Here is a 922746-nt window from a genome sequence, read left to right on the forward strand (position 1 = left end):
CCATTGGCGACCGCACCATTACCGGGCTTGTAGCGCGGGATCAGATGGTGGGCCCGTGGCAGGTTCCAGTTGCAGACGTAGCGGTAACCGCCAGTTCCTTTGACGTGCGCAGTGGCGAAGCTATGGCCATGGGTGAACGCACGCCGGTTGCCGCGGTCAACGCGCCGGCATCTGGCCGAATGGCGGTGGGTGAGACTCTGACCAATCTGGCTGCGGCGCCTATCGCCAAGCTGTCAGATGTGCGCTTGTCAGCAAACTGGATGGCAGCGGCTGGTCACCCTGGGGAAGATGAGAATCTTTATGAAACCGTGCGGGCGGTGGGTATGGAGCTTTGCCCAGAGTTGGGTATTACCATACCCGTTGGCAAAGATTCGATGTCCATGAAAACCGTGTGGGAAGAAAGTAGTGGTGAGCAGAAAAGCGTTACGGCGCCACTTTCGCTGGTGGTCAGCGGCTTTGCGCCGGTTACCGATGTGGGGCTGACACTAACGCCGGAGCTTCAGCTGGACGTTGGCGATACCGATCTTATCCTGATAGACCTCGCTGCAGGCCAGAACCGCCTTGGCGGCTCTGCGTTGGCCCAAGTATATGGCCAAGTTGGCGCAATAGCGCCGGACCTGGACGATCCGGAAGATATGAAAGCGTTTTTTGCGGTGATTCAGGGCCTGAACGCTGACCGAAAACTGCTCGCCTATCACGATCGCTCGGATGGCGGCCTTTTTGTCACTCTGGTTGAAATGTGCTTTGCCAGTCGTGCTGGTATCGACATCAAGCTAGATGGAGTGGCGGAGGATGCCTCGCAGTTCGCCCGCGAACTGTTCAACGAAGAATTGGGTGCGGTGATTCAGGTGCGCCGCGACGATACCGAATTCGTGCTGCAGCAGTTCTCCGCAGCTGGATTAGGCAACCATACAATCGTTATTGGTGAGCCGACTTCGGAGGCTCGTGTACAGATGAGCTTTAACGGCGAGTTTGTAGTGGATGAGCCGGTGCTCGATTTGCAGCGCCTTTGGAGCGAAACCAGCTTCCGTGTTCAATCGTTGCGCGACAACGAAGACTGCGCGCGGGAGGAGTTTGACAACCTTCTGGATGCCAAAGACCCGGGTTTGCAGGTAGTAACCACGTTTGATATCAATGAAGACATCAGTGCACCTTTTATCAACATTGGCGCGCGACCCAAAGTAGCCGTGTTGCGAGAGCAGGGCGTAAACGGCCACGTTGAAATGGCGGCGGCGTTTGATCGTGCCGGTTTCACCGCTGTTGACGTACACATGAGCGATTTGTTGTCTGGTCGAATGTCACTGGAAGGCTTCAACAGCCTAGTGGCTTGTGGCGGCTTTTCGTTTGGTGACGTTTTGGGCGCCGGCGGAGGCTGGGCCAAATCCATACTGTTCAACGATCGTGTGCGTGACCAGTTTGCGGCTTTCTTCAACCGTCAGGACACCCTGGCTCTGGGCGTGTGTAACGGCTGTCAGATGCTGTCCAGTCTGCATGAACTGATCCCTGGTAGTGAAGGCTGGCCGCGCTTTGTTCGCAATCAGTCAGAGCAGTTCGAGGCGCGCCTGGCTATGGTGGAGGTGTTGCCTTCACCGTCGGCCTTCTTCGAGGGAATGGCAGGTTCGCGTATGCCCATTGCCGTCGCACACGGCGAGGGCCAGATCGAGTTGAGCAGCGACATCTCGTTGGCGTCGCTGGCAGAAAGCGAACAAATCGCTTTGCGCTACGTCGACAATTACGGCGCCGCTACTACACGCTATCCGTTTAATCCTAACGGTTCTGAGGCTGGCGTGAACGGTTTCACAACTCGTGACGGCCGGGTAACGATCATGATGCCGCACCCGGAGCGCGTATTCCGCGCAGTACAGCATTCCTGGCAACCAAAAGGTTGGGACGAAGACGCCCCGTGGCTACGGATGTTCCGTAATGCGCGGCGCTGGTTTGGCTAAGTTGTTGGTGCAAAAGCCGGGCTTTTGTCAGCTCTGTTAAAGGAGCTGGCGGATGCCCGGTTTTTTTGCCTGCAATTTGTGTTGTTTGGGGATATCAAGAGAAAAAACTGCATAATTTTCAAAAAAAACTCTTGACTGGTAAATTTTATGCACATTTTCGGGCATTCACTGTATGTTCTGTAAACAACCCCATGATTTATCATGATAATTTCAGTAGTTAAATTCAAGTAGTTGATAAATAACGATTATTTTTAGTCGGCGATTTTGTCACCAATCTGTCTTAAAGGCAGTAATGGCGGGGTTTTTGGGGCGCTACTTAAAAACTTTCCCCAGAGTTATCCACAGATTCTGTGGGTAACTTTTTTGAATTTTCAGGTGTTTAGAATTTGACCGTCTATGAGGGATTCTATGTATAAGATTTGCTACTTTGTGCCAGAAAGCCATCTTGACGAAACCAAACATGCATTATTCGGCGCTGGAGCGGGGCGTATTGGCGATTACGATCAATGTGCCTGGCAAATATTAGGGCGAGGGCAGTTTCGACCACTGGACGGAAGCCAGCCGTTTATCGGTCAAGCGGGTGTGCTGGAAACCGTTGCAGAGTACAAGGTGGAGTTGGTGTGTGGTGAAGGCTGCGTGAGAAATGCCATTGCTGCATTAAAGGCGGCGCATCCTTACGAGGAGCCCGCCTACGAAGTGCTTGCTTTGACACAGTTTTGATCAGGCCTTTCCGGATTTCGCCATAGGGTGACGAATACTGTCAACGTGAACCCCGAACGTCTGCTTTTTCATATCATTTATTAGAAGCTCAAGGGTTTTACGCACAGTCGGAAACGACAGTTCGTCCCAAGGGATGTCTGACAGCTCAAACAATTGTGTTTCCAGTGATTCCTCACCTGCTCCATATTTACCCTCAATCAGCGTGGCGCGGTAAAATATGTGTACCTGATCGATGTGTGGAACGTCGAGTATGACGTAAAGGCCCTCAATGTTAACTTCCGCGAGAGCCTCCTCACGGGTTTCGCGAACAGCCGCTTCTACGGTTGTTTCTTGGTTTTCCATAAAGCCTGCAGGCAGAGTCCAATAGCCGTAGCGAGGCTCTATGGCGCGGCGACACAGCAGAATACGGTTGTCCCATACCGGCACCGTGCCTGCGATAATGCGAGGGTTCTGATAATGAATGGTGTTGCAGTGGGTGCACACGTAGCGGTGACGATTGTCGCCCTCGGGGATCCGCTGCTCTACCTGTTCACCACAGTCACTGCAGTATTTCATAGCTTTCCCCGTATACTGAGAGTAGATATCGTAAAGGCCGTTAGTTTAACCATCTGAGCCACCTTAGCGCCATGGCGCCTGTGATAGAAGCATGCCAGGAGATACTTTGAAGCACTTGTTACATTCCCGGTTAGCAGGCTACCGGCCTAACGAACTGGCGCTGGACTATCCTGAAGCTGGTATTTTGGTGCCTATTACCGACAACAGCGGTAATCCGGAGATGTTGTTCACTTTGCGATCTGCCCATCTCAAAACCCATCGTGGCCAAGTAGCGTACCCGGGTGGAAAGCGCGACCCCGGAGACGAAAACCTGATGATGACGGCTCTTCGAGAGACCCATGAGGAAATCGGCTTGCCGCCAGACCAGGTGCAGATTGTGTCGTCGCTAAGCCAAGTTGCATCTCACGCCCGTATTCTTGTAACACCATACGTAGGCGTGGTACCCGAAGACCATCCTCTACGCCCTAATCCCGCAGAAATCGAAAGTGTGTTCCGTGTCCCCATAGCCTGGTTGCTGGAAGACCGGCGTGAGCGTACCGATGCGTTACCATTTATGGGTGGCACCATTCATGTGCCCTGCTACCGCTGGGAGAAATACCAGATATGGGGTTTGTCAGCCGTAGTGCTGGTCGATTTTATGAACGCTGTGTACGATGCCGGTATTGATCTGGAACGACCGCCCTCGCGTTAATATGGTGGTGTTAGTCGGTGTAGAAACCAACAGAGACGGCATACTTCAAGAGGAAATTATGTTTTACAAATTGAACGACAGAGTTCCGGTGCTAGAAGGGAGTGGCCATTTTGTTGCCGATAATGCCTCGGTGATCGGCAGTGTTCGCTTGTTAGACAAAGCCAGTGTGTGGTTTAACGTGGTGATTCGCGGAGATAACGAGCTGATTACGCTTGGCGAGCAGAGCAATGTGCAGGATGGTGCCGTATTGCATACCGACCCAGGATTACCGTTAAACATTGGCCGTGGCGTGACTGTGGGACACAAAGCCATGCTTCACGGCTGTGACGTGGGCGATTATTCGTTGATTGGCATCAACGCAGTTGTGCTGAACGGTGCCAAAATTGGCAAACACTGCTTGATAGGAGCGAATACGCTTGTCCCGGAACATATGGTCATACCCGACGGCTCTCTGGTTATAGGTTCGCCGGCACGGGTAAAGCGCCAATTAAGTCCGGAGCAGCAAAAGATGTTGGAAATGGCCGCACTCAGTTACGTCAAGAATGCTGCGTACTATCTGGACAATCTGCAACCCTGTGAGCCCGAGCGATGAGCGTTGCTAATAAAGTCAGGTCGCCTTGTGTCAGTATTTGCGCGCTTAATGAAGAGGGCGTGTGTATTGGCTGCCATCGTTCTGGCGATGAAATTATGAGTTGGATGCAAATGAACAACGACGAGCGGCGCGAGGTATTGCGTTTGGTTGCTGAACGCGAGAAAAAAGCTTTAATCTGAACCCGGCTGCTGGCCGTTCAATATCATCCGATGGAATCGTTATGGAACAAAAAATAGCTGACGTCACTTTGGGAACGCCGTTAACAGACACCGCGTTTAAAGTTCTGTTTTGCGGTGCCGGTGAGTTGGGCAAGGAAGTTGTCATAGAGCTGCAGCGTTTTGGTGTGGAAGTTATCGCCGTTGATCGTTATGCAAACGCACCCGCGATGCAGGTTGCCCACCGCAGTCACGTTATCGATATGTTGGATGCTCAGGCATTACGGCGGATTGTCGAGCTTGAAAAGCCGAACCTGATTGTGCCGGAAATCGAAGCCATCGCTACCGCAGAGTTAGTTAAGCTCGAAAATGAAGGTTTTACGGTGATTCCGTCGGCAAGGGCTGTGCATCTAACCATGAATAGGGAAGGCATTCGTCGGTTGGCAGCTGAAGAGCTGGAATTGCCGACGTCGCCCTTTCGGTTCGCAGGTACAAAAGAAGAGTATTTGGCGGCGGTGGAAGAGGTTGGGTTGCCATTAGTGGTGAAGCCGGTAATGAGCTCGTCTGGTAAAGGGCAGTCAACCGTAACCCGCGCCGAGCAGATCGAGGCTGCGTGGGATTATGCTCAAAGCGGCGGTCGTGCTGGTAAAGGAAGGGTGATTGTTGAAGGTTTTGTGGACTTCGAGTATGAGATCACTCTGTTGACGGTGAAGTACCGCGATGGCATATCGTTTTGCGATCCTATTGGCCATCGTCAAGAGGATGGCGATTATCGCGAATCCTGGCAGCCTCAGCCGATGTCGGGTCTCGCGTTTGAGAGAGCAGCTCGCATTGCTCGTACGGTGGTTGAAAGCCTGGGTGGTTTGGGGGTTTATGGCGTAGAGCTCTTCGTTAAGGGCGACGACGTTTGGTTTTCGGAAGTGTCGCCGCGGCCTCACGATACGGGTTTGGTAACGTTGATCAGTCAGGACCTTTCTGAATTTGCTTTGCATGCCCGGGCAATTCTCGGGTTGCCAGTTCCCTCTATACGTCAATACGGCCCTGCGGCATCGGCGGTCGTGCTGCCGGTAGGTGACTCGAAGCGTATCCGATACAGTGGTATGCAACTGGCACTGGCTGAGCCTGATACACAGTTACGTCTGTTTGGTAAGCCGGAGCTGACCGGCCGACGTCGTATGGGCGTTGCACTGGCGCTGGCTGGCTCTATTGATGCTGCACGGGAAAAAGCGAGAAACGCCGCAAGTGCTATTAAAGTGTCTCTGAACTAGTTAAAGTACCTAGACAGTTGGAGGTAGCCATTTATGGATGCCTGGCAGGTGGTTCAAGGCCAGTTTGAAGTTTTTTGATAAAGTTCAGATTGGCTGTTGACGTGTACCGAGAAGTCTGTAGAATGCGCATCTCGCTTGAGGGACAGCCGGTTACAGAGGGGCAGGAATTAAGCGAGAACTGTTTGGTAAGACGTTGAAAAGTTTAGGAAATCTGATTTAAACTTTGAACGCGAAAACGGTTGACACGGTTCGGATACGCTGTAGAATGCGCCTCTCGAATCAAGCATTACCAGCCGGTTGATTCGGCGGTTTTGGAAGGAAGATCTTCCGGAGCGGCTCGAAATAAACGGTTGACAGGACAGCGAAACGATGTATAATTTGCCTCCTGATTGAGCCACGGCTCAAACGCTCTTTAAAAAATTAACCAAGTAATTCGTGTGGGCGCTGACTGGAGTATTTCGGTAAGAAATACCAAGTCAACGACTCGTCAAGAATTGAGTTTTTGTACTTGAGCAGATTTAAGATCTTCGGATCTTGTATGATTTAAACTGAAGAGTTTGATCATGGCTCAGATTGAACGCTGGCGGCAGGCTTAACACATGCAAGTCGGGCGGAAACGATGGTAGCTTGCTACCAGGCGTCGAGCGGCGGACGGGTGAGTAATGCTTAGGAATCTGCCTAGTAGTGGGGGATAGCCCGGGGAAACTCGGATTAATACCGCATACGCCCTACGGGGGAAAGCAGGGGATCTTCGGACCTTGCGCTATTAGATGAGCCTAAGTCGGATTAGCTTGTTGGTGGGGTAATGGCCTACCAAGGCGACGATCCGTAGCTGGTCTGAGAGGATGATCAGCCACATCGGGACTGAGACACGGCCCGAACTCCTACGGGAGGCAGCAGTGGGGAATATTGGACAATGGGCGCAAGCCTGATCCAGCCATGCCGCGTGTGTGAAGAAGGCTTTCGGGTTGTAAAGCACTTTCAGCGAGGAGGAAGGCCTTAAGATTAATACTCTTGAGGATTGACGTCACTCGCAGAAGAAGCACCGGCTAACTCCGTGCCAGCAGCCGCGGTAATACGGAGGGTGCAAGCGTTAATCGGAATTACTGGGCGTAAAGCGCGCGTAGGTGGTTATGTAAGCGAGATGTGAAAGCCCCGGGCTCAACCTGGGAACGGCACTTCGAACTGCATGGCTAGAGTGTGGTAGAGGGTAGTGGAATTTCCTGTGTAGCGGTGAAATGCGTAGATATAGGAAGGAACACCAGTGGCGAAGGCGGCTACCTGGACCAACACTGACACTGAGGTGCGAAAGCGTGGGGAGCAAACAGGATTAGATACCCTGGTAGTCCACGCCGTAAACGATGTCAACTAGCCGTTGGGGATCTTGAATCCTTAGTGGCGCAGCTAACGCACTAAGTTGACCGCCTGGGGAGTACGGCCGCAAGGTTAAAACTCAAATGAATTGACGGGGGCCCGCACAAGCGGTGGAGCATGTGGTTTAATTCGACGCAACGCGAAGAACCTTACCTGGCCTTGACATGCAGAGAACTTTCCAGAGATGGATCGGTGCCTTCGGGAACTCTGACACAGGTGCTGCATGGCCGTCGTCAGCTCGTGTCGTGAGATGTTGGGTTAAGTCCCGTAACGAGCGCAACCCCTATCCCTAGTTGCTAGCAGGTAATGCTGAGAACTCTAGGGAGACTGCCGGTGACAAACCGGAGGAAGGTGGGGATGACGTCAGGTCATCATGGCCCTTACGGCCAGGGCTACACACGTGCTACAATGGCGCGCACAGAGGGCTGCAAACCCGCGAGGGGGAGCCAATCTCACAAAACGCGTCGTAGTCCGGATCGGAGTCTGCAACTCGACTCCGTGAAGTCGGAATCGCTAGTAATCGTGAATCAGAATGTCACGGTGAATACGTTCCCGGGCCTTGTACACACCGCCCGTCACACCATGGGAGTGGATTGCACCAGAAGTAGTTAGTCTAACCTTCGGGAGGACGATTACCACGGTGTGGTTCATGACTGGGGTGAAGTCGTAACAAGGTAGCCCTAGGGGAACCTGGGGCTGGATCACCTCCTTAAACGATGCCGAACGCTTCGGTCAGAGTCCACACGAATTACTTGGTTGATTAATTAAAGAGAGCAAAGGGTCTTTCAGGCCCAGCGGTCTTGTTGAAAAACAAGCGAAACCGGGTCTGTAGCTCAGTTGGTTAGAGCGCACCCCTGATAAGGGTGAGGTCGGTGGTTCAACTCCACCCAGACCCACCAGACTTGCATAGCTTTTGGGGCTATAGCTCAGCTGGGAGAGCGCCTGCCTTGCACGCAGGAGGTCAGCAGTTCGATCCTGCTTAGCTCCACCATTATACAAATGGTCTGAATAACCTGAAAACCCTGAGAACCCTGAGAACCCTGAATGTCCTGACTTCGGTCAGTGTACAGAAAAAAGTATTTCAGTTTAGCGTCCGCTAAGTCTGAAGTTCTTCTTTCTGATCACTGGGTCAGATTTGCTCTTTAACAAATTGGATGAGATAGAACACGAATACTTTTCTCTACGGTCTTTGAGGAAAGTGTTCAAGTGATAACGATTTTTTCAAGCGTTATCCGGTGTTGTCGTTGAAGTGGTTGTTTATAACTTCGAGTGACGGTCTCTAATGTTCCCTGGAACACTCCTGTTCGACTTCGGTTGAGCGGCGGTGGGCTTGTGTCATTGGTGATCAGTTGTCTTGGGGTTATATAGTCAAGCAACTAAGCGCATACGGTGGATGCCTAGGCAGTCAGAGGCGATGAAAGACGTGGAAGCCTGCGATAAGGTTCGGGGAGCTGGCAAACGAGCTGTGATCCGGACATTTCTGAATGGGGAAACCCACCCAGTTTAGGCTGGGTATCTTACACTGAATACATAGGTGTAAGAGGCGAACCGGGAGAACTGAAACATCTAAGTACCCCGAGGAAAAGAAATCAACCGAGATTCCCTAAGTAGCGGCGAGCGAACGGGGACTAGCCCTTAAGCTAGACAACTGGTAGGAGAAGGCTCTGGAAAGTGCCGCCATAGTGGGTGATAGCCCTGTATCCGAAACCTGAGTCTAGTGAAATCGAGTAGGACGGGGCACGAGAAACCTTGTCTGAATATGGGGGGACCATCCTCCAAGGCTAAATACTCCTGACTGACCGATAGTGAACCAGTACCGTGAGGGAAAGGCGAAAAGAACCCCTGTGAGGGGAGTGAAATAGATCCTGAAACCGTATGCGTACAAGCAGTCGGAGCAGACTTGTTCTGTGACGGCGTACCTTTTGTATAATGGGTCAGCGACTTATGTTCAGTGGCGAGGTTAACCGTTTAGGGGAGCCGTAGGGAAACCGAGTCTGAATAGGGCGATTTAGTCGCTGGGCATAGACCCGAAACCGGGCGATCTATCCATGAGCAGGTTGAAGGTTGAGTAACATCAACTGGAGGACCGAACCCACTGTCGTTGAAAAGCCAGGGGATGACTTGTGGATCGGAGTGAAAGGCTAATCAAGCCCGGAGATAGCTGGTTCTCCCCGAAAGCTATTTAGGTAGCGCCTCGGACGAATACCACAGGGGGTAGAGCACTGTTTCGGCTAGGGGGTCATCCCGACTTACCAACCCGATGCAAACTCCGAATACCTGTGAGTACTATCCGGGAGACACACGGCGGGTGCTAACGTCCGTCGTGAAGAGGGAAACAACCCAGACCGCCAGCTAAGGTCCCAAAATTCCAGTTAAGTGGGAAACGATGTGGGAAGGCTCAGACAGCTAGGAGGTTGGCTTAGAAGCAGCCATCCTTTAAAGAAAGCGTAATAGCTCACTAGTCGAGTCGGCCTGCGCGGAAGATGTAACGGGGCTCAAACTGGATACCGAAGCTGCGGCTGCATACTTTGTATGCGGGGTAGGGGAGCGTTCTGTAAGCCTGCGAAGGTGAGTTGAGAAGCTTGCTGGAGGTATCAGAAGTGCGAATGCTGACATGAGTAACGACAATGCGAGTGAAAAACTCGCACGCCGGAAGACCAAGGGTTCCTGCGCAACGCTAATCGGCGCAGGGTGAGTCGGCCCCTAAGGTGAGACCGAAAGGTGTAATCGATGGGAGACGGGTTAATATTCCCGTACCTTGAATCACTGCGATGGAGAGACGGAGAAGGCTAGGTAAGCCGGGCGACGGTCGTCCCGGTTTAAGCGTGTAGGGAGGGGACTTAGGCAAATCCGGGTCCTCAATTCTGAGACGTGATGACGACTGCCCATGTGGCGGGAAGTTATTGATGCCATGCTTCCAGGAAAATCTTCTAAGCTTCAGGTGATTTGAGACCGTACCCCAAACCGACACAGGTGGTCAGGTAGAGAATACCAAGGCGCTTGAGAGAACTCGGGTAAAGGAACTAGGCAAAATGGTGCCGTAACTTCGGGAGAAGGCACGCTGGTGGTATGTGACACCCCTTGCGGGTTGAGCAGAAGCCAGTCGAAGATACCAGGCCCCTGCGACTGTTTATTAAAAACACAGCACTGTGCAAACACGAAAGTGGACGTATACGGTGTGACGCCTGCCCGGTGCCGGAAGGTTAATTGATGGGGTTAGCATTCGTGCGAAGCTCTTGATCGAAGCCCCGGTAAACGGCGGCCGTAACTATAACGGTCCTAAGGTAGCGAAATTCCTTGTCGGGTAAGTTCCGACCTGCACGAATGGCGTAACGATGGGGGCGCTGTCTCTACCCGAGACTCAGTGAAATTGAAATCGCCGTGAAGATGCGGTGTATCCGCGGCTAGACGGAAAGACCCCGTGAACCTTTACTATAGCTTCACAGTGAACTTTGAACATGTTTGTGTAGGATAGCTGGGAGGCATTGAAGCGTGAACGCTAGTTTGCGTGGAGCCAACCTTGAAATACCAGCCTGGCATGTTTGAGGTTCTAACTCTGTCCCCTTATCGGGGATGAGGACACTGTGTGGTGGGTAGTTTGACTGGGGCGGTCTCCTCCTAAAGCGTAACGGAGGAGCACAAAGGTGGGCTAAGTACGGTCGGACATCGTACGGTTAGTGTAATGGCACAAGCCCGCTTGACTGCGAGACAGACACGTCGAGCAGGTACGAAAGTAGGTCATAGTGATCCGGTGGTTCTGTATGGAAGGGCCATCGCTCAACGGATAAAAGGTACTCCGGGGATAACAGGCTGATACCGCCCAAGAGTTCACATCGACGGCGGTGTTTGGCACCTCGATGTCGGCTCATCACATCCTGGGGCTGAAGCCGGTCCCAAGGGTATGGCTGTTCGCCATTTAAAGTGGTACGCGAGCTGGGTTTAGAACGTCGTGAGACAGTTCGGTCCCTATCTGCCGTGGACGTTGGAGATTTGAGGAAAGCTGCTCCTAGTACGAGAGGACCGGAGTGGACGAACCTCTGGTGTTCGGGTTGTCACGCCAGTGGCATTGCCCGGTAGCTATGTTCGGATAGGATAACCGCTGAAAGCATCTAAGCGGGAAGCCCCTTCCAAGATGAGATCTCCCTGGGCCCTAGAGGCCCCTGAAGAGCCGTTCAAGACCAGGACGTTGATAGGTTGGGTGTGTAAGCGCTGCGAGGCGTTGAGCTAACCAATACTAATTGCTCGTGCGGCTTGACTATATAACACCCAAGACAATTGCGGATATCGCAGCGAAAAAATCATTATCACGGCCCTTAAAGCCAACGTTCTATCTCATCCCCCAGTGATCAACCGTTTTGTCTGACGACCATAGCGGCCTGGTACCACCTGATCCCATCTCGAACTCAGAAGTGAAACAGGCCTGCGCCGATGGTAGTGTGGTTCGCCCATGTGAGAGTAGGTCATCGTCAGACTCTTATTGCTAATTGCCCCGATAGCTCATGCCGTCGGGGCTTTTTTTTGCCTGAAATACAGCGGGCGAAGGTCTAATCCGTTCTCGATTGTTTGGTTATGGCAACCAGATTTCGAATACACCGCCACCAAACTGCCCGCCATTCAACAGCTTGATAAAACCTTTGCGGCCACCTGCGTTGTGAAGAGCGGCTATGGCATTGGCGAAGTAGAGCCCCAAGTGTGTATTACCCCCACCAAAGTCGATGCTGTGGTCCATTTCCTGGCGCAGCATAGATTCTGTAAAGCCCGGGCCATCGTCGTGTACGCTAATCACCAGATAGTCCTCGCAATAGACTGCATTCAGGCACATCTCATGTTTAGCGTAGCGAACTGCGTTACTTACACTGTTGTCCAGTACACTAGCGATTAATTGATGATCAAAATATCCACTGATGTCTTGGGCATTGTTTTGGCAGCTAATATCTTGGCCATCGATTATTGAGACATAGCGAGCAATGGTATCGTCCAACAGGTCACGTACAAAATGTTCTTCGGTGTGCGCGCTCAGCATGTTTTGCTGCAGGCGATAAGACCCAAGAAGGCGCACCAGGTCGTTGTGAATACGCTCGGCTTGGTATTGTAAGATATTGAGGTTTACGCTAAATGAACCACTGGCTTGCTGTTCATCGCGCAGGTCTTCTAATGACGACAACAATACCCCGAGTGAATTTTTCATATCATGGATCGATGCGGCAAGAATTAGCGAAAAATCTGCGCTTGGCCTTGTCATGGTAATAGCGCCTCCACGCGTTCCTTTAGGGCGCTATAGCGCTCGAATTGACTGTGGTTCTCCTGCAAACTCGACAGACGCTCCAGTGCCGACCGGCATAGAACGGCCATCTCGGGCTCCTGCTCTAGAGATTTATGACGTTTCAGAATGACCTGTATCAGATTCAGGTTCAGGGCAATTTGGTCAGGTACAATTTTCAGAGCAGCTGAAAAACCTCCAATAGCTTCGTCAATTCGATTGTTTTGAAAATCGTCTATTGCTTCGTGATTCAAACTACGAGCCTGTAGTTTTTGACGGAATCCCACGGGCTCATCCAGAAGGCTTTCCACTTTACGCTGAATATCGGCGTCTGAACGATACCGGTGTGCCAACTGCGCCAGGCGATTTTTGGCTTCTTCTTTGCTGTTGAGTAAAAACAGGGCTTTTGCGTATTCTATTTCGGTGTCTGCCGAAATAGTGGGCGGCACCGGCGTCAGTTCTTGCCGTACCTTGTCTAAGAGTGCTTGAGAATCTGCCAGACATCCTTCGGCCGCAAGCAGCCGGCATTGCAGAATGCGGCTGCGAACAGACAGGTTCGCGTCGTTGGTAAAGCGTTTTTCCATGGCTGCCAGCGTTGTATTGGCTTCCTTGATCTGTGCGGCAGTAACTTGCGGGCTAGAACTCTTGTCCAAATTGCTATCGGCGGATTCGCTAAGATCAGCGAGTGCGCTGGACAAGGCAAGGTAGTGGTCGGGGCTTTCATGAATAGAATGTTGGCTCAGACTCACTGTTCGTCGCCAGGCTTTTACCGCTGATTCCATGTCTGCGTTCATCTCCGCCTGCAGAGCCAGTTTTTTCTGCCGCAGCAGAGCATTGGGTGAATGCTGGACGGCAGCTTCCAGTATTTGCTGAGATTGTACCGGGTTGCCCATGGTAGCAAGGCCCTCGGCAAGAAGATCATAGGCCTCCATGCAATCTGGGTTGCTATTTACCAAGCGTTGAAGGTCAAGCACCGAATCCTCACCTTTACCCTTAGCTAACAATACACGGCACCGGCCTAGAAGAGCCCAAGGTATATCGCGTGAGATTAGCGTGTCGTTATATATTGACTCGGCTTGATCCAGTTCGCCGAGCCGGAAATAAAGGTCACCCAAGGTTTTCAATAGCCACGTGTTGTAGCGTGGCTGTGTTTTCTGCGCTTGCAGGCACAAGGCCACGGCTTTTTCATAATTATGTCGGTCAAGCTCGCGGTTTATGGGTAGCAACGCTTCCCGCTGTTGCAAAAGACTGCTCAGCCGAGTGTGCAGGACCGCGCGATTAATTGGCTTGGCGAGGTACGCATCTGGCTGGCAATCCCTTGCTGCTAACACCATGTGGCGCGATGTTTCCGCGGTAATCATCATAAATACGGCGGTGTGAGACAGCAGCTTGCGAAACCGCAATTCTTCCAGAATCTGCTGGCCATTACGGCCATCACCAAAGTTGTAATCGCAAAGCAATATATCAACCTTGTTATAAGAGCAGTAATCGATGGCCTGCTTGGCGTCAGACGCCAGTTCGATTTTTTCAGCACCGCAACTGCTGAGCATGGTGCGCATCGACAGACGGAAGCTATCGACGTCATCCACGACCAGATAGTTCAGTTTACCGAAGGCAGCGGGACGAAGAGTGGTTCCCATTTGCGGACCTATTTTAAAAGTGTATTCACCATAGCGCGCAGAGCAGCCGGTTTTACGGGTTTATAAAGCACATGATAGCCGCGGTCGGTAGCGTCATCTCTTACCTCTTGTGCCATATAGCCGGTAATCAGGATGCCGGGAAGGCGTTTGTCCAGAGCTACGCGCAGCGTGTCCATGGCGTCTAGACCGTTTTTGTCGTCGTCTAGCTGATAGTCGGCAAGCAGAATGTCGGGAATGCCCGTGCCCAGTTTTGTCATGGCGTCGTCCAGGCTTTCCGCAGCTGTTATCTGGCATTGCCAGTTACTCAACAGCGCGACCATCCCCTGAAGAATAGCGGCATCGTTATCAATACATAGCAGATGGCGGCCCTTCAGACTGGATACTCGCCGAGCCGGACCGTGTGCCTGTACCGGCAGGGGTGTTAGCTCCTCGGCGGCCATTCTGGGCACCGTAATACTGAATACACTGCCACGACTCTGCCGCGACTGAACCGTCACCGGATGATTGAGCATACCGCTGATGCGGTCGACGATGGCAAGGCCAAGGCCCAGACCTTTTTTGTCACGCCCATGCTGGAAACGGCGGAACTCTTCAAAAATCTGGGTCAGCTGATCGTCCGGAATGCCTGGCCCTGTGTCCCAGACTTCAATGCGCAGGTAACCATCTAGGCGACGACAGCCCAGCAGGATGCGGCCCTCGGGTGTATAGCGTATAGCATTGGACAGAAAATTCTGGATCACCCGGCGCAAAAGCTTTGCATCTGAGCGGATCCAGGCGGAACTGGGTACCACATCCAGTTCAAGATCTTGATCTTTGGCGATGGCAGAAAAATCGTTTGCCAGCCGGCGGATGATATCGCTGACCGGAAACACGCTGATGTCCGGCTCCAGAGCACCGGCATCCAGTTTGGAGATATCCAGCAAAGTACTGATAATTTCTTCGGCCGCACCCAGTGAGCTGTCGATGTGTTCGACCAATTGCTGGCACTCGACACTTTGGGATTTACCTTGTAGGGCAGAGGTAAACAGGCGTGCGGCATTTAAAGGTTGAAGCAGGTCGTGACTAGCTGACGCGAGAAATCGTGTTTTACCGTGATTGGCTTGCTCGGCCACAGACTTGGCCGTGAGCATCTGCTCGTTGATCACCTGCAGTTCCTGGGTTCGCTCTTTGACCCGTTGTTCCAGATAGATATTGGTTTCTTTCAGCGCCTGTTCAGTGCGGCGCATGGGTGTTATATCCTGAAATGTCGTGACATAGCCGCCGCCGGGAATCGGCGCGCCTTCAATACGGATAAACGTGCCATCGGGCCGCTGGAGCTCATAGGAAACACGCTGGCCTTGGGTCATGCTGTCAATGCGTTCGACAACGATTTCATCAATTTTGCGGGCCGACAGGTTTGCGTTAGTCAGGGTGTAGCGAAGCAGGTCAGCCGCCGGTCGTCCCAAGCGTACAAAACTCTTGGGGTAATTGAACAGTTCAATGTATAGGTGATTCCACACCACCAGCTCCTGCTGATGATTCACCACCGACACGCCAAGGCTGAGGTTTTCAATGGCCGAATGCAGTAGCTCCCGGCTAAACGTCATCGCCTGTGAGGCCTCATCCACAATGCTGACGACGTCTTCAATCTGCATGTCGCGACCGGTCAGGGTCGATTCCAAAACCACACGCGCGGTTGAACCGCCGATAATCGATGCCAACTGGCGCTCTATATACTTCATCAAATGTGTTGTTGCCGGCCGCTGTGGGTAAAGGCGGATGGCATTGCGGCGCTCGTAATTGCGAAACACCGTTTCTGCGCGCTCGTCGCCCATGAAGCGATCAGCCAGAGCCTGCAGGTCGGAGGTCAGAATTTCACCCTGCCAGGTTTGCTGGTGCGGGGTTTCGCCGCGGCCGAGTGCGTCTTGAAAATAAGTGGCAATCTGTATTTTTTCACGTACTCGTTGGCGGGTCAGTAAAGACAGCACAATATAAATCGCCGTATTGGCCCCCAGACTCCAGATTATACCGTGGCTAATTTGGTCCAAATCGGTACCAAACAACGCCGTGGGTCGGGTCCAGCTCATGCCCCAGAGACCTTGCTGAACAAGTGTGTCGTTGATCCAGCCGGTAGATGCCAGTGCAGGCAGAAGCAGCGTGTAGAGCCATAGTATAAAGCCTATAAACAGACCCCATACCGCTCCGTTGTGGTTACCACCGCGCCAGACGATTCCGCCTACCAACGCAGGTCCAAGTTGCGCCGCAGCAGCGAACGACAGTAACCCGAAGGCCGTTAAACTGGTGTCTTCGCCTGCCATCCGATAAAAGCCATACGCTGTTAGTAAAACAGCGCAAATTGCGATGCGACGGATGCTAAGTAGCAGGTAGCTCAGGTCCGCCTTGCGATTCATTCTGGGGCGAAAGAATTTCAACAAAGCTGGCATGATGATTTCGTTGCTGACCATGGTGGCGACCGCAACTGAGCACACAATCACCATCGCCGCCGCTGCGGAGCCGCCCCCCAGAAACGCCAGTACTGCAAGCCAGGTATTGCCGGCCAGAATGGGCAACTGAAGCGTCATAATGTCAGGGTTGTAGTTGGCGCCATCCGGCACTAGCAAGCTGGCAGCTGCAATCGGCAGTACAAAAGCGCTAGCGATGATCAGATAAATAGGCATAGCCCAGCGCGCAGTCTCGAAATCGCGAGGATCGCTGTTTTCAACCACCATAACGTGGAACTGCCGCGGCAGGCATACAATGGCTACCCCGGCGACCAGGGTTTGGGTAATAAACGCGGTCAGATTCAGGTTTTGGGTTGTCAGCACTCCGATGAGATCGGCCGCGGCCACCCGCTGTGTGAGATCGCCAAAACCATTGAAAAAACCAAACAGCACAAACAACCCAACCGCTGAAAATGCCACCAGTTTGATCACAGATTCAAACGCAACGGCTTGAATCATGCCGCGGTGATGTTCTGTTGATTCCAGATGGCGGGTGCCAAATAAAATGGTAAACAGAGCCAGAGCCAACGTGATGTACCAGGCTGAATCGCTCCAGGCGGCGTTACTGAGTTCCTGAACGCTGCCCTGGGGGCTGGACAGCACCGCAAAGCCCATGGCGATGGCTTTTAACTGCAAGGCGATGTAAGGCACGCTGCCGATTAGCGCAAAGACGGCTATCATCGCTGCTAACAACTGGGATTTTCCGTAGCGGGAAGCGATAAAGTCGGCTATGGAGGTGCTGCTGTTGCGCTTGCTGATATGAATGATGCGGCGCAACAGCGGTGCGGCGAACACGAATACCAGTAACGGCCCAAGATAGATGGGCAAAAATCCAAGACCTTCCTGGGTGGCGCGACCAACGGCTCCATAAAAGGTCCAGGAGGAAAAATACACGGCCAGAGACAGCGCGTAGATGTGAGTTCTAGCCAGGCGATGCCGGTATAGCCCCGGGTGGCGATCGCCTGCCCAAGCCACAAAAAATAGCAGTGAAATGTAGGTGATGGAAATCAGAACCAGCAGCCAGGCGCTTATCATAACGTTCGCTATTCCAAGGCAATGGGGCGCTTGCAGGCCGACATAGGCGCCAGCGTGACGCGTCCTCTATTCATCAGCGGCATACGGTAATCAGTAAGCGGTCGCCCGGTGTCAGTATCTTCATGTTATCAAGGCTGGGGCGGCCATCTGAGGCCAGTGGCAACAGCTCACGATCGTTGCAATTGAGTAGATGTACTCGGTGAGAAACGGAATCAGTCAGTTTTTGCTCGAAGCGGTACAGGGTGAAAAGAACAATATTGTCGTCATTAGCGTTGCGCTGCACGCTGTTGATATCCACCGTCGAGAACGCAGTGACATACGGAAAGGCAAAGCTCCATGGACGCCAGAGCACGGCTTGGCTTTCAGTATTGACCACGACCGCTTCCGAAGGCAGCTGCGCCTTTTTAAAGTCGTACCAGGTGTACTCGCCCTGAATCAGATAGGCCATCATGCCAGCACCGGCAAAGGCCGGAATAATCCACTTTGGCAGGCGTTGGCGGGTTAGTGAGCGAAGCGCTAATGCGATCCCTGCAGCACCCAGGCCGCAGACAACGGTCGCAACAAGTGTCCAGAACATATGGTTTTCCTTAAAAAAAGAAACGGGCTCCTTTTTCAAGGAAGCCCGTTTGGTTTCAATTGCCCAATGTTACCACTGATTTAGCAAAAGCTTGTGTTAGTGGCCTTGAGCTTCGCCCGCACCGCGTGGGTAACGAACACTTTCTACCAGTTCCTGGATCTCGATGGGTGGCTCTTCAGTTGCGTAGGACAAACCGAAGGCTACCGCAAAGTTGACGACGGCACCAATCGCACCGATCGACAGTGGGGAGATCCCGAATACCCAGTTTGCCGGGATATCGGCTAGGTTGTTGGTGCCCGGGATGAACAACCATCCCTTGTACACAAAGATGTACGTCAGGGTGAAGGCCAGACCGGCCAGCATACCGGCAATCGCGCCTTTGTTGTTCACTCGCTTGGAGAAGATCCCCATCATCAGAGCCGGAAAGAGTGACGCAGCAGCGATACCGAAGGCCAGTGCCACGACCTGAGCGGCGAACCCGGGAGGGTTGGCTCCCAGGTAGGTGGCCACCACTATGGCAACCGCCATGGATATCCTCGCGGCCAGCAACTCTCCTTTCTCCGTAATGCCGGGGTTGATTGAGCCCTTTATCAGGTCGTGACTGACTGCTGAGGAAATCGCCAGCAACAGTCCCGCCGCCGTTGACAGTGCCGCTGCCAGACCACCTGCTGCAATCAATCCGATAACCCAGCCAGGCAGGTTGGCAATCTCCGGGTTGGCCAGTACTAGAATGTCCCGGTTCACCTCCAATTCGTTGCCATTCCAGCCACGAGACTGAGCGGTTTCTTCAAACGCCGGAGTGTCGTTATAAAGCTGAATCCGGCCGTCTTGGTTCTTGTCTTCATAAGTAATCAGACCGGTCACTTCCCATGCTTTGACCCATTGCGGACGGTTATCGTACTCGATAGGAGCAGCCGCTGTTCCATCAGGGTAGATGGTGGTCATCAGGTTCAGTCGGGCCATGGAGGCTACGGCCGGTGCAGTCAGGTAGAGCAGGGCAATGAACACCAGTGCCCAGCCAGCAGACCAGCGCGCATCGGCAACCTTCGGAACTGTAAAGAAGCGGATGATAACGTGTGGCAGACCGGCTGTACCGATCATCAGTGTCAGGGTAAACAGAACCATGTTCAGCTTGTTGTCCACGTCCGCTGTGTACTCGTTGAAGCCAAGGTCGGTGATGACCTGATTCAGCTTGGTGAGAATCGGCAGCCCCGAGTCAATGTGGGTGGAGAACAGGCCCAGCGCCGGTATAGGGTTACCGGTCAGTTCCAGCGAGATAAATACCGCGGGGATGGTGTAGGCCATAATCAGAACGCAGTACTGAGCCACCTGAGTGTAGGTGATGCCCTTCATGCCGCCCAAAACAGAGTAGCTGAAAATAACCACCGCTGCGATCATCAGACCGGTTGTAGCATCGACTTCGAGGAAGCGGGAAAAGGCCACGCCAGCACCGGCCATCTGGCCGATAACATAGGTCAGAGAGGCCACGATCAGGCAGATAACGGCGACCAAGCGCGCTTTATTGCTGTAGAAGCGATCACCGATGAACTCGGGCACGGTGAACTTGCCAAACTTCCTCAGGTAAGGAGCGAGCAGCATGGCAAGCAGCACATAGCCGCCGGTCCAGCCCATCAGGAAGGTGGAGTTGGCGTAACCACCCGCGGCAATCAGGCCCGCCATGGATATGAAAGACGCCGCCGACATCCAGTCTGCACCGATCGCCATACCATTGGTGATCGGGTGAATGCCGCCACCGGCAACGTAGAAGTCACTTGTGCTACCGGCTCTCGCCCAGATAGCAATGACGATGTAGAGGAGGAAGGAACCCCCTACGAAGATAATGTTAATCGCAAATTGGCTCATTGTTATTATTCCTCGCCTACGCCGAATTTTTCGTCAATCTTGTTCATGCGCCAGGCATAGAAAAAGATCAAAACAATAAAGGTGAGAATGGATCCTTGTTGGGCAAACCAGAAGCCAAGATCGGTTCCGCCAACCGCGATGCCAGATAGCATGGGGCGAAGCAGAATGCCAAAACCGTATGAAACCAAAGCCCATATAATAAGGCTTCCGTAAATCAGGCGGAGGTTCGCCTTCCAGTACTGCTCAGCGTTTTCGCTATGACCTGACATAGAGTACTCCTGTTATTATTGTGGAGCTGGCGGTATTACCGTATGGACTTTGCTGCAATGCGAGCCTCTGTGATATTGGCAAAAGGTCTAAAGTTCTGGAGTTTTACGGGTTTACGGTTGAAATTTGAGGGTTGGCGCAGACGCTTCAGCTCGATATGCGCCGTGGCTTTGCAAATGGCGCGGCTAAAGCCGTTGCATATTTCTCAGGTGGCGCTGGTAACGCAGTTTGTAGCTGAGTTGGGCCAGGGTGTGAGTGCCCTGTTGTGCGGCTTTATTGAGAGCAATTAACGTGAGTTCGGCGGTGACCATAGCGTCAGCTGCCGCGTGATGGCGTGTACTGGCCTGCAAGCCGAAGGTGTCAGCCCAGTTGTCCAAGCCCTTGCCCTGCTTATTGGCGCTTGGAAAAAAGGTAGGCATTAGCTCTGCAACATCGAGCCAGATGTGATTTTCGCCGTAGCCGAGTTCCGCGCGCAGGGTTTTCTCAAGAAACTTCTGATCAAACGCCGAGTGATAGGCCAGAATAGGGTCGCCATTCATCCAGTCCAAAAGGTGCAACAGAGCGTCTTCGGTTTCGTGGCCGTCGGTCAGTGCTTCGGGGCCAATGCCGTGAATCAGTACGGTTTTACGGATATCCAGCTCTGGCCGGCGCAGTATCAGGTCAAACTGGTCGTCTAGCGGTATGGAATTGTTATTAATGGCTACGGCGCCTATGGCGATCACCTGATCTTTGGCTGGGTTCAGCCCCGTGGTTTCCAGATCGAGCACGATTAACCGCGAGGTCATCAATAGCTGTTTGCCAATCGTTTTGGGGTTCGGCAGGTTGGCGGTGTCTATACCGCCACGCTTTTTGCGTTCCAGCCACTGTTTCAGAAAGTCGATCATGTTCAGGCCCCGGGGCTAGAGCTGGTAGGCCAGTTCCAGCTTCTGTTGCAGGCGCTGGGCCTGGCGGAAAGATTCGCGGAGTATTCGGCGGTCCAGCGGGTTCAAGTCATCTGGATCAATGTAATTGGTTAGCGGTTCTTTGTTTTCGAGCATTTCATTGTGTGCCCGCATACGGATGGCCTGTATCAGGCTGTAGGCTTCTTTCCAGGCGTTGGCATCTTTTGCGTCGAACACACCTTTGCGAGCCAGTTCATCCATCCGCTCCAGGGTATTCGCAGCTCCTACACCGTTAGCCAAGGCGAACACCCGTACGGTTTCAACGAAGGGTGCCAGGCCCTGACGTTTGAGATCTAACGCGTGTTTTTTACCATCGCTGACATAGCGAAAACTGCGGAACATGGTCAGTGGCGGCTTACGGGTAAAGGCGTTGCCCGCTAGCATTTTCTGGAATAGCGGATTGTTGCCGATACGCTTCAGAACTGTTTGGAATAGCTCGTGCAACGGTTCGCTGGGGCCAAAAACCGCGCGCATGTCGAGGAATATAGACGAATATACCAAGTTCTGCGGTGTCGAAGCATCGATAAAGTGCACGAACCAGTGGTCCCATTCGGCGCCGCTCAAGCACAGTTTCGGATTGCTGGCCATAATATTGCCCTTACACAGAGTGAACCCACATTCCGCCAGCTCGTCGTTCACGATGCGCGCGAACGGCAGCAGTTTCTCCCGTACTTGATCTTCCGTCATACCTTCCGGCGTGGTGAACAATATGCCGTTGTCCTGATCGGTCAACAGAGTCTGCTCCTGGCGACCCTCGCTGCCGAACGTCAGCTAGGTGAACGGTATGCCGGGATCGTTTTTGGCGATGTTCAGTTCTAATACACGGCGCACGGTGACGTCGTTCAGGGTCGTAATGATTTTTACGATCTGGCCGGAATCGGCGCCGTGGGCCAACATCGAATCAACCAAGTGCGAAACATCCGCGCGCAGGCTAACCAATGTGCGCAGGTGAGTTGCGGTGCCGATGGTGCGGGCTAGGTTGACCAGGTCTACCCGCTGCAGTGCAAACAAATCCCGTTCTGATACAACGCCAATCAATCTGTTCTCGTCGTCCACCACACAAATGTGGGCAAAGTGATGCTCCGCCATCAGCATGGCGGCTGCAAAGGCATTTTCTTTTGCCAGCAATGAGCAGGGGTTCGGTGTCATAACGTGCCGAATCGGGGCGCTCAGGGGGGCCTTTTCTTCGGCAATCAGTGTGCGCAAGTCGCGCAATGTGAAAATGCCCACCGGATGTCGGTTGTCGTCGGTGATCACAATACTGCCTACGTTGCTTTCGTGCATACGCGCTACAGCTTTGTGCACGGGCAAGTCGGGTGTGCACACAATGGGATTACGTAGGGCGAAGCGTTCCAGTGGGGAATCTAACGTAAAATTCGAACCAATCGATGCCATGGCGCCGGATTGTATGCGTTGATTCACCTGATCGAGAAGGCTGCTAACGCCGCGCAGGCAAAAGTCGCGGAACGTATCGCTTTGAGTAAACAGGGTGACAAAATCTTCATGTTCAATGTTCAGACAAAATGTGTCGCCCACCGATCGGTGCAGCGTGCGGGTAGGCCGCTCACCCACAAGTGCTGCCAGTGGAAAACAGTCCCCCAGGCCAATCTCGAAAGTGGTTTCGGTGCGATCGTCCCTACTATTCAGTCTCTCGCCACGAATCCGACCCTGCTTTACAACGTAAAATTGGTTAGCAACGCCATCGTCCGCAGACAAAACCACCTCGTCATTAGCGTAAAAACGTAGCGTAGAATGCTCTGCAAAGTGCGCTAGATGATCTTCTTCCATATTGGAAAAAGGTGGATGATTTTGTAGAAAAGCCATAATGGCCCGGGTATTTTGCGGGCGATTCTGGTCTTGAGAGGCTGCTGCCATAGTCGGTTTCACTTTGTCGACGACGGGTGAATTTAGTTACATTCTAGTGCAGGCGCCGCCGGATTACTTTATGGCATCGCAGGCCAGTGGTAAAGTTCACCGCATTAGGAACCATTGATAATATTGTCATGACTACCAAAGAAGATCGACTGCGTTTTCTCGCTGAAATGGGCGATGTGAAACGTATAAAACGGCCAAACAAAGCCGATGTTGTGGTGCCTCGCGAGTTGACCCCGGGCCACCTGGAACGTCAGCGGGCGGCCATCGCGTTGCCGCTGAAAGACACCAATCCGCTCACGGCAGACATGGTTGAGCCTTTGACCGCTCAGGATATTCTGAGCTGGAAACGCCCCGGCGTTCAGAACGGCGTGTTTCGCAAACTGCGTATGGGTTATTACCCCAGCGAAGCCAAGCTGGACTTGCACGGAATGACCGTAGACGAAGCCCGGCGCCAGGTGTTTGGCTTTGTTAATGACTGCATGCGCTATGATCTGCGCACGGCAACGATTATGCACGGTAAAGGCGAACGCAACCGCGACGGTATCGCTTGGCTTAAAAGTTACCTTGCCAAGTGGTTACCGGAATTGGAGCCGGTGCTGGCGTTTCATACAACGCAAAAGCACCACGGCAGCACCGGCGCCATTTACATTATGATTCGCAAGAGTGATCGCGAAAAACAGAATAACAGGGAAGCCCACGACCGGCGTGATTAAGCGTCGCCGATGGCAATCTCAACTATAAATCGGAGAAGTGTATGGCCTATTTGCTAACAAAAAAGACCGCTTTGATCATCGTTTCTTTGATCGTCTTGGCGGGCTGCAAAGATCGCGTAATCTGGGAAGATAACGGCGCTATAGAAAAAACCACCGAAAATCGGGAAATCTGGGACACCAACGGCAAAGTGGGCAATGACGATCGCCCGATTTGGGTTAATAAAGACGGCGAAAAAGTCATAAAGTAATGAAAATACCCCGGGCCTTTGGAGTAGTGGGCAAAAGCTCGGCCAGGGCTTCTCTAGCGGTGCTCGCAGCCATCTTTCTAACTGCCTGCAGTCCGTTTGATGCAGCGCGACCCATGATGGACGAATACGTTGAGCGCCTGGGCCGTGTGTTGGAGACCGACCCTCAGTTCAGCGAGCTGGCTCCAGCTCCTATTTTGCCGCGCCGCCGTGAACGGGTTCTGGACATGCCCGAGCTGGAACTCGGAATGTTAGACTTTCTGTCGCTCTACGGCTGCGATCTGCAGTTTGTGGTCGGTGAGAAAAATTCCATCATGGGCAAGGTTATGCAGCCGCTGAACCGTTTGCGGTACGAACTGCGTTTCATCGCCAGCGCTGGAAAATGCCTGCAAAGCAGTATTGATGATGGGGATGAAAAGCTGCAGGACACGTTGCAGCAAGCCATAAGTAGTAAACGTGAGAACCTGCCTATTGCGCTTTGGAACGCAACCTGGGGTGTCGAAGAAGTAGAGAACCTGTTTACCACTAGTAAGGGATTTTATCCGGTGATTGCCAAGAATCCGCTGTCGGACCTTGCCCGTGAAGCCGCCCAGTTAGAACGCGCGGCGCGGAGTCTTCTTAGTGGCGAATTGGAGCAGAATCTGGATTTTGCCGGGGCCGTGCAACAACGTTGGCAGGCCGAGTATCACGCCGGCCAATTGATCAATAGTGCCCTGTTGGTGGCGGCGAGACTTAATGATGGCACAGCGGTGATTAAACGCCGGTTGGCGCAGCGCCCCCTGTGCTTGAATGGCAATCCCAACAATCAGTCCACCATCGTGCAGGGTATGTTTATCAGTATTTACATTGGCAAGGTGCAGCCGTATCTGGCGGACCTGCGCCGTGCCCGCATCGAGCTGTTGGAGCCGTTGGCGCAGCTAGCGCAGATTCAAACCGCCGTGATGCCGCAGAGTTTTCAGCACTGGCAGGCGCTCGCCTTGCCAGCTGACGCCGGTGTTGCGAGTGCTAATGCTGGGAATGCTGGTGTCGAGAGTGCAAACGTGTGGGATAATCTGGATAAGGCCGTGGCCGACCACACCCGCGGCTGGCAGAAACTTTTGGAACAGTGCGGCTTGCGCCCGGGTGCGTAGTGCGTGTTGATTAACGAGCAGTACTTAACAAACAGTAATTAGCAGAATGCGCTTAACAAACAGCGCCTAACGCTGGCTTTCAGGCGTTACCCGCAAAATTTCTTCAACGCTGGTCAGCCCGGCGGCCACCTTTTGCGCGCCACTCAGGCGCAGTGACTTCATGCCGCTTTTGTAAGCGTCGGCGCGCAGCTGCTCCAGTTCACAGCCATCGGTGATTTGTCGCACCATGGTGGTGGACAACTCCAGTATCTCATAGACGCCTGAGCGGCCAATGTAGCCGGTCTGACGGCACTCCAGGCACCCTGTCGGCTGCTAGAATTTTTTTGGCAGAGGCGCACGCCAGGGCTGGGTCAGGGTTTTCCAGGCATGTTCATCGGGCTCGCAGACCATTTTGCAGTGCGGGCAGAGGTTCCGGGTCAGGCGTTGAGCCATAATGCCAAGCACCGTCGCCCGAATCGGGTATGGGGGGATTCCCAGCTCCATCAGTCGGGTGATGGTGCTAGGGGCATCGTTGGTGTGTAGGGTGCTAAGGACTAGATGGCCCATCAGAGCGGCCTGTACCGCCATTTCTGCGGTTGCCATATCGCGAATTTCGCCAATCATGATGATGTCAGGGTCTTGCCGCAGCCGTGGCCGAACGCCTGCGGCTAAGGTCAGGTCGATGTTGGTCTGTAGTTGCATTTGGTTAAACGCCGGCTCCACCATTTCAATGGGGTCTTCAATAGTGCATACGTTCAGCTCTGGTGTGGCAAGTTGTTTGAGTGTGGAATACAGGGTGGTGATTTTACCTGAGCCAGTAGGGGCGGTGACCAACACAATACCGTGGGGTCGGCCGGAAATGCCGTTCCAGCGTTCACGGTCTTCACGGCTGAAACCCAGCTGTTCGTAGGATTTCAGCAGTACGTCCGGGTCAAAAATCCGCAGCACCATTTCTTCGCCAAAGGCGGTGGGCAGTGTGGCCAGGCGCAGCTCTACTTCTTGATTGTCCGGCTTGCGGATTTTTATGCGCCCGTCCTGGGGTCGGCGTTTTTCGGCCACGTTCAGCCTGCCCAGTATCTTCAGGCGACCAGTTCCAGTGGGTGGCGCGTTGCTGTATCGCCTCCGGCGCTGCCAAGGTTGGCCGACAACACACGTTCGCCTTCGGTTTGCAGAATGTCGCCGCTGCTGACCAAAACTGTGCAAATACCCCGCAGGGTTAAGGTCGCACTTGCCGGCGCCTGCGGTACCTTGGTTTGCGGGCGTTTGTCACGGGGAGGCCCTGAAGCCATAAGCTGCGCGTCCGTTGCAGTCATCGGAAGGGAGAGCGGTGTGCTACAAGCAACACTCAGGCCGTCTCGGGCCGGTTTACCTTAAGATGAATCATTGCCACAGTAAACAGCAAGAAGGTTAGCACGGTTGTAATAACCGGCCCGATAGCGCCCTCACTGAGCCAGGCTGACACCACGCCTTGGGTGAAATAGAAAATGATAACAAAGGACAGCCAGATATAAGCGCGACTGTTGCCGCGATACACCGGCACAATAAAACCTACCAGAGGTAACAGTTTTACTGCCAGTACCATAGTGATGGAGACGCCTTCCTCTGGCCCCGGGAAAAAAGTGGTCACCACCAGAGCAATTATAGTGGCCAGATAGAGCGCCAGAGCAATACGTGCTGTTATGAGTGCTTTCGGGTTACGCAACATGTCAGAAATCCGTAATTGTTTAAGATGATTCCGCGACAGCGGATTAGTCGGCCAGTTTCAACGCCAGACGAGCCAGGCGTTCGCCAAATGCTTGACAAAGGATCTGTTCGTGTTCGCTCAGTGGCAGCTGTTCGCCGGTACCGGCGAAATGGCTAGGGCCATAGGGTGTGCCGCCGGTCGTGGTAGCACCCAGCGCTGGCTCGCTGTAGGGCAGGCCGCACAGCACCATGCCATGGTGGAGCAATGGCAGCATCATCGACAGTAATGTGGTCTCTTGGCCGCCATGAAGGCTGCCGGTTGACGTAAAGGCACCGGCGGGCTTGCCAACCAAGGCACCGGCGATCCACAAATCGCCGGTAGTATCCAGAAAGTGCTTCAGCGGCGCGGCCATATTACCAAAGCGGGTAGGGCTGCCAATGGCCAAACCAGAGCAGGCAGCCAAATCGTCCTTACTAACATAGGGTGCGCCTTCATCGGGCACCGGCGGTAATGCGCTATTGGTTTCCGGTGCCACCGGCGGCACGCTGCGAATTCGCGCCTGCATACCGGTCACCCGGGCAACACCTCGAGCAATACGATTGGCCATGTCGGCGGTTTGGCCGGTGCGGCTGTAATACAAAATCAGCACGTAGGGAGCCGGTACGGTCATGGCAAAAGTCCTCAAAATGTTAGCTTGGTAAAATTTATTTACAGAATAGCCAGTACGTTTTCCGGAGGCCGGCCGATGACCGCTTTGCCATTTGCCTGCACAATAGGGCGTTCAATCAGGCGCGGGTTTGCCACCATTGCCGCAATCAGCTGCTGCCGGCTAAGGTCGGCGTTGTCTAGCGCCAGCTGTTTGTATTCTGGTTCTTTACGGCGCATCAATTGCCGTGGTTCCAGCGCAAGCTGTTGCAAAATAATGTCCAACTCTGGCGCTGTCGGCGGCGTATCCAGATAACGTATGATGTCAGGCTTGATGCCTCGGCCCGTTAGTAGCTCCAAAGCCTGGCGGGATTTTGAACAGCGGGGATTGTGGAAAATCCGGGTGGGTTCTGTCATCTTCTCGCCTGATTATGGGTGCGTAGTTGAGGGTTCGTAATAATAGATGCGTGGCGTGCGAATGTGAATTCGTAGGCGTGGAGTTTAACAGGAGGACTTTGCTTGCAATACCCCGTGACCGGTTTTGCCCTTAATACCAGCCGCCTGGCGGCTATTGGATGTTTGTTTGCCACGATGGTTGCGCTGGCGGGCTGTAGCAAGATTGAGCTGGATCGCAATGAAGGCGCGCCACTTGTGTGGAGCGATCTGCGTGGGCAATGGGTATTGGTGAATTACTGGGCCGAGTGGTGTAAGCCCTGCCTGAAGGAATTCCCGAACTGAATGCCTTGAGCCAGAACCCGGCTATCACTGTGTTAGGCGTTAACTTTGATGGTATCAGCGGCGCCGAACTGCGCCAGCTGGGCGTGCGCATGGCCATTGGCTTTGATCTGCTGAATCAGGACCCGGGCCCGCAGTTTGGCTGGCAAACGCCGATTGCGTTGCCGGCTACGCTGGTTATAAACCCACAGGGTGAGTTACAACAGGTGCTGTTTGGCGAGCAGACCCAGGCCAGTATTCGCGCTGCCATCGGCCTTTAAATGGCCGCTGATAGCGGCCAGCTTTATCTGTGTTATCCGTATTTCTGCTTTAATCAGGATTATCTGCAATGACTGCCCAAACCTTTGTACATCTTCGCATTCACTCTGAACATTCCTTGGTGGATGGCCTGGTACGGGTAAAGCCGTTGATCAAACGTGTGGTGGAGCTGGGTATGCCTGCCGTTGGGCTCACCGAACAGTCCAATATGTTCTCGCTGGTGCGATTTTACAAAGCCGCGCTTGGCGCTGGGGTGAAGCCCATTATTGGCGCCGATTTGTGGTTCGAAAACCTGGACGAGCCAGAGAGTCCGTTTCGCATAACCCTGCTGGCCAGCAATAACGACGGTTACCTGAACCTAACCGAAATTGTTTCGCTGGGTTACACCGAAGGTCAGCGTTTTGGCAAGCCCATTATTAAGCGCGAATGGCTGGAAGCCCGAAGCCAGGGCTTGATTATGCTCTCGGGTGGCAAAATGGGCGATGTCGCCAAGGCCATGCTGGCAGACAAACCCAAACTTGCTCGCGACCGGGCTCGCTATTGGCGTGACCTTTACCCCGGCAGTTTTTATCTGGAACTTCAGCGTACTGGCCGTGCAGGTGATGAAGATTGCCTGCACCTGAATGTGGCGCTGGCGGCTGAATTAGGCTTGCCGGTGGTGGCCACCAACGATGTCCACTTTATTTATGCGGAAGACTTCGAAGCCCACGAAGCGCGGGTATGCATTGGCGAAAGTCGCACTCTGGACGATCCGCGCCGCGACCGCCGCTTTAGTGACCAACAGCACCTGCGCAGCGCTGAAGAAATGATCGAGCTGTTTGCCGACATTCCCGAAGCCGTGGAAAACACTTTGGCCATCGCTCGCCGCTGCTCGGTCACCGTGCGCATGGGCGAATACTTTTTGCCCAACTATCCTGTGCCTGAAGGCATGACCATGGACGATTACTTTCGCCGTGTGTCGGAAGAAGGGTTGGAAGATCGTCTGGCCAAAACCCTGCCCAAAGACGATCCGGATTATGACAGAAAGCGCCAGGCCTATTACGACCGGCTGAAATTTGAACTGGATATCATCATCCAGATGGGTTTTCCCGGCTACTTTCTGATCGTGATGGACTTTATCAAGTGGGCAAAGAACAACGGCGTGCCGGTAGGACCGGGCCGTGGTTCCGGTGCCGGTTCTCTGGTGGCTTACGCTCAGTTGATTACAGACCTGGACCCGCTGCAATACGATCTGCTGTTTGAGCGCTTTTTGAACCCCGAACGGGTCTCCATGCCCGACTTCGATGTCGACTTCTGTATGGAAGGCCGTGATCGGGTAATCGCCTATGTGGCCGAAAAATACGGTCGCGAAGCGGTATCGCAGATAATTACGTTCGGTACTATGGCCGCCAAAGCCGTGGTGCGTGACGTAGCGAGGGTACAGGGCAAGTCTTACGGGCTGGCGGACAAACTGTCCAAAATGATCCCGTTTGAAGTGGGTATGACCCTGGCCAAGGCCGTAGAGCAGGAACCGTCACTCAAAGAGTTTCTGGCGCAGGATGAAGAAGCCCAGGAAATCTGGGAAATGGCGATCAAGCTTGAAGGCGTGTGCCGTAACGCTGGCAAGCACGCCGGCGGTGTGGTGATAGCACCAACCAAGATCACCGACTTTTCGCCGCTGTATTGCGACGACGACGGCGGCAGCCTGGTAACCCAGTTCGACAAAAACGATGTGGAAGATGCCGGCCTGGTGAAGTTCGACTTTCTCGGCCTGCGCACCCTGACCATCATCGATTGGGCGCTGAAGATGATCAATCCGCGGCGGGAAAAGCGCGGGTTAAAGCCGTTGGACATTAGCGAAATTCCGCTGGACGACCCGGCGTCGTTCGTGATGCTGAAAAAAGCCGAAACCACCGCCGTGTTCCAGCTGGAATCCCGCGGTATGAAAGACCTGATCCGGCGCCTGCAACCGGATTCCCTGGAAGACATGATCGCCCTGGTGGCGCTGTTCCGCCCAGGCCCGCTGCAATCGGGCATGGTAGACGACTTTATTGACCGAAAGCATGGCAAGCAGCCGATGTCTTTCCCACACCCGGATTTTCAGTATGAAGGCCTGAAGCCGGTATTGGAGCCCACTTACGGGGTTATCCTGTACCAGGAACAGGTTATGCAGATCGCCCAGGTGATGGGGGGTTACAGTCTGGGTAACGCGGACATGCTGCGCCGCGCAATGGGTAAGAAAAAACCCGAAGAAATGGCCAAGCAGAAGCAGTTTTTTCTGGATGGCTGTGCTGGCAATAATATTGATAAGGCCTTGGCGGAAAACATCTTCGACCTGGTGGAAAAGTTTGCCGGTTACGGCTTCAACAAATCCCACTCCGCCGCCTATGCACTGGTGTCTTACCAAACCCTTTGGCTAAAGTCTCACTACACCGCCGAGTTTATGGCTGCCGTGCTTACCGCTGATATGCAGAACACCGACAAGGTGGTTACGCTGGTGGAAGAGTGCCGTAGCTTGAAACTGGATTTGGTTTTGCCGGATGTAAGTACCTCGGAATACGCCTTCACCGCTAATGATGATGGCCAGGTGGTGTATGGCCTCGGTGCAATCAAAGGCCTTGGCGAAGGCCCCATTGACAGCATTGTTACGGCGCGCAAAGAAAATGGGCCGTTCACCGACTTGTTCGACTTTTGCCGCCGGGTTGATCTGAAAAAGGTCAACAAACGTGCGCTGGAAGCGATGATCCGCGCTGGCGCTATGGACAAGTTAGGCGCCGGCCGCGCTCAACTGATGGCCAGTATCGAAAAAGCCATACTGCAAGCGGGCCAGCAGTCGCGTAATGAAGCCGCCGGTATGGTGGACATGTTTGGCGATATGTTGGAAACCGCTATGGACGTAGATGCCTACAGCGATGTCGCCGATATTCGTGAGTGGCCGGAAAAGAAACGTCTTAAGGGTGAAAAAGACACGCTTGGTCTATACCTGACAGGCCATCCATTTGATGAATATGAGCGCGAGGTTCGGCGCTTCGTGCGCTCATCCATCGCCGACCTGAAACCCAATAAATCGCCACAACGGGTAGCCGGGCTGGTGGTGGCGCAGCGCACCATGAAAACGCGCACCGGTTCTACCATGTGTTTTGTTACCCTGGATGATCGCAGTGGGCGCATCGAAGCGACGCTTTTTTCCGAGGCGTTTTTTGAAAACCGCGAGCTGTTGCAGTCAGATCAGGTGATTGTAGTGGAAGGTCAGGTCAGCCACGATGACTACTCCGGGCAGATAAAGATGCGGGTCAATTCGGTGATGGACGTAGCCAGCGCCCGCCAGCAATTCAGCCGCGGTTTGCAGCTGAAACTGAATCAAAGCCAGCTAGACAATGGCCTGCTGGATTCACTGGAACAATTGCTGGCGCCGCATCGCTGCGAAGGCAGCCCGGTGTGGATTGAGTACACCAGTCCGGCCGCCAGCACTCGTATTGAGTTGGGTTCATCCTGGCGGGTAGAGCCCAACGACAGCCTGTTGCTGGAGTTGAAATACCTGGTGGGCGACCGTAGCGTGGAACTGGTCTATGATTGAACTCACTATTTATTTTTTGCTGCGCTCGCCGAGGCGGGTGTGGCAACGGAAAGATTACCATTTTGTCAGTTAGGCGCAGTCAGACCAATGTCCGCTTTAGGCTCGGCGACTGCGCTGTTATCTTTGACACAAATTCTGGCCTGGTAGCTGCGGCTGCCACGAATTCAAATAACGGAACATCATGAACCCTAATTATCTCGATTTCGAACAGCCTATTGCCGATCTGGAAGCCAAAATCGAAGAGCTTCGGATGGTGGGCAACGACACTGACATCAACATCACCGATGAAATTGCCCGGCTCAAGAAAAAGAGCGTGAGCCTGACGGAAAGTATTTTCTCTAACCTTGAGCCGTGGGATGTTACGCGTTTGGCACGGCATCCGCGCAGGCCTTACACGCTCGATTACATCGAGATGGTGTTTGACGATTTTGATGAGTTGCACGGTGACCGGCGTTACGCCGACGACTATTCGATGGTGGGTGGCACAGCGCGTATTAATGATAGGCCGGTCATGGTTCTTGGCCACCAGAAAGGCCGTGAAGTGCGCGAGAAAGTGAAGCGTAACTTTGGCATGCCGCGTCCGGAAGGTTACCGTAAAGCCTTGCGGCTGATGGAAATGGCCGAGCGTTTCAAAATGCCGATTCTGACCTTTATTGACACCCCTGGCGCTTATCCTGGTATCGGTGCGGAGGAACGCGGGCAGAGTGAAGCCATTGCGTTCAACCTGGCGGTTATGTCGCGCTTAAAAACGCCAATAATCTCCACCATCATCGGCGAGGGCGGTTCAGGCGGTGCACTGGCTATTGGTGTGTGCGATCAGCTGAACATGCTGCAGTATTCCACCTACGCGGTTATTTCCCCGGAAGGTTGTGCGTCCATTTTGTGGAAAAGCGCAGACTACGCATCGGAAGCCGCTGCAGCCATGGGCGTAACGGCAGATCGCCTGAAAGATCTGGGCCTGGCGGATAACGTGATCAAAGAACCCCTGGGTGGCGCTCACCGTAAGCCTCAAGATATGGCCAATTCGCTTAAGGCAACGCTAACGGAAGGTCTAGCCGAGTTGACTCGCTTGCCTCTGGACGAACTGGTTGCAAGGCGCTATGAGCGCCTGACCCACTATGACAGCGGACGCTAGCCGTAGCGCCATAGTCTGGCCATCGCCGCTGCGTGATCTGGCCAGGCAGCTTCCCCAGCATGACCGTCTGTGTATTGCTTTTAGTGGCGGTCTGGATTCTTCTCTACTGTTGCATCTGTTCGCGGCGATTACGCCGGCCTCCACTGCCTTATCTGCGCTTCACATCAATCACCAGTTACAGCCTAACGCTGCAGAGGTAGACGCTTTTTGCCGCGATGTCTGCGCGCGCTTGAGCGTGCCCCTGCGCGTCGTATCCGTGACGGTGCCAGTCAAGGCAGAAGGTGTCGGGGGCCTAGAGCAGGCTGCGCGCGCAGCCCGCTACGGTGTATTTGAACAATATTTGCGTGCCGATGAGCTGTTATTGCTGGCCCACCACGGTGACGATCAATTGGAAACCGTGTTGTTTCGTCTTTTTCGCGGCAGTGGCGTGGCCGGTCTGGCCGGCATGCCATTTACTCGTGCCTTGGGTGCCGGTGCTCTGGCGCGACCGTTGCTTGAGTTTTCCCGTGCTCAGCTGGAAGCGTGGACCGAGGACGCCGGGCTGCCGTGGATAGAAGACCCCAGCAACAGCGACCAACGTTTTGATCGCAATTACCTGCGCAACAGCGTGATCCCGCCGCTAAAGGCCCGCTGGCCATCGTTCATACGGCGTGTAGAGGCATCAGCCCGCGGCTGTGCCGACAGCCATTCGCTAAACCAGAAGTTGGCGCAGCTGCAGTGGCATGCCTGCGATGGGGTCTATCAGCATAGCCAGCCACATTCGCTGGACCAGCGTGCGTTTGCTGAACTGTCGCCCCCGGAGCAGGGCAACCTGCTGCGCTGGTGGTGCCAGTCTTGCGGCTTACCTGCGCCTGTGTCCGCAGATTGGCAGCGGACTCTGGCAGGATTAATGGATGCCGCTGCAGATCGTGAGCCGGAACTGTTGGGGCAGGGCTATAGCGTACGACGCTTTCAGCACAGACTGTATCTTGTGGCAGCGCAAAGCCCCTTGCCCGAGGGCTCGCAGTCGGTATTACCGCAGCAGACGCTGCGCTGGGGCGAGTGGACATTGGCGTTGGCCTGGCAAAGTAATGACCACAATCAAGGCAACGATCAGCAAATTGGGCCGCCGCCCATACGGGTATCTACCAGGCAGGGTGGTGAACGCATCCGCTTTTACCCTGATGGTCCGGCAAAAGTCGTGAAAAAGTGGCTTCAGGAACAGGCCGTGCCACCTTGGGAAAGAGCTCGTTTGCCCTTGGTTTTTGCGGGCTGCGGCGCTGCCGAGGAGTTAATTGCGGTGGGCTCTTTATGGTGTTCGGAAAAATACAATGGAAGCGCTCCTTCAAGTGGCTGGCGGCTGACTGTGGGGCGGGATTGTGATTGAGCAGGTTGTGGCTTTCTGGTAGTCTGATCTCCCATCTTGAGATGATAATCTCCCTCCTCCACAAAACCTGACAATCATGGAATCTGCATGACGCGTTATATTTTCGTCACCGGCGGTGTTGTGTCCTCACTTGGGAAAGGAATCGCATCGGCCTCTCTGGCTGCGATTCTTGAGGCACGCAGCCTGAAGGTAACCATCATCAAGCTGGACCCTTACATTAACGTAGACCCGGGAACAATGAGCCCGTTCCAACACGGTGAAGTGTTTGTCACCGACGACGGCGCCGAAACCGATCTTGACCTGGGCCACTACGAGCGCTTTATTCGCACCCCGATGACCCGCCGGAACAACTTTACTGCCGGTCGCGTTTACGAAGAAGTAATTCGTAAAGAACGCCGTGGCGATTACCTCGGTGGCACCGTGCAGGTTATTCCCCACATTACCGATGAAATCAAACGCCGTGTCATTGAAGGCGCCGCGGGCGTAGACGTGGCTCTGGTTGAAGTAGGCGGCACCGTAGGCGACATCGAATCCTTGCCATTTTTGGAAGCTTGTCGGCAACTGAAAGTGGAAGTAGGTTCCAGCCGTGCTCTGTTTATGCACCTTACCCTGGTGCCCTACATTGCCACTGCTGGCGAAATAAAAACCAAACCGACCCAACACTCGGTGAAGGAAATGCGCTCTATTGGCCTGCAGCCAGACATTCTGCTGTGCCGCTCCGATCACGAAGTGGATGCCAGTTCGCGACGCAAAATCGCTCTGTTCACCAACGTTGAAGAGCGTGCGGTTATTCCTATGCGCGATGCCAAGTCGATTTATGTCATCCCGCGTATGTTGCACGACCATGGCCTGGATCAGCTAGTGATCGAGCGTTTCAATCTGGATGCTCGCGAAGCCGACCTAAGCGAATGGGATAACGTGGTTGAATCCCTGATGAATCCGCTGCACGAAGTGACCATTGCCATGGTTGGCAAATACATGGAGCTTCTGGAAGCCTACAAGTCGCTAATTGAGTCTCTGTTACACGCCGGAATCAAAACCCGCACCAAGGTTAATATTAACTACATCGACTCGGAAGATATTGAGCGCGACGGCACCGGTGTTCTGGAAAATGTTAATGCTATTTTGGTGCCGGGCGGTTTTGGCGAACGCGGTGTAGAAGGCAAAATCCGTACTGTACAGTACGCCCGCGAGAACAAGGTGCCTTACTTGGGTATCTGTTTAGGTATGCAGGTAGCGGTGATTGAATACGCCCGCAACATGGCTGGTCTGAAAGACGCTCACAGCACCGAATTCCGTCCCCACAGCCCCGAACCGGTCGTTGGCTTGATCACCGAATGGCTGGATGCCAGCGGTGAACGTGAAGAGCGTACCGGTGACTCCGACCTTGGCGGTACCATGCGCCTAGGGGGCCAGGATTGCGTGCTGGCCGAGGGTTCCAATATTGCTAACTGTTACGGACGCAAAACCATTCGCGAGCGTCACCGTCATCGTTACGAAGTGAACAACCACTTTCTGCCGCGCCTGGAAGAAGCCGGCCTGAAAGTGTCTGGTCGTTCTACCGATGGCAAACTGGTAGAAGTGGTAGAGGTGGAAGACCACCCCTGGTTTGTAGCGTGTCAGTTCCACCCGGAATTCACTTCTACACCCCGCGACGGCCATCCGTTGTTCAAGGGTTTTGTGGAAGCTGCCCTGGGACATCGCAAGGAGCATTGATTCATGGCACAAAGTACCGTTACCGTTGCTGATATCGATATTGCTAATCACAAGCCGTTCGTGCTGTTTGCTGGTATGAACGTGCTGGAGTCTCGTGAGTTGGCGTTCGAGGTTGCTGAAACCTACGTAAAGGTGTGTCGTAAACTGGGCATACCCTACGTGTTCAAAGCCTCTTTCGATAAGGCCAACCGCTCTTCGGTAAGCTCGTTCCGCGGGCCGGGGTTAGACAAAGGCCTGCAGATACTGGCGGATATCAAAGCCAGGTTCGGTGTGCCGATTATTTCCGATGTGCACGTGGCCGCCCAGGCCGCGCCTGCAGCGGAGGTGTGTGACATTATTCAGCTACCCGCGTTCTTGAGCCGCCAGACCGATCTGGTGGTGGCTATGGCAAAAACCGGCGCGGTCATCAATGTCAAGAAAGCCCAGTTTCTGGCACCGCAAGAAATGAGGCACATCATCGCCAAGTTCGATGAAGCCGGAAGCGACCGAATAATTCTGTGCGAGCGCGGCAGCAGCTTTGGTTACAACAACCTGGTGGTGGACATGCTGGGCTTTGGCATCATGAAGTCCATGAACGTGCCAGTGATGTTTGACGTAACCCATTCGCTACAAATGCCAGGTGGACGCGCTGATTCCGCCGGTGGCCGTCGTGCACAAGTGACTGAACTGGCGCTGGCGGGTATGTCTCAGGGCCTGGCCGGTCTTTTCCTGGAAGCCCATCCAAATCCGGACGAAGCGATGTGCGACGGCCCCTGTGCGCTGCGGCTGAGTCAGTTAGAGCCATTCCTCGAAAGGGTGAAAGCTGTTGACGACTTGGTAAAAAGTTTCAAACCCATCGACACCGCCTAATTGGCGGTGTTTCAGTCTGTGTACGAACAACGTGAGAGAGCGGGAAGCGTTTTTTGCAAAGCCGCTTCCCGCTCTCTTCTACACCCAATTCTGACGACAAACTCGGAGACCATGAAGAATGACCACAATTGCCAATATTAAAGCCCGAGAAATTCTGGATTCCCGCGGTAACCCAACCGTTGAAGCAGACGTTATTCTTAAAGATGGCACTCTTGGTCGTGCTTGTGCGCCTTCTGGCGCCTCCACAGGTTCCCGCGAAGCATTGGAACTGCGTGACGGCGATGCATCTCGTTACCTAGGTAAAGGCGTGCTCAAGGCCGTTGCTGCTATCAACGGCAAAATCCGCGATGCGCTGATGGGCAAAGATGCTGCCGACCAGCGTGGTCTTGATAACACCATGCTGGCATTGGACGGTACCGAGAACAAAGCCAATCTGGGCGCCAATGCCATTCTTGCGGTGTCACTGGCTGCTGCCAAAGCCGCCGCGGCTTCATTGGGCAAACCGCTGTACGAGCACATTGCCGATATCAACGGAACCGCCGGAAAGTACAGCATGCCGGTGCCAATGATGAACATTCTTAATGGCGGCGAGCACGCTGACAATAACGTCGACATACAGGAATTCATGGTGCAGCCCGTGGCCGCCAAGAGTTTCGCCGATGCTCTGCGCATTGGCGCCGAGATTTTCCACAGCCTGAAAAAAGTGCTGCAGGCCCAGGGCCTGAACACCGCAGTGGGTGACGAGGGTGGGTTTGCCCCCAACCTGCCGTCTAACGAAGCTGCACTGGCAATGATTCAGGAAGCGGTAGAAATAGCCGGTTACAAGCTGGGCACCGACATTACTCTGGCCCTGGACTGCGCTGCCTCTGAATTCTACAAAAACGGCCAGTATTTGCTGGCTGGCGAAGGCAAGAGCTTTGACTCTGCCGGCTTTGCCGATTACCTGGCAGGCTTGGCTGAGCGCTACCCGATAGTGTCGATTGAAGACGGCATGGACGAAAGCGACTGGGACGGCTGGAAAATACTGACCGACAAAATTGGCGACAAGATACAGCTGGTAGGCGATGACTTGTTTGTCACCAACACTAAAATTCTTAAGCGCGGTATCGACACCGGTGTAGCCAACTCTATTCTGATCAAGCTCAATCAGATTGGCAGTTTGAGCGAAACGCTGGACGCCATCAAGATGGCCCAGGACGCAGGATTTACTGCGGTGATCTCGCACCGTTCGGGTGAAACCGAAGACACCACCATCGCGGATCTGGCAGTTGCCACCTGCGCTGGCCAGATCAAGACTGGCTCTTTGTGCCGTTCTGACCGTGTAGCCAAGTACAATCAGCTGCTGCGCATTGAAGAAGCGCTGGATGGAAAGGCGGCCTACAACGGTTTGCGTGAGATCAAAGGTCAGGGCTAGATCGTTCAGGTCGGTTCTTTTGTTGGTTGTGGAAATACAAAAGCCATAGTGCCAGGCTGAAAATCCAGAAATTATGGCTTTTTTAACAGTTAGTTAGCGGCATTTGTTATTCCGCTTTATAAAGGTCTATACTATTGTTGTTGAGTGTTTTATAAGCATTGGACGCCAACCGTACAATCAACGCTCACTGGCAACCCGGAAACTGTTATGGCTGAGCCGTCTCCAAGCGCTTTTTTTTCGCCCATCAAACTTATCTGGGCCTTTATTATTGTGCTGGTTTTGCTACTGCAGGTACGCTTGTGGATCGGTGAGGGTAGTTTTGCCCAAGTTTGGGCGCTGGAACAGGCCATTGCAGAGCAGCAAGAGGACAATGACACGCTGGCGACACGCAACGAACGGTTGTACGCGGAAGTACGTAACCTGCGCAATGAACAGGGTGCGGTGGAAGAACGAGCGCGTATCGATCTGGGATTGATTCGTAATGATGAAACCTTCTTTTTGGTGGTCGACCAATAACCTCAGCTTTCTGCTCCTCAACCACGGCGCCATGGCCCATGCCTGAAGCTTCTCTTTGGCTGATTGTTCCTGCTGCAGGCGTTGGTCAGCGCATGGCGGCTGATTGCCCAAAACAGTATCTGCGCGTTGATAGTGAATACATATTGGATATAACCCTGCGGCGTTTGCTGGCTGCGTTGCCGGCGGCAGGGTGTATAGTGCCGTTAAGCTCCACTGATATTTGGTGGCCCAGCACGAACGCAAGCTCTGACGGCCGAATTGCAACGTGCGCCGGCGGTAACGAGCGTGCCAATTCGGTGCTGAATGCGCTGCAGGCATTGGCGCCAAAGGCCAAAAATGAAGACTGGGTGTTGGTACATGACGCGGCTCGCCCCTGCGTGGCGTCTGACGATCTTAAACGGCTGTTAAAAAAAGTGGGCGCTCACAGTGTGGGTGGCCTGCTAGCTTCACCGGTTACTGACACCCTCAAGATGGCAAGCCCCCAAGCGCCGAATACGGTTACATCAACCATTGACCGCCGCCATCTGTGGCGCGCGCTAACTCCGCAAGTGTTCCGCTACGGTCTGTTGCGTGACGCCTTACAAAGGGCGTTAAATCACGGTATTGCAATAACTGACGAGGCCTCGGCGATGGAACAGGCTGGCCATAGGCCGCTGTTGGTGGAAGGGCGGTCGGATAATATCAAAATCACCGTGCCTGCGGATTTGGCGTTGGCCGGCTTCATTCTTGGCCAGTTGTAATGTGGTCATCTGAACGGAATTAGTATGCGAATTGGTCAGGGCTTTGATGTTCACGCTTTTTGTGAAGGCGACAGGATTATTTTGGGGGGTATCAGTATTCCCTATAGTCGGGGTTTGAAGGCTCATTCTGATGGCGACGTGCTGCTGCACGCGTTGGCGGATGCGCTGCTTGGCGCTCTTGCGCTGGGTGATATTGGCCACCTGTTCCCGGACACCAGCGCCGACTGGGCCGGTGCGGACAGTCGTGATCTGCTGCGTCGCGTCATGCAGCGGGTTCAGGAACTGAATTACAGCGTGGTGAATGTGGATGTCACCATCATCGCCCAGGCGCCCAAAATGGCACCTCACATCAACGCCATGCGCGTGAATATTGCACAAGACCTGAGCATTACCGCCAGTCAGGTCAGTGTGAAAGCCACCACCAGCGAACGGCTGGGTTTTACCGGCCGCGGCGAGGGTATTGCCTGCCAGGCGATTTGCCTGCTGCAAGCGCAAAACTTATGAATGATACTCAAAACGCCACTCCAGTCCCGGTGCAGGGCCATAACTGGCGCCTGCAATGGCCATCATCTACCGGCAAGTGCGCGGCCAGTGCCGATGTTAAACACTGTGCAAACGACTTCCAGGTTAGTGAAGTTCTGGACAAGGCCAGCATTCAGGGCGAAAACGGCAGCGGAAACGCCGGCGAGCACTTATGCTTGCGGTTGCAAAAAACCGGCGACAATACCGAATATGTCGCCCGTGAGCTGGCAGCGATGGCCGATTTACGCCCCTTTGACGTGAGTTTTTGCGGCCTCAAAGATCGCCATGCCGTGACATGGCAGTGGTTCAGCCTTTATCGCCCTGGCCAGAATGACAGCGATGCAGATTTTATCGCCAGCGTCAGCGAACACTGGCCAGTAACAGACAGTTGTCGCAGTGCGAGCAAATTGCGCCGCGGTGATCACAGCGGTAATGGCTTTCGTATTATTTTGCGCAATGTGGCTGGCGAGCAAGGCGCTATCGATCAGGCACTAGAGCGTTTGACACGGTCCGGCGCGCCCAATTATTTTGGTCCCCAGCGCTTTGGCCATAACGGCGCCAATCTGGACAACGCGTTGTTGTTGAATCCGCGCTCGTTGAATCGTCCCGCTAAGGGTCGTGGCAAAGGCCGGGGTCGTGGCGGCCGTAGCAGTCAAGATTCGAAAAATGTATTGTATTTTTCCGCTGCCCGCTCGTGGCTGTTTAATGAAGTGCTGGCCGCGCGCGTCAACAATGGTAGCTGGTGCCAGTCCATGGCTGGCGAGCCGGATGAGCAGAGGGTCACAGGCCCGCTGTGGGGCGATGGTGGTACCCGCGCGACCGGCGAACAGGAACAGCTTGAGCGCTCGGCGGTGGCAGCCAACCCGCAGTTAGCCGCGCTCTTTGGCAGCACGCGCATGCAGCCGGAGCGCAGACCCCTGCAACTGGTGCCGCAAAACCTGAATTGGGAATGGCAAGACAGCACCACACTGGCAATCGAATTTACGTTGGGCGCTGGCCAGTATGCAACAACGCTGCTGGCAGACGTTTTTGCGTTGCAGGATCTTGCCCTGAGTCGGCTTAACGAATAACAAATCTATGGAGCACAAGGTGCGAATACTGTTATCCAATGATGACGGCGTACACTCGCCGGGGCTAATTGCCCTTTACGAAGGTTTGCAAGGCCTAGGTGAGCTGCATGTTGTGGCTCCTGATCGAGACCACAGCGGCGCCAGTAATTCGCTGACCCTGAAGCGCCCGTTGACGGTGGAAGAGCATCCAAATGGCTTTTACTCAGTAGATGGCACGCCAACGGACTGTGTCCATCTTGCGGTCAACGGTTTGTTCGACCAACCCTTTGACCGGGTCGTGTCGGGCATCAACACCCACGCCAATCTGGGCGATGACATCATTTATTCTGGTACCGTTGCGGCGGCCACCGAAGGCCGTCATTTGGGACTCCCGGCGATTGCGGTTTCGCTCGTTAATAACGGTCGGTTTCATTACGACACCGCCGCAAGGGTGATTGCTACGTTGCTGAAATACCATAAGCCCATGGACCTTGGGCCGCGTTCCATTCTGAATGTAAACGTACCGGATTTGCCTTGGAGCGAACTGTCCGGATTCCGCGTAACGCGTCTGGGCTCCCGTGAACGGGCCGAGGGTGCGGTACCCATGACCTGCCCCCGCGGCAAAAAGCGCTATTGGATAGGTGCTGCTGGTAACGGCGGTGATGCAGGTCCCGGCACTGATTTTCACGCCATCTCTCAAGGCTACGTGTCTATTACGCCGGTGCATATCGACATGACTCGGCACCAAGTGCTGTCCAGCCTACGTGACTGGGTTGGAGCGCTGGAAGACAGCTCAGGAAAGACACAATGAGCGCGCACATGCAAGGAATAGGCATGACGTCCAGGCGCACCCGCCTGCGCTTGATCCAGCGCCTGAAAGACAAAGGCATCTCGTCACCACAGGTGTTAGACGCCATAGCCGAGGTTCCACGCCATATTTTTCTCGATGAAGCTTTGGCGCACAGAGCCTATGAAGATACCGCTTTGCCGATTGGCCACAACCAGACCTTGTCGCAACCTTATATTGTTGCCCGTATGACAGAATTGTTATACGGCCACCAACCGAAGAAAGTGTTGGAATTGGGTACCGGCTCTGGCTATCAGACTGCGGTGCTGTGCAATTTGTTTGCCGAGGTGTTCAGCGTTGAACGCATAAAACCACTTCAGGACCGAGCAAGGGAGCGCTTACGCGATCTAAAGTGTCGCAACGCTGTGCTGCGCCACGCTGATGGTGGTATGGGCTGGCCCGAACGTGGCCCGTACGACGGCATTATTGTAACCGCCGCACCCACCGAGGTACCCACCGAGCTGCTGCAACAGCTTGCAGACAATGGTGTTCTGATCTCCCCGGTGGGGGCTGAACGACAGATACTGGTTCAAATTGTGCGCCGTGGCGATCGTTTTGAACGCACGGAATTGGAGGCGGTCAAGTTTGTACCTTTGTTGAGCGGAGTGGTGCGCTGATGAGCCAAACGTCGCCCACTTTGCGGACTAATGAGAAGACCGGAGCGTTGCGTTCCCAGGGTTTGCCGTCGGTTTTTCTGCGGGGGCTGGCCATGGGCGCGGCCGACATAGTGCCTGGCGTTTCTGGTGGCACCATTGCGTTTATTACCGGCATTTATTTTCGCCTGCTGGCAGCGGTAAATGCAGTGCCTAAAGCACTTTTGACTGACTTGATTCGGGGCCGTGTCGCCGTTTTCTGGCAGGTCTGCGATGGTAGTTTTTTGTTGACCTTGCTCGGTGGCATTGTGTTCAGCATTGCCACTTTGGCATCAGCGATCAGCTACCTACTGACCACCTATCCGATCTTGCTGTGGAGTTTTTTCTTCGGACTGATTTTGGCCTCCGTGTGGCACGTCGGGCGTGAAGTTCGCCAATATCATTGGCGCCTGGTGCTGCCATTATTGGCGGGTATTGCCTTTGCGTGGTGGATAACCAGCTTGCCGGCCATGGCCGCTGAGCCCTCGGCGCCCATGTTTCTGTTTGCTGGCGCCATCGCCATTTGTGCGATGATTCTACCGGGCATTTCCGGCAGTTTTATTCTGGTTATTATGGGTATGTATGTGCCAGTGCTCAGCGCCATAAAGGGCTTTGACGTTGGGTTGTTGTTGCTGTTTGTTGGCGGCTGTGTCACCGGTCTTTTTTCTATTGTTCGCGTTATTACCTGGGCCTTTGACCGTTTTCACGACGCTGTTCTGGCACTGTTGATCGGATTTATGCTGGGTGCGTTGAACAAGGTCTGGCCCTGGAAAGAAACTCTGAGCTGGCGGATTAACAGCGCCGGAGAACAGGTGCCCGTGCACGAAGTCAGCATTAGCCCTGCGTTTTATGCCGATCTTAAAGGTCTGGATCCACTTGTTTTCCAAGCCTTACTGATGGCCGTGGCGGGCATTCTGCTGGTGCTGGTGGTGGAGTGGTTGGGGCTGCGTTTTGCCGGGCGTAAACGCTCCTAAATGTTACGAAATGTAAAAGACACTGTTCCCTTGGGTAACATGAGTGCCCGTAAAGCCTGTTGTGCCAGTTAGAAAAATCACCGCAACAATAGTGGCTTACAGCGAATATCCCGAAACTACTTAGACACCGGCGCGGGCTTGCATTATTGTTAAGCCGACTATTTCATAACCGCATCGGTACCTATGTCGTGATTTCCCAGCTTCGCGTTTTTTTCAACTATCCAGTCGCAGCTCTGTTGTGGCTGACGTTAATGCTGGGCGGTTGCAATACGGCGGCGCTTTATCAGGACGACATTTATAACCCCCCGGTGTATTGGGGCCAGCACATGGTCAAGTCCGGGGAAACGCTGTACGGCATTGCCTGGCGCTATGGTCGCGATTATCGGGAGTTGGGTAACGCAAATGGTTTGCGAGCACCTTGGACTATTCTACCGGGCCAGATGTTGCGTCTTGACAAGCGTGGCCGAGCGCCCACTACAGCGGTTGCAGGAGCTGGGGGCAAGCGCAGCGCAGCGGCAGTAACGAGCAGTAGCGCCCGAGACCCCAAGCCGACCGGACAACCTGTGATTAGCCGAAAGCCTGATACAAGCGCGCCTTTGGCGTCGCAGACCCAGACCGTTGCCGATATAAAATGGCGGTGGCCTCACTCTGGCACTGTAATTGCTAACTTTTCAGCATCCGGGAAAGTCAACAAAGGGATTGATATTGCCGGAGAATCCGGCGACTCTGTACGGGCTGCTGCTGGCGGAAGTGTGGTCTACGCAGGCAGTGGTTTGTTGGGTTATGGCAACCTTGTAATCGTTAATCACAGCGAGCAGTATCTCAGCGCTTACGGACACAACCGCAAAATACTGGTTAAAGAAGGGACGAACGTTCAGGCTGGTCAGATAATTGCCGAATTGGGCAGCAGTGGCGCAGGGAGGCCAATGTTGCATTTTGAAATACGAAAAAATGGCAACCCAGTTAATCCAGCATATTATTTACCAGCGCGGTAGACTAGGGAATAATAGGTAAAAAAACGTACACGCACACAAAATAATAATGAAACAACAGCGGCCAAGGTGGCCATGAATTGATGTCCTGAATACGACCACGAATAGAACGGCACGCCCGACCTAATAAACAAAACACGGGCGCTGTCCAGGATCATTTAGAGGCGGGGCAAACAGAATGTCACAATATCAGGAAGACTTGATTGTCGATCGCGTCGAGCAGTCCGAAGACGCTGAAAAGAAGAAACCAAAATCCGGAGATACAGCCTCACCGCGCAAGGTTACCAACAAAACAACCGCGAAACCTGCTGGTCGTCCGGCGAGCAGTCGTTATTACAGCAGCAGCAAGCAGCTGGATGCCACACAGCTTTACCTCAACGAAATAGGCTTTTCGCCGCTGCTTACCCCTGAAGAGGAAGTATACTTTGCACGCCTGGCCCGAAAAGGCGAGGAATCAGGCCGTAAACGCATGATCGAAAGCAACTTGCGGCTGGTTGTAAAAATCGCCCGGCGCTATGTGAATCGCGGTTTGACTCTGTTGGATCTGATTGAAGAAGGTAACCTTGGTTTGATTCGCGCGGTTGAGAAGTTTGATCCAGAGCGTGGGTTTCGCTTCTCTACCTATGCCACCTGGTGGATTCGCCAAACCATCGAACGCGGTATCATGAACCAGACCCGCACTATTCGCTTGCCCATTCACGTGGTGAAAGAACTCAACCTTTATCTGCGGGCGGCCCGCGAGCTGACCCAGCAACTAGACCACGAACCCACAGCTGAAGAAATTGCTCGTAAGGTCGACAAACCGGTCAAAGATGTTAAACGTATGCTCGGGTTGAACGAGCGCGTTGCTTCCATGGACACGCCGATTGGCGCCGGTGGTGAAAAATCCCTTCTGGATACGGTAGCCGACGAAGGCGCAGCAGATCCCGCCGATGTACTGCAGGACAACAACATTTCGGTTTGCCTGCAACAGTGGATTGACCAACTTAGCGAAAAACAGCAGGAAGTGCTGGCGCGCCGTTTTGGTTTGCGTGGCTATCCTATTAGTACGCTCGAAGAAGTTGGGCAAGAAATCGGACTGACCCGAGAACGAGTGCGCCAGATCCAAGTGGAAGCTCTGCGTAGGCTGCGCGAGATATTGGAAAAAGAAGGGCTAACTGGAAATCTTTTATTTCAGTAGCCGTCAGGGTTGCCAGCGCCGCTCAGGTGTTGGTAGCCGGGCCTGATCGAGCATCATGGATCATATATAGTCGCGTTTGTCCTTGAACTCGCACAAATCTTCAATGAGACAAGCACCGCACCGAGGTTTTCGGGCGATGCAGGTGTAGCGCCCGTGCAGAATAAGCCAGTGATGGGCATCCAGCAAAAACTCCTGCGGTACCAGGCGTATCAGACGCTTTTCCACGTCCAGCACGTTCTTACCCGGAGCAATACCCGTACGGTTAGATACTCGGAATATGTGAGTATCTACGGCCATGGCGATTTGACCGAAGGCGGTGTTCAGCACCACATTGGCGGTTTTGCGGCCAACACCGGGCAATGCTTCCAGTTCTTCCCGGGTTCGCGGTACTTGGCTTTCGTGCCGGTCGATCAGCGCGCGACATGTTTTTATCACGTTTTCGGCTTTGCTGTTAAATAGACCAATGGTTTTTATGTATTTCTTAAGGCCATCCACGCCCAGGGCAAAAATGGCCTCAGGGGTGTTCGCAATCGGATACAGTTTGTTGGTGGCTTTGTTCACGCCCACATCGGTGGCCTGCGCCGACAGAATGACCGCAATCAGCAATTCAAAATCGGAGCTGTAGCTCAGTTCGGTGACCGGCTTGGGATTTTCTTCCCGCAAACGGCGAAAAATTTCTGTGCGTTTCTGTTTGTTCATAACCGTCGTTCGATGAAGTGGGTGTTGTGCTAGGTGAGGTTACACCTGCAATCTATCGTTTGTTTTTTGTCATTATTTTTATTACGAAAGGCTGCCGGTAACTCGCACCCGTTTAGTGCCAGCGCTAACCGTTTCAACTTGCGCGGCTTTGCGTTTTTCTTCAATTCGGCTGTCAATCACGTTTTTCAGTGCGATCAGCAGGCCCAGGCCCATAAACGCTCCGGGTGGTAGCATCATAAACAGCATGTTGGGGTAATTCGCAAACGGGCGCAGTGTCCACTCGGCGGCCACGGGCCCCAGCAGAAGGTGCATGTCCGCGAACAGCGTGCCTTGGCCGATCAGTTCGCGCATGGCGCCCAGCATTACCAGCACCAGCAAGAAGCCCAACCCCATCATGGCACCGTCGAGCAGCGCGAGCCCCGGAGGGTTGCGTGATGCAAAGGCGTCGGCGCGGCCCAGAATGGCGCAGTTAGTCACAATCAATGGGATGAAAATGCCCAGAATCTGATACAGCTCGTAAGTGTATGCCTGCATTAGCAGTTCGGCGCAGGTTACAAACGAGGCGATGATCATCACAAACGCCGGCAGGCGAACAGATTCGTTTACAAAGTTCCTTATCAGCGATACCGCCAGATTTGAACCCATCAATACCAGCAGTGTGGCCAGCCCCAGCCCCAGTGCGTTCACCACTGTGCTGGTGACTGCCAGCAAAGGGCACAGCCCCAAAACCTGAACTAGCGCGGGGTTATTGCTCCAAAGGCCGTCGCGAATAATCTCGCGTGATGTTTTTGTTGCCATGGCAATCAGTGCTCCGGCTCGGGAAAATGACTGGCAACGGCATTGCGTTGCTTGCGGTTGCCACGCTCGACGGGCAAGCCCAGGCTTTGGCGAATTTCGGCTTGGTGTTCGCGCACATACACCAGGGTTTTGTGAATCGCCTTGACCACTGCCCGGGGGGTAATGGTGGCACCAGTGAACTGGTCAAATTCGCCGCCGTTTTTCTTTACATTCCACTGCTTGGCCGACGTATTGGCCAGCGAGTGGCCGTTAAACTGGTAAACCCAATCCGATTTTCGGGTGTCTATGCGATCCCCCAGCCCTGGTGTTTCATGGTGGCTGGTCACCCGTACACCCAATAACTCGCCAGACGGAGTAATGCCCACCAACAGGTTGATGTCGCCGGAATAGCCGTCTGTGGCCGTGACCGGAATAATAAAGCCAACCAAGTCGCTCTGCTGTCGGGCTACCCAGGCGCTTGGCGTTTCACCACTGTTAAGAACAGCAGCGTCTGGCAAGCTGATGGTGTCATTCAGCATGTCATTACTATGGGCACTTTCGGGAATGATTTCGAACAGCGCAGCGGCTTCGGCCCGTGCTGCCTGCTCGGCAATACGCTCCTTGGTGACTGCCTGGGTCAGGGCTATGGTGCCACCGGTTATCACCGCGAAAAGGCCAAGGCCGATGGCGCTGCGGCTTATGGATTGAGCCATGGTTGCCATAAAGTCAGCCCTGCTTCCGGGTGGGTAAACCGCGTCGGGCCTTGTGATGACCGTAGGTGCGTGGCGGTGTGTAGTAGTCAATAAACGGCACCGCAAAGTTCATTAGCAATACGCTGAACGCTACGGCGTCTGGATAGTTGCCCCAGCTGCGTATCAGGTAAACCAAAGCGCCAATGCCCACCGCATAAATCAGCTTGCCTTGGCGGCTGGTGGCTGCCGACACCGGATCGGTGGCGATGAAGAATGCCCCCAGCATGGTGCCACCGGCCAGCAGATGCAGCGAAAGCGGTGCATACTGGTCGGCGTTGGTGCCAAACAGCAGGCTCATGGCTACCAGCCCACCCAAAAAACCGACGGGTATGTGCCAGCTGATAATACGCAGCGCCAACAACACCAGGCCGCCTGCCAGGAAAGCTGCGTTCACCCACTCCCAGCCGCGAGCGACAAAGTTGCCAAAGGTGGGGTGAACCGTAATTTCCGCGGCGGTGTGGCTGCCTACCTTGTGTTTGTATTCGTCCAGCGGGGTGGCCATTGTCCAGCCGTCAACGGCGGTTTGCTGGCCAGAAGCAATGGCGCTGAGGGTTTCGCCAAACCCGGGTGCGTCCTGTCCTAGGCCGACCGGTGCGGCCCAATTGGTGGTCATCGCCAGCGGAAATGAAATCAGCACCAGAGCGTAACCCACCATAGCCGGATTGAACGGATTGGAACCCAGGCCGCCGTAAAGCTGTTTGGCCACCACAATGGCGCTGAAAACCGCCACCGCAGACACCCACCAGGGCGCAAATTGCGGCAGCGATAGGCCCAGCAACAGGCCGGTTACAGCCGCCGTGTTGTCTTTCAGGAAAAACCCGACGGGCTTGCTCCGCCATTTTAGAATGGCGGCCTCAGTAGCCAGTGCCAGCGCAATGCACCAGACCACGTTAATCAGATTGCCCCAGCCAAAAAATACCGTTTGCGCCAGCAACCCCGGCACCGCGGCGATCATTACCCACAACATTATCCGCGACGTAGGGCGAGCCCGGTGGGCGTGTGGGGAAGACTGTTGCACAAGCGCCATGATGTTACAGCCTGTTTTTTAATAGTTTAATCGTTTGACCGGCTTAGCGCCGGTTCGGCGTTGCCGTTGGCGGGCACGGCCTGCTGTTGGGCATCATCAATCGCCCGCTGTGCGCGCCTGACCCGCTCGATATTCTTATCAACGGCGCGTTCGAGCTTGTCGACGTTGGGCGCTTGGCCGCTGCGAGCGTCTTCTAGCATGCTCTGCATTTTTTTCCAGTTTGATTTGGACCTGGGTCAGCTGCTGTTCCAGTTCTTCCATGCTTGGAGCCGTCTCGGCCACGGCAATTTTTTCTGCATGTTCGGGTGTGAATGTTTCAGACGGTGCTGCTTTTTTAGACAGTTGTGTTGCAGGCTCGGTGCGCTCAGCGCTAGCCGCCGCGGCTTTGGCTTTTTTACGGGCCAGAGCTTGCTCTACCAGGGCAGATTTGCCTGAACGCTCGTTGGTTACCGCGCCGTCTTGAACCGTCGCTTGGGCGTCGGCGGTTTTTTGTTCCTGAGCTTTGACGGCGGCCAACGCGCGGTCTTTGCGGCGCTGATCTTTTTCCTGCTGTTCACGGTCAAGGCGCTGCTGGCGGGCTTCAAAGCGAACGCGGGCACGGTCAGACTTTTGCTGTTCGGCGCGTTGCAGGCGAATTTCGCCTTTGGCAAAGCGGTAATACTGCACCAGAGGAATGGAACTCGGACACACATACGAGCAGGCGCCGCATTCGATGCAGTCAAACAGATTCAGATGTTCGGCTTTTTCAAACTCTGTGGCTTTGGCGTGCCAGAACAACTGTTGGGGTAAAAGCTCCATCGGGCAGGCTTCGGCGCACAGGCCGCAGCGAATGCACGGTTGTTCTGGCGCCGGCGCGGGCAGTTCACTGGCGCTGGCGGCAATCACGCAGTTGCTGGTTTTTATCAGCGGGGTATCCGTGTTCTGCAGCGTATAGCCCATCATCGGGCCGCCGAGCACCAGGCGCGACATGTGCTGTTTACTAACACCGGCGCAGGTCAGTAAATGGCTGGCGGGGGTACCAACCAAGACTTCAAAGTTGCCGGGTTCGGCCAAGGCTTCACCGGTGGCCGTCATCACGCGAGAAATCAGTGGTTTGCCTTGCAAGATAGCATCGGCGACCGCTACCGCGGTACCAATGTTCTGGCACATCACGCCAATATCCGCCGGTATGCCGCCGCTGGGCACCTCTTGGCCGGTCAGAATCTGGATCAGCTGTTTTTCACCACCGGACGGATAGATGGTGGGAATGACTGCAATTTCGGTTTTGCTGCCCTCTGCAGCCTGCCGCAAAGCGGCAATGGCTTCGGGTTTGTTTTCTTCGATGCCAATCACCACCCGCGAGGGGCGCAGGAGCCAGGCCATTATGCGCAGACCGGCCATCACCTGGTCTGCCTTCTCGCGCATGGTCATGTCGTCGGCGGTAATGTAGGGCTCGCACTCGGCGCCGTTGAGAATCAAGGTGTCGACTTTGCGGTCTACAGACGGTCGTAGTTTGATGTTGGTTGGAAAACCGGCGCCGCCCAGGCCCACAATGCCGGCCTGACGAATCAGCGCCAGTACTTTGTCGCGCTCCAGCTTGCGATATTCCGGCTGGGGTACCAACTCGCACCAGCGCTCCTCGCCGTCCGGAATCAGCACCACGCAGGTGTCGCTCATACCCGACGGGTGCGGCACAGGTTCGAGGGAAATACGCTGAACGATGCCTGACGTGGGTGCGTGTACCGGCACACCCATGCCGTTGCCTACCTGAGCGATGACTTCGCCTTTCAACACCTTTTGTCCAGGCTCGACAATACAGCGTGCAGGCTCGCCAATGTGCTGTTGCAACGGCAGTATCAATCTCGCGGGCAAGCCAGCGGGACGGATTGGCCGACTGCTGGATTGGCTTTTGTTTTCTGGAGGGTGTATGCCGCCGCCAAAGTTCCACAGCTGGGTCATGACAGGCTCGCTTCGTGGGTTTCGGCCTGGCTGTCGGTGGCAATTACGCGGGCATCGGTAGCGCTGGGCACTTCATTGGGTGCCTTGTCCAGTGCGACAGGCGGCGCCCAGGTCCAGCTGTGAATATCCGGTTCAATAACGATCATGTCGATACAGTCAACCGGGCAGGGCTCCACGCACAAATCACAGCCGGTACATTCGCTTTCTATCACCGTGTGCATGTGTTTGGCAGCGCCTAGAATGGCGTCTACGGGGCAGGCCTGGATGCACTTGGTGCAGCCAATGCATTCGTCTTCGCGAATCACGGCTACCCGCTTGGCTTGGGCAGCGCCGTGTTCGGCGTCCAGAGGTTGGGGCTCTACGTCCAGCAGGTCGGCCAGGGCGTTGATGGTGGCTTCGCCGCCCGGCGGGCACTTGTTGATGGCTTCGCCGTTATTGATGGCTTCAGCATAAGGTCGGCAGCCGGGGAAGCCACACTGGCCGCACTGGGTTTGCGGCAAAAGTGCGTCTATCTGATCGACCAGCGGGTTGCCTTCTATCTTGAAACGCTCGGCGGCAAAGCCCAGCAGGGCTCCAAACACGGCGGCCAGGCCTAATAAAACGGCAACTGCGATGATGATATTTGTCCACATAAACCAAGGACTCCGTTACACGCTGACCAGGCCGGTAAAACCTAAAAACGCCAGAGCCATGAGCCCTGCGGTCACCATACCGATGGCTGCGCCGCGAAAGGCAACAGGCACATCGGATACCGCGATGCGCTCGCGCATGGCGGCAAAAAAAATCAGTACCAGGGAAAACCCAAGTGCGGCACCAAACCCATAAAGCACCGATTCGACAAAATTGTTGTTGCGGTTCAGGTTCAGCAGGGCCACACCCAATACCGCACAGTTAGTGGTAATCAGTGGCAGAAAAATGCCCAGCACCCGGTACAGCAGAGGGCTGGTTTTGCGTACCACCATTTCGGTGAACTGCACCACCACCGCTATCACCAAAATGAAGGTGATGGTTTTCAAAAACACCAGATTCAAAGGCTCTAATAAATAGGTGTACGCCAGATAGCTGCACACCGACGACAATGTCAGCACAAAGGTGGTCGCCAGAGACATGCCCATGGCGGTTTCCAGTTTGCTGGACACCCCCATAAACGGGCACAGGCCCAAAAATTGAACCAGCACGAAATTGTTGACCAGTATGGTACTGACCAGTATGAGCAGGTACTCGGTCATGGTTGTTTCGGGCCTCGCTGGCTACTTTCTATTGACGACTTACATTATCCGCATGCCGGGCGTAGCGCCGGAGTCTGGCGACAGAATAAAGATGTCTTTGCCGCCGGGGCCGGCTGCCAGCACCATACCTTCGGACAGGCCAAATTTCATTTTGCGGGCTTTCAGGTTGGCAACCATTACGGTTAAACGGCCTTCCAGCTCTTCGGGCGCGTAGGCTGACTTAATACCAGCAAACACGTTGCGTTCGCCATGCCCCACGTCAAGTGTCAGGCGTAACAGCTTGTCGGCGCCCTTTACATGCTCTGCTTTGATGATTTTGACCACCCGCAGGTCCACCTTGGCGAAGTCGTCAAACTCGATTTCCGGGCTGATGGGCTCCAGTGGTGTTTTCGGCGCGGCTTCTGCTGGCGTTTCAGTCGCCGGCAGCTGTTCCTTTGAGGCATCGAGCATTTTTTCGATCTGCGCCATGTCCACCCGGCTCATCAGCGGTTGAAACTTGTTAATGCCGTGATCTTGCAACAGCTCGGCGCGGTTGTTCCAGTCCAGCTTGGCGTTCAGGAAAGATTCCGAGGCGTCGGCGGTTTTTGGCAGTACCGGCGCAAGGTAAGTCATCAACAGGCGAAACATGTTCAGCGCGTTGGTGCAGATGGCCTGAAGTTTTTCGTCTTCACCATCCTGCTTGGCCACTACCCAGGGTTGTTCGTCGTTGACGTACTGATTGGCGATATCCGCCAACTCCATGATTCGTCGCATGGCGCGGCCAAACTCGCGGTTTTCGTAGTAGCCGGCCAGTTCTTCGCCGGCGTTGATGAATTCGTTGAGCTTGTCGATCTCGGTGACTTCACCCAGCTTGCCGTCAAAGCGCTTGCTGATAAAGCCGGCGCTGCGACTGGCTATGTTAACCACCTTGCCCACCAGATCCGAGTTTACCCGGGCGGCAAAATCGTCCAGGTTCAAATCCATGTCATCAACGCCGCCGGTGAGTTTGGCCGCAAAGTAATAACGCAAGTATTCCGGATTCAGGAAGTCCAGATAGGTGCGGGCCATGATAAAGGTGCCGCGGGATTTGGACATTTTTTTGCCATTAACGGTCACAAAGCCGTGCGCCCAAACCGCGGTGGGCGTGCGGAAACCGGTGTCGTGCAGAATAGCCGGCCAGAACAGGGCGTGAAAATTGATGATGTCCTTGCCGATGAAGTGGTAAACCTCGGCGCTGGAGTCGGCTTTCCAGAAGTGTTCGAAATCGATGCCTTCGCGGACACACAGGTTTTTGAAGCTGGCTAGATAGCCGATGGGTGCGTCCAGCCATACATAAAAATATTTGCCCGGCGCGTCGGGCACTTCAAAGCCGAAGTAGGGCGCGTCACGGCTGATGTCCCAGTCGTGCAGGCCAGCGTCCAGCCATTCAGCCAGCTTGTTGGCTACCTGCGGCTGCAGGGTGCCGCTGCGAGTCCATTTGGCCAGGAAGTCGGCAAAATCCGGCAGTTTGAAGAAAAAGTGCTCGGATTCTTTTTCGATGGGCGTGGCTCCGGACACCGCCGAACGAGGATTGATCAGCTCGGTGGGTGAGTAGGTGGCACCACAGACTTCGCAGTTATCGCCGTATTGATCGTCGGTTTTACACTTGGGGCAAGTGCCCTTGATAAACCGATCGGCCAGAAACATGTTTTTTTCAGGGTCGAACGATTGGGTAATCGTGCGAGTCGCAATGTGCTCGTTCTGCTGCAGTTGACGGTAGATAAACTCTGAAAACTGACGGTTCTCTTCAGAATGGGTGGTGTAGTAATTGTCAAAGCGGATCAGGAAGTCGCCAAAGTCTTGCTGATGTTCCTGGCGAATGCGGTCAATCAACTGCTCGGGGGTAATACCTTCCCGCTCGGCGCGGAGCATAATGGCGGTGCCGTGAGCATCGTCGGCGCAAACGTAATAACAAGTATGGCCGCGCAGTTTCTGGTAACGCGTCCATATATCGGTCTGGATGTATTCCAGCAAATGGCCCAGGTGGATGGGGCCGTTGGCATAGGGCAGGGCGCTGGTGACCAGAATGTCCCGTTTTTGCTTCGCACTCGCTTGCGTCATGGTTGAGCTTGAACCTTTGCTGGAATTGAATGTGGGCCACGAATCGACAAAACACCCCCGCGCGGATTTGCGCACGGAACGCGGGTATCCTGTATGGCCAGAATTGGGCACAAATGATACCTTCCACGCAGAATTTTTTCATCCGAAACCCCGTTTAAGTGCCGCATTACCGGCCTGAAATCTTTCTGAACTCTTTCTGTGCTGTCCCTAAACTCTCCCGGAGTGATGTTATGACCACGATTCCCCACCAGGCTCTGGAAGCAGCCATTCGCGAATACCGCGATCCGTACCTTGAAAAAGACCTGTACGAGCTGGATGCGATAAAAAAGCTGGACGTGGACAAGCGCGGCAAAGTGACCTTGATGGTGGAGTTGCCCTATCCGTCCAAAGGCATTGCCGGGGCTTTGAAGCAGCTGGTGGGGAATGCCTTGGAATCGGTTGAAGGTGTGGAAAGCTCGGACATTTACGTGGCCCAAAAAATTCACGCTTACAGAGCTCAGAAAGAACTACCATCAATTCCCGGGGTTAAAAACATTATTGCTGTGGCTTCTGGTAAAGGCGGCGTGGGCAAGTCCACCACTGCGGTGAATCTGGCTCTGGCGCTGCAGCACGAAGGCGCCCGGGTGGGCGTACTGGATGCCGATATTTACGGCCCCAGCGTAGGTATGATGCTAGGCGTGCCGGATGGCCAAAAGCCAAGAGTGCAGGAGCAAAAGTACTTTATTCCAATTGAAGCCCACGGTTTGAAAACGAATTCTATGGCGTATCTGGCTAACGACAAAACCCCGATGATCTGGCGTGGCCCAGTGGTCACAGGTGTTCTTATGCAGCTGCTGCAGCATACTCTTTGGGGCGAGTTGGACTATCTAATCGTGGATATGCCGCCGGGCACCGGTGATATCCAGCTGACGCTGGCGCAAAAAGTGCCGGTAACCGGCGCGGTGATTGTTACTACGCCGCAGAATATTGCTGTGATGGACGCCCAGCGCGGTATTGAAATGTTCCGTAAAATGGAAATACCGGTGTTGGGTGTGGTGGAAAATATGAGCGTGCACATCTGCAGTAACTGCGGCCACCAAGAAGCGTTGTTTGGCGCCGATGGCGGAGCGCGTATTGCCGATGACTACGACACCGTACTGTTGGGCCAGTTGCCACTGCACAAAACCGTGCGCGAGCAAACCGATGGTGGCAAGCCCACGGTGGCCGCAGAGCCGGATTCGGAAGTGGCGCGGCGCTATCTGGACATTGCCCGCCGAGTGGGGGCGGAGTTGTCAAAGCGTGAACGCCACTTAAGCGGCGCTATTTCCAGCGTGTCGGTCACTGACCATTGGAATTCGCACTAAAACCGGCCAACAGTTAAACTGTCGCCCTTTATAACTCCGGGATATGAGAAACCAGCATGAGCATTAAACCCGACAAGTGGATTCGCCGCATGGCGCAGCAACACAAGATGATCGAGCCCTTCGAGCCCGGCCAGGTGCGTGAATCGGAAAAGGGCCGGGTAATTTCCTACGGTACCTCCAGTTATGGCTACGACGTGCGGTGCAGCACCGAGTTCAAAATCTTCACCAATGTGCATTCCGCCACGGTAGACCCGAAGAATTTTGACGAAAACAGCTTTGTTAACATCACCAGCGACGTTTGTATTATCCCGCCCAACTCGTTTGCGCTGGCGCGTACTGTGGAATATTTTCGCATTCCCCGCAATGTGCTGACCATCTGCCTGGGCAAGTCCACCTATGCCCGTTGCGGCATTATTGTCAACGTCACTCCGCTTGAGCCAGAGTGGGAAGGCCAGGTGACCTTGGAGTTTTCCAACACCACCAACTTGCCGGCAAAAATTTACGCCAACGAAGGCGTGGCGCAGATGCTGTTTTTCGAGGCTGACGAAGTCTGTGAGACCAGCTATAAAGACCGGGGCGGCAAGTACTTGGGCCAAACTGGCGTAACGCTGCCGCGCACATGAACGCCAATCAGTTTTTGAAAGCAGTACAGCAGCTACAGGGCTGGCGTGAATGCGCGTTTGTGCTATCGCTGGCCGAGCGGGCGTTTCCCAATTACGCCCTGTTTGCAGATGCCATGGAACTGAAAACCGGCGCTAAAATGCGCCAGATTCTGGATGCGGGTTGGAATCTGTTAAAGCCAGACGCCATCGAGGCTGCCATTCCCCAGTGGCTGCGCAAGCTAGAAGCGCTGTCGCCGGACGTTGAGGAATACGACGCCTACGGCGTGTACCCTGCATATGACTTCTGCCAGTTGCTGGAGCAGGCGCTGTTGAACAGGTTGAACCCTGGCAAGCATAGGGCGACAGAAGCTTCACAGCTTGCCACGGCAACAGTGATGAGTTTTGTTGAGGTTTCGGAGGCCGAAGAACTAAGCGAAGACGAACTGGTGCGCCTGCTGGACCAGCATCCCTTGATGAAAGAGGACAAGTTGTTTCAGCGCGACCTGGTGCTGGAATTAAAGCGCCAGCGCGTTCCGCGACAAGAATTTATCGATTCCCTGCGTCAGCAGGCTGAAAACGATGGTGTTAGTAATCTGGGCATTTCGCTGTCCGATTGACACTGACTGAATAACACGGCTCGACCAACGCTGTTCAATTAACGGACTGGATTTGATGAAACTCTCTGCCTTCGGCCAGAAATTTACGGCGGATGCCGGTATTACCTCGTTGATGGACGATTTGGGTAATGCCATGGCCTCGGGCGATGACCTGATCATGATGGGCGGCGGCAACCCCGGCCATATTCCTGAAATACAGCAGCGGGTTCGGGAGATTCTTGTTCAGCTCAGCCAGAGTGACGCCGATATGCGTCGCCTGGTGGGCGCTTACGATCCCCCTCAGGGCGAAAAGCAGTTTATTGCCGCGCTGGCGGAATTGTTGCGACGTGAGTACGGCTGGGACCTGACGAGCGAGAACATTGCGCTCACCAACGGCAGTCAGGCAGCATTTTTTATGCTGTTCAACATGTTCGGTGGTGACTACGGCAATGGCGTGCACAAACACATTCTGTTGCCGCTGGCACCAGAGTACATCGGTTATGCCGACGCAGGCATAGACGCGGATCTGTTTCATGCGGTGCAGCCTGATATTTCCTTCACTGGTGCCCACGAGTTCAAATACCGAATCGACTTTGACGCGGTAGAGGTGACCGGCGAAACCGGCGCGATTTGTGTGTCCAGACCAACCAATCCCACCGGCAACGTGATCACCGACGATGAGCTGGCGCAATTGGAAACCTTGGCGCGGCGCCAAAATATCCCGTTGATTGTGGATGGCGCCTACGGCACACCGTTTCCCAGCCTGTTGTTTACCGACGCCAAACCGACCTGGAACGAGCAGATCATTCTGTGCTTGAGCCTGTCCAAGCTAGGGTTGCCTGCGGCCCGCACCGGTATCGTGATTGCTGCTGCGCCGACCATCAAGGCGCTGGCGAGCATTAATGCGATTATGAATCTGGCCACCGGAAGCTTTGGTGCCATGCTGGCGGAGCCGCTGGTGCGCTCGGGGGAAATCTTGACCCTAAGCCGTGACCTGGTATGCCCGTTCTACAAGGCCAAAATGCAGCGCGCCGTGGCAGCGTTCACTCGCGCCATGGCAGACGCGCCTTGCCACTGGTATATCCACAAACCCGAGGGCGCGATGTTCCTGTGGCTGTGGTTTCCGGATTTACCGATTACCAGCCTGGAACTTTATCAGCGCTTGAAGCTTCGCGGTGTACTGGTGGTGTCTGGCCATTACTTTTTCCCGGGGCTGCCCGAGGATGGCTGGAATCACCGTGACGAGTGCCTGCGGGTGACCTATTCGCAGGACGACGAGCAGGTTGCCGAAGGGCTGAGGATTATTGCTGAAGAAGTTAAAGCCGTTTGGATTGAGGCTGAAACGGCGGACTGATGCCCGCAGTCCAGGCGCAGATTAGAGCTTTTTTATGCTTTTCAGGAGGAGCTCGTAGCGGCTGCCATCAGGCTCGGTTTGTAGCAATTGCACCAGCATGTGGTCGAATTTCGGGGCGAACCACATCAGTGTCTCCCGTTTGGCGCCTTCGCCACGCAGTTTTTCCACTGTTAGAGCGTTCATCTCGCCTTGGAGTGTTTCAATCACCCCCTCGTTAATGACTGCAAATTGTTCCTTGGCCACCCGGCCGTGGCGCACATAAAGGTACTCCATTTCCCGTTTACCGGCCTTAATGTCTTGGTGCAACTGCAGTTGGTAGCCCAGTGGGTCCAGCAGGCCGGGGCTGAGGGCGACTTCGAATGCTTTATCTTTATAGCGGCCGGTCGCAAGATTTTGCTTCCAGTCAAAATCGATGGTTTCTTCGCGGTCTCGAATCAGCAAACCTGAAAGCTTATAGCGATAGCGCAAAGGAATGACTTGGCCGTCCTGCCACTTCAGAACCACCGATTCTTCAATATCGGCTATAAACGATTTTACCGAGGTGCGATAAAGCCAAACGCCGTTATTCTGGTCACGAAGAATGCGTCTGGCGCTACCGCTCAAGGTAATGCCCTGCTCGATAGAGGCAGAAAAAGAGGCTTCGAAAGGCGCTAATCTGGGCGTGTCCGAAGGCTCGCCACCCACTTCAGCCAGCACAGGTGTCATAAAGACAATCAGGCACAACCGTAAGGCCACGCTGACCAGCAGGGGTAAGCCCGGGAAAACGGATCTAACCAGGGCTTTTTTCTGCAAGACAGCCTCCTCAAGCACAGCGTTCGGGCGATTAGTTTGCCGGCAACACCAATGGTTGGTGAAGCGCTTGGCCATCAAACAAAACCTGTTCAGCCCCCAGTTGCACGCGGCCTTCACAGCACCAACGCACCACAATCGGATAAAGTACATGCTCTTGGGCCTGCACCTTCTGCGCCAGGGTTTCGGCGCTATCGTCCGGGCCCACTGCAATCTGGGCCTGGGCAATAATCGGCCCGCCATCCAGTTCCTCGGTGACAAAGTGCACAGATACTCCGTGCGTCTTATCACCGGCGTTCAATGCGCGCTGGTGGGTGTTCAGGCCAGTGTATTTTGGCAGCAGCGAGGGGTGAATGTTCAGTAGTTGGCCGCGGAGCGCGCGGACAAAACCCTCGGTCAGGATGCGCATGAAACCGGCTAGCACAATCAAGTCTGGGTTATGGCGGCGGATTTCCTGCATCAGAGCGCCGTCGAATTCATCGCGACTGCCATAGCGACCGTGTTCAATCACAAAGGTCGGAATGTTTGCATGGGCAGCCTTCGCCAGTGCTGGGGCCTTGGCCTGATTACTGCCAACCGCCACGATGTCGGCGGGGTAGTCGCGCTCACGGCTGGCTTCAATCAGCGCCTGCAGGTTGCTGCCCTCGCCTGACACTAGAATCAGAATCTTGGGGCGCGGTGACGGATCCGCTTTCATATGGCCAGCAGTCCCGGCTGGTAGCGTACAACGCTGTCGGCCTGGCGATCCGCGCCGGCTTCAATAGTACCAAGATGCCAGGCTGTTTCGCCCATGGCATTGAGTGTGTCCAGCGTCAGCGACAGTTGGTCCTGTGGGACGCATAGCACCATGCCAATGCCGCAGTTAAACGTACGGTACATTTCTTCAGTGGCCACGCCGCCGGTGTCTTTTAGCCACTGAAATACAGGCGGTAGCTGCCAACTGGCGGTATCAATTGCGGCCACGGTGCCCTTGGGCAATACGCGGGGTATGTTCTCGGGCAGGCCGCCACCGGTAATGTGTGACAGAGCACGTACGTCTATGTCGCGAATCAGCTTTAGCAGGTTTTTAACATAGATGCGTGTCGGGGCCATCAGGGCGTCGGCCAAGGTGGTATCGCCTATCGGCTGATTCAGATCGGCGTTGCTGACTTCCAAAATTTTGCGGATCAGCGAATAACCGTTGGAGTGGGGGCCGGAAGAGCCCATGGCCAGCAGGGCATCACCCGGGCGCACGCGGCTGCCGTCAATAATATCAGCGCGCTCGGCTATGCCAACGCAGAATCCGGCAAGATCGTAGTCGTCACCTTCGTACATGCCCGGCATCTCGGCAGTTTCACCACCCACCAGCGCGCATCCAGCCAGCTCACAGCCTTCGCCTATGCCATCAACCACGCTGGCAGCAACGTCTACATTCAGTTTGCCGGTGGCGTAGTAGTCCAAAAAGAACAGGGGCTCGGCGCCACCCACAATCAGGTCGTTCACGCACATGGCGACCAGGTCGATGCCGATGGTGTCGTGTTTTTGTAACTGCATGGCCAGGCGCAATTTGGTGCCTACGCCGTCGGTGCCGGACACCAGAACCGGCTCTTTATAGCCAGCAGGAATGGCAACCATGGCACCAAACCCACCCAGGCCGCCCAGCACTTCCGGGCGACGGGTGCGTGCTGCTGTCGCTTTAATGCGGTTGACGAGTTCATTGCCGGCGTCAATATCAACGCCTGCGTCGCGGTAAGTCAAAGAGGGCTTATGTTCGCTCATGGAGGTGTAAACCGTTGGCCAGTGGGTCAAGGGGCGGATTTTAGCAGGTGCAGTGAAGGGTACCAACCGTAATTGCCACGATTCCGCCTCAAGGCTGCTGGGGCGCAGCGCTACTCAGGCCGGGGGGCTTGGTGTATCCTGTCCGTTATCCATGCAATTGCCGGGTTTTTACATGCGTGCATTTCAAAAGAGAGACAGGCCTGAATTTCAAAGATCAATCGAATTCAAGTCATTGTCCGAGTCTTGCTGCAGTCTCGTAGTCAGCACCCTGGCCCGTGTCAGGCAGTCTGCTGTGCGCTGGACATTGGCGGCGATGTTGCTGTTGGCGGCTCAGGCTCAGGCAGTAACGGTCAACAATCTGTATTCTGCCAACGTGGCTCTGCAAGGCTCCGGGCCAGAGGCGTTATCGGCGTCTTATGGCGCAGGGTTGCGTGAGGTGCTGGTGCGTGTTGCCGGCAGCCGTGGAGTATTAGAGCGCGAAGGTGTCGATGGTGTGCTTGGCACGGCCGAGTCTATGCTGACGTCTTACCAGATTTTAAATGCAGGTGCTGAAAGCCGGGTAGAGATGAGCTTTGGCGCGGTAGCAGTCACCCAGGCGCTGGCCTCAATTCAGGCGCCGGTGTGGGGTGCCAACCGGCCACTGACATTGGCCTGGGTTGCGCTTGAAGAAAATGGTCGGAGAGCATTGATTACCGATATCGGCCCTCTTGACGGTGCCAGCGCCGATTTCCGCTCCGGTCTTGAAAACGCATCGCGGGCTCGCGGCTTGCCGCTAGTGTTACCAGTTGCGGGGGCGACAGGTAATCGCGAGTTGCTGTCGGATATCTGGGGCCAGTTTGTTAGCCGGGTACGCAGCGCTTCCAATGATGTTGGTCGTGATGTCATGGCGCTGGTGCGGGTTAGTCGCAGCGGTGATCAGTGGCGCGCGGGTTGGGTGATGGACGGCTTCAGTTCTGATAGCCCTGGCGAGCAGGCGGTGAACGCAGAGTCGCCGGCGGCTCTCGCGCAGGCCCTCATCGATCGCTGGACTGAACTTTATGTTAGCCGTTACGGGGCAAGCGGAGGCGAGGCGGGTAAACAACCTACGGTGGATTTAGTACTGCAGGGCGTGACTAAATTGGCTGACTACGCCAAAATAACCCATGCGTTGGCGCTGATCAATGCTGTTGAAAATGTGGTACCCGTTGAAGTGAAGGGCAGTGAGCTGACCATGCGCCTGACATTTTCTGGTGAGTTGGATCAACTGCGTGACCATATCACGCTGGATTCCCGCTTGGTGTCTCAGCCAGCAGCGGCCGGACCGTCAGAGGAACAGGCTTTGCAGGCGCTGTATCCGGTTCTGATTTACCGTTGGCAGCCTTCACCGGTCCCGGCGGTGGTGCGTTAAGGTCGATGTGAGGAGGGCGCTTTGAGCTTGCATCATTGGCGCTGGATTCCGAATGCCCTGACCTTTCTGCGTATTGCGTTGATTGTTCCGTTTGCTATGGAGTTGCACGCAGACAGTTATCCCATGGCATTGATAATTTTTACGTTGGCAGCGGTAACTGATGGCGTGGATGGGTATCTGGCCCGCCGCTTTGACTGGCGCTCCCGCTTTGGCGCCATCGTCGATCCGCTAGCGGACAAAGCTTTGCTTATTACCGCCTATCTGATGTTGGCGCTGGGCGGGGTCTTTCCTTTGTGGCTGTTTTTGCTGGTGCTGGGGCGCGATCTGTTAATTGTTTGTGGCGCACTGATATTTCATTATGGAATCGGCAGATTCGAAATGGCTCCGAGCCTACTGGGCAAACTCAACACTTCGATTCAGATTTTTGCAGTACTGGTGGCCATGCTATTGCAGGTCATCACCATGGTGCCGCCATGGATAAATTCGGCGCTCGTCTGGGTGGTTGCTGTACTGACAGTGCTTAGCGGCGCGCACTATTTGCTCGCTTGGAGCTTACGGGCATGGAGGGCCAGGTTGTCGTGACAAGTTCACAGCTCATTCTGGGTGTTAAATTGCGTGACGATGCCCGCTTCGACAACTTCCACGGCGAGCGCAATGCGGCCGTGGCTGAGCGTTTGAAACAGGCTTGTCAGCCTCCGGTAACGGTGCCAGTGGTGGTGTTGTGTGGCGATTCTGATACCGGCAAAAGCCACCTGCTACAGGCCCTGTGCCACTACGCTGAAAGCCAGTCGTTATCAGCGGTTTGCATCAGCATTACCGAGCTGGGGCCGTTTGGGCCAGATGCGCTGACCGGGCTCGAGCAATTTAACCTGGTGTGCCTGGACGATCTGGACAGCGTCTTTGGTCAGACTGGCTGGGAAGAAGCCGTTTTTCATCTTTACAACCGCATGCTGGATGCCGGCCATCAGCTCGTTGTGAGTTTGTCGGACGTGCCCGCGTCTTTACCGTTCATTCTGCCCGATTTGTCTTCCCGTCTTAGTCACGGTTTGACTCTGCAGCTGGGTATTTACCGCGATTCAGATCGCAAACGTATTCTGATGGCCCGCGTAGAGCAGCGAGGCCTGGTGATGGCTGTCGACGTTGCCGGATTTATTCTGCGCCGGGCACCGCGAGGCCTAGGGGAGCTGCTGGCCATTCTGGACTCGCTCGACGAAAATTCACTGCAAGCCCAGCGCCGGCTGACCATTCCGTTTGTGAAAACCGTAATGAACTGGTAACTGCGGTCGCTATGAGCGAACGCTAATACACAAGTAAGGAGACGAGCGATGAGACGGGTGGTATTCAATCAGAAAGGCGGTGTCGGCAAGTCCAGTATTACCTGCAATCTGGCCGCGATCAGTGCGGCTCGCGGCAAGCGCACTTTAGTGGTTGATCTTGACCCGCAGGGCAATTCAACCCATTACCTGATGGGTCGGCCTGCCGCCGAGCTCGATAATAACGCGGCCGATTTGCTGGAGCAGACCTTGTCGTTCACGGTGTTCAACCGGCGCCCGGAAGAATCGTTTGTGCACGCAACGCCTTTTAAAAACCTTTGGGTGCTGCCTTCCAGCCCGGAGTTGGAGTTTTTGGAACGCAAGCTTGAAGCCAAGCACAAAATCTACAAACTGCGCGAAGCCCTGAAAAAGCTGGATCAACATTTCGACGACATTTACATCGATACTGCGCCGGCGCTGAATTTTTACACCCGCTCGGCGTTGATTGGAGCCCAGCGCTGCCTGATCCCTTTTGATTGCGATGACTTCGCGCGCCAAGCGCTTTACAGCATCATTCACGAAATTAAAGAGCTGCAGGAGGACCACAACCCAGAGCTGAGTATTGAAGGTATTGTTGCCAATCAGTTCCAGGCCCGCGCCAGTCTGCCGGCCAAACTGTTGGCTGAACTGGAGCAGGAAGGTTTGCCGGTACTGTCGGTGCGCTTGTCTAGTTCGGTGAAAATGAAAGAGTCTCACCAGTGTCACCAACCACTGATTCATATGGCACCGCGACACCCGCTAACCCAGCAGTTTGAAGACCTTTACCGACTTCTTCACGGCGAACCACTGGCTGCCGAAGCGGCGCCAACGGCGCAAGAATGAGAGACGGACACGATACCCTTGGCCATACTTACCAAGTTGCCGACCGTCTGCTGGCTATTGAAATTCAGCTGCGTCAGATGAATTGTTGGCAAAGCGAGCCTTTGGCCGCTGAAAAGTACCTCAGCCGCGAGCCGTTTTGCCTGGATACCATGAGCTTTGAGCAGTGGTTGCAGTTTGTGCTTTTAGCGCGATTGAAACAGCTGGTTGAAGATGATCAGCCGTTACCCATGGTCAGCGGCGTGGCGCCTATGGCTGAAGAGCACTATCGCAGCGGTTCCGGCCCCGGGCAGGCGTTGATTCGCGAATTGGCAGCCTTGGACGAACTGCTGGGTGCAAAGCCCGGCTGAGCGCTATCGCCAGGTCACGAAATGTGATGGCCGCTCAGGCGTCCAGGCGCATGGACAGGTCTACGGCCCGCAGGTTTTTTGTCAGCGTACCTAAAGAGACAAAGTCTACACCGGTTTCGGCGATGGCCACCAAGGTGCTGTCGTCAATGCCGCCAGAGGCTTCAAGGCGCGCTTTGCCTGCAGCTTGTGCCACTGCTGCGCGCATATCCGCCAAGGAAAACTCGTCAAGCATGATGATGTCGGCGCCAGCATCCAGCGCCTGCTGCAGTTCGTTCAGATTCTCGGTTTCCACTTCTACCGGTTTGCCCGGCGCCAGTTCCCGAGCTGCACGCACAGCGGCCGCAATAGAACCGCAGGCCGCAATGTGGTTTTCTTTGATCAGAAAAGCGTCCCACAACCCCAAACGATGATTACTGCAGCCGCCACAGGTGATCGCGTATTTTTGCGCCAGGCGTAAGCCAGGCAGGGTTTTGCGGGTATCCAGCAGCTGTGTACGAGTGTGGCTGATCAGCGCCGCGTAATGGGCGGCGTTGGTAGCTACCGCAGAAAGGGTTTGAAGCCAGTTTAAGGCTGCACGCTCGGCGGTCAGCAGGCTGCGGGCCAGGCCATTCATGCGGAACAGTAGCTGACCGGGTTCGACGCGTTGGCCGTCTGCCACCTGCCAGTCCAGAACAATGTCGCAATCAACTTGGCGAAATACTTCATCTACCCATTCGCGGCCGGCAATAACGGCGTGTTCGCGGGTAATCACGCGGCCGCTAGCGCGGGTGTCGGCGGCGATGAGTTGTGCAGTAATGTCACCGTCGCCAATGTCTTCGCGCAGACTGTGGGCGACCGTTTCAATTCTGGACTGGCGCAGAAGTTCGACACTGATCATGGTGTGGTGTCCGTAACGGCAGAGAAGTTAGGTGCACGTGGCACAAATAGGCAGAAACGGAGTTTATCGCGCCCGCCGGCATTCGCCAACCGTCGCGCACACGTCGCCGAGTGTTATCCAGCTCAAGACTCTACAAATCCTGACAAATCCTGACAAATCCTGACACATGCTGACGCATCAATGCTTTATGATACTAATGCAAGTATATTTCGACAGGCAAAGGAAAAGCAGTTCGGCATAAGCAGGAGGTAGACATAGTGCGGGACAAAAAAGTTGTCAACATCACTGGACAGGGTTCGACGTCCCGCTTTTTTTTGCCGACTGCGTTAATTCGGCTTCGGGATGCGTCTGCCCAGAGTATCCGTATTGTGCTGAATCAATTTTTTGATCGCGCTGATGATGCCCTGTTCGAACTCGCCGATCGCGCCGGCACTGACCAGGAACAAACCCGCTATTTTGACGCCATGCGTGAGCTTCGTCTGCGTCGTAAGTCGATGACAGTCGCGGTGTTACATCACGTCGGTCAGGCCTTCAACGATATTGGTAAGTTCCGCCCGCAGAGCACCGTTCCGAGCTTCGACAGTGTCGACGAAGGTTCCCTTAGCCTGCTGGATCACGCCGAACTTGAACAGCAGGTGGCCATCGATAATATGGTCACAAAACTGCGTTACCAATACAGCGAAGCGTTGCGTCACCTGAGCTTGCGCGTGCGCCATTTATTACCCGGTGTGACTCTGGAAGACGACCAGATGCCATTGTGCCCGGAAGTTCTGTGCGGTGGACTGGCCGCGGCCAGCAAAAATCTTGACGTTGACATAAAAGCACGGCTGATAGTGCTGAAATTGTTTGACCAACTGCTGGTGACTAGCCTCGGCGAGGTGTATCACGGCGCTAATGTGACCCTGATCAAAGAAGGTGTTCTGCCTGACAGCAAAGCTGTCAGGCCGGTGCAAACAGCTCGCAGCCGCCAGGGCGTTCCTGTGCCGTCGCCATCAGCCGTGTATCGAGAGGCAGATGGATACGGTGTGGGGCAGCCTCAGGCAGAGGTCTCTGCCGCTACTTTTTCGCAATTGAGCGCGCTTCTGCGGCAGGCTCAGCCTGCTTATGGTGACGGTCAGGCTCCTGCCAGTGGTGGCCAGTGGCTGCAAACCGATGCGCTGCTGGCGCGGCTGAGCCAGGTTCAGACAGCATTTGGTAACGATCCCGGTGCGCCGCTGGTGCCCCTGAACCAGCAGCTGCAAACGGTGTTACAGAATTCGTCTGGCCAGTCACTGCGGCCCGGCCAGGTGGACAACGACGTCATTAATCTGGTGGCTATGTTGTTCGAGTTTATTCTGGACGACCGCCATTTGCATTCTGTGATGAAAAGCCTGTTGGGGCGGCTGCAGATACCGATACTGAAAGTGGCGCTAACAGATAAGAATTTCTTCAACCGCGGTGGCCACCCTGCACGCAAGTTGCTTAACGAAATGGCACTGGCCGCCACTGGTTGGACGGAAAAACGCCCCGGCCAGCGCGACCCCTTACTGGATAAAATCAGCGCGGTGGTCAACCGAATACTGGCGGAGTTTTCCACAGACGTCTCGCTGTTCAACGAGTTGTTGGACGATTTCAACCAGTTCTCTGATCTGGACCAACGCCGTAGTGACTTGGTAGAGCAACGCCTGCGTGATGCAGAAGAAGGCCGAGCACGCCATGAGCAGGCAACCGCAGACGCCAAAGAGCTGCTGCACAAAGCAATGGATGGCCGGTTGTTACCCGAGCCGGTGCAAGACATGCTGAATGGTCCCTGGAGCCACTACCTGCATTGGCTGGCGCTCCATGAAAGCACCGACAGCAAAGCCTGGCAACGAGCTAAGACGCTAACCGAGCAGTTGATCTGGACTATTGACCCGGTACCCCTGACGGCAACGACCCATGAGTTGTTGCAGCAAGCCATACCGCAAGTGATTGAGCAGTTGCGTGGGGCTCTGGAAGGTGTGGCCTGGGATGGTTTGTCGGTAGAAATGGTGATTCGTGATCTGGAACTGGTGCATCTGGACGTGTTTCAGCGCCTGGTGATTACGCCCAGTGAAGCCGCCGACAATGATCATGCTCAGATTGATGACAGCCAGGAATCGCCGGCTGTCAGAGTGGATGCTGTGCCTTCAGTCACGACAGACACGACAGACACTTTAGCAGGCGCCAGTCACCTGGCGCCTGCCTTGCCAGTTGCCGCAGATGACCCCAAAGAAGCGGTGGTTGTCCGGGTGCCAGAGCCGGAGGTTTCGGAGCCCACAAGAGCTCAACCGGTCGTTGCCGAGGAATGGCTGGCCAAAGCCGATGGTTTGCGAGTTGGTTGCTGGCTCGAGCTGCATCGCGATGGCAGTCAGATTCGTTGTAAGCTTGCGGCGTTTATTCGGGCGGTCGATAAGTACATATTTGTAAATCGCAGTGGTGCCAAGGTCGCCGAATACCGTCGCAACGAGCTGGCGGGAATGATGGCCCAAGGCCATATTCAAATTCTGGATGATGGTTTGATTTTTGACCGGGCTCTGGAGTCGATTATTGACAGCCTGCGCACCAGTCGCCGCTTTTGAAGGTTGCATCGTGCCGTGGCACACGGTGACGCTTTATGATTCAATCGAAGTCATCCCACTTCGTTGAATCAGGATTCGCCTTGCCTCAAACTCCCCACTCTGTGCTTACTCCTGTCTTTCAGAAGGCAGCTTCCCTGCGTGCAAATGGTAGAATAGATGCAGCGCTCTGGCGACCGTCTCCTAATTTTGGTGCGCGGCCCGCGACCAGCGAGGTAAGCCTGATTGTTGTGCACTGCATCAGCTTGCCGCCGGGCCAGTTCGGGGGCCCTGAAATTGAAGATTTCTTCTGCAACCGGCTAGACATCAAGGCCCACCCGTATTTTCAGACCATCGCCACAATGACTGTTTCAGCCCACCTGCTGATACGCCGTGATGGCACGCTTATGCAGTTTGTCAGCCTGCTGGATCGTGCCTGGCACGCTGGCCGTTCACGTTTTTGCGGCCAGGACGAGTGCAACGATTTTTCCATCGGCATTGAGCTTGAGGGCAGTGACGATGTGCCTTATACCGAGGATCAATACCAGGCATTGTCCGCTGTTTGTCAGCAAATTATGGCGGCCTGGCCAGAAATTGGCGTTGACGAGATTACTGGCCACAGCGACATTGCGCCGGGGCGAAAAACCGATCCCGGGCCGGCGTTTGACTGGTCGCGGCTGCATCAAAGCCTGGCAAAATCGACAAAGGACAGATTATGACGCTGCTTATATTTGTGCTGGCCTACCTGCTGCGGCGACGGCTGGATAGTCGCGATCAGCTTGATGGCCATCAGCTATGGCGCAGCTGGTTTGAAGGCTTGAGGCAACGCCTGCCGCAAAGCCTTCCCGAAAGAACGAGTGCTTTGGCGCCGTTATTGGCGGTGGCTATTCCGACCGCCGTGGTTTGGCTGGCGCAGAGTTACTGGCAACACCACCACTGGCTCTTGTTGGGTTGGACACTGGAATTGCTATTGCTTCTGCTGTTGCTGGGTATGCCTGGCTGGCGTCAGCTTCTGGCAAATTACGCCCGGGCATGGCGCCGGGGTGACATGCAGGCAGCCTGGCGCTATATCCAGCATCTGCTACCGGCGCATCAGCGCGGCGCAGCAATATCGCCTGAAACCATGCAGCTGGCAATCTCTGAGGCGTTAATAGCGCAAGTATTCTGGCGTTATTTCATGGTGCTGTTCTGGTATGCGGCAGGCGGAATTTCTGCCGCGGTGCTGGCGAGCGGCCTCGTTGCATTGGGGCAGAGCTGGCCGCAATCTGGCAAATGTGGCCAGTGTGAGCGTTGGCGCGAATGGGGCGGTTGGTTGCCGGCGCAGTTGCTCGCGCTGACCTTTGGCCTGGCCGGTGACTTGGCCGGCTGGCTGCGGCAACGTCGCCAAGGCCGGGGTCACTGGCAATTGCCAGTAGCAAGGCTGCTGATGGCCACTGCCGATGGCGCTTTGACCGGTTACGCGCTGGACCCGGGCCGATTTGCCTCATTACACCAGCAAGACTGGCAGAGCTATGGTGAACGTAGCTTGACCGCCATTCGCGATCTGCTTAACCGCAGTATGCTGGTATGGCTGTGCCTACTGGCATTGATGGTGATCGCCGGCGTGGCCTAGCCGAGTGCGGCGCATACTGTTACATTTTCTAACAAAAAAAAGCTAAGGTTTTTAGGGTTTTGGGCGACACTCAATTTGAATAATAAAAATGCAGAATTTAATAAAGCGGCGAAACATGTGAAAAAATTGATTGCTCCAGCCATTGCGTTGATGAATCGGCTACCGATGATTTTTAAATTCAGCCTCATTAGCTTCCTCTTTTTGCTGCCTATTGCGGGGCTGTCCTGGCTGGTCATTACTCAGCTTAACCATTCCTTGGCAATTACGACCAACAGCAAGGCTGGCTTGACACAGCTAGAGCAAGCCGATGAACTCTTACGCCGCGCTATTGACTATCGCGATTATCAATCGGTAGCGGCATTCAGCGACGATAAGGAGCTGCATGCCCGTGTAGACCAAGCGTCTGCGGCTGTTGATGCTGTAATTGCTCGCTTGAACAGTGCCGCTCCCGAGTTTGATCGCGGTGGAGTATGGGCCGCCCAAGCCAACCAATTGCGCGAGGCCTGGAATACTCTGCGTACCACGCAGGTGATTAATAACCGGTTTGATGCTCAGTTCACCTATAACCAGGAGTTTGTGCAGAAAGCGTCAACCCTGTTACCCGCTACCGTTGAGCTGTCGGGCCTGGCGCAAACCGATTCGCGGGAAAATCTGGTGTTGTTGAAGTTATTGGGCGACTCTTTGCCCGAGGCGCGCAGTGCGATCGGCCAGGCTCGATCCTATGGCATTTACGCATTGCTGGAAGGGCAATTAAGTTATGATCTGGGCGATCAGCTGAACCGGATTTACGATCACTTGACTAATCAGGCTTCTTTGCTCAGTCCTGCGTTGACGGTGGCGCAGGAGGCGTCGCCTTTGCTGGCAGGCCACGCTGCCGGTGTAAAGAAAGTCAGCGCCAGCCTGCTGCAAACCCAAGCTTTTGTGGACGCCAACTTACTGACGCCAGTGCGCCTTGAGATGGGCTGGAAAACCTATGACAGTGCTGTGAGCGGGTATTTGCTGGACCATCAGCGCCTCGGCGCTGTGGCATTTAATGGTTTGTTGCAAAATCTGGGCGATCGTCTTCACTTCGAAACCACTCAACGCACGTTGATTATCGTTTCGCTGCTGTGCGTGCTAATTCTAGTGGTGTATCTGTACATTGGATTTTTCATATCAGTACGCACTGCCATCAACCGTTTTGCCGATTCTGCGCGGCAAGTGGCATCGGGTGATATGACAGCTCGCATCGAACTTAGCAATCGTGATGAACTGGGTGAACTGACCGGCGAATTTAACAGCATGACTGACCGTATTGCCAGCCTGATCCGCTCGGTGGGTAACACCACCGCAGAGGTAGATCAGCAGGCGAGCCGGGTAAATGCGACGGCGGTAGCGACCAGCGATGCGGTGAGTCGGCAGATGCACGAAAGTGAGCAGATTCAAGAGGCTATGAGTCAAATGACGGGCGCGGTCAATGAAGTGACCGAGAGCGCCCATCGGGTAGCTGATAGCGCCGGAGCTGCCGAAAAAGATACCGAGACCGGGCGCCAGACTGTAGCCGACTCGGTGACGACGATTCACCAGTTGGCGACGGAAATTTCCAGCGCTGTAGACGCGATTCACCGGGTCAGTTCTGACAGCAGCGACATCAGTAAGGTGCTGGTGGAAATCAAGGCAATCGCCGGACAAACCAACCTGCTGGCGCTGAATGCGGCCATTGAAGCGGCTCGGGCCGGAGATCAAGGCCGTGGTTTTGCGGTCGTAGCTGACGAGGTGCGGTCCTTGTCTCAGCGCACTCACAAATCCACTGAAGAAATCGAAAAGATGATCTCGCGTCTGCAGAGTGGCGTTAAAGGGGCGGTCACCGCGATGACAAACAGCCATCAGGTGACTGAAGCGACCGTGCAGAAGTCTGCGCTGGTGACCGATGCGCTGAACCGCATTGCTGCCGGCATTTCGACCATTGTCGATATGAGTCAACAGATCGCCCAGGCAGCAGAGGAACAATCGGCGGTCAGCCGCGACGTTAATACCAGCGTGGCACAAATTGGCGAACTGGGCTTGGCGACGGCGCAGAACGCCCGGAGCACATTGGACTCGTCCCAGGAAATGTCACGGCTAACGGCGTCGTTGCAGCAACTGGTAGAGACGTTTCGGGTCTAGAAGCGGCTCAGGCCACATTTGCCTCAGTGAACCTGGCCTTGCTGCGCACCATGCCCAAGGCGTGGGTAATGTTGTCGCTGGGCGCAGTCTCACCAAACCAAGCCAGCTTGTCGTAAAGACGTACGACATTACCCACAATAATCAACGCGGGCGCCGGCAGTTGCGCCTGCTCCTGTTTGGCGGCGATATCGGCCAAAGTGCCAATCAGCACTTTCTGATCGACTGCGGTACCGCGGGACACAATGGCAATCGGTGTATCTGGCGCGCGGCCATGAGCCATCAGGCCGGCACTGATTTGCGGCAGTGTGTGCAGCCCCATATAGAACACGACCGTTTGATTGGGCTGTATCAGTTCTTTGTAATCGAGGACTTGTTGTCGGTTTTTTAACTGGCCGGTCACAAACTTGACTGACTGGGCATAGCCACGGTGGGTCAGTGGAATGCCGGCGTAGGTCGAACACGCGCTGGCGGCGGTAATGCCCGGTACCACCTGGAACGGTATGCCATGGGCTTTGAGCTCTTCCAGTTCTTCACCGCCGCGTCCGAAAATAAACGGATCACCGCCTTTAAGCCGCACCACCCGCCGCCCCAGTTTGGCGTGTTTTACCAGCAGAGCATTAATGTCGTCTTGCGGCACCGTGTGATGATCTCGACGCTTGCCGACGTAAATCAGGTCGGCGTCGCGCCGGCACAAATCCAGCACCCCTGGCGATACCAGATTGTCGTAAAACACCACGTCAGCTTGCTGCATCAGACGCAGCGCCTTAAACGTCAGCAGCTCCGGATCACCCGGGCCAGCACCGACCAGATACACCTCGCCTGTTTTATGGCCAGCGTCGCCCCGGTTGATGGCCGACACCAGCATGGATTCGGCTTCGTTATGGCGACCGGAAAACACCTTTTCGGCAATTTGTCCTTCCAGCACGTTTTCCCAGAATTGACGACGGTCATTGAGCGAATTGAAACGCGCTTTAACCCGATCGCGAAAGCGCCCGACCAAACCACCCAGGCTGCTGTAGCCCTTGGGGATCAGGGTTTCCAGGCGAGCCCTTAATAGCCGCGCCAGCACCGGTGACTGCCCGCCGGAGGTAATACCAATCACAATGGGCGAGCGGTCGACGATGGCTGGAAATATGAAGCTGCACAGCTTGGGCGTATCCACCACATTGATGGGGATATTTCGCGCTACCGCCTCGGCGTGAACCTGACGGTGTAACTCGGCGTCGTCGGTGGCGGCGACCACCAAGGTTTTCCCCTCCAGCAGGTCGCTGTGATAATCCCCCAAAATGATCTCGTCTCGGTCATCGGTCAGTAGAGCCCGAAGTTCTTCATCGACGGCGTGGGAAATCACAGTCAGGCCAACACCTGCGCGTTTGAGCAGGCGAGCCTTGCGCAGGGCGATATCACCACCGCCCACCAGTAACACCTGGCGATCGTTCAAATTGAAAAACAGTGGTAAAAAATCCATGGCAGCCTCCCGGAGTGGGCAGTATCAGAGCTTAGTGTGTAACCCGCACTCGCGGGTTTCCAGAGCTTTGGTGGGATCGAAATAATCGTGTTCGTCGGGCAACTGGTGTGCGGCCAGGTAGGCATCCAGGTCGGCGCTGGTCAGGTTAAATAAAGGTGCTACTTTCACAATGCCGCTTTTGCTGGTGGAGACGATGTCCAGCGATTGGCGAAAGTCGGTTTGGTCTTTGCGGATGGCGTTAAACCACACATCCGGCTGAATTTCTGCCAGGGCCCTAGCGAAGGGTTCCAGCTTCACTTGGCGGGTAAATTCCTCATGCAGCGGCTGGTCAATCTCTGGTATGCCCTGCATCAGCACGTTGCGCCGGGCAGCCGTTTGCTGCGGTATAAACGTGTGCACATCCAGCTTCAGCTGGGCTATCAGTTTTTCTGCAAAACGATAAGTGGCAGAGGTGTTGTAACCCGAATCGATCCATATCACCTGAATGTCCGGCCGGGCTTGAACCGCCATGTGCAGGATCACGGCTTCGTAAGGGCCGAAGTTGGTCGTGACGACCGGATTGTGCGCCTGCGTTAAGGCCCACGTTATGATTTCTTGGGGCCGGTTGTTGGCAAGCTGTTGGTTGGCCGCAGCCACATCAAGCGTCATGGTGTCGATGTCCTTTGACTAAAAAATTAGCGCTGTAAGCAGCGACGAATAAAATGTTTGAATGCGATCAAACCCGTGTTTAGCGACGAAAAATCGGCCGCGGATCCGCCGTCGTACCCTGATAATTCACGCTAATCTCGGAAAATGCCTGAAGATGATCGGTTTGGAAACGCTCGTCATTGATGGCAAAGGCGTTAAATCCGGAGCTTTGCATTAGCGCCAGGCGATCGCGGGTAACATGGCCCAGAGCTCGAATTTGCCGATTAAAACCGCTACGCACCAACTGGCGGGCGATGCTGAATCCGCGGCCATCGCGAAACGTCGGGAACTCGATGGCAATCAGGTCGAGTTGGCTGTGGTCGGCGTATAACGCCGCCAGGTCATCATCACCATTCACGATCACGCCCAGCGGGCTGTTGCGCTGTTGCAGTGCTTCCCGGTGTTGCCGATACCAAATGAGGGGTACAGCAATAGGCCCATTTTCGGGTATTGGTGATCCCTCGTCGAGAGCCACCTGATCAAGTAACTGCCAGGGGTCTTCGGTCACAATGCGCTGGTCAATGAGCAGTGGCATACACACGTTCCTTAAAAGGTTTGATGCCCACACGTAGCACTACCTGCGCAAACGATTCGTTTTCGCGGCGCTGGTCAACGTACACGGCCAGAATTTTTTCCACGGTGAGAGCAACGTCGCTCGCCGGTACCGACCTTCCTAGAATTTTGCCCAGGCGTGCGTCTTCTTTAGACGACCCGCCGAGTGAAATCTGATACCAGTCTTCGCCCTTTTTATCCACGCCCAGAATGCCGATGTCGGCGACGTGGTGATGGGCGCAGGCGTTGATGCAACCAGACATGTTTAGTCGGATTTCGCCTAGATCGTACAGATGATCCATATCGTCAAAATGCTCATTGATCTGGTCCGAAATGTTCAACGTGCGGGCGTTGGCCAGCGAGCAAAAATCAAACCCCGGGCACACAATCATGTCGGTCAGCGTGCCAATGTTGGAACGCGCCAGATTGTTCGTCGCCAGCGCCTGCCATACTGCGTAAAGGTCGCCCTCGCGCACATCGGTCAGCACCAAATTCTGGTGGTGGGTGGCGCGAGTTTCGCCAAAGCTGTAACGATCAGCCAGGTCTGCAACCGCATCCATCTGGCTATCGGTGATGTCGCCAGGGGCTTCCAGATACGGTTTCAGCGAAACAATGGCAATGCGGTAACCTTCAACCCGGTGAGCCAGAGTGTTGTGGCGGTACCAGGCGTTAAACTCGATGTCGGTTGCCAGTGAATCATTTAATGACGCATGGGCGTCGGCACTGGCGGCGTTGACATCGTAATCAGGTAGGGTGAAAAATGATTTGGCTCGGGCAATTTCGGCATCGGTAAGTGTCAACTCGCCATCGCGGATGTGGGCCCATTCCTCCTCGACCAGGCGGCGGAATTCGTCAGGGCCCAGAGCCTCCACCAGAATCTTGATGCGCGCCTTGTACTTGTTGTCGCGGCGGCCTTTGAGGTTGTACACCCGCAAGATGGCGTCCAGATATGACAATAGATGCTGTTTGGGCAGGAACTTGCGAATGCTCTTGCCTATGATGGGCGTGCGGCCCAGCCCCCCGCCGACCAGTACTTCAAAGCCTATTTCGCCATCGGCGTTTTGCACCATTTGCAGGCCAATATCGTGCACCTGAGAGGCTGCGCGGTCTTCTGTTGCGCCGGTGACGGCAATTTTGAATTTCCGCGGCAGGTAAGCAAATTCTGGATGCAGGGTTGACCACTGGCGGATAATTTCGCAGTAAGGGCGCGGATCTTCAAGTTCGTTTTCCGCTACACCGGCGTAGGGGTCGGTGGTGGTGTTACGAATGCAATTGCCCGAGGTTTGAATGGCGTGCATCTGCACCTGCGCCAGTTCCGCCAGAATATCTGGTACCGCAGCTAACTCTGGCCAGTTGAACTGAATGTTCGTGCGAGTGGTGAAGTGGCCATAGCCGCGGTCGTAAGTGCGCGCAACGTGGGCCAACTTGCGCATCTGGGTTGATGATAACAGTCCATACGGGACAGCCACACGCAGCATGGGAGCCTGGCGCTGAATGTAAAGGCCGTTCATCAGCCGCAGCGCAGAAAACTCATCCTCCGGCAGTTCGCCGTTCAGAAACCTGCGGGTTTGGTCGCGAAATTGCTCCACCCGTTCGTCGACCAGTGTCTGGTCAATCTGATTGTACTGATACATGACTGTTTCACCGCCTTGTGTAAATTTCTGTCATTATCATACGCAATGCTCTTTATTCTTTATAATGATATTTATTGATTTTGATATTCATATATCGAATATTAAGAGTCACCTCGGTGAGACTTTCATTATTCTAAAAAAGAATAAATAAACGCTTATTTATTCTTTTAAAATCTTATTTTCCTTTGTAATACTGCGTGGCACATTCGGCCGGTGGTATCCGCTGGCCTTCTAAACCGTTGATTTACGCAGGCCGCCGTTAATGACTTCTTTGCCAGAACGCCGTCTTACCCACCTGAAGCAGCTGGAAGCTGAAAGCATCCAGATTATTCGTGAAGTCGCTGCGGAGTTTGACAATCCGGTGATGCTGTACTCAGTGGGAAAAGACTCGGCGGTCATGCTTCACCTTGCCCGCAAAGCGTTTTTCCCGGGCACTCCGCCGTTTCCACTGTTGCACGTAGACACCACCTGGAAATTTCGTGAAATGATCGAATTTCGCGATCGCATGGCGGCGCAGTCGGGCATGGAGCTGCTGGTGCACATCAACCAGGAGGGCGTAGACATGGGGGTCGGGCCTTTTTCCCACGGCTCGGCCACGCATACCGACATAATGAAAACCCAGAGCCTGAAACAGGCGTTGAACAAGTATGGGTTTGACGCCGCTTTCGGCGGTGCCCGCCGTGATGAGGAAAAATCCCGCGCCAAAGAACGAGTGTTCTCATTCCGCGACAAGCATCATCGCTGGGACCCGAAAAATCAGCGGCCGGAGTTGTGGAATCTGTTCAATACCCGCATCAACAAGGGCGAAAGTATTCGCGTATTTCCGCTGTCTAACTGGACTGAACTGGATATCTGGCAATACATCTTTCTGGAAAGTATTCCGATTGTGCCTTTGTACTTCGCAGCTCTGCGGCCGGTGGTTACCCGCGATGGCATGATGATCATGGTGGACGACGAGCGCCTGCCTCTGAACCCGGGCGAAGAGCCGGAACTGCGTAAGGTCAGGTTCCGCACTTTGGGCTGTTACCCGTTAACCGGAGCGGTGGATTCCGAGGCCGATACGTTGCAGGACATTATTCAGGAAATGCTTTTAACACGAACCTCCGAGCGCCAGGGGCGGGCGATAGATCGCGATGGAGCGGGCTCTATGGAAAAGAAAAAAATGGAAGGATACTTTTGATGGAAGGGTACGTCTGATGGCGACCTGTAAACCCATTGTCGCACCGCTGAATTCAATCTTTGACTTGCGCCCTTTTGATGTGCGCCTATTGGGAGTGCCGCTATGAGCCACCAGTCTGATCTGATTGCCGATGATATCGACGCCTACCTGCACCAGCACGAAAACAAGGAACTGCTGCGCTTTCTGACGTGCGGCAGCGTAGACGACGGCAAATCTACCCTTATTGGACGGCTGCTGCACGACTCCAAAATGATTTATGAAGACCAACTGGAGGCAATCCACAACGACAACGCACGGATGGGTAATGCTGGTGACGAGCTGGATCTGGCGTTGCTGGTGGACGGCTTGCAGGCCGAGCGCGAGCAGGGCATCACCATTGATGTGGCCTATCGTTATTTCTCGACCGCGCGGCGTAAATTCATCATCGCCGACACCCCGGGGCACGAACAGTACACTCGTAATATGGCCACCGGCGCCTCCACCTGCGACCTGGCCATTATTTTGATCGACGCCCGCTACGGCGTGCAGGTACAAACCCGCCGCCACAGTTTCATTGTGTCGCTGCTGGGGCTGAAGCATACGGTAGTGGCCATCAACAAAATGGATCTGGTGGATTACAGCGAGGAACGCTACGAGCAGATCAAGGCTGATTATTCGGCGTTTGCCAGTCAGCTGGACTTGCCAGACATCCAGTTTGTGCCTTTGTCGGCGTTAAAAGGCGACAACGTGGTTAATCGCTCAGAGTTCATGCCTTGGTATCGGGGGCAAGCGTTGATGGAAACTCTGGAAAGTGTGGAGATTGTCCGCGACCAGAATTTCGACGCGCTGCGTTTTCCGGTGCAATACGTGAACCGCCCCAACCGGGACTTCCGCGGCTACTGCGGCACCCTGACCGCTGGTGTGGTTCGCCCGGGTGATGACGTAACGGTGTTGCCGTCCGGTAAATCATCAAGGGTGAAATCCATCGTGACCTACGACGGCGAGCTGAGCGAAGCTTTCCCGCCTATGTCGGTGACGCTAACGCTGGAAGATCAGATTGATATTTCCCGTGGCGACATTCTGGTGCACAGCAAACAAATACCGCAGACGACGGATCGTTTTGATGCCACGTTGGTGTGGATGGCCGAGCAGCCGCTGGTGCAGGGAAAAACGTACGACATAAAACTGTTGACCGGCCGCGTGGCTGGAGCCGTGACCGCCGTTCGCCATCGAGTGGATGTGAACTCGTTACACAAGACCGAGGCCAATACTCTGGCGCTGAACGAAATCGGTCTTTGCGAACTAACGCTGGAACAGCCTGTGTTGGCGGACAACTACAAAGAATTCCGCAGCACCGGGTCGTTTATTGTGGTGGATCGCTTAACCCACACCACCGTGGCAGCGGGTATGATTTTGCCCGGCTCGCAGCAACAAGGCTACGCGCTGCACCACAGCGCACAGGTGACCACAGCGCAAAAAGCCCGACGCTTTGGTCAGCAAGCCGCGGTAATATACATAAAAGGCGAGGCGAACGCCGCCCGTACGCTGGTTCATTCCTTGGAAAAAGTGCTGTTTGACGACGGCCGTGCCGTGGCTACGCTGCAGCACGACAATCTGCAATACAGTGAAGGCTTCAAAGCACCGCTGGCTCTGGCACTTAAAGCCAACGGTCTGCTGGTGCTGACGGATACCGACACCGGCCACAGCGATTTGACTCTAATCCTGGCGGATTTGCCAGATCAGGGTGGGCAAGTGGCCGCTGCATTGGAGCAGCTGCGCGAGCACAAAATCCTGTAAAGGCGTTGCTGTTTCTAGGGTGCTATTTGTGCGGGGGCAGTTCATCGCTGCTGGCTTTCTTCTGCTCCCACAGAATTTCCTCCGCGCCCTCACGCCTTGCCAGCACCCGTGAGGCGACAAACAAAAGGTCAGACAAGCGATTCAGGTACTGTCGCGCCAGCGGGTTGATAGAGTCCTCATGGCTGAGTGCCACTACAACACGCTCGGCACGGCGGCACACGGCGCGGGCCATGTGGCACTGAGCTGCGGCCGGGCTGCCACCGGGCAAAATAAAGTTCTTCAACGGTGGCAGTGGTTCGTTCCACTCATCCAACAAGCCTTCCAACCAGCTGATGTGCTGCTCGCTGATGACAATGCTACCCGGAATCGCAAATTCACCACCCAGGTCAAACAGGTGATGCTGAATGCGGCGCATGGGTTCAAACAGCGCATCATCGCTGTCCAGCATCTCAACCAGTAAGCCCATGTGACAGTTCAGTTCATCCGCCGTACCCATGGCCTCAACGCGCTGGGCGCTCTTGGCAATGCGGTTACCATCGGCCAGACCGGTAGAACCATCGTCTCCGGTACGGGTGTAGATTTTTGACAGGCGGTTGCCCATGGAATTCTCCTAATTGGTTAAAATGCTAGCCTGATTGGTTGAAAGGCTAAAGAGCTTGTACTCGCTGAACCAGCATTTGGTTTACCGGTGTGGCAATCCCGTGGCGCTGCCCGCACTGCACAAGGTAACCATTGATAAAATCGATCTCGGTTTTACGCCCGGCGTTTACATCCGCACGCATCGACGACGTGTTATTGGTCGTACTTTTGGCGACCGCCTCAATCCGCTTCCGCAGCGCTTGTGGGGCAGTACGTTCACCGGTATTGGCCTGCAGTAAAGCAGCGATTTCGGTGCATAGCCCGTCAATCGTCTGCCGATAAAGCGGCGCGTCCACTATGGCACCATTCGGGCAGTCCAGCAGTGCGGTAAACGCATTAATTCCGGCGTTGACAACCAGCTTTTGCCACAGCCGCTGCACAATACTGTTTTCGGTATGCACCTGTAATCCAGATTGTGCCAGCTGCTGAACCACCGATTCAGTATAGTCAGAAGCAGAGTCTGTAAGAGGGCCCACCCAGGTATCCCCGGCGCCGGCATGCACAAACACATCCGGCTCTGGTCGATTCGCCCCCTCTGTGGTGCTAGCCGCTAAAATCGGCCGGCCCGGCCAGCGCTCGGTCACTGCCTGCTGACTGCCCAAACCGTTTTGAAAAAGAACAACGGGTGTGTCTTTAGCAATATACGGCAGCCAGCTCTCCAGAGCCGAAAGCGTATCTCCAGCTTTCGTAGTCACCAATAGCAAACTGATATCAGCAGCCGAACAAAGCCACGGTAGGTTAACAAGTGTACGAGCAACACCGATGTCCGGCGAAGCAGAGCTTACAAGGACGTATTCACAGCGTGTTTCGGGGGTGCCCTCCAGACGGCTGAAGCTCCCCCGATGACCGGTGCCGTCTTCAGGTGCAATGTTAGAGCGCTCAGCGGTCTGGCCAAGACTATCCAGTCGCGGCAAAAACCCACAACGAGAAGATGGCAAAAGGGCGGCCCATAGCCGCCCCATTGAACCCGCTCCAAGAATGGCGATCTGCCCGCCATCCCCGAAACGCTTAACGCCTGCAGTCATGCTTACATGGCCTCAATGTCAGCATGCTGCTGCCGCAAACGCGCCAGATTGCGCTGAAACTCGGTCAGCTTCTCCTGCTCCTTGGCAACAACCTCCGCCGGTGCCTTAGCGGTAAACTTCTCATTGCCCAGCTTGCCTTCCAGCCGGCCAATTTCCTTACCCAGACGCTCCAGCTCTTTATCAAGTCGCTTAAGCTCTGCATTCTTGTCAATCAGACCGGCCATGGGCACCAGCACTTCCATATCGCCTACCAGTTGCGTGGCGCTCATCGGTGCCTTGTCGCCCTCAAACCACTCCAGACTTTCCAGCTTCGCCAACGAGCTCAAAAACTGGCGGTTCTCATTCATCCGGCGCCGGCCTTCTGCGCTGTCACCACGGAACAGCAGCGGAATCTTCTTCGCCGGAGAAATATTCATCTCACCGCGAATATTACGCACCGCCACAATCACGCCCTTCAACCATTCAATGTCCGCAACCGCCTGATTGTCTTGGCGGCTGTTATCGGCCTGTGGGAACGGCTGAAGCATAATGCTGTCACCGGATTTGCCGGCCAGCGGCGCGATGCGCTGCCAGATTTCCTCGGTGATGAATGGCATGATCGGGTGTGCCAGGCGCAAAACGGTTTCCAGTACGCGCACCAGTGTACGGCGGGTGCCACGCTTGGCTTCAGCACTGGCGCTGTCGTCACTCAGTGAAGGCTTGGACAGCTCTAGATACCAATCGCAGTATTCGTTCCAGATAAACTCGTACAGCGCCTGTGAGGCCAGATCAAAGCGGTACTGGTCCAAATGGCGGGACACATCCTGCTCGCACTGCTGCAAAGCGCTGATAATCCAGCGGTCGGCCAGCGACAGCTCTACTGGCTCGCCGTTCACGCCGCAGTCTTCACCCTCGGTGTTCATCAAAACGTAACGGGCGGCGTTCCACAGTTTGTTGCAGAAATTGCGGTAGCCTTCCAGGCGCTTCATGTCCCAGTTGATGTCACGGCCGGTGGTGGCCATGGCCGCCAGGGTGAAACGCAGGGCGTCTGTGCCGTGGGCCGAGATACCTTCGGGGAATTCTTTTTCGGTCTGTTTGGCAATTTTCTTGGCCAGCTTCGGCTGCATCAGGTTGCCGGTGCGCTTTTCCAGCAGCGGCGCCAAGTCGATGCCGTCGATCATGTCCAGCGGGTCAATCACGTTGCCCTTGGATTTGGACATTTTTTCGCCGTTTTCGTCGCGGATCAGACCGGTAACGTAAACGGTTTTGAACGGAACCTGGGGTGTGCCATCTTCATTTTTCATGAAGTGTGTCGTCATCATGATCATCCGCGCAACCCAGAAGAAAATGATGTCAAAGCCTGTCACCAGAACGTCTGTTGGATGAAAGGTCTTTAGCCGCTCGGTGATCTCCGGCCAGCCCAGAGTGCCAAATGTCCAAAGAGCAGAGCTGAACCAGGTGTCCAGAACGTCATCGTCCTGTTTTAGCGAAAAATCGGCCGCCAGACCGTGCTTCTGGCGCACCTCGTCTTCACTGCGGCCCACGTAGATATTGCCCTCGGCGTCGTACCAGGCCGGAATCCGGTGGCCCCACCACAGTTGGCGGGAAATGCACCAATCTTGAATGTCGCGCATCCAGGAGAAGTACATGTTCTCGTATTGCTTGGGCACAAACTGGATGCGGCCTTGTTCAACGGCTTCAATGGCTGGCTTGGCCAGAGTTTTGGCATCGGCAAACCATTGATCTGTCAGCATCGGCTCGATGATCAGGCCGGAACGGTCCCCACGGGGCACGCTCAATACGTGGTCTTCCACCAGCTGAACCAGGCCAGCAGCATCCATATCGGCCACAATCTGCTTGCGCGCGTCTTCCCGGGTCAGCCCGGTGTAGGCGGCGGGCAGGGAAGCGTCCAGATCGGTATTTTCAGTGCCGTCGCTGTTGAATACTTCGGCTTGCTGGCGGATTTTGGCGTCTTGGGTCAGCACGTTCATCATTGGCAAATTATTGCGTTTGCCTACGGCGTAGTCGTTAAAATCGTGAGCCGGGGTAATCTTCACGCAGCCAGAGCCCTTTTCCGGGTCAGCGTGGTGGTCGGCAATCACTGGAATACGGCGATTCACCAGCGGTAGCATCACGAACGTACCAATCAGATGCTGATAGCGCTCGTCGTCGGGGTGAACGGCTACGGCAGTGTCGCCCAGCATGGTTTCCGGGCGGGTAGTGGCAACAACCAGGTAATCTTTACCGTCTTGCGTGGTGGCACCGTCAGCCAGCGGATAGCGCAGGTGCCAGAAAAAACCTTTCTCTTCTTTGTTTTCCACTTCCAGATCGGAAATCGCGGTGTGAAGCTTCGGATCCCAGTTCACCAGGCGCTTGCCACGATAGACCAGGCCGTCTTCGTACAGGCGGATAAACACTTCCTGCACGGCCTTGTAGAAACCGTCGTCCATCGTAAAGCGCTCGGTGTCCCAATCCACCGAGTTACCCAGCCTGCGCATCTGGTCGGTAATGGTGCCGCCAGATTCTTCCTTCCATTCCCAGATACGCTTAATGAACTCTTCACGGCCCAGATCGTGGCGGGTTTTGCCTTCTTCCCCAGCCAATTTGCGTTCAACGACCATCTGCGTGGCTATGCCTGCGTGGTCACTGCCTACCTGCCACAGGGTGTTGTGGCCTTGCATGCGCTTGTAGCGGGTGAGGGTATCCATAATGGTGTGCTGGAAGGCGTGCCCCATGTGCAGGCTGCCGGTCACATTCGGTGGCGGAATAGCGATGCTGTAAGACTCGCCCTCGCCGCTGGGGCGGAAGTAGCCTTTAGATTCCCAGTTGTCGTACCACTGGCGCTCGATGTTTTCTGGCTGGTAGGTTTTTTCCATGGGTTTTTGCTGGTGACCGTATTGGTGAATTCGAGGAGAGATTTTAGACGCATGATTATACATGGTCGCCCGCGGTCGGGCCATGAAGTGGGATCTTCAGCTTTGGTTTAAACAACTGATTAAATTATCGCTACCGTTGATCATGCACCCGCGCCTCGATCCCCAAAGCCCGTAACTGTTTAAAGTGCGCGCGGGCCTGATGCAAAACCACCGGATCATTCTGAGCTATCAATGCCAAGCGCTTAAATTGATCGGCGTGAGCCGGTAATTCAGTGCAAAGGATGATCACGGTATCCCAGTCTTCGGCGGCGGGCGGGTGCAGCAGAATGCCAACGGGGTCTTTGCAGGGCGTGTTGGCTTCGGAAATCACGCTGTGGGGAATGAATGCATCTGGGCTGAAGTTCCACAGAAGGTCGTCCAGTTCTTGAGCGTGTTCGAGGGAGTCGCACACAATGCCCACGCGATCCCCTTGCTGCCAGGCTTTGTTGACCAGTTTGGCGGCGTGTAGATTGCGTGCGGCGGGGGTGTCCTGGCGCAGGATATGGAACCAGTAACGCTGGTTTTTAGCTTCCTGCCCAGCCTCCGGTGTGGGAGCACCGGCAGCAGAGCTGCCGGTTTCCGTAGTATGCACAGCAGGTGGCTTAGTTGCCGGCATGGGACATCAGGTATTCGACCAGCATAGGCACCGGGCGGCCTGAAGAGCCTTTGGCTTTGCCGGAATGCCACGCAGTACCGGCGATGTCCAGGTGGGCCCAACGGTAATCTTTGGCGTAACGGGCCAGGAAGCAAGCCGCGGTGATGGTTCCAGCGGCACGTCCGCCGATGTTTGCCATATCCGCAAAGTTGCTGTCGAGCAAGCTCTGGTACTCTTCCCAAAGCGGCAGGCGCCAGGCTTTGTCGTTGGCCCGGTCGCCGGCGGCCAGCAGTTCGTTGGCCAAGTCATCGTTGTTGGCCAGTAAACCAGTGGCGTGGTGGCCCAGGGCGACGATGCAGGCGCCGGTGAGGGTGGCCAGATCAATAACCGCCGCCGGGTCAAACCTCTTCACGTAGGTCAGGGCGTCGCACAGTACCAGACGGCCTTCGGCGTCGGTGTTGAGGATTTCAACGGTCTGGCCAGACATAGTGGTGACAATGTCGCCGGGGCGGCTGGCGCTGCCGTCAGGCATGTTTTCAGCGGCTGCGATGACGGCCACAATGTTAATTTTTGGTTTGATTTCAGCGATGACGTGCATGGCGCCGAACACCGCGGCCGAACCGCCCATGTCGTATTTCATCTCGTCCATGCCTTCGCCGGGCTTCAGGCTGATGCCGCCGCTGTCGAAGGTGATGCCTTTACCCACTAACACGTGGGGCTTGTCTTTGGCATCGCCGCCACGGTATTCCATTATAATGAAGCGCGGCGGCTGGCTGCTGCCTTTGCCCACGGCCAGAATGGTGTTCATGCCCAGGTCGGCCATCTGTTTTTCGTCAAGAATTTCGGTCTTGATGCAGTCGTGGTCTTTGGCAAGTTTTTCGGCCTGTTCGGCCAGCCAGATCGGGTGGCAGATGTTGGGCGGGGTATTACCCAAGTCGCGGGTAAAGTTCATGCCGCGGCCGGTGGCCAGACCAAGGTTAAAGGCGTCTTTTTCAGCTTTGTCGCTGACAGAGGCGGTTACGGTGACTTTATTCAGCTTACGCGCAGCAGGCTGCTCGCTCTTATACTGGTTAAACGTGTACAGGTGCTCTTCCAGACTGCGGCCGATCAGGCTCAGGCGAGCTCCTTCAGAGGTCGTTGCGCTGTCGCCGGTTAGCTGGGTGTCAGCCAAGGCCACAATGGCATGTTTTGATGGGCCGTCTTTGAGAACGTTTACCGCAGCAATTAAAGCCTTGCGATAGTTGGCTGGTGTGCGGCTTTCGTCATCACCGGTGCCGACGATACACAGGCGCTGCCAATGGCTGTCGGTCAGCGGAACAGTCTGTACCGATGCGTTTTTGCCACTGATGTCGCCGGCGCTTTGCAGCTTGCCAATCAGGCCATCCAGAGCTTTGTCTGCCGCGCTGGTGCTGGCGGGCCATTCGCCTTTCTGCGGTAACGCCAGTACAAGGCAGTCAGCGCTGATGGTGTCCAGGGCTTTGCTGCTTAAGGTAAAATTCATGGCAACTCCTGTTAGTGATTCTGGTAGTAATTCTATTATACGAATTGGATGTAGGTATTAACATTGGGGCAATGCGATGAATTATCAAGCATTGGCACGGACTTGTGGCTGACCTGCTGGGCGCTGCGTGGCCCTGTCAATCGTCTGCAAGGTTACTTAGAATAGCCGCTGCTGGCGTTTTCCTTCATCGATGGGCGCCGTTACCGGCTCGGCCAGAGAGACCGCTTTGACTATTATTTTTCGCTATCTTATTCGTCAGATCATGATCAGCATGATTGCTGTGTCCACCATTCTGTTGATGGTGTTCATGAGCGGGCGCTTTTTAAAGTATCTGGGTAATGCCGCAGAAGGTGAGATTTCTGCGGGCGTGCTGTTTTCAGTGATGGCCTACCGTTTTCCCGGTTTCCTCGAGCTGATTTTGCCTTTGGGTCTGTTTATCGGCATTTTGCTGGCTTATGGCCGAATGTATTTGGAAAGCGAGATGACCGTGTTGCTCGCTTGCGGCGTCAGTGAGGGCGATATTTTGCGCCAAACCCTGATTGGCAGTTTGCCGGTGATGCTGGTGGTCGCTGCCATGAGCCTGTATGTATCGCCCTGGGGCATGAAACAGGTCGAGGAGATATTCAACGAACAGCGCAAAGCCACCGAATTCGAGCTATTGGCACCAGGGCGTTTTCAGGACTTTACCTCTGGTGGGAGAGTGACTTACACCGAAGGGCTAAGCGACGACAAGCGCGAGCTGCAGGGTGTATTTATTGCCGAGTTCGGCAAAAATGGCGAAGGTTTAACCATTATCACGGCTGAAACGGGCACCCAATTAATAGATGCCCAGACAGGCAGTCGTTTTCTGATTTTGAAAGACGGCGGGCGCTACTCGGGGAACGCTGGCCAGCTGGATTACAACACCACCGAATTTGAAGCTTACGGTCTAAAAATTGTCAGCGGCAAGAGTGGTACAAAAGAGCTGGAAGAAGGCCTGAGCACTGGGCAATTGTTGAAGTCTGACGACCCGCAACAGCGAGCGCTGCTGCATTGGCGTTTTTCGTTGCCCTTTATTGTGCCAGTGGTGACCTTGCTGGCGGTTCGGTTGAGCCGGGTAAATCCGCGTCAGGGTCGGTTCTTCCACCTGTTGCCTGCGATGTTGGTGTATATCACCTATCTCGGTTTATTGATTGTGGCTCGTGATGCACTGGCCGATGGCGCAGTGCCAGAGTGGATTGGCATGTTCTGGGTGCACGGATTGTTTCTGGCTCTGGGGCTTTGGCTGCAGTTCGGCCCGGCCTGGTTGCGCAAGCGCCGCTTGCAGCGTGCAGAGCTCGCGGGGCCTGCCCATGCATAAGATTGACCGCTATGTGATGAAAACCGTTGGCGGCGCTATGTTTTTGGTGATGGTGGTGGTGCTGTCGTTGGATTTAATTTTTGCGTTTATTGCCGAGTTGGACGGCACAGCCAATAACTACCAGACCCTCGATGCTCTGTGGTATGTGTTTCTGACGCTGCCGCGGCGGATTTACGATTATTTGCCGTTGGGCGCGTTTATGGGCTGCCTGGTGGGATTGGGTTCGATGGCCAGCTCCTCCGAGCTGACGGTTATCCGCGCCGCCGGCGTTTCCATAAAGCGTATTGTCTGGTCTGCCATGAAACCAGCGCTGTTTGTGGTGCTATTGGGTGTGGGGATTGGCGAATACCTAGCGCCGCCGGCGGAGCGCATTGCGCAAAGCGAAAAGGCCGTTGCGCTGGGTGCAGGAAGCAACGTAGCCGCGGCGTCAGGTCTGTGGCATCGCGAAGGTAATGTATTTATTCACATGAATGCCGTGCAGCCCAGTGGTGTGCTTTTTGGCATTTCCCTGTTCCGCTTTAACGAGCAGCGCCAGTTGTTAGCCGCCAGTTTTGCCGAGCGGGCGATTTACCAAGGTGATCACTGGATTCTTGAAAACGTACAAACCACCAAGTTGGCAGAGCAGGGCACCACCCGGGTGACTCATAACCAACTGCGTTGGGAGTCTGGTTTGTCGCCCAGCGTACTGAGTGTATTGATTGTAAAGCCAGAGAACCTGGCGATGACAGGCCTGCTGACCTACGCCCGCTATCTGGACGAGCAGGGTTTGAGCGCGTCGCGCTACTGGTTAGCGTTTTGGAAGAAGACGTTAATGCCACTGGGAACCGCGGTGATGGTGTTAGTGGCAATTTCGTTTATCTTTGGCCCGCTGCGCTCGGTCACCATGGGCTTTCGGGTGTTTACCGGCCTGTTGGTAGGCCTGTCGTTTAAGTACATGCAAGACTTGCTGGGGCCGATGAGCGTGGTCTACGGTTTCGATCCCATTCTGGCGGTACTGGTGCCTATAGCGGTGAACGCTGGTATTGGTATTTTGTTAATGCGCCGGGCAGGTTAATGTTTGTAGGGGGGCAGATTGGAAATTTGTCTCCGGTTTTAGGTGTGAAGTCTGTCTTCGGTTTGCAGTCACAGCTTTTTCTTTTCGACTTCAACGACAACGCTGTCTGACACTCGGTCGGTCAGCGACACTCCGTTAATAGGTAAAAACAGAGCGATTATGGCCGGAATGGAAAATAACAGGCTGACAGCACCCAGATAGTAGCCTGCCAGTAATGCCAGAAACACAGCAGCGGCTGCCGTCACATAACGGCGTAGAGCCTGACTCCAACTCACCGATACGCCGTCCAGATTCTGAATGCGCACCCGCCACACCTGCATTCCAAGTGTTTGGCCCACCCGGGTCCAAAAGTAGCCAAAAAACAGGTACAGCACCAGAAACAGGGTAAACGTTAGGCCTGGGCCGCCTTTAACCTGCCCAGCTTCCGCCATTTGTTCGTATTTTTCCCAACCGGTCAGCTGGCCGGCAATTATGGTGTATATCCAGGTGGCAACCAGCAGCACAGCAATGCTGATAAGTGCATCGTAAGTAATGGCCAGGCCACGTTTTAGTCCGGTTGCTGGCGGCAAAAGCACGTCTGCATTGTGAAAGCGTTTGGGCATGCGGTCTCCGGTGATGTTTCACGTTTTTCAGGATGTCGGCGTGTGCTAGAGTAGCCGATTTATACAATCATGTAAGTATCCGAATTCAATCGCGGACCTGGCGCAATTTTCGTCGGGTTTATGGAAAGGTATCAAAGGGCTATGAAAACGGCAGAGTTGCGACAGGCGTTTCTTGAATACTTCAAACAGCAGGGCCATGCCATTGTTCCCAGTAGTTCACTGGTGCCGGCAGATGATCCCACTTTGTTGTTTACGAATGCGGGCATGAACCAGTTCAAGGACCTGTTCCTGGGCCGTGAACAGCGTGACTACACTCGCGCCACCAGCTCGCAGAAATGTGTGCGCGCCGGCGGCAAGCACAACGATCTGGAAAACGTCGGTTACACGGCTCGCCACCATACGTTTTTTGAAATGCTGGGCAACTTCAGTTTTGGCGATTATTTTAAGCGCGAAGCCATCAATTTCGCCTGGAATTTTTTGACCTCTGAACAGTGGCTGAACCTGCCAAAAGCGAAGCTGTGGATCACGGTATACGCCGACGACGACGAAGCCTTTGCTATCTGGAACGAGGAAATTGGCGTGCCTGCCGAGCGCATTGTCCGTATTGGCGACAACGCTGGCGGCCGCTACTCTTCAGATAATTTCTGGCAGATGGGCGATACAGGGCCCTGCGGCCCTTGCTCCGAGATCTTTTTTGACCACGGCCCCGATGTAGCCGGCGGCCCTCCGGGAAGCCCGAACGAAGACGGCGACCGCTACATAGAAATCTGGAACGTGGTGTTCATGCAGTATAACCGCACCGCTGACGGCGAGATGCTTAACCTGCCCAAACCGTCGGTAGACACTGGCATGGGTCTGGAGCGAGTGACCGCGGTATTGCAGGGTGTGCACAGTAACTATGAAATTGACCTGTTTCAGGATCTGCTGAAAGCCGCTTCTGACGTGCTCGGCGGCGTTGCCACCACCGAAGCTTCGTTGCGTGTTGTGGCAGACCATATCCGCTCCTGCTGCTTTTTGATTAGTGATGGCGTTATGCCGTCAAACGAAGGCCGTGGCTTTGTATTGCGCCGGATCATCCGCCGTGCCGCCCGTCACGGTAACAAGCTTGGTGCTAACGGCCCCTTCTTTTACAAGTTGGTAGGTGCGTTGGTTGAGTTGATGGGCGAAGCCTTCCCGCAGCTGGTCAGCAGCCACAAACAGATCGAAAAAGTACTGTTGCAAGAGGAAGAGCAGTTTGTAAAAACCCTGGATAACGGCCTGCGCCTTTTAGAACAGGACATTGCCGAGCTTCAAGGTGATGTAATTCCCGGCGAAACCGTGTTCGCTCTATACGACACTTACGGCTTCCCGATAGACCTGACCAACGACATCGCCCGTGAACGTGGTTTGACTCTGGATTACCAAGGCTACGAAAAGGCGATGGAAGCCCAACGCGAACGTGCAAGGGCGGCTAGCAAATTTGGTGTTGATTATAACGCGGAAAGCCTAAAGCTTGAGGGCGTGACCGAATTTAGCGGTTACCAGAATATTGATGGCCACGAGCGCATTCGCTCAGTAATTGTCGGCAGTGAACATAAAAACGCCGAAGCCGGCGACGAAGCCATCATTGTGCTGGAGCGCACGCCATTTTACGCGGAGTCTGGTGGCCAGGTCGGTGACACCGGGCTGTTGACCTGGAGTGGCGGCCGCTTTCAAGTAACCGACACCCGCAAAGAGGGCAATAATCACCTTCATATCGGCACGGTGGTTGAAGGTGAACTGTTCCCGGGCTTGGAAGTGGATGCGCGCATTGATCATGAGCGCCGTGAACGCACCAAGCGTAATCACTCCGCCACCCACCTGTTACATGCGGCTTTGCGCAAGGTTCTGGGCGAGCACGTTAGCCAGAAAGGCTCGCTGGTAGACCCGGACAAACTGCGTTTTGACTTCTCGCATCTCGAGGCCATCAGTGCCGCAGATCTGCAGGAAATCGAACGCCAGGTTAATCAGCAGATCCTGCAAAACACCTCGGTAGTCACAGAAGTGACCGACATGGAACAGGCCCTGGCCAAGGGTGCGCTGGCGCTGTTTGATGAAAAGTACGGCGACTCCGTCAGGGTTCTGAGCATGGGCTCGGATGGCTACTCGGTTGAGTTGTGCGGTGGTACCCATGTTAATCGCACCGGTGATATTGGTCTATTGCGTATTACCTCTGAAAGCGGTGTCGCTTCCGGCGTTCGCCGCATTGAAGCGGTCACCGGTTTTGGCGCTCTAGAATGGGTAGACAGCGTGGAACGCACCTTGCGCGAAGCGGCCAGGCTGGTGAAAGGCTCTCGTGAGTCGCTGGTCGAGAAAGTGCAGCAGACACTGGACCGCAACCGTCAGTTGGAGAAAGAAATCGACGGTTTGAAGGCTCAGTTGGCCAGCTTGGCCGGCAGCGATTTAGCGTCGTCTGCGGTCGACGTGGCGGGCTTAAAGGTGGTTGCTGCTGAAATGCCAGGCGCTGATCGCCAGGCGTTGATGGAAACGGCCGACCAGCTGAAAAACAAGTTGGGTGAGGGCGTCGTGGTTTTGGCCAGCGTTGAAGATGGCAAAGTCACACTGGTATCTGGCGTGACCAAATCAGCGACCGGCAGAGTCAAGGCCGGCGACATTATGAAGTACCTGTGTGCGCAGCTGGATGGTAAGGGCGGCGGTCGTCCGGACATGGCCCAGGGCGGGGGTAACGATGCCTCCAAGCTTACCGAGGTTCTGGCGGGTGTTGCAGACTGGGTTGAAAAAAATAGTCAGTAATGCATGTTTTAGCTGCGGGTGAGGGTTTATACTCTCGCCCAAATGATTTGACGGGCGGATCAACCTCGGCCCTGAGTCCCGGTCTAGACAGTGGAAATACTATGGCCTTGTATATACAAAAATTTGGTGGCACTTCGGTAGGTACTACCGAGCGTATCGAGGCGATTGCAGAGAAAGTTTTTGGTTTTCGTAAGGCCGGACACGACATCGTCGTCGTGGTGTCAGCCATGAGCGGTGAAACTAATCGCTTGATTGGCCTGGCCAGCAACATTACTGATGAGCCCGGTCAGCGTGAAATGGACGTGCTTCTGTCTACCGGCGAACAGGTAACCATTGCACTGTTGTCGATGGCCTTACAGAAGCTGGGTTGCGAGGCTCGTTCTTACACAGGCTCACAGGTGCGTATCCTAACCGACCGTGCCCATACAAAAGCTCGTATTCAGCACATTGATGAACAGCATGTGCGTGAAGATCTGAATGCCGGCCGCGTGGTAGTGGTGGCAGGTTTTCAGGGAGTAGACGATCTGGGTGATATTACCACCCTTGGTCGCGGTGGTTCAGACACGACCGCGGTGGCCTTGGCAGCGGCGTTGAAAGCCGATGAATGCCAGATTTATACCGATGTCGACGGGGTTTATACCACCGACCCGCGAGTGGTGGATTCTGCTCGCAGGCTGAATCACATTACCTTTGAAGAAATGTTGGAAATGGCCAGTCTGGGATCCAAAGTGCTGCAAATTCGCGCTGTGGAATTCGCGGGTAAATACAACGTTCCGTTGCGGGTGCTGTCCAGCTTTCAGGAAGGCGAGGGCACCCTGATTACCATGGAGGATGATAGCACTATGGAACAACCAGTCGTTTCGGGCATTGCATTCAATCGTGACGAAGCCAAGCTGACCATATCCGGTGTGCCGGATACGCCTGGCAGTGCACTGCGTATTCTGAAGCCGATTAGTGATGCGAATATTGAAGTGGACATGATTGTCCAGAACGTGGGTGAAGACGAAAGAACCGCCTTTACGTTTACGGTTCTGCGTCACGACTTCAAACGCGCAGGCGATGTGCTTCGCTCGGTAGCAGCCGAGCTAGGCGCACGTGAGGTCATCGGAAACGAAAAGATCGCCAAAGTCAGCATTGTCGGTGTTGGTATGCGTTCTCACGCGGGTGTTGCCACCAAGATGTTCGAGGCACTGTCTAACGAAGGTATTAACATTCAGATGATCTCTACGTCGGAAATTAAAATTTCCGTGGTGATTGATGAAAAGTACCTTGAACTTGCGGTACGGGCGCTTCATTCGGCTTTTGAGCTGGATAAGCCCCTGGTAGAAGTAGAAGCTTGACGCAATGGGTTTATGCCCGCTGCATCATCGCTTGATAGGACGTTCATTCGCTGAACCGGCTAACGCACATACCCGTATAAGGGAATGTGCGGTTTCGGGAGGACGCCTAACTCCGTTATAAATGTGCGCGTACGAAGCACCTATTTAAGAACGGGTCGCTTTTTCAGAGGGAGTAGGGATATGTTGATTTTAACGCGCCGCGTAGGCGAGACCTTGATGGTCGGTGACGAGATAACCGTCACTGTGCTTGGGGTAAAGGGAAACCAAGTACGGATTGGTGTGAATGCACCGAAAGAAGTCGCTGTTCACCGCGAAGAGATCTACCAGCGCATTCAGGCGGAGAAAAGCTCCGATGAGGCTGAGCCGGGCAATCACTAGTCGGTCAAAAAAAGCCGCTCGCGAATTTCCGGAGCGGCTTTTTGTTTTAAAGAACATCTAATGTAAAAAAAATTGTTCAACCCTATGAAAACATAAAAAACGTGGTAGTATACGCCCCGTCCTCAAGGAGAGGTGGGTGAGTGGCTGAAACCAGTTCCCTGCTAAGGAACCGTACGCGCAAGTGTACCGAGGGTTCGAATCCCTCCCTCTCCGCCATTTCCTGTTAGAGGAAAGAGGAAAGAGGACAGGTTGATATTGCAGTCAACCAAAGAAATGAAAGTGATCAATGTGCGGCTGTAGCTCAGCTGGATAGAGTACTCGGCTACGAACCGAGCGGTCGGAGGTTCGAATCCTCCCAGCCGCACCACTTTTTAAGTTAAGATGTGTGAACACCCAAGTTTTAGCGGCTGTAGCTCAGCTGGATAGAGTACCTGGCTACGAACCAGGCGGTCGGAGGTTCGAATCCTCCCAGCCGCACCAAATTACGACCAGAACGCCCCGATGTGCGAAACGCAGATCGGGGCGTTTTGCATTGGGTCTTCGCATCTCACCGTAGGTGTCATTACTTACCCTTATTTCTTCCTTATTTCTTTCAAATGTGTCTTTTTTCACCCATTTAAGATCCAAAAAAAACCTATATTTAACATAGCTATATGTTTTATATGATTAATATTTATATGGCCCAGTCATTGCATAATCCGATGTCACGCGGGGCCGTGCGGGCTTCGTTGAATACTAAAACAACACAATGAATCGGAGAGCCTTCTTTATGAAAACCCAAGTCGTTATGGCAGTGGCATTCGCCTCCACGCTGGCCGTTGCAAATCCGGTCGTCGCCCAAGATAGGGCAGGCTGGCCTGACAACTTCACAGTAGGCACCGCCAGTCAGGGTGGTACCTACTTCGCGTACGGTGCTGGATGGGCCAACTTTGTCGCAGAAAACCTGGGCGTGTCAGGCGGCGCTGAAATCACCGGCGGCCCGATGCAGAATATGGCTCTGGTACACACCGGCGATCTAAAGTTTGGTCTGACCACCATGGGCCCTGCACGGGAGTCCATGGAGGGCAACAGCCCAATAGCGCCTGGCATGAAAATGGACAACGTGTGCGCCATGTTTCCCATGTACGAAACGCCGTTTTCCGTAACGGCCCTGACCAGCTCGGGCATTACCTCTATTTCTGACATTCCGGATGGCGCAACCATCGGATTTGGCCCGGCCGGCTCCACCTCAGACACCTACTTTCCGCGCATGATGGAAACGTTGGGTGTGAACTTCGAACGCCGCAATGGCAGCTGGTCAGACCTGGGTACCCAGTTGCAGGACGGCCTGATTGATGTCGTCGCCTTTGCCGCCGGTATCCCGATTCCTGCGGTCAGTCAGCTGGAAGTGCAGACCGATGTGAACATCATTGGCATGACCGACGCTGAAGCAAAAAAAGTAGTTGATAACTTCCCTGTATCCGAATTTATCATTCCGGCCAATACCTACCAGTCGCTGGAAAAGGAATCTCGCGTAGTGTCTATGTGGAACTTCGCCATGGCCAATTGCGACGTTCCGGAGAGCCTGGTGTATGAAATTACCAAGCTGACCATGGAAAACAACGAGAGAATGGTGTCGATCCATAAGGCAGCTCAATTCTCCATTCCTGAAAATTACACCAAGAACAAAGTATTGCCGTGGCACAAAGGCGCGGCGCGTTGGTTCAATGAAAACGGTTACACCATCGAGCAAAGCAACATCAAGTAACGCTACCACCGGAGGCGCCTGCGCCTCCGGTTAATTTGCCGGCTGCTTGCCGGCTCCGATTTGCCCGCTGGCAGGATATCCCATGACCCTCGAACAAAAACCCAAAGACTTCTCTGACATAGAGGAGAGCACAGATCATGTGCTTGCTCATGATGTGGACGAAGAGCCCATAGAAAATAATCGCCGCCTGTTTGAAGGTAACCTGCTGAAGTTTGTAACGCTGTTGGCCATTGGTTACTCGTCGTTTCATCTTTATGCCCTGAATATTGCGCCTTTGGAAACCTGGTCTTTCCGGATTGTGCACATCGCTGGCGCCCTGATACTAGGCTTCATACTCTTCGCCGGTGCCCGTTTTGTGTCCGCTGAAGAGGGCGGCGCCCGCCATCGCTGGACCACTTGGGTAAGCGCTGTTGCGATGCTGCCAGCGCTCTATGTGTGCTACCAGGTATTCACGTTTTCGCAAATGGTGCAAGACGGCGCCCTGCGCATTCCCGTTAACCTGGAAACCTGGCATTTCGGTTGGCCGCTGCTCGCTGTAACGGGCGTGACGATTTTTATGAGCTGGTTTCACCAACGTGAACGCTCGCGTTTCAGTCTGCCGGACTTGGTACTTGTGGTGTGTTCAATTGCGGTAGCTGCTTACTTTCTGGTGGCTTATAACACCTCTATGCGGATGGCGACGGGTACATCGTTTGCACCAATTGGTATCTCCTTTGCTGCAGTTGCCGGTGTTGCGCTGATAATGGAGCTGACTCGTCGTATGGCTGGCCTGGCCTTGGTTATTATCGGCTTGGTGTTCCTGGTTTATGTGTTTGCCGGGCCGTATCTGCCGGGCTTTCTGGGCTACCCGGGTTTGTCGGTACAGCGCTTTTTTAGCCAGGTTTATACCGACGCCGGTATTCTTGGGCCCACCACCGCTGTGTCATCTACCTACATTATTCTATTCATCATTTTCGCGGCGTTTTTACAGGCTTCGAAAGTGGGTGATTACTTCGTAAACTTTGCTTTTTCCATCGCTGGCCGCTCCCGCGGGGGGCCCGCCAAGGTGTCCATTTTTGCCTCTGGCCTGATGGGCATGATCAACGGCACCAGTGCCGGCAATGTTGTGTCAACCGGTTCTTTAACCATACCGTTGATGAAAAAAGTCGGCTACAGCAAAAAGTCTGCGGGTGCGGTTGAGGCAGCTGCGTCTACCGGCGGCCAGATCATGCCACCGATCATGGGCGCAGGCGCCTTTATCATGGCGGAAATTACCGGTATTCCATACACCGAAATTGCGATTGCGGCGATTATTCCGGCGATTTTGTATTTCGCCTCGGTGTACTTCATGGTGGATTTTGAAGCCGCCAAAACCGGTATGCGTGGCATGCGCGAAGATGAATTGCCAAAATTGCGCAAACTGATCAAGCAGTGCTATTTGTTCGTGCCGATTATTATTCTGATCGTGGCGTTGTTTATGGGCTATTCGGTGATTCGTGCCGGTACCCTGGCCACCGTTTCCGCTGCGGTGGTGAGTTGGTTTTCGCCCAACAAAATGGGCATAGGCCTTATTCTGAAGGCATTGGAAATGGCGTCTTACATGGCCATCCAGATTATCGTGGTATGTGCCGCAGCTGGCGTGATTGTGGGCGTTATCTCGCTGACTGGCGTGGGCGCGCGATTCTCGGTGTTACTGCTGGACGTGGCCGCGACCAGCCAATTACTGGCACTGATCTTTGCCATGTTAATTTCCATTTTGCTGGGCATGGGGATGCCCACCACGGCCGCGTATGCGGTGGCCGCGTCGGTGGTAGCTCCGGGGCTGGTACAGCTGGGTATCGAACCTCTAACGGCGCACTTCTTCGTGTTCTACTTTGCCGTCGTTTCCGCGATTACTCCGCCGGTGGCTCTGGCATCTTACGCTGCAGCCGGTATTTCCGGGGCCAACGCCATGGAAACCTCGGTGGCATCGTTCCGAATTGGTATTGCTGCCTTCATTGTTCCGTTTATGTTCTTCTATAATGGGGCTTTGCTGATGAACGCCGAATGGTTTGAAATTGTCCGTTCGCTGATCACCGCGCTGTTTGGGGTTTATATCCTGTCAGGCGGTGTGCTGGGCTGGTTTGCCGAGGTTTCAGCGCCGTGGGTCGTACGCATAGTGCTGATTACAGCGGCTTTGCTGATGATTGAGGGCGGCTGGCTAACGGATCTGACGGGTATCGGTATGGCGGTCGCAGCTTATATCATTCAGCGCCAGCGTCGTGAACGCTCGGCAATAGCCTGAGTTTCGGCGCAAAGCCGGTGCAGAATAACCCATAAGTGGTGTTGTATTGTGCCGGCTTGGCGCTCTCCTTGAGGGTTTTAACGGTGCTTTTAATGGTGTTTTAGAGGCCAGTGTATGTTCTTCCGTTTTGGCGCTGTGGTGGTGTTTTTGGTGGTGCTTGCAGCGGCCTGGATTCTTGGCGGTTGGGTAGGCTACCGCCAGGTAGAGCAGGAAAGCCTGGTGGAATCTTTCCGTTATCGCCAGTTAGTGGCCAATGAGCTCAATCGTTACCTGCCCATTCCCGAATTGATGGCCGAGCATCCGCTGCTGGCGACGGCGTTGAGCGCCCCAGACAATATGGATGTTATTCTGCAGGCCAATGAGGAAATGCAACGCATGGCCACCATTGTAGGCGGCTCAGATGTGTATCTGATGGATATGTCTGGGTTGACTATCGCGGCCAATAATTATAAGCAAGCCGGCAGCTTTGTCGGTCGCAACTTCAGTTTCCGGCCGTATTTTTTCGAAGCGATCGAAATAGGCGGTTCTGCTATTTATTTCGCTTTGGGCTCCACCTCAGGGGTGCGCGGCCTGTATTTTTCCCATCCGGTTCGTGACGAACAGGGGCAGGTGCTGGGAGTCGTGGCGGTAAAAGTGCTGGTGGATGAACTGGAATCTCAGTGGGTACGGCCGTCCTTAAGGCGCGAAGCAGAAATGCTGGTGCTGGACACTGCAGGAGTCAGTTTTCTGTCCAGCCAGCCCCGTTGGTTGTTCCGTGACTTTACTGGCAGCGATAGTCCTGCACCCGGCGAGGCCTCGCGCCGACGCTATCCAGAGCGGGACCTGGAACCGGTTCAACTCGATTATCTGGATAAACCTTGGGGCTTGTCAGGTCAGTCTGGCACCGTTCGCGTTCGTGAAAATGGCGGTGGCCATGAATACCTCAGTGTTCGCACGCCGCTGCCACGAATGGACTGGACGCTACAGATAATGGTGAGTACCCAGTCGGTTATCTGGATACGCCTGGGTTTTGTGCTTGCAGGCATGGCGCTTTACTTTGGGGTGTTGCTGACCTGGCTGTACATGCGTGAACGCTATCGCCGCGAAGCCGAACTGGCCCTGCGAGGCCAGCAGTTGGAGTTGAACGTGGCTGAGCGCACCGCGGACCTTGAGCGTTCTAACCAGATGTTGGTTGAAGAGATACAGCAGCGAGAGCAAGCCCAGACTGACCTGCGGGAAACCCAGCAAGAGCTGATACAGGCCGCAAAGCTAGCGGTATTGGGGCAGATGTCGGCTGGCTTGAACCATGAAATGAGCCAGCCGCTGACCGCGATTCAGACCTACGCCCGCAATAGCCGGCGCTTTCTGCAAAAAGGTGCCGGCGATATGGTAGACGCCAACTTGGCAGAGATCGTGCTGCTGTGTGACAAAATGGCAGAACTGACTCGCCAGTTCAAAGTGTTCGCGCGCAAATCCGAAGGGCCACCCAGTATTGTCGATTTACGCCCGGCGGTGGACGCTTCTTTGAAAATCATCGCGGCGCAGAAAAGCAGCGGCAATATTGACATTCAGTGGCAGCGGCCGGTGCAGCCAGTGTGGTGCCATGGTGACCAAATCCGCATTGAGCAGGTGCTGGTGAATCTTCTGGCCAACGCAGTGCATGCGGTAGAGGGGTGCGCGCAGCCGGCTATCACCATAGACGTGGTGGGGCATAAGGGTTATTGGCTGTGCCGGGTGCGCGACAATGGCGGGGGCCTGCCAGCTAATACCGAACAGCTCTTTGAACCGTTTTACACCACTAAACCGGTTAAGCAGGGCCTTGGGCTGGGGCTATCCATCTCGCGCCAGATTGTTGATGCGCTGGGCGGCCGCTTAAGCGGCCGCAATCGCAGCGATGGCTGTGGCAATGGCGCGGAATTTGAATTCACACTGAAAAAGCGGGACACCCCGGTATGAGTCAAACTGACGTAATCTTCGTGGATGATGAGCCGGATATACGTAAAGCCATTGCCCAGGCCCTGACTCTGGATGATTTGGCGGTGAGCTGCTTTGACAATGCCACCGATGCACTGGCGCAAATTGATCGCGATTATAGCGGCGTTGTTTTGTGCGATTACAATATGCCGAAAATGGATGGCCTGCAGCTGCTCAGCCGCTTGCAGCAGCTTGACGACACCATACCCGTCATCATTCTCACCGGGCAGGGCGATATCAGCACTGCGGTGAGTGCGATGCAGAAAGGTGCCTATGACTTCATCGAAAAGCCGTTCAATCAGGAAGAGCTGGTGGAACTGCTGCGCCACGCTTTGGAAAAGCGTCAGTTGGCGTTGGAAAACCGGCGCCTGAAGGCCCAGTTAAAGCAGCTGGCAAAACCCGGCCCGCGAATTCTGGGTGGTTCGGCCACTATGCAAAAAGTGATGGCCACAATTGATCCGATTCTGGACATTTCTGCGAACATTTTGCTGTATGGCGAAACCGGTTCGGGAAAAGACGCACTGGCGCGCTACATTCACGAAAACAGCCGGCGCAGCAGCCATAATTTTGTCGCGATTAACTGCGGTGCGGTGCCGGAAAATCTGATTGAAAGTGAGCTGTTCGGTCACGAAGCGGGGGCCTTTACCGGTGCGGAAAAACGCCGTATTGGTAAAATAGAGCACGCCCACCAGGGCACGCTGTTTCTGGATGAAGTGGAAAGCATGCCGATGCCGCTGCAGATTAAATTGCTGCGGGTGCTTGAAGAACAGAAGGTTGAGCGTTTGGGTAGCAACCAGGTGCAGCAGGTGGACGTACGCATTATTGCCGCCACCAAATCCAATCTGAAAACCCTCAGCGACCAGGGTGTGTTTCGTGCCGACTTATACTACCGCCTGAATGTGGTGAAAGTGGATATCCCGCCATTGCGCGAGCGCAAGGAAGACATTCCAACGCTGTTTCACCACTTTGTGCTGATTGCAGCGGCCCGCTATGACCGCGAAAGTATCCCGCTGAACGCGGGCCAGGCAACTAAACTGACGCACCACGACTGGCCCGGCAACGTGCGTGAGCTGCGAAACCTGGCCGAACGCTATGTTTTGCTGGGCCCGGCGGCTCTGGACGAGACCGACACGGCTCAAGATACCAACGTGAATGGCCGCCGCACACTGGCAGAACTAATGGACGGCTTTGAACGCCTGGCATTAATTAGTGCTTTGAATGCCTGCCATGGCAGCATCAAAGACACCATGGTTGAACTCGGCATTGCACGCAAAACCCTGTACGACAAGATGAAAAAACACGGTCTGGACAAGGCCGAATTCAAAGAGTGAAGATTTTCATCTTGCTGCTCTACAGGCTTTTACAGCGAGGCCGCCGAGCGCGCGGCCTGATCGTATAGGCCGGAAATTCCGCGCAAAAAACTAGCCACTTCGCCTAGATCGCTGTTGGCAAATCCCAGCGTTCGCAGTGAATCCACCAGACAGTTTTCACGGATTTCGGCGTAGCGTTTGCACACATCGTCACCTTTTTCAGTCACTGAATAATAGGTTTCTTTACCGCGCCTTTCGGACGTCACTACGCCGTGTTTAAGCAGTTTTTTCAGGGAGTAGGTGACGGTGTGGCTGTCTTCCACATTGAGCACCAAGCAGATGTCGGCGGATTTTTTTGCGCGATCGCGGTGGTTCACGCTGTGCAGCACCAGCACGTCTAGTTGGCTTAAGTCATGCAGCCCGGCTGCATTCATACAGCGCACCATCCAGCGATTAAAGGCATTGCCGGCCACAATAAGGCCAAACTCCAACTCTGAAAGCTCCACTGCACGGCCAGAGGCCAGGTGGGCAGAGGACACAATAGGCCCAACATTGCGCCGTGCTTTTGCGCTCTCGCCAGAACCGTTCGCCGAATTTTTTGTTTTCATAACGTGATGTCACCGTTGTTAACAATCATGATTAGTCAGTGCTGTGTTGTCTTACCTGCCCATTTGGCTGGGCAGATACGTGACGATGGCAGGGAACAGCGTTATGAGTACCACTGCGCTCAGAATCAGCAGGAAATAGGGCAAAGCGGCCCAGGCAATGCGCAAAATATTGTCCCCGGTCAGGCCCTGAATCACGAACAGATTGAAGCCAACCGGCGGCGTAATCTGGCTCATTTCCACCACAATCACCAGATAGATACCAAACCAGAGCGGGTCAATGCCAGCGGCTTCCACCATCGGCAGAATCACAGAGGTCGTCAGTACCACTACGGAAATACCATCCAGAAAGCAGCCCAGCAAAATGAAGAACAGGGTCAACGCTATCAGCAGCATATTGGGTGAAAGGTCCAGGGTGTTGATCCAGGAAGCCAGTTCACGAGGGATACCGGTAAAGGCCATTGAGGTGGTCAGAAAATGCGCACCCATCAGTATGAAGGCAATCATGGACGACGTTTTTACCGTACCCATCAGCGCGCTGGTAAAGGTATCACGGTTCATGGAGCCGCCTTTCCACGACAACAGGTGAGCCAGTGCTACGCCAACGGCAGCGGATTCGGTGGGCGAGGCCAGGCCGCCATAGATAGAGCCGATCACACCAACTATCAGCAGCATCACCGGAATCAGCGGGCGGCTACGACGAAGTTTGGCGCGAAAAGACAGGTGCTCGGCTTCGCCCGTCGGGATGCCATCCGGGTTCAGCAGCGACCAGATCATGACATAGCCGCCAAACAGCAGCATCAGCATGATGCCGGGCAGAATACCGGCCACAAACAAACGAGCAATGGACTGTTCGGTAGCCACGCCGTAAACAATCAGGATGATCGAGGGTGGAATTAATAGCCCCAAGGTAGCAGAACCGGCCAGAGTGCCCAGTATCTGGTTTTTGTTATAGCCGCGACGGGTAAGCTCCGGTATCGACATTTTGCCGATGGTGGCCGCTGTAGCGGCGGACGAGCCCGATATCGCCGCGAAAATGCCACAACCCAGAATGTTGGTGTGCAGTAATTTTCCCGGGACTTTGCCCACCCACGGCGCAATGCCGCTGAACATTTCTTCGGACAGGCGCGAGCGGAATAGCACCTCACCCATCCAGATAAACATCGGTAACGCGGCCAGTTCCCAAGACACGCTGGCGCTGTAGAAAGCGGTCGACAGGCTGTCACCCACGGGAACGTTGCTGAAAAAATACAGCGATATACAACCGATGGCCGTTAACGAAAACGCCACCCACAAACCCGCACCTAGCAATGCCAGCAGCAACACCAGAAGCAGTAGGCTCATCCAAATCATTTCCACGGGCTTACTCCTGGGGTGCTTCGTCGTGAAGTTGGGCTATGCGGCCGCTGAGCAGCGACACAAGGGCGTCTAACAGGGCTATTAATAGCCATAAAAGGCCCATGACCATGGCCGCCTGTGGAATCCACAGCGGCACCGGCACCATGCCAATGGACAGATCGCCGAAATCGTAGCTGTCCCACGTCAGCCAAGCGCTGTGCCAGGCTGCAAAGGCAGTAATGGCTGCAGCGGATAGCAGAGCCAGAACGTCCATGACGCGGTGGGCAGATTGAGGCAGACGTTGTAACAGCAGAGTCACGCGAATGTGTCCGCCCTGCCAGAAGGTGTAGGCCAGGCCAAAAAATGTGGCGCCCAGCAGCATAAACGACGCCAGCTCAGCCAGCCCCGGCACGTTCAGTCCCAGCGGGCTGAAACCCAGCCAGGCCAGTAATTCGTCAAGTACCCGGCTGAGTACCTGTACCACAATCATAACCATGATCAGTGTCAGGTTAATTGCGGAAAGGGCGCCCCCCAACCGATAGAATGCGTCCAGAGCCCTGCGCATGGTGATGTTCCTGTGTTTTGCCCACACGTGCACATTTGCTGCAGGGCCGGCATGAATAAATGCGTAATGGCACGAAAGCTTCGTGCCATTACGGGGGTGTTACTACCGCTGGCGGTAAGCGTCTAGCAGTGCTTGGCCGTCGCTACCGGCGCGCTCAAGCCATTCTTCGGTCATGGTTTCGCCGATTTTTTGCAGGTGTTCTATCAGCTGCGCAGAGGGCTCTGACACAACGATGCCGTTATCTCGCATGATCTTGATTTTGGTATCGGTTTCTTCTTTGCTGGCGTCCCAACCGCGCTTTTCAGCGACGGCTGCGGCGTCTTCCAGCGCTTTTTGGGTCGCTTCAGGCAGGCTGCGGAAAGCCTTGGCGTTTACCACAACCATGTTCTTTGGCAGCCATAGCTGGGCGTGGTTAAAGTGGCTGAGGTAATCCCAGGCGCGGGTGTTGGCCCCGGTCGACGGCGACGTAATCATGGCGTCAACACGGCCGGTGCCGAAGGCGGTGGGAATGTCTGGCACTTCTACTTGAGTAGGAATTGCACCCAGCAAGTCGGCCAGCTGCTCGCTGGACTTGTTGTAGGCACGCATTTTTACACCTTTCAATTTTTCGCCGTTTTCAATTGCGAACTGGGTATAGATGCCCTGTGGTGGCCACGGCACCGCAAACAGCAGTTTCAAACGCTGACTTTCCAAGCGCTGCGCCAGTACGTCTTTAGAGGCCAGCCATAACTTCCAGGCCTGATCGTAATCACTGGCGAGATACGGCACCGAGTCGACTTCAAACAGCGGGTCTTCGTTGGCCAGGCGCGACATGATCAACTCGCCAATAGGCACCAGCCCGCGGCGGACTGAGTTCTTGATTTCAGGGTGTTTGATCAGCGAGCCACTGCTGTGCACCGTGATGTTCAGTTCGCCGTTGGTGGCGTCGCGCACCTCATCAGCAAACTGGCGGATGTTCGCGGTGTGGAAGTTGGAATCGCCATAGGGCGTGGGCATGTCCCATTCGGTGGCTTGTACTCCGCTTACCATAAAGCTGAGCGTGGCGGCTGCCACGGTGGCACTAACGCGTTTTAGGCTGAAGCCTTTTTTAACGGGTAAGTGAACGGTTTTTGTGGCGTTTTGCATAGGTGTTGCCTCCCGGAGCTGACGCTGGAGCCGTCAGCCGATGTTGTTGTTTCCAGTGAGTCGTAAAGCGCGGCGATAAAGCCGTCTTAATGTGCCTCGTGAGCTAAAATTAGCTATGGGCTGGCGATGTGTCAAACTATTTATAAAAATAATATACGTAAATTCACTTTGTAATGCTGATAATTTATCTATAAATTGGTTGTATAGAGGGTGGGTAACGGATGAATTTGTTCCCGTGCTTGTCGCCACTCATGACAGCGATCACTCGCTACAGCCACAACTTATAACAGCCATAAGCCCGGAGGCTCACATGCTATTGAATTGCGATATCGGTGAAAGCTACGGCGCCTGGGCCATGGGTCTGGATGATCAGGTCATGCCGTTTATTGACCAGGCCAACATCGCCTGCGGGTTTCACGCTGGCGACCCGCGAGTTATGTTCAATACCGTGCGCTTGGCGTTGCAACACGGGGTCACACTGGGGGCGCATCCGGCGTATCCGGATCTTCAGGGGTTTGGTCGCCGGCCTATGGCGTGTGCAGCAGATGAAATTCACGCCATGGTGTTGTATCAGGTGGGCGCTCTGGCCCAGATCGCCGCGGCCCAGGGTGGCCAGTTGATCTATGTAAAGCCCCACGGCGCGCTGTATAACGACATGATGCGCGACGAGGTCATACTGCGCGCAATCCTCGAGGCGCTGGCGCAATCGCCGCAAACCTTGGCGTTGATGGCCATGACCACAGCGGACAACCAGCGCCTGAAACAGCTATGCGCGGAACACGGCGTAACGTTGTTGCTGGAAGCTTTCGCCGATCGCGCCTATGACAGCGCCGGATATTTGGTTTCGCGCAGCCAGACGGGTGCCGTGCACCACGACTCCAGCATAATTGTGCAGCAGGCACTGGCCTTTGCCCGTGGTCAGAGCATTCAGTCGATAGAAGGCAAAGCCTTGCATCTGGAAGCAGACACGCTGTGTGTGCACGGTGACAACCCTGAGTCTGTGGTCGCGGTGCGGGCGATTCGTGACGCGTTCAGGAAGCTGGTGTGATGCAGTGGCGCTATGACATCAGCGGTATAGATACCGTTACCCTGCATTTTGGCCAGCGTATCGATGCGGCTCTGGTGGCCCCGATTCACTGTGCTGCAATCGCTTTAAAATCAAGCCTCGGCCCGCGATTACTGGACGCGGTGCCGTCTTACACGACGCTGCTGTTGCGTTATGATGTGTTGCAGGACGACTTGGCCAGTTTGATGGGGCAGGTAAGTGAGGTGCTGAACCAGCTGCCCGATGCCATCGGGGAAGTTGATGCTGAATCAGAGATTATTGAAATTCCGGTGTTTTATCACCCCAGCGTCGGGCCGGATCTGAAGCGCTTGGCGCAGCGCGCCGGTTTCAGTGTAGAAGAGTTTATTCGCCGCCACAGCGAGCGCCTTTATCAGGTATTCGCCATTGGCTTTGCCCCGGGTTTTGCCTACCTGGGCGAGGTGGTCGAAGAGTTGAGTGTGCCTCGGCTTGCCAACCCGCGGGCAAAAGTGCCGGCGGGTACTCTGGGTATTGCCGACACCCAAACCGCGCTTTATCCCATAGTGTCGCCTGGCGGTTGGAATCTGATTGGCCGTACTCCTTTGGTCCTGTTTGATCAGTCCCGGGCACAGCCCAGCCTGCTGGAAGCCGGCCAGACAGTGCGCTTCCGCCCAATAGCACAAGACGAATACCTTGAGCTTGGAGGTCGCCTTGACGATTTGCCCTGGGGCGTGGAGCCGGGTTTGGACATACAGCAAGGCGCGCCTGCTAAAAAGCAGGGGGAAAAGTTATGACGCACTCCAAGCTCGGTTTGTTGATTGAAAAACCCGGTTTTCTGAGCCTGATTCAGGACGCCGGGCGTCGTGGAGTGATGCACTTGGGGCTGGCCACGGGCGGCGCTATGGATCGCCATGCCTGGGCTTGGGCAAACTACCTGTTGGGTAATTGTTTCGGGGCGGCGGCGTTAGAAATCACCTTTGGTCAAGTTGAGTTTGTGAGTCAGTTGAACGCCAGTATTGCCATTACCGGAGCAGAGGTGACGGTCACGGTGAACGGAGCCTCGCAGCCGTTGTGGGCCACGCTGTCGCTGAAAGCCGGGGACAGGGTGACATTGGGTGCGCCCCGTGCCGGACTGCGTAGCTATTTGGCCGTTGCCGGTGGTTTTAGCGTTGCCGCAGGTTTGGGTAACAGCTGCGCCACCCTGTACAGGGAAAAAACCGGAGGACTGCATCGCGATGGGCAACCGTTAAAAGCCGGCGACCTGCTGCCTTGTGAGCCTCAGTCCCAAAATCCGCCACTGCAGCGTCAAGTGCCCGTTGACTGGATACCCGATTACCGCGAGGCACTCATTCTGGATGTAATTATGGGGGCACAGATAGAGCGCTTTCCCTCCCGTTCTCTGGAGAGCTTTTTCACCCAGCCTTATACCTTGAGCCCGCAGAGCGATCGTATGGGCGCAAGATTAAACGGCCCGGCGTTAGAGGTGTTTGGCGAGCGCCTGATTTCTGAAGGCATCAGCCTGGGTGCGGTCCAAGTGCCGGCCAATGGTTTACCAATCATACTTCTGAACGATCGCCAGACTATCGGCGGCTACCCGAAGCTGGGGGCCGTAACGCCCCGCAGCCTGGATGCGCTGGCCCAGCGCCAGCCGGGCAGTCAGCTTCAGTTCCGCCCAGTGGCCCTGTATGAGGCCCAAAGGCGTGAAAAAGCCTTTCTGAATTTTTTTAACAAGACCCTTTAGTTCATTGTTAAATATAAAAATTCACTGGCTCTTTTAAGGTTCTTTGTTACCACATGAGATCGTCCGGGATCTCATAGCCGGCGTAAGGATCATCGTCGCCGAGGTCGTCTTTCGTGCGCTCGTGCAATACCACAACGGCCTGTGCGTCCCGTTCCTGGATTTTGCGTGCTACGCCCTCGGCGACAATCTCGTATTCGCCACTGACGCAGATAATCGCCAGTCGGCCGCGTGCCAGCTGGTCGACCATTAGGTCGTCCACATACATTTTCTTGATTTTCTTGTCGTGAACAAATTGGTAAGAGGATTCGCCGTGGCTGCGATTCAGTCGGTTGGTTCCCACTAATTGGCGGATTTGGGCCTGTATGGCCTTTTTTTGGGCCTCGGCCTGGTGCTGTTGATTCAACTGACGGTCGCGCTCGGTTTTTTCTTCCCGTGCTTGTTGTACTCGCTGTTCGGCTTCATTTACCTGCACTGCGCCTTTGGGCTGCTGTTTGCGCTGTTTGTGCTTTTCATTACGAATCGCTTTGGCCTTTTTTTTGTCGGCCAGGCCGGCTTTCAGTAACTGGTCCTGCAGGGACGCCATGGGGTAACTCCGTTAATTGGTAAGATAATCTGCTATTATTGAACTAACTTCAGTATACGCCCTCGCGTTTACCTTCTTAACCAGCAACTGCTGATTCCGGGATTTTCTTGTATGCCATCCTTTAAAGACCTTGAACTGTCTGCCGCCATGCAGGCCAATCTTACGCGCCTGGGTTTTACCGAACCCACCGACATTCAGACGCGGGCCTTGCCCCATTGCCTGGCGGGTCAAGACGTTATCGCCTTGGCGCATACCGGCAGCGGCAAAACCGCAGCCTTCGGCATTGGTCTGATTGAACATGTCAAACCCAAGCAGTTCTCGGTACAAAGCTTGGTACTGTGCCCCACTCGGGAGTTGGCTGATCAGGTCGCCAAGGCTTTGCGGGAATTGGCCCGTGCCCGCGACAATATAAAAATACTCACCCTGTGCGGTGGTGTGTCGATTGGCCCTCAGATCGGCTCGCTTGCCCACGGTGCTCATATCGTTGTGGGTACCCCAGGGCGGATAGCGGATCACCTGCAAAAAGGCACACTGAAACTGGATCGGGTGCACACCGTGGTGCTGGACGAAGCCGACCGCATGTTGGATATGGGGTTTCAGGAAGCAGTGGAAAACATTCTTTCACACGCGCCGGCACAGCGCCAGACTCTCCTGTTCTCAGCCACTTGGCCCGAATCGATTCGTAAACTCAGCGCTGGTTTTCAGCGCGAGCCGGTGGATGTGCGGGCGCAAACCGAGAAAATGAACAGTGATATTGCCGAGGTGTTCTATGAGATTTCTGGCACCCAGCGTACTCGCGCCATCGTGGCCCTGCTGTCGCAGCATCAACCCACATCCTGCCTAGTGTTCTGCGCTATGAAACATCAGTGTGACGAGCTGGCGGCCGAGCTCTCACAGCAGGGCTTTTCGGCGCTGGCGTTGCACGGCGACCTGGAACAGCGCGACCGCGACAGCGTTCTGGTACGCTTTGCCAATCAAAGTTGCCAGGTATTGGTGGCCACCGACGTGGCGGCCCGAGGGCTGGACATAAAATCATTGCCACTGGTTGTTAACGCCGAGCCGGCGGGCGATCCGGAGATACACACGCACCGCATCGGTCGCACCGGCCGCGCTGGAGAGCAGGGGCTGGCAGTCACTCTGTGCAGCCCATCCCAGGGCCATAAAATCAATCGCCTGGAAAGTGAGCGCGGTGCAACGGTTATCTGGGGTGATAGTGGCCCATTGCTGGCCACTGTACCAAAACCGATGAAGCCGCTGATGAAAACACTGTGCATAGCGTCCGGTCGCAAAGAAAAACTGCGCCCAGGTGATGTGATGGGTGCTCTGACCGGCGATGGCGGCTTACCTGGTAGCGCTGTTGGTAAAATAAATGTGTTTGAATTTCAGTGTTTTGTAGCCGTGGAAAGCCGCCATGCCGGACGTGCGTTGGAACAGTTGGAGCGCGGCAAGGTAAAAGGTCGCAATTTGCGGGCACGCTTAGTCTAGATTGGCATAAATGTGGGATGTTCGGCGGGGAGATGGGTGGAGAAACACCCAAAAATATTCGGAAAGTCCGTATAGCCATTTGCATTCTGGTTGCCGATCACTCATTAAACCGTTAAATTACGCAGGATTTTGTATCCCGGTTTCCTTGAATAAAGCGCTGAACCTATGGCTTATCGGTAAGGATTCCTTGGGGAAAGTCACTAACCAAGACAGGTAGCTATTCGTTATGAATGAGCTGATGACCCAAGCTGTTGATTTGATGATTGCGGGTATGGGTTTTGTATTTGCGTTTCTGATCGTGCTGGTACTCGCAACGATAATTATGTCTAAGCTGCTGAATCGGTTTACTGCGCCTGAGCCGGCAACTCCGGCCAAAACGTCCCGCGCCAAATCCAAGGCGCAATCGTCGGTTGATCCTGACACCGCAGAGGCGATCAAACAGGCGGTTGCCCAATTCCGGTTGCGTCACAAAAAGTGACCCGGAAAGAGATTTAAAACCTTTAAACAGAAGGCTGACACGATGACAGACATTAAAAAACCGCTGGGGATTACGGACGTTGTACTGCGTGATGCCCACCAGTCCTTGCTGGCCACCCGCATGCGGCTTGACGACATGCTGCCAATCGCCGAGAAACTCGACAAAGTCGGCTTCTGGTCACTGGAATCTTGGGGTGGAGCCACGTTTGATTCCTGTATACGGTACCTGGGCGAAGACCCTTGGGAGCGTATTCGTGAATTGAAGAAAGTCATGCCCAATACGCCCCAACAGATGTTGTTGCGTGGCCAGAACCTTCTGGGCTACCGCCACTATGCGGATGACGTGGTAGAGCGGTTTGTTGATCGTGCCGCTGAAAATGGCGTGGACGTATTCCGCATTTTTGATGCGATGAACGATCCCCGCAACTTGCTCACGGCCATTAAGGCCGTGCGTAAAACCGGCAAGCATGCCCAAGGCACCATTGCCTACACTACCAGCCCGGTGCACACCATCGAGATGTGGGTTGAGCTGGCGAAGGAGGTCGCGGATATGGGCGCGGATTCCATCGCGATAAAGGATATGGCAGGTATTCTCAAGCCCTATGTCGCCTTTGATCTGGTTAGTCGTTTGAAGAAAGAACTGGATATCCCGATTCACATGCAGTGCCATGCGACCACCGGCATGTCGACGGCCACAGCTATTAAGGCAGCGGAAGCTGGTATTGATAATGTGGACACGGCTATCTCCTCGATGAGTATGACTTACGGCCATTCGCCAACTGAAGCAGTGGTCGCTATTTTAGAAGGTACGGAGCGTGACACCGGTTTGGATCTGGTGTTGCTGGAAGAAATTGCCAGTTATTTCCGCGAAGTCCGTAAGAAGTACGCCAGGTTTGAAGGCAGCCTTCGGGGCACCGATTCCCGCATTCTAATTGCTCAGGTGCCGGGTGGCATGCTGACCAATATGGAAGGCCAGCTCAAAGAGCAGAACGCCGCTCATAGATTTGATGAAGTACTGGCTGAAATTCCCAAAGTGCGTGAAGACTTGGGCTTTATTCCGCTGGTAACGCCGACCTCGCAAATTGTCGGCACACAGGCGGTACTGAACATACTGACCGGTGAGCGTTATAAATCTATTTCCAAAGAAACGGCGGCCATCCTCAAAGGCGAGTATGGCGCCGCGCCTGCGCCGTTCAATAAAGAGCTTCAGGAGCGGGTTCTGGATGGCAAGGAAGTCGTTACATGCCGCCCAGCCGATCTGATTGATTCGGAGATGGACAAACTGACCGACGAGCTGAAAAAACTGGCGGAAGAGAAAAACTTCAAGCTGGCTGATAACGTCATCGACGATGTGCTGACCTACGCCCTGTTCCCGCAGATTGGCCTGAAGTTCCTTGAAAACCGCAACAATCCGGATGCGTTCGAGCCGATTCCGTCGGCGGACGACGTAGCCCCGGCGAAAAAACTGTCTGGTCCCGAAACGTACACCGTTGAAGTAAACAGTAAAAAATACGTGGTAGCGGTGTCTGAGGGTGGCGAAATTAGCCAGATTCAGGCAGAAGGCGGGGCTGCTTCGGCACCTGCTGCCGCTGCATCGGCGCCGGTTGGTGATGGCGATCCGGTTAACGCGCCCCTGGGCGGTAACATCTTCAAGGTTCTGGTTTCTCCCGGCGATGTCGTGGAAGAAGGCGATGTGTTGATCATTCTGGAAGCCATGAAAATGGAAACCGAGATCCGCGCACCGAAAGCCGGTACCGTCGGTGAAGTCTTCATCAAGGTCGGTGATGCCGTCGCTGTTGATGATGAAATGCTGACAATCGCATAAGGGCCAGCATTCCATGGATAAATTAATGACGTTATGGACAGGCAGTGGCCTGTTCAACATCGAAATCGGGCAAGCGATCATGATTGTGGTTTGCCTGGGTCTTCTGTACCTTGCGATCCGTAAGGGCTTCGAGCCACTGCTGCTGGTGCCGATTGGTTTTGGCGGCATTCTAGCGAACATTCCAGAGGCAGGGTTGGCCCTGTCGGCGGCGGAAAATGCCATACATGTGGCAAAACCGGAAGTGCTAGCCGCGTTGGCTAGCGCTCTGGATGTGGCCTACCAGGCAGGTCAGGCGATAACGCCAGACGTACTGGGTGTGTTTAAATCGGCTTACCACACCGGTAGCTCGGCAGAAGTGGCTATGGCCAATAACCTGGCCTCTGACTTCGGTTATGGCAACGGCATGTTGCACAACTTCTACCTGGTGATTATCGGCAGTACCGTTGGGCCTTTGCTGATTTTCATGGGCGTGGGTGCAATGACCGATTTTGGTCCGTTGCTGGCCAACCCGAAAACTCTATTGCTGGGTGCGGCAGCGCAGTTCGGTATTTTTGGTACAGTTTTGGGTGCGGCACTGCTCGACTGGATGGGCATTCTAGACTTCACCATTCTGGAAGCGGCGGCGATTGGTATCATCGGCGGTGCCGATGGCCCAACGTCTATCTACGTGTCTAGCGTACTGGCTCCGCACCTGTTGGGTGCGATTGCGGTTTCGGCCTACGCTTATATGGCACTGGTTCCGCTGATTCAGCCGCCCATTATGAAGGCGCTGACCACGAAAAAAGAACGTGCGATCAAGATGTCCCAGCTGCGCCCGGTGAGCAAGCGCGAGAAAATCGTGTTTCCGCTGGTTGTGTTGATTGCTGTGGTTCTGTTCTTGCCGGATGCAGCTCCGCTGCTGGGTATGTTTTGCTTTGGTAACCTGATGCGCGAATGTGGTGTTGTGGAGCGTTTGAGCGACACGGCACAGAACGCGTTGATCAACATTGTGACCATTTTTCTGGGCCTATCCGTTGGCTCCAAGCTGATGGCTGAAAAATTTCTGGATGGCCAGACTTTGGGTATTCTGGCACTGGGTATTGTTGCCTTCGGTGTGGGCACAGCAGCAGGCGTGCTGATGGCGAAGTTGATGAACAAGTTCACCAAGGATCCCATCAATCCATTGATTGGTTCCGCTGGCGTATCGGCGGTGCCGATGGCAGCGCGGGTATCCAACAAGGTGGGCCTGGAGGCCAACCCGCAAAACTTCCTGCTGATGCACGCCATGGGCCCGAATGTGGCCGGTGTTATCGGTTCGGCGGTTGCAGCTGGCGTGATGATCAAGTTGCTTAGCTGATCGTTCTGTTGCTGTTCCGAAAACCCCGCCCGGCCTCAGCCTGGCGGGGTTTTTCGTTTTTGGCGGTTAACTTGGAAGTACGAGTTGGCATTGACTCAAGTTACTGACTTTTACGTCCAGACGTTAACCGATTTAGAAATTGCGGGTTGCTAAAATCCTTCAATGCCCGTTCAATTTCCTCGGGCGTGTTCATCACAAAAGGTCCGTATTGCACCACGGGCTCTTCGATAGGGCAGCCGCTGAGTACTAACATGCCTGCGCCTGAGGCGCCGGCATGCAGTTGCAAAGTGTTGCCCTTGGTGTAAAAGCCCAGTTGCCGTGCGTCGATCAAATCTGTCGCACCTTGATAGACATACACCAGCGCAGAGTTATCGGCATTGAAAGACAATTCAACGGTTTCATTGCCAGCCAGGCGCACATCGACAAAAATAGGCTGGGTTGAACTCTCTGGCAGCGGGCCTTGCTGCAATTGTCGATTGATTGTTACGGAACCTGCGATAACGCGAGCCATCCCGCCGTTAGATAGCGACTGCTCGGAAACATCCGCGCTAGCAATTTCCTGATAAGCCGCAGGCTTCATTTTTTCAGCGCCGGGCAAATTCAGCCAAATTTGAAAGCCGTGCAACAGGCCGTGCTCCTGCTCAGGCATTTCCGAGTGAAGCACGCCTGCGCCCGCTGTCATCCATTGCACATCACCGGCGCTGATAACGCCCTCATTGCCCATGTGGTCGCGGTGGCGCATGCGCCCGGCTTTCATGTAAGTAATGGTTTCAAAACCGCGGTGGGGGTGTTCAGGAAAGCCGCCAATATAGTCGGCAGCATCGTCGGAGTTGATTTCATCAATCATCAAAAAAGGATTCAGTGCCTGATGCAGGCGCTGACCCGCAAGTCGATGAATTTTGACCCCGTCACCATCTTGGGCAGGGCGGGCTGTTATAACTTGAAGTAATTCTCTCATGAGTTTTCTCCAATCCCTTCCCGGCCATGGGCGGCGGTAAAATCTTGTGCTGGACCCACGGGGATAATTCCCGTGGGGTTAATCATCAAATGGCTCGCATAATAATGGGTCTTGATATGCTCAAAGCTGACGGTGTCAGACACCCCAGGTATCTGGTATAGCTCGCGCACATAACCACTGATGGCTGGATAATCGGCCAGTAACTGACGGTTGGTTTTAAAGTGACCAAAATACACGGCATCGAAACGAATCAAGGTAGTAAACAAACGCCAATCGGCTTCCGTCAACTGGCCGCCCCCCAGATAACGCTGCCGGGCCAACAAACCCTCGACCCAGTCCAACGAATCGAACAGGCTATGGTATGCCTTTTCATAGGCCTCTTGGGTGGTGGCGAAACCGGCGCGATAGACGCCGTTGTTGATGGTGTTGTAGACACGCTCATTCAGGGCATTGATCCGCTCGTGTAACGTATCAGGGTAGTAATCTATGGTGTTGCCCGTTAAAGCATTAAATGCCGTATTGAACATACGGATAATCTCTGAGGACTCGTTGCTGACAATGGTCTGTGTTTGCTTGTCCCACAAGACAGGCACTGTAACGCGGCCCTCATAGCTGGAATCCGCCTTTAAATACAATTGATACAGAAAGTCCAGACCGTAAAGAGGGTCCTTCATTTCCCAGCCATTTTTAAGCATCACCGGGTTGACCACGGTGACATCAATATAATCCTGCAATTGCTTTATTTGGCGAAAAATCAGTGCGCGATGTGCCCAAGGGCAGGCCAGTGACACATACAAATGGTAGCGGCCTTTCTCTGCTTTGAAGCCGGGCTCCCCGTTTGGGCCGGCGTTGCCATCGGGTGTCAGCCAACTTCTGAAGCGACTGTCCTGACGGCGAAACTCACCACCGCTGTTGCCGGTGTCGTACCACTGGTCAACCCATTGACCCTTTTGTAACAGACCCATTACGCGGCTCCCGTAGATTCATTGGCTGAATAGGTCGACATTAAAGCGTCAACTTGTTGTTTGCCCTGCGCAATTACTTGCTCTGGCGTTCTTTTGGACCCGCTGGCATCGATATGAAATACCTCACTAACACCAATGAATTTGCAAATATGCTCCAGATAGCGACTGGCGAAATCGATATCGCTACCGACAGGAGTGCCTCCAGAGGCGGTAATAATGAACGCCCGTTTTACACCGAGTAAGCCAACTGGCCCCTGTTCGGTGTACTTAAAGCTAACACCAGCACGACAAATGCTATCGATCCATTGCTTCAATGTGGCCGGAATTCCGAAGTTGTATATCGGCGCAGCCAGCACCAGGGTATCGGCGTTTTTCAACTCGTCAATCAATTGCTCTGACAAGATAAATTGAGCCTGTAAACTGGCCCGATCACTATTGGATGAACTGTGGAGGTCCACCAGATCCTCGGCATTAATCGGCGGCAGAGGGTGTTGCGCCAGGTCACGGCTAATGGTCGGTTCCCCTAATGCGTCTAAAAGGTATTGCCCAATAATGCGAGTATTTGAATTGCTGAATCGTACACTGCTATTAATATGTAATACGGTCATGTGATGGCTCCGGTCATGCTGATTAATGGGTGTATCGTTTACTGAGTCAGTTGCCTTTGCAGTAAACGATCCGCACTTAGGCTGCCAGCGCCTCTGAACACCAGGGCGACACTGATCGCCAGCAATGCCAGGCCAAATTCGTAACCGTTATTCGACATAAACAGCCCATTTTCCAGGTGAACAATGACGATCGCGACGAGCATTGTGAGCGCCAGTATTAAAGCGGCTGGACGAACCAGTAAACCTGTAACCAGCAACAAGCCCCCAAAGAATTCTGCACTACCGGCCATTGCTGCCATAAGCATGCCTGGTTCAAGTCCGATGGATGCCATCCAGCCAGCGGTGCCTTCCAAACCATAGCCGCCATACCAGCCAAATAATTTTTGCGCGCCGTGGGCGGTAAATATGACGCCTGCGCCGAGGCGAAGGGGGAGGGTGTCCAAACCAGTATTGGTGGCGGTTAACTTGCTAATGAGTGCTTTCATGTTATTTCTCCAAATTTTAAATTGCTGGTTTGTGTAGGTGATGGAACCATTGTAAGGGTTGTGAAATTTCTAATAAGAGCTAATATTTGTTTAGAAAGTTCTAAATAATAGAACAGTTATTTTGGAGGCATAATGGCAAAGAACCCAATTTCAATAGAGGTTCTGGAAACACTGGATGCCATAGATCGGCGTGGAAGTTTCGCGAAAGCGGCTGAAGAGCTGAACAAAGCGACGTCGGCGGTTTCCTATGCGGTACAGAAGCTGGAAGATCAGCTGGGTATTGCTCTATTCCAGCGTCAGGGGCGCCGTTCGGTGCTAACGTCAGCCGGGCGACTGATATTGGTCGAGGGCAGGGAAATACTTCAAGCTACCGCGCGACTGGCGAACAAGGCAAAAGAAGTGGCCACGGGCTGGGAGCCACGCATTAGCATCGCTGTAGAGTGTCATCAATCCTATCCGGCCTTTTTCAGCGTTTTGGGCGAATTTCTCAAGGCGCACTCCACGGTTGAAATCGATGTCTGTGAGTCGGTGCTGAATGGCGGGTGGGAAGCTCTTGAGCAAGGCTGGGTAGATTTGATTGTCGGGTCACCCGGGCCAGTCCCGTTGCAAAAAGGGTATCGAGCATTACCCTTGGCCCATGCCGACCTGGTGCCAGTCGTGGCCTATCACCATGAGCTGGCAAACATAGCGGCTAATGCTGAAGCTTTGCAGGGGCGCTTACCGGAAGTCCGGAGGGTTATTACGCATGATACGTCTGTCGTTGACATTACTCGAAGCGCAGGTTTAGGCAGCGACGGCAAACATTTCTACGTGCAAAACATAGATCAGAAAGTCGAGGCGATAGTGGCAGGAATAGGCGTAGGCCATCTACCGCGGCAGCGTATTGAAAACCAACTCAATAGTGGCGAGCTTGTAGAGCTTGCGTTATATGAGCACTCCACTTTCGGGAATTATCTGGCGTGGAAAGTCAGTCACAAGGGCCAGGGATTGCGATTGCTGACTCAACGATTGGCAGCCGTATTTGGTGAGGTGTGAGGACCAAGCGCATCCTTTATTGTTTGAGTTTTTAATGAAAATTCCTCGAACTCACCGGAAGAGCTTTTATCAGGTGGCTAAGGTCAGACAGTTTGCCGGCCATGATGTGCACAATATCGCCCTCCCGTTCCAGAACGCCTTTTACGTGCAGCAGCCTCGCGGTAAGTAGGGGCTTTCGCTGTTGGCGGGCGGTGGCCAGCCAGACCACCACGTTGATGTTGCCGGTTTCGTCTTCCAGGGTAACGAAAGTGACACCCGAGGCGGTGCCGGGGCGTTGGCGGCCGGTTACCAAGCCGGCTACCTGTACCGGGCGGCCAGGTTCTATGGTGTTGAGTTCGCTGGCGCTCAGGCAGAAACGCAGGTGGCCCTGTTCCCGCAGCAGTGCCAGGGGGTGGCGCTGAAGGGTCAGGCCTTGGCTGCTGTAATCTGCCACTATATTCTGGCCCTCATTGGGTGTTGGTAGATGTTCGCAGGCCGGTTCGGGTGCGCTATTGTCTTCGCCGATAAATAACTCAGCCGGTTGTTCGTGGCCCAGCAACTGCCAGTAGGCCTGGTGGCGGTTGCTGGTAAAACCGGGCATGGCGTTGGCACCGGCCAGCAGTTCCATATCGCGCTGGTTCAGACCGGTCAGCTGCCGTAGCTGGCTGGAAGACGTGTAGCCGGTTTCTGGCCTTTTGGCGGAAACGGACGTGCCAGCTTGCTGTGATAGACCGCGGATTTGGCTCAGTCCCAGGCGCAGCGATAGAGGATTATCGGTTTGGGTTTGCAGGGGTTGAGATCGTGGCGCTTGAGATTGGAGCGTGTGGTCCCACTGGCTGTGGTTCACATCCAGTGGTTGTATGTCCACGCCGTGGCGATGAGCGTCTTGCACCAGTTGAGACGCCGAATAAAAACCCATGGGCTGGCTGTTGAGCAAAGCGCAATAAAACGCGGCCGGGTAGTGGCGCTTTATCCAAGCGGATACATACACCAATAAGGCAAAGCTGGCGGCGTGGGATTCGGGGAAGCCGTAGCCGCCAAAACCGCAGATTTGCTGGTACAAGTGTTCGGCGAAATCGTCGGTGTGTCCACGTTCTTTCATGCCGCTCAGCAATTTATCGCGAAATGGAGTCAGGTCGCCGTGGGATTTCCACGCCGCCATGGCACGGCGCAACTGGTCGGCTTCGCCACCGCTGAAACCAGCGGCGACCATGGCCAGCCTGATCACCTGCTCCTGAAATATGGGTACACCCAGAGTACGTTCCAGCACGCGCTGTATGGCCTGGTTGGGGTAATTTACAGGTTCTAAACCATGCCTGCGCTTAAGGTAAGGGTGCACCATATCGCCTTGAATCGGCCCTGGGCGCACAATGGCTACCTGTACCACCAGATCGTAATAGGTGGCGGGTTTCAGCCGTGGCAGCATGTTGATCTGGGCTCGGGATTCCACCTGAAATACGCCCACGCTGTCGCCTGTTTGCAGCATGGCGTAAGTGTCCGGGTCTTCTTGGGGAATGTCTTGCATATGAAAAGGCCGCCCTAACTGGGCGCTGATCATCTCCAGGGCTTTGCGAATGGCGGTGAGTATGCCCAACGCCAGCACATCTACCTTCATTAACCCCAGGCTTTCCAGATCGTTTTTGTCCCACTGAATCACCGTGCGGTCGGCCATGGCGGCGTTTTCTATGGGCACCAATTCCGCCAGAGGGCCGGCGCTGATGACAAAACCGCCCACATGCTGGGATAGGTGGCGTGGAAAGCCCAACAGGGTATTTACCAAGGTAAAAAACTGGTCAGCGACGTTTGGATTGCGGGTCAAGTTTTTATCGAGTATCTGCTGGCGCCAAGGCGTGGCTTTGTCGCGCCAGTCGATGCCGTCTAGCAATTGTTCTACCAGCAGTGGGTCGAATCCCAAGACTTTGCCCACGTCGCGGATGGTGCTGCGCGGGCGGTAACGGATAACGGTGGCGGCTATGGCTGCGCGGTCGCGGCTGTAGCGCTGATAAATGTATTGAATCACTTCTTCGCGCCGCTGGTGTTCAAAGTCGACGTCGATATCCGGTGGCTCGTTGCGGTCTTTGGAAATAAAACGCTCAAACAGCAGGTCGACTTTTGCCGGGTCTACTTCGGTAATGCCCAGGCAATAACACACCGCAGAGTTAGCCGCTGAACCACGGCCCTGGCACAGAATGCCGCGGCCGCGGGCAAATGCGACTATGTCCTCAATGGTCAGGAAATAGTGCTCGTACTGCATCTCCGAAATCAGCCCCAGCTCTTTGTGAATCAGTGCCTGAACCTGCAGCGGCGTACCCCCCGGGTAGCGCCGGCGTTCGCCTTCGCGGGTCAGCTTCAGCAGATAACCGGCGGCGTTGGTGTCGCCGGGCACCAGATCGGGCGGGTATTCATAGCGCAGACTGCCGGGTTCAAACGTACATTGCTGGGCGATTACTTGAGTCTGCCGCAGCCAGGCGGCGGGGAACAGGCGCTGTAACACCGCAACGGGGCGCAGGTAACGCTCACCGTTTTGAAACAGACAATGGCCGGCGTTCTCAAGATTGGTATGGTTGCGCAGGGCGGTGAGTACATCCTGCAGGGGCTGACGCTTGCGGCAATGCATATGCACGTCGCCACTGGCCGTAATGGGGCAGCGTAGCTCTGTGGCCAGCCAGCGTATGCGGGCCAGCTGATGTTCTTCACCGGATTCCAGAGTGCGAGAGGCCGCTAGCCACAGCCGCCGGTCAAACAATCGCAGCAGCCACTCACCCGCCACTAGCGCTTGCTGGCTGTCGGCGCTGGCCAATGTTGGCGGTAACCACAAGCACAGGCAATCGTCCAGCGGGTGTACTTCCACGTCCCGGTAATACAGCTGGTACTGGCCCTTTTCTGCTCGCCGTCGGGCGCTGGTGATCAGCTGGCACAGTTGACCATAGCCTTTGCGGGTGCGTGCCAGCAATATAAAGTGCGGGGTGCAGGCCCCGGGTGGTGCGTCGCTCAATTCAAACCAGCTGCCGGTAATGAGTTTCACCGAGCTGTTTTTAAGCGCCGCCCAAGCGCGGGGAATGCCAGCCACCGAGCAGGCATCGGTAATGGCCAGGGCGCTATAACCCAGCCCTGCGGCTTGTTCTGCCAGCTCATGAGGATGCGAGGCGCCGGTCAGAAAACTGAAGTTGCTGAAGCAGTGCAGCTCGGCGTAGCTTTCAGGGTTCTCATGATTTTCATCACTTTTACAGCTTTCAGACTGCATCAGCCAAACCACCCGTGTATGTGCCAGCCCTGACTGGCATCCCGAAATACCCAAGCCAACTGGCCGCTGGGTAATTGGGCGATGTAATAATCTCGCTGTATCCTTTGGCCATCCCACCAGCCGCCACTGATGCGTTCCGGGCCGGAAAACCAGGCCTGCGGCTTAGTGTGTAACGGCTGAGGTTTATGCATTAACCACAGCGGGCGGCAAGGTAACGGATTCTCCGCGGCGCTGGCTTTGCGCCGTTTGCGTTGTACATCGGCACTGGCCCAGGCCTGCTCAGGGCGGTGATCAGCGTGTGGCGCCAGCTGTTGCAACGCTCCGTCGCCCAGCCGGGCCTGCAGGCGGCTGATCAGAGTGTGCCAGGCTTCGTTCATATCTTGGGTTTCGCCCAACAAATCCTGTCCGCTGGCGGCTTCACGCCCAATAAAGCGTTTTACTAGCAATACCAGTGACACCACCGGAGCTTGCAGAGGCTGTTGTTCAAAGCGTAAGCGAATCAAATTCAGAAAAGCCTCGGCCCGATGCTCCGGGCCGGACGTGCGTATGTGCAGGCGGGTGGGTTCTGTGTAGCGATAGCACAACAACACATTCAGACTGTCGGTTTCCTGCTGGCGCCAGCACAGGTCTTCTTCCAGCTCAATCAATATGCGTTGTAGTGGAAATAGCAGTCCCTGGGAATGTTCGATGTCTTCGGCAAAATCCGCTTGCTGGCGAAATCGGTGCGGAGGCTGCCAAGGCATTTGTGGGTCTGGTCTTGTACCTTGTATTTTTTGGCTATGAGCCAGGATTTTTGGGCCCAGCCGCCGCGCCAATTCGGTTGCGGGCAGGGCGAATAGGTTGCCCAGTGTGTTCAGGCCCAATCGCTGTAAGCGGGTGCAGGCCTGGGTATCAAATTCTGCCTCTGCAAGCGGCAACTGTTCCAGCAGGCGCATTATGTGGCCCTGGTCGACGCTGCATTCACCTTTGCCAGTGCGGGCAATCAGGCGTGCCGCCAGTGGTGTGTGGCCAAGGCCCAACCAGGCCGTCAGGCGGCGTTCGTTCAGGCCTTGCTCCACGGTTTCCCACACCGACGGTAAACCGCCGTACAGTTTTTGTAGGCTGCCGATTTCAGCCAGCAGGCCATCTGGCGGCACCAGGGTAACGTGTGCGGCACAGCGGTATAGCCATCGAGCCTGATCTTGCAGCACCCGGGCTTCTTGCTTTGGATCGGTACGAACCATGGCCAGACCCGCCACCAGGCTAAGGGCGGTTTTCAACCGCATACCCGGCTGCACGCCTTGGCTGCTGGCCTGAGTACAGGCTTGAAGCACCTTTTGGCCAGAGGCGTCAACAATCACTAACGCAGTGTCCTGCTTTCGGGACCGGCGGATATGGTCCAGCAATAATTGAGGAAAATGCAGGTGTAACCACAGCATAAAGGGTTACCGGGTCGACTTGAGCCAGGGGCCCTTAACCACGCGGCTGGTTTCGGCCGCAGCCAGGCCAGCTCGCTGCGGCAACGGCAGTTCGCAGTGCTGGCCCGGCCAGCTGCCGCGGCGTTTGAGTATTTGCACGTGCAGGCATTGATTAGCGTCTGGCTGCAACTCAAGGCGCAGAGCTGCCGGCGAATTTTGCGCGGCATGGCAGCGTTCGCGAAACAATACGCACACGTTGCTGCCGGCTTCAGCGGCCAGCTGCAAGCGCCGCACGTCGCGTAACGCCAGCTTGCCGGGCCAGGCCATAACCAGCCCTGTGACCGGTGAACGCAGGCAGTTTTCCAAGGTCCATAAAAAATCACCGCTGTCCTTTGTATGAATGACCACAACCTGGTCAAGGTCAACACCTTCACGCACCAGTGCCGGGGCATAGGGAATGTACGGCGGGTTTAGCCAGAATACGGTTTTTCCGCTATGGGTCAGGCGCTGCATCAGTGGCAGCAGTAAATGCAGCTCGCCAATACCGGGTGTGTCCAGCAGGCATTCACTGAGTGCTCCCCGCGGCCAGCCCAGCCCGCCCAGCTGGTTATCCAGCGCTTGGTAACCGGTGGATTCTGCCGGTTGACGGGTGTGCGCAGACTGATGACCCTGCCAGATACGTGCGCTTTGCTTCAGGGCGGATAGAAGTTCATTCATGGCTAAATCTCGAAGTACTGTTTAAATATACAGTATTCCGAACAGAGCCGGATTTCAACCGCCAGGATTAAGAATTCGAATGAACGGGTCACCGTTTACAGTGGTAGTCTTAGCGTAAAATGAAAACTTGAAAGGTAATTTTATGGCAGTGATTGCAGGTGTCGACCTCGCCTGGCAGGGCAATCGCAACCCTACGGCTATTGCGGTAGGGAACGTTGCCGATGGCGCTGTAGCCGTGACTGGCGTGTTTGAAAACCTTCACGGTTTTGACACCGTCGCCAGTGCTCTGGACTCTATCGACAGTCTTCACGGCGTGGCGGTAGACGGCCCACTCATCATTCGTAACCAGAGCGGGCAGCGGCCCTGTGAGCGTGGTGTCGCGGTGGCTTATGGTGCGCGGAAGGCATCCTGCCACGCTTGCAATCTGACGCTGTTTCCCGCTTCCAACGGCGTGTTGCTAGGAGACCATTTGCACGCAGCCGGCTTCGGCCATGTAGCTGCACCCGGTCAAAAGTGGCAGCTGGAGTGTTATCCCCACCCTGCATTGATCGAAATATTTCAGCTTCCTGAGCGGCTGTTTTATAAAAAAGGCCAGGTAGCGGATAAGCGCCAGGGCCAGGCCCGGCTTGCAAGTTTACTGCTTAGCCTGGCGCAGTCCGAAAGAATGATGTTGATCATAGGCCCGTTATTTTTACCCTATTTGGATCCGCAGCGTATTCAGTCTTTGCGTGGTGCAGCTCTGAAGCATAATGAAGACGTATTGGATGCGATTGTTTGCCTGTATATTGCGGCTTTGTACCAGGCTGGGAACAGTGAACGGGTATTCGGCTGCACGGAACAGGGCTATATCTACGTGCCCCAAGGCGCATGCTAAATAAAGAGGCTTTATGAACGAATTGACCGAAACCATAATTGAATGCCCCTACTGCGGTGAGTCTGCTGAGGTGCTGATTAACCCCGAAGACGCGCAGCAGTCATACATTGAAGACTGTCAGGTGTGCTGTAAGCCGATCACCTTTGTGGTAACAGAGGCAAACAACGGTGACTTGTCGGTGGCCGTGTACAGCGAGAACGACACTTATTGAGCCTTAAGGTGCATGATCAGTAATGCTAAACGGGGCACTAGCAATGATTGACGTTGGGTGCGTCCTCGCCGATAGTCGGTTTTGAAAATCATTCACGTTAACCGGTACCTGCTGATGATAGACGACGATACATTGACCGCATTGAAAACCGCTTTTACCTTTATGCCGCAGCCGGTAGAAGTAAACCGCTACGATTACGGTGACGATGCCGGGCGAGTGCTGGCGCAGGTGAATTTTGTGCGAGAAGTGCTGGCTCATCACGGTATAGACCCGGAAGAAGTGGCTGGTGATATTAATCCTGAATCGTCGCCGAACTCTTGCTACTAGGTTGGCGGGGGCTTAATCGACGCAAGCCTGGCGGCCGGTGATTTGTCACTGCCAATACCCTGATATAAGCGCCAAGTCGAATTAGTTGCGGATGTACTGGCAAATGGCTATTGGTTTTCGTATCCGATAGTTGTCCAATACATTCTTTGCTGGCGATACACACAGATTGCGCAATAACCGGGTGATAAAAACACGCATGTTTCATGAGCTGAGTTTGGGCGGAATGCTGTTCAGCCCTTTGGTTGTGCTGGGGCCATTGGCGTTTTTGATGACCATGGCCACTCGCTGGGTGCTGCATCGGCTGCATTGGCGGCGTTATATCTGGAAAGATGCCTGGTTCGATGTGGGCATTTTTGTATGTTATCTGGCGTTGACTATTTACTGGGTGGGAGACTGAAGCCGGCTTATGGGAAAATTATTGCGTGTTGGAGTTACCCTGCTGGTGGTGGTTGCGGCCATATTGGCTGGCAACTGGATATGGAATCACTATTTGCATTCGCCTTGGACCCGCGATGGCCGTATTCGCGCAGATGTCATTACCGTAGCGCCCGACGTGTCCGGCTGGGTAACCCGCCTTGAAGTGAGCAACAACCAGCCGGTTAACAAGGGTGACTTGCTGTTTGTGATTGACGAATCCCGCTATCAGGCAAAAATTGCCGAAGCCGGCGCTTATCTGGCGCAGAAGCGCAGCGCCTGGGAATTAGCCCAGCATCAGTATCAGCGCCACGAAGGCTTAAACGGCCGCCAGACTATTAGCGGTGAGAATCTGGAAACCTACCGCATTCAAACCGAATCTGCCAAAGCCAGTTACGAGTTGGCTCAGGCTCAGCTGGCAACGGCTCGTATTGACCTGCAACGCACCCGGGTAACGGCGCCTGAAACCGGCACCGTTAGCAATCTCATCCTGAACGAAGGCAACTACGTGAACCAGGGCCAGCCGGTGGTGTCTCTGGTGCAGAAAAGCTCGTTTTACGTGACCGGTTACTTTGAAGAAACCAAGCTGCAGAAAATTCACGTTGGCCAAAATGCTCGGGTAACACTGATGAGCGGCGGCGAAATGCAGGGCAAGGTCACCAGTATTGCCCAAGGCATTGCCGACACCAGCGTTAGTAGCAACAGCCAGTTGTTGCCACAAGTGCAGCAGGCGGTGAACTGGGTACGTTTGGCCCAGCGCATACCGGTGGATATCACTCTGGACTCACTGCCGCCAGAACTCAATCTTAGCGCCGGCATGACGGTTTCAATCTACCTCGAAACCGATCAGTAATATGCAGCTACACCCCTGGCTTGCACAGCTGCTGATGCCCGACAAGCACGCGGTGATTTTCGCCTTCAAAGGCCTTATCGCCATGGCCATGGCGCTGTTCACCTCCATGTATTTGGGGTTGGAACGACCTTACTGGGCCTTGGTCGCCGCTATTTTTCTACAGATCCGCCCGGAAAGCGGGATGGTAATCGAAAAAGCCCTGTGCCTGATTCTGGGATCGCTGCTGGGGGGTGCCGTCGGCATCCTGATACTGGCGCTGCTGATACCTTACCCGCTGCTGGCACTGGCCAGTCTGGTTTTGTGGGTGAGCCTGAACTCCGCGGCTGCGGCCATGGTGCACAGCAAAAACTTTATCTATGCCTTTGCCATGGCCGGCATGACCGCTGCTCTGGTGGTGATTCTGGTGATGGCCAATGCCGAAGCCGCCAGTAGCAAGGCCGTGTTTGATATTGCCCAGGCTCGTATCAGTGAAATCACAGTGGGCGCGGTGTGCGCCATGTTGGTCAGTAAGCTGCTGTGGCCAATGATGGTGAAAGACCAAATGCGCGACGACGCCCGCAAGGTTATTAACAGAACCTTGGAAAATCTGACCTTCGAGCTGGACCCGCAAAGCTCCCACGACCAGCGCCACCAAAGCGCTGAGCAGATTCTGGAAACCTTGGTTGCGCTGGCAGACGACTCCAGCGCCGTGGTGTATGAAAGCCCGGAGGGTCCTGGGCGCAGCCGGGCTGCCAATTTGCTCAGCAACAAGGTGCTGTCGCTGTTAGCGTTGACCCAGATTCTTGGCCGTTTCCATCGTAATCACGATGACCTGCTGTCGCCAGCGTTTCGCCAAATGCTGGATACTATGCGCACCCATTTTCGTCTGGTCGTTGCGACTGACAACTATGAAGAAGCCTACCGCCTGGCGCAGGCATTGCGACGACAGCTGCTGGAGCAGCGTTCTGCGTTTGTAGATGAGTCTGCCATTGTTACCCGCCTGGCAGGCACGGCCTTAGAGCTGGCATCAGACCTGGCAGTGGTGTTGCGGGCCTACAACGCTCTAGAGAATCCCGACAGCACGCTGTTGAAAGCTCCCAAGCTATCCACTCATCGGGACCCTCTGTTTGGCGCCATCAACGGTTTCCGTACCGGCATGGTGTTTCTGTTTGGTGCCACCGTCTGGGTGACCACTGCCAGCCCCTCGGCCATTTTGATGATGATTTTGCCGGTGGTGTTTTCGGTCACTTTCGCACGTTTTTCTCTAGCCTTTCTGAAGGTATTTCTTCGCCGCCTGCTATTGGGTGTGGTGGTCGCGGTACCGGCGGCGCTGGTGTTCGGGCTGGCACTGCTGTCACAAAGCAGTGGGGATTTTGAAATTCTGATACTGGTATTGGCTGGGCCTTATTACATTGGTCTTGTGGCGTTGGCCAGCCGCGAAACCTTGCCTTACGGCCTGGGTTTTTGCATTCCATTCGCGCTGATTATCCAGCCTGGTAACGATATGACATTTAACGCCGCAGACGCCGCCAACAACGCGCTCGGCCTGCTGGTAGGTATTGGTGCGCTCTATTGGATATTTCAGCTGATTGCGCCGCCCGATAGCCACTTGATGAAGCGGCGGCTATTGCTCGCAACAGCGCGAGATCTGGTGGATATAAACAACCATCCCGCGCCGGAACGCTGGTACAACGGCCGCATGGGCGAGCGCCTGCTGAGGCTGGCCAATTACGATCAGGAAAATAAACGCAGCGAACGCTTTATGACAGACCTGGGTTTTACGGGCCTTAACCTGGGGCACACGTCTATACGCCTGCGTAAACTCGTTCGTAAGCGGCGTGGGCCGCTGGTAGATGCCGAGCTGCTTAACTGGCAGCAGGTGCTGGCAGATACCTATCTAATGAGCTCCCGTGGCGAGTTCAATCCCGGGTTTCGCGAAGCCAGTGACCGTTTGTTGCAGGCTGTACATTCGGTGGACTTGCCAGATCAACAAACGGTTATTATTGAGGGTATGTTTGAGCGCATTGCGCTCACATTTGAACGCACGGCGCGCACTGTGGCTAGCCTGACCAAAACCTGACGGACGTGTTTATGGCGTAATCGCTGTTTTAATTTTTCTCAAGGCTTAAAAGCCTTGTGCCGATGACGTACTGCGCCTAGGGTCTGCGCCACCGTAAAGCGTGCCATCTTCGCCAATCATAATGCTCTGAATAGCGCCCATTGCCGAGTCAGTGACCACCGTGTGACCTTTGTTCTCCAACAGCTTCACTGTGTCTGCACTAATACCTTGCTCTATACGAATCTGATCTGGCAGCCATTGGTGATGAATACGCGGCACACTGACCGCGCTTTGTATGTTCATGCCGTGGTCTATGACGTTCATGATTACCTGCAGAGTCGTGGTTATGATGCGCGAGCCGCCAGGGCTGCCGGTTACCAGAAAGTTGCGACTGTCTTTGCGAACCACGGTAGGCGACATGGAACTGAGCATGCGTTTGCCGGGTTCGATCTTGTTGGCTGCGCCGCCGATTAAACCGTAAGCGTTGGGTACGCCTGGCTTGGCGCTGAAATCGTCCATTTCGTTATTCAATAAAAAACCGGCGCCGGCCACGGTAATGCCTGAACCGTAACTGAAGTTGATGGTGTAAGTATTTGATACCGCATTACCCCAACGATCTACTACTGAAAAATGCGTGGTTTCAGGACTTTCATAAGCCGCAGGTTGCCCCGGTTTTATCTCGCTGGCCGGGCGGGCTTCTTCTGCTCTAATCGTGCCGCGTAACTCTTCTGCATAGCCCTTGCTGATTAATCCCGCCACAGGCACATCCACAAAGTCGGTGTCGCCCAGATATTGTGTGCGGTCGGCGTAGGCCAGTTTCATGGCTTCGGCCATGTAGTGAATGGCGCTGGCGGAGTTGTGGCCGAATTCCGCGATGGGGAACCCTTCCATAATGTTCAGAATCTGCACGATGTGAACGCCGCCGGAGGAGGGCGGCGACATAGAATAAATGTCGTATCCGCGATAAGTGCCGTGTACCGGTGTGCGAACGACAGGCTTGTAGCCGGCCAGATCAGCCTCGGTAATCAGGCCGTCGTGCCGGGCCATTTCTTCAGCAATCAGACGTGCAGTTTCGCCTCTGTAAAAGCCGTCGGTGCCTTGGTCTGCGATGCGTTGCAAGGTTGCTGCCAGTTCCGGCTGGCGAAAGCGTTCGCCGGGCTGCCAGGCTGAACCGTCTTCTTTATAAAAGGTTTTCAGGGTGGCCGGCCAGAGGGTCATGCGCTCGCGGGCCTGCTCCAGCCCTTCGTTGAAGCGCCGCGGCACTATAAAGCCGTCACTGGCCAGCTTGATTGCCGGCGCCAAAGCCTGCTTGAGGCTGATGCTGCCATGGCGTTCCAGAGCCAGAGCCAGCCCGGCCACCGTGCCGGGCACGCCTGCGGCTTTGTGGGTAAAGCGACTGCGGTTTTGTACCACGTTGCCATCGTCGTCCAGGAACAGATCTTCGGTGGCTGCTGCCGGCGCGGTTTCGCGGTAGTCAATGGCTTCCGGCGCGGCGCCATCACCCGGCGCTATCAACATAAAACCGCCGCCGCCAATATTGCCGGAGCGGGGTTGGGTAACGGCCAGGGCGAAGCCGGCTGTAACCGCGGCATCCACTGCATTACCGCCGTCTTTTAATATCTGCAGCGCGACTTCGGTGGCCAGGGCGTGGCTGGTAGACACCATGCCCTGCGTAGCAGTGACCGGATTAAAGCGTTCGCCCTCTAGAATGGCATCGGCGTGGGCGCCGTAACTGACAGCCAGACTGGTGCTGATCACTATTAAACGGGTACTAACAGCCACCAACTTGGTGCTAATAGCAAAAGCACCCAGCACGGTGGCTTTTAATCGCCCTGAGCGGGAGTTTGAGTCTGTTTTTGAATCGGGTGCCTGTAGATGGCTGTGCATGCGTTAGCTCCTCGTTTCCAGCGTTCAGATACGCTATCATAACGCGTTATTTTCATTGGTGCGTAACGCCGTCAGCTTGATTTCAAGTTGTGGCTTTCCCCCCGACGTATCCGCTTTCCCGCGTTTGAGTTAAGGAAAGGCTTTCATGGAGCATACCTACCGTCTTGTGATTTCCTGCCCGGACGGGGTTGGAATTGTCGCTAAGGTGAGTAATTTTTTGTCCACCTACAACGGCTGGATAACCGAAGCAAGCCACCATTCCGATACCCACAGTGGTTGGTTTTTTATGCGTCACGAAATCAAGGCCAACTCGATTCCCTTTGGCCTGGAACAGTTTCGCGCAGCGTTTGCACCCATCGCCCGCGAGTTCAACATGAACTGGCGTATCACCGATTCGGCGCAGCCGAAAAAAGTGGTGTTGATGTGCAGCAAAGAATCCCACTGCGTGGCTGATCTGCTGCACCGCTGGCAGAGCAAAGAACTGAACGTCGAAATTGTCGCGGTAGTGTCCAACCACGACGATCTGCGCCGCATGGTGGAATGGCACGACATTCCTTACCACCACGTGCCGGCCAGTAAAGACAAACGCGAAGAAGCCTTTGCCCACATTGAAGACCTGTTCGAGCAGTACCAGGTCGATGTGGTGGTGCTGGCGCGCTACATGCAGGTTCTGCCGCCGGAACTGTGCGCCAAATACGCGGGCAAGGTGATCAATATTCACCACAGCTTTTTGCCTTCGTTCGCCGGCGCCCGCCCTTATCACCAGGCCTACAGCCGTGGTGTGAAGCTTATCGGGGCTACTTGTCACTATGTGACTCAGGACCTCGACGAAGGCCCGATCATCGAACAGTCGGTGATTCGCATCACCCACCGCGATACCACTGACGACATGGTGCGCCTGGGTAAAGATGTGGAAAAAAGTGTGTTGGCACGCGGTCTGCGTTCGCATATCGAAGACCGCGTGATCACTCACGAAAACAAGACCGTGGTATTTGATTAACAGTAGCCCTCAAGGCCCCGTGGAGGGTGCCTGTGTGGTATACTGCTCGGCTTGTCACAGAACTCATTAACGGGGTCAGAATCGGGCCCTGATACGATTTTCAGTTAACGCAAAGGAACCTTTCTCGATGGGTGAGTTAGCCAAAGAGATCCTGCCGGTAAATATTGAAGACGAGTTGAAGCAGTCCTACCTGGATTACGCTATGAGCGTGATTGTGGGCCGGGCACTTCCGGATGTGCGCGACGGCCTTAAGCCGGTACATCGTCGCGTACTGTTCGCCATGTCGGTGTTGAACAACGACTGGAACAAAGCCTATAAAAAGTCCGCCCGCGTGGTGGGTGACGTTATTGGTAAATACCACCCGCACGGTGACTCTGCGGTTTACGACACCATCGTACGTATGGCTCAGCCGTTTTCGCTGCGTTATCCGCTGGTAGACGGCCAAGGTAACTTTGGCTCCATCGACGGCGACAACGCCGCGGCCATGCGTTACACCGAAATCCGCATGAAGAAAATCGCCCATTCTCTGCTGGCCGATCTGGACAAAGAAACGGTCGATTTCGTGCCCAACTACGATGGCACAGAGCAGATTCCGGTGGTTATGCCTACCCGCGTGCCGAACCTGCTGGTCAACGGTTCGTCTGGTATCGCCGTGGGTATGGCCACTAATATTCCGCCCCACAACCTCACTGAGGTGGTGAAAGGCTGTTTGGCACTGATTGATGACCCAGACTTAAGCATTGATCAATTGATGGAGTTCATCCCCGGTCCGGATTTCCCCACCGAGGGCATCATTAACGGTCGTGCGGGCATTGTTGAGGCGTATCGCACCGGCCGTGGCCGCGTGTACATTCGCGCCCGTCACGAAGTAGAGCACGACGCCAAGACCAAGCGCGACGCGGTGATCATCACCGAGCTGCCGTATCAGCTGAACAAATCGCGGTTGATCGAGAAAATCGCCGAGCTGGTGAAAGAAAAGCGCCTGGAAGGCATCACTGAGCTGCGTGACGAGTCCAACAAGGAAGGCATTCGCGTTGTTATCGAATTGCGCCGCGGTGAAAACCCGGACGTGATCATTAACAACCTGTTCAAACAGACCCAGCTTGAAACCGTTTTCGGTATCAACATGGTGGCGCTGATTGACGGCGAACCGCGCATCCTCAATCTGAAGGAAATGCTGGACGCCTTCATACGTCACCGTCGCGAAGTGGTTACTCGTCGGACGATTTTTGAGCTACGTAAAGCCCGCGAACGTGGTCATATTCTTGAAGGTCTGGCGGTTGCGCTGGCCAACATTGACGAGATCATCGCACTGATTAAAGCCTCACCTTCGGCCGCCGAAGCCAAGGAAAAGCTGATTGCCCAAGGCTGGGGATCCGAAGACGTGATGGCCATGCTGGAGCACGCTGGTGAAGATGCCTGCCGTCCGGACGATTTGCCGGAAATTTACGGCTTACGCAATGGCAAATATCATTTGTCTCCGGAACAGGCCCAGGCGATTCTGGACCTGCGTCTGCACCGCTTGACTGGTCTCGAAACCGAAAAGCTGCAAAACGAATACCGCGAAATTCTGGAGCGTATTGCCGACTTGTTGGACATTCTGGGTAATCCGGAGCGCCTGATGCAGGTCATTCGCGACGAACTGCAAGCTATTGTGGAAGAGTTTGGCGACGAGCGTCGCACTGAAATCACCAGCTCCCGCCGCGATTTGACCGTGGCCGATCTGATTGATGAAGAAGAACTGGTCGTCACCATTTCCCACAGCGGCTATGCCAAGACTCAAGCGGTGGAAGATTATCAGGCCCAGCGCCGTGGCGGTCGTGGTAAAGCGGCGACCTCTATGAAAGACGAAGATTTCGTAGAAAAACTGCTGGTGGCCAACTCTCACGACACTATTTTGTGTTTCTCTAACCGTGGCAAGGTCTACTGGTTGAGGGTGTTTGAAATTCCGCGCGCCAGCCGTGCTTCACGCGGCCGCCCGATGGTGAACATTCTGCCGCTGGACGAGGGTGAACGTATCACCACCTTCCTGCCGGTTAGGGACTACCCGGAAGATCAGTTTGTATTGATGGCAACATCAGCCGGCGTGGTCAAAAAGACCCCGCTGCCGAACTTCTCCCGCCCACGCAGCAGTGGCCTGATTGCGCTGTCGCTGGACGAAGGTGACACCCTGATTGGCGCGGCGATCACCGACGGCAGCGCCGAAATCATGCTGTTCTCCACCGCCGGTAAAGCGGTGCGCTTTAAAGAAGAAGCGGTGCGCCCGATGAGTCGCACCGCACGGGGTGTACGCGGTATCCGTATGGCCGAAGGCCATCACGTGGTGTCATTGATCATTCCACAGGATAACGCCGTATTACTGATGGCGAGCGAACACGGCTACGGCAAACGCACCAACCTGGATGAATTCCCCACGTACGGTCGCGGCAGCCAAGGCGTTATCGCCATGCAGTGCTCTGATCGTAACGGCAACCTGGTGACCGCATTGCAACTGTTCGACGGCGACGAAATGATGCTGATCTCGGACAAGGGCACGCTGGTTCGTACCCGTACCGATGAAGTGTCTGTGCTCAGTCGCAACACCCAGGGTGTGCGCCTGATCAAGCTCAGTCAGGAAGACGAACGCCTGGTGGGTGTAGAGCGCATTGCTGAAACCGACGCTGAAGAGATCATCGGGGAAGACACCGAGGTTGAAGGTGTCACGGGTGAAGATGCATCAAGTGAGCAAAGAAATCTGCAAGCAGGCGGCGAAACGCTTGACGGTAACAGTGCCGATGCAGACGATAATGGCGACGCGGATGCCGGCGACGAATAAGTCGCCGCAGCCGGCACACTGAATCAGCAAGACGCGAGAGACCACAGCAACATGAGCAGGGCGTATAATTTTTGTGCAGGCCCGGCAACTTTGCCGGAACAAGTGCTGCGACAGGCACGGGACGAAATGCTCGACTGGCGCGGTACCGGCATGTCGGTGATGGAAATGAGCCATCGCAGCGACGAGTTTGTTGAAATCGCCGAAACTGCCGAGCAGGATGTGCGTGATTTGGCTGGAATATCAGACGATTACGCCGTTCTTTTCATGCAGGGCGGCGCCTCTAGCCAGTTTGCTACTGTGCCCCTGAATCTGCTTGGTAACTCAGCCTCCGCTGATTACGTGAACACCGGTATCTGGTCCGAAAAAGCCATCGCTGAAGCCCGCCGTTACGGCGACGTGAATGTGGTGGCCAGCTCTGCCGGGTGCGGTTTTACTACCGTGCCTGATCAGGCCGGCTGGAAAACCCGTGCTGATTCGGCTTATCTGCATTACACGCCCAATGAAACCATTGGTGGTCTGGAGTTTGATTTTGTTCCCGACAGCGGCAAGGTGCCTTTGGTTGCGGACATGTCATCCAGCATGCTGTCGTGCCCCGTAGACGTCTCGAAATTCGGTCTGATTTACGCCGGCGCGCAGAAAAATATCGGTCCTTCTGGCCTCGTGATTGTCATCGTTCGCAAAGATTTGCTGGGTAAAGCCCACGCGAAGATCCCGACCATGATGAACTATCAGGTGATGGACGATAACGCCTCGATGTTCAACACGCCGGCGACTTACTCTTGGTACCTTGCGGGGCTGGTTTTCAAGTGGCTGAAAGATCAGGGCGGCGTAAGCGCCATAGGCGAGCTCAACGCCCGCAAAGCGAAAAAGCTGTACCACTTTATTGATACCAACCCGTTGTACTCCAACCCCATTGATCCGCGCTTTCGCTCCCGGATGAACGTGCCCTTCATTCTTGCTGACGAGGCTCTGAACAGCGCTTTTTTAAAAGGTGCTGATGAGCGCCAGTTGCTGAACCTGAAAGGTCACCGGTCGGTAGGCGGCATGCGAGCCAGCATCTACAACGCTATGCCGGAAGCCGGCGTAGACGCACTGATCTCCTATATGGCGGAATTTGCCAAGGAGCGCGGTTAACCATGAGCGATGAGCAAGCTCGATTGGCGGAACTGCGCGACGAAATAGACAGTATTGATCAGCAGATTATGAAGCTGATCAGTGCCCGTGCCCGCTGCGCCCAAGAAGTTGCCCATGTAAAAATGGCCGCCAATCCGGGGCAAGATGTGGTTTTCTACCGCCCCGAACGCGAAGCCCAAGTACTGCGCCGTATTATGGAACAAAACCCGGGGCCGTTACCCGGCGAGGAAATGGCGCGCTTGTTCCGCGAAATTATGTCGGTGTGCCTGGCCCTTGAAAAACCCATGCACATTGCCTTTTTGGGGCCGTTGGGCACCTTTACCCAGGCCGCTGCTCTCAAGCACTTTGGCCACTCGGTGGTGAGCGTGCCCATGCCTGCCATTGATGCGGTGTTCCGCGAAGTGGAATCTGGAGCTGCGCACTACGGCGTAGTGCCCGTTGAGAATTCTACCGAAGGCATGATCAACCACACTCTGGATATGTTCATGTCTTCGCCGTTGAAAATCTGCGGCGAAGTGCAACTTCGCATTCACCACCACCTGATGGTGGCGCCGCAGAACGACGGCCAGGAAATCACCCGAATTTACTCGCACCAGCAGTCGTTCGCCCAGTGCCGCCAGTGGCTGGATACCCACCGCTACGGCATCGAACGCATCAGCGTCTCCAGCAACGCTGAGGCGGCGCGCCGTGCGGCAGCAGAACCAGGCGCCGCAGCTATTGCCGGCGATATGGCGGCAGAGCTCTACGGTTTGGTCAAGCTGGCAAACAGCATTGAAGACCGGCCCGACAACACCACCCGTTTTCTGATTATTGGCCGCGAAGCGGTTACCCCCAGCGGTCACGATAAGTCGTCAGTGCTGGTGTCTATGCGCAATAAGCCGGGCGCTTTGTATCAGTTGTTAGAACCGTTCCACAGCCACGGCATCAGCCTGACTCGCATTGAAACCCGGCCTTCGCAAACGGGCACCTGGGCCTATGTGTTCTACATCGATTTTGAAGGCCATATGGACGACGAGCCCGCTCGTAAAGTGTTGGCCGAAGTGGATGTAGAAGCGGTAGAACTCAAGCGTTTGGGGTCTTACCCTATTGGTGTGCTTTAACCTGCTTCAAGGACAAATCATGGCGATTGATTACCAGAGTCTTGCAGTATCCGGTGTTCAGGCGTTATCGCCGTATCAACCCGGTAAACCAATTGCAGAGTTGGCGCGCGAGCTGGGCCTGAATCCGGCCGACATCATAAAGCTGGCCAGCAACGAAAATCCACTGGGCCCCAGCCCGAAAGCCGTGCAGGCTGCGCAAAAAGCGATGGGCGAGTTGTGCTTGTATCCAGACGGTAACGGCTTTAATTTGAAGCAAGCCTTGGCTAAGCGTTTTACTGTAGAAACGTCACAACTGACTCTGGGCAACGGCTCTAACGACTTGCTGGAAGTGATCGCCCGTTGCTTTGCCAGTGCTGATGACGAAGTGATCTATTCCCAGTATGCCTTTGCCGTTTACCCGATTGTTACCCAAGCGATTGGCGCGCGGGGCGTGTGTGTTCCAGCGCAACACTGGGGACATGATCTGAATGCGATGGCTGAGGCGATTACCGATCGCACAAAACTGATTTTTGTGGCCAACCCCAACAACCCCACAGGCACGGTGCACGGCGCTAAAGCCCTGAAGGCGTTTATGGACAAAGTGCCCGCGCGGGTGCTGGTGGTGTTAGACGAAGCTTACTGCGAATACATGCAAGGCGAGGACGCCGCCGACGGCTTGGTGCTGTTGCCCGATTATCCCAATCTGATTGTGTGCCGCACTTTTTCCAAAGCCTGGGGCCTGGCGGCGCTGCGCATTGGTTACAGCATCAGCTCTGCGGCCATTGCCAACATTCTTAACCGGGTGCGCCAGCCGTTTAACGTGGGCAGCGTCTCTTTAGCCGCGGCTACGGCGGTGTTGGGCGACGAAGCTTATCTGAATGAAGCGCGCAGGGTGAACAGTGATGGCCTGGCTCAGCTTGGTGCTGCGTTTGAAGCCATGGGATTGTCGTATATTCCGTCTACGGCCAACTTTATTGCGGTAGATGTGGGTGAGCATGCCATGGATGTTTATCAGGCGCTTTTGGCGCACGGTGTGATTGTGCGCCCCGTGGCCGGTTACGGCATGCCGCGACACCTGCGGGTGTCGGTGGGTCTTGCGAAAGAAAACGCGCGCTTTATAGAGGCCCTTTCCCAGACGCTGGTTGCGTCCGGACAGGGCGCTTGACATGCCCGTAGTTCAGCCTCTGTTTCAGCGCGTTGCGATAATTGGTCTGGGGCTGATCGGTGGCTCGTTGGCTGCGGCTCTGCGCGAAAACAAGCTGGCGGAAGAAGTAGTGGGTTTTGACACCCGCGCCGACGAATTGGCCCTGGGCGTTGAGTTGGGCGTGATCGACAGCGCTGCAGAGTCTGCTGCGCAGGCGGTCAGCGGAGCTGATCTGGTGGTGTTGGCAGTGCCAGTAAAAGCCACCCAGTCGGTGTTGCGGGAAATACAACCGGCGCTGAACGGCGATGCCATTATTACCGATGTGGGCAGTACGAAAAGTGGATTTGTAAATGATGTGCGCGCGGTTTTAGGGCACTTGCCAGCAACGGTGATACCTGGCCACCCCATTGCCGGCTCGGAGAAAAGCGGCATTCGGGCGGCGAATTCGCAGCTGTTCGCCAAACACAAAGTCATTCTGACGCCTGCGGATGATGCTTGCCCGCAAGCCTTGGGCAAAGTAACCGCTATGTGGCGTGCCTGCGATGCTAACGTGCTGACCATGGCCGCGGAGCATCATGACGAGGTGCTGGCCGCCACCAGCCATTTGCCTCATCTTATTGCGTTTTCCCTGGTAGATACTCTCGCCGGCGACGACCAGAATATGGATATATTCCGTTACGCGGCCGGCGGATTTCGTGATTTTACTCGCATTGCTGCCAGCGATCCGGTTATGTGGCGTGATATCTTTCTGTCAAACCGCGACGCTGTTCTGCATACGATTGACCGGTTTACCCAAGATCTAGACCAACTGCGTTCGGCCATTGCCGACCAGGATGGGGACACTTTGTTACGGGTTTTTACTCGTGCCAGAGCTGCTCGCGAACACTTTTCAAAAATGCTCTCAGGACAGGCCTACGTGACTAACAATACAGAACATCAGGTGACCTTCCGGGCTCAGCCCGCTGGCCCAATTGTGGGAGATATTCGGGTGCCGGGCGACAAATCCATGTCGCACCGCTCTATCATGTTGGGTGCTTTGGCCGAGGGCATTACCGAAGTGAACGGCTTTCTGGAAGGCGAAGATAGCCTGGCCACGGTGCAGGCTTTTCGCGATATGGGTGTGACCATTGAAGGCCCCAGCAATGGCTTCGTGCGCATTCACGGTGTTGGCATGAACGGCTTGCAGGCGCCGCGCGGGCCCATTTATCTGGGCAACTCCGGCACAGGAATGCGGCTGTTTTCAGGTTTGCTGGCGGCTCAGGCGTTTGACTCCGAACTGGTGGGTGACGCCAGCCTTACCAAGCGGCCGATGAGCCGGGTGGCCGACCCGCTGCGCGCCATGGGTGCGGTGATTGATACGGCCGAAGGCGGGCGGCCACCGCTGAAAATTCGCGGCAGCCAGCTACTGACCGGAATTCACTACGACATGCCGGTGGCCAGTGCTCAGGTAAAATCTTGCCTGCTACTGGCCGGATTATACGCCGATGGCGTCACGTCAGTCACAGAGCCTGCGCCCACGCGTGACCATACCGAGCGCATGCTGGAAGGTTTTGGTTATCATGTGTATCGCAATGACGGGACCTCCAGCGTCAGCGGCGGCGGCAAGCTGGTTGCTTGCAATATTGACGTGCCGGCCGACATTTCGTCCGCGGCGTTTTTTCTGGTAGCCGGCAGTATCGCGCCAGGCTCTGACCTGACATTGCGCCACGTCGGTATGAACCCCACGCGTGTCGGGGTGATTAATATACTGCGGCTAATGGGTGCAAGCATTGACGTTAGTAACGAGCGCGCGATTGGCGGCGAGCCGGTGGCAGATGTTCGCGTGCGTTACGCCCCACTGAAAGGCATCGACATTCCTGAAAGGGAAGTGCCGCTGGCCATCGACGAGTTTCCGGTCCTGTTTATCGCTGCTACTTTCGCCGAAGGCCGCACCACACTGCGTGGCGCGGAAGAACTGCGGGTTAAAGAAAGTGACCGTATTCAGGCAATGGCGGACGGTTTGGCAGCGGTAGGCGTTAAAACCACGGTCATTCCCGACGGCATCATCATCGACGGAGGCCAGGCCATGACCGGCGGTATTGTTAACAGCCACGGCGACCATCGCATTGCCATGTCGTTTGCGGTGGCCTCACTGCGTGCACAAGGCGAGATTGTCATCAACGACTGTGCCAACGTTGCAACGTCGTTCCCCGGCTTTGTCGAACTGGCGCAGCAGGTGGGTATGAATATCCAAAGCCAGGGAGACGTCTGATGGGTGTGCAGCTAGCAGCGGTTATTACGGTCGATGGCCCGGGTGGTTCGGGTAAGGGGACTATTACCCAAATGCTGGCGCGCAAGTTGGGCTGGCATCTGTTGGACAGCGGCGCTCTTTATCGTTTGACCGCATTGGCGGCCGAGCGCCAGGGCGTGGCGCTAGACAACGAGCCTGCTTTGGTCGTGGTGGCTGCCGGCCTGGATGTCACCTTTGAACCCACAGCCCCTGGTGAACCCACAAAAGTACTGCTGGCCGGAGAAGATGTAAACGCGGCGATTCGCACCGAACAATGTGGCAATAACGCGTCTAAAGTGGCGGTGATGCAGTCCGTTCGAGATGCTCTGTTGCAGCGCCAGCGCGATTTTCGTAAGGCGCCAGGCCTGGTAGCCGACGGTCGCGATATGGGCACAGTGGTGTTCCCGGACGCACCGGTAAAAATCTTTTTGACGGCCAGTGCTGAAGAGCGGGCACAACGCCGTTTTAGCCAGTTGCTGCAAGCTGGCGTCGATGTTAGTATTGCGAACGTTTTAGAAGAGATTCGGGTACGTGATGAACGGGACATGAATCGTTCAGCTGCCCCGCTTAAGCCCGCGGATGATGCGCAAGTCATTGATTCCACAGGTTTAAGCATAGAAGAGGTGTTAGTCAGGTGTATGGCAGCAGCAGGCCAAGCCTGATGGCACCTTTTTGCCATTGGAAATCCGGGAACAGCACAATCTGCCAGCCCCAGGCTGATTCCGGACTTAATTAACAGACCGTGTTGCTGGCGGCACGAGATACTTGCGTTGAACATATAGGACTCATAATGAGCGAGAGCTTTGCGGATCTTTTTGAAGAAAGCCTAAAAGAAATTGATATGCAGCCAGGTTCCATCGTCCAGGGAACCGTTGTTGATATCGATAGCGACTGGGTCACCGTTAACGCCGGACTGAAGTCCGAAGGCGTTATCCCCGCCTCCCAGTTCCTGAATGAAAAAGGCGAGATGGAAGTAGTCATAGGCGACGTTGTAGACGTAGCCCTTGAAGCAGTTGAAGATGGTTTCGGCGAAACCCGCCTATCCCGCGAAAAGGCCAAGCGTGCAGAAGCCTGGACAGTGCTTGAAAAGTCCTTCGCAGCGGAAGAAGTGGTTAAAGGTATTATTAACGGCAAGGTTAAGGGTGGTTTCACCGTTGATCTGGCTGGCATTCGTGCGTTCCTGCCGGGTTCCTTGGTAGACGTTCGTCCGGTTCGCGACACCGCGCACCTCGAGAACAAAGAACTGGAATTCAAGGTTATCAAGCTCGACCAGAAGCGTAATAACGTGGTTGTTTCACGTCGTGCCGTTCTGGAAGCTGAAAACAGCGCCGAGCGCGAAGCTCTGCTGGAAACCCTGACCGAAGGTCTGACAATTAAGGGTATCGTCAAGAACCTGACTGACTACGGCGCGTTCGTAGATCTGGGCGGTGTTGACGGCCTGCTGCACATTACCGATATGGCCTGGAAGCGCATCAAGCATCCGAGCGAAATCGTGAACGTTGGCGATGAAATCAACGTCAAGGTTCTGAAATTTGACCGTGAGCGCAACCGCGTATCACTGGGTCTGAAGCAACTGGGTGAAGATCCCTGGGTTGAAATCAAGGCTCGCTACCCAGAAGGTAGCAAGGTCACAGCACGCGTTACCAACCTGACCGATTACGGCTGTTTTGCTGAGCTGGAAGAAGGCGTTGAAGGTCTGGTTCACGTGTCTGAAATGGATTGGACCAACAAGAACATTCATCCTTCTAAAGTTGTCCAGGTTGGCGACGAAGTGGGTGTGATGATTCTGGATATCGATGAAGAACGTCGTCGTATTTCTTTGGGTATCAAGCAGTGTGTATCCAACCCATGGGAAGACTTCTCTGGCAACTTCAACAAGGGCGACAAGATCTCCGGTAAGATCAAGTCAATCACTGACTTTGGTATCTTCATCGGTTTGGATGGTGGCATCGACGGTCTGGTTCACTTGTCTGACATCAGCTGGAACGAGACTGGCGAAGAAGCCGTCCGTGAATACAAGAAGGGCGACGAAGTTGACACTGTTATCCTGTCTGTAGATCCCGAGCGCGAGCGTATCTCTCTGGGTATCAAACAGCTGGAAAGCGATCCGTTTGCGGAGTTCGTTCAGTTGAATGACAAAGGCTCTATCGTTAAAGGTATTGTTTCTGCCGTCGATGCCAAGGCAGCTACTATTACCCTGAGCGATGAAGTTGAAGCAATTCTGAAGGCTTCCGAAATCAGCCGTGATCGTGTTGAAGATGCACGCAACGCGTTGAAGGAAGGCGAAGAAGTTGAAGCTAAGATCATCAGCATTGATCGCAAAAACCGCATTATCAACCTGTCCGTCAAGTCGAAAGACGTTGAAGACGACAAGCAGGCTCTGGATACAGTGCGTACCAAGACTGCAGAAAGCGCCTCCGGTGCGACCACCATTGGTGATCTCATCAAGGAACAGATGCAGCAGCAGAACGCCAACAAGGATTAATTTCTGAGTTGTGTTAAAAAAACGGGCTCTAAGAGCCCGTTTTTTTTGTGTTTTTTTTCGATGTGGCTAAACTAGAGGCATGGTAAAGTAGTTTTATTCATCGAATAAAAACGCAAGAGGGCAATGCCTCATGACAAAGTCGGAACTGGTTGAGTTAATTGCTTCAAAGCAGACGCAGTTGTCGGTTAAAGACGTGGAACTGGCGGTAAAAACCATCATCGAGCACATGTCCCGATCTCTGGCAGATGGCCAGCGCATCGAAATTCGCGGTTTTGGCAGTTTTTCCCTCCATCATCGTGCCGCGCGAGTAGGGCGTAACCCGAAATCCGGTGAAGCAGTACAATTACCGGCAAAATTTGTGCCTCACTTCAAACCCGGCAAAGAACTGCGCGAACAGGTTAACGAGAGCCTGAAACAGGGTTTCTGATTTTGCGTTGGGTGCCGTTTCTCAGTCGGGCCTGAATGGCCTTCAGGAGTTCTATTGTTATGGCGGGATTACAGAAAATCCTGATCGTTCTGTTGGTATTAGTGCTGGTTCTGTTAGCACTGGTGTTCTCGTTGAACAATCAGATGGCCGTTCCGCTGAATTTTCTGGTTTTTGAAACCCGCCCCCATGGTGTAGCGATGTGGATAATCCTGGCCTTTGTGATTGGCGCTGTGGTGGGTGTTCTGATGGCCACACTGGCTACGGTAAAGGCCAGGGTGTCGCGGCGATCCCTGCAGAAAAAGCTTGAACGTACTGAACAAACACTGGAAAAAGAGCGGGCCCAGAACGACCGGACGGTTTAATGGATATGATTTTTCAGTGGCTGCTGGTTAGCACAGCAGTCGCGGTTGGTTGGGCTGTTGGCCGCTTCGGGGGTTCGCGCAACCGCAATGAGGTAATAGCAGATGAAGAAACGGTGCGTGACCGTTTACAATTTCTGTTCACCAACTACTCCGACCAAGCCGTTGATAATTTTGTTCAGTCACTGGCGGTCAACCGCGACACCGTCAGCCTGCATTTATCCATTGGCAGCCATTTCCGCAACAAAGGCGAAACAGACCGCGCTATTCTGATTCATCAGAATTTGCTCGATCGCCCTGAGCTTCCTGCCCGTTATTCTCCTCAAGTGACCCTCGAGCTGGCTCTGGACTACCTCAATGCCGGTTTGCTCGACCGTGCAGAGACGTTATTGCAGCAGCTGATGGGCGATCGTGAATACGGCCGTAGTGCCGCAATCCAGCTGATTGATCTGTACGAACGCGAGCGTGAGTGGGGTAAAGCTTCTAAGGTAGCTCACACGCTCACCCGCGGTGACGCAGACCCTGCGATGTTTAAAATTCTGGCTTATCTGACCTGCGAAAAATCTGAACAAGCATTGCGCAAAGATGACCGCTGGAGCGCTCAGCGCTTGGCCAAAGAAGCGTTGGAATTCGACCGCTCTTGCGTGCGTGGCACTCTGATACTAATGAAATTGCTGACTCGTCAGGGTAGCTTCCGCGAAGCCGGCACCATGGCACTCAAAGTGTTCGAGCAGAACCCTGACTTCGGCCCGGAAGCCATCGACCAGCTGATGAAGCTGGAACGCGAACATGGCGATGTTGGCAAGCTCGGTCGCAAGTTGCGCAAACTTTATGAAAGCTACCCCAGCACCAGCTTGTTGCTGGCGCTGGTAGAATCGGTAGAGCGCCGCTCCGGCCGCCCGGCAGCTATTGCTCTACTTCGTGGCGAATTGGAAGTCCGCCCTAGCGTACGCGGCCTATTGCAGCTGGTTGAAATGGCCGGATACGAAAAGGGCATGACCACCGATGAAGGCCGTTTGGTCAGCCGTATCGGCGAATTGATACTGCACAACCGCTCTGTCTACCGCTGCGTAAACTGCGGTTTTGACGGCCAGCAGTTGCACTGGCTGTGCCCAAGCTGCCGTCAATGGGAAACCGTTCGCCCGATTCAGGGCGTAGACGCAGAATAAACCAGCGATCCCCTATAGATTACATCCATTCATTTAACGTCAGGAACCCCAGCGTGCAAGGCTCCCAAGCATCCCCCATCATCGTTGCCCTCGATTTCCCCTCTGATCAGCCGGCACTGGCTTTGGCCGATCAGCTGAATCCAGAAAAATGCCGCCTGAAAGTGGGTAAAGAGTTGTTCACCAGCAGCGGCCCAGCTTTAGTTCGCGAGCTTCAACAGCGTGGCTTCGAGGTGTTTCTGGATTTAAAATTTCATGACATTCCCAACACTGCCGCGGGTGCGGTTGCCGCTGCGGCGGACTTAGGTGTGTGGATGGTGAACGTGCACGCCTCCGGTGGTGAAAAAATGATGACCGCCTGCCGCGAACGCCTGGAACGCTTCGGCACCGACAAGCCGCTGCTGATTGCGGTCACCGTACTGACCAGCATGACGGAACACGACCTCAGCGGCATTGGCATCAATGTTTCTGCCGAAGAGCATGTGTCGCGCCTGGCCACCCTGACCAAAAACTGCGGCCTGGACGGCGTAGTCTGCTCAGCGCAAGAAGCCTCCAAGCTAAAAGCAGAGCAGGGTACAGCCTTTCAGTTAATTACCCCTGGCATTCGCCCGGCCAGCGCCGACAAAGGCGACCAGCAACGCATCATGACCCCCGTGGCGGCCTTAAAAGCCGGCTCCGACTATCTGGTCATCGGCCGCCCCATCACCCAGGCTGCTGATCCTCTGGCTGCTTTGGAAGCGATCTATGCTGAGGTGGCGGGCTTGTAGTTCGCGGTTGTTTCTGGCGCTACCACGGCAAACACCAGAACAAAAAAACCCGCTAATCCAAAGAATTAGCGGGTTTTTAAATAGTGGCTCCCCGAGCTGGGCTCGAACCAGCGACAAACGGATTAACAGTCCGTTGCTCTACCAACTGAGCTATCAGGGAACATCGTCGTAAGACGAAGCGCGTATACTAGTCATGCCGCCTCGCCTCGTCAACCCCCTCAGGGGAATTTATCCCAGAGCTTTCTTCAGCCGTTCAATCGCGTTCGTCAGAATTTCCTGGCTGGTGGCAAAACTCAATCGCATGTGCCCTGGCATGCCAAATGCTGAGCCAGGAACAAGCGCTACGCCTGCTTCTTTCAACAGCTTTTCCGCGAACTCCACATCGTTGCTCACGCTGCTATCAGCATCAATCGCGCCCTGAAAGCTCGGGAATGCGTAAAAAGTACCGTCGCCCCTCAGGCACTCAACGCCGGGCAAGGTGTTCAGGGCTTCCACCAGGTAATCGTGACGCTTATGGAATGCCGTCACCATGGTCTGCACGCAGTCCTGACTACCATCGAGTGCCGCTTGCGCAGCTGCCTGTGAGATAGACGCCGGGTTAGACGTGCTTTGCGACTGAATCTTCTTCATTGCGCCAATAACTTTGGCCGGGCCTGCGGCATAACCGATGCGCCAGCCGGTCATGGCATACGCTTTAGACACGCCGTTCAAGACAAAGGTACGGTCGTACAATTCCGGGGTGGCGTTTAGAATGTTGCAAAAAGGCTTACCCGTCCACAGAATTGGCTCGTACATATCGTCGGTGGCAATCATTACGTGCGGGTACTTTTTCAGTACATCGCCCAACGCTTGCAATTCCTCGAGGGTATACGCCATGCCGCTGGGATTAGACGGGCTGTTGATGACGAACAGTCGGGTGCGATCGGTGATCGCGCCTTCCAGTTGCTGTGGGGTGATCTTGAAGCGGGTTTCCGCGGTGCTTTTCAGAATGACTGGCCTGCCTTCGGCTACCAGCACCATGTCCGGGTAAGACACCCAGTAAGGCGCAGGAATAATGGCTTCGTCGCCGGCGTTCAGAACGGCCAGGGCAAGGTTGAAAAAGCTTTGTTTGCCACCACTTGATACCAGTATCTGGTTCGCTTCGTAATTTAGACCATTGTCGCGTTTGAATTTGGCAATAATTGCCTTCTTCAACGCTGGAGTACCGTCGACCGCGGTGTACTTTGTCTGGCCGTTATGAATAGCCTCAATTGCAGCCGCCTTGATGTGATCTGGCGTATCGAAGTCTGGCTCACCAGCGCCAAGGCCAATAATGTCTTGGCCTGCAGCACGAAGTTCTGCTGCTATGTTAGTGACTGCTAGAGTGGGTGAGGGCTTGATTGACTGCACACGGCTAGAAAGTTGAAGGTCCAAACTTGCGCTCCTTAAAGCTGCATCTGAAAAGGGCTGTGATCGGCCGGAGTCAGCTGCGCTGGCTGAACCTCCTCCAGCCGTCGATCAGGGAGATATTAGCACGAAGCCGGCGTAACACTAAATTTCTATGTACTATCTATGTACTATCTACGCACTATATTTCGGTAAGGTAGTGCCAATTTCCACGGCTTACAGAGCCATCGAGGATTTTCTCAGGTTATGGTCAACAGCTTTGAAAACGTTGAACAACCCAATGTGGGTGAGGGCGCTTTTCAGGTGCACTCACCCTACCTTCCGGCCGGTGATCAGCCTAAAGCCATAGCCGCCCTGGTAGATGGTATCGAATCCGGGCTGGCCCACCAGACCCTGCTGGGGGTGACCGGTTCCGGTAAAACCTTCACCATTGCCAATGTCATCCAGCAGATTCAGCGGCCCACCATCGTGATGGCTCACAACAAGACTCTGGCAGCCCAGCTGTATGGCGAATTCCGCGAATTTTTCCCGAATAACGCGGTCGAGTATTTCGTGTCTTATTACGATTATTACCAGCCAGAAGCTTACGTGCCGTCATCCGACACGTTTATTGAAAAAGACGCCTCCATCAACGAACACATCGAGCAGATGCGGCTGTCGGCGACAAAAGCTCTGCTAGAACGCCCGGATGCAATCATTGTGGCGACGGTATCGGCCATTTACGGTCTGGGCGATCCGCAGTCGTATAAAAAGATGATGTTGCATCTGGATCGCGGTGATCAGATGGATCAACGCCTTATTTTGAAACGTTTGGCTGAATTGCAGTACACCCGTAACGATATCGAATTCCATCGGGCGAATTACCGTGTGCGCGGCGATGTGATCGACGTGTTCCCGGCAGAATCGGAAAAAGAAGCCATTCGCATCGAGCTGTTTGACGACGTGGTAGAAAATTTGAGCTTTTTCGATCCGCTGACCGGCGAGATGCTTCGCCGTGTGCCACGAGTGACGGTGTATCCAAAGTCGCACTATGTAACGCCGCGACAAAACGTGTTGGACGCCATCGAGCATATTCGGGTGGAGCTAGACCAGCGTCTGACGCAGTTGCGCGACAACAATCGCTTGGTCGAAGCCCAGCGCCTGGAAGAACGCACTCGTTATGACATGGAGATGATGCAGGAACTGGGTTACTGCAACGGCATCGAAAACTACTCCCGCTATCTGTCGGGCCGGCCCCCTGGTGAGCCGCCACCCACGTTATTTGACTACCTGCCGGCGAACGCTTTATTGGTGGTGGACGAGTCCCACGCCAGTATTCCGCAGATCGGCGCCATGTATAAAGGCGACCGCTCGCGCAAGGAAACTCTGGTGGAATACGGTTTTCGCTTGCCGTCGGCTCTGGACAACCGCCCCATGCGCTTTGAAGAGTGGGAGCGCATTGCGCCGCAGATGATTTTTGTGTCGGCCACCCCCGGTAACTACGAAGCCGAGCACCAGGGTCAAGTTGTTGAGCAAGTTGTTCGGCCGACTGGCCTGCTTGATCCAGAAATTGAAGTACGGCCAGCGTCAACACAGGTTGACGATCTGATATCACAAATTCACGCCAGGGTAGCGGTCAACGAGCGGGTGCTGGTAACCACACTCACCAAGCGTATGTCAGAAGATCTCACCGATTTTTTGATGGAGCATGATATCCGCGTGCGCTATTTGCACTCAGATATCGACACGGTCGAGCGTGTGGAGATAATCCGTGATTTACGCCGCGGCGAATTTGATGTGCTGGTGGGCATTAACCTGCTGCGTGAAGGACTGGATATGCCGGAGGTGTCGTTGGTGACCATTCTGGATGCAGATAAGGAAGGCTTCTTGCGTTCCGAGCGTTCGCTAATTCAGACCATTGGCCGCGCCGCTCGTAACATCAATGGCAAGGCGATTTTGTACGGCGACCGCATTACTGGCTCCATGCAGCGAGCGATTGATGAAACGGCGCGCCGGCGAGCTAAACAGGCTGAGCACAACGAAATAAACGGCATTACGCCCCAAGGCCTGACCAAAAAAATTGCCGACGTCATGGAGGGCGCCAGCAGTGGTGGCCGTGGCCGCAACAAATCGAAGCGCCCGGGTCAGCAGGCCGCAGAAGAAGCCGAACATTACCGTGCTCTGGTGGGCAATAAGTCGCCGCAGGCAGTGCTCAAGGAAATGTCGCGATTGGAGGACGAAATGTACAAGGCCGCGGCCGATCTGGATTTTGAGACGGCAGCGCGATTGCGTGATGATATTTCCGAATTAAAAGAAGCGTCGCTGCGTACCGGATAACCGCTGCAGCAGACGGATGTTTTCGTTAGCTGACGCTTTCGTTAAACAGCGCGTTTTGGCCCCACAATCACCGCGGCTTGCAACGGCTGATTGCTGCCATAACGGGAAATCTTGCTGAACACCCGGCGGTCGATGGGCAGGTATTGCTTGTCGGCCACGGTTTCCCCCTCATCTACATCAATCTCTGGATCGTGCAGATACACAAACTGGTCGTCCATGGCGCACACGGTTACCCAGTGAGGTACCCGGCTGCGGTTTAGCTGCCAGGTGCTGATCAGAATCAGTGGAATGCGCCCGTCCAGCAGCGCTTGCTCTAACCCCGTCAGGGTCAGCGGGTCGTGATGGAGTTCAATGCCGGTTTGGCTGAGGTCGTGCATAAAGCCTTCGTGTACCAGCTCCAGCACCCGTTTTTTATCGTCGTTACGCACCGTGTCTTTAAACAGTGCGCCTTCGTTGCTGATCCATGCGCTGGCCTCAAAGCCTCTTTGCCAAGCCGCTAGTGCCAAGCCGTGGGGGCCGCAGCCGCCGTGGCCAGAGAGCATGAAAATGGTGGTGGCTTCACGCCAGATTTTGAGTTCTTCCAGGGTCGTTAGTGACTGCTGTTGGTTCAACGCCGCCATCGCCATAATCAACGCCGCGGGGCCACAGGTAAATTCGGTGGTCTGTGGGTAATAGGGTACCGGCGGGAATTGTGCGTGTGGCTTGTAAAACAGAATTCGGCGTTCAAAGCGGAGGGCGTTACCGTGATCTTCGTAATAATCGCGATAGCTGCCAAATTGGCGGTAGCCCAAACGTTTATAAAGCGCAATGGCGCCGGGGTTGTCTTCTCTTACTTCCAGGCGCATTACAATGCGCCCTGCGTCCGCCGCCTCGGTCTCAGCCATTTGAACCAGCTTTTCACCGATACCTTTACCACGAGAGCCAGGGTTAACGGCAATGGAGTAAATGCGCGCTAAACGAGTTGCTGCGCTCATCAATACCAGGCAATAACCCAACAGGGTGTCGCCATCGCTGGCCAGTAGTAACCGGTCCCGCGGCATTTCCAGAAAACGGCGAAAGCTGCGGCGAGAAATCCGGTCTTCATTGAAACAGCGATGCTCCAAGGCCAAAAGGGCGTCAAGATCGTCACTGACGGCCTGGCGAAGCACAATTGAAGACATAAATCGGTGGCCTGAACAGACGTACAAAAGGGCATGCGCACACGCTTCCCGTATTGGAGTATTATGGGCTTGCGCGGCGCGGGCGCAAGCATTGTAGGTATGCGTAAAAGCATCGATCATATGATGATTGTAGCGCACTGAATTGCCGCGTATTGTTGCGAAAATTTACCGATGCCATCCGCTGGATGTCGTCTTTTGAAAGTAGCGCCCAAATATGTCTCGATTGTTGATTGTGGTAGATCGCGCCAAAGACTGGGCGCCGTATTACCCGAGTACAGACGTACTGACGTTTGATCAGTACCTGCAATTCGCTGCGCCGGCTTCGAGCCGGGTGCGAGTGATTAATCTGTGCCAGAGTGCCCGCTACCTCAGCCGTGGCTATTACTGTTCTCTGCTTGCAGAAGCCCGTGGCCACAACGTGGTGCCTTCGGTGATTACGCTGAACGACCTGAGCCGCAAAGGCCTGTTTTCGTTGCAGCTGGAACAACTGGACGCCAGCGTGATTCAATGGTTGGATGCGGCTATTGTGCCTACAGCGGAGAATTCTCATTCAGCGAAGGAAGTGCGCATACGCACGTATTTTGGCGAGTCGTCCCAGCCGGAATTAAAACCGGTCGCGCGTGCGCTGTTTGATCGCCTCCCGTGTCCGATTCTGGAAGTGGTGTTCAAGCGCCGTAAAACCTGGCAAATCGAATCCATGAAGCCGGCTGCGCCGGTAGATTTGCAGGAACAGGAGCAAGACGTGTTTGCCAGCTCGCTGGATCGTTTCAGCGGTATGGTGTGGCGCAAGCCCCGTGCCCGCCGAAACTATCGTTTTGATCTGGCCATTCTGGTGAACCCGGATGAGGAAATGCCTCCCAGTGACAAAGAAGCCCTCAAACGCTTCGAAAAAGCCGGTCGCAAGCTGGGCATTAACGTAGAGCAGATCACCCGTCGCGATTACATGCGTATTCCAGAGTACGACGGCCTGTTTATTCGCGAAACCACCGCTATTGACCATCACACCTACCGCTTTGCCCGCAAAGCCGAAGCGGAAGGGCTGGTCGTTATTGATGATCCGGTGTCGATTCTGCGTTGCACCAACAAGGTGTATTTGGCCGACCTGTTAAAAAACAACAAAGTGCCCACTCCAAAAACCCTGATTCTGTCGAAAGATCAGAAAGACGCGGTAGAGCAGGTGATCAATGAGTTGGGCTTCCCGGTGGTCATCAAAATACCCGACGGTGCCTTTTCTCGCGGCGTTAACAAGGCTGAAGATGAGAAATCTCTGCGCGAAGGCTTGAGGGAACTGTTCAAGCAGTCGGCGCTGGTACTGGCTCAGGAATATTTTTACACAGATTACGATTGGCGCATTGGCGTATTGGGTGGGCGTGCCATTTACGCCTGCAAATACCTGATGGTGAAGGGTCACTGGCAGATCTACCAACACACGGAATCCAGCAGCAACAGCGGCGGTTTTGAAACCATGCCCACCTACGAGGTGCCGCGCAATGTGATTCAGGCGGCGCTGAATGCCACCCGTCTGATTGGTAACGGCTTGTACGGTGTAGACATCAAGCAGTCTGGTAACCGGGTAGCGGTGATTGAGGTGAACGACAACCCCAGCATTGACGCCGGGGTGGAAGATCTGTTCCTGGGCGGTGAGCTTTACACCCTGATCATGCAGGAATTCCTGTCGCGGATGGAAGCCAACCGTCGCCGCTAAGCCGTTAAAGAGCGTTTACAGACTGCTGCTCAGTCGGCAGTCTGCCAAACCCTCAGGCTTCCAAACCAAGGGAACTCGCTTAGCTGTGTGCGTAACTTGGCGCTATCGAAATCGGCCTCGCTGCCGTCTAGAAATAGCTCCAGATGCACCTTGTTTTTCAGGTAGTGCAGGTGCATCCGATTGCCAGTAGGCGCTTCAGGCGTGATCTGATTTATGGCCTTTTGAATGATTTTGCGAGAGGGCATCAAGGCCGACGTTGGGTGGTAGCTTTCATCGTCTTCCGCATCAATATGGAAGTTGATGTCACGAATGTTGTCCAGCTCTTTGCGCATGGCGCCTACCACGCGCATACCTACTTGGTGCCCTTCCGACACGCTGACGTCCGGGCGTACCACTAAATGCACATCCAATAGGATATCGTCGCCCATGCGCCTGCTGCGCAGTTCGTGCACATCACGAACGCCGTCGATATCACTGGCAATGGCAAGCAATCGCTCGGTGTCTTCAACAGAAAGGCCTGTGTCGACGAGTTCTTTTATAGAACTCCAGCCAAAGCTCCAACCCACATGGATGATAATACCTGCCACAACAACCGCTGCCAGGGTATCCAGCCACAAATAGCCCAGCATGGCGCCAATGGTAGACAGCACCACAATACCTGATGAGAAAGCATCAGTACGGCTATGCCAGGCGTTGGCAATGATCAGATCTGAACGTATCTCCTCGCCCACCTTACGGGTGTAGCGAAAAATCCATTCTTTGCCCACCACCGACAGCAGCGCCACAACCAGCACCGGCCAGCCCGGCGTGAAGGTTAGGTCGTCTGTGAATAGCCGTTGCACGTTTTCCCAGGCCAGGGCGGCGCCAACTGCAATTAGCAGGCTACCCATTAACAAAGTGCCAAACGTCTCAATGCGTTGGTGGCCGTAGGGATGGTCTTCATCTGGTGCCTGCCGAGATATCCGCATCACACCCAATACCATCAGGTCAGAGGCCACGTCCGTGAACGAGTGAATGCCATCCACCACCAGCGCGTGAGAATGGAACAGGGTGCCTACCACCATCTTGAACAGCCCCAAGATCGCGTCCAGCACCATGCCAATCACGGTAACCCGGCTGGCGGCCTGTTTTTCCTTGTCCAGATTGGCGTATCTGTCAGCGGGTGCCGGTGTCGTGTGTTCCATAGCAAATGCTCCAGAGCGCGTTTAACAATGCAAATCAAGCCTTGCCGGTTAGCCGGAATAAACCAGCGAAGGGTAGCGAGGTGTTTCAGATGTGGCCAAAGTGTCGTCGTGTTACTACGTATATAGATCAGGTAAAGTGTTTTTTCTGCTGATTTTATGTACAAGAGTGTAAGCCGATTGGCAGCCAATATGGTTTGTTATTTTAAAAACTGGTCGATTGCTAAGTATATAGGTTTTTGAAAATAAAGGAAATTTTAACTGATCAAAAAGTGAGCAATTAGTAACCAAGCGCTGCTTGCAAGGCGTGGAACGCGTTAAACCGGCATTTTCAACAGAGTTATCCACAGATTCCGTGGACAAGCCTGAGTGGAGCCAACCAGACAATGAGTTACGACGAAACTCGAACCGCGCCCTAACCGCGCAGGATGCTGTGGAAAACTTCCGGTATACTCCCTACACAAATTTTAGCGTGTATCTTGACGCGTGTGTTTGAGATTATTTTTGAGCGTATCTGTAAGAGTATCCTTGAGGGTGTTTTGATGTACGGGATGATTCGCAACCTGCTGTTCAAATTGCCGCCAGAGCGGGCACACAATCTTAGCTTGAAAGGGCTGGATGTGGCCCACCGGCTGGGCGTGCTGAAGTATTTGGCGCCGGATGTACCTGCACACCCGGTAACGGTGATGGGTCTGGAGTTTCCCAATCCGGTGGGATTGGCGGCGGGGCTGGATAAAAATGCCGATCATATGGACGCTTTGGGCGATCTCGGCTTTGGTTTTATTGAAGTGGGGACGGTCACGCCCCTGGCTCAGCCCGGCAATCCCGAACCCCGTATGTTTCGCTTGTCCGAACATCAGGCCATTATTAACCGCATGGGTTTTAATAACCAAGGCTTGGAGCGTTTACTGGCCCAGTTAGACCGCCGAAAATTTCGCGGGGTACTGGGTGTCAATGTAGGTAAGAATAAAAATACCCCTGACCAAGACTCGGCGCTGGATTACCGCAAGTGCATCACCGCCGTGTATAGCCGCGCTGACTATATTGCGGTCAACGTTTCATCGCCGAATACACCAGGCCTGCGGGATCTGCAATTTGGTGATTCGCTGAAGCGGTTGTTGGCCGCTGTAAAAGATGAACAACTCAGTTGCCAAAAAGAGCATGGACGTTATGTGCCCATCGCGGTGAAAATTGCGCCGGATATGGACGACGCTGACATTCGGTTTGTCGCAACGGCGCTGTTGGAAAGCGGACTGGATGGGGTGATTGCGACCAACACAACGATTAATCGCGAAGCCGTGGCCGGCCACAAGCACTGTAACGAAGCCGGTGGCCTAAGCGGTGCGCCGGTACGCGAACCCTCATTACGCGTTATTCGCGGACTGCACGCCGAGTTGGGTGAACGACTGCCGATTATCGGTGTGGGCGGAATTACTGATGGTGCCAGCGCGGCGGACAAAATTCAGGCGGGTGCCAAATTGGTGCAAATCTATACCGGCTTTATATACAGGGGTCCTGGGCTGATTGGTGAAGCGGCAGCAGCGATTAAAGCGCTGGGTTGAGGAAATGCCCACATGTTATCCATAAAAAAGGGCCCGCTAAGCGAGCCCTTTATGGGGAACTACAGTCCCCGGCGGTTTACCGCGATTTTACGGGGCGGGTGGCCCCGTTCGGTTTTATCGACTACTCATCCAGTTTTCAGATTGCTCCGATTAGTGGGTTGCGTACAAACACCGAACTTAATTTAGTAATGTCGTTAATGATAAACTTCACCACTACGTCCATCACGCAGTGGTGACGGTGGCTAATCGATGGATGCCAGAGACACCGGTCAAACCATCCCATTGATCTGTGCGGCCTTCTCGCCACCCATTTAGCCATTCTTGACGAACTTCAGCTTGTTCAATGGGACAGCTGTCTTTCGATTTACCGGACACTCCTGCGAGATAACCCCGCTTGAATGCTCGAGCGACCATGTCTCTTTTCTGTCTTTTCATGCCGTTCCTCACTGATGGATTAACAGAAACAAGCGTGTACACATTCTGCAGAGGCAGTGACAAACAGAGTGGCGAAATGATTTTCGCTACAACCCACTATTGCCAGCTCACACCAGAGCAGTCAGGATCCTGTTACTGGGGGCAGTTGCCCCGAAACGACGCGTCAAGTACAAGGTATGCCGAACTGGCTGTTAAAGTACAACACTATTTCGATCTAATAAGTCTATTTTTTAGACGCTATACGCATAAAAATTAGCCCTAAAGTGGTTAATGAGCCCAATTCCAGAAACTTAGCCGTCCCGATAAAACCAGGAGTTCAACTTGTCCCTACCTCTCTTTTTTGTAACCTGCCCGAAAGGCGTTGAATATTTGCTGGCGGACGAGCTGGACGGCTTCGGTCTAAGCCTGGTTCGCCACGCGCCTGCTGGTGTTTGGGTGGAGGGCACGTTGGAAGGGGGGTACCGTACTTGCATGTGGTCACGCCTGGCGAACCGAGTCATCTTGCATGTGGCGGAAGTCGCCGCAACCAGCGATGACGAGTTGTATGACGGCGTGGTGCATCTGGATTGGCAGCAGCACATTGCGGTTAGCGGCAGCTTCAAAGTGAATTTTATTGGCGAGAACGAAGCTATTCGCAATACCCAGTATGGCGCACAACGGGTGAAAGACGGCATTGTCGATCGCTTCACGGCCAACGGAGGTCAGCGCCCGGCGGTAGAGGGCAAAACGCCCGATGTGATTGTGTCGGCGCGCTTGCACCGCGGCCTGTTAACGTTGGGTATTGATTTGAGCGGGCACAGCCTTCATCAGCGCGGCTATCGCGAAGAGCAGGGCCGGGCGCCGCTGAAGGAAAATCTGGCAGCTGCGCTGCTGATTCGGTCTGGCTGGCCCGAAACGGTCGCCGCCGGCGGTGATTTTATTGACCCAATGTGCGGCTCCGGCACGCTGTTGATTGAAGCTGCGCTGATGGCTCTGGACATTGCGCCGGGCCGCCGTCAGGACGGTTTTGGTTTCGAAAAATGGCTCGGCCACGATGCTGAGCTGTGGATGTCGCTACGCCAGGAAGTGGAACGCCGTGCCCATGCCGGCAAACAAGGTCGCATACCGCGCATTGCCGGCTTTGACGAAGATCGCCGGGTCTTGTCAACGGCACGCAACAACCTGCAGAGGGCAGGGCTGGATAGCATTATTGAGCTCACAGAAATACCGCTGCAAGAGCTTGAACTCAACGGTGACTGGGCCGAACAGGGCTTGGTAGTGACTAACCCTCCTTACGGTGAGCGCCTGAGTGAGCGCAAGTCACTGGCAGAAATTTATCAGGCCTTGGGCGCGGCGGTAAAACGGGTAACGCCAAACTGGCGCCTGGGAGTGTTTACCGGAGCGCCGGAGTTCGGCAAATCCATTGGCCTGCGCAGTTTCAAACAGTACAAGCTGTTCAACGGTAAGCTGCCGGCCCAGCTGCTGCTGTTCACGGTAGATGAGGCCAGCGCGCGTATTCCGAAAGATCCGGCAGCGCCGGGTGAAATTCTACCGCGCATTGCCAACGAAGAACGCGCCGCCATGCTGGCGAACCGCTTGAAAAAGAACGTTAAAAGCATTGGTCAGTGGGCCCGCAAACAGAACATCAGCTGTTACCGCCTGTATGACGCCGACATGCCGGAATACGCATTGGCGATTGATATCTACAATGACTGGGTGCACGTGCAGGAATACATGGCGCCCAAGACCATCGACGAGCGTGCTGCTCGTGAGCGTCTGTCAGAAGCCCTGGCGGTGATCCCCGAAGCGCTGGGCATTCCGCGTGACCGCTTGGTGTGCAAACAGCGCTTGCGTCAAACCGGCGCCAATCAGTATGAAAAGCAGGCGGCCAGTGGCGAGTTTTTCCAAATACAGGAACACGGTTGTACGTTAAAAGTGAATTTGAAAGACTACCTGGATACCGGTTTGTTTCTAGACCACCGCCCGCTGCGCCAGTGGATTCAGCAGAATGCCCGCGGCAAACGCTTTCTGAATCTGTTCTGTTACACCGGCGCGGCCACGGTACACGCGATTGCCGGCGGTGCCAGCCGCTCTCTGAGCCTGGATATGTCACACACCTACGTCAGCTGGGCTAAAGATAACCTGGAACTGAACCAGGCTGATCCGCAAAAGCATCAGGTGGACGCGGTAGATTGTCTGGCCTGGCTGGCAAGCAAGCCCAAGCCTGACCAGCGTTTTGATTTGATTTTTATGGACCCACCCACTTTCTCCAACTCGGCGAAAATGATTGGGGTTCTGGATATTCAGAAAGATCACGCCAAGCTGATTCGCCAGGCCATGCAGCGTTTGACCAATGATGGCTTGCTGGTATTTTCCAACAACTTCCGCCGTTTTAAGCTAGACGACGAAGTCAGCGCGGAGTTTGCGGTTGAGGAGATCAGCAAAAGCACCATCGACAAGGATTTTCAGCGCAACCCGCGTATTCACCGCTGCTGGAACATACGCCACCCGCTGCAAGCGCGAGATAAGAGCGCCTTCTACGTTGGCTAAGGCTGAGGGGGCAGGGCCAGACAAGGGATAGATTTGAAATCTGTCCCTTGAGGATCAAGATCAGGATAGGGGACGGATTTCAAATCCGTCCCCTAAGAATCTTCTCCCTCAGAATCGGTCTCTTCGACGAATCCGTCGTCGCCCAGTACGCCGTAGTGTTGGGCCAACATTAGCAGCGCATACACGCCGTTTTCCGGCAGTTGCGGTTCCAGACCTTCCTCGATCAGCAGGGCGCGGCGTTCGTCTTCCAGGGTTTCGCTGTCTACGCCGGTGATCAGGTCGGTGATTGGTGCGATTTCAAAAGGCGCATCTTGGCCGATCGCCGTAAAAATTCGGTCGATCAGAATTTCGTCCGGATCCAAACCGTCTACGTAAACCGTCTGGTCAGGCAAGTCCTGGTGCAGTTCGCGGGTCAGTTCTATCAGTGGCACGCCCTGTTCTTCAAGGTAGTTCAGGTCGATATCGCCGGTATCGCCGTCTTCTGGCAGCCAGTCGTCTTCTGGTGCAATAACCACGGTTTTCATGGTGCCATCCACCAGTGACCAAGCCATGGCAGTGGGGAATAGGGTGTCGTCATTCTGATAGTATTCAATATCGAGAAAACACGGTTTGGCCAAGGGCTGGGCTCCTGTAGGATTGAGGATCTGGGTCTGCATGGCACACTATTGCCACTATTATTATTGAATTAAGGACACCATGGAACATATTGATTTCAACAACGATCTGCTTTCGTTTCTGAACCAGTCACCAACGCCCTGGCACGCTGTCGCTACCATGAAAAAGCAGCTGGACAGCGCGGGTTTTCATCCGCTGGATGAAAAAGACGACTGGTCGTTGCAAGCCGGCACCGGTTATTACGTTATTCGCAACGGCTCGTCGATTGTGGCTTTTCGTACTGGTAATACGGACACAACCAAAGCCGGCGTGCGCATGGTTGGCGCTCACACTGACAGCCCGTGCCTGAAAGTAAAGCCCAATCCGGTACTCCGTCGCAAAGGCTTCTTGCAACTGGGCGTTGAAGTCTATGGCGGTGCCTTGCTGAACCCGTGGTTTGATCGCGATCTTTCTCTGGCCGGGCGAGTCACATACGGTGACAGCAACGGGCAAGTGCAGGATGCGCTGATCGACTTCCGCAAGCCGGTGGCGTTTATACCCAGCCTGGCCATTCATTTGGATCGCGAAGCAAACAGCAACCGCACGGTGAACCCTCAAACCGATTTGCCTCCGGTCCTGATGCAGGTGCCTGAAGATGACACCACCGATTTTGCCAGCCTGCTGATCACTCAGCTGAAAGCCGAGAACGGCGTTACCGCCGAGCGTATTCTGGGCTACGAACTGAGCTTTTACGACGTGCAGCAAGCGGGCTTTGTAGGTCTGCGCAATAACTTTATTGCTTCAGCGCGGCTGGATAATTTGTTGAGCTGTTACATCGGCTTGCAAGCATTGCTGGAAACAAGCGGTGAACAGCCGGCGTTACTTGTGTGCAACGATCACGAAGAAGTGGGCAGTATGTCGGCTGAAGGTGCCCAGGGGCCTTTTTTAAGCTCGGTGCTGGAGCGCTGGTGTGGCGCAGGAAAAAGCCGTGCGATTGCCCATTCAATGATGATTTCGGCGGACAACGCTCACGGCATTCATCCGAATTTTATGGACAAGCACGACGAGAATCACGGCCCTCAGCTAAACGCTGGCCCGGTAATCAAAGTAAATCACAATCAGCGTTATGCAACCAACAGCCGTTCGGCGGCTGTGTATCGTCACCTGAGTGACCAGTTGGGCCTGCCCCACCAGACCTTCGTGGTGCGCAGTGATATGGGCTGTGGCAGCACCATAGGGCCGCTGACAGCCGCGAATCTGGGTGTGACCACCCTGGACATTGGCGTGCCCCAGCTTGGTATGCATTCCATTCGCGAGATGATTGGTTCCGACGACGCCTATACGTTGTTCAAAGTATTGACCGGTTTTTATCAAAGCCCCCAGGTTTTTTGACGGCCAGAATGAAGAATGCCGCTGATTCTTTCGAATCAGCGGCATTCTAAAATAATTGGCTCCCCGAGCTGGGCTCGAACCAGCGACAAACGGATTAACAGTCCGTTGCTCTACCAACTGAGCTATCAGGGAACAGCATCAAGTCGGCGCGGATATTATTCGCTTTGAACGCCGGAGTCAACACCCTGAAATAAAAGGTTTGTTAGCGGTGGCTCAAAGCAAAGGCACCAGGTGGGGCCACACATTGTCCAACAGAATGCTTTGCGCCGGTTCTGTGGGGTGAATGCCATCGCTTTGCATTAAGCTGTCAACGTTGTAAATGTCGTCCAGGAAGAAGGGCACCAGTGCGGAGTTGAAGCGCTGTGCAAGATCTCCGAAAATAGCGGCGAAAGCCTGGGTGTAACGGTCGCCGTAATTGGGTGGTATTTGCATACCCACCAGTAGGGTTTGGGCGCCAGCCTGTTGGCTGTTCTTGAGCATCAAAGCCAGGTTTTTTTCGATCACCTGCGGTGGAAAACCGCGCAGGCCATCGTTGCCACCCAGCTCCACGATCACCAGTTGCGGCTGGTGCTTGTTCAGTAAACCCGGCAGCCGGCGGGCTCCGCCGTCGGCTGTTTCGCCGCTGATGCTGGCATTTACCACGCTCCAGTCGTTGTGGCCCTTGTCGGCCAGGCGTTGGCGCAGCAAATTTACCCAGGCGGTTTCTTCCGGTACGCCATAGGCCGCGCTCAGGCTGTCGCCCATTACCAGCAGGGTGTTGGCACTGATCAAACCTGGCGTCATAACCAGCACAAGCAGCAGTGCAAATGATCTGACCGCCGGTAAAACCGTATTCTTGAACACTGCGTAGTCTCCCAAATTTTTCGCCACAGGACAGGATTAACCAGAGCCGTGAATCAATCTAATGACCAGACGCTACCAAACCCCCACGTGATATTGCGGGTCAGCAAGCTGACACACAAGGTGGACCTTGAATCCAATACGCTAACGATCTTGCAAGGAGTCAACCTGGAAATCAATCAAGGCGACTCCGTCGCTATTGTCGGGCGCTCCGGCTCCGGAAAAACCACCTTGCTGGGCTTGCTGGCTGGGCTGGACACGCCGAGCGAAGGCAGTGTTGAACTGGATGGTGCAAACATCAGCGCTCTGGGCGAAGACGAACGCGCCGCGCTGCGAGCCCAACGAGTTGGCTTTGTGTTTCAGTCATTTCAATTATTGCCGGCTCTGACCGCTCTTGAAAACGTGATGTTGCCGCTGGAACTGGCCGGTCGCCAAAATGCCGAAGCGCGAGCGCGAGAGCTTTTGCAACGGGTAGGCTTGGGAGAGCGTCTGACTCATACCCCGCGGCAATTATCCGGTGGCGAGCAGCAGCGGGTGGCCATCGCCCGCGCCTTTGCTTGCGAACCTGCGATCCTATTCGCCGATGAACCCACCGGCAACCTTGATAACCGTACCGGCAAAGACGTATCGGATTTGCTGATGGCACTGAACCGCGAGCAGGGCACCACGTTGGTAATGGTTACTCATGACGAACAGCTGGCGGTCCGCTGTGGCCGACAGTTCCACATTGAGGGGGGCGTGCTGAGCGAACCGGAAACCCGCCAGGAGGCAGTAACCTGATGGCGGCCACCGGTAAATTGCAGTCGGTGCGCCGCGAATGGCGCGAGCGGGATGTTCGGGTGGTGTTGGCGGCACTGATCATTGCCGTGGCCACGGTGGCCACCATCGCGTTGTTTGCCAGCCAGTTGCAACGCACCCTGGTGTCATCGGCCAGCTCGTTTCTGGCCGCTGACCGCCAGCTGGAATCGGAAAACGGTCAACCGCTGCCGCCGGCCTGGCTCGTTGAGGCACAACAGCGTGGATTGGAAACGGCGGAAATGACCGAGTTCTCGACCATGGTGTTTGGCGGTGGCAACTTCCAATTGGTTTCGGTAAAAGCGGTCAGCGATGGTTATCCGCTGCGTGGCGAAGTCGAAATTCGCACGAGCTTTGATGAACCACGGCAAACCCTGAAATCTGGCCCAGCTCCCGGTGAGATTTGGATAAACCCGCGCTTGCTGCGCTTGCTGGAACTGAATGTGGGCGATGAGCTTGAGTTGGGCACTCGCACGTTGGTGATCGGCAGTCTGCTGGAGCGCGAGCCTGACGGTGGCTTTAACATGGCAGCGTTGGCGCCACGGGTGATGATGCATCAAGCTGATGTCGCATCGACCAGCGTTCTGCAAGAAGGCAGCCGGGTCAGCTTTGTGTATCTGTTCGCTGGCGGTGCGGCTGAGCTATCGGGTTTTGAACAGTGGCTAAGACCCCAGCTGCAACCCAGTCAGGAATGGCGCAGCGTGCGTGACGGTGAAACTCTGTCGGCATCACTGGAACGAGCCGAAAGCTTCCTGCTGCTGGGCGGCAGCCTGGCCGTACTGCTGGCCGCGGTGGCGGTGGCAGTGGCCAGTCGTCAATACGCCGTGTCGCAGCGCGATACGGTAGCGCTGCTGAAAACCCTGGGGGTCGGCAGCCCTCGCATCGGCCGTTTGTACTTGCGCCGACTGGCCGTTTGGGGCGTTGTCGGCATGGTCGGTGGTTTGCTGGTGGCCTTGCCGTTGTTCTGGGGCCTGAGTCAGATTTTAGGTGATGTTCTGGATCAGCCAGTTGACGTTTACCTCGACCCGAAGGCGCTAACGCCGGCGGTTTTGACGGCCCTTGTGTCGCTGTTCGCTTTTGCTTACCCGCCCATACGCCGCCTGCGCAAAGTGCCCGCGATGCGGGTGCTGCGCAGCCAGCCGGGGGAATCCCGGCGCGAGCTGGTACCCGACTTCATCATCGGTATCGTGGGTGTGTTTGGTTTGGTCTGGGCTTACGCCGGCGATGTGCAGCTGGTGTTGGCGTTATTAGTGGGCCTGGGCCTACTTCTGTCGACTTTGGTGTTGCTGGGCTGGATGATGGTATTGGGTTTGCGCACAGTGCGCGGCGGCGGCAACGCCTGGCGCCTGGCGTTATTGGGTCTTTACCGACACCGCCAGGCGAGCTTGTCACAAATTGCTGTATTCGCGATGACGCTGATGCTAGCCACCACCCTGATTTTGGTGCGCACCTCTTTGCTGGACGACTGGCGTGCGCAGCTGCCTGCAGGCGCGCCCAATCACTTTATGGTGAATATCAGCCCCCAGGCTGTGAACGATATCGACGAGTTCTGGAACAGCCGCGGTCAGCCTCTGGACGCTATGTATCCCATGGTGCGTGGCCGCCTGACGTTGCTCAACGGCGAACCGGTGAAAGAGGCGGTGAGTAAAGACGAGCGGGTGAATGCGTTGAACCGCGAGCTGAACCTGACCTGGATGGACACGCTGCCAGAAAACAACCGCATTGTTGATGGTGAATGGTTTGCCCCAGGCAAAACTGACGGCGTATCGGTGGAATCTGAGCTGGCTGAAAAGCTTGGTATTACGCCGGGTGACAGTCTGACCTTCACCATTGGTTCCGAGCAGATCACTGAAACCGTGACCAGTATCCGCAGCGTGCAGTGGGACAGTATGACACCCAACTTCTACGTGGCTTTTTCGCCAGACAGCAGTCTGCGCCAGTTGCCGGCAACCTGGATCACCAGTTTCTTTTTGCCGAAAACAGCGAAAAACGAACTGAACGCGTTTTCCCGCCAGTTCCCCACAGTGTCGGTGCTCGAAGTTGACAATATTATCGAGCGCATTCAGCTGATTGTGGTGCAAATTACCCAAGCCATCGAGGCTATCCTGGGGTTGATTCTGGCCGCTGCGCTGGTGGTGATGGCGGCGGTGGTCAGTGCCACTTTGCAGGATCGCCAGCGCGAAGGGGCGCTGCTGCGTACCTTGGGCGGTCGTCAGAGTTTGCTGGTGCGGGCAACCATGCTGGAATTCGCGTTGCTGGGAGGTTTTGCCGGCATTCTCGGGGTTGTTGCGGCTGAAGCCGCGGTCTTCGCACTTCAGATGAAAATGTTCGAAGGGGCTTTCCGCGTTCATTGGCAGATAGTGTTACCGATTCCGTTTATCAGTGCTGTGGTACTGGCGCTGTTCGGGCGCTGGCAGTTGCGCCCGGTGTTAACCGTGTCGCCGATGCTGCTGTTGCGGCGACTGGAGTAGTTTTTCAGCTTCGCAGTCTTTTGGCTGCGAAGCTGCTGCTTAATACAGCGCTCGGGCTTATCCGGCCCAGGCGTTTTCCAATACGGCACGCACGTCTTTCAAATCGGCTTCTTTCGGGTTGAACATGATAGCGCCGTCGTCCATCGCCATCTGGGCAATGGCTTCCAGCTGATCGTAAGTCACTTTGCCGCTTTCCTTCAGGGTGCGCGGTAACTTGCACTGCTGATACAGGGTGTTGCGCATCTTGCGAAGGGCGGCAATGCTGGCTTCTGCGCGGCGACTGGCCGGCGTGGCGGAATACACTTCCGGGCCGTCCAAATAGAGCAACAGCTCGCCCAAAGGCTGGCGAATGGTTTCCAGGTTGTATTCCAGCACGTAGGGCAGGTACAGGCTCATGCACAAGCCGTGGGGCAGGTGGCAGATAGCACCCGTGGCGTGGCCAAGCGCATGTACCAGGCCCACCATGGAATTGGAGAACGCGATGCCTGCCATAGTCGATGCCTGCGCCAATTCGAGGCGGCCATCGACGTCTTTGGGGTTGTCCATCACCTTGGGCAGAAACTGGCTGACCTTTTTGATGGCCGCTGTGGCATAAGCGTCGCTGAGCGGGTTTTTCGCCATGCAGGTGAAGGCTTCTACCGAGTGGGTCATGGCGTCCATGGCCGTGGCCGCAGTGATGTGCGGTGGCAGGGTAATGGTCATTCGCGGGTCAATGATCGCTGCGTTGGGCAGCAAAAATGAAGACGTAAAGGGCAGTTTTACGCCTTTTACCTCGTCGGTAATCACCGCTACAGACGTCACTTCCGAGCCAGTACCTGCAGTGGTAGGCACCACAAAAAACGGATTCAACGGCTTCTTGATCACACCAGCACCGCTGTACTTGGCCAGGTCATCACCGCCCTCAGACACCAGAATGTTCACCGCTTTACCGGTATCAATGGCCGAGCCACCGCCTACGGCGATGATCGAGTCGCACTTCTCTCTGCGGTAGAGCGCTGCAATGGTGCGCACCACGCTGATGGACGAATCGGGTGGCACGTCATCAAAAATGCTGACAATCTCTAAACCGCTGTCTTCGCAGGCGGCAATCACCGGGTCTAGCAGACCGGCTGCGCGCACGCCCTTGTCGGTCACAATCATCGGGCGTTTGGCCCCGATGCTGGTTAGTTCGTAGGGGATGTGTTCCAGAGCGGCTTTGCCGGCAATAACCTTCACCGGGCAGAAGAACTCGTAATATTGGCGGCTCATGATGCTCTCGCTGTTTTAATAAAATGGGTCGCAACTTTCAGATAAATTCGGGCGGCGCTGATGAGCTTTTCAGGCAACTGCAGATCGGGGGGATATTCTTTCACCGCCCGTTTGGCCAACAATTTTGGCAAAATAAAGGCCTCCAAGCGGTTCAGGATACGGGTCATACGCACCGCGTAACTGATGTCGCCATCCACCAACATGCGATCGTTGGCGAAGGCCACCGAGGTTTTTTCCTGAAATGAAAGCACCAAAAATGCGTGTTCCAAGTGTTTGAATTTTATTGCTAAGTCGATCGGCCGTGGCGCTTCTCCGCTGTGGTATTTAAAGCGCCCGTCGCCGACGTGCTCAATCAGCAGGCTGGCGCCCCTGGGCATCACCATCATCTGAAATAGAAAACCTGTGGGCAGTGGGTAAGCTTCATTGCACACCTCGTCGTCCACTTCGCTGACCGCCTGCAAGGCTCGGCCCATTACCTGAAACATAATGTTTACATATAGCCGCTTGGCTTTTGAGCCCAGTGGCTGAAGGTGCTTTGTTGCCATGGTTATTACCCACTGTGAATGTCACTGATCGTATTTTTAGAGTGATTACTCTATAAAGTCAATCGGCCTTACCGGGCTGTCGCTCAAAGCCGTGACAATGATCATTTTTTGCCATAAAAAAAGCCGCAGGCTTTTAGGCCTGCGGCTTTAAATACTGCGATTGACGGGTTATTGACTCAGGCGCGCCAACTTGGCTTGAGCTTCCTGGCCGATGTCGCCACCGGCCTGCGCAGCGGTGCGGTAGTTGGTAATGGCCTCGCCACGGTTGTTTTGTTTCACCGCAATGTCTCCCAGGCGCAGAAACGCGATGGACGTAGGCACCGACTGGTTGGCCTGGGTCAGAATGTCTTTGGCTTTGCCCAGGTTATTCTGTTCCAGCGCGTTCAGGCCCTTGTTGATACGGTACACGTACATTTCCGGGTAAAGCTCAACCGCTTTGTCAAAATCCTTAGCGGCTTTGTCCAGATTTTCCTGCTGCTGGTACAAACGCCCGCGCAGGTTGTAAAACATCGCTTCTCGCGGGGCGAGCTTGATCGCCTGGTTCACCTTGTCGATGGCCGCCGCGTATTCTTTCTTACCAGCCAATTCCACCGCCTTGTCGTGGGCGTCGTAAGCAGGCTGCAGCTTTCGCAGAAGGGCGGTTTTCTTCTGGTATACGTCTTCACCGCGATAGCCGCCGCCACCGATTTCGCTCACCAGCTTACGGTTCGCGGCCACTCGTTTGGCGGATGGCGGGTGAGTGGCAAACAGTCCGTCGATGAATCCGGCGCTGCGTCCCTTGGACATTTCCAGAAAAATCTGCTGCAGCTCTACAGCGGCCTGGGGGTCATAGCCGGCCGCTTTCATATAGCGGATACCGTAATAGTCGGACTCCAGTTCGTCGTCCTGGCTGTATTGCGCGAGCGCCAGTTGTGCGCCAACGGCTGCGCCGCCCATCACCATGCCCGCCCATTCGTTATGCGTCAGCGCCAGGCCCAGAGCACCCACTCCCAAACCTATAATCTGCGCCTGCTGCATACGCTGCACGCTGTGGCGGGCAGCGGCGTGCACAATCTCGTGGCCCAGCACCGAGGCCAGCTGGGCTTCATCGCTGAACGCTGTCAGCAGGCCGCGATTGATGGCAATCTTGCCGCCAGGCAGGGCCCAGGCGTTGGGCACGCTGCTGTTCAACACCACAAAATCGTAGGGTAGGTCAGGCCGGTCGCTCACCGCCGCCAGTTTCATGCCCACTTCGCGTACGTAAACGGTCAGCTCAGGGTCGAGATAAAACAGGCCTCCCTGGGTTTGCTGAGTCGGTTTGTATTGCTCGGCACCCATACTCAATTCCTGACTTTCCGGAATGATGGACAGCTGGCGTTCCCCGGTGACCGGGTTGACTGAACAGCCGGCCAACGTAAAAGCCAGCGTTAACGCGGTAAGTAGGGCTTTCAACATCTGGGATTTGATGCTTGGGTTCACTGCGAGCTCCTGCTAATTCTCAAGTTATGGGGGCTTTATAGCATAGGTGGCTTTCTGTCTGGCTAATCACAGACGTTAAATCCGCTGACACGTTAGCCTTGAAATGCTTCCGGGTGGCCCCATTTCTGCTCCCATGATCCACGGCGTAGCATAAATCGCCACTTATTTTATGTTCCACAGTAGTCAGGAGAGATACGCACCATGACGGTTGAATCGCAAAAAGAAACTCTGGGTTTTCAGACCGAAGTAAAGCAGTTGCTACAGCTGATGATTCACTCCTTGTATTCCAACAAGGAAATTTTCCTTCGTGAGCTGGTTTCTAACGCATCTGACGCAGAAGACAAGCTGCGCTTCGCCGCTCTGAAAGACGACGGCCTGTACGAAGGCGATTCCGAACTCAAAATTCGTTTGGCGTACGATGCCGAAGCCAATACCGTCACCTTGAGTGACAACGGCATTGGTATGGCCCGCGAAGACGTGGTCAGCAATCTGGGTACTATTGCCCGCTCCGGCACCGCGGACTTCTTAAAGCAGATGTCTGGTGATGAGAAAAAAGACAGCAAGCTGATCGGCCAGTTTGGTGTCGGCTTTTACTCGTCATTTATTGTAGCAGACCAGGTCGACGTATTTACCCGCCGCGCCGGTGCACCCGCATCTGAAGGCGTACATTGGGCGTCTAAAGGCGACGGTGAATTTACCATCGAAACCGTTGAACGCGCCCAGCGTGGCACCGAAATTGTGTTGCAGTTGAAGCCGGAAGCCAAAGAGTTTGCCGATGGCATGCGCCTGCGCAACCTGGTGAAGAAGTACTCTGACCACATTTCGTTTCCGGTGGTCATGGCGTCTGAATCCGAGGAAGAAGAGCAGAAGGGCAAAGACGAAACTGTCAACGATGCCACTGCGCTCTGGACACTGCCGCGCACAGAAATTAAAGACGGGGAATACAAAGAGTTTTATAAGCACATCTCCCACGATTTTGAAGATCCTTTGAGCTGGTCTCACAATAAAGTGGAAGGCAAGCTGGACTACACCAGTCTGCTATACCTTCCGGCTCGCGCGCCGTTTGATCTGTATAACCGCGAAACACCCCGTGGCTTGAAACTCTACGTTCAACGCGTGTTCATTATGGACGACGCCGAACAGTTCCTGCCGCTGTACCTGCGCTTCACCAAGGGTGTGATTGATTCCAGCGACCTGTCGCTGAACGTGTCCCGTGAAATTCTGCAGAACGATAGCATCGTCTCCAGCATTCGCACCGCGGTCACCAAGCGAGTTCTGGACATGCTGTCGAAGCTGTCTAAGAAAGAAGGCGATGTATACCAGAAATTCTGGAACGAATTTGGCGCGGTATTAAAAGAAGGCCCGGCGGAAGACTTCGGCAACCGCGAAAAAATTGCCGGTCTGCTGCGTTTTGCCTCTACCCACACCGGTGAAGAAGCCCAGAATGTATCTTTGGAGCACTACATCGGCCGCATGAAAGAAGGCCAGAAAAAGATTTACTACATCACTGCTGACAACTTCATGGCCGCCAAGAGCAGCCCGCACCTAGAAGTGTTCCGCAAGAAAGGTATTGAAGTGCTGATTCTATCTGACCGCATTGACGAGTGGATGATGGGTTACCTCAATGACTTCGACAGCAAGCAGTTTCAGGATGTGGCTCGCGGCGAGCTGGATCTGGGTGATGTAGAAACCGAAGAAGACAAAAAGCATCAGGAAGAAGCTACCAAAGAACATCAAGGCCTGCTCGAGCGCATAAAAAAGGCTTTGGAAGAACGGGTTCAAGAAGTGCGCGTAACCAACCGGCTGACCGATTCACCAGCCTGCCTGGTGGTGGCGGATTTCGACATGGGCGCCCAGATGAAGAAGATTATGGAAGCCGCTGGCCAGAGCGTGCCAGACAGCAAGCCGATCTTCGAAATCAACGTGGACCACCCGCTGGTGCAGCGCTTGGAGCGTGAGCAGAGTGAAGATCGCTTTGGCGAGCTGTCTGCAGTTCTGCTGGACCAGGCTACCCTGGCCAGTGGCGAACAGCTGAAAGACCCGGGCGCCTACGTAACACGCCTGAACCGTCTGCTGTTGGAGCTGGCTAACTAAGCCAGACCGGATACGAGCCATGCAACGCATTGTGGTGGACATTAGCATTGGCCCTGACGAGTGGATAAAGCTCTACCAGGGCCTTGCACAGGATGTGACCGCACGGGCCCGGGACGGACGCTCTGTCCGTTTCCCGGCTCGAATTCTTTCCCGTTTTTATCTCAACGATGGCATTCGTGGCAGTTTTTGCATTAGCTTCAACGACCAAGGCAAGTTTGAAACCATAGAACGCGTATAATCCCTTCTTTTCTATTTGCTGATTTTTTGGCATCCTCAGTGCTACTTTTGCTATCACTTTTTCACCGCTGTTTTGACCTGCTCTGGAGCGCTCATGCGAATTATTCTGGCCCCGATGGAAGGGCTAGTGGATGCACCTATCCGTGAAACTCTCACCAAAGTGGGCGGTATTGACCGGTGCGTAACCGAATTTATTCGCGTAACCCACGGCATGCTGCCGCCGCGAATTTTCTATAAATACGCGCCCGAACTTCATAACAACTCGCTGACCCGGGTGGGCGTGCCAGTGGCGGTTCAGCTGCTGGGTTCCGACCCGCATATGATGGCCCGCCACGGTGCCAAAGCCGCAGAACTGGGCGCCACCCAGGTGGACATCAACTTTGGCTGCCCGGCCAAAACCGTGAACAAGCACAAAGGCGGTTGTGTATTGATGCGTGAGCCCGAGCTAATGCACGAAATTGTTGCCGCCGTGCGCCAGGCGGTGCCTGCGACGGTTTTGGTGACAGCGAAAATGCGTCTGGGTTACGACGACCGCTCGATGGGTGTGGCCTGTGCGCAAGCATTGGAGGCAGCCGGTGCCGGCGAAATCGTGATTCACGCCCGCAGCAAAAAAGACGGTTATAAGCCGCCTGCCTACTGGGAAGAAATTGCCAAGGCGCGGGAAGCGGTAAAGGCCAAGGTAATCGCCAACGGTGATATTTTCACGGTGGCTGACTACTGGCGCTGTCGTGAAGTGTCTGGCTGTGACGACGTAATGATTGGCCGTGGCCTGGTGGCGCGGCCGGATTTGGCACGCCAAATTCGCGCCAGCCAGCGCGGTGAAAGCATCGAAATGATGACCTGGCTGGAAGCACTCGCTTTGGTGCAGGAATACGGGTGCGCGCTTCAGGGCTGGCTGGAGGACAAATACGTAACCGGGCGCATCAAACAATGGATGAATTATTTACGCCAGGGTTTTAGCGAAGCCGAGGCCCTTTGGCCTCAGGCACGAAAAATTCGTGAAGTAGCACCTATGTTCGAGTTCCTTAACCAGGCCACAGCCGTCAATCAACGCTTAATTGATTGCTGCCAACAGCAGGATGTCGCGAACAGTCTAAACTAGTGTGGTGATATCTGGCATTTAGGTCATAACCCACCAAGGACCGCCCAAGAAGCCGTGAAGAAGATTGGCCGCGCGAAAATAGGCGATAACGGCAAAATGCGGGGCAAAGCCATGGTGGTTGGAGCCTTCGGGGCCATTGGCTCTGTGCCCGCCCGGCTTCGCTTGCCTGTTGGAAACCATGGTGCTGGCGTTGGAAACACAGCATGACTCTAGCGGCTATTTCCGGGGTGAACGGCGTGTTCACCGAAGACGACTTTTCGCGGGTGCTAGTGCTGGTAGAACAAGCAGACCTGTCTACATAGTCATAGTTAAAAGCTAACAGAATCGGTAGTAAAAGAAAATTATATTAATAATAGCCTGTTGGCCTATAGTGATTAAAGCCACATCAGAGATGAAAAACATAATTGTCACGCAGTCTTTGAGTGAAGCCAACATCCCCCGATAACAGTGGAGAAAAAATATGGCTGACAACAACCCGACGGCTGGCAAATGTCCAGTCATGCACGGCGGCAATACCAGCGTCGGCAGCACCAACATGAAATGGTGGCCCAGCGCCTTGAACCTGGCCATCCTTAATCAGCACGACAGCAAAACCAAGCCGCTGGGTGCCGATTTCAATTACCGCGAAGAGGTGAAAAAACTCGACGTAGGCGCACTGAAAAAAGATCTGAATGACCTGATGACCGACAGTCAGGATTGGTGGCCTGCGGACTGGGGCCATTACGGCGGTCTGATGATTCGTTTGGCGTGGCACGCGGCCGGTTCCTATCGCGTTGCGGATGGCCGCGGCGGTGCCGGCACCGGCAACCAGCGTTTCGCTCCGCTAAACTCCTGGCCAGATAACGGCAACCTCGACAAAGCCCGTCGTCTGCTTTGGCCGGTCAAGCGCAAGTACGGCAACAAGCTGAGCTGGGCCGACCTGATTGTGCTGGCGGGTAACGTGGCTTATGAATCTATGGGCTTCAAAACCTTTGGCTTCGCCTTTGGCCGCGAGGACATCTGGCACCCGGAAGAAGACATCTACTGGGGTGCAGAAGACGAGTGGCTGGCTACCAGTGACAACGAAAAGAGCCGTTACAGTGGTGATCGCGATCTGGAAGACCCGTTGGCCGCGGTGATGATGGGCTTGATCTACGTGAACCCCCAAGGCGTTGACGGCAATCCGGACCCGCTTGCAACGGCCCGCGACGTGCGCGAAACGTTCAAGCGAATGGCCATGAACGACGAAGAAACGGTCGCGTTGACCGCAGGTGGTCACACCGTGGGTAAATGCCACGGTAATGGCGATCCGGCAAATCTGGGCGAAGCACCGGAAGGCGCTGAAGTAAACGAGCAGGGCCTCGGCTGGAATAAAAAGACAGGTACAGTGGGAAATCACACGGTCACCAGCGGTCTTGAAGGAGCCTGGACCAGCAACCCTACCCAATGGGACGACGGTTACTTTAAGTCGCTGATGAACCACGACTGGGAGCTGACCAAGAGCCCGGCCGACGCTTGGCAGTGGGAACCGGTGGACATGAAAGAAGAAGACAAGCCGGTGGATGCAGAGAACCCGTCTGTGCGTCGCAACCCGATCATGACTGACGCTGACATGGCCATGAAAATGGACCCGGAGTACCGCAAAATCTCCGAGAAGTTCGCCAAAGATCAAGCCTACTTTGAAGACGTGTTTGCTCGCGCCTGGTTCAAATTGACTCACCGCGACCTTGGTCCAAAAGTACGCTATGTCGGCCCGGAAGTACCTCAAGAAGATCTGATCTGGCAAGACCCGACGCCTGCCGGCAACACCGGTTATAACGTTGATGCCGTCAAAGCGACGATTGTTGCCAGTGGCCTGAACCCCACTGACATGATCAACACCGCTTGGGACAGCGCCCGTACCTACCGTGGTTCGGATATGCGCGGTGGCGCCAACGGTGCGCGAATTCGTCTTGCCCCCCAGAAAGACTGGGAAGGTAACGAATCTGAGCGCCTGGGCCGTGTATTAAGCGTGTTGGAAGCGATTGCCGCAGACGCCGGCGCCAGTGTGGCCGACGTGATTGTGCTGGCGGGCAATGTTGGCGTAGAGCAGGCAGCCAGAGCCGCGGGTGTCAGCGTAAACGTGCCATTCTCGGCCGGCCGTGGCGATGCTACTGACGAGATGACGGATGTGGAATCTTTCGAGCCGCTGGAGCCCATTCACGATGGTTTCCGCAACTGGGTGAAAAAAGATTACACGGCTACCCCGGAAAAACTGTTGCTGGACCGTGCTCAGCTGATGGGCCTGACTGCGCCGGAGATGACGGTGCTGTTAGGCGGGATGCGTGTGCTTGGCACCAACCACGGTGGCAGCAAGCACGGCGTATTCACCAACAGGGAAGGGCAACTGACCAACGATTTCTTTGTCAACCTGACCGACATGGGCAACAGCTGGAAGCCGACGGGCAAAAACTCCTACGAGATTCGCGATCGTAAAACTGACGCAGTGAAGTGGACCGCCACCCGAGTAGATTTGGTGTTCGGCTCTAACTCGATCTTGCGTTCTTACGCAGAATTGTATGCTCAGGACGACAACAAAGAGCGCTTTGCGCATGACTTTGTGACCGCCTGGACCAAGGTCATGAATGCCGACCGGTTTGATCTCGCGTAAGTGTAGAGGGTACTTAAAAAGGCGCTTCAGCGAGAGTTGAAGCGCCTTTTTTTATTAAAAATAACGCCTTCTAAACCAACGTGCTTCATGTAAACATGAACATATTATGAATTAATTGCAACGCCATCATCATTGTTAAATATTGGGAACAACTCAAAGGCACGATGTGTGAATACCGGGGCAAACTGACTGACGATGAGGTAGGTGAGATGGGTGGCCGCAAAGATCACTTCTCAGGCAAAGTTCAAGAAAATACGGCACAACACACTGGCATTGGTTTTTAAGGATTATTAATGCACACGACTTCGGATTTTATTGAAAAACTGGGCATTCGTTTCCCAATCATTCAGGCACCAATGGCCGGTGTATCTACGCCGGAGTTGGCTGCTGCGGTGTCGAACGCGGGTGGGCTCGGTTCACTGGGGATTGGCGCCAGCACAATTGACCAAGCTCGAAACATGATTGAACAGACGCGCCGGCTAACCAGACAGCCGTTCAATGTGAACGTCTTTTGCCACGCTGCCGCAAAGCGTGACTCTGGCAGAGAAAAAGCGTGGCTTGAGTATCTTGCTCCACTGTTCAGCGAAGCCGGGCTGGATACGCCCGATCAACTCGACGAAATTTATACATCATTCCTTGTCGACGACGAACAATTCGAGATGCTGCTTGAGCTGCGCCCGACTGTCGTCAGTTTTCATTTCGGCATACCTTCTGCTGACTGTATTGCCTGTTTGCGTGAGGCCGGCATTTACACTATGGCAACGGCGACCAATCTTTACGAGGCAACACTGATCGAGCAAGCGGGAATAGATGCCATTGTCGCCCAGGGCACGGAAGCTGGCGGGCACCGGGGCATGTTCAACCCGGAGATAACGGATGAGTGTTTGAGTACAATGGTGCTTGTGAGGCTACTTGCGGCAAAAACGACACGCCCCATCATAGCGGCGGGCGGCATTATGGATGGCTATGCCATCAGCTCGATGTTGAGCCTTGGAGCAGTAGCTGCGCAGATGGGAACGGCGTTTGTTTTGTGCCCCGAATCTGCGGCCAATACCGCCTATCGTGAAAACCTGAAAGGCCAACGTGCAACGCAGACACGATTGACGGATGTCCTATCCGGCCGGCCGGCACGAGGAATGGTTAATCGATTGGTTACCTTTGGCGAAGCAGAAAACAGCCCGCTTCCCGCGGATTACCCGCTGGCTTATGACGCGGTTAAACGACTTAGTGGGGCAGCATCCAAACTGGGAAACAACGAATTTGCCGCGCAATGGGCGGGGCAGGGAGCACCGTTGGCGCGAGAGCTACCGGCGTCGACGTTGATGAGAGTGCTGATGGCTGAAACTCGTCGCCAAGAGTAGGCCTGTCTCGATTTTGATCGGGCTCTTAAGCCCGAGCTTAATGGAAACTCAATAAGCCGCAACACCTCAATTTTGTTCAATATACGATGTTGCCGAGCGTGTCAGAATCTACTCCTGAATTGACCGGAGAGTGTATGACTATGTCTTTGATTCTACCCATGTGCGCGTTTGCCTTGGCGGCATCTATTTCACCTGGGCCGGTAAATCTTGTGTGCCTGAGCAGTGGTACCCGCTACCCGGTTGCCACCGGCTTAACGTTTGTCACCGGTGCCACGCTGGGTTTTATCGTGCTCTTCATCGCGGTAGGGCTGGGTCTTTATTCACTGCTGACGATGGTGCCGGGGCTACAAAGTCTGTTGCGCTGGGCGGGTGTCGTATTTTTGCTTTATCTAAGCATCAAGTTAGCCTTAGACAGCGGTCAGTTGCCAGAGGCTGGCAGCAAAAAAGCACCGGGCTTCGCCGCGGGCGCCTTGATGCAGTGGCTGAACCCCAAAGCTTGGCTTGCTTCCGCTTCTGGGATTGGGGCATTTACCAACGCAAACGACCTGAGTCAGATTTTGCTATTTGCCGCCCTTTACCTGCCAATTTGTTGGTTGTCACTGGCTAGCTGGGTTTACGCCGGCGCATTCCTGCGCCGATATGTTCAAAAGCCTGTCATCTTGATGACCATCAACCGCACACTGGCGTTATTACTTGCTGTCAGCTGCGTGTATCTTCTCGTTAGCTGAACCGAGACGGTACTGGTTTGGCGTTGCGGCCACTCTTCGCTTAAAGGCACGCTGAAAGTGAGGCTGATCAGAAAAGCCTGCATTCAGGGCTGCCTCGGCAATGGGCGTGCCTTTTTTTAGCTGACTCTGGCCAAGTTGCACGCGTCGATTCACTAAATAGGCATGGGGCGTGAAACCGAATGCCTGTTTAAAGGAGCGGATCAAATGGCCCTCGCTAAAACCTGAAAAGGCGCATAGGGTCTCCAGCGAAACATCTTCTGTCGCATGCTGATCCATATAGCGAGACAGCTGTGTTAAAACATCTGCGGTAGCCGGCTGCTGATTGATTGGCTGAGTGGCCAGCTCGTGCATGAGACCTGACAGAAACGCCTCTAATTCTCTCTGTTTGTCCGTAACAGCAGACTGAGTATCCAAAAGGCAATCTGCGAGATAGCAGTAACGATCGAACCAGCGGTTATCGGATAGCACAGCCGTGTGCAGATCCAGCCAGACTGGGGTAGGGAGTAAACCCGCTTGGAATCGCAGATTTGTTAACCACTGAGTATCGACATACATCATCAGATACGACCATGGATGGTTATCTATAGGATTACACGCGTGCGCCCATTCTGGGTTCATTACAACCAAGTCTCCGGCACTGACCGCAAAGCTGTCGTCGCGATAACGAAACGTACTTTTGCCGTTAGTAATTGCGCCAAGAGACCAATGCGGGTGGCTGTGGAGGGCATAACAGACATGGCGACCATCGGCGACCTTACGCAGTTCTACGAAAGGCATGCGCTTGTCACGCCAGAAAACGGGAGAGAACGGCGGCGTAGTCATTGCTGGTCATCCTGATTAAGTCACAGATAACTTACTTCACGCTTACGCTTTTTAAAAGAAAAACGGGGCCGATCTATTTTCCTGAGAAAACAATCGGCCCCGGTTTTTAAGGCTACTCATTGAACACTGACGGTTAGGCCTTCTGGACCCAAGTCTGACACCAGCCGTTAACTTCTACGCTGTTTGCTGGGAACAAAGAGCAGCCATTATTAGCTTCCAGGAAGAACATGCAGTTTGCGCAGTGTTCACCTGCCGTATAAGCCGGGTGGCCGGCAGCCTCTTCAGCCACTTTAACGTAGTTCAACCCCTTGGCTTGGGGAGTCGTTGGGTCGAGCGGTGGAAGGCTTTGGGCGAAAGCGCGCTGAGACAGAATGCCCATACCAAGAGGGAGGGCAGCCATACCGAGCAAACTGTGACGCATAAATTTACGACGACTTTGATTAGCCATAATAGTTCCTTATTTGTGTATAACTTAAGTATATTAAGTGGTTAGTAATAGTTGCGGGTAATTATACGTTTCGAACGTAGAATAGATCGAAATGAACCAATGTTCAATATGCACAACGTGAAGGCGTTAATCATCTTGCCGAAAATGAAAGGTATTGATAATTAAAACGTTTACCAAATAACAATCGTTATCGAAAACATAGGAATGATTATCATTAACTTCTTTGGTTTCGCTTGTGTATCTTTAACCGCGCGCTAATAGTCAGGGTGATTACAGTAAAAGGTACTAAGAAATAAATCGCCACTGCACCAAACTCGGGTAAAGTAACATGCTGAGTTACAACTAGGATTATATACATCGTATACATTACCTAGTACCCAAGGAATAGACTGTCTTGCAGCCGACTGAGTCTGCTGCTCGTAAAGAATATGGACAAATAGAAAAAAGCAACCGCTACGTTATAAGTGGTGTCGCCATCACCGGCGCTTTCCCAAAAGTTCTACTTGTACCTTATTTTAGTAAACGCAGAAGAGCATATACCTCTTAACATAAAGTGTGTTCGTTATGGGGCACTAATAAGATATAGATCGGCTATTTATACTACCTGAGCATAATAAAAAGCGCCTCAAACCAGGCATGTCTCTTTGCTGTCAGCCTGCTTTTTTAAGTAGATCCAAATTTTTTTCGGTGATAACTATTTTAAACTGTGCGTTTGGCTCATTAAAAAGGCAGCCGCTGCTGTAATGCGACAAGGCATAGCCCCAAAGGCCAAACTCCAAGTACTCGGCAAGGAATACCCGCCCGGACCCTCGCTGGTCGCGGTCTTCAAGTTGTTAATTGTCGAGCTTCGGGCCGTCGGTTTCGGTGCGCTTGCCTTGAGAAGGTTGGGGGCGAGGGTTGTCAGCAGGCATACGATTCTCTTCTTCTATTTATTTTATGCCCAAAAGTATAGGAGGGAATTCTGCAAATGGGTTGGTAAATAGACGTCTGGTACGGTCTTAAGGCAGAGAAATATGGGGTTGCCGATCGTGTTTGTCGGGCCGTTCGTGTAAATTCAGGTACGAATTACATCAAAAGGAAATGTTATGGGTTTGGCTCTTGCGTTGCATGCGTTATCCGCCGTTATTTGGGTTGGCGGTATGTTTTTTGCCTATATGGCGATGCGCCCGGCTGTGGGTGAGGTGATCGCAGCGGAACAACGTGGTGAACTTTGGTGTCAAACGCTCACCCGGTTTTTCCGCTGGGTTTGGTTGGCGATTGTACTTTTGCTCATCACCGGTTATTGGATGATTTTCAAAGGATTTGGTGGCATGGCTGGGGCAGGGTGGCACATTCATGCCATGCAGACGCTTGGCTTAATCATGATGTTGTTGTTTTTTCACCTCTACTTTGCCCCGTTCCGCCGTTTGAAACTGGCCGTTGCTGCTAACGACCCCCAGGAAGGCGGGCGTCAAGTCGGTAAAATTCGCCGGCTCGTTGGCATTAACTTGATTATCGGGCTGGTCGTCGTGGCTGTTGGTTCTGCCGGGCGCTATCTGTAAACACAGACAAAAAAGGCTGAAAACAGTGACATTGTGATGGACACCACACATCTAATTCTGGGGCTGATTTTTAGCTCCATTGGCGTCGGCTATTTCATTTACGGCCGCAAGCAATCGAATATCGTAACGCGATATTGTGGTGTCGCGTTGGTTCTATACCCCTATCTGGTGACGAACACGCTTGCGCTGGTGGCGGTGGGTGTGGGGTTGATGCTGGTTCCAAGATTTTTTGAGATTTGATCGAGGCTAACATATTGGTAAAATTTAATGCGCAGTTGAGTTGGAAAACACATTAATAATAACCACCCCGGCCACAATAAGCCCCATCCCGAACGCGCTTGCCATGTCTAACTTCTGACCAAGCGCCAACCAGCCGATCAGTGATATCAGAACGATTCCCGAACCAGACCAGATGGCATAGGCTATGCCGACTGGAATCGTTTTCAGGGTCAGCGACAGAAAATAGAAAGCGACGCCGTATCCGATAACCACCATCATACTGGGAAGTACTTTGGTAAAGCCTTCGCTCGACTTCAGGCTTGAAGTCGCAATCACTTCCGCAATAATAGCGATGCTTAGAAATAGCCAGTTTTTCATTTAAATACTCTTTTCGAATACATTGGATTAGAAAACCACGTGCAGGAGGCTGAAAAAACCAATTCTTGTTTCAATTACCAGCGTTTGCTCAAAATAGCGGTCATCGCGTTTTACGTTATACTCATATTATCCATGCGGTATTTTATTCCATTAAAAAATGAATTTATCATGATTTCTTTATCTCTGAGTCCAAGTAACAGCCCTTTGCGAATGCTCTTACAGGAGACGACACCCAAAGCGTTACAGCCTATTACCAGGGCCTTAAGCCAATGGTTTTTGCCATTACCCAGCAAGCGCTGGGGTGATCATAATAATTGCGGTGAAAACCTTGGGGTTGCCGGCCAGTAAATGCAAAACGCCGTCAATCATAACCGTTGACGGCGTTTTGCATTGGGCTTCAGCCTTGGCTCTTAGCTTTTTTTTTCAAACGCTTCTTTCAGCCCAGCAAACGGATTGTGCGTAGCCGCCTCCCGCTTTTTTTCACCGCCGCCGCCGTAGCGCACGAAATCCTCGAATTTACTGTGTTCGTTGTCGTGGCAGTAAACGCACAATAATTCCCAGTTACTGCCATCGGGGGGATTGTTGTCGTGGTCATGGTCACGATGATGCACCGTCAGTTCTCGCAAATTGGCGCGGGTAAACTCACGGGTGCAGCGTCCGCATATCCACGGGTACATTTTTAACGATTTTTCGCGATAGCCGCCTTCGCGCTTCGCGATGTACTCACGCTGTTCAGCGAGAATCTTATCCAGTTTGCTTGTATCGCCAACGTTCTGACTCATCAGTGCTTCCCTCGGAAAGTAAAACTGCCCCGGTGTTCAGTTCCGGTTCTTTATGTCATTCAAACTCTGGTAGCACGCGCTGCATGCAGCTTCTTATAGCTTTCAATAAGCCGCAGGTGTTTGTCCAGGCCTGCCAACTGCATGTTGGTTGGGGTAAGGCCGTAAAAGCGCACCTCGCCATTCACCGACCCCATCACCGCGTCCATAGTCTTTTCACCGTACAGTCGCTTGAGATTAAACAGGTAATCACTCAGCTCAAGTTCGTCATCGATAACAATTTCCAGTACCGCACTCACCGCCCGATAAAACAACCCGCGTTCCACGGTATTGTCATTGAACTGGATAAAGGTTTCGACTCGGTCAAGGGCGTCTTCGTACTGTTCCAGAGCCAGGTTGATAAGAAGCTTTAACTCCAGAATGGTGAGCTGGCCCCAGACCGTGTTCTCGTCGAATTCAATACCGATCAAGGTGATGATGTCTGTGTAATCGTCTATCTGGCTTTCTTCCAGGCGCTCTACCAGGGCATTCAGCTGCTTGTCATTCAACGAGTGGAGGTTGAGAATGTCTTCGCGATAATCCAGAGCCCGATTGGTGTTGTCCCAGATCAGATCCTCTATCTGGTAAACCTCGGAATAGTCAGGCACCAGCATGCGGCAGACCGGGGCGCCCAAGTCGTCATAAACCGCTGTATACACTTCTTTGCCCAGATCTTTGAGGATGTTGAGCAGGCAGGCGACTTCTTCTTCGTTGGTGCCCGAGAAATCCCACTCGCTAAATTCGAAATCCGCCTTGGCGCTGAAGAAGCGCCAAGAGATCACACCGCTGGAATCAATGAAGTGTTCTACATAATTGTTGGGCTCGGTGATTGCAAGGCTGTTGAACGTCGGGGGCGGAAAATCGTTCAGGCCTTCAAAGCTGCGGCCTTGCATCAACTCAGTGAGACTGCGTTCCAGCGCCACTTCCAGAGTCGGATGCGCGCCGAAAGAGGCAAAAACGCCGGAGGTTTTCGGGTTCATCAACGCGACACAGGCCACCGGAAACTGGCCCCCAAGCGAGGCGTCTTTGACCAACACAGGATATCCCTGTGCTTCCAACGCCCGAATGCCTTCCAAAATGTTGGGGTATTTTTCCAATACGTGCAGGGGAACGTCTGGCAGCGTAAGTTCTTCCTGAATGATCTGCTTTTTGACCGCCCGCTCAAAAATTTCTGACAGGCACTGAACTTGCGCCTCAAACAACGTGTTACCCGCACTCATGCCGTTGCTCAGGAACAGGTTTTCAATCAGATTGCTGGGGAAGTACACCGTCTCGCCGTCTGAATGCCGTACAAAGGGCAAAGCGCAGATTCCGCGCTCTGCATTGCCAGAGTTGGTGTCGATCAGGTTAGAACCAGCCAGTTCATCCTCCGGGTTGTAGATCTCCAGGCAGTGGCTATCCAGAATGCCCTGGGGCAGTTCGTCGTTGGGCCCTGGCTTAAACCAGCGTTCATTGGGGTAATGAACAAACTCGCTGTTGGCAATTTCTTCACCAAAAAACTGATCGTTATAGAAGAAGTTGCAGTTTAGGCGCTCAATAAACTCGCCGAGCGCCGAGCACAGGGCGCTTTCCTTTGTCGAACCTTTACCATTGGTGAAGCACATGGGCGAGGCCGCGTCGCGAATGTGCAGTGACCAAACGTGAGGCACGATATTGCGCCAGGATGCGATCTCGATCTTCATGCCCAAATTCGCCAGAATGGCGGTCATGTTGGCAATGGTCTGCTCCACCGGCAGGTCTTTACCCAAAATATAGGTGCTGGCGTCGCCTTCTGGCTTGGCCATCAGCAGGGCCTGGGCGTCTTCATCCAGGCTGTCTACGATTTCAATCTGGAATTCAGGGCCGGTTTGGACCACCTTCTTGACCGTACACCGGTCGATGGAACGCACAATGCCTTGTCTGTCTTTATCAGAAATGTCTTCTGGCAGCTCGACTTGAATTTTAAAAATCTGGTTATAGCGGTTCTCGGGATCAACAATGTTGTTTTGCGACAGGCGGATATTGTCGGTTGGAATGTTCCGCGCTATGCAATAAACCCGGACAAAATAGGCCGCACACAACGCCGATGACGCCAAAAAATAGTCAAAAGGACCGGGCGCTGAACCGTCACCTTTGTAGCGTATAGGTTGGTCGGAAATCACCGAGAAGTCGTCAAACTTGGCTTCAATTCGGAGGTTGTCGAGAAAATTGACGTTGATTTCCATTACGAAGGTACCAATTTGTAGAATTTGGCGCTTTGTGGCCTTAGATTGCCGCTATTATCCAGTTTTTGAAGCCGAACGTCTTTCAATTCGGTGAAATTTAACCATAGCTAATAGAGGATGGGAGGACACAAGATCATAGGGTGGACTAAAAAATGGCGCATGACCGTATGAGTGTGACGATAAAAGGGCCTGACGGAAAACCCCGTTGCCGTTGGTGCGGCACCGCAGCGGAACTGCGTGTTTATCACGACACCGAATGGGGCTTTCCGGTGGGTGATGACTTTCGCTTGTTTGAGAAGTTGAGTCTTGAAGGCTTTCAGTCCGGATTGAGTTGGCGCACCATTTTGGCGAAGCGCGAGAATTTCCGTGCGGCCTTCCATCATTTTGATTTCAACAAAATCGCAAGCTTCGATGAGTGCAGTGTCGAACGTTTAATGATGGATGAGGGCATTATCCGGCATCGAGGCAAGATTGAGGCGGTGATCAACAATGCGCGACTGGCTAAAAATCTCGTCGAGCAGGGGAGTTCCCTGGCAGCCTTCGTATGGCGCTATGAACCCGATGCAAAGCCGCCCGCGGATCTACAAACAGTATCAACTTCCGCGGAATCCATTGCCTTGTCGAAGGCGCTTAAGAAGCTGGGGTGGCGATTCATCGGGCCAACGACGGCTTACGCCTTTATGCAGTCGATGGGGTTGATCAACGACCACGCCGCGGAGTGCGTCATTCGGGCCAGCGTAGAGCAAGCGCGTAAATGTTTTACCCTTCGCCACACTCAATAATGCTTACCGAGTCCGGTAGGCCTTTTCGTTGCTGATTAGGCATGACGTTGGTGTACAGGCTATCAACATACTTGAACGAGGCGACTTTACAGTATGAACTCAGAGTCCATTTGGTGTGATCGGCCACCAACAGACGCCCCCGGGTATTGCTTATAATGGCCCGGCTGACTTCGGCTTCGCGGATATCGTGATCCATCAGGCCATGTTGAAGATCCATGCTTCCAGTACTGATGATGCCAAAGTCGGTGATGAAAGAGCTAAAGAAATGGGTGACTTCCGGCCCAACAACGTCTTGGTCTTTGTGCCGGTACTGCCCGCCCGACACAATCACGTCGATATTGGGATTCACTGAAAGCGCAGCGGCCACGCGGAGGTTGTTGGTTAAAATTTTGAGTGACTGGTGATGAATCAGAGCGTGTGCCACACATTCAATGGTGCTGCCTACTCCAAGGCTGACGGTGGCCCCTTCCGGAATATCCGCTGCGACACGCTCGGCCATGCGCTGTTTGGCCCGTAAATTACGCACCTGTAGTTCGTCAATGAGATTAGGGGCAGCGCTGGCGGGTAAACTGACGCCACCGTAACGACGGCGCAACAAGCCTTGTTCGCAAAGCTTGTTGATGTCGCGACGAATGGTCTGAGTGGTAACGCCAAAGCGCTTTGCAATGTCGTCAACTTCGACATGCTCCTGCTCGTGCACCCATTCAATTATGCTGTGTTGCCGCTCTTTGGCGCCCATCAGTTTACAGTCACGGTCAGTTGATTCATGTTGTGGCTATGTGCGGCGAGTGTCGGCCTGGCCTAGCCCAGACGCAGTGCGTTGCTGCAGCCAGGCATCTGCCATTTCAGCAAACCCCAGCCCGGAAGGCTGGCTGGCGATCGCGGCTGGCTGGTGGGTCATGACTGGCAGGTGCTTGCGAATGTTTGCCACACCGATACTCAGCGGGAAGTTGCCGAACATACATTCGTCATTGGGCGCATCTCCAATAAACACAGAGCGCTGCCGCAATGCCTGCGGATTCAGGCCCAGTAAATCACGGCCTACCCGTATCGCCATGGTGGATTTGTCGAAGTCTCCCTGCCAGATGTTGATATGAATCGAGCTTTCCCGAACATTAAATCCCTGTGCTTTAAGCGCGTCGTGAATCTGTGCCACCTGTTGCACATTTAAAGACTCTTGCTGGTTATAATCCACCGCCACATCCACAGTGCGAAAGGCCTGGTCGCCGGCCAGTTTCGGTTTAAAGTCTAGCTTCAACGAGGCAACAGCCGCCAATATGCGAGCCTGGTCTTCACGGTGTGATGATTCATTATCCCAGTAGTGCCAGCGAACGGTCATGGGTGCGGTGCGTTCTGCGTAAAATGCACCGCCTTCACCAATCACGGCTGTTACCGGCCAGGTTCGAATGATCTGGTCACACCAGCCGGCGCAGCCACCGGTGACCGGAATTACGCGGATGCCTGCCGCCGCCAGGCGACAAATCGCGAGATAGGTTTCGGGCAGCAGCTGGCCGGCGGTGGTCAGTGTATCGTCTACATCGGTGAACAGAATATCTGCATTACCAAACTCAAAATTATTCAGCATAGTGTCTGTTTTCTCGTTCAAATTACTTTTTTGCGCAGGACACTGGTAATCGCTTCGCCCAGAATAACCAGAACAATGATGGCCAACAGGATTGTTGCAACTGTCTGCCAGGCGAACAGGTCGATCGACCCCTGCAGCAACACCCCGATACCGCCGGCGCCCACCAGGCCCAAAACGGTAGATTCACGGATATTGATGTCCCAGCGCAAAATAATGATGGCAAAAAATGCCGGCATTACCTGAGGCACAATCGCGTAAAGCACCACCTTCATTTTACTGGCGCCCGTTGCCTGCATGGCTTCTACCGGGTTGCGATCAATCTCTTCAATGGCTTCGCCCATCAACTTGCCAATGAATCCGATGGACCGGAACATAACCGCCAGGATGCCGGCCAGCACGCCCGGGCCAAAAATGGCCACAAACAGCAGTGCCCATATAATGGTGTTTACTGAACGGCTGGATACCAGAATAAACCGGCCAAGCCACAGCGTTGCCTTGTTCGGCGTTGTATTCTGCGCCGCAATATAGGACACCGGTAAGGCGATGAATATCGTCAGCATGGTCGACAGCGTGGCAATATGAACGGTTTCCAACATGGCATTGAAAATCGCATCCCACCGACTGAACTCCGGCGGCCACATGCGTGACCCCAGGCTTTGTATCTGATTAGGAGCGTCCCATACCCAGGGCCAGAAAATGTCGATGTCTTTTATCGCCCAGACAACGGCCACCAAAGTCGCCAGGTAGATCCCGTAGCGGATCAACTGCTCTTTCCGGTCATAACGCGACCAGACGTGGTCTTTCAGTTTTGCAGCGTGATCTACCATACTTTTTTCCTCACCCACCCGCTGAACCCTTCACTGATCAAAATGATCCCGATGATCATCAGCAGAATGGCAAATGCGAAATCGTAATCGTAACGTCCGAAGGCGTTCATCAGCGTGCCACCAATACCGCCTGCACCTACAATACCGACCACTGCTGAAGCGCGAAGGTTGCTGTCCAGCTGGTACATAGACAGGCCTATCTGGCGTGGCATAATCTGTGGAAAAACCCCAAAGACCAGTATTTTAAAATAACCGGCACCCACCGAGCGCATAGCTTCAACCTGACCCCAGTCGATCTCTTCGATTTCCTCAGCCAATAACTTGGCCACAAAGCCGATGGAATACAGGGTTAGGGTGAGAATGCCTGCCAGCGGGCCAAAACCGACCGCGGCGACAAAAAGAATGGCCACGATAACCGGATGAAAGCTGCGGGATATAACAATCAGCGCGCGCCCCAACAGATAAATAGGCAAGGGCGCCACATTTTTAGCGGCCATCACCGCGATGGGCAGCGACAGACCAACACCCATCAGGGTCGCTAGAAAGGCAATCTGGAAACTTTCCTTGAACCCGGTCCACAACAAACTTCCGCGCTCGAAACTGGGCGGAAAAGCGCCACCGAAAATTCGAGCGGCACGGGGCAACCCCTCTGAAACCCGCTCCCAATTGAACGGCAAGGTTGAAAATGCCCAGTACAGGTAGGTCAGGGCTATGGCGATCAAACCATAGCGAACCCAGGGGTTTGCTATGAACGGTGGCTTTTTCCAGACCCTGCCTGACGGGGTGTCGGCTCCGGTTTTGACGCGTGTCATGCCGAAGCCTCCTGATCCTGAGATGCCTTCTTTCCTGACTCCTCACCATCTTCTTCCGGTGATTCGATACCACCGTATATGGCGTCTAGCGCATCCTGGTTGAAATCTTTGGGCTCACCGTCAAAAATCATCTGGCCGTGGCGCATACCCACAATGCGGTCTGTATACATCCGCGCCTGGGTCACGTTGTGAATGTTGATCAACACCGGCAGTGACATTTCACTCGCCAGGCTTTGCAACAAACTCATGATTTGCTGGGACGTTTTTGGGTCTAACGAGGCGGTTGGCTCGTCGGCCAGCAAAATCTCCGGCTCCTGCATCAGCGCACGTACCACTGCAACACGCTGCCGTTCGCCACCCGATAGCTGGTCTGCGCGTTTGTCGGCGTATTGGGCAATACCCACACGCTCCATCAAGCTGAAGGCACGATCGATGTCAGTTTGCGGAAAGCGGCGGGTTAACGCCTGGAAAAAAGACACGTAACCCAAACGCCCGGACAGCACGTTTTCCATAACCGTTAAACGATCAATCAGGTTAAAACCTTGAAAGACCATACCGATGCGTCGGCGGGAATGACGCAATGCACTTCCGCGAAGATTGACCAACTCGTGGCCGTTTAGCTTGATCGAACCCGATGTCGGTTCGACCAACCGGTTGATGCAGCGCAACAGGGTACTTTTCCCGGCACCTGAAGCGCCAACAATGGAAACAACACTGCTGCCATCGACCGTCAAATCAAGACCTTTGAGCACGGGGTCGTTCTGCCCGTATCGCTTGACGAGGTTGGTAATCTCTAACATGTGATTAACTCCGGATAGAGCCTCTGACGGATTAGCCAGAGGCTCCGGTTTTCTTATTGAAGATTATCGGGGGTGTACTGAACGCCATTGGACGCCTGAATGGTGCGAATGACGCGCCAGTTGTCCTTATAGGTGATTGGAATGAACGTTTCGACGCCTTCAAACTCGTCACCCAGCTCGGTGCCGGCGAATTTAAAGGTGTAGAAGGCCTCGCGAACTTTTTCAACCAGGTCCGGGTGTAAGTTGTGAGCATAGTTATAAGACGTTGTCGGGAAGCGATCTGATTCCCACACCAAGCGCACATCGTCTACGTCATACAGCCCACGAGCGGCCATACGTTCTACCACTTCTGAGGCAACTGGAGCAGCATCGTAGTCGCGAGCGACCACACCAAGCATGGATTGATCGTGGCTGCCCGAAAAAGAAATTTCGTAGTCTTCACCCGGTACTATCCCAAGCTCCGGAAACAGTGCTCTGGGTGCCTGGTTGCCGGAATTAGAGGTGGGTGATGTGTGTGCAACCCGCTTGCCTTTGAGGTCTTTCATTTCAAAAATGTCAGAACTGCTGTGGGTGAAAACCTGCAAGGTATAGCCAAATTGACCCGTGTCTGAACCCATCAGCGCAAAGGGAACTGCACCGGCAAGGTTAACGGCGAAAGGTGTTGGGCCCGTGGAAAAGCCGGCAATGTGCAGGCGCCCACTGCGCATGGCTTCTACTTGGGCAGAATTGGATTGCACGGCGAAGAAACGAACTTCTTTACCGGTCACTTTTGCCAGGTGATCAATGAACGGCTGCCAGATATCCGAATAAATGGCCGGATCTTCAACGGGCGTGTAGGCAAAAATCAAGGTATCGGGATTAACCCACTCTGACTTATCCGCTGGCAAGTCGGCTACCATGTCGCCGTCTGCATCGCAGTACATGGCGTCGAGTGCGCCTCGTTCACAGTCCGCCAGAGCCGGGCTGCTGAAAGCAAACAGTAAAGCCGAGGCCGCCAGGGTGACGGACGGCAAGGTGCCGGAAAACAACTTTTTCTGCATATTCATCGAGATGCTCCACTGGAAACGGTCCCTGCATGAGAGCCTCATGCCTTGAATTGAACATCCTGAAAGGACCCGTTCCGCTAGATTGTTGTTATAAGATGTTCAATTGAACTCTCATAGTAGCAGTAAGGCACCATTAGGCAAGGTACGCATGTCTGCAATGAGCGTGTTCGGCGGAGAAACCCCCGCGAAAGGTGTTCAATTGAATGTTAAGGTGCCTTTTTGAGCGCGTGAGCATTGGGCAATGTGGTCCGCCAAGCCTGTGAATTGCGTATTCTTTACCTTAAGCTTGCACTAATACATTGGCAGAACAAGGCGGTTTGCAAAAGCGTATGTCTGACAGAGAGCTCCGTAAAAAATCCGATAAACAGTCGATCGACCAGTTTATCCACCAAATCCGTAAGTTGCCCAAGCAAGATGGAGGGCCGAGTGGTGAGCAGGGTCGGCTGATTTTTGCTCTGGATGCTACCGCCAGCAGAGAGGCTACCTGGGATCAGGCTTGCCACTTGCAGAGCGAGCTTTTTCTGGCGACCCGGGATTTGGGAGGCCTGGCCATTCAGCTTTGTTACTACCGCGGTTATGGGGAATTTAAGGCCACGAGGTTTGTTAACCAGACCAGCCAACTACTTAAGCTGATGAACGGCGTGTCCTGCCTGGGCGGCCGTACTCAGATTCACCGGGTTTTGGCGCACGCCAGAGAAGAAACCCGGGCAAAGGCCGTAAAAGCCGTGGTGTTTATCGGAGATTGTTGTGAGGAGCCGGTAGATGAGCTTTGCCACATCGCCGGAGAGCTGGGCATGCTGCGCACCCCGGTGTTCATGTTCCTTGAGGGTGCGGATGCACACGCCAAGGCAGTGTTTCAGCAAGTGGCCAAATTATCGGGTGGCGCCTATGCACCCTTTAACAGCAACAGCCCGCAAATGCTGAAGGATCTTATGGCCGCTGTGGCGGTCTATGCTTCCGGGGGAGCCAAAGCGCTGCAAGACTATTCCAGCCGCAGCTCGCCAGAAGTTAAGCGCTTGACTCAACAAATCCGTTAGCGCCTGTTTCAATTAATTGGTGGGTCAATAGGCCCGAGGTATCCGAGTGCTATTAGTGCTTTTGATTGCTGTAATGACCATTGTTGCCTGGGCCTGGCTGCGTAACCAGCCGCCCGGCCAGCAGAAACCGGCCATCATCAAGCTGGTGTTGATTGCGGGTGTTGTGATGGTGGTTCTGATGGCCATCACCGGCCGCCTGCCCATCTTGTTTGCAGGGTTGGCTTTCCTGTTCCCTCTGTTACGGCGGGTTCTGCCTTCGCTATTGATGGGGCGTCTGTCGGGCTTGATGGGAAGCGGCCAGGCAAAGGCACAGCCGGGCAACCAATCCCACGTTTCCAGCGATATCTTCAAGATGACCTTGGACCACGACTCCGGAGATATGACCGGTGAAATATTGAAAGGCGCCATGGCCGGGCGCGTGCTGGCGGATTTGGCCGAGAGTGAGTTCATCGGGTTGCTGCAGTACTGCCGGGACCAAGATGAGGACTCTGCCCGGCTTTTAGAAACTTATTTGGACCGCCGCTTCGGAGACTCCTGGCGCACTGACGATCCGGCTGGCGATGACAGTGCCCAAAACGGTGAACAGGACAGTGAACGCGAGAGGTCGAACAGCGGCGGCAGTCTGACCGACAGCGAGGCCCTGGACATTTTGGGATTGGCGGCCGGTGCCAGCCGGGACGAGATTGTCCAGGCTCACCGCAGGATGATGCAGAAAATGCATCCGGACCGTGGCGGAAGCAACTACCTGGCTGCTCGTGTAAATGAAGCCAAAGAGCGGCTTTTGAGTTAGGGAGCCTTAGGGGAACTTCTGAACCGGCTCATCTCTATGTCGACCAGAGTTTGTTCACATTGTGCATTGACTCTTTCACAGCGGCGGTGCCGGCATTCCTGCGCCGTTTGCAACAGGGTTGGGTGCGATGGGGGTTAGTCTTACCAGCCGAGGTGAGGGTACGACTGCCTGAGTAAACGGCATAAGTACGGTTTAACAGAAGCCGCTGGCGACCTGATTCGTTGCCAGCGGTTTTTTATTGAGCAGCGTCTTCACCGCCAAGCCTTTACCAAAGCGCCTAGCCCCTTGGCCTTTCAGAAACTCAGCAGGTCTACGAATTGGCCAGTTGGCCAGTTGGCACGTTAGGCATCAGGTGTTGTCGTTAAAAGAATAAAATAACAGATAGAGTATGTTGTCAATATGTATAACTTTGGAAAGAATGAATCTGATTCATCATCTCTGTTAATTTTTTTAAAGAACAAAATAGGAGAAACAATTCCAAATGGCAGTGCCAGTAGAATCAGAATGTTTCAGCTTTGATGCCCGAATGACCGGAGATTCCTGTTGCTACCGGATTGAGCAACAGACGACCCACCCTGTAAAAAATAACTAAAACAGATGGATGTATATGAAGGAAGACTACTTAAAAAAACATTTTCACCAAAGAGTTTCCTTGCCTCGGTGAATTCCGAAAACATTTCTGAGCATAAAAAGAATGCAGTGCTAATGAAATAAATGAGGTGAATACAGTTGGATATAACATAATAACGTCTAATCGCTGAGGTTCGCCACTAAGGCCAGAGGCCGAGGCGGAACTGGTTTGAAATTACCGCGGTTTAGGCCCAGTCGGCGGGCACGGTGTCCTGAGCATCTCACTGCCATGGCCCTTTTACGTAACGCAGAATGGTATGGTATCTGTCGGCCAAAAAACAATCGACGAACTTTTTTAACGCGCTTTATCAATGGGTTTACCCAAAACCGTCCACTTTTAACTGGAGAATACTATGACGATTAATTACCTCGGGTCCGGTGCTCGGATGAGCCAAATCACTGTCCATTCGGGAACCGTTTATACTGCCGGGCAGGTTGCCAGCGATGCCACCGCTGATGCCGCTGGCCAGACACAGCAAATACTGGAAGGACTGGATCGCCTGCTGGCAGAAGCAGGCACTGATAAGTCCCATTTGCTATCCGCCTCTATCTGGGTGGCCGATATGGCTGACTTCGCTGGCATGAACAGCGCATGGGACAACTGGGTGACACCAGGCCGCACTCCCGTCAGAGTCTGTGTAGAGGCCCGTCTCGCCAAGCCTGAATGGAAAGTGGAAATCATGGTTATCGCGGCGCTACCGGAGTAATTCTATGCACGTTATCTCTGCAGAGGCAGTCGCGAGCTCACTGCCGTGGCTACCGCTGATCGACAGGATTGGACAGGCCTTCCGGGAAGGTGTCGAGGCGCCGCCTCGCCATCACCATACGATCCAGCGAGATGATGGCGAGGCAACCATGCTACTGATGCCCGCATGGGAACCGGACGGCTACATCGGGATGAAAATGGTGAACGTTTTTCCCCAGAATGCCGACAAGGGGTTGCCCGCTATTTCAGGGATTTACATGCTTTGTGACGGCGCCAATGGTCAACCGTTGGCCTGTTTCGATGGCAGCGAGCTGACTCGCCGGCGCACGGCTGCCGCCTCGGCACTGGCCAGCCGCGCGCTTTCTCGCGAAGCTTCCGAAACCCTATTGGTGATTGGCACGGGTAAACTGGCACCGATGCTGATCGAGGCCCATGCCAGCGTGCGCCACATCCGCAAGGTGATGGTGTGGGGCCGCAATCCTGACAAGGCGCAGGCCCTGGCAAACGAATACGCCCATTACAAAGGCGGAATGGTTCCCTTTGATAGCGTGTCAGCGATCACGGATCTACCGGCCAGTGCAGCCACTGCAGACATCATCAGCTGTGCCACTTTGTCAGATCAGCCCATCGTGCTGGGCACGTGGCTTTCACCCGGTTGCCACCTTGATCTGGTGGGTGCCTTCCGGCGCACGATGCGAGAAACTGACAGCCACTGTATTGCCCGCGGCGAAGTCTATGTGGACACCTACGGAGGGGCCGAAGGTGAAGCTGGAGATCTCCATTTCGCCGCTGAGGAAGGCGTCTTCCGTTTCAATGATATTGCAGCCGATTTGGCGGAAGTTCTGCAAGGTCGTCATCCGGGCCGCTCCAGTGGCGACGCCATCACCGTTTTTAAATCGGTCGGTGCATCGCTGGAAGATCTGGCCGCCGCCATTGAGGTCTGGCAACGTCTTAAATAGTTTGACCTCTGGCGACAGGCTAATGGGCATTGATTAGCCCTATCGAGGACGTCGCCGAGCACACCACGCAGCCCTTTTTCTTCTCGCATCCAGAGCAAGCGTTGTAAGCGGGGATTATTAGGGTGATGAACTGACATCTCGCAGAACCTCCACCCGCGCCAGAAATTCGCCTATATTCTCGAACGCCTCTTCTGCCTCCGGTAACAGTGGCGTAAACATGTGCCACACATGAACCATGTCAGGCCAGGTTTTTATTTCCACTGGCGAGCCGGCCTGTTGCGCCTTTGCAACATACCGTTGGGCGTTTTCGTGCAGTAGCTCCGATTCGCTGACGTGGATCAGCGTTGGCGGCAGACTGTGGAGTTTTCCCCGCAGGGGTGATGCCATTGGGCTGGTGGGCAATATGCGAATGCCAAAAACCGTTCCCCACCACAGCAGCGGTGAGGGTATGCGCGCCAGCTTCTCGACGGCGGGTCCCAGCATTGCGTCGGTTTTCAGGTTGGCTCGCTTGCTGAGTGACGTGAGCATGAGTTCGGTGGAGGGTGACAGGGCAATCGCCGCATTTGGTGATGGCAGATTCTGGTCTCGTATCCAGGCGATCAGACCCAGGGTGTGACTGCCGCCGGCGGAATCCCCGGCGATCACGACGAAATCGGCCGCCGCCTTCTCGTCCGGGCCGTTATCGAGTATCCAGCGGTAAGCCTGCTGGCAGTCGACAATGCCATCCAGATAGAGGTTTTCCGGCATTAACCGGTAATCAACGGCGAATACGCAGGCGTGGGCCAACCTAGACAAACGATCAGTGATTGCGCGATGGCTTTTGGGGCTGCCGGCAATCCAGGAACCGCCGTGAATGTAGAGAATCCGGCGGTTGGGATCTGATCCGGGTGCAATCACCCACTCCCCATTGGGCTCGCTTTCTTTAGCAGGGCGGATATCTGAGACCAGATCCAACTCGTCGTTCATACTATCCATGTAGCGCCGCAGGGCTTCTATCCGAGCCCGGCCACGCAGGCCTTCAGACGCAGCGTGCATTCCCCGCACTTTTTCAAGCACTTGCTGCCGGGCATTGCTTTGCGGCTGATGGGTGGTCTTTCCGCTATCAGTCCCGGCATCGTGTTTTTGGCGCACAATAAACACCACTGCAGTCGCCAGTGCGACCATCACCAGACCAAACCACATCATTACCAACCAGGCGACTCCGAAAATCATCTGTAACCCCCCCCCCGTGTTTTAAGGCAGCTTATTTTTGAGCTGCCATGTTAGTTTACTCATGGTTCTTACGCTTATCTGTCTGGCTTTGATCGCTCTAGCCTTGATCCTTCTAATTTTATTACTCTAGCATGGCTCGATCCAGCGTCTATAATTCTGGTTTCAGAGTGTAAAAGTCCACGAAATGCATCACTAAAAAATAATCAGGGTGGGGGTATTTCGAGAAAATACGTTGACCCATGAAACCGTCAAACAGCGCCCGGGCGAATGATTTATGGCCTATTTTAACAAACACTACCACAGCCCGGGTACAGCACCTGGAACCCTGGTGGCCATTCAGAAACCGGTAACGCCGGTCACCATAAAGCTGATCGATTACACGGAGTCCTCGGTTGAGGAGCTCCAACTTGCCTCTGCACGCGATTGTCGGCCATTTCTGGATCGGCAGAGCAAAACCTGGATTCAAGTAAACGGGCACATCGATCCAGATACCCTTCGAGATTTTGGCGAATTGTTTGACCTCCATGACCTGGCGCTGGAGGACATTATCAACAGTGGCCAACGCCCCAAAATCGAACTTTATGACGACCAGATTTTCATCATCGCGACATTGCCTGTTTACGATGGCCAGAATTTAGAGATGGTTCAGGTTAGCCTGTTTGTTGGAAAGAACTATTTGATCTGCTTTTGCCCGCTGGCGAACGACCCTTTTGAGCCGGTACGCAAGCGCATGCGGCAACCCAACAACCGCCGCTTCGCTGACCGCGGGATTGATTATCTGCTGTACGCGCTGATGGATTTTATTATTGATGCCGGTTTTCCGGTACTGGAACAATTCGGCGGCCAGCTTGAAGCCCTTGAGGAGGAGTTGCTGGAACGCCCGAGTCAGAAAACGCTGGCGTCATTGCATGAGCTTAAGCGCGAACTGCTGACCTTACGCCGGGTGCTCTGGCCCCAGCGGGAACTGATCACGACGCTCATGCGGGGTGAGGACGAGCTGATTCTGGCAAACACCCTGGTGTATTTTCGGGACTGTTACGACCACAGCATTCAGATTATCGAATTATTGGAAAGCTTTCGCGATATGGCGACCAGTATGCTGGATATCTACCTGTCCAGTATCAGCCAGCGCACCAATGAGACGATGCGGGTGTTGACGATTATCGCAACCATCTTCATTCCGCTGACGTTTGTGGTGGGTGTTTACGGCATGAATTTTGACCATCCGGGCAGCCCCTGGTCTATGCCGGAACTGGGCTGGTACTACGGCTACCCGATGGTCTGGGGCGCCATGATTTTAATCGTTCTGGGGTTGCTCTGGTTCTTCAAACGTCGGCACTGGATATAACCGACTGGGTCGGTTCTAACTTACTATAACTGCTTCCCACAGAGCCCTTAACGTAGCCCGCGTCGGTGACCGTTCTGTTGTTCTGCGATCGCAGCCAGCAGGTTGGATACAGCGTCTTCCACGTTGCCATTGTTCTCGATCACAAGGCAGTCTGAAGGGAGTTGTTGTTCCAGTTCCCGGGCACGGCGAATACGCGCGTCGATCTGCTCAGCGCATTCCCGGCCGCGCATTACCAGGCGCTGTTGCAGCCGGTCGGGGTCGACACGGATCAGCACTGGAACAAGTGTGTCGCCATAATGCGACCGAGCCTCATCAAGATAGCCGCGGGATCCATTCACCAGTACCTGGCCACCGTGAGCAAGCCACTGGTCGATCTCGCGGCCGATTCCGTAGCGGAAACCATTGGCTGACCAGTGCATGGCAAAGGCATCTATGGCTACCCGTTGCTCGAACTCGGTGTCTGAAAGCCAGACATGGCGCTCTGTGCCGCCATCCGCCTTTCGGGTTATATAGCGGTGGGCCACAAGTGGCCTCATGTCATCGGTAGAGTCTCTCCGACAGCCTCGTAGCAGCGTATCCTTGCCCGCGCCTGACGCCCCCATAATGTAAAACAGGCGTCCTAACCCGGCCGCGAGCGGCTGTCTATTGTTTGATTCAGGCACCTTTCGCTCCTCAGTAGCGTCTCAATACACCCGTTTTCCGCCTCGCCAGACGTTTTGAATCACCGGCAACTGATTTCTGGGTTCCACTAGCACCAGGTCTGCCCGTTTGCCGCGTTCGATCACGCCGCGGTCATGGAGGTTGGCGCAGCGCGCAGGGGTGCAAGTGACGGTGGCGATGGCCCGAGCCATGTCATAGTCGTTGTCTTCCATGCTGGCCAGGCGAAATGCCGCGTGCAGCATGCTGGCGGGATAATAGTCCGACGACAGTATATCGAGCACCCCGGCGGAGGCTAGCTCGGCTGCTGCAATGTTGCCTGAGTGAGAGCCTCCCCGCACAATATTGGGCGCACCCATCAATACCCGCAACCCTTGGTCATGGGAGGCTTTAGCCGCTTCCCAGGTGGTGGGAAATTCCGCAATACGCATACCCAATGCTGCCGACTCTGCAACATGGTCGAGGGTCGCGTCATCATGGCTGGCCAGCGGGATGCCTCTGGCCTGGCAAATGGCGACGACGGCTTGGCGGTTTCGGTCGCTGTGCAGCAGAGCGGATTCCTTGCGTTTGTGCGTGAAGGCGTCCATTTCAGCATTGTTGAGGTTGTGCTTGCCCTGGTAATACTGCCGGTACTTGTCCTCCCGGACGAATTGACGCTGTCCTGGTGTGTGGTCCATGACCGAGACAAGCTGGAGCAGGGGATGATCAACCAGCTCTTCGAACAGTTGCAGAGTTTCGCCAAAACTGACTTCGCAGCGCAGGTGCAGCATGTGATCGGCCCGCAACATGCCCGCATCACGTGTCTCTGACAGAGCGTCGATGAGGGTCCTGAGGTGGCTCAGGCGATTGCTGCCATCAACAATATCACCGATGGACAACGCGTCGAATACCGTGGTTATGCCAGACGATACGATATGGGCGTCGTGGGTGAGCACGGCCGGATGGCTTGGCCAGATAACACCCGGCCGTGGCGAAAAGTGCTTTTCAAGGTTGTCTGTATGCAGCTCCACCAGTCCCGGAATCAGATAGGCTCCCTGGCAATCCTGGGCTTTGGCTGCTCGGGTATTGCCCCGATCTATAGCGTTGATCAAACCATTCCGGACTTTGAGTGTGCCGGTAAATACCTCGGTTTCAGTCACAATACGGGCGTTGGTGAGCAGTAACTCACTGTTTTCAAGCTGCGGTCGTTCCAGTGTCAGGTCCATGGCGCTCATGCTGCTTCCTCTTTCGCGAGGCTGGTCAGGGGTATTCGGCGGTCGGCTAGCTGGTCGCGTAACCCGGCGTCGTGGAAAATACCGACAATAGCCGCGCCGCGCTCCCGGGCCTGCTGGATAAGCGACACCACAACAGCGCAGTTGTCTGCGTCCAGAGAAGCCGTGGGTTCGTCCAGCAAAAGGATCGGGTAATCAACCACAAAGCCCCGGGCGATATTGACTCGCTGCTGCTCGCCGCCGGAAAAGGTCGAGGGAGCCAGGTGCCAGAGCGTCTTGGGTATGTTCAGCTGGCGTAGCAATTCGGAGGCTTTTTTGCGACAGCTCTCCCGGTCTACGCCCAGGGCCCTTAGCGGTTCCATCACCACTTCGAGGGTAGATACCCGGGGAATAACCCGCAGGAACTGGCTAACATAGCCCAAGGTTTGGCGCCGGATGTTCAGAATCTGCTTGGGTGTTGCTGTAACCAGGTCGGTAAGCTCGCCTTGGTGCCGAACATGAAGTTGACCGGACTGGGGCTTATAGTTGGCGTAAAGCGAACGCAAAAGGGTACTTTTTCCGGATCCCGAGCGCCCGTCCAGCACGACGCATTCGCCAGCGTTCACGTCAAAGGACACATCTGTGAGGACAGAGTAGGAAACACCACCCTGATTGTGCAGGGTGAATCGTTTGTTCAGGTCGGTAACCTGGATCATGACCGTCATTGCAGTTCTCCAGTTCGATCACAGTGCGGTGTCACGGGGTCAACACCGAAGACACAAGCAATTGACTGTATGGGTGTTGTGGGTCATCCAGTATCTGGTCGGTAAGGCCCTGCTCAACTACTTTGCCGCCACGCATCACCATAAGCCTGTGGGATAACAGTCGGGCTACAGCAAGGTCGTGTGTTACCAGCACAACAGACAGGCCCAGGTCTACTACCAGGTTACGCAGCATATCCAGCAGGCGAGCCTGAACCGAGACATCCAGCCCGCCTGTGGGCTCATCCATGAAAACCAGTCGCGGCTGGGTGACCAGATTGCGGGCAATCTGAAGGCGCTGCTGCATGCCTCCGGAGAAGGTGCGCGGCAGGTCATCAATACGGGCGGTATCGATTTCCACTTCTCGCAGCCAGGCTTCCCCTGTTGAACGCAGGGTGCCGTAATGACGTTCACCGATGGCCATCAAGCGCTCACCAATATTGGCGCCAGCGCTCACGCCCATCCTCAGGCCATCCCGTGGATGCTGGTGGACAATTCCCCAGTCAGTGCGCAGCAAAAGCCGGCGCTGGCTTTCGGTAATGTCGTAGATGTCGAGTTTGTCGCCCTGTTTGCCGGTGTACTCAATCTGTCCGGAGTCTGGCGTCAGCATTCCAGACAGGCATTGCAGCAGCGTGGTTTTGCCGGAGCCGGACTCGCCCACTATTCCCAGCACTTCGCCGGGCCAGAGTTCAAAGTCGACGCCATCCACACCTTTGCCAGGGGCGTAAAGTTTGCGCAGATCGTTCACCTTCAGCAGAGGCTCGGCCAAGCCCTCTTCTGCCATGGCCATTGCCGCGTTAGTCATACAGCCTCCTGACGGGCGCCGGTCTCGAAGCGCTGGTTGCAATAGTCGGTGTCAGAACAGATGAAAATACGCCCGCCCTCATCGTCGGTCACAACTTCATCGAGGAAGGAATGGTCCGACCCGCAAAACTCGCAGGTCTGGTCCCAGTGCTGGATCTCGAAGGGGTGATCCTCGAAATCGAGACTTTCAACCCGGGTGAACGGCGGGATAGCGTAGATTCGTTTCTCCCGGCCAGCGCCGAACAGTTGCAGCGCCGGGTTGCCGTGCATCTTTGGGTTGTCGAATTTCGGTATGGGCGAGGGGTCCATCACATAGTGGCCGTTGACCTTGACCGGATAGGCATAGGTGGTGGCGATGTGCCCGAAGCGGGCAATGTCCTCATACAGCTTGACGTGCATCACACCGTATTCCTGCAGTGCATGCATTTTCCGGGTCTCGGTTTCCCGCGGTTCGATGAACCGCAGCGGCTCGGGAATCGGTACCTGATAGACCAGTATCTGGCCGTGGCTGAGCGGCGTCTCCGGTATCCGGTGACGGGTCTGAATAACGCTCGCTTCACGGGTGGATTCTGTGGTGGCAACGCCGGCGGTGCGGGCAAAAAAACGCCTGATGCTGACCGCATTGGTGGTGTCGTCTGCGCCCTGGTCGATGACTTTGAGAACGTCATCCTGACCGATAATAGTGGCCGTAACCTGCATGCCACCGGTGCCCCATCCATAGGGCAGCGGCATTTCGCGTCCGCCGAAGGGTACCTGATAGCCGGGCACCGCCACGGCTTTCAGCAGGCATCGGCGAATCATCCGTTTGGTCTGCTCGTCCAGGTAAGCGAAGTTATAGCCGTTGCTGTCACTCTCGGTGTCAGAATTGTGGTTAGAAGCTGCGCTGGTCATGCCTGTTTCACCTCACGGTGTTGTTCGTTGTCCATGCTCGGCTCATCTTGGTTGCCGGGTTTGGATGTGGTGTTCATTTTTGGGTTCTGGTGGCCTGATTTGCGTTGTTCAAACTCTTTCCGGAGTCGTCGCAGCAGTACCAGCTCAGACTGAAAATCAACGTAGTGCGGTAGCTTCAGATGAGACACGAAACCCGAGGAGTCGAGGTTGTCGCAGTGGGCGAGAACAAACTCCTCGTCTTGCGCCGGCGAGACCACGTCCTCACCCAACTCCCGCGCCCGCAGCGCGCGATCCACCAGCGCCATCGCCAGTGCCTTGCGCTCGGAATTGCCAAACGCCAGACCGTAGCCACGGGTGAAACGTGGTGCCTCGGTGGCGGTGCCGATAAACTGGTTGATCATGTCGCATTCGCTAACCTGAATGTCACCGACAATAACGGGAAAGCCAAGTTCTTCCGGCGCGATTTCCACCGCCACTTCGCCCTGGCGGATTTCCCCTGCAAACGGGTGATTACGACCGTAACCGCGCTGGGTAGAGTAGGCGAGTGCCAGCAGGAATCCTTCGTCGCCGCGTGCCAGGGCTTGAAGGCGCAGGTCGCGGCTAGCGGGGTAGTCCAGTGGTTGGCGGGTAAGATCTGCCGGCGCCGAATCGTCGGGTTGAAGGTCACCGCTATTGGCCAGTGGGCTTTCAATCAGTCCCTCGCTGTTGAGGAAATCCAGTACCCGAGGGCAGTCTTCTACCATTTCGTCAGAGGGCTGCGTAGAAGGAAGCGTAGAGGGTGATGAAGAGGGTGACGAAGAGCCCCGCTCACCATTGGCCAGCAACGTAAAATCCAGCAATCGATGGGTGTAATCGTAGGTGGGGCCTAACACTTGGCCTCCAGGCAGATCCTTGTAGGCAGCGGAAATCCTGCGCTGGATAGCCATGGTGTTGGTTTCCATCGGCAGAGACGCGAGGAAACGCGGCAGGGTCGTGCGATAGGCCCGCAGAAGAAAAATAGCCTCAATAGCATCGCCGCTGGCCTGCTTGAGCGCCAGTGCTGCAAGTTCCGGGTCGTAAAGAGAACCTTCGGCCATGACCCGGTCTACGGCGAGTCCCATCTGTTGGCGAATCTGGGCAACGCTCAGTTCCGGTATCGAGGTGTCACCGCGGCGGGTTTCGTCGAGCCAGCTGTGGGCCTGATCGATGGCTTTTTCGCCGCCTTTGACAGCTACGTACATGCTATATCTCCACTCGAGTGGTGCGTGGCAGACCCATCAGGGCCGTTCCGGCGGTGAACAGAAGGTCAACGCCACAAGGAAATTGACGGCAATTATCGGCCAGCATGCCAGGCCAGCGCGGGTCCAGGCCGGCGATGCCGACCGTGCGTACGCCATCAATCCCCGGGCCACGCAGAGCCCAAGTGCTGGCGGCATCCAGGCTTTCCACCTGCACGATCACGGTGGTGGAGCGATCTGGGTATTCATGGCTGCCTTGGGCGAAATAGGTCAGATCGCCGTCGAAATCTGGCGATATCAGGGCAAACTCTGCCTGGCCCGGTTCGTCCACAAGGCGACAACCACAATGAAAGCGCAGCGCGCTCACCAGGGCGTCGGTTCTTAAGGCCGGCGCAATCCACAAGGGTGTTTCCGCGTCCAAAAGTGTCAGGCAAAGCTGGTATGACGCAATGTGCACGCCTTCAGGCACTGGGATCTCTGGCACATTTTGCACGGTTCCGGGCTCAGAGAGCGCGGTGAGCGCGCGACGAAACACCTGTTGTGACTGATGCACCGGATCGTCGAATCCGGCACAAAGCCCGGCCAGTGAGAATGCCGGTGAGAGCGGCGGCGAGAATGTCGTGGACAGCGCCGGCATGGCGAATGGGTGAATCTCGTTTGTCGCGGTCATCGACTAGCTACCCCTTACCATGGTCATGAAGTTAACTTTGGTTGTGGCGGCTTTACGGGAGACCTTTTCACGACGAGCCAGCCACTGCTCGTGCAGTGGCTGTATCAATGCAGGGCCGTGTTTGCCGCTGTTTTCGCACATCAGGCCGTCGAACAGTGCCGCCAGTTCAGCGTGGCGCCGGCTGCGGCCACTGACATAGCCAAAGCCTTGTGTACTGCCATCCAGTTCCACCACACACCGGGTAAGCGTTATTTCGCCGAGATTGAAGGGCGAGCCTGTGCCTCCGGTGCGGCCACGCACCATGGCCATGCCAATTTCCGGTTTACGGAGGTGGCGGAAAGTCGGTTGGAGTGGCAGGTTTTGCCAGTAAGTCTCCAAGTCACTCAGGTCGGCTCTTGCCAATACCGACATCCAATATTGACGATCGGCGATCTCCGACGTGGAATCCTTAGTTTGTGAAAAGCTCTGCGAAAAGGCCTGCGCGTGGGTCATGGGCCGTTTTCTCCTATAAGTTGGCCAGTTATCTAGATAAAGCGTTTGCGGACCCACTGAGACGTAATATCCAGTGAGGTCACGACGAGAATAATGATGATCATCACCACGCAGGTTTGAGCAAACTGGAAGCCTCGCATGCTTTCCCAGAGAATCACGCCGATGCCCCCGGCACCCACCATGCCCACGACCGTGGCGGAGCGGACATTGGATTCGAATCGATACAGTGAATAGGAAATCCACAACGGCAAAACCTGCGGGATAACGCCATAAATAATTTCCTGCAGACCACTGGCTCCGGTGGCTCGCACACCTTCTACCGGCCCTGGGTCAATGGCCTCTACGGCTTCGGAAAACAGTTTTGCCAGCACCCCGGTGGTGTGGATGAACAACGCCATGACCCCGGCGAACGGTCCTAGCCCTACAGCGACCACAAACAGCATGGCAAAGACCATCTCGTTGATGGCGCGGAACGAATCCATCAAGCGGCGAACCGGCTGGCAAACCCACCAGGGCACAAGATTTTCCGAGGACATGATTCCGAAAGGGATGGCCAGAATAACGGCCAATACGGTGCCCCAGATCGCAATCTGTACGGTGGTGACCATTTCGCTGAAATAGAGCGGCCAATGGTGAAAATCGGGCGGGAAAAAATCGGCTGCGAACACAGCCATGTTGTTACCGTCGGCAATCAGAGCCGCCGGGTTCATCTCGGCGCCCTCCCAGGCCCAGATTAGGACAGCGCCGGTGATGCCCCAGCCCAGCAAGGCCGCCCAGCTCCGTGAAAGCAGGTTGCTTTGGCCTTCGGGAAGATGTGAGTGTGTTGATGCGCTATGCATGAGAGCTGCCTGTCGCTTTTACGTCTGGAGTTACCGGGGTTGTCTCCGGCGCGAAAAGGGCTGGCGTTATAATCCAGCCCCGGGGTTTATCAGTTAGACTCTTCGCGGGCCGCGTCCAGTGCTGCAAGCCGACGATCCAGGCCGGCCAGTTGGGCTGCGATGTCAGCCAGCTTTTCGGTCTTTTCCTGTGCTGAATAACGGCTGTCGTTCTCGATGGCCGCTTTTTGCTTGAACATTTCGAGCTGACGAATGGGAATCAACTGATCATTGCTGGAAGCACGGAAGGGTGCCCATTGGAGATCAGCCAGGATTTTCAATTCTTTTTCGTCGCCGGTAGTGCCGTAGCCCATCAGGAAGTCGTAGACTTTCTGTTTGGTTTCCGCAGACAGATTTTTGCGCCAGACCAGTGGGTCAGACGGAATCAGCGGTGATTTCCAGATTACTTTGAGGTCGTCTGCTTTTTCCGGGAAAGTGAGTTGCAACCGTGCCATGCTCTCGGTATTGAAGGTGGCCACGTCTACCTGTTTGTTAGCCACAGCCATGGCGTTGGTTTCATGGCCGGCATTTAGCGTGCGTTTGAAGGCTTTTTTGGGATCGATGCCGTTTTTGGCAAAAATGTAGTAGCTGGGCACCAGAAAACCGGAGGTAGAGTTGGGATCGCCATTACCAAACGTAAGGTCTTTAGCATTGGCGAGCACATCCTCGACCGTATTCAGGTTGACACTGTCCTTGTGAACGATCATCAGGCTCCAGTAGCCAGGTGAGCCGTCCGCTGCCACGGTCTGAACCACAACTTCACCGCCGGCACGGTCGACAGCTTCCATCGCGGACTTGTTGCCGTACCAGGCGATGTCAACCTTGTCGAAGCGCATACCCTGGATGATGCCGGCATAATCCGGGGCGAAGAAACCTTTCACTTCCATGTCCAGCTTTGCCGACATGTCCTCAAGGAAAGGTTCCCAAACGTTTTTTAGATTGCTGGAAGATTCGGTCGAAATGATGCCGAAGTTAAGAGTCTTCTGTTCTTCTGCCTGCAAGCCGGCTGCGCCTACTGTGACTGCGGCCGCCAGGGTCATGCGGCCTATCCATTGTTTTAACATAAGTGTTTCCTGTGGTTTTGAGTGTGAGTGAACATACGGGGCAGTTTTCCGGTCAGCCGGTGGCTGCCAGGGCAAACGCTTTGGCGGGTGTGGGGGTTTTTCTGTTCTTGACAGGTTCGCCATCAATGTCGAAAGAGGTGGTGCCGTAAATACTGGCCAGCACCGCGGGAGTCAGATTCGCAGATGGGCCGTCATACACTATTTCGCCAGCCTTCAGTGCTACCGCTCGGTGGCAGAATTCGCGCGCATATTCGACTTGATGCAGTGTGACCACAACGGTGCGACCGTCTTGATCATTAATATCGGCAAGAATTTCCATGACACGGCGGGCCGATTCAGGATCCAGCGAAGCGATGGGCTCGTCGGCAAGAATCACTTCGGCTTTCTGAGTGAGTGTGCGGGCGATGGCAACCCGTTGCTGCTGGCCACCTGACAGAAAGGATGCGCGCTGGGTCGCCCAGAGATCCATTCCGACGCGGTTCAAGCATTTTAGGGCCAAGGCTTTTTCTTCGGTGTTGAATAAACCGAGGCATCCACGCCAACCGGGTACGCGGCCTAGAGTGCCGGTGAGCACATTGGTTATTACCTTCATTCGGCCGACAAGGTTGAACTGCTGAAAGATATAGCCTATTCGCGCTCGCGTTTTTCGGATGTCCGGTGACAGCCGACCTTGGCATTGCACGAGTTGTCCCAGTACGCGAATTTCGCCGCTGTCTACATCGCTGCAGCTCAGCCCGGCGAGGTGGCGAAGGAGGGTGGATTTGCCAGAACCGGAGGGGCCGATAAGGGCTACCATCTCGCCGGATTCAATAGAAAGATTGATGTTCTTGAGGGCTTTATCCGCGCGTTTGTTGTTGCCAAACGTCTTTGATAAACCTTTAACCTGAATGTCGGGACCCATAGATCGCCTACCCTGTCGCGTTTTTAACGTGTACAGGTAGTTTCTCTGGCAGCTGTGACGATTCGATGTCGTTTAGATGACAGTTTATTGAAGGTTTTAAGACGGGAGTGTGAAATCTACCCAATCCCCGTCCCGGGCAACGTTTATACGATTCGGCAAGGCCGGGTTCGTACTCTGGCGCCAGTTATCCAGCTCGTGGCCAATGTGGATGAGCCATGCCCGAGCCGGATCTACGGCTTGAATGCAATCCAGAGCCAATGTCCAGTCGTTATGGCCTTTCGGCTGACCAGACGGCGGGAATGTGCAGTCTATTGCCAGTCCATCAGGCTTCATTGTTTGTAAAAAATGTTGGGTGTCATCGGGTAGGCCACGAGTATCGGTCAGATAGGCAAACGTGGGGCCACCGGTAACTTCGAAGACGTAGCCGAAGGTCGGCTTCGAGTGGATCAATGGCACAGGTGTGACCTTTAACCCTCCGATTTCAAATGCAGAGAATGCTTTTTGAGGGTTGAAATCCAATATGCCAGGATGGCGGAACAGATCGGCGCAGCCGTCAGGGTCAGGCGGAATAAAGACGGGGATACTCGGCCCCTTGCCCCAGCGCAGGTGAAACAGCCCCTGAACATGATCAGGGTGAAAATGCGTCAGCACAATGGCATCCAGATCGCCGGGAGCGAAGCGTTTGTGCAGGTCCATCAGACCGCCATCAATCAAAATTCGTGTGGTTCCTGATTCGATCAGGGCAGAGCAGGGCTTGCGCGCAAAGACCGCGTTTGTTTTGGCGACGGAACAGGCCGCGCAACAACAACCGTAAAGTGGCACACCACCGGCAGCGCCCGTTCCTAGAAAGGTTATCCGCATCGGGCGCTCCCAGAAGGGGTTGGGTCCAGACCGGCCTTAGGGTTTGCCAGACACTGGAATGAGCGTTAAGGATAACCCTTCAAAGTTAAACAGATGTGACAGCCAGAAATCGGCGTTTTTTTACTGTTGCTCAACACCCTTCACAGAGGCCACTTCGGTGCTCAATGGCGCTCGACGGAACTCCTTAAGCATGAAAGGGCGGACGCTTGCCATGCTAGGGCCTTCCTGATTCAAGTCTGGTTTTGCTCCCATTTGAAAGCCAGGCAACCCACCGCCGCTGCTTCCGGTCGCCAGGAATGGCGCAAGCAATTCCGGATTGCCGCTGATCACGTGAACAATAACGTCCCGGCTAGCGCCTTCGCCGGTCACCAGCGGTGCCGGCTGGTGGTCGCCTAGCAGCACCAGCAGGGTATTCTTATCCACATGGCGCGTTGCATAGCCTGTCGCCACGTTCAGCGCGTAATCGATAGCAAGGGCGTAGTGTTCACGAACTCGCTCAGGCTCCAGCCACAGACTGGCAGGTGCTTCGCCGGCGCCTTCCCACTGATTGAATGCTGTGCCGTTGCCAATACTGTCCCAATCTTCCAGCACCGGTAAAATAGGCACCCAGGGAGCATGGCTGCTGATCAGAGCCACTTCTGCAAAAATCGGCCCAACGGTTTGTTCACGAACGCTGCGCTGAAACCAGGACCAAGTGTACTGATCCGGCATGGTCACCCAGTTAAACGGAGGCCCTTGGTAATCCATGGTGGTGGATTGGTAAATACGGTTGTAGCCAAATGCCTGGCCTTCTGGCCAGTCTTGGGTAATAGCCGGCATCACTGCGACTGTATCGTGGCCGGTTAACGCCATATCGTCTATCAGTGTGGGGTAATCGCTGGCTAGCAAAATCTCGTAGTCCAGCTGGGTATCAATCCATTGGCCGCTTAGCATCGTGGCGTGTGCCAGCCAGGATTGCCCGCCTTGCACCGGTGAACCCAAGCGACCAGACACCATGTGCAGGCCCGCTGCGTTAACGGCGGCTTCCATTTTGTCGAGGCGGGAGCCGATAAGGTCCTTAAAGCGGTCGTCTGTAAGGCTGGAGATGCCGTAGGATTCGATAAATCCAAAAATCACATCGGTGTTGGCCAGGCCGGGCAGAGCCAAAGGCTCTCCGGCCGCCGGATCATTCGCCAAACTCTGACTGAACTCTGCCGTTGACCGACGGGTGTCGATAGCGAGCAGTATCTGGTTAGTTGTCAGCTGCGCGGCGCTCAAGCTCACCACCGACTGGGGCGCAAATGACACCGCCACCAGCAACACCCCGGTGGCAAAAGCCGCTTTACCAAAACCGGAGTGCAGGCCCCCGGCAAAGCGGCTTAGCAGTTTGCTTACCCACAATGCCAAGCCGCAAAACGCCAGCAGTAAAGCCAGCAGTATCAGCAATGAAAGGCCAGTGCCGAGGTTACTTCGCATCAGGTCAACTACCGAACCGACGACTCCCAGCTCCAGATAAAGGTTGAGTCCCCGCCCGAGACTTTGGCGAACCAGCAGGTCGCTCAGCGTAAATAGCGCCATCACGGCGTATAGCGTACCTACCACGCCGGCCAGCACTCGGGTAAATATAGAAGGCGACAATAGACTAAATACAGCACAAACTATCAGCGCTTCGGCGGCAACCCAGGGAATCCATGGGTAATGCGGTAACAGTAACGCCAACAACAGAGCATTAAACAGCAACACCGTGAGCGCAAAACGCTTCAAAAGGGGACTTCCTTTAAGAGAGGACTCCCGCCGATGGGATACCCTATTTTGATACCTGAAAAACAGATACGCATGGGGCGGGGTTTTCGGATTGCTAGGCGTGTAAAATGTTGTTCAAGTATTTAGCAGCATGGCTGGTAGCCATTAGACGTCTGTACGATACTGTAAAATGAGACCCACAATTTCGTGATCGCTTTTTGTCGATGCCAGAGAATCATTCAGAGATGTTCTCTGGGGCAAGTGAATGTTGAATTTAGAACGTAAAATACTTTCTACTTCGCCATCAATGGCTGGGTCAAAGTCTTTTCCAACATAAACACGGATGCGCTGATAAATAAATTCTTTATTGGCCATTAAAGTCATTTCTGTTATTTAGCATTAAAGTGTTTTCCAATGTTTTGTCGGGTAACCTGAGCAGGTGGTTTTCGAACAATGACAAGTGCGATTCCTCCGAGAATGGCGGCGGATGCCAGCACTAATCGCAAGGTTATGGATTCGCCCAGAAAAACAACGCCGCCTACGGCTGCAATCACCGGAACACTGAGCTGTATGACAGCTGCGTTCGTGGCTTTTAGCATGGGCAATACCATGTACCATACAACATATCCTAGCCCGGACGTGAGCGCACCTGAGATAATTGCGTACCAGATGCCCGCAACATCCAGAGAAAGCCGGCTCAGCATGAAAAAGCTTAAAACGACGGCAAAGGCAACGGCGCGCGTGAAGTTCCCGGCGCTTGTGTGAACGGGGTCGCCGGCACTTCTCCCGCGCAGAGAATAAACACCCCAGCAAATCCCGGCTCCTAGCATCAACAGGGAACTGGCCACTGGCGGTGTGGTTGACAAACCAGGCAGAAACAACAGCAATAGCCCACCGAAAGCGAGCGCAAGGCCGGCTAATTGCAGCTTGAGCAGGCGCTCTCCCGCCCAAAAACCGTAAACAATCATAGTGACTTGAACCGCGCCGAACAGCAGCAGTGCGCCCGTGGCCGTGGGCAAACTCACATAGGCAAATGAAAAACCCGCCGCGTAGGCGAACAAGGCTGCAGCAGACCACCAGCTTCCACTGCCGCCGCTGGGCCGGTTGCTGATCCGCACAACCAGCAAAAGTACAATCGCACCCGAAATCAAACGGATCGCCGTAAAGCTAGCAGCATCAATATCCGTGTGTTTCAGGGCCACTCGGGCCAGCACCGAATTACTCGCGAAGGCAATCATGGCAAGAGTTGTCAGAATGATTATTCGCATAAGAAACGCTCTATCTGACGGCTCGTTGCCACCACGCCAGCCTGCCCATTACTCCCTTAAGGAGCATGTGTTTGTTGTCGAAAGTGCGGAACGCGCCAACGGGTCTGTGCTCCGGCGAGCGCCGCAAATGGGTTTAACGGGCTTGTTATATTTGCTTGTGGCTGCCATCACACAGTGGCTGTGATGCTGTTGATTTGCAGCCGCAAAAAAAGACTTTTTTCGTTTCTGATGCCGCGTATTTCACGGGCCTAAAACCTGAGCCACTGTGAGAACCATCGCAAAAAGGCTGTTTTGCACTTTTACCACAAGCGCACCAAAAGTAACTTTTTCCAGATTCTACTTCCACTGCGTAGGGCGTATCAGATGCTCGAATGGCTTCTGTCATTTTTATTCTCTCTCAATGATTGAATGAACATACCGCACTGAGTCTACACCAATACTTGCCGCGTATTCGCAATGTAGTGATGGATCTGGCGCTCAACTTTGGCGCCAATCATGACGTCGGGGCGTCGACCGTTAGGGCAGGGCATACTGGGTGTTGTGCCAAATAACCGGCAGATTAAAGGGCGCTCCCCGTAAACCGTGCAACCATCGGGGCCCAGGTGCACACAGCTAAGGTCACTCAGTGCGGCTTCATGTTCGGCGTCAGTTTTTACGGGCAGGCGCGACATTTCTTCCGAAGACGTCGTTACCGGCCCGCAACAATCGTGACAACCCGCCACACACTCGAACGAAGGAATCTGCTCGCGCAGACGCGCGATAATATTTCGATTTTTGTACATATATAGCCGCCATTTACCAAAACATAAACTGTATTTCAAAAACCAACTCTACCGATATAACGCGCAGATTTTATTGCCCGAGGGGTCTCTTAAATAGGCAATGTATAAGTTGGCTCCGCCGCGAAGCCCGGGTGGGTTCTCGCATGACGTGCCACCATTGGCAATGCCGGCAGAGTGCCAGGCATCAACGGTTGCGGAATTTTCTGCAGAAAAGCCGATGGTGATGCCGTTACCATGATAAGCGGGTTCGCCATCAATTGGCTTTCCAATCGCAAAAGTGCCGCTGTTTGTTCTATAAAAACAGCGCCCTTTGTCATCCACCAGACCAGGCTCGTGCCCTAGAGAGCCAAGAATAGCATCGTAAAAGATCTTTGATTCTTGAACATCGTTTGCACCAACCATAATGTGACTGAACATGCCTGCTCTCCGTATGAAATATAAATACGCCTAAGACATCAATGCCGTATCTCACTTTGACGCATGGGCATTGAGTCAACCGTCAAAAATATCAGATTGTAAGTTCGCACGGTCTACCTGCGGCTTTGTGTCGTCATTGCTCTGCGCGGACATACTGAAAAAAAGAAAAACCAATAAGCAAAAGCCCGTGCCCCATACAAAAATTACTTTTAAATAGACGGCTATTTTTTTCTTAGCCGTCGGGTTAGGCTTTTTGGAGAAGCCGAAGTAATCCGCACCGAACAGGCCAACCCCGCAACTCTCACAATAGTTTTTCGAATACGAAATCCTTAGTGCTGAAGGCTCAAATAATTCCCGACAACTATAGCAGCTAGGCATAGTGATTACTGATTCCTTGAAGTCATAACGTCGCCAGTATGTGCTTATGCTCATTACGAATCCCGAACTTGCGTCAGGGCTTTTTGGTGGAATAATCGGTGTCTGCGAAAACCTCTGAAAGAATCGCTTGCTCTATATAACTGCGTTGCCCGGGTTTGGCTGGCAGCCTGACGGTGAGGTGAATCTCGCTGGCTACCGGAACCTGAATGGTCACCCTTGGGTCTACAGAAGGCACTTCCAGGCCCCGCGAAACGCCAACCTTAGTCATATACTTGCGCACAGATTCCAGATAGGGCTTGCAATGGCGATTGGCTGCCGCCAGCAGTGCTTTCTGGGCGGCATGCCAGTCATCCTCGCGCTTGAAAGGCACGGTAAAAACATGAAAATCCCAGTGGTCAGTAAAACTCTCGTTGATAACCGGCTCAGACAAAAACAATGCATTGGGTATCACAATCATCCGCCCGGTGCGCTGGTGGGACGTTTTGCCAGGGCCTACTTCAAGCACCGTCGTTGCCAGCAGGGTCTGATCGATGACATCGCCCCGGAAATCCTTTACCTGAATACGATCGCCCAGATTGAACGAGCCGGCACCACTTTTTAATATTGCGCCAGAAACACAAAGAATCAATTCTTTGGTGGCGACTACAAAAGCGACAGCGATAGCGACGATGGACAGGGCCAAAGATCGAATCTGGTCGCCCCAGATTAGCGCCAGACCCAGTAATCCCAATAACAGGAAACCGTTGCGAAAGTTCATCAGTAACCGGCCCCGCAACTCCGACGACGTGACGTGCCGACGAATAAAGCGGGCGGTCAGCGTCCGCAGAATAACGATGGCCAGCAACAGCAACCCAGTGCTGATTAGCAGTCGCCACATCGCGTCTGGCAACGAAAAATTCTGAGGCATCAGCGCCATAGTTTCGAACATATTCCATTCTCATGACAGGTAATTCGAGGGAGTATTGTCGGGGGAAAGCGAAGGCGTAACAAGCCGACATTCAGCTCATTCTCTCACGGTTGCCCGCGGAACAGGCCCTCACTATCGCGTCCCACCTGGGCGAAGCAGCGGCTCCGAACAACGCGGCTACTCGTGCAATGCTTTCCGGTATGAAAGAAACCATCGACCTCCATTCCCTTGTCAATTCGGCAGGCAGGCACGGTTCGGCGCCGACACAAATTAAAATACAACCACGCGAAACACGGTGCTCTTGAGTTGGTTAACAGATCCGTACTAACGCGGCCGGGCAAAAACCTGGGTCCAGAAAGGGGAGTATTGCGAGCCTGGCGCCTCAATTCTCACCGCGCCCATTTCGGTGAATTTGGCACTCATCAGATTGGCGCAGTGTCCCGGGCTCGAGAGCCACGCATCAACCACCTCCTCGACAGAGTTCTGGCCTGCTGCAATGTTTTCGCCCACCGCTGACCAGCGGTAATCTCTGTTATTCACCCGCTCGCCGATCTCAGTGCCGTCAGGGCTGGTATGACTAAAGAATTCCAGCTCCGCCATGCTCTTCGAGTGAGCTCGCGCGGCATCCTCAAGTTTGCAGTTCCAGGCCAGCGGATCGACGGCGTTAAAGTCGTGGTTGCCGCATTGCCGGGGCTGACTGCGAGCTTCATTGACGCGATTCAGCAAAGACTGATCTGCTTCGTCCATCTGGCAGTTACCGGCCATAAGGAAACCGGAAAATCCGAGAACAAACAGCAAGGTAAGAGTGCACAATGAACGGGTAAATAATAAAGTTATCACTTAGTGAGAACCGGGCATGATTACCGTAGCCTGTTTAGCCATCTGACCCTCTTCGCTTTTAGCAAAATTGATCCCTGCGCAGCTGAGTATCAAATTTGTACGTACGCTACGCTGAATACGAATAATTCTATCAGAGGATCGACGATATACTAATTTCACACCATTATTTTGTGATTTCGATAAGGCTTAGATAACGTCGGCAGTACCTTCTGAATAAAGAGTGGAGAGAAGTAATGCGCTGTCGTCTCAATTCTACCGGTAACTTTGGCAAGCAGCTCAAGCGGCTAATGCAGTCAATTAACGAAGATATTGCTCTAGCGCTTTTGCACGCATGCAGGGTTCCAGAAACGGGTGTCCATGAGGCTCGAAAAAGCTGTAAAGAAGCGCGTGCTCTACTACGGCTGATTGGACCCCAGATTGGCAAAGCCGAGTACAGCCGCCAGCAAGAACACTACAAAGCGATTTCCGGGAAGCTTTCCGGCAGCCGAGACGCAGCGGTTCGTGTGAAAACCTGGCAGCAGCTGGTAAAAGAAAAAGCCGCGTTGCAGGAACAACGATACGACGCCATTGACTGTTTCCTTTCTGGACAGCAAAAACTCAATCCACTTGAGGCTAAAGGTCGTGAATTTTTCATCGAGCTGGCTTTAGAAGTAGAAGCTCAGAGCGCCGCACCGGAAGAATGGGATCTTCCAAAGTCACTGTCGACACTTATGCCCAACCTCAAACTTATATACCAAAAAGCCCGTGACGCCGAGAGAAAGGCAAATAGCTCTGACGAAATCGAAGCTTTTCACCAATTTCGAAAACGATCAAAAGACCTGTTCTACTGTTTACGTGTATTGCGCCCGATGTTTGGCAAAGGCTTAAAGTCAAAGGTAAATAAGCTTGAAGTAATGACAGAACTTCAAGGCTTGGCCAATGACCAAGCCGTATTGCTCGAATACTTGGCAGATCATCGCCACGAGATTGACTTGGATGATGAACAATGGAACTTAGCCGAGGCATGTATCGTTGCGAAGCTTCAGGCGCTTCAAAAGCAGACCCACAAACGGGCGAAAAGCCTTATTTCAGCCTCAGCAGCTTCCTTTATCAAGTCGTTATAGTTTTCAGCACATGGAACGGCTCACTCAGAAGTGGGAAACGCTTGCGATCTGGCACCATGGGCCTAGGATAAAGGTGATCAGAGAAGGTATCTCATTGCGTGGAGGAAAGGGGTATGAAGTGGGTCATTTTGATCATTATTGGCGCTGTTGTGGCCTTTTGGCTTTTTCGGGGCCGCGGTAGCAACAGCATTGAAGATCCTGAGGTGAAAATATTTGAGGGAAAGGATTACTACCTCACATCCGATGACACCTCATCTGATGACAAGCCATCCTCTGGTGACAGTAACCCGCGTCACTGAGTTACTGCTGGAGTGCACCTCCAATGAAGATGAGTTTGGATTCCTTTTGCACATCCAAAAAAGCTAGGCGGGCACTGAAACAGATACGCAAACAGGTTGTCAGGTGGGTGTCAGTTTCCTAGCGCTTCAATTGCGCGCTGACCGACTTCTGTGTGGTGCGGCAACTTACCAAAGGGCGCGCTGATGTCTCCCGGCCCCTGTTTAAATACCAGTACCGGGGTGCTGGTGTGGGTGCCGGTGTCGTTGTAATGCGCGGCCCAGCCAACTGACCGGTTGCCAATTGCGTGGCGGAAGCGGCGGAATCCACCACCAGATTGTTGTTGGCGTGAGTCATGGAGAGGCCCATGCTGCCCTAGCTGTCGTCTAAATGTTTGCCCAGCATCGCGTGATACAGTTCCCGATCGCCGATGGCGCCGGTGATTTGACCGTTCTCTTCCACCAGCAGGCTATGACCGGTGAAGTATCGAATCTCCACGGCATCCCGCAAGGGGGTGTCTGGCGCGATGCGGGTGGGCTGCTGGGCCAGGCTTTCGATAGCCTGACCTTCCTGCCACAGCTGGGTCTGGAAGGTTTGGCCACCGCTGGTGACCACCGCTTTTTCCGCTACATCCGGTGTGTGCAGCCAGATACCGTAGCGTTTATTGATGCAACGATTACCGCTGGCGTCTTCCTGTATCTCTCCGATAGGCAACGCCAGGGAACGTGCGGCCAGAACATTGAGCGGATTGGTGCTGGCAACAAAGCTTTTGACGTAATCGTTCGCGGGTTCCAGCACAATTGCTTCCGGCTTGCCATGTTGAACGATTTGACCGTCCTTCATAATCGCAATGTGCGAGCCCAGCTTTAGTGCTTCATCCAAATCATGACTGACGAACACAATCGTTTTCTGCAGTTCTTCCTGCAAGGTCAGCAGTTCGTCTTGCAACTGGTTACGAATCAGCGGGTCAAGGGCGGAAAATGGCTCGTCCATCAGCAGAATTTCCGATTCCGTTGCCAATGCCCGGGCTAGTCCCACCCGCTGCAGCATACCGCCGGACAGCTCAGCCGGTCTGGACTTGGCCCAACTGGAGAGGCCAACCAACTCCAATTGACGTGCGACCTTCTTGCGGCGCTCGGCCTTGCCCAGACCTTGCAGCTCCAGACCAAAAGCGACGTTGTCTTCCACCGTCAGCCAGGGCATCAGGGCGAAGTTCTGAAACACCATGGAGATGCGACGGGTGCGGATGTCCCGCTGAACTTTATCGCTGGCCTGGGTGAAATCCACCATCTCACCGTCGTGCCGAATGCGAATGGCACCACTGGTGACATCGTTCAAGCCGTTAACACAGCGCAGCAGGCTGGATTTTCCGGAACCGGACAGCCCCATCAGAACGCAAATCTCACCTTTCTTGACACTCAGGCTGGCATTTTGGACACCGACCACTAATCCGGTCTGGTCACGGATTTCAGCCCGGTCCATGCCCTGTTCAATCAACGGCAGCGCGCGTTTGGGGTTTTTGCCGAAGACGACGTTCACATTCTCAAATTCGATCATGATGACGTCTCCTTAGCATCACTTTGGCGGAAGAACCGGTCCATCCAGATGGCCAACAGCACAATCGCTAGACCGGCTTCAAAACCCTTGCCTATATCAACCGTATTCAAAGCTCGAACCACCGGTACACCCAAACCATCGGCGCCTACCAAAGCGGCAATAACAACCATTGAGAGCGATAACATGATGCATTGGGTAATACCGGCACCAATGGAACTCATGGCAGCGGGTAGCTCAACCTTGAACAACAGTTGCCGATTGGTGCAGCCGAAGGCCTTGCCCGCTTCGACCAATTCTTTCGGCACCTGAGAGATGCCCAGGTGCGTTAGCCGTACCGGGGCGGCGATGGCAAAGATCACGGTTGAGATCACGCCAGGTACCACTCCCAGGCCGAACAAGGTCAGCGTCGGGATCAGGTAAACAAAAGGTGGGATGGTCTGCATCAGATCCAGCATCGGCTGCAGGAATTTGTACAGCCAACGGCTATGAGCCGCATAAATGCCCAAAGGAATGCCGATCACCACACACAACAGGGTGGCGTACAACACCAGCGACAGCGTCGCCATGGTGTCTTCCCAGTAACCAATATTCCAAATCAGCAAAAAGCTGAAGGCGGTAAAAGCGGCCAATCCCCAACGGCGATGACGAAGATACGCCGCCACCGTCAGAAGCAATATCAGAGCGCTAGGCGGTACCCACAACAGGGCCCCGGTCAGGCCGTGGATCATGCTACTCAGAGTATCGGAAACAGCGTCAAAAAAGCCGCTGAAATTGACGACCAAAAAATCAACAATGCCTTCAACGAATTCGCCGAAAGGCAGTTGGTGCTCAGTTATCCAGCTCATGGCGTTCAGTCTTGTTGGGTGCAGGCCTTGGCCGACACCGGAAATGGGAGGTGTTCGTTATAGAATCGGGCGCTCTGAACCTGTCAGTTCAGAGCGCCACCAAAGTGCTCTCTATAATATTCTCTGAAGTATTCTCTACAAAATTCTCATCAGTGCTTTCTTCAGTACTACTTCAGGGATGCCTTAACGGCAGGCAGCGCTGCATCGCCGTTCAAGGTCGTGACACCTTTGAGCCAGGCATCCAATACGGCCGGGTTGTTGGCGAGCCAAGTGTGAGCAGCATCCCGTGGTTCTTCGCCGTCGTTCAGAATAGCGCCCATCACTTCGTTTTCCATAGACAGTGAAAACGTCATGTTAGTCAGTAGCTTGCCCACGTTCGGGCATTCGTTCAGGTAATTCTTACGCACGTTGGTGTGAACGGTTGCGCCGCCGTAGTTGGGGCCAAAGAAGTCGTCACCACCGTCCAGGTAGGCCATGTCATGATTGGCGTTCATGGGGTGCGGTTCCCACCCCAGGAATACCACCCATTCATTACGACGAACTGAACGGCCAACTTGGGATAGCATGCCAGCTTCGCTGGACTCCACGAGCCGGAACTCACCAAGACCAAACGCATCCTGGCCGATCATGTCTTGAATCAGACGGTTGCCATCGTTGCCGGGCTCAATGCCATAAATCCGGTCGTCAAATTGGTCGGCGTGCTTGGCAATGTCGGCAAATTGGGTCACACCGGCATCGTAAACGTACTGCGGTACCGCCAAGGTGTATTTGGCGCCTTCCAGGTTAGTGACGACGGTTTCAACATCACCGCTTTCCAGGTAAGGACGCACGTCTGCTTCCATGGTGGGCATCCAGTTGCCCAGAAACACGTCAATGTCTTTGTTCTGGAGCGCCCGGTAAGCCACGGGCACTGACAACACTTTTGCTTTTGGCTCGTAGCCCATGCCTTCCAGTACTTCGGAGGCCAGCGCGGTGGTGGCTGTGATGTCGGTCCAGCCAACATCGGCAAAACGGACGGTTTGACATTCGGTATTTGGAGCCGCTACTGCAGCGCCACTAATAGCAAGGCCAGCAAAGGCCAAAGCAAGCTTTTTCATTTGTCGTTCTCTTTTTATGGATTGTCGGTCACAGCGTTAGCGCTGTGCATTTTTCCAATCAGGGTGCCCGCACAGGGTGGGTCTAGGCCACGGGTGTAATCCGCGCATTGAAAGGCAGTAGACGCTGTGCGTAGCTCTTCGCCGCCGAAGCGGATCGAAGGTCAAAAGCGCTCGATTTGAACGAATACCCAAAAAGTTGAACAAGCGTTCAATGAATATAGGTTAATGGTATGAAGCCTAAATATCAAATGCGGGGAAAAAGCCCGAACAATAGGGACTCAGCTTTAAAAGCAGTCAAAAGCGGCAGGACAGTAAAAAAATTATTTAGAAGACATAGAAAAGATGCCTCTAAAAATCGCTTCAACGCGAGAAAAAGAGACATCAGCACTCGTTTTTAAAACCCCTTGACGTAAAATTTCTAGTGCAAAAAGTATCGTTTAATCATTTTCCGTTTTGCCGGTTTATGGAAGTTGATTTTTGTAATGTCGCCGTCCACATGTTTGACCAATCTCGGGTTCATCACCGCAAACCACAGTGGCGGGATGTAGGCGAGAACGAACATGCCGAGGTAACCGTTCGGCAGCGTCGGCAGATTGTCGAAGTGGCGTAACGACTGATAGCGACGTGTTGGATTTGCGTGGTGATCCGAGTGACGCTGCAAATGGAACGTCGCCCAGTTTGAAAAAATATGATTACTGTTCCAGCTGTGGTGAGGCTGAGTTGGCTCGTAACGACCGTTTTCACGTTTTTTCCGCAGCAGACCGTAATGCTCAATGTAATTTGCCGAGGTGAGTTGGAACATTCCCCAAACGGCGATGGCGAGAATAAAGGGCAGAACCGCAACGCCGAACAAGGTGACGGCAGTTCCCCACGCGAACGCAGTGATTAACGCCGGTTGCAAGATCTCATTGTATAGCGACCAAACCGGCTTGTCGGCCTTGTTTAATCGCGTTTTTTCAATGTCCCACGCGCGCAAGAACGCCCCAGGAATTTCGCGCAACGCAAACCCCCAAAGTGTTTCGCCCATGCGTGACGACGCCGGATCGTCCGGTGTTGCAACGTCGCGATGGTGGCCTTTGTTGTGCTCGACAAAAAAGTGACCATAGGCGCAGGGCGCAAGAACGATCTTTGCCAGCCAGCGTTCCATTCGGGCTTTTTTATGGCCCAATTCATGGCCCAGGTTAATGGCTGTGCCCTGCAGCGTGCCGATAACAAGCACGGTGGCGATCATGCCGTGCAGAGGGGTATCTTGGGTACCAATAAACCAAACTCCGAGCGCCCATATTGCCCAAAGCACAGGAACCAGTAAGTAGGTGACATAGCGGTAGTAGCGATCTTGTTCAAGCTGCGCCACAACCTCTTCTGGTGGGTTGTTGGTGTCTTCGCCGAGCACCATGTCCAGAACCGGAATCACCACAAAGTAAAACGCCAGCGGAGCCCACAGCCAGAGCCCATTGCCGGTGACGAAGAACAGGCCGGGGCCGACAAGGGCCAGCATCGGTACGAGAACAGACACGGCCCATAAATAGCGCTTACGATCGCGGTAGATCTGGCCTGATGGAGTGACAAAGACACCCGCTTGGTTCATGTTATCGTCCTTATAGGGATGGGGTTACGTCGCCATATTGGGCTTTTTCGCCGGCGTCGATCACCGCTATAAGTGGCAATTAGTCGTCAAATAGTGCCATCATAATGACTATATATGGTTGTAATGCAGGAGACGTATGGCGCTATTGGCAACGGAAAGACTTCGCCCCGCGATACACCCGACCTATGCGCGGTTGGTGTGCGCGCATTTACGTCAAGAGGGCTTTGATAACGAGACAATTCTGCAGGGTACGCGGTTGCAGTGGGAGCAATTACTGGGCGGGAATCGATACCTCAGTCTTGAGCAGCTTGCGCGTTTATTGCGGCGCGCCACAGCGCTAACCCGAACGCCCTGGCTGGGCCTGGACATCGGCGGCATTACCTCGGTTTCTGCCCATGGTGCGCTTGGTTACGCCATTGTGTCGGCGCCGAATCTTCGTGTGGTGTTACACACTCTGGCGCGCTTCACCCGCTTGCGTTTTCAGTTGGTGAACGTCGTTATTTCTGAAACGGACGAACATTTTACCGTGAGCATGGAGGAACTGTCGGAGCTTGGCGATGTGCGCGAATTTATCTACAGCGCGCTGTTGGTCACCTATCTGCAATTGGTCGACACCGTGACCTCTCAGCGCTTGCGCAATATTCAGATTGAATTGCCAATATCGCGCCCGCAATGGGCAGACGTTTACCAACAGCGTTGCGGTTGCCCGGTGATGTTCGATGCACCGGCGTTTCGTTTGCAAATGCCGGTGAGCGTACTTGATACGCCTTGCCTCACCGCCGATGCCGGCACCTTTCGCACCGCATTGCGTGATTGCGAAAATCAGCTGCGCCAGCTTGATAACGGTGGCGCGTTGAGTCAGCAGGTGAGTAATTGTTTGCTCAATAGCTCGGATGGTTATCCAAGCCTTGACGAAGTGGCGTCCAGATTAGCCATGTCGCGACGTACATTGATCCGTAGATTAAAAATCGAAGGCACCAGCTACCAAGAGCTGCTTGACGGAGTGCGGCAAGAATTGGCTGCCTGGTATCTGTTGGAAACCACTGTTGCGGTTGAGCAGATCGCGGAACGACTGGGTTATCAAGACACCTCTAACTTTAGCCGCACCTTTCGGCGCTGGTTTGGTATGACCCCGCACGCTATGCGTAGCGGGGACATCTAGCGCTGCCCGATCAGGGGGTTTGGAGTACCGCTTTACTCGAACGCAGGAGTTGGATAATCGAGGCGGCCGAGCCAATCAACATCACAGTAATCAGGCTCGCAGCAAAAAGTTTAGGTTCGCCATCGGCATAAGCTTGCCAGCTCATAGTCGAACGCCAGCTAAACGTTGCGCAGAGCAGCAGCGTAGTCAATCCGGCAGCGATCAATGCCGGCCAACGACCGCCCTTCAGCAACCAGAATCCCCACACTGCACTCAGTATTCCAAAGGTAGCACCCGACATTAAAGCCGTTTTGGCTGCAGCCGGATTGGACGCAAATCCAACCAAACCACATACGATCAAAAAAAGTCCGTACCCGATATACCAGCGGCCAATGCTTGTTCTGCTCATGTTTATCCGCTACCGATTAGTGTTGCAAGAAATTGAAGGCCGTCTCGATCGCCAGTCAGCCCGGGGTCAGAGAGAGGCCTTACATGTCCCGACTGATGAACGCACGCTCCGATCAGGCGAGTGCCATTTCGACAACGTGCGCGGCCAATAGTTTCGTATCGATCTTCAATTTTTAGCTCAACGCTAAACGCTACGGCCGTGTGGACGTGGTTTGGCCTGCTAATAGCTTTTCAAGAAGCTCATCTATTTCTTTTTTAAATTCTTTATCGTCAATCCTGTCAGCGCTGATTTTCGCATTTTCAAGACTTTTGATGGCTACGTCAGTCTGGCCTAATTCGATTTGCAGGGTCGCCATGGAAAATGCGATGGACGACATATGGTCCTTCAAATCCATAGCGACGGCTTTCCCCAGAGCTTTTTCATAGCCAGGCAAAGCGTCTTCTATCTCTTCTTCAAAGTCAGCCAGTGTTTCCCATTGCTCTGGATGATCTTTATCGGTGTTTTCGTTATCTGTGCAAACCGCCTTCAACTCTGCATAGAGCGAATTGAAGGCCTCTCTATCGTCTTTATCGGCAGCCTTCATTAGCTTTTCAGCTAACTCATAGACGGACTTGTGTATTTTGGTATTAATCATTACGAACCACCTGCTGCCGGTGCTTATTGCCATCAATATCTAGCTGAATTGCTTACTTCTTCAGTGCTTTTACAAAGCGCAGGTAAGGCAATTTGATGTCGATCTCGCCGAATTTCTCTTTTGCCTGCTCATCGTTCAGAGCCAGCCCTACAATCACGTCCTGACCTGGAACCCAGTTAGCAGGCGTTGCGATACCGGCACCGTCTGTGATCTGGACAGCGTCCAGGGCGCGCAAAATTTCCGCAAAGTTGCGACCTACCGTCATGGGGTACGACATGGTCAGACGAATCTTTTTGTCTGGACCAATAATGAACACCGTCCGCACGGTAGCGCTGTTGGCAGGCGTGCGATTCTCGGGCAGATAGGCACCGGCCGGCAGCATGTCGTAAAGTTTGGATACCAGCAAAGACGTGTCATCAATAATCGGGAAGTCGGCAGCGGCACCGGAAAACGCTTCGATATCGCGCTTCCATTTCAAGTGCTCTTCAACGTTGTCTACCGATACGCCCATCACCTTGGTATTGCGGTTGGCGAATTCAGGTACCAGCTGAGCAACAGCACCAAATTCGGTGGTGCATACCGGTGTGAAATCTTTTGGGTGTGAAAACAGGATGGCATAGCCGTCACCAATCCACTCGTGAAACGTGATTTTGCCGTCTGTGGAATCCACAGTGAAATCTGGAGCTACATCGTCGATACGAATAGACATAATTGCTTTCCTTTGTTGTTGTGACGAAGCAGCAGCGACTAAAACGTCGCTCTGCCTGCTTTGGTTAAGCTGCGTCGAAATCCAGCGGATGAATACCGCGTGGGTTGATCGTACTGCGGGCCATCCAAAGATGATACACAGTTTGCATCGCCACGCGGTTTTCTAGGTGTGCTGTTCAAGCCGCACATCGTCGTACCAGTCCTCCATCGAGTCGTACATCTCGCCTTTGAGGATGTAGTAGGGCGCTTTCTGGTAGATCTTGATGTCGTGAAACGGGTCGGTGAAAATCTTGGCCATCCACACCAGACCTGATTGCACGCCCATCAGTTTGAAAAGATGTACGGTTCGGAACACCACGGCACCCAGACCGACAAACAACCATATCAGTGCGGTGTTGCTGATGAATTCAACCAGATTGGTTGCCGGGGAGAGCAGACCGAGCAGATCGGGGTTCAGCAGCAGTGCCACCGGGGTCAGCGCCCAGATCGATAGCAGCACCACCTTGCGGTTGAGGTTGTAGCCTACTTTTACACGTTCCTTGAAATCGTGGCTGGCCTTGTTCACCTCATCGTAAGTCTTCGGCTCAAAGAAGAAATGACCCGTTTGGCGCAGTGTCATCGCCAGTAGCCAACCAACAAGCGCCGCTGCCGCCGGATGAAAAAACACCAGGCCATAGCTGATCAGAAAACAGCTGGCGCTGAGTAGATGCAAAAACTGGTTGATCCGGTTGTGATGATAGTAACGGTGATCGTCCCACCGTTGTTTTTGTAATTCCTCACGAAATGTCATGGCAGCGTCCTTATACATCAAGTGTTGTAGTGGGTTCTTCGGATTGATTGAAATCGTGCAAAGGCCGGGCTTGGAGTGGGTGGCCTGACAACAGCGCTTCACCCATCCTGACCAGCTGGCCTTCGACGATTCCGGGGCAGAGTTGGTATTGCTCTGAGGCAAAAACAAGGATGGTAGAGCCGTGCTGGAAATAGCCCATTTCCTGGCCTTTGCGCAGCGTCGCATTGCACGGAATCACGTTGGCACCCCGGTATTTCAGATTCAGCGGCTCGGCCAGAAAATGAAATTTCATGCTGGCCACCAGAATGGCGGCAACCGGCACCAGCGTCAGGCTGTAATCTGGATGGCCAAACTCCAGTTCCAGAACCGCCCGCTCGTTTTTGCAAAACAGTTTTTCGACTTTTTTCAGGGCGATGGGGTTCACGTTCCAGGTGTCCCCGGACACGTAGTTCACACGGCGAACCTGGCAGTCTACCGGCGCATGAAACCGGTGATACATGCTGGATTTAAGCCGCAGGGTGACAAATTGGCCGTTGTGGTAGCGCGCTGCCAGCCTGGTATCCGGGATTAGTTGTTCCAGGGTGTAAGGAAATCCCTTGGCCTGGAACAGCCGGTTGTCCTGAATACGGCCGCAAGCGCCAACGATGGCGTCGCACGGGCTGCTGACAGTGCCCAGCCGGTTGTCTAGCGGGCGCAGGCCAGGCTTGAGCTGCCGTGTGAAGCACTCTTGCAGGCTTTTAAAACGCGGGTTTTTAGCATCCTGTAACCGCAGGTCGTCACAGAAGCACTGCCAGATGGCAATGGATAGCCGGGTCAGGGCGGGGCTTTCAATACGGCTGAACCAGCCCATAAACAAGGTGAGCCAGCGCCGGGGCAGGCGGTTGGTCAGCAGAAAATTCAGTTGTTCGCCGGTGGTTAAACCAGGCGTTGCCTTTTTAACCGACCTCACTAGGCTACCGTCACTTCAGCGTGAACCTGTTCCGGGTAGTCCAGGCCCAAATCCTCAAGAAACTTCCGCATGATGGGTTCCGCCTGGAACCGAGCTGCGCGTTTGCGAGCATTCTCGGCCATCACATTGCGGTCGGTCGAGGCGCTGAAGAAATCCACAATGGCTTCGGCCATCGTGCTTACATCCTCCATCAGGTAACCGCTAACCCCGTGCTCAAGGATGTCTTTCGGGCCCTTGCAGTTGTAGGCCACCGCGGGCATGCCGTGGGTAAAGGCTTCAAGCAGCACGTTGCCGAAGGTGTCAAAACGCGAGGGAAATACAAACAGATCCAGCCCCAGATACAGTGACGCCAGTTGCTCCCGGGTTTGCCAGCCTAAAAATACGGCGTCCGGCAGTGCTCGCTGAAGATCTTCGCTGGCAGGGCCTGAACCGGCCACAACGATTTGCAGGTTGGGCAATGACAGGCGCGCTTCCTGAACGATTTCGGGCAAATCGAAAATGCCTTTTTCGCGGCTTAGCCGGCAGGCGATAAACAGCACCGGGGTTTTTTCGTTGGCGCCGGGAATCAGCTCCGACTTGCGGGCAGGTTGCACCTGAAGGTCCCGCGGGGCGGTGTGGTGGGCGGTCAGGAATACCCGATCCTCTGGCAGCTGCATTTCATGACCGGTCAGCCAGTCTCTGTGTTCACGGTTGAGCACGAACACACCGTCAAACCGACTGTAGAGCGCCCGCATCAGGCGGCGAACCCGGTCTCTTTCGTACTGATTCAGATGGGTGGTGTGAGCGATAAAATCAATCCAGTCTGTGTGCATGAAGAAGTAGCAGGGCACGTTGAACATCTGTTGCAGAAACAGCGCAACCAGGGCCATGGGGCCTTCGGTGGAGCAGACAATCCGGTCGTAGCCGCCTTGGTAGAATATTCGGGCAATTTCCATCACATCCGGCACCCGCAGGGTTTGATCGCCGAAGGGGAGCAGGTCAATGTCCGCAATAGGCCGAACCACACTAAGGTGGGGCTCGGACACGGCGTCGGAATGGCAGATCAGAAAATCAAGCGGCAGATTGGTACGTTTGATCTCTTTCAGCTTCCCGCTCAGCGAGGTGGAGACCCCGTTTTTATCCAGCAGCGTGTCGGTCAAACACAATGCCCGCCGGGAGTGCTCGTTTTTGCCCAGTTGCCGGGCAAACTGGTTGAGCAGGTCGCGGTTCTGATACAGCACGCGGGTTGAGGCAAGAGTAGACCCGGCCAGTATGGTGCTGATCAACACCGGGAACGAGAGGCTGTCCAGAATTTCGGCCAGGTTAATATTGCTCATGTTGTCCTGGCGCTTGCTGTCGCCCAGAAACAGGGCCGTGAGCTGGCTGGGTATTTCCAGTTTGCGGGTTAGCTCCTCGGTGGAAAAATCTTTCAGGCTGAGGCCGTTGTGCTTGTCCACCGCTTTGCGAATGCGTTTGGCGATCAGATGGTTCAGGTGGTTGAACAGCTCGCCGATGATCTGGTTGACGGTGTCCACAAACGCTTCGGGATGGTTGCGCTTGCTGTCGGCGATTTTATCCAGCTGGGTAATGCAGAACGCGTAGTCTTTTGACGCCTGCCATTTCAGAAACCGCTTGGGCTTCTTGCCCTGAAGTGCATCGTGTATGAGGGCGAAAAACACAGCGGTTTTCTTGTGCTTTTGCATTTCCAGAAACAGGTTGGCGACTATAAAGCAGCCCATCTTGTCCCAGGTAGACCCGCGATGAAGAAGAATTCGAAGCAGGCCCGGGTCTTTCAGTTTGGTGGCCGCCTGGGCGAAGTAATCCAGCAGGGCAATGTTGAGTTTCTGGTTCTCGCCAACGTTGCCGAAAGGCGCTATCTGGCCGTTGCGCAGCGCTTCCAGGGCCAGATCGGATGCGGGTTGGGTTTTCAGGCGTTTTTGCAAATCGGGCAAGTAAAGCTGTGAGCCGCAAAGGCCGGCAAAAATACCGGTGTGGTCGTCAGAGCCGCCCGTCATCACTTTGGGCTTATCGGGGTTAACCCCAAATTCTGCTGGGTCCAGTTTGTGCTTGCTGGCATAGGCTCGAATGCGTTCTGGCGTCAGGCTTTGCACCCAGTTCAGAGTGAGTACGCTTTGCCACAGGTCCCGCTGGCCGTTCAGCACCTCAAAGCGCCAGAACATCACCGCCAGTTTTTCGAACAGGCACAAATCAATTCGCTCGTTGCGGCTGTAGAAGTAGAGCGGGTGGGGCAGAATCACCGGGATGTCATAACAGGCGGCGTAGCGCAGAAAATCGTAGATATTTTGGCGCTTCTCGTTGAGGAGCACTTCCTGTTCGCGGGTGAAGCCGTAAGTGAGCACGTGAATAAACAGATCGTACTCGGGGAAGAAACAGGTGAACTCGCAGCCCACCAGCACATCCACGCCTTTGTCCTGAAGCGCCCAGCAAGAGCGCGCGTTGTTGTGGTTGGTGACGGTTACCACGGAACTGCCGTTCTGCCCCAGAACCTCCACCAGTTTCTTGGTTTTAATCCAGGTTTCAGGCAGGCGCAGTATTCGGCCCCAGAGTTCATCGGGCACGTCGCTGTTATGGTCGTGGCAGTGAAAGTCGATCTGCAGGCAGTTTTCGGGGTCGAAACGCCCGGCCTGCTGACTGAGAAAATGGTCAAATTCTGCTCTAAGCCCATTACGGAACTGTGGTTCGCCGTTGCTTTGCGCTTGCATCGTCATACTCAACCCACCTTTCTGGAGTATTGGTCCTGGTTCGTCATCGGGCCGGAACCGGGCCTTTCACCCGATCTTTGGCCGACTTTTCACGAGATGTTGCCAGCGGGCCAGACAGCCTGCCGGCAAGAAACGGGAATCGGGCTGTCAGCACGTCAACCAGAAACTGTCGCTTGATCGCTTTATTGGTCAGCTCCGGGCTTTGCCACCACCAGCCATCTGACTGCATTTGATGGGCGGCGCTGACAAACCGTTCAATCACTTGGTTGAAGTCGTCATCGGTAAAGCGGTAAGTCATGATCAGCCGCCCGGTACCGGTCCAGCTCAGCTCAAGGCCGGCCTGTCGCAGGTAGAATTGAAACATCCAGTTGTAACGGCCAGGCAGGGTGTAAAGCACCGATAAAATTGAATGGATGTTGGTGATTTGCAGAGGCAACCCCTCGCTTTCAAGGCGCTGATTGAATTGGGCCACCCGGGTGTTCCACAGGCTTTCAGAATCCAGGTATTGCTGCTGGATATCGGACTGCCCGATACGGTTCAGGAACACATTCATCGCACCCATCACATAGGGGTGGGAGTTGAACGTGCCGCGGGCAAAGGAGACATTGACCGGCTGGTTGTCTTTGAAGCGCTGCATCAGCTTCTGAGTTCCCGCCAGCACGCCGACAGGGAGACCGCCGCCCAGGGTTTTGCCGTACGTCACCAGGTCCGCCTGTACGCCGTAAAACTCCTGGGCGCCGCGATAGGCCAGTCGGAAGCCGGTAAAAACCTCGTCAAAAATCAGCACAATGCCGCGTTCAGTGCACACATTCCGAATTCGGGTGAGCCATTCGCTATAGCGCTGTTTGTCGAAGCCGTTGCTGCGGTCGCTGGCGATGAGCGCGGTGTCAGAGGGTGCGTCACCGTTGGGGTGGAAAGCCTGCAGCGGGTTTATCAGCACACAGGCGATGTCGCTGCGGGTGCGCAGTACGTGCAGGGTCTTTTCGCTCAGGTCTGCCAGAGTGTAAACATCCCGGGCTTTGCGGGTGTTGCCTATGCCCGGCTGAACGCCGTCCCACCAGCCGTGGTAGGCGCCGCAGAAACGCACAAGATGGGTCTTGCCAGTGTGGTAGCGCGCCAGCCGCACCGCCTGCATGACGGCTTCAGTGCCGGACATGTGAAACGACACCTCGTCCAGCCCGGACACCTGGCGGATGATATTCACGTTTTCAGCAATCAGTGGGTGATACGAGCCCAGCACCGGCCCGAGGGCTTTGGTTTGCGCGATGCCCTCATCCATGCACTGTTTGTAGAAGTCGTAGCCGAAGACGTTGACGCCGTAAGAACCCGACAGGTCATAGCGCCAGTTGCCGTCTAGATCCCGAACCTGGGAGCCACGGGTTTCATCGGCCATGGAGCCAAGCAGGAAGCAGTCTGGAAGTTGCCGGTTGTAGGGAAAGGGCACCCGGTAGCGGCTGGTAAAACGCACATCCGAAACGCTGTTCTGAATAGCGCGGCAGTGCGCCAGGGTTTCGGCGCACTGTTGCTCGGCATTGGCCTGAAGCCCCCGCATGGCCTTTCGGCGCTGTTGCTGCACCACTGGCGGCGCACCGTCACTGGCGAAAAAGTCGTGCTCGCTGTAGCTGAAAAATGGAATCAGACGAGCAATGCGCCGAGACAGGTTACTGTGCCCCTGGAGCGAGGGATGTTTCGCCCGTGAAAGTTGAAACCTGGCCGCAAGCCTGTAAATAAGGTAAGGACTGGCCATGGCCGCGACGGCGTAAAAAACAAAGGTAGACGTCATACACTCTATTCCTGCTGGATTACGCTAAAACTAGCAGGCGAAGGTGAACGCTTTATGTCAGTTTTCCGACAGTTAGATGACAGGGCTGAATATCGCGGAGATAGTCTGGATCAGAAATGAATGTGGTAGTTGATGACCTCCATCGAATATCGTTCAGCAGGTCGGCATGGTTTGCAGGGCAAGTTTACGCCGGATATAACGCCCGAGAGTATCAATGCCAATGTTGAGCAGCGCCGTTATCAGAATCAGCACCATGGCACGATCAAAGCGGATGTTCTGAATAGCGCTGTCTACATAGAAGCCAAGGGTGTAAATGCCAAGAATCCCCAGTATGGCTGTCTCCCGCATGATGATTTCCCAGCGATAGAACAGAAACGCGAGAAATGAGCGATATACGCGGGGTACCAGCTCCCAGCTATAACGGTTGAAGCCCTTTGCCGCGTCTGGGCGGAGTTTGATGGCATTGGTTTGCCGGCCAATCAGGTGCCCAATAATCCCGCCGTTGTGCAGCGCTAACGCAACCACCGCAGGCAGCATTGAAGGCCCCCAGAGTTGCAGCAGAATGTACGCCAGAATGTACTCAGGCGTAGATCGCACGATCACCAGAACCACATGCCCGGCAGTGCGCCGTATCGGCCCGCCAAAGTGGTTTGATATCAAGGGAAATGCCAGTAACGAGAGAATCCCTGTCGCTACAAGCGCGATCTGAGTGAGCACAAGGGTGTTCCAGATGCCTGGCATCGCCTCGTTGATCATCAAATCACTTAGCCAAGGCGTTAGCCCCGTTAAACCTTCTCCGTTGCGCAATGGCGCGGGTACGATGTCTTCGGTGAAAAAGCGCTGCACATTGCCCCAGACAATGGGCAATCCTTCACCCAGAAAAAAGGGAGCGCCAAGAACGTAGACCGGCAGAAGCTTTGGCCTTACCCAGAGTGGCATGGTGGCAATTAACACATAGAACAGAATCAGCATCGCGCCAGCGTCGGAATAAAGCCCTTGGGAGAACGATGCTTCAAGGTAAAAGCCAAGCGTGGGCAGGCCAACGAAGCCAAGAATGGCACTGGAGCGAAGGCCGCATTCCAGTCTGTAGGCGGTGTAGGTGCGCATTTTTGCCCAGCAATCGGGAATGCGGGCATAAAGGAACGCCGAAATATTGCCAGTGCCGGGCGGCAGCACGCGGCCGGATTCCGGGTTGGCCTCTTCCAGGATTTCTGAATAGACCTTGGCGAAAATCCCCGCGTAGGGAATGGCGATGGCTAACACGCCCGTGAGTGGGTGAAAACCAAAGAACTGCAGAAAAATCAACGCCCAGAAAAGCTCGTGAATGGCGCGGATGAAGGCGCAAAAAATCCGCACCGGCAGGGATCGGTAAGCCAATGCCATCAGGAAGCCTGCGGCACTGCCAAGCGCAACCCCGACAAAGGCAAAGGCGACTGTTCTCAACAGTGCGGTCATCAACCCTTCAGTGCTGAAAAAGTTGGGCGTTGCGATGCCAAACAGGAAATTACCGAGATCCCGCCAGGGGTTGGAGGAGGTCACCGCGATGTCTGCAAACAGCAACCCAACCAACGCGATGGCAAGGAAAATCAGGCTGACACGCACCGTTGGAGAAGAGGGCATAGAACGGGCCGCGTTACCTAGTAAAGAGATACAATGTCTGCCGCTGCAAGGTGTTCGCTGGGTTGGTCCAAGGCGACCTGGCCATCCTGAATGCCAACGATTCGAGTACAGTAATTCAGTGCCAGGTCCACATCGTGCAGCGCAATAACACTGGTGGTGAAGCGATCACGCAGTTGCATCATGACCGAGCTCGCCATGGGGCCATCGAGTGCAGAAACCGGCTCGTCGGCCAACAGCACGGCTGCGTTACGGTACAGCGATCGCGCGATAGCAACACGCTGGCGCTGCCCACCGGACAGAGAGGCTGCGGGTGCCCATAGCTTTTCGGTGATACCCAGTGACTGCAATAAGGACAGCACGTCAGCTTTGTCTTTGGCGAACGGGCGGGCAAGCGTGAGGGTGTTGTACCACGTGGGGTGTTTATCGAGCTGGCCCATAAAGACGTTATGAAACACCGAAAGGGCGTTTACCAGGCCAAGATCCTGAGGAATCAGAGACGAATCCCGGTTAATCCGTTCGTAAATCAGGCGAATCAAGGTGGATTTTCCCGCACCACTTTTACCCACCAGCGCGATTTTATCGCCCGGATTAACCGTTAGCGACAACGGGCCTATAACCCGCTTGCCGCTGAATGATGCGGTAAGGTCCGTAAGGTCAAAACCTGTCATTAATCGAGAATCCCGATTTCTTGAGCTGTTTTACGAATCGGCTCATAGTCGGCGTTGGAAGCAGGAATAAACCCTGAGCGCGGGAAGCTTGCCAGCAGTTCCGGGTTATCAAGGTTCAGCAGCGCCTCGGTAACGCGCTGCTTGAAGCCATCACCAAAACGCTCGTCCACATCGCCACGAATCGTCCACTGATAATCCGGGTAGTGGGGCGTTTTCCAGATCACCTGAACGGCATCGGTGTCTATGTTTCCATCACTCAGTTCTTTCTCCCAAACCTGAAAGTTCAGCGCGCCTAAATCGTAAGTGCCGGCTTCAACCAGGCGAAGGGTGCGCGTATGGTTGCCGCTGAAGCCAACGCGCGAAAAAAAGTCATCAGGCTTTGCACCAAAGGTATCGCGCACATAGAACTCAGGCATGAGCCGGCCAGATGTCGAGCCTTTGGAACCGAAGGTAAAGGTTTTACCTTGCAACGGATCTTTGAGCGCTGAAAGCTCCGCGGCGGGTTCTATACCCGTGTTGGTATTGGCAATAAAATAAGTTTCGAAGGCTTCGTCTTCAACCCCTTGGGCAATGGCTTCAGAGCCCGGAACCAACCTGCGTGCGTGCACACCGGAAAGACCGCCAAACCACGCCAGCTGAACCTGATTGTTACGGAACGCTGAAACGGCAGCCGCGTAGGACTTCACGGGAACATACCGTACATCAACATTCAGTCGCTCAGAGAGGTAGTCCGCGACACCGCGAAAACGCTCAACAAGTTTGGTTTCGTCTTCATCCGGAATTGCCGTGAATACCAAGGTCTCAGCCGATGCAGCAGCAGCGGTGAAACAGAAAAAACAGGAAAGCATCAACTTCCGTATTACATGCTTAGCCATGTGAAATCCTTGATCGTCTAACGAATTGATAAATCAGAAAGGCCGTGCGGGCGCACAAGTGGGCTGCAGGATACTCTGATTCCGATCAATCTTGAACTCTACCAACGCAAAGACGGGATGATGTGGTCTTCTCGTTTTCTTGTGCTGCTCTATTGAAGGAACTATAAACATAATAACGTTGCACGCCGATAGACGGCGGGCTGAGTTCTACGTTTATGCCGAGCTCAGCTCAGCTTTAGACCACTTGCCATCAGTCAACCGCTAGCGGCAGAAGCAAGGAAGGGGGCGAGGTTATGTCAAAAGAATATTTGGTCGCATTATTTCCACGCAGGCGTCGTGTGCTGATCAATGGTCAGTTTATGGGGAACACCAACACCAAACTTGAGCTCGAAAGCGGTGTGTATGAGGTGACCCTTGGCCCCCCACTCAATTTCTCTCCTGAAAAATTCGAAATTGATTTGCGCAACACATCGTCCCTTATGCCGTTGATGATCGAGTTCACGGAGGCCAAATGATGAGTCGGCATGCCATACGACTGGCCATCGCCATCTTGGCTTTTATCCTACTCCCGGGCTGCGCTCACTATCTCGTCAACGATCGAAGCCAAAACTTTGATGCAGAGTCAGGCTATCGATTTGATGCCCTTAATCGCAGCGAACTTAATAGCGATTCCCTTTTTGTCTGCCTCATGTTCTCCGGCGGCGGTACGCGTGCGGCTGCTTTATCCTATGGCATTATGGAATCTCTGAGCGATACGGTTATTCGTGTCGATGGCCAGGATAAGCGCCTTTTGGATGAAGTGGACTGTATCTCTTCGGTATCGGGTGGTTCTTTCACGGCCGCTTATTACGGGTTGTTTCGGGAACGGCTGTTTGAAGACTTCGAGAGCCGTTTTCTGGAGCGCGATGTTCAGGGCGCATTGGCCGGCCGGCTGTTTAATCCTGTGAACTGGGCGCGACTGGCGTCGCCGTATTTCAGCAGGATAGACATGGCCGCAGAGTTGTACGATAGAGACCTCTTCGATTCGGCGACATTTGAACAACTGCAACGTAACGGGCGACCCTTTGTTATTCTCAACGCCACCAATTTGGGAGTTGACCGGCGCTTTGACTTTACCCAAGAGTATTTCGACGCCCTTGGTTCGCGGCTGGATTCATACCCGGTCTCTAGCGCTGTGGCGGCCTCTTCCGCTTTCCCCTTTCTTTTGACCCCCATCAGCCTGAAAAATTATCCGTTGGCCGAAGGCTACAACGCCCCCTGGTGGTACAAGGGCGCAATCAGGCCCGCTAGCTGGACCAGTGAACGTTACAATGCTGCGAAAAACCTGAGCGTTTATCTGGATAAGGAGAATCGCTATATCCACCTGATGGATGGCGGTTTATCGGATAACATCGGCGCAAGATCTGTTTTGAATGCCTTTGATCGCGGCTTTATCCGAACTCGCATTAACGAGGGCGCCATCAGGCAGCTGGTGTTGATCGTGGTTAACGCGCGCACCCAAAGTGAAGATCAGCTCAGCCGCAGCGAGAAACCGCCGGGATTCTTCACCGTGGCAGCGAAAGCCGGCACGGTGGCTATGGATAATTACAGTTATGACAGCGTGACCAAACTACGCGAGGCCCTTTATACCCGCGTGCAGACCCAAATGAACGACCAGGCCTGCGCGGCGTTGCTGTCTACACAGTGTCCTAATGCCCCCAAACCTATTGCGTTTGCAGCCGATATCGATCCGTATGTGATCGAGATTAATTTCGAGCAGGCCAGTCAAATCCCCGGCGAGAAACCTCGCTATTATCTGGATATGCCGACCTCTTTCACACTGAGCAAGGAGCAGGTCAAAAAGCTTGTCGCCATCGGGCCGAAGCTGCTGAAGGCAGCGCCTCAATACCAATGCATGATCAAAGTGCTGGCGGCCGAAGCGGAGAGCAAGCCTCGCCCGGAGGAATGCCCGGTGGGCGCGGGAATTTACACTAATGACTGAGGCGAACCCAAAATACTTCACATTTGAGGATCGGATTGCTACCTCCGGAATCCGCTTGCTGGCCCGATTTTCAGGTTGCTTCATCCAATTTTCAGGGAAGACACACCCTCCAGTCGGCCCCTATATATTCTGCTTGAACTCCACACAAAAGGATGGATACTCGATCGAGTAATCTTTTGCCACTGCTTGGCCTGACTTACATGAAAGTGTCTCTACCGCCAGTCAGTGTGCAGTTTAAAAGCCGCACAAAGGAGCAAGCCGATATGTTTGACCCGACAACGTTAAAAGATAAGGTGGTATTTATTGCTGGCGGAACCAGCGGCATCAATCTGGGTATAGCCAAAGGCATGGCGGCCGTTGGTGCGAAGGTGGCCGTACTTGGCCGAAACGCAGATAAAGCCGCAGCGGCAGCTCAAGAGATTTCTGAAAGTGTTAAAAGCAGCAATGGACACAGTGCGATTGCGCTAACGGCTGACGTTAGAGACCCCGAACAGGTGGCGAGCGCTTTACAGGCCTGTGTTGCGCAACTTGGCAAGATTGACTGTTTGATTTCCGGTGCGGCCGGTAACTTCCCGGCACCTGCCTTGGGGATCTCGCCGAAAGGCTTTAAGACCGTTATCGATATTGACCTTATTGGCACATATAACGTATTCCATTTAGGCTTTCAGCACCTTAACAAAGGTGCCTCCTTAATCGCGATCAGTGCTCCACAAGCCGTGTCTGCAATGCCTTTCCAGGTTCATGTTTGCGCAGCCAAAGCGGGCATCAATATGATGATTAAATGCCTGGCAGTGGAATGGGGTGCGTCTGGCATTACGGTCAACGGCATTTCACCAGGGCCAATCAGCGGCACCGAAGGCGCCGAGCGTTTAGCGCCCACCCCCGAAACGAAAGCAATAATGGCCAAGAAAATTGCCAGTAAACGATTTGGTGAAGCCAAAGAAATAGCCGACGCCGCGATTTTTCTTGCCAGTGATATGGGCCACTATATGAACGGGACGATTATGACGGTAGACGGTGGCACCGAACTGGGCGATGCCAGCATGGATTGCCTTAGCGTTCCATCTCGCTAGCGCAACGTTGTGCGACGCTTCGTAATTGGCGGGGCAAAATGCGAGACCAGGCCCCGAAGTTCTGGTCAGTCAGCTAACGCTGACGGCCTTGAGTCCGCCTTGCCAGGCTCAAGGCCGACAGCCGTTAGCGTTTGCCGAGTTTGCCCAGTTCACGTCCCAGCAGGCTAACCATCTTATGAGCGGTGCCGGTTACCGCTTGCTCAACCGTGAGTGCCAAGTTACTCACCGACACCGGGTCACGACCCGCAAGCCGAGCCTCTAGCAAACATCGCTTGTCAGTCATGCCCGACTTCGAGGCGCTGTTCTCGTCGCTAAGGTGTACTTCCAGCCTGGTGATTTGACCCGCGAAGCGCGCGAGAACGTGGTCAAGAATTTTTTTGACACTCTGAGTCATAGCCTCGTTTCCGGAAATATTCTTGTCTGTATTTATTTGGATATGCATATAGATTTTCTCCAGTAATGTTGGGTGTTTCAGGCATGACGCGAGTCACAAAAAGCGGCGACTATAGAATGGGACCAAAGGGGCCTTGGAAAGTTCGCCTAGCGGCCACCGGCGTGCTGGCTGAAAGACTTGGGTAAGGTGGTGAAGAGCGGGACGGGATCGCACGACAATGCTTGAAACGAGGCATACCGACGGTTCCCTGTCTGTTTGCTCAATACTCCAAAACTGGCCTGGTTTGGGGTTTACTTCGGCTATAGTCAATGTGTCCCCAACACAAACATCAAAAAATTGGCGACTCAAGTCAGTTAACCAAAGGCACCGCTTCTATGATATTTACTGCAGGCGTTAAACGCACCAGTCTACTTGCAGCAGCATTGATGCTCTCGCTCGCCGCAACAACACCTGCAAACGCAGCCTGCTCAGACTCAGCCGCACTGGGCGTTGACTGGGAAGGGTGCGAACTGAAGAGCGCTTATCTGATCGGCGAGAACCTGACCGGTGCGAACCTGAAAAACGCGAAACTGAGTTACGTGAACCTGACCGGTGCGAATTTGACCAGCGTGAACCTGACCAGCGCAGAACTGGGTGGAGCGAATCTGCTCGACGTAGACCTGACAAATGCGAACCTGACCAGTGCGAACCTGAGAGCGGCGAATCTGAGCAATGCGGACCTGACCAACGCGAACCTGACCAACACGCAGCTGGGCGGGGCGTTCCTGACACAAGTGAACTTGAGCGGTGCGAACCTGACTGACGCGAACCTGAACCGCACGACCATGCAAAAGTCGAGCTTGAGAGACGCGGAGCTGAGAGGCGCGAACCTGAGATTCGCCGACTTGGAAGGTGCGAACCTGATTTCTGCGGACATGAGTTACGCGGACATGACCAGCGTGAACCTGATCAAAGCAAACCTGCACAACGCGAACCTGAGCAACGCGTACCTGAGCGGCGCGAAAATGCAATACGTGGGCATGGGCAGCGCAAACCTGGTTCGCGCAGACATGAGAGACGTTAATCTGAACTTGGCTAGCCTGTCCCACTCGGACATGGACAGCGTGAACCTGACCAACTCTAAACTGAGAGGCACGAACCTGACCGAAGTGAACCTGCAAAACGCGATCCTGAGCGGCGCGGACCTGAGTGGCGCGAACCTGAGCGGCGCATATCTGTTTGGCGCTGACCTGACCGGCGCGAACCTGACCGGCGTGGACTTGAGAGGCGCAGACCTGGCGACCGCGAACCTGAACGGTACGAACCTGGGCGGTGCACTCTGGGTTAACGGTATGCAATGCGCCAAGGTGTCCATCGGTGGATGTAAGTAGTCTTGATTTGGCTCAGGGCAGGGCGGAAAGAACGATAGCCTCGTTCCGCAAGGAAGTCATATCAGAGTAGCGTTTTAAGGGATTTGTTGAGGGTCGGCGTGGACTGGTCGATATGTCGCTCAGCCGATCCGGCCCTAAATTCGCCTCTTTGCCGTGTTAAGAAGGGAAAACCACAACGTCATCTCCCTCTTGCCATGGCGGAAACTTGGTCATGGCTTGCAGAAAGAATGAGTGCTCCAGCCAGTGTTGTAACCACAGATGCAGGTTCGGGTAAGGTAGGCGGTAAAAAACATCGCGATCCACATGGGCGAATTGGCGAACAAAAGGCACGATACCAATATCGGCAATGGTCGGGTTATCCCCCAGTAGGTAAACGTTTTTAGTCAGCAAATCCTCTAAAACCTGTAAAAAAGCCTCGCTCCGTTGCCGATACTCTGACTGGGTCATTTCCAGATATCGGTCGGCGTATTTATAGCGATCCAACCAATGTTTAAAGTCGTTGTCGTTTTGCTCAATCAGAGCATTAGCCTGATCCAAAACCGTTGTATTTAAAAGCCCTTGTGGATCTTGCTGCCGAAGCGCCCACACCATTATTTCCCGGCTCTCTTCAACCACGGTGCCATCCAAAAGCTGTAAAACAGGCACCGTGCCTTTCGGGCTAATCGCCAGCATCTGGTCCGGTTTGTTTCTCAACATTATCTCCCGCAGCTCCACCTGCAAATCAGCAAACAAGAGGCCGAGACGGGCGCGCATGGCATAGGGACAGCGACGAAAAGAGTACAGGCGGTGAAGTGAGGACGTCATGGGTCTTTTTTCGCAGTTGAATCGAAATCAGCGGACTTGGCTTTTTTAATCAACGCAACCAAGTCTGGCGCGATTGGCATTTTCCTAAACGGACGGATATTAATTGCCCTTACGTCTAGAGCTTGGTTTAAAAAGTTTAAACCAAGCGATTAAGCCCGCTATAGACCCGAGTCCCAGAAAAATGAAAAATTCTTCGACGTTAAAGTCGCCAACTTCATACATTAGCCCCAGGAAAACGAGAAGAAATGTCCCAATGGTGCCGAAAACCCTTAAAATCATATGTTAATCCTTTAATTTTTGATCGCCTCCGCTCTCTGCCTGAGCATGTGCCTGATTACTGGTGCGCCAGCGCGTAGTCGATAGCCGCACACACTGCGGCAGCCTGTGCAGCATTGCATTGCTCGGGCGTTGTACGGGGGCTGTCGGGATAGACCTCAGTGGTGGTCTTGTATGGGGCGCTGGTGATACTGGCGCACAGGCCCAGCTGCTTGAGCGGATACTGGATAACACCCCGAGCGACCACCGGTGAGCCGATGAGCTCGCCGCTGTCATCGGCCGGAGCAATATGAGTGACTTGCTCCACCGCCTTGATCACCGCCTGTTGAAACTCAGGCTGCGGGTTCTCGCTGTCATCAACCAGATAGAAGCCATCGGGAATCCCAGCCGGCTCGAACGGCTTGCCGTCGCGGGCCGCCAGCGCGGGACGAAACTCGGTTTCGTCGGTATCGGTGGTTTCGTGCAGGTCGATATGCATCAGTACCTTATCGCGAACGGGCGCCACCAGTCGCATCAGCGCCGCCGACTCCTCAGCCGGACTGCCATGGCGGAACGAGCGGTTCGGGTCGACCGCGTTCGGGTTCCAACGATGAATGCGCTCGTAAGCCCAAGGGCTAACACAGGGCACAACCAGCAAGTTGACGCGGCCCGCGTAACCCGCCGCATGCTGATCGACAAACTGCAGCGCACCTTGTACACCGCTGGTTTCATAGCCGTGTACTCCGCCCGTTATCAGCACGACGGGCAGATCGTCACGCCAGTCGCGACTCCGGATCGCCATCAGCGGATAGCTTTCGGAGCTATAGTCCAGACGGCCATACTGTTCCACGTCGAAGCGCGGGCGCAGGCGCTCGGTCACACTCAACACCTCAGACTTGTAGCTGCGTTGCCGGGGCTGTCGTGACAACCACTCGGCGCGTTCCACGTCGCCCCAAGGAGCGCCGGGCGTACCGATTGGATAAGGTGCGGTAGCTGTGCTCATATCGTTCTTCTCCAGTGATGGCCAATGCTGGCGTAAACCCTTCAAGACTGCTGTGGTGGTGCAATTAGTTGTACCACTCCAGTTTAGGGGTTGCGACGAAGGAGCAACGACTAAACCGTCGCTCTGCCTGCACTGGTTAAGCTGCTTCGAAGTCCAAGGGATGAATACCATCCAGATTGACCGTGCTACGGGCTACCCATAGATCATACATATCTTGCATAGCCAACCAGCTCTCAGGAGTGCGCCCGAGAACCTTAGATAGCCGCAAAGACATCTCCGGGCTGATACCACTATCCCCTATGAGCAAGCGAGACAACGTAGAAGGGGAAACGCCCAAACTGGAAGCAAGCTGACGGGAACTGATGCCGAAAGGCTCCAGATACACCTCCCGAATGAACTCACCAGGATGTGGCGGGTTATGCACAGTCATTAGTGGTAATCCTCATAATCAAGAATGTAGGCGTTGCTGTCCTGAAATTCGAACGTCATACACCAATTTCCGTTAACCCAAATCGACCACCGCCCTTGGTCTGTTCCCTTCAATGAGTGAAGCCGAAAACCAGGGATGTTTATGTCTTCTACCGAAATGGCGGTATTCAGAGCAGCGCGCTGCATACGCAGCTTCTTGGCGTGATCAGACTGTATGCCAGACGAGTAGAACCGTTTCAGTCCTTTGTGACGGAATGATCTAATCATGAGGGAGTTCTAGCGTGTAGCGCACCACGCAACAAGAAAGCATAACGCATTAATCAGCCGCTGCGTCAGCAGTCGCCTGCATTTAATTGTTATGTTCTGGGGAGACCAAAGACTCAATCATCTGATCATAGGCACGTTGGCGTATCTGAACGGCCAGCATCACCGAGCTAAAGATCACGAGCAAAAATCCCGCTACTGAAAAGGCCCCCTCACTCATTCCCATTACAGCTAATGACACGAGCAGTAAGCCGCCAAAAACGAAAATAGAAAAATGCGTGAACCAACAATCTATATAGCGAAATACCTTATTCCGACCTACGTTGGTGTACTGAAACGTACCATTTTTAAAGGAGACAATCCCTGGAGTTTTCTTAAGCGCGTATATTATTTTTGAACAACCATCATGTTTGACTAATTCGGCCACATCACTGTAGTTCATCCTAAGGCCATGTATAAGCCTGAAAAGCTCGGTGGTGGAGTGTTTGCTCTCCCTATTGATCGCTTCTTCAAACTTCTCGAGGAGCTCGGCCTTCATCTTCCTAGCTTGGCCCATGTTGTAAAAAATGAGAGCCATAGTTCCTAACGAAGAAATGGCGCCAAAGACAAGTTTTGTTGCAATATCAAAGTCCATTTTCTAAATCTCAGTGAAAATAACGTTTGAGCTCAGCCGCCGGTTTGAAGCGGCAGCGGAAAACCGGTCGGCTGCAGCCCTTGGTTATATTTCATGGGGTCGCCGTCGCAAGGTCAGCAATGAGATTCATTTCATAGATCCATACATCGATTGCAAACACCCCGTTGCTATTGCAGTTCGACCAGACAACATCTGTGGCAAAGTCCAATCTTGAAAAACTATACGAAGTCGAAAGGCCGTTAAGATTTTTAATTGTTTCTACGTTTTTGTGAGCACAAGCGTTACGCGCCAATTGCATACTTTTCAGTGATGAGAAACTACCGAAACTAGAAAAAAGCGTATTTTTATTTGCCAAAGGGACACCTTGGATAATTTTTATAAATACATCCAGATCCCCCCACGTCGGCTCTTTCCTCATCTCAAAGTTCAAATGACCATTAGGAGTAACATTCCTGTTCCTAATTTTCTGGCTAGCTATATACCCTAAACGGCGCCATGAATGGTCTTCGTTGATTGCTGGCACCGAGCTTCCGTCTCGAGCTTTACAACCTCGGCATGATGAAAGGTACAAAAGTCGACAAAAACAACACCAAGACTGCCAGACATCAGACAAAAGAACCTCAGTGAGATATCGAAACTCCCAACTACTGTAATTCCCTTGAATGATCTCAGCTACTCTCTTATTGTAAGACCTGCACCTTGAATCAAAATCACTATACAACTTTTCTAAAGACACAGCTCAACTCACTAACACTTGACATAAAGTTTTAAATCTTTGAGTACGCTGAGGTGTTTTAGTTGTGCTAGAAATACACGCCTTAACATAATCTTTATAGGGGCCATTCTCATCCTGTTCTTCATGAGCGGAGGAAAGAGCCTCTAATTTAGGAATCACTTTTTCGAAATTGATAGATAGATTTTTGTTCGGTTTTACGCCAGTTAATTCTTCGCCACCAGGTATTCCATACTTACAATGAGCGTAAGCAGAGAACAAGGAGTGAATAACATAGGATTTCATCATAAACGAACCGTGAAGCGGCTTAATATCTTCAGAAAGAAACTCGAAAAAACTCGAAATTACTTTAGAATATCTTCCAGATAACTCGAATTTCTCATCATGGTTCCTATATATATCCTCAATTGTCTTGGCTGATTTCTGAATTATGCCCCTCTCCAAAACTACAGTTAAGTCTGCAATGAACTCAGAGTCTTGCATTCTCGCAAGTTGTTTTGGTGTAAATATCTCAAGCTCATCTAAAATAGGAGAGTATTTATCTGCTTGCTCGACAACGAACCACTTAAACGCGCCTTGATAGGTGGCATGACGCTTTTCAGCAGCGGTGAGGGGTGCAGTATATGCATTGATTCGACGAAACATTTCCAAAAGTTCGGGACGAGTTGCTGACAATATAATGGAAGTTTCTATCTGATAGGATATAAATTTATTTTGAACATCTTCATCAAGATCGCTATAGCGCATTCCTGAATATTTTTTGGATGCTGAGGTCAACCTAAACCTATCGTGCATAAAATCTATTATTGTGGTAAGTCGCTGTTGACCATCTACAATTTCTTTAATCGGTCTTTTGGCCTTCTCATTAAATACCTGATACAAATATATCTTGGGGAATGGATATCCTTCTAATATTGTATCTATAAAGTAAGTGCGTGCTGAATCTGGCCACAGCCCAGCGCCCCTCTGATAATTTTTATTAATTACCACTTCTTTTCTTTCAAGCTGACCAACAAGGTCTATCAAACTAATTTGACCAACATTAAGATTCATACATTCACTCTAATCCATCGATTATTTTGTTTTTTAATTATAAGCATTAAGAGAGCTGACAGCCAGCTAGGATCTCCGGTCCTGAAATATAGCGCGAAGCACAGCGGCGGCCATCGGCCGCGAACTGCTGCGCCTTGTTAAAAATCCTGACCAAGCTTAGCCCAATTCTGAGTGAAATAGGTTTGAATCCCTTTACCAGGCTTGTACCGGGGATAGAGCTTTTGAAACTCGCCATGCGCAGAGCTATAGGAACTATCGTCGATAACGGTAAGTGTTCGAGCAAGGAACAGCAAGGCTAGAGATGGCGCACGAGATTCACCTTGGTTGCAGTGAATAACCAGCTTTTTTCCATCATCCCAGTGCTTCTTTGCAAAATTCAGAAAGCTGGAGAATAGTGCAGGCATAAACAGCGGCAGCGGCGGATCAATAATGTTGAGGTACAGATCTGAACCTTGCTCCAAGACCAAATAGTTTGGATGCGAATTCGAAAGCTTGCCGGTGTACCCAACAGCTCGCTGGTGACACGGGCTTTTGCAAGCATGAACGACTGCTACGTCATTGGAGCCCATCAAACAGGACGTAGCATCGGTTACGAATACTCTCTCATATACTTGCTGCATGCAGACTCCTTGGTATTTTTAACGCCTTGGCTTTGCGTCGCATCGGAGCGCCAGCGTAGGTGCGTCCGGCAACAGCCATTTGTTAGAGCATGGTCCTATTTCCATGAATAGCGAATAGGGTTGGCTGTGCCGAAGCGGTATTCATCGGGTATTCGCCGTCCAACATACATGCTCCATGTTTCGGATGGTGCTTCATGACCGATGAATCCCAATCTTCCAGGTCGATCAGGGCGGCCCGGGAAATTATCGCTTGTAGCTTCCATCCATTTTTCAGAAATATAGGCGCCCCGAATAACTCCCTTTTCAGATGCGAGAACAACTTCTGTTTCTTTGCCCGTTTTTGACTGAGCTTCCAGGCGAATCGTGTCGCTTCATAGAGCGGGCGCTCGGATGCACTCCTGTTTACACTGATCAACAGCGCCCGATGCTCAAAAATCGCCAGCTCCGCGAGGTACTCCCGAACAATCTCATCCGCATGCATTGCACCACGATCACCGCTTTCTTCCCCACCCATAACATTTGTGAGCCCTGGATACGCATCAATAAGTGCAGCTTCTACCTCTTTCGCCATGGATGGCTCCATTCCGTGCCGATGCACAACGTGGGCAACCTCAAAACTAGCAAGACGGATTTCTCTGATTCTTCTCAACTTATCGCCAATTTCGTCTGACTCTTTCCCCAGCTCGTCACGAATGTGAGAATAAAGACGGTTTCCAACACCCCGACCGACGTAAAAAGTCTCACTATTGCGAGGATCGATGAGCCGGTAAACGTAGTTCCTCAGCTTATCAATTACTTCGGACGGAAATTTATCCAAAAGGACTCCTCGAGTCTTCAATATGCAGCAGCTCTAACGCTTGCAGCATGTGCGCCCTTGGAATGGAGCCGAAGGCGCAATGGAAAGGGCGTCGCTGTACCTGCACTTGTTAGGATATCTCCCGATACCTATTTCTCCAATTGGCGCCTCAGAGCTAAAAGATCTTTGATATAAGACTCGAAAGCACCATCGGAGTGAAGTACAAAACACTTTGGATCGCGTGTACTTTCTTCCGCGGTTCGCAAAAAATGTCCATCAGAAAATCTCATGTACCCGCTAAAATTGTTGTCTCGTACTCCATGTACAGCTTCGATAAGATCTGCTGACAGATAATTTCCATATATTCTTAAAACAGCATCTAACCTGCTCATTCCATATGTAATATTCGACGAAAAAATATCCCCCCACGGGCCACGGTCGGGAAGAGTCGTAATATTTTTGGGGTGCTCTAAGAAGCATGTGCGCTGCATCTGAGATAAGCTATAAGGCTCTAGTAAGTCTTTGGCAGAAATGTCTTCTTTGTAATTGCCCCCTTGAATATCCATATACAATGTTTCAATTGGATCAAAAAGTGCATTTAGCGCGCCATTTACTTCGTAAACTACGATAGCATTGATTTTATTCTTGTCAGCCCTTTTAGTATGCAGATCGAACAATGAGAAAGTTGTACTTGCAACTATCACAACGAGAGTGACCCATCCAGTTTTTGTAGGCTTATGGGCATTCTCATCCCATGTGTTACCGACTAATGCAATCAAGGCGGCCATTAGCGCAAATATTATTGGGAAGTATTCCATCAAACACCTTGCGTTATCTATCGAGCGCTGGCTGCAATCCTAACGCTCGCAACAGCGGAAAATTGGGAGCGCAGCGAGTAATTTTTCCGACTGCTTGCGCTTGTTATACGTTACCTGCATCTACTTCGCTATGTCCAAACTCGGCCAGAAGCGGATTTTGAAATCATTGTTGCTCTGATACCTCGATATTTTTAATTGTAAGATTAATTTCGCTATGAGTTCAATGCAATGTAGATAGGATCTTGGAACATAGAAGTGAAATCCTTTTCCTCGTCAGCATCAGAGAGTAGCCGAACCACTTTTAGATTTTTTATAGCCCTCGAACACGCAACATAGAATAACTTCTGATTTTTCCATTTTTTTGTAGCGTCAAAACCGTCTGAATATATACTTCTAAAGTTATATTCGTTGTGCCAAAAATACTCATCAAGAACAACTAAAACATTTTCGATGCCGGAACCTTTAGTTTTATGCATTGTTATGTATTGGGTAAATTCATTAGAATAGTTGTAATAATTCAAAACCTCTTGAAATGGTATTTTCTTAGAGAACAGATCATGAAAGAATATTTCTTTTTTGACTTTTTTATCCAGTTCATCAAATTCGTACTGATTTAAGCTCGGAAGATCATCGCGAATTCGAGCTAAGGTATTCTTTCCATCTTGATACAAACCTTTAAACTTGATGTAGTCAGGATCTTTCAAAACACCATCTAAAAAAGAAGATCTTCTTTCCAAGTAACCAAGATATTTTTCAGATGCCTTGAGAAGCTTTATTTCTATCGCCTTCTGAATGGCTTCGTGAAGACTTAAATCAGATGAAAGAATCGTGTCAAACATGTATTTAACTCTCGCCTTATCGCCAATAGATCTGATTTCGAATTTTTGCTTTTTAAGCTGAGAGATTACCAGATTATAATTAGGCGAAAGATCAGAGAATTCACTCGGCGAGAAAGCAATGCAAAGTTCACATAACTCTATCAATTGTAGCGATGACAAGTTATTTTCAATTGCTTCCTTGTTATCAGTGAATCGTGCATTGAAGATTTCATATAAATTTTCAAATCCAGCATCTGAAGCGATGGATTTATTCGTTAGTTTCAGCAACCTATAACTATTATCCCCATTTAATGCCCTAGATACTAGCTCATCAACAGCCTTGATGTGAGCTGCTTTGTATTCTTGATTTTCTTCTGGCGAAAGCCTCCCCTTTGGCTTTTCTGGAGCAAAAGAATAATATATTTCAACGGTGCCTTGTCTTTTATCCAATGCTTCGTAAGTACCATCTTCAAGCCTCTTTAAGGCAACCTTCTGTTCTAAGGAGTCATCTCGAAGTGAGTTAATAAAATCTACTACTTGTTGTGAACAACGGTAATTATCTTCTTTATCAATTTTTTCGAGAACTTTGCCCTTAACGTAGTGCCCAACATTTCCAATGCCATCACTGTATATTGATTGCATAGAATCACCAAAAAAACCAATCAAGATCCGTTTCTGAAAGGGCAATTTATTCAAGAATATATCAACGATTTTTTCGTTAGTATCTTGGTACTCATCAATGAAAATACAATCAAATTTATCCTGTAATATCTTGGCGATAGTGGGATATTTTGAAAAAACAATAGATGAGATGTCGAGCAGCCCATCATGACCAAAGGTGAGATCCTGAAAACTATTAAAGCGTGTATCGTTATACCGAACACCATCACATTCTTTGTCATCAATCTTCTTTTTAATTTCAGAGTTAAGCGCTGTTATCATGCCATTTAACTGAGAGTTGTAGCCTTCAGGATCTTTGTCATAATCTCTCTTGCCTGTCACTTTTTCAGCTCTTTCTCCCTTAACCGAATAGAGGGAGGAGGCATACTTTTCGTATATTTTTTTGTACTTTTTGTGCTCCCCAGCCTTCATTTCCTTTTCATCGTCTTCGTAATCGCCTAGAGATCCGCGTTCTATTGAATCAAGTTTAAACAAATCATAAATGCAAGCGTGAAGATTTTTCTTGTAATATTTTATAGTGTCGTTCAAGAAAGAGTGAATTGTACTAATTGTGTATCCTTCACCAACCCGCGACTTAATCTCATCAACAGCCAAATTTGTGTGAGTGATACATGCGATTTTCTTACTTGGGTATGTTGTTGATAGGTATTCAAGAGTTCTTTTTAAAAACTCCGTCTTACCACTTCCTGCACCGCCCTGAAGAACAAAATTTTTGTTGTTAGATATGCAGTCTTTAATTTTACCAAAAGGATCTACTTTGCTATCCATTTCAAACCTTCCTCAATATAAGCGGGCATATTCCAAACCACACCTTCTGATAGGGATTGAAAGAGCAAAGATGCCGCAAAATCTGACTTTTTATCTAAGACTTCTTTTGTTAGCTCATAAATATTTGATTCACTATTAAATTTACTTGTATTCTTTAGCCCCCATATTTTGTCTTCGGATTCTTTTATAGAATCTTTCAATTTAGTCAAGTTTACATGGATAAATGCATCTTCAAAGCTTCGCCCATGATAACCATTCTCCTCTGTCTGATAAGAGACCCTAATGTCAGGAAAAGCACATGTTAAATTTGATTCTTTTAATTTTTTAAACCATTTAGGCCAGTCTTTGTCTGAATACTCTGATGGAGAATCCAAATAATGTCTCAGTGAATAATTGCTCGTATATTCACCGTCATTAACTGAGCAGGCCGAATACGACGATCCCAACTTCCTGGTAGTATCTATGTCCGTTATGATGAGTGTTTTGACCCCAAGAAAATTAAGAAATTTTCCGAATGCTTTTGCATTCGCACCGACCTCTAAAATTGAAATATTCTGAGATATAAGTGGCAAGCATTCAGCATTCTCCAAAATCAATTTTTTATCAAGTTGTTGGATGAATAGTGGCAGCAACATTTTTTCAGTAGTGCCTTCGATAAAAATAACTTTGTTTGCAAAAAACAGTTCCGCAGATTGTATGTTTAAATATTGCTCAAGGAATCTAAATTGCTTTGGTTCAGAAGCGTATTCTTTTTCCAGATCAGAATAAAAATTCTTAATTTCAACAACGCCGTCTACAGCTTTTAAATATCTTATATCCTTGAAATTTGAATGGGATACGATATGCGGAGAATGCGAGGTGATTAATGTTTGTAAGCATTTAACATCAGAAAGGATCGATTTTATGTTTTTAGCAAAAACATATTGCATTTGCGGATGTGTATGCGCTTCAGGTTCTTCAATAAATAGCAAATTTAAACTTGAACCACTTTTCTCAAACTTGTCCTTCCTTCGTTCTACCTCAAGCAAAAGATGCAGTATGTTCATATACCCCAATCCGTTTAAATGCTCAGGAAGAACATCATCCACACCGCCATATGTCACAACTGATGAATTATCAAATAGAGCTTTTGATTGAATATCTGACCTAACATTTAGGTTTTCTATCTCAAGAAAATCTTTAGCATTCTTTAGGAAATTCTCAAAAATTGGTTTATATTTAGCTTCTAGCTTCTCATCCATATCCGAGAGTAAAGTATTGATGGAAGAAACATTTTCATCAGGAGTCTCGGAGTCATGCTTACTATTAAAATATGAAGTAGTCAGTGCGGACAAAGGCGCTTTCTTTCGATCTTCTGAGCTAGCTACATTGCGGCGAGCATGAATAACTTCAAAACCAATCAAGCGGTTTACGTTTTTTAGATCCTTCTCAATTAGCTTGTGCCTGAATTTGAATATATATTCACTTCCCGTATAGTCATTGTCATTGTAGGCATATATTTTCGTAATCAGGTATTTTGATAAATTCTTTTGAATGAATTTTAATTTATCATCGGTTTTTACTTCCGATATTTTCTTCAAAATTGATTTTTTATCAATACAACATTCGAAGAGTATCTTTGCTACCTTTATCTCTGGATCAAGGTCTAATATGAAATCAGACAATGTGCTTAAATCGTCATCCTCATCATATTGAATATCCAAGAATAATCGGATAGACAATCTATCAATATCAGTATCATCCGTTAGGGCATTTATGTCTTTTCTTAATGAGATCGAAAAGTCTTCATAATGAAATTTTTTATTTTCGAAAAAGTGTTCGAGAAGAACCAGAATTGAGGTTTTTCCTGTATTGTTTTTACCAATGAGTAGGGAAAGATCTTCTTTTAAATTGAGGGTGGTATCTTTAAGAAGCCTGAAATTCTGAATTTTAATTCTACTGATATACATCTTTAAGCCATCCTATATTGCTCAAAATTAGCAACGTATCTTAATTAACTTATGTCGACTTTGGGTCGAAATCGGACTCACTACACCCACCGTATAACGCTGAAATAAGCGACGACCCGACAGGGGCGTCTGGTGGAGGCCGCAGGCCGGAACGAACTTGATTGACTGGTTACAAAGTAAGAGCACCCGTTTATCCCCGCAGCTCTGGTGAAAACCGATGCTCGATGACTTCATAGTGCTGCACTGAAAGGTCAGGCTCAAGCTCGTAAACCTCATCTTCCGGGTACAAACGCGCCTGTGAAATATCGTGGCCAGCAAATGTGTGGATTGATTCCAGTTTGTCCCAGTACGTGATGAGGGTAAGTTCAATTTTGCCAGTCAGGGAGCGGCGGAAAATCTGAGCACCGAGAAAGCCTGGTGTTGCGGACGAATCCTTGACGCCGGTTTCGTATAAATAGGCCGTGAACCCTTCATTATGGGCTTCAGGCACTCGGCATTTCCATTCCCTGGCGATCATTGGTACGCACTCTCCCTTGCTTTGTAACGCCTTGAATAAGCCGCCGTTTGGAGCGTCAGCGCAAAACGGTCGGCTTGATTCACTTGTTAAGCATTCTCGGTCTTGGTTTCAAATTCCTCAGAAAGCTTATCGAATGATTCACGAAGAGAGTCAATTATTGATCTATAAATAATCGTAAGATCTGACGAGTGCTCAATACCCAAGCGATCACATAAATAGTCTAGCTTTTGCTGAGAACTTTCGTCGGAGCTTAGATGAGAATATGCAACGCGAAAATCGTAGAGAATATAAAAAGGACTCATGATCGAAGCTGCATCGATAGCCGGACAAGACAACTCAATAAATTTCTGCAACCTCTTTATACTTCCCAAACTTTTCGGGTCGCCACCCAAACGCTCTACCAACCTACCCAATGCCTTGTTGTCAAAGGACTCAACATAGATCTTGTTGAGGGTGTCAGCGACGTGCCGACGCTCCTTTTCGGTATCTACAACGGGCGCGTTAAAAGAAATAGAAAGTTCAAGCACTTCATCATCAAGGTGGGCAATCTTTTCATCAAACTGGTTAAAGCAGTTCTCTAGAAACCTTGATCTACTTTTAAAAAGGGAATTTTCTCTCGATAATTCGGTAAAAATGCATTCGATTTGACCATCATAGAATTCAGAACCAATTGAGTGATCCGACTCTACATTTTCTGAGCGAAGATAATATTGCTCTGAATCAGGTAGCTGAGCAATATCACCGAGCCACATTACAACTTTACCATTTTTGTTGATGCCGAACGGGATCGAAAAATTTTCCCCGCGTCTAATTTCACCGTAGGTAGCTGATGCAAAGCTTAGACGGTAAACGGGAGACGCGTTGTACTTTATCAATACTTCACGATTAAAAAATACCGGCGTCAAGAATCCGATATTCCAATGCCTTTTTAGGCCTGGGATGTATTCATAATCATCAGAATCATAGATGAAAGACGCAACCCCATATCCGTAATCTTTATCTGTCTTTTTGCGCGAAACACTTACCCTATCACTCTTTTTCTCGAATGCTTGTTTGTGCAATTCGATAATGGAAAATCTGGATTTGTCTGGCAGATAATCTACTTCACATTTGGTGCAGCGCAATTTGGGAAGATCCTCAATACTAATTTCTACGCCACTAACTATTTCATGGAAATCTGCAAATTGTAGATCGAGATGACCTTGGCAATGACCACAGTATAGTCTTTGGGGCTGACCATCCTTGGGAAACACCTCTGAAATCTCCACTATTACTCCTTGGTACTTAACGCTTGCAGCATGCGCGCCCTTGGAATGGAGCCAAAGGCGCAATGGAAAGGGCGTCGCCGTGCCTGCACTGGTTATGCTTTATTCTGAGCATGACGCTCCGATTTGACTTATTTTTTCACCCACATCAACCTGTTTGATTTCTAGTACTTCTTTGGTAATTTCCCAAAACTGACACGCCAATACCAAAACGTCTTCTGGGGGAACCCTCCCATAGACTCTTAACTTAAAGTCCCCATTTTTATCGACAAGATTAGCAATTTCATCGTAATCAATAAAAATTAATACATCTTGCGTCCAGTAACAATTTGAAGAACTAACACAAGTAACGTCAGAGCTAACCTGACTGACTTTATAGCGCTTACCATCCAGATTCAGCGCGTAATCTGGATCCATAAAATCATTGGTTTTGATGCGTGAATAAATATGGGTATTGACTGTGCCATCCGAAATTAGGAATGCTCTGATGAAAGAAGGGTTTGGCCCAATATTCCTACGATCCACTCCCCAGCGGGTGGATGTGATTTTCCAAGACTTCTCGAACTCATCATATTTCGACTCTGGCTTTGAGTAAGGCAAAGAGGATGCGCAGCCGTTTAACAGTATGGCCGATAAAAATATGTACATTATTCTCAGCATTGCGATTAAATCCCCTCGAGCTCTCGAAAAAGCATAACGCCCAAAGCAGGCGCGGCGCTTTTGCCGTCGCCCTGCCTTTGCTTGTTATACCTTTTCACTAGTTGCACCCAAACATGCAAATTCACTTAGTGACAATAGTTTAAAATCATTGACTCTCGTTCGATGGAACGGTTGCCCTCCACCTAAAAAACCTGCAACTTCCGGGTAGCTTACTCCTAGCTTTTCTAGGATATTTTTGCTCGTCTGATTTGTCTTGAGCATGCCAGCCCATAAAATTTTGGCAGCTGATGGCCAATTCAAATTTACAGGAGTACAAAGTGCTCCATCTAGCTGAATGAAAGCAAGCTCCTCCTTTAAAGAATATTGATCAGCTTGGAATTCAAATTCAAAATGTAGCCGCTCATTGTCTGACTCAATATTACGCCAGCATATATATAACCCTCGTAGCTGGCAGTCATCTATAAAGAAACCATCCGGCCCAGTAAATGCGTCAATTATAGGTTTCAAGCAATTATCAATATCGACTTTTGCATCAGTTTCATATCGATTTTTGGCCGGAAGTAGCCAAGTTACATTAAGTATCAAATCACCTGTTAATAAGTATTTTTTCTCCTTGAGCTGCTCTCTTATTGCATTGATATACTCCTCCCGAACAGCCTTTTTAGATTGCACTGAAGCAGGTGATCCAAGTACCTCAAACTCCGCCTTACCAAACGGCGAAGGTACGGTTCCAGAATTTGCCAACGCTAATTCTTCTATTAATTCATCACTCATATATTGTTCGGTCTACTTTAGGTATAACAGCGTGTTGGGCAGCGCCCTTCATTATTGAATCATCTGACATCTTCGTTTTCGCCCATCACGATTACGCAGTTCCCAGGCAACTCATTCATAAAACTATCCTAAAAACAGAAATTACCACCCTAACATCGTCAAACTTTGTAATATCACCACGCAATAACGAAGCTGCCACGCGATTACTAAAAATACAAGCTGCTATCCAAAAAAAAGGCCCGAAGCAAAACCTCGGGCCTTTTTTTCACTTCACTGCGCTATCAACTTAACCACACTTACTATCACCACAATTCAAGCAAGTTGCACAGCCATCCATCACAATTACCGCTTTGGTGCTGCACTTGCCACAGGTGGTGGCGTTGGGTGGGAAGTCACCGGACGTGTCGTCGTTGGTGGCTTTACTCTGGTTGGCTTCAAAATCAGCCCGCTTTTCAGCCAGTATGCGTTTGGTGTTGTCGCTCATTTCTTCGCTTTCCATCAGGCCAACGGCCTTCAGGTGCTTTTCAATCACGGCACCAATTTCGGCGACCAGTGACGGCATGAACACGCCGCCTTTTTTGAAGTAGCCGCCGTTGGGGTCGTATACCGAACGCAGTTCTTCCACCAGGAAGGTCAGGTCGCCGCCTTTGCGGAATACTGCAGAGATGACGCGGGTGAGGGCGATAACCCACTGGAAGTGTTCCATCGACTTGGAGTTGATGAACACTTCGTAGGGCTGGCGGCTTTCGTGGTCGGTGTCTGCGTTCAGCAGAATGTCATTAATCGTAATGTACATTGCGTGCTCCGCCACCGGCGGTTTGATTTTGTAGGTGGTGCCCAACAAAAACTCTGGCCGCTCGATGTATTCGTTCATCTTAACGAGCGTGCTTTCTACAGCCGGCGCGGGCTGGCTGTTTTCGTCGGCTTTGGTTACCCGATAACCGACGATTTTGTTGCTAATTTTTACTGTCATGTCTGTGTTCCTATGTCGGTTTTCGGATCAATACTTTCCGTAAGTGCCTTCTTTCAAAGCGTCAAACAGGTTAGCGGCGGAGTGAATTTCGCCGTCGTAATCGACCTGTTCGTTACCCTTCAGTTTTACTTTGGTGCCATCGTCCAGGGTGAATTCGTAGACGGTGTTTTCCAAATCGGACTCTTTGACCAGTACGCCTTGGAATGCTTCTGCGTTGAAGCGGAAGGTGGTGCAACCTTTCAGGCCTTTGTCGAAGGCGTACATATAAATGTCTTTGAAGTTCTTGTAAGGGAAGTCTGTAGGCACGTTGGCGGTTTTGGAGATAGACGAATCTATCCACAACTGGGCTGCGGCCTGGATGTCTACGTGCTGGGCCGGGGTTACGTCATCTGAGGTGGTGAAGTAATCCGGCAGTTTTTTATCAGCGTCGTCTGAGAACGGCATGGCGCCCGGGTTGCTCAGGTGGCGGTAGGCCAGCAACTCGAAGGAGAACACGTCGACTTTCTCTTTGGTTTTACGGCCTTCGCGAATGATGTTGCGGGCGTAATGGTGCGAGAAGCTTGGCTCTATGCCGTTACTGGCGTTGTTGGCCAGTGACAAGCTGATCGTGCCGGTAGGCGCGATGGAGGTGTGGTGGGTAAAGCGGCCACCTTTTTCGGCCAGTTGTGCCACCAGCTCCGGTTCTACTTCAGCGATGCGCTGCATGTAGCGGCTGTATTTGGCGTGCAGCACGCGGCCTTTAAGCTTGTCGCCCAGGTTGTAACCGTCGGCTGTCAGCTGCGGGCATTTGCCCAGCAATTTCGGGGTAATTTCGAATTCGTCGTCCATGATCGGCGCCGCGCCTTTTTCTTTGCCCAGGGCCAGGGACTGGCGCCAGCCTTCTACGGCCATTTCACGTACGACGTCTTCGGTGAACACCACGGATTCTTCAGAACCGTAAGGCATACGCAGCATGGCAAGGGTAGAACCCAGGCCCAGAATGCCCATGCCGTGGCGGCGCTTGTACGTAATTTCGTGGCGTTGTTGCGCCAGCGGCAGGCCGTTGATTTCCACAACGTTGTCTAGCATGCGGGTGAAGATGCCAACGACTTTTTTGTACTTTTCATAGTTAAAGCTGGCTTTGTCTGTGAACGGGTAGTCCACGAACATGGTCAGGTTTACCGAGCCCAGCAGGCAGCTGCCGTAAGGGGGTAGGGGCTGTTCGCCGCATGGGTTGGTGGCACGAATGTCCTCGCAGAACCAGTTGTTGTTCATCTGGTTGACCTTGTCGATCAGGATGAAACCTGGCTCGGCGTAGTCGTAGGTGGAAGTCATGATGGTGTCCCAGATGAACTGGGCTTTCAGGGTGCGGTAAATGCGGCAGGCTACTTTGCCTTCGGCGTTCATCGCGTAGTCTTTTACGACCGGGAAGTCACGGTATACAAACTTGGCCGGGTCGGTCAGGTCCAGGTCTTCTTCTTCCACTTCTTTATCGGTCACCGGGAAGGACAGGTTCCAGTCGGCGTCGTCACGTACGGCGTTGATGAAGTCTTCGGTGATCAGCAGCGACAGGTTGAACTGGCGCAGGCGGCCATCTTCACGCTTGGCCTGAATGAAGTCGATGATGTCTGGGTGGTGAATGTCAAACGTAGCCATTTGAGCGCCGCGGCGGCCACCGGCTGAAGACACGGTGAAGCACATACGGTCGAAGATATCCATGAACGACAGCGGGCCGGATGTGGTGGCACCGGCGCCGGCGACGTAGGCACCGCGGGGGCGCAGGGTAGAGAATTCATAACCAATTCCACAGCCGGCTTTGAGCGTCAGGCCTGCTTCGTGGTTTTTCCCCAGAATGTCGTTCATAGAGTCGTTAATGTTGCCACTAACGGTGCAGTTAATCGTAGAGGTGGCAGGCTTGTGCGACTGTGCGCCGGCGTTGGAAATAATGCGGCCGGCAGGAATGGCGCCGTGTTTCAGGGCCCAGGCGAAGTCTTTGTAATGTTGGGCGCGCAGGTCTTTGTTTTCGACTTCTGACAAGGCACGGGCTACGCGCTCATAGGTGGCCAGAATGTCTTTGTCGACGGCGTCGCCGGTTTTGGTTTTCAGCTGGTACTTGCTGTTCCAGATGTCGAGTGATGCGTCTTGCATCGGAATGGTTGTGACTAATGCCTGTGCTTTAGCGTTCATTGCCGCCCTCGAACTGTGTGTGTCGGGAAAAAAGCGTCGCCGCGTACAGCGCGCCATGTCATTACTTTATCAGTGCTTTTGCCAGACGCTCGTGCTGAGCGCCGGGCTGGAAACGTGTGTCTACCTACGACTGTTTTTCTACAACAGATTGCTGCGTAGTCCTACATATAGGTCAGATCGAACGCCAGTATAACAGGATGTAGTGTTTTTAAAAGAAAAGCCCGGCTATGGCCCGGGCTAATATGAGGGTTAAAATCAATGGAGAAGCACTTGCAAAATCGCAATAAACTGAAAACCGAAGAGCTTCAATACGTTGGGGCGGCTGTGTGTTTTCAGATTAGCGCCGTGTAACGGGGAGGTTAGCTCAGTAGGAGGCTGTCGTCGTCCACGGTTAGGCCGCGCTGTTGTTCGAACAGGTTGAGCAGGTCTTTTACTTGCAGCCCTTCGCGCTCTTTGCCGGCAATGTCGAACACCACTTCGCCCTGGTGCAGCATCACGGTGCGGGTGCCTACTTCCAGCGCCTGCTTCATGCTGTGAGTGACCATTAGGGCGGTGAGTTTCTGTTCAGCGATAATATTCTGGGTCAGCTCCAGTACGAAAGACGCGGTTTTTGGGTCCAGCGCAGCGGTATGTTCGTCTAGCAGCAGAATGCTGGACGGTGTCAGGCTTGCCATCAACAGGCTAACGGCTTGGCGCTGGCCGCCAGAGAGAAGACCCATTTTATCGGTCAGGCGGTTTTCCAGGCCCAAACCCAGAGTGGCCAGGCTGGCGCGAAAGTGTTCCCGATACTGTCTTTTCACCGCGGTGCCCAGGCTGCGGTGTTTGCCGCGCTTGATGGCCAGGGCCAGGTTTTCTTCAATCGACAGGCCTTCACACGTGCCGGCCAGCGGGTCTTGGAATACCCGCGCTACGCGCCCGGTGCGTTTGTGGGTGGGCAGCTTGGTGACGTCGATGTTATCGACAAGAATTTTGCCACTGTCGACCAGTACTTCGCCGGCCAGGGCGTTCAAAAAAGTGGATTTTCCGGCGCCGTTACTGCCAATAACGGTGACAAATTCGCCTTGGTTGACGGTCAGGCTCATGCCACGCAGAGCCGGGTTTTCCAGGGGGGTGCCTTCGCCGAAGGTCAGCCGGAGGTCTGTTGCGGTAATCATGGTGCCTCCTCAGGCCTTTCTGCGTTTGAATTTGTTCATCAGTGACACGCGGGCACCGGGCAGAACAATGGCCAGGGTGACCAGAACGGCGGTAATCAGGTTCAGGTCTTGCGCTTTTAAGCCCAGTACATCGGCGTTCAGTGCGAAGGCGATGGCCAAGCGGTAAATGATGGCGCCGACCACGCAGGCCAGCAACGCACGAAATACGCTGGTGGGCGTTATAACCGCTTCACCGCCAATCAGCGATGCCAGGCCGATCACAATAACGCCTACGCCCATGGTGACGTCGGCTGCGCCCTGGCTTTGGGCAAACAGTGCGCCGGCCAGGCCCACCAGGCCGTTGGATACAGCCACACCCAGAATAATCATGCCACCAGTCGCGATGCCCTGGGCCCTGGCCATACGAGCGTTAGCACCGGTGGCGCGCATGGCCAGCCCGATTTCAGATTTCATGAAACGCCAAAGCAAAAACAGCGCGGCACCGATAACGAGGGTGAACAGCAACACCGATACCTGATGATACTCAAGCCCCAAGTTGTACCAGGGGGTCAGCACGGTGTCTTCCATTAACAGTGCCACGTTGGGGCGGCCCATAATGCGCAGATTTATGGAATAGAGCGCGATCATGGTCAGAATAGACGCCAGCAGGTTCAGAATTTTCAGCTTTACGTTAAGCAGGGCGGTTACCGTACCGGCGGCCATGCCGGCCAGTATCGCGGCTCCGGTTGCTAGCCAAGGGTTCCAGCCGGCAATAATCAGCATGGCGGCCACGGCAGCGCCAAGGGGGAAGCTGCCGTCTACGGTTAAGTCGGGGAAGTCCAGAACACGGAATGACAGGTAGATTCCGAAGGCAACCAGGCCGTATATCAAGCCGGTTTCTAATGCGCCGTAAAAGGCAATGTTACTGAGCATGGATAAGGTTCGCTGTTAAAGAAAACGGACAGGTCGGTGTGGTTGCCGCCTGCCCGTGTAAGTCAGGCTTTACTTGGCGTTGGAAACCACTTCTTTGGCTTCCGCAATAATGTCATCGGCAATGGTCATGCCCATGCGTGCGGCGGCTTCAGGATTAACAAAAAGGTCTAGGGTGTCCATGGTTTCTACCGGCATATCAGCGGTGCTAGCACCTTCCATAATGCGTACAACCATGGCGCCGGTCTGACGGCCGTGATTGTAGTAATTGAAGCCCAGTGCAGCAACTGCTCCGCGAGAAACCGTGGCGGTGTCGGCGGCAAATACCGGAATTTTTGAGCGTTCACCGACAGAAATCACGGCTTCTGCTGCGCTGATGACGGTGTTGTCGGTGGTCAGGTAGATGGCATCTGCTTTGCCCACCAGCGAACGGGATGCGCCCAGCACTTCTGAGGTTTTGGTAGCCGCGGCTTTTACCAGCACCATGTCGCGCGCTTTCATGCTTTCTTCAATCATGTCTACCAAGGCCACGGCGTTGGCTTCACCCGGGTTGTAAACCGTGCCAATGCGCTTGGCGTTTGGTACCAGGCGCTGTAGCAAATCCAGATGTTTCTCGATAGGCAGCATGTCCGATACGCCGGTGATGTTGGCGCCGGGTGCGTCCAGTGATATCACCAGCTTGGCGCCAACCGGATCGGTGACCGCGGAAAATACAACCGGAATGTCGCGGGCTGCGGCCGCAACGGTTTGCGCAGACGGCGTGGCGATGGCAACGATAACAGCCGGGCTTTCACCTATAAATTTACGCGCAATCTGGGCGGCAATGCCGGTGTTGCCCTGAGCGCTTTCGTGGATGATTCGAATGTTGTCGCCGTCTACATAGCCACGCTCTGCCAGTTCATCTTTTATGCCTTCATAGACCGAGTCCAGAGCGGGATGTTCTACAATCTGGGTAATAGCAACAACAGGGAGCTCTGCGGCCTGAACAAAACTGGCAGCGGCAAGCACGGATGCACCAATCAGGGTGCGCAACATTCTCTTGGCCATACAACCATCTCCGAGTCGGTTAACTGATTTTGCGTGGGTTATTTTTGCTGTGCATGAGTGAAGAGCGGAAGTTTACCACAGGATTTGCGCTTGCGGGGTAAGGAGCTCGGCGCGATTTTGCATCGGTCTGGCGGGCGTTACAAGGCCGGCAGGCGATTGCGGATATTGACAGCATTTAATGTTTGGCTGACATATTTCAAGACACCATACGTTGGTGTAATGTGTCAGCGTGATATACAGACCAATAAGCGCTCACCTCTAGGTTTAAAAGGCTGTTTTCCAATCGGACTGAATGAGCAGGGTATCAAATGAAAACAACGAATAAGCTACCTCTCGACTTGATTTACCATTGGGAGTCTACCATCGGGGACTCCTTATACCTGACCCAGCCGATAGGAAACGGCCAGGTTGACGAGTTCACCTGGCGCCGTGCAGCCGACGAGGCCAGGCGCATGGCTGCGTATCTGAAATCGCTGGACCTGCCCGCTGGCAGCAGTATCGGGCTGATTTCGAAAAATTGTGCTCACTGGGTGATGGCAGACTGGGCAATCTGGATGGCGGGCTATGTGTCTGTGCCTATTTACCCGACCCTGAACGCGACCACGGTTGCCTATATTCTTGAGCACTCGGAGTGCAAGGCCCTGTTCGTTGGCAAGCTGGACGATTGGGACATGATGAAACCCGGTGTGCCAGAGACCATGCACTGCATTTCGTTTCCTTCCAGCCCGCCCACAGACTTTGTGACTTGGAACGACATTATTCGCGACACGGCGCCACTGGAAGGCGAGGTGAAGCGCGAAGCCGCTGAATTGGCCACGTTGGTGTATACGTCTGGCAGCACCGGCCAGCCCAAAGGCGTTATGTTGAGCTTTGCTAACCTGGCATTTTCTGCTGAAGGTGCCACTCAAACTCTGGGGCTTTCACCCAACGAGCGTATGCTGTCTTATTTGCCGCTGGCACATGTGTTTGAACGCGCTTTTGTGGAGTTCGGCTCGCTGTATAACGGCTTTCAAGTGTTCTTTGCGGAATCGCTGGATACCTTCGTGGCCGATCTGCAACGTGCGCAGCCCACGCTGTTCTTGTCTGTGCCCAGGCTGTGGGTGAAGTTCCAGCACGGCGTACTGCAGAAACTGCCGCAGAAAAAGCTCAACGTGTTGTTGAAAATCCCAATCGTTAGCGGTGTCATCAAGAAAAAAATTCTCAACGGCCTGGGGCTTGGCAAGGTGAGATTGGCGGGCAGTGGGTCTGCACCGCTTTCTAATGATGTGCTGAGCTGGTATCGCAGCCTTGGGCTGGAATTGCTGGAAGGTTATGGCATGTCCGAGAACGTGGCCTATTCCCACATGAGCAAACAGGGCCGCTCGCGAATCGGTTATGTTGGCGAGGCTTTGCCCGGTGTGGAAGTGCGCATCAATGACAACGGTGAAGTTTTGATAAAAAGCCCGGCTACTATGATGGGCTACTTCAAGGATGAAGAACGCACCCGCGAAACCATGAGCGAAGACGGCTTTTTGAAAACCGGTGATAAAGGCGAACTGGACGAGATGGGGCGCCTGAAACTAACCGGCCGTACCAAAGAGATGTTCAAAACCAGTAAAGGCAAGTACATTGCGCCGGCGGCTTTGGAAAACCGACTGATGGCAAATCAAAGTATTGAGATGGTCTGTGTTTCCGGCGCCAATCAGACCAATCCGTTTGCATTGGTGCTGCTCAATGAAACTTTGCGGCCGCAGATGGCAGATCCAGTGGTGCGCAAAACCGTTGAGGCAGAGCTGAACGTCCTGCGCGATGAGGTGAATCGTGCGGTGGACCCGCATGAGAAACTGGCGTTTATTGCGGTGGTTACGGATGAGTGGTCAATCGAAAACAGTTTTCTAACGCCTACTCTTAAGCTCAAACGTAACGTGGTTGAAGCGGCTTACGAAGGCCAGGTTGAAGGCTGGTATGCCGAGCGTAAAGCGGTGGTTTGGCACTAAACACCCGTGATTCGGTGAAAAGCCCGGCAATGACCGGGCTTTTTTATAAAAAAACCAAAGTTTATTTGTGGGTATGCCGTTATAGAGGTGTCCCTGTTTTTTTCAGGACTATGTTGTCAGGAGCATGGCATGTCGCGCCTCGCGCAGTTTCAAAAGCGTATCAACCAGCAGATTCCATTAACCAAGGCCTTGGGCCTGAAATTGCTGGAATGGGACGGCACGGCATTGTTGTTGAGCGCTCCGCTTGCACCCAACAGTAATCACCAAGGCACGGGCTTTGGTGGCAGCCTCTACGGCGTTGGCGTATCGGCCGCCTGGAGTGTTGCTGAGTTGGCGCTGGCTGACCTTCAGTTGAAAGGCACGGTTGTGGTGCAAACGGGCACGATTGAATACAAGTCGCCGGTGGATGGGGATTTCTTTAGTGTGTGCCGTTTACCCGACGGCGAGATGCCAGACCACTTTCGGAAAAGTCTGGCTCGCCACGGGCGTGCGCGGTTGGAGTTAGCGGCTGAGATTTTTTGCGGCGTACCCACGATGCAACCGCAGCAAGAGCCGGCGGCTGTTTTTAGGGGGCGCTTTGTGGTCTCTAACGTGCGCTCGCGATCTCGTTAACGCGCTGAAAGCCTTTTAGCGTCGAAAGGGCGTCAGTTCATGGTTCGCGAGTTGGAAATGGAGCGGCTCATCAGAATAATGGGGATAATGCCGGCCACCACGATAATCAGCGCCGGCAATGCGCTGTGGAACAGCTTTTCGTCAGATGCAAACTGGTACACGTAAGTGGCCAAGGTTTCAAAGTTGAACGGCCGCAGTATCAGCGTGGCCGGCAACTCCTTCATACAGTCTACAAACACCACCAGCGCTGCGGTTATCAGGGTGCCCCGCAACATGGGCAGGTGAACTTTCACCAGAGTTTTGCCCGGTGTATGCCCCAAAGAGCGTGAAGCCATGTCCATACTTGGGGTGATTTTCTGCAGGGCGCTTTCCACGCTGCCGGCAGACACCGCCAAAAAGCGCACGGTGTAGGCGAATATCAGTGCAAACGCTGACCCGCTGAGCAGCAGCCCGCTGCTGAAACCAAAGTAATCGCGCATCAGACTGTCTAGCCAATTATCAAATCCTGCCAATGGCACAATCACCCCCACCGCTAGCACTGCGCCGGGCATGGCGTAGCCCAAGCTTGAAAGCCGCATAAGCACCTGCATGCCACGGGTGTTATGCAGCCGGCGGCTGTAGGCCAGAGTTACGCCAATAGCCAGCGTGGTGAGCGCTGCAGCGCTAGACAGGAAAAGGCTGTTCAGGGTGTTTTGAATAAAATCCGGGTTCCAGCTTTCGCTGAAATACTCGATGGCGTAGGTGGCCAGAGTGGCGCCTGGAATGGCAAAGCCCAACAAAACCGGAATGCCACACACTGCCACACAGACCATCTGGCGTGGAAAGGACATGGTAAAGCGGCGGATGGGCTCGCGGTTGTCTCGGGCGGCAAACTGCTGCTGGCGGCGGCGTGAATAACGTTCCAGGGTGACCAGTACCAGCACAAACACCAACATCACGCTGGCAATCTGGGCGGCGCCGCCAAGGTTGCCCAGGTTCATCCAGGTATCAAACAGGCCGGCCGTGAGGGTTTGCACAGCGAAGAAGTCGACGGTGCCGAAATCGTTGAGGGTTTCCATCATCACCAGTGACAAGCCAACGGCAATCGCCGGGCGAGCTATGGGCAGCACGATACGAAAAAACGTACTGATTGCGGAGTGGCCGAGGCTGCGGCTAACCTCGAACAGCGAGGGTGACTGCTCCAAAAACGCCGCGCGGGCCAGCAGGTACACATAAGGGTAGAGCACCAAACCGATCATCAGGGTGGCGCCTTCCAGGCTGCGGATTTCGGGAAACCAGTAATCCGCTGCACTGGTCCAGCCAAACACAGCGCGCAGGGCGCTTTGCACCGGCCCGGCATAGTCCAACAGGCTGGTGTACACATACGCAATAACGTAAGCCGGCACCGCGAAGGGCAGCAGCATGGCCCACTCAAAGTACTTGCGGCCGGGAAACTCGCACATGGTGACGGCCCAGGCGCTGGACAGGCCAATGCCCAAAGCAAGTATGCCTACGCCCAGCATCAGTTTAAGGGTCGTTAGCAGGTAGCGCGGCAGGGTGGTGCTCATCAGGTGCGGCCAGATGTTCTCGTCTGGAAAAAATGCCAGGTAGATAACGGCAAGCACAGGTAGAGCAACAATGGCGGTAATCAGTGCTGCGGCAATCAACCAGCGTTTAGATGTGCGCTTGATGTGCAGCGGTTGGGCCGGCGCAATGTTGGCGCCGGTGGTAGCTTCAGACATGTGAATCCTTCTGATTCAGCCCGACACAGAGGCTGAAAGGCAATGAACCATTGATGAAGACTGGTTCAAAATGATGATGAAAAGGATTCCGATTTTAGACAGCTGGGGGCTGGCCTGCAAGCAAGCCGGCGGCAGGAAGTGGCTGCCGCCGGCTGTTTTTCGATTAAACGGACTTATTCGCCGTCAAAATCTACACGGTCGACCAGTTTTACAGCGGCGTTGCGATTGTCAGCAATTTCCTGCAATGAAATGGAGTCTGGATTGATTTCGCCCCACTCGGCAACCATACCCACAGGCTTAACGTTCGGGTTAGCCGGGTACTCTGCGTTCGCTTCGGCGTAGATGCGCTGGGCTTCTGCAGAAGACAGGAACTCCATTAATTTAATGGCGTTGTCTTTGTTCGGTGCGCTTTTGGTCAGTGCAATGCTGCTGATATTGATATGGGTGCCGCGGCCGTCGGCGTTGGGGAATACCAGGCGCACAGTTTCGGCGGCTTCGCGTTCGTTTTCATCTTGCAGCATGTTGCCGTAGTAGTAGCTGTTACCAATGGCAACGTCACACACGCCGGCTGCAATGGCCTTAATCTGATCGCGATCACCGCCTTGGGGTTTGCGTGCCAGATTGTCTTTTACGCCTGCCAGCCACTTTTCGGTGTCTGCTTCACCGTGGTGAGCAATCATCGATGAGATCAGTGCGATGTTGTAAGGGTGTTTGCCGCTGCGGGTACAAATTCGATTGTCCCACTTGCTGTCTGCCAGGTCTTCGTAGGTGGTGATGGCGCCTTCTTCAACGCGGTCTTTGGAGGTGTAGATCAAACGGCCACGGGTTGTCAGTGCGAACCACTGGCCATCTGGGTGGCGCAGGTTTTCCGGGATGTTCTTGTTCAGAATCTCGTTGTCTGTGATGCCTTGCAGCAGATTACGTTCTACCAGTTCGTCGATGCGGGAAATGTCGACCGTCATCACCACGTCGGCGGGACTATTACGACCTTCGCGGTCCAGGCGCTCGGCCAGGCCTTGCTTGGCGAATACCACGTTGGATTCAATTCCGGTCTCTTTTTCAAACGCGTTCAGCAGAGGTTCCAGCAGGTAAGCCTGGCGGTAAGAGTAGATGTTCACTTCGCCGTCAGCAAACGCGGCCATGGGCATGGCGGTCAGGGCAATGGCAGCTGTGGCAGCAAGTTTCAATCGCATAATGGCAATCTCGGTTGGGGGAGTGTGGTTTGGTCAGGTTTACCGAATCAATGTTAACAACGCAAACCATTATCATTTGTATTACCCTGATAGTCAATACGGCCTGTCTATACTTTGAGAAATTTGGTGGTATTCTTCAAAGAAACAATATTCCTCAGACTTGGTGCAAATTTTATGACCCCAGATGACCGCCGCGAACACTTGCGTACATCCATGAGTGCGACTGTGAAAGTTGAGCACGAAACCCTGGGCAACTTTGTGTTTGGAACCCGCGACATATCTGACGGCGGCGTGTTTATTGCGATTGAAGACCAACAATTTGCACCTCAACTTGGGGACAAAGTGACCGTTCAAGTGCAGGGCTTGCCGATAGAGGCTCCGATTTTGTACATGATGGTGCGGCGTAAAACCCCTGAGGGTTACGGTTTACAGTTTGCCGAAAGCAACCCATAACGGTTAATATTCCCGCCCGATTAAGCCTGTCGTGCGCTTTAACAAGCGCTGCGGCATGCAGTCTATAAAAAGTGACGCAGTATCCAGTCACGCAGTTCCCGCATTCAGTCTCATGTTTTTCTGTCAGGAATGTCTATGGCTTACGCTCTGGAAATTCAGGGCCTGACCAAAACCTATGGCAATGGTTTTCAGGCTCTTAAAAGTATTGACCTCAAAGTGGCCGAAGGCGACTTTTTTGCGTTGTTGGGCCCCAACGGTGCTGGCAAATCTACCACCCTGGGGGTGGTGTCGTCGCTGGTGAATAAATCTGCCGGGCAGGTGCGAGTGTTTGGCCATGATTTGGATACCGAACTGTCGGCGGCCAAGCTTAACCTGGGCGTGGTGCCCCAGGAGTTCAATTTTAACCAGTTTGAAAAAGTGCTGGATATTGTGACCACTCAGGCTGGCTATTACGGTATTCCGCTGAAGCAGGCTTTGATCTCTGCCGAGAAATACCTGAAACAGCTTGGGCTATGGGACAAGCGGAAGGCTTCGGCGCGCACGCTGTCTGGCGGCATGAAGCGGCGCCTGATGATTGCCCGTGCGCTGGTGCACGAACCGCGGCTGTTGATTCTGGACGAACCCACCGCGGGCGTGGATATTGAACTGCGCCGTTCTATGTGGACGTTTCTGCAAGAAATGAACCGTAATGGCACCACCATTATTCTGACAACCCACTACCTGGAAGAAGCCGAAGCCCTGTGCCGTAACATCGCCATTATTGATCACGGCCAGATCCTGCGAAACACCAGCAAGCGCGAGTTACTGCAGCAACTGAGCGTGGAAACGTTTGTCCTGGATCTTGCCGGCGGCTACCAACATTTACCCGAGCTTGAGGGCTATGTTCACCGCTTTGATAAAGACGGTGCGTTGGAAGTGGATGTGCAAAAAGGCACCGGGTTGAATCAGGTTTTTGTGCAGCTGCAACAACAGGGCATCGAGGTAGAGAGCATGCGCACCAAAGCGAACCGCCTGGAAGAGCTTTTTGTACGTATGGTTGAAGCCAATGCCGACAATAGTGACAACGATCCAAAGGCGCAGTTATGACATCGCACGCTCTGTGGACTGCATTTTATACAATTCTGAGTCGTGAAATTCGCCGCTTCACCCGCATCTGGCCACAAACCCTGTTGCCACCGGCGGTCACCATGACCCTGTATTTTATTATTTTTGGCAATCTGATTGGTTCTCGCATCGGTAAAATGGACGGCTTCGACTACATGCAGTTCATTGTGCCGGGCCTGATTATGCTGGCGGTTATTACCAGTTCATACGGCAACGTGGTGTCGTCGTTCTTCTCGATGAAGTTTCAGCACAGTATTGAAGAGCTGCTGGTAGCGCCGGTGCCAAACTGGGTCATTCTGGCCGGCTACGTGTGTGGCGGTATGGCTCGCGGTCTGGGCATTGGAGTGATTGTGACGTTTGTATCGTTGGCGTTCACCCACTTGCAAATTCACAACTTGCTGATGGTTGTGGTTACGGTGATTCTGACCTCGGCGCTGTTTTCCCTGGGCGGTTTCATCAACGCCATGCTGGCGACAAAATTCGATGATATCTCCATTGTGCCCACCTTCATTCTGACACCGCTGACCTACCTGGGCGGCGTTTTTTATAGCATTAATCTGCTGCCGGACATTTGGCGCATGGTGTCTATGGCCAACCCGATTTTGTACATGGTGAATGGCTTTCGCTATGGCATTCTGGGTGTGTCCGACGTGAATCCGTTTGTGTCTCTGGGTATGATTCTGCTGTTTATTGTGGTGTTGGCGGCGGTTGCATTGAACTTGTTGCGCCGTGGCAAAGGCATTCGTAACTGATTCTGGAAAATTTATGGCACTTGATAATGCGCCGCTGGGTAAAATCAGCGAATACCCGGACACCTACGATCCCGGCCAACTGTTTCCGATTCCGCGGCTGCACAACCGCCAGCGTATCGGCCTGGAAGACGGTCGCTGGCCCTGGTTTGGCGGGGACTTATGGCAGGCTTGGGAGGTGTCTTGGCTGCGCTCTGGCGGAGTGCCGGTGGTGGCCTGGGCGGAAATCGAGTTTGCTGCAGAATCGCCGCAGCTGGTTGAGTCTAAATCGCTGAAGCTGTATCTGAATTCACTGAACCAGACCGTATACGCCAGTGCTGAGCGGGTTTGCGAGGTGATCGTTGCAGATTTGTCGTCAGCCTCTGGCGCCGCGGTTCGGGTGACCCTGCACAGCGTTGATGAAGGCGCTCTGGCCCAGGGACGGCCACATGAATATCAGCTGATTGATAACGAACCTTTGACGGATGTGGTTTACAGCTATGCGCCGGAGTCCCTGATAACCGGTACAAAGATCGTTAGCGAAAAGCTGTGTTCACACCTGTTGAAGAGCAATTGCCCGGTAACCGGGCAGCCAGATTGGGGTTCGGTATTAATTGACTATACCGGCCCGAAACTGGACCGGGTTGGCCTGTTGCGTTATATCGTAAGCTTTCGCCAGAAGCAGGATTTTCACGAGCACTGTGTAGAGACTCTATTCACGGATCTGATGCGCCATTGTAAGCCGCAAGCGTTGACGGTAACCGCCCGCTATACCCGCCGCGGCGGCCTGGATATTAATCCGTGGCGCAGCACTCGTGCTGATGCCAATTCCGGCCCCCGCCTGATACGGCAGTAGTTTTTTATGAGTCGCGTTTGCGCTGGTTAGTCCCGCTGATGGCGCAAACGGCTAGAGGCTTCGTCTAGCGCCTGCAGTATGGCAACCCGGTCGTTTTCGTTCACTTTTTTCGAATCCAAATACAGTGTAAAGCCGCTGTGTTCGTGTTCCAGAAAGCTGCGGTTGCGGCCCAGGTCGCAGCGGTAATCGATTACCTGATACACCGCAATAGGCCTGCTGAAGCCCTTAACCGTTACCTCGCCCTTATCGCGGCACATAATGCTGTCTTTAATCAGCGAAAAGGCTTCATGGGTGACCAGAATTTCACCGGGCTGTGCCAGATGCTCCATCCGGCTGGCGAGGTTCACTTCCTTGCCAATGATGGTGTAATCCATGCGATTTTCGGCGCCAAAGTTGCCAACGGTGGTATAGCCAGTGCTGATGCCCATACGAATCTGTAGCGGTGTCTTGATACCTTGGCTGCGCCATTTCTGGCGCAGTATTTTCATGTGTTTGCGCATGTCGATGGCCATAGACACGCAGGCCAGCGTATCTTCTCGTTGACCACGGCTGGTGGGGTCGCCGAAAAAGATCATGATGGAGTCGCCCACAAACTTGTCGATGGTGCCGCCGTGGTTGAGGGCAATTTGCGACATTTCATTGAGGTAGTGGTTCAACACATCGGTCAAGGCTTCCGGTTCCATTTCTTCCGATAGGTCGGTAAAGCCCTGAATATCTGAGAAAAAAACCGCCAGCTTTTTGCGCTGGGTTTCCAAGCGTGCATCCCGCTGGCCGGTAAAAATGGTTTTCCATACTTGCGGTGACATGTACTTCGACAATTTTTGCGACAGTGCGATGGACTGCTCGCGCTGGGCTTGAATCAATAAGGTTGCGTGGCGTAGGGCTTTGGCTTGCTGGTGGGAAAACAGAGCGGTTGCGCAAATGTAGACACCGGCTACGATCACCGCCAGCAAATCTGTAAGGGCAGGCAGGGTGATGGCATAGCCAGGGTTGAATAGAAAGAACACGACCAGCGCCGACGCAGAAAGTATCAGACTGCCCCAGGCCCACTGTTTTAAACCACCTACCACAAAGCAGGTGACCATCACCATTAAGGCAATGGTCGCGGCGGAAATGCTGATCAGCCCCAGGCTTCCGATAAACGCCCCGGAAATGGCAGAATCTATTAGCAACAATTGCTGTCGAATGGAGGATGAGTTGCGTCTGCGCGCATCCAGTGAAAACAGTTGGGCCAGATGGGGCCATACCATTGCAAATCCCGCCATACCAAAGAGCCACACTGAGTGGACCCCTTCGGCAATACCGGCGACCATAATGACGGCCATGGCGGCGTAACCCAGCGTACGGCCAAGATAGTCTGGCATGATAGGCACGGTCGTTGACGGTGTTCCTTCAGCAGAGTCAATGGCGTTAGCGGGAATTGTTCCGGTATCGCGAATGTTGGCAGATGATTTGATCATTTCAGAATCGAATCCTTCCTGTCAGCATGTCTTTGAACATAACCCAGTCGCCCATCAAGCTGTATAGGGGGTGGCGGAATGTAGCAGGGCGATTTTTCTCATAGCCAAAATGGCCTACCCAGGCGAAGCCATATCCAATCACTGGAAGCGCCAGCAGCCAAAGCAGGTTGCCAGACACAGCCACCCAGACTATGACGGCAAGCACCAGTGAGCTGCCAATAAAGTGCAATCGCCTACAGGTTCGGTTACGGTGCTCATTTAAGTAAAAGGGATAGAATTCAGCAAAGCTATGAAAGATTTTTGGTGTGCTCACAGTAGCCTCCATGTCGCTTTTAATTGTTGGTTTTACATGAGGGCACTCAGCCTGACAGTCATGTTTGATTGTTACCATTGAGTGCTATAACAAGGCTTTACTCTAACACTTGACAGGACTTTATGACCGCTATCAGCGATTTTATTCTTGCCCGAAGTTCCGAGCCGCGCCTGCAAGCACCGGCACCGGGGCCGGGCGTTCTGGCGCGGGCTTTTGCTTGCGCGGCGCGAGCGCCAGATCATGGTCTTTTACGGCCCTGGCGTTACTTGGTGGTGGAAGGAGAAGGCCTTGAGCGTTTGGGCGATTTGTTTGCAGACACCTACGGTCCGGAAGCCGATGAAAAAATCCTGTCAAAGCTTCGCAAAGCGCCGCTTCGGGCACCCATGGTGATTATTGCGATTGCGTCACCGGTTGAACACCCGAAAATTCCGGCCCGCGAGCAAGTTTTGTCCGCTGCCGCGAGCACCACCTTGCTTGAGTTGGCGCTTCAGGATGCGGGCTTTGGTGTTATGTGGCGAACCGGGTCTCCGGCTTATAATCCGGCGGTCACAGAGGCGTTGGGTTTGAGCGAGCAGGAATCGGTGATTGGCTTTATTTACACCGGCAGCGTTGTTTCTGCCAAGCCTGCGGTGCCGCGTCTTGAACCGACGGTGTTTGTGTCGCGCTGGCCGCAGTAGCCAGCGCTTATGTGCTCTTTAGGGTATTCTTTAGAACTACTTCTTAGCGCACTCGTCAACGTACCCTTCAGAGGTCGTTCAGTAGCTCCAGCGTGTAGGCCAGACGCTGGGGCGCTGACTCCATTTCCAAAATTTTCTGCATGAGCTCAGGCTCAAAGTGCACTACGCCAAACAGCGCCAGGCTGAACTGACCGTCGGTTTTTTTCTGCCATTCTTCTGATTCCGCCAGTTGTTTTACCGATTTCCGAATCGTCGGGTCGCCGTGGCCCAGAGCGACCAGTCGGTGCAGAATTTTATCCCGCAATTCGGCGCAATCGTGGGTTTCAGTGTCGCTTAGCGGTTGGTCGCTAAGCTCCGTGCATTCATAGATCTGGTAGGGCAACTGCTGGAGCTGCTTGTCGAGCCGGTAGCGCTGCAGTATGTGCACGTTCAGCAGCAGGCGACCGTCTTCCATGGTTTCCAGAAGCTCGCAGCGGCCTGCGCTAAATACGTCGTAGGGCCGATACGTGGCCTGATTAGAGCTTAGCGCCTGCTCCAGAGACTCTGCTTGCTTGCCCGGGCTCAACTGTTTTTCGGTGTGACAGATTGCCAGTAGGGTTTCGGTTTCCAGGCAGTGTTGAATCATCGCGCGGTAGCGCGGCTCAAACACGTGCAGCGGGAACACAGTGCCGGGGAAGGTGACGCACCCGGGAATAGGGAAGATGCAGATTTTGGCCACGGGTTTGCTCCAAGATGGTTGGCGGAAAATGGTCAGCTAAAAGTGGTCGACGAAAGTGGCGTCTACACACTTTACGCTGCCGTTGCGCTAACTGCTCACATCCGGGCGGCAAAAACGTTGTGAGTGGCGAGTGCCTTGAGGGCAGTTGCTTGCCGTTTTTTTGCAGTGGCTTGGGTGTGGCATTGTTCGAGCGGCTCAATACCGACATTATTGAGAGGTTTTTAGCCTTTTAAAGCCTGAAAACAACGCTGCAATCCTGTTAAGGCAAAAATTTACACAGTTTTCACCATTCTGGCATTGCACTTGCTTTTAACTCTTCATACACCTGAAACCGGCAATCTTTCGTTAACCGCCGGCACAGAATTACGGAGGCAGTATGGCAATCAATTTTGACAGTGCACTGGGTATTCACCAATACGCCCTTCAGGCACGCGTTCAGCGCGCAGAAATTCTGGCCAATAATCTCGCCAACGCCGACACCCCGGGCTTCAAGGCCCGTGATATCGACTTCCAGGCGATCATGAAGCGAGCGCAGAGCAGCGCCAGCGGCTTCGACATGAACACCACCAACAGTGGCCATATGAACGAAGGTGGCGGTGCGCCCGGCTCTGCAAGCGACAATGATTTGTTGTATCGCACACCGCATCAGCCTTCGGTAGACGGCAATACGGTAGACGCTCAGCAAGAACAGAGCCGCTTTATGCGCAACGCCATGGACTACCAGGCCAGCTTCCAGTTTCTTAGCAGCAAATTCAGCGGGATTAGCAAAGCGCTGACAGGCCAGTAAGCCGCAGGCAATACAGTGAACACAGGAGATTTTTATGTCATTGGGTAACATTTTCGACATCGCCGGTTCCGGTATGACTGCGCAATCGCTGCGACTAAACACCACAGCGTCTAACATTGCCAACGCCGAAACCGCCAGTTCCAGCACCGGTGAAACCTACCGCGCCCGTAAGCCAGTGTTTGCGGCGGTCCAGCAGTCGCTGTTAAACGGCAACCAGCCGGCGTTCGGCTCCGGGGCAGAAGGTGGTGCCGGAGTTCGGGTGGAAGGCATAGTCGAAAGCGATGCCGAACTGCAGATGCGCTATGAGCCCAACCACCCTGCTGCTAGTGAAGACGGCTATGTGTACTACCCCAATGTGAATGTGGCAGAAGAAATGGCCGATATGATGTCCTCTTCGCGCAGCTTCCAGATGAATGTAGACATCATGAACACTGCCAAGTCGATGATGCAGCGCATTTTAACCCTGGGCCAGAACTAACAGGCGGTAATCAATCATGAGTGCAGTAAACGCAAGCCAGGCAACAGATGTCCTAAGCCAATACCAGCTGAAACAGCAGTCGGCAAGCGGCAAAGGCGAGCTGGGAAAAAATGAATTCATGGAGCTGATGCTGGCCCAGTTGAAGAATCAGAACCCGCTGGATCCGCAAGATAACGGCGAATTTATTTCCCAGTTGGCGCAATTCAGTTCGCTGGAAGAAATGCAGAAGTTGTCTGGCAACGTGGACAGCGTGGTCGGTGAATTCCGCTCTACCCAGGCCCTGCAGGCCTCCGCCATGGTTGGTAAAACCGTGTTGGTGGCGTCGGATTTGGCGATGCTTGGTGCCAGCGGCGAGGTTAACGGAACCGTCGATGTGCCTGCCTCAACCGGTGGCGTACAGGTGTCGATATTGAACGGTTCGGGTGAGTTGGTGCGGCAGATGGAATTGGGCGGCAAGCCCGCAGGTTCTGCCAAGTTCACGTGGGACGGTAAAGACGGCAACGGCAGTGCTGTGCCGCAAGGATCTTATTATACAGTGGCTTCCGGGTCCTATCCCGGTGGTTCGCAGCAGCTGGGTACCATGATGAGCGCAAACGTCGACAGCGTGTCTTTGGGTAAAGGCGGCTCTATTTCTCTGAATCTTGCGGGCATGGGTTCGATTGACCTGTCGCAAGTTCAACAAATTAATTAATACCGGCGTCAGCAGGGGTGAATCATGGCATTTAACACAGGATTAAGCGGCCTCAGGGCGGCGGCGGTAGACTTGGACGTAACCGGCAATAACATTGCAAACGCCAGTACAGTGGGCTTCAAAGGCAGCCGCGTGCAGTTTGGAGACTTATACGCCAACGGCTTTCTAAGCTCTGGCAGCGCTCCGGTTGGCGACGGGGTTAGTGTGCAAAGCGTTAAACAGTCGTTTGGCCAGGGTAACATCAGCTTTACGGATAGCGGACTAGACCTTGCTATCGACGGCGACGGCTTTTTTGTATTGAACAATGGCGGCGAGTTGCGATATTCCCGCGCTGGCCAGTTCGGTACCGACAAAGACGGTTTTGTGGTGAACAATCAGAATATGCGGGTGCAAGGCTTTGTTGCAGACGCCGCCGGTAACTTATCGGGCATTCGTGACGATTTGCAAATAGCGAGCGGTAACCTGGCGCCGCAGCGCACCACCAACCTGCGTACCGACCTCAATCTGGATGCGCGGGAGCAAGTGCTCACGGCAACGCCGCCTAATCCTTTCGACCCGTTAGATCCGACGACTTACAATCACGTTACAGCAACCAACATCTTCGACAGCTTGGGAAATCCCCACGAGGTCACGCAGTTTTATACTAAACAAGCTTCAGCAGGGGGTTCGCAGAGCAATTGGTTGTTACACCTGCAGATAGATGGCGAAGCAGTGGGTGGTGCAGCTGGGTCTACAACGACACCGCCTAACTACGTGCCGTATGAATTGGTGTTTGACCAAAATGGAAATCTGGCCACTGCTAATAGCAATGCAAATGGCGTAATTTCAATCGATAACTGGGTGCCGAAAGATAGGGATTTAAACGCGAATGGAGCGGCATCTGGGGTCGGCGCCACGTTTGACCTGAATTTGGGTAGCGCCACTCAATATGGCAACAACTTCGGTGTCAATGATCAACGCCAAGATGGCTATACCACTGGCCGGCTGTCGGGGCTGGACGTTTCGCAGCAAGGCGTCATTTTTGCCCGTTACACCAATGGCCAGTCGAAATCCCTGGGGCAGGTAGCGTTGGCCAGCTTTTCGAATGCCAACGGCCTATCACCTTCCGGTGATACCAGCTGGGTGGAAACCTTCGAATCTGGCCAGGCGGTTATTGGCAGGCCCGACAGCGGCACGTTGGGGGCGATTCAGTCTAGCTCAGTTGAAGAGTCCAACGTAGACCTGTCTGCGGAACTGGTGAACCTGATTATTGCCCAGCGTAATTATCAGGCAAATGCCAAAACCATTGAAACCTCGGATGCGGTCACCCAGACCATCATCAATCTGAGGTAAGCAATCAAGCGCCCGCCAGGGTGCTTTTAGCAAAACCGGGCCAGATAAGGCCCGGTTTTGCTTAATCCTGAAATTTTCTTATTTCGTTGCCACTCAAACTGGCACGACTTCTGCTTAAATAATGGTAACAGTCAAATATCCGGCAGGAGCCTTCCCCATGGACAAAGCCCTTTATATCGGAATGTCCGGTGCCAAGCAGAACATGCTGGCCCAGCGCGCCCACGCTAACAACTTGGCTAACGTGACCACCACCGGTTTCAAAAAAGACTTCGCCCAGGCCCGCAGCATGCCGGTGTATGGCGGGCATTTCCCTACACGCGCCTACGCCATGACTGAGCGCCCGGGTACCGATTTGTCTTCGGGCGCACTGATGGAAACCGGGCGAAAACTGGATGTGGCGATTGAAGGCGACAGCTGGCTGGCGGTGCAAAACAACCTGGGTGAAGAAGTGTTCACTCGCAGTGGGTCTTTGCAGATAGATGTAAATGGCCTGCTGCGATTGGCTAACGGTGAAATGGTGCTGGGCAATGGTGGTCCGGTGGCTTTGCCGCCTTTTGATAACGTTGAGATTGGTGCCGATGGCACGGTGTCTATTGTTCCGGTGGGCGGGCCTCCCGATCAGTTGGTGGAGGTGGATCGGCTTAAGCTGGTAACACCGCCGACACAGGCACTGGAAAAAGGCCCCGATGGCTTCATACGTCGCAAGGCCGATCAGGCGCTTGGTGGCAGTGAACCGGCTGATGCCAACGCTCGGGTTTCCGGTGGCTTTCTGGAAAGCTCTAACGTAAACGCGGTGGCCGAAATGATTTCCAATCTGCAGCTTTCGCGGCAATACGAAATGCAGGTGAAAGTAATGAGCACCGCGAAGGAAAATTCTGAAGCAGCGGCACGGCTATTGCAGAACCTTTAATAGCACGGGTATCAAAACTTGAAACAACACGCCGGCGGGCGGGAAAGCGGCAAGATTTCGCCGCCATCAACAACCGCCTGACGGTAGGGAGCGATAAAAATGCATCCAGCATTATGGGTCAGTAAAACCGGGTTAAGCGCGCAGGACACTAACATGTCCACTATCTCTAACAACCTGGCGAACGTGAACACCACCGGTTTCAAACGCGACCGCGCGGTGTTTCAGGATCTGCTGTATCAGGTGAAACGCCAACCCGGTGGTTTGAACACGCAGAATACCGAACTGCCCTCCGGGTTGCAGTTGGGTACCGGTGTGCGGGTTGTGGGTACCGCCAAACAGTTTACCCAAGGCAACTTGCAGATAACCGAGCAGCCCCTGGATATGGCGGTTAACGGTCGCGGCTTCTTGCAGGTGCAATTGCCAGATGGCCAAACCGCCTATACCCGCGACGGTCAGTTTCAGCTGAATTCCGATGGTGATGTTGTAAACCCCGATGGCAACGCGTTGCAGCCCAACATCAACATTCCAGCAAACGCCACGAACGTGACCATCGGTCGCGATGGCACTGTAACCGCTGTCACCGATGATCAGGCCGCTCCCATCAACCTTGGCCAGATAACCCTGGTGGACTTTATTAACCCGCAGGGTCTACAGGCGATTGGTAATAACCTGTTCAAGCAGACCAACGCCAGTGGCGACCCGGCCGAAGGTGAACCCGGCCTGGCCGGGCTGGGTTCACTGGAGCAGGGCTCTATTGAGTCTTCTAACGTGGAAGTTGTGGAAGAGCTGGTGAATATGATTACCACCCAGCGCGCCTATGAAATGAACTCGAAAGTCGTGTCGACTGTTGACCAGATGCTGCAGTTCATCACCAACAATATTGGTTAATGCCGGTGCTTTCCGGTCAGAGGTTTCGCTATGACAGCTAACGCCGTTTTTTTACAGTTCCGCCGCAGCGCCAGCGTTGCGTTGGTTCTGGTGCTGGCGGTGCTTCAGGGTTGCGCTGCGATGAGCCGGCCCCGTGCCATGCCAGATGACCCGGAATACGCTCCGGTGCGTGCTCAGGCGATGATGCAGCGCGATCTCGAAACCGGTTCTATTTACCAGATTAGCCGCAATTACAATTTTTACGGTGACACAGTGGCGCTCAACGTGGGCGATGTGCTTACGGTGACCTTGAACGAGTCTACCCGCGCCAGTAAAAACGCGGAAACCAGTATCTCGAAAGACAGTGACATCAGCCTGACCGAGCCCAACATATTTGGTAGAAACAAGCTGGGGCTGGCAACGGCTATCGAGCAACAGCGAGATTTTCAGGGTGCCGCAGAGGCGGATCAAAGCAACAGCCTGGCCGGCAGCATCACCGTAACGGTCACCGAAGTATTGCCTAATGGCGTGTTGCGCATTCGTGGCGAGAAGTGGCTGTCGCTGACCAATGGCGAAGAATACATTCGCCTGACAGGATTGGTGCGGCCTCAGGATATCAAGCCGGACAATACTCTGGCGTCTAATCGCATTGCCGATGCCCGCATTGCTTACGGTGGCACCGGTGATTTTGACCAAGCCAACCAGATGGGCTGGATGGGGCGTTTCTTCAACAGCGAATGGTGGCCTCTGTGAACCTTTCCAAAGTGATTCTGTGTAAAACGAATGTGCGCAAATGTTTGGCAATAGTATTAATGGCGCTAATGGTGGCTTCGCCGGTGATGGCTGACAGGCTTAAGGACTTGGCCCGCATCAAAGGCGTGCGTGACAACCAGCTGGTGGGTTATGGCTTGGTGGTTGGCTTGGCCGGCACCGGCGACAAAGCGCCATTTACCAACCAGACCTTCCGCAACATGATGAACCAGTTTGGCGTCACTTTGCCGGAAGGCGTTGATCCAAAACTGGCGAACGTCGCTGCGGTGACGGTGAACGCTACCATTCCACCGTTTGCCAAGCCCGGTCAGCAAATCGACATTACCGTGTCGTCTATCGGCAACGCCAAAAGCTTGCGCGGCGGTGTCCTGCTGATGACCACGCTGAAAGGCGCTGATGGCAACGTGTATGCGCTTGCACAAGGTAGCCTGACTGTCAGTGGCTTTGGCGCTGAAGGGCTGGACGGCTCGCGTATTACCGTTAACATTCCCAGCGCAGGGCGAATCCCCAACGGCGCTACTGTCGAGCGCGAAGTGGCTTCGCCATTCAACAATGGCGATACCGTCACGTTTAATCTGTTGCGCGCAGACTTCACTACCGCCCGTCGGGTTGTTGAAGCCATCAACGGCAACTTAGGCCCGGATATGGCTTACGCCCACGACGCCACCTCCGTTTCTGTGCGCGCCCCGCGGGATGCTTCTCAGCGAGTCAGCTTTCTGTCGATTCTGGAAAATATTGAAGTGAATCCGGCTGAAGCCGCTGCCAAGGTGGTGATCAACAGCCGCACCGGCACCATTGTGGTGGGCCAGAACGTGAAGGTCAGCGCGGCTGCGGTCACCCACGGCAATCTGACGGTGATGATTCAGGAAAACCCTAATGTGGTGCAGCCTAATCCGTTAGCGGCTGGCGACACCGAAGTAGTGCAAGACTCTCAGATCGCGGTGACCGAAGACCCGGCTCGCATGTTCAAGTTTGGTCCTGCGGTTACCTTGAACGAGATAGTTCAGGCGGTAAACCAGGTGGGTGCGGCTCCGGGCGACGTAATGGCGGTACTGGAAGCGTTAAAACAAGCCGGTGCACTGCGCGCCGAGCTGATTGTTATTTAGAGTAGCAGGGGCAGAACGATGCAGGACTACCGGATTCAACAGGCCAATGTCTACACCGACTTCGAAGGCCTGAACGCGCTGAAAACCCAGGCCCGTACCGACAAAGAGTCGGCACTGCGGGAAGTGGCGCGGCAATTTGAAAGCCTGTTTCTGGCGGAAATGCTCAAGTCTATGCGCAAAGCCGGTGACGTGATGGCGGAGGGCAACTACCTGAACACCAACGAGAGCCAGGCTTATCGGGATATGTTCGACAATCAGATAAGCCTGTCGATGTCTGGCAACCAGGGTACCGGTCTGGCGGACGCTTTGGTGCGCCAGCTTAGCCCGAAAGTACCCGGTATGAGATCTGACGGTAGCCCGCTGGCCGGCCAAAAAGCGACGTTGGCCGATTACGATCGCAGCGTGCCGCCTTTGTCACCACGGTTACCAGTGGAAGTTAAGAGTGTGCAACAGCTGGCTGAAGCCTTGCCGGTTATGGCTGATGTTTCCGAAGACGACGCGCCATTGCTCGCGCGCTTTGAATCTCCGGAACAGTTCGTACAAACCCTGCTGCCCATGGCGCAACGCATCGCCAAAGACAGCGGCATTAACCCACGGTTTATGGTGGCCCAAGCCGCGCTTGAAACCGGTTGGGGCAAAAACATGATTGAAGGTGAGGGCGACAGTCCCAGTTATAACCTGTTTGGCATAAAGGCCGATCAGCGTTGGCAGGGTGATTCGGTTGCTATTACCACCACGGAGTTCCGCGAAGGCGTGCCGATGAAAGAACAGGCGGAGTTCCGTGCTTACGCCGATTACGAAGCCAGTATGCGGGACTATGTAGATTTTCTGGAATCTAATCCACGTTATCGGGACGTGTTGGCCGTGGCGGACAAACCCGCCCAGTTTGCTGAAAAACTGCAGCAGGCCGGTTACGCCACCGATCCGAATTACGCTGAGAAAATTCGCAGCATCATGAACCGTGATTCTCTGATGACGGTTTCCATGGGCCGAGCTGAGGCCGGGGAGTAAACGCAATGGCAGGATTACTGGGCATTGGTTTAAGCGGCATACTCGGGCACCAGGCTGCGCTGAACACCACCGCTAATAACATCACCAACGCCAACACACCGGGTTATAGTCGCCAGGAGGTGCAGTTTGGCGCTCAGACACCGCAGCGTACCGGCGCCGGTAGTATTGGCACCGGCGTCAATGTGGAAAACATTCGCCGCCTAGCCAACGAATACCTGACGCAGCAAATCCGTGAGGATTCCAGCCTTGAGGGCGAGCAAAGAACTCTGAACAACGAGCTAAGCCGCCTGGATAACCTGCTGGGTGGCGAGTCTACGGGCCTCAGTACATCCTTGAATAACTTTTTTGCCAGTCTGCAGAACGCCGCTGAAGACCCTACCTCATTGCCCCAGCGCCAGCTTGTCATAAGTGAAGGCGAGCAAGTGGTAAAACGCTTTTCTGCGCTTAATGAAAAGTTCATTCAGCAGCGCGAATCGGTTAAAACCCAGATGCAGCAGGGCGCTAAAGACGCCAACGCGCTGATTGCCAGTATTGCCGATTTGAACTCGGCGATAGCCCAATCCCCTGGACTTGCTCAGGGCAGAATGCCCAACGATCTTTTAGACCAGCGTGATGAAAAACTGCGCCAGCTGTCAGAGCTGGTAAGCATAAAAATCAGCCCAACCGAAGGCGCTCAGGTGAATGTCACCCTGAACAACGGCCAGGGCCTGGTTACAGGCAACATCGCTGCACAGCTTGGCACCCGGCCCAGTGCCTCTGACCCCTTAATGCTGGAGTTTACGCTGGGCACCAGTGGCCGGGTTGTGAACGTCGACAGCCAGATTGACGGTGGAAAGCTGGGCGGCCTGCGTCACTTTCAGCAGCAGGTTTTAGCACCGGCGTTTGACGAGCTTGGCCGTATTGCCATCGCGCTGGCCGATACCATGAACAGCCAGCATCAGATTGGTATGGATTTAGAAGGCGAACTGGGGGGGCTGTTTTTTAAGGATTTTAATAGCGCAGCTTTGCAGACCAGCCGGGTGATTCCGAGCGCCAATAACCAGCCCGCGAGTAACGCCCAGTTGGCCGTCGAAATAACCGACAGCTCTGCGCTTGCCGCCGGAACTTGGAGTTTGAAATTTGGCGCTACCAGCAGTTACCAGCTGACTAATGATCGCACTGGCGAAGTGGTAAGCGGCAGTTTGCCCGCGGTTGGCGACGAAATCATTATGCCCGGATTCAGTATCCGTTATGACGGCGGCACGTTAACGGATGGCCACAGCTTCCAGATTCAGCCCACGCGCAATGGCGCCGCTGATATTGCGATGCAGGTTCGACGTGAAGAAGACCTGGCGTTTGCTAGCCCGATTCGGGCTGAAGGCGGTCAAGGTAACAAAGGCACTGGAGCCATTAGCCAGGGCACGATGCAGGCGGTAACGTATCCGGACGGCACATCCTTACCCGGGTTTACGTCCAGCACTGGATTGGCAAACGGGCCGTTGCAAGTGAGTTTTGTCGACGACGGCAGTGGTGGGCTTAACTATATAATTACCGACGGTGACACCGTTCCCAATACCGTCGTTAGCGCGACGCCATACACTGAGGGTCAGGGGCTATTCAGTGATAATCCGGCACTCATACCGAACTACCAGGGCTATCAGTTCAGCGTGACAGGTCAACCCAAAGCGGGTGATGTCTTTACCATTGAATCCAACGAAAATGGCGTATCTGACAACCGCAACGCCGAGGCTCTAGCGTCGTTTGGCATAAAAAACACGCTGAACAATGGCAGCCAGAGCTTTGCCGAAGGCTACGCCGGGTTGGTGGAAAATGTCGGTGTACAAACCCGCCAGAGTCAGCTGGATCTGGAGGCAGGAAAAACCTTGCTGGAGCAGTCGTTCAATCAGCGAGAAGCTGTTTCCGGGGTGAATCTGGATCAGGAAGCCGGCAAATTGATTCAGTACCAGGCCGCTTACAACGCGTCGGCTAAAGTGATTACCGTTGCACAGGACCTGTTCAACACATTGCTGCAAACCTTCCGCTAAAGCGGGCAAGGTTCAAAAAGGTAATGCGAGATGATTAGAATATCTTCACAACAAATCTTTTCCGGCGGTATCAACCGACTGCAGGATCTGAGCGCGCAGCTGAACAAAACCGACGAGCAGATTGCCACCGGTAAGCGCGTGAACCGACCGTCAGACGACCCGGTTGCGGCGGCGCGTATTCTGAAGCTGGATCAGGAAGTGAAACGCATCGAAACCTACGAGCGCAACGCGCAACTGGCCAACAACCGGCTGGGTCAGGAAGAAAGCGCCATTTCCAGTTCCCTGGACATTCTGCAGCGCGTGCGTGAGTTGACGGTGCAGGCCGGTAACGGCTCGCTGTCGGCCAACGATCGCTTGTCTATCAGCTCAGAAATGAAAGAGCGTCTGCAGCAGTTGGCACAAACGGCCAATACCCAAGACGCCTCTGGTGAGTATATTTTTAGTGGTTTTCAGGGCGGCTCACCGGCTTACGCCAAAGAAGCCGGTGAATGGACGTATCAGGGCGACGAAGGGCAACGGATGCTGGAGATTGATGACGGCGTCACTGTCGCCATCAGCGATAATGGTAAAGGCATTTTTGACCGTATTCCTGCGACGGCGAGTGGGGCGCTAAACGTCCCCATCCCTCTTCCTGTGCCGGCTCCTGATGGCCGCATTAACAGTATTAGTGTGATTAATCGTTCGGATTTACAGGCTGGCGGTTTGGCATCTCTGGAGCTGACTGTCTCAGCCCCAAATCAATTGCAGTATCTGGATAAGGATGGGGTTACCCAGTCTGTCGCCTTTGAACCCGGCGAGCCGGTCACGGTGAACGGCGTGCAATTCACCCTAACAGATGCGGTGTTAAACGATGTATTTACCATTGAAACCGGCGAAAAACAGTCAGTATTCAAAACCATAGAAAATCTGATTAGCGGCCTGGATAACTTGAGCAAAAGCGGTAGTGCAGGGTCAGACGCCTACAACGATCTGATTGCCGGCTCGCTAGCCAACATCGATAATGCTCAGGAAAGTTTTATTTTAAAGCAGACCGAACTGGGTGGGCGGATGAATTCGGTGGAATCCACCCAGGCGTTTCTGGAAGATTCCGCACTCTACAGCAAAGAGATTCGCTCCCAGCTGCAAGACATAGATTACGCGGAGGCTATTAGCACGTTGAGCTTTCAGAGCTTTGTATTGCAGGCGGCACAACAATCGTTTGCACGCGTTTCTCAGCTTTCGCTGTTTGACCGTTTGTAAATTATTGCCGGGGCAGGGCAATTGTTCTGCTTTTGTCATTGATTTCAGGCTCAACGTCAGTATACTTGCCCCTCTTCCGATGGCGGCGTGGTGGAATTGGTAGACACGACGGATTCAAAATCCGTTGCTAGTAATAGTGTGGCGGTTCGAGTCCGCCCGCCGCTACCATATACTTATAAGCCGCACCCTGCGGTTTCGTGCATAGTTCTTCCCATGAATGTCTCAGATTTTCGTTTTGACTTACCGGATGAGCTGATTGCCCGCTATCCGTTGAGTGAACGCTCTGCTTCCCGTCTATTTTGCCTTGATGGCCTGTCTGGCGATATAAATCATCGCCGCTTCACAGATCTACCCGATTTCCTGCAGCCTGGTGATTTGCTGGTGTTCAACAACACCAAGGTGATTCCTGCGCGCCTGTTCGGAAAAAAAGAAAGCGGCGGCGCGGTAGAAATTCTGGTGGAACGCATCACCGGCGATCAGCAGATGCTGGCGCACGTGCGCGCGTCAAAATCCCCCAAGCCTGGACAGCAGGTATTGTTGGAAGACGGAACTGCGTTGAACGTTATCGCCCGCGCCGATGCATTGTTCGAGTTGCAGGCGGACGGCCGCGAATCACTGCTGGATATTCTTGATCGTCTGGGCCATATGCCTCTGCCACCTTATATTGATCGCGCGGATGAGGCGTCTGACCGAGAGCGCTACCAAACTGTTTATGCCCGCGAGGCAGGCGCGGTTGCCGCGCCAACCGCTGGCCTTCATTTTGATGAAGCGCTGCTGCAGAAGCTCGCAGCGATGGGCGTAGACTCGACGTTTGTGACCCTTCATATCGGCGCCGGAACCTTTCAACCGGTGCGGGTAGACAAGCTGGAAGATCACGTAATGCATCATGAACTGGTGCATGTGCGTCAGGACACGGTAGATGCAGTGGCCCGTACCCGCGCCCGTGGCGGCCGAGTGATTGCCGTGGGCACCACCTCGGTGCGCTCGCTGGAATCGGCCAGTCGCCACGGCGACCTGCGCCCATTTACTGGCGATACTGACATATTTATTTACCCCGGTTACAACTTTCAGGCCGTAGATGCACTGATTACCAATTTCCATTTACCCGAATCTACGCTGATCATGCTGGTCAGTGCCTTTGCCGGTTACGAACACGTGATGGGCGCTTATAAAGAAGCCGTGCGCGAAGGTTATCGCTTTTTCAGCTATGGCGACGCCATGTTCATTACCGGGCAAGTGCCCAGCCGTGGCATGCTGCAGCATTCTGCAACGGAGCCGCAGGGCGGCCCCGAAACACAAGAACTTCGCGGAGAAACCCGGTGACTGACGCCTGTTTTATGAAATTTGAAAAACTGGGTGAAGACGGCCGTGCGCGCCTTGGTCGCCTGACCTTTCCCCGCGGTGTGGTGGAAACGCCGGCATTTATGCCCGTTGGCACGTATGGCACAGTGAAAGGCATGTTGCCCCGTGACATCAAGGAAATTGGTGCCCACATCATTTTGGGTAATACCTTTCACCTGATGCTGCGCCCTGGTACTGAAGTGATCAAAGCCCACGGCGACCTACACGATTTTACCCAGTGGCAAGGGCCGATTCTGACTGACTCTGGCGGATTTCAGGTGTTTAGCTTGGGCGAAACCAGTAAAATTACTGAGCAAGGCGTGATTTTCCGCTCGCCGGTGGATGGCTCGCCGGTGGAGTTGAACCCGGAAATTGCAATGCAGGTGCAGCGCGACTTGGGTTCTGACATCGTGATGATCTTTGACGAATGCACGCCTTATCCGGCTACCGAGAAAGAAGCCAAAGATTCGATGGAGTTGTCGTTGCGCTGGGCAGCCCGCAGTAAGAATGCCCATGAGGGGAATCCGGCAGCGTTGTTTGGCATTGTGCAGGGCGGGATGTACGAAGGCCTGCGCCAGCAGTCGCTGGACGGCCTGACCAACATCGGATTTGACGGCTACGCCATTGGTGGGCTGTCGGTGGGCGAGCCTAAAGAGGACATGATTCGCATTCTGGACGACTTGCCGCCAAAAATGCCGGCGGATAAGCCCCGTTACCTGATGGGCGTAGGCCGCCCTGAGGATATAGTAGAAGCAGTGCGTCGCGGTGTGGATATGTTTGACTGCGTAATGCCTACCCGCAACGCCCGTAACGGGTATCTCTTTACCGCTACCGGCACTGTTAAGATTCGCAACGCCAAAAACCGCCACGACACGGCGCCGCTGGATGACAGTTGTGATTGTTATACCTGTCAGAACTTTTCCAGAAGTTATCTGCATCATCTCGATAAGTGTGGAGAAATGCTCGCGTCGCAGCTGAACACCATTCACAATTTACGCTATTATCAGAACCTGATGAGCGGATTGCGTGGGGCCATTGAAGCAGGTACATTGTGCGACTTTGTAATCGAATTCTACGCCTTGCGCGGTGCAACGGCGCCCGAGCTTAGCGGCGCCTGAACCTACTATTCACACCTTTTCATTCAATTAACGGAGAAAATACATGAAATCGATCAAATTATTTGTTGCCGCACTGCTGGCACTGGCTCCCACGCTTGCAATGGCGCAGGACGCGGCCGGCGGTAGTATGGGTGTTATAGGGCAAGTTATCTTTTTCGCCGGCTTTATTCTGATTTTTTACTTCCTAATCTGGCGTCCGCAGTCTAAACGCGCCAAAGAGCACAAGTCATTGATGTCTGGCCTGAACAAAGGCGACGAAGTGGTTACTTCTGGCGGTATGGTTGGCAAGATCACCAAAGTATCTGATGACTTTATTGTTCTGGAAGTGGCCGACAATGTCTCAGTTCGTATCCAAAAAGTAGCGGTTTCCGGTGCTTTGCCAAAAGGCTCGTTGAAAGACATCTGAGCCTCGCCAACGGACGTTCAGCCGGGCTTTTTAGCCAGGCTGGTTCTATCTGGCTGAAACACCACGGTCGGCGCCAGCCCGGCTTATAGGAACCCCATGCTTAACAAGTATCCGCTCTGGAAAAACCTCATTATTCTGGTTGCCCTCGCAATCGGTTTTGTATATGCACTCCCCAACCTGTTCCCGGATGATTTTGCCGTTCAGGTTACCGGTGCCCGCAGCAGTACCGAAGTTGACGCACTCGTTCTGGAACGTGCAGTGCAGGCTCTGGAGTCCCAGGGTATTGAGGTAAAAAGTAGCAGTTTGCAGGATCGTGATGCGCTTATTCGGGTAACCAGCGGCGAAGATCAGCTTCAGGCCCGCCCTGCAGTTCAAGCGGTATTGGGAAACGACTATTTGGTCGCGCTGAATATGGCCGCTTCTACTCCGGGCTGGTTGAGCAGTCTGGGTGCCGGTCCAATGAAGTTGGGCCTGGATTTGCGCGGCGGCATCCACTTCCTGTTGGAAGTGGATATGGAAACTGCGGTAAGCCAGCGTCTGGAAGCTTTAGCCGGGCAGATTAAGCGTGAACTGCGTGAAGAACGCATTCGCTACCGTGGTGGTGAGCTAGAGGGGGACCTGAAAGACGGGCAGGAAATTATTCTCAGCTTTCGCGATGACGAATCCCGCGCCGAGGCCTTCACCCTGATTCGCCGTCAGTACCTTCAGTTTTTGATGGATGAGCGCACCCGTGGCGACGAGCGCCTTATTGCGTTGACCCTGTCCGAAGCCGAAGTACGATCCATCCAGGAATACGCCCTTGAGCAGAACCTGACCACCATCCGTAACCGTGTGAACGAACTGGGTGTGGCAGAACCGCTGGTTCAGCGTCAGGGCACCAGTCGCATCATCGTTGAATTGCCGGGTGTTCAAGATACCGCGCAAGCCAAACGCGTACTGGGTGCAACCGCAAATCTGGAATTCCGGATGGAAGCGCGACCAGACACGCCAGCCGGCAGCGTAGAAACCTTCGGTTTTCGCGATACGCCCCAACGCACTGCACGCCTGGAGCGTGAGCTCATTGCCACGGGTAATAACGTGGCCAACGCCCAGCAGCAATTCGATGAAAACGGCCAGCCACAAGTCAGCATTACTATGGATTCTGTAGGCGGCGATTTGATGAACCGCGCCACTCGCAACGCTGTTGGCCGGCGTATGGCGGTGCTGTTTATTGAGTTCCGCACCGAAACCGAAGACCGTATGGTTGACGGCGAAGTGGTCACCGAAGAAAAACGGGTAGTGGATAAAGGCATCATTAGCCTGGCTACGGTGCAGTCTGCATTGGGTGCGAGTTTCCGTATAACCGGTCTGGACTCGATTCCGGAAGCGTCGGAGCTGGCACTGCTGCTGCGCGCCGGTGCACTGGCCGCGCCCATGTACTTTGTACAGGAACGAACCATTGGCCCTAGCCTGGGTCAGAAAAATATCGACGCCGGTATGATGTCGGTATTGTTGGGCTTTGTGCTGGTGTTGATTTATATGGCGCTTTACTACCGCGGTTTCGGGCTTATTGCCAACGTATCGCTAACCTTGAACCTGATGCTACTTATCGCCTGCATGTCGATTCTGTCGGCCACGCTGACGCTGCCGGGTATCGCTGGTATCGTTTTAACGGTGGGTATGGCAGTAGACGCCAACGTCCTTATTTTTGAACGCATAAGGGAAGAGCTTAAAGCCGGCACCGCGCCGCAGCTGGCTATAAATGCCGGTTACTCGCGGGCTTTTGTCTCCATTTTTGATGCTAACATCACAACCTTACTGGTGGCGCTCATTTTGTTTGCCATGGGTTCCGGTCCGGTGAAGGGTTTTGCGATTACCTTAAGCCTGGGCATTATGACATCGATGTTCTCTGGCCTGGTGGTCAGCCGCAGTATCGTCAATGTGGTTTATGGTGGCCGCAGGGTCGAAAAACTTTCGATCGGAGGGAAGCAGGCTAATGCATGACGCTCAGGAAAAACCGTTTGATTTTATGGGTTTTCGGAAGATTGCTACGATACTCTCGATTACTCTATTGGTGCTCGCTATCGGCCTGTTGGCGATTCGCGGGCTGAACTTCGGTATGGATTTCACCGGCGGCACGTCGGTGGAATTTGAATACGAACAAGCGCCAGCGCTTGCTGGGATACGCACAGCGTTGAGTGATGCCGGCTATGACCAATTTGTAGTGCAGAATTTCGGTTCTGATAAAACGGTTTTGGTGCGGTTGTCTGAGTCTGCTAACGACATGCTGGCCCAAGAGATTACCAGCACCTTAACCGCCGGCGGAGCGGAGTTGAAGCTGATCAGTTCGGAGTTTATAGGCTCCCAGGTAGGCGAAGAACTGAAAGAGGACAGCGGTTTGGGCATGCTGATTGCCTTGCTGGTGGTACTGATTTACGTTGGCATGCGCTTTCAGTTCAAATTCGGTATTGCTGCCGTGCTGCCTCTGGCTCACGACGTTATCATTGTGCTGGGTATTTTTTCGCTGTTTCAATGGACCTTTGATCTTACAGTTCTGGCCGCCCTGTTAGCCATTATCGGCTACTCTCTGAACGACACTATTGTGGTGGCGGACCGTATCCGGGAAAACTTCCGCACCATGCGGGTAGGGGACTCATGGGAGGTGATCAACACCTCCATTCACCAGACCATCAGCCGTACCATTAATACCTCCGGTACCACTCTGGTGGTGCTGATTGCGCTTTACGTGTTCGGCGGTGAGGCGATTAATAAATTCGCCCTGGCGTTGATCTTCGGCGTAGTGGTGGGTACCTATTCCTCTATTTACGTATCGGCGAACTTGCTGATTGCGCTCGGCGTGTGCCGTGAAGATTTGATCCTGCCGGTGAAGGAAGGTGTGGTCGGCCAGGATGAAGACGAGCAGCCGCCGGAATGGTTGAACCGTATGTAGCTCTTTTGAAAGGGCCCTGTTGGGAAGCCCTGCTATTTTATTGGCAGCGGTTTCGTAATCACAAAAAAACCGCCAGTCTCTCGGGATTGGCGGTTTTTTTGTGCTTGCCTTGCTAGTTGCTAGTTGCTAGTTGCTAGTAGGGCAAGTGTGCTTTACCGGGGCAAGCGGCCTCGGAACGGATGCAGCTCCTTCAGCAATTCACGAAACAGCTTGGGGTTAGCCACAATCAGCTGCTTTGCGTTACTGACTGATGGGTTGCCAGAGAAGTCCCCGGTCAAGGCGCCCGACTCCATGGCCAAGGCAACGCCCAGGTCTAGGTCGGCGCCTTCAGGACGAAAGGCAATCACTGCGTCAAGATGGCCGGCCGACACCCGTGCGATGTCCAGCACCACACATCCGGATGTACGGAAAATGCGTGAGTTGGTCGCCAGAACGGTGGCTATTTCGCCCCAAAGCTGAGGGTTGTCGTCTTTGCGGGCCTGATCCAGAACGTTAGTAGCCAGAGCCGCGCTGGTTAGCTGGCGCACTTCTGATACTCGCACCCGGCGGCTGTTCAGTGCGGCACCGTGGCCGCGGCTGGCCGCGTATTCTTCGCCAGTGATTGGGTTAACAATCAGCAGACTCTCAATTCGGTTGTTTTTTTTCTGGGCCAGTGCTAAAACAAATTCCGGAATACCTCGCAGAAAATTGTCGCGACCCAGAACCGGAAAGATGTGCCAGCTTTTGTCATAGGTGCCGGCATCCGCTGCGTTCAGGGGAGCAATGTTGTGGTCTTTATAGGCTTTTTCGAGCTGCTCTACGAAATTATCGTAAATGGCCTTTTCGACGCGATCCAGCTGACGCTCACGCTCGCTGTTGTCTTTGTCGCTGGGTTCCTGGCGCTCGAAATGTGCTTTCAGGTAGTCCGATCCCTGGCGCGCAACGCGCAGGGCCATTTTAATCGCTGGTTGCATCTGAGTAATCATTATCCGGGTGTATGAAGGCCGCGTATCATAGCAGTCGATGCGCGCTTTGTCTGTTTTTAGACTCCGCACAAGCACGGATAATAGCCATTTGACCCGCAGGTTGCCCGCCGGCTTTCGTGATTTATCTGTTATTATTGCCGCCTAATTTTGCTGACAGGCCGTTACCATGCACAAACCGTCGCGCCCGCTGGGCTCACCAGACACCTACAATGACCGAATTCGTATTGTTCTGGTGGAAACCTCCCACTCTGGCAACATTGGTGCGGTAGCGCGAGCCATGAAAAATATGGGGTTGGGAAATTTGTGGATGGTAAACCCGCGATCGTTCCCTGATGAAACCTCGTACGCTCGAGCCGCCGGAGCATCAGATGTTCTGGACACTGCAACCGTGGTGGGTAGCCTTGATGAAGCACTGGCAGATTGCGTGTTGGTGATGGGCACCAGCGCCCGCGGGCGCAAGTTACCCTGGCCAGTGATGCCGCCAGATCAGGCCGCAACTGCGGCAGCCAGTCATTGCGGCCAAGGCACAGTGGCGCTGGTGTTCGGCCGAGAGAATCATGGGCTGAGCAACGATGAACTAGCAACGTTGCCACTATCATATTCATATTCCGTCCAATCCGGATTACAGCTCATTGAATCTGGCGATGGCGGTTCAGGTGATGTGTTATGAGCTGCGTATGAATTATCTGAAGGGCCTTGAAGCAGATACCAGGCGGCCCTATTTAGAACCGATTGCGCAGCCTGGTGACGCTGGGTGGGATGTTGCCCCTGCCAGCGTTGGCGATGTCGAAGGCTTTTTTGGCCATTTGCAGCAGGTACTGGAAGAAATCGATTTTCATCGTCGGGACAAACCACGCCAACTGATGGCGCGTCTGCGCAGGTTGTTCCAGCGGGCAAAATTGGACCAGATGGAAGTTAATATCCTAAGAGGTGTTTTGTCGGCTGTTCAAAAAACAGCAGGCGCCTCGGGTGTCGAGCAATCAACCTCCGATACCGGGCCGCACGCGCCGGAGCAGGATCAAGGCAAAAGTCATGTTTAGACGTCTAAGAGAAGATATCAGCAGTGTGTTCCACCGCGACCCCGCTGCGCGTAACACCTTTGAAGTTCTGACCAACTATCCTGGCCTGCACGCACTTTTGCTGCATCGGGTGGCACACTGGTTATGGGGGGTGGGCTTGAAGTGGCTGGCTCGTACCCTTTCTACGCTTACGCGTTGGTTTACGGGTATTGAGATTCATCCCGGTGCCACCATTGGTCGGCGCTTTTTTATCGACCACGGTATGGGTGTGGTTATTGGTGAAACCACGATTATTGGTGATGATGTTACGCTGTATCAAGGCGTTACCTTGGGCGGCACCAGTTGGAACAGGGGCAAGCGCCATCCCACCATTGGTGACGGGGTGGTTGTAGGCGCCGGAGCCAAAATATTAGGCCCCTTTGAAGTAGGCGCTGGTGCCAAAGTGGGTTCCAACTCCGTGGTCACAAAAGCGGTGCCAGCTGGCGCAACCGTTGTTGGTATACCGGGCCGCGTGATTGAAAAAGATAAAGACGAGCGAAGCTCGCGGCGGCGGGAAATGGAAGAACGCATGGGCTTTGACGCCTATGGCGTTACTGAAGAAATGCCAGACCCCTTAGCGCGGGCAATGCGTTCGCTGCTTGATCACATGCACGCGGTAGACGATCGCATGGAAATAATGTGCAAAGCCCTGCGCAAGGTAAGCGCCGATTATCCGAACGGAGACCTGCCGGTGTTGTCAGAGGATGATTTTGATTGCCTACGCGATACAGACAGCGACGCCTCGCGCAAAAAAACCCGCGAAGACGCAAAAGTGGTTGCAGCGGCGGCGGTCGAATCGAGCGCCAAAGCCGACAGTATAGTCAGCGCACACGAGAGCGCTAAAAAAAGTGCCGAAGAAAGTGCCGAAGAGGGCACCAAAAAAAACGCAAGCGAGCCCACCAAGGATAGCGGCTGAATACTTGACTGAATTAGTAGGTCAATTCATACTCGTGTTTGCGAATCGAGGTCAATTCCCATCGCGGGGCGGAGTTTATGAAGTTGACAACAAAAGGTCGGTATGCGGTAACCGCTATGCTAGACCTTGCACTGCACGGTGATCATGGGCCGGTTACACTTGCTGATATATCAGCCCGTCAGGAAATCTCCCTGTCGTACCTGGAACAGCTATTTTCGCGGCTGCGGCGCAGGCACTTGGTGGTCAGCATTCGCGGCCCGGGTGGTGGTTATCGCTTGAGTCGCGGCGCCGATGCCATTTTTATATCAGAGGTGGTAGAAGCGGTCAGCGAGTCTCTTGATACCACACGCTGTGGCAACAAGGGCGATTGTCAGAGTGGCGAGAAATGCCTGACTCATCACCTTTGGTCTGACCTCAGCGAGCAGATTCATCAGTTTCTGGATAATATTAGCTTGAACGACCTGATGAAAAAACGTGAAATCCGCCAGGTGGCGGACCGCCAAAATCTGCGCCAGAGCGCTGCGGGTTTTGAAACGATCAACACCCGGCAGCTAAGCGAACAGGCTCCGGTTTAAGTCTGGTTTTAGCACCATGAAAAAACCCGTTTACCTCGATTATGCGGCCACTACGCCCGCAGACTTTGCTGTAGCCGCAGAAATGATGCGCTACCTGACACTGGATGGCGCCTTTGGTAACCCTGCCTCGCGTACCCATGGTTATGGCTGGCAGGCCGAAGCGGCGGTAGAAACTGCACGCCGTCAGGTGGCAACGTTGATTAACGCCGACCCCCGCGAGATCGTGTGGACATCTGGCGCGACCGAGTCTGACAATCTGGCGATTCAAGGCGCAGTGGCCGGACACGATACTGCCCACATTATTACCTCCATGATCGAACATAAAGCCGTTCTGGATACCTGTAGCTGGCTGCAGGAGCAGGGCGTGAAGGTTACTTGGCTAAAGCCTGATGCCTGTGGCCGTATTCACGTCGGACAAGTGGTTGAGGCGCTGACGCCACAGACCGTGCTTGTGAGCCTGATGCTGGTGAACAACGAATTGGGCAGCATTAGTGACATTGCTGCCATCGGCGCCCAACTGCGTGGCCGCGGCGTGCTTTTTCATGTTGATGCAGCCCAGGCCCCCGGGAAAATACCGGTGGATGTAAAGGCCTTGAACGTCGACTTGCTGTCACTGTCGGCGCATAAGGTTTATGGCCCCAAAGGGATAGGTGCGCTTTACGTGCGACGCTCTCCGGACGTGCGTATTCAAGCGCAGATTCACGGTGGCGGTCATGAGCGCGGCATGCGCTCTGGCACCCTGCCGACGCATCAGATTGTGGGTATGGGTAAAGCGTTTGAGTTGGCAGCAGATAGCCTTTCTGCCGACAGTGCCAGGCTGGAACAGCTGCGTGGGCGTTTTTTTGGGGCGCTGGCAGAGCTTGCAGGGGTTTCTCTAAACGGGAGTCTCCATACCGGTCTCAACGGCCGTGAAACCAATGATGACGCCAAACTGCGAGTGCCCGGCATTATCAATTTGTCGTTCGCGGGCGTTGACGCAGAAACCCTGATGCTGGGCCTGCGTGAATTGGCAGTGTCTTCCGGTTCAGCCTGTTCATCGGCGACACTCGATCCGTCTTATGTCTTGCGGGGGATCGGGCTAGACGACAAACAGGCTCGCCGTGCGCTGCGGTTTTCATTTGGCCGGTACACCAGCGGCGAAGAAGTCGACTTTGCGGCGGCACAAATTATTGATGTTGTTGGCCGGCTACGGTCTGCGCGGTAGGCACCGGCCCCGTGACTGCGTATAATTGCAGGCTCGTTTTTTATCTAACCTCTAATGGAGAATCACTATGGCAAATGAACGCACGCTGTCGATCATCAAGCCTGATGCCGTTGCAAAAAATGTAATCGGCAAAATCATCAGCCGTTTTGAAAAAGCGGAACTGCATGTTGTTGCAGCAAAAATGATGCACCTGAGCCAGGATCAGGCTGAAGGCTTTTATGCCGAGCACAAAGAGCGTCCGTTCTTTAACGACCTAGTTGCGTTTATGACGTCTGGCCCGGTGGTTGTTCAGGCTTTGGAAGGCGAAGGCGCCATTTTGACAAACCGTGACCTGATGGGTGCGACTAACCCGAAAGAAGCGGAAGCTGGCACCATCCGCGCCGACTTTGCATCGTCTATTGATGCTAACGCGGTCCATGGCTCGGACTCGGCGGCTTCCGCAGAGCGCGAAATTGCTTATTTTTTCAATGATAACGAGATCTGCCCGCGCGGCTGATTTTGTTCACCGGGGGCAGCGTTGCTGCACCCGGAATGGTTATTTGATTGAGGTTATATAATGACAGCACCCGCTGAAAAAACAAATCTTCTGGGAATGCCTAAAGCCAAGCTTGAGGCTTATTTTGAGTCCCTGGGGGAAAAACGTTTTCGCGCTACTCAGGTGCTTCAGTGGATTCACCAGCGTGGTGTGGGTGACTTCGATGAAATGACCAATATGAGCAAGCCCCTGCGGGACAAGCTCAAGCTGATTGCCGAAGTACGTGGCCCGGAAGTGGTTTACGACGAATTGGCCAAAGACGGCACCCGTAAATGGGTGATGCGCATGGACAACGGCAACAACATAGAAACCGTGCTGATACCTGACGGTGAGCGTGGCACCCTGTGCGTGTCATCACAGATTGGTTGCAGTCTGGATTGCAGTTTTTGTTCAACGGGTAAGAGAGGCTTTAACCGTAACCTGACCTCTGCCGAGATTATTGGGCAGGTGTGGGCTGCGCGCAAAACGTTCATGCCATATGCTCCGGGCCCAGATCGTCCGATTACCAACGTGGTAATGATGGGTATGGGCGAGCCTTTGTTGAACTTCGACAACGTCGTAGACGCCATGAATCTGATGATGGAAGACTTGGCCTACGGCATTTCCAAACGCCGGGTAACCTTGAGTACGTCGGGTGTGGTTCCAGCGATCGACAAACTGGGTGAGGTTACCGATGTTTCATTGGCTATTTCTTTGCACGCCGCAAATGATGAACTCCGTAACCAGTTAGTTCCTATAAATAAAAAGTACCCAATAGCAGAGTTGCTAGCCGCTACCCGCCGCTACTTAAGCCGTCTGCCAGACAAGCGTAAGGCAACGATTGAATACACTTTGATGGCTGGTGTGAACGATCACGTCGATCAAGCGCGAGAACTGGCTGAGGTTCTGCGTGGCTTGCCATGTAAGATCAACTTGATACCATTCAATCCGTTCCCGGACAGTGGCTATGAACGCCCGAGCATGAATGCCACCCGACGGTTCCAGACGGTGTTGAACGAGGCAGGGTACATTGCGACCGTGCGTATGCCCCGTGGCGATGACATAGACGCTGCTTGTGGGCAGCTGGTGGGTAAGGTGGAAGACCGTACTCGCCGCAGCGCTCGATATATTGCGGTGCAGCAGGTTTCAGCGTAAATACCCGGCTGTGGATGCGGCGGGCCTTCTCCAATAGCAGCTTCAGGATGAGTTCACGGTGATGGTAAATCTGTTTGTCAGTGCCCGTTTTATGATGTCGCTGATGCTGGTGGCAGCGATGTTATCGGGCTGTGTGACGACCACCGACAGCCGCTTTGCCCGCGAAGCAGATCGCCAAAAAGCGTTGGCAGATTACGTTCAGTTAGCATCAGCGTACATCGGCCAAGGAAATTTTGAGCGAGCCCGTCATCATTTGGAACGGGCTCTGGAAATTGATTCGAAGAATTCGCCGGCGTTAGCCGCAAAAGGCCTTGTTTTCGCCAACGAGGGTGAACCCGAACTGGCTGAAAGCAATTTCAGGCGCGCGATCTCTGCCGATTCAAAAAATACCCGCGCCAACGTTTATTATGGCGCGTTTTTGTATGGCCAAGGCAGAATGGAAGAGGCCCGCGATCAGTTTGCCAAGGCCTCTGGAGACACCGGTTATCAGGATCGAGGTTCCGTTTTTTTCAACCTGGGAATGACTCAGGAGCAGCTGGGTGATTTTCCATCTGCGGTTAGCAGCTATCGCCGTGCGACCGAGTTGGCACGCAACGATCCCAAAACGTTGCTGGCGTTGTCCCGAGTGCTGCTAGAAACCGGTGATGTGAAATCAGCCGACTTCTATTACAGTCGGCTGCTAACTATAATGCAGCGCAGTGACCGCTTGCAGCACTCATCTGAAAGCCTGTTGGTGGGAGTTCGCATTGCCCGCCTGTTGGACAAACGTGACCAAGAGGCCAGTTTGGCGTTAATGTTGCGGAATAATTTCCCCGAATCAGCAGAACTCCGGCAATACAAGGTACTGATGTCTAATGGTCAATGAAGAGAATCAAGCTGCCCCTGGCAATCGGCCGGTGGGCCCGCAGTTAAAAAAAGCCCGCGAGGCAAAAGGGCTTAGTGTGGTTGAAGTGGCCGAAGCCCAGTATCTTCGCCCGGCCATTATCCAGGCCATCGAAAATGGCAAATATGAGCTGATTGATACAGAGCTTTTCCTGAAAGGCTACATACGTGCCTATGCTCGCCAAGTAGGTTTGGATGGTAACGCCCTGATTGCCGACCTTGACCGAGAGCTGGAGCCGATGCGCGAGAAGCAGGCACAGGCTAAAGCTGCAAATCCGTTGATTGATATAGAACGCCGGCGGTGCAAAAAACGCCGTGTAGCCAAAAACGCATTTTGGCTGGTCGCGCTGGCAGTATTGGGCTTTTTGATATTTGCGTTTATTTACAGTCCTTCGCAGTTGGCGAATTTGCAGGGCGCCGGCGCATTCACCGGTGACACAGCACAACAGAATGCTTTAGAAAGTGGTTTAAACGGTGCCGTAAGTAGCATCGACGATGACTCAACAACACAATCTACGCCAGATAATTTTCTGCCAAACAAAACGAGTGATGGCGATGTGTCGGCTTCGCCCGCGAACGCAGAGGGTGCGCTAGAACCGCTCATAGCGGCAGGCACAGGAACTTTTTCTGACGGCGAGGCTCCGGCTGACCGCTCGGGGTCTTCGCCAGCGCAGACAGTAGGAAATTTGGTTGCTATCGTCGACAATGATCTTTTGACGTTAGATGGAGAAGAGGCACCCCAAGTTGCCGATAACCGGGGCCGGTTGGAAATTGAATTTATTGATGATTGCTGGGTTCAGATTCGAGATTCTTACGGCAGAAGCCTGGCCAGCGGTCTGAAACGCCAGAGCGACCGCATTGATTTGCGCAGCGAAACCGACATTCGCCTGGTGATTGGTGCCGCTAATGCGATAGGGGTCATGCGCTTTGAAGGCGCCCCGGTCGATCTTGGCAGTAAAGGTATTATTGGTAATCGCGCCGAGTTTGTTTTGGCTTTGAATTAATAGCTCAACGTAAACGCCGATACTTTTGGTTTTCACAGATGGGTTCTCCCAAATGAAGCACGAATCTCCGATTAAAAGACGTAAATCTCGCCAGATTATGGTGGGCAACGTGCCAGTGGGTGGCGACGCGCCGATTGCCGTCCAGAGTATGACCAACACTGAAACCTGCGACGTGGAAGCGACGCTGGGGCAGATACAGGCCCTTCAAGACGCCGGTGCCGATATTGTCCGCGTGTCTGTGCCGTCAATGGAAGCGGCAGAAGCGTTTGGCCGTATTCGTGCCCGCGCGGGTGTTCCGCTGGTTGCCGATATTCATTTCGATTACAAGATCGCGTTACGGGTGGCAGAACTGGGCGTTGACTGTATACGCATCAACCCGGGTAACATTGGTCGGGAAGACCGCATCAGCGCGGTCATCAGTGCCTGCCGCGACCGCAATATTCCAATTCGGATCGGCGTTAACGCAGGCTCGCTAAGTAAAGACCTGCAGCGTAAGTACGGCGAGCCTAATGCAGACGCACTGGTGGAATCTGCCATGCGCAACGTCGATATTCTTGACCGCCACGACTTCCAGAATTTTAAGGTCAGCCTCAAAGCGTCCGAAGTGTTTATGACGGTAGAAGCCTATCGCAAGATTGCCACGCAGATTGACCAGCCTTTGCACTTAGGCATCACCGAAGCCGGCGGTTTCCGTTCCGGTACTGTGAAGTCGTCTATTGGGCTTGGTCTATTGTTGATGGATGGTATTGGCGACACTATCCGTGTATCGCTAGCAGCAGATCCGGTGCAGGAAATTAAGGTTGGCTACGACATACTCAAAAGTTTGCGCTTGCGCTCCCGCGGCATTAACTTTATTGCCTGCCCCAGTTGTTCGCGGCAGAATTTCGATGTTATCAAGACCATGAACGATCTGGAAGTGCGTTTGGAAGACGTGAAGGAGGCTCTGGATGTGGCCGTTATTGGTTGTATCGTGAACGGCCCAGGCGAAGCCAAAGAGGCCGATATTGGTTTGACCGGTGGCAGCCCGAAAAACCTGTTTTATATGAATGGTAAGCCTCAGCAGAAATTGGACAACGCAAATTTAACCGACGATCTTGAGCGTCTGATTCGCAAAGAAATCGCTCGCCGTCAAGAAGCCGAAAAAGCTATTTTTGCCCGTTCCTCTGAATGATATGCGACGAAGACGGTTACAGCGATCGATAACATTTATCGATGACAACAGCCACAACAGGTAGACAATGCATTGGCGCAGCGCCACTGCACAAACCACAGAGATGTTTAAGGGTTCAACTTGGCTAAGATTCAGGCAATTCGCGGGATGAACGATATCCTGCCCGAACAGACTCCAGTCTGGCAATATGTCGAAGCAACGGTGCGCAAGGTGTTGGGGCAATACGGGTACCAGGAAATCCGTATGCCGATTGTGGAACAGACCGACCTGTTCAAGCGCTCTATCGGTGAAGTGACCGACATTGTTGAAAAAGAAATGTACACCTTTGACGACCGTAACGGCGACAGCCTGACTCTGCGGCCTGAAGGTACTGCTGGTTGCGTGCGTGCGGCCGAACAGCACGGCCTGCTGTTCAACCAAACCCGGCGGATGTGGTACACCGGCCAGATGTTTCGTTACGAGCGCCCGCAGAAAGGGCGTTACCGCCAGTTTCACCAGGTGGGTGTTGAATGTTTTGGTATGGCTGGGCCAGACATAGACGCAGAACTTCTTATCCTGACAGCGCGCTTATGGAAAACGTTTGGTTTGGCTGACCATGCGCGTCTCGAAATCAACTCGATTGGCACCGCTGAAGCCCGCCGAAACTATCGTGAGGCGTTGGTTGCCTACCTGCAGCAATTCAAAGCCGAGCTCGATGAAGACAGTCAGCGCCGGCTTGAAAGCAACCCTTTACGGATTCTGGACAGCAAAAGCGTGGCTACCCGTAAGGTTCTGGAGCATGCACCAAAACTAGACGCCTGGCTTGACGACGAATCTCGCGACCATTTTGAATGCTTGAAGCAGTTGTTGGATGCCGCCGGGATCGAGTACACGGTGAATCCGGCGCTGGTTCGCGGCCTGGACTACTACGGTAAGACGGTATTTGAGTGGATCACAGAGAGCCTGGGCGCCCAAGGCACAATTTGCGCCGGTGGCCGCTATGATGGGCTGGTAGAGCAGTTGGGCGGTAAACCCACGGTCGCCGTTGGTTTTGCCATGGGCGTGGAGCGTCTTATCCTGCTGTTAGAAACCCTTAATTTGATACCCGAGTCGGTCAACAATCAGGCCGATGTGTACGTTACCGCCATGGGCGATCAGGCGGTTTCGCCAGCGCTGCTTCTTGCTGAAGAACTGCGGGACCAGCTGCCGGGCTACATCATTATTAGCCACTGCGGTGCGGGCAGCTTTAAAAGCCAAATGAAAAAAGCCGATCGAAGCGGCGCCCGTTATGCACTCATTCTTGGTGATAACGAGCTTCAGAATCAGAGTGTCGGCCTTAAATCTTTGCGTACAGACGAGCCCCAGCAAGAATTCCCTCGGCAGCAGGTTGCCGAGGCTTTGGCGCAGGCGCTGTCGCACTAATTCTTTAAAAGCGCCGTTTCTAATTTATAACAGGAGTTATCATGGCCGAATTGCGTACAGATGAAGAACAGGTTGAAGCGATCAAGCAGTGGTGGAAAAACAACGGGAGTTCGCTGCTGATTGGTATTGGTGCGGCCCTGGCGATTGTGTTCGGCTGGCAGGCGTGGCAAAACCAGCAAGCCGAGCAGCGTACCGAGGCCGCCAGCCAGTTTGTCACTCTGATGAACGCCTTTGGCACCGAAGATGAAACCAGCGCCGACACCATCGCTTTCGTGGCTAAGACCCTGCGCGATGATCATGCCGACAGCGCTTACTCGGTTTACGCCAATTTAATGCTGGCTCGGATTCAGCTCATGCAGAACAATGACGCCGAAGGCGCTGTTGAATCCTTGCAGTGGGCACTGGATAAAGCGGTGGAAACTCAGCCTCTGGCTTTGGTTGTGCGCAGCCGGCTGGCGCAAGCCCAAATGGCTCTGGAAGATTATGATGCTGCGTTGGCCACCATTGACGGTGCCAAAGACAGTGACGCTTTTGGTGCCAAGTTTGCCGAATTGCGCGGTGATATTTTGCTAGCGAAAGGCGATCAGGCAGGGGCACGTGATGCCTACCTGGCGGCCCGCGAACAGGGCGAAGAAAATCGCAATGGCGTTCTGCAACTCAAACTGGCGGATCTGGGTGTCGGGGGTGATGCGTGACGTTAAGCGCATGTTTCCGGCAGCTGCGCGCCAGTGCTGTAGTGCTTATGGCAGCCACTCTTATGATTGGTTGCAGCGCCAACGATACGTTTGAACAGCCCGCCCAATTGCCTGATGTTGACCAGCAGGTTTCATTTGAGCGGGTTTGGAACGTTACGGTGGGTGACGGCCATGACGACGAATTTCTGTACCTGGCACCGCTGAACGCCGGCGACGTTGTGTACGCCGCGTCGGCTGACGGAGAGTTGCTCGCCCTAAACGCAGAAACCGGTAAACAGATCTGGGAAAATTCGGTGAAAGACCGGATTTTTGCCGGTGTTGGCGGCGATGCCAGTCAATTGTATCTGGTGAGCCGTGATGCCGATTTGCTGGCGCTGTCGCGGGAAGACGGCAGCGAGCTTTGGCGCGCGTCACTGCCGACTGAAGTTCTGTCGGCACCGCAGTCCAATGGCAGTCTGGTGGTTGTACAAACCACCGACGGCCGCGTGCTGGCATTCAATGCCGCTGACGGTGAAAAACGTTGGCAATATGACAGTGTTGTGCCGGCCTTGTCGGTTCGTGCCGCAGCAGCGCCGCTGGTAGGTGCTGACGTTATAATAAGCGGCTTTGCCAACGGCAAACTGCTGGCTCTGTCTACAGAATCTGGCCAGCCGTTGTGGCAGTACGAGGTAGGTGCGCCCCAGGGCCGTACCGAGCTTGAGCGCTTGGTCGATATTACCAGCCAGCCTCTGGTGCTGGAAAACACGATTCTGGCGGTGGGCTATCAGGGCAAGCTGGCACTGATTGATTTGCGCACCGGCAATGACATCTGGAGCAAGGCAGCCTCCAGCCTGTATTCGCCAATGGTCAGTAATGGCAACATTTTTCTGGCGTCTGCTAACGGCGATTTGGTTGCTATGCGTGGGTCCGATCGCCGTGGCCTGTGGACCCAAGATAAACTGGCCTGGCGCCAGCTGACCCAGCCAGTGCCCTTCGACGATTACCTGGTGGTGGGTGACTTTGATGGTTACCTGCACGTGGTGTCCCAGGAAAGTGGTGAGCTGGTAGGGCAGATGAAATTTGATGGTGACGGTATCCGCGTACCGGCCCAGCGCCTGAGTAATGGTAATCTGCTGATCTTCGGCAACGGCGGTAAACTCGCCGCTTATAGGTTGCAATCGAAAAACTGACGCGACACGCGGCCCGGCTTTCAAACCGGGCCGACTTCTTTTGTGAGTAGCGAATGACATTTTTTTTGAGTAGTGAAACACTATGAACCTAGTAATTGCCCTGGTGGGCCGCCCCAACGTGGGCAAGTCCACACTGTTTAACCAGATGACCCGTTCGCGGGATGCACTGGTCGCCGATTTTCCGGGACTGACCCGCGACCGTAAATACGGTGAAGGCAATTACGAAAATCAGCGCTTTATTGTCATTGATACCGGCGGCTTGATGGGCGACGAGCTCGGGCTTGACGCTGCGATGGCCAAGCAGTCTTTGCAGGCGGTTGAAGAAGCCGACATTGTTCTGTTTATTGTGGATGGCCGCGCTGGTGTAATGCCGGGTGATCAGGTACTTGCTGATCAGCTGCGCCGATCGGGTACGCAGGCTCACCTGGTGATTAACAAAACCGATGGCCAGGATCCAAACCTGGTAGCATCCGATTTTTATGCACTGGGTTTTCAATCCCAATTTCGCATTGCCGCATCCCACAATCGCGGCGTTCGATCTATGTTGGAAATTTTGTTGCCGACGCCGGAGGAAGATGCAGATGTAGACGGAGCGCATAATCACCCCGGCATTCGCATCGGTATCGTGGGCCGCCCCAACGTGGGCAAATCGACACTTGTAAACCGCATGCTCGGTGAAGAGCGCGTTGTAGTTTACGATCTGCCAGGTACCACCCGCGACAGCATTTATATTCCCTACGAGCGCTTGGGCCAGGAATATACCCTGATTGATACGGCTGGGGTGCGGCGGCGCAAAAATGTGCGAGAGGTGGTAGAGAAGTTCTCGATCATCAAAACCTTGCAGGCCATAGACGACGCCCACGTGGTGATTTTGGTGATTGATGCCCGCGAGGGGTTGGTCGACCAAGACATGCATCTTATGGGCTTCGTGCTGAGTGCCGGCCGTTCGTTGGTGATTGCTATCAATAAATGGGATGGCATGAACGGCGAAGATCGTGACAAAGTAAAGGAACAGATTCGCCGGCGTTTGGACTTTCTGGACTACGCCGACAAGCATTACATTTCGGCGTTGCACGGTTCTGGAGTGGGTGTGATGTACCAGTCGGTCAACGCCTGCTACGAATCGGCTATGGCAAAATGGCCAACTAATCGTCTGACTACGATTTTGGAAGATGCGATTGCCCAGCACCAGCCGCCCATGGTTCATGGTCGTCGTATTAAGCTGCGCTACGCTCACCAGGGTGGCTCCAATCCGCCGACGATTGTGGTACACGGCAATCAGACAGACTCTTTGCCCGGTGCTTACAAACGTTACCTGGAGAATAGCTTCCGCAAGGTGTTAGCGGTAACCGGCACCCCAATCCGCTTCGAGTTTCGCTCCAGTGAAAACCCGTTTGCCCATAAAGTGGACCGGATGACGCCGCGGCAAAAAGTTAAAAAAGACAACGATGAAAAGAAGGGCGGGGGTAAGCCCAAAAAAGCGCGTCAGAAGAGCTTGAAGCGATGATCGTTAGGATAGTATAAAGCGCTAGCAATAAAACCGGCCCGTTATGAACAATAACAGGCCGGTTTTTTTATGGGCGTTGACCCGGCGAGGTCAGGTTTTGCTGGCGTCTTCCACCTGCTTGGCCTGAACAGCGGTTATGGCGATGGTGAATACGATGTCCTCCACCAGTGCGCCCCGCGATAGGTCATTCACTGGTTTATTTAGGCCCTGCAGCATAGGCCCAATGCTGACCACATTGGCGCTTCGCTGCACTGCTTTGTACGTCGTGTTGCCGGTATTCAGGTCAGGGAACACAAACACGGTTGCGCGGCCGGCTACCTGGCTATTGGGTGCTTTGCTAAGGCCCACGCTTGCAATGGCGGCGGCGTCGTACTGCAGGGGGCCGTCAATCAGTAGGTCCGGGCGCCTTTCGCGCGCCAGCCGGGTAGCTTCGCGTACCTTATCGACATCCCGACCACTGCCAGACTCGCCGGTGCTGTAACTGATCATTGCCACGCGCGGCTCAATGCCGAATGCTTCGGCTGATTGGGCGCTCTGGATGGCAATGTCTGCCAGCTGTTCCGGGTTGGGATCCGGATTTATGGCGCAGTCTCCGTAAACCACAACCTGCTGCGGTAACAGCATGAAAAATACCGACGACACCACTTTGGCGTTGTTGTGGGTCTTGATCAGCTGTAGGGCAGGGCGCACGGTGTTGGCGGTGGTGTGGATAGCACCGGACACCAGACCGTCGGCTTCGTCCAACGCGACCATCATGGTGCCTAAAACCACATTGTCTTCGAGCATGCTTTCCGCCATTTCGGCTGAAGTGCCTTTGTGTTTTCGCAATTCCACCATAGGCGCCACGTAGCGCTTGCGCACCTCAGACGGCTCGATAATTTCCAGATCGGGTGGTAACTCCATGCCCAGAGAAGCCGCTACGGCGTGTATCTCGGCGGCACTGCCGATCAGCGCGCAGCGCGCAAGCTGGCGCTGATGGCAGATGATCGCTGCCTGCACTGTGCGCGGCTCGTGGCCTTCCGGTAAAACAATGCGCTTGTTGGCGGCACGGGCGCGCTCAGAAAGCTGGTGGCGAAAAGCCGGTGGCGACATACGGGTCTGGCGCAGCACCTTAAGGTGTTCCTGTAGCCAGTCGGTATCAATACGCGGCGCGATCAGGTTCATGGCAGTGTCGATCCGCTCCGGGTCGTCGATAGGGATAGACCTAGACAGGCCGGCCAGCATGTGAGCAGTTTCGTAGGTGTTGGTGGTGGTGCTAAGAACCGGCATGCCGGTTTCCATGGCCCGGCGACACAATTCGATGACCCTTTGGTCTGGTAGTAGACCGCCAGTAAGCAGAATCCCGGCCATGGGCACGCCATTTAGGGCCGCTACGGCGGCGGCCACAACGATATCTTCGCGGTCTCCAGGAGTCACCAAAAGGGTGCCAGACTTGAGGATTTCGGTCATATTGCTGATGGTGCGTGCGCAAACAGAAACACGGTGCACCCTGCGGGTCTGCATCTGACCCTCGTGCAGCACGTCTACCTTCAGTTCGCGCGCTATGTCTGAAACCCTTGGTGCTAACAGGCTCGGTTCCCAAGGTATTTCGGCTAACAACCGATACTGCCCGCTACTAAACACGTTGCATTTGTTGCGGTAATCTTCAGGCGGTATCGCGGTGAGGGTTGTCATACCGGGTATTTTACGTTCTTTTGGCGCACCGATTTTGTTAAGAATAACGCCCAAAACGTCGGCTTCATTCTGCCCCGAAAACAGTCGTGCAGAAAAACCAAGTTGTTCGTCTAGCTCGATGGGGTTACAGCCTTTGGGTGACGTTAGCAAAATGATTTCAGAACCCAGGTTCCGCGCGACCTCGGCGTTCAGGCGGGTAATGTAGGTGCCATCCTGATCGGGTTCCAGGCCCTCTATAATCACCACGTCGACCGTGCACGCTACTTTCTGGTACTCGCCCACCACACGCTCAAGCAACAAGTCAGATTTGTTGTGATTGAGCGCGTGCTGTGCTTCTTTCAGGGTAATCGGTGTCGGCGGTTTAAGATGGCTGTGGGAGCGCACAAACTCGACGGAAGAGTCTTTGCCTTTATTGTGGGTTGCATCGGCTTGGTGCACCACCTGGCAAAACGGCTTATAAAAACCAACGCTGACACCTACCCGCTCCAGTGCCCTCAGCAGGCCCAGGCACACAGACGTCAGGCCGGAATCTGAAGAGGTTGGTGCAATAAAAAGACTTTTTGCCATAGTTAAAAATTCCGCCGCTAGCGTTGTACAAATCGGTTAGTTGAGTTCAGCCAGGCGTGCTGCTTCGCCAGCGATGACCCTTTCTTCGTCGGTAGCAATCACCAGTATTGGGAATCGCGACTCTTTACAGTCAATTCGGCCACCACGATTGAGGCCATTATCATCATTATTGTGCTGATCAATGGCGAAGCCAAGCAGCCCCAGCTGATTGACGGTCTGCTGGCGTACACGGGCGCTGTTTTGGCCAATGCCACCGGTGAACACCAGGGCGTCAAGCCGGTTCAGCGATACCATCATGGCTGCGACATATTTGGCCAGGCGGAAGCAGAACACATCGATGGCCAGTTGCGCTGACGGATCACCTTGGTCCGCCAGGTCGCTCAGGGTGCGCATGTCGTTAGTTTGCCCTGACAGCCCCAGAAGACCGCTGCTGTGGTTGAGTTCGTTGTGCAGTTGCTCGGCGCTCACGCCTTTGCTCTGCAAGTAATCAAACAGTCCGGGATCTACGTCCCCACTTCGGGTACCCATTACCAGACCCTCCAGAGGTGTCAGGCCCATGCTGGTATCAACGCTTTTGCCATCGCGTATGGCGGTAATACTGCAGCCGTTGCCCAGATGCGCGGAAATAATGGAGGTCTCAGCGGTGGATTGCTCCAGGCGGAGAGCTGCCTGTTGCAGCATGTAAGCGTGGCTGGTGCCGTGGAAGCCGTAGCGGCGAACGCCCCAGTCACGGTAGTAGTTCTGTGGCAGCGCGTAATGGAATGCGTGTTCCGGCAGGGTCTGGTGGAAAGCTGTATCAAACACTGCCACCTGTGGCACCAACGGAAACAGCTCGCGGGTTGCCATAATGCCTTCAACGTTAACCGGGTTGTGCAGTGGAGCTAGCAAATTACAGGCCTCTATAGCGGCCAGCACCTCGTCGTCGATCAGTACCGCTTCGTGAAAAGTTTCACCACCATGAACAATCCTGTGGCCAATAGCCGCTGGTTGTTTCGGCATCAGGCCCTTTTTCTGCGCTGTATCCATCAGTACGGCCAGGGCTTCCTTGTGCGTGGTGTTGGGGGGCAGCCTGGTGGCGTCGCGTTGCTTTCCAATGCGAAAGCGGGCATTGGGAGTGTTCAGTCGTCCTGCCAGCATCGAGGCAATCTTTTGCCGATCTTTGTCAAAAAGCGCAATTTTTAGCGAGGAGCTACCGCAGTTCACCACTAATAATGTGTTTTCCATAATTCTGGATTTCCAGTTTTCAGATTTTTTAATGGCTTGTGTACGAATCCAACCACTGACTGAATTCAATAGCGGGTAGCGGTCGACTGTAAAAGTAGCCTTGGGCGCAATCGCAACCTGCCTTTTGCAGAAATTGGACCTGTTCTTCCTCTTCAACGCCTTCTGCAATCAGTCTGAGCCCCATGCTGTGTGCCATATTGATGATTGCACTGACAAGAACTGCGTCATCCGGGTCTTTCAGAACGTCTTGTACAAACGATTTATCAATTTTGAGTGTGTCAAACGGGAAGCTTTTCAAAAAACTGAGGGCGGAATAGCCGGTGCCAAAGTCGTCTACAGACAGGCGTACGCCGTGCTCGTCAAGCTCCTGTAAAATCTGGGCGGTTTCAATCGAGTTGTCCAGAATGAGGCGCTCGGTAATTTCCAGTTCCAGAAACTCGGCCGCTAGGCCGCTGGAAGACAATGCGTCCATCACAGAGGTAACAAAGCCTGCGGCGCGGAACTGTCGAGGTGAAACGTTCACCGAAATTCCAATATCGCGACCCAGTTGATTTTTCCAAGCCACGGCATTTTGGCAGGCCTGCTGAATGACCCATTCACCAATAGCCGTTATAAGCCCGGTCTCTTCGGCCAGCGGAATAAAGCGGTCAGGCATGACCTGGCCAATTTCCGGATTGTTCCAGCGCAGTAAGGCCTCTGCTGCCAGCAGGTTGCCATTAGAGGTGTTTACAATGGGTTGGTAAAATAACTCGAATTCTTCTTGTTGCAGAGCGCGCCGTAGGCGGGATTCAAGCTGAAGGCGTTCGTGGGATATTTCGCTCATCTCTGGCGAAAAGTGCACGTAGTCGCTTTTGCCTTTTCGTTTGGCTTGGTACATAGCCGCATCGGCGTGCTGCATCAGCTCGCCGCTGTTGTCAGAATCTGCTGGGAACGCCGCAATACCGATGCTGGTGGTGACGTATACCTCGTGACTGTTTAACTGATAGGGCATTGAAAAAGTTTTGAGTATGCGCTCGGCTACTTGAGACGACACCTCGGCGCTTTGCAGCCCCGGCAGAATCACCAAAAATTCATCGCCGCCCAGGCGGGCGACTGTGCTGCTGCCCCGCAGGCAGCTGGAAATGCGTCTGGCGGCTTCGATCAGCAGGGTGTCACCGGCATCGTGGCCGAGGGTATCGTTAACATGCTTGAAGTTGTCGAGGTCAAGAAACATCACTCCAACTTCGGTGCTTTCGCGCCGGGCTTGCGCCAGCGCGAGCTTTAGGCGGTCGAGTGCCAGCATACGATTTGGCAGTCCGGTCAGGATATCGTAATTGGCCTGGCGCAGCAGCTGGCGCTCATAGCGTTTCCGAATACTGATGTCTTCACCCAGAATGAGAAATCCGGTGGTATCTGCTTTTGCGTCCTTGATGGGCGTTACGATTAGCTGCTCCCAGAAGCGCTCGCCGTTGCGTCGGGCGCTGGTCACTTCGCCCTGCCAGACACCCACTCGCTGCACCTGCAGGCGAATGGACTTCCACAGTTTTTCGGCCTCCCGATTATCCGAGCTATCGCTGCCCAGTGACCCCGGGTGTTTGCCGATGATGGAGAGGGCACTGTGGCCTGTTAGTTGGCTGAATTTTTGATTAACAAATTCAATGTGCCATTGACGGTCGCAAATAATGACGGACGACGGGCTTTGCTCAATGGCCTGAGAAAATTTCTGGATTTCCAGAGCATCTTGCTCTTGGCGGGCGATGTCCTGATTCAGGCGCTCGCGCATTTGGTTAATCGCGTCGGTTACCTGGCCCAATTCGTCCTGACGTCGGCTGGGCGTATCAGGTCGATTCAGCGTTAGCGGGCGCTTCAGATTATGAATTGAAAATTCCCTGGCGTAATCCGCCATAGTGGTCAGATGTCGGGTAACAAAAAACCGGAAAATCCAGATAATAAGAATGGAAATAAACAGCGTTTGTAAAAATTGAGTGGCGAGAATAATGCCCACCCGCCTTTTCATGTCTTGATTTACCCGCGCAAGGTCAGCGGTAATGGTAAGTCGCCCTAGCTTGAACTCGTCGCCCTCAACATGAACCAGCTCAAAGCTGTGAACAATGGTGGCGACGCCGCGGGGGATTTCACCAATCACCAATTCAGAACTGGGCTCAATCGCAAGCCGTAAGTGGACAATGTCCGGGAGGCTGAGAATGCCTTCCAGCTGAATTTGCAAAAGCTTCTGATCGAGTGCCCACAGGCTTCGTGCCAGTCCTGAGCTGTCGCTGGATTCAACGGCCTGCATGCGTGCTGTGATTTGCGTAAGCTCTTTGCGGTAGTCTGAGTAAAGTTGAATGGCAGAAGAGATGAATGTAAATGCCAGGCTGAATATCAAGACCCAGGCCAGTAAACGCAAAGACAGCAGCGAGCGCTGACGAAGCAGGTTCAGGCGCCTAAAAAATGTTGTCATATCAAGGATAAGTTGCCTGCAAGTGGTCAGAATCTAGCGAAAGGTCTTAGTGGACTATAGCAGCCAAAGTTTCGCGTTGTCTTGCATTGGTCGGGGTTAAAAGGAAGAAAAATAAAAGTTGGAATATACGCAACGGCTTATTTTTTTAAGCCACTATAGGGCTTGATGTAGATCAACACGAGGATATGCGGCAAGTCGTAACCTGAGTTCAAATCGAAACACGAGAATTTAGGAGGTTTGCCATGTATCTGGACACTGTTGTTATCGCTGGCATCGTAACTGTGCTGCTGGTGGTGGCATTTTTTGTAGGGTTTGGCGTCTTTATTATGCGCGATCAAAAAGCCCATGGCCCTGACGCTAATGAAATCGCGGGTAAGAAGATAGACAAGCCATCTTAATTGAGGTCACGAGACCTGACAGGAGAACATTAAGACGAATAAAATAAAAAATCTCCGGAAACTTAGACAGTTTGCGGAGATTTTTTGTATTCCAGAATAAGGCGAAATAGTCTTAGCAAATTGGCGTCCCCTAGGGGGTTCGAACCCCTGTTGCCGCCGTGAAAGGGCGGAGTCCTAGGCCGCTAGACGAAGGGGACGCAACATATTCAACTACTTGCCTCATTGAGGTGGCGCACATAATATGAGCCGACCTTGCCTGTGTCAACACTTTTTGCCGCTATTATTCAGTTTGCGATCGCATCCTTTAGCGCAGACTCCAACTCCGTAAAGCGGAATTCGAAACCCTCAGCCTGAAGCCTGGCGGGAATTGCGCGCTGCCCGGTCAGCAGCAGTCCGGACATTTCGCCCAACGCCAGCTTTAAGGCCACGGCAGGTGCCGGCAAAATCGTAGGGCGATGGAGCACACTACCCAAGGTTTTTGTAAATGTTGCATTGGTCACCGGAGACGGACTAACAACGTTGTATGCCCCCAATGCGGTCTCGGTAGTCAACATCCACAGCAAAGCCCCTACAACATCCTGTCGGTGCACCCAAGGCATGTACTGCTCGCCACTGCCAAGCTTGCCACCCACACCGAGTTTGAATGGCAGAATCATGCGTTGTAAAAAGCCGCCGTTGGGGCCCACCACGATTCCGGTTCGCGACAGGCAAACGCGCACACCCATATCAGCGAGCTCCATAGCGGTTTGTTCCCAGTCACTGCAGAGGCGATGGGTGAATTCGTTATGTGGAGGCGTCGCCTCGGTTACTTCAAGGCCACCTTGGGCGCCGTAAAAACCAACAGCGGATCCAGACACCATAACCTGCGGCGGCTGCAGCCAGGTTTTAGCCACATCAACCAGCTGTTGCGTAAGTTCAATACGGCTGTCGCGAATTGCTTGTTTGCGCGTCTCGCTCCAGCGTTTATCAGCAATGCCTTCGCCTGCCAGGTTGATAATGGCATCAAAGCCTTTATGGCCCCGCAATTTGGCCAAATCCGGCAGCGCCTCAACTCGACCGCATATAGCGCGCACATCTGCTGCACTCTGTCGGCTCAAAACCGTAATTTGATCTCCATTTGCGAGTAATTCGCGGCATAGAATCCGTCCGATGAAACCGGTGCCACCGGTCAGCAATATGTGTCTGCTCATGGTGTTTCCATTCCTTGCGTAGAAGGCCCCTTAGTGGTGAAGGGTGTCTGTTGCCTTGTTTACCGCGTACACTGTCGCATTGATAAGTACTATGGCGACAACCTTAACAGGGTAATGGTGAATGTTCGATTGGAAAGACATTCTGGATTTCTGGTTTGGTGAGTTAGACAAAAATGGGCTGCCTGACCCGGCTCATAGCAATCGCTGGTTTCTGAGTAACCGAAAGTTCGATCAGGAAATCCGTAGGCGTTTTTTGTCGTTGGTATTGTTTGCCTCAGAGCAGGGTCTTGACCACTGGCAGAAAAAGGCTGGCGGCGTGCTCGCTGAAATTCTGTTGCTTGACCAGTTTTCGCGCAACATTTTTCGCGGAGGTGCTTTGGCATTTGAGCAGGATATTCTGGCTCGAAAGTTATGCAAGCAGGGTATGAGCAAAGGTTTTGACGTGTCGTTACCAGCCATTCAGCGGGGGTTTTTTTATATGCCCTTACAGCACTCCGAACGCCAAGAAGATCAGTCACTTGCGATAGAGTGTTATGAACAGCTTACAGCATCCACTAGCGGCTTGTTGAAGGAGTTTATGGGCAGTTTTTTGCAATCTGCTCTTGAACACCAGGCAATAATCACGCGCTTCCGTCGTTTTCCGCATCGGAATAAAGCACTGGGGCGAACTAACACAAAAGAAGAGAGCGACTATTTGCTCAATGGAAAACGTTTTGGCCAGTAAGTTTATGATGTTCCTGTCACCGGATTGGCCAGTAATGGATTTTCCTCAGTAGGGACGCTATGCACCAAGCAATCACCACTGCGCAATTTATTTATGATCTGATCGGGCGTCGAAGCCCGCTCAATGTCATTTTGTCGGCGATAAGTACAATGGTTGAAGAGCAGTTTCCCGATGCCATGGTGTCGGTGATGCTCTATTCGGCGCAGACTCGAACGCTGACCTTGGTCGCCGGTGATGCTTTCAGCCAGAACTATCGGCAAGCAATGCGCGACATACCAATTGGTCCGGAGGTGGGTTCTTGCGGAGCCGCATATCTTCGCGAGATTGTGGTGTGTGAAGACCTATTAACCGATAGCCGCTGGGTAAGTTTTATTGACCTGGTGAAGTCGGAGAAAATCGCAGCCTGCTGGTCAGCACCGATCATTTCCCCCTCTGGTGAACTACTGGGAACCTTCGCCACCTATTACCGACACTGTAAATCGCCAGAATTGTCCGAAATCACCCTTATCCGCAAAGCGGCCGGCCTTGCCGCCCTTGCGATAGAGCACCATGCGGAAAGGGATCGCAGAGTGTCGAGTGAACAGCGTTACCGGTCTCTGTTCAGCCAGCACCCTGATTGTGTCTTTGAGATTGGCCTTGATGGCCGCTTTGTGGACTGTAATCCGGCAGCGGAAGTCATCTCCGGTTATGGTCGCGACCAATTGATCGGAGAGCATTTCAGTAAGGTGTTGTTACCCGAGTTTTACGACGTCGCTAATGAAGCGCTGATTTTGATGGCTGGAGGTGAGTCCCATAGTTACGAAATCGCTGGTTTGAACGCGTCAGGCGAAGCCATATTCGTAGACGTCATTAACCTGCCTATCGTCGTTGATGGCGACGTTAGGGGCGGTTATGGCATTGCTCGGGACATCAGCGAACGTAAAAAAGCTGAAGATCGTATGCGGTTGCTTGAACGCGGCATTGAGGCAAGTCCGAACGGCGTTGTGATGCTAGACGCGAGCGTGCAGGACTATCCAATGGTTTATGTGAACCCGGCATTCACTGAAATGTCAGGCTATCAGCCCGAGGAAGCTATCGGGAAGGGTTATTTGGTGCTCTTTGGAAGAGGCACTGCGCCGGAAGCGTTGCGCTTGATTCGGTCAGCGTTGGAGCATCAGGAAGAGTGTGAAATTACGCTTCTGTCCTACCGGAAAAATGGTTCCACCTTCTGGAAAAAACTGACAATAACCCCGGTCTACGATGGCCGTGGAGAGTGCACTCACTACATTGCGGCCCAGCAGGACGTTACGCGTCAACTGAAAAGTGAAGAGCTTCTTGACTATCAGGCTCGCCACGACCCTGTTACCGGATTGCCAAACCATCGGCTGTTTGAGGCGCACCTCAGTCAGGTATTTGTCCGTGCGCGCGGCAAGACCAGCGACATGGTGCTGTTGTATGTCGACCTTGACGATTTCAAGTCGCTGAACGAAAGTCTTGGCCGCCAGGTGGGGGATTTGTTGTTGGCGGTAGTCGCCGATCGCCTGCGCAATTTGTTAGCCAATGATGATGTGCTCACCCGTTTGGCAGCAGACGAATTTGTTATCATGCGGCCGGCCTTGCAAGCTGAGGCTGAAGTGAAGATGCTTGCCAGCCAAATGTTGACTTGCCTTGCGGAAGCCTATGACATAAAAGGCCAGCGCTTGAGTATCAGCGCCAGTATTGGCATTGCGTCAGATGACGGTTCAGTTGAGCAGCCAAAAGAACTCTTGGACAACGCCGCTCTGGCAGTGCGCGAAGCCAAACGCCAGGGCGGCAATACCTTTTGTTGGAACCATGGTGCAGCTTCTACCGCCGGCACCGAACAGGTGATTATGCGGTGTGAATTGATGGAAGCCATCGAAGCCCGGCAGTTTGTGGTGTATTACCAGCCTCTGGTGGAAGCTAAAACCGGCCGTTTGCGCAGCGCGGAAGCGTTGGTGCGTTGGAATCATCCGGTTCGCGGACTGTTGCTACCCGGGGCCTTTATTTCGTTGGCGGAACAGACCGGGCAAATTGTTGCTATCGGCCGCTGGGTATTGCATCAGGCGTGCATGGATATGGCTCAGCGCTGGCGCCAAACGGGCCAGGCGGTGTCGATTGCGGTCAATATTTCGCCCTTACAGTTTCGTCGGCCAGAGTTCATCGATGACGTGCTCGCCGTGCTTGAAGCCAGCGGGCTACCGCCGGAATTGCTGGAGCTGGAAGTGACGGAGGGCGTGCTGCTTTCCGGTATCGATAAGGCGATCTCCATGCTCGAGAGTCTTCGTGACCTGGGAGTTCAGGTGGCTATTGATGATTTTGGTACTGGCTTTTCCAGCCTGAGCTACTTGCGCCAGCTACCCATTACCAAGGTAAAGCTGGACCGCAGTTTTATCATCGATGTCACAACCGATCGTGGCAGTGCTGCGATTGTACAAGGGGTGATTACCATGGCGCACCATCTTGGCCTTTTGGTAGTGGCCGAAGGCATAGAAACGGTTGAGCAGCAAAAGTACTTGGCGGCCAGTGATTGCGATTTGCTACAGGGTTTTTTGTATTCCAGACCCGTGCCGTTGGGCCAGTTTGCTCTGGGGCTGGAATACTGATTCGCTAAAAGTACGTTACTGGTCGGGGGTGTCTGCCGTCTGGTTTAGCAGCTCGGGTTTTTTTAGCGCCCGTGCCAGCAGCTCCCGCTCTTGCGCCAATACCAGCGCACATTGCTCAGCCATCTGCTCGCCGATGCCTTCTACCCTGCGCTCCAGAAATACCCGCAATTCGTCAGAAAACTCCAGCATTTTGTCGCGTTCATCTGCTTCCTTTTTAGAAGTGAACAGCAGATTGTTGGGATCAGCCATTGCTTTCTCCTTGCCATCACGGTCGCTGAAGTAAAGCGCTTGTACGCCCATATACGTCTCCTTGCCGGGTGTTTAAGCCGGTATCGACTGTTTTAAAATGAAAAAACCTGACCAACGCAAATGCACCGATCAGTGCGCGAGGCAGCTTAGCACTGTTTATATATACAGTTCTAGTGGCGCAGGCTGCGTCAGACGGTATATTGGTGTTAATGTTTCGCCTTTAATTTCACCAATCAGGCCATCACTATGCCAAGGTTCCTTCATACCGCCGACTGGCAAATAGGGCGCTATTTCAATCGTTTTGATACCGATAACAGCAGTGCACTGGCTGATGCGCGCTATGGCGCTATCGAGCGCCTGGCGCAACTGGCGGTGGAGCATAACTGCGATGCCGTGTTGGTGGCCGGCGACGTTTTTGATGCGCAAGCCGTGTCTGACCGCTGCATCCGCCGCACATTTAATGCGACCTCGGGTTTTAAAGGGCCTTGGGTAATGCTGCCGGGCAACCACGACGCAGCGCTGGCCGAAAGCGTGTGGACCCGCGCCCGGCGAATCAACGCGGTGCCAAACAACGTGCACCTTGCACTACAAAGCGGCGTTATAGAGTTACCACAGCAGAAAATTGCGGTATTGGCGGCGCCTTTGACCCAGCGCCACACCTACGATGATTTGACCGCGCCCTTTGATTCAATCAGCACCCCGCCGCAATGGCTGCGGGTGGGCCTGGCCCACGGCAGTGTGCAAGGTGTGTTGGCGGAAGACATTGATGCCACCAATCCGATTGCGGCCGATCGCAGCGCAAGCGCCGCGCTGGATTACTTGGCGTTGGGTGATTGGCACGGCCTGAAACAGATCAATGAGAGAACCTGGTACAGCGGTACCCCGGAGCCTGAGCGCTTCCGTAATAATCAGCCGGGTTTTGCACTGTTGGTGACCGTGTCCGAACCTGGCGCTCTGCCTGAGGTGGAAGCACTCGAAACGGCACGCTATCAATGGCATCAATGGCAAGAAAAGTTGGTGGTAGAGACCGATATTGATGTGTTGCTGAAGCGTCTTGACGAGCTACCGGAAAGTTCCGTTTTGGATCTTAAGCTGGAAGGTAGCATCACCCTGGCGGGTGAGCAGCGTCTGGCGGATGCTTTGTCCCGCGCTGAGGCGCGTTATCGCAGCGTTACCTATGATCGCTCACGTTTGTTGCTGGCGCCCACGGAGGAAGATCTGGCAGGATTGCAGGCCAGCGGCTACGTTGGTGATGTGCTTGAACAGCTGCAAACCCGTCAGAGTGGTGCCGAAGCGCAGACTGCCCGCGATGCCCTGGCCATACTCGCTAACCTGTTACTTGAAGCCCGCAAGGAGAAGCATCCATGAAACTTGAAAGTGTGCGGGTGGAACAGTTTAAACAGTTTAAAAAACCTTTTTTATTGAATGGTTTGAGTAACGGTATTAATGTTATTTCCGGGCCAAATGAGGCAGGTAAAAGCACGCTGGTGCGGGCAATCCGGGCGGCATTTTTTGAGCGCCATCGCTCCAAGTCGGCCGAAGATTTGCGGCCTTGGGGTGATTCATCTGCAGCACCCGCCATCGAATTGGTGTTTCATCATAATGGTCAGAACTGGCAGTTGAACAAGAGCTTTCTGCAGCGTAAACGCTGTGACCTGTCGATACAGGGCACCACTTATAGTGGTGAGGAGGCAGAAGAAAAGCTGGCGCAGCTGTTGGGTTATCAGTTCCCCAAAAAAGGCGCGAGTAAAGAAGAGCACTGGGGTATCCCGGGGCTACTCTGGGTAGAACAGGGCGGTGGGCAGAATATTGAACAGGCCGTTGTGCATGCGGGTGATCATTTGCAATCGGCGCTGAACAGCCTGGTATCGGAAGTTGTCAGTGAGGGTGGTGATGGGTTGATTCACACCGTACGCCAGCAGCTTGGCGAACTGTTGACCGCAGGCGGCGCACCCAGAGGTGAATACAAACAATTGCTGGCCGACGAGCTGCACGGGCAGCAAGAGCTTGACGTGTTCGAAGGCCGCATAGATCAGTATCAAAATCAGGTAGACCGGCTTGCCAAAGTGGCGCGGGAATTTCACAAGATTGACCGTGAGCAACCTTGGATAAAGGTGCGTCAGGCTCTTGCTGAGGCCCAAGAGTGTTACCGACATATTGAGTCGTTACAGGGCCAGCAGCAAGCGTTGAACCAGGCTTTGATCTCGGTACAACAACGAGCGGCACTTTTACAGCGCAACAAACAGCAGGTACAGGCAGATGGCAAACAATTGCAGCAGCGCGAGCAGGAGCACAACACGGCGCAGCAGGCACTGAATGACGTACAAGCGTCCGCAGCCGGTTTGCATGCTGCTTTAGAACAGTGCCAGAGCCAGTATCGCGATGCGCTGGAGGTAGAACGTCAGGCCGGACTGTTGGAAACTCGGCAGCGACTGGAGCATAGCAGTGTCAGAGCAAAAACGCAGTTGCAGCAGTTGTCTGAGCGCAAATCACGGGCGGTAGAGTTACAGCAGGCCCTGGGCGAGAGCCGTAAGCTGACGGCACGGCATCAAATCAGCATAGCCGCCGTCGATCAGTTGCGCACAACTCAACGCCAGCTGGACGATACACGCCTGCGTTCCCAGGCAATTGCCACGCGAATTGAATGGCAACTGGAGGCTGGTCAACAGATCGAGTTGGGCCAGGATACGTTGCCGCATCAGGGCGAACAATTGTTACTGAGCAGCACGCGCCTGCGCATTGCGGGTGTTGGCGAGTTTACAATTACCCCGGGTGGCGATGATTTGGCCCGCTGTCAGCGCCAGCTGGAACAGTTGCAGTTGGGCTTGGGTGAGCAGTTACTGACTCTGGGTGTTGCAGACCTGGCGGCGGCAGAACAGACGCTGGTCGCTCAGGAGCGTGCGCAAGCGGATGTGCATCGATTGCTGGAATTATTGCAGTCGTTGGTGCCCGAGGGTCTGGCAAGTCTGGACAGCGACTATCAGGCCTTGAGCGCGGAGCTTGAGCGTAACTACGCAGAAAAAAAAGCTTTGGCGCCCGCTACGACATTGGCTCAAGGCTTGCCGGCTCAGGCTCAGGCGCAAGATCTGCGCAGTCACGCTGAAAATCGGTTATCAGCAGCAGAGAAACGCTTCAGCGAACACGAAAAAGCGCTTTTGGCCGCATCCCATCGGTACCAGAACGCCGATCACGAGTGGCGCACGTTGCGCACGAGTCTGAACAGTGAGCAACGCCAGCAGGAAGTGATACAGTTAAATAGCGATTTGACCGCAGTTGAGCAGGAGCAGGCGCGGCAACAGGAGCGTTTGACGCAGATGCTGGCTCAAATCGCCGCGGCGCGGCCAGAATTAGTGCAGCAGGATATTCAGCGCCTGGGAGCCAGCGCGGATCAGCTTGAGCAGGCTCAGCGAGGGCGCGAGCTTGAGTTGAAGGAGCTGCGGGCACGATTGGAGATCTGGGGTGCCGAAGGTCTGGAGGGGCAGCGTGGTCGTTGCCAGGCCGAACTGGAGCAAAACCGGCGCCGTTGCCAGCAACTGCAGCGCCGGGCAGAAGCGCTGCAGTTGCTGTTCGAGCTATTAACGGAAAAGCGCCAGGCGTTGACTCAGCGCTTGCAGGCGCCTTTACAAAGGCACCTGAATCATTACGTTACGGTGTTGTTTCCCGACGCTCAGCTGGAGGTAGACAGCCAATTGCTCCCGGGCCGTTTCACCCGCAACGGGGAAACCGGTCAGATGGCCGAACTCAGTTTTGGCGCCCGAGAGCAGATGGGGCTTATCAGCCGTTTGGCCTACGCCGATTTATTGAAAGAAGCCGGCAAGCCGACGTTAATCATTCTGGATGATTCGCTGGTACACAGCGATAGCGGTCGCTTGGACAGCATGAAACGAATTCTGTTTGACGCGGCGCAGCGCCATCAAATCTTGTTGTTTACCTGCCACCCGGATAACTGGCAGGACATGGGTTCAGAGACAATTAATCTGGAAGTGCTAAAGGCCAGGGCAGCGCTTTAACGATCCAAACGCGGGGGTCCTGATGGTTATGTTGAAAATTTTCGCGTACGGCTGTTGACCCCGGATAAAACATCCGTATAATGCGGATCCGTTGTCAGGCAACAACTTACGACAACATTAGCGGGAATAGCTCAGTTGGTAGAGCGCAACCTTGCCAAGGTTGAGGTCGCGAGTTCGAATCTCGTTTCCCGCTCCAAATTTGAAAACCCGGTCTTGTAAAAGACCGGGTTTTTTTATGTTCGTTTTAACCACAGGGGCAAACACAAGGGTAATAGCGTTAGCGCTCGGCTATACTCTTGCGTCTTCTTTCATGCTGTCGGCCCGGAGACTTTCATGCGTGTGCATTCGCTGTTTCTGTATCCGGTCAAATCCCTTGCGGGTATTGCCGTGGACTCTTTTGAACTGGACCAATTTGGCCCGGCCGGCGACCGGCGCTGGATGCTGGTTGACGACGAATGTCAGTTTGTAACCCAGCGTACAGTGCCACAGCTGGCATTGGTTCAGCCTTCGCTGGGTGCCGATGGCGGGGTTTCTATTACCCTACCAGGGCAACCGCTTATTGCGCTGCAAGCCAGTGGTGAGAGCCTGTCTGTGCGAGTATGGCGCGATTGGGTTCAGGGCCAGGTGGGTTGTGATGCGGCCAATGGTGCCGTCAGTCGCTTTTGTGGGCTGTCTTTGCGCTTCGTATTCATGCCTCATAGCAGTTTTCGCCAAGTGCAGACCAATCTGGCAACAGAACGCCGGCGTGTTAGCTTTGCTGATGGCTATCCGTTGCTGGTTACCAATACGGCGTCACTGGTGGAGCTGAATGAACGCTTGGCGGTTTCGGTGGACATGCGTCATTTTCGCCCTAATATTGTGGTTGATGGCGCCGCTGCCTGGTCGGAAGACAGCTGGCAGGCCGTTACCATAGGCGAGGGCAGTTACCGGGTGCTTAAACCCTGTTCTCGCTGTGTGATGACCACTGTTAACCCAGATACCGGGGAAAAAGCCGCCTCGGTCCAACCATTGCGGACGCTTGCGACCTATCGCCGCACCGCTGACGGCATCATGTTCGGAATGAACGCGATTCACGACTCGCCTTGCCGGCTGAGCGTGGGTGACTGCGTTATCGTGAATCAATCGGAGTAATAAACTACGTGCCTTTGTTAACGCTGGACGGGGTTTCCCTGTCGTTTGGAATGCAGCCGCTGTTAGATAATGCCTCATTGGTGATGGAGGCCGGTGAGCGGGTGTGCCTGTTGGGTCGCAACGGCGAGGGTAAGTCTACCCTGCTGAAAATCGTCAACGATGAAGTAACGCCAGACGGCGGCATCGTTCGCTTGGAAGACGGCGCGGTGTTGGCGGTGTTGCCACAGAATTTGCCCTCTGGCGATATCCGCACCGCCTACGATGTGGTTGCTGGCGCTTTTCCTGAAACTGGCGCATTGCTCATTGAGTTCCACCATCTGACCCAACAGACAGACGAAAAGAGCCTGAATCAAATGATGAAGGTGCAGGAGCGTCTGGAGGCTTTAGACGGCTGGCGCCTGGATCAAAAAGTCACCAGCATGCTGGCGCAGTACGGGGTAGATCCCGATCGCACGCTGGATACTCTGTCGGGTGGCTGGCAGCGCCGGGTTCTGCTGGCGCGGTCGCTGGTGGCCGAGCCGGATATTCTGCTTTTGGACGAGCCTACCAACCACCTGGACGTGCCCGCTATTGCCTGGCTGGAAGATGCTCTGACCCAGTTCCGTGGTGCCATCCTGTTTGTGAGCCACGACCGTGCGTTTATTCGCCGAATGGCCACTCGGGTGGTGGAGCTGGATCGCGGTCAGTTGGTCAGCTTTGCTGCCACTTACGACCACTATCTGGATTTGAAAGAAAAAGCGTTGGAAGAAGAGGAGCGTCACGCAGCCTTGTTTGATAAGCGCCTGAAGCAGGAAGAAACCTGGATTCGCCAGGGCATCAAAGCTCGCCGTACGCGCAATATGGGCCGGGTGAGGGCACTTAAAGCGATGCGGGAAGAGCATCGCCAGCGCCGGGTGCGCGGTGGCACGGCCACTTTTGCGGTGGAAGACGCCGCTCGCTCCGGTAAGCTGGTGGCCGAAGCCCTGGGCGCCGGTTTTGCTTACCCGGGCCACCCTGCGGTTATGCGTGACATGAACCTGACCATTTTGCGCGGTGACAAAATTGGCTTGGTGGGTGAAAACGGCACCGGCAAAACCACGTTGGTGCGCCTGCTGCTGGGCGACCTGAAAGCCACTGAAGGCAGTATTCGCCGCGGCACAAACCTGGAAGTGGCCTATTTCGACCAGCTGCGGGGCGAACTGGATTTAACTCGAAACGCGATTGATAATCTGTCGGAAGGTCGTGAATTTATTGATATTAATGGTCAGAGCAAACATGTTATGGGGTATCTGCAGGACTTCCTGTTTACCCCGGAGCGGGCACGGTCGCCTGTCAGTGTGTTCTCTGGTGGCGAACGCGCCCGCTTACTGCTTGCCAAACTGTTCAGTAAGCCAGCCAACGTGCTGGTGCTGGACGAGCCCACCAACGATCTGGATGTTGAAACTCTGGAACTGTTGGAAGAGCAACTGTCGGAGTTTCGCGGCACGGTGATTGTGATTAGCCACGATAGGGAATTCCTAGACAACGTGGTCACCGAAACGCTGTTTCTGGACGGTACTGGGCAAGTGCACGAGTTTGTCGGGGGCTATACCGACTGGCGCCGCCAGGGTGGCCAATTTCCAGCCGAAAAAAACGGCAGCCGGCCCGATCGGCAGCGTGACAAGCAGCAAAAGCCGGAAAGCAAGAGCAAGAGCAAGCCAGCTGCGCAGTCCGGGACAAAGCCGACAGCGGTAAAAATCAGTTATAAATTGAAACTGGAGTTGGAGCAGCTGCCGAAGACCATTGAGCGCCTGGAGCAGGAGCAAAAGCAGCTGCAAGGCTTCATCGGTTCAGCGGACTTCTACGCTAATTCTGCGCAAAAAGTTGATGAGACTCTGGCCCGTCTGACGGCGGTGGGAGCAGAGCTGGAGACCGCAATGGACCGTTGGATGGAACTGGAGGAAATGACCGGGAAATGAGTCCGGCGATTTTCTAGCTGATGGCTTGCCGGCGTTTTGCCGGCAAGCCATCAGCAAATCACGGCCAGTCTTAAAAAATACGTACGGCCAGCACATCGCACTCAGTGCCGTGCAGTACTCCGTTTGCGGTAGAGCCGAGCAACAATTGAAAGCCTTTACGGCCATGACTGCCGACAACCACCAAGTCAATGGCGTGCTCTTTTACCAAGCGGTGTACTTCAGACTCAGGGCGGCCAACGGTCACCACCTGATTTTTCTCGGTAATGCCGTATTCTTCACCGTACTTGGTCAGCTGCTCGCGGGCAGCCTTGTCGAGCTGGTCCTGTAATTCGGTCAAGTCCATCGGAATATCGCCACCATAGGCGTAACCCACAGGCTCGACCACGTGTGCCAGGATAAGTTCAGCGCCTTGGCTAGTAGCCATCTCTTTTGCTTTGTTCAGGACTTGTGGCGCTTCTTCAGTTAAATCAATGGCAACCAGCAACTTCTTGTAAACAGGCATGGCTCTATTACTCCGTGTGTTGCGAATGTCAGAACTGTTAATTACAGGATAGTATGGTTAAGCTCGGCGGAAAAGGGGCTAGGCTACGTTAGGTTTTTTTAGCAGAGTTCTTGGCTGCATTGAAGCCTTGACATATTTTGTTCAGAGTAAGCATGTGCAGTAACAATCGAAGTTGCTTGCGATGGGTCACGTTCAGAAAGAAATTGACAAACGGACAGTTTTTTCTCATCGTGTGGCCTCGATATTCAAACAGATGTATGAATTTGAATTGAAGATCGGGTAGCGGCCGCAGTGGTTAAAGGTTCGCTGCATCTGCAGTCGGAATCTTGCAAGTGAATGTGCAAGCACTCCGGCGCACAAAACAGTTCCAATCACAGACTGGAGATCAGTTGATGATTTACGAAGGTAAAGCCATCACGGTTAAAGAGATCGAAGGCGGAATCGCCCAGTTGAACTTTGACTTGCAAGGCGAGTCTGTCAACAAATTCAACCGCCTTACCCTAGAAGAACTCCGTAATGCGACAAACATACTGACGTCACGGACGGATCTTAAGGGTCTTGTTGTTACCAGTTCCAAAGACAGCTTTATTGTTGGCGCAGACATCACCGAATTTAAAGATTTGTTTTCCGGCCCGGAAGACGAACTGGTGGCCAACAACTTAGGCGCCAATGAAATTTTTAGTGCCATTGAAGACCTGCCATTTCCCACGGTTACCGCCATAAACGGTATTGCGTTGGGCGGCGGTTTTGAAATGTGCCTCGCCACCGATTACCGTGTTATGGCACCAAAAGCCAAAGTGGGCCTACCGGAAACCAAGTTGGGTATCTTTCCGGGCTTTGGCGGCACCGTACGCCTGTCACGCCTGGTTGGCGTCGATAACGCGGTTGAGTGGATCTGCGGTGCGACCGAAAATCGCGCAGACGTTGCTCTCAAGGTGGGTGCGGTCGATGCGATTGTTGAACCGGATAAGCTGGTTGACGCTGCGCTGAGCATTATTCACCAGGTGAATAACGGCAAGCTCGACAATTTGGCGCGCCGTGAAGAAAAGAAAGGCAAAATAAAGCTGAATGTCATGGAAAGCATGATGGCATTCGAGATTTCAAAAGCTTTTGTAGGCGCCAAGGCCGGGAAAAACTACCCGGCGCCGGTTGAAGCGATCAAGGTGATGCAGAAGCACGCCGGTATGACTCGCGACAAAGCTATTGAGGTAGAAGCCAAGGGCTTCGCCAAAATGGCGAAAACGGAGGTTTCTGCAAGTCTGATCGGTCTTTTTCTGAATGACCAAGAACTCAAGCACAAGGCGAAACGCTGGGCCAAAGACGCTGCCGATGTAAAACTAGCAGCGGTCCTGGGTGCAGGCATTATGGGTGGCGGCGTGGCGTATCAGTCCGCGCTCAAAGGCACGCCTATCATCATGAAAGACATCAATCCCGAAGGCATCGCCCTGGGCCTGAAAGAAGCCAAGAAGCTTCTGCTCAAGCGCATTGATAAGGGACGCATGAAACCGGATCAGATGGCGGACGTGCTGAACAGCATCACCCCGGCGCTAAATTATGGCGATTTCAAGAACGTAGATTTGGTTGTTGAAGCAGTTGTTGAGAATCCGAAAGTAAAAGATGCTGTTCTGCGCGAAGTTGAAGGTCAGGTTCGTGAAGACGCCATTCTGACGTCTAACACCTCGACCATCTCTATTGACCTGTTGGCAAAAAATCTCAAACGCCCGGAAAACTTCTGTGGCATGCACTTCTTTAATCCAGTGCACATGATGCCTCTGGTCGAGGTTATCCGCGGTAAGAAAACCAGCGATCGTGCCATTGCGACTGCCGTGGCTTATGCCACTGCCATGGGTAAAACGCCCATAGTGGTTAACGATTGCCCGGGCTTTCTGGTCAACCGGGTGCTGTTCCCGTACTTCGGTGGCTTTATCGGACTGGTACGTGACGGCGCCGACTTTCAGAAAGTCGACAAGGTGATGGAAAAGTTTGGCTGGCCCATGGGCCCGGCGTATCTGCTCGATGTGGTTGGCATGGACACCGGCAAACACGCTGGCGCAGTTATGGCTGAAGGCTTTCCTGATCGTATGAAGCACGAAGGCACCACCGCCATCGACGTAATGTTTGATAACAAGCGTTACGGCCAAAAAAATGAGAAGGGCTTCTACCGCTACGAGCTGGACCGCAAGGGCAAACAGCAAAAAGTAGTCGACGAAGAATCCTATAAACTGCTGAAGCCGGTTGTTCAGGGTGATAAAGAGTTTGAAGACGATGAAATCATCGCACGGATGATGATCCCGCTGTGTCTGGAAACCGTTCGTTGTCTGGAAGACGGCATTGTAGAAAGCCCGGCTGACGCCGATATGGGCTTGATCTACGGTATTGGCTTCCCTCCGTTCCGCGGTGGCGCACTGCGCTATATCGACCAGATTGGCTTGGACAAATTTGTGGAGCTGGCTGACAAATACGCAGATCTTGGGCCGCTGTATCAGCCTACTGACAAGCTGCGTGAAATGGCAAAAAACGGCCAGACCTTCTTTGCTTAACCCTGAACGAGATTTCCGAACGGAGAAAGATCTATGAGCCTTAATCCGAGAGACGTTGTCGTCATCGATTGCGTGCGGACTCCGATGGGCCGCGCCAAAAACGGCTGTTTCCGCAATGTACGTGCAGAAACCCTGTCGGCAACCCTGATCGACGCACTGTTCGAGCGCAATCCCAAGCTCGATCCGAAAGAAGTAGAAGATGTAATCTGGGGCTGTGTGAACCAGACCCGCGAGCAGGGCTTTAATGTGGCACGCAACATTTCCTTGTTGACAAAAGTGCCCCACGAAGCCGGTGCCCAGACGGTTAACCGTCTGTGTGGTTCGGCCATGAGTGCGATTCACACCGCGGCCCAAGCGATCATGACTGGCAACGGTGACATGTTCGTGGTGGGTGGTGTAGAGCACATGGGTCACATTAGTATGACCGATGGGTTTGATCACAACCCAGCGGCGTCTAAGTACACGGCCAAAGCCTCCAACATGATGGGTCTGACGGCAGAAATGTTGGCCAAGATGCACGGCATCACCCGTCAGCAACAGGACGAATTCGGAGCGCGTTCTCATCGCTTGGCGCAGGAAGCCACCGATGAGGGCCGTTTCAAGAATGAAATCGTCCCTATAGAAGGGCACGATGAGAACGGTTTTAAAGTGTTGATTGAGCACGACGAAACCATTCGTCCGGAAACTACCGCTGAGTCATTGGGCCAATTGCGCCCGGCGTTTGATCCGAAAAACGGCACAGTAACCGCCGGTACGTCGTCACAGCTCACCGACGGTGCAGCGGCGATGGTGTTGATGTCAGCTGAACGTGCCCAAGCCCTTGGCCTTAAGCCTATGGCGCGGATAGTGAGTATGGCGGTAGCGGGCGTTGACCCTGCTATTATGGGCTATGGTCCGGTACCTGCGACCAAGAAAGCGCTCAAGCGTGCCGGCCTGAAAATCGAAGACATCGATTTTTGGGAGCTGAACGAGGCCTTTGCCGGGCAGTCATTGCCGGTGTTGAAAGATCTTAAGCTGATGGGTGTCGTGGATCAGAAAGTGAATCTTAACGGCGGTGCTATTGCACTTGGCCATCCGCTAGGCTGCTCTGGTGCGCGCATTTCAACCACGCTGTTGAATATTATGCAGGCCAACGGCGGTAAATATGGTGTATCCACCATGTGTATCGGCTTGGGCCAGGGTATAACGACGGTGTGGGAGCGGCTGTGATTCCCTGCGGAACCTAGCTGACGTTTAACAACAAGGCCCGGCATCTAGCCGGGCCTTGTTGTTTCTCCGAATGAAAAAAAGCTGGATGGAAAACAAAGAATGGGTTGTCTTGCTATTCTTGACCCTGTAAAACAGTGAACTTATTCATGTCAGCGGCAGGGTCTTATTTATAGCCGACTGATTTTACAGCGAGTTTGCGGTTTGCTGCACAACTGACCGATTTATCGCCAAGGATACAGATCTCCGATATGGGTAAAAGTCTCGTAATTGTCGAGTCGCCAGCGAAGGCGAAGACCATCAATAAGTATCTGGGGGACGACTTCATTGTTAAGTCGTCCGTCGGGCACATTCGTGATCTTCCGGTTAGCGGCAGCGGGTCCACCAGTGACCCCAAAGAGCGTGCCCGCCAAGCCGCTGTCACGCGTAAATTGAGCCCTGAAGATAAGGTGGTGCACAAGAAGCGTAAAGCGCGTGAACAGCTGGTCGCCCGCATGGGTATAGACCCGGATCAAGACTGGAGCGCGCGCTATGAAATTTTGCCGGGTAAAGAAAAGGTCGTTAATGAGCTGAAACGCCTGGCCAAGTCTGCCGATCACATTTATCTGGCAACGGATTTGGACCGCGAAGGTGAGGCCATTGCCTGGCATCTTCAGCAGACCATTGGCGGCGAGCCGGAAAAATACCGGCGCGTTGTTTTTAACGAAATTACTAAACGTGCTATTCAGGGCGCCTTCGAAAACCCAGGCAAGCTGGACACCGATATGGTGCATGCCCAGCAGGCACGGCGTTTCCTGGATCGGGTAGTCGGTTACATGGTGTCGCCGCTGCTTTGGGCCAAGTTGGCCCGAGGCTTGTCCGCCGGCCGTGTGCAATCGGTTGCGGTAAAGCTGATTGTTGAACGTGAACGGGAAATTCGTAAGTTTGTGCCGGAAGAGTACTGGCAGCTGTTTGCAGGCCTCGCAACCCTAAGCGCCAAGCAGCCGGTGCGTTTTGAAGTGACCCGCTACAACGACAAACCCTATCGCCCGGTTAACGAAAGCCAGAGCAACGACCACGTCACGCGGTTAAACGCGGGCAAGTTTGCGGTGACCAAGCGGGAAGACAAGCCTACCCGTTCGCGCCCGGGTGCTCCTTTCATAACGTCGACGTTGCAGCAGGCTGCCAGTAACCGCTTGGGCTTTAGTGTTAAGAAAACCATGATGCTGGCTCAGCGTTTGTACGAAGCCGGATTTATCACCTACATGCGTACAGACTCCACCAACCTGAGCCAGGATGCAGTTAACAGCAGCCGTGAGTACGTAGAGTCGACCTTTGGCAAAGAATACCTGCCGGACAGCCCGCGCATCTATGGCAGCAAGCAAGGCGCTCAGGAGGCTCACGAGGCTATTCGCCCGACTGAAGCTACTCGTAAGGCGGTTGCTATTACCGGTATCGAAAAAGACGCCGAGAAGCTTTACGACATCATTTGGCGCCAGTTTATCGCTTGCCAAATGGCCGACGCCGAATTTCTCAGCACGTCTATCGTCGTCTCCAACGGCGATTACGAGCTGCGCACCCGTGGCCGCATCAGCAAGTTTGAAGGCTTTTTGAAAGTGGCGCCCCAGGCGTCGAAAAAAGATGAAGATTTAGCACTGCCAGATATCCGTGTTGGCGAGAGCCTCGGCTTGGACAAGCTCGAACCTACCCAGCATTTTACCAAGCCGTCACCGCGCTTCACTGAAGCGAGCCTGGTTAAAGAGCTCGAAAAGCAGGGTATTGGCCGGCCGTCTACTTACGCCTCAATCATTTCGACCATTCAAGATCGTGGTTACGTGCGCCTGCAGAACCGTCGCTTTTACGCTGAAAAAATGGGCGAAATTGTGACTGAAAGGCTGTGTGAATCCTTCGGTAACCTGATGGATTACAATTTTACTGCACAAATGGAAGGTGATCTGGACCATGTTGCGGAAGGCAATGTGGAATGGAAAAAAGTATTAAATGATTTTTATGGCCGTTTCCGGCAACAACTGGAGGTGGCTGAAGCGGATGACGACGACGGCGGCATGCGGCCTAACGAGCCTACGGAAACAGATATTCCGTGTCCTACGTGTGGTCGAAATATGCAAATTCGCGTGGCCAGCACCGGTGTTTTTCTGGGTTGCTCGGGCTACTCGCTACCGCCGAAAGAGCGCTGTAAAACCACCATTAACCTGGTGACCGGTGACGAAGTGGTCAGTGCTGAAGAAGACGTGGAAGGTGAGGGCGAAAGCCGCCTGTTACGGATGAAGCGTCGCTGCCCCAAGTGCAGCACGGCCATGGACAGCTACCTGGTAGACGAAACCCGTAAGCTTCACGTGTGTGGCAATAATCCGGATTGCTCCGGTTATGAAGTCGAACAGGGCAGTTTCCGTATTAAGGGTTACGATGGCCCAACGTTGGACTGCGATAAGTGCGGCAGCGAAATGCAGCTGAAAACCGGTCGTTTCGGTAAGTATTTTGGCTGCACCAACGATGAGTGCAAAAACACCCGTAAGTTGCTGAAAAGTGGTGAGCCTGCACCGCCAAAGATGGATCCGGTGGCGATGCCGGAGTTGCAGTGCCAGAAAGTGGATGACACCTATGTGTTGCGCGATGGCGCGTCTGGCATGTTCCTGGCAGCCAGCAAGTTTCCCAAGAATCGGGAAACCCGTCCGCCGCTGGTACTGGAAATTAAACCCCATCGCGATGAGATTGATCCCAAGCACAACTACTTGATGGAAGCACCAGAGCGCGATACTGAGGGTAATCCGTCGGTGATCCGCTACAGCCGGAAAACCAAAGAGCAGTATGTAATGTCAGAAAAAGATGGCAAAGCGACTGGTTGGTCGGCTTGGTACGTGAGCGGTAAGTGGCAGCCTAAACAGAAGTGAATGCGGCGGACTGAGTCTGAAGTGATGGGCGGGTGAAAACCCGCCCATCACTGTTTGTGACGACGAAAAAGCTCGACTACTGAACTTAGGCGCTTTACTTTTTCGGGCGCAAACGCTTTATCAGCGACGACGTATCCCAGCGCTCGCCACCCATCTGCTGCACATCTCCGTAGAACTGGTCCACCAGTGCCGCTACCGGCAGACGAGCGCCGTTTTTGCGTGCCTCTTCCAGACAGATGGCCAAATCTTTACGCATCCAGTTCACCGCGAAACCGTGTTCGAATTCACCAGCAATCATGGTGGCGGACCGGTTTTCCATTTGCCAGGACTGGGCTGCTCCCTTAGAGATCACTTCAACAACTTTACTGGCATCCAGGCCAGCCTGTTCGGCAAAGTGCAGGGCTTCTGACAACCCCTGAACCAAACCCGCAATGGCAATCTGGTTGACCATTTTTGTCTTTTGACCCGCGCCAGCTGGCCCCATAAGATTCAGAGCTTTAGCGTAGGTGCTTAACACCGGTTCTGCTGTTGTAAAGTCGCTGCTGCTGCCACCGCACATGACGGTCAGTTGGCCCTTTTCGGCGCCTTGCTGTCCGCCAGACACGGGGGCATCCATAAAGCCCAGTTGGCGCTGTGCGGCTAGTTCGGCCAAGCGTTCGGCAGCCACGGCCGAGGCGGTAGTGTGGTCAATCAGCAGTGTTCCCTGGGCGGCATTAGCAAGAATGCCGGCGTCACCTTCATACACTGCCAGTAAATCATCGTCGTTGCCCACGCAGGTAAGAACGATGGTACTGCCTCGCACTGCCTCGGCGATGCTGGCGCAGGCTTTGCCGTTATAGTCTTTTGCCCACTGCTGACTTTTGCTGCTGGTACGATTCCACACTTGGACATCGTAGCCAGCCGCTGCCAAATGCCCGGCCATGGGATAGCCCATAACGCCAAGGCCAATAAAGCTCACGATTGTCATGATTTGCTCCTCAAAATTAGTACAAAACAAAAAAACCGCTAGAATTAGCGGTTTTTCTGATATTTGATCAGGATGTTTGCATCACTGAATCAATCTTTCGGGTAATCGCGTTTGGGCGAACCCGTGTAAAGCTGGCGCGGACGACCAATTCGGTAATTACCGCTAACCATTTCGTTCCAATGAGAGAACCAGCCGATGGTGCGCGACAGGGCAAAAACAACGGTGAACATGGACGTCGGAATGCCAATCGCCTTGAGGATCAGGCCAGAGTAAAAATCTACGTTCGGGTAAAGCTTACGCTCGACAAAGTACTCGTCTTCGAGGGCGATTTTTTCCAGGCGCCGCGCAATGCGCAGCAGTGGATCGTTTTCGAGGCCCAGCTCGCTTAGTACTTCATGAGCGGTTTCGGCCATGACCTTGGCCCGGGGATCAAAGTTTTTGTAGACCCGGTGGCCAAAACCCATCAGGCGGAACGGGTCGTTTTTGTCTTTGGCTCTTGCAATGAAAGCTTCAATGTTCGCTTCTTCGCCAATTTCGGCCAGCATAGCCAGGACCGCTTCGTTGGCGCCGCCGTGAGCAGGCCCCCAGAGTGCTGCGATGCCAGAAGCCATACACGCATAAGGGTTGGCGCCGGTAGAGCCTGCCAGACGCACGGTAGACGTGGATGCGTTCTGTTCGTGGTCAGCGTGCAGGATGAAGATTTTGTCCATTGCGTTGGCCAGGACCGGATTTGGCTTGTATTCCTCGCATGGGGTGGCAAACATCATCTGCAAAAAGTTTTCGGCGTAAGACAAGTCGTTACGCGGGTAAATAAAGGGTTGGCCCACGCTGTACTTGTAACACCAAGCTGCAATGGTGGGCATTTTCGCGATCAGGCGGTGGCCGGTAATTTCGCGCTGGTGCTCATCGGTTACGTCCATCTGGTCGTGATAGAACGCCGATAAAGCGCCCACGACGCCGCACATAATGGCCATTGGGTGCGCGTCACGACGAAAGCCGTTAAAGAAATTGCGCATTTGGTCATGCAGCATGGTGTGGTTTTTGATGGTTTCGTGAAAGGCTTTGTTTTCTTCGGCAGTGGGGAGTTCCCCGTGCAGCAGCAGCCAACAGAGCTCTAGGTAGTCAGAGTGTTCTGCCAGCTGCTCGATCGGATAGCCGCGGTGCAAGAGCACGCCCTTGTCGCCATCAATAAAAGTGATGGCGGACTCGCAAGCCGCTGTAGATACAAAGCCGGGATCGTAAGTGAACACGCCTTGCTGAACCAGGCTCCGTACATCAATAACGTCTGGGCCGACGGTGCCGGAGTAAACCGGTAGCTCAAGGGACTTATTGCCCACTGTTAGCGTGGCTTTCCTGTCGGTCATGGTGCTCTCCTGTTTAAAAGCGTGTCAGATTTTAAGAATGCGCGAGTGAGACGCGTATTATCGCAAAACTGGCGGCAAAATATAGTCTGATCACTTTCTTTGTCAACAAAAGGCTACGCAAAAACGAAAAATGTTCCATAACGTCAATGAGTAAATGCCAGTATTAGTCATGACGCTAGCAGGGATTTGCTGTCAATAAGCCTTTTGTCTTCATATACATTCGTTTACTGGCAGTGATTTACGTCAATTGCAGGTTTGTAATTAATTAGCGTACTCCTTATAATCTGTATCCCGTAATTGGGGGGTTTAGCCGACAGTGGCGCCTTTCCCCAAAGCAACTTTGCCAGCGCGCAACGAGCTGCCGGGAAAAATCCCTTCATACCCTGAGCCAATCGTGTGCCAGCCTCGTATGTGCACACTGATCCGTACAAATCAATCATCTGCGTCCGGCTAGCCGGCTCCGCGGCAACAATAGAGAGTGTGAGAGCGCTGTGAATAGTAAACGACCAGTAAATCTCGATCTCGGCAAGTTTCATTTTCCTTTGCCAGCCATTGTTTCCATATTGCACCGCATCAGCGGCATCATCATTTTTGTCGGTGTAGCGTTCATGCTTTATGGTCTGGATCTTTCCCTGTCTGGGGAAGAAGGGTATGGCCATGTTAGTGAATTGCTGAGCGGCTTCTTCGCCAAGCTGATTATCTGGGGCATTTTATCTGCCCTGCTATATCACCTGGTGGCAGGTACCAAGCACTTGCTGATGGACATGGGTATTGGTGAAGAGTTGGCAAGTGGCCTTTTGGCTGCCAAAGCGGCTCTGGCCATCGCCATAATTCTGATTGTACTGGCAGGAGTTTGGATATGGGCAATGTAAGTAGTGTAACCAATCTCGGCCGAAGCGGTGTTGCAGACTGGCTAATGCAGCGAGTTTCAGCGTATATCCTTGCACTGTATACAGCGGTTCTTCTTGTGTTCATTATCGCCAATCCCGGCTTGGGCTACGATGCCTGGGCAGGCCTGTTTAGCCAGACTTGGATGCGTATTTTTACGCTGATGGCTCTGTTTTCGATTGGCGCACACGCTTGGGTTGGTTTGTGGACAGTAACAACTGACTATATGAAATCAGCCCTGCCGCGTTTTCTGGTGCAGGCCGCGTGCGGTCTGACCATGTTCGTGTATGTGGTTTGGGGTATTCAGATCCTGTGGGGGTTTTAATTAATGTCTAACATCAAGACCATGTCCTATGACGCCATCGTGATTGGCGGCGGCGGTGCCGGTATGCGCGCAGCGCTGCAGTTGACTGAAAGCGGCGTTAAAACCGCGTGTATTACCAAAGTATTTCCAACCCGCTCGCACACTGTGTCTGCCCAAGGTGGCATTACCTGTGCGATTGCCAGCGCGGATCCCAACGACGACTGGCGCTGGCACATGTATGACACCGTTAAGGGGTCAGATTACATTGCTGATCAGGACGCGGTTGAATATATGTGTTCTGTAGGTCCGCAAGCTGTATTCGAACTTGAGCACATGGGCCTGCCATTCTCACGCACCGAGCAGGGTCGGATTTACCAGCGTCCATTTGGTGGTCAGTCCAAAGGGCCGAATGATTCTACCCAAGCAGCTCGCACCTGTGCGGCGGCCGACCGAACAGGTCACGCACTCCTGCATACGCTGTATCAGGCCAACCTGAAGCGTGGCACTACATTCTTGAGTGAATGGTATGCGGTCGATCTGGTCAAAAATGCGAAAAATGAAGTTGTTGGTGTTGTTGCGATCGAAATCGAAACGGGTGAAGTAGCTTATATCAAAGCCAAAGCAACGGTTCTTGCGACCGGCGGCGCTGGCCGTATTTATGCCTCCACCACCAATGCCCTGATTAACACCGGCGACGGTATCGGCATGGCCCTGCGTGCCGGCTTCCCGATGCAAGACATGGAAATGTGGCAGTTCCATCCTACCGGCATTTACGGTGCGGGCACGCTCGTGACCGAAGGCTGTCGGGGTGAGGGCGGTTACTTGATCAACTCCGAAGGCGAGCGATTCATGGAGCGCTACGCGCCCAATTCCAAAGATCTTGCAGGCCGGGACGTTGTTGCACGCTCCATGGTTATCGAGATTCTTGAAGGTCGTGGCTGTGGTCCTGAAAAAGATCACGTTCTGCTGAAGCTCGACCACTTGGGTGAAGAGACCCTGAATTTGCGGCTACCGGGTATTTGTGAGCTATCGAAGACCTTTGCCCACGTAGATCCGGTGAAAGAGCCTGTCCCTGTTGTTCCAACCTGTCATTACATGATGGGTGGTATTCCGACGAACGTTGGCGGTCAGGCGCTGACTCAAGACGATGACGGCAAAGATCAGCCAATTCGTGGTTTGTTTGCTTGTGGTGAAGCGGCTTGTGTTTCAGTTCACGGTGCCAACCGTCTTGGCGGCAACTCGCTTTTGGACCTGGTCGTGTTTGGTCGTGCAGCTGGCCTGCACATTGAAGAGCAGTTGCGCAACGGCTTTGAAGTAGACGGCGCAAGTGAAGCCGACATCAAGCGCGCCATGGCGCGGCTAGATCGTCTGGCTAACGCCAGCGAAGGTGAGCACGTGGCGGCGGTTCGTAAAGATCTGCAAACCTGTATGCAGCTGTATTTCGGTGTATTCCGCGACGGTGTAAGCATGGATAAAGGCCTGCAGCTGCTGAATGAAATCGGTGAGCGTGTTCGCAACACCCGCCTGACCGACACCAGCAACGCATTCAATACCGCGCGTATTGAGGCGTTGGAGCTGGACAACCTGTTTGAAGTTGCTTACGCCACTGCCGTATCAGCGGTAGAGCGAAAAGAAAGTCGCGGTGCTCATGCCCGCAACGACTTTACTGAGCGCGACGACGAGAACTGGCTGAAGCACTCGCTTTATTTCCCGCTGGACAAGCGGGTTGGCAAGCGCGATGTTAACTTCTCGCCGAAGACTGTCGACACATTCCAGCCGATGATTCGGTCGTATTAAGGGGACGAAGACTATGTTGGTAAGCCTTTATCGTTACAACCCGGAAGCAGACAACGCCCCGTTCATGCAGGATGTCGAGGTTGAACTTCCGAAGGGTAAAGACCTGATGGTGCTGGACGTGCTCAATCTGCTGAAAGAAAAAGACGTCACCCTGTCTTACCGGCGGTCATGCCGCGAAGGCGTGTGCGGCTCTGACGGCATGAACATGAACGGCAAAAATGGCCTGGCGTGCATCACGCCGGTGTCTCAGGTGGTCAAAAAAGACAAACTGGTATTACGCCCGTTGCCTGGTTTGCCGGTCATCCGTGATCTGGTCGTGGATATGAGCCTGTTTTACAAACAGTATGAAAAGGTCATGCCGTACTTGGTCAACGATCAGCCAGCGCCCGCTATAGAGCGTTTGCAGACGCCGGAAGACCGTGAAAAGCTCGACGGTCTTTATGAGTGTATACTGTGCGCATGTTGTTCCACGGCTTGCCCGTCGTTCTGGTGGAACCCGGATAAGTTTATTGGCCCCGCAGGCTTGTTGCAGGCTTACCGCTTCCTGGCGGACAGCCGTGATACCGCCCAGGCCGAGCGTTTGGCTGACTTGGACGACCCTTTCAGCGTGTTCCGTTGCCGCGGTATTATGAACTGTGTCAGCGTATGTCCGAAGGGCCTTAACCCGACTCGGGCTATTGGCCATATTCGGAACCTGTTGTTGCAGCGGGCAACTTGAGCAGCAAAATATAATACAGACGTTATACTGTGTCTGCTGAGTAAGACCCTTGAAGGCCTCGTCAATTTGGCGGGGCCTTCAACCAAAGGCGTATAGCCAATAGTCTGGTAGCGGTCCAAACTTCGTGCATCGTGATTGTTAGCCGTTAGATAGCTTGCACTGCGTCGCTAAGCATAAAAAATTTCGGGGAAAGCAGACATCCGTCCCGGATGTGGCGGCCAAAGTCGACAGCGTGAAAACCCGTATTGACTGGAATGAGGCACTGGCCGACCATTACGGCTTCCCGTACCAGCCCAAGGTGAGCTATTCAAAATGCACGAAAGCATCATGGAGCAGTTGTGGCAAACTTCCCATCTACAGGGGGGTAATCTTGCCTACGTTGAACAGCTTTTTGAAACTTATATTTCAGACCCTAACGCCGTTCCTGAAGAGTGGCGAAGCTACTTCGACAAGCTTCCCAGCGTCGACGGCTATCAGGGCAAAGATATTATCCACTCCGCAATCCGCGAACAATTTAAGCATATTTCCAGTAATCAGCGGTTCCTCGCTAGCAACACTGCGCCAATAGGCGCCGTACCTGATGCGGATAAAAAGCAGACACGCGTATTGCAATTGATTAACGCATACCGCTTTCGTGGTCACCAGCACGCGAAGCTGGACCCGCTGAATGTCAAACCACGTGAACTGGTTGAAGATCTTGACCCGGCCTTTCATGAGCTTTACAACGCCGATAACGACATCGAGTTCCAGACTGGCTCGCTGAGTTTCGGTTCTGAAACGATGAAGCTAGGCGACATCATAGAAGGCCTGCAACAGACGTATTGCAAGAGTATTGGTGCAGAGTACATGCATATTGTGGACACTCGCATCAAGCGCTGGTTCCAACAACGCATGGAGCCGATTCGCTCCAACCCCGGTTTTGATGCCGACACCCGTATTCATTTGCTTGAACGCCTGTCCGCCGCTGAGGGCTTGGAAAAATATTTGGGTTCACGCTATCCCGGCGTTAAGCGTTTTGGCTTGGAAGGTGCGGAAAGCCTTATTCCCTGTCTTGATGAAATTATTCAGCGTGCCGGTTCCGGTGGCACCAAAGAAATCGTTCTGGGAATGGCCCACCGTGGCCGTTTGAACGTGTTGGTCAATATTTTGGGCAAAAATCCGAAAGAACTGTTCGACGAGTTCGAAGGCAAGAATAAGGCGGGCTCAGGTTCCGGTGATGTTAAGTATCACCAAGGTTTCTCGTCCAACGTGATGACCCCGGGTGGTGAGATTCATCTGGCCTTGGCTTTTAACCCCTCGCATCTGGAAATCGTGTCCCCAGTAGTTGTGGGCTCTGTTCGCGCTCGCCAAACCCGCCGCGAAGACAAAGATGGCAGGCAGGTTTTGCCGGTGATTATGCACGGTGATGCTGCGTTTGCGGGCCAAGGCGTGGTGATGGAAACCTTCCAGATGTCACAGACCCGCGGTTTTGGTACTGGTGGCACCGTACATATTGTGATCAACAACCAAGTTGGCTTTACCACTAGCAGACAAGAAGACGCCCGTTCTACCGAATACTGTACAGATATCGCCAAAATGGTTCAGGCTCCAATTCTGCACGTGAACGCAGACGACCCGGAAGCAGTTTTGTTCGTCACTCGGATGGCCATGGACTATCGCAACGAATTTAAAGGCGACGTTGTTATTGACTTGGTGTGCTATCGCCGCCGTGGTCATAACGAAGCCGACGAGCCTGCCGCGACTCAGCCGATGATGTACGAGAAAATTCGTAAGCTGAAAACCACGCGTAACATCTATGTGGACAGTCTGATTGATGCTGGTGTAGTCAGCGAAGACTTCGCCAAGCAGATGGAAAATGATTACCGCACGGTTCTGGATAAGGGAGAGCACGTTGTAAAGGCGCTGGTTAAAGAACCAAACGCCAAGTTGCACGTTGACTGGACCCCGTATCTTGGCCATGAGTGGACAGCCAAGTGCAAGTCTAGCGTGCCGCTGAAGACCATTCAGAAGCTGGGTAAAAAGCTGAGCGAAGTGCCAGAAGGTTTCATTATTCAGCGTCAAGTGTCTAAAATCGTTAAGGATCGGGACAAGATGACGGCCGGTGCTTTGCCTCTTAATTGGGGTTACGGCGAGATCATGGCCTATGCAACATTGTTAAACGAAGGTTATCCGATTCGTATAACAGGACAGGATGTTAGTCGCGGTACTTTCTCCCACCGTCACGCCGTTTTGCATAACCAGAAAGATGGCGCTACGCACATTGCGCTGACTCATCTGTCTGACGATCAGCCCAAGTTCGAGCTTTACGATTCTCTGCTGTCCGAAGAGGCCGCACTGGCTTTCGAATACGGCTATGCGACCACATCGCCTAGCTCGCTGGTTGTCTGGGAAGCGCAGTTTGGCGACTTTGCTAACGGAGCCCAGGTAGTGATTGATCAGTTCCTGACCAGTGGTGAGCACAAGTGGGGACGTCTGTGCGGCCTTACCATGTTATTGCCGCACGGTTATGAAGGGCAGGGTCCAGAACATAGTTCGGCGCGTATCGAGCGCTTCTTGCAGCTGAGCGCGGAACAGAATATCCAAGTATGTGTGCCCACAACGCCTTCGCAAGTATTCCACATGTTGCGCCGACAGGTGAAACGCCCGGTTCGTAAGCCATTGATTGCCATTACGCCAAAGAGCCTGCTGCGCCATAAAGAAGCTATTTCCAGCCTGGACGATCTGACTTCAGGTACGTTCCAGACCGTGCTGCCCGAAAAAGAGCCGTCTGATGCAAAAAAAATCACTCGGGTTATTCTTTGCAGCGGTAAGGTCTATTATGAGTTGCTGGAGAAGAAGAAAACCAGCGAGCGTAACGACACGGCCATTATTCGTATAGAACAGCTGTATCCGTTCCCGGGTGAAGATCTGGATGAATTACTGGCGGAATTCAGCAAGCTCAAGCACGCTGTCTGGTGTCAGGAAGAACCTATGAACCAGGGCGCTTGGTATAGCAGCCAGCACCATATGCGCAACGCGCTGCAACGGCTGAACCCTAAACTGCACCTCGAATATGCGGGCCGTGACGCCTCGGCTGCACCTGCTGCCGGCCACATGTCTGTGCACATCGAACAGCAGAAAAAATTGGTTAATGACGCATTTGAAGTCTGACAAGCTACCGAGCTATCAAGCTTCCGAGCTATCGAACAAAGGAACCGTAATGTCTACAGAGATTAAAGCCCCCGTATTCCCGGAGTCGGTCGCGGAAGGTACTGTCGCGACCTGGCACAAGCAGCCGGGTGAAGCCTGCGCGCGCGATGAGCTAATCGTCGATATTGAAACCGACAAAGTGGTGCTGGAAATTGTTGCGCCCGCTGACGGTGTCATCGAAGAAATCTTGAAAAACGACGGTGACACCGTAGAAAGCGGTGAAGTGATCGGAAGATTCAAAGCAGGCGCTGCTAGCGAGTCCAAGGGCTCCGGCGGTAAAGACGCGGTTGAAAGCAAAGACCAAGGCGCCGACGCGGCGCCCTCCTCAGACGCGATTCTGAGCCCGGCTGCGCGTAAGCTGGCTGACGAGAACAACGTTGAACCCAGTGCATTGAAAGGCACGGGGAAAGACGGTCGGATTTCTAAAGAAGATGTTCAAAGTCACATTGATAACGCCAAGTCCTCTATTGACTCGCCTGCTGCGAAGGCTGCGCCTGCGCCTGCGCCCGTAGCCGAGATCAGTGCTGGTGAGCGTATTGAAAAACGCGTTCCCATGACCCGCCTGCGCGCCAGTATCGCGAAGCGTCTGGTCAATGCACAACAGAGCGCTGCCATGTTGACCACCTTTAACGAGGTGAACATGGGGCCGATCATGGAGCTGCGCAAGCAATACAAAGAAAGCTTCGAAAAGCGTCACGGTATTAAGTTGGGCTTTATGTCTTTCTTTACCAAAGCCGCGACCGAAGCTCTGAAACGCTTCCCTGCGGTGAATGCGTCCATCGACGGCAATGACATGGTTTACCATGGTTACCAGGATATCGGTGTGGCGGTATCCACCGAGCGCGGCCTGGTGGTTCCGGTATTGCGTGACGTTGACGCACTTAGCCTTGCTGACATCGAGAAGAAAATTGTCGAGTACGGTACCAAGGCCAAAACGGGCAAACTGGGCATCGATGAAATGACCGGTGGTACCTTCACCATAACCAACGGAGGCACCTTTGGTTCCCTGTTGTCGACGCCTATTCTGAACCCGCCACAAACGGCGATTCTGGGTATGCATAAGATCCAGCCACGTCCGATGGCGGTGAATGGTCAGGTGGTGATACAGCCCATGATGTACCTGGCACTGTCTTATGACCACCGCATGATTGACGGCAAGGAAGCAGTGCAGTTCCTGGTTGCCATCAAGGATATGCTGGAAGATCCTGCGCGTATCCTGCTGGACGTATAGGCACTTCACTTACCGAATCGGAATACAGGATTAACTATGGCTGACAAGTTTGATGTAATCGTAATTGGCGCCGGCCCCGGTGGTTATGTGGCTGCAATCAAAGCCGCGCAATTGGGCCTGAACGTCGCCTGTGTAGAAAGCTGGTCTTCGGATGAAGGCAAACAGGTGTTGGGTGGAACCTGCCTGAACGTAGGTTGTATCCCGTCCAAGGCACTGCTGGAGATTTCTCACAAGTACGAGGAAGCCCAGCACGGCTTTGCCGAGCAGGGCATTATTGCCAACGACATCTCCATTGACATCGCTAAAATGATGGAACGTAAGACCGGCATTGTTAAACAGCTGACCGGAGGCATTGCGGGCCTGTTCAAGTCAAACGGTGTTACCTCGATTTATGGTCACGGCAAGTTATTGGCAAATCGCCAGGTGGAAGTGACTGACAACGACGGCAAGACCAAGACCTATGAAGCCGATAACGTTATTTTGGCTACAGGCTCGCGTCCGATTGAGATTCCGCCTGCGCCAAAAACCGAAGGTTATATCACTGATTCGGAGGGCGCTCTGGAATTTACTGCAGTGCCCAAGCGATTGGGTGTGATTGGCGCCGGTATTATCGGTTTGGAGCTGGGCAGCGTTTGGGCCCGCCTGGGCTCTGAAGTCACTCTGTTGGAAGCGCAGGATACGTTCTTGCCAGGGGTAGACCAGCAGATTGCCAAGGCCACGTTGAAAGAGTTCCAGAAACAGGGCCTGAACATAGTCATGGGCGGCCGTGTAACGGGTGCAGAGGTCAAGCGTAAGTTGGTCTACGTAAGTTACGAAGACAGCAAAGGCAAACAAGAGCTGATGGTCGATAAGCTGATTGTGGCTGTTGGTCGTCGCCCCTATACAGACAACCTGCTGGCAGCAGACTCCGGTGTGAACATGGACGAGCGCGGGTTTGTATTCGTAGACGACCACTGTAAAACCGACGCCCCCGGCGTTTGGGCGGTCGGTGACGTGGTGCGTGGTCAGATGTTGGCCCATAAAGCCTCTGAAGAAGGCGTTATGGTTGCGGAGCGCATTGCCGGCCATAAACCACAGGTTAACTACGACTGCATTCCCAATGTCATTTACACTTCACCGGAAGTAGCGTGGGTTGGGAAGAGCGAAGAGCAGCTGAAGGCTGATGGCGCGGCTTATAAAGTGGGTACCTTCCCGTTTGCAGCAAACGGTCGCGCTATGGCCGCCAATTCGGCGGTGGGCATGGTTAAGATTATTGCAGACGAGAAAACTGATCGCATTCTGGGCTTCCACGTGTTGGGCCCAGCGGCGTCTGAAATCGTTGCCCAAGGCGTTATCGCCATGGAGTTCGGTTCCAGTGCAGAAGATCTTGCGTTGACCTGTTTTGCTCACCCGACTCTATCTGAGTCAGTGCACGAGGCAGCTCTTGCAGTTAACGGTGGGGCAATTCACATGGCCAATCGTCGCAAGAAGAAATAATAAGCCAGAAAGTCATGGGGCGCCGCAGGGCGCCCCATGACTTTTAGAGACTTTTGTTTTAAAGACCCTGGTTTCTCTAAATGCAATCGTTGGGCCGGTGTTATCAGGGTCTATCAAGATGGATTTGCCGCCAGAGGGTTCATCCCACAGGTGTCTATCCTTCATTAAAAAGCAGGACATAAACTATGAATTTGCACGAATATCAGGGCAAGCAGCTTTTTGCTGAGTATGGCTTGCCGGTATCACAGGGCATTGCCTGTAGTACCCCGGATGAGGCAGTAGCAGCTGCAGAGAAGATTGGTGGCGATAGCTGGGTTGTTAAAGCTCAGGTTCACGCTGGTGGCCGCGGTAAAGCCGGCGGTGTAAAGCTGGTTAAAAATACCGACGACATCCGTGCCTTTGCCGAGCAATGGCTGGGCAAGAAGCTGGTGACTTTCCAGACTGACGAGCACGGTCAGCCGGTTAGTAAAATTTTGGTTGAATCCCTGACTGACATCGACCAAGAGCTGTACCTGGGCGCGGTTGTAGACCGTGGTACCCGCCGTATCGTCTTCATGGCCTCCACCGAAGGTGGTGTTGAAATTGAAACGGTTGCGGAAGAAACCCCGGAAAAAATTCTGAAGGCCGAAATCGATCCACTGGTAGGCGCACAGCCTTACCAAGGACGCGAGCTGGCGTTCAAACTGGGCCTTGAAGGCAAGCAGATTGGCCAATTTACCAAGATCTTTATGGGTCTGGCGAAGCTGTTTGAAGACTACGACCTGGCGCTGTTAGAAATTAACCCTCTGGTTATAACCCCGGCCGGTGATCTTCACTGCCTGGATGCCAAAATCGGCGTTGATGGCAACGCTCTGTATCGTCAGAAGAAACTTCAGGCCATGCGCGATCCTTCACAGGAAGATTCCCGCGAAGCCGAAGCGGCAGCCTGGGAACTGAACTACGTAGCGCTGGATGGCAACATCGGTTGCATGGTTAACGGTGCTGGTTTGGCCATGGGCACCATGGACATCATCAAGTTGGCCGGCGGACGCCCGGCTAACTTCCTGGACGTTGGCGGCGGAGCTACCAAAGAGCGCGTAACCGAAGCGTTCAAAATCATCCTGTCTGATGACGCCGTGCAAGCCGTACTGGTAAATATCTTCGGCGGCATTGTACGTTGTGACATGATTGCTGAAGGCATCATCGGCGCGGTTAAAGAAGTAGGCGTAAAAGTGCCTGTGGTTGTTCGCCTTGAGGGCAACAACGCTGAACTGGGTTCCAAGGTGCTGGCAGAAAGCGGTTTGAACATCATCGCCGCCAGCAGCCTGGCCGATGCCGCAGAGCAAGTTGTTAAAGTCGCGGGAGGCAAATAATGAGCATTCTGATCAATAAAGACACCAAAGTGATCTGCCAAGGCTTTACCGGTTCCCAGGGTACATTCCACTCCCAGCAGGCTATTGAATACGGCACCAGAATGGTCGGTGGCGTAAGCCCCGGCAAAGGCGGTACCGAGCACTTGGGCCTACCGGTGTTTAACACCGTACGTGAGGCTGTAGAAAAGACCGGTGCACACGCGACCGTGATCTACGTTCCGGCTCCGTTTTGTAAAGATGCCATCATCGAAGCAGCAGATGCCGGACTCGAGCTGATTGTGTGCATCACCGAAGGTATCCCTACCATCGATATGCTGTACGCCAAAGAGTACGTTGATCGCAAAGGCGTGCGTATGATCGGGCCCAACTGCCCAGGCGTTATCACACCGGGTGAGTGCAAGATCGGTATCATGCCGGGCCACATTCACAAGCCGGGTAAAGTCGGTATTGTGTCGCGTTCTGGCACGTTGACCTACGAAGCCGTCAAGCAGACCACAGATTTTGGCTATGGCCAGTCTACCTGCGTTGGCATCGGTGGCGATCCGATTCCGGGTTCCAACTTCATCGACATCCTCAAGCTGCTGCAAGAAGACCCGCAGACTGAAGCTATTGTGATGATCGGCGAAATTGGGGGCACTGCGGAAGAAGAAGCTGCAGCGTACATCAAAGAGCACGTCACCAAACCGGTGGTCTCTTACATTGCCGGTGTAACGGCGCCTCCTGGCAAGCGTATGGGCCACGCCGGTGCCATCATTTCCGGTGGTAAGGGTACCGCAGACGAGAAGTTCGCTGCTCTGAACGACGCCGGTGTGAAAACCGTGCGCAGTCTGGCTGACATTGGCAAGGCTCTAAAAGAAGTGACTGGCTGGTAAAACCCGCGGTCATTTTCAAAAACCCCCGTTTCTGTTCTGCAGAGCGGGGGTTTTTTGATTATAATGCCGGGTCGCCTGGCGTAATATGGCGCCTCTTGTATTCTATTAGAAGGAGTTCTTGCTTTGAGTTCTGTAGATTCCCAGCAACGGATATTGTCGGGCATGCGTCCGACCGGCAAGCTTCACCTTGGCCACTACCACGGTGTGCTTAAAAACTGGGTGAAACTCCAGCATGAATTCGAGTGCTTTTTCTTTGTCGCCGACTGGCATGCCCTGACCACGCAGTACGACGACCCCTCTAATATTGAACAAAGCGTGTCGGACATGGTTATTGACTGGTTGGCTGCGGGCGTTAACCCGGGTTCATCCACGATGTTTATTCAGTCTCAGGTGCCTGAGCACGCCGAGTTGCATCTGCTGCTGTCGATGATCACGCCTTTAGGTTGGCTTGAGCGTATTCCGACCTACAAAGATCAGCAAGAAAAGCTGCGCGAGAAAGATCTCGCTACTTACGGGTTCCTGGGGTATCCGCTACTCCAGTCGGCTGACATTCTGATGTATCGGGCAGGGCGTGTACCGGTGGGCGCCGATCAGGTTTCCCACGTTGAAATCACCCGTGAAATCGCACGGCGCTTCAATCATCTTTATGGGCGTGAGCCAGGCTTCGAAGACCAAGCCGAGGCGGCCATTGTGAAAATGGGCAAGAAAAACGCCAAACTCTATCGCAATCTGAAGAAACGTTACCAGGAAGAAGGCGATCTGGATTCGCTGGAAACGGCCCGTGCTCTTCTGAAAGAACAGCAAAATATATCCTTAGGCGATCGCGAACGCCTGTACGGCTACATTGAGGGCGGTGGCAAAGTGATTTTGCCAGAGCCTCAACCATTGTTGACGCCTGAATCAAAACTGCCAGGGTTGGACGGGCAGAAAATGTCGAAATCCTACAACAATTACATTGGCCTTCGGGAAGCACCGGACAACGTAGCGGTGAAAATACGCACCATGCAGACCGACCCGGCGCGAGTACGACGAATTGACCCGGGCGAGCCGGAAAAATGCCCGGTGTATGCCCTGCACAAGGTTTATTCCGATGCGGACACTCGTAGTTGGGTGGAAATTGGTTGTCGCAGCGCCGGCATCGGCTGCCTGGACTGCAAAAAACCGCTGATTGACTCCATTGTGGAAGAGCAGCGGCCTCTGCGCGAACGTGCAGCCGAGTACGAAGGCAATCCGGATCTGATTCGTTCCATTCTGGAGGAAGGGCGCGAACGCGCTCGCGATGCAGCCCGCGATACCTTGGATGAAGTTCGCTCTGCCATGGGCCTGAGCTATCGTTGAAGTGCTGACTGATCCAGCAGTCTCAGCCGGTGCGGCGGCAAGGCCACAAGGGGTGGGTCAGCCGCCCTTGGCTTTAATAGCAGGCAAGCCCCTGGCGCAGTTGCCGCTCGATCTTTATATTCCGCCAGACGCTCTGGCGGTGTTTTTGGATGCGTTTGAAGGCCCTCTGGATTTGTTGTTGTACCTGATTCGGCGTCAGAATATGAACATTCTGGAAGTCGACGTCAGTGCTATTACTCGCCAGTATATGGAATACATCGCCGTTTTAGGGGTTATGCGATTTGAGCTTGCGGCGGAATATCTGGTGATGGCGGCCACGCTGGCCGAAATCAAGTCCCGGATGCTGTTACCGCGGCAGCAGATTGAAGAAGACGAAGAAGACGACCCACGGGCAGAACTGATTCGCCGTTTGCAGCAGTACGAGCGTTTTAAAAAAGCGGCAGAAGACATAGATAAGATGCCGCGCCAGGAGCGGGATATTTTTGTTGCCGATGCCGGTATGCCGAAGCTTCCCTCGGTACTCAGCCATCCTGAGGTGGCCATGACAGAGATTTTACGGGCATTGGAAAACGTGCTTAAACGTGCAGATATGTTTAGCAGCCACCACGTTGAGCGAGAGAAGCTGTCGACCCGTGAGCGCATGTCGGCGATTCTAGCTCGGCTGCAAGAAGGCGGTTTTATTCGTTTCGAAAGTCTGTTCCTGCCGGACGAAGGGCGTCTGGGGGTTGTTGTCAGTTTTTTGGCAATGTTAGAGCTGGTAAAAGAGCAGCTGGTTGAGTTTGTTCAGGCTGACCCGTTTGGCCCCATTCATTTGCGGGCGCGGGCTGCGGTCTGAAAACCCTGAATACTGGTGCAACGAATTATGATGAGTGACGCTGCCTTACCCATTACAGGGATTATCGAAGCGGTTCTGCTGACAGCGGGCAAGCCGCTAACGGTGCAGCAGCTCAGAGAAGTGTTTGACGAAACCGAGCGGCCAACCCATAAGGCAGTGGAACAGGCGCTGGTGGAATTAGAGCAACTTTGCAGCGGTCGCGGTATTGAGCTGAAAAAAGTTGCCAGCGGTTACCGCCTTCAGGTGCGTGAATCTTTCGCTCCTTGGGTGGCTCGGCTGTTTGAAGAAAAACCACCGCGTTATTCGCGGGCGTTATTGGAAACACTCGCATTGATCGGCTATCGCCAGCCTATTACCCGTGGTGAAATTGAAGATATTCGCGGCGTTGCGGTAAGCAGCAATATCATTCGTACCTTGGTTGAGCGAGAGTGGGTTCGAATTGTAGGTCATCGGGAAGTACCGGGCCGGCCGGCCTTGTATGCAACCACTCGGCAATTTCTTGACTACTTTAATCTAATAAGCCTGGATCAGCTGCCGCCCTTGTCTGTTAGTCGGGATCTGGACGCGATCGGGCGCGAAATTGAGCAGAAAATCGAACAAACACCATTCCACTGATGCAGGCTCTGCATCGGTCCGTTATTTAAGGATTAACCCATGGCGTCAGAACGCCCCTGGACTACCGGCAAGCCGGCAGCCAAATCAGCATCGAATGCGAACAAGCCGAGCGCTAATCGCCGTAACCCGGCGAAATCATCGGCAAAAACGGCGAAGCCAAGAAAACCTGCGCCAGAGGTGCTGGCGACTTTGCAGGTAGACGGTCCTGAGCGAATCCAGAAACTGCTGGCACGTGCCGGGGTTGGATCGCGGCGTGAAATTGAAGGCTGGATGGAGGCGGGTCGCCTGTTGGTAAATGGCAAACCCGTTACTCCAGGCCAGAAAGCCACGGTGAGCGATGTTTTTGAACTCGACGGCAAGCGCTTGGACGTTGCTGCCGCTGCCGAGGTTTTGCGCCGGGTGCTGATTTACAACAAGCCGGAAGGCGAAGTAACCACTCGCAAAGACCCGGAAGGGCGTCCAACTGTGTTCGACCGGCTGCCACGATTGCGTGAACATCGCTGGATTTCTATTGGCCGGCTGGATTTGAACACCACTGGCCTAGTGATGTTTACTACCGATGGCGAACTGGCTAACCGTCTTATGCATCCGTCTAGCCAGATTGATCGGGAATACGCGGTGCGTATTTTTGGTGAAGTAGACGACGCCATGGTTGAGCGCCTGCGTACCGGCGTCACCCTGGAGGACGGCGAGGCTAAATTTAGCGATATTTCCGCCGCTGGCGGTACCGGTATGAACCGTTGGTTCCATGTGACTTTGTTGGAAGGGCGCAACCGTGAAGTGAGGCGCCTTTGGGAATCCCAAGGTGTGCGTGTCAGTCGCCTGAAACGGGTTCGTTACGGCTCAATATTTTTGCCCAGCAGATTAACCGTGGGGAAATGGGAAGAGTTGGATCAGAAAGCCGTGGATTTGCTGAGCCGCACGGTTGGCTTGGCTAAAATGGCGGTTCCGCAACAGACACCGGATGAAGCGGCGGCGCAGGCGCGCCAGCAAAGAAAGGCAGCTCCGGTAACCAATCGCAGCAATCGTGCGGCAGGCTCCCCTGGTTCAAAAGCGGGACAAGGCGCTCGCGAAGTGGGCGGTTGCAGACTCTAAACCTCAGCGCAGTGGCGGCAAAGCCCGCACCGATAAAACCCGCGGTTAATAGCCGGTTAAGGCTGGCGTTAAACAACGGAGGGTGCCATCAGCTGATGGTGGCAAATACGCGCGTGCAATTGCGGCCTTGGTCTTTAGCGCGATAAAGAGCTTCGTCTGCGCGCGCTAGCCACTGCCCTGAGCCTTCGCCGGCGCGGTGAAGTGCAACGCCACAGCTGGTAGTCAGCGCAACTGAATGCTCTCCGCAATCAATTTGTAAGGCTTCAATAGCTGAGCGAACGCGCTCGGCGACATCTACCGCAGCATACTGATCGGTATGGGGCAATAGCACCGCAAATTCTTCGCCGCCAAACCGGTACACGCTGTCGGAGCTGCGCACCGCGGATTCCAGCGCTTCTGTTACGCGCTTTAGTACAACGTCGCCTACCACGTGGCCGCAGGTGTCGTTTATCGCTTTGAAGTGATCGAGGTCGCACAGGATCAGCGAGTAAGTCTCGTTGTGACGGCCGGTTAGCAGCTGAGCTTTTTGCAAGGCTTCTTCCATGGCGCGTTTGTTGCCAATCCCGGTCAGTGAGTCGGTTAACGATGCCTGCTCCATAGCACTGAAATGACAAGCGTTGCGCAGCGAGCATACTGCCGCGCCAATCAGCATCTCAACGGCTTGCAACTCATCGTTACTAAAGCGCTTACGCCGATGCAGCGACAAGGTGCCAAAATTCTCGCCCTCTAGATTCAGACGGTACTCGCAGCGGTGGGGACCACCAATGCCAGTGGTAAACACAAACTCTTGGCGCCCCAGCTGGTGGCGGTATTGAAAGGCATCAAAAGGAACAACCTGCCCCATTTCTTCTGCCAGCATGGTCAGTTGTGCGTCCAACTTCAGGGTGGCTGAAAGTCGGCGTACCAAGCGGTTGAGAATACCCGGTTCACTGTTCCATTCCTCAAAACTTTGGCGCAGCTCTGCCAGTTTTTGTGGCTGTGGCACTGTAAGTGGGTAAGGCGATATGTGTTTCACGGTGGCTCAACTCACTCTGTCGTTAGGTGGCAGTTTGCACACTGGGTAGCTAACAAGGTATATGCAGGTACTATGCCTGTTTTATAAAATTTTTATAAATCAATATCTTGAGAATTATTTTTGGAGTTCCCTTTTCGTTTTAAGGCTATTATTGGATTTTTGTCAAAAAATCGGCAAGCGCACCTTAGTGGGTTCCCGTGTGTTAAACTAAAAAATTATCAAATGATGTCATCATAATTCGAGCTTCATAGTCTATGCGGTTGAAATCCATAAAGTTGTCAGGGTTCAAGTCGTTTGTGGACGCGACCACAGTAGCATTTCCGTCAAATATGACAGCGGTTGTGGGGCCAAACGGCTGTGGCAAGTCCAACATCATAGATGCTGTGCGATGGGTCTTGGGTGAAAGTTCAGCCAAGTATCTGCGCGGCGAGTCCATGACCGATGTGATATTCAACGGCTCGAGCGCGCGCAAACCGGTGGGTCAGGCGGCGATTGAGCTGGTGTTCGACAATCACAAGGGTTCGGCACCGGGTGAATTCGCCCAATACAGTGAAATTTCTGTGCGCCGCCGAGTTTCCCGCCAGGGCCAATCTGATTACTTCCTTAATGGCACCAAGTGCCGCCGCCGCGATATTACCGATCTGTTTCTTGGTACAGGCCTTGGGCCGCGCAGCTACGCTATCATTGAGCAGGGCATGATTTCTCGGTTAATTGAAGCCAAGCCCGAGGAACTCCGGATGTATATAGAGGAAGCGGCGGGCATCTCCAAGTACAAGGAGCGCCGCCGTGAAACCGAAAATCGCATTCGCCGTACCCAAGAAAATCTTGAACGCCTGAGCGATGTGCGCGCAGAGCTCGGCCGGCAACTTCAGAACCTGGAGCGGCAAGCGGTTGCCGCTGAAAAGTACAAAACCTTCAAGCAAAACGAGCGTCGAAAAAAAGCCGAGCTTACCGTGTTGCGCTGGCAACACTTAAACACTGAGCTGCAATCCTGGCATGGGCGTATTCGTGATACCGAATTGCAACTGGAAAAGCACCTGACCGGGCGTATTCGACTGGATACCGAGCTCGAAAATTTGCGCGCAGAACATCAGCAGCGCAATGAGCAGTTTAATCGTACCCAGGCGCGCTACTACGAAGCCGGGGCAGATATCGCGCGGCTTGAACAAAGCTTGCAGAACAGCCGCGACCGTAGTCGGCAGGCCAGCTTGGAAGTTGATCAGGCCCTGGCCAGCGAACGCGAGCTGGCCCGTGAACTGGAGCAAGACAACGACAAACTTGCAGCGTTTGACGAAGAACTGGCAATGCTTGATCCAGAGCAGGAAGAGTTAAGCCTGCGGGCAGAAACCTCTGGTGAGCAGCTCCATAATGCCGAACACGACATGGCCGACTGGCAGCAACGCTGGGACGATTTCAGCGCTCGTTCAGCAGACGCGCGCCGCCAGGCCGATTTGGCACAATCGAGCATTCGCGCCCTGGAAAATGCCATCGAGCAGCTGCGGCTTAGGGATCAACGGCTGCAGCAGGAGCGCCATACTCTGCAGCAGCAGCTCGATCACGAAACCCTGAATGAACAGCGTGAACTGCAGACTATGGTCAGCCTGAAGCGCGAAGGCGCACAGAAAATCATTGAAGACAGCCAGCAGCATTTGCAACAGCTTCGTTTGGAGCAGCAGCAAGCCGAGCAGCATCGAAATCAACAGCGTGAGCAGGTTCAACGCCTGGAAGGCACTCTTGAGTCACAACAGCAACTGCTGGGAGAACAGCTGGGCGACGCCAACGGTGCACTTCAAGACTGGCTGAATCTGCATCAGTTGGCACAAGCACCACGCCTTGCAGCCGCTCTGGATATTGATGACGGCTGGGAATTTGCAACCGAACAGGTGCTTGGTCGCCTTTGCCAGGGCGTGGTGTTACCGCAGCTCGCAGCGCAACTGACGTTGCTTGACGATGCCCCCGCCGGTGCTGCGCTGCTGTCAGCCGATGCCGGTGCGCCAGTGGAGTTGCCAAGGGCCACGAGCCTGGCTGCCAGAGTGCGCGGTAATGTGGCTATTGTTGATGCATTGGCGAATATTTTGGTGGCAGACAGTCTCAAGCAAGCACAGCAGCAGCAGCGGCAGTTGCAACACGGACAGAGTGTGATAACGCCGCAAGGGGTATGGATGGGACGTCACTGGGTATTGATGCCTGCAGCTGATATCAGCCAGACTGGGGTGATTGAGCGTCAAAAAACCGTATTGAGTTTGAACACACAATTGGCGCAGGCGCAGAGGAGGCTTAAGCTGGCAGAAAAGACTGGCGCAGATGCAAGCCGGGCGCTGGAATGGACAGAACAGAAACGTGACCAAGCCCGCCGCGAACTTACCGAAGCAGACCAGCAGCTGGGCACCATTGCCGCTCAGCTTGGCGCTCTGCAAGCTCGTAACGAGCAGATTACCCAGCGTTTGACTCAGATTGATGCTGACGCCGCGGAGCTAGAGTTCGAACGTGAGCACCAGCATCAGGAACTGGAGTGCGCACGGGAAGAATGGCAGCAGGGGCTAGAGACAACAGAGGAACATGACGAGGACAAAGAACAGTTACTGGCGCAGCGTGACGGACTGCGCGAGAACCTCGATCAGCTGCGCCAGCAGGCCCTCCATGAACGCGATCTGGCTCACCAACTGCAACTTACGCTGCAGAGCTTGAACAGCCAGCGCGAAGGCTTGCGCCAGACCATCACCCGCTCACGTCTGCAACAGCAGCGGGTGGAAGAACGCTTGGAGCTGTTGCGGCAGTCCCGCGAGCAGGCGGAGGAGCCTTTAGAAGACCTTCAGCTGGAGCTGGAAGGATTGCTGGAGCGCCGGCTTGCCGAAGAAGACAAATTGACTGAGTCCCGCGAGGGGCTGGAAGATCTTGACCGGCGGGTGCGCGAGGCCGATCAGGGCCGCAGCGGAACCGAGCAACAGATCCAGGAGGTTCGCGCCACGCTGGAAACACTGAAAATGGAATGTCAGGCGCTGGAGATTCGTGCGGGTAACCATTTGGAGCTGCTGAGCGGGTTGAACATCACTTTGCACGCTGTGCTTGAACAGCTGGACGATTCTGCCAGTGAGCCGGAATGGTCTGAGGAACTGGAAAAGATCGCCAGTCAGATACAACGTTTGGGCGCCATTAACCTTGCGGCTATTGACGAGTTCCAGGTGCAGAACGAGCGTAAAACCTATCTGGACAGCCAGCACGAAGACCTGACCGAAGCGCTGGAAATACTGGATGGTGCCATTCGCAAGATTGACCGTGAAACCCGTCAGCGTTTTAAAGAGACCTTTGATCGGGTTAACGAAGGTCTGCAGGGCTTGTTTCCCAAAGTTTTTGGTGGCGGGCACGCCAGCCTGGAACTGACAGGCGAGGATTTTCTGGAAACCGGTGTTACCATCATGGCGAGGCCACCGGGCAAGAAAAACAGCACCATTCACCTGTTATCCGGGGGTGAAAAAGCGTTGACCGCCATAGCCTTGGTGTTTGCAATATTTCAGCTCAATCCGGCGCCTTTTTGCATGCTGGACGAAGTGGATGCTCCACTTGATGATGCCAATGTTGGCCGTTACGCGAATTTGGTGAAAGAGATGTCAAAGCAGGTACAGTTTATTTACATTACGCACAATAAGATTGCCATGGAGCAGGCTGATCAGTTGATGGGTGTGACCATGTACGAGCCGGGTTGTTCGCGACTGGTTACAGTAGACGTGGAAGCCGCCGCGGCGCTGGCCGAGGCCTGATTGGGCTGCGAGTGTGACAATCCAGCCATAAGCCGTGTTTGAGCGTTGTATTACGCGGGTTCAATTTTTATAGTACTCACGTTGATAGTTCTAAAGTTGCTAGTACCGACTTTCATAGTACTGACTTTCATAGTACTGACGTTGACAGTAACAATATTCTTCGATCCGCAAACAGGACAGCAGCACTATGTCACCACTTAGGGAATGGCTAATTGCCATCGGTACCCTGGTCATTATTGGTATTGTCGTTGACGGCATTCGGCGCATGCGCCGCGCGCGCAGAGAGTCCTCGGCTATTTCTTCTGGCATGGGCGTTGATAACCTGCAGGATTCGCCGCTGGACGAGCATTTCAACCCGGAACTGCCATCAGGCGGTGCTCGAACCCTTTCCCGTAACGAGCTGGACCAGGATCGCAAGTCCAAGAAAAAATCACGGACTGCGCCCCAGGTGCAAAAACCGACTCGGCCGGTGATTGCAACAGGCCGAAACAAAAGCTCCGAACCTGCAACAGTGGCAGCTGCACCCAAATCTCATTCGGCGTTTGTTACCGCTGCTGATAGTGCCAACGCAGATCACGACAGCGGTGAATTTACCGAAGCGCCGCTGAGTGGCACCCAAGATCATTGGAAACCCGAGCCGTTCAGCGCAGACGTAGGCGACACCAGTAGCTTTGAAAGCGATTACCCTGATAGCCGCCACGCTGATGAAGACGTAGATTTACCTGTCATTGAGAAGCCTGCGCCGAAGCCCAAGGCAGTACATCCGCCCCGCGACCCTTCTCAGCCTTTGCCAGGTGCCAACCGCCCGCCAGCCAAAGAAGTGATTGTTATCAACGTACTGGCCCGTGCTGGTGAGGATTTTCAGGGTCCGGCTCTGCAGCGGCTGCTGGAAGCTTGTGGCTTGCTATACGGTGATCTGGACATCTACCACCGCCACGAAACCACCGATACTGCAAGCCCTGTGCAATTCAGCGTAGCCAGTGCAGTTGAGCCGGGCACTTTCAGACCCGCAGAAATAGGGACTCTGAGCACGCCCGGCATCAGCTTTTTTATGAGCCTGCCCGGACCGGGTAATGCCCTGCAGGCTTTTAACTTCATGTACGAAACAGCACAGGCCGTGGTGCGTAATCTCGGAGGTGAACTAAAAGACGAACGCCGCAGTGTGATGACATCACAGACCGCTGAGCACTGCCGCCAGCGGATCCGCGAATTCGAGCGTAAGCAACGTTCAAAACGGGATTAACATGAGCTCAGTCAGTACCAGCGTGCGTGACCGGGTTGACCAACTGCGCACAACCATTACCGATCATAACCACCATTATTACGTGCTTGACGATCCGCAAGTTCCCGACGCCGAGTACGATCGGCTATTCCGTGAATTGCAGGCGCGAGAAGCCGAGTATCCGGAATTGGCGACGGCAACGTCGCCGACCCAGCGTGTAGGCTCCGCGGTAGAAACCAACTTTGCGCAAGTGATCCATCGTATCCCCATGTTGTCTTTGGATAATGCCTTCAGCGCCGATGAGTTACGGGATTTTGATCGCCGCGTGCGTGAGCGCCTGAACCGGGGCAAAACCGCGGGTGAAAGCAGCACTAAGGAACACAGCACGGAGGAAGAGGGCTCGAAGGAAGAGAGAACCATAGAGTACGTGTGCGAACCCAAGCTCGACGGCCTGGCGGTCAGTCTGCATTACCAGAACGGAGAGCTAGTTCGCGCTGCCACCCGCGGCGATGGTTACACCGGTGAAGATATTACCGCCAATATACGGACCATTGCGTCTGTGCCTCTCACCCTGCGCGGTGGTGATTTTCCGCAAACCGTAGAGGTGCGAGGCGAGGTGTATATGCCTCGCGCCGGTTTTGATCGGCTTAACCAGCGACTGGCGGGGCGTGGTGAGAAAACCTTTGTAAATCCCCGCAACGCCGCTGCCGGCAGTCTGCGCCAGAAAAAGTCCAGCGTGACCGCCAGGCGCCCATTGGAAATGTGCGCCTACAGCGTAGCGGTTTCTGACGATTCAGCGCTGCCGCCTACACACTGGAAAGGTTTGCAGCAGGTCAGTGAGTGGGGCTTTCGCATCAACCCTGAAATGTCTCTCGCCAATGGGGCCGATCAGTGCCTTGAGGCCTACGAAGCATTGATGGCCAAACGCGACAGACTTCCTTATGAAATCGACGGTATTGTGTTCAAGGTAAACCGTCTGGATCTTCAGCAGCAGCTAGGCTTTGTCAGCCGCGCGCCGCGCTGGGCGATCGCACAAAAATTCCCGGCTGAGGAAGAGCTGACGGTAGTTGAAAGCGTGGAGTTTCAGGTCGGCCGTACCGGCGCTATTACGCCCGTGGCCCGCTTAAAACCAGTATTTGTCGGTGGTGTTACGGTATCCAACGCAACTTTGCACAATATGGACGAAGTGCGACGGCTGGATTTGCACATCGGCGACACCGTGTTTATTCGCCGCGCCGGTGATGTTATTCCAAAAGTGGTCAAAGTGGTGCAAGACAAACGGCCCGTCGATGCCTGGGTAATAGAGCTTCCGGCGCAATGCCCGGCGTGCGGTTCAGACGTTGTACAGATTGAAGGCGAAGTGATTGCCCGTTGTTCTGGTGGCCTTTTTTGTCCGGCTCAGCGCAAAGAAGCCATCCGCCATTACGCATCACGTAAAGCGCTCGACATAGAAGGTCTGGGTGACAAGTGGGTGGATATTCTGGTGGACAGTGAAAAGGTTGAAACCATTGCCGATCTGTATCGGTTGCGCAAAGCAGACCTGATCGGGCTGGAGCGCATGGGCGACAAGTCTGCGAGTAATTTGATTGCTGCTATTGATGCCTCTCGCCAGCCTTTGTTGTGGCGGTTTCTCTACGCGCTGGGTATTCGTGAAGTGGGCGAGGCCACTGCCAAAGGCCTTGCCGGCTACTTTGGCAGTCTGGAGGCTATTGCCGAAGCCGATGAAAACGCCCTACAAGCAGTGTCTGACGTTGGGCCCATTGTGGCTGGGCACCTGCGCAGTTTTTTTGAGCAGCCCCATAACCAGGAAATTCTGCAGAGTTTGAAACAGGCCGGCGTGATCTGGCAAACCCAGGAAATTACTGCGGCCAGTATGCCTCTGCATGGGCAAACCTGGGTGCTGACCGGAACTATGGAGCAGATGACCCGCGACCAGGCAAAACAAAAGCTAGAAGGTTTGGGCGCAAAAGTGGCAGGCAGCGTGTCGAAAAAGACGTCGTGCGTGGTGGCCGGTGAAGCGGCGGGTTCCAAACTGACCAAAGCGCAGCAGTTAGGCGTTGAGGTTTTGAGTGAGCAGGGTCTATTAGACCTGCTGCGTGGGCATGACGTGGAGGTCTGATTGCGCTTGATGGCATCAAATGACAAGATTGGTGTTATTGGCCGTCAGACGTCAGCTCGATAACTGCCTGAATCGGCATAAAGACGCAGATAGTCGATGCTCGTAACGATACCCATTGGCTCGCCAGCGTTATCAATAATCAGTGCTGCATCCAGCTGATGTGCCAGCATCAGTCGTGCAAGCTGATGTGCGTCGGTTTCTGGAAACGCGGTCAAAAACGCTGGCAACTCGATAGTTGCCAAGCTTTGACCTGCAGCATTGCCCGGGAACTCGTTGGCCCAAGCCAACAGCCAGAGTTCGTTGACCATGCCTGCAATGATGTCGTTGCCCACCATAACCGCTAAGTGGCGAGTCTGGTTCTCCCCCATGGCGGTCAAGGCCTCCGCTAGAGTGGCTGTTGCCGGTATCGACGCTACGCCCGGCACACACATAGTCGATACCGGCAAGTAGGCGCGATGCTCTATAGGTTCGCCGGCGGTACTGCGGCCATACTGCTGGGCTTTTCGTTTCCCAGCCTGCACCCCCGCCTGGAATTCTGCGTCTGTTGTTTCGCTGTACTCCGGCTTTATTTTTGCGCTTTCGCGCACCTCGCTCACGTCTCCCACCCGGCGGTTGCGAAATATTTCTGGCAGGCGCGTTCCTATTGGCCGGCCTGGCTCACTAACGTGGATAGACATGGGCGCTTCCTTTATTCCTGTTGTAAAACGCGCTCGACACGGAGTCTGTGTGCCAACGCATCGGGTAGGGCAGCTGGTTGGTTACACATGCGATCAGCCAGGTATTCTGCCAACAGCGGCGCGTAGGTCAGGCCCTTACTGCCGAGACCGGTGAACATCCAAGCACCGGCATTAGTGTTCATGCTTTGCGTGCCGACGGCGCCTGCCACTGGTTGATAATCGTGTGTGGTGCAGCGAAAAGCCACTCGCCCCTGCAGAATTTCGTCCGCCACAGCCGGGTGATTAATATTTACGACGCCCGGTAGCAAGTGGTCCAGTTCCGTCAAATTTTCCTGATGACTGGCAGTGGTCGGCAGCGGGTTTTCATCGCGTAGGTCGAACGTGGCTCCGGTTACTGCTATGCCGTCGTGCTGTGGGTTTAAATAGCGCGAACCACAAATAACGGCGTTGGGCGAGGTGATTGCAGCCGCTGGTAAATGGCTGACTTGCCCGCGAATGGGCTTTAGACGCAGGCGCTCGCCAGGTGCCAGCCACGCCTGGGGGAACAGTTCGAGGGTTTGAGCACCCGCGCAGATAACCAATTGATCTGATTCTAGATTAAAGAGTTTATCGGACCCTGTCGCCGCATTGCTCCGTCGCGCACTAATTTGCCATAAGCCGTCGCTTCGGACCAAGCCAGTTACTTTGCAATGGGGGTGTATTGTGATCAGCGGATGTTGCACCAAGGTCTGGCACAATTGCGACGGTGCCAGCCATCCGCCCTGGGGGAACCAGAGCCCGCCGCGATGAACCGTCACACCCACCAAGTCGGTGGCCTGTTGCGCCGTCACCGGATACAGCACGCCGGCTGGGTAGTGATTGCGGGCCAAAAATTTATGCTGGCGTTGTTGTTCGTGGTCGTTAAAGGCCAGTTGTAAAAGGCCAGTGGCGTGAAAAAAAGGCGCGTGACCGGTGCTGCTTTGGTGCGCCTGAAACTGCTGATAAAAACGCTCTGCGAACAGCAGTGCAGATAGCGCTAGCGCCGTTTGCGGCGAATAATCCACCCCCAACTTGGCGTAAAGCGCACCCTGCTTGTTGCCCGAAGCGGCCTGGCCTGGCGTCAGTGAATCCAGTATTTGTACTGGCACTCCGCGTTCTGCCAGGTTGCGCGCCAGGCAGGCACCGGCAATGCCAGCGCCGATAATGACCACGGAATCCGGACGGCAGGCTGGCTGTGGATCGGGTTTGCTCAGGTCGTGCCAGGCGTCGCCTTGCGGGCCGAAGTGCAGTGTCAGTCGGACTTGCCCATCCGCAAATACTAATCGGTGAAGGCCCGCCACGGCGGGTGGCCAAGCTTGTACCAGCTGTTCGCTGAATTCGGCCAGTTGTGGCCAGAGTGACACTGCACGCTTGAGATCGTCACGGCTGAGGGGGTGTTGCTGGTGGGAAATAAAATGCAGAACATTGCCGGGTTCAGGGCGTTGAGCCATCCAGTTCTGCCAACAGGCCAGAAAATCAAGCCCGAGGTCGAATTCGGCCGCGGCAAAGACCGTCTGCTGAGAGTTCGTGATTTGCTCAACATGCTGAATCTGGATTGTCTCTAGACTGAGCTCGTCATAAATTCGGTTACTGAAGCCATTTAAGTAAAACCGGCCATTCTCCAACCAGGTTATTTTAGCGTGATCCAGCGCCGGCCCTGTCATGGGGTCATAGTTTTAACAAGCGACATGCTTTCGATCGTAATGGTCTGAAGCGGAACATCACTCATGCCTTTGCGCGATCCTGTTTCTGTATTGGCAATGGCGTCAATGACGTCCATGCCTGAAACAACTTTGCCAAACACCGCGTAACCTGCACCGCGCGAGTTTGGATTAAGAAAGTCGTTGTCGGTCAGGTTGACAAAGAATTGGGCGGTTGCAGAGTCTGGTGCGTTGGTTCGCGCCATTGCCACGGTGCCACGCAGGTTTGGTAATGAAGGCGTGGCTTCGTTGCGGATGGGGGCGCGGGTTTCTTGGGACTGCAGATCGGAGCTAAATCCGCCGCCTTGGACCATGAAACCTGGAATAACCCGGTGAAATACGGTGCCTTGGTAAAAGCCCGAGCGCACGTATTCCAGAAAATTAGCCACGGTCTCCGGTGCCACATCGGGCCTCAATTGAAGTGTAAATTGGCCTTCGGAGGTTATGACGTCGACGTTAACCAGATCCTGAATGGCGCTATCATCAGCGTTGACGGTGCCCACTAGAGCGCAGCTTGCGGCTAGGACTGAAAAGAAAAATGCGGACAAAAAACGTTTTACAGCGGGCATGCTCTGGCTACCTTGGCAGATTGCGATTAAAAAACGTGGTCAAAGCACGGCAGCGACGCATATCAGACTAATAATGCGTCAGGCGCTTGCCAGAATAGTACTGGATGACACCGCCGTATGCTGGCCCCCAGCGCCGTAGAGTTTCTGTCGGCTACTGGAACCGCGCACTATATCACTTAATCTAGCCAGGCGTTTTTGCATGTGGGCCATGACCCGGCCGTTGTTTTGGTTTAGCTGCTGGCACTGGGTCAGCGCCTGATCGGCTTGGCGCCAGAGCTGGTGGAGTTCGGTCAAGCCAGCTGCGGCGATGAAGCGGGAAGGATTGCCGCTCTCAGGACGAAAGCCCATCGCTACCAAAGCGTGAATCTTAAGTTTGGCGCGTTCGCGAATTTGCTCCAGCTGGGCGTTCTTTTCGTCGGTCAGTGCCTGAAGCTGTTTGATGTCAGAGGTAGACAGCAACTCTTTCTCATCGCGCAGAAGATCCGCCATAGCAGACAACTGGCGGACATCTTGCGCAAGAAGGTGTTTTAGATCATCAATAGCGGCCATAATTTATTTATCCGAATATGCTTTTATCCATATCAAGCATTTTCTGGGCCAATTGTTGAGCGTCTACTTTGTAACTGCCATCTTCCAGAGCGCTGCGAATCTTAGAAATCTGCTCATCGTTCATTTCCGGGAAGTCGCCTAGTTTTTGCTCTAGCTGTTTAAGATCGCGGGCCTGGCTGCTCAAATTAACACTCTCACCGCGGGCCTGCGTGCTTTGGACTGTAGCCTGATCTGCAGTTGCGTTTTTGACCGCGCTGCCGGCTTTATCGGCGGTGGGGCGCTGCGTGTTGATTTGGCTTTGGTTGATTCCATTGAAGTCAACGGACATGTTGTTACCTGCTGTATTGGTTGCTGCGCCGATTTGGGCGCAAAATATGGCTTATAATTGCGTAACGGCGGCGGCGCGGAAAGCTTTAATATGTTTCTACAAAAAGTAGCCGGCTCGTTTTTGCCGCTTGTGCTTTGGCGGCAAGGGCTTATGCGATGTAACGGCAAGAAAGTGCCGGTTAGCGTCGCCTTGTTTTCGTTTGTTTCTTACATCGGAATCAGCACCTGGCCAGGTGCAGTCACCCGACCTTTGATGGTCCGTGAAGACTGCAAGTTTTCTACCAGCACCTGCTCACCAATAGCTGCATTGGCCAAGGCCTTTCCGCGCGAACTCACGGTGAAAGAACCGCTGCTGGCGGTGATCATCACATGGTCGCCACGTTCCACGGCATCAGGGGCAGCAAGCAGATCCGGGGTGATCAACGAGCCACTGTTAATTGGCCGGCGAACCTCCATACCAATGATTGACTGCGCTTTGGCGATGGTCCCACGGCGGCTGGCATTCACCACAACGGTCTGTAGGCTCACCATATCGGCGCGGAGGCGCTCGCCACGGGCGAGTGGGCGGCTAGCCACCAACGCCTGTCCGCGAATGTCTACGGTAGCGCTCAGGTACATGCGCCATGGCCGCTCCCCGCTGCACTCGATCAACATAGAGGGCTGGCCGGATTTCCAAGGATCACCGCTGAAATTGACATCCAGTGCACCATTGCATTCAGCCAATGACAATCTGGGGTCGGGTTTTGCACTTTCATAGCTGACTTCATAGCCTGCGGCGGCCTGTTCTGTGGCAAACTGTTGCAAAAACAGATTAGCTGCAGCGTGAATATCGTGTGCGGTAGAGTTTGCTAGCGCAAATGAGCTTAGGCATAGGCCGAGCAGGGCGATGACAAGAGTGTGGTTGCGCATAATGTGAAAGCGTCCTGTTTTGCCGGTGTGTTGGTGAAGTCGGCCGTGCTGCGCAAAAATAATTCCGGTGGCATCACGATTCGCGGGCACTGGCCGTTAAACTTGATATGCAGTCGCCATATTTTGGCGCATGTCAGAAAAATTGCTCTTTCAAGACTCTTAAGCGAGCAAAAACTGTGCCGGTTAGCCCGGCCGTCGGGAGAAAGAACTATGGCAGGTGTATTGGACAGCGTTAACCAGCGTACGCAGATGGTCGGTAAAAACCGGCTGGAGTTGTTATTGTTTCGGCTCCGCGGGCGCCAGATTTATGGCATTAATGTGTTCAAGGTAAAAGAGGTGTTGCAGTGCCCTAAGCTGTTCAGCATTCCCAGCAGCCTGCCGGTGGTTCGCGGCGTGGCCTACACACGCGGCGCGACTATTCCGATTATTGATCTGGCGATGGCGATTGGCATGCCGGCCATCCCTCAAGAAGATCTGGCCACCAGTTTTGTGATCATTACCGAGTACAATCGCAAAACCCAAGGCTTTCTAGTGAGTGGTGTGGAAGGTATTGTGAACATGAACTGGGAAGATATTCTGCCACCGCCCAAAGGCGCAGGCCGCGATGTATACCTGACAGCCGTCACCAAAATTGACGAAAAACTCATTGAGGTCATTGATGTAGAAAAGGTTCTTTCGGAAGTGGCTCCGTTAAAAGAAGACGTTGGTGAAGACATCCTCAGCCGCAATGCATCGCGGGTTCAAGGTCATCTTCCGGTGTTGGTGGTGGATGATTCCAGTGTGGCCCGGCGGCAGATCGAGCGTTGCCTGAAAGCGATAGGCATGGATGTTGTCACCCATAATGACGGCAAGCAGGCGTTGGACTATCTGGTAGAGATCACCGCCGACGGTTCGAAGGCGACGGATCATCATTCGATGATGATTTCTGACGTTGAAATGCCTGAAATGGACGGGTATACACTAGTTGCGCGCTGCAAAGAAAATCCGCTGATCAGCGAACTGTTTATTATGCTGCACACGTCCCTGAGCGGAGTGTTTAATAAAGCAATGGTTCAGAAAGTGGGTGCAGACGATTTTATGGCGAAATTCAGCCCCGACGAACTGGCCGAGCGGGTTATGGATATTATTGATGGAAAATAAACGTGTTACTTCACAGGCTGTCAGAATCGAGAACGCATGAAAGCTGAAATTACTCCTCAGGAATACGTTGCGTTCAAAACCTTTTTACAGGACGCATCCGGCATTCTGCTGGGCGACAATAAACAGTATCTGGTGAAGAGTCGGCTGCGCCGGATTCTGGAAGACAATCAGCTAGGCTCTCTTGGCGAGTTACTCGATCGCTTGAAGCGTCCGGGCCGCCATAATCTGAGCGAGGTGGTTATTGATGCCATGACCACCAACGAAACTCTATGGTTTCGGGACAATCATCCGTTCCGCATTTTGCAGGATATTTTGCTGCCTGATTTTGCTGATCGTAAAATGGCACAACCGTTACGCATCTGGTCGGCGGCCTGCTCCACCGGGCAGGAACCTTATTCCACGGCAATCGTGATCGAAGAGTATCGCCGCTCGCGTCCTGGGCGCCTGCGTGATGTGAAGATTGTTGCCACCGACATTTCCAAAACGGTTCTGGACGCGGCGCGACGCGGCGAATATGAAGCTATTGCTATTGGCCGGGGCTTGTCGCCGGAGCGGCAAAAACAGTTTTTTACCGCTGCTGTCAACGGCAGTTGGCAGATCAAACCACAGATAAAAGCGATGGTGGAGTATAAGGAAATCAACTTATTAGAGCGGTATCTTCTAGGTAAGTTTGATATTGCCATGTGCCGCAACGTGCTGATTTATTTCTCCGCGGAGCACAAGCGCGACATTCTTACCCGTATTCACGCGTCCTTGAACCCGGGCGGCTATCTTATACTGGGCGCTTCGGAATCCCTTACAGGGTTAACTGACCTGTACGAGATGGTCCAGTGCAGTCCGGGTATTATCTACCGAAAGAAATAAACTATGCCATTAAATGTATGGGTGTTGATTGCGGCGCAGGCGATGGCCATGTGCACGGCGCCATTTATCGTGTTTATTGGCAGCATTCAGGGCCGGGCGCTGGCCGGTAGCCCTGAATACGCGACCTTGCCGGTTGCGTTCGTGGTGGTGGGTACGGTGTTGTCTATCAAACCGGCCACCTGGCTTATGGCTCGCGTCGGGCGCAAGCCGGTTATGATGTTGGGCACGGTTATGGGCACGATCGCGGCTGGGGTGGGTGCCTTGGCCTCCTGGCAAGGTTCTTTTGCCCTTTTGTGTCTAGCGGCGGTACTCGGCGGCAGCGGGCTTGCAGTGGTACATCAGTACCGCTTTGCCGCTATGGAATCTGTCCCTCCCAAGCTAGCCGGCACCGCAGCAGCCCGCGTTCTGTTAGGTGGATTGGTTGCGGCCTGGGTCGGTCCGGAAATTGCCTCGATTGGAGGTGACGATCCGCTACACCCGTTTTTGACTAGCTGGCTGGGACTGGCAGCGGTTCAGCTTGCTGCGATGATCATATTGATGCTCGGTTACCGCAGTAGCGGCGAATTAACGCGACCGCTGCATGAAGGTGGTGGTCGGCCGATGCGTGAAATCCTTGCAAATCCAGTAATATGGGTTGCCATCAGCGCCGCTGCGGTGGGTTACGCGATCATGAGTTTCATTATGACGGCAACGCCCCTTAGCATGACCGAAATGGCAGGGCACCCGCTAGGCGATGCCAAACGAGTCATTCAGTTGCACATCATGGCCATGTATTTGCCATCGCTTATAAGCGGCTGGTTAATTCGGGTGGTGGGCATAAGGCGTATGATGCTAGTGGGCATGGTCGCCTATCTTATTTGCATCGCTCTGGCAGCCAGCGGAGTCAGCTTTCATCACTACCTGAGCGCTCTTATTCTGCTGGGTATTGGTTGGAATTTTTTGTTTGTGGGTGGCACCAGTTTACTGCCGCAGGGCTATAGCGATTCCGAGCGCTTTCGCGTGCAGGGCTTGAATGACATGATGGTTTTTGGCTTTCAGGCCGTTGCGTCTATGTCAGCCGGCCTGGCCTTAAGCTCCCTTGGCTGGGCCGGCCTGCTGTTGCTTGCGATCCCACTTTTACTATTGCACTCTGGGCTTATGCTTTTTTGGTACCTGCGCCGCGATTCCGCCGTCACACAGTCTCACTGATACTCTTCGCTGACCATCCTCCCACCATCCGTAAGGAGTGACGATTACGGTGTATGACTTACGCAAACTCATCATCGCACCGCTGTTATTGATTGTGGGTGCTTGCACTGGCCTGCCTGAGGGTATACAGCCGATCAACAGCCTGGATACTGATCGTTATCTGGGCACCTGGTACGAAATTGCCCGGCTTGACCATTCTTTCGAGCAAGGTTTAAGCCGGGTGACGGCTAAGTATGAATCGCAGGAGGACGGAAGTCTGAAAGTGATCAACCGCGGTTACAATGACGAAAAAAACGAATGGAAAGAAGCTGAGGGTCGGGCGGTCTTTGTAAATGAAGACACTGACGGCCACCTGAAAGTGTCCTTCTTCGGCCCCTTCTATGCGTCGTACGTTATTTTCGAGCTGGATGACCAGTACCAGCGGGCTTACATTACCGGCTACAATCGGAATTATTTGTGGTTTCTGTCACGCAGCTTGACGGTAAGCGATGAGGCCATGGCAGAGTTCAGAAAAACGGCTCTAGATGCAGGGTTTGACCTGCAAGAGCTGATTGTGGTGGATCACAGCACCATCAATTAGCTCGTCTGTTCAACAGGCAAGTGGCCGGTTTTTACCCAGATAACAGTCTCCTGCTCTACAAAAGGATGATGTTGGCTCAAATGAGGGCTTCTTATCCAGGTGCCTTGCGGATAACGCCCGTTCTCGTCACAAAACTCCCCTGAAAGAACATAGATTTCTTCCCCGCCAAAATGCCGGTGGGGCTGGAAGCGTTCATTGGCCGGCCATTTCACCAGTGCTACATGTTCGTGCTCGAATTCGTGCAGGGGCATGACTTCCAGCCCACCGATTCCGGGAAGCCAGCGAGTTTTCTGGGTATTGATTCGCACCGGAGTGCGATCGCGCTTGTCGAACTGATGCAGCTTTACCAGCAGGGTACAGCCAGGTTTGCTAAAAGGCGCGTGACCCGTGCCCGGCGGGTTGCGCATATAGGTACCTGCCGGGTAATCACCAGTTTCATCCGAAAACACGCCTTCAAGCACCAGTATTTCTTCACCCAGTGGGTGCTCATGGCGGCTGAACGAGGCCCCGGGCTTATAGCGAACGATACTGGTCGCGTGGCCGCGCTCTGCCTCTTCTCGGGCCAATGGTTTTCTGTCCACACCACCTGAAGGGCTGGCAATCCATTCCTGTTCACCGGTGTGAATTACAACCCTGCGGGCAAAATCCATATTCAGCATTGTTGACCTCTTTACGGGTGAAAACGGGAGTAATGATTACGCCGCCTGTCTATGAACAGATGATTGGGTTTTCTGGCTACTTAATCAACCGCTGAAGATCTTTGAAGGCCGTTTTTTTGCAGTGGCGCAGCCACTCGAACGCGACCATTTCAACAGTAACGATTTGCGCGCCGCCTTCCCTGAGACGGTCAAGGGCGACATCCCGATCGAATTCTTTACGCGACCCTGTAGCATCTGCTACCACCCAGAGCGAATAGCCGGCATCAATCAGGCTAAGTGCCGTTTGCATCACGCACACATGGGTCTCGCAGCCGGCAATAACAATATGTGGCCGGCCTTCGGGTAGAGCCTCGACCAGGCCGTCCGAGCAGGCATCAAAGTGATGTTTGGTCAGGGTACTGTGGCAAAGCTCCTTGACCGCTTTCAGATTGAATCCGAGTTTTTCTGGCATCTGTTCGGTGGCTAAAACCGGTACGTTCAATAGTGCTGCAATCGTTCCCAGCGTGACACATTGGCTGACCACATCCTGTCCATGGGCAATCGCTGGTATCAGTTTTTCTTGGATATCGATTAGCAGCAGGGTTGAGTGGTCAGATCGCATCAACATTTATTATCCGCCTTTAAGTTCTGCTCATATTCTGAAACGAATCATGCCGCTTGATAGACACACAAGGAATGACGTTTATCGTACAGACAATTAACGGCGCAAGCTGGAAGTTTTGCAGATTTCGGTTTCAAGGTGGTTGCTAAACTCTGATAAAACGATTAAAGTCTGCGCCCTCGAATCGACGATCATTTTCTGATTCGACACCGTTTTAGGAGAGGTGGCCGAGTGGCTGAAGGCGCACGCCTGGAAAGTGTGTAAACGTTAATAGCGTTTCGAGGGTTCGAATCCCTCTTTCTCCGCCAATTTAAAACCCTGATTTTCTTCGAGAAGATCAGGGTTTTTTCGTTTCGGGAATAAAATTGGCAATCGGCGGATGCCGGTCAATAGCATTAGGAAAGATGGCCATCAGTTCTTTAGCTAAACCCGGACCACTGATCGGGATGGCTTGCAAAGTGCCAACCCTGACTTCCTCGCTAACGGCCGCTGCCAGAACCAGTTAAATGCCAAGACCTGCCTGAACGGCCTGTTTTACCGCTTCCGTGCTGCCCAGTTACACGGACACTTCGGGGAAATGGCCGTTGTCGCCAAAAAGGTTGCTAAGAACCGACCGGTGCCGGACTCTGCGACGAGTAGCGTCATGCCTGCGAGGGTTTCCGAGCCTATCTCGCTAAGCCTGGCGCAGGGATGATCCAGCGGAACGATCACCACCACCAACTCCTGTTAACAGTCACGCGCCTCGAAACCGGGTTTGGGGTTCCACCATTCCATAACCGCTATATCCAGTTCGCCGCGGGTCAGTTGGCTGACGATTCCCGGGTTTTTGGCGACTGTTTGGAAGCTCCGGCTCTGGACGAGGGTGATAAAGCTTTTAAGCCAGACCAGATTCAGCATTCCGCCCAATTCTGTGTGACGGGTGAATTGACCGCACCGCGGAGCCTACGGTAATTGCTATTCAACTATCTGTAAACAGATTGTAGTCAAACTGTCTTCTCTCTGACGCCTCTTTGTCACACTGAATAACTAGCGTTGTCGAAAGGTGAAATCCGATCGCAAATCAGAGAGGCGTACATGGAAATCCGCAAATCCATTCTTGCAGCAGCCATTCTTTCAGCCACCATGGGGCTGTCAGCCTGTGCTGGTAACGTTAGCAATACGGCCAATAGTGCTATGCCCATTACTGGTAAGCAGATTTTCCTGACCGAAATAGGACGCTTTACCAGTATCGATAATAAATTTGATGAGAGTGCTGCAGAAATTGTTGCTTATGATCCGGATACCACCCAAGTATTTGTGGTCAACGCCCAGCAAGGCGCGGTGGATGTTCTGGACCTGAGTGATCCTGTTCATCCTGAGAAAGTGGGAACGATCTTTGCCAGTGCGCATTGGCTAGAAGCTGGGGCTATTAATAGCGTCAGCGTTTCTGACGGTCGGGTGGCCGTTGCTGTTCAACACAGCACAAAGACATCTGCCGGTCGGGTGCAAATATATGGCTCCGATGACCTGCGTTTTCTCGGGGAAGTGGTCGTGGGCTCGCTTCCCGATATGTTGACGTTTACGCCCGACGGTCGGCACATACTGGTAGCCAATGAAGGCGAACCCAATCCTGATTATAGCCAGGATCCTGAAGGTTCGGTGACGATTATCGATGTCCAGAATCCGGCTCAAGCTCAGGCAGTAACGGTAGATTTCAAAGATTTTAACCGGAATGGTCCCCGGGCCTCCGAACTGCCGGAGCAGGTGCGGATTTTTGGCAACTACGGCAGAACTGAATTGCAGGTGACCGGGTTTGAAAACAGCGAGCCCGCGACACTGACGGTTAAGGATGCCTCTGCTGTTGATGTTGGCATGTGGATGACCGTCGCCAGTAGTGAAGGTGATCCCTTGCCCTATCGAGTTGCCTCGATTGCTGGCAATACCATCACTCTGACCACCGAGTTTGACGGTGACACTGAAGCTGGTGACGAAGACACAACACTCAGAGCGTATCTACATGACGGTCAGTCGTCGGTAGCTCAGGATCTTGAACCGGAATACATCGCGGTATCGCCAGACGGGACGGAAGCCTGGGTGACTCTGCAAGAAAACAACGCCATTGCGGTGATCGATATTCAACAGGCGAAAGTGACGCGAATAATCGCCCTGGGTACAAAAAACCATGCCATTCCCGGTAATGAGCTTGATGTGTCAGACAAGGATGATGCAGTCAATATCGCCAACTGGCCGGTTCACGGCATGTACATGCCCGATACCATCAAATCTGTGGAAATCAACGGCAAGGTCTACTACCTGACCGCCAATGAAGGCGATGCCCGTGAATACGATGGCTTCGTAGAGGAAATCCGGTTTGCGGATGCGCCTTTGGCCAATAAGAATGTGTTTCGGCAGGCGGATTTCACTAACGCAGCCGGCATTGGCCGATTACTGACGACTCTGACTGCAGACACTGATGGCGACGGCGAGCTGGACGAATCGCTGGCCTATGGCGCGCGCAGTTTTAGCATCTGGAGTCGTTCTGGGGATTTGATTGCCGACAGCGGCAACGAATTCGAAGTGATTACCGCCAACCTGCTGGGTCCCAATTTTAATAATGACAATGATGAAAACAGTGGCGATAGCCGCAGTGATGCCAAAGGGCCTGAACCCGAAGCGATTGAAGCTGCGCAGATCAACGGGCACACCTATGCGTTCATCGGGTTGGAGCGTACGGGTGGGGTGATGATTTATGACATCAGCAACCCCGCCAGCCCAGAATACATTCAATACGTCAATAACCGGAACTTCGATTATCCGATTAAAGACCGTATTGACGATGGCAATGCCCCTGCCTGGGCCGCCGGAGACCTTGGCCCCGAAAGTATTCTCTTTATCTCTGCTGAAGAGGCTCCGGACGGTCGACCGTTGCTGCTTGTGGCCAACGAAGTGAGTGGCACAACGACCATTTACGAAATTCGTTAACGCCTGTTCCTGAAGAAAGACAAACCCAGAGTGGCGGTTTTGCCGCCGCTCTGGGCTTTTCCCGTTTATCTCCTTCCTCGCACTTTCCGTCATAAAACTTTCATAAATACTTAATTTCATTGAAATAAGTCACCTGTAGATTAGAGACTCAAAGCTGGAGAGGAATTCCAGCTTTGAGTTGACGCTTACTTTTAGGTGAAGAAACTTTGATGCCGGGGTCGCTCCCGGCTTTTTTAAAAATTTTGACCTTTCGGTTGTCGCTCAGTGCAAAGCGCGCGCCGGAAAGTTACGAATCTGAACTTCTGGAGTATCCGTTGAAAGCCATTGTTGCCCCGTATTTTTTATTGGCCCTGTTTTTTTCTGCTCAGGCTCCTGCCGAAGTAACGCTGGCATTTGGCCCGTGTTTGCAGGCCTATGTGGTCAACGGCGAAGAAAAAATAGTTCTGCCGGAGAGCTCGCTGACGCTGACCAATGGCACCCAGCAGTTGGTTGTGGATTGCACAGCAATGCTGGGCCGTTCCAACGATGATGCGTTCCCCGAGACCGGCGAGGCTTTTATTCTGCTTTTTGAAGCGGCTGATACCGAGCTGACGCTGTCAGCTCCCCACATTCAAACCCGCCAACAGATGAAAGCCTTTAATCGCCAGAGGAATTTCCGGCTGACCACTGCCGCAGGAACGTCTGTGAATTACCACGTGGAGGTGTTGGAAAAAGAGGGATTTCAGGTGTTCCGGGATTATCCGAAAGAGCTTGAAGCCTTCAACCGCACTTCGTCACCCGCGGCTATCCGCATGCAACTGCCGGGCCTGGCTGATGCCGATACCGATAACGATACAGCGGGGCACTCGCCAAAGGCAGGCGGTCAGGGCGTTCAGGATCAGGAAACGGTTCGCCAAATGCTGCGCTACTGGTATGTGCAGGCGGACAAGCAAACTCGAAAAGAGTGGAAGAACTGGATCCAATCCAGCAATTAAAAGCCCATAAAACCAATCGAAACTGGAGTAAAAACCCATGAAGAAGCTTCTTCTGGCTGTTGCTGTGTCCTCTGTAGTGGCAGGTTCTGCCAGCGCTGCAACCATTTATGAAAAAGACGGATTTACCTACAAACTGAATGGCGATTTCCAGGTTCAGATGCGTCAGGCCATTGGCAACGATGAGCGTGCCGAAGTGGAGTACGATGACCTGGAGCTGAAAAACTATGTCAGCTATGACCTGGGCAACAACCTTACGGCTTTTGGTCGCCTGGATTTTGGCTTCAAGGATGCTGCGGAAGATGACAAAAACGGCAGTAACCTGGAAGAAGCCTACGTAGGACTGAAGTACAATCTGGTCTCTTTCTCCTTCGGTAAGCAGAACTTCGCCTCCGATGAATTTGGCATCGAAGAAGCCTATGAAATTAAAACCATCGATGACGACCGCTTTGATGATACCGGTACTGATGGCGATGACACCTTGCGCGTTGATGTTGAGCTAGACAATGTGTACATCGCGGTGTCTCACGAGATGGACGCGCGAGACGATGGTGATGGCATTGATGGTGAGTACTACGATGTGTTCGTGGCGACCGACATTGCGGATCTGACTCTGGCAGCGGCCTATCAGGTGAACAATCCAGCCGGTTCTGCGGATTCACTGGACACCTATGGTGTCAGCGCATCCTACGATTTCGGTTTCATGAATCTGGCCGCGGATTACAGCGTGACCGACAACAACACCGACTTTGAGACCAAGCAGTACAACATTGCGGCAGTCTTTGGCGTTGCCAGCACCACCGATGTGGCTGTGGGCATGGGCAACAAAGACTCCGATGAAAATGGCTTCAAAGACATCACCGAATGGTACGCCAACGTCACCTATAAGTTCCCGCAGGCCAAGAACGTCAGTGTCTTTGCCGAGGTTGCCAACAGTGACTTGGAGAAAAATGGCAAAGAAGTGGATATGGGTATGCTGGCCGGTTTGCGCGTGAAGTTCTAAGTTTTACTGAAAGCGCATCGCCTGTTCAGGGCGAGTGGGTGACAAAGGGAATACAAAAAGCCGGGCAATTGCCCGGCTTTTTTGCGTTTATACTTTTGCATGCCTCTCGGTTTTCATCAGGTGACAGGGCATCGGAGTGAGATGTCAGGATTTGAACCTGCGCCTCCAGATCTGAATGCAGCTCGAGTACGGAGTCTAGTCTTTGAGAATGGCATTAAATAGAGATTACGATCAGTACTTTCAAGCCTCCTTTTGACCCATTTGAAAAAGAGGTCTCACCTCCATACCGAGCGACTATCTCGCGAACTATAGCAAGCCCAAGCCCATGTCCTGGAGTTTGTTCATCGAGCCGTCGCCCTCTTTGACCCAAGTGCACCTGATCATCTTCTAATACGCCAGCCCCATCATCTGTTACGACAATCAGCGCCAAACCATCGCGCTGTTCTAAAGAGAGTTCAACGCATTCTGCAGACCATTTCCCGGCATTATCGAGCAAATTTCCCAATATTTCGTTTAGATCATGCTCTTCAATCGGCCAGCGAAATTCCTCGGTGAGCGAAGTGGACAGTTCAAATGACTTTTCGGGGTAAAGTCGTCCCAGCATCCACAAAAGATCGCGGGCTTGCTTGACGGGGAAGGCACTTTTACCAACCTGGGGTCCGGCAAACCGACTGCGCCGCATTTCTGCTTCTAGTTGCCTGTCAATGTCGCCCAGGCGCGATCCCATTTCATGTCTCAGGCTATGATCAAGAGGTCGGCTGGTATCTTCAAGAACCTGTCTAACCGCCGCAATGGGCGTTTTAACGCTGTGAGACAGGTTCGCCAGCGCTTCCCGGGAGCGCTCAAGCCGTTGATCCAGCGAATCAAGCAGTTGATTGAGCTGTTGCACCAGTGGTTGGAACTCTTCCGGGGCCTCTGCGTTGATCCGCGATATTTCACCGCTCTGTAATCGTTTGAGAGCGGCCTGAAGCGAGACAACGGGGCGCATTGACAGGTTAATACCAAACCAGATAATTCCCACAAGCAAAATAATCAGCAAGATCGACACGATCGCCGTCCACGCATGCAGTTCTGCCTGGCTGTTTTTCAGTGCTCCCATGTCTTCTGAAACGATAACCTTGATAGCAACGCCGTTCACAACAAATGATTTCCGATAAGCGAGAATGTCGGACGGTGCATTGGCTATTTTCGCATTGTGTACTCTGATACTTTCGTCGCCATCAAATTGCAGCAAGGGATTTAACAGCGGTTGCCAGGCTTGCGGCGATATGATCGTTTGATCTGGGGATTGGATGGCAAAAGCATGATGAAATACCTTCTCAAAATAGTCACCGGTCTTGAGCATATCTATCTTGCCTTCGGCCTGTCGGATATGGAGCTCCAGGAACGCGACTTCGTCTTTCAGTCGACTTTCGACGAATTCCCGGGACATTCTCTCCAGAAGTAATCCGTGTACAAACCAGGCGATAGCCATGAGAGCAATGCCCGCGGGTAACAACAGGGTCAGAAGCGCTCCTTTTACGGACACCGGCTTTTTAAACAGCGTCATCGAACACGTACCCTTGACCACGCCGCGTTGCGATGGTCTCCGCGCCCACTAATTTTCGCAGGCGCCGGATATAAGCTTCGATGACGTTTTCATTTGGGCTTTCATTAAGATTGTAGAGCTGCTCCATGAGTTGTTCTTTGGAAAAAATGTGCCCGGGGCGGCTCATCAAACACCTGAGCAGTCGAAATTCGGTGCCGGTTAAACTGTGTTCCGGGCCGTTGTAGATTTTCAGGCACTGCCGGTTCTCGTCGAGTTCAAAGTGACCCGCTTTCACTGAGGAGAGAACCCGCCCTTCGCTGCGGCGCACGATGGCGTTCAGCCTGGCAATCAGTTCTTCAGTCTGAAAGGGTTTGCCAAGATAATCGTCGGCGCCGGCTTTCAGGCCGCTGACTTTGTCTTGCCAGTCTCCTCGCGCCGTTAGAATCAATACCGCAAAGTTTGCGTTGTCCTGCCGCCATTTCCGTAACACGTCTAAACCATTTCCGTCGGGCAGACCGAGATCCAACACAGCTGCCCGGTAGTCTTCCTGCACGCCCAAAAGCATCGCTTCTTTGGCCGTGCCGGTGACATCGACACTGAAGCCGGCCTTCTCAAGTTGGCTGGAGAGCCCTTCGGCCAACAAACGGTCATCCTCTACTAGCAGTAATCTCATCTGTCGTTCCTATCTATGTGTCACACCTAATGATGCTTTAGACCAAGCCGGCTGATGCAGTGTCCGCTATTAACCTGAATTCAGCCTGAACTAAAAATATTTCAGAATTTTCAGAAAGAATTCAGGTTGATAAGCGATGATATCAAGCGTTTTAGCCGAATGCTCACGTTGCCGGATGAACCCAGTGTGTTTTGAACGCATGCCATGACATATCACAGGAGAAAGTTTGATGAGCGTATCAAAGTTCGTAGTCGCAGCATTAGCCATGTCAGTTTCAGCAGCAGCTCTTGGGGCTGGCGCTCACGGAGACGAGCACGGGCACGGTCAAGGTGCAAAGAGCGGTGAACCGGGTAAAGCCTCGGAAGCCGGGCGCAGTATTACTGTGCAGATGTACGACAACTACTACGAGCCTGAATCTATCGAGGTCAAACCAGGAGAGACGGTGCGCTTTGTGGTTGAAAACAAAGGCAGCCTGGTGCACGAATTCAATATTGGCACCCCGGCCATGCACGAATCCCATCAGAAGGAAATGGCGATGATGGTAGAGCACGGCGTTATTCAGGGCGGCAAGCTGAATCGCGACATGATGGAAATGGACATGGGAAATGGCATGTCCATGAAACATGACGACCCCAATAGTGTGCTCTTAGAGGCGGGCGAGAGCCAAGAGGTTGTTTGGAAGTTCTCGGAGAAGGGCAATATTGAATTCGCCTGCAACGTTCCGGGGCACTACCAGGCCGGCATGTACGGTGAAGTTAATTTTAACTGATCCCATTCTGAGTTAACGGGATGCTCGCTGCGGCGGACAAATCCCAAAAACAGTCACGTAGTCAGGAGTTTTTAACGATGAAGACAACCCTTCTAGCAGGCGCTTTAGGCTTGCTTCTACCGGTTATTGGCCTGGCGGGTGAATACAACCTGACGGTCGACCGGGTTCAGATCGACACCGGTGACTTTGTTAAAGAGGGCATCGGCTACAATGGCGCGTCCCCCGGGCCGGTTTTACGTTTTAAAGAAGGCGAAGAGGTCTCGATTAACGTCACCAATAACCTGAACGAAATGACGTCCATTCACTGGCATGGCCTGATCCTGCCTTTCACCCAGGACGGCGTTCCCGGTATCAGTTTCCCGGGTATCGAGCCCGGGGAAACCTTCACTTATAAGTTTCCCATCACCCAATCAGGCACTTATTGGTTTCACAGCCACTCCGGCTTCCAGGAGCCAGATGGCGCCTACGGTGCCATTGTGATTGAACCCGAAGGCCGCGAACCGTTTCGTTACGATCGCGATTACGTGGTTCAGTTGACCGACAAGCACCCCCATTCCGGTGATCGCATCATGCGCAACCTCAAAATAATGCCGGATTATTACAATCGTGAGCAGCAAACCGTTGGGGAATTTTTTTCAGACTCTTCTGAAAACGGCCTGATGGCCACCGTGAAAGATCGCATGGCTTGGGGCGATATGCGCATGATGAAAGCCGATGTCGAAGACCTGCAAGGGTTTACCGGCCTGATGAACGGCAAAGGCCCCGACCAGAACTGGACCGGCATTTTCGAGCCCGGCGAGCGGATTCGGCTGCGTTTTATTAACTCGTCTGCCATGACCTATTTTGATATCCGCATTCCAGGCCTTGAAATGACCGTTGTTCAAGCGGATGGCAACAATGTTCAGCCGGTGACTGTGGATGAGTTCCGCATTGGTGTGGCGGAAACCTACGACGTGATTGTGCGGCCCAAAGAAGAACAGGCTTACACGATTTTTGCCGAGTCCATGGGGCGTTCAGGATATGCGAGGGGAACGCTGGCTCCTGAGGCAGGAATGGTCGCTGCGGTGCCAGAATTGCGAGAAGCAGCCCGATTGACCATGGCCGACATGGGCGGCATGGAAGGCATGGACCATTCGAACATGGCCGGTATGGAAGGCATGTCCGGAATGGACCACTCCGGCATGAAGGGAATGGAAGGGATGGATCACTCCAAAATGGCCGGTATGACTCAGTCTGACATGAAGGGCATGGATCACTCCAAGATGGCTGGTATGGACCATTCCGGCATGAAAGGGATGGAGGGCATGGATCATTCTGCGATGGGCCAGGGTTCAATGGCGTCGATGGGTGGCGCAAGCGATCCCTTTTATGCGGCGGGCAGTGGTCTGGTTCCAACTGCGGCCAATGGCGGCAAGTTTCTGTCTTATTCCGACCTGAGAGCGCAAAAACCGCTTTATGACGAACGCGAACCAACCCGGGAAATTGAACTGAAACTGACTGGCAACATGGAGCGGTACACCTGGAGCATTAATGGCGTCAAATATGAAGATGCCGATCCAATCCGTCTGCAGTATGGCGAGCGGGTACGATTCAAGTTTGTTAATACAACCATGATGACCCACCCCATGCACCTGCATGGCATGTGGTCCATGCTCGACGTTGGCGCCGGCCAGTTGAATCCCGTCAAGCACACCATCAGCGTTCAGCCTGGCACCACGGTTTACATGGAGACTGAAGTGGATGAACCCGGCCAGTGGGCCTTCCATTGCCATCTGTCTTATCACGCCGCAGCGGGCATGTTCCGCAAAGTCATTGTTGAGGGCGGACCGGAGTCTACGCAGGCGGCATCCGATGACCTGCCGGGCAATGTTGAAGGTGACGTATGAAACTATGGACACCTTTAATAGTAGGTACAGTTTTGGGTCTGAGTGTTATGCCAACTCTGGCACTTGCTCAAGAGCGGGTGCGTGACACCACTGAACGGAAGGCGCCATTGAAAGTGTGGGGCGCGCAATTTGAGGAGTTTGAATACCGCTACAGTGACGACGACGAAGAACTTGGGGTATGGAGCGGCGATTTTTTCTACGGCACGGATGCGCTGAAAGTTCGTTGGCTAACAAAAGGCGAGTACGCCATTGAAGAGCAGGCTTACGAAACGCTCGAAAATCAAGTGGTGGGCCAAATTCCCATCTCTGACTTCTTCGATGCCAAAGCCGGGATAAGGTTTGACACGCCCGAAGGCCTTGATCGCACCTACGCCGTGCTGGGGGTCGCGGGCCTTGCGCCGCAGTGGTTCGAAATCGATGCGAACTTTTACGTGAGCAAAGATGGCGACACGTCCGCTGCTCTGGATGCAGAGTATGAACTGCTCTTCACCAACTACTGGATACTTTCGGCCACTCTGGATGCGACTGTGGCGTTCAGTGAAGATAAAGAGATTGGGGTTGGAACGGGCCTGGTATCAACAGAAACCGGGTTGCGGTTGAGCTATGACCTTATTGACCGCGCCTTCTCGCCCTACGTCGGTGTTGTTCACGAACGCAAGTACGGCAACACAGCAGACTTCGCCAGAGCCGATGGCGGCGGCACAGAGAGCTGGTTTGCGGTAGTTGGAGCACGGCTTACCTTCTGATACTACAGATGGGCCTTGGACATTCGTCCTCGGCCTTTTTTCCGCACAATTTGACGTAACTCAAGCTTTGGTCTAATAGACCGTTTACCCCTGCCTTTTTCAGTTGGAGTTCAGCCTGGCGTGTTGTGATAGAGGCTGAGAACACCGGCTGACAGGGGAAATTCATGACGAAAGCTCATAAAGCAACAAGCCAGGCTCAATTTCTGCTCCGACGCAAACTTGCCGTCCAAGGTCTTACTGAGATTCAGTGGAGGGACTTCATTCAGGAGTTGAATCATCATCCGTGCGTCGATTTTGCCGAGCGCAAATCGGAAAATCAGTTGATCGTCACCTTCGACGCCACCCATTGGTCAACCGACGTTCTGATTGAGCTGGTGGGGTCGCACGGAGGTCATTTGAAAGGCGGTTGGTGGGAGCGCAGAAAACTGGCTGGATACCGATTCAGCGATGAAAACCTCCGAGCTAACGCCAACCTTGATCCCTTCTGCTGTTCAAAAATTCCACCGATGAAAAAATAAAAGGAGTTTGAATGAGCAAGGACCCGGATAGAACCTCGCGCTATCAGGAAGGCAGCCTGACGCTGCCAGGAACGGTCATGTTAGGCACCGGTGTCATGATTGGCGCCGGCATATTCGCGCTTACCGGACAAATGGCGCAAATGGCAGGTGCGCTCTTTCCGCTGGCTTTTCTGGCCGCCGCTATCGTCATTTCCTTCAGTTCCTATTCCTATATCAAAATCTCCAATGCTTACCCGTCAGCGGGTGGCATTGGTATGTATCTGCACAAGGCCTACGGCGATCGCTTATCGACGGGGTTCAATGCCTTGCTGATGTATTTCTCGATGGTGATCGCCCAGAGTTTTCTGGCCCGCACGTTTGGGTCTTACACCATGCAGCTGTTCGAAGGTGACGAAGGCGGTCGCATGGTGCCGATACTGGGCGTGTCGCTTATTTTGACGGCATTCATGATCAACCTTCTGGGCAATCGCTGGATTCAGGGCGTTGCCTCGTTCATCGGGATCCTCAAAATTACGGGCATTCTTGTCTTCGGGCTGGTGGGCGTATGGTTGGCCGACAGCCTTGCGGTCGATTTTCCCAGCAGTGGGGAAACCGGCGTTGTTGGCAATTTTCTGGGTGCAACAGCCCTCGGTATTCTGGCCTTCAAAGGTTTTACCACCATCACCAACAGCGGCGCCGAGGTGAAAGACCCGAAGCGTAACGTTGGTCGCGCCATTGTGATCTCCATTGCCGCCTGCGTGGTTATTTACACCCTGGTGGGCTTTGCCGTTGCAAGCAATCTGTCCCTCGCCGAAATCATCGAGACTCGGGATTACTCCCTGGCTGCCGCAGCACGTCCGGCACTGGGTGATTATGGTCTGTGGTTCACTGTGGCGATTGCCATGATGGCGACCGCTGGGGGCATTCTTGCCAGTATCTTTGCGGTTTCCCGCATGCTGGCCATGTTGACTGAGATGAAACTGGTACCCCACAGCCATTTTGGTATGCCGGGCAGTATCCAGAAACACACGCTTGTTTATACCGTGGTGCTGGGCCTGGTTCTGACCGCTTTTTTTGATCTCTCACGGATTGCGGCCCTCGGTATTATCTTTTATCTAATGATGGACATCTCAATTCACTGGGGTGTGCTGCGCTACCTGTATCAGGATGTGAAGGCGAAGAGGTGGGTGCCCGTCGTGGCGATCGGTCTGGATCTGATGGTTTTGGGCGGCTTTGTTTGGGTGAAACTGAACTCTGACCCCTTTGTGATCGGTGTGGCGGTGATCACGATGATTGTTATTGCGGTTGCCGAGCAGATATTCCTGAAGTCTTCAGCAAGAAAGCGAGCGATAGAAAGCGATGAGGCTCACTCACACCACCATTGAGTCTATAGTTTGAAAGGGAGGAAATACCATGATGAACGAGAACATGTTTGGAAACGCCATGTGGGCCGGGCACTGGCTCTGGATGCTGGTGGTTGCGATTGCAGTTGTCATACCGGTCTGGCGAATCTGCCAGCGCGCGGGTTATCCGGGCTGGCTGGGAATTCTGATACTCATTCCGATGGTCAACCTGGCGCTGTTGTATTTCATCGCTTTTGCCGGCTGGCCTGCGGATAAAAACAGGAGCTCAGAATGAGTGAGCATTCATCAAAAGACCCAGTGTGCGGGATGTCGGTCGACCCCCATACCGCAGAGCACCGCAGCGAGCATGCGGGCAAGACCTGGTATTTCTGTTCGTCCGGCTGCAAGTCAAAGTTTAATGACGCTCCGGAAAAGTACCTCGGTGACAAGAGTGAACAAGAAGAGCCGGTAGCTCCTGGCACCATGTTCACCTGTCCGATGCATCCGGAGATCCGCCAGCAAGGCCCGGGCGACTGTCCGATCTGTGGAATGGCGCTAGAGCCGGAAGAAGTAAGCCTTGATGACGGACCCTCCGAAGAACTCACGGACATGACTCGTCGGTTCTGGATCGGTCTGGCCCTGGCGCTTCCTGTTTTTTTGCTTGAAATGGGTGGCCACTTTTTCAAGATTGACCAGATTGTGTCTCCGCAAATCTCCAACTGGATTCAGTTGATTTTGGCCACGCCAGTGGTCGTCTGGTGCGGCGCGCCCTTTTTTGTTCGCGGCTGGAAATCGATCCTCAGCCGAAATCTGAATATGTTCACGCTTATTGCCATTGGCACGGGCGTCTCTCTGACCTACAGCCTGGTAGCGACTTTGGTGCCGCAAATATTCCCGGAGGCCTTCCAGCAGGCGGATGGCTCGGTCGCCGTGTACTTCGAAGCGGCCGCTGTCATCGTGGTGCTCGTTTTGTTGGGTCAGGTGCTGGAGCTTCGCGCCCGGGAGAAAACCTCTGGCGCTATCAAGGCCCTGTTGGACCTTGCCCCGGCGACGGCAAGAAAGCTGAATGATGACGGCAGCGAGTCGGACGTGTCTCTCGATCAGGTCAAAGTCGGCAACCGTTTGCGAGTTCGCCCGGGCGACAAGGTGCCCCTGGATGGCGAGGTGCTCGAAGGCAGCTCCAACGTCGACGAATCCATGGTTACCGGTGAACCCCTGGCTATCAGCAAGAAGACTGGAGATCCGGTCATTGGCGGTAGTATCAATCAGCAGGGCAGTTTCATCATGCGGGCCGACAAAGTCGGGCGTGACACCATGCTGTCCCAGATTGTGCAGATGGTCGCAAGCGCTCAGCGCAGCCGTGCTCCGATTCAGGGGCTGGCAGACAAAGTGGCTGGATGGTTTGTGCCGGCGGTTATTCTCATCGCCGTCATTGCGTTTATTGTCTGGTCGATCTTCGGGCCAACGCCGCCCATGGCCTTTGGTCTCATCGCGGCGGTGAGTGTGTTGATTATTGCCTGTCCGTGCGCTTTGGGTTTGGCGACGCCGATGTCCATCATGGTCGGTGTTGGACGCGGCGCCCAGAGCGGTGTTCTGATCCGGGATGCAGAAGCGTTGGAGCGCATGGAGAAAGTCGACACCGTAGTGTTGGATAAAACCGGCACCCTTACTGAGGGTAAACCCCGGGTGACGAAGCTGGTACCGGCAAACGGTTTCAGCGATGAGGACCTGATGCGCTATGCCGGTGGCCTGGAGAAGGGCAGCGAGCATCCTTTGGCGAATGCCATTCTCGATAAAGCCAAAACTATGGAACTGACCTTGCCGGACGCCAAGGAGTTCGACTCTCCCAACGGAAAAGGTGTCACAGGCAAGATCGATGGCAAAAAGGTTCTGCTTGGCAATCGGTTGCTGATGGAATCAGAAGGCGTCGATACCTCCGCCTTTGAGGAAGAGGCGGACCAGCTTAGAAAGGACGGTGCCACCGTTATTTTTGCCGCAGTGGATGGCGGTGTTTGTGGGTTGCTGGCGATTGCGGACCCGGTCAAGGAGACCACGAGAGCGGCAATAGCCGCTCTGCAAAAGGAAGGCATTCGGGTGGTGATGCTGACCGGAGACAACCGAACCTCCGCCGAAGCTGTGGCGCGCAAACTTCATATTGATGAAGTGGAAGCGGAAGTGCTGCCTGAAGACAAGGGCAAGATCATTCAGCGTCTGAAGGATGAGGGTCACATTGTGGTTATGGCCGGCGATGGCGTGAACGATGCGCCAGCCTTGGCAACCGCAGATGTTGGCATTGCCATGGGTACCGGGACTGACGTGGCCATCGAAAGCGCGGGCATTACACTTTTGCGCGGTGATTTGATGGGCATTGTAGAAGCACGGAAGTTGTCGCGGGCAACCATGCGCAATATCCGACAGAATCTGTTTTTCGCGTTCGTTTACAACGCCGCGGGCGTGCCAATTGCGGCGGGTGTCTTGTACCCGGTTGCCGGCGTCCTACTGTCGCCCATCATTGCCGCTGCGGCCATGTCGCTGTCTTCGGTGAGCGTCATTACGAACGCCCTGCGATTGAGGGTGGTGAAGCTGTCAGACGACTAGGTTGCCGGGTTAGGGGTTCTTGGGTAATGGAGGCGGGTATTCGCGTGACGGAGCTCACGCCGTCCGTGTTATGAGCGCTTGACCCGGGCCAGCATAGCGGCCGCATAATAAAACCGGTGCAGATGTCCTCAACCTGTGTGCTTAACTCTCAGAAACCGAAACGCAATAAATGTCTAAAGGTATTGTTTGGCGACTTGATCCATGTCGGAAACCGCTGGCCCTGTTGGAGGTGCAATGGTTTTTCTAAAGATTTCGCACCGGCCAGGGGCCGCAGCCGTGCTCGCTCTAATGGTCTGGGGTGTAAGCTTCTTTCTGCATTTTTTCTGGGAAATGGCACAAGTACCGTTTTTCCTTGGTATGTCGGAAGCGCGTCACTGGGATGTGGTCTGGCTTTGTACACGTGCGGCCCTAGGAGACGCGAATATAGCCTTGGGCGCTTACACGATGGCGGCATGTCTATCCCGGGATTGGTTCTGGGTGTCGAAATCCTGGAGCCGGTCGACTCTGTTGGTCTATCTTTGTGTCGGGCTGATCGTGACGATCGTTTTTGAGTATTGGGCGACCGGAGACGGGCAGCGGTGGAGCTACAACGAAAAAATGCCCCAACTTGCTGAGACCGGCACAGGAATACTGCCGCTCGCCCAGTGGGTAGTCTTGCCAATGTTGTTGGCCTATTCCACAAGGTGGATGTTTCTTGGGTGGCTGGTTTCGAAGCGCACCGAATGCGAGTAGATCGAGCAAAGCGACAACCACGTTCGCCCAGAACGTTTCTGGAAAGGTCAACGTCGGTGTCTTGACATGGGTCTATGAAGCGCTGCGTAGACACATAATCGAGATAGCGCTTTGCTAGCGTGCGAAAGGTTTTGCCGCCCATGGTCTGCAGAACGAAAATTAAGAAACATGGTCGAGAAGCTCTCGATGTTCTTCAACGTAAGCGTCTGGCTATCATATCTTGATCCATTTGCGGCAACGTGAGGAGTCGAAAGCAATTGCTCGTTATTTTTTTGTAGAGATGAAATGTGGCAAGCCCTGGTAAAGTAGGCAACTGATAGCTTCGCACTAAACGCTGAATCTACAGGTGGTGGTGAGTGGAAAGCGATACTCCGAAGAATTCAAAATCGAGTTAGTAAAGGAGATCACCGAACGCGGTTAATAGGTGACCGATGTTTTCCGTTGACTGGGCATTACCTCGACGAGTCGGGTTCTACCCCGGTTCCACGGATGGTTTTAAAACAGCTGTGGCGATGAGCAGGTTTAAGCCAAATCTAGAAAGATGAGCATTTGAAGGCGGACATTACTTGGTATAAGTGTACTGTGAAACTATTTCCCATATCTGCTGGCGCATTTACAGCTACACTTATATGAAAAGCCGTAAACGAAATCTCATGGAATACTTCGATAACGGCACGAAAAATAAGAGAGCCACGCCATGAAATATCTGAAGTTAATTCCCGTTATCTTTATCCTCATAACCGCGAACGCGTGGTCACAACAATCTGGCGACGCATTTGAAGAATTGATGCACATAAGCCGCGGAGGTCAACTTTACGACAACTGGTGGAAAACTACGGTCGATACACAAAAGCCTGACGCTGATCACCCCTTGTGGAGCGAGCAGAACACTAATAAGCGAGCGGGTTATGCCACATTTCGATGCAAGGAGTGTCATGGGTGGGATTACCAAGGAAAAGATGGCGCGTATGGTAAGGGCTCTCATGCAACTGGATTTCCCGGAATCGAAAATGCGGCTATGAATTTGTCGATAAAGCAGCTTGAAGCATCTCTAAAAGGAGAAACAAACAGACTGCATGATTTCAGCACCTATCTCGCGGCAAATGACATTGCTGATCTCGCTCTTTTTATGAAAAAGGGCTTGGTTGATACCACCAAATTCGTCAATGAAGGCGGGGTTGTGCAAGGCGGTGACACGAGAGCAGGCAGCAGAATTTTCAAAAGTACGTGCGCCCAATCATGTCACGGTGCTGCGGGCACATCTATCAACTTTGGCGATGCCGATGATCCCGAGTTCGTAGGTACAATTGCAGTCGATAATCCATGGGAGTTTATTCACAAAGTCAAGAATGGTCAGCCAGGAACTCGCATGCCTTCTGCAACCATTGATCAATGGAGTGAAATAACCATTCTGGACCTACTAAGTTTTGCGCAAACGCTTCCAAAAGATAAATCTGAAGTGGGTTTATGGCAACGTTTCTGGGGCGGAAAGCATCATCAAGGAATGATGCACCGTAACAACGGGCTTAATAGGGGACGGGGTTTTGGACCAAGTATCGAGTAAGTTTCAAATTCTCGATTGTTAACGTTGTGAAGTCGGTTTTTAATGTGCTTTTTTGACCTAGTGGCCTGATGGAGTGTCTGCTTTCAGAAGCTATTCAGAATGACGACTGTGAGTTGGGGCGGCAGTTCGAGTAGTAATCGGCGAGACATTCGCGCCGCAAACCTAACGTCTGCATGCAGCCGCCACTGGACCCGTCGCCCGAACGTGGGCTCAGCCCGGAACCCGCTGCCGCCTCTAATGCAGCTGATGCCTGATGTTATTTTAAAGAGTATCTCAGATTCCAGAGAGCCCTGAGAGTTCAATGAAATATGTTCGGAGCATAAGTGGAGTCTTCATGGGCAGAGCCTTAGGCGTGCTTCTGGATAGCTTCAATATCTGGTTTTGGGAAAGGTTGGATTATCTGATGTTATCGGTATTTCGATGAAGCGCAGATTTTACTGCGCCTTGGCTGTATCAGCGAATGATTTGGGGTTGGTTGTGGATGTTGCTATTACTGCTTCCCTTGTGGAAAATTCGAACAGCATTAAGAGGTATGGTGGCTAGTATGTTCCCTTCTGTAATGGTGCTATTTGTTGTTTTTCCTTCGATGAATAAAGTTTTTTGGGTTTGGAGTTTGGCAGAGCTATGCCAACTGTAGTGATTAGCTTGAATTTCATCTATGGGATATTTGCGCCGCATTGGTATGTGGCAACTTGCTCGGGCCAATATCAAAAATAATAAGCCAGGCCAGCAGGCGGGTTACATGGGCTGATCATCAACCCTTGCCAGTAAAAGCCGGCTTCCAGTTATGAGGCCAAAGCTCGTCAATGGCGCTGTTCTTCTGCGTCGGTAGCCTCGTCAGCAGGTCCTTCAGATAGGCATAGGAATCGTGCCTATTGAGCTTTGCGGACTGGATAAGCGTCATCACCGCAGCAGCACGTTGGCCAGTTCTCAACGAACCCGCGAACAGCCAGTTGGAACGGCCAAGCGCCGCAGGTGGTGGAGGATCAGGTTACCTATCCGCTCACCACTGCCATGCTGTCGGTGCCGGGGTCCAAGACAATGCGAGGTTTTTCCTTCTTTGGGGATTCCTACGTCTACGGTATTTTCGACGACAAGACGGATATCTACTGGGCTCGCAGCCGCGTGATGGAACACCTGAGTCAGGTTGCTCCTTCGTTGCCTGAAAACGCTCGTCCGCAATTAGGGCCGGATGCAACCGCGTAGGCTGGGTGTACCTCTATGCATTGGAAGACCGCACCGGTAAGAATGATTTGAGCCAATTGCGTTCCTTGCAGGACTGGTTCCTTAAATATGAATTACAAACCGTTCCGGGCGTCTCTGAAGTTGCGGCGTCAGTCGTGGAAATGGCCGAGGCTGAATACATGGTCCGGGCTAAAGGCTACATTCAAAGCATAGAGGATCTGGAAGTGATCCCCCTAGGTGTTAACCAAAACGGCACTCCGCTACTGCTCAAAGATGTTGCTGATATTGGTATTGGTCCACAAATGCGTCGGGGTGTTGCTGAGCTCGACAGTGAGGGAGAGCTTGTGGGTGGCGTCGTTGTGATGCGCTTTGGCGAAAACGCACAGACAACCATCAATGGAGTCAAAGCCAAGCTGGAGTCGTTAAAGAAAAGTTTGCCTGATGGAGTGGAGGTGGTCGCCGTTATCAGTTTGCCTGTCGGTATCCTAACGGCATTTATTATCATGCATTGGCAAGGTCTTAACGCCAACATCATGTCTCTTGCAGGAATAGCGATCGCCATAGGTGCCATGGTTGATGGGGCGATCGTTATGATTGAAAACATGCACAAGCATATGGAAAGGACACCTTTAACGGACGAAAATCGCTGGCAGGTCGTTGCAACTGCAGCGTCAGAAGTTGGCCCCGCGCTTTTCTTCAGTCTGCTTATTACCACCGTTAGTTTTTTGCCGGTGTTCGCGCTAGAGGCACAAGAGGGCCGAATGTTCTCGCCTTTAGCCTTCACCAAAACCTATGCCATGGCTGCTTCCGCGATATTGGCTATAACCCTGGTGCCAGTACTGATGGGCTACTTCATCCGTGGCAAGGTGATACCGGAACGCAAGAACCCGCTTAATCGATTGCTGGCTCCTGTCTATATGCCTGCGCTGCGCGGTGTACTGCGTTTCCCAAAGACAACCCTGGTTGGTGCTGTTTTGGTACTAGCTATAGGCGCATGGCCGCTGAATAAAATCGGTAGTGAGTTCATTCCGGATCTGGATGAAGGCGACTTGATGTACATGCCTACCACCTACCCGGGCGTATCTACTGATGTAGCACGCCAAATTTTGCAACAGACCAACAAGCTGATTCGCACAGTACCTGAAGTTGTCACCGTGTTCGGTAAAGTCGGTAGAGCAGAAATGGCAACGGACCCGGCACCACTGAGTATGATTGAAACCTTTATTCAGCTGAAGCCTAAGAGCGAATGGCACGAGGGAATGACCACGGCCAAGCTCAAGCAGGAACTGGATCAATTAGTGAGGTTACCCGGTGTAACCAATGCTTGGGTGATGCCAATCAAAACGCGTATTGACATGCTCGCGACGGGCATTAAAACGCCCGTGGGAATTAAAGTTGCGGGGCCGGATCTGAATATCATTCAGGGGATCGGCCAACAGTTAGAGAAGGTGCTGAAGGATGTTGAGGGTACCGCATCGGTATATTCCGAACGCGTTGCGGGTGGTTGTTATATCAAAGTTGATATTCAGCGAGAAAAAGCAGCCCGTTATGGTCTCAATATCGGAGATATTCAGGAAATTCTAGCGTCAGCCGTTGGAGGAATGAATGTTTCCAGCACGGTTGAGGGGTTAGAGCGCTATCTCATCAATGTTCGCTATCCGCAGGACTATCGGGATTCCCCCAAAAAATTGGAGTTATTGCCCATTGTGACCCCCGCGGGCCTGAGGATTGCTCTCGGTGATGTGGCCAATATCTTCGTCGAAAACGGTCCCCCTATGCTGAAAAGTGAAAATGTGAGGCTCAATGGCTGGACCTATATTGATCTTGCAGGTGAAGATCTTGACCGCTATGTCGAAAATGCTCAACAAGTGGTCGCTGAACAGGTAGGACTCCCCCCTGGTTATTCGTTGAACTGGTCTGGTCACTATGAATACATGCTGCGCGCCAAAGAAAAGCTTACCTACGTAGTTCCTCTAACCCTCGCCATTATTGTTGTGCTGTTATTCCTTAACTTTCGTAATTTTATCTATATGGCCATGATTATGGGCACCTTGCCGCTGGCCTTAGTGGGTAGTATTTGGCTGATGTATTGGTAAGGCTTTAACTTTTCGGTGGCGGTGGTGGTGGGAGTGGAATTTATTGCCTTAGCCGGAGTAGCGGTCAAAATCGGCGTCATTATGCTGGTGTATCTCAATCAATCCTGGCAACAGACGATTGACCGTTGCCATGCTCAAGGACTTGAGCTTCGCGAAGAAACGTTACGCCATGCGGTGCTTCATGGTGCGGGAATGCGGGTACGCCCCGTGCTGATGACAGCTGCGACCATTATTTTTGGCCTCTTACCTATTTTGTACGGCACAGGCACTGGCTCTGAAATAATGAGCCGGATAGCCGCGCCGATGGTGGGCGGTATGGTGAGTGCTGTGGTGCTCACACTGTTGGTGCTACCGGCCATTTATTTCATGTGAAAGCGGAGCTCGCTTGCAAAAAATACAGCACCTACAGACGAAAGATCTTAAATTTTTTAAACTAAAATGAAAGGTGAATTGTGATGAAAAAGATCCAAACATTAGTAACCATTGTGGCTTTAGCCGCATCGTCCTCAGTCCTTGCACATTCAACGATGGAAGGCACATTTCCACAGGATGGTGCAATGGTGATGGAGCCAACCAGGCATGTCGAAGTGAATTTTGACATGCCTATGAAATTGATTAATCTAAAGGTGATCGGTGCTGATGGAACACCTGTTGCCGTCGACTATGAACGCGCTAAAGAAGCAGGCACCCATTTCAAGGGGATGACACCCGTATTGCTGCCCGGCAACTACACCGTGCACTGGAAAGCGGTGGGCGATGATGGCCACATGATGGATGGAACGTTTGGCTTTATGCAGCATTAATAGCGGATGTATTCGTTAACTCGGGCCAACGGTGTTTAAGATGGGACTGGAACTAACCTCTTGGGAATTCTCGACCCTGATAACCCGTTGGCTTTTGTATGCCGGTGTGGCCGGGTCTGTTGGCGGGGTTTGCAGCCTCTATCTTTTAAAAGCGCACAGAGGACTGCAAGGCGCTTTGTTGAAATACGCGCTCTTTGCGGTTTTATTGGCTATTACCAGTGCTTTCGGGCACTTTTTTGTACGAGTGGGCGCTGTCCTTGAGGAGGGAGTTTCTGGCATGTTTGAGCCAGATATCGTTTCGATTATATGGAACTCTGCGATTGGAGAAGCGTTACTGATAAGAGTTCTCGGGCTGCTTCTGCTGCTGGTTGCACTGGTTTTTTTGTGGCGCAAAAGAAGATTGACCGGTACTTGGGTTGAACCGGGTGCGAGGGTCGCATGGCTGGGGTTTTCTGGGTTATTACTCACGGCAGCCTCGTATACCGAGGCGGGTCACGCGGTTTCGCAGTCGTGGATTTTTCAACTTGTGCTTGTGGTACATCTATCGTTAACAGCTTGGTGGATGGGTACCTTGTATCCTTTGTGGTTAGCGTGCCACCGTTTAGCTTCTGCTGAAGCACATGCGGTGCTGCATCGCTTTGGACAGTTTGCGGTCGTTGCTGTTTTATTAGTGGTTTTGGCAGGTCTATTTTTATCTTACCAACTGACGGCCTGGAACAATTTGTTTACAAGCAGTTATGGTTTGTTTTTGATCACTAAACTGATCTTTTTTCTACTGCTGCTAGGGCTGGCAGCTTTACACAAATTCGTTCTTGTGCCGCAGTTGTTATCTTCGCAAAATGCTAGTCGGTTAAAAAAATCGCTGCTTATCGAAAAATTTATCGGTGCCGGAATATATTCCATCACGACAGTGCTGACGACACTCGTGGGTCCGATGATGTGATGTAATCCAGTTAGAGTAGGTCATGTGTGAGTCGTGCCCGACCGAGCCCATCTAAAGTCGACAGGCCCGGCCGTGACAGCGATCATTCAGATTACTGTTATCACATCGCTCTTTTTAGCTCACCGTAGTCACCATCAGTGCGAAGCACCAGTGTGATGTCATTATCGTTGCGATTGCGGAAGAACCAACCGTGGTTGCCGTTAAACGCAGCTTTCAGCTCGCCTTGATCTTCCGGGACATCCCGGCCTTTTTCATAGGAAATGGACCGCCCGCCACCATCACCGTGGGTGTCGAAGTTGACAGGGCCGCCTTCAGATACCCAGGCGAATCGGGCTACGGCTCCTTTCTGCATAGTAAGCTTAAACTCTGTGCCTTCACCCGGGGTGAGAACAACACGGACCTCGTCCTGCCATTCGGGTTCAGCGGCCATTGTCGGGGCAGGTTGCTCCACTTTTGGCGCGACCTCAGGCTCAACTTCAACAGCTTTGGATGCCTCGAAAACAAGCTCAGCGGGTTCTGAAACAGCCTTGTTGATGGAGGGTTGCACCGCCACCATCTGCGCAGCCTCGTCGGCGGCTGCTTCTTCCACGAGTTGTATCTTGATTTCACCCATCTCCGTCAAACCTAGCAGGCGACCAGCGCCGGTAGGGTCAAGAGCGTACTCGGAAGGCATCACCACGGTTACCAGCAGAACCAGCGCTACGATGGCGGCAATGATGGTGGATCGAATCAGCTGTGCCGAGCTGGGTAGTTCACTACGTAGGGGCATATCGGTGTTGTACATAAAAGATCTCCAGAATTAAGCGACGAAATAACCGGTGAGCTGATAGCCGAAGAGCAGGAAGCCGGCGCTCATAATGGCCACGTTGGCGGTATAGGCATGGCGGAAAAAACCGTCGGTTTTACGCCAGTAGCTCATAACGATGAGAATCATCGCCAAGGCCAGAAGCTGGCCGATTTCCACGCCCACGTTGAACGCAAGCAGGTTCGGTATCAGCCCATCCGGGGAGATGTCGTACTCAATGATTTTCGTCGACAGGCCAAAGCCATGGAAAAAGCCGAAGATCAAGGTGGTGGCTTTGGTGTTGGGTTGGAAGCCGAACCAGCGCTGATACGCGCCCACGTTATCCAGTGCTTTGTACACCACTGAGAGCCCGATGATGGCGTCAATGATGTAGCTGTTGATGCCTACGTTGAAGTACACGCCCAACAGCATGGTGGTGGAATGCCCCAAGGCAAAGAGGCTTACGTAGATTGCGATGTGCTGCATGCGGTAAAGGAAGAAAATGACTCCCAGAAGAAACAGCAGATGGTCATAACCGGTGACCATGTGTTTGGCCCCGAGATAGATGAATGCAATGAGGTTTACCCCGGATATTTCCTGGATGTACCCCTTGTCTCCCTGGGCAATGGCATGGGCCAGCACCTCGGCGCTCATTCCGAGCAACCCCAGTGTGAGAAACACCCAGATCAGACGGCGACCGCCGGCGGCTGTGCGCGCACGCCAACGGCCGTCAAGTAACGTTGACAACATAACAACTCCAATAATTTCGTTTAAAAAGCTGCAGTGCAGCGAGGCTTAAACAATCAGAGAAGTTTTTGGCGGGCGTTCGAGCCGGAAACGAAAGGTGCGGGGAGAATCTCCGGCGTAGGGTATAGGCAGTCGGAGCGAGATTGAGTAACCAGTGAGGAGGCGGGTCGTCAGGCGATCTGCGGATTCATGGCTGTGATTGCCCGCGTCGTGGTGAGGGTGACTGTTTGACTTTTCGTCAACATCGTCATGATTGTGAGACTGGCCATCGTGACCCTCGGAAACAAACGCACTTAGCTCTGCGACACCGTGAGACGACACTCCGCCAACGACCGAGAGCGTCATTCCAGCCAGCGCAAGCAGCAGGGCAAGAAGCGGAATCAAATTTTTACGGTGGGTGGCCGTCACCATAGATGTCAGTTCTTTAGTCAGGCTATTGAATTAATTCAGTGAGAGAGGATAGCATCCTCCCTTAGGGGATAGGAATTAAATACGGTGAATGATCAACCGCACCACTCGCATCTGCAAATCGTCAAGCGCCTGAAGCGGGCTCAAGGTCATCTGGGCAGCGTGATAGGGATGATTGAGGCAGGGCGATCCTGCCTGGAACTGGCGCTGCAGATTCATGCCGTTGAAAAAGCCATTCAACAGGCAAAGCGGGTGTTGGTACAGGGCCATATCGAGCACTGCCGGGATGATGCGATTGGCCCACTGGAACCGGAACAGAAAAGCCGTGTTGATGAGTTCAAAGCCATTGCCCGTTATCTTTGAACGTTGTTGAATCATGATTGATAGTCTGAAACACCGAACGTATTGGTACCTGTTCTTCGCTTGCTAGTTGCTCTGCGGAGAATCGGGAACTGGAGCGGTTTGAGTTCAGAGGATTTTCAATTGGCCTGGATAATCACAAAATACGCTATTACAGCTCTGCTGGTGGTTCTGATCCCAGAAGTGGCCAAACGCAGTGATAAGTTGGGCGCACTGATTGCGGCGTTGCCGATAGTAACGGTCTTAGCCATGATCTGGCTTTACCTGGAGGGCCAACCAGCCGAAAAGATCAGCAACCACGCCTTGTATACCTTCTGGTATGTTCTGCCCACGTTACCGATGTTCCTGGTTTTCCGTTCCTTCTGCCTCGTCTCGGCTCCTGGGGTGCTCTTGCGGCAAGTGCCATTATCGCTGTGGTGTGTTTTAGCGTTCTCGCTGCGGTAGTTAAGCGATTTGACATTATCTTGCTATAGCCATGAAGCTTCAGGTGAATGTGCGGTCGCGGAAGTGTATTCATCTCTTTGCCACTTGATTTACAAGTCGGTTGTGTTAGATTTGGCGCTCTTTGGGGAGTAGCCTGCTTCCGGTATTCGGAAGAGTTCGTGTCAACATACCTGGCCAAATGCCATGGTGCGAACACCTCTCGGTTGGCGAGACCATCGATATATCCATGCCTGATGGTCGGGCGTGTGGATATGTCGTGGACTCAACGCCCGGCCGGAGAACATCGAATGAACCCCATAGCCCTTCTTTTTTTGGCTCTTTCAATGTCTACTGATGCGTTTGCAGTAGCCATATGCAAGGGCGCAAGCCTTAGAAGTCCCCGGTTCTTCGAAGCGTTAAGAATGGGCCTTATTTTTGGATTAATTGAGGCCATCACTCCCCTTATCGGTTGGTTAATCGGTAATATCGCCGCGTCTTATGTGGATGTTTGGGGTCACTGGATAGCGTTCGCGTTATTGGTGGCTCTTGGCTTACACATGCTCTATGAAGGCCTGCATCCATGTAGGGAAGAGATAGAACAACCCGCCAGACATTCTTTTCTTAAGATTGCTTTGACCGCATTTGGCACCAGTATTGATGCGATGGCAGTGGGTGCAGGCCTGGCATTTGTAGAGGTGAACATATTTCTGGCCGCTGGGCTCATTGGCTTGGCCACAACGGTAATGGTTACGTTAGGCGTCATGCTGGGACGAGTCGTGGGTTCACTGTTCGGTCAGAAGGCTGAAATTATGGGCGGTCTGACACTGATTGCCGTTGGTGTGTGGATCTTGTCAGGCAATCTTTAACTCTCACCAATTGATCTATCTCATGCCCTTGGGTGGCAATGCCATTAGGAATGCGATGGGCAAGTTTCGACTTCCACTGTCACGTGTACGAGCGACGAATGGCCGGTTTGGATTCGGTCACGGTAATGGCCGGGAGACTGCGGATAGTGGGCAACGATCGCGACAATCGCGGCGTACAGATTGGGGCCAATCGACCAGACATGGAGATCACTCACACGCGTGTCGTCACATTCCACCGCGCGTTTGATGTCCTGGACGATACTTTCTTGCTGTTCGTCGAGTAATACGCTCGCAGTGGTCTGCAGTAGGCCCCAAGACCAGCGGGTGATGAGTATGGCTCCAACAATGCCCATAACCGGGTCCATCCAATTCCATCCCGCATATTTGCCGGCAAGCAGGGCGATAATGGCCAAGAGAGAGGTGAGCGCGTCGGCCAGAACATGGAAATAGGCCGCTTGGCGATTATGATCGTGGTGGCTGTGGTGATGGTGGCTGCGTGACTCATCTTCCTGATGGGCGTGGCTGTGATTATGATCGTCGCCAAGAAGCCAGGCCGATACGCCATTTACGATCAAACCTATAACCGCAACAAAAATAGCTCCGTTGAACGAAATGACAACCGGATTCATAAAGCGGTCGACGCTTTCAATCACCATAAAAAGTGCGAATCCAGCTAAAAGTAGGGCACCGGTGAATCCTCCCAGTGCATTCACTTTGCCGGTACCAAAACTGAAGCGGGCGTTAGTGGCGTTTTTTCTGGCGTACGCGTATGCGAACGCAGCGATGCCCAGCGCCGTCGCATGCGAGCCCATGTGCAGGCCGTCGGCAAGCAGTGCCATGGAGCCATAGACCAGGCCGGCTGCAATTTCCCAGACCATCATCACCAGAGTCAGTCCGACGACGATTATTGTGCGCTTTTCACCAGACCGTTTCTGGTCTTGCCCAAAAGCGTGGTCATGGTGCCATTCTGAAATATCTTTTTCATGCATACGTCCGCGTCCTAATAATAGGTTTCGTTGAGTAAGGCTCCACGGCGCCTGACTTTCATTTCGATTAAACCGGCGTTCGCTCTAGCGTTTGAAGTGTTTCGAGCAGCGCCGAATAGCCGACATTTCTTATTGGCGAACGCGTTTACTTGAGGTAGGTGCGAATGACGTCCATCAGTTCATTGGCACCCTGGTTGCGCTCGGCGTCGCTTGTGATATTGGGATTGGCGACATGCATTTTCATATGGTCTTCCATGACTTCGGCCATAAGACCATTTGTGGCACCGCGGACGGCGGCGATCTGATGTAACACCTCAGCGCAGCCTTTATCTGTATCAAGGGCTCGTTCTAACGCTTCAACCTGGCCGCGTATACGGCGCACACGGCCCAGCAACTTGGCTTTGTTATGTGTGATATGGCTCATGGGTGACTAGTCAAAATTATAGGGTAGGGGGGTATAGTATAATAGACGACGGAAAAGAGCTATAAATGTAAGTTAGCAATGAAACGATGAACAACAGTTCGAGGGACGACGCACTGATTTTCGGATGCCAAGTTAACTATCAGCTGACTTCTTCGCCCAGGCCGTATGACGTAGACAAGGTTGGGCTCCCGATAAAGAGAGCAACGGCTCAGCCAAAAAGCCAGTACGTCGTAGCTGTCCTGGCGGGGCATAAGGCAAGAACCAGCCATGCTAAGTGAGGCATGGCTGGATATGTTTATTACGATTTCTGGTGTCTGGTGTCTTGAGCACGCAGCTGTTCTGCATGATTTGAACCCGATGAATTCGAGTGATTTTTATATTCAGCTTTATCTATTTTCATGTGTATTTCTTTATGCTGCGTATGCAGCATTTTAGGGCTAACGGTCTCGACTGTTTTATTTGGATAGCTTCGCGCCTCGTTAACGCGATCCGCTAAACCAGAGTTGGCATTTGCGGTCATTGAGAACAAGGCTGTAATTGCAGTCGCGATAATGATATTTTTCATGTTGAACTCCTTGCTTTGAATTGCTGTTCGTTAAAACGTAATTCAGATTTATTTCAGGTTTATATGTTTTTCTGCTCATCTCACAAGGTGTCACCAGCGCGAATTAAATAGTGCTAACGACCCTTGAGCTTTTTCGAATCAATCTAACCCGAGGAGTTATCCTGCGGTGTTTTTTTGATCCTGCTCCAATGCTCGGTGGAAGGCTCTACCTTTTTCCGTTATCATATCAACCCGAGCTTCCATACCACCTTCAGACATTCCGTTGCGTGTCATTTCTCTATGAAGGCGTTGCATGTCCTTATTCTTGAGCACCTCGGTATGTTTTGCTTCTTTATTCATGCCGCTGTGCATCGAATTCATGTTGTTGTGCATTGATTTCATATTGCTGTGCATTGAGCTCATATCGCCTTGCATCGAAGCGCTGCTCATAGTGTCTTGCTGCATGTTGCCGGCAAAAACTCCAGTAGATAAAGTAATTGCGGCTAAAAATAAAATGGGTGCTTTCATGATGTACCTCCTGGTTGGTTGATGGAAAGATTTAACCATCTCTTCCTGAACTCACCCTGAAATAAGTAATAAAATAAAAGTAATAATTTTATTGATATTTACCAGTAGATAATATCGATTGACTCAGATCAAAATTACACAATATGTTTTGAAATTTCAGGCTGAGTTCAGATAGCACTTCTATGATTCTTCGCTGCGCACTAATTCAGTGGAGAATAGAACTTGAATGATTTTGTTCGTGTATATAAAAAAGTGGTAATAGGTGTCTTGCTTTTAACGAGTCTTGGTGTTTCTGCTGAACCGACACTTGCCCTTGAAGACGCCATTGATATTGCCATTCGAGGCGATCCATGGTCAGCCCAAAGCATTTATCTGCAACGGGCGCTTCTTGATGAATCCGTTGCAGCAGGTGCCTTACCAGATCCACGCATTACGTTGGGCGCCGCAAACCTTCCCACTGATACCTTCGATACTGGCCAAGAGGGCATGACACAAGCCACTATTGGCCTCAGCCAACGATTTCCTCGTGGTGATAGTCGGTCTCTCGCCCGCGATAGAAAGCAAGAGCTCGCGGGATCCCAGTCGTTTCAGCGGGAGAATCGACAGGAGTTGGTGGTTAGATCGGTAACCTACCTGTGGCTTGAGCTTTGGAAAGCGCAAGAGAGCATTCGAATAATTGACAACAATCGGGGCCTTTTTGAGCAGCTGGCAGACGTTGCTGAAGCCGGGTACACCTCTACGATGACCGGTTCGCGGCAGCAGGACATCATTCGTGGATCTCTTGAATTAACCCGCCTTGATGACCGCTTAACGGGGCTTCACTTGCAGTTGGAAACCGCTCAGGAAGAGCTGGGAGAGTGGGTAGGTGCTGATACGTTTCGTTTACGGGTAAGCGAGCATATCCCCTCTAATCTGTTAGCCAAGCTTGTTAATACGCTGTCTTATACCAACTCCAACTCCGCGATCACTCACTCCTCAATTCGGGCCACGGACCAGTTGATTGATGCTGGGTCTATCGACATTGAGTTGGCTCGTCAGGCTTACAAGCCTGAATGGACCGTATCGGCGCAGTATGGATATCGGGACCAAATTACGGGCGGGCAAGACCGGGCGGATCTCTTTTCAGTCGGGATTGGGTTTGACCTGCCTTTTTTTACCGGCAATCGCCAGGACCGCACCGTAAGCGCGGCAATCGCGCGGGTGGAAGCAGCGAAGTCTGATCGAATACTGCAGGTTCGGCGACTAACAGCCGAAGCGCGTGCTGCGGCTGCCCGAATTAACCGGCTCGATGATCGCATTATGCTTTACCAGCAAACGCTGCTTCCGCAAATAGCGGAGCAGGCGGGTGCAGCTCTCTCCGCTTACAACAACGATGATGGCGATTTTGCCGAAGCGGTACGTGCGCGCATCGCGGAGCTCAACGCACAGGTTGATTTTATCAAGATGACGGCTGAGCGTGCCAAAAACGTGGCGAACTTTCGCTATCTCACCGCTGACACCTCTGACTCCCCCTCGTTTTCACTGAAAAATTCTCAGGATTAACACTCATGGCAAATGTTATTCGCCCATTGGGCTTTCTGTTGTTAGGTGGCGTGGCCGGAGCCGCAGCAACCTATTGGTTTGCCCCCGACACATCAAAGGATTCGGTGGTCGAGGTCACGAGTAGTGCCAGTAAAGAACCCGTGCATTGGGTAGCGCCCATGGACCCCAATTTTAAGAGTGATAAACCGGGTAAATCGCCCATGGGAATGGATCTGGTTCCTGTCTATGCCGAAAGTGGGTCGGGTGACGACGCCCCAGGCACGGTTCGTATTTCACCCAGCGTGGTTAATAACTTGGGCGTGAGAACGGGCCCGGTCACTCAGGGGCGACTGCCGAATAACATAACAACGGTGGGATACGTTCAGTACAGCGAAGACGATATGGCTCATGTCCACCCTCGGGTTGAGGGTTGGATCGAGAAGCTTTATGTGAAGGCAGCGGGCGAAGCGGTCGAGAAGGGCAAGCCTCTGTATACACTCTACTCACCCACATTGGTCAACGCTCAGGATGAATTAGTCCTCGCTTTAAACCGCGGTAATGAGCGTTTGATCAATGCCGCCAAGGAACGACTCGCGGCCCTCAATGTGCCGGAAAGCGCCATACGACAGCTGACCAAAACCCGCGAAACACGGCGTACGTTAACAGTGTATGCGCCCACCTCTGGTGTTATCGACAACCTCAATGTTCGCGAAGGTATGTTTATCAAGCCAGGGGATCGAGTCCTCTCCATTGCAGCACTGGATGAGGTGTGGGTTATTGGCGAAGTATTTGAGCGTCAGTTGGCGACGGTTGCACCCAAAAGTCGCGTGGTGATGACGCTGGACTACCTGCCTGGGCGTCAATGGACGGGCGAGGTGGATTATGTGTACCCGGAAGTGAATTCCAAAACTCGTACGGCGCGGGTGAGAATGCGTTTTGACAACGCCGATGGCACCTTGCTGCCCGGCATGTTTGTAGAGTTAAACATTCAGGGCCCAAGGGCAGAACGGCAACTGCTGGTGCCTCGCGAATCGGTTATTCGAACGGGCCAGAGCGATCGATTGGTGCTGGCATTGGGTTCAGGCGTATTCAAGTCCGTTAATGTGGATGTTGGACGGGTAGGTGACCAGTACGCTGAAATTCTCGGCGGTGTCGTGCCGGGCGATACGGTGGTCACATCGGCCCAGTTCTTGATTGATTCCGAATCCAGTAAGACCTCCGATTTTCAACGCATGTCGAACATGGCGGCCAGTACGATAGATCACGGCGAGATGGTCCACGAGACTATGGATCGTGAGGGAACCAAATGATGATTACATCCATTATTCATTGGTCCATCCGAAACCGTTTTTTGGTGTTGCTGGCGAGCCTATTAATATCAGGGCTGGGCCTTTACTCACTCAGTAAAACCCCGGTCGATGCGCTTCCGGACCTGTCCGATGTGCAAGTTATCATCAAAACCAGTTTCCCGGGGCAAGCACCGCAAGTCGTAGAAGACCAAGTCACCTATCCCCTGACAACAGCCATGCTGTCGGTTCCCGGTGCGGAAACCGTGCGTGGCTATTCGTTTTTTGGGGACTCTTACGTTTACGTGATTTTCGATGAAGATACCGATATGTATTGGGCGCGTTCCAGAGTTCTGGAGTACCTGTCGCAAGTGGCACCCAACCTGCCAGATTCAGCGAGGCCGCAATTAGGGCCGGACGCCACCGGTGTTGGCTGGGTTTATCTTTATGCATTGGTTGATCGCACAGGGCAAAACGACCTGAGTCAGTTGCGCAGCCTGCAGGACTGGTTTCTGAAGTACGAATTACAAACGGTGCCCGGGGTATCGGAGGTGGCTGCGCTCGGTGGCATGGTGAAGCAATATCAGGTCAAGGTCAGCCCGGAAAAGCTCCGCGCCCTGGGAATTCCCCTGTCGCTTATCCAAACAGCGATTCAGCAGGGTAACCAGGAAGTCGGAGCGTCGGTCATCGAAATGGCCGAAGCAGAATACATGGTGCGTACCTCCGGCTACATTGAATCCCGAGAGGACCTGATGGTGATTCCGCTGGGTCTGGATGTAAACGGCACACCGATTCTGCTCAAAGATGTGGCCAGTGTCGAAGTGGGGCCACAGATGAGGCGCGGTATTGCCGAACTTAACGGGGAAGGTGAAACCGTTGGTGGCATCGTGGTGATGCGATTTGGTGAAAATGCCCAGGAAACGATTAATGGCGTCAAGGCCAAGTTGGGCGAACTCCAATCGAGTCTGCCTGATGGCGTTGAAGTAGTTACGGTTTACGACCGTTCTGGCCTGATTGAACGCGCCGTCGACAATCTCTTTTTTAAGCTGCTGGAAGAGTTTCTGGTCGTCGGCCTGGTGTGTATTGTCTTTCTGTTTCACGTCCGCTCTTCGTTGGTGGCTATTATCAGCTTACCTGTGGGCATTTTGATGGCTTTTACCGTCATGTACTGGCAAGGCATTAACGCCAACATTATGTCTCTCGGCGGCATCGCTATTGCTATCGGCGCCATGATCGATGGGGCCATCGTTATGATAGAGAACATGCACAAGCATATGGAGCGAACGCCACTCACACCCGAGAACCGATGGGAGATTGTCGCCAAGTCTGCCTCTGAAGTTGGCCCCGCGCTGTTTTTCTCGCTGTTGATCATTACGGTCAGTTTCTTGCCCGTGTTTGCGCTTGAAGCGCAGGAAGGGCGAATGTTTGCACCACTGGCGTTCACCAAAACCTACGCCATGGCGGCCAGCGCGTTCCTTGCTGTGACGTTGGTTCCGGTACTGATGGGCTACTTTATTCGGGGTAACGTGTTGCCCGAGCACAAAAATCCCCTCAATCGGGTGTTGGTTGGTGCCTATATGCCGGTCTTGAAGTTGGTGCTCAGGTTTCCCCTGTCGACGGTGTTGGCTGCCCTACTGGTATTGGCTGTCGGCCTGTGGCCTGCAACAAAAATCGGTAGCGAATTCATACCCCCGCTGGACGAAGGGGATTTGATGTACATGCCAACGACCTATCCTGGAATCTCAATCGGCAAGGCACGTCAGTTACTTCAGCAGACGGACAAATTGATTGCGACGGTGCCGGAAGTGGAGACCGTGTTCGGCAAAGTAGGGCGTGCGGATACGGCAACCGATCCAGCACCTTTAACCATGATAGAAACCTTCATTCAGCTCAAACCCCGCGATCAGTGGCGCGAGGGCATGACCACGGACAAGCTCAAAGAGGAACTCAACACACTGATTCAATTTCCTGGTGTCACCAATGCCTGGGTAATGCCGATCATCACCCGCATTGACATGCTGGCAACGGGTATAAAAACACCCGTGGGCATTAAAATCGCCGGCCCGGATCTTAAAACCATCGAGGATGTTGGAAAACGTCTGGAGGAAATTCTGGCAGACGTGCCCGGCACGGCTTCGGTTTATTCAGAGCGCGTAGCAGGCGGTCGGTATATCAAAGTGGACATCAACCGCGAGCGTGCTGCCCGTTATGGTCTGAATATCGCGGACGTACAGCAAGTGATTGCCACCGCAATCGGTGGAATTAATGTCTCCAAAACTATCGAGGGTCTTGAGCGTTACCCCATTAACCTGCGTTATCCGGAAGACTATCGGGATTCTCCCGAAAAACTGGAACAGCTGCCTATCGTGACGGTTTCAGGCCAGCGGATTGCGCTTGCCGATGTCGCCGATATCCGGATAGAAGATGGGCCGCCGGCGATCAAAAGTGAAAACGCTCGCCTTAACGGCTGGTCCTTTGTGGATATAGAGGATGTAGACGTGGGCACTTACGTTGAACAGGCGATGGCGGTCGTGCAGGCAGAATTAGACCTGCCGGCGGGTTACTCCATCGCCTGGTCGGGCCAATATGAATACATGCTTCGCGCTAAAGAAAAGCTGACCTACGTGGTTCCGTTGACACTGGCGATTATCATCATCCTGCTGTTTCTGAACTTCAGGAGCTTTGCGGAAGTGGGCATCATCATGGGTACGCTTCCGTTCGCAATGATCGGAGCTGTTTGGCTGATGTATCTGTTGGGTTATAACTTCTCGGTCGCGGTTGGCGTTGGTTTTATTGCATTGGCGGGCGTAGCGGTGGAGATTGGTGTCATTATGCTTGTGTACCTCAACCAGTCCTATCAGGCGATGCTTGAAACCTGCGAACAGAAAGGCCTGACGCCCAGGCGGGAAACGCTCCGTCATGCGGTGCTTCACGGTGCCGGTATGCGAGTGCGGCCGGTGATGATGACCGCGGCCGCCATCATCGGTGGTCTGATTCCCATTATGGTCGGCACCGGAACAGGTTCCGAGGTAATGGGTCGAATTGCAGCGCCTATGGTGGGCGGCATGCTCACCGCGGTCATTTTGGCGCTATTGGTGATTCCCGTCTTGTTCTATTTATGGAGGCGCAAACCGCTCTTAAACTAGAGTTTTGGTAAAGTGCAGGAGCTCAGAGTTACTGGGCTCTTGCGCTTTTTTTCCTGAAGCGATGCAAAGAACCATTCACTCTGCTTTGTGTGCCAACCTAAGCACGAACCAACTGATTTTGAGTTAACATAGAAATCGGGGCGCTCTAAGATACCGTCAGGCCAAAACGGATACCTGCAAACGCGGGGAGCTAGGTCCCCTGTGAAGGCGTGAGAAGTTTTACTTAAACCAGCTTGCCCAGTGGCATCGAGAATTTGCCACCTAGGGCCTTGCACGCGAGGGACTGCGGCGATCAGGTAACCGAAAGGAAGCTGGAGAATAGGGTAGGTACTCAGTCGAGCTGGGCGCCATCACGATTGAGTCGATCCCGAATGGCCCGGCCGTCGATTTCCCGCGGCGCAACACCATCGAGGGCCGATGTGGCCGCGGCGTGGCCGATAGCATGCCCATAGGAGAAACATTGGGCCGTTACCCGGGCCGACGCCATGGCTTCGTGCTCGGCTGAAAGGCAGCGGCCAGCCGCAAGCAACCCTTCACCGCGTTTTGGTACGAAGCACTCGTACGCCACTTCGTAGTTGTCCTCGAGTAACCAATGAAGCTGGGGCCGATCTCCGCTGTGCAACTCAATTGGCCAGGGGGAACGGGCAATACGGTCGTCTTGACCCCAAATAGGCCCTAGTGATTCTTCAGATTTCCCGTCACGAGAAACCTAGAAGTTTATCCGGCAGCCAGAGCACCAGGTTCGGAAAATACATGACAAGAATCAGAGTCAGTACCTGTAGGCCAATAAAAGGCAGCACACCTTTGTACATCTGTACCGTAGTAACTGACTTAGGGGTGATACCGCGAAGATAGAAGATCGCCGGCGCCATCGGGGGGGTAAGGTAGCTGGTCTGGATCACGATAAGGAACAGGATGCAGAACCAGACCGGGTCAAAGCCCATACTCACCATGATAGGCGTGAACATGGGGATCATGATCAGTATCACGGAGATCCAGTCCAGGAATGCTCCACCCACGAATGCCATTAGCAGCACGACTCCCAATAGACCCCAGGGGCTCAGGTTGGAGGCGCCAACAAGTTCTTCGGTAAGAATTACACCACCCGAACCGATAAATATCCCGGTGAGCATGCTTCCAGCCAGCAGAATAGTCATGATCATCGCGGTGATCCGCAGGGTCTTCAGAAACGCTTGGTGGAGAACAGTTAGGCTGAACTGGCCGTAGAAAATAGTTAGCAGCACCGCGCCTGCCGCACCTAGGGCTGCAGCTTCGGTCGGGGAAGCCAAACCGAGCATTATGGAACCCAGTACTGCGAAAACCATTAGCATGGGGGGCACTAAAGCGGTGGCAGTGATTCGGAGCTTCTCGGACAGGGGTAGCTCAGGTTCGTCACCAGCGTGAATAACGGGGCCTGCTGACGGCTGTATGATGCAGCGTATGACTATGTATGCCATGTATAAACTAGCCATAATCAGACCAGGAAAAATCATCCCTAGCAGCAAGTCACCCACTGACACTTGGGCCAACGGCCCCATGATGACCACGACCACGGAGGGCGGAATCATGGTGCCAAGGCTACCGCCGGCGCAGATAGTGCCGGCCATTAATCCGTTGTCGTACTTGTACTTCATCATGATAGGAACTGCCAACAGCCCCACCACTACTTCGGTCGCGCCTATGACGCCCGTTGAGGCCGCGAAAACGATGCACATCAGAATAGTGCCGAGAGCCAGGCCGCCTGGAACACGGCGAGTCCATAAATGCATGGCTTCGAACAGGCGCTTGGCGATGCCTGCGCGCTCTAGCATGCAGCCCATGAAAACAAACAGTGTTACCGCGGCGAGTACGTAGTTTGAAGCCACGTCGCTAATCTTCTCGATAAACTGGTGGATTAACGCCTGGTCGAACACCATGTAACCGAAGACGGTTGCAGTGAACATCATCGCGAAAGCCACCGGTACACCGACCAGAAGCAGTGCAAAGAGTAGGGGGAACATATATAAGGGAAACAGCGACATGGGCTAGGGGGTCTCCGCTTGATGAGTGAAAATATCATCGGCCACGTCGGGGGAATCGTGTTCGACGCCGTTTCGCAGAATCTGGATGGCTCTGATTAACTCGGCCAGTGCCTGCAGCGCGAGGGCCAGAAAGCCTAGGGCGAAGGACACTCTGAAAGGCCAGATAGGTGGATTCCAGGCGGACATTCCGGTTGTCTCGCGGCTTAGAAATGCGTTAATAGCGTACTCATAAAGACCATAAGTCAGCCAGGCGCAGATCGGTATGACGATCACCACATAAGTAAGGATGTCTACAATGGCCCGGACTCTTGGCGTGAAATGCTGGTAGAAAATCTCTATGCGAATATGTGAACGCTCGCGCAAGGCATAAGCCATTCCAAGCAAAAAATTTGCGCCGGTTAGCATATACCCTAGCTCGAAAGCCCAGATAGTAGGCGTATTAAAGACATAGCGTGCGATGACTTCGTAGCAGCTTGCCAGCACTAGCGGAGCTACAAGCCAAGCGCCAACAACTCCCGTCGAGCCGATAATCCGATCGATCAGATTAAGGATGGCTTGCATAAGAACCTCGTGTTTCGGGCAAAAAAAAGGCTGCTGGGGGTGCGACACAGCGGCCTTCGTTACTTATTTGCGAGTCAGGACCTTGCGGTAAGAGTCAGCGTCTTCCCAGAGTGCTAGGAACTCCTGCTGATTTTTGTAGACTCGGGCAAACCATTCGTTGTCGGTAGCCTGTTTTTCTGCCCAGGTCTTGGCGATTTCCTGGGCTTTAAACTGGACTTCAGGGTCCAGTTCGATAATTTCGTTGCCCTCTGCCACGTAGAACTTCATCGCCTTTGCATCTTCCTGCCCGATACGTAGCCAGCTGTTAAGAGTGGTCAGCTTTGCTGCAGTTTCGACGGCTTGCTTATCCTGGTCTGAAAGCGTGCCCCAGGCAGTCTTGTTTATGACCAACTCAAAAGGAGCTACAGGCTGATGAATGCCGGGGATGATCACGTACTTGGCAACTTTGTGGAAACCCGGTGAGATATTCTCCCAAGGTGTTCCCCATTCAGTTGCATCAATGGCTCCTCGCTCAAGCATGGGGTAAACATCTCCGCCAGGCGTTGTTACCGGGGCAGCGCCCAAGCTTGCTGACATCTCTAGCCAGGCTCCGGCAGTACGTAGCTTAAGGCCCTGGAGGTCTTCGAGAGTTTTGACGGGTTTGCGGGAGTGTAGGAATACCTCTGCCGTCCTGATGAATAGTGGAAAGGAGATAACGTCAAATTTCTCTTCCCGGAACTCACGCTGCAGTTCCACGCCACCACCCTGATAAAGCCAATGCAGCATTCGCTCGGAATCAGGACTACCTGCATAACCTCCAAACAGGACTGTTGTGCTGTCTTTACCCCAGTCGTAGCCCATCCAGGTGTGGCCCATCTCTGCAACCCCGTTTTTCACGGTTTCGGAGACCTTCAGGGCATTGCCTAGTGCGCCGCCTGTGAATACCTGGACCTTGATGCGGCCGTTGGAGAGCTGTTCGACGTTGTCGGCAAAAGCCTGGGCTCCGATCGTGGAGAGCGGGCCGCCGGCCCAGCCTGTTGCCATCTTGAAGTTATGAACCGGTTCCTCGGCTTGAGCGGTGTGTATGGCCGAGAACAAAGTGACTACCATCGCGATGATGGTAAATTTCTTCAGAGTGAGTTGGAGTGTTGCCATCTGCTCATGTCCTCTTCTGCCGTATATCGCGCGCACGCAATTTGGGCAGTATTGTTTTTGTTTAGACCAGTAGATCGATTGGAATCAATGGCCTGATGCCTGTTACGAGGTTGAAGGCAGAACGTCTGCCGGACTCCCCAGTTCAACGAATGCAATATTGCGTCGCTGGCAAATTGTCGCTCGCAGCCTAAAATCCGTGATAGCGACCATTAACCAATAGCATCGAATCTCGATATATACAAAAAATATATCTGTTGCTGTAATTTGGTTTTTTTCTCGCTAATACACAGCAATTGGGGCCGGTGGCTACTAACGCGGATGAGGGTTGAACAAGCGGTCATGGCGACAACGCGGGAATAGCGCAAGCATAACGGTTCGCGGGTGGGTCCTTAGACTGTGTGAGTTAAGCGGATTAGGGAAGCCGCGTGACAGAGTCATAAAGATGAACCAAATGCCCCGCCACCCAAGCGGGGTTCTGGGCCAGGATGTTGTGTAAGCCACCATCGAGGAGGACAAGCTCCGCACCCGGTATCGTATCGGCGATTAGCTGCCCGTGGCCGAGGGGGCATTGGTCATCGGCACTGCCATGTATTACCAGAGTTGGCAATTCGATGCTCGGCAGTACTGAGCGAAAATCAGTGCTGGTGACAGACAGCCAGGCCCCGGCGGCGGCCACTGGGGAGGCGCTTTCTTTCAGTGCCATGCGGCTGGCCCGAAGTTCGGCCTCTTTCGCTATCTCTTCGGCATTTTCGCCACTGAACCAATGGCATTCGTTGCCTTGAGAGGTTCCGCTTATCAGTACTAAAGCGCCGAGCCGGCTCGTGCCATAGCGCCTCAGGTACGCCAGGCTCACCAGCACCCCCATGCTCCAGCCCACCAGCAAGCATGGTCTTTTTAGCGCGTTTAACACGGCCGCCAGGTCGTCTGCGAAACAACCCACTGTGTAGGCCATAGGGTCGGTTGGCGCAACTGAGCCGCCGCGTCCGCGCAGATTGGGAGCGAGGGCGGGAATCCGATTGGGGAGATGCTTGAGTACCTCGTCCCAGGCTCGGGCTGAACCTTGGATACCGTGCAAAAGAACCATGGGCATGGCGTCTATGTCCGCGTCAGCAGTGCTCAGGCCAGTGAGTTGGCCGGCGGGTCCAGCAATGGGGAAAAAGGTCATGGGCGTTCCTCAAAAGTCAGGCCAAAGATGAAGTTTTAGGGCAGGTAAAAATTCGTTTTCCGTGGCGGTTTGGGATTGTGCTGACGAAGTTGCGCTCGCTTTAAAATGATAATATCCTTAATACACTACTGATATATCAATGGGGAAGCAACTATGCTTGATCGGCTTTTTTTGTCTGTACCATCTCGGATTATTGGAGGCTGGGGTTCGCGGAAAAAACTGGCTCCGCTGCTGCAGCGAATGGGCCACAAAGCGGCTCTTATTGTCACAGACCGGTTTTTCAGCCAACAGACGGCCCTTGTCAGCGAATTGCAGGCGTCGCTAACAGCTTCGGGCATCGAGAGCCTCGTTTTTGACGGAGGTATTCCAGATCCTACCGTTGAGGTATGCCTCGAAGCGCAGAGGGAGATCGAACAAAAGGGCTGGCGCGAGCGCATCGACCATGTAATCGCCTTGGGTGGAGGGAGCAACATTGATTTGGCCAAGGTGCTGTCAATTTTAATCAAGTATGGTGGAACGCCTCAGGACTACGTTGGCGAAGGTCGCATTCCGGGGCAGCCTCTACCTCTCGTTGCGATTCCCACGACGGCCGGGACCGGCTCCGAAATCACCGCAGGCGCGATTATTGTGGACAGCGCAAGCGCCACGAAGGTGGCGGTGATGTCTAATGACCTGCGCCCGGCCATAGCGCTGATCGACCCAGAATTGACTCTGAGCTGCCCGCCGAACGTCACTGCAGATGCCGGGCTGGATGCCTTGACCCATGCTCTGGAATCCTATCTCACACAGGATTCAACAGAGTTCGACCGAGGCAGTGACCCGGACCCGGTTTACGCGGGTTGCAACGAACTGACGCGGATGTTCGCTGCGGAATCCATACGGCTCTGCTTTGCCCATCTCAATACGGCTTATGTTAGCGGTACGGATCGTCCGGCCCGTGAAGCGATGGCGGCTGCAAGTCTTTACGCGGCGCTGTCATACGGCAGCGCCGGATTGAACGCAGTGCATGCCCTGGCGTATGCGCTTGCGGGCTTGACTCATGCTTCTCATGGGCGCACGAACGCGGTCTATCTACCCTACGTGCTGGATGCGCTGCGCGACATTCGGCGTGATGACCTCGCACACATAGCCCGCTCCATCGGCGAAACGGCGACAGACCCGGACGAACTTGCTCGGCGTCTGGTGATCCGCGCACGAAATCTGGTAGCCGAGTGTGGGGTTCCGGTTAGTCTGGCTGAGTTTGGCGTCAAGGAATCCCAGCTCCCAGGCCTCATCAAAAACGGTTTGGCTGTCACGCGCTTGACCAAGGCCTTTCCCATTCAACCAGCAGAAGCCGTTTATGAGCGCATCGTCAGAAATGCCTTTGCAGGAACGCTGGACGCGGAGCGAAAGATTTAATCCCCGTGGGGAAACGAGCCCAAAGCGATATTTTTATTACGCGAGCGGTCTGGGCCCGGTCGCAGTTGCGGCTCCAGCGCTGCGTTAACAAGCCAAAGGACGACAGTCCACTACTCTTGGTGCCCTGAGATTCAACAGAGTCATCGAGAGAGCGGGCCGGCCTGTGATCTCCTCATCCTTTGTCCCACTCTTTGTCCTTCAGACAACATTCCAGTGGCTGCTGCAATTGAAAATTTTCGAGACCTGCTTCAACAAGCCGCGTGCTTCTTTACATCACATCTTGCTGGTGGAGCCCGACTTTTGCTGCAGGTCGAAGATCGACGTGTAGCCGCCCGACCAATCCGGCGGCATTTGACAGGGGCGCGGGTCGTGGTGAGCCCAGCGTGCCCGTTTTCCGCGGAGAATGGCCTGATTGTAATTGGGTGTGGATATCGGGTTGTGAGTGTAGGGAAGGGCATCTGCCGATGACAAGGTTGTTAGAAATAGTGGCCGACCGCTGTTGCTCTTGTTTACTGCTGAGCCGTGGATGGTGCGGCAGTTATGAATAGTCACCGAACCTGCCGGCCCCGACAGGTACTGGGCATTTTCTGTGTCCAGTGTAGCCAGATCGGCTTTGTTCAAGTGACCAGTCCAATTCCCATGGTCGTCGTAAAGATCAAACAGAGGGAGCTTGTGGCTGCCAGGAATGACTCCTAACGGGCCCTGCTCAGGCGAGCAATCGTACAAATAGGTGCCTATGGTGAGAGGTGAGTAATTAGTGTGCGGCCAGAATTGGATATCCTGGTGCCACTTAACGTCCATTCCCCCAGAAGGCGCTTTGAAGTTGAGCTTGGTGTGGTGATACATCACATCGGGGCCCAGCAAGTCCGCGGCGATATCGCCCAGGAGCGACTCGGAAACATAACGCCAGTATGTGGCGTGGTGGTCCACCGGGCTGCTCAGGCGCCTCAATCGAGGTTGTTCGCTTGAGTGCCCCTTTTCCAGATCCCATATGGCGTCAGAGAGAGTCATTTGTCGGGTTTGCTCCACCACCTCATCCGTGGCATGGCGCAGCTTTTCTATCCATTCTTCGGGAATGATGCGCTCAAGCAGCAGGTAGCCATTCTCGAAGTAAAACTCTCGTTGTGCCTGTGTCAGTAAGCGTGGCGTTAGAGCCAGAATGTCTTCGGGAGCCATACGCAATTCTCCTTCTTCTATTTTTATGGATATGGGGCGCCGATCCGAATTCACTATGCGCCACGCGTGACCCAAGATTAATATATCAGACTGATGCTTCTCATGTGAAGATTCGTTCCCATCACTTCTCTTCCGGCTTTGCAGCTCTTTCGCAGGCACTGCGCAGTAAAAAGTAGGTCTATCGGTGCGCGATTTAAAAGGGCTTGCCATGACTTTACTTTTTATCTAATATATCAGTTGAATACAAAATATTGTCTGGGGTGCACGCATGAAGACATATAGAGGTGATCGAACTATTGACGGGCTTGAAGTGACTGTCGATGGGATTTCACTGGACCAGAACTTTGACTTAAAAGTGGTCTCCGAGGATGGTTTTGAGTGGGGATATGAGGGCGCGTCGCCTGCACAGCTCGCCCTGGCCATACTTGCGGACGTCAGGGGAAACGAGCATGCCCTGGCCAACTATGAGCTGTTCATGCGTGAGATTGTGGCTAACTTCAATAATGAGTGGGAGATGACAGCCGCAGATATTGATGAAGCACTTGAAAATATCGGAGCCAGGGCCTGAGTGGCAGGCAGTATACGCAACCGCGAAAAGCCAAGCGGTGCGATCAACGGCGGTACCTTCCAAATGAGGTATGAATGATGGAATTTCCAAATTCACAGATGAAAGATCGACAGCGGAACTACCGTGAGCTTTTTCGGAGCCGCCTGGCAGGCTGGTACAATGGGTGGCTGCACGTTGCCGTCATTTACATAATCGGCTTTACGGCGATCTATATCTATGTTGAAAACCTGAACGCGGTTCAGTGGTGGGAATGGCTAGCCATTCCTGTGGTCCTCCTCATATGTAACATCTTCGAGTGGTATCTGCATGCTCAGGTCATGCACCGGCCGCGCCGATCCCCTGGCCTCAAAGCGGTTTATACCCGACATACGCTGATGCACCACCAATTCTTTACGGAACACGAAATGCGGTTTTCCGACCATCGCGATTGGCGGGTGACGTTCTTTCCACCCTTCGCTTTGATCATCTTTATTCTAATCTCTATTCCCGGTGCCCTAATCGCGGCTTGGATACTGACACCGAACGTGGGGTGGCTAGTCATGGTGAGTACAACGAGCATGTATCTGTTGTATGAGTTCATGCACTTTTGCTGTCACGTGGAGGAGAACTGGTTCGTGCGTAATATGCCGTTTGTTAACACCATTCGCCGCCATCATACGGCACATCATGACCAGTCCATTATGATGGAACGCAACATGAACCTGACCTTTCCGATTGGAGACTGGCTGTTCGGGACGTCTGACCTTAACAGGGGGCTCCTGGGCCATCTTTTTAACGGTTATAGCACCAAATACGTTAAACAGAACATGCGCAAGACCTCGCGCACACCTCGGGGCAATCGCGCTGCGGCGGTGAAGGGCGGCTCTGCAGATGTCCAGACGATGTGAGCCTCGTTTGAACTGGAAGGGCAAGGGCTGCTTCTGTTACACCTACCAGGTCGCCTACAAAGTTGACTTGGTAGATGACGCAATTTTTAAAGGGGTGCCAGAGGCGGGGATTGGCCATGAATAAGGCACCCTATCTGGTGATGGGTCTTTATGCTCTGCCTACCTTCAGTGTGAGTGCCGCTTTGGTGGCGTTTGCAGGGTCGCCCAAGTCGTGGGTTGTTAGAGCCGAAGCGTCTTTTGGCTTTCCTTTTACTTCACTGAAGGAGAAGAACCATGCCTAACCGTATGAAGGCTATCCTCACCGTTCTGGTGATCATTGTCGCAGTCGTCTCTCATTTCTATCAAGCGTCTGCAGCTCAGGAAGTGACACAATGGTTGGTACTGGGGCTGGGCGCTTTTATGATCGCAACCCTGTGGTTATTTCCAGAGGCGGGTAATAAAGACAGTAAACGCTAATGTCCAATGTGTTTAGTTCGATCACCTGCCAAGCCCCAGAGCACAGAGCAGGCCGTTAAAAGTAACCGAATCAATCGCACGGGGTACCAGGATCGCAGTCAACGTCTGGGCGATCTACAATGGTGTCCTCTGACGTAACGCTAATTTCATGTCGATGAAATATATGTCAGTGTCGGCGGCGGTAATGTAAAGCGAGCTACGTCGCCCACTGCACTGCGCCACATTCTTTTGGAGGGAACTAGGTGCTAGAAAAGACGTTACACACGCCTGTGAGGACCACAGCAAGGAAGCATACCGGTACACTGACCGAGCAAGCTTATAAGGAAATGGAAGAGTTGATTGTGACCCTGCAACTCTCGCCTGGTGAGGTGCTGTCAGAAGCCTCGTTGACCGAACTGCTTGGCATTGGACGTACGCCTATCCGCGAGGCACTCCAACGGCTTGCTCTCGAAGGTCTGGTGGTTATTCTGCCCCGGCGCGGTATTTTTGTTTCAGAAGTAAATGTCCGAAGCCAACTGGAACTGTTGCGAGTGCGTCGGGAAGTCGAGCGCCTCATGGTAAGATTGGCGGCAGGTCGCGCCACTGCGCTAGAGCACGAGCAATTCATAGAGATAGCGGATGCTATGGTAAAGACCTCCTATAGCAACGACGACGTAGAGTTTATGCGTCTCGACCAGGAATTCAATTCCCTCATTTCCAGTACCTGTCGTAACGACTACGCCCGGAAAACCATGGGGCTGCTGCAAGGGCTCGCCCGGCGGTTCTGGTATCAACATTACAAAGAGGCTCTCGATCTGCCGCTGTGCGCGAGTCTGCATGCCAATCTTGCCCGCGCGATCGGTCGCGGAGATGGTGATGGCGCCGCCGAGGCCTCGGACAAACTCATTGACTATATTGAGCAGTTTGCACGAGCCACGGTGTAGCCAATCTTAACCGCGAGCTTCACTACATTCACCCACCAGCCTGACAGGCAGTTCAATAATGCGGACCATTTGCAATGAGCACGCCCGAGGAAATTGAGCGGGCATTGGAAGACTTTAGCAGCCCGCCGTTTCTAAACCGATTAACGTCCGAAAGAAAATCAGGGCAGTAAAAAGGCTTGGGATTGGATGCGCGGTCGCAGCCGGTCATAGCGTCCGCGTCGCGCTAATCTTCGAATGTCACGTTATACTTTTGAAGCAGCATTTTTTCTCGTTCGCCCTTCATCGATCGGCGTCCCTCATTCCAGATTTTTATGAGCTTCTGTCTTTTTGAGGCGGGCATTTGTCTTGAAAAGATCGGAATTTCAATCAGTTTCTTTTCTAAACCGGGGCGCACAATCTTAAGCTCATCATTCAGGTCCAGCCGATTTAAAGCATACTGAAGGACAAGTTCGTTATCTGCGTATAAGTCCACTCTGTTTTCTTTGATCATGTGAAAGACCCGATCAACCACATCATCGTAACCCGCAATCACCTCAACGAAGTTCAAGTTTTTTGGGTCATCGATATAGTTTTGATAGTCAACACTGACTGAGCTGTAGTCCCAGCCTGGCCCAGTTGCGATGCGCTTGCCTTTTATGGACTCAATCCCATTGTAGCGCCAAGAATCATCTCGTCTGACCACAAAGGCTGTTGTGTACGCAAACGTTGCTTCACTAGCATACACGAAGTAATGTTCTGAACTTTTTGAAAACAGGTACTCTGGCAACATATCGCAAAAACCCTCTGCCACCATATCCAGCCCCCTTGCCAGAGGAACTTCATAATATTCAAGGCTATAGCCTTTTTCTGTATATATTTGCTCTAGCATATCTATTACAACACCACGGTCAGAAGATTCTTCTGACGGAAATATTGTCATTGGGGCCCATTTGTCATAGCAAACCTTTAGTGTTTCAGCTTGACTAGAACTGGCCGCACTGGTTCCTGCTAACAACAACACTAGGAATAAATGACGGTGCATTTTTTCACTTTTCAACACGGTCACGGCCCTTATTTTTCGCACCATAAAGTTTCGTATCGGCGCGTTTGAATAATTCGTCAATTGAATGGTCTTCAGGCCCGGATGACTCAACGCCGAGGCTTACAGTGTAATTAATTGTTTTACCGTCAATTTCCAAAATTGAATTACTGATAGCTGTTCGCATTTTGTCGGCAAGCTGGAACGCCCCATCGATTCCCGTATCAGGAAGAAAGATTGCAAACTCTTCCCCGCCGAGTCTCCCGATAAGGTCCGAGTTTCTCAAAAAATCATAAATTGTTTGTGCGAAATGAATGAGTACTTTGTCACCGATAAAATGACCGTACGTATCGTTAATGACTTTAAAATGATCTAAATCCATCAATATAAAGGATGCGGGCGACGTTTGGCGTTGAGAAAGAACGAGCAGATGTTGCGCAGTTTCAAAGAAACTTCCCCGGTTTAATGTGCCTGTCAAAGAATCCCTTCTAGCTAGATTTTCAAGTTTCTTATTTAGTATCTGTAGTTCTTTTGTGCGCTTTGCAACGGCATTCTCTAGCCAGTTTCGCTTGGCTTGCTCGTCTTCTAATAGTCGTTCCCGATCCCGTTCTATGGCAGATAGCATGTTATTTATATGGTTTTGTAGCTGACCGAGTTCGTTATTCTCGATATTTGAAAGGTGAATTCGTTTATTCACGTTTTGTTTCAGTTGCACTTCATCCACTTGCGACATCAATTCTTTTAAGGGGATGGCCAGATAGCGATCTACAGCCCACACAAACAGCCAAAACAAAAAAGACAATTTTATGATCGCCGTAATTGCAATCAAAGAAAAACCGAACAAAACTCGATCTAAAACGACTTGTGATGATGAATAAAGTGTAAGTGACCCGAGAAATATCTCTTTCTCATTAAGCGACCAATACAAATCCGATTTTGTATCGAAAACCGACAGGGGGGCGGTGGCCGGAGTGTAGGATCTTTTGGAAAGCATATTCTTTGCGTACTTATCTAAAATATCGACACCCTCGATGACTGGCATTTTGACCAGACCGACGACGAGTGCCTCCAGCTGATTCTGATTGTATTGCCACAAACTCGTAGCAATAGGACCGCGGACGGTATCTTCCAACTGTTTCAATTCATTTATTATTGAATCTTGCGTTTTTAAATATTCAGTCAAGAACTGCATGCCTGTGATGAGGCAAGCGACGCCAAAATAGATGGAAAAAATAACGCGCATCAATTTTTGGGATAAATTTTTTGGACGAAGAAAACGTGCAAACACTAAATTACCCCTTCCCAAAAAATGGCACATTATTTTTAACCGTAGATGAGTCTGACACTTAATGGAATAGACTTCAGAATCTTCTGAACAACGGATAATTTTGCCGAGAACTCTTTCTTTGGTAGGAACTCATCGTGGGAGCAATCTGTATCAAGGTTGAGCCTTGATCTGAAGCGCGCCGCCACCAAAAAAACGACGAACGTGCCCTTCAACAGTTCCTTTGAGTTGTGCCTGCAACGTGTTGAAAAAATTTGATTATATTTAAAAATTCTTCTGGCCGGCTAACCATTGAAACAAAATTGTCATGATCGTGACCTATGCTGACCATGAACGTTTCGAGAGGTAGTTCAGGTTATGCGCCTTACCGTCCATCAGCGCTTAATAATGTTTTCTGGGTTTTGTTTAATAGCTCTTACCGGTCTGACATGGCTTTCTACGTCAGTGGTGCGGGAGGCTGAGGAGGCGACGGATCGACTCGTACGAGAGCAGATGTCGGATGTCTGGCTGCTTACGGATCTGGATCGCAGCCATCGCCAACTTAAGGACTTGTCCTACAAAATTAAAGCTCAGCTGCTGCTGTGGGGTGAGATCAATGCGCAGTTCGAAGAAACCTCGGTGGCGATCAAGGCGCAATGGCAGTCAGCTCTTGGCAATCCGCGCCTGCAAGGCTGGGCTGAGGAGAACATGGAGGCCCATCAGGCCGTTTTGAACCTGCTTGGGGCTCTGAAAGAACCTATCGATGAAGCCAGTTATTATTCGGCCGGTAAAGTGGTGGACTTTCAGCTTTATCAAGCCCTTGATCCTATGCTTGAAGACATTGATGCCCGGCGCATGGTTGGCCGCCAACAGGCGGAAGCAGGGTCTGCCGCGCTGGTCGAATTCCTCGAACAGCAACAACACTTGCTGGTTGGGGGATCCCTTTTTGTCTTGTTTGGTATCCTGCTATTAACCTACTGGCTACGCCGCACGGTAACTACAAGACTTCAGTTGATCGCGGAACGCCTCCGGTCCATGGAAGCAGCTTCAGACCTTTCCTCCCCGCTGCCGATTTCAGGGCGTGATGAAGTAACGGCTGTGGCGTTAGCAATCAACGGTCTGATCGAAAAATTCAAACTGTTCGTGGGGGATGTCACAGACGCTGCAGCTGCCTTACAGCAGCGTTCAGCCAATCTGGATGAGCAGGCCGATGCGGTTCAGGCCTCGTCATTACACAACACTCGCCAGATCCACGATGTGGTTTCATCAATGAAAGCCATTACCAAGAGCGCAAGCCAGATTGAACAATCAGCGCAGCATTCCCGAACGCAGGTCACTGGCGCTGTGGCAGGCAACGATGATGTTCAGAACCAGCTGCGCGAGAGTGAGCGTGCCGCTGAACATGCGATTGAGGTCATTAATCGCGTGGCAGGAGCGATTGAGGTCCTTCACGGTTCCAGTAAAAAGATCGAACAGGTGATTGGCGTGATCGCAGACATCGCTGAGCAGACCAACCTGCTGGCCCTGAACGCAGCGATTGAGGCGGCCCGCGCTGGAGAGCAGGGCCGGGGTTTCGCCGTTGTGGCCGATGAAGTACGAAGCCTGTCCCGTCGCACGGGTGAATCTACCAATCAGGTGCGTCAGTGGGTTAGCGAGCTTGTCACCCAGGTTAATCGTGCCAACGGCTTACTGGATGAGACCCGGGCAGCCGGTGGCACTAACCGGGAGACGTTGGGAACACTCAAGACCCATCTGGTGGCACTTAAACAAACCTTTGATTATCTCAGCCACTTTACCACTGAAGTAGACGAGGCAGTGCACGTTCAAAGGGACGAGATTGGTCGGGTGGGGCGGCGCGCGGATGCGCTGGGAGAAAGCTCTCAGGGTCTGGAGCAGCATATCGGTCACACTAAAACGGTGAGCGATCAGTTGCGTGGGCAGTCAGAATCGCTGCGAGCCCTGATTTCTCGTTTCCAGATTCAAGGGGGCGTAACACAGAATGACAGCCTGTGACCAAGCGAGAGAGCTACAGCGCATTATTGATCAGCAGCTTATTTCAACGATGTTTCAACCCATTGTTGACTGCCAGAAAGGAACTGTTCTTGGCTATGAGGTACTCAGCCGGGGACCTTCGGACAGCCCGCTTCACGGGGCTCCTGCATTGTTTCAGGCAGGAGAGCAATGCAAGCAGGTGATCAGCCTGGAGCAGGCGTGTCTGCTGGAAGCCGGGCAAAGCTGCATTCGCCACGGAGTCAGCCACTTGGTTTTCGTGAATGTTTCACCGGGGCTGCTGCTACCGAAAGCGTTTGCGGAGGATCGCTTACAGTCTTTGTTGGCGACCAACGGCCTCAAGCCGGAAAACGTCGTTATTGAATTATCCGAGCGTTATCCGGCGGATAACCCGGAGGCGCTAAAGGCTCGATTGACTGCGTTGAAGAAACGTGGTTTCCGGGTTGCGATAGACGACCTGGGAACGGGTTACTCCGGGTTAAAACTCTGGTCTGAAATTCAGCCGGATTTTGTCAAAATTGACCGGCATTTTATTCGCGATGTTGATCGAGACCTGGTAAAAAAAGAATTCGTTCGGTCTGTTATTAACCTCTGTGAGCGGCTGGGGTGCCGGCTGATTGCAGAAGGCGTTGAGACGATTGCTGAGCTGACGCTGCTGCGCTCAATGGGAATCCATCTGATTCAGGGCTTTCTGTTGGGCCGCCCCAATCCGTTCCCTACCGCCGAATTGTCGGCACTGGACAATCCGGCGCCCATTAGTGGGGGGCAGGCGACTTCCGATGCGGGATACCTGGGGCGCTACATCGTGCCACTTGCTCCAACGGCGTCACTGGGCGAGGCCTGGCAGGTCCTGCAATCTTCGCCCTCAATATTTGCGTTGCCCGTGGTGGATAATGACCGGCCTCTCGGTCTGCTGCATAAATGGCGCGTGATGGAAGTTTTCAGCTCTACCTATGGTCGTGCACTCAATGAGACAAAGCCGGTGTCTAGTTTGACAGCCTACGATGCGCTTGTTGTCGAACACGACGAATCTCTGGAAGCGGTCAGTCAGTCGCTTTTAGAGGACGACCTTCATTACCTCAAACAGCATTTCATTGTGACTAGGAATGGCCATTACATAGGGCTGGGTTCAACCCGGTCTCTGCTTCGCATGATGACCCGGAGCCGGGTGGAGCAGGCGAGACATGCCAATCCTCTTACTCAGTTGCCGGGAAATGTTCTGATTCAGCAGGAAGCCGTTCACCGGCTTCAGCAAAACAACCCGTTCACCTGCATTTATTTCGATATTGACCACTTCAAGCCCTTTAACGATCTGTTGGGCTATAGCAAAGGTGATGAGGTCATTTTGTCGTTGGCACGACAACTGTGCACGGTTTTTAATGGGGATAGTGAGTGGGTTGGCCACATTGGCGGGGATGATTTTGTGGTGTTCAGCGACCGGCTTGAAATCCGAAAACGCTGCGAAGAAGTGCAACAGCTTTTTGCCTTAGAGGCGTCGACGCGGTATCCGGAAGCGATACGTCAGGCGGGCTTCATAACGGGTGAAGATCGTGATGGCCTGCCAAGGCAGTTCCCCCTCGTGGCTCTCTCGGCAGGAATCGTTGTTGCAGATAGCCGGGCATTTGGTTCTGCAGCAGATCTGGCAGCGACTGCAGCGGTTGCCAAGTCCAAGGCCAAGAAAGCAGTGAGCGGGATCCAGATTGTGAGTAATATTGCGGCTCTAAACGAGATGTCTGATGATCATAAAACGGCTCTTTTAGCCTGATGCGGTATCAAAAAAGGCACAGAACACGTTGAATGATGCCCAGCGCTTGATCGCTCGGTTGGTTAGGCTGAACGACCCCTCTGAACTCACAGCCATTTGCGTGCTTCTGTGATCACTGTGTTCATCCTGTTGTGCGTCGGTATCTCACGCCTTAGCGCAAGGTACAGGGTTTCGCTAACCGGATTGGGAAGCTGGTGAGTTCTGACAAGCTGACGCTCCTGAAAGGCCTCAACCGCATGAGCCGGCAATACGGTAAAGCCCAAACCCAAGCTCACGGGCTCCAGAATCAGGCCGATCTGATTTGAGAACCCCTTTTTTTCAAATAAATTGCTGTGTTGAAACTCGGGGTAATTAGCCCCTAGCAGCATTTCAGCATGATGAGCGCCATCCGGATGATCTATAAACCCGAGTTCCATTAATACTTCCCATTTCGGCTTTGAAATGCGGGCAGGCGTTACCAGCAACAGTGATTCCGTCGCAATCGGCTGGCAGCTCACTTCTGCCAGAGCCGACGTGCTGGTCATAAAACCAATGTCGACGGCGTAGTCAGCAATCGCATTTTCGACATCGGCGTTCGGTGCAAACCGGTAGTCAATAACAAGCTTTGGGTGTTGGTGCTGCAAGGCAAGAAGGTGACGATAGAGTTTTAAACCCACGCTCCCGGGGGACATCACCCGAACCAAGCCTTCATACGCCGGATCTTCACGTATGCGCAGCTCCAGGCTTGATAGGGCCATGATGATATTTTTTGCTTCCGCATAAAGCCGTTCGCCGGCATCCGTCAGTGCAAACCGCTTGCCTTGTCGAACAAGCAGCGCTAGTCCAAGTTGCTCCTCCAGTTTTCGTACCTGTTGACTAACCCCTGATTGGGTCATGTGCAGGCGTTCGGCCGTACGTGTGAAATGGCCAACTTCAACAAGGGTGCAGAAACTGCGTAACCATGTGGTGTTAATCATTACAATCCATTTTCATAATCATCATGAATGATAATTTCACGTAATCAAAAAATGATTGTAGCCTTTCTCCACGTTAAAAAAAGGAGGAAAAGCCATGAGTAATGTTTATCCCAGAAATTTTTCGCACATCGGTATTTCGGTTCCCGACCTTGAAGGTGCGGTCAAATTTTATACCGAGGTTATGGGTTGGTATCTCATCATGGAACCGACTGAAATCGTTGAAGATGACAGTGCGATCGGCGAAATGTGCACCGAGGTGTTTGGTAAGGGCTGGGGAAGTTTCCGTATCGCCCACATGTCCACCGGTGACCGGATCGGCGTGGAAGTGTTCCAGTTCAAAAATCAGGTGAACCCGGAGAATAACTTTGAGTACTGGAAAACCGGCATTTTTCACTTCTGCGTGCAAGATCCAAATCTTGAAGAGTTGGCTGATCGCATTGTCGCGTCCGGTGGTAAAAAACGCATGAAAGAGCCGCGCTATTATTATCCCGGTGAGAAGCCGTATCGCATGATTTATATGGAAGACCCGTTCGGAAACATTGTGGAAATCTACAGCCACAGCTACGAGCTGATCTACAGCGACGGCGCCTACTGACGCGTTCCGGTTGAAACGGCTCGACTGGCTTTAGGGCGACAGTCGGGCGTTTCTACAACGTGTTACCGGCAGCCAATAATCTGATTGACGAGGTCGGTGAGTTCGGCTGCAACCAGGTCTGGAAGGGGTACGCCAGGGGCCGTGAGAATTGCGTTGTTGGGACGGGTGACAAATGCACCGCGGCAACCGGCGGCCTGAGCGCCTATGGTGTCCCAAAGGTGACAGGCGACCAGGCACAAGTCTGATGTCTCGACAGACAACGCCTTCGCGACCAGGCGATAGGTTTCAGGGGCGGGTTTGAATTTACCGGTCTCCTCGATGCTGAAGGTTCGCTCAAAAAAGTGATTCAATCCCGCCTTTTCCAACGGGGTGGGTGAAGCGCCGCTGGCCGAGTTGGTCAGGGTTACCAATCTGAAACCTGCATCGATCAACCGCGTAAGAGCTGGAATAGCGTCCGGATGCGCCGGCATTGTACTCATCCGCTTTTTCAACTCCGCGATATCGTCATCCCCAATGTCCACCTTGTGAATGTCGGCGGTCATCCGCAGTGCGCCCACGCCAAGCTCTCCAAAGGGTGTATAAAGACCGGACAACGTCATTGTCTGTGAATACAGAACCAATGCTGAAAACCACTCCCTTAACACTTGACGGTCGCCAAACACGCGATTGAATAAAGGCTCCAGGGTTGTTATGTCGAGAAGTGTTTCATTCACATCAAATACGATAATGGATGGGGGTTTTCGGTCAGACATGAGCATCCTCTTTGGTTATAGGCAATGTGTGTGTACCGATACCACTGAGTCTGACTGAGTCTGACTGATTATAAAATACCGCATTTCTTAGAATGCGTTCTGCTAGTGAGCTTGAGAATCAATGTGACGCGAAACTGCGCCAATGATATGGCTTGGTCACATACGCGAAACTTTGCGATTTCGGATTATGGAGCTAAAGTGAGGAATGAAACTTGTGGATGATAAGGCGTCACGTTTCAGTTTGTAAAGTGGTAGGCTGAAAACAGGATTTGAACCACGCAGGTGTCAGCGAGGGGCGTATAAATGAATCTTGAAAAGCAACGTTGTCCTTATTGCGGTGAGCAACTTCTGTGTATTCAACGCTCTGATCCGGCGGAGTATTTTATACACTGCAACGGTTGTTGTGCCCGCGGCCCTCGCGGTCTCTCCAAAGAAAACCTCACTATATTACCTCGCTTGTTGGAAGAAAACCTGCTGCGGACGGTGATTGACGAATCGCCAGACATTGTATTTGTGAAGAATCGGCGCGGTGAATTTTTGCTTTGTAATCAGTTATCAGCGCGTTTTTATGATTCCACGCCAGAGCAAATGCTTGGTAAAACCGACGCCGATTTCAATGATGACCATAGTCAGGTCCTTTTTGTTCAGAAAAACATCCAAGAAGTGATAAGTGCTGGCCGAGTGCAGGTGGTGGAAGAGGCATCAACGAACAGGGCAACCGGCGAAGTCCGCTATTTTCAGTCGATTAAAAAGCCACTGAAGGGCCCCGACGGCAGTGATCGTGTTCTGGTGATCGCTCATGATATTACCGAGCTCAAACTGGCGTATCAGATAATTGAAGAAAAGGAAAAGCGGTATTCTTACGCGATGGATGCTGCTGGCGAAGGCATTTGGGACTGGGATATAGAGCATAACGTGGTGCGGCACAACATGAAGTGGTGCCAGTTGTTGCAACTTGACGATACCTTGTTAACTCACGATATGGCGGTTCTCGGGAAATTAATTCATGCGGATGACATCGCCAGCATGATGAGTGCGTTGAATACGGCGCTTGAGGGTACTGGCTATTACAGCTCTGAGCACAGAATGGTACGCCCGGATGATAGTGAAATCTGGGTTCACGATCGTGGTCGGGTTGTTGAACAAAACGCGGAGGGCAAGCCTCTTCGTATGGTGGGGAGCATCACCGATATAACGAGCCGCAAAGTGTTCGAGCGGCGTCTTGCTGAAACCAATCGCCGCATTGAGCGCAGCAAAGAGCAGCTGGAGGGGCAAGTCTTTGAGCGCACCGCGGCGCTGGCGCGTTTGAATCAGGAGCTTGAGGAGCTGGCCAAGCGTGACATGCTGACCGGTGTTGGTAATCGACTGCGGTTAGATGATTGGCTTGTCGCACAACCTGAGGGCAATGCTTGCGTATTAGTGATGCTGGATGTTGACCACTTTAAGCAGGTCAACGATCGTTACGGTCACAAAGTGGGCGACGAGGTGCTGCAGAGTATTGCTCAGAGTCTTGTGCTGAGTGTGCGACGCGATGATTTGGTGATTCGCTGGGGTGGTGAAGAGTTTCTGATCGTGTTGAGTCCGACTGATATAAATCAGGCGGTCTTGATTGCGGAAAATTTGCGGTTAAGAGTCAGTGGTCTGAACGCACTGCCGGATGGCAGTAAGGTAACCGTCAGTCTGGGCGTGGCTGGGGGTTTGTGTCGCGAGTTTGATCGCGTATTGGTAGAGGCGGATAGCGCTATGTACGTGGCCAAGCAAGCAGGTCGCAACCGGGTAATGGCAGCCCCACTAGCCCCGGAAGCGATTCCTTAAGCACTAATCATAATCGCTGGTTAATGAAGCTTTTGCTCTGTATCAATTCATGGCCAGTCAAGCATCTGTGCGTTCGCAGCTTAAGAATTCAGACGTTGCCAACCACTCGGGATCCGGATAATAGGTAAACAGATACTGGTTTTCTTTCAGACTATCTATCAGTTTGATGGCGACTTCCTGGCGAACCGCAGGGCAGCCGTGGCTTCGCCCCAAACGCCCGGTTTGTTCTATAAAGTTCTCGCTGACGTAATCGGCACCGTGAATCACGATGGCCCGCTGGTAGGCCAGATCGTTTACGCCTGCCTCCAATCCTTTCAGGCGCAATGAGTAGCCGTTGCGGCCGTAATAACTGTTGAGCGTGCGAAACAGGCCAATACTGGATTGATAGCTTTCCGGGATGTTGGAAAATGACTCGGCCTCGGCATTGCCCGAGCCCCGGCCATGGGATACAAGCTCTTTAAACAGCAGTTTTTGGTGTTTCAGGTCAAACACCCAGAGCCGTTGCTCAGTGGATGGCAATGAAAAATCGATGACGGCAAGCCTCTCGGCATCGGGTTGGGCGCAGCCCAGTGCACGTGCCGCCAGGCGCAAGACTTGTGGGTTGGCTTTTGGTGCCAGCTTTGCCAGTGTGTTGTTGAGGCGAGTTTGCTGGGCTGTAGACGTTGCGCTATTGAACGTTGCGCTATCAGAGGTCGCTTTATTTACGGGTTTGTCGGAATTGGCGGCCATCGCATTGTGGCCCCCCAGAATTATTTGACTACACAGAGCCGCACCGAGCAGCCAACGGTTTAAACGTATCATCGGCATCCAGAAAATCCGTATTAAAGGCAGGACTTTACCTGACGTTAAACTGTCTTACTGGTAAAGGCGGATCATGCTGTCACTATGAAAGCGGATCATCCGGTTTTCCGCAAGGTGCGTAATTATAGCGTTAGAGGTTGAAATAGCCAGGTTTTCTCTGGCACATGGAGGTACTGTATGCTAGGGCGTCATGCGCTAAGCCGCGTTTTGCTGATGCTTGTATTGTGGCTGGGAGTTGCCTGTCACAGCGTGGCGGTGCTGGAAATCAGCGAGCCAGACCAAGATTTAGCGGCTTACCTATCGGTTGAAACTGAAGATTTGCGTGCTTTTTACGCGGCTAGAGACGGTCGGTTTGTGTGGCAGCACAGTGAATCGGTTGCAGCTTTTGCTGCCGCACTCAATACCCTGCAAAGTGATGGCCTGAATGTAGCCGACTATCAACCCGGCGCCATTATGGCGCGTTATCGTCAACTGCAGACACCTTACACAACAGCCAGTGATCGCTTGCGCTTTGAACTGTCGGTGAGCAGAATCCTGCTGACCGCGTTGACGCACCTGCAGCGAGGCAAGGTGGACCCGTATCAGATTGATCCGCAGTGGGAAATACCGGTTATGGCGCATGCACTGGATTATCAGGGGATTTCCGAGGCGGTAGATGCGCAGCGTTTTGAACAGGCGTTTTCTCTGGCACGGCCGTACGCTGCGCCCTACCAGCGTTTGCGTGCAGGGCTGGCGTACTATCGCAATATCCAGATGGAGGGCGGCTGGCCCCAGTTACCGCAACGGAGTCAGTTACTAAGGCCGGGCGATGTCGATGCCGATGTCCCTCTGCTGCGCCAGCGATTGGCGATGACAGGAGGCCTGGGCCTACAAAACGCCAAGCCCGCTGTTCAGCTCGAAGAACAGACTGCGATTCTTCTTGAATACGATGAAGCCATGGTAGAGGCCGTGCGTCTTTTTCAGCGACACCACTTGCTGGAGGCGGACGGTATAGTGGGTCAACAAACACGAAACGCGTTTAATGTGTCTGTTGACGAGCGCATTAACCAGATTCGAACCAATCTGGAGCGCGCTCGTTGGTTGTTACACGGCGAAGCCAGCGCCTTTATCCTGGTGGATATCGCCGGTTATCGCATCAGCTATTTTCGCCCCAACGGTGAAATCTGGCGTTCGCGAATTGTGGTGGGCCAGCCCTACCGCAGCACGCCGTCGCTGCGCTCCGAGATCACACACTTGACCGTTAATCCGACGTGGACAGTGCCACCGACCATTTATCGGGAGGACTCGCTGCCAAAAATTCGAGACGACATCGGCTATTTGTATCGGCAGAACATGAGCGTGCTTAATCTTCGGGGGCAGCGCCTCGATCCGCAACAGATCGACTGGCGGAATCCCGGTGGCATTATGCTGCGCCAGGGCCCGGGCCCGATGAACGCACTCGGGAATTTGGTTCTGCGTTTTCCCAACAACCACCTGGTGTATTTGCACGATACGCCGGTGCAGGCTCTGTTTGGGCTCCAGCAGCGGGCGTTCAGCTCGGGCTGCATTCGGGTACAAGGCATAACGGAGTTGGCACAATTGCTGTTTGACGACACCGACACGGCTGCGGATGTGAATGCATTAATAGCGACTGGAAACACTCGCAATATTAACCTGCGGCGCACGATGCCGGTCATACTGCATTATTGGACGGTGCACCCGGGCGAAGACGGCGAGCTGGTGTTCCGCCCGGATATTTATCAAAAAGATGCCACATTGCAAAAAGCGCTCGACCAACCTTTGGAATCGCAGGGCTGGTTCGAGTTTACTCATTGGACGCCAGATGAGTCCGAATCAGGTCTGCCAACTGACGTGCCGGTTCCGATGGCCGACCACTAGAGCGATGCAGGGCGATTTCAACGGATTGTAATGCCGGCATGCCGCTGCGCTCGTCAATCACCCGCAGTTGGTCAGTTAGCATATTGCGGGTTACCACAACCACCGCCAAACCAGCCACGACAACCGGTAAAAGGCCGGTCATGGATTGGCTGGAGTAGGCCATGCGCCAGCTCCGGCCTGCAGAGGCCAGCGACGCTTCAGCAACATCACGAAACACGTCTGCGCCGGGCGAATAAAGCGCCAGCGGTATCGGGTCGGCCAATGAGGGCTGCGCGGTGGCGCCAACGGCCCATACCAGTGGTTCGCGGCGAATCACTTCACCGCCCGGTGAACGCACCTGGCGCGTTACCACCGCCATATCCAGATCGCCATCCTGTACCTGCTTCACCAGATCAACGCTGGAGCGGCAAATAACCTGTAACTGAATCGCCGGATACCGCTGACTGAAGTGCGATAACACGGACGTCAGCAGAAAGGCGTAATCCTCCGGAATACCCAGGCTCAGCTCGCCGGAGACCTGTCGGCGTTGAACGTCGTCCACCGCTTCGCTGTTTAGCACCAGCATTTTTCGCGCGTACCCCACCAGTTTTTGCCCCTCGGCCGTCAGACGAATTTTACGACCTGCGGGTTCATGCAGGGCAACGTCCAATGATGCTTCCAGCCGGCGCAGCTGCATGCTCACAGCCGATTGTGTGTAAGCCAGGCGTTCAGCCGCCGCGGTCACGCTGCCGGCGTCGGCAATCGCGACCAGCGTGTGCAACATGTTCAAATCCAGAATGCGCCGTCTCAAATCATCAATTCCTGTTAGGTTATCAATCAAAAAATGTCAATTTTGTGATGTGTTGAAAGTGTATAGGGTTAGACCCTGTCTTGCTAATTCAGCAGCGTTGAGGAGTACTAACGGTGAGTCGCCATACCATTGCCTTACACCAACCGCTTTATCTCAGCGTTTTTGCAGCGCTTGTCGCTGTTGTCCTGTGGGCGATCGCGCCGCTGCTGGTGGATATCGCAAGTGCGGTGCCGCCGTTTCGGCTGGCAACAATTGCTCTGCTCAGTGGCGCTGTGGCAGCGTTGCCCATGACGTTGCGCAAACGCAAAAAAGCGCGAACGGATGTCAGGCAGGTAACGCTGCCGCTCAAGTGGAAACTGGTGATTTACGGATTGGTGCCGGCGCTGATTTTTGGCGCTGTGGTCGGTTATCTGGCGGGCATGGGCAAAGCGCCCGCTGCCGAGGCCGCATTGATTACTTACACCTGGCCGATACTGTTTATTGTGCTTAGCCAGTGGCTGTTTCACCGACGCATTCCATTGCCGGTCATCGTCGGGGCCGGTATTGCATTTTGTGGCGCAGCGGTTTTGATATCACCCGAGTCGCTGGGGGCAGGCGCTAGCGACCACTATGCCGGTTATGCACTGGCACTGCTGGCCGCTTGTTGCTGGGCAGTGTATTCGTGGATTTGTCAAGCGGCGCCGGTAGCGGTTGCACCTTTGATGCCATTGCTGTTTTTGGTTGCAGGCGCAGGCGCGGCAACCGCTGACACCTTGGCTGGAAGCACACCGGGAATGCCTTCCGGTAGCGCTTTGCTGGCCGGCATCGCTCTTGGCTTTGGGCCTTATGGGCTTGCTATGGTGGCTTGGGACCTGGCTTTGCGCACCGGGCCTACGGCGTTGATTGGCAGCTTGGCTTATGCGGTGCCGGTATTAGCCGCGGTGCTTTTGGTCGTTGCGGGTATTGCCGCTCCAGATTGGCGTTTACCGGTGGCGGCGTTACTGGTAGTGGCCGGCTCGGTGGTGGCGTCTATGAAATCTGGCCGCCAACAACCGGCCTCCAATTAATCCTATTGTTTGATGGCTTCAAAACCAAAGCGCAGGGCAACGTCGTCGCCCACCATGTCGCCATCAAGGCCGTAGGTCATACCCCATTCGCTGCGTTTCAGGTTGGTTTCGGCGCTGATGCCCAAGGTATATTCCTCGTGCCCGAACGGATAAACCGCAGATTTGTTGAGCGTTACGTTTAACACAACCGGATTGGTTTGCCCGAGCATAGCCAAGTCCCCGGTGACCTGGCCGGTGTTATCGCCGGTGGTGTTGAAATCGGTCACGGTGAAAATGATGTCGGAGTGCTTGGAACTGTCGAGGAAGTCTTTGCTAGTGACATGCTCGTCGCGCTTTTTGTGATTGGTGAATACGCTGTTGCTTTTGAATATCAGCTTGCCGGAACTGAGCTCACGGGTTTTCTCGTCGTAAACAAATTCCCCCTCTATCTCGCGGAACATACCCATCACCGGGGCGTAGCCGATGTGCATGATTTCAAACACTATCGAAAAGTGCTCGTCATCGACCTTGAAGTTGGTCGGCTCGGCGTTAACAAGCGGGGCTGAAGCCAAACAAACAGGCACTAGAACAGCGGTAGCAATTCGGCGCAAGGATAGGACAGCGATTCCGGAAGTACGGTTTTTCTCAGTGTGTGTCATGTTGTTCTCTCCGTTGATAGAGCCAATATACGTCTAGGAAAAACGACCAGGTTAACAGTAACAGCGCCGTTGCCAGCGACACGCTGACGAGCAGGGAAGGCGCTGGCGGCACAATCGCCACCATTAGCGTGACAATCTGCCATACGCAGACTGTCTTGCGGCGGAAGCTCGGCGGCAGCGGCTGGTTTATCCAGGGCAGAATCCAGGCAGCCACTACAAATCCATAGCGCATCAGGCCCAGTGCCATTACCCAGGCGCCAGCTTTGCCAATGGCGAAAACCATCAGGCACAGGCCGAGAATTAATAGTGCGTCCAGTTCCATATCGAATCTGGCGCCGAACTCACTGGTGCTGTGGGTGCGCCGCGCCAACTGACCGTCTACGCCGTCCAGTATCAGTGCCAACAATGCCGCAACGGCATACCACCAAAGGCGGTTAACCGACAGTTCAGCACCTGCGGCCACAGCGCAGGCAATGGCCACCAATACAATGATCACGCAACCGCGCAGCAGAGTTGCCCGGTTGGCCCAGCCAAAATTTTGGTGTCGCGGCCAGCGTGTTAGAACACTCGTCATAATGGCGGCATAAAGAATGATGGTTACCGTGGTGGCCAGTGTGGCTGCAGCAGCCTGGGTTGAGGCAACAGGCGGAATCACCAGTGCACATAAAACCGCCAGCACAACGGCACTCCACAACAGGTCCATCCATGGCGCAAGGCCTTGCACCCGAGGTGCTGAATTCATCAGTGAACTCCGTTAATAATTCTGTAGACTGTTTGGCATTTAGTATAGACACAAGGAGTATTGGATGAGTTCCACAAATGATGGCTCATCGCACGCTGCGACACGGGCATTCTGGACGACCGCCGCTGGCGAAGGGAAAATACTGGACACGGCTTTGAGTGACCCGCCAGGCATGAGTGCGGCCACTACCGACACTGAGGTAACCGTGCAATCGTTGTACTCCGGTGTCAGCCGTGGCACCGAATCTCTGGTATTTCATGGCCGAGTGCCTGCCAGCGAGCACCAGAGTATGCGCGCACCTTTTCAGCAGGGAGATTTCCCTTGGCCCGTTAAATACGGCTACGCCAATGTTGGCCGAGTTGTCAGTGGCCCCGAGGGACTAGCCGGCAAGACGGTATTTTGTCTGTACCCACATCAACAACGTTATAAAGTGCCTGCTTCGGCTGTAACGCCTTTGCCGCCGGGGTTACCTGCCGCTCGTGCAATATTGGCAGCCAATATGGAGACCGCTGTAAATGGCCTCTGGGATGCCATGCCTGGCGTGGGCGACCGCATTGCGGTGGTGGGTTTGGGTGTTGTTGGCCTGCTGGTAGCCTGGTTAGCCAGCCGCATACCCGGAACCCACGTCATCGCTCTGGACACCAACTCTGGTCGCGAGGCGGTGGCGCGTAAGCTGGGCCTGAACTTCGCCAGCCAAAGCAGCTTTGATGATTTTGACCTGGTGATTCACGCCAGCGGCCAAAGTGCCGGCTTGGCGACAGCCCTTGGCCTGGCTGGTCTGGAAGCAACGGTGGTGGAAATGAGCTGGTACGGCGACCAGCCCGTCAACGCACCCCTGGGCGCGGCCTTTCATCCCCGCCGCCTGACCCTGAAATCCAGCCAGGTGGGAGGGATTAGCCCGCTCCGCCAGCCGCGCTGGGATTATCGCCGGCGCCTGATACTCGCTCTGGACTTGCTGCAAGATCCGGTGTTAGACGCTCTGATCAGCGCAGAAACCTCGTTCGAGCAAATGCCGCAAACCATGGCGCAAATTCTTGCCCCGGGTGATGATACTTTATGCCATCGAATTCGTTATTAGTCATAGCCCTTTATAGGGAGCTCTGCACAGAAGCTTACTCACATTATGTTTTGCCAAAGGAGATTTAAATGTACAGCCTGACCGTTCGCGATCACATCATGATTGCCCACAGTTTTAATGGCGAAATTTTTGGGCCGGCCCAGAAAACTCACGGCGCCACCTATATCGTTGACGTTAGCTTTGAGCGTAAGACGCTCGACCACGACGACTTGATTGTGGACATTGGCCTGGCTTCAGAGCAGTTGAAAGCACTGCTGGCGGAGTTCAACATGAAAAATCTGGACGACGTGGAGGAATTCAAAGGCCGCAACACCACCACCGAATTTATGGCAAAGGTTATATTTGAACGACTTGCAGCGGCGATTCGAGCCGGCCAACTGGGGGAGTCAGGCAAGGGTGTTGAACGCCTGAAGGTAACCTTGGCGGAATCCCATATTGCCTGGGCCAGCTACCATGGCGACATTTGAGTCCAGCCACGAACTGCTGTTTGTTGTGCCGGGTGATCCGCAACAGAACACCGGTGGTTATCGCTACGTACGCGAGTTAGTAGCCGCGTTCAACCAAGCCGGCGCGTTAAATCAGCCAGGTATAAGCGCACGAATAGCGGGGTTGCCGGGCCAGTTTCCGCAGCCCGACACGGTGGCATTAACGGCCATGAACGAGTTGCTTGCGAGTGCGGCAGAACAGTCTTGGGTGGTGCTCGATGGACTTGCCATGAGCGCCATGCCAGAAATACTGGAAGCTCACCGGTCACGGCTCAATCTGGTCGCGTTGATTCACCATCCGTTGGCCGATGAAACTGACCTGAGCTCGCAGCAGCAAGCGAGGTTTTTTGCCGCTGAAAAGCGGGCACTGGCGGCGGTGCCCCACGTTGTGACCACCAGCCGCTTTACAGCAGAACGCCTTCGGGACTTTGGCGTAGCGTCAGACCGAATCCATATTGCTGAACCGGGTGTTGAAAGGCGCGCGTCTGGTGCGCCGGAACACTTTGCCAATGGCACGGCTGACGTTGCGAAAACGATACGGCTGTTATGCGTGGCACAATTGTCACCGCGTAAGGCCCAGCATCAGTTGGTAGAGGCTCTTTCCGGGTTGAAAGAGTTGCCATGGCAGTGTGTTCTGGTGGGCGCCTGTGATCGCGATCCGCACTACGCCGAGCAGGTGCGCCAGCAGATTCAGCAGGCCGGTTTGTGTTCGCGTATTTCGCTAACCGGTGAAGTAGGCGGCGATGCGCTGGCAGCGCTTTACAACAATGCCGATGTCTTTGTGTTGCCGTCGCTGTATGAAGGTTATGGCATGGTGATTGATGAAGCATTGAGTGTCGGTTTACCGATTATTTCCTCCAACGGTGGCGCGTTATTGCACACCGCCGATCGCCCCGGCGTTGCGATGTACAACGCGGGGGATGTGGCAGCGTTGCGTGAACGTTTGGGTAGTTGGATAACCAACCCTGACGTCCTGGCGCAAGCCCGCCTGAGGGCCGAGTCCGAGTCGCTGCGTGTGCGCACTTGGGCTGATACAGCCGCCGCTTTTACGGCCGCGCTAACCGACTTTCAGAGCCATCACCCGCATACCGAGTTCAGCGCTGACTGGCTCAGCCTGCGACAGCCGGCGGACTATAAGGCGCGGTCGCAAAACCTCAACGCCATGCTGCGTGATTGGCTACAACAGAAATCGGGTGACCAAATAAGGCCTCAGCCGCCAACGTTGGTCGATCTGGGTACCGGGCTGGGGTCTAATGTCGGGTATTTGGCCAAGGTATTTGATAAACCGCAGAAGTGGCTTTTGATCGACCAAGACACGGGTCTGTTGGCAGCCGCCGCGGCACGACTAGAGCCGTTGGGCCTGAGCGTTGAGCCCCGGGCTTTACAGCTGTTACCACAAACGTTTGCCGGGCTATTCCCCGCGGACACGCACCTGGTGACCGCATCGGCGCTGATTGACCTTGTGTCGGCTCAATGGTTGCAGGCGCTGGTAAAAGAAGTCGCGGACAAACGCGCGGCCCTATTGGTCGTGCTGAGCTACGCCGGACGCTTCGAGCTTAGCCCCCGGCACCCTGATGACGATCTGCTGCGCGTACTGGTGAATCAACACCAGCACGGCGATAAAGGCCTGGGAGCGGCGCTGGGGCCAAGCGCCACTGCAGCACTGGCCGCAGAACTGCAAAGCTGTGGTTATGAGGTGCACATTGCCGCCAGTGACTGGCAGCTGGGTGAAGGTGAGGGTGAGGGTGAAAAGCATGCTGAGCTGGCGCGTCAACTGATGCAGGGCTGGGTTAATGCCGCCATCCAGCAGGACTTGGATCAGAGCACACGTTTAAAGGTCTGGCTTGACGCCAGAGAACGGCAGCTGGCCGCAGGGGCGTTGCGCATTACGGTGTGCCATGAAGATCTGCTCGCGTTGCCGTCAAGGGCCGGGTAGCCAATATGTCTGCTACGGCAAAAACGGGCGTATGGGGTACCGCGGCCTGGCGCTGGCTGGCGAGTGCAATTTTGCTTGGCGCGCTTTTCTTGTTGGTGGATACCACGGCTTTGTGGCGTGAGCTGCAACGAATTCCACTCTGGGTGGTGCTACCGGCCGTTGTACTTAGTGCGGTTCAGGTTGTCCTTTCTTCCTGGCGCTGGCGTTACACCGGCAAACGCCTCGGTTTGAGCATCGGCGTAGGTGATGCCGTGCAGGAATATTACCTGGCCACGTTTATAAACCAGGTTTTGCCCGGTGGCGTTCTGGGGGATGTGAACCGTGCGTTTCGCCACGGTGTCAAAGCCGGCAAGCGACAAAAAGCGGCCCACGCAGTGGTGATTGAAAGGCTGTCTGGGCAACTGGTTTTAGCGCTGGTGGTCGGGCTGGGTCTGATCGTGCTTTGGCAGGCAAACGTGTTCAAACCATCGCTGGCGGGCTCTTCCGCAGCAATCGGCTGGCTGCCTATGGTTTTGCTGCTGGCAGTAGCAGGTGGTTTGCTGTTGTTGCGGTTTTACAACGCCCGGTTCAAGGCTTATCTTCTGGCCTTGCGTGATGATGTGCGCCAAGCTTTGTTCAGTTGGCCAGCTTTGCCGTTGCAGCTGATGTCGTCGTTGTTGGTTGTGGCCAGCTATCTTGCGGTTTTTTTATTGCTGGCGGTGGCTGTGGATTACGTCAACAGTGCCGCTGCAGCGGCTGTGCTTCTGGCGCTGTGTACGGTGTTATTGCTGAGTATGATCGTTCCACTGACCGTGGCGGGTTGGGGTATACGCGAAGGCGCCGCGGCTTTGTTGTGGCCGCTGGCGGGGTTGCCGGCAGAGCAGGGCGTGGCGCTCAGTGTCGGCTATGGTGCGTTGATGTTTGTCGGCAGTTGCCCAGGCGTACTGGTGATGTTTAAAGGTCGCCGTGGTTCACGTTGAATTCCAGAGCAAACAGCATGTCAGAACCCAGGTTGACCATGGTTGCCCGCGGCCGCAGCGCGTCGTCCAATTGATCAATCTCGGGCAGTGTAAACGCTGGCCGACCGCTACCGATGATCATTGGCGCCACCATCACGTGCAATCGGTCTAGCAATTGCGCGTGTAGAAATGCGGACACAGTCACTCCGCCACCTTCTATGAATATTTTGTGCAAACCAAAGTCTGCCAGCACCGCTAGTATCTGTGCGGGGCAAACGGGTTGCTGGTTATGACCCAGGCACGGAACTTCCAGAACACTCGTTAACCCTTGCAGCTTTGGTTTCGGGCCGGGTTGGTAGTCACCGGCGACCAGCCGAAGTGTTGGCGCTGCTTTATCGGTAAACAGATGATGGCTGGCGGGCACCCGGCGGCGGCGGTCGATAACCACCCGTACCGGATTGTCACCAGAGGTGCGTCTGACCGTAAGCTGGGGGTTGTCGGCCACGGCCGTTCCAGCGCCCACCACAACCGCATCTGATAACGCCCTTATGCGATGTAAGTGGACAATACCATCATCACCATTAATGAATCGCGAATGGCCACTCACCGTGGCAATACGGCCGTCCAGGCTCTGGCCTAATTGGCCGATAACCGATGTGGTCTGGCCATCTGCCAGTGGACTTACCAACGGTAAAAATAAATCAAACAGCCGCTGTGCCTGTTCGTTGGCAGGGCGTAACAAGCGCCAGTTTCCGTCGTCCTCAGACAAGGCGAGCGCGGGTTCTGTGCTGTTTGGAACCGACAAAATAATGTTGGCACAATCCCGTGCCTGCAAAATAAGTTGCCAGGCTGAGTGGGTGTCCAGAAGTGGAGATTCTATAGCCAGTCTATCCATAGCCATTCGGTCCGGTTGCGTTGGCTGTATCTAAACAGGGAAAGCGTGCAAGGTACACCCGCCCCGGTTAAATAATGCCGGAACTGCGCAAAACAAATATCCCGAGTGTCACGGTTACACTGGCAAGCAAAGTGGTCAGCCCGATAATGTTCGCAGCCAGGCGGTCGTTTCCCCCTAACGCTTTAACCATTACAAAACTGGCCGCCGCCGTTGGGCTGGCGAAAAACACGAACAGCAAGCCCAGTTCTGCGCCGCGAAAACCCCAAAGCCATGCCGCCGTTGTGGCCAGCGCAGGAAGCGTTACCATTTTCATCAGGCTGGCGCTCATGGCCGTGCGGCTGTCGGTGCGAATAGAGCGCAGTGATACGGTAGCGCCAATGCACATAAGTGCCAGCGGTAACGTGAGAGACGCAAAGTAATCCCCAGATGTCATTACCCAGGCGGGCAGTTCCAGATTCAACGCGGCGACTGGAATGGCAATAACCACCGAAATGATCAGCGGATTGTGCAGAATATCATGGAGGATTTTTCCTGGGCTGGCGCTTTGGCCGTGCTGATAGGCCAGCAGCACCACCACCGACAAAATGTTGTAGGAAATAATCACCAGGCCCAACAGAATGCCGCCGGCAGACAGACCATAATCGCCGTAAAGATTGGCCGCCAGCGCCAGTCCCACGATGCCACAGTTGCCGCGGAATGCCCCCTGCACGAACACACCGCGGTCTTCCCGACGAACGCGGAAGTGCGCCCAAACCCACGCTAACCCGAAGCTGCCAAGGGTCGCCAACAAAAAGAACACAAGCAAACTGGGGTTCAAGGCGGTGCTCAGATCCGCCCGGGTAATGCTTAGAAAAATCAGCGTTGGCAATGTTGCTTTGAACACCAGGGCGGAAGCGGTATTGACGAACGCGTCGTCTATCCAGTTAACGCGGCGCAGCCCCATGCCAATAAAAACCATGATGAAGACAGGCAGTGTGGTTTCGAGGGTTTGGGTAAAGGTGTTCAGCAACTCCATGACGGTGCTTTCCTATTATTCAGAACAGGCCGGCCTGTTGAATGGCCATATACGGAAGTGTGCCCGCAGCAATAGACAGCAGAGCGTTGCGGCGCCAAAGGTGAACCAGCACCACCAGAGCGCCGGGAATTAGCGCATCCAGACCAATCACTGGTAAAGACCATGTTGCCGAGCGTTGTAAAAAAATGATAGCCAGCAACGCCATAACAGCGGCGGGTAGATAGCGCCCCAAGTGTTTGATGAGAGGGTGCTCAGTATGGCGCTCGAAAAAAACAAACGGAATGATGCGGGTGGCAAAGGTTGCCAGCACCGTCACCGCTATAAAGCTAAACAGATAGTAGTTTTGAAACAGGTTCTCAACCATGGGTTGTGTCCCCGCTGCGATTGCGGGCCAGAGCGTCTCTGTGCCGGCGGTACTGCAGTAACAACACCAGTGAGACAATCATAATAGCTCCGATAAGTTGATTCGGCGCTGGCAGAACGGCGATAGCCACCGCGGCGGCAAGAGCACCCAACCAGAGCGGAAATGTTTCACCCAGTGCTTTGAACTGCTCAATGGTTAGCACAATGAATAGCGCGATCAGGGCAAACTCAATGCCGGTGCTGTTGAATGCAACGCTGTGCCCCAAAAACCCACCGGCCGCGCAGCCGACCACCCAATACAACTGGTTCAGTGCGGTAATGCGAAAATCCGTATGCAACTCCTTCTCGCGGCTCTGGGTGCGTTGGCGGCTAGTGAGCAGCGAGTATGTTTCATCGGTCAGGCCGAATATTAAATACAGTTTGCGCCAGCCGGCGCCGCGAAATTGGCCCAGCAGAGACAGGCCATAAAACAGATGCCGGGCGTTCAGCACAAACATCGCAATAAACACCTCCAGTAATCCGGCATGAGCGGCCAGCAAACTGACAGCCAGTATCTGACCGGCACCGGCGTACACCAGCACCCCCATCAGTGGGGCTATCCACCAGGGGTAATCAAGCTGTGTGGCAAACAGCACGCCAAACGCCATGCCCAGCGGCAAATAGCCGAACAGGATTGGCAAGGTGAGTCGAAAAGCAGAGGGAGTCATTAGCATCCAAACTATTTTCAGAGGCGGCAATGATAATCAATTTAAAGCGCAGATTGAAGAACCAAAAAAACCGCGACAAAGACATAAGCTTCGCCGCGGTTTTTGGTTGGACCATTTTACACTCTGATATCAGCTTTTCGCTGCATCCGCTGCGCGGACTTTGACGTAGCTGCCAGGAGCATCTTCCAATGCCTTCAGCTTGCCTTCGCCCGGGACGCGGGCAGGAACCTGGTCGCCTTGATACTGCGCCAGCCACTCAACCCAGTGCGGCCACCATGAGCCAGGGTGCTGCTCGGCTTCTGCCAACCAATCGTCCGGATTTTCTGGCAATGTATCTACATTATTAGTCCAAAAACCGTACTTTTCTTTGTACGGCGGGTTAATAATGCCGGCAATGTGGCCGGAGCCACCCAGTAAGAACTTCACTTTTCCGCCGTGAGCCTGAGCGCCGGTGTAGCAGGATTTCCACTTGGCAATGTGATCCTGGCGTGCGGCTATGAACATAGACGGCACGTCAATCTCCTGCAGATTATTGGTCTCACCACAGAATGTCAGCGAATCCGGTTGCACCAGACGGTTGTTCAGGTACATCTCCCGCAGGTACGGGCCGTGCAGCGCCGCGGGCAGGTTGGTGCCATCGGTGTTCCAGTACAGGAGGTCAAAGGCCGCAGGCTTTTCACCTTTCAGGTAGTTCTTGGTCCAGAAAGACCAGAACAACTCGTTTTCACGCAGCAGGTTGAAGGTGAAGGCCATGGCGCGCCCGTCCAAGTAACCTTTTTTGTTCATCATCTTCTCGATGCCCGCAAGCGAACGATCGTTGATGTATATGCTAATGCCGCCTGGATCAGTGAAGTCCAGAAGCGTAGTGAAGTAGGTGACACTGACGGTTGGTTTGCGGCCTTTTTTCTTCAACCACGAAAGGGTTGATGCCACCAAGGTGCCACCGATGCAGTAGCCAATCAGATTAATTTTCGCTTCGCCGGTCGCTTTAGTGACGTTGTCCATCGCCGCTACCACGCCTTTCTGCATGTAATCGTCCCACACCAAGTCTCTTTGGCTGGGCCCCGGGTTGAGCCAGGAAACAATAAATACCGTTTGACCCTGATTAACCAGCCACTGAATAAACGAGTTGCGGGCGGTCAGATCCAGAATGTAGAATTTATTGATCCAGGGCGGAACGATCAACATCGGGCGCTTTGCTACGGTTTCCGTGGTCGGAGCGTACTGAATCAGCTGGATCAGCTCGTTCTGGAACACAACTTTGCCCGGCGTTGTTGCCAGGTTGCTACCGACCTCAAACGCAGAGCGGTCGGTCATGCCAACGTTAAAGAGCTTTGGGTTCTGGCGATAGTCGTCAATAAATTGCTTGCCACCCGTCAGCAGGTTCTTGCCTTTGCTTTCCCATGTAATGCGCAGGGCTTCCGGGTTGGTGACCAAAAAGTTAGCAGGGGACAGTGCACTGGTAACCTGGCGTGCGTAAAAAAGCATTTGGTCGCGGGTGTCTTTGGGCAGGTTGTCCATACCCTCTAACCAATCTTGAAATGCTTGAGAGTTGATCAGATAAGCCTGTAACAGCAAATCAAAGGGCAAGTGCTTGGACCAGTCTTCAGCTTGAAAACGACGGTCGTCTGCTTCCGGGCTAGCGACTGAATCCTGATCTTTACCCATTGCGCGGCTAAACGTGTAGGAGCCTAGCGCCAGATATTTGCGCAGCAAGTCACTTTCTGCCGAAATCGTACGCAACGGATTTTTAGCAACATCGGCGGCCATGGCCTTATAAATATCCGACATTTCCCCCATCATTGACAAGGTGGTTGGGCTGATCAAGCCTTTATCGCCTAACATTTTTGCCAATCGCTCTTGCCCACGACGTACATTAGTGTCGACAACACCGGCCACTAATTTTTTGGTTTTACTCAGCTTTTCCATTCCCAACATGCAGAACTCCTCAAGCGAAACAAGAGCATTCGGTTAGGCATCGAAGCCTGATCGACCGCAAAATTTTAGTTTTCAGACTAGGCGCAACTAATTTTATTGCACGCTTCGCTGGAGTAATCCTGCCATGCCTTCATGTCGGCAGTAAACTGATCGTTCAACGCTTTCAGAGTTTCGCTCTGTTCAGAAGAGAGACTCTTCAGGCCATCCAGGTCACGAACTTCAGAGGCTTTTTTGGCTTGGCCCAGTGCCATTTCGGAGTAACGTTGAAATGCATTCATTTGCATCTCAGCGGCTTTTCCCAGCTGTTCCAACAAGATTTCGTTCAGCCGGCTCGCTTTTTTGAACATATCGTTAGACATATCTAAAAATCCTTTATGGTTGGAATCATTAAAGAAACACACTTTGCATTACCGTATAATGATTTTACGCAAAAAGTGAGTGCTGGAAATTCATCCTTTTATTCTTTTCCTTAGTATACAGGCAACTAATTCGTTGGGCGTTACAACAATGTATGGTTTTTTCGAGTGAATGCCAATTAGACCGTCAATATTTATGATTTAACGACTGAGGTTTTAAGTAATGAACGAGTCACTTACTTCGGTATCTGAACAGGACCCGCGAGAAGAATTGTTTATTGTACCGGCCGATTTGCTGGCCGACGATCAGATACTGGGTCTTGTTGAAGAATACTGCACCCGTTATCACGGCCTGAACGATCAGGAAAATCCTCTGGTGGAAACCAGCAGGGTTAAGGCTGCGGTTGACAAGGGAGAGTTGGTGGTGTGGTTCGATCCAGTCACCAACACCGCCAGTTTGGACAGGCCGCAGGCCCAGCTCTGACGGTATTTTGTCATGGTGTGTCGCCTATCGTGATTCGGCGTTAACCGTTATAATTGTGGCATAAATGTTATTGGCTTTGTGTGAGGTGCATGTTGATCAGAGTGTTACTGGTAGACGACCATGACCTGGTTAGATCCGGGATTTCACGCATGCTGTCTGACAACCCGGACATCGAGGTAATTGGCGAGGCTAAAAATGGTGAAGATGCCATTGAACAGGTACGCCGCAACCCGCCCGATGTGGTGTTGATGGACATCTGCATGCCAGGTATTGGTGGCCTTGAAGCAACCCGTAAAATTTTGCGATTGAATGACGCCGTGCGGGTAGTCGTGGTAACCGGTTGTGCCGATAGCCCCTATCCGGTAAGGGTTATGCAGGCAGGTGCTTCAGGCTATATTACCAAGGGTGCCGATATTCGCGAGATTATTCGTGCTGTGCGTAAAGCTCACGCCGGACAACGCTACATCAGCCCGGAAATTGCCCAGCAAATGGCGTTAGGGCAGGGCAATGAAGATCACCCGGAACTGACGTTGTTCCAACGTCTTTCCGAGCGTGAGCGTGAAATAGCGTTGATGGTGGTTAATTGCAGAAAGGTTCAGGACATATCTGACGCACTCTGCTTGAGCCCGAAAACTGTCAATACCTACCGCTACCGTGTGTTTGAAAAACTCGGAATTTCCAGTGATGTTGAGCTGGCCCTCATGGTCGTTCGCCTCGGGTTTCACGATGCCAGTAACGTCTGATGCGGCCGCCCCTCCGGCGGCGACCTTTGACAGCCGGCACTTCCTTAAACAGCTTACTGAAAGGCCGGGCGTATACCGGATGTACGACGCCGCCAGCAAGGTGCTGTATGTGGGTAAAGCGCGCAACCTGAAAAACCGGGTTAGCAGCTACTTTCGTAACACCGGCCTGGCGCCGAAAACCCAGGCCCTGGTGGCAAAAATCTGTTCTATTGAAGTCACCATAACCGGCAGCGAAACCGAAGCTTTACTGCTTGAACAGAATTTGATCAAGTCGTTGCGGCCGCCTTACAACATACTGCTGCGCGATGATAAATCCTACCCCTACATATATGTATCCGCGCACCAGGATTATCCCTCACTGACCTTTCGCCGGGGGCGTACAAAAAAAGGTGGCGGCACCTGGTTCGGGCCTTTCCCCAGCTCGGGTGCGGTTAAAGAAAGCCTTAATGTGTTGCAAAAAGTTTTCCGTATAAGATCATGTAATGAAAGCTATTTTAGGAACAGAAACAGACCTTGTTTGCAGTATCAGATCAATCGCTGCACCGCGCCCTGTGTGGGCTATATCTCCCCAGAGGACTACCAGCAGGATATACGCCGTGCGGCAATGTTTCTTGAAGGCAAGAACCCGGTGGTGATTGAAGATCTGATGCAGGCTATGGAAGCAGCCGCGGCAGAGCTGAATTTTGAAAAGGCCGCTGCCTACCGCGATCAGATGAACCATCTGAGACATGTGCAGGAGCAGCAGTCTGTTGATGGTGAAGGCGGCGATGCCGATGTGATCGCCATAACCCAAGACGCCGGCATAGTGTGTGTGGTTGTCGTCATCGTGCGCGGTGGCAGAGTGCTGGGTACCAAAGACTACTTTCCGCGATTTCTCATTGAGCAGTCTGACGGTGAATTGCTGGCGGCGTTTTTGGGCCAGTATTATTTTGCTGGAGACACTCGCCGCGAGATTCCCCAAGATATTTTGGTGAGCTCTGAACCCGAGGGCATGGCGCTATTAGCGGAAGCTTTGTCAGAGGCAGCCAAGCGAGACACCCGCATTCGTGTTAATGTGCGCGGCGAGCGTAGGCGTTGGATTGAGCTGGCGCAAACCAACGCCCGCCAGACGTTGCTGACGCACATGGCCAGCAAGGAAACCGTGTACCGCCGCTTATTGGCGCTAAAAGACCTGTTGGACCTGGCTGAAACGCCAGCGCGCATGGAGTGTTTTGATGTCAGCCACAGCCATGGCGAAAATACCGTGGCTTCTTGTGTGGTGTTTGATGAAAACGGTCCATTGAAAAGCGATTACCGGCTCTACAATATTGAAGGTATCACCGGCGGTGATGACTACGCAGCCATGCGCCAAGTTCTGACCCGTCGCTACAAGCGATTGGTAGCCGGAGAAGGCAAACGGCCCTCATTGGTATTTATTGATGGTGGTATGGGCCAGCTTAATATTGCCCGTGAAGTCTTTGAATCGTTAGAACTTACGGACATTCCGCTTATTGGCGTTGCAAAAGGTGCTGCCCGGCGGGTGGGAATGGAGCAGCTGATCGATGCGGTTACCGGACGGGTGTTTCGGGTACCAGCAGATTCACCTGGGCTGCACCTGATTCAGCATATCCGTGATGAATCACACCGCTTTGCGATTACCGGTCATCGCGCTCGCCGTGATAAAAAGCGCCGTCAATCCACCCTTGAGGGTATCGAAGGGGTAGGTCCAAAGCGCCGGCGCGATTTGATACGTTACTTTGGCGGCATACAAGAGCTGCTTAAAGCCGGCATTGACGAAATGATCAAGATTCCTGGCATCAGCAAGACTCTGGCTGAAACCATTTACGCAGCATTGCACGACGAATAGGCAACGAATGAACATACCGAATATTCTCACTCTTTCCCGCATCGTGATGATTCCGGTGTTTGTGTTTATCTTTTACATGCCGGTGCAATGGAGCTACCTGGTCAGCGCGACTATTTTCACACTGGCTGCGGTGACTGATTGGCTGGACGGCTATCTGGCGCGCAAGCTGAATCAGAGCACGCCTTTCGGGGCGTTTCTGGACCCAGTCGCTGACAAACTTATGGTGGCTGTGGCTCTGGCGGTGCTGATTGAAGAGCATGCGGCGTTGATTCTGACGTTGCCGGCAACCGTCATTATTGGTCGCGAGATTGTGATTTCCGCACTGCGTGAGTGGATGGCAGAAATTGGCAGCCGCGCCAGCGTAGCGGTGTCTTATATTGGTAAAATTAAGACTGTTGCCCAAATGGCGGCTATTATCGGGCTGCTGGCTTTTCCACCTGGTGTGGTTCAGGCCGACATCGCTATCGCTTTACTGTATCTCGCTGCCGGGTTGACCTTGTGGTCTATGGGATTATATTTGCAGGCAGCCTGGCCGGACCTGTTTCCGCGAAAGTAAGCGTTTAAGATCACTGGTCTTCCGCTTTTGAGTCGGCCGATAGCCCCTCGCAGGCGCTCGCCCAGAGCGCAAGCTGACTCATCAGGCGTTGGCCGGCGACATCAAATGCAATAATGATGTCGTCCAAACGATTACTGGCGGCGCTTGTTTTAATATCGAAAATTTGTGAACACGCCGTTCTGCGACTTCGATTTACCATGATTTCGCTGTATAGCTGAATGACTACATCGCTGTGATTAGCGCCGGGTTGGCTTTGAAAAGCCAGCAACTCGGTGACCATGGTCAGATCGGCTTCGGCCGGGCTGGCGTCCGTAATTACCCGCTTAAAACCCTGACTTTTGCGCAATGCCGCCGTCATCGTATCGCGCATCACAACGGGCGCTGTGTCGCGCCAACGCACGCCACCGTATATGCGGAATTCTGTAGCCTCGGGTTTTGCCAGAATACGAGTGCTGTTGATGGGCTCTGATGCCACCGGTGTATCTACACGAAGACTGTACGGCTGCTGGTCACCAGCGCGGCTCATGGTTAAAGGCGCGGGCGCGAAATCCATTACCCGTGGTGTTTCAGGAACCGGAAAAATGGTGCAACCGGTCATCACCAGTGCGCAGAGGGTACCCGGTACAAAATTCTTCGAGTAGCGAATCATTGTGGCAATTCCTTGATAGTGTCTACGCCCCAGAGTGTCCCTGCCGGGTTTTCATCCAGCCGGCGGGTAAAACGGTTCAGGTTATTAAGTGTGTTATGCAATTGCCGCAGAACCGGTGCCAGCTCGCCCATGCCCTGCAGCCCTGCATCGAGTGCGCCGGCGTTGTCGGAGGTGAGGGTATCCAGCCGCTGCATGACGGCGTCAAAATTACCCAGGGCACGGTCCATCGAGCGCAGCGCCGAGCGGCCCTCGTTACGCAACAGCGCATCGGCGGTGCCGGACACGTCGGCTATTTGGGCGGCGGCCTGGCTGGCATTTGCGCTGGCCTGATTCAGATTTGCAAACAGCTCGTCCAGAGCGGCACTCTTGCGCACCAGCGTTTCACTGGCCTCACGGGTATTGCTCAAAATGGCAGACACCTGTTCGATATTGTCATTAGAAAATAACTGGTTGGCGTTACTAAGCAGTTGGTCGGCTTTGTCCATCAGTATCTGACTGTTGTCCAGCAGGCCGCTGAGCCCGGAGCGCTGGGCGTGAATAATCGGGGGGTTCTCACGGCTACCTATTAATAACGGGCTGTTCTGGCTGCCGCCGCTGAACTCGATGCTCATACTGCCGGTGATGTTCGCCAGTACCAGGCTGGCCCGGGTGTTTTCATGCATCGGAATGGTCTCATCGACGCGCACCAGCACTCGAACTTCCCCAGGATTTTCTAGCACCAAACGCAAAGAGACGACGTCGCCGACATTGACGCCGTTGTAAAGAACCGGATTGCCTTCAGAAAGGCCACCGACTGTGTAATCAAACGCTACCTCATACCAGGCCCATTCCCGCTCATTACTGGTTTTGCCAAGCCACAAAGCGAACACTAGAGCGGCGGCCGCCGTAATAATCGTAAACATCCCAATCAGGAAGTGATGGGCTCTGGGTTCCATTATGATGACTCCTGCTGGGAATGGGGTGCTTGCGATGCTTGGTTAGTTTGAACTGCGTAGCTGGCGGCCCGGCCCCGTGGCCCAAGGAAATACTCCTGAATCCACGGGTCGGGATTTTCGACAACTTTCTGCAAACGATCGGCTACCAGAACTTTTTTCTGCGACAGTACCGCCACCCGGTCACAACTGTTGTAGAGCGTATCCAGATCATGGGTCACCAGAAACACGGTTAAACCCAGTGCATCACGCAGGGTAACAATCAGTTGATCAAAGGCGCCTGCGCCGATTGGGTCTAGCCCGGCGGTGGGCTCGTCCAGAAACAGGACTTCCGGATCCAGAGCCAGCGCTCTTGCCAGTGCTGCGCGCTTGATCATGCCGCCGGATAACTCCGACGGATACTGGGTAGCCGCTTTTACCGATAAACCGGTCAGTGCCAGTTTCATGCGTGCAAGATGTTCGGCTTCGTGTCGCGGCAGTTTGCGATGCTCGATCAGCGGCAGGGCAATGTTTTCCTGAAGATTAAGCGAGGTAAACAGCGCGCCTTTCTGAAACAGTACGCCAAAGCGCTGTTCAGTAAGCGAGCGTTGACGAGCAGGTAGTGCGAGCAAATCTTTGCCAAATACCCGAATGTCGCCGCCTGACGGCTTGACTAAACCAACGATGCTGCGCAGCAAAACCGACTTGCCGGTACCAGATCCGCCGACCACTCCCAGAATTTCACCGCGAAACAGGTCCAAATCAAGTTGTTGGTGAACAACGTGACTGCCAAAGCGGTTTTCCAAGTTTCGCACCTGAATAATCGACGTTTGGGATCGGTTTTCTCCATCCGTTTTTTGTGTCATTTACCAGCCCATCTCCATAAAAAACAGCGCCGCGATGGAGTCGAACAGAATAACCATAAAAATCGACTGCACTACGCTGGATGTGGTGTGTACGCCTACTGACTGGGCGCTGCCGCTGACTTTGAAACCCTCAAGGCAAGCCACGGCTGCAATTAGAAAAGCGAATATGGGTGCCTTCGACAAACCCACCAAAAAGTGCTTCAACGCGACATCCTGAGACACAATCGATATGAATTGTGTCGGAGTGATGTCCAGCGTCATCGCACACACCAGGGCGCCACCCACCATGCCAGATATCATCCCTACAAATGTCAGCAACGGCAGGCTGACCATCATTGCAAGCACCCTCGGCAACACCAGCATTTCGATGGGGCTGAGGCCCAGCGTGCGCAGCGCGTCCAATTCCTCATTTACTTTCATAGCGCCGATCTGGGCGGTGAAAGAACTGGCTGTGCGGCCAGCCAACAGGATAGCCGCCAATAAAACGCCAAACTCCCGCAGGAATGAAAAAGCCACCAAGTTAACGGTGTAAATGGTGGCGCCAAAATCTGCCAATACGGTGGCCCCGAGGAAAGCGATAACAGCACCTACCAGAAAGGTGAGCAGGGCTACAATGGGTACCGCATTCAGCCCGGTGTCTTGAACTGCAGCAACAAAAGCCGTCATGCGCCAGCGCCGTGGGTGCAGTGTTGTCCACGCCAGGGCCGCAATAATCTGGCCAATAAAGCCAACAAGGGTAACAACGAGCTGGTACAACTCAGTTACCCAGGCGCCGACATCGCGTACCAAACCAGACAGCGTAAAGCCGGGTGGGGCTGGCAGTGGCTGTTGATCGGCCATGGCGGTTGCGACTGCACTTAAAAGCGCGGCGGTTTCACGACTAACCGCTTGCGGGTTATCCGCTAGCCACTGCTCCAGGTTATGGGGCCCGACAAGTTCAGCCAGCAGTGCCGCACCGGCGGTGTCTATACGCCCCAACGTTTGCAGGTTAAGTGTTCGATAGCGGTCGGAGTCTTGGCCAGCTGCGGTAACGGATGAGTAGAGGGCGTGGTAGTAGGGCAGGGTCCAGTCGCCACAGGCGCTTATTTGGTCGCCGTCAATCAGCAGCTCGCCAGAGGCGCTCTGACCAGGTTGTGAGTAATCCGACATGTCAGCACGGGTCACGTTGTTACCAAACTCCCAGGATAATAACTAATGGATAGCAGCTTAAAGACTCCACACATTATCCGCCAGTACCTGGCGGTCACCAGCATCGTGGCTGGCCAATATCATCGCCACACCGTCGCGTTTTTGTTCCAGCAACAGGCCGTGCAAAATATGACGAGCGTCTGAATCGAGCCCTGTCAGGGGTTCGTCCAATAGTAACAGGGGCTGGCCGCGAAGCAGTGCTCGCAGCAAGGCCACCCGCTGACGCTGACCGCCGGACAGTTGCGCCGGGCGGCGCTTGCCCATGCCGGCCAGGCCCACGCGCTCCAGAGCAGCAGCAATTTTTATCTTTTGTGCGCCCGACAGCTTTAATCCCGGATGAAGGCCAAGACCAATGTTATCTGCAACGTTCAGGTGCTCAAACAGATTGTGCTCCTGAAACACGCTGGTGATCGGGCGCTCCCAAGGTGGCAATGGCGTCAATTCCTGCTGACGCCAGCGAATAGAGCCGCCACTTGCTTGCAGAAACCCGGCGAGCAGATTGAGCAGGGTGGATTTGCCAGAACCACTGACGCCATGAATAGCAAGGCATTCGCCGGGTGCCAGCGTAAAATCAAACTGCCACTTCGGCCCATGTTGGTCGGGTGAAGTCGGGTAGTGAAAACCTAAACCGGAAACATCAAGCATGGTGAATGTCCATAACGGATACGTTCTGCGGTCGGGCGAATGGGCGTAAGCGGGCGGCGCGGGTAAGAACATGAGCCAGGCTGAATATCATCAACAACAGTAGAATAAGCCAAAGCCCGGTGGCCGCTGCTGCAACCAGGTGATAGCTGCCGAGCTGCTGGTACAGCAGCACCGGAAGTGTGGGTGCACCAGGTGAACCAAACAGTGCAATCACCCCAAAATCTCCCAGAGAAAGGCCAACTCCGTAGGCCAGCGCCAACGCTAACGGCCGCTTGAGCCGCGGCCAGTGCAACCAGCGCCAGCGATACCAACCCAGAATACCCAGTTGGTCAGCCAGCTGTCGGCTTGGCTGGTCCAGGCTTGCCAGCGGCCCACGAACCAGCTGAAGAATGAAGGGCAGCGCCATCATGGCGTTAATCAGCGCTACCAGAAGCATTCCTTGGCCGGCTGCGCCCAGGCTAGGGCGAAACAGCAGAAACAGACCGGTTCCCAATACCAGCGGTGGCACTATCAACGGCAAGTAGCCGGCGCTGTGAGTGACCATTTTTGCCTTGGGGAATTGCCCGGCTGCAACAATGGCCAGAGTGGCGATGACCGCTAACAGGCCAGCGGGCAGGGCAATCGCCAGGCTTTTCACGGTGGCACGGAACAGCGGTGTTTGTGGGTCAAGCATGGGCAGCGTGGCCAGCCCTGGATAGCCGCGGGTGACAATGGCCAGCAGTGGCAGCAGAAGGAAAATGGCGAAGGCCAGTACCAGTGCGCCATCGCAAAATCGTGCTAGTCCGCGATTATCGCGCCGCGGCGGCGGTTGGCTGAAGCGTCGTTCCGATAACACTCTGGTGGGCTCACCCAGGCGCATAACCAGCCACCACAGGCCCCCACAAATACTCAGCTGCACCAGCGCAAGCAAGGCAGCGCGGCCAAAATCGAATTCAAAGCGCAGGGCCTGGTAAATAGCCACTTCCAATGTGGTTGCATTTGGTCCGCCGCCCAGAGTCATTACGATGGCAAAACTGGTAAAACACAGGGTAAACACCAGCGCCAGCAATCCGGGCAACACCGGTTTCATGGCCGGCCAGTCCAGAACCCGCCACACTACAAAACCGCGCAGCCCCATCTGGCTAGCCAGGCGCTTTTGGCTCTGCGGCGTGGCCTCCAGCGCTTGCAGTAGAATGCGTGCAATCAGCGGGGCGTTAAAAAATACATGGGCCAGTACAATGCCGTTCAAACCGTACAGATTCCACTGCAGCGCCGGTATAAAGTCACTCACAACCCCGGTCAACCAACCCTGGCGGCCGTAAACGTTGACCAGACCAGAAACCACAACAATGGAAGGCATTACCAGGCTGAGCTCCATCAGCCGGAGTAGAAGGCCGCGGCCGGGAAACTGCGGTTGCCGCGCCAGCGCCCGGGCAACGGGAATGGCAAGCAGCGTGCTGATAAGCACAGACAGCAGCGCCTGCCAAATGGTAAAAACAACCACGTTGCGCAGATAACGGCTGTGCCAGAGCTCTTCCGGGTTCAGCGCCGGTGCCTGCCACAGTAGGGCGACCACGCCTGTGGCCGTCAGTGTGATAATAGTTAGAACAATCAGCAGACCAGGTGCCAACTGCAAGCCGGGGTGGCTCAGCGGCGCGCGATGGGCGTTACAAAAGCTCAGCGGATTTTGCATTAGCCAGTCCGCTAGCGCGTCATGGCTTCCAGCCACTCATCGACCCATTCGCGCCGGTGCTGTGCCACTTCGGCCGGATCAAAAAACAGGGTGCGGGACGGTTGTATCAGGCGGTTAAAAACATCGGGCAGTTCGGCGCCCAAATCAATGGCCGGGTACATGACGTTCTTCAGCGGAATATGGCGCTGAAAGTCGGCGCTTAGCATGAAATCCAAAAATTCTCTTGCCAGCGCTTGATGTGGCGAACTGGCAACCACCGCCGCCACTTCCACTTGCAGGTAGTGACCTTCACTGAATTCTGCTGCCTGGTAGCGTTCGGTCTTTTCGATGGCCATGTGGTAGGCCGGTGAGGTGCTGTAAGACAGAATCATTGGCGCTTCACCGTTCATAAACAATGAAAAATAGCCGTCACTCCAGCTTTTTGTGGTGGTTAGGATTTTTTTCTGCAGCTGCTCCCACTTGGCCCCGGCATCGTCGCCGTAAACGTGGCGCATCCAAAGCAAAAGGCCTAGGCCGGGGGTGCTGGTGCGCGGGTCTTGAATGATGATCTTCAGATCGTCTGGTGCTGCAATCAGCTCAGCCAGGCTTTTTGGCGGGTTGGCCAACTGCTCGGTGTCGTAAACAAACGCGAAGTGGCCCCAGTCGTAGGGTACGAACACTGGGTCTTGCCAGAGGATGGGTAAATCGAGAGCGTCCAGATTTACATTGTGCGGCGCCAATAGCCCAGTGGAGCGAGCCAGTTCCATGGTGCCGGTGTCCAGGCCCAACACCAGGTCGGCTGAGCTGCTGGCGCCTTCTAACCTCAGTCGCTGCAAAATGTCTCCGCCGCTGTCGAGCACCACATAATTAAGTTGGCAGTCACAGCGCTGTTCAAACGCCGTTTTTACCGCCGGCCCTGGCCCCCATTCCGCTGCGAACGAGGGGTGAGTGTATACCGTCAAGTTGGGGTTTTCGGTCGCGCTGGATAAATTGGTAAAAATGAGAATAAAGAGCCCTAAAACGGTCCGAGTTTTAGCAAGGAGTAGGGCAGTGTGACTATTTTGAGCAATGCGTTGTAGCAGCGAATACGCCATGGTGGTTAAACCTCAAAACTCGGTTTTAGGGCACCACACGCGGTTTTCGGCCGATTAAAGCTCAATTCCTTCGCCAGCATTATCTGGGGCAGGTTCCGCGGGTATGGTCTCAGCCTGTTGGAGGCACCCCGTTGAGAAAGACGAGTATAACAGGCTAAGTCTCATAAGGACGATACCGGAATCCAAAAACTATACCAACATGCAATGGCATGTTAATACTTTACAGCTGCATCGGAGACCGTCTCAAATTCGGTGGCACACTAACTTTTAGCGACAATGCTTAAAAACTTCCACTGTGCAAACGCCTACAACTGATGCTGCGTGCTATTGCGAATTTAATGGGATGCAGCTGTACTTGAGTGATTGTTCAATATAGAGTTGAGCGATTACTCAAAATATTTACTGGCGCCCTATGTTTGCCTCAAAAATCTGGAATTAACCATGGCTCGTGCGACGATTCACAACCGCCAAGACTCTCTAGAACGGGCTCTTCAGCTGTTCTGGCAAAAGGGCTTTCATGCCACCTCGTTGAAGGACCTGGAGAAAGCGCTCGACATGCGGCCGGGTAGTATCTATGCCACCTTTGGCAGCAAGGATGGGCTGTTTCAGGAGTCTCTGGAACGCTATGCTCGCTTGGGGCTGGCCGAGTTCGAACGCACCTTACACGCTTACCCATCACCATTAGCGGGGCTTGCCGCTTATTTGCGCGGGCTAGGTGGCCTTCGCGATCGGGAATTACCAAGTCGAGCCTGCATGCTGGTCAAAAGCCTGTTGGAGCTGGGCGAGCGAGAGCAGGCAGCCTGGCGCAAAACCGAAGGTCTGTTAGCAGGTATGGAAGAACGCTTTATTGACCGTTTCGATATGGCCCAGCAGATCGGGGAACTGGACGCCCGGCTCGACCCCGTTCGCCTTGGACGGCGCTTGCAGGCAGAAGTAATGGGGTTACGCGCTTTTGCCCATCGTGACGTTGACAGTGCGGCCGTTCATGCTCTTGCTGAGGATATGGCACTGTCCCTGGAAGCACTGCGTAATGACGGTGTTACAGATAAACGCTAATATTTGGAGCGAAAGATAACCTTCAGAATACCAGTGGCTTTGTTATTAATAATATATACAAGATGTTGCAATAAAATTATGAAGCGACCAATGCCAGGTTGGATGAGATGTTGCTGGCGTTGTCCACTGGTGTCGCCACGGGCGTCAGCTGAGATCAAGCGTGCTTATGACTTGGCAGTGGAGTCTCTATCACTCGATCTGCAGGAAATAGACTTAGGGTTTTCGGTGTCAAACGGCGCATTGGAATTCTAGGAAGGCAGCGATGCTCTTACAATTGAAGAGCGCACGGTTTTTAAAGAGGCGTTCTCGGTAGCAGATGTCGAATATCAGGCCAACCAAGTGGCTTCCACGATGATGCGGGCGCTGGAGCTGAATCGAGGGCCTGCCGGCGTGAGTAACGGTGTCGGTAGATTCGACGTATCCAATGGGAGTTTTGGGGATATTGTTAATCTTCGTTTCTACTTGCAATTGTATGAGCCAGGAGGAATCTACGACAGGAAACCGATAAATCCCACTGATTACAACAGCCAATTCTCCTTTGGCGGGCGGGCTTTAATGGATCAGATCAGCGTTAACTCAGCCGTTGGATATTCCAGGCCTGCGGATTTTGGACTGATCACGCTGTAACAGGAGACAAAGCTCAAGCACTGCTTGGGCCTTCGGTACTTACTGAGTGGTCTGATCGCAGATGTGCCCCAAGGTCACGGCTGGAACGTTCGCACCTCCGACATCGACAGTGTCAGTGTCAGTGTCAGAGCATGTGCTGAATGGGCAGTTCAAACTGTTGAAGATGCCAGTTTATCTTGGGTTTTCAAATCAAAATCCGAGGCATCATGCCGCTCGTGCAGTTGCTCTGAAGGCTCACCCCAAGTCCGGTTCACTTTGCGGCCGCGTTTGACAGCGGGGCGCTCAAAGATCTCTTGTGCCCAGCGGCGCAGGTTCTTGTAGCTTTCGACCTGCAGGAATTCACCCGCACCGTAGGCCTCTCCCAGCGCCAGGTTGCCATACCATGGCCAAGTGGCTATGTCGGCAATGGAATACTCGTTGCCGCCGAGAAAATGGTGCTCGGCTAGTTCCCGATCAAGCACGTCCAGTTGGCGTTTCACTTCCATCGTGAAGCGATTGATCGGGTATTCAAACTTCTCGGGAGCATAGGCGTAAAAGTGCCCGAATCCGCCGCCCAGATAAGGCGCTGAACCTTGTAGCCAGAACAGCCAGTTCAGTACTTCGGTGCGTGCAGCCGTGTCCTTTGGAAGAAAGTGTCCGAACGTCTCAGCCAGATAAAAAAGGATGGCACCGCTTTCAAAAACTCGACTGCCACTTCCCGTATCAAATAGAGCCGGGATTTTCGAGTTTGGATTTACGTCGACAAAGCCGGATGAAAACTGGCCGCCTTCGCCAATCTGAATCAGGTGAGCATCGTATTCGGCGCCGGTTTCACCGATGGCCAGCAGCTCTTCGGCCATAATGGTGACCTTCTGGCCGTTGGGTGTTCCCATCGAATAAATCTGCAACGGGTGCTTTCCACGCGGCAGCGTCGCCTCATGCGTAGCGCCGGCTATGGGGCGATTAACACTGGCCCATGTTCCGCCGCTTTCGGCGTCCCAAGTCCAAACCTGTGGTGGTTCATATTGATTTCTGTTCGACATGAGCCTGGCCTTCTTTCAAAAATAGATAATGCGGTCAATACAGCAGCGACAAGTCAAGGCGGGCAATGAGAACCGCCTCCGACTTGCTGTGCATGTTAGTCAGCTTTGTGCCACTCAAACTTCTGGAACGGCTTGTCTATCGGCGTGTCGGCAAGGTGATTTGTGTAGTTGCTCATTACCTTCTGTGCGGTGCCAAGAACGACCTCAAAAATCTGGCGCTTGGTGAAACCAGCTTCCAGAAATGCGTCCACGGCACTGTCATCCACGTTGCCGCGGCCGCGCACAACGGCGAGGGTGAAGTCGCGCAGTGTTTCCAGCCGGTCTGTCGGTAACGGTGTTTCGTTACGCAGAGCTTCAGTGATGGCGTCATCAACATTCATACTTTTGGCGATGCCGGTATGCGCGGGCACGCAGTAATGGCAAGCATGTTCGACGTTGATGGTCTGCCACACCACGGTAGTTTCTTCGTCGTCGAAACTGCTATCCAGAAAGAGCTGGTGAAGCCGCTGATAACCTTCAAGTAAGCCTGGTGCTTCTGCCATAACCGCGTGAAGGCCTGGAACCATACCGAAAGCTTTGATGGAGTTGTCGAGCAAATTCTGGCTTGCTTGTGGGGCGCTTTCTTTGTCGTGAAGAGTAAAGTTGGTCATGGAATGACTCCTTGCGGTAAAGGTAAACGTGATATGACTCACATCGAGTAAAACGTTGCCGTCAAATTTGAGTGATCGCTCAAAATAAGGCGTTAATTTTGCAAGTAGGTTTAACGGGAATAACTATAACTGAATTTGAGTGATCGTTCAAGTTTAATTTGAGCAATTGCTCAAGCTGCATGGTCGTAACACCATCGCAGTATTTATAAAGCAAAAAATCTTCAACCAAATTCTTAGCCTTGTAAGCTTGCTATCACCTTAGCTTTCGAGGCCCTTTCTCGTTCGGCGTAAAGAGATAGCTCATCGGTTACCTGAGCACCAAGAGCCTCTTCAAAGGAATTACGATTCGCGCTACCTGCATAAGCCTCACTTTGCGCGCCCCCAAGGTTTGACTGGAAAATACCCGCCGCGCTCACTGGCAAAAAGTCTTCATAGGTAATCGGCTGCACTTCAATCAGCCCTTGCGCAATCAAGGCCTCCGTATCTTCGTCGGTACAGTCCTTGGCGGTTTGCCCAGTGGCACTCAGATAATAGTGGAAGTAGGCCAACCCCTCACGACGCATCGCCTGATCGCTGTCGGGAAACGCCGCAAATACGCCATTCATAACCGCCTGGTGCGCATCGTTATCGAGTCCTGCCGCTTGCTTTCGGCCGTCATTGAGAAGCTGGTCATACAGTGCGCGCCCTTTTGGCGTGAGAGCCACCCCTCGCTGTTCAACTTCACCGAAGCGAGCGGTGTGGGTACCCTGCGCTTCACCGGCAAAACGGATCGACTCCTCCAGCGCTTTAAAGCTGGTTTGGCGAAGCAAAATAGGCCGTTCACGACGTGGTGGCCCTTCGATGACTGCTTTCGGATTCATACCCACATCAGGCATGCGGCGCTGAACTTCATCGATATCTAATGTGCGCGGTGTTAGGTGATTGATGTGCGGCCCACGGAAGCAGACGACGTCGGCAATCAAGCGGTGTTCGTCGCATAACGCGTGATAGGTATCTAAGTCGACAGTGGCATTTTGATGCCAGCGGAATGTTTCAAGGGCTTCTTTTACAAATTGATCCGTTTCCTCGTTGGATAGGCCACCCTGCGACTCATAGCACTCGATCAGTTCCCGTACTTTGGATGTAAAAATATCGCGCGTTGCTAAAATGGCTTGTGTACGCTGGCGAAGCACTTCATTTGCAATTAACTCCAAGCGCAGCAGAGAAGTAAAAATACGGAACGGATTTTTGGATAGCGCATCATCGTTGATGGGCCTAAAAGCGGTTGAATGAACCGGTACACCCGCTTCAGAAAGATCGTAATAACCGACAGGATACATCCCCATAACGGCAAACAAGCGTCGCAACATAGACAGCTCAGCCGCTGTGCCCACACGAATTGCTCCGTGGCGTTCGACGCTAAGGCGTGCAAGTTCACCCTGCGCTTCCAAACGGCGGTAAAGCTCAGGTTGTTGGTTAAGCGTTTCTTGATTTACGCATTCCACGAGCTCAAGCAGGGTGCCGTACTGAGGTACTTCTGCTTGATACATCGCCGACATAGCCTTTGAAAAACGGTCGCGAACGTCATCGGTTGAAACAAGTGTCTTTTGAATCATTTCGTGGCTCTTTATTGCCTATTGTTGAGATAGAGATATTACACCTGCGCTAGTTAAGCTAACAGCCTGCCTGCTTTGTCAGCTCGCGCTCAAGTGGGCCGAGTTTACCTTCGCAAAGAGGACTCGCAGAAGAAAACGCTACACAGGGCAAAACGAGAAGGGTAGTTCGAACCATCAAGGAAAATCGACTTTTTACAGCCCAATGCTGCTTTCCAGTCATAAAAAAGCCATCTCAGTTGAGATGGCTTAGACACTAACTAAATTTGTTCAAATTCAGCCAAGTACTTTTTTGCGTCGTGCAAAACCCAAACCAAGAAGTCCCAGTCCAAGTAGCGCGATGGTTGAAGGCTCAGGAACAGAAACAGTAGGCGTATCAGATGAGGTAATCAAGATGTTGTCCAAAACTGCATATCCACCCGATAGCAGATCAATTTGTAACGTGACATTACCATCGTTATCACCACTCGCATCGAACGAGAATAGACCCCGTGTCCAATCAAGCGTGTTTAGGGCTGAGGCAGTGCCGGTAAGGAAATACTGACCCAAGATAGACCCCGATCCAAGCCCATCTAGACCCTTGTCACTGTAAAGAGTGAACTTGAATTCAGGCGCGCTTCCATCTGAAAATGGAGCTCCAGAGCCTCCAGAGAGGCCCAAACTCGAAACGTCAATGCCAAGGTTGAAAAAGTCATTTGTACCAAGACTGAAACCGAAAGACATTCCGAGCAAATCATTGTTAACGCTGGACAACATTCCAATAGCGTAATTGCCACCAGTAACTGATGGGTCTTTATATCCGGTATTAAAAGCTTCTGTTCCAGTCAAAAACGCCGTTTCAACCGTATTAGCCTGTGCAAATGTTAGACCTTGCTGACCACCATATAGATCATTTACCTGTTGCTAGGAAAGGTCATCGTATCCAGAACCAAAGCCGTTAACGAATCCATTGGGATTTTCAAAGTCCTGATCGTAAAGGGTAACAATACCAGCGCTTGCCGTAGTGGCAACCATACCTAAAGACAATGACAACAACAGCAAATTCAATTTATTCATGTTAATTTAACCTCACACTCAAATTTTTATAATTAGAGTATAAAATTATAAGTTCTATACCCGATCTATTTCACGACGACCGACTGAGCTTAACAATTATGATTACATGCAAATAACAGACCAAATATAATAAGTACGGTAAAACAATGTCTTGCATGGAGTATAAGTTTGGAGTTTAAATAAGTTGTAAAAAAAATCGACAAATCGCGATGAAGTGTATTCGAAATACTGTACCCAGCGCATGCATTCTTAATGTCTTGCAGGCCAGCTCGACCAAGGTTTGGTTTTAGCAATTTATAGCAAAGACTCATAAGCAAGAGAAAAATTCAACTAACAAGGACTTGCCTTCTTTCAAGCCATCTTACGTGCTGGAATTTTTTTGGTCGCGGTAGGCTTGCAGGGTGTAAAGAAATTCGACATCGATGAGTGGCAACTTCACACGCAAGACCAATGCCTATGAAACTGAGTACAAAGAACCAGAACGATCTACTGGAAGATGCCATTTAGGATCGCCTGGTTTAAAACGAGTACCAGATCAATCTCAGGGCTGAATCCATGCGAAAACGACAAGCAAAGTTGACGGGTACCACAACTTAGGAGTAACAAAGAAATCTCCGCGTCGCTCAGCTCCGATGGGTGGCAGCCTTCAGGTGGAATGGGTGGCAACCTTGAGCGGTTTACGCAATCAGGCTAAATGAGTCTTGTAAGTCGCGATTATGTTCGCATGACCACCGACTAAACCTGGGTGGAATAAAAAATTAAAGAGCATTTTGGCTTTTCCAACAATGCTAGAAGAATGATTCAGGTAGCGATGCCCATTTCAAAAGCATTGAGGGTGTGCGCAACTAAGGCGTAGTAGCCAATCACCCCAACCGCCTCAACCAGTGTCTGATGTCCCAGCACTTTTTTCGCTTCGACGAACAAAGCCTCATTGATGCGATTAGTTTGAAGGAGTTCAGTCGCAAGGCCACTCAGCAGAGTCATGCGATGATTATCAAAGCTAGGCGCCTTATGGTTCCGGATTAATTCAATGTTGGCGTCTGAAACACCAGACTGAAGCGCAATAGGCTCATGTATCTTTTGTTCGCCATCACAATGATGGTGCGCGGCGACACATAGGATCAAAAGCTCGGATTCTTGCAAAGACAAAAGTGTCCCATAACGACAGAATGCGCCTAGCTGTTCGGCGGAGCTAGCCATTTTTGGGCTGTGTAACCAAGCTAAAAAGGGCCCGTCTAAATTCCCTCGCGAGCTTTTAATCGACTCATAGATCCCGTTCTGCTCCGGCGTTAATCCTGACACCTCTGGCAATTCTATTCTTGAAATCATAATGCTTTCCATGTGTTAGCCACGATACTTTATGTCAGCTGTTGAAAAGTTAAGGGCCATGCGCATCGCGCACAACCCTCTGAGGATTAGCCTTGTATTTGCTGAATATTCAGGGCTTCTGCTTGACGCGCTTTATTCCAGCAATAGGCCACTGCGCCGGTAATCAGGATGGCACCTGTAATATCTCCGGTCAGCCCCGGCATGATTAATAGAATGGCCCCTGACAGAAGAACCAGTCGTATCAGCGAGTTCAAGACGATGAGGAACCAGCCAATAAGCGCCGCTGCCAGTGCCAACACGCCGACCAGAGCTGCAAGGCTATCGAAGATCATTTGCGAGGTGTCACCTATACCAAGAATCGCCGGCCCGAACACAAACATGTAAGGAATAATAAAACTGGCCAGACCGAGGCGAAGCGCTGTGAGACTAGTGTTCCAAGGATCTGCATTGGCAATAGCAGCCGCTGCATAAGAGGCTAGAGCGACCGGTGGCGTTATCGCCGATATTCCGGCGCAATACATAACGAAAAGGTGTGCAGCCAGGAGCGGAACGCCGACCTCAACCAACCCGGGAGCCAACAAGACTGCAAGAATGATATAAGCGGCTGGGGTTGGCATGCCCATGCCCAGGATGATACCGCAGAGCATGGTGAGTACCAGTAACAGCGGTAGGTAGCCCTGAGAAAAATCGAGCACGATGGAGCTCATCCTGAGACCTAGCCCGGTCTGGGTGACGACGCCAACGATGATGCCGCCGATCGCACTGGCTATGGTGATCTGACCAATGATACGAGGGGCTTGGTCCATGGCTTTGAGACAATTGCCAACGAACTCTGATCGCATTGCAGGCTCAAATAAAAGTTGGGTTACGACGAGAGTGCCTAGAGCATATAAAGCGGCCAACGACGGCGAATATCCCGATGAAAGGGTGCCCAACATAACCACGACAGATAATAGTAAATAGCCACGTTGTTTGATTACCCGTAAAGCTGATTCACTGCCACCCTCTGGCTTTAAGCCCAGTCGACGAGCTTCAAAATGAACCATGGCTAAAACGGAAATAAAATATAAAATAGCAGGGATGATCGCTGCCTGAGCAATCTCAATATAGGGAATGCCAATAAACTCCGCCATTATAAAAGCTGCGGAGCCCATAACCGGAGGCATGAACTGGCCCCCAGATGAAGCGACGGCTTCCACTCCAGCGGAGAATCGCCCGGGGAAGCCGGCCTTGCGCATGGCTGGGATGGTGAAAGATCCCGTTACCACAACGTTTCCCGCAGAGCTTCCAGAAAGCGATCCCATTAAGGCACTGGAAACCACTGCTGTTTTCGCCGCCCCGCCAGTAAACTTGCCTGTCAGACTTCGGGCCAGATCGGTGAAGAAAACGCCTGCGCCAGACGCCACCAGAAAAGCGCCAAAAAGCACGAAGAGAAACACGTAGGACGCAGTCACCCGTAACGGCGATGTCCATAGCCCGTCTTGGGTTAAATAGGTTGTCTCGATCACAGCCTGAAGTGAGTAGCCACGATGCCAAAATGGAGAAGGTAACAAGTTGCCGAAGAGCGCATAGCCAAGTGCGCCAGCGCCCAGGAACACAAGCGGCCAGCCGATCACCCTGCGAGCCGCTTCCAGAACGGCCAGAATTAACACACAGCCGTAAACCAGCTGTTCAGTTGTTAGTGGGTCAAAGTAGAGCATGCGTTGTTGCACTTCATCAGCATTGAACGCGAGATAACTGCAACCTCCAACCGCCATAGCAGTCAGGGTCAGGTCACGAAGCGCGTGGAGATAACGCCAGGCTCCTGTCCCTGCTGACCGATAAACCCAGAAAATAATGACCAAAGCAAATCCGAGGTGCACTGGCAGGTGTACCTCGGCAATCGGTGTACCGAAGTAGGCCGTCACCAAGTGATAAACTGACATGGCGATGGCCACGATCGAGATCAGTCTTGCCAGTGGCAATCCGCCAGTCAGCTTGTCCAAGGTCATGGTAACTTGCCTTTTTATGTTTGCTTGGGAACCTGTTTTTATTTGGTCGGCTCTTATTTAATTGCCGTTAAAACTCCAGCTTCCTCGAAAGCGCGGATCGCACCGGGATGCATTTTGATACCTGTTATCGCCGCCATGTATTCTGGCGTAATAGGACGCATCACTGAGTGCACCGACCGTATGTCATCAAGGTTTTCAAGCATGGTTTTTACAACCCAATAGGCGTCATCGTCGGACATATCCTCATGAGCAATCATAATCAGATCTGAACGCACCGTTGGAATAGCTTCAGTCTGGCCCGGGTAGCTGCCAGCTGGTATTTCTGTAGCGGCGTAGCCCGGATTGCCATCCTGCATTGCTTTTGCTTCAGCCTCGTTCATAGGCAGCAACCGCATGTCCTTAGCGTGGAAAAGTTCCGTATAGGTCCCGTTCGGGTAACCTGATAAAAGGGTGAAGCCTTCAAGATTGCCGTCTTTGATCGCATTGGACGCAAACGTGTGGCTGCCGCGGGCGCACTCAATATCGTCTTCGGTCATGTCTGCTGCTTTCAGCCGGTCAACAAAGGCAGCATGGGTCGAGTTGCCAATTGCCATGCAATTCACCTCCATTCCGGCCAGGTCTTTTATGGATTTGGCGCCTGACTCCCGGGTTACCCCGACATGCTGGTAGCTTGGAAACAAAACGGCCAACCCACGAACGTCGTTAATTTTTTCCTTGAAGGGCGCAACGCCATTTCGGGCGATAGGAGGCACCGTTGACGTGGTGACGGCTAGTTCGGATTGGCCAGCGCTAATGCGCGCCATGTTGGCTAAACCCGCACCCACTTCGGCATTGGTCCGGGTGCCACTTTTGCTGAATATTTCAGCAATGCCGGCGGTTACTGGATACCAAGTGCCGCCTGGTGATCCGCTGAGAATACTTAGTTCCTTCGGCTGGGCTTGTGCCGAACCAATGGCAATGGTGAACGCAGCGACACCAATGGCAGCGCGTAAAGAAAGCTTACTTATAGTTGTTGATGCTTTCATGATCTTGTCCTCAAACGTCCCTAAGTTTTTGGTGATACTCAACCTCTGGTGGGACGGTTCCCGAGACTGAAGGTAATCGATTATTTGGCTTGCTTCAGGCAAGCCGCGATGGCAACTAACAACTCGTCGCGATAACGGCCAAGCTCTTCCAAACTCCGCCCATCTGTTGCCAACTCGACACCAGCGACGATCTGCTCAGTCAATGTCTGATCCATCCGTGGCTCGCCAAGACTGGCCCAGCGTTTTTGCTGACTGGGCCCGAGATGTTCAAGGTAGTGGCGAATCCCGCCCCCTCCGCCGCCTAAGTGATAAGTTAGAAACGGCCCTTGAATGGCCCAGCGCAGTCCTGGGCCGGCGGTCACAGCCGTGTCGATATCCGCCGCTGATGCCACACCCTCTTGCAGCATGTAAAGTGCCTCTCGCCAGAGTGCTGCCGTAAGGCGATTGGCCACATGTCCGATCATCTCCTTGTTCATGACAACTGGCTGTTTGCCAATAGCCTGATAAAAAGCTCGTAGGCGCTCGACAACTTCCGGATCAATGCCAAACAGCTCGACTAGCGGGATCAGGTGCGGCGGATTGAACGGATGAGCAATGACAACGCGAGTGGGATCAGCAGATTTGGAAGCGATATCCGAATGTTTCAGAGAGGATGTGCTGCTTGCGATAATCGCCGTGGGCAATGCTTGGGACTGGAGGCAGCTAATGAGTTCGCACTTTAGCTCGACGTTCTCGGGCGCGTTCTCAACAATCAAATCAGCTTTTGCTACTGCGTCGGCCTGGCTTCGACTTATTAAAAGCCGTGCGGGTGCAACTGTTATTCCTGGGACATCTGGGATCGACTGTTTGGCAAGCTGAACTCGTTCTGCGAACGTGTCCGGAGTTCCAGACTCTGGCGCAAACGCTACTACTTCGATGCCTTTAGATAGGAAGTAGGCGGCCCAGCTAGCGCCAATCATGCCACAGCCGATGATCGCGATTTGCTTAGGTATCCAGACAGAGCGATCACTCATATTGAAAGCCGCTATAACCTACAGACTTTGGCCGCACGCTAAACCAGTTCACGCTAGAGCCGATCCAAGACTCTTCAGTTCTGCTGCTTGTCATTGTTCACCTTTATTATTTTAAAATCTGGTGTGGTCGCAAAAGAGCATTTGTGAATACTAAAGAGTGGTGACACTATATGTCCAATAAAAGAAACTTACGGATGGTTTTACTTTATTTATGTCAATTTCAATACGACAACTCAAAGCTTTTGTGGCAATAGCCTCAACCGGAAGTTTTATCGAGGCATCTGAACGGCTGCGGCTCTCACAGCCGGCGCTCAGTATCTCAATTCGAAAACTGGAATTGCACATTGGGGGAGCCGTATTCACCCGCAGTCCTCGCGGGGCTCAGCTCACACCTGAAGGGCTCTCTTTTCTTCCCAAAGCCCAGAGGTTGGTGCTCGATTGGGAAGATGCTTTCGAGGATTTGGAGAGACTGTTCAAAAAACAGCAAGGGAAAATTACGATTGCGGCTTTACCTACGCTTGCAGCGGGTTTTTTGCCCAAAGTGCTGGCTGAGTATCGTGCGCAGTTTCCCAATATTGCTATAAATGTAAATGATGTTTTAGCTAGTGAAATTGAGGGCTTGGTAAGAGAGGGAAGGGCCGACTTTGGTTTGTCCGTACAGCCTGCCAAAAATGGATATTTCGATTTCGAGCCACTCTTTGAGGATAGGTTTGTTGCAGTCTGTCCGGAACTCCATCCTCTCATGGAGTGCACAGAGGTAAGTTGGGCGCAACTTTTGAAGTATCCAATTATTGAACTCAACCAATTATCCAGTACCCGTCAGGCAATCGAGCGGGTACTGAACGACATCAATTTAGAGATGGATCTTTTTTGCGAAGTGAGTCAGATCGGAACGGCCGGTAGAATGGTTGCTGCTGGACTGGGTGTCGCCGCATTGCCGTCACTAAGCTTTCGTCAAATTTCTAATGAAGGGTTAGGCTGGCGAACACTCATTGAGCCAGCAGTGCCCCGCCAGCTTGGGATAATTAAGCCACCCAGAGCAGCACAGTCCGCCGCGTCAAACGCAATGTTAGATATTATAAGATATCATGCTTCCCAATTTGAGGAGTTGAAAAATCTGGGAGTGGACGGATGATAATGCCTTCTAACAACGATGGCTCGAACAGACTATTTCGCAGTTAGAACATCGTAAAATACAGTTAAAAAGAACCTCTTCAGCATGGGTTGTTCACGGAGCCTGGGTGCGTTGGTTAAGACGCAGAAGCTGTGAAGAAGAGATCTGAATCAGCGTCCTAAATGCAGTATTTACCTGCCGCTGTCCAAAAGATGTTGAGGACTCCGCCATTCCTATTTGCGTTGACTGGTTGAACTCACCACGGGCATTTTGCCAAGGAACAGCGTTAAATTATGCGTTCATGACCCACCACAAGAAGGCTTGGCCAGTCGACGTGATGAATCGGCTCTTGGGTGGTAGTCGCAATGGCTATTATAGGTATTGCCAGCGTCAACGTGACAGGATTCCAGATTCCGGGCACGAAGCGATGATAGCGGTTGTAAAGAAAGTGGATGAAGACCTGACCTATAGGGGTACATGTTTCTCAATGCACAAAATCGGGGCCGCGGGGGGCGGAGTATGAACAAAGAACCGGCGGAGCTCTGAAAATGGTGCATGACAATGAAGAAGAAGGAACAAGTTGTCAGCTCACATCTGTTAGTCAACCCGTAATATTTTGATATCCTCACCAGGGCGGAACCCGCAACACAAGCCGCTACAAACGGAATGGAGGGAAGCGTAAAAAAAAGACTCAGCAGGAAAAGTGCATAGGTTGGTCAGAAAAAAATTAAAAGTATCGAAAAAACAGGTCATTTTTGAGCGTATAAAAAACCCTGTTGGGTTATAGAAAGTATTAGTAATTGATAAAAAATGGAGGCGCGGGTCGGAATCGAACCGGCGTTAACGGAGTTGCAGTCCGCTGCATGACCACTCTGCCACCGCGCCTGATAAAGCCTTTTGGCTTTGTGCTCTCTAGTGGGGTGAGAGACTTTTGAAGTATTTTCTCTGATTTATCCAGAAAAAATTGGAGCGGGAAACGAGATTCGAACTCGCGACCTCAACCTTGGCAAGGTTGCGCTCTACCAACTGAGCTATTCCCGCAAATGCTGTCGTAAGTTGTTGCCCGACAACGGATGCGAATTATACGGATCTTTCCTCGAGCGTCAACCGCCTGATGAAAAAATATCGGTAAATGCTGAAGGGGAAAAGCATTTTGCTGGTTAGCCATAAATTATACTAGCGCGGGTAACCGGTAATATGGCGGATGTTTTTGTACAGGCTTTCAAGCTGCGGATAGATTTTCAAGAAAACTTCACTGTACAGCTGCTGGTACAGTGCCTGATTTTCGGGGTCTGGATGAAATACCGCGCCTACCCGTGTCATTTTGCAACTGCCGTTGGAAAATCCGGGTGTATACCCAAGCCGACCATAGCGGTAATAGCGGCGCCCAAACCGGAGGTTTCGCAGGTGTGTGGGCGTTCCGCGGGCAGTCCGAAAATGTCGGCGGTCAGCTGCATGGCAGCATCGCTTTGTGAGCCGCCGCCGGCCACTCTCAGGCGCTGGATTTTCTGGCCGTTGCGTCTTTCAATGCGCTCTTTGCCCTCCCGCAGCGCGTACGCCAAACCTTCCAGCATGGCGCGATACAGGTGCGCGCGGGTATGCACGTCGCCAAAACCAATAATGGCGCCTTTGGCCTCCGGGCCGGGCTGGCGCACGCCGGGGACCAGTAAGGCTGCAACATCAGGCCCATGGAGCCTGCGCCGACCGAGTTCACCAGCACATCGAATAACTGTTCTGGCGCGATGCCACGTTGCTCTGCCAACAAGCGCTCATGCAACCCAAATTCCCGCTTGAACCAGCTCACCATCTAATAGCCCCGGTAAATTATTACTTTTGTAGAGTAGTGGCCGGGGGTGGCTGCCGGGTAGGGTGGTATAAAACGTATTGGTTCCACATAACGCGGGTTGGTGGTGTTCACCGTGGCGGGAGTGCCATAGTTTAGGCAGGCAGTGTCTGGCGATATCACGCGCTGCCTAGAACTTCGCAGGCCTTATCCGACGTCGCCGCCAGCTCCGGCAAGCCCGTTGGTAGCCCGAGGTGTCCGGCAGCGGCAACGGTCAGTGCTCCCACTATTTCACCGGGCGCAATCAGCTGCGGCAGTTGTTCAGGGCCAATCGGCATCAGTCGCCATTTGAAGTTACGTTTGCGGGCCCAAGTCTGACGTTTGTAATCGTAGGACGGGTAGCCTACCTGGCTAGCGCTGGAGTCGCGGAACTCGCCGGTCAAGCGATAGTTTAAATAACCCGATAACAATAGAAAGTAGCGTGTATCGCGCCAGACATTCGGCTGATTCTGGGCAATCCAGTTAGCCTGGCAGTTTTCGCGAAAGCGCTGAACGGTGGGTGTAAGGCCCAGCAAGCGAAAAGGCCAACGTAGGTAAGCTGGCAGCGGTGCACTGGCGTTGGTCTAGCCATATAATAGCCGTTCGTAGCGGGATGCCGTTAGCGTCCAGATTGCCCACAGTGCCACGCTGGGTGGTCAGGGTTGCGTGGGGTTTGCGTCGGTTTCCTGCCACAGCTGCTGGCAGGCCTGGCCCAAGGCATCCCAAAAATACTGTGGGTGTTGTTCGGCTCAGCCCGGTTTAGTGAAAAAGTAGGGCTCAAACTCCTGTTTAGCGCTGCCAAGCAGGTTGCCTTCGCCATCAAACAACAGCGCGCACACGCTTTGGGTGCCGTTGTCGATGGCCAGTATCAGGGGAGTGACCATCATTAGGCTGTGCCCAGGGGCAGGCTATAATAGCTTCGCCAAATCTTTCTATAGCGTTCAACTTCGTTTTGCCAGTGACTTTCGCTCCAGCCCGGCAGCGGTCGGCAGCGATTTTTGATCTGCGGTAAAAGCACGGTCGCGCCGTCTGCTATTAAGAGTCCTAAACGGGTATGCCGCAACAGCAAATCATCCAAGTGTTTGACCTGATCGCTCTGGCAGGCATAGCAAATTTAAGCCCATGTCAGGTCGATGGCGGGGTTATGCACAACGCTTGTACCCAGCACCGGTTCCAGCGGTCCTGCGGCGAGCCTGGAGCAGGGCGCTGCGGCATTGCACGCTGCTGCCAGTGACCCCAAACGTCATCATGCATTTTTCTGTGTCAGCCCCGCGCAAAGCCAGAGCTTGCTGCAGCCATCTTATGGCCCGTTCGTGGCCGGCCAGAGCCAACTGGGTGCGGGTCTCTTCGGCGTTGCTTAAGCGCAGCATCGACAGTTGCACGCGTTGCTGCGCCAGTTCACGGCAGGCGTCGCGTCCTTGCGCCCAGTTTGGGAAAAACACCACCTGAAAGCGCTCGCGCTGTGGCAGCGGGCTTACCCGAACTTTAACCTCGGTAATAATGCCAAGACGGCCTTCCGAGCCAAGCACTAGCTCGCGCAAGTCGGGCCCGGCGCTGAAGGCGGGGAAGTCCGGCAACTCCAGAGTTCCACCGGCAAAAAGCTGCTCGATCCGGCCATAGCGAAGGGACTGCTGGCCGCTGGAGCGCGAGGCGACCCAGCCACCTATCGTGGATAATTCGAAAGACTGCGGGAAGTGGCCAAGGGTTAAACCGTGGGCGCGAAGCTGGGATTCGACCTGGGGCCGGGCGTACCCGCGCCAAAGGTGGCAACCTGGCTGGCAGGATCCAGATCCAGCAAGCGGTTCATTGCTACCATGCTAACGGTGATAACGGGATGACCAAGATCTAGGGGGTTGATGTGCCCCGCTACGACTGGTGCCGCCACCGTAAGAAATAAGGTGCAGCGAGTTTGCGCTGGCGAATGCCAGTAGTTCGCGTACTTCAGAAGATGACCGTGGAAATGCCACAGCATCGGGGAAGCAATCAATCTGCCCGCTGCGCATGGCCAACCAGTTCGGTAGGCTTTGGCCTCGTGCATGGCGTACCCGGGTTTCGGCGTCGGTAGTGAGCTCAATACCGGCGGGGCGCTCCTTGCCCAAGCGGCTTTGTGGCACCTTGGCGCACACACTGGCCAGGGTTACGTCTTGCGGGGCACTGCTGTGCTCAATGCGCGTCGCTAGAAAATTTTCGCCGCTGCGGGGCAGTCCCAGTGAAAAAGAATCATCACCCCAACCATTCCAACGCCGCATCTGGCGGGTTCCTTGTTGTCGAGTTTCAGGGTTGCTCGGACTGTTGCATGCGCTGGTTTAACTCGCGCCAGCGAGACAGTTTGTCTGCCTCGCCAATACGCTTGTTTTTGCCAGCTTTGCTGGACCATAGGCCACTGCCGTTGAAGCTATAAACTGGTTCAAGATCAGTGCGTTGTGATGCAAATTTAATGTCATTTATAAGGTTGTCAAGAATCAGTGGGTCGGCATCCGGGCGTGGATACCAGGCCAGAACCATGTGCGCCTGATTCAGCTCCAGAGCTTTGACATACACAATGCGTAGCTGCTCGTCGGGCACACCCATGGAGCGCAGGGTCTGGTATTTGGCAATAGAAAAATCCTCGCAATCACCGGCGTTGGTGGTCAGCAGTTCTACTGGAGTGGCCCAATAATCTTCTTCGCCCCAGTGTTCAATGTCGCTGACAAAGCGCGACTGGTTGAAAAACGAATTCACCAAGCGTAACTGTCGGTCTATCGGGGCTCTGCTGGCTAGCAGTTGTAGGCGCTGATAGTTCTGCAGGCGCTGGTAGGCTTCGTCACCAAACTCGGCGCGCACATAGCTCATCAATGTATCGGTGAGCTCAAACGCGTTCCCAACCGAGCCTAGAGTGGCCGTCAGTAAAATTGCCCACAACCAAGAGCGGCCATTAAGCAGCGGGCGCAGCGCCGATGTCGTGGCTGCGGGTAAAGAAGCGCGGTGTTGGGACGCTAGAATCAATCTTATCAACCTCCATTGCGCAAGCTGTGACGTAGCTGCTCAAGCCTTTCGCGTATTTCGGCTCGTCGTTGTTCGTCTGTAGGCGCATTGGCAGCGCTGGTAGGTTCTGATAAGTCAGGTTGTGAAAGTGCCGGCTGCGGACCTGCCGGTGGCGTGTAAGCAGGCTCTGGGCTTTGCGCTTCATTGGCAACAGCGCTGAAACCACTGCGGCTGTCGATTGCTGGAAAATATAAATTTTCCAGCTTGCCTGAGCGCTCAATGATGATTCGTGCAGGGTGAACCGAGCGCAGTGTCGCGTTGCCGGGTAGTGTGTCGCCCACCAGGTAGGCGTCGGTGTTGTTGCGATCGTCTTCAATCAGCGCACTGCCAGCAAAGTCGCCGGCGGCGGCTAAAACGCCCCGTAAGGTGAGCTGTAGATTGGTTTCAGGCAGATTCTCTGTGTTTTGCTGAACGCCGGGGTCGTTGGCCTGTGTACTGCCAAACAGCTGAAGGCTAAACAGCGCAATCTGTGGAACTGGCCTTTGCGCCTGGGCAGAACCCATGCTGACGGCTGCAATAACGCCGCCCTCGGCCGACTCCTGCTGCCACACGCCCCAAGCTTGCCAGGCGGTGGAAACCAGCACTATGACTGCCAGCGCAGGGGCGGCAGCCGTTATAAGATGTTTCGAATCCAGGCGCATGTGTTTTTCCGGCTGAGACAGGTTTGGCAGTTAACACCAACAGGTTACCAGAGAGCCATCGTTTAATGGCAGTATAGAGCACTGGGTTATTCAGGCGGCCTACCCGCTGTGGTAGCCTTTAAACTTGTTTTGTAGGCAAGCCGACCAGCAGCGAGAAACGTCGTGAGTTCAGAACCCGAACAACTGCCGAGTAATAATAGAGCCACCAGCAGGCTGCCGTTTTCGTTTGCCAAACGCAACGGCGTAATTGTGACCCGCACAGGCAACGGCGAAACGGTTATTTTGGTGCGCCCTGGCTCTTCCCACATTGCGTTGGCCGAGGCCAACCGCCTATGCGGAGGGCGTGCCCGCTTTGCCACCGTTGAGGCGGATAAGTTCGATCAGGCCTTGAACGATGCTTACCAGAACGACTCTACCGCTGCCATGCAAATGGTCGAGGGTATTGGTGACGATATGGACCTGGCGTCGTTGGCGGATTCGGTGCCAGAAACCGAAGACCTGCTGGAGCAAGAAGACGACGCCCCTATTATACGCCTGATTAACGCGATACTGACTGAAGCGTTGAAAACCGGCGCGTCGGACATTCATATTGAAACTTATGAAACACGATTGATTATACGTTTCCGGGTAGACGGCGTTCTGCGCGAGATTGTGCAGCCCAAGCGGGCGCTGGCGCCTTTGTTGGTGTCACGAATCAAGGTTATGGCCAAACTCGATATTGCCGAAAAGCGCATTCCTCAGGATGGCCGCATTGCTCTGCGGGTTGCTGGTAGGGAAGTGGATATTCGCGTGTCGACCATGCCTTCGTCGGTCGGTGAAAGGGTGGTGCTTCGATTGCTCGATAAGCAAGCTGGCGCTATACGCCTGGAATCTCTGGGCATGGGCGGTTACGACCTGGAAAAAGTGCGCAAGTTAATCTATCGACCCTACGGAATTTTGCTGGTAACAGGCCCAACCGGCTCCGGTAAATCCACCACTTTGTACGCGGCGTTGCAGGAAATAAATGACCGCAGCCGCAATATTCTGACGGTGGAAGATCCCATTGAGTACAACCTGCCGGGGATTGGCCAGACCCAGGTTAATACCAAAGCGGATATGACCTTCGCCCGCGGCCTGCGTGCAATTCTGCGGCAAGACCCTGACGTAGTGATGATTGGTGAAGTGAGAGACCTTGAAACGGCGGAAATTGCGGTTCAGGCGAGTTTGACTGGCCACCTGGTGTTGTCCACCTTGCACACCAACTCTGCGGTGGGTGCGATAACGCGATTGATGGACATGGGCATCGAACCTTTTCTAATTTCATCGGGTATTGTGGGCATTGTGGCCCAGCGCTTGGTGCGACTGTTGTGCCCCTATTGTCGTGAAGCTTATGAGCCCACGCCGGAACAGTGTGAGTTTCTGCAGCAGGACCCAGCCAATCCGCCGCGAATATTTCGCGCCAGAGGCTGCGCACATTGTCACGATTTGGGCTATCGCGGCCGTATCGGTATTTACGAAACGGTGGAGATCAGCGAAAGCCTCAGTGCGCTGATTCATAAACGCGCCGGCGAACTGGCCTTGGAACGGGAAGCCCGTTTAAACAGTCCCAGCATTCACGCCGACGGCGTAGCCAAGATTTTGGCGGGCATCACCAGCGTGGAAGAAGTACTTCGCGTTACCCACCGGAACCAATAAATCATGCCGGCTTTTGAATATAAGGCACTGGACGCTCGCGGAAAACAGATACAAGGCGTTCTTGAAGCCGATGCACCGCGGGCGGTACGTCAGCAGCTGCGCGAAAAAGGGTTGACGCCACTTGCAGTAGAGCCAGCTGTGGAAAAATCGGGGCGGGGCCCATCATTGAATGCGCGAGGTTCACTGAACGCAGCAGATTTGGCTTTGGTTACGCGCCAGATGGCGACCTTGATCCAGTCCGGGATTCCCATCGAGCAGACCCTGAGTGTGACCTCAAAACAGTCGAGTAATCCGCGTATTCGCGGTATGTTAATCGCCATTCGCGCCAAGGTGATGGAGGGTTATAGCTTCGCCGATAGCCTGGGTGAGTTCCCGCGGGCTTTTCCGCGGCTGTTCTGTTCAACCGTGGCCGCTGGAGAGCACGCAGGCCACCTTGACCTAGTATTGAACCGGCTCGCGGACTACACCGAAAGCCGCCAGGAATCCCGCCAGAAAATTCAGTTGGCGGCTATTTACCCGATTATTCTGAGCGTAGTCGCCATCTCCATTGTGGTGTTTTTGCTCACCTATGTAGTGCCAGACATCATTGCTGTGTTTGTGCGCCAGGGACAACAGTTGCCATTGCTGACGCGGGCCATGCTGTCCATGTCGGATTTTTTGCTGAGCTACGGTATCTATCTGCTCATTGCTCTGGGCGCTGGGCTGGTGGCGTTTCGTTTTGCGATGGGCAAACCAGCGTTTCGCTTGCGCATGCATAAGCGCCTGCTGCACTTACCGCTACTGGCAGGGATGGTGCGGGGCGTTAACACGGCTCGCTATGCGAGTACCTTGAGTATACTGACCACCAGTGGTGTGCCGCTGGTGGACGCGATGCGCATTGCTGGGGAGGTTCTCGGTAACGATTACCTGCGCCAGGAGCTAAAAGATGCTGCGCGTAAAGTCAGTGAGGGCGGAGCATTACACAGAGCGCTGGATCAGAGCGGTTACTTTCCACCGATGATGCTGCACATGATTGCCAGTGGCGAAGCCAGTGGCGAGCTAGACAGCATGTTGGAGCGCACGGCCAGAATGCAGGAAAACACTCTGCAGGCGAAAATTACTGCGATCGTTGGCCTGTTTGAGCCATTGATGCTGTTGCTGATGGGTGGAGTGGTGCTGATTATCGTGATGGCCATTATGCTGCCGATTCTGAATATGAGTAATCTAGTGGGCTAAAGTGTAAATGCTCTTGAAGCGCAATTCGGACAGACCAATAGACCCATAACCAAGGATACGTGTCTTATTATGAAGCGTTCGAACTCTCCCGATATTCGCCAAAACCAAGGCTTCACCCTTATTGAAATTATGGTGGTGATGGTCATTCTTGGTTTATTGGTCGCCATTGTGGCGCCCAACATCATGGGCCGTAGTGACCAAGCAAAGGTCACAGTAGCGCAAACCCAGCTCAGTAATATTGGCAATGCCCTGGATTTGTATCGCCTTGACAATAGCCATTATCCGTCAACCCAGCAAGGGCTGGAAGCCTTGGTTAACAAGCCTGCGGGTAGCCCGGAGCCGAAAAACTGGAACGCCGACGGCTACCTGAAAAATGCCCCGGAAGACCCCTGGGGGGCGCCTTACCAGTACGTCAGCCCGGGCACGGAAGGCGCCTATGACCTTTACTCGTTAGGTTCAGATGGCCAGGAAGGCGGTGAAGACGACGCCGCCGACCTCAGTATTTGGAACACCAAAGGCTAATAAACAGTGCCACGTAACGCCACCCAGAACGGTTTCACCCTGATCGAGATATTGGTGGTGCTGGTCATTGTCGGACTGGTGGCTGCGCTAGCTGTGTTCACTATGGGCGGCAGCTCGCAGCAGCGCGAGCTGGAAGCTGAGGTTCAGGATCTGTATCTGCGCATGCAGGTGGTGTCCGAGCAAGCCGTTTTAAACAATCTGGAAGCGGGCTTGGTGATAGATACTGACAACTACCAATTTGTGGTGTTTGATGATGAAACCCAGGCTTGGGAAGCCAGTCCGGAGCGGTTGTTTCAGGCCCACGCTCTGCCACCCTGGCTGTCAGTGGATGCAATCGTGGCCTCTGACGCCCCGCGCTTAACAAATGACAACAAGGCGTTACGGCCCAGTGTTGTGTTTTTTTCTAGCGGAGAAAACACAGCTTTTGAAATTGAGTTAATGGTGAAGGGCCAGGCATTGGCCCCTCACCGTTTGTATTCTGACGGTATTGCGCTCATACACTGGCAAAAGCCCGGCGCTGAGGCGGATGGTCCATGAAGCGGTCAGCAGGCTTTACTTTGATCGAAGTGCTTGTGGCCCTGCTGATCTTTGGCTTGATTGCAACTGCGGCTGCGCAAGTGGGCAGCCAGTATATTGCCAGTTACGAACGTGTTCGCGACAAAACCCTGGCAGCGTGGCTAGCGGGAAACCGGATCAACGAAATACGGCTGCAAAGTAGCTTGCCGGCCACCAGTGGCGCCGCCAGCGACCAGGAGTTCGGGCCTTACCGCTGGCAAGTGATCACTCGCGTAACAAGCACCGCAGACGCTAATATCCGTAGGGTTGAGGTGAGTGTCAGCCGCTACCGAGACGAATCCTCAGCCCCTGATTCAGTGCACAGCCTGGCCGCTTTTGTGGGTGCAAAATGATGGCCGGCCAGCGCGGCTTCACGTTAATGGAAATGCTGATAGCCATTGCCATTACCGCCATGATTGGCTTGGGCGTTTGGCAGGTCTTAAACGGCGTGATTAACGCCCGCGACCGGGTTAACGACGTTGCCGATGAGTTTGCAGCGCTTCAGCGCACCATGCTGTTGTTTGAACGAGACATGAACCAGGTCATTAATCGCCCTGCGCGGGATATTTATGGTGACGTTCAGCCTGCACTGACCAGTCGTAGCAAACCTTTCAACCTGCTTTTTACCCGTCAAGGCTGGCGTAACCCTTTAGGTCAGCGCCGCAGCGAACTGCAGCGCGTGGCATGGGAATACAATGGCAATGCACTGGTGCGCAGTTACTGGCCAGCGCTGGACCAAGGCCAGGAAGACAATCGCAGGCAAGCGCAGGTGCTGGACGGGTTAAAAACGTTCAAGCTGCGTTTTCTGGACAGTAACCGGCAGTGGCAGGACAACTGGCCGGTGCAGGAATCATCTGCCGGCGCCAAAGAGGTCAGCGAAGCGCCCGCGCTGCCTGCGGGCCTGGAGTTGACCTTAGAGCACGACCGTTTTGGCACGCTGGAGCGCCTCTTCGTACTAACAGATTTCGATGCCGGCAAGGCGCAGGCCAGCCTGAATCGCAGAGTTGAAAGCGTCTCCAACGACAGCGCCGCCGGGGATGAAACGTCGGTTCCGGCGAGTGACCAATGATGCGTCACAGTGAAGCTTCTTCGACGTATTGGCACCAGCAGGGTGTGGCACTAATCATGGTGCTGCTGGCGATGGCACTGGTGGTCATACTGGCAACCGGAATGACACATCAGCAAAGCCTTCGGGTGTTCAAGGCAGGGCATTACCTGGCTCAGCAGCAAGGGCTGAGTGTGGCGTTGGGTGCAGAAGCGTTCGCCCACCAGATACTGATGACAGATTACGAGGAAGATAAAGAATCTGGAGCACCGATCGACAGTCTGGACGAATTCTGGGCGGCTAACTCCGTTGTGCTGCCGTTAGATGATGGCGGCGTGGCCGAAATACAGTTGGACGATTTGGGTGGCAGGCTGAATCTAAATGACCTTATTGGCGCCGATAACGAGCCAGACCCGGTGAGCCGTGGACGCCTGGACCAATTACTGCAGAACCTTCAGATAACCGGCCTGAAAACCGATGTGTTTATTGATTGGGTGGATGCAAACGACCAGACCATCAGTGCTTATGGTGCCGAAGACGGCCAATATTTGTTGGCGCAGCCGGGTTATCGGGCGGGCAATCAAAAGTTTGCCAGCGTAACCGAACTGCGACTGCTGGAGGGCATGACCGAGGAAGGCTACCAGGCGCTTCGACCCTTCGTGGCGGCGCTGCCTGTCAGTGGCCTGGGCATCAATGTAAATACCGCCAGCGCGGAAGTGTTAAAAACCCTGCATCCGGACTTGAGTGCGGCTCAGGTAAATGCGGTGATTGAACTGCGAAAAAAACAACGCTTTGAGAACATCAAAGACTTTCTGGCGCTGCCGCAATTTTCCGGTCTAGGCTTGAGGCCAGAGGGCCTTACTTTGCAGACCCGTTTTTTTGAAGTTGTTGCAAGAATTACCTACGATAAGCGTGTTGTGCACATGGTTAGCACCGTTTACCGCGACCCGGAGGGTAAGGTGTCTACATTGCACCGGGACACAGGGCAAAAAAACCGAATTACCAAAGCGCCGTTTACCATTTTAGAAGGATAACCATGTCTTATCGCCTATATGTGCGGTCGGTTTCAGGCTTTGCCGCTGTGGAGCAACAGCCAGGCGAACGGCGTTACAGTTGGGCGCTGTTGGACAGTGCCGGCCATTGCCAGGCCAAAGGCGAAGCCGACAGCCAGGATGACATCGAGCAGACGCTAGCGCAGAACGCTATTGAACACAGCCTGCTAGTTGGGCTAATTCCCGGCGACGAAGCCGCATTCTGCCTGGCCAATATACCCGCGAATCAGCGGCGTTTTATTGTTCAGGCACTGCCTTATGCGGTTGAAGAACAGCTAGCGCAGGATATAGAAACCCTGCATCTGGCGCTCGGCAACGGCGGCAACCAGGGCTACCGGGTAGCCGCGATTGACCGTGAGCGCATGGCCAACTGGTTTAGCGTGTTCAGCGGTTGGCGCGACCTTACCTTGAGTGGCATATACGCCGACGCATCGCTGCTCCCGCCCAGGGCTGACGGTTGGAGTGCCTGCGTAGATGGCGAGGTGATCATGTTGCTGGGCCCGGCCGGTGAGTGGTTAAGTGTGCAAACCACAAATTTAAGCATGTTTCTGCAAACACTGGCCGTACCCGGCAGCGGCGAGGCTGTGCCTTTAACATTGTATGTTGAGGGGCAGGTGGGCGATGAACTGGCTTTACTTATTGCGGATAGCGTCGCGCAAGATAAAATAGAGATGACGACTGAACATTCCGAGCGCTTGCCAGTGGAGTTATTGGCGCTGTTTCACCAGCGCCAGAGTGCAAGCGCCATCAATCTGTGCCAAGGTAACTTTGCTGCTGGCCCGGCGAAAAAAAGCGCCTTAGCGCCCTGGCGATCCTTAATTCTGGTAGCCGCAGCTTGGTTGGTGCTCCAACTGTCTCTGGAAACAGGGTTAGGCTGGTACTATCAACATCAGGCCGACAACCTGACGGCGCAGGCCATGAGTGTTTACCGACAGGCATTTCCTGACGACCGGCGCACCCACCCCGGCAATGTGCGCAGAGTGGTTGAAGGTCAGCTCAGACAAAACGCTGACGGTGGCCCAAGTCTCAACTTTATAACCCTGATGAAATTTACCGGCGAACAGTATGCGGCGGTTTCTGGCGGCAGTGGTATTCGCTTTAATTCGCTGAATTACAACCAGGCCCGCGGCGAACTGGTGGTGGATTTACGCGCAGACAGTTACGACCTTATGAGCCAGTTGCGTAATGGGCTTGTAGCGCAGGGGCTGGACGCGCAAATTGGTTCGGTGGTGAACGAAGCCGGTGAAATTCGCGGGCGTTTAACGGTTTCAGGAGGTTAAACGATGCTTGAAAAATTGAAAAAACAGGCCGGCGTTCGCAAACTTCAGGTTCAGTATCTGCTACTCCCCCCGCGTGATCAAAAAGCCCTGCGATGGCTCGTTGTTGCTCTACTGGCGGGTTTTTTGTATTTCGCACTCTGGCTGCCGGCCACCCGTTATCACGATCACGCGGAGACATCGCGGCTCAACGCCGCGCAGCTTCTGACCTGGATGAACAGCAACGCTGCTAGCATAAGTACGCTTGCGGGAGCGAGTCGCGTTGACGCTGGTGCTGACACTGCTATCAACAAACCCGCAGATAGCCGCGCGTTAATGGGGTTGGTAACCGGTTCGGCACGGGAGTCCGGGCTCGTGTTGCAGCGCTTTGAACCTAGCGGTGATAACTCAGTTCGTATATGGATGGATAACGTACCCTTTTCCGATGTGGCCTCCTGGCTGGAAACCCTGAGTGTCGAAAATGGTGTTCTAATAGATCAGGCAGCGCTGGAAAAGACCGACGAAGAGGGCAACGTAACAGCCCGTTTAACACTTGGCCTTTAATCGCCCGGCCAGCGTAAAACTAAATAAAATGAAATAGTTTCAAATTAATTAATAACAGGAGACCTTGTGTCTGACTCAGTAGATTACGACTTGATTGTCATAGGCGCCGGCTCTGGTGGCGTTCGATTGGCCCGCATGTCTGCCCAGCGCGGTGCGCGAGTAGCGGTGGTGGAATCGCGTTACCTGGGTGGCACCTGTGTGAATGTGGGTTGCGTGCCAAAAAAACTGTTTGTTTACGGCGCCCACGTTCACGACGAACTGGAAGACGCCGCCGGTTACGGCTGGCAAGTGCCTCTTGCCGACGTGAAATTCAACTGGCCCACATTACTCGCAAATAAAAACACCGAGATCGAGCGCCTGAAGGGCATTTATGGGCGCCTGTTAGAAAGTGCTGGGGTAACCGTTATTAATGGCAGCGCCCGCTTAAGCGGTCCAAATACCGTGGTCGTTGGCGATAGAAGCTATAGCGCCAAACACATTACCGTTGCCACTGGAAGTTGGCCAGTGGTGCCTGACATTCCCGGTAAAGAACACCTGCTGACGTCTAACGAGATGTTTTTCTTGCAGGAACTTCCGCAGCATGCCGTGGTTTGGGGCGGTGGTTACATAGCCGTGGAGTTTGCCGGTATTCTGGCTGGGCTTGGCGTTAAAACCACACTGCTGTACCGCGGTGATCTGTTTCTTCGTGGCTTTGATGACGATATCCGCACCTTTACAGCCCAAGAAATGATGAAGAAAGGCGTAGATTTGCAGTTTAACGTCACCATCGAATCGGTAACCGGCGCAAGCGGCGATTATTCCGTGCTTTTGAACAATGGTGAAACACTTAAAACCGGGCTCGTTCTGGCAGCGACCGGACGCCGCGCGCTGGTTGACGGCCTTGGGTTGGCTGAGCTTGGCGTAGCGCTGAATGACTCAGGCCACGTGGTGGTAAACGACTATTTTCAGACCGAAGTACCCTCAATCTCCGCGCTGGGTGACGTGATTGGTACCCCCCAGCTGACCCCGGTCGCTTTGGCCCAGGCGATGGTGCTGTCACGCAGATTGTTTGGCGACGGTGAAGGCGAAATGGACTATGCGGCGATTCCTACTGCGGTTTTTTGCCAACCGAACATCGGCACCGTTGGTCTGACTGAGCAGGAAGCGCGCTTGGCCGGGCATAGCCTGCGGGTTTACCGCTCGGAATTCAGACCCATGAAGTACATCTTAAGTGGGCGAGATGAGCGCTGCATGATGAAACTGGTGGTCGATAAACGCACAGACAAAGTGCTGGGCGCTCACATGGTGGGGCCAGACTCCGGTGAAATCACCCAAGGCCTGGCTGTGGCGATCAAGGCCGGGGCTACAAAAGCACAATTTGACGCAACGATGGGCATTCACCCAACGTCAGCGGAAGAGTTTGTAACCATGCGTGAGCCGACGCTGGTCGATCCCGACTGACGATCAAGGCGAAATCAAAACGCCAGCTCTGGCGACCGGAGCTGGCGTTTTTTTATTGTTCAAAGGGAATTTCGAAGCGTAATAGCGAATGCCCATCGGCGTTAGCCTCTACTTTAAGCTGGCCGCCCATCAGTTCGATAAGGCGTTGTACCAACGGCAGACTCAGGCCCATAAACCCGGTGTTTCCACTCAGGTTACCCTGGCCTACATTGTCGAAGTCATCAAAGTTGTCAAAGCTAACGCCTAGGCTGTGCGATAAAGCCTGAGCAGCGGTACTAAACACTGCAATGCTCAATAATACCGCTGGAGGAAGTTGATCGGCATCGTTCCGATGATCCGGCAGCTGTGTAGAATCAAGGGATTTAAGGCAGGCTTCAATCTGTACATTGCCATCGTGACTGCTTTTAATCGAGTTATCCAGAAGGCCTGCTATTATCTGGCGCAATTTTGGAGCATCACCATGCACCATCGCTACGTCTGGAAAGCCCGATTGAAAGCTGAGATCCAGGGTTAATCCGGCTTCCACCGCGATGTGTCTGTGGGACGCCACGCAGTTGTGAATCAACTGGTGCAAATCAAATGGATAAGACCGCAGCACCGCAGTGCCACGATCGAGGCGTGAATACTCCAAAATATCGTTTATCACCAGTGAAAGGTCCTGCGCAGCGCGACTGGCGGTCGTTAGGTATTCGCTCTGGCTTTTGCTCAGGCTCTCGCGCTCGATCAGTTTGACAGTGCTCAGCACGGCCCGCAGAGGAGTCTGTAACTCATGACTCGCAATGTCCATAAAATCGGATTTGGCTTGGCTGTTGCGCTCAGCCTGCTCCAGGGCAGAGCGGGTTTGAGTCAAGGTGTGTTCCTGCAACTCTCGTTGCTCTTCAAGATGCTGCGCTAGCTCGTTTAGGCGTATTTCTATGGTGATCAGTTCCTTAGAATTACGGTATTGATTTACCGGTGTCACGCTGTAATCGTGGTGGCTGAGGGCTTTAATTCGTAGCCCGATGCTACGAATGGGGCGCAGGATATCGGTGAGAAAGTAATTAACAAGAAACATAGTCAGCAGCAGCAGGGCAGTACTCAAAGCCAGTGACGTCCAAAGGATGCCGCGGCGCTTGCTGGCTAGAAGGTCCGGATCAGCACCTACCTGCACGCTGCCTACCCGCAAGGCTCCACCGACGAAGCTCAAACCTGGATCGAACCACTCAGGGGTATCTAAACCGTTCATGTTTAGTGGTTTTTGAAGAATCTCAGCGATATAGATGTTTTTGTCCAAAGCGGGGGCTGCGAACGTCGTTATTCGAGCTTCCACATCGGCCCGCTTACGTTCACTAGCGTCGGCGTTGGCGTGACTGACAAAGCCGATGACATCGCCGCGAACGTTTGTCACGCGTATCCAGTCAGCATGGCTGCGGCGTAAAGATTCGGAAATAATGTCGTTAAGCACACTGGTGTTGCCGGATACGACCGCATATTCCAATACGGACGCCAGGCTGTCAGCGACAATCTGGCTGTGTTTCGCCACCCGTTCGTTGGCGTCTTGCAAGCGCACATAAGTAAAAAACAGCATCAGTGCGGCGAACATCAGAACAGCGGGCAACGCACCAAGAATAAGCAATTTTCGAGCAAGTTTGGCAGGTGGACGGTGCGCCTTAAAGAACCGCGGCCGAAATGTCATGGCAACATTCCTCTATTTTCGGCATTCGTTGCCGCGTCTTTGGCGGCGGGCATCGCCTGTTCACGCAACTGCTCTATCACCTGTTCCTTTACGCTGGCCTCTGACGGCAGAGGGATGTTTAGGGAGCGTCCGACTTGTTTGTTTATTTGAACATTAAAATCGGTCGGGTACGCCGGTTTCGGCAAGAAACCCTCTTCATACCATTGTTCTAGAGCGCTAACCAAGGCTTGCGCTACCGCAGAGTAGGGCGCGTAGCTTGAGGCCAGAGAACCGGCTTTGACATAGGCTTGACTAGGACCAATCACCATGATGTTGCGCCGATAGGCGGTCAGCAGAATGTGTTTAATGGTGTTTGGATTGTAAATACTGGGGTCTTGAGCTGCCAACACGAAATCACCGTAATAGAGTGCGCGCACCAAAGCAGGTATGAGCTCGCTACTACTGTTTACAACAAACATCTTCGCTTCCAGATTGTGCCTCGGCAACTGCGACAGCAATTCGCTGTACAGGTGAATGCTCTTTGGCGTGGCCAATAAGGCAATCCGGCGCGATTGGGGAAGTATGGCTTTGCCGGTAAGCGCTTGGTTGAGAAGAGGCACGTCGTAGTAAATGGCAGACACAGAGCGCTCCGATTCCTTATCCGAACGCGCACTGGCTATAGCGCGATAGTATTCTTGTGAAATCAGTGTTGCCAGTATCGGCGACTGCGGATATCTGCCCAGCGTCGTGGTAAAGGCTCTACGGCCAATGGTCACTATGGGTATGCCCGGGTTTAATGCCGGTTTAGACTCGTTAACCGGCACAACGGCTACTTCTTGACCAACCAACTGACGCACTTGATCCAGCAAATAGTTGTCTAAGACATCGTTGCCCGAACCCACCACATAGATCAGCGGAATCGTCATGTCTGAGCGAGCAGCGCCGGCGCCCAGCATCAGGATAAAACAAAAAAACGCAGCAACCGCAAAACGTCCGGGGGCGATAAAATATGTTGTCCGGAACAGGCGCACCTTGCTGAGCGATCGATACATGTGAGCCATTACCTATTAACGTCCATTAAAAACGTAGCCCTGCTTCGACAAAAAACTGGTTTTGGTTTGCAATATTGTTATCAGAGCTCAGATCAAACTCCCGGTTTAGGTAGTGCTGCATAACAAAGGCAAATTCCGCTGTGTAGCGTGGCTGAATAATCTGCTTGGCCAGGCGTATATCAAAGCGTTCAAATTGGGAGTTTCGGAACTCATCTGCCCAATAGAATACACTGGCGGCGGTCACATTCCAGGGTAAGGTTTGAATAGCAGCAATGCTTCCAGAATGTCTGACTGACAGCCGCTCAAGGAGTTTCAACTTAATCGATTCTTCCTCTCCGCGCAGGTTCTGGCCGTTGTAGCTTAGCGGACCGCTGTAGCGGGTGTCCTGATCCAAATACCCATAACTGGCTCGCAAGGTTGTTAAGGGAAAAACCAGCGTACTTTCTACTTCAAAACCTTTCTGGTCGATGTCTACGCTGTTATCAATATTCCACTCTTCAAACTGGATAACACCGCTGATCATATCCCGCATTTCGTCTTTGAAGCCTCGCACCTCCAGAGTGAGCAAAGCGGGTGTCAAAGGAAACTGGCCAAAGTAGCTGATTTCATGAGATCGAATTTTCTCTTCGTGTAATTCAACGCCCAGGGTATCGGAAAATTTCTCGCGCGCTATGTCGCTGGTGGTCAATCGATAACCTTCCAGTTCGCTGGCATACGCGGCATTCACATTGCGCAGCACAAAACCATAATTCGGGTTCTGTTCAAAGCTGTCTGGCGTGCGCACGGCCTCAGAGTAAACAAAACGCAGCGCATGTTGATTATTGAAAATCAGGTTGGCCGCCAAGCGTGGGGAAAAGTAACCCTGTCCGGTGGTGTCTGTATGTTCCCAGTTGCCACCGCCGTTAAAGGTCAGCCAATTTGTAGGGCTATATTCCAAATTGCCGAAAACCCGGTACTGTTCACTGGTGCCACGGCCATTGAAAAAGGCTTCCGAACGATAGGTGTCATGGCGATAACCCAGCCCAGAGACGAGTTTGGTCGTGTCAGACAGAATCAACGTGTCCTGCAGTTCCAGTTCCAACCGGGAATCTTCTGAATCGGCGTTCAGATTAGCTGTTAATGGCTCTGGCGCGGTGTTCAAGTTTGAGCAGTTGACGGAACTACCACCTGGGCTTGAACAGATTCCATTGAATAAAGGCAAAACGTCCTCTGTGGGTACCTTAATTGGCCACCGCTGGCGCCGTTTGAAGTTCTCGAAACTTACCTGGACGTGAAAAAAATGATCGGCTGATGGAATGACGTTAAAGCGGCTATCCAGATAATAATCGCGTACATCAATATCGGGATTGGCTTGCGCCGGGAAGTAGCCCGTTTTGTATTGATCTTCTTCGTTAACGCCGTCTGTAACGCCAGCCCGCAATTCTATGTTGAAGTCTGGCTGCAGTTTCAAACGTGAATCGAAGGTTAGAAAGTTCAGATTCTGGCCATCATGAAACGGTATAAACTCCCCACCCTCTTTCTGGTAATCGAATCCTCCGAACTCGCGTTTCTCGAAAGCCATGCGCCAGTCAGCGTCGGCGTTGGCATCGCCGACGCTGGCAAACGTACGCCGATAATCGCGGGACCCGGACATCACCCGCAGTTCAGTACCGGCGGTATCGGCCGGATCCCGGGTAATAATATTGATGCTGCCCAGAAACGCGTTTATGCCATAAGCCGCAGAGTTGGGCCCGCGGCTTACTTCAATCCGTTCAATCAGCTCCAGCGCAACAGGCATGCTTTGCCAATCCATATCCGACAGCGTGGCGCGGTGGGCCGTGCGCCCGTCGATCAGCACCTGCATGCGCCTTTGTTCGTAGTGCACGGTACCGTGGTAGGTTGTTACTGGCGTACCGCTGCCCACCTCACCCACGACCATGCCGGGCACCAGGCGGAAAATCTCAACCAGGCTGTTAATGCCCAGCTGCCGTATCAAATTGCCTTCAATAACGGTAGTACTACCCGGCACCCGGGTTTTGGGCTGCCGCAAGCGGGTTGTGGTCAGCACTTCGGGGATGTCATCGCTGAAACTGTAAAAGCCAGGCAAAGGCTCAACCTTATCGGGAATGTCATTACCGACAGCCAGGGCGGGTGCTAAGGCTGCGGTGACTGCCAGTAAGGTTGCCGAAGAATATAACCGCAAGCTGTTGAAAGCTTGGGTTGCACAGCGTACAACGGTGCTCCGCGGAGCCATTTGCAAAGGCGTTATTGCAAAACGCGAGTTCGTATCATCACTGTTCGGGCAACAGAAGCAATTCGTAACGTCCATGATAGTCACTCTATACTTGCAGTGTAGTGCAGTATAAGTAATCGATTTATGTAGCGTAACGCGTATGCTATTGCAGTGAGGCTTGATTGTCTTGCGTAAATGTACATTCGTTAATAATTGGAGACCTGTAGCAATGAATTGCTGGGACCTACTTGGAATAGAACCGACATCCGATCGCCAGCGCGTAGAACAGGCTTACCAACAACAACTGAAATTTGCCAGCAGCGATGAAGCGCAGCGTTTGGAACAAGCCTTTCGCGAAGCCACTGGTGCAGCACCAGCTTCCTCTAATATCGAGGTGAAAACGCCGCCAAACACGCTAGGCGCGCAGCCTGAGCAACCCAAGGAATTAGACGCTTTTTCAGCGCAAGTAACGCGCGAAGTGGTTATTCAGATCAAAGCTCTGCTAAACGACAGCATTCGGGCGGAAAATGTAGACGTGTGGAAGGCTATCTTGTGTGAGCCTCCGGCCGATCAGCCTGTTTTGCGTGCTGACATTGCCGGTCGGCTTGAGTCACAGTTGCGGCCGATGGCCGAAAATGGTGTGTTTCCGGCGTCGGTAACGGCATTTTTGGGTGACTGGTTTGAATGGTCGAGCTTGCGCAAAGCGGAGAGCAGCCATGGAAAAGAGCGGCAGCGGGACGAACGTAATTATCCCGAACCAGAGATGATGGGCGAGGAAGACGAGCAGAACGAGCAGCCACCGCAATCTGTCAACTTCTGGCCGGCGGTGATTGGTTGGATTATTGGACTTGCTATTTTGACCAGCCTGTTCGGCGGTATGGGCGGGGGCTGACGAACTCCTTAAATTTGATTAAGAAAATCGCCGACCGGCTGAGCCAGCAGCCGGGCCAGAATAGCAGGCTCGAATCGGCGGCGGATGCTGATGGCGTAGAATTCTTCGAAAACACCGGGTAAGGCACCGTAATCCACCAAGCTTCCGGCTCTCAGTTCGTCACGAACGACCACCGGGGGGAGTACCGAAAAGTAGCGGGTGTCCCTTGCCAGCAGCCGCATCATGGCCATGTCATCCACCTCTGCTATCAGCCTTGGCCGCACTTTGTGGTAGTCGCAGAATTGATCAAAAGCGTGGCGTATATTGTTTTCGGCTCCAGGGACAATCAGCCGCAAACCCTGGAGAAAGTCAGGGAATACGACGTTGGTGGCCGCGTTCGGAGGCCCAATAATGCTAACCGGCTGACGTGCGATGCGGCGAGAGCGAAATGGGTTCTGTTGGTCGCCCTGAACAGGCTGGTTTGACAGAACCAGGTCTAGCCGATGTGCCGACAGGCGCCGTAGTAAATCGTCAAGCCCTCCGCTTTGTAGGCTGAGCTCCAGATCATCCTGTTCTAACAGCGGAGACAGAAACCCCTCCTGAAAGTTTCGCGACAGCGTCGCCACAGCACCGACCCTTAATGTTTCTCGCGCCGGTTGGTGCCCGCTTTCAAACAAAGCGGACAACTCCGCGCCCTGGCGAAATATTTCTTCTGCGTAGCTGAATGCCACGCGACCGGCCTCTGAAAGCTTCAGGCGCCGCCCTTCACGAATAAACAGCGCCTCACCAAAACTACCCTCTAGTTTTCGTATTTGCCCAGACAGTGCCGATTGGGAGATGTGCAAAGCCTCCGCAGCGCGGGTCAGGTGTCCGGTGCGGGCTACTTCCCAGAAGTAGTAAAGATGATGGTAATTAAGTTTCATTTATTCGTTCTTAAAAAGTGAATGTTACGTTCTTTATAAACTATTTTTTAAATGTATGCACGATTGGCATAGTAGCTGGGTTGCTTGATTTGCTGTTTAAGGAGTTGCTGAATGAACCCTGTTGCCACCCTCGTTGCAGAGCTTACCCTGTTAGGCTGGCTGCTAGTCCCGTTGTCGATGCTGTTGCTCGCAGCTTACGCCAACTGGACCAGCAACCCACGCAAACTTGCTCATTGCTGGACTGCCGCCAAGAGCCTGTTCGTTGCCTTGATGGCCATCACGGGTTTTATTGGCCTGATGTTGTTCGCCGATGGCCCGGGCTTCACAACCGGTTTGCCGGAAATTGGCGCCCAGTTTGGTCTGTTCCCCAGCGGCCTGTCATTGTGGATGTCTATACTGGTGGGCTTCATTGGCTGGGTCATCATTCGGTACGCGGACGACTATCTGCGCGGCGACCCGGGTCGTGCGCGCTTTTTCCCCTGGCTCCTTATTACCCTGGCCAGCGTTCTGGTTCTGGTGTTGACCAACCACCTGCTGGTCCTTGTGGGTGCCTGGGTGGGCGTGAGCCTTTCATTACATCACTTACTTACCCTTTATCCCCAGCGCGTCGCAGCGAACGCGGCCGCCTTACAGAAGTTCGTAATCAGTAGGGTAGGCGATGTTTGTGTCCTCAGCGCCGTTTTGCTGCTGCACCACCATTACGGGACCTTTTATCTTCCAGAAATGATGGCCGCCGCGAGCAGCGGGGCGGGCCAATCGTTGGTGTTGCAGTTTGCGTCTGTGCTGCTCGCTATAGCGGCGTTGCTAAAATGCGCTCAGCTGCCCGTTCACGGCTGGTTGTTGCGGGTTATGGAAGCGCCAACGCCGGTTTCGGCATTGCTGCACGCGGGTATTATCAACCTGGGCGGTTTTCTATGGCTACGTTTGTACCCGGTGTTTGACGGCTTTACTCCGGGCCACGGCATTCTTCTTGTTGTCGGCGGTGTGACCGCGGTAGTTGCTGCGCTGGTTATGATGACGCAGTCGTCGGTGAAACACTCACTGGCGTGGTCTACGTCAGCGCAGATGGGGTTTATGTTGTTCGAAATTGGTTTAGGCGCTTACACCCTGGCCCTCCTGCATCTTCTGGCGCACTCGCTGTACAAGGCGCATTTATTCCTTGCCAGCAATCGTACCGTGGTGGATAGCCATTTGCTGGCAGGGTATGCCGGTGTGGAGCGTGTTCAGCTGATAAACGGCGTAATTGCGGCAGTGGTCGCGGCCGTCATATTGTGGGCGGTGCCGGCACTGGTAGAAGGGAAACTGGTTCTAGGCACGCTATTGGTGTTGGCTTGTGCGGCTGCCGCATTGGGCATTCCAGCCTGGGTAAAAGCACCTGTTCGCGCCAGCCTGCTGCTGTGTACCCTGATGTTGTTACCACTTTATAGCTTGCTGCATGCGCTGCTGTCGCCGGCCCTGGGTTCAGCCAGCAACTTGGTGCTTCCACTTGCAGCACAAGTGGCGGGTTTGGTCATCGTCGCTGCTTTGGCTGCCGGCTCACTGATGATCTTACTTAAACCGCAGAGCCGCGTCAGCCAGGCACTCCACCATTACTGCTGCGAAGGGTTAGGGTTAGACCTTCCGTTGAACCGGCTCAGTGCCGCACTGGCAAGAAAAACCCGCGATTTGAGCTTTAGCGGCACCAAACCGACCAACCTGTACAAAGCTAACCCGTTGAGTTCAGGAGAGCAGTCATGAACCCTAGGCAGGTTGTACCCAACGAATTACAGGCGGCTTTAACCGCGGCTTGCGAGGCCATAGCGCCGATATGGCCTCTGGACCAGTTCATTGCAGTTAATCCCTGGTGGGGGATGCGGGAACAATCGGTGGCAGCGGCAGCTGATCAGTTGCAGCGCCGTGGTGGTATCAGCATGTTAATGCCTGCGTCTTTCTACTTGTCAGCCTGGGAGGGCGGACGTATTCGCCCAGAAGACTTGCAGGATGTGTTGCAGGCGGTTGGTCCTGAACCTGCGCCATCGCTTGAAGAACTGATTAAGCGCTTGCGCGTGGGTGATTCTGTTCAGCCGCGGGTGGCCTGCTCTATTTTTCTTAGCCATGAAGGCCTTGCGCCGGCAGGTGGTGGCAACTCTCAAGCCGCCGTTGTGCGCCAGGCCGGTCGGTTCTGTGCCCGTTATTTTGATCAGCGTCAGGCACGCTGGGCGGCAGACAAGGAACACGGCCTTTACACCGCTTGGCACCAGCATGTGACTACCAGCCATTTGATAGACAAACAGATTGGGGTCAAAGGCTTACAACGTATGCTTGCCGGGTTGCCGCAAGAGACCGAACAGGCCTTGGCACAACTGACCAGTGATCTGGCTCTGCCGTCCACAGCGTTGGAAGCGCTTTGCCACGGATTGCTGCTGGATATGATTGGCTGGGCGTCCTGGTGCCGCGGAATAGACTGGCGAGCTGAAAATCAAGGCGGCACCAGTAAGATCTGTCGCGAACTATTGGCTGTGTTGCTGGCATGGGAATGGGCAGGGTTGGCGCTTGCCGATAGCGCTACCCAGAAAGCTTGGCGAGTTCAGTGGTCTCTGGCAGCCAAGAGTGGGTTTAATACGGATGGGCTCGATAACGGCGTAAACACTGACGGCCAACTCTGGTTGTGGCAACAGGCGTTTGAGCGGGCGTGGCAGCGCCAGCTGCTATCAAGCCTGAATCTTGATGCAAGCCCGGTTGCCGCGGTAAAACCGGACGTTCAAGCGGTATTTTGTATTGATGTGCGTTCGGAAGTCATTCGGCGCAACCTGGAACAGGCGGACGGCGGAATTCAAACCAAGGGCATGGCCGGCTTTTTCGGCTTGGCTCTGGCGCATCAGACGCTCAGCGACAAGCCTGGTATGCGTCAGCTTCCGGGCCTGTTGGAGCCGGCGATTATAGCCGCTGACACCACGGGTACCAGCCAGGGTGATAATGCACAGCGAAGCAGAACCAATCAGCAGGAACTGGTTCGCCAGGCCGTTCGCGGCGCCAAGTATGGCAGCCTTTCAACATTTACCCTGGTGGAAACCACCGGCTTGGCCTGGGTCTGGAAGCTGGTGCGTGACAGTCTTAATAAAAACGATGGCAGTAAAGGTGAAGATCCCGAGCAGGGCCAGCTGCGCATGCATCATGCCGGAACCGGAGATCCGTTGTCTGACGCGGACAAAATCTGTTTGGGCACAGATTTTTTGCGGTCGCTGTCGCTGACGGGGAATTTTGCCCCGTTGCTGGTTCTGGTGGGCCACGGCGCTCACACCGACAATAACGCCCACCATGCGAGTTTGGCGTGTGGCGCCTGCGGGGGGCGCAACGGCGGCCTGAATGCGCAGATTGTAGCTGATATGCTGAATGAGCCAGTGGTGCGTGCAGGTCTGGAAAAAGAAGGTATCGTTATTCCGCAGGAAACGTGGGTGGTTGCCGGCCAGCACTGCACGGTGACCGACCAAGTGCAAATTATTCGCCGCAGCGCCTTACCTGACAGTCATAAAGGTGTCATGTCGCGTTTTGAAAATGCCCTGAACATTGCCGGCACCAGCATGCGGAGGGAGCGGGCGACACCACTTCAGCTAAACGGTTTGGGGGATGACGCGCTGCTGGCCGAACTGCAAAGACGTACCCGGAACTGGGCAGAGGTTCGCCCTGAGTGGGGTTTGGCCAATAACGCCGCGATGCTGATTGGCAATCGTGCATTGTCGCGCGGATGCGACCTGGGTGGCCGAGTATTCATGCACGATTATGACCCCGAGGCAGACGAGGATGGAAATGTACTGACCACCATATTTGGTGGCCCGGTGGTGGTTGCCAGCTGGATTAATTTACAGTATTTCGCCTCGGTAACTGCACCGGACACCTACGGTGCGGGCAATAAGCTGCTGCATTCGGTGATCGGCGGCAATGTGGGCGTGATTGAAGGTGATGGCAGCGATCTGCGGATTGGTTTGCCGTGGCAGTCGGTGCACGACGGCACGAACTGGCGGCACGAGCCCATGCGTTTGACGGTTCTGATTGATGCGCCCCAAGAGCGGATTGATTTGGCTTTGGAGCGCACCCCGGCGCTCGCCACACTGGTTAAAAACCAATGGCTGAGTATGACCAGCCTTCAGCTGATCAAGCGAACCCGGGGTGCCAGTTCCGCTTCGGCCCAGTTGACCGTTGCGGGCTGAGCGTCGTTACCGGTAAACAGATGCCCAACCTCCGGCACTGCATAACGCAGATCGCCGCGAGTCGGGCGCTGGCTGTTGAATTCAGCATGGCTGATACCCACTTCCCAGATGTTATTCGAGCCTTCGCTTTGCCAGCCCTCGGGGCGCAACTCAACTCGTACTTCCGAGCCAATCAGGCTGACCGCTTCAATGCGCAGCGGCAAATTGGCATGCGCCACCGGCGCTGTTGCAAGCCGGACTTCATGTGGCCTTAGATAGAGCTGGGCGTCTCCCTTGTGTTGCACCCCGGGCACCGTTACCCAAGCATTACCTTGGCTCAGGCTGCCTTGCTTTACTTGGCCAGAAATCACATTTACCTGGCCTAAAAAATCGAACACAAAGCGGCTCTCTGGCCGAGCGTAAAGCTCTATGGGTTCATTCACCTGCTCTACACGGCCCTGGCTCATAACCACCACCTGATCAGACAGTTCCAACGCTTCTTCTTGGTCGTGGGTCACAAAAATGCTGGTGAAGTGGAATTCATCGTGCAGATTGCGCAGCCAACGGCGCAAGTCTTTACGTACTTTAGCGTCTAACGCGCCAAAGGGTTCATCCAGAAGCAGAATTTTCGGTTGGGTTGCAATCGAGCGGGCCAATGCCACCCGCTGTTTCTGACCACCGGACAATTGCGCCGGGTAGCGTTGGGCCAAGTGGGGTAACTGAATCATTTCCAGCAGCTCACTAACGCGCTTCTGAATGCCCGCTTTTGTCGGGCGCTGTTTGCGCGGCAGAGAATCCAGGCCGAAAGCAATGTTCTGTGCCACGGTCATGTGGCGGAACAGAGCATAGTGCTGAAACACAAAACCGATGTTGCGATCGCGCACGTGAAGCCCGGTAACATCCTTGCCCGAAAACGAGATTTGCCCGCTGTCTGCAGACTCAAGCCCGGCAATAATGCGCAGCAGGGTCGTTTTGCCCGAACCGGAAGGGCCCAGCAAAGCGGTGAGTTTGCCCTCGGGAATATCCAGAGAGACGTTATTCAGCGCCTGAAACTTGCCAAAGCGCTTGTTGATGCCATCAACAGTAATACTCATTAAACAGTCTCCTGTGCTTGCAGGCGGATCAGGGTACGAGCCTGCCGCCATTCCACAAAACCTTTAGCGGCCAACGTAAACACGGCAATGCCGGCCAATAGTGAAGCGCTGGTGAACGCGCCAACAACGTTATAATCCTGGTACAACAATTCCACGTGTAGGGGCAGAGTGTTGGTTTGCCCGCGAATATTACCCGCCACCACTGACACCGCGCCGAACTCGCCCACTGCCCGAGCGTTGGTCAGTACAACGCCGTAGATAAGCGCCCATTTGATATTGGGCAGTGTAATGGTACGAAATATTCTCCAACCCGATGCGCCAAGTACCACGCCGGCCTCTTCTTCCTCGCTGCCTTGCTGTTGCATAAGCGGAATCAGCTCGCGGGCAACAAACGGGCAGGTCACAAACACCGTTACCATCACAATACCGGGCCAGGAGAACATCAGCTGAATGTCATAGTCCGCCAGCCAACTGCCAATCCAGCCGTTACGGCCGTACAGAAGCAGATACAGCAAACCAGCCACAACTGGCGACACCGCAAACGGGATATCAATCAGGGTGATCAGCAGTTTACGGCCGGGAAAACGAAACCGGGTGACCAGCCAGGCCAGCGCTACACCAAACACCAGGTTTAGCGGCACGGTCAATGCGGCCACAAACAAAGTCAGTCCGATGGCGTGTAGGGTGTACTCGTCTAACAGGTTATCAGCGAACGTACTCCATCCGGAGCTCAGGGCTTCGGTAAAAATAACCACCAGAGGCATAATTAAAAGGCCAAAGGTGACCGCGATGGCGATGCCAATCAGCAGCCACTTTATGGCCGGGCTGTCGCCAACACGGCGGTGTTTTATGGAGCGTGTGGAGCGGGCTCGGGTGCTTTCCATGGCGCTAGCGTCCTTCCAGGCGTTTGAGATAACGCGCTTGCCATACCGTAATGGCAAACAGCAGCACCAGTGATGCCAGCAGGATAACCGAGGCGATCGCGCTGGCCGCGGCGTAGTCATACTCTTGTAGGCGGATAAAAATCATCAGGCTGGTGACTTCACTGAGGTAGGGCATGTTGCCGGCAATGAAGATAACCGCGCCAAACTCACCAAGGCTGCGGGTAAACGACAATGCCACACCGGTGACCAATGCCGGCCATAGCGCAGGGAAAATGACTCGGCGAAATACATGGGCGTCGCTGGCGCCAAGACTTACAGCGGCTTCTTCATCTTCGGGTGCCAGCTCTTCCAGAACCGGCTGCACAGTGCGCACCACAAACGGCAGGCTGGTAAACGCCATGGCCACCACAATGCCCACGGGTGTGAAGGCGACTTCTATACCCAGTTTAGTCAAAAATTGCCCATACCAGCCGTTTGCAGCGAACAGTGTTGCGAGAGTAATACCGGCAACGGCAGTGGGTAGAGCAAAGGGTAGATCTACCACTGCATCAATCAGGCGTTTTCCAGGAAATTCATAGCGCACCAGAACCCAGGCCAACAGTAAGCCAAAGGCGCCGTTAAACAGTGACGCCGCTAATGCGGCCAGCGCGGTTACTTTGTAGGAGGCCACAACCCGAGGATCAGTGATTACAAACCAGAATTCACTAAGGCTCATGGCCGACACTTCAATAACCAGCCCTGTCAGCGGCAATAGCAGAACCAGGCTGATAAAAAACAGCGAAATGCCGAGGCTCAAACCGAACCCCGGCAATACCCGCTTACTGCGGCCCTTAGTCAGCAGCCAGCGCTGTGATTTCGCAACGCTGGCCTGATTGGCAGTGGACATTGATTACTTACGACGCTGCAGTTGGTCAAGTTTTCCGCCACTGGCAAAGTGCTCTTTGGTGGCGTTTTCCCAGCTGCCGGCAATGGCGTCAATGGGCAGTAATTTCACGTCTGGGAAGCGGTCAACCGTTTCTTTTTTGACGGTTTCATTGTGCACACGATAGTTGAATCCGGCCAGCAGGCGCTGGGCGTCTTCACTGTAAAGGTGCTCAAGGTAGGCTTTGGCGAGGTCCTCAGTGCCGTTCTGCTTAACGTAATCGTCGATCCAGGTAACCGGGAACTCGGCCAGAAAGCTGACCTTGGGAGTGACCACTTCGTATTCGCCGTTGTCGTAGCGATCAACCAGGTTCAGCACTTCCGATTCGAACGTCAGCAGAACGTCGCCAATTTCGCGTTCAATAAAGGTTGTAGTGGCACCGCGACCACCGCTGTCAAATACTTTTACCTGGCCCAGAAAATCCCGAAGAAATCCATCAATTTTCTGCTGGTCGTCGCCAAAGGTGTCTTGGGCGTAGCCCAGCGCGGCCAGATAAGTGTAACGACCATTACCGGAGGTTTTCGGATTGGGCATAACCAGAGCGACGTCTTCTTTTACCAGGTCGTCCCAGTTTTGAATGTTTTTCGGATTACCCTTGCGTACCAGGAACGCCATGGTGGAGTAGTAGGGGGAGCTGTTGTTTGGCAAACGCTCGGCCCAATTTTCCGGGATCAAGCCGCCACGGGTGTGCAGAATGTCGATGTCGGTGACTTGGTTGAAGGTAACCACGTCTGCTTTCAATCCTTCAATAATCGCTTGCGCCTGCTTGGAAGAGCCAGCGTGTGACTGGCTGACTTCAACGTTGTCGCCGGTCTTTTCATTCCAATATTCATTGAAATGCACGTTATAAGCGGCGAACAGTTCACGGGCGATGTCATAGGATGAGTTCAGCATTTCACGATCGGCCGACACAGCCATGGGTGCAAAAAGTGAGGCACTGAGCGCAAGGCCGGTAACCAGGCCTTTGAGTTTACGTTGCATGACATTCCCCTAAAACAGATGATGTGTTGAGGGGTAAGTTACCAAAGCGCGGTTAAAACTGGAAAGAATAAAGGATAACTTAAATATAAACTTTTGGAATAAGCGAGAGAGGGGGAAGAGGTACATCCGATTAAACAGCGACAACCCCCCCCGGAGCCGACGATAAGTGCGGGCTCCGAGTTCGGCCGTTACTGCTTAGAACCTGATTCAGAGCTCGGACGGGCACAGACCTTTCGAATACCAAGATTTTCAGCTCCAAATCTTTAGCCAGAGTTTCGCTAACCGTGGCGGTTATGTAACGGGCATTTTCGCTGAGGCCATGGCACCAACGCAGCCAACCATTAAAAGTCTGCGACTGAGCCTCACAGGCTGGCTATCCCGAGGTGACATCCTCATCATTTTTCCCTTTTGTTTTCTTGATGCACATCGGGAATAGGCTTAAGCCAGCTTTTTAAATGCTGCCACTCAAAACCGTAATAACGCAGACCCCCAGGTAAAACCGCCGCCAAAAGCTTCCAGCAAAACAACCTCGTTACGCTTGATCCGGCCATCACGTACAGCTTCATCAAGGGCCAGCGGGATAGACGCTGCTGAGGTATTGCCATGTTTGTTAACGGTCACTACAACCTGATCCATCGGCATGTTCAGTTTTTTAGCGGTCGCGGCGATAATGCGCATATTGGCTTGGTGAGGCACTAGCCAATCGATATCCGATTTTTTCATGTTGTTGTGAGCAAGGGTTTCATCAACAATTTTACCCAGCGTATTCACCGCCATCCTGAAGACTTCGTTACCCTTCATTTCCACATAGCCAAGGCCGGCCTTAAACTTTTCGGGGTCTTCGGCGACACCACATGGCACGTGAAGAAGTTTTTCATAGCTGCCATCGGCGTGCAGGTGGGTGGACAAAATCCCAGTTTCATCACTGGCTTCAAGAATAACCGCACCGGCTCCATCGCCGAACAAAACACAAGTACCGCGATCGCTCCAATCGATAATACGAGAGAATACCTCAGCACCAATGACAAGTACTTTTTTGCTGGTTCCCGTTTTGATGAATTTATCCGCGGTGGCCAGTGCGTACACAAAACCGCTGCACACAGCCTGAATGTCAAAAGCGGGACAACCTCGAATGCCCAAGCGTGCCTGCAGAATACAGGCGGAGCTTGGGAATATTTTATTAGGCGTAGAAGTAGCGAACACGATCAGATCAATATCCGCAGCGTCTATTCCGGCGGCCTCGATGGCTCTTAAGGCAGCCTGTTCGGCCAGGTCAACCGTGGTTTGACCTTCTACTGCAATATGGCGCTGTTCAATGCCGGTTCGTTCACGGATCCACTGGTCCGTGGTATCCACGGTTTTTTCTAGATCCTTATTGGTCACAATCTGGTCCGGCAAGTACGAGCCAGTGCCGGTAATACGTGCGAAGGTCATTCGTAATATCCTGCAGCATCAATTTTTTGTCAATCCGCCATGCTATACCGGTCTTTGCCGGCGGCGTTATTAGCGATTCGTCGGTTGAACGTGAGTTTGTTCTCCTTAAGCATGGCAGCGACAGCTATTTGGGTCTAGATTTAATCTTCGACGGTACCGCAATACCCCTGAATTATGACAAACAGGCGTTTTATAAAATCGACAATTAGCTTTGCTGTCTCAGCCTCGGTTATCCTTTCGTCAAAGGTTCAAGCCAAGAGCAGTTACAAATTCTCTGCGGCGTTAGCCGGCACACCCTTGGTTCAATCCTGATACGGTTATCGAATGACACTCATTGAAATGGTTTTGCTGGCTGCCTTGGGCGGGGTCGCCGGCTTTATAAACGTACTCTCCGCCGGCGGCTCGATGCTCACCTTGCCCTTGCTGATATTTCTGGGCCTGCCTCCTCAGGTTGCTAATGGTACCAATCGGGTCGCTATAACGTTGCAGAGCATGACCGCCGTTGGCAGTTTTTTCCGTAACGGGCACGGCCAACTGGGTATTGGTTTGCGGCTAGCTGTGCCTGCCGTGCTGGGGTCATTGCTTGGAGCTTGGCTGGCAACAGACGTTTCTGCAGCCGTTTTTGAATTCGTTCTGGTTGCTGCCATGATCGCCACTTCGACATTTTTGCTGCTCCCCGCTCCAAAGCTGGACACTCGTCCGTTAACCCCCGAGCGACTCGGCCCGGTGATCTACACCGCCATGTTTGTGGTGGGTCTTTACGGTGGATTTATTCAGGTGGGGGTAGGGGCGCTGTTTATCGTCGCGTTGCACCGTATGCTGAAAATAGATCTGCTTCAGGTGAACGTGCTCAAAGTCTTCATCATCCTTCTATACACCATCCCGGCACTGGCGATATTCGCAGGCAGTGGGCAAGTACGCTGGGCGATGGGCTTGACCCTGGCCGCAGGTAATATTGTCGGGGCGATCATTGCGGTGAAGGTCAATGTTGGGCCACGGGGTGCACAGTGGGTGAAATGGCTGACTCTGATTATGGTAGGCGCCATTATTGTTCGTTTAATTGCGAGCTGAAGGCATCCACTCAACCTTCCCGCAGCAGCAGGGCCGGGTTCAGCCGCAGCGCCCGTAGCGTTGGCAGCAGGCCAGCCAGCAGGGCAAGCGAGCTGACGACGCCCGCCACCAGCGCACCAAGCCACCACAGATCGCCGGCTGGCAGTTTTAACAACAGGCTCGCCAGCGGAAGAGCAACCAGCGCTCCGAGTGCAGTTGCGAAAACGGTAGAGAGCAAGGTAAGCAAACCGGTTTCCAGCAGCATGGACTGCCAGATAGCTTGGTGCCTGGCACCAAGGCAGTAGAGCAGGTTGGCCTCGTAGAGCTGTCGTCTGCGGCTAACACTGACCACGCTGGACAGCACAAGAAGGCTCGCCGTCAGACTTACCAGGGCGACGGTGGCTAGGCCGGCCGCCGCCTTGCTCAGCAGGTTACCGGCGGTCTCGAGCCAGTCGGCTGTGCGCAGGGTAATCACATTCGGGATGTTTCTGGCGAGCCACTGTTGTGACGTTTTTGCAGCCGAGTCGGTTTGGTAGACCACGCCTACGTACCTGCCAGTCAATTCGTCCAGCGCGCCATCTTGTAGAACGCCTTCGAACCAGAATCGGGTTTGAAGGCCTTTTTGCTGGTATATGGCTTTGATTTCGGCGGCAATTGTCTGGCCCTCAGCCTGAAACTCCACTGTGTCTCCTACTGTTAGCTCGAGCTGGTTGGCTTCTCGATCTTCCATCGCCATGAAGGCGGGCTCACCCTCTGGTGCCGGTGACGACCACCAGTTACCACTGACCAGCTCTAGATCTTCCGGGTTTCCTGACAAATAACTGAGCTTGTACTCATCACCCATGGCCTCGCGTCTGGCTTGCGAGTTGTCGGCCAGAACATCCGCGATTGGCTCGTTGTTGATCACTGCCAGGCGGCCACGAACCATTGGCAATAGTTCGATCCGGCTGGCCGGATCAAGGGATTCGAGACCAGACTTGAGCGGGTCAATCTGATCAGAAAAAACCTCATACAGGATCAGGGCAGGGGCTTCAGCTGGTATTGTGGATTCCAGCGCTCGAAGGAGGGTGCCCACAAGCAGAGTGCACGCCACTACAAGTGTCAGTGCCGTACCCAGCGAGAGCAGGGTTGCCCGCAAGGGTGAGTCCGGCCTGTGCAAATTGGCCAGCGCCAGTCGGCGGGCAAAATTTCGACCGGCAAAGCCGCGGTCTTCCAGCGCTTTGGCAGCGCGTTGCAGTCCCTTGATCAGACCTTCCAGTAAACCCCAAAGCAGTACGACAGCCAGCAGGAAAAGAAGCCCCAGTTGCGGAGAAGGCAACCAGAATAGAGCGGCCGCAATGTAGACCACTAGCAGAATATAACTCGCTATCCGCCAGCTGCGAGGCTCATGACTGGCCGCCTGAACCCGGCCTCGGAACAGCCCGGCCGGCGACGCAGCGAGTGCTCTGGCCAGCGCCGGAAGTGCGAAAACATAGGCCGTCAGCACGGCAAATAGCCAGCTCAACAGCAATGGCACAAGCCAAAGAGCTATCCACTGGCCAGCCACACCAGTATCGCCAGATCCGGGCAGCGCAAGGGCATCGCCGGCTAAACCTAGTGCAGCAGCAGACAGTGCCAACCCGATGGCGCCGCCGATGATGCCTGCCAGGCTGCCCAACAGGCCGATCTGAAGAAGGTAAATGGCCACCAAAGGCCTGCGCCGTAAACCCAGAGTTTGCAGTGTGGCGATGGTGCCAAGCTTCTCGTTCAGGTAGGCGTGGATGCTGTTGGCGACACCCAGGCCGCCAATGAACAGCGTGGTAAATGCGATCAGAATGAGCGCCGTTGCAATCTGGTCAAGCCGTTCGGACAGGCGCTCGCTGCGCTCGGCAAAGGTTGTGGTATCCCAGCGGGTATTTGGAAACGCCTGCTCGAATTCATTCAGCCAGACGTCCAGGTCGCGGTCAGTCTGAACCCGGTATTCGTAATCAACACGGCTACCAGGCCGAATTAGCCCGGTTGCCTCTACCGCCGCTTCGGAAATCATGATCGGCAAACCGCGCCAGTTGGCCATCAGGCTACGATCCGGCTGCGCCTGAATAAGGCCGCTGATGCGAAAGATTGCAGCGCCAATCTGAATTTGATCGCCAACGGACTGGCCCAGACGCTCAGCGAGCAGAGGGTCAATGATAGCCCCCCAAAGACCATCCTTGGATGCCGTGAGTTCCTCCAGTGGTTGGTCCGGTATCAGTTGTAGCTCGCCGTAAAGCGGATAGGCGGCATCAGGAATCAGTATCTCGGCTCTGACAAAGCTTGCGCCGCTATTATCACCCGCTTCATTAGCACCACTGACGGTTGCTTCACTGACCGCTGCTCCACTGACCATAGTGTCGAGCTCTCGAACCAGCGAAAGGCTGCCCGTTGCACGAATCCATGCAAGCACTTCATCCGGCAGAGGCTCACTGGCTTCTAGTTCGACATCGCCGCCCAAAAGCGTGCGGGTATCCGCTAGTAAACTCTGCTCGATAACCCGGTAGAGACTGGCCGTGGCAGCCACCAGGGTAACGCCCAGTATGAGGCAGGCCAGAAAAACCTTGAGCGCAGAGATACGTGAGCGCAGATCCGCGATCGCGAATGTTAGCATCCAGAACGGTCTGGTGGATTTTTCAGATTTCATAGAGGTGCCCTCCGTCCATCTGAATCCTGTGCTGACAGCGCTCCGCAACACGCTTGTCGTGGGTCACCAGCACCAGCGTAGACTTGCTTTTCTTATGCAGGTCGAACAACAGCGAAAGCACTTTCTCGCCGGTTTCCTGATCCAGATTGCCAGTAGGCTCGTCACCCAGCAGCAAACTCGGCTGATGTACCAGTGCTCTTGCAATCGCTACACGCTGCTGCTCGCCGCCAGACAGCTGCGCTGGATAGTGCTGCAATCGATGGCTCAGCCCAACGGCCTCCAACATGGCACTCGCTTGCTCACGGGCATGGGCTTGCCCGGCAATTTCAAGCGGTAGACTGACGTTACCCAGCGCGCTGAGGCCCGGCAGCAAATGAAACGACTGAAAAATAATGCCGAGGTGTTTGCTGCGCCAGTCGGCCAGTGCATCTGAATCCATGTCGCCAAGGCGCTGTCTGCCAATCAGGATCTCGCCCTTGTCCGGGCGCTCAAGACCGGAAAGCAGCAGAAGCAGCGAGGTCTTCCCGCTTCCAGATGGGCCCATAATCGCCAGGGTCTCGCCGGGTGGAACCTTGAGTGACGCGTTATTGAGCACAGCGACAGCACCTGATTCTGTTGGATAGGTAAGGTGAATGCCGCTCATTTCGACGCTGGTGGACACAGAGGCTCCTTGTTTTGTGATTAACGCGAATCTGACCCGTTCATCATGTTACTGTATAACACTATGAAGCCTAATAAACGTGAACTTAAACACATGGAACGCCAGCTCGTTGTGGCACTGACCGAAGCCTGCGAGGCTGCAAAAACTGAAATACCCGGTTTTTGCTGGCTTACCCACGATAACGGGGTAAATCAGTTTCCGGCGGGCCTTCGAGTGACCTGGATTTTTGATACCCGAGCCAACCTTGAGCAAGCGCTTGTTGATGGTCTTAAAAAGCATGCGCGTTTGCGGACCCTGGAAGCGATTGAACAAACCGGCCTGGACCCAGGCCTTATTTCCAGCTGCCTGCAGTTCGACAGTGAGGAAGCCTGCACGAACTCCCAAAAGGGTAACTGGTTAGCACGGCTGACGCAGTTACGGCGTACCAGACATTAAGAGTAGGCGACACCTACGATCCGCTGGCCGGTATCCTGCCAACAGCCGCTTAGTATTTGCCAGCTCGGTCCCCGAGAAGTGGAGTGAAAAGTGCCAAATCAAAGAGTGTCAGCATGAAAATCACCAAAGCGGTGCCAACCAATATCATCACTGGATTCCTGGGAGTGGGCAAAACCACGGCCATTTTGCACCTCTTGGCCAATAAACCCGCCAATGAGCGTTGGGCGGTATTGGTCAATGAGTTCGGCGAAATAGGTATCGACGGCGGTTTGATGGCTGGAGGCCAGGGGGCTCAAACTGGCGTTTTTATCCGTGAGGTGCCCGGCGGCTGCATGTGTTGCGTTTCAGGTTTGCCTATGCAGATGGCGTTGAACAGACTATTAATAGCCGCAAAACCAGACCGGTTGCTCATCGAACCAACGGGGTTGGGGCACCCTCAGGAAGTCATTAAGTCATTGCGCCAGCCGCATTACGCCACCGTTATTGATTTGAGGGCGACGCTGACCTTGATTGATCCTCGGCGCACACGAGATTCGCGTTATACCCGGAACGCTACATTCATCCAGCAAATTGCAGTAGCCGACGTACTCGTGGCGAATAAATCCGATCAGTGTACAGACGACGACTTTTCTTCCCTGGGTGCTTATCTTGTGGAAAAAGCCAGTCACGAAAAGCCGTTATATCGAGTGAGTTTCGGGGAGATTCCGTTCAGTGCCCTCTCGGTTCCTGCGGTTTATGCAGCGCCGGAGTCTGACCCTGACCCATCCCGGCGCTTCGTGGTGCCCGCATTATCAAAAACCGCCGTTGGGCAACACGAATCCACAGAGCGCTCAGATCACAGGCCATTGGCTGCGGGTGATTACATGACAATCAAAAAACAGGCTGATGGTTTTACGTCGATTGGCTGGCGTTTTCACGCCAGCATTCTGTTTGATAGAGGCCGGTTGTTTGCGTTCTTTTCCGGTCTTACCCTACAGAGGGTAAAAGCCATATTCATTACGTCAGACGGTGTTTTTGGCTACAACTTCAGCGACCAGGCGTTAACTGAGGTGGAGTTGGACGAGGCCCAGGAGAGTTGCATCGAAGGCATCGACAATGACGAAATGGTTTTTGAAGGCTTCGAAGCGAGCCTTCTAGCCTGTAAGGCCTGCGTCAGTTGATGTCGTGACGCCCCTCATTTTCTTCAGTGGTCCGAGTGGATTTCGGCGACCCGGTTGCCAAAATAAGATCGGAGCTGATTCGCGGCTGCATGGACGCCAGTTGTTTGCTGACTTGTGCTTTAAAGGAAGCAAGTTCGATATCAGGCACTTTTGCGGCAGTCGGGATATCCGCAGTCAGCGGATTAACGGGTTGGCCGTTCACATGAAACTCGAAATGCAGATGGGACCCTGTTGAGCGTCCCGAATTGCCTGTTAGTGCAATTTTTTGGCCCCGCTTTATTCTTTGACCTCGTTTGACTAGAACTTTGCTCAAGTGGAGGTAACGTGTTTCAAAGGTTCCACTGTGACTGATATCGACATACCGCCCGGCAAAGGGATGGTTGCCAATACGCGAAACGACGCCGTCGCCGGTACTTACTATGGGAGTGCCGACAGGTGTTGCGAGATCGACACCGTTATGAGGTGATCGTCTGCCGGTAATCGGGTTGAGACGATCAGGACTGAACGGGGAACTTATTCTGAAGCGTTTTTCAGTGGGCCAACGCAAAAATGCCAGCAAAACGCTCTCGCCAGTCTCGTTATAGTAGTTGCCATCTTCGAAGAGAAACGCGTTGTAGGCTTTAAGCCCGCGGAGCAGGGATACCGCTTCAATTCGTTGGCGGCCCGTTGGCGAATCGTGAGTCATCTCGCGACCCGTGACAACAGTGAAAGTATCCCCTGACCTGAGGTCGCGCCGAAAATCGATCTTACTTTTTAGAAGGTAAGCTACCTCGGCCACCTCAGCGTCACTGAGTCCCGACTTGACGGCGGAGGCATAAAAACTTCCCTTAATAGCCCCGCGGGTAATGGCCGAGTGCCAATGGGTCTCGGATTCCTCTTTGCGGGCAACAAATGCGCCATCGTCCTGGAGGGAAAAAGTAATGGTTCTGGCCGCATCAATGCGCAGTACTAATGCCTCAAGCACTCGGTGCCCGTCGTACTTGAACGTGACCCGTTTTCCGGGTTGCAGCGTTTCAAGGGATAGATATTCGACGTCAGCTTCAAGAATCTGGTGCAATACAGACCCAGGAATACCTTTTGAATCGAAAATGTCACTCAGGGTATCCCCCTTTTTGATCAGGTAACTCTGTGTTTCAGGCTCGCTGGCCGGCGGAGATTGCGGAAATGTGGGCTGAGACACGGCGGCCAAGTCTCTATTTGGCTTAGCATTCAGGGTGTCTGGGTTGTCCAGTTGGATTAGTAGGGCGACGGCAACGAAAACGATTGCCAGGGACAGTATGATTTTGTGGTTAAGTGTAAAAAAGTGTCGAAATAACATAATTATGAACTGTCTCCGCGAGCTGCCCAGAATCGCCGGTCAGGCATGAGTTTTTTGTGTCTGGATGAAGTGCCGGAAGATGCTGGACACACCGAAAAGCACAGCAACAGTACAGACGATTGTTGGGCCTGTCGGGGTGTTCATTAGGTAAGACGCTTGCAAGCCGGCAAGTGAGGCACCGCACCCGATAATCGCTGCAATAATGGCCATTGTTTCTGGCGTTCTACTGAAGGGGCGAGCCGTCGCTGCCGGTATGATTAGCATGGCGGCAATCAGCAATACTCCCACTACTTTAATGGCGACAGCCACAACAACCGCCAATGATAAGGTGAGAATCATTTTCTCTCGCTTGGGCGAAATGCCACTTGCGCAAGCGAGTTCAGGGTTAACAGTTGATGTAAGCAGAGCTGACCAGCGCCAACAAACCAATGTGAGAACCAGGGCTGCACCGCCCCAAATTACACCGAGGTCAAGGGCACCAACAGACAGGATGTCGCCAAACAAATAAGCCATAAGGTCGATGCGAATACCCGACAAAAAGGAGACTGCCACCAGCCCAAAAGCCAGCGAAGAGTGCGACAAGACACCAAGCAGAGTATCCATGGCGTAACCGCGTTCACTCAGAGTTGTAACGGCCAGAGCCATTAACAGCGATACCACCAAAACTCCTGCAAATATTGGCATGGATAACGTAAGTGACAACGCTACCCCCAAAATGGCGGCATGTGCGGTTGCATCGCCGAAAAAAGCCATACGCCGCCAAACAATAAAACAGCCAAGCGGCGCTGCGGCGATTGCGACACCGAGGCCGGCAAGGGAAGCGCGGAACATAAAGTCATCGAACATTAAATAGCTTCCTCGTGCCGGGGAGTTGCATGGTCATGGTGATGGTAACTAGCGAACATTTCCGCATTATCGAAGCCAAATAATAATCGATATTCGGGAGCGACCTTGACAACCTCAGGCGCGCCCTCGCAACAAATACTGCCGTTCAGGCAGATAACGCGATCTGATGTTCGCATCACAGTGTGCAGCTCATGGCTTACCATCAGGATGGCGCAACCCAGTTCTTGCCGCACCCTCTCAATCTGCCGGTAAAAGTCTGCTGACCCAGAATGGTCCAGCCCTTGGGTAGCCTCATCCAACAAAAGTAGATCGGGTTTCTCTATCAGGGCTCGGGCCAGCAAAACGCGCTGGAACTGCCCTCCGGACAGGGTGCTTAACTGTTGTTTGCCAAGACCAGACAACCCCGCTTGCTGGAGGGCAGTCTTCATGTCGTCCCTTTGCTGGCGCTTGGGAAGCGATAGAAACCGATAAACCGTCATTGGGAGTGTTTCATCAATATAGAGGCGCTGTGGAACGTAGCCAATAATCTGTTTACTGATAATTTCAACCTTGCCGGACGTGGGTACCTGGGCGCCGATAATCGCGCGCAGAAGCGTCGATTTTCCTGACCCGTTCGGGCCGACAATCGTCACTATTTCGCCCCGCTCTATATGGATATTAATGTCTTTCAGTACTCGGTTCCCGCCAAAACTGACGGACAGGTTTTTGGTGGCAAGTACTCTCATTTGTTTTTCCATCGAAAGCAGGTCACACACATCCGCGCAGGTCTGGAGCATTTTTCAGCTTTCACAACGTAAACCTCTTTCCTAGTTAATTACAATGTTATAACATAACATTAAGAAATAAAACTTCCATTACGAAAAGGCTGAAAAAGAATGAGAAAGCGCCAAAAATTAATGGCTACTGCGTTTATAGCAACCTTGCCGTTTAGTGCAAATGCTGTCCCCAATGTGGCGACTGACATCACACCCATTCACTCCCTCGTGTCGCAGGTAATGGCTGGAGTAGGCAGGCCGGATCTCATTGTTCAGTCTGGCGCTTCGCCGCATAACTATTCGCTCAGCCCATCGGAAGCTCAGGCACTACAGGAAGCGGACGTCGTGTTCTGGGTAGGTGAGGGCCTGACACCCTGGCTTGAAAGGTCTCTGGATAAACTGTCTCCCGATTCAACGAAAGTCGAGTTGTTGGAGGCGATGGGCACAACGACCTATGCCTTCAGAGAAGGAGCCACTTTCGATGCTCATGGTGATAGCGATCACGACGAGGAAAAGGAGGGTGAACACGGCACTCATGATGACCTCCAAGATGGGGAAGAGAAAGACGATGAGCATACTGAAGGCCATCATCAAGAAAACAGTGGTGCTGACCCGCATGCGTGGTTAGACCCCGCCAACGGAAAGGTCTGGCTTGATGTGATCGCAGCGGCTCTGGCAGAAGAAGATCCTGAAAATGCCGCTCAGTACCTTGAAAATTCAGCGATTGGACAAGCTGACATTGATGCTGCAGTCAGTCGTATTGAAATCACCGTAGCGCAGCTCGAAAATAAACAATTCATTGTTTTCCATGATGCTTACCAATATTTCGAAAAACGCTTTGGCATTCTGGCAGCAGGGGCGATCTCGATCGGGGATGCATCAAAACCAAGCCCGGCCCGGATTGCAGAAATCAGAGCAGTTGTGACAAATTTAGACGTAAGCTGTGTGTTCACTGAGCCACAATACAACCCAGGTATCGTTAAAGCGGTTTTTGGCGGAACGGGCGTTAACACGTCTGGAGTTATTGACCCATTAGGATCAGGCCTGGCTACCGGCGCCAACCTGTACCCAGACTTATTGATCGAGATCGCGGACGGGCTCCAATCATGCCTTGGAAAGAAATAAGGGGGTTACGAACCCTCAACTTTTCTCACACTTTCCGCTCGCGGCCTTGAAACCGCTTGCGGGCCTGATCCGAGTTAACGTAAACCGACTCGGTAAAAGCCGCGCTGGCATGGCCGAGTTCTTCACTGATGTGGCGAATATCCGCGCCGGATTCGATCGCCTGGCTGGCGCCGGTGTGGCGCAGGTAATGGGTTTCCGACCTTATCGCTTCAAGCTGTCGGGCTTCGTCGACAAAACCGGCTTCCTCCATTCGCGCAACAGCGAACATAACGGCCTGCTCGTAAATGCGTTGAACCTGACGTTTGCCCAGCGCTGTGCCATGGGTTGAGGGTAGGATAGGGTGATGATCGCCCGGGTCTGGCATAGGCGATAGTAAGTCCAAGTAGGCACGCCAACGTTTCAGGTAAGGCAGATAGGCATCGGGTAGGGTGACTGAACGGGCTTTGTCGCCTTTACCAAACACAAAGTACGACCAATATTGATCGCCCTGAATGACTTTCCGGCGGAAATCACCAAAAACTGGAATCCGGTCTGCGCCATCGTCTAGCGGACGCGGCGCCAACTCGCCAACCCGAAGAAACAACGATTTCATGGTAACAATCACAAACAAATGTCGTTCACATTTGGGGTTTTGATCTGCTTCGGTAACCAAGGTTTCTAGCAACCAGGACCACTGCCAATCGGTTAGCCGGCGCACAGCGACTTCGAGATCTTTGGCCAGTTGCGGTTTGGCGCGACGATCACGGCGGCGTAAGTCGCTAAGCGGGTCTGTTAGCAGATATTGTCGGTAAACCAGATATTTAAAGAAGGTTTGTAAAGCCGTTCGACTGGCGTTCAGGCTGGCTTGGCTGGCATTGTAAACGGCGTTTTCATCGCTGGAGCGCAGCGCAAACGGACGCCATTGGCGGTTTGGTAGACGTAAACCATTGGCATGGGTGAAAGCCGAAAACACACCGCGAGCAATCCAGCTATGGGGTGGATTCTTCAAGGTCTTGAAATACGCGGTCACAACATCGGCGTCGGTTTGCGCCAACGTGCGTTTGGTGGTTACCCAAAGATAATTCAGAAAACGCTGAACTTCACCGCGAAAGCGTGAAAACGTTCCAGGCACATCGGCGTATTTCATCAGAAATTGGCGACTAATTTCATAATCATCGCGCAGTGTCGTCAAGGGCTGCGGCAGAGACGCCAGAAATGTCGGTATGGATGGATGGCAATGAAAGTCTGACAGATCTTCAAGGTAATGAGCGGTATCGAACAGCGGCTGACCGGTAAAGGGTGCTGACACTTTAGTCCTTGATAGTGATGATTTTTGGATTGAACCGCTAATCTAATCCTTTTAATGTTCGATTTGGCCGTTATTTTCAATAACAGCTTTTTTTACCACCTTGATGGGACATTCGTCAGACTACGGCTCTTACTCGCTGACCATCCAACATCCTTGAAATGGCTTCGGGGGACTGAGCGGGACCATAGAGGAAGCCCTGTATCTGCTGGCAGCCAAGCCCTCTCAGATAGACCAATTGCGCATCTGTCTCTACGCCTTCTGCAATAATGTCCAACCTCAGGCCGTGAGCCATGGCCACGATAGCATTGACGATGCAGGCGTCGTCTTCTCCATTTCCAATTCCGCGGATAAACGACTGATCTACTTTTAACGTGTGGATAGGTAACTGGTGAAGGTAGTTCAGCGAAGAATAGCCGGTACCGAAATCATCGATTGCAATGCGGACTCCATGGTCGGCCAGTTGTTGGAGCTTTTGGCTGATCTGCTTGAGGTCATTCATAATGACATTTTCGGTAATTTCGATTTCCAGATGGCTGGGTGGAAACTCTTCATTTTTGAGTTGCCTGATTAGGTTTTCGACAAATCGCGGGTGCTCTACCTGAATCGGCGACATGTTTACTGCCAGCCTCAAATCCCTGTTGCCATCAAGTATCCACCCTTTGACATGCCGGCACGCCTGGGCCAGTACCTGCTCGCTAAGCGCTACAATCAGTTTGGTTTCTTCGGCCAATGGAAGGAAATCTTTGGGGTAGAGCAGTCCTCGATCCGGGTGTTGCCAGCGAACCAGCGCCTCCAGCCCCACAATGCGTCCGCTTTTGGCGCAAACTTGCGGCTGGTAGTAAACCCGCAGTTCGTTGTTCTCGAGAGCCTGCCTGAGATCCCTTTCCAGGCTGAGACGGTTGACGGTGTCGATGTTCATGGATTCGCTGTAAAAACGGTAGCCATCCTTGCCCCGAGCCTTCACGTGATACATGGCAATATCTGCGTTCTGGATCAGCTGATCCATTGAGGTGCCGGCCTCCGGGTAAAGGGAGATGCCGATACTAACTCCGACAAATACTTCGTGTTCGCCCAATTGAAAGGGTGCTTTGAGGGCATCAATCAGCTTCTTGGCAATACGCCGGGCATCGTTACTGCTGTTAATGGCGGGCAGCAACAGTGTGAACTCGTCACCGCCAAACCGTGAGAGTGTGTCACCTTTACGGAGGCAATTCTCCAGACGCTGGGTGACCACTTGTAACAAAACGTCACCCATGGCGTGACCCAAAGTATCGTTAACCACTTTGAACCGGTCCAGGTCCAGAAACATGACTGCGAGTTTCTGTTTGCTGCGACTCGCCTGTGTAATTGCAAGGCTCAACCGGTCGGTGAACAGTGCCCGGTTGGGCAACCGGGTTAGCAAATCATGATAGGCTTGGAAATTTATGAAGGCTTCCGCTTCCTTACGTTCAGTCACGTCTCTTGCGGTGCCGTAAAACCGCGCCTTGGAATCAGAATTGCGGGCATTGAAATCGGCTCCCAGAGGCAAGGTTCCATGATCAACTGGAAACGCAGTGATCTCGAAATAGCGATTGGCTTTTTGGCTGCCTCGGGTTTTGAGTTTCACTTCGAAGGTGCGGGGATTTTCAGGTGTAACGCTTGGGTCCCGGAGGGGATGAGTGCCGCGAGCAATGTCCTGTTCGTCAAGTAGGTGCCGGAAATGCTTTCCGTTGAGCTCTTCACTGTTGTAGCCCAACAACGATTCAATCTTGCTGTTGATGAAACAGAAGCGCCCTTGGTCATCAAGCATGAAGACAATGTCTGGGGAGTTGTTGACGATGTAACGGTGCAATGCTTCGGACTTTTCAAGTCGCTGTTGTACATCGGTATGAGCTCTAACCAGCGACTGTTTGCCCAATACAGCTTCCAGCGTGGTAAGCATTTCGTCTGGGTCAAAGGGTTTCTTGATGTAATCTTGAGCTCCTTTGCGCAGCGCACGACTGACAGAACTGAACGAACTCTCCCCGCTGACGACGATAATGCCGCATTTGGGCTGAACTTTTGCGGCATGGGCCATGACTTCAAAACCGTCTAATTCAGGCATTCTCAGGTCAAGCATGGCGAGGTCAAAGGTGCCCGTGTTCAGCTGTCTGCAGGCTTCTCTTCCGCCCAACGCCGAGGTAACAAGATAACCTTGTTGCTCCAGCAGTGAGGAGAGACTACTCAGCAGCCTCGGGTCGTCATCGGCGACGAGTATCCGAGCCACGATAGTGTCCGTCACTGGCGAAGAGATCGGTTGCTGTGTCATCGCGTGCCGCCCATGATTTATGTCGGACCTTTGCTGGAATCAGATGCCGCCGGCAGGAGAAGCCTGAAACTGGTGCCAGAACTCCCCGTGCGGTATCCAATGATGCCCTCCATGTCATCAATGAGTTGTTTAACAATGCTCAGCCCTAGTCCGCTGTGGGTCACGCCCTTACTGGATTTTACAGGCTTGAACAGACTACTTTGAATGGCTTTCGGTAAACCCGGGCCGTTGTCTTCGATCAGCATTTCGATCCATTGCCGGCCTTGTTGCCAGACGGGCGAGGCGCTTTCAAGCCTGAGCTTCCCCCCATCCGGCATGCACTCGACCGCGTTTCGGATCAGGTTAAGAATCACCTGGCGCACCGGCGCCCTGCCAGCCGCCAGATTTGTTGATTCTTCGCTCAAAATCAGATCGCAATCAATATCGCCGTTTCTGAACAAACTGTCCTGAAATAGGGCGTGCAGGGCTCTCAATTCTCGATTAAGGCTTGTCGGCTCGTCGGTGTTCGGGTTGGGTTCTTGGCTCTCACCCATCTGCACCAACAGATTGCCAGCGCGCTCAAGCTCTTCCCGGATAATATCCAGTTGTTCCCGAACCTGTTCATTTTCAAGCCGCCCACGTAGTTGATAAATGTACTGCCGAATGATGGTTAAGGGATTGCTGATTTCATGAATGTACCGTCGTACATTATCTTGGGCAAGGGCCTGGTCAATATCAGCTGCTGTTACATCGTCCTGATTTTTCGCCTCTTTGCTCGCAATGAGGTGTGGTAATCGCGCGCAGAACATTTCAGCTAGTTCCAGAGTCGACCTCATGTTTACGGCATCGGTGCCAATCACAAAAACGCCCTGACAAACGTCTTCGAACAGCACTGGAGCAGCCATGAGGGACGATGTGTTAAGTAGCGCCAATAATTGTTTGTCGAGCACGTTGGGCGAACGTTCAGCCAGCAGCACAGCTTTTTGATCCCTGAAGCTTTGCGTTAGCACACTGCCTGTGGAAGCGGCAACAATCGTCATGTCGGGCGGTTCGCCTTGACTATCCGATGCCAGGATCAGAATGCCATCGTCAACTCTGAAAAATAGGCTGGGGCAACCTGTTAATAGAGTGAGGTTGACCACTGTGCTCGCTAGCGCCGGGCCTGAGTCGTTGGCCGGGCTGAGAGCCTGGTCGGTCATGGCTTGGCGAATAACGGTATTGCGCAATGTCTGGCTTGCTTTGTGGCCGTCATAGGTATGTTCAAGGGTGACACCTAACGATTGCGCGAGGGCAGCAACTTCATGGTTGATGCGCAGTGATAATTCCCGGGTGAGATCTTCACTGAGACTGAAAATGGTGCCTGCTGCCGCGATACCGGCCGCATCGGATTGAGCCAGCCGTGTTGACAGATTGATCAACTTGACCAGATGGGCCGCATCACGGATTTCCGACGCCGGAGCCTTTTGATAACGCATGGCATCTGCTGCCATCTGCCCCAGCCCCCAGGCCTGAGCAAGCTGCGCTCCGATCTCTGCCTGGTGATCGAGATACTGCTTTTGAAGATCACCCGGAGTCATTTTCAGAGCAATCAGTTCGCCAATGTTATGGAGCATTCCCAACATAAAGGCCTCGTCCGCCGAGGGGTAGCGGGTAAGCGTGGCGAGGGTTTTGGCGGTCAGTGCGGTGGTGAGAGAGTGGCGCCAGAAATCACGAAGTTGCTGCCACTGGTCTGCACCAAGATCGAACATCAACTGCCGGAGTGCGGCAGTGAGAATCAGTGTGCGTAAACGTTCAGTGCCAAGCCGGAGCAGTGCTTGCTCAACCGAGCGAATTTCTCCTGACCGGCCGTAGAGTGATGAATTAGCCATGGCCAGTACTTGCGTGGTGAGGGCAGTGTCGGCCGAGATAATATTGCTGATATGACGATAGCTGTCTTCCTTTCGACACGCTTCCAGCGCCCTAAGAGTGACTTCGGGGAGGCTGGGTAATTCTGTATTCGGAGATATTTGCATAGAATTACCGGTCATGTACATCTGACACTTCATTCATAATTACCATAATGATGAGAGCTTAAACAATCAATTCCATAAAATAAATACAGGCTATTGAAAATTTTCCTAAATTCTGAATGGATTAAAATCCGATTTGAGTCTCACAATTGTGGCAATCGAAAATCCGCTAATTAGACTTATGCTGTGTGATCTACCTGATATTGCCACTTAAAAGATTGTCAGAAATACAACGAAAGTACCCGAAGTGTCGTCTCGCTGGCTATATTGTCTTGCATGTTCGCTGTAGAATTGATGTCATAAATTAGTCTGTTTTACTTCTTTGACCGTGGTTTTGAGGTCAGTATCAAAGAGAGACCGATGACGGATTCGAGGCATATTTCAACCCAGCCCAGGGTTATTGCCGTCACCGGCGGTAAAGGTGGTGTCGGTAAAACTTCGGTTGCCATCAATCTTGCGTTGGCCCTCACGCGCGAGGGCCACGGCGTGCTGCTGCTCGATGGAGACTTGGATCTTGCCAATGTTGCCATCATGCTGGGTCAGTATCCGAAACACACTCTGGAACACGTCCTTCGCCGAGAATGCACACTTGATGAGATTATCATGGAGGCGCCTCTGGGACTGCATGTGATTCCTGGTGCATCGGGGGTGCAACGGTGCATGGAATTAGGTGTTGCCGGCAGTCTAGATTTGCTCAAAAGCCTTGCTGCACTTGAACGCCGTTACGATTATGTTCTTATTGATACTGCCGCTGGCCTGCAGCCAGTGGTACTTCACATGATTGCCTCCGCTGCTATGGCATGTGTGGTGGTCACTCCTGACCCGGCTTCTCTAACAGATGCATTTTCGCTCATCAAGGTGTTGCAGCGGCAAGGCTACCGGCGTACCCCGAGTGTGCTGGTTAACATGGCTCATGGTGCCAGTCAGGCACAATCGATATTTCAGCGCTTTGCAGCGGCATCGCAAAGTCACTTGAACGTGCAGCCACACTATCTGGGCGCCATCTGGCGTGACGAAACACTGCGCCAATCAGTGATCACGCAGCGCCCGGTGGCCTTGCTGGCTCAGTCAGACCCGTCCTGTCGGCAGTTTCACTCACTGGCGGACAGGGTGAAGATAAGGTTGGAACAACTGCCGCCCAGAAAATCCGGAATTGCAGCCTATTGGTACAAGGCCGTTCGGAGATCGGAGCAGGATAGACCAATAGCAACGCCCGCTAGCGAACCCACGCCGCCAAAAGCAGACCTTGGGACCCGGGTTCGGCAGGCCGTTGTCGAATTCGATGACCTTGTCTCTGATCCGTCATTGCCGCCAATGCTTCGCAATGAGGCATTTGCGGCTTGCTTTGCATTGCTTGGGCGCACGATGGACGACGACACTATAGAAATTATCCAGACCGGACTGGCAGCACTTGACTGGGAAGCCCTTAGCGTTTCTCAACGAGCCCACTTGGCCACCCATTTACGAGATTTGGCAAGCCAAGTTGCGCCAGGGTCTTCGAAGCTGGGAGGCGGCGTCCAGTCTGTGATTCGAGGTTCCGACCGTGAGCCGCGTTACGATCAGGTCATATTTGGCGACCAGGAGTGTCTGCTGAAAGCCCTTCGCGAACAACCCAGCAACATTTCTCTGGACCACTTTCTGCGTGGATTGGCAGGTAAGACGGATAACCGGTTCGAGGGTTGAAATCCAGCATTTCTTAAATAAGATATCGGAACGGGTTTAAAAGCGCTTGCCCTGGTCGGTTAATGCGGCACTTCCGGCGGCTTTCAGAAAGTGCTGGTATTGCTCGCCCTCGGCAAAGTCCATACGGTAAAACGGTGAAACCGGCAACCAGGTACACCAGTGAGCGAGAACTCAGTGGCGAGCCTTTAAAAATTGTTCGTCCCCGGCTCGTAGGCTATGGCGCCGTTCTGATAGCGATGATAATAACGTTGACCTTGGCCATAGCTTCGAGGCCTCTCGTGAGTTTGGACTTCGCCAAGGACAGAGGCCTATATCGCTTGAACACGCAAGGCGAGATAGAAAATAGCTACACATTGAAGATCATCAATAAAAGTCATCAAAACAAAAGATATAATGTCAGTGTAAAAGGATTCGAAGGCTTGAATATAATTGGTCCGGCGTATGTCAACTTAAACCCTGGAGAAGCAGCTGACGTTTCCATTTTCCGTGACCGTCGCGTCTGATGCGCTGAAAGTTGATGTTACGGAAATTGAATTTTATCTGACTCAACTTGGGCAAGACGATTCAAGTTTAATGGCAACAAGCAGGTTTACGGGTCCATTAGACAACCACGGAAAGTACTAAATTTCTGGAGTCTGTAGGCGTGTGGACCTAACTGTTTGCAGATCAGCCCCAGCTCACTCATCAATCGGCGAACCTTGAATCGCCCGTTCCAGCCGCTCACAACGAGCTTCCAGTTCCTGAATTCGCCGCTGCTCCAGGGTCAGAGCTTTGAATTTGGGGGTAAAGGCGTTTTCGCCGACATCTAAGGAGCGGCTGGCTTCGGCAATAGAATACCTTTGGTCAAGCGCCAGACAGGCCGCTTTCTACTTGAACTCCGGCGTAAAAGATCGTCGTTTCCTGGTCATCAGACACCTCGCTTATAGCGGCAATATTACCACCTACGTTGGTGTTCGGAATCATTGAACCACTACAACATCTACCCTGCACGGGCAAAACGTGAACAGAAGGTGTGAGGGAAATACGCTACAATTCGCAGATATGGCTTTTTCGACTCACTCCATATGCCTAATATAAAGGATTAAATCAGTGACTACCTTAAAGTATATAGCTCATTACTCTGAGCAAATTAAAACACAAGCAGGTTTGCTGATTACTAGTGGTCGTTTAGGCAATTATCTCGAAAAAAAATATCCAGACCTTCACGAAATACAAAGCGATAAGGCGCTGTACCACTATGTAATCGAGCTAAAAAATCAGTATATGCGTAAAGGTAACCCTATTTCTCAAGTCAGCTACAACAGCAAGCTCCAGGTGCTTAAAAATGCGCTGGGTGTTCATACTTATCAATCACGAGTGCAAGGCAGTAAGCTAAAGTCAAATAACAGCATCACGGTGGCCAGCTTATTCAAAGAGGCGCCGCCTGAGTTTTTGCGAATGATCGCAGTGCACGAGCTATCGCATCTAAGAGAAAAAGAGCATAACAAAGCTTTCTATCAATTGTGCTGCCATATGGAGCCTGATTATCATCAACTTGAGCTAGATACCCGTTTGTGGCTGCACTGGCGTGAGCAACAATCTATCCATTTCTGAACTTACAACAATCACAAAAGGAGTGATCTCCAGGATAATGCGGAATTTTTCTTCGCTACTCAATTTGTCAGGAATGGCTGAATTGGATGGCAGAACGGGTGGTGTTCTAATTTGTTAGTATATACTACCCCCGATATTCGAACTAACTCGGCCTAAATCCTCAAGCAAGGCCCCTTTTTGAGTTTCAAGTTACCCCGGGTAACTGCCTCCAATCTGTCGTGTAAGCCGGCGACAAATGCTCTTTTCGCATTGCATAAGCCGCGGGGCCTGCTTGCCTGGCACTGCACACCTTTGTTCGTGATCTTCGGTTGATCTCGTCCATCACGGACATCAACCGGGCGGCTCGGTCATCCTGACCAGGTGACGGGCTGGCGAAAAAATCCTCTTGGATGGCCGCCTCGTTAACCAAGTCACTCAACATCACGCCGGCTTTCGCATAGTCGTAACCCGGCCGATACATAGACCTGAGTAAACTTAGAACCTGCTGAACGATGACTCTCGAGTCTTGTGTGGGTGTGATCAGCCCTACGGATGCGCTATTGGAATACTGAGGCAGCTCCGTTCGGAACGAGTTGGTTCGAAAAAACACCATCAGTGCGCCGGCGTACTGTCCCCCTTTCCGGAGTTTTTCTGTCGCTCTCGAGGCAAACTGGACAACGGCTTCTTCCAGGTCGGATAAGGCTTTTACCGGGGAACCAAACGAACGGGAGCACATAATCTGCTTTTTCGGCTGAGGGACATCCTCCCAGGGTATGCAGGCAGTGCCATTCAGTTCACGAATTGTGCGTTCCAGTATCACGGAAAACTGTTTACGCAACGTTGCAGGATCCGCGTCAGCGAGTTTGAGTGCGGTATTGATCCCCATTGCCTGGAGCTTGGCTGATATTTTCCGGCCAACACCCCAAACTTCATCCACGGGCGCCAGAGCCATTAATCGTCGCTGCCGTCCAGTATCGGTCAGATCTACAACACCCTCAGTTGCCCGGTATTTTTTAGCCGCATAGTTGGCGAGTTTCGCTAGAGTTCGAGTGGGCGCGATGCCGACACAGACTGGCAGGCCGGTATTCTGAACAACGATGTCTTTCACCTGGTGCCCAAAATCTCTTAGGGGCACAACCCGCTCAACGCCTGAAAGATCCAGGAAAGCTTCATCAATGGAGTACACATCTACCCGCGGCGCCAAAGCTTCCAGGGTCGTCATTACACGCCGGCTCAGGTCACCGTAAAGAGTGTAATTGGACGAAAACAAGTGAATGCCGTGCAGTCGAATTTCCGACCGTATGTGGTGTACCGGAACGCCCATTTTAATGCCGAGCGCTTTAGCCTCCCGTGAGCGGGCAACCACGCAGCCATCATTGTTGGACAGCACGATCACCGGGGTATCCCGTAAATCCGGTCTAAATAGCTTTTCACAGCTGGCGTAGAAGTTGTTGCAGTCAACAAGGGCGAACACCGTTTTCATGCAGTTGTCTCGGTGGACGTCATTATGACTTCCGTCCCCGCTTAAGCGATCGGACGACATTGGTGACCACACCAAACACTTCTAACACCATGCCGTCTTCGATAAGGATTGGCTGATAAGCCGGGTTTCTTGGAAGCAGGCAAACTGGTAGAGGTGTGAGATGTAGCTCCTTAACCGTCATCTCTGACTCCAGGCTGGCGATAATGATGTCACCGTGTTGTGCTCGCAGAGATCGGTCAACCACTAGGACATCGCCAGGAAAAATGCCGACACCGATCATGGATTCCCCTTGCACTCGCACAAAAAAAGTCGCTGCAGGGTGTTGGATGCACAGCTCATTTAAATCGAGAGTTTTCTCAATGTAGTCCTCTGCGGGCGAGGGAAAGCCAGCGGATACTCGCTCCAGAAAGAGCGGGATGCGCAAGCGGAGGAAGGTTTGGGCGTCACCAAGCAGGATGCAGGACATGATTTACACCAAATACTGTTTATTTATACAGTAGTTTGATGGGATTCGATCGCCAGGTCAAACGAGTTTAGAAACAATTTGGTTACAAGAGATTCGTAAAATTGCACTTACATATTCCTCGACCGATGCGCGAGTTTCGGAGATATTGGCGATCACGCCGGCCAGCTTTGTGGATGCCGGTTACGACTTTGAAGTTTGGCCCAAAACGCCGAAACAAGGGGAGGGCAGCCGAGCAAGCGCAGTCTCCAGCGCTCACCCAAACGCTTTATTCCGATCCTTGATCGCGACGTCCCGTGCAATTACAAAGTAAAGCGTTACGTGACCAGCCTAATAAGTCATTGGGACCATAGTGAAATTAAACAACTCGATAAGAATCAAGTAGTTATACGGTAGCACGCAAGATTAAATACTTTGCGTGGAAATTAAGTACTTTGTGTGGTCGTCCACATTAATAACAAAATACGGAGGTGTATCGACGCCATCGACAAATTCGTAAGCTTTTCGTATCCAATGGAAAACCACTTTATTTTCGGACTCGTTCGTTAAAGCCCAGTTTGCACCTAGCGGCAGAAATGCGTAACCACCGTTTTCCATCTTGTACGTTTTTGATTCAACCGTTAACGACACCTTTTCATCAACCACAAACAAAACACTTTCAGCCAGTTTGTCGGGTTCAGGCTTTTGGCTTCCGCCAGCTGGCGAGACCTCAACAATGTATTGAGAAAAAGTTTCGGCAAATCCGGAGAGCGGTCGCGACAAAACCCACAAACGCGTTTTTTCCCAATGCGGTAGTCGACTAGTCACGACGTCCTGTAAGGCGCCCTTTGGAATAAAGACGTATGCCTCTTCGAACACAGCTCAATCAGTTAACAATTGAGTCTGTGGTGGGTGCCCGTCAGACGGTGAATAGTAATTGGGGTGACCATTGGATTTTATACTCATAGATTGGTCTCTATCTCGGGGGGGGATGGTGTTTCGCCCTATGTCGAGCAATATCGATGCCTTCAGCGTAATGAGGTTTCTGCATCCGCTCGGCGGGCAGTGCGGCGGCGTTGGGCTAGACGCATGGCAACAAGGGCAGTACCGATCAGAGCAAAGGAAATAAGTGTAGTGAAGGTGCCCAGGGCGTAGAGCACCGGCGTGGTCACATTAGTGGTCATACCATAAATTTCCAGAGGCAGGGTATTGAAGGTTCCGGATGTCATGAGAGTCCTGGCGAACTCATCATAAGACAGGGTAAAACCGAGCAACCCGACACCAATCAAGCTTGGCAGTATTAGCGGCAACACTACTAGCGAAAAACTCTGCCAGGGGCTGGCGCCCATGTCTATCGCGGCTGCCTCGTAATGCTTATTAAAACGATTGAACACTGCAAACATAATAAGCAGGCCGAACGGTAGGGTCCAGGTAAGGTGGGCACCAAAAGCCGAACTGTACCAGTGTGGGGAGATTCCCAATTGGTCAAAAAGAATTCCTATGCCGAGACTAATCAGTATCGACGGCAGGATCAGGCTAACCAGGGTCAGATAGAACAGCACCGTGCCGCCACGAAAATATCGGCGATAGGCCAACCCAGCCAGCAGCGAAAACAAAATGGTGCAAGTCATGACGGAGATCCCCAGCAAAAGGGACCGACTCAACGAACCACCGAAATCCCCCACCTGTTGCTTCTCGAAAAGGTTGAAATACCAATGCAGCGACAGGCCGTTCATAGGGAATGTCAGGCCACCGTCCGGCCCCTGGAAAGACAGCAACGCGATAGTGATGGTAGGACCGTAAAGGAACAGCAGGAATAGCCCGAATGTCAGCGTAAGCATGACATGAACAGGGCCCCGTTTGACGTTCATAATTAAAGCTCCTGTCGAATGTTGATGAAGCGAAACAGTATCGATAGCAATAGGAGAACGGTTATCAGAAGCACCACCGCTCCGGCGGCAGCGGCTGGATATTGCAACATCGAAATCTCGTTATAGATCAGTACGCCAACAGAGGCGCTGAGCCCGCCACTCATCAGCCTTACGGTAATAAAGTCACCCATCACGAGGGTCACCACAAAGATTGAGCCAATGGCGATCCCGGATTTGCAGAGCGGCAGAATTACATGACGAATCGTCTGCCAGGTTGTAGCGCCGGCGTCTATCGAGGCTTCGACCAGGTTTCGATCTATGCGCATCATCGAGTTGAAGATCGGGATGACCATGAAAAGGGTATAAAGATGCACAAACGCGAGGATCACTGAGAAGTCACTGTATAGTAGCCATTCGACAGGCTCCGACGTTAGCCCCAACCCCTGCAGCCCGGAATTTATCAGTCCATTACGACCCAGCAAGGGAATCCAGGAGATCATGCGGATGATATTGGAGGTCAGGAAGGGAATAGTACAAAGCACAAAAAGGATTCCCTGCATCAACGGAGTGCGCACGTGGAAGGACAGGAAGTAGGCTATTGTAAAGCCGAGTACAAACGTGATCAGCCAAGTAGACGCTGCATAAAAAAAAGTTGTTAGATAAGCTTTTAAAGTCACTTCCGAAGTGAGCAGAAACTCATAATTTCCCCAAATAAAATCAGGTAACAATTGGTAGGCATTAAAGTCCCAGAAACTGACAATAACGATGGTCAGTATAGGAAACAGCAGAAATGCCAAAATGACTAAGGCCAGTGGCGTGACCTGCAGGTAGCTTGTTCTGAATGTCGACACCCGGTGTCTCCTTATCCGCCTGTCACCACCGTTCACATCGGGTGGTGACAGGACTGCACATTATGAGAGCACCTCAGGAGGCGATAAATTCGTTCCACTTTCGAACCATGTGACGATCCTCATCCATCACCGAGTTCCAGCAGGCCACCGATCCCATGCGCTCCTCATATGAGCCGCCATCGCGGACAATGCCAGCCGTTTCCACGACCTTCCCGTCAGGGTTCGTGATATCGTTTTGCGCCTCCTTGCCTTCAATCCAGTAGCCCCATTCGTTTTCGGTCAGGAAAGCCTTCGAGGTTTCAGGCGCGGCACTGTAGTACCCCTGCCGTGTCAGGTAGGCGCCCACCCAGCCAGACAGATACCAGTCGATATATTCATAAGCAGCGTCCAGTTCCAGCCCCGACAGATGTTTCGCCAGACCGATACCGCCTCCCCAGGCGCGGTAACCCTCCTCTAGCGGTTGATACTTGCAGGGAATACCCTTTGCTCTCACAGCGCTGACGGCTGGAGACCACATGGACTGTATGACAACTTCTCCAGAGGACATCAGGTTGACCGACTCGTCAAAGCTCTTCCAGAAGGCACGGAACTGTCCATCAGCCTTGGCCTTTTTGAGTACCTCTATGGTTGCGTCTATCTCAGCACGCGTCATGTTGCCCTTATCGCCATATTTAACCTCGCCCATAGACTCACAGATCATTGCCGCGTCCATGATGCCAATGGAGGGTATGTTGAGAATAGAAGTCTTACCGCGGAAAGCGGGATCCATAATATCCCGCCAATTGGTGATCGGCCGACCTACCAGGTCAGGACGGATACCAAGCGTATCAGCGTTGTAGATAGTGGGGATCAGGGTCATCCATCGGGTAGGTTCATTGGCAAAGCTGGTGGAATCACTGCTTTCCACAAATCCGACTTTGTGGGGAGCTGTGCCCTGGGCAATCACCGAGTTCTCATTCAGCTTTCCTGTGATGAATAGCGGCGAGATTTTGTCGTAGTTTTTCAGGCGTCGAGTATCCATGGGTTGCATGACACCGGCCGGGAATACCTTTTTGGCAATCCAGTATTCGATATCGGCGATGTCGTAAGAGTTTGGTTGTGTGATAGCTCTCTGGGACACCGCATCGGAGTCCAGGGCTGTCAGTTGCAGATTGATACCCAGATCTTCCTTGGCTTTTTGCGCTATAGCATTGAGGTTGGATACCCCGGTTCCGAACTGGCGCAAGGTGACATTCTTTATGTTCTGAGCCCATATCATAGGGAAGCCGGTAATGGCGCCAGAGCCTACCGCTGCCCCGGCAAGTGCGCCTGTCGTCTTAAGAAACCCCCGGCGGCTCATGCCAAATGTTTTGCCGGTATTTTGACTGCTCTTTTCTGGTACTGATTCTGCAGCTTCGGTGCCTGGGTTGATATCATCAGTCACGATCTTTCTCCTTTGTGGTCTGTTATCAGCTGGTTGCTTCAGGCGGTTGTCGCCAGGGCTTCCATGGAGCTAGCTCCGCTGTATAGCGGGTTGAGGTCTTGGGGACTCCAGTCCAGATAGACTGTATCTCCCTCCTGAACAGGGTGGACAAGAAAGTCACTGTCGCTCTGATACACCGACAGCGTCAGCCCGTCCGCACAGCGACCCTGCAAGTGCACGTATCGGCCCTGGTACTCGACGAACAGGATTTTCATGGAAGTGACCAACGATGCTGCCGATGGCGAGTGTTGAACCGAAATTCGGTCACAGCGCAATGACACTCCGACTGGTGCCAGACCATGTTCCGATGACCAGGATGGCGTTGGCAGAGTGAGTTGATTGCTGACGCGGAGTCCCTGCGACATGAACGTGCCTTCGATAATATTGTGACCACCTATAAAGCTCGCAACAAAGGCGGTGCGGGGGGAGCGAAATATAGTAGCGGGGGGGTCAACCTGTTCGATAATGCCTTCGTTCATGACGACCACCTGGTCTGCCAGCGCAAAGGCCTCGTCCTGGGAATGAGTGACGTGGATGAAAGTAATGCCGAGTTGCTGCTGGATCTTTTTCAGTTCTGTTCGCATACGGGTGCGAAGGAAAGGGTCCAGCGCTGACAATGGCTCGTCCAACAAGATAACTTCTGGCTGGTTGATCAAAGCTCGGGCGAGGGCGACCCGTTGTTGCTGACCACCTGACAATTGATCAGGCAGGGCATCTGCGAAGGATTCCATGTTGACAAGAGCAAGCATCTCGCGGGCTCTGGATCGGCGCTCATCACCGGCAACCCCGGCTATACGAAGGCTGAAGGCCACGTTATCGAGACTGTTCAAATGAGGAAAAAGGGCATAGTTCTGAAACATCATTGCTGTGCCCCGTTTCCGCGGAGACAAGTCGGTAACGTTCCGATTATTCAGCAGAATATCACCCTCAGTTACCTCCTCGTGGCCGGCAATCATGCGCAAGGTCGTGGACTTACCGCAGCCGCTGGGCCCGAGTAGACAGCAGTATGAGCCACCCGGAATAGACAGATTTATCTCTCGCACCGCCGCCACATCTTCATCATAGCGCTTGACGACACCAACCAACTCTACCGACCCCGCTCCCATGCAACCTCCAATATTGTTAACAATCTACCTGGTAGATTAAGCAGAGAACGTGCCATTCTTGAAGATTGTCATGTATCCATATAATTTTTAGGCAAAAAATGAAGATGTGTTATCCAAGAATTAGCAATTTCAATAAATTAAAAAAATGGATATTATTAGAAACATGCCTCAACATGAGGCATGGAGAACCATGTCAGTGCACACTTAGGCAGTATTTTTTGAGGTGAATTCCGGTATTTTCATTAAAACATTGCTAACGATTTAATAAGTTATGACGACGCGAGCGAGCCGTGAAATAAGACGCATCATGAACACGTTAACAGACGCTATTGTTGAACACCGACTGCCTCCAGGAGCCCAGTTGACGGAAGCCAAGCTTGTGGAAGCGCTTGACGCCAACCGCAACCACGTCCGTGCCGCCCTGCAAAAGCTAGCCTCGGAAACCAAAATCGTCGCACTGATCCCCAACCGGGGTGCGTTCGTGGCCATGCCGACAGCTGACGAGGCAACACAGGTATTCCACGTTAGACGGATATTGGAGCAAGCTATTGTGGAAGGCGTCATTTGCAACCTGACGGCCCGCAACAAGAGTCGGCTAATCAACCAGGTAGAGCGTGAACGAGAGGCAATCATCAGCCAAGAGCGGCAGCAAATGATTAGGGAATCCGGTAATTTTCACCGGTTGTTAGGAAACATTTCCGGCAATAAGATCCTGGCAGAAATGAACGATACTCTAATCGCCCGAACCTCACTGATCATTGCCCTCTATCAGGAAACTCCGGATGTGAAATGCTCAATTGGTGAGCATCAGGCGGTGATGCAGGCATTGTTTTCAGGGGATGAGAGTCAGGCAGTCAGGCTCATGGAAGAGCACCTTGCCCATATACAGCGCAATTTATTATTGGATTGTCATAGTCGTGAGGTCGATTTAATTGGAGCCCTTAAGCCCTCTTGACTGACCATCACTCTTAGACTGCGAGCACAAATCCGGATGTAGTCTGAACCAATCTGGCATTACCAATTACCAGACGGCGCTACGGTACTGGGAGCATGCCCTTATATGGACCGTAACCCGGTTAAGGCCAGATTCGCCGGCTACTCTGCTCAGACGCTGGCCAGTACCGCCTTAAGGTCAATCCTCCGGTCCTGGTCTTTCTCCAGGGCCAGCTCTGCTGCCAGATGATCCAGATGGTGCTTCATCAGTTTCACCGCTTTCTCACCCTCGCCGGCGGACAGAGCCTGCAGAATGTCACGGTGCTCGCGGTGCTCGCGGTGCTGGCAGGTCGGTTCGTCATTGCGTTGATAGAGCGCCACAATCAACGAGCTGCGCACCATAAGGTTGTCGAGGATGTCTGACAGCATACTATTGCCGCTGATCCGCCCTAGAAGAAGGTGGATACTGTTCAGTTCCTGCACAATGGCACGACGGTCACTTTTCCGGGTGGCCTTTTCCGCCGCCGCCATATGGGCATTCACCTGAGCTTCGAACTGGCGCACCCGTTGCGGGGTGATCGATGCCACCACAGCGCCTTCAATGGCCCGCCGCGCCACAAAAATTTTTCTCGCTTCGCGGGCGGTGGGTTGGCACGAATGGGCGCCGCGGTTGGGTTCGATGGTGACGATTTTCTGCAGTGCCAGGTGTTTCAGCGCCGCCTGGACATGATTGCGGTTGGCGTTCAGGGAGTCGACAATCTGGGCGTCCACCAGTCGGGTGCCGGGGGGCAGCAAACTCTGCTTGGGCGAAACTCGTTTGCTTCATGACAGTCTCTGTCGATTCCTGCGGAGGAGCGACCATTTTACCAAACCGACAACGTGAGGGGAATAAATCAGTGTTTCCCTAGCAATCTAACTACCGCTCATTATCTTATCCTGGGCGCGCTAGCGTAAACCCCTGGCCCGTAAAGCATGCCCGTGGGGCGCGCCTGCTCCGTGATAGTGCATGCAGGCTAACAGACCGATCACTGCCCGCTCGAAATGGGCCTGGCCCAGCTACTATCATCATCTTTAATCCTATGTTTTTAAATGTTTTATAGGTTTTTCCCGAGATCTTTTGGTCTTGGCTTATCGATTGCATGTACCTTGAGAAGCTTTATCACTCGGAAGCATGCAAAATGACGATTGCCTTATTGCAGGAGGCCCGAACTTTTTTTGTGGTCGGCATGGGTCGATCGTTTCCCATGGCGGCGTATCTTAGCTATGCATTAAGCCGTGTCGGACGCAGCGCTGTTCATATCAGTGGTCTGGGTGGCAGCTTGCGCGAGCAGGTCAGCGCGTTGCATAGCGACGATGTTTTAATAGCCGTTAGCTTTCCGCCTTATGCGCAGGGAACGGTGGATGCCTATGAGCAGGTCGTAACGATCGGCGCGCCGATTATTGCGATCACCGATAGCATCATCAGCCCTATAGGGCCAAAAGCCTCGGTGTTGATTGAGGTCAACGATGCTGAACTGCTGGGCTTTCGTTCGCTGACTGCTGCCTTCTGTATTGCACAGACCCTGGCGATGGAACTGGCCTTTCGTGATGGACAAACGCTCAACGGCCGGAATTACGATGCGTTAAACAATATTGACAGTCGAGCTTGGCTCGATAGTTAGAACGTTACTGACTACCAGGAGATTGGTTCTATGAATCTACCCCTTCGCGATCTCGTCGGTTACGGACGACAACGCCCGCAGGGCGCTTGGCCAAATGGTGCGCGGCTAGCGATTAATTTCGTCATCAACTACGAAGAGGGTTCGGAACGATCGCTAGCGATGGGCGACTCTGATCAAGAAAGTATGACCGAATGGGGGAGCTACCAATTCCCTGAGGGCGTGCGCAACCTGGCAATGGAGTCAATGTACGAATATGGTGCGCGCGTCGGTATCTGGAGGATCCTCGACATTTTGCAGCAGGCTAATGTACCAGCAACCTTCCACGCCTGCGCCGTCGCCTTTGAGCAGAACCCGGATGTTGCCAAAGCAGCTGTTGAGTTGGGTCATGAAATTTGCAGTCATGGTTATCGCTGGGAAGAAGTGTTTAGGTTGACCGAAGCCGAAGAGCGCGAACACATTCGCCTGGCGGTAGAGTCTTTCCAGCGCACCTGCGGTAAGCGACCGGTCGGCTGGTATTGCCGTTACGGTGCCAGCGTGCACACTCGTCGCCTTGTGGCTGAGGAAGGAGGATTTCTGTATGACTCCGATGCCTATAACGACGATGTTCCGTACTTCGTTAATGTTGAGGGCCGGCAACATCTCGTTGTGCCCTACACCAGTGATGTGAACGACTTTCGCTACTGGAACTCGCCGGGGTTATCTCAGGCGTCAGACTTCCTGGAGTATATGAAGGAAAGCTTCGATGTGTTGTATGACGAATCCTCTGAGGGCCTGCGCATGATGTCCATTGGACTCCACCCACGGATGGTCGGGCGACCGGGACGAGTTAGATCAATCAAGCGATTTATCGAATATGCGCAAAGGCATGAAGGCATATGGTTTACCACCCGCGAAGAAATTGCTAAGGCTTGGCTGGACCGGAGTTGAAGGGTCTGGAGCTCTCGTAGTGAGATTCCGCTCGACAACGGTTATTTCGTGCCCAGATTTAGCCAGGCACCACGCAGTAAAAACGCCTGCAACCCCACCACCCAAAACAAGAACCTTCATGATAATTGAACTCCATATTGGGCTGGCAGCGATTTGGCTTTGGGCAATATTTTACCTATGCGGTCAAAGTTGAATTGTTGGGCCTTTAGGTCTTCCGCCTCATGGTCAGAGTTAATTACAAAGATATGGTCAATCTCTTTCGCTACGTAATCACAATCGACTGCAAGAGTCCGCGCGGAAGCCTTGAGTTCCCCTTTCGAGAAAATCCGTGCGACGCTTGTTGCGATGGCTGTCTTGGCCGCCGTCATAGAGAACTCCTATAAATCCGCATTTGTTTTGAGAAACCTCCGCGCGCTTTATTGATTCCATCGTAACCATCAGGAGGAATTGACCATGACTACGAAAGACTGTCACTGGCTACAACGAACCAACGATTGGTTCGTGTTTTCTGACATATTCGGAAAAGGCGATGTACATGAAGTTTCTCCAGTGAATTTGTAGGCGTGCTAATCATCGCTGAAAGCTTTGGTTACGCTCGTCAAGCGGTAGTCCACACCCTCCTCAAATCATGTTGATTCGGAGTAAACAAGTTATCTAGCTACTGCAGCAACAACTGAAATTTCCACCAGTAATTCAGGGCTTGCCATCTTTGCCTCGACACCGGCGCGCGCGGGCGCGAAGCCTTCGGGTACCCAGGCATCCCAGACCCGATTCATCGCCTCGAAAAGAATCATGTCTTTCAGATATATAGTGGCAGATAGCAAGTGATAACGGTCGCTGCCGACAGATTCGAGAAGAGCGTCTACTTTTGTCAGCATTGTTTCGGTCTGGCCGGTAATATCGGCATTACGATTTTCGGCTACCTGACCACAGAGGTAGATAGTGTCGTGGTGAACAACTGCACGGCTCATGCGGATGCCGGTTTCATGGCGAAAAAGTGTCATCTTGAGGTTCCTGAAAAAAAAGTGAAAAGAATCAGTTTGCAATATCTGCGAGTTCGCCGATAGTCAAGGGTTTGATGGGTGGACGGATATGGTAGTAGCCGAGAGCATCGATCGATTGATTATTACGCTCAGCGAGAACTTGGGAAACCGTCAGGCCGCAAAGACGTCCCTGGCAGGGCCCCATACCAGCCCGACAGAAAGCTTTTGCCTGGTTAGGCCCCTGACAACCGGCATCAGCGATGCTGCGCAGCTCACCAGCAGTGATTTCTTCGCAGCGGCAAACAATGGTGTCATCCTCTGGGATAAGGAAGGGCCTGGCAGGTTGATAGAGTACATCTAAGAAAGGCCGAATGGCTTGATGCGGTCCCAAACGCCGACGAATGGGCACGGCTCGCTTATTGCGCGTATCTTCTTCTAGCTGACCCAGTTGCTTGGCAATCTGCAAGACCGAAAGTCGCCCAGCCTCCTCCGCTGCCTGAGCACCGGCAATACCGCTTGAATCACCTGCCACGAAGATACCTGCTCTAGAAGTTTCACCCCAGACGTCTACATGCGGGTTCCAGCACTGTTGTTGATCGTTCCAGCGATGCTTAAGTTCAAGTGCTCTTGTTAACTGCACGTTTGGCACGACGCCTTGGTGAACCAGAAGGGAGCGACAATCGAGCTCGTGATCAACCCCCTTGCGGCGATAGTACACCTTGTCTAAGTGATCATCTTTGCCAGACTCAGCTCTCAAGCTTTCTACTCCAGTAATATGTGGAACCCCTGAGCGCTTGAGTGTGCGAAGCAGGCCAACTCCCTTGAGAAGCAATTTGAGGTTACGCAGTGCACCGGGGCTATACCGTGCTGCACGAAAATAGTTTTCGCGAGGAGTGGTGTCCAGTAGGGCTTTGATCGGTACACCTGCGTAAGACAACTGGCTGGCGACTAACAACATGAGAGGGCCACTGCCGGCCAGTACCAGCGGTGCTGACGGCACTAAAGCGCTGTTCTTGAGCAGCACTTGAGCTGCGCCGCAGGTCATTACACCAGGCAGAGTCCAGCCAGTAAACGGTACGGGACGCTCTTGGGCGCCGGTCGCAATTAATAGCCTACGGGCGCGGACCTGTCGGCTACGGCCATGATGAGAGACGTTTAACGTCAGATCGTCCTCGACATCCCATACCGTGGTACCAGGCAAATAGTCGGTTTGCGATGCCTGCATGGCCTCGAGTAGAGACCTTCCTTTGTAATAATCGCTACCGAGTATGCCTTCGTCAGCTAATGGTGCTCGCTCGATGGCTCGGTAGATCTGTCCACCAGCCTCTTCTTGTTCATCTATCAGGACGGTGGCGAGTCCAAGTTGTCCCGCCTCTGCGGCGGCGGCCATTCCGGCAGGACCTGCACCGATGATAGCAAGGTCATAGCAGACATCGGTTGTGTTGCGGCTACTCATTATGAGGTCTCCTGCGGGGACTCATGGATATCGCGGGCGCCGACTTGTCGGTGAATCTGCATGCCATCGCGGACTTTCACCATGCAACCCTGCTGATTGGCCACGCCGTCTATGTCCAGCAAGCACTCGAAGCATACGCCCATAAGGCAATAAGGTGCTCTCGCGCTCCCGCTTGTCGGCGTCGTGCGAGACGGCACCAGGCCGGCAATCAGCACAGCCGCGGCGGCGGTATCATAACTTTCCACTTCGATTGCTCGACCCTCTACGAAGACAGTCACTGGCTCGCCTACACGCATCGGCAGGCGTTTAAAGTGTGAAGCGTTCGGCATGGAACACCTCCAGAGAAGAGTCGTGCCGGTCGCTAGAAATCCAGTCGGCCAGCGGGCCTTCATGGAAGGCCGCCAAGGTCACTCCACTATGGCAGGTTACCAAGTACGCACCGGGACAGGTGGTCGATGTTTGATAGATCGGATAGCCGTCTGGTGTCATGACGCGCAATGCTCCCCAGGCTCGGACCAGCTTCACATCGCGCAGCAACGGAAACAGTTTGACAGCCCGATGAGCTATCTTGGCCATGACTTCAGTAGTAGTCCCGCTATCGAAGCCCACGTCTTCTTTGGAATCACCGATCTGGACGGACCCCTCTCCTGTCTGCCGGACATGCCCTGTTGGATAGTTGAGGAATGGACGAACCCGTTCACCCACGAGCACTTGTCCACGGTTGGGTGACAACGGTGCAGACAGTCCGACTTGTGGAGCCAACTCACGATTACCTAGGCCGGCACAAAGCACGATACGGGCACAATTCCAAATGCCACCGGAACGTGCACGAAGACGAAATCCTCCAGAGCGATGTTCAATCGTTTCCACGCAGCCAGCATTGTCCATAACTCCCCCTTGCGCATTAAAACGTTCCATCATGGCTCGTAGTAGCAATAGTGGGTTTACATGGCCATCCTCAGGGCACCAAGTGGCACCCGCTACAGCATCCCCGACTTCAGGAATTTTCTCCCGGACCTGATTCAGGTCTAATTTTTCATAGGGATAGTTTCCGCCTGCCGCTGCGCGAATTTTTTCCAGCATGCGGGCACGGGCATCGAGTTCCTGTTCAGTCAGGCAGAGGTATAAGCCTCCACGCTGCTGAAGCTGGACATCGACTCCTGTGGAATGCTTAAGAGAGGCAGCGAGGCTAGGCCACAGACGTGCAGATAGCCGTGTGATTTCGGCATATTCTGGCAGAGTGTCTCCCTTTCCCTGCACCCATATCAGACCGAAATTTCCTCTAGAGGCACGCAACGCTACGTCCCCCTCGTCTATCACAGTGACACGAAGTCCGTTGCGTTGTAGCCCTAACGCGATTGCCATGCCAACCAGGCCACCGCCTATCAGGCAGACATCGGCGCTACGCGACCCTTGCGTCGCTGTTTTTGTCATAGTGAATCCTTGTATCATTCCTGGAAATTGGATGAGCCCGACCGAGTGGCCGGGCCATGAAATATGTTAGCGACCGGCGCGATCCAGCACTTCGTTAGCCCAGTCGGCACCGATGTCGTTAAGAATGATGGGCCAGACTGTCTTGCGGACTATCGTTGCATGTTCAGCAATCTGCTCATCCGAGGCCGAAATAATGATGGCACCGGCCTCTTCCAGAAGCTTCTCGTTGCGAGCTTGGTCCGCCTCGACGGTTTTCCATCGGTTTGTCTCGAAACGTTTCGCCGCTGCGGCCAAAGCGCCTTGCTGATCTTTGGTCAAGGCCTCGTAGGCGGGTTGGTTTATCAGCAGATACCACATTTCGAAATGTGTATTGAGCGGCAAGTAATACTGCGTCACGTCGCGGAAGGAGGCGTAATAACCTTCGGCTCCTGACCCCATTATGCCGTCGACCACGCCGGTCTGGATGGCGGTAAATGCATCAGAAAAAGGCAAGGGGGAACCGATGTATCCGATGTTATCTGCCATCAGCTGAAAAGATTTCATCGGCGGTACTCGAAGTCTGGCACCCTTTGCGACAGTCGGGTCAGTGGCGTTTTCCACCTTGGCATTCAGCGCCACACCGCCGAAATAGACTGGCCAAGCCCCCAAAACATAAATGTCCTGCTCCGCATAAAGCTCTTCCACCGTTTCCCGCAGAGGAGCGCCATCTGTGAATGTCTTTTCAGCGTCTTCCCAGTTCTGCACAAGATAAGGAAGGTAGGCAAGCTGGAAACGACGATCAACCTCGGAAGAAGGGGGTTGAACAGCCATATCCACTGAACCGATGCTAAGCCCCTCCTGAACCGTGGTGTAGTCGCCAAGTGCACTAGCTGGGAACAGCCTGATACTTACGGCGCCATCAGTTGCTTTTGCTACTTCTTCGGCGAATACGCGAGCGTCCTTGTCGATGGCGGTTCCCTCGGGGCGTACATGCGACAACATCAGGCTAGCAGCTTCGACCATCGTGCTTGCCGAGACTGATATAGCGATAGCGGCAGTTAAGCTCTTAAGTGAAGGCATCGTCATTGTTTTCTCCATTTCTTCATTGCGGGTTTATGAGCGCCTTATAGCGCTCGATTAGTACCCGAATAGGCCGGGTACAAACTCAGACAGATCAGGCCAGGCGGAAACGAGAACCACCACGGGAAGGTAGCCAAACAGGATTAGTTTCATAGCGGGCTTGACTACCTCGGTAAACTTAACTTTACCGATCCGGGCACCGAGATAGAGAATGCTTGCGTAGGGTGGGGTTACGCCGCCCATGGCGGTATTGACGCCCATGATGGCAGCGAACTGAATGGGACTGACTCCTAGGGCTTCCATTAAGGGGAGCAATAAAGGGCCAGTCAGGATAATGGCGGTGATATCGTTGACTACCATGCCGATGCCGAAGAGCATTAGATTGATAAGCAGCAACAAAAGAAACTTGTTGTCGGTGATTTCGAAGATCAGTTCAACCAATGCTTGTGGAATACCTTCTCGAACGAACAGCTGACTGAGGATCAAGCTGAACAGGATCATAATCAAAATCGCGCCAACGGAGGTGACAGACTCCTTGCCTGACTCAATTAGCGTTTTCCAGGTCAAGCCGCGATAGATCAAGAAGCCGACTGGCAGCGCATAGATCACAGCAACTGCAGCAGCTTCGGTAGGCGTCATGATGCCACCATAGATTCCACCGAGAATGATTACCGGCATTAATAATGCTGGTACTGCAAGAAAAGTGCGTCGGCCGGCATCACGTAGCTGTTGATCAAACGACATCGGCTCGTCTAGGATCAGGTCAAACTTTCGCGACATGACCATGTTGACAACACAAAAGAGGAACATAATCAGCAGTCCGGGCCCCAGAGTCGCCAAAAAGCTCGCTAGTATGGAAGTGTTCGTGACCCACCCATAAACAATCATTGTGACGCTGGGTGGTATAAGTAAACCGAGAATCGAGGAGTTCGCAATTAGGGCTGTGGCGTAGGCGCGGGGGTAACCTTTTCGCTCCATCTCGGGAATGAGAATTGGGCCTATGGCAGCAATGCCCGTAAGGCCGCTACCTGAAATGGCGCCAATGATGGCACAGCTGATCGTAGCCATTACGCCGAGGCCGCCGCGAACGCGACCCACGAAAATGTTGACGAACCTCAGGAGACTAGAGGCAATGCCACTGACGCTCATTAGCGTTCCAGCAAAAACGAAGAGGGGAATCGCCAGGAGTATTGGGTTGGTGAGTTGGCTAAACCCCCACATCATCATGCCGCGCATTGAGGCCTCGCCAATTATGGTCATGACCATGAGGGCGGCACCGAAACAGTAGGGCAAGGGTACACCGAGTGTCAGCAGCACGATTAGTACAGCAAATGCCAACAGTGCTATCTCAATCATGATTTTTGTCCTTACTATTGTTTGCCAACACTTTGAACTCCTGAACTTCATTAGTTTCGGGATAATCGGGGTCGCTAGATTGGTGGTCAGGGTTTTGGCGAAGTCCAAACAGATAACCAAGGTTTCGCAGCAAGTGCCAGAGAGTGAAGGCGACCATCAAAACCAGACCGACTATTAATGCGGACTCATAAACAATGGTGGGAATATAAAGCGTTGGAGTGCTCTTACCGACCCGTGTTACATAACTGAAGTAGTCCCACGCCCAAGTAGTCAGCCAAATCGAGACAATTAGGCTAATGGTATCTGCAAATGCTTGCAGGAAGCTCTTGGCACGGTCCGTTTTCAAGAAGATGTCCAGAACGTTAGCTCTAATCTGAGTGTCCTCACGCGAGGCGTTGACACTACCAAGCATATATAGCCAAAGCGTGGGGATCAGCGTGGCTTCTTCGAGACCCATGACAGGCATCTCAAGGAGGTAGCGGGTAACTACCTGAGTGAACTGGCTGCCCGAAACCAGGATTATTAAAAAAGTCAGGATGTAGCGAAATAATTTTTCCATAGGTCTTTTCACGTGTTGTTTTTTTCTATGTCAGGGCCCTGAAGCGGCTTATTGGACATCTTGTTCGCCATAACATATAACATCTAATCGTTTATTTATATCTGTTGATAACTTGATGTTTTCAACTTATTTGGAGAGCCTGCATGGCCAAACTGACCTATCGGCAAATCGAAGCCTTCCGTGCCGTAATGGTTAATGGAACAACCAGAGCCGCAGCAGAGACCCTTTTCGTCTCCCAGCCTGCTGTGAGCCGCTTATTGACCGACTTCGAGGAGACTATCGGCGTTAAGATGTTCGAGCGACGCCGTCGCAGGCTTATTCCCACACCGGAGGCACGCTTCTTTTATGAAGAAGTGGAACGAGCCTTCGTTTCACTGGAAAAGCTATCCCGCGTAGCGGAGGAGCTCAGAGAGTTCCCCTTGGGGGCGCTGCGCATTGCTTCCATGCCTGCCGTATCAGTAGAGTTTTTGCCGGCCTTGACTGACCAGTTCTGTCAATTGCACCCCGGCGTTTCAGTCACTCTGCAGGTGCGTAACACTCAGCAAGTGGTCGACCTCGTGGCCAGCCAACACTTCGATATGGGGATAATCTCGGGCATAGAGCTCAACGACCCGAGCATCGAGATAAACGTTCTTGCTGATAGCCGCCTGGTCTGCGTCCTACCTTCTAGGCATCGACTGGCCAGCCACGATGTTATTCGTCCGCAGGATCTGGAAGGAGAAATCTTTGTATCACTAGGCTCAGAGCAGAGCATTCGCAAAAAGATTGATAGCGTCTTCGATCGTGAGGGCGTCAGCCGACAATTAATGATTGATACCCAGCTGCATTACGCTGCTTGCGCATTTGTGTTGGCTGGCAATGGTGTCTCATTGGTGGACCCTATCACTGCCTGGCACTATCGACGTCTTGGCCTGATTGTGAAGCGTTTCGAACCGAGGGTGCCTTATCGTTACAGCATAATTGCCCCCAAGCAGAGGGGGCAATCCGATCTTGCCAGATCGTTTCTAGAACTGCTGGACAAATCGTTGATAGAACTTGAGAAAGAATCCGCCGGCTTGTTTGAACGAAAGTTACAGCCCGAGGCCTTGGTAGCCGGGAATGGGGTTGCCGGGAATAAATAGGGTCTATACGGTCAGATCCGCATCGAGCACGGCATGAGCAGTGCCATTTTTTATAAGTGGCGAGCCAAATTCGGCGGCATGGATACCTCCATGATTAAACGCATGAAAGAGCTTGAAGATGAGAACCGGCGACTTTAAAAGATGTATGCCGAAGAGCGGCTCAAGGCTGAATTACGCAAGGAAGCCCTTGAGGGAAAGTGGTAAAGCCATCTCTCCGCCGTGAGATGGCGCTAAAATCCGTTACTGCTGGTCGCTGTAGCATTCGCCAGGCCTGTGTGGTCTTCAGTGTTAGTGAGTCCTGCTATTGCTACTGATATACTGGTGCGCTTGACCCATAAACTGCGCAACTGGCGCTTTGGGTTGTGTTTTCTCTATCTGCGTAACGTGAAAGGTTACCCCCGGAACCACAAACGTGTTTATCGGATCTACCGGGAATTAGAGCTGAATCTGCGTATTAGGCCCCGCAAGCGTCTGGAGCGCGAGAAATCCCAGCCACTGGCAGTGCCCGTGGCCATCAACACCAACTGGTCTATGGACTTCATGCACGACCAGTAAGAGGATGGCCGCAGCTACCCTGTTCAATGTGATCGATGATTACAACAGGGAAGGCCTGGGCATTAAGGTGGATCTTTCATTGCCGTCTGAACGTGTTGTACGGGCCTTGGATCAGCTCATCGAATGGCGGAGAAAGCCTATCCAGATCCGCTGTGATAATGGCCCGGAATATATCAGCCCCTCCCAGGCGGACTGGGCTGAAAACAGGGCATTACACTTGTCTTTATCCAGCCCGGCAACCCGCAGCAGAATGCGTATATCGAACGCTACAATCGCACTGTTAGTTATGACTGGCTGGCCCAATACCTCTTCCATTCCATTGCGAAGGTTTAGGAATATGCAACGCAGTGGCTATGGACCTTCAATAACGAACGTCCCAACATGACTCTTGGGGGGATTGCCCAGGTAGACGCAGTGAAATTTTCCCATGTCCCTATACGGTTTATGAAACACTGACAGTTGCACAGGTTACGACCCATACAGTTACTGCTACTTCAGCAACCTCAGTTAGCGCGTTCTCAAGCCTGCCTTTAAAGAAGCCAAGGAGAACACTGAGTTTATAAAGATGGAGCTCTACAGCACGAACATTCAAAACTAACGACAACAAGGACTGGATAAAAGCATGGTGGTGAGTGAAGAAGTACTGGACATAGGTATATTGATAGCAGCCGCATTCGCAGTTGTTGGCTATGCCTATCGAACGGGAATAGAGAATAGGTCAGCTGCGAGAAACTTGCTGTTCTATCTTTTAGAGATAAGGCATGAGCTGGTGTTTGAACAACCTCAACTTGAGACCTTCATTGATGAATTTAAGTCAAAATGTGTGAGGTGGTCGGTGAAAGACCATGCCTGAAGTCCCTCCTTGTGGAGCAAATCCCAAAAGAACATATCGTCTTAATATTGACTCCGATGAACACCGAACTGACACGAATTAACCAGCCGCTGCTAGATCGTTACGAAGAATCGCTGTTCACCTATTCGCGTGTAGACCCTGTGTTAGCCCATTCTATTAGAGGTATGAAGCTTCTCCCTATAGTTTCTCGCAACGTAAGGGATGTAAAAGCTGGATTTTCTGAAATGATTGAGGATATCGGGGCTGGTCGATTTTTAGCGAAGCATGGGCAGAGCGAATTCGACCGTTCGTTGGACGACACATTTGAACACCTGATGAACGATCTGGACAAAAAGATACGCCGAGTCAGCCTGAAAGCTGGAACTTCAGTATGGTTTAAAACGCGATGTTTGCTGAAACGGACTAAAAAGGCAATGGAAGGACCTGACTACACAGAATTCGACGTGAGTAAGGTTATCGAACGTTTATTCAAAACCCTGTTGACCAATTTTGAACTGACAAACGAGGTAAAGTCTCAGATCGAAGCTGCGACGTTGGGACAGATTATGGATTTGATCGAGTCAAAACTTTCAGAGTCCCCAGCTCAGGCCGATTCGAGTGAAACTCCATAGCCTTTTTAACTGAGCGGCTTACCAGCTAATCTTTCTGAGCTAACAAAAGCAGAATGATGATCGCCGAAACCATCAACGTATCTGTAGAAGTCCAGTTGGTTTAAGCAGTGTCACTGTCCTTCTGTGTAAAGCCCGGGTTTTGGACTATCTTTTAAAAGGTATAAGCGTAGACAACTGATGCCTCCCCGCATAGTGAAACCGTACGGGCTCTTCCGAAAACAACTCCAAGTCAGGTGACGTTCGGGCAAAAGCAGGGGACAGAGTTGCCTCAGAATTGGGGCTCATGTCCGTGCAGCTTGCACTTTTTCTGAGGATGGATGAACGTTATCTGGGGGAACAGGCAGGTTAGGAAGACTGCACTTTAGCACTCGCGTCTACAAGGTTGAAATGAATGAGAATCTTGTCAGATAATGCCGATATCTATTAAGTACTTGCTACGATATGGCCTCGGTTGCTGAACTGCTCAACATTCCGCTAGAGGACACCGAAGATCTCGATCGCCGGAGCACCCTTATACTTGCACATCATATTGTTGGGAGATGGCTCCCACCTCTTCAAAGAAGCGCGTATCCATGGAATCTTTAGACACGATGTTTTCAGCCAAGTAGGTCAGCGACAAATTGGCGCTGCAACACGGGCAATTGCGCTTGAGCAACTCACTCGGCTGTGGCCAAGGTTGTTTACACGACGGACATACGGTCACGATCTCGTGTTGGTGAGTTGGACATCGTTTTTCCCAAGGATACTGATACAGGACGGTGTGGTAACACTGAGCGGCACAAACAGGACAGTTTCTAAGCGGAGAGCGGTGGTCTACCGGGGCGGGTGACTGAAACGGAAGGCTGTTTGCTTCGCAGAATTTCTGCTCCCACTGCCGGGCCCTTGGTGTTAACCACGGCTGTCCGGACACCACCGCGGAGGATTTACCGAACGCCTGCAAATCGGTTTTCAGTGCAGCAGGCGTCTCGAACTGATTGCCCACTAAGAAACGACGAAAAGCCGCATACTCACTCTCGGAAGGGCGGCGAAGCAACAGGCCGGTGTTAATCATCACTGGAGGCCCTGAACAGTTGTGCCAAGGCGGGTTCAATGCCGGCTGCGCCAAGACTTTTAATGATGCAGGCCTCCATCATGGCGGTTGGACAACCACACAAAGTACTTAGTTTCTGGAACTACAAATCAATAACTTAGGGTCATAATTCCACGCAAAGTACTAAAGAAACTTAATGTAAATTCTAGTATGCGGGGTCCGGTTAAATTTCCACACAAAGTACTGAATTCGTCGGCTAGATTCAGAAACAGGCGGTAACGGTCTTTGTGGAAACGAAACTAATTTAACTCTACTTGGATACAATTTCCTTTCCTGGTTAGTCCATTGCCACATTGGGACTCAGAATAGCGGTGGTTTTCAACCTAGTTGTCCAAATAGTTGCACTTAAGCAGCCTGTTTATTGCGCTCAATTTCCTGCAATTTTCCAGGTTTGAGGGATACGGCTCCGGCGACTGTCCAGTTTCGAATGTCACCAGACCAGCATTTGGGATTCAGATTCTTTGCTCGTTCATAAACCGCTTCACGTTTGGCTAGTAACTCTGCATCAACACCTTTGTGTCGTTGTGCTGGCGTCACGAAGTTGATGCTGCTGTGCAGGTGATCTTCGTTATAGGCTTGCTCGAACAACAGCATCCATTCACGCACCGCTGTTAGTGATCTAAAGCCTTTGGCAGGCCACTGCGGACAGTACTTCAGCGTTTTGAACAACGACTCTGAGTGCGGATTATCGTTGCTCACCCTTGGCCGGCTGTGCGACATCAACATACCCAGTTCTGCCAGCTGCGCTTTCAGCGTTTAGGACGTCATCGGCGCACCATTATCTGAGTGCAGCACCGGTGGGTTTTTCCAACATCTCTCGCGCAACAGAGCTCGATCAATGAGCTTTTTGGCAAGTTCGCCGGACTCGGCTTCGTGGATTTCCCACGCCACGACTTTGCGGCTGTAGATGTCCATGATCAGATACAGATACCAGTGCTGACCTCGCACCTCTGTAGGACAATAACTAATGTTCCAGCTCCATACCTGGTTCGGGCCGGTGGCCGTAAAGCTGGTAGGCTCAGGAACCTGGCGCAGTGGTTTCATGCGGCCCCGTTGATTTAATTGCTGGTGCTTTTTGAGCACTCGGTAGAACGAGGCCTCAGACGCCAGGTAAAGTCCTTTGTCAGCCAGTCGAGGCACGATCTGGGACGGTGGCAAGCTCTGATACTCCCGTTCATTGCAGGTATCCAGGATGGCCGCTTCTTCAGCGTGAGTGAGCTGGTGTGGCTGCACAACGTGCTCCGCTTGCGGACGTTGATCCTCCTTTACAGAGCCATTAGCGCGTCGCCAGCGCTTAAACGTGCGCTGGCTCAGCTCCATCAAGTCGGCCGCCTTGTATCGGGCTGCGCCACTGGCGACAGCTTCGTCATAGTCGCTTATCTGCATAGTTGCCTAGGTTAGCCACCTGCTATACTAAATGAATCACTCCCAACAGCCATAGGCAGACAAATGGCGCGTAAAAAACTGACTGAACAAGACCTCTTAAAAGGGTTGGACGCTCACACAGCCCATGCGGACGAGCTAGCCGATCCGCTGTTCCAGGAGCTCACGCCTTTGGAGCGCCTCAAGGGCTCGGTTAAGCACTATGACCGGCCATTCGATCCTGTCTGGGATGAGTGTCTTGGTTCCAGTGATGGTGTTAGTGACGATTTAAGAGAGGACTCAGGCCAGGTTTTAGGTAAAGCCCTATGCAATATTGCAGATGAGCCGGCTCCCCCCGGCCTAAGAGTGGCGATAAAAATCCTTGACCGTTGGGGGTGCTCTCCCCACGAGCAGGCCCAGATTCTGGCATTATCGGGTTCCGATTCAGCTAGCGGTCTGTCGAACGAGCAGCTACATCGAATCAGTGGCGTTCTGAACCTACATGCAGCGTTGCGGGGGCGATTTACAAACCCGGAAAACGTTTACGGGTTCATGGCGAAACCAAACGCGCACCCTGTTTTTTCCGGACACCGCCCGATTGATAGATTGCTCAACGGCGATTTGGAGGATTTCAAGATGATTAGCCTCCACATTGACAGAATGGGCAGCTGGTCATAACGCGTTAGTTGCAGAAACACTGAGTGCGTTGGTTGAACAAAGCATCCAATCTTTTGAGCAACATTCAGGCGAAAAGCTTACATAGTTTTTTTAGTGTGGCTAGGCTCGATAATCAAAGTATCGCCGAACCTGTTGCAGGTCTTTTTCCCAGTCGATCATATCCTGAGGAACTGGCGCATCAGGATCACACTGGGCAGTCAGGTCGCTGAGTTTATACGGTAGCTTTCTGCTCATCAGGCGTTCCCTATCGCTTTCAGATGTCCAAAATAATCGGTGGGTTCGTCGGCACATACCGAGGCGTACAGGTACTGGCGTTGACCAAGCGGGTGCAGCCCAATGTGTATTCGCCGTAGCCTTCGTGGATATGGCCAAAAATATGCGCTTTCAGCCGCAACCGTTCGATCCGATGTAGCAGATCCGCACACCCGACATTCTGGCACTTAAACATCATCGACGCTTCATCTCCAATGTTTTTTGGTGGGCCATGGGTAATCAGAACATCGGTGTTGTCAGGGATCAGCGTCCATTTGTCATACAGCGGCTTGCCTCGCTCGAGCATAAATGCCCAATCCATGAAGGTGGGTGTCCACGGTGAGCCCCAAAACCGAACGCCTTCGATTTCAATGCCACTGTCTTCCAGGTAAACGGCGTTCGTCAGTGCCTCCCGAGCCAGCGCCGGCGTTTCTTGAAACGCCCAGTCGTGGTTGCCGGCAATCACGATTTTGTGTCGATGGGGCAGGGTGCCCAGCCACTCGTTTAGATCTTCCACGTTTTCTAGCGTGCCTTGCCCCAGGCTGTCACCGGCGTGAACCAAAACATCGCCGACCGGAATTTCCGGTATTTGCCTGTGCAGACTGTGGGTGTCGGAAATACAAACGATCCTCACAGACCTTCTCCCTGTGGGGTTAACAATTCCGCTTCTAACGTCCAATCCATAAAGGGCAATAAGCGCACCATGTTACGCGCGTCGTCTACGCCGCGGTGATGATGCCCTTCCAGCGCCAGTCCATGGAACTCGAGAGCATGGGCCATCCCGTTTTTACGTTTTTGCCCCGTGGTCCGGCGCCAAAGTCGTTTCAGGTTTAAGTGCGGGTAGTTCATCAGCGATGGGAATACCCTGTGCTTCTCGCCGTCTGCTTGAATGTGTAGGCGGTCATAGTTGCCCCAGCTGCACCAGAGAAAATCCTCGTGGGGTTGACCTAGCCATACATTTATTAAGTGGCACGCTTCCGAAAAAACGGGGGCAGCATCGACCATCGACTGTTGGATGCTCGTTAGCGACTTGCAGAACTCACTGAGCACGGGGTTTAGTGTCGGCCGCACCAGAAATGACTGACTATCCAACAACTCGCCGTCCCGAGTCGCCAGGGCACACCCAAACTCGATAATCTCCATATTATGCGTGCTTTGGCGCTCGCCAGAGGGTGCTAATCGACGCTCCCAACAGGTCGCTTCCAGATCAACAACTAATACCGGAGTTTCATAGGCGGAATTCATTTTTGATAACTCTGGATCATAACCGACTCGTTTTATTTTGCGGCTCCATCAGACTGCCTGCTTTTTAGCTCCCGCACCATACCTAGTTCTGTGCGGGAGTTGGCGCTGTAGAACCAGTTCAGAGCATGAACTCTGTTGCCTGAGGCACAGATTTTGTTGCCGCTGGAGAGAAACAGTGCGGAATTTTTTGTATAGAACCGGTTCCAAACCCCGCTGTTCGGCGACAATTAAGATGACCGGTCGCGAGACAGTGTGGTATTGAACCCATAAATTGGCCGCTCGGTTCTCAAAGCGGTCATTTTATGGCTGCACTGTCAGCATAAACTGGCGGCGGTTGGTCACCTTAAATTAGCCAGATCCAGCTCGGATGTGATTCGCACATAGCAGTTGGGATGTTGAGACTTAAACAAAAGCGAACATTCGAGTCAGGGTTTTCCTCCAGAGCCTCCAAACTATTCACAGCCATTTCATCCACTATGATTGGTATAGCAAATTGCGGACGCTGAATGATTACATGGCAGAGAGGGCCATGCTCGGCTCAGCTATTGTTTTATCGATTTATGTGCAGCACGATGGATGGTTCAAAGTCCATAATCATGACGCAGTCGAATTTTTGCAATGATAAAGCGCGCTGCCTAATTGCTGTTATCACACAGGGAGGTAAATCAATGATCCTATCAGGCAGCTGCCTCTGCGGTGGTGTCAAATACGAGGTGAATGGCGGTTTAAGCGATGTCTATAACTGCCATTGCTCTATGTGCCGCAAGCTCCATGCGGCGGCGTTCCGAACATGTGCAAAGGTACAAGCTATTGACTGGCGGACCATCCAAGGCCAAGAACTGCTCAAGAACTACGAGTCATCGCCAGGAGAGTTCAAGGTTTTTTGTTCAAACTGCGGGTCGAGCATTCATACGAAGTTCAATGCAATGCCAGAGGTCTACGCGCTTCCTTTGGGTACCCTCGACAACGATCCAGGCGTGCGCGCAAGTCGCCATGTATTCGTGGGCAGTAAGGCACCGTGGTTCGAGATTACGGATGGTTTGCCTCAGTTTGCCGAGAATGCCTGACGCAGTGATAACAAGGCCAGGCACGGCGACGCCTTTTTCGTTGCGGCTTCGCCCCCACTACAAAGCCGCGCATGCTGGCGGCGTTATGCAGAAAATGAGTAGGAGGCTTGCATGCCGAGAAGAATAAGTTCCGCGCAAATGAGCAGCAAGCTCAGGCAGGCACAGAATAAACAGAAACAGGCTATAGCCAAGTATAACCGTGAGGTCAGGCAGCATAATCAGAAAGTTAAGCAGGCAGTTAATAGATACAATAGCGAAGTAAGAAAACACAATGCGAGGGTCAGGGCCAATCGACTAAAGATCGATTCCGAACTCCGAAAAATGAGGTCGTCTAACTCGTCTCAATACCAGATAGTTAGAACTTCCGCCATGACGCTCAATACTTATTATGAGCGTTTAGATGCTAGAGAGAATGATTTTGAACATTCCAACTTTGGCTATGACTTCTTAGACAGATCAGAGCAAGAAAATGCGAATAGCTTAGCTCTTTCAAACACACTTGAATCTGACGTTGAGGATAGCGAAGGGCAGCAATCCGATCTCCTTCGCACTGAGATCGACGACATGCTGCAAGAGTTGTCGCCCGAGTTGAGCAATCGCTGGAAGGGAGCCTTATTCTCTTTGAATCCAGAAAACCCGGATGCGGCTCGACATTTCTGCACAAGTGCCCGAGAAGTTTTTGTCCAAATTTTAGACATCAACGCTCCAGATGAAAAAGTGATGGAAAAAGCACCGGATTGCGATAAGACTCCTCAAGGTCAACCAACGCGCAAAGAGAAAATTAAGTATTTGCTGGGGCGTTCCGGAATACTCACAGAGGAAGCTGTCAATTTTGTGGATGAGGATGTCAAAAATGTGCTCAGCCTCTTTCGTGTTTTCAATGATGGCACTCATGGGTCATCCGGGAAATTCGGCATCACAAAGTTGCTATCGATAAAAAATAGGGTTGAAGATGGAATTGCTTACCTGTTTTCAATCTGTCGTCATGCATAATCGGGTAGCCAGGGGTATATAACCCCCAGCCCCCACAACACCCTGCATGCGGGACCGCACAGGGCGTTTCTCGAAAACGTTTAGAGCAAGTCGGCCAATTACCTCCTGCTTGCCCCAATGATGGCTTCTGATTTTGCGCCAATGTTCCTAGGTCCGGTCGGATATGGAATCATTGAGCTGCACAGGCTCCTCATTGATTTTCGAGTTCAGGCCTTCACCATGTCCCACCCATTACGATGGGCATTCGGCTACTATGCCCTCTGCTGACTTCTGCTCAATCACCAGTGGGGTTACCCATCGACCACGAACATTAAATTCATCCGGCACCGTCTTGAAAAGCGGTTCCAGCACAAGCGCTTCTGGTGTTCGATAGGCATTAAAGTGCCTGGCTAGTGCGACCCTTATCTCTCCCGCACGCTGCGAGAGCCCCTGATCTGCACACCACGCATCGAACGCGCGCAGTAAACTCAGAGAATTTATCATCTCGCAGTATGAGTGATGGCTGACGATCCCGAACCTTTATGCTTGGTACGACAGAAGGAGAAACAGAAGGAACCGGCAGAACGATAACTTCCAGGTTAGGATCAGTATCGGTACAAACTGATTGGCAGGTTAGTAGCAACACGAAAGGCTAAGCCGATCTATGTACGACATACTCTCCTTTTCCCAGAGGAAGTAGAACCGTCGAAAAGCCCTCCAAATTATCAAAATAGTGCATAAAGCTCCTAAGCTCTGCTTCATGAGAGACTGCGTTGTCACAAATGATGACTCCACCAGGAGGAAGGCGCCGAAGGAGCTCATCAACAACGGAAAGATAAAGGCTACGATCACCATCTAGGAAAATCAGATCAAAGTAGTCCTCAGAGCATTTAAGGTAATCAGCAAAGTCCTGGTGGACCATATCAATCTTGTCAGAGATCCCTAAAGAGCAGAAATTCTCCTTAGCTTCGTCATGCCTAACAAGCCTGTTGTCGACAGTGACAATCCTGCCATCATCGGGTAAAGCCAAAGCGAGCCAGCTTGTTGAAAACCCGTTTGAGGTGCCAAACTCCAAGACTCTTAAAGCTCCTGTAGCCTGAACGAACAAAAAAAGAAACTTGCCCGTATCGCGCGTAATATTAAGATACTTATCGGCACGGTGAACGGCTGAATAGTCATTATCAACGCCACGACGCTCGATCTCATCTAGTAAAGCAATTCGAACCTTCGACATATTAAATGACCTTTCGAATAATAACGTTCAGGTTAGAATATAATATGTAGCTGCCAAGAGAAAAAAGTGCGAAATAAAAAAGATGCAGAAAGACTGAAGAAGGTATCTTTTTACGAACAGCAGAACCCAAAGCCATTCCAACAAAGGCAGGAAAAAGAGATAAAACCGACAACAAGCCAATCTCCAATGTCAGAAAACCTCGCCAGTAAAGAGTGGCCGCTAACGCAATCGACGAGAGCGAGAATAATATCCCCTTAGCCTGTAAGAGCATATCCCTGCTCTGAAAAATTGACTGAAGATAAAAAACGCCTGGGACAGCGTAAGCGCCCTTAAATCGACCCACTTGTCCTCAGCCGATCTGCGACACTTTTTTTGAAGCCCATTCTATGTCGACGTCCCACGGTAGCAGTGCTTAAAGCTTCTCCAGTGTGTCAGCTTCAGCAATGCGCTCCAGAACATGCTGGATATAAACCGAGGGTTCCAGGCTGTTGGTTTTCGAGGTTTATGCCGAACTCAGAACTATGCCCCACCCCCATTCGGAAGCTTGTATTCCCCGGACTTGCCGTCAGCCTATTCGGCATAGTTTGATCTCTCTCCCGTCATTCGATGATGAGTAGAGGGCATGACTGCCAATGCATACTTTAAGTTACCAAAGGTACTTCGACGATTGTACGAAGGTCCGTTGGGGCATCAAAGCTGCCTCAAAACAGCGCCCAGCAACTCGATGTTGCCGGCGTGCAAACTGGTGATCGAAACATCACAGGGCAATGCCACAGTCAAGCCATCGGCTCGGCCGATGGCAGCGCCAGGAGCAGAAACGACCCGCGTGAACCCGGTGACCGCTTGTTCTTGCTCCCGAGAGTCTTCAGTCGGGGGCCAGCTTCTGGCGCCAGTAAAAAATTGATGGTAAACCAGCGACTGTTGCTTGCAGTAAGCGCTGCCGGACACGCCGGGGACTTGCCACTCAGTAATATGCTGCTGCCAGACGTGCGCTCGTTCGGTTGGGGTCATGCTGATTCTTCATGGAACGGGGGAGGACGTCAGTGTGTGCAATCGGCGAGCCGGAATGTAGGTGCTGATTTATGGGCGCTTACAATTCGACACTGTATAGCCAACAAACTAATCGTATACTAATTTCTAACGGATTAATTCATCATCAAGGACGGGAAGTGATGCACCTGACTCGGCTTATATCCACCACAGGTCTATTGGCAATCAGCCTCTACGCCCTCACACCTCAAGTCTATGCTGCTTGCACATTGCGCCTCACCGCTCCAGGGGATGGCGCCACCGTCAGGGCCGCCAACGTAACTGTGTACGGTCAAGGTGGTGCTGACGCCAATCAGGGTGATTCAGGAACGGTAACTGCAACAATTAATGGCACGCCATTCTTCAATTACTCGGGGTCATTTACTGCGGCAGTGTCTTTTCTGCAGTCGCGTGGGGTGGCCGTGACGCTAAGACCAGGGCTGAACTTCCTGTCTGTCTCAGGCAGTGCCGGTTCCTGCAGGGCCTTCGACAAAATGACCGTCCTGTATGAGCCCGAGCTGGAACTTAGTAAGAACAAAGGTGCTCCCGACGACGGTTTGAGCTGCAACTCGCCAGCAAAACAACAGGGCAACCCGATCAACGCCTCTATCGGGAATAAGTACCAAGCGGAAGAGGATTACCGCAGAGAAGGCACCTTCCCGCTGCTCTTCACTCGGCATTACAACAGTTTTGATGGCTACTGGCGGCACAATTATTCGACTCGTCTGAAAATCGCCAGCAACAGCCTCACCTTGGTTCAGGCCGATGGCCGAGAATCGAAATTCAGCCTTAGCGCTGGCGTTGCAACAGCGGAGGCCACCGAGCTCGGACAATTAGCCCAAAACGGTTCCGGTTGGCGTTACAGTTCTCCCACCCAAGAGCTGTTTGATTTTGATGCTCAAGGCCAATTAACTCGCTGGGGCAACCGCAATGGCCAGTTCCATCAGCTGAGCTACTCTAACAGTTCGGTCACCGTAGAAGACGCCGTCGGCAACAGTTTTAGCTTCACCCAAGATGACCACTACCAACCACTGAGCGTAATCGTTTCAGGTCTAACCATTGGCTATCAGTACGATACGCAGGCGCGTCTGACCAAAGTCACCAAAACTCGTTCAGGCAGCAACGAAGTCCGTAAATTTTATTACGAGGACAGTCGTTACCCGCAATTTCTCACCGGCATCACCGACGAGCGTGGTATTCGCTACGCCACTTGGACTTATGACGATCAAGGCCGCGCAATATCCAGCGAGCACGCGGGCGGGGCCGATAAGATTCTTATCAGCTACAACGCAGATGGTTCCTCTACGGTCACCAACGAACTGGGCAAGACAGCCATCTATCGATTTCAGATTATTCAGGGCATCAAGCGCATCACCGCCATCGAAGGCAACCCCACGGCCAATTGCCCCAACAGCAACTCGACTTTCACCTACGACACCCGTGGCCTGCTAAAGACCAAGACTGACAACAAAGGACATATCACCGCCTTCGATTACAACACCCGTGGCCAGGAAATCAGACGCACCGAAGCCTCGGGCACGGCACAAGCACGCACAATGACCACCGACTGGCACCCGACCCTCTTCTTGCCGGCGAAGGTGACCGAACCCAAACGCATTATCCAGTATCAATACGACGACCAGGGAAGGCAGCTCAGCCAAACCATCATCAGCCGCTGACAGTCGATTAGAGAAGGAACTGACATGAATAAGCCTCTTTACCGCGCCAGTCTGTTGTCGCTCGCTTTGGCCAGCGTCCTTGCTGGCTCACTCGCCAACGCCGCCGACCGCACATGGTCTTACACCTACAACAACCTCGGCCTGATCGAAACCGCCAACGGCCCGCGCACCGATGCCTCGGACATCACCCGCTACACCTACGACGCCGAAGGCCACCTGACCACGGTCACCAATGCCCTTGGCCACGTCACCACCCTGAGCAACTTCGACAGCCTCGGCCATCCGCAAACCGTGCTCGATGCTAATAACGTCAGCAGCACGCTGGCCTACGCGCCACAAGGTTGGCTGGCCTCGATCAGCACTGCGGGCAGCGTGACCAGCTTTGAACATAACGCGGTGGGTGACATCACCAAGGTTACCCGTGGTGATGGCAGCTCACTGACCTACACGTGGGACGATGCGCGCCGCTTGACGGCAATCACCAACAACCTCGGTGAGACGGTTGAATACAGCCTCGACACCATGGGCAATCGCACCGCCCAGCGGCTTAAAGATGCCAGCAACAACCTGACCCAACAGCAAACCTGGGTGTATGACGAACTCGGCCGTTTACTGAAAAGCGTGGGGGCCGGCAATCAAAGCCGCAAGCAGGCTTACGATCTCAACGACAACCCGACGCTGAGCACCGATCCGCTCAATCACAACAACAACCAAGCCTATGACGCCCTCGACCGCCTGGTGCAAAACACCGACCCGCTGAGTGGGGTGACCCGCTATCAATACGACGGCCAAGATAACCTCACCCAGGTCAAAGATCCGCGCAACGTCACCACTAATTATCAGTACGACGGTCTCGGCAACCTGACCCAGCTAAGCAGCCCCGACAGTGGTGTCAGCATTTATGTGCACGACGCTGCCGGCAACGTGGCGCAAAAGACCGATGCGCGGGGCGTCGTCACCAATTACCAGTACGACGCCCTCAATCGCCTCACTAAACGCACCTACCCGGCTAACGCTTCGCTGAACGTCACCTACGCCTATGATATGACCACTGACGGTAACTTCGGCGTTGGTCGGCTCACCGCCCTGCAAGACTCCGGCGGTTTGATTGGTTACAGCTACGACGCGCGTGGCAACTTACAGCAGCAGGTCCGCTCACTGACGGTCGCCACACTGCCCAAGGATGAACTGCTCGATTACGCCTACGACAGCGCCAACCAGCTGACTGGTATCGGTTACCCTGGCGGCTTTAGCGTCACCTACCCGCGCAACAGCGCCGGCCAAGTGATTGCCGTTAACCTGAGCATTGGCACACAACTGGCCAGCAGTCTCGCCAGCGCAATCAGCTATCTGCCGTTTGGCCCGTTGAAGAGCCTGACGTGGGGCAACGGTATTCAGCTCGACCGCCAATACGACCAAGACTACCAACTGGCCGCACAAACCATCGGTTCCTGGCATAGCACCTACAGCTTCGACGCCAACGGCAACATCAAAGGCCGCGAGCACAGCCTGTTTGGCGACCTCAACTACAGCTACGATGCCCTTGATCGTATCGTCGAAGAAAAAAGCATCCGGCAGCTCACCACCTATAGTTACGACGCCACCGGCAATCGCCAAAACCGCCTCAGCTACAACATCACCGACGGCGTAGAAACGGCTGGTCCGACTCAAACGTTAACCACCGCTAGCGACAGCAACCGCCTGATAAAAAACGGCAACGCGGCGCTCAGCCATGATGCCGCAGGCAATTTACTGACACAGTCCAGCAGCCGCAGCTACGTCTACAACGAGCAAGGCCGCTTGAGCGAGGTGCGTGACGCCGGCAAATTGTACGTCAGCTACAGCTACAACGCCCTTGGCCAACGTGCCCTCAAGAAGGTGTACAGCAGCAGCACCAACCCCACCACACCAATAGTTACGTACAGTTACCTGTACGGTGCCGACGGTCAGTTGCTCGGCCAAATGACCTACGGCTCCGCCGGCAACAAAATCAAAGCGCAATACTGGATTTGGCTCGACGGCATGCCACTAGCAGGTATTGAACAAGCATTTACCGGCACGGGCAGCGTGGCCAGCAGCTACCAGTACTACCTGCACAGCGACCACCTCAACACCCCACGCCACGCCACCGACCAGAGCCAAAAACTGCTGTGGAGCTGGAACAGCGACGCCTTTGGCGTCGGCACCCCGAATGCCGATGAAGACGGCGACGGCATCAAACTCGATATGCCCCTACGCTTCCCCGGCCAGCAATACGACGCCAACAGCGGCCTGAACTACAACTACTTCCGGGATTATGATCCGGGGACTGGGCGGTATGTTCAGAGTGATCCGATTGGGTTGAACGGTGGATTGAATACCTACGCCTATGTGGGCGGCAATCCACTGAGTTACACTGATCCTTATGGGCTTTGGTCTGTGACTTTGGAAGGTTACTTGGGCTATGGTGGTGGGGCTAGAGTTGCTTATAGTAACGGAACTCTAGAAGTTACTGGGCGTTTAGGTGTTGGTTTTGGTCTAGGTTTAGAGGTTGACCCAAATTCAATAGTATCCCCTCATTCTGAAAAATGCGGGTCTGGCTATATTGCTAGAACAACTTTGCGCGCCAATGCTACAGCAGGTTTTGGTGTTGCTGATTTAGGTATCGCTTTTGAGGGTGCATCAGGCAATGCCGTTGTTTCTTCTACCCTTGCTGATTCATATGGAAGCTCAAGTCCATTTACGGTAAATTTTGGTGAGCCTAGTAAACTTGGAGTGAAGCTAGGAGCTTCAGTAGGAGTAGATTTTGGTAGTTATACAAATTTCTAAGTTCAAAGAATACATAATTAAGCAAGTGCAGTCGCTTAAGTTCATTGCAGTAGTTTCTTTTATTATTATTCTTTCTTTTGTTGTTCAGTATTCAGTGTTTTCTGATGAACATAAAAGCTTGGTTGAAAAATTTATCAAAGATAGCCCTGTTGTTAACGACAATGTTGGAGTAATTAAAAGTGTTAAGTTAACTAATATTACTTCTGTTGGGTTAAAAATATCGGATGACAAAGCGTATAAAAAATATTTTTATACAGTTAAAGGTGAAAAGTATAGAGTTAGGTTGACAGTTATTCTGACTAAAAAAAACAACGAATATGCTATGCAAATAAATAATATTAAAAAGTCTGAAATATGGTGGTAGAGAGAGTCAATAGAGCCCTTGATTTTTGAAACCATAAACTGGGAAAGATTTATTTTCAACCAACGGTGAAGCCACTGCCGAGTACCGTTACAACGCCTTGGGCTACGGCCCCAACCTCAGCCCAACAGGCCCAAACCCTAGCCACCGAAAAAGGCGCCGCAGCCCAAAATAACCGAACTACCGCCGCCAACTGGCAGCGCTACGCTGACGACTACAGCGCCAAAGCCAACACCTACCGCAGCCGAATCACCGACTCACCCAGAAACTTCTGGCAGCGCCTGCTGAACAGGGTGTACCGGGGCCTCGCCGAATTCAGCGAACGAGTTGCCAGCAACCTGCAAAACCGGGCCAACAACGCAACCAATGCGGCCAACATCGCTCAAGCCGAAGCGGACCAGGCCCGCACAACGGCCAACAACGCCATCGCCCAAAAAGCCGCCGCTGAAGCCACAGCCACCCATGAAGAAAACCGGGCAACAGCGCTCCAGCAACAAGCAAGCGACACCCAACAGGCCGCCGCCGACAAACAGGCCGACGCTGAAAACTACCTCAGCCAATCCACAGAGCCCACCAACAACCTCAAAGAGCACCGTTTCGTTTACTCCCCGAACAACCGCCTGATCGGCGAATACCAAGCTAACGGAGCCTTAAAGCAAGACATCATCCGCCTTGGCACACTGCCGGTCGCAACCGTGGATGCCGACGACAAAGTCCACTACATCCATACCGATCACCTGGGCACCCCAAGAGTCGCCACGGCTCCTGGTGGAGACGTCGTCTGGAACTGGATCTCCAGCCCGTTCGGCGACACCAAACCCAATGAAGATGTGGATGGCGACGGCAACACCTTCACTCTGAACCTGAGATTCCCGGGGCAGTATTTTGATGAGGAAACTGTTTTACTGATTTGTGATTAGTTCGCCAGATCTTGTCAAAAACTCATCAGGTGCTGACCAATGGAAGACGTTAATTTCAGGGATCAACCAACTTTCCTTAAAACCATTCTTTAGTTATTCCCTTAGTTGCCTAAGCTTGGTAATGTTGAGTACCTAAAAAGTACGGATTCACATTAAATTGGATTTGTTCGAGATGGTCACGAGATCAGTTTTAGCAATAGACGGGCTAACAAAAAAATTATCCATATAAGTGACGTAAGTGAAGGCTATGAACACGCCTCCTGTGATGTATGTAAAGCACGATTGATTGCCTCAAACCATAACCGAAGTGTAAGCGCCAATAAATCAGCACCGACATTCCGGCTCGCCGATTGCAAACACTGACTTCCTCACCCATTCCAAGAGGAATCAGCATGACCCCAACTGAACGAGCGCGTACCGGGCAACAGAATATCACTGACTGGCAAGTCTCCGGCGTGTCCGGCAGCGTCTACTGCAAACAGCAGGCACTGATCTACCATCAATTCGTTTATTGGCGCAGGAAGCTGAGCGCTATTAAAGCGTATCCGAATCCGGAAGAAGCAAAAGCGAACAGTGGGTTTGCACGTGTGGTGTCGGTTCCCGGCGCGGGCGCGATAGAAGGTCTAACCGTATCGTTGCCCGGTGTTGTATCAATCGCCGGCTTGCACGCCGGCAACATCGAGTTGCTGGGCGCGGTCCTGAGGCAACTGCGATGCAAAACCGGTATCTGCGCTTGTCATGGGATCTGCCGGAGATCTATCTGTACCAGGCACCGATCAATTTCCGCAAGCAGGCCAACGGCCTGGCACTATTGGTAGAACAGGAGTTGGGCCACAGTCCATTCTTGGGAGCGCTCTACGCCTTCACCAACCGGCAGCGGAAAAGATTAAATACCTGAAGGAAGCAGGCGATTTTAGCTGAGGTATCTCTGACTCCTCAACTTTGAGATAGATGCGAGCTTCATGTCCGAAGGTAACCCGCCATACAAGCTCGCCGAGTTAATTGGTATTGAACCCATAAATTGGCCGCTCAGTTCTCAAAGCGGTCCTTTCTTACGGTGCCGAGACTGACCGTTTTGACCACAAAGGGGACATTTGCAATCCAATGATTGATCGCCTCATCCATCACGTTGACACCGCCTACCGCTGGCTGTGTCAGCAGCGTAAACACTTCCCGGCGAACAGTGATGTCTGGGATCTGCGGTTTCATTGGGCTCAAATCCGGCCTGATCTGATCGCGCAGCTTAGAGGGAACCGCTACCTATTCAGTCCATTACAGCAGGTCATCAAACAAGACGGTGAGTACATTCACCTTTGGGCATCACAAGACAGCATCGTACTGAAGGCGTTAACGCTGGTACTTGCTGACCTGCTACCGGCGTCTCGACTCTGTACTCATCTCAAAGGGCATGGCGGGGCCAAGCAAACAGTCAATACGATCTACCAAGAACTTAGCGGCAACGCCTTCGTCTTCCGAACCGACGTGAAATCCTATTACCAGTCCATCAACCACGAACGGCTGTTGGATAGGCTGGAAAAACACATCGATGACAAGATTGTGATAAATCTGCTCGGGCAGTATCTAAAACGTTCTGTTGATAAGGGCGGTGTGTTTTTAACCCATCGCCAAGGGATCTCATCGGGCTGTCCGCTGAGCCCATTGATAGGCAGCTTCTTTTTGTATGAGCTCGATCAAGCGATGGAGCAACAGCCTTTATTCTATCGCCGCTATATGGATGACATCATCGTGTTGGCTTCGACACGCTGGAAACTCAGAAAGGCCATACGGAGCGTTAGCCAGGTCTTCGAACGTTTAGGACTCGAACAACATCCTGACAAGACATTTATTGGCAGGATCGAAAAGGGTTTCGATTTTCTGGGCTATCAGTTTGGAGAAGGTAAACTCACTGTTTCAGCACGAACACATCAGAACCACATTCGTCGCTACACTCGGCTTTATGAGCAGAAGCTACGCCAGCGCTCTTCACGAGAAGATATACTGGCGTGCCTTGAGAGGTATCGACGGCGCTGGATCCAATGGGCCTTTGCAGGATTACCACCATCGACTTTACACGTAGACCTGCTACATGACTTACAGGGTTTTACGATGAATTCGGCGATTCAATCCCAGCCCCAGAAGACCGAGCGACAACAACGCTAAGGTGCCGGGCTCAGGCACTGACACCGACCTGACAAGAGCAACACCAGTGCCAAATAAGGTCGGGTTGAAAGGGCGATTCCAGTCGACATCAAAATTCAACAACATTACCCCGTCATTCAGAATCGGGGTCGAGGTGGACGGAAATCGAATCCGCGAAAAATCGTCCAAAAGGGATGCAACGTAAACACCCCCATCAACCGAGAAAGAACCGAAAAATGCGATAGACCGTTCAGGCGGATCGTTGGCAACAAAACGGCGACTAGAGTCAATACTTGTGCGCCCGAAAAGGTCTAAAAAATCCCGCTGCAAGCCCGTTTCTTCATCAGTCCAATCAAAGGAAACCCTCTGGGTAACAGTCTGTGAAGTAAAGGGATCGCCGAAGCTAAAAGCGTTAAAGAGGTCGGCCATTTCAATCCTTGTGGCTAAACGCCATCTCTCGGACGCGTATACCTCGAGTGCGGTCTCGACAGACCGGCCGATAGTTACATCCCACTTCAACCATTCTAATCCGTCGCCCTGGACGACATTGGACGCCTCCTCGCGGGTGTAACCATTGCCGGGGTTAATAATATTCGCGTAAGTCGTAAGAGGCATGGCCACGATGCACGCGGCCAACAAAATCTTTTGGATACACTTATTCATCGCCTAACCCTTTATTTGGGTGGTAGATACGAACCGACCTCCACGTCTCAGAATTAATTACTCCCAAATACGTCCGCAAATATCGTACCAAATTTACATATATTTGATTCGCATAACGTTTGAAGAAATCAGTCTTGTCTTATATGGATTGAGTGTAAATTATCTCGACACTTTATGCGGTTGATCAGTGCCGCAAGTCATCGTTTATCAGTGCAGATAATTGCTTTTATTGAACTGCAAAAAAGAGAGGGAGAGCATGAATATCACCAACGACCTGCCGCATTAGCCAACCTAACTCTCAGTGGTTTCAACAGCAGGCTCTTCAAATAAGGCAGTATTCACGAACCCGACCACTGGCATTAGAAAAGTTTTTTTCAGTGACTGCTTATTAGCTTAGGGCTGACTCCTGCCGCTGGTCGAAGCCGTGGCAGTCCTGGCCCGTGAGGCCCCTTTGTGACCTGAGCTGCTTTTTGGACTCCTCGACAAAAAGAGAGATGACGGTAATCCACCGCAGCCAACGTCCGGGTGCGGGCGAAAAGGACCGCTTTTATCAGAAAACGGTCGTTTTCTGAGCGCTAATTTTGCACTCTTAAAAACTAACTTTTCTTGTAGTTTTTTGATAAACAATTGCGTCTAAAAATCTACGACTAGAAAACGGTAGGGCAGCTTGGCAGTCGGCACACTACCTGTAGCGACGAAAAAGTTACTTTAAGAAAGCTTATGCCTGTAAAAACTGACCGTGAAGGGTGGGTGTCGCCAGTAGCGGTCAAATTTGACCGAAGAGCGCAGGGATTGGGAGGCAAAAAGTGGTAGCCGGCAGGGCGAAAGCAATTGGTGTGCGCGCACACAGAATGCGGTGAATGGAGAATCGGCAGTTGGAAGCGGGGCATGGCGCGGTCAAATTTGACCGTCACCCTAGTTGGAAGTTATGTATAAAGGCCAATGTTCTATATATGTCGGCACGAATATGTATAGAAAATTGAGAAAAGTATACAGGCGTGACCACGCGTGCTTGGCCGATTTTGCTCATCAGAAAGTCTCCGAGTATGCCGCAGAGATAAAAGGAGAGGGCGAAAACAAAATTCGTAATAATGTTCTTTATTACGGATTTTTGATCAAAGAGTGGTAATAACGTAGACCACGGTTGAGGTTTTATCTTGCAGAGTCACAAACGAACCTTATTAACCAACGCATTTCGGATATTCAAACTCGGTAACGTCTCCAATATTGGCTCGATTTGCCTTTAGGTTATGATTTCGTGTTCCAAGCGTGCAATCAACGTCCTAAGCCAATCAATCCCATCGCGAGTTTCTAAACACTCCGCAGGAGTTTTATGACCGGGCCTAGAAAAGGGCTACGCAACCAACCAACCCCGATAGCTTTCGGTTGTGAGACGGTAGTACGCCAGATTAAGTACTTTGCGTGGAAATTAAGTACTTTGTGTAGTCGTCCAGAAAATGGGCGAACAGGGCGAACAGATACGCCCATTTTGTCCAATACTCCTAAATATTGGACATTGCATAGTGAGTGCTACAGAGGGGTTTGGTTCGCAACCTTCGACGCCTTTCCTCAAATCTGGTTGGGCTTGACGTTGCCGACATCAGTTAATGGCAATGCCACGTTCTATAAGACGGCTCCTCAGCAACTCGACCCTGCGCCGATTCACTCCCAGATCGTAGAATCCGATAAGCGATTGCGACCTCACGTTCAGATGTTGTTTGTCGGAATCAACCAGCAGTTCGAGATAGTCCGGGAAACCCAGCAAGTCGCTGCGACAGGTGATATCCGCATACCCAAATCGAGCACTGTTGAGCGAAGCGCCAGGCAGTTCGATCGCTACGGCTCTGATCAGCGCCCAGGACGACTGACTCAGTGGTTCAGCCAAACGGATTGGCTCCACAAAATAGAGACCATTATTGGACATGCTCGACACGCAGTTTAAAAATGGCGCACAGCCATCAAGGCTGAACTGGATGCCTGCAGGAGGCACTTTGCTCGTAGAGGCACATCCTGCGAGCAGGAGTAATGAGAAGGCCAAGAAATGACGCATAGCGATAAAATGCTCCTGACAAGTGTCACGGTGGGAACAAGAGACTTTACTAAAGTGCATCTTGCACTGCTGAACCATGCATAAATAAATCCTCACTTCGCGTCTGTACTGCGCATAATGTATATTATGTTAAATGAGCTATAGCGACGGGATGTTTAGGCAAGTTGGAAGGATCGGAAAATAGCTGGCCGCCGGCCTGCATAACATTGCGAGAGTTGAAATGGCTGAAAGGCCGTTTTACCGCTGCCCTGCCCGGCCTTTGTCAATCCGAGGCGCACCCATACGTGCCCCCGGTGATCTACGAAAGACCAAAATTTAAATTTGGTGCTCGATGTCGGCAATACCAAACGTGTGCCTTGCGCTCCATACCCCATCACGTGTCGCTAGACTCGGGTAAAGCCGAGAGGCGCTCTTTCATCCAGCTGATCAACCCCCCGCGAAGCAAGAACCGCACTTGCCGCGGCGACATGGTGTGACGCATCTGAAATTTGTACTGGCGTGTGACGTTTTCGACCACCAGTTCGTCGCCCTCTGCCAGCACGTGACGCAGATTGCTCAGGCGCAACACGTCTCCGGCTTGAATGCCGTCGTAGTCCTCAGGATCAACGAAGGTCAGCGGTAGCACGCCGAAATTGATCAGATTCTGCGCGTGGATCCGCGCAAAACCCTTGGCTAGAACCGCGCGCAGCCCAAGATACTGAGGGCCTAATGCCGCGTGCTCTCGACTTGATCCTTGCCCATAATTGCTGCCACCCACCACCACGTGGCCGGGCAACTGCTTGGCGCGCGTGGCGTAGGTAGGATCGAGTCGGTCGAAGGCGAACTCGGCGATCTTGGGGATGTTGCTGCGAAACGGCAGCACCCGCAAGCCGGGTGGCATGATCTCATCTGTGGAAACATCATCCGCCACCTTGAGCAAAACCCGCACTTCGATCTCATCAGGCAGCGGCTCGAAGTTCGGCAGCGAAGCGATGTTCGGGCCTTTCACAAGGTCCACGTGCAGCGCCTCCTCAAGCGGTAACGGCGGCATGAACATCGCGCGGTTGATAATCGGGTGGTCTGGGTCCGCGATGCGTGGATAGGAGATGCCAAGCGTGCGCGGGTCGGTGATCACGCCGGTGAGCGCGGACGCCGTGGCGGTCTCCGGACTGACCAGGCACACCTTGTCCTCGCGGGTGCCTGAACGGCCTGGAAAGTTACGCGGCACCGTGCGCAGAGAAATCTCGTTTGTGGCTGGCGCTTGACCCATGCCGATGCAGCCGTTGCAGCCAGCCTGGTGCAGCCGCGCGCCAGCGTGCAACAAGTGGGCTACGTGGCCGTCGCGCATCAAGGTTTCGAGCTGCGCTCGGGACGTGGGGTTAATGTCGAACGATACGCGGTCGTTTACTTTACGACCCTGCACCATCAGCGCGGAAACGGCGAAGTCACGGTAGCCGGGATTGGCAGACGAGCCGATGTAGGTCTGATAGATCCGCTCGCCGGCGACCTCGCTGACCGGGCGCACGTTCCCAGGGCTGGACGGCATGGCGATCAGCGGCACCAGACTGGACAAATCAATCTCTTCGTTCACATCGTAGGTTGCGTCTGCATCCGCGGCCAGCTCGACCCAATCCTCTTCCCGCTGCCAGGCGCGCAGAAAGCGGCGCACCTCCAGATCGGAAGGGAAAACGGTGCTGGTCGCGCCAAGCTCAGCGCCCATGTTGGCGATCACGTGCCGATCCATCGCACTCAGTGTGGCCAGCCCCGGCCCGTAGTACTCGACGATCCGGCCCACGCCGCCGTCGACGCCATGACGGCGCAACATCTCCAGGATCACGTCCTTGGCGCTCACCCAGTCCGGCAAACTGCCGGTGAGCTTCACTCCCCAAATCAGCGGCATACGTGTGAAGAACGGTTCGCCCGCCATTGCCAGCGCCACTTCCAACCCACCAGCACCGATGGCCAGCATGCCAATTGCGCCGGCGGCCGGCGTGTGGCTGTCAGAGCCGAGCAACGTCTTACCCGGTTTACCGAAGTTTTCCTGGTGGCACGGGTGACTCACCCCGTTTCCAGGTCGCGAGTACCATACGCCAAAGCGCTGGCAGGCGCTGCGCAGAAAAAGATGATCGTCGGGGTTTTTGAAGTCTTCCTGAATGATGTTGTGGTCAACGTATTGGACGCTCACCTCAGTCTTCACCCTGTCCAGGCCCATCGCCTCCAGCTCCAGCATCACCAGAGTGCCGGTGGCGTCTTGGGTGAGCGTCTGGTCAATGCGGATCCCGATCTCCTCGCCGGGTTTCATGTCGCCGTGCAACAGATGCGACTGGATCAACTTCTGCGTAACGTTCATGCTCATGATCTTTCTCCCAACCTTGATAAGATTACGGAATCACACAAAGTTAATTTAGCAATCCTATTTTCAGCGCGGCAAATTAGAGGCACCCATCAAAAACTCATCCGCCGCGCGCGCGGCCTGACGACCCTCACGGATTGCCCACACCACCAGAGACTGGCCGCGCCGCATGTCCCCCGCGGCAAATACTTTGTCGACCGAGGTCTGGTAGCAACCGTCGCCATCGGTGGTTGCTTTAACGTTGCCGCGCCCATCTTTGTCGACAGCGAATGCTTCCAGCACTTGCGTCACTGGCGACACAAAACCCATCGCCAGCAATACCAAATCCGCTTTCATTTCGAATTCGGAATTTGGCACCTCCTGCATCTTGCCGTCTATCCATTCAACGCGGGCTGCAATCAGCTTCTCGACCTTGCCGCCCTTCCCTTCGAAACGCTTGGTTGCAACCGCCCAATCCCGGTCGCAACCCTCTTCTTGTGACGAGGAGGTACGCAACTTGATCGGCCAGTACGGCCATACCAACGGCTTATCCTCTTGTTCCGGCGGTTGCGGCATTAGCTCAAATTGCGCCAAGCTGGCTGCGCTATGACGGTTGCATGTGCCTACGCAGTCTGAACCGGTATCGCCACCACCGATAACGACGACGTGCTTACCGCTAGCCATGATCTGGTTGTTGAGCTTGTCACCGGCATCCACCTGATTTTGCTGTGGCAGGAATTCCATCGCAAAATGGACGCCTTTCAGCTCACGACCAGGCACCGGCAGGTCACGCGGCAATTCAGCACCGCCCGCAAGGATGATGGCATCGAAATTTTGATCGAGTTGCTTAGGCGAGATGGTTTCTTTGGTCCAGTTGATGATGTTTGACGGAAAATCTTCGCCGATCAACACACTGGTACGAAATTGCACGCCTTCGGCTAGCATCTGCTCAATGCGGCGGTCGATATGCGACTTTTCCATCTTGAAGCCTGGAATGCCGTAACGCAGCAAACCACCAATCCGATCGTTTTTTTCGAACACAGTCACAGCGTGACCGACACGCGCGAGTTGCTGGGCTGCAGCCAGACCAGCAGGGCCGGATCCAACCACGGCAATTTTTTTACCTGTTTTGAATGCTGCTGGTTGCGGCATAACCCAACCGTTTTTCCAGCCCTTATCGATTATGAAATGCTCGATTGATTTGATGCCAACCGCATCGTTGTTGATGGCAAGCACACAGGCAGATTCGCACGGTGCGGGGCAGATGCGGCCGGTGAATTCGGGGAAGTTGTTAGTCGAATGAAGTGTCTCTAACGCTTCGCGATAATTGCCGCTATAAACCAACTGGTTCCAGTCGGGGATGATGTTGTTAACCGGGCAACCGGTCATGCAAAACGGGGTACCGCAGTCCATACAACGCGCACCCTCTGTTTTCGCTTGTACATCTTTCAACGGCAGGATGAACTCTTTATAGTTCTTGACGCGTGAATCGGCTGGTAAATACGATTCTTTCTGACGCTGAAATTCCATAAAGCCGGTTATTTTACCCATTGCCTACCTCTGTCTTATCTAACTCTCCTTGCCAGGGAGAGGGTTCGGGGTCGAATCCCCATCCTGACCTTCCCCCGCAGGAGGAAGGCACTGGCGTAGCAAACTTACACTGCGTTTTTTTCTTTCTGCCGAATAGCCATTGGCGCCACATTTATCTCACCCAGTGCACGCTTGTACTCGTTCGGGAACACTTTGATAAATTTGTTGCGGCCATTGGACCAGTCATCCAGCAAATTGCGTGTACGCGTGCTGCCGGTGTACTTGAAATGGCGCTCAATCAGGCGCTTTAGAATCGCCTCGTCAGTCTCACTTTGGTCGCCGCGCAGCAGGCTATGCCAGATCGAGCGATCGACTTTCGCTTCTTGCTCAGCGTGGGCGAGGACAGGTTCCAGCGTGACCATCGCCATATTGCATTTTTTTGCAAAATCACCGTCAGGGTCCCACACGTAAGCAATACCGCCCGACATACCGGCGGCAAAGTTGCGGCCGGTCTCTCCGAACACCACCACTGTGCCGCCCGTCATGTATTCGCATCCATGATCGCCGACACCTTCAACCACTGTAATGGCGCCGGAATTACGCACTGCGAAACGCTCGCCGGCGACGCCGTTGAAAAATGCCTCGCCGGCGATCGCGCCGTATAAAACGGTGTTACCGATGATAATGTTGTCGTCTGCCAAACCGGGAAACTCTGTATTCGGACGGACAATAATGCGCCCACCCGATAAACCTTTGCCGACGTAATCATTACCTTCGCCGACGAGATCTAGCGTAATGCCGTGCGCCAGAAACGCGCCGGCCGATTGGCCTGCAGTCCCTAGTAACTGGATGTGAATGGTATCGTCGGGCAAGCCTTCGTGACCGTATTTTTTGGCAACGACGCCAGACAGCATGGTGCCAACCGTGCGGTTAACGTTCCTGACCGGCAAAGTGAACGAGACTTTTTCGCCTTTTTCGAGCGCTGCTTTCGCTTGCGCGATCAGCTGATGATCAAGCGCTTTTTCCAGGCCGTGGTCTTGCTCCTCCGTGTGATAACGAGGTACCGAAGCAGGTACTTCCGGTTGATAAAAAATCTTGCTGAAATCAAGCCCCTTGGCCTTCCAATGCGTAATCGCTTTTGACTTGTCGAGTAAGTCGACGCGACCGATCAATTCATCAAACGTGCGGATACCGAGTTGCGCCATCAACTGCCGCGCCTCTTCGGCGACGAAGAAGAAATAGTTGACCACGTGTTCTGGCTTGCCGGAGAACTTGGCGCGTAGTAGTGGGTCTTGTGTCGCGATGCCAACCGAGCAGGTATTGAGGTGGCATTTACGCAACATAATGCAGCCTTCAACCACCAGCGGCGCGGTTGCAAAACCAATTTCGTCCGCGCCCAGCATGGCCGCAATGACGATATCTCGACCAGTTTTCATTTGGCCATCGGCTTGTACCCGAATGCGGCTGCGCAAACCGTTCAGCACCAGCGTTTGCTGGGTTTCCGCCAAGCCCAGTTCCCAAGGTGTTCCCGCATGTTTGAGTGAAGACAACGGCGTAGCGCCGGTCCCGCCATCATGACCGGCGATCACTACGTGATCGGCCTTGGCCTTGGTGACGCCGACCGCGACCGTGCCAACCCCAACTTCGGACACCAACTTAATGGAGATCGACGCGCTTGGATTTACATTTTTCAAATCGTGAATCAGCTGCGCCAAGTCTTCGATCGAATAGATATCATGATGCGGCGGCGGCGAAATCAAGCCCACGCCCGGCACCGAGAAACGCAATTTTGCGATATATTCAGAGACCTTGTAGCCTGGCAACTGCCCACCTTCTCCCGGCTTGGCGCCTTGCGCCATCTTGACCTGGATTTGATCAGCGGAATCCAAATACGCGGCTGTCACGCCAAAGCGACCCGCCGCGACCTGCTTGATCCTGGAACGCACCGAATCGCCATCTTGCAAGACAATATCGGCTTCAATCTGGTCATGGCCGATAACAGATGCCATGGTCTCGCCCTGTTTGACCGGGATGCCTTTCATCTCCTGGCGATAACGGCTCGGATCTTCACCGCCTTCGCCGGTGTTGGACTTGCCGCCGATGCGGTTCATCGCGACCGCCAACGTGGCATGCGCTTCGGTGCTGATCGAGCCAAGAGACATTGCGCCAGTGGCGAAGCGCTTGACGATTTCTTTCGCCGGCTCAACGTCATCCAGAGCAATCGCCTTGGACGGGTCCAGCTTGAATTCAAACAAACCGCGCAGGGTCATGTGCCGCTTGCTTTGGTCGTTGATGATCTGCGCATATTCTTGGTAGGTGCTGAAATTGTTGGATCGGGTCGAATGCTGCAGCTTGGCAATCGCATCCGGCGTCCACATGTGCTCTTCGCCGCGCACGCGAAACGCGTATTCACCACCGGCATCGAGCGCATGCGCCAATACCGGATCGCTGCCGTAAGCTTGCTGATGCAGACGCAGCGCCTCTTCTGCTACTTCGACGACGCCGATGCCTTCAATATTGGATGCAGTGCCTTTGAAATATTTGTCGATAAGCGACTTATTCAAGCCGATCGCTTCGAAAACCTGCGCGCCGCAGTACGACATGTAAGTCGATATGCCCATTTTCGACATCACCTTCAACAAACCCTTGGCGAGCGCTTTCTGGAAATTCTGGATGGCTTTTTCCGGCGACAAATCACCAGATAATCTGTTGGCCATTTCCGCTAGCGTATCCATCGCGAGATACGGGTGGATGGCTTCTGCGCCAAAACCGGCAAGCAGCGCGAAATGATGCGTTTCACGGGCAGAACCGGTCTCCACCACCAAACCGGTCGACGTGCGACAACCTGTGCTAACCAGATGCAAATGGATTGCCGACGTAGCGAGCAAGGCCGGGATCGCCACTTGCTCGGCGTCCACCTTTCGGTCGGACACGATCAGGATGTTGTGGCCCGATTTAACCGCATCCACCGCTTGTGCACACACCGATGCCAGGCGCACTTCCATGCCGTCTTTACCCAAGGCCACCGGATAGCAAATGTTCAGTTCGTAGGATTTGAAATTACCGCTGGTGTGGGCGCTGATGTTGCGCAGTTTGGCGATGTCTGAATAGTCCAGAATCGGCTCCGATACTTCCAAACGCATCGGCGGATTGACGTTATTGACGTCGAGCAGATTCGGCCTGGGGCCGATAAAGGACACCAGTGACATCACCATCGCTTCGCGGATCGGATCGATCGGCGGATTCGTCACTTGCGCGAACATCTGCTTGAAGTAGTGATACAGCGGTTTGAGCTTGTCAGACATCACAGCCGGCGGCGAGTCGTTGCCCATTGAGCCTGTCGCTTCTTCGGCATTCAGCGCCATCGGCGACATCAATACCCTGACGTCTTCCTGGGTGTAGCCAAATGCCTGCTGACGATCAAGCAAGGATGCGCGGGTATTTTCTGCCGATGTTTGCGTTGTGATGTCGTCGAGCGTGGTTTCGTGAAGCTTAATGTCGTCCAGATTAATACGCACCGAATTAATCCACGCCTCGTAAGGCTTGGCGTTGGCGTAGGTATCTTTGATTTCCTGGTCATCGATGATGCGCCCGGCTTCGAGGTCGATCAGGAACATCTTGCCAGGCTGCAGGCGCCATTTCTTGATGATTCTGGATTCGGGAATCGGCAGCACACCGGATTCGGATGCCATCACCACCAGGTCGTCGTCCGTTACGATATAGCGCGCGGGACGCAAACCGTTGCGATCCAGCGTGCCACCGATGTAACGACCATCGGTGAACGCCATCGCGGCAGGGCCATCCCACGGTTCCATCATCGCGGCGTGGTATTCGTAAAAGGCGCGGCGGTTGTCGTCCATCAACGTGTGATTTTCCCAGGCTTCGGGGATCATCATCATCATCGCTTGCGCGATCGGATAGCCTGCCATCAGCAGCAGTTCAAGCGCGTCGTCGAAGCACGCGGTGTCGGACTGCACGTCGTCAATCAGCGGGAACAATTTTTGCAAATCGTCGCCTAGCACGGCGGATTTCATCACGCCTTCACGTGCGCGCATCCAGTTGACATTGCCCTTCACAGTATTGATCTCGCCGTTGTGGGCAATCAGACGAAAGGGGTGGGCAAGCGGCCATTCTGGAAAGGTATTGGTTGAAAAACGTTGATGCACCAGTGCCAGTGCGGAAACGCAGCGCTCATCCTGTAAGTCTTTGTAATAAAGGCCGACTTGATCTGCCAGCAGTAAACCCTTGTAAACAATGGTACGTGCCGACATCGAAGGCACGAAAAACTCTTTGCCGTGGGGCAAATCCAGCGCCAGGATTGCGTGACTGGAAGACTTGCGAATCACGTACAGTTTACGTTCCAGCGCGTCGCTCACCGTGATGTCTGGCCCGCGACCTATGAAGATCTGGCGGATCACTGGCTCTTTTTCACGCACGGTAGGCGACATCGGCATCTCGGTGTCGACTGGCACGTTGCGCCAACCCAGCACGACCTGCCCTTCGGCGCGCACCACGCGTTCTATCTCTTGCTCGCACGCGATGCGGGATGTCGTTTCTTTCGGCAAGAAAATCATGCCTACGCCATATTCTTCGGGCGGCGGCAGCTCGACACCCTGCTTGGCCATCTCTTCGCGATAGTACTGATCCGGCAGCTGAATCAGAACGCCCGCGCCGTCGCCCATCAATTTGTCGGCACCGACCGCGCCGCGATGGGCGAGATTCTTCAGGATGAGCAAGCCTTGCTTAACGATGGAATGGCTTTTATGGCCTTTGATATGGGCGATAAAACCGATGCCGCAGGCATCATGCTCGTTGGCAGGGTTGTAAAGGCCGTATTGCTGGGCGTGTTGGATTTTGGCTTCGATGTCATGCTTGTGCTCCACAGCGCACTCCTCATGGATGTTGCGGGAATCGGGCAGCGGCAAAATGGCGCGTTTATCCACCGTGGCGATGGTAGACAAGAATGTCGGTTTGGAATTCATTATATTCCTTAACGGGCTTCAGTGAAGCTATATCAGTCATGACACAGTCCTGAAGAGGGCAAGCGCTGATGCAGAACAGGACTCATCGCGGTTCGGCTCCGGTGACAGAGCCCTTCACCGTTACCGGTTTGCCCTGGATGAAGTTGATGCAGACTCCGTCGAGTTCTTCCAAAAACAGGGGCGCGCTCATGAAACCGCACGTATAGGGCGCCTGCCCGTCCCGACTGCAGCCGTCGCTTTCCAGATGTTGACACGACGTGCAGACGCCGAAGTGAGGCTTGCCTCTTTCCTGCGTCACCTGACCGAGCAAGCGTTGCAAGGCACTGGCAAAATGACCTTGGACACTGGGGGGTAGTGATTCCGCAGCACGGACCAGGGATTCGAAGGGATCATTCGCGAGAATGCCCCGGGCTTTCTCGGTCAGAACGAGCCGGACACTGCGCCTGTCGTCCTCTGACCGCATGCGTGTCAGATAGCCTTGGGTTTCTAGGCTTTTGATTGTCTGTGACGCCGTACCCCGGGTTGTGGCATGGAATGCGGCGAAGGCGGACGGCGTTTGCGAGAAACGGTTGGCCTGTGCGAAGTATCTAAGCGCCGCCCATTGGGCTGCTGTCAGCCCCTCCGCGAGACCCTCGCCGGACGCTATGCGTCCCAAGTGAAAGACCAATTCCGCGTTAGCGCGACCGTTCATTTCCAGCTCCTTGATCATACTTAATTTGGTGACGTCTAATTCACAGCCCCTTGACAATTTTTTTATAATAGCGTTTAAGAACTAATTTAACAAGATTGTAGTTTCGGAGCGATACCATAGTACGGCCTTATTCGTGAAGGGTGTGAGGCCATAAACCTCTTTGACAGTTAACCTCTTCACTATTCAGACCACAATGAGATCACGGCCAATACGATAGCGTTTCGATACTATATTGACAAATTCTCTGTGCTTACTTAGTATCGTTACGACACTAATTGAGGAAAAAATCGGTATCGGCGCGCTTACCAGCCACCAGCAAGAAAGCTGAGGGCCGTCCCCGGTTTATAGGGTTACAGCGATGGTGACCTTGGGTATTAAATGAAAACCGCAGAAAACCGAGGCTTCTGGAGCCTTCAATGAAAGATAAGGAGTGACGATCATGGCTACCACTGATAAAGAAGTGAACGAGCTGGTCAAGCGGGAATACGAACACGGTTTCGTGACTGAGATTGAATCCGACACTTTCGAACCTGGATTGAATGAGGACGTGATTGCCCGCCTTTCCGGCCTTAAGAAAGAGCCGGAATGGATGCTTGAGTGGCGGCTAAAGGCCTATCGTCGTTGGCTGGAAATGGATGAGCCGAACTGGGCGCACGTGGGTTACCCAAAAATTGACTACAACTCAATTTCCTATTATTCCGCGCCCAAGCGCAAAGAAGACATGCTCCAGAGCCTGGACGAAGTCGACCCGGAGCTACTCAGAACCTACGAAAAACTGGGCATCCCCCTGCACGAGCGTGAACAGCTGGCAGGCGTGGCGGTCGATGCCGTGTTTGACTCAGTTTCAGTAGCGACAACGTTCAAAGAACCACTCGCCAAAGCAGGCGTGATTTTCTGCTCCATGTCCGAAGCCATTCAGGAACATCCGGAGCTGGTCAAAAAATATCTGGGCTCTGTCGTTCCGGCGGGTGACAACTTCTTTGCTGGCCTGAACTCTGCGGTCTTCTCCGACGGCACCTTCGTGTACATACCGAAAGGCGTGCGTTGCCCCATGGAGCTGTCTACCTATTTCCGCATCAACGCAGCCAACACTGGGCAGTTTGAACGCACCCTGATCATCGCCGAAGACAGCAGCTACGTCAGCTATTTGGAAGGCTGCACCGCGCCTATGCGGGATGAAAATCAGCTCCACGCAGCTGTGGTCGAACTGGTGGCCCTGGACGACGCCCAGATCAAGTACTCCACCGTTCAGAACTGGTATCCGGGCGATGAAAACGGCAAAGGCGGCATCTTCAACTTCGTCACCAAACGTGGCGCTGCCATCGGTAAAAACTCCAAGATTTCCTGGACTCAGGTAGAAACCGGCTCTGCCGTTACCTGGAAGTATCCGAGCTGCATCCTTCGGGGCGAAAACAGCGTTGGCGAATTCTACTCCGTGGCGCTGACCAACAATTACCAGCAGGCCGACACTGGCACCAAGATGATCCACCTCGGCAAGAATACGTCCAGCACCATCATCGCCAAAGGGATTTCTGCCAGTAACAGCTCGAACGCCTATCGTGGCCTGGTGAAGTTTGGCCCAGGCGCAGAGGGTGCGCGCAACTTTACCCAGTGCGATTCGCTGCTGATTGGCGACCGCTGCGGTGCGCATACCTTCCCGTACATCGAGAGCAAAAATAAATCGGGCATTATCGAGCATGAAGCCACGACCTCCAAGGTCAGCGACGAACAAATGTTCCTTTGTCGCCAGCGCGGAATCAACCCTGAACAGGCCGTTTCGATGATTGTAAACGGCTTCTGTAAAGAGGTGTTCAAGGAACTGCCGATGGAGTTCGCCGTTGAAGCTGGCAAATTGCTTGAGGTGAGCCTTGAAGGCTCTGTCGGCTAAAAACAGAATTTGAGATTACAGAGAGAAGCCAATACATGCTGAACATCAAAAATCTACACGCGTCCGTTGAAGGTGAAGAAATCCTCAAGGGCATCAACCTGGAAATTAAAGCCGGGGAAATTCACGCCATTATGGGCCCCAATGGCTCAGGTAAAAGCACCTTGTCACAGGTGCTGGCAGGCAGCGAAAACTTTGAAGTCACCGAGGGTGAAGTCACCTTCAACGGTGAAAATCTGCTGGACCTAAAAACCGAAGAACGGGCCCGCGAAGGCGTTTTCCTGGCGTTTCAGTACCCGGTAGAGATTCCAGGCGTCAGCAACCTGCAGTTTCTGCGCACCGCCGTCAATTCCATGCGCGGCCACCGTGGCGAGCCGGAGATGAATGCGGCTGAGTTTATGAAACATGCGAGGGAAGTATCCATTCAAGTTGATCTGGATCCGGCCTTCCTTAAACGCGGCGTAAACGAAGGCTTTTCCGGTGGCGAGAAAAAGCGCAACGAGATTTTGCAGGCGCTGCTGCTTCAACCCAAGCTGGCCATTCTGGATGAAACCGATTCCGGGTTAGACATTGATGCGCTGCACGTGGTTTCGGACGGTGTGAACGCCCTGCGCGCTAAAGATCGAGCCATCTTGATGGTGACTCACTACCAGCGCCTGCTGAACCACATTGTGCCGGACTATGTTCACGTTCTGGCCGATGGAAAAATTGTCAAATCTGGCGGACGTGAGCTGGCCTATGAGCTTGAAGAGCGCGGTTACGGCTGGCTCAACGTGAAAGACAAAGAAGCCGAAGCCAGCTAAGGAGGCCACCAAATGAAGTCAGCACCAACGCTTTCTCGCGTCTTTCTTGAGCCAGCTGGCAACTACCTGCCCGGGCCTTTGCTCGAATTGCGCAAACAAAAGGGTATAGCTCTGGTGGATATGCCATTGCCGACCCGTAAAACCGAGAACTGGAAGTATTCCGTCCGCCACCTAAAGCTGTCAGATGAGCTTGCCGTTGCCCTCCCCTCCCGTGGCAAGAAAGGCACCAGCCTGTCCACGGCTGGATACCGCGTGGTTTTTCGCAACGGCGTAATGGTTCCAGAAGCCAGCGACTTTCCAGATCTTAACGGCATTCGTATTCAGCGGTTCTGCGACCTTGACGACCATGCCGCCGCTGCGCTGGCAGAACGCCTGAACAACACGTTGAACAGCCAAACCGTGCAGATGGCCCAGCTAAACTCCGCCCGGTTTGAGGATGGCCTGTTTATCCAGCTGGACAAAGAAACCGTTCTCGACCAGCCGCTGTTCATCATCCATGAAGTCACCGCTTCGTCGGTAGGTTCCGCCTATCCGCGGATTTACGTCGATGCGGCAAGGCACAGCCAGATGACGCTGGTAGAAGAGTACATTTCCAGCGGTAGTGAGCCGGTAATGGTCAACACTGTCACTGAATTTGTTCTGGCGGAAGGTGCCCGGATAACCAGCGTGAGGCTTACTCTGGAAGGCGAAAGCGTTCAGCACATCGGTGCGACAGGTGTTCGCCAGGCGACTGCCTCACGTTTTGAAAGCCACTGCGTTGGCTTTGGCGGCCCGCTGCGCCGGCACGATCTGCAGTTGCGCCTTGAAGGTGAAGGCGCCGAGTGCAAACTGAACGGTGTCGTGGTCACGCAGGGCAAACAGCATTATGACAACCACACGTCAATCGAGCACATAGCAGCCCATTGCAACAGTGAAGAAACCTATCGCAACATCGCTGCGGGCCAGTCTCATGCGATTTTCAATGGGCGCATCCATATTCATCAGGATGCCCAGAAATCCAACGCCAATATGAGCAACAAGAATCTGTTGCTCTCAACCGGTGCAGAAATCGACACCAAGCCCGAGCTGGAAATTTACGCCGACGACGTAAAATGCGCTCACGGCGCCACCATTGGCCAGCTCAATAAAACCTCGTTGTTTTACCTGGTTTCCCGTGGTGTCGGTCGTCGCGAAGCCAACACGCTGTTGACCATCGCATTTATCAACGAGCTGGTTGAACAGATTCCTGTTGAAGCAGTTAAAGAAGCCGTGCAACTTCGGCTGAATGACTTTTTCAATCAAACGTTTCAGGTGGCGTGAGCCGTTATTCACGGCCCTGCAGAAAATCCAGCGTCTTTTTGCCTAATAGAGGTGGAGTCATGACAACCGAAGTATTCACTCCAACCGTTGCCGTCACCATGACGCCAAGCGCGGTTAAACACGTGCTTAAACAAGTGAACAGGCAAGCGCAAGCCAAAGGCATTCGCCTGACCATTCGGAAGAGCGGTTGCTCCGGGTTCAAGTATGAAACCCAATGGGCCGAGGATGTCGCAGCGGATGACAAAATTTTCCATATTGACGGTGTCGATGTTTACGTCAAAGAGGAGCACCTAGCGCTGGTCAACGGTATTGAAATCGATTTCGTGACGGAAGGCGTGAACTCCGTGTTCCTGTTCCGTAATCCGAATGCCACCGCTGAGTGCGGTTGCGGGGAAAGCTTCACCGTCTCTTGATTGACATCAAACAAGGCCCGATAAGGCATGCAAGAACGTGAAGTGGTCCTGACCAAACTCAAGGTAGACGCCCGACCGGTGCTGACAGTGTGTCGATCATTGACGAAAATTCAAATCCCCGCTATTGGCACTGAGCGCCAGCTTTCTTTCGTTAGTATGAGCCTGAAGCAATGGTCGTTGTAGGGCGTATAGCGGTCTGTCAGAACACGATTTATTGAAAAGGTCTGAAGCTGAGCGTGGAGCGAACAATCTGCTGTGATCGAGTGTTTCGGCGGTAGTTGACCCTTAGCGGACACTGTAAAATATTAATATCAACCAAAAATAGGACTTTTCTGAGACTTAATAAACTGCTATATTTTCCGGAGATTTGTAAAGTTAATTAGTAGTAGAGCAAAGACTAAATAACGGAGAAATCATGAAGATGAAAATTAAACAGAACATCTTGCTTTCAACCATATTAGCACTTAGCGCGCCTGTTTTTGCAGGCGATGTCGCGCCTGCAAACAATAAACACTATTCACCCAATGTCGGTGATACCTTTCCTAATAATGTTTTCTTCGGTGATACGCATTTACATACGTCTTACTCAACCGACGCCGGTATGGTTGGCAACAACCTGGGGCCAGAAGAAGCTTATCGAATTTCTCGCGGTGAGGCCGTCAAGGCAAGCTTCGGCGAATGGGTGCAACTTAAAAGGCCATTGGATTTTGTGGTCATTTCAGACCATGCAGAAATTCTTGGTTTAGCACCAGCCATTAAAGAGGGCGCCCCTCAATTACAAGAATCTGAATGGGGTAAGAAAGTAAGCAAGCATGCAACTACGCCGGGCGAAGAACCAAAGGCGTTTGATATGTTTGTATCTTCTCTCACAGAAGGAAAAAATCCTTTGGCAGGATTAGGATTAGTAAAGACCTACTGGGAGAAAAGCACAGCAGCAGCTGAAAAATTCAATGAACCGGGAAAATTCACCGCATTAATTGGTTTCGAATGGACGTCGGTACCTGGTGGCAATAACTTGCACCGCAATGTTATTTTTAGAGGCGATAAAAGCAAAGCTGATCAAATTGTACCATTATCTGCCTATGACACCGTGGATCCAGAAGACCTTTGGGCATGGATGGCTGATTACGAAAAGAATACTGGCGGACAAATGTTGGCTATTCCGCACAATGGTAATTTATCACAAGGTTTAATGTTTGATGACGTTACTCTTACTACTAAGAAACCGTTAGATAAAGCCTATGCCGAAAGCCGTATGCGTTGGGAACCTCTTTATGAAGTTACCCAAATGAAAGGTGATGGCGAAGCGCATCCCTTTCTTTCTCCCGATGACGAGTTCGCTGATTTTGAAACCTGGGATTCAGGTACATTTGGCCCATACACCACGACAAAGAAGCATTGGCCGCGCGAATATGCAAGAGAAGCCTTTAAACGAGGTCTGGCTTTTGAGAAAAATCTGGGCGCCAATCCGTTTAAGTTTGGGATAATAGGTTCAACCGACAGTCACACTTCTGTGCCCAGTGCGGAAGAGGATAACTATTTTGGTAAAGTGAGTGTTTTAGAGCCCGGACGTGCCAGTGAAGATCGTTATGAAGAAACCATTATCGGTCGAGAAAACCCAGATGAGAAATCAAGAATTCACGCGGCTCGAGTGAGTGCCAGTGGTTTAGCCGCTGTTTGGGCACGCAATAATACACGAGAAGAAATTTGGGACGCGATGAAACGCAAGGAAGTGTATGCCACCACCGGTTCACGTTTGAAAGTTCGCGTTTTTGGTGGCTTTGATTTTGCCGCCGCAGATATAGATCGCATGGACTTTGCTAAACAGGGTTACAAGCGAGGTGTACCCATGGGTGGTGATTTAAAAACTGCACCTGCAGGAAAGGCCCCTTCATTTATCGTTCGTGCAATACGTGATACGGATGGTGCCAACATTGATCGTGTTCAAATCATTAAGGGATGGTTGGACGCTAATGGCGAAACCCATGAAAAGATTTACGATATAGCCGTTTCCGATGGACGTAAAATTGGCAAAGATGGTCGCAGTAAAAGCCCTGTCGGCAATACCGTGAATGTGGAAGAAGCTTCCTACACAAATTCAATTGGCGATGCTTACCAGCAAGCCTACTGGAAAGATCCCGCATTCGATGCTGCACAAAAAGCATTTTATTACGTGCGTGTGATCGAAATCCCAACACCACGTTGGACGGTTTACGATGCAAAGCATTTTGGTCGTGAACTTCCTGAAGGTGTCCCTACAGCCATTCAAGAACGCGCTTACACCTCTCCGATTTGGTATACGCCGAAATAAATTAAATTAGTTGATTACAACAAATAATAAAAGAAGGTATTTTTGATGAAGAAATTCCTAGTTGTTGTATTGGCAGCGTTTACTGTTGCAAGCACTGCTTATGCGGTCGATGAGCCTACTCTCAAGGTTACAACCGACGCAGGCACGATTGACCCTGAGCGTGTTGAGCGGTTCTTCAAAAAGCCGGGCTATTCGCCGTATGCTGGGCGCAATTTTTCGATGTTCCCGCTCTGGGGTGAAATCCACCTGCATACGTCATGGTCGGGGGATGCGATTGCTAGCGGCACAAGTGTCGGCCCGGACGAGGCGCTGCGCTATGCCAAGGGCGAGGAAATTACTTCGAATACAGGGCAACCCGTCAAACTCTCGCGTCCCTATGATTTCATGATGGTAGCGGACCATTCCGATTCACTTGCTATCATGAACGGTGTGAAGGAAGGCGATCCTAAACTGATGGCTGACCCTACCCTGAAAAAGTGGAACAAGGGTATGAGCGCCGGTGGCTCAGAGGCCACAGCGGTTGTGATGGAAATCATCAAACTTCAAGGCCAAGGGAAAGTGCCCGCTGCGTTGACGGACAAGTCACTCCAGTGGGACATGTGGAAAAAGATGACAGAGATCGTGGAAGGACATAACGAGCCGGGACGTTTCACCGCGATTATCGGCTATGAATGGACGTCAAACTACGGCGGTGGCAACAACCTTCACCGCAACGTGGTCTACCGTGATGGCAAGGCGATGGCCGATATGGTCCGTCCACTAACAACCTATGATAGCGACATTCCCAATAAGCTCTGGGACTGGATGGAAGTGTATGAGAAAAAGACCGGCGGCAAGGTGCTGGCGGTGCCACACAACGGCAACCTCTCCAACGGCTTGATGTACAAGCTCGAAACACCTGATGGCCAACCCATCGATAAGGACTGGGTCGAAGCCCGCGCCAAGTTTGAACCGCTGATCGAGATTACACAACACAAAGGCACATCCGAACAGCACCCCTCGCTGGCCCCTGCCGATGAGTTTGCCAAATTCGAAATTTGGGACAAAGGCAACCTCAATGTCGTGCCAAAAAAGCCCGGCATGATCAAAACCGAATACGCCCGAGAAGCGCTCAAACAGGGCTTTCAGGTCGAAGAGAAATACGGTACCAACCCATTTAAATTTGGCTTCGTGGGGTCGACTGATGCCCACACGGGCATTTCCTCAGCGGAAGAGAACAACTACTTCGGCAAGTTTCCGGCCAGCGAACCCAGCGCAGAACGCTCGACCGGCAACGCCTTCGATTTCGATGGCCGCACGGTTAAAGACTGGCAGCTTGGCGCATCTGGCCTGATGGCAGCTTGGTCGCCTGAAAACACGCGGGAAGCGATTTTTGACACCATGATGCGCAAAGAAGTCTACGGTACCACTGGCCCGAGGATTGGCGTGCGTTTGTTTGGTGGCTGGGACTTTGTTCCGGAAGACGCGCAACGCCGCGACCCTGCTGTCGTAGGCTATGACAAAGGCGTTCCTATGGGGGCCGACCTAACTGAGGCTCCCGAAGGCGGGGCACCCAACTTCCTCGTCGCTGCGATCAAGGATCCGATCTCGGGTAACCTCGACCGTATCCAGATCATCAAAGGTTGGCTTGATGTTGACGGCAAGACCCAAGAAAAGATCTACAACGTTGCATGGGATGGTGACCGCAAGCTGGATGCAGATGGCAATTTGCCCGCCGTTGGAAACACGGTTGATGTGAAAAATGTGACATGGACTAACACCATCGGTGCGCCGGAGTTGATCACCATCTGGCAAGACCCCGATTTCGACCCGGCGCTTAAGGCGTTTTACTATGCCCGCGTGTTGGAAATTCCAACGCCGCGCTGGACAGCCTATGACGCGGCTTACTTCGAAGAAGCCAATTTCGCTCCAGAAGTGCCGATGACCCTACAGGAACGCGCTTACACTTCACCGATTTGGTATACGCCTTGAAAGTTAAAAGTTAAATTATTCAGGACGGATTAATGATGAAATCAATATTAGCACTATGTTTGGCATTGGTTCTTGCGTTACCTGCATCGGCTTTTGCCCAGGACAGCCCGCCGCCTTCAGACAAAAAGCATTATTCACCCAATGTCGGTGATACCTTCCCGAATGACGTTTATTTCGGCAATCTACATGTGCACACAAGCTATTCGTTTGATGGCTATACCAATGGTTCGGTAACAATACCTGATGACGCTTATCGTTGGGCAAAGGGCGAGGCTATCAATGGCGGCGGGGATGGCTCGAAGTTGAAAATATTAAAGCCTCTGGATTGGTATGCGGTTTCAGACCATGCGGAATATCTGGGCCTTTTCAAAAAAATGGAAGATCCTTCGAGTCAGGCAAGCAAGATCGAAATGGCCAAGCGGGTACTCTCTAAGGATCAGGTAATTGCCTTCAGTGCTTACTCAGAAGTTTTAGCTGCGCTAGCAACGGGTGAAGCCATTCCAGAATTGGTCAATCCGTCGATAAATCAAACAATATGGCAAGAGGTGGTTAAAACTGCCGACGCACATTATATGCCTGGTAAATTTACAACTTTTCCAGCGTTTGAATGGACATCTCATCCGGGCAGCAGGAATTTACATCGTGTGGTTCTTTTTGAAAATTCGAAGAACCTCCCCCAAACCCCTTTTTCGGTACTGGACTCTGACCGCCCTGAAGACCTTTGGGCATGGATGGGCAAGCAGCGCGAAAACGGCGCCACGCTTTTAGCCGTGGCACATAACGGTAATGCCAGTGATGGCTTGATGTTTCCTGAAGAGATCTCATACGGTGGTAGCACGATGAGCAAGGAGTACGCTCAGACACGAATGCTGAATGAGCCTTTATATGAAATCACCCAAATAAAGGGTACCTCTGAAACACACCCGGCCTTATCACCTACCGATGAGTTTGCAAAATTTGAACTATGGGATTACACCTTGTCAGATTCAGCGCAAGCGCCAAAAAACAAAAAGGGAGGGTATGCGAGAGACGCTATAATTCGTGGCCTTCAATTGGAAAAAGATGGCAAAGGCAATCCGTATAAATTTGGATTTATCGGTGACTCGGATACACATAATTCCGCCTCGATGGTTGAAGAAGATAACTATCGTGGAAAATTTGGCATGGAGAACGATGCCAATCATCGGCTAAATGGTATTCCTGGATTTCCTGACGCGAATAATTTGCAAGTTCGTCAATTCAGTTCGGGCGGTCTTGCGGCAATTTGGGCGCGATCAAATACCCGGGAAGATTTATATGCGGCCATGATCCGCAAGGAAACCTATGCGACTACTGGCCCAAGAATGAAGGTGAGAGCCTTTGCTGGTTATGACATACCTGATGACATTTTGAGTAAGAAAGACTGGGTAGATGTTGCCTATAAAAAAGGCGTTCCGATGGGCGGCGATATACGGGCATCTCAAAATGCTCAAGCACCTCGTTTTATTGTTCAAGCATTGAAAGAAGCAGATGGCGCAAATCTTGAACGGATTCAAATGATCAAAGGATGGATTGAAGAGGGTAAAACCTATGAAAAAATCTATGACCTTGCCTTGTCGGATAATCGTAAACCCAGCGCCACCGTCAACGCGCCAGCGATTAAGAGCACCGTTAATGCAGCGGATGCGACGTATAAAAATTCTATAGGTGCTGCTCAACTACAAGTAGTTTGGCAAGATCCAGAATTCGATCCTGAAATTGCAGCCACGTATTACGTTCGCGTATTACAAATACCCACGCCCCGCTGGTCTACCTATGATTCAAAAACACTAGGAACGCCACCTAGAAAGGATCTGCCTGTATCCATTCAAGAAAGGGCCTTTACTTCCCCGATTTGGTATACGCCATAGCACTGGAATTAAATAGAGATACTGAATGAGAAAAATACTCAAAGAACCATTGCTGATTTTTTTGTTACTCGCTGGCTCGATGTTTGTGCTCTTTCAGCAGGCGTCGAATGATTACCAGTCGGACAACGCTGAAATTGTGGTGACGGAAATGCAAATAAAAGCACTGTCGTTAGGCTATGAAAAAGTTTGGCAGCGCTCACCTAACGAAAAGGAAGTGGCGGGTTTAATCCAAAACTATATCCGAGAAGAAGTGCTTTATCGAGAAGCGCTAGCCATGGGATTAGATAAAGGTGATAGTGTGGTGCGCCGTCGTCTACATCAGAAAATGGAATTTTTATCGGAAGATATTGCTAGCCTCGACGAACCGACTGAGCAGGAACTGCAGGCGTACCTGCTAGCGAATCAAGAGGCATATCGTCAACCTGCCCGTTTTAGTTTTCGACAGGTTTACCTCAGTGTTAGCAAGCGCGGCCAATCATCTCAAGCTGACGCTGTTGCGTTGCTGGCTAAGCTCGAAAAAGAAGACGGTAACGCAGCGACATTGGGTGATTCGTTGATGGTTAATCATCAATTTAATCTAGCGACAGCGCAAGAGATAGAGCGTGTTTTAGGGCGTGAGTTTCTTCAATCTCTAAATGAAACGCCCACAGATAATTGGCAAGGGCCGCTATCATCGGGCTTTGGCTTGCATTTGGTGCGTATTGATAAACGCATTGAAAGTGAAGCGCCCGGGCTTGATGACGTGCGCAAGCAAGTTGTCCGTGACTGGGGGTCGGAAAAACGAAAGCAAACCAATGAAACGCTTTATAATAACTTACGCAAGCGTTATAAGGTGATAGTTCAAGATCGTTCCAACAATACAAAAAGTGAGAGTGCCGCTAAATTATCTTTCAATGAAACGAAAAAATGAGTCGTATTTATTTCAGTATTATTTTGTTGCTATTCTCGATTGGGTTGGCCCATGCGGATGAATATCGCCCGGCTTATCTGGAGTTTAAGCAAACAAGCGACAACGAATTCAACATGCTCTGGAAGGTGCCTGCAAAAGGGCAGAATCGGCGCTTAAGTCTATATGTCGAATTGCCGTCTGACATCACAAAACCATCAGAGACAGTGAGTGCCTTTATTGGTGGCGCGTATATCGAACGTTCGACTATTAATCGGCAGGGCGGACTTGCAGGATCCAAAATTGGCATAAGAGGTCTGGAGCGCGTATCAACGGATGTATTAGTGCGCATTCAAAGACTGGATGGTTCATCTGAAACCGCCCGTTTAAACGCTAGATCAACATCGTTTATGGTCAAAGGTGCGCCTGAATTATGGAGTGTGGTGAATACCTATTTAGTGTTTGGTGTTGAGCATATCCTGGAAGGCTTTGACCACCTGCTTTTTGTTGCTTGCTTGATATTTATTGCTGGCACATGGCGCCGCATCCTGATTACCATTACGGGTTTCACTCTTGCGCATTCCATTACGTTAACCCTTGCTGGGTTAGAGTTGGTGCGTATCCCTATACCGCCGATTGAAGCGACTATTGCACTGTCGATTGTATTTCTTGCTAGAGAAATTGCACTGGATAAGCGTGACACACTCACCTGGCGACACCCAATCGCAGTTTCAGCTAGCTTTGGTTTATTGCACGGTTTTGGTTTTGCGTCCGCGCTTGCCGAAATAGGCTTACCACAAACTGAAATACCGGCAGCATTGTTAGCATTTAATGTTGGTGTTGAAATAGGGCAAGTAGTATTTGTTGCGTCTGTAATTTTAATATTCCAGCTAATAACACAAAGCTTAAAGTCGTTGAAAGCAGACTCGGCTAATTGGGTACAAAAAATCGAAAAGCCTATGGCTTATGCTATAGGTAGTATTACCATGTTCTGGACACTAGAACGTGTATCTGGTTTTTGGATATAACACGGTATAGGATCAAAAGAGCCGTATTCATTCCATTGGGAGGATTTACGTGTTGAGCCTATTGTCATTACTATGCCGAAAATCGAAGCCTCTCGTTATTACCCCGGTCAGAAATGGTTTCCTTGGTTCCGTTTGTATGGACCAGAGAAGGTGATCATGGACAAGAGCTGGTAATTGCAGGACATCGAGTAAGTAAACTGAACGATAGCAAGCTAACATGTCGCCCAAAGGCGACGCAAACAACGCGCGCTTTAGTTAGGCGTTACTAATGTCTACTTTTTTCTGAACCCCCATCAACATGATGACTGCTTTTGGCACATTTCGACGCTTTTCGAACAAGCCTTTTACCTCGTCTATTAGTCCGTTTATGGCGTGAAAGCAGCCAGTTCAAGAAAATGACCGGCACACTGCGATCGGAGCATAAATTGAGTATGCATCTTTATTAGTTGATATTTACGTGAAATTGGCGATATGGCAATAACCAGTATGACACTTTATTAATTCTAAGCGCTAAATTAGAGCGTAAAAATGCGGCCTTCAGGCGTGTTCAGTATGCTACTTTATTACTAGGCCACAAGAGTTTAGGGGGGAAAAAAGAGTGAAAAGTCTTACCTTAAGCTTTTACTTGCAAATCAATGAGTTATCAATAGGTAAGAGTTATGGGGGACACTAAACTAATGGAGAATGGTGGCACTCAGAAGGCCGAGACCTGCCTGGCTTTCTGCCCGCCCGGCGAAGAATCAGCCAAGGATTTCAGGAAAGAGTTTGGTGACCTGATCCTCTATTTCGACGCGGCGAGCATGCCTTATCTGCAAGACATGCAGATCGGCCTTGATGAAGAGGACGGTCTTCAGACCCCGACGATCAAGGCACCGAACTCGAAAAAACTGGCAAAGCAGCCCAAGACATTTGTTTTTTCAGAAGACTGTCCTGCGTTAAAGGTGCCCTCCGGTGAGTCTGTCACGCTAACGCAGGGAGCTTCTGTCTTGATAACCCAAGCGCTCGGCGGCAGCTTCACTGTTAACCACCAGGGCAATCTGTATCGACCGTCCCCAGAAGTTACCCGGAAACTGGGCTTTCAGTCAGACGCCATCGTGTTCGAACCCCCTGAAGATGGGAAAATCAGTGATCAGCAATGCTGGGATGCGATGCGACTGGTCTACGACCCGGAGATTCCGGTGAATGTTGTCGGTCTGGGTCTCATCTATAAACTGGATATTGACCAGGACAAACATTTTGTATTTGTTGAAATGACCCTGACGTCGGCGGGTTGTGGAATGGGCGCCATTATTGCCGGCGACGTAAAAGACAAGTTATTGCAGGTTCCGAATGTTAAAGACGGCAAGGTGAATGTGGTGTTTGATCCGCCCTGGAGCTACGACAACCTGGAGGAGGAAGCGCGGCTGGAGCTAGGGCTGATCTGAGCCAGCATCGTGACCAGTACTGGCAAGGCAAGCGACCATCAAAAACGAGTGAAATTTCTGGCCTACTTACATCCCGCCCTGGAGCAACGGCATGCTGACCGATGAAGCTGAACGGATGCGGACCGCCAGAAATGACCGTATCAGCCACGAACGAGCCGGATCTGTCGCGAGTCTCATGAACACCGAATACTCACCGGGTCGAGACTAGGCCATCGCTTACGCCAATGTTGCCCTTGTCAAGTACTGGGGCAAACGTGATGCGGACTTGAACCTGCCGGACGTCGGCTCGATCTCAATCGCGCTGGACGCGCTGTGGACCCGCACCCGGGTGGAACTGGATCCAGCGCTGGAGCAGGATAGCTTCGAGCTCGATGGTCAGATTGAGGCATACGGTTCAGGGCGCGTGACGGCACTGCACTGCTGAAGCGCATGCGCTCCATCTGTGGAAGTGAAACCCGGTCCCGGGTTGTCAGCCAAAACAACTTTCCTACCGGCGCTGGTCTGGCCTCGTCGGCGTCGGGTTTCGCCGCGCTGGTGACTGCGGCGGATCGCGCCTACGGGTTAGATCTTTCTCCCTCCAGGCTTTCGGAGCTTGCGCGAATCGGGTCCGGCTCCGCCGCGCGCTCGGTTTTTGGTGGATACGTGGAGATGCAGCGCGGCGAACTCCCCGACAGCAGCGACAGCGTCGCCGAACCCTTGGCCGCGGCGGCGGACTGGCCGTTGGCGGTCGTAATCGCGGTTAGCGAGCGCGGTCGAAAGTTGGTGGGATCCACTGAAGGCATGCAGCGGACCGCACAAACGTCACCGTTCTATTCGGCCTGGGTGAACAATCAGCCCAACGACCTCGCGCTGGCGCGAACGGCTATCGCGGCCCGTGATTTCGATGCGCTGGCCTTGCACGGCCTAGCCATGTCGGCCCGGCCCGGTCTTCTGTATTTCAATGCAACGACCATGGAATGCCTGCATCGCATACGTCGTTTGCGCGGCCGGGGCGTTGCGGTGTTTTTTACCGTCGATGCCGGCCCAAAGGTTAAAGCGATATGTGCACCGGAAGCGGCAGATACGGTGGCCGCAGCGCTCGAGGATGTGCTCGGCTCGACTGAGATTCTGCGTGCTGGGCTGGGCAGTGGTGCGGTGAACATGGACGACGGTCAGACGTGAATGTGAACTGCGTCCAGGCCTCTGCGCCGGGCAAACTGCTTTTAATTGGTGAATATGCCGTGCTCGACGGGGCACCGGCGCTGGTGATGGCGGTGGACCGGCGGGTGAAAGTCCGGTTGCGGCGGGCATCGAGCGGTACGGGCTGGTTGAGTGCCGCTCAGCTCGGATTTGAGCGGGCAGCCATGCGGGTCGAGGGCGATGTGTTGCGCTGCGATGGCGCAGACCTGGCCGCGGCGTTTTGCGGTGGTATCAGCGAATTTCGATCCACCGACGAATTCGCGATCTGCACACCGGCGAACTGGCCAAAGGATCTACATTGGCGCGCAATATGGACCCGTCAGGCTGCCCAGACCACGGATTTTGTCGGTGCGTTCGATACCTGGAAGCTGGCTGATCCTGTTAGTGCAGGCCGGATCCGGTCCCGCCTGGACGAGATTGCGCGCCACGCCGCAGCCAACGCGCACGACGGGGCTGTCCTGTTCGATGCTTGCGCCGCCTACGCCGCTGAGATGGTCGCGCTGGGCGATGCCATGGGCGAGGAGGTCATGACCGCCCCATCGACGGCTGGCCAAGCATGGACACGAGTGCGGCGTGGTCTACAAGAGTTGTGGCGCCGGTGGTGGCGACCTTGGAATTGCCCTGGCGCGTGATGCAGAGAGACTCCGGGCATTCGAGCTCGGCGTCTCAGATTGCGGTGGGGTTCCCTTAAACTTGGCCATATCGGAATCTGGCGCAGAGGCTACGTGTCGCCCGGAGCCCGAATCGGGCAGAAAACTTTAACAAGGAGCGAACATGGCAAGAATTCCCGAGTTCTACAAACTTTCGGTTTCTCAGCGGGTTCGCGAAGTTCGCAAGCAGGGCCTGCTTTCGAACCAGGATTACCAAGCGCTGGTTAGCGGCAATCACACGCTCTCGATCCAGTCGGCCGACAAGATGATCGAAAACGTCATCGGTGTCATGGGGCTGCCGTTGGCGCTGGGCCTGAATTTCCTGATCAACGACAAGGCATACGCCATTCCATTGGTCGTGGAGGAGCCTTCGATCGTTGCGGCGCTGAGTTCTGCGGCCAAGATCGCACGGGCCGGCGGCGGCTTCCGGGTCGAAAGCTCCGAGTCGATTTTGATTGGCCAGATCCAAGTCGTTGACGTACCGCACCCGCAGCGCGCCAAGGCGGCACTGTTGCAGCGTAAAAGCGAAATCCTGAACCTTGCCAACAGCCTGCACCCAAACATGGTGGCTCGCGGCGGCGGTGCCAAGGACCTCCAAGTGCTGATTCACCCATCATCGGGCCAGCGCGGTGACATGGTCGTCGCCCACCTGCTGGTGGATACGTGCGACGCGATGGGCGCGAACCTGGTCAACACAATGTGCGAAGGCGTTGCCTCACTGGTCGAGAATATCGCCGAAGGCAAGGTGTTCCTGCGGATTCTTTCAAATCTGACCGATCGAGCCCTGGTCAAGGCCCGGGTCTCGATTCCGCTGGACGCGCTGGCCGGCCGCGGTTTCGATGGTAAGCAGGTGCGCGACGGAATCATCCTGGCCAACGAATTTGCCTCGATCGACCCCTACCGTGCGGCGACCCATAACAAGGGCATCATGAACGGAATCGATGCCGTGGCGCTGGCCACAGGCAACGACTGGCGCGCCCTTGAGACGGGCGCCCATGCCTGGGCTGCGCGCGGATCCCATTATACGTCGCTGACCCAGTGGACGCGGGGCGAAGACGGCTCGTTGGAAGGCGAGCTCGAGATTCCGATCAAGGTCGGTATTGTTGGGGGTGCGCTGCAGTCCAATCCCACGGTGGCAATGAACCTCAGGCTTCTGGGCGTGAGTTCGGCACGCGAGCTGGCCGAAGTGATGGGCGCGGTGGGTCTTGCGCAGAACTTTTCGGCAATCCGCGCGCTTGCAACCGAAGGCATCCAGCAAGGCCACATGACGCTGCACGCCCGAAGCGTTGCAGCCGCGGCCGGTGCAACACCCAAAATCTTCGAAACCATCGTCGACCGGCTGATCGAATCCGGCGAGATCAAGATCTGGAAGGCGCGAGAGTTGATCGAGCAAGTTGTCAGCCCTTGCGTGAAGGCCGCTAAGGAGAAACCGCAGTCTGAAACCGCTACCGAGGAACGCAACGTATCCAGCGGACACGGCAAGATCATCCTGCTAGGCGAGCACGCAGTTGTTTACGGGCGGCACGCGATCGCGACGCCGATACCGTTGGCCATACAGGCGCACGTGCAGCGCGGCGGGGACGGCGTGCAACTGATCATTCCGCGCTGGGGCGTGGAGCAGCGATTGCACCGAAGCGCAGAAAAACAGCATGCTTATGAGGAATCCTTGGCGATTATTTTCAAGACGCTCGGACTCGAACGCGAAAGCATGCGTTTGGAAATTTTCCCCAACGTACCGCGAGCCATGGGACTGGGCGGGTCAGCGGCGATCGCGGTGGCCACCATTCGCGCACTAGACCGTTGTTTTGAACTCGGCCTGGATGACGAGCGCGTCAACGAGCTGGCGTTCGAGTGCGAAAAAATCGCACACGGGACGCCATCGGGTATCGATAACACGCTCTCGACCTATGGCCAGACCATGCTCTTCCGTTCCGGTGAATCGCCGCTGCGCAAGGTGATCGAGATCGATCAGGCCGTGCAGCTGGTCGTCGGTATTAGCGGTATCGAGAGCCTGACCGCGGCGACAGTCGCGCGTGTTCGCAAGGCACTCAAAGCGCACCCCGAACTGTACGAGAATATCTTCAACCAGATCGATTCACTGGTGATCGAGGGAGTGAATGCGCTGGTCGGGCACAAGCTCGAGACGCTGGGAGAGCTGATGAACATTTGCCATGGCCTGCTCAACGCGATGCAGGTGTCGAGCTGGGAACTGGAGGAAATGATCCAGATTGCCCGCCGCCACGGCGCTCTCGGGGCAAAGCTCACCGGTGGCGGTGGCGGTGGTTCCATCATTGCACTATGTCCGCCGGAACCCGGCGCTGCCGACCGAATAGAATCGGGTATCCGTGAAGCCGGCTATCAGACAATTCAGGTTACAATGGGCGGTAAGCCGAAAAATAGGTGAGGATATGCGCGAAAAAGTATCGTTCGATGACGAGCCCCTTATACTCGTTGATGAAGATGACAACGAAATAGGCTATCGCTCAAAAAGCGACTGCCACGAGGGCCATGGAACCCTTCACCGGGCGTTCTCGATTTTCCTGTTCGACAAACAGGGCCGGGTGTTGCTGCAGCAGCGTGCGGCGGGCAAACCGCTCTGGCCGCTGTACTGGTCCAACAGCTGCTGTTCGCATCCCCGACGCGGTGAGACGATGGACCAGGCGCTTCACCGCCGTCTACGGGAAGAACTGGGGCTAGAAGCGTCGCTGACATTCGTTTACAAGTTCATCTACCAAGCCGATTTCAGTGATCGCGGTGCTGAGCACGAATTGTGCCACGTATACATCGGCTCATCGGGCGGCGAAGCCCGGGTGCACCCGGCTGAAATTGCCGACTGGCGCTGGGTGCCCATCGAAGAAGTGACTCGCGAGCTCGAAGACGCGCCATCCGAGTACACACCCTGGTTCAAGATGGAATGGAAGGCACTGATGGACCAGGGGCGCAACCATATCGACACTAGATAGTGAACGAACTGCCGCAACCACAGGTTGAGCTGGCGTTCGGGTTCTGCACGACAAACTGTGCTCCTTGTAGCCCCTCCTGATAATCGACCATTGCGCCTACAAGATACTGATAGCTCATGGGGTCGACCAGAAGACTCATGCCGTCTTTTTGAATCACCGCGTCTTCATCATCTTGCACCTTATCGAACGAGAAGCCGTACTGAAATCCAGAGCAGCCGCCGCCGGTTACGAACACCCGAAGCTTCAGGTTCTCGTTGCCTTCTTCTTCGACCAATTCACGTACTTTGGACACCGCACTTTCACTGAGAAACAGCGGGGTTATGGTGTGTTCCTGGACTATGCTCAAAATTGCCTCCGGGTACTTTGGTATTCGACTGTTTGTTACATCACGTGTTTGGCTGTGCTAAACGTTGCAAATGTTTTTTAGCGATGGGATCGCCCTGCTCTGCCGCGAGACGATACCAATGGCCCGCCAGGGTCATGTCCAGCGCGATACCTGAGCCATTTTCGTAAAGCTCGCCCAGACTGCGGTGTGCCAAAGCAAAATTTTGTTGTGCGGCGAGCTGCATCCAATAAAAAGCGATGGTCTCATCTTTAGGCACTCCACGGCCCCGCAAGTATCGCATCGCCAATAAACGTTGCGCACGGGCGGAGCCCTGGTCAGCATCGGTTTGTAAACCCACCACCGATTCTTCCCAGGTCAAAAAGGCTTTTTTTTCGTTCAGTTGATCAGCCATATCTGTGGCTCCTATCAATCTTTTCGTCACGCCTAATAATGTCTACAGTCAGGTGATTTTTGATCAACTTTCCCGTTACTTTTTCGGTCATGACGAGCAGCTGTAGTACGACGATCCGCCAACTTCGAAGAGCTCCAGCGGCTTCAGTCGATAGTATTTCTTCTCTACGTCTTGCGATTGCTCGGCGTATGGCTGGGTCATGACGTCCTGCAGTTCTTGTACTAGAGAGTAGTTACCGGCTGCTGCTTGTTGATACGCAGGTACAACGAACCACTCCCGCAAACTGTATTTTGGGTTGACGAGTTTCATCTCTTGAGAGAGCTCCTCACGAGCGCGCGGCGGAGTTGCCGTTGCGTCGGTTGTACTGATAATGCCAGCAAGCGTTTTCCATTTTGCGAGCCACTCACCCCAACGCTTGTCCATGTCTTCGAGGTCTGTTTTAAAAGTTGAGCCTTTATAAAAGCTTTTTTTGAGCACGCCAATGTCATCGGGCACCGTTGAGAGTTGGCGAAAGAAAACGGTGTAATCAACAGATGTTTGCATCATCAACGTTGTGAGTTCATTGACTAAGGCCTGGTGAAAGGTGGCGAGTCCAAGTTTGGCAGCCCACATCTTCTTCATTTGCGTTTGCATCGCTTTCGGAAAATCACTTTGGATCTCGTCGAGCTCAATTAGACAGTCCTGATGCGCTGTCAGCAACGGGCGTAACGCCGAACAAAACGTGTAGAAGTTACGTTCGGCGGCTTCTGGCTGATTCAGGAACGAGAAGTGATGTCCGCCACCCGTCCATGGCTGGTACTGCGGATCAAATACATCGCAGAATCCGAAGGGACCATAGTCGAGGGTGAAACCGCCGGCCGCACAGTTGTCACTGTTGAAGTTTCCCTGGCAATAGCCGACACGAATCCAGTTCGCTACAAGCGATGTGAGTCGACCGCAAAACTCCCGCGCAAGCAACACCACTTTTTCGCTGGTTGCCAGGTTCTGATCGATGACGTCACCGTATTCACGGTCGATCAGGTGCAACACAATCTGCTCAAGCTCTTCCATCGCTTGCGGGTGTTCTTTCTTGCGTGCACGGCGACCGAAGAGCTCCAGTTGACCAACCCGAATAAACGAAGGTGCAACCCGCGTCGAAATGGCGACAGCGTCCGATACCAGTGTGTCCGGATCTCTTGAATGTGAGCCTTCCGAATACCAGGGCCTCCTGACCTTCTCTGTTTTCGACACGTACAAACTCAGCGAACGCGATGTTGGCACCCCAAGCGCGTGCATGTGCTCCTGCGCCAGAAACTCCCGAACACTCGACCGAAGAACGGCCCGGCCGTCCGCGCCGCGGCAGTATGGCGTGCGGCCGCCACCCTTAAGCTGCATTTCCCAGCGCTGACCGTTGATGACGGCTTCAAGCACCGAAATGGCGCGCCCGTCGCCGTACCCGTTGCCAGTTTGGAACGGGCACTGTTGAATGTACTCGGTGCCATAGATGGAAAGCGCGTAGCCACATGCCCAACCGACCTTGCGCATCGGCTCTGGAACGAATGCGATGTCGCCGGAGAATACACGAACAAAGTCGGCCGACTGAGCCATGCTGTCGGCGAAGCCCAATTCGCGAAACAGGTTTTTGCTATGCGCGACGTACTCCGGGTTTTCGATTGGCGTGGGAGTGACGGGAACATAGTGGCCCGTGAAAACTTGTCGTGGGGCGTGGTCGTGTCCATTTACTGTCGCGTCAGGGTCGCAGTTGAGGGAATCCATAAGCGAATAATTTGCCAACGTTGCAAGATCGTTGAGCGTCGAGATATTAAGGGCGGTTTTCTGGAGCGGTCGCTTTATCACAATGACTCCTTATGGCGCGGGTAGAAAGGTTGCGTTCCCGCTGCGTGGTCGGTCACATCAATAATCTCCTCGATTTCCGGGGCGACTCTTTTGAGCATGACTTCGAATCCCTGCCTCAGCGTTACCTGAGAGGACGCGCATCCCTGGCAGCCTCCGCTCATGGTGATAGAAAGCTTCCCTTGCCGTACCCCCACAATAGAAATCTTCCCGCCGTGGTTAGCGATTGAACGATTGACCTCTTTGTCGAGGAGTTCCTGAACAGCCGTAGTGAGCTCTGCATCGGTTTTTCCTTGCCTGCGGTTATCAACAGGCATCTCCAGGATCGCCGGCACGCCGCTGCGCAGTTGCGTACGGATGGCCATTCCGATATCTGCTTTCAACCCTGACCAAGAGGCAGTCGGCTCTTTGCAGACGGTCACCACGCTATCGGCAATCAGCACGTTAGCCACGCCAGTAAGTGCGAACAGTTGCTCTCCGAGCGGCGAACCAACGGCTCGTTCTTTGTTGCCAAAAAAGAACGGGCCGCCAGGATGCAAGGTACGGCTGACAATGAACTTGCACGTGTCAGGATCGGCGAGCGAAGACTCGGCGCGAATACTGACCGGTTGATCCGCAAGCAGAAAATCAGACATTTTCAACATCGCCCGCTGCAGCGCTCGCACCCAAGGCGCGTAGGTTGTTAAATGAATATATTCCGCTGTTATGGCCGTCGTTCCAATCGAATTTGACCGCGTAGTTACCGATGCTCACGATTTTTTGCGGAGTCACATCAGGTCGTATCGTCTTTGGATCGAGCAGCTTGCGTCCGCTCATCTCCTCGACACAAAGGGCGCAATGACATGCCAGGCGCAGATCGCGGACGTCAAAGTCATCGCGATGACCATCCTCCCAGAGAACGGATAAAGTGCGCGGATCGCGACGCAGTAAACCGATCGGGGTGTTTTGTGATCCAGCAGGCCGCGCCGCATCTTCCGCCCAGTCCGGAGCCCCGTCGTTGCTGTCCCACGTCCAGACAAAGGGTTTTAGTACGGTGATCGACGCGTGAAGTTGCTCTACAAGCGCCGTAGCGATGGATGCATACACCTTGGAGCTAACCGATGTTGGCTGTCCCGCCACGATCGGGAGACCTTCATCACCGCTGGTAACGACATCGACATCGAGAGGTAAGGCACCCAGAAACGGGACATTAAGCTCTTCGCTCATCTGCTCACCGCCACCGTGACGAAAGATATCCGTGTTCTCGCCGCAGTGAGGACAGGTGAAGGTGCGCATGTTCTCGACAAGCCCAAGAATCTTGACATGCACTTTCTCGAACATCCGCAAGCCTCGGCGAGCGATCTTGAGGCTCACAGTCTGTGGCGTCGTTACGATCACCACGCCCGACAGTGGCATACTCTGTGCCAGCGTCAACTGGACGTCGCCTGTGCCGGGTGGCAGGTCAAGAATCAGGTAGTCCAGCGATCCCCATTGCACGCCGTCGACGAACATTTTGAGGTATTTTCCAACCATTGGCCCGCGTAAAACAGCCGGCTCGTCATCTCCGGTGAGCATGCCCATCGACACCACCTTCAGGCCGTGCTGTTCCGCCGGGATCATCTTTCCCTCCGGGGTCGTCGCTGGCCGCTCACCGGTTGGGATGCCGAGCATGCCGGGGATACTGGGGCCAAGAATGTCGGCGTCTACGATTCCGACGCGCGCCCCTAGCCGCTGCAGTGCCAGGGCTAAATTTACACTCACCGTGGATTTTCCGACGCCGCCCTTGCCACTTCCGACGGCGATGATGTGACGTATCCCCGGCAGCTTATCGGCGCTAACGGCTGACCCAGATGACGTGTCAGGCGCGTGAGATTGATTACGGTCAGTGTTCTGCATGATTAAATTCCTTGTATTTTCAATTAACGGGGGAGAACGTGGCTTTGATCTCTGCCGCCAAAATAACAACCAATCCCAGCTCATACACTTATTGCCTGCCATCATTTTGCGAAAGTCGATAAGCCTGAAACTCAGTAGATCGGCATCGTGCCGTCGATTTGCAGAGCCCAGGCATGAACGCCACCTGTAAGGTTGCTAACGTGGTTAAAACCCTGTTTTTGTAAAAACAACCCGACTTGCATACTACGTACGCCGTGGTGGCAGATGCAGACAATTGAATGCTCCAGATTCAGTTCGGAAAGCTTGTCATGAATGGTATTCATCGGCATCGTCAACGCACCGCTAATATGACAGATCTGGAATTCCCACGGTTCACGTACGTCGAGTAATACGGGGTTCGGGCGTGCGGCATCTCCGAACCATGCCGCGAGCTCTGGTGCAGTCAAGCTCTGCATAGTTGGAAGCCCGCCTATTACTGGTTTTGAGGTCATCAAGCCAGCGCTGACTGAAGCAATTTCTGCAGTTCACCTTGCTCATACATTTCACGCACAATATCGGCACCACCGACAAACTCACCCTTGATGTAGAGCTGAGGAATGGTCGGCCAGTCGCTGTACACCTTGATGCCATCGCGGATTTCCGGATCGGCCAGCACATCGACAGCAGCAAAATCCCGCACGCCGCAGGCATTCAATATCTGCACCGTCGTATTCGAAAAACCACACAGTGGAGACTGGGGCTTGCCCTTCATGTAGAGCACGACGGTATCCGTTGTGATCTGACTAAGAATTTTTTCCTGTACGTTCATTCGTGATTGCTCCACGTTATTGGGTGCCCAATTGCGCCCAGGTTTGGGGCGTAAAAGTGCGCATGGCCAGCGCGTGAATCTCCGAGCCCATCCGATCTCCGAGTGCCAGATAAACCAGTTGATGCTGCTGTATCTTATTTTTGCCGGCAAATTGCTGGCTCACAATGACCGCTTCGAAGTGTTGGCCGTCATCGCCCTGCACTTCTACGTGATCGCAGGTCAGGCCATTGATGATGTAGTCTCTTAGATCATTCGCTGTCAGCACTTTGTTCTCCCAAGGGTTTCTACGGCCTAGTGACCTTCACCAATACGATAGGATTATAGTATCGTTCCGAAACTATAATATTGTCAAGATAGTTTAAAAGCGCGACGGCCAAAACCTGACTAAAGGGGGTTGAACTGGACAGTCATGCGAACGCCGATTGGGTTTATTACCCGGGGCGTATCGCGAACGTCGTCCGCTTAACCACTTCCCATAGCCCATGACACGGCCCGGGATATGGCTTCACAGACAATAAAAACATCGAAGCCATAGGCTATTTGACATGCATACGCTCAGAAAATGATAGGCGCAATGTTCAGTCCGTTTTGGCTGAAAAAACTTGGAACGATCTCCCTCAAACCTGCGGTCGCAAAATAAACTGTATTTTGCTTTAACAGAGCTGAGCAAAGTGGTCCGGATTGGCGTTCTAGACCCAGGTTGTATTCACGAGATTCAACGCTAATGAGAGCCACTTTGCCGAGACAGAAAATACAAGCTTTTTTGTTACTGGAGAATACGGCATTATCATCTAAACTAAGCGCTAATACGTACTTTTTAAAAATTTAATACGTATAAACGCGATGTAAAGTCGACAATTGTTAGGAGGGATTCCTGAATACCCATAAAGGTCTCGTGAAATGCACAACCTGCCTCTGGAGTTGCAGTTCGCGGACAGTGCACCACCGTCCGGCCTGAACGCACCAATAAGCGGCGTTTTTGTAGGCAATAAGCACCAAGATAAACGCTCGTTTTCAGGGATGAAGTTTTATTACTATAATAATCATAAAGTTATACATACTGGCTTGCGCTTTGCTTTAGCACAGTGGGTGTGTAACTAACTGAAACTTCGGAGATTTACGATAATGAAAAAACAACTCTTACTGGTCGCTATTGCGACAACCCTCGGTGGCACCCTAATGGCAGGAAGTCTGCAGGCCGCAACCCTGGATGACGTTAAATCAAGGGGGCACGTGCAGTGTGGTGTTACCTCCGGTTTGCCGGGTTTCTCCCAGCCAGATGAAAACGGCGACTGGACCGGTATCGATGTGGATACCTGTCGCGCAGTAGCGGCCGCAGTCTTTGGCAGTGCGGACAAGGCACAATTCACGCCGCTGACAGCGAAAGAACGCTTTACCGCGTTACAGTCCGGTGAGATCGACGTGCTTTCCCGTAACACCACCTGGACTCTAACCCGCGATGCTTCCCTGGGCCTTAATTTTACAGGCGTCAACTATTATGACGGTCAAGGTTTTCTAGTTAGCAAAAGTTTGGGTGTAGACGACGCTGATCAGTTAGACGGCGCAACGATCTGTATTCAGGCGGGCACGACAACCGAACTGAACTTGGCGGATTATTTTCGCACCAAAGGCATGACCTTTAACCCTCTGGTATTCGACACCTCCGAGCAGACTGTCAGTGGCTTCGCTGCTGGCCGTTGTGATGTTCTAACCTCTGACCGTTCACAGTTGGCCGCCTTGCGCAGCAAACTGGAAGACCCCAGCAGCGCGATCACCTTGCCGAACATCATTTCTAAGGAACCTCTTGGCCCTGTCGTTCGTCAAGGCGATGACCAGTGGTTCAATATTGTGAAATGGGCGTTGTTTGTGCAAATTAACGCGGAAGAACTGGGTGTCACCCAGGCCAACGTTGCAGAAATGAAGTCGTCTACAAACCCCGAAATCCAGCGCCTGCTCGGCACCACTGGTGACATGGGCGAGAAGCTCGGTGTACCGGCTGACTTCGGCTTCCGGATCATCCAGACCGTCGGTAATTACGGCGAAATGTACGATCGTAACGTCGGACCAGACACCCCGCTTGGGCTCGACCGCGGTCTAAACGCCTTGTGGAATAACGGCGGTATTATGTACGCGCCACCGGTTCGTTAATACCCGATAGCCATGACATTCCGGTTGCTACGTGACCGGAATGTTTGACGTTCAGCTGCCCCTGGAAACCAGGGGCATTTTTCGGGTTAATCTATGAACGAATCCAATATAACTTCTTCAAACGGCGCGCGGCCAAAGCCCTGGAACAACCCCAAGGTACGGATGTTTGTATTTCAGACCCTCGCGCTGGGCACTGTTTTCTGGTTTGGCTGGACACTGTTCCATAACACCCTGAGCAATATGGAAAGCCGCGGTATTAGCACAGGTTTCGGCTTTCTGGACGAGACTGCGGGTTTCGGCATCATCATGACCTTGATTCCCTACGACTCCACCATGACCTATGGCCGCACTTTTTTTGTCGGTCTGCTTAATACCTTGCTCGTCTCCGCCATGGGTGTTGTAGCGGCTACGATCATCGGTTTCGTTGTGGGTATAGCACGACTTTCCAGCAACTGGCTCATTGCCAAGTTAGCGCTGGTGTATATTGAAACCATTCGTAATATTCCGCTCCTGCTGCAAATTTTCTTCTGGTACTTTGCCGTACTGCAGACTCTTCCCAGCCCGCGTCAAAGCCTCGATGTAGCTGACATGTTTTTTCTCAGTAATCGTGGCCTTTATTTCCCGACTGCAAGTGCAGAGCCCGGGTTCGGCTGGGTAATGGCAGCGTTGATTGCGGGTATCGCCGCGGCAGTTTTCATACACCGCTGGGCCAAAAAACGCCAACTCCGCACTGGCCAGTTGTTTCCGGCTTTACGGGTCGGTACGTTGCTGATTCTGGCTTTGCCACTGTTGATGTTCATGCTGGTCGGCAGGCCCCTGGTCTGGGAAATGCCGTCACTGACCGGTTTTAACTTCACCGGTGGGGCTTCAATATTGCCGGAGCTTGCCGCACTCTGGATTGCCCTGTCGCTCTACACCGCCAGTTTTATTGCGGAAATTGTCCGCTCCGGCATTCTGGCGGTAGACCGTGGCCAAACGGAGGCTGCTAGTGCACTCGGTCTAAAGTCCAGTTTCACCCTGCGACTGGTCATCATTCCACAGGCCATGCGAGTCATTATTCCGCCCTTGACCAGCCAATATCTAAACCTGGTCAAAAACTCGTCGCTGGCAACCGCGATCGCCTATCCAGACCTGGTATCGGTGTTTATGGGCACCACCTTGAACCAGACAGGACAGGCGGTTGAGGTGGTTGCCATCACCATGGCTGTTTATCTCACTATCAGCTTGATCATTTCGGGTCTCATGAACATTTATAACCGCGCCGTAGCGCTGCAGGAGCGATGATGAGCCTTCCATCGGAATTGCCGCCCCGTCAGGACCTCGGTGTTACTGGCTGGATGCGTAAAAACTTGTTTTCAACCTGGTACAACATTGTGCTGACGCTGGTCGCCGCCTATCTGGTGATTACGAGTGCGGGGCCACTGCTGAACTGGGTGATTCTTGAAGCGACGTTCACCGGCGAAAGTGCCGCTGACTGCAGTGGTGAAGGCGCTTGTTGGCTGTTTGTCGGTCAACGGCTGAACTTCTTTATCTACGGATTTTATCCCGATACCCTGCAATGGCGCGTTGACATCATGTTCGGCCTGCTCGCGGTGGCTTTTGTACCTCAGTTTATTGAGCGCTTCCCGCGCCGCAAGTGGTTCGGTGTCTTCGGGCTGACCGGCCTGCCGCTGATCGGATACATCCTGATTCCCGGTGGCTGGTTTGGACTGGAAGAAGTTCAGAGCAGCCGATGGGGCGGCCTGATGCTGACGTTAATCCTTGCCTATGTAGGCATTCTGGCAGCATTGCCAATAGGCATCGTACTGGCACTTGGGCGTCGCTCAGACATGCCTATTATTCGCGGCATGTGCGTCGTTTTCATTGAAGTCTGGCGTGCCGTGCCGTTGATTACCGTGTTGTTCATGGCCTCTGTGATGCTGCCTTTATTCCTGCCGGATGGCGTCAACTTCGAAAAGCTGATGCGGGCGTTGATCGGTATTACTCTCTGGCAATCGGCCTATATGGCAGAGGTGGTACGAGGTGGCCTGCAAGCAATCCCGAAAGGCCAGTATGAGGCTGCCAGCGCTCTGGGGCTTGGCTATTGGCGCAAAACCGGGCTGGTGGTATTGCCGCAGGCACTGACACTGGTGATCCCCGGTATCGTCAACACCTTCATTTCCTTATTCAAAGACACCACGCTGGTCCTCATTATTGGCCTGTTCGATATTCTGGGAGCGGTGCAGTCGACCATCACTGACCCAGCCTGGCGCAACGTCACTACGGAAGGTTACGTCTTTGTGGCCTTCTGTTTCTGGATTTTCTGTTTCGGCATGTCCCGTTACAGCCAGAACCTTGAACGAAAACTCGACACTGGTCATAAAACTTGACGGGACACCAACATGACTGAGCACAACACGGCACAAAACCTGGAGGGTGCGCGCACCGCCCCGGTTGAATTGACCAAGCGCACTGACAAGACCATTATCAAAGTCGCCGACATGCATAAATGGTACGGCTCCTTTCACGTACTCAAGGGCTTGAACCTTGATGTGAAGGAAGGTGAGCGGATCGTTATTTGTGGACCTTCCGGTTCAGGAAAATCAACATTTATACGGTGCATCAACCGGCTGGAAGAACACCAGCGCGGTCAGATCATTGTGGACGATGTCGAGCTTACTGACGATGTAAAGCAGATCGACACCGTGCGCAAGGAAGTCGGCATGGTGTTCCAGCACTTCAACCTGTTTCCGCACTTGACTGTACTAGAGAACTGCTGTTTAGCCCCGCTGTGGGTGCGCAAGGTACCCAAGCGGGAAGCCCTCGCCACCGCTATGGAATATCTGGATCGGGTGAAGATTCCGGAGCAGGCGGACAAATACCCAGGTCAACTTTCCGGTGGCCAACAACAGCGCGTCGCCATTGCCCGGGCGCTGTGCATGAAGCCAAAAATCATGCTGTTTGACGAGCCCACCTCGGCGCTCGACCCGGAGATGATCAAAGAAGTATTGGATGTGATGATTGAGCTGGCCGGCAGTGGCATGACCATGATTTGTGTCACCCACGAGATGGGCTTTGCCAAAACCGTAGCGGATCGGGTGATCTTCATGGACCAAGGCGAGATTGTGGAGTTGGCGCCGCCAGAGGAGTTCTTCTCTAACCCCAAGGAAGCGCGGACCCAGCAATTTCTGAATCAGATTTTACAGCACTGATTCGATGACTACTGATGACAACGGACGTCGGTTCTAGGGTTTCTCCCTAAAGGGACGTTGCCCGCGTTTTACTCATAACCGGCAGCCCAACTGGTGCGGCCGAGTTCTGTTGCGCGTGCGACGTCTGTTTCAGGTACAACGGATATGTCTCCGAGTTCTCTCGAGTCGTAATGAAATACGCACAAACGTGACGCAAATTCGGCGAATGGCAGCGATGCTTCGCCATGCCGCTCTCCATGGCCTTGAGTCGAGCAGTTAATCCCCTGCCCCCAATCCTGGCCGCTGTCATTATTGGGATTATAAAAATAGATACGCATCTCGCCATGGCTATCAAGTCCGACGCGAATGATGGTGATAGCGTGGCGCCCCACAAGGCGCCCTCCGCTGTCGGTGACCGCAATACCGGCCGGTTGTGGGTGTATTACGGGTATGCTGCCGTTGTAATAAGGGTGATAACAGGCGTAGAAATAACGTATGAAGTCCGGATAATCGTGAATTTTCCCTGTTTCGCAGTTAATAACGCTGAGAAAATCCTGCCCTACCCACCAGCCGTACATTTCCGGGTTGATCCATCGATGCAAATCATCGTCGCGCTCGCCGCACAAGCGCCCCATCTCCGCATAAATGCGATCAAGATGAGGCACCAGAATCAGTGAAACCGGGTCCACATCGGTGGGCAACTCTTTGGCAAGACCTGGTTCCAGGTGCTGTGAGGTAATCCGCTGACCTTCGAAGCGCATGATGACATCGTCATCGCGGGCCGCCCAGGCGACCAGCTGCAATAGAAAATCGGCGTCGTTGAAGGCCCACATGGAAAGACCAATAACCGACTGACACGTCGGGTTATTACCTTGGCCAACACCCAGCGGTTGCCCAAGAAGGCTTAATACACCGGCGAGTAGATACACCCTTGGCGGGTGGGCGTCACCAAAAACCTCGCTCAGAGCACCAGCTGCTGCCGGGCAAAGTTTCAGTTCAAGCTGCCGCCACAGGCCCGACGCTACAGACGGTGTGAACAGACCACCACGTTCAAGAAATACAGCCAGACCGTACAACGCCTGGCGTGTTTCCGGGTGTACAACCTGGTCGATCAGCTCAAACACGATCTCTTGGTAGCATTGAAGAACCTCGATGCCAGTGCTGCTCAGACCCAGCGCCAAAGGTATAAAGTCATCCCGAAGCCCCCGCAGATGCCGTAAGAGCATAGGGTGGTAGGGCGAGACCATGCCCGTCTCATGCATTGCCTTGGCAAAGCCCTGCGCCTCTTCCGACAGTGCTGGTTCGTCCATGGCGGCCAAGCGTTCGCTGTAAACCGCGAAACCCGGGTCATCACGGCACCCTTTCGCTGGGCCAAACAAAGCACGAACAAGCCGCGCGGCCTTGTCCATCCCTTCGGTCTCTATGTTGGGATCAAACAAGCATTTGGCAATCTGGCCGACCATCTGCTTGATGCTGTCTGTCTGTATCGGGCGCTGGGCCAGCAAACGACGTACTTCATCCACCAGGCTGTCAAGAATGCTCTCGTAGCCAAGCCTGCTTAACAGATACTGATAGAGAGAATTGACGATCTGCCCTAGCCCCTGCGGCCGCTCCCGATCGGCTTCGCTCATCTGACCAGACAGCAAGTCCAGGTTCAACGCCGTCACCTGAGTCAGAAAGCGCCTGGCCTGCTCTGCTGAAATTCCGCGATGACGGTAATCACCCATAGCCACAGCAAGGAGGCGAAGCTCACTCAAGGCTTCGATAGACGTGTAGTCTGGCGCTCCCAGACGTAGCGTGCGTACGGCAATTGCGGGTCGCAGAATAGCGGGTTGGCCCCAATCACCGTTGGTAAATATGCCCTTGGTTTCCATTGCCGGTACTCGGGCGTAAAGCGCATCCAGTCCGCCAGGAGCCTCCATAACGTGAAGTGCCGCTGCCAGTACCTCCCTGTTCGAAGCCAGTCGGTCAGTCTGGCGTGCAAGCGCAAGCCGTTCCAGCGTCTCGTCAAAACGTGCGACTAAAGCAATAGTAGCTTGGTCAAAACAGGTAACAGTCAAAATATTTTCCTTGCCTACTCAATTGGCTACTCGCGCTCGGTCGAAGATGCTCTTGTGGCGCTAAGGAAGCCATTGATTCCGGCGCTCTCGTTTCAATTTGTGACTAAATCGTCTATATTACAGCAGGGGGTTGAAATAAATAACCTTTTAAAGCCGCGCAATGAGAACGTCTTCAATCTAAGTGTCTCGCCTAATTTCGGGTTACTCAAACGCCTCCCTAAACGAAATTATTTAACGGCTCGGTTTCCATTTTGCGCTCCAAATCCAGCGCAGCTTTTAGACACGCCTTTAAGGAGCACGTCGAATGTCAATAACATCTGAGAAAGAGCTACCCCAATCGGTAACAGCCTGGCTTGACCCGGAAATGGACTCGGTTAAAGGGACCGAAACTCCCAAAGATCCGAGCAAGGGCTACATCGCACTGCTTGGCTGGAGTGTTAATGCAATCAAGGCCGCGCAAAAGTTCGACCGCCGCTACATCGTAATTGCACCAGATTGGGCTGCTGATTTTTGTACGGCAAACAAAATTCCTTTCATCGCATGGGATTTTCTCCGCTTGAATGATCGGTCCTTGGAGATCGCAAAAAGGCTCCAGGCGGAAGGTGTTGATGTGGCAATACCGCTGTTCGAAGAAACCGTCGAATGGTCCGGTGCCATCAACTCCGTCTTGCTGAACAGCCCCCGCATGTTCGGACAGTCCATCTTGTTCCGCGACAAATCACTGATGAAGCGCCGCGCTCAACTGGGCGGCATTCGCGTTGGGATTTTTGAGGAAGCACACGATAAAGAAGACATCGTTCGCTTCATGAAGCGTGTTAACCAGACGTTGCTGAAGCTTGACGGTGACCCGGACGACCCGATCCACGTCAAAGCGTTCGACAAGGCCGGTTGTCTAGGCCACCGGATGATCCGCAAGGTTGAAGAAATTGACTACATACCGGCTGAAGATTACCCCCTGCTGATGGAAAGTCACCTGGATGGTTGGGAATTTGCCGTCGAAGCCTGGATCCACGACGGAAAAATCAAGTTTCTGAATATTTCCGAATACGTCACCTTGGGTTATTCGGTATTTGTTCCTGCTACCGATCAACTGGAAAGCTGGCGCAACGCGATCACCAAGCAGATCGAGTTGCTGGTTAAAACCTTCGACATTCAGTTCGGTTTGATTCACCCCGAATACTTTGTAACGGCTGACGGCGAAATGTACTTTGGCGAGGTTGCTTACCGCCCGCCCGGATTCAAGGCGTTCGAGCTGATTGAGAAAGCTTACGGGTTTAGCGCTTACCAAGCATCAATGCTGGTGTTTGACCCCAAAAGCACGAAAGAAGAAGTAGACGCCTTTTTCCCGCGGGAAGTGGTTGATGCAAAATGCTACGCAGGTTGCTTCGGCGTGTATCCAAGACGCCGCGTGGTCAGCAAGCTGGAGATGCCCAGTGAAACGGTTGATCACCCCTACTTTGAGTCTCACGAATTGGTCGCACCGACGGAAGAGACCGTTCCTGACCGGTCAGCTTTCGGAACACATTGGGGCCTGATTTTCTTCACAGGTGACGATCCCATCAAGATGCGGGACCTGCTGAAAGCCCAGGAAGATTTGGACTTCTACGTTTAAGGGTTTGGCTTAATCTGCTTGGTTTTCCCATTGGGAAACCAAGCAGATTTTCACTTTTCAACCATTTACGCTACTTGTCTGACCATGCATTTCAATGGTCACTTTCGGCCTCTACAGAACACATCCTCTTAATTTAGTGATCTTTCTTTAGCAAAGCCTGAGTGCGGCTTTTGTTGAATCGTTTGCTGGCACCCGCCGGTTAGCTTGGGAGCCTGTTTAGCGAACCGTGCCTGTCAGGCACGATTGTGCACGTGGACCAGGAACTCCGTTCCCTTGTTGTCTGACTGTGCGATCTCCAGATTCCAGCCCAGTCGTTCGCAAACCAACCTCACGATCAGCAAACCAAAGGTGGTGTTACTGAACTCTCCAGCCGTTGTGGTAATGGCGCTCGGCGCCCCGGTAGAGCTCAAGTGCTCCGCTATTGCATTGGGAAGGCCGGCGCCGAAGTCTCGCACCGAGATTCGGTTTTCGATCAGGCGAACCTCCACCCCGGAATGGGTATGCCTTAGCGCATTCTGCAGCAGGTTGCGCAGTAATATTCGCACCAGGGCGGGCTGGGTTTTGACTCTCAGCCCGTTGCTATCGTTGGAGACAGTGATTCGCCCGGAGTAGGCCGAATCCCCATGTTCGAGGTCATCAATGGTGTTTTGAACGATCTCCTGCAGCACAATGATTCTGGCATTGCCCTCGGATGCCTCACTGCGGGCAAGTTCAAGCAGGACATCGGTATCGTCACGCATGGTTTGCATGGCCCGACGGACACGGGCAAGAGTTTTCTGATCCGCCGCCGACAAGCTTCGGCGTTGTTCCAGCACATTTAAGGCACCACTCATCACGGCCAGAGGCGTACGAAGCTCATGGCTGGCCAGTTTTACAAAGGATTTTTCACGCTCGATATGATGTTCAAGCGCGAATAAAAACCGGTTAAACGCCTCGGCAATATCGCAAAATTCTTGATCCGGGTAGTCCGTTGCAATTTGTTGCATTGAGGATCCGGGCACCGTGTTCAGCACTTCATGGGTTAACTTTTTGAACGGACGTACAAGATATCTTGCCCCCGTGCGGGCAATAAAAAGGCCGATGAGCAGCATTAAGCCAGCCACACCCACCAAGACGAGCAGAATCAAATTCTCACGGTTCTCCATGATGGTGATATCTTTGGCCAGGAAAAGCTTGCCAGAAGGCGTTTCAAGCTGCCGGCCGTAGATCAGCAGCGTTGTCTGTCCTACTTCGATTTCCTGGGAAAACGGCAAAGAGAGGCCCCGGAAATATTCTGGCATCACTGCGTCTGCTTGGCTTTCTGGTAGAAAAACGGCTACAAGCTGCGCCGTTTTAATGGTTTGAAAATGCCCTTGCTGAAGTTGTTCCGTGAAATACTCGGCTTCAGCCTTGAGCTCCAGACCCAGAATGGTGTCCTCAACGTCATTAACAAACAGTTCGACAATAAACATCGACGTCGCTGTGGTGGCGGCAATCAGAAAAAAAAGCGTTCGCGCGAGGCGTGCGGTCAAAGATGACTTCATTGCGTCTCAGGGATCTCTGTTGCCGGGGCTTCCAGACTGTATCCGCGGCCATGGATTGTTTTGACTAACCCATTGCCCAAGCCAACTTGCAAAGATTTTCGAAGGGTGTAGATATGGGTGCGAAGGCTGTTGCCTTCGGTTTCGCCATGATGAGCGCCCCATACGGAATCTGTTAGCGCCTCGTGGCTGAGAAAGCTCGGATAAGCTCGCACCAGCAATTCAAACAGGCGAGCCGGCGTGCCGGACAAAGTTGTTTTCGATCCACGTAGCGCCACTTCTAGCGTACCCGGGTCAAACCGAATTTCGCCGGCCGCCAGAACCGGTCTCTGAGGCGAATGGCGCCGATGCAAGGCTTCAATCCTTAGTTGCAGTTCACGCAGTTCAAACGGCTTCACCAGGTAATCATCTGCACCGCAATCAAATCCCTTTTCCTTGTCGGCCATTGCACTCAGTGCCGTCATCAGAATAACGGGGGTCTGGCATTGCAGGTCTTGACGGATACGCCAACAAATATCATAACCATTGACACCGGGTAGCATCAGATCAAGCACAATCACGTCATAGCTTTGTGTAGCCAGAAGATGCAAGGCCGTTAAACCGTCCGAGGCAAAGTCGAGGTTGTAGCGGTTTTCACCAAGAAACTCGAACAGGTTTTCCGCCAGATCGACCTGGTCTTCAATAATCAGCAGCCTGAGAGGAGACTGAACAGGCGCTTTCCGAGAAACGTGGCTAGAACTTTGGCCGGAATGTTGAAGAGAAGCTTGATTAGATGTCATTCGAGCGAACTCCCTTAGTGTCAGACACCGATTGCTGATCGCGGCGGAATCCATCAATGACCAGTAATTGATAGCGCTTATTCTCCATAATTTTCCGGGCGGACGGTGAAAAACCAGCGACTTTTTCGCTCGACCATTTTTGGGGTACCGCCACATACAGATGTTCAAATGCGCCAATGCGGGGGAAATTGGCCAAACCGTTCCTCGTGACTTCCAAAGCGGTTCCACCTGAGTAAAATCTGGCTGAAAATGGCAGATCGTCCAGATAGATCAACGGGCTGTCATCGGCTTCCCTGACCTGCTGATAATAACTTACCAGTTCCTTCTCTGTTTTGAGCGGCGTCCAGCCCAAGACGGCAATACACACAAATCCGGTCAGTAAGACAGGCACAAACGCAACCAAGCCACCACGCAAAGAAGACAACCAGAAAGGCTTACATTCTGACACCCAGCGGCCGATCAAAATGGCGGTAAACGGCAGTGAAGGCAATATATATGTCCAGAGTGTATTACCTGCAAGCGTGAAAAACAGCATCGGTGCCAGTGCGCTTACCAGCAAAAAGCTAACGCCCGGGCTCGATAGTGTTCTGCTTACGATGCCGTGTCTTTTGCCCCTGAACCACGCCAATGCCAGGCTCAACAATGCGACTATGCCCCAGGGGAACGAGGCCCACAACCAGAACATCCAGATCATGCCTTTTGGCTGGTCATGAGCGCTGCCATAAAGGTCGCCCGCCCACCCCGGATCCAGAAAACGGCGAATATGCTCGCCAATGATAAAGTAATCCAGAAACCCGGGCGTCTTTAACTCTGCCAGTATGTACCACGGACAGACCAGAACAGCTGTCATCAGTGTTCCTCGCAACCAGGGCAGTCGCCTCAGATTGTTGACGGCTTCCCGCCAAGAGAGCAGTAACCACAGCACGATGGGAATTCCGACCAGCACCAGGGCCAAAGGCCCCTTGGACAACAGCCCGATCACCAAGCCAATAAAGAAAAGCCAGCGCCACCGACCGCCTTCCGCCATCATCACCAAACAGAAACTAACCAAAGTGAGTGTTGTGCCCAGAGCTAAAAAGGCGTCCGTCATCACCGCGCCAGCGCTGATATACGTCAGGGCCATGGTGGCGAAGACCAGACTGCTCCATTGAGCCACCTGAACACTCCAAAGTTGCCGCGCCAGTCGCCAGACCAGGCAGACCATTGCAAGCGTTGCCAGCCAGGAGGGAAAACGCAGCGAAAACTCCGACACGCCAAACACTTTGATGGCCGCCGCCTGGGCCCAAAATGATAAAGGCGGCTTACCCCAAAAGGGAACGCCGGGCTCAAACCAGGGTGTAATCCAGTCTCCGGTTTCGGCCATCAGGCGGGCAATCTCCGCGTAGCGGGGTTCGGTGGTGTCGGCAAAGGGAAACAGCGCCATGCCGATGAAGCGACTGACCATTATTGCAGCCAGTATCAGCAACCAAACGTTAAACCGCTTTGACATGACGCGTCTCCGTCATTTTTTGGTTAGCCTGCTGGCGCAGACCATCCTGACTTTCGAAGACTTCCTCTGTCAGGTAGACCGGCCGCTGCTTCGATTCCATATAGGTCTTGCCAACGTATTCACCCACGATGCCTACGCTCATCAGCTGAATGCCCCCCAAAAAGCTGATGATGGCCACAAGCGACGGATAACCGCTGGTCGCATCGCCCAGCATGATGGCCTTCACCACAATCCACAGTCCGAAGACCGCGCCCATAGTGGCGGCAATAAGCCCGATCACGGTCGCCCAGCGCAATGGTGAAATAGAAAACGAGGTCAACCCTTCAAGAGCCAGACCTACCAAGCCGGGGTAATCCCATTTCGTTTCCCCGGCGACTCGCGGTTCACGGTCGTACTGGATGACCTGAGTGGGCATGCCAATCCAGGCAAACAACCCTTTCATATACCGATTGCGCTCCTTCAGCCCCAATAGAGCATTAACCGCTTTGCGGCTCATCAACCGGAAATCGCCGGTATCCACCGGAATAATTGTCCGACTGGTTCGGTTCAACAAACGGTAAAACAGGTGTGCACTCCAGCGTTTGAACGCAGTTTCGCCCGCCCGGGAACGGCGCTGCATCAAAACAACGTCAACACCAGATTGCCAGCATTCGACCATAGCCGAAATCTGTTCGGGCGGATCTTGCAGATCAGCGTCAAGCACGATCACCGCATCGCCCTTGGCGTGTTCCAGCCCCGCCGTCATTGCAGCTTCTTTGCCAAAATTACGGCTTAGTTTGATCAAACGAACGCCTGGCGTTCGTTCGATAACATTGCGAATGTACTGGGCACTGCCATCGTCACTGCCATCATCAACCAGCACGACTTCCCAGCGAAGATTCAGTTTGGCAAGCACGGGTAAAACCCGGTCGAAGAATATAGGAAGCATCGGGCGCTCGTTGAAGAGCGGCACCACCAGTGATAGTAGCTGCCCATCAAACGAACCATCAAATGGTAAATCGGGAAATTTAACGCGTTTGTTCATGGAAAACCAACCTTTGGTAGACGATGTAATTCAGTGCAGCAACAAGAGCTGTGGTCACGGCTTGTGACAACGGTACGGAAAGTGTCAGAACGTTATTGAGCAGGGAGAACAAGGCGAGATTGCACAGCCAGGCGACAAAGCAGGAGCCGATATAGCGCCAGAGAGTAACCCTGTGGGGCCCGGAATTACGAAATGCCAGACGCCGCTGGAGGCCATAATTCAGTGCAGCGCCAGACACGCTTCCACTTGCGGTTGCCAGAGTGGGCTCAAGTCCGGCGCCGATCAGCGCTGCCATCACAAACCAGTGAAACAGCGTGGCAAGACCGCCGGCGGCAATAAATCCCTGCAACTGAAGCGGTACGAATCTGTTCATTATGAAAATAACCACCACATTGACGACTGAAAAAGTCGGCCTGATATTGAAAGCCTACGATAGCCCAACCCATGTCATGGCTTTGTGGAGGTTTCATCAGGAAAATGTCAAAAATTGACAGATTGCGGTTTATCTCAGAAGAATTTTTAAGCTGAACCCCTTCATTAAGCTACTTCATAAGTCGGCGAAACCCGCCCGAAATCAGCATATTGACCTCGTTAAGAATCTTTGGTGCAGCCAGTCCGCCGGGAGTAGCCAGATAAATCGGGCTCCACTTCGGGTCAAATTTCTCTTTAAAGGCCCGGAGCCCTTCGAAATTGTAGAAATGTTCGCCGTGCTCGTAAACGAAGCCGCCAATGCGGTTCCAGAGGGGTGCCAGCTGGCGGTTTTCTATGCCCGAAAAGGGAGCGGCACCCAGTGAGAACCATCGATAATCTTGGGCCGAACCCCAGAGCATGAGTTCCGCAAGCAGCGCATCCATCGCGAACCCGGGGCCGCCGGGACGAGGGCGCATAAGATCGAATGACAATTCATGCAGATTAGCGCCCTTGAAGAGATTAGTGAAAGCGGCAATCTCGCCCTTATTGCTGCGCAAGACGGCCATGTCGAAATTGGCGATATAGCCTTCTTTGAGAGCTCCAAGCGAAAACCCCTTCTCCTCTCCCTGCTTACTTTTGAGCCATGCACTTGAGACCCCTCGCAGCTCGGCCATTGATGAAGCGAGCCTGGCCGCAGAAACCACCTCAACCACCTATCAGATGAAGGGCAAAAACGACAATCACCGCAATAACAAGTGGAACAGCGATCCTGAACGAAGGATGTTTGAGGATGCCCGGCATCATGCAATCACACCAAATATTCGACCTACACCAGCCGTGAGTGACATTGCCAGAGCGCCCCAAAATGTCACTCTGATTGCGCCAAACGCTATTGGGCCCTCGCCTGCCCTTGCAGCAATCCCGCCTAGGAGAGCGAGAAAAACCAATGAAGACACGGCGACAACAGAAATAAGTTGGCTACCGGGTACAACCCACGCTGCCGCCAACGGAAGTGCCGCACCAATGGTAAACGTGCCTGCTGAAGAGCAGGTTATTGAGACCGACTCTTTAGAAAATCCCTTTAAAGAGAATAGTTCTCAGCAGGCTCAATTCACGATGGTTAGTTTATTATTGATGGTGTGAGTGCCGTCTGCTTCCTTAGCCAGCTTTACAGCAGTATCGATTTGCGTCTGCGCGTTAACGACACCCACCAGGCGCACATCACCCTTCCGCGTGGTCACGCTAATATCAAAGCCATTTATTGCAATATCACCATCGAGCGCTATCTTGACATTTTTCGTCACGTCGCCATCCGCTACGTTGACGGCATTCGAGATATTCCGCTGTATACCTTCGAAATTTCCGGGGGGCTTATTGCAAGCCGTCAACAGTAAAAGGCTGAAAAAGACGATGCTAAAAAACTGTGTTCCACGATACTGACTCATCTTAGTTTACCCATTGCTGGCAGGGTTTCCGCCAATTTATAATTTGTCAGACTGCGCCTAACCGCGAAGCATGCCTGTGCGTTGTCAAACACCAGCGGTCCTCCAGTGACCGAGGCTGAAAGACGAGCCTTATTTCAGCGAAACTCAAAATTTTCCTGATGAAAGCGCACCGACACGGACTGTTGCTTGAGTCCGCTTCGCAGCGCCTTTGCCAGGCCTTGCGGCCCGCAAAACCAGACGTCCACCTTGGGGGCATGAATCTGCAGTTGGTTCGCGGTCAATCGCTGCCCCTCCAGGCTGTCGTAGATGTGCAGTGATATGTCCGGAAGTTGCTCCGTCAGTTGTTGCAGGCGAGTCACCATTGGGTCATTCACCGCTCCTGCGGTGCAGTAGTGGAGTGTCACGGCTGGATGTCTTTTTTCGTTATTGATCAGGCGGTTGTCCAGTGCTGCCAGAAACGGTGTGATGCCGATACCGCCCGCCACCCAGGTCTGCTGAGCGCTTTTTCTGCCGCGGTCGAGATCAAAACGACCATAAGGGCCTTCGAGCGTCACCGCCTGGCCGCTGTGCAGCTTCTGGGGGATCTTGCGGGTGTAGTCTCCTAACGCCTTGATCTGAAAGCTGAGCTGACCGGTGGCATTGTCCGCACAGGACAGGCTAAAAGGATGTGCCCCTTCGACCCGGTCGAATGTCACCAGGGCGAATTGCCCGGCGCGATGCCCGGGCCACCGCTTGCCCATGTCACAGACAACCTCCGTGATGTTCGCTGAGGTCTGCTTGACGTCCTGAACCAGTCCCTTGTAGCGGTGACTCCGGCCGATCTTTCCGGTCAGTGATTGCAGGCTCGCGGTGGCACCACCGACTATTAACAGCGCCATCAGCCAGCCGGTGGGTTGTTGCCACCACAGCAGCGGAGCCAACAGCAGTGCATGGGCGGCCAGTGCCAGATAAATCAGTGGCATCACCCGGTGCAGGTAACGCCAGTAACCGAAGGGCACCCAGCGAATCAGGGTAATAACAACCAGAAACACCAGCAGATACAGGCCGGGTTCGCCCAGATCTTCAGCGCCATCCTGCAGACTGTCCAGCAAGCCCGAAAGGTGTGCTTCCTTCAAACTGCGATCCGAGCCAAACAGGGCTTCAAGGGCATCATCCGCCATTTCGATCAGCCAGTGCGCCAGGGCAAAACTGACGGCCATAATGCCGGTCCATTTATGCAACTGATACATTCTGTCCAGACCACCCAACGGGGATTCCAACCACCCAGGGCGGGTAGCCAGCAGCATAGTGATGGACATGAAGTTGATGGCAAAGTATCCACTGAGTGTCAATAACAGTTCATAACTCAGACCAGCAGTCCAGACACTCAACTGAGCTGCTAAAAGCAGAAAAAGGACGACACTGGTGCGTAGGTTGGGCACAAACAAACTCCGTTTGGGTTTGTTTGAATTATGCAGAGTTAACCTGACACCAGTCTTAAACGTCCGGCTTTCATTCGACCACAACAATATTGAGTTCGGCTTCAAAACCGTCGCTTTGGCCCGAGGCAGGTGATCGCAGGTTCAGGGTTATGCCCGCGCCGCTGGTAATGGCTTCAACAATCGCAAGCCCAATGCCGGAGCCTAGTGTTTTTGTGTTGGAGCGGACAAAGCGATTACGCAATAAGGCGAGCTTCGTCGGCGATACAACTTCACCGCGATTGACCACTCGCAGGATACCGTCATCTGTCAGGCTGATATTCACAGGTTGATCGTCTGCGCCATGCCTGAGGGCATTCTCGATCAGATTCCGAACCAGAATGGCGAAGGCATCCAGGTCCAGTAATGACCTAACCTCATCATCAGGCAGCTTGAGTAGGAGTCGGCCGGGCGCCTGGTGGTCATAATCGCTGGCAACCATCCGCAGTATGGGCACCAGGTTGTCAACCTGCTCCGATAAAGCACTGCCACCCTCAGCTTTCGCCAGTTCCAGCAACTTCTCTGACAGTCTTGAAAGGGTGCGAAGCGACTCTTCAATCTCGCTGGCTCGTGCTTTAACTCCTGCATCCTGCGTTTCCGTCTTTAACCGCTGTAGCTTGGCCAGCGCCGTTGCCAGTGGGGTTCGCAATTCATGGGCGCTGTTGGCGGTAAAACTACGTTCTGCTTCAAGGGCCCGACGCAGACGTTCCAGCAACCGGTTCACCGAGATCATGATGGGTTCAAACTCTTCCGGCAAACGCTCGACTGCGACGGGCGAAAGGTCGCTACCACCGCGGACTTCTATAGACTGCTGCAATCGAACCACTTGGCGAAGTGAACGTTTTATCACCCACCACACCCCAACCAGGCTGATAGGAATCAGAAATATAAGCGGCAACAGTAATGCAAGGCTCGTGTCCAGAACGGCTTCGCGCCTGTGGTCCAAAGGTTCGGCAACCTCGATATAGAGGGTTTCGCTGATGGCTGATTCCCCGTAGATCCGATGAGTTGGCGTGTCAGAGAAGCCTTCTCGCGGAAGGGCGCCGAAAATCTGGGGGTCCGCGTCGTGGGATTGCAGCAGCAACTTGCCTGACTTGTTACGAACCAGATAGGTGAGATACTCGTTGTGTTCTTTCAGGGCCAATACCCGCTCCAGACCTGGGCCCCCTTCCCGGTTCAGTATGTCGGTCACCGCCAATGGCAGGATACGCTGCGCTGTTTCCTCCAATGCACTGTCGAACACCTCGTTCATTTCGTGCCGGGCCACCACGCCTGATGCGATAACACCCAACAGCCAGAGCAAGGTCACGCCAAGGGTAAGCCAGGTGCCGAGGGTTTTATGTAAGCTGGTTTTAATGCTCATTGGGTTCCAGCCTGTAACCCATACCTCTGACCGTCACTATGGCATCGTGCCCCAGTTTTTTGCGCATACGGCTGATGTAAACCTCTATGGTGTTGCTCTCAATTTCGGCCCCGAATTCGTACAGCCGGTCTTCAAGCTGAGCCCGCGATAGCAGTATTCCCGGGCGTTGCAGAAATCCCTCAAACAGCGCCCATTCGCGGGCAGTAAGCTCCACCGGCTGGCCGTTGCGGCTGATGCGGTGGTCACATAGATCCACTTCAAGGTCCCCTACGCACACCAGCGGATTTGGATTGCCGCGATAACGGCGTGCCACGGCGGCCACCCGGGCAGACAACTCTGATAAGTCAAAGGGCTTCACCAGGTAATCGTCGGCACCGGCATTCAGCCCCGCGATGCGGTCTGATACTTGGTCCCTGGCGGTCAGAATAATCACGGGGGTTGTGTCACCGGCTGCCCTCAGCTTTTTCAAAAAATCAAAACCGTGACCGTCTGGCAGCATCAGGTCGAGCAAAATCAGGTTATAAGGCGTGGTTTTCACGCTCGTATCAGCGAAAGCGAGGCTCTGCACCCAATCTACGGCATGGCCATCTTCGCTGATTTGATCCCGCACGGCCTCACCCAACCCGTTTGTATCCTCAACCAACAGTACCCGCATATCTCACCCTTCGCGTGATCACCAACAGATCATGATACAGCCATTATCTGACAGCAGCCTGAAACCGCGTTATTACGGCTCCGTTCCTCCTCGAGCTCTTCGTTAGCTATTCGATGTTTACTGGATCAGGCGCTGGCCTGCCTGCCCATTCAGGCCAGTGTCAGGTAGCAAACTTAAGATGGCCTCAACGGATTCAACGGGAGACATGTGATGAATATAAAACCCATTGTTATCACCTTTTCGTTGCTGCTAATGAGCGGCAGCGCCTTGGCCGACGATGATTGCGATGACCCGGTTGCCGGATGGCAGCCGCGGGAGAACCTGCGACAGAAGCTTGAAGCGGAAGGTTGGAAGGTGTTCCGCATTAAGGTGGATGACGGCTGTTACGAGGTTAAAGGAAGGGACCCAGACGGTCATCGTGTGGAGGCCGAGTACTCACCAGCGACCTTTGAGCTGAGAGAAATGGAGCGGGAAGATGACGATGGTCACGATAGCGATCGCGATGACGGCCATCGCAGCAAGTCTCAAAACGACAGTGAACCGGCAAACGAAGAACGTCCACGCAAGAGCTCCGTCAAAGCCCGCCCCACGGTGACCGTTGAGTAACTTAAGGAGATTACATCATGAAAAAAATTCTGTTCGCTTTAAGCCTCGCGGCTGTCATGACCGTGCCGGGCTACGCACAGGCACAGGCCCGGAAAGTCACCTTCAGCACACAACTGAGCAATTACGGCGGTGACGGAGCTTACCTCGCGCTCTACCTCACCGATGCCGATGGAAAATATCATGAGACGTTCTGGGTATCTGGCGAGAAAAGCAAATATTACAAGCATCTGCGCGATTGGGCCCGGGGCAGCGGTTTGAACCAGGCTGAATATGATGGCCTGACCGGCGCCAGTGTGACCAGTGGGCGCACCCAGAACGTGACCCTGGAACTTGATGACGCATTGATCGATGCCGGCTACCAGGTTCGTGTGGATAGCGCCGTTGAAGATATGCGCGAGAACCGCTCGGATGTGGTGGTCCCGCTAACCACAGAAGGCTCTGGAAAGTCGGTTGCTGGCCGTGGCTACGTCCAGTCTTTTGTCTATAACCTCAAGTAACTGACGGGAACCAGCTTCATGCTACGCAAGCTACATGGTTGGCCTGGACTGGTCGCCGCATTGCTGCTTTTGGTGCTGGCGACCACGGGCGTTGTTTTGTCCGTTGTACCCGCCATTAAACGAGCGGGCGCAACCATCCCGCCGACTGGTGAAATCAGCGTTGCTGACCTGTCTGAGCGTGTCGTGGCGCATTATCCGGGCACCGAGCAGATACAACGTTCTCTTTCAGGCGAAGTTGTCGTCTATTACAGCCGAGACGGCCAGCCAGGCGCGGACCTGGTTCATCCCCTGACCGGTGAGAGTATTGCCCCTTATCAACCCTCAGCCTTTTTGCGCTGGGTAAAAAACCTGCACCGCTCATTTCTATTGGATGATGCAGGCCGAATGGTTGCTGGCGGCTTGGCGTTAATAATGCTGTTGCTCTGCCTATCCGGCATGTTTCTGCTGGCTCGACGTACGGGAGGTTGGAAAGCCATTTTAAAGCCCATTGCTGGTTCCGGTAGCCCCCGGATTCACGCCGAGCTGGCAAGGTTTGCGGTGATTGGTTTGTTGCTGTCGGCACTGACTGGCAGCTACATGTCTGCCATTCGGTTTGGCCTGCTGCCAGAGGCTGCTGCCGCGGAGCCATCATTTCCGGCGGAGGTTTCAGGCGGCACACCGGCACCGGTGAACTCTCTGATCGCGCTAAAAAACGTAGACGCTAACGAACTGCGCGAGCTGGTATTCCCATACCCGAATGATCCCAGCGACGTTTATTCCCTGAGCACGGTTCAGGGTTCCGGGTTCGTTGATCAGGCAACCGGAGAACTACTTCAGTACCAGCCTCGCTCTGCTGGTAATCAGTTCCAGCACTGGATGATTCGCCTGCACACAGGTGAAGGCCTGTGGTGGTTGGGTTTGATTCTCGGGATGGCTGCGCTGACCGTTCCAAATTGATCGCGGCTCCGCACTGCAGTTTCGGGAATGGGGCGAGGCTATCAACCAGCACATGGGCATCTCATTGGCCCTGACCCATAATCCCGCGCCAGCCGCCACTGCGGAATTCGAGCTTGTCGAGCGTGTGGACTATGGCGTTGCGGTAAACGCGCCGACCAGCATATTGCGTTTCAGGCCGCTTCAAGATTACAGAAATTTATGGCAGGTGTTGTTTTTCAGAAACCGGCCGCATCTGCCGAGTTTCGAAGCGGGTGACCTGTTTGGCGTTGCGCCATCGGGGGATAACACGGCCCGATTGAACTCGTTGGCGTCTTCGGCCTCGGATGGGCAGTTGGAAATCTGCGTCCGGAAACAGACCAACGGCCTGTGTTCAGGGTATCTGCACAGCCTCAAACCGGGAGATCGTATTACCGGGTTTATCCAGCAAAACCCGGGCTTTCGTCCAGCGGGCGGTGCAACGCCCATTATTCTGGTGGGCGCCGGCACAGGAATAGGCCCACTGGCCGGCTTTATCCGAAAAAATACTGACCTTAATCCGATGTACCTATACTGGGGTGGACGCAATTCACAATCGGATTTTCTCTATCAGCCGGAGCTTGGCGGTTATCTGGATGACCACCGTCTTACCGGACTGAATACGGCGTTTTCACGATCAGCAGAAAAAACCTATGTTCAGGATGCCATCATGGCTGATGAAACCGTGTTGCGGCAATTGATTGAGAAAGGCGCCCAGGTGATGGTGTGTGGTGGCCGGGATATGGCTTCTGGTGTAAGCCAGGTGTTTAACTCCATCCTCAAACCATCGCACATGGACGTCGATGAGTTGAGAGCCGAAGGGCGATACCTGGAAGATGTTTACTGACATGGAATGCAGGCGCAGGTGCAGCTCCGTCACACCGTATTTTTGACGACCACATCGATGACCAAGGGCTTAACGCGAAGCATCTTGCGCCACCGGAAAGTGGCCGCGGGTGGCGTTGGCAAAACGCACCAGAGCCAGCATAACGGGCACCTCTACCAGCACACCCACCACCGTTGCCAGCGCCGCTCCGGACTGCAAGCCAAACAGCGCAATGGCGACCGCCACGGCCAGTTCGAAGAAATTACTGGCGCCGATCATACCGGCAGGCGCTGCAACGCAATGGGGCACTTTCCAGGCCTTCGCCCAGCCGTAAGCGATGAAAAAGATCAGTACGGTCTGAAGAATCAGCGGGATGGCAATCAACACAATATGCAACGGATTAGCGATAATCACGTCGCCCTGAAAAGCGAACAGCAACACCAGAGTGATGATCAAGCCGATTGGCGTGATGGGTGCCAGGCGTTTCATGAAAACGTTGCTGAACCATTCGAGTCCGCGTCGCTTGATAACCGCCTGACGAGTCAAATAGCCGGCGCCCAGTGGAATGACAATATACAGAACCACTGACAGGATGACCGTATCCCAGGGCACTTGAATGTTTGACACGCCCAGTAAGAAAACGACGATGGGCGCGAAGGCGAACAGCATGATTAAATCATTGAGCGCCACTTGAACCAGAGTGTAGGCAGCGTCGCCCCGCGTGAGGTAGCTCCACACGAAAACCATGGCGGTACAGGGCGCAGCACCCAGCAATATAGCGCCAGCCAGGTATTCATTGGCTCGTTCGGCAGGAATCAAAGGCGCAAACACCACGGTAAAAAAGAACCAGGCAATAGCAAACATGGTGAAGGGCTTGATCAGCCAGTTTACCGTCGTGGTAATGACTAGCCCCTTGGGCTGACGGCGAACGCCGAGAACCGACGTAAAGTCGACCTGCACCATCATGGGGAAAATCATCGCCCAGATCAGCACTGCGACGGGAATTGAAACCTGCGCAACCTCAAAGCGTGACAAGGTCTCGGGGATGGCGGGAGCGAACTGCCCTATCATCACACCCGCGACAATGGCCAGGGCTACCCAGAGCGTAAGAAAACGTTCAAACAGCCCCATACCTTCAGACGCGCTAGGGAACTGTGAGCTTTCAGGTTTGGTCATGCCTCGTTTCCTTTGATCATTGTGAGCGTTGCGTCAGCGGCTATCGAGCTTCTGGCGTTAAATGGCGCGCTGATTAACGCGATTTGACAGTGTATCGGCGCTTTCTTTGCGCTCCGAGTAACGATCGGTCAACGCAGTGTTGCGGTCGCGTACCAGCCAGGTGAACTTCACCAATTCTTCCATTACATCGACGATTCGGTCATAAAAGGGTGACGGTTTCATACGGTCGTTTTCGTCGAATTCCATGAAAGCCTTGGGCACTGACGACTGGTTTGGGATAGTCAGCATGCGCATCCAGCGCCCTAACACGCGCAGTTGATTCACACTGTTGAATGACTGCGAGCCACCGCAGACCTGCATCACGGCCAGAGTCTTGCCTTGGGTTGGGCGCACGGCCCCCAGCGTCAGCGGAATCCAGTCAATCTGTGCTTTCATGATACCGGTCATAGCGCCGTGGCGTTCCGGCGAACACCACACCATGCCCTCAGACCATTCGGCGAGTTCGCGTAACTCCGCAACCTTGGGATGAGACGCATCCTCGGCATCGGGGAGCGGCAGTCCGGTAGGGTCGAAGGTTCGAACTTCACAGCCGAGCCAGCTCAGCAGCCGCCCCGCTTCTTCGGAAACCAGCCGAGAAAAAGACCGCTCTCGCAACGAACCGTAAAGCATCAAAATACGGGGGGCATGCCGAGAGGCGCCGGGGCCGACCAACGCCTCAAAATCGATGGCGTGAAGCTTGTCAGGATCGATGTTGGGCAAGTCATGCAATAGGCTCATTGTGCTTCTCCCGCATGGCGAATCACGTCTCCGTCTTCCTTGGTGAAGTGCGCAATGGGGCTTTTGAGGATATCCAGAACGCGCTCTGACGGTCGGCACAGGCGGGCCCCTTTGTCAGTCACGACAATCGGCCGGTTTATCAGAATCGGATACGCAATCATGGTGTCGATCAACTGGGCATTGTTCAACACCGGATTGTCGAGCTCTAGCTCATCAAAGGGCGTGCCTTTGCGCCGAAGAAGATCGCGAGGCGTTATCTGCATCATCGAAAGCAGTGTTACCAGTTGCTCTCGACTGGGTGGTGTTTTGAGATATTCCACGACTTCAGGCGCTTCACCCGAGGCCCTCATTATTTCCAATGTGTTACGTGAGGTTTCGCATTCAGGATTATGATAAATATACGATTTCATAATTTTTCAAAGCCCATCCGATTGGGTGGAACAGGCCATTAACGAGGATGTGAGCGGCTCACAGACCTGTGGATGGCCTGCACAGCAGTCATTAACCAGAAATTTGATCGTCTCTTGCACACAATTTAAATTTGCTCGATAGATAATGGAGCGACTCTGGCGCTGGGAGATAACAAGCTCTGCACGGGCAAGCACCGATAAATGTGCGGACATAGTGTTGTGCGGCACACCCAGTTGTTTTGCGACTTCACCAGCGGGAAGCCCTTCTGGCTCATGACGAACCAAAAGCCGAAAGGCCTCCAGTCGAGTCTCTTGGGCGAGCGCGCCAAATATTGCTGTTGCTTCTGAAGTTTCCATATGTCTAAGAATATGGACATAATGAGGTTTAGTCAAGCGTCACAACACGAAGGTAGGCAATCAGGGTATACCCAACACTTGAAGCATTTTAATAGAAGAACTACTGTCTAACCAAGGGTGATTTCCCCACTACCCTGATTAATTTCTGCAACGACGTATGCTGCGACGTGCTCCAGGCGTTTCTGTGAAAGAGTTTATTTCGCGGTGAATTAACCGTACGGCTTCTCATGGCAGATTCAACTAAACTACGCAGATCAGACCTATAAGGACGCTTATGAGTGAGTCAAATAATTGCAAGTCCGTGTTGGCCTCCACGGTCATGCATCCAGTAGTGACGCTGCCCTCCCCCCTGAGGGCTCGGTTTGTAGCCTTGTTTACAGTGCTAATATTGACGAATCTTCCCGCAATTACCTTTGCCCAATCAGCGTGCCCTGGCATTCACGTGAAGATTCTGGACATCAGAAACAACGCTGGAGTGGTAGCTTGCGCGCTTTTCAGAACGTCAGAGGGCTTTCCTACTGAGTTCTTGAAGTCAGCGACCAATATCATAATGACAAAGGTTCAGGATACGCAGGTGCGTTGCGATTTTGTAGGCATCCCGTCGGGAACGTATTCGCTTGCCGTCATTCATGATGAAAATATGGACGGCAAGCTTGGCACCAACGGGATGGGGATACCCACGGAGGGCTACGGTTTTTCAAACGGTGCAAGCGCCATGATGGGTGCGCCTTCGTTCGAGGCCGCCAGATTCCCGTACGATGGGCAAAACCTGGACCTGACGATCAGCTTGGGTTACTGAGCCGTACCCACTTGTTCTGTGGGATGTGAGGTCTGACCCCATTCCCGCTTGATGCCTTATCCGACGCTCGCCTCCCTGAAAGAAACCAGCTTCCGCTTGTTCTCGTCCCAGAGCACCAGGCGCACTAACTTGATGCTTTCGCGCAACGTAACCCGGTTGTATGTTCGAAGTTCCGGGTAGTCCTTCAACACCTCGGGCAGGCGGTAGCAAGGAATTCGACTCGCTAAATGATGAACATGGTGCACACCGATGTTGGCGCTGAACCAGCGCAGGATACCCGGCAGTACATAGTAGGAGCTGCCCTGCAGCGCAGAGTCATGGGCGTTCCAGTGTTCATCGCGTTCCCAGTAGGTGGCCTCGAACTGATGCTGGACGTAGAACAGCCAAACCCCCATGGTGGTCGCAAGCAGCGTGATTGGAATTTGGACCAGCAGGAAGGGTCCCACCCCGACAAGCCAGATGACGCCAGTTGCCAGAACCGCAATGGCCACGTTGGTGCCCAGAGTACTTATCCAGGGCATTGTGCCCGCACGCATGAATCCGAAAGGCAGCCGGTAGTCCAGCAGGAACGTATACATCGGGCCAAAACCGAATAGCACCAGAGGGTGGCGGTAGAGGCGATAGCGCCATTTCTGCCACCGTGGCAAAGCCTGGAACTCGCGCACCGTGAAGGTGTCTAGCCCGCCAATTTGCGGCCGATCCAGATTGCCGGAACTGGCATGGTGGAGGTTGTGGGAGTGGCGCCAGAAATCGTGAGGCGTGAGGGTAAGCACACCGATGATACGGCCGGTCCAGTCATTGCTGCGCCGCGAATTGAAGAAAGACCTATGACTGCAGTCATGCTGAATCATGAACAGGCGTACCAGGAATCCTGCCGCAGGGACGGCCAGCACCAGTGCCACCGGCCAGTATCCGGCGCTGACCGCTAACCACATCAGAGCCCAGATCAACACAAAAGGGAGTGCAGTGATCAGGAGCTCCGCAATACTGCGTGCCAGGTGTGGCTTGCAGTATGCTCTGAGTGTCTGCCTCAGAGATCTGGGAGCTGTATTAAACTCAGGGGTCGATGCTGGCGGTATGCTCATGGTGCTTTTGCCTCGAATCCGGTGTCTTAAACATCAAGCCTACACCAAGGCCAGTCGAAGTGGGCCAGGTGTTTAACCACATTTTAACATGATTGTACCTAGACGCAGATGAGTTTAGAACCGAGGCGCGCTAGCCTGCGAGCCCGCTCTTACTTACTTAATGAGGCAACCTCGATATGGCAACTGAAAACCTGGAGAAGTTTCGTAAATTGCTATTGGCACAGCGTGATGACCTGCTTTCCACCAGTGAGGTGCGGGATGAATCCAGCGCTACTGTTCACTTGGACCAGCAAAGCGTCGGCCGGCTCTCACGGATGGATGCTCTGCAAAGCCAAGCACTAGCCCAAGCTGGAAAGGTGCGGGCAGATCGCCAGTTACGGCTGATTGAAGCCGCCCTCCTTCGTATTGACAACGATGAATACGGGGACTGCCGGGAATGCGGCGAGGCCATCAACCCAAAGCGCCTGGAGGTCGACCCTACAAGCCTCTACTGTATTCATTGCGCAAGGTGAAATTTTTTGGAAACCTCAACCTGATGCGCCAACCGGTCGTGACATGGATAGCCGCGGCCTATGTTTGACGGGGCTGGAAGAAAACCAAAGAGCCCGTAACCCGGCAACACACAAAACAACAGCAACGCAAGCAGGTCAGGCCCCATCAACCTAGTCGTTTGACAGCTTCACTACCCTCAATCGCAGGGCGTTGGTAATGACGCTCACCGAAGACAGCGACATGGCCGCAGCGGCAATGATGGGCGACAGTAGGACGCCGGCAACCGGGTACAACTCACCCGCCGCCATTGGCACGCCCGCGGCGTTGTAAACGAACGCGAAAAACAGATTCTGTCGGATATTGCGCATGGTTGCGCGCCACAGCTTCGGCGGAGGTTCGGTTGTCTCCGGTCAGCATCACCACCCGAATGCCTTCCTTTTGCAGAGCGGCTATTGCCGCTCTCGTGGTCTCCTTGGCCGGGTCCGCAATCTCCAGCAACCCACAAACACCGCCATCCACTGCGGCAAAAATAACGGTGGCACCGTCCTTTCTAAGCTGGTCCGCCTCTTCCTCAAAGGCGGAGGTATCGACGCCTTCTGATTCCATCAGCAACCGATTGCCCAGCAGAACCTTTTTGCCATCGATCTTGCCTGTGACACCTTTTCCGTTGGGAGAGTCGAACTCCTTGGCGTCCGGCAAGCCTGTTTTGTCCGCAGGCCAATCAGCAAAAGCAATAAAATACAGGTGATTCAGTTTTTGGGTGACATCCTCCCCCCAGCCTTTATCACAACACGTCAAACTGAACTGCTACTGAAAACGGGCGGGCATCGCCGTTTTTTAAATGGCTATTCGATATGAATCGTAAATTGTGCCCTTGGGTTAGAACCCATCTTTCGGCTGGAAACTACTTGAGCGCGCCTTCTACAGCGTCCAGAAATCCTATCATGTCCACCACCTGCTCTGAGTCCGGGTCGACGGTCTTGCCTTTGAGATCCGCGGTGACAATACCCCTGTCGACGGTGTCGGTAAGGGCTGCTTTGAGGCTCACCGCGTAGTCGGCCAGGGGCGCGTTACCTTCGCGCTCGCCTAGGTTTTCCAGAGCGTTAGCGAGCGCAAAAATCAGCGCGGAGGGGTTGAAGTGGGCGTCGCGGCCGTCGCTCTCTAAATATTTCAGGTAAAGATCATGAGCTGTGCCGTGGGGCGCCTCAAAAAGCATGGTGCCGGCCTTGCTCTCGATGATAGAGCTGGCAGTGGCCAGGCTGCCGCCGAGAGCGGCAGAGATGTCCGAGAAGATATCGCCGTCCAGATTCTGGGACGGATAGAGCGCATTTCTCGGGGGATCGGTGATCATCTTCTTGAGCTGACTGGAGGGCCGCATGATCATGAAGGACGGCGGCGGTGTGTGCTCCCGGGCCAGTTCCCGCCGCACTTCGGTGATAACGTTGCTGAACACTTCGTCGTATTCCATATACTCGCGTTTGAGACCGAAGTAGACCTCTTTGTTCTTGCGGGAAGCGTCACGAAACACCTGCGCCACCCAGTCTTTGATGGCTTCATGGTCATTGGACATGAACAGTATTGGGTCGCCTTTACCGACGCGGCGGGCGTGTTTCTCTTCGCCGTCTACGATCACCTTGAGAATGCCGTCTTCCTGCGCCGGCATATTAAAGCTGCCGTACTGATCGCCACCGCCGGCACTCATGCGAGAAATAGACACATGGGCACTGCGGCTGGGAATACCGACCTCCCTCAGCTGATTGACCAGTTTGAGCAGCTTGCGCCCTGTCGTGTTGTCAGGCACGCCCCAGAGCGCGCGAGCTGGCGGGTTAGAGACAATGCGCGCGGCCTGGGCGTCGATGAGTTCGTACTGGTAGCTCAACCCCAGGTACTTGATTTTCTGGCGGTAGTCGTTTTGGTAGATGTCTTCAATCACCTTTCGCATGGCACCGTCGTAACCGGGGATAACGGTGTCTTTCAGGCCCAGATAGACATCCCGTTTTTCGCTAATGGCGCGCTGGAAAAAGCGGTGAGCCCAGGCTTTGACGTCTTCCACATCGTTCGTGGCCAGCAGCCAGGGGTCTCCCTTACGAAGCTCACGGCGGTGCAGCTCCACCGGGTCGCCGCTGCTGCCGACAAACATCAGCTTGACCACGCCTGTGGCCTGGGACAGCTGGTTGAAGCTGTCTTTGATGCCACCGAACTCCATGGTGTCCACTTCAATATCGCGACCGACCCAGTCCGGACGGCTGAACTTGAGGTTGCGAAACTGGATGTCTTCGCGGGTTATATTGCCGCTGATGCCCTTGCGAATGGCGCCGTTAGGCGATTTGGTGGCCAGTGGGTGAAGATTGTCAGGGTCCACATTTGGGTGTTTGCGAAGCAATTCTTCCAGTTGCTGGCGGTTAACTGTCATGCCAGCGTTTTTTACCCCCACACCATGGCGTTTGAGGGCGTCAATGGCATCAATCACCGCTTGGCCGTTGGTCAGCAAGCGGTGTTCCGCGGACAGGTCTATTTCCTCAAGCTGGATGTTCAGGCGCGCGGTCACGAATTTCTTGAGAATGTGCTCGAAAGCAACTTGGGCCATTTCATCGCCATGAAGAATGACCAAAGGCGATGTTACATTAATCCTGCTGTCCATAGATTACTCTCCGCGGTGTTGGCAGTATTTGCAGTATTGAGAGTGTAGGCCGATGTTATTGCGCCTTGGGCTGAATTATTCCCAACAGTTGGTTAGCTGCATCGCGAACCTCCCGGTAACGATCAGGATGACTGATGAGTGTGTCCAGATCATCCTCGGGGAAAATTTCGCTCTTCTTTTTCCTGCCTTCCTCTTTTGAAAAGACAGACGGTATCAACTGTTCCAGACAGCGCAACATAACCTCAGGCGAAACCGACGCCCCGGGCGATGCTCCCAATAAAGTCCCGTAAGTCTTGTCTTTAGACACAAGAATTTCTGTGCCCATTTGCAGGTCGCCGTCTTTGATGATCTGCACTCGCTGGCCAGCTTGAACCGGTTTCCAGTCAAACTTTTTACTCAAGCCCGGAGCAAAGCTGTCCAACTCCTCGAACATGGTTTTTTCGCCTTTGAAGGTTTCTGAAATCAGATATTTAACCAAGGGGAAATGCTCTAAAGCGACATTCAGCAAACCAGGGATGTCATGGGGGCGAATTGACCTGACGTAATCAACAAACCCTCGATCTCTCTCGAGGCGGGGCTTAAATGAGGCGAAAGGGCCAAACAATAAGTAATGTTTACCGTCAACTACCCGCAAATCCAGGTGCGGTACGGACATGGGAGGTGCACCCACTTTCGCTTTGCCATAGGTTTTAGCCCGGTAATACCCGGCTTGCTCTTCACTAATCGGCGCCCGAAGAAAACGCCCGCCCACAGGGAAACCGGCAAAACGGTTTCGGAACGGCAAGTGAGTTTTTTTCAGGAGGGGAAATGCGCCCCCACCGGCGCCCACAAAAAGCACATCGGCTTTGTGTTGAACAGGTTTCCCGTTGCATTCAGCCTTGATAACCCACCGCCCGGTTGGGCTCTTCTGCACACGCTTAACGTGGGTACCGTACTCAAAATTCACCCCTAGGTGTTGGGCTGCGTAAGCCGCCATTTGCTGCGTTAACGAACCAAAATTAACGTCTGTACCCGTCTCAATGACGGTAGCCGCCATTTTTTCATGGCGTGGGCGCTCGTCCATGGTGTAAGGAATCCAGCTCTTAATTTCATCGAAGTCTTCTGAGTAACGCATGTGCTCAAAGAAATGATGGGCCGACATCTCCTTGAACCGCAACCGCAGTTCCTCAATATCAGATTCGGAAACAATGGTGCAGTGTTTGGTTTGGTTGATAAACGTTTCAGGGTCTTTTATGGCTCCTTTTTCGACCAGATGAGCCCAGAACTGCTTCGCGACATTGAACTGGGCGTGGATCTTTAGCGCTTTTTCAACCGAAATGACCTCTTCATCGACTGGCGTGTAGTTGAGCTCGCAGTTCGCTTCATGCCCCGTGCCAGCGTTCCAGAATGGAGAGGAATTTCCCGCCCCGGCACTGTCCAGTCTCTCTAAGATGGTGATATTCAAATTCGGTGCAATCTCTTTCGCCAAGGTGGCAAAAGTGGTGCCCATAATTCCTGCGCCTATGATCACTACGTTCATAAAGGTCTACTCACCAGCGTCAAATTTTAAAAGGACTCGCTAGAGTCTTGGCTCTGTATCAGCGTTAACTCAGCTGGTTGCCAACAGGAAGGCGACGGATGCGCTTCCCGATGGCTGCATAAATGGCGTTGCACAATGCTGGCACAACCGGCGGCAGGCCAGGTCCAAGCCTCGCCCTTTTTCTATCTTGCGCCCCAGCCCGCCTCTGCGGTGGTGCGCTCAATCACCCGTCGCATCCGGCCGATATCGATAGGGTGCAGGTCCGGATCCTCACCGTAGTTCCAGCCACCACCAACGGTCAGGTTGTGAATTTCCCGGGCCGGCCCAAGCAGGTCCAGAACATAATCACGATGGTCCTTGCCGGCTGCCACCGCCATTTCATGGGCAAAGCTCTGAATCGCCCAAGCATGAGGCAGATTGTACACTGATCGGAACCAGCCAATAGGCACATGAGCCGGTGCAGGTGGATTTTCCAGCCGAATAGCAGGAATATCGAATGGCATAGTGTTAAAACCCATGCCCAGCTCGAATTCCCCTTTGTGTTTGGGATCCGGCATGAAAAGCGACGCAATGCTGGGCGACAAGGTCCGGTGGCGCCAGCTGGTGGCCTTGCCCTCGGCGTCCAGGCCCCGTTTCCAAATGATCGACGGAAACCGCATGGAAGTAAGCGTGGTGGATATCATCCTCGCGGGACCACTGCGGTTTAATGGGCTGCCCCTCGAACTCCTTCGCAACCAGAGCGACCTCGACGTCACCGACGTTTTTTACCTTGGCGCCGCAGACTGGCGGGCGTACGATGACCGCGTAGAGGGTATTCCTTAGATCGATATCGGCGCCAAAAATCGCCTTGCCGGTAACAATGTTCTCACCATTAATAGCCTTGGCGTGTTCCGATTTCAGCTCGCCGTTGATCAGCCCGGATTCCTTGCCAATAAAGCGCAGCTCGTTGTCCGGTTTTAGCACCAGAGCATGCCGACCGGGAACATCCAGCTCCCTTGCTGCGTCTGCGAGTTCGCCAAAGCCGAGTTCTCTGCCCGTGGCTGGATGCAACACTTTATGGATTTCGGATCGAACCTCGCGTCTCGGCACATCCCATTGATTGGCTGCGGCTTGTTTCAGTCAGAACCTTGTCTGACAACTCGTGGGCATTCAGTTTCAATGAATGTGCTGTTTGCCCTAATCGTCCAGCACGTACCCATCGCGGCCGGCTTTCAGACCTGCCAGCGTTGCACCTAAGCCGATCGCGATAAGAAATCCGCCGGCGGCCTGCCAGCCGCCGGACACATCGCGCAGCACGCCAACCAGCAGCGGCCCAAAGGCTGCCATGACATACCCCAGGCTTTGCGCCATTCCGGACAGGCGCCCGGCGCCATCTGCGTCTCTTGCTCTTACCACCAGTAAGGTAAGCGCCATACTAAAGCCGCCGCCCTGACCAAGACCCAACAGCACGACCCATAGCCACATTTGATTCATTGGCCCGTAAATACAACCAGCAAGGCCAACGATGACCAGCAACATCATCAGAGAAATCATCGCTCGCTGATCGCGCATTTGACTCGCAATTAAAGGCGCTGCGATGGCGCTAACCACTTGCATTAAAATAGACGCTGACAGCGCCAGGCCGGCTTCAACGGCGCTGATGCCGCGGTCTTGTAAAATGGTTGGCAGCCAGCCAAATACGGTATACGCCAATGACGACTGCAAACCCATATAAAGAGCTATTTGCCACGCCAGTCGATCACGGTATATGGATTTTCCACGGAGTTTTCTCGGTTTGACGCCCAGCTTTTTATCACTTAACTGAACCCACCAGGCCACAAGGGCGATAACGGCAGGCGCCAGCCAGAAAGCCAGTGCCGGACGCCATTGCTGATGAAACAGCTCTCTCAGAGGTTCCGTTGTGCCCGCCGCAATGGCGGCACCTGAGCAGAGTGCCGCGGTATAGATGCCAGTCATTAAACTCGCGTGGTTGGGGAAATCGCGTTTCACAATACCCGGCAGTAACACACCCATAATACCGATACAGCCCCCGGCTATGGCTGTACCGGCAAACAGCCCCGCCAAGCCAGAATAGGGCCGCACGAGCAGTGCCAGTGCTAACACAGCCAGAACAACCAGAACCGTTCTTTCAATACCCAGGCGGCTTGCCAACTTAGGCGCCAGCGGTGCAGCCAGTCCCAAAAAAAGTACTGGAAGCGTCGTCAGAATGCCGAGCGCTGTAGACGACAGAGTGAAGCTGTTGCCGATCGTGCGCAACATAGGGCCGATACTGCTAAGGGCTGGACGCAGATTAAAGGCGACCAGCATCAAAGCAATAAAAGCCAAGATGGCTTGCCGGGTTTCGAGTTTGCTCATTGCCGTGGGAGTCCAAGTCTAAAAGGTCGAAGCTACATTAAGTTTGTCTGGCAAAACTCTGTAGTTGCGGAAAAAATCTCAGAAAATTCTGTTCCAGATGAACGTCGTTAGCGCGAATTTCATCAATAATGCCGGCAAACTGATTGGGGAAACGAATGCGCTCGGCCACCCGGTCCAAGGCGTCGCCAACATTGTTCAGATTCTGGTAAGCACCGAACCAGTCATGGCGAACCATGTGGCGTGTAACTCTCACCATCGGTGCTGGCATCAGGTGTTCGTTATGTTGAAGCTCCTGATACACACGATGCACAAATGCATCGCGTGACGCCGGGCTAAAACTCTGCCAGTGGCGCAGCAGGTAGTGATCGTAAAGTACATCGAGGGCCACCCCGGCAAAGCGCCTGCGTTGGGCCGAAAACAAACGTTTACTGGCGAGCACCTCGGCGTGGCTGTCCGTGAACACGTCAACGGCTATATGATGGCGAACGCCTTCCTGCACCTTGTCCGGTAACGCAGACAGGTCGACGCCGCGACAGAAGTCGCCGAGAATGCTGCCAACACGACACTCGGCAGAATCCGGAGCCAGAAAAACGTGAGCAAGATGGTTCAACGAAAGCGTCCTGTCGGGTTACTTATCAGTGTATGCCTCTAAGACTGCAAGTGGTCATTACAGGGCGTATTTACGAATGAACTGGCCGATTTCCTGGATTTCCTCAAGGCACACGCTGTGTTCCATAGGAAAGGTCATATAGGCCGGCTGATAGCCCATGTCCTTAAGTGCTTCCAAACTGCGGAGGCCCAGAGTTTCCGGAACCATCGGGTCAGAAGTTCCGTGATAGATATTGATGGGAATACCGGCGTTGGCCTGCGAAGGAACCACCGACTTTGCGGTGGCAAAATAAGTTGAAAGCGCCAAAATACCGGCCAGGCGCTTCGGATACGTCAGGCCTAATTCATAGGCAACCGCTCCACCCTGCGAGAAACCGGCAATCACGATGTTTTCGGAAGCGATGCCACGTTCTATCTCCCGATCCACCAACTTGCCGACAGCGCGGGCCGAAGCCATCAATTGCTCGGTATCGATGACACGATCAAGGTCCATTGCTTTGATGTCATACCAGGCCGGCATGGACATGCCGCCGTTGATCGTGATCGGCAGATTAGGCGCGTGTGGGAATATAAAGCGCACAGCGGCGTCGTCTGGTAAGCCGAGCTCGGGTACTACGGGTTCAAAATCGTGTCCATTGGCGCCCAGACCGTGCAGCCAGATGACGGCAGCCGTGGGTTTCGCTTGGGTTTCAATCTCAATAGTTTGAAGATCCTGCACCTGATACCTCGTTTCTTCGAAAAAGACGTTGCCCGGATTAGCCCGGAGTGTTTTATTTTACATGTGCACTCAGCGCACTCGAAACCTACGCTAGCCTCGATGAGCGGCTGAAAATAAGGCAGTCTACGCTACCCTGCAATGGCAACCAGAGGCAAAGCCCGCGCCGTTATATGTTCCTGCATGATGGCACACTCCTGATTGGCCATAAACGCCAGAATACCGCGCACTATCAGTCCCCAGGCCGGTTTCATGGTGAATCTGTGTCCAGACCTTATTGCGGGCGGCGCTGCGTTTGCTGCCCTGCAACAGAGTGGCAATAGCCTTAAATTCGGCTTTCATTATTTCTTCGTAAAGTCATGCCGGTAATGTAGAGATTATCTGTGTAAAGCGGGTCCAGCTGGCTTTTGTATTCCACTGCAATCTGGCTCTGGTCGTTGGGCGCCAGCGAGTTGATCTGCGCTTCCAGCGTGGACAGCCAAGTGGCAGCATCCAATGTCAGACCGCTGCCGCTGAGGGCCTCTAAGGCATCAATTTCGCCGTCGCCAATATCGCCATCCACCACGAACTGCACCAACTGTTCAATCAGCTCATCCACCGGATCCTCTTCTTCGAGGTCAGAAGCTCCGACAACGTCGAACTCGACGGTTTGCAGCGCAGCTGTCGGTTCAGTGCCTTGCGGGTCAGCGCCCAAGGTGCGAGCGGTTTGCGCCAGAACAATTAGGTCTTCATCGTCTGTTGGGTCATAAATATCACCACGAGCGATGATTGCGAAAGGCGCAACCTTGTTCAGCGGCGCCGGGCAGTGGCCGAGGTCCAGGTCGTCAACAGACGGGATATAACCGCGATTGTTGGCGAAATAGCTTTCAAAGCCACCAACCAATTTACTCAAACGCTGATCTTCACGCAGGCGCACCAGCGTCAGGCGCAGCTGATTAAGAGCATAGCTGAGGTTTTTCTGGCCTTGCTCCAACGCCGCCGGCAGATATTTCAGTAGCAGCCGTTTAAGGAACGGATCGTTGCCGGCCTGATCGGCCAGGTCTTGGGTGTTAAAGCTTTCAAACAAGGTGTTTAGTTGCCCTGCCCGCTCGATCACTTCGTGGTTCTTGCGAATTCGCAGATCCATATCGGTAATGTAGCTGAAGCCGCTACTGATGTAAGACGAGAAAGTATCGGTGGCGTTGCGGATGTCTTCAATGATTTCCGACAGGCATTCTTTGATTTCTGTCTCAATTCGCAATTTGTCCGTAAACGCTGCGCGTTTTTTGGCTTCGCGATAATCCACAAACAGCCTATTCAGATCGCTCCAAAGGCGGTCAACCTGGGCACTGGCAAAGCGTCGGCGTTCCGATTCGGTGATATGGTCTAACAGCCGCACCAAAACATTTTTCAGCTGCAGGTCTTCTGTGTCCCCCAGGCGCCACACCAGACGGTGGTGTTCCAGGGTTTCCAGTACGCCAACGTTGTCGTCGTTCAGGGCAATTCGGTTGCCACGGTTCAGATGGGCTTCCAGAATTGCATCACCGTAGGTGGCCAACGCCCGCAGGGTGGATTGCGCATCGTGGGTTCTGGCCATCAGACAATCCTCAGCTGCGGGTCGTCTTCAGTGCTGTCTTCGCGGATGCCTTCATGGGTCTGAATGAACGTCATCACGTCGTACAACCAGCTCCATTTTGCCGTCGCCAAAAACACGCTGCCGCTGGTGCCGATGGGTTTTAGATAACCGGCTTTGGTAAGGTTTTCCAGCACCACACGCAATTGGCCTGCGCTGTCACTGCGTTTGGTGCGGAACAGGTCTTTTTCACACAGCGAACGCAATTTGGCTTCGAGCGACGGCGCGGTGGAAATGCGTTCCAGCAATTTGCCTTCACGCAGGTGTTCACCCGCGGAAATTGGGCGTTGTGCGGCTTCCACCATCATCACCAGCCGTAAAAATTGCACCAGGGCTTCCAAGTGGTTGGCGACCTCGCGAAATTGTTGGCGCACGGCGTCTTTGGCGTCGGGGCGCGACAGATCCTGGTAAGAACACAGCCAGGCATCGTGGCTGCTGGTTTGGCGCAGGGTACGGTTCATCTGTTGTAGGAAATCCGAAACTTTTTGCTGCACAGGTTGCGTCAGCAAATAGTTATACAGTTCATCGTGACTGTATTCGCAGATGATTTCACCGGCCAGTAAGGCGCTTACCGTGCGTTCGAATAGTGGATTAGTTTGCATGGTTGCCTCCCTCGATGGCGCTGGTAAACAAGTCATCTGTCAGGTCGTCCGTTGCATCAGCGGCCGAACGCGGGCGGGTTACGCTGGCCAGAAAATCGCTTTTCGGCGCGCTTGGTGCGGCGCTTTCAAAGTTGTGTACGCGGCCGTGCTGCAGGCTGATCTTGTTTTCAAAGAACTTGCGCAGCGGCCGGTCCAGTTTCGGACAGGCTGAGATCATGGTCAGGTTGTTGTGTTCCAGCATTTCTGCCATGCGTGCGATGTTATTGGAGCTAAGAGTGCCCAACTCGTCTATGGGCCAGGTAATGCGGGTGTTCTTGTCTGGGCACAGGTAGCGAGTCAGGCCCATGAACACCGCCATAATGGCCAGGTACGTCAAGCCCTGGGAACTGGCGGTCAGGAAATCGTTGTCGTTACGAATCACCGCTTCGCGACCGTTTTCTTTCATGGTCAGATGCATATCCACCATGGATTCCACACTTTCACCCAGGCTGGCCGATTTCAAAGTGTCGCTGACCAGCTGGAACGCCATGGTGATGCTGTCATCCGGCATTTCGCGGCGGTGCACTGCGTGCCAGTCGCGCCACTGCACCACAAAACTCTTCAGGGGCTGCCAGCTTTCGTCGTCTTCAATCCGCGGCCTTAGCACCACTTGAATATCGCTTAGGGATTCAATGCGCTGATCAGTGTTGATTTTCTGGCGCAGAGTGCGGGACACGGCTTTCACTTCCCGAGCCATGGTTTCCAGGCTGTCGAAATAACGGCACAAGGTGTTGGCTTCAGAGGTAAACTGATCCACCAAAGTAGAACGCAGTTGCGGAATGTCGGTGTCCAGAAGTGAACGCAAGTCTTGCACTTGCATGAGCTGGAAAGCTTCATCGTATTCCTGGGCTGGATCTGCCAGCCGCTGCCGGCGGAATTCACTCAGCTTTTGCCAAGCGCTCTGGATTTGGGTGCCGTTGTACTGGTTCAGCACTGTGAGCGCGCGTTTGAAGGTAGCCATCACCTCGCGGCGCAGCTTGTCCAGACGCTCGTAGGCATCCTGCAGTTCGCCGGTCAGATTAACCATGTTGCCGGGCATCGCCATGTCATCGGGGGCGGTTTCGAACTTCTTCAGAATACCCTCGGCTTCCTCGATCTGCTTGGCCAGCGCGCCGATTCTCTGCTGATGCCGAATGATGTCCGCATTCACCTGTTTAACACTTTCCTGGTGCTTGCGCAGACGTTCGCTGCGTCGGGTTTTTATGTCCGCCACCTGTTTCTCCAGCAGGTTGCAGTCGCCAGTCAGGCCGTCTTTACGTGACCAGTCCTTGTCGAGCCAGTTTTTGTATTCGCGCACTAAAGGCTCGGCTTGCTCAATTTCTTTCACCCGATTTTTCAGGCTTTCAGCCTTGGCACGTGCCTGCTGCACCACTTTTGGATCTATGCCTTCGTCTTCTAATTTCTGGTTAAACGCCGTTTGTTTCAGCTCCAGGCGTTGTTCGTGCTCGCTAAGGGCTTGCTGAACCCGTTGTTGAGCGTGATCAATATTCAACTGCAGCTGGGATTCGCGCTCGGCCCACTGGCCGCGCAAATCCATTAAACGCTTGGCAAACTGGCTGATGGTGGCGGTTTCGCCCATTTCACTGTCTTTTTTGAACTGCTCCAGAAGGCTCTGCAGTTCGGTCACTTTCGCGCCTTGGGCTTGCTTGCGCTCGTTCAAAGCCTGGCGGATTTGCTCCCTTAGGGTCTTCAGGTACTCACGCTGCCGAGTGAGCGAGTCATCGGTGAGCTTTTTCTCAGTGTTCATGTGTTCTACAGCGGAACACCGTGCCTGGTAGGCATCGTTGCGATTACGCGCGGCTTTCTCTGTGTCATCCCGGGTTTTTCGTGCGGCCTGGCGTTTTTGATCAATGTTGTGCAAACGCGCTTGCAGGTCTTCTTCTGAGGCCGCAAAGTCTGGTGCGGATATCGCATCGGTGTTCAGTACCCAGCCCATGACTTGTCGGCGTTCAGCAACCGCAGTGCTGTGCATTAAAGGATTAAGGTCGGTGCGCATCAGCAGATCGGGGTGAATCACTTTTGCCAAGCCGTGGGCCCATCCCGAATCTTGTTTGCGCAATGCGGAAAGCCAGGTGTCATTATCTGGCGAAATCTGCCGCTGTAAATCTTCAAACGCCGCCGTTAGTGTATCGATTTGCTCTTGAGCGTGCAGAAGGTGTTTCTGAGCGGTGTCGCGATCTTCCCGAGCCTGGTCTTTTTTGCGGTTAGCGTCGATCAACTCGCCAGAAACATGCTGCGCCTGTTCTTCGGCGTTTTGCACGGCCGCTTCGGCAGCGGCTATCTGGCCGGTTTCGTCATCGTTATAACTTTGATTATCACGCAGGGTTTCGGCGCGGGCCAACTGGTTTTGAATGGCGGAGCGTTCCTGACTGCGCTCTTCGCGCTGCTGGCCTATTTCACGGGTTTTCTCGTGGTCCAGAGCGCTGATGGCTTTGTCGTGTTGGTAAGCTGCGTCTTTGCGCGCGGCCTCAGCGTCGCTGACCTTCCGCTCGCGATCGCCCTGCTCGCGGGAAAAGGCACTCTTCAACTCGCTGACCTCGTGTCTGAACTCGCTTTCGACCTGAGTCACTTTGCTGGTCAGGCCAGTCAGATCCGAATCGGCATCGATTTTTTGGCGGCGATATTCACCAATATTCTGAAGATCCTGGGTCAGTTCAGGCGCTCTTTCAGTATCGTAGTACTCGCGCTTTTTATAGATGCCGTCAAGGTCACCCTCTTTCACTTTCAGCTCGTAGTTTTTATCCGCCAGAACCCCCGCAATCTCGTCGTCGGACTGGCGCTGTTGTTCGCTTTCCTCGTTAATACGTTCTTTCAGTTTGGCGATGTCGCGGGCAATGTCGGCTTTACTGTCATTGGCCTCGTCGACGGTCGCCGTCAAGCTGGCGACTGTGCGCCGGCTGGCAGCCAGAATGGCCTGGCGTTCATTCTCTTGCTGCAGGCACTCGCGAATTTTGGCTTCTTCTTTTTCAAAGGCCTTGATGCTGCGAATATCACTCACCAGGCCGCTTTCGTCGATGGTTTTGGGCCGACCATGAATGTGAATATTGTCAAATTGAGTTTCGCAAATCATTGCTTTGAAACTGGACATCAAACGGTTTTTATTCAGCACCACGTGGGTCAGACGTTCAATATTGCTCATGTGCGTGTCGGCACTGCCCATGCCAAAGTCCGCTGCAAGGCCTCGCAGTTTGCGCGCATCAGCGGCGGAACGTTTCAATAGGCGAGGGTTGCGCTGGATAATGGCGCGGTAACTGGTGATGGTGTCGATTATCCGAGACACATTGCGCTTTAACTCGCGAAGCTTTTCAAAAACGGCGTCGGCGGTCGCGCCGGCTTTCAACATTTCGATGACGTCTGGCGCAAAAAAAGTGTCCGCAGCTGAACCTTCCACAAAGCGGTAGCACAGCTTCCCCGAGTGGTGCCGAAACATGACGGAGCAACAAGTACCGCGGTGGCGGCTGTACTCGAAAATCACCAGGCTTTGCAGGCTAGGCAAGTAGTAATCCAAAAACGACAGGCGGCCGGAACCCTTGCTGACAATGCGCTCGGGTTCTTCCCCGTAAAACGCCGGAATTAGCGCCAGAATCGAGGTTTTCCCGGCGCCGTTCACGCCGCCTACATGGGTGCGCTCGCGGCAGTCGATGCGAATGGTCCGGCCCTTCACCTGGGTAAACGAATGGTGCAGGATAATGCTCTCCAGCCCATAATTTTGCTCTGTCGCAGCCACCGTCTTTCTCCTCGCTTTAATGCCTGATCAGTAGATTTCCGGCGGGTATTCTAGCTTGTTTTAAGCGTAAACCCGTGCTTAATCGGAAGGAATTTGTGCAATCTGCCGCAATGAAGACCTTGGCTACGCTCTATTAGCCGTTTGATTAACGTGTGTTCGTCCGGTTACCTGTTTGCTGGACTTGATGTTAGATGTTGAGGGCAAGCTAATGCTTTGTTATTCTGATGCATGTTGGTATAGTTACAATAAGACAGGAGGTGAAATGGCTTATTCGCTTTTACAACTAGACACTCTTCAAAAAATTGTTCTGGCAGTTGAATGTCTGGAGCGCCTCTGTGACGACGCCAAACAATTGTTGATGCAAGCCAACCCCGTTCAATGCCGCATCTATCAAATCCCACGCACTGTTCGTGAAAACGAGAGCCAGCCTGTTACCGATATACATCCCACCGATCTTTCTGGAACAGAAGCGTTTCATGCGGCTCTTCACGCAATGACTGATTGGTACGGCCATCCGCAATACAGCACCAAAGTTGTCAACCGGGTTCCCGGTGCATTGGTGTTAACCAACGTCGATGAAAGTCAGGTTCTAGATCGAATGGCCGAGATCAATCGCAGCAAGACCACCATAGAGTCTTTAATACCAAGCCTTGGCAGTCGGGATGATCGTTTCGAACTGCTTCACAGGCATTTTCCCTGGCTGATTCTGGCCCAACTTACCCGACGTTTGCAGGTTTTGCCCTGCTCTCCCCCACTGCAGTCCTGCACCTTTACCTGGGGCATAAAAACAGAGATTAAAAAGATGACTGCGGATCAGGTATGCGAAAGGCTGGAATCATTTCGGCAACGCCCGCGCTCAACGATTGACGACGTTCCCTGGGACATCAAGATTGATCGAGAAATTATGGCCATTCGCTCATTGCCAGCATCCGCACAACTGCGGTCGCGCCGCGTACTTCGTGTTCGCCCGTTAGCAAATCTTCGCTATCGCGCAATTGATGGCGAACCGGCAAAAACCTACATGCGCGAAGCCCATACGCCTATTCTAATGCTGAACCCTAGCCGGCCGATTAAGCTGGGAGTTCTGAAAAACTACGATGTGCAAACTCGAAGCGGTCGCCAACGTCTCAAAGACCGTGGGCACTATGAAAAAGTGAGTGATTTGTTGCCTATTTACCTGCAATGCTAATTTTTAAGCACGATGACTGCCTTTAGCCGCAACCATCGCGGTGCAAATTCACGATGGAGTCTTATTGTTTTCAGCAATTTTCTCCAGGCTAATAAACTCACATTGTTTAACAGCAATAAAGCCGTTCGTGGAGTCCACCAAAATGTTGTCGTCGCTCATAAAACGACGGCCTAAAAGCACTGGGTAGGAAAACTTTGCGCGATCGGCCAATGAAAACTGGGTTGTATGCACTTCGCCCGACACGCAAAAATCCATGTTTACCACATAGCGCCGTTGCGATGGTGCTCCCTTGCGTTTAACCAGCACTACCCGCTCCACCGGCAGTTCAAATTCCAGCACCACTTCGTCATGGCTTATCTTCCCTTCGCTGGGCTGGTCTTCGTGGTCGCCCAAGGGCAACTCAAAGCTCACCCAGCGTTCATCGCCTTTATCGAATTCCTCAACATTTACCGCGTGCAGCGATGAGGTCTTGGCGCCCGTATCCAGCCTTGCTTTTAGCCGTACTCCGGTGTCTTGCATTACCACCCATTCAACAAACCCAAGAGTTTCGCCGGGGCGCTTACCACTGCCAATGGCTTTGTCTTGGGCACTGGCAGTGGGAGCCCACGAAAGCGCGGTGACCAGCGCAGTGATGAGCAATAAACGTATGTGAATCATGATGCGTCCCGTTTGATGAAAGATAACGTCTACGAGCAGTAAAAGGCCTTCAAGATAACCTCCGATAAAGAATGTTAAAAGCACTCGATGATGCTTTAACAGCGATGTAATTGACCGGTAATCAGGGCCTTTTTCAACACCGCTCGCGTCCCACCAAGTTGCGGAGCTGGCGCCTCGGGGGTATCCTTGGCAACCTTTGTATAACCTCGATTCGAGTACCGTTTGAGAAACCTCACGCCCGTTGTATTTATCATCAGTGCCATGTTTATACTTTTAAGTATTTTCATGATGTTACCGCCACTTATTCTGATGGGTTCTGACGCTCCTAACAGCGCTGCGTTTATGGAATCGGCGGGCATTGTGTGCATATTGGGGCTGTTTGGCATACTGGCAACCTATCGCCAGTCCAGAGACTTGAAACCGCGTTTCATGTTCATGCTGACAGTATCGAGCTGGTTTTTCATCGCTATGTTTTCTTCGCTTCCTTTCTATCTGAGTGATAACAACATATCGGCGGCTAACGCTTTTTTTGAGGGAACGTCGGGCATCACCACCACCGGTGCAACGGTATTCAGTGATCTGGACACTATGGACCGTGATCTGCTGCTTTGGCGTTCTATTCTGCAATGGATAGGTGGCATTGGCATTATCGGTATGTTCGTTGCTGTGCTTCCATTTTTGCGGGTAGGCGGTATGCGCCTTTTTGCTACCGAATCGTCAGAGTGGACCGACAAAGCCCTGCCCCGGATGAAAACCCTGAGCCGCGGATTATTAGGGGTGTACCTACTTTTCTCAGTAGTCGCAGTACTGACCTATTGGGTGTCGGGCATGACATTGTTTGATGCCTTTAACCATGGCCTGACGAGCATCTCCACCGGCGGCTTTTCTACGTCAGATTTGTCTATGGGCAAATTCAACGACCTAATTCTCTTGGAATCTACGTTTTTTATGATTTTGGGCAGTGTGCCCTTCTTTCTGTTTGTGCGGGAATTGCATGGCCAGCGTGGCGTGTTGTTCCGTGACCAACAGGTGCGGCTATTCCTGACCATCCTGCTGATTGTACCCTTGCTGTTAACGCTGTATCGCTGGGCGGTATCTGCCGTTCCCTTCAATCCGGTTAGCAATTACATATCCACACTGTTTAATGTCACCTCTGTGGTCACCACCACCGGTTACGCGTCGGAAGATTACTCTGCATGGGGCCCGTTGGCCTTTGTTGTGTTCTTCTTTTTAATGTTTGTGGGCGGTTGCTCCGGCTCCACATCTGGCGGCATGAAAATATTTCGCTTTCAATTGTCAGTCATTGTTCTGCGTGAGAATCTGATGCGCCTGCTTCATCCGCGGGCTGTGTTAACCCGTAATTACAACGGTCGTGCCGTCAGCGACGAGATTATTACCTCGATGATCGCCTACACATTCATCTTCCTGCTATGCCTGTTGATTTTGACGGTTTCGCTGGCCGCTATGCAGCTGGACTTCACCACGTCTTTGTCCGGTGCACTGACGGCTTTGACCAATGTTGGTCCGGGCTTGGGTGATATCATAGGCCCTGCCGGGAATTTTGGGCCACTGCCAGATGCCGCTAAATGGCTGTTGGGCGTAGGTATGCTGATGGGACGTTTAGAAATATTGAGCGTGGTAGTGGTGCTGTCGCCAGCTTTCTGGCGCAGTTAAACTTGCCGCGCCCAAGCGCGGCGATTCAGTACTTTCTAGTCAATTCCTGCCAAGTTCTAGCCAAGTTCCAGCACTCTTGTCAAGTGCTTACGTCAGCCGTGCTCATGGCGTTCAGCGCACTCGTTACCGGGTTAGCATACATGTCCAATAGGTAGGGCCGCGCGGCTGCTTCACAAGCATCTAGACGTTTCTGCAGCTCGTTCTCAGCGACTCCCAAAGCCTGGCGCGTGCAGCTTTCGGCTGCAGCTAGAGAAGCAAACAGACCGGCCTCTATCGGCCCCCTGCCCGCTGCAGCTTCACGCAACTGATACGCCACCAGATTGGATGGGTGCAAGTGATAGTGGCTGTGAACTTCCCTGTCAATCCGCGCCGCCAACGCTTTTGGGTTGTCCTCTGCGTCTTCGATGGGTGCGCCGAAGTGCACGTGTACGTGGCCTTTAAAGCCGGTTAGTCCGCGCATAATCTGACTGGTATCTTCGCCTTCTGCTTTTAGGTAAGCACCAGTGCGGGCCCGGATTTCCAGCTCATTGGCTTTATCCAGATCACAGGGGTCAAATTCATAGGCAATCGATACCGGCACAATACTCAGCCGGTTTATCGCTGTTTGGAAATCCAGTCCGGATTTTTTCGGGCTCATGTGAAACATCTTCACAATAGCAGGATCTGTGCGGTCTATACCGTCTTTAGCCCGCCCTTCACGTTGCGCAATCCACACCCCGTTGTGGGTCTCGATGCTATGAGTGATAAACTCGGATAGCATAAGGTAAGCGTCGCGTATTTCCCGTGGGCTGGTCATGCTGCGCCGCACCACAAAGCTCTTATTTAATCGCATCATTTCAGCAAACACACGATTTTCGAGCAAGTTGTCGCCAATGGCGATGCGAGTGGTTTTTAGCCCTTGGTTGTACAACAAGAAATTTACAATCATTGGGTCAAAAACAATGTCGCGATGATTACAGATAAACAGGTGGGTAGATTCCTGCTCCAGATTCTGTAACCCGCTCTGGGTAACCCGGGTGGTGGTATTTCCGACCAGTTCGCCAACATAGCCCGACAACGACGCTTGCAGATCGTCGATACGAGTGAAACCACCAAAACGGCGGCGCAACCAATAACTCACAATTCCCCGCAACATCGCCGGCGCCCAGCGTGCAACTCCGGGCGATTTGATACGGCCAATCAGGTTCAGAAATTCCCGATCGTGCACTAATCGTTGTATTACGGCGGAAGTCTCTTCGTCCGAGTAAGGACGAATGGCATCAAATTTCTGCATTAATAGTAAAACCTTGTGTTAGTCGAGAGCCGCGAGCCTTGGTAAGAATCACGCTTTTGCAAAGGCCGTAAATTTTTAACGCTATTGTATCGTTTTAAAAGCCAATTTTCCTTACCCGTTAATGAAGCTGCACGAATTTTTGCTACGCCTGTGCCCTCAAATGACTCAGCTTTCGTATTGTATAGTGCCGTTGGCATGTATTAGCCATCCCACGGAGCAAAACACCCACTCCGAAATCTGCTATGATTCTGCCGCAGAAATACACAGTGCCGCTCGGTCGGCGCTGCTCCATTCAGGCGGCTTGCGGGTAAACACGTTTATTATGTACTCCCATCAGGACTTCGAACAGCTCTCAAGCGAACGACCTACAGCCGTGCAGACCCCGGAACAGGTGCTGCATGAAGTGTTTGGCTATGACAGCTTTCGCCCGCTACAGGAGGACATTGTAAAAGAGCTGTGCGCTGGCGGCGACGCGCTGGTGCTAATGCCCACCGGCGGCGGTAAATCCCTGTGTTATCAAGTTCCAGCCCTGGTCCGCCCGGGCACCGGTATCGTGGTGTCTCCGTTAATAGCGTTGATGCAAGACCAAGTAAATGCCCTGAAAGAACTGGGAGTTCGAGCCGCTTTTTTGAATTCCACTATGGACTTCGAGCAAGCCCGAGCTACCGAATACGCTCTGATGTCGGGTGAGCTGGATTTGCTGTATTGCGCTCCGGAGCGGCTGATTCAGCCCCGCACTATAGAGCTGCTGCACAATACCTCCATCGCTCTGTTTGCAATCGACGAAGCTCATTGTGTTTCACAGTGGGGTCACGACTTCCGTTCGGATTACTTGCAGTTGAGCATGCTCGCGCAAACTTTTCCCGACATACCACGTATCGCTTTGACAGCCACCGCCGATGAGCGCACCCGTAAAGAAATTGCCGAACGCCTGTCGCTAACCCAGGCCCGACATTTTATTAGCGGTTTTGATCGCCCTAATATTCAGTACAGAATTACGCCAAAAATTAATGCTAACAAACAGTTACTCGACTTTATTAAAACTGAACATGAAGGCGATTGCGGCATCGTTTACTGTCTTTCCCGGAAAAAAGTAGACGCCACCGCAAAGCTATTACAAAGCAAAGGTTACAACGCACTGCCCTATCACGCCGGCTTAGCTGCAGATGAGCGAGCATCAAACCAGAACCGTTTCCTGCGCGAAGACAGCATTATTATCGTGGCTACCATCGCGTTTGGTATGGGCATAGACAAACCGGATGTGCGCTTTGTCGCCCACCTCGATTTGCCAAAAAGCCTGGAAGCTTATTATCAGGAAACCGGCCGTGCTGGTCGCGACGGCAAACCCTCCACCGCATGGATGGTTTACGGCCTGCAAGATGTGATCAAACTGCGGCAAATGCTGGAAACATCCCAGGGTAACGATCACTTCAAACGGATTGAGCGGCAAAAGCTTGACGCCATGCTGGGCCTTTGTGAGGTTACCGGTTGCAGGCGCAAGGTACTGCTGAACTACTTCGGCGACGAACTGGACCAACCCTGCGGTAATTGCGATACCTGCCTGACGCCGCCAGAGACCTGGGATGGCACCGTTGCCGTACAAAAAGCTTTGTCTTGCGTATTTCGCACCGGTCAGCGCTTTGGTGTGACCTACCTGATTGATGTGCTGCGCGGATCTGAAAACGATCGCTTGGTTCAAATGGGTCACCAGCAGGTGTCCACTTACGGAATCGGCAAAGACTTAACCGCCAACGAGTGGAAATCGGTGTTTCGCCAACTGGTGGCAAACGGCTATCTAAGAGCAGACCCAGACGGTTACGGTGCTTTGCAACTGACCGAACAGTGCCGCCCCCTGTTAAAAGGCGAAGCCAGCGTTCAATTACGTAAAGATCCGGAGCCACCAAAAAGTACGGCAAAAGGCAGCTCACGCTCCGCTGCATCGGTGCGGGAGCAGATTACGGATCACGACGGCTGGGAAGCGCTGCGGGCCTGCCGCAAACAGCTCGCGGATAAGCAAGGTGTGCCGCCTTACGTTATTTTCCACGACACCACGCTGTTCGACATGCTGGAGCGCCGCCCGGCCACTCTGGAGGCGCTAGCCGAAGTCAGCGGGGTGGGTGCTGCTAAGCTGGAAAAGTACGGCGAGCTGTTTTTACAAACGCTGAACAGCTTGCGCGTCTGAACGGAACGTTATGCCTGGATTTTCCACTTCTGTTAGGATCAATTGTCTTTTACTCTCTGGGAACGCGTGTTTTTTCCGCGCCACCAACTGACTGAACGCCCACGGGAGCCCCTGTTCATGGCCCATGAAGAACTGCATTTGAACCTTCGCAACCTGACGCTGGATGATTACAACCAACTGCAAGTTCTGATGGACCGTGTTTACCATGATATTGGCGGAGCCTGGCCGCGCGACACCATCAAAGCCCTGGTAAAACAGTTTCCAGATGGCCAGATCTGTATTGAAAAAAGTGGCGAACTGGTAGCCGTGGCGCTAACGGTGAGCGTGCCGTACGAAAGGTTCAGCAATCCGCACACTTATGATGACCTGATTCTGCGTGATGAAAAACTCCGACACGACGTAAAAGGCGATTCGCTGTACGGCCTAGATGTCTTTATTCACCCCGAATACCGCGGTTACCGCCTGGGTCGCCGGCTTTATGAGGCCCGCAAAGAACTTTGCCGCTCCATGAACCTGCGCGCCATTTTGGCTGGGGGTCGTATTCCGAATTATCACAAATACAAAGACCACTCTACCCCGGCCGAATACATCGAACGGGTAAGCCGTAAAGATATTTATGACCCGATCCTGAGTTTTCAGCTGTCCAATGAGTTTCAGGTAACCCGCTTGTTACACAAATATTTGCCGGAAGATGAAAAATCTCTTGGCTATGCAACCCTGCTGGAATGGCGGAACATTCTGTATGTTCCCCCGTCCTCGGTTCTGAACACACGTAAAACCCAAGTTCGCATGGGTGCAGTTCAGTGGCAGATGCGTGAGTTTGCATCGGTTGAGGAAGTGTTAACGCAGGTTGAGTATTTTGTTGATGCCTTGTCGGACTACAAAAGCGACTTCGCCCTGTTTCCAGAGTTTTTTAACGCGCCCTTGATGGGCCTGACGGATCAGGTCGACCAAACACGCGCCGTACGTTTCCTTGCGGGGTTCACTGAACAGTTCCGTAATGAAATGTCCGACATGGCGGTCAGTTACAACATCAATATAATCACAGGCTCAATGCCGCTGATTGAAAATGACCGGGTCTACAACGTATCGTACCTGTGCCACCGCGATGGCCGCGTAGACGAGCAGCGTAAAATTCACATCACCCCACATGAACGCCGTGACTGGGTGATTGAGGGTGGCAACGAGTTCAAGGTGTTTGACACAGACGCCGGCCGCGTCGCTATTATGATCTGCTACGACATTGAGTTCCCGGAGCTGGGGCGCATGGCAGCCGAGCAGGAGGTAGACATCATTTGCGTGCCCTTCTGGACCGATACCAAGAACGGCTATCTGCGAGTGCGTCACTGCGCTCAGGCCCGTGCTATTGAAAACGAATGCTATGTGGTCATTACCGGCAGCGTTGGCAACCTGCCAAAGGTAGAGAACCTGGATATCCAGTACGCGCAGTCTTCGGTATTTTCGCCCTCAGACTTTGGATTTCCCCATGACGCGGTGATGGCTGAAACCACTCCGAACACCGAAATGATCATGTTTTCTGATATGGACCTTGAAAAGCTGACGCTGGTGCGTAACGAAGGTTCGGTGACCAATCTTAAAGATCGCCGGGTTGATCTCTATCAGCTAAAAACACGTCCGTTCTAATGATTGGCTTGAAAAACTGGTCGAACCTAGTACTTTAGGAAGCGAGCAACAAGGTTCGTCAAACGTTGACATGACGGCAGGAATCTTTATTGATGAATGAGGCATTACCCGATTTACGCGCCCGCTTCCACTTTCGGCATGGGCTGTTTCGTAAAGAACGTGTGGATGTTCCAGTGTTTGAGTTAGACACTTACGGATGCGTATTAAAAAGTGACAAAGTGTTCGAACCCGGCGACACCATTATTCTGGACTTGGTGATGACCATGCCAGTAGACGAAATTTACGCCCAAGGCATAAACGGCGTAATCATCCAACGCCGAAAACACTGTAGTAATTTTTTTTACTCCGTTGAGTTTGTTGATCCGGACCGGCAAAAAAAACCCCACCTAAGTGATAGCTTAAGTCGTATTCGCAGTGTCTTAACCAGAAAGCAGTCTATTCGGTCCCGCCGCTCATCAGGCCCCGGCGCAGCGTGACAGAAGACGGCCTGAACCAGCTTTGTACTGATTTTCAGTTTTGCCATTCACCGCAAATCTATTGCCCCAACCCTCCTGAGAACAACATCATGGCCAAGAAAGAAAAGTCAAAAAACGTCGAAAAAAATTGTAAAAAAAGTAAACAAGAAATTCGCTAAAACCACATCACACATTGAAAGTCTGTTTAATGATGCTCTAAAACAGTTCGACAATCTGCAAACCCAGATAAAACAGCCTGTGCACAAGCTGCGTAAGGACATTGACGAGCTGCGTGATCGCGAAATGAAGCGCTTCAACGACGAATTCGAGCGCCGGCTTCAGGAATTTCAAGAAATGCAAAACAGCTTGCTGGAACGATTGGGCATTGGACACGCCGACGAAGATAAGCCAGACAACAAGAAACCGGTGTTGCAGACTCCTGCAGTACCCAAGAAACAAAAGGCAAAGCCTGCGGCTGAGTCTGTTGTAGCTTCAGAATCCACGCCATTAAAATCGAAAGCACCGAAAAAAATCAAGCCCAAAGCCGCACCTTCACCTGCGTCTGCAGCTGCTGAAGCACCGGCAAAGGCACCCACTCAAGCTCCGGCTAAAACCAAAGCAAAAACAACTCAACTGGCAGATCCCTCCGACCTGACCCGAGTCAAAGGCATTGGCCCCGCTACCCAGAAAAAAATGAAAGAAGCCGGATTGAACACTATCGGCCAGATTGCCTATCCCAGCGCCGAAGACCAAGAAAAGCTAAAAGCGTTTGCCAGCATAAAGGACTTTGACCAGCTGGCGGCTGAAGCCAAGAAACTCGTTTAATGCAACAGTCTGACCAGCCTGTATTACAGGACATTGTCCTGCTTGGCGGCGGGCACAGCCACGTCGGGGTTCTGCGGCAGTTCGCCATGAATCCCTTACCTGGCGTGCGTTTAACGCTGATTTGCCGCGACACCGACACGCCGTACTCTGGCATGTTGCCCGGTTACATTGCAGGCCACTACAGCCATGACGACATCCATATTGATTTAAGCCGACTGGCTGAGTTTGCAGGAGCGCGCTTTTACCGGGACGAAGCCATCGGCCTGGATACTGCCACCCAGCAGGTTATCTGCCGTGATCGCCCGCCTGTCAGCTACGATTTGCTCTCTATCAACATTGGTTCTTCACCGCGCACTGCCGGAGTGAAAGGTGCCGCCGAACACGCAGTGCCAGTGAAACCAATTAACCGCTTCAATCGGCACTGGCTGGACTTGCTTGACCGCATAAAACAACACCAGGGCCCGTTCACACTGGCTGTAGTAGGTGCAGGCGCTGGTGGCGTTGAAATGGCTCTGGCTATGCAATACCGCTTGCACAACGAACTACGCAACGTTGGCAGCCAAGCGGAAGAACTCCACGTGCACATACTGGATGCCGCTGACACGATATTGCCCACCCACAACCCAAAAGTACGCGCCCTATTTGAACGCACTCTGGCTGAGCGGGGTGTGAATGTTCATTTGGGTGCGGCAGTCACCGAAGTAACCGCTCGAACCTTACAAATTGAAGGCGTAAAAACGCCCTTGATGGCGGACGAAGTGCTCTGGGTGACCCGAGCCGGCGGCCCGAAATGGCTGGCCCGAACGGGGTTGGCACTGGACGACGGTTTGTTTATTCGAGTTCGCAATACGCTTCAGGTTGAAAACAACGATCGCATTTTTGCGGTTGGCGATATTGCCAACATGACTCACCACCCGCGGGAAAAAGCCGGAGTATTTGCGGTACGCCAAGGCAAGCCGCTGGCGGATAATCTGCGCCGGATGGCCCTTGGCAAAACGCCGTTGAACTATCACCCTCAGAAAAAATGGCTGGCGTTGATTTCCACCGGTGACCGCTACGCGGTAGCCTCGCGCGGAAAGCTGAGCGTATCCGGCACGTTGGTGTGGCATTGGAAAGACCAGATCGACCGTCGCTTTATGAAGAAATTCAAAGAGCTGCCGGCCATGCCTAACAAGCTGGTTAAACCGAATACCGCCGCTGCACGTTCCACCGAAGACGCCGCCCAAGCGCTGTCTTTGGCCACCATGCGCTGCGGCGGTTGCGGTGCTAAGGTCGGTAGCACGGTGTTGTCTCGCGCGCTGTCAAAGCTGCAGCCGGTGAACCGTGATGATGTCATAGTTGGCCTTCACGCTCCGGATGACGCTGCCGTATTGCGCATGCCTCCTGGCAAAGCCATTGTACAAACGGTGGACTTCTTTCGTGCCTTCATTGATGACCCCTACCTGTTTGGCCAGATTGCCGCCAATCACAGCCTGGGGGATATCTTTGCCATGGGTGCAACGCCGCAAAGCGCTACGGCTATCGCCACCGTGCCCTATGGCATCGAAAGCAAAGTGGAAGAACAAATCTATCAAATGATGGCAGGCGCTGTGTCGGTGTTAAATGATGCCAATTGTGCTTTGGTGGGCGGCCATACCGGCGAAGGCCAGGAACTGGCTCTCGGGTTTGCGGTGAACGGCCTGATTGATCCCGCTGTGCTGATGAGCAAGGGCGGAATGCAACCCGGTGACGCTATTATTCTCACCAAGCCCATAGGCACCGGAACTCTACTGGCTGCACATGCACAGCTGATTGCCAAAGGCCGTTGGATTGACGCAGCTCTGCGCTGCATGACGCAGTCCAGTGCCAGCGCTGCCGAGTGTTTTCAGCAACACCACGCAACAGCTTGCACCGACGTTACCGGATTTGGCCTGCTTGGACACCTGGCAGAAATGCTACGCCCATCGAGTTGTGCTGTGGAGCTTAACCTTGCCACCATACCGCTACTGGACGGTGCATTAGAAACCAGCAGCCAGGGCATTTTAAGCTCACTTCACATTGCCAACAGCAGCGCAGCCAGCCGTATTGAGCAGGTCAGCCAGTGGCAAAACCATCCGGTTTATCCGCTGCTGTTTGACCCACAAACCGCAGGAGGCTTGCTGGCAAGCGTACCTGCGAACAATGTTGAAGATTGTTTAATGGCATTACGCCAGCGCGGTTATGCTCACGCCGCGGTTGTCGGCGTTGTTAAAAAAGGTGAAGCATGGGTTATAGGAACACCCACAAGCGGCACTGATAATATCGCCAACGCCGACATAACTCTGGTCGATCAGTAGGCCTGAAACACCATCCTGAACGGCGGTTGATCGACCAGCGGCGTCATGCCTTTTTGCAAGTCTAGGCGCCAATTCATAGCGTCGCCGGTGGTGCAAAAAGGCGCGGAAAATTCGGCGTAATAATCATTGCCATTGCGCACCAGTGGCACCGGGTATTCGCCCATGTACATAGACTCGCCGCGTAACACCACTAATAGCGGCTGAGGCGCGCCAGGAGCTACAATGTCTAGGCGGTAATTGTTCTCCGTGTCGTTATTCGTGGTGATGTCAGACAGGCTTACCCGCCAGTTCTGGCCCTGTTGTGGCCAGTCGCAGTTGCTCTTTTGCAGGTTACAGGTGCTGGTCTGCTGCCCCGTCTTTTTGCTATTCGAGCTATCCAACCAGCGCAGCGCCAGAGCAGCGACGGCAATCAATACGATAATCAGACCTATTTTCAAACTCGAAACCTTTATCCCACGTATCATTGGCACACCTTGCTGGTAAAACGGCATTATGGACAGTTCTGCCGCTCATTCAAAGGTTTCTAAAGCAACCGAAGTCATGACAAAATGATCGCTTGCTATCATTCAGCCAGTGTTTATCTATTGGAAAATAGGCCAGTATTTACTTTTTTTTAAAGCAGGCCAGTGTTTATTTTTTTACAACAGGATGGTGCCGTGCAACCGGAAATTTCCATAAAAAACCTCAACAAATCCTACGACAGCGGCTTTCAGGCCCTGAAAGACATCAACCTCGACATTAGCCGCGGCGAAATATTCGCGCTGCTGGGCCCCAACGGTGCGGGAAAAACCACGCTGATCAGCATTATCTGCGGTCTGGTGAATATGTCATCGGGTCAGGTTCTGGCTGCGGGTAACGATATCATTCGCGACTACCGTCAAGCTCGGCAAGCCATAGGTCTGGTGCCGCAAGAACTCGCCACCGATTCGTTTGAAACCGTTTGGGCCGCTGTCTCCTTCAGCCGAGGATTGTTTGGTAAACCGGCAAACCCGGCTCACATTGAAAAAATATTGAAGGCTCTATCGTTGTGGGACAAACGCAACAATCACATAATGACGTTGTCTGGCGGCATGAAGCGCCGAGTAATGATTGCCAAAGCTCTGTCCCACGAGCCACGCATCCTGTTTCTAGACGAACCCACCGCTGGTGTAGACGTAGAACTGCGCCGGGATATGTGGGCGCTGGTGCGCCAACTGCGGGAAAGTGGCGTCACTATCATTCTGACCACCCACTACATCGAAGAAGCCGAAGAAATGGCGGATCGTATCGGGGTTATCCGTCAGGGCGAAATCATACTAGTGGAAGACAAAAACCAGCTGATGAGCAAGTTGGGGAAAAAAGAACTGCGCCTGCAATTGCAAAACAAACTCGAATTTTTGCCCCCCGAATTGGCTGCGGAATCTTTGGAGCTGTCCGAGTCTGGCCAAGAACTGATTTACACCTTCGCCCAACACGAGCAGACCGGTATTGCCCAACTGCTAAGAACCCTGGGCGACCTTGGCATTGAATACCGCGACTTGAAAACCCGGGAAACCTCTCTCGAAGACATATTTGTTGGGCTGGTGCGTGAATGAACACCCTACGGAGAACGGCATGAATTTTTACGGCGTAAGCGCCATCTATAAATTTGAAATGGCCCGCATGCAGCGAACCCTGATGCAGAGCATACTCTCGCCGGTGATTTCCACGTGCTTGTATTTCGTGGTTTTCGGTTCGGCCATAGGCGCTCGCATGGGCGATATTGGCGATGTGCCTTATGGCGCATTTATCATCCCCGGGTTAGTCATGCTGTCACTGCTGATGAACAGCATTTCCAACGCGTCTTTCGGCATTTACATGCCAAAATTTTCGGGCACCGTCTACGAGGTGCTGTCGGCGCCTATATCCTATATCGAGGTGGTACTGGGTTACGTGGGTGCTGCGGCCACAAAGTCGGTGATACTGGGGCTGATCATCCTGGCTACCTCTAAGTTTTTTGTGGATTACAGCATTTTACACCCGTTCTGGATGGTATCTTTCTTAGTACTCACCTCCGTCACCTTCAGCCTGTTCGGCTTTATTATTGGCATTTGGGCTGACAACTTCGAAAAGCTACAAGTTGTTCCAATGATGATTGTGACTCCATTAACATTTTTGGGCGGCACATTTTATTCAATCGACATGCTGCCAGAGATCTGGCAAACCATCAGCCTGTTCAATCCCGTGGTGTACCTGATCAGTGGCTTTCGCTGGGCATTTTTCGGCGTGTCTGACGTCCACATTGGCGTTAGCCTACTTATGACGTTGGGTTTTCTCACCGCCTGCTTAGTGACCATCAGTTGGATTTTCAAAACCGGATACAGACTGCGCCCATGAACCTGGTCGCGTTAAAACCAAGACTTATCGCCTTGAGTGTATCGCTGCTGATGGTGGCGTGCACCACTGGTGCCCAGGCCCTTGAGTCCCAGGTGTTGCCGGCGCAATCAGCATGCTTTGTGAGTGAAGAACAGAGCGTTTCTGTTAACCTGGAATGGGCCGAAACAGCAGAACAGCGGCGCATCGGCCTGATGGGACGGGACAAACTGGAAGAACACAGCGGCATGCTGTTTGACTACAACAGCCTTCAGTCTGCCGAAAACAGCTTCTGGATGCGCAACACACTGATAGCCCTAGACATTGCCTATGTAAACGAGCAAGGCATCATTGTGGCCATTAATCGGATGGAGCCTTGCAAATCTGTTGCGGCGTCCAACTGCCCGACCTACCCGGCGGGCGCCGAATTTGTCCAAGCTATAGAGATGAACGCCGGATTTTTTAGCCGTTATCAATTAACTCTGGGCGATCGCTTACAGACAGCTCCGACGCTTTGCGCCAGCAGACCTTAGCGATCCTGCCACTTAGCCGGCCGCTTCGCCAGAAACGCGCAAATGCCCTCTTCCGCATCCTCAGCTTCCAGGTTCTTCGCCATCACCTGCGAGGTGAAGGCATAGGCTTCGTGCAGGGGCATTTCCAGCTGACGATAAAACGCCTGTTTGCCGATTTTCAAAGTATGGCCAGATTTGCCGGCGATTGTACCCGCCAGCTGTGCAACCGCATTATCCAGTTCGCTGTCGGCAACCACCCGATTCACCAACCCGATCTGCTCTGCCCGGGCAGCACTGATCATCTCGCCGGTGAGTAACATTTCCATGGCGTGTTTTGGTGATACGTTGCGGGACAGCGCCACCATTGGCGTGGAACAGAACAAACCGATATTCACCCCAGGCGTCGCGAAGCGCGCCGTTTCACCGGCAACCGCCAGATCACAACTGGCCACCAGCTGGCAGCCGGCCGCTGTGGCTACGCCATCAACTCGGGCAATCACCGGTTTCGGCAAATTCACAATCTGCTGCATCACCTTGCTGCACAACTCAAACAGAGACAGCATAAACGGCGTGCTGCCGAGCTGACCCTGTACCTCTTTCAAATCGTGACCGGCACAAAACACCTTGCCACTGGCGGCCAAAACCACAACCCGCGTGGCGGCGTCATCAGCCAATACCACCAACTGATCGTGCAACGCTTGCAGCATCGCCATCGACAAACTGTTACGACCGGCCGGATTATTCAGTTTAAGCGTGGTGACGCCGTCCAAATTATCGACTAATAGCAGGGAATCCGATTCAGACGTCATGATGCTTTCCTTTTGTTTGCCATTTTTATTCAGAACATTAGGTTGCGCATTCAAGTATTGAATAGCCTGACAATCATGTCGAAGCGACATTAGTAGCATGGCAGAGAGTTCATCTGCCGGTGGTTCGGCATTTTGCTACGATTCAACGTCTGAAGCATCATGGTTTGGCCGAACCTGGCGCTGCAAACCTAGCAAAAAGTTTCGAAGGATCTGGTCTTTACACTCTCGATAATTCTTATTACCTGGCTTGCGGAAAAGCGCACTTAATTCATGGTTACTTAATTGAAACTCCACCAACTGAAAAATGGCCAAAATATCATCAGCCTTTAAATTTAGAGCAATTCGCAGTTTCTGGAATACAATATTATTATTCAGCTGCGTCTCTGGCTCTGGCTGCTCGCCATCACGTTTACCACGCTTATAAATAATAAAGCCATTAAGAAAAACAGCTAACGCCGTGTCATTGAGCTTCAGAAAAGTATCGTCTTCTTCTTTTTTTAGTCCAAGCAGAGACCTGCTCTTCGGTTACGGTAAAGTCAGCTAAAGAGAAGATTTCAATCGTAGTACTGTCATTTAAATCAAAGATATATCGTACACGGCGTAAAACATCATTATTGGTCAAAATATAATTCCTAGTCTTAGGTGAATCCAGCTCAGTTAAAACCGTCTTTTAGAACACAATATTTTACCATAACTGCAACTTCTAACCCGAACCGATTGTCAGCTTTATAGTGATCTTCGAATGTTCATTAATCTCAACCTTTCCTGTAGCGGCAGACCAAATTCGATGACCGATTCTCAGACAGAAGACGTGATGCAAAGCGTCGAAAAGGTGATTCAGGACTCCCTTCGATTCAAGCTGAAACTTGACATCGGCGAAGACGCTTACACGTCGTTAAAGCTCAAGAAGCACTTCCTCGACAGTGTTGATGCAGCTACCGGCGCAACAACGGGCGTTGCCGTTGCCCAGTCGTCGTTGGTCGCTTCAACCTTTTTTACTCAATCGGGATTTCTGGGTGTGCTGGGGATTGGCACAGCCGCCACACCGGTTGGCTGGGCCATAGCCGCAGGTGTCGCTGGTGCAGGGCTGAGCATTGTTATCGGAAAATATTTTGTTCGTGGATCGTCTGACAGAGTGAAATCGATTCCGGATTTTATCAATACGCCTCTGGATATTTTAGCCACTGGCCTTTTCGACATGATCGCTATGCTGGGGGTAAAGCTGGCCTCCCTGGATGGCAAGGTGAATCACCAAGAGCGAGAGTTTATTAAGTTCTATTTTGTAAACCAGTGGGGCTATGACATGGACTTCGTCGATAAGGGACTCTTGCTGATCGAGTTACAGGCTGATCAATACACTGTGAAAGGAATAAGCGAGCAGCTTGCTCGCTTTAAAAAATCCAACCCTGACTGCAACTACAAATCCATGTCTAACGAGATCATCTCGTTTCTTACCGGTTTGGCAGAAGCCGACGGAGCCATTGACGAACGTGAGGAAATGGCTATAGAGCGTGTCAGCACAGTTTTCATGACTGTAAACTCTTTCTCTACCACTGTATCCGAAGGTGCGAAGGCAGGACTGGAAGGCCTGAATCGTCAACGGCAATCTGCCCTATCGGGCATAGCGGCTGGAATTCAAGCCTCGAAAAAGAGTTTTGGTTCTTTCGGACAAAAATCGAGAACCGTTTTTTCCCGGCTTGGGCGTAAAAAAAATACCAGCGCGCCTCAGGTTCCTCCACAGGAGTAGCCGCGCCCCTAAGATTCCATTCCCTAAGAGGCGGCGGCACTGCCACTGCACATTTAGTCCAAATATTTAATTAAGACCTTGGTCTCAAAAAAACACGTAATCAATGGTCAAAGCTATCGGCAAAGCGGTGGTTAACATCCCGATGACCCGCTTCATCAAGCCTGACCACTATAATGACATCGCGCAAAGTCGCATCAGCGGGCAATTTCCAATAGTCAATTGCAATCTGCGGCGCGGCCACGTTTTCCAAACGGCCGCTGTCCACCTCAGCCAGGTATTCGCCATAGCTATAGACCGCTTCTTCTTCGAAATAACCCACCAGCCGGTGTGCGGTGCGACCAGAAACAATATAAAGAAAGAGAAAGCTGGTGAAAAAAATCCCCTGCGCAAGCAAAATCAGCACCCTTTCCAAAAAGCTGGGCTGAGCAATTTGTACAAACGTCATCAGGTGCATGCGTTCGTTTTCAGCCTCTTCCAGCAGTGTGTGGATCCATTCCCGATTGTCTTCCATCCGACGAAGCGAGCGCATATGCCCGACCATCCCGCCAACCATCCCCGGCACGGCTGCTACGGTTTCCAGCACCACCGCACGGTGTCCGTAGCGCTTGGCAAAAAAAAGATCCGCAAAAAAACGTAGAAGCCTGGTTAAGCGAAAGGCCACGCGGTCAGAAAAGCCCGAAGGGGTGTGATGTTTACTCAGCGGATCACTGTTGTGTTCCGTTGAAAAAGACCCCAATGCTTCGTTCATGTTAACGATCTCCAAATTAAGCGTACCAAGACCCCATAAAAAAATACCGCCGACGCGGGGAATGCTCGCGGCGTCTATAATTACGAGGTCCGCCAACCAGTTAGATCACTGTCCCTTGCACACTACTCGAATGTAATCATTTACTTTCTAGACGCTGGTGCTTGCCCACTTTCTGAGAAATCAGCATGACACCAAACGAAATAGATCTTTCCCGGTTTTGTGAAAGGAAAAACTGGGACAGGTTTATTTTTAGACACTATTTCTGGTACAACTAAAGCCCAAATTACATCTATGAATCTGACCCGACTTCCGGTTTCCACGCTCCTGTTTCCGGGAATACTCGATGCCTTACTGGCGGAGGTGGCATGAAGTCTCTCTCGAACACAGGGTTCGCGCTCTTTGGTGCGGTGCTGATCGCGATTAGTTACGGGCTCGCGCGCTTCGCCTTTGGTCTGTTTGTACCCCCTATCCGGGCCGAGTTGGGTCTTACGCCTGAAGTAATCGGTATCATCGGCGCGCTGCCTCTTGTCAGTTTCCTTCTGGCGACCCTGGTGGCACCGCTCTCCGCCGATCGTCTCGGTGCCCGTAATACGGCCGTCCTGTCGTGTGGTTTCGGCGTCGTCGGTCTGGCGCTTATCAGCCAGGCGTCTGATGCTATGTCGCTGGGAGTGGGTGTGTTTGCGTGCGGCATTTGCACCGGCCTTATGATGCCGGCGCTCACGGCCGCCATGCAGGCTATGGTGAGCCGCGCGGTGCACGGCCGTGTCAGTTCAGTCATGAATGCGGGCACCAGCATTGGCGTCGTCGTTGCCGTACCGGTGGTTCTTTTCCTATCTGGCGCTTGGCGGTTCGCGTACCTGTCCTTCGCCATCCTAGCGGGGATTGGCGTCGTTGCCGTGTGGTACTTTATCCCTTCCGTGTCTCGGGTCATTCCCACGAACGCTGCGTCGACAACGCCAATCAGCGGCCTGCAGTGGTGGCGTCTGTTCAGGCTTTCGCTATTTGCATTCGTGATGGGTTTCGTTTCCTCTGCATACTGGATCTTCGCTCCCGATTTAATGGTCACCCTCGGCGGCCTACCGCCCTCTGCAACCGGGTGGCTATGGCTAGCGGTTGGTATTGCCGGCATCGGAGGTGCCGTGGTGGCCGACCTGGCCGATCGCAACAACCCACCCATCACACACTCACTAATGCTGGTGATGTTATCCGCGAGCCTGGCACTGCTTGCTGCCAGCCCTGATCAGCTGGTGCTCGCGGCATTCTCTGCGCTGGTCTTCGGTCTGGCCTATATGAGCCTGACGGGGCTCTATCTGGTGACGGGCATTCGCTTGTTGCCGGGCCGATTGTCGATGGGGCCGGTACTGCCATTCATGGCTGTCTCGCTCGGGCAGGCAACTGGCTCGCCCGTTGTCGGCATGCTGGTGAGCGAATTTGGCTACGCCAATGCATTTTCTACCTTTTCCGCGATCGGCATCCTGGTCGCCATGTTGTCGCCCCTGTACCCACGCTACATTGACCATGAACCCGAGGAGGAACAGGTTGAAGACCAAACCGGCCTGCAGGCGGCATACGATTACCAGCTCCTGGACGAAGATGGCGAGCCGTTGGCACCCGTCGCGGATGAGGCCGAGAACCCTTAGCAGGCCGCAGCAACTTCAAGCGTCTTCTAGACTAACTTGTTAGCTCTATCTCCAAAAGATGATTGTAGAAGTGCATTGCATGCGCCTGTTCATACTGTTGCTTGGTCATGTTTCCATAGGCGAAGTGCTCTGCCAGATGGCCATGATAGCCCTTAAACTTAATCATCGACTCCTTGAACCGATGATAGGCGTAGCTTATATCGCCGCTTTCCTTGATCAAAGGAGCCCCTGGAATTGCCTCGCTCAAGTCATGAGTCATTTTTCCTTTTGCAGAAAATGCGGCAAATGCCAGTTTGCCAACGGTCTTCTTGAAAAGGGCTGGCTTGTGCTCAGGAAAACTGGACATCGAGAACTCAACGCTTTGGGCCGAATGAATCAGTATCTGATAGATATTCCATTCTCCCAGTGTCGCGATCTTATCGTTCATCAATTTATCGAGAGTTCTAAGAGAAGCATCAATTGTCAGTGCTCTATCGTTAGATCCGCTTCCTAACCACACAACACCGCTCGTACCAACAACAAACCCGCCAGCCATTATTCCTAAGAGAATATTTCGACGATTCATCTAATCACCTCATATAAGCAGACGCTGAGCTGAGCATCGTCACAACAGAGGCGGCTGGTGGGCGGCCGCCTCTGTTGTGACGCACTTGAATGATTGTCTAGAGTCATTAAAATCCTACCCGCCCCTAATTTTATGACTATTCCTGCAGTTGTTACCACTAAACGACCCGCTGATCGTACCGTCGATTGTTACAGTATGGTTGAGGGCTCATTTTGTTGGCATTTTTTGATCGGTCGTCTAGTACAACTCGTACATGCGGGCTTAATTTATTAAGGAGAAAGTTATGACGATTCGTGTTTCAACGCGCGCATTGGGCGCGCTGCTAATACCGATGCTTCTGGCCGGTTGCAATGCCGTTGGCAACTGGAGTCACGGCGGGGCCGTCGCAACAAACGCCGCGACACTGGAGCCGGTGCGTGGAGAAATACGAACCGTCGCAATGTTGCAAATTCGCCCCGGCAACGTGGCCGTCAGCGCGGACGGTCGTGTTTTTTCCACTATCCATCCGATGGACGGCGATCACGACGTACAGCTCATTGAGGTGACCGGACCCCACAGTTACCGTGCCTGGCCGTCCACCGAGGTTCAAACGCACAATGGCAACTACCAGGACGCCACGATCGACTCGCCTCTAGGCATTGCACTGGATGGCCAGGGTGGGCTCTGGATTACCGACACCGGCAATCATCTGGGCAAAACCCGAATCTGGGGGTTTACTATCGCCTCCGGTGAATTGATCCAGAGAGTAACCCTGCCAGCAGATGTGGCGCCGAAAGGCAGTTTTATTCAAGATTTGGTGGTTGACCGCAAACGGGGCTTTGCTTATCTGGCGGATATCGCCAATCCCGGCCTGCTGACGGTCAATCTGGCAAGTGGCGACACCTGGCGCTTTCAGGGTCATGCGTCGCTTCAACCACAAGCCGATGCGCGCCTGGTGATCAATGGCGAGGCCATACAGTTTGGCGGCGCACCCGCGAACGTCGGGGCTAACCCCATCACCCTGTCAGATGACCGCAGCACCGTCTACTTTGGTGCCATGAATGGTCTGGACTGGTTTAGCGTGCCCGCCAGCCTGTTGCGCGAGCACGCCAGTGACGAACGAGTTGCAGATGCGATTGTCCGGATTGGGCCCAAACCGGTGTCTGACGGCGCCGATACCGACGCTGCAGGCCGCCACTTTTTCACCAACCTGAATCACAACGGCATTGATGTTCTGCTGCCTGGAGGTAGCCTGGAACCCCTGGCACGAGACGAGCGTCTGAGCTGGCCTGACAGTGTCCGTATGGGCCCGCATGGCTGGCTCTACGTTGCGGTCAACCAGCTGCACAAAGCGCCTCCCTTCACCGGTGGTAAAGATCAGGGTAAGCCGCCCTACTCTATCTATAAGGTCTGGGTTGGAGACGTTGAAGAGTAACACTGCAATCACTCATGGCGGCTCTTACTCTGGTAGGCCTGGCAGGCCTGCCACGCCTGAATCGATCAGGGTCTGTATGTCATCCGCGGAATAGCCGCAGGCTGCCAGCAAAGCCGCAGTGTCCTGACCGAGAGCCGGGGCACCTTGCAAAGGTTGCGTTGGCGAGGCTGAAAACCGTGCCGGGGCGCGGGTCTGGCGAATAGAGCCAGCCTGCGGGTGGTTGTACTCCACCAGTAAATCATTGGCCTGAACCTGTGGATGATTCAGCACCTCCGTGCGGGTCAGTACCGGCGCGCAGGGCACTGACTCTTCCGCCAGTCGCGCCAGCCAGTGCTCTGCCGAGTCTGTCCTGATCACGGACTGGATCAGATCGAGCCGAGCATCGATGTTTTTCTGCCGCAGCTCTGCCGTCAAGAACCTCGGGTCCTCGGCCCATTCCGGCCGATTCACAGCGCGGATCAGAGCCTGCCACTCGCGATCATTCTGCACCGCGATGGTGACATAACCGGTAGTCGTCTGGTAGATCAGATCCTGAAAACTGGCAGCGGCCTGCTGAGGCAATGCACCTTGCACAAACGTCTGGCTGCCCATGTCGGAACTCCACAGAAACGCGATGATGGCGTCCAGCATGGACAACCGGACATGTTGACCCTCACCGCTGCGCTCGCGGGCAAACAGGGCCGCGGTGATGGCCTGGGCAGCAACAACGCCAGTGAGTTTGTCAGGCAGAATGGTTCTGACCAGTTGCGGACGCCGTTCGTCAGTGCCGGCCTGCACCGTGGCCAGACCCGACAGGGCCTGGATCAGCGGATCGTAAACCGGCCGTTGGGCGAAGGGACCGGTGTCACCAAAGCCACTGATGGACACCATAATCAGGTTCGGGGCCACCTTGCGCAATTCGTCCTCGCCCAGGCCCATCCTGTCGATTACGCCAGGGCGAAAATTCTGCACGAACACATCAGCGGTAGCCACCAGCTTTAACAGCGCTTCGCGACCCGCCGGCTCTTTCAGATTGAGCGCCACCGACTTTTTATTGCGGTTGTTATTGAGAAAAGACGCTGACACATTGCCCTGCCGGTTGGCGGCAGACCGGGTGAAATCGCCGCCGGACGGATTCTCGACCTTGATCACCTCGGCGCCCTGGTCTGCCAGCATCATGGTAGCCAAAGGGCCAGATACCATGGCTGTCAGGTCAATAATTCGGATGCCGTTGAGTGGGCCAGTCATGTAGGTGCTCCTGTTATTTCGATGCTTCTGTCATCTCCACTGACCCGATGGTACTCGTCGCTAATGATCAATGAGTATTCATATCTGAAGTGATCCAGATTAGCCGATACCCTTTAACCCAATCGCGACCGTATATCGAGAAAGATAAAACGCTTTCTACACGCGAGTTTAAACCGTTAATGCTCAGCGATAGCCACCGAAACGCTAGAAGGGAAGAAAAATTGTCGTCACAACGTCTTAATTGGAATGTCTGGTTAACCCTGCTGTTCGGCGCTTTAGGGCTTATTCACGTATTCAGTATGTCCGCAAGCGCCGTAGCAGAATTGCCCCACATACTGGCGGCATTAACCGTTCTGATCCCGCTGACGATGTTCGGCATTGTGTTGCGAAGCCCCTGGCCAGCGGCACTGGCGCTTATTCTCCTCGGTGTTATAAACATAACGCTAACCTGAAGGTTGTTCAGCCCATCAAAGATTGATATCAGGCCAGTGACGGGTTATTGATGCGCCGTGGAAAGACCAACTTGGTCGAAAATATCCTCCTGACCTTCCTCAATATTTTTAGAAAATTCGACATTTTCATAGCGCTATATCTCTTTCTTGCGGGAGCGCCTGAATAGGTTAGACGCGTCATCCGTCGTTTTCGCCCTGACATCTAACCGACGAGGCAAGTTACCCTCGCAGCTATTTTCTGCTCGTTTTTTAAACATAACGTTGAGTCCGTTTAACTGGCATCCGGTTTTATTTTGGTGCGAGTTGGTGCGAGCACGCTCTACGCTGGGTCACTTCTTTTTCCTCCTGCCTTCACTATATTTTCTAAATTTATGTATTTTATGTTTTTTTTTGTAACTGGCTTAATTAATGCCTAGATCCGGATGCACGAAATTATCAGTTGTCTTCCTGAACTAAATTGAGAACACATTTTTTGCCTCCCTCAAAAAATCTGGAGAAACAACCATGAGTATTGCGAAAAAAATTGTCACATTAGCAGGCGTAGTTTGTTTAACGGTCACAACATGGGCCGTTGCTTCTGACCCGATCGTCATTGGTGTACCTACTGGCTTAAGTGGAGCTAATAGCACTGTGGCGCCTGCCGTGGTGCAATCCTCTGAAATGGCTGTGGCAGAGATAAATAAAAGCGGCGGTATTCTAGGCCGACAAGTCAAGTTAGAAATTGCAGACGATGGCAGCGGTGCATCTGGTGCTCAGCGTGCTTTCGACGACTTGATCATCAATCGAAATGCCGACGTTATCATTTCCATGGAAACCAGTGCCGCTCGTAACGCCGGAATACCGATCGTCGAACGTAATCAAGTTCCTTACATCTATACCTCGCTTTATGAAGGGCGCTCCTGCAGCCCTTATCTTTTCGCGAATGGCGCAGTGCCAGAGCAGATGGTCGGCCCTATTGTTGACTACTTCATCGATGAGAAAGCCTCCAAACGCTTCTTTCTTGTAGGCAGTGACTACGCCTTCGGCCGAGGAATGCTCGAGTTCACTCGGAACTATATCGAGGAACGAGGTGGAGAAGTCGTAGCAGAAGAGTACCAACCAATGAATGCGACAGACTGGACGTCGATCATTAGCCAAATGCGGCGTGAAAAACCCGATGCGGTCATTATGTCAACCGCCGGCGGTGCACCCAACGTGACGTTGCAACGCCAATACAAGGCTGCGGGCATGCAAGCATTGGTTGGCAATTTAAGCGTAGACGAACTGACAGCACAGAGCATGGGCGCAGACGCTGAGGGAATCTACATTTCCGCATCCTATCTCACTGCTATTGAAAGCGACGTAAACAGCAGATTTCTAGAGCGCATGGAAACCTACTTTGGAAGCAAACTTCTTACCCCAAATGACTTGTCTGTTCCTCAGTACGATGCCATCTACCTCTACAAAGCAGCCGTTGAAATGGCTGGCACCACGGATGCCGATGCGGTCATCGAAGCGTTGGCGAAGGTCTCATTCGACGGCCCCAGAGGAACTGTACAGATGAGCGCTCAGCGTCATGCGCCCCTCACGATGCACCTTGGACGTGTTCAGGGTAACGGTAGTGTGGAAGTGGTGCAGATATTTAAAAACGTAGATCCCGGTGAGCAATGCCCAACGACCTGATCCCGCTTTAGTTCTCATATTCGTCACACCAGACCACCGTGGAAGATCAGGTCATGGTGTGACGGATAACAGCGAGAGACAACCAACATGCTTTATTTATTTCTTGACATCATTACGACTGCAGCAATCCTCTTTATTGTTGCCTCTGGTCTGCTGATCATCTTCGGAGTAATGAAGATCATTAATTTTGCCCATGGTGTTTTCCTTACCATCGGTGGTTATTCCTCATTGGTGGTGACCCATTTTGACTGGAACCCTTGGTTCAGTATGCCACTGGCCTTTGTAGCAGGTTGCCTCCTCGGTGCAATCATAGAGCGCACGGTGCTGCGCTTTCTTTATCATCGCCCGCTGGATGCAATCCTGGCGACTTGGGGTTTAGGTATCGTATTAGGGCAATTAATCATTATCGGTTTCGGCCGTGAGGTACAGTTTGCGGCCGGGCCGGTGTCAGGCGCAATGGAGCTATTCGGCGATTTCTATTCGAAATACCGGCTGTTACTTATTATCTTTTCGATGCTGGTAGCAGGAGCAATGTGGTTGCTGCTTAAGGGAACCCGAATTGGTTTGCAGACCCGTGCCGTCATCATGAACGAGCCTTTGGCACGCGGTTTGGGCATTAACAGTTCGCGTGTACGGTTGATCACCTTTTCCTTCGGCGCTGGCCTCGCGTGTCTAGCCGGGGCTTTCATAACGCCACTGTCCAGTGTGGATCCCAACATGGGACTACCGTGGCTGGTTAGCGCGTTTATGCTGGTTTTGGTGTCTGGTAACTCATTCCTGGCCCTCGCCTCTGCTTGTATAGTACTCGGCGGCGCTCAGGTGCTGGCAAGCACCTACATTAGCCCGGTCATAGGTGGTTTAACGCTCGCCGTACTGGCCGCCCTTCTGTTGCGTATTCGTCCAAAGGGGTTTGCATATGACTAGGCTTGTCACTGGTGCCGACGCAAATCGCACTTATCTTGGCCTGCCGCTTCATGTTCGCTTCAAAGCGGTGAGCATCCTGACAGGTCTGGCCTTGCTGGTGGTGCTCGTCGGGCCTTTTGTTCTGGACCCCTACACCCAAAGCGTTCTTGTAAGAGCGTTCCTGCTTGCAATTACTGCCTTAACTGTCGACCTGCTGTGGGGCACCACAGGGATCCTGACTTTCGCCCAAGGTGCTTTTTTTGGCATCGGCGCCTATGCCGCCGGGCTCATGTTCACTCATGTTGGCTATACGGTGGGTACAATGATGCTTGCCTTGTTGGCGGCAATAGCTGTGTCCATGCTCGTTGCCGCCTTTGTTGGCTGGCTCGCCTTTTGGCAAGGTGCAACACCGCTGTATGTGGCGGTGGTTACGCTGGTCTTGCCGATCGTTGTGGTACAACTAATCTACTCCGGTGGCACTTTCACGGGTTCCAGCAGCGGGCTGGTGGGTTTCGATGCGCCAACTTTGTCTATGACCGGCTGGTTCTGGTTTACCGGTACCCTGATGGTTTTGTTAACAGCATGTGCTTGGGTTTTCATCCGTAGCGATTATGGCCGCAAACTTAATGCGGTGCGCGACAACGAAACACGTAGCCGTTATCTTGGAATCCCGACAAGCAGCGTGAAGATCATTCTGATGATGTTCATGGCCGCGCTGGCTTCGTTGGCAGGTTTCATTTACGCCTGTGTAGGCACCATCGTTGCACCAGAACATGCTGATTTTGTCTTTGGTACGGAACTGGTTATCTATGTTGCCCTAGGCGGACGAGGCACTGTTCTGGGGCCGGTCATTGGCACTATCGGGTTAGAGTGGGCCAGTGCCTATGTCAGTAGCATCCTTCCGTTTGTCTGGACCATCATCATCGGTGCCATCTTCGTCGTGGTGATTGTAGTACTGCCAGAAGGATTGCTTCCTCCTCTCTGGCGAACCCTGGCGCGAAGGCTCCCTGCCCGTTTTGTAAATACTGCTAAAAGTACACGGGCAACTGTTTTTCACCCTCTAGTTGAGATCGGTGCTAAATCATCAACAACCTCCCTGACTCAGCCCGCCCTCAGCCTGACCGGTGTCACCAAGCGCTACGGGCATCTGCAGGTGCTGGATGGTATCGATATTCAAATAATGCCAGGAGAACTGGTGGGTATTGTCGGCCCCAACGGGGCTGGAAAAACCACACTCATGCGCTGTATAAGCGATGGAATGGAGCGCAGCAGCGGTACAATTAAAGTGAATGGCAAAAGCATCGACCACAAATCACCTGAGGGCATTACCGCATTAGGGCTTGGACGAAGCTTCCAGAACACCAGCTTGTTCGGAAGCCTTCGCGTGTCTGAGTGCCTCCGCCTTGCGCGCTACCGCCATAATAAACCATCAAAAATCGACACGGCAGACCGAGTCGGACTTCCCCTCGCCGCTATGGAAGTTCTGGAGAGCACAGGATTGCAAACGCAGCTGCAGGAGCAGGTTAACAATCTGCCCCATGGCATGAAGCGAGCATTAGAGCTAATCATGGTGCTTTCCTTAGAACCAAACGTGCTACTACTTGATGAGCCTACAGCAGGACTGACCAAGGCAGACAGGCTCATGATTGGCCGAATTCTGACGGACTTTACAGAACCGCCTTGGCCTTGCCATCGTGCTGATAGAGCACGATTTTGATTTCGTCAAACAGGTCTGCTCCCGACTGGTGGTTCTTCACCGCGGAGAACTGATCCTAGACGGTCCGGTACAGGAAGTAGTCAACTCCGATCTAGTGCAAGAAATTTACTCGGGGCATGTCGAATGAGCGCAAATATTAAAAAACCCACCGTCGGCACCGTCTTGGAATGCCACCATCTGAGCAGTGGCTACGATGATGCGGTTGTCATCGAAGACATTAATATTCAGATAAGCGCGGGGCAGATCTTTGCCATCCTCGGTAAGAATGGCATGGGCAAGTCCACCCTGCTGAAGACCATCATGGGCTTTCTCAAACCCACCCACGGCGAAATCACCTTTGCAGACGAGCCCATAGGTGGCGTCGAGCCCCAAAAACTCGCCCGACGCGGCATCGCATATATCCCTCAGGAAGCCGCCATTTTTCAGGACCTGACGGTAGAGGAAAACCTGCGTTTGGGCCTATCAAATGACCGCCTGCTCCCGAGTGGTATGGAGAAGATAGCAGCCTATTTCCCCATCCTTCCTAAGCGACGCAAACAGTTTGCGGGCACTTTGAGCGGAGGAGAGCAGAAGATGCTACTGATGGCTCGAGCACTGATGAGCAACCCAAAATTGATGCTCGTAGACGAAATAAGTGAGGGGTTGCAACCCACTATGGTGGAGAACATAACGAAAGTGCTCAGACAATTGGCGACAAACGACAACGTGGGCATCCTGCTGGTGGAGCAGAACGTGCGCTTCGTGAGTCGCGTCGCCCACTCGGTGGCGCTATTGGAAATCGGGCGCATCGTGCGTGAAAAACAACTCGACGATGGCACGGATAACGAGCAAGGACTGGCAGAAATGATGCGCGTCTGAACCCTCATACATCAACAAGGAAAATCATTCGTGAAGACACTCCCTCACATTTTTGGAATCGCGCTTGATGACGAACGCTTGGCCCAGATAGTGGAAGCCTATCGACCAATCTTAGGCGAAATTGAAAAACTGCGGACGCTGGATCTCAAGGCAACGTACCCTGCAGTCCATTTCAACCCGTCAACCGCCTACGCCAAAGGGGAAACAAAACAATGAACAGCTCCCCGAACTTTTGGCCACTCCACCAGCAGGTGGCAGCGATCGCAAGGGGCGAGCTCTCTGCACGGGAACTTGTCCTGGGCTATACGGAGCGTCTTACCGCCTTCGACGGCACACTGGCAACTCATGTCGAGCTCAGCCCTACTGCTCTGGACGAAGCGGCGGCAATTGACGATGCAATTGCCAGAGGTAAAACCCTTGGCCCCTTGGCTGGAGCCTGTATTTCGGTCAAGGACAATTACCTGACCAGGAATATGCCCACAAGAGCCGGCACTGACGTGGATGAGCTCTGTTTTCCTGAAACGGATAGTCATGTAGTAAGCAAGCTGCGCGACGCCGGTGCCGTCATCCTTGGTAAAACACGAATGCACGAGTTTGCTTGGGGCAATATCACGCCGCCTACTCGCAACCCGTGGAACACCGACTGTGTGCCCGGCGGTTCCAGTGGCGGCTCAGCTGCGGCCGTAGCGGCCGCACTCTGCAGCTCGGCCATGGGTTCGGATACCGGTGGATCGGTGCGAATTCCCGCCACCCTATGCGGAATTGTCGGGCTCAAACCCACGTTCGGGCTGATTGGACGAACGGGCATCGTGCCGCATAGTTGGTCACTCGACCACGCCGGCCCGCTAACCCGATGCGTAACCGATTCAGCCATAATCCTTGAAGCCCTGGTAGGCCGGGATGTTAACGATCCCTCTTCCGTAAACTCCCCAGATGCCAAATACCAACCGCCGGCAGACCTCACAATTTCCGGCCAACGCGTGGGTGTAATTCGCAACCACTTCTCTGAGCGTCTGTCCACAGACGTGACCGCAAGCTTCGATAAGGCGCTTATCTGGCTAAAGCAAAAGGGTGTGGAGATCCACGAGTTCGATGTGCCTAACCTTGACTATGGCCTGGGCGCAATTTTTGCCATCGAGCTGGCTTCATCCTCCGCCTATCACGAACACGCGATACAGCGAGGCTTGACCCGTGGTTTCAATCCAGATGTGCGAGATTTGGTGGAAATGGGTCGACTGGTTTCAGCGGTGGATTATCTGCATGCGGAACAGTTGCGCACCGAGTTATGTAAAGATTTTGCGAAGATATTCGACACAGTGGATGTCGTAATCAGTCCTACCAGCCCGATCACTGCTTGGCGCGCCGGACAATGGGAACTTGAAATTGACGGTTCATTAGAAAGTGTACTCGCGGCATCATGGCGGTTTACCTATCCTTTCAATCTCACTGGTATGCCAGCCATTACTGTACCTGCAGGGCTTGATAGAAACGGCTTACCCATAGGGTTACAAATTGCAGGGCCGCCATTTTCTGAACGCAAGATCCTTACAGTTGCGGCCGCTTTTGAAGCAGAGCATTCCTATGCCGATGCGACACCTAACGGGTTTAACTAAGTACAAAAAAGCGGAGAAGACTGTGAGCTCAAACAACAAAGGACGTCAGGAAGCCCTCGTGCGGGTTGCCTGCATTCAGATGGAACCTAGGATAGGAGACGTCCAAGGCAATATTGAAAAAAGTATCGCAAAAATAGAAGAAGCAGCAGGTGTTCAGGGCGCCCGCTTGATTGTCCTTCCAGAACTGACGAATTCAGGGTATGTCTTTAAGTCGAGAGAAGAAGCCTTCGCATGTGCAGAAGTCGTGGGCAGTGGGCCAGCATCAATAGCATGGATGAAATTGTGCCGCGACTACAATTGCTGGATTGTTGCCGGTATGGCAGAGCGCGAAGGTGACCGACTGTTCAATGCAGCTGTATGCTTCGGACCGAATGGGCACGTAGGCACCTTTCGCAAGATACATCTGTGGAATCAGGAGAACTTGTTCTTTGAGCCCGGCAACTTGGGATTCCCAGTCTGGCACACCCCTCTTGGGCGCCTGGCGTGTTGTATATGCTATGACCTCTGGTTCCCTGAGAGCTTGCGGATTGCGGCGCTTCAAGGTGCAGACATTGTATGCATTCCTACAAACTGGGTACCGATTCCCGGCCAGGACCCAAACCGGGAGGCCATGGCTAACATCTTGTGCATGGCCGCAGCTCACAGCAACTCTGTATTTATTGCAGCTGCTGATCGAGTAGGTACCGAACGCGGTCAGCCGTTTATTGGCCAGAGCCTGATTGTAAGTTATACCGGATGGCCAATAGGCGGCCCTGCTAGCTTCGACCAGGAAGAGATCGTGTATGCAGATCTAAACCTTGCCGATGCCCGCCGCAAAAGGAATTGGAACGAGTACAACCAACCCCTTCGGGACCGTCGGCACGATGTTTATGACAAGATGCTAGGAAGTCAGAGTCCTCCTGGCTGGCACTAATTAAAAGGGGGGGGTTACCCCAGGAGCAGCGCCTTTACGCCATACCCTCCGTTCTAACGCGAATTTTTCAGTATCAAATACACTTAGCCGCTGACGTGTTCGGACGGAGCCTGATCCTCCGCAACGCCGTGGGCTTTTTTTGTCTTAGGTAACGTTGCATAAAGAGACGCAATAACGATCAGTGACCCACCGAACCACCCCAGCGGTCCAATTTCCTCCCCCCAACCACCACACAGCGAAGATAGCGCCAAATGCTGGCTCCGATCCCATCAACAATGAAACCTTGGAAGGGCTGAGTTTTCGGGTCCCGTAATTTTGTGCGAAAAGGCAAATATTGTACAAAAAACGACCAAGTAAACAACTATTAGCCAGAAGTTGCTGGAACTCGGCAGTCGCATCAGGAAGTCGGGTTCAGTAACCCAAAGTGCTACCAGAGCGCCTGCGGCGACAACGCCGGACTGGATTCCGGTCAAGCTTATGGTTGATATATCCTTGTCGGTGGTCAGTTTCTTGGTGGTGGTGACCATAAAGGCGCGTAAGACCGCAGCGACCAGTATCAGGGCGTCGCCCAAGTTAAACGCCATGTCGTGGCTAATGGTTAAGAGCCCTACCCCCGTGAAGGAGACCACCGCGAGCATGAAACTTTCCCGGCGCGGCTTCTGATTGAAGATCAGCCACTCGGTATAAGGCGTAAATAGCACACACAGGCTAATCAGGAGCGCGGCGTTAGCGGCACTGGTATGCAGAACACCGTAGGTCTCAAACACGAAGACGGCCAGCAATATGCAGCCAGTTGGTAGGCCAACGCGCCAATCGCGACCCTTGCCTGCTCTGTACTCACGGATGAAGAATGGGAGCAAGCAGAAAAAAGTCAGCGAAAATCCAATCGCAACAAAACCCATAACGGAGTAAAAAACCAACGCTTCTTTTTGTGCTGGACGTAGCGGATCAGATTTGTGGCGAGCCTCAAGGGCGGCTGAAAATCGGCGTGCCCAAGGCTTATGGTTCCCAAGTGTTGAAAACCATTATTCCGTCTTTCCTGAACACGTATTCCAATGTCGAGATTCAGCTTCTGGTTACCGACAGAACAATGGATCCATTTTACGATGACGTGGATATTCTGGTGACAATCACGGATAAACCGGTCGAGAGCTTAGTTGCCGTTTGTCTGGGCGACGTACGCTCAGTGCTATGCGCATCTGAAAGTTACATCGCAAAAAGAGGACATCCTGCTCATCCGAGTGAGCTGGCTGACCACGACTGCCTTTCCCTAGGCGAGTCGGCCTTCGACAACGTCTGGTCTTTTGCCAAAGGGCGCGAAACAGCAAGCGTCACGACCTCGGGTCGCTATATCGCCAACCACACCGAAATTCGCAAAGACGCGGTTTTAAACGGGTTCGGAGTAGGCCTGTTTCCCGACTTTTCGGTAACCGATGAAATTGAAACGGGGGTTATGACTCAGATACTGGCGGATTGGTCGATTGTTGGGAAATACCAAGGGCAGGTAAATCTGCAGTACCCACAATCACGATATATCTCACCGTTGGTCAGAGCCTTTGTCAATTTCGCCAAGGAAAGTTTAGGGGCCGGGGCGGTTCAGGTTTCGTAACAACGAAACAGGCTAGCGTAATAATGGCCCGGCCAAGCGCTGTTTCTGTGCCCGGACAGCTTCTGTCAGAAAGTCCATCAAGGCATGAATCCTCACTACGCCTCGCAGGTCCGGGTGCATCAGAAACCACAAGCCGTATTCCAGCTCGGGGATGGGATTTGTGAGCTCGATAACGTCCGGGTCTTCGTCCGCCAGATAACAGGGCAAGACGGCCAACCCCATGCCAGAGCGAATAGCGCTGAGTATGCTGACCAGAGTATCAACACGGTAGACACAGGCTGCCTTCAGCTCGTTTTTGTCCATCCACTGATCCAAGGCTGAATCCTTTAGTCTTGGCCCCGCACCGATCCAAGGCTGGCTGACAAGCGTCTCGACGGAAGCGCCCGGTGTCAGACCGAAGCTTCGGTGTCCGTAGACGGCCTGGCCAATGGTGGTCAGCGGTCGGCCGATCAGATTTTCAGGGGGACGGTTGGATGGGCGAATGGCGACGTCCGCTTCCCTGCGTGTCAGGTTGAACAACTCGTTGGAGATGGCAACATCCAGCACGATGCTTGGATATTTACGCCGGAATTGCGTGAACAGAGGCGCCAGCAATCCCATTAACAGGGAGTCCGTTGTGGTCGCCCAGATTTCTCCACTGGGCTCCAGGTCCCGACCGGCGACCTTACGTTCGGCGGCCAAGGCGGCCTCATCCATAATTCTGGCCGTGTCGGCGAGTTCTTCCCCTGCAAGAGTTGGCTGGTAACCGGTACGGCTCCTCTCAAAGAGCGTAACGCCCAAGCGCTGTTCAATATCTCCCAACCGCCGGAAAATAGTCGCGTGACTTACACCCTGGGCGCGTGAGGCGCCAGATAGAGAGCCTGCGCGGTAGGAGCGTTTTGAACATAGATCTGCATGGCCGTGCCACTGCCAGCCCAGAATGACGTTTGACACGGCTAAAAGGATTGAAAGCACGGCTTTCCCTTCTACCACTTGAAATGATCCGGGGAATCGGCCGCAGGGCCTGACGAGCATGTTCCTGTTTCACTTGGTGTTATATTCCTACCTCGTCCACGTCTATGGTTTCAGGCTCAGCGTGAGCTTGCCTAACCCACTCCCCCATTTGTTCCTGGTCGAGAATGAAGTGCATATATTCTGCAGATACAGTCGAGACTTTGATCCCATAAGTTTTAAATCGCGACGCAACTGGAGCGAACATGCAATCTGCAATAGAGAACTCACCGAACAACCACGGACCAACACTCGAATAGGTTCCTCGGTACTGTGACCAGATTTGATCTATCCGAGCTAACTCCCGTTCAAGAGTCGCATTGAGAGGGACTTTGCGCCCGATCGCGCGGCAATTCATTGGCAATTGGCCGCGAATTGCTGGAAAGCCGGAGTGCATTTCAGCACTGCAGGATCTTGCTTCTGCTCGTGCGCGAACGGAACTCGGCCATCCGCCGCCATCCAGATACTGCTCTGAAATGTACTCGCAAATTGCCAGCGAATCCCAGACGGTCAAATCACCGTCCTTGAGCAAAGGGACTTTCCCTGCATCAGTGTGCTGGGCGATAGTGGCGCGAGTATCGTCCTGATTCAGTGAAATCCGCACTTCCTTAAAAGCCAGACCGTGAACCGACAAAAACAGCCATGGCCTTAACGACCATGACGAGTAATTCTTATTCCCTATGACGAGTTCCACCATTCACTCCTTGAAATATAACGCCTCAAACACTGGCACAGCTTCACTACATCCGAGTGCTTTAATTTTTTAAGCGACTAGTCTGGCGTGTATCCTTATCCCACCCGGACGCTAATGCCATTCTTACGTTCACTTATTGGGGTAAAGCATTTGGTGCAAAGCCTTCGACGATGACTAGATTTCCGCCATTCGACAGTTTGTTCGTTCTTGCATCTAAAAGTGGGGCATATTCTGTCGAGTTATAGAAAGCGAGAGCAGCGTCTTTCGAAGGAAATCGAACGACAACGGTCCAATTACCATACCATTCACCTTCGAGTTCTTCCGCACTGCGGCTCGCCACGAGAAACTCACCGCCATACTTTGTCACTAAGGAAGCAACCGGCATGCCGTATTTGTCAATGTACTCCGGATAGTCCTTGACAGTGATTTGTCCGATTACGAAGCCAGGTCTCGACATGAAGTTCTCTCTTTCTGCTGTTGTGGGCGGTGGGTCAAGTATGGTTTGAAACGATGGTAATGGCGTTTCAGCCCCTTACGCCCGCCATTACCGATGACAAAGCCGCAGCGAAGCGTAGGTTTTACCGGTGCATGGCATGGTGACGTGAGTTTAGTCGACAACGAACAGCTTGGCTTCCTGCTCCGTCGATGAACGGTGAAGCTCTGCATCGTCTGCGACCTGATAGCTCGAACCAGGACCAAGTACAAAACGGCGACCGTCCTCCAGTTCGGTATGAAGTGGAGTGGTCAAGCGTTTTGTGACAACCCAGTAAAGCTGCTTTTCTCAATTCAACAACGGCGGATTTATAACACCAGTGCACGCAATTCCGCCAGAAACTTGTCCACCTGGGCCTCGGTGGTGGACCAGGAACACACCAGACGGGAGCAGCCACCAATAAAATTATAGAACCGCCAACCCTTGGCACGGAGCGCAGCCTGGACCAATTCCGGCAACTCCACGAACACACCGTTCACCTGGCGCGGGTGGCGCAGCTCAATTCCCGGCAGCCCCACCAGCCCATCGGCTAGCCTTTTTGCACAGGCATTGGCATGGCGGGCGTTGTCCAGCCAGACATTGCCCTCCAGCAAACCGCACCAAGGCGCGGAGATAAAGCGCATTTTCGAAGCCAGCTGTCCGGCCTGCTTGCATCGCCACTCGAAATCTTCCGCCAGTTTCCGGTTGAAGAACACAACCGCTTCACCCAGCGCCAGGCCGTTCTTGGTGCCGGAAAAACACAGCACATCGACGCCCACCTTCCAGGTAATCTCCGAAGGATGTACGTCCAGCGCCGCCACCGCATTGGCAAAGCGGGCGCCATCCATATGAATACTGAGTTTATGGCGATCGGCCACGGCCCGGATGGCACGAAGCTCATCGGGCGTGTAAACGGTACCCAGCTCCGTCGCTTGGGTGAGGCTCAGGGCTTTGGGTTTGGGAAAGTGGATGTCACTGCGCTTGGTCACCAGCTGCTCGATACTTGCTGGCGTCAACTTGCCGTCGGGCCCATGCCCCAGCAATAACTTGGCACCATTGGACGCATACTCCGGCCCACCACACTCGTCGGTCTCGATGTGCGCCATCTCATGGCAGATCACACTGTGGAACGACTGGCCGATAGAGGCCAGCGCCAGCGAATTGGCGGCGGTGCCGTTAAAGACGAAGTAGACATCGCAGTCGGTATCAAAAAGCGTGCGCAGACCATCAGAGGCCCGCTGAGTCCAGACGTCCTCACCATAGGCTGGCTCGTCCGCCCGGTTGGCCTCGGCCATAGCGGCCCAGGCCTGCGGGCAAATACCACTGTAATTGTCGCTGGCAAACTGCTCAAACTTAGACACAATTGCGCTCCTGAAATCATGGTCCGGTTAGCGGACAGCCCTTTACGTTACACGGTTCTGGCCATTACGCCAGTAATGCCAACGCCTGAAGCGCTAACTAAGCAAGCTAATGATGTGCTACAAAAGTTAACCAATTGTCCCTCTAAAAGCTCTTTGCGAATCATCGGCCGCCGGAGAAACGGAGTTATGGTCGTGTGTACTTTGAAATCAGCGCATGTTGCAAATTACCTCATATACGCCCATACGCTTTACAGCGGAGCCGCTGGCCTATTTAGGGGTGGCAGAAAGCCCTGACACCATAGACAAGGAAACCCGCGAAGTTCTGGGAGAAAACCCACACATTAACCTGATAATGAAATGGCAAGTGCCGTTCAAGCATTTCGCAGCGTGGGCGTTGTGGATTGAAGCGTTATGGGGCCACGGTTTTGCCCACCTGGAAAAAATTAAAGATCCACAATATGACGGCGACTGTCCGGTGCCTGACCCGGGAGAAATCACGCCAATAGGCTTTGAACGCTCAGTGTGCCCGCCATCACGCACCTCCGAGACTTGCGATCAGGTCAGCGGAACCCCCGTTTTGGGTTGTGACACCTGGCAACCCTCGCTCCAGCTGGTGCGTGGCGTAGGCATGGCGCAGGGCGTGAATGCCACCGCATTTTTCAATGCCACTGGTTGTCTTGGCTGTGTGGTAGACCTTCTGAAGCGTGGTGATATGAAGGTGTCTGTCCGGGAGTAAATCTGTGCGCAATGACAATTCTCTGCACTCGCGACGATAATGCAGAAAAATTCTGGTGTAAGCGCTAATCGGTTAAGGATGGACAGGTTCTTGAGTACTTTGGAAAGAGTCTTTGCTGCCAGTTCCTGGTTCCTCGATATTGAACGTGCTAATTAGAATCCCCCGCCGACCTTCCTATCGTATTTCGTACCTCAAGCTTGAGCCAGTCACGTAATCTTTCGAAACGATTGGTTTCGGCAAAACTTGGGGAGCAGACCAGCCAGTAGCTGGATCGCATACGGACCGATGTGCCGACTGGCTGGAGATAGCCTGCCTCGATATCGCCTTCGACTAGCAGGGTTCGACCCAGGCCCACACCCATGCCGCCGATGACTGCCTGCAGCATCAGATCGGCACGATCGAATTGGTGGTCCGGTATAAAGTCGTCTATTACCAGTCCGCTTTTGGAAAGGTAGTAGTCCCAGCTAAAATCGGTGTTATCGATTTCACCGCGGCGATCAGCCAGGAATATAGTTTTCGGGTCGGTTAAGAGTGAGGCATCACTGTTTACGTCACCCAGATAGTTTGAACTGACTACTGGGTGTACCCAGCAATGCGAGAGGTGCGACGAATGAAAGCCTGGAAAAGGTCCGTGACCAAACCGGATCGCAGCGTCGGCTTCGTTGCTGTGAAAATCCACCACTTCCTCCTTAACATCAACTGATATATTTAGATCTATCGCGTGTGCGTTGGGCAGTGCCGGGATCAACCATTTCATCGCCAGTGACGAAGACAGCGAAAGCTGGATCAAGTTAGTCGATCGGCTTCGTTCGAGCTTGTCTAGTGCGGTATCCCACCTGGCCAGGTTATCGATTGCGGCATGACACAGAATTTCTCCCATTTCGGTCAGTCGTAGTTGTCGCGTGGTGCGATCAAACAGGCTGTGACCAAGCGCGCCTTCGAGCGATTTGGCTCGGTGACTCACCGCCGACTGATCCACTTTCAACCGTTCGGCTGCTTTGGTGAAACTCAATTCCTCAGCGATTGCGGCCAGCATTGGGGTGGCTTGAACGAGTTTAGCGATGGTGTCATGTCTATTCATATTAATGAGTTAAATTCATGTATTTATGAGTTCTCATTTTCGGGTTAATGGCCTAATTTTAGCAACTAGTCAGCATTATCGTCATTAATTTTGGAGAATAACATGAATAATACTCAAGTCTCGGCAAAAACTATTCAGGCCCAGATCGTCAATGGTTTCGAAACGGAAGGGGGAGGCGGGAACCCTGCAGGCGTTGTGCTCGATGCCGACCAGCTGGGCGAAACTGACATGCTGCGTATCGCCGCGAAAATTGGCCTGTCCGAAACCGCGTTCGTTTCTGCGTCAGATACCGAGGGGTTCAAACTCGATTTTTTCACCCCAAACCGCCGCATCGCCCACTGTGGTCATGCGACTATCGCGGTGTTTTCCTATCTGGCGGAACTGGGACGGGTTGCCGAAGGCGATACCTCGAAAGAAACCGTCGATGGCCCGCGCAAGATATCGATCAAGCATGGCGCGGCCTATATGGAACAATTGGCGCCAACCTATCGGATGGCGGATGACTGGGTAAAAGACGACGTAACAGTTGCCGAGGTTCTGCAGTCGCTCGGGCTAACCGAGAGTGATTTGACCACGGGTGTCGGCCCCATGCTGGTGAACACTGGCAATAGCTTTATCGTCGTCGGCGTGAAAGACGGCACGACGCTCCGTGACTTAAAGCCGGATTTCGAACGCATCTCTACCATCAGTGAAAAACTCGACCTGATCGGCTATTACGTCTTCACCACCGATCGCAATGCCACCGACAAAGATGCCACCACCCGGATGTTCGCACCGCGTTACGCGATCGAGGAAGAGTCGGCGACAGGTATGGCAGCAGGGCCACTAGCCTGCGTTTTGCACGATCACATGCACCTCGACAAAGATGTGCTTTTAATTGAACAGGGTCGGTTCATGAAACCTGCCTCGCCGAGTCTAATCACGGTAGAACTCGCCATTGAAAACGGTAAAATTCAAAATCTGATGGCAGGCGGAGAAGGAAAGGTTTCAAGAATTTTGAGTATCGATTACTAGAATCTGATGCGATTCAGTTCGGTGAGGGAATTACTTAGAGGTTGAATGGTAATCCCCCCATTTTTAACCACCCTCTTGCGTAGAGGATCAAGCTGCCTTTCGCAGCTGGGCCGGAGGTGACCCTGATCCCGTATTAGATCCGGCCAGAATTGGCAATCCGGCTCCTGACCCCCGACACTCATGACAAACTCCAGCCTCAATGGACTTACCCCGGTGCACTGCCCCTCGTCAGCCTAGATAAGACGAACACGATTTTTTTCAAACGCGTTAAGACGAATTCGCTCATTGGGTCCTTCCCATTAGAAACTCACCATCGCGGGGATCGCGGAGCGCGGTATTCGGTTGTTTTCAAAAAACCTTTAGCACCACAATTTGAATTTTACCGCCGGTGGGTATACCCCCCTAAAAAAGTAATAGGTGATATAACCAGAAAAACCAAAAAAGTGATCAAACCCTGTCACACCATGAGTTCCCATCGGTGGATGAGCTCACTTACGGCGTCGACGATGCAATTTGGACAACGGGGTTGCAAAACACCGCTAGTACAAAAAGCTATTTTCGAAAGTGATGCCCGCAAACATGCAACCAGCAATCTAACTGCCGGCAATAGGTTCGGCGTCCGACACACGAGCCAAACATTAGCGTTTGACTGCTGGAGCATGGCATCTGACGGCAAGAATCGCGCTCAATGTAAGCCAAGGATTTCGTCGGTTATAAGCCAAGGCTGACAAGGCCACAGTCACGGGTTTGCGGGTATTCGCGTGCCTCGTGTAAAGATGCCCAAAAACTCACCTACGGTCTACGTAGAAATCTGGCTTTGGTGCACACCCTGCTGGCCAGCTGGGGGAGCGGGCCGCCCGAATCGAGACAGTATCCGGCGCGGACTATCGTTTGCGACCGCGCTGAACCCTAAAATACTTTCCACGGCTTTTCCACAGCAATGAACTTAGTTCACGCAGGAACTGATCAGCCGAATGTCACAGGCGGCTGCGCTGCCCGATTGACGCTCAGTGAGAATACATCGGGGCGTGCGTAGTGACCACTGACGTCGAATTTGCGGCGTGAGGATCGGGCGGCACTGACGTCTATCTCAGCGAACAGCAACCCTTTCTCCTTATGCATCGGCCCTGCATGAATACCTCCAAATGGCTTGTAGATCACCGCATCGCCGGGATTCACCCATTCGTCCTTATTCGGAAACAGCTCGTCGTAATAAGGAATGTCGGTGGGAATATCCGAGGCTTCGAGCGAGGTTGCGCAGCCAATCACCCAGCAGCCGCCCTCGCGCGCAATATGTTGCATGGTGGCCAGCCAGGTCTCGCCGCTGTCCCAGGTGGGCGCCACGTAGATGTCGAGGTTCTGGGCATACAGCGCGAAACGCGCCAGCGGCATGTAGTTTTCCCAGCACAGCAGAGTGCCGACACGCCCGACTGCGGTCTCGACAACATTGAGACCCGAACCGTCACCGAATCCCCAGACCATTCGTTCTGGATTGGTCGGCATCAGTTTGCGGTGGTTGTTGGCAATGGTTCCGTCGGCGTCGATGATGATGCAGCTGTTGAACAAGGTGCTGCCGCTGACCGAGCCATCGATTTCCTGATAGCCAGCCACAATGACAACCTCGTGTTCCTTCGCGGCTTCCTGTAAGGGGGTCATGCCGCCCCGGCTCAGGTCAATTGAATTGGCTTGCAGGCGGGCGAACAACTCGTCGGTTTTGCTCATCCCTGCGCCGGGGGGGAAACGCCAGACAAAGGTGGGGTATCCGGGAAGCCACGCTTCGGGGAAAACCACCATCTGAGCGCCCTCGCGTGCGGCTTTTTCGATCAGCTGGATCGCGCGAGACATCGTTTTATCCAAGTTTAGATATACGGGTGGTTCTTGAACAATGGCGATCTTTTTCATGTCTTTCTCCCTCTAGGGTTTGCCCCGAAAGGCACAGAGTTATTCCAGTACCTGTTCACCTGATCCACCGGCTTCGGACGGAATATCGCGAAATTTTGGCAGGCCATCTTTTATCGGCAGCACCGTTTCGGCATAGTTCACATGCGCGTGAGGCACGAAGGCCAGGCTGGGAATCGTCGCCGCGGCGATGTCGATTAGCCCCATTCCGGGGTGGTTGGTCATGACATGCCCGCCGCATTTCGAGCAAAACTGCCGCTCGGATTTCGGCGTCTTGGCGAACGTATCAAGCAATTGACCCCCTTTGATCACGCGCACCTTGTCAGGTTGCCAAAGCGTGAATGCGCTCACCGTTCCCGCGGACCAAGAGCGGCAGGATTCGCAGTGGCAATAGGCCATCATTTCCGGTTCACCGGAAACTTCGATTTCAACGCTGCCGCAAAAACAGGCTCCTTTGTGTGTGTTGGTCATGTTCAATCCCTTCTGATTGTTGAGTTGGATGTTTAGTTTATGCGTCAACCTTCGTCGCGGCGGCGACTAGCATTTCGCAGGGGCCTTCGAACCGGCCATCTATCTCAAACTCGCCAAGCGCCTCCTCAATCTCGGCCCAGGTGTCATCCTGCTCCTGTTCAGACAAGCCGCCCATCATTTGATGCAGGGCGCCAAAGCTCTCCTGTTCGAATTGCAAGCATTCAAGGGCGGAATCCAGACGAACCGGCGCGTCGACACGCTCGATCTCAACATCCAAAAACCCAGCATCTCTGAAACGTTGTGCCAGTAAATCAGGATCACCAAGGCTGAACGGCCCCGGCTGTCCCGGAAGCGGGGCGGGAAGTGCCGCACGGCGTCGGATGATGCCGACGGGGACCGAAAAAAACCCGTTCAGGTCGGGCCCGGCATAGGTGATGGCCCCGACTCGCCCACCGGGACGCAACTGATAGCGCATGCCTGTCAGAGCCCTGTGCTGGTCGGGGAAGTAGATCAGGCCGATCCTTGAAATCACTGCGTCGAACGGATCGGCGTAGATCTCGGAAAGCGCCTCGCCGTCCCTGACTTGCGTCTCGATCTGGGTAAACCCCGCCAATCTGGCGTTGGCGGCTGCATGCTTCAAGATGATGGGCGACAGGTCGGTAGCCAGAACATAGCCGGTCGGTCCGGTGCGTCTGGCGGCGGCCAATGTCTGTTCGCCGGCCCCGGCCGCGACATCGAGCACCCGGCTGCCGGTCTGCACATTGGTCATGTCGAGCATCATTTCCGTAGCCGGGCCAAGCCAGCGTGTCAGAAGCGGTGCCCAACTGTTCCACGCGCTCGCTGCCCCGTCCCACTGAGTGCGGGTCGTTTGCTTGAAGGCGACCGGGTCGAAAACTTGTTGCTTGGTGGTCATGACCTCTCTCCTCGTTTTTGCTCATTTGTTGCCAAAACCATGGCATGGGCCCAGACTTCAAACAATTAGCAAAATTTCGACGTCGCTTTTGCAATAATGCACAAACCCGGATGGCCAACATGCATTGGGACGACCTAAGAATATTTCTCGCCGTTGCGCGCGCGGGCTCGATCAGCGGCGCGGCAACGCGACTGGGCGTGCAGCATTCGACCGTTTCCCGGCGCTTACGTGCGCTGGAAGAGCGGCTGGGCACCCGCCTGACCGAACGCAAGACATCGGGTTATGAACTGACCGACGCCGGTGAAGAGCTGCGACTATCGGCGTGCAAGATCGAAGCCGAAATCCTTGAATTCGAGGGTGCTAGAAGTGGTGAGGATACCGGCGCGACCGGCGAGTTGCGTGTCACAGCCATCAGCAACATGGCGTCATCGGTGTTGATGCCCGTCTTCGCACGGTTCAGCGCGGCCTATCCCGACATCGAGCTTCATGTGCTGGTGAGCAACAAGTTCGTGAAGCTCGCCGAACGAGATGCCGACGTTGCCATAAGACTGACCAACACGCCGCTTGACACCCTGGTTGGCACAAGGCTGACCACGGTTGCCTCAGCTATCTATGGCGAGCGCGCCTATTGCGCACAGGTAAAAGCAACCGAGCGCCCTGAAAAATGGCTAGGCGTTGAGTGCTGCGGGTTCCATAGGTCCTGGACCAAGGATGCTTGTCCGGATCATGACCACAATTTCTATGTCGATGACACGCTCCTAACCCTTTCCGCCATTAAAGCGGGAGCCGGGCAGGCCTATCTTCCCTGTTTTATGGGAGACAGCGAGCCGTTACTTGTGCGTTTCAAGCCGCCCGAACCACAGCACGATTTGGGGCTGTGGCTGCTCTATCACCACGATTTGCGGCACAGCAAGCGAGTGCGATTGTTCCGCGAGCACATGCGGTGCGAGATCACCGAGTTGCGCGCCCTGTTCGAGGGGCAGCTTGCTGTCAAATGAATGAGGCTATGGTTGTTTGACTTGCCTCGGTAGCAGCCTTCTCGCGTTTAAGTCCGGTTTCAGCGCGAGTTCCCAGTCCTTTGATGTTGAAACCCTTCATTTGTGGTCATCACAAGATGCACTTGTACTCAAAATGTTAGCTATGGCCTTACCGGATACCTTGGCATTATCCCCACTTTGTACCCATATCAGGGACATGGGGGTTAAAAGCCACCGTGAATACCCTGCACGCAGCGCTACCCGATTACAGCTACGTGATGAAAACCGATGTGAAAAACTACTGTGAGTCCATTGACCACACGATATTGCTCAAGCAACTGAATAAAGACATTACCGACCTGTTTATCTGGCGCTTGTTAGTGCAGTTTGTGAAATGCAGCGTTGAAAGGGGCGGTACGTTTACATCCATTACCTGCGGTATATCACGAGGCTGCCCGTTATCACCGGTTATCACGGTTTATTACTTAAAGGGATTGGATGAGCAGATAGAAAGTGACCCTCGCTATTTTTATCTCTGGTTTTGGACGACATCATTGTATTAGCGAAAACACGCTGGCATTTACGCAAGGCGGTGAGGACAGTCAATTAACACTTTAACCAATTAAAAGTGGAGCAAGCGCCGGATAAGATCTTTATTGGCAGAATATCAAAAGGCTTTTTTTAGGTTATCAATTCGGCAAAAAAATTAACCGTGTCAAAACGAACCATACACAATCACTTTCGTCGATTAACGCAGCTTTATGAGCAAAAAACGCATCAACCAAACTGGAAGATGCTTCTTGATGATTATCGACGACGTTGGGTTACATGGGTTTATTCAGGCATTCCCACGTCGACAATCTATTTTGATAAAGAAACTGATTTTTTAAGATTGTTTCTCAAATCGACGTAATGCTAATCCCATAATACCTATTGCAACAAGGGCAAAGGATGCCGGCTCGGGCACAGGGACCGGGGCCGGAGCCGGAGCCGGAGCCGACCAATCCCAGGAACCTTCTGCACTGTCCGACTGAGAACAGCCGTATTTCGTCAGCCTATTGCTGAAAAAAGGCTCAACCTTCGTTACGTGCGATCTCCTTGGAGTTCTGCCAATAACTGTACTTAGATATCGGTTTAAGAATAGATTCACTCACACAGCAAAGAGTTTTTTACGCAACGAATCTATCCGGAGAATTTCCAACTTAAGCGAAGGATGCGTTGGACGGTTAACGCCTGCATAAACGGCGGCTTTTACGCAGCGAAGCGGAGAAAAAGCCGTTCGGTGGAGGCCCTTCGGGCCGGAACGTATTTGATGCACTTGTTAGGTATTGAATACTGGCCGGAAAAAGGACCGCTCGTAACTCACAATGCAGTCAGTCTCTTTTGCATATTCAAAAGCTGCAATGCACTCAGGATCTTCGAAGGATTTTACTCTGTATTCCTCGTATGCCGCCAAACTAGGAAAGGTGAATAGAGCAAGACCGATATTGTTGGCTCCCTCCGAAGGCAGAAAATAGCCATGGTGCTGGCCGCCAAATTTTTCGACAAGCGGAATCCATAATTTTCCGTAGTGCTCAAATTCTTTCAGTTTATGGGGATTGAGAACATATCTGAGATAACAGGTAACCACTCTACTCTCCTTGTTGATACCTAACAGTGATTATACCGCGTTCCGCGATATTGCAGAAAAGGGCGCTCCACATAAGCCCGCATCCCTCTTTTCTCCCGAGGCCTTAAATCCATATTTAATCAGAAGCTTAGCTCATTCCACCCAGTGTCGCCAAGTCATCGCCTGACCTCTCGTTTTCGCTCGCACAATAAGACTGCATGAAGTTACAGCTTTGGAAAGTTCGAACGATCATGGACGCGATTGCAGGGTCACTAATGGACGGGTTTCGTGTGAGACTATCTATGCAGTGGAGTGGCTTGCTGACCAAGCAAATTACGTATCTAGAATACAGATTTGTGGAAGGATGCCGTAGATCCAACTGTCTACCTGAAAAAGACGGCGATGGAGAGAGCTGGAGAGAAGTTTCGTAACTTACTAATTTTAATGGTGCTCCGAACCGGAATCGAACCGGTACGACCGTGAGGTCGAGAGATTTTAAGTTATTAGTGCTGTTTTTTGAATACGTTGGAAATTGTTTTAATAAGCACTATAAAACAGCATGTTACGTATCTCATCCAAAAATTGATATTTGCAGTTGTTTGAAGAAATCCGCTACTATTTGATCGATTCTGTCTACATAGTGTCTACATAAGGACACAAGAGACTTTTCGACGAGTGCGAGTGGAGCCCTACCCTTGAGGATTACCAAGAGCTTTATAGACAAAGTTCCCCTGCCCCAGATCGGCCCGGATGGTAAATCCAGCCAGGCGTTTTATCGGGATTCGGTCATCGCCGGTTTTGGTTTACGCGTCACCAGTGGCGGAGCCAAATCGTTCATCGTTGAAAAACAAGTGGATGGCCGTGTTACGCGAAAAACGCTTGGCCGATATGGCAACCTGACACTTGAGCAGGCCCGCAAGGAAGCGCAGAAATATCTGGGTAAGGTCGCCCAGGGGATAAACCCCATTCGAGAAGTCCAGGAGCAGCGCGCGCAACGCGTCACGCTAAAAGACGCCTTTGAAGATTACCTGGTCACTCGCAAAACCCTAAAGCCGAATACGCTCATCGACTACAACCGTTCCATGCGGGAAATGTTTAAAGACTGGCAGAGCAAAGCCTTAAAAGACATCAACCGGGATATGGTGCTGAATCGCCATGCGGAATATGGACAACGCAGCCCCGCACGAGCAGACAACGGGATGCGCATTTTACGAGCCGTGTTCAATCACGCCTTGCAGCGATACCAAGACGCCTCCGGCAAATCCTTCCTGGTGGCAAACCCGGTCAATGTGCTGAGTCATCAACGCGCCTGGTACAAAGTGGAGCGCCGACAAAGCCTCATCAAAGATCACCAGCTCAAGGCCTGGTATGACGCCACCATGCAACTGAACACGCAAACCACGCGGGATTATCTACACCTGGTGCTGCTTACCGGTCTGCGACGCACAGAAGCCGCAACCCTTACGTGGAAGCAAGTCGACTTCAAAGAGAAGACGTTGACCATCACGGACACCAAAAATAGCCGAGTTCATCGCCTGCCCTTTAGTGACGCCATCGAAGCATTGTTAAAGCGCCGATCTGAAGAACAGGAAAGCCCTTTTGTGTTTCCTAGCGACGCAGAGCGCGGACACCTTTCTGAGCCACGCACGGCGATAAAGCGTGTTTGTAAATTGTCTGAGGTGACATTTACTATGCACGACCTTAGGCGCACCTTCATCACGGCGGCCGAGCGACTCGATGTTCCAGCTTATGCACTCAAACGGCTTATGAATCACAAAGATCCAAACGACGTGACCGACGGTTACATTATTTTCGATGTCGAGCGATTGCGCCTGCCCATGCAAAAGATCACTGACTTTTTTATTAATCACTTCAACAAGGAATCCGTTGATGTCCGTGCTTGACCCGGAACTTTTTGATCGTCGTAATCCGTTTGATCCCTACGATATGAGCCTAGAGGCGCCTCTTGAAGCCAAGCATCAAGAATTCACAATGGCATTTGGCTATCTCATTGGAAGCTGCCAAGAGCAGTTACAAGGGCGATCCCCTGCTGAACTTCAGTTTGCCACTGAGTTTTCGAATTGGCTGATGACGAATGCCGAACATCGCTTTAGACACGAAAGCATTTTGAAGCTGAGTCACGAAAAGACAGTGGTCTTTCTAACGGATCCTCGAAAAATTCTAGCCCTGTTCGAGGACTATGACCTCAACGACCAGGTTGAATTTCCGAACGGTACACCGGAGGATTATTTTGCGGTTATTGCGCTGGGAAAGTGTTTTGAGGCGATTGAAACCCATGAACGACTAACCGCGTCTGGTCGTAAAGAAGCGTCGTTTATGGACTACTCCCTGGTAGAGGGTGCCAAGATCAGTCTAGAAGACTCGCTGCATTACAACGCTATCAGCGCACGTGACAGCTTAATAACTGAGGCGCGTGACCTGGTTGCCTTTATTGATGGAATCCGCTTTTCACAATTACGGTCTAAAAGTTCTGGCAAACGTGGTGCCAAAGCCAAGAACTCCCCCTTCGCCAAGCTCAAGCGCCATCTAATGGCGGAGTACGATGAAAACTACCAACACCTCTCGAACCGGCATGCAGCTAGCAAGCTCTACAACTCCTTTCGAGATGATGTTGACAAGGTGCTGAGTACCGATGATCCCTCTCACCGTATTAGCCTTTGGATAGGCGTGCATAAAAAGCAAAAAGCGTTATAACGTTCGAATTTTGATTATTGGTGCGAGCTTTAGAAAGGGCACCTTAACTCGCTCAGTGGTCAAAACGGTCAGTCGCGGCACCGTAAGAAAGGTCCGCTTTGAGAACAAAAGCCCCGGCGACTGCACCGGCCTCTAACAACCGAATTTCCGAATTTTTGCGTACCTTTTCTACTGTCATCGAGCTATCTACCGTTCGTCTCAAAACGGGCAGCGTGGTTGAAGCGGTCAATTTAATCTCGAACACTCAGCCAAAAACGTAACGCCTACCCCCTAGGAATATATCCCTGCCCTCTTGGAATATATTCCTAGCCCCCAGACAACTTCTAACCCGCCTCCATTCGATCAAAACTGCTTCCATCAATTCAACAGCGGAGCACCAAAATGAATAACCAACTCTTAAAGACAAGCGAAGCTGCCCAGCTCCTGGGCGTCAGTAAAGCTTTCCTAGAACGTGACCGCTGGGCCGGTGTTCGAGTGCCCTTCATTAAAGTCGGTAGTCGCGCCGTTCGATACCGAGTCAGTGACCTAAACGACTACATCAACAAACAGGTTCGGTTTTCAACGTCTCAAAAGGGGACATCGTGAACCGCTTCCTTCCGACCTGGCTGTTTATGATTCTTATGTGCGCGCCACTTGGGTTGATAATTCTATGCCTACATGTCGAGACACATAGCCCGACCCGCTCCTCAGAACTCAATACTGGTGCCGACGTACCCGTCTGGATAGCGTTGACCCCAAGCGCCGCAAGGGGTACGCGGTCGGTACGTACCTCGTTCCCCTCACCCGTTTTGTACCTAATAGGAGGGGAAGAGCGGGTTCCCTTACCTTCCCCGTACCCGATCCTAACCCTACTAGGTTCAGGTTCGCCGTCTTTCGGATAGCCCTCGAGAAGCAAACCACCTAAAAGGTAGCGGTGTGATATGAAACCCAGCTATACCAGTAAAGAAACCCTAGACCGGGCGCAGGAATCTGCGGCCCGGTTTTTTGATGGATCTTATGGACCATTTATCGATCGCGTGCACCCGGAGCTACAGCTCAAATTTCAAGAGCAGCTGGCTGCTCGCGAGGCGGAAGTGCGCCAAAGGCGAGCTGACGCTAATAGGCTAGTCAAGGCGTCGAAAAGTCCGACAGACCGATTCCCAGGTATGACCGGGTCATTTTTCAACCGCCCAACACCCCGGCACAAGCCGGTGCCAATACAGTTGGAAACGGCGAAGCCAGGATACGCACATGACCTTGATCAAGCGGGCACTTGGACCGTTATTGAGCATCGACCGTGGGCTGGTGAATACCGGATCAGAATGGACACCAGGCCGGGTGCTGGAGCACAGACGCCGGACAACGCGGGAGACCGTGTTACCGCAATGCTCACAGAGCGTGGTGCGCGAAAAATATCTGAATCCTGTTATTACATGGCTTGCCAACGTGGCGGATTTTCAACGTTTGCAACACTTACATTAAGCCAGGAGGCACGTGAAAAACTTGGGCGTCGCATCATGGTTCCCATGTTTCCCGCCAACGAATCCGGTTTCCCGGTAGTACCGCTAGAGTCCGCCAGGGCCAAACAGGGCCCGCTGGGGGTACGTTATGATTTGGAAAGTGAACCCCCACGATATAACGTCGCAGAAATAAACTACCAGGCCGGAGAAATACGGCACGAGGACAGTGGCGCGCTGTATACGCCACTGAAAATGGGATGGAAGTGGTCCGTGCAAAAAGAGGCAAGCCGGTTTTTTGAAGCCGCGAATAAAATGTACCAACGCGGATGGCAGTATCAGGACGATGATGGAAAAACAATCAAGGTTCCTGGTTCTCGAAAATGCGTTCCCAAAAGACGCACGGCAATGACAGAAGGCGCAGCAGTCACTTGGTTAGCCGATGGGCCCTATACACCCATACGCCTTACAGCAGAGCCGCTGGCCTATTTGTGGGTGGCAGAAAGTCCTGACACCATAGACAAGGAAACCGGCGAAGTGCTGGGGGAAAACCCACATATTCACCTGATGATGAAATGGCAAGTGCCGTTCAAGCATTTTGCAGCTTGGGCGTCGCGGATTGAGGCGTTATGGGGCAACGGTTTTGCCCACCTGGAAAAAATTAAAGACCCGCAAAAAGCCGGAGCCTATGTAGCAAAGGCCGCTGGCTACCTAAGCAAAGCACAAGGCAAGACTGACCAGGGAAACATCAGAGGCAACCGTTACGGCATAAGCGCCAGAGCCAGAGCGCCAGGCTGGATTGAGTGCGAACGACATCAGGTCGGCCTCATGGGCTGGCTCTTAGCCGAAGCACACGAGAAGTGGCAAACCAAACACGGCCCGAAGATCGCACAACGCGAGTTTTTGAAAAAGAAACTGAATGGCGGAGAAATAACCATAACAGCCGGCAAAATAGTCCAGATCCTGGCAGCACCAGAAGGCGAACGCCACGCCATCGGTAAAGCTCTAGAAAGTGTAAGACGTGAGATCGCGCTTCTGCCAAGGATAAGCAAGTATGGAGCTGTATTTAAAAACGAAGAGCAGAAAGACCAGTTCATAGCTTGGGCGCAGCGTCATGGGTGGTCAGAGCGACCGCAGGAAAGCCTATGGCTGAAACACTGGCGACAGAATCAGTTATTTCGAAGGAATGGGGCGCGACTGAATGCTAGTGCAGAAGATTTTGCTGCCTGGTACCAACAAGCCGATTCAGGTGAGTTCGACCTCGAAGGTGATTATCGAGGATGGGACCCCGCAGACGAGCCGGAGAACAGCCGTATTTCGCCGCCTATTGCTGAAGAAAAGACTCAACCTTCGTTACGTACGAACTCCTTGGAGTTCTGTCAATAACTGTACTTAGATATCGGTTTAAGAGGAGATTTACTCACTCAGAAACGAGTTTTTTATACAACGAATCTATCCTGAGAATTTCCAACTTAAGCGAAGGATGCGTTGGACAGTTAACGCCGCTATCACCGGAAACGAAAGCGGAGTGTTTTTGTGCTATTGTTTGAGCACTTGCGCGATTTGCACAAAAACGCGTAACTTTTGTTTTCCGGTGCATAGCCTTGTTAGGTACCCTCACTCAAGCCCTCCGAGTATACCTCTATTATTTCCTCAGACTCATCTTTGGCGAACTCCAAGCACCACATTTTACCAATTGCTCTCACCATATCTGCAATAAATGAAGCAACGTATGATAGAACTAGGCCAGCAAATGCCTCATGCAACTCTGAGCCATAAATTCTAGAATGAACTATGGCACTTATCGCCGAAGGCGTAGAATGTGTATTCGTAGATAGTATTTTGTAGATTCCATTAAACGTCTTCACGTCCATCCCTCGGCTTTCTGATATTTCAGTTTGATTCATATCCGAGCACTTTCGTCCTTTGAGAATCTGCCTTTGAACCTCAGGCAATAGGGAACTAAATTTAACGTTTCGTTTAATTTTACTTTTAAGCTCATTGCATTTTTCTTGGAGCGAATCTAATCCTTTCTGTTCACCACCAATAAACTCCCCAATCTGCATCGTAGATTTATTATCATGGAAATCATAAAGACAAAATCGAAAGTCCGACACCTCCTTGTCAATGCTTTCTACACAGTAATACCAATGCAGGTTTGCTGCTTCAATCAGGCTTCTAGAAATCGAACAAAATGACGGAAAATCGAACAGTTCTTCTTTGTCGGTGAACCTTGATCCTGGAAGAACTCTTAATAGTGACATGCACTCTGGGACAACTTTCGCTAAATAATAAGTTGATATTTTCTTCTTTCTATCTTCTGTTTGAACACCATCAAAATACTGAGACAGGTCATATGCTATCTCAGTTATTAAATCAAAATCATCTAGTAATTCTTGAAGGTTACTCATACTTCATATGGACCTAACGCCGTGCTCTGGGGCAAACCGGTGCGCAGCGTAGGTTTGTCCCAGAGCACTTTGTTAGACATTGTTTGCCTCCGCAGCAGCAATCGTTTGGTTACCAAACGGGCTCACTTCCAAGCCCGAATTGTTGATCTCAACAATTAGTTTGGCAACGGCTTTAAAAGTTGACCTTATTTGTTCAACCCTTACATCCTGACCATCCACTTTGTCTATATCAAGATTCTTAAATGTATTTTCAATTCGAGAAATCCATTTAGAAACTTCAGGATCATCAGACTCGAGCATCGATTCAAACTCTTTGAATCCAATAACGTCAAAATCTCTAGCTTCGGATTCCGACTTGCGAACCATCAACTCCCCGATTCCCGCTTGCCAGTCTCGATATATCCACGCCTCACGGATAGACAGCCTGCGGGCAGACTGTTGCATTGTTTCCTTAATCAATTCGTCTCGTAATTGGTTACAATCGAGCTGACCACATAAAAAATTTGCACATTCTCTACAAAGATCAAATAGGTCTTGGTCACCGAGATCTGTAGCTAGATCAACATTCTTTCCTTTAAGGAAGGATTTATGCATTTTTTCTAAAGCGATTGACAAATCAATAGATTTTTCAGGAGAACATTCTAGCGACCACAATTCAGTAAGACGTAACAGCCTTTGAGTTTCTACATGTGGACCATCGGCCAGGGCAGACTCAAACACACGTATGGATTCTGATATAGATTTCTGTGACGTGGTACCAACAGGCTTCATGTAAGACTGCTCTTTCTTAATTGCATAAATCCAGCCTATAAGAGATGCTAACCGATAGAGCGTACTTTTATATTTATAATCTTCGAAACCTGTTATTACGTCACTTCTTATTAAGAAATGAGCCCGCCCCTTAACATTAAATGTTTCATTGAGTCTCCAAAACATGCTTTCAGCTGCGGCCGCCAATGGTTCCGCGTATTTTTTATACACATCATAAGCGATTTTCGACTGGTCACGCTTCTCTTTTAATTTTTGAAAAACGTAATCCTTAAAGAAAATGCCGAGCAATGTCACAATTGATGCTATGAGAGCGGCTTGTATTTTTACGTCCAATGTTTGAATCCAACTCATTATTTATGTATGCCTTACGCTAAACACTGCGGCGGCTGAAAGCCGTCCGCTGATGTGACTTATTAAGAGTTTTAATTTCCAACTCTAGCTTCTCCTTCTGTAAGCTGAGGATGTCGTCATGGATGGGCTGCACCTTTCGATACCAACGATAAAACCCAAAGCATGAAGAATAGAAGCCAATAGTGAAAATTGCAGCTAGTAGCCATTTGCCAACTTCCCGGTTATCCACAGCGACCTGGATCTGTTTATCTAGAAGCTCTTCCCGCTCTTTTGCAAGCGGATCGTCACTGCTTTTCAAGTCGTAGTATGCCTGAGCATTTTCAAATATAACTTGGTTAGTCGTTCGACTATTGACGAACGTAAGGGTGAGGCTCACAACCATAACCACTAACCCAAAAGTTGCTAAGAATTTGTAAATGTTGTCGGTTGGAACTGGAATTCTCGGATCCATAAATACTCTTAACACTATGCAGCGGCGCGCATAAGCGCGTCCGGTGGAGGCCCTTCGGGCCGGAAAAAACTGCAGCTATTTGTTAGTTTCTAGCGATCGAAGAGGTTTAGTATTGAGTCGTAGTCAACTTCGATCCAAGAATTTTTCTTCAACGTCTTTTTAGTAGAGTAATTTTGGGGTGCGTCGACCTTAGTTTTTTCATCAATGCCGCTAGCTAAGAGAATTGCTGCGAATACTGTGTTGATCTCTTCGTCGTCGTGAGGCCACTTGCTGGCTACTGCCAAAATCATTGAGCCTTCAGGGCCGCCGCTGGCTGGGTTCGCTCCTTCATGTATAAGCCTTCCTGCAATTAGCGGACAGTTATTAACGTAAGAGGCAAAAAGACCGTTCCACTGGGCACCCCTATAATAATCGCCTGCATCGGGTTGGCGATAATCTATTGCGTTTTCGAGCTCGTCACAGGTTTTGCAACCTTGGAAGTCCTGAGCTGAACATTCAGAAGCTTGTATAGTTTGGCAATAAAGAGTCAAAGCTAGGGAGAGCAGGCAACCGCGCCATAAAGTCATAATTATACTCCAGTTAAAGTCTATGGATTTTGAACCTAACGCCGCCAGCACGCGCGGCTTTGTAGTGGAGGCAAAGCCGCAACGCAAAAGCCGTCGCTGTGCCAGGCCTGGCCTGGCCTGGTTAGGCATTTTACTTCCTACCCACCGCGAACCATCGCAGCCCAAATGATTTACAAAAAGCCTGAACAGTCAGGAAGCTTTTAATGGCGGATAATTCTGGCTCGTCAGCCCCATCAAGCACATTGTCAATTGAAAACAGGCGCTGAAAGAAGAGCGCTGTGCGGGATTCCTGAGACTGAGAGATCTGTTCAACACAGGAACGCACGATTTGGGAGAGTCTTTCCAAATTACCACGGTACTCACCCTCGTCAAAACGAGATTGTTCGGACAGCAGCGAGGAAAGCCGCTCAAGAAGAGGATCGCCCTCAACGTATCTCGGCTCTACATTTGCTACTCCAACATTCCCCGGCTGATCGTAATTCCATTTTGAGTGACCTGCTAAAACTGACGCGTCTGGAAACGTTGAGTTCTCAACGATAGTACCGGAGGTAATATGGCTGTATAGCTGGCTTAACCTATGAAACGCTGGTGACGCGTAACAAACGAGGCCTTTTCCTTGCATTTGAACAGTCAGAGAATCAAGCAGTTGCTGCTGAATAGTTTCGATAGTGAATCGCCAATATTGGCCATTAATACCTCGTTGCCTAAGCTTGCTTGAAACTCGCTTCATATATTCTGGACGCTTCGCTTGCAGAAACAGGTTTAATTCAAAGTTTGGCAATAGCCTCGGGCTTCGAGCCCGTCTCATATGCCAAAGCATTTTCAAGTCATCCAGAAAAACGCCAGCGAATGGTGCTTCAATATCGTGAATGTCCCAGATTCGAGAGTCCATGCATAATGCCGCATAATCGAACCCAACATGACCTTCTAGCACTTGGCCCGGCGACCAAACTAAACGAGTATTTTGTAGCTGGCTATACAATGGAGTTTCGAATTCACGTTCTTCAAATTCTGCAGATGACACGATGTTTCCTATAAAAGCCTAACGTTTGGTTAAGGGGCGGGCTTTTGCCCGTCCTAAAGAGCGAAGTGAACGATTTGAACCACTTGTTAGAGCGGCCACTGGGTCATTGCCGGCTATAAATTGTATAAATTTACTGAGAGTTTTTGATCAGCGCTGGATTTCTTCCCTGGCCTCGGGTTTTAGAGATAGCTTCACAAGCTCTAGATTATTTAAACCTGAATTACTAAGCCCAATGTCCTCACGAATGGCTGAGTATAAAGCGTTGACAGCTCGAAATAGCTTTTTTGTATCACCGCTACCAGAAACAGTTTCAAACTGAATTTGGGCTTTTATTACTTTAGGAGACCCCCAAAGCAATAAGTCTGATTTGAATTTGAAGGCAAACAGAAGAAGCTCTTTTTGATCTGGTGCTTTTAATGCAAGGTGTTCATTTGAGGCACCCATCATTCGGCTAATTATGTCTATGAAGCCTTGATATACTTCTACTTTTTTAAGTCTGTGAGCCTCTTCTGCAGCACGCTTACGTTCATGTGCTTGGCTAATTAATACAGCCGAAATGCCTACTAGAATTGTTGCCATTGCACCAATGATTGCGGCTGTTGTTTCTGGTGTGGCGGCAGAAATTGCGCTCCAAAACTCTTGAATAAGAAGCCAGGAGCCATATCCAAATAGTACAAGTGTAGAAAGACCTATAAGGATCTGTACTGTTTTCAGGATGTTGGATTTCATTGATTAGCTCTAACGCTTGAAGCATGCGCGCCCTTAGAATGGAGCCAAAAGCGCAATGGAAAGGGCGTAGCCGTGCCTGCACTGATTAGTGAATTTTCTCAGAAAATGAGTCGATGTCTTCGTACGATACTGAATGTAAAAATATTTTTGACGAAAGCTCATCTTTCATGACCGACAGCGATTTCTCTGCCCTGTTCAATACGCCCGTAGTATCTTCTTGGTCCGTTTTGAAGAAAACCAAATGCATTTGGTCAACTTTATCGGCCTCTATACCCTGTGCAAAGTTTGTAAATATTTCTCCAACATTTTCTCTCTCATACCTTTCGTAGTTTGTGGGCATGAAAGTGCTGACAGCGATCGTCTTGCCATCCTTATTGAAAACTCCATCGAATTTGCTTAAAGGCTCTGTCTGACTGGCAACCGGTGAACCATGGCCAATTTTCAGTATTTTTGTATTAGGCAAGTTCGCGATTGAGTACATCAAGCTGCTATGGTTTTTCTCATAATCATCTCTTTGCTTACGCATCTTTTCGCGACGCTCAAATCGTTTTATTTTGTCCTCATCCGATTCTTCTTTTTTGAGAGTACCGGTAATCGATTGACGAATTTTTTCTTCTAATTCTCTTATATCAACCTTTCCTGATACAGTCTCATCACTTGCCAATTCTGCAAGCTGTTTAGATATTTCGCCAGCTCTTCCGGCTATGATGTCTTCAATACGCTTTTCGGTGACACCCGTCGAAGCTTTGATGCTTTGGAGTGCATCCGTGGTTTTTGTAAAAAGCTCTGTCTGTAACCTTATACTTTCGTCACTTCGATTAATAACTGCTTGTTCTGAAGAACGACCTAGAGCTATAGCCGCAATTGCCAAAACAATAGACCCACCTGAAATGATGACAGTAAGCACAAAACCTATGAGCTCAGTGGTTGTAAAGTTTGTGATTGTGTCTTTTTGAGAATTTGAAAATAATAGGGCAATAATTACACCGAGCATAAACGAAACCACTATGATGCCAATTTGCTTGTAGGTTATCGTCCATTCGTTTTTTTCATTGTCCATAATTACTCCAGCTTCTCTTTTTCTATTAATCGTATCACTAAAAGTGATTAGACCGCATTTCTCAGTATTGCAGAAAAGGTCGTCCCACATAAACCCGCGTCCCACTTTTCTTGCGTGGCCTTAAATTCGCTCTTTAACAGGAGCTTAGCTCATTCCACCCAGTGTCGCCAAGTAATCGCCTGACCTCGCCTTTTCGCTCGCACGATAAGACTGTATGTAGTTACAGCTTCGGAAAGTTCGAACTATCATGGACGCGAGCGCAGGATCACTAATGGACGGTTTTCGTGTGAGACTAACTATGCGGTGGAGTGGTTTGCTGGCCAAGCTCATTGCGTATGGAGAATACAGATTTGTGGAGGTATGCCGTACAATCAACTGTCTACATAACGTCTACATGAGAAAGCCGGCGATGGAGAGAGCTGGAGAGAAGTTTCGTAACTTACTGATTTTAATGGTGCTCCGAACCGGAATCGAACCGGTACGACCGTGAGGTCGAGAGATTTTAAGTCTCTTGTGTCTACCTATTCCACCATCGGAGCATTTCGAGGGGATGTTTTTGAGCGAGGAATTGTATAAGGCCACGTTCGCTAACGCAATTCGGATTGGCTTCTAATTTAAAAGATCTGTTTTGAGTGCACCGCAACACCCCGATAAATGTAGCCGGCAATGCGCGGCACATTTGCTAGATAGAAGGTGTCTAACTCAACGATTTCAAAGTCTGCGCTGCGGATCAGGTCGGCAATGGGTCGGTTCAGGTGGCAACCGCCGCCAATGCGCTTCCAGGCCGGCGTTATTCGGTGTTGCCAGCTTTGAACTTTGGCATCCGGTGATTCGCCGTGCTCAAGAAACAGCAATTTGCCATCGGCACGCAAAACTCTTTTCATTTGGATCAGTGCTTTTTCCCAGCCGGCTATGCTGCACAGTGTAAAGGTGAGCACGACTGTGTCTATGCTGGCGTCTGCCAGCGGAATTTCCTCGCCTGGCAAATCCAGCCATTCTAGGGGCACTGGTGATCGGTTGGCATTGTCGATGGCTTTGTGGCGCATCCCGGCCGACGGCTCCAGGCCGTATACCCGTTCAACCTCATTGGGCCGGTAAAGCGCGAGGTTGATACCCGAACCCATTCCCACTTCCAGCACAATACCTTTTGCTCTGGGCACCAGGCTCTGGCGCAACGCCATCAGGTCTTCACTGGCGCACACTTTGGAAATCAGGTGCGGGAGTATTTTTTCTTGGTAAAATCCCATTCGTGACACGCCTGTAAGTTGTTAATTTCTTTGGCTAAGCTATAGTTCGAGTGCGTCGCAGCCTTCGGTTCTTAATATAGATCATGAGTGCGACAATCTGTCCGACGCGCGCGTCTGTATAAGCTAGTACGATGCAATAACCTGCTGGTAACAACAACACTAAAAGTACCAAAGGCTGTCGGTGCCAGGGGCATAAGCCCCGTGGTCTTGTGTGAGAAGTTACCGGAGGTTCTATGGAACTCGATCCCATCCTGTTGTCGCGAATACAATTCGCATTCGTGGTTTCTTTCCACGCTATTTTCCCAGTATTTACTGTGGGTCTTGCTTCTTACATCGCCGTGCTGGAAGGCCTGGCCTTTAAAACTGGCAATCAATCGTGGGTTCGCCTGTCCTCATTCTGGACCAAAATTTTCGCCGTGGTTTTTGGCATGGGCGTGGTGTCCGGAATTGTTATGTCGTTTCAGTTCGGTACAAACTGGAGCAATTTTTCCCAAGCGACTGCCAACTTTCTGGGGCCGATGCTGACTTATGAGGTGATAACGGCGTTCTTCCTCGAAGCTGCGTTCCTGGGCGTTTTGCTGTTTGGCCGTAATAAAGTCCCGCCCGGTGTGCATCTGTTTGCCGCCATTATGGTGGCGACCGGAACCTTCATATCGACCTTCTGGATTCTATCGGCCAACAGCTGGATGCACACACCAGCAGGCGTCGAACTGCGTGACGGCATTTTTTACGTTACGTCTTGGACTGAAGCGATTTTCAATCCTTCCTTCCCCTACCGCTTTACCCACATGGTGCTGGCATCGTTCTTAACGGGTGGCTTTGTAGTCGCCGGCGTAAGTGCCTGGTATCTGCTCAAGGGTCGCGAAGTAGAGGCCAACCGGAAAGCGCTGTCTATGTGTCTGTGGCTGCTGTTAATAGTGGCGCCGACTCAAGCGGTCGTTGGCGATTTTCACGGTTTGAACACACTTGAGCACCAGCCAATGAAAGTGGCCGCGATGGAAGGCCACTGGGAAACCGGAACTAACGTGCCTCTGTTGCTATTCGCTATTCCAGATCAGAAAAACCAGACCAATCATTTTGAAATTGGTATCCCCAGCCTGGCGTCACTCGTGCTCACCCACGATTGGAACGGCGAGATTTTGGGCTTGAATGAAGTCGCGGTTGATAAGCAGCCTCCGGTTGCGATCGTATTCTGGTCGTTCCGCGTGATGGTAGCCCTTGGTCTGCTGATGATTCTGGTCGCGCTGACGGGCTTGGTCCTGCGTCGTGGTGGCAAATTCTGGCGTACAAGATGGTTTCTGCAGAGTCTGCGCGTCATGAGTATTACACCATTTCTTGCGGTATTGTCGGGATGGTTTGTGACTGAGACTGGTCGCTCGCCCTGGCTGGTGTACGGCATGCTCGATTACTCAGCAGCCATTACACCGTCACTGACCGGCACTATGGCGCTGTTCACTCTGATTGGTTATGTGGTGGTGTATTCGATGGTGTTCTCGGCCGGTCTTTACTACTTGATGCGAGTTTTGTTTGAAGGTCTTGAAGCAGACTATGAACAGCCTGAATCATTGACCGAACGGCCAAAGCGTCCTCTGTCTGCGGCGCACACTCAATTTGAAATTGGTAAAATTACAGGGCGGCCGGTTACCCAGGGAGAACACTGATCATGGGAATGATTGATTTAGCACTGGTGTGGGCGTTCATTATCGGTTTCGGCATAATCATGTATGTGATGATGGACGGCTTCGATCTGGGCGTGGGGATTTTGTTCCCCTTCGCGCCCTCGGAGCCCGATCGCGACACCATGATGAATTCGGTGGCGCCTGTATGGGACGGTAACGAGACTTGGCTGGTGCTTGGCGGTACCGGGCTGCTTGCGGCATTTCCTCTGGTTTACTCCATATTGCTGCCCGCTCTGTACATTGGGGTGTTCCTGATGCTGGCCGGGCTTATTTTTCGGGGTGTTGCGTTCGAATTCCGCTTTAAGGCGCAGAGCTCGCGCTATTTGTGGAATTGGGCGTTTGCCGGCGGCTCTACCTTGGCAGCGTTTGCGCAGGGTGTGGTGGTAGGGAGTTACATTCAAGGCTATGAAACCGCCAATCGAGTTTACGTCGGTGGCGCGATGGACTGGTTAACGCCGTTCACCATTATGACTGGCCTTGGCTTGATTGCCGGTTATGCACTCTTGGGTTCCACCTGGCTGATCATGAAAACCGAAGGTCGGCTGCAAGAATGGGCATACAAGATCACCTTGCCTCTTCTTACAGCAGTTTTGGTTGTGTTCGGGATTATTGGTGTATGGACACCGTTCGTGGATGACATGGTGCGTAACCGCTGGTTCGAAAACCTGACCGTGATTTGGGTACTGCCGTTTCTGACCTTGTTGTTTGCGTTTCAGATTTTCCGCTCTGTGCGCAACCGGCTTGAAGGTATGCCGTTCGTAGCCACCATGGGGCTGTTCATCACGACGTATCTGGGGCTAATTGTAAGCCGCTGGCCTTACCTGGTGCCGCCCGACTACACCCTGTGGGATGCCGCGTCGGCCTACAGTTCGCAGTTATTCCTGCTGGTTGGTTTGCTGATTGTTATTCCCTTTGTGCTGGTGTACACCGCCTGGACCTACTGGGTATTCCGCGGCAAAGTGCGCGCCGAGGGATATCACTAAGTGGCTGAACCCGATGCGCGAAACTCTAGCGCCTTGAATAACGGTGGTACCGGTGATTCGTCGCCGGCACCACTTAGTGCAGAGGTGAATAAATGGTTACAGGGCTTGGCCAAGACACACAGAAAAAGCGTCATCAAAACGGCGGTAGCTGGTTTGTTTGCAGGCTTTGCTACCATTGTACAAATGACCTTGTTAGCCACGATTATTCACCAGGGTCTGGTGGAAAAAGTCGCTTTGGCCGCACTAACCCCGTATTTTCTGGGATTATTGGCCACATTAGGGGTGCGGGCGCTGGCTCAAGGCTGGCAAACCACTCTGGCGTCGCGCTGCAGCCAGCAGGTGCGCCGACAGGTACGTCAGCAACTTAATGATTGCTGGCAAGCCACCGGGCCGGTGAGCCTGAATCAGTCCTCTGCTGGCACTCATAGCCGCGAATGGCTCGACCACGTTGATGCTCTGCACGGCTACTTCGCACGTTTTCTGCCGCAAATGCTGATTGCCACCCTGCTACCGCTGATGATTCTAGCGTTTGTATTCTGGTTAGACTGGCTAGCGGCAATATTTTTAATGTTGGCGGCACCCCTGATTCCGTTGTTCATGGCCTTGGTAGGTATGGGCGCTGAATCACTGAATCAACAGCACTTTCAAACCGTCAGCCGCCTGTCCGGCCAATTTCTGGATAAGGTGCGCGGGCTAACCACTTTGCAACTGTTTCAGCAAACTGGCCCCGCTTCCGAGGTTCTGCAACAGCGCTCGGACCAATACCGGTTTATCACTATGAAAACCCTGCGGGTAGCGTTTTTGTCGTCAGCCGTGCTTGAGTTCTTTTCGTCTGTGGCCATCGCCGTTATAGCCATGTATATCGGTTTTGGTCTGTTGGGCTCCATCGTTTTTGGCCCGGCAGCGGATTTAACGCTGTTTTCCGGTTTATTGGTGTTGCTGCTGGCACCGGAGTTCTTTCAACCATTGCGCACGCTGTCACAGCACTATCACGATCGTGCATCCGCCTTGGGTGCCGGCGCTGAAATTTTCAGCCGGCTTAAAGCGTCAGAGTCGACTGGCCAGCGGGTTCGCCCTGCTCCTTCGCAGAACAGCACCGGGGTGATGGTTCAAGACGTCAGCGTTGGCTTCGGCTCTGGCTTTAGCAAAAACAAGCTGCTGTTTGACCGGGTGTCGTTCAGCGTTGGCCGCGGCCAGGCCCTTGCGCTAACGGGCCCCTCCGGAGGTGGCAAAAGCACGTTATTGAATATGATAGCGGGATTTATCACCCCACAGAGCGGTGCCATTACCATTTTTGGCGAAGCCCCGGGCCAGCAAGCGTTTGGCTGGTTAGGACAAAAAGGCTTCTTGATTGATGGCACCTGGGCCGACAACCTGCGCTTAACCGCACCGCAGGCCAGCGATAATGAGATAGCTGGCGCGCTGGAACAGGTTGGCCTGGGCCCTTTGCTTGCTGAGCGTGCAGAGGGCATTTACAGCAAAGTAATGGAAGATGGCCAGGGTCTGTCGGGTGGGCAGTCACGGCGCCTGAGCCTGGCACGTATTCTGGTGGCAAATTATGACCTGATCCTGCTGGATGAGCCCACAGCAGCTCTGGATGCCGACAGCGAACAGCACATTGTGCAAACCCTGTCCAAATTGAAGCAGCAAGGAAAAACCCTGGTGTTTTCGAGCCACCACACGGCGTTGCTCGTACTGGCTGACCAGGTACTGCAGGTGGTAGATGGCCGGTTGCAGGCCACTGCTGAAGGAGGTCACCATGATTAATGCTCTGCGCCCCTGGTTGCAGTTGGTATTCCACCGCCGTAACCGCTTACTGATTGGCGCTTTTTTGATTCTAGTTACGCTGCTTGCGGGTATCTCTCTGTTGGCGTTGTCTGGGTGGTTCATCACCAGAACAGCTCTGGTTGGTTTATTGATCGCCATGGGTATTCAGGCCACGATCGAGCTGTATCTGCCCGGCTCGGCCATTCGCCTGTTTGCGGTTTCGCGTACCGTATTCCGCTACCTGGAACGAATTTACAATCACGAAACCGTGCTACGACTGTTGGCTGACATTCGGGTAACCCTATTTAAACGTCTGGCCTTTGTGCCCCGCAGTCAGCGCTCGCCAATGACGGGCGCACAATGGCTGTCACGCTTGCTCACCGATGTAGACGCACTGGATACACTTTACCTGCGCCTACTTGCTCCTGCGTCCCTGGCGGCGCTGGTAAGTGTTGGGGTTATTATCCTGGCCGCGACGGTGTTTAGTGTACAGACCGGCGTTTTGGTCGCTGCGTGCCTGGGCCTGGCTTTTACATCGGCAACGGGCGCTGTCTACCTGCGCACCCATACCCTGGCTCAGGCTCAGAGTGAGCGCCAAGACACGCTACGCAGCCAGTTGGTTCAGCACATTGAGGGTTACGCAGAGCTCACCGCTGCAGGTCGTGCCCGTGACCACAGCGCCTTGTTGATGCAGCAGGCCGAGCAGTTAACCAGCGAGCAATGCACTATTGAGGCTCGAGCTGGCTGGCACCTGGCAGGCTCAAACCTGTTGATAAACCTGGCAGTGGTGGTGGCTCTGTGGATGGGATTTAGCCTGTACCAGCAGCAAATGCTGTCTGGCCCGGTGCTGGTTTTGCTGCCCATCGCTTTACTGGGATTGGGCGAGGTGTATGGCGTGTTGCCCGACGCGTTTTCCCGCCTTGGCGGCACAGTGGCCTCTGCCCGGCGCTTAAACCGCGATACCGCAGAAAGCGCCGGGCACGGTGGTGTCACCTTGGCGAAGACGACTGACCTGGTAACGCCTGAGAACGGCGATTTTGCGGTCGCGGTTGATGATTTGCAGCTGCGCTACGGCGACAGTCAGCCTTTGCTGGCTCGCCCTCTCAGCATCAAGCTTAAGCCCGGGGAGTGGCTCGGTTTTACTGGCCGATCAGGCAGCGGAAAATCGTCCCTGGCAGACGCTTTGAGCGGTCTGCTACGCCCATCAGGCGGCAGCGTTAGCAGCCTTCCGGTTGCTTACCTGACTCAGCAAACCTATCTGTTTGACGACACTTTAAGCATGAACTTGAAAATGGCCAACCCGGAGGCCAGCGATGATGATCTCTGGCAAGTGCTGGACCTGGTCGAGATGGGAGATCGCTTTGGCGAGGAGCCGGCCCAGCTGGATACCTGGCTCGGCAGTGGCGGCAATTTGCTGTCTGGCGGCGAAGCCCGGCGCATCGCGCTGGCGCGAGTGCTACTAAGCCCTGCGACCGTGTTCGTGCTGGACGAGCCATTCACCGGTGTCGACAAAGCCCTGCGCGACCGCATATGCTGCCGTATGGAACAACGTTTGGCGGGCCGTACGGTGATCAGCCTGGCTCACAGTGTGGATGCACTGGCAGGTGGCACCGCTACGATTGCGCTTTAATACAAATATAAAAATTTCGGGATCTACTATGTCTTCGCAAATAATACTTCCACGCATTCTGCAGGTTGGCGCCGGCGCCAGCGAAGAATTACCCAATGTGATTGCCAGCCTTAACTGCAGCCGGCCGCTGATTATTACCGACAAGATGATGGTCGAGCTGGGCTATGCAGAGTCGCTCAAGGCGTGCCTGTTGCAGCGTTCGATCAGTGCAGATGTGTTTAGCGATACCGTCCCGGAACCTACAGTGGGCTCTATTCAAGCCGGCGTTGAGCAGGTTCGCAACGGCGATTACGATTGCATTGTCGCCCTGGGCGGTGGCAGTCCGATTGACAGCGCCAAAGCGATTTCGATATTAGCCCGCTTCGGTGGGGTAATGAGCGATTACAAATTTCCGCGAATCGTCAATGAAAGCGGTATTCCAGTAATTGCGGTGCCAACCACCGCCGGTACAGGTTCGGAAGCCACCCGTTTTACCATCATCACGGATGAAACCAGTGATGAAAAAATGCTCTGTGTGGGCATTGGCTTTATGCCGGTTGCGGCGCTGGTGGACTACAACCTGACTCTGACCGTACCTGCCCGAACCACCGCCGATACCGGCATAGACGCTCTGACTCACGCGATGGAGTCTTACGTCAGTCAGAAAGCGAATCTGTACAGCGACTCCCAGGCGTTGGCCGCCATGCGCTTGCTGGGACCCAATCTGCGTACCAGCTATAAAGACGGCACCAACAAACCGGCCCGTGAGGCCATGATGCTGGGCTCAACCCTGGCGGGCATCGCATTTTCGGCTGCATCCGTGGCGTTGGTGCATGGCATGAGCCGCCCTATCGGCGCTGCGTTTCATGTGCCGCACGGTTTATCGAACGCAATGCTGTTACCAACCATTACAGAGTTTTCCATACCCTCAGCGCCCGAACGCTACGCAGACTGCGCTCGAGCCATGGGCGTTGCTGACGAGACCGACACCACCGACAGCGCTAATCAGAAACTGCTCAAAGAACTCTATGCACTCAATGAAGAGCTTCAGGTACCCACCCCTGGCGGCTTTGGAATTGATCGCGCCAAATTCTTTGAGTTAATACCGACAATGGCTCAACAGGCCTTGGCGTCGGGATCCCCCGGCAACAATCCGCGAGTGCCAACGGCACAGCAGATCGCCGTGCTTTACGAGAATCTCTGGTAGGCCAGCAACATGCCGTTGACTGGAGCCCCGCTTTAGCGGGTTTCCAGTACGTCAAAGCTCAAACCGGCACGTCTGGTTAAACGCTCCAGCAGTGGCTGGCCTAGCAAGGATGCCGGGGTCCAGAAACCACCGTCCTGATTTTTTGGAACATCAAATGCCAGGCACGTTGCTGCTTCGCCGATCATGCGGCTGGTGGCGCCGTAACCCGGGTCACGATCGCCTTTAACTTGGGTAATGATCGTACGCCCGTCATCTGTTTTCCCCACGAATCGCATGTCAAAAAACCCGGTCTGCTGGGCCTCCGGGCTTGGGCCTTCTCCTGGCTGTGGCACAAATTTTTCAATAGCCCAGCGCGTTGGTTTCACCGCAGAACCCATGAAAAACCCTGCCAATGCTGCGGTTATGCCATAAGCAGCCAACCGGCCCTTCACACCGCGGCCGGTCATAACGGCTTCGTCGTAAGTGAATTCCTGGCCGTAGCGGGTATCTTGCAGAGCGTTGGAGCGGTGAATAACGCGAGTGTTGATGGCGCCCATCACAAACGGTGCCAGCCAGCTGTTCAGGGTTTTATCAAACCCCGGGCCTTTGAGCGAAGGCTGGCGAGTTTTTGAACGATGGCCAGCGGGGCTGATGGAGAACGGGTTCGCCATAGAGCGTCGCAGTTCGGGATCGGCGGCCATTTCCTTGGCAATGTTGATCATTGACGCGACTGTGCCGCCGGAGAGCGTTCCCTTGGCCGCTTTCAAGCGCATACGCACATCCTGGCACACCCTGCCAAAAGCGCTCTCTGCCTGTTGCTGAAGGAACCAGACGCCCATGTCTGAAGGTATAGAGTCGAAACCACAGCAATGAACGATGCGTGCACCGGATTCTTTCGCCGCCGCTTCATAGCGCGACACCATTTTGCCGATCCATTGTACTTCGCCGGTAAGGTCACAGTAGTCAGTGCCGGTTTCGACGCAGGCTTTGATCAGTGGTTCGCCATAAAGCGCATAAGGGCCGACCGTAGAAATAATAACCCGGGTGCGCATGCACAATGCTTGCAGCGCTGGTTCGTCGGTGGCATCGGCGACCAGTAACGGCAAATCGGCAGCGCCTGACCCCAGCTGGTTTCTGAGTGTTTCAAGCTTTGACTGTGAGCGGCCGGCTATGGCCCATGAAACATCACCACCCACGCCATGGGTATCGTATAAATACTGACTCAGAATCTGACCGACAAAACTGGTTGCGCCGAACACCAACAGATCGTAAGGGGGCTGTTTACTTGCACTCATCACTTTTCCTACCTGCGTTTATAAACGTAACTTCATAAAAAAAAGGCACCAAATAAGGTGCCTTTTTCAATAGAAACAATACTTTATTACGCTTTCTTAAGTTCTTCTTCAAGTTTCGGTATTGCTTCAAAAAGATCTGCAACCAGGCCGTAGTCGGCTACCTGGAAGATAGGTGCTTCTTCGTCCTTGTTGATCGCAACAATCACTTTAGAGTCAGACATACCCGCCAGATGCTGAATAGCACCCGAGATACCAACGGCAATGTACAGCTGTGGCGCAACGATTTTTCCGGTTTGCCCTACCTGCATATCGTTGGGCACGAAGCCGGCGTCAACAGCGGCTCGAGATGCTCCGACAGCGGCACCCATCAAGTCGGCGATCTGCTCCAGCATTTTGAAGTTTTCGCCGTTCTGCATACCGCGGCCACCAGAGACGACAATCCCGGCGCTAGCAAGATCAGGGCGGTCCGATTTCGCTTTTTGCTCACTGACAAACGTGGACAAACCTGCATCTTTTACCACGTCCAGCTGTTCCACCGATGCGGAGCCACCTTCTGCTGCTACCGGGTCAAAGCCGGTTGGGCGCACGGTGATCACCTTAACGCTATCGCTGGATTTTATAGTAGCGATGGCGTTACCCGCATAAATCGGGCGAACAAAGGTGTCTGGGGCTTCAACTCGAATGATGTCAGAAATCTGGGCCACATCCAGCAATGCCGCTACGCGGGGCATGGTGTCTTTGCCCGTGCTGCCGGCAGCTGCCAGGATGTGGGTGTAACCCTCGGCCAGCTCAACAATCAACTGGCTCAGGTTTTCACCCAAAAAATGGCCATAAACCGCGTTATCAGCAACCATCACCTTATTAACACCGTCAGCTTTTGCTGCGGCTTCCGCAATGGCGCCCACGTTTTCACCAGCGACCAACACATCGATGTTGCCACCGATAACCTTGGCGGCTGCAATAACACTCAGGGTCGCCTGCTTCAGGCTGCTGTTGTCATGTTCAGCAATTACAAGGATGCTCATCAGATCACCTTCGCTTCGTTCTTCAATTTGTTAACCAGCTCTGCCACGTCTGCCACTTTGATACCTGCCTGGCGTGAAGCCGGGGCTTCCACGTTGACAGTTGTCAGGCGCGGGGTGACATCAACACCCAGATCGGCCGGGCTAATGGACTCTAGAGGCTTCTTTTTTGCTTTCATAATGTTAGGCAACGACGCGTAACGCGGTTCGTTCAAACGCAAGTCCGTGGTAACAACCGCGGGCAACGTCAGTGAAACGGTCATCATGCCGCCATCTACTTCACGAGTTACGTTTACTTTGTCATCGTCGATCACAACTTCAGACGCGAATGTGCCTAGGCTCATACCTGCCAACGCGGCCAACATCTGGCCAGTCTGGTTGTTGTCTGAGTCGATGGCCTGCTTGCCCAGAATGATCAGATTGGGTTGCTCTTTATCAGCCACAGCTTTTAGCAGCTTGGCAACCTGCAAAGATTGAATCTCTGCGTCTGTTTCAATGTGGATGCCACGGTCCGCGCCCAATGCCAGAGCGGTGCGAATCTGCTCCTGACAGGCCTTGGGACCAATAGAAACCACCACAATCTCGTTCACAACGCCCTTTTCTTTCAACCGAACCGCTTCTTCAACAGCGATTTCGCAGAATGGGTTCATTGCCATTTTGACGTTAGCGAGATCAACGCCGGTGTTGTCCGGCTTTACACGCACTTTTACGTTGTAGTCAACTACTCGTTTTACAGCAACCAGAACCTTCATAGATTCCTCGTTCTTCTACGATGTGTTTAAAGACGTATCAGCAAATTCAATGGAAGTATTTGCTGCAGGAGTGCGTCGATTCTGCCGATAAAGCGAAAGCGGGTCAATACAAATGGCGCCGTTTAGGTCATGCCGACACAGCCGTAGCAGCTTGAGAACAGGGAGAAAATCCCCACAAATCAATTAAAACAAACGTTTGTTTAACGTACCAGAAAGACGCAATAAGAGTTACCATAGATACAACGCAAGCTTAACTTTAGCAGCACGCAGTCGTCTGCAGGGTTTTTTACACGTATAATACCGCACAGATTTTGAAGAGCCCGGTTCAGTCGTGACTGTCCAACATTTAAAAAATATGGTTGAGGAGACTAACGTGGAACGCGAATCGATGGAGTTTGATGTCCTGATCGTCGGTGGTGGTCCTGCTGGCCTTTCGGCGGCCTGCCGCCTAATGCAACTCGCCCAGGATGCAAGCCAGGAATTAACGGTTTGCGTGGTGGAAAAAGGCTCCGAAATCGGCGCCCATATCTTGGCCGGTACCGTTTTTGAGCCAACCGCTTTAAACGAGCTGTTTCCAAATTGGAAGGAGCTGGGCGCACCGTTGAATACTCCGGTCACCCGTGATGATATTTTCCTGCTGAAAGACCAGGAAAAGGCCACAAAGATACCCAATGCTTTTGTGCCAAAGAACATGCACAACCACGGCAACTACATTATCAGCCTGGGTAATTTCTGCCGCTGGCTGGGTGAGCGTGCCGAAGAGCTCGGTGTTGAGGTCTATCCCGGTTTCGCGGCTTCGGAAACAATTATTGAAGACGGCCAGGTGAAAGGCATTATTACCGGTGATATGGGCGTCGCCCGTGATGGCAGCCATAAAGACAGTTACATGCCCGGAATGGAGCTGCGCGCTAAATATACCTTGTTCACAGAAGGTAGCCGCGGCCACTTGGGCAAACGGTTGATCAACGAATTCAAGCTAGACGCTGGCAAGGATCCCCAGCATTACGGTCTTGGCATTAAAGAGCTGTGGGACATAGATCCAGCCAAACACGAACCGGGCCTGGTCGTGCACACCACGGGGTGGCCATTGAGTGAAAGTAACTCTACTGGCGGTTCCTTCCTGTATCACCTTGAGGGTGGCCAGGTGTATGTGGGCCTGATTACCGATTTGAACTACAGCAATCCGCACCTGAGCCCGTTTGATGAAATGCAGCGGATCAAACACCATCCGGAAATCAAAAAGCATCTGGAAGGCGGCAAGCGCGTGTCTTACGGCGCCCGGTCCATCACCAAGGGCGGCTTTAATTGCCTTCCCAAAATGAGTTTTCCAGGAGGCCTGCTACTGGGCTGTAACGCCGGAACCCTGACCTTCTCCAAGATTAAGGGCTCTCACACGGCCATGAAATCTGGAATGATAGGCGCAGAAGCGGTATTTGAAGCGCTGAATGCAGGTAAAAACGGCGAGGAAATCACCAGCTTTGAAGACCGTTTCAAAGACAGCTGGCTCTATAAAGAGCTCTACAAAGACCGTAACTTCGGCCCCAGTATTCACAAATTTGGCCCGATTATAGGCGGTGGTCTGGCGTATCTGGAGCAGAACATTTTGGGCCGCAGCCTGCCTTTCACGTTGCACGACATTGTGGCCGATCACAATACGATGAAACTGGCTGCTGACTGCAAGTCGATCAGCTATCCGAAACCAGACAATCAACTGACCTTCGACAAGTTGACGTCGGTGTTTATCTCTAACACCAACCATGAAGAAGATCAGCCGGTTCACTTGCAACTGAAAGATCCAAGCATCCCGATAGAGCACAACTTGCCGAAGTACAACGAAGCGGCTCAGCGGTATTGTCCTGCGGGCGTGTATGAGGTGGTTGCAGCGGAAGATGGCAGCGGCAAACGCTTCCAGATTAACGCGCAGAACTGCGTACACTGCAAAACTTGCGACATTAAAGACCCGTCCCAAAATATTACCTGGGTAACGCCAGCAGGCGGCGGCGGTCCAAACTACCCGAACATGTAATAGTATCAGGCAAAAAAAAGGCTCCCTCGGGAGCCTTTTTTACGCACAGTTCACAATGGATCAGTGAACGTGACCGTGTTCCTGTTCTTCGTCTGTTGCGTCGCGAACTTCAACAACTTCAACATCAAAGTGCAGGGTCTCGCCAGCCAAGGGATGGTTGGCATCAATAGTGACGGTTTCGTCACCTACTTCAATTACGCGTACCACCTGAGGGCCGTTCGGCGTCTCTGCCTGGAACTGCATACCCGGTTCGATGGACTCTACGCCTTCGAATGCGCTGAGAGGAACCGGCTGAACCAGCTCGTCGTTCTTTTCGCCATAGGCTTCAGGAGGAGCCACTGTCACTTTCATGGCGTCACCAACGGCTTTTTCATTCAGTGCACTTTCCAGCCCACCGATGATGTTCTGTGCGCCTTCCAGGTAAGACAGCGGCTCCCGACCTTCTACGCGGGAGGAATCCAGTTCTTCTCCCTGGTCATTGGTGAGAGTGTAGTGGATGGATACAACGCGGGGTTGTGCCATGTGATCTCCTTGCTTGTCTTAAATGACTGTATTGAATTCATGTGTACCCAGCTTAACAACGACTAAACCGCGATACTCGTCATTTTTTGGGGCGCAGGTAGAGTTTTCAACCGTTGCCTGTCAATTTAAAGAAATTTCCTTCGCTGAACACACCAACCGCGGTTTCTCCATCCACTATACGCTCAACAGCCAAATCCGCCAATTCGTAGTAAGCCGCCGTCACCAGTCGTGCGTGCACGCCATGGCGCACCTTTATCAACGGTCGGGGCTCACCGGTTTCCCGGTAAGTCTCGATTTTCAGCGGGTGGTCGGCGCCAATACTGAGGATTTCTCCCACATTGGTGGTTAGCGTTAACGTTTGTTGTTCGCCCTGCCCGCTCACCGTTAACGAATGAGCCAACAGCGGTGTGTCGTCCACTTGAATGCGCCATTTCTCGACCGGTGAAATCAGGTAATACTCGCCGTCGTCTTCTAGCCGTAATATGCTGGAAAACAGCTTCACCAGCGCCTCGCGCCCTATAAGATTCCCTTTAAACCACCATTGACAGCTGCGATCTATGCGCATTTCCATATCGCCGGAGAGCGGCGGGTGCCAGTCTTGAAGTGGCGGTAAACCTTTGGCAGGAACAGACTTTGCGAGCGGCTCCAGATCTATCGACTGTTGGCTCATAGACACCTCCCTTGAGGGGTCGCTGCGGTGAAGGTCAGGGGAAAAACAGGTTTTCAGGTCAGCGCAGCCGGGGCCAACAGTGGCCATATCCAGCAGCACGGCCTGGGCTGTCATGAACGCTGCGCCACGCCTGTCGCCTTCTGTCAACAGGCTGGTGAGCACGCCTACCAATGGCATGTGCGATACCAACAATAACGGTGAAGCCGTATTGGCCAGTAAGGCGCCCAGGCAATGAGCAGGATCGTCGTCTGGCGTAATGAACAGCTTTTCTTCAACCGGACAATTCAATATTTCAGCCACTATCGCAGCAGTTTGCCGGGCACGAACCAGGGGGCTACACCATATAAGCTCAGGGCGGCTATCACTTTCCGCTAGCTGGGCGGCCACTCGAGCAACTTGTTGCCTGCCCGCGTTGGTAAGCTCGCGCTGATCATCCTGTGAGTGCCGGCCTGCTTCGCCGTGGCGCATGATAAGAAGCTTCATCAATAACCTCTAAACGCATGATTAACATTAAAAACGTCGATATTAGATCGCTATTAGGCCGCTATTAAACAATGGTGCGCGGCAGGATAAACTCCACATCGGAGTTCTGCGCGGCCGTCATCAAGCCGCTGATAACAGCCTTTACAGACGCATTGCCATATAGAATTTCGTGTAAGCCGTGCACCAGCGGCATTTGAATACCCATGGCCTCGGATTTTTCACGCACCAGTTTCAGAGTGTAAATGCCCTCTGCAACCTGCCCCAACTCCGCCGCGGCTTCATCAAGCGGCTTGCCTTTGCCAATGGCGTAACCAGTACGGAAATTCCGGCTTTTGGCCGATGTACAGGTAACAATCAAATCACCAACGCCGGCCAGCCCCAGGAAGGTCATAGGATTGGCCCCCAAACTGACCGCAAAGCGACTCATTTCTGCCATGCCGCGTGTAATCAGCATAGCTTTGGCGTTTTCACCCATCTCCAGAGCCGAGCCTAGCCCGGCGACGATGGCATAAATATTTTTCAACGCACCCGCCAGCTCCACACCGTACATGTCCACGTTGGCGTAAACCCGAAAATACTCACAGCCCAGCAGATTTTGAACGCAGGCGCGCACTTCTGGGTTTTCTGACGCTATGACGGTGGCGGTCAGATCACGATTTACAATCTCCGCTGCCAAATTGGGGCCGCTGAGCACACCAATTCGGCATTGAGGAATTTCATCCTGCAGTATTTCGCTCATTAGCTTGAAACCCTGGGCTTCAATACCTTTGGTCAGGCTAACAACTATCTGGCCATCGCGAAAACAACCGGCGTGCTGGTGAATAACGTCACGGAAGGCTTTTGATGGAATGGCAACAAAGACAATTTCAGCGCTGGCAACTGCGCCGGGAAAATCTGTAGTGGGCTCTATATCACCGGCCAGCGCAATGCCGGGCATGTAGCGCTCATTTTGACCGGTTTCGCGGATGCTGTCGGCTTGAGCTTGGTCACGCATCCAAAAATGTACCCTATGGCCATTTTCAGCCAGCACCTTGACCATGGCTGTACCAAAACTGCCACCGCCGAGCACCGCTACGTCATGGCAGACTGGCAGACTGGAAGAGTTGCCCTGCGCGGGCGCTGCTGTGTTTTCGGACATAGGTTTTTTCACTTTGCAGGAATGATCATTCCGTTTTTCGCTCAGCCGGTTTCTTGGCATTCCAGGGCGTGAACCAGATTTTTAAACTCTTCCCGATTGTGACTGTTCATGCTCATCAGTATTTTATGGGCTTCCAGTACTTTGTCACGAACCTGTTGTTCACTCGCCTTCAACTCCGGTATTTCTTCCAGGCGCTCCATGCTCGAGACCGGCTCGCTGACAATAATAAAAATACTGTCGAAGCCCATCGAAACGATGATGCGTGTGATATCCGGGTGGGTGGAAATCAGGCTGGGCGTGCATCCGCTCTGTTTTTTGGCGGCCAATGCTATTTTTGCCAAAAGTCCGAGGGTTGTGCTGTCGATTACTTCCGTTTCAGACAAGTCGATGACCACGGTTCTGAAATTGGGATCCTGAGTAATGGATTCAACCAGGTTGTCCAGCGTCGAGCACAGATTTAGGCGTATTTCACCAACAAACCTTAAGACATAAATGCCCTTTTCTTCCGCTTGCAGAATTTTATAACCAGCCATTTTCCATACTGCCACTGTTTAGGACGACGGGTTTGCTGAATCACGCAACATGTCAGTGACCGATACCATAGCGATATCGTCAGGTAATTCCGTCGTCTCATCGAGATTCAAAGCCTCGCTCAAAGAGGCGATAGTGTGACGACCTCCCGATACGAGTTCAAGTAGTGTTCGTTCCTTTTCATCCAGGCTTTTAGCCGGTATGACCTCCAGGATACCGTCTGAAAACATTAGCAACCGGAACGGCGCCGTCAACGCCAGCTCAAATACTTTCCATTCCGGCTCTTCAAACAGCCCGACGGGGAGCCCACTACCTTCCAAAAATCTTGCCGGCTGATCTTCAAACGCGATAATAGGCATTGGGAGATGAGCACCTACCGTGTAGCTCAAAACCCGTGTTTTCAAGTCAATGATGCCCATGAAAATAGTGACGTGTTTGCCTAAGCCGGTATCCAATAGTTCTGAGTTTATACGTTGTAAGAAGAGCTCAGGGTGCATGATTTCATCATTAAATCCGCGCCTTAAGTCACGCCGCAGCCTGCTGGTCAGATTCTTCAGTAATACTGTAACAAACGCAGAGCTGGCACCGTGGCCAGACACATCTGCGATGTACACCATAACTTTGTCATCGGTTAACTTGAAATAGTCCAGAAAATCGCCGCTCAGAAACAATGATGGTTTAATCAGATGATCAATAACCACGCCGTTCACTTCCATGTTGTGTTCTGGCAGCATTTTCATCTGCACTTTACGGCCGGCCCGGTGATCCGCGCTGAGCTCGGACATACCCGATCGCAGCTCGCGGTTGGCATCTTCCAGCTCTTGACGGTATAGCTGATTCAAGCGATTGATCCGTGCTCGCTCAAGCAGCTTTGCAATCACATCGTCCAGAGCGTTACGGTCTGAATTGCAGGGTTTTAGCAGGAAATCTGAGGCACCGGCCCGCATGACCGCAACAACATCAGCACCTGTGGCCTGTTCAGCACAGGCCACAATAGGTATAAAATATTCGCTGTCTTCAAAGTGGTTTGCCACTTCCCGAATGGCGTCTGGCGGTAAATCTGCAAATATGATGTCGGGTACTGGCCCATCGTAAAGCGCAATGGCCGCTGACGGATTTGAATAACCCAACGCGTAAAAGCCACGAACCTCCAGATAACGGGACAGTTCAGCACGTGCACTTGCGTCGGAATCAATGATCAGAATGCGCTGAGTACGCGAAACCATGGCAGCTGCCCTAAACGACTGACGAGAAGCGGAAAACAGAGGATACAAAGCTTATTCTGACATTCCTCTGTGATATAACAATCCCTATAAAACCGATACGAGACCAGTACGAAATTATTACGAAGCCAAGAGTATCATCAATTTTAGGGAAAGCCGATTATGAGGCGCGCCGTAAACGACTTGCTCGGAGCCTACGACAAACTGATTATGGATCCGGTTCACGGGGCCATTCCCCTGTACCGCCATGAAATACAGGTGATAGACCACCCGCTGTTCCAGCGCCTGCGCAATATCTGCCAGAACGACATTCTCAGCCTGGTGTTTCCCGGCGCCACCCACTCACGATTTTTACACAGCATTGGCGTGATGCACGTGGGCACACGCATGTTCCGTGCGATGATCGACGCCTATTTGCGCGAACGCCAACTCAGTGAACAAACCGACCTAACCCTGAGCCAACTTGACGCTATCGACTATCTAGCCAAGACCATTCGCTTGGGCTGCCTGCTTCACGACAGCGGTCACTCCAGCTTTTCTCACCAGTTCACCCAAGCTCGGCACATTCGCGAACTGATGTCGCGGCCAGGAAGATTTGAGGATTTGTGGGCCGATGTCGACTTTCGCCAGTACCACCCGCAGCCACCGGAGGAACTGGAACACGAGCATTATTCCGTGCGCGTGGCGCACGATGTTCTGAGCACAATAGATTTGGCCGCCGCCGGGCTGAACGCGGTCGACGTTATTGGCATTATGGAAACCACAGAAGTAAAGCCAAGCCCTACTTTCTGCAAGCACGCAGTGACTTTTTGGGAATTTATCGCCGGGGCCGATGCTCACGGCGGTGCCATTGTGGAAAACGATATTCCGGGAATGGTCATGAACTTGCTGTCGTCTATCGTATCCGGCGAAATCGATGCTGACAGAGCCGATTACATGCTGCGAGATGGTTTTCACTCGTCTGTCACCATTGGCGGCTTTAATCTGGACCACCTGTTGAGCAACCTGCGCTTTGGCTGGAACCCCCATGAGCCGTGGCTGGGACTGGCCATCACCCAGAAAGGCTTGGGCGCGCTGGAGGATTTCGTTTACAGCCGTTATCAGATGTATCGCAAGGTATATGCCCACAAAACAGCGCTGGGTTTTGACTGGCTGCTGCGCGAGGCCATCAACGAAGTATTGGATGATGAAGAAAGTTTTCACTGGATTGATACATGTCTGAGCAATATGCAGTGGTTTGCGGAGCTAACGGACAACTTCTTTTGGGAAGCGTTTCGCAAAGTGGCGCGACGCCAGCCAGAAAGCTTTTCATTCTGCATCGTGAACCGGGTAAAACTGCAACATCTGGATACCCGGGAAGATTTGAACCCAGACGCCATCGCCCAACACAGCCACTGGCTGGCCGGGCAGCTGGCGCTAAACCCGGCCAATGTGGTGACCTGTTCGATGTATACACGTTTTTCCAATATTCAGGATAATTTCAACGGCATAAAGGTGCTTATGCGCAACCCCGTCAACCGACACAGGTCGCTGCAGAAAATCACCGACGTCAGCGCTTTTTTCAGTAAGTTTGGCGACGGCATCATCACCCATTTTTACACACGGCCGTTTACGCCTGCTCCGATCCACCGATAGCATCCACTAGGCCTACGGCGCTGTTGTAGGCGCCTTCTATGCGCCCACCTGCCAGCCAATCGCCGGCCAGCCCCAATTGCTCGCTGGCAAACCAGAGGTGGCCAGGCTGAGGTTCGCCACCGGCATCCGAACGGGCGTAAAGCCAGCGGTGGGTTAAGGTTTCAAGCGCCGGTTCGGCGTTACCGCTTAGTTCGGCAAAAGCCGCTATTAAAGCGTCTACTACTTGCTGGGGATCATCATCTACGTGGGCATTTGTCCATTCGGGAGTTGCATGCAGCACCCACCAATGGCCCGCAGCAGGTTCATCAGATGCGTTCTCGCGACCCGGCTTGCTGGTGTTGTCCGCTACCCAGAACAGGGGTGAATTGGCGACTCGGGCACCCTGGAAGCGCGGCCAGGGGTTAGTGCTGAACTTCACTGCTACCGCCCAACACGGTAAAATCTGTGCCACCGCCGTGTTCAGTTCGATGGCAAGTTGCGCCGCGCTGCTGTCTTCCAGCAGCGCACGAGCCTGGGCCGGCGGTGCGGTAATAATAACTTGGTCAAATGCGCCCAGATTCTGGCCATCAGCGTCCTGCAGATGCCATTTTTTTACCTGTGAGTCACGGTGTAGCCTTGCTACCCGGGTCTGCGCCTGAACATTCAAGCCTGCAGACAAGCCTCGGGTAATGGCGGTCATTCTGGGTGCACCGACGTAACGTTGCTCGGCGGGAAATTCTGACCAGTCGCCGTTATCCTGCTGATAGCCAAGCAGCCCGTGCCAGGGAACAACGGTTTGCTCGCCGGCATGCCGACGTAGAAACGGCAGAAAATCCGGATTCCGCGTTGTAAAGTACTGGCCGCCCATGTCCACTGACGTCCCGGCTACCCGTTTTGTAGACATCCGGCCACCGGGGCCGCGGCTTTTCTCGAAAAGAGTCACATCGTGCCCTTGAGCCTTGAGCAAAACGCCTGCGGTCAAGCCCGCCACGCCTGAACCAACAATGGCAACAGAGCGTATAGTGTCGTTAATAGTGCTTACGGTTCCGTTAGAAGAGTTATTCTGGTCCATAGTGTTGCAATTTCCATCAGTAATTAAAGGCTTAAAGGGTATGACCCCAGCTCGACATTGGCTCTTAAATATCGTTCGATGGTTTGATTCCGACGCAGGCGCGGACAACCTCGACAGTGATTCACGGGCGTTCAACCTAGTCCGCGTTATACCATTTATTGCCCTGCATCTGTCATGTCTGCTGGTATATTTTACCGGCACCAGCACCTTTGCGGTGATGTTCGCACTGGCATTTTTCTGGCTCCGAATGTTTGCAATTACCGGATTTTATCACCGCTATTTTGCCCACAAGACATTCAAGACAAGTAGGAAAACCCAATTTATTTTCGGAGTCTTGGGAGCTAGTTCGGCGCAGCGCGGGCCCCTTTGGTGGGCGGCACACCATCGCCATCACCACCAGCATTCAGACCAAGAGCAAGACTTGCACTCGCCCCAGCAGGGCGGTTTTTGGTGGGCACACGCGGGATGGTTCACGTGTGACGCTGGTTTTGCCATGAACGAACGTAAAGTACGCGATTGGTTAAAATTCCCCGAGTTGCGCTTTATTAATCGGTTCGACGCCCTGGTACCTGCCGTCGCGGCACTGATAATTTACGGCATAGGTGAAGGCTTGGCAGCTTGGGCGCCCGAGCTGGGAACGAATGGCTTTCAGTTATTAGTATGGGGCTTTTTCGTCTCAACTGTGGTGCTGTTTCACGCTACTGTGTCCATCAACTCGCTGTCGCATGTGTGGGGTAAGCGGCGTTTTGAAACCGGAGACGACAGCCGCAATAACTTCTGGCTGGCGTTGCTTACTTTGGGTGAGGGTTGGCATAACAACCACCATCGCTGGCCGCAGTCTGTACGCCAAGGTTTTCGTTGGTACGAAATCGACATTACCTGGTATGGCCTATGGTTACTGGCCCGATTGGGTATTATTTGGGATCTGAACCCAATTCCGAAAAGCGTTCAGGAAGAAACTCGCAAGTTAGATTCCATTAGGAGAATGCAGTCATGACCATCGCGTCGACAATCGAGGTGGGCTCACAATATGCGGCCACGCCTCACGTTGTTAATCGCTTTCGAGAGTTGTTTAACACATTGGACAAAGGCAACCTGAACAAGCTAGCCGGCGTTTATGCTGAGCACATACACTTCAAAGATCCTTTGAGCGAAGTTCGTGGCCTGGAAGAGCTGACTCGTTATTTTGCGAGCTCGTACCAGAACGTCATCGCCTCCCACTTTGTATTTGGTCAAGAAGTCGTTGACGAAGGCACCGTTACCCTTCCCTGGACTATGTATCTGCGCCACAAGCGCATCAATGGGGGCAGAGAAATTCAAGTAGAAGGCATCAGCCATTTACACATTGACTGTGGCAAAGTGAATTATCATCGTGATTACTTCGATGCCGGCCAGATGCTCTATGAAAATTTGCCACTGCTGGGCGGTATTATTCGCAAGATCAAGGAACACGCCGGATGAAAAACGTGCTTCAAAAAAGCAGCAATATCTGGCTTACAGGCGCAAGTTCCGGCATTGGCGAGGCACTAACTCGTGCGCTTGTGGCCGACGGTCATAAGCTGGTGCTGACCGGCCGTCGCCCGGAGCCCCTGCAAAGTCTGCAACAACTGGCTTCAGACCGAATCAGTGTGGCTGCCGCCGACACCACCAGTAGCGATGACCTGGCTACAATTGCGCCAGTTTTAGAAAGCCACGGCCCGCTAAACATGGCCATTTTGAACGCGGGCACCTGTGACTACGTCGACATTGCCAACTACAGCAGCGACGTTATTGGTAACAACATCATAACCAATGTGATGGGTACCGCCCGCAGCCTGGACATCGCATTGCCGGCGCTGCGACGGGCTCGCGCCAAAGGCGAACCGGCGACTCTGGTCATCGTCAGCTCGTCAGCCTGGTGGCTGCCGTTCACGCGGGCGGAAGGCTATGGTGCTTCTAAGGCGGCCCTCAGCTATTTGGGCCATTGCCTTCGAGCCGATTTGGCACCAGAGGGCATTGATGTCGTCGTGGTATCGCCTGGATTTGTGAAAACGCCCCTGACTGACGTCAATGACTTCCCCATGCCCTTTATTGTGACCGCCGAAGAAGCCGCGGAGCGCATTGTCAGCGGCTTGAAGAAAGGCCATCGTGATATTGCCTTCCCCAAACGGTTCACTTGGGCCATGAAGCTCTTGGGCGCAATGCCACAACCGGTTGTTGACCGAATGGCAGCCGCCATGGCGCGGCAATCAGCCGCTAACGCTTCCAAATAACCTGACATGATCTTGGCATAAGGCGACTATTTAATGAGTTTTGAACGTCAGCGAATTGCTGTCATTGGTGCCGGTGTGTCCGGCCTCACAGCAGCCTGGCTGCTGGCAGAGCACCACGATATCGAAATTTTCGAGGCAGCGGATTACGCCGGAGGTCACACCAATACCGAACAAGTCTCCTCGGGGGGTCGATTCTGGCCGGTAAACACCGGATTTATTGTCTACAACGACTGGACCTATCCGAACTTCATCAAGCTGATGGATCGATTAGGGGTAGCGTCAGAAGTCAGCGACATGAGTTTCAGTGTCGACAGTCGCCGCACGGGCCTGCAGTATAACGGCACGAGCCTGAACACTCTGTTTGCCCAGCGCCGCAATCTGTTAAACCCTCGATTCCTGAAAATGATTCGCGAAATTTTGCGTTTCAACAAGGAAACCCAGCAGCAGTTGGCCAATCAAAGCATCGACGACAGCGAAACCCTGAGTAGCTACCTGGACCGCAACGGCTACTCGGCATACTTCCGACAGTTCTACATCGTGCCTATGGGGTCAGCTATTTGGTCGGCGCCCGAGGTGGTACTTGAGCGGTTCCCGATACGCTTCTTTCTGCAATTTTTCAGCAATCACGGCATGTTGTCGGTTGATGACCGGCCAACCTGGAGGGTGATAACCGGCGGTTCTGCACAATACGTGGGCAAAATGATGGACCGCCTGGACGGCCGCCTACGGTTGAATAGCCCGGTGCAGCAAGTGAAACGTGACGCAGACGGCGTTACCGTGGTGCGCGCAGGCGAAGAGCAACGTTTTGACCAAGTTGTATTTGCCTGCCACAGCAACCAGGCGCTGGCCATGCTGGCGCAGCCTACCGACGCTGAACAACAGATCCTTGGCGCCATCGCGTACCAGAATAACGATGTGGTATTGCACACAGACGCCAGTGTGCTGCCATCAAATCGCCGGGCTTGGGCGGCATGGAACTATCTGATCCCCGCGAGCAGTCACGAGCCGGTGTCGGTAACCTACAACATGAATGTTCTGCAGAATTTCCACAGCGCGGAAGAAACGTTTTGCGTTACCTTGAATCGTAGCCACGACATAGCGCCCGACAAGATCATTAAAAAGTTTGAGTATGCTCATCCGGTGTTCACCCTGGAGGCTGTCGCGGCGCAAAAACGCTACGATGACATCGGTAACCAGAACCGCAGCCACTTCTGCGGTGCCTACTGGTTCAACGGCTTCCACGAAGACGGCGTAAACAGTGCGTTGCGGGTAACTCGCGCCTTTGGTGTGGAGCTCTAGCCATGCGCAGTGACCTGAATAGTCACTATCTGAATAGTCACTATATAAATAGTCACTACCTGGATAGTAACTATTTAAAAAGTACCTACCTGAAGAATAACTATGAGCAGTGATTGGCTGGAAGGCAGCATACGCCACCGGCGTCAACATCCGGTGCAACACGAATTCAGCTACCACACCGGTATGCTGGCGCTGGACGTCGACAACTGGCAGTTAGCCACCACAGTAAGCCCATTGTTTTCTGTGGAACGGTTTAACTGGCTGTCGTTATATCGGAAAGACTACTTTAGGCCAGACCACGGCCGTCTGGGTCTGGCGCTGCGGGACTATGTTTGTGAGGCGACAGGCTGGACCCCCGATGGCAAAATCGAGCTGATCACCCACCCGCGCTACGTTGGTCATGTGTTCAATCCGGTAAGCTTCTATTTCTGTTACGCCAAGGGTGATACCGCTGAAATCGGCGCGGTACCGCGGGTCATTATCGCGCAGATCACCAATACGCCCTGGCATGAACGCCACGCCTACTGCCTCGAAACCGTCGGCCATCCGCCTAACAAGGCCGGCTGGCGTAGCGAGCTGTTCGAGTTCGAAAAACGCTTCCACGTGTCACCGTTCAACGGCATGCATCAGAATTACCGCTGGACCTTCAGCTTTCGTGGACCGCAATTGCGCGTTCACATGAGCGTGATGGAAGAGAATGCCCGTCAATTTGATGCCACCCTAGTGGTCCAACGCAAGCCGCTCAGTCGTAAGATATTGCACGACAGTTTACGCCAGTTTCCGCTGGAAGCGCTTAAAGTCAGCGTCGGAATATATTGGCATGCGCTGAAACTAAAACTGAAAGGTGCACCTTTTTACACCCATCCGGACAAGTTGGATTCCAACGATCCGGCGTTCAGGCTGGGGCAAAAGGATTGCGGCTTGGATCTTGTGCCAGAGCAATCGAATGCACGATCCCAAGGGACAAGTGGAAAGGTAAGCTCATGGAGAATATGAATACGTCCTCAGCGGTTTCGGCGAAAATAACATCCGCTCTGCGGCCCTCTCCTATCGCTAGCCGAGTGGCGCGTTCGCTGGTAATGCAGCAGCTGATGCGCTTACAAAAAGGCACACTGGTTATTTATGAAGCCGGCGCCAGCGATGTCACCGTAGGGGATGGCAACAGTGCCTACCCCGCTGCCGAGTTGGTCATCCATAATCACAGTACGTGGCGCGACTTACTCACCGGCGGCAGTATTGGGGCGGCTGAAGCCTTCGTGGCCGGCGACTGGAGCTCCCCCAATCTGGTGTACCTGCTGCGTTTTTTCAGCCGCAATATTGATTTGATGAACAGGTTTGAAGACCGTTTCAGCTGGGTAACGAAGCCCACCCTGAAGGGATTGCACTGGCTTAATCGCAATACACCCGAAGGGTCGCGTAAAAATATCAGTGCCCATTACGATCTCGGCAATGATCTGTTCGAGCTGTTTTTAGACCCATCCTTGATGTATTCATCGGCTATCTATCAAACGCCGGAAAGTACTCTTGACGAAGCTTCGACCTATAAACTCGATGTTATCTGCCGCAAGCTGAAGCTCAAGCCTGGTGACCAAGTCCTTGAAATCGGGACTGGTTGGGGCGGTTTCGCTATCTACGCTGCCAAGCATTATGACTGCCACGTGACCACCACCACCATTTCGGCTGAACAATTGGCACTGGCAACACAGAGGGTTGAAGCGGAAGGCCTGCAAGACTGCATTACGTTGCTATTTGATGACTACCGCGACCTGAGCGGCCAGTACGACAAACTGGTGTCTATCGAAATGATTGAAGCCGTTGGCCCGCAGTTTCTGCCCAGTTATTTCGGCCAAATCAGCCAGTTGTTAAAACCTGACGGCCTTGCGCTGATACAGGCCATCAACATGCCGGAGCAGCGTTACCAGCGAGCCTTGAAGAACGTTGATTTCATTCAGCGCTATATCTTTCCCGGCAGCTTCATTCCCTCTTTTGGAGCCATGGTGGGTGCGGTGCGCGAGCAAACAGACCTGGTGCTTGCCCACGTTGAAGACTTGGGATTTCATTACGCCCGTACTCTTGATGACTGGTGTCAACGCTTTCAGGCTCAAAGCCAAAATCTTCACCAACGAGGCTATGACGACGCATTCCAGCGCCTTTGGCATTTCTATTTTGCGTATTGCGAAGCGGGGTTTAGTGAACGAGCTATCGGCGTAGCACAAATTGTTATGGCGAAACCCGGCAGCAAACACGCGCCCATACATAGCGTATGATTTCTTCAAAAACCTATCGCAACATCCTGAATTTCGTAATGTTCGAGCTTGGTTGGCTGGCCTGCGTTTTGCTCTCACAGGCCTGGGCGCTGATCATTGTGGCGATATTCTTGTTGGTGCATTTTGTTCTGGTCAGTCAGTACAAAATGGACGAACTGAAATTTATTGTTATAGGTACTCTGGCAGGTTCTTTACTGGATGGCATTTGGCTGCGCACCGGCATTCTTGCCGACACCAGTGGCGCTGCCATCACAACGCCGCTCTGGCTGGTTGCGCTTTGGGCAATCTTTATGACCTCACTTAACCATTCCCTGAAGTGGCTGGGCAGCAACCGGCTGCTGATGTTGCTGGTAGTGCCCATTGCAGGGCCTTTTGCCTACTGGTCCGCCAGTGCACTTGGAGCCGTTACCCTCCCCAATTTGCTGCCGTCTTTACTGGCATTAGCTGTGGGGTGGCTGGTGTTGTTTCCGGCTCTGCTGTCTCTGCGCGACTTTCTTTACCCAAGGCTTGCGCGATGAACGCCCGTAAAGCCAAGGCAAAACTTGGCTGGAGTGTGACTACTGCCCTTGCCGCAACGCTGGCCTGGGCACCTGCTATAGCCGACGCCGGCGCTGAGTTCCACTTTACCGGCAGCGCTCGCCCCTTGGACAGCGCAAACGCTGGCAGCGAGCTTTACCGCGAACAACATGTAATACAGGGAGTCTGCAGCGGCAATCAGTTCAAACCGCAGAGCCACAGGGTCGAATATTTTGACGCCAGTTCTGATGCCCCGTTCGCTTTCAAACAACTTCGCTATGACCGCGACAACCAGCCTAGCCTGCTGCGCCCTGGCGTGGAGTTCGTTCAACCCCGATTCAACGAGCGCCTGACGGTCGGCTATGATTCAGGGAGTGTTGCCATCGAATGGCAATCACCCGCCCAAGAATTTAAACAGTTTCGTTTGGACAGCAATAACAGCTTGGTGGTGGATTCCGGTTTTGACAATCTGGTCCGGCAAAACTGGCAAACCGTGGTTGAGGGCGGTTCTGTAAACTTCGAGTTTCTGGCGCCAACCCGCGGCAGCTATTATGGTTTTGTGCTGGAACCGGCCGATAGTAAGAGTGACAACGACCGCATTCGAGCCGATCATCTGATTCAGATTCGCCCAACCAGCCTGTTTCTACGATTAATAGTTGAACCTATTTTACTGGGCTATAACCAGCAAGGTGCCCTGACCCATTATTCCGGTCTGGCCAATATCCGTCTCAACCAGCAAGAAAATATTCAAGCGGATATCGTCTACAGCGTAACTGAGTATCCCCCCTGTCCGCTGCTGGCACCGTAGACCATTCGCAATGGCGACAACCAAGCCCCATTCCCTCACCCTTTCAATGTGTTAAACTTGGGATAAACTTGTGTCGGAGAACCGTCCCCCATGATGTTTGTATCATTCAACGTTAACAGCATTCGTATCCGCCTACATCAGCTTGCCGCTGTTATTGAGCAGCTGGAACCGGATTTTATTGGTTTGCAGGAAACAAAAGTCAGCGATGAAGATTTTCCGCTGGCAGACATTGAAGCGCTGGGTTACCACGTGCATTTCCACGGCCAAAAAACCCATCACGGCGTAGCGCTTATGTCAAAAATGGCGCCGGACAAGGTCTACAAAGGCTTTCCTGACGACCTGGACAACGCCCAGCGCCGACTGATTACCGCAGACTTTATTGTGAATGGTGAAACCCTGACCGTGATCAACGGCTATTTTCCCCAGGGCGAGAGTCGCGATCACCCGGTGAAGTTTCCAGCAAAGCAGAAGTTCTATGCGGATCTGATGAGCTATCTGGATGAGTTGAAGCTGCGCAACACCAAAGTGGTGGTGATGGGCGATGTAAACATTTCCCCGACTGACAAAGATATCGGCATTGGCGCGGATAACGCCAAGCGTTGGTTGCGTAGCGGTAAATGCAGTTTTCTGCCCGAGGAGCGCCAATGGCTGGGTGAGGTTGAAAGCCGTGGTTATACCGATGTATTTCGCCACCTTCACCCCAACGAGGCGGATACGTTCAGCTGGTTTGATTACCGCAGCAAAGGGTTCAATCGCGAGCCAAAACGCGGGCTGCGCATTGACTTGATAATGGCCAGTGACAACTTGCTGCCCCAAGCGAAAAGCGCCGGCGTCAGCTATGATGTTCGGGCTATGGATCGCCCTTCTGATCATGCTCCGGTATGGGCCAGATTCACGCTCTGATTCTTTCTTCGTCAACCAGGGAGGTGGTCGCGCGTTATGGCAAAGATCAAAACTCGCGATCGCATTCTCGATACCAGCCTGGCGTTGTTCAACGCCCTGGGCGAGCCGAATGTAACCACGCTGCTGATATCCGATGAACTGGACATCAGCCCGGGCAACCTCTACTACCACTTCAACAACAAAAGCAACATTGTCAGTGAACTGTTTGAAAGCTTCGAGCTTCAGATGCACGACCTGCTGACCGTGCCTGCTGACGTCAGCATAAGCCTGGACCAGCAAAATTTCTTTTTGCACCTATTGTTCGAAGCGGTAGCCCGCTACCGTTTTCTGTATCAGGATCTTGTCAATGTGCTGTCGCGCCATCCTCGGCTACAGCCAAAATTTCGCAAAATATTGAAGCTGAAAAACACCGCGTTCCGCACCATCTGCACCAGCTTCAGCGCCCAGGGGTTTATGACCATCGGCACCGAAGAGTTAGCGACTTTATGTGACCAGTTAACGCTAACCACTTGCTACTGGAGCAGTTTTGATACGCTTTCACATCTCGATGATCGTAATGCGGTGGACCCTGGTCGCGGCGTATACCAGACCATGTGCCTGATGTTGCCTTACCTGGCAGCAGAGGAAAAAGAGCAGGCATTGCTGATCAGCAGAAGTTATCTATAAAACAGTGGGCTCTGGTGAAAGTGTCACTCTTCCTCATTATAGCCAGGCGTTAATTTCTTAACGCGATCGAGTTCTGTTTCCAGGCGCTCTACCCGCTTTTGTAAGCTCATGATATCTTCCTGCCGATATATTCCCAGGCGACGCAGAGCGCCGGATACCCGCTGATCGAACAGATGCTCTAATTTATCCCAGGTGCCAGTGGCGCGCTCGCGTACGCCCTCTACCCGATCTTCCACCGACTTCAGTTGCTTCTCAACCACACCGCGGGTGCGGTTTTCCATCTGCTCGCCTTCCTGGACCAGGCGTTCGAAAAAACGACCGGTATCTTCTTCGGCCTTGTTGAAGGCGCCAAGCCCTGCCAACCAGATCTGTCGTGCCGAATCCTTTATTTTGCCCGGCAGTTGGGCATCGGAATCCTTTATTTTGTCCGGCAGTTGGGCATCCGCATCCGTATTTTTGTCGTGCTCATCAGTCATGGCAAAACCTCCAGGCAGGCGCCGAAGCGCGAGTTACAGCAATGGGCCAATTGTATTACAGGCGGCGCCCGATTGCAGTCTAGTGTCCCGTCTGGCTAATCCGTAAGCCGACTGCTTGGCGCTGCGGCTTTCTTTTGCATGTTCGCCACGGTATGCGATTATGGCCATCTGTTTTCAAAATCGATTCCGGGAGATGAAGCCGTGGACCTCAGAAAAATTGATGATCGTATTTCAGTAACACCGCAGATCCAGATAGCCGACCTACCCGCCATCGCCAGCCTGGGCTTCAAAACGCTGGTCGCCAATCGCCCGGATAACGAAGAACCTGGCCAGCCACTTATGGCGGGTATCGAAGAAGCCGCACGTGAACATGGTCTGCAGTGGGTATATATGCCGGTGGCCTCTGGCAACATCAGCGATGATGACGTGGAACGCTTCGGCGCAATGATCCGCACAGCCGACGCTCCCGTACTGGCTTTCTGTCGTTCCGGAACTCGCTGCACTGTTCTGTGGGCGCTCAGCTCGGCTGGTGAGACCCCGGCAAAGGAAATATTCGAAAAGGCCCAAAGCGCTGGTTACGACATCAGCGGAATTGCGCCGCGGTTGGCTCAGCGGGCTCAGAAAAATAGCTAATAAGCCAACATCCCCCACTCGAACAGGCAATCAGTCAGGATTCATTCATGCAATTCAAAGGTTCCGAAAACTTCCGCCACAGCCAGCCGGAACGCTTGGGCGTGCTGGTTACAAATTTGGGAACACCCGATGCCCCAACCGCCTCGGCGCTGCGGCGTTATCTGGGGGAATTTCTGTGGGACCCTCGCGTAGTAGAAGTGCCCCGCCCTTTATGGTGGCTGATTTTGCACGGCGTCATCCTGCGCATTCGCCCGTCACGCAGTGCCAAAGCCTACGCCGGCGTGTGGCAGCCAGAAGGCTCGCCGTTAATGATTCACACAGCCAACCAGGCGGGCGCCATTCGCGAAGAGCTCAAAGCCCGTTATGGCGACAATGTGGTGGTGGAGTTTGCCATGCGCTATGGCAACCCATCCGTGACCAGCGCACTGGACGAAATGCAACGGCAAGGCGTGCGTAAGATGCTGGTACTGCCGCTGTACCCGCAATACTCCGCGTCTACCTCGGCTTCCACTTTTGACGCCATTGCCCAGGATTTTGCCAAGCGCCGCTGGCTGCCAGATTTTCGATTTATCTCTCACTACCACGATTTTCCGCCGTACATCGAGGCCATGGCTGAGCTTATCGAAGCCCATTGGGTTGAGCACGGGCGCAAACAGAAGCTGATGCTGTCTTATCACGGCGTGCCGAAAAAATACTTGACCAAGGGCGACCCTTACCACTGCGAATGCCACAAGACATCGCGCTTGCTGGCTGAGCGTCTGGGCTTGGCAAAAGACGAATACATGACCACCTTCCAGTCCAGATTTGGCCGTGAAGAATGGTTGAAGCCCTATACCGACGAAACTCTGAAGTCACTTCCCGACCAGGGTGTCAAATCGGTGGATGTATTCTGCCCTGGGTTTTCTTCAGATTGTCTGGAAACGGTAGAAGAAATCGACGAAGAAAACCGCGAGTATTTTATGGAATCCGGCGGTGAGGCGTTTAATTACATTGCGGCATTGAACGCAACGCAGGGACACATTGATGCGCTGGTCGCTCTGATCGAGCAGAATATTGAAGGCTGGCAAATACCGTTGAACAATCCGCAACATCTGGCTGAGCGCCAGGCCCTGGCCGATGCACAGCAGGCAACGGTGTATCCCCACGAAACGGCAAAACTGTAGAAGCTTGCGCGCGCAGAGCTCCCCTTGTACCCGGGGACAGATTTCAAATCTGTCCCCTATTTAATTTGCCCGCTTATTAATCTGTCCCCGTCATTTTACCTGTGTCAGAATCTTGAGCATATGCTAAGAGGCCAACACCATGGTATCCGTCAAATCGCTACACGGCTCAGCCCAACTGCTTCTGGATGTGGCTGGTGGCGTTACCCGCATAGCCGAACGGACACATCGCACCATTGTCCGGGAGATTAACCCGTTAAACCGGCTGCGTGACATTGCAGGAGTGCCCTCTAAGGAACGGGAGGGCCACACATATCGGTTTATTCAGTCGACCATGTCTTCATTGCAACAAGGCTTGCATCGATCCCTTGACGGGTACTCGGCGGATGACGAACTCCTACACTCGGCACAAAGCGAGAAAGTCGCAGCGGCGTTGAACGGTGTCTGTGGTGATCACCTCGAAGCCAGTAACAATCCCCTCGCGATTACCATGCACTTCAGAAATAGCCAGGGCGCAAAATTAAGACCTGACTCAAGCAGCATGGGCGCCACGTTTCCCAACGCTGGCCCGCGTATCGTGGTACTGGTTCACGGCTTATGCCTGTCACACGAATACTGGAAAGGCCACAACGAAGCAGACTTGGGTATCGAGCTGCAGCGAGCCCATGGCTTTACACCGCTGTACCTCAACTACAACACGGGCCGGCATATTTCCTGTAACGGCAGGGAGTTAAGCGAACAACTTCAGATATTGATCGATGCTTGGCCGGTCGAAGTTGAAGAGCTGCTTCTGATTGGCCACAGCATGGGCGGGCTGGTTATCCGCAGCGCCTGCTGGTATGGCAGCGAGCCTAAATTACCCTGGACCCAATTGGTCAAAAAAGCGCTTTACCTCGGCTCACCCCATCACGGCGCCGCATTGGCCAAAGCCGGGCATTTACTCACCTTCGTCATGCAAAAGTTTCGCTACGCCAGCCCCTTTGCGCTTGCGCAACACACCAGCGCCGGTATCAAAGACCTGCGATATGGAAATTTGCTTGACGATGACTGGGAAGGTATCGATCAGGATGAGTTTCACCTCGACATCCGCAAACCGGTCCCGCTGCTAGCAGGCACCAGGCACTACTTCCTGGCCGCCACCATTGGCGATCACCCGACAGACTTTTCCAGCACAATGGTGGGAGATCTTCTGGTGCGGCTGGATAGCGCAAAAGGGCATCATTCTGATGGTTTGAAAAAATTGCGAATACGCCCGGAGGACTGCCGGGTATTCGAAAAACTGAATCATCTGGCGCTGCTCGACAACAAAGTCGTGCATGACCAGATAGTGGAGTGGCTGGTTTAATTAAACAACGGCAGGCTGGCCTCATCCTTCTTTGTTACACGCCACCTAATCTGCGCATAATCTTATTGGCAGTCAATTTTAGCTGACCTAACAGGATCTCTTGGTCACCCGGAGAGCTCATCACCGGATCTGGCCCACTGATGTTAATAGCCGCAATCACCTGGCCAGTAAAGTTGCGCAGGGGCAAGGCCAGCGCCGTGGAGTAATCCGAATAGTGCATATTCCAGCCCTGGCCGTGCTCTTTTTCGCACAATGTGAGCAGCTCTGGCATGGTTTTCGGTGCAGGTTTGGGGTAACCATCCAAACGCTGGCCCTGAAACAAACTTTGTAAGTCCGCCGGCGACATGCCCATCAGCAAAGCCCGCCCCATCGCTGTAGTGTGCAACGGAAACCGTGTACCTACCGGCACATTTACAGATACCCGCTGCAAGGCAAGCGCACGAAATACGTAAAGCACTTCTACGCCATCGCGAATACCGATGTGGCTGGACAAACTGGTATTGTCACGCAATTCTGTAATTAGCGGTGCTGCGACCTCAACAATTTCTCGGCTGCCCAAATAACTGAAACCGCGGGAAACAACCTGTGAGCCCAGGGTGTAGGTGTTGGTTCCGATTTTGTTCAAATACCCCATCGCCGTCAGTGTTTGCACAATTCGGTACAACGAACTACTGGACACTTCCAGACGTTGAGCCATTTCAACCTGGCTCAGAGTGCGGCATTGACTGTCGAACATTTCAAGTATTTTCAGCCCTTTTTGCAAAGCCGGCACCGTATAATCCTTGGCACTCACTTTTCACACTCCTTTAGCTTTGATCGCAGTTGGCTGCGGGTAATGCCCGATACGATAGTTGCGCCCCAAAATTAGCACAACCAAAGTACCGGAAATAGCCAGGAACCACGGATTGTGGGCGACCAGTGAAAGACCAGCCAGGCTTAATACTGTTTTTTCCAAGCGAGACAGGGGCGCACTGAAAAAGCCAATGTAAGCCGCCGACAGCGCGACAATACACATAATGCCGCTGACCATCGCTAGGATGAACTCCGTCCAAGTGAAATCAAGGAACAACAAGCTGGGGGCGTAAATGAACATAAATGGCACGAGCGCCTTACCCATCGACAAGCGGAACGCCGTAACGCCGGTGGCCATCGGGTCTGAGCCGGATATACCGGCACCCGCATAGGCTGCCAGCGCCACAGGTGGCGTCACGTCCGCTAGCACCCCGTAATAGAAGATGAAGAAATGTGAAGCCAGCAGTGCGATGCCAAAGTCGTCCAGTGCAGGCGCAACAATAGCCGCTAGAATGATGTATGTTGGCGTGGTGGGAATGCCAGCACCCATCAGAATACAAGCCAACGCCACCAGAATCAGCGCAATGAACAACGTCAAGCTGTCAGTGGTGATCAAGTCAAACGGGATGAACGCGCTCAATGTAGTGCCAAAGTCGACAGCCAGACCAACAATCGCGCCGGAGAACTTAAAGCCCAGCCCCGTTAATGTCGTCACACCCAGCAAAAAGCCTACACAGGCACAGGCTGCGGTAATGGCGATAGACTGCTTAGAGCCTTCTTCCAACGCGGCAACCAAGCGCTTCGGTGTCAGCACACTTTCGTGATCCAGCCTGGTAAAACCCAGCGGGCGCAGAATCAGCGGAATGTAAGAACAGGTTACGGTCAATATAATGCCCCAGAACGCCGCCAGAAAAGGCGTGAACTGCATTAGCAACAGCGTCACCATAACCACCAGTGGAATAACCTGATGCCAATGCCTGGCCAGCACATTTCCCAGCTGCGGAATCTGATCCGCCGGCATACCCTTCAAGTTCAAACGGCGTGCTTCAAAGTGCACCATGCACAAAGTTGCCAGGTAGTGAAAAGCCGCAGGGATAATAGCGACCAGAATCAATTCGTTATACGGCACGCCTAGCATTTCGGACATCACAAACGCTGAGGCGCCCATAATGGGCGGCGTTACCTGCCCACCGCAAGACGATGCGGCTTCGGTGGCGGCAGCGAAACGTCCGCTAAAACCGTACTTTTTCATCATTGGAATAGTGAACGCCCCGGTAGTGACTGTGTTTGCCACCGGAGAGCCGGAAATCATGCCAAAAAAGCCTGAAGACACCACCGATACTTTTGCGGGGCCACCGGCGTAGCGGCCTGCAACCACCGTAGCCAGTTCGATAAAAAGCTGCCCCAAACCAGACGCTTGCGCCAAAACACCGAACAGGACGAAGTGGAATACGTAAGTGGCCACAACACCAATAGCAATGCCGTAAATACCCTCGGTGCCCAGATAAAGGTGCTCGACCAGGCGAATAATGTCGTAGCCGCGGTGCGCCATCATGCCCGGCATCTGGGTACCGAACATGGCATACAGTAGAGCCAGCACACCGATAATCGAAAGGGACTCCCCCATGGTGCGGCGCGCGCCTTCAATCACTAGCATGATGGCGATACCGCCCATCAGGTAGTCGAACGATTTCGGGAAGCCAATATTAACAATGAAGATGTCTTTAAAGAAAATAACCAGGTAGGCCGAGAAACCTGCGCCAGCCAGCATCAGTGGCCAATCAATCCAGCTAGGCTTGTTACGCCCCCCCAAGGCTGCAATCGGCAGCGCTGAAATTGACATCAACAGCGCAAAGCCGTAAATGCCCCAGCCCCACCAGGCCGGGATCATCCCGTCGAGGGCTGAAACCAGCTGGTAGGCGATTAATAGGTAAAAAGCACCGTAAACCAAGCTCAGAACCGCATTCACCCGCAAATGCTTCGGCGGCCGACGCGGAAACACGATAAACAAAAGGCCCATAATAAAGGCCATATGCACCGTGCGGTGGGAAATCTCATTCAGCAGGCCAAAACCTGCGGTGTAAATATGAAACACGCTCAAAACGACACAGGTAATGGTTACCAGCCATTTCAGCACGCCTTTTAGATCGCGAAAGTTGGATTCGTTATCAAACTTCTTGATTAGGCCATCAAGTTCAGCCTGGTGCATTTCAGGCGTGGCTGAATCGGAGCGATCGGCACCGATTGCGTTGGATTGGGTCATGCGCGTTTACTCAGCGTTATTTTGGACAGCTGGAAACCGGCTTCAGCAACAAACCGTTGTCTGGCCAGCGATTCAGGTTGGTCGTCTCGGACCTTGTATGTAGTCGATTTTCGAAGCGCACATCGGTACGAACAATGAGTTGTTCAATCAGGCGGGACATTGTCAGCACAAATTGCCCGTTCTCAATCCTGAAATCCGTGGCATCTGGCTCATTCACTAACGAAGGCAGCCCTTGACCGTGTGCGAAAAACGTTTCAGAGGTTTGCACAATCTGAAAACCCATAGGCGACTGTACAACCGTGTAATAGTCGGTAACCGGTGTTAGCGATACCGAGTGAATGAAAGACAACTCGAATGTTGATTGCTCCAGTACAACGCAATCAAGTGGTTTGCCTTCACGGTACACAGAAATACTGAGACCGATCGTGTTCGCGGCTACAGCCGATGCTGCGGCAGCATCGGCTGTAGCCGCCAGAATGCAGAGCATTCCGGCGGCCAGCGGCAAACATTGTTTTGACTTAATCGATAATGCCTTTTTCACGATAGTAACGCTCGGCGCCAGGGTGTAACGGAATGGATACCGATTCCAGAGCTCTTTCCAAGGTGATTTCTTTACCTTTTACGTGAACCTTGCCCAGCGTCTCGGTGTTCTCATAAAGCGCCTTGGTCACGGCGTACGCAATTTCGTCTGACAGACCAGAGTGAGTAGCCCAGATTGCGCGAACCGCAATGGTCTCAACGTCTTTGTCGATACCTTTATAAGTGCCAGCCGGCAAGATGGTTGATGCGTAATAGGGCTGCGTTTTCTGTAGCTCTTTAATCGGTGCACCAGACAGCGGAATTACATTCACAGTGTGACTGTTTGTAAGTTCTACAAGAGACGACGTCGGCGAACCGGCGGTAATCAGCGACGCATCCAGATTGCCGTCCTTGATTTTTTCAGCCGACTGGGAAAACGATGAATAATCCTCGGTTACGCTGTCACGTGACATGCCATGGGCAGCCAAAAGGTCGCCCAGCAGTTGCCACTGGCCTGACCCGGGTGAACCAGAGCTGATGGTTTTGCCTTCCAAATCGTTAAAACTGGTAATGCCCTCTTGGGCGATCAGTTGAACGGTTTCCGGGTAAAGCGCACCGAGCGCACGCAAGTTTTTCATGGCCTTGCCTTCAAACTGGTTGCGGCCTTTATAAGCGGCGTCCAGGATATCAGCGGCCACAAAGGCAGACTCGATGCTTTCGCGGCCCAGCAGGCTGGCGTTAGCCACGGAAGCGTTTCCAGTTTCCGCCGTTGCAGACAGCTTCTTGCCTTCAATATCGGCGTTATTCGAAATCACTTGGGCCAACATGCCGCCTAATGGATAATAAGTCCCGCCTGTACCGCCCGTGGCGATGCCGAAAAAGACTCTTTCCTGCGCTTGCACTGCGCCAGCTACAAGGCCCGCACTCAGCGCTGCCGTTAGCAGTACCGTTTTAAGTTTCATTATTTTCATTTTTTATTTCCTCTTATTTTGATTGCACTTCTTTGAGTCACCCTCAGGCGAGGGTTCTGGAACACAGCAACGTATTGGCTAACAACGCCGCTGTTCTGGCTGTCATACCGGACACATCGTAAATAGGGTTTAATTCACACATCTCGACCAATGGCATGCCATGGCGCAGGAAAGGCACGATGCTCAAAATTTCGTCGATGATTCCTTCAACCACGATCAGCGGCACACCGCGAGCCGCGGGCGCACTCACTCCAGGGGCCTGATAATGTGGAAGTACGTCTAGGTCTATGGTCAGATAAATCAGGTCCAAACTCTCACAAAAAGTTCTTAACCGCTGTTTTATGTCAGACATTCGATCTGGCTGCATTTGCCAGTCTTCCATATAGCTGACGCCTAAATCGTCAGCACGCTGAAACAATGCGGGCGTATTGCTGGTACGTGACACTCCGAGGCAACAATAATGGAAGTCATCAGCGCCTAACCGCTCGGCCATTTGATAAAATGGTGTGCCAGATGACGGGCCCTGTTCGCCTACCTTTCGCAGGTCAAAATGAGCATCCAGATTGATGATGCCAATGCGGGTAGACGCTGGATCAAAAGCCTGTATCAAACCGTTGAACGTGCCCCAGGCCGTTTCATGGCCGCCACCGACAACAAGCAACCGGGCTACCTTAGGCAATGCCCGGGAAACAGCCGCTGCCAACGCTGTCTGCCCCGCCTCTAGTCGGCCGTCGTCAACGGTGACAGTACCAAAATCCACAACCTGACTGTTACCACCATGCCACGCCAAGTTTTTCAGCTGGTCGCGCAGCACGAACGGCCCTTGTGCGGCACCAATGCGACCTTTGTTACGAGCTATGCCGGCGTCAGACGCAAAACCGATTAGACCAGACTGAGCCTGTTTGTCAGCCCCTGCTTGAGTTACCACTCGCTGATGCCAACGTATCGACTCGTCGCCGTCTTCAGGGTCAAACCGACCGTGCCAGTCACTGGCTTCAATGAAAGAGGTCATGGAGTGTCTCTTTGTGAATATAGAACACATATAAGCACATGTTTATTGATATTTGAACCTTAAAACAAACAACTTATTTATATATTAATACTTTATTTCTATATGTATTTTTATACAATAAATTTGAGTATATATTTAATCTCTTAAGGGCAGTTTTTTCATTAACGCGGTAACATGATGTTTTGTAGACGCTCGTCGACTCTGCAGCCCCTGACACTCTGCACGGAGAGAATAGCTACCGCCATGAACCAAAACTCATACCCGCACTATCAACGTAACTGCGGCTGGACGCATCCTCGTAATCTGGAGCGCACACGACCACTGCTTGAAGACGATGGCAACTGCAACGCGATTATTATTGGTGGCGGCTATACCGGCATCGGCATAGCCGCCCAACTACAAACGCTGCGGCCAAACGACGACATCAGGATTCTGGAAGCCGAAACCATCGGATCCGGTTCGCCAGGGCGTAACTCCGGCTTTTTATTGGAACACGCTTTTGGCGCGACAAGTCCAGGCATGGCGTCTGAGCTTTATCAACATTATCGCCGCACCCATCAAACTCTGTTGCAAAATGGCTTGGGCGACAAAAAGGCCCAACCTGCACGCGTTTTCAAAGGTGCCGCCACAAAAGGAGGGCTGAAAGCCCTGCGTACGCTCGAACAATTCCTGAACGCAAGCCAACAGCCGTTTGCACCTCTGTCGGCGGGCGACATGACTGAACTGACGGGGAGCCCCTATTACAAAGCAGGCATTGAACTACCTGGCAACAGCTTGCTGAACCCGTTTGACCTGATCACTAACCTAGCGCGAAACTTACCCGCATCGGTAACCCTCTACGAACAAAGCCCGGCGATTCGGCTTTTTCGCGAACAGGGCATGTGGCGAGCGCAGACACCCAAAGGGGCCTTGCGCGCGCCGAAGGTGTTCTTGGCGAACAACGCCTTTGCCTCTGCTCTAGGCTACGGACACGCATACAGCGTGAAGATTTTTACCTATGCCGGCATAACGCCCCAGCTGCCAGATGCCATTTTTTCCCGTTATTCACAGCACGGCCAGTGGGGCCTTCTGCCCGCCCATCGACTGGGCTCTACCTTACGCTCAACTGATGACAACCGTATATTAATCAGGGGTTTATATGGGTACGAAAGCGAGGGTGATGATTCGGTAAAAGACATGCTGGCGACTAGCCTGTTTTCACGTTTCCCCGAACTTCAAGCTTACGGCCTGGAGGACTGGTGGGGCGGCACAACGTCTCTCACTGCCAACGGTGCGCCGCTTTGGGGAGAATTAAAGGATGGACTTTACGTTTCTATCGGCTGTAACGGCATCGGCATAATTAAAGGCACCCTGCTCGGCCAACAGTTAGCAAATTACGCCTGCGGCGAGCCCCACATTGATGTAGCAAAACTGATGGACAAGCCGGGATGGATGCCGCCAGAACCGTTCCGCCGTATCGGTTTCAAAGCTGTTAGCGCTTATGAGCGGCGTGCGGCTGGCGCAGAACGCTAAAATCACAGTCTGCCTTAGGTTTGGTCGGCAGCAAGGATGCTCCTACTCTTGGTAGATCATCTTGCGCACCATACCGCCATCCACCACGATGTTTTGCCCAGTGACGAACTTGGCTTGGGGGGAAATCAGATAATGCACCATCGCCGCAATGTCGTCGGGTTTGCCGACCCTCCCAGCGGGATGCTGGGCGTGGTCCAGTGCGCTTAGGGGCGCGGGTTCCTCGCTTGCCTCCGGCTCGCGGGTATCGATCCACCCCGGGCTGATGCAGTTGACTCTTACCTCCGGCCCCAGGCTGATCGCAAGGGCGTGGGTCAGGGCTACCAGTCCGCCCTTGGTGGCGGCGTAGGCTTCGGTATTGGCTTCAGACTGCATCGCCCGCGTCGAGGCAATGTTGACGATGGCCCCCAGGGTAAGCCGCAGGTGCGGTATTGAGTGTTTCGCCATTAGAAAGGGACCGGTCAGGTTTACATCCAGTCGCTTCTGCCATTCCGCCAACGACAGATTTTCCACCGCGCCGGTCACCGGATCAGCCAAGCCGGCGTTGTTCACCAGCGCATCCAGCCTACTTCCCCAGTTTATAAGCTGACGCAACGCCAACTTAACGTCGCCCTCATCTGCCACATTGCAGCGCACGTAAAGCAAGTTGGCGGGGTCCCCAAACGCTGTGGCAATCTCATTCGCGGCAGTGTCATCCAGGTCGAAAAAAGCAACTCGCCAATTCTGCTTCAGCAGGAACGCCACTATGCCCCGGCCAATGCCATGAGCTCCCCCGGTCACCAGGGCCACTTTTCGATCATCAGACATAGACCAGACTCCTTGGTAAACACAAACGAAGTAAACTGGCAGGGGCTCATAGATCTGTCCAGTTCACGTTCAGTTTATTACTGCATCTGTTTAAAACAGCCAGAGAATTCAGAAAACCAGGGAAGAAATTCAAACGTATTAATATAAGCAGTTGCGATTGCGGGGCGAAAGGATTTTATTGCTGGGGAATATTAACTTGAGAAGAAAATGGCGGTGGGTCAGGGATTCGAACCCCGGGAAGGCTATTAACCTTCGGCGGTTTTCAAGACCGCTGCATTAAACCACTCTGCCAACCCACCACTTTCTTCCTTTGCTGCCTAGCGACAGCCGAGGGAATCATACCGGAATTCTTATCTCTGTCAACGCTCTGCGCTAAATTCGGAACTAGAAACTGAAAAGTCAGCTCTAAAATTACGTTAGAGTCGCGACAGAATTAAACAATGGTTGAACAAGAGTTACGTCAACTTAATGAAATTTTTCAAACTTGCGATTGTCACAGTAGTTACCGAGAAACCGGACAAAATTAGCCGTTAAATGATTGAAAGTTGTGAAATCGACATTATTATAGACTACAGTGAATGACCTTTTGAAATAGCATCTGACCCTTGTTAATAATACGCAGTTGGTTTAGAAAGCACCCAGTCGCTTTAAACGGAGATAGCAATGCAAAACAGACAGTACAACGTTCCACAGAGTGCTAGCGACAAGATTGCCCGCGGGTCCGCGACTGCACCTATCAGTGCTGAAGCGACCAAGGTTCTGCGCAACACGTACACCCTGCTTGCAATGACGCTGGCATTCAGCGCAGTTATGGCGGCTGTTGCAATGTCGGTCGGCATGGGCCGGGGCACAAGCCTGATGTGTAGCCTGGGTGCCATTGCCCTGGTTTGGTTTGTATTGCCACGTACCGCCAACAGCTCTGCCGGTATTGCCGTAGTGTTCGCATTCACGGGCCTGCTGGGTCTTTCACTAGGCCCGATTCTGCTTCACTACCTTCAGTTCTCCAACGGCGGGCAGATTATAACCCAGGCTCTTGGCGGAACCGCTGTGGTGTTCTTTGCGCTCTCCGGCTACGTTCTGACCACCAAAAAAGACTTCAGCTTCATGCGCGGCATGCTGGTTGCAGGCTTGGTTGTGGTGCTGATTGCGGCTGTAGGTGGCATAGTAGCCAGTATGTTTGGTGTTGAGATAACGGCCTTCAGCCTTGCTCTTAGCGCTGCTATCGTGCTGCTGATGTCAGGTTTCATTTTATACGACACAAGCCGTATTGTTAACGGTGGCGAAACCAACTACATCATGGCAACCACCGGGTTATACCTGAACATTTACAATCTGTTTTTAGCCTTGCTGCACCTGCTGGGTGCGTTCGGTGGCAACGACTGATTTAATCGGACGTTAACGTAACCCGAAGCCCCGGCACTTGCCGGGGCTTTTGTTATCAGACAAGATCCCAAATCATGGCTGACATTTCTCTGCAAACCTACACACTGGTCATAACCGGGGCTCCCTACTCATCCCAAGCCCCTCAAACCGCGCTGGACTTTGCCCGTGCGGCTGTTACCGCAGGCCACCAGATTGACCGTGTTTTCCTATACGGCGATGGCATTCACATGGCCTCGGCGCTGATATGCCCGCCCTCTGACGAGCCCCACTGGCCTCGGCTATGGTCTGAGTTCTTGGCGGAGCACCAGATCCCGGCCGTAGCCTGTGTCGCCTCGGCCCTACGCCGTGGCCTCATCGACAGCGGCGAGCAAACACGTTACGAGTTATCCGCACACAACATAAGGACGCCATTTGAAATCGCCGGACTGGGCGAATGGGTGGAAGCCGGTACTTGCAGTAAAGTTATCTATTTCCACAGCGGGGCTTGATCATGACTGAGTTAATTGTGATTGACCACGCGCCTTATGGCAGCTGGAGCGGGCGCGAAGGCCTTGATATGGCGTTTTCACTTGCAGCTTTTGACCAAAGCTGTGCCCTGCTGTTCAGCGGTGCCGGTGTAAACTGGCTTCGCGCCGGACAGCAACCCAACAGCCTTGGCCAAAAGTCCGTGGCGCAAAATCTGGGTGCAGCGGCCATTTTTGGCGTTGAAGCTTTGTATGCCGATGCCCGGGCTTGCCAACGCTATGGCCTGGCGAATGACGCTATAATTGCTGGCGTAACCCTGATAGCACCTGACCAGACGTTTATGATGGGCTTCGAAAAAGTGACGTTCGCCGGCTGATCAACGGCGACCAACACCCGCCCCGTTCGCGAATTGACAAACCGCCTGTTAGGGCGAAAACCATTGGACCACCTTATGAGCCAGTCTGTTGCAGACTTACCCGCACACATTCATACCCTGCACATACTGAACAAAACGGCGGAGCATCCCAGGGCTGCACAGTGCATGGCAACGCTGGCCACCGCAGACACGTTGCTGCTGATTGAAAACGCGGTGTTAAGCGCACTTGAAGTGGCTACTGCGGCGCCCTGCCCGGTGTTCATGCTGGCTGCCGACGCCCGCGCCCGCGGCCTGATTGCCAAATCCGGGGCGGGTGCCGAAGCGACGGGAGCTACACCACAGATAGACTACGAGCACATGGTGCAATTGAGCGCTCTGGCCACACGCATCATCAGCTGGTGAAATCATGATCAACACGCCAACACGTAACAATGAAGGTTTTCTGGACGATGCCGACAGCTGGACGTCGCAGATCGCTGAACAAATAGCCGCCGATAACGGCCTAGAACTGTCGCCGGCCCATTGGGAAATTGTGCAGTTTTTACGGGATTTTTATCAGCAGCACGCTATGTCACCGCCATCAAACCGGCTGTTTGTAAAAGCGGTAAAAGAAGCTCTGGGTGAAGACAAAGGCAATAGTATCTACCTTATGCAGCTGTTCCCCGGCACTCCGGCCAAAAGCGCCTGTCGCGTTGCCGGTTTGCCAAGGCCCACCAATTGTTTGTAACGGGTCAGACAAACCGAGGACAGGTTTTGAAGCGGAGGATAAAAGCTAGGGACAGATTTGAAATCTGTCCCTTATATTGAGCGGGACGTTACTGATAATACGCGTTTTCAGTCACGGTGTGATCCGTCACATCGCGCACGGCAGTCACTTCCGGCACCCGTTCTTTCAACGTAGTTTCAACACCTTGCTTCAGCGTAAGGCTAACCGCAGAGCAGCCCTGACAGCCGCCACCAAAACGCAGTACCACAATGGAGTCGTCGACAATTTCAACCAGCGACACTTCACCGCCGTGGGACGCCAGGCCGGGATTGATTTCCGACGCAAGAATGTAATTCACCCGATCTGGCAGGGGCGCGTTTTCATCGACATTGGCTACCTTGGCGTTCGGCGCCTTGATTGTCAGCTGTCCGCCCATTTGGTCCTTGGAATAATCCACGTAGGCTTCTTCCAAAAATGGAACAGAAGCATGGTCCAGATACAAAGTGAACTTTTCCAGATCGAACTGCTCATCTGTCGGCACAATTTCATTAGGCGGGCAGTAAGCAAGACAAGTTTCGGCATTTTTGGTGCCGGGCTGGGTGACAAAAATGCGCACACCCATACCTTTAACGTCCTGTTTTGAAATCAGTTCCGCAAGATAATCCCGCGCGGGGTCAGTCACAGTTACCACGGACATATTTTTAACTCGCTTAAGAATTTCATCCTATTTTACGGCAGATGAAGGCAACATGAAAGACCAACCAAATTGGTTGGTCTTTATGCGGTATAATTACTTTCCGCTATTGCTCCAGAGCGGATTGTCCAGCGTATGAACTACGCCAGAGGCGCTAAGTTTGCTATGATTTGCCGCCGAAAATGAACAGCCACGCCCGCGCCTGTTTTAAAACAATCGACGAAAGAGAACCCCATGACCGACCGCACCACCCGCCTGAAACAACTGCACCAAGCCCTTAAAGAACGCATTGTAATTCTAGACGGCGGCATGGGCACCATGATCCAGCAACTGAAGTTGGACGAAGCAGCATTCCGGGGTGAACGATTTGCCAATTACGCAAGCGATCTGCAAGGCAACAACGACCTGCTGAACCTGACCCAGCCCGCGCTTATGCGCAATATTCACGCAGATTACATGGATGCGGGCGCAGACATTATTGAAACCAACACATTTAACTCTTCACGTTTGTCGCAAGCGGATTATGGCCTGGAAGACATCGCCAAAGAGCTGAACGTGGCTGCCGCGCGAATGGCGCGCGAAATCGCCGATGAATTTACTGCCAAAAACCCCGCGAAACCGCGCTTCGTGGCCGGCGCCGTGGGCCCCACGTCGCGCACCGCCTCGCTTTCACCGGATGTGAACAACCCGGGCTATCGCAACGTAAATTTCCAGGCTCTGGTGGATAACTACTACGAAGCAGTGGAAGGCCTGGTTGAAGGCGGCTGCGACCTGATTCTAATCGAAACCATTTTCGACACGCTGAACGCCAAAGCTGCCATTTACGCCACCCAGCAATATTTTGAAGACAGCGGTATCGAGCTGCCCATCATGATTTCCGGCACCATTACCGATGCCTCTGGCCGCACGCTTTCTGGCCAGACCACCGAGGCTTTCTGGAATTCCATTGCCCATGCCAAACCCATCTCGGTCGGTCTGAACTGTGCCCTGGGCGCTGACGCCCTGCGGCCATATATAGAAGAGCTGTCCGCTAAAGCGGATACCTATATCAGCGCCCACCCCAACGCCGGTCTGCCCAACGAATTCGGGGAGTACGACCAGACCCCGGAGGAAATGGCCGACATCATCGAAGGTTTTGCCCGCGATGGTTTTCTTAACATTATTGGTGGTTGCTGCGGTTCGCGCCCGGACCACATTGAAGCCATTGCCAACGCCGTCGCCAAATACCCGCCGCGGAAAATCGCGCAGCCAAAGCCGGCACTGCGCCTGTCGGGCCTGGAACCTTTTACCGGCGATAAACACACCCTGTTCATCAATGTGGGTGAGCGGACCAACGTTACCGGTTCAAAGCGGTTTTTACGCCTGATCAAAGAAGAACGCTACGAAGAAGCTCTAAGCGTAGCCCGGGACCAGGTTGAGAATGGCGCGCAAATTATTGATATCAACATGGACGAAGGCCTGTTGGATTCGGAAGAGGTGATGGTCACCTTTCTGAACCTGGTGGCTTCAGAGCCAGACATCTGCCGCGTACCCATCATGATTGACTCCTCCAAGTGGGACGTCATCGAAGCCGGTTTACGCTGCATTCAGGGCAAGGCCGTGGTGAACTCCATCAGCCTGAAAGAAGGCGAGGAAGAATTCTTCAAGCGAGCCCGGGACTGTATGCGCTACGGCGCCGCCGTGGTGGTTATGGCGTTTGACGAAAAAGGCCAAGCCGACACCTTTAAGCGTAAAACTGAAATCTGCAAGCGCTCTTACGACGCATTGATGAGCATTGGCTTTAAACCGGGCGACATCATTTTTGACCCGAACATTTTTGCCATTGCCACCGGCATTGAAGAACACAACAACTATGCGGTGGACTTCATCAACGCCTGCCGCTGGATTCGCGCCAACCTTCCCCACGCCTCGATTTCCGGCGGTGTCAGTAACGTTTCGTTCTCGTTCCGCGGCAACGACGTGGTGCGCGAGACTATTCACTCGGTGTTTTTATACCACGCCATCAAAGCCGGCCTGAATATGGGCATCGTCAACCCCGGCCAACTGGTGATTTACGACGACATTGAGGCGGAACTGAAAGAAGCTGTAGAAGATGTGGTGCTGAATCGCCGCGAAGATTCTACCGACCGCCTGCTGGAACTTGCCGAGCGTTTCAAAGGCCAGGGCGTAAAGACCCCGGAAGAAGATCTGGCCTGGCGTGATCTGCCGGTCAAAAAACGCCTGGAACACGCCCTGGTAAAAGGCATCACCAGCCACATCATTGAAGACACCGAAGCTTGCCGGCAAGAGGTAGATCGCCCCATTCATGTCATTGAAGGTCCTTTGATGGACGGCATGAATGTGGTTGGCGATCTGTTTGGCGACGGCAAGATGTTCCTGCCTCAGGTGGTCAAAAGCGCCCGTGTCATGAAGCAGGCGGTAGCCCACCTGATTCCGTTTATTGAAGCGGAAAAATCCGGAGGCCAACAGGCCAAGGGCAAAATCCTGATGGCCACGGTGAAGGGCGATGTGCACGACATCGGCAAAAACATTGTGGGCGTGGTGTTGCAGTGCAACAACTACGAAGTGATCGACATGGGCGTTATGGTGCCCTGCGACAAAATTCTGGCCGCGGCGAAAGAGCACAACGTGGACATTATTGGCCTTAGCGGACTGATCACGCCGTCACTGGACGAAATGGTACACGTAGCCCGTGAGATGCAGCGTCTGGATTTTCACCTGCCACTGATGATCGGCGGTGCTACGACCTCCAAAGCCCACACCGCAGTGAAAATTGAGCCGCACTACAAAAACGACATCGCCCTTTACGTGTCAGACGCCTCGCGCTGCGTTAACGTGGCTTCAAAACTGCTGAGTAAAACCGCTAAACCTGACCTGGTAAAAGCTGCACGGGAGGAGTACGACGAAATCCGCGAACGCCGCAAAAACCGCAGCGAGCGCACCAAGCTGGTGTCGTTGAAAGAAGCTCGCGACCGTGCACCGGTGATCGACTTTGACAACTACGTGCCCCCCAAGCCGGCCTTTCTGGGCGCTCGCTTGTTCGAAGAATACGATCTGAACGAACTGGTGCCTTACATTGACTGGACACCGTTCTTTATTTCCTGGGATATCGCAGGCAAATATCCGCAGATTTTTGACGATCCCAAGCGCGGTGAAGTCGCCAAAACTCTGTTCGACGAAGCTCAGGTTATTCTTCGCAAAATGATTGATGAAAAGCGCGTAACCGCATGTGGTATAGCTGGTTTCTGGCCGGCGAACCGGCGTGGCGATGACGTTGTTGTGTACACTGATGAAAGCCGCACTGAAGAGCTCGCAGTGCTGCATCACCTGCGTCAGCAAGATGAAAAGGCACCCGGAAAGCCGATGATGGCGCTGTCAGACTTCGTGGCGTCCAAAGGTTATGAACACCCTGACTACGTAGGTGGCTTTGCGGTCACCACCGGCATCGGCGCTGAAGAAATGTCTAATGAGTACAGAGACGCCAACGACGACTACAACGCCATTATGGTAAAAGCTCTGGCAGATCGCCTGGCAGAAGCCTTCGCTGAGCGCCTGCACGAGCGCGTGCGCACGGAGTTCTGGGGCTACGCCAGTGACGAGAACATGGACACCGCCGCGCTGATCAAAGAGCGCTATCAAGGTATTCGTCCAGCACCCGGCTATCCCGCCTGCCCTGACCACATTGAAAAGGCCACACTGTTTACCCTGCTGGATGCAACCGCCAAAACCGGCATCACCCTGACCGAGCACTTTGCCATGTTCCCGGCCGCTGCGGTCTCTGGCTGGTACTTTTCGCATCCGCAGTCCAAATACTTTGCCGTCGGTCGCATTGGCGTAGATCAAGTTGAAGACTATGCTGATCGTACCGGCCAAACCAAAGCCGAAGCCGAACGCTGGTTACAACCCAGCTTGGCGTACGATCCAGCGGAATAACGCTCTGATGTAAATAGCGGAGACCGGTTATGGACACGAAAAGTAAGGATGAAGGCGCTCAGTCCGGCAGCAAAGCGCTGCCGCGGCCAAGCTTATTGAAAGTGATGCAGAGTATTTCGGCGGGCGCTCTGGGCGTTCAATCCAGCAAGCGCCACCAAGAAGATTTCGCCAACCCGAGCCCGTGGGCCTACATTGTTGGCGGGATATTGTTTACGGTCTTGTTGATTGGCGGCTTGATTCTTCTTGTAAATGTGGTTCTAGCCACTGCCTGATCGCTTATATCCAGTAGCAACTTACTGGCCAGAAACCCAGATCACCGCAAAAGCGACTGCTAGTGTTATCAACACAACGGCCGCAATGGCGTCGACTTGGCTATCACTGCGTACAGATTTACTCATTTCTATTTCCCCGTGCTTAACTGTAAGAAGGTCTGTTCACAGTTAAGCACGAATCGCGCTATTTGCCACTCTTCGGATTAATTAACCGTGTTCCAACACAATCTTGCCACTGGACTTGCCTGCCAGAAATGCTTCCAGTGCGCTGGCAAGATCACTGCGCCCGATAACCTTGGCGGACTTTTCCGTTTGCGGACAGCCCCAAGGGCCGGCCAACTTGTCCCAAATGACGTGTTTATCCGCCAGCGGAATTTCTACCGAGTCGATACCCAACAGGTTCACGCCGCGCAATATGAACGGCAGCACGGTGATAGGCAATTCAATGCCGGCCACCAGGCCGCAACAGCTGACAGATCCGCCGGGCTGTACCTGCTTCAGCAGCTCTGCCAGCGGTGCGCCACCTACGGTGTCCACCGCGTTGGCGAACGCCGGTTTCAACATCGGTTTCTTTTGCGCTTCCAGCGCATCACGGCCCAAAATTTCAGCCGCACCCAAGGTACGCAAAGTGTCTACCTGCTCGGCTTTGCCGCTGATAGCCACCACATCGAAACCCAGAACAGATAGAATTTCCACTGCTACGCTGCCTACCGCGCCGCTGGCGCCCGAAACAGCCACTTTACCCTGCTCGGGTGTTGCGCCCATGGTTAGCAGCTTGTGGACGCTCAGACCGGCCGTAAGCCCTGCAGTACCATAGATCATGGCGGTTTTTGCCATCCAGCCCTCAGGCATAGCAATACACCACGCTGCGGGCACGCGAATGTATTCACCAAATCCGCCAGCGGTGTTCATTCCCAAATCGTAACCGGTCACCAGCACTTGGCTGCCGACCACGGGCGTGCCAGTTGCCGACTCGACCACCTCACCCGCAGCATCAATACCGGGTGTGTGAGGAAACTGTCGGGTAACGCCTTTATTGCCGGAGGCAGACAACGCGTCTTTGTAGTTGAGTGATGAGTGGCTGACCCGAATCAGCACGTCGCCAGCCGGCAAATCCGCTGTATTCAGCGTCGTTTCGCAGCCGCGATAACCGCCATCCTGCTCGCTAACCTGCCAGGCCTGATAAGCCTGTCCATTTTGCTGCGGCTTGCTCTGAGATTCACTCATTGACGACTCCTGGTTTGGGGCACTGTAAGGCATTACCTACAGCGCCTTTTTAATGCAAGTTCTGGTTGCGGAATACGCTTAACAAGCGCCAAACCGTATGCTCAACGGCAGCACTGGCTGCCAGACCAAGTTTTTCCGGTAATGTGCGCTTGCGTTGATACGTCACCGACACCACGTCTGCGCGTTCCACCGCTTCCAGCAAATACTCGTCTGAAGTTTGTATAGCGTCAATCAGCTTTACGTCTAACGCACGGCGGCCAAACCAGATATCACCGTTGGCAACCGCTGCCATGTCTAGCTGGGGCCGGCGTTCACCCACGTAATCTTTGAACAGCTGATGAATGTCTTCAAGGTCTGCCAAAAACTTCTGCCGGCCTTTGTCGGTGTTTTCACCAAACACGGTAAGGGTGCGTTTGTGCTCCCCGGCCGTCAATACTTCAAAGTCCACGTGGTTCTTTTTCAGCAACCGGTGCACGTTGGGCAGCTGCGCCACCACGCCGATGGAACCCAGAATCGCAAACGGCGACGCCACAATGCGGTCTGCTACGCAGGCCATCATATAGCCACCGCTGGCGGCTACTTTATCGACACACACTGTTAAATTCAGGCCTTTGGCGCGGATGCGGTCCAGCTGTGCTGCCGCCAGGCCGTAGGAATGCACCATGCCGCCGCCGCTTTCCAGACGCACGACCACTTCGTCCTGCTCCGGCTTGGCCACACTGAGTACCGCCGTAATAGCACGGCGCAAGCCCTCGGTGTCACTGGCTTTTATGTCACCATCAAAATCCAGCACAAACACTCGGGTTTTAACGGCGTCGTCCACGATCTCAGTGGTGTCGCTTTTTGCGCTTTTAGCTTTGGCTTTTACCTTTTCAGCTTTGCGCTCGGCTTTCTCTTCTTTTTTGCGCAACTTGGCGAAGGCTTTGCGATCGAGGTCCGTCATCAATCGCGCTTCGATGCCCTCACGCAATTTTCGGTAGTTGTCATTGAGTTTGCGGATGCGCAGTTCACCGTCTTCGTGTTCACTGCTTTTCTCCCGCTGGGCAGCGGAGATAATCAGGGTAATAATCACCACCACAGCCAGCACCAAGGTAACGGCTTTAGCAAGGAAAAGACCATAATCTGCAAGGAATTCCAAAGAGTTTCTCCCATAGGTTCAGATAAGCCCACAAGTGTAACCCAGAGCTCATCGGGTGATAACCCAGGCATAAATTAAAACAATCGTTTGAATGCACTTGACAGCTGTCGCTACCGGCCATAAAGTCAGCAAAAGAGTCAGGCTGTGTCGCCGTCATCACAACCATTTAAAGGATAAATTTATGTCCGTAGAAAAAATCTTTGAAAAGCTGGAACAGAGTTTTAACGCCGAAGCCGCGCAAGGTCTGGACCTGGTTTTTCAGTTCAATATTGAAGACGACAAAACCTACCACTTGGTGATTAACGACGGCACCTGCAAGCTGCACGAAGGCGCCCACGACGACCCTTCCGTTACCCTGATCATGAATTCCGAAACCCTGGAAGAAGTCGTTTCTGGTGAAACTGACGGCATGCAGGCGTTCATGGCTGGCCAACTGCGCGCCGAAGGCGACATGATGCTGGCGACCAAACTCGGCGACCTGTTTAAAATGGGTTAAGTCTGTCCGCGTTTAAAAAAACCTGCCATATAGGCAGGTTTTTTTTCGATCCGGGTTTGCCAAATCGTCGGTTTTAAAGACGAACTTCGTCCAAAGACGTTTTCGCCAGGCGTAACAGGTCGGCATTTCCGGGCTCGTGCTTGCCAATGTTGCCAATGTAGTATTCGAGGGATGTCAAAGCATCCGCCATCGCTTCCAGCACCTGTTCGGATGGCGGCTCGCGGTTGTCCAAAAGCTGGTGCTGTATGGCATCACCAACACGCTCTAGCAATTCAGCGGCATCCGGGTCGTTAATCATCACCAGTCCACCCCAAATGGTGTGCAGGGTGGTGGGCACGTTAGCCAGGTGCAGTTTGTCGTAATCCGATTCAATGAACGCTGTTATCGCTCGTTTGGCCAGAGTCAGCGCGTTACGGGCTTCATCCGCCACCACCCACACGGCTTCGCGCAGGCACAGTGACTCTTCACGGCTATCAGACGGGTTGACGCTTGCCATGTCGGCATCGTTGGAAATGCCACGGTTGGCAATCTGCAACACAACTTCTTCAATACCAAGCACAGAGTCCGCCAGACAGTGCAGTTCGGTTTCGTCTGGCAGACGCGTTTCGCGCTCCAGCTGGCGCAGCTTAACGGCTTCCTTGTTAGCGGTTGCAGCCAAACGCTTCAAATCCAACATAACCAGCGTGTTAGCCAACTTTTCCAAGGTTTCGGCAATCGATCCCAGTTCGGCCAAGTCCGGCTCGATACCACGCTCAATGATGTCCAGTTTGTCTTTTAGCTGGTTTAGCTCATCCTGCATTGCTTCTGACAGGGACTTGAGCACATCACTGCCCGGGCCGAAAAGTTTGCGGGAATGAGCTTCCAGAATCGCGTCCGAAAATTCTGCAGGCGCCAAGCGAAAGGCTTGAAGCACCTGCGCGACTTCGGGATTGGCCGAGCCGCTGCAATGCAACAGGTACACCAGATCGGTAAGCAAGTCGTCAGGTATTGGTTTATTGGCAGAATCAGCACCCACGTAAACCAGTTGGCGGGCGTATTTCTCAACCGCCATGAACAGGCGTTTACGAGCCTTGGAAAACATCATTGCACGGTCAAGCATGGTATCGGCAACAATTTCCACCAGGCACCATAGCTGGCACTGGGGTTTGCCGTTGCACAGCCGCGCAAAACCACGAGCGGCGCGGCTGATGAGCTTCTTTGTGACTGCGTCGTTGCGTTCGTGCAAAATGCCGAGCAGCGCCACTTGGTAGGTCAAGCGCATGCGCCGGGCCATAATGTCGTAGTTTTTGGTGTAGTCGGCGACAGGCCGCAGTTTCATGCCTTTGCAAAAGTCCGGGCGTTGCGCAAGGTCGAGCTTGAAATGCCAGGATTCCGGGTAAACAGCTTCGTTGCGCGCTTCGCGCAGTTCGTTGATCACCGGTAACAGCAGATTGGGGTGGTCCTGACGATGATTGTGGTGGTATTCCACGTATCGGCGCAGTACAAATAAGGCCTTGTTGAGCGTGGTTAACAGAATATTTTTGTCGGTGGCTGCACCCACTGGAACGTTATTGCAGGTACTTACCGCCTCCTCGCAGAGCAAGGTTCCGCCACGCAGCTCCACCAGAGTGAAGATGCCCCGCAGCTGGTTCAGACAGTCCAGGCAGCTTTGCAGATCTTCTTCACTCTCCCGGTTTTCCTGAAAGCGCGCAAGGCCGTTTTCAGCCTGCCGGATGGTTTGCTCGATTTCACTTTTAACGAAATCGAATGACTGCGATTTCGTTGCCAGAGACGATTGCACCATAACTTACGCTTCCATGTTGACCCTGCGGTGGCACCGCACGCTGTTTAACCGATTACATCAAAAAATGTCGTAACGTTCTTCAGTTATAACACAATTTTCACGCCACTCAACCAAGGCGTCAGGGTCAGGTAATTTCTTTCTACCCAGTTTGCTACGCAGTTCCTGATGCAGTTCTCATTCTGCACCCAGAACCTGGCTCCACACAGTCAAGCCGGCTTTCTTTTCCATCATCGCCATAAACTTGTGATGGGCCAGATCTTCATCTGCACTGGCACGAATCACCTGCAGTGCATCGCGGGCGGCCTGCACCCGGCGGATACCATCGCCGTAGGCACCCTCACCTGAGCCGGAATCCAGCAACAGCGCGGTTTGGCCGCCTGTTAACAGCAAGTACACATCGGCCAGAATTTCCGCATCCAGCAGAGCACCGTGCAATTCGCGATTGCTGTTGTCTACTCCGTAGCGTTTGCACAGCGCGTTCAGGTTGTTTTTTTGACCGGGGTGGCGCTTGCGGGCAATGGCCAGAGTATCAACAATTCCGCAGTGTTCGGCGGTTTTGCGGCCGCCGTCAAGACGGCCAAATTCGGCGTCCATAAAGCCAACGTCAAATGCTGCGTTATGGATCACCAGCTCCGCGCCGCGGATAAACTCAAAAAATTCATCAGCAACAACCGCAAACAGCGGCTTGTCGGCCAGAAACTCATTGGTGATGCCGTGTATGGCAACGGCTTCGGCTTCTACTTGGCGGCCAGGATTTACATAAACATGATAATTGCGCCCGGTTAACGCCCGCTCAACCAGCTCTACGCAGCCAATTTCGATAATCCGGTGGCCTTCGTTAGGATCAATACCGGTGGTTTCGGTATCCAGTACAATTTGTCGCATGCAGTTACCTTTTACCCTTTTACGTTGAGCCGGTTAACCGGTCAGTTCTTCAACGCCCTGGTTCGCCAGCTGGTCCGCCAGTTCGTTATCCGGCACGCCGGCGTGCCCTTTTACCCAGTGCCAGTTTACCCTGTGGCGCTCGCTTTGTTGATCCAGAGCTTTCCACAGATCGTCATTTTTAACCGGCTTTTTAGCCGCCGTTTTCCAACCGTTGCGTTTCCAGCCGGCCAACCACTCGGTGATGCCTTTGCGCACGTACTGGGAGTCGGTGTAGAGCTCTACGTCACAATCGCGCTTTAGCGCTTTCAGTCCTTCAATCGCGGCCATCAGCTCCATGCGGTTATTGGTGGTGTGCTGCTCGCCACCGTGCAAGGTTTTGCAAACCTCGCCCCAGCGTAGCACCACTCCCCAACCACCGCGCCCTGGGTTGCCCTTGCAGGCGCCGTCGGTGTACATAATCACGTTACCGCTCATTCACTCTCCTGATCATTCTTATGGCTAGTACGCGCCACTCCCACTGGGCGACGACCCGCCAGGCGTATAACCTTGCTTTTACTCCACGCACGTCGGCCAGGCGTGCGTGCCAGTTCGCGCTTGCGCGCAAGGATACAGTAATAAGCGCCGCCCGGCATAAATCCGCTAGGCTGCCGCTGCACCGGATTACGTGCCCAGCGCTGTAACGGTAGACCGTAAAATCGGGTCACCGAATGTTCTATCTGAAAGCCCAATAACCGCAACCAGTCTTCCATTCGCCCTGCTGGCATAAAAAGCCCGCCCCAAGGACCGCCCGACGGCCTGCCAAAGCGCCCGGACAAAAGTCGGCGCAAGCCCCAAACACTGAACGGATTAAAACCGGTAATGGCAATGCAGCCCTCTCCCCGTAACACCCTTGCCGACTCCCGCAGAACCTGATGGGGGTAACGGGAAAAATCCGCCGTGTGGGGCAAAATAACCAAATCCATCGAATCACCGGGAAATGGCAGTTCATCCGCGTCGCAAACCGCAACCCCGCCAGAAATATCCGAATGCCATTGCGGCACGGTAATAATTCGTTGCAAAAAGTCGGTGCCGGTGGCTAGCGGCAGGCGATGGCTGACGCCGACCTGCAACTGACGGGCGCCGGTGTGGCTGGCCAATTTGTGGTCCAGGTACTGGCGCTGATCTGCCAGCAGAGCCCGGCCAAGCGGCGTCTGGAACCATTGCTCGAAGCTGTCATGGCGCGCTTGGTAATCAATAGCTTCTTCGAGTTTCACTATACTGCTGCTCCTGTTGGCCCTGCTTTTTAACCCCACTTTATAACTCTAAAGCTAAGCCATCGCACGCCACCCTAGCCTGCAAGTTTTGGGGTAAATCGATGAATGCTTTATCATAGCAGCCACATTAGCTAAGCACATGGGTGGGTTATGTTGACGATTTCTGCAATACCGGCGTTCAATGACAACTATATATGGTGTATCGCTGACCCGCACCGGCACAACGCCCTGATCGTGGACCCGGGCCAGGCGCAACCGGTTCTGGACCACCTGGCGCAACAGGGCCTGACGCTTACCGTCATTCTAATCACCCACCACCACCCTGATCACGTTGGCGGCGTTAAAGCGCTGCGCGAAACGTATCCCGACTGCCGCATAATTGGTCCGGCCGACAGCCCGTTCAAAGGCAGCACAAACCCCATCTATCCTGGCGACACCGCGCTATGGGAGGGCATTACGTTCACCAGCATGGCGGTCCCGGGCCACACGCTGGACCATATCGCCTTTTTTACCGACGACACAGCCATAACCGGGCGACCGCTGCTGTTCGCCGGCGATACTCTGTTCGTTTCGGGTTGTGGCCGGCTCTTTGAAGGAACACCGGCGCAGATGCGCCAATCCTTGGAAAGCCTGCGTCAGTTGCCTGATAACACAGCCGTCTATTGCGCTCACGAGTACACCTTGGCGAATCTCAGGTTTGCCCGCAGCTGGTTACCACAATCAAGTGCACTGGCCGAGTTTGAACAGCAATGCGAGCAGGCACGGGCGAACAACAAGGCAACAGTGCCGTCCACCCTGGCTCAGGAAAAACGCCTGAACCTGTTTCTGCGTTGGGACGATCCAGACGTGATTCATGTTGCAGAAAGCTATGCTAGTGAGCACAAACTACCCATAAACTGCCCAGACGACGTATTCGCCGCGATTCGTCACAGCAAAGATCACTTTCGCGGCTAACAGATAAAAACAAGGAACAGATTTGAAATCTGTCCCTTGTTTGTGCGTTTCTCTCGAAGCGGTAACAATCGGTTTCTTGACCGCTGGCAAACCACACCCATAGACTCTTCTTAACTTTTATTCGCAGCCAAAATCGCCAGGAGCAATCTGCCGTTGATTTGGCCCGTTATTTTTTTCGGAACGTGCATTTATGTCTCCCAACCGATTATTAACTTGCTTGCTCAGCGCCGCACTTATTGCTGGTTGCGCAAGTGAACGCTCCCTCGGCAGCGCTGATGACCCTCTCGATTCCACACATGTAGCCGTCGCCAGGGGTGATGGAAACTTTAAAGAGGCGGTCATCGAAGGCCAAGCCCATGCCAGCCAAGATGACCCGTTAGACGACGCCATTGCCCCCGAACTAAAAGCCCAAGCCAGAACCGCCCGAAGTAAGCTAAACACTGCCAATATTGAACAGCCCGCAACGCTAACCGATAACCCTCTCGAAAACGCAACCAAGACCGAGAACACCGATTTGTGGCAACGCCTGCGGGACGGCTTTGCGCTGGATCATGAGGTAGACCAACCGCGTCTGGAACAGCAACTCGCCTGGTTTGCCAGCCACCCCCACTATATTGAGCGGGTGATGGAGCGCGGTAGCCGCTACTTTCACTACATCATCAGTGAGACCGAACGTCGTGGCTTACCCACAGAACTGGCCTTGCTGCCCATTGTAGAAAGTGCGTTTGACCCGTTCGCTTACTCCCACGGCCGCGCCGCGGGGCTCTGGCAGTTCGTTCCGGCCACCGGAAAATACTTCGGCTTAACCCAAAGCTGGTGGCACGATGACCGCCGCGATGTCATCGCTGCTACCGACGCTGCTCTAACCTACCTCGAACGCCTGAGCAAACGTTTTGACGGCGACTTCACGCTTGCGTTGGCTGCATACAACAGCGGCGGCGGCACTGTTTCCAGCGCTATACGTCGTAATCAAAACGCCGACAAACCAACGGATTTCTGGTCGCTGAAGCTGCCGAGAGAAACCCGTCACTACGTACCGAAGCTACTGGCTCTGGCGAAAATCTTCGCCGATCCGCAAGCTTATGGCATCGATCTACCAGCATTGGCCAACGAGCCTTACTTCGCCGTGGTTGAAACCGGCTCGCAGCTAGACTTGGCCAAAGCCGCCGAACTGGCCGCGACCGATATAGACGAAATGTACCTGCTAAACCCGTCATTTAACCGCTGGGCCACCAACCCTGATGGCCCACACCGGTTGTTAGTGCCCGTGGCCAGCGCAGAACGCTTTCGCAAGGCCCTGAAAACCTACCCGGTCAATCAACGTGTGTCCTGGCGTAACTACAGGGTGCGCTCCGGGGATAGTCTAAGCACCATAGCCCAGCGTTTTGAAACCACCGCACCGGTCATCCGCAAGCTCAACAAACTCAACGGCGACACAATCCGTATCGGTCAGCGCCTGATGATCCCATCCGCAACCGGCGACAGCGAAACCTATGCCCTAAGCGCCGCCCAGCGTCTGGAAAAGAAACAGTCGCGGCCGCGTGATGGCGACAAAGTCAGCTACCACGTTCGGTCCGGGGACACCTTCTGGGATATCGCCCGAGAACACCGGGTGAAAGTGCGTGAACTGGCTGCCTGGAACAGCATGGCACCCGGCGACCCACTGATCCCGGGCAAGAAGCTCGTGATCTGGTCGCAGAACGCCGAAACCACGGTGGCCAGTTCTGATTCCAGTGCCAGTGCGCGGATCAAAGCCCTGGTGCGCAAAATCGGCTATAGCGTGCGCAAAGGTGATTCACTGGCGGCCATTGCCGGGCGTTTTTCGGTGAACATCAGCGACATCGCTGGCTGGAATGACCTAAATACCGAGCATTATCTGCAACCTGGGCAAAGTCTGGTACTCTACGTGGACATCCGTAACAGCCCATAACCGGGTCACCATAAACGTGGTTAAAACAACAAAGGTACCCATGATAAAAAAACGCTCGAATACATCATTGGCCCGGCTTTTTAACCACTTACTTTGCGCCGCCTCCATAGGCTTGGTGATGCTCGCAACGCCCCTGATGGCACAAAACAGCGAAGCACCCCAAACCCAAAATTCGGTACCCTTTAACACCCCCCAGCATGGTATCGCCATGCATGGCGATACCAAATACCCGCCGGGCTTTCCCCACTTCGACTACGTCAATCCTAGTGCCCCGAAAGGCGACACTTTGCGCCTTGCAGTCGTAGCCAACGGTTTTGACACTTTCAACCCGTTTCATTTGCGCGGAGTGGCGGCGGCTGGCATCAGTGGTTATCTTTACGACACCCTGATGGAGTCATCCGCCGACGAGCCATTCTCAGCCTACGGCCTGATTGCCGAATCCATTGAAACACCCGCCGACCGCAGCTACGTGGTGTTCAACTTGCGCTCCGAAGCCCGTTTTCAAGACGGCGAACAGATTACCGCCGAAGACGTCGCATTTTCCTTTAACACGCTGGTTACCGAAGGCCACCCGTTTTTCCGCAACTATTACGCCGATGTCAGCAACGTAACCGTGGAGAGTCCCCAGCGCATACGATTTGATTTCGACACCACCAAAAACCGCGAATTACCGATGATTCTGGGACAGCTGCCGATACTGCCGGCACACTACTGGGCCGATCGCGAATTCGGCGACAGCGGCTTAACGCCTCCACTGGGAAGCGGCCCCTATCGGATTGCCGAATTCGATGCCGGGCGGTCAGTAACTTATGAACGGGTGAAGGACTACTGGGCAAAAGATTTGGGCGTGCGCAAAGGCCGCTACAACTTCAACCAAATTCGCTATGATTACTATAATGACGACACAGTCGCGCTGGAGGCGTTCAAAGCGGGTAATTTTGATTTTCGCCTGGAGTCTTCAGCCAAAAACTGGGCTACCTCCTACACCGGGCAACGCTTCGAAAGCGGTGAAATTATCACCGAAGCCATTGGCCACCAGCGGCCAGCCGGCATGCAGGGCTTTGTGTTCAATACTCGAAAGGCCATTTTCAGTGACCCCAGAGTACGCAAAGCGCTGACCTACGCGTTCGATTTTGAGTGGGCCAACCAAAATCTGTTTTACGACCAGTACATTCGTAGCGACAGTTATTTCGCCAACAGCGACCTGGCGTCTTCCGGCTTACCCGAAGGCCGCGAGCTGGAAATTCTTGAACCCTACCGCGATTCATTACCGCCACGGGTGTTCAGTCAAGCCTATCAGCCTCCAGTGACCGACGGCCAACAAGGCGTGCGGGCCAACCTCAAGATTGCGTTGGAAGAACTTCGCGCCGCCGGCTACAGCATCAAGAACGGCAAGATGGTACACAGCGAAACAGGAGAAACACTGGCCTTTGAAGTGCTGTTGTTTCAGAAAACGTTTGAGCGAGTGGTATTGCCGTTCAAAAACAACCTGGCACGCCTCGGGGTAGACGTTACTGTACGCCTGGTAGACAGCAATCAGTACGTGCAGCGGGTTCGCTCGTTTGATTACGACATGACCACCCAAGTATTTGGCCAGTCTGACTCCCCCGGCAACGAGCAGCGCGACTACTGGCACTCCAATAGCCTAGATGTAAACGGCTCACGCAATTACGTTGGCGTGAATAACCCGGTGGTGGATGCATTGGTCGAGCAAGTGATTCAAGCGCCCGACCGCGAAGAACTGGTGTACCGCACCCGCGCCCTAGACCGGGTTTTGTTAAACAACTATTACGTGGTGCCACACTGGTATCTGGCCAGTGACCGAGTAGCCTACTGGTCATATCTCAAGCACCCGGGACACGCTGCGAAAAACGGCGTCGACATCAACAATTGGTGGGTAGAACGCTAAATGGGCGTTTACATTCTGCGCCGGCTGGCGCTGATTATCCCCACTCTGATCGGCATTATGCTGCTCAATTTCGTCATTGTTCAGGCGGCCCCGGGCGGGCCGATTGAACAAATGATTGCCCAAATGCAGGGCCACGGTGGCAACACTCTGGCCCGTGCCGGAGGCGGCGACAGCAGCGGCGAAGTCGTCACCAGCAACGATAGCCGGGGTAGCCGTGGTATTCCAGACGAATTGCTGAAAGAAATCGAAGTCATGTACGGCTTCGACAAGCCCGCCCACGAGCGCTTTTTAAAGATGTTCAAGGACTACGCCACTCTCGATTTTGGCGACTCGTTTTTTCGTGATAAAAGCGTACTGGAACTGATTGTGGACAAAATGCCGGTGTCCATTTCCCTCGGGCTCTGGTCCACGCTTATTATCTATCTGATTTCTATTCCCCTGGGCATTCGTAAAGCGGTCAGTGACGGCTCACGCTTTGACGTATGGAGCAGTTCGGCAATTGTGATTGGCTATGCCATTCCCGGCTTCCTGTTTGCCATTTTGCTGATCGTACTGTTTGCCGGCGGCAGCTACTATGACTGGTTCCCCCTGCGCGGGCTTACCTCCAGCAATTTCGATGAAATGACCTGGTATCAGCAAGTGGGCGACTATTTCTGGCACCTGGCGCTGCCGGTGACGGCCAATGTGATTGGCGGTTTTGCCACGCTCACCCTACTCACCAAAAACTCGTTTATGGATGAAATCGGCAAGCACTACGTGGTCACTGCCCGCGCAAAAGGACTGGAAGAAAAACAGGTGCTTTACGGCCACGTCTTCCGCAACGCCATGCTGATTGTGATCGCCAGTCTGCCCGGGGTTCTGGTGTCGCTGTTTTTCACCGGAGCCTTGCTGATTGAAGTTATCTTCTCCCTCGACGGTCTTGGGCTACTGGGCTTTGAAGCGGCCCTGAACCGGGATTACCCAGTGATATTTGGCACCCTGTTCATATTTACTCTGATGGGCCTGTTGCTGAAGCTGATCAGCGACATCACCTACGTATTGGTAGACCCGCGCATTGACTTCGAAAGCCGGGAAGGTGCCTGACCCGTGGCAACCTTGACCGCATCGTTCTCAAAGCTTACCCCCATACAGAAGCGCAGGCTCGCTAACTTCCGCGCTAATCGTCGCGGCTTTTGGTCGCTGTGGGTGTTTTTGCTGCTGTTCGGACTGGCTCTGGTAGCAGAGGTCATTGCCAACGATTCGCCGCTGCTGGTGTCGTATAAGGGCCAGTTGTACGCCCCAGTTGTTCAAGATGTTCCAGAGGAAACCTTTGGCGGCTTTTTGCCCACCACTGCAGATTACCGCGACCCGTTTATCGCTGATGAAATAAACGCCAACGGCTGGATGCTGTGGCCACCCATCCGCTTCAGTTACAACACCATCAATTACAATTTGGACGTGCCTTCGCCGGCGCCGCCCAGCGCCGAAAACTGGCTAGGCACAGACGATCAGGGCCGCGACGTTGCCGCCAGAGTTATTTACGGCTTTCGCATTTCCGTACTGTTCGGGCTGATTCTGACCCTGGCCAGCTGCGTTGTAGGCGTTACCGTAGGCGCACTGCAAGGTTTTTACGGCGGCAAAGTGGACCTGTTCGGCCAGCGTTTTATCGAAATCTGGTCCGGCCTTCCGGTGCTCTACTTGCTGATTATTCTGTCTGGCATTGTGCAGCCAAACTTCTGGTGGCTGCTGGGCATTATGCTGCTGTTCAGCTGGATGGGGCTGGTAGATGTGGTGCGTGCCGAATTTTTGCGCGCGCGTAATTTTGAATATGTGAAGGCGGCAAGGGCACTGGGGCTGGATAACCGGAAAATCATGTTCCGCCATATTCTGCCCAACGCCATGGTGGCCACTCTCACCTTTTTACCGTTTATATTAACCGGCGCCATTACCGGGCTGACCTCGCTAGATTTTCTGGGTTTTGGTCTGCCTTCCGGTTCGCCGTCGTTGGGCGAACTGATTGCCCAAGGCAAAGCCAATCTACACGCCCCCTGGCTGGGTATCTCGGCGTTCGTGTCCCTGTCGGTGATGCTGACGTTGCTGGTGTTTGTCGGCGAAGCGGTGCGCGATGCTTTTGACCCGAGGAAAAACTGATATGGCGGGTCAAAAAACACAGCCGTTATTATCCATTAATGACCTGGCTATCAGCTTTAACGGCCAACCGCCGCTGGTGCGAGGCCTGGACATTCAGGTACACGCCGGAGAAACCCTGGCTCTGGTCGGTGAAAGTGGTTCTGGCAAATCCATTTCAGCGCTGTCTGTACTGCGCCTGTTGGATGCCCGCCACGTTAGTTATCCCAGCGGCGAGATTCTGTTCCACGGTGAAAACCTGCTAAAAGCCCCGGAAAACCGTCTGCGCCAGGTGCGCGGGCGCCAGATCAGTATGATTTTCCAGGAGCCGATGACCTCGCTGAACCCGCTGCACACCGTGGAAAAACAAATCAGCGAAACACTGGCCTTGCACAAAGGCCTGCGCGGTGACCAGGCCAGGGCCCGCTGCATCGAGCTGCTGCAATTAGTCGGTATAGACGATCCGAAAAGCCGCCTGGCCAGCTACCCGCATCAGTTATCTGGCGGGCAGAAACAGCGGGTAATGATCGCTATGGCGCTGGCCAACGAGCCGGAATTGCTGATCGCTGACGAGCCCACCACCGCACTGGACGTAACTGTCCAAAAGCAGGTTTTGGAACTGTTGCAGCAGTTGCAGAAAAAACTGGGCATGGCCATTTTGCTGATCACCCACAATTTGACCATTGTGCGCCGCTACGCCGACCGGGTGGTGGTGATGGAACAAGGCCAGTTAGTGGAACAGGCCAAAGTTGAAACTCTGTTTACAACGCCACAGCATCCGTATACCAAGCGCCTGCTAGACGCCGAACCACCCGAATCACCGCCCGTCAGGTCCGACATTGAAAATGCAACGCTGCTACTGCGGGTTCGTGAGTTGAATGTGCGTTTTACCACGGCCAAAACCCTGCTAGGACGCGTAAAATCGAGCTTCCATGCGGTACAAGACGTTGATTTCGAGCTGGAGCGGGGCCAGACTTTGGGCATTGTAGGCGAAAGCGGCAGCGGCAAAACCACCATTGGCCACGCTCTGCTGAAACTGACAGCGGCCAGCGGTCATATTGATCTGGATGGCCAGCCCTTAGCGAACCTGAACCAGAAACAGTTCCGCCCTTTCCGCAAACGCATTCAGATTGTTTTTCAGGATCCGTTTGGCAGTCTTAGCCCGCGCATGTCGATTGCCGAGATTGTTCAGGAAGGGCTTGAAATTCATACGCCAGATACCCCCGAAGCCCAAGATGCGCTGGTGGTGCAGGCGCTGACGGACGTTGGTTTAAACCCGCAGGATCGCCACCGTTACCCGCACGAATTTTCCGGCGGTCAGCGCCAGCGTGTAGCCATTGCCAGAGCTCTGGTGTTGCAGCCGGATTTGATCATTCTGGACGAGCCAACCTCGGCTCTGGACCGAACCGTGCAAAAGCAAGTGATTGAGCTGTTACAATCGCTCCAGCGAAAATATGCGCTAAGCTACATTTTTATCAGTCACGACCTGGCGGTGGTTCGGGCGCTGAGCCACAAACTGTTGGTGTTGCAGCATGGCCGTATTGTGGAATACGGCAAAGCCGCCGAGATATTTGCCGCGCCTGAACAACCGTACACACGGGAGCTGCTGAGTGCAGCCTTCTTTTATCAGAAAACTTTAGACTAATTGAGCCTTACGCCCAGCCATCAAACCGGGATAATGCCCGCAAATCTTGAACATAGCGTCATTCGTTTACAAAGCGTAACGCGTTAATATAAGGAGAACACCCATGGGAATTCTCAGTGGCAAAAGAGCCCTGATCGTTGGCGTTGCAAGCAAATTGTCGATTGCCTACGGCATCGCTGAAGCCTTCGCCCGCGAAGGCGCCGAACTGGCCTTCACTTACCAAAATGAAAAACTGCAGCCGCGGGTCGAGAAATTCGCCGCACAATGGGGCAGCACGCTCACCTTCCCTTGTGATGTTGCCAGTGATGACGAAATCAACAACGTGTTCACTGAACTTGGCAAGCACTGGGACAACATCGACATCATCGTTCACGCCGTGGGTTTCGCCCCGGGCCACGAGCTTGACGGCAACTACGTCGACGTGACCACGCGTGAAGGTTTCCGCATTGCCCACGACATCAGCTCCTACAGCTTTGTAGCTCTGGCCAAAGGTGCTCGCGGCATGATGCACGAAGGCAGCTCACTGCTGACCCTGAGCTACCTGGGCGCAGAGAAAGTTCTGCAGAACTACAACGTTATGGGTTTGGCAAAAGCGTCTCTGGAAGCTAACGTGCGCTACATGGCCGCCAGCCTGGGCCGCGACGGCATTCGCGTGAACGGTATTTCTGCCGGGCCGATCAGAACTCTGGCGGCGTCTGGCATCAAGAGCTTCCGCAAAATGTTGGCCGAAAACGCAAGGCGCGCCCCGCTGCGCCGCAACGTAACCACCAATGAAGTCGGCAACGCCGCGGCTTTCTTGGGTTCCGACCTGTCCAGCGGTATCACTGGCGAAATCATGTATGTCGATGCCGGTTTCAACATTACGGGTATGGGCGAACTGGAAGACGCAGAGATTTAAAGAATTGATCGATTGAGATCAGTTATGCAAAACGCCGGCTTACGCCGGCGTTTTGCATTATTCCGTTCCTGACGAGCCTAATAACCTGACGGGCCTAATAAAAAGTGACGAAGGGTGATGCAAGCTAATAACGTGCGATCAGGCTTTCAGCATCGCCATAGCAACCGCCTCCAGCCATTCCACTGCCTCTGTACCGCCCGATTCAAGCACCCGACAGCCAGCCAGGTAACCGGTGGGCGGCTCTGAAGCATCTGCCAGTTCAGGCTCGCACCAGACAATTTCTAACATCAAATGGTAATCTGGCTGGCCGTCCACCAAGTGAATCACAGCCGGAACAAAAGCCCCCACAGGCAACGAATAAGCGCTCCATAACCGCAACCCAGACGCGGACAGGTCCCGCACCGGGCAGGCCAGAACCTGTTTCCGATCGGTGTATTGCCCAGACTCGCCGGTTTCAAGATGGATCACCGCTTTAGCCCTGGCGCAAAGGCGATAATCAAAACGATTATCCGGAGACCGAGCGTCATTCGCCAGGCCGAAAGTATAGTCCTTGTCAGCCACTGTAATGCCCTCCCCGTATGCGGCCAACAACGTCGCTCAGCGTGTCGTCAAAATTCACACCGCTGTCCAGTACGCGAATCTGTTCGGCCGCAATGTACTCAACCAGTTCCTGCTCCTGAAGCTCACGTTGATTCAGCCCAAAACGGTCTACAAAAACCATTTTATGGCGGGTACTCAGGCGCATGGCCAGTTTCATACGCACAACGCCGGCTTCGGTAATCAAGGGGTCAAGAATCATAATCCAGTGCCCCGGTTTCAGCCCGAAAACCTGTTTTTCAGCCGTCCGCAGGCGCTCCTGCCAAGCCATTTCTTCTTGCGCCTTCGCCTTGTCAAGGCGTTGATCTTCAGCCTGAAGCTGCAAGCGCTCCACTTCTACTTTGCGCGCTTCCAGTTGTTGCTGGTGCTCCTCTTCGCGTTGCTGTCGCTCGCGACGCAACGCCTCTGCCCGGGCGTGCGCTAACGCTGCTGCAGTCGTCCGCTCGCGTTTCTGGCGCGCCGCTGCCGCGGCCAGAACCGCGAGTATCTGCTTTAGTACACAGCTGAACGCCACACTGTCTTGTAAAGGTTTAATCTGGCCGCGCTCGCGATGAGCACAAAATTCGCTGAAATCCTGAAAACCCAACTTCACACCTGCGCCGTTGGTCCACAGAATTTCGGCGGTGTCGGGCAGAAAAGCAAAAAAGTAGCGGCGTTGCTTGGCACTATCTTGATGTATTTCGTACCAGCGCCCGGAGGTTGCGTCTATTTCGGTGGCTGACGGGGTTTTTAAGCTCAACCAGCGCAGGTCAGCCGCTATAGCACCAATGCACGCGTCCGTAGAGTGTAGCTCGCCGTTGCTGCTCTCGCGCATGCGTTCCATCATCGCCAGCTGGATGCCGTAAAGGGTGCTGGCTGACAGCGCCGAGTCCATGATGCATTGCCACACGTCTAGCAAACGGTCTGTCATCTGTTCGCCCACTTGGTACAGGCGGTCGCGCTGACCATCAGATAGCGCCGGGTCACCAAGCCACACCAACCATTCCAACAGCTTGTGCCCGTGGCGGAAATCGCTGCCGTCCATACCGCCATCGCGCAGTGCGCGGATTAACAGCGGCAACCAATACTTTTCAATAAACTCATTGAACGCGGCTGGCAAGCGCCGGCCGTGCAACGCCCGGCTAACCAGCGCCCGCGCGGTCTGGTCGGCATAACGCTGGCGGGCCGCACCCTGCTCCGTGGCCAACAGTCGATCATGTAAATGGTTGGTTTGATTTTTCTGACGCCGAGTCAGTTCGCTCCAGCGCCGAAAAAAATCATCCGCATTTACGATTTCTTGCTGCGCAAACGCCTCTGTTATGGCGACGGTCATGTCGCCCAGCTGGTCAGCCAGCACCCGCGCCGAACGTCCGGCGCCGGGGCTCCAGCCACGCCAATACTGCAAGCCGTCAAACGCAGCCAGCAAGCTGTCACTGAAGGCCGCCGAACCCGTTTCGTTCAGCTGCCAGGCTAAATAAAAACGTGTACGAGCCAGGCGACGAACCAATTCCAGATGAAAGCCACTGCTGGTCAGAAAGACATCCATCAACCGATCAGCCAAGTAGGCTGCATTAACCTGTCGTACGCTAAACACGCCGCCTTCGGCACTGATCAGGTCGTTCACCCTCGCATTGCTTTGTTGTTGCCAGAACTGAGCCATCAACGCGCGCCACGCATCGGCCTGAGTATCGCAGTCGCCACTCACCGGATACGGTAAATCCGGCACTCGAATATTGCTGAGCACCTGTTCCGTTGCACCGTAATCTGTCGCCTTCACCTGACTGGCGGGTAGCTGTGACGGCTTTAAAGGCATGGATCTCCCACTTTCAAGAGCGTTGAAAAGGCCGGATAAATAACGCAGTATAACGGACTAGCCGAGGCTTTACCGAAAACCTCCGGTGCTCTTATCAGGGAATAATCATAACTATGTCAGGCACGAAATTAGAGAACCTGAACGTGGCGAGCCAGGAAACACTGATGCCGCCTGAAACACTTAAACAAGATTTGCCGCTTACAGACAAAGCAGCCGCCACCGTGGCGAAAGGTCGCCAGGATATCTACAACATTATGGACGGCACCGATCACCGGCTGTTTCTGGTGTTAGGCCCCTGCTCCATTCACGATGTTGATGCCGCTCTGGATTATGCCCGGCGCCTGAAAAAGCTGGCTGACGAAGTAAGCGACACACTGCTGATTGTGATGCGAGTCTATTTTGAAAAACCGCGCACCACCGTTGGCTGGAAAGGTCTGATTAACGATCCCCGGCTGGACGATACCTTTGATATTCAGCAGGGCCTCCACATCGGCCGCAAACTGCTTATTGATATCAGCGAACTGGGCCTGCCCACGGCCACCGAGGCGCTAGACCCCATTTCCCCGCAGTATCTTCAAGATGCGATCTCCTGGTCGGCCATTGGTGCCCGCACCACCGAATCGCAAACCCACCGGGAAATGAGCAGCGGCTTGTCTATGGCCATTGGCTTTAAAAACGGCACCGATGGCAATCTAGACGTTGCCGTAAACGCCATGAAATCCGTGTCTCACCCCCACAGCTTTTTGGGTATAAACCAGCAAGGCCAGGTTGCCATTATTCGTACCAGGGGCAACAACTACGGCCACGTGGTTCTGCGCGGTGGTGGTGGCAAACCTAATTATGATTCAGTCAACGTGGCCCTGTGCGAACAGGCTCTAGAGAAGTCTGGCCTGCGAAAAGCCATCATGGTGGATTGTAGCCACGCTAACTCCAGCAAAGACCCGGCTATTCAATCCCTGGTAATGAACGACGTGTCTAACCAGATTCTGGACGGCAACACCTCCATCCAGAGCCTGATGATTGAAAGCAACATCAACTGGGGTAACCAGTCGATCCCGCAGAATTTGGCAGACCTGAAGTATGGCGTATCGGTGACCGATGCCTGTATTGACTGGGACACCACCGAAAAAGCAGTTCACGAGATGCGTAACAAGCTCAAAGATGTGCTGCCAAAACGCGCCAGGGCTTAAGATAAGGGACCGACTTAGCAGCATAGGGACAGATTTGAAATCTGTCCCTGCGGTGTCCCCGGCTTTCATTTGAGTTAGCCGATCTTGTCCAGACCACGCATATACGGCTTCAGAACGTCCGGCACTGTAATGCTGCCGTCTTCCTGCTGATAGTTTTCCATCACCGCAATCAAAGCACGGCCAACGGCCAGACCTGAGCCGTTGAGGGTGTTCACTGGCTCTGGTTTGCCGGTTTCCGGGTTGCGCCAGCGCGCCTGCATACGGCGGGCTTGAAAGTCCCGGGTATTGGAACAGGAAGAAATCTCACGGAACTTCTGCTGCCCTGGCAGCCATACCTCCAGATCGTAAGTGCGAGCAGCGGAAAAACCCATATCGCCGCCACACAGAGCCATGGTGCGGTACGGCAACTCCAGCAGCTGCAATACTTTTTCAGCGTGGCCGGTCAATGCATCCAGCGCCGCGTCGGAATCTTCAGGCCGCACAACCTGAACCAGCTCTACCTTGTCGAACTGGTGCTGGCGAATCATGCCACGGGTATCACGGCCGTAAGAGCCAGCCTCACTGCGAAAACAAGGCGTGTGACAGACCATTTTCAACGGCAATTCAGCGGCATCCAGAATGCTGTCGGCGATCAGGTTGGTCACCGGCACTTCCGCGGTGGGAATAAGGTAAAGCGGCTTTTCACTCTCTACACGGAACAGGTCTGCTTCAAATTTTGGCAGCTGGCCAGTGCCAAACAGTGCTTCGGCGTTCACCAGATAAGGCACGTAAGCTTCGGTGTAGCCGTGCTCTTCGGTGTGCAAATCCAGCATGAACTGCGCCAATGCGCGATGCAGCCGGGCCACTTGACCACGCATCACCACAAAACGCGAGTGCGCCAGATTCGTCGCCGTCTCAAAGTCCATTCCGTTCAGAGCTTCGCCCAGAGCAACGTGGTCTTGCGGCTCGAACGAAAACACGCGAGGCGTGCCCCAGGTGCGAAGCTCAACGTTATCATCGTCGTCTTTACCCGCGGGCACGCCTTCATCCGGCACGTTCGGGATAGCGGCAAGAAAGTGATTCAGTTCTTCCTGAAGTTCACGCAGCTGGTCTTCGGCCTTGGATTTACGGGCTTTCAGGTCGTCTACTTCATCCAGCAACGGTTGTATGTCTTCGCCAGAGGCTTTGGCTTTGCCGATGGACTTGGATTTTTTATTCTGCTCGCCTTGCAGGGTCTCGGTCCGCACCTGAAGGCCACGGCGGCGCTCTTCCAGCTGCTCAAAGGCGGCGGTATCAAAGGTGAAGTTTTTGATGGCCAAACGGCGGGCAATGTCTTCGGTTTGGCTGCGGACGCGTTTTGGGTCGAGCATGATTATCCTGACTGGTCGGTTTAACAATGATTTTATGAAAGGCCGCCATTATACCGTCACGGCAGCCCGTGGCCAGTGCTTCAGCCACAGGCCACCCTGATAGAAAGCCCAGTGCTTCAGCTATAGCGCTTGCGTGGGCTGGCCGCGTTCAGCTGGTCCAGGCGCTGGCGTTTTTCAGCGAGTTTGATTTCCAGGCCGCGAGCCACCGGCTCATAATACCGGCGCTTGCTGATGGCTTCAGGTAAGTAACCTTCACCGGCCGCAAAAGCGTCGGGCTCGTCATGAGCGTAACGATAAGATTCGCCGTGGCCCATGGATTTCATCAATTGGGTAGGTGCGTTGCGCAGATGTACCGGTACTTCGAAATCTTTATCTTGGCGGATGTCAGCCATACACTGGTTAAACGCCTTATAAACAGCGTTGCTTTTTGGCGCCATAGCCAGGTAAATCACCGCTTGCGCCAGCGCCAGTTCACCTTCGGGTGAACCCAGGCGCTCTTGGGTATCCCAAGCTTCGAGGGTCAGCTGCAGCGCCCTGGGATCGGCGTTACCTATGTCTTCACTGGCGATGCGCACCAGCCGGCGGGCCACGTATAGCGGGTCGCAGCCGCCGTCGAGCATACGGCACATCCAATAAAGCGAGCCGTCTGGATCAGACCCCCTTACCGACTTGTGCAACGCCGAAATCTGGTCGTAAAAAACGTCGCCGCCCTTATCGAAACGGCGCAGACTGGTTTGCATCACCAGCTCAAGCTGGTCTTCACTGACGCTGTCGACACCATCAACGTCTGGCTCCGCCAGATCGGCGGCCACTTCCAGAATGTTCAGTGCCCTGCGGGCATCGCCACTGGCGGCGCTGGCCATCATCGCCAATACGTCCTCGGCTACCCGCAGGCGACCACCAAAGCCTTCCTCGGCGCTTAACGCGCGGATAAGCAGGCGCTGAATATCGTCATCTTCCAAGTTTTTCAATACGTAAACGCGGGTGCGAGACAGCAGCGCACTGTTTAACTCGAAAGACGGATTTTCGGTAGTGGCACCCACAAAAATAAAGGTGCCGTCTTCAATGTGCGGTAAAAAGGCGTCTTGCTGGCTTTTATTGAAGCGGTGAACTTCGTCCACAAACAGCAAGGTGTCCTGACCGCTGCCCTGCTTGCGTGCCCGCGCACGCTCAACAGCCGCGCGTATGTCTTTTACCCCGCTGAGTACCGCAGATACGCTTTCAAAGGCCAGGTCACTCACGTTAGCCAGCAATTGGGCGAAGGTGGTTTTGCCCACCCCGGGCGGGCCCCACAAAATCATTGAATGTAGCTGGCCCTGTTCCACCGCCCGCCGCAGCGGTTTGCCGGGCCCAACCAGATGGGGCTGACCCACATAGTCTGCCAACCGGGTTGGCCGCATGCGTGCGGCCAACGGGCGAAATCCGCCGCTGATGGCAAACAGGCTATCTTGCATTAGCTACCGTCACGGATAATATCCACACCGGCCGGGTAGTCCAGCTTGAATACCGACGCTGCTATATCCGCGTTCAGCACAATGTCATCAAAGCTCATAATACTGATTTGCGACAGGGAATCTTCCATTCGCATTTCCTGCAGCTGCCCGTCAAAAAACGACATCCGCAACGCGACGAACAGTGAATCCGGGCTTTTAGGCGTTAGCGTAAATTCGCGGATGTTGTCGCCCACCCTGCGGGTAGAGACGTCATAGGTCAGCGCCAGGTTATCCACCTCACCGCTCAGCAGCAAAGCCGGCGTGGCCTGCACATCGCTGTTTAGCTTGTGCACGGTAACCTGCTCCAGGTCTGGATCGTACACCGACACCTCATCGCCGTTACTGACGATGTACTGGGCCATAGGCGCTTTGCTTTCCCAGTAAAACAGTCCCGGACGCTTGGCCTTCATAGAGCCGTGGCTTTCCTGAACGCGTTCGCCGCCGTTGCCCACCACAATTTGGATAAAGTCAGCCTGGTATGTCTGGTAACCCCTCAACAATGCAGCCAGCTGAGTCGCCGCGTCTTTATGCAGTCCCTCTTTTTGTAAATCGTCACTGACAGCCGCCGTTGCCGCGCTGGTCAGAATCATTGCAAACAGCGCTGTGGCCAGCTGTTTCAGAACACCCGTTGTGCTTTTATTCGCCATATTGCCTGCTCCTGGGCACTAGTTCCGTGGAGGCGGCGGAGCCAATACTTCTCGCGCGCCGTTGTGGCCTGCCGAACTGACAACCCCCGAAGCTTCCATTGCCTCGACCAGGTTGGCGGCACGGTTATAGCCAATCTTTAATTTACGTTGAACCGACGATATTGACACCCGGCGGCCTTCTGTCACGAACGCCACGGCTTCATCGAACAAGGTATCCGTTTCGCTGTCATCGTCGTTCAAGCTGGGCACGCCAGGCAGATTTTCGCCTTCGGCGCCATTAAGAACGTCGTCTATGTATACTGGCGCGCCTCGGGCTTTCCAGGCACTAACCACCCGATGCACTTCATCGTCGTCGACAAAGGCGCCGTGTACCCGCACAGGCAAGCCAGATCCCGGTGGCAAGTACAGCATATCGCCGTGGCCCAACAGCTGCTCCGCACCGCCTTGGTCGAGCACGGTACGGGAGTCAATTTTTGACGACACCTGAAACGAGATACGGGTGGGAATGTTGGCCTTTATCAAACCGGTAATGACATCCACCGACGGCCGCTGAGTAGCCAGAATCAGGTGGATACCGGCAGCGCGAGCTTTTTGGGCAATTCGCGCGATGAGCTCTTCCACTTTTTTACCAACAATCATGATCATGTCGGCAAATTCGTCAATCACCACCACAATAGACGGCAATGGTTCCAGTTCCGGCCGTTGCTGCTCGTCGTTATCCAAGTATTCGTCGGGCTTCCAGAATGGGTCTCGCAAGGGCTCACCGGCCTCCGCCGCTTCTTTTACCTTACGGTTATAACCGGCCAGGTTACGCACGCCCAAGGTGGCTAGCAGGCGATAACGCCGTTCCATTTCAGCCACACACCAGCGCAGTGCATTGGCGGCTTCTTTCATGTCTGTAACCACCGGCGACAGCAGGTGAGGAATGCCGTCGTAGATGCTCAGTTCCAGCATCTTCGGATCTACCATAATAAAGCGCACGTCTTCCGGCCCGGCCTTCAGCAACATGCTCAGCAACATGGCGTTCACCCCGACCGATTTACCGGAACCGGTGGTACCTGCCACCAGCAGGTGGGGCATTTTCGCAAGGTTGGCCACTATGGGGTTGCCGCCAATGTCGTTGCCCAGAGCCATGGTCAACGCGGAGGTAGATTCGGTAAATACCCGCGAACTCAATACTTCACTCAACCGCACCATCTGACGGTATTCATTGGGAATTTCAATACCTACCACGGATTTTCCGGGGATCACTTCAACCACCCGTACACTCAGCACCGCTAGCGAACGCGCCAGGTCTTTCGCCAGGTTGGAAATTTTGCTGACCTTAACGCCCGCCGCCGGCTTAATCTCGAAACGGGTAATCACCGGGCCGGGATTCACCTCAACAACTTCGACGGTGACCCCAAAGTCGGCCAGCTTTTCTTCCAGCAGCCGCGACATATGTTGCAGGGATTCTTCAGTGTAGCCTTTTTCTTGCTGCTCCTCTGGCGGATCTAACAGCGAGATCGGTGGAATCGGGCTCTCGATATCTTCCAGCAGCGAAGATTGCTTGCCGGCTCCATTACTGCCGCCGGGCTTGCCCTGATCGTCTTTTTTAAACGGCGCGATCTTGAATGAACGGCCGGTGCCCTGGGAGCTACCTTGAGGCGTGCTGTTAGCGGCAGCCGCTGCGGATGTCCGCGCTGGTGGTCGCGATGCAGGTGCGGGTTTACTGCGTTCGAAATCGCTGTCGTTGCCGCCGGCGCTCTCATCATGGGCACTGAAACTTTCAATACGCACCGGCTCGTCGTCCGAATCGGCGCTCAGGTCAAGCCAGTCTTCGGAGTCTTCGGAGTCGTCGCTGCCCTCCGTTTCAGATTGGCCACGGCCGCCGAGTCCGGGAATGCGCTGCCACCAACGCACTCGGTTACTCGCTCTGTCCGCGCGAATCTCGGCATCAAACTGGTTTGAAGACTTGCCTTCAACCCTATAGTTTAAAAGCGGTGGCTGATAATCATCGGCGGCTTCTTCAGCGTCTTCCCGGGCCGAACTGCGACCTTTAAACCACTCTTGTATCCGGGTGATTGCTCTCAGAGCGATGCCGCCCAACTGATCCATCAGCCAGAACCAGGAAAGCCCAGTGGTAACGGTTAGAGCAAACAAAAATATGGCAATCAGTACCAATGTGGTGGCTGGCAGGTTAAAAAACCGCACCATAGCATCGGCTACCGCTACGCCCATAACGCCGCCGGAAGATTCACCCAGACCGAAAAGAGAATACAGCGACAACAGACTGGTTGCCGACAGAAGAATCAGAATAAACCCGCCAAAACGCACGATTAACAGCGGCCAGTGGACGTCTTGGGATCGATTGCGAAGGCGGATCAGCAGCAGCGCGTAGCCTGCCACCATGGCTGGAAAAAGCCATGCCACGTAGCCGAAGAAATTACGCAGCAGGCTGGCCAGCCAGGCACCACTGCGGCCGGCGTGATTCAGCACCTGGGCATCGTGCCCCACACTGGCCCAACCGGGGTCATTGGCGTCGAAGCTGAACAGCGCCATGCACAAATAAATTGCCAGGGCAATTAGCGCAATAACAGCGCCCTCGCGGGCGCCTTGGGACAGCAGATTGCGAAAACGCAGCTGTTTATCAGTCAACGGCTGGGCCGATGTGTCTTTTGCTTTTGCGCTTGCGGCCATGAAGACTCAGATGTTGCCATGACCGGGGTTCTGAAGGGCCTGAAAACCCCGGTCAAGATCGGCTTTCAAGTCGTCAATGGCTTCAATGCCTACCGACAAGCGAATCAGGTTTTCACTGATACCTGCCTGCTCTTTATCGTCGGGCGACAATCGCCCGTGGGTCGTTGTTGCAGGGTGGGTGATGGTGGTCTTCACATCGCCCAGATTGGCGGTAATAGACACCATGCGTGTGGCGTCAATAAAGCGCCAGGCCTCTTCCCTGCCCCCTTTTACCCGAAACGACAATACGCCGCCAAAGGCTTTTTGCTGGCGTTTGGCAAGTTCATAATGCGGATGCTGCGGCAGGCCGGTGTAAAATACCGTTTCCACCGCGCTTTGCTGCTGCAGCCATTGGGCCAACTCTAACGCATTGTCACAGTGGGCTCGCATACGAATTGGTAAGGTTTCCAGGCCCTTCATGAACACCCATGCGTTAAACGGGCTCATGGTTGGGCCTGTTGCCCGCAAAAACACGAATATTTCTTCCAGCAGCGCGTGGGGGCCTACAACGACGCCGCCTACGCAACGGCCCTGGCCGTCCAGATATTTGGTGGCGGAGTGGGTTACCAGGTCTGCGCCCAACGCCAGCGGCTGCTGCAGCACCGGGGTGCAAAAACAGTTGTCGACGACTAACAGCGCATCGTGGGCGTGGGCCAAATCGGCCATCTTGCGAATATCTGCCACTTCGCACAGCGGGTTAGACGGCGTTTCCAAAAACAACATCCGGGTGTTGGGCCGCATCGCCGCTTCCCAGCCGGCTTCGTCTGTTAATTTTACAAAGGTGGTTTCAACACCAAATTTGCTCAGATATTTCTGAAACAGCGAATTCACCGTGCCAAATACGTCCCGTGAACACACCACATGGTCACCCGCCTTCAGCAGCGCCATGCAGGTGCTGGTAATAGCGGCCATACCCGAAGCCATTGCCACTGCCCGTTCGCCGCCTTCCATCGCCGCAATGCGGTTTTCGAAGGCGGTCACCGTGGGGTTAGTAAAGCGCGAATAAATATTACCGGGCTCTTCACCGGAAAAACGCGCGGCCGCTTGCGCCGCGCTGGCGTAAACGAAGCTGGACGTCGGGAATATAGCGTCGCTGTGTTCCAGCTGACCGGTACGAACCTGCCCCGCGCGCACCGCCAGGGTATCGCCAGACATGCCGTCCAGGTCTGATTCTGGGATCAAAACCGATTCTTCGCGGCAAAATGTCATTGTCTTCTCCTGGTCATGGTTTTCTGCTGGTCATTGCATTCTTGTGCTGTTTAAAGCATCAGTCATCGTCGTTATGCATGTCTATACTGCCGTTTTCGGTGTCGTTCGTCACAGTGCCGGAGCGGGTTGCATCGTTACGCTGGCCATCCAGGCGATCCAGATAGGCACGATCAATATCGCCGGTTACGTATTCACCGGTAAACACCGAACATTCCCAGCCATCAATGTCACTATTAACATCGCTAACAGAGGTAATCAGGTCTTCCAGGTTCTGATACAGCAACCAGTCGGCGCCAATCAATTCGCGTATTTCTTCCACAGTGCGATCGTGAGCAATCAGTTCTTTAGCAGACGGCATATCAATGCCGTACACGTTGGGATAACGCACCGGGGGCGCGGCCGAAGCGAAATACACTTTGCGGGCGCCGGCATCGCGGGCCATCTGCACGATTTCCTTGCAGGTAGTGCCACGCACAATGGAATCGTCGACCAGCATCACGTTCTTGCCGCGGAACTCCAGATCAATGGGGTTTAGTTTCTGGCGTACCGATTTCTTCCGCATGGTCTGGCCAGGCATAATAAATGTACGGCCAATGTAGCGGTTTTTAATAAAGCCTTCGCGGAATTTCACGCCCAGACGGTGGGCCATCTGCATAGCCGAGGTGCGGCTGGTGTCTGGTATCGGCATAACCACGTCGATATCGTGATCGGCGAAATCCTTCAGCACTTTATCCGCCAGAGTTTCACCCATGCGCAAACGCGCTTTATAAACCGAGACTTTGTCCATGATGGAGTCCGGACGAGCGAAGTACACATGCTCGAAAATACACGGATAGAGCTTTGGCTGTTTGGCGCACTGCTCACTGTGAAAGGTGCCGTCGGTTTCAATATACACTGCTTCACCCGGCGCAATGTCGCGCACGAGAGTGAAACCGGAGGCGCCTAGGGCCACACTTTCAGACGCAATCATATATTCCTTGCGGCCGTCGCTGGCTAAGCGCACGCCATAACAGATCGGGCGAATGCCGTTGGGGTCGCGGAAACCGACGATGCCGTAGCCGGTAACCATCGCGATAACCGCGTAGGCACCACGGCAGCGTTCGTGTACAGAACGCACGGCGGCAAAAATATCGTCTTTGGTCGGGTGCAGCTTGCCCAGTTTCTGGAGCTCGTGAGCGAACACGTTCAACAACACTTCCGAGTCTGAATTGGTGTTGATGTGGCGCAGGTCAGTGCGAAACAAGTCGGTACTGAGCTCGTCAGAATTTGTCAGGTTGCCGTTATGGGCCAAAGTAATGCCGTAAGGACTGTTGACATAAAACGGCTGGGCCTCGGCAGAGCTCGCACTGCCCGCGGTAGGGTAACGAACGTGACCAATACCGACGTTACCCACTAACCGGTGCATATGGCGGGTATGAAATACATCGCGCACCAAGCCGTTATCTTTGCGCAGGTAAAAACGCTCGTCTTCGAAGGTCACAATACCTGCTGCGTCCTGCCCCCGATGCTGAAGAACGGTCAGCGCATCATAAAGCAACTGATTCACGTGCGAAGTGCTGACGATACCGACGATGCCACACATGGAATAGAGATTCTCCGAGTGTTAAAACTGAATGAAAGCCACGCCAGGCAGATTGCCTGATACAGCGCCTGGCGATTGAATAACCGGGTTTAACAAGATGCCCTACTCTGCGCTTTGGGGAGTAAGGAATCCGGAAAGCTCATCACCGAAGGTACGGCGAGACCAGTCTTCTAACACCGACAACCGGTCAATCATCAGCGATTCTTGCCACCAGATGTCTTGAGACACCGGCGTGTAACGCAACAAAGCAATGCCCACCACTACAACCAGCACCCCACGCAACAGGCCAAAGCCCATACCCAGAACCCTATCAGTGCCGGACAAGCCTGTGGCCCTCACCAGCTGCCCGATAATGCCATTAATGATAGCGCCCACGATAAGCGTACCAATAAACAGAATCGCGAATGCCGCAACTGACCTCACCATGGGCGTTTCCACGGTGCTGGCCAGTAGCGACTGCATCTGGGGGTGAAATGTGCGAGCAACAATGAAGGCCATTACCCACGTAACCAACGACAAGGCTTCGCGAACAAAGCCGCGCCTTAGGCTGATCAGCGTTGATATGGTAATAACCGCAATAATGACCCAGTCAATCCAGATCAACGCATCCATGAAACACCCGGGCGACGCAAATAGAGAGCGCGGATTCTATCAGGAAACCGCGCTCTGCCAAACCACCGTTGCGATAAAACCTTGCTGGACGGCTTATTAATCAGGGCTGGTGACCAAACTGTTTAGGCTAAAAGCCTTGTCAAGGGCCGCTTTGGCCGCTTCGGATTCGGATTTGCTGGCGAAAGGCCCACTAAATACCCGGGTCAGCCGGGTGTCGCCGCGGCTGAACTCTTGAAGGTGTGAACTGTAGCCTTTTTCGCGGGCGCTATCACGCAAACGCCGGGCATTATCAGCATCGCTAAAACTGCCCAATTGAACAACCCAGGCGCCTTCCAGAGAGCGACTGAACTCTTCCTCGGTTTGCGGACTGGGCTCCGGCCGAGCCGGTGCCGGCTTAACCTCGGCCATCGGTGGCGGCGTAACAGTGTTGCTGGCCGCAGTTGGCGTTGCCGGCTCAGGCGGCTCAGGCGTCACTTCTTCAATCAGCTTAAAGTCCCCAGACCCGCTGGCACGGTCCGCTGCGGCTGGCCCAGAAACGTTCTGATATTCCGGCATGGCGGTCTGCGGTGGTGGTTCGGTGCTCACTTCCGGAAATGGCGGTTCTTCGGGAATGTTTATCGAGGTCGAGTTGCGCCCGGAATGGGGCTCGTCAAAGATCATCGGCACAAAAATAACCGCCAGTGAAATCAGCACCAGGGCGCCGATGATCCTCTGTTTTAATCCGTCCACAATCATGCTCCCGGGTTGGTAACGGCGGCGTTTGGATACAAAAGGTTGCGGGCCGCCGCCACAGTAAAGAACGAACCAAACACAATCACGATGTCATTAGCACGGGCTTGGCCGCGGGCTTCAGCCAGGGCCTCCGGCACCGAGTGCCAGTAACCTGCAGACTCAATACCGCATTGCTCAAACTGCGCATTCAGAGCCTCGGCACTGAAGCCGCGAGGAGCTTCATTCACCAAGCCGGCCAGATACCAGCTGTGAACCACGCTGGCCATCGCTTTGGCAACGCCTTGCACGTCTTTATCCGAAAGCGCACCGTAGACTGCATGAATGCGGGTTTCCGGGTGCTGTAGCAGGCGCAACCGACTCGCCAGCCAGCAAGCCGCGTGAGGGTTATGCCCCACATCCAGAATCACCAGCGGCGACGTAGCTACCTGTTCAAAACGCCCGGGCACAGACACTCCAGCCACGGCTCGCTCGATTTGTTGAACACCCAGATTGGGCGCTAGGGTGCGCGACGCAACAACCGCTGCAGCCAGACTTTTTACCGGCAGGGCAAAATCTGGCAGGCGAAACTCTTCATCTCCCAACTCCAGATTCACCATCGCCGGCTGGCTTGAACACTGCACCAATTGATAATCACGGCCCAGCAACGCCAAGTCTACCTCTTGCGATAAAGCTTGCTGCAATACCGAACGCGGGGGATCAAAATCGGCGTAAACCGCAGGGATACCACGTCGCAACACCCCGGCTTTTTCAAAGCCGATAGACTCACGATCGTTACCCAAAAAGCTCGCATGATCGATGTCAATCGACGTAAGGATCACAAAATCTGCGTCTAACACGTTCACAGCATCCAGTCGACCACCCAGACCAACTTCCAGAATCCAGTCATCTACATCGGCTTCGGACATGGCCACAAACGCCGCCAGAGTGCCAAATTCGAAATAGCTCAATGACACTTCTGCCCTGGCCTCCTGAACCCTTTCGAACCCGTAAATCATTTGCACGTCTGAAATCTGCTCGCCCAGCAGACGTACGCGCTCGTTGTAAACCTGAAGATGCGGCGACGTGTAGGCCGCCGTGCGGCGCCCTGCTTCCTGCAACAGAGCTTCCAGGGCTGCGACCGTGCTGCCCTTGCCGTTGGTGCCAGCCACAGTAATAATGCGGGCCTTGGGCTTAGCCGGAAACAGTCTCTGCAAAACCACCATCACTCTGTCCAGTCCCAGCTCGATTTCAACTGGGTGAATAGCCTCAAGGTAGCTCAGCCATTGGCCCAGGCTGGCATCGGCGCCGGGGGCCGTTATTTTCGGCGCGTGCTGATCCGGCTTATGCGACTGAGACATCTTCGTCCGGCTTTTCAGTCACTTCAATTTCAATGGGTGCTTCGGTTTCAGGTTTTTCCAAATTGCCGAATTTTGCCAGCAGGTGTGCAATTCGTTCGCGCATCTGGTGACGGTGCAGAATCATATCGATAGCGCCATGCTCTAACAAAAACTCGCTGCGCTGGAATCCTTCGGGCAACTTTTCACGCACGGTCTGCTCAATCACCCGCGGCCCGGCAAAGCCGATCAGTGCGTTAGGTTCGGCGATGTTCAGGTCGCCCAACATCGCCAGGCTGGCCGACACGCCGCCGAATACCGGGTCGGTCATTACCGAAACATACGGCACGCCGTGTTGCTTCATACGCTCAAGAACAGCGGCGGTTTTGCACATCTGCATCAACGAAAGAATGGCCTCCTGCATACGCGCGCCGCCGCTGGCAGAGAAGCACACCAGAGGAATACGCTCTTCCAGCGCCACATTGGCCGCCCGTACAAATTTTTCCCCAACGGTCTGGCCCATAGAGCCACCCAGAAAATTGAACTCGAAGGCGCAAGCCACCAGTGGAAGCCCCATGGTAGTGCCCTTCATGGCCAACAAGGCGTCTTTTTCGCCCGTCGCTTTCTGGGCTTGCGTCAGGCGGTCTTTATAACGCTTGGTGTCTTTGAACTTGAGGCGGTCCCAAGGTTCCAGGTCTGCGCCAATGTCTTCGCGGCCGTCTGCATCCAGAAAAATATCAAGGCGGCGGCGGGCACCCACTCGCAAGTGATGATTACACTTCAGGCACACGTCCAGGTTTTTTTCCAGCTCGGGCTTGTACAAAAAGGCGCCACATTTCGGGCACTTTTTCCACAGGCCTTCCGGAACACCAGTCCTCGTCTTGGATTCCGAGCGGATCTTGCTCGGCATTATTTTATCTAGCCAACTACTCATGATTAAATCCCGTCTGTAGAACCTGTTTTGATCGTTCTATTGCGAACACCCGCTAGCGGCCAGCAATTACACCCTCGGATAGCGTGTTTAATGAACCTATTCTGGCAGCATGCCATGCTGTGTAAACGTCTCATTTAATGAAACATAGTACATACAACGCCGGGCTGGCCCAATCTTTCCAATCGCGTACCCTGCACCCGCGCTCTATTTAACCGATCCGTAAGTCTACCAAGACCCAGCACTTCTGGTCGCGGCCACAAAGTCTGCCATCTTTTTGGCGCATTTGATGCCTTTGCCGATTTCCACGCCGCCACTGACGTCCACCGCCCAAGGGCGTACCTGATGCACGGCTGCAGCAACGTTATCAGGTTGCAAGCCACCGGCCAATATCAGTGGCAACGGCCGTTGTTCAGGAATCAGTGACCAGTTAAATCCGTGGCCGGTGCCCCCGTATTGCTCAGGGTGCCAGGCATCAACCAGCAAACCAGCTGATTTTTTGTACTTCTTAAAGGCCTGTTCAATCTGCCCTTGCTGCCGTACCCGTATGGCTTTAATCCAGCGGCGCTGAAACTGCTCACAGAAAGCAGCCGTTTCGTCACCGTGGAATTGCAACAGGTCCAGAGCCACCTGCTGCGACACCTGCCTTACAAAATCCGCCTGCGGATTCACAAACAACCCCGTTACGCTCACAAACGCCGGTATCTGCGCTGCCAGTTGCCGCGCTAAATCAATACTGACAGCCCGCGGGCTTGGGTCATAAAACACCAGGCCAATTGCGTCAGCGCCAGCGGCCACTGCGGCGTCGATATCTTCTGGGCGGGTCAGGCCACAGATCTTTACACGGCTAGCCACAGTTGGACGGCCTCTGTTTACGGTGGATATGGGTGGCGGAAACCGGCCGATTCTGCTTCGCGCTAAACCATGGCTCAGCAAACGCCGGGCCACAGCTGGGCTGGGGTATTCCGAATTCGGCGGGGTAACCCACGTCTACCAGGTACAAACCATCAGGCGGTGCGGTCACGCCAGCTTGCCTGCGATCCTTCGTCGCTAGAACTTGGCCAATCCAATCCGGCACCTGCTCTTGGCAACCTACGGCCATCAAGGCCCCGGCGATATTGCGCACCATGTGATGCAAGAACGCATTGGCCTGAACGTCAATCACCAGATAATCGCCTTTGCGCATTACGCTGATGTTCTGCACAAATCGAATTGGACTATGAGACTGACAGCCAGCAGCACGAAAAGCACTAAAATCGTGTTCGCCAACCAGCGCCTGGGCCGCCTGATGCATGTTTTCGGCATTTAAAGGCCGAAAGTTCCAGCTAACCTGGCCGCGTTGAATACTTGGGCGCACCGGGTTGTTGTAGATAATGTAGCGGTAGCGACGGTAAACCGCGGAAAACCGGGCATGAAAGTCGCCCTGGCACTGGCCAGCCCAGCGTACGGAAATATCAAAAGGCGAGGCAGTATTAATACCCATCACCCAAGAACGAATCGTGCGCAATGACGGCGTATCAAAATGAACCAGCTGGTAACTGGCGTGAACACCGGCATCGGTGCGGCCCGCACACACCAGTTCCACATCGTGATCGGCGACTTTACTGGCGGCTTTTGCCAACTGCTGCTGCACAGCGCGAATACCGGATTTTTGTTGCTGCCAGCCGTGGAATTCGCGGCCATCGTATTCCAAGACCAATGCCACACGGCCGTTGCCAATGGGTGTATCCGCTGTAAGCGCCTGGGGTTCAAGAAACAAGAGTCAGCTCGATGTGTTATCTGAGTGTTAAAAGACAAAGCCGGCGGTCAGAAGGCTCTGAGCACCGGCTTTACTTGAAGGATTATAACCAATCAGGACAGATTTTTAAGCAGTTCCTTCGCTTCTGCCTTCTGTTCGGCGCTGCCTTCGAGTTCCACTTCCACCAAAATGTCGCGCGCACCGTCAACATCACCCATCTCAACGTAGGCCTGCGCCAAATCCAGCTTGGTAGCTGCCTCGTCGGTGCCAGCCAGGAAGTCGAAATCATCGTCGTCACCCAGATCGCTCTCGTCGATCGATCGAGGCGCACCAGGTGCCACAACTGGGAGGTCCTCTTCTAAAAGATCCTCTTCCAACAAATCCACTTCTGGAAGATCGTCTTCCGAGAGGTCGTCCTCAGGAAGGTCATACGCCGGAAGGTCTTCTTCGGGCAATTCCAGCGTCTCCAGATCGTCCAGGCTGATGTCGTCTTCGTCGTCTTGATTCTCGGCCAACCTAGCGCCCAGCTCTTCCTCGGCTTGCGGATCGTCACCCAGCTCCAAAGCCAACAGTTCTGCGTCGGTCATTTCCGGCAGTTCTTCTGCTTCGGATTCGGCTTCATCGCCACCAGTGAGACTGGTGCTATCTGCGCTATCAGCAAATTCGCCCATCAGCGCCAGATCTTTGTCCGAAATTTCCAGGTCCAATTTATCCAGATCAGGATCCAACTTGCCCAAATCCGATTCTTGCATGTCAAAAGGCTTGAGTTCAGCCTCAGGGTCGTCTTTATCAAGTTCTGCATCCAACTCGTCCAGGAAGGCTTCGTCCAGACTTAAATCATCATCGTCAGATGTCTTGCCGGCCGTGTTTACAGGTTCGTTAGCCTTGGCCAAAGGCACAGCGTCTTCATCGGCAAATTCCCTGGCGAATTCGTCGGACAACGCAAAATCGTCAAAATCTTCCGACACGTCCGACTTTGCAGGCTCTCCCTTGTCGCCCAAGTCTTCAATAGTGGCCAGATCGAAGTCTATAGGATCGTCTAACGTCGGATTGGTGCTGTCTATTGCGTCTTCTACTTCCTCATCGAAGCTCCCAAAAGAGCCTGCAAAGGAACCGGAGCGCAATTCGGATTCAAGATCATCGATGCTGGGTGCCGCTTCCGCCTGCTCCAGATCTGTCAGCAAACGATCAGCCTCGGCCATGGCCTCGTCATCATCCAAAGCAATGAGCTCGCCATACTGACGTTCAAAAGCCACTCTATTCTGGGCGTCCGCGTAGACCGCCAGCAACTTCAGTCGCAGGTCGGTGCGGCTAGGCTCGCGGGAAATCGCAGACTCCAGAGTATTTACCGCCTGCTCGTGCTGACCGTAAGCCAAGTAGGAACCAACCTCTGCCAGAACGTCTGGCCCAGCTTCAGGCACTGACGGTTCGTGATCGACAAGGTCCAGGTCAAACGAGCTGGGCCTTGGTACGGGTTCAACCGGGGGCGCTTGATCAAAGTCGGTATCGTTCTCGGCTACATCCTGGTTTTTAGATTTGCGGCGAGACACCAGAAGCAAAAGTAGCAACAGCAACAGCAAACCGCCGCCCAAAACCATCTGGTACAGCGGGTTGCTCATAATGCTGTCTACCAAACCACTCGGGGCCACGCTTGCTTCGACCGCATCAGGCTGCGTCACCTGTGGTTGTGCGTCCTGCTGAGGTTGCGCTGCCACCTCAGCAGCCGGTTCGGCTTCGGCTTGAGTTTCGGCGTCATCCTCTGCAGTAACGGCGGGGTCGTTGGTAGCATTCGCTGTATCGCCAGTCTCGGCAGCAGCGTTGATATCAGCTGTCGGCTCTGACGCCACGCTGGCACTAGCGACATCATCAGCAACTGCGGGGTCATCGGCTGCATTTTGGTTCATGCTGTCAACCGCGCTCTCGCCGTTGATACCAGCCTGCTGCATGTCGGCCAACTGGCTGTTTTTCAGCTCCAGCAACCGCTGCAGGGTTTCCATCTGCTCTTGCAGTGCATTAACACGGGTATTTAACTCGCTGTTTTCACGGCGCGCACTGTCAAGCTCTTCGAGCGCTACCATGGTGCCGGCATCTGCGCCATCCGCCTGGTTGCCGTCAGTACCGGCAGACCCGCTCTGTTCAGTGTTATTATCGGCCTGCGGCGCCTTAGTCTCGGCCACAATCAGTTTCAGTTCCGCATCCCCGCCGTCTATTGCCGCGGGCGCAGGGGGCACAGCCGCTGCACTGACATCAATAGTTGCACGGGCTGCGATGACGTCCTGGTTTTGGGCTCGCACAGCTTGGATGGCCTGGCCCTGGCCAAGTCGCTCAATCTGCGCAAGCGAAGGTGCGCGCAGAACTTCACCGCGTTTCAGCCGGTTGATATTGCCGTTTATGAAGGCATCAGGATTAAGGTCCTGAATCGCCAGCATAACCTGTTGCACCGATACGCTGTTGCTTGGGCGCATCCTGATGGCAATACTCCACAGGGTGTCAGACGACGTTGTAGGGCCGTAAACACTGCCAGACGCAAGAGACTGCGCAGAACCAGAACCAGCGCCAGAACCGGCTGACTCAGAGCGGCTTATTGAGCCGCTCTCTGCGCTGGGCAATGAGTTGCTGCGGCCGGCAGACGATGCCGCGACAAGCGGTTCCCGGGTTCCTGTCTCTGCCGCATACACGGGTGGGTCTACTAACACCGAATATTCACGCAGCACGCGGCCGCTGGGCCAGGTTAACTCCAGCAGAAAACTGAGGTACGGCTCTCGTAACGGTTCGCGGGAAGACACGCTTACCGCCAGGCTGCCATCACTGCGGGTAACCACCTGAAATTCCAACTTACTGGCAAACTGGCCGCGGTTAAGGCCGACCCGCTGATAAGCGGATTCCGAAGCCACATTTACGAAAACATCACCAGGGCTTATGCCGCGACTCTGGCGCAGCACAATTTGTGCATCCAGAGGCTCATTCAAGTAGGACTGAAGCTCCACCTCCCCTAATCCCAGGGCTTGTGCAACGCCAGAGCCAAGACCTCCAGCCAGTGCCAGAGCAACCGCAAGCTTGCGTACCTTCATGCTTTTTCCTTTCCAGTCTCCGTTATTCGTACCTGCTTCGGTGCACAGTGGCGTTAAAGCAGTTTCGGACGAGGTTGGATGACTTCCGTCTGGGTGTTGTATAAGTGTGGCGGAACTTTAATTCTCACCGCGGCCAGTATTGTTGATAAGCATCATTTTATCAATGAATCAACGTTCTTCAGTGTACTGCTACGCTACTTTGCCAACTTTTCATCGTAAACATATAGTCATTACAAACATAAAGTCATTGCGGGCACTGAGGTGACACCGGCTTTTATGGTTCTAAAAATAACAGGGGCGAAGACTGAAAGCAGCCTTCGCCCCTCACCGGTTGTTTGAAACCGGACGCAGTTGGCATTAAATCAACGACTCTGAAGAATTCGCAGCATGCGCCTCAGCGGTTCTGCCGCGCCCCACAACAACTGATCGCCCACAGTAAACGCAGAAATGTACTCCGGCCCCATGGTCAATTTGCGTATACGGCCCACTGGAATACTCAGGGTGCCGGTTACCTTTGCCGGTGTCAGCTCGTGCATGCTGGCCTCGCGCTCGTTGGGGATAACTTTCACCCAATCGTTGCCGGCGGCCAGAATCTTCTCGATTTCGGCAACAGGCAGATCTTTGCGCAACTTTATGGTCAGTGCCTGGCTGTGTGAGCGCATGGCACCGATTCGAACGCACAAACCGTCAATGGGAATCGGATTGTCGCTGCGGCCCAGAATCTTGTTGGTTTCAACACCAGCTTTCCACTCTTCCTTGCTCATACCGTTTTCGAGCTGTTTGTCGATAAACGGAATCAGGCTGCCCGCCAGCGGCACGCCAAAGTGCTCGGTCGAAAACTCGTTGCTGCGCATGGTGTCGGTCACCTTGCGGTCAATCTCCAGAATCGCAGAAGACGGGCTGTCCAGCTCGGCTTTAACGCTGCCATTCAGCTCGCCCATCTGATTCAGCAACTCGCGCATGTTCTGCGCGCCGGAACCGGAAGCGGCCTGATACGTCATGGGCGATACCCATTCAATCAAGTCCTGTTCCAGCAAACCGTCCAAGGCCAACATCATCAGGCTCACTGTGCAGTTGCCTCCGATGTAATCTTTCACGCCTTTGTCGAGCGCAGCGTCAATTACGTTGCGGTTAACCGGGTCTAGCACAATGACAGAATGGTCAACCATGCGCAGGGTAGACGCAGCGTCTATCCAATAGCCGTTCCAGCCGGCATCTCGCAGTTTCTGATACACCGCCGAGGTGTAGTCGCCGCCCTGACAGGTCAGAATCACGTCCAGGGTCTTTAGTGTGTCGATATCGAAGGCGTCCTGCAGCGGCAGAATGCCATCGCGGCCCACATCCGGCGCCGGTTGCCCGGTTTGCGACGTGGAAAAGAATACCGGTTCGATATCCGCGAAATCGTTTTCTTCACGCATACGATGCATGAGGACAGAGCCCACCATGCCACGCCAACCTACAAGCCCAACTCGCTTCATGCGGCTTTTGAACCTCTTTTATACCTGTCAGCAGCCGGTGTCGCTGGCGCAGACAAGATGAATTTTTTACGCAGTAACAACGCTGCATTACTGCGAATTAAAATGCTGTCGATTTAACATACTATCGACTTGAGCACACTGTCCAATTATAGCTGCGCCAGTACCGCTTCACCCATTTCACGGGTAGAAACCCGGGTGCAGCCCTCCGACATTATATCCGCTGTGCGCAAGCCCTGGTCCAGTACCTTGCCAACCGCGGTCTCAATGGCTGCGGCGGCGGCGCCTTCATCCAGGCTATAGCGTAGCATCATCGCAACGCTAAGAATGGTCGCCAACGGGTTTGCAATGCCTTTGCCGGCAATATCAGGTGCCGAACCATGGCAAGGCTCGTACATGCCCTGCTTCGCCGAATTCATCGAAGCAGATGGCAGCATGCCGATGGAGCCTGTCAGCATAGCGGCTTCGTCAGAAAGAATATCACCAAACATATTGCCGGTTACAATCACGTCAAACTGTTTGGGTGCGCGCACCAGCTGCATCGCGGCATTATCCACGTACATGTGGGACAGCTCTACGTCCGGATACTCGAGCTTGAGCTCGTTCATAATCTCACGCCACAGCACGGTCACTTCCAACACGTTGGCCTTGTCAACCGAGCACAGTTTTTTGCCGCGCTGCTGGGCCGTTTCAAACGCGACCCTGCCAATACGGCGAATTTCAGTCTCTGTGTAGGCGTAAGTGTTATAGCCCTGGCGCTCACCGCTTTCCAGCTGCCGCACACCGCGGGGCTGACCGAAGTAAATGCCGCCGGTCAGCTCACGGATAATCATGATATCCAGCCCGGACACCACTTCCGGTTTCAGCGAAGAAGCAGACACCAACTGCGGATAGAGAATAGCAGGGCGGAAATTGGCAAACAGTTCAAGGTTGGAACGCAGGCCCAGCAAACCTTTTTCCGGACGTTTGGCCATCGGCAGGCCGTCCCACTTCGGGCCGCCAACGGCGCCCAGAAGAATCGCGTCGGCCTTGGTGGCCAACTCCAGGGTTTCATCCGGCAGCGGAGTGTCGGAATCGTCCAGCGCAGCACCGCCAACCAAGCCGTGTTGAAAGCTCAAATCAAGCTTGAACGACTCATTCACCCAGCGCAGTACTTTTTCGGCCTCGCCCATGATTTCAGGGCCAATGCCATCGCCCGGCAGCAATAATATGGTTCGTGACATTTCAGGTTCCTTGATATCGGTTTCGACATGGGTGTGGCAGCCAAATTACTGGCCGGCACCAAACAGCCAGGGCGCGGTTTTGCGGCGCGCATCTTCGTAATGCTGAATAACATCGGCGTCTTCCAACGTCACACCAATATCGTCCAGGCCATTCAACAGGCAATGGCGACGAAAGCCGTCTACGTCAAAGCTGAAAGATTCGCCAGACGGCGTGATAACGGTGTTGACTGCAAGATCCACCGTCAGTTCATAACCTTCGCTAGCCTCAGTTTCAACAAACAGCTGGTCAACTATTTTTTCATCAAGAACAATAGGCAGCAGCCCATTCTTAAAGCAGTTATTATAGAAAATATCAGCAAAACTGGGGGCAACAATCACCCGAAAGCCGAAGTCTTCAAGCGCCCAAGGCGCGTGTTCACGACTGGAACCGCAACCAAAATTGGTGCGGGCCAACAGCACGCTGGCGCCGCTGTAACGTTTTTGGTTCAGCACAAAATCCGTGTTTAACGGGCGCTGGGAACTGTCCTGACCAGGCTCGCCCTCGTCTAGATAACGCAATGGATCAAACAGGTTGGGGCCGAAGCCGGTGCGTTTGATGGACTTCAAAAATTGCTTGGGAATGATCAGGTCCGTGTCCACGTTGGAACGGTCCATGGGGGCTACGAGGCCCTGGTGTTGGGTAAATGCACGCATGGTCATTGTCTCCTGTAGCTCAGTTCAGCATTTCACGAACGTCAACAAAATAGCCGGCAATCGCTGCCGCCGCTGCCATAGCCGGGCTAACCAGGTGGGTACGCCCACCAAAGCCCTGACGTCCCTCAAAATTACGGTTAGAGGTAGACGCACAATGCTCGCCCTGCCCTAACTTATCGGCGTTCATGGCCAGGCACATAGAGCAACCGGGGTCACGCCATTCCAGGCCCGCTTCCAGGAAAATCTTGTCCAGCCCCTCAGCTTCGGCCTGCAACTTCACCAAGCCCGAGCCCGGCACCACCATGGCCTGTTTCAAACTACCCGCAACTTTGCGGCCTTTAACCACCAGCGCCGCCTCGCGCAGGTCTTCAATCCGGCTGTTGGTACAGGAACCAATAAATACCCGGTCCAGCTTGATGTCGGTGATCAACTGATTGGGCAGCAGACCCATGTATTTCAGCGCACGTTCAAGCCCTTCCCGTTTGATCAAGTCGGTTTCTTTAGCCGGATCTGGCACCCGGCCGGCCACATTCGCCACCATTTCCGGGGATGTGCCCCAGCTAACCTGAGGCTCAATATCGGCACCGTCAAACTCAACCACTTTGTCGAATTCGGCGCTAAGATCACTGTGCAAGGTGCGCCAATGAACAACAGCTGCATCCCAGGCTTCACCCTCAGGTGAAAACGGCCGACCCTTGACGTAATCAATAGTGGTGCCGTCTACCGCCACCATGCCAACGCGGGCGCCGGCTTCAATCGCCATATTGCACACCGTCATCCGGCCTTCCATGCTCAGACCGTGTATGGCGTCGCCGCCAAACTCGATGGCATGGCCGGAACCGCCAGCGGTCCCGATTTTGCCAATAATCGCCAGCACGACGTCTTTGGCGGTTACGCCTTTACCCAACTGGCCATTCACTTTCACCAGCATGTTTTTCATTTTCTGCTGCACCAGGCACTGGGTAGCCAGCACGTGTTCCACTTCCGAAGTACCAATACCGTGGGCTAAGCAGCCAAACGCGCCGTGGGTCGAGGTATGGGAATCACCGCAGACAATGGTCATACCGGGCAAGGTTGCACCCTGCTCGGGCCCGATCACGTGAACTATGCCCTGGCGCTGGTCTTTAATCTTGAATTCGAGAATGCCGAACTCGTCGCAGTTGCTGTCCAGGGTTTCTACCTGAATGCGCGACACCGGGTCTACAATGCCGTCGATTCCCATGGCGCGGTCAGTGGTAGGCACGTTATGGTCAGGCGTTGCCAGATTGGCATCAATCCGCCAAGGCTTTCGGTTGGCCAGGCGCAGACCTTCAAACGCCTGCGGCGACGTCACTTCATGCAGCAGGTGGCGGTCAATGTAAATAAGCGCAGAGCCGTCATCACGCTGTTTTACCAGATGATCGTCCCACAATTTGTCGTATAAGGTTTTACCCGCCATGATCGCTCTCTCATCGTTTTTGGGTTTTAAACAAAACTCATCGCCGTTGGTGCGGCTACGCGCTTTAGAATTCTGATTGTTTAAACAGTTTAAAGTGCCTGACCAATAACCTCAATTCATGTTTTTTATGCATAGCATTCCTGTTTGGAATACTGTTGAGTAGAATGAAACGCTTCAAGCGTGTTCTAAAAAGCACTTTTAACCGACGGCAGTCATGGTACTTATGGATTCCAACACATTGCGCGCCTTTCTGGCCATTGTTGACCAGGGCTCGTTCTCTGAAGCCGCCGAGCAGCTGCACATTACCCAACCTGCCATTAGTAAGCGGCTGGCCGCCCTAGAGGCCCAGCTCGGCGCCGAACTGGTTGATCGCAGCCAGCGCCAGCTTAAGTTAACCGACGCCGGCGCTCGGCTACTGCCCCATGCCAGGCGAATTCTGGATGAAATCCACAACGCCCGCATTGCCCTGTCGCCAAGCACCCGCGAAGTTGCTGGTGAACTACAGATTATTGCCAGCCATCACATTGGCCTGCACCACCTGCCAAGCTGGCTGCGGCGTTTCAACCGCGACCATCCGCAAGTCACCCTTGATCTTCAATTTATGGAATCAGACGCCGCCTACGCCCAGATGCGCAAACGCGGCGCCGAACTGGCGTTTGTGACCCTGAGCGATGGTATAGACCCGAACTTTAAGGTGTACGCCCAATGGCCAGACCCAATGGCGTTTGTGGTCGGGCCGGAGCATCCGCTGGCAGCGCTGGAACAGCCTACTCTGGCGGACTTGTCTGGCCACGCGGCGCTATTGCCAGACACCAGCACGGGAACTTACCGGTTAGTCAGCCGGCTATTTATGGAAGCCAACCTGCCGTTAAGCTCACAGATGCCCACAAATTACCTGGAAACCCTGAAAATGATGACCAGTGTGGGTCTTGGCTGGAGCGTATTGCCGGTGCGCATGCTGGACAGCAGCCTGCGGGTAGTGCCGGTGGAACATTCAGTGGCGCGGCTGATGGGTGCTATTGGCCTGTCAGGAAGAAACTTGAGCGGTGCCGCCCAGGCTCTGCTGGCGATTGTGGAACAACAGGAAGAAGCCCGGCGCGGTAACCGTTAAAGCAGGGGACAGATTTCAAATCTGTCCCCTGCCCCTCTCCAGCTCAGGCGGCGGGGGTGGTGGTCGCAAACCGCGCCAGGCCGCGGCGAACGCCAAGGCGGTGACAACCGCGCTGCCCAGAAAGGCCGCTGAGGTATCAATACCGTCTACCAGGAACCCCGCACCCCAGGCACCCAAAGCCCCTCCGGCACCAAATGTTAAACCGCTATAAAGTGCCTGCCCCTGGCCGTGATGATGGCGGCCGAAAAAGCCTTGAATGTACTGCACCGACACCGCATGTAACGCGCCGTAAGACGCCGCATGCAACAGCTGGGCAAATATCAGCACAGGCAGCACCGACGCCATTTCCGCAATCAGCAACCAACGCAGCAGGCTTAGCAGTAAAGCCGCCAGCACAATGTTTCGCACGCTGAAACGCGCGCCCAGGCGATGCATTACCATAAACAGCACAATTTCGGCGATAACCCCCAGTGACCACAACAAACCAATGGCCAGCTTGCCGTAATCGTGCAGCTGTAGGTGAATACTGAAAAACGTGTAGTAAGAGCCGTGGGCCACTTGCAGCAAAAAGTTCATGACAAAAAACGCAATTACCGCAGGATGAGTCAAAATGGCCTTCAGGCTGCCCCGCGGGGACTTCTGGGTGCGAACGACTTTTTCAACCGGAAGCATCCAGGCCGACACCGCAATGCCGGCAAACAGCGGAATCAGCAGCATCGGCAAATAGCGAATATCCACCCATTCCAGCAGTACGCCAATCAACGCCACGGCGGCAATAAAACCCACCGAACCCCACAAACGGATTTTGCCGTATTGGTCTCGTTGCGAACCCAGAACTTGAAGGGTGATGACTTCGTAAAGAGGGAGTACCGCGTTCCAGAAAAAAGTGAACGCCAACATAACTAACAGCAGGCCAGTGAAGCCGGGCTCTAAGAACACGCCAGCAAAACACAGGGAACCGGTGATGGTACCGAAGCGTACCAAGCGCACTCTTTGCCCTGTGCGATCGCCCAAATAGCCCCACACGCTGGGAGCCACAATTTTGGTAAGCTGGATGGTCGCCATCAAACTGGCGATTTGCAGATAAGAAAAGCCGCGGCCATCAAGGTAAAGCGACCAGTAAGGCAGCATGCCGCCCAGCAGGGCGAAGAACCAGAAATACAAATTCGACAGGCGCCAGTGCGTCACTATTATCCCTTACCTTTGATTCGCGCCGCTACCTTTTAGTACCATTTTCAAGCCAGTAGGGACGGATTTGAAATCCGTCCCTACTGAGCGAGGAGTGGGGACGGATTTCAAATCCGTCCCCGCTGTCTCATCCCTGGTGCATCAAAGCTGAGGCAGCACCGGGGTGGTTACTCGCACATCAGCGTTCTGGCCGCGATGGCGCAAATAGTGGTCCATTAGCACAATGGCCATCATTGCCTCGGCGATGGGCGTCGCGCGAATGCCCACGCAAGGATCGTGGCGGCCAGTGGTGATAATCTCGACCGGGTTGCCGTCAACATCAATACTCCGGCCCGGCAAGCGCAGGCTGGAGGTCGGCTTGAGCGCAATGCTGGCCAGAATAGGCTGGCCAGAGGAAATACCGCCCAGAATGCCACCAGCTTGATTCGACAAAAATCCTTCCGGTGTCATTTCGTCACGGTGTTGAGTACCTTTTTGGTCAATACAACCAAAACCGGCACCAATTTCAACGCCTTTTACCGCGTTAATGCTCATCAAAGCGTGCGCAAGGTCTGCGTCTAGCCGGTCAAACACCGGCTCGCCCAGCCCCGGTGGTACGCCTTCGGCTACCACGTTAATACGGGCGCCAATAGAGTTGCCTTCTTTGACCAACGCCTTCATGTAGGCTTCCATTTCCGGCACTTTGCTGGCATCCGGGCAGAAAAACGGATTCTGGTGCACTTGCTCCCAATCCAGGGTCTCGGCTTTTATCGGGCCTAATTGGCTCAGGTAGCCACGCACGGTAATGCCTAGGCGATGCAGCAGGAATTTCCGCGCTACGGCGCCGGCGGCCACACGCATGGCGGTCTCGCGGGCCGAAGAGCGTCCGCCACCGCGATAATCCCGCTCACCGAATTTGTGGTGATAGGTGTAATCGGCGTGGGCCGGGCGAAACTGGGTGGCGATTTTTGAATAATCTTTGGAGCGCTGATCGATATTTTCAATCAGCAGACCAATAGGAGTGCCGGTGGTGCGGCCTTCAAATACGCCGGATAGAATGCGCACTTCATCGGCTTCGCGGCGCTGGGTGGTGTAGCGCGACGTGCCCGGTTTGCGGCGATCAAGATCGTACTGCATGTCGTTTTCACACAGCTCCAGCCCCGGCGGACAGCCATCAATCACACACCCCAGAGCGGCCCCGTGGCTTTCACCAAACGTGGTCACCGTAAACAGCTTGCCAAACGTGTTTCCAGACATAATTCAGTATCTTATCAAGTTGTTATAAAAAAGGTGTGAAGATTTTTTCAGCTGTTTGACAGATATTTACGCAAGTCTTTAGCGACAATAGCGAGCACCCCGTCGCCGCCGTTTTCAAACTCCAGCCAGGTCAGCGGCAGCTGAGGGTAGGCCGCATCCAGCTCTGGCCAGCTGTTACCGACTTCCACAATTAACAGACCGTTGTCAGTCAGCCGATCAGCCGCTCCGGCCAATATGCGATGGGCAATCTCCAGGCCGTCTTCACCGGCCGCCAGGCCCAATACTGGCTCATGGCCGAACTCCACAGGCATATCGGCCAGATCCCGTGCATTGACATAGGGCGGGTTACTCAGAATTACATCGTAACGTTCATTCAGATTGCTGAACACATCCGATTGCACGGTACGCACCCGCTCGCCCAATTGATGCAAGGCAATATTGGAATCGGCCACCGCCAGCGCGTCGGTGGAAATATCCGCCAGGTCAACCTCGGCGCTGTCAAACACCGTGGCTGCGGCAATACCAATGCAGCCGCTGCCGGTACACAAATCCAGAATACGCTCGACATAAACATCGCCCAGCCAGGGCTGCAAGCCATTTTCCAGCAGCTCTGCCAGCGGTGAACGCGGCACCAGCACCCGCGGGTCTACGTTAAATGGCAGTCCCATAAACCAGGCTTCGCCCAACAGATAGGCCAGAGGAACCTGCTCTTCTACCCGGCGCTCTATGCGCTCCAGAATCAGCTCGCGCTCTTCGCGCACCAGGCGCGCATCCAGAAACAGGTTATTGTTTTCCAGCGGCAAATGCAGGCTGCGCATAACCAGCTGTACCGCTTCGTCCCAAACGTTGTCGGTGCCATGGCCAAAGTACAGCGGCGACTTGGCAAAACGGGAGCAGGCGTAACGCAAAAAGTCGCGTACGGTGGCCAAATCATCAACGGGGCTGGTCACGGCAAAAGAGTCCTGTCTGAACGGAAAATGGGCAAATAGTATACGTGTTTTGGCTGTGTTGCGCGCGACCTAAACCGGCTTAAACCGCGAGCGGGCCTGAGCTGCTGTGGTCTTGCTCATAGCGGTCCAAAGCCGCTGCCATGCGCTCGCGACCCAGCTGAATCAGCTCTGGTGCTTTGTGAAAATCGTAGCTGCGGCATACGTTTTTTGGAATATTTACCAACAGGTCAGGCGGGTAGCCGGCAATTTTGTACTGTACCAACACGCTCTGCATGGTTTCAATGGCCAGGTTCATCACCTCGAACTTGCCAATACCCAGCTTTTCCCAGTTAATGGTCTGGCCTTCGTCCTGAATTTTGCTGGTGCTTGTCGGCTCGGCTGATTTCAGGCTTTGTGCCGCTTCTTCTTCGGCCTGCTTACGCTGTTTTTTGGCGTTCTGCTTTTGCACTTCGCGGCTGATTTTATCTTCCGCGGGCTCACCGTCGACTTTACCGCCGGCCAACCCTTTCAGCGTGTCCCAGTCAAACCAGCGAGAGGCTTTTTCACGCATTGCGCTCATCCACTCTTCACTGTCGTCATCATCGTCGAGGCTGGTAAAAGCCGCATCCGACAGACGCGGACTGCGCTCTTCTTCACCCGCCAGGTTCACCGCAACAATCAGGTCGGCATGGGCCGAAATGGTCGGAATGATCGGCAGCGGGTTCAGGGTGGCGCCGTCAACCAGCACCCGGCCGTTCAGTACCAGCGGCGTTACCACACCGGGAATGGCCACCGACGCGCGTATGGCCTGGTCCAGCGGGCCTTCCTGAAACCAGATTTCTTTATGGCCCAGAAGGTCTGTGGCTACCGACGTAAACGCAATGGGCAAGTCTTCTATGCGCGTATCGCCTAGAATGTCGCTGACGATAGAAAAGATTTTCTCACCGCGAATAGCGCCCACCGCACTGAAGGTTACGTCCAGTAGCTTAAGCACATCGAACTGCCCTAATCCCGTTACCCAGTCTTTGTACTGCTGCAGCTTTCCCGCAGCGTACATGCCGCCCACCAGGGCTCCCATAGAGCAACCGGATATCGCAATAATTTCATAGCCGCGTTCGTTAAGCACTTCAATGGCGCCAATATGGGCATAACCGCGGGCGCCGCCGCTGCCCAGGGCGAGGGCAACGGTAGCGCGCTTTTGCCGAGGCGCCAGCTTTTTGTCTTTGGCGGTTTCCGACGCAGCGGCAGAAGCCAGACCGCCGCTTTCGACCACCACGGAACTGCTGCTCGCGGCGGTTTTCACAGAACCTGCCGTCAGGCTTTTGTCAGCAACCGTCTTGTCATCGTTTTTAGATGTCATGACATCACCTTGAAATCACCACAATTTCCACACGGTTGCCGTTGCGGTTCGGATCTGACTGAATAATGCTCGGGCCCACCACCACTAACTGCTGGCGTTCCTTTACAATGCCGGTTTGCACCAGCAAATCAGACATCGATTCACCAGCCGTGCGGGCGCGAGCCATGGCGTCTTCCAGCGGCTCGCTGCCTTCCAGTTCCGAGTAGGTGATCAGCATCACGGTGCTGCCGTCGGCATCGGCCCAGTCCAGTAACATGCGGCGGTCCTGTGATTGCCAGTCAAAGCGCACAATAAAGCCGTCTTGCCAGGCCACCGTCAAAGGCCCGCGAATGCGACTTTCCAGAGACCCCAGGCCGGGCACCACGGCGCCCGAGCCAACCTCGAAGTGCTCTACCCAGACGTATTCGCTCTGGTTACCGCGGGTAACCGTGTATACCAGGGTTAGCCAGCGCTGGCCGTCTTCACTGACGGTGCCCGTCACCAAGTAATCCTGTGCAGTGTCGCGACCAAGCAGCATGGATTTGTCAAAAATCTGATTGGCCCACACGTTGCTGCGACCGCAACGCACGCCCGAGCATTCAAACAATATGTTAGCGCCAGAGTCCAACAGCGCCTGGCGATAGTAATTCAACGCATCGACCCGGCTGGAGTCCGTGTTAATGCGATACAGCAGACTGTTGCCGGATACCGGCAGCCGTGCCATCACATCGGACCGAATTTCACTGTTAATTTCCCGCACCGGGCTGAACAGAACAAGGTGCCCGCCCGACTCCAGCGGCCGGGTTTCTTCTAGCTGTGACAAAGGAAACGGCTCTGGAGCTGTCTCCGGAAATGCAGCCAGTGCCTGTTTGCTGGCAACAGCGAGCATCGCTCCAAGTGTTAACGTAGCTCCAATAACAAAACTTTTCGCACATTGACTATGCAACACAGCATCACCTATTGATTCAAAAATCGTTTAACAGCCTCGGTCACCGGACGGGTATCGCCATCCAGATGACAGTGGTGGCCGCCGGGAACATCAACCTGCTGAAAATCTTTAATCACTTGGGCGCGGATGTGGGTAGTGTCGGCGTTGTCTGCCAACAATCCGGATTGCGCCCGCACAAATAACGTTGGCGTGCTCAGCGCCGCTAAGGACGCCAGCACCTGCTGTTCTGACAACATCAGCGACGACGGGTGCCGCAACCGCGCATCGGTGCGCCACAACCAGCCGCTTTCCACTTTTTGCATATTACGAGGTACAAGGGCTAGAGCCGCTTCCGGGCTCAAAGGACTCAGGCCGCCGGCCCGTACCTTCGCCGCTGTCGCTAAGTCCCGATACAACGCCGGCTTACTAGAACCCGCCAGGCGTTTGCTGATGGAACGGCGCAACTGGGGAATCACATCATGTTCGTGACGGCTGAGCGCGCCCAGGCTGTCAATCAGCACCAGTTTGCGCACCCGCTCGGGGAATGCCGCAGCGTAAAGCGCCACAACAATGCCGCCAAGAGAGTGCCCAACCAAGTCCAACGGAGTCTTGTCAGCGTCAAAGTGAAGTTCAATCAGTTCGGCAAGATCCGCTACGTAATCCATCAACACATAATGTTGCCCCGGCGGGCGATGGCCAGAACGGCCGTGGCCTGCAAAATCAAACGCGTACACGTCGCCAACATCGGTCAGTTCCGGTGCCAGATGGGTAAATGTATCGCTGTTATCAAGCCAGCCGTGCAGCAACAGCATTGGCCGCAAGTTCGCGGCTTCGGGCTGTGCAGGCCAGCTTAAGCCCGCCAGCGTGATGTGCTCCAGTGGCCATAGAGCTTCCCGCCCGGCGGCAAATTCTGTATCTGTATCCGCCAACGCGGCAGCAGCTTCGGTCATCGGGTACCTCAGAGTGTATGGGTGGGGCGGTCAGAACTTAGCGAACCCGCCAAATACGACTCGATTTTGGTTCTGGCCAATTCGGCGTCAACACTGAACTGTACGCCAATACCGGCCGCGCGGTTCCCTTGTGCGCCTTTTGGTGTAATCCAGATAACCTTGCCAGACACCGGCAACTTCTCCGGTTCGTCCATCAGATTGAGCAGCAAAAACACTTCGTCACCAAGCTGGTACTGCTTTTGGGTGGGAATAAACAGGCCACCTTGGCGGATATAAGGCATATACGCAGCGTAGAGTACTGCTTTGTCTTTAATGGTCAGGGTTAATATGCCACTGCGATTTCCGAATCCGGACCCCATAACAAATACCTTGTCTGTGGTGTATCAATAAACGTTTCGGCAAACGTATCAATAAATATTGGTTAATCATAACAGTAGCGAGACCGATACGGGAATTTGCAGGCTCTTCAAGCAACATTAGCCTGCGCGACTACCTCAACCGGCACGCTGTCGTTTGGGCATCAGTTGTTGCCACGCCAGCAGCAGCCGGCTGGCTTCCAGCTCCGGGTTGGCATTGTATACAACGGCTTCACGCCCTTCACGCACCATGCCCAGCAATTCATGGGCGCGCCAGGGCGGATTGCAGCCGGCCAGGAAGCGCAGCATGTCCGCGGCTTCGTGGTGCGCCGGCTCACCCCCGGCGCTCAGCCGAGCCAGATCTGCCGCCCAGCCTTCAAACAGCCACAGGGTTTCATCAAGCCCAAGGGCTTTGAAGGCTTTGGCAGCATCGGCCAGGGTCACCTGGTTTTTCATGAAATCGCGAAAACCGCAAAAAGCCGCGTCATGCAGCGCTATGAAGCCGCTGTTCAGATAATCCAAAGCCAGCCTCGGGGCATTGCCAGCCAACATCAACGCTTTCGCCACCGAAGTGCTATCTGGCTGATTTTCAGGTGGTAGCAGAGCCAGTTGGCCCACCAGCCAGCGTTCGGCGTCAGCTGCCACGGGTACCGGCAACGTATGAGTCTGACAGCGCGAGCGAATCGTCGGCAACAACGGCCGGCCGCTTTCCTGTAACAGCAACAGCACGGTATCACCGCTGGGTTCTTCCAGAGTTTTCAGCAAGGCATTGGCAGCGTTGATATTGAGCTGGTCGGCGCGATCGATAATCGCGATTTTACGATGACCTACCTGAGGTGACGCAGAAGCAAAATTAATCAATTCCCTGATTTGAACAATGCGCACCATGCGCGATTTTTCAGGGGCGTATACCCGCACATCGGGATGGCTGCCGGCACGTTTCAATTCACACTGTTTGCAGTGGCCACAGGCTTGGGGCATTCCCTGCGGGTCTGTTTGCAGCTGATCACACAGCAACAAAGCGGCAACCGCATCTGCCCAGGCACGTTTACCAACACCGCGCTCGCCATTAATAATCAGTGCGTGTGGCAGCCGCGACTCCTTCAGCTGTTTCTGCACGCTGCGCCAGGCTTTTGCCAGCCAGGGCATATCGGTCGCCATATCGGTGTCTTGGTGTATCAATCCGTTGCCTCGCTGCTCGCTTAGAATGATTCGCTCGATTGCGCGGGAGACCCGCCTGCCGGCGCTGCCGTTTCATACCGGCCAGCAAGCGCCGCAGAAGGCGGATATCCGACGCCGGCTGCGCAACTGCATCAGCCGCTTGGCGACTATAGTAATGAGTATTGACCACACCGGCAAAAACTCTGGCAGAATCCGCCAGCGCCGGTTCCGCCCGTGCCAGCCGATCAGCCAGCCCCAGGGGCGTTTCACCCTGGCGTACGGGTACACCAACACCCTCGCAAAACCTTTGCCAACGCTGAAGTTGGCGCGCCACGCCGGTATGGCGACCGCCCTGCCGGCCGCGCCAGGCACTGATCAACCCGGCCAACAGCAGTGCGGCCGCCACAGTGCCGGCACTAATATAACCCAGGTCGCGCATGGTAAGGCCACCGGGCAAGCGCGACAGCAGGTCCATCTGGCTCTGGCCCTGATACCCTACCACCCAGCGTTGCCATTGATAATTGATGCGGTCCAGCTGCAGGCTGGCCCAAGTCAGCAGCGGCAAGTTGCCGTACTTTTGCGGCGACAACCAGCTGTTTTCCAGAAACGAACCTTCTTCCGCCATCGCCTCGCGCAGGCCGGATTCAATGCGCGACGGCGCAATCGCCGCGGTCGGGTCAAGCCGAATCCAACCCGCACCCTCAAACCAGCCCTCTACCCAGGCGTGGGCGTCGTACTGACGCACAATCAGGTAATCGTCGCCAGCTCCCGATTCACCGCCCTGATACCCAACCACCACCCGCGCCGGAATACCGGCAGCACGCAACACAAAAGTCATGGCACCTGCGTAATGGGCGCAAAAACCGCGTTTTACATCGAACAACAAGGCATCAATACCGTTATCCGGCATCACGGGCGGCCGCAGAGTATAAAAGTAGGGCTGCTCGCGGAAACGTTGCAGCAGCGCAGCGGCTATTCCACGGTCGTCATACTGACTGCGCAGTTCATCAGCCAAAGCCCTCGCCTGCGGATTGCCTCGGCCGGGCAGTTGCAATAATTGGCGACGCTGCGCCGGTGGCAGTTGCACGTCGGGGTTAACTGGAGGCGTCTCCAGGGCCAGGCGATAGCGCACACTGGTGTCCGCGGGGCGACGGAAGCGAAACAGATCTTGGTCTATTTCTTCAATATTGGGCGATGCCGCTACCGAATCCGCCAGCGCGAACGCCCAACTCTGATCGGTGGGTTCCAGCAATATTTCGTATTGGTTTGCGGCCAGGGGCCCGGAAACGCCTTCGATTTCAACCCGCCCCAAACGCCGGAAAGCTGGTTGTGCAGACTGTTTCCAGGTTGCGCCGTCAAGATAATCCAGCGTCAGGCCGCGCCAATAGCGTTGCACCTGGGGTGGTGCCTGCCCGCCGAAGCTCACACGAAACGCACGCTCGCTGCTCTGGGCCAGGTTGGAAATATCGCCCGGGGTCATCTGGTCGCTTATCCCGCTTCGGGCCTGGCCCGACACCAGCGGAACGCTCCACAGCGGCGCCATGCGCGGAAAGAACACAAACAGCACAATCACCACCGGCAGCATTTTTAGCAGCAAACCGGCCAGGCGGCGGCCGCCAGAGCGCACGCCCGCGGGCAGCTCAGGCGCGTTCAGCACCTGCAAACCCAGCAGCAGTAACACCACCGCGGTAAAATTTAACAGGGTCCAATGTATGGCCTGATGAAACAAAAAATTCACCGCAGCCATGTACAGCAATATGAAAAACAGCACGTAAAAATCGCGGACGCAGCGGGTTTCAAGCCACTTAAGCGCCACGCACAGCACAAAAAATGACGCGGCAGTGTCTACCGTGAACTGGCTTTTTACGGTGGCCACGTACAATCCGCCCAACACCACCACCAACCCCGTTCGCCACCCTCGCCCAGGTAAGCGAACACGGCCCAGGCGCGCCAGCCAGCGCCAAGCCATAAGCGCAACACACACCACCAACAGCCAGGCCGGCAGTCGGTCCCACTGTGGCACCAGCAATAGTGTAAACGCCGCAACCAGCCATAAAAGCGCCTCGCCAGGCAGTTGCGCAGCCTGCACTTGTACGCCTGAACCGAGGGTTGGCGAAGGCTGTTTGTTACGTCGGCGGAGGGTCATTGCGGGCTCCCGTTGCTAGCGACATCCAGCGATTCCAGGTCAGCGCCAGTGGATTTCAAGCGACTGCCGAAGCGGCGAGGCTCCTTGTCACGAGGTTTCTCTCGTCCCCACACCGCCAGCGCGCGCTGGCATCTCAATGCATGGGCCGCGCCGCTGTCTGGTTCTATCAGCTGCCCCGGCAAACTCAGCCCGTAGCGCACATCCAAACGTTGGCGGTCATCCACCAGAAACGCCAGATAACTTAAACGCATTTCGCTACTTGCGCCTATAAACGCTTGAAAGTCCAACCATTGCGGGTCGCCGGTTTGCCCTTGCCAGTCTGCCACTACCAACTGCCCCGTCCGGGCAAATCGTTTCCACAGTACGCGCTGGCTGGAATCGCCTTCGCGCCAAGGCCGTAAATCGGCGCTGTCTGAACCGGCCTGAACACTCGCCACCGCCTCGTTTTCGCCGTCCTCGGCTGTGGCGCTCAGTTCGGGCGCAGTGATGGGTTTTGCAAAGGCCAAGCCGGCTGACACCGGCCGCAACCAGGACCAAGCTTTCAACAGCCCAAAGGGATAACGGGTTTCTATTCGAATTCGGTCCGGGCGCACATAACCACGGCGCGGCGCCCAAACCAGCACAGACACATCACGGCTTTGGCCGGCTGGTACACTCACCCACACCGGCAAAGAACCCCCGCTGCTAACCTGCACCGCAATGGCGTCGTCTTTACCAGCGGTCAGGCGCAAGCTGAACGGCACTGTGCCGCCAGCAACCGCCTCTCCCGCCCGGTTCAAAGCCAGAGTCAAACCTGCCAGATTACGGTGGGTCTGGTGCATGGCGCCGACAAACACTCCGCCAAGGACAAAGGTCAGCATATAAATCAGACTGTTTTGATAGTTGATGCCGGTAATCAGCATAATCAGTAGAAGCGCACCGAACATCACGCCGGCACCGGTAGGCAGAATGAACAGGTTTTTCTGGCTGAATGTCTGGCGATCAGATCTGGGCAGGCGTCGATTCACCCAGCGCTGCCAAAAACCATCGATTGTCGGTTTCTTCATTGTCATAAATCCAGTATACGTAACAGCCTTTCGCGAATCGCCAGCGTATAGACAAATCGTCGAAGAAATTTCCCTTTAAAAGAATACGAGAGGTTTTCCCCTTGATAGCGGCTACACCCATCAGCGCTGATCAATTTGCCCGGCTTCAGGCCCATGCCAGCCAATGCAGCGACTTTATTTGCCTGGGAGCTCCCGGAGCGGAAACTGGCCGCGGTGAACGCTTTGGTTTCACCGCACTGGCAGCCCAGACCTTAGCGCTCACATGCAGCGATGTATACGCCGACAAAGCCGCCCTGGCCCGCACTGCGCACTTTATGGAAAAACAGCTAGCGCAGATGGAAAGTCAGCATTCGCAGGTTGACGAGACGGCGTCGCAAACGACACCCTGGCTAAATGGCGGCTGGCTGGGTTTTGCCAGTTACGAGTTGGGGTATCGGAATTTGAAAGCTCCGACGAATACGGCAACAACCACTTCACCCAGCGCCGACCTCAATCCATTGCCCGCCATGCAAGCCGGTTTGTACCTGTGGATGGCCAGCTGCGATCGGCAAAGCGAACAATATTACCTGTGGATTCATCCGCGGTGCGCAACGGCAACTCGGGCGCAACTTGCGGACTGGCAACAAAAAACCGCAGCTTCGCCCCTGCCCCAACAACACTGGCGCATGACCCAAGCCTTTGCGCCACGGCAATCAGCGGCAGATTTCATGGCCGGCGTTGAACGGGTGAAAGAGTACATTCTGGCGGGTGACTGCTATCAGGCCAATTTGTCCCAGCAGTTCAGCGGGCAGTACCTGGGCGACCCCTGGCGCGCCTATCAGGCCCTTGCCAGCGCGCACCCTACGCCCTACGGCGCCTTTTTACGGCTTGGCGACCAGGCCATTGTATCGGCCTCGCCGGAGCGTTTTCTTCAGATCAGCGGCGACACCGTGCGGACCAGCCCCATTAAAGGCACGCGGCCACGGGGCAAAGATACCGAGCAGGATCGCGCCCTAGCGCAGGAATTGATGGATTCAGAAAAAGACCGGGCAGAAAATCTGATGATTGTGGATCTGCTACGCAACGATCTGGGCCTGAACGCGGCCACGGGATCTGTGCGTGTGGATAAACTGTTTGCGCTGGAGTCTTACCGCAATGTGCACCACTTGGTAAGCCACATTCGCGCAACGCTGGCGCCCGGGATATCACCGCTGCGGGCATTTTTCGATGCTTTTCCGGGTGGCTCAATTACCGGCGCGCCAAAAATTCGCGCCATGGAAATTATTCAGGAACTGGAGCCGCACTGGCGCGGTCCTTACTGCGGCTCAGTATTCCATCGCAACTTCGACGGCCAGCTAGACAGCAGCATCGCCATTCGCACCCTGGTGTGCGACAACACCGGCACCATTCATTGCTGGGGCGGCGGCGGCATCGTCACGGATTCAGAAGCCGAGAGCGAATATCAGGAAACCCTGACCAAGGTAAAACCGCTGATGGACTGCCTGGAAAAAGAAGGCGGGCTATAGGTATGAGGTATATAGGCCCGCCCTCGTACAACACAAACCCCGGTTCCAGATTTAAAAAGCAATCAGGCGCTGTGCACCAGGCTGGCCTTCAAGAATTCCTGTTTCAAATCGTCAAACGTCTGCACGGCCGGGAACTGCGGAAATTCGTTGATCACATTTTGCGGCGCGTGGAACAAAATACCGGCCTCAGCCTGCGCCAGCATGGTGGTATCGTTGTACGAATCGCCAGCGGCAATCACCCGGTAATTCAGCAGCTGGAAGGCGCGAACCGACTGGCGTTTGGGGTCACGCTGGCGCAGCAGGTAGTTGGTAATCCGGCCGTTGTCCGCTACTTCCAGTTTGTGGCACAACAGCGCAGGATGGCCCAGCTTGGCCATCAACGGCATGGCAAATTCGTAGAAAGTGTCTGACAGAATAACCACTTGAAAGCGCTCGCGCAGCCAGTCCAGAAATTCTGCTGCACCGGGCAGCGGATCCAGCCCGCCGATAACTTCCTGAATTTGTGGCAGGCCGTAACCGTGTTGGTCTAACAGCTTCAGGCGCTGCTTCATCAATACGTTATAATCGGGAATATCACGGGTGGTTGCCTTGAGTTCTTCAATGCCGGTTTTCTCCGCAAACGCAATCCAGATTTCTGGGATCAATACTCCTTCAAGATCAAGGCATGCCAGTTCCACAGTGCTCTCCTGTTTTACCAATAAGGGAAGATTCGGTTGCAGTCACAGAGCCCCGCACCCGCATTGATTCGCTATGTTAGAAAAAATTGCCCAGAACTGCATCGCTCTGTAAACAAACCGTCAGAGCACGGGTAGCTCTACATTCTCGAACAGCGCTTCAATCTCAGCGCGGTTGCTCTGTTTAGACACAACCTGATCCACTACGTCGCGGGTCAAGTGGGGAGCAAAGCGCTGGATGAAATCGTACATGTAACCACGTAAAAATGTGCCCTTACGGAAGCCAATATGGGTAATACTGCTGTCGAAGAGCTTGCTGGCGTCTATCACAACCAGATCAGTGTCTACTTTCGGGTCGTACGCCATGCTGGCAATAATACCCACGCCAAGCCCCAGGCGCACGTAAGTTTTGATCACATCGGCGTCGGCCGCAGTGAACACCACCTTAGGAGTCAGGCTTGCGCTTTTAAAGGCTTCATCAAGCCGCGAGCGGCCGGTAAAGCCGAATACATAGGTTACCAGGGAATATTCCGCCAACTTTGAGAGGGTAAGCTCCGGTTCCGCTGCCAGCGGGTGGTCTTTGGGCACCACGATGCAGCGATTCCAGCGGTAACAAGGCATCATGATCAGGTCGTTGAACATTTCCATGCCTTCAGTGGCAATGGCGAAATCGGCCGTGCCGGTGGCGGCCATTTCTGAAATCTGGGTGGGAGTACCCTGGTTCATGTGCAGAGAAACATCTGGATAGGCGTCCAAAAACCCACGAATTACCGGCGGCAAGGCATAGCGTGCCTGGGTGTGGGTGGTTGCTATGCTTAAGTCACCGGCGCGCTGATTGCTAAATTCCTGGGCAATCTTTTTGATACCCTCGGCGCGGCGTAAAATTTCGCCGGCTTCGCGCACAATAATCTCTCCGCCCGGGGTAATGCGGGTCAGATGCTTGCCGCTGCGGGCAAAAATCTCAAGCCCCAGTTCGTCTTCCAGCAGGCGAATCTGCTTGGAAATACCCGGCTGCGACGTAAATAAACTCTGCGCAGTAGCGGACACGTTCAGGTCGTGGTGCGCAACCTCCCAGATGTATCGTAGCTGTTGTAGTTTCATTAGCTGGGTTGCTCCTTGGACGACCGGCGCGACGGGCCGATTCGCACTCACTGATTTAAAGGTTGATGACCAACATTTTACGCATAAGAAAATTATTTTTCATTCTTTTTTAGAATAATTAATACTCAATCACCCGCCGAAACGGCGGCAGCGAATCCAGCAACAGCTGGCCATAGCGCCGCGCCACAATGCGCCGATCCAGAATGGTCACCCGCCCGGTGTCTTCCTCGGTGCGCAGCAAGCGCCCTACTGCCTGAACCAGCTTAATAGAGGCTTCTGGCACGGTAATCTCCATAAACGGATTACCACCGCGCTGGGTCACCCACTCCGCCAGGCTGGCATCAATTGGGTCATCCGGTACTGAAAAGGGCAAACGGGTAATGACCACGTGGTGCAGATACTTACCCGGCAGGTCTATGCCCTCGGCAAAACTGGCAACACCAAACAACACGCTGGGCCGGCCGTCATCCACCCGCGCGCAGTGTTGGCGCAGCACTTCGCCTTTGGCCATGTCGTCCTGGGTAATAATCAGCCCGGGGTAGTCACCGGCTAGAGCGTCCCTTACCTGATGCATCTGCCGCCGCGACGTAAACAACACCAGGGTCGCAGTTTCCCCTTGCCACAGCGTGGGCAGCCGCTCAATCAGCTCTTCCAGAAAACCGTCGTCAGTGGGCATAGCCTTCATGGCCGGCACTTCCACCGTTGCCATCTGCTGGTAACGGAACGAGCTGGGCACCACCAGGTAGCGGGCGTCTTCCGGCAATCCCGCGCGGGAGCGAAGGCGATCAAATTTACCCAAAGCAGTCAGCGTGGCGCTGGTTAATACAGAACCGTAGGCCCGCGACCACAGCCGCGTATACAGCAGGTCGTCGGCTAAAACCGGCGAGCTGTAAAGGGTAATGTCCTCGCCGTGGTCCCAGCGCTGGCGCACGGTCCAGCGTGCCGGCGGTGGGCTTTTTGTTTCCTCGCACCAGGCCGCCCACAGGCGCAGCTGCTCTTCGGAGCGGCTGTGGAACGAGCCAATCACCGGATACCAGGATTCTGCCGTTTCACGGTCAATATCGTGGGTTTTGCGCTCGTCAAACGCACCCTGGAGCTCTTCAGCCAGAGCGCCCAGGTGGCGCGAAAAATTAGCGCTGGCAATGCGCGCTTCCGCCGCCAGTTCCGCCATGTCGTCCGGCAGCTGGCCTTCGGGATAGCGCCACTGGGCCGAGCGGCGCTCGTCGTTGAATTCCCAGGTAATATTGTGTTCGCAGTATTCGTATACCCGGGTGACCACCAGATCGACGTCCCGCGCGGCTTCGCTGATGCGCTCCAGAGTTTTTGCCCCCTGGGTGCCCGGGCTCAGGTAAGGCTGCATTTTTACCAGCATCTGCGACAGCTGTTTTAACCAGCTGCGAGTAGAGTTCAATGAAATAGATGCGGCGAAGTGATTCAGCGCTTTGTCTGGCAGGTGGTGGGCTTCGTCAAATATAAACAGGGCATTTTCCGGCTCTGGCAGTATCGCACCGCCGCCCAAAGCCAGGTCCGCCAGCACCAGGTCGTGGTTGGCTACGACTATATCGGCGGCGTCCAGATCTTTGCGGGCTTCAAAAAACGCGCAGCTGTCAAAATAGCTGCAGTGGCGATTGGTGCACTGGCGATGGTCGGTGGTTACCTGGCGCCAGATATCGTCCGGAATCTGCTCCGGCCAGTGGTCGCGGTCGCCGTCCCACTTGCGCGCGCCGTAGCTGGCCAGCATTTCCTCGAAAAACGCGCGGGTACCGGGCTCCTCTTTACCCGGTGCATCCAGCAAAAACAGCGGCATGGTGTCACTGTCGCCATTGCCTTCGTCGTGCAAGCGACCTTCCAACCGAGACATGCACAAATAGCGGCCACGGCCTTTGGCCAGGGTCCAGTTTATATCCAGCTTGCTGTGTTTTTTCAGGTCTGGCAGGTCTTTCAGAACAATCTGGTCTTGCAGCGCCACCGTGGCAGTGGAAATCACCAGGGTTTTGTTCAGGGCTTTAGCCACCGGAATGGCGGCAATCAGGTAGGCCAGAGTTTTACCGGTACCGGTACCGGCTTCTACCACGCAGGCCGAAGGCGGTGACGTACGCTGGCCATCGTTGTCGGTGATGTCGCCCATATAGCGGGCTATTTCGGCAATCATCAGGCGCTGGCCATAACGCGCGCGCACCTCCTTACCCGCCAACATATCACGGTAAGCCTGCTGGATTTGCTGTTTGGTCTGTTCGCTCAGGGCCATCAGCGCGGGCTCATCCAGTCGCGCACTATACCCAGTCGAAATTGTTGCCCTTGCCTGCTTAACACCACGCCATCCTCAGTAATTTCTTCCACCCGCAGGCCTTCAAAGCTATCGCCCGACCGCAGATTCTGGTTATTGATCATTACCCTGCGGGCCTGTGGCACCGAGGCAAATATGTGACTGTTTACCGTCAAATCCGGCACGCTGCGCTGGAACGACAGCGGCAGCTCAACCAAGTGCGGAACACGCACCCCATTCGCGCTGCTTGCAGACGCCTCGGCGCCCGAGGAAGCCGGCGGGCCAATCTGGCCCCGACCCTGGTTATTGCGATCAACCGCACCGCTGTTGCCGTAGCCCGACGGCACAATCACCGTCGGTGATTGATACTCTGAAGAAAACGCTGATTGAACGTCTGCCGGCTGCGGCGCTGAAAACTCGTCTACAAGGCGCTCTTTAACAAGGCTCTCGTCAACAAGAATCTTTGCCGTAACACCCCCGCCCATTGCCGGCGCAGAAATTACGGCGACAGCAGCCAGCGCTTGTTCCGGCGCAGTCAGGTTCGTCACGGCGTCGTCTTGCGAGGGCCAAAACACATAGGCCAGTATCCCGGCATTCAGCAGCAAACCCGCTGCCAACAATGCCTGAACCGGCCAGTGCCGCTTTGGCGGGAAATGAATAAGCTGCAGCTGGCGCCCCAAATCCGGCACTTTGCCTTGATGGCGCTCGCTCTCCGATTTACGCAGCGCATCTAATATATAAGACATGCGCTAACCCTCCGGCGGCGCGGACGCCGCTGTATTAGTGGTCAAAGCGTCGCCTTTGTCTTGCAGGCGCGGCACCGCTGCGTTTAGGTCATTGTGCATCTGTATTACCGTCATGGTGCCGGCCACACCGTCTTCGGTCAAACCCTTCCGGCTCTGGTACCAGCGCACTTGGTCTTTGCTGGAGCGCCGCTTTAGCTCGGCATTGAGTGCGTCGTCGTCAGCGGTCAAACGGTCCACCAATTCCATCATGCGCGCGCTCAACCACAGGTTTTCGCCGTTGTCGCCGCTGAAAGGGCTGTTTGGGCGCAGGTATTCCGGGTACTGCCACAATACTCGATAGTGCCCGAACCATAGCGGTTCCAGATCGCTAAAGGCAACGCTCACCGGCCCCTGCTGCGTCAGCAGGTCGGCCTGCTGCTGATGCAAACGCCGCAACACCACGTAGCGTTCGCCGGTATCACCAGCAACGCTTTGCGAGCGGCTCTCTGATTCGTCCCTTAATCCACTCCTTAATCTCAATATGGCCGGCCGGTCAATCAACTCTAGGCTAAGCCGGGTTCCGGTGTGTTCCAGGCAGCCAAGCCCCTCAGCCCGGGCAAAAAAACAGGCTATGGGCGCTTGTTGCGGCTGATAATCAATCTGCCAGGCGCCAAATAACTGCACAAACGCCGCCGAAAGTTCGAGACTGTGTGCCTGCAGTTCAAACTTTGTCAGCCCATCAGCACTGCCGGCTGTTTCGGCAACCGTTGCCGGCGCGGCCGTATCGCGTTTTATACGCCCACTGCGCTGAGTCGCTTCATCGTCCGCTGGTGCCGATGCTGCTACTGGGCTTTGTTCAGCAGCCGGGGAGGCAATAAGCCCGTCAAAATCGCCATTATTCCATCGCTGTAAGGCCCACAGGGTTAACACCACAGCCAATAACAGGGACACCAGAAGCGGGCCGAGGCGGCGCAGCCCGGATACTCCCAGCCCACTGCAAAAATGGCTGCCGCGAACCTCCCGCGCCGCAGTGCGAATATGAAGCGCAGTGATTTCGTGTTCGCTCTCGGCGTAGGCGCCCAACAACGCGCGATCACTGATCAGGTTAATCAGTCGCGGTATGCCTTGGCTTTCACGGAATAACCGACGCCTGGCAGCGCGGCTAAACAATTCGCCGCGCACACCGGCAACACTGAGCCGGTAACGCAAATACGCGGCCAACTCCTGGCGATTGATCGCTTTAAGGTGATAACGCGCCGTAATGCGCTGATTCAGCTGCCGCAGCTGCGGTAACGCAAGAATGGTTTGCAGCTCGGGCTGGCCCAGCAGCACAATCTGCAACAGTTTCTTCTCGGCGGTTTCCAGGTTGGTCAGCAAGCGCAACTGTTCGAGCACACCCGCTGACAAATTCTGCGCCTCGTCAATAATCAGAACTTTGTGCCGACCGTCAGCGTGGGCTTGAAGCAGATGGTGGTTGATCAGGTCTACCAGCTGTTTGATGCTGGCGTCGTCGCGGTGGGGTATTTCCAACTCGTCGCAGATCACCATCAACATTTCAGCGGCAGACAGACGCGGGTTGATGATCAACGCAATGTCGGCATTTTGCGGCGCATTTTCAATAAAACAGCGGCAAATGGTGGTTTTTCCTGTGCCCACTTCCCCAGTAATCACAATAAAACCGCCCTGCCCGGGAATGCCATACATCAGGTGCGCGAGGGCTTCTTTATGACGCTCACTGAGGTACAAATAGCGTGGGTCAGGCGCTATGGAAAATGGGGGCTCGCGAAAACCGAAGAAGTCGTAATACATGGTTACGCTAATATCCCGTTTGGCTAATTCATGAACCTGTTGAGCGAGAGGCCCCTTAATTCATTAGAAGTCATCAAGCATCAGGTCGTCACTGTCGTCGGCGGCAAACGGATCCCGCTGTACCTTGCCGTCGTTAATCAGGAATTCACGGCGCTGCATATACGCATTGCGAACAAACACATAGCGATCACCGGAAATCAGATCTTCAGCCGGAATCAGGTCTGCGCGTATGTCCACAAGCTGCACACCACGAGCGTACCAGTTATAGGGACTATCCACCGAGTCCCAAGGTGATGGCAACACAAAACGGTTGAACGCGAAGCCTACAAAATCCCTTGGGTTAGATGGCCCCAGCAGCGGCAGCATAAGATAAGAGCCGGCACCCGAACCCCAATAGCCCAGGGTCTGACCGAAATCTTCCGGGCGTTCCGGCAGATCCCAAGCGCTGGCCACATCAAAAATGCCACCCAGTCCGAACACCGTGTTAAACGTGAAACGACCGGCGGCGACCACCGCCGACTCCAACTTCAACTGCAATACGCTGTTGGTAAAGTTGCTGAACTCTGACAGATTGTTGAACAGGTTGGTTACGCCGCGATCTGCCACGTCTGGCATAATTGCACGATAGGTGCGCGCTACCGGCTTCAAAATCCAGCGGTCAGCAACTTCATTAAATGCAAACACCTTGCGATTCCAGTTTTCATAGGGATCGCGCTTGTGTCCACTGGAGTTCGTGGTCAAGGGCGCAGCCGCAGTTAACCCGGTGCTTTCCGTTTGTTCCGTTGCCTGCCCCAAAGCCCGGCCTTGAGCTTGGGGCTGGCCTTCGGTTTGTGCCTGCAACTGGCCGGCGGCGAATAAAAGCGTCAGCATCACTAAGGCACCACAAATGTGCAGAAACAGTGGGCAGGGCCAGAGTTTATGTTGGATCATGTTAGAATCTTTGCATCCTATATTTACAAACGGAGAGATCGATGTCGGTACCGGGAAATCTTGTCAGCACAATCACCGCTCCCCTACGCTGGGGTGATATGGACGCCTACGGGCACGCCAACAACACAGTGTACTTCCGCTTTTTTGAGGAAGCTCGAATTGTCTGGCTGGCCGACATCAATATCGGAATGGACGGTCCTACTGGACCCATCATTATAAAGACGAGTGCGACCTTTCTAAAGGAATTGAAGCACCCCGCCAACTTGGTGATCACCACCTTCGCCGACAAAGCCGGCAACACCAGCCTCGACACTTACCACGAAATAAAAGACGCAGACAGCGGACAACTCTACGCGGAAGGATACGCAAAGCTGGTATGGTTTGATCACAACACCCGCAGTTCCTGCCCTTTGCCAGACGCCCTGCGCGCGCTTGCCACACACGCCTGAACGGCCTGAATGGTTTGAAAGAAAACGGCGGCGGGCAAATCACCCGTCGCTTTTTTGTCAGCGGCGGCGCACAACCACGCTGCCAATCGAATAGCCGGCGCCAAACGAGCATATTACGCCAACATCCCCGGACACCAGGTCGTCTTTGTTCAGGTGAAAGGCAATGATGGAACCGGCGGAGCTGGTGTTGGCATATTCATCCAGAATCACCGGTGCCTCGTCTTCGGTGGCATCGCGGCCCAAAACCCGGCGCGCAATCAGCTGGTTCATGCTCAGGTTAGCCTGGTGCAGCCACATCCGTCGCAGTTGATCCGGCCTCAGCCCAAGGCTCTGCAGATGGTTCTGAATGGTGTCGGCAACCAGCGGTGACACTTCCTTGAACACCTTGCGACCCTGCTGCACAAACAACTTGTCTAGCTGACCAATACCGCTGTCGTCGGCACGGTTCAAAAAACCGAAATTGTTGCGGATGGCGTTGGAGTACAGGGTTTTCAGATTAGTACCCAAAATCTCAAAGCCGGCGGCCGGCGCTACCGCGTCTTCCCGCTCCACCAGAATGGCGGTGCAGGCATCGCCAAAAATAAAGTGGCTGTTGCGGTCGCCAAAATTCAGGTGGCCGGAACAGATTTCAGGGCTAACCACCAGCACCGCGCGGGCAGTGCCGTTTTCCACCGAATTCACCGCGGCCTGCAAGCCAAACGTAGCAGAGCTACACGCCACGTTCATATCGTAAGCAAAACCCTGAACGCCCAACGCGTTCTGAACTTCAATCGACACCGCCGGGTAGGCCCGCTGCAAGTTGGAACAAGCCACAATCACCGCGTCTACGTCATCCGCGGTTTTACCCGCCTGCTGCAGAGCTTCGCGACAGGCCGCTACGGCCATATCGCACTGCACCGAAGGCTGATCGTTGGCGCGGTCCGGAATATTCGGCTTCATCCGCTTGGGGTCCAGAATGCCCACTTTATCAATGACGTGGCGGCGCTTTATACCGGACGCTTTTTCAATAAAGGCCGAAGACGAATGCTCCAGAGCCAACTGCTCACCGCGGGCAATCGCATCGGCATGCTCGGCATTGTGCAGGTCTACGAACTGATTGAACGTTACAACCAGTTCGTCATTGCTGATGGTTGCCGGTGGTGTGTACAGACCGGTTCCACTGATGATGGCTTTAATCACGCTAATCCCATGTTGTGGTGAAAATCTGAAAGGTAAAAAGAAAAAGAGTACCACAGACACAGGCGTTTGCCCGCGCTCCCATTACACCCGGGTAGCCTGCCATTGTTTATCAAGGCGCTTGATGGACACCGTCATCTGCGTACCCAACTGCTGGGCAAAAAACGATACCCGGTATTCTTCCAGCATCCAGCGGTAAAGCTCAAGCTCCGGGTCCTTAACACCTTGGCGTTGCTGATCAACAAGCTTGGTGGCATAACGCGCCCACAGCGGTTCAATGGTATGCAGGAACTCCCGCTCGCGGCCCATCTCACGCGACATCTTCTCGAACCGTGCCAGAGCCGCTTCAAAATAACGCCCGAACTGGGCCAGTGATTGCGCCGGCGTGTTTACCAAAAAACCCGGATAAACAAGATTTTGCATCTGAAACTTAATGTCAGCCAAGGAGTTAGCCAAGGCCAGATTAATCTTGCCCTTCAGCCGTTTTGCCACCTGTTGGTAGCCATTCATGGCCTGGTGAAGGTGGTCTACTGCGGTTTCGAGCGCTGGAATGAAATCACCCCGGTGCTGATTGAAACACGCATCGAACGCCTCCGGGCTGCGTGGCAATGAACCACCCAAGAAGTGCTGCATGGCAGTCGATAGCAACAAATCGTCCAGCAAAATCCGCGCCTGCCCTACCGGTGCGAACATCAGCGCCGCCTGTTTGAATTTCGGCAGTTTGCGCTCCAGATCGTCCAGAGTGTTGCCGAAACGATTCAGAATCAGCCGCGCGATGGCCTTGCGGGTAATGGTTTCTGCCGTTAACGAGTCCAGACAGCGGGTTTGCCGCACGTCTTTTCCCAGGTCTTCCAGGGCCAGGTAAACCGTCACCTGCATACCGCCTTTTTCGGTTTGCACCTGCTGCGCCAGGGTGCCGAACTGCCAACTGGCATGAGTCGCCGTGGTGGTCTCGTCTTTGCTGTCGGTGGCAGTAATCGACGCCAGAGCCTGCTCGGCTTTAGCCTCAAGCTGGTTCTGCAAATCAACAGTTTCACGGCTTTCCGCGATAACAGCGCCTTTGTCGCCGGTCACCCGCAGATTCATTCGCAGGTGCCGCGGCAGATCGTTTTGCTGCCAGGCTTGCGGGTCTATCTGCACCCCGGTCATGCGCCGCAGCTGCGCCCCCAATTGTAACCCCAGCGGCTCATTAGAAGGTTGAAGGTTGGCCAAAGCCGCGTCGACAAAATCCGGCACCGGCACAAAATTACGCCTTAGGGACTTCGGCAACCCTTTCACCAACGCGATACATTTTTCCCGCAGCAAACCGGGAACCAGCCATTCCAGGCGACGCGCCGGAATCTGTTTCAGTGCCATCAATGGCACCCGAAGAGTTACGCCGTCACGCTCGCTGGTGGGCTCAAACTCGTAATCCAGCGGGTACCTCACCCCCTCCCACTCCAAAAAATCCGGATAGAGGGCATCCGCCTGGGCATCCAGCGGGCGCTGAAGCACGTCTTGTTCGGTCAGCTCCAGAGCTTTCAGCTCGGCCGCTTCCAGATTTTTCCACCAGTGCTCAAAATGGCGACCGCTGACGATGTCGGCCGGCAAGCGCTGATCGTAAAAGGCCACCAGGGTTTCGTCATCTACCAGCAAATCCCGGCGACGGGTTTTCTTTTCCAGGTCTTCGACCGATTCCAGCATTAACCGGTTAAGTTCGATAAACGGCGCCCCTGAGCGGTATTCGCCATCTACTAACGCATGGCGAATAAACAAGTCGCGGCAGGCGGCCGGGTCAATGTCGCTGTAAACAATGGCGCGGCGCGGAACAATATCCAGGCCATACAGGGTGATTTTTTCAAAACCCATCACCTGGGCGCGCTTTTGCTCCCAGTGCGGCTCAAAATAGTGATGCTTTACCACGTGGGCCGCCAAGGGCTCTATCCATTGGGGCTGAATAGACGCCACCATGCGCCCGAACACCCGGCTGGTTTCCACAATTTCAGTGGCCACAATCCACTTGGGTGCGGTTTTCGCTACTTTCGAGCCCGGGAATATCAGCAACTTGCGATTGCGCGTGGCCATGTATTCGCGGTTTTCAAACTTTGTTGCCACTTGCCCCAACAAACCCGCCAACACCGCGGTGTGTACTGACTGATAGCTGGCAGCCTGGGGGTTCAGCTTAAGCTTCTGTTCGCGGCAAATCAGCGTCAGTTGGCGGTGCACATCACGCCATTCGCGCATGCGCATCCAGCTCAAAAAGCTTTTTTGACAGACTTTTTTCAGCTGATTTAGCGACAGCTCCTGGCGCTGCTCTTCGTAAAAATTCCAGATATTCAGCAGGGTAACAAAGTCGGATTCTTTGTCGTTGAAAGGCGTGTGGGCCTGGTCGGCCTGCTGCTGTTTGTCTTGCGGTCTGTCACGTGGGTCTTGCACGCTCAGCCCGGCAATAATAATCAACAGTTCACTCAGGCTACCCTGCTCCGCAGAGATCACCAGCATGCGCGCCAGACGCGGGTCGAGGGGCAGGCGCGACATAGTGCGACCAGCCGCAGTTACCCGGCGTTTGTCGGTGACCGCACCTAGCTCTTCAAGCAGTTTGTAGCCATCGTTTATCTGGCGATTATCCGGCGATTCCAAAAACGGAAAGTGACGAATATCACCCAGGCCCGACGTGGCCATCTGCAAAATCACCGAGGCCAGATTGGTACGCAGAATTTCAGGGTCGGTGTATTCCGGTCGATTGATAAAATCGTTTTCGTCATACAGGCGAAAACAGATGCCCGGCGCCACCCGCCCACAGCGGCCGGCGCGCTGGTTGGCGCTGGCTTGGGAAATCGGTTCTATAGGCAAGCGCTGAATTTTCGAGCGTACGCTGTAGCGGCTGATGCGCGCCACACCGGTGTCAATCACGTAGCGAATGCCCGGCACTGTCAGCGACGTTTCTGCCACGTTGGTAGACAACACCAGGCGCCGGCCGCGATGGCTTTGGAACACCCGGTTCTGTTCCTGATTGCTGAGCCGCGAATACAGCGGCAGCACTTCGGTGTGCCGCAGCTCAGCGTGGCGCAGCACGTTGCTCAAGGAACGAATTTCCCGCTCGCCAGGCATGAACACCAATACATCGCCCGGAGGCTGGCTGGCGCTGCGTTCATGCTGCTCAATTTCTTCCAGCGCCTGCAAGATGCCGTCGGTCCAGCCCTGATCGCGGTCGTCGTCATCGCCTACTAACGGGCGATAGCGCACTTCTACCGGAAAGGTACGGCCGGTGACTTCAATCACCGGGGCGTTATTGAAAAATTCACTAAAGCGCCCCAGCTCGATGGTGGCGGAGGTAATAATGATTTTGAGGTCGGGCCGCTTTGGCAGCAGCTGTTTCAGATACCCCAGCAGAAAGTCAATGTTCAGACTACGCTCGTGGGCTTCGTCAATAATCAGCGTGTCATAACGGTCTAAAAACGGGTCGTGCTGGACTTCCGCCAGCAGTATGCCGTCAGTCATCACTTTCAGACGGGAATCTTCAGAGGTGGTATCGGTAAAACGAATCTGGTAACCCACTTGCCGGCCGGTCTGTTCACCCAGTTCTTCGGCAATGCGCGCCGCCACGCTGCGGGCGGCAATACGACGGGGCTGGGTGTGGCCAATCAAACCACGAATACCCAGGCCGGCGTTCATGCAAATTTTTGGGATCTGGGTGGTTTTACCAGAGCCGGTTTCACCGGCAATGATCACCACCTGATTATCCGCAATAGCGGCGGCTATATCGTCTACTCGCTCTGAAACCGGCAAGCCTTCAGGGAAGCTGGCCGGTTTGTGCAAGCGCTGGCGCGACTGCACTTTTTCTTGCCCGGCTTGCAGCCAGCGGCCGATTTTTTCCAGCTCTTTGGTGCCAGGGCGGCCTTTGGCGCGGGCCAGAGTTCGAGTTATACGGGCGGCTTCGAGCTGCGCGCAAGCGCCAAGCTGTTCTGTAATGCCATGAACAGCGGCACGAACAGCCGCGCGCGAGTCAGCGAGCGTTGCCGCGATGGGTTCAGGGGGCGTTGCCGCTCCCGCCGCGTCAGAAAGCGTGTCTGTGTAAGGTTTAGTGATTACTTGCTTCATCCCTTAGTTCGCGGCGCAGTACTTTGCCAACGTTGGTTTTTGGCAACTCGGTACGGAATTCAAAATGCCGCGGCACTTTGTAGGCGGTCAGGCGTTCACGACAGAACTCTTTTAGCTCACCGGCGGTCACACCTTCTTTGGAGGCAATCAGAAACACCTTTACGGCTTCACCGCTTTTTTCGTCAGGGATGCCCACCGCAGCACATTCCAGCACGTTAGGGTGGCCGCTGATCACGTCCTCGACTTCATTGGGGAAGACATTAAAGCCAGAAACAATAATCATGTCCTTTTTACGGTCCACAATGCGAATGTAGCCATCTTCTTGAATAACAGCCACATCACCGGTCCGCAAATAGCCATCGTCGGTCATGGATTTACGTGTGTCATCCGGGCGCTGCCAGTAACCGCGCATGACCTGCGGACCCTTAACACAAAGCTCGCCGCGCTCACCAAAGGGCGTTTCATTGTTATCGTCATCCACGGTTTTCAGCAAGGTACCCGGCAGCGGCAAACCAATGGTGCCCAGTTGAATAGCGCTGCGCGGGTTAAAGCTCACCACCGGCGAGGTTTCAGTCATGCCATAACCTTCACAAATTTCGCAGCCGGTCACCTGCTTCCAGATTTTAGCCGCCTTGGACGTAAGCGCCATACCGCCGGAAGCTGTCAGCTTCAGATGGCTAAAATCCAGCTTACAGAACTCTTCGTTATTACACAGCGACACAAACAGCGTGTTCAAACCCAGAAACGTCGTGAATTCATGATTTTGCAGCTCTTTTACAAAGGCGTCTATATCCCTCGGGTTGGGAATCAGCACGTTGTGGGCACCGGCTTCCAACATGGTGCCGCAGTTCAGAGTGAACGAGTAGATGTGATACAGCGGCAGCGGTGCAATCACCACTTCTTTGCCTTCAACAATGTTGTCTTCCAGCATCGGCCGAATCTGCAGCAGGTTTGCCACCAGATTGCCGTGGGTCAGCATGGCGCCTTTGGCCACGCCAGTCGTGCCACCGGTATACTGCAGCACGGCGATATCGTCCTGTTTGCATTCAACCGGAGTGAACTTCTCGCGGGCACCGGCTGCCAGCACCGCGGGTAATTGGTGGGCCTGAGGCAGATTGTACGCAGGCACCATCTTCTTAACGTGCTTGACCACCATGTTCATCAGCGTGCGCTTGAAGGTCGAATGCATATCCGCCACTTCGGTCACAATCACGTGTTCAATGCTGGTATCAGGCAGCACTTTTTCCACGTTGGCGGCCATATTAGCCAGCACCACCAGCGCTTTTGCGCCCGAATCATTAAACTGGTGTTCCATTTCACGGGGGGTATACAGCGGGTTGGTGTTCACCACAATCAGCCCAGCGCGCATGGCACCAAAGATAACCACCAAATACTGGCACACGTTCGGCATTTGAATGGCAATGCGGTCACCCGGCTTCAGGTTGGTTTTGTTCTGCAGCCAGGCTGCAAAATTACGGCTTTGAACATCCAGATCTTTATAACTGAGAGTAACACCAACGGCAGATACTGCTGGGCGATCCGCGTACTTAGTCACTGCCTGGTTGAACACGTCAACCATGCTGGCGTATTTTGCCAGATCGACACCCAGGGCCATACCCTGTGGGTACTTATCCTGGTAGAACTGCTCGAAACTCATCATTTCTCGAACTCCTGTCTGGGCTTTTCTAGTTATAATATTTGGCCTGTCACGTTGTGCAACCCAGCTTCTTCGATGAAATCAAGTCGACAAAAGTCTAAGTCGCAAAATCGACGCAAGAATAGCAGTTTTGAGCGCAAGCAAATAGCAGTTTCTAACCACCACCTTGTTCATTTTCTTGCAAATTACCGTTATTTACTCAGCTGTTTCATGGCGCCTTCCAAGCCTTCCACCGTCAAGGGATACATCTGGTTATCCAACAGCTGACGGGCCATGGCCATAGAGCCGCCCTGCGCCCAGAAGGCCTCTGGCAAGGGATTCAGCCAAACCACTTTGCGGAAATGATCGGTAATACGTTGAAACCAGGTGGCGCCGGATTCTTGATTCCAGTGCTCGATGGATCCGCCCGGATGGCTTATTTCATAGGGCGCCATGGTGGCGTCCCCGACAAAAATAACCTTGTAATCCGAGCTGTATTTATTCAGCAGGTCCCAGGTCGGCGTTACCTCTTTGGTGCGCCGAACGTTCTGTGTCCACACGCCCTCGTAAATGAAGTTGTGAAAGTAAAAATACTCCATATGCTTGAATTCCAGCCGCGCCGCTGAAAACAGCTCTTCACATTCGCGAATGTGCGGGTCCATAGAGCCGCCCACATCAAAAAAGATCAGCACTTTTACCGCGTTGTGGCGCTCGGGCACCATCTTCAAATCAAGGTATCCGGCGTTACGGGCGGTGGAGCGAATGGTGTCGTCCATGTCCAGGGTATCTGCCGCGCCCTGACGGGCAAATTTGCGCAACCGGCGCAACGCCACTTTGATGTTGCGAATACCGAGGGTAACGCTGTCATCCAGGTCTTTAAACTCGCGTTTTTCCCACACTTTTACCGCGCGACCGTGGCGGCCTGTTTTCTGGCCGATACGAAAGCCTTCCGGATTGTAGCCATCCGCACCAAAGGGCGAGGTGCCGCCGGTGCCAATCCATTTGTTACCGCCGGCGTGGCGCTCTTTCTGCTCTTCCATGCGTTTTTTGAACGTTTCGATCAGTTCTTCCAGGCCGCCCAAGGAATCAATTTTGGCCTTTTCTTCATCGCTCAGGTGTTTTTCAAACTCGGCCCGCAGCCAGTCGTCGGGAATCAGCGATTGCAGCAACTCGTCCAGATGCTCAATGCCCTCAAAATACACGTTGAAAGCACGGTCGAATTTATCGTAATGGCGCTCGTCTTTCACCAGGCACAGGCGTGCCAGATAATAGAATTCTTCCATGTCAGCGAAGGCCAGGCGGTGCTGCAAGGCCTCCAGTAAGTCAAGAAACTCTCGCAGGCTGGCCGGCACCTTCGCCCGTCGCACTTCCAGAAAAAAATTGATCAGCATAAAACCCTACCTTTAAACCACCGCACGAACGCATTGGGCCAAAACAGTCTTAATAGCTATCGACAAGAGCACTTCATAAGAGCATTGCACTCTTGCGAAACTCGCCACCATCAGCCGCGACGGCGCGCCATAAACGCCAGCTTCTGCAGCAGATGAACATCCTGCTCGTTTTTCACCAGCGCACCGTACAGCGGTGGCAAAGCACTGCTGCTGTCTTTCTGGTGCAGCATCTTGGCAGACAGCTCGTCGGCCATCAGCAGCTTAAGCCAGTCAATCAGCTCAGAAGTAGACGGCTTTTTCTTCAGGCCGGGCACCTTGCGCACGTCAAAAAACACTTCCAGAGCGTCACGTACTACCTGCTGCTGAAGGCCCGGAAAATGCACATCAACAATGCTTTGCATGGTGCCTTGGTCCGGAAAGCTGATGTAGTGGAAAAAGCAGCGACGCAGGAAGGCGTCGGGCAGTTCTTTTTCGTTGTTGCTGGTGATCACGATGATCGGCCGATACTTGGCCTTTACGAACTGCTGGGTCTCGTAAACGTAGAACTCCATGCGGTCGAGTTCCTGCAACAGATCGTTGGGGAACTCAATGTCGGCCTTGTCGATTTCATCAATCAACAGCACTACCTGCTCTTCGGATTCGAAAGCTTCCCACAACTTGCCGGGAATAATGTAATTGCTGATGTCTTTGACTTTCTCATCGCCCAGCTGGGAATCCCGCAGGCGCGACACCGCGTCGTATTCGTACAGGCCCTGCTGAGCTTTGGTGGTGGACTTGATGTGCCAGGGAATCAAACGCTTGCCCAAAGCCGCCGCTATTTCTTCCGCCAGCAGGGTTTTGCCGGTGCCGGGCTCACCTTTGATCAGCAACGGGCGTTGCAGCGTAATCGCCGCGTTTACAGCCATTTGCAGGTCGTCGGTGGCGACGTATTTATCGGTGCCGGTAAATTTCATGTTTGGGGTCCTGTAGGTTACTTCTTGCGATCATTTTCGGGCGTATTTTTTGGCTCAGGCGCGCCGCCTTTGCTAGCGCCTTTGTCAGTTTCTGTGTCTGGCAGGTCATCAAATTCAGACAGGTCAAAGTCGTCCAGACCAAACTCGTCATCGGCCGATTCTTCTAGGTCAACGTCATCCAGCGCCGCTTCTAACTCGTCATCAGGGACCGACAGATCGAAATCGTCATCAAAAGCCAAAGGTTCAGGTTCACTCTCTTCCGGCTCTATCAGCGGTATGTCGTCTTCCAGCAGTGGTTCAGGTTCGCCGGGCTCGGGCAATTTCTCGGCAGTGGTATCCGGCTCTGGCTCAATGCTAGGCACTGGGGTTTCGTCAACCACGGGCTTTGCAGCGGGTTCGGGTTCTAGCTCTGGCACCTTTTCAAGCTCAGGCTCAGGCTGAAGTTCCGGCACTGATTCTAACTCTAACTCTGGCTCTAACTCTAACTCTGGCTCTGGCTCAATCAGGTCGTCCGGGCTTAATTCCGGTACAGTTTCAGGCTCGTCAATATCGGTAATCACCGGCACGGCAGCCGCTTCCGGGGCTGGGACGGGCGCAGCGGGTTCTGCTTCCACGTCCGCTTCAGCATCGCTTTCATCGGTGTTTTTGCGTTTGCGCAGCAACAGCCAGATCAACAAAGCCAGCACCAGCAGAGCACCCGCGCCGGCCGCAATCATCCACGGCGCTATTGCCGAATCTACGTTTTCGAGTTCTGCCGGCTCGGGCTGATCCAATTCAGCAACGTCTATTGGCTGTATCAGTTGTACAGCTTCTTCTGGGGTGAGCTCGGGCTCTGCGACAGGCTCAACTTCTGCAACAGGTTCACTGGCGACTGCAGGCGCGGGCGCCTCATCAACTGCAGGCGCAGCAGTAGGCTGCGGTTCGGGCTGGGCAGGAGTGGCGGTTTTGAAAGGATTAGCGGCGTCCATTTCAGGCGCAAACAGTGGCGCGTCTGCGGCGGAAGCTTCGGCACCGGCGGCAGGTTCAAAACGGGTGGTTCCGGAGAACTTGCGCGCAAAGGTGCTGCTGCGCGCTTCAACTACCACCTGGTACTGGCCAGCAGTCGGCATTTCGGCAATGTTATAGCGATACACGCCATCTGCTGGAGGGCTCTGCTCTGACAGCACCTTGGTACCGCTACGGCCATCTTCATTTTCCAGCGTTAGGTCAACGGTCAGCACACTCAGAAAATCGGCATTGGTAATCGGTTCATCACCGTCAAAAAGCCCTACTCGAATCGCCAGCGGCTCCTCAATCGAGAACAGACCGGGAATGGGGCTTACAATCATCCGCAAATCACTCACCACGCTTACCCGGCTACCCTCGCCTAGCTGGCCGTCCAGGCTCCAGCGTCCGGCTACGGGGTCGGTTACGGTAATCAGGTCATAGCCCGGTTCGCGGGCCCAGCGAATATTGTCCGGGTGCTGCTGCAAGGTGGTCGCGGCTGCACCGGGCGCTTTCAAAGCCAAGGCGCGGTTGTCAGATGTTTCATTGTCGCCCCAGAAAATCAGCGCGGTGTATTCGGTTACGCTGGCGTCTACCATAAAGCCGTCGTCATCTATGGGCGTCTGTTCTTGCGGCACGGCGGCGTTAAAAGCGTCCAGGAAGGCGCGGTTTAAATCATCCGCATTTTCTGCCACGTGAAAGCTGCCGTTTGAATCGGAGGCCAGTTTACGCAGAAACTCGGTGTCTGCCTCGGCCGACAGCGCTACTGCGTGAAACCGCGCGCCCTGTTGCTTCAACGGCGGAACCAAAGTATCCAGAATGCGGTTAGCTTCGGCTTTATTGGCGCTGGGGTTTCGGCTAATGTCCACCTTGCCGTCGGTAAGCACAATAAAGTGAGTGTTACTCAGTACGCCACCGGTAAAGTAACCATCACTGGCGGTTTCAATGGCCGTACCCAAATTGGTGCGCATGGCCACGGAATTGATCGCGTCGCTTTGCGCAATCGCCATATCACGCCAAGCATCGTTGACCTCGCGGTGGGGCACCAGCATGTTCACGTACTGGCCGAACGTCCACACACCAGATGTGGCGCCGTCGGGCAGCAATCGGGCCAACAAGCGCACCGCCGGGCGGCGCAGGTTTTGCGGGTCGTTCTGCTTCATAGAGCCAGAAATATCAACAATAATGCGCACGTCCACCGCGCCCGGCAGCTGAGGGCTATCCCCCTGTTCGGCCTGAGCCTGGACCATTCCCGCAAACGCCGCCATCAGCGTGATGATAAGCGCGTGCCACAGTGTTTTGTGCGTTACCAGAGTTGACTTCATGAAGCTTCCCACCACGTTTTCCCTGTGTAAAACGGCCATAAAAGGAGCAGCCGCCGATTTATTGTTAAACGCTCAGCGTTTCATCCGATAACGCACCAAGTCCAGAATCCACACCAGCAGCAAAACCATGCCGGCCAGCGCAAGATTTAACAAGGCAGCGCTGGCCGCAACGCTGTCACCCAGAATCAGTTCATAACCGCCGTACAACCATGCCGGAACCCACCAACCGGCTATATCTAAAGACTCCACCGGTGCCGCCAGAATAGCCGCCAACGCCGCTAGCAACAGTGTACGCAACCCGTAAAACGGCAAAAACCGCAACAACCGCTGCATCATCCATAAAAACAACACCAGACCTACACCGTAGGCGGCCCAAAACAGCCAGTACACGTTCTGTAATTCCGCATCCATTATGTCATTACCCAGTGAATAATATGTTCTTCCCAGTCTTGCTCTGCCACGGCCGCCTCTGACACCACCTTACCGCGCACCGACACACCCGCATCGTGCACGGATTGCGGATCACCGCTGCGCAATGGGTGCCAATCGGCCAATGGGCGACCGTCTGCCAAAGTGCGATAGGCACAGGTATAGGGCAGCCAGTGGTAATCCGGCAATGTTTGCGGCGTAATCAGCGTGCATCCGGGTACTTTTTCCAACCGCTCGGGGTAAACCGTGCAACCACAGGTATCAGTGTCCATGTACTGGCACACTAAATCCGTATGGTATACCTCACCGGTGTCTTCATCTTCCAGCTTGTTCAGGCAACACTTCCCGCAACCGTCACACAGAGACTCCCACTCGGTCGGTGTCATTTCGTGCAGGCGTTTACGCTGCCAGAATGGCACTTGGGCAGTCATCGGTTGCGCTGCCCCAGCTTCATCTTGAACTCAACAATTGCCATGTCCTGCTCTTCCGGCATCTGTAGGAAAAAGCCTTTGTCGGCAATGCCCGCCAAAACCTGTTCGGCGCTGGTGCGAGCCAATTTTCGCTCGGGCGTCAAGACCAAATCCATAGCGTGCACCGGCTTGCCAAACAAGGTGCGCAGGGCTTCCGGCAAGTCATCCCAAAGGTGACCTCGGCGCACATACAGATAAGTGTCGGGTTTTTTGCTGCTGCGAAAAACAGAAACAAAGTCGTGGGTTTTGGTCACGAAAGCAGTTCCTCGATTGCGCCCCGAACCGGAGCCAGTATCTGGCCGCGCCAGCCTTCAAAAAATGGGTTACCCGCCAGCTGTTGTTGCTGCACAACGGCTTCCAGGCGTTTGCGTGGCGCCAGCAATTCTATCGGAATATCAGCCGATTCCGCAGCACACACAAAGTGTTTTTTCAACTGCTTGTAAAAGCCCTGTTGGTCTCGGGTCAAAGGTGCTGGAATCGGCTCTATGGCAACATCATCGGCAGCATCTGCTTTTGCGATCAGCGCCAGCAGAGTATCACCGTGGCGCCGAACCTGGCCGGATGCCAGGCCCTGAATGTCCGACAAAGCGTCTAGAGTTTTGGGCTGCATCTCGGCCATTGCCAGCAACAAAGGGTCTGCCATTACCCAATTACGGGGCTTATTCTGGCGATGACATTCGAGCTCGCGCCAACTAACCAACGCCTGAAGCACCTGTTGCTGTTGGGCGCTTAGAGGCCAACCGCCGCGCAGCTTTAAATAATGTCGGGTGGAATCGTCTTGGCTTGCCAGGTCTGCAGCAAAGCGCGCGGATTCTTCCACCAAAGCCTGCTGAAGCCCGCGCCCGGCCAAGACATCTTGCAGCCAGTCATAAACCGGCTTTAAAAAGCGCACATCATCAATGGCGTAACGCTGCTGCAAATCGCTCAAAGGCCGTGAAATCCAGTTAGAGCGGGTCAGCGTTTTGTCCAGACTTTCACCGAACAGGCTTTCAACCAATTTGGCGTAACCCATAGAAAACCCGAGCCCGGCAAAGGCCACGCCCAGCTGCAGATCAATTACGCCCTGCATGGGAATGCCCAACCAATGGCGGAACAGTTCCAGGTCTTCACTCACCGCGTACAGCAGCTTCAAACGCTGGCTGTCTTCCAAAGCCGCGCGAAAACCGGCAGAGGCCTCAGCCACTTCCGGATCCACCAGGCGAAATTGATCGGCCAGCCCAAGCTGCACCAAGCCCGGAATGGGGTAATAAGTGCTCACCCGCTCGAATTCGGTATCCAGAGTCAAAGGCTCAGTGGGCTGCGCCGCCAGCCAGTCGTCCAGCTGCTCAGGGGTTTCCAGCCATAGTACCGGTTCGGATGGCACAGGCGCTGTTAGCCGGGGAAGTTCATTCGCATTCATAAAGTTGCCTGATCGGGAAATGGCTTAGCCAGCTAAGGGTTTGCGGCCGCGGAAAGCGTGGGTCAGGGTAAAACCGTCGACATAACCCAACTCGCCACCCACGGGAATGCCGTGGGCCAACCGGGTAATCAGTACGTTGTTATCGGCCAGGCGGTCGGCAATGTAGTACGCCGTAGCTTCGCCTTCCACCGTGGGATTGGTGGCCAGTATTAACTCGGTTACGCCTTCATCGCGCACCCGGTGAACCAGCCGGTCAATACCAATCTGCTCCGGCCCAATGCCATCAATGGGGGACAAGTGCCCCATCAGCACAAAATAGCCGGCGCGGTAATCGCCGGCCTGCTCGATGGCCAGCAAGTCTGACGGGCTTTCCACCACGCACAGCACACCGGTGTTGCGCTCCGGGTTTTCGCAAATGCCGCACACCTCAGTGTCGGCAAAATTCTGACAGCGATCACAGCGGCGCACGCCATCCATAGCCCGGCCCAAAGCTTCACCCAGGCGGCTACCGCCACTGCGGGCGCGTTCCAGCAAATGAAAAGCCATACGCTGGGCGGTTTTTTGGCCTACGCCGGGTAGCACCCGCAAGCTTTCAACCAACTCATCCACCAGAGGACTGAACGCCATATTAATACCTAAAATTCAATAATTTAGAAAGGCATCTTAAAGCCGGGAGGGAGACCCATACCCGACATCATGCCAGACATTTTGTCTTTCTGATTGGCTTCGACGCGGCGTACTGCGTCGTTCACCGCTGCCGCCAGCAAATCTTCAAGAATGTCTTTTTCTTCGCTCATCAAAGACGGATCAATCTCTACGCTACGAACGTCGTGGCGGCCGTTCATCACCACCTTCACAAGCCCCGCACCGGATTCGCCCGTCACTTCTGCCTTGGCGATTTCTTCTTGGGCTTTTTGCATGTTTTCTTGCATTTTTTGGGCTTTTTTCATCAGTTCGCCCATGTTATCCGTCATAACGTTATCTCCTGTTTGAGCCAGCCGGGCTCTTTATATCGGCCTGACTCTTGTCGTCGGCCGGGCGCTTTTTGGGGACTTCAATCGGTCGAATACTGTCTTCCACTACACGGGCAGCAAACCGATCCACAATCGATTGTACCAGCGGGTCAGTGCGAATGGCCTGCTCTGCCGCTTGCTGCCGAATCTTGCGCTGGCGCTCTTCATAGGCAGCCGGCGTATCGTCTGGCTGCCCTCTTTCTATACGTAATTCAGTGGCGGCGCCAAAGCGATTTCTCAAGGCGGCCCGAATTTTTTCTTCGTGGCGGGCGTTCAGCAGCCGCGCGTGGCCCTCATCAATGGTCAGCAGCACGTCATTGCCTTGGTGCAGCATAGAGCCGTGGCTGGCCAGATTCCCCGGCATGCCCGCAATATTCAGGCTGCGAAAATCCCGCTGCCAAACAAATTCACCCGCCGGTAATGTCTCCTCCGCTACCTCTGGCTGCGCTGGCGATTCACTGGCCAATGGCAGTGGCTGGTCATCAGGCTGCGATTTTAGCTGAACAGCAGATTGCGGTTCTGACTGATTCTGCTGAGCTGGCTGATGCACGGGCTCTGCGGGCAGCGGCTGTTGCTCTGGGGCAGAAGCCTCAAACGCCTCATCAGCGCCGTAAAGGGCACCGTCGTCAGGGTAATCTACGTCTGTGCCAGGCTGAGGCTCCCAAGGTGGAATCGACTCAACCGGCATTCGTGCTGCTGCTGGTGGTGGCGGCGAAGCTGCCGGGGCCACAGGCTCCGGCTTTGCGGGTACTGGCGCTGCAGGTTGATTCGAACTAGCAGCAACAGGGTCTGGTTCATCGCGGTTTCCGGCCGGTGCCGACTCCGCAGCAATCGCCGTGGGCGGTTCCCGGCGAGCGGTTCCGGGCCGGAATGCCAACATACGCAGCAGCGTCATTTCGAATCCCATGCGCGCGTCCGGCGTTATCGCCAGATCTTTGCGCCCCATCAACGCCACTTGGTAAAACAACTGGGCGTCTTCGGCACTCAGCTTCTTAGCCAGCGCATGAATCTGGTGCGCGTCGCCCAAGGCGTTGTCCGCACTGCCAGGCACCATTTGCTCCATCGTCACCCGGTGGAACAGCGACAACAGATCCGCCAGAATTACACCGTAATCCGGCGCAAAATCAGCAATACGGCTAATTTCTGTTAGCAATGCCGGGCCATCACGGCCAACCAAAGTGCCTACCAGGCTTTCAATATCACGCTGATTAATCGTGCCCAGCATGGAACTGACATCGCTTGCCGCCAGTTGCTGGTTACCAAATGCAATAGCCTGGTCGGTCAGGCTCAGGGCATCGCGCATACTGCCGTCCGCTGCGCGCGCCAGTAGCCACAGGGCCGGCTCTTCAAAAGGAATCTTTTCAGAGGTCAGCACGTGGTTCAAATGGCCGGCGATGTGTTCCGGCGTCATCCGCTTCAAATTGAACTGCAGGCAGCGCGATAGCACCGTTACCGGCAGCTTCTGGGGATCGGTGGTGGCCAACAGGAATTTAACGTGTTCTGGCGGCTCTTCCAGGGTTTTCAGAAAGGCGTTGAACGATTGAGTGGTAAGCATGTGCACCTCGTCAATCAGGTACACCTTAAAGCGCCCACGGGTGGGCGAATACTGCACGTTGTCTGTCAGCTCACGCATGTCGTCAACGCCGGTGCGCGAGGCCGCGTCTATCTCAATCAGGTCAACAAAGCGGCCTTCCTGAATTTCGCGGCAGCTGCCACAAACACCGCAAGGTTTCGCGGTAATGCCGGTTTCACAGTTCAAACAGCGGGCCAACAGGCGGCCAATGGTGGTTTTACCCACACCGCGGGTGCCGGTAAACAAATAGGCATGGTGCAGGCGCTGGCTTTCCAGCGCGTGAATTAACGCCTGAAGCACGTGTTCCTGCCCCACCATGTCTTCGAAGGTGCGCGGGCGCCATTTACGGGCAAGTACCTGATAGCTCATAGTTCGCCAATTGCCGTGAAAAATAGCGTTAATTCTAGCATGGATGCTAAAACCGAAAAACAGAGGGTATAGGTAATGAGAAGTGAATAACGAGAGCAATCGAAAAAGTAACAAAGAAAATAGCGATTAGACAATAGATAGAAAAGCAGTAACGAAAAAAACAGGGGGAGCTAAAACAGGTGGTGGCCCCACCAGCGACACTCCGGCACACATATCGACCGCTGCGGCTGCTCCCTTCCGGGTCTGACCGGGTTCACGGTTTCATGTTGCGAAGGCACCAGTAGGGCCACCATAACGGCGTTTCAGAATGTTTACCTGAAAGCGGCGCGCATAGTAACAAACGCCATGATGTACCACAAGTGCATGTGGTTAGCCGATCACGATCATTATTCGGCTCATAGCGTGAGCTGGGTAATGCAATGGCGGATTTCGTTAGCGCTTTCCACAGTGCCGCCTCGCCCAACGAAGCATTTTAATTTACTCTTCATCTAGCCTGCGCGCCTAGCCAAAAAGCAGCCGCCAAAACAAAACCCGGAAGAGTCCATGGTTAACGATTTCAACGCCCTCAGCCACGCCGTTGCGTTTATCACTTACGGCCTACTGGCGATTCTGATTGGCTCCCGCTACATGCGCCGCAATTCCGATCGAGCCCTGTTCTTTGCCGCACTGGTATCCGCCCTGTGGGCGGCGGCGTTGGTGACCCAGTCCATCTGGGGGTTCCCGGATTTTGTCGTGCGTTACCTGCTGGAACTGCTGCGCGACGGCGCCTGGATCGCACTTATTTTCACCCTGCTAGGCAGCGCATTGCCAAACGACGGCACCGCACGAAAAATCAAAAAAATGTTGTCAGGCGCCGTCATTGGCGTATTGGTGATGCTGCTGCTGGCCAGCACCGCTGAGCACTTTGGTGTAAATCACATACTTTCCGGCAAGACAAAAATAGTGGGCGAGTTGGCGCTGGCGCTGATAGGCCTGCTGCTGATCGAGCAGATCTGGCGCAACTCTCTGGGCTTTCGCCGCTACAGCATCAAATACATGTGCACTGGCGTAGCCACCATCTTCATCTTTGATTTTGTGATGTACGCCGATGCCCTCCTGTTCGGCCAAATCAGCCAGAACTTCTGGGACGCCCGCGGGCTCGCCAACGCGTTGTTGGTACCGCTGTTTGCGGTGAACGTGGTTAACACCCGCAGACAGCCCATAGACTTCCGGGTATCACGGCGTGCCGCCTTCCACGTGGGCACTCTGCTGTTCGCCGGCGCCTATCTGGTATTTCTGTCGGTTGCCGGCTACTACATCAAAACCGTGGGCGGCAGCTGGGGCGACGCCCTGCGCATTCTATTCTTCACCCTGGCACTGGTGTTTCTGGCTACCCTACTGCTTTCGCGCCGGCTGCGAGCCCGCATGATGGTTGCCATCAGCCAGAATTTTTTTGACTACAAATACGACTACCGCAATGAATGGCTGAAAATGACCAAAGAGCTGGCCAACCTGACCGACTCGCCACCCCTGCCGGAACGGGTTATCCGCATTCTGGCAGACCTGGTAGAAAGCAACGCCGGCGCCATCTGGCTGAAAGACGACCAGAACCGCTACCAGTTAAAAGCCACCATCAACATGGACTTCGATCGTCACACCCTGATTGATCCCAATGACGACCTGGTGCGCTATTTTTGCGATAAGGAATGGATCATAGACCTGAACACCTATAAGGCAGACCCGGTTGCCTACGACTTATTGGAAGTACCCGACAGTCTCAGCCAATGCCCCAATGGCTGGCTAATTATCCCGGTGTATTCAGGCAATGAGCTTTACGGCATGGCATTAATCGGCGCGCCCCTCACCCAGATAGAACTGAACTGGGAGAACTTCGATTTAATCCGCGTGGTTGCACGCCAAACCGGCAACCTGTTAGCGCAAGCCGATGCCCAAAGCGCACTCACCCGGGCCATGCAATTTGAAGCCGTCAGCAAAGCGTCTGCCTTCATGCTGCACGATTTGAAAACCGTGATCGCGCAACTGTCCCTGCTGGTCAAAAACGCGCCAAGGCATCGCGACAACCCGGCGTTCATTGACGACATGATTCAAACCACAGACCACGCGGTGAACAAAATATCGAACCTGGTTACCCACATCCAGAAGCCCCAGGACAGCCAAGGGCAAACCGCAGAAATGATCAACCTGACAGACGTACTCGGTAGCGCAATAGCCAACGCCGGCAGGCGCAATCCGAAACCGCATTTTGATGACAACAAGGGCGATGTGTGGATAAGGGCAGACGCCGAACAGCTGAGTACCGTCGTGGGCCATTTGCTGAGAAACGCCCAGGAGGCCACGCCGCCAGGTGGCGACATCACCGTCACTTTAAAAGTCGCCCGCGGCACCGCCGTGGTGTTTATTCAGGATTCCGGCAGCGGCATGACCGCAGAATTCATCCGCAACCGCCTGTTCCAGCCTTTCGAAAGCACCAAGGGGCTAACAGGCATGGGCATAGGGGTTTACCAAACCCGGGAATACCTGCTGGACCTTGGTGGCAGCATTGATGTCACCAGCGAGCCAGGCGTAGGCTCGTGCTTTTCAATGCGCCTGCCGCTGGCCGACGTCGCAACGTCAACTAAAACACCAGCCGCAACAAAAGAAAGCCAGACGAGCGAATAAAAATATGACTCCTAAAAATACATGTGTATGCAAAAGCAAGCATTGGCACACACAACCGTTGCAAAATGCAGGCTTTGAGTTAAAACTTCAATGTGCAGACACTCGCGTTAACAAGGAACGAACACACCCGTGACGAGACAATTACTGATTGTAGAGGACGACCCGGGTCTGCAAAGCCAGATGCGCTGGTGCTTCACTGACGACCTGCAAGTGTCGGTTGCCGCCGACCGCGAAACCGCCCTTGCCCTGCTGCGACGACTGGAACCTGAAGTGGTAACCCTGGACCTCGGCCTGCCGCCAGACCCCGGCGGAAGCACCGAAGGCTTCGCCCTGCTGGAAGACATACTGCGCCTGGCACCCATGACCAAAGTCATTGTAGTGACCGGGCGCGAAGAAAAAGAAAACGCGGTAAAAGCCATAGGCATGGGCGCCGCCGACTTCTACCAAAAACCGGTAGACGCCGACATTCTCAGCTTCGTGGTTAACCGCGCTTTCCGTCTGGCCGAGCTGGAAAAAGAAAACCTTGAACTGGCCAACCGCGACGCCACCAGCGTGAAAGGCATTATCGCGGCCAGCCCGCAGATGCTGGCGGTGTGCCGCACTCTTGAAAAGGTTGCCCCTACCGACATCACTACCTTGATCAACGGCGAGACTGGCACCGGCAAAGAAGTACTGGCCCGAGCCCTGCATGATCTAAGCCCAAGGGCAAACATGCCCTTCGCCGCCATCAACTGCGCGGCCATTCCAGAAAACCTGCTGGAAAGCGAGTTGTTCGGCTATGAAAAAGGCGCATTCACCGGCGCCACTCAAAGCAAAAAAGGCAAAATTGAAAGCGCTAACGGCGGCACCCTGTTTCTGGATGAAATCGGCGACATGCCCATGGCGCTGCAATCCAAACTGCTGCGCTTCCTGCAGGAACGAGTGGTAGACCGCGTCGGGTCACTAAAACCCACGCCCGTAGACGTGCGCGTGGTGTGTGCTACCCACCGCAATGTCAACGAACTGATTCAGGAAGGCACCTTCCGCGAAGACCTTTACTACCGCATCAGCGAAATCACCCTGGATTTGCCCGCGGTGCGTGACCGCGACGGCGACGCCTTGGTCATCGCCCAGTCACTGCTGAAAAGTCTGAGCAAACAACTAGACCGGCCCGGCCTGAGCTTCTGTGACGACGCCATAAGCGCCATAGAAACCTACGCCTGGCCCGGCAACGTGCGCGAAATGATCAACAAAATAAAACGCTCGGTGATTATGGCCGACGGCAAACGCATCACTATAGATGATCTTCAGCTGCCCCTAAGCACAGACAACACAGACGCCAACGAAAGCCAACTGAACCTGCGCAAAGTACGAGAAAACGCCGAACGCGCTGCCATCGTTCAAGCCCTGCGCACCAGCAACTTCAACATGGCGCAAGCATCCCGACTTCTAGGGGTTACCCGCCCCACCCTGTACAACCTGACTGACAAATACCGGATTAACACCTCAGTCGAGGCTACGGCAAGCTAACCCAAGTATCGAGGACGAGGACGGAGCCGAGGACAGATTTCAAATCTGTTCCCCTACACAAACTTAGGGACAGATTTCAAGTCTGCCCCTTACCTTCATCGGAGCTATAAACGATGTCGATAACAACGCCCAAGAAAAAACTCCCACAGCTGATTCTATTGGGCAGCTTGATGCTACCCCTGCTGAGCGCCTGTAACAGCGGCCCGGACACCTCCGAAGCGCTGTCGCACCTGAGTCGCGCAGACACCTACGCCGAGCAGGGCCAGTTCCGCTCGGCTATTCTCGAAATCAAAAACGCTATCCAGACCGAACCAGACAACGTCAGCCACATTGCGCGGCTGGGCGAACTCTACTTGGAACTGGGCGCCAATAAACAGGCCGTTGAACTGCTGGAACCCTGGCTAAAAGACTACCCGCAAGCGGTAGCCCTGCCTTTGGCCCGGGCCTATGTGGAAGAACGCAAACACCTGTCTGCCATCGAAACCCTGGCACTAGCAAACCCCGAAAGCTCTGACGAGAAACTCGAGGCGTCCCTGATCGAAGCCAAAGCCATGCGCCTGTCTGGCGACGTGGACGGGGCAGTCACCACCTACAGAGAGATTAGCGCCAATTACTCCACCAGCGTGGATGCCATAACGGGCCTAATAGAGAGCCATATTCAACAAGGCAATGCCCGCACGGCGCTCGGGTCCGCCAACGATTGGCTGGCCAGCCACGAAACCACGCCAGCCGTTCTCTATCTTAAAGGCCTGGCCCAATATCAGCTTGATGAACTAGAGCCCGCCACAGCCACACTCACTGACGCCGTTACGCAAATGCCAGCATCCGACATATTCATGCCATTAAGAGGCAAGTTACTGTCGCTGTTGTCACGGGTGTTGACTGAACAGGGCAAAATCACCGAAGCCCAGGTATACAGCCGCATCCTGGCCGAACAAACCGACTCAGGCTCCCGCGAACAGAGCAAAGCCGTTATCGCCGCCATTCAAGCTGGCAACTTTGACGAAGCCAAAACTATGCTGAGGGACATGCGCAAGCTAGACCCCGACAACGAACAGCTGGCCTTAATGCTGGGCACCCTGTCTGCAGGTACCGGTGAATTGGAAGAAGGCGCCGAATTGCTGTCTGGAAATCTGGACCCGGAAACCACCCCAACCCGCTTTATTCGGGCGTCTACCATGGCCCAGATTGACGTGGGCGAACGGGAAGAAGCACTGGCCACTCTGGAACGTGCCGTAAAAGCCCGCCCGAACGACAACGATCTGCTGGCCATGCACGGCGTTCTGGCCCTGAGCATGCCCGGCCAGGAAGCCGCGGGCGTCACCAGTTTGAGCAAGGCCATTAGCAACGAACCCGATCGCACCCGTTTAAGGATTGCGCTGGCCCGGCACTACATCAATAACCAGCAAACCGAACAGGCCTTGGGCCAATTGCGGATGGCGTTTACCGCCCAGCCAGCAGATTGGGCAAGCACAGCTATCTATTTAAGTCTGCTGATCGAAAGCGGTGAAACCCGCGAAGCCGAAGACGTACGCGATTCGCTGGTCAATGGCTACGGCAACGAGCCTCAAGCGCTCCTGCTGGCGGCAATCGCCGACGGGCGCATGGGTAACTCCGACTTCGCTATGATTCGCCTTGAGCAACTGACAGTAGACAACCCAGATATGCAGCAGGCGCGCCTGGCCCTGGCGAATCTGTACGCCTCGACCAACAGCCCAGACAAAGCCGTTGAACAATTCCTGGCCGCCGCCGTCATTACGCCAGAAGTTATCGGACCGCTTCAGCAGGCCGGCCAGCTATACGCTACCACCCACAGCGTGGAAGAAGTTCAACAGTGGCTGGGCACCGTTGGTGAAACACATCCGCCACTGGCACCAAACGCCAGCTTGTTATCTGCGTTGATTCACATACAAAAAGGGGATGTAGAACAGGCACGAACGATTCTTAAGCCAATGGCCAACGAAGATAACCCCATCGGCTACAGAGCCTACGGACAGCTACTGGCCGCAGAATCCGTTTTAAGCGCACAGGCCGAAGATTACTCAACGGCCCTGGCTAAAGCAGCAGAAGCCATTGCCATCCAGCCCGAAAACGTCGGCTTCGCGCTGCTGCCCGCGCGCATACTCATCACTCAAGGTAAAAACGCTGAGGCACTAGAAGCACTTCAAGCCGCCGCAGAAACCCACAACAACCACGTCGCCATTCTGATGGCCCAGGCCGACCTGCAAATGAACCAACAGCAGGACCAGCCAGCAACCGAGCTGTATGAACAAGTTGTGTTAACGCAGCCCAACAACGTGGTGGCGCTGAACAACCTGGCCTGGCTACTACGTGAAAAGAACAACAGCCGCGCCGTAGAACTCGCCAGCCGCGCCAGCGAGCTGGCACCCGAAGCGCCAGACATACTCGACACCCACGGATGGGTTCTGCACCTCGGCGGCAACCACGCAGACGCCAAGCCCATCATTGAGAAGGCCTTGGCGCTAGCACCAGACAACGCAGAAATTCAGGGACACTTGAAAGCCATTAACGAGGCACTGTAAAACAACCTGACACCCCACGATCTTCGAAGCCGGGGACAGATTTCAAATCTGTCCCCTAATTAATACCCCCATCCACTACCCTGCATAACCAAAAAAGCCGCTGAATCACACATTCAGCGGCTTTCTTACATAACGATGTCGATTTTCTTTACAGCCACTAAATCAAGACAATAAAAAACCCATAAAAAACAATAGATTTAAAACTTGGCACGGTAATCGCTTTGTATTACTCGTGGGAAAGGCAAGTGCCTGACCAGCAGCCAAACCATTTGTGAGGATGGGACGGAAAGCCAAGGGTCTCCGAAGGAAAAGAGACAGCCTGGTTGCCAAGCAATCTATAAAGACATAACGCGAATCAACCGGAGAATACTCATGAAATTGAAACTTATTGCTGCAGCATTTGCCCTGTCAGTGAGTGCATTTGCGGTCAACGCGACACCTGTGAACGTTAGTGAAGCTAACTTCGAAGACTCGCTACAAACAATTCTTAACAATCTGACAGTCGGTGGCACTTCTTCTATTGATGTCAATACGGATCAAGCAGTCCCTGACCAGGTTTGGAATAGCACGGACTCTGGCATTTCACCGACTCGTTTCGTCGCAGAGATTGCAGGAAACTCAGGGGTGAATTCCTTCGGAATATACGATGTAAACGACATAGCGAAAATAGTCACTGTGTTTAGTGGAACAGATACGCCGGGGACTACGTCGTCTTTCGAAATCACTCCAGGCGGTACGGTTAAGGTGAACAATATCCTTACAACCACACAGTTTTCTTCCGCCAACTTTGGCTTTTTCCTGTTAACGCCTTCCGGCTTTTTCTATTCACAAGAAAGCCTAAACCCGAATGGCGAAGATCAGATGGTAGCGTATCAGGGCGGTAATGGTGACACTGTCACACTGCCTGGCGGTAATCCAACCTTGTGGACTGCTGGCGGTTGGGTGCTCGCGTTTGAAGATCTGCTTTACAGCACCTCAGATAAAGACTTCAATGATCTAGTCGTATTTGTAGAGTCTGCCATGCCAGTATCAGTACCCGAGCCAGGCACCCTTGCCTTGCTGGGTCTTGGCTTAGCCGGTCTGGGCGCTGCCCGTCGCCGTCAAAAGTCTTGATTTAATCAGGCCTGAAAAAAGCCAGCTTCGGCTGGCTTTTTTTTGTTTTAAATTTGTGTATTTCCAATTCTGAATAACCAGCACCTTTCTCAGCACTATCAAAACCCCCGTAAAAAAGAGCGTCGACTTTCTTTACGCTGTCGCTCATTACCTCAACCTATTGATTTTAAAACTTGTTATGGAGAACTCTCGCAACTTGAACAAGCGATAGAGCAATGCAGCTGCCGAAAACGAAAATCCCTCTGTAAAGGTGACATTGCTGTATTCCCTAGCGAATTACGCTCCCCATGCAAGAACTGCAAAATCACGACAGGCACGGCGTCGACATTTTATACACTTACCATAACCTCGCACTCGCGATTACTTTTTAACCGATTCTACCCTTTTTTATTTTGTGTACTTTTATAACTTGACCGCTATATTGCTTTCTGAAGCTACTAGCCTCTTAGGGTTAAGTGAAAAAGTCAGCTTCGGCTGACTTTTTTTATGGACCAGAACCAGACCGGGGACAGATTTCAAATTTACCCCCTACCTTGAAAAAAACCGAACTACTTCGGACTGGTTTTTATTCAGGAAACGAAAACTCAGAACAGCGCTTTACGTCGACATTCTTTACATGCTCCCAAAACTAAAATATTAACTAACTGTTATATATGGCTATTTTTTTCTGGCATAGTTTTCGCACATTTTATCCACATCAGGAAAAGATTGGAAAATATTCAAATCCCTTCTTGTACTAATATGGGACATCAAAAGGTCTAACAGCATCTGCAAGACCAGAAATCAGATGACAACGACCGGTAGTACGCTGCCGCATGGGGAGATGGAGGTTTCGAGGGCGTGGGAAAGTTAACACTGCATTATACGGCTTTGCTATAGACTTTTTTATTGTTGCCGACTGAACCTATTTGGCCTATGCCTGGCCGGCCTATGCGCTGACCGTCTTCGTCAGATAGCCTAATTGTTCAGCATTGAAAGCTGCCAGCTTTGGCTGATCTCTTTTTATCTTTTTTTGTGTTTGCCCAAACCTGAATGCCCAGTATCCTGAATACTTTTATAACACCCGGTGGACGCGCAATGTTACGGAAAACACGACAAAATATCCCGGTAGCAAAACCCTATTTGCTGGCTACCGCGATCGCAGTTTTGATCTTCTTGCCCACCTGGGTCAGGCTTGGCGAAGCTTGGCTGGAATTCGAACAAGTCCTCGCCCACGGCCTGGCAACCGCACTCATTTTTCTCTGGCTGGCTGTCACCCACCCGCCGGCGCCCAATAAAGCGTTAACCCATCAGCAAAGGCCCTTTTACAAAACCGGCGCACTGGCCTTAATTGTGATCACCCTGGGCTGGGCCGTGCTGGAACTTGCCCGCATCGACACCCTCGCCTATTTTGCCCTGCCCGCGGGCATCGCTGGCGTAACCTGGGCGTTACTGGGCTGGCAGCGCCTAATCAGCTTTTTGCCTTACATTCTGGTTTTGTCACTATCGTTACCGTTCTGGGCCGATTTAGTACCGGCACTCGTCCACCTCGCCAGCGCTGTGGTGGGCACCTGGGTAAGCTGGTTGAATATGCCGGCCCTCATAGAAGGCAACAGCATTACCGTGCCTTTCGGCCGGCTGATCATTGCAGACGGCTGCTCCGGTATTCGCTACTTCGCCATCTCTATCCTGCTGGCGGCCATGACGTCCATATTGAACGACTACCGCTGGCGTGGCTGGCTGGCAAGCCTCAGCGTCGCCATCACGCTTGCGCTGATCGTAAACTGGGTTCGCATTACCATCCTGGTGGTCGTCGGCTATCAATCCGAAATGCAAAGCGACCTGCTGACAGACCACGAACTCATGGGCTGGTTGGTATACGGCGCCTTCATCATCCCGGTTATGTACTTCTCACCGGTCATGAAGCGCAACTCCGACAGCCAAGCCCAGCCAGCAAACATCAATAAAAAAGGCTACATCGCCATCGCCGTTGCCGTGCTGATCGGCCCCGTTGCCCTAACGCTGGCAACCACCACCACAACCACCCAACCCGGGCTCTGGTCGTTGAACATGGCGAACGGCTTAAAAACCGAACTGCAGGCACTACCAATTCCCTTAAGCATGCCGGAAGCCCTAAACCAGCAAGCCTGGCGCACCGCAGGCACTCGGGTATTATTAGCGCAAAGCCAGCGCACCAGCGCCGACGACAAGCTGGTGCCTTACCTGCCAGCACAGTTCGACCGCTCACAATGGCTGCGCGAGAGCAATCAACAGCCCGGCGCAACGGTTTATCGCAACATACTCACCCGGGAACAGGTGGTTATGGCGCAGTGGTATCAAGTGGGTGACTACCGTGCCGACAGCTACCGCAACGCCAAACTGCTGCAAATACCGGCGCTGCTTCAGGGTGCAACGCGCTTTGCGCTGGTGACCCTTCAAGCCTCTTGCCAGCAACGAAGTTGTGAAAACGCTTACAACGCCGTCATTAACCAAAAAACGACGCTACAGGCCCAATCCTTCTCGCTGACAAACGACCGTTTCCAATGAACACAAGCCAAGGCGAGATGAACGGCCAACCAGGCAACAACGCAAGCAGCTCTGGCATCCTGTCGTCTTACACCTATACAAAGCACACCCTAGAACGCAGCCTAAAGCCAGAGGCGATGGAGCTCATCCGCTGTCGGCACCTTAATATTCAAACAACCCACGTCAAAGCCATCGAACTTGTCAGCTTTAACGAAGCCGAAAACCGCCTAACGACAAAGAAGGTCATCGGCCAGGAGCTGTTTCATACCCTCTGGAACCCAACCAATCTGCTGGGCCGCCTGCAAGGTCACCGGTTGCAAAATCCAGATACTCTGCTCAGTCGCATTACAGAAATCGGCACCTGGCTACGCAAGTATCACGACAGCTCGGCTGGGCTCACCCCAGAGGGCGCAGATGGCAGCTGGCTGGCAACAGAATTTGCACAAAAAATTCGCGAAATCCGGGCAAGCAACCTAATATCAGAACGTAATCTCAAAAAAATAGAACAAAAATACAGCCCCGAATTACAGAAACTTATCACTCCCGACTACTTATTCTTTAATAACGCCTTCCCGTGCCAAATCCATGGCAACTTTGTGCTTTACAACGTGTTGGTGGACAGCCAGCAGAACATGCACACTCTGGGTTTCAGAAAAACCCGCGTCTCAAGCAACCTGGAAGACGTGGCGCGTTTCTACAGCACCCTCTGGGCCATCGCGCAAACCAGCCGCACCCGTCATAACCTGTTCCATGAATTACCAGCCAGATTTCTGAAAGCCTACGGATTACCACCTCTTATTGCCGAGAGCGCTTATTTTCAAGCCAATCTGGTATACAATTTCTTGGCTCATCTGGAAGCCCAACACCGCAGACGAAAGGCGTTTTCGTGGAACACCAACCGTGAAATGAGCCAGATCACCCGCGCGGGTATGAAGTGGATCTACCAGCAAATCTGAAGCCGGCACACAACGGCACCCACCCAGCTTACAAGGTTGCTTTTATGCTTTTCCCAATTGTTCTTGCAGGCGGCAGCGGTTCACGTTTATGGCCGTTATCACGGCAGCTGCACCCCAAGCAATTCCTACCCTTGCTGGGCAAAAATTCCATGCTACAAGCCACAATAGCGCGCCTGAAGGGCTTGGAGACCGCACCACCAACGATCATCTGTAACAACGAACACCGCTTCCTTGCTGCCGAGCAACTGCGGGCTGCTGGAATAAACGATGCCAAAGTTCTGCTGGAACCTGTCGGGCGCAATACAGCGCCAGCCATTGCCTTGGCAGCGCTGGCTCTGGTGAAAGAAAACCCAAACGCGGTATTACTGGTACTGGCTGCCGATCACGTTATAGATGACGAAGCGGCTTTTCGCGCCGCGGTAGAAAACGCCGCTCGCTATGCGGCCCAGGGAAAGCTCGTTACCTTTGGCATAAAGCCAGACATGGCCCACACCGGCTATGGCTACATCCGCGCAGGAAAAACCTTGGGGCCAGGTGCCTGTGAATTAGACGAATTCGTAGAGAAGCCCACCAAAGAGACCGCACAAAGCTATCTGACAGAAGGAAACTACACCTGGAACAGCGGCATGTTCCTGTTCAGGGCCGACAGATACCTGGAAGAACTTAAGCAGTGGCGGCCGGATATCCTTGAAGCCTGCACACAAGCAATGGCAAACCCCGTGCCGGACCTAACGTTTATTCGAATCAACGAAGAGGCGTTTCGGGCGTGCCCAAGTGAATCCGTCGATTACGCCGTTATGGAGAAAACCGGCGCAGGCGTCGTTATCGAGATGGACGCCGGCTGGAGTGACATCGGATCATGGTCTGCACTTTGGGAAAAACTGGACAAAGATGCGAACGGCAACGCCTGCAACGGCGATGTCATGCTTCACAACGCCAGCAACTCACTGGTTCGCGCCGACCACCGGCTGGTTGCATTGGTCGGCGTTGAAAATCTTATCGTGGTCGAAACCAAAGACGCAATCATGGTTGCCCACAAAGACCACGTAGAAGATGTAAAAGCCCTGGTCGCGTCCATTGAATCAGGCGGGCGCCTCGAACACATAAACCATCGCGAAGTATACCGGCCTTGGGGCGTGTTTGATTCAATCGACAGCGGCCACCGCTATCAGGTAAAACGCATCACCGTGAACCCCGGTGCGAAGCTCTCGGTGCAAAAACACCATCACCGGGCAGAACACTGGATTGTAGTCAGCGGAACCGCCATGGTCACCAATGGGGAAAAGCAGTACTTGGTCACCGAAAATCAGTCGACTTACATTCCCATTGGCGAGATTCACAGCCTCGAAAACCCGGGGGTCATTCCTTTGGAATTGATTGAAGTGCAGTCTGGCTCGTATTTGGGCGAAGACGACATTGTGCGCTTACAAGATCAATACGGCAGAGCCTGATGAAACCTTTTGTCCCACAAAGCGACCCTGCCCGTGGCTGATAATCACTCTCCAACCCGCATCCCAACCCGCATCTTGCACGTTACCTTCAATATGGGTTTCGGCGGCACCGAACAGGTTATTCGCCAACTGGTCACCAACCTGAACTCACAACTGTTCCAGTGCGAAATTGCCTGCATTGATGGCGAAGTCGGCGCCATCGGCAAAGCCATGGAAGCGGACAACGGCATCACTATCCATTCCAGAAAGCGCGGGCCGGGGTTAGACTGGAAAACAATCCTTTGGCTTCGGCGACTCATAAAATCCGGCGATTTCGACTTTGTGCATTGCCACCAATACTCGCCCTACACCTACGGCTGGTTCGCACACTGGGGCACAGGCGCAAAAGTGGTGTTCACCGAACACGGCCGTTTTCACCCAGACCAACACCGAAAAAAAGCAAGGCTGATTAACCCCCTCATCGCCCTGACCTCTCATCGCTTAGTCGCCATATCCGCAGCTACCCGTAACGCGCTGATTGAATACGAATACATGCCAGCGGCAAGAATCAAAGTCATTTACAACGGCATCACGCCACTAACCGTAGAGGAAGACCGCAAACAGGAACTCTTGACGGAACTGGGCATTAAACCGGGCGAAGTCGTTATAGGTACCGTAGCAAGGCTGGACTCTGTCAAAAACCAGCCCATGATGCTGCAAACCACCCGCACCCTGATCGACCAGGGTTATAAAGTGCGGCTGCTTCTAGTCGGCGACGGTCCAGAGCGGCAAAATCTGGAAGCGGAACGCAAGCGGCTAACGCTCGACAACGCCGTCATTTTTACAGGGTTCCAATCCAAGCCTGCGGACTACCTCAGTTTGATGGACATATTCCTTCTTCCGTCCTTCACCGAAGGCACCTCCATGACCCTGCTAGAAGCCATGAGCCTTGGCATTCCCACAGTAGCCACTCGAGTGGGAGGCACGCCAGAAATTGTCGAAGACAAAGAAACAGGTTTTCTGATTGAAAGTGATAACCAGGAGGCCTTTACCCGCGCCATAAAGAACTTACTGGATCAGCCAGAACAACGAAAAAAAATGGGTAGCGCTGCAAAAGCGAGATTTGAACAGAGATTTTCAGTGAAACAGATGGTTGATCAGTACCAGGAAGGTTATGGCGCAAGTTCCCCTCATTAAGCTCCCCGCCCCCTCAATCGCCGACGAATCGATTACCAAGAGCCTCATGCACTCCCCCGTTCTGACTGCCGATCGGCGCATCCACGAGGTTATCAACCGCTTTTGCGCCATCGGTATCAAAACGAAACTCAATCGACTTACGTAGATTTCCCCGTGTTAGCACCTCATTGCCCTCTACCAAAGTGCCCGGTGAACTCCAAACAATAATCGCCGCGTCAGATCCTGCTTTCCTCATCGGACTATAAAGCCCTTCTGAATAGTCAACGCGATTGTTCCTGATAACACCCCCAAAATGATCCCGGTGCCGATCCATCAACCCGAAAGCAATGGCCCTGTCCACATCAACGAAGGTGTTGCCCTCTACAATGGAGCCACGAGCACCATTCCACATCAGAATAGCCGGATTCCAAAGATAGTCCGCGGTATCTGGAGTATGGAAGTTCTCGAATCGATTATTACGAATAACCCAATTCTTACCCGCATGAACATCCACTGCATTTGTATAGCCTACACCTGCCCCCAAATCCTTAGTGGATGGCCCATTGGTGTAAACAAATACAGAATTTTCCACTCGCCCATCATCAACGCCATCCCCAAAACCAGACGGATTAGCTTTGATAGACTGCATACCAATATCTTGAAAAAGAACATTTTGAATAACAGGTGATTCAGCGCCGGGATTGAGCACAATGCCATGCTGATGAAAATCTTTGATGGTCAGGTTTTGAACCCTAAGGCCAACGGCATCGCTCCAGATTGCGTTAGGTGCGCCGTTATATTCTACCGCCTCCATGCCTGGGCCAATAAGCTTCACTGCATTACAGGTCTCAGCTGCGCCACGCAGTGTAATGTCTTCAGCTCTTATGGACAGCGTTGCCGTTAACCTGTAATCCCCCGGAGCCAAAACGATAATGCTGCCGGGCTGCGCAACACGGGTTGCCCGGTATAATTCTCCAACATTTTTAACACTTATTGCCGCACCCTTAGGCGAGGCTGGCAACGCTGCAGAGACGCACTCACTAGCAGAAGCCTGCAGCGGTAAAAACAAAAGTAAACAAAACAGCAGATTTGTACTGGTTTTCCTCGGCAGCAAACACCACCAAGCGCACCGAAAGCGCTTGGTGGGCACGTATTGAAAGAATCCAGCTAAACCAAGCCCCCGAACTTTAAGCACAAATCACTTTACGATGTGTTCAATAACATCTGTTGGCGCGCTGTAAAAATCGTTGTAATCGAAAGTGCGCATCCGGAAATACCAAGTGCCTACGTCCAGTTGTTCAATCGTGTGGCTGGTTTGTTCCCCTGAAATAGTGATTTTTGTATTCAAGGAATTGGCCTGTTTGCCATAGCTTAGCTCGTAACCTTGAATATCACTCAGCGCCATCGACTGGCCATCGCTTCTTTCAAGCGGAGCAACCCAAGTAATGGTAACCGATGATTGATCTGAAATGATGATGGGGGGAGGTATTTGCGAACCATCACTACCAGAGGGCGATACAGTTTCGCCACCAATAGCCTCAGCGGTCCACGGGTTTAAACCAGACTGAAAGGCCTTCAAATTTGAAATGCCCGCCGTGTTGTTAACAACTGCAGCATCTGAAACATAAGAATTTGTGCCTTGTTCGTACTCCCAAATATCTGGAATACCATCACCGTCATTATCAACCGATTGATTCGCCGGGTTAGACAAGTCTAGCACCGAAAAAATGTCTACCGTATTCTGTACCTGGCCTGTCACTGTATCGATAAATTGAACAGAAAGTGTGGCGTGGCCTGCACTTTCATAATACTCAACATTGACTGGGTAGCTCTGGCCTGCGTTTGCGGTAATTTGAGCAACAACCTTGGCTTTTGCGTCAGTCCACGCCTCCACAATTCGTTCACCATCGAAGTCCATACGGAAACCATCGTCCCGATTTATCACAACTTGGTAGTCTCTGCTGCCAGAATCATGGGGGGCTGTAAACTGCGTGAAATAGCGCGCACTGAAATTATCAATTGGGATTTCAGGCGCCGGCGATCCTGCTCCCCAGCTAAAATTCAGCTCGGGCTCAACCTTGGTCATCACAAATTTGTTAAAACTCTTACCTGAAAAATACTGGGCCCAAATGCCTGCTACTCGGCTCTGGGTTTGCAAAGGCACATCATCACTATCAGTCAGATCTGTACCTGCCTGGTATTCGTCTAAATTACTAAAACCGTCATTATCGAAATCAGCCTGGGCGTCTGAAGGGTTTAACGGGTCTAAACCGTAAGCAAATTCAACTCCGTCAGGTATGCCATCGCCGTCTGAATCCGCTTGCGACGGGTTAGAACCAACCCGAAACTCGTCAAAGTTTGCGAGGATATCGTCGTCGCCATCGGAGTTTGCGTCATTTGGGTTTGCAGCATCCAGCCCATAAAACGTTTCCCAGTTGTCGTAAAGTCCGTCCTGGTCTTTATCCAGTGGTGGGTAGGCTGAAACAAACGGTAACGCCTGCTTACCGTCAAAAAAACCGACACGATACCCAAGTTCATAGCCTGCAATGGACAGTTCATCATCAGGGTAAATTGGGCTGGCCTTAGCAAAAGACGACAGGTACTGCCCGTCAATGACCGAACGAGCCACACCGGGCCCTTCCCAAGCCACTGAAAAATGGTCTGCGCCGCGAGCCTCACGATAGCGAATTTCAAAATAAAATCGCTTACCGGCAGACAGCGTAATGCCACCAGAAGTTTGAGAGCTGTATTTATTCCACTCCCCCTTCTTGGCCCAACCAGGGACAGAGGCTATAACTTGGGCGTCTGCCGGTGACGCGGAAGTGCTCAGCAGAAACCTTGAATCATCATCGCTCCCAAGAAAAAAACGATATTGCCCGTCAGCAGGTGCCGTTATATAGCCTCGTACCAGGCCAACATAAAAATCACCTCTGTCTTGAGTAATCTCTAGCCGGCTAAGCTGCGCCACCTCGTCTGGGTTGTCTGGGTAACGTGCGATGCCATCCAGCTTGTCAACAGACGAAATAGTAACGTCGTCATAAAGCCATAAATCAACGCGGCCCTGCTCGCTTTTGTCTGGCAAAGCAGCTGGCGCAGGTAAAGTGTCGATATCCCGGGGGGTTAAAGTGCTACAGCCAGATAGGATAAGTGTGGAGATTAAAGAAGCTAGAACTTTTTTCGTGGCCTGCATAGGCACCCCCAAAACGTAAACCGCAAAAAGCACTTACGAATGTTTGATTGAGTCAATATGATGTTAGCACAGATCTGTGTGGCGACTAATCTAGAAAACGAAGCTCACAATCCTTTCCTCTAACACTGTGTTAATCTTACACTCCTACCACGGCCAAGAACCAAAACCTCTCGAGTCGGATTCAAAAACCACATGAGCACCAGCAGCCGCGTTTTCAAAAGCTCAGCTTTTTTGCTGGCCATCCAATTATTCCAACGCTCCCTCGGTCTGATCAGCACACTCATTTTGGCCCGCCTGCTCTTACCTGAAGATTTTGGCATTGTGGCGATGGTAGCCATTTCACTGCAGTTTTTTGAGACGCTTGCAGATGCAGGCAACAAACATTACATCATCCAGAAAACCGACGTTACCGATCAAGATCTGAATACCGCCTGGACAATGAATCTGACCATCAAGATCGTTATGGCCGTTCTGATTATTTTCGCGGCACCTTGGGTAAGTAAGTATTTTGAAATGCCGGAACTGTCCGTAGCGCTCTGCGTTGCCGCTCTTGCCATGCCGATTCGCGCACTGCAAAACCCGGTTTTGATGCTAATGGCAAAACAGATGAACTATCAGCCTATTTTTGTGCTGAGCATCTGGCAGAAAGCGATTTCATTTTTTGTTGTAGTTACATTCGCGGTGATACACCCAAGTTACTGGGCCATCATCACCGGTGAGCTTGTTGCTGCCGTTGTATTAGCAATCGGCTCCTACACCATACACACATACCGGCCGGCATTAACACTCAGCACGATGGGCTTACAGTGGCACTTCTCGAAATGGCTGATTCTAAGGGGCATAGTAGGGTTTACACGATCTCAGATCGATAATCTGATTGTTAGCAAGCTGTTCGGTACCAGCCAACTGGGTGGTTACCACCTGACCCGCGAACTGGCGACCTTCCCTGCACTTTCGGTGGTCATTCCCGGCAGTGAGCCACTGCAGGCCGCCATTGCAGAACGGAAAAACCAACCGGAAGAACTGGCCTACCGAATACGGCTAAGCCTGTTCATGATGATTGTGCTTCTAACTCCGTTAACCGTCTTCATGGCGGCATACAGCGAACTGATCGTAAATGTGATACTCGGCGCACAATGGGCTGAGTTTGAGGATTTGCTACGCCCGTTCGCCATGTTCTTTTTTACGTTTTGCCTGTTTGCACTGGTCAGTGATGCCTTCGTTGCCACCGGGCAAGTTCGAGCTCTATTTGTTTTTGATCTTGTATCCACTGTCATCATCGTCGGGTTTCTTGTAAACCTGAAAAACATAGATCTTGTTACCATGGCATGGGCGCGCGGTTGGCTGGCAGTGCTGACCACCATCGCACTGCTGTTCATGCTGCAATATCGCACTCACTTCAACCTTATCCGCCTGAGTGTACTAAGCAGTACTATAATAGCCCCAAGCTCACTCGCCCTTTGGGTAACGGGGATTTTCGATATACAATTTGACTCGTTAAGTCCGCTAATTTTACTGTTGATCAAAGGGCTACTTTATGTGGGCATTGTAACCTGCTTGATTTTCGCTATGGCAGCATTTAGTAAAAACCATATACCAGAACTAGCGCACATATGGGAGCAGAGTAAATTTTCCTTCAAAGCGTTGACTAAGCGATTTTTTTGCTAGACTCATTTTTAAGCTCGCAATTATTGAGCAATTTTTATTCTTTTAAATTAGCTAAAATAATGGAAGCAAGAGTTATGACCCTAGAGAAAATAATAAACCTTAAAATTCAAGAAGTTGAGAAATCTTCTAGCCAGAAATCGAAGCCCAAACGAATCAGCATCGTTATTCCAACCTTTAATCATAAAGAAGAGCCCATAGAAACAATTTCCCAAATAATAAAAATTGCCACGGACTTAGATGAGATATTAATAATAGATCAAAATGAAGACAATTATAACGAAAAATGGACTGAATTTCTGGATTCAATTTTAAAATATGACACTGTTAGATTAATAAAATCAAATATACCGAGTATCCCTTTAGCTCGAAACATCGGTGGCTTAAAATCACATTCTGAAATCATACTTTATATTGACGATGATATGGATATAGGTGAAAATATAATAGAAAATCACCTTGCTTATTATAAAGATAAAAAAGTTGGCGGCGTTGCCGGATCGATAGATGGAAAAAATAAAAAATCAGAGAAAAACCGTAGATATGTGAACGCAGCAAAGGGCGGACATATGTCTTTTAAAAAAAATGTTTTTCTTGCTATCAAAGGTTTTGATATATTGTTCGATGGCAATTTTTCAGGCGAAGAAACAGAGTTTTGTGAAAGAGTTCGAAATCATGGATTCAAAATAGCAAATGGTATCGACTGTATTGCCTTTCATAGAGCACCTATCTTCGGTGGCGCCGGCAATCAAGGAAAGCTAGGACTGGACTGGTATAAAAAAACTTACTCAAATCACTTTTATTGGATTAAAAAACGTAAAGGAATAAAAAAATATTACAGACTTCCAAGGCATTTATATTATTTAGCGAGATACTTTAGGCCAAATTCTAAATCTTTATTCTCTATAGGTTTTTTGAAAGCGCTTTTAATCGCGACAAGAAACGCAAGAAAAAAAACATCTAACCAGACAAAAAATCAAGAAGTCTGGAATAAGCTGAGCAGTTAAAGTAACAAAACGTAAGCGCTTCACGAACTACACCAGCATGAGCTCACTCCGTTGCAAAGACATCAAGCGGTCGAATTTATTGTAGGTCGTCAACGACGGTGATTTTCAACCCATCTGCCCAAATGACTGCATTTAAGCAGCCAGTTTATTGCGCTCAACTTCCTGCAATTTGCCAGGGTTGAGCGAGACCGGTCCGGTGACTTCTCAGTTCCGGGTATTGCCAGACCAGCGCCGGAGATTCTGGCGTTTTGCTCTTTAATACACCAATTTTCGATGCGCCAAACGCTCGTAATCAACGCCACGATGTCGATCCGCCGGTGTCCCTATGTGTCAGCGTAGTTGTCGCCTGATTATTTCAGAGGACAACCATGCCTCATTATTAACCGGGACGTAAGGAAGCTATTCTCCAAAAGATGGCGCCGCCCCAGAGCCTGACCGTGGCAGAGCTATCCAGTCAGGAAGGCATTAGTACCGCAACTCTGAACAATTGGCGAACAGCCGCCAGAAAACGTGGTGCCGTTTTGCCATCGAATTCAGCCACTCCTGACAAGTGGAGTAGCGAAGAAAAATTCCGCATTGTGCTAGAGACCGCCCCAATGACGGTGGCGAAACTCAGTGAACATTGTCGTAAACACGGACTGTATCCCGAACAGATTGAAGCGTGGAAAACAGCATGCATAGGCGCTAACTCCCAAGCAGAAGAACAGTCCAAACGTAGCCGGTAAGCCGCCCAAGCTAAAAAAATGTGTTAAGCAGCTTGAGCTTGAACTACTACGCAAAGAAAAAGCCTTTGCAGAAGTGGCGGCACTACTAACGCTGTCAAAAAACCGAGGCGATCTGGGGCCCCAAAAACGACGACGAATGACCAGCCTCCCAGATCGCCAGCAGGCGGTTGTACTGATCGAGGAAACTCAGAACAAAGGAGCCCGGCTGACAAAGACTTGTGCTTTACTGAGCTTGAGCGTCCGCACCTATCAACGATGGAGTTCTAACTCAGTCGTCAGTTCAGACAGAAGGCCACTGGTACCGAATTCTGAACCTCACAATAAGTCCTCAGTAGAGGAGCACGAGGCTGTTTTGGCACTGTGCAATCAATCAGAATATCAAAGCTGCCCGCCTGCGTTTATCTTCGCCGATCAGCTGGATCAAGGCTGTTATTTAGCGTCGGAATCGACGCTCTATCGAGTGCTACATGAACACGACCAGGTACACCCCAGAGACCGTCAAAAAGCGCCTGAACGTAAATGTATGGAACGACACACAATGCCTCTGACGCGAACTGTCTGTGATCCTGGGATATCTCATGGCTACCAGGTCCGGCGCGAGGCACTTGGTTCTATCTGTATCTGATGATGGACGTTTGCAGTCGCAAGATCGTTGGTCATGAAGTATATGAGAACGAAACCGGCGAACTCGGACGCGATTTCATTGAAAAAGCCTACTGGCGCGAGCATCTGGCGTGTCGGAAAAAGCCGTTGGTCTTGCATTTTGACAACGGCAGTCCGATGAAGGCGGCGACCTTCCTGGAAAAACTCTACGACCTGGGCATTATGCCCTCGAACAGCTGACCTGGAGTGAGCAACGACAACGCCTATTCAGAATCACTGTTTAAAACCTTGAAGTTCCGACCGGAGTTCCCGGTTAACGGCTTCAAAACAATCCAGGATGCCCGAGACTGGGTGCTTAAGTTCGTCCGCTGGTACAACACCGAGCATCGACACAGCGCCTTAAATCATGTAACACCGCAGCAGCATCATACTGGCGAGGCTAACCAGATATTAGCAAAGCGAAAGCAGACCATAGATGCTTACGATATAATGGCGATTACCAAAAAAATTATATCATTTCTTCAAAATCTGAAATTAACTTATTAAAAGGGTTTTATGGAAAAAAACCAACTTCAGCATTATAATGTCTACCTTTAATAGGACTGACTTACTTCCAATAATGATTAAGTATCGTAAACGACGACAGCACTAACAACACCCAAGAATATTTAAATAGAATTAAATACAAACGCGTAATCATTATAAATCAAGCGAATACCCGTCAAACTCAGGCAAGGCGCATAGCCTGTTTAAAGGCAAAGGGAGAGCTCTTTACCTTTTGTGATAGTAATGATAATTGGTAAAAAGTTATCTATATTAAACCCTAAAGGCATTAAAAAATTACAAAGCAGATTATGTTTTTTCTAACTACCAGGTTGCCGGAGAATCTAATTCTAGAATTAACCTTAACGATAAAATCATAAAATCTTGGATAAAAAAATATCCAAAAACTGAAGATAATATTAATTTTAAATTTGAAGATCTTTTTTCCACTCTAATCGACTATCAACTAATATTTACTTCATGCCAGGCTATCAGGTCATCCCATTACATTAAAATTGACGGAATATCGGAGTCTACAAACAATATGGACTTGGGGGCCAAGCTTACATCTGAAGATAGTCATATTATACGCCGATCTAGCCTTACAAAAGCTCCGTATTTATCAATAAATTATTGGTGATTCTGGGGCGCCAAGGAGATATGGCTTCCAATAATTATATTTCTAATTTGGTCGATGGACTTTATATAATAAAAGATATTCTAGAAAAAAACTATTAATGAAGAAATAAATTGACAAACATAATAAGTAGCTCTGCTTACAACAATACTATCATGTGAAATAGAAAAATTAAAAGAATATTATTTAAAAACTTTACAGTCAAATACAACCGGAAGATCTATCTTCGTTATCTAAAGATATTGTTAAATATTTAGGGTAATCCCTATTTTTCCTGGGATTCAGAAATATACATTAGGCCAGAAAAATACCGCATGGATTTAATCTCGTACAAGGCATTTTTCATGGTCCGGTCGCTGAGACTATAGAGTAGCTACATACAGCAGACTCGCAGCAAAGTCGGCAGCGGGAAAGATGGCCGCCAGCCTGGTCTTTGGGTTAATATCGGGCAAAGCTCTTCTCGAACTGTTTCCGGGGAATCATTTTATCCATCCATTTCAGAAGACCTCGCGACTCTTGGCCTGATACTCAAATTCGGGGAATGTGATCTAATTTATGCTTGCAACGAATCCTGCAGGATGGCAATGGCCGTATTATCATTGACTTTTGGTGATTTTTTCAGGGCATCCCTACCCACTAAGTTGTGAATTAATATGACTGCGTACGACGTCTTTAACGGCGATGCCGATGGTATATGCGCCCTGATTCAGCTGCGACTGGCTGAACCCGTCGAGTCCATCTTGATTACGGGAGTCAAACGAAACATCGATCTGGTGCGTCAAGTTCCTACTAACGAGCCGGTAAAGGCGACCGTTCTGGACATTAGCCTCGACAAAAATCGGGAAGCTGTGAATGCACTGTTGATTGCTGGCGGTGTGGTGTTTTATGTGGACCACCATTTCCCCGACAATCAACTGCCAGACGCGCCGAATTTTACCGCTCTGATTGATACCCAAGCCACCACGTGCACCAGTTTACTCATAGATAAGCACCTGGGAGGCCGGTTTCATAACTGGTCGATTGCCGCTGCCTTTGGTGATAACCTCAATGCCGTCGCTGAAGATCTTGCAAAAGCGGCCGGGTTATCTTCCGAGCAGGCGGAATCGCTCAAGTCCCTCGGTGTATGCATCAACTACAACGGCTACGGTGCAACTTTGAACGACCTGCACTTCCACCCTGCGGACCTTTACTGTGAGTTTGTAAAGTATGAAGATCCCCTTGAACTGATTGCGTCTGAGCCGGCGGCATGGCAGAAACTGCGCGACGGCTACGAGGCAGACATGGCCAGTGGCCTGGCGGCCCCCGTGCTAGCTGAGAATAATAGCTCTCTGGTGGTAAAGCTCCCAGATGAACCCTGGGCCCGCCGCGTTAGTGGCGTATTGGGCAATGAGCTGGCAAACCGCAACCCCAATAAAGCCTGTGGTATCGTTACCGAAAGCGCCAACGGCGGTTATCTGGTGAGTATTCGTGCCCCTTTGAATAACCGCACCGGCGCCGATGAGCTGGCTCGCAGGTTTCCAACGGGGGGCGGGCGAAAGGCGGCGGCCGGGATTAATAGATTACCGGCTGAACAATTGGACGCATTTTTAAGTGTAATGGCAAACTTCTGGAATTAAGACCCTTTACCGCGAGTGGGGAGGGTATATAAGGTATCAACTTTTGTTATATGGGCAATCACTATGACCTTAACCCCTCCCAAAAAAACCCACCTTAAACAGCTTGAGGCCGAATCTATCCATATCATCCGCGAAGTAGCGGCTGAATTTGATAACCCGGTAATGCTGTATTCGGTTGGCAAGGATTCAGCCGTCATGCTGCACCTGGCCATAAAGGCCTTTGCCCCGGGTAAACTGCCGTTCCCACTGATGCACATAGACACCACGTGGAAGTTCCGCGAGATGATCAAATTCCGGGACGAACTGGCACAGCGACTCGGCTTGAAACTGATTGTGCACACCAATCAGGAAGGCGTAGCGCAAGGTGTTGGGCCATTTACCCACGGCAGCGCCAAACATACAGATGTGATGAAGACTCAGGCACTCAAACAGGCGCTGGAAAAGCACGGTTTTGATGCGGCTTTCGGCGGTGCTCGACGTGATGAAGAAAAATCCCGTTCCAAGGAGCGGGTCTATTCATTCCGGGATAAGTTCCACCGGTGGGATCCCAAAAACCAGCGTCCAGAACTTTGGAATCTGTATAACGGCAAGGTCAACAAAGGCGAGAGCATTCGCGTATTCCCTTTATCTAACTGGACCGAGCTGGATATCTGGCAATATATCTACCTGGAGAACATCGATATCGTGCCTTTGTACCTAGCTGCCAAACGCCCGGTTGTTGAGCGTGACGGCACTCTGATTATGGTAGACGACGACAGAATGCCCATGGCACCCGGTGAAACCCCAGAAATGAAGATGGTTCGCTTCCGCACGTTGGGCTGCTACCCGCTGACCGGCGCCGTTGAATCTGACGCAACCACCCTGCCAGGGATTATCCAGGAGATGCTTCTAACCAAAACGTCGGAACGCCAGGGCCGTGTGATTGACCACGATTCTTCGGCTTCCATGGAACAGAAAAAACGCGAAGGGTACTTCTGAGGAGTTGTTATGTCACACGCATCTGAATTGATTGAATCCGATATCCTCGCGTACCTGGATCAGCACGAAAACAAAGACCTGCTGCGTTTTCTAACCTGCGGCAGCGTCGATGACGGCAAGTCGACGCTAATCGGTCGTCTATTGTTCGACTCCAAGCTGATTTTTGAAGATCACCTCGCGTCGCTTCATAAAGACAATGAACGCCAAGGCAATGCCGGTGAAGCGCTTGATTTGGCATTGCTGGTAGATGGTCTTGCATCAGAGCGCGAGCAAGGTATTACCATTGATGTCGCCTATCGGTACTTTTCCACCGACAAACGCAAGTTTATTATTGGTGACTGCCCGGGGCACGAGCAGTACACCCGTAATATGGTAACGGGTGCATCCACCTGTGATCTCGCCGTGGTGATTATTGATGCCCGTAAGGGGGTGCTTACTCAATCCCGCCGGCACAGCTTCATTGTCAGTCTGCTGGGCCTGAAGCACATCGTTGTCGCCATCAACAAAATGGATCTGGTGGATTACTCCGAAGAAGTGTTCCACAAAATCCGCGCCGAGTACGAGAAACTCGCGGCGCAACTGGGCCTGAAAGATGTTTACTATGTGCCCATCTCTGCCCTGAATGGGGATAACGTGGTTAACCGGAGCGAAGGCATGCCCTGGTACCACGGCGAGACGCTAATGAACATTCTGGAGCAGGTTGAGCTGCGTGAAGACCACAACGTGACGGATTTACGTTTCCCCGTGCAGTATGTGAACCGTCCTAACCTCGATTTCCGTGGCTACTGCGGCACCGTGGCCAGTGGTGTAGTGCATAAGGGTGACACATTAGCGGTATTGCCCTCGGGCAGAAGCTCCCGAGTAAAAGGCATTCATACTTATGAAGGCGAGGTTGGGCTTGCTTGGCCGGGTGATGCAATAACCATCACCCTGGAAGATGAAATCGATATTTCCCGGGGCGATTTGCTAGTGCATGCCGGCGAGGAACCTGCCATGGGCGAGCGCTTCGCCGCCCATTTGGTATGGATGAACGAGAGAGCGCTGGTACCGGGGCGTGAATACGGAATAAAAATAGGCACCAAAGTGACCTGTTGCTTCGTCAATGAAGTGCTGGAAGAAGTCGACATAAACACGCTTCAGCGCCATAAGCAGATTGCCGGCGGGTTGGAGTTGAACGCAATCGGCTTGTGTGACTTGCAGTTGACGGAGCCGGTGGTGATGGAAAACTATCAGAACCATCCGGGCACCGGAGCTTTCATCCTGATTGACCGCCTTACCAATGTAACCGTGGCAGCGGGTATGGTGGAGCGTGCGTTGGATGGCTCGGGGGACTTATCAGCGCGGGAGTATAATGAAGCAGAGCGGAACCTCAACAGCTTCATCCGTGAAAACTACCCTGAGTGGGCCTGTAAATCTGTTTGATTCCAGAGGGGTTCTGTTTTGGCAGACGATATTGTTTGGCACGATCACAAAGTTGTCCGTTCTCAGCGCGCTGAGAACAAAAACCAGAAGCCTTGCCTGCTGTGGTTTACGGGGCTGAGCGGTTCCGGAAAGTCCACCATTGCCAATGCGCTGGACGTGGCGTTACATAACCGTGGTTACCACACGTTCTTGCTGGATGGCGATAACGTTCGCCATGGCTTGTGCAGCGACCTGGACTTCTCTGATGCTGGCCGGGTGGAAAACATCCGCCGCATTGGTGAGGTAAGCAAGCTGTTTGCTGATGCAGGGTTAATCGTACTAAGTGCGTTTATCTCACCATTCAGCAGCGATCGGCGTCTGGTTCGTAAGCTTTTCCCAGCGGGGGAGTTTATTGAGGTATACATGGATACACCTCTATCAACTTGCGAAGAGCGTGACCCAAAAGGTCTATATCAAAAGGCCCGCGCCGGTGAAATACGAGATTTCACCGGTATTGATTCGCCCTATGAAGCACCAGCCCATCCAGAAATCAGCCTGAATACATCCAGCTCTTCGGTGGAGGATTGTGTGGAATCATTGATCAATTACCTTCTTGAACGGAAATTGATCGCAGGCTGACCACCGCTCCACTCTCCTACGAAAGAGACTTGTTACTGTATGGAATGGCAAGGCATTTTCACGTTGGCAACGCTGTTTTCGGTGTTGTCTATTCTTATGCTGACACGCTATTCGGCAGACTTGGTGCTGATGGCAGCCTTGGCTCTTTTATTGATAGTGGGAGTTCTTAGCCCCTCGGAAGCCCTGGCTGGCTTTGGCAACCCGGGTGTTATAACGATTGCCACCTTATATGTTGTTGCTGCGGGCTTAAAGGAAACCGGCGCGGTTCAGTGGATTGCACGGCACTTGCTTGGCAATCCCAAAACAGCGCAAGGCGCCCAATTACGGATGATTGCGCCAACGGGTGTCCTAAGTGCGTTCATGAACAATACCGCCGTTGTTGCTATGTTCATCCCCGCTATTCAGGACTGGGCCCAACGGCTCGGAATTCCTGCATCGAAACTGCTTCTGCCTCTCAGTTACGCGGCCATACTGGGCGGAACGTGTACATTGATTGGTACCAGTACCAATCTGGTTGTCGATGGTCTTTTGCAGTCCGAGCGTGATATCCACCTGGGGTTGTTTGAGCTAGCCTGGGTTGGCGTGCCGCTGTTAATAATCGGTGGCGCTTTTCTTGTTCTGTTTGGCTCAAAGTTGTTGCCAGACCGCGGTGGTGTCAGGGAAGAATTAGATCAGGTTCGGAAATACGGCGTTGAGGTTGAGGTTGTCAGCCCTGGGCCGTTAGTCGGAAAATCGATCGCCGAAGCCGGGTTGCGCGCCTTGAATTATGGTTATCTGGCCGAAATTGATCGTGATGGCCGGCTTATTACCGCGGTTGAGCCCGACCGAGTGCTGCAAGCCGGTGACAGGCTGTATTTCATTGGCGCGCCGGAGTGTGCTAGCGAGTTGCGGCGAATTCAGGGGCTGAGGCCTGCCAATGGCAATGTGCATAAGCTGGATGTGGCTAACCATCAGCGCTGTTTGGTAGAAGTCGTGCTGGGGCAGGAGTTTCCCGCTCTTGGAAAAACCATTCGCGACAGTCAGTTTCGTACACGCTTTAATGCCGTTATTTTCTCGCTTGCCCGCGAGGGGCAGCGCGTTCCCGGTAAACTTGGTGATATTACCTTTCGCATGGGCGATACCTTACTGCTTGAAACCAGCCACCAGTTTGTAGAGCAGTATCGCTTTAGGCGCGATTTCCTCTTGGTTAGCGCACTGAATGATTCAACGCCTCCAGACTTTCGCAAAGCTCCTACGGCTTTAGGTATTCTAGCGCTGATGGTGCTGGCTAGCGCCAGTGGTTTTTTGCCCATTATGGAGGCTGCGTTTCTGGCAGCGGGCGGCATGATCGTTTCCGGCTGTTTAACGGCGAGCCGTGCCCGGCGCAGTGTGGACTTGCCTGTGTTGGTCGTTATTGCTGCATCTTTTGCGCTAGGCAATGCCATGACCGTCACCGGAGCGGCGGATTGGGTAGTTGGTGGATTGTTAGGGCTCGGGAACCTAACCCCGTGGCAAGTTCTGATTCTGGTATATTTATTGACAGCAATGTTTACCGAGGTGATCACTAACAATGCCGCTGCAGTACTTATGTTTCCGATCGCGCTGGCTTTGTCACAGCAGCTTGACGTAAGTGTGTTGCCTTTTGCGGTTGCCGTCATGTTCGCTGCATCCGCATCTTTTATTACTCCACTGGGATACCAGACAAACCTTATGGTTTATGGGCCGGGGCGGTATAAGTTCTCAGATTATGTAAAAATTGGTTTGCCGTTGAGCTTGATTGCCGGTGCTGTGAGCGTGACGCTGATTCCTTTGATTTGGAGTTTTTAGTGGTGTGCATTACGTTTCTATCAAACTCCAATAGATTAGCAAAGGCATGACGACCAGCTTAAGGGTGCTCAAAAGTGCTGGCCTGCTGCTTGGCATGCAGCTCGTGCAGCATAGACCGGGCATTATCAGCACTTTAATCCTAGCCCGCCTGCTGCTACCAGAGCACTTTGGCGTTGTCGCCCTTGTTGTCATCGCTCTACAATTCTTTGAGCTGTTGATGGAAATTGGAAACCAACATTACATCATCCAGAAAACCGAAGTAACGGAGGCCGACCTCAACACCGCCTGGAACATGAACATCGTTATCAAGTCCACGATGTTCATTTTTATTCTATTTCTGGTGCCCTTCCTGGCTGACTTTTTCGAAACTCCAGAGCTCACGGCGGCAGTGGCAGCGATCACGCTTCCACTAGGTGCTACAGCGCCAAATCATGGCGCATAAAATTTAAATTAATCTACCCGCTGGCATCTACGTAAAATATGGATTATGATTAAAAATATTTTAAGAAAAATATAGTAAAAATAAATGCAGAAATTAAATACGTATTCGATATATCAAGGTTAGGTCGTCTTTTAATACTATAGCTTACATATTGATATTCTGAATACCTATTATTAAGGGAAACCTTTTGGCTTGGGGAAAAACATGGTAAACACCTTACGTTCCGCGATTCTGTTAGCTCTACTTACCCCATCAACTCTAACTGCAGAAATATTATTCTCTATTAACGACATAACTTATGATGGAGCGACTAGAATACCTGTTGGAACCTATGGTGTTAGCCGTATGGGCTTTACGACAGGTACATTCAAAATTTCAGAAGATCAATCTTCTGCCTTCATGGTAGGACATGCTCATCACCAAGCCATCGCAGAATTCGACCTAGAGTTATTTTCTAAAGCCGACACCATATCAGATTTGCCGATGGCAAAAAACAGACAACCCTTCGTCAGTGTGTTCGATCGCGTTCCTACCAAAAATCCGGATGCGTTGGATAAAATAACGGGGCTTGAACTAGTAAACAACAAGCTCGTAGTCAATGGAATACAAGGTTATGATGGCGAAGCTAACAACACCGACACGACATTTATAATTGAACAGCCGGGGCAGCTAGCAACTAGTCCTATTACTGGATTTCTTAAGCTTCAAGCAAGCGCTCATGCTGCAGGTTGGATGACTCCCATACCAGCCAAATTTCACGATATTTTTAAAGGAAATTACATATTTGGTTATGCTAGTAACTTTGCAATCAATGGAAGAAATAGCATGGGGCCAAGTGCTTTTGGCACAAACATTGATGCTGTAATGAGTGTAAGTTCAGGTGAAGAAATACCGACCCATCCCCTAATTGATTATTCTATCAACAATCCTCTTACACAGGACCTCTATAATAAGAATGGAGAAAATAATCTATGGACAGAAGTCTCCAAGGCTTATATAGGTTTCATTGTTCCAGGTTCCAATACATATGCTGTTTTCGGCACTAGCGGAGGACACAACTCCGGAATAGGATATAAAATTACTCAAGACAATGGATTTCTGTGTGGTGGACCCTGTCCATTCAAGGCTTCTGACATTTATAACTATTATTGGCTATATAACGTGAATGATATGGCAGACGTGGCCCTAGGGAAAATTCCAGCTTACCAAGCTAAACCCTACGAATATGGAGAGATGCAACTGCCTTTCCAAAATCAAAGTGACATACCAAAACTTATCATTGGCGCAAGCTACAACCCAGTCAACAACAAACTATTCTTTTTGCTTAACAGTGCTGACAACCTTCAAAGCAAATATGAAAGCGCCCCCTTGCTTCTAGCATATACTATAGATATAGGAAGTCGTCCCAACTCCCCATCTTCAATAACAGTCGAATAATTTTTTAAATATTTCAAACTCGTTATTAATCAAGTTGATTTCAACTAAAAAAGGTCTGATTAACGCCTGAAACCTGCCGCTGAATCGCTTTTCAATTCGAAGGAAAGTCGCTCAAACACGTTTCAGGCGTATTTTCTCCTTAGGTCTAAACATTTTTTGCCAATTCCCCGTCATTTTTATGGAATTCAGGCGACAACTACACTCACACATAGGGGGAGCGTCTCGCTGCAACTTCTGAGCTATTTTCCAGACTTTCCTGCATGTCCCGCGACCTGAAATTCCAAAGCTGCACCTGCTATAAATACAGACATTTATGATGGCAATATGCCCCAGTTCGGCTTCAGACATGGAGCAATTTCGATAACGACGGCCAGCTTGACTTCGGGGGCCAGTTTTCCCTGGCATTTTGGTTACCTGGCAAAGGGATTCATGATAGTCGACATTATTTCAGCCAACTATACAGAGTCACAAAAGAAAAGCTTTACTCCGCCGCTACCGACAGTACACTTCGGTTCTAAGGAGGCAATAGCTTTATCAAAACTGCGGCCTTACGCTCTTCAGAGTAACGTGGACCAATAGAGCCCAATTGGATCAGATGTAAACTACCTTGACAGAGAACGTGATTCTGGCCCTAGAATTAGCGAGAAGTTTTGCTGAAACTTGAGAGAGCGCACCTCACTACAAAAGTGATTCACTGATTTGATCAGTCCTTCACTAACCTTTTTCTCAGTGCGTTGAATAATTTAATAATAATATTCCTTAGATATAGAAACTCAATTTTTTTGGCCGGGCCCAATATATAAAGAGCAATAATTGTTAGTACAAATGTAGAAAAAAAGACAGAAAAAACAATAGCCAAATTGATAAAATCGAAGGGCGTTAGATTTTCGACTTCATTAGATAGTAGCGCTCCTGCAGTTGAAGCTAAGACAATAGGAATTGTTGCCGAAGCTAAATGTAAAAAGTTTGAAAGCCCAGTATATTTGATAGCAATATATATAAAAATAGATAAGCTAGCAATTGTATCGATACCAACTCTAAACATTGAAAAAATAAATATATCTTCAACGCCAACAAAAAATAAAACACTATATAGTCCAATAAACGTAGTCACTTCGTAGTAAAATATCTGCTTAGTCTTCCCATAAATTAGCAATACCCGTTGAGCTTGTTGAAAAAAAGCCATAGCAAGAACTGTAAAACCAAAGATCGCAAGGAGCATAGAATAATCGACCCATTGACTACCCAATAAAAAAGACACAATTAATCTGTGATGTACATAAATAATTGAAACAATTGGCAGTGCAACAGCCATTGTTACTATAAAGCTTATATTGAACTGATCAGAGAAATTCTTAGTATTCTGTCTTGCTTTTCTAAGCTCAACAAGAAGAGGTTCTGTTGCAGGCAGGATGATGTGAGCACTTGGAATGTATGCCAGGTATTTCATTATATGATAAGCGCCAAGTACATTCTGTCCAGATGTCGCACTCACAATCAAGGTATCTAATTGAGTTCTAAAAAATCCAACTACTGATTGAGGAATCATCCAACTGGAAAATTTCCATTGGTCTTTTATATTGATCAAAGTAAAGCGGGGCCGGTGAGAATGAATTAAATAACTTCCTAAGGTCGAAATTATTGCACTAACAAACTGACCCAGAATGAGTGCCCAATATGATTTTAATCCAAGAGCTAAAGTAACTGCAACAGTAACTGAAATAATTTTTGATAGAACTCCAAGTTTTACCAAGGGATAAAATTTTTGCTCTCGCCGTAACAATGATTCTGCAGGTGTTGCAATACATTGAAGCAGAAACATAAAGGATAGAGTATAAATAATAGCGATCAATCTATCATCGCCATAAAATTTAGCGATTAGTGGCGCAGAGATCGCAAAAATAATTGCAAGAGGTATTTTTATAATAAAATCTAATGTCCAAGCACTATTGACTATAGAATCGTTGATTTCATCGACACTAATAAGATATTGCATGCTACCGGTCTTAGATAACACTTCGACAAATCCAAGACATAAGGTGGCAATTGCGACCAAACCAAAATCTTCAGGCACTAGAACTCGAGCTAAGATAAGAGTGCTGACAAGACCAATCAACTTGGTTGATAAAGATTGGCCTATTAGGAGCGAACTTCCAATTAACACTTTTTTAGCACTTTTCATAAAGAGCTCGATAATTTGCAGGTAATTTTTAATTTTGGAATGCTGTAGTTTCTATAATAAAAAAAGGGCCAGAACAACACTCTCACATCTTATTTAATCTTATTTTCTGACGAGAATTTAGTTTTAAAAATTACCATAACTTTCTTTTATACTCGGTAATACTATCAAAAGTATAATTTAGTGCCTGAATATCATTTTTGTAAACTTCGGCAACAATACGCCTTGTATCTGGTTCGTAGTATTCTTGATAGCTTGCACGATTAACTGAATTTTCTTTTTTTAAGTTGAATTCAACATTCATTCGATTAGAGATGTAATGAAAGTCTTCGTTGAGATTTTCAAAATAACCTATATAGTCAACTGTCACTTTATTGTATCGGTCAACTATGTAGTGTAATTGAGGTTTAAAGTGATGGTATTTTTTGATATTTTCTGGAGTTAGCCAGCGCCTAACAAAATCATTGAAATCCTCATATTTTGATAATTCTTCTTGATAAAAATTGTAATCATATTTATTAAGGCCGCCTTTTTTTAAAAAGGTATATGCTGAAACCAACCTATCCCAAGGATTTCTTACAAACGTAAATTTAAAATAATTAGAAAACTCTTCCGGCCTGAAAATGCAGATATAATCATCAAGCGTTGTATGACCGCCAGCTAAATTGCCAAACAATGCCTTGTTAATAGAAATTCCAGCACACTTCGGTATATGTACAAATATAGCCATCTTTTCATCAAAAGGTTTATAAGAATAGCCATGATGTGTCTCTACTTTTCTTATATTTTGCAAATTATTAAAAGAATCTTTTCGATTTATTTTAAAACTGACACGGCGAAGTAGTAGATATAACTTAGTTGGCAAAAAGGATATTAAAATAAATTTCAATTTATAACCCCCAAAAGATGACGTTTTATTAGTTGTGCATAAGCTTCGGGATCATAGTGATGGTCGTACGGATCAGAATGAACTAGATATTCAGAAACCAAGCCATCACTTGCCAAAGAGTCAGGATCGAGGTCTAAAAAAAAGATATCATGTGTAGTCGCCCAATCTGACATTAGCTTATTGAATCTAAGCGTTAGAAGCGACCGCTCCTTTTGTCCAGTTTTTATTTCTTTTCTTAAATTAGCTACTTCACCCCAAGATTGCTCGCTTTTGATGGTCGGTAATGGTGCGCTAATTATTATAGTATTCATTTTTCCTAAGGAGCCAAGAACAAGGTTCTGGTAGTTATCAATTGTTTTCACAAGTAACTCATCGACAGATATTCCGTATTTTTCATGCCGATACCATATAACGAAGCCGGCATCTACCTCTCCTAATTGAAAAATTGTAATATCGGGATTAACGTCTTTGTATCTTTTCCTGAAAATAGGTAAAGCTTGTGTTATAGAATTGGGGTTTGATAATCCAGATATAGTAGCCCCAGGAACAGAGCAAATGCTAAATTTATATTTCTTAAAGCTAACATCAAACTGAAGATTTTTAAATATTTCGGCGTGGGAGTCGCCTAGAACCAATATTCTATTTTTTCGTAAGAAAAATTTGGTAAGCGCCAAAAGGTAATTCATATATGAAATCCTATCCCTGTGCCTCTCAGGTGAATAGCTTTACTCTAACCGAAAGATCGAGTTAGACGCCATTTTATCTATCTAAGGAACATCAGAACACGTCCTCAGGATGAGCAATAATAAGATCATCGTCAACCGAACAGGGTTCACCACTGCCAAGAGTCAAGTCACCCTCTCCGAAGCCGAGTAGCAGAACAAGAAGTGCAAGACTTGGCGTGAGATCTTTCCGTACCCCCTCATTTTAAGAAGTCATCACAAGTATAGCTCAGGCCATCATGGCCAATTGCTGTTGTGGGGTAATACCCCCGAGATCCATGCTGGGCCGTTCGTTATTGTAGGTCGATAGCCACCGAGTTGCATATTCCTGAACCTCCTCAACGGAGTGGAACAGGTATTGAGCTAGCCAGTCATAGCGCACAGTGCGACTATAGCACTCAATATACGCGTTTTGCTGCGGGTTGCCAGGCTGGATAAAGACCAGTGTAATACCATGTTTTTCAGCTCAGGCAGCCAGTGTCGCACTGATGTATTCTAGGCCATTGTCACAGCGGATCTGGCTGGGCTTTCCCCGCCTGATCCAGTGCCCGGACAACGCGCACAGAGGGCAGTGACAGGTCTACTTCAATGCCAAGACCTTTCCGATTGTAATCCTCAATCACATTGAACAGTCGGTAACTGCGGCCTCTAATAACTGGTCATGCATGAAGTCCATGAACCAGCTGTTGTTGATAGCCGTAGGCACCGCTAATGGCTCGGGTTTCTCAACACAGACCAAAACCCCAGTTTCGCTGGTTATGGGTTAATCGCACCAACAGATCCGCAATCTTGGCATTTTTACTGCTGAGCTGAGCCCGGTAGCGATAGCAGGACTCACTGACACTAAAGGCCTCGCAGGCCTTGGCGAATGCTACAGGAGCAGTGGTAACGGCTTTTGCGCCATCTCGCGGCGGAAAGATGGCTTTACCACTTTCCCTCAAGAGCTTCCTTGCACAACTCAGCTTTGAGCCGTTCTTCGGCATACATCTTCTTCAGCCGCCGGTTCTCATCTTCAAGTTCTTTGGTGAGGGGTTAATTTATCTTAGTGGATGCTAGCTTGGATCTTAGTTTCAAAAATGGCATCTCTATTACTCTATATAATATTTCAGCGAACATAAGAGAAAGAGAAAATACAGCAATAAAATAGAAGAAAAAGTTTATCTCAAAATTTAATCTATTCACAATCGCTATCGCTTCTGGGTGCAAAAGGTAAAGAGAATAGGATCTGGTAGCCATATACCTTACACCGTACACTCTCCAAAATAAACTATTTTTATAAGTAACAGCGAATAGCACCCATCCAGAAAACATTATAGCTCTTTCCAGCATACCAGGGTCGGAAATCCATGGTATTGGAATGTATCTTTGAAGAAAGTATAGAAAAAAAACCAAAGAAGAACCAATAAATATTGGTACTGATTTGTCAGCTAGCTTTTTCCATATAAAAGCGTGCTGTGATTTCACATACGCTAACAAAACACCAGCGATACAACCGTCGATCCTTACATGAGTCTGATATTCATTTTCATAAAAATTAAAATACCTAAAAAAACTTGGCACAATTAAAGCGGAAAGAAGAATAATAAGTCTTGTTCGAGCTGGAACACACCAAAGAAAACTAAGCGCTGGTGCAATCATTAAATAAAATTGTTCCTCTACTGCTAAAGACCAGCTAACATGAAATATTTCAAATGGTTGATTATAGTTTTGAATAAAAAAAATATAATCGACAGGAAAGGTCCACGCATCCTTTGTAAGCACCTGTTGAAATGAAATTACCCCTAATACCGCGTAATACGCTGGAAATGTTCGTATCCAGCGCCTATACCAAAACCGTTTAATATTGATACTACCAAAACGTGAGGTTTCTTCAAATAATTGACTACCTAAGAGCCATCCAGATAAGACGAAGAATAAGTCAACACCCATACCTCCTAGCTGCAATGGAGCGAGTATTGGTGGAGCACCGTACCCCAGAATTATATGTGCAAACATCACTAAAATTATTGCACCACTGCGTAAAAAATCTAGCGACATCAGGCGCTCTTTCATTTAAGTCAGTCTCTCTTTTTTGCTTAAGAATAAATTAAAGAGGTGCTAAAAAAGTCAGTGATTTCTTACTGGAGTGAGGTTTACTCAAATTTCAGCACTATTTCTGGCCGATTCGAGCACCAGAATCATTAAATATCCTGTTTTCAGTTTACAGCAGCCATTTTACGACCTAAATTCCGCTTTTAAACCCTAGTATAGTTAGCAACAGTGCTAAAAGTCCGTAAAACAAGTACAGGCGATATCTTGGACTATTTTACGCTAATAATCTCAAATGCTCGCGCATGAGCATGCCGCATTTGCCCAGTAACCCCCCACCCAGAAATCATGGTGATCAGAAATTCGGCATGAAGAAGTCACATTTTTCCGATAGCCAGATAATGGCTGTCTTGAAGCAAGCCGAGAGAAGAGTTCCCGTTCCGGAGTTATGGCGCAAGCATGGCATGAGCAGCACCTGCCTGTCATAGATGGTGTTTCCCAGCGCTTCGTCCGCCAAGGCGCACCAATACTGCAAAAGTACGCTCGCAGCATACACTTCAAAGGCATTGGGGGGGGCGCAACTCGCTCACCTCACGACAGTCTCTGACTATTCCTGCGGAGGAGTAACCATTTCACTAAACTGGCAACGTGAGAGGAATAAATCAGTGTTTCCCTAGACTCTCCGCAATCTCCGCTGTATTTACGGTCTTCTTTAAGCCTTTCCATGCGATTAAATTTATCACCAACACAATATAAAAAGGCTCATATATTATAAGATCCAAAAACATAGAACACACAAAGAACCCCATTAAACTAATACTTGATGCTACGGTCCCGTAATAATACGTATCATCAAACGAGCCATTAGTTTTTTTTGCATCTTTTAACCTTCGCCAAGGCAAATATATGAGCAAAAGAAACATTATACCGGTCAAAATCCCTGTGTTAGCAGAAAAGTTGATAAACGTATTGTGAGCTACATGAGGAGTCTTCCCCGGGAAGTGATAACGGGTGGCAGCCTCAAACATCTGTACGCCAGCGCCAAATATTGGATATTCGGGAATTAGACGCAAACCAGCCTCCCAAGATATAAGCCTTGGATTAATTGGTTCATTGGTCTCTACCCTTGAACTCTCTATAGTCTCTGTTGTTCGACCAATAAGCAGGCTCCCCTGATAAACCATAAAAATCACAAATGAACTAGCAATCAAAATATTTACTTTTTTCGATTTAATAACAGACGCCATCAATAGCAAAGAGATCACTGAAGCCAGCAATGCCGCGCGAGAACTAAACAAAACAATAGCATGCCACGCCATTGGAACAGAGAGTAATACTAAGCCCTTGAAAACTGTATTTTTCACCCTGAAAAAAAGCAAAATTATAAAAGGAAGAGACATCACTATAAGTGTCGAAAGTGCATTCTCGTCTCTGTACGGACTACCATAAGGCCCTTTCAAGCGCCCGTTAGCAAAACGATACCATTCCTGATTAATATAAGCAGAGTTTGCCCAGTATACGTAATAGCTGCCCACAAAAATGAATCCGTAACATAGATATTTTAATGCTTTCTCACTATTAAGAAGTGGCAACAAAACAAAATACATTATAAATATGCTATTAATAGTTCCGAGTACTAATTCTGGCGAAACAGAAACAGGCACTCCGTTAAAAGACGACAGCATGTGTGACAAGTGCATCCACAACCAAATAATAAGGATTATCAGGTTCTGCCTATCTTTATATATTTCGGAATCCGCTTTCTTTTGCGAGAGTGCAAAGATTAAGCCCAGAATTGCCAATCCCGCGGTAATTCGAAAAATGGGTATGCCCTCAAAAATCCAGAACCAAATATATTGCGGCTGCAACAGGCTATTAAGCACATAGGCCAGGCCTGCTATCCATGGTGCAAATAGTAATGAGAAACCCGCACCAATAATCAATGTAAAAAGTAGAAAACGGCCCATTAACAATCAACCTTTAAGCGTGTCGTTTCGACTGCAAAAATCGAAAAAATAATTTTCCTAAAAGCTTAAATTTTCTGCCTAATCTTTCAAAGGACAGCTTGGTTTTTTTTAAGTTTTTTACAGAACTAGAAAAGTTACGGTTCCAGTAATATTGCTCTGCAATCTCCAAAAACTGTCTATCTATTGCGGACTGAATTGATTTAAAGTGTATTTCTGGAACATCGCCTTTACTTAAAATTTTAGTCAGTATCTCAGTTCCACCTTCAAGGTTCCTTATATAATCATCGGAAACGTTATCATTTCCACGACCTAGTTTTACCGAGCACTTCTTACTGTATGCTGTTATGCCTAATGCAGATGCACGTAAAGTCAGGTCTGAGTCTTCCGAACCAATAACTTCTATTGACTTATCGATTCCACCAATAGCTTCATAAAAATCTCTTTTAATAGCAAAGGCAGATATCATAATGGGCTGCACTTCCAACAACCGCAAAAAAAAGTCATTCGTTTTCAAAATATATAAATCATTCATCTCTTGCTTAATTATCTCCTGGAAGAAGCCGTCAGAATTCAATTTAGAAATTCTTGAGCACTGTTCACCTTCCACGAGGTAATCACTGAATATATTATCTATAGTTTTGTTTTTTGCTATTTCATACAGGCTCTGTAGATAATCATCACGCCAAATATCATCACTGTCGCAGAATGCAATCCAATCGCCTTTTGCTTTTTCTGCTGCCTCTGCACGAGTTAATAGAGGTCCGCTATTTTTCTTTTTAAAATAAGTAAAGCGCTTATCGTTTAATGAATTAATAACCTCATCAGTTTCATCTTCACCGCCGTCATCCATTACAATGACTTCAAAATCACTAAATTTCTGATTTAATATCGCGGCCAAAGTGTTTCTGAGCTTATCTGCACGATTATAAGTTGGAATAACGACGGAGAAAAAAGGTTTAATAGTCATTCTTTGACTTTGCCTTTTGGTACAAACTAGCGATTTTTTCTCCGAATATAGAAAGGCTAAATTTTTCTAAAACGTCTTTCCTAGCCAATGATCCAATTCGGCGCCCTAAAGGCTCGTCTTCAATAATTCGCGCGAGGTTTTTAGCTAATTTTTCTGGACAATTTGGTGGCTGTAAAAGACTGGTCATTTCGTGGGTGAGCGCCTCCGGTATGCCGTTAACATCCGTTGACACTATCGGTAACGCAAAAGCCATGGCCTCTAATATTGAAATCGGAAATGCCTCTTCATGGGAAGCACAAACCAAAATATTCAACTCATTCAGGTAATCGCGAATATTATCGACTTGACCATGAAATATGAAAACTTTCGATAGCCCCATATCTTCTACATGTTGTTTGAGCAGCATTTCTCGTGATTCACCAAAAAGATCGCCCCCAATTACGTGAACACGGATATCTTCATGCTTCGGATAAATGAGCGAAACCGCGTCTATGAGATCAATGTGGCCTTTCCGTTCCTGCAGGTTGGCGACGATACCAATATTAATTTTATCGTCAGACAACATATTTTTCTGTATTTCGAACGGCCTAAACTGTTCAGTATCGACTCCGTTATGAATAACTTGATGCTCTCCGCCATTGAAGACCGCCTCAACCCGCGGCGCCACCACATCGTGCAACTCTTGACTGCAATACACAAAATGACAGTCTTTAGGTTGAGTTCTGAAAATCCAGCGCAACGCCGGTGAGTCGATCGGAAAATGGATATGGAACACCAAAGGAATCCCCAATTTATTGGCGGGCTTGATCAGCGTTCTGCTTACAAAAAGATCACCGATATGAATAAGGTCTATTTGGTTTTTCTTGAGATAATCTATCCAAAGGCGAAAACCAGCTAAGGTCGCGAAGGGTTTTCGAATATCAGGCTGTTGGATTTTCAGTACCGAAGCCGTAGCACCTAGTTCCCGCGCTGCTGCAATCAACGGCCCATCCTCCGGAGTCACCAAAAATGCATCGTGGGCACCTTTATCCAGGCTCCGAATGATATCCAGCGTTACCCGTTCAGCCCCACCCATTTTGCCAACGTTATGCACATACAGTACATTCATTCATGGGCCCCTGGTTCAACTTTAAACTTTTTTCTCAACCGTTTCATGACTTTATGACGGAAAGGTGCGACTTCACCTAAGCTCCCTAAGCTCACACCATTATTTAAAATTTTCAGGTTAATATCGTTCATTGTGTTGGGCCAGTCCACGAAAGGCATGACATCAAGAAAAGGCTCTTGAAGCTGACCGACTTTGTACCGACAAATCTTATTGATATACAGCTTAATATCCGCCAATCGCCATGGATGCAGGCTTTCGAATTGGTAGCCTACTCCCTCTAAAAAAGTGACTCTATGCTGGTAGTCATCTTTTTTATATTTGAGGTTTTCATTTACCAATTTTGTAATTTGAGAATCAATCCAACTTAACCCTACAGGCAAACAGATTTTCTGTGTAACGAGCCGCTGAACGAATTCATCAGTGAGCCCGTACAGGTTACCGAAAAGACACGAGTACTTAGTTGCTAATTCAGTGTGTCGCTGAATATTACGGCCAGCTTGCGGTAACCCCGTAATTGCATTTTTTCCGTGTGCCCTTACTAGCTGATCAAATAATAATGGAAATGCATTATTCGTAAAAGTCACATCACTATCTACAAAGAAATGCACCGCGGATTTTGGCAGATTTTTGTGGATATAATTATTCCAAGCATTACATTTATCACCAAGCTTCAAATCAAGGATTAAGTATGGCACTGTGCAACTTTTCAATATAGTACTAGCCACTAAAACTGTTTCGTCGGTACAACCATTCGCAACGATGGTAATTTTTTCTAATCTATGATCAGAATTATTAATTATACTTCTTATTGCATCGGCAATTGTCTCTGCTTCGTTGTAAGCAAAACTGACTACGGAATATCCATCGGCCAAAGTATACTCTCCGATATTTTAAACTTTACTATTTAAGGTTTTTAAATTTAAGCACTTATTATATATAATAATATACTTATTGTGTTTTTTATGGTGATTTATAAACAGCGAGAATATTATTCTCCGGATAAGGTAACCTCAGAACACTTAAAAATTTCCAAAAAACCATCTCTAATAAATTCAAATATTTCATTGCGATCGTCATAGAAACGTCGTCTAAATAGCGGAAGTCAACTTGCTCTAGACGTTGCTTTAAAAACATGCTATCCAGTTCTTTTTTACTATTCATTTTATATTGCACTGGGAAGGTGTCTTTCTCCTCACCGCCCCAGAATATCTTTTTCAATTTATAGTGCCATTCGAATGGTGTTATTCTAGTGATTATCGGAACAGGTGACTTTTTATTAATTGTGTAAATTATGACTACACCTCCATCCGCCATCAAAGACTTAAGTTTTTCGACGACGTCATCAGGATTTTCTATGTGCTCGGCAACCATTCTTAGCGTAATCAAATCAAATTTTTCATCAGTTTCAAGATCTTCGATAACACAACATTCTGCTTTATGGCAGTAAGGATTGTCATGCACATTTTGACTCGGATCGACGGAAACGAGGCGCAGGCATTTTTTAGATAGCCTCTCTGAAAGCAATTCATTGTGTGGGAAAATTGATCTCCCTCCACCCACATCCATCCAACGAGTGCTGGAGCCTATCAATTGATCAATCGTTGCCTCGTAAACGTCACCGGCTAACGAATATCCCATTTTATACCGTCGTCTTGGGCTCCAGCCTGTCGTATCCGGATCGCCGTATTTTTCTATGAAGTGCTTAGTCAGGTCCTCTTTGGTTGGTCGCTTATACTTACCAAGCATGTAGATCTTCCTCTAGTCCATTATGACTTTCGTTGTTGTGGTCATTTATCTTGGTGATAGACCAAATAATTTTACAAATCGCTACCAACCAATATCTACGAAGATGTGTCACCTTAGCTCTACGGTTTGGTCAAAAACAGCCCGCGCCTGCTCGGTGTGCTTCGCCCACGTCAGCTTGCCGAGCACGTGTTGCCTGCAAGTATCAGGCTGGAATTCACCCTTTTCCGTAGCTTTTTTCAGGGCCACAACGGCTTCGGAAATACACGCAGGTTCGGTGCAGTCTGCTATTAACCCTGTAATGCCTATGTCCATGGTTTCTGCGGTGCCACCGGAGTTACCGGCAATCACCGGTTTACCGGCAGACTGAGCTTCCACTAACACCATGCCGAAACCTTCGATGTCGTTGCCGTCTGAACGGTTTGGCAATATGAACAGGTCGCACTGCTGGTAACAGCCAATCAAATCGCTGTCGTCAATTTCATTCAGGAACTGCACCTGCTGCTCCAAACCAAGTTTTTTGACGGCGGCTGTCAGGTTTTTGTAGTTGTCGCCCTGCCCTACAATCACGTACATCAGGTTAGGTATGTGCTTGAGCAAATGCGGAATCGCTTCAATCATTCTGTCGTGGCCTTTACGCCTTTGTAGCCGGCCAACAGTCAGGCATACAAAGCGGTCGGTCCAGCCATGTGCAGCTCTAAATTCAGTATTCGGCGGCACGGGTTTGAACCGGTCTTCATCCACGCCCGGGTGAATCACAGCGATTTTTTCTTCTGGCACTTGCCAGTGTTCTACAAGCAGCGCTTTCGTGTTCTGGCTGTTACAGATCAGCCGGTTTGCACCGGCCAGCACCCGCTTAACAATCCAGGTTAGCTCTCGGCTTGTGCGCGCTACTTCGATGTCTTCCCCATGCACGTAGCACACAAGCGGCTTGCGCAGAATTTTGGCCAGTAGCAGGCCTGTGAAACCTTCGTGGATGGTGCGGCCACAATGAATCTGGGCAAGGCCCTTTGGCTTTAGTCGAAGAATACGAAACAATGTACCGGTATAAAACGCCAAGCCTGACAGGCTGATTAGGCCCCAGCTGTTCGATGCCATTTTTATTCGGTGAATGGCCTGAGGGAATTCGTTGTCAACGCGTTGATTGTCCGCCGTTTTGGTATTGTTCTGAGTCACAATCGTTACGGAACCGGCTTCCAGTCGACGATACAGCTCATAAAACCAGCGCCCACTCCCCCCATGCAGGGGCGGGAAAATTTCGCTGAGTAGTAAAATCGACATCTATAGATTCCAGTTTTAGTCTAAAAGCAGGATGCCAGATCGGCGCGCCATTCTGGTTCGGTCTGTTTTTGAGTAACCGAGACCATGTAGTTCTGCCACCAAATCTCATACATCAACATGCTCCAAAGAACCGGCGAATGGTCGAATAGCCCGCGCTGGTGCTGGTCCCATATCAGTTGAATGTGGTCTTTATTGAATATCTGCGCCAGCCCTTCTGCTTTGTGCAGCAGAAAATCTTCGGCAATGGTTTTCAGTTCGTCGCGTAACCATTTGGCCAAGGGCGTGGAAAAGCCCATTTTTTTGCGATTGAGTATGTCTGGGGGCAACAAGGGGCTAAGGGCTTCCCGAAGAATGATTTTCTTGTTGCCTTTGTGAAACTTGAGTTTGCTGGGCAATTGATTGGCAAATTCTATAATGCGGTAATCCAGCAGTGGCGAACGTAGTTCCAGAGAGTTGGCCATACTCATGCGGTCGGCTTTCACCAGAATGTCACCGGGCAGAAAGGTGCGCATGTCGGTGTATAGCACCCGGGCCAGGTGATCTTTTGAATCGCACTGGTGATAGATGCGTTCGGTCAGTTCACTGGGGTGATAGTCTGCCAGCGCCGTTCTGAAATCCTCGTTCAACAGCATTTGCCAGATGTGGTCGTCTATAAACGTGTTGGTGACATAAAAGGCTTTGGCCGGGTTCAGGCTTAGGCTGTGCATTAATGAGCTGGCGCGGCGCACATATTTATTAGGCACTTTGCGCAGGGCCGGGGCCAGCTCCCCCATTACGGCGCGTACCGATGACGGAAATTTACTGCGCAGCTGGTTCTCGCGCCAGTCTGTGGCGTATTTTTCGTAGCCGGCAAAAATTTCGTCGCCGCCATCGCCGGTCAAGGCAACGGTCACATCTTGTCTGGCCAGTTCAGACACCAGAAAGGTAGGTACCAGGCTTGAGTCTGCGAAGGGTTCGTCCAAAAACTGGCAGATTTCCAGCAGGCGCTCGGCTACGCCGTCTTTTACCATGTGCAATCTGTGATCGGTGTTGTACTGCCGGGCAACGGCTTGGGCGAATTCGGCTTCGTTATAGGCTTTTTCATTGAACCCTATGCAGCATGTGGTAACGGTGTTGCCGCCTTTGGCCATCATTGCCACTACGCCGCTGGAATCGACGCCACCGCTTAAAAAAGCGCCCAGGGGTACGTCGCTGATCATCCGCTGTTTTGTGGCGTCTTCGATTAAGTCCAGCAGCTGGCCCTTGGCTTCTTCCATGGTGATGGGTTCTGGCTCGCCCATCTCTGGCAACCAGTAACGCTGGATTTGAATCTGGCCGTTCCGGCTGCGATGCAGATGGCTACCGGGTTCCAGTTTGTAAATATTGTTGAAAATGGTTTTCGGGTCTGGCACGTATTGATAGGCGAAGAAGTCATAAACCGCATCCGGGCGGATATCACGGGGCACATTCGGACATGCCAGAAGTGCTTTCAGTTCTGACGCAAACAGCAGTTGACCATCTTGCTCAGTGTAGTAAAGAGGTTTTTTGCCGATTCGATCACGAATCAGGTCCAGGGTTCCCGCTTCGTTATCCCACAGTGCTATGGCAAACATACCGTTGAGTTGCTGTACTGCACCCAATCCTTCGTGGGCCAGCAGCGCCATAACCACTTCGGTATCGGTTTGGGTACGAAACCGGATGCCTTGCCCTTCCAATTTTGTACGCAGGCTCTGGAAGTTGTAAATCTCGCCGTTAAATACAATAGCGTAACGACCGTCTGCGGATACAAAGGGCTGGTTGCCTGCTTCAGAAAGATCAATAATGCTCAGCCGTGCATGGCCCAGTACGGCGCCATTGAACTGCATAACGCCTTGGGCGTCTGGCCCGCGATGGCGCAATGCATGAACCATTGCCTTGGCAACGCTCACGTGAGTTTCCGTTGAAGTCGCTGTGGTAAATCCTGCTATGCCGCACACGTGAACGATCCCTATAAACGAATATGCTTGCGAATGAGCGGCCCCAGAATGTTCACAACACTCAGGGGAAGGCGGCGCCAGGCATTTTCAACCATGGCCCTTGCCCGGCTCTGGGAGGCAGGCAGGCTACCGCACTGGCCAAGCCAGTTTTCCCATGTCAAACAATAGGGCTGCGCACCCCATTGTTTTTTGAATCGAAAAGTACCCTCACCAAAGGATGACCTACCAAAATCAAAAACGCCAATACCGTCATTCGCACAGTGGGAAATCAGTTTCCAGTATAACAACATGTTGGGTGCCAGTCGGTTATATTCCGCCAGTGAAGACGCCCAGGGAATAGCCGCGCAATTGCCGTTTTTTAGCACAATACCACCGGCGGCTACTTTGCCCTCAAAATAGATAACACTCACCAGGGCGTTATCACCATAAGCTTTGCATATAGCGTGAAACAGCTGTTTGCTGTGCACCGGCGACCCCAGCGAGTGCATGTTCCGGCTGAACACGTAATAAAAGTCTTCGACCAGTTGTGGGCTGTTGCCCACGGCGGTTGTGCAGCCGTTTTTGATGGCTTTTTTGATCTGGCTTCTGAGTTTTGGCTTGAACGCTGCCAGTTGCTGTTCGCTACCCGGTTCCAATTCAAGCAGCATGCTGACTTTCTGGCCTTCAAGTTCCGCGCTGAGGCGGTCAAAATCCAGACCCAACCCACCCCGCTCACGCTGTCGGATTTCAAGTAATAAAGCACCTAATTCTGTCGACAACTCTATCGCTTTGGCGTGCAGTAGCGGCCGGTGGTGTTCGTCACCTAGAATTCCGCCCAGGTCGCAAAACGGCAAGCTGACAAGCGACGCTTTTCCGGCCAGCGGCGTTTTCATAAGAATAAGCGGTAACACCGCCAGAACCGTTCCACCCTCTTCGACTACCAGCGGATACGCTTTATGGCCATAGACTGTCTCTACGGCTTGCAGCCATTCAAAGCGATGATAGGGCGACGCGTTTTGTGCGCTCGCCACAAAGCGATTCCATTCCGTACTCTCGCTGGCATCAAGCAGCCGCGTGTTAGCCATGGGCTTTCAATACTCCCTGCTTCTTCAATTTCAGCGCTGCATCCGTGATGGTGACTGTTTCCACATCGCACTGTGAACGAAGAAAGCTGACCACTTTTTCGATCCGCTGCATCAGGCGGGCTTTGTCCTGTTCAGACTGAACATACCGGGTTGAGCCCGGTAACAAGCTGGAACTGTGCAGATACATGTGAATCACCGGGTAGTTCTGCGCCAGCATTTGCTTGCACAGTGCGATCATATCGCTTGCCGATGACAGCTCCGGGCTAAGATAGATTTTGCGATGCAGGGTGGCCGCCCACAACAATCCAATCACCCGAAAGCGCGCCCAGCCAGGTTGTTCCAAAGTTTTATGCAGGCGTTGCGCGCTGGTAAATGGCCTGTGGTTAAAGCCTGCGGTAACGGGAAGCTCTATTAACTCGGGCGATGTATTCAGGTGCGACATTGCCAGAGGCCAGCTGTCGTAATCAGCGCAACTGAACCAGTCGTTTTCATAGAATGGATAAATGCTTGAGTCCACCAGGTAGCCCTGATGTGCAAGGGACTTAAGTATTTCATCGTTTATGCCCCAACGACCCGAACGGAAAGACGTAGGCTTGCACCCGGTTACCTCATTGATTTTGTCTGTTAGCGACTGGATTTGGGCAGCTACTATGTCGATCGGTAAATTTACGATGTGGGAGTCGCCTTCTGACCCCACAGGAACCACCGGCGGCGTTACCCAGGGGTGAAGGTGCGTGCCGTATTCCATGTTGCTGTGGGTTTTATAAAGGTCCGTCAGAATCCCCAGTGAATGGGGGTTTTCCAACACAGCGTAATCCAGAAAGTAGCTGGTCTTTATGCCAATGTTGCTAACCTGGTGTTGAAATTCAGGCAGGTGGTCAACGTTTTCTACCGAAATAACCCGGTTTGGAAAGGGGCCATCCCAATCCCATTCTTCTTCTGTATCCACGCTGAGTACAAAGTAGACTTTACGCATCTTTCGCTGCCTGCCCTGCTGCGGGTTCTGGAACCAGGTTCTTGAACAGAGTTCCATAAATCTCCGCCATCGCTGAAGCAGAGAAACTGTCGTAAATCCGGGTGCGGCCAGCGCTGGCAAGCCTTGTTTTTATTTCCGGGCTCTGTGCAAGATTGGCCCATGCCTGCGCCAATGCGCTGGTGTCGCCGTAGGGGATCAGTAAACCCGTTTGATCCGGTTTTATAAGCACGTCTACGCCTGGAATATCAAAGGCTGTTACACACACATTCGCGGCCATCGCTTCCATCAGGCAGCGCGGTACACCTTCAAGGGATGAGGTTAGTACAAACGCATCAAACGTAGGAAGAAACGCAAGCCGGTCATCCCGAAATCCGAGAAATTCCACCGCGCTTGCAAGGCCAAGCTCTGCAACCTGACCCATCAGATTGGCTTTTCTATCGCCATCACCGATCAGTATAAGCCGGGCATTCTGATTTTGCTGATAAAAAACGTCAAAGGCACTAACCGTTGCTGCCAGGTTCTTTCGGCTGATCAACTGGCCTATATAACCAATTCTGAACTCTGATGTTTCACGAGCTTTTGGTGCTGCAATCGCAGCTTCAACTTCGCTGAGATCTACCCCATTATTGATCAGCTGTACTCTGTGGGTGTTAACCCCGTACTGCTCTACAACCGTTTTTTCAATGTCTTCAGACAGCGGGCAAACCCAATCAAAGCCGTGAAAGGCTTTACCGCCGAGCCACATATACGCTTTCAGGCGCCTGTCTTCGGCGTTTTCAAAACCGTGAGGGGTGCAAACAGAGCGCACGCCTGCAAGCTTTGCGGCTGAGATACCCAGAATGTCGGATTTGTAGCCATGAGTATGAATCACATCTATGCGCAAGTCGCGCAGCAGCTTGGCCAGTCTAAAAATAGACAAAAAATCAAATTTTGACGCCATCTTCAGGCGATGCAAACAGGCGTCGGGTAAAGCCGAACGCTTCAGCACTTCGTCCGACGAACCTGCTTCATCGGTGATAGCGATGTGGTACTCGATGGTAGGGTCGGCGTTCGCCGACACTAACGCATTGATCCATCGTTCTGCGCCGTAATAACCGGTGGGGCAGATGAACTGAAGAACCCTGATGCTCATTCCGCGAAAGTCCTTTTCAGCATAAGCCTTATTCCCATTACTGTACCTGCTGTGCGAGCTAGAAAATACACCAGGTAAAACAGCAATAAGAAATGGAACGGCAGATTGTTGGAAGGCTTCAAATACAACCTTGCACTGTAAAGTATTGACGGGGTAAGCAGCATGAAGATGCCCGCGGCCAACGCCATTCTGGAATAAAAGCCTGTAAGCAAAACGATAAACGCGAGCAACATCCAGAACGGCAGCAAAATACTTGGCCATTCACGCAGTGGCACGGTTCGGCCTGAAAGTGAACGCAGGTTGTATTCCGAGCGCCAGATTTCTTTGGTAAAGGTTTGCCGCAGGGTTTTGTCTTCACCCAGGTGGATGTATTCAGTGCGAGAGGTATAGTAAAGCTCGCCCAGGCGGGACAGTTTTTCTGTGTAGTAATAGTCTTCGCAGGTTTTTAAGTGCCCGGGGAAACCGCCTACAGCATTGTGCGCCGAGCGCTTGACCAGAAGATTCCGCCCCGGAAGAAACTGCACGGTTTCATCAAGGCTTACATTACTGAGAGCCGTGCGCAGCTGCTCCACACGCCCGGCATTTGCTGACGGTTTCTGCATGGCGCTGACCAGCAATCGGCTGGGCTTTTGCGCCAGTTGTTCGGCGCACGTTTGTAGCCAATCTACAGCCAGTTGGATATCGGCGTCTAAAAAGGCAATCAACGGTGCCTGGCCCAGCGCAACACCCCGGTTTCGCTGATCTGAAATGGAAGAGGCCTCCGGCGCATAAACTACGTGCAGCTTTTCGTGGGCTTCAATGTCTAAAGGGCTGTGATTTTTTGTTACAACCGTGATGCTTGCTACCCGGTCAACACCGGTTTGTGCCAGTACAGAGGCAACGGTGGCCACCAGCATTTCGGGCCGGCCCATGTGCGGTATTACGAAATCGACGGTATCCATACCGGGCCTCATCGTTTACCCAGCCGGCTTTTCAGCCACTGGATCTCGTTATTGATCGAGAGCGAACGCAGGGCGCTGAGTATCTCTTTAAGAAACCGCGCAGCTGTTCCCCGCCTTGCGCTGTTCATGTTAAGCCTGTCTGCGGCAGTAAGAGGATAAACTGAACTTGCGCGCTCAAGCACCCATTCACGAACACCAAGATTCTGAGCGATGATTGCTTGAATACGGGTTGTGTTGCGCTCAGGTGATTGCTTGAGGGTTGCAACACAGTAATTCCAGAATTCGTCGGCTTTACCGCTTAGAAGCTCTCTGTTTGACGGGTTAAAATAGGCTGCATAGTAAAGCACATTCGCCTTTCTGAGGTCTTGCGCGGCCCAGGTATCGGTGGGGAATTCCAGAGATTCCGGGTTCGTCAAATAGGGTTTTTCGTTCTTCAAGACCCAATCCGCGTAATAAATCAACGTGTGGCGCGCGTAGGCGTAATGCTGGTCGGCCTGCTCCAGCTGTTCTTTAAACAGCAGATAGCGGGCAAGAGACTGCAAAAAAACAATGTAAAACCAGCGTTCTTCTACGTTCCCGAGGTCCCGCGCTGCCAGATCATCTTGAGGCGACACGGTTTCGCTAATCACACCGTACATTTCGCTCAGCAGGGTGGCATCCTGCGTTACCAGGTATGCGTCAATCAGTGCGTTCAGATAATGGCCTGTGCCCCGGTCAAGTGGATATTTATAACCGTTTTCAATGTAGCCGACGTTGGTCATTTTGCCGGGCTTTAAATCCACCGTCAGAAATCTGTGCAGCCGGGCAATAACGCCGGGTGCTCCGTTGTAAAAGCACTTGATCCATTGGCTCAGGCCGATAACGGATTGCCTGAATGCGGGATCACCCGACAGCAGATAGCGTATCGCCAGACCGGACGTGTAACAGTGCTGGCCGCCGGGGCCACCGCCACCCTGATGACCTTCATAGGCATATTCATGGGCCTGGGAATAGGTTCGGTGGGTGGCTGTCAGCGCTGGAAGATAGTGGTCTGTGTGCCAGAATAGTCCGTTGTTGTATTCCGCTTTGTCGCGATCTGTTTTGTAGATGTCTATATCGACTACATGCTGAGCAAGGTCTGATGCCAGCTGCTGCCACCGCTGATCACCTGTGGCCAGATACCTTAGGGAAAAGCCCCATATTGGGTCGTACTGATTGTTGTAGTGCGATACAAACAGCTCGCTGCCCTTGGCATTTAAGGCCTCGTGGTCTGCATAGAGTTCGCCAAAATGTCGCCAGCCATACTCATCACAGGTTTCTCTTTTATTAAAGAAGGACTCTGGGCCTGTCAGGTTAGCGTCCAGTAACTGGCTTAACGGATTGTTAATCGACAGTTTGCACCCGAGCATGGCTTCGGTTGCATCGATATACGCAGGCTGGTACTGGAATTCAGCGCAAGGCTCACTGACCCCCACATCACAAGTCCAGGTTTTTGATTCCCCCGGTTGCAGCTCGGTTTCTTTCGGAAACAGATGCCAAACGGCGTTATCACGTTGCAGTTCCAGAGCTGAGGGACAGTTTTCCCAGAATTGCCTTGGAATAATAAGCCGGTCAATACTGTCTTTCTCAAAACGCACAATGGGGCTTGCGCGCAAGCCCTGCTCAAGCAGCGTGCCATCTGAGGCTCTGAGCTTATAGCCCTGTTCATTAACGGTTGGCTGCCCCGTTTTGTCGACGTGAACCGGCGAATTCCAATTTTTCCCTCCACTTCCGTACTGAGTCAGCATTCCGCCTGGAAAGACCCTTTCCGGGCCACCCGTTGCGGCCGGGCCGCTCAGAATCAGGCTGGTTTTTTGGGTTTTCTCGTCCGAAACCTCAAGGGATAAGCGCTGGATGTTCACGCTGTTCGGATCGCCAAGGTCCCAGCAGCCGTTAGGGTGAAGACTGGCCGCCAGGTTATGAATCTTCGCTTTCAGCACAAGTTGTCCGGTTGCAAAAACCTCTATGGCTTGCAGTGTTAATTCCAGACTGGAAATCCCTTCAACCGTAAAGCTCCAGTTGTGCTCCTGGCAAATGCTGTTGCTGTGCTGATCCGCTTTAGCTCTTCCCCGCTCCTGATTTTGGCTCTGCCCCTGCTCTTCAATCAGCGTCAAGGCGCGGGAAGAGCCGTCAATTAGAATACTCAGCTCTGCGCTGATTCCATCGCCTAACCGAATCTTGCCGTTGCCTACTGACACTGCGGGGCAGCCGGGCAACGGCTTCTGTGCCTGCGCAGCTGGCGCGTTTTGGTCAGGGGCTGCTGTCAGGAAAACCGCGCCTGAAGCCTCGGCAATAACATCGACAAGCACCCATTGCACAGAACCGTCGTTCCAACGGGTAACCGGGCAGATGTGCGCTTCAATCGGCTGGCCAAATTCTGAAACCAGTTGAACGCTGCTGGTGTCTGCACAAAGATTTTTATTCAGGGGTAACCCAAACCGAAGCCATTGGGGCTCATTGGTGGGCTTATTGATATGACCGATCAAGGCTGTGAAACCGGCACTCATGACTCAGTTCCCTGTGCATTTTCGGTATAACGGGACCGCACAATTTGCCCGGGATTACCGACTACAATTGAGCCGGGTGGAATATCACCCGTCACAACGGTGCCCGCGCCTATGATGCAGTCTCTGCCAACGTTCGCCATGATAATAGCGCCGTTGCCAACCCAGGAGTTTTCCCCCAGTGATATCTGTTCATACTGGCCGCCCTGCAGTCGGATGGGGGTGCCTGGGTCGTCAAATCTGTGTTGGTTTTTCCCGCTGAGTATGTGAACACCGCTGCCTATGAGGCAGTTGCGATGAATAATGGATAACCCGATATTGCACTGGGGGCCAATATAAATTCCGCTGTGCAGCTCTGTGCCAAGGTGAGAAAAAAGGCTACCAAAACCAATAACACTGTCGGTCGCGCAGTGCTGCATCACATATCGGTAAAAAGCGATTCGAAGATAGCTTCCCGGCAGTCCGGGGATTAACGACAGCAACTGTGAAAACCCGGAAAAAAGCTGGTCTTCACGGGATATAGGACGCAATACCCAGTAAAGCAGAATAAGTGGGCTCACAACCAATACAGCCACCAGCTTTACTGTGGATTTTGCGGTTTCCATGAGGTTTTTCACGGGCAGCCCCGGGTTTCTATCACTGTTGCAAGATCTTGTAGAACACTGTTCCAGCTGTGATGTTGCTGAATAAACTTCGGGCCATGTTCTGACAAGCGCTGGTAAAGTGCTTTTTCGGTAAGCAGCCGCTGTATTGCCTCAAAAAACGATACGGCGGTGTTAGCGACCAGCACGTCCTGCTCAGGCTCTGCCTTGATACCTTCCAGGCCTAACTGGGTGGTTATAACCGGCAAACCACATGCCAGTGCCTGTAAAATTTTGTTCTGCACCCCCCTCGCAATTCTGAACGGTGCAACGAACACATCGGCTTTTTGATAATACGGTACTATGTCGTCAACAAATCCGGTTACGGTGATGCCAGGCTTTTTAACGAGCTGCTGAATTCTGGGGCTTGGGTCCATGCCTGCAATTACGAATTCAGCGTTTGGCCATGCCGCTTTTACATCGTCCCAGACGGCGTCTACAAACCATTGAACCGCGTCTTCGTTTGGCTTGTAGTTCATTACGCCGGTAAACAGAAATACCGGCTGGCCTGGCCGATCAGCCCGTTTGGTTGGAAAAAAAAGAGCGCTATCGATGCCATTTCCCAACACCTTGAGCTTGCTGCTTTCCAGCAGTTGGTCAGTGAACAGGTTCACCTCGTTTTCCGAAATGAAAAAGCAGTCATCAAATCGCTGGTAACTCCGTTTTTCAACCACATTCACCAAATTTGCTTCTCTTCCGTATACCAGCCGCATTGGGAACGTCGCTTTAGACTCGTATTGCGCCCACTTGTCGGAATCCAGATCCATGAAATCCATAACCAGTCGAATAAGCGGCTTACTACTAAGGTTCATTAACGCTTTGTTCTGGAAAACAAATGAAGACATAGCCGAACTGGTGCATATCACTGCGTTACAGTGCCCAGCATCAATAAGGTCGTCAAACGCATCTTGCATCCCTTGATTGTAAAAATTGGACACAGTTAGCGATTGATTCGTGGCCAGCCCTCGCGCCAATCGGCGCCATTTTGCCTTGAGCGGAAACATAAGTACTTTTATGCCCAGGCTACTCTCTAATTCTTTGGCAAACGTGAGCTCTTCCTTTTCCTCATACGGAGAAAGCACCAGAACCTCATGGCCGCAGGATGCCAAAAACTGAATCTGGTGAAATGTCCGAATTTTTTCACCCTTATTCGGGGGGAACGGAATTCTGTGGGATAAGACCAGTATTTTCACAGGGGCTTCCTACTCCAGCGCCTTTTAATGGTTCGTAACGTTTGTTCAGCTCTTAGCTTCCAGCGATCTTGTTGTAATGCAACTTGAACAAGATGCGTGGAAGGGCTGGCTAACTGGCGTTTGTAACGTTCTTCGCCGCCCATAAAATCGTAATACTCGAAACCGCGCTCAATGTAATCCGTGATGCACAGGCTGTGGCCGAGTAACCCTGGTTTCAACTTGTTATCGGCTTCGGCTTTAATACCGGCCAAATAAAAATACACCCGATTTTGATAAATCAGATTGTAGAAAATTGCGAGCGTGCTGCCACCTACCTTGAGCACAATCAAATCAGCCCCTCCGCGCTCCCAATGTGTGCGGACGTATCGCTTATGGAAGCGGACAAAATCGGGATTCGCAAAGCCACTTTCACCAATACTGCCGCCCCAGCGTTGAAGATGATAGGGCGCGCATTGATCAAACAAAGACTCGGCTTCTTCAGTTGTTTGGGGTCGCTCAAGGCAAACCGGCCCCTGCTGCCTGTACAGTTTTAATGTGCGACGAATTTGATGGCGAGTATTACCAGAGAGTGAATCAAGATAGGCCTGATCCCGTGACCTTAATAAAGCAAGGTCTACACCAAAACACGGCGCTTCCCAGCGTATATGGGGAATTAACGCCGATGCCTTTGCGAGCGCGCGGGCGTAGTCTGTATCAACCGCACCAATCACAAATTCATCCCAGCCTGCTCTGAGTCGCTTCAGGTAATCGACACAAGCTTCAGCAACCAACAATTCCATGCCGGTTTTCGCAAGAAAGCCGTTATATTCAATCCATATTTGATCTTGCGATGGGCAGCCTGTCTGGTGGACATACAAGCACCTGGATGACAGTATTCCATGCCTGCGTTCAGATGATTCCGTTACCAGCCCAAGGCCAACAAGCTGCCCCTGATCCATCACTTTCAAAACTTTGAACGCTGGCTGGTAGACCGACAACCAGACACCTATCCATTGCCAGGATAAGAACACGCCCGGCCGCGCCCGTTTCTCGAGTGTTTGCCATTCCTCGCTCAAAGACGCCTGGTTTGCGGCGGGATCTTCGCAATAAACCTCTAAAGCCCCATCTGACACTGCGCTTAAATCCGTGTGTACAGGCCCGTCTAGAGGCACTAGCGAGCCGTTCCCATCATTGAAAATCCGTGACTGAGCTCAAGCCGCAATGCGAATTGGTCTTGATCGCTTCCAGCTAAACGCGGGCGCAGGTACGATTGATTGAAGCCCACGGCAAAATCGGTATTTTCAGCGAGCTGACGAGACCAGCGGATGTCAAACCGGTGTATCTGATCAACAATGGTACCGGCTTCGTCTTCTGCATCGCCCTGCCAGCTATAGCCAAAGGTAACGCGCTGCAGATCGGTTAGCTGCACACCCAAACTAGCGCTAGAGGCGTATTCGTGGGTTTTGTCCCCGCTGATCTGGGATTTTAAAACCGCCGCCGTAGCGGACAGGCCAAGAGTGCAGGCGTTGCACAGCAGATCGGTGCTGTGGGATATCGATACGGAATCGCTAACCACCAAGTCTCTCAGCTCGACTGTTTCCGGTAAAAAATCAAATTCGGGCGGTAAATTCAGCGACAGGTCTGTGGCGCTGTCGGACAGCCTTCGGTTGTACTGAACTGAGGTGCGGTATTGGTCGGCCACCCAGCTGCGGTCCAGGAACCCGGTTAGTGCATCGCTGTCGGTTTCGGTATTGTCTGAATACTCGGTTGTTGCCCAACTTTGACCGCCACCGATGCTGAACGAGCCGTTTTCCAGATCGCGCCGGTACACCAGCTGGGCGCTGTCGATTGTTTGGTCAACGCTGCTTCCGTCAGACCAACTACGGTTGGCGTTAAGGCTGGCACTGGAGCGTTCGCTAAGTCTTCGGGTTAGCTCGGCGCCTGCCGTTAAGGAGTTTTCATCACTCAAGTCACCGCCACCAAAACTTTGGCCGGCCTGGCTGAACAGGCGCAAGGTAGATAGGCTGCCGGCATTAAAACGTAAGCCTGCCCCGGCGCTTAAGGTGTTTCGGGTTTCGTAACTGGACGGGTTGACCACAAAGCCGGTGTTGTTGCGCACCGAGCTGACGGTGTGGCCCAGATTAAAATCTAAAGGCTGAGCCGGATCGAAGTAGGCGTAGCTGGCCGCGCCTGAAATAGAGCTGGTGTCCGTTTGGTCGCCAACGGAGGTGTCGCGCCTGGTTTCCAGGGTGCCACCGTATTGCAGTGCTAGCGAGTTTGCGCCGCTGGCAAGCGCGCCACCAATACGACCAGATACACCCACGCTGGGCTCCGTGCGGGTGTCTGTGCCGCCGACACTGTCGGTTCGGGTGTGGGTGGCTGCCGTAAAGACAGAAGCGGAACCAGAAATGGATTGCAGTGTGCTGCCGTCAGCCACCTGTGCCGCTAGTGGCAATGGTAAACCACATACCGCGATTAATGCAGCCGATGAGCGGCCAAATCGTTTCCCTGCTCTGCGTTCCATGTGTTACTCCTGAAAAACCAGCCCGGCAAATTTGTCCGTTTCCAACAGACTAACCGCTTCTGCGATTTCGTCGCCTGTTACTTCGCCAAAGGGCACACCCATGACCACTTGGTCAGCAAAGCGTTCGAGTATGCGGGCTTCGGTGTTATCCCGGAACGCCGGGGCGTTGATCACGATGCAGCGGTCCGGATAACGATTCTTCAATTCGCTGATTAGCTCGCGCATGCGCACCGCTGCAAACAGTTCTACCGCCGATGACGCCTGGGTGCCCGCCGGAATGACGCTTAAACGGGCAACGCCGCTGGCGTACAGGATGTCTTTTATGTTCAAAGAACGATCAGCGACGAAGTCGGTCACACCAGCGCCTAAAGGAACCGACACCAGGTTCTGGAGGTTCTGGTTGTATGGGTCGCAATCTACCAGCAGCGCAGACGTGTGTGAGTCTAGTGCAAAGGCCGCCGCCAGGTTGAAGGCAGTAGCAACGGAGCTGCTGTCGTGGCCCAACGAGCTGAACATAACCGCAAAATTGCCCTCGCCGTGGCGGCTGCGCAGCTGAATTCGCAGTTCGCGGTAGGCGTCCATCACCTCTTTGTCTGGCATGCCGGGATAGATGATTTTCTTTTCCCGCAACTGCTCCCGGCTCCAGGGATTCGGGTTTCCGATCAGTTCCAGCGAAACGGCAGAGTCATAGACTGTTGGCGGGCGCTCTGAACCTGCACCTTGTGCCGCACCCAGTTGTCGACGTGGCGCTTCAACACCGGAAAAGGGCCGTTCCTTGCGGAAGTTGTCTTCAGAACTCGCTTCGCCTGCTGAATGGGCGCTTTGGCGTTCTTTCTGATTTTTCAGCAACGCGTTATAAAGTTTGTTGTCGTCCACTAGCTGCCCCCGAACCCGGTTAACTCGCGGGCTTTATTGATCAATTGTTCCGGGGTTATTCCCATTACGCTGAACAGCAACACGCCGAGGTAGACCGCCATGAACACGGCCAAAATAAACAGTATGGCCATGACATCCTTGCGTAACAGGCGGTCTTTCCAGGTACTACGGTAATGCGGAATGCTGGTCAGCACCGGAAGGCCCGCGGGCAATGACAGTTGCAAAGCTCGCGGCGAGCGCAAGCGCTGGTCAAACATCACCAGCATAACCAACAGGCCTAACACCATGGTGCTGCCCAAAAACGGGCCAGCCAAGCCAACCTGGTAAAGTTGTAGCCCATCCCAAGTGGTGGGATAAGTCGCCGGCTCCTGAATTTTGTAGCTTACGCCCTCGCCTTGTACGTCCAGGGTCATGGATAACCTTGCTCGCTCGCGGCGTTGCAGCATGTCGTCGTAAACGCCGCGGGTGACGTCGTAATCGCGGGTCAGATCAGAGAACTCGGCCTGGTTTTCGGCGACGCGTTGGGAACGTTCAAAGGCTTCTTCTAACAGCCGCTCAAGCGATGCCAGTCGATTGGTTTGTACCGCTAAGCGAGTGGTGCCATCCGAGAGCTGAATTTTCAGGTTTTCGTAGACCGGGTTTTCCATCACTTCGGTTACCCCGCCCTCACGGGAGGATTCACTCTGGCCCGACACCTGGCTTTCCAGGTCGGCAATCTGTGCCTGGGTGCTGATGACGTCTGGATGGCGTTCCTGATAGCGCAGCAGCAGCGAATCTAACTCCAACCGCATAGACGACAGCCGGCGCTCTGCGGCAGATTTGCCGGGGTCTAAGGTAATGCGACGTACCGGTTGTTCCTGGGACAGCTGTTCGCGGGTTAAGCGTACTTCGGCCTCGGATTGCTGCAGTTCCAACTTCAGATTTTCAATTTCACCACGCAGGCTTTCGATGCGCGCCATGGCGCTGTTTTCGTTGCCGTCTTGGTTGGCACTTTTGAATTCTTTCAGCCGCTCTTCGGCGTCTTCCAGCTGACGCTGGTAGGTTTTTACCTGAGAATCAATAAATTCAAACGCGCCCTGGCTTTCAGAGCGTTTTTTACGCACGGAACGCTCAACAAATCGGCTTAACGCCGCGCTGAGAACCTGAAAAGACTTGTCTGGATCACCGCTGGTGTAGTTAAGCTCCAGAAAACTGCTATTGGATACCCTCAGGCGAATCTGGTTGCGTAACATACTGATAATGCCGTTACGTGTGGCGTCGGCTTCACCGCCTGTGATCATTCCGGTGTCCAGAGCGATTTGTTCCAAAAACGACCGGCTTTGAATCATTTCACGGGCTTCGTTAATGCGGTCCAGTTGGGTGACTTCAGCCTGGCCGCGCAGTAGTGGTACAAGAATGTTGGACTGGTCGGCGAAGAGCACCGCCTTGGAAGTGTAGCTTTTGGGTGTAACGTAACCCATTGTTAAAACACCGGCTGTTACCAACATAAAGATAACAGCCGCCGCCAACCTGTGGCGATAAAGCTCAAGCTTTACCGCACGCAGGGTGTCGATGATGAACTGTAGATCCATCAGAGCTCGCCTCGGAACAACTGTTTGCGGGGTACGCTGATGACGTCACCGGCCTGCAAGGTGTGATTGGTTTTCATGTCGCCTTCGGTGAGGATGGCGCCCAAATTCAGGCCGTAGCTGTTGTATTCACCGTCGACCTGGCGATGAAGAACAGCGCGGCCGTCGGCGGCAAAATCCGTCACGCCACCGGCGATGAGAACCAAATCCAGTACGGTCATGCCTGGCTGAAAGGCAACAGACTGCGGCGACGCTACCTGGCCGGTGATGCGTAGGCGGTTGCGAAATTCTTTGCTGGCCGGTGAGGTAACCATGACGGAGACTTCGGGGGTGCGGATGAATTCGCTCAGGGCGGTGCCCACTTCGGTGGCCAGTTCTTCAGGGCGCTTGCCATCGGCCTTCACATCGCCCATCAGGGGCATAGAGATAAAGCCGTCCGGGCGTACCACAATGGTTTGGTTCAGTTCCGGGTTACGCCACACGTGTACTGCGATGGTGTCGCCCACACCGATTTCATAGGCTTCGACTTCCATTTCGGAAGACGGAGGCATTTGTGCGGAAGACGGCAGGCCGGAGCAACCCGCCAACACGAGTGTAAACAATGCCGTACATACTGCTGCAATCGTTTTAAACCTGCCCATAATTTTCTCCAGATCCCTGTGTTTTTGTCGTCGCTGCTTTTGTTACTGCTGCTGCTACCGCACGCCTTTGCCCAGAAGCACCACTTCCACTGTTTGAATCATAATAAGTATGTCCATCAGTAAGCTGTGGTTTTTCGAGTAATAAAGGTCGTATTCCAGTTTGCCTTTGGCGTCTTCTACCGAGGCACCGTAAGGGTATTTAAGTTGGGCCCAGCCCATTAAGCCAGGCTTTACGTAATGCCGTGTGTCGTAAAACGGTATTTTCTCTTTCAATTCAGAGACAAATTCCGGCCTTTCCGGGCGCGGCCCGACAAAACTCATTTCGCCTTTGATCACGTTGTAAATTTGTGGCAGCTCATCCAACCGAGTGTTGCGTATAAACCCACCAACACGGGTGACGCGGTTGTCGTTCGCCGAAGCCCAGCGGGCTTTGCCGTCTTTTTCTGCATCCTGGCGCATGCTGCGAAATTTATAGATGCGAAATTCTTTACCCAGCAAGCCCGTTCTTTTCTGACTATAGAGCACCGGGCGGCCAGTCTCTAGAAATACTGCAATAGCGGTTAGTATAATAAAAGGCGACATAATGGCCAGCAACGCGAGACTGAGCGCAAGATCGACAAAACGCTTGGCAAACGCGCGGCTGCGAGAGGCGCTGAAACCGTCAGAAAACAGGATCCAGGACGGATGCACCATATCGAGTTTGGCTTTTTTCAGCTCGCGCTCGTAAAAATCTACCCCGCTGGTCACGGTGATGCCGCGCAGTTTGCACTCCATTAGGCCCGCCATAGGTAGAAAGCCACCTTGGGCCTGGCGCCGTTCTTGTGCGGCGATCACAATTTCAGACACTTTGTTGTGGCGGCAAAACTCGTGGAAGTTGACGGGGATTGGCAGTAACTGATCTTTTTTTACAGCGGCTTGGCCTGAGTTGTCTGCAATGCAACCGATGATGCGAACGCCCATGGCGCGCATGTTTTGTTCGTACTCTTGCATTAAGTTAGCAGCAAATGGGCCTGCGCCAAACACCACCACCCGGCGCACCAATTGTTCTGAATCTACCACTCTTAAAAAGACCAGCCGGCACAGAATGACGATTAATGAAGAGAGCGCGACAGCGAAGAACAGCGAGGAACTGCCCGGATCGAGCGCTGGTGCAAACAGATAAATCGTGGTGAGGCCCAGACCACCTACGAAGCAGTAAGCCACCAAGGTGCGAAAAAACAGGGAGGTAGCGCTTTCATTGGCAAGGGACGAATAGCCGCCCATAGACAGGGTGCCGGAGCTAAGCATAAGCGCGAAAACCAACGCAGCTAAGGTGCCAGACGCCAGTTCAGGCGGTAAAGGAACGGCTAGGTGAACGCCAGTCGCGAGCAGGCGGTACACAAAAAACAGTAAACAAAATTCCAACACGCCAAGCAACAGATACGGGATGTGTAGAAACTGTTTCCGGAAACGAATATAGGGCACACCAAACTTCCTTGCCGCTCGCTTATTGTTTAATCGAAAAATCGACGCTGTAATCCGGACGACTTTAAGCCATTTGTATCTTTATGTAACAAGCATTTACCGCTCTATATCCGTGACTGAGATATTACGGGTAAGGCGATTGTTTTTGAACCTGTAGTAGGTAAGAATTAACTAATACTTGCAATAAGGATGCCCACGCCCATGTCAGATCGGCAAAATAGTGAATCCAGCGCACCTGCTGCCGTGTCAGGCGACACTTTACGCGACAGAGAGAACGATGCAAGAACGCTACACGCCATGAGCATTGATGTGGAAGACTACTTTCACGTGGCCGCTTTGGCAAAGGTGATTCGCCCTGACCAGTGGGGCAGCCTGCCCAGCCGTGTAGAGCAAAACACCGAGCGCCTGCTGGCATTGTTCGAACGCAATGACGTGAAGGCCACATTTTTTGTGTTGGGCTGGGTGGCCGACAAGCACCCGCAATTAGTGCGCAAAATTGCCGCTGGGGGTCATGAAGTGGCGTCCCACGGCTACAGCCACCAGCTGATTTACAGCCAGACTCCAGACGTGTTCCGTGAGGAAACTGTGCGCTCAAAAGCGCTGCTGGAAGACATTATTGGTGCCGAGGTGATCGGTTATCGCGCTGCCAGCTATTCGATTACCCATAAATCGCTGTGGGCGCTGGATATTCTGGCGGAATGCGGATTTACCTGGGATTCCAGTATTTTCCCGGTGCGCCATGACAATTACGGCATTCCGGGCTCGCCCCGTGCGCCCTACACCATTGAAACTGAAAAAGGCCATTTGTTGCGGGAATTCCCGCTGACCACGGCCAAAATCGGCGGGCTGTCTATACCGGCGGCGGGCGGGGGCTATTTTCGCCAGTTCCCCTACCCTGTTTTCCGCTATTTGTTCAATATCGCCTCTGGCGGTGGCAGCCGGCCGCAAATGTTTTACCTGCACCCCTGGGAGATAGACCCAGACCAGCCGCGCTACAACAACGCCAGCTGGTTTTCCCGCTTCCGTCATTACACCAATCTGGATAAGTGCGAGCACCGCCTGGAAAGACTGATGCAAGACTTCCACTTTGGTACAGTGTCACAAAGCTACGATGCGTATAAACCCGAGAGCTCTCAGCCGGGCACGCGACTGACCACGCAACAGATGGTCAGACTGGCCTGAAACTGACGGGGATTGCCCATGTATTTAGAATTTTTCGGCCTGCACAGACACCCATTCCGGATTACGCCGGAAGACGACTTTATTTACATGAGCCAGCAGCATTCGCGGGCTTACGTGTATATGTCGTCGGCTATCTGGAGTTCCGAAGGTTTTGTGGTAATCAGTGGCGAAATCGGCTCTGGTAAAACTACCCTGCTAAAGAAAACCATCCGCAATATGGATGGCGACTTGAAGCTGTTGAACGTGGCCTACACCAACCTGGAATCCAAGGACCTGTTCAGCCTGATTCTACGCAAGGCGGGATTGAAGGCCGAAGACGACAGCAAGGTGGGCATGCTGTTTCAGATTACAGAGTATCTGGAGAAGATGGCCGCCGAAGGCGCGCCAGTGGTACTGACCATCGACGAAGCCCAAAACCTGACCCGGGAAAACTTGGAAGATGTGCGTATGCTGGCCGGTATGGAAAGCATGGGCGGGCCATCTATGCGGGTAATTTTGCTGGGGCAGCCTGAGCTTAAACAGGCGGTTACTTCTATTCCCCAATTGGCGCAACGGGTGAAGCTGTTTTTCCATCTGGAAGGGCTAACACCAAAAGAAACCGCCGAGTACATTGATTACCGCTTGCTGGTGTCTGGCCACGGCGGCAATAAACTGTTTGATAAAGACACGGTTCAAGAGATTCACGATTTGAGCGGTGGCATTCCGCGCCTGATTAACAAACTGTGCGACGGTATGATGATGTGCGCCTACGCTGAAGACCGGCCGTTTATAGACCCCCATGACTTGAAAAGCATCCGCAAGGATTTGCTAGGCGAAGACGACGTACCTACAGTGAGAACGTCGGAGGCTGTGCGGCACAAAAGAAATGTCTCCTCTGCCCCAGTTAGCGCGCAATCGACCGAAGGCTTCGGTGATATGGCAAAAACCCTGCAGCGTATTGCCAGTGCCTTGGAGAGTATTGATGGGCGCTTGGCGAAGATGTCACCCGAAGGGACCTCCCAAAAAAAAGAACCCGCTGACAATGTGAAGTCACTTACGCCCTTCTGGAAGAAATAGCCGGCGGCCTACCCTGGTGACGTCAAACAACTTGACATCGTGATTATTGGGCGTGCTCACATTATAGCGCCCGCCGGAGAGGCATGGGATAGCTGGTTTGACGGTGAAGGGGTTTCCGGTGACTTTATGACAAGCCGCGAACAGCTGGCCCCTCAAGAGCGTGAAACGCTCTGATGCTGAAGTACATGCTTGATACCAACATCGCGATTTACACCACCAAAATCGGCCTGCCGGGGTCCGTTAAGCGTTCATTGCTCACGACGGTCAGATGTGTATTTCAGTCGTAACGTTTATGGAGCTGGTAAACGGAGCTAACGCATCTGCGGCAGTGCGCCATAGTCTTAAGGATGTTAAGGGTTTTACAGCCCGGCTTGAGGTTTTGCCATACGACAATGACGCGGCAGCACATACTGGGCAATTGCGAGCTGAGCTGAGCTGAAAAGATTGGTCGCCCGATTGACCCTTACGATGAAATAATCGCCGGGCACGCCCGATCACAAGGATTAGTGGTCGTCACTAATAACACAAAGCAGTTCAAGAACATGCGAGGGATACGCTTGGCCAACTGGGTTGCTTAATAGCTGACGCTTGATGCGGTTGGGTTATCTGACAATGTGAAGCCGCTGTCGCCTAACTGGAATAAATAGCCACTTACGAATGTCGAGTTATTTTACACATCGATTTTTCATGCGCTTCGAAATTTATGTACACGCTTATTTTTTAAAACTTTTTGTGTTTCTGGCACGCTATTAGCTGCACATACCTCAATTAGACAAACGTCTGTTATGAGTCACCTTTGATGTATGAGGAACACTATGAAAACACGTTCTAAAACTCTGCTAGGCCTTGCAATGGCATCGTTTGTTTCAACGGCTAGCGCTGGCGTTGTTAGCTTTACAGCCGCTTACGGCCAATCTGACGCAGATGCAGCCTCCGCTGCATTTGCCGCTGGAAGCTACGGTGGCATCACCGAAACTTTCGATAGCGGTTTTGCCAGCGTTACAGACCAGACGTATCAGGCTGTTGACGCATCCGGTGTTCAGGCAAAATGGGTAAATGCAGGATCTGCCTTTGAAACGGCCGTTGGCACCTTCACCATGACCGAACAAAACCCTGCCCGCTCCAGCGACGTTCGCAACGACTTGCTGATGATTGAAGATAGCTCCACTGGTGAGTTTGGACGTGCCTTTAACTCGAATTGGCTGGACAGCAACGATGCCCAGGTAGTGACTTGGGAGATTCTAAGCGGTGGTGGCTACAATGCGTTTGGCTTCTATCTGGCCGATGCAAACGATGCTGGTGGAAGACTGAAGTTTATTTTTGATGACGGCGTGGAAGAAATTTTGAATTTCGATACTCGCCAGCGTAATGGCAACATCGCTTACATTACACTGATCGCTGACGCCACCTTCAGCAGCGTTGAATTACTATTTGATAATGACACCACCAGAGCTGATGGCTGGGGCATCGACAACGTGACCCTGGCAAAAGTACCCGAGCCCGGCACTCTGGCACTTCTCGGCCTTGGCCTGTTTGGTTTGGCTGCTGCGCGCCGTCGTAAGAACGTCGCGTAAGTTGATAGCCTAAAAGGTAAGTTTTACCGGTCGTTCCCTGACCGGCAAGCCTTTAAAAATCCCGGCCCTGTGCCGGGGTTTTTGCTTTCTACGATTGCTGATTAGAGGTCGTCACATTTTGCTCAAATCACAAACAGCGCCGTAAATTCGTGAACGGGCATGCTTTCCAGCTCTGCCTGGCTCTGCAACGTTTGGGAAATTCGCTGACACTGGCCCGCGGGAAAGCGGGTTAAGAGGTTTTGTTGAAACTTCTGTTTCAGCAAAGGAATGGCGGCTTCGCGGCGGCGGCGATGCCCGATTGGATACTCCACCACCACATTGTCTGTGCTTGAACCGTCTTTAAAGAAAATCTGTACCGCATTGGCGATTGAGCGCTTGCTTGGGTCCAGATAATCCGCGGAGTAAGCCTTGTTTTCGACAACCTTCATTTTTCCTCTTAGCTGATCAATCATTGGGTGGGCACTGTGAAAGCTGTCTTCGTAGTGCTCGGCTGTAAGGTCACCAAATATCAGTGGCACGGCTGTCATGTATTGCAGGCAGTGGTCGCGGTCTGCGGCATTGGCAAGGCTGCCCACTTTAGAAATAATGCGAATGGCGGATTCGTGGGTGATCAGCACGATTCTATCAATATCTTGCAAGCGGTCTTTGACTCGTGGGTGGAGTGTGACGGCGGCTTCCGCGGCAGTTTGGGCGTGGAATTCTGCCGGGAAAGACACTTTGAACAGGATGTTTTCCATCACGTAGGAGCCAAATGCCTGAGGTAAAGAAAGCTGACACTTGTCCGCAGGTTTGATTTTCTGGTCTTTGTTGGTTTTGCTGAACAGCACGTCGTTAAAGCCCCACTGGGGCGCTGTGAGCGCGCCCGGTATGCCCATTTCGCCGCGCATGGCGATATCCGCAAGGCGAACGGCCCTGGAGGTGGCGTCCCCTGCTGCCCAGGATTTGCGGGAACCTGCGTTGGGGGCATGGCGATAGGTGCGAAGGGATTGGCCGTCTACCCAGGCGTGTGACAGCGCTGACAGCAACTGGTCGCGGTTGGCGCCCATCAGCCGAGCCACCACAGCAGTCGACGCCACTTTCACCAGCAGAACGTGGTCTAGCCCTACCCTATTGAACGAGTTTTCCAGCGCCAGCACGCCCTGGATTTCGTGGGCCATGATCATGGCTTCCAGCACGGCTTTCATGGCGATGGGGGATTTGCCTTCGGCCACGCGCTTTTGCGATAGGTGGTCGGCTACGGCCAGTATGCCGCCCAGGTTGTCCGACGGATGGCCCCATTCGGCCGCCAGCCAGGTGTCGTTATAATCCAGCCAGCGCACGATGCAGCCAATGTCCCAGGCAGCTTTAACCGGGTCCATACGGAAAGACGTGCCGGGCACCCGCGCGCCGTTGGGTACGATGGTGCCTTCTACCAACGGGCCTAAATGCTTGGTGCATTCCGGAAATTTCAGGGCCAGCAGGCCGCAACCCAAGGTGTCCATCAAGCAATGGCGGGCGGTGGTCCAGGCTTCTTCGCTGTCGATTTGGTAGTTCAAGACGTAGTCGGCGATGGTTTGCAGGATGTCGTCGTAATCGGGGCGTTCGTTTAGATCGAATGTGGCAGACATGGATTTTCTCCTATTTGAAATGTGCGGGTAAAAAAATACCCCCGGCTGGGTCTCCGGTTATTCCCTAAGGGTAGCCGGTTATTAGCGCGGGGGTACTTTCAAAATCTGGAAAGCTACGAAGCTAAAACGAATCTCCGGGAATTCTTACCCAGCCTTCCATCAGCACTCGCGCGCTGCGGCTCATGATGGCCTTGGTGGCGGTCCACTGGCCGTTTACTTCTTTGGCTTCTGCGCCCACCTGCAAGGTGCCTGACGGATGGCCGAAGGTGACGGAGGTACGGTCACCGCCGCCTGCCGCCAGGTTTACCAGGGTGCCGGGAATAGCCGCTGCCGTTGCTATAGCGACGGCAGCTGTACCCATCATGGCATGGTGCAGTTTGCCCATAGACAAAGCTCTAACAACTAGGTCTATGTCGTCAATGGCAATGGCTTTACCGCTTGAAGCGCTGTAGTCCGCAGGCGGCGCAACAAACGCTACTTTTGGCGTGTGCTGGCGCTCAGCCGCTTCTTCGATGTTCTGGATCAGCCCCATTTTCAGCGCACCGTAGGCACGAATGGTTTCAAACATCACCAGGGCCTCGGGGTTGCCATTAATCGCATCCTGCAGTTCGGTGCCGTTGTAGCCCACCGCGTCTGCATTGATAAATACCGTGGGAATACCGGCGTTGATCATGGTTGCTTTCAGGGTTCCAACGCCTGGTACTTCCAGGTCGTCCACCAGGTTGCCGGTGGGGAACATGGCGCCTTCGCCGTCGGCCGGGTCGATGAATTCCACTTGTACTTCGGCCGCTGGGAAGGTGACCCCATCCAGCTCGAAATCACCGGTTTCCTGCACTTCGCCGTTGGTGACCAGTACTTTGGCTAGGATGGTTTTGCGTATGTTCGCCTGCCAGATGCGGACGGTGACTATCCCGCTGCCCGCCCCGTTTTCCGGCATGCGGTCTTTTTCCACATGGCCGCTGTTGATGGCAAAGGCGCCGACCGCTGCGGTCAGGTTGCCGCAGTTGCCGCTCCAGTCTACAAAGGGTTTGTCTATGCTGACCTGGCCAAACAGGTAGTCCACATCGTGGTCTGGCTGGGTGCTTTTGCACAGAATCACGGCTTTGCTGGTGCTGGATGTTGCCCCGCCCATGCCGTCTGTTTGCTTCCCATAGGGGTCAGGACTGCCAATCACCCGCAGCAGCAGGTTGTCCCGGGCCGAACCCGGGGTTTGTGCGCGCTCGGGCAGGTCTTCCAGGCGGAAGAACACGCCTTTGCTGGTGCCCCCGCGCATATAGGTCGCGGGGATTTTTACTTGTGGTATCTGGCTCATAAGACCGCTCATGCGACCGCCCCTTCTGACTCTAGGAAATCCTGGGCGAAACGCTGCAATACACCGCCGGCTTCAAACACAGACACTTCGTCTGCGGTGTCCAGGCGGCAGGTTACAGGTACGTTCAGGGTTTCGCCGTTTTTGCGGTGAATAACCAGGGTCATGTCGGAACGTGGGCTTATATCGCCTTCTACGTCGTAGGTTTCGGTGCCGTCCAGCTTTAAGGTCAAGCGGGTGGCACCCGGCTTGAATTCCAGTGGCAGTACGCCCATGCCCACCAGGTTGGTACGGTGGATGCGTTCGAAGCCTTCAGCGGCAATGGCTTCTACGCCAGCTAATCGCACGCCTTTGGCGGCCCAGTCGCGGGAGGAACCCTGGCCATAGTCGGCGCCGGCCACGATGATCAGCGGCTGCTTGCGTTCCATGTAGGTTTCAATGGCTTCCCACATGCGCAGGTTTTTGCCTTCCGGCTCCACACGGGCCATGGAACCCTGGATAATCTCGCCTTTCTCGTCCCGTACCATTTCGTTCATCAGCTTCGGATTGGCAAAGGTGGCGCGCTGGGCGGTCAAATGGTCCCCGCGATGGGTTGCGTAGGAGTTGAAATCTTCCTCTGGCAGGCCCATTTTGTGCAAGTATTCGCCGGCAGCGCTGTCCATCATAATGGCGTTAGATGGCGATAGGTGATCGGTGGTGATGTTATCCGGCAGAATCGCCAGTGGGCGCATGCCTTTCATGGTGCGCTCGGCTGCCAGTGCGCCTTCCCAGTAGGGCGGGCGACGAATATAGGTGCTCGTCGGGCGCCAGTCATAAAGAGGGCTTTCGGCTTCTTCGAACGCGCCCAGATCAAACATCGGGATGTACACCTGTTTGAACTGTTCGGGCTTAACGCTGGATTTTACGATGGCGTCGATTTCTTCATCGCTTGGCCAGATGTCTTTCAGGGTAACCGGGTTGCCGTCTTTATCTTTGGCCAAGACGTCTTTTTCGATGTCAAAACGCACGGTACCGGCGATGGCGTAGGCCACAACCAAGGGCGGCGATGCCAGGAATGCTTGCTTGGCATACGGATGTATACGGCCGTCGAAGTTACGGTTGCCCGACAGTACCGCGGTGGAGTAAAGATCGCGGTCGATAATTTCTTCCTGGATTTTCGGATCCAGAGCGCCAGACATGCCGTTGCAGGTGGTGCAAGCGTAGCCGACGATACCAAAGCCCAGCTTTTCCATTTCTTTTAGCAGGCCGGCTTCTTCCAGGTACAAGCGGGCGACTTTGGAACCCGGTGCAAAGGAAGATTTCACCCAGGGCTTACGCACCAGACCCAGCTCGTTGGCTTTTTTCGCAATCAGGCCAGCAGCGACCACGTTGCGGGGGTTCGAGGTATTGGTGCAGGAGGTAATCGCGGCGATGATCACCGCGCCGTCTGGCATTTTGCCTTCGGCTTCTTCCGCCAAGGCCCTTTCCAGATTACCGGCAATGCCCTGGGCCTGCAGATCGCTGGTCGCTACGCGGCGATGAGGGCTAGAAGGGCCAGCCACGTTGCGCACAACGGTGGACAGGTCAAATTCCAGCACCCGCTCGTATTCCGCTTCGATCAGCGCGTCGGCCCACAAGCCAGTGTGCTTGGCGTAGGTTTCTACTAATGCGATCTGCTCTGGCTCACGACCGGTCAGCCTCAAATAATCGATGGTTTGCTGGTCGATGTAGAACATGCCGGCAGAGGCACCAAATTCCGGGGTCATGTTGGAAATGGTGGCACGGTCGCCGATGGTCAGACTTTCTGCGCCTTCGCCAAAGAATTCCAGGTAGGCGGATACCACGCGCTCTTTACGCAGGAATTCGGTAATGGCCAGCACGATGTCAGTCGCGGTAATGCCCGGCTGGCGCTTGCCAGTGAGTTTTACGCCAATAATGTCGGGCACCCGCATCATGGATGGGCGGCCGAGCATGACGGTTTCTGCTTCAAGACCACCCACGCCAATGGCAATTACGCCCAGGCAGTCGATGTGCGGGGTGTGGCTGTCGGTACCGACGCAGGTGTCCGGGAAGGCAACGCCGTCACGGGATTGAATCACCGGAGACATTTTTTCCAGGTTAATCTGGTGCATGATGCCGTTACCGGCAGGAATCACATCAACGTTTTTAAAGGCGGTTTTGGTCCACTCGATGAAGTGGAAACGGTCATCGTTGCGGCGATCTTCGATGGCGCGGTTTTTATCGAATGCGTCTGGGTCAAAACCCGCGGCTTCTACCGCCAGGGAGTGGTCCACAATCAGCTGGGTAGGTACCACCGGGTTTACTTTTGCTGGGTCACCGCCTTTTAGGGCTATAGCGTCACGCAGGCCTGCCAGATCCACCAGGGCGGTGGTACCCAGGATATCGTGGGTAACCACGCGGGCCGGGTACCAGGGAAAATCCAGGTCTTGCTTGCGTTCGATAAACTGCTTCAGCGATTCGGTGAGCATGTCGGGTTCGCCACGGCGAATCAGTTGCTCGGCTAAAACACGGGAGGTGTACGGCAGTTTGGCGTAGGCGCCAGGCTGTATGTCTTCGATGGCCTGGCGGGTGTCGAAATAGTCCAGGCTGGTTCCTGGTAGGTTTTTGCGATAGTGGGTGTTCATATTTTTGGCTCTCTACGCAACAGGTGTTGGGGACAGAATTTAATATTGTCCCCCGGCTGACCTCGATATAGGCGACGGATTTCAAATCCGTCCCCTATCTGGCGTTAGCGCTTTTCGATCGGCAGCCATTCGGCGTGTTCGGGGCCGGTGTATTCCGCACTCGGGCGAATGATACGGTTGTTGGCGCGCTGCTCTTTAACGTGCGCAGTCCAGCCGGACACCCGTGACATCACAAAAATAGGCGTGAACAGTCCAGTAGGAATGCCCATGAAGTGGTAAGTAGAGGCGTGGAAGAAGTCGGCGTTGCAGAACAGCTTCTTCTCGCGCCACATGACTTCTTCACAGCGCACAGATACCGGGTAAAGCACCGTATCATTCACTTCTTTCGACAGTTTTTCGGCCCATTTTTTAATGATTACGTTGCGCGGGTCGGAGTCGCTGTAAACCGCATGGCCGAAGCCCATGATTTTTTCTTTGCGCTGTAACATACCCATCAGGCCTGCTTCGGCTTCATCCGGGGTCTTGAATTTCTGGATCAGTTCCATCGCCGCTTCGTTGGCGCCGCCGTGCAGCGGGCCACGCAAGGTACCAATAGCGCCGGTTACGCAGCTGTGGATGTCAGACAAAGTAGAGGCACATACGCGGGCTGCGAAGGTAGACGCGTTGAATTCATGCTCGGCGTACAGAATCAGGGAAACGTTCATCACCCGTTCGTGCAGCTCGCTTGGCTTTTTGCCGTGCAGCAGCTCTAAGAAGTGGCCGCCGATGGAATCGGAGCTACTGTTGGTATCAATGCGCACACCTTTATGAACAAAGCTGTACCAGTAGTTGATGATGCCCGGGAACGCGGCCAGCAGGCGGTCAATTTTGTCGTCTTGCTGGCTGAAGTTTTGCTCGGTTTCCAGGTTGCCCAGCATCGAGCAGCCGGTCCGCATCACGTCCATCGGGTGGGCGTCTTTCGGGATGCTTTCCAGCACGGTTTTCAGTGCGTCGGGCAGAGTACGCAGGCTTTTCAGCTTGGCTTTGTAGGCGTCCAGCTCCTGCTGGTTTGGCAGCTTGCCTTGTAACAGCAGATAGGCCACTTCTTCGAACTGGGCGTTGTCTGCCAGGTCGCTAATGTCGTAGCCGCAATAGGTGAGGCCGGTTCCGGTTAGGCCGACGGTGCAGAGTGCGGTTTCACCGGCTACTTGTCCACGCAGTCCTGCGCCACTTAATTTTTTTGCTTCAGCCATGGATGCTTTTCCTTAAAACCGGGGACAGATTTAAAATCTGTCCCCTAATTTGTTATACCGGGGACAGACCTAAGGTCTGTCCCCTACCTGGTTGTTTGACACCGGTGACAGACCTCAGGTCTGTCACCTATACCGTTCCTACCTCAGCCTTTGGACTGCTGGAAAAGCTGGTCAAGTTTCTGTTCGAAATCGTGGTAGTTCAGGTAGTCGTATAGTTCCATGCGGGTTTGCATCAGGTCGATTACATCTTTCTGGTCGCCCTTCTCCAGAATGTTCTGGTAAACCGTTACGGCGGCTTTGTTCATGGCGCGAAAGGCGCTCAGTGGGTAAAGCACCATGCTGGCACCGGCGTCGCCCAGCTCTTTGCGGTTGTACAGCGGCGTAGCGCCAAATTCGGTGATATTGGCCAGCAGCGGCACATTGCCCAGGGCTGCAGAGAAGGCTTTGTAGTGTTCCAGCTCGTTTACGGCTTCAGCGAAGATGCCGTCGGCACCGGCTTCTATATAAGCTTTGGCGCGATCAATGGCGGCTTCCAGGCCTTCTTTCTGGAACGAATCGGTACGGGCCATGATGAAGAAGTCTTTGTCGGCGCGGGCGTCAACGGCTGCTTTTATGCGGTCTACCATTTCTTCTTTGGAGACAATTTCTTTGTTCGGGCGGTGGCCACAGCGCTTCTGGGCGACCTGGTCTTCAAGGTGAACGGCGGCTGCACCGGCTTTTTCCATTTGCTGAATGGTACGGCCAATATTGAATGCGCCACCCCAACCGGTGTCTATGTCTACCAGCAGCGGAATATCCGTGGCGGCAGTAATGCGGCGCACGTCTTCTACTACGTCATTCAGACTGGTCATGCCCAGATCTGGCAAGCCATAGGAGGCGTTTGCAACACCGCCACCAGACAGGTAAATAGCCTGGTGCCCCACCCGCTCGGCCATCATGGCCGCATAGGCGTTGATGGTACCAACAATCTGCAGGGGCTTGTTGTCGTTCAGGGCTTTACGAAAACGGGCACCCGGGGAAAGTTTGCTGGACATGGTGTTGCCTCCTTTGGATAAAGATGACGATGGTTTGCTGATGGGTTAAATAGTCAGTTCGCCGTCGCGGATTTTTTGTTCAATGTTTTTTCGTGCTGCGTGAATGTGGCGTTTCATCAGAAATTCCGCCAGGTCGCCATCTCGGCTGGCAATGGCATCAACAATATTGCGATGCTCGCCCAGCGCCATGTGCGGACGTCCGGCCGAGGTGCTTAAACGGTAGCGGTACATGCGCACCATGTAGTATAGGTCGCCCAGGAGCATTTGAGTCAGCTTGGTGTTGCGGCTGCCAGTGGCGATGCGGTGATGAAAATCGTAGTCGCCCTCGGCCTGGTAGTACGCTTGGCCCTGGGCTTGTTCGATCATGGTTTCGTGGGTGTCGAGGGTGGCGCGCAAGGCCGCAATTTCGGCGTCTGTCATACGTTCAGCGGCCTGCCGTGCGGCCAGGCCTTCCATCAGTTCGCGTATGCGATAAAGCTCTATTAACTCGTCGGCGCTTACGGCGACCACTTTCACCCCAGCGTGGGGGCGGCGTACCAGCAAGCCTCGGGATTCCAGGCGTCCCAGCGCTTCGCGCAGCGGCCCGCGGGTTAAATGAAAGCGGGAGCAGAGCTCAACTTCACCAATTTTTTCGCCCGGGATTAGGTCGCCTTTCACAATCGCCGTTTGTAGACAATCGAAGGCTTCATCGGCGCGAGTATAGGCTTGTGGGACGATTTCCAACATGCTTTGTTAACAATCCTGAGAATAATGATGCGAAATTACGCGCCATCACACGGATTGTCAACAATCCTTCAGTATAAGACACTGTATCGGACGTATTACAGTTCCAAAAACCGGGCTTGCTCGCTCGCTGGCGGCGGCGTGTACTGGTAAAGCCACATTTCAGAGACCGGTTGCCCGCTGAGCGTCAGCTGCAAACGGATGTCGACGGGATCGCCCGATTCACCGGGCACCAAATCAAACATTGCGCGGTAACCCTTAATCGAGTCCAGAGGGCGCACAGACGCTATTTCTACCTTGCCACTGCTGGTTGTAATAGCAGCTTCCAGCTCGGCATCGGCCGCCAACATGCTTAAACCACCGCCACCAAAATCGATCGCAAACCGCCAGGAAAACACCTCTCGCTGCTGGCCTATAACGCCGCCAAGCCCGGTACGGGTGGCCTGCACTTGCGCCAACTTGTCTGGCTGCACCGGTGGCTGTTCACCCCAGGTCAGAATGTAGGAAAACAGGTGTTCTTTGCCAACAGCCAAAGGCTTTTGCGGATTCCAGAATGCCACGATATTGTCGAATGTTTCGTTTCCGGTGGGGATTTCAGTGAGCATTACCTGCCCTGGGCCCCAATCGCCTTTTGGCGTAATCCAGGCGCTTGGCCGGCGATTGTAGAACACGCCGTCGTCTTGGTAGTGCTCAAAGTTACGGTCGCGCTGCAACAGGCCAAAGCCTTTCAGGTTATTGTCAACAAAACTGCTGACATGCACGTTGCGGGGGTTCATCAACGGCCGCCACAGCCATTCGTTGTTGCCGTTTTGAATCGCCAGGCCATCTGAGTCGTGAATTTCCGGACGCCAGTCGTACGCCATGCGGCGATCATTTTCGCCCATTTGGTACATGCTGGTTAACGGCGCAATGCCCACCCGTTCGATGGCTTTTCGCGGGTAGAGCGCCACATCCACATCCATCACTGTATTTTGCCCAGGCTGAATACGAAAGGCATAGGCGCCGGTAACGCTGGGAGAATCCAGTAAAGCCCAGACGGTGACAAAGTCCTGGCCGGGGGCCGGTTTCTCTAGCCAGAAGGTGGTGAAGTCGGGGAATTCTTCTTCCCTACTCATGCCCGTGTCTACGGCCAGGCCGCGGGCAGACAAACCGTACTGCATGGATTCGCCCACCGCACGGAAATAACTAGCGCCCAGAAAAGACGCCAAATCTAATTGAAAATTGGTGTAGAAGTGCAAGCGAAAGCCAGCGTAACCGAGATTCGATTCCAGGTTACCCAGTGCCTGTTTGCCGCTGTAGTCGAAGTTGCTTTGACGATATTCCAGGGCTCGGGCGATACCGCCATCCACTTCGAATATTTGCACTGGTTTTTTGAAGTACAAGCCAAGATGGAAAAGCTGCACCTGAAACAACAAATCGTCGCTGCGCCAGAGCGCATCTTGGGGCTTGAAGCGGATGGCTTGGTAGTCATCCCAGCTTAAGGTGTTCAAGCTTGCGGGAATGCCGCTGGTTTGCGGTTGGTAGGCTTTGTCGGCCAGATGGCGGGCGTGGCCTTTGAGCCAGGCGTAATCAAAAGACCCGCTGCGTTTTGTGCTGCGAGCCACTTCACCCGCCTGCAGCAAGGCCGGCATGGGTAACACGCCCAAAACAGCAGCAGATACGGCTTTTAGAAGAGAGCGACGGCGCATTATTAAACCTCAAAAGTCATCTTGGTAGGTTTTCGATGTTCTGTTTTTAGTCGATAGTCAGTTATTGGTTGAGTTCTTTATTCGTCACTATCTAATTGTTAAAGACGGGCCAGTTGTTAAAGGCGGGCGATCGCCTGGCCCCAATAGCTCTCCGTTGGCGCGATCCAGGCGCGGCGATGAAGCTCGGCCAGGGCCACTCTGTCTTGACACAATTCGCTGATTTGTTTTTTATTCAATGCCGCCGGGCCGGTGCGGATGCATTGGTCCACCAGGCCGTTGAGCCTTACGGCTCGACTGGAACGGCGGTTCGGCCTGGCCAGCGCCAGTTGTTGCTGGTGAACCAGCGGTACCAGAACAGCCTGCTCAAAGTGGCCAATACTCCAGCGGCTGGCCGGCTGGGCTCGATTTTCAGCGGCGTTTTTCAGCAAAAGCAACGGTGCCAGCTCTTCAGGAATCAGTAACAGCCCGGCGCGGCGTATGGCTTGACCGACTCTGACCCGGCTAAGCAGCACCGAGGTGGGCGCGGCGAGTATTAAAGGCACAGCAACGGGCAGAGACCAAATGAAAAAACTGACATCTAACCACCAGGCGAACACCGCCCAGCTACCGCCCATTATTAATCCCGGTGCCTGGGTTATTAACGCCTCGCGCCAGCCGGTTTCTTCCGTGCGATTTTGCCCGGCCCAGCTTAGGGAGACGTTTAACAAAGACGCGATTACGAACCGGCTGTGGGCCAGCATGCGGATGGGTGCCAGTAATACCGAGAATACAATTTCTACCCACACGCTTAAAAACAGCCGCCAAGGGCCACCGAAGCCTTTGGCTAAGCCGTGAATGATGGCGTCGATAATGGCCAGAAATTTTGGCACGAACAGCAAGGCCAATGTGCTAAGGGCGAGAGTAAGCGCCCACTCTGGCCGCCATTCCGGCCAGAGTGGGAAGAGCCCTTCGTGGCCGGCAGGAAAATACTCGATGGGCGACAACGTTAACTCCGCGGCAGCCACTGTCGTTAACGCCAGGAACGCTAGCCACAAGGGCGAGGCCACGTAGGCCATTATGCCGTTGAGGAACGCCATGCGGTGCGCCAAACGGATGCGGCGGCCAAAACACAGAATCCACAGGTGCTGCAGATTGCCTTTGGCCCAGCGATTGTCACGTGACAGTTCATCCGCCAGCGTGGGCGGTGACTCTTCAAAACTTTCGCCCAAACCGGGTTCCAGCCAGACTTCGTAACCGGCGCGGCCAATATAGGCAGCCTCGACAAAATCGTGGCTCATGATCGGCCCTTCAAACACGCCAAAGCCGCGTAATTTACGCAAACCGCAGTGCTGCATAAACGGCTCTACGCGCAGTATGGCGTTGTGGCCCCAAAAAGCGGCATGGCCCATTTGCACAGCGGCGAGGCCCGTCGTAAAGAGTGAGGAATACAGGCGATTGCCAAACTGCTGCAGACGGGCAAACAGCGACTGGCCGTTAATAATGGAGGGGTTTGTTTGCAGTATTCCAACCTGTGGTTCGCGCTCCATTAACTGAACCATGCGCACGATGGTGCGCCCACTCATCAAGCTGTCTGCGTCTAACACCACCATGTATTTGAAGCGCCGGCCCCAACGCCGCAGGAAATCGGCGACGTTGCCGCTTTTATAGTTCAGGTTAACGCCGCGGCGGCGGTAAAACAGACGGCCGTGGGCACCCAACTCGTCACACAGCTGGTGCCATTTTGCTTGTTCTTCCAACCATATTTCCGGGTTCCGGCTGTCTGACAATATGAAAAATTCAAAGTGTTCAATCTGGCCGTTGCACTCCAGCTCGTGATACACCGCTTTCAGTCCGCTAAACGTCCAGTGCACCGGTTCGTGGTAAACAGGCAGCACAATGGCGGTTTTGACCAGTGGGGTGTTTTCCAGGTCATCGCTGCTGTAACGGTTCAGCAGCGAGTGCTTATCGCCACCCATCAGCCGCAATACAAATCCGACCACCGCGGTCCAAAAACCCACGGCTATCCAGGCGTAGAGCAATGCAAACAATACCAGCAGGCCGATTTCTACCGGAGTGCCTCCGTGGTAGGGCATGATCCACAACAAGTAATAGCTGGCCACCGCGGTTTGGCCAAATACCAGCAGCGCCAGCAAGCTGCGCCTTATTCTGGCTACCGTGCGCCAGCGCCAGAGTTTCTGGGGAGCCCGATCATTCATAACCCATGCTTCCCCTGAGCAGCTCTGGCCCGGCTTCAAGCGACAGTTTTGGCTGTGGCAACTCGAAATACTGGGGCAGCAGTTCCATCACCAGCTTTAGATAATCGCCATCGGGGGCCTGCTGCAACGCGTGACCGACCAGTTCAAGCGCGGTGCGGCATTCACTGACACCCGGTTTGATTCCGCTGCCGCGAAGGTAGGCTATTATCCGGTCCAGTGCCTTCTGGCACGGTAGCTGTTCCACGCTTAGTCCCTCGCCTGGGCTAAGTCAGGCAGCTGATACAACCAGGTTTCAGACACCGCATTCGGGCCTGCCAATAATCGCGCCCTTAGAGGTGTGTCCATATCGGGCGCAGGCTTGACCAGCATCGACAGGCGCCAGATGCCCTGCTCTGGCAGGTGCTCTACAAAGTGTTCCAGTATTTCAGCGTTGTCGTTGGTACCCACTTCGCTGACAACCGGAACATTAGCGGCGTTCAGGGTTTTCCCCTCAAAGTCGACGACCACCCGCCAGGTACCTTCCAGATTGCGATTGTTTTCGCCCTGGTTAGCGCCATTAATTCGGCCAGCACCCACCCAGGTGTCCACAACACGGCCAATATTACCGTCAAACGCGGCATGGTCTCCGAATCTAAGGCGGTACTGGAAATTCAGCTCTGCGCCCTGCTCGATTTTCTGACGCGGCTTCCAAAAGGCCACGATGTTGTCGTTGCCCTCTGAGGAGGTGGGGATTTCTACCAGCACAACTTCACCTGAGCCCCAATCGTCGGTGTTGTCAATCCACGCGCTCGGGCGCTTTTCGTAGTGAGCTTCTGCGTCTGAAAAATCATCAAAGCGGGTATCTCGCTGCATCAGCCCAAACCCTTTCAGGTTGGTCACTTGAAAATAGTTCATCCGCAAACTGGTGGGATTCTGTAATGGCCGCCATACCCACTCGGTCAGGTCAGCGGATTTTTCGTCCCGTATTAGCAGGCCATCAGAGTCGTGAACCTGGGGCCGCCATTCCCCCGCTGGCTGACGTGTATTCTCGCCGTAGTAGAACATGGACGTTAGCGGCGCCAGGCCAATCTGATCGATATTGCTGCGGGCAAACAGGTTGGCACTGACCTCAATGCCGGTAACCGTGTTCGGGCTGATCACAAAACGGTAAGCGCCGGTCGCGCTGGGGCTGTCTAGCAGCGCGTAAACCGTCATGGTAGCTGCGTTGGCGGCTGGCCGTTCCAACCAAAACTCGGTAAACGCCGGAAACTCTTCGCCGGAAGGTAAGCCGGTGTCTATGGCCAGTCCCCGGGCTGCCAAGCCGAAACCGTTATCGGCCCCAACACCGCGAAAATAACTGGCGCCGCCGAACACCAGGAACTGGTTGCCCTGGCGTTCGGCGCTTTTAATTGCGGACGATGATTGTAAGGGCCAGGTCAGCCAAAAGCCCGCGTAACCCAGGTCGGCTGGAATACGCCTGGCGAGATCAGGCGAGGGGTAGGTAAAGTGATCGCGATTAAAAATCAGCGGCCTTACGCCCTCTTGATCCACTTCGTTTAAGGTAACCGCGTGTCGGTATACGCTGCCGGTGGGCACCATCATGACTTCAAAGTGCTTTTTGTCCGCACTGGCCGGCTGGCGCCAAAGGTTGGCTTCAGGCTTGAAGCGGATTGACTGGTAGCGGTCGTAAGGCAAAGACGTTAGAAAGTCGGGAACTGCGCTGGGCGCTTTGTATGGCCTTTGCGCCAGCACCTGAGCTTTTTTAGTGACATCGTCAAAATCAAAGCTCCAAACCGGAGCGCTGGTGCCTAGGCAAAATACGACAATGCACCCGTTTACAACACGGGCTGTCCTTGCAAGCATGGATGGTATTCCCTGAGTTCAATTCAATTTGTTGTGACTATACAACACCACACGTGTTGTCGCGCTTTATGTGACACGTTTGTAAAAGCTTGTTCATCAAGCAAGAAACCGGGTTTAATACTCTTTGCCGCGCCTGACCACAAGCAGGCAGCAATCTTTCTTTTGGTGAAACTGCATTTTAGCCATCAACTTGGGTAAACTTTGCCAATACTGACTTTCATAAGGACGCTGAAATGATCAAGAAGTGCCTGTTTCCCGTTGCCGGTTATGGCACCCGCTTTTTACCGGCCACCAAGGCCATGCCCAAGGAAATTCTGCCCATCGTCAACAAGCCATTGGTTCAGTACGGTGTTGAAGAGGCATCAGATGCCGGCATTCACGAATTCGGGTTTGTTACCGGTCGCGGCAAGCGCGCCATTGAAGATCATTTTGACATCAGCTACGAGCTTGAGCACCAAATTGCGGGTTCTGGCAAAGAGGGTATGCTGACCTCTATCCGCAATTTGATTGACAACAATACCTTCGCCTTTACCCGCCAGAGCGAAATGAAGGGTCTGGGCCATGCGATTCTGACCGGTCGCAACCTGGTGGGCGACAACCCTTTCGCCGTGGTGCTGGCCGACGACTTCTGCGTGGGCCCTGACGGCGAAGACGGCGTGTTGGCGCAAATGGTCAAACTTTACAACCAGTTCCGCTGTTCTATTGTGGCCATTGAAGAAGTACCGGCCGACGAAACCCACAAGTACGGTGTAATTGCTGGCGAGTGCATGAAAGACGGCTTGTTCCGGGTAACGGACATGGTGGAAAAGCCTGCACCAGAAGACGCACCCAGCAACATGGCCATCATCGGTCGCTATATTCTGACACCGGATATTTTCGACATTCTGGAGCGCACGCCGCCTGGAAAGAACGGTGAAATACAAATTACTGACGCCCTGTTGGAACAAGCCAAAACTGGCTGCGTACTGGCCTACCAATTCAAAGGCAGGCGTTTTGACTGCGGCAGTATAGACGGCTTTGTAGAAGCGACCAATTATGTTTACGAAAACATCTATAAAAAAGGCTTATAGCCTAAGCCAATAAAAAGTTGACGCATCGCAGCCGAATCAGTATATTTCGCTGCGTTGCAAAACAGGACCATAGCTCAGTTGGTTAGAGCGCTGCCTTGACATGGCAGAGGTCGGCAGTTCAAATCTGCCTGGTCCTACCATTACTTTCAATGACTTGCACGACCTCGCAAAGCCTCGTTGTAAAATTTTTGTAATACTGTTGTAAAACGTTTCACTTATACAGTATCGATTTCAGGCTCAATTCCACAGCCACCGTCATCCATTTTTGTTCATGCCCAGCTTGGTAATACGCCGTCATCTTCTCGTCACTGTAAGCCATCAGCGCTTGTACATACCCCTGACTGTACCCTGCTTTTTCGTAGAGCCATGAGCCCAAAGAACGGATCTCGTGAAACGTTGGACGCTGCTCTTTTGGCATATCATTAAATAACCCGGTCTAATCCCTGAGCGTTCGGAATTTCTCGGTGAAGTTATTGGGCATCAACTGGTCCAGTGCTCGCGACCCCCTGCCCTCACTCTGCGCGTCGGCGCCCGGTGCGGAGCGATCGTGTGAATGGCCCGGTATTGATCCAGGTTCATGCGCTGGCAATCTTTACCGTAATCGGTTTTTGAATACGTGACTTCAGCCGGGTTGTCGCGCTCTGACGGGTACCAGCGTTTGGTCTTCGCAAACCGAAACAAGTCAGCCACGAATTCACGTTTACACCGGTGGCGCAGACAAGATAGCGCCGTCCCTATGTGTCAGCGTAGTTGGTCAGGTTTGGTTTGCTCCCGAACTGATAAAGTGAGAAGCGCGGTTCGTAAAGTAGTGGTATGTTATCAAACAGAAATCATTTTTAACGCAAAGGGACATGTATGAACAATTCTGAAGACGTGCTTCAATCCCCACTGTTTCAAACCGTCGCTGGCTTGGCTTTTGAATCAATCATGGTGACAAAAGCTTCTTCCGATCATACTAACTCTGTCATCATCTATGTAAATCAGGCCTTCAGCAATCTGACCGGCTATTCTGCGGATGAAGTAATCGGAAAAACACCAGGATTGCTTCAGGGACCGAAAACCGAGAGAGGAGTAAAAGAGCGCTTGTCTGACGATCTGAAGAATAATCGGACCTTTCACGGCGACACCATTAATTACCGCAAGGACGGCTCCTCTTTTATCATTGAATGGAAAATCTCTCCGGTAATGGATGGCGACGAAGTCACGCATTATGTGGCAGTCCAGAGAGCTATCGGTTAGAGCTTATAAATGCGTTCGAGCAGAGGGCGACATGGCATCATTAACGTTTCGACCACCGAGCTCAATGAGCAGCTGCGATCGAATGTATTCGTCTGTATCTTCCACAACCGATGGATAAGTAATTTAAATTTTTTCGCTTCCACCGTCCACTTCAACGATGTGCTGGTCGGCAGTCGGTAATTTTGCCAGCTAATTCCTGATCTCACATCCAGGCGCCCGCTGGGCATTCTTTTCGGGGAGTTCCAGCCGCGACCTGCAGTCCAGATGACACATGTCACTGCTGATGCGCGGCTTACTTAGGGAAGCAATGCCTGTGTCCAGCAGGCTCCTGGATGGGCTATTAGCCCGTTATTGTTAATTCAACACAACCACATACTGCACTCACCGAATCCTTGGATGTCCGAATTCCGGACACTCATTACCTAACAGTTGCGAGCCACTCTCCAAGGCGTAAAATCCTAACAACTAGCTCCGAGGACAACCTTGGGCACCGGTCAAATGTCCTATTTCCGGACAACGAAGCCCTATCAGCCTTGTGCCCAAAAGTAGCGGTGCTCTCCGAAGGCAGTGGTCACAGGTTCGAATCCTGTCGGGCGCGCCATATTTTCCAGGTCTTACGTGAAAACGTAGGGTCTTTTTTATTGGCTGTTTGGTTCTCGATGAACCTGACGGTGATCTTTCGTATGCAATTGATTTTCTTTTTGAGCATCCGCCAAAGAAACAGATTTTACGTGCGAGTGGGAAGATGACCCTGAAGGCATGAAGGGCAAGCGAGGGGAAACGGCCGAATTGGGGTTGTTACCCCTAACAACTCGTATGATGACTGGCAACCAATTACGCGATGTGAACGGAATGATGGTAGATGAAAGTGCTTTAGTCGTGTGGTATGAAATTCATAACGGCGTTAGCGAGAGATCTGCGCTTAGTTCGCCGTTACTTTATATAGAGGGGCAGCCAAAAGATGCCATTAGCGATGACGGGCAAATAATGGGCGCTTATCTGTATGGATTAGTTCATCGTCCCGATGCCTGCCAAGCACTACTAAAACGGCTGGGCCTCACTAATGGTGAGCAAAACGATTACCAAGCCCAACGTGAAATTGATCGCTTGGCGGATATGCTGGAAGTCTGCATAGATATCGATGTGGTTATTGCTCTGATTGAGGCTGGCGTTTGGCCATCACGGTAATTTCAACATTACCACCGCCACAGATGTTAGGCGATTCCGTGCAGGTACGGGCAGGGTAGCGACCGGGTTCAAAATGCTCTGAATATACAGAGTCCATATCTTGGATGGCATGTAAATCAGTGAGGTGGATATCCACCCGCAGTATATCCGCCAGGCTGCCACCTACCTTCTCAAGCATGCGTGACAGTGCACGCATGATAAGACGCGTTTCTTCTTTAATATCTCCCCGTGCGGCATGGCCGTTGGAAAGATCAACGACGGTTAGCCCTGAAATAAACACATAGTGGTCATCGATTACCATGTGGCTACCGGGGAAGCTTGGGGTGGGCATGGTAGGGTCATTCATAAATGTGGGCATGCTAGCTCCTTCTAAATACTGATCACGCTTGCGGATAGTTAGGCAGGGTCTAAACGTGATTAATTATTGTAAAGTGGCTGAGTGGATGTGACCAGCCCAGATAAAGAATAATACCCTAAACTTGGAGAACCTACATGACCACGAGAAAGCTGTACTCAAAGGAATTTGAGCTGGACGCCATCAGTCTTGAGCCGGAGCCGGGATACTCGTGAGCCCACGCGGCGCTAAGTCTGAGGGTCAACCCAAATATGCTGGAGCATCGGTTAAAGGAGCATGAATCGGTCGATGGGCAAGCTTTCAAAGAGAATGGCAAACTGATCGCTGAACAGTTGCTGAACCTATCGTCGTAGAGCGCGTTTACCCATGCCCAAGGACGCGCAGGTCGGTGTAGAGGAGCATCCTTAGTTAACCATCAGGCCAGCAGCTTTTCGCTTGAACTCAAGCGAAAAGAACGTCGTTTTTTGGTCATCAGACACCTCACTTAAGGCGGCTATATTACCACTTTGGTCAATGTCCGAAATCATTGAAACATAGCAGTTTCCAAGAGCCTAGAAAGCAATTCTTTAGAGAATCAAGAATCGTCAATTGAGCCGATGTTAGTCAGTAAATTATTCCTCTTTATACGCTTCAACCAAGTGTGATTGCTGCCAAAGCCGGGCCACCAGTTCTTGAATAAAGGTGCGCACAATGAGCGAGGGGCGTCGGCCTGTTCGGGTAACAACACAAAACGGCGAAACAATCTCAACGAGATCGGGCAGCAGCGCTTTGAGTTCACCCCTCTCTACCCAGTGATTGGCGTAATAGTGGGGTAGATTGCCAATAAAGTGGCCGCTTAAAATTAATAGCGCTTGGGCTTCCATATTTGACGCATGGGCGCCTACTTCTGCATTGGGAAAGCTTTTTAGCTCTTGCAGGTTGGCGTATGGGCGCACCACAAACGGATGATTGATGACTTCTTCTACCGTTAGCTGGGCGCTATCGCGTGCAAACAGTGGATGCCGTTTAGCGCAATAAATCCTGTGCACCTCAGTGTATACTTGGCGATGCTGCAAGCCTTCAATTTGTGCCATTTCCGGTAAGATGCCTAGCTGCACTTCACCATTGGCGATCTCGCCGATCAAGCGATCAGGACTACCCACGGTAATATTGAGTCGCGCTTTAGGGTTCTTGCGCAGAAACTCGCCAATCACGCCCTGTAGGTCAAGATCCACATCCATAATGGTGTTATCAACCACGCCTAGACGCAGCGTGCCATAAACGGAACTGCGCAGCTCATTCATCTCGCTATCAAAATCGTCCACAGATGCGAGCAACACCTTGGCACGCTCATACACAATGGTGCCCCGCTCGGTTAGCTCAAACCCCTGCCGACCCCGGCGGCATACGGTAAACCCCACCCGCTCTTCAAGTGCGCGGATATGAAAACTGACTGCGGACTGGCTCATATGCAGCGCAGTTTGCGCACCCGCAAACCCTCGATGCTCGGTCACAGCATGAAATACAGAGAGACTTTTAAGATCAGCGGCAGAGAGTTTCATCGGCATGCTCTACGTTAGTGCAATTAACATCAATAAAACGGGTATATACATCCAAATATAACGATTTTATTGTTACATAATTCCTGATTTACTCACAGAGTTGTTGTTCAGCAGGCCTTTGCCGCTGATTCGAGTATCACCACCCCGAGGAGCATCCCCATGCAACGTATACCGACCATTATCGCTGGCCTTCTACTCAGCGCCAGCTTCGCCACTCCGGCCCACAGTGATTTACTTGACGACATTCGCTCAGATGGCACTTTTACCGTCGGCACCGAAGCGCGCTACGCTCCGTTTGAGTACGTTGAAGATGGCGAAATTATCGGCTACTCCGCCGATATCATGAAACACATCATGGAAGAGCTTGAGGGCGTCGAGTTAATCCGCATGGACCTTCCCTGGCAAGGAATTCTGCCGGGCTTAGAGCGCGAGCGTTTTGACTACGTGATCACCTCGGTCACCGCTACCCCAGAGCGCATGGAACGTTATCACCTCAGCGCCCCAATTGCTGATGCCACCATGGCAATTCTTAAGCGAGCAGGTGAAGAGGGCATCAGCTCACCTAAGGATATCGCCGGCAAAGTAGCCGCTGCTCAGGTGGGATCCGCACAGCTGGAAGCGCTAGAGGCATTAGCAGCAAAGCTTGAGGAAGCGGGCACCCCCGTTGCCAACATCCGTACTTACACAGGTGTTGACGAAGCCTACGCTGAGCTGGGAACCGGCCGTGTCGATGTGGTGATCGCTAGCCTACCCAACCTGCTCGAAGCAGAGCGAACCCGCCCCGATGTATTTGAAGTGGTTGGCACTTTCGGTAATCCCGTTTATTTCAGCTGGGCGGGACGTAATGACGAAAAGAGCGCGACGCTTAATGCCTTTATGGATGAGCAAATTCGACGCCTCAATGAAGACGGCACTCTGGAAGAGCTACAAATAAAATGGTTCGGTGGCCCGATGGAGCTGCCTTTAGAACTGCCAGCGGCCGAGTAAAACGGCGCGGGGTTCGCTAAGCCGATCCACTTTTTTTTGCAGGTGCTACATGTTTGAGATTCTACTCAACCACTACCCTGTGCTGTTCAAAGGTTTGGCCACCACGTTGGTGGTCTCGCTTTCCGCCATCGCATTAGGACTGGTATTGGGTGTTTTACTGGCCTTTGGTTTGACCAGCCGGTATCGCCTAGTGCACTGGCCCTGTGGGCTTTACCGCAGCTTTTGGCGTGGAACCCCCATCTTGCTGCAACTACTGCTGGTCTATTATCTGTTGCCTGAAATTGGCATTGAAATAGCGTCTATTTCGGCCGCCATTTTGACCTTAACGCTTAATACCGCTGCCTTTCAGGCAGAAATCTTTCGCAGCGGCATCAGCCATATTCCCACTGGGCAAATAGAAGCGGCACGCATGGCGGGTATCTCCGCTTGGCACATCCGAAGGCGCATTATTATGCCCCAAGTGTTTCGTCTTACCTTGCTGCCTTTAACCAACGAGGTCATCACAATTGTCAAAAATTCATCGCTGATCTCGGTGATCGCGGTCACCGAGCTGATGCGGGTCAGCGAACAAATCGCTTCACGCACCTTTCAGCCGCTAGAAACCTACCTTGCCGCTGCAGTGCTTTATCTCGCGGTCAACCTGGTGCTAGCACGTCTCAGCGCTTATTTAGAACGCCGCATGGTCGGCGGCCTAGCCACCGAATAGGGGAATGTCCGCTATGTTTGATATTGCCCTGCTATGGGAAGCGCGAGGCCTGATTCTGCAAGGCTTATGGAACACGCTGTGGATCTGTTTTTCTGGCTGTTTACTCGCACTTTCTTTAGGCATGGTGCTCGCAGCACTACGGCTCACTAATCCGCGCATTTTCGGCTACCCAGTGGCCTGCTATGTAGAAGTGTGCCGTGGCATTCCGCTGCTCATCCTGCTGTTTTTACTCTATTACGGTGGCCCCAGTATTGGCCTTCGGCTAGATGCCGAGATCGCCGGTGTCGCGGGCATCGGCCTCTATGGCGCAGGTTACTTTGCTGAAATTTATCGTGGTGGCTTCAAGTCGATTCCTAAAGGTCAGCTTGAGGCGGCGCGGATGCTTGGCATCTCCCCTTGGCACGCGCTAATACGTATTCAGGTTCCACAAATGGCGCGTTTAATCGTACCGCCTGGTACCAATCAGTTGATTATTCTGGTGAAGGAATCCGCCCTTATCTCGATTATCTCGGTAGACGATCTGACCAAAAATGCCACCACAATCGTTAACCAGACGTTCCAAGTGATCGAGCCCTACCTGGCGGTCGCGCTGCTCTACTGGCTAATCATTGAATTGATTGCCCGCAGCGGCTATGCACTGGAAAAACACTTAGCCAATCGTCAACCGCGTCAACTGCGTCAACAAGGAGCTACCCCTCATGCCAATGGTTGAAACGCTCTCGCCGCCATCGCTTACCCGTCAAAAGACAATGGTTGAGGCACAAGGTATCAGCAAGCAGTTTGGCAATTTGGAAGTATTGACCACCATCGACTTCCGCCTCGCCTCTTCTGAAGTGGTCTGTGTAATTGGTCCTTCTGGTTCCGGCAAATCGACCCTGCTACGTTGCCTTGCATTTTTAGAGCCCTATGACCATGGCAGCGTCTACATCGACGGCCAACTATTGGGCTACGAAGACCGCGGCGGCAAGCGCGTCCGCACCAGTGAGAAGCGTGTAGACCAAGTGCGTGCCTCAGTCGGCATGGTGTTCCAGCACTTTAATTTATGGCCGCATCGCACCGCGCTTGAAAACGTGACCGAGGCGCTGCGCTTAGTCAACGGTTTGTCCCGTCGCGATGCCGACGTAGAAGGCATGGCCATGCTAGAGCAGGTTGGCCTTGCCGATCGTGCCGGGCATTTCCCCGAGAGCCTTTCCGGCGGTCAGAAGCAGCGCGTAGCCATCGCCCGGGCGCTCGCCATGAAACCCAGGGTGATGTTCTTCGATGAACCCACCTCAGCGCTTGACCCTGAGCTGGTCGGCGAAGTGCTAGATGTGATGAAGAAGCTTGCCGCCGATGGAATGACCATGGTGATCGTCACCCACGAGATGGGCTTCGCAGCTAAAGTTGCCGACCGCGTGATCTTTATGGATCAAGGTCGCGTGGTGGAGAGTGGCCCGCCCACCACGCTGTTCCGACAGCCAAAAAGCGAGCGCCTTCAGCAGTTTTTGAATACCTGGCGCGAGCGTCATATTGATTGACGCAAAGGTTAAATGCATCGGTTAGACCACATTATAAATACATATGGAGAATCCTATGAGTTCTGAAACACGCTTTGATCACGCTCGCATTGAGCAACTGCCACGCAGCAACAGTGAGCCCTGCGGTCACAATCACACGTTAGAAAATCCCATCTCTACCGATGGCACCCCAGTGCTCGGCGAGCGCTACGAAGTTGCCGCCCGTAGCGGCCGAGCAGTGCGATTAAAAGCAGGGCAAACCATTAGGATTATCAACACTCACGGTACTCAAGTGTGCGATGCCTGGGCATTTAGCACCGACAATCTCAACGAATTTATGTCATGGGAACACGGTCGTGCTTGGTTGAGCGGGCTGATTCCCCACGTAGGCGACCCACTAATGAGTAATCGTCGCCGCCCGATCATGACGCTCACCGCCGACACTTCGCCGGGTATCCACGACACGCTAATGGCGGCCTGCGACCTGTTCCGCTATATGACCTTGGGGGTGGAGGGCTACCATGATAACTGCGCCGATAACCTGCGCTTGGCCATGCGAGCGATTGGCACTGAAGTATCCGAGGTGCCACAGCCGTTCAATCTTTGGATGAATATTCCGGTTAACGCACAGATGAAAGTCGACTGGTGTCCACCGGTTTCCAAACCAGGTGACTATGTTGAACTACGCGCTGAAATGGACTGTGTTGTAGCCATGTCCTCCTGCCCACAGGACATCATTCCCATCAATGGGGCTGACTGTGTGCCAGTCGAGGTGCATTTCGAAGTTTACGAATAGAAAACATACATGGAGAGCCTGATGCAGACACACATCAACTACGAAACCGATTGCCCCATCATTGATATTGCAGCTATTGCGGCAGCAGTAAGCTCGGAACGTCTAGCCAATGACCTAGCAACGGTAGCTATGTTCGGCGGACGCTCGGATGGCGGTGTGGCCCGCCTGGCACTTGATCGCAACGACACCCGAGCGCGGCTGTGGCTAATCGAGCAGGCCAGCGCGCTGGGGGCGAAGGCAAGCGTAGACGCAATCGGCAACGTGTTTCTTGATGTTCCCGGTAGCGAACACGAGCTGGACCCCGTGGTTACCGGTAGTCATTTGGATAGCCAACCGACGGGTGGTAAGTACGATGGCGCGCTGGGCGTACTGGCTGGGCTTGAAGCCCTGCGAGCACTTAAAGATGCGGGCTTTACTCTCCGCCGGCCGCTCTCTTTAGTGAGTTGGACCAATGAAGAGGGCGCGCGCTTCTCGCCCGGCACATCAGGCTCGGCGGTCTTTTGCGGCGTGCGCAAGCTGGATGAAACACGCTTGCTTGAAGACAGCGACGGCGTCAACCTTGGAAGTGCGTTAGATACTTGCTTGGCGGAACTGGACGCTGCGGGGGTGGCCCGTCGCCCGCTGGCAACGCCCATGCACGCTTTTATTGAACTGCATATTGAGCAAGGCCCTATATTGGAGCGTGATGGCGCTTCAGTGGGTGTAGTGGAAGGTATTCAGGGCGTCAGTTGGTTTCAAGTAACGGTGACGGGAAGCGCTAACCACGCTGGCACTACCCCGCGTGCCCAGCGCCGCGATGCATTCGAAGGTGCCTGCGCCTTGGCAACGGCGCTACGGGAAGCCACTTGGGACGATGAAGACCGCGTGCGTTTTACCATTGGCACGTTTTCGGTCAGCCCTGGCTCAGTGAACACGATTCCTGACCAAGTCACCTTCAGTATTGATTTACGCCACCCTGAAACGGAGACCCTCAAAGCGCTGGAAGCCACGTTTAATCAACTTTCTCAGCAAACCTGGGCCGGTTGTCGCGCAACGCTGATCCCGCTATCACGGGTTGAACCGGTTGCTTTCCCGACAACCCTAACAGCACTACTTGATGACACCGCACACGAGCTGGGCATAACAGCACCGCACTTAGTATCTGGTGCTTTTCACGATGCCATTCATCTTGTCAAACACTGCCCAACGGCAATGATATTTATACCTTGCCGCGATGGCCTAAGCCATCACCCGGATGAGCATATCGAGCTAGACGATGCCGTTGTGGGCACTCAACTGTTAGCCGCCAGTTTGGCAAGATTGACCTGTTAAAAAAAGAGCAATGACCAAGGGCACAGACGGTGCATTGAAGGGACTTGATATTGCTCTGGTCAGGATTCACTTTGACGGTGGAGTTAGTAATCGCACTGGCACCCACCACGGCCCACGGAAAATTCGCAACCAATCAACCATAATGTGCGGTCTGCATCACCTTACCCGGTTAGACCCGTTTGCCCAGCGGCACATTGCCGATATCGGCAATGTGCGCTTTTCATTTATCTACCACTTTGAGCAAGTTTCCAATGATATTGCCGCTTGCTACAGCGTCGTTCACCAAGCAAGTCTTATCCCGCTTAGCGCCGGTGACGACTATTCAATCACCTACCCCATCTTGCCTGGTTTAGCGGCCGATGGTCCGGCCGGCTTGATCCATCTCTATGCCCATGCGAAACCTGGGACGAGTTTCAGGGCTCGAAATTTCACCACGGCGGCCCGGTTTAAGTTAATCAACTAAAACCATAAACTGCGATTCTCAGAATCGTCTATGTCCGATTTTCGGACACTCAAATCGTAACGCTTGCGAACAAACTAGCAAGGCACAAACTCTGTAAATAGGTGGTTAAAGGCACTGATCAAAAGTTCCATTTACAGATAATCATTTCGTATCAGTTTTGTGTTTAAAGTTGTCGTTAATCGGTCAAAATTTTGATGTAAAGGCATTTTTATATTACAAGTTAAGTTCTAAGTATCTGATTTTAATTATTTAAATCGATTTAGCTCTCTTGCAAACGCACTGTAGCGGTACTCTCCGAAGGCAGTGGTCACAGGTTCGAATCTTGTCGGGCGCACCATATTTGCAAGGTCTTACGTGAAAGCGTGAGGCCTTTTTTATTGGCTGTGCCCAAACGGTGCCCTGGGAGTGTTCAAAATTTTAAGCTGCTTTTTCTTAATCCTGAAGCTACGACCCCTGCCCTGAATGTGGAAACTCCCCCCTGTCGGGCACAGTTATCACCAGCTCAACCGATCACAACTTCATCGTAAAGCAACCAACCACACTGAGTTCGTCTTGAGATTGAAAACGAAGTGATAAAATCACTATCGTTTCAATAAAAGCCAAATCGCTTGAGCATCGATTGCCTCCGTCCCTTTCGCCTAAAAGCGGTCGTTTTATGGCCATCAGACACCTCGTTTATGATGGCGATGCTACCACCTACGTTAGTGTCCGGAATTATCGAACCACTACAAGCCCGCGGAGCGTGCGACGGGGGAGCCTGACATTCAGTTCCCCTTAAACCCCGCACCTAACGCATGCTACCGAGACATAGGTATTTGAGTTCCATGAACTCATCCAAGCCGTATCGTGAACCTTCCCGGCCAAGTCCGCTTTCCTTAATACCGCCAAAGGGGGCCGCCTCTGTAGAAATAATCCCGTCGTTGATACCGATCATGCCAGTTTCAAGAGCTTCAGCCACATGCCATATGCGTCTTATATCATTACTGTAGAAGTAGGCAGCTAAACCAAACTCCGTGTTATTGGCCATGGCGATCGCCTGCTCTTCAGTATCAAACCGAAACAGCGGCGCCACTGGGCCAAACGTCTCTTCACTGGCTATCACCATTTCCTGCGTCACATCCGTAAGGATGGTAGGCTCGAAAAATGTCCCGCCAAGCGTGTGTGTTTGCCCTCCCAAAACGACTTTCGCTCCCTTAGTCGTCGCATCAGAAATATGCCGCTTGACCTTGTCCAGAGCTGCCTGATTGATCAACGGCCCCTGATGCGTCTCACCGTCGAGACCTGCACCTACAACCATCTTGCTGACAGCAATCTTTAGTTTCTCAACAAAGGCGTCATAAACTCCAGACTGGACATAGATACGGTTGGCGCAGACACAGGTCTGCCCGGTATTGCGATATTTGGATGCCATAAGCCCGTTTACTGCCGCATCAAGATCCGCATCGTCGAAGACGATAAACGGGGCATTGCCGCCCAGCTCCAGGCTCACTTTCTTGACAGTGCCGCTAGCCTGGCGCATCAGCAACTTGCCAACCGGCGTTGAGCCGGTGAACGATACTTTGCGAACGATCGGGCTCGTTGTTAACTCCTCACCCACCTCCGGCGCTCGGGCTTTAGAGCAGGTTATTACATTGAAAATTCCTGCTGGAACTCCCGCCTCCGCTGCCAGCACCGCCAACGCGAGGGCGCACAAGGGTGTATCTTCCGCAGGCTTGACGACAACAGGGCAACCCGCTGCAAGCGCGGGCGCTACTTTGCGAGTAATCATCGCCACTGGAAAGTTCCACGGCGTGATGGCTGCTACCACCCCTATAGGCTGTTTGATAACAATAATTCGCTTATCCCGACCGTGACCCGGAATAACATCGCCATAGGCTCGCTTGGCCTCCTCGGCAAACCACTCGATAAAACTCGCCCCATAGGCCACTTCGCCCCGTGCTTCCGCAAGTGGTTTACCCTGTTCGGCGGTCATCAGCCGTGCCAGGTCTTCCTGATGATGCATCACCAGATCAAACCATCGGCCAAGGATACCCGCACGCTCCTTGGCTGTTCGTGCGCGCCATTCCGGCCATGCAGCCTCCGCAGCTCGAATTGCCAACGCCGTGTCTTCTGCACCCATGTCCGGCACAGTAGCCAAGCACTCTCCATTGGCAGGATTGATAACCGAGAAAACCTCACCGGATTGGGCCTGAACCCAACTTCCGTTAACGTAAGCACTTTCACACAAGAGTTTCGGGTTCGCTAAACTAATAGTCATTACAGTCCTCACAAGGGAGATTCAACGTTTCCAAAGCAAATAGTGTTCAATCATGTCTGCTCCTGCAGCGATGATTCCAGGCCAGATTACGCGACCGACAAGAACCTCTCCTGAGTGGCCTGGTCAGCTCGCAGTTCGTCACTAGTGGCCTGATGGACAACCTGCCCCTTTTCCAGAATGTAGGCTCTCTGGGAATGTTTCAGTGCGAATCGAACATTCTGGTCAGTGAATAGTATGGTCGTGGTCTGACTAAGATCGTCAATCAACTCCCCGATCTGCTGCACAATAACCGGGGCCAGCCCCTCATTGGGTTCATCCAGCAACAGCAACCGTGGCTGAGTCATCAACGAACGAGCTACCGCCAGCATTTGCTGCTGTCCGCCAGACAAAGTAGCTCCGTCTTGGTCTTCTCGCTCTCCCAGCATTTCGTATTTCTTGAGGATATTGTCCACTGTCCAGTGGGCGGCACTCCCCTTGCGCTGATACGCGGCCACTTCGAGGTTATCTCGAACGCTCAAACTGGGAAAAATTCGGCGGTCCTCCGGCACATAACCAATGCCTGAACGGGCAATTCGGTGCGGCGGAAAACCCTGAATTTGCTTGCCGTTGAAGATCACCTCACCAGATCTCGGAGGCGTTAAGCCAATGATACTTTTTAGTGTTGTACTCTTTCCGGCTCCGTTCCGGCCGAGTAGACAAACAGTCTCCCCCTCTTCCAGTCGAAGAGTAACGCCCTGAAGCGCCTGGCTTTCGCCATAGAACGTCTGGATATTGCGAACATCAAGAATCATGCGTTGGTCTCCCCGGTCACTTCGTCTTCTTCCTCACCCAAGTAGGCACGCCGAACCTCAGGATGGATCTTCACTTCCGCTGGAGTGCCTGCAAACAACTTTTCACCACGGTGCATGACGAGAATACGATCCGCTAAATCGAAGACCACATCCATATCATGCTCAGTGATGAGGAACGTATAGTCGCCACTGTCTGCCAGACTTTTGATCAGTTTTGTGGTTCGTCGGGTTTCCTCCGGCGTCATCCCTGCCGTTGGCTCGTCGAGCAGAACCAATTTTGGACGCGTCGCCAGAACCATAGCTATCTCTAACAGACGCTTGTCGCCATAACTGATGACTTCGGCACGTCGATCCTTGAGGCTATCAACACCCAGGCGCTTGAGGAGTTCTACCGCTTCCTGCTGGATGCCGGCGTTACGAGAGGCAATATTAAACAGCTTGCGGCTGTGGCCGTGATAAGCCGACAACACCACTTCAACGTTCTCTTGGACCGTCATCTCAGGAAAAATGTTGTTGATCTGAAAAGAGCGTGAAATTCCCAATTTGCTAATTTTATGGGGTGGTAGGCCAGTGATGTCTTTACCGTCAAGCGTGATATTGCCCTCAGAGGGCTGCATCCGGCCAGAAACCATGTTGTAAAACGTCGTCTTTCCAGCGCCGTTGGGGCCGATGATAGCCATGGTCTCCTTCCGCATGACGTCCAGATTGATGTTCGAAACCGCAGCGTTTCCGCCAAAACGTTTGGTAAGGTTTGATATGGTGAGAATTGGATTAGTCATTTCTTTATCTCCATCCACCAGTCAAGGACGGTACCTAGTAGGCCCTTGCGGAAGAAAATAACCATTAGGGCGAGGATAATACCGAGAACAAGCATCCAGGATTCTGTAAAGCTGGTTATCCAGGTCTCCAGCAGTACAAACACCGCCGAGCCAACGAATGGTCCCAAAAAGTAGCCTGTGCCACCCAGGATAGCCATCAGTATCGGTTCTGCAGACATCGACCAATGCAGTAGTTCAGGGCTCGCAACTCGAAGGAATGGAGCAATTAGACCACCGGCTAAACCAGCAAAAGAGCCTGCAATCACGAAGGCCACCAACCGATAAGTGCGCACATTCAGGCCGGCAAATGACACCCGCTCAGGATTCTGGCGAATAGCCCTCAGAATCATGCCGAATGAACTACTACAAACCAGATATAGCAACGCCGAGGCAATAACAACAATGGCTAGCACCACGTGATAGTAGACAGCTGGATTCGCCAGAGTCAGATCAAGCCCGAGCCCGAATGAGCCGAGGGAAAAGCCAGCTAGTCCGTCACTGCCATTGGTGACTGAGCGCCACTGGTATGCAATAGCAAAAACCATCATGCCAAAGGCAAGAGTCAACATGGCGAAATACACTTCATTCAGCCGAACGCAGAAAAAACCAATGATCAAGGCCAGCAGCGCGGAGACGCCCATGGATACCAGCAGGCCGACGACGAACGGCCACTCCAGATGGATTAGCACCAGCGCCATCGCGTAGGAGCCGATACCGAAGAAGGCTGCATGCCCGAAACTCAGCATTCCTGTATAGCCAAAAATCAGATTAAAACTGGCTGCGAACAATCCTAAAATAAGAATTTCGGTAAAAATGAAAATATAAAAGTAAGAGGCAATCCATGGCACCGCAATCAAGCCCGCAATCACCAAAGCTAGCAACGCCCATAAAATCTTGATCTTCATGCCGCTGCCCCTTTGCCCATAATGCCATTAGGTTTAAACAGCAGAACCAGCGCCATTCCCAAAAATGGCAAAAGCATGTTTACCTCTGGAAAATAACGACCACCAAAGCCATGAATCAGCCCGAGAATAATGGCCCCGAGCAAGGCGCCTGGAAAGCTTCCAAGTCCACCAATAACCACCACAATGAAGGATTCAATAATAATCTTGTCACCCATGCCAGGATCCAGTGCACGCATCGGTGCGGCAATTACACCGCCGACAGCCGCAAGCCAGGCGCCAAAGGCAAACACACCCGTCACCACCAGCCGGGTATTGATACACAAGACCTCTGCCATATCGCGATCCAGCGCGGCAGCACGCATGATTCGACCGATTCGGGTCCGATTAAACAGGAGCCAGAGGCCAGCCAGTAGCGCCAGGCCCATAACAATCACAAACAGGCTGTATGTCGGTATGGAACTACCCATAATATCCATCGACCCAGCCAGCAGCTGAGGCGGTTGAACAACCTGGATTCCACTGCCCCAGATCATTCGCACGCTCTCGTTAATAATTAACAGAAGTGCGAAAGTGAGTAACAAACTGTCTGCTATATCTCTGGAATAGATATACCGTAATAAAAATCGGTCGATGAGAACCGCCAATATAGCCACGCCAAGCGGAGCCAATAGCAGCGCTGCCCAAAACGGCATTCCTACTATGTTGATCAGGGTAAATGCCAGGTATGCCCCCAGCATGTAGAGCGCTCCGTGAGCAAAGTTAATGATGTTTAAAACACCAAACACGATATTCAGTCCCACTGCGATAATGAACAGCAGAAGCCCGATATCCAGACTGTTCAGCAATGCTGATCCGATGCCAGACATGAATTACCTCATTTCGTTAGAGCCGGTTTCGTGGCGCCCTGCAAGGGCGCCACGGCAAGCATTTTGACAACCGTTAGTTCAGAGCTTGCAACCGGTCTCTTCGATAGAGCGAGCCACATCCTCGCCGTTAAAGATCTGCAGATCAGTCAGTGTGCGGATACCGTAATCAGGATGCATCGGGCCTGAAATGCCCCAGTTCGGACCGACCATTGCCTGATTATCTCCTTTTCGGAAAGTAACCGTTCCGTTCGGAGCTTCTATGCTCATACCACTAAGTGCCTTTGCAACCGCAAGGCCATCGGTAGTGCCAGCTGTCTCCATTGCTTTTTTATAGGCATAAATCGCCGCATAGGCGCCTTCTGCGTTATAGCTAGGAGGGCCGTCGTAGGCATCGACATAAGCCTTAACGAAACGGGTATTGATGTCGTTATCATAACCATCGAACCAGTACCGAGTAGAAAGGTGTACGCTTTCTGGCATCTCGTCGCCCAGGGCCGATAGCACTTCGGTTGCTGCACCCACGGTGAAGAGCAGCTCGAGGTCTTTTTCAAAGAATCCGCGATTGTTGGCCTGGCGAACAAAGTTGACCAGGTCGCCACCCCAAACAGAAATAAGAACACCGTCGGCATCTGAATCCATCACTCGATCAATGAAGGGCGTAAAATCTTCAGCTCCAAAACGTGGGAAATTGGTCTCCGACATCAGGTTGACGTCAGGTTTGAGCTCTTTCAGGTAGTTTCCGAAAAACTCCCAGGATTGGTGACCGAAAGCATAGTCAGGGCCGATAGTCGTCCAGTTAGTGGCATCCAGTTTTTCAGCCACCAGAGCAGCGGCCTTCATGTTCTGGGCAACGTTTACGCTGATACGGTAGGTAAACGCATTGCACAGCTTTCCGGTGACATCGGGAGTGGCTGCATGGGTAATAATGAGTGGTTTCTGCAACTCAGGCATTGTCGGCACCATGCCCTGGGCTACACCGGAACTATCCAGCCCTACCAAGGCGTCAACACCTTCCGAGTACACTAATTTGCGGGCTGCTTGTATGGCCACCGACGCCTTACCCTGGCTATCTTCGTAGACCATCTCGACTTGACGGCCCAGAATTCCGCCAGAGGCGTTAATTTCATTGACCGCGAGGTTAATGCCCCTTTGGGCAAACTCACCATAGGTCGCAGCGCTGCCAGAGAGAATGTAGATTCCCCCTATGCGAATTGGCTCCTCCGCGTAACTGGTGCTTGCGGCACCCATCGCAGCGGCTGCGGTTATCGCAACTAGGATTTTTTTTACATGTGTTTTTATCATTGTAATGCCCTTTCATTATTGTCTTTATTTTTAATGGCTTAAAAGCGTTCTAATTGCTATCGCAACCTCCTTCTGACCACGGTCAGACTTGTTATGGGAACAGCGAGTCCCGGAGAATGTTTTTGCGGACCTTACCAGTAGCGGTTTTCGGCAGTTCACCAAACACGACTTTCCTGGGCGCCTTGAAATGCGGCATGTGCTCTCTACAAAACGCTATGATGTCAGCGGATGTTATCTCTTCACTATTGTCAGTCAGACTGACAAAAGCACAGGGTACCTCCCCCCACTTTTCATCGGCTATTGCCACGACAGCAGCCTCGGAAACCTGCGGGTGCCGGTAAAGCACCTCCTCCACTTCAAGGCTGGAGATGTTCTCTCCGCCAGATATAATGACATCCTTGGCCCGGTCCCGAATCTCGACGTATTGGTCAGGGTGCATGACCGCCAGGTCGCCCGTGTGAAACCATCCATGACTAAAAGCACCGGCTGTGGCTTCCGGATTTTTCAAATAACCCTTCATCACGGTGTTTCCCCGAATACAGATCTCACCCATGGTTTTGCCATCGGCAGGCACGTATTCACCACTCACCATATCGAGAACAGCAATCTCATCCAGCCCATGTGTGGAAACGCCCTGACGGGACATTTTCAATGCTCTTTGTTCCAGGGGAAGAGCCTGCCAATCGGGCTGAGGCATGCACAATGCGGATGGACCAAATGTCTCGGTCAAACCGTAGAGGTGAGTAATCTGAAAACCGATCTCTTCCGCTTTTCGAATCACACTGCTCGGGGGTGCTGCACCACCCAAAGCGAACTGGGTCGAACGGGACAGCTTCAGCTCTTCTCGCCCGAGCTCCTGCAGCAACATATTCATGACCACCGGAGCCCCACACATATGGGTCACTCCGTACGTCTCGATATGGCGATAGATGTTCATCGGGTCCACATTCCGGAGACACACATGGGTTCCACCTACGGCCGTTATCGCCCAGGTGTAGGCCCAACCATTGCAATGGAACATCGGAAGCGTCCACAAGAAGACCGTCTCAGGAGTCATCTGAAACACCATGGAATTCGTCATCGCGGCCAGAAAAGCACCACGATGGTGGTAAACCACGCCTTTTGGATTACCTGTGGTGCCCGATGTATAGTTCAGAGCAATAGCATCCCATTCGTCATTAGGGCGCTGCCAACAGGTCTCTGCACTCCCCTCTAGCAGAAAGCTTTCATAATCCTGTTGCGCAAGCCCGTCACTCTTGCCCGCTTTACTCTCGATAGAAATCAGCAGTGGCGGCACGTCCAGCCCCGAAACCGCTGCGCGCACCACATTCTCCCAATCTGTGTCATAGAACAGTATGCGCGCCTCACCATGTTCTAAAATAAAGGCAAGCGTTGCGGCATCCAAGCGAATATTAATCGTATTGATGACGGCACCCGCCATCGGCACGGAGTAGTGAGACTCAAGCATCTCGTGGCTATTCGGGCTTAGTATGGCGACCGTATCTCCAGGATTAACGCCCCTGCGCAGCAGCGCATCACTCATCTGGCAACAGCGTCGGTATAGCTCACCATAGGAAAGCACCAGATCAACATCGATTACGGCCTGTTTATCCGGATACACGGTTGCCGAGCGCTGTAGCAACGTAAGTGGTGTCAGCGCGGAAAAATTGGCGCGTGTTCTGTCAAACTTTTTGTACTTATTCATGTTTCATCGCTTCAAGTGACCGAGTGTTTAATAAAATGTCAACCCGCACATGGCCCCCTTTTATAAGGGTATAGGCTCCAATTAAAATAAAATAACCAGCGAATACACGTTGTGTATAGCTTGGCGCCCACACAGAAGGAGCGGTAAAAACGTATCTGGCTATCACTTCGTAAACAACGATCGCCATGCCAATGAAGACAAAAAAACTAAATAGTTTTCCAACCGCTAGATTTATTACTTCACTGATTTTTATGGGGTTCATATTCTGCTCTATTATTTTTGTGTGGCCCATTCATGTCAGCTGTCGCTGGAGACTAGCTCCACTGGTAATGGTTGAAATCCTCTCTCAACGTTTTTTTACTTACCTTTCCTGTGGCTGTATGAGGCAGTGTTTCAACAAATTCGCACGCGTTTGGAATCCACCACTTTGGAACTTTTCCTTCCAGATAACTAAGCAGCTCGCCGGGTGTTAATACTTGATTATTATCATTTGGGACTACGATTAAGAGGGGACGTTCGCTCCAGTGCTGGTGGGCTATTCCAATCACAACCGCTTCCCGCACTCCAGGATGAGACATAACTACGTTTTCTATTTCGATAGAACTAATCCATTCCCCGCCCGACTTGATCACATCTTTCACTCGGTCTGTTATGCGCATGTAGCCGTTAGGATCGATGGTTGCAACGTCACCGGTGTTGAACCAGTCGTGTTCCTGGGTTTTTCCATAATAGGCACTGCATGTCCATGGGCCACGAATTTCAAGCACGCCAGTTGTATGGCCGTCATGAGGTAAGCTGTTGCCGTCTTCATCAACAATGCGCATTTGAACGCCAAACAAAGGCCGTCCAGACTTGAGGCGCTGTTCTATACGAGCGTCATCTTGGAGCTGATGATGCCAAGATAATTGTCGATTGTAGCTGCCGATAGGGCTGAGTTCGGTCATTCCCCAGCCATTCTCCAGCGTGACGCCGTGGCTATCCATTTCTTCATACAGCTTGAGTGAGCCTGCTGCACCACCAATAACGCCTCTAACAAGACTGGGTATACTAACGCCTGAGCTTTTCAGATAGTGGTTGATACCACTCCACAAGGTTGGCACAGCAAGTGAAAACGTAACCTTCTCTTGATTGATAAGGTCAACCATTGCGGAGGCATCGGACACATTCGGGCCAGGAAGAACCAGTGCAGCGCCGGCCATAGGTGCGCTATATGGCATGCACCACGCATTAACATGAAACATTGGCACCATTGGCATTACTGCGTCTTCAGATGTGAGGCCCAGATTACTGGCCATATTTTGAGACATGCATTGCAAAACAATACTGCGATGACTGCCGAGAACACCCTTGGGATCACCCGTGGTGCCCGAGGTATAGCAGAGATTGCTGGCTCTATTTTCGTCTAGAAGTGGCCAGTCATAGATGCTTTTTTCGCAAGCAAGAAGGCTTTCATAAGACTTCAGATTTGGTAATTTACTTATAGGTAAACTATCAGCAGAGCAAAGCGCTATCCAGTGCTTAACAGATGGAAGCTGATCCACCATATCTTCAATTACAGGAATAAATTGAGGATCAATGAAAAGCGCCTCGTCCTCTGCATCGTTAATTATAAACTTGATTTGCTCAGAAAATAATTTCGGATTGATCGTATGGCAGATACGGCCGCTGCACGGAACAGCATAATGCAGTTCAAAATGCCGATTGTCGTTCCAGGCTAAGGTTCCCACTCTCGCATCAGCGTTCAAATTTAGGCAATCCAACGCATTTGCCAGTTTTGCGATTCTTACAAAAGCCTGATGATACGTCAGCCTACAGACACTGCCGTCTGCCCGACGGGAAATAAGCTTGGTATTCGCTGAGGTCGTTTGCGCATGACACATTATTGTTGTGATGCTCAGCGGAGCATCCATCATTAAGCCTCGCAAGATAGGCCTCCGATTATAAATTTTGTTGGGCAACCGTATGTCACCACGGAACGATGGATAAAGTGATGTAATGAAGGTGATTGAGCAGGATGCATGCCAGCTTGCCTCTGTTGACTCTAACAGAGGCTTCGGGAGAGGTTTTGGAGATCTAAGTAGGTGCGGGGTTGACCCCCATTTGTTTCACATTTGAAACTCTTGTCGCATTGGCTGGACGTGCAATTCACAACGCGGCTATGTTTTTGGACGTCATCAGCGAAGTCTGCGCCAGAGTGTCGAGCGGCTAATACCCAGTGCTTTTGCCGTTTTGGCCAAATCACCGTTATGCAAGTCGAGAACCTTTTGGATGTGCACAATCTCGGCCGCCTTACCGGAGGCTTTTAAGCTTTCTTTTGGTTTTTTTGAACTGACAGATTGATTAAATGAGTCTGAAAATAACTCAGGAAAAAGAGCTTCTGTTGAATGGTTCTGGTTCGGAAACTGGCTCACTAGATGAGCTCGTTCGACGAGATTTTCTAGTTCGCGGATATTCCCTTTCCAAGGATGTTGAACCAACTGAGGTGTGAGGGCCTTTAAAACCTGATTCGTTGCCTTCTCTTGGTCAACGTTGCCTTGGGCGAGGTTTTTCGATATTCGCATCATAAGAGAATTAATGTCAGACGTTCGCTCGCGTAGGGGTGGAACGGAGACTCTGAGAATATTCAGTCGATAATACAGGTCTTCCCGAAAACGCTTATTTATGATCTGTTGTTGAAGATCCTGGTGTGTGGCAGCAATAACCCGAATGTTGAGGGGCGTCGGTTCGGATGCCCCCAATCTAAGCACCTCTCGCTCCTGCAACACTCGAAGTAACCGAGTTTGGAGGTGAGTCGGCATGTCACCTATTTCATCGAGAAAGATCGTGCCGTTGTGTGCGGCTTCAAACAAGCCCGGTTTACCTCCCTTTCGGGTTCCGGTAAACGCCCCATCTTCGTAACCAAAGAGTTCACTTTCCAGCAGCGTTTCAGGGAAGGCGGCACAATTGATGGCAACAAAGGGCATCTTCTGCCTGTAACTGGCATTGTGAATACTTTGTGCAAATAGCTCTTTGCCCGTTCCGCTTTCACCTGTAATCAGAACGGTGGAGTCTGAATGAGCGTAAAGTTTTGCCAACTGAACGGCTCTTTTGAAGTGGCTATCCTGTCCTAATATCAGGTCAAAGTGATACTTTGCTATGAAGTGGCTGGGTCGGCTTTGAGAGCGTAATCTCCTCTCTGCGCGTTGAATTTCATTAATTTCCTGGCATGTCAGAATCGCTCCGTCGACCAACCCTTCTTCCAAGATTGGAATGACGCTGATCGCCAGCCGCTGGTTTCCCCGGATGCTCAAGCGATTTTCAATGGCGGTTCCAGTGCTCAGTACCTTACTTATATCGACATCCGGGAAATGCTCTGCAGCGGTTTCGCCGATGGCGATCGGCCGAATAGGTTTTAGCAAGTTGTTCATGCTTGTATTCACCGAGAACACTGTTCCCAGTGCGTCCAGAGCGATTACGCCCTCATTCAGGTGCTTCAATACGGAGTGAATACGCTGATGCTTCCATGTTTCTTGTGACCTGCTGCGGCAAATGGCAAGAGCCTCATCCAGCGTACGTCGCACAGCGTCCGCGTTAATTGCAAACACGCCCTCTGCCCCTGCAGCTTCTGCCAGGTCAACGACCGTGGGCGAGCCGATAATCACTCGATAGCCTTGCTCAACGAAAGTTTGAACTTTCTGGCGGGCATCTTCTAAGGATGTATAGACAGCCTGTGACACCTCGACGGTAAATAAGCTGGACAGCTCATCCAGATCTTTCAATGTGTGCTGGTGGGTCAGAATACCTGCCTTAGTGCCGCGCTCTTTAGCCAGGTTAAGGGCTCGAATCAAATCGTATTCACCCGTTCTGAAAGACAAGGTGGTTGTTGAGATTTTCTTACGCAAAAATTCCGCGGATGCGCCGGAACAAAGCAGGATATCCGCTTCCTGCTCATACTCTATGGCTCTAGCCGTCTCTAATAATTTATCAACCGATGTTTCTACAATGCGTATGTCCGCCTGCTGTTCATAGCGAGGCATTATTTCCTGGAGGATTCGCGCCAGCTTGCTGGGATTGCCATCGAATGTGAGGTGGTTAATAAGGGTAACGATCAGTGGTTTGCGTTTTGCAAAGGCCATGTTTGATTCTTTTGGTCTTGGATTTAGGCTCCATCCTAGCTGTAGTGCGAGTATTTCAAAAGTGACTTTAAACGTTTCATTGATGAACCATCAATATTTGAACTTACTATTCTATTCTTTCGACCGATTTCAGAAGCTTGAATTTAAACAAAAAATATAAATCTTGGCAGCTGGCACCGTACTTGCAAGCTGCCAGGGTATGGAAACATGATTTCAAAGAGAGTAGCTAATGAACATTTCGCAGAATAGCTTAGCTTCACAACAGGATATTCCGGAGGCGCCACAGGGTTGGCAGCAAAGCCTGGAGCGATATTTCTCAAATGTCGTTTTGAATGGCAAAGCTACGATCACTGATATGAAGCGTCTTTCTGGCGGCGCTATTCAAGAGAACTGGCTGCTAAGTGTTCTTGTGCAAGGCGGTGATTCCGCTGGCGAGAATAGTTGGGTGTTACGGACAGATTCTTCGTCTGTTGTACAGGTGAGTATGTCTCGCGGGCATGAATACGCTGTTCTCAAAGCTGTTTACGAAGCTGGTGTTCAGGTGCCTGCGCCTTTGTGGCTCTGTAGTGATTTGGATGTTATTGGGCGTGAGTTTTTTGTGATGCAGGCTGTGGATGGAACAGCCACTGGTCACCGTTTAGTGAAAGACGATTCACTGGTGCCGGATCGCTCCGCCCTCTGCCGTGAGCTCGGACGAAATCTGGCAAAGCTTCATACCATACGCCCCCCTAGAGAGTCGCTCGCTTTTCTACCTGCCCCTGGAGCTGACCCAGCAAGATCAATTATTGAGCAGTATCTTGATTTTTTGGATGAGCTGCCTCAAGCGTTCCCTGTTATCGAATGGGGGTTACGTTGGTTGCACACAAACAAACCGAATCCTATCGAACCCTGTCTTATCCATCGTGATTTTCGAACCGGTAATTTCATGGTTGATCAGGGATCTATTTCTGGGATTCTGGACTGGGAGTTTACTGCTTGGGGAGATTGGCGCGAAGACATTGGATGGCTGACCGCAAAGTGTTGGCGCTTTGGCAATAACGCCAACGTGGCCGGGGGGATTGGAAATGTGAGCGATCTGATGGCAGGATATTCCGACATATGCCCACGTGAAATATCGCCGGAAGAACTTCGCTACTGGCAAATTATGGCACACGTCCGGTGGGCCATAATTGCTGTTCAACAAGCTGAGCGTCATCTATCAGGCCAGCAACATTCGCTGGAGCTTGCGCTAACAGGGCGCCTGGTTCCGGAGCTTGAACATAATATTCTGACCTTGATTGGAGATTACTGATGAATCGTCCGGATGCGCCGGAGCTGCTTGCTGCCGCTCGTGAAACACTTATGAACGATGTTTTTCCATCGATTCCCGAACACTTACGTTATGAAGTACGCATGATCGCCAGTGCTATGGGAATTGCGGCTCGCGAAGTTGCGGCTCAAAGTCAGACTGAGGCCGCGCTATTTTCCGGGGTTCTGCCAGAGTCTATTGCTGATAGCACTTCATCTTCAGACGACGCGCGACGCACCATAGCGAAGGCTATTCGAGCCGGTGTGTTTGATACCCCCGGGGCCCAGCAAGAAAGGCTACAGGTAGCTTTAGCGAAAACGGTCTACAACGCGCTAATGATCAGTAATCCGAAAGCCGCTCAATCATCGGGAGGGCAGCGATAGTGACATCGCATTCAAAAGATTATGCAGATTCAGGGCGTCGCCGGTTGTACCTGATTCGGCATGGGCATGTGAGTTACTTTGACGACTCGGGTCGCCCACTGGATCCTCGCAGTGTGCCATTGTCAGCTGACGGTGAAGCCCAAGCGTTGGCTCTGAGTGATGTTCTAAAAGACGTAACCTTTGATAGAGCCATCAGCTCTGACTACCCAAGAGCCATGCAAACACTTGAGATGGCGTTATCAGGAGCTCCCACCCATGTTTCCACTGAAACAACTCCTGAGTTAAGAGAGATTCGTGGGGGCCGCCTCAGCCAAATACCGCGCGATGTTTACAGCACGGAAGTTGCCGGAGCGTATCAACTGTCTCTTCAGCCTGAAGCAGGTTTTTTGCGGGGCGAGCGATGGAACGATTTCGGCGAGAGAGTTTTGGCTTGGTTTCGCTTGATACTTGCTGATTCGCAATGGCAGAACCTTGTGATCGCCAGTCACGACGCGGTGAACCGTGTCCTTATTTCATGGCTGATGAATGGAAATTTATCCGCGCTACCTTTTCTTGAGCAAGATCACGCCTGCATTAATATCGTCGATATTGATCGCTCTGGCGATGATTCTTCAATAACGGCGTATTTGCGTCTACTGAATTTTACACCCTACAACCCCCTCAAGACTGGCGAACGTTCGACTGTGATGGAGCGTTTGGCTCAGTCCATGTCGCGGATGTGAAATTCAATAAAGTATTAGCGCATCAATAATTAATGGATCAAGCGATCAGGAGATCAACATGAATTTCGAATTGAGTGACGACATCAAAGCATTGCAAGCAAAGGTACGCCGCTTTATTACTGAAGAAGTGATGCCAATGGAGTCTGATTCGCGACAAACGCCACATGGGCCAACCGAAGCTCTACGCGACGAGCTGGTTGCCAGTGCGCGTAAACACGGGCTGCTTACTCTTCATGCCTCGCGGGAGATGGGTGGTGCCGGGCTGTCCCATGTTGCAAAGGCAGTGATTTTTGAAGAGGCCGGATATTCCCCTTTGGGCCCTACGGCGATGAACATTCACGCGCCAGATGAGGGTAACGTGCATCTGATGGACGTAGTGGCGTCGGAAGAGCAAAAAGAGCGCTGGCTTCGCCCTATGGTTGAAGGCAAGACGCGGTCTTGTTTTGCGATGACTGAGCCCGCACCCGGCGCAGGATCTGACCCTTCAATGCTGGAAACAACAGCGGTTCGTGACGGCGATGACTACGTTATTAACGGCGAAAAATGGTTTATCACAGGTGCGAAAGGGGCCAGCTTCGCAATCATAATGGCCAAAACAGAAGATGGCAATGCGACCATGTTTTTAACCGACACCAGCCGCCCCGGGTTCATTGTTGAACGGCTGATGGACGTAATGGACTCCTGCTTTACTGGTGGGCACGGGGTTGTTCGCTTCGAAAATCTACGAGTACCAGCAACCGACATACTTGGCGAGTTGGGAAAAGGGTTTCGCTACGCGCAAATTCGTTTGGCGCCTGCGCGCCTTACGCATTGTATGCGTTGGCTGGGAGCTGCGCAGCGGGCCCACGATGAGGCGTGCCAGTATGCTCGGACACGACAATCTTTTGGCAAGCGTTTAGGCGAGCATCAGGGCGTTGGGTTTATGTTAGCTGACAATGAAATGGATATGTTGACCACACGTCTCTCGATCTTGCACTGCGCCTGGATATTAGACAAAGGTGAGCGCGGTAATCGCGAGTCCAGCATGGCAAAAGTCATCAGTTCTGAGGCTATTTGGCGAGTAATCGATCGAAGTGTTCAAATTCTTGGGGGACAGGGTGTTTCAAGCGAAAATATTGTAGAACGAATTTTTAAAGACGCTAGGGGTTTCCGAATTTACGATGGACCAAACGAAGTGCATCGGATGAGTTTGGCGCGAAAGATTATTGCTCGTGAGTCGGATAAGGCAGAAAGATAATCATGTCTGATATTAATCATCTTTTTAACATGGCGGGCAAACGTGTATTGGTCACGGGTGCATCAAGCGGGCTTGGGCGACATTTCGCACGAACGCTGGCACGAGCGGGTGCAAGAATTGCAGTTGGGGCGCGGCGGACGGATCGGCTTCAGACGTTAGTCGAGGAAATTCGCTCTGATGGGGGTGAAGCGATCGCATTGGCTTTAGACGTATCGTCACGCAAGTCCGTTATTGCCTGTCTTGACGCTCTTAACGATCAGTTCGGCGGGCTAGACGTTGTGGTGAATAACGCGGGAGTCAGTGACACTAAGGCGGCCCTGGATTACACCGATGACGATTGGGACAACATTTTACAAACTAACCTCAAAGGTGCCTGGATGGTCGCCCAAGAGGGCGCGCGCAGGATGGTCAAAAACGGCGGTGGTAGTATCGTAAATGTCACTTCGATTTTGTCCAGCCGTGTAACGGCTGGTGTCGGCCCTTATTGCGCTGCCAAGGCTGGGCTGGCTCATTTAACCCGCTCGTTGGCCCTAGAACTTGCCCGTTACGGCGTGCGCGTTAACTCGCTAGCACCGGGCTACGTTATGACTGAGATAAACCGGGAATTGCTGGAAAGCGATGTCGGCGAAAAACTGAAAAAACGGATTCCAGCGCGTAAGTTCTGCGAAGTTCAAGATTTGGATGGCGCTCTATTGTTGCTTGCTTCTGATGCAGGGAGGGCAATGACAGGGTCTGAGATTGTTGTTGATAACGGTCACGCCTGCTCAGGATTATGACGCTGATACCGATCCTACTCGACTAATAAGTTTGAAAAAGTTACGCGTCACTTATGCTTTTTTCATTAAGAGTTGTTGGCACCTGTGAATATTATTCGAATACAGAAGGGGGGGTATGCTTCCACGTAAAGCCATTTAAAAATATTACACAGCCAGCAGAATTTGAACCTGCGCATCCTATTGCGTGGCAAAATTCGCAAGCGCCCAAGGTTCCACCTTTTGCACCGGCTGACTGTAAAGCACCCAACCGCTCAGGCTGTTGAGTGGCAAATCATCGTGCGGGCTCGTCAACACGCGAACGTCGGCCCAAGACCCTGTTTGAGCATTAATCGACGCGTTGGCCTGGCATCTGGCGTGCGTCCACAAGCACCGGAACAACAGCCTGGCCAGCCTTAATGCGACTCACATGCCGACACAGCCGCTGTTGCAACGCACGCGTACACGACCAGTAATGATCCCGCCATTCAGCATACTCAAGCCCGGGAAAGTGATAGCACAAAGAACCCAACATGCGGTAACTGCCAAACAGCTTAAAAAGTAACTCGCGGCAGCCAAAGTTCAAGCGCTTGGGTTTTCCAGCCCTTGAAAGCTCCCACAAACACGACGCCAAATCCAATACCAACCCGCCAGGTTGGATATTACCCCAAGAGTAAAGCCATCGGCTGATAACGGCTCTTTCTCATTCTCCATGTCTATCGCCAATTCGTGTTCGGCCTTCGGCCGCGGTATCAACTCAAACACGCGCCCTTTCAAGCTCGCCGGCAGCGGAATACGGCACTCATGTGAGTAAAAACGGATAACGGCCCAAACACATAACGTACGGCTTTTGGCAGGCTGGTTAGCGTCAATCAGATGCCGACGGTCAGCGCTTTAAGGCTCAATTGCAAAAGTATTCATGCAGGGCCAACTTTGGCGCATTTCAATAGGGTTAGTATCATAGCTTGCGGAACTGCTTCAACAGCCGGGCGCACAGGCGCCGTGAACCGCCATTGCCAGCGCCTTCCAAAGGCAACTGCGCTAACGGAATGGATTGTTGGTTAACTACCAAACCGGTTTCAAAACCCGAGTTCACACCCTCTTTGGTTACTTCAAAACTGAACCCGCAGGGCTGGTCTTGCCAAAACGGTGGCGTCGCTTCCAGGCGGCCGAACACGGCATTCAGCACATCCTTCCGTGACCGGTCGAATTCAAAAAGGCGACGCCCCCGGGCCGTTTCAACGTAGAGTTGCAACAACTGCTGATAGTCCCCGAAAGTCACTACCCAGCCAGCCAGCGTCATGGTCTCGTCTTCAACAAATAGTTGCCCGGAAACCGGATGGTCCAGATGCCAGCGAATCGAGGGTTTCAAAGCATCCGGTAATAGCCGGCTGACGTTCAGACTGGGCTGGGTATCCAGACGGGTCTATTTTCCTAACCAGGTTTCATAGTCGCTTGCTTTTTCGGCGCTTCGAGCCGACGTCATCAGATCGGCATCCGTTGTCCAGTTCAGGTCCATCGGGAAGTAGCCGTTGCGGAACAAGGCGTCATCTACCTATTTTGAGCCTGTGGAAGCCCTGAAAGTTGAACCGCTCCGCCAGCCTAAGCATCAGCAATGGAGGAGCGATAAAGTTTCCCCTGAACACTAGGGTTTGCTTTGGGCCAAGACCCCGGTGTAATTCCCCGAAAAACCTCTATGCCGCCGTAAACATCGCGCCAGGACTCGCCTCAGCGGGATTTAGAGTTGGTACCCGCAAAGTCCACTTCAGTAGCGAAGATTTCATCGCGAGCAAATCCAATACCAAGTCAGTCGAAAGCCAGCTGATGTGTTTCTTCAGGCACTCAAGGCATCATCGGCCCGGCCCAGCGATTCATTCCAACATCACAGCTGACTGCTTTCAGGTACATTTCGCGGTAGTAGGGCGCAAGGCGGTCAGCTGAAACAGTCATTTGCTCAAGCTCGGTTTTGAGTCGGCTGGCGTAGCCACGGATCTGCGCTCGAAGCGCGGCCTCGTCCACGTTCAATACCTCACCATCTTCTACCACGATACGACCATCCACGATCGTCATTTTCAAAGACCCTCCGTTCTCACAGAACACCAGCGCACGTTTCAGGTTGTGCAATGGCGTGAACGGCAGGGTATCAAGATCAATCAGCAACATGTCTGCGCGGTAGCCCTCGGCGAGCATCCCGACTTGATCCTGCAACCCCATTGATCGCGCACCGCCACGAGTCAGCATATCCAGAATTTCGTCTTCATGGGGCCAGTTGCGATACTCAGGATCGGCAATTTTATGGACCAGTCCGGCGGTCTTGCCCACAGTCCAAAGATTACAGCCATCATCAACGGGGACCTCATCGATTCCCAGCGCAATATTGATGCCGGCCTCTTTCAAGCGGCGGAAAGGCATCACGCCACTGCCAATTTTCAAATTGGAAATAGGGTTATGAATAACGGAGCAGCCCGATTCCGCCATAGCCGCAATATCATCATCATCAACCCAGACCGAATGAATCACAACTGACCGATCAGTCAGCACACCCTCGTCCTTTACATACTGTATGAAGGATTTGCCGTGTTTTACCTGCCCCAGTACCCTCTGCAGCTTGGTTTCAAGAATGTGCATCTTATAGGGGATATCGTACTTTCTGCTTAAATCATCAAGTGCACGCAGGCAATCGGGAGTCACTCTTTGTGGCGCTGAGCACGAGATGGAACAGCGTATACGGTTATCGGCAGTGCCATGCCAACGATTAATGAAGGTTTCGTAGTGGCCAACCAGCTCCTCCGTAGATAGCAGTGGTACATTTTCCATCTCACTGCGAATATCGTCCGGCAGCAGCTCATACAGGAAGGGGTATTTCTCATATTCCCTGACATTAACCTGACAAAGCGTTACCGATGCGCGTATACCTGCATCAGTATAGGCATTCATAACGGCATTTACTTCTTCATCAGTAGGTACTGGGACGAAGAAGCAGTCATCGTGATTAGTGGTAACGCCCTGTTTTAAAAGTTCAACCGCCCCCAACATTGTCCGAGCATATGCAAACTCACTGTCCACTGTTTTACACTGAAGAGGCGGCACCTCGTAAAGCATGTAGAGCTCGAGCGGCGCATCGACAAGTGCACCTTTCAGGAAATTCACCGGAGAGTGAAAATGCGCATTGATGAGCCCTGGCATCACTAGTTTGCCCTCACCGTCAATAATGCGAGCGTTACCTGGTTCAACGCTAGCTGCCACATCTGGGCCGATCTTTTCAATAATACCGTTAGCAATCAGAATGTCAGCACGGTCGTATTCAGTGTCGTTTTGATCCATCGTCAGAATTCGGGCATTACGAATAATGATATCCATGTTTACAGGTTTCCTGTTGTAAGTATTGACGAAGCTATTTCCTGCTAGTCAACGCCAGCCGGGTTTTGGGATCGAGAGCATCTCTGAGTGTGTCTCCCAAAAGGTTAAAAGCGATCACTACCGCCATAATTGCAATACCGGGTAATAGCGATATGTGGGCGGCATTGAAAAGATACTGGCGACCATCACTCGTGATAATTCCCCATTCAGCGGTGGGCGCCTGAACACCTAAACCTAGAAAGCTAAGGCCCGCCGCAGTAATGATGATATTGCCAACAATAGTGGTGCTGTACACGATCGACGCTGCAACAACATTGGGAAGCATCTCGACAAAAAGAATTTTGGGTGTAGGCGTAGCGGCAGCGATGGCGGCTTCTATGTAGCTACTGTTCCGCTCCTGCTGAGCAGCCACATAAACAACTCGTGTGTTGTAAGGTAAGAGCACGATGGTCAGCGCAATGATCATATTCAACATTCCCGGGCCCATAAATGCAGCAAGCATGATGGCAAGCAGAACCATCGGGAAGGCAAACAGAACATCCATTACCCGCATGATGACCGACCCTAGCCGGTCGTTCCAGGCAGCCACCAACCCCAGGGGTATTGCGCACAGAGCACTCAGCAAAACTGGCGTGATACCGGCAAACAGAGTTGTCCGTCCACCCCATATCAACCGAGAGAGCATATCCCGCCCTTGATGATCAAGGCCCAAAATATGGTCTGGTGTACCTAAGCCCTCCAATCTTAGTCTCGGAAAGCTGACTGTTGGGTCAAACGGCGCAAGCCAGGGAGCGAAAACCGCCGCTATCATGACCGATATCAGGATCAATGCACCACACATTGCATAGTGATCAGCAAGAATTCCGCGCCAGATAAAGAAAATACTTGAGCGTGGTTTTTTCGCACGTCGATGTGTGACAGTCATTTCAGCGTTTGGATGCATCGAGTGCCCTCACTATGTAGTCCGCGAGAAAATTGCTAATAACGAAAGTAAGGGCAATAACCATTGAGCACCCCTGAATCATTGGAACGTCTCTCTGCAAAATAGCGTTGTAAAGCTGAAGCCCAATACCTGGCCAATTAAAAATAATTTCACTGAAAATAGCGCTGCCGAATAGATAACCGACCTGGAGGCCACTGATATTCACAAAGGAAGGCAATGCATTTCGTACCATATGTACATAGCTCAGCCTTCTGCGCCGAATTCCTCGAGAGCGAAGCGCCGTCATATAAGTCTTGTTCGTTACATCAATCATTGCAGATCGCGAAACCCTTGTAACTATTGCAATGGACGATGCCGCCGTTGCAATCGCAGGCAATGTTGCATGGTGCACTAACTGCCAAAATCCGCCCGGATCGTAGAAGTTGTACATGCCGGAAGTTGGGAAAAGTGGGAATTTAACGCTGAATACATACAACAGCAAAATACCAAGCCAAAACGTCGGTGCGGACGCCAACAAAAGCGTTCCAAAAATGGTTAGCCGATCCCCCAAACTGCGGAAATGAGTTGCAGAAAAGACTGACAACAAAAAACTCACAGCGACAACAAGAAACAGACTAAATCCCATCAGGATAAAGGAATTCACAATTTTATCACCGAGTAAAGACGCTACCTCAACACGCTGGGATATCGAGTAACCAAGATCAAACTGCAGTAAATCCCACAACCAGATACCGTATTGAACAAGTAATGGACGATTAAGACCCAGGTCTTCTCGAAGTGCTTGCACCGCAACATCTGAAGCTTGATTACCTAAAACCGTTCGAGCAACATCTCCTGGCACGAGATAGACAGAAATAAACACAACAAAACTGACTCCCAACATTACAGGAATCATCTGCAGTAACCGCATCACAACAAAATGAGGCATTACACAAACTCCGACTTTGCCAACTCACCGTCCCAGAAATATCTGAGCGGTGAGTCGGCGGCCCTTTGGTCAGGTCAATGCCTCATTTCTTCGTGAGGCCGGTATAATCATGCCAATGCTGGGGCGCAAGGACGAACCCGGAAATATTGGGTTGCATCGCGTAGATCGCAATCGGCGTATAGTAAGGAATGAAAGCCATATCATCAGCAATTGTCCGTTGTAGAGTCGCCAGATGCCCGAGCATTTCACTTTCGGAAGCTGATGATCGCGCGTCGGCAAGTTGTTGGTCGATTTCAGGATTGTTGTAGTAGCCAGCGTTAAACCCATTTGGTGGGCTGGCAGCACTGGCAACAACCTGATCTAGCCAAAAGAAACTGGTCTCACCCCAGGATACCGACATGAAACCGGTTCCCTCACGAATGCCCCCACCAAGCATGTCCCAGTATGTGCCGTTATCAAACACCTCTATGGAAGCATCAATACCAATTTTAGCCAGATCACGCTGAATCCATTCAGCGTCACCGACGGTGTTCACGTCGCCACCGCCTCCCATAGTCCAGTCAAGCCGGGTTTTAAACCCATCGGGATAGCCCGCTTCTGCCAGCAGTGCCTTTGCACCCTCGGGATTGTATTCACAGTCTTTGAAGTCGGGGTCATATCCCGGACCGCCATAGTTAAGAATTCCCGTGGCAGGTCTGGCGAACCCATTGCGGTGAAATTCAGCCATGCCATCGCGGTCCAACGCCATACAGACGGCGCGCCTAACCCGGACATCGCTCAAAGCCTCTTCTTTAAAGTTCACCCACATCATGTAGATGGTGGAGACAGGACTGCTTACGATATCCAGACCTGCTGCTTCAAGCTGCTCGACGGAGTCCGGAGATGGCGAGGAGATCATGTCGACCTCACCACTGCGTAATGCGAGCTCTCGCGTGGCAACTTCGGAGATAGGCCTGAACATCAGTCGCTCAATAGTCGGCGTTCGGTTTTCGTCCCAGTATTCTGAATTGCCTTTCAGTACAGTAAGTTCACCGATCGACCGGCTGGCAAACTGATATGGACCTGTGCCAACAGGATTGGTCTCAACACTGTCATTACCATTCTCTCGAATAGATGTCGGACTTATAAACCTCGGTGTTCCCGAGCCGCCCATCGCAAGCCGACGGAGAAATTCAATGTTGGGTGTTTCGAGTTTGATTTCAAAGGTGTAGTCATCGACAACGCGATAACTTTCGAGATCCTGCCACATCCAGCGCATTAGTCCGCTGGCAATCGACTGATAGTACTCAAACTCAGGGTCTAACATCCGATCCATATTAAACTTTACGGCGGCTGCATCGAAGTTTGTACCGTCATGAAACTTAACGCCTTTACGCAAGTTGAACGTGTACGTGAGGCCGTCATCCGAAATATCCCACGATTCAGCCAATGCAGGTACAAGAGGCGGTTGGGTGACATCATCCCGAGTCAAGTCTTCGGCAACGAAGCCTTCGAACACGTGCATGATTACACGGAACGTATTCCACGTAGTGGATGCATGCGGATCAAGCCTGGACAGATTCGCTTCGATAGCTATAACAACTGTGTCGGCTGGACTGGCCTGCGCAATTGCCTGCTCTGGCATAATTGCCAAGCCACATGCTGAAATGGCAATCGCAAGCGCACTAGCCGGCCCGATAGCGCCTCGCTTTAGTTTCTTCATGATTTGCTTTTGCATGATGTAGCTCCTTCGTACTTCGCGTTTAAGTCAGACGGGCAAAAGCCTGTCTCCTCCTCGTACAAATGACAGGCCACACTTCTGCTCCCGTCAATCGACTTCAGTAAAGGCGTTGTGTATTTGCATTGGGGAAGAAGATGCGTGCAGGCGGCATGGTATACGCAACCTTTTCCGTCAATGCGACCCTCTTCAACGTCTTCAATAGCAGCCGCTGCGTTCAACCAGCGTTCGTCGCCATCCATGGTTAAAATCGTATCCAAGAAATTTCTTGTAAACGGATGAGCTGGCAGTTTATGAATGTCGTTGCTTCGCCCAGCTTCCAGAATTTGGCCCCGATACATGACTAGCGTGCGGTCACACATATAACGGACTATGCCTAAATCATGTGAAACGAAGAGGTACGCAATATCCAGTTTGCTTTGAAGCTCTTTTAAGAGATTGAGAATTTGCGCCTGAACGGACACATCTAATGCAGATACAGGCTCATCGAGAATCAGCAACCGTGGCTCCAGCGCCAGCGCCCGAGCAATCGCGATGCGCTGGCACTGGCCACCGCTAAATTCATGGGGGTAGCGAGATGTTGCAGCTGGGTCTAAGCCAACGAGCTCCATCAGACTCTCGGCTTTAGCCAGAGCCGCTTTTTTAGGCATTGAAAAATTAAGCAACGGTCTTGCAATGCTGTCTCCCACCGTGCGACGGGGATTCAGTGAGTGCAGCGGATCTTGGAAAACAACTTGAATATCGCGCCGAAAAAGACGCATTCGGTCTGGACTGACCTCAGTCAAAAGTTCGCCATCAAACCAGACCTCTCCCTGGTCAGGCTCAATCAGTCTGGAAACTATTCGAGCCAATGTTGATTTTCCCGAACCGGATCCCCCAACGAGTCCTACTGTTTCTCCGGGAAAAATATCAAAACTTACGCCGTCTACCGCTTTGGTACTGGCAATAACTTTCTTTCGAAGAAAACCGCTCGTCGTTGTGTAGCTAAGGTGTATGTTGCGCGCAGAAAGCAAAGGTCGACTCATACAATACCTCCCTCCGAATCAACTCGATGGCACCTTACCGCTCGGCTTTCCGAGATTTTTTTTAGTTCTGGCAGCTCATTTCTGCAAACGTCAGTGACGTGTACACAGCGATCAGCGAAACGGCACCCGGAGGGAGGGTCGACCAGATTCGGCGGAATTCCAGGGATCTGGTAGAGCGCTTCGTCATCGTTGACGTTATCAGGAACGGAACGAATCAAAGCCTTCGTATAGGGGTGCAGAGGGCTCTTCAAAACCTCTTGAACGTCGCCTTCCTCTTGAACAAGCCCGGCATACATCACAACCACACGGTGAGCAATAGCGCGCACAACCCCAAAATCATGAGTAATCAATAAAATGGGCAACCCATGCTCTTGGTTCAATTTACGGAGGAGAAACAATACTTTCGCTTGAATACCAACATCTAACGCAGTTGTTGGCTCGTCTGCAATTAACAATGCCGGCTGGCAAGCAAAAGTGATCGCAAGAGAAACACGCTGGCACATGCCACCGCTCAACTGGTGAGGGTATGAGGCCGCTACTCGCTTCCAATCACCAAAACCGACTTCCCGTAATCCCTGCTCCACGAATCGGTAGCACTCTGCTTTGGTCATTTCTGGTCGGTGCAGAGCCAGCGTTTCTAAAAACGCTTCTTCAATCGTGAACGATGGGTCAAGACTGCCACGGGGGTTCTGGAACAGCATTGCGGCTGCGGTGCCGCGAATTGCCTCCAGCTCACCCTCAGACATGGCTAAAATGTCTTGGCCGTTAAGGATGACTGAACCAGACACAAAATGACCGGGCGGTGAACTGATCAGTCGGAGAGCGGCCAGCGCCGTCACACTTTTGCCCGACCCAGACTCGCCAACCAACGCAACAATCTCACCCTCTTCGACAGACAGGCTGACATTGTCCACGGCACGTAAAGGGCCAGCCGGAGTATCAAACCAAATTTTCAATTCGGAAATGTGCAACCCGCCAGGATGGTGGGTTTTCTGATCAGAATGGGATGACGCAAACATTTTTGGCATATCGCAACCACAACATCGGTTGAAGTGGGAGGCACGCCAACCTTGATAAGCCGCTGGGGCTTTCATGCGCTATTGCCATTCTGCATACACAAGTCGGGCCAACTTTATTTTTTGTCTTATATTCAATAATTTAACTTTTAATCTTGAGCAACTCGCTGGAACTGATTTGCTCAAAAATGCATCAAATCGGGGCGGTATCGCTCCAACAAGTGGCAAAACGGGCGGAACCAAAAACGGTAGGCAAAAATTTAGCGAAAAATAGGTCCACGGATATACCGATGATTGTGGAAGAAAAGCTTAAAATACCGTCGGCGATTAGTTGGCCAATACTGTCGTGGCTTTAGTAATGTTTGGATTAGTTAAGCAAATTCATTTCAACGTTTTGTCTCCAACAAGTATTGAGTCACCGGGAAAGCCCCAACTTTTTCTGCATGCTTTCAGACCACTCGCGATAAACCTCTGCGCAGACTTTCGCATTATGCTGACTGTAGGGTGTTGATCTCTGACTTGTTGGCAGACTCGCCTCAACCTTCAAAGACTCCACATCGATATCTGCATAGGGTGTATCAGCCAAACCCTTATAAGCGTTCATCGCATCTTGGTGCGTGGCACCATAGAAAACGTGACGAAGACCGGCCAATCGTATAGCAACCGTACACATAGGACAGGGCTCACCGATTGCGTAAAGCGAGCAGTCGCTTAAGTCAGTCGTCCCCAGTCTCTGACAGGCATCGCGAATAGCTTCAACCTCACCATGAGCAGTTGGGTCTTTGTGGGCCAATTCCTGGTTAATTCCTTCACCAACAATCTCGCCCGCACGTATCACTATTGCTCCAAAAGGCTGCGTTCCGGGCAAATCAAGGGCTTTACGACTGAGACTCACCACGTAGTCCATGAACTTCTCTTCGTACATACGCTCAATCCTCACTAATTTGCTAATAGGGACACCGACCAAGACCAACCACGTTCACGCCAAAGGCCAGCGTCGGCCACCAAATCCATCTAGGTTCATGTGCTGATTCATATCTTTATACAGAAGATACCGAAATGGCTCCGGTCCACCCGCATAACAAGCCTATGGGCAAAAAGCCCTTAACCACATACAGTCGCCCTCCTCTACGCCCACCCAGTCGCGATTGAGAAGGAACACAGCTTTGCCCTCAAGCACATATAGCCCATGTTTTATCACGTGGGTTTCTGCAAATGGAATCACTCCCCCGAGCTGACGTCAACTGCGTTTTCGGCGGTTGGCCACCCTGAGGGAAATAGTGCGCTGACGCTCCGAGCGACTTTTTTGTCATGGCTGAATATTCGGCACGAGGGGGTGGTGATCTGCCCAGTGGCGGGCAATATCAATGCGACGGGTCACCCAAACTCTGTCGTGCTTTTCGATATGGTCCAGAAATCGCTGCAGCGCTATGAAACGTCTTGGCCGCCCAATAAGCCGGCAATGCAAGCCAATTGACATCATTTTTGGCTTATCAGCTCCCTCGGCATACAGCACATCAAATGCATCCCTCAAATATTCAAAAAAATGACTTCCCGTATTGAACCCTTGCGCCATCGCAAAACGCATGTCGTTAGTATCCAATGCGTAGGGACCAACCAAGTGTCCTTTTGACTGGCCTGCTGGCAGGCTCACTTCAGTCCAGAAGGGTAAATCGTCTCCATAATAGTCACTGTCATACTCAAAGCCTCCTTCTTCCACGACCAATTGGCGGGTACTAGGACTGTTCCTTCCGGTATACCAACCTACAGGACGAGATCCTGTCAGCTCAGTATGAATTTTTATAGCCTCACGCAGGTGTAAGCGTTCTTCAGCTTCAGTTGCTGATTGTTAAGAGAGCCAGTGAAAACCATGACAAGCTATTTCGTGACCCTTCTCCTTCGACTCCGTCACAACTTTCGGGTTACGGCTTAGTGCCATAGCTACCCCAAAGACAGTAAGCGGCAACCTCCGGCGTTCAAACTCAGCCAACGCCATACGCCAACAAGGATATCGCTGTGTCACTCATACTAGGAGGTGAGTTCATCATTGCGTTGAAAGAGCGCCACGATTATTAACTCCTCGGCCGCAATAGTTTGCATGCGACTTCACTCGCAATCGACACCAGGCCCCCAGGCTGCAATGCGCTCTTTATGGATAGCTTTACTTGCCGAAGCGCGCTAAATCGCCGCTGAATGGTTTCCCGATCGGCAGCGCCAGATCACCTTTCTTACTTGTCTTGAGCCCGATCGCTACCATGCCTTCCGCCCATTTGATGGCAGCAGTAACACCGTCAATCACTGGCACTTCCAGCTCGTCTTGCAGCCTGACGCACAGATCGCTCATGCCAGCGCAGCCCATGACAATCGCCCCAGAACGGTCGGTCGCCAGCGCTTGACGGCAGCTATTCAGTACGATCTGGTAGGCATCGGAACCGGACTCTTCCAAGTCAAGTACAGCCAAATCAGTGCCGTGAATGCCCCGGCAGAATTTCGCCATGCCGTAGTTATGCGTGAGATGCTCAGCGATGATGCAGGAACGCACCAGCGTTGTTACTACCGAGAATCCTGTCGTCAATACGCTGGCAGCGTGCATCGCAGCTTCTGCAATGCCAATGACCGGGCCGCTCGCCAACTCGCGTGCCGCCAGTAAACCCGGATCGCCGAAGCAGGCGATTACATAAGCGTCGACACCCGCCGCTTCGCCGGAGCGAATCTCATCGAGCACGCCAACGACACTAAGCGCTTCGTCATAATGACCCTCGATTGACACCGGGCCGAACCGCGGACTGGCAGCAATGATTTCGGTTCCAGCGGCCGCAACCAGGCGAGCCGTTGCGCCGATCTTATCGGTCATCGACTGCGTGGTATTTGGGTTGATGACTTTAATTATCATGTGCCGTGTCCTGAGTTGGATTAATCAGTCGTGCGGTTATATCTCGTCACGCCGATCTGTTTTATCGATGAAGATGCCCGGCGATGCCAGCGGACAAGACGGTTGCGGCAGAAGTTGTTCAATAAAACGAGCCATCTGCAACACTCGTTCATCGGAAAAACGTGGGCCGATAATCTGCAAACCAACCGGCAAGCCACGAACAAAGCCTACCGGAACTGAACACGCGGGTACGCCGCAAATATTGAACAGCGGTGTAAAAGCAGCGTGCCCGCGAAAGCCAGCCGGTTTGCCGCCAATTGTTTGCGGCAGGTTTTCGTCCAGAGGCCACGCAGTCACGGGTGCTGTAGGGCATATAAGTAAGTCGACTTCGTCGAAAAAGCGGGCAAGTGATTCATGGATCGGGCGTCGTCGCAACATTGCTTGTGCTATTTCGACCCCACTGCGGCGGATCCCGGTATCAATAAGTTGGCCGATGGTCACATCCATCTTGGGCGAGCCGGCGCGCCACGCGTCGCCATAGAGAGACGCCAGCCCAGCTTCCTCGCACGCGAGTTCTTCGTAGGTCGCAGTAATAGCCGGCCAGTGCGGATCTGTAGATTCCACCTGAAAACCGCGCTGCCGTAACATTGCGACAGCAGATTCTACTGCACACATCACGTCAGGATCACAAGAAAAACCGCAACCAAGATCACGACTAAACGCAATGCGTAGCCCTGTGGATGGCGGCCGCATGACGTCAAGCGCAGTCATGTGCTCAGGCAGCAGTATCGATTGGGGGTCTCGCGCATCGTAACCCATGATGCAACGCAGAATCAGAGCAATATCGCCTGCCGTCCTAGCCATCGGTCCAACAACAGACAGGCCCATGCTGGCATCAGTAAAACCATGCGGATCAGGGACCAGGCCATGAGACGGTTTAAAGCCGACAATGCCACAATGAGCGGCAGGGCGCCGGATCGATCCGCCAGCATCGGTTCCGAGCGAGAACGAACCGAAGCCGGCCGCTACAGCGCTGGCAGATCCTCCAGAAGATCCGCCAGTTGTACAGCACTTGCCATCCTGGGTACGCCACGGGTTGCGCGTAACACCATACAACAGGTTCTCGGTAACACCCTTTGCCGCAAATTCCGGACAATTCGTCGCCCCGATATAGACAGCACCCGCAGAACGCAACCGTGCGACTGCGAGTGAATCCTGTGGCGCGATGAAGTTTTCAAACAACTTGGAGCCCTGCGTTGCCAGCGAACCGCGCACCCACAAGCTGTCCTTAACCGTAAAGGGGACACCAAGCAGCGGCAGCTTTTCTCCTGCTGTCGCACGCGCATCGGCTTCGCGAGCCTGAGAACGCCCAACTTCTGGATCAAAACGCACGATCGCATTTAATTGCCCGTTGTGACGCTCGATCCGCTCTACTGTTGCCTCAAACACCTTGACTGCAGACAGCGTGCGCCGCTGCACTGCCGATGCGATTTCTTGTGC

818 protein-coding genes, 16 tRNA genes, 3 rRNA genes, 1 other RNA gene, 24 pseudogenes and 3 riboswitches (2 of these 865 cut by a window edge) are annotated in these 922746 nt (G+C 53.1%); of the genes and pseudogenes, 401 read left to right on the forward strand and 461 right to left on the reverse strand.

Going from position 1 to position 922746, the window contains the following annotated elements; translation table 11 throughout:
- On the forward strand, positions 1-1946 hold the end of the coding sequence (gene purL / locus MRBBS_RS06700) for a phosphoribosylformylglycinamidine synthase (RefSeq protein WP_014870693.1). It extends 1960 nt beyond the left edge of the window; the window shows 1946 of its 3906 coding nt (coding positions 1961-3906); the start codon falls outside the window, past its left edge; the stop codon is at positions 1944-1946.
- Between the two features lie 408 nt (positions 1947-2354).
- Positions 2355-2666, forward strand: a complete 312-nt coding sequence (locus tag MRBBS_RS06705; protein WP_014870695.1) for a YqfO family protein — start codon at positions 2355-2357, stop codon at positions 2664-2666.
- Here MRBBS_RS06705 and MRBBS_RS06710 read toward each other — a convergent pair whose 3' ends face one another.
- A complete protein-coding gene (locus tag MRBBS_RS06710) occupies positions 2667-3221 on the reverse strand; it encodes an NUDIX hydrolase (protein WP_014870696.1) in 555 nt (184 codons plus the stop codon).
- 106 nt (positions 3222-3327) lie between these two features.
- Here MRBBS_RS06710 and MRBBS_RS06715 point away from each other — a divergent pair, with 106 nt between their 5' ends.
- The 9 genes from MRBBS_RS06715 (at position 3328) to rrf (ending at position 11773) form a co-directional block, all read left to right on the forward strand.
- Positions 3328-3912, forward strand: a complete 585-nt coding sequence (locus tag MRBBS_RS06715) for an NUDIX hydrolase (protein ID WP_014870697.1) — start codon at positions 3328-3330, stop codon at positions 3910-3912.
- A gap of 58 nt (positions 3913-3970) precedes the next feature.
- Positions 3971-4504 (forward strand): gamma carbonic anhydrase family protein, encoded by a 534-nt coding sequence (locus MRBBS_RS06720; protein WP_014870698.1) that lies wholly within the window; start codon positions 3971-3973, stop codon positions 4502-4504.
- Complete coding sequence (locus MRBBS_RS06725) at positions 4501-4683, forward strand: DUF1289 domain-containing protein (protein ID WP_014870699.1); 183 nt, start codon at positions 4501-4503, stop codon at positions 4681-4683. Before MRBBS_RS06720 ends, MRBBS_RS06725 begins: the two co-directional genes overlap by 4 nt.
- 41 nt (positions 4684-4724) lie before the next feature.
- The gene (gene purT, locus MRBBS_RS06730) at positions 4725-5927 is read left to right on the forward strand and encodes a formate-dependent phosphoribosylglycinamide formyltransferase (RefSeq protein ID WP_014870700.1); all 1203 of its coding nucleotides are present in this window, start codon (positions 4725-4727) and stop codon (positions 5925-5927) included.
- Positions 5928-6472: 545 nt separating this feature from the next.
- Positions 6473-8013, forward strand: a 16S ribosomal RNA gene (locus MRBBS_RS06735).
- A gap of 110 nt (positions 8014-8123) precedes the next feature.
- Positions 8124-8200, forward strand: a tRNA-Ile gene (locus tag MRBBS_RS06740).
- A 16-nt stretch (positions 8201-8216) separates the two neighbouring features.
- A tRNA-Ala gene (locus MRBBS_RS06745) sits at positions 8217-8292 on the forward strand.
- Between the two features lie 375 nt (positions 8293-8667).
- Positions 8668-11560, forward strand: a 23S ribosomal RNA gene (locus MRBBS_RS06750).
- Positions 11561-11659: 99 nt separating this feature from the next.
- Positions 11660-11773, forward strand: a 5S ribosomal RNA gene (rrf, locus tag MRBBS_RS06755).
- Together the 16S, 23S and 5S rRNA genes with 2 tRNA genes alongside form the textbook arrangement of a ribosomal RNA operon.
- 95 nt (positions 11774-11868) lie before the next feature.
- On the opposite strand, the gene MRBBS_RS06760 is transcribed toward rrf, so the two are convergent.
- The 8 genes and pseudogenes from MRBBS_RS06760 to MRBBS_RS20240 all read right to left on the reverse strand — a co-directional run bounded on the left by MRBBS_RS06760 (position 11869) and on the right by MRBBS_RS20240 (position 23239).
- A complete protein-coding gene (locus tag MRBBS_RS06760) occupies positions 11869-12489 on the reverse strand; it encodes a sensor histidine kinase (protein WP_227497597.1) in 621 nt (206 codons plus the stop codon).
- Positions 12490-12539: 50 nt separating this feature from the next.
- Complete coding sequence (locus tag MRBBS_RS06765) at positions 12540-14201, reverse strand: response regulator (RefSeq protein ID WP_014870702.1); 1662 nt, start codon at positions 14199-14201, stop codon at positions 12540-12542.
- A gap of 8 nt (positions 14202-14209) precedes the next feature.
- Positions 14210-17716 carry a PAS domain-containing hybrid sensor histidine kinase/response regulator gene (locus tag MRBBS_RS06770; RefSeq protein WP_014870703.1) on the reverse strand — a complete coding sequence of 1169 codons (3507 nt, stop codon included), beginning with the start codon at positions 17714-17716 and terminating at the stop codon, positions 14210-14212.
- A 73-nt stretch (positions 17717-17789) separates the two neighbouring features.
- The gene (locus MRBBS_RS06775) at positions 17790-18293 is read right to left on the reverse strand and encodes a hypothetical protein (protein ID WP_014870704.1); all 504 of its coding nucleotides are present in this window, start codon (positions 18291-18293) and stop codon (positions 17790-17792) included.
- Between the two features lie 96 nt (positions 18294-18389).
- Complete coding sequence (locus MRBBS_RS06780) at positions 18390-20156, reverse strand: sodium:solute symporter family protein (RefSeq protein ID WP_014870705.1); 1767 nt, start codon at positions 20154-20156, stop codon at positions 18390-18392.
- A gap of 5 nt (positions 20157-20161) precedes the next feature.
- A complete protein-coding gene (locus tag MRBBS_RS06785; protein WP_014870706.1) occupies positions 20162-20425 on the reverse strand; it encodes a DUF4212 domain-containing protein in 264 nt (87 codons plus the stop codon).
- 183 nt (positions 20426-20608) lie between these two features.
- Positions 20609-21307 carry a PolC-type DNA polymerase III gene (locus MRBBS_RS06790; protein ID WP_014870707.1) on the reverse strand — a complete coding sequence of 233 codons (699 nt, stop codon included), beginning with the start codon at positions 21305-21307 and terminating at the stop codon, positions 20609-20611.
- 15 nt (positions 21308-21322) lie between these two features.
- Positions 21323-23239, reverse strand: a pseudogene (locus tag MRBBS_RS20240) (putative nucleotidyltransferase substrate binding domain-containing protein).
- A 128-nt stretch (positions 23240-23367) separates the two neighbouring features.
- On the opposite strand from MRBBS_RS20240, the gene smrA reads away from it, so the two are divergent.
- From smrA to MRBBS_RS06810, 3 genes are read left to right on the forward strand one after another with little or no spacing between them, the layout of a single operon-like run.
- The gene (gene smrA / locus MRBBS_RS06800; RefSeq protein ID WP_041635514.1) at positions 23368-23952 is read left to right on the forward strand and encodes a DNA endonuclease SmrA; all 585 of its coding nucleotides are present in this window, start codon (positions 23368-23370) and stop codon (positions 23950-23952) included.
- Positions 23953-23993: 41 nt separating this feature from the next.
- A complete protein-coding gene (locus MRBBS_RS06805; RefSeq protein ID WP_014870711.1) occupies positions 23994-24200 on the forward strand; it encodes a hypothetical protein in 207 nt (68 codons plus the stop codon).
- Positions 24200-25327 (forward strand): DUF3080 domain-containing protein, encoded by a 1128-nt coding sequence (locus MRBBS_RS06810; RefSeq protein ID WP_050996600.1) that lies wholly within the window; start codon positions 24200-24202, stop codon positions 25325-25327. Before MRBBS_RS06805 ends, MRBBS_RS06810 begins: the two co-directional genes overlap by 1 nt.
- 66 nt (positions 25328-25393) lie before the next feature.
- Here the strand turns inward: MRBBS_RS06810 and MRBBS_RS06815 are convergent.
- The 5 genes and pseudogenes from MRBBS_RS06815 to arsC (MRBBS_RS06830) form a co-directional block, all read right to left on the reverse strand.
- Positions 25394-26392 (reverse strand): annotated as a pseudogene (locus MRBBS_RS06815) (GspE/PulE family protein); the annotation flags it as partial.
- Positions 26386-26595: a hypothetical protein gene (locus MRBBS_RS19630; RefSeq protein ID WP_014870715.1), complete on the reverse strand. Its 210-nt coding sequence runs from the start codon at positions 26593-26595 to the stop codon at positions 26386-26388. The gene MRBBS_RS19630 and the pseudogene MRBBS_RS06815, both read right to left, overlap by 7 nt.
- A gap of 56 nt (positions 26596-26651) precedes the next feature.
- Positions 26652-27011: a DUF2069 domain-containing protein gene (locus tag MRBBS_RS06820; RefSeq protein ID WP_014870716.1), complete on the reverse strand. Its 360-nt coding sequence runs from the start codon at positions 27009-27011 to the stop codon at positions 26652-26654.
- Positions 27012-27054: 43 nt separating this feature from the next.
- Positions 27055-27660, reverse strand: coding sequence for an NAD(P)H:quinone oxidoreductase (gene wrbA, locus MRBBS_RS06825; protein ID WP_014870717.1), 606 nt, complete (start codon positions 27658-27660; stop codon positions 27055-27057).
- Between the two features lie 38 nt (positions 27661-27698).
- Positions 27699-28052 (reverse strand): arsenate reductase (glutaredoxin), encoded by a 354-nt coding sequence (gene arsC / locus MRBBS_RS06830; RefSeq protein WP_014870718.1) that lies wholly within the window; start codon positions 28050-28052, stop codon positions 27699-27701.
- Positions 28053-28154: 102 nt separating this feature from the next.
- Between arsC (MRBBS_RS06830) and MRBBS_RS19945 the strand changes: the two genes are divergently transcribed.
- The 17 genes from MRBBS_RS19945 (at position 28155) to rpoS (ending at position 46116) form a co-directional block, all read left to right on the forward strand.
- A complete protein-coding gene (locus MRBBS_RS19945) occupies positions 28155-28373 on the forward strand; it encodes a TlpA family protein disulfide reductase (protein WP_014870719.1) in 219 nt (72 codons plus the stop codon).
- 5 nt (positions 28374-28378) lie between these two features.
- Complete coding sequence (locus MRBBS_RS19950; RefSeq protein ID WP_014870720.1) at positions 28379-28630, forward strand: TlpA family protein disulfide reductase; 252 nt, start codon at positions 28379-28381, stop codon at positions 28628-28630.
- A gap of 68 nt (positions 28631-28698) precedes the next feature.
- Entirely contained in the window at positions 28699-32184 is a 3486-nt protein-coding gene (dnaE, locus tag MRBBS_RS06840) for a DNA polymerase III subunit alpha (RefSeq protein ID WP_014870721.1), read from the forward strand.
- Between the two features lie 181 nt (positions 32185-32365).
- On the forward strand, positions 32366-33319 hold the full coding sequence (gene accA / locus MRBBS_RS06845; RefSeq protein WP_014870722.1) for an acetyl-CoA carboxylase carboxyl transferase subunit alpha: 954 nt from the start codon (positions 32366-32368) through the stop codon (positions 33317-33319).
- Positions 33303-34685, forward strand: coding sequence for a tRNA lysidine(34) synthetase TilS (gene tilS, locus MRBBS_RS06850; RefSeq protein WP_014870723.1), 1383 nt, complete (start codon positions 33303-33305; stop codon positions 34683-34685). Before accA ends, tilS begins: the two co-directional genes overlap by 17 nt.
- 87 nt (positions 34686-34772) lie before the next feature.
- Positions 34773-36401: a CTP synthase gene (locus MRBBS_RS06855; protein ID WP_014870724.1), complete on the forward strand. Its 1629-nt coding sequence runs from the start codon at positions 34773-34775 to the stop codon at positions 36399-36401.
- 3 nt (positions 36402-36404) lie between these two features.
- Complete coding sequence (gene kdsA, locus MRBBS_RS06860) at positions 36405-37250, forward strand: 3-deoxy-8-phosphooctulonate synthase (protein ID WP_014870725.1); 846 nt, start codon at positions 36405-36407, stop codon at positions 37248-37250.
- A 118-nt stretch (positions 37251-37368) separates the two neighbouring features.
- Positions 37369-38664: a phosphopyruvate hydratase gene (gene eno, locus MRBBS_RS06865; protein ID WP_014870726.1), complete on the forward strand. Its 1296-nt coding sequence runs from the start codon at positions 37369-37371 to the stop codon at positions 38662-38664.
- A 207-nt stretch (positions 38665-38871) separates the two neighbouring features.
- Entirely contained in the window at positions 38872-39180 is a 309-nt protein-coding gene (locus MRBBS_RS06870; RefSeq protein ID WP_014870727.1) for a septum formation initiator family protein, read from the forward strand.
- Between the two features lie 38 nt (positions 39181-39218).
- A complete protein-coding gene (ispD, locus tag MRBBS_RS06875; protein ID WP_014870728.1) occupies positions 39219-39920 on the forward strand; it encodes a 2-C-methyl-D-erythritol 4-phosphate cytidylyltransferase in 702 nt (233 codons plus the stop codon).
- A gap of 24 nt (positions 39921-39944) precedes the next feature.
- The gene (gene ispF / locus MRBBS_RS06880; protein WP_014870729.1) at positions 39945-40424 is read left to right on the forward strand and encodes a 2-C-methyl-D-erythritol 2,4-cyclodiphosphate synthase; all 480 of its coding nucleotides are present in this window, start codon (positions 39945-39947) and stop codon (positions 40422-40424) included.
- A complete protein-coding gene (gene truD / locus MRBBS_RS06885; RefSeq protein WP_014870730.1) occupies positions 40421-41512 on the forward strand; it encodes a tRNA pseudouridine(13) synthase TruD in 1092 nt (363 codons plus the stop codon). Before ispF ends, truD begins: the two co-directional genes overlap by 4 nt.
- 19 nt (positions 41513-41531) lie before the next feature.
- On the forward strand, positions 41532-42302 hold the full coding sequence (surE, locus tag MRBBS_RS06890; RefSeq protein WP_041635517.1) for a 5'/3'-nucleotidase SurE: 771 nt from the start codon (positions 41532-41534) through the stop codon (positions 42300-42302).
- On the forward strand, positions 42299-42955 hold the full coding sequence (locus MRBBS_RS06895) for a protein-L-isoaspartate(D-aspartate) O-methyltransferase (RefSeq protein WP_014870732.1): 657 nt from the start codon (positions 42299-42301) through the stop codon (positions 42953-42955). Before surE ends, MRBBS_RS06895 begins: the two co-directional genes overlap by 4 nt.
- Positions 42955-43944: a DUF368 domain-containing protein gene (locus MRBBS_RS06900; protein WP_014870733.1), complete on the forward strand. Its 990-nt coding sequence runs from the start codon at positions 42955-42957 to the stop codon at positions 43942-43944. The genes MRBBS_RS06895 and MRBBS_RS06900 overlap by 1 nt, the downstream gene beginning before the upstream one ends.
- Positions 43945-44132: 188 nt before the next feature.
- Positions 44133-44939, forward strand: a complete 807-nt coding sequence (locus tag MRBBS_RS06905; protein ID WP_014870734.1) for a peptidoglycan DD-metalloendopeptidase family protein — start codon at positions 44133-44135, stop codon at positions 44937-44939.
- 175 nt (positions 44940-45114) lie between these two features.
- Positions 45115-46116 carry an RNA polymerase sigma factor RpoS gene (gene rpoS, locus MRBBS_RS06910; protein WP_014870736.1) on the forward strand — a complete coding sequence of 334 codons (1002 nt, stop codon included), beginning with the start codon at positions 45115-45117 and terminating at the stop codon, positions 46114-46116.
- Between the two features lie 60 nt (positions 46117-46176).
- On the opposite strand, the gene nth is transcribed toward rpoS, so the two are convergent.
- The 8 genes and pseudogenes from nth to metG all read right to left on the reverse strand — a co-directional run bounded on the left by nth (position 46177) and on the right by metG (position 54617).
- Entirely contained in the window at positions 46177-46815 is a 639-nt protein-coding gene (gene nth, locus MRBBS_RS06915) for an endonuclease III (protein WP_014870737.1), read from the reverse strand.
- 81 nt (positions 46816-46896) lie between these two features.
- Entirely contained in the window at positions 46897-47613 is a 717-nt protein-coding gene (locus MRBBS_RS06920) for an electron transport complex subunit E (protein WP_014870738.1), read from the reverse strand.
- Between the two features lie 5 nt (positions 47614-47618).
- A complete protein-coding gene (rsxG, locus tag MRBBS_RS06925; protein WP_014870739.1) occupies positions 47619-48314 on the reverse strand; it encodes an electron transport complex subunit RsxG in 696 nt (231 codons plus the stop codon).
- A 4-nt stretch (positions 48315-48318) separates the two neighbouring features.
- The gene (gene rsxD, locus MRBBS_RS06930; protein ID WP_041635143.1) at positions 48319-49371 is read right to left on the reverse strand and encodes an electron transport complex subunit RsxD; all 1053 of its coding nucleotides are present in this window, start codon (positions 49369-49371) and stop codon (positions 48319-48321) included.
- 26 nt (positions 49372-49397) lie between these two features.
- Positions 49398-51309 (reverse strand): annotated as a pseudogene (gene rsxC / locus MRBBS_RS06935) (electron transport complex subunit RsxC).
- Entirely contained in the window at positions 51306-51941 is a 636-nt protein-coding gene (gene rsxB / locus MRBBS_RS06940; protein WP_014870742.1) for an electron transport complex subunit RsxB, read from the reverse strand. Before rsxB ends, rsxC begins: the two are co-directional and overlap by 4 nt.
- A gap of 15 nt (positions 51942-51956) precedes the next feature.
- Entirely contained in the window at positions 51957-52538 is a 582-nt protein-coding gene (gene rsxA, locus MRBBS_RS06945; RefSeq protein WP_014870743.1) for an electron transport complex subunit RsxA, read from the reverse strand.
- Between the two features lie 39 nt (positions 52539-52577).
- Positions 52578-54617: a methionine--tRNA ligase gene (gene metG, locus MRBBS_RS06950; RefSeq protein ID WP_014870744.1), complete on the reverse strand. Its 2040-nt coding sequence runs from the start codon at positions 54615-54617 to the stop codon at positions 52578-52580.
- 230 nt (positions 54618-54847) lie between these two features.
- Here metG and apbC point away from each other — a divergent pair, with 230 nt between their 5' ends.
- The 4 genes from apbC to MRBBS_RS06975 are packed head-to-tail and all read left to right on the forward strand — an operon-like array spanning position 54848 to position 58512.
- Entirely contained in the window at positions 54848-55960 is a 1113-nt protein-coding gene (gene apbC / locus MRBBS_RS06960) for an iron-sulfur cluster carrier protein ApbC (RefSeq protein WP_014870746.1), read from the forward strand.
- Between the two features lie 56 nt (positions 55961-56016).
- Positions 56017-56583, forward strand: coding sequence for a dCTP deaminase (gene dcd / locus MRBBS_RS06965; protein WP_014870747.1), 567 nt, complete (start codon positions 56017-56019; stop codon positions 56581-56583).
- Complete coding sequence (locus tag MRBBS_RS06970; protein WP_014870748.1) at positions 56580-57179, forward strand: YjaG family protein; 600 nt, start codon at positions 56580-56582, stop codon at positions 57177-57179. Before dcd ends, MRBBS_RS06970 begins: the two co-directional genes overlap by 4 nt.
- 55 nt (positions 57180-57234) lie before the next feature.
- A complete protein-coding gene (locus tag MRBBS_RS06975; protein ID WP_014870749.1) occupies positions 57235-58512 on the forward strand; it encodes a valine--pyruvate transaminase in 1278 nt (425 codons plus the stop codon).
- 21 nt (positions 58513-58533) lie between these two features.
- Here the strand turns inward: MRBBS_RS06975 and MRBBS_RS06980 are convergent, their stop codons facing one another.
- From MRBBS_RS06980 to purM, 3 genes are read right to left on the reverse strand one after another with little or no spacing between them, the layout of a single operon-like run.
- Positions 58534-59304 (reverse strand): DUF3108 domain-containing protein, encoded by a 771-nt coding sequence (locus tag MRBBS_RS06980; protein WP_014870750.1) that lies wholly within the window; start codon positions 59302-59304, stop codon positions 58534-58536.
- A 31-nt stretch (positions 59305-59335) separates the two neighbouring features.
- Complete coding sequence (gene purN / locus MRBBS_RS06985) at positions 59336-59998, reverse strand: phosphoribosylglycinamide formyltransferase (RefSeq protein ID WP_014870751.1); 663 nt, start codon at positions 59996-59998, stop codon at positions 59336-59338.
- Positions 59995-61059 carry a phosphoribosylformylglycinamidine cyclo-ligase gene (purM, locus tag MRBBS_RS06990; RefSeq protein ID WP_014870752.1) on the reverse strand — a complete coding sequence of 355 codons (1065 nt, stop codon included), beginning with the start codon at positions 61057-61059 and terminating at the stop codon, positions 59995-59997. The genes purN and purM overlap by 4 nt, the downstream gene beginning before the upstream one ends.
- 292 nt (positions 61060-61351) lie before the next feature.
- On the opposite strand from purM, the gene MRBBS_RS06995 reads away from it, so the two are divergent.
- Genes MRBBS_RS06995 through MRBBS_RS07015 form a run of 5 tightly spaced genes read left to right on the forward strand, consistent with a single transcriptional unit; the run spans position 61352 to position 64928 of the window.
- Positions 61352-62446, forward strand: coding sequence for a DUF2066 domain-containing protein (locus MRBBS_RS06995; protein ID WP_014870753.1), 1095 nt, complete (start codon positions 61352-61354; stop codon positions 62444-62446).
- Positions 62447-62467: 21 nt separating this feature from the next.
- Positions 62468-63028 carry a CDP-alcohol phosphatidyltransferase family protein gene (locus MRBBS_RS07000; protein ID WP_014870754.1) on the forward strand — a complete coding sequence of 187 codons (561 nt, stop codon included), beginning with the start codon at positions 62468-62470 and terminating at the stop codon, positions 63026-63028.
- Positions 63007-63723 carry a DnaA regulatory inactivator Hda gene (hda, locus tag MRBBS_RS07005; RefSeq protein ID WP_014870755.1) on the forward strand — a complete coding sequence of 239 codons (717 nt, stop codon included), beginning with the start codon at positions 63007-63009 and terminating at the stop codon, positions 63721-63723. Before MRBBS_RS07000 ends, hda begins: the two co-directional genes overlap by 22 nt.
- Before the next feature lie 48 nt (positions 63724-63771).
- Positions 63772-64581, forward strand: a complete 810-nt coding sequence (locus MRBBS_RS07010; RefSeq protein ID WP_014870756.1) for a ParA family protein — start codon at positions 63772-63774, stop codon at positions 64579-64581.
- On the forward strand, positions 64578-64928 hold the full coding sequence (locus tag MRBBS_RS07015) for a YqcC family protein (protein ID WP_014870757.1): 351 nt from the start codon (positions 64578-64580) through the stop codon (positions 64926-64928). The genes MRBBS_RS07010 and MRBBS_RS07015 overlap by 4 nt, the downstream gene beginning before the upstream one ends.
- A gap of 34 nt (positions 64929-64962) precedes the next feature.
- Here the strand turns inward: MRBBS_RS07015 and nadC are convergent, their stop codons facing one another.
- A complete protein-coding gene (nadC, locus tag MRBBS_RS07020; RefSeq protein ID WP_014870758.1) occupies positions 64963-65805 on the reverse strand; it encodes a carboxylating nicotinate-nucleotide diphosphorylase in 843 nt (280 codons plus the stop codon).
- A gap of 257 nt (positions 65806-66062) precedes the next feature.
- Here nadC and MRBBS_RS07025 point away from each other — a divergent pair, with 257 nt between their 5' ends.
- The 4 genes from MRBBS_RS07025 (at position 66063) to MRBBS_RS07040 (ending at position 72117) form a co-directional block, all read left to right on the forward strand.
- Positions 66063-68384: a DUF1631 domain-containing protein gene (locus MRBBS_RS07025; protein WP_014870759.1), complete on the forward strand. Its 2322-nt coding sequence runs from the start codon at positions 66063-66065 to the stop codon at positions 68382-68384.
- Positions 68385-68464: 80 nt separating this feature from the next.
- Positions 68465-69079, forward strand: coding sequence for a 1,6-anhydro-N-acetylmuramyl-L-alanine amidase AmpD (ampD, locus tag MRBBS_RS07030; RefSeq protein ID WP_050996717.1), 615 nt, complete (start codon positions 68465-68467; stop codon positions 69077-69079).
- Positions 69076-69972 carry a histidine kinase gene (locus MRBBS_RS07035; protein ID WP_014870761.1) on the forward strand — a complete coding sequence of 299 codons (897 nt, stop codon included), beginning with the start codon at positions 69076-69078 and terminating at the stop codon, positions 69970-69972. The genes ampD and MRBBS_RS07035 overlap by 4 nt, the downstream gene beginning before the upstream one ends.
- Before the next feature lie 117 nt (positions 69973-70089).
- Positions 70090-72117 (forward strand): methyl-accepting chemotaxis protein, encoded by a 2028-nt coding sequence (locus MRBBS_RS07040; protein WP_041635518.1) that lies wholly within the window; start codon positions 70090-70092, stop codon positions 72115-72117.
- 7 nt (positions 72118-72124) lie between these two features.
- Here MRBBS_RS07040 and cysG read toward each other — a convergent pair whose 3' ends face one another.
- From cysG to MRBBS_RS07060, 4 genes are all read right to left on the reverse strand, one after another.
- Entirely contained in the window at positions 72125-73585 is a 1461-nt protein-coding gene (gene cysG, locus MRBBS_RS07045; protein WP_014870763.1) for a siroheme synthase CysG, read from the reverse strand.
- A 24-nt stretch (positions 73586-73609) separates the two neighbouring features.
- Positions 73610-74233 (reverse strand): phosphoadenosine phosphosulfate reductase family protein, encoded by a 624-nt coding sequence (locus tag MRBBS_RS07050; protein ID WP_014870764.1) that lies wholly within the window; start codon positions 74231-74233, stop codon positions 73610-73612.
- A gap of 79 nt (positions 74234-74312) precedes the next feature.
- Complete coding sequence (locus MRBBS_RS07055) at positions 74313-74807, reverse strand: DUF934 domain-containing protein (protein WP_014870765.1); 495 nt, start codon at positions 74805-74807, stop codon at positions 74313-74315.
- Positions 74791-76458 (reverse strand): nitrite/sulfite reductase, encoded by a 1668-nt coding sequence (locus tag MRBBS_RS07060; RefSeq protein ID WP_014870766.1) that lies wholly within the window; start codon positions 76456-76458, stop codon positions 74791-74793. Before MRBBS_RS07060 ends, MRBBS_RS07055 begins: the two co-directional genes overlap by 17 nt.
- 262 nt (positions 76459-76720) lie before the next feature.
- On the opposite strand from MRBBS_RS07060, the gene cysD (MRBBS_RS07065) reads away from it, so the two are divergent.
- Together cysD (MRBBS_RS07065) and cysN (MRBBS_RS07070) are read left to right on the forward strand one after the other, a co-directional pair.
- Positions 76721-77638, forward strand: a complete 918-nt coding sequence (cysD, locus tag MRBBS_RS07065; RefSeq protein WP_014870767.1) for a sulfate adenylyltransferase subunit CysD — start codon at positions 76721-76723, stop codon at positions 77636-77638.
- Positions 77639-77740: 102 nt separating this feature from the next.
- A pseudogene (gene cysN, locus MRBBS_RS07070) lies at positions 77741-79240 on the forward strand (sulfate adenylyltransferase subunit CysN); the annotation flags it as partial.
- Between the two features lie 196 nt (positions 79241-79436).
- Here cysN (MRBBS_RS07070) and MRBBS_RS07075 read toward each other — a convergent pair.
- From MRBBS_RS07075 to MRBBS_RS07095, 5 genes are all read right to left on the reverse strand, one after another.
- Complete coding sequence (locus MRBBS_RS07075) at positions 79437-80015, reverse strand: cob(I)yrinic acid a,c-diamide adenosyltransferase (protein ID WP_014870769.1); 579 nt, start codon at positions 80013-80015, stop codon at positions 79437-79439.
- Positions 80016-80061: 46 nt separating this feature from the next.
- On the reverse strand, positions 80062-81078 hold the full coding sequence (locus MRBBS_RS07080) for a ketopantoate reductase family protein (protein ID WP_014870770.1): 1017 nt from the start codon (positions 81076-81078) through the stop codon (positions 80062-80064).
- 2 nt (positions 81079-81080) lie between these two features.
- Positions 81081-83933 carry a valine--tRNA ligase gene (locus MRBBS_RS07085; protein ID WP_041635147.1) on the reverse strand — a complete coding sequence of 951 codons (2853 nt, stop codon included), beginning with the start codon at positions 83931-83933 and terminating at the stop codon, positions 81081-81083.
- 130 nt (positions 83934-84063) lie between these two features.
- Positions 84064-84588: a DNA polymerase III subunit chi gene (locus MRBBS_RS07090; RefSeq protein ID WP_041635148.1), complete on the reverse strand. Its 525-nt coding sequence runs from the start codon at positions 84586-84588 to the stop codon at positions 84064-84066.
- Positions 84575-86068 carry a leucyl aminopeptidase gene (locus MRBBS_RS07095; protein ID WP_014870774.1) on the reverse strand — a complete coding sequence of 498 codons (1494 nt, stop codon included), beginning with the start codon at positions 86066-86068 and terminating at the stop codon, positions 84575-84577. Before MRBBS_RS07095 ends, MRBBS_RS07090 begins: the two co-directional genes overlap by 14 nt.
- 190 nt (positions 86069-86258) lie before the next feature.
- Between MRBBS_RS07095 and lptF the strand changes: the two genes are divergently transcribed.
- Both lptF and lptG read left to right on the forward strand, forming a co-directional pair.
- Complete coding sequence (lptF, locus tag MRBBS_RS07100) at positions 86259-87407, forward strand: LPS export ABC transporter permease LptF (RefSeq protein ID WP_014870775.1); 1149 nt, start codon at positions 86259-86261, stop codon at positions 87405-87407.
- The gene (gene lptG, locus MRBBS_RS07105) at positions 87400-88461 is read left to right on the forward strand and encodes an LPS export ABC transporter permease LptG (RefSeq protein WP_014870776.1); all 1062 of its coding nucleotides are present in this window, start codon (positions 87400-87402) and stop codon (positions 88459-88461) included. Before lptF ends, lptG begins: the two co-directional genes overlap by 8 nt.
- 68 nt (positions 88462-88529) lie before the next feature.
- Here the strand turns inward: lptG and MRBBS_RS07110 are convergent, their stop codons facing one another.
- The gene (locus tag MRBBS_RS07110; RefSeq protein WP_014870777.1) at positions 88530-89063 is read right to left on the reverse strand and encodes an RDD family protein; all 534 of its coding nucleotides are present in this window, start codon (positions 89061-89063) and stop codon (positions 88530-88532) included.
- A 141-nt stretch (positions 89064-89204) separates the two neighbouring features.
- Between MRBBS_RS07110 and alaS the strand changes: the two genes are divergently transcribed.
- The 10 genes from alaS to MRBBS_RS07160 all read left to right on the forward strand — a co-directional run bounded on the left by alaS (position 89205) and on the right by MRBBS_RS07160 (position 100847).
- Entirely contained in the window at positions 89205-91835 is a 2631-nt protein-coding gene (gene alaS, locus MRBBS_RS07115) for an alanine--tRNA ligase (RefSeq protein ID WP_014870778.1), read from the forward strand.
- A 101-nt stretch (positions 91836-91936) separates the two neighbouring features.
- Positions 91937-93175, forward strand: coding sequence for an aspartate kinase (locus MRBBS_RS07120; protein WP_014870779.1), 1239 nt, complete (start codon positions 91937-91939; stop codon positions 93173-93175).
- 180 nt (positions 93176-93355) lie between these two features.
- On the forward strand, positions 93356-93553 hold the full coding sequence (gene csrA, locus MRBBS_RS07125; RefSeq protein ID WP_014870780.1) for a carbon storage regulator CsrA: 198 nt from the start codon (positions 93356-93358) through the stop codon (positions 93551-93553).
- A 126-nt stretch (positions 93554-93679) separates the two neighbouring features.
- Positions 93680-93769 (forward strand) — tRNA-Ser (locus tag MRBBS_RS07130).
- 74 nt (positions 93770-93843) lie between these two features.
- Positions 93844-93920 (forward strand) — tRNA-Arg (locus tag MRBBS_RS07135).
- Positions 93921-93956: 36 nt separating this feature from the next.
- A tRNA-Arg gene (locus tag MRBBS_RS07140) sits at positions 93957-94033 on the forward strand.
- A 289-nt stretch (positions 94034-94322) separates the two neighbouring features.
- The gene (locus MRBBS_RS07145) at positions 94323-95300 is read left to right on the forward strand and encodes a TAXI family TRAP transporter solute-binding subunit (protein ID WP_014870781.1); all 978 of its coding nucleotides are present in this window, start codon (positions 94323-94325) and stop codon (positions 95298-95300) included.
- A gap of 82 nt (positions 95301-95382) precedes the next feature.
- Positions 95383-97563 (forward strand): TRAP transporter permease, encoded by a 2181-nt coding sequence (locus tag MRBBS_RS07150; RefSeq protein WP_014870782.1) that lies wholly within the window; start codon positions 95383-95385, stop codon positions 97561-97563.
- Between the two features lie 114 nt (positions 97564-97677).
- Positions 97678-99498 carry a sensor histidine kinase gene (locus MRBBS_RS07155; RefSeq protein WP_014870783.1) on the forward strand — a complete coding sequence of 607 codons (1821 nt, stop codon included), beginning with the start codon at positions 97678-97680 and terminating at the stop codon, positions 99496-99498.
- On the forward strand, positions 99495-100847 hold the full coding sequence (locus MRBBS_RS07160) for a sigma-54-dependent transcriptional regulator (protein ID WP_014870784.1): 1353 nt from the start codon (positions 99495-99497) through the stop codon (positions 100845-100847). The genes MRBBS_RS07155 and MRBBS_RS07160 overlap by 4 nt, the downstream gene beginning before the upstream one ends.
- A 29-nt stretch (positions 100848-100876) precedes the next feature.
- Here MRBBS_RS07160 and MRBBS_RS07165 read toward each other — a convergent pair whose 3' ends face one another.
- The 4 genes from MRBBS_RS07165 to MRBBS_RS07180 form a co-directional block, all read right to left on the reverse strand.
- On the reverse strand, positions 100877-101434 hold the full coding sequence (locus MRBBS_RS07165) for a winged helix DNA-binding protein (RefSeq protein WP_014870785.1): 558 nt from the start codon (positions 101432-101434) through the stop codon (positions 100877-100879).
- Positions 101435-101485: 51 nt separating this feature from the next.
- Positions 101486-102790 carry a TRAP transporter large permease gene (locus MRBBS_RS07170; protein WP_014870786.1) on the reverse strand — a complete coding sequence of 435 codons (1305 nt, stop codon included), beginning with the start codon at positions 102788-102790 and terminating at the stop codon, positions 101486-101488.
- 4 nt (positions 102791-102794) lie between these two features.
- Positions 102795-103334 carry a TRAP transporter small permease gene (locus tag MRBBS_RS07175; protein ID WP_014870787.1) on the reverse strand — a complete coding sequence of 180 codons (540 nt, stop codon included), beginning with the start codon at positions 103332-103334 and terminating at the stop codon, positions 102795-102797.
- A gap of 102 nt (positions 103335-103436) precedes the next feature.
- On the reverse strand, positions 103437-104459 hold the full coding sequence (locus MRBBS_RS07180) for a TRAP transporter substrate-binding protein (protein ID WP_014870788.1): 1023 nt from the start codon (positions 104457-104459) through the stop codon (positions 103437-103439).
- A 310-nt stretch (positions 104460-104769) separates the two neighbouring features.
- Here MRBBS_RS07180 and MRBBS_RS07185 point away from each other — a divergent pair, with 310 nt between their 5' ends.
- From MRBBS_RS07185 to MRBBS_RS07195, 3 genes are read left to right on the forward strand one after another with little or no spacing between them, the layout of a single operon-like run.
- On the forward strand, positions 104770-105507 hold the full coding sequence (locus MRBBS_RS07185; RefSeq protein WP_014870789.1) for a 5-oxoprolinase subunit PxpA: 738 nt from the start codon (positions 104770-104772) through the stop codon (positions 105505-105507).
- Complete coding sequence (gene pxpB, locus MRBBS_RS07190; protein ID WP_014870790.1) at positions 105507-106277, forward strand: 5-oxoprolinase subunit PxpB; 771 nt, start codon at positions 105507-105509, stop codon at positions 106275-106277. Before MRBBS_RS07185 ends, pxpB begins: the two co-directional genes overlap by 1 nt.
- On the forward strand, positions 106274-107224 hold the full coding sequence (locus MRBBS_RS07195; protein ID WP_014870791.1) for a biotin-dependent carboxyltransferase family protein: 951 nt from the start codon (positions 106274-106276) through the stop codon (positions 107222-107224). The genes pxpB and MRBBS_RS07195 overlap by 4 nt, the downstream gene beginning before the upstream one ends.
- Before the next feature lie 46 nt (positions 107225-107270).
- Here MRBBS_RS07195 and MRBBS_RS07200 read toward each other — a convergent pair whose 3' ends face one another.
- On the reverse strand, positions 107271-107807 hold the full coding sequence (locus tag MRBBS_RS07200) for a DUF2058 domain-containing protein (RefSeq protein WP_014870792.1): 537 nt from the start codon (positions 107805-107807) through the stop codon (positions 107271-107273).
- 111 nt (positions 107808-107918) lie between these two features.
- On the opposite strand from MRBBS_RS07200, the gene dbpA reads away from it, so the two are divergent.
- The 4 genes from dbpA (at position 107919) to MRBBS_RS07220 (ending at position 112930) form a co-directional block, all read left to right on the forward strand.
- Positions 107919-109292: an ATP-dependent RNA helicase DbpA gene (dbpA, locus tag MRBBS_RS07205; RefSeq protein WP_014870793.1), complete on the forward strand. Its 1374-nt coding sequence runs from the start codon at positions 107919-107921 to the stop codon at positions 109290-109292.
- Between the two features lie 226 nt (positions 109293-109518).
- Positions 109519-109770 carry an OadG family protein gene (locus MRBBS_RS07210; protein WP_014870794.1) on the forward strand — a complete coding sequence of 84 codons (252 nt, stop codon included), beginning with the start codon at positions 109519-109521 and terminating at the stop codon, positions 109768-109770.
- A 42-nt stretch (positions 109771-109812) separates the two neighbouring features.
- Entirely contained in the window at positions 109813-111594 is a 1782-nt protein-coding gene (gene oadA, locus MRBBS_RS07215; RefSeq protein WP_014870795.1) for a sodium-extruding oxaloacetate decarboxylase subunit alpha, read from the forward strand.
- Between the two features lie 13 nt (positions 111595-111607).
- Positions 111608-112930, forward strand: a complete 1323-nt coding sequence (locus MRBBS_RS07220; RefSeq protein ID WP_041635149.1) for a sodium ion-translocating decarboxylase subunit beta — start codon at positions 111608-111610, stop codon at positions 112928-112930.
- A gap of 100 nt (positions 112931-113030) precedes the next feature.
- On the opposite strand, the gene MRBBS_RS07225 is transcribed toward MRBBS_RS07220, so the two are convergent.
- From MRBBS_RS07225 to MRBBS_RS07240, 4 genes are read right to left on the reverse strand one after another with little or no spacing between them, the layout of a single operon-like run.
- Positions 113031-113888, reverse strand: a complete 858-nt coding sequence (locus tag MRBBS_RS07225; protein WP_014870797.1) for a pirin family protein — start codon at positions 113886-113888, stop codon at positions 113031-113033.
- Positions 113885-114853: a glutathione S-transferase family protein gene (locus MRBBS_RS07230; protein ID WP_014870798.1), complete on the reverse strand. Its 969-nt coding sequence runs from the start codon at positions 114851-114853 to the stop codon at positions 113885-113887. Before MRBBS_RS07230 ends, MRBBS_RS07225 begins: the two co-directional genes overlap by 4 nt.
- Positions 114853-115461, reverse strand: coding sequence for an FMN-dependent NADH-azoreductase (locus MRBBS_RS07235; RefSeq protein ID WP_014870799.1), 609 nt, complete (start codon positions 115459-115461; stop codon positions 114853-114855). The genes MRBBS_RS07230 and MRBBS_RS07235 overlap by 1 nt, the downstream gene beginning before the upstream one ends.
- A gap of 38 nt (positions 115462-115499) precedes the next feature.
- On the reverse strand, positions 115500-115946 hold the full coding sequence (locus MRBBS_RS07240) for a DoxX family protein (protein ID WP_014870800.1): 447 nt from the start codon (positions 115944-115946) through the stop codon (positions 115500-115502).
- A 132-nt stretch (positions 115947-116078) separates the two neighbouring features.
- Here MRBBS_RS07240 and MRBBS_RS07245 point away from each other — a divergent pair, with 132 nt between their 5' ends.
- A complete protein-coding gene (locus tag MRBBS_RS07245; protein ID WP_014870801.1) occupies positions 116079-116981 on the forward strand; it encodes a LysR family transcriptional regulator in 903 nt (300 codons plus the stop codon).
- Between the two features lie 31 nt (positions 116982-117012).
- On the opposite strand, the gene MRBBS_RS07250 is transcribed toward MRBBS_RS07245, so the two are convergent.
- The 3 genes from MRBBS_RS07250 to imuA are packed head-to-tail and all read right to left on the reverse strand — an operon-like array spanning position 117013 to position 122318.
- Entirely contained in the window at positions 117013-120204 is a 3192-nt protein-coding gene (locus MRBBS_RS07250; protein WP_014870802.1) for an error-prone DNA polymerase, read from the reverse strand.
- Complete coding sequence (locus tag MRBBS_RS07255) at positions 120204-121622, reverse strand: Y-family DNA polymerase (protein WP_041635150.1); 1419 nt, start codon at positions 121620-121622, stop codon at positions 120204-120206. The genes MRBBS_RS07250 and MRBBS_RS07255 overlap by 1 nt, the downstream gene beginning before the upstream one ends.
- 6 nt (positions 121623-121628) lie before the next feature.
- On the reverse strand, positions 121629-122318 hold the full coding sequence (gene imuA / locus MRBBS_RS07260) for a translesion DNA synthesis-associated protein ImuA (RefSeq protein WP_014870804.1): 690 nt from the start codon (positions 122316-122318) through the stop codon (positions 121629-121631).
- Between the two features lie 142 nt (positions 122319-122460).
- On the opposite strand from imuA, the gene MRBBS_RS07265 reads away from it, so the two are divergent.
- The 6 genes from MRBBS_RS07265 to MRBBS_RS07290 all read left to right on the forward strand — a co-directional run bounded on the left by MRBBS_RS07265 (position 122461) and on the right by MRBBS_RS07290 (position 127056).
- Positions 122461-123192, forward strand: a complete 732-nt coding sequence (locus MRBBS_RS07265) for a DUF429 domain-containing protein (protein WP_014870805.1) — start codon at positions 122461-122463, stop codon at positions 123190-123192.
- Positions 123193-123205: 13 nt separating this feature from the next.
- The gene (locus MRBBS_RS07270; protein ID WP_014870806.1) at positions 123206-123403 is read left to right on the forward strand and encodes a CPXCG motif-containing cysteine-rich protein; all 198 of its coding nucleotides are present in this window, start codon (positions 123206-123208) and stop codon (positions 123401-123403) included.
- A gap of 114 nt (positions 123404-123517) precedes the next feature.
- Complete coding sequence (locus MRBBS_RS07275) at positions 123518-123730, forward strand: hypothetical protein (RefSeq protein ID WP_014870807.1); 213 nt, start codon at positions 123518-123520, stop codon at positions 123728-123730.
- Between the two features lie 196 nt (positions 123731-123926).
- A complete protein-coding gene (locus MRBBS_RS07280) occupies positions 123927-124127 on the forward strand; it encodes a DUF1656 domain-containing protein (RefSeq protein WP_014870809.1) in 201 nt (66 codons plus the stop codon).
- Between the two features lie 9 nt (positions 124128-124136).
- On the forward strand, positions 124137-124997 hold the full coding sequence (locus MRBBS_RS07285) for an HlyD family secretion protein (protein ID WP_014870810.1): 861 nt from the start codon (positions 124137-124139) through the stop codon (positions 124995-124997).
- Position 124998: 1 nt separating this feature from the next.
- Positions 124999-127056, forward strand: coding sequence for an FUSC family protein (locus MRBBS_RS07290; RefSeq protein ID WP_014870811.1), 2058 nt, complete (start codon positions 124999-125001; stop codon positions 127054-127056).
- Between the two features lie 45 nt (positions 127057-127101).
- On the opposite strand, the gene ggt is transcribed toward MRBBS_RS07290, so the two are convergent.
- Positions 127102-128922, reverse strand: coding sequence for a gamma-glutamyltransferase (gene ggt / locus MRBBS_RS07295; protein ID WP_014870812.1), 1821 nt, complete (start codon positions 128920-128922; stop codon positions 127102-127104).
- A gap of 145 nt (positions 128923-129067) precedes the next feature.
- On the opposite strand from ggt, the gene purU reads away from it, so the two are divergent.
- The 12 genes from purU to pyrF all read left to right on the forward strand — a co-directional run bounded on the left by purU (position 129068) and on the right by pyrF (position 143567).
- A complete protein-coding gene (gene purU, locus MRBBS_RS07300; RefSeq protein ID WP_014870813.1) occupies positions 129068-129922 on the forward strand; it encodes a formyltetrahydrofolate deformylase in 855 nt (284 codons plus the stop codon).
- Positions 129923-130049: 127 nt separating this feature from the next.
- Positions 130050-132737, forward strand: a complete 2688-nt coding sequence (gene gyrA, locus MRBBS_RS07305) for a DNA gyrase subunit A (RefSeq protein WP_014870814.1) — start codon at positions 130050-130052, stop codon at positions 132735-132737.
- Between the two features lie 51 nt (positions 132738-132788).
- Positions 132789-133871 carry a 3-phosphoserine/phosphohydroxythreonine transaminase gene (gene serC / locus MRBBS_RS07310; RefSeq protein WP_014870815.1) on the forward strand — a complete coding sequence of 361 codons (1083 nt, stop codon included), beginning with the start codon at positions 132789-132791 and terminating at the stop codon, positions 133869-133871.
- A gap of 2 nt (positions 133872-133873) precedes the next feature.
- Positions 133874-134971 (forward strand): prephenate dehydratase, encoded by a 1098-nt coding sequence (gene pheA / locus MRBBS_RS07315; protein WP_014870816.1) that lies wholly within the window; start codon positions 133874-133876, stop codon positions 134969-134971.
- A gap of 19 nt (positions 134972-134990) precedes the next feature.
- Positions 134991-136115 (forward strand): histidinol-phosphate transaminase, encoded by a 1125-nt coding sequence (hisC, locus tag MRBBS_RS07320; protein ID WP_014870817.1) that lies wholly within the window; start codon positions 134991-134993, stop codon positions 136113-136115.
- Position 136116: 1 nt separating this feature from the next.
- Entirely contained in the window at positions 136117-138345 is a 2229-nt protein-coding gene (locus tag MRBBS_RS07325; RefSeq protein WP_014870818.1) for a bifunctional prephenate dehydrogenase/3-phosphoshikimate 1-carboxyvinyltransferase, read from the forward strand.
- Entirely contained in the window at positions 138345-139025 is a 681-nt protein-coding gene (gene cmk, locus MRBBS_RS07330) for a (d)CMP kinase (protein WP_014870819.1), read from the forward strand. Before MRBBS_RS07325 ends, cmk begins: the two co-directional genes overlap by 1 nt.
- Positions 139026-139153: 128 nt before the next feature.
- Positions 139154-140848, forward strand: coding sequence for a 30S ribosomal protein S1 (gene rpsA, locus MRBBS_RS07335; protein ID WP_014870820.1), 1695 nt, complete (start codon positions 139154-139156; stop codon positions 140846-140848).
- 130 nt (positions 140849-140978) lie between these two features.
- On the forward strand, positions 140979-141275 hold the full coding sequence (locus MRBBS_RS07340; protein ID WP_014870821.1) for an integration host factor subunit beta: 297 nt from the start codon (positions 140979-140981) through the stop codon (positions 141273-141275).
- A 59-nt stretch (positions 141276-141334) separates the two neighbouring features.
- Positions 141335-141637, forward strand: coding sequence for a LapA family protein (locus MRBBS_RS07345; protein ID WP_014870822.1), 303 nt, complete (start codon positions 141335-141337; stop codon positions 141635-141637).
- Positions 141637-142803 carry a lipopolysaccharide assembly protein LapB gene (gene lapB, locus MRBBS_RS07350; protein ID WP_014870823.1) on the forward strand — a complete coding sequence of 389 codons (1167 nt, stop codon included), beginning with the start codon at positions 141637-141639 and terminating at the stop codon, positions 142801-142803. Before MRBBS_RS07345 ends, lapB begins: the two co-directional genes overlap by 1 nt.
- Positions 142804-142856: 53 nt before the next feature.
- Complete coding sequence (gene pyrF, locus MRBBS_RS07355; RefSeq protein ID WP_014870824.1) at positions 142857-143567, forward strand: orotidine-5'-phosphate decarboxylase; 711 nt, start codon at positions 142857-142859, stop codon at positions 143565-143567.
- Between the two features lie 84 nt (positions 143568-143651).
- Here the strand turns inward: pyrF and MRBBS_RS07360 are convergent.
- Together MRBBS_RS07360 and MRBBS_RS07365 are read right to left on the reverse strand one after the other, a co-directional pair.
- A tRNA-Asn gene (locus MRBBS_RS07360) sits at positions 143652-143727 on the reverse strand.
- Between the two features lie 68 nt (positions 143728-143795).
- Entirely contained in the window at positions 143796-144980 is a 1185-nt protein-coding gene (locus MRBBS_RS07365) for a pyridoxal phosphate-dependent aminotransferase (RefSeq protein WP_014870825.1), read from the reverse strand.
- A gap of 219 nt (positions 144981-145199) precedes the next feature.
- On the opposite strand from MRBBS_RS07365, the gene uvrB reads away from it, so the two are divergent.
- Positions 145200-147269 carry an excinuclease ABC subunit UvrB gene (uvrB, locus tag MRBBS_RS07370; RefSeq protein ID WP_014870826.1) on the forward strand — a complete coding sequence of 690 codons (2070 nt, stop codon included), beginning with the start codon at positions 145200-145202 and terminating at the stop codon, positions 147267-147269.
- A 41-nt stretch (positions 147270-147310) separates the two neighbouring features.
- Here the strand turns inward: uvrB and rimI are convergent, their stop codons facing one another.
- Positions 147311-148429, reverse strand: a complete 1119-nt coding sequence (rimI, locus tag MRBBS_RS07375; RefSeq protein ID WP_014870827.1) for a ribosomal protein S18-alanine N-acetyltransferase — start codon at positions 148427-148429, stop codon at positions 147311-147313.
- 214 nt (positions 148430-148643) lie between these two features.
- Here rimI and MRBBS_RS07380 point away from each other — a divergent pair, with 214 nt between their 5' ends.
- The gene (locus MRBBS_RS07380) at positions 148644-150134 is read left to right on the forward strand and encodes a RimK family protein (RefSeq protein WP_014870828.1); all 1491 of its coding nucleotides are present in this window, start codon (positions 148644-148646) and stop codon (positions 150132-150134) included.
- 29 nt (positions 150135-150163) lie between these two features.
- Here MRBBS_RS07380 and MRBBS_RS07385 read toward each other — a convergent pair whose 3' ends face one another.
- The gene (locus tag MRBBS_RS07385; RefSeq protein ID WP_014870829.1) at positions 150164-151318 is read right to left on the reverse strand and encodes a cation diffusion facilitator family transporter; all 1155 of its coding nucleotides are present in this window, start codon (positions 151316-151318) and stop codon (positions 150164-150166) included.
- 539 nt (positions 151319-151857) lie between these two features.
- Here MRBBS_RS07385 and MRBBS_RS07390 point away from each other — a divergent pair.
- The gene (locus tag MRBBS_RS07390; RefSeq protein ID WP_014870830.1) at positions 151858-152877 is read left to right on the forward strand and encodes a quinone-dependent dihydroorotate dehydrogenase; all 1020 of its coding nucleotides are present in this window, start codon (positions 151858-151860) and stop codon (positions 152875-152877) included.
- A 222-nt stretch (positions 152878-153099) separates the two neighbouring features.
- Here the strand turns inward: MRBBS_RS07390 and rmf are convergent, their stop codons facing one another.
- Positions 153100-153312 (reverse strand): ribosome modulation factor, encoded by a 213-nt coding sequence (gene rmf / locus MRBBS_RS18895; protein ID WP_014870831.1) that lies wholly within the window; start codon positions 153310-153312, stop codon positions 153100-153102.
- A gap of 321 nt (positions 153313-153633) precedes the next feature.
- Between rmf and rlmKL the strand changes: the two genes are divergently transcribed.
- Positions 153634-155841 carry a bifunctional 23S rRNA (guanine(2069)-N(7))-methyltransferase RlmK/23S rRNA (guanine(2445)-N(2))-methyltransferase RlmL gene (gene rlmKL / locus MRBBS_RS07395; protein WP_014870832.1) on the forward strand — a complete coding sequence of 736 codons (2208 nt, stop codon included), beginning with the start codon at positions 153634-153636 and terminating at the stop codon, positions 155839-155841.
- Positions 155842-155933: 92 nt separating this feature from the next.
- Here rlmKL and MRBBS_RS07400 read toward each other — a convergent pair whose 3' ends face one another.
- Positions 155934-156458 (reverse strand): hypothetical protein, encoded by a 525-nt coding sequence (locus MRBBS_RS07400; protein ID WP_014870833.1) that lies wholly within the window; start codon positions 156456-156458, stop codon positions 155934-155936.
- Positions 156459-156537: 79 nt separating this feature from the next.
- On the opposite strand from MRBBS_RS07400, the gene MRBBS_RS07405 reads away from it, so the two are divergent.
- Complete coding sequence (locus MRBBS_RS07405) at positions 156538-157827, forward strand: M18 family aminopeptidase (protein ID WP_014870834.1); 1290 nt, start codon at positions 156538-156540, stop codon at positions 157825-157827.
- A 56-nt stretch (positions 157828-157883) separates the two neighbouring features.
- Here the strand turns inward: MRBBS_RS07405 and MRBBS_RS07410 are convergent.
- A tRNA-Asn gene (locus MRBBS_RS07410) sits at positions 157884-157959 on the reverse strand.
- A gap of 81 nt (positions 157960-158040) precedes the next feature.
- Positions 158041-158670 carry an arylesterase gene (locus MRBBS_RS07415; protein ID WP_014870835.1) on the reverse strand — a complete coding sequence of 210 codons (630 nt, stop codon included), beginning with the start codon at positions 158668-158670 and terminating at the stop codon, positions 158041-158043.
- A 48-nt stretch (positions 158671-158718) separates the two neighbouring features.
- Between MRBBS_RS07415 and MRBBS_RS07420 the strand changes: the two genes are divergently transcribed.
- On the forward strand, positions 158719-159447 hold the full coding sequence (locus tag MRBBS_RS07420; RefSeq protein ID WP_014870836.1) for an ABC transporter ATP-binding protein: 729 nt from the start codon (positions 158719-158721) through the stop codon (positions 159445-159447).
- Positions 159447-161933 (forward strand): ABC transporter permease, encoded by a 2487-nt coding sequence (locus tag MRBBS_RS07425; RefSeq protein WP_014870837.1) that lies wholly within the window; start codon positions 159447-159449, stop codon positions 161931-161933. The genes MRBBS_RS07420 and MRBBS_RS07425 overlap by 1 nt, the downstream gene beginning before the upstream one ends.
- 57 nt (positions 161934-161990) lie before the next feature.
- Here the strand turns inward: MRBBS_RS07425 and MRBBS_RS07430 are convergent, their stop codons facing one another.
- From MRBBS_RS07430 to MRBBS_RS07440, 3 genes are all read right to left on the reverse strand, one after another.
- On the reverse strand, positions 161991-163181 hold the full coding sequence (locus MRBBS_RS07430; RefSeq protein WP_014870838.1) for an iron-containing alcohol dehydrogenase: 1191 nt from the start codon (positions 163179-163181) through the stop codon (positions 161991-161993).
- The gene (locus MRBBS_RS07435) at positions 163178-163726 is read right to left on the reverse strand and encodes a hypothetical protein (RefSeq protein WP_014870839.1); all 549 of its coding nucleotides are present in this window, start codon (positions 163724-163726) and stop codon (positions 163178-163180) included. The genes MRBBS_RS07430 and MRBBS_RS07435 overlap by 4 nt, the downstream gene beginning before the upstream one ends.
- Before the next feature lie 168 nt (positions 163727-163894).
- The gene (locus tag MRBBS_RS07440) at positions 163895-165184 is read right to left on the reverse strand and encodes a M48 family metalloprotease (RefSeq protein WP_014870840.1); all 1290 of its coding nucleotides are present in this window, start codon (positions 165182-165184) and stop codon (positions 163895-163897) included.
- A gap of 201 nt (positions 165185-165385) precedes the next feature.
- Here MRBBS_RS07440 and htpG point away from each other — a divergent pair, with 201 nt between their 5' ends.
- The 6 genes from htpG (at position 165386) to MRBBS_RS07470 (ending at position 173335) form a co-directional block, all read left to right on the forward strand.
- On the forward strand, positions 165386-167278 hold the full coding sequence (gene htpG, locus MRBBS_RS07445) for a molecular chaperone HtpG (protein WP_014870841.1): 1893 nt from the start codon (positions 165386-165388) through the stop codon (positions 167276-167278).
- 19 nt (positions 167279-167297) lie between these two features.
- Complete coding sequence (locus MRBBS_RS07450; protein WP_014870842.1) at positions 167298-167516, forward strand: DUF2835 domain-containing protein; 219 nt, start codon at positions 167298-167300, stop codon at positions 167514-167516.
- A 93-nt stretch (positions 167517-167609) separates the two neighbouring features.
- Positions 167610-168617, forward strand: a complete 1008-nt coding sequence (locus MRBBS_RS07455; protein WP_014870843.1) for a tRNA dihydrouridine synthase — start codon at positions 167610-167612, stop codon at positions 168615-168617.
- A gap of 460 nt (positions 168618-169077) precedes the next feature.
- Complete coding sequence (katG, locus tag MRBBS_RS07460) at positions 169078-171246, forward strand: catalase/peroxidase HPI (RefSeq protein WP_014870845.1); 2169 nt, start codon at positions 169078-169080, stop codon at positions 171244-171246.
- A 293-nt stretch (positions 171247-171539) separates the two neighbouring features.
- Positions 171540-172607 carry an NAD(P)H-dependent flavin oxidoreductase gene (locus tag MRBBS_RS07465; protein ID WP_014870847.1) on the forward strand — a complete coding sequence of 356 codons (1068 nt, stop codon included), beginning with the start codon at positions 171540-171542 and terminating at the stop codon, positions 172605-172607.
- Between the two features lie 140 nt (positions 172608-172747).
- Positions 172748-173335, forward strand: coding sequence for a LysE family translocator (locus MRBBS_RS07470; protein ID WP_041635521.1), 588 nt, complete (start codon positions 172748-172750; stop codon positions 173333-173335).
- On the opposite strand, the gene MRBBS_RS07475 is transcribed toward MRBBS_RS07470, so the two are convergent.
- Together MRBBS_RS07475 and MRBBS_RS07480 are read right to left on the reverse strand one after the other, a co-directional pair.
- Positions 173297-174157, reverse strand: coding sequence for an AraC family transcriptional regulator (locus MRBBS_RS07475; protein WP_014870849.1), 861 nt, complete (start codon positions 174155-174157; stop codon positions 173297-173299). The two genes, MRBBS_RS07470 and MRBBS_RS07475, sit on opposite strands and share 39 nt — an antisense overlap.
- Positions 174158-174290: 133 nt before the next feature.
- A complete protein-coding gene (locus MRBBS_RS07480; protein WP_014870850.1) occupies positions 174291-174605 on the reverse strand; it encodes a high-potential iron-sulfur protein in 315 nt (104 codons plus the stop codon).
- Positions 174606-175690: 1085 nt separating this feature from the next.
- Between MRBBS_RS07480 and MRBBS_RS07490 the strand changes: the two genes are divergently transcribed.
- On the forward strand, positions 175691-176146 hold the full coding sequence (locus MRBBS_RS07490; RefSeq protein WP_014870852.1) for a CopD family protein: 456 nt from the start codon (positions 175691-175693) through the stop codon (positions 176144-176146).
- A gap of 36 nt (positions 176147-176182) precedes the next feature.
- Complete coding sequence (locus MRBBS_RS07495) at positions 176183-176386, forward strand: hypothetical protein (protein WP_014870853.1); 204 nt, start codon at positions 176183-176185, stop codon at positions 176384-176386.
- A gap of 24 nt (positions 176387-176410) precedes the next feature.
- Here the strand turns inward: MRBBS_RS07495 and MRBBS_RS07500 are convergent, their stop codons facing one another.
- The 3 genes from MRBBS_RS07500 to MRBBS_RS07510 all read right to left on the reverse strand — a co-directional run bounded on the left by MRBBS_RS07500 (position 176411) and on the right by MRBBS_RS07510 (position 179765).
- Positions 176411-176743, reverse strand: a complete 333-nt coding sequence (locus MRBBS_RS07500) for a DMT family transporter (RefSeq protein ID WP_014870854.1) — start codon at positions 176741-176743, stop codon at positions 176411-176413.
- A gap of 410 nt (positions 176744-177153) precedes the next feature.
- Positions 177154-177525 carry a YajD family HNH nuclease gene (locus MRBBS_RS07505; protein WP_014870856.1) on the reverse strand — a complete coding sequence of 124 codons (372 nt, stop codon included), beginning with the start codon at positions 177523-177525 and terminating at the stop codon, positions 177154-177156.
- Positions 177526-177584: 59 nt separating this feature from the next.
- A complete protein-coding gene (locus MRBBS_RS07510; protein WP_014870857.1) occupies positions 177585-179765 on the reverse strand; it encodes an OsmC domain/YcaO domain-containing protein in 2181 nt (726 codons plus the stop codon).
- Between the two features lie 167 nt (positions 179766-179932).
- Between MRBBS_RS07510 and MRBBS_RS07515 the strand changes: the two genes are divergently transcribed.
- Positions 179933-180547, forward strand: coding sequence for a DNA-3-methyladenine glycosylase I (locus MRBBS_RS07515; protein ID WP_014870858.1), 615 nt, complete (start codon positions 179933-179935; stop codon positions 180545-180547).
- Here the strand turns inward: MRBBS_RS07515 and MRBBS_RS07520 are convergent.
- Genes MRBBS_RS07520 through phnD (MRBBS_RS07545) form a run of 6 tightly spaced genes read right to left on the reverse strand, consistent with a single transcriptional unit; the run spans position 180525 to position 185617 of the window.
- Positions 180525-181286 carry a DeoR/GlpR family DNA-binding transcription regulator gene (locus MRBBS_RS07520; RefSeq protein WP_014870859.1) on the reverse strand — a complete coding sequence of 254 codons (762 nt, stop codon included), beginning with the start codon at positions 181284-181286 and terminating at the stop codon, positions 180525-180527. The two genes, MRBBS_RS07515 and MRBBS_RS07520, sit on opposite strands and share 23 nt — an antisense overlap.
- Before the next feature lie 36 nt (positions 181287-181322).
- Entirely contained in the window at positions 181323-182132 is an 810-nt protein-coding gene (locus MRBBS_RS07525) for an HAD-IIB family hydrolase (protein WP_014870860.1), read from the reverse strand.
- 17 nt (positions 182133-182149) lie between these two features.
- Positions 182150-182959: a phosphonate ABC transporter, permease protein PhnE gene (gene phnE, locus MRBBS_RS07530; protein ID WP_014870861.1), complete on the reverse strand. Its 810-nt coding sequence runs from the start codon at positions 182957-182959 to the stop codon at positions 182150-182152.
- Positions 182953-183771 (reverse strand): phosphonate ABC transporter, permease protein PhnE, encoded by an 819-nt coding sequence (gene phnE / locus MRBBS_RS07535; RefSeq protein ID WP_014870862.1) that lies wholly within the window; start codon positions 183769-183771, stop codon positions 182953-182955. The genes phnE (MRBBS_RS07530) and phnE (MRBBS_RS07535) overlap by 7 nt, the downstream gene beginning before the upstream one ends.
- Positions 183768-184571 (reverse strand): phosphonate ABC transporter ATP-binding protein, encoded by an 804-nt coding sequence (phnC, locus tag MRBBS_RS07540; RefSeq protein ID WP_014870863.1) that lies wholly within the window; start codon positions 184569-184571, stop codon positions 183768-183770. The genes phnE (MRBBS_RS07535) and phnC (MRBBS_RS07540) overlap by 4 nt, the downstream gene beginning before the upstream one ends.
- 53 nt (positions 184572-184624) lie before the next feature.
- Positions 184625-185617 carry a phosphate/phosphite/phosphonate ABC transporter substrate-binding protein gene (gene phnD, locus MRBBS_RS07545; protein ID WP_014870864.1) on the reverse strand — a complete coding sequence of 331 codons (993 nt, stop codon included), beginning with the start codon at positions 185615-185617 and terminating at the stop codon, positions 184625-184627.
- A gap of 329 nt (positions 185618-185946) precedes the next feature.
- Between phnD (MRBBS_RS07545) and MRBBS_RS07550 the strand changes: the two genes are divergently transcribed.
- The 4 genes from MRBBS_RS07550 (at position 185947) to MRBBS_RS07565 (ending at position 189739) form a co-directional block, all read left to right on the forward strand.
- The gene (locus MRBBS_RS07550; protein WP_041635152.1) at positions 185947-186654 is read left to right on the forward strand and encodes a hypothetical protein; all 708 of its coding nucleotides are present in this window, start codon (positions 185947-185949) and stop codon (positions 186652-186654) included.
- A gap of 46 nt (positions 186655-186700) precedes the next feature.
- Positions 186701-187444 carry a molecular chaperone DnaJ gene (locus tag MRBBS_RS07555; protein ID WP_014870866.1) on the forward strand — a complete coding sequence of 248 codons (744 nt, stop codon included), beginning with the start codon at positions 186701-186703 and terminating at the stop codon, positions 187442-187444.
- Between the two features lie 983 nt (positions 187445-188427).
- Complete coding sequence (locus MRBBS_RS07560; protein ID WP_041635153.1) at positions 188428-188781, forward strand: RidA family protein; 354 nt, start codon at positions 188428-188430, stop codon at positions 188779-188781.
- A 4-nt stretch (positions 188782-188785) separates the two neighbouring features.
- Positions 188786-189739 carry an ornithine cyclodeaminase family protein gene (locus MRBBS_RS07565; RefSeq protein ID WP_014870868.1) on the forward strand — a complete coding sequence of 318 codons (954 nt, stop codon included), beginning with the start codon at positions 188786-188788 and terminating at the stop codon, positions 189737-189739.
- Between the two features lie 117 nt (positions 189740-189856).
- Here the strand turns inward: MRBBS_RS07565 and MRBBS_RS07570 are convergent, their stop codons facing one another.
- On the reverse strand, positions 189857-190951 hold the full coding sequence (locus tag MRBBS_RS07570; protein ID WP_014870869.1) for an alpha/beta hydrolase: 1095 nt from the start codon (positions 190949-190951) through the stop codon (positions 189857-189859).
- 274 nt (positions 190952-191225) lie between these two features.
- Between MRBBS_RS07570 and corA the strand changes: the two genes are divergently transcribed.
- Complete coding sequence (gene corA / locus MRBBS_RS07575) at positions 191226-192299, forward strand: magnesium/cobalt transporter CorA (RefSeq protein WP_014870871.1); 1074 nt, start codon at positions 191226-191228, stop codon at positions 192297-192299.
- A 47-nt stretch (positions 192300-192346) separates the two neighbouring features.
- Here the strand turns inward: corA and phnN are convergent, their stop codons facing one another.
- From phnN to MRBBS_RS07675, 21 genes are all read right to left on the reverse strand, one after another.
- A complete protein-coding gene (gene phnN / locus MRBBS_RS07580) occupies positions 192347-192961 on the reverse strand; it encodes a ribose 1,5-bisphosphokinase (RefSeq protein ID WP_050996603.1) in 615 nt (204 codons plus the stop codon).
- A gap of 21 nt (positions 192962-192982) precedes the next feature.
- On the reverse strand, positions 192983-194170 hold the full coding sequence (locus MRBBS_RS07585) for an alpha-D-ribose 1-methylphosphonate 5-triphosphate diphosphatase (protein WP_014870873.1): 1188 nt from the start codon (positions 194168-194170) through the stop codon (positions 192983-192985).
- A complete protein-coding gene (gene phnL, locus MRBBS_RS07590) occupies positions 194167-194871 on the reverse strand; it encodes a phosphonate C-P lyase system protein PhnL (protein WP_014870874.1) in 705 nt (234 codons plus the stop codon). Before phnL ends, MRBBS_RS07585 begins: the two co-directional genes overlap by 4 nt.
- A gap of 31 nt (positions 194872-194902) precedes the next feature.
- Positions 194903-195712 (reverse strand): phosphonate C-P lyase system protein PhnK, encoded by an 810-nt coding sequence (gene phnK / locus MRBBS_RS07595; RefSeq protein WP_014870875.1) that lies wholly within the window; start codon positions 195710-195712, stop codon positions 194903-194905.
- A complete protein-coding gene (locus MRBBS_RS07600) occupies positions 195709-196602 on the reverse strand; it encodes an alpha-D-ribose 1-methylphosphonate 5-phosphate C-P-lyase PhnJ (RefSeq protein ID WP_014870876.1) in 894 nt (297 codons plus the stop codon). The genes phnK and MRBBS_RS07600 overlap by 4 nt, the downstream gene beginning before the upstream one ends.
- On the reverse strand, positions 196599-197822 hold the full coding sequence (locus tag MRBBS_RS07605; RefSeq protein ID WP_014870877.1) for a carbon-phosphorus lyase complex subunit PhnI: 1224 nt from the start codon (positions 197820-197822) through the stop codon (positions 196599-196601). The genes MRBBS_RS07600 and MRBBS_RS07605 overlap by 4 nt, the downstream gene beginning before the upstream one ends.
- Position 197823: 1 nt before the next feature.
- Positions 197824-198489, reverse strand: coding sequence for a phosphonate C-P lyase system protein PhnH (phnH, locus tag MRBBS_RS07610; protein WP_014870878.1), 666 nt, complete (start codon positions 198487-198489; stop codon positions 197824-197826).
- Between the two features lie 3 nt (positions 198490-198492).
- A complete protein-coding gene (gene phnG, locus MRBBS_RS07615; protein ID WP_014870879.1) occupies positions 198493-198981 on the reverse strand; it encodes a phosphonate C-P lyase system protein PhnG in 489 nt (162 codons plus the stop codon).
- 32 nt (positions 198982-199013) lie between these two features.
- Complete coding sequence (gene phnE, locus MRBBS_RS07620; protein WP_041635154.1) at positions 199014-199820, reverse strand: phosphonate ABC transporter, permease protein PhnE; 807 nt, start codon at positions 199818-199820, stop codon at positions 199014-199016.
- A gap of 89 nt (positions 199821-199909) precedes the next feature.
- Entirely contained in the window at positions 199910-200920 is a 1011-nt protein-coding gene (gene phnD / locus MRBBS_RS07625) for a phosphonate ABC transporter substrate-binding protein (RefSeq protein WP_014870881.1), read from the reverse strand.
- Positions 200921-200972: 52 nt separating this feature from the next.
- Positions 200973-201821: a phosphonate ABC transporter ATP-binding protein gene (gene phnC / locus MRBBS_RS07630; protein ID WP_014870882.1), complete on the reverse strand. Its 849-nt coding sequence runs from the start codon at positions 201819-201821 to the stop codon at positions 200973-200975.
- Positions 201822-201917: 96 nt separating this feature from the next.
- Complete coding sequence (gene phnP, locus MRBBS_RS07635) at positions 201918-202682, reverse strand: phosphonate metabolism protein PhnP (RefSeq protein WP_014870883.1); 765 nt, start codon at positions 202680-202682, stop codon at positions 201918-201920.
- A gap of 120 nt (positions 202683-202802) precedes the next feature.
- Entirely contained in the window at positions 202803-204425 is a 1623-nt protein-coding gene (locus tag MRBBS_RS07640; RefSeq protein ID WP_014870884.1) for a hypothetical protein, read from the reverse strand.
- Positions 204426-204569: 144 nt separating this feature from the next.
- The gene (locus MRBBS_RS07645; RefSeq protein WP_014870885.1) at positions 204570-204779 is read right to left on the reverse strand and encodes a hypothetical protein; all 210 of its coding nucleotides are present in this window, start codon (positions 204777-204779) and stop codon (positions 204570-204572) included.
- Positions 204780-204793: 14 nt separating this feature from the next.
- Positions 204794-205672 carry a DMT family transporter gene (locus MRBBS_RS07650; protein ID WP_014870886.1) on the reverse strand — a complete coding sequence of 293 codons (879 nt, stop codon included), beginning with the start codon at positions 205670-205672 and terminating at the stop codon, positions 204794-204796.
- 145 nt (positions 205673-205817) lie between these two features.
- A complete protein-coding gene (locus tag MRBBS_RS18905) occupies positions 205818-206057 on the reverse strand; it encodes a CDGSH iron-sulfur domain-containing protein (protein WP_083847010.1) in 240 nt (79 codons plus the stop codon).
- A 43-nt stretch (positions 206058-206100) separates the two neighbouring features.
- The gene (locus tag MRBBS_RS07655; protein WP_014870889.1) at positions 206101-206454 is read right to left on the reverse strand and encodes a YkgJ family cysteine cluster protein; all 354 of its coding nucleotides are present in this window, start codon (positions 206452-206454) and stop codon (positions 206101-206103) included.
- Between the two features lie 48 nt (positions 206455-206502).
- Entirely contained in the window at positions 206503-206871 is a 369-nt protein-coding gene (locus tag MRBBS_RS07660) for a VOC family protein (RefSeq protein ID WP_014870890.1), read from the reverse strand.
- A gap of 75 nt (positions 206872-206946) precedes the next feature.
- Entirely contained in the window at positions 206947-207303 is a 357-nt protein-coding gene (locus tag MRBBS_RS07665) for a hypothetical protein (RefSeq protein WP_227497601.1), read from the reverse strand.
- 19 nt (positions 207304-207322) lie between these two features.
- On the reverse strand, positions 207323-208177 hold the full coding sequence (locus MRBBS_RS07670) for a mechanosensitive ion channel domain-containing protein (protein WP_050996606.1): 855 nt from the start codon (positions 208175-208177) through the stop codon (positions 207323-207325).
- Positions 208178-208480: 303 nt separating this feature from the next.
- Positions 208481-208921, reverse strand: a complete 441-nt coding sequence (locus MRBBS_RS07675; RefSeq protein WP_014870892.1) for a CAP domain-containing protein — start codon at positions 208919-208921, stop codon at positions 208481-208483.
- Positions 208922-209229: 308 nt separating this feature from the next.
- Between MRBBS_RS07675 and MRBBS_RS07680 the strand changes: the two genes are divergently transcribed.
- Together MRBBS_RS07680 and MRBBS_RS07685 are read left to right on the forward strand one after the other, a co-directional pair.
- On the forward strand, positions 209230-210099 hold the full coding sequence (locus MRBBS_RS07680) for a CHAD domain-containing protein (protein WP_014870893.1): 870 nt from the start codon (positions 209230-209232) through the stop codon (positions 210097-210099).
- A 113-nt stretch (positions 210100-210212) separates the two neighbouring features.
- Entirely contained in the window at positions 210213-210398 is a 186-nt protein-coding gene (locus tag MRBBS_RS07685) for a hypothetical protein (protein ID WP_014870894.1), read from the forward strand.
- A 352-nt stretch (positions 210399-210750) separates the two neighbouring features.
- On the opposite strand, the gene choV is transcribed toward MRBBS_RS07685, so the two are convergent.
- From choV to MRBBS_RS07705, 4 genes are all read right to left on the reverse strand, one after another.
- Positions 210751-211932, reverse strand: coding sequence for a choline ABC transporter ATP-binding protein (gene choV / locus MRBBS_RS07690; protein WP_014870895.1), 1182 nt, complete (start codon positions 211930-211932; stop codon positions 210751-210753).
- The gene (gene choW / locus MRBBS_RS07695; protein WP_014870896.1) at positions 211929-212777 is read right to left on the reverse strand and encodes a choline ABC transporter permease subunit; all 849 of its coding nucleotides are present in this window, start codon (positions 212775-212777) and stop codon (positions 211929-211931) included. The genes choV and choW overlap by 4 nt, the downstream gene beginning before the upstream one ends.
- A gap of 167 nt (positions 212778-212944) precedes the next feature.
- Positions 212945-213874 carry a choline ABC transporter substrate-binding protein gene (locus MRBBS_RS07700; protein WP_041635155.1) on the reverse strand — a complete coding sequence of 310 codons (930 nt, stop codon included), beginning with the start codon at positions 213872-213874 and terminating at the stop codon, positions 212945-212947.
- Between the two features lie 418 nt (positions 213875-214292).
- Positions 214293-215462 (reverse strand): alkane 1-monooxygenase, encoded by a 1170-nt coding sequence (locus MRBBS_RS07705; protein WP_014870897.1) that lies wholly within the window; start codon positions 215460-215462, stop codon positions 214293-214295.
- A 136-nt stretch (positions 215463-215598) separates the two neighbouring features.
- On the opposite strand from MRBBS_RS07705, the gene MRBBS_RS07710 reads away from it, so the two are divergent.
- On the forward strand, positions 215599-216624 hold the full coding sequence (locus tag MRBBS_RS07710; RefSeq protein ID WP_014870898.1) for an AraC family transcriptional regulator: 1026 nt from the start codon (positions 215599-215601) through the stop codon (positions 216622-216624).
- A gap of 10 nt (positions 216625-216634) precedes the next feature.
- Here MRBBS_RS07710 and MRBBS_RS07715 read toward each other — a convergent pair whose 3' ends face one another.
- From MRBBS_RS07715 to MRBBS_RS07760, 10 genes are all read right to left on the reverse strand, one after another.
- On the reverse strand, positions 216635-217012 hold the full coding sequence (locus MRBBS_RS07715) for a hypothetical protein (protein WP_048385076.1): 378 nt from the start codon (positions 217010-217012) through the stop codon (positions 216635-216637).
- A 190-nt stretch (positions 217013-217202) separates the two neighbouring features.
- On the reverse strand, positions 217203-217646 hold the full coding sequence (locus tag MRBBS_RS07720) for a hypothetical protein (RefSeq protein ID WP_014870901.1): 444 nt from the start codon (positions 217644-217646) through the stop codon (positions 217203-217205).
- 52 nt (positions 217647-217698) lie between these two features.
- Positions 217699-218355, reverse strand: a complete 657-nt coding sequence (locus tag MRBBS_RS07725) for a peroxiredoxin (RefSeq protein WP_014870902.1) — start codon at positions 218353-218355, stop codon at positions 217699-217701.
- Positions 218356-218517: 162 nt separating this feature from the next.
- On the reverse strand, positions 218518-219144 hold the full coding sequence (locus MRBBS_RS07730; protein WP_014870903.1) for a hypothetical protein: 627 nt from the start codon (positions 219142-219144) through the stop codon (positions 218518-218520).
- 10 nt (positions 219145-219154) lie between these two features.
- The gene (gene asd, locus MRBBS_RS07735; RefSeq protein WP_014870904.1) at positions 219155-220093 is read right to left on the reverse strand and encodes an archaetidylserine decarboxylase; all 939 of its coding nucleotides are present in this window, start codon (positions 220091-220093) and stop codon (positions 219155-219157) included.
- On the reverse strand, positions 220093-222801 hold the full coding sequence (locus MRBBS_RS07740) for a glycosyltransferase (RefSeq protein ID WP_014870905.1): 2709 nt from the start codon (positions 222799-222801) through the stop codon (positions 220093-220095). The genes asd (MRBBS_RS07735) and MRBBS_RS07740 overlap by 1 nt, the downstream gene beginning before the upstream one ends.
- A 37-nt stretch (positions 222802-222838) precedes the next feature.
- Complete coding sequence (locus MRBBS_RS07745) at positions 222839-224578, reverse strand: aminotransferase class III-fold pyridoxal phosphate-dependent enzyme (protein WP_014870906.1); 1740 nt, start codon at positions 224576-224578, stop codon at positions 222839-222841.
- Between the two features lie 153 nt (positions 224579-224731).
- Positions 224732-226198 carry a PhnE/PtxC family ABC transporter permease gene (locus MRBBS_RS07750; protein WP_014870907.1) on the reverse strand — a complete coding sequence of 489 codons (1467 nt, stop codon included), beginning with the start codon at positions 226196-226198 and terminating at the stop codon, positions 224732-224734.
- Between the two features lie 17 nt (positions 226199-226215).
- A complete protein-coding gene (locus tag MRBBS_RS07755; protein WP_014870908.1) occupies positions 226216-226866 on the reverse strand; it encodes an ATP-binding cassette domain-containing protein in 651 nt (216 codons plus the stop codon).
- A complete protein-coding gene (locus MRBBS_RS07760) occupies positions 226866-227741 on the reverse strand; it encodes a putative selenate ABC transporter substrate-binding protein (protein WP_187290779.1) in 876 nt (291 codons plus the stop codon). Before MRBBS_RS07760 ends, MRBBS_RS07755 begins: the two co-directional genes overlap by 1 nt.
- Before the next feature lie 293 nt (positions 227742-228034).
- On the opposite strand from MRBBS_RS07760, the gene MRBBS_RS07765 reads away from it, so the two are divergent.
- The 3 genes from MRBBS_RS07765 (at position 228035) to MRBBS_RS07775 (ending at position 230795) form a co-directional block, all read left to right on the forward strand.
- On the forward strand, positions 228035-228256 hold the full coding sequence (locus MRBBS_RS07765; protein ID WP_041635156.1) for a PEGA domain-containing protein: 222 nt from the start codon (positions 228035-228037) through the stop codon (positions 228254-228256).
- Entirely contained in the window at positions 228253-229722 is a 1470-nt protein-coding gene (locus MRBBS_RS07770; protein WP_014870911.1) for a patatin-like phospholipase family protein, read from the forward strand. Before MRBBS_RS07765 ends, MRBBS_RS07770 begins: the two co-directional genes overlap by 4 nt.
- A gap of 263 nt (positions 229723-229985) precedes the next feature.
- Positions 229986-230795 (forward strand): SDR family oxidoreductase, encoded by an 810-nt coding sequence (locus MRBBS_RS07775; RefSeq protein ID WP_014870912.1) that lies wholly within the window; start codon positions 229986-229988, stop codon positions 230793-230795.
- Positions 230796-230919: 124 nt separating this feature from the next.
- Here the strand turns inward: MRBBS_RS07775 and MRBBS_RS07780 are convergent, their stop codons facing one another.
- Positions 230920-231189: a hypothetical protein gene (locus tag MRBBS_RS07780; protein ID WP_014870913.1), complete on the reverse strand. Its 270-nt coding sequence runs from the start codon at positions 231187-231189 to the stop codon at positions 230920-230922.
- 374 nt (positions 231190-231563) lie between these two features.
- On the opposite strand from MRBBS_RS07780, the gene MRBBS_RS07785 reads away from it, so the two are divergent.
- Positions 231564-232559: a pentapeptide repeat-containing protein gene (locus tag MRBBS_RS07785; RefSeq protein ID WP_050996608.1), complete on the forward strand. Its 996-nt coding sequence runs from the start codon at positions 231564-231566 to the stop codon at positions 232557-232559.
- A gap of 156 nt (positions 232560-232715) precedes the next feature.
- On the opposite strand, the gene MRBBS_RS07790 is transcribed toward MRBBS_RS07785, so the two are convergent.
- From MRBBS_RS07790 to MRBBS_RS07895, 21 genes are all read right to left on the reverse strand, one after another.
- On the reverse strand, positions 232716-233363 hold the full coding sequence (locus tag MRBBS_RS07790; protein WP_041635158.1) for a glutathione S-transferase: 648 nt from the start codon (positions 233361-233363) through the stop codon (positions 232716-232718).
- A 334-nt stretch (positions 233364-233697) separates the two neighbouring features.
- Positions 233698-234621 (reverse strand): M14 family metallocarboxypeptidase, encoded by a 924-nt coding sequence (locus MRBBS_RS07800; RefSeq protein ID WP_014870916.1) that lies wholly within the window; start codon positions 234619-234621, stop codon positions 233698-233700.
- Between the two features lie 136 nt (positions 234622-234757).
- Entirely contained in the window at positions 234758-235051 is a 294-nt protein-coding gene (locus MRBBS_RS07805) for a HigA family addiction module antitoxin (protein ID WP_041635160.1), read from the reverse strand.
- A complete protein-coding gene (locus MRBBS_RS07810; protein ID WP_041635161.1) occupies positions 235051-235317 on the reverse strand; it encodes a type II toxin-antitoxin system RelE/ParE family toxin in 267 nt (88 codons plus the stop codon). Before MRBBS_RS07810 ends, MRBBS_RS07805 begins: the two co-directional genes overlap by 1 nt.
- A gap of 82 nt (positions 235318-235399) precedes the next feature.
- A complete protein-coding gene (locus MRBBS_RS07815) occupies positions 235400-235948 on the reverse strand; it encodes a hypothetical protein (RefSeq protein ID WP_014870918.1) in 549 nt (182 codons plus the stop codon).
- A gap of 91 nt (positions 235949-236039) precedes the next feature.
- Positions 236040-236471: a hypothetical protein gene (locus MRBBS_RS07820; protein ID WP_144012695.1), complete on the reverse strand. Its 432-nt coding sequence runs from the start codon at positions 236469-236471 to the stop codon at positions 236040-236042.
- 216 nt (positions 236472-236687) lie between these two features.
- Positions 236688-237734: a DUF262 domain-containing protein gene (locus MRBBS_RS07825; protein ID WP_014870921.1), complete on the reverse strand. Its 1047-nt coding sequence runs from the start codon at positions 237732-237734 to the stop codon at positions 236688-236690.
- A 137-nt stretch (positions 237735-237871) separates the two neighbouring features.
- Positions 237872-238354 carry a hypothetical protein gene (locus tag MRBBS_RS07830; RefSeq protein ID WP_041635163.1) on the reverse strand — a complete coding sequence of 161 codons (483 nt, stop codon included), beginning with the start codon at positions 238352-238354 and terminating at the stop codon, positions 237872-237874.
- Positions 238355-238436: 82 nt separating this feature from the next.
- A complete protein-coding gene (locus tag MRBBS_RS19635) occupies positions 238437-239171 on the reverse strand; it encodes an LEM-3-like GIY-YIG domain-containing protein (protein WP_014870923.1) in 735 nt (244 codons plus the stop codon).
- 128 nt (positions 239172-239299) lie between these two features.
- The gene (locus tag MRBBS_RS07840) at positions 239300-239968 is read right to left on the reverse strand and encodes a hypothetical protein (protein WP_041635164.1); all 669 of its coding nucleotides are present in this window, start codon (positions 239966-239968) and stop codon (positions 239300-239302) included.
- Positions 239969-240180: 212 nt separating this feature from the next.
- A complete protein-coding gene (locus MRBBS_RS07845) occupies positions 240181-242235 on the reverse strand; it encodes a UvrD-helicase domain-containing protein (RefSeq protein ID WP_014870924.1) in 2055 nt (684 codons plus the stop codon).
- Positions 242220-244184, reverse strand: coding sequence for an ATP-dependent endonuclease (locus MRBBS_RS07850; RefSeq protein WP_014870925.1), 1965 nt, complete (start codon positions 244182-244184; stop codon positions 242220-242222). The genes MRBBS_RS07845 and MRBBS_RS07850 overlap by 16 nt, the downstream gene beginning before the upstream one ends.
- A gap of 190 nt (positions 244185-244374) precedes the next feature.
- Entirely contained in the window at positions 244375-244674 is a 300-nt protein-coding gene (locus MRBBS_RS07855; RefSeq protein ID WP_227497602.1) for an antibiotic biosynthesis monooxygenase family protein, read from the reverse strand.
- Between the two features lie 113 nt (positions 244675-244787).
- Positions 244788-245969 carry a hypothetical protein gene (locus MRBBS_RS07860; protein ID WP_014870927.1) on the reverse strand — a complete coding sequence of 394 codons (1182 nt, stop codon included), beginning with the start codon at positions 245967-245969 and terminating at the stop codon, positions 244788-244790.
- Positions 245970-246068: 99 nt separating this feature from the next.
- Positions 246069-246626 carry a hypothetical protein gene (locus MRBBS_RS07865; RefSeq protein ID WP_014870928.1) on the reverse strand — a complete coding sequence of 186 codons (558 nt, stop codon included), beginning with the start codon at positions 246624-246626 and terminating at the stop codon, positions 246069-246071.
- Between the two features lie 84 nt (positions 246627-246710).
- Entirely contained in the window at positions 246711-247400 is a 690-nt protein-coding gene (locus MRBBS_RS07870) for a RusA family crossover junction endodeoxyribonuclease (RefSeq protein ID WP_041635165.1), read from the reverse strand.
- Between the two features lie 286 nt (positions 247401-247686).
- Positions 247687-248373: a hypothetical protein gene (locus MRBBS_RS07875; protein ID WP_014870929.1), complete on the reverse strand. Its 687-nt coding sequence runs from the start codon at positions 248371-248373 to the stop codon at positions 247687-247689.
- Positions 248374-248400: 27 nt separating this feature from the next.
- Positions 248401-250539 carry an adenosylcobalamin-dependent ribonucleoside-diphosphate reductase gene (locus MRBBS_RS07880; RefSeq protein ID WP_014870930.1) on the reverse strand — a complete coding sequence of 713 codons (2139 nt, stop codon included), beginning with the start codon at positions 250537-250539 and terminating at the stop codon, positions 248401-248403.
- 359 nt (positions 250540-250898) lie between these two features.
- A complete protein-coding gene (locus MRBBS_RS07885) occupies positions 250899-251693 on the reverse strand; it encodes an ABC transporter ATP-binding protein (protein ID WP_014870931.1) in 795 nt (264 codons plus the stop codon).
- Positions 251694-251702: 9 nt separating this feature from the next.
- Positions 251703-252605 carry an ABC transporter permease gene (locus MRBBS_RS07890; RefSeq protein ID WP_014870932.1) on the reverse strand — a complete coding sequence of 301 codons (903 nt, stop codon included), beginning with the start codon at positions 252603-252605 and terminating at the stop codon, positions 251703-251705.
- Positions 252606-252674: 69 nt separating this feature from the next.
- Positions 252675-253649: an ABC transporter substrate-binding protein gene (locus tag MRBBS_RS07895; protein ID WP_014870933.1), complete on the reverse strand. Its 975-nt coding sequence runs from the start codon at positions 253647-253649 to the stop codon at positions 252675-252677.
- A gap of 308 nt (positions 253650-253957) precedes the next feature.
- Between MRBBS_RS07895 and MRBBS_RS07900 the strand changes: the two genes are divergently transcribed.
- Positions 253958-255625 carry an AMP-binding protein gene (locus MRBBS_RS07900; RefSeq protein WP_014870934.1) on the forward strand — a complete coding sequence of 556 codons (1668 nt, stop codon included), beginning with the start codon at positions 253958-253960 and terminating at the stop codon, positions 255623-255625.
- A gap of 129 nt (positions 255626-255754) precedes the next feature.
- Entirely contained in the window at positions 255755-256237 is a 483-nt protein-coding gene (locus MRBBS_RS07905) for a thioesterase domain-containing protein (RefSeq protein ID WP_014870935.1), read from the forward strand.
- A 32-nt stretch (positions 256238-256269) separates the two neighbouring features.
- On the opposite strand, the gene MRBBS_RS07910 is transcribed toward MRBBS_RS07905, so the two are convergent.
- Both MRBBS_RS07910 and MRBBS_RS07915 read right to left on the reverse strand, forming a co-directional pair.
- Positions 256270-257958, reverse strand: a complete 1689-nt coding sequence (locus MRBBS_RS07910) for an ABC transporter permease (protein WP_014870936.1) — start codon at positions 257956-257958, stop codon at positions 256270-256272.
- 173 nt (positions 257959-258131) lie between these two features.
- Entirely contained in the window at positions 258132-259151 is a 1020-nt protein-coding gene (locus MRBBS_RS07915) for a Fe(3+) ABC transporter substrate-binding protein (RefSeq protein ID WP_014870937.1), read from the reverse strand.
- Between the two features lie 174 nt (positions 259152-259325).
- Between MRBBS_RS07915 and MRBBS_RS07920 the strand changes: the two genes are divergently transcribed.
- From MRBBS_RS07920 to queF, 4 genes are all read left to right on the forward strand, one after another.
- Positions 259326-259604, forward strand: a complete 279-nt coding sequence (locus MRBBS_RS07920) for a PilZ domain-containing protein (protein ID WP_041635166.1) — start codon at positions 259326-259328, stop codon at positions 259602-259604.
- 135 nt (positions 259605-259739) lie between these two features.
- On the forward strand, positions 259740-260690 hold the full coding sequence (locus MRBBS_RS07925; RefSeq protein ID WP_014870939.1) for an ABC transporter ATP-binding protein: 951 nt from the start codon (positions 259740-259742) through the stop codon (positions 260688-260690).
- On the forward strand, positions 260687-261460 hold the full coding sequence (locus MRBBS_RS07930) for an ABC transporter permease (protein WP_014870940.1): 774 nt from the start codon (positions 260687-260689) through the stop codon (positions 261458-261460). Before MRBBS_RS07925 ends, MRBBS_RS07930 begins: the two co-directional genes overlap by 4 nt.
- 13 nt (positions 261461-261473) lie before the next feature.
- Positions 261474-262292: an NADPH-dependent 7-cyano-7-deazaguanine reductase QueF gene (gene queF / locus MRBBS_RS07935; RefSeq protein WP_014870941.1), complete on the forward strand. Its 819-nt coding sequence runs from the start codon at positions 261474-261476 to the stop codon at positions 262290-262292.
- A 26-nt stretch (positions 262293-262318) separates the two neighbouring features.
- Here queF and MRBBS_RS07940 read toward each other — a convergent pair whose 3' ends face one another.
- Together MRBBS_RS07940 and MRBBS_RS07945 are read right to left on the reverse strand one after the other, a co-directional pair.
- Positions 262319-263752 (reverse strand): adenylate/guanylate cyclase domain-containing protein, encoded by a 1434-nt coding sequence (locus MRBBS_RS07940; protein ID WP_014870942.1) that lies wholly within the window; start codon positions 263750-263752, stop codon positions 262319-262321.
- A 1-nt stretch (position 263753) separates the two neighbouring features.
- A complete protein-coding gene (locus MRBBS_RS07945) occupies positions 263754-264077 on the reverse strand; it encodes an Mpo1-like protein (protein ID WP_187290780.1) in 324 nt (107 codons plus the stop codon).
- A 110-nt stretch (positions 264078-264187) separates the two neighbouring features.
- Between MRBBS_RS07945 and MRBBS_RS07950 the strand changes: the two genes are divergently transcribed.
- Positions 264188-264742: a nitroreductase gene (locus MRBBS_RS07950; RefSeq protein ID WP_014870944.1), complete on the forward strand. Its 555-nt coding sequence runs from the start codon at positions 264188-264190 to the stop codon at positions 264740-264742.
- A gap of 67 nt (positions 264743-264809) precedes the next feature.
- Here the strand turns inward: MRBBS_RS07950 and MRBBS_RS07955 are convergent, their stop codons facing one another.
- Positions 264810-265460 (reverse strand): LON peptidase substrate-binding domain-containing protein, encoded by a 651-nt coding sequence (locus tag MRBBS_RS07955; RefSeq protein ID WP_014870945.1) that lies wholly within the window; start codon positions 265458-265460, stop codon positions 264810-264812.
- Between the two features lie 376 nt (positions 265461-265836).
- On the opposite strand from MRBBS_RS07955, the gene flgB reads away from it, so the two are divergent.
- From flgB to secF, 17 genes are all read left to right on the forward strand, one after another.
- A complete protein-coding gene (gene flgB, locus MRBBS_RS07960) occupies positions 265837-266247 on the forward strand; it encodes a flagellar basal body rod protein FlgB (RefSeq protein WP_014870947.1) in 411 nt (136 codons plus the stop codon).
- Between the two features lie 34 nt (positions 266248-266281).
- Entirely contained in the window at positions 266282-266725 is a 444-nt protein-coding gene (gene flgC / locus MRBBS_RS07965; protein WP_014870948.1) for a flagellar basal body rod protein FlgC, read from the forward strand.
- Between the two features lie 16 nt (positions 266726-266741).
- Positions 266742-267416: a flagellar hook assembly protein FlgD gene (locus tag MRBBS_RS07970; protein ID WP_014870949.1), complete on the forward strand. Its 675-nt coding sequence runs from the start codon at positions 266742-266744 to the stop codon at positions 267414-267416.
- A gap of 24 nt (positions 267417-267440) precedes the next feature.
- Positions 267441-268748, forward strand: a complete 1308-nt coding sequence (flgE, locus tag MRBBS_RS07975; RefSeq protein ID WP_014870950.1) for a flagellar hook protein FlgE — start codon at positions 267441-267443, stop codon at positions 268746-268748.
- Positions 268749-268905: 157 nt separating this feature from the next.
- Positions 268906-269658: a flagellar basal body rod protein FlgF gene (locus tag MRBBS_RS07980; RefSeq protein ID WP_014870951.1), complete on the forward strand. Its 753-nt coding sequence runs from the start codon at positions 268906-268908 to the stop codon at positions 269656-269658.
- A 99-nt stretch (positions 269659-269757) separates the two neighbouring features.
- Positions 269758-270546 carry a flagellar basal-body rod protein FlgG gene (gene flgG, locus MRBBS_RS07985; RefSeq protein WP_014870952.1) on the forward strand — a complete coding sequence of 263 codons (789 nt, stop codon included), beginning with the start codon at positions 269758-269760 and terminating at the stop codon, positions 270544-270546.
- Positions 270547-270576: 30 nt separating this feature from the next.
- On the forward strand, positions 270577-271278 hold the full coding sequence (flgH, locus tag MRBBS_RS07990) for a flagellar basal body L-ring protein FlgH (RefSeq protein ID WP_014870953.1): 702 nt from the start codon (positions 270577-270579) through the stop codon (positions 271276-271278).
- The gene (locus MRBBS_RS07995) at positions 271263-272402 is read left to right on the forward strand and encodes a flagellar basal body P-ring protein FlgI (RefSeq protein WP_050996610.1); all 1140 of its coding nucleotides are present in this window, start codon (positions 271263-271265) and stop codon (positions 272400-272402) included. The genes flgH and MRBBS_RS07995 overlap by 16 nt, the downstream gene beginning before the upstream one ends.
- A gap of 18 nt (positions 272403-272420) precedes the next feature.
- Positions 272421-273413 (forward strand): flagellar assembly peptidoglycan hydrolase FlgJ, encoded by a 993-nt coding sequence (gene flgJ, locus MRBBS_RS08000; RefSeq protein ID WP_014870955.1) that lies wholly within the window; start codon positions 272421-272423, stop codon positions 273411-273413.
- Positions 273414-273418: 5 nt separating this feature from the next.
- On the forward strand, positions 273419-275437 hold the full coding sequence (gene flgK / locus MRBBS_RS08005) for a flagellar hook-associated protein FlgK (protein ID WP_014870956.1): 2019 nt from the start codon (positions 273419-273421) through the stop codon (positions 275435-275437).
- Positions 275438-275467: 30 nt separating this feature from the next.
- Complete coding sequence (flgL, locus tag MRBBS_RS08010) at positions 275468-276676, forward strand: flagellar hook-associated protein FlgL (RefSeq protein ID WP_014870957.1); 1209 nt, start codon at positions 275468-275470, stop codon at positions 276674-276676.
- Positions 276677-276757: 81 nt separating this feature from the next.
- Positions 276758-276844: transfer RNA gene (locus tag MRBBS_RS08015), tRNA-Leu, on the forward strand.
- A 45-nt stretch (positions 276845-276889) separates the two neighbouring features.
- The gene (queA, locus tag MRBBS_RS08020) at positions 276890-277999 is read left to right on the forward strand and encodes a tRNA preQ1(34) S-adenosylmethionine ribosyltransferase-isomerase QueA (protein ID WP_014870958.1); all 1110 of its coding nucleotides are present in this window, start codon (positions 276890-276892) and stop codon (positions 277997-277999) included.
- Positions 278000-278013: 14 nt separating this feature from the next.
- Positions 278014-279135: a tRNA guanosine(34) transglycosylase Tgt gene (tgt, locus tag MRBBS_RS08025; protein WP_041635530.1), complete on the forward strand. Its 1122-nt coding sequence runs from the start codon at positions 278014-278016 to the stop codon at positions 279133-279135.
- A 43-nt stretch (positions 279136-279178) separates the two neighbouring features.
- Positions 279179-279541, forward strand: coding sequence for a preprotein translocase subunit YajC (gene yajC, locus MRBBS_RS08030; protein ID WP_014870960.1), 363 nt, complete (start codon positions 279179-279181; stop codon positions 279539-279541).
- Positions 279542-279637: 96 nt separating this feature from the next.
- Positions 279638-281524 (forward strand): protein translocase subunit SecD, encoded by a 1887-nt coding sequence (secD, locus tag MRBBS_RS08035; protein WP_014870961.1) that lies wholly within the window; start codon positions 279638-279640, stop codon positions 281522-281524.
- Entirely contained in the window at positions 281517-282470 is a 954-nt protein-coding gene (gene secF / locus MRBBS_RS08040) for a protein translocase subunit SecF (protein ID WP_014870962.1), read from the forward strand. The genes secD and secF overlap by 8 nt, the downstream gene beginning before the upstream one ends.
- 152 nt (positions 282471-282622) lie before the next feature.
- Here secF and MRBBS_RS08045 read toward each other — a convergent pair whose 3' ends face one another.
- Positions 282623-283423 (reverse strand): inositol monophosphatase family protein, encoded by an 801-nt coding sequence (locus MRBBS_RS08045; protein ID WP_014870963.1) that lies wholly within the window; start codon positions 283421-283423, stop codon positions 282623-282625.
- Positions 283424-283601: 178 nt separating this feature from the next.
- Between MRBBS_RS08045 and trmJ the strand changes: the two are divergent.
- The 13 genes and pseudogenes from trmJ (at position 283602) to der (ending at position 296686) form a co-directional block, all read left to right on the forward strand.
- Positions 283602-284475 (forward strand): annotated as a pseudogene (gene trmJ, locus MRBBS_RS08050) (tRNA (cytosine(32)/uridine(32)-2'-O)-methyltransferase TrmJ).
- Positions 284468-285226: pseudogene (gene cysE / locus MRBBS_RS08055) on the forward strand (serine O-acetyltransferase); the annotation flags it as partial. The pseudogenes trmJ and cysE, both read left to right, overlap by 8 nt.
- Before the next feature lie 260 nt (positions 285227-285486).
- Positions 285487-285984, forward strand: a complete 498-nt coding sequence (gene iscR, locus MRBBS_RS08060; protein WP_014870967.1) for a Fe-S cluster assembly transcriptional regulator IscR — start codon at positions 285487-285489, stop codon at positions 285982-285984.
- 16 nt (positions 285985-286000) lie between these two features.
- Complete coding sequence (locus MRBBS_RS08065; RefSeq protein WP_014870968.1) at positions 286001-287188, forward strand: aminotransferase class V-fold PLP-dependent enzyme; 1188 nt, start codon at positions 286001-286003, stop codon at positions 287186-287188.
- A gap of 67 nt (positions 287189-287255) precedes the next feature.
- Positions 287256-287684, forward strand: a complete 429-nt coding sequence (gene ndk, locus MRBBS_RS08070; RefSeq protein WP_014870969.1) for a nucleoside-diphosphate kinase — start codon at positions 287256-287258, stop codon at positions 287682-287684.
- Between the two features lie 60 nt (positions 287685-287744).
- Positions 287745-288857, forward strand: coding sequence for a 23S rRNA (adenine(2503)-C(2))-methyltransferase RlmN (gene rlmN / locus MRBBS_RS08075; RefSeq protein WP_014870970.1), 1113 nt, complete (start codon positions 287745-287747; stop codon positions 288855-288857).
- Positions 288858-288918: 61 nt separating this feature from the next.
- A complete protein-coding gene (gene pilW, locus MRBBS_RS08080; RefSeq protein WP_014870971.1) occupies positions 288919-289722 on the forward strand; it encodes a type IV pilus biogenesis/stability protein PilW in 804 nt (267 codons plus the stop codon).
- On the forward strand, positions 289712-290743 hold the full coding sequence (locus MRBBS_RS08085; RefSeq protein ID WP_014870972.1) for a RodZ domain-containing protein: 1032 nt from the start codon (positions 289712-289714) through the stop codon (positions 290741-290743). The genes pilW and MRBBS_RS08085 overlap by 11 nt, the downstream gene beginning before the upstream one ends.
- Positions 290744-290795: 52 nt before the next feature.
- On the forward strand, positions 290796-291914 hold the full coding sequence (gene ispG / locus MRBBS_RS08090) for a flavodoxin-dependent (E)-4-hydroxy-3-methylbut-2-enyl-diphosphate synthase (RefSeq protein ID WP_014870973.1): 1119 nt from the start codon (positions 290796-290798) through the stop codon (positions 291912-291914).
- Positions 291915-292034: 120 nt separating this feature from the next.
- Positions 292035-293315, forward strand: a complete 1281-nt coding sequence (gene hisS / locus MRBBS_RS08095) for a histidine--tRNA ligase (RefSeq protein ID WP_083847017.1) — start codon at positions 292035-292037, stop codon at positions 293313-293315.
- 41 nt (positions 293316-293356) lie between these two features.
- Positions 293357-294010, forward strand: a complete 654-nt coding sequence (locus MRBBS_RS08100) for a YfgM family protein (protein WP_014870975.1) — start codon at positions 293357-293359, stop codon at positions 294008-294010.
- Between the two features lie 47 nt (positions 294011-294057).
- The gene (bamB, locus tag MRBBS_RS08105; protein WP_227497603.1) at positions 294058-295179 is read left to right on the forward strand and encodes an outer membrane protein assembly factor BamB; all 1122 of its coding nucleotides are present in this window, start codon (positions 294058-294060) and stop codon (positions 295177-295179) included.
- 82 nt (positions 295180-295261) lie between these two features.
- On the forward strand, positions 295262-296686 hold the full coding sequence (der, locus tag MRBBS_RS08110) for a ribosome biogenesis GTPase Der (protein WP_014870977.1): 1425 nt from the start codon (positions 295262-295264) through the stop codon (positions 296684-296686).
- A gap of 90 nt (positions 296687-296776) precedes the next feature.
- On the opposite strand, the gene pta is transcribed toward der, so the two are convergent.
- The 3 genes from pta to MRBBS_RS08125 are packed head-to-tail and all read right to left on the reverse strand — an operon-like array spanning position 296777 to position 302591.
- Complete coding sequence (pta, locus tag MRBBS_RS08115; protein WP_014870978.1) at positions 296777-298927, reverse strand: phosphate acetyltransferase; 2151 nt, start codon at positions 298925-298927, stop codon at positions 296777-296779.
- Between the two features lie 36 nt (positions 298928-298963).
- Positions 298964-300151, reverse strand: coding sequence for an acetate/propionate family kinase (locus MRBBS_RS08120; protein WP_014870979.1), 1188 nt, complete (start codon positions 300149-300151; stop codon positions 298964-298966).
- Between the two features lie 28 nt (positions 300152-300179).
- Positions 300180-302591 (reverse strand): EAL domain-containing protein, encoded by a 2412-nt coding sequence (locus tag MRBBS_RS08125; protein ID WP_014870980.1) that lies wholly within the window; start codon positions 302589-302591, stop codon positions 300180-300182.
- Positions 302592-302833: 242 nt separating this feature from the next.
- On the opposite strand from MRBBS_RS08125, the gene ccoM reads away from it, so the two are divergent.
- Complete coding sequence (ccoM, locus tag MRBBS_RS20410) at positions 302834-302989, forward strand: cytochrome c oxidase subunit CcoM (RefSeq protein WP_014870981.1); 156 nt, start codon at positions 302834-302836, stop codon at positions 302987-302989.
- Positions 302990-303110: 121 nt separating this feature from the next.
- Here the strand turns inward: ccoM and MRBBS_RS08130 are convergent.
- Together MRBBS_RS08130 and MRBBS_RS08135 are read right to left on the reverse strand one after the other, a co-directional pair.
- A tRNA-Glu gene (locus MRBBS_RS08130) sits at positions 303111-303186 on the reverse strand.
- 87 nt (positions 303187-303273) lie between these two features.
- The gene (locus tag MRBBS_RS08135) at positions 303274-304179 is read right to left on the reverse strand and encodes a TIGR01777 family oxidoreductase (RefSeq protein ID WP_014870982.1); all 906 of its coding nucleotides are present in this window, start codon (positions 304177-304179) and stop codon (positions 303274-303276) included.
- Positions 304180-304300: 121 nt separating this feature from the next.
- On the opposite strand from MRBBS_RS08135, the gene MRBBS_RS08140 reads away from it, so the two are divergent.
- Together MRBBS_RS08140 and MRBBS_RS08145 are read left to right on the forward strand one after the other, a co-directional pair.
- Entirely contained in the window at positions 304301-304903 is a 603-nt protein-coding gene (locus MRBBS_RS08140; RefSeq protein ID WP_014870983.1) for a DUF924 family protein, read from the forward strand.
- A gap of 59 nt (positions 304904-304962) precedes the next feature.
- Positions 304963-307506, forward strand: a complete 2544-nt coding sequence (locus MRBBS_RS08145; RefSeq protein WP_014870984.1) for an EAL domain-containing protein — start codon at positions 304963-304965, stop codon at positions 307504-307506.
- Between the two features lie 15 nt (positions 307507-307521).
- On the opposite strand, the gene MRBBS_RS08150 is transcribed toward MRBBS_RS08145, so the two are convergent.
- Positions 307522-307806, reverse strand: a complete 285-nt coding sequence (locus MRBBS_RS08150) for a YebG family protein (RefSeq protein ID WP_014870985.1) — start codon at positions 307804-307806, stop codon at positions 307522-307524.
- Between the two features lie 195 nt (positions 307807-308001).
- Between MRBBS_RS08150 and MRBBS_RS08155 the strand changes: the two genes are divergently transcribed.
- From MRBBS_RS08155 to MRBBS_RS08175, 5 genes are all read left to right on the forward strand, one after another.
- On the forward strand, positions 308002-309123 hold the full coding sequence (locus MRBBS_RS08155) for a metallophosphoesterase family protein (RefSeq protein ID WP_014870987.1): 1122 nt from the start codon (positions 308002-308004) through the stop codon (positions 309121-309123).
- A complete protein-coding gene (locus MRBBS_RS08160; RefSeq protein ID WP_014870988.1) occupies positions 309120-311765 on the forward strand; it encodes an AAA family ATPase in 2646 nt (881 codons plus the stop codon). Before MRBBS_RS08155 ends, MRBBS_RS08160 begins: the two co-directional genes overlap by 4 nt.
- A 120-nt stretch (positions 311766-311885) precedes the next feature.
- Positions 311886-311961, forward strand: a tRNA-Gly gene (locus MRBBS_RS08165).
- Positions 311962-312098: 137 nt separating this feature from the next.
- Positions 312099-312896 (forward strand): MOSC domain-containing protein, encoded by a 798-nt coding sequence (locus MRBBS_RS08170; protein ID WP_014870989.1) that lies wholly within the window; start codon positions 312099-312101, stop codon positions 312894-312896.
- Between the two features lie 8 nt (positions 312897-312904).
- Positions 312905-314833 (forward strand): ATP-binding cassette domain-containing protein, encoded by a 1929-nt coding sequence (locus MRBBS_RS08175; RefSeq protein WP_014870990.1) that lies wholly within the window; start codon positions 312905-312907, stop codon positions 314831-314833.
- A gap of 70 nt (positions 314834-314903) precedes the next feature.
- Here the strand turns inward: MRBBS_RS08175 and MRBBS_RS08180 are convergent, their stop codons facing one another.
- Positions 314904-315335 carry a universal stress protein gene (locus tag MRBBS_RS08180; RefSeq protein ID WP_014870991.1) on the reverse strand — a complete coding sequence of 144 codons (432 nt, stop codon included), beginning with the start codon at positions 315333-315335 and terminating at the stop codon, positions 314904-314906.
- 392 nt (positions 315336-315727) lie between these two features.
- On the opposite strand from MRBBS_RS08180, the gene fadB reads away from it, so the two are divergent.
- The 3 genes from fadB to topA all read left to right on the forward strand — a co-directional run bounded on the left by fadB (position 315728) and on the right by topA (position 321972).
- On the forward strand, positions 315728-317875 hold the full coding sequence (fadB, locus tag MRBBS_RS08185; RefSeq protein ID WP_014870993.1) for a fatty acid oxidation complex subunit alpha FadB: 2148 nt from the start codon (positions 315728-315730) through the stop codon (positions 317873-317875).
- A gap of 33 nt (positions 317876-317908) precedes the next feature.
- Positions 317909-319084 carry an acetyl-CoA C-acyltransferase FadA gene (gene fadA, locus MRBBS_RS08190; RefSeq protein WP_041635169.1) on the forward strand — a complete coding sequence of 392 codons (1176 nt, stop codon included), beginning with the start codon at positions 317909-317911 and terminating at the stop codon, positions 319082-319084.
- A gap of 248 nt (positions 319085-319332) precedes the next feature.
- Complete coding sequence (gene topA, locus MRBBS_RS08195) at positions 319333-321972, forward strand: type I DNA topoisomerase (RefSeq protein WP_014870995.1); 2640 nt, start codon at positions 319333-319335, stop codon at positions 321970-321972.
- 94 nt (positions 321973-322066) lie between these two features.
- Here topA and MRBBS_RS08200 read toward each other — a convergent pair whose 3' ends face one another.
- Positions 322067-322939: an NAD(P)-dependent oxidoreductase gene (locus MRBBS_RS08200; protein ID WP_014870996.1), complete on the reverse strand. Its 873-nt coding sequence runs from the start codon at positions 322937-322939 to the stop codon at positions 322067-322069.
- Positions 322940-323028: 89 nt separating this feature from the next.
- Complete coding sequence (gene gltA / locus MRBBS_RS08205; protein WP_014870997.1) at positions 323029-324303, reverse strand: citrate synthase; 1275 nt, start codon at positions 324301-324303, stop codon at positions 323029-323031.
- Positions 324304-324794: 491 nt separating this feature from the next.
- Here gltA and sdhC point away from each other — a divergent pair, with 491 nt between their 5' ends.
- From sdhC to rluB, 13 genes are all read left to right on the forward strand, one after another.
- Positions 324795-325175 carry a succinate dehydrogenase, cytochrome b556 subunit gene (gene sdhC / locus MRBBS_RS08210; RefSeq protein WP_014870998.1) on the forward strand — a complete coding sequence of 127 codons (381 nt, stop codon included), beginning with the start codon at positions 324795-324797 and terminating at the stop codon, positions 325173-325175.
- Entirely contained in the window at positions 325163-325516 is a 354-nt protein-coding gene (gene sdhD, locus MRBBS_RS08215) for a succinate dehydrogenase, hydrophobic membrane anchor protein (RefSeq protein ID WP_041635170.1), read from the forward strand. The genes sdhC and sdhD overlap by 13 nt, the downstream gene beginning before the upstream one ends.
- 3 nt (positions 325517-325519) lie before the next feature.
- A complete protein-coding gene (gene sdhA, locus MRBBS_RS08220; RefSeq protein ID WP_014871000.1) occupies positions 325520-327292 on the forward strand; it encodes a succinate dehydrogenase flavoprotein subunit in 1773 nt (590 codons plus the stop codon).
- 13 nt (positions 327293-327305) lie between these two features.
- Positions 327306-328010, forward strand: a complete 705-nt coding sequence (locus MRBBS_RS08225; protein WP_014871001.1) for a succinate dehydrogenase iron-sulfur subunit — start codon at positions 327306-327308, stop codon at positions 328008-328010.
- 312 nt (positions 328011-328322) lie between these two features.
- Positions 328323-331160, forward strand: coding sequence for a 2-oxoglutarate dehydrogenase E1 component (locus MRBBS_RS08230; protein WP_014871002.1), 2838 nt, complete (start codon positions 328323-328325; stop codon positions 331158-331160).
- Between the two features lie 49 nt (positions 331161-331209).
- Positions 331210-332430: a 2-oxoglutarate dehydrogenase complex dihydrolipoyllysine-residue succinyltransferase gene (odhB, locus tag MRBBS_RS08235; RefSeq protein ID WP_014871003.1), complete on the forward strand. Its 1221-nt coding sequence runs from the start codon at positions 331210-331212 to the stop codon at positions 332428-332430.
- A 36-nt stretch (positions 332431-332466) separates the two neighbouring features.
- Positions 332467-333906 carry a dihydrolipoyl dehydrogenase gene (gene lpdA, locus MRBBS_RS08240; RefSeq protein WP_014871004.1) on the forward strand — a complete coding sequence of 480 codons (1440 nt, stop codon included), beginning with the start codon at positions 332467-332469 and terminating at the stop codon, positions 333904-333906.
- A 185-nt stretch (positions 333907-334091) separates the two neighbouring features.
- Positions 334092-335258: an ADP-forming succinate--CoA ligase subunit beta gene (gene sucC / locus MRBBS_RS08245; RefSeq protein WP_014871005.1), complete on the forward strand. Its 1167-nt coding sequence runs from the start codon at positions 334092-334094 to the stop codon at positions 335256-335258.
- On the forward strand, positions 335258-336130 hold the full coding sequence (gene sucD / locus MRBBS_RS08250; RefSeq protein WP_014871006.1) for a succinate--CoA ligase subunit alpha: 873 nt from the start codon (positions 335258-335260) through the stop codon (positions 336128-336130). Before sucC ends, sucD begins: the two co-directional genes overlap by 1 nt.
- A gap of 123 nt (positions 336131-336253) precedes the next feature.
- Positions 336254-337468 carry a tryptophan--tRNA ligase gene (locus MRBBS_RS08255; RefSeq protein ID WP_014871007.1) on the forward strand — a complete coding sequence of 405 codons (1215 nt, stop codon included), beginning with the start codon at positions 336254-336256 and terminating at the stop codon, positions 337466-337468.
- A gap of 52 nt (positions 337469-337520) precedes the next feature.
- Entirely contained in the window at positions 337521-338303 is a 783-nt protein-coding gene (locus tag MRBBS_RS08260) for a segregation and condensation protein A (protein ID WP_014871008.1), read from the forward strand.
- A 27-nt stretch (positions 338304-338330) separates the two neighbouring features.
- Entirely contained in the window at positions 338331-338918 is a 588-nt protein-coding gene (gene scpB / locus MRBBS_RS08265) for an SMC-Scp complex subunit ScpB (RefSeq protein WP_014871009.1), read from the forward strand.
- 39 nt (positions 338919-338957) lie between these two features.
- The gene (gene rluB / locus MRBBS_RS08270; protein ID WP_014871010.1) at positions 338958-340013 is read left to right on the forward strand and encodes a 23S rRNA pseudouridine(2605) synthase RluB; all 1056 of its coding nucleotides are present in this window, start codon (positions 338958-338960) and stop codon (positions 340011-340013) included.
- Positions 340014-340101: 88 nt separating this feature from the next.
- Here rluB and MRBBS_RS08275 read toward each other — a convergent pair whose 3' ends face one another.
- Positions 340102-341028 carry a GGDEF domain-containing protein gene (locus MRBBS_RS08275; RefSeq protein WP_041635172.1) on the reverse strand — a complete coding sequence of 309 codons (927 nt, stop codon included), beginning with the start codon at positions 341026-341028 and terminating at the stop codon, positions 340102-340104.
- Between the two features lie 254 nt (positions 341029-341282).
- Between MRBBS_RS08275 and smc the strand changes: the two genes are divergently transcribed.
- From smc to ligA, 3 genes are all read left to right on the forward strand, one after another.
- Complete coding sequence (gene smc / locus MRBBS_RS08280; protein ID WP_041635173.1) at positions 341283-344786, forward strand: chromosome segregation protein SMC; 3504 nt, start codon at positions 341283-341285, stop codon at positions 344784-344786.
- A gap of 187 nt (positions 344787-344973) precedes the next feature.
- Positions 344974-346029 carry a cell division protein ZipA gene (gene zipA, locus MRBBS_RS08285; protein WP_014871014.1) on the forward strand — a complete coding sequence of 352 codons (1056 nt, stop codon included), beginning with the start codon at positions 344974-344976 and terminating at the stop codon, positions 346027-346029.
- 1 nt (position 346030) lies between these two features.
- Positions 346031-348127 (forward strand): NAD-dependent DNA ligase LigA, encoded by a 2097-nt coding sequence (gene ligA, locus MRBBS_RS08290; RefSeq protein WP_014871015.1) that lies wholly within the window; start codon positions 346031-346033, stop codon positions 348125-348127.
- A gap of 44 nt (positions 348128-348171) precedes the next feature.
- Here ligA and MRBBS_RS08295 read toward each other — a convergent pair whose 3' ends face one another.
- From MRBBS_RS08295 to flgA, 6 genes are all read right to left on the reverse strand, one after another.
- On the reverse strand, positions 348172-348804 hold the full coding sequence (locus MRBBS_RS08295) for a CBS domain-containing protein (protein ID WP_014871016.1): 633 nt from the start codon (positions 348802-348804) through the stop codon (positions 348172-348174).
- Between the two features lie 11 nt (positions 348805-348815).
- Positions 348816-350486, reverse strand: a complete 1671-nt coding sequence (mnmC, locus tag MRBBS_RS08300; RefSeq protein WP_014871017.1) for an FAD-dependent 5-carboxymethylaminomethyl-2-thiouridine(34) oxidoreductase MnmC — start codon at positions 350484-350486, stop codon at positions 348816-348818.
- Positions 350483-351091: a peptidylprolyl isomerase gene (locus MRBBS_RS08305; RefSeq protein ID WP_014871018.1), complete on the reverse strand. Its 609-nt coding sequence runs from the start codon at positions 351089-351091 to the stop codon at positions 350483-350485. The genes mnmC and MRBBS_RS08305 overlap by 4 nt, the downstream gene beginning before the upstream one ends.
- 78 nt (positions 351092-351169) lie before the next feature.
- Positions 351170-351640, reverse strand: coding sequence for a flagella synthesis protein FlgN (locus MRBBS_RS08310; protein WP_014871019.1), 471 nt, complete (start codon positions 351638-351640; stop codon positions 351170-351172).
- 7 nt (positions 351641-351647) lie between these two features.
- Positions 351648-351968, reverse strand: a complete 321-nt coding sequence (flgM, locus tag MRBBS_RS08315) for a flagellar biosynthesis anti-sigma factor FlgM (protein ID WP_014871020.1) — start codon at positions 351966-351968, stop codon at positions 351648-351650.
- A 206-nt stretch (positions 351969-352174) separates the two neighbouring features.
- The gene (flgA, locus tag MRBBS_RS08320; protein WP_014871022.1) at positions 352175-352876 is read right to left on the reverse strand and encodes a flagellar basal body P-ring formation chaperone FlgA; all 702 of its coding nucleotides are present in this window, start codon (positions 352874-352876) and stop codon (positions 352175-352177) included.
- A gap of 210 nt (positions 352877-353086) precedes the next feature.
- On the opposite strand from flgA, the gene MRBBS_RS08325 reads away from it, so the two are divergent.
- From MRBBS_RS08325 to MRBBS_RS08340, 4 genes are read left to right on the forward strand one after another with little or no spacing between them, the layout of a single operon-like run.
- A complete protein-coding gene (locus MRBBS_RS08325) occupies positions 353087-354016 on the forward strand; it encodes a chemotaxis protein CheV (RefSeq protein WP_014871023.1) in 930 nt (309 codons plus the stop codon).
- Between the two features lie 36 nt (positions 354017-354052).
- On the forward strand, positions 354053-354880 hold the full coding sequence (locus MRBBS_RS08330; RefSeq protein WP_014871024.1) for a CheR family methyltransferase: 828 nt from the start codon (positions 354053-354055) through the stop codon (positions 354878-354880).
- A gap of 3 nt (positions 354881-354883) precedes the next feature.
- A complete protein-coding gene (locus MRBBS_RS08335; protein WP_014871025.1) occupies positions 354884-356068 on the forward strand; it encodes an MFS transporter in 1185 nt (394 codons plus the stop codon).
- A gap of 49 nt (positions 356069-356117) precedes the next feature.
- Positions 356118-356648: a lipocalin family protein gene (locus tag MRBBS_RS08340; protein ID WP_014871026.1), complete on the forward strand. Its 531-nt coding sequence runs from the start codon at positions 356118-356120 to the stop codon at positions 356646-356648.
- Here the strand turns inward: MRBBS_RS08340 and MRBBS_RS08345 are convergent.
- Positions 356645-357307: a cupin domain-containing protein gene (locus MRBBS_RS08345; protein WP_014871027.1), complete on the reverse strand. Its 663-nt coding sequence runs from the start codon at positions 357305-357307 to the stop codon at positions 356645-356647. The two genes, MRBBS_RS08340 and MRBBS_RS08345, sit on opposite strands and share 4 nt — an antisense overlap.
- A gap of 76 nt (positions 357308-357383) precedes the next feature.
- Positions 357384-357914, reverse strand: coding sequence for an isochorismatase family protein (locus tag MRBBS_RS08350; RefSeq protein ID WP_014871028.1), 531 nt, complete (start codon positions 357912-357914; stop codon positions 357384-357386).
- A 211-nt stretch (positions 357915-358125) separates the two neighbouring features.
- Here MRBBS_RS08350 and MRBBS_RS08355 point away from each other — a divergent pair.
- A tRNA-Ser gene (locus MRBBS_RS08355) sits at positions 358126-358216 on the forward strand.
- Between the two features lie 418 nt (positions 358217-358634).
- On the opposite strand, the gene MRBBS_RS19955 is transcribed toward MRBBS_RS08355, so the two are convergent.
- The gene (locus MRBBS_RS19955) at positions 358635-358805 is read right to left on the reverse strand and encodes a hypothetical protein (protein ID WP_014871031.1); all 171 of its coding nucleotides are present in this window, start codon (positions 358803-358805) and stop codon (positions 358635-358637) included.
- Positions 358806-358982: 177 nt separating this feature from the next.
- Between MRBBS_RS19955 and MRBBS_RS08365 the strand changes: the two genes are divergently transcribed.
- The 3 genes from MRBBS_RS08365 (at position 358983) to MRBBS_RS08375 (ending at position 362843) form a co-directional block, all read left to right on the forward strand.
- The gene (locus MRBBS_RS08365) at positions 358983-360869 is read left to right on the forward strand and encodes a choice-of-anchor I family protein (RefSeq protein WP_041635174.1); all 1887 of its coding nucleotides are present in this window, start codon (positions 358983-358985) and stop codon (positions 360867-360869) included.
- Between the two features lie 209 nt (positions 360870-361078).
- Positions 361079-361843 (forward strand): DUF2057 domain-containing protein, encoded by a 765-nt coding sequence (locus tag MRBBS_RS08370; RefSeq protein ID WP_014871032.1) that lies wholly within the window; start codon positions 361079-361081, stop codon positions 361841-361843.
- 37 nt (positions 361844-361880) lie between these two features.
- Positions 361881-362843: a porin gene (locus MRBBS_RS08375; protein ID WP_014871033.1), complete on the forward strand. Its 963-nt coding sequence runs from the start codon at positions 361881-361883 to the stop codon at positions 362841-362843.
- Between the two features lie 214 nt (positions 362844-363057).
- Here the strand turns inward: MRBBS_RS08375 and MRBBS_RS08380 are convergent, their stop codons facing one another.
- Together MRBBS_RS08380 and MRBBS_RS08385 are read right to left on the reverse strand one after the other, a co-directional pair.
- Positions 363058-364392, reverse strand: a complete 1335-nt coding sequence (locus tag MRBBS_RS08380; protein ID WP_014871034.1) for a sensor histidine kinase — start codon at positions 364390-364392, stop codon at positions 363058-363060.
- A complete protein-coding gene (locus tag MRBBS_RS08385; RefSeq protein ID WP_014871035.1) occupies positions 364379-365044 on the reverse strand; it encodes a response regulator transcription factor in 666 nt (221 codons plus the stop codon). Before MRBBS_RS08385 ends, MRBBS_RS08380 begins: the two co-directional genes overlap by 14 nt.
- 229 nt (positions 365045-365273) lie before the next feature.
- Between MRBBS_RS08385 and MRBBS_RS08390 the strand changes: the two genes are divergently transcribed.
- From MRBBS_RS08390 to MRBBS_RS08430, 9 genes are all read left to right on the forward strand, one after another.
- Positions 365274-365813, forward strand: coding sequence for a plastocyanin/azurin family copper-binding protein (locus tag MRBBS_RS08390; protein WP_014871036.1), 540 nt, complete (start codon positions 365274-365276; stop codon positions 365811-365813).
- A gap of 77 nt (positions 365814-365890) precedes the next feature.
- Positions 365891-367699, forward strand: a complete 1809-nt coding sequence (locus tag MRBBS_RS08395) for a copper resistance system multicopper oxidase (RefSeq protein WP_014871037.1) — start codon at positions 365891-365893, stop codon at positions 367697-367699.
- Positions 367696-368445, forward strand: a complete 750-nt coding sequence (locus MRBBS_RS08400; protein ID WP_014871038.1) for a copper resistance protein B — start codon at positions 367696-367698, stop codon at positions 368443-368445. The genes MRBBS_RS08395 and MRBBS_RS08400 overlap by 4 nt, the downstream gene beginning before the upstream one ends.
- Before the next feature lie 164 nt (positions 368446-368609).
- The gene (locus tag MRBBS_RS08405; RefSeq protein WP_041635175.1) at positions 368610-368963 is read left to right on the forward strand and encodes a hypothetical protein; all 354 of its coding nucleotides are present in this window, start codon (positions 368610-368612) and stop codon (positions 368961-368963) included.
- 11 nt (positions 368964-368974) lie between these two features.
- Positions 368975-370327, forward strand: a complete 1353-nt coding sequence (locus MRBBS_RS08410) for an APC family permease (RefSeq protein WP_014871041.1) — start codon at positions 368975-368977, stop codon at positions 370325-370327.
- Between the two features lie 28 nt (positions 370328-370355).
- Complete coding sequence (locus MRBBS_RS08415) at positions 370356-370580, forward strand: hypothetical protein (protein WP_014871042.1); 225 nt, start codon at positions 370356-370358, stop codon at positions 370578-370580.
- Complete coding sequence (locus tag MRBBS_RS08420; protein WP_014871043.1) at positions 370577-372883, forward strand: heavy metal translocating P-type ATPase; 2307 nt, start codon at positions 370577-370579, stop codon at positions 372881-372883. The genes MRBBS_RS08415 and MRBBS_RS08420 overlap by 4 nt, the downstream gene beginning before the upstream one ends.
- A gap of 201 nt (positions 372884-373084) precedes the next feature.
- Positions 373085-373615, forward strand: a complete 531-nt coding sequence (locus MRBBS_RS08425; RefSeq protein WP_227497604.1) for a hypothetical protein — start codon at positions 373085-373087, stop codon at positions 373613-373615.
- Between the two features lie 697 nt (positions 373616-374312).
- Positions 374313-375179, forward strand: coding sequence for a c-type cytochrome (locus MRBBS_RS08430; protein WP_014871044.1), 867 nt, complete (start codon positions 374313-374315; stop codon positions 375177-375179).
- Positions 375180-375933: 754 nt separating this feature from the next.
- Here the strand turns inward: MRBBS_RS08430 and MRBBS_RS18930 are convergent.
- A pseudogene (locus MRBBS_RS18930) lies at positions 375934-376155 on the reverse strand (transposase domain-containing protein); the annotation flags it as partial.
- Between MRBBS_RS18930 and MRBBS_RS08435 the strand changes: the two are divergent.
- From MRBBS_RS08435 to MRBBS_RS08445, 3 genes and pseudogenes are all read left to right on the forward strand, one after another.
- Positions 376131-378832 (forward strand): annotated as a pseudogene (locus tag MRBBS_RS08435) (efflux RND transporter permease subunit); the annotation flags it as partial. The pseudogenes MRBBS_RS18930 and MRBBS_RS08435 sit on opposite strands and share 25 nt — an antisense overlap.
- An 83-nt stretch (positions 378833-378915) precedes the next feature.
- Complete coding sequence (locus MRBBS_RS08440; RefSeq protein WP_041635176.1) at positions 378916-379263, forward strand: copper resistance protein CopC; 348 nt, start codon at positions 378916-378918, stop codon at positions 379261-379263.
- A 40-nt stretch (positions 379264-379303) separates the two neighbouring features.
- Positions 379304-380206: a CopD family protein gene (locus MRBBS_RS08445; protein WP_014871050.1), complete on the forward strand. Its 903-nt coding sequence runs from the start codon at positions 379304-379306 to the stop codon at positions 380204-380206.
- 100 nt (positions 380207-380306) lie between these two features.
- Here the strand turns inward: MRBBS_RS08445 and MRBBS_RS08450 are convergent, their stop codons facing one another.
- Genes MRBBS_RS08450 through MRBBS_RS08460 form a run of 3 tightly spaced genes read right to left on the reverse strand, consistent with a single transcriptional unit; the run spans position 380307 to position 382148 of the window.
- A complete protein-coding gene (locus MRBBS_RS08450) occupies positions 380307-380990 on the reverse strand; it encodes a hypothetical protein (RefSeq protein WP_014871051.1) in 684 nt (227 codons plus the stop codon).
- A gap of 15 nt (positions 380991-381005) precedes the next feature.
- Positions 381006-381740: a HupE/UreJ family protein gene (locus MRBBS_RS08455; RefSeq protein WP_014871052.1), complete on the reverse strand. Its 735-nt coding sequence runs from the start codon at positions 381738-381740 to the stop codon at positions 381006-381008.
- Positions 381741-381785: 45 nt separating this feature from the next.
- The gene (locus tag MRBBS_RS08460) at positions 381786-382148 is read right to left on the reverse strand and encodes a hypothetical protein (protein WP_014871053.1); all 363 of its coding nucleotides are present in this window, start codon (positions 382146-382148) and stop codon (positions 381786-381788) included.
- 84 nt (positions 382149-382232) lie between these two features.
- Between MRBBS_RS08460 and MRBBS_RS08465 the strand changes: the two genes are divergently transcribed.
- The 3 genes and pseudogenes from MRBBS_RS08465 (at position 382233) to MRBBS_RS08475 (ending at position 383794) form a co-directional block, all read left to right on the forward strand.
- On the forward strand, positions 382233-382508 hold the full coding sequence (locus MRBBS_RS08465) for a metal-sensing transcriptional repressor (RefSeq protein ID WP_041635177.1): 276 nt from the start codon (positions 382233-382235) through the stop codon (positions 382506-382508).
- Positions 382509-382628: 120 nt separating this feature from the next.
- Positions 382629-382978: pseudogene (locus tag MRBBS_RS08470) on the forward strand (DUF3147 family protein).
- 82 nt (positions 382979-383060) lie between these two features.
- Positions 383061-383233, forward strand: a riboswitch (yybP-ykoY riboswitch).
- Between the two features lie 3 nt (positions 383234-383236).
- Positions 383237-383794, forward strand: coding sequence for a manganese efflux pump MntP family protein (locus MRBBS_RS08475; RefSeq protein ID WP_041635178.1), 558 nt, complete (start codon positions 383237-383239; stop codon positions 383792-383794).
- Between the two features lie 44 nt (positions 383795-383838).
- Here the strand turns inward: MRBBS_RS08475 and dmeF are convergent, their stop codons facing one another.
- The 4 genes from dmeF to MRBBS_RS08500 form a co-directional block, all read right to left on the reverse strand.
- Complete coding sequence (gene dmeF, locus MRBBS_RS08480; RefSeq protein WP_014871058.1) at positions 383839-384783, reverse strand: CDF family Co(II)/Ni(II) efflux transporter DmeF; 945 nt, start codon at positions 384781-384783, stop codon at positions 383839-383841.
- 142 nt (positions 384784-384925) lie between these two features.
- Entirely contained in the window at positions 384926-385204 is a 279-nt protein-coding gene (locus tag MRBBS_RS08485; protein ID WP_041635179.1) for a metal/formaldehyde-sensitive transcriptional repressor, read from the reverse strand.
- 298 nt (positions 385205-385502) lie between these two features.
- On the reverse strand, positions 385503-385769 hold the full coding sequence (locus MRBBS_RS08495) for a hypothetical protein (protein ID WP_014871060.1): 267 nt from the start codon (positions 385767-385769) through the stop codon (positions 385503-385505).
- Positions 385770-385925: 156 nt separating this feature from the next.
- Positions 385926-386276: a hypothetical protein gene (locus MRBBS_RS08500; protein ID WP_014871061.1), complete on the reverse strand. Its 351-nt coding sequence runs from the start codon at positions 386274-386276 to the stop codon at positions 385926-385928.
- A 222-nt stretch (positions 386277-386498) separates the two neighbouring features.
- Here MRBBS_RS08500 and MRBBS_RS08505 point away from each other — a divergent pair, with 222 nt between their 5' ends.
- The 3 genes from MRBBS_RS08505 to MRBBS_RS08515 are packed head-to-tail and all read left to right on the forward strand — an operon-like array spanning position 386499 to position 392229.
- Positions 386499-387818 carry a TolC family protein gene (locus tag MRBBS_RS08505; RefSeq protein ID WP_014871062.1) on the forward strand — a complete coding sequence of 440 codons (1320 nt, stop codon included), beginning with the start codon at positions 386499-386501 and terminating at the stop codon, positions 387816-387818.
- Positions 387819-387823: 5 nt separating this feature from the next.
- The gene (locus MRBBS_RS08510) at positions 387824-389107 is read left to right on the forward strand and encodes an efflux RND transporter periplasmic adaptor subunit (RefSeq protein WP_014871063.1); all 1284 of its coding nucleotides are present in this window, start codon (positions 387824-387826) and stop codon (positions 389105-389107) included.
- Positions 389107-392229: an efflux RND transporter permease subunit gene (locus tag MRBBS_RS08515; RefSeq protein WP_041635181.1), complete on the forward strand. Its 3123-nt coding sequence runs from the start codon at positions 389107-389109 to the stop codon at positions 392227-392229. Before MRBBS_RS08510 ends, MRBBS_RS08515 begins: the two co-directional genes overlap by 1 nt.
- A 331-nt stretch (positions 392230-392560) precedes the next feature.
- Here MRBBS_RS08515 and MRBBS_RS08520 read toward each other — a convergent pair whose 3' ends face one another.
- The 5 genes from MRBBS_RS08520 to MRBBS_RS18645 form a co-directional block, all read right to left on the reverse strand.
- On the reverse strand, positions 392561-392899 hold the full coding sequence (locus MRBBS_RS08520) for an FAD-dependent oxidoreductase (protein WP_083847018.1): 339 nt from the start codon (positions 392897-392899) through the stop codon (positions 392561-392563).
- Between the two features lie 28 nt (positions 392900-392927).
- Entirely contained in the window at positions 392928-394250 is a 1323-nt protein-coding gene (locus MRBBS_RS08525; protein WP_014871066.1) for a TRAP transporter large permease, read from the reverse strand.
- 3 nt (positions 394251-394253) lie between these two features.
- Positions 394254-394811 carry a TRAP transporter small permease subunit gene (locus MRBBS_RS08530; RefSeq protein ID WP_014871067.1) on the reverse strand — a complete coding sequence of 186 codons (558 nt, stop codon included), beginning with the start codon at positions 394809-394811 and terminating at the stop codon, positions 394254-394256.
- Positions 394812-394874: 63 nt separating this feature from the next.
- On the reverse strand, positions 394875-395945 hold the full coding sequence (gene dctP, locus MRBBS_RS08535; RefSeq protein ID WP_014871068.1) for a TRAP transporter substrate-binding protein DctP: 1071 nt from the start codon (positions 395943-395945) through the stop codon (positions 394875-394877).
- A 412-nt stretch (positions 395946-396357) separates the two neighbouring features.
- Positions 396358-397110, reverse strand: a complete 753-nt coding sequence (locus MRBBS_RS18645; protein WP_014871069.1) for an alpha/beta fold hydrolase — start codon at positions 397108-397110, stop codon at positions 396358-396360.
- Positions 397111-397263: 153 nt separating this feature from the next.
- Here MRBBS_RS18645 and MRBBS_RS08545 point away from each other — a divergent pair, with 153 nt between their 5' ends.
- Positions 397264-398508, forward strand: coding sequence for an iron-containing alcohol dehydrogenase (locus MRBBS_RS08545; RefSeq protein ID WP_014871070.1), 1245 nt, complete (start codon positions 397264-397266; stop codon positions 398506-398508).
- A gap of 273 nt (positions 398509-398781) precedes the next feature.
- Here MRBBS_RS08545 and MRBBS_RS08550 read toward each other — a convergent pair whose 3' ends face one another.
- Positions 398782-399684, reverse strand: a complete 903-nt coding sequence (locus MRBBS_RS08550) for a phytanoyl-CoA dioxygenase family protein (protein WP_014871071.1) — start codon at positions 399682-399684, stop codon at positions 398782-398784.
- Between the two features lie 268 nt (positions 399685-399952).
- On the opposite strand from MRBBS_RS08550, the gene MRBBS_RS08555 reads away from it, so the two are divergent.
- The 5 genes from MRBBS_RS08555 to MRBBS_RS08570 all read left to right on the forward strand — a co-directional run bounded on the left by MRBBS_RS08555 (position 399953) and on the right by MRBBS_RS08570 (position 402518).
- On the forward strand, positions 399953-400252 hold the full coding sequence (locus tag MRBBS_RS08555; RefSeq protein WP_041635182.1) for a DUF6166 domain-containing protein: 300 nt from the start codon (positions 399953-399955) through the stop codon (positions 400250-400252).
- Between the two features lie 74 nt (positions 400253-400326).
- Positions 400327-401139, forward strand: a complete 813-nt coding sequence (locus MRBBS_RS08560; protein WP_050996617.1) for a sterol desaturase family protein — start codon at positions 400327-400329, stop codon at positions 401137-401139.
- Positions 401140-401255: 116 nt separating this feature from the next.
- Positions 401256-401420 carry a hypothetical protein gene (locus MRBBS_RS19645; RefSeq protein WP_014871074.1) on the forward strand — a complete coding sequence of 55 codons (165 nt, stop codon included), beginning with the start codon at positions 401256-401258 and terminating at the stop codon, positions 401418-401420.
- The gene (locus tag MRBBS_RS08565; RefSeq protein WP_014871075.1) at positions 401413-401595 is read left to right on the forward strand and encodes a hypothetical protein; all 183 of its coding nucleotides are present in this window, start codon (positions 401413-401415) and stop codon (positions 401593-401595) included. Before MRBBS_RS19645 ends, MRBBS_RS08565 begins: the two co-directional genes overlap by 8 nt.
- 269 nt (positions 401596-401864) lie before the next feature.
- Positions 401865-402518, forward strand: coding sequence for a GntR family transcriptional regulator (locus tag MRBBS_RS08570; RefSeq protein WP_201764336.1), 654 nt, complete (start codon positions 401865-401867; stop codon positions 402516-402518).
- Positions 402519-402741: 223 nt separating this feature from the next.
- Here the strand turns inward: MRBBS_RS08570 and MRBBS_RS08575 are convergent, their stop codons facing one another.
- Both MRBBS_RS08575 and MRBBS_RS08580 read right to left on the reverse strand, forming a co-directional pair.
- Positions 402742-403557 carry a substrate-binding periplasmic protein gene (locus MRBBS_RS08575; protein WP_227497605.1) on the reverse strand — a complete coding sequence of 272 codons (816 nt, stop codon included), beginning with the start codon at positions 403555-403557 and terminating at the stop codon, positions 402742-402744.
- Positions 403544-404824, reverse strand: a complete 1281-nt coding sequence (locus MRBBS_RS08580; protein ID WP_187290781.1) for a diguanylate cyclase — start codon at positions 404822-404824, stop codon at positions 403544-403546. The genes MRBBS_RS08575 and MRBBS_RS08580 overlap by 14 nt, the downstream gene beginning before the upstream one ends.
- A 489-nt stretch (positions 404825-405313) precedes the next feature.
- Between MRBBS_RS08580 and MRBBS_RS08585 the strand changes: the two genes are divergently transcribed.
- Both MRBBS_RS08585 and MRBBS_RS08590 read left to right on the forward strand, forming a co-directional pair.
- On the forward strand, positions 405314-406813 hold the full coding sequence (locus MRBBS_RS08585; RefSeq protein ID WP_014871079.1) for a methyl-accepting chemotaxis protein: 1500 nt from the start codon (positions 405314-405316) through the stop codon (positions 406811-406813).
- Positions 406800-408575, forward strand: coding sequence for a bifunctional diguanylate cyclase/phosphodiesterase (locus MRBBS_RS08590; protein WP_014871080.1), 1776 nt, complete (start codon positions 406800-406802; stop codon positions 408573-408575). The genes MRBBS_RS08585 and MRBBS_RS08590 overlap by 14 nt, the downstream gene beginning before the upstream one ends.
- An 86-nt stretch (positions 408576-408661) precedes the next feature.
- Here the strand turns inward: MRBBS_RS08590 and MRBBS_RS08595 are convergent, their stop codons facing one another.
- Positions 408662-409531, reverse strand: a complete 870-nt coding sequence (locus MRBBS_RS08595) for a LysR family transcriptional regulator (protein ID WP_014871081.1) — start codon at positions 409529-409531, stop codon at positions 408662-408664.
- Between the two features lie 94 nt (positions 409532-409625).
- Here MRBBS_RS08595 and MRBBS_RS08600 point away from each other — a divergent pair, with 94 nt between their 5' ends.
- The gene (locus tag MRBBS_RS08600; protein ID WP_014871082.1) at positions 409626-410126 is read left to right on the forward strand and encodes a lactoylglutathione lyase family protein; all 501 of its coding nucleotides are present in this window, start codon (positions 409626-409628) and stop codon (positions 410124-410126) included.
- A gap of 62 nt (positions 410127-410188) precedes the next feature.
- On the opposite strand, the gene MRBBS_RS08605 is transcribed toward MRBBS_RS08600, so the two are convergent.
- Entirely contained in the window at positions 410189-410878 is a 690-nt protein-coding gene (locus MRBBS_RS08605; protein ID WP_041635184.1) for a haloacid dehalogenase type II, read from the reverse strand.
- A gap of 303 nt (positions 410879-411181) precedes the next feature.
- On the opposite strand from MRBBS_RS08605, the gene MRBBS_RS08610 reads away from it, so the two are divergent.
- Positions 411182-412693 (forward strand): diguanylate cyclase, encoded by a 1512-nt coding sequence (locus MRBBS_RS08610; protein WP_014871083.1) that lies wholly within the window; start codon positions 411182-411184, stop codon positions 412691-412693.
- A gap of 57 nt (positions 412694-412750) precedes the next feature.
- On the opposite strand, the gene MRBBS_RS08615 is transcribed toward MRBBS_RS08610, so the two are convergent.
- Complete coding sequence (locus MRBBS_RS08615; RefSeq protein ID WP_014871084.1) at positions 412751-413500, reverse strand: murein L,D-transpeptidase catalytic domain family protein; 750 nt, start codon at positions 413498-413500, stop codon at positions 412751-412753.
- Positions 413501-413671: 171 nt separating this feature from the next.
- Between MRBBS_RS08615 and MRBBS_RS08620 the strand changes: the two genes are divergently transcribed.
- Positions 413672-415372, forward strand: coding sequence for a L,D-transpeptidase family protein (locus MRBBS_RS08620; RefSeq protein ID WP_014871085.1), 1701 nt, complete (start codon positions 413672-413674; stop codon positions 415370-415372).
- Here MRBBS_RS08620 and MRBBS_RS08625 read toward each other — a convergent pair.
- Positions 415299-416162 carry a LysR substrate-binding domain-containing protein gene (locus MRBBS_RS08625; protein ID WP_041635185.1) on the reverse strand — a complete coding sequence of 288 codons (864 nt, stop codon included), beginning with the start codon at positions 416160-416162 and terminating at the stop codon, positions 415299-415301. The two genes, MRBBS_RS08620 and MRBBS_RS08625, sit on opposite strands and share 74 nt — an antisense overlap.
- 113 nt (positions 416163-416275) lie before the next feature.
- Here MRBBS_RS08625 and MRBBS_RS08630 point away from each other — a divergent pair, with 113 nt between their 5' ends.
- A complete protein-coding gene (locus tag MRBBS_RS08630) occupies positions 416276-417208 on the forward strand; it encodes a DMT family transporter (RefSeq protein ID WP_014871086.1) in 933 nt (310 codons plus the stop codon).
- Between the two features lie 2 nt (positions 417209-417210).
- On the opposite strand, the gene MRBBS_RS08635 is transcribed toward MRBBS_RS08630, so the two are convergent.
- Both MRBBS_RS08635 and MRBBS_RS08640 read right to left on the reverse strand, forming a co-directional pair.
- Entirely contained in the window at positions 417211-417846 is a 636-nt protein-coding gene (locus MRBBS_RS08635; protein ID WP_014871087.1) for a YceI family protein, read from the reverse strand.
- Positions 417833-418588, reverse strand: coding sequence for a CDP-alcohol phosphatidyltransferase family protein (locus tag MRBBS_RS08640; protein ID WP_014871088.1), 756 nt, complete (start codon positions 418586-418588; stop codon positions 417833-417835). Before MRBBS_RS08640 ends, MRBBS_RS08635 begins: the two co-directional genes overlap by 14 nt.
- Positions 418589-418652: 64 nt before the next feature.
- On the opposite strand from MRBBS_RS08640, the gene MRBBS_RS08645 reads away from it, so the two are divergent.
- From MRBBS_RS08645 to MRBBS_RS08660, 4 genes are all read left to right on the forward strand, one after another.
- Positions 418653-419666, forward strand: coding sequence for a zinc-dependent alcohol dehydrogenase (locus tag MRBBS_RS08645; RefSeq protein ID WP_014871089.1), 1014 nt, complete (start codon positions 418653-418655; stop codon positions 419664-419666).
- A 68-nt stretch (positions 419667-419734) separates the two neighbouring features.
- Positions 419735-420133 carry a 6-pyruvoyl trahydropterin synthase family protein gene (locus MRBBS_RS08650; RefSeq protein ID WP_014871090.1) on the forward strand — a complete coding sequence of 133 codons (399 nt, stop codon included), beginning with the start codon at positions 419735-419737 and terminating at the stop codon, positions 420131-420133.
- Positions 420120-422087 carry a glycosyltransferase family 4 protein gene (locus MRBBS_RS08655; protein WP_014871091.1) on the forward strand — a complete coding sequence of 656 codons (1968 nt, stop codon included), beginning with the start codon at positions 420120-420122 and terminating at the stop codon, positions 422085-422087. The genes MRBBS_RS08650 and MRBBS_RS08655 overlap by 14 nt, the downstream gene beginning before the upstream one ends.
- Positions 422088-422092: 5 nt before the next feature.
- Complete coding sequence (locus tag MRBBS_RS08660) at positions 422093-423046, forward strand: lysylphosphatidylglycerol synthase transmembrane domain-containing protein (RefSeq protein WP_014871092.1); 954 nt, start codon at positions 422093-422095, stop codon at positions 423044-423046.
- Here the strand turns inward: MRBBS_RS08660 and MRBBS_RS08665 are convergent.
- The 6 genes from MRBBS_RS08665 to MRBBS_RS08690 all read right to left on the reverse strand — a co-directional run bounded on the left by MRBBS_RS08665 (position 423021) and on the right by MRBBS_RS08690 (position 428302).
- Entirely contained in the window at positions 423021-423926 is a 906-nt protein-coding gene (locus MRBBS_RS08665) for a RibD family protein (RefSeq protein WP_014871093.1), read from the reverse strand. The genes MRBBS_RS08660 and MRBBS_RS08665 overlap by 26 nt on opposite strands.
- Positions 423927-423987: 61 nt before the next feature.
- Positions 423988-424935, reverse strand: coding sequence for an AEC family transporter (locus MRBBS_RS08670; RefSeq protein ID WP_014871094.1), 948 nt, complete (start codon positions 424933-424935; stop codon positions 423988-423990).
- 19 nt (positions 424936-424954) lie between these two features.
- Positions 424955-425299 (reverse strand): branched-chain amino acid transporter permease, encoded by a 345-nt coding sequence (locus tag MRBBS_RS08675; RefSeq protein WP_014871095.1) that lies wholly within the window; start codon positions 425297-425299, stop codon positions 424955-424957.
- Positions 425292-426005 (reverse strand): AzlC family ABC transporter permease, encoded by a 714-nt coding sequence (locus MRBBS_RS08680; RefSeq protein ID WP_014871096.1) that lies wholly within the window; start codon positions 426003-426005, stop codon positions 425292-425294. Before MRBBS_RS08680 ends, MRBBS_RS08675 begins: the two co-directional genes overlap by 8 nt.
- A 129-nt stretch (positions 426006-426134) precedes the next feature.
- Positions 426135-427943, reverse strand: a complete 1809-nt coding sequence (locus tag MRBBS_RS08685) for a PHA/PHB synthase family protein (RefSeq protein ID WP_014871098.1) — start codon at positions 427941-427943, stop codon at positions 426135-426137.
- A 77-nt stretch (positions 427944-428020) separates the two neighbouring features.
- A complete protein-coding gene (locus tag MRBBS_RS08690) occupies positions 428021-428302 on the reverse strand; it encodes a phasin family protein (RefSeq protein ID WP_014871099.1) in 282 nt (93 codons plus the stop codon).
- 220 nt (positions 428303-428522) lie between these two features.
- Between MRBBS_RS08690 and MRBBS_RS08695 the strand changes: the two genes are divergently transcribed.
- From MRBBS_RS08695 to pgsA, 4 genes are all read left to right on the forward strand, one after another.
- On the forward strand, positions 428523-428783 hold the full coding sequence (locus MRBBS_RS08695) for a hypothetical protein (protein WP_014871100.1): 261 nt from the start codon (positions 428523-428525) through the stop codon (positions 428781-428783).
- Between the two features lie 92 nt (positions 428784-428875).
- On the forward strand, positions 428876-429526 hold the full coding sequence (gene uvrY, locus MRBBS_RS08700) for a UvrY/SirA/GacA family response regulator transcription factor (protein ID WP_041635543.1): 651 nt from the start codon (positions 428876-428878) through the stop codon (positions 429524-429526).
- Positions 429510-431372: an excinuclease ABC subunit UvrC gene (gene uvrC, locus MRBBS_RS08705; RefSeq protein WP_083847022.1), complete on the forward strand. Its 1863-nt coding sequence runs from the start codon at positions 429510-429512 to the stop codon at positions 431370-431372. Before uvrY ends, uvrC begins: the two co-directional genes overlap by 17 nt.
- A 7-nt stretch (positions 431373-431379) precedes the next feature.
- Complete coding sequence (gene pgsA, locus MRBBS_RS08710) at positions 431380-431928, forward strand: CDP-diacylglycerol--glycerol-3-phosphate 3-phosphatidyltransferase (protein ID WP_014871103.1); 549 nt, start codon at positions 431380-431382, stop codon at positions 431926-431928.
- Positions 431929-431938: 10 nt separating this feature from the next.
- Here the strand turns inward: pgsA and MRBBS_RS08715 are convergent, their stop codons facing one another.
- The 7 genes from MRBBS_RS08715 to thiB are packed head-to-tail and all read right to left on the reverse strand — an operon-like array spanning position 431939 to position 438932.
- Positions 431939-432577 carry an ABC-type transport auxiliary lipoprotein family protein gene (locus MRBBS_RS08715; protein ID WP_014871104.1) on the reverse strand — a complete coding sequence of 213 codons (639 nt, stop codon included), beginning with the start codon at positions 432575-432577 and terminating at the stop codon, positions 431939-431941.
- Positions 432574-433512: an MlaD family protein gene (locus MRBBS_RS08720; protein WP_014871105.1), complete on the reverse strand. Its 939-nt coding sequence runs from the start codon at positions 433510-433512 to the stop codon at positions 432574-432576. Before MRBBS_RS08720 ends, MRBBS_RS08715 begins: the two co-directional genes overlap by 4 nt.
- Positions 433512-434354, reverse strand: a complete 843-nt coding sequence (locus tag MRBBS_RS08725; protein ID WP_014871106.1) for an ABC transporter ATP-binding protein — start codon at positions 434352-434354, stop codon at positions 433512-433514. Before MRBBS_RS08725 ends, MRBBS_RS08720 begins: the two co-directional genes overlap by 1 nt.
- On the reverse strand, positions 434355-435503 hold the full coding sequence (locus MRBBS_RS08730) for an MlaE family ABC transporter permease (RefSeq protein ID WP_227497647.1): 1149 nt from the start codon (positions 435501-435503) through the stop codon (positions 434355-434357).
- Between the two features lie 57 nt (positions 435504-435560).
- Positions 435561-436187, reverse strand: coding sequence for an ATP-binding cassette domain-containing protein (locus tag MRBBS_RS08735; RefSeq protein WP_014871108.1), 627 nt, complete (start codon positions 436185-436187; stop codon positions 435561-435563).
- The gene (gene thiP, locus MRBBS_RS08740) at positions 436180-437859 is read right to left on the reverse strand and encodes a thiamine/thiamine pyrophosphate ABC transporter permease (RefSeq protein ID WP_014871109.1); all 1680 of its coding nucleotides are present in this window, start codon (positions 437857-437859) and stop codon (positions 436180-436182) included. The genes MRBBS_RS08735 and thiP overlap by 8 nt, the downstream gene beginning before the upstream one ends.
- Before the next feature lie 11 nt (positions 437860-437870).
- Positions 437871-438932 carry a thiamine ABC transporter substrate binding subunit gene (gene thiB, locus MRBBS_RS08745; RefSeq protein ID WP_014871110.1) on the reverse strand — a complete coding sequence of 354 codons (1062 nt, stop codon included), beginning with the start codon at positions 438930-438932 and terminating at the stop codon, positions 437871-437873.
- A 48-nt stretch (positions 438933-438980) separates the two neighbouring features.
- Positions 438981-439073: riboswitch (TPP riboswitch) on the reverse strand.
- A gap of 300 nt (positions 439074-439373) precedes the next feature.
- Between thiB and MRBBS_RS08750 the strand changes: the two genes are divergently transcribed.
- Entirely contained in the window at positions 439374-439988 is a 615-nt protein-coding gene (locus tag MRBBS_RS08750; protein WP_041635186.1) for a TetR/AcrR family transcriptional regulator, read from the forward strand.
- Positions 439989-440764: 776 nt separating this feature from the next.
- On the opposite strand, the gene yghU is transcribed toward MRBBS_RS08750, so the two are convergent.
- From yghU to MRBBS_RS08795, 9 genes are all read right to left on the reverse strand, one after another.
- Positions 440765-441637: a glutathione-dependent disulfide-bond oxidoreductase gene (gene yghU, locus MRBBS_RS08760; RefSeq protein WP_041635188.1), complete on the reverse strand. Its 873-nt coding sequence runs from the start codon at positions 441635-441637 to the stop codon at positions 440765-440767.
- 95 nt (positions 441638-441732) lie between these two features.
- Positions 441733-442287, reverse strand: a complete 555-nt coding sequence (locus tag MRBBS_RS08765) for a carboxymuconolactone decarboxylase family protein (protein ID WP_014871113.1) — start codon at positions 442285-442287, stop codon at positions 441733-441735.
- Positions 442288-442520: 233 nt separating this feature from the next.
- Positions 442521-443882, reverse strand: a complete 1362-nt coding sequence (locus MRBBS_RS08770) for a VOC family protein (protein ID WP_014871115.1) — start codon at positions 443880-443882, stop codon at positions 442521-442523.
- 273 nt (positions 443883-444155) lie between these two features.
- Positions 444156-444707 (reverse strand): PEP-CTERM sorting domain-containing protein, encoded by a 552-nt coding sequence (locus MRBBS_RS08775; protein ID WP_227497607.1) that lies wholly within the window; start codon positions 444705-444707, stop codon positions 444156-444158.
- 75 nt (positions 444708-444782) lie between these two features.
- Positions 444783-444935 carry a hypothetical protein gene (locus tag MRBBS_RS19650; protein WP_014871117.1) on the reverse strand — a complete coding sequence of 51 codons (153 nt, stop codon included), beginning with the start codon at positions 444933-444935 and terminating at the stop codon, positions 444783-444785.
- 801 nt (positions 444936-445736) lie between these two features.
- Positions 445737-446276 (reverse strand): carboxymuconolactone decarboxylase family protein, encoded by a 540-nt coding sequence (locus MRBBS_RS08780; RefSeq protein WP_144012698.1) that lies wholly within the window; start codon positions 446274-446276, stop codon positions 445737-445739.
- A gap of 74 nt (positions 446277-446350) precedes the next feature.
- Positions 446351-448255 carry a TRAP transporter permease gene (locus tag MRBBS_RS08785; RefSeq protein ID WP_014871119.1) on the reverse strand — a complete coding sequence of 635 codons (1905 nt, stop codon included), beginning with the start codon at positions 448253-448255 and terminating at the stop codon, positions 446351-446353.
- A gap of 53 nt (positions 448256-448308) precedes the next feature.
- On the reverse strand, positions 448309-449280 hold the full coding sequence (locus MRBBS_RS08790) for a TAXI family TRAP transporter solute-binding subunit (RefSeq protein ID WP_014871120.1): 972 nt from the start codon (positions 449278-449280) through the stop codon (positions 448309-448311).
- An 80-nt stretch (positions 449281-449360) separates the two neighbouring features.
- Positions 449361-450293, reverse strand: a complete 933-nt coding sequence (locus tag MRBBS_RS08795) for a 3-hydroxyacyl-CoA dehydrogenase NAD-binding domain-containing protein (protein WP_014871121.1) — start codon at positions 450291-450293, stop codon at positions 449361-449363.
- A gap of 211 nt (positions 450294-450504) precedes the next feature.
- On the opposite strand from MRBBS_RS08795, the gene MRBBS_RS08800 reads away from it, so the two are divergent.
- Positions 450505-451428: a LysR family transcriptional regulator gene (locus tag MRBBS_RS08800; RefSeq protein ID WP_014871122.1), complete on the forward strand. Its 924-nt coding sequence runs from the start codon at positions 450505-450507 to the stop codon at positions 451426-451428.
- Positions 451429-452218: 790 nt separating this feature from the next.
- Here the strand turns inward: MRBBS_RS08800 and MRBBS_RS08810 are convergent.
- From MRBBS_RS08810 to MRBBS_RS08840, 6 genes and pseudogenes are all read right to left on the reverse strand, one after another.
- Positions 452219-452292, reverse strand: a tRNA-Cys gene (locus tag MRBBS_RS08810).
- Positions 452293-452372: 80 nt separating this feature from the next.
- A tRNA-Gly gene (locus MRBBS_RS08815) sits at positions 452373-452448 on the reverse strand.
- A gap of 135 nt (positions 452449-452583) precedes the next feature.
- Positions 452584-454116: pseudogene (locus tag MRBBS_RS08820) on the reverse strand (FGGY-family carbohydrate kinase).
- Between the two features lie 279 nt (positions 454117-454395).
- Positions 454396-455478, reverse strand: a pseudogene (locus MRBBS_RS18935) (FAD-binding oxidoreductase); the annotation flags it as partial.
- A 25-nt stretch (positions 455479-455503) separates the two neighbouring features.
- Positions 455504-456214: a transglutaminase-like cysteine peptidase gene (locus MRBBS_RS08835; protein ID WP_014871130.1), complete on the reverse strand. Its 711-nt coding sequence runs from the start codon at positions 456212-456214 to the stop codon at positions 455504-455506.
- 5 nt (positions 456215-456219) lie between these two features.
- Positions 456220-456894, reverse strand: a complete 675-nt coding sequence (locus tag MRBBS_RS08840; RefSeq protein WP_014871131.1) for a type II secretion system protein N — start codon at positions 456892-456894, stop codon at positions 456220-456222.
- A gap of 162 nt (positions 456895-457056) precedes the next feature.
- On the opposite strand from MRBBS_RS08840, the gene gspE reads away from it, so the two are divergent.
- From gspE to gorA, 10 genes are all read left to right on the forward strand, one after another.
- On the forward strand, positions 457057-458568 hold the full coding sequence (gene gspE / locus MRBBS_RS08845; RefSeq protein WP_014871132.1) for a type II secretion system ATPase GspE: 1512 nt from the start codon (positions 457057-457059) through the stop codon (positions 458566-458568).
- Between the two features lie 3 nt (positions 458569-458571).
- The gene (gspF, locus tag MRBBS_RS08850; RefSeq protein ID WP_014871133.1) at positions 458572-459783 is read left to right on the forward strand and encodes a type II secretion system inner membrane protein GspF; all 1212 of its coding nucleotides are present in this window, start codon (positions 458572-458574) and stop codon (positions 459781-459783) included.
- 69 nt (positions 459784-459852) lie between these two features.
- Positions 459853-460305: a type II secretion system major pseudopilin GspG gene (gspG, locus tag MRBBS_RS08855; RefSeq protein WP_014871134.1), complete on the forward strand. Its 453-nt coding sequence runs from the start codon at positions 459853-459855 to the stop codon at positions 460303-460305.
- A 6-nt stretch (positions 460306-460311) separates the two neighbouring features.
- Complete coding sequence (gene gspH, locus MRBBS_RS08860) at positions 460312-460842, forward strand: type II secretion system minor pseudopilin GspH (RefSeq protein ID WP_014871135.1); 531 nt, start codon at positions 460312-460314, stop codon at positions 460840-460842.
- Positions 460839-461213, forward strand: coding sequence for a type II secretion system minor pseudopilin GspI (gene gspI, locus MRBBS_RS08865; RefSeq protein WP_014871136.1), 375 nt, complete (start codon positions 460839-460841; stop codon positions 461211-461213). The genes gspH and gspI overlap by 4 nt, the downstream gene beginning before the upstream one ends.
- Positions 461213-461929, forward strand: a complete 717-nt coding sequence (gene gspJ, locus MRBBS_RS08870; protein ID WP_041635192.1) for a type II secretion system minor pseudopilin GspJ — start codon at positions 461213-461215, stop codon at positions 461927-461929. Before gspI ends, gspJ begins: the two co-directional genes overlap by 1 nt.
- Complete coding sequence (gene gspK / locus MRBBS_RS08875; RefSeq protein WP_041635193.1) at positions 461926-462939, forward strand: type II secretion system minor pseudopilin GspK; 1014 nt, start codon at positions 461926-461928, stop codon at positions 462937-462939. Before gspJ ends, gspK begins: the two co-directional genes overlap by 4 nt.
- 2 nt (positions 462940-462941) lie before the next feature.
- A complete protein-coding gene (gspL, locus tag MRBBS_RS08880; protein ID WP_014871139.1) occupies positions 462942-464237 on the forward strand; it encodes a type II secretion system protein GspL in 1296 nt (431 codons plus the stop codon).
- A gap of 3 nt (positions 464238-464240) precedes the next feature.
- Positions 464241-464777 (forward strand): type II secretion system protein M, encoded by a 537-nt coding sequence (locus tag MRBBS_RS08885; protein WP_014871140.1) that lies wholly within the window; start codon positions 464241-464243, stop codon positions 464775-464777.
- Positions 464778-464843: 66 nt separating this feature from the next.
- Entirely contained in the window at positions 464844-466217 is a 1374-nt protein-coding gene (gorA, locus tag MRBBS_RS08890) for a glutathione-disulfide reductase (protein WP_014871141.1), read from the forward strand.
- A 52-nt stretch (positions 466218-466269) separates the two neighbouring features.
- Here the strand turns inward: gorA and MRBBS_RS08895 are convergent, their stop codons facing one another.
- Genes MRBBS_RS08895 through MRBBS_RS08905 form a run of 3 tightly spaced genes read right to left on the reverse strand, consistent with a single transcriptional unit; the run spans position 466270 to position 471156 of the window.
- Positions 466270-467892, reverse strand: coding sequence for a sensor histidine kinase (locus tag MRBBS_RS08895; protein WP_014871142.1), 1623 nt, complete (start codon positions 467890-467892; stop codon positions 466270-466272).
- Entirely contained in the window at positions 467889-468923 is a 1035-nt protein-coding gene (locus MRBBS_RS08900) for a hypothetical protein (protein ID WP_014871143.1), read from the reverse strand. The genes MRBBS_RS08895 and MRBBS_RS08900 overlap by 4 nt, the downstream gene beginning before the upstream one ends.
- Before the next feature lie 25 nt (positions 468924-468948).
- Positions 468949-471156 carry a TonB-dependent receptor plug domain-containing protein gene (locus MRBBS_RS08905; RefSeq protein WP_014871144.1) on the reverse strand — a complete coding sequence of 736 codons (2208 nt, stop codon included), beginning with the start codon at positions 471154-471156 and terminating at the stop codon, positions 468949-468951.
- 208 nt (positions 471157-471364) lie between these two features.
- On the opposite strand from MRBBS_RS08905, the gene MRBBS_RS08910 reads away from it, so the two are divergent.
- A complete protein-coding gene (locus MRBBS_RS08910; protein ID WP_014871145.1) occupies positions 471365-472027 on the forward strand; it encodes a hypothetical protein in 663 nt (220 codons plus the stop codon).
- Positions 472028-472035: 8 nt separating this feature from the next.
- Here the strand turns inward: MRBBS_RS08910 and MRBBS_RS08915 are convergent, their stop codons facing one another.
- Positions 472036-472929, reverse strand: a complete 894-nt coding sequence (locus tag MRBBS_RS08915) for a LysR family transcriptional regulator (RefSeq protein WP_014871146.1) — start codon at positions 472927-472929, stop codon at positions 472036-472038.
- A 111-nt stretch (positions 472930-473040) separates the two neighbouring features.
- Here MRBBS_RS08915 and MRBBS_RS08920 point away from each other — a divergent pair, with 111 nt between their 5' ends.
- Together MRBBS_RS08920 and MRBBS_RS08925 are read left to right on the forward strand one after the other, a co-directional pair.
- Entirely contained in the window at positions 473041-474666 is a 1626-nt protein-coding gene (locus tag MRBBS_RS08920; RefSeq protein ID WP_014871147.1) for an NADH-quinone oxidoreductase subunit L, read from the forward strand.
- Complete coding sequence (locus tag MRBBS_RS08925; protein WP_014871148.1) at positions 474663-477116, forward strand: DUF2309 domain-containing protein; 2454 nt, start codon at positions 474663-474665, stop codon at positions 477114-477116. The genes MRBBS_RS08920 and MRBBS_RS08925 overlap by 4 nt, the downstream gene beginning before the upstream one ends.
- On the opposite strand, the gene MRBBS_RS20245 is transcribed toward MRBBS_RS08925, so the two are convergent.
- The 5 genes from MRBBS_RS20245 to MRBBS_RS08950 all read right to left on the reverse strand — a co-directional run bounded on the left by MRBBS_RS20245 (position 477053) and on the right by MRBBS_RS08950 (position 482410).
- Positions 477053-478189 (reverse strand): sulfate/molybdate ABC transporter ATP-binding protein, encoded by a 1137-nt coding sequence (locus MRBBS_RS20245; RefSeq protein WP_041635194.1) that lies wholly within the window; start codon positions 478187-478189, stop codon positions 477053-477055. The genes MRBBS_RS08925 and MRBBS_RS20245 overlap by 64 nt on opposite strands.
- Positions 478189-479073 (reverse strand): sulfate ABC transporter permease subunit CysW, encoded by an 885-nt coding sequence (gene cysW / locus MRBBS_RS08935; protein WP_014871149.1) that lies wholly within the window; start codon positions 479071-479073, stop codon positions 478189-478191. Before cysW ends, MRBBS_RS20245 begins: the two co-directional genes overlap by 1 nt.
- Positions 479074-479077: 4 nt before the next feature.
- Positions 479078-479959 (reverse strand): sulfate/thiosulfate ABC transporter permease CysT, encoded by an 882-nt coding sequence (gene cysT, locus MRBBS_RS08940; RefSeq protein WP_014871150.1) that lies wholly within the window; start codon positions 479957-479959, stop codon positions 479078-479080.
- Between the two features lie 3 nt (positions 479960-479962).
- Positions 479963-480976, reverse strand: coding sequence for a thiosulfate ABC transporter substrate-binding protein CysP (gene cysP / locus MRBBS_RS08945; RefSeq protein WP_014871151.1), 1014 nt, complete (start codon positions 480974-480976; stop codon positions 479963-479965).
- Positions 480977-481441: 465 nt separating this feature from the next.
- Positions 481442-482410 (reverse strand): beta-ketoacyl-ACP synthase III, encoded by a 969-nt coding sequence (locus tag MRBBS_RS08950; RefSeq protein WP_014871153.1) that lies wholly within the window; start codon positions 482408-482410, stop codon positions 481442-481444.
- Between the two features lie 324 nt (positions 482411-482734).
- Between MRBBS_RS08950 and MRBBS_RS08960 the strand changes: the two genes are divergently transcribed.
- Positions 482735-483481, forward strand: coding sequence for a sulfite exporter TauE/SafE family protein (locus MRBBS_RS08960; protein ID WP_041635195.1), 747 nt, complete (start codon positions 482735-482737; stop codon positions 483479-483481).
- A 10-nt stretch (positions 483482-483491) separates the two neighbouring features.
- Here MRBBS_RS08960 and MRBBS_RS08965 read toward each other — a convergent pair whose 3' ends face one another.
- Both MRBBS_RS08965 and MRBBS_RS08970 read right to left on the reverse strand, forming a co-directional pair.
- Positions 483492-486116, reverse strand: coding sequence for an ABC transporter permease (locus tag MRBBS_RS08965; RefSeq protein ID WP_014871155.1), 2625 nt, complete (start codon positions 486114-486116; stop codon positions 483492-483494).
- Positions 486106-486759, reverse strand: a complete 654-nt coding sequence (locus MRBBS_RS08970) for an ABC transporter ATP-binding protein (protein ID WP_187290800.1) — start codon at positions 486757-486759, stop codon at positions 486106-486108. The genes MRBBS_RS08965 and MRBBS_RS08970 overlap by 11 nt, the downstream gene beginning before the upstream one ends.
- 81 nt (positions 486760-486840) lie before the next feature.
- On the opposite strand from MRBBS_RS08970, the gene MRBBS_RS08975 reads away from it, so the two are divergent.
- Positions 486841-487212 carry a hypothetical protein gene (locus MRBBS_RS08975; RefSeq protein WP_041635549.1) on the forward strand — a complete coding sequence of 124 codons (372 nt, stop codon included), beginning with the start codon at positions 486841-486843 and terminating at the stop codon, positions 487210-487212.
- A gap of 113 nt (positions 487213-487325) precedes the next feature.
- Positions 487326-488372 (forward strand): CobW family GTP-binding protein, encoded by a 1047-nt coding sequence (locus MRBBS_RS08980; RefSeq protein ID WP_014871158.1) that lies wholly within the window; start codon positions 487326-487328, stop codon positions 488370-488372.
- Here the strand turns inward: MRBBS_RS08980 and MRBBS_RS08985 are convergent.
- The 3 genes from MRBBS_RS08985 to MRBBS_RS08995 are packed head-to-tail and all read right to left on the reverse strand — an operon-like array spanning position 488365 to position 491261.
- On the reverse strand, positions 488365-489690 hold the full coding sequence (locus MRBBS_RS08985; RefSeq protein WP_014871159.1) for a peptidoglycan DD-metalloendopeptidase family protein: 1326 nt from the start codon (positions 489688-489690) through the stop codon (positions 488365-488367). The genes MRBBS_RS08980 and MRBBS_RS08985 overlap by 8 nt on opposite strands.
- A 39-nt stretch (positions 489691-489729) precedes the next feature.
- Entirely contained in the window at positions 489730-490536 is an 807-nt protein-coding gene (locus tag MRBBS_RS08990; RefSeq protein ID WP_014871160.1) for a metal ABC transporter permease, read from the reverse strand.
- The gene (locus tag MRBBS_RS08995; protein WP_014871161.1) at positions 490536-491261 is read right to left on the reverse strand and encodes a metal ABC transporter ATP-binding protein; all 726 of its coding nucleotides are present in this window, start codon (positions 491259-491261) and stop codon (positions 490536-490538) included. Before MRBBS_RS08995 ends, MRBBS_RS08990 begins: the two co-directional genes overlap by 1 nt.
- A 150-nt stretch (positions 491262-491411) precedes the next feature.
- On the opposite strand from MRBBS_RS08995, the gene MRBBS_RS09000 reads away from it, so the two are divergent.
- Positions 491412-492416, forward strand: coding sequence for a zinc ABC transporter substrate-binding protein (locus MRBBS_RS09000; RefSeq protein ID WP_014871162.1), 1005 nt, complete (start codon positions 491412-491414; stop codon positions 492414-492416).
- 25 nt (positions 492417-492441) lie between these two features.
- Here the strand turns inward: MRBBS_RS09000 and MRBBS_RS09005 are convergent, their stop codons facing one another.
- From MRBBS_RS09005 to MRBBS_RS09015, 3 genes are all read right to left on the reverse strand, one after another.
- Entirely contained in the window at positions 492442-493704 is a 1263-nt protein-coding gene (locus tag MRBBS_RS09005; RefSeq protein ID WP_014871163.1) for a tyrosine-type recombinase/integrase, read from the reverse strand.
- Between the two features lie 115 nt (positions 493705-493819).
- Positions 493820-495991 carry an EAL domain-containing protein gene (locus tag MRBBS_RS09010; protein WP_041635197.1) on the reverse strand — a complete coding sequence of 724 codons (2172 nt, stop codon included), beginning with the start codon at positions 495989-495991 and terminating at the stop codon, positions 493820-493822.
- A 17-nt stretch (positions 495992-496008) separates the two neighbouring features.
- Complete coding sequence (locus MRBBS_RS09015) at positions 496009-497982, reverse strand: HDOD domain-containing protein (RefSeq protein ID WP_041635550.1); 1974 nt, start codon at positions 497980-497982, stop codon at positions 496009-496011.
- A 357-nt stretch (positions 497983-498339) separates the two neighbouring features.
- Between MRBBS_RS09015 and MRBBS_RS09020 the strand changes: the two genes are divergently transcribed.
- Positions 498340-499662, forward strand: coding sequence for an AAA family ATPase (locus tag MRBBS_RS09020; protein ID WP_014871166.1), 1323 nt, complete (start codon positions 498340-498342; stop codon positions 499660-499662).
- Between the two features lie 236 nt (positions 499663-499898).
- Entirely contained in the window at positions 499899-500165 is a 267-nt protein-coding gene (locus MRBBS_RS20415; protein WP_227497649.1) for a FixG Ig-like domain-containing protein, read from the forward strand.
- A gap of 204 nt (positions 500166-500369) precedes the next feature.
- Here MRBBS_RS20415 and MRBBS_RS19375 read toward each other — a convergent pair.
- A pseudogene (locus MRBBS_RS19375) lies at positions 500370-500516 on the reverse strand (IS3 family transposase); the annotation flags it as partial.
- Between the two features lie 235 nt (positions 500517-500751).
- On the opposite strand from MRBBS_RS19375, the gene MRBBS_RS09030 reads away from it, so the two are divergent.
- The gene (locus tag MRBBS_RS09030) at positions 500752-501255 is read left to right on the forward strand and encodes a YgjP-like metallopeptidase domain-containing protein (protein WP_014871169.1); all 504 of its coding nucleotides are present in this window, start codon (positions 500752-500754) and stop codon (positions 501253-501255) included.
- 184 nt (positions 501256-501439) lie between these two features.
- On the opposite strand, the gene umuC is transcribed toward MRBBS_RS09030, so the two are convergent.
- From umuC to MRBBS_RS09065, 7 genes are all read right to left on the reverse strand, one after another.
- A complete protein-coding gene (gene umuC / locus MRBBS_RS09035) occupies positions 501440-502717 on the reverse strand; it encodes a translesion error-prone DNA polymerase V subunit UmuC (protein WP_041635199.1) in 1278 nt (425 codons plus the stop codon).
- Positions 502718-502739: 22 nt separating this feature from the next.
- Positions 502740-503183 (reverse strand): translesion error-prone DNA polymerase V autoproteolytic subunit, encoded by a 444-nt coding sequence (gene umuD / locus MRBBS_RS09040; protein WP_041635200.1) that lies wholly within the window; start codon positions 503181-503183, stop codon positions 502740-502742.
- Between the two features lie 402 nt (positions 503184-503585).
- Positions 503586-503987: a cupin domain-containing protein gene (locus MRBBS_RS18660; protein ID WP_227497608.1), complete on the reverse strand. Its 402-nt coding sequence runs from the start codon at positions 503985-503987 to the stop codon at positions 503586-503588.
- Between the two features lie 200 nt (positions 503988-504187).
- On the reverse strand, positions 504188-505030 hold the full coding sequence (locus tag MRBBS_RS09050) for an ABC transporter permease (protein WP_014871173.1): 843 nt from the start codon (positions 505028-505030) through the stop codon (positions 504188-504190).
- A gap of 2 nt (positions 505031-505032) precedes the next feature.
- Positions 505033-505881, reverse strand: coding sequence for an ABC transporter permease (locus MRBBS_RS09055; RefSeq protein WP_014871174.1), 849 nt, complete (start codon positions 505879-505881; stop codon positions 505033-505035).
- 73 nt (positions 505882-505954) lie between these two features.
- The gene (locus MRBBS_RS09060) at positions 505955-507304 is read right to left on the reverse strand and encodes an ABC transporter substrate-binding protein (RefSeq protein ID WP_014871175.1); all 1350 of its coding nucleotides are present in this window, start codon (positions 507302-507304) and stop codon (positions 505955-505957) included.
- Positions 507305-507342: 38 nt separating this feature from the next.
- Complete coding sequence (locus MRBBS_RS09065) at positions 507343-508449, reverse strand: ABC transporter ATP-binding protein (RefSeq protein WP_014871176.1); 1107 nt, start codon at positions 508447-508449, stop codon at positions 507343-507345.
- A 307-nt stretch (positions 508450-508756) separates the two neighbouring features.
- Here MRBBS_RS09065 and MRBBS_RS09070 point away from each other — a divergent pair, with 307 nt between their 5' ends.
- A complete protein-coding gene (locus MRBBS_RS09070) occupies positions 508757-509404 on the forward strand; it encodes a GntR family transcriptional regulator (protein ID WP_014871177.1) in 648 nt (215 codons plus the stop codon).
- A gap of 149 nt (positions 509405-509553) precedes the next feature.
- Here MRBBS_RS09070 and MRBBS_RS09075 read toward each other — a convergent pair whose 3' ends face one another.
- Positions 509554-510153: a GntR family transcriptional regulator gene (locus MRBBS_RS09075; RefSeq protein ID WP_014871178.1), complete on the reverse strand. Its 600-nt coding sequence runs from the start codon at positions 510151-510153 to the stop codon at positions 509554-509556.
- Between the two features lie 407 nt (positions 510154-510560).
- Here MRBBS_RS09075 and MRBBS_RS09080 point away from each other — a divergent pair, with 407 nt between their 5' ends.
- Both MRBBS_RS09080 and MRBBS_RS09085 read left to right on the forward strand, forming a co-directional pair.
- The gene (locus MRBBS_RS09080; RefSeq protein WP_014871179.1) at positions 510561-511043 is read left to right on the forward strand and encodes a MurR/RpiR family transcriptional regulator; all 483 of its coding nucleotides are present in this window, start codon (positions 510561-510563) and stop codon (positions 511041-511043) included.
- 30 nt (positions 511044-511073) lie between these two features.
- Entirely contained in the window at positions 511074-511970 is an 897-nt protein-coding gene (locus MRBBS_RS09085; RefSeq protein ID WP_014871180.1) for an allantoinase PuuE, read from the forward strand.
- On the opposite strand, the gene MRBBS_RS20420 is transcribed toward MRBBS_RS09085, so the two are convergent.
- The 9 genes from MRBBS_RS20420 to MRBBS_RS09125 all read right to left on the reverse strand — a co-directional run bounded on the left by MRBBS_RS20420 (position 511875) and on the right by MRBBS_RS09125 (position 518817).
- Complete coding sequence (locus MRBBS_RS20420; RefSeq protein ID WP_083847028.1) at positions 511875-512090, reverse strand: NAD(P)-binding protein; 216 nt, start codon at positions 512088-512090, stop codon at positions 511875-511877. The genes MRBBS_RS09085 and MRBBS_RS20420 overlap by 96 nt on opposite strands.
- Positions 512087-512338 (reverse strand): hypothetical protein, encoded by a 252-nt coding sequence (locus MRBBS_RS09090; RefSeq protein WP_014871181.1) that lies wholly within the window; start codon positions 512336-512338, stop codon positions 512087-512089. Before MRBBS_RS09090 ends, MRBBS_RS20420 begins: the two co-directional genes overlap by 4 nt.
- 282 nt (positions 512339-512620) lie before the next feature.
- Complete coding sequence (locus tag MRBBS_RS09095; protein WP_014871183.1) at positions 512621-512974, reverse strand: RidA family protein; 354 nt, start codon at positions 512972-512974, stop codon at positions 512621-512623.
- Positions 512975-513005: 31 nt separating this feature from the next.
- On the reverse strand, positions 513006-514409 hold the full coding sequence (locus MRBBS_RS09100; protein WP_014871184.1) for an NAD(P)/FAD-dependent oxidoreductase: 1404 nt from the start codon (positions 514407-514409) through the stop codon (positions 513006-513008).
- Positions 514409-514738 carry a (2Fe-2S)-binding protein gene (locus MRBBS_RS09105; protein WP_041635203.1) on the reverse strand — a complete coding sequence of 110 codons (330 nt, stop codon included), beginning with the start codon at positions 514736-514738 and terminating at the stop codon, positions 514409-514411. Before MRBBS_RS09105 ends, MRBBS_RS09100 begins: the two co-directional genes overlap by 1 nt.
- Positions 514716-515843, reverse strand: a complete 1128-nt coding sequence (locus tag MRBBS_RS09110) for an NAD(P)/FAD-dependent oxidoreductase (protein WP_014871186.1) — start codon at positions 515841-515843, stop codon at positions 514716-514718. The genes MRBBS_RS09105 and MRBBS_RS09110 overlap by 23 nt, the downstream gene beginning before the upstream one ends.
- Before the next feature lie 66 nt (positions 515844-515909).
- Positions 515910-516908 carry a TRAP transporter substrate-binding protein DctP gene (dctP, locus tag MRBBS_RS09115; RefSeq protein ID WP_144012700.1) on the reverse strand — a complete coding sequence of 333 codons (999 nt, stop codon included), beginning with the start codon at positions 516906-516908 and terminating at the stop codon, positions 515910-515912.
- 51 nt (positions 516909-516959) lie between these two features.
- Positions 516960-518258: a TRAP transporter large permease gene (locus tag MRBBS_RS09120; RefSeq protein WP_014871188.1), complete on the reverse strand. Its 1299-nt coding sequence runs from the start codon at positions 518256-518258 to the stop codon at positions 516960-516962.
- Positions 518251-518817, reverse strand: coding sequence for a TRAP transporter small permease (locus tag MRBBS_RS09125; RefSeq protein ID WP_041635205.1), 567 nt, complete (start codon positions 518815-518817; stop codon positions 518251-518253). The genes MRBBS_RS09120 and MRBBS_RS09125 overlap by 8 nt, the downstream gene beginning before the upstream one ends.
- A 143-nt stretch (positions 518818-518960) precedes the next feature.
- Between MRBBS_RS09125 and MRBBS_RS09130 the strand changes: the two genes are divergently transcribed.
- The 4 genes and pseudogenes from MRBBS_RS09130 (at position 518961) to MRBBS_RS09150 (ending at position 521957) form a co-directional block, all read left to right on the forward strand.
- Positions 518961-519938, forward strand: coding sequence for a LysR substrate-binding domain-containing protein (locus tag MRBBS_RS09130; RefSeq protein WP_014871190.1), 978 nt, complete (start codon positions 518961-518963; stop codon positions 519936-519938).
- Positions 519939-519962: 24 nt separating this feature from the next.
- Positions 519963-520949: pseudogene (locus MRBBS_RS09140) on the forward strand (IS3 family transposase); the annotation flags it as partial.
- A gap of 166 nt (positions 520950-521115) precedes the next feature.
- Entirely contained in the window at positions 521116-521346 is a 231-nt protein-coding gene (locus tag MRBBS_RS09145) for a hypothetical protein (protein ID WP_014871193.1), read from the forward strand.
- A gap of 56 nt (positions 521347-521402) precedes the next feature.
- A complete protein-coding gene (locus tag MRBBS_RS09150) occupies positions 521403-521957 on the forward strand; it encodes a hypothetical protein (RefSeq protein ID WP_014871194.1) in 555 nt (184 codons plus the stop codon).
- Positions 521958-522468: 511 nt separating this feature from the next.
- Here the strand turns inward: MRBBS_RS09150 and MRBBS_RS19380 are convergent.
- From MRBBS_RS19380 to MRBBS_RS18955, 3 genes are all read right to left on the reverse strand, one after another.
- On the reverse strand, positions 522469-523011 hold the full coding sequence (locus MRBBS_RS19380) for a hypothetical protein (protein ID WP_144012701.1): 543 nt from the start codon (positions 523009-523011) through the stop codon (positions 522469-522471).
- Between the two features lie 381 nt (positions 523012-523392).
- Positions 523393-523773, reverse strand: a complete 381-nt coding sequence (locus MRBBS_RS18950; RefSeq protein WP_014871196.1) for an integrase core domain-containing protein — start codon at positions 523771-523773, stop codon at positions 523393-523395.
- A gap of 30 nt (positions 523774-523803) precedes the next feature.
- Entirely contained in the window at positions 523804-524433 is a 630-nt protein-coding gene (locus MRBBS_RS18955) for a DDE-type integrase/transposase/recombinase (protein WP_014871197.1), read from the reverse strand.
- Positions 524434-524496: 63 nt separating this feature from the next.
- Here MRBBS_RS18955 and MRBBS_RS19385 point away from each other — a divergent pair, with 63 nt between their 5' ends.
- Positions 524497-525087, forward strand: a complete 591-nt coding sequence (locus tag MRBBS_RS19385; protein WP_014871198.1) for a hypothetical protein — start codon at positions 524497-524499, stop codon at positions 525085-525087.
- 99 nt (positions 525088-525186) lie between these two features.
- Here MRBBS_RS19385 and MRBBS_RS20250 read toward each other — a convergent pair whose 3' ends face one another.
- The 3 genes from MRBBS_RS20250 to MRBBS_RS09175 are packed head-to-tail and all read right to left on the reverse strand — an operon-like array spanning position 525187 to position 526584.
- On the reverse strand, positions 525187-525321 hold the full coding sequence (locus MRBBS_RS20250) for a hypothetical protein (protein WP_014871199.1): 135 nt from the start codon (positions 525319-525321) through the stop codon (positions 525187-525189).
- Positions 525322-525340: 19 nt separating this feature from the next.
- Entirely contained in the window at positions 525341-525973 is a 633-nt protein-coding gene (locus MRBBS_RS09170; RefSeq protein ID WP_014871200.1) for a metallophosphatase domain-containing protein, read from the reverse strand.
- Positions 525970-526584 (reverse strand): 3'-5' exonuclease, encoded by a 615-nt coding sequence (locus MRBBS_RS09175; protein WP_041635206.1) that lies wholly within the window; start codon positions 526582-526584, stop codon positions 525970-525972. The genes MRBBS_RS09170 and MRBBS_RS09175 overlap by 4 nt, the downstream gene beginning before the upstream one ends.
- A 596-nt stretch (positions 526585-527180) precedes the next feature.
- On the opposite strand from MRBBS_RS09175, the gene MRBBS_RS09180 reads away from it, so the two are divergent.
- Entirely contained in the window at positions 527181-527651 is a 471-nt protein-coding gene (locus MRBBS_RS09180; RefSeq protein WP_227497609.1) for a GFA family protein, read from the forward strand.
- A gap of 111 nt (positions 527652-527762) precedes the next feature.
- Positions 527763-528644, forward strand: a complete 882-nt coding sequence (locus tag MRBBS_RS09185) for a hypothetical protein (RefSeq protein ID WP_014871205.1) — start codon at positions 527763-527765, stop codon at positions 528642-528644.
- Between the two features lie 631 nt (positions 528645-529275).
- Here MRBBS_RS09185 and MRBBS_RS09190 read toward each other — a convergent pair.
- From MRBBS_RS09190 to tnpA (MRBBS_RS09200), 3 genes and pseudogenes are all read right to left on the reverse strand, one after another.
- Positions 529276-529857, reverse strand: coding sequence for an O-methyltransferase (locus MRBBS_RS09190; protein WP_041635208.1), 582 nt, complete (start codon positions 529855-529857; stop codon positions 529276-529278).
- A 412-nt stretch (positions 529858-530269) separates the two neighbouring features.
- Positions 530270-530359 (reverse strand): annotated as a pseudogene (locus MRBBS_RS20425) (transposase domain-containing protein); the annotation flags it as partial.
- A 188-nt stretch (positions 530360-530547) separates the two neighbouring features.
- Complete coding sequence (gene tnpA / locus MRBBS_RS09200; RefSeq protein WP_041635209.1) at positions 530548-530868, reverse strand: IS66 family insertion sequence element accessory protein TnpA; 321 nt, start codon at positions 530866-530868, stop codon at positions 530548-530550.
- A 71-nt stretch (positions 530869-530939) separates the two neighbouring features.
- Between tnpA (MRBBS_RS09200) and MRBBS_RS09205 the strand changes: the two genes are divergently transcribed.
- The 7 genes and pseudogenes from MRBBS_RS09205 to MRBBS_RS09230 all read left to right on the forward strand — a co-directional run bounded on the left by MRBBS_RS09205 (position 530940) and on the right by MRBBS_RS09230 (position 538814).
- Entirely contained in the window at positions 530940-532565 is a 1626-nt protein-coding gene (locus tag MRBBS_RS09205; RefSeq protein WP_144012702.1) for a DUF6531 domain-containing protein, read from the forward strand.
- Positions 532566-532589: 24 nt separating this feature from the next.
- Positions 532590-535373 carry an RHS repeat-associated core domain-containing protein gene (locus MRBBS_RS09210; protein WP_014871210.1) on the forward strand — a complete coding sequence of 928 codons (2784 nt, stop codon included), beginning with the start codon at positions 532590-532592 and terminating at the stop codon, positions 535371-535373.
- Complete coding sequence (locus MRBBS_RS09215; RefSeq protein WP_041635210.1) at positions 535351-535737, forward strand: hypothetical protein; 387 nt, start codon at positions 535351-535353, stop codon at positions 535735-535737. The genes MRBBS_RS09210 and MRBBS_RS09215 overlap by 23 nt, the downstream gene beginning before the upstream one ends.
- A gap of 65 nt (positions 535738-535802) precedes the next feature.
- Positions 535803-536654, forward strand: a complete 852-nt coding sequence (locus MRBBS_RS09220) for an RHS domain-containing protein (RefSeq protein ID WP_014871211.1) — start codon at positions 535803-535805, stop codon at positions 536652-536654.
- A gap of 392 nt (positions 536655-537046) precedes the next feature.
- A pseudogene (tnpA, locus tag MRBBS_RS20430) lies at positions 537047-537250 on the forward strand (IS66 family insertion sequence element accessory protein TnpA); the annotation flags it as partial.
- A 137-nt stretch (positions 537251-537387) separates the two neighbouring features.
- Positions 537388-537552 carry an IS66 family insertion sequence element accessory protein TnpB gene (tnpB, locus tag MRBBS_RS09225; RefSeq protein ID WP_187290783.1) on the forward strand — a complete coding sequence of 55 codons (165 nt, stop codon included), beginning with the start codon at positions 537388-537390 and terminating at the stop codon, positions 537550-537552.
- A gap of 206 nt (positions 537553-537758) precedes the next feature.
- Positions 537759-538814 (forward strand): reverse transcriptase/maturase family protein, encoded by a 1056-nt coding sequence (locus MRBBS_RS09230; protein WP_014871214.1) that lies wholly within the window; start codon positions 537759-537761, stop codon positions 538812-538814.
- On the opposite strand, the gene MRBBS_RS18965 is transcribed toward MRBBS_RS09230, so the two are convergent.
- From MRBBS_RS18965 to MRBBS_RS09260, 6 genes are all read right to left on the reverse strand, one after another.
- Positions 538746-539456 (reverse strand): PEP-CTERM sorting domain-containing protein, encoded by a 711-nt coding sequence (locus MRBBS_RS18965; RefSeq protein WP_083847029.1) that lies wholly within the window; start codon positions 539454-539456, stop codon positions 538746-538748. The two genes, MRBBS_RS09230 and MRBBS_RS18965, sit on opposite strands and share 69 nt — an antisense overlap.
- Before the next feature lie 1600 nt (positions 539457-541056).
- Positions 541057-541584, reverse strand: coding sequence for a DUF1499 domain-containing protein (locus MRBBS_RS18970; protein ID WP_083847031.1), 528 nt, complete (start codon positions 541582-541584; stop codon positions 541057-541059).
- 295 nt (positions 541585-541879) lie between these two features.
- On the reverse strand, positions 541880-543841 hold the full coding sequence (locus MRBBS_RS09245; protein ID WP_014871217.1) for an aconitate hydratase: 1962 nt from the start codon (positions 543839-543841) through the stop codon (positions 541880-541882).
- 63 nt (positions 543842-543904) lie between these two features.
- The gene (locus MRBBS_RS09250) at positions 543905-545368 is read right to left on the reverse strand and encodes a glutamate synthase subunit beta (protein WP_014871218.1); all 1464 of its coding nucleotides are present in this window, start codon (positions 545366-545368) and stop codon (positions 543905-543907) included.
- 104 nt (positions 545369-545472) lie between these two features.
- Entirely contained in the window at positions 545473-550329 is a 4857-nt protein-coding gene (locus MRBBS_RS09255) for a glutamate synthase-related protein (RefSeq protein ID WP_014871219.1), read from the reverse strand.
- 82 nt (positions 550330-550411) lie between these two features.
- Positions 550412-551020 (reverse strand): MarR family winged helix-turn-helix transcriptional regulator, encoded by a 609-nt coding sequence (locus tag MRBBS_RS09260; protein ID WP_014871220.1) that lies wholly within the window; start codon positions 551018-551020, stop codon positions 550412-550414.
- A 439-nt stretch (positions 551021-551459) separates the two neighbouring features.
- Between MRBBS_RS09260 and sufB the strand changes: the two genes are divergently transcribed.
- The 17 genes from sufB (at position 551460) to idi (ending at position 569721) form a co-directional block, all read left to right on the forward strand.
- On the forward strand, positions 551460-552908 hold the full coding sequence (gene sufB / locus MRBBS_RS09265) for a Fe-S cluster assembly protein SufB (protein ID WP_014871221.1): 1449 nt from the start codon (positions 551460-551462) through the stop codon (positions 552906-552908).
- Between the two features lie 35 nt (positions 552909-552943).
- Complete coding sequence (gene sufC, locus MRBBS_RS09270; protein WP_014871222.1) at positions 552944-553708, forward strand: Fe-S cluster assembly ATPase SufC; 765 nt, start codon at positions 552944-552946, stop codon at positions 553706-553708.
- A gap of 12 nt (positions 553709-553720) precedes the next feature.
- Positions 553721-555007 carry a Fe-S cluster assembly protein SufD gene (gene sufD, locus MRBBS_RS09275; protein WP_014871223.1) on the forward strand — a complete coding sequence of 429 codons (1287 nt, stop codon included), beginning with the start codon at positions 553721-553723 and terminating at the stop codon, positions 555005-555007.
- Between the two features lie 59 nt (positions 555008-555066).
- Entirely contained in the window at positions 555067-555420 is a 354-nt protein-coding gene (locus MRBBS_RS09280; protein ID WP_014871224.1) for a HesB/IscA family protein, read from the forward strand.
- Positions 555421-555447: 27 nt separating this feature from the next.
- Entirely contained in the window at positions 555448-555603 is a 156-nt protein-coding gene (locus MRBBS_RS19660; protein WP_014871225.1) for a hypothetical protein, read from the forward strand.
- A gap of 232 nt (positions 555604-555835) precedes the next feature.
- Positions 555836-557731, forward strand: coding sequence for a DUF3604 domain-containing protein (locus MRBBS_RS09285; protein ID WP_014871226.1), 1896 nt, complete (start codon positions 555836-555838; stop codon positions 557729-557731).
- A gap of 45 nt (positions 557732-557776) precedes the next feature.
- The gene (locus MRBBS_RS09290; RefSeq protein ID WP_014871227.1) at positions 557777-559702 is read left to right on the forward strand and encodes a DUF3604 domain-containing protein; all 1926 of its coding nucleotides are present in this window, start codon (positions 557777-557779) and stop codon (positions 559700-559702) included.
- A 32-nt stretch (positions 559703-559734) separates the two neighbouring features.
- Positions 559735-561591, forward strand: a complete 1857-nt coding sequence (locus MRBBS_RS09295; protein ID WP_014871228.1) for a DUF3604 domain-containing protein — start codon at positions 559735-559737, stop codon at positions 561589-561591.
- A gap of 25 nt (positions 561592-561616) precedes the next feature.
- A complete protein-coding gene (locus MRBBS_RS09300; protein ID WP_014871229.1) occupies positions 561617-562501 on the forward strand; it encodes a peptidyl-prolyl cis-trans isomerase in 885 nt (294 codons plus the stop codon).
- Positions 562498-563505, forward strand: a complete 1008-nt coding sequence (locus tag MRBBS_RS09305) for a HupE/UreJ family protein (protein ID WP_014871230.1) — start codon at positions 562498-562500, stop codon at positions 563503-563505. The genes MRBBS_RS09300 and MRBBS_RS09305 overlap by 4 nt, the downstream gene beginning before the upstream one ends.
- Positions 563506-563511: 6 nt before the next feature.
- Positions 563512-563679 (forward strand): DUF1254 domain-containing protein, encoded by a 168-nt coding sequence (locus MRBBS_RS20435; RefSeq protein ID WP_144012751.1) that lies wholly within the window; start codon positions 563512-563514, stop codon positions 563677-563679.
- Between the two features lie 503 nt (positions 563680-564182).
- A complete protein-coding gene (locus tag MRBBS_RS09310; RefSeq protein ID WP_014871231.1) occupies positions 564183-564929 on the forward strand; it encodes an iron-sulfur cluster assembly protein in 747 nt (248 codons plus the stop codon).
- 265 nt (positions 564930-565194) lie between these two features.
- Positions 565195-565353, forward strand: coding sequence for a hypothetical protein (locus tag MRBBS_RS19775; RefSeq protein ID WP_014871232.1), 159 nt, complete (start codon positions 565195-565197; stop codon positions 565351-565353).
- A 5-nt stretch (positions 565354-565358) separates the two neighbouring features.
- Complete coding sequence (gene mvaD / locus MRBBS_RS09315) at positions 565359-566090, forward strand: diphosphomevalonate decarboxylase (RefSeq protein ID WP_014871233.1); 732 nt, start codon at positions 565359-565361, stop codon at positions 566088-566090.
- A complete protein-coding gene (locus tag MRBBS_RS09320) occupies positions 566087-566740 on the forward strand; it encodes a hypothetical protein (protein WP_014871234.1) in 654 nt (217 codons plus the stop codon). Before mvaD ends, MRBBS_RS09320 begins: the two co-directional genes overlap by 4 nt.
- A 142-nt stretch (positions 566741-566882) precedes the next feature.
- Positions 566883-569162 (forward strand): hydroxymethylglutaryl-CoA reductase, degradative, encoded by a 2280-nt coding sequence (locus tag MRBBS_RS09325; protein WP_014871235.1) that lies wholly within the window; start codon positions 566883-566885, stop codon positions 569160-569162.
- A 4-nt stretch (positions 569163-569166) separates the two neighbouring features.
- The gene (gene idi / locus MRBBS_RS09330; protein ID WP_041635213.1) at positions 569167-569721 is read left to right on the forward strand and encodes an isopentenyl-diphosphate Delta-isomerase; all 555 of its coding nucleotides are present in this window, start codon (positions 569167-569169) and stop codon (positions 569719-569721) included.
- Here the strand turns inward: idi and erpA are convergent.
- The 8 genes from erpA to MRBBS_RS09370 form a co-directional block, all read right to left on the reverse strand.
- A complete protein-coding gene (erpA, locus tag MRBBS_RS09335; protein WP_014871238.1) occupies positions 569714-570067 on the reverse strand; it encodes an iron-sulfur cluster insertion protein ErpA in 354 nt (117 codons plus the stop codon). The two genes, idi and erpA, sit on opposite strands and share 8 nt — an antisense overlap.
- 40 nt (positions 570068-570107) lie before the next feature.
- Positions 570108-570458 (reverse strand): tetratricopeptide repeat protein, encoded by a 351-nt coding sequence (locus tag MRBBS_RS09340; protein ID WP_014871239.1) that lies wholly within the window; start codon positions 570456-570458, stop codon positions 570108-570110.
- An 87-nt stretch (positions 570459-570545) separates the two neighbouring features.
- On the reverse strand, positions 570546-572294 hold the full coding sequence (locus MRBBS_RS09345) for a protein adenylyltransferase SelO (protein ID WP_041635214.1): 1749 nt from the start codon (positions 572292-572294) through the stop codon (positions 570546-570548).
- Positions 572291-572926 (reverse strand): NifU family protein, encoded by a 636-nt coding sequence (locus MRBBS_RS09350; RefSeq protein WP_014871240.1) that lies wholly within the window; start codon positions 572924-572926, stop codon positions 572291-572293. Before MRBBS_RS09350 ends, MRBBS_RS09345 begins: the two co-directional genes overlap by 4 nt.
- Entirely contained in the window at positions 572919-574166 is a 1248-nt protein-coding gene (locus MRBBS_RS20350) for a P-loop NTPase (protein ID WP_041635215.1), read from the reverse strand. The genes MRBBS_RS09350 and MRBBS_RS20350 overlap by 8 nt, the downstream gene beginning before the upstream one ends.
- Positions 574167-574297: 131 nt before the next feature.
- Positions 574298-574621, reverse strand: a complete 324-nt coding sequence (locus MRBBS_RS09360) for a rhodanese-like domain-containing protein (RefSeq protein WP_041635563.1) — start codon at positions 574619-574621, stop codon at positions 574298-574300.
- Positions 574622-574656: 35 nt separating this feature from the next.
- Positions 574657-574974 (reverse strand): Grx4 family monothiol glutaredoxin, encoded by a 318-nt coding sequence (gene grxD, locus MRBBS_RS09365; RefSeq protein WP_014871243.1) that lies wholly within the window; start codon positions 574972-574974, stop codon positions 574657-574659.
- A gap of 16 nt (positions 574975-574990) precedes the next feature.
- The gene (locus tag MRBBS_RS09370; RefSeq protein ID WP_014871244.1) at positions 574991-575239 is read right to left on the reverse strand and encodes a BolA family protein; all 249 of its coding nucleotides are present in this window, start codon (positions 575237-575239) and stop codon (positions 574991-574993) included.
- Between the two features lie 860 nt (positions 575240-576099).
- Between MRBBS_RS09370 and MRBBS_RS09380 the strand changes: the two genes are divergently transcribed.
- The 4 genes from MRBBS_RS09380 (at position 576100) to MRBBS_RS09395 (ending at position 580313) form a co-directional block, all read left to right on the forward strand.
- Positions 576100-577122 (forward strand): amino acid ABC transporter substrate-binding protein, encoded by a 1023-nt coding sequence (locus tag MRBBS_RS09380; protein WP_014871246.1) that lies wholly within the window; start codon positions 576100-576102, stop codon positions 577120-577122.
- A gap of 93 nt (positions 577123-577215) precedes the next feature.
- Positions 577216-578406, forward strand: coding sequence for an amino acid ABC transporter permease (locus tag MRBBS_RS09385; RefSeq protein ID WP_014871247.1), 1191 nt, complete (start codon positions 577216-577218; stop codon positions 578404-578406).
- Positions 578406-579491, forward strand: coding sequence for an amino acid ABC transporter permease (locus MRBBS_RS09390; RefSeq protein ID WP_014871248.1), 1086 nt, complete (start codon positions 578406-578408; stop codon positions 579489-579491). Before MRBBS_RS09385 ends, MRBBS_RS09390 begins: the two co-directional genes overlap by 1 nt.
- A gap of 111 nt (positions 579492-579602) precedes the next feature.
- Entirely contained in the window at positions 579603-580313 is a 711-nt protein-coding gene (locus tag MRBBS_RS09395; RefSeq protein WP_319795906.1) for an amino acid ABC transporter ATP-binding protein, read from the forward strand.
- A gap of 68 nt (positions 580314-580381) precedes the next feature.
- Here MRBBS_RS09395 and MRBBS_RS09400 read toward each other — a convergent pair whose 3' ends face one another.
- Positions 580382-582352, reverse strand: a complete 1971-nt coding sequence (locus MRBBS_RS09400; RefSeq protein WP_014871250.1) for a hypothetical protein — start codon at positions 582350-582352, stop codon at positions 580382-580384.
- Between the two features lie 304 nt (positions 582353-582656).
- On the opposite strand from MRBBS_RS09400, the gene MRBBS_RS09405 reads away from it, so the two are divergent.
- Positions 582657-583964, forward strand: coding sequence for an ATP-grasp domain-containing protein (locus MRBBS_RS09405; RefSeq protein ID WP_014871251.1), 1308 nt, complete (start codon positions 582657-582659; stop codon positions 583962-583964).
- A gap of 233 nt (positions 583965-584197) precedes the next feature.
- On the opposite strand, the gene MRBBS_RS09410 is transcribed toward MRBBS_RS09405, so the two are convergent.
- The 11 genes from MRBBS_RS09410 to MRBBS_RS09455 all read right to left on the reverse strand — a co-directional run bounded on the left by MRBBS_RS09410 (position 584198) and on the right by MRBBS_RS09455 (position 594107).
- Positions 584198-585487 (reverse strand): sensor histidine kinase, encoded by a 1290-nt coding sequence (locus MRBBS_RS09410; RefSeq protein WP_041635217.1) that lies wholly within the window; start codon positions 585485-585487, stop codon positions 584198-584200.
- Positions 585484-586263 (reverse strand): response regulator transcription factor, encoded by a 780-nt coding sequence (locus MRBBS_RS09415; RefSeq protein WP_014871253.1) that lies wholly within the window; start codon positions 586261-586263, stop codon positions 585484-585486. Before MRBBS_RS09415 ends, MRBBS_RS09410 begins: the two co-directional genes overlap by 4 nt.
- Entirely contained in the window at positions 586253-587752 is a 1500-nt protein-coding gene (locus tag MRBBS_RS09420) for an ArnT family glycosyltransferase (protein WP_014871254.1), read from the reverse strand. Before MRBBS_RS09420 ends, MRBBS_RS09415 begins: the two co-directional genes overlap by 11 nt.
- Positions 587736-588776 carry a glycosyltransferase family 2 protein gene (locus tag MRBBS_RS09425; protein ID WP_014871255.1) on the reverse strand — a complete coding sequence of 347 codons (1041 nt, stop codon included), beginning with the start codon at positions 588774-588776 and terminating at the stop codon, positions 587736-587738. Before MRBBS_RS09425 ends, MRBBS_RS09420 begins: the two co-directional genes overlap by 17 nt.
- On the reverse strand, positions 588760-589149 hold the full coding sequence (locus tag MRBBS_RS09430; protein ID WP_014871256.1) for a GtrA family protein: 390 nt from the start codon (positions 589147-589149) through the stop codon (positions 588760-588762). Before MRBBS_RS09430 ends, MRBBS_RS09425 begins: the two co-directional genes overlap by 17 nt.
- Before the next feature lie 169 nt (positions 589150-589318).
- Complete coding sequence (locus MRBBS_RS09435) at positions 589319-589861, reverse strand: phosphatidylglycerol lysyltransferase domain-containing protein (protein ID WP_041635218.1); 543 nt, start codon at positions 589859-589861, stop codon at positions 589319-589321.
- Positions 589862-589987: 126 nt separating this feature from the next.
- Complete coding sequence (locus MRBBS_RS18975; RefSeq protein ID WP_264640478.1) at positions 589988-590194, reverse strand: VIT1/CCC1 transporter family protein; 207 nt, start codon at positions 590192-590194, stop codon at positions 589988-589990.
- A 99-nt stretch (positions 590195-590293) separates the two neighbouring features.
- Positions 590294-590632, reverse strand: a complete 339-nt coding sequence (locus MRBBS_RS19665) for a BON domain-containing protein (RefSeq protein WP_041635219.1) — start codon at positions 590630-590632, stop codon at positions 590294-590296.
- 134 nt (positions 590633-590766) lie between these two features.
- The gene (locus tag MRBBS_RS09445) at positions 590767-592053 is read right to left on the reverse strand and encodes a ferric reductase-like transmembrane domain-containing protein (RefSeq protein ID WP_014871262.1); all 1287 of its coding nucleotides are present in this window, start codon (positions 592051-592053) and stop codon (positions 590767-590769) included.
- A 70-nt stretch (positions 592054-592123) separates the two neighbouring features.
- Positions 592124-593452 carry an ATP-binding protein gene (locus MRBBS_RS09450; RefSeq protein WP_014871263.1) on the reverse strand — a complete coding sequence of 443 codons (1329 nt, stop codon included), beginning with the start codon at positions 593450-593452 and terminating at the stop codon, positions 592124-592126.
- The gene (locus MRBBS_RS09455) at positions 593442-594107 is read right to left on the reverse strand and encodes a response regulator transcription factor (RefSeq protein ID WP_014871264.1); all 666 of its coding nucleotides are present in this window, start codon (positions 594105-594107) and stop codon (positions 593442-593444) included. The genes MRBBS_RS09450 and MRBBS_RS09455 overlap by 11 nt, the downstream gene beginning before the upstream one ends.
- A 210-nt stretch (positions 594108-594317) precedes the next feature.
- Here MRBBS_RS09455 and MRBBS_RS09460 point away from each other — a divergent pair, with 210 nt between their 5' ends.
- From MRBBS_RS09460 to MRBBS_RS20445, 4 genes are read left to right on the forward strand one after another with little or no spacing between them, the layout of a single operon-like run.
- Complete coding sequence (locus MRBBS_RS09460; RefSeq protein ID WP_014871265.1) at positions 594318-594713, forward strand: PepSY domain-containing protein; 396 nt, start codon at positions 594318-594320, stop codon at positions 594711-594713.
- Positions 594714-594730: 17 nt separating this feature from the next.
- Positions 594731-595210: a DUF2271 domain-containing protein gene (locus MRBBS_RS09465; protein ID WP_014871266.1), complete on the forward strand. Its 480-nt coding sequence runs from the start codon at positions 594731-594733 to the stop codon at positions 595208-595210.
- Between the two features lie 18 nt (positions 595211-595228).
- A complete protein-coding gene (locus tag MRBBS_RS20440; RefSeq protein ID WP_014871267.1) occupies positions 595229-596146 on the forward strand; it encodes a PepSY-associated TM helix domain-containing protein in 918 nt (305 codons plus the stop codon).
- A 52-nt stretch (positions 596147-596198) separates the two neighbouring features.
- On the forward strand, positions 596199-597008 hold the full coding sequence (locus MRBBS_RS20445) for an NADPH oxidoreductase A (RefSeq protein WP_014871268.1): 810 nt from the start codon (positions 596199-596201) through the stop codon (positions 597006-597008).
- Positions 597009-597077: 69 nt separating this feature from the next.
- On the opposite strand, the gene arsB is transcribed toward MRBBS_RS20445, so the two are convergent.
- From arsB to MRBBS_RS18985, 4 genes are read right to left on the reverse strand one after another with little or no spacing between them, the layout of a single operon-like run.
- Positions 597078-598163 carry an ACR3 family arsenite efflux transporter gene (gene arsB, locus MRBBS_RS09475; RefSeq protein WP_014871269.1) on the reverse strand — a complete coding sequence of 362 codons (1086 nt, stop codon included), beginning with the start codon at positions 598161-598163 and terminating at the stop codon, positions 597078-597080.
- A gap of 57 nt (positions 598164-598220) precedes the next feature.
- The gene (arsH, locus tag MRBBS_RS09480) at positions 598221-598940 is read right to left on the reverse strand and encodes an arsenical resistance protein ArsH (protein WP_014871270.1); all 720 of its coding nucleotides are present in this window, start codon (positions 598938-598940) and stop codon (positions 598221-598223) included.
- Positions 598937-599350 carry an arsenate reductase (glutaredoxin) gene (gene arsC, locus MRBBS_RS09485; protein ID WP_041635220.1) on the reverse strand — a complete coding sequence of 138 codons (414 nt, stop codon included), beginning with the start codon at positions 599348-599350 and terminating at the stop codon, positions 598937-598939. Before arsC (MRBBS_RS09485) ends, arsH begins: the two co-directional genes overlap by 4 nt.
- Before the next feature lie 6 nt (positions 599351-599356).
- Positions 599357-599707 carry an ArsR/SmtB family transcription factor gene (locus MRBBS_RS18985; protein WP_083847033.1) on the reverse strand — a complete coding sequence of 117 codons (351 nt, stop codon included), beginning with the start codon at positions 599705-599707 and terminating at the stop codon, positions 599357-599359.
- 442 nt (positions 599708-600149) lie between these two features.
- Between MRBBS_RS18985 and MRBBS_RS09490 the strand changes: the two genes are divergently transcribed.
- On the forward strand, positions 600150-600506 hold the full coding sequence (locus tag MRBBS_RS09490) for a DUF2141 domain-containing protein (RefSeq protein WP_227497499.1): 357 nt from the start codon (positions 600150-600152) through the stop codon (positions 600504-600506).
- Positions 600507-600562: 56 nt separating this feature from the next.
- Here the strand turns inward: MRBBS_RS09490 and MRBBS_RS09495 are convergent, their stop codons facing one another.
- Positions 600563-601459 carry a fatty acid desaturase gene (locus MRBBS_RS09495; RefSeq protein ID WP_201764312.1) on the reverse strand — a complete coding sequence of 299 codons (897 nt, stop codon included), beginning with the start codon at positions 601457-601459 and terminating at the stop codon, positions 600563-600565.
- 308 nt (positions 601460-601767) lie between these two features.
- Here MRBBS_RS09495 and MRBBS_RS09500 point away from each other — a divergent pair, with 308 nt between their 5' ends.
- Positions 601768-602103 (forward strand): TraR/DksA family transcriptional regulator, encoded by a 336-nt coding sequence (locus MRBBS_RS09500; RefSeq protein ID WP_014871274.1) that lies wholly within the window; start codon positions 601768-601770, stop codon positions 602101-602103.
- Between the two features lie 150 nt (positions 602104-602253).
- On the opposite strand, the pseudogene MRBBS_RS09505 reads toward MRBBS_RS09500, so the two are convergent.
- The 12 genes and pseudogenes from MRBBS_RS09505 to MRBBS_RS09550 all read right to left on the reverse strand — a co-directional run.
- Positions 602254-602782, reverse strand: a pseudogene (locus MRBBS_RS09505) (HAD family hydrolase); the annotation flags it as partial.
- Positions 602783-602987: 205 nt separating this feature from the next.
- Positions 602988-604724: an isocitrate/isopropylmalate family dehydrogenase gene (locus MRBBS_RS09510; protein WP_014871278.1), complete on the reverse strand. Its 1737-nt coding sequence runs from the start codon at positions 604722-604724 to the stop codon at positions 602988-602990.
- A gap of 55 nt (positions 604725-604779) precedes the next feature.
- Positions 604780-606243, reverse strand: a complete 1464-nt coding sequence (locus tag MRBBS_RS09515; protein ID WP_014871279.1) for a malate:quinone oxidoreductase — start codon at positions 606241-606243, stop codon at positions 604780-604782.
- A 182-nt stretch (positions 606244-606425) separates the two neighbouring features.
- Positions 606426-606761: a hypothetical protein gene (locus tag MRBBS_RS19980; protein ID WP_014871280.1), complete on the reverse strand. Its 336-nt coding sequence runs from the start codon at positions 606759-606761 to the stop codon at positions 606426-606428.
- Entirely contained in the window at positions 606751-607296 is a 546-nt protein-coding gene (locus tag MRBBS_RS19985) for a hypothetical protein (protein WP_014871281.1), read from the reverse strand. Before MRBBS_RS19985 ends, MRBBS_RS19980 begins: the two co-directional genes overlap by 11 nt.
- A 123-nt stretch (positions 607297-607419) precedes the next feature.
- Positions 607420-608598: a CynX/NimT family MFS transporter gene (locus tag MRBBS_RS09525; protein WP_014871282.1), complete on the reverse strand. Its 1179-nt coding sequence runs from the start codon at positions 608596-608598 to the stop codon at positions 607420-607422.
- A 37-nt stretch (positions 608599-608635) separates the two neighbouring features.
- Positions 608636-609208, reverse strand: a complete 573-nt coding sequence (locus MRBBS_RS09530) for an ACP phosphodiesterase (RefSeq protein WP_014871283.1) — start codon at positions 609206-609208, stop codon at positions 608636-608638.
- Between the two features lie 57 nt (positions 609209-609265).
- Positions 609266-609925 (reverse strand): alpha/beta hydrolase, encoded by a 660-nt coding sequence (locus MRBBS_RS09535; RefSeq protein ID WP_014871284.1) that lies wholly within the window; start codon positions 609923-609925, stop codon positions 609266-609268.
- A 128-nt stretch (positions 609926-610053) separates the two neighbouring features.
- The gene (locus MRBBS_RS20255; protein WP_014871285.1) at positions 610054-610176 is read right to left on the reverse strand and encodes a hypothetical protein; all 123 of its coding nucleotides are present in this window, start codon (positions 610174-610176) and stop codon (positions 610054-610056) included.
- 71 nt (positions 610177-610247) lie between these two features.
- The gene (locus MRBBS_RS09540; RefSeq protein WP_014871287.1) at positions 610248-611498 is read right to left on the reverse strand and encodes a hypothetical protein; all 1251 of its coding nucleotides are present in this window, start codon (positions 611496-611498) and stop codon (positions 610248-610250) included.
- Positions 611498-612136: a condensin complex protein MksE gene (locus MRBBS_RS09545; RefSeq protein ID WP_014871288.1), complete on the reverse strand. Its 639-nt coding sequence runs from the start codon at positions 612134-612136 to the stop codon at positions 611498-611500. The genes MRBBS_RS09540 and MRBBS_RS09545 overlap by 1 nt, the downstream gene beginning before the upstream one ends.
- On the reverse strand, positions 612126-615902 hold the full coding sequence (locus MRBBS_RS09550) for an ATP-binding protein (RefSeq protein WP_014871289.1): 3777 nt from the start codon (positions 615900-615902) through the stop codon (positions 612126-612128). Before MRBBS_RS09550 ends, MRBBS_RS09545 begins: the two co-directional genes overlap by 11 nt.
- A gap of 262 nt (positions 615903-616164) precedes the next feature.
- On the opposite strand from MRBBS_RS09550, the gene MRBBS_RS09555 reads away from it, so the two are divergent.
- On the forward strand, positions 616165-617091 hold the full coding sequence (locus MRBBS_RS09555; RefSeq protein ID WP_014871290.1) for a DNA replication terminus site-binding protein: 927 nt from the start codon (positions 616165-616167) through the stop codon (positions 617089-617091).
- A 48-nt stretch (positions 617092-617139) separates the two neighbouring features.
- Here the strand turns inward: MRBBS_RS09555 and MRBBS_RS09560 are convergent, their stop codons facing one another.
- Positions 617140-617748, reverse strand: a complete 609-nt coding sequence (locus tag MRBBS_RS09560) for an ATP-dependent zinc protease (protein ID WP_144012706.1) — start codon at positions 617746-617748, stop codon at positions 617140-617142.
- Between the two features lie 261 nt (positions 617749-618009).
- Between MRBBS_RS09560 and MRBBS_RS09565 the strand changes: the two genes are divergently transcribed.
- Positions 618010-619422 carry a TrkH family potassium uptake protein gene (locus tag MRBBS_RS09565; protein ID WP_014871292.1) on the forward strand — a complete coding sequence of 471 codons (1413 nt, stop codon included), beginning with the start codon at positions 618010-618012 and terminating at the stop codon, positions 619420-619422.
- A gap of 79 nt (positions 619423-619501) precedes the next feature.
- Here the strand turns inward: MRBBS_RS09565 and MRBBS_RS09570 are convergent, their stop codons facing one another.
- Complete coding sequence (locus MRBBS_RS09570) at positions 619502-620695, reverse strand: 1-acyl-sn-glycerol-3-phosphate acyltransferase (RefSeq protein WP_014871293.1); 1194 nt, start codon at positions 620693-620695, stop codon at positions 619502-619504.
- Between the two features lie 322 nt (positions 620696-621017).
- Between MRBBS_RS09570 and recQ the strand changes: the two genes are divergently transcribed.
- The 5 genes from recQ to selD all read left to right on the forward strand — a co-directional run bounded on the left by recQ (position 621018) and on the right by selD (position 628116).
- A complete protein-coding gene (recQ, locus tag MRBBS_RS09575; protein WP_041635222.1) occupies positions 621018-622877 on the forward strand; it encodes a DNA helicase RecQ in 1860 nt (619 codons plus the stop codon).
- Positions 622878-622994: 117 nt separating this feature from the next.
- Positions 622995-624521 (forward strand): bifunctional GNAT family N-acetyltransferase/carbon-nitrogen hydrolase family protein, encoded by a 1527-nt coding sequence (locus tag MRBBS_RS09580; protein ID WP_014871295.1) that lies wholly within the window; start codon positions 622995-622997, stop codon positions 624519-624521.
- A gap of 92 nt (positions 624522-624613) precedes the next feature.
- Positions 624614-624997, forward strand: coding sequence for a hypothetical protein (locus MRBBS_RS09585; RefSeq protein WP_014871296.1), 384 nt, complete (start codon positions 624614-624616; stop codon positions 624995-624997).
- 237 nt (positions 624998-625234) lie between these two features.
- The gene (locus MRBBS_RS09590; protein ID WP_014871298.1) at positions 625235-625801 is read left to right on the forward strand and encodes a hypothetical protein; all 567 of its coding nucleotides are present in this window, start codon (positions 625235-625237) and stop codon (positions 625799-625801) included.
- On the forward strand, positions 625801-628116 hold the full coding sequence (gene selD, locus MRBBS_RS09595) for a selenide, water dikinase SelD (protein WP_014871299.1): 2316 nt from the start codon (positions 625801-625803) through the stop codon (positions 628114-628116). The genes MRBBS_RS09590 and selD overlap by 1 nt, the downstream gene beginning before the upstream one ends.
- Here selD and MRBBS_RS09600 read toward each other — a convergent pair.
- Positions 628110-628553: a hypothetical protein gene (locus MRBBS_RS09600; protein ID WP_014871300.1), complete on the reverse strand. Its 444-nt coding sequence runs from the start codon at positions 628551-628553 to the stop codon at positions 628110-628112. The genes selD and MRBBS_RS09600 overlap by 7 nt on opposite strands.
- A 219-nt stretch (positions 628554-628772) precedes the next feature.
- Here MRBBS_RS09600 and MRBBS_RS09605 point away from each other — a divergent pair, with 219 nt between their 5' ends.
- From MRBBS_RS09605 to MRBBS_RS09615, 3 genes are read left to right on the forward strand one after another with little or no spacing between them, the layout of a single operon-like run.
- Positions 628773-629690: an ABC transporter ATP-binding protein gene (locus MRBBS_RS09605; RefSeq protein WP_014871301.1), complete on the forward strand. Its 918-nt coding sequence runs from the start codon at positions 628773-628775 to the stop codon at positions 629688-629690.
- Between the two features lie 19 nt (positions 629691-629709).
- A complete protein-coding gene (locus MRBBS_RS09610; protein ID WP_014871302.1) occupies positions 629710-630471 on the forward strand; it encodes an ABC transporter permease in 762 nt (253 codons plus the stop codon).
- Complete coding sequence (locus MRBBS_RS09615) at positions 630468-630980, forward strand: DUF192 domain-containing protein (RefSeq protein ID WP_014871303.1); 513 nt, start codon at positions 630468-630470, stop codon at positions 630978-630980. The genes MRBBS_RS09610 and MRBBS_RS09615 overlap by 4 nt, the downstream gene beginning before the upstream one ends.
- Here MRBBS_RS09615 and MRBBS_RS09620 read toward each other — a convergent pair.
- The 3 genes from MRBBS_RS09620 to MRBBS_RS20455 all read right to left on the reverse strand — a co-directional run bounded on the left by MRBBS_RS09620 (position 630977) and on the right by MRBBS_RS20455 (position 632390).
- Positions 630977-631768, reverse strand: coding sequence for an enoyl-CoA hydratase (locus tag MRBBS_RS09620; RefSeq protein ID WP_041635224.1), 792 nt, complete (start codon positions 631766-631768; stop codon positions 630977-630979). The two genes, MRBBS_RS09615 and MRBBS_RS09620, sit on opposite strands and share 4 nt — an antisense overlap.
- A 135-nt stretch (positions 631769-631903) precedes the next feature.
- Positions 631904-632062: a DUF1456 family protein gene (locus MRBBS_RS20450; RefSeq protein ID WP_413540186.1), complete on the reverse strand. Its 159-nt coding sequence runs from the start codon at positions 632060-632062 to the stop codon at positions 631904-631906.
- A gap of 166 nt (positions 632063-632228) precedes the next feature.
- Positions 632229-632390 (reverse strand): DUF1456 family protein, encoded by a 162-nt coding sequence (locus MRBBS_RS20455; protein ID WP_413540178.1) that lies wholly within the window; start codon positions 632388-632390, stop codon positions 632229-632231.
- Positions 632391-632555: 165 nt separating this feature from the next.
- On the opposite strand from MRBBS_RS20455, the gene MRBBS_RS09625 reads away from it, so the two are divergent.
- Entirely contained in the window at positions 632556-633515 is a 960-nt protein-coding gene (locus tag MRBBS_RS09625; protein WP_014871306.1) for a TerB family tellurite resistance protein, read from the forward strand.
- Positions 633516-633615: 100 nt separating this feature from the next.
- Here MRBBS_RS09625 and MRBBS_RS09630 read toward each other — a convergent pair whose 3' ends face one another.
- Positions 633616-634263: an alternative oxidase gene (locus MRBBS_RS09630; protein ID WP_014871307.1), complete on the reverse strand. Its 648-nt coding sequence runs from the start codon at positions 634261-634263 to the stop codon at positions 633616-633618.
- A gap of 365 nt (positions 634264-634628) precedes the next feature.
- Between MRBBS_RS09630 and MRBBS_RS09635 the strand changes: the two genes are divergently transcribed.
- Positions 634629-635903: an MFS transporter gene (locus MRBBS_RS09635; RefSeq protein WP_014871308.1), complete on the forward strand. Its 1275-nt coding sequence runs from the start codon at positions 634629-634631 to the stop codon at positions 635901-635903.
- 31 nt (positions 635904-635934) lie between these two features.
- On the opposite strand, the gene MRBBS_RS09640 is transcribed toward MRBBS_RS09635, so the two are convergent.
- Positions 635935-636468, reverse strand: coding sequence for a DUF1569 domain-containing protein (locus MRBBS_RS09640; RefSeq protein WP_041635225.1), 534 nt, complete (start codon positions 636466-636468; stop codon positions 635935-635937).
- Between the two features lie 283 nt (positions 636469-636751).
- On the opposite strand from MRBBS_RS09640, the gene MRBBS_RS09645 reads away from it, so the two are divergent.
- A complete protein-coding gene (locus MRBBS_RS09645) occupies positions 636752-637882 on the forward strand; it encodes an L-dopachrome tautomerase-related protein (RefSeq protein ID WP_014871310.1) in 1131 nt (376 codons plus the stop codon).
- Between the two features lie 24 nt (positions 637883-637906).
- On the opposite strand, the gene MRBBS_RS09650 is transcribed toward MRBBS_RS09645, so the two are convergent.
- Positions 637907-639109, reverse strand: a complete 1203-nt coding sequence (locus tag MRBBS_RS09650; RefSeq protein ID WP_041635226.1) for a CaiB/BaiF CoA transferase family protein — start codon at positions 639107-639109, stop codon at positions 637907-637909.
- A 221-nt stretch (positions 639110-639330) separates the two neighbouring features.
- On the opposite strand from MRBBS_RS09650, the gene MRBBS_RS09655 reads away from it, so the two are divergent.
- From MRBBS_RS09655 to MRBBS_RS09690, 8 genes are all read left to right on the forward strand, one after another.
- The gene (locus MRBBS_RS09655; RefSeq protein ID WP_014871311.1) at positions 639331-639561 is read left to right on the forward strand and encodes a hypothetical protein; all 231 of its coding nucleotides are present in this window, start codon (positions 639331-639333) and stop codon (positions 639559-639561) included.
- Positions 639562-640065: 504 nt separating this feature from the next.
- Entirely contained in the window at positions 640066-641223 is a 1158-nt protein-coding gene (locus MRBBS_RS09660) for a substrate-binding protein (RefSeq protein ID WP_041635227.1), read from the forward strand.
- Between the two features lie 87 nt (positions 641224-641310).
- A complete protein-coding gene (locus tag MRBBS_RS09665; protein WP_014871314.1) occupies positions 641311-642147 on the forward strand; it encodes a branched-chain amino acid ABC transporter permease in 837 nt (278 codons plus the stop codon).
- Positions 642140-643843 carry an ABC transporter permease subunit gene (locus MRBBS_RS09670; protein WP_014871315.1) on the forward strand — a complete coding sequence of 568 codons (1704 nt, stop codon included), beginning with the start codon at positions 642140-642142 and terminating at the stop codon, positions 643841-643843. Before MRBBS_RS09665 ends, MRBBS_RS09670 begins: the two co-directional genes overlap by 8 nt.
- A 123-nt stretch (positions 643844-643966) precedes the next feature.
- Entirely contained in the window at positions 643967-644701 is a 735-nt protein-coding gene (locus MRBBS_RS09675; protein ID WP_014871316.1) for an ABC transporter ATP-binding protein, read from the forward strand.
- A gap of 30 nt (positions 644702-644731) precedes the next feature.
- A complete protein-coding gene (locus MRBBS_RS09680; protein ID WP_014871317.1) occupies positions 644732-644917 on the forward strand; it encodes a hypothetical protein in 186 nt (61 codons plus the stop codon).
- Positions 644914-646314, forward strand: a complete 1401-nt coding sequence (locus tag MRBBS_RS09685; protein WP_048385643.1) for an amidase — start codon at positions 644914-644916, stop codon at positions 646312-646314. Before MRBBS_RS09680 ends, MRBBS_RS09685 begins: the two co-directional genes overlap by 4 nt.
- On the forward strand, positions 646289-647227 hold the full coding sequence (locus MRBBS_RS09690; RefSeq protein ID WP_014871318.1) for a nitrilase family protein: 939 nt from the start codon (positions 646289-646291) through the stop codon (positions 647225-647227). The genes MRBBS_RS09685 and MRBBS_RS09690 overlap by 26 nt, the downstream gene beginning before the upstream one ends.
- A gap of 269 nt (positions 647228-647496) precedes the next feature.
- On the opposite strand, the gene MRBBS_RS09695 is transcribed toward MRBBS_RS09690, so the two are convergent.
- Positions 647497-648129 carry a DMT family transporter gene (locus MRBBS_RS09695; protein ID WP_050996623.1) on the reverse strand — a complete coding sequence of 211 codons (633 nt, stop codon included), beginning with the start codon at positions 648127-648129 and terminating at the stop codon, positions 647497-647499.
- A 29-nt stretch (positions 648130-648158) separates the two neighbouring features.
- Here MRBBS_RS09695 and MRBBS_RS09700 point away from each other — a divergent pair, with 29 nt between their 5' ends.
- Entirely contained in the window at positions 648159-648836 is a 678-nt protein-coding gene (locus MRBBS_RS09700; protein ID WP_014871321.1) for a substrate binding domain-containing protein, read from the forward strand.
- Positions 648837-648848: 12 nt separating this feature from the next.
- Here the strand turns inward: MRBBS_RS09700 and MRBBS_RS09705 are convergent, their stop codons facing one another.
- The 4 genes from MRBBS_RS09705 to MRBBS_RS09720 form a co-directional block, all read right to left on the reverse strand.
- Positions 648849-649790, reverse strand: a complete 942-nt coding sequence (locus MRBBS_RS09705; protein ID WP_227497501.1) for a LysR family transcriptional regulator — start codon at positions 649788-649790, stop codon at positions 648849-648851.
- A gap of 79 nt (positions 649791-649869) precedes the next feature.
- The gene (locus MRBBS_RS09710) at positions 649870-650523 is read right to left on the reverse strand and encodes a glutathione S-transferase family protein (protein WP_227497502.1); all 654 of its coding nucleotides are present in this window, start codon (positions 650521-650523) and stop codon (positions 649870-649872) included.
- Positions 650524-650653: 130 nt separating this feature from the next.
- Complete coding sequence (locus MRBBS_RS09715) at positions 650654-650977, reverse strand: DUF1330 domain-containing protein (protein WP_050996625.1); 324 nt, start codon at positions 650975-650977, stop codon at positions 650654-650656.
- 344 nt (positions 650978-651321) lie between these two features.
- The gene (locus MRBBS_RS09720) at positions 651322-652356 is read right to left on the reverse strand and encodes a threonine aldolase family protein (RefSeq protein ID WP_227497655.1); all 1035 of its coding nucleotides are present in this window, start codon (positions 652354-652356) and stop codon (positions 651322-651324) included.
- 211 nt (positions 652357-652567) lie between these two features.
- Between MRBBS_RS09720 and MRBBS_RS19670 the strand changes: the two genes are divergently transcribed.
- Positions 652568-653089, forward strand: coding sequence for a hypothetical protein (locus MRBBS_RS19670; RefSeq protein ID WP_041635228.1), 522 nt, complete (start codon positions 652568-652570; stop codon positions 653087-653089).
- A gap of 148 nt (positions 653090-653237) precedes the next feature.
- On the opposite strand, the gene MRBBS_RS09730 is transcribed toward MRBBS_RS19670, so the two are convergent.
- Positions 653238-654170, reverse strand: coding sequence for a LysR family transcriptional regulator (locus MRBBS_RS09730; RefSeq protein ID WP_014871328.1), 933 nt, complete (start codon positions 654168-654170; stop codon positions 653238-653240).
- Positions 654171-654272: 102 nt separating this feature from the next.
- On the opposite strand from MRBBS_RS09730, the gene MRBBS_RS09735 reads away from it, so the two are divergent.
- Positions 654273-655184, forward strand: coding sequence for a PhzF family phenazine biosynthesis protein (locus MRBBS_RS09735; RefSeq protein ID WP_014871329.1), 912 nt, complete (start codon positions 654273-654275; stop codon positions 655182-655184).
- Between the two features lie 966 nt (positions 655185-656150).
- On the opposite strand, the gene MRBBS_RS09745 is transcribed toward MRBBS_RS09735, so the two are convergent.
- From MRBBS_RS09745 to MRBBS_RS09755, 3 genes are read right to left on the reverse strand one after another with little or no spacing between them, the layout of a single operon-like run.
- Entirely contained in the window at positions 656151-657086 is a 936-nt protein-coding gene (locus tag MRBBS_RS09745; protein WP_014871330.1) for a carbon-nitrogen hydrolase family protein, read from the reverse strand.
- Between the two features lie 39 nt (positions 657087-657125).
- Positions 657126-657560 (reverse strand): GFA family protein, encoded by a 435-nt coding sequence (locus MRBBS_RS09750; protein ID WP_201764314.1) that lies wholly within the window; start codon positions 657558-657560, stop codon positions 657126-657128.
- Between the two features lie 31 nt (positions 657561-657591).
- Complete coding sequence (locus MRBBS_RS09755; protein ID WP_014871333.1) at positions 657592-658467, reverse strand: class I SAM-dependent methyltransferase; 876 nt, start codon at positions 658465-658467, stop codon at positions 657592-657594.
- Positions 658468-658586: 119 nt separating this feature from the next.
- Between MRBBS_RS09755 and MRBBS_RS09760 the strand changes: the two genes are divergently transcribed.
- Both MRBBS_RS09760 and MRBBS_RS18670 read left to right on the forward strand, forming a co-directional pair.
- Positions 658587-659465 (forward strand): LysR family transcriptional regulator, encoded by an 879-nt coding sequence (locus tag MRBBS_RS09760; RefSeq protein WP_014871334.1) that lies wholly within the window; start codon positions 658587-658589, stop codon positions 659463-659465.
- Between the two features lie 215 nt (positions 659466-659680).
- Positions 659681-660007 (forward strand): hypothetical protein, encoded by a 327-nt coding sequence (locus MRBBS_RS18670; protein ID WP_014871335.1) that lies wholly within the window; start codon positions 659681-659683, stop codon positions 660005-660007.
- Positions 660008-660330: 323 nt separating this feature from the next.
- Here the strand turns inward: MRBBS_RS18670 and MRBBS_RS20460 are convergent, their stop codons facing one another.
- On the reverse strand, positions 660331-660594 hold the full coding sequence (locus MRBBS_RS20460; protein WP_083847037.1) for a PEP-CTERM sorting domain-containing protein: 264 nt from the start codon (positions 660592-660594) through the stop codon (positions 660331-660333).
- Between the two features lie 171 nt (positions 660595-660765).
- Entirely contained in the window at positions 660766-661074 is a 309-nt protein-coding gene (locus tag MRBBS_RS09770; protein WP_014871337.1) for an NIPSNAP family protein, read from the reverse strand.
- Between the two features lie 674 nt (positions 661075-661748).
- Here MRBBS_RS09770 and MRBBS_RS09775 point away from each other — a divergent pair.
- On the forward strand, positions 661749-662957 hold the full coding sequence (locus tag MRBBS_RS09775) for a tyrosine-type recombinase/integrase (RefSeq protein WP_014871338.1): 1209 nt from the start codon (positions 661749-661751) through the stop codon (positions 662955-662957).
- On the forward strand, positions 662944-663768 hold the full coding sequence (locus MRBBS_RS09780) for a hypothetical protein (protein ID WP_014871339.1): 825 nt from the start codon (positions 662944-662946) through the stop codon (positions 663766-663768). The genes MRBBS_RS09775 and MRBBS_RS09780 overlap by 14 nt, the downstream gene beginning before the upstream one ends.
- Before the next feature lie 52 nt (positions 663769-663820).
- Here MRBBS_RS09780 and MRBBS_RS20265 read toward each other — a convergent pair whose 3' ends face one another.
- Positions 663821-663946, reverse strand: coding sequence for a hypothetical protein (locus MRBBS_RS20265; RefSeq protein ID WP_014871340.1), 126 nt, complete (start codon positions 663944-663946; stop codon positions 663821-663823).
- A 203-nt stretch (positions 663947-664149) separates the two neighbouring features.
- Between MRBBS_RS20265 and MRBBS_RS20465 the strand changes: the two genes are divergently transcribed.
- Together MRBBS_RS20465 and MRBBS_RS09790 are read left to right on the forward strand one after the other, a co-directional pair.
- Complete coding sequence (locus MRBBS_RS20465) at positions 664150-664353, forward strand: helix-turn-helix domain-containing protein (protein WP_041635231.1); 204 nt, start codon at positions 664150-664152, stop codon at positions 664351-664353.
- A gap of 335 nt (positions 664354-664688) precedes the next feature.
- A complete protein-coding gene (locus tag MRBBS_RS09790) occupies positions 664689-666590 on the forward strand; it encodes a hypothetical protein (protein WP_014871341.1) in 1902 nt (633 codons plus the stop codon).
- 221 nt (positions 666591-666811) lie between these two features.
- On the opposite strand, the gene MRBBS_RS09795 is transcribed toward MRBBS_RS09790, so the two are convergent.
- The 9 genes from MRBBS_RS09795 to MRBBS_RS09835 all read right to left on the reverse strand — a co-directional run bounded on the left by MRBBS_RS09795 (position 666812) and on the right by MRBBS_RS09835 (position 673814).
- Positions 666812-667615 carry a DUF5677 domain-containing protein gene (locus tag MRBBS_RS09795; RefSeq protein ID WP_041635232.1) on the reverse strand — a complete coding sequence of 268 codons (804 nt, stop codon included), beginning with the start codon at positions 667613-667615 and terminating at the stop codon, positions 666812-666814.
- A gap of 72 nt (positions 667616-667687) precedes the next feature.
- Positions 667688-668737, reverse strand: a complete 1050-nt coding sequence (locus tag MRBBS_RS09800; RefSeq protein WP_014871342.1) for a hypothetical protein — start codon at positions 668735-668737, stop codon at positions 667688-667690.
- A gap of 19 nt (positions 668738-668756) precedes the next feature.
- Positions 668757-669188 (reverse strand): hypothetical protein, encoded by a 432-nt coding sequence (locus tag MRBBS_RS09805; protein WP_041635233.1) that lies wholly within the window; start codon positions 669186-669188, stop codon positions 668757-668759.
- Positions 669189-669277: 89 nt separating this feature from the next.
- A complete protein-coding gene (locus MRBBS_RS09810) occupies positions 669278-669883 on the reverse strand; it encodes a hypothetical protein (RefSeq protein ID WP_041635234.1) in 606 nt (201 codons plus the stop codon).
- Position 669884: 1 nt separating this feature from the next.
- Entirely contained in the window at positions 669885-670778 is an 894-nt protein-coding gene (locus MRBBS_RS09815) for a hypothetical protein (RefSeq protein ID WP_014871345.1), read from the reverse strand.
- A 147-nt stretch (positions 670779-670925) separates the two neighbouring features.
- Positions 670926-671507, reverse strand: a complete 582-nt coding sequence (locus MRBBS_RS09820; protein ID WP_014871346.1) for a hypothetical protein — start codon at positions 671505-671507, stop codon at positions 670926-670928.
- An 85-nt stretch (positions 671508-671592) separates the two neighbouring features.
- Positions 671593-672567: a hypothetical protein gene (locus tag MRBBS_RS09825; RefSeq protein ID WP_014871347.1), complete on the reverse strand. Its 975-nt coding sequence runs from the start codon at positions 672565-672567 to the stop codon at positions 671593-671595.
- A 452-nt stretch (positions 672568-673019) separates the two neighbouring features.
- A tRNA-Leu gene (locus MRBBS_RS09830) sits at positions 673020-673106 on the reverse strand.
- A gap of 75 nt (positions 673107-673181) precedes the next feature.
- Positions 673182-673814, reverse strand: a complete 633-nt coding sequence (locus MRBBS_RS09835; RefSeq protein WP_014871348.1) for a class I SAM-dependent methyltransferase — start codon at positions 673812-673814, stop codon at positions 673182-673184.
- Positions 673815-674047: 233 nt separating this feature from the next.
- Between MRBBS_RS09835 and MRBBS_RS09840 the strand changes: the two genes are divergently transcribed.
- The 5 genes from MRBBS_RS09840 to MRBBS_RS09860 are packed head-to-tail and all read left to right on the forward strand — an operon-like array spanning position 674048 to position 681059.
- Positions 674048-675475, forward strand: coding sequence for a cytochrome ubiquinol oxidase subunit I (locus MRBBS_RS09840; protein WP_014871349.1), 1428 nt, complete (start codon positions 674048-674050; stop codon positions 675473-675475).
- Positions 675476-675477: 2 nt separating this feature from the next.
- A complete protein-coding gene (gene cydB, locus MRBBS_RS09845; protein ID WP_014871350.1) occupies positions 675478-676476 on the forward strand; it encodes a cytochrome d ubiquinol oxidase subunit II in 999 nt (332 codons plus the stop codon).
- On the forward strand, positions 676477-678243 hold the full coding sequence (gene cydD, locus MRBBS_RS09850) for a thiol reductant ABC exporter subunit CydD (protein WP_014871351.1): 1767 nt from the start codon (positions 676477-676479) through the stop codon (positions 678241-678243). It begins immediately after the preceding gene.
- A complete protein-coding gene (gene cydC, locus MRBBS_RS09855; RefSeq protein WP_014871352.1) occupies positions 678236-679873 on the forward strand; it encodes a thiol reductant ABC exporter subunit CydC in 1638 nt (545 codons plus the stop codon). Before cydD ends, cydC begins: the two co-directional genes overlap by 8 nt.
- 28 nt (positions 679874-679901) lie before the next feature.
- The gene (locus tag MRBBS_RS09860; protein WP_014871353.1) at positions 679902-681059 is read left to right on the forward strand and encodes an iron-containing alcohol dehydrogenase; all 1158 of its coding nucleotides are present in this window, start codon (positions 679902-679904) and stop codon (positions 681057-681059) included.
- 32 nt (positions 681060-681091) lie between these two features.
- Here the strand turns inward: MRBBS_RS09860 and MRBBS_RS09865 are convergent, their stop codons facing one another.
- The 3 genes from MRBBS_RS09865 to MRBBS_RS09875 form a co-directional block, all read right to left on the reverse strand.
- Positions 681092-682333, reverse strand: a complete 1242-nt coding sequence (locus tag MRBBS_RS09865) for a saccharopine dehydrogenase family protein (protein WP_014871354.1) — start codon at positions 682331-682333, stop codon at positions 681092-681094.
- Positions 682334-682419: 86 nt separating this feature from the next.
- Positions 682420-683358 (reverse strand): electron transfer flavoprotein subunit alpha/FixB family protein, encoded by a 939-nt coding sequence (locus MRBBS_RS09870; RefSeq protein WP_014871355.1) that lies wholly within the window; start codon positions 683356-683358, stop codon positions 682420-682422.
- A complete protein-coding gene (locus MRBBS_RS09875) occupies positions 683358-684107 on the reverse strand; it encodes an electron transfer flavoprotein subunit beta/FixA family protein (protein ID WP_014871356.1) in 750 nt (249 codons plus the stop codon). The genes MRBBS_RS09870 and MRBBS_RS09875 overlap by 1 nt, the downstream gene beginning before the upstream one ends.
- A gap of 373 nt (positions 684108-684480) precedes the next feature.
- Here MRBBS_RS09875 and MRBBS_RS09880 point away from each other — a divergent pair, with 373 nt between their 5' ends.
- The gene (locus tag MRBBS_RS09880) at positions 684481-686133 is read left to right on the forward strand and encodes an electron transfer flavoprotein-ubiquinone oxidoreductase (protein WP_014871357.1); all 1653 of its coding nucleotides are present in this window, start codon (positions 684481-684483) and stop codon (positions 686131-686133) included.
- Positions 686134-686193: 60 nt separating this feature from the next.
- Here MRBBS_RS09880 and MRBBS_RS09885 read toward each other — a convergent pair whose 3' ends face one another.
- The 5 genes from MRBBS_RS09885 to MRBBS_RS09905 all read right to left on the reverse strand — a co-directional run bounded on the left by MRBBS_RS09885 (position 686194) and on the right by MRBBS_RS09905 (position 690703).
- Positions 686194-686655 carry an FKBP-type peptidyl-prolyl cis-trans isomerase gene (locus MRBBS_RS09885; protein WP_014871358.1) on the reverse strand — a complete coding sequence of 154 codons (462 nt, stop codon included), beginning with the start codon at positions 686653-686655 and terminating at the stop codon, positions 686194-686196.
- Between the two features lie 106 nt (positions 686656-686761).
- Positions 686762-687808: a phosphohistidine phosphatase SixA gene (gene sixA, locus MRBBS_RS09890; RefSeq protein ID WP_014871359.1), complete on the reverse strand. Its 1047-nt coding sequence runs from the start codon at positions 687806-687808 to the stop codon at positions 686762-686764.
- Between the two features lie 64 nt (positions 687809-687872).
- Entirely contained in the window at positions 687873-688946 is a 1074-nt protein-coding gene (locus tag MRBBS_RS09895) for an NAD(P)H-dependent glycerol-3-phosphate dehydrogenase (protein WP_041635236.1), read from the reverse strand.
- Between the two features lie 41 nt (positions 688947-688987).
- On the reverse strand, positions 688988-689479 hold the full coding sequence (locus MRBBS_RS09900) for an STAS domain-containing protein (protein ID WP_014871361.1): 492 nt from the start codon (positions 689477-689479) through the stop codon (positions 688988-688990).
- Positions 689480-689497: 18 nt separating this feature from the next.
- Positions 689498-690703, reverse strand: coding sequence for a PP2C family protein-serine/threonine phosphatase (locus MRBBS_RS09905; protein WP_014871362.1), 1206 nt, complete (start codon positions 690701-690703; stop codon positions 689498-689500).
- A 159-nt stretch (positions 690704-690862) separates the two neighbouring features.
- On the opposite strand from MRBBS_RS09905, the gene MRBBS_RS09910 reads away from it, so the two are divergent.
- Positions 690863-692335, forward strand: coding sequence for an HD domain-containing protein (locus MRBBS_RS09910; protein WP_014871363.1), 1473 nt, complete (start codon positions 690863-690865; stop codon positions 692333-692335).
- Here the strand turns inward: MRBBS_RS09910 and MRBBS_RS09915 are convergent.
- A complete protein-coding gene (locus tag MRBBS_RS09915) occupies positions 692310-693386 on the reverse strand; it encodes an NAD(P)/FAD-dependent oxidoreductase (RefSeq protein ID WP_014871364.1) in 1077 nt (358 codons plus the stop codon). The genes MRBBS_RS09910 and MRBBS_RS09915 overlap by 26 nt on opposite strands.
- Before the next feature lie 40 nt (positions 693387-693426).
- Between MRBBS_RS09915 and MRBBS_RS09920 the strand changes: the two genes are divergently transcribed.
- The 10 genes from MRBBS_RS09920 to MRBBS_RS09965 all read left to right on the forward strand — a co-directional run bounded on the left by MRBBS_RS09920 (position 693427) and on the right by MRBBS_RS09965 (position 702097).
- Entirely contained in the window at positions 693427-694383 is a 957-nt protein-coding gene (locus MRBBS_RS09920) for an acyl-CoA desaturase (RefSeq protein WP_014871365.1), read from the forward strand.
- Positions 694380-694847 (forward strand): nuclear transport factor 2 family protein, encoded by a 468-nt coding sequence (locus tag MRBBS_RS09925; protein WP_014871366.1) that lies wholly within the window; start codon positions 694380-694382, stop codon positions 694845-694847. Before MRBBS_RS09920 ends, MRBBS_RS09925 begins: the two co-directional genes overlap by 4 nt.
- Complete coding sequence (locus MRBBS_RS09930) at positions 694844-695638, forward strand: SDR family NAD(P)-dependent oxidoreductase (RefSeq protein WP_014871367.1); 795 nt, start codon at positions 694844-694846, stop codon at positions 695636-695638. Before MRBBS_RS09925 ends, MRBBS_RS09930 begins: the two co-directional genes overlap by 4 nt.
- Before the next feature lie 33 nt (positions 695639-695671).
- Positions 695672-696937, forward strand: a complete 1266-nt coding sequence (locus MRBBS_RS09935; RefSeq protein ID WP_014871368.1) for an NAD(P)/FAD-dependent oxidoreductase — start codon at positions 695672-695674, stop codon at positions 696935-696937.
- A gap of 102 nt (positions 696938-697039) precedes the next feature.
- The gene (locus tag MRBBS_RS09940; protein WP_014871369.1) at positions 697040-697933 is read left to right on the forward strand and encodes a DUF1365 domain-containing protein; all 894 of its coding nucleotides are present in this window, start codon (positions 697040-697042) and stop codon (positions 697931-697933) included.
- Positions 697921-699204, forward strand: coding sequence for an SAM-dependent methyltransferase (locus MRBBS_RS09945; protein ID WP_041635237.1), 1284 nt, complete (start codon positions 697921-697923; stop codon positions 699202-699204). The genes MRBBS_RS09940 and MRBBS_RS09945 overlap by 13 nt, the downstream gene beginning before the upstream one ends.
- On the forward strand, positions 699201-699722 hold the full coding sequence (locus tag MRBBS_RS09950) for a DUF2878 domain-containing protein (RefSeq protein ID WP_014871371.1): 522 nt from the start codon (positions 699201-699203) through the stop codon (positions 699720-699722). Before MRBBS_RS09945 ends, MRBBS_RS09950 begins: the two co-directional genes overlap by 4 nt.
- On the forward strand, positions 699719-700528 hold the full coding sequence (locus MRBBS_RS09955; RefSeq protein ID WP_014871372.1) for a hypothetical protein: 810 nt from the start codon (positions 699719-699721) through the stop codon (positions 700526-700528). Before MRBBS_RS09950 ends, MRBBS_RS09955 begins: the two co-directional genes overlap by 4 nt.
- Before the next feature lie 90 nt (positions 700529-700618).
- Entirely contained in the window at positions 700619-701431 is an 813-nt protein-coding gene (gene xthA / locus MRBBS_RS09960) for an exodeoxyribonuclease III (protein ID WP_014871373.1), read from the forward strand.
- Between the two features lie 36 nt (positions 701432-701467).
- On the forward strand, positions 701468-702097 hold the full coding sequence (locus MRBBS_RS09965) for a TetR/AcrR family transcriptional regulator (protein ID WP_014871374.1): 630 nt from the start codon (positions 701468-701470) through the stop codon (positions 702095-702097).
- A gap of 23 nt (positions 702098-702120) precedes the next feature.
- On the opposite strand, the gene MRBBS_RS09970 is transcribed toward MRBBS_RS09965, so the two are convergent.
- The gene (locus MRBBS_RS09970) at positions 702121-702573 is read right to left on the reverse strand and encodes a phasin family protein (protein WP_014871375.1); all 453 of its coding nucleotides are present in this window, start codon (positions 702571-702573) and stop codon (positions 702121-702123) included.
- 201 nt (positions 702574-702774) lie between these two features.
- Between MRBBS_RS09970 and MRBBS_RS09975 the strand changes: the two genes are divergently transcribed.
- The 3 genes from MRBBS_RS09975 to MRBBS_RS09985 all read left to right on the forward strand — a co-directional run bounded on the left by MRBBS_RS09975 (position 702775) and on the right by MRBBS_RS09985 (position 705711).
- A complete protein-coding gene (locus tag MRBBS_RS09975; protein ID WP_041635575.1) occupies positions 702775-703206 on the forward strand; it encodes a TIGR01244 family sulfur transferase in 432 nt (143 codons plus the stop codon).
- Positions 703207-703253: 47 nt separating this feature from the next.
- Complete coding sequence (hemH, locus tag MRBBS_RS09980; RefSeq protein ID WP_014871377.1) at positions 703254-704369, forward strand: ferrochelatase; 1116 nt, start codon at positions 703254-703256, stop codon at positions 704367-704369.
- Between the two features lie 139 nt (positions 704370-704508).
- A complete protein-coding gene (locus tag MRBBS_RS09985; protein ID WP_014871378.1) occupies positions 704509-705711 on the forward strand; it encodes an esterase/lipase family protein in 1203 nt (400 codons plus the stop codon).
- 34 nt (positions 705712-705745) lie between these two features.
- Here the strand turns inward: MRBBS_RS09985 and MRBBS_RS09990 are convergent, their stop codons facing one another.
- Genes MRBBS_RS09990 through hutG form a run of 5 tightly spaced genes read right to left on the reverse strand, consistent with a single transcriptional unit; the run spans position 705746 to position 711268 of the window.
- On the reverse strand, positions 705746-706504 hold the full coding sequence (locus tag MRBBS_RS09990) for an IclR family transcriptional regulator (RefSeq protein ID WP_014871379.1): 759 nt from the start codon (positions 706502-706504) through the stop codon (positions 705746-705748).
- Between the two features lie 3 nt (positions 706505-706507).
- On the reverse strand, positions 706508-708766 hold the full coding sequence (locus tag MRBBS_RS09995) for a TRAP transporter permease (protein WP_014871380.1): 2259 nt from the start codon (positions 708764-708766) through the stop codon (positions 706508-706510).
- Positions 708767-708782: 16 nt separating this feature from the next.
- Complete coding sequence (locus MRBBS_RS10000; protein ID WP_014871381.1) at positions 708783-709253, reverse strand: DUF1850 domain-containing protein; 471 nt, start codon at positions 709251-709253, stop codon at positions 708783-708785.
- A gap of 31 nt (positions 709254-709284) precedes the next feature.
- Positions 709285-710256 (reverse strand): TAXI family TRAP transporter solute-binding subunit, encoded by a 972-nt coding sequence (locus tag MRBBS_RS10005; protein ID WP_014871382.1) that lies wholly within the window; start codon positions 710254-710256, stop codon positions 709285-709287.
- Positions 710257-710299: 43 nt separating this feature from the next.
- Complete coding sequence (hutG, locus tag MRBBS_RS10010; RefSeq protein ID WP_014871383.1) at positions 710300-711268, reverse strand: formimidoylglutamase; 969 nt, start codon at positions 711266-711268, stop codon at positions 710300-710302.
- 243 nt (positions 711269-711511) lie between these two features.
- On the opposite strand from hutG, the gene MRBBS_RS10015 reads away from it, so the two are divergent.
- Entirely contained in the window at positions 711512-712780 is a 1269-nt protein-coding gene (locus tag MRBBS_RS10015) for an NAD(P)/FAD-dependent oxidoreductase (protein ID WP_014871384.1), read from the forward strand.
- Between the two features lie 42 nt (positions 712781-712822).
- Here the strand turns inward: MRBBS_RS10015 and MRBBS_RS10020 are convergent, their stop codons facing one another.
- Together MRBBS_RS10020 and MRBBS_RS10025 are read right to left on the reverse strand one after the other, a co-directional pair.
- Complete coding sequence (locus MRBBS_RS10020) at positions 712823-713584, reverse strand: SDR family oxidoreductase (protein ID WP_014871385.1); 762 nt, start codon at positions 713582-713584, stop codon at positions 712823-712825.
- A 208-nt stretch (positions 713585-713792) separates the two neighbouring features.
- A tRNA-Ser gene (locus tag MRBBS_RS10025) sits at positions 713793-713883 on the reverse strand.
- A gap of 364 nt (positions 713884-714247) precedes the next feature.
- On the opposite strand from MRBBS_RS10025, the gene MRBBS_RS10030 reads away from it, so the two are divergent.
- The 5 genes from MRBBS_RS10030 to MRBBS_RS10050 all read left to right on the forward strand — a co-directional run bounded on the left by MRBBS_RS10030 (position 714248) and on the right by MRBBS_RS10050 (position 716535).
- On the forward strand, positions 714248-714967 hold the full coding sequence (locus tag MRBBS_RS10030) for a Bax inhibitor-1/YccA family protein (RefSeq protein ID WP_014871386.1): 720 nt from the start codon (positions 714248-714250) through the stop codon (positions 714965-714967).
- Between the two features lie 74 nt (positions 714968-715041).
- On the forward strand, positions 715042-715455 hold the full coding sequence (gene tusD, locus MRBBS_RS10035) for a sulfurtransferase complex subunit TusD (RefSeq protein ID WP_014871387.1): 414 nt from the start codon (positions 715042-715044) through the stop codon (positions 715453-715455).
- A 2-nt stretch (positions 715456-715457) separates the two neighbouring features.
- A complete protein-coding gene (locus tag MRBBS_RS10040; protein ID WP_014871388.1) occupies positions 715458-715808 on the forward strand; it encodes a DsrE family protein in 351 nt (116 codons plus the stop codon).
- A 75-nt stretch (positions 715809-715883) separates the two neighbouring features.
- A complete protein-coding gene (locus tag MRBBS_RS10045; RefSeq protein WP_227497504.1) occupies positions 715884-716210 on the forward strand; it encodes a DsrH/TusB family sulfur relay protein in 327 nt (108 codons plus the stop codon).
- A gap of 4 nt (positions 716211-716214) precedes the next feature.
- A complete protein-coding gene (locus MRBBS_RS10050; RefSeq protein ID WP_014871390.1) occupies positions 716215-716535 on the forward strand; it encodes a TusE/DsrC/DsvC family sulfur relay protein in 321 nt (106 codons plus the stop codon).
- 88 nt (positions 716536-716623) lie between these two features.
- Here MRBBS_RS10050 and nfuA read toward each other — a convergent pair whose 3' ends face one another.
- Positions 716624-717211 carry a Fe-S biogenesis protein NfuA gene (gene nfuA / locus MRBBS_RS10055; RefSeq protein ID WP_014871391.1) on the reverse strand — a complete coding sequence of 196 codons (588 nt, stop codon included), beginning with the start codon at positions 717209-717211 and terminating at the stop codon, positions 716624-716626.
- Positions 717212-717442: 231 nt separating this feature from the next.
- Between nfuA and metH the strand changes: the two genes are divergently transcribed.
- Both metH and MRBBS_RS10065 read left to right on the forward strand, forming a co-directional pair.
- The gene (gene metH / locus MRBBS_RS10060; RefSeq protein WP_014871392.1) at positions 717443-721141 is read left to right on the forward strand and encodes a methionine synthase; all 3699 of its coding nucleotides are present in this window, start codon (positions 717443-717445) and stop codon (positions 721139-721141) included.
- Between the two features lie 29 nt (positions 721142-721170).
- Complete coding sequence (locus MRBBS_RS10065) at positions 721171-721413, forward strand: DUF2970 domain-containing protein (protein WP_014871393.1); 243 nt, start codon at positions 721171-721173, stop codon at positions 721411-721413.
- Positions 721414-721620: 207 nt separating this feature from the next.
- Here the strand turns inward: MRBBS_RS10065 and MRBBS_RS10070 are convergent, their stop codons facing one another.
- Positions 721621-722640, reverse strand: a complete 1020-nt coding sequence (locus MRBBS_RS10070; protein ID WP_014871394.1) for a YhdH/YhfP family quinone oxidoreductase — start codon at positions 722638-722640, stop codon at positions 721621-721623.
- 49 nt (positions 722641-722689) lie between these two features.
- Positions 722690-723778, reverse strand: a complete 1089-nt coding sequence (gene sohB, locus MRBBS_RS10075; RefSeq protein WP_014871395.1) for a protease SohB — start codon at positions 723776-723778, stop codon at positions 722690-722692.
- A gap of 181 nt (positions 723779-723959) precedes the next feature.
- Between sohB and MRBBS_RS10080 the strand changes: the two genes are divergently transcribed.
- A complete protein-coding gene (locus MRBBS_RS10080) occupies positions 723960-724274 on the forward strand; it encodes an SCP2 sterol-binding domain-containing protein (protein ID WP_014871396.1) in 315 nt (104 codons plus the stop codon).
- Positions 724275-724347: 73 nt separating this feature from the next.
- Here the strand turns inward: MRBBS_RS10080 and MRBBS_RS10085 are convergent, their stop codons facing one another.
- From MRBBS_RS10085 to MRBBS_RS10100, 4 genes are all read right to left on the reverse strand, one after another.
- Positions 724348-726057 carry a chemotaxis protein gene (locus tag MRBBS_RS10085; protein ID WP_014871397.1) on the reverse strand — a complete coding sequence of 570 codons (1710 nt, stop codon included), beginning with the start codon at positions 726055-726057 and terminating at the stop codon, positions 724348-724350.
- 174 nt (positions 726058-726231) lie between these two features.
- Positions 726232-726942, reverse strand: a complete 711-nt coding sequence (gene dnaQ, locus MRBBS_RS10090; protein WP_014871398.1) for a DNA polymerase III subunit epsilon — start codon at positions 726940-726942, stop codon at positions 726232-726234.
- A gap of 33 nt (positions 726943-726975) precedes the next feature.
- Positions 726976-727416, reverse strand: coding sequence for a ribonuclease HI (gene rnhA, locus MRBBS_RS10095; RefSeq protein ID WP_014871399.1), 441 nt, complete (start codon positions 727414-727416; stop codon positions 726976-726978).
- On the reverse strand, positions 727413-728195 hold the full coding sequence (locus MRBBS_RS10100) for a class I SAM-dependent methyltransferase (protein ID WP_014871400.1): 783 nt from the start codon (positions 728193-728195) through the stop codon (positions 727413-727415). Before MRBBS_RS10100 ends, rnhA begins: the two co-directional genes overlap by 4 nt.
- A gap of 150 nt (positions 728196-728345) precedes the next feature.
- Between MRBBS_RS10100 and gloB the strand changes: the two genes are divergently transcribed.
- The 7 genes from gloB (at position 728346) to MRBBS_RS10135 (ending at position 737637) form a co-directional block, all read left to right on the forward strand.
- Positions 728346-729149, forward strand: a complete 804-nt coding sequence (gloB, locus tag MRBBS_RS10105; RefSeq protein ID WP_014871401.1) for a hydroxyacylglutathione hydrolase — start codon at positions 728346-728348, stop codon at positions 729147-729149.
- Positions 729150-729339: 190 nt separating this feature from the next.
- Positions 729340-731079, forward strand: a complete 1740-nt coding sequence (locus MRBBS_RS10110; RefSeq protein ID WP_014871402.1) for a LysM peptidoglycan-binding domain-containing protein — start codon at positions 729340-729342, stop codon at positions 731077-731079.
- A gap of 40 nt (positions 731080-731119) precedes the next feature.
- Positions 731120-732988, forward strand: coding sequence for an extracellular solute-binding protein (locus MRBBS_RS10115; RefSeq protein WP_014871403.1), 1869 nt, complete (start codon positions 731120-731122; stop codon positions 732986-732988).
- Complete coding sequence (locus tag MRBBS_RS10120; protein WP_014871404.1) at positions 732989-734071, forward strand: microcin C ABC transporter permease YejB; 1083 nt, start codon at positions 732989-732991, stop codon at positions 734069-734071.
- Positions 734072-734074: 3 nt separating this feature from the next.
- Entirely contained in the window at positions 734075-735118 is a 1044-nt protein-coding gene (locus MRBBS_RS10125) for an ABC transporter permease (protein ID WP_014871405.1), read from the forward strand.
- Position 735119: 1 nt separating this feature from the next.
- Positions 735120-736739: an ABC transporter ATP-binding protein gene (locus MRBBS_RS10130; RefSeq protein ID WP_014871406.1), complete on the forward strand. Its 1620-nt coding sequence runs from the start codon at positions 735120-735122 to the stop codon at positions 736737-736739.
- A gap of 103 nt (positions 736740-736842) precedes the next feature.
- Positions 736843-737637, forward strand: coding sequence for an enoyl-ACP reductase (locus MRBBS_RS10135; RefSeq protein ID WP_007351048.1), 795 nt, complete (start codon positions 736843-736845; stop codon positions 737635-737637).
- 138 nt (positions 737638-737775) lie between these two features.
- Here the strand turns inward: MRBBS_RS10135 and MRBBS_RS10140 are convergent, their stop codons facing one another.
- On the reverse strand, positions 737776-738198 hold the full coding sequence (locus MRBBS_RS10140; RefSeq protein WP_014871407.1) for a PilZ domain-containing protein: 423 nt from the start codon (positions 738196-738198) through the stop codon (positions 737776-737778).
- A complete protein-coding gene (locus tag MRBBS_RS10145) occupies positions 738191-740026 on the reverse strand; it encodes a DUF1631 family protein (RefSeq protein WP_014871408.1) in 1836 nt (611 codons plus the stop codon). The genes MRBBS_RS10140 and MRBBS_RS10145 overlap by 8 nt, the downstream gene beginning before the upstream one ends.
- Before the next feature lie 113 nt (positions 740027-740139).
- Between MRBBS_RS10145 and MRBBS_RS10150 the strand changes: the two genes are divergently transcribed.
- Positions 740140-741216 (forward strand): 3-deoxy-7-phosphoheptulonate synthase, encoded by a 1077-nt coding sequence (locus tag MRBBS_RS10150; RefSeq protein WP_014871409.1) that lies wholly within the window; start codon positions 740140-740142, stop codon positions 741214-741216.
- 74 nt (positions 741217-741290) lie between these two features.
- On the opposite strand, the gene serS is transcribed toward MRBBS_RS10150, so the two are convergent.
- The 18 genes and pseudogenes from serS to leuC all read right to left on the reverse strand — a co-directional run bounded on the left by serS (position 741291) and on the right by leuC (position 763440).
- Complete coding sequence (gene serS, locus MRBBS_RS10155) at positions 741291-742565, reverse strand: serine--tRNA ligase (protein ID WP_014871410.1); 1275 nt, start codon at positions 742563-742565, stop codon at positions 741291-741293.
- Positions 742566-742681: 116 nt separating this feature from the next.
- Entirely contained in the window at positions 742682-744019 is a 1338-nt protein-coding gene (locus MRBBS_RS10160; protein WP_014871411.1) for a replication-associated recombination protein A, read from the reverse strand.
- Positions 744019-744705, reverse strand: coding sequence for an outer membrane lipoprotein chaperone LolA (lolA, locus tag MRBBS_RS10165; protein ID WP_014871412.1), 687 nt, complete (start codon positions 744703-744705; stop codon positions 744019-744021). Before lolA ends, MRBBS_RS10160 begins: the two co-directional genes overlap by 1 nt.
- Before the next feature lie 18 nt (positions 744706-744723).
- Positions 744724-746256 (reverse strand): annotated as a pseudogene (locus MRBBS_RS20470) (DNA translocase FtsK); the annotation flags it as partial.
- Positions 746257-746847: 591 nt separating this feature from the next.
- A pseudogene (locus MRBBS_RS20475) lies at positions 746848-747384 on the reverse strand (DNA translocase FtsK 4TM domain-containing protein); the annotation flags it as partial.
- Between the two features lie 6 nt (positions 747385-747390).
- On the reverse strand, positions 747391-748632 hold the full coding sequence (locus MRBBS_RS10175; RefSeq protein ID WP_014871414.1) for an O-succinylhomoserine sulfhydrylase: 1242 nt from the start codon (positions 748630-748632) through the stop codon (positions 747391-747393).
- A gap of 58 nt (positions 748633-748690) precedes the next feature.
- Entirely contained in the window at positions 748691-750214 is a 1524-nt protein-coding gene (purF, locus tag MRBBS_RS10180) for an amidophosphoribosyltransferase (protein WP_014871415.1), read from the reverse strand.
- Between the two features lie 102 nt (positions 750215-750316).
- Positions 750317-750826, reverse strand: coding sequence for a CvpA family protein (locus tag MRBBS_RS10185; RefSeq protein ID WP_014871416.1), 510 nt, complete (start codon positions 750824-750826; stop codon positions 750317-750319).
- 96 nt (positions 750827-750922) lie between these two features.
- Positions 750923-751555, reverse strand: a complete 633-nt coding sequence (locus tag MRBBS_RS10190; protein ID WP_014871417.1) for an SPOR domain-containing protein — start codon at positions 751553-751555, stop codon at positions 750923-750925.
- A 2-nt stretch (positions 751556-751557) separates the two neighbouring features.
- Entirely contained in the window at positions 751558-752895 is a 1338-nt protein-coding gene (folC, locus tag MRBBS_RS10195; protein WP_014871418.1) for a bifunctional tetrahydrofolate synthase/dihydrofolate synthase, read from the reverse strand.
- The gene (accD, locus tag MRBBS_RS10200; protein ID WP_014871419.1) at positions 752879-753805 is read right to left on the reverse strand and encodes an acetyl-CoA carboxylase, carboxyltransferase subunit beta; all 927 of its coding nucleotides are present in this window, start codon (positions 753803-753805) and stop codon (positions 752879-752881) included. The genes folC and accD overlap by 17 nt, the downstream gene beginning before the upstream one ends.
- Positions 753806-754030: 225 nt before the next feature.
- On the reverse strand, positions 754031-754657 hold the full coding sequence (locus MRBBS_RS10205) for a phosphoribosylanthranilate isomerase (protein WP_014871420.1): 627 nt from the start codon (positions 754655-754657) through the stop codon (positions 754031-754033).
- On the reverse strand, positions 754650-755561 hold the full coding sequence (truA, locus tag MRBBS_RS10210) for a tRNA pseudouridine(38-40) synthase TruA (protein ID WP_014871421.1): 912 nt from the start codon (positions 755559-755561) through the stop codon (positions 754650-754652). Before truA ends, MRBBS_RS10205 begins: the two co-directional genes overlap by 8 nt.
- A gap of 92 nt (positions 755562-755653) precedes the next feature.
- Positions 755654-758611, reverse strand: a complete 2958-nt coding sequence (locus tag MRBBS_RS10215; protein ID WP_014871422.1) for a FimV/HubP family polar landmark protein — start codon at positions 758609-758611, stop codon at positions 755654-755656.
- A gap of 362 nt (positions 758612-758973) precedes the next feature.
- Entirely contained in the window at positions 758974-760089 is a 1116-nt protein-coding gene (asd, locus tag MRBBS_RS10220) for an aspartate-semialdehyde dehydrogenase (RefSeq protein ID WP_041635242.1), read from the reverse strand.
- 146 nt (positions 760090-760235) lie between these two features.
- The gene (gene leuB, locus MRBBS_RS10225) at positions 760236-761309 is read right to left on the reverse strand and encodes a 3-isopropylmalate dehydrogenase (RefSeq protein WP_014871425.1); all 1074 of its coding nucleotides are present in this window, start codon (positions 761307-761309) and stop codon (positions 760236-760238) included.
- Between the two features lie 45 nt (positions 761310-761354).
- Positions 761355-762002, reverse strand: coding sequence for a 3-isopropylmalate dehydratase small subunit (gene leuD, locus MRBBS_RS10230; protein WP_014871426.1), 648 nt, complete (start codon positions 762000-762002; stop codon positions 761355-761357).
- A gap of 19 nt (positions 762003-762021) precedes the next feature.
- On the reverse strand, positions 762022-763440 hold the full coding sequence (gene leuC, locus MRBBS_RS10235) for a 3-isopropylmalate dehydratase large subunit (protein WP_014871427.1): 1419 nt from the start codon (positions 763438-763440) through the stop codon (positions 762022-762024).
- A 223-nt stretch (positions 763441-763663) separates the two neighbouring features.
- Between leuC and MRBBS_RS10240 the strand changes: the two genes are divergently transcribed.
- The gene (locus MRBBS_RS10240; RefSeq protein ID WP_041635243.1) at positions 763664-764551 is read left to right on the forward strand and encodes a LysR family transcriptional regulator; all 888 of its coding nucleotides are present in this window, start codon (positions 763664-763666) and stop codon (positions 764549-764551) included.
- Positions 764552-764566: 15 nt separating this feature from the next.
- On the opposite strand, the gene MRBBS_RS10245 is transcribed toward MRBBS_RS10240, so the two are convergent.
- The 10 genes from MRBBS_RS10245 to MRBBS_RS10290 all read right to left on the reverse strand — a co-directional run bounded on the left by MRBBS_RS10245 (position 764567) and on the right by MRBBS_RS10290 (position 775830).
- Complete coding sequence (locus MRBBS_RS10245) at positions 764567-765739, reverse strand: MFS transporter (RefSeq protein ID WP_014871428.1); 1173 nt, start codon at positions 765737-765739, stop codon at positions 764567-764569.
- Between the two features lie 141 nt (positions 765740-765880).
- The gene (gene aroC / locus MRBBS_RS10250; protein ID WP_014871429.1) at positions 765881-766975 is read right to left on the reverse strand and encodes a chorismate synthase; all 1095 of its coding nucleotides are present in this window, start codon (positions 766973-766975) and stop codon (positions 765881-765883) included.
- Between the two features lie 47 nt (positions 766976-767022).
- Positions 767023-767925, reverse strand: coding sequence for a 50S ribosomal protein L3 N(5)-glutamine methyltransferase (gene prmB / locus MRBBS_RS10255; RefSeq protein WP_014871430.1), 903 nt, complete (start codon positions 767923-767925; stop codon positions 767023-767025).
- A 79-nt stretch (positions 767926-768004) separates the two neighbouring features.
- Positions 768005-769264, reverse strand: a complete 1260-nt coding sequence (locus tag MRBBS_RS10260; protein ID WP_014871431.1) for a patatin-like phospholipase family protein — start codon at positions 769262-769264, stop codon at positions 768005-768007.
- A 4-nt stretch (positions 769265-769268) separates the two neighbouring features.
- Positions 769269-770132 (reverse strand): DUF4892 domain-containing protein, encoded by an 864-nt coding sequence (locus MRBBS_RS10265; protein ID WP_014871432.1) that lies wholly within the window; start codon positions 770130-770132, stop codon positions 769269-769271.
- A gap of 68 nt (positions 770133-770200) precedes the next feature.
- Positions 770201-771121, reverse strand: coding sequence for an alpha/beta fold hydrolase (locus tag MRBBS_RS10270; RefSeq protein WP_014871433.1), 921 nt, complete (start codon positions 771119-771121; stop codon positions 770201-770203).
- Positions 771122-771129: 8 nt separating this feature from the next.
- A complete protein-coding gene (locus MRBBS_RS10275; protein ID WP_014871434.1) occupies positions 771130-771480 on the reverse strand; it encodes a PilZ domain-containing protein in 351 nt (116 codons plus the stop codon).
- Between the two features lie 135 nt (positions 771481-771615).
- Positions 771616-772638 carry a DNA polymerase III subunit delta' gene (gene holB / locus MRBBS_RS10280; RefSeq protein WP_041635244.1) on the reverse strand — a complete coding sequence of 341 codons (1023 nt, stop codon included), beginning with the start codon at positions 772636-772638 and terminating at the stop codon, positions 771616-771618.
- A complete protein-coding gene (locus MRBBS_RS10285; protein WP_083847043.1) occupies positions 772547-774784 on the reverse strand; it encodes a transglutaminaseTgpA domain-containing protein in 2238 nt (745 codons plus the stop codon). The genes holB and MRBBS_RS10285 overlap by 92 nt, the downstream gene beginning before the upstream one ends.
- Complete coding sequence (locus tag MRBBS_RS10290) at positions 774781-775830, reverse strand: DUF58 domain-containing protein (RefSeq protein WP_014871437.1); 1050 nt, start codon at positions 775828-775830, stop codon at positions 774781-774783. Before MRBBS_RS10290 ends, MRBBS_RS10285 begins: the two co-directional genes overlap by 4 nt.
- Before the next feature lie 101 nt (positions 775831-775931).
- Between MRBBS_RS10290 and pabB the strand changes: the two genes are divergently transcribed.
- Positions 775932-777335, forward strand: a complete 1404-nt coding sequence (gene pabB / locus MRBBS_RS10295) for an aminodeoxychorismate synthase component I (protein ID WP_014871438.1) — start codon at positions 775932-775934, stop codon at positions 777333-777335.
- Positions 777336-777397: 62 nt separating this feature from the next.
- Here the strand turns inward: pabB and thrH are convergent, their stop codons facing one another.
- The 6 genes from thrH to MRBBS_RS10325 form a co-directional block, all read right to left on the reverse strand.
- The gene (gene thrH / locus MRBBS_RS10300; protein WP_014871439.1) at positions 777398-778012 is read right to left on the reverse strand and encodes a bifunctional phosphoserine phosphatase/homoserine phosphotransferase ThrH; all 615 of its coding nucleotides are present in this window, start codon (positions 778010-778012) and stop codon (positions 777398-777400) included.
- A gap of 120 nt (positions 778013-778132) precedes the next feature.
- Positions 778133-779110 (reverse strand): HTH-type transcriptional regulator CysB, encoded by a 978-nt coding sequence (cysB, locus tag MRBBS_RS10305; protein WP_014871440.1) that lies wholly within the window; start codon positions 779108-779110, stop codon positions 778133-778135.
- A gap of 118 nt (positions 779111-779228) precedes the next feature.
- On the reverse strand, positions 779229-781358 hold the full coding sequence (dinG, locus tag MRBBS_RS10310) for an ATP-dependent DNA helicase DinG (protein WP_014871441.1): 2130 nt from the start codon (positions 781356-781358) through the stop codon (positions 779229-779231).
- Positions 781358-782122, reverse strand: a complete 765-nt coding sequence (locus MRBBS_RS10315; protein ID WP_014871442.1) for a general secretion pathway protein GspB — start codon at positions 782120-782122, stop codon at positions 781358-781360. The genes dinG and MRBBS_RS10315 overlap by 1 nt, the downstream gene beginning before the upstream one ends.
- Positions 782123-782125: 3 nt before the next feature.
- Complete coding sequence (locus tag MRBBS_RS10320) at positions 782126-783910, reverse strand: ExeA family protein (RefSeq protein WP_014871443.1); 1785 nt, start codon at positions 783908-783910, stop codon at positions 782126-782128.
- Between the two features lie 63 nt (positions 783911-783973).
- Entirely contained in the window at positions 783974-784840 is an 867-nt protein-coding gene (locus MRBBS_RS10325; protein ID WP_041635245.1) for a VacJ family lipoprotein, read from the reverse strand.
- Positions 784841-784881: 41 nt separating this feature from the next.
- On the opposite strand from MRBBS_RS10325, the gene MRBBS_RS10330 reads away from it, so the two are divergent.
- The gene (locus MRBBS_RS10330; RefSeq protein ID WP_014871445.1) at positions 784882-785289 is read left to right on the forward strand and encodes an acyl-CoA thioesterase; all 408 of its coding nucleotides are present in this window, start codon (positions 784882-784884) and stop codon (positions 785287-785289) included.
- Between the two features lie 57 nt (positions 785290-785346).
- On the opposite strand, the gene MRBBS_RS10335 is transcribed toward MRBBS_RS10330, so the two are convergent.
- The 14 genes from MRBBS_RS10335 to ffs all read right to left on the reverse strand — a co-directional run bounded on the left by MRBBS_RS10335 (position 785347) and on the right by ffs (position 802370).
- Positions 785347-786468, reverse strand: a complete 1122-nt coding sequence (locus tag MRBBS_RS10335) for a beta-ketoacyl-ACP synthase III (protein WP_014871446.1) — start codon at positions 786466-786468, stop codon at positions 785347-785349.
- 81 nt (positions 786469-786549) lie between these two features.
- Positions 786550-790545: an ATP-dependent RNA helicase HrpA gene (gene hrpA / locus MRBBS_RS10340; protein WP_014871447.1), complete on the reverse strand. Its 3996-nt coding sequence runs from the start codon at positions 790543-790545 to the stop codon at positions 786550-786552.
- A complete protein-coding gene (locus tag MRBBS_RS10345; RefSeq protein WP_041635582.1) occupies positions 790526-792202 on the reverse strand; it encodes an AMP-binding protein in 1677 nt (558 codons plus the stop codon). Before MRBBS_RS10345 ends, hrpA begins: the two co-directional genes overlap by 20 nt.
- 191 nt (positions 792203-792393) lie before the next feature.
- Complete coding sequence (locus MRBBS_RS10350) at positions 792394-793572, reverse strand: vWA domain-containing protein (protein ID WP_014871449.1); 1179 nt, start codon at positions 793570-793572, stop codon at positions 792394-792396.
- Between the two features lie 110 nt (positions 793573-793682).
- Positions 793683-794525: an AAA family ATPase gene (locus tag MRBBS_RS10355; RefSeq protein ID WP_014871450.1), complete on the reverse strand. Its 843-nt coding sequence runs from the start codon at positions 794523-794525 to the stop codon at positions 793683-793685.
- Positions 794526-794542: 17 nt separating this feature from the next.
- Positions 794543-796834, reverse strand: coding sequence for a VWA domain-containing protein (locus MRBBS_RS10360; protein ID WP_014871451.1), 2292 nt, complete (start codon positions 796832-796834; stop codon positions 794543-794545).
- A gap of 72 nt (positions 796835-796906) precedes the next feature.
- Entirely contained in the window at positions 796907-797245 is a 339-nt protein-coding gene (locus MRBBS_RS10365) for a hypothetical protein (protein WP_014871452.1), read from the reverse strand.
- Positions 797245-797694, reverse strand: a complete 450-nt coding sequence (locus tag MRBBS_RS10370) for a YcgN family cysteine cluster protein (RefSeq protein ID WP_014871453.1) — start codon at positions 797692-797694, stop codon at positions 797245-797247. The genes MRBBS_RS10365 and MRBBS_RS10370 overlap by 1 nt, the downstream gene beginning before the upstream one ends.
- Entirely contained in the window at positions 797691-797987 is a 297-nt protein-coding gene (locus MRBBS_RS10375) for a YcgL domain-containing protein (protein WP_014871454.1), read from the reverse strand. Before MRBBS_RS10375 ends, MRBBS_RS10370 begins: the two co-directional genes overlap by 4 nt.
- Positions 797984-799132, reverse strand: a complete 1149-nt coding sequence (locus MRBBS_RS10380) for a ribonuclease D (protein ID WP_014871455.1) — start codon at positions 799130-799132, stop codon at positions 797984-797986. The genes MRBBS_RS10375 and MRBBS_RS10380 overlap by 4 nt, the downstream gene beginning before the upstream one ends.
- 24 nt (positions 799133-799156) lie before the next feature.
- Entirely contained in the window at positions 799157-799759 is a 603-nt protein-coding gene (recR, locus tag MRBBS_RS10385; protein ID WP_014871456.1) for a recombination mediator RecR, read from the reverse strand.
- Positions 799760-799782: 23 nt separating this feature from the next.
- The gene (locus MRBBS_RS10390) at positions 799783-800106 is read right to left on the reverse strand and encodes a YbaB/EbfC family nucleoid-associated protein (protein ID WP_014871457.1); all 324 of its coding nucleotides are present in this window, start codon (positions 800104-800106) and stop codon (positions 799783-799785) included.
- Between the two features lie 4 nt (positions 800107-800110).
- A complete protein-coding gene (gene dnaX, locus MRBBS_RS10395; RefSeq protein WP_014871458.1) occupies positions 800111-802087 on the reverse strand; it encodes a DNA polymerase III subunit gamma/tau in 1977 nt (658 codons plus the stop codon).
- Positions 802088-802273: 186 nt separating this feature from the next.
- Positions 802274-802370: signal recognition particle sRNA small type (gene ffs, locus MRBBS_RS19015), an RNA gene on the reverse strand.
- Between the two features lie 260 nt (positions 802371-802630).
- On the opposite strand from ffs, the gene prsK reads away from it, so the two are divergent.
- The 4 genes from prsK to MRBBS_RS10415 all read left to right on the forward strand — a co-directional run bounded on the left by prsK (position 802631) and on the right by MRBBS_RS10415 (position 809910).
- Positions 802631-804745, forward strand: a complete 2115-nt coding sequence (gene prsK / locus MRBBS_RS10400; RefSeq protein ID WP_014871459.1) for an XrtA/PEP-CTERM system histidine kinase PrsK — start codon at positions 802631-802633, stop codon at positions 804743-804745.
- Positions 804746-804874: 129 nt separating this feature from the next.
- A complete protein-coding gene (prsR, locus tag MRBBS_RS10405; RefSeq protein ID WP_014871460.1) occupies positions 804875-806254 on the forward strand; it encodes a PEP-CTERM-box response regulator transcription factor in 1380 nt (459 codons plus the stop codon).
- Between the two features lie 113 nt (positions 806255-806367).
- Positions 806368-808797 (forward strand): tetratricopeptide repeat protein, encoded by a 2430-nt coding sequence (locus tag MRBBS_RS10410; protein ID WP_014871461.1) that lies wholly within the window; start codon positions 806368-806370, stop codon positions 808795-808797.
- Between the two features lie 249 nt (positions 808798-809046).
- Positions 809047-809128: riboswitch (cyclic di-GMP riboswitch) on the forward strand.
- A 41-nt stretch (positions 809129-809169) separates the two neighbouring features.
- Positions 809170-809910: a DUF4114 domain-containing protein gene (locus tag MRBBS_RS10415; RefSeq protein WP_014871462.1), complete on the forward strand. Its 741-nt coding sequence runs from the start codon at positions 809170-809172 to the stop codon at positions 809908-809910.
- A gap of 1 nt (position 809911) precedes the next feature.
- Here MRBBS_RS10415 and MRBBS_RS19675 read toward each other — a convergent pair whose 3' ends face one another.
- A complete protein-coding gene (locus MRBBS_RS19675; protein WP_014871463.1) occupies positions 809912-810058 on the reverse strand; it encodes a hypothetical protein in 147 nt (48 codons plus the stop codon).
- Between the two features lie 929 nt (positions 810059-810987).
- On the opposite strand from MRBBS_RS19675, the gene MRBBS_RS10420 reads away from it, so the two are divergent.
- The 4 genes from MRBBS_RS10420 to MRBBS_RS10435 are packed head-to-tail and all read left to right on the forward strand — an operon-like array spanning position 810988 to position 815998.
- On the forward strand, positions 810988-812436 hold the full coding sequence (locus tag MRBBS_RS10420) for an exosortase/archaeosortase family protein (protein WP_014871464.1): 1449 nt from the start codon (positions 810988-810990) through the stop codon (positions 812434-812436).
- On the forward strand, positions 812433-813371 hold the full coding sequence (locus tag MRBBS_RS10425; RefSeq protein WP_144012708.1) for a hypothetical protein: 939 nt from the start codon (positions 812433-812435) through the stop codon (positions 813369-813371). Before MRBBS_RS10420 ends, MRBBS_RS10425 begins: the two co-directional genes overlap by 4 nt.
- Positions 813372-813415: 44 nt before the next feature.
- On the forward strand, positions 813416-814822 hold the full coding sequence (locus MRBBS_RS10430; protein ID WP_014871466.1) for a mannose-1-phosphate guanylyltransferase/mannose-6-phosphate isomerase: 1407 nt from the start codon (positions 813416-813418) through the stop codon (positions 814820-814822).
- A gap of 33 nt (positions 814823-814855) precedes the next feature.
- Positions 814856-815998, forward strand: a complete 1143-nt coding sequence (locus MRBBS_RS10435) for a glycosyltransferase (RefSeq protein WP_014871467.1) — start codon at positions 814856-814858, stop codon at positions 815996-815998.
- A gap of 13 nt (positions 815999-816011) precedes the next feature.
- Here MRBBS_RS10435 and MRBBS_RS10440 read toward each other — a convergent pair whose 3' ends face one another.
- Together MRBBS_RS10440 and MRBBS_RS10450 are read right to left on the reverse strand one after the other, a co-directional pair.
- The gene (locus MRBBS_RS10440; protein ID WP_014871468.1) at positions 816012-817172 is read right to left on the reverse strand and encodes a right-handed parallel beta-helix repeat-containing protein; all 1161 of its coding nucleotides are present in this window, start codon (positions 817170-817172) and stop codon (positions 816012-816014) included.
- 3 nt (positions 817173-817175) lie between these two features.
- Positions 817176-819167, reverse strand: a complete 1992-nt coding sequence (locus MRBBS_RS10450) for a PA14 domain-containing protein (protein WP_014871469.1) — start codon at positions 819165-819167, stop codon at positions 817176-817178.
- A 192-nt stretch (positions 819168-819359) separates the two neighbouring features.
- On the opposite strand from MRBBS_RS10450, the gene MRBBS_RS10455 reads away from it, so the two are divergent.
- The 13 genes from MRBBS_RS10455 to MRBBS_RS10505 all read left to right on the forward strand — a co-directional run bounded on the left by MRBBS_RS10455 (position 819360) and on the right by MRBBS_RS10505 (position 832666).
- Entirely contained in the window at positions 819360-820835 is a 1476-nt protein-coding gene (locus MRBBS_RS10455) for a lipopolysaccharide biosynthesis protein (RefSeq protein ID WP_014871470.1), read from the forward strand.
- A gap of 74 nt (positions 820836-820909) precedes the next feature.
- On the forward strand, positions 820910-821839 hold the full coding sequence (locus MRBBS_RS10460) for a glycosyltransferase family 2 protein (protein WP_014871471.1): 930 nt from the start codon (positions 820910-820912) through the stop codon (positions 821837-821839).
- 413 nt (positions 821840-822252) lie between these two features.
- Positions 822253-822564, forward strand: a complete 312-nt coding sequence (locus MRBBS_RS20480; protein WP_014871472.1) for a transposase — start codon at positions 822253-822255, stop codon at positions 822562-822564.
- Between the two features lie 573 nt (positions 822565-823137).
- Entirely contained in the window at positions 823138-823407 is a 270-nt protein-coding gene (locus MRBBS_RS19020) for a DDE-type integrase/transposase/recombinase (RefSeq protein WP_227497658.1), read from the forward strand.
- 6 nt (positions 823408-823413) lie between these two features.
- On the forward strand, positions 823414-823713 hold the full coding sequence (locus MRBBS_RS19025; protein ID WP_014871474.1) for an integrase core domain-containing protein: 300 nt from the start codon (positions 823414-823416) through the stop codon (positions 823711-823713).
- A gap of 83 nt (positions 823714-823796) precedes the next feature.
- Positions 823797-823970: a glycosyltransferase family A protein gene (locus MRBBS_RS20485; RefSeq protein WP_083847106.1), complete on the forward strand. Its 174-nt coding sequence runs from the start codon at positions 823797-823799 to the stop codon at positions 823968-823970.
- Positions 823971-825000: 1030 nt separating this feature from the next.
- Positions 825001-825963, forward strand: coding sequence for a DHH family phosphoesterase (locus MRBBS_RS10475; RefSeq protein WP_014871475.1), 963 nt, complete (start codon positions 825001-825003; stop codon positions 825961-825963).
- A gap of 63 nt (positions 825964-826026) precedes the next feature.
- Positions 826027-826941 carry a sulfate adenylyltransferase subunit CysD gene (gene cysD / locus MRBBS_RS10480; protein WP_014871476.1) on the forward strand — a complete coding sequence of 305 codons (915 nt, stop codon included), beginning with the start codon at positions 826027-826029 and terminating at the stop codon, positions 826939-826941.
- Positions 826942-826950: 9 nt separating this feature from the next.
- A complete protein-coding gene (gene cysN, locus MRBBS_RS10485; protein ID WP_014871477.1) occupies positions 826951-828363 on the forward strand; it encodes a sulfate adenylyltransferase subunit CysN in 1413 nt (470 codons plus the stop codon).
- A gap of 18 nt (positions 828364-828381) precedes the next feature.
- Positions 828382-828981: an adenylyl-sulfate kinase gene (gene cysC, locus MRBBS_RS10490; protein WP_014871478.1), complete on the forward strand. Its 600-nt coding sequence runs from the start codon at positions 828382-828384 to the stop codon at positions 828979-828981.
- A gap of 39 nt (positions 828982-829020) precedes the next feature.
- Positions 829021-830787 carry an SLC13 family permease gene (locus MRBBS_RS10495; RefSeq protein WP_014871479.1) on the forward strand — a complete coding sequence of 589 codons (1767 nt, stop codon included), beginning with the start codon at positions 829021-829023 and terminating at the stop codon, positions 830785-830787.
- Between the two features lie 46 nt (positions 830788-830833).
- Entirely contained in the window at positions 830834-831229 is a 396-nt protein-coding gene (locus tag MRBBS_RS10500; RefSeq protein ID WP_041635249.1) for an oligosaccharide flippase family protein, read from the forward strand.
- A 204-nt stretch (positions 831230-831433) separates the two neighbouring features.
- The gene (locus MRBBS_RS10505) at positions 831434-832666 is read left to right on the forward strand and encodes a hypothetical protein (RefSeq protein ID WP_014871481.1); all 1233 of its coding nucleotides are present in this window, start codon (positions 831434-831436) and stop codon (positions 832664-832666) included.
- A 703-nt stretch (positions 832667-833369) separates the two neighbouring features.
- On the opposite strand, the gene MRBBS_RS10510 is transcribed toward MRBBS_RS10505, so the two are convergent.
- From MRBBS_RS10510 to MRBBS_RS10630, 25 genes and pseudogenes are all read right to left on the reverse strand, one after another.
- On the reverse strand, positions 833370-834848 hold the full coding sequence (locus MRBBS_RS10510) for an oligosaccharide flippase family protein (RefSeq protein WP_014871482.1): 1479 nt from the start codon (positions 834846-834848) through the stop codon (positions 833370-833372).
- A 130-nt stretch (positions 834849-834978) separates the two neighbouring features.
- Positions 834979-835734, reverse strand: a complete 756-nt coding sequence (locus MRBBS_RS10515) for a sulfotransferase family 2 domain-containing protein (RefSeq protein WP_041635250.1) — start codon at positions 835732-835734, stop codon at positions 834979-834981.
- A complete protein-coding gene (locus MRBBS_RS10520; protein WP_041635251.1) occupies positions 835731-836420 on the reverse strand; it encodes a hypothetical protein in 690 nt (229 codons plus the stop codon). Before MRBBS_RS10520 ends, MRBBS_RS10515 begins: the two co-directional genes overlap by 4 nt.
- Positions 836421-836685: 265 nt before the next feature.
- Positions 836686-837479 (reverse strand): annotated as a pseudogene (locus tag MRBBS_RS20010) (integrase core domain-containing protein); the annotation flags it as partial.
- A 9-nt stretch (positions 837480-837488) separates the two neighbouring features.
- Positions 837489-838508: an acyltransferase family protein gene (locus tag MRBBS_RS10530; RefSeq protein WP_050996627.1), complete on the reverse strand. Its 1020-nt coding sequence runs from the start codon at positions 838506-838508 to the stop codon at positions 837489-837491.
- 638 nt (positions 838509-839146) lie between these two features.
- Positions 839147-840451, reverse strand: a complete 1305-nt coding sequence (locus tag MRBBS_RS10535) for an O-antigen ligase family protein (protein ID WP_014871488.1) — start codon at positions 840449-840451, stop codon at positions 839147-839149.
- A gap of 13 nt (positions 840452-840464) precedes the next feature.
- Positions 840465-841418: a glycosyltransferase family 2 protein gene (locus MRBBS_RS18675; RefSeq protein ID WP_014871489.1), complete on the reverse strand. Its 954-nt coding sequence runs from the start codon at positions 841416-841418 to the stop codon at positions 840465-840467.
- A complete protein-coding gene (locus MRBBS_RS10545) occupies positions 841408-842526 on the reverse strand; it encodes a glycosyltransferase family 4 protein (protein WP_014871490.1) in 1119 nt (372 codons plus the stop codon). The genes MRBBS_RS18675 and MRBBS_RS10545 overlap by 11 nt, the downstream gene beginning before the upstream one ends.
- Positions 842523-843398 (reverse strand): glycosyltransferase family A protein, encoded by an 876-nt coding sequence (locus tag MRBBS_RS10550; protein ID WP_014871491.1) that lies wholly within the window; start codon positions 843396-843398, stop codon positions 842523-842525. Before MRBBS_RS10550 ends, MRBBS_RS10545 begins: the two co-directional genes overlap by 4 nt.
- An 88-nt stretch (positions 843399-843486) precedes the next feature.
- The gene (locus tag MRBBS_RS10555; RefSeq protein WP_041635252.1) at positions 843487-844272 is read right to left on the reverse strand and encodes a class I SAM-dependent methyltransferase; all 786 of its coding nucleotides are present in this window, start codon (positions 844270-844272) and stop codon (positions 843487-843489) included.
- A gap of 108 nt (positions 844273-844380) precedes the next feature.
- Positions 844381-845550 carry a glycosyltransferase family 4 protein gene (locus MRBBS_RS10560; protein ID WP_014871493.1) on the reverse strand — a complete coding sequence of 390 codons (1170 nt, stop codon included), beginning with the start codon at positions 845548-845550 and terminating at the stop codon, positions 844381-844383.
- Between the two features lie 20 nt (positions 845551-845570).
- A complete protein-coding gene (gene asnB / locus MRBBS_RS10565; protein ID WP_050996628.1) occupies positions 845571-847505 on the reverse strand; it encodes an asparagine synthase (glutamine-hydrolyzing) in 1935 nt (644 codons plus the stop codon).
- A gap of 11 nt (positions 847506-847516) precedes the next feature.
- Positions 847517-848569, reverse strand: a complete 1053-nt coding sequence (locus MRBBS_RS10570; protein ID WP_014871495.1) for a FemAB family XrtA/PEP-CTERM system-associated protein — start codon at positions 848567-848569, stop codon at positions 847517-847519.
- Complete coding sequence (locus MRBBS_RS10575) at positions 848562-849545, reverse strand: hypothetical protein (protein WP_014871496.1); 984 nt, start codon at positions 849543-849545, stop codon at positions 848562-848564. The genes MRBBS_RS10570 and MRBBS_RS10575 overlap by 8 nt, the downstream gene beginning before the upstream one ends.
- Complete coding sequence (locus MRBBS_RS10580) at positions 849538-850677, reverse strand: glycosyltransferase (RefSeq protein WP_014871497.1); 1140 nt, start codon at positions 850675-850677, stop codon at positions 849538-849540. The genes MRBBS_RS10575 and MRBBS_RS10580 overlap by 8 nt, the downstream gene beginning before the upstream one ends.
- Positions 850674-851618 (reverse strand): glycosyltransferase, encoded by a 945-nt coding sequence (locus MRBBS_RS10585; RefSeq protein WP_014871498.1) that lies wholly within the window; start codon positions 851616-851618, stop codon positions 850674-850676. Before MRBBS_RS10585 ends, MRBBS_RS10580 begins: the two co-directional genes overlap by 4 nt.
- A gap of 8 nt (positions 851619-851626) precedes the next feature.
- On the reverse strand, positions 851627-854143 hold the full coding sequence (locus MRBBS_RS10590) for a hypothetical protein (protein WP_014871499.1): 2517 nt from the start codon (positions 854141-854143) through the stop codon (positions 851627-851629).
- Positions 854140-854757 carry an acyltransferase gene (locus tag MRBBS_RS10595; RefSeq protein WP_227497506.1) on the reverse strand — a complete coding sequence of 206 codons (618 nt, stop codon included), beginning with the start codon at positions 854755-854757 and terminating at the stop codon, positions 854140-854142. Before MRBBS_RS10595 ends, MRBBS_RS10590 begins: the two co-directional genes overlap by 4 nt.
- Positions 854754-855974 (reverse strand): TIGR03087 family PEP-CTERM/XrtA system glycosyltransferase, encoded by a 1221-nt coding sequence (locus MRBBS_RS10600; RefSeq protein WP_014871501.1) that lies wholly within the window; start codon positions 855972-855974, stop codon positions 854754-854756. Before MRBBS_RS10600 ends, MRBBS_RS10595 begins: the two co-directional genes overlap by 4 nt.
- The gene (locus tag MRBBS_RS10605) at positions 855971-857086 is read right to left on the reverse strand and encodes a GNAT family N-acetyltransferase (protein ID WP_014871502.1); all 1116 of its coding nucleotides are present in this window, start codon (positions 857084-857086) and stop codon (positions 855971-855973) included. The genes MRBBS_RS10600 and MRBBS_RS10605 overlap by 4 nt, the downstream gene beginning before the upstream one ends.
- A 38-nt stretch (positions 857087-857124) precedes the next feature.
- Complete coding sequence (locus tag MRBBS_RS10610) at positions 857125-858477, reverse strand: hypothetical protein (RefSeq protein ID WP_014871503.1); 1353 nt, start codon at positions 858475-858477, stop codon at positions 857125-857127.
- Positions 858478-858480: 3 nt separating this feature from the next.
- Positions 858481-859353 (reverse strand): polysaccharide biosynthesis protein, encoded by an 873-nt coding sequence (locus MRBBS_RS10615; protein WP_014871504.1) that lies wholly within the window; start codon positions 859351-859353, stop codon positions 858481-858483.
- Positions 859353-860924 carry an XrtA system polysaccharide chain length determinant gene (locus MRBBS_RS10620; protein ID WP_014871505.1) on the reverse strand — a complete coding sequence of 524 codons (1572 nt, stop codon included), beginning with the start codon at positions 860922-860924 and terminating at the stop codon, positions 859353-859355. The genes MRBBS_RS10615 and MRBBS_RS10620 overlap by 1 nt, the downstream gene beginning before the upstream one ends.
- Entirely contained in the window at positions 860924-861562 is a 639-nt protein-coding gene (locus tag MRBBS_RS10625) for an XrtA/PEP-CTERM system exopolysaccharide export protein (RefSeq protein WP_014871506.1), read from the reverse strand. Before MRBBS_RS10625 ends, MRBBS_RS10620 begins: the two co-directional genes overlap by 1 nt.
- A gap of 54 nt (positions 861563-861616) precedes the next feature.
- Positions 861617-863026: a TIGR03013 family XrtA/PEP-CTERM system glycosyltransferase gene (locus tag MRBBS_RS10630; RefSeq protein ID WP_014871507.1), complete on the reverse strand. Its 1410-nt coding sequence runs from the start codon at positions 863024-863026 to the stop codon at positions 861617-861619.
- Positions 863027-863227: 201 nt separating this feature from the next.
- Between MRBBS_RS10630 and MRBBS_RS10635 the strand changes: the two genes are divergently transcribed.
- The 5 genes and pseudogenes from MRBBS_RS10635 to MRBBS_RS20025 all read left to right on the forward strand — a co-directional run bounded on the left by MRBBS_RS10635 (position 863228) and on the right by MRBBS_RS20025 (position 866838).
- On the forward strand, positions 863228-864208 hold the full coding sequence (locus MRBBS_RS10635; RefSeq protein ID WP_014871508.1) for an XrtA system polysaccharide deacetylase: 981 nt from the start codon (positions 863228-863230) through the stop codon (positions 864206-864208).
- Between the two features lie 18 nt (positions 864209-864226).
- The gene (locus MRBBS_RS10640; protein WP_014871509.1) at positions 864227-865264 is read left to right on the forward strand and encodes an ExeA family protein; all 1038 of its coding nucleotides are present in this window, start codon (positions 864227-864229) and stop codon (positions 865262-865264) included.
- A 6-nt stretch (positions 865265-865270) separates the two neighbouring features.
- Positions 865271-865438: pseudogene (vapB, locus tag MRBBS_RS20015) on the forward strand (type II toxin-antitoxin system VapB family antitoxin); the annotation flags it as partial.
- Positions 865438-865842: pseudogene (gene vapC / locus MRBBS_RS20020) on the forward strand (tRNA(fMet)-specific endonuclease VapC). The pseudogenes vapB and vapC, both read left to right, overlap by 1 nt.
- Positions 865843-866079: 237 nt before the next feature.
- A complete protein-coding gene (locus MRBBS_RS20025; RefSeq protein ID WP_014871513.1) occupies positions 866080-866838 on the forward strand; it encodes a PEP-CTERM sorting domain-containing protein in 759 nt (252 codons plus the stop codon).
- Positions 866839-866960: 122 nt separating this feature from the next.
- Here MRBBS_RS20025 and prpD read toward each other — a convergent pair whose 3' ends face one another.
- The 10 genes from prpD to MRBBS_RS10695 all read right to left on the reverse strand — a co-directional run bounded on the left by prpD (position 866961) and on the right by MRBBS_RS10695 (position 881092).
- The gene (gene prpD / locus MRBBS_RS10650) at positions 866961-868445 is read right to left on the reverse strand and encodes a 2-methylcitrate dehydratase (protein ID WP_014871514.1); all 1485 of its coding nucleotides are present in this window, start codon (positions 868443-868445) and stop codon (positions 866961-866963) included.
- A gap of 121 nt (positions 868446-868566) precedes the next feature.
- A complete protein-coding gene (prpF, locus tag MRBBS_RS10655) occupies positions 868567-869757 on the reverse strand; it encodes a 2-methylaconitate cis-trans isomerase PrpF (RefSeq protein WP_014871515.1) in 1191 nt (396 codons plus the stop codon).
- 8 nt (positions 869758-869765) lie between these two features.
- Positions 869766-872378 carry a Fe/S-dependent 2-methylisocitrate dehydratase AcnD gene (acnD, locus tag MRBBS_RS10660; RefSeq protein WP_014871516.1) on the reverse strand — a complete coding sequence of 871 codons (2613 nt, stop codon included), beginning with the start codon at positions 872376-872378 and terminating at the stop codon, positions 869766-869768.
- Positions 872379-872482: 104 nt separating this feature from the next.
- Entirely contained in the window at positions 872483-873610 is a 1128-nt protein-coding gene (gene prpC, locus MRBBS_RS10665) for a 2-methylcitrate synthase (RefSeq protein WP_014871517.1), read from the reverse strand.
- A gap of 143 nt (positions 873611-873753) precedes the next feature.
- On the reverse strand, positions 873754-874644 hold the full coding sequence (prpB, locus tag MRBBS_RS10670; RefSeq protein WP_014871518.1) for a methylisocitrate lyase: 891 nt from the start codon (positions 874642-874644) through the stop codon (positions 873754-873756).
- 45 nt (positions 874645-874689) lie between these two features.
- Positions 874690-875370, reverse strand: a complete 681-nt coding sequence (locus MRBBS_RS10675; RefSeq protein WP_014871519.1) for a GntR family transcriptional regulator — start codon at positions 875368-875370, stop codon at positions 874690-874692.
- Between the two features lie 95 nt (positions 875371-875465).
- Positions 875466-877055 carry a glucan biosynthesis protein gene (locus MRBBS_RS10680; protein ID WP_014871520.1) on the reverse strand — a complete coding sequence of 530 codons (1590 nt, stop codon included), beginning with the start codon at positions 877053-877055 and terminating at the stop codon, positions 875466-875468.
- Positions 877056-877171: 116 nt separating this feature from the next.
- A complete protein-coding gene (gene mdoH / locus MRBBS_RS10685) occupies positions 877172-879250 on the reverse strand; it encodes a glucans biosynthesis glucosyltransferase MdoH (protein WP_014871521.1) in 2079 nt (692 codons plus the stop codon).
- Positions 879243-879494: a hypothetical protein gene (locus MRBBS_RS10690; protein WP_014871522.1), complete on the reverse strand. Its 252-nt coding sequence runs from the start codon at positions 879492-879494 to the stop codon at positions 879243-879245. The genes mdoH and MRBBS_RS10690 overlap by 8 nt, the downstream gene beginning before the upstream one ends.
- A 2-nt stretch (positions 879495-879496) precedes the next feature.
- The gene (locus tag MRBBS_RS10695) at positions 879497-881092 is read right to left on the reverse strand and encodes a glucan biosynthesis protein (RefSeq protein ID WP_014871523.1); all 1596 of its coding nucleotides are present in this window, start codon (positions 881090-881092) and stop codon (positions 879497-879499) included.
- A 233-nt stretch (positions 881093-881325) separates the two neighbouring features.
- Here MRBBS_RS10695 and galU point away from each other — a divergent pair, with 233 nt between their 5' ends.
- Together galU and MRBBS_RS10705 are read left to right on the forward strand one after the other, a co-directional pair.
- Positions 881326-882162 (forward strand): UTP--glucose-1-phosphate uridylyltransferase GalU, encoded by an 837-nt coding sequence (galU, locus tag MRBBS_RS10700; protein WP_014871524.1) that lies wholly within the window; start codon positions 881326-881328, stop codon positions 882160-882162.
- A 63-nt stretch (positions 882163-882225) separates the two neighbouring features.
- Positions 882226-882302, forward strand: a tRNA-Val gene (locus tag MRBBS_RS10705).
- Positions 882303-882373: 71 nt separating this feature from the next.
- Here the strand turns inward: MRBBS_RS10705 and MRBBS_RS10710 are convergent.
- Both MRBBS_RS10710 and MRBBS_RS19405 read right to left on the reverse strand, forming a co-directional pair.
- Positions 882374-882580: a tyrosine-type recombinase/integrase gene (locus tag MRBBS_RS10710; protein ID WP_014871525.1), complete on the reverse strand. Its 207-nt coding sequence runs from the start codon at positions 882578-882580 to the stop codon at positions 882374-882376.
- A 62-nt stretch (positions 882581-882642) separates the two neighbouring features.
- Positions 882643-882852 carry a hypothetical protein gene (locus MRBBS_RS19405; RefSeq protein ID WP_014871526.1) on the reverse strand — a complete coding sequence of 70 codons (210 nt, stop codon included), beginning with the start codon at positions 882850-882852 and terminating at the stop codon, positions 882643-882645.
- A gap of 165 nt (positions 882853-883017) precedes the next feature.
- Here MRBBS_RS19405 and MRBBS_RS10715 point away from each other — a divergent pair, with 165 nt between their 5' ends.
- On the forward strand, positions 883018-883401 hold the full coding sequence (locus MRBBS_RS10715; protein WP_014869772.1) for a PAS domain-containing protein: 384 nt from the start codon (positions 883018-883020) through the stop codon (positions 883399-883401).
- A gap of 750 nt (positions 883402-884151) precedes the next feature.
- Positions 884152-884589, forward strand: a pseudogene (locus tag MRBBS_RS10720) (cobyric acid synthase CobQ); the annotation flags it as partial.
- Here the strand turns inward: MRBBS_RS10720 and MRBBS_RS10725 are convergent.
- Together MRBBS_RS10725 and MRBBS_RS10730 are read right to left on the reverse strand one after the other, a co-directional pair.
- The gene (locus tag MRBBS_RS10725) at positions 884549-884947 is read right to left on the reverse strand and encodes a RidA family protein (RefSeq protein ID WP_014871528.1); all 399 of its coding nucleotides are present in this window, start codon (positions 884945-884947) and stop codon (positions 884549-884551) included. The pseudogene MRBBS_RS10720 and the gene MRBBS_RS10725 sit on opposite strands and share 41 nt — an antisense overlap.
- A 608-nt stretch (positions 884948-885555) precedes the next feature.
- A complete protein-coding gene (locus MRBBS_RS10730; protein WP_319795899.1) occupies positions 885556-886491 on the reverse strand; it encodes a LysR family transcriptional regulator in 936 nt (311 codons plus the stop codon).
- Between the two features lie 153 nt (positions 886492-886644).
- Here MRBBS_RS10730 and MRBBS_RS10735 point away from each other — a divergent pair, with 153 nt between their 5' ends.
- Genes MRBBS_RS10735 through MRBBS_RS10765 form a run of 7 tightly spaced genes read left to right on the forward strand, consistent with a single transcriptional unit; the run spans position 886645 to position 892244 of the window.
- Positions 886645-887472, forward strand: a complete 828-nt coding sequence (locus MRBBS_RS10735) for a transporter substrate-binding domain-containing protein (protein ID WP_014871531.1) — start codon at positions 886645-886647, stop codon at positions 887470-887472.
- Between the two features lie 49 nt (positions 887473-887521).
- Entirely contained in the window at positions 887522-888178 is a 657-nt protein-coding gene (locus tag MRBBS_RS10740; protein WP_014871532.1) for an amino acid ABC transporter permease, read from the forward strand.
- Between the two features lie 13 nt (positions 888179-888191).
- Positions 888192-888890: an amino acid ABC transporter permease gene (locus MRBBS_RS10745; protein WP_014871533.1), complete on the forward strand. Its 699-nt coding sequence runs from the start codon at positions 888192-888194 to the stop codon at positions 888888-888890.
- Entirely contained in the window at positions 888877-889695 is an 819-nt protein-coding gene (locus MRBBS_RS10750; protein WP_014871534.1) for an amino acid ABC transporter ATP-binding protein, read from the forward strand. Before MRBBS_RS10745 ends, MRBBS_RS10750 begins: the two co-directional genes overlap by 14 nt.
- A gap of 55 nt (positions 889696-889750) precedes the next feature.
- Entirely contained in the window at positions 889751-890470 is a 720-nt protein-coding gene (locus MRBBS_RS10755; protein ID WP_014871535.1) for a DUF1989 domain-containing protein, read from the forward strand.
- A 21-nt stretch (positions 890471-890491) separates the two neighbouring features.
- The gene (locus MRBBS_RS10760; protein ID WP_014871536.1) at positions 890492-891781 is read left to right on the forward strand and encodes a M20 family metallo-hydrolase; all 1290 of its coding nucleotides are present in this window, start codon (positions 890492-890494) and stop codon (positions 891779-891781) included.
- A 10-nt stretch (positions 891782-891791) separates the two neighbouring features.
- Entirely contained in the window at positions 891792-892244 is a 453-nt protein-coding gene (locus MRBBS_RS10765) for an arginase family protein (protein ID WP_050996630.1), read from the forward strand.
- A 787-nt stretch (positions 892245-893031) separates the two neighbouring features.
- Here the strand turns inward: MRBBS_RS10765 and MRBBS_RS10770 are convergent.
- The 10 genes from MRBBS_RS10770 to prpR all read right to left on the reverse strand — a co-directional run bounded on the left by MRBBS_RS10770 (position 893032) and on the right by prpR (position 905003).
- Positions 893032-894495, reverse strand: a complete 1464-nt coding sequence (locus MRBBS_RS10770) for an NAD-dependent succinate-semialdehyde dehydrogenase (RefSeq protein ID WP_041635592.1) — start codon at positions 894493-894495, stop codon at positions 893032-893034.
- A gap of 92 nt (positions 894496-894587) precedes the next feature.
- Positions 894588-895292: an ABC transporter ATP-binding protein gene (locus MRBBS_RS10775; RefSeq protein WP_014871539.1), complete on the reverse strand. Its 705-nt coding sequence runs from the start codon at positions 895290-895292 to the stop codon at positions 894588-894590.
- The gene (locus tag MRBBS_RS10780) at positions 895289-896071 is read right to left on the reverse strand and encodes an ABC transporter ATP-binding protein (protein WP_014871540.1); all 783 of its coding nucleotides are present in this window, start codon (positions 896069-896071) and stop codon (positions 895289-895291) included. The genes MRBBS_RS10775 and MRBBS_RS10780 overlap by 4 nt, the downstream gene beginning before the upstream one ends.
- Positions 896068-897015, reverse strand: coding sequence for a branched-chain amino acid ABC transporter permease (locus MRBBS_RS10785; protein ID WP_014871541.1), 948 nt, complete (start codon positions 897013-897015; stop codon positions 896068-896070). Before MRBBS_RS10785 ends, MRBBS_RS10780 begins: the two co-directional genes overlap by 4 nt.
- Positions 897012-897881, reverse strand: coding sequence for a branched-chain amino acid ABC transporter permease (locus MRBBS_RS10790; protein WP_014871542.1), 870 nt, complete (start codon positions 897879-897881; stop codon positions 897012-897014). Before MRBBS_RS10790 ends, MRBBS_RS10785 begins: the two co-directional genes overlap by 4 nt.
- Before the next feature lie 78 nt (positions 897882-897959).
- The gene (locus tag MRBBS_RS10795; protein WP_014871543.1) at positions 897960-899183 is read right to left on the reverse strand and encodes an ABC transporter substrate-binding protein; all 1224 of its coding nucleotides are present in this window, start codon (positions 899181-899183) and stop codon (positions 897960-897962) included.
- 91 nt (positions 899184-899274) lie between these two features.
- Positions 899275-900888 carry an AMP-binding protein gene (locus MRBBS_RS10800; RefSeq protein ID WP_014871544.1) on the reverse strand — a complete coding sequence of 538 codons (1614 nt, stop codon included), beginning with the start codon at positions 900886-900888 and terminating at the stop codon, positions 899275-899277.
- Positions 900881-901150, reverse strand: a complete 270-nt coding sequence (locus tag MRBBS_RS10805) for a TRAP transporter small permease subunit (protein WP_187290754.1) — start codon at positions 901148-901150, stop codon at positions 900881-900883. Before MRBBS_RS10805 ends, MRBBS_RS10800 begins: the two co-directional genes overlap by 8 nt.
- Positions 901151-901202: 52 nt before the next feature.
- The gene (locus MRBBS_RS10810) at positions 901203-902801 is read right to left on the reverse strand and encodes a long-chain fatty acid--CoA ligase (RefSeq protein WP_201764315.1); all 1599 of its coding nucleotides are present in this window, start codon (positions 902799-902801) and stop codon (positions 901203-901205) included.
- A gap of 261 nt (positions 902802-903062) precedes the next feature.
- Positions 903063-905003, reverse strand: a complete 1941-nt coding sequence (gene prpR, locus MRBBS_RS10815) for a propionate catabolism operon regulatory protein PrpR (RefSeq protein WP_014871548.1) — start codon at positions 905001-905003, stop codon at positions 903063-903065.
- A gap of 229 nt (positions 905004-905232) precedes the next feature.
- Here prpR and MRBBS_RS10820 point away from each other — a divergent pair, with 229 nt between their 5' ends.
- The 5 genes from MRBBS_RS10820 to MRBBS_RS10840 are packed head-to-tail and all read left to right on the forward strand — an operon-like array spanning position 905233 to position 909409.
- The gene (locus tag MRBBS_RS10820; protein WP_014871549.1) at positions 905233-906294 is read left to right on the forward strand and encodes a phosphotransferase family protein; all 1062 of its coding nucleotides are present in this window, start codon (positions 905233-905235) and stop codon (positions 906292-906294) included.
- Positions 906294-906674: a DUF6285 domain-containing protein gene (locus tag MRBBS_RS10825; RefSeq protein WP_014871550.1), complete on the forward strand. Its 381-nt coding sequence runs from the start codon at positions 906294-906296 to the stop codon at positions 906672-906674. Before MRBBS_RS10820 ends, MRBBS_RS10825 begins: the two co-directional genes overlap by 1 nt.
- Positions 906674-907396 (forward strand): histidine phosphatase family protein, encoded by a 723-nt coding sequence (locus tag MRBBS_RS10830; protein ID WP_187290755.1) that lies wholly within the window; start codon positions 906674-906676, stop codon positions 907394-907396. Before MRBBS_RS10825 ends, MRBBS_RS10830 begins: the two co-directional genes overlap by 1 nt.
- 58 nt (positions 907397-907454) lie before the next feature.
- Positions 907455-908633, forward strand: a complete 1179-nt coding sequence (locus tag MRBBS_RS10835) for an acyl-CoA dehydrogenase family protein (RefSeq protein WP_014871552.1) — start codon at positions 907455-907457, stop codon at positions 908631-908633.
- The gene (locus MRBBS_RS10840; RefSeq protein WP_187290805.1) at positions 908633-909409 is read left to right on the forward strand and encodes an SDR family NAD(P)-dependent oxidoreductase; all 777 of its coding nucleotides are present in this window, start codon (positions 908633-908635) and stop codon (positions 909407-909409) included. The genes MRBBS_RS10835 and MRBBS_RS10840 overlap by 1 nt, the downstream gene beginning before the upstream one ends.
- 934 nt (positions 909410-910343) lie before the next feature.
- Here the strand turns inward: MRBBS_RS10840 and MRBBS_RS10850 are convergent.
- The 12 genes and pseudogenes from MRBBS_RS10850 to MRBBS_RS10900 form a co-directional block, all read right to left on the reverse strand.
- Positions 910344-910757 (reverse strand): hypothetical protein, encoded by a 414-nt coding sequence (locus tag MRBBS_RS10850; protein WP_014871557.1) that lies wholly within the window; start codon positions 910755-910757, stop codon positions 910344-910346.
- Positions 910758-911227: 470 nt separating this feature from the next.
- Entirely contained in the window at positions 911228-912745 is a 1518-nt protein-coding gene (locus MRBBS_RS10855; RefSeq protein ID WP_014871559.1) for an amidohydrolase family protein, read from the reverse strand.
- Between the two features lie 34 nt (positions 912746-912779).
- On the reverse strand, positions 912780-913688 hold the full coding sequence (locus tag MRBBS_RS10860; protein ID WP_014871560.1) for an ABC transporter permease: 909 nt from the start codon (positions 913686-913688) through the stop codon (positions 912780-912782).
- Complete coding sequence (locus tag MRBBS_RS10865) at positions 913672-914616, reverse strand: ABC transporter permease (RefSeq protein WP_014871561.1); 945 nt, start codon at positions 914614-914616, stop codon at positions 913672-913674. Before MRBBS_RS10865 ends, MRBBS_RS10860 begins: the two co-directional genes overlap by 17 nt.
- 82 nt (positions 914617-914698) lie before the next feature.
- Positions 914699-916333 carry an ABC transporter substrate-binding protein gene (locus MRBBS_RS10870; RefSeq protein ID WP_014871562.1) on the reverse strand — a complete coding sequence of 545 codons (1635 nt, stop codon included), beginning with the start codon at positions 916331-916333 and terminating at the stop codon, positions 914699-914701.
- Positions 916315-917358, reverse strand: a complete 1044-nt coding sequence (locus tag MRBBS_RS10875; protein ID WP_014871563.1) for an ATP-binding cassette domain-containing protein — start codon at positions 917356-917358, stop codon at positions 916315-916317. The genes MRBBS_RS10870 and MRBBS_RS10875 overlap by 19 nt, the downstream gene beginning before the upstream one ends.
- The gene (locus MRBBS_RS10880) at positions 917355-918452 is read right to left on the reverse strand and encodes an ABC transporter ATP-binding protein (RefSeq protein ID WP_201764316.1); all 1098 of its coding nucleotides are present in this window, start codon (positions 918450-918452) and stop codon (positions 917355-917357) included. Before MRBBS_RS10880 ends, MRBBS_RS10875 begins: the two co-directional genes overlap by 4 nt.
- A 337-nt stretch (positions 918453-918789) precedes the next feature.
- Positions 918790-919299 carry a nucleoside deaminase gene (locus MRBBS_RS10885; protein WP_014871565.1) on the reverse strand — a complete coding sequence of 170 codons (510 nt, stop codon included), beginning with the start codon at positions 919297-919299 and terminating at the stop codon, positions 918790-918792.
- A gap of 54 nt (positions 919300-919353) precedes the next feature.
- Positions 919354-919605, reverse strand: a pseudogene (locus MRBBS_RS19055) ((S)-ureidoglycine aminohydrolase); the annotation flags it as partial.
- A gap of 78 nt (positions 919606-919683) precedes the next feature.
- Positions 919684-920376 (reverse strand): annotated as a pseudogene (locus MRBBS_RS20035) (polysaccharide deacetylase family protein); the annotation flags it as partial.
- A 159-nt stretch (positions 920377-920535) separates the two neighbouring features.
- Positions 920536-921267 carry an aspartate/glutamate racemase family protein gene (locus MRBBS_RS10895; protein ID WP_014871567.1) on the reverse strand — a complete coding sequence of 244 codons (732 nt, stop codon included), beginning with the start codon at positions 921265-921267 and terminating at the stop codon, positions 920536-920538.
- Positions 921268-921303: 36 nt separating this feature from the next.
- Positions 921304-922746, reverse strand: partial view of an amidase gene (locus MRBBS_RS10900; protein ID WP_201764317.1) — the 3' portion only. It continues 108 nt past the right edge of the window; only the last 1443 of its 1551 coding nucleotides appear in the window; the start codon falls outside the window, past its right edge; its stop codon occupies positions 921304-921306.

Source organism: Marinobacter sp. BSs20148 (assembly GCF_000283275.1).
GTDB classification, from domain to species: Bacteria; Pseudomonadota; Gammaproteobacteria; order Pseudomonadales; family Oleiphilaceae; genus Marinobacter; species Marinobacter psychrophilus.

Bases quoted from the DNA above. Each gene is read 5' to 3' on its own strand.
- MRBBS_RS06705 (WP_014870695.1), top strand. From the start codon at position 2,355: ATGTATAAGATTTGCTACTTTGTGCCAGAAAGCCATCTTGACGAAACC.
- MRBBS_RS06710 (WP_014870696.1), bottom strand. From the start codon at position 3,221: ATGAAATACTGCAGTGACTGTGGTGAACAGGTAGAGCAGCGGATCCCC.
- MRBBS_RS06720 (WP_014870698.1), top strand. From the start codon at position 3,971: ATGTTTTACAAATTGAACGACAGAGTTCCGGTGCTAGAAGGGAGTGGC.
- MRBBS_RS06725 (WP_014870699.1), top strand. From the start codon at position 4,501: ATGAGCGTTGCTAATAAAGTCAGGTCGCCTTGTGTCAGTATTTGCGCG.
- purT (WP_014870700.1), top strand. From the start codon at position 4,725: ATGGAACAAAAAATAGCTGACGTCACTTTGGGAACGCCGTTAACAGAC.
- MRBBS_RS06760 (WP_227497597.1), bottom strand. From the start codon at position 12,489: ATGAAAAATTCACTCGGGGTATTGTTGTCGTCATTAGAAGACCTGCGC.
- MRBBS_RS06765 (WP_014870702.1), bottom strand. From the start codon at position 14,201: ATGGGAACCACTCTTCGTCCCGCTGCCTTCGGTAAACTGAACTATCTG.
- MRBBS_RS06770 (WP_014870703.1), bottom strand. From the start codon at position 17,716: ATGATAAGCGCCTGGCTGCTGGTTCTGATTTCCATCACCTACATTTCA.
- MRBBS_RS06775 (WP_014870704.1), bottom strand. From the start codon at position 18,293: ATGTTCTGGACACTTGTTGCGACCGTTGTCTGCGGCCTGGGTGCTGCA.
- MRBBS_RS06780 (WP_014870705.1), bottom strand. From the start codon at position 20,156: ATGAGCCAATTTGCGATTAACATTATCTTCGTAGGGGGTTCCTTCCTC.
- MRBBS_RS06785 (WP_014870706.1), bottom strand. From the start codon at position 20,425: ATGTCAGGTCATAGCGAAAACGCTGAGCAGTACTGGAAGGCGAACCTC.
- MRBBS_RS06790 (WP_014870707.1), bottom strand. From the start codon at position 21,307: ATGATCGACTTTCTGAAACAGTGGCTGGAACGCAAAAAGCGTGGCGGT.
- smrA (WP_041635514.1), top strand. From the start codon at position 23,368: ATGACTACCAAAGAAGATCGACTGCGTTTTCTCGCTGAAATGGGCGAT.
- MRBBS_RS06805 (WP_014870711.1), top strand. From the start codon at position 23,994: ATGGCCTATTTGCTAACAAAAAAGACCGCTTTGATCATCGTTTCTTTG.
- MRBBS_RS06810 (WP_050996600.1), top strand. From the start codon at position 24,200: ATGAAAATACCCCGGGCCTTTGGAGTAGTGGGCAAAAGCTCGGCCAGG.
- MRBBS_RS19630 (WP_014870715.1), bottom strand. From the start codon at position 26,595: ATGGCTTCAGGGCCTCCCCGTGACAAACGCCCGCAAACCAAGGTACCG.
- MRBBS_RS06820 (WP_014870716.1), bottom strand. From the start codon at position 27,011: ATGTTGCGTAACCCGAAAGCACTCATAACAGCACGTATTGCTCTGGCG.
- wrbA (WP_014870717.1), bottom strand. From the start codon at position 27,660: ATGACCGTACCGGCTCCCTACGTGCTGATTTTGTATTACAGCCGCACC.
- arsC (WP_014870718.1), bottom strand. From the start codon at position 28,052: ATGACAGAACCCACCCGGATTTTCCACAATCCCCGCTGTTCAAAATCC.
- dnaE (WP_014870721.1), top strand. From the start codon at position 28,699: ATGACTGCCCAAACCTTTGTACATCTTCGCATTCACTCTGAACATTCC.
- accA (WP_014870722.1), top strand. From the start codon at position 32,366: ATGAACCCTAATTATCTCGATTTCGAACAGCCTATTGCCGATCTGGAA.
- tilS (WP_014870723.1), top strand. From the start codon at position 33,303: ATGACAGCGGACGCTAGCCGTAGCGCCATAGTCTGGCCATCGCCGCTG.
- MRBBS_RS06855 (WP_014870724.1), top strand. From the start codon at position 34,773: ATGACGCGTTATATTTTCGTCACCGGCGGTGTTGTGTCCTCACTTGGG.
- kdsA (WP_014870725.1), top strand. From the start codon at position 36,405: ATGGCACAAAGTACCGTTACCGTTGCTGATATCGATATTGCTAATCAC.
- eno (WP_014870726.1), top strand. From the start codon at position 37,369: ATGACCACAATTGCCAATATTAAAGCCCGAGAAATTCTGGATTCCCGC.
- MRBBS_RS06870 (WP_014870727.1), top strand. From the start codon at position 38,872: ATGGCTGAGCCGTCTCCAAGCGCTTTTTTTTCGCCCATCAAACTTATC.
- ispD (WP_014870728.1), top strand. From the start codon at position 39,219: ATGCCTGAAGCTTCTCTTTGGCTGATTGTTCCTGCTGCAGGCGTTGGT.
- ispF (WP_014870729.1), top strand. From the start codon at position 39,945: ATGCGAATTGGTCAGGGCTTTGATGTTCACGCTTTTTGTGAAGGCGAC.
- truD (WP_014870730.1), top strand. From the start codon at position 40,421: ATGAATGATACTCAAAACGCCACTCCAGTCCCGGTGCAGGGCCATAAC.
- MRBBS_RS06895 (WP_014870732.1), top strand. From the start codon at position 42,299: ATGAGCGCGCACATGCAAGGAATAGGCATGACGTCCAGGCGCACCCGC.
- MRBBS_RS06900 (WP_014870733.1), top strand. From the start codon at position 42,955: ATGAGCCAAACGTCGCCCACTTTGCGGACTAATGAGAAGACCGGAGCG.
- rpoS (WP_014870736.1), top strand. From the start codon at position 45,115: ATGTCACAATATCAGGAAGACTTGATTGTCGATCGCGTCGAGCAGTCC.
- nth (WP_014870737.1), bottom strand. From the start codon at position 46,815: ATGAACAAACAGAAACGCACAGAAATTTTTCGCCGTTTGCGGGAAGAA.
- MRBBS_RS06920 (WP_014870738.1), bottom strand. From the start codon at position 47,613: ATGGCAACAAAAACATCACGCGAGATTATTCGCGACGGCCTTTGGAGC.
- rsxG (WP_014870739.1), bottom strand. From the start codon at position 48,314: ATGGCAACCATGGCTCAATCCATAAGCCGCAGCGCCATCGGCCTTGGC.
- rsxD (WP_041635143.1), bottom strand. From the start codon at position 49,371: ATGGCGCTTGTGCAACAGTCTTCCCCACACGCCCACCGGGCTCGCCCT.
- rsxB (WP_014870742.1), bottom strand. From the start codon at position 51,941: ATGTGGACAAATATCATCATCGCAGTTGCCGTTTTATTAGGCCTGGCC.
- rsxA (WP_014870743.1), bottom strand. From the start codon at position 52,538: ATGACCGAGTACCTGCTCATACTGGTCAGTACCATACTGGTCAACAAT.
- metG (WP_014870744.1), bottom strand. From the start codon at position 54,617: ATGACGCAAGCGAGTGCGAAGCAAAAACGGGACATTCTGGTCACCAGC.
- apbC (WP_014870746.1), top strand. From the start codon at position 54,848: ATGACCACGATTCCCCACCAGGCTCTGGAAGCAGCCATTCGCGAATAC.
- dcd (WP_014870747.1), top strand. From the start codon at position 56,017: ATGAGCATTAAACCCGACAAGTGGATTCGCCGCATGGCGCAGCAACAC.
- MRBBS_RS06970 (WP_014870748.1), top strand. From the start codon at position 56,580: ATGAACGCCAATCAGTTTTTGAAAGCAGTACAGCAGCTACAGGGCTGG.
- MRBBS_RS06975 (WP_014870749.1), top strand. From the start codon at position 57,235: ATGAAACTCTCTGCCTTCGGCCAGAAATTTACGGCGGATGCCGGTATT.
- purN (WP_014870751.1), bottom strand. From the start codon at position 59,998: ATGAAAGCGGATCCGTCACCGCGCCCCAAGATTCTGATTCTAGTGTCA.
- purM (WP_014870752.1), bottom strand. From the start codon at position 61,059: ATGAGCGAACATAAGCCCTCTTTGACTTACCGCGACGCAGGCGTTGAT.
- hda (WP_014870755.1), top strand. From the start codon at position 63,007: ATGGAGGGCCAGGTTGTCGTGACAAGTTCACAGCTCATTCTGGGTGTT.
- MRBBS_RS07010 (WP_014870756.1), top strand. From the start codon at position 63,772: ATGAGACGGGTGGTATTCAATCAGAAAGGCGGTGTCGGCAAGTCCAGT.
- MRBBS_RS07015 (WP_014870757.1), top strand. From the start codon at position 64,578: ATGAGAGACGGACACGATACCCTTGGCCATACTTACCAAGTTGCCGAC.
- nadC (WP_014870758.1), bottom strand. From the start codon at position 65,805: ATGATCAGTGTCGAACTTCTGCGCCAGTCCAGAATTGAAACGGTCGCC.
- MRBBS_RS07035 (WP_014870761.1), top strand. From the start codon at position 69,076: ATGACGCTGCTTATATTTGTGCTGGCCTACCTGCTGCGGCGACGGCTG.
- cysG (WP_014870763.1), bottom strand. From the start codon at position 73,585: ATGGATTTTTTACCACTGTTTTTCAATTTGAACGATCGCCAGGTGTTA.
- MRBBS_RS07050 (WP_014870764.1), bottom strand. From the start codon at position 74,233: ATGACGCTTGATGTGGCTGCGGCCAACCAACAGCTTGCCAACAACCGG.
- MRBBS_RS07055 (WP_014870765.1), bottom strand. From the start codon at position 74,807: ATGCCACTGCTCATTGACCAGCGCATTGTGACCGAAGACCCCTGGCAG.
- MRBBS_RS07060 (WP_014870766.1), bottom strand. From the start codon at position 76,458: ATGTATCAGTACAATCAGATTGACCAGACACTGGTCGACGAACGGGTG.
- cysD (WP_014870767.1), top strand. From the start codon at position 76,721: ATGACTTCTTTGCCAGAACGCCGTCTTACCCACCTGAAGCAGCTGGAA.
- MRBBS_RS07075 (WP_014870769.1), bottom strand. From the start codon at position 80,015: ATGGGCAACCGCCTGTCAAAAATCTACACCCGTACCGGAGACGATGGT.
- MRBBS_RS07080 (WP_014870770.1), bottom strand. From the start codon at position 81,078: ATGACTGCAGGCGTTAAGCGTTTCGGGGATGGCGGGCAGATCGCCATT.
- MRBBS_RS07085 (WP_041635147.1), bottom strand. From the start codon at position 83,933: ATGGAAAAAACCTACCAGCCAGAAAACATCGAGCGCCAGTGGTACGAC.
- MRBBS_RS07090 (WP_041635148.1), bottom strand. From the start codon at position 84,588: ATGCCGGCAACTAAGCCACCTGCTGTGCATACTACGGAAACCGGCAGC.
- MRBBS_RS07095 (WP_014870774.1), bottom strand. From the start codon at position 86,068: ATGAATTTTACCTTAAGCAGCAAAGCCCTGGACACCATCAGCGCTGAC.
- lptF (WP_014870775.1), top strand. From the start codon at position 86,259: ATGGGCGCCGTTACCGGCTCGGCCAGAGAGACCGCTTTGACTATTATT.
- lptG (WP_014870776.1), top strand. From the start codon at position 87,400: ATGCATAAGATTGACCGCTATGTGATGAAAACCGTTGGCGGCGCTATG.
- MRBBS_RS07110 (WP_014870777.1), bottom strand. From the start codon at position 89,063: ATGCCCAAACGCTTTCACAATGCAGACGTGCTTTTGCCGCCAGCAACC.
- alaS (WP_014870778.1), top strand. From the start codon at position 89,205: ATGAAAACGGCAGAGTTGCGACAGGCGTTTCTTGAATACTTCAAACAG.
- MRBBS_RS07120 (WP_014870779.1), top strand. From the start codon at position 91,937: ATGGCCTTGTATATACAAAAATTTGGTGGCACTTCGGTAGGTACTACC.
- csrA (WP_014870780.1), top strand. From the start codon at position 93,356: ATGTTGATTTTAACGCGCCGCGTAGGCGAGACCTTGATGGTCGGTGAC.
- MRBBS_RS07145 (WP_014870781.1), top strand. From the start codon at position 94,323: ATGAAAACCCAAGTCGTTATGGCAGTGGCATTCGCCTCCACGCTGGCC.
- MRBBS_RS07150 (WP_014870782.1), top strand. From the start codon at position 95,383: ATGACCCTCGAACAAAAACCCAAAGACTTCTCTGACATAGAGGAGAGC.
- MRBBS_RS07155 (WP_014870783.1), top strand. From the start codon at position 97,678: ATGTTCTTCCGTTTTGGCGCTGTGGTGGTGTTTTTGGTGGTGCTTGCA.
- MRBBS_RS07160 (WP_014870784.1), top strand. From the start codon at position 99,495: ATGAGTCAAACTGACGTAATCTTCGTGGATGATGAGCCGGATATACGT.
- MRBBS_RS07165 (WP_014870785.1), bottom strand. From the start codon at position 101,434: ATGAAAACAAAAAATTCGGCGAACGGTTCTGGCGAGAGCGCAAAAGCA.
- MRBBS_RS07175 (WP_014870787.1), bottom strand. From the start codon at position 103,334: ATGCGCAGGGCTCTGGACGCATTCTATCGGTTGGGGGGCGCCCTTTCC.
- MRBBS_RS07180 (WP_014870788.1), bottom strand. From the start codon at position 104,459: ATGCAAAACGCCACAAAAACCGTTCACTTACCCGTTAAAAAAGGCTTC.
- MRBBS_RS07185 (WP_014870789.1), top strand. From the start codon at position 104,770: ATGCTATTGAATTGCGATATCGGTGAAAGCTACGGCGCCTGGGCCATG.
- pxpB (WP_014870790.1), top strand. From the start codon at position 105,507: ATGCAGTGGCGCTATGACATCAGCGGTATAGATACCGTTACCCTGCAT.
- MRBBS_RS07195 (WP_014870791.1), top strand. From the start codon at position 106,274: ATGACGCACTCCAAGCTCGGTTTGTTGATTGAAAAACCCGGTTTTCTG.
- MRBBS_RS07200 (WP_014870792.1), bottom strand. From the start codon at position 107,807: ATGGCGTCCCTGCAGGACCAGTTACTGAAAGCCGGCCTGGCCGACAAA.
- dbpA (WP_014870793.1), top strand. From the start codon at position 107,919: ATGCCATCCTTTAAAGACCTTGAACTGTCTGCCGCCATGCAGGCCAAT.
- MRBBS_RS07210 (WP_014870794.1), top strand. From the start codon at position 109,519: ATGAATGAGCTGATGACCCAAGCTGTTGATTTGATGATTGCGGGTATG.
- oadA (WP_014870795.1), top strand. From the start codon at position 109,813: ATGACAGACATTAAAAAACCGCTGGGGATTACGGACGTTGTACTGCGT.
- MRBBS_RS07220 (WP_041635149.1), top strand. From the start codon at position 111,608: ATGGATAAATTAATGACGTTATGGACAGGCAGTGGCCTGTTCAACATC.
- MRBBS_RS07225 (WP_014870797.1), bottom strand. From the start codon at position 113,888: ATGAGAGAATTACTTCAAGTTATAACAGCCCGCCCTGCCCAAGATGGT.
- MRBBS_RS07230 (WP_014870798.1), bottom strand. From the start codon at position 114,853: ATGGGTCTGTTACAAAAGGGTCAATGGGTTGACCAGTGGTACGACACC.
- MRBBS_RS07235 (WP_014870799.1), bottom strand. From the start codon at position 115,461: ATGACCGTATTACATATTAATAGCAGTGTACGATTCAGCAATTCAAAT.
- MRBBS_RS07240 (WP_014870800.1), bottom strand. From the start codon at position 115,946: ATGAAAGCACTCATTAGCAAGTTAACCGCCACCAATACTGGTTTGGAC.
- MRBBS_RS07245 (WP_014870801.1), top strand. From the start codon at position 116,079: ATGGCAAAGAACCCAATTTCAATAGAGGTTCTGGAAACACTGGATGCC.
- MRBBS_RS07250 (WP_014870802.1), bottom strand. From the start codon at position 120,204: ATGCAGTCTGAAAGCTGTAAAAGTGATGAAAATCATGAGAACCCTGAA.
- MRBBS_RS07255 (WP_041635150.1), bottom strand. From the start codon at position 121,622: ATGCTGTGGTTACACCTGCATTTTCCTCAATTATTGCTGGACCATATC.
- imuA (WP_014870804.1), bottom strand. From the start codon at position 122,318: ATGAATGAACTTCTATCCGCCCTGAAGCAAAGCGCACGTATCTGGCAG.
- MRBBS_RS07265 (WP_014870805.1), top strand. From the start codon at position 122,461: ATGGCAGTGATTGCAGGTGTCGACCTCGCCTGGCAGGGCAATCGCAAC.
- MRBBS_RS07270 (WP_014870806.1), top strand. From the start codon at position 123,206: ATGAACGAATTGACCGAAACCATAATTGAATGCCCCTACTGCGGTGAG.
- MRBBS_RS07275 (WP_014870807.1), top strand. From the start codon at position 123,518: ATGATAGACGACGATACATTGACCGCATTGAAAACCGCTTTTACCTTT.
- MRBBS_RS07280 (WP_014870809.1), top strand. From the start codon at position 123,927: ATGTTTCATGAGCTGAGTTTGGGCGGAATGCTGTTCAGCCCTTTGGTT.
- MRBBS_RS07285 (WP_014870810.1), top strand. From the start codon at position 124,137: ATGGGAAAATTATTGCGTGTTGGAGTTACCCTGCTGGTGGTGGTTGCG.
- MRBBS_RS07290 (WP_014870811.1), top strand. From the start codon at position 124,999: ATGCAGCTACACCCCTGGCTTGCACAGCTGCTGATGCCCGACAAGCAC.
- ggt (WP_014870812.1), bottom strand. From the start codon at position 128,922: ATGCACAGCCATCTACAGGCACCCGATTCAAAAACAGACTCAAACTCC.
- purU (WP_014870813.1), top strand. From the start codon at position 129,068: ATGGAGCATACCTACCGTCTTGTGATTTCCTGCCCGGACGGGGTTGGA.
- gyrA (WP_014870814.1), top strand. From the start codon at position 130,050: ATGGGTGAGTTAGCCAAAGAGATCCTGCCGGTAAATATTGAAGACGAG.
- serC (WP_014870815.1), top strand. From the start codon at position 132,789: ATGAGCAGGGCGTATAATTTTTGTGCAGGCCCGGCAACTTTGCCGGAA.
- pheA (WP_014870816.1), top strand. From the start codon at position 133,874: ATGAGCGATGAGCAAGCTCGATTGGCGGAACTGCGCGACGAAATAGAC.
- hisC (WP_014870817.1), top strand. From the start codon at position 134,991: ATGGCGATTGATTACCAGAGTCTTGCAGTATCCGGTGTTCAGGCGTTA.
- MRBBS_RS07325 (WP_014870818.1), top strand. From the start codon at position 136,117: ATGCCCGTAGTTCAGCCTCTGTTTCAGCGCGTTGCGATAATTGGTCTG.
- cmk (WP_014870819.1), top strand. From the start codon at position 138,345: ATGGGTGTGCAGCTAGCAGCGGTTATTACGGTCGATGGCCCGGGTGGT.
- rpsA (WP_014870820.1), top strand. From the start codon at position 139,154: ATGAGCGAGAGCTTTGCGGATCTTTTTGAAGAAAGCCTAAAAGAAATT.
- MRBBS_RS07340 (WP_014870821.1), top strand. From the start codon at position 140,979: ATGACAAAGTCGGAACTGGTTGAGTTAATTGCTTCAAAGCAGACGCAG.
- MRBBS_RS07345 (WP_014870822.1), top strand. From the start codon at position 141,335: ATGGCGGGATTACAGAAAATCCTGATCGTTCTGTTGGTATTAGTGCTG.
- lapB (WP_014870823.1), top strand. From the start codon at position 141,637: ATGGATATGATTTTTCAGTGGCTGCTGGTTAGCACAGCAGTCGCGGTT.
- uvrB (WP_014870826.1), top strand. From the start codon at position 145,200: ATGGTCAACAGCTTTGAAAACGTTGAACAACCCAATGTGGGTGAGGGC.
- rimI (WP_014870827.1), bottom strand. From the start codon at position 148,429: ATGTCTTCAATTGTGCTTCGCCAGGCCGTCAGTGACGATCTTGACGCC.
- MRBBS_RS07380 (WP_014870828.1), top strand. From the start codon at position 148,644: ATGTCTCGATTGTTGATTGTGGTAGATCGCGCCAAAGACTGGGCGCCG.
- MRBBS_RS07385 (WP_014870829.1), bottom strand. From the start codon at position 151,318: ATGGAACACACGACACCGGCACCCGCTGACAGATACGCCAATCTGGAC.
- MRBBS_RS07390 (WP_014870830.1), top strand. From the start codon at position 151,858: ATGTACGGGATGATTCGCAACCTGCTGTTCAAATTGCCGCCAGAGCGG.
- rmf (WP_014870831.1), bottom strand. From the start codon at position 153,312: ATGAAAAGACAGAAAAGAGACATGGTCGCTCGAGCATTCAAGCGGGGT.
- MRBBS_RS07405 (WP_014870834.1), top strand. From the start codon at position 156,538: ATGGAACATATTGATTTCAACAACGATCTGCTTTCGTTTCTGAACCAG.
- MRBBS_RS07425 (WP_014870837.1), top strand. From the start codon at position 159,447: ATGGCGGCCACCGGTAAATTGCAGTCGGTGCGCCGCGAATGGCGCGAG.
- MRBBS_RS07430 (WP_014870838.1), bottom strand. From the start codon at position 163,181: ATGAGCCGCCAATATTACGAGTTCTTCTGCCCGGTGAAGGTTATTGCC.
- MRBBS_RS07435 (WP_014870839.1), bottom strand. From the start codon at position 163,726: ATGGCAACAAAGCACCTTCAGCCACTGGGCTCAAAAGCCAAGCGGCTA.
- htpG (WP_014870841.1), top strand. From the start codon at position 165,386: ATGACGGTTGAATCGCAAAAAGAAACTCTGGGTTTTCAGACCGAAGTA.
- MRBBS_RS07450 (WP_014870842.1), top strand. From the start codon at position 167,298: ATGCAACGCATTGTGGTGGACATTAGCATTGGCCCTGACGAGTGGATA.
- MRBBS_RS07455 (WP_014870843.1), top strand. From the start codon at position 167,610: ATGCGAATTATTCTGGCCCCGATGGAAGGGCTAGTGGATGCACCTATC.
- katG (WP_014870845.1), top strand. From the start codon at position 169,078: ATGGCTGACAACAACCCGACGGCTGGCAAATGTCCAGTCATGCACGGC.
- MRBBS_RS07465 (WP_014870847.1), top strand. From the start codon at position 171,540: ATGCACACGACTTCGGATTTTATTGAAAAACTGGGCATTCGTTTCCCA.
- MRBBS_RS07470 (WP_041635521.1), top strand. From the start codon at position 172,748: ATGTCTTTGATTCTACCCATGTGCGCGTTTGCCTTGGCGGCATCTATT.
- MRBBS_RS07475 (WP_014870849.1), bottom strand. From the start codon at position 174,157: ATGACTACGCCGCCGTTCTCTCCCGTTTTCTGGCGTGACAAGCGCATG.
- MRBBS_RS07480 (WP_014870850.1), bottom strand. From the start codon at position 174,605: ATGGCTAATCAAAGTCGTCGTAAATTTATGCGTCACAGTTTGCTCGGT.
- MRBBS_RS07490 (WP_014870852.1), top strand. From the start codon at position 175,691: ATGGGTTTGGCTCTTGCGTTGCATGCGTTATCCGCCGTTATTTGGGTT.
- MRBBS_RS07495 (WP_014870853.1), top strand. From the start codon at position 176,183: ATGGACACCACACATCTAATTCTGGGGCTGATTTTTAGCTCCATTGGC.
- MRBBS_RS07500 (WP_014870854.1), bottom strand. From the start codon at position 176,743: ATGAAAAACTGGCTATTTCTAAGCATCGCTATTATTGCGGAAGTGATT.
- MRBBS_RS07505 (WP_014870856.1), bottom strand. From the start codon at position 177,525: ATGAGTCAGAACGTTGGCGATACAAGCAAACTGGATAAGATTCTCGCT.
- MRBBS_RS07510 (WP_014870857.1), bottom strand. From the start codon at position 179,765: ATGGAAATCAACGTCAATTTTCTCGACAACCTCCGAATTGAAGCCAAG.
- MRBBS_RS07515 (WP_014870858.1), top strand. From the start codon at position 179,933: ATGAGTGTGACGATAAAAGGGCCTGACGGAAAACCCCGTTGCCGTTGG.
- MRBBS_RS07520 (WP_014870859.1), bottom strand. From the start codon at position 181,286: ATGGGCGCCAAAGAGCGGCAACACAGCATAATTGAATGGGTGCACGAG.
- MRBBS_RS07525 (WP_014870860.1), bottom strand. From the start codon at position 182,132: ATGCTGAATAATTTTGAGTTTGGTAATGCAGATATTCTGTTCACCGAT.
- phnE (WP_014870861.1), bottom strand. From the start codon at position 182,959: ATGGTAGATCACGCTGCAAAACTGAAAGACCACGTCTGGTCGCGTTAT.
- phnE (WP_014870862.1), bottom strand. From the start codon at position 183,771: ATGACACGCGTCAAAACCGGAGCCGACACCCCGTCAGGCAGGGTCTGG.
- phnC (WP_014870863.1), bottom strand. From the start codon at position 184,571: ATGTTAGAGATTACCAACCTCGTCAAGCGATACGGGCAGAACGACCCC.
- phnD (WP_014870864.1), bottom strand. From the start codon at position 185,617: ATGAATATGCAGAAAAAGTTGTTTTCCGGCACCTTGCCGTCCGTCACC.
- MRBBS_RS07550 (WP_041635152.1), top strand. From the start codon at position 185,947: ATGTCTGACAGAGAGCTCCGTAAAAAATCCGATAAACAGTCGATCGAC.
- MRBBS_RS07560 (WP_041635153.1), top strand. From the start codon at position 188,428: ATGACGATTAATTACCTCGGGTCCGGTGCTCGGATGAGCCAAATCACT.
- MRBBS_RS07565 (WP_014870868.1), top strand. From the start codon at position 188,786: ATGCACGTTATCTCTGCAGAGGCAGTCGCGAGCTCACTGCCGTGGCTA.
- MRBBS_RS07570 (WP_014870869.1), bottom strand. From the start codon at position 190,951: ATGATTTTCGGAGTCGCCTGGTTGGTAATGATGTGGTTTGGTCTGGTG.
- corA (WP_014870871.1), top strand. From the start codon at position 191,226: ATGGCCTATTTTAACAAACACTACCACAGCCCGGGTACAGCACCTGGA.
- MRBBS_RS07585 (WP_014870873.1), bottom strand. From the start codon at position 194,170: ATGAGCGCCATGGACCTGACACTGGAACGACCGCAGCTTGAAAACAGT.
- phnL (WP_014870874.1), bottom strand. From the start codon at position 194,871: ATGACGGTCATGATCCAGGTTACCGACCTGAACAAACGATTCACCCTG.
- phnK (WP_014870875.1), bottom strand. From the start codon at position 195,712: ATGACTAACGCGGCAATGGCCATGGCAGAAGAGGGCTTGGCCGAGCCT.
- MRBBS_RS07600 (WP_014870876.1), bottom strand. From the start codon at position 196,602: ATGACCAGCGCAGCTTCTAACCACAATTCTGACACCGAGAGTGACAGC.
- MRBBS_RS07605 (WP_014870877.1), bottom strand. From the start codon at position 197,822: ATGTACGTAGCTGTCAAAGGCGGCGAAAAAGCCATCGATCAGGCCCAC.
- phnH (WP_014870878.1), bottom strand. From the start codon at position 198,489: ATGACCGCGACAAACGAGATTCACCCATTCGCCATGCCGGCGCTGTCC.
- phnG (WP_014870879.1), bottom strand. From the start codon at position 198,981: ATGACCCACGCGCAGGCCTTTTCGCAGAGCTTTTCACAAACTAAGGAT.
- phnE (WP_041635154.1), bottom strand. From the start codon at position 199,820: ATGCATAGCGCATCAACACACTCACATCTTCCCGAAGGCCAAAGCAAC.
- phnD (WP_014870881.1), bottom strand. From the start codon at position 200,920: ATGTTAAAACAATGGATAGGCCGCATGACCCTGGCGGCCGCAGTCACA.
- phnC (WP_014870882.1), bottom strand. From the start codon at position 201,821: ATGGGTCCCGACATTCAGGTTAAAGGTTTATCAAAGACGTTTGGCAAC.
- phnP (WP_014870883.1), bottom strand. From the start codon at position 202,682: ATGCGGATAACCTTTCTAGGAACGGGCGCTGCCGGTGGTGTGCCACTT.
- MRBBS_RS07645 (WP_014870885.1), bottom strand. From the start codon at position 204,779: ATGGCCAATAAAGAATTTATTTATCAGCGCATCCGTGTTTATGTTGGA.
- MRBBS_RS07650 (WP_014870886.1), bottom strand. From the start codon at position 205,672: ATGCGAATAATCATTCTGACAACTCTTGCCATGATTGCCTTCGCGAGT.
- MRBBS_RS18905 (WP_083847010.1), bottom strand. From the start codon at position 206,057: ATGACAGAAGCCATTCGAGCATCTGATACGCCCTACGCAGTGGAAGTA.
- MRBBS_RS07655 (WP_014870889.1), bottom strand. From the start codon at position 206,454: ATGTACAAAAATCGAAATATTATCGCGCGTCTGCGCGAGCAGATTCCT.
- MRBBS_RS07660 (WP_014870890.1), bottom strand. From the start codon at position 206,871: ATGTTCAGTCACATTATGGTTGGTGCAAACGATGTTCAAGAATCAAAG.
- MRBBS_RS07665 (WP_227497601.1), bottom strand. From the start codon at position 207,303: ATGAGCATAAGCACATACTGGCGACGTTATGACTTCAAGGAATCAGTA.
- MRBBS_RS07670 (WP_050996606.1), bottom strand. From the start codon at position 208,177: ATGTTCGAAACTATGGCGCTGATGCCTCAGAATTTTTCGTTGCCAGAC.
- MRBBS_RS07675 (WP_014870892.1), bottom strand. From the start codon at position 208,921: ATGGCCGGTAACTGCCAGATGGACGAAGCAGATCAGTCTTTGCTGAAT.
- MRBBS_RS07680 (WP_014870893.1), top strand. From the start codon at position 209,230: ATGCGCTGTCGTCTCAATTCTACCGGTAACTTTGGCAAGCAGCTCAAG.
- MRBBS_RS07685 (WP_014870894.1), top strand. From the start codon at position 210,213: ATGAAGTGGGTCATTTTGATCATTATTGGCGCTGTTGTGGCCTTTTGG.
- choV (WP_014870895.1), bottom strand. From the start codon at position 211,932: ATGATCGAATTTGAGAATGTGAACGTCGTCTTCGGCAAAAACCCCAAA.
- choW (WP_014870896.1), bottom strand. From the start codon at position 212,777: ATGAGCTGGATAACTGAGCACCAACTGCCTTTCGGCGAATTCGTTGAA.
- MRBBS_RS07700 (WP_041635155.1), bottom strand. From the start codon at position 213,874: ATGAAAAAGCTTGCTTTGGCCTTTGCTGGCCTTGCTATTAGTGGCGCT.
- MRBBS_RS07705 (WP_014870897.1), bottom strand. From the start codon at position 215,462: ATGAACCAAGCGGGTGTCTTTGTCACTCCATCAGGCCAGATCTACCGC.
- MRBBS_RS07710 (WP_014870898.1), top strand. From the start codon at position 215,599: ATGGCGCTATTGGCAACGGAAAGACTTCGCCCCGCGATACACCCGACC.
- MRBBS_RS07715 (WP_048385076.1), bottom strand. From the start codon at position 217,012: ATGAGCAGAACAAGCATTGGCCGCTGGTATATCGGGTACGGACTTTTT.
- MRBBS_RS07720 (WP_014870901.1), bottom strand. From the start codon at position 217,646: ATGATTAATACCAAAATACACAAGTCCGTCTATGAGTTAGCTGAAAAG.
- MRBBS_RS07725 (WP_014870902.1), bottom strand. From the start codon at position 218,355: ATGTCTATTCGTATCGACGATGTAGCTCCAGATTTCACTGTGGATTCC.
- MRBBS_RS07730 (WP_014870903.1), bottom strand. From the start codon at position 219,144: ATGACATTTCGTGAGGAATTACAAAAACAACGGTGGGACGATCACCGT.
- MRBBS_RS07740 (WP_014870905.1), bottom strand. From the start codon at position 222,801: ATGACGATGCAAGCGCAAAGCAACGGCGAACCACAGTTCCGTAATGGG.
- MRBBS_RS07745 (WP_014870906.1), bottom strand. From the start codon at position 224,578: ATGACGTCTACCTTTGTTTTTTACGCCGTCGCGGCCATGGCCAGTCCT.
- MRBBS_RS07750 (WP_014870907.1), bottom strand. From the start codon at position 226,198: ATGCCCTCTTCTCCAACGGTGCGTGTCAGCCTGATTTTCCTTGCCATC.
- MRBBS_RS07755 (WP_014870908.1), bottom strand. From the start codon at position 226,866: ATGACAGGTTTTGACCTTACGGACCTTACCGCATCATTCAGCGGCAAG.
- MRBBS_RS07760 (WP_187290779.1), bottom strand. From the start codon at position 227,741: ATGGCTAAGCATGTAATACGGAAGTTGATGCTTTCCTGTTTTTTCTGT.
- MRBBS_RS07765 (WP_041635156.1), top strand. From the start codon at position 228,035: ATGTCAAAAGAATATTTGGTCGCATTATTTCCACGCAGGCGTCGTGTG.
- MRBBS_RS07770 (WP_014870911.1), top strand. From the start codon at position 228,253: ATGATGAGTCGGCATGCCATACGACTGGCCATCGCCATCTTGGCTTTT.
- MRBBS_RS07775 (WP_014870912.1), top strand. From the start codon at position 229,986: ATGTTTGACCCGACAACGTTAAAAGATAAGGTGGTATTTATTGCTGGC.
- MRBBS_RS07780 (WP_014870913.1), bottom strand. From the start codon at position 231,189: ATGACTCAGAGTGTCAAAAAAATTCTTGACCACGTTCTCGCGCGCTTC.
- MRBBS_RS07785 (WP_050996608.1), top strand. From the start codon at position 231,564: ATGATATTTACTGCAGGCGTTAAACGCACCAGTCTACTTGCAGCAGCA.
- MRBBS_RS07790 (WP_041635158.1), bottom strand. From the start codon at position 233,363: ATGACGTCCTCACTTCACCGCCTGTACTCTTTTCGTCGCTGTCCCTAT.
- MRBBS_RS07800 (WP_014870916.1), bottom strand. From the start codon at position 234,621: ATGAGCACAGCTACCGCACCTTATCCAATCGGTACGCCCGGCGCTCCT.
- MRBBS_RS07805 (WP_041635160.1), bottom strand. From the start codon at position 235,051: ATGACTGTGCATAACCCGCCACATCCTGGTGAGTTCATTCGGGAGGTG.
- MRBBS_RS07810 (WP_041635161.1), bottom strand. From the start codon at position 235,317: ATGATTAGATCATTCCGTCACAAAGGACTGAAACGGTTCTACTCGTCT.
- MRBBS_RS07815 (WP_014870918.1), bottom strand. From the start codon at position 235,948: ATGGACTTTGATATTGCAACAAAACTTGTCTTTGGCGCCATTTCTTCG.
- MRBBS_RS07825 (WP_014870921.1), bottom strand. From the start codon at position 237,734: ATGAATCTTAATGTTGGTCAAATTAGTTTGATAGACCTTGTTGGTCAG.
- MRBBS_RS07830 (WP_041635163.1), bottom strand. From the start codon at position 238,354: ATGCAGCAAGTATATGAGAGAGTATTCGTAACCGATGCTACGTCCTGT.
- MRBBS_RS07840 (WP_041635164.1), bottom strand. From the start codon at position 239,968: ATGGAATACTTCCCAATAATATTTGCGCTAATGGCCGCCTTGATTGCA.
- MRBBS_RS07845 (WP_014870924.1), bottom strand. From the start codon at position 242,235: ATGGATAGCAAAGTAGATCCTTTTGGTAAAATTAAAGACTGCATATCT.
- MRBBS_RS07850 (WP_014870925.1), bottom strand. From the start codon at position 244,184: ATGTATATCAGTAGAATTAAAATTCAGAATTTCAGGCTTCTTAAAGAT.
- MRBBS_RS07865 (WP_014870928.1), bottom strand. From the start codon at position 246,626: ATGCTGAGAATAATGTACATATTTTTATCGGCCATACTGTTAAACGGC.
- MRBBS_RS07870 (WP_041635165.1), bottom strand. From the start codon at position 247,400: ATGAGTGATGAATTAATAGAAGAATTAGCGTTGGCAAATTCTGGAACC.
- MRBBS_RS07875 (WP_014870929.1), bottom strand. From the start codon at position 248,373: ATGACAGTAAAAATTAGCAACAAAATCGTCGGTTATCGGGTAACCAAA.
- MRBBS_RS07880 (WP_014870930.1), bottom strand. From the start codon at position 250,539: ATGAACGCTAAAGCACAGGCATTAGTCACAACCATTCCGATGCAAGAC.
- MRBBS_RS07885 (WP_014870931.1), bottom strand. From the start codon at position 251,693: ATGATTACCGCAACAGACCTCCGGCTGACCTTCGGCGAAGGCACCCCC.
- MRBBS_RS07890 (WP_014870932.1), bottom strand. From the start codon at position 252,605: ATGCTCAGTAACATTGCCTTTTACGGCGCATTAGAAACCGGCTTGATA.
- MRBBS_RS07895 (WP_014870933.1), bottom strand. From the start codon at position 253,649: ATGGCCAAGAGAATGTTGCGCACCCTGATTGGTGCATCCGTGCTTGCC.
- MRBBS_RS07900 (WP_014870934.1), top strand. From the start codon at position 253,958: ATGAAAACAACGAATAAGCTACCTCTCGACTTGATTTACCATTGGGAG.
- MRBBS_RS07905 (WP_014870935.1), top strand. From the start codon at position 255,755: ATGTCGCGCCTCGCGCAGTTTCAAAAGCGTATCAACCAGCAGATTCCA.
- MRBBS_RS07910 (WP_014870936.1), bottom strand. From the start codon at position 257,958: ATGTCTGAAGCTACCACCGGCGCCAACATTGCGCCGGCCCAACCGCTG.
- MRBBS_RS07915 (WP_014870937.1), bottom strand. From the start codon at position 259,151: ATGCGATTGAAACTTGCTGCCACAGCTGCCATTGCCCTGACCGCCATG.
- MRBBS_RS07920 (WP_041635166.1), top strand. From the start codon at position 259,326: ATGACCCCAGATGACCGCCGCGAACACTTGCGTACATCCATGAGTGCG.
- MRBBS_RS07925 (WP_014870939.1), top strand. From the start codon at position 259,740: ATGGCTTACGCTCTGGAAATTCAGGGCCTGACCAAAACCTATGGCAAT.
- MRBBS_RS07930 (WP_014870940.1), top strand. From the start codon at position 260,687: ATGACATCGCACGCTCTGTGGACTGCATTTTATACAATTCTGAGTCGT.
- queF (WP_014870941.1), top strand. From the start codon at position 261,474: ATGGCACTTGATAATGCGCCGCTGGGTAAAATCAGCGAATACCCGGAC.
- MRBBS_RS07940 (WP_014870942.1), bottom strand. From the start codon at position 263,752: ATGATCAAATCATCTGCCAACATTCGCGATACCGGAACAATTCCCGCT.
- MRBBS_RS07945 (WP_187290780.1), bottom strand. From the start codon at position 264,077: ATGGAGGCTACTGTGAGCACACCAAAAATCTTTCATAGCTTTGCTGAA.
- MRBBS_RS07950 (WP_014870944.1), top strand. From the start codon at position 264,188: ATGACCGCTATCAGCGATTTTATTCTTGCCCGAAGTTCCGAGCCGCGC.
- flgB (WP_014870947.1), top strand. From the start codon at position 265,837: ATGGCAATCAATTTTGACAGTGCACTGGGTATTCACCAATACGCCCTT.
- flgC (WP_014870948.1), top strand. From the start codon at position 266,282: ATGTCATTGGGTAACATTTTCGACATCGCCGGTTCCGGTATGACTGCG.
- MRBBS_RS07970 (WP_014870949.1), top strand. From the start codon at position 266,742: ATGAGTGCAGTAAACGCAAGCCAGGCAACAGATGTCCTAAGCCAATAC.
- flgE (WP_014870950.1), top strand. From the start codon at position 267,441: ATGGCATTTAACACAGGATTAAGCGGCCTCAGGGCGGCGGCGGTAGAC.
- MRBBS_RS07980 (WP_014870951.1), top strand. From the start codon at position 268,906: ATGGACAAAGCCCTTTATATCGGAATGTCCGGTGCCAAGCAGAACATG.
- flgG (WP_014870952.1), top strand. From the start codon at position 269,758: ATGCATCCAGCATTATGGGTCAGTAAAACCGGGTTAAGCGCGCAGGAC.
- flgH (WP_014870953.1), top strand. From the start codon at position 270,577: ATGACAGCTAACGCCGTTTTTTTACAGTTCCGCCGCAGCGCCAGCGTT.
- MRBBS_RS07995 (WP_050996610.1), top strand. From the start codon at position 271,263: ATGGTGGCCTCTGTGAACCTTTCCAAAGTGATTCTGTGTAAAACGAAT.
- flgJ (WP_014870955.1), top strand. From the start codon at position 272,421: ATGCAGGACTACCGGATTCAACAGGCCAATGTCTACACCGACTTCGAA.
- flgK (WP_014870956.1), top strand. From the start codon at position 273,419: ATGGCAGGATTACTGGGCATTGGTTTAAGCGGCATACTCGGGCACCAG.
- flgL (WP_014870957.1), top strand. From the start codon at position 275,468: ATGATTAGAATATCTTCACAACAAATCTTTTCCGGCGGTATCAACCGA.
- queA (WP_014870958.1), top strand. From the start codon at position 276,890: ATGAATGTCTCAGATTTTCGTTTTGACTTACCGGATGAGCTGATTGCC.
- tgt (WP_041635530.1), top strand. From the start codon at position 278,014: ATGAAATTTGAAAAACTGGGTGAAGACGGCCGTGCGCGCCTTGGTCGC.
- yajC (WP_014870960.1), top strand. From the start codon at position 279,179: ATGAAATCGATCAAATTATTTGTTGCCGCACTGCTGGCACTGGCTCCC.
- secD (WP_014870961.1), top strand. From the start codon at position 279,638: ATGCTTAACAAGTATCCGCTCTGGAAAAACCTCATTATTCTGGTTGCC.
- secF (WP_014870962.1), top strand. From the start codon at position 281,517: ATGCATGACGCTCAGGAAAAACCGTTTGATTTTATGGGTTTTCGGAAG.
- MRBBS_RS08045 (WP_014870963.1), bottom strand. From the start codon at position 283,423: ATGCAACCAGCGATTAAAATGGCCCTGCGCGTTGCGCGCCAGGGATCG.
- iscR (WP_014870967.1), top strand. From the start codon at position 285,487: ATGAAGTTGACAACAAAAGGTCGGTATGCGGTAACCGCTATGCTAGAC.
- MRBBS_RS08065 (WP_014870968.1), top strand. From the start codon at position 286,001: ATGAAAAAACCCGTTTACCTCGATTATGCGGCCACTACGCCCGCAGAC.
- ndk (WP_014870969.1), top strand. From the start codon at position 287,256: ATGGCAAATGAACGCACGCTGTCGATCATCAAGCCTGATGCCGTTGCA.
- rlmN (WP_014870970.1), top strand. From the start codon at position 287,745: ATGACAGCACCCGCTGAAAAAACAAATCTTCTGGGAATGCCTAAAGCC.
- pilW (WP_014870971.1), top strand. From the start codon at position 288,919: ATGGTAAATCTGTTTGTCAGTGCCCGTTTTATGATGTCGCTGATGCTG.
- MRBBS_RS08085 (WP_014870972.1), top strand. From the start codon at position 289,712: ATGGTCAATGAAGAGAATCAAGCTGCCCCTGGCAATCGGCCGGTGGGC.
- ispG (WP_014870973.1), top strand. From the start codon at position 290,796: ATGAAGCACGAATCTCCGATTAAAAGACGTAAATCTCGCCAGATTATG.
- MRBBS_RS08100 (WP_014870975.1), top strand. From the start codon at position 293,357: ATGGCCGAATTGCGTACAGATGAAGAACAGGTTGAAGCGATCAAGCAG.
- bamB (WP_227497603.1), top strand. From the start codon at position 294,058: ATGGCAGCCACTCTTATGATTGGTTGCAGCGCCAACGATACGTTTGAA.
- der (WP_014870977.1), top strand. From the start codon at position 295,262: ATGAACCTAGTAATTGCCCTGGTGGGCCGCCCCAACGTGGGCAAGTCC.
- pta (WP_014870978.1), bottom strand. From the start codon at position 298,927: ATGGCAAAAAGTCTTTTTATTGCACCAACCTCTTCAGATTCCGGCCTG.
- MRBBS_RS08120 (WP_014870979.1), bottom strand. From the start codon at position 300,151: ATGGAAAACACATTATTAGTGGTGAACTGCGGTAGCTCCTCGCTAAAA.
- MRBBS_RS08125 (WP_014870980.1), bottom strand. From the start codon at position 302,591: ATGACAACATTTTTTAGGCGCCTGAACCTGCTTCGTCAGCGCTCGCTG.
- ccoM (WP_014870981.1), top strand. From the start codon at position 302,834: ATGTATCTGGACACTGTTGTTATCGCTGGCATCGTAACTGTGCTGCTG.
- MRBBS_RS08135 (WP_014870982.1), bottom strand. From the start codon at position 304,179: ATGAGCAGACACATATTGCTGACCGGTGGCACCGGTTTCATCGGACGG.
- MRBBS_RS08140 (WP_014870983.1), top strand. From the start codon at position 304,301: ATGTTCGATTGGAAAGACATTCTGGATTTCTGGTTTGGTGAGTTAGAC.
- MRBBS_RS08145 (WP_014870984.1), top strand. From the start codon at position 304,963: ATGCACCAAGCAATCACCACTGCGCAATTTATTTATGATCTGATCGGG.
- MRBBS_RS08150 (WP_014870985.1), bottom strand. From the start codon at position 307,806: ATGGGCGTACAAGCGCTTTACTTCAGCGACCGTGATGGCAAGGAGAAA.
- MRBBS_RS08155 (WP_014870987.1), top strand. From the start codon at position 308,002: ATGCCAAGGTTCCTTCATACCGCCGACTGGCAAATAGGGCGCTATTTC.
- MRBBS_RS08160 (WP_014870988.1), top strand. From the start codon at position 309,120: ATGAAACTTGAAAGTGTGCGGGTGGAACAGTTTAAACAGTTTAAAAAA.
- MRBBS_RS08170 (WP_014870989.1), top strand. From the start codon at position 312,099: ATGCGTGTGCATTCGCTGTTTCTGTATCCGGTCAAATCCCTTGCGGGT.
- MRBBS_RS08180 (WP_014870991.1), bottom strand. From the start codon at position 315,335: ATGCCTGTTTACAAGAAGTTGCTGGTTGCCATTGATTTAACTGAAGAA.
- fadB (WP_014870993.1), top strand. From the start codon at position 315,728: ATGATTTACGAAGGTAAAGCCATCACGGTTAAAGAGATCGAAGGCGGA.
- fadA (WP_041635169.1), top strand. From the start codon at position 317,909: ATGAGCCTTAATCCGAGAGACGTTGTCGTCATCGATTGCGTGCGGACT.
- topA (WP_014870995.1), top strand. From the start codon at position 319,333: ATGGGTAAAAGTCTCGTAATTGTCGAGTCGCCAGCGAAGGCGAAGACC.
- MRBBS_RS08200 (WP_014870996.1), bottom strand. From the start codon at position 322,939: ATGACAATCGTGAGCTTTATTGGCCTTGGCGTTATGGGCTATCCCATG.
- gltA (WP_014870997.1), bottom strand. From the start codon at position 324,303: ATGACCGACAGGAAAGCCACGCTAACAGTGGGCAATAAGTCCCTTGAG.
- sdhD (WP_041635170.1), top strand. From the start codon at position 325,163: ATGGGCAATGTAAGTAGTGTAACCAATCTCGGCCGAAGCGGTGTTGCA.
- sdhA (WP_014871000.1), top strand. From the start codon at position 325,520: ATGTCTAACATCAAGACCATGTCCTATGACGCCATCGTGATTGGCGGC.
- MRBBS_RS08225 (WP_014871001.1), top strand. From the start codon at position 327,306: ATGTTGGTAAGCCTTTATCGTTACAACCCGGAAGCAGACAACGCCCCG.
- MRBBS_RS08230 (WP_014871002.1), top strand. From the start codon at position 328,323: ATGCACGAAAGCATCATGGAGCAGTTGTGGCAAACTTCCCATCTACAG.
- odhB (WP_014871003.1), top strand. From the start codon at position 331,210: ATGTCTACAGAGATTAAAGCCCCCGTATTCCCGGAGTCGGTCGCGGAA.
- lpdA (WP_014871004.1), top strand. From the start codon at position 332,467: ATGGCTGACAAGTTTGATGTAATCGTAATTGGCGCCGGCCCCGGTGGT.
- sucC (WP_014871005.1), top strand. From the start codon at position 334,092: ATGAATTTGCACGAATATCAGGGCAAGCAGCTTTTTGCTGAGTATGGC.
- sucD (WP_014871006.1), top strand. From the start codon at position 335,258: ATGAGCATTCTGATCAATAAAGACACCAAAGTGATCTGCCAAGGCTTT.
- scpB (WP_014871009.1), top strand. From the start codon at position 338,331: ATGATGAGTGACGCTGCCTTACCCATTACAGGGATTATCGAAGCGGTT.
- rluB (WP_014871010.1), top strand. From the start codon at position 338,958: ATGGCGTCAGAACGCCCCTGGACTACCGGCAAGCCGGCAGCCAAATCA.
- smc (WP_041635173.1), top strand. From the start codon at position 341,283: ATGCGGTTGAAATCCATAAAGTTGTCAGGGTTCAAGTCGTTTGTGGAC.
- zipA (WP_014871014.1), top strand. From the start codon at position 344,974: ATGTCACCACTTAGGGAATGGCTAATTGCCATCGGTACCCTGGTCATT.
- ligA (WP_014871015.1), top strand. From the start codon at position 346,031: ATGAGCTCAGTCAGTACCAGCGTGCGTGACCGGGTTGACCAACTGCGC.
- MRBBS_RS08295 (WP_014871016.1), bottom strand. From the start codon at position 348,804: ATGTCTATCCACGTTAGTGAGCCAGGCCGGCCAATAGGAACGCGCCTG.
- mnmC (WP_014871017.1), bottom strand. From the start codon at position 350,486: ATGACAGGGCCGGCGCTGGATCACGCTAAAATAACCTGGTTGGAGAAT.
- MRBBS_RS08305 (WP_014871018.1), bottom strand. From the start codon at position 351,091: ATGCCCGCTGTAAAACGTTTTTTGTCCGCATTTTTCTTTTCAGTCCTA.
- MRBBS_RS08310 (WP_014871019.1), bottom strand. From the start codon at position 351,640: ATGGCCGCTATTGATGATCTAAAACACCTTCTTGCGCAAGATGTCCGC.
- flgM (WP_014871020.1), bottom strand. From the start codon at position 351,968: ATGTCCGTTGACTTCAATGGAATCAACCAAAGCCAAATCAACACGCAG.
- flgA (WP_014871022.1), bottom strand. From the start codon at position 352,876: ATGCGCAACCACACTCTTGTCATCGCCCTGCTCGGCCTATGCCTAAGC.
- MRBBS_RS08325 (WP_014871023.1), top strand. From the start codon at position 353,087: ATGGCAGGTGTATTGGACAGCGTTAACCAGCGTACGCAGATGGTCGGT.
- MRBBS_RS08330 (WP_014871024.1), top strand. From the start codon at position 354,053: ATGAAAGCTGAAATTACTCCTCAGGAATACGTTGCGTTCAAAACCTTT.
- MRBBS_RS08335 (WP_014871025.1), top strand. From the start codon at position 354,884: ATGCCATTAAATGTATGGGTGTTGATTGCGGCGCAGGCGATGGCCATG.
- MRBBS_RS08345 (WP_014871027.1), bottom strand. From the start codon at position 357,307: ATGCTGAATATGGATTTTGCCCGCAGGGTTGTAATTCACACCGGTGAA.
- MRBBS_RS08350 (WP_014871028.1), bottom strand. From the start codon at position 357,914: ATGTTGATGCGATCTGACCACTCAACCCTGCTGCTAATCGATATCCAA.
- MRBBS_RS19955 (WP_014871031.1), bottom strand. From the start codon at position 358,805: ATGCTGAATCTGGTCTGGCTTAAAAGCTTTATCACCCTCGTCCAGAGC.
- MRBBS_RS08365 (WP_041635174.1), top strand. From the start codon at position 358,983: ATGGAAATCCGCAAATCCATTCTTGCAGCAGCCATTCTTTCAGCCACC.
- MRBBS_RS08370 (WP_014871032.1), top strand. From the start codon at position 361,079: ATGCCGGGGTCGCTCCCGGCTTTTTTAAAAATTTTGACCTTTCGGTTG.
- MRBBS_RS08375 (WP_014871033.1), top strand. From the start codon at position 361,881: ATGAAGAAGCTTCTTCTGGCTGTTGCTGTGTCCTCTGTAGTGGCAGGT.
- MRBBS_RS08380 (WP_014871034.1), bottom strand. From the start codon at position 364,392: ATGACGCTGTTTAAAAAGCCGGTGTCCGTAAAAGGAGCGCTTCTGACC.
- MRBBS_RS08385 (WP_014871035.1), bottom strand. From the start codon at position 365,044: ATGAGATTACTGCTAGTAGAGGATGACCGTTTGTTGGCCGAAGGGCTC.
- MRBBS_RS08390 (WP_014871036.1), top strand. From the start codon at position 365,274: ATGAGCGTATCAAAGTTCGTAGTCGCAGCATTAGCCATGTCAGTTTCA.
- MRBBS_RS08395 (WP_014871037.1), top strand. From the start codon at position 365,891: ATGAAGACAACCCTTCTAGCAGGCGCTTTAGGCTTGCTTCTACCGGTT.
- MRBBS_RS08400 (WP_014871038.1), top strand. From the start codon at position 367,696: ATGAAACTATGGACACCTTTAATAGTAGGTACAGTTTTGGGTCTGAGT.
- MRBBS_RS08405 (WP_041635175.1), top strand. From the start codon at position 368,610: ATGACGAAAGCTCATAAAGCAACAAGCCAGGCTCAATTTCTGCTCCGA.
- MRBBS_RS08410 (WP_014871041.1), top strand. From the start codon at position 368,975: ATGAGCAAGGACCCGGATAGAACCTCGCGCTATCAGGAAGGCAGCCTG.
- MRBBS_RS08415 (WP_014871042.1), top strand. From the start codon at position 370,356: ATGATGAACGAGAACATGTTTGGAAACGCCATGTGGGCCGGGCACTGG.
- MRBBS_RS08420 (WP_014871043.1), top strand. From the start codon at position 370,577: ATGAGTGAGCATTCATCAAAAGACCCAGTGTGCGGGATGTCGGTCGAC.
- MRBBS_RS08425 (WP_227497604.1), top strand. From the start codon at position 373,085: ATGTCGGAAACCGCTGGCCCTGTTGGAGGTGCAATGGTTTTTCTAAAG.
- MRBBS_RS08430 (WP_014871044.1), top strand. From the start codon at position 374,313: ATGAAATATCTGAAGTTAATTCCCGTTATCTTTATCCTCATAACCGCG.
- MRBBS_RS08440 (WP_041635176.1), top strand. From the start codon at position 378,916: ATGAAAAAGATCCAAACATTAGTAACCATTGTGGCTTTAGCCGCATCG.
- MRBBS_RS08445 (WP_014871050.1), top strand. From the start codon at position 379,304: ATGGGACTGGAACTAACCTCTTGGGAATTCTCGACCCTGATAACCCGT.
- MRBBS_RS08450 (WP_014871051.1), bottom strand. From the start codon at position 380,990: ATGTACAACACCGATATGCCCCTACGTAGTGAACTACCCAGCTCGGCA.
- MRBBS_RS08455 (WP_014871052.1), bottom strand. From the start codon at position 381,740: ATGTTGTCAACGTTACTTGACGGCCGTTGGCGTGCGCGCACAGCCGCC.
- MRBBS_RS08460 (WP_014871053.1), bottom strand. From the start codon at position 382,148: ATGGTGACGGCCACCCACCGTAAAAATTTGATTCCGCTTCTTGCCCTG.
- MRBBS_RS08475 (WP_041635178.1), top strand. From the start codon at position 383,237: ATGAACCCCATAGCCCTTCTTTTTTTGGCTCTTTCAATGTCTACTGAT.
- dmeF (WP_014871058.1), bottom strand. From the start codon at position 384,783: ATGCATGAAAAAGATATTTCAGAATGGCACCATGACCACGCTTTTGGG.
- MRBBS_RS08485 (WP_041635179.1), bottom strand. From the start codon at position 385,204: ATGAGCCATATCACACATAACAAAGCCAAGTTGCTGGGCCGTGTGCGC.
- MRBBS_RS08495 (WP_014871060.1), bottom strand. From the start codon at position 385,769: ATGAAAAATATCATTATCGCGACTGCAATTACAGCCTTGTTCTCAATG.
- MRBBS_RS08500 (WP_014871061.1), bottom strand. From the start codon at position 386,276: ATGAAAGCACCCATTTTATTTTTAGCCGCAATTACTTTATCTACTGGA.
- MRBBS_RS08510 (WP_014871063.1), top strand. From the start codon at position 387,824: ATGGCAAATGTTATTCGCCCATTGGGCTTTCTGTTGTTAGGTGGCGTG.
- MRBBS_RS08515 (WP_041635181.1), top strand. From the start codon at position 389,107: ATGATTACATCCATTATTCATTGGTCCATCCGAAACCGTTTTTTGGTG.
- MRBBS_RS08525 (WP_014871066.1), bottom strand. From the start codon at position 394,250: ATGTCGCTGTTTCCCTTATATATGTTCCCCCTACTCTTTGCACTGCTT.
- MRBBS_RS08530 (WP_014871067.1), bottom strand. From the start codon at position 394,811: ATGCAAGCCATCCTTAATCTGATCGATCGGATTATCGGCTCGACGGGA.
- dctP (WP_014871068.1), bottom strand. From the start codon at position 395,945: ATGGCAACACTCCAACTCACTCTGAAGAAATTTACCATCATCGCGATG.
- MRBBS_RS18645 (WP_014871069.1), bottom strand. From the start codon at position 397,110: ATGACCTTTTTCCCCATTGCTGGACCCGCCGGCCAACTCACTGGCCTG.
- MRBBS_RS08545 (WP_014871070.1), top strand. From the start codon at position 397,264: ATGCTTGATCGGCTTTTTTTGTCTGTACCATCTCGGATTATTGGAGGC.
- MRBBS_RS08550 (WP_014871071.1), bottom strand. From the start codon at position 399,684: ATGGCTCCCGAAGACATTCTGGCTCTAACGCCACGCTTACTGACACAG.
- MRBBS_RS08555 (WP_041635182.1), top strand. From the start codon at position 399,953: ATGAAGACATATAGAGGTGATCGAACTATTGACGGGCTTGAAGTGACT.
- MRBBS_RS08560 (WP_050996617.1), top strand. From the start codon at position 400,327: ATGATGGAATTTCCAAATTCACAGATGAAAGATCGACAGCGGAACTAC.
- MRBBS_RS19645 (WP_014871074.1), top strand. From the start codon at position 401,256: ATGAATAAGGCACCCTATCTGGTGATGGGTCTTTATGCTCTGCCTACC.
- MRBBS_RS08565 (WP_014871075.1), top strand. From the start codon at position 401,413: ATGCCTAACCGTATGAAGGCTATCCTCACCGTTCTGGTGATCATTGTC.
- MRBBS_RS08585 (WP_014871079.1), top strand. From the start codon at position 405,314: ATGTCGGATGTCTGGCTGCTTACGGATCTGGATCGCAGCCATCGCCAA.
- MRBBS_RS08590 (WP_014871080.1), top strand. From the start codon at position 406,800: ATGACAGCCTGTGACCAAGCGAGAGAGCTACAGCGCATTATTGATCAG.
- MRBBS_RS08595 (WP_014871081.1), bottom strand. From the start codon at position 409,531: ATGATTAACACCACATGGTTACGCAGTTTCTGCACCCTTGTTGAAGTT.
- MRBBS_RS08600 (WP_014871082.1), top strand. From the start codon at position 409,626: ATGAGTAATGTTTATCCCAGAAATTTTTCGCACATCGGTATTTCGGTT.
- MRBBS_RS08605 (WP_041635184.1), bottom strand. From the start codon at position 410,878: ATGTCTGACCGAAAACCCCCATCCATTATCGTATTTGATGTGAATGAA.
- MRBBS_RS08610 (WP_014871083.1), top strand. From the start codon at position 411,182: ATGAATCTTGAAAAGCAACGTTGTCCTTATTGCGGTGAGCAACTTCTG.
- MRBBS_RS08615 (WP_014871084.1), bottom strand. From the start codon at position 413,500: ATGCCGATGATACGTTTAAACCGTTGGCTGCTCGGTGCGGCTCTGTGT.
- MRBBS_RS08620 (WP_014871085.1), top strand. From the start codon at position 413,672: ATGCTAGGGCGTCATGCGCTAAGCCGCGTTTTGCTGATGCTTGTATTG.
- MRBBS_RS08635 (WP_014871087.1), bottom strand. From the start codon at position 417,846: ATGACACACACTGAGAAAAACCGTACTTCCGGAATCGCTGTCCTATCC.
- MRBBS_RS08640 (WP_014871088.1), bottom strand. From the start codon at position 418,588: ATGAATTCAGCACCTCGGGTGCAAGGCCTTGCGCCATGGATGGACCTG.
- MRBBS_RS08645 (WP_014871089.1), top strand. From the start codon at position 418,653: ATGAGTTCCACAAATGATGGCTCATCGCACGCTGCGACACGGGCATTC.
- MRBBS_RS08650 (WP_014871090.1), top strand. From the start codon at position 419,735: ATGTACAGCCTGACCGTTCGCGATCACATCATGATTGCCCACAGTTTT.
- MRBBS_RS08655 (WP_014871091.1), top strand. From the start codon at position 420,120: ATGGCGACATTTGAGTCCAGCCACGAACTGCTGTTTGTTGTGCCGGGT.
- MRBBS_RS08660 (WP_014871092.1), top strand. From the start codon at position 422,093: ATGTCTGCTACGGCAAAAACGGGCGTATGGGGTACCGCGGCCTGGCGC.
- MRBBS_RS08665 (WP_014871093.1), bottom strand. From the start codon at position 423,926: ATGGCTATGGATAGACTGGCTATAGAATCTCCACTTCTGGACACCCAC.
- MRBBS_RS08670 (WP_014871094.1), bottom strand. From the start codon at position 424,935: ATGGAGTTGCTGAACACCTTTACCCAAACCCTCGAAACCACACTGCCT.
- MRBBS_RS08675 (WP_014871095.1), bottom strand. From the start codon at position 425,299: ATGGTTGAGAACCTGTTTCAAAACTACTATCTGTTTAGCTTTATAGCG.
- MRBBS_RS08680 (WP_014871096.1), bottom strand. From the start codon at position 426,005: ATGACTCCCTCTGCTTTTCGACTCACCTTGCCAATCCTGTTCGGCTAT.
- MRBBS_RS08685 (WP_014871098.1), bottom strand. From the start codon at position 427,943: ATGTTGGGAATGGAAAAGCTGAGTAAAACCAAAAAATTAGTGGCCGGT.
- MRBBS_RS08690 (WP_014871099.1), bottom strand. From the start codon at position 428,302: ATGTCTAACGATATGTTCAAAAAAGCGAGCCGGCTGAACGAAATCTTG.
- MRBBS_RS08695 (WP_014871100.1), top strand. From the start codon at position 428,523: ATGAACGAGTCACTTACTTCGGTATCTGAACAGGACCCGCGAGAAGAA.
- uvrC (WP_083847022.1), top strand. From the start codon at position 429,510: ATGCCAGTAACGTCTGATGCGGCCGCCCCTCCGGCGGCGACCTTTGAC.
- pgsA (WP_014871103.1), top strand. From the start codon at position 431,380: ATGAACATACCGAATATTCTCACTCTTTCCCGCATCGTGATGATTCCG.
- MRBBS_RS08715 (WP_014871104.1), bottom strand. From the start codon at position 432,577: ATGATTCGCTACTCGAAGAATTTTGTACCGGGTACCCTCTGCGCACTG.
- MRBBS_RS08720 (WP_014871105.1), bottom strand. From the start codon at position 433,512: ATGGAACCCAGAGCCCATCACTTCCTGATTGGGATGTTTACGATTATT.
- MRBBS_RS08725 (WP_014871106.1), bottom strand. From the start codon at position 434,354: ATGACACAAAAAACGGATGGAGAAAACCGATCCCAAACGTCGATTATT.
- MRBBS_RS08730 (WP_227497647.1), bottom strand. From the start codon at position 435,503: ATGTCGGATTACTCACAACCTGGTCAGAGCGCCTCTGGCGAGCTGCTG.
- MRBBS_RS08735 (WP_014871108.1), bottom strand. From the start codon at position 436,187: ATGCTTGATGTTTCCGGTTTAGGTTTTCACTACCCGACTTCACCCGAC.
- thiP (WP_014871109.1), bottom strand. From the start codon at position 437,859: ATGCAAAATCCGCTGAGCTTTTGTAACGCCCATCGCGCGCCGCTGAGC.
- thiB (WP_014871110.1), bottom strand. From the start codon at position 438,932: ATGGCGTATTCGCTGCTACAACGCATTGCTCAAAATAGTCACACTGCC.
- MRBBS_RS08750 (WP_041635186.1), top strand. From the start codon at position 439,374: ATGGCTCGTGCGACGATTCACAACCGCCAAGACTCTCTAGAACGGGCT.
- yghU (WP_041635188.1), bottom strand. From the start codon at position 441,637: ATGTCGAACAGAAATCAATATGAACCACCACAGGTTTGGACTTGGGAC.
- MRBBS_RS08765 (WP_014871113.1), bottom strand. From the start codon at position 442,287: ATGACCAACTTTACTCTTCACGACAAAGAAAGCGCCCCACAAGCAAGC.
- MRBBS_RS08770 (WP_014871115.1), bottom strand. From the start codon at position 443,882: ATGATTCAAAAGACACTTGTTTCAACCGATGACGTTCGCGACCGTTTT.
- MRBBS_RS19650 (WP_014871117.1), bottom strand. From the start codon at position 444,935: ATGAATAAATTGAATTTGCTGTTGTTGTCATTGTCTTTAGGTATGGTT.
- MRBBS_RS08780 (WP_144012698.1), bottom strand. From the start codon at position 446,276: ATGGAAAGCATTATGATTTCAAGAATAGAATTGCCAGAGGTGTCAGGA.
- MRBBS_RS08785 (WP_014871119.1), bottom strand. From the start codon at position 448,255: ATGACCTTGGACAAGCTGACTGGCGGATTGCCACTGGCAAGACTGATC.
- MRBBS_RS08790 (WP_014871120.1), bottom strand. From the start codon at position 449,280: ATGAAAGCATCAACAACTATAAGTAAGCTTTCTTTACGCGCTGCCATT.
- MRBBS_RS08795 (WP_014871121.1), bottom strand. From the start codon at position 450,293: ATGAGTGATCGCTCTGTCTGGATACCTAAGCAAATCGCGATCATCGGC.
- MRBBS_RS08800 (WP_014871122.1), top strand. From the start codon at position 450,505: ATGTCAATTTCAATACGACAACTCAAAGCTTTTGTGGCAATAGCCTCA.
- MRBBS_RS08840 (WP_014871131.1), bottom strand. From the start codon at position 456,894: ATGCGCCTGGATTCGAAACATCTTATAACGGCTGCCGCCCCTGCGCTG.
- gspF (WP_014871133.1), top strand. From the start codon at position 458,572: ATGCCGGCTTTTGAATATAAGGCACTGGACGCTCGCGGAAAACAGATA.
- gspG (WP_014871134.1), top strand. From the start codon at position 459,853: ATGAAGCGTTCGAACTCTCCCGATATTCGCCAAAACCAAGGCTTCACC.
- gspI (WP_014871136.1), top strand. From the start codon at position 460,839: ATGAAGCGGTCAGCAGGCTTTACTTTGATCGAAGTGCTTGTGGCCCTG.
- gspJ (WP_041635192.1), top strand. From the start codon at position 461,213: ATGGCCGGCCAGCGCGGCTTCACGTTAATGGAAATGCTGATAGCCATT.
- gspK (WP_041635193.1), top strand. From the start codon at position 461,926: ATGATGCGTCACAGTGAAGCTTCTTCGACGTATTGGCACCAGCAGGGT.
- gspL (WP_014871139.1), top strand. From the start codon at position 462,942: ATGTCTTATCGCCTATATGTGCGGTCGGTTTCAGGCTTTGCCGCTGTG.
- MRBBS_RS08885 (WP_014871140.1), top strand. From the start codon at position 464,241: ATGCTTGAAAAATTGAAAAAACAGGCCGGCGTTCGCAAACTTCAGGTT.
- MRBBS_RS08895 (WP_014871142.1), bottom strand. From the start codon at position 467,892: ATGACATTTCGGCCGCGGTTCTTTAAGGCGCACCGTCCACCTGCCAAA.
- MRBBS_RS08900 (WP_014871143.1), bottom strand. From the start codon at position 468,923: ATGTATCGATCGCTCAGCAAGGTGCGCCTGTTCCGGACAACATATTTT.
- MRBBS_RS08905 (WP_014871144.1), bottom strand. From the start codon at position 471,156: ATGGCTCCGCGGAGCACCGTTGTACGCTGTGCAACCCAAGCTTTCAAC.
- MRBBS_RS08910 (WP_014871145.1), top strand. From the start codon at position 471,365: ATGAATTGCTGGGACCTACTTGGAATAGAACCGACATCCGATCGCCAG.
- MRBBS_RS08915 (WP_014871146.1), bottom strand. From the start codon at position 472,929: ATGAAACTTAATTACCATCATCTTTACTACTTCTGGGAAGTAGCCCGC.
- MRBBS_RS08920 (WP_014871147.1), top strand. From the start codon at position 473,041: ATGAACCCTGTTGCCACCCTCGTTGCAGAGCTTACCCTGTTAGGCTGG.
- MRBBS_RS08925 (WP_014871148.1), top strand. From the start codon at position 474,663: ATGAACCCTAGGCAGGTTGTACCCAACGAATTACAGGCGGCTTTAACC.
- MRBBS_RS20245 (WP_041635194.1), bottom strand. From the start codon at position 478,189: ATGAGTATTACTGTTGATGGCATCAACAAGCGCTTTGGCAAGTTTCAG.
- cysW (WP_014871149.1), bottom strand. From the start codon at position 479,073: ATGGAAAGCACCCGAGCCCGCTCCACACGCTCCATAAAACACCGCCGT.
- cysT (WP_014871150.1), bottom strand. From the start codon at position 479,959: ATGTCCACTGCCAATCAGGCCAGCGTTGCGAAATCACAGCGCTGGCTG.
- cysP (WP_014871151.1), bottom strand. From the start codon at position 480,976: ATGCAACGTAAACTCAAAGGCCTGGTTACCGGCCTTGCGCTCAGTGCC.
- MRBBS_RS08950 (WP_014871153.1), bottom strand. From the start codon at position 482,410: ATGACCTTCGCACGTATTACCGGCACTGGCTCGTACTTGCCGGACCAG.
- MRBBS_RS08960 (WP_041635195.1), top strand. From the start codon at position 482,735: ATGACACTCATTGAAATGGTTTTGCTGGCTGCCTTGGGCGGGGTCGCC.
- MRBBS_RS08965 (WP_014871155.1), bottom strand. From the start codon at position 486,116: ATGAAATCTGAAAAATCCACCAGACCGTTCTGGATGCTAACATTCGCG.
- MRBBS_RS08970 (WP_187290800.1), bottom strand. From the start codon at position 486,759: ATGAGCGGCATTCACCTTACCTATCCAACAGAATCAGGTGCTGTCGCT.
- MRBBS_RS08975 (WP_041635549.1), top strand. From the start codon at position 486,841: ATGAAGCCTAATAAACGTGAACTTAAACACATGGAACGCCAGCTCGTT.
- MRBBS_RS08980 (WP_014871158.1), top strand. From the start codon at position 487,326: ATGAAAATCACCAAAGCGGTGCCAACCAATATCATCACTGGATTCCTG.
- MRBBS_RS08985 (WP_014871159.1), bottom strand. From the start codon at position 489,690: ATGTTATTTCGACACTTTTTTACACTTAACCACAAAATCATACTGTCC.
- MRBBS_RS08990 (WP_014871160.1), bottom strand. From the start codon at position 490,536: ATGTTCGATGACTTTATGTTCCGCGCTTCCCTTGCCGGCCTCGGTGTC.
- MRBBS_RS08995 (WP_014871161.1), bottom strand. From the start codon at position 491,261: ATGAGAGTACTTGCCACCAAAAACCTGTCCGTCAGTTTTGGCGGGAAC.
- MRBBS_RS09000 (WP_014871162.1), top strand. From the start codon at position 491,412: ATGAGAAAGCGCCAAAAATTAATGGCTACTGCGTTTATAGCAACCTTG.
- MRBBS_RS09010 (WP_041635197.1), bottom strand. From the start codon at position 495,991: ATGACACAGCAACCGATCTCTTCGCCAGTGACGGACACTATCGTGGCT.
- MRBBS_RS09015 (WP_041635550.1), bottom strand. From the start codon at position 497,982: ATGCAAATATCTCCGAATACAGAATTACCCAGCCTCCCCGAAGTCACT.
- MRBBS_RS09020 (WP_014871166.1), top strand. From the start codon at position 498,340: ATGACGGATTCGAGGCATATTTCAACCCAGCCCAGGGTTATTGCCGTC.
- MRBBS_RS20415 (WP_227497649.1), top strand. From the start codon at position 499,899: ATGATAATAACGTTGACCTTGGCCATAGCTTCGAGGCCTCTCGTGAGT.
- umuC (WP_041635199.1), bottom strand. From the start codon at position 502,717: ATGAAAACGGTGTTCGCCCTTGTTGACTGCAACAACTTCTACGCCAGC.
- umuD (WP_041635200.1), bottom strand. From the start codon at position 503,183: ATGTCCTGCATCCTGCTTGGTGACGCCCAAACCTTCCTCCGCTTGCGC.
- MRBBS_RS09050 (WP_014871173.1), bottom strand. From the start codon at position 505,030: ATGAACGTCAAACGGGGCCCTGTTCATGTCATGCTTACGCTGACATTC.
- MRBBS_RS09065 (WP_014871176.1), bottom strand. From the start codon at position 508,449: ATGGGAGCGGGGTCGGTAGAGTTGGTTGGTGTCGTCAAGCGCTATGAT.
- MRBBS_RS09070 (WP_014871177.1), top strand. From the start codon at position 508,757: ATGAACACGTTAACAGACGCTATTGTTGAACACCGACTGCCTCCAGGA.
- MRBBS_RS09080 (WP_014871179.1), top strand. From the start codon at position 510,561: ATGACGATTGCCTTATTGCAGGAGGCCCGAACTTTTTTTGTGGTCGGC.
- MRBBS_RS09085 (WP_014871180.1), top strand. From the start codon at position 511,074: ATGAATCTACCCCTTCGCGATCTCGTCGGTTACGGACGACAACGCCCG.
- MRBBS_RS20420 (WP_083847028.1), bottom strand. From the start codon at position 512,090: ATGAAGGTTCTTGTTTTGGGTGGTGGGGTTGCAGGCGTTTTTACTGCG.
- MRBBS_RS09090 (WP_014871181.1), bottom strand. From the start codon at position 512,338: ATGACGGCGGCCAAGACAGCCATCGCAACAAGCGTCGCACGGATTTTC.
- MRBBS_RS09095 (WP_014871183.1), bottom strand. From the start codon at position 512,974: ATGACACTTTTTCGCCATGAAACCGGCATCCGCATGAGCCGTGCAGTT.
- MRBBS_RS09100 (WP_014871184.1), bottom strand. From the start codon at position 514,409: ATGAGTAGCCGCAACACAACCGATGTCTGCTATGACCTTGCTATCATC.
- MRBBS_RS09105 (WP_041635203.1), bottom strand. From the start codon at position 514,738: ATGCCGAACGCTTCACACTTTAAACGCCTGCCGATGCGTGTAGGCGAG.
- MRBBS_RS09110 (WP_014871186.1), bottom strand. From the start codon at position 515,843: ATGACAAAAACAGCGACGCAAGGGTCGCGTAGCGCCGATGTCTGCCTG.
- dctP (WP_144012700.1), bottom strand. From the start codon at position 516,908: ATGACGATGCCTTCACTTAAGAGCTTAACTGCCGCTATCGCTATATCA.
- MRBBS_RS09120 (WP_014871188.1), bottom strand. From the start codon at position 518,258: ATGATTGAGATAGCACTGTTGGCATTTGCTGTACTAATCGTGCTGCTG.
- MRBBS_RS09125 (WP_041635205.1), bottom strand. From the start codon at position 518,817: ATGGAAAAATTATTTCGCTACATCCTGACTTTTTTAATAATCCTGGTT.
- MRBBS_RS09130 (WP_014871190.1), top strand. From the start codon at position 518,961: ATGGCCAAACTGACCTATCGGCAAATCGAAGCCTTCCGTGCCGTAATG.
- MRBBS_RS09145 (WP_014871193.1), top strand. From the start codon at position 521,116: ATGGTGGTGAGTGAAGAAGTACTGGACATAGGTATATTGATAGCAGCC.
- MRBBS_RS09150 (WP_014871194.1), top strand. From the start codon at position 521,403: ATGAACACCGAACTGACACGAATTAACCAGCCGCTGCTAGATCGTTAC.
- MRBBS_RS18950 (WP_014871196.1), bottom strand. From the start codon at position 523,773: ATGTTGATGTCGCACAGCCGGCCAAGGGTGAGCAACGATAATCCGCAC.
- MRBBS_RS18955 (WP_014871197.1), bottom strand. From the start codon at position 524,433: ATGCAGATAAGCGACTATGACGAAGCTGTCGCCAGTGGCGCAGCCCGA.
- MRBBS_RS19385 (WP_014871198.1), top strand. From the start codon at position 524,497: ATGGCGCGTAAAAAACTGACTGAACAAGACCTCTTAAAAGGGTTGGAC.
- MRBBS_RS20250 (WP_014871199.1), bottom strand. From the start codon at position 525,321: ATGAGCAGAAAGCTACCGTATAAACTCAGCGACCTGACTGCCCAGTGT.
- MRBBS_RS09175 (WP_041635206.1), bottom strand. From the start codon at position 526,584: ATGAATTCCGCCTATGAAACTCCGGTATTAGTTGTTGATCTGGAAGCG.
- MRBBS_RS09180 (WP_227497609.1), top strand. From the start codon at position 527,181: ATGACGCAGTCGAATTTTTGCAATGATAAAGCGCGCTGCCTAATTGCT.
- MRBBS_RS09185 (WP_014871205.1), top strand. From the start codon at position 527,763: ATGCCGAGAAGAATAAGTTCCGCGCAAATGAGCAGCAAGCTCAGGCAG.
- MRBBS_RS09190 (WP_041635208.1), bottom strand. From the start codon at position 529,857: ATGTCGAAGGTTCGAATTGCTTTACTAGATGAGATCGAGCGTCGTGGC.
- tnpA (WP_041635209.1), bottom strand. From the start codon at position 530,868: ATGACCCCAACCGAACGAGCGCACGTCTGGCAGCAGCATATTACTGAG.
- MRBBS_RS09205 (WP_144012702.1), top strand. From the start codon at position 530,940: ATGGGCGCTTACAATTCGACACTGTATAGCCAACAAACTAATCGTATA.
- MRBBS_RS09210 (WP_014871210.1), top strand. From the start codon at position 532,590: ATGAATAAGCCTCTTTACCGCGCCAGTCTGTTGTCGCTCGCTTTGGCC.
- MRBBS_RS09230 (WP_014871214.1), top strand. From the start codon at position 537,759: ATGATTGATCGCCTCATCCATCACGTTGACACCGCCTACCGCTGGCTG.
- MRBBS_RS18965 (WP_083847029.1), bottom strand. From the start codon at position 539,456: ATGAATAAGTGTATCCAAAAGATTTTGTTGGCCGCGTGCATCGTGGCC.
- MRBBS_RS18970 (WP_083847031.1), bottom strand. From the start codon at position 541,584: ATGGTTCAGCAGTGCAAGATGCACTTTAGTAAAGTCTCTTGTTCCCAC.
- MRBBS_RS09245 (WP_014871217.1), bottom strand. From the start codon at position 543,841: ATGAGCATGAACGTTACGCAGAAGTTGATCCAGTCGCATCTGTTGCAC.
- MRBBS_RS09250 (WP_014871218.1), bottom strand. From the start codon at position 545,368: ATGGGTAAAATAACCGGCTTTATGGAATTTCAGCGTCAGAAAGAATCG.
- MRBBS_RS09255 (WP_014871219.1), bottom strand. From the start codon at position 550,329: ATGAATTCCAAACCGACATTCTTGTCTACCATCGCCACGGTGGATAAA.
- MRBBS_RS09260 (WP_014871220.1), bottom strand. From the start codon at position 551,020: ATGAACGGTCGCGCTAACGCGGAATTGGTCTTTCACTTGGGACGCATA.
- sufB (WP_014871221.1), top strand. From the start codon at position 551,460: ATGGCTACCACTGATAAAGAAGTGAACGAGCTGGTCAAGCGGGAATAC.
- sufC (WP_014871222.1), top strand. From the start codon at position 552,944: ATGCTGAACATCAAAAATCTACACGCGTCCGTTGAAGGTGAAGAAATC.
- sufD (WP_014871223.1), top strand. From the start codon at position 553,721: ATGAAGTCAGCACCAACGCTTTCTCGCGTCTTTCTTGAGCCAGCTGGC.
- MRBBS_RS09280 (WP_014871224.1), top strand. From the start codon at position 555,067: ATGACAACCGAAGTATTCACTCCAACCGTTGCCGTCACCATGACGCCA.
- MRBBS_RS19660 (WP_014871225.1), top strand. From the start codon at position 555,448: ATGCAAGAACGTGAAGTGGTCCTGACCAAACTCAAGGTAGACGCCCGA.
- MRBBS_RS09285 (WP_014871226.1), top strand. From the start codon at position 555,836: ATGAAGATGAAAATTAAACAGAACATCTTGCTTTCAACCATATTAGCA.
- MRBBS_RS09290 (WP_014871227.1), top strand. From the start codon at position 557,777: ATGAAGAAATTCCTAGTTGTTGTATTGGCAGCGTTTACTGTTGCAAGC.
- MRBBS_RS09295 (WP_014871228.1), top strand. From the start codon at position 559,735: ATGATGAAATCAATATTAGCACTATGTTTGGCATTGGTTCTTGCGTTA.
- MRBBS_RS09300 (WP_014871229.1), top strand. From the start codon at position 561,617: ATGAGAAAAATACTCAAAGAACCATTGCTGATTTTTTTGTTACTCGCT.
- MRBBS_RS09305 (WP_014871230.1), top strand. From the start codon at position 562,498: ATGAGTCGTATTTATTTCAGTATTATTTTGTTGCTATTCTCGATTGGG.
- MRBBS_RS09310 (WP_014871231.1), top strand. From the start codon at position 564,183: ATGGAGAATGGTGGCACTCAGAAGGCCGAGACCTGCCTGGCTTTCTGC.
- mvaD (WP_014871233.1), top strand. From the start codon at position 565,359: ATGCGCTCCATCTGTGGAAGTGAAACCCGGTCCCGGGTTGTCAGCCAA.
- MRBBS_RS09325 (WP_014871235.1), top strand. From the start codon at position 566,883: ATGGCAAGAATTCCCGAGTTCTACAAACTTTCGGTTTCTCAGCGGGTT.
- idi (WP_041635213.1), top strand. From the start codon at position 569,167: ATGCGCGAAAAAGTATCGTTCGATGACGAGCCCCTTATACTCGTTGAT.
- MRBBS_RS09340 (WP_014871239.1), bottom strand. From the start codon at position 570,458: ATGGCTGATCAACTGAACGAAAAAAAAGCCTTTTTGACCTGGGAAGAA.
- MRBBS_RS09350 (WP_014871240.1), bottom strand. From the start codon at position 572,926: ATGTCTGATTTTCTGCTTGCGGATCAACCGGTCAGTATTCGCGCCGAG.
- MRBBS_RS20350 (WP_041635215.1), bottom strand. From the start codon at position 574,166: ATGCAGAACACTGACCGTAATCAATCTCACGCGCCTGACACGTCATCT.
- MRBBS_RS09360 (WP_041635563.1), bottom strand. From the start codon at position 574,621: ATGCAGAGCTTGACTGCACCAGAGCTCGCGGCATGGTTCGGAGATGCC.
- grxD (WP_014871243.1), bottom strand. From the start codon at position 574,974: ATGAACGTACAGGAAAAAATTCTTAGTCAGATCACAACGGATACCGTC.
- MRBBS_RS09380 (WP_014871246.1), top strand. From the start codon at position 576,100: ATGAAAAAACAACTCTTACTGGTCGCTATTGCGACAACCCTCGGTGGC.
- MRBBS_RS09385 (WP_014871247.1), top strand. From the start codon at position 577,216: ATGAACGAATCCAATATAACTTCTTCAAACGGCGCGCGGCCAAAGCCC.
- MRBBS_RS09390 (WP_014871248.1), top strand. From the start codon at position 578,406: ATGAGCCTTCCATCGGAATTGCCGCCCCGTCAGGACCTCGGTGTTACT.
- MRBBS_RS09395 (WP_319795906.1), top strand. From the start codon at position 579,603: ATGCATAAATGGTACGGCTCCTTTCACGTACTCAAGGGCTTGAACCTT.
- MRBBS_RS09405 (WP_014871251.1), top strand. From the start codon at position 582,657: ATGTCAATAACATCTGAGAAAGAGCTACCCCAATCGGTAACAGCCTGG.
- MRBBS_RS09410 (WP_041635217.1), bottom strand. From the start codon at position 585,487: ATGAAGTCATCTTTGACCGCACGCCTCGCGCGAACGCTTTTTTTTCTG.
- MRBBS_RS09415 (WP_014871253.1), bottom strand. From the start codon at position 586,263: ATGACATCTAATCAAGCTTCTCTTCAACATTCCGGCCAAAGTTCTAGC.
- MRBBS_RS09420 (WP_014871254.1), bottom strand. From the start codon at position 587,752: ATGTCAAAGCGGTTTAACGTTTGGTTGCTGATACTGGCTGCAATAATG.
- MRBBS_RS09425 (WP_014871255.1), bottom strand. From the start codon at position 588,776: ATGAACAAACGCGTTAAATTTCCCGATTTACCATTTGATGGTTCGTTT.
- MRBBS_RS09430 (WP_014871256.1), bottom strand. From the start codon at position 589,149: ATGAACAGATTCGTACCGCTTCAGTTGCAGGGATTTATTGCCGCCGGC.
- MRBBS_RS09435 (WP_041635218.1), bottom strand. From the start codon at position 589,861: ATGGCCGAGCTGCGAGGGGTCTCAAGTGCATGGCTCAAAAGTAAGCAG.
- MRBBS_RS19665 (WP_041635219.1), bottom strand. From the start codon at position 590,632: ATGAGTCAGTATCGTGGAACACAGTTTTTTAGCATCGTCTTTTTCAGC.
- MRBBS_RS09450 (WP_014871263.1), bottom strand. From the start codon at position 593,452: ATGAGCATTAAAACCAGCTTACATAAAACCCTCGGCACCTGGCTTACC.
- MRBBS_RS09455 (WP_014871264.1), bottom strand. From the start codon at position 594,107: ATGCGGGTACTGTTGGTTGAGGATACAAACGGGTTGGGTGAGGCCGTG.
- MRBBS_RS09460 (WP_014871265.1), top strand. From the start codon at position 594,318: ATGAATATAAAACCCATTGTTATCACCTTTTCGTTGCTGCTAATGAGC.
- MRBBS_RS09465 (WP_014871266.1), top strand. From the start codon at position 594,731: ATGAAAAAAATTCTGTTCGCTTTAAGCCTCGCGGCTGTCATGACCGTG.
- MRBBS_RS20440 (WP_014871267.1), top strand. From the start codon at position 595,229: ATGCTACGCAAGCTACATGGTTGGCCTGGACTGGTCGCCGCATTGCTG.
- MRBBS_RS20445 (WP_014871268.1), top strand. From the start codon at position 596,199: ATGGGCATCTCATTGGCCCTGACCCATAATCCCGCGCCAGCCGCCACT.
- arsB (WP_014871269.1), bottom strand. From the start codon at position 598,163: ATGACCAAACCTGAAAGCTCACAGTTCCCTAGCGCGTCTGAAGGTATG.
- arsH (WP_014871270.1), bottom strand. From the start codon at position 598,940: ATGAGCCTATTGCATGACTTGCCCAACATCGATCCTGACAAGCTTCAC.
- arsC (WP_041635220.1), bottom strand. From the start codon at position 599,350: ATGAAATCGTATATTTATCATAATCCTGAATGCGAAACCTCACGTAAC.
- MRBBS_RS18985 (WP_083847033.1), bottom strand. From the start codon at position 599,707: ATGGAAACTTCAGAAGCAACAGCAATATTTGGCGCGCTCGCCCAAGAG.
- MRBBS_RS09500 (WP_014871274.1), top strand. From the start codon at position 601,768: ATGGCAACTGAAAACCTGGAGAAGTTTCGTAAATTGCTATTGGCACAG.
- MRBBS_RS09510 (WP_014871278.1), bottom strand. From the start codon at position 604,724: ATGGACAGCAGGATTAATGTAACATCGCCTTTGGTCATTCTTCATGGC.
- MRBBS_RS09515 (WP_014871279.1), bottom strand. From the start codon at position 606,243: ATGAACGTAGTGATCATAGGCGCAGGAATTATGGGCACCACTTTTGCC.
- MRBBS_RS19980 (WP_014871280.1), bottom strand. From the start codon at position 606,761: ATGGGTTTTAACACTATGCCATTCGATATTCCTGCTATTCGGCTGGAA.
- MRBBS_RS09525 (WP_014871282.1), bottom strand. From the start codon at position 608,598: ATGAGCAAACTCGAAACCCGGCAAGCCATCTTGGCTTTTATTGCTTTG.
- MRBBS_RS20255 (WP_014871285.1), bottom strand. From the start codon at position 610,176: ATGAAACCGGCCTGGGGACTGATAGTGCGCGGTATTCTGGCGTTTATG.
- MRBBS_RS09540 (WP_014871287.1), bottom strand. From the start codon at position 611,498: ATGGCCAGAACCCACGATGCGCAATCCACCCTGCGGGCGTTGGCCACC.
- MRBBS_RS09545 (WP_014871288.1), bottom strand. From the start codon at position 612,136: ATGCAAACTAATCCACTATTCGAACGCACGGTAAGCGCCTTACTGGCC.
- MRBBS_RS09555 (WP_014871290.1), top strand. From the start codon at position 616,165: ATGGCTTATTCGCTTTTACAACTAGACACTCTTCAAAAAATTGTTCTG.
- MRBBS_RS09560 (WP_144012706.1), bottom strand. From the start codon at position 617,748: ATGATTCACATACGTTTATTGCTCATCACTGCGCTGGTCACCGCGCTT.
- MRBBS_RS09565 (WP_014871292.1), top strand. From the start codon at position 618,010: ATGTTTATACTTTTAAGTATTTTCATGATGTTACCGCCACTTATTCTG.
- MRBBS_RS09570 (WP_014871293.1), bottom strand. From the start codon at position 620,695: ATGCAGAAATTTGATGCCATTCGTCCTTACTCGGACGAAGAGACTTCC.
- recQ (WP_041635222.1), top strand. From the start codon at position 621,018: ATGTACTCCCATCAGGACTTCGAACAGCTCTCAAGCGAACGACCTACA.
- MRBBS_RS09580 (WP_014871295.1), top strand. From the start codon at position 622,995: ATGGCCCATGAAGAACTGCATTTGAACCTTCGCAACCTGACGCTGGAT.
- MRBBS_RS09585 (WP_014871296.1), top strand. From the start codon at position 624,614: ATGAATGAGGCATTACCCGATTTACGCGCCCGCTTCCACTTTCGGCAT.
- selD (WP_014871299.1), top strand. From the start codon at position 625,801: ATGCAACAGTCTGACCAGCCTGTATTACAGGACATTGTCCTGCTTGGC.
- MRBBS_RS09610 (WP_014871302.1), top strand. From the start codon at position 629,710: ATGAATTTTTACGGCGTAAGCGCCATCTATAAATTTGAAATGGCCCGC.
- MRBBS_RS09615 (WP_014871303.1), top strand. From the start codon at position 630,468: ATGAACCTGGTCGCGTTAAAACCAAGACTTATCGCCTTGAGTGTATCG.
- MRBBS_RS09620 (WP_041635224.1), bottom strand. From the start codon at position 631,768: ATGACGTCTGAATCGGATTCCCTGCTATTAGTCGATAATTTGGACGGC.
- MRBBS_RS09625 (WP_014871306.1), top strand. From the start codon at position 632,556: ATGACCGATTCTCAGACAGAAGACGTGATGCAAAGCGTCGAAAAGGTG.
- MRBBS_RS09630 (WP_014871307.1), bottom strand. From the start codon at position 634,263: ATGAACGAAGCATTGGGGTCTTTTTCAACGGAACACAACAGTGATCCG.
- MRBBS_RS09635 (WP_014871308.1), top strand. From the start codon at position 634,629: ATGAAGTCTCTCTCGAACACAGGGTTCGCGCTCTTTGGTGCGGTGCTG.
- MRBBS_RS09640 (WP_041635225.1), bottom strand. From the start codon at position 636,468: ATGAATCGTCGAAATATTCTCTTAGGAATAATGGCTGGCGGGTTTGTT.
- MRBBS_RS09645 (WP_014871310.1), top strand. From the start codon at position 636,752: ATGACGATTCGTGTTTCAACGCGCGCATTGGGCGCGCTGCTAATACCG.
- MRBBS_RS09650 (WP_041635226.1), bottom strand. From the start codon at position 639,109: ATGACTGGCCCACTCAACGGCATCCGAATTATTGACCTGACAGCCATG.
- MRBBS_RS09660 (WP_041635227.1), top strand. From the start codon at position 640,066: ATGAGTATTGCGAAAAAAATTGTCACATTAGCAGGCGTAGTTTGTTTA.
- MRBBS_RS09665 (WP_014871314.1), top strand. From the start codon at position 641,311: ATGCTTTATTTATTTCTTGACATCATTACGACTGCAGCAATCCTCTTT.
- MRBBS_RS09670 (WP_014871315.1), top strand. From the start codon at position 642,140: ATGACTAGGCTTGTCACTGGTGCCGACGCAAATCGCACTTATCTTGGC.
- MRBBS_RS09675 (WP_014871316.1), top strand. From the start codon at position 643,967: ATGAGCGCAAATATTAAAAAACCCACCGTCGGCACCGTCTTGGAATGC.
- MRBBS_RS09685 (WP_048385643.1), top strand. From the start codon at position 644,914: ATGAACAGCTCCCCGAACTTTTGGCCACTCCACCAGCAGGTGGCAGCG.
- MRBBS_RS09690 (WP_014871318.1), top strand. From the start codon at position 646,289: ATGCGACACCTAACGGGTTTAACTAAGTACAAAAAAGCGGAGAAGACT.
- MRBBS_RS09695 (WP_050996623.1), bottom strand. From the start codon at position 648,129: ATGGGTTTTGTTGCGATTGGATTTTCGCTGACTTTTTTCTGCTTGCTC.
- MRBBS_RS09710 (WP_227497502.1), bottom strand. From the start codon at position 650,523: ATGGTGGAACTCGTCATAGGGAATAAGAATTACTCGTCATGGTCGTTA.
- MRBBS_RS09715 (WP_050996625.1), bottom strand. From the start codon at position 650,977: ATGTCGAGACCTGGCTTCGTAATCGGACAAATCACTGTCAAGGACTAT.
- MRBBS_RS19670 (WP_041635228.1), top strand. From the start codon at position 652,568: ATGTTGCAAATTACCTCATATACGCCCATACGCTTTACAGCGGAGCCG.
- MRBBS_RS09730 (WP_014871328.1), bottom strand. From the start codon at position 654,170: ATGAATAGACATGACACCATCGCTAAACTCGTTCAAGCCACCCCAATG.
- MRBBS_RS09735 (WP_014871329.1), top strand. From the start codon at position 654,273: ATGAATAATACTCAAGTCTCGGCAAAAACTATTCAGGCCCAGATCGTC.
- MRBBS_RS09745 (WP_014871330.1), bottom strand. From the start codon at position 657,086: ATGAAAAAGATCGCCATTGTTCAAGAACCACCCGTATATCTAAACTTG.
- MRBBS_RS09755 (WP_014871333.1), bottom strand. From the start codon at position 658,467: ATGACCACCAAGCAACAAGTTTTCGACCCGGTCGCCTTCAAGCAAACG.
- MRBBS_RS09760 (WP_014871334.1), top strand. From the start codon at position 658,587: ATGCATTGGGACGACCTAAGAATATTTCTCGCCGTTGCGCGCGCGGGC.
- MRBBS_RS09780 (WP_014871339.1), top strand. From the start codon at position 662,944: ATGTCCGTGCTTGACCCGGAACTTTTTGATCGTCGTAATCCGTTTGAT.
- MRBBS_RS20265 (WP_014871340.1), bottom strand. From the start codon at position 663,946: ATGACAGTAGAAAAGGTACGCAAAAATTCGGAAATTCGGTTGTTAGAG.
- MRBBS_RS20465 (WP_041635231.1), top strand. From the start codon at position 664,150: ATGAATAACCAACTCTTAAAGACAAGCGAAGCTGCCCAGCTCCTGGGC.
- MRBBS_RS09790 (WP_014871341.1), top strand. From the start codon at position 664,689: ATGAAACCCAGCTATACCAGTAAAGAAACCCTAGACCGGGCGCAGGAA.
- MRBBS_RS09795 (WP_041635232.1), bottom strand. From the start codon at position 667,615: ATGAGTAACCTTCAAGAATTACTAGATGATTTTGATTTAATAACTGAG.
- MRBBS_RS09800 (WP_014871342.1), bottom strand. From the start codon at position 668,737: ATGAGTTGGATTCAAACATTGGACGTAAAAATACAAGCCGCTCTCATA.
- MRBBS_RS09805 (WP_041635233.1), bottom strand. From the start codon at position 669,188: ATGGATCCGAGAATTCCAGTTCCAACCGACAACATTTACAAATTCTTA.
- MRBBS_RS09810 (WP_041635234.1), bottom strand. From the start codon at position 669,883: ATGCCTAACCAGGCCAGGCCAGGCCTGGCACAGCGACGGCTTTTGCGT.
- MRBBS_RS09820 (WP_014871346.1), bottom strand. From the start codon at position 671,507: ATGAAATCCAACATCCTGAAAACAGTACAGATCCTTATAGGTCTTTCT.
- MRBBS_RS09825 (WP_014871347.1), bottom strand. From the start codon at position 672,567: ATGGACAATGAAAAAAACGAATGGACGATAACCTACAAGCAAATTGGC.
- MRBBS_RS09835 (WP_014871348.1), bottom strand. From the start codon at position 673,814: ATGGGATTTTACCAAGAAAAAATACTCCCGCACCTGATTTCCAAAGTG.
- MRBBS_RS09840 (WP_014871349.1), top strand. From the start codon at position 674,048: ATGGAACTCGATCCCATCCTGTTGTCGCGAATACAATTCGCATTCGTG.
- cydB (WP_014871350.1), top strand. From the start codon at position 675,478: ATGGGAATGATTGATTTAGCACTGGTGTGGGCGTTCATTATCGGTTTC.
- cydC (WP_014871352.1), top strand. From the start codon at position 678,236: ATGATTAATGCTCTGCGCCCCTGGTTGCAGTTGGTATTCCACCGCCGT.
- MRBBS_RS09860 (WP_014871353.1), top strand. From the start codon at position 679,902: ATGTCTTCGCAAATAATACTTCCACGCATTCTGCAGGTTGGCGCCGGC.
- MRBBS_RS09865 (WP_014871354.1), bottom strand. From the start codon at position 682,333: ATGAGTGCAAGTAAACAGCCCCCTTACGATCTGTTGGTGTTCGGCGCA.
- MRBBS_RS09870 (WP_014871355.1), bottom strand. From the start codon at position 683,358: ATGAGCATCCTTGTAATTGCTGAACATGACAACAGCAGCCTGAAGCAG.
- MRBBS_RS09875 (WP_014871356.1), bottom strand. From the start codon at position 684,107: ATGAAGGTTCTGGTTGCTGTAAAACGAGTAGTTGACTACAACGTAAAA.
- MRBBS_RS09885 (WP_014871358.1), bottom strand. From the start codon at position 686,655: ATGGCACAACCCCGCGTTGTATCCATCCACTACACTCTCACCAATGAC.
- sixA (WP_014871359.1), bottom strand. From the start codon at position 687,808: ATGAAGCTTCTTATCATGCGCCACGGCGAAGCAGGCCGGCACTCACAG.
- MRBBS_RS09895 (WP_041635236.1), bottom strand. From the start codon at position 688,946: ATGTCCGAAAACACAGCAGCGCCCGCGCAGGGCAACTCTTCCAGTCTG.
- MRBBS_RS09900 (WP_014871361.1), bottom strand. From the start codon at position 689,479: ATGGCTGGTTATAAAATTCTGCAAGCGGAAGAAAAGGGCATTTATGTC.
- MRBBS_RS09905 (WP_014871362.1), bottom strand. From the start codon at position 690,703: ATGGTTTCGCGTACTCAGCGCATTCTGATCATTGATTCCGACGCAAGT.
- MRBBS_RS09910 (WP_014871363.1), top strand. From the start codon at position 690,863: ATGAGGCGCGCCGTAAACGACTTGCTCGGAGCCTACGACAAACTGATT.
- MRBBS_RS09915 (WP_014871364.1), bottom strand. From the start codon at position 693,386: ATGGACCAGAATAACTCTTCTAACGGAACCGTAAGCACTATTAACGAC.
- MRBBS_RS09920 (WP_014871365.1), top strand. From the start codon at position 693,427: ATGACCCCAGCTCGACATTGGCTCTTAAATATCGTTCGATGGTTTGAT.
- MRBBS_RS09925 (WP_014871366.1), top strand. From the start codon at position 694,380: ATGACCATCGCGTCGACAATCGAGGTGGGCTCACAATATGCGGCCACG.
- MRBBS_RS09930 (WP_014871367.1), top strand. From the start codon at position 694,844: ATGAAAAACGTGCTTCAAAAAAGCAGCAATATCTGGCTTACAGGCGCA.
- MRBBS_RS09935 (WP_014871368.1), top strand. From the start codon at position 695,672: ATGAGTTTTGAACGTCAGCGAATTGCTGTCATTGGTGCCGGTGTGTCC.
- MRBBS_RS09940 (WP_014871369.1), top strand. From the start codon at position 697,040: ATGAGCAGTGATTGGCTGGAAGGCAGCATACGCCACCGGCGTCAACAT.
- MRBBS_RS09945 (WP_041635237.1), top strand. From the start codon at position 697,921: ATGGAGAATATGAATACGTCCTCAGCGGTTTCGGCGAAAATAACATCC.
- MRBBS_RS09950 (WP_014871371.1), top strand. From the start codon at position 699,201: ATGATTTCTTCAAAAACCTATCGCAACATCCTGAATTTCGTAATGTTC.
- MRBBS_RS09955 (WP_014871372.1), top strand. From the start codon at position 699,719: ATGAACGCCCGTAAAGCCAAGGCAAAACTTGGCTGGAGTGTGACTACT.
- xthA (WP_014871373.1), top strand. From the start codon at position 700,619: ATGATGTTTGTATCATTCAACGTTAACAGCATTCGTATCCGCCTACAT.
- MRBBS_RS09965 (WP_014871374.1), top strand. From the start codon at position 701,468: ATGGCAAAGATCAAAACTCGCGATCGCATTCTCGATACCAGCCTGGCG.
- MRBBS_RS09970 (WP_014871375.1), bottom strand. From the start codon at position 702,573: ATGACTGATGAGCACGACAAAAATACGGATGCGGATGCCCAACTGCCG.
- hemH (WP_014871377.1), top strand. From the start codon at position 703,254: ATGCAATTCAAAGGTTCCGAAAACTTCCGCCACAGCCAGCCGGAACGC.
- MRBBS_RS09985 (WP_014871378.1), top strand. From the start codon at position 704,509: ATGGTATCCGTCAAATCGCTACACGGCTCAGCCCAACTGCTTCTGGAT.
- MRBBS_RS09995 (WP_014871380.1), bottom strand. From the start codon at position 708,766: ATGACCCAATCCAACGCAATCGGTGCCGATCGCTCCGATTCAGCCACG.
- MRBBS_RS10000 (WP_014871381.1), bottom strand. From the start codon at position 709,253: ATGCTCTGCATTCTGGCGGCTACAGCCGATGCTGCCGCAGCATCGGCT.
- MRBBS_RS10005 (WP_014871382.1), bottom strand. From the start codon at position 710,256: ATGAAAATAATGAAACTTAAAACGGTACTGCTAACGGCAGCGCTGAGT.
- hutG (WP_014871383.1), bottom strand. From the start codon at position 711,268: ATGACCTCTTTCATTGAAGCCAGTGACTGGCACGGTCGGTTTGACCCT.
- MRBBS_RS10015 (WP_014871384.1), top strand. From the start codon at position 711,512: ATGAACCAAAACTCATACCCGCACTATCAACGTAACTGCGGCTGGACG.
- MRBBS_RS10020 (WP_014871385.1), bottom strand. From the start codon at position 713,584: ATGTCTGATGATCGAAAAGTGGCCCTGGTGACCGGGGGAGCTCATGGC.
- MRBBS_RS10030 (WP_014871386.1), top strand. From the start codon at position 714,248: ATGCAAAACAGACAGTACAACGTTCCACAGAGTGCTAGCGACAAGATT.
- tusD (WP_014871387.1), top strand. From the start codon at position 715,042: ATGGCTGACATTTCTCTGCAAACCTACACACTGGTCATAACCGGGGCT.
- MRBBS_RS10040 (WP_014871388.1), top strand. From the start codon at position 715,458: ATGACTGAGTTAATTGTGATTGACCACGCGCCTTATGGCAGCTGGAGC.
- MRBBS_RS10045 (WP_227497504.1), top strand. From the start codon at position 715,884: ATGAGCCAGTCTGTTGCAGACTTACCCGCACACATTCATACCCTGCAC.
- MRBBS_RS10050 (WP_014871390.1), top strand. From the start codon at position 716,215: ATGATCAACACGCCAACACGTAACAATGAAGGTTTTCTGGACGATGCC.
- nfuA (WP_014871391.1), bottom strand. From the start codon at position 717,211: ATGTCCGTGGTAACTGTGACTGACCCCGCGCGGGATTATCTTGCGGAA.
- metH (WP_014871392.1), top strand. From the start codon at position 717,443: ATGACCGACCGCACCACCCGCCTGAAACAACTGCACCAAGCCCTTAAA.
- MRBBS_RS10065 (WP_014871393.1), top strand. From the start codon at position 721,171: ATGGACACGAAAAGTAAGGATGAAGGCGCTCAGTCCGGCAGCAAAGCG.
- MRBBS_RS10070 (WP_014871394.1), bottom strand. From the start codon at position 722,640: ATGAGTGAATCTCAGAGCAAGCCGCAGCAAAATGGACAGGCTTATCAG.
- MRBBS_RS10080 (WP_014871396.1), top strand. From the start codon at position 723,960: ATGTCCGTAGAAAAAATCTTTGAAAAGCTGGAACAGAGTTTTAACGCC.
- MRBBS_RS10085 (WP_014871397.1), bottom strand. From the start codon at position 726,057: ATGGTGCAATCGTCTCTGGCAACGAAATCGCAGTCATTCGATTTCGTT.
- dnaQ (WP_014871398.1), bottom strand. From the start codon at position 726,942: ATGCGACAAATTGTACTGGATACCGAAACCACCGGTATTGATCCTAAC.
- rnhA (WP_014871399.1), bottom strand. From the start codon at position 727,416: ATGAGCGGTAACGTGATTATGTACACCGACGGCGCCTGCAAGGGCAAC.
- gloB (WP_014871401.1), top strand. From the start codon at position 728,346: ATGTTGACGATTTCTGCAATACCGGCGTTCAATGACAACTATATATGG.
- MRBBS_RS10110 (WP_014871402.1), top strand. From the start codon at position 729,340: ATGTCTCCCAACCGATTATTAACTTGCTTGCTCAGCGCCGCACTTATT.
- MRBBS_RS10115 (WP_014871403.1), top strand. From the start codon at position 731,120: ATGATAAAAAAACGCTCGAATACATCATTGGCCCGGCTTTTTAACCAC.
- MRBBS_RS10120 (WP_014871404.1), top strand. From the start codon at position 732,989: ATGGGCGTTTACATTCTGCGCCGGCTGGCGCTGATTATCCCCACTCTG.
- MRBBS_RS10130 (WP_014871406.1), top strand. From the start codon at position 735,120: ATGGCGGGTCAAAAAACACAGCCGTTATTATCCATTAATGACCTGGCT.
- MRBBS_RS10135 (WP_007351048.1), top strand. From the start codon at position 736,843: ATGGGAATTCTCAGTGGCAAAAGAGCCCTGATCGTTGGCGTTGCAAGC.
- MRBBS_RS10145 (WP_014871408.1), bottom strand. From the start codon at position 740,026: ATGCCTTTAAAGCCGTCACAGCTACCCGCCAGTCAGGTGAAGGCGACA.
- MRBBS_RS10150 (WP_014871409.1), top strand. From the start codon at position 740,140: ATGTCAGGCACGAAATTAGAGAACCTGAACGTGGCGAGCCAGGAAACA.
- serS (WP_014871410.1), bottom strand. From the start codon at position 742,565: ATGCTCGACCCAAAACGCGTCCGCAGCCAAACCGAAGACATTGCCCGC.
- MRBBS_RS10160 (WP_014871411.1), bottom strand. From the start codon at position 744,019: ATGCAAGATAGCCTGTTTGCCATCAGCGGCGGATTTCGCCCGTTGGCC.
- lolA (WP_014871412.1), bottom strand. From the start codon at position 744,705: ATGGCGAATAAAAGCACAACGGGTGTTCTGAAACAGCTGGCCACAGCG.
- MRBBS_RS10175 (WP_014871414.1), bottom strand. From the start codon at position 748,632: ATGACATTTTGCCGCGAAGAATCGGTTTTGATCCCAGAATCAGACCTG.
- purF (WP_014871415.1), bottom strand. From the start codon at position 750,214: ATGTGTGGCATCGTCGGTATCGTCAGCACTTCGCACGTGAATCAGTTG.
- MRBBS_RS10185 (WP_014871416.1), bottom strand. From the start codon at position 750,826: ATGGATGCGTTGATCTGGATTGACTGGGTCATTATTGCGGTTATTACC.
- folC (WP_014871418.1), bottom strand. From the start codon at position 752,895: ATGTCTCAGTCGCATAAGCCGGATCAGCACGCGCCGAAAATAACGGCC.
- accD (WP_014871419.1), bottom strand. From the start codon at position 753,805: ATGAGTAGTTGGCTAGATAAAATAATGCCGAGCAAGATCCGCTCGGAA.
- MRBBS_RS10215 (WP_014871422.1), bottom strand. From the start codon at position 758,611: ATGAAGGTACGCAAGCTTGCGGTTGCTCTGGCACTGGCTGGAGGTCTT.
- asd (WP_041635242.1), bottom strand. From the start codon at position 760,089: ATGAAGCGAGTTGGGCTTGTAGGTTGGCGTGGCATGGTGGGCTCTGTC.
- leuB (WP_014871425.1), bottom strand. From the start codon at position 761,309: ATGTCACGAACCATATTATTGCTGCCGGGCGATGGCATTGGCCCTGAA.
- leuD (WP_014871426.1), bottom strand. From the start codon at position 762,002: ATGCGTGCATTTACCCAACACCAGGGCCTCGTAGCCCCCATGGACCGT.
- leuC (WP_014871427.1), bottom strand. From the start codon at position 763,440: ATGGCGGGTAAAACCTTATACGACAAATTGTGGGACGATCATCTGGTA.
- MRBBS_RS10240 (WP_041635243.1), top strand. From the start codon at position 763,664: ATGGATTCCAACACATTGCGCGCCTTTCTGGCCATTGTTGACCAGGGC.
- aroC (WP_014871429.1), bottom strand. From the start codon at position 766,975: ATGTCTGGAAACACGTTTGGCAAGCTGTTTACGGTGACCACGTTTGGT.
- MRBBS_RS10260 (WP_014871431.1), bottom strand. From the start codon at position 769,264: ATGACATCTAAAAACGATGACAAGACGGTTGCTGACAAAAGCCTGACG.
- MRBBS_RS10265 (WP_014871432.1), bottom strand. From the start codon at position 770,132: ATGCTCGCTGTTGCCAGCAAACAGGCACTGGCTGCATTTCCGGAGACA.
- MRBBS_RS10270 (WP_014871433.1), bottom strand. From the start codon at position 771,121: ATGACCGAAGCTGCTGCCGCGTTGGCGGATACAGATACAGAATTTGCC.
- MRBBS_RS10275 (WP_014871434.1), bottom strand. From the start codon at position 771,480: ATGGGGTCCGGATTCGGAAATCGCAGTGGCATATTAACCCTGACCATT.
- holB (WP_041635244.1), bottom strand. From the start codon at position 772,638: ATGGCGACCGATATGCCCTGGCTGGCAAAAGCCTGGCGCAGCGTGCAG.
- MRBBS_RS10285 (WP_083847043.1), bottom strand. From the start codon at position 774,784: ATGACCCTCCGCCGACGTAACAAACAGCCTTCGCCAACCCTCGGTTCA.
- MRBBS_RS10290 (WP_014871437.1), bottom strand. From the start codon at position 775,830: ATGAAGAAACCGACAATCGATGGTTTTTGGCAGCGCTGGGTGAATCGA.
- cysB (WP_014871440.1), bottom strand. From the start codon at position 779,110: ATGAAACTACAACAGCTACGATACATCTGGGAGGTTGCGCACCACGAC.
- dinG (WP_014871441.1), bottom strand. From the start codon at position 781,358: ATGGCCCTGAGCGAACAGACCAAACAGCAAATCCAGCAGGCTTACCGT.
- MRBBS_RS10315 (WP_014871442.1), bottom strand. From the start codon at position 782,122: ATGTCTTATATATTAGATGCGCTGCGTAAATCGGAGAGCGAGCGCCAT.
- MRBBS_RS10320 (WP_014871443.1), bottom strand. From the start codon at position 783,910: ATGTATTACGACTTCTTCGGTTTTCGCGAGCCCCCATTTTCCATAGCG.
- MRBBS_RS10325 (WP_041635245.1), bottom strand. From the start codon at position 784,840: ATGATCCAACATAAACTCTGGCCCTGCCCACTGTTTCTGCACATTTGT.
- MRBBS_RS10330 (WP_014871445.1), top strand. From the start codon at position 784,882: ATGTCGGTACCGGGAAATCTTGTCAGCACAATCACCGCTCCCCTACGC.
- hrpA (WP_014871447.1), bottom strand. From the start codon at position 790,545: ATGAAGCAAGTAATCACTAAACCTTACACAGACACGCTTTCTGACGCG.
- MRBBS_RS10345 (WP_041635582.1), bottom strand. From the start codon at position 792,202: ATGAGTTTCGAGCAGTTCTACCAGGATAAGTACCCACAGGGTATGGCC.
- MRBBS_RS10350 (WP_014871449.1), bottom strand. From the start codon at position 793,572: ATGCTGATCAATTTTTTTCTGGAAGTGCGACGGGCGAAGGTGCCGGCC.
- MRBBS_RS10355 (WP_014871450.1), bottom strand. From the start codon at position 794,525: ATGAAATTTACCGGCACCGATAAATACGTCGCCACCGACGACCTGCAA.
- MRBBS_RS10360 (WP_014871451.1), bottom strand. From the start codon at position 796,834: ATGAAGTCAACTCTGGTAACGCACAAAACACTGTGGCACGCGCTTATC.
- MRBBS_RS10365 (WP_014871452.1), bottom strand. From the start codon at position 797,245: ATGGATGCGGAATTACAGAACGTGTACTGGCTGTTTTGGGCCGCCTAC.
- MRBBS_RS10370 (WP_014871453.1), bottom strand. From the start codon at position 797,694: ATGACTGCCCAAGTGCCATTCTGGCAGCGTAAACGCCTGCACGAAATG.
- MRBBS_RS10380 (WP_014871455.1), bottom strand. From the start codon at position 799,132: ATGAATGCGAATGAACTTCCCCGGCTAACAGCGCCTGTGCCATCCGAA.
- recR (WP_014871456.1), bottom strand. From the start codon at position 799,759: ATGGCGTTCAGTCCTCTGGTGGATGAGTTGGTTGAAAGCTTGCGGGTG.
- MRBBS_RS10390 (WP_014871457.1), bottom strand. From the start codon at position 800,106: ATGACGGATAACATGGGCGAACTGATGAAAAAAGCCCAAAAAATGCAA.
- dnaX (WP_014871458.1), bottom strand. From the start codon at position 802,087: ATGAGCTATCAGGTACTTGCCCGTAAATGGCGCCCGCGCACCTTCGAA.
- prsK (WP_014871459.1), top strand. From the start codon at position 802,631: ATGGTTAACGATTTCAACGCCCTCAGCCACGCCGTTGCGTTTATCACT.
- MRBBS_RS10410 (WP_014871461.1), top strand. From the start codon at position 806,368: ATGTCGATAACAACGCCCAAGAAAAAACTCCCACAGCTGATTCTATTG.
- MRBBS_RS10415 (WP_014871462.1), top strand. From the start codon at position 809,170: ATGAAATTGAAACTTATTGCTGCAGCATTTGCCCTGTCAGTGAGTGCA.
- MRBBS_RS19675 (WP_014871463.1), bottom strand. From the start codon at position 810,058: ATGAGCGACAGCGTAAAGAAAGTCGACGCTCTTTTTTACGGGGGTTTT.
- MRBBS_RS10420 (WP_014871464.1), top strand. From the start codon at position 810,988: ATGTTACGGAAAACACGACAAAATATCCCGGTAGCAAAACCCTATTTG.
- MRBBS_RS10425 (WP_144012708.1), top strand. From the start codon at position 812,433: ATGAACACAAGCCAAGGCGAGATGAACGGCCAACCAGGCAACAACGCA.
- MRBBS_RS10430 (WP_014871466.1), top strand. From the start codon at position 813,416: ATGCTTTTCCCAATTGTTCTTGCAGGCGGCAGCGGTTCACGTTTATGG.
- MRBBS_RS10450 (WP_014871469.1), bottom strand. From the start codon at position 819,167: ATGCAGGCCACGAAAAAAGTTCTAGCTTCTTTAATCTCCACACTTATC.
- MRBBS_RS10455 (WP_014871470.1), top strand. From the start codon at position 819,360: ATGAGCACCAGCAGCCGCGTTTTCAAAAGCTCAGCTTTTTTGCTGGCC.
- MRBBS_RS10460 (WP_014871471.1), top strand. From the start codon at position 820,910: ATGACCCTAGAGAAAATAATAAACCTTAAAATTCAAGAAGTTGAGAAA.
- MRBBS_RS20480 (WP_014871472.1), top strand. From the start codon at position 822,253: ATGGCGCCGCCCCAGAGCCTGACCGTGGCAGAGCTATCCAGTCAGGAA.
- MRBBS_RS10475 (WP_014871475.1), top strand. From the start codon at position 825,001: ATGACTGCGTACGACGTCTTTAACGGCGATGCCGATGGTATATGCGCC.
- cysD (WP_014871476.1), top strand. From the start codon at position 826,027: ATGACCTTAACCCCTCCCAAAAAAACCCACCTTAAACAGCTTGAGGCC.
- cysN (WP_014871477.1), top strand. From the start codon at position 826,951: ATGTCACACGCATCTGAATTGATTGAATCCGATATCCTCGCGTACCTG.
- MRBBS_RS10495 (WP_014871479.1), top strand. From the start codon at position 829,021: ATGGAATGGCAAGGCATTTTCACGTTGGCAACGCTGTTTTCGGTGTTG.
- MRBBS_RS10500 (WP_041635249.1), top strand. From the start codon at position 830,834: ATGACGACCAGCTTAAGGGTGCTCAAAAGTGCTGGCCTGCTGCTTGGC.
- MRBBS_RS10505 (WP_014871481.1), top strand. From the start codon at position 831,434: ATGGTAAACACCTTACGTTCCGCGATTCTGTTAGCTCTACTTACCCCA.
- MRBBS_RS10510 (WP_014871482.1), bottom strand. From the start codon at position 834,848: ATGAAAAGTGCTAAAAAAGTGTTAATTGGAAGTTCGCTCCTAATAGGC.
- MRBBS_RS10520 (WP_041635251.1), bottom strand. From the start codon at position 836,420: ATGAATTACCTTTTGGCGCTTACCAAATTTTTCTTACGAAAAAATAGA.
- MRBBS_RS10530 (WP_050996627.1), bottom strand. From the start codon at position 838,508: ATGAAAGAGCGCCTGATGTCGCTAGATTTTTTACGCAGTGGTGCAATA.
- MRBBS_RS10535 (WP_014871488.1), bottom strand. From the start codon at position 840,451: ATGGGCCGTTTTCTACTTTTTACATTGATTATTGGTGCGGGTTTCTCA.
- MRBBS_RS18675 (WP_014871489.1), bottom strand. From the start codon at position 841,418: ATGACTATTAAACCTTTTTTCTCCGTCGTTATTCCAACTTATAATCGT.
- MRBBS_RS10545 (WP_014871490.1), bottom strand. From the start codon at position 842,526: ATGAATGTACTGTATGTGCATAACGTTGGCAAAATGGGTGGGGCTGAA.
- MRBBS_RS10555 (WP_041635252.1), bottom strand. From the start codon at position 844,272: ATGCTTGGTAAGTATAAGCGACCAACCAAAGAGGACCTGACTAAGCAC.
- MRBBS_RS10560 (WP_014871493.1), bottom strand. From the start codon at position 845,550: ATGTCGATTTTACTACTCAGCGAAATTTTCCCGCCCCTGCATGGGGGG.
- MRBBS_RS10570 (WP_014871495.1), bottom strand. From the start codon at position 848,569: ATGGCTAACACGCGGCTGCTTGATGCCAGCGAGAGTACGGAATGGAAT.
- MRBBS_RS10575 (WP_014871496.1), bottom strand. From the start codon at position 849,545: ATGCGTAAAGTCTACTTTGTACTCAGCGTGGATACAGAAGAAGAATGG.
- MRBBS_RS10580 (WP_014871497.1), bottom strand. From the start codon at position 850,677: ATGAGCATCAGGGTTCTTCAGTTCATCTGCCCCACCGGTTATTACGGC.
- MRBBS_RS10585 (WP_014871498.1), bottom strand. From the start codon at position 851,618: ATGGATACCGTCGATTTCGTAATACCGCACATGGGCCGGCCCGAAATG.
- MRBBS_RS10590 (WP_014871499.1), bottom strand. From the start codon at position 854,143: ATGAGTGCCGGTTTCACAGCCTTGATCGGTCATATCAATAAGCCCACC.
- MRBBS_RS10610 (WP_014871503.1), bottom strand. From the start codon at position 858,477: ATGGAACGCAGAGCAGGGAAACGATTTGGCCGCTCATCGGCTGCATTA.
- MRBBS_RS10620 (WP_014871505.1), bottom strand. From the start codon at position 860,924: ATGGATCTACAGTTCATCATCGACACCCTGCGTGCGGTAAAGCTTGAG.
- MRBBS_RS10625 (WP_014871506.1), bottom strand. From the start codon at position 861,562: ATGGGCAGGTTTAAAACGATTGCAGCAGTATGTACGGCATTGTTTACA.
- MRBBS_RS10635 (WP_014871508.1), top strand. From the start codon at position 863,228: ATGTCAGATCGGCAAAATAGTGAATCCAGCGCACCTGCTGCCGTGTCA.
- MRBBS_RS10640 (WP_014871509.1), top strand. From the start codon at position 864,227: ATGTATTTAGAATTTTTCGGCCTGCACAGACACCCATTCCGGATTACG.
- MRBBS_RS20025 (WP_014871513.1), top strand. From the start codon at position 866,080: ATGAAAACACGTTCTAAAACTCTGCTAGGCCTTGCAATGGCATCGTTT.
- prpD (WP_014871514.1), bottom strand. From the start codon at position 868,445: ATGTCTGCCACATTCGATCTAAACGAACGCCCCGATTACGACGACATC.
- prpF (WP_014871515.1), bottom strand. From the start codon at position 869,757: ATGAGCCAGATACCACAAGTAAAAATCCCCGCGACCTATATGCGCGGG.
- acnD (WP_014871516.1), bottom strand. From the start codon at position 872,378: ATGAACACCCACTATCGCAAAAACCTACCAGGAACCAGCCTGGACTAT.
- prpC (WP_014871517.1), bottom strand. From the start codon at position 873,610: ATGGCTGAAGCAAAAAAATTAAGTGGCGCAGGACTGCGTGGACAAGTA.
- prpB (WP_014871518.1), bottom strand. From the start codon at position 874,644: ATGTCCAGCAAACTTTCCCCGGGTGCCCGTTTTCGTAAAGCCCTGAAC.
- MRBBS_RS10675 (WP_014871519.1), bottom strand. From the start codon at position 875,370: ATGTTGGAAATCGTCCCACAAGCCTATACTCGCGCCGATGAAGCCTTC.
- MRBBS_RS10680 (WP_014871520.1), bottom strand. From the start codon at position 877,055: ATGCGCCGTCGCTCTCTTCTAAAAGCCGTATCTGCTGCTGTTTTGGGC.
- mdoH (WP_014871521.1), bottom strand. From the start codon at position 879,250: ATGAATGATCGGGCTCCCCAGAAACTCTGGCGCTGGCGCACGGTAGCC.
- MRBBS_RS10695 (WP_014871523.1), bottom strand. From the start codon at position 881,092: ATGCTTGCAAGGACAGCCCGTGTTGTAAACGGGTGCATTGTCGTATTT.
- galU (WP_014871524.1), top strand. From the start codon at position 881,326: ATGATCAAGAAGTGCCTGTTTCCCGTTGCCGGTTATGGCACCCGCTTT.
- MRBBS_RS10710 (WP_014871525.1), bottom strand. From the start codon at position 882,580: ATGCCAAAAGAGCAGCGTCCAACGTTTCACGAGATCCGTTCTTTGGGC.
- MRBBS_RS10715 (WP_014869772.1), top strand. From the start codon at position 883,018: ATGAACAATTCTGAAGACGTGCTTCAATCCCCACTGTTTCAAACCGTC.
- MRBBS_RS10725 (WP_014871528.1), bottom strand. From the start codon at position 884,947: ATGCCCACATTTATGAATGACCCTACCATGCCCACCCCAAGCTTCCCC.
- MRBBS_RS10730 (WP_319795899.1), bottom strand. From the start codon at position 886,491: ATGCCGATGAAACTCTCTGCCGCTGATCTTAAAAGTCTCTCTGTATTT.
- MRBBS_RS10735 (WP_014871531.1), top strand. From the start codon at position 886,645: ATGCAACGTATACCGACCATTATCGCTGGCCTTCTACTCAGCGCCAGC.
- MRBBS_RS10740 (WP_014871532.1), top strand. From the start codon at position 887,522: ATGTTTGAGATTCTACTCAACCACTACCCTGTGCTGTTCAAAGGTTTG.
- MRBBS_RS10745 (WP_014871533.1), top strand. From the start codon at position 888,192: ATGTTTGATATTGCCCTGCTATGGGAAGCGCGAGGCCTGATTCTGCAA.
- MRBBS_RS10750 (WP_014871534.1), top strand. From the start codon at position 888,877: ATGCCAATGGTTGAAACGCTCTCGCCGCCATCGCTTACCCGTCAAAAG.
- MRBBS_RS10755 (WP_014871535.1), top strand. From the start codon at position 889,751: ATGAGTTCTGAAACACGCTTTGATCACGCTCGCATTGAGCAACTGCCA.
- MRBBS_RS10760 (WP_014871536.1), top strand. From the start codon at position 890,492: ATGCAGACACACATCAACTACGAAACCGATTGCCCCATCATTGATATT.
- MRBBS_RS10765 (WP_050996630.1), top strand. From the start codon at position 891,792: ATGACCAAGGGCACAGACGGTGCATTGAAGGGACTTGATATTGCTCTG.
- MRBBS_RS10775 (WP_014871539.1), bottom strand. From the start codon at position 895,292: ATGATTCTTGATGTTCGCAATATCCAGACGTTCTATGGCGAAAGCCAG.
- MRBBS_RS10780 (WP_014871540.1), bottom strand. From the start codon at position 896,071: ATGACTAATCCAATTCTCACCATATCAAACCTTACCAAACGTTTTGGC.
- MRBBS_RS10785 (WP_014871541.1), bottom strand. From the start codon at position 897,015: ATGAAGATCAAGATTTTATGGGCGTTGCTAGCTTTGGTGATTGCGGGC.
- MRBBS_RS10790 (WP_014871542.1), bottom strand. From the start codon at position 897,881: ATGTCTGGCATCGGATCAGCATTGCTGAACAGTCTGGATATCGGGCTT.
- MRBBS_RS10795 (WP_014871543.1), bottom strand. From the start codon at position 899,183: ATGATAAAAACACATGTAAAAAAAATCCTAGTTGCGATAACCGCAGCC.
- MRBBS_RS10800 (WP_014871544.1), bottom strand. From the start codon at position 900,888: ATGAATAAGTACAAAAAGTTTGACAGAACACGCGCCAATTTTTCCGCG.
- MRBBS_RS10805 (WP_187290754.1), bottom strand. From the start codon at position 901,150: ATGAACCCCATAAAAATCAGTGAAGTAATAAATCTAGCGGTTGGAAAA.
- MRBBS_RS10810 (WP_201764315.1), bottom strand. From the start codon at position 902,801: ATGATGGATGCTCCGCTGAGCATCACAACAATAATGTGTCATGCGCAA.
- prpR (WP_014871548.1), bottom strand. From the start codon at position 905,003: ATGGCCTTTGCAAAACGCAAACCACTGATCGTTACCCTTATTAACCAC.
- MRBBS_RS10820 (WP_014871549.1), top strand. From the start codon at position 905,233: ATGAACATTTCGCAGAATAGCTTAGCTTCACAACAGGATATTCCGGAG.
- MRBBS_RS10825 (WP_014871550.1), top strand. From the start codon at position 906,294: ATGAATCGTCCGGATGCGCCGGAGCTGCTTGCTGCCGCTCGTGAAACA.
- MRBBS_RS10835 (WP_014871552.1), top strand. From the start codon at position 907,455: ATGAATTTCGAATTGAGTGACGACATCAAAGCATTGCAAGCAAAGGTA.
- MRBBS_RS10855 (WP_014871559.1), bottom strand. From the start codon at position 912,745: ATGGATATCATTATTCGTAATGCCCGAATTCTGACGATGGATCAAAAC.
- MRBBS_RS10860 (WP_014871560.1), bottom strand. From the start codon at position 913,688: ATGCATCCAAACGCTGAAATGACTGTCACACATCGACGTGCGAAAAAA.
- MRBBS_RS10865 (WP_014871561.1), bottom strand. From the start codon at position 914,616: ATGCCTCATTTTGTTGTGATGCGGTTACTGCAGATGATTCCTGTAATG.
- MRBBS_RS10870 (WP_014871562.1), bottom strand. From the start codon at position 916,333: ATGCAAAAGCAAATCATGAAGAAACTAAAGCGAGGCGCTATCGGGCCG.
- MRBBS_RS10875 (WP_014871563.1), bottom strand. From the start codon at position 917,358: ATGAGTCGACCTTTGCTTTCTGCGCGCAACATACACCTTAGCTACACA.
- MRBBS_RS10880 (WP_201764316.1), bottom strand. From the start codon at position 918,452: ATGAAAGCCCCAGCGGCTTATCAAGGTTGGCGTGCCTCCCACTTCAAC.
- MRBBS_RS10885 (WP_014871565.1), bottom strand. From the start codon at position 919,299: ATGTACGAAGAGAAGTTCATGGACTACGTGGTGAGTCTCAGTCGTAAA.
- MRBBS_RS10895 (WP_014871567.1), bottom strand. From the start codon at position 921,267: ATGATAATTAAAGTCATCAACCCAAATACCACGCAGTCGATGACCGAT.